This is a genomic window from Bacillus sp. FSL R10-2201, assembly GCF_038008665.1.
Classification (GTDB): Bacteria; Bacillota; Bacilli; order Bacillales; family Bacillaceae_G; genus Bacillus_A; species Bacillus_A mycoides.
On record NZ_JBBOZP010000001.1, the window covers coordinates 1,663,246 to 2,585,991 of the forward strand.

The 922,746-nt window shown below is 33.9% G+C and carries 880 protein-coding genes, 38 pseudogenes, 4 riboswitches and 13 other annotated features (2 of these 935 cut by a window edge); of the genes and pseudogenes, 662 read left to right on the forward strand and 256 right to left on the reverse strand.

The window, feature by feature from the left end:
- From flhA to NSQ69_RS08710, 8 genes are all read left to right on the forward strand, one after another.
- Nucleotides 1-1,494 carry the 3' portion of a flagellar biosynthesis protein FlhA gene (gene flhA / locus NSQ69_RS08675; protein ID WP_078203041.1) on the forward strand. 573 nt of this gene lie to the left of the window's left edge, so 1,494 of the gene's 2,067 nt are visible here — the last part of the coding sequence; its start codon lies off the left edge, out of view; it ends in the stop codon at nucleotides 1,492-1,494.
- A gap of 14 nt (nucleotides 1,495-1,508) precedes the next feature.
- On the forward strand, nucleotides 1,509-2,819 hold the full coding sequence (gene flhF / locus NSQ69_RS08680) for a flagellar biosynthesis protein FlhF (protein WP_088265837.1): 1,311 nt from the start codon (nucleotides 1,509-1,511) through the stop codon (nucleotides 2,817-2,819).
- A 43-nt stretch (nucleotides 2,820-2,862) separates the two neighbouring features.
- Nucleotides 2,863-3,636, forward strand: a complete 774-nt coding sequence (locus tag NSQ69_RS08685) for a flagellar basal-body rod protein FlgG (RefSeq protein WP_012260686.1) — start codon at nucleotides 2,863-2,865, stop codon at nucleotides 3,634-3,636.
- A 245-nt stretch (nucleotides 3,637-3,881) separates the two neighbouring features.
- Entirely contained in the window at nucleotides 3,882-5,180 is a 1,299-nt protein-coding gene (locus NSQ69_RS08690) for an NtaA/DmoA family FMN-dependent monooxygenase (RefSeq protein WP_341099160.1), read from the forward strand.
- A 177-nt stretch (nucleotides 5,181-5,357) separates the two neighbouring features.
- A complete protein-coding gene (locus NSQ69_RS08695; RefSeq protein ID WP_215561033.1) occupies nucleotides 5,358-6,194 on the forward strand; it encodes a TrmB family transcriptional regulator in 837 nt (278 codons plus the stop codon).
- Nucleotides 6,184-6,912 carry an AzlC family ABC transporter permease gene (locus NSQ69_RS08700; protein ID WP_002126646.1) on the forward strand — a complete coding sequence of 243 codons (729 nt, stop codon included), beginning with the start codon at nucleotides 6,184-6,186 and terminating at the stop codon, nucleotides 6,910-6,912. The genes NSQ69_RS08695 and NSQ69_RS08700 overlap by 11 nt, the downstream gene beginning before the upstream one ends.
- Nucleotides 6,903-7,214 (forward strand): AzlD domain-containing protein, encoded by a 312-nt coding sequence (locus tag NSQ69_RS08705; RefSeq protein WP_341099161.1) that lies wholly within the window; start codon nucleotides 6,903-6,905, stop codon nucleotides 7,212-7,214. Before NSQ69_RS08700 ends, NSQ69_RS08705 begins: the two co-directional genes overlap by 10 nt.
- Before the next feature lie 62 nt (nucleotides 7,215-7,276).
- Complete coding sequence (locus NSQ69_RS08710) at nucleotides 7,277-7,447, forward strand: DUF3951 domain-containing protein (protein ID WP_002011981.1); 171 nt, start codon at nucleotides 7,277-7,279, stop codon at nucleotides 7,445-7,447.
- Nucleotides 7,448-7,472: 25 nt separating this feature from the next.
- Here NSQ69_RS08710 and NSQ69_RS08715 read toward each other — a convergent pair whose 3' ends face one another.
- The 5 genes from NSQ69_RS08715 to NSQ69_RS08735 all read right to left on the reverse strand — a co-directional run bounded on the left by NSQ69_RS08715 (nucleotide 7,473) and on the right by NSQ69_RS08735 (nucleotide 10,428).
- The gene (locus NSQ69_RS08715; protein WP_002126648.1) at nucleotides 7,473-7,832 is read right to left on the reverse strand and encodes a hypothetical protein; all 360 of its coding nucleotides are present in this window, start codon (nucleotides 7,830-7,832) and stop codon (nucleotides 7,473-7,475) included.
- Nucleotides 7,833-7,846: 14 nt separating this feature from the next.
- Nucleotides 7,847-8,437: a dienelactone hydrolase family protein gene (locus NSQ69_RS08720; RefSeq protein ID WP_002168711.1), complete on the reverse strand. Its 591-nt coding sequence runs from the start codon at nucleotides 8,435-8,437 to the stop codon at nucleotides 7,847-7,849.
- Nucleotides 8,438-8,439: 2 nt separating this feature from the next.
- Nucleotides 8,440-8,775, reverse strand: a complete 336-nt coding sequence (locus NSQ69_RS08725; RefSeq protein ID WP_002126653.1) for an antibiotic biosynthesis monooxygenase family protein — start codon at nucleotides 8,773-8,775, stop codon at nucleotides 8,440-8,442.
- Nucleotides 8,776-8,967: 192 nt separating this feature from the next.
- A complete protein-coding gene (locus tag NSQ69_RS08730; RefSeq protein WP_001025736.1) occupies nucleotides 8,968-9,147 on the reverse strand; it encodes an H-type small acid-soluble spore protein in 180 nt (59 codons plus the stop codon).
- 66 nt (nucleotides 9,148-9,213) lie between these two features.
- The gene (locus NSQ69_RS08735) at nucleotides 9,214-10,428 is read right to left on the reverse strand and encodes a helix-turn-helix domain-containing protein (RefSeq protein WP_341099163.1); all 1,215 of its coding nucleotides are present in this window, start codon (nucleotides 10,426-10,428) and stop codon (nucleotides 9,214-9,216) included.
- A 117-nt stretch (nucleotides 10,429-10,545) separates the two neighbouring features.
- Here NSQ69_RS08735 and NSQ69_RS08740 point away from each other — a divergent pair, with 117 nt between their 5' ends.
- Nucleotides 10,546-11,814: an MFS transporter gene (locus tag NSQ69_RS08740; RefSeq protein ID WP_002031019.1), complete on the forward strand. Its 1,269-nt coding sequence runs from the start codon at nucleotides 10,546-10,548 to the stop codon at nucleotides 11,812-11,814.
- Nucleotides 11,815-11,923: 109 nt separating this feature from the next.
- Nucleotides 11,924-12,448 (forward strand): DUF4398 domain-containing protein, encoded by a 525-nt coding sequence (locus NSQ69_RS08745; protein ID WP_002126658.1) that lies wholly within the window; start codon nucleotides 11,924-11,926, stop codon nucleotides 12,446-12,448.
- A gap of 40 nt (nucleotides 12,449-12,488) precedes the next feature.
- Here the strand turns inward: NSQ69_RS08745 and NSQ69_RS08750 are convergent, their stop codons facing one another.
- Complete coding sequence (locus NSQ69_RS08750; protein WP_002126660.1) at nucleotides 12,489-13,382, reverse strand: LysR family transcriptional regulator; 894 nt, start codon at nucleotides 13,380-13,382, stop codon at nucleotides 12,489-12,491.
- Nucleotides 13,383-13,543: 161 nt separating this feature from the next.
- On the opposite strand from NSQ69_RS08750, the gene NSQ69_RS08755 reads away from it, so the two are divergent.
- Genes NSQ69_RS08755 through NSQ69_RS08775 form a run of 5 tightly spaced genes read left to right on the forward strand, consistent with a single transcriptional unit; the run spans nucleotide 13,544 to nucleotide 19,335 of the window.
- The gene (locus NSQ69_RS08755) at nucleotides 13,544-14,536 is read left to right on the forward strand and encodes an ABC transporter ATP-binding protein (protein ID WP_002141170.1); all 993 of its coding nucleotides are present in this window, start codon (nucleotides 13,544-13,546) and stop codon (nucleotides 14,534-14,536) included.
- On the forward strand, nucleotides 14,514-15,539 hold the full coding sequence (locus NSQ69_RS08760; RefSeq protein ID WP_002086426.1) for an ABC transporter substrate-binding protein: 1,026 nt from the start codon (nucleotides 14,514-14,516) through the stop codon (nucleotides 15,537-15,539). Before NSQ69_RS08755 ends, NSQ69_RS08760 begins: the two co-directional genes overlap by 23 nt.
- A 12-nt stretch (nucleotides 15,540-15,551) precedes the next feature.
- Entirely contained in the window at nucleotides 15,552-17,222 is a 1,671-nt protein-coding gene (locus NSQ69_RS08765; RefSeq protein WP_002031009.1) for an ABC transporter permease, read from the forward strand.
- Complete coding sequence (locus NSQ69_RS08770) at nucleotides 17,219-18,481, forward strand: MBL fold metallo-hydrolase (RefSeq protein ID WP_341099164.1); 1,263 nt, start codon at nucleotides 17,219-17,221, stop codon at nucleotides 18,479-18,481. Before NSQ69_RS08765 ends, NSQ69_RS08770 begins: the two co-directional genes overlap by 4 nt.
- Nucleotides 18,482-18,501: 20 nt before the next feature.
- Nucleotides 18,502-19,335 (forward strand): hypothetical protein, encoded by an 834-nt coding sequence (locus NSQ69_RS08775; RefSeq protein WP_002031005.1) that lies wholly within the window; start codon nucleotides 18,502-18,504, stop codon nucleotides 19,333-19,335.
- Nucleotides 19,336-19,388: 53 nt separating this feature from the next.
- Here NSQ69_RS08775 and NSQ69_RS08780 read toward each other — a convergent pair whose 3' ends face one another.
- Nucleotides 19,389-19,811 carry a YfmQ family protein gene (locus NSQ69_RS08780; RefSeq protein ID WP_002011948.1) on the reverse strand — a complete coding sequence of 141 codons (423 nt, stop codon included), beginning with the start codon at nucleotides 19,809-19,811 and terminating at the stop codon, nucleotides 19,389-19,391.
- A gap of 131 nt (nucleotides 19,812-19,942) precedes the next feature.
- Between NSQ69_RS08780 and NSQ69_RS08785 the strand changes: the two genes are divergently transcribed.
- The 6 genes and pseudogenes from NSQ69_RS08785 to NSQ69_RS08810 all read left to right on the forward strand — a co-directional run bounded on the left by NSQ69_RS08785 (nucleotide 19,943) and on the right by NSQ69_RS08810 (nucleotide 23,439).
- On the forward strand, nucleotides 19,943-20,059 hold the full coding sequence (locus NSQ69_RS08785; RefSeq protein ID WP_002031004.1) for a hypothetical protein: 117 nt from the start codon (nucleotides 19,943-19,945) through the stop codon (nucleotides 20,057-20,059).
- A gap of 65 nt (nucleotides 20,060-20,124) precedes the next feature.
- Entirely contained in the window at nucleotides 20,125-20,286 is a 162-nt protein-coding gene (locus NSQ69_RS08790) for a hypothetical protein (RefSeq protein ID WP_000109008.1), read from the forward strand.
- A 161-nt stretch (nucleotides 20,287-20,447) separates the two neighbouring features.
- Nucleotides 20,448-21,083, forward strand: a complete 636-nt coding sequence (locus tag NSQ69_RS08795) for a cupin domain-containing protein (protein WP_002086416.1) — start codon at nucleotides 20,448-20,450, stop codon at nucleotides 21,081-21,083.
- A 100-nt stretch (nucleotides 21,084-21,183) separates the two neighbouring features.
- A complete protein-coding gene (locus NSQ69_RS08800) occupies nucleotides 21,184-22,275 on the forward strand; it encodes a serine hydrolase (RefSeq protein ID WP_341099167.1) in 1,092 nt (363 codons plus the stop codon).
- Between the two features lie 127 nt (nucleotides 22,276-22,402).
- Nucleotides 22,403-22,978, forward strand: a pseudogene (locus tag NSQ69_RS08805) (histidine phosphatase family protein).
- Nucleotides 22,979-23,067: 89 nt separating this feature from the next.
- Nucleotides 23,068-23,439: a hypothetical protein gene (locus tag NSQ69_RS08810; RefSeq protein WP_000461762.1), complete on the forward strand. Its 372-nt coding sequence runs from the start codon at nucleotides 23,068-23,070 to the stop codon at nucleotides 23,437-23,439.
- 39 nt (nucleotides 23,440-23,478) lie between these two features.
- Here the strand turns inward: NSQ69_RS08810 and NSQ69_RS08815 are convergent, their stop codons facing one another.
- Genes NSQ69_RS08815 through NSQ69_RS08825 form a run of 3 tightly spaced genes read right to left on the reverse strand, consistent with a single transcriptional unit; the run spans nucleotide 23,479 to nucleotide 25,074 of the window.
- Nucleotides 23,479-24,399: an alpha/beta fold hydrolase gene (locus tag NSQ69_RS08815; RefSeq protein ID WP_341099169.1), complete on the reverse strand. Its 921-nt coding sequence runs from the start codon at nucleotides 24,397-24,399 to the stop codon at nucleotides 23,479-23,481.
- Nucleotides 24,351-24,680, reverse strand: coding sequence for a DUF3147 family protein (locus tag NSQ69_RS08820; RefSeq protein WP_002086410.1), 330 nt, complete (start codon nucleotides 24,678-24,680; stop codon nucleotides 24,351-24,353). Before NSQ69_RS08820 ends, NSQ69_RS08815 begins: the two co-directional genes overlap by 49 nt.
- Complete coding sequence (locus NSQ69_RS08825; RefSeq protein ID WP_002030991.1) at nucleotides 24,664-25,074, reverse strand: MarR family winged helix-turn-helix transcriptional regulator; 411 nt, start codon at nucleotides 25,072-25,074, stop codon at nucleotides 24,664-24,666. The genes NSQ69_RS08820 and NSQ69_RS08825 overlap by 17 nt, the downstream gene beginning before the upstream one ends.
- Before the next feature lie 123 nt (nucleotides 25,075-25,197).
- Between NSQ69_RS08825 and NSQ69_RS08830 the strand changes: the two genes are divergently transcribed.
- Entirely contained in the window at nucleotides 25,198-26,025 is an 828-nt protein-coding gene (locus tag NSQ69_RS08830) for a protein phosphatase 2C domain-containing protein (protein ID WP_002012083.1), read from the forward strand.
- 46 nt (nucleotides 26,026-26,071) lie between these two features.
- Here NSQ69_RS08830 and asnB (NSQ69_RS08835) read toward each other — a convergent pair whose 3' ends face one another.
- The gene (gene asnB / locus NSQ69_RS08835) at nucleotides 26,072-27,895 is read right to left on the reverse strand and encodes an asparagine synthase (glutamine-hydrolyzing) (protein ID WP_002186199.1); all 1,824 of its coding nucleotides are present in this window, start codon (nucleotides 27,893-27,895) and stop codon (nucleotides 26,072-26,074) included.
- 268 nt (nucleotides 27,896-28,163) lie between these two features.
- Between asnB (NSQ69_RS08835) and NSQ69_RS08840 the strand changes: the two genes are divergently transcribed.
- Nucleotides 28,164-28,730: a sigma-70 family RNA polymerase sigma factor gene (locus NSQ69_RS08840; RefSeq protein WP_002012086.1), complete on the forward strand. Its 567-nt coding sequence runs from the start codon at nucleotides 28,164-28,166 to the stop codon at nucleotides 28,728-28,730.
- The gene (locus NSQ69_RS08845; RefSeq protein ID WP_341099170.1) at nucleotides 28,727-29,833 is read left to right on the forward strand and encodes a DUF4179 domain-containing protein; all 1,107 of its coding nucleotides are present in this window, start codon (nucleotides 28,727-28,729) and stop codon (nucleotides 29,831-29,833) included. Before NSQ69_RS08840 ends, NSQ69_RS08845 begins: the two co-directional genes overlap by 4 nt.
- Nucleotides 29,834-29,872: 39 nt before the next feature.
- On the opposite strand, the gene NSQ69_RS08850 is transcribed toward NSQ69_RS08845, so the two are convergent.
- Nucleotides 29,873-30,946: a hypothetical protein gene (locus NSQ69_RS08850; protein WP_002189109.1), complete on the reverse strand. Its 1,074-nt coding sequence runs from the start codon at nucleotides 30,944-30,946 to the stop codon at nucleotides 29,873-29,875.
- 268 nt (nucleotides 30,947-31,214) lie between these two features.
- Between NSQ69_RS08850 and NSQ69_RS08855 the strand changes: the two genes are divergently transcribed.
- Both NSQ69_RS08855 and fbpA read left to right on the forward strand, forming a co-directional pair.
- Complete coding sequence (locus NSQ69_RS08855) at nucleotides 31,215-32,114, forward strand: cation diffusion facilitator family transporter (RefSeq protein ID WP_002012090.1); 900 nt, start codon at nucleotides 31,215-31,217, stop codon at nucleotides 32,112-32,114.
- Nucleotides 32,115-32,307: 193 nt separating this feature from the next.
- Nucleotides 32,308-32,478 carry a Fur-regulated basic protein FbpA gene (gene fbpA, locus NSQ69_RS08860; protein ID WP_002012091.1) on the forward strand — a complete coding sequence of 57 codons (171 nt, stop codon included), beginning with the start codon at nucleotides 32,308-32,310 and terminating at the stop codon, nucleotides 32,476-32,478.
- Between the two features lie 52 nt (nucleotides 32,479-32,530).
- Here fbpA and NSQ69_RS08865 read toward each other — a convergent pair whose 3' ends face one another.
- Together NSQ69_RS08865 and NSQ69_RS08870 are read right to left on the reverse strand one after the other, a co-directional pair.
- The gene (locus tag NSQ69_RS08865; RefSeq protein WP_002030983.1) at nucleotides 32,531-33,202 is read right to left on the reverse strand and encodes a GntR family transcriptional regulator; all 672 of its coding nucleotides are present in this window, start codon (nucleotides 33,200-33,202) and stop codon (nucleotides 32,531-32,533) included.
- Between the two features lie 16 nt (nucleotides 33,203-33,218).
- The gene (locus NSQ69_RS08870; protein WP_341099171.1) at nucleotides 33,219-34,184 is read right to left on the reverse strand and encodes a DMT family transporter; all 966 of its coding nucleotides are present in this window, start codon (nucleotides 34,182-34,184) and stop codon (nucleotides 33,219-33,221) included.
- A gap of 163 nt (nucleotides 34,185-34,347) precedes the next feature.
- Between NSQ69_RS08870 and NSQ69_RS08875 the strand changes: the two genes are divergently transcribed.
- Nucleotides 34,348-34,659, forward strand: a complete 312-nt coding sequence (locus tag NSQ69_RS08875; RefSeq protein WP_002064702.1) for a DUF3784 domain-containing protein — start codon at nucleotides 34,348-34,350, stop codon at nucleotides 34,657-34,659.
- Between the two features lie 75 nt (nucleotides 34,660-34,734).
- Here the strand turns inward: NSQ69_RS08875 and NSQ69_RS08880 are convergent.
- Nucleotides 34,735-34,852: pseudogene (locus NSQ69_RS08880) on the reverse strand (GTP-binding protein); the annotation flags it as partial.
- A gap of 3 nt (nucleotides 34,853-34,855) precedes the next feature.
- Between NSQ69_RS08880 and NSQ69_RS08885 the strand changes: the two are divergent.
- From NSQ69_RS08885 to fumC, 4 genes and pseudogenes are all read left to right on the forward strand, one after another.
- A pseudogene (locus NSQ69_RS08885) lies at nucleotides 34,856-34,945 on the forward strand (TIGR03943 family putative permease subunit); the annotation flags it as partial.
- Between the two features lie 111 nt (nucleotides 34,946-35,056).
- A complete protein-coding gene (locus tag NSQ69_RS08890) occupies nucleotides 35,057-35,716 on the forward strand; it encodes a class I SAM-dependent methyltransferase (RefSeq protein ID WP_002168696.1) in 660 nt (219 codons plus the stop codon).
- Between the two features lie 395 nt (nucleotides 35,717-36,111).
- Nucleotides 36,112-37,515 carry a Na+/H+ antiporter NhaC gene (nhaC, locus tag NSQ69_RS08895; RefSeq protein ID WP_002126686.1) on the forward strand — a complete coding sequence of 468 codons (1,404 nt, stop codon included), beginning with the start codon at nucleotides 36,112-36,114 and terminating at the stop codon, nucleotides 37,513-37,515.
- A 126-nt stretch (nucleotides 37,516-37,641) separates the two neighbouring features.
- Nucleotides 37,642-39,030, forward strand: a complete 1,389-nt coding sequence (gene fumC / locus NSQ69_RS08900) for a class II fumarate hydratase (RefSeq protein ID WP_002035171.1) — start codon at nucleotides 37,642-37,644, stop codon at nucleotides 39,028-39,030.
- 190 nt (nucleotides 39,031-39,220) lie between these two features.
- Here the strand turns inward: fumC and NSQ69_RS08905 are convergent.
- A pseudogene (locus tag NSQ69_RS08905) lies at nucleotides 39,221-40,557 on the reverse strand (FAD-binding protein).
- A gap of 230 nt (nucleotides 40,558-40,787) precedes the next feature.
- Entirely contained in the window at nucleotides 40,788-41,210 is a 423-nt protein-coding gene (locus NSQ69_RS08910; RefSeq protein WP_002126689.1) for a PH domain-containing protein, read from the reverse strand.
- A 132-nt stretch (nucleotides 41,211-41,342) separates the two neighbouring features.
- Here NSQ69_RS08910 and NSQ69_RS08915 point away from each other — a divergent pair, with 132 nt between their 5' ends.
- From NSQ69_RS08915 to NSQ69_RS08925, 3 genes are all read left to right on the forward strand, one after another.
- Nucleotides 41,343-41,531, forward strand: coding sequence for a hypothetical protein (locus NSQ69_RS08915; RefSeq protein WP_012260704.1), 189 nt, complete (start codon nucleotides 41,343-41,345; stop codon nucleotides 41,529-41,531).
- Between the two features lie 343 nt (nucleotides 41,532-41,874).
- Nucleotides 41,875-42,639 (forward strand): DUF2087 domain-containing protein, encoded by a 765-nt coding sequence (locus NSQ69_RS08920; RefSeq protein WP_002126691.1) that lies wholly within the window; start codon nucleotides 41,875-41,877, stop codon nucleotides 42,637-42,639.
- A 228-nt stretch (nucleotides 42,640-42,867) separates the two neighbouring features.
- Nucleotides 42,868-44,277, forward strand: a complete 1,410-nt coding sequence (locus NSQ69_RS08925; protein ID WP_002086395.1) for an MATE family efflux transporter — start codon at nucleotides 42,868-42,870, stop codon at nucleotides 44,275-44,277.
- Nucleotides 44,278-44,330: 53 nt separating this feature from the next.
- On the opposite strand, the gene NSQ69_RS08930 is transcribed toward NSQ69_RS08925, so the two are convergent.
- Nucleotides 44,331-45,029, reverse strand: coding sequence for a peptidase E (locus tag NSQ69_RS08930; RefSeq protein ID WP_341099172.1), 699 nt, complete (start codon nucleotides 45,027-45,029; stop codon nucleotides 44,331-44,333).
- Between the two features lie 541 nt (nucleotides 45,030-45,570).
- Between NSQ69_RS08930 and NSQ69_RS08935 the strand changes: the two genes are divergently transcribed.
- The 6 genes from NSQ69_RS08935 to NSQ69_RS08960 all read left to right on the forward strand — a co-directional run bounded on the left by NSQ69_RS08935 (nucleotide 45,571) and on the right by NSQ69_RS08960 (nucleotide 49,364).
- Entirely contained in the window at nucleotides 45,571-45,969 is a 399-nt protein-coding gene (locus NSQ69_RS08935; protein WP_341099174.1) for a DUF3942 family protein, read from the forward strand.
- 125 nt (nucleotides 45,970-46,094) lie between these two features.
- Nucleotides 46,095-46,511 carry a BlaI/MecI/CopY family transcriptional regulator gene (locus NSQ69_RS08940; protein WP_341099175.1) on the forward strand — a complete coding sequence of 139 codons (417 nt, stop codon included), beginning with the start codon at nucleotides 46,095-46,097 and terminating at the stop codon, nucleotides 46,509-46,511.
- Between the two features lies 1 nt (nucleotide 46,512).
- Nucleotides 46,513-47,325: a M56 family metallopeptidase gene (locus NSQ69_RS08945; RefSeq protein WP_002126694.1), complete on the forward strand. Its 813-nt coding sequence runs from the start codon at nucleotides 46,513-46,515 to the stop codon at nucleotides 47,323-47,325.
- Nucleotides 47,326-47,379: 54 nt separating this feature from the next.
- Complete coding sequence (gene ccdA, locus NSQ69_RS08950; RefSeq protein WP_002031088.1) at nucleotides 47,380-48,093, forward strand: cytochrome c-type biogenesis protein CcdA; 714 nt, start codon at nucleotides 47,380-47,382, stop codon at nucleotides 48,091-48,093.
- 18 nt (nucleotides 48,094-48,111) lie between these two features.
- Nucleotides 48,112-48,666, forward strand: coding sequence for a TlpA family protein disulfide reductase (locus NSQ69_RS08955; protein ID WP_002031090.1), 555 nt, complete (start codon nucleotides 48,112-48,114; stop codon nucleotides 48,664-48,666).
- A gap of 17 nt (nucleotides 48,667-48,683) precedes the next feature.
- Nucleotides 48,684-49,364, forward strand: a complete 681-nt coding sequence (locus NSQ69_RS08960) for a prolipoprotein diacylglyceryl transferase family protein (RefSeq protein WP_003188684.1) — start codon at nucleotides 48,684-48,686, stop codon at nucleotides 49,362-49,364.
- 56 nt (nucleotides 49,365-49,420) lie between these two features.
- Here the strand turns inward: NSQ69_RS08960 and NSQ69_RS08965 are convergent, their stop codons facing one another.
- Nucleotides 49,421-49,966, reverse strand: coding sequence for a helix-turn-helix domain-containing protein (locus NSQ69_RS08965; RefSeq protein ID WP_002012259.1), 546 nt, complete (start codon nucleotides 49,964-49,966; stop codon nucleotides 49,421-49,423).
- Nucleotides 49,967-50,115: 149 nt separating this feature from the next.
- Here NSQ69_RS08965 and NSQ69_RS08970 point away from each other — a divergent pair, with 149 nt between their 5' ends.
- Together NSQ69_RS08970 and NSQ69_RS08975 are read left to right on the forward strand one after the other, a co-directional pair.
- Complete coding sequence (locus NSQ69_RS08970) at nucleotides 50,116-51,453, forward strand: D-serine ammonia-lyase (protein ID WP_033730418.1); 1,338 nt, start codon at nucleotides 50,116-50,118, stop codon at nucleotides 51,451-51,453.
- 153 nt (nucleotides 51,454-51,606) lie between these two features.
- Nucleotides 51,607-52,854 (forward strand): DUF445 domain-containing protein, encoded by a 1,248-nt coding sequence (locus NSQ69_RS08975; RefSeq protein ID WP_341099176.1) that lies wholly within the window; start codon nucleotides 51,607-51,609, stop codon nucleotides 52,852-52,854.
- A gap of 30 nt (nucleotides 52,855-52,884) precedes the next feature.
- On the opposite strand, the gene exsE is transcribed toward NSQ69_RS08975, so the two are convergent.
- The 4 genes from exsE to NSQ69_RS08995 are packed head-to-tail and all read right to left on the reverse strand — an operon-like array spanning nucleotide 52,885 to nucleotide 55,886.
- Nucleotides 52,885-53,841 (reverse strand): exosporium protein ExsE, encoded by a 957-nt coding sequence (gene exsE, locus NSQ69_RS08980; RefSeq protein ID WP_341099177.1) that lies wholly within the window; start codon nucleotides 53,839-53,841, stop codon nucleotides 52,885-52,887.
- Nucleotides 53,838-54,908 (reverse strand): hypothetical protein, encoded by a 1,071-nt coding sequence (locus NSQ69_RS08985; RefSeq protein WP_002126704.1) that lies wholly within the window; start codon nucleotides 54,906-54,908, stop codon nucleotides 53,838-53,840. The genes exsE and NSQ69_RS08985 overlap by 4 nt, the downstream gene beginning before the upstream one ends.
- Entirely contained in the window at nucleotides 54,901-55,344 is a 444-nt protein-coding gene (locus tag NSQ69_RS08990; protein WP_341099179.1) for a hypothetical protein, read from the reverse strand. Before NSQ69_RS08990 ends, NSQ69_RS08985 begins: the two co-directional genes overlap by 8 nt.
- On the reverse strand, nucleotides 55,341-55,886 hold the full coding sequence (locus NSQ69_RS08995; protein ID WP_309439211.1) for an RNA polymerase sigma factor: 546 nt from the start codon (nucleotides 55,884-55,886) through the stop codon (nucleotides 55,341-55,343). Before NSQ69_RS08995 ends, NSQ69_RS08990 begins: the two co-directional genes overlap by 4 nt.
- Before the next feature lie 219 nt (nucleotides 55,887-56,105).
- On the opposite strand from NSQ69_RS08995, the gene NSQ69_RS09000 reads away from it, so the two are divergent.
- The 13 genes from NSQ69_RS09000 (at nucleotide 56,106) to NSQ69_RS09060 (ending at nucleotide 68,186) form a co-directional block, all read left to right on the forward strand.
- Nucleotides 56,106-56,744, forward strand: coding sequence for a response regulator transcription factor (locus NSQ69_RS09000; protein ID WP_002012250.1), 639 nt, complete (start codon nucleotides 56,106-56,108; stop codon nucleotides 56,742-56,744).
- 4 nt (nucleotides 56,745-56,748) lie between these two features.
- Entirely contained in the window at nucleotides 56,749-57,849 is a 1,101-nt protein-coding gene (locus NSQ69_RS09005; protein WP_078203058.1) for a sensor histidine kinase, read from the forward strand.
- Between the two features lie 136 nt (nucleotides 57,850-57,985).
- On the forward strand, nucleotides 57,986-58,924 hold the full coding sequence (locus NSQ69_RS09010) for an ABC transporter ATP-binding protein (RefSeq protein WP_002086377.1): 939 nt from the start codon (nucleotides 57,986-57,988) through the stop codon (nucleotides 58,922-58,924).
- Nucleotides 58,925-58,960: 36 nt separating this feature from the next.
- Nucleotides 58,961-60,070, forward strand: coding sequence for an ABC transporter permease (locus tag NSQ69_RS09015; RefSeq protein WP_002086376.1), 1,110 nt, complete (start codon nucleotides 58,961-58,963; stop codon nucleotides 60,068-60,070).
- A gap of 1 nt (nucleotide 60,071) precedes the next feature.
- Nucleotides 60,072-61,217, forward strand: coding sequence for an ABC transporter permease (locus tag NSQ69_RS09020; RefSeq protein ID WP_002086373.1), 1,146 nt, complete (start codon nucleotides 60,072-60,074; stop codon nucleotides 61,215-61,217).
- 129 nt (nucleotides 61,218-61,346) lie between these two features.
- Nucleotides 61,347-62,558 carry a cardiolipin synthase gene (gene cls, locus NSQ69_RS09025; RefSeq protein ID WP_263894744.1) on the forward strand — a complete coding sequence of 404 codons (1,212 nt, stop codon included), beginning with the start codon at nucleotides 61,347-61,349 and terminating at the stop codon, nucleotides 62,556-62,558.
- A gap of 368 nt (nucleotides 62,559-62,926) precedes the next feature.
- Entirely contained in the window at nucleotides 62,927-63,205 is a 279-nt protein-coding gene (locus NSQ69_RS09030; protein ID WP_002126714.1) for a TIGR04197 family type VII secretion effector, read from the forward strand.
- A 42-nt stretch (nucleotides 63,206-63,247) separates the two neighbouring features.
- Nucleotides 63,248-63,610: a DUF3958 family protein gene (locus tag NSQ69_RS09035; RefSeq protein ID WP_002126715.1), complete on the forward strand. Its 363-nt coding sequence runs from the start codon at nucleotides 63,248-63,250 to the stop codon at nucleotides 63,608-63,610.
- Nucleotides 63,607-65,196 carry a T7SS effector LXG polymorphic toxin gene (locus tag NSQ69_RS09040; RefSeq protein WP_341099181.1) on the forward strand — a complete coding sequence of 530 codons (1,590 nt, stop codon included), beginning with the start codon at nucleotides 63,607-63,609 and terminating at the stop codon, nucleotides 65,194-65,196. Before NSQ69_RS09035 ends, NSQ69_RS09040 begins: the two co-directional genes overlap by 4 nt.
- Nucleotides 65,193-65,846 carry an SMI1/KNR4 family protein gene (locus NSQ69_RS09045; RefSeq protein WP_088038058.1) on the forward strand — a complete coding sequence of 218 codons (654 nt, stop codon included), beginning with the start codon at nucleotides 65,193-65,195 and terminating at the stop codon, nucleotides 65,844-65,846. Before NSQ69_RS09040 ends, NSQ69_RS09045 begins: the two co-directional genes overlap by 4 nt.
- Nucleotides 65,847-66,082: 236 nt before the next feature.
- Nucleotides 66,083-66,652 (forward strand): imm11 family protein, encoded by a 570-nt coding sequence (locus NSQ69_RS09050; protein WP_002016936.1) that lies wholly within the window; start codon nucleotides 66,083-66,085, stop codon nucleotides 66,650-66,652.
- A 230-nt stretch (nucleotides 66,653-66,882) separates the two neighbouring features.
- Entirely contained in the window at nucleotides 66,883-67,455 is a 573-nt protein-coding gene (locus tag NSQ69_RS09055; protein WP_341099182.1) for an imm11 family protein, read from the forward strand.
- A gap of 161 nt (nucleotides 67,456-67,616) precedes the next feature.
- Nucleotides 67,617-68,186 carry an imm11 family protein gene (locus NSQ69_RS09060; protein WP_340803337.1) on the forward strand — a complete coding sequence of 190 codons (570 nt, stop codon included), beginning with the start codon at nucleotides 67,617-67,619 and terminating at the stop codon, nucleotides 68,184-68,186.
- Between the two features lie 227 nt (nucleotides 68,187-68,413).
- Here NSQ69_RS09060 and pyrH read toward each other — a convergent pair whose 3' ends face one another.
- On the reverse strand, nucleotides 68,414-69,157 hold the full coding sequence (gene pyrH, locus NSQ69_RS09065; RefSeq protein WP_003188660.1) for a UMP kinase: 744 nt from the start codon (nucleotides 69,155-69,157) through the stop codon (nucleotides 68,414-68,416).
- 378 nt (nucleotides 69,158-69,535) lie between these two features.
- Between pyrH and NSQ69_RS09070 the strand changes: the two genes are divergently transcribed.
- The 8 genes from NSQ69_RS09070 to NSQ69_RS09105 all read left to right on the forward strand — a co-directional run bounded on the left by NSQ69_RS09070 (nucleotide 69,536) and on the right by NSQ69_RS09105 (nucleotide 81,936).
- Nucleotides 69,536-70,807, forward strand: a complete 1,272-nt coding sequence (locus NSQ69_RS09070; protein ID WP_002130957.1) for a cation:dicarboxylate symporter family transporter — start codon at nucleotides 69,536-69,538, stop codon at nucleotides 70,805-70,807.
- A gap of 24 nt (nucleotides 70,808-70,831) precedes the next feature.
- Nucleotides 70,832-72,271: an aspartate ammonia-lyase gene (gene aspA / locus NSQ69_RS09075; protein ID WP_002012229.1), complete on the forward strand. Its 1,440-nt coding sequence runs from the start codon at nucleotides 70,832-70,834 to the stop codon at nucleotides 72,269-72,271.
- A 74-nt stretch (nucleotides 72,272-72,345) separates the two neighbouring features.
- A complete protein-coding gene (malS, locus tag NSQ69_RS09080) occupies nucleotides 72,346-74,058 on the forward strand; it encodes an oxaloacetate-decarboxylating malate dehydrogenase (RefSeq protein ID WP_002012227.1) in 1,713 nt (570 codons plus the stop codon).
- 64 nt (nucleotides 74,059-74,122) lie between these two features.
- Nucleotides 74,123-75,421, forward strand: coding sequence for a sensor histidine kinase (locus tag NSQ69_RS09085; protein ID WP_002012226.1), 1,299 nt, complete (start codon nucleotides 74,123-74,125; stop codon nucleotides 75,419-75,421).
- Between the two features lie 2 nt (nucleotides 75,422-75,423).
- The gene (locus NSQ69_RS09090; RefSeq protein ID WP_016126761.1) at nucleotides 75,424-76,356 is read left to right on the forward strand and encodes a response regulator; all 933 of its coding nucleotides are present in this window, start codon (nucleotides 75,424-75,426) and stop codon (nucleotides 76,354-76,356) included.
- A gap of 161 nt (nucleotides 76,357-76,517) precedes the next feature.
- Entirely contained in the window at nucleotides 76,518-76,988 is a 471-nt protein-coding gene (locus tag NSQ69_RS09095; protein WP_001030885.1) for a MarR family transcriptional regulator, read from the forward strand.
- Nucleotides 76,989-77,134: 146 nt separating this feature from the next.
- Nucleotides 77,135-78,370: an MFS transporter gene (locus tag NSQ69_RS09100; RefSeq protein ID WP_033730545.1), complete on the forward strand. Its 1,236-nt coding sequence runs from the start codon at nucleotides 77,135-77,137 to the stop codon at nucleotides 78,368-78,370.
- Nucleotides 78,371-78,741: 371 nt separating this feature from the next.
- The gene (locus NSQ69_RS09105; RefSeq protein ID WP_341099183.1) at nucleotides 78,742-81,936 is read left to right on the forward strand and encodes an SNF2 helicase associated domain-containing protein; all 3,195 of its coding nucleotides are present in this window, start codon (nucleotides 78,742-78,744) and stop codon (nucleotides 81,934-81,936) included.
- Between the two features lie 135 nt (nucleotides 81,937-82,071).
- On the opposite strand, the gene NSQ69_RS09110 is transcribed toward NSQ69_RS09105, so the two are convergent.
- Nucleotides 82,072-82,203 carry a DUF3934 family protein gene (locus NSQ69_RS09110; RefSeq protein ID WP_000047589.1) on the reverse strand — a complete coding sequence of 44 codons (132 nt, stop codon included), beginning with the start codon at nucleotides 82,201-82,203 and terminating at the stop codon, nucleotides 82,072-82,074.
- Between the two features lie 408 nt (nucleotides 82,204-82,611).
- Nucleotides 82,612-82,871: a binding site (T-box leader), on the forward strand.
- 70 nt (nucleotides 82,872-82,941) lie between these two features.
- On the opposite strand from NSQ69_RS09110, the gene asnA reads away from it, so the two are divergent.
- The 4 genes and pseudogenes from asnA (at nucleotide 82,942) to NSQ69_RS09125 (ending at nucleotide 86,257) form a co-directional block, all read left to right on the forward strand.
- Complete coding sequence (gene asnA / locus NSQ69_RS09115) at nucleotides 82,942-83,925, forward strand: aspartate--ammonia ligase (RefSeq protein WP_002126735.1); 984 nt, start codon at nucleotides 82,942-82,944, stop codon at nucleotides 83,923-83,925.
- 353 nt (nucleotides 83,926-84,278) lie between these two features.
- A pseudogene (locus NSQ69_RS27720) lies at nucleotides 84,279-84,433 on the forward strand (transposase); the annotation flags it as partial.
- Between the two features lie 21 nt (nucleotides 84,434-84,454).
- Entirely contained in the window at nucleotides 84,455-85,810 is a 1,356-nt protein-coding gene (locus tag NSQ69_RS09120) for a transposase (protein ID WP_341099184.1), read from the forward strand.
- Between the two features lie 273 nt (nucleotides 85,811-86,083).
- The gene (locus NSQ69_RS09125) at nucleotides 86,084-86,257 is read left to right on the forward strand and encodes a hypothetical protein (RefSeq protein ID WP_002012220.1); all 174 of its coding nucleotides are present in this window, start codon (nucleotides 86,084-86,086) and stop codon (nucleotides 86,255-86,257) included.
- 269 nt (nucleotides 86,258-86,526) lie between these two features.
- Here the strand turns inward: NSQ69_RS09125 and NSQ69_RS09130 are convergent, their stop codons facing one another.
- Both NSQ69_RS09130 and NSQ69_RS09135 read right to left on the reverse strand, forming a co-directional pair.
- Nucleotides 86,527-86,979, reverse strand: coding sequence for a VOC family protein (locus NSQ69_RS09130; RefSeq protein WP_002126736.1), 453 nt, complete (start codon nucleotides 86,977-86,979; stop codon nucleotides 86,527-86,529).
- A gap of 356 nt (nucleotides 86,980-87,335) precedes the next feature.
- On the reverse strand, nucleotides 87,336-88,565 hold the full coding sequence (locus NSQ69_RS09135; RefSeq protein ID WP_002186181.1) for an aspartate kinase: 1,230 nt from the start codon (nucleotides 88,563-88,565) through the stop codon (nucleotides 87,336-87,338).
- A gap of 201 nt (nucleotides 88,566-88,766) precedes the next feature.
- Nucleotides 88,767-88,953, reverse strand: a riboswitch (Lysine riboswitch).
- A 192-nt stretch (nucleotides 88,954-89,145) separates the two neighbouring features.
- Here NSQ69_RS09135 and NSQ69_RS09140 point away from each other — a divergent pair.
- Genes NSQ69_RS09140 through NSQ69_RS09150 form a run of 3 tightly spaced genes read left to right on the forward strand, consistent with a single transcriptional unit; the run spans nucleotide 89,146 to nucleotide 92,301 of the window.
- Nucleotides 89,146-90,054, forward strand: coding sequence for a DoxX-like family protein (locus NSQ69_RS09140; protein WP_002126739.1), 909 nt, complete (start codon nucleotides 89,146-89,148; stop codon nucleotides 90,052-90,054).
- A gap of 4 nt (nucleotides 90,055-90,058) precedes the next feature.
- Nucleotides 90,059-90,670: a DUF4166 domain-containing protein gene (locus NSQ69_RS09145; protein ID WP_002186178.1), complete on the forward strand. Its 612-nt coding sequence runs from the start codon at nucleotides 90,059-90,061 to the stop codon at nucleotides 90,668-90,670.
- A gap of 5 nt (nucleotides 90,671-90,675) precedes the next feature.
- Entirely contained in the window at nucleotides 90,676-92,301 is a 1,626-nt protein-coding gene (locus NSQ69_RS09150; RefSeq protein ID WP_263894748.1) for a YndJ family protein, read from the forward strand.
- Nucleotides 92,302-92,329: 28 nt separating this feature from the next.
- Here NSQ69_RS09150 and NSQ69_RS09155 read toward each other — a convergent pair whose 3' ends face one another.
- Nucleotides 92,330-92,815 carry an 8-oxo-dGTP diphosphatase gene (locus NSQ69_RS09155; RefSeq protein WP_002135545.1) on the reverse strand — a complete coding sequence of 162 codons (486 nt, stop codon included), beginning with the start codon at nucleotides 92,813-92,815 and terminating at the stop codon, nucleotides 92,330-92,332.
- A gap of 325 nt (nucleotides 92,816-93,140) precedes the next feature.
- Between NSQ69_RS09155 and NSQ69_RS09160 the strand changes: the two genes are divergently transcribed.
- From NSQ69_RS09160 to NSQ69_RS09175, 4 genes are all read left to right on the forward strand, one after another.
- Nucleotides 93,141-94,385, forward strand: a complete 1,245-nt coding sequence (locus NSQ69_RS09160) for an N-acetylmuramoyl-L-alanine amidase (protein WP_341099187.1) — start codon at nucleotides 93,141-93,143, stop codon at nucleotides 94,383-94,385.
- A gap of 255 nt (nucleotides 94,386-94,640) precedes the next feature.
- Entirely contained in the window at nucleotides 94,641-96,020 is a 1,380-nt protein-coding gene (locus NSQ69_RS09165; RefSeq protein ID WP_078203068.1) for an S-layer homology domain-containing protein, read from the forward strand.
- Between the two features lie 196 nt (nucleotides 96,021-96,216).
- The gene (locus NSQ69_RS09170) at nucleotides 96,217-97,479 is read left to right on the forward strand and encodes an MFS transporter (RefSeq protein ID WP_341099188.1); all 1,263 of its coding nucleotides are present in this window, start codon (nucleotides 96,217-96,219) and stop codon (nucleotides 97,477-97,479) included.
- 28 nt (nucleotides 97,480-97,507) lie between these two features.
- Nucleotides 97,508-97,786 (forward strand): hypothetical protein, encoded by a 279-nt coding sequence (locus NSQ69_RS09175; protein WP_341099190.1) that lies wholly within the window; start codon nucleotides 97,508-97,510, stop codon nucleotides 97,784-97,786.
- A gap of 19 nt (nucleotides 97,787-97,805) precedes the next feature.
- Here the strand turns inward: NSQ69_RS09175 and NSQ69_RS09180 are convergent, their stop codons facing one another.
- Complete coding sequence (locus NSQ69_RS09180; RefSeq protein WP_016126764.1) at nucleotides 97,806-98,270, reverse strand: hypothetical protein; 465 nt, start codon at nucleotides 98,268-98,270, stop codon at nucleotides 97,806-97,808.
- An 89-nt stretch (nucleotides 98,271-98,359) separates the two neighbouring features.
- Between NSQ69_RS09180 and NSQ69_RS09185 the strand changes: the two genes are divergently transcribed.
- From NSQ69_RS09185 to NSQ69_RS09200, 4 genes are all read left to right on the forward strand, one after another.
- Nucleotides 98,360-98,668, forward strand: coding sequence for a hypothetical protein (locus tag NSQ69_RS09185; protein ID WP_016126765.1), 309 nt, complete (start codon nucleotides 98,360-98,362; stop codon nucleotides 98,666-98,668).
- A gap of 327 nt (nucleotides 98,669-98,995) precedes the next feature.
- Nucleotides 98,996-99,808, forward strand: a complete 813-nt coding sequence (locus NSQ69_RS09190) for a polyphosphate kinase 2 family protein (RefSeq protein WP_002126756.1) — start codon at nucleotides 98,996-98,998, stop codon at nucleotides 99,806-99,808.
- Between the two features lie 532 nt (nucleotides 99,809-100,340).
- Entirely contained in the window at nucleotides 100,341-100,676 is a 336-nt protein-coding gene (locus tag NSQ69_RS09195) for a YrdB family protein (RefSeq protein ID WP_002064764.1), read from the forward strand.
- Nucleotides 100,677-100,830: 154 nt separating this feature from the next.
- Nucleotides 100,831-102,099, forward strand: coding sequence for an MFS transporter (locus tag NSQ69_RS09200; protein WP_002126758.1), 1,269 nt, complete (start codon nucleotides 100,831-100,833; stop codon nucleotides 102,097-102,099).
- Between the two features lie 57 nt (nucleotides 102,100-102,156).
- On the opposite strand, the gene NSQ69_RS09205 is transcribed toward NSQ69_RS09200, so the two are convergent.
- On the reverse strand, nucleotides 102,157-103,140 hold the full coding sequence (locus NSQ69_RS09205) for a ketoacyl-ACP synthase III (RefSeq protein ID WP_113708699.1): 984 nt from the start codon (nucleotides 103,138-103,140) through the stop codon (nucleotides 102,157-102,159).
- 182 nt (nucleotides 103,141-103,322) lie between these two features.
- Between NSQ69_RS09205 and NSQ69_RS09210 the strand changes: the two genes are divergently transcribed.
- The 6 genes from NSQ69_RS09210 to NSQ69_RS09235 all read left to right on the forward strand — a co-directional run bounded on the left by NSQ69_RS09210 (nucleotide 103,323) and on the right by NSQ69_RS09235 (nucleotide 109,568).
- Nucleotides 103,323-103,874 (forward strand): hypothetical protein, encoded by a 552-nt coding sequence (locus NSQ69_RS09210; protein ID WP_016126767.1) that lies wholly within the window; start codon nucleotides 103,323-103,325, stop codon nucleotides 103,872-103,874.
- 480 nt (nucleotides 103,875-104,354) lie between these two features.
- On the forward strand, nucleotides 104,355-105,614 hold the full coding sequence (gene hflX, locus NSQ69_RS09215) for a GTPase HflX (protein WP_078203073.1): 1,260 nt from the start codon (nucleotides 104,355-104,357) through the stop codon (nucleotides 105,612-105,614).
- A gap of 290 nt (nucleotides 105,615-105,904) precedes the next feature.
- Nucleotides 105,905-107,116 (forward strand): MFS transporter, encoded by a 1,212-nt coding sequence (locus NSQ69_RS09220; RefSeq protein ID WP_033730393.1) that lies wholly within the window; start codon nucleotides 105,905-105,907, stop codon nucleotides 107,114-107,116.
- Between the two features lie 10 nt (nucleotides 107,117-107,126).
- A complete protein-coding gene (gene cysK / locus NSQ69_RS09225; RefSeq protein ID WP_002126763.1) occupies nucleotides 107,127-108,044 on the forward strand; it encodes a cysteine synthase A in 918 nt (305 codons plus the stop codon).
- A gap of 93 nt (nucleotides 108,045-108,137) precedes the next feature.
- A complete protein-coding gene (locus NSQ69_RS09230; RefSeq protein WP_050000209.1) occupies nucleotides 108,138-108,650 on the forward strand; it encodes a GNAT family N-acetyltransferase in 513 nt (170 codons plus the stop codon).
- A 93-nt stretch (nucleotides 108,651-108,743) separates the two neighbouring features.
- Entirely contained in the window at nucleotides 108,744-109,568 is an 825-nt protein-coding gene (locus NSQ69_RS09235) for a DUF4037 domain-containing protein (RefSeq protein WP_003188604.1), read from the forward strand.
- Between the two features lie 41 nt (nucleotides 109,569-109,609).
- On the opposite strand, the gene NSQ69_RS09240 is transcribed toward NSQ69_RS09235, so the two are convergent.
- Nucleotides 109,610-111,244: a putative polysaccharide biosynthesis protein gene (locus NSQ69_RS09240; protein ID WP_341099193.1), complete on the reverse strand. Its 1,635-nt coding sequence runs from the start codon at nucleotides 111,242-111,244 to the stop codon at nucleotides 109,610-109,612.
- A 220-nt stretch (nucleotides 111,245-111,464) separates the two neighbouring features.
- Nucleotides 111,465-111,687, forward strand: a binding site (T-box leader).
- A gap of 298 nt (nucleotides 111,688-111,985) precedes the next feature.
- On the opposite strand from NSQ69_RS09240, the gene NSQ69_RS09245 reads away from it, so the two are divergent.
- A complete protein-coding gene (locus NSQ69_RS09245; RefSeq protein ID WP_002126767.1) occupies nucleotides 111,986-113,329 on the forward strand; it encodes a sodium-dependent transporter in 1,344 nt (447 codons plus the stop codon).
- 38 nt (nucleotides 113,330-113,367) lie between these two features.
- Here NSQ69_RS09245 and NSQ69_RS09250 read toward each other — a convergent pair whose 3' ends face one another.
- Entirely contained in the window at nucleotides 113,368-114,072 is a 705-nt protein-coding gene (locus NSQ69_RS09250; protein WP_002126769.1) for a polysaccharide deacetylase family protein, read from the reverse strand.
- A gap of 326 nt (nucleotides 114,073-114,398) precedes the next feature.
- Here NSQ69_RS09250 and NSQ69_RS09255 point away from each other — a divergent pair, with 326 nt between their 5' ends.
- The 4 genes from NSQ69_RS09255 (at nucleotide 114,399) to NSQ69_RS09270 (ending at nucleotide 117,315) form a co-directional block, all read left to right on the forward strand.
- Complete coding sequence (locus tag NSQ69_RS09255) at nucleotides 114,399-114,662, forward strand: CD3324 family protein (protein WP_002012161.1); 264 nt, start codon at nucleotides 114,399-114,401, stop codon at nucleotides 114,660-114,662.
- A gap of 155 nt (nucleotides 114,663-114,817) precedes the next feature.
- Nucleotides 114,818-115,504 (forward strand): DUF421 domain-containing protein, encoded by a 687-nt coding sequence (locus NSQ69_RS09260; RefSeq protein ID WP_002126773.1) that lies wholly within the window; start codon nucleotides 114,818-114,820, stop codon nucleotides 115,502-115,504.
- 110 nt (nucleotides 115,505-115,614) lie between these two features.
- Nucleotides 115,615-116,256, forward strand: a complete 642-nt coding sequence (locus NSQ69_RS09265; RefSeq protein ID WP_002126776.1) for a FusB/FusC family EF-G-binding protein — start codon at nucleotides 115,615-115,617, stop codon at nucleotides 116,254-116,256.
- 162 nt (nucleotides 116,257-116,418) lie between these two features.
- Nucleotides 116,419-117,315, forward strand: coding sequence for an RCC1 domain-containing protein (locus NSQ69_RS09270; protein WP_341099195.1), 897 nt, complete (start codon nucleotides 116,419-116,421; stop codon nucleotides 117,313-117,315).
- A gap of 224 nt (nucleotides 117,316-117,539) precedes the next feature.
- On the opposite strand, the gene msrA is transcribed toward NSQ69_RS09270, so the two are convergent.
- Together msrA and NSQ69_RS09280 are read right to left on the reverse strand one after the other, a co-directional pair.
- Nucleotides 117,540-118,076 (reverse strand): peptide-methionine (S)-S-oxide reductase MsrA, encoded by a 537-nt coding sequence (gene msrA / locus NSQ69_RS09275; RefSeq protein ID WP_002126778.1) that lies wholly within the window; start codon nucleotides 118,074-118,076, stop codon nucleotides 117,540-117,542.
- Between the two features lie 90 nt (nucleotides 118,077-118,166).
- Nucleotides 118,167-118,925, reverse strand: a complete 759-nt coding sequence (locus NSQ69_RS09280) for an SDR family oxidoreductase (RefSeq protein ID WP_002126779.1) — start codon at nucleotides 118,923-118,925, stop codon at nucleotides 118,167-118,169.
- A 258-nt stretch (nucleotides 118,926-119,183) separates the two neighbouring features.
- Nucleotides 119,184-119,429, forward strand: a binding site (T-box leader).
- Between the two features lie 67 nt (nucleotides 119,430-119,496).
- Nucleotides 119,497-119,735: a binding site (T-box leader), on the forward strand.
- 151 nt (nucleotides 119,736-119,886) lie between these two features.
- On the opposite strand from NSQ69_RS09280, the gene ilvE reads away from it, so the two are divergent.
- From ilvE to ilvA, 6 genes are read left to right on the forward strand one after another with little or no spacing between them, the layout of a single operon-like run.
- A complete protein-coding gene (gene ilvE / locus NSQ69_RS09285; RefSeq protein ID WP_078203077.1) occupies nucleotides 119,887-120,786 on the forward strand; it encodes a branched-chain-amino-acid transaminase in 900 nt (299 codons plus the stop codon).
- 22 nt (nucleotides 120,787-120,808) lie between these two features.
- Nucleotides 120,809-122,524, forward strand: coding sequence for an acetolactate synthase large subunit (gene ilvB, locus NSQ69_RS09290; protein WP_002126786.1), 1,716 nt, complete (start codon nucleotides 120,809-120,811; stop codon nucleotides 122,522-122,524).
- On the forward strand, nucleotides 122,521-122,751 hold the full coding sequence (locus NSQ69_RS09295; protein ID WP_002126787.1) for an ACT domain-containing protein: 231 nt from the start codon (nucleotides 122,521-122,523) through the stop codon (nucleotides 122,749-122,751). Before ilvB ends, NSQ69_RS09295 begins: the two co-directional genes overlap by 4 nt.
- 14 nt (nucleotides 122,752-122,765) lie before the next feature.
- Nucleotides 122,766-123,773, forward strand: coding sequence for a ketol-acid reductoisomerase (ilvC, locus tag NSQ69_RS09300; protein ID WP_002126790.1), 1,008 nt, complete (start codon nucleotides 122,766-122,768; stop codon nucleotides 123,771-123,773).
- 46 nt (nucleotides 123,774-123,819) lie between these two features.
- Nucleotides 123,820-125,493, forward strand: coding sequence for a dihydroxy-acid dehydratase (gene ilvD, locus NSQ69_RS09305; RefSeq protein WP_002012150.1), 1,674 nt, complete (start codon nucleotides 123,820-123,822; stop codon nucleotides 125,491-125,493).
- Nucleotides 125,494-125,525: 32 nt separating this feature from the next.
- Nucleotides 125,526-126,788: a threonine ammonia-lyase IlvA gene (ilvA, locus tag NSQ69_RS09310; RefSeq protein ID WP_341099196.1), complete on the forward strand. Its 1,263-nt coding sequence runs from the start codon at nucleotides 125,526-125,528 to the stop codon at nucleotides 126,786-126,788.
- A gap of 99 nt (nucleotides 126,789-126,887) precedes the next feature.
- On the opposite strand, the gene NSQ69_RS09315 is transcribed toward ilvA, so the two are convergent.
- Both NSQ69_RS09315 and NSQ69_RS09320 read right to left on the reverse strand, forming a co-directional pair.
- Nucleotides 126,888-127,115: a hypothetical protein gene (locus tag NSQ69_RS09315; RefSeq protein ID WP_012260734.1), complete on the reverse strand. Its 228-nt coding sequence runs from the start codon at nucleotides 127,113-127,115 to the stop codon at nucleotides 126,888-126,890.
- A gap of 52 nt (nucleotides 127,116-127,167) precedes the next feature.
- On the reverse strand, nucleotides 127,168-128,271 hold the full coding sequence (locus NSQ69_RS09320) for a CapA family protein (RefSeq protein ID WP_002126792.1): 1,104 nt from the start codon (nucleotides 128,269-128,271) through the stop codon (nucleotides 127,168-127,170).
- A gap of 213 nt (nucleotides 128,272-128,484) precedes the next feature.
- Here NSQ69_RS09320 and NSQ69_RS09325 point away from each other — a divergent pair, with 213 nt between their 5' ends.
- The 3 genes from NSQ69_RS09325 (at nucleotide 128,485) to NSQ69_RS09335 (ending at nucleotide 131,416) form a co-directional block, all read left to right on the forward strand.
- Nucleotides 128,485-129,204: a DUF554 domain-containing protein gene (locus NSQ69_RS09325; protein ID WP_000236011.1), complete on the forward strand. Its 720-nt coding sequence runs from the start codon at nucleotides 128,485-128,487 to the stop codon at nucleotides 129,202-129,204.
- A gap of 14 nt (nucleotides 129,205-129,218) precedes the next feature.
- On the forward strand, nucleotides 129,219-130,085 hold the full coding sequence (locus NSQ69_RS09330; protein WP_002126793.1) for a GNAT family N-acetyltransferase: 867 nt from the start codon (nucleotides 129,219-129,221) through the stop codon (nucleotides 130,083-130,085).
- 116 nt (nucleotides 130,086-130,201) lie between these two features.
- Nucleotides 130,202-131,416 carry a multidrug efflux MFS transporter gene (locus tag NSQ69_RS09335; protein WP_002086285.1) on the forward strand — a complete coding sequence of 405 codons (1,215 nt, stop codon included), beginning with the start codon at nucleotides 130,202-130,204 and terminating at the stop codon, nucleotides 131,414-131,416.
- A 55-nt stretch (nucleotides 131,417-131,471) separates the two neighbouring features.
- On the opposite strand, the gene NSQ69_RS09340 is transcribed toward NSQ69_RS09335, so the two are convergent.
- Nucleotides 131,472-132,233: a DODA-type extradiol aromatic ring-opening family dioxygenase gene (locus NSQ69_RS09340; protein WP_002012144.1), complete on the reverse strand. Its 762-nt coding sequence runs from the start codon at nucleotides 132,231-132,233 to the stop codon at nucleotides 131,472-131,474.
- Nucleotides 132,234-132,442: 209 nt separating this feature from the next.
- On the opposite strand from NSQ69_RS09340, the gene NSQ69_RS09345 reads away from it, so the two are divergent.
- From NSQ69_RS09345 to NSQ69_RS09395, 10 genes and pseudogenes are all read left to right on the forward strand, one after another.
- Nucleotides 132,443-133,366, forward strand: coding sequence for an alpha/beta fold hydrolase (locus NSQ69_RS09345; protein WP_002086283.1), 924 nt, complete (start codon nucleotides 132,443-132,445; stop codon nucleotides 133,364-133,366).
- Nucleotides 133,367-133,422: 56 nt separating this feature from the next.
- Complete coding sequence (locus NSQ69_RS09350) at nucleotides 133,423-134,028, forward strand: pentapeptide repeat-containing protein (protein ID WP_002031189.1); 606 nt, start codon at nucleotides 133,423-133,425, stop codon at nucleotides 134,026-134,028.
- A 122-nt stretch (nucleotides 134,029-134,150) separates the two neighbouring features.
- Nucleotides 134,151-134,510, forward strand: a complete 360-nt coding sequence (locus tag NSQ69_RS09355) for a YunG family protein (protein WP_002086281.1) — start codon at nucleotides 134,151-134,153, stop codon at nucleotides 134,508-134,510.
- Nucleotides 134,511-134,563: 53 nt separating this feature from the next.
- On the forward strand, nucleotides 134,564-135,889 hold the full coding sequence (locus tag NSQ69_RS09360) for a bifunctional S-methyl-5'-thioadenosine deaminase/S-adenosylhomocysteine deaminase (RefSeq protein ID WP_002086280.1): 1,326 nt from the start codon (nucleotides 134,564-134,566) through the stop codon (nucleotides 135,887-135,889).
- Between the two features lie 155 nt (nucleotides 135,890-136,044).
- On the forward strand, nucleotides 136,045-137,673 hold the full coding sequence (locus tag NSQ69_RS09365; RefSeq protein ID WP_078203080.1) for a peptide ABC transporter substrate-binding protein: 1,629 nt from the start codon (nucleotides 136,045-136,047) through the stop codon (nucleotides 137,671-137,673).
- Nucleotides 137,674-138,116: 443 nt separating this feature from the next.
- A complete protein-coding gene (locus NSQ69_RS09375) occupies nucleotides 138,117-138,326 on the forward strand; it encodes a hypothetical protein (protein ID WP_033730373.1) in 210 nt (69 codons plus the stop codon).
- Between the two features lie 59 nt (nucleotides 138,327-138,385).
- Complete coding sequence (locus NSQ69_RS09380) at nucleotides 138,386-138,766, forward strand: BA_1872 family lipoprotein (RefSeq protein WP_002189199.1); 381 nt, start codon at nucleotides 138,386-138,388, stop codon at nucleotides 138,764-138,766.
- A gap of 45 nt (nucleotides 138,767-138,811) precedes the next feature.
- A complete protein-coding gene (locus NSQ69_RS09385) occupies nucleotides 138,812-139,042 on the forward strand; it encodes a hypothetical protein (RefSeq protein WP_033728031.1) in 231 nt (76 codons plus the stop codon).
- Nucleotides 139,043-139,093: 51 nt separating this feature from the next.
- A complete protein-coding gene (locus tag NSQ69_RS09390; protein ID WP_078176846.1) occupies nucleotides 139,094-141,139 on the forward strand; it encodes a class I SAM-dependent methyltransferase in 2,046 nt (681 codons plus the stop codon).
- A 27-nt stretch (nucleotides 141,140-141,166) separates the two neighbouring features.
- Nucleotides 141,167-141,313: pseudogene (locus NSQ69_RS09395) on the forward strand (radical SAM/SPASM domain-containing protein); the annotation flags it as partial.
- Nucleotides 141,314-141,479: 166 nt separating this feature from the next.
- Here the strand turns inward: NSQ69_RS09395 and NSQ69_RS09400 are convergent.
- Nucleotides 141,480-142,004: a GNAT family N-acetyltransferase gene (locus NSQ69_RS09400; protein ID WP_002031168.1), complete on the reverse strand. Its 525-nt coding sequence runs from the start codon at nucleotides 142,002-142,004 to the stop codon at nucleotides 141,480-141,482.
- A 143-nt stretch (nucleotides 142,005-142,147) separates the two neighbouring features.
- Between NSQ69_RS09400 and NSQ69_RS09405 the strand changes: the two genes are divergently transcribed.
- The 3 genes from NSQ69_RS09405 to NSQ69_RS09415 all read left to right on the forward strand — a co-directional run bounded on the left by NSQ69_RS09405 (nucleotide 142,148) and on the right by NSQ69_RS09415 (nucleotide 144,846).
- Nucleotides 142,148-142,846 carry a response regulator transcription factor gene (locus NSQ69_RS09405; protein ID WP_002141282.1) on the forward strand — a complete coding sequence of 233 codons (699 nt, stop codon included), beginning with the start codon at nucleotides 142,148-142,150 and terminating at the stop codon, nucleotides 142,844-142,846.
- A complete protein-coding gene (locus NSQ69_RS09410) occupies nucleotides 142,836-143,903 on the forward strand; it encodes a sensor histidine kinase (protein ID WP_002165972.1) in 1,068 nt (355 codons plus the stop codon). The genes NSQ69_RS09405 and NSQ69_RS09410 overlap by 11 nt, the downstream gene beginning before the upstream one ends.
- 82 nt (nucleotides 143,904-143,985) lie before the next feature.
- Nucleotides 143,986-144,846, forward strand: coding sequence for a M23 family metallopeptidase (locus NSQ69_RS09415; RefSeq protein WP_078203081.1), 861 nt, complete (start codon nucleotides 143,986-143,988; stop codon nucleotides 144,844-144,846).
- A gap of 59 nt (nucleotides 144,847-144,905) precedes the next feature.
- On the opposite strand, the gene NSQ69_RS09420 is transcribed toward NSQ69_RS09415, so the two are convergent.
- Complete coding sequence (locus NSQ69_RS09420; RefSeq protein ID WP_078203082.1) at nucleotides 144,906-146,201, reverse strand: Nramp family divalent metal transporter; 1,296 nt, start codon at nucleotides 146,199-146,201, stop codon at nucleotides 144,906-144,908.
- Between the two features lie 493 nt (nucleotides 146,202-146,694).
- Between NSQ69_RS09420 and trhO the strand changes: the two genes are divergently transcribed.
- Complete coding sequence (trhO, locus tag NSQ69_RS09425) at nucleotides 146,695-147,654, forward strand: oxygen-dependent tRNA uridine(34) hydroxylase TrhO (protein ID WP_002086277.1); 960 nt, start codon at nucleotides 146,695-146,697, stop codon at nucleotides 147,652-147,654.
- A gap of 58 nt (nucleotides 147,655-147,712) precedes the next feature.
- Here trhO and NSQ69_RS09430 read toward each other — a convergent pair whose 3' ends face one another.
- On the reverse strand, nucleotides 147,713-149,188 hold the full coding sequence (locus NSQ69_RS09430) for a hypothetical protein (protein ID WP_088291353.1): 1,476 nt from the start codon (nucleotides 149,186-149,188) through the stop codon (nucleotides 147,713-147,715).
- Nucleotides 149,189-149,363: 175 nt separating this feature from the next.
- Here NSQ69_RS09430 and panE point away from each other — a divergent pair, with 175 nt between their 5' ends.
- Nucleotides 149,364-150,296 carry a 2-dehydropantoate 2-reductase gene (gene panE, locus NSQ69_RS09435; protein WP_078203084.1) on the forward strand — a complete coding sequence of 311 codons (933 nt, stop codon included), beginning with the start codon at nucleotides 149,364-149,366 and terminating at the stop codon, nucleotides 150,294-150,296.
- 62 nt (nucleotides 150,297-150,358) lie between these two features.
- Here the strand turns inward: panE and NSQ69_RS09440 are convergent, their stop codons facing one another.
- Nucleotides 150,359-150,487 (reverse strand): hypothetical protein, encoded by a 129-nt coding sequence (locus NSQ69_RS09440; protein WP_002086273.1) that lies wholly within the window; start codon nucleotides 150,485-150,487, stop codon nucleotides 150,359-150,361.
- 139 nt (nucleotides 150,488-150,626) lie between these two features.
- Nucleotides 150,627-150,773: riboswitch (cyclic di-AMP (ydaO/yuaA leader) on the forward strand.
- A gap of 142 nt (nucleotides 150,774-150,915) precedes the next feature.
- On the opposite strand from NSQ69_RS09440, the gene NSQ69_RS09445 reads away from it, so the two are divergent.
- The 5 genes from NSQ69_RS09445 (at nucleotide 150,916) to NSQ69_RS09465 (ending at nucleotide 157,802) form a co-directional block, all read left to right on the forward strand.
- The gene (locus NSQ69_RS09445) at nucleotides 150,916-152,742 is read left to right on the forward strand and encodes an APC family permease (RefSeq protein ID WP_002126816.1); all 1,827 of its coding nucleotides are present in this window, start codon (nucleotides 150,916-150,918) and stop codon (nucleotides 152,740-152,742) included.
- Between the two features lie 604 nt (nucleotides 152,743-153,346).
- Nucleotides 153,347-154,507, forward strand: a complete 1,161-nt coding sequence (nheA, locus tag NSQ69_RS09450; protein WP_002126819.1) for a non-hemolytic enterotoxin NHE subunit A — start codon at nucleotides 153,347-153,349, stop codon at nucleotides 154,505-154,507.
- Nucleotides 154,508-154,544: 37 nt separating this feature from the next.
- Nucleotides 154,545-155,753: a non-hemolytic enterotoxin NHE subunit B gene (gene nheB / locus NSQ69_RS09455; RefSeq protein WP_002126822.1), complete on the forward strand. Its 1,209-nt coding sequence runs from the start codon at nucleotides 154,545-154,547 to the stop codon at nucleotides 155,751-155,753.
- Nucleotides 155,754-155,861: 108 nt separating this feature from the next.
- The gene (gene nheC, locus NSQ69_RS09460; RefSeq protein ID WP_033708128.1) at nucleotides 155,862-156,941 is read left to right on the forward strand and encodes a non-hemolytic enterotoxin subunit C; all 1,080 of its coding nucleotides are present in this window, start codon (nucleotides 155,862-155,864) and stop codon (nucleotides 156,939-156,941) included.
- 234 nt (nucleotides 156,942-157,175) lie between these two features.
- Nucleotides 157,176-157,802, forward strand: a complete 627-nt coding sequence (locus tag NSQ69_RS09465; protein WP_000432973.1) for a LysE family translocator — start codon at nucleotides 157,176-157,178, stop codon at nucleotides 157,800-157,802.
- 243 nt (nucleotides 157,803-158,045) lie between these two features.
- Here the strand turns inward: NSQ69_RS09465 and NSQ69_RS09470 are convergent.
- Nucleotides 158,046-158,314: pseudogene (locus NSQ69_RS09470) on the reverse strand (hypothetical protein).
- Between the two features lie 342 nt (nucleotides 158,315-158,656).
- Between NSQ69_RS09470 and NSQ69_RS09475 the strand changes: the two are divergent.
- The 6 genes from NSQ69_RS09475 (at nucleotide 158,657) to NSQ69_RS09500 (ending at nucleotide 165,064) form a co-directional block, all read left to right on the forward strand.
- The gene (locus tag NSQ69_RS09475; protein ID WP_002126827.1) at nucleotides 158,657-159,607 is read left to right on the forward strand and encodes a nucleoside hydrolase; all 951 of its coding nucleotides are present in this window, start codon (nucleotides 158,657-158,659) and stop codon (nucleotides 159,605-159,607) included.
- Nucleotides 159,608-160,293: 686 nt separating this feature from the next.
- On the forward strand, nucleotides 160,294-160,737 hold the full coding sequence (locus tag NSQ69_RS09480; protein WP_000083030.1) for a carboxymuconolactone decarboxylase family protein: 444 nt from the start codon (nucleotides 160,294-160,296) through the stop codon (nucleotides 160,735-160,737).
- Nucleotides 160,738-160,978: 241 nt separating this feature from the next.
- Nucleotides 160,979-161,509 (forward strand): GNAT family N-acetyltransferase, encoded by a 531-nt coding sequence (locus tag NSQ69_RS09485; RefSeq protein WP_002126830.1) that lies wholly within the window; start codon nucleotides 160,979-160,981, stop codon nucleotides 161,507-161,509.
- Between the two features lie 551 nt (nucleotides 161,510-162,060).
- A complete protein-coding gene (locus NSQ69_RS09490; protein WP_002126833.1) occupies nucleotides 162,061-162,456 on the forward strand; it encodes a DUF3224 domain-containing protein in 396 nt (131 codons plus the stop codon).
- A gap of 115 nt (nucleotides 162,457-162,571) precedes the next feature.
- Entirely contained in the window at nucleotides 162,572-163,462 is an 891-nt protein-coding gene (locus tag NSQ69_RS09495; RefSeq protein WP_001223216.1) for a Vgb family protein, read from the forward strand.
- A gap of 654 nt (nucleotides 163,463-164,116) precedes the next feature.
- On the forward strand, nucleotides 164,117-165,064 hold the full coding sequence (locus NSQ69_RS09500) for a sugar-binding transcriptional regulator (RefSeq protein WP_000356572.1): 948 nt from the start codon (nucleotides 164,117-164,119) through the stop codon (nucleotides 165,062-165,064).
- 48 nt (nucleotides 165,065-165,112) lie between these two features.
- Here NSQ69_RS09500 and NSQ69_RS09505 read toward each other — a convergent pair whose 3' ends face one another.
- The gene (locus tag NSQ69_RS09505; protein WP_078204140.1) at nucleotides 165,113-165,475 is read right to left on the reverse strand and encodes a hypothetical protein; all 363 of its coding nucleotides are present in this window, start codon (nucleotides 165,473-165,475) and stop codon (nucleotides 165,113-165,115) included.
- Nucleotides 165,476-165,631: 156 nt separating this feature from the next.
- Here NSQ69_RS09505 and deoC point away from each other — a divergent pair, with 156 nt between their 5' ends.
- The 6 genes from deoC (at nucleotide 165,632) to NSQ69_RS09535 (ending at nucleotide 170,417) form a co-directional block, all read left to right on the forward strand.
- On the forward strand, nucleotides 165,632-166,303 hold the full coding sequence (gene deoC, locus NSQ69_RS09510) for a deoxyribose-phosphate aldolase (protein WP_002012110.1): 672 nt from the start codon (nucleotides 165,632-165,634) through the stop codon (nucleotides 166,301-166,303).
- 105 nt (nucleotides 166,304-166,408) lie between these two features.
- Nucleotides 166,409-167,590, forward strand: coding sequence for a NupC/NupG family nucleoside CNT transporter (locus NSQ69_RS09515; RefSeq protein ID WP_002035026.1), 1,182 nt, complete (start codon nucleotides 166,409-166,411; stop codon nucleotides 167,588-167,590).
- A gap of 36 nt (nucleotides 167,591-167,626) precedes the next feature.
- A complete protein-coding gene (locus tag NSQ69_RS09520) occupies nucleotides 167,627-168,928 on the forward strand; it encodes a pyrimidine-nucleoside phosphorylase (protein WP_002126836.1) in 1,302 nt (433 codons plus the stop codon).
- Between the two features lie 33 nt (nucleotides 168,929-168,961).
- Nucleotides 168,962-169,357: a cytidine deaminase gene (locus tag NSQ69_RS09525; protein WP_000358532.1), complete on the forward strand. Its 396-nt coding sequence runs from the start codon at nucleotides 168,962-168,964 to the stop codon at nucleotides 169,355-169,357.
- 166 nt (nucleotides 169,358-169,523) lie between these two features.
- Entirely contained in the window at nucleotides 169,524-169,919 is a 396-nt protein-coding gene (locus tag NSQ69_RS09530; RefSeq protein ID WP_078204142.1) for a DUF2871 domain-containing protein, read from the forward strand.
- A gap of 15 nt (nucleotides 169,920-169,934) precedes the next feature.
- Nucleotides 169,935-170,417 (forward strand): CcdC family protein, encoded by a 483-nt coding sequence (locus NSQ69_RS09535; protein WP_002012104.1) that lies wholly within the window; start codon nucleotides 169,935-169,937, stop codon nucleotides 170,415-170,417.
- A gap of 50 nt (nucleotides 170,418-170,467) precedes the next feature.
- Here NSQ69_RS09535 and NSQ69_RS09540 read toward each other — a convergent pair whose 3' ends face one another.
- Together NSQ69_RS09540 and NSQ69_RS09545 are read right to left on the reverse strand one after the other, a co-directional pair.
- Nucleotides 170,468-170,698 (reverse strand): DUF896 domain-containing protein, encoded by a 231-nt coding sequence (locus NSQ69_RS09540; RefSeq protein WP_341099198.1) that lies wholly within the window; start codon nucleotides 170,696-170,698, stop codon nucleotides 170,468-170,470.
- A 146-nt stretch (nucleotides 170,699-170,844) separates the two neighbouring features.
- Nucleotides 170,845-171,552, reverse strand: a complete 708-nt coding sequence (locus NSQ69_RS09545) for an alpha/beta fold hydrolase (RefSeq protein WP_341099199.1) — start codon at nucleotides 171,550-171,552, stop codon at nucleotides 170,845-170,847.
- Between the two features lie 142 nt (nucleotides 171,553-171,694).
- Here NSQ69_RS09545 and NSQ69_RS09550 point away from each other — a divergent pair, with 142 nt between their 5' ends.
- Entirely contained in the window at nucleotides 171,695-172,567 is an 873-nt protein-coding gene (locus NSQ69_RS09550) for a LysR family transcriptional regulator (protein WP_078204144.1), read from the forward strand.
- Nucleotides 172,568-172,621: 54 nt separating this feature from the next.
- Here NSQ69_RS09550 and NSQ69_RS27725 read toward each other — a convergent pair.
- A pseudogene (locus NSQ69_RS27725) lies at nucleotides 172,622-173,489 on the reverse strand (urease accessory protein UreH domain-containing protein).
- A gap of 19 nt (nucleotides 173,490-173,508) precedes the next feature.
- Entirely contained in the window at nucleotides 173,509-174,501 is a 993-nt protein-coding gene (locus tag NSQ69_RS09570; RefSeq protein ID WP_002126844.1) for a F510_1955 family glycosylhydrolase, read from the reverse strand.
- A gap of 223 nt (nucleotides 174,502-174,724) precedes the next feature.
- Here NSQ69_RS09570 and NSQ69_RS09575 point away from each other — a divergent pair, with 223 nt between their 5' ends.
- On the forward strand, nucleotides 174,725-176,008 hold the full coding sequence (locus NSQ69_RS09575; protein WP_063225831.1) for an aminopeptidase P family protein: 1,284 nt from the start codon (nucleotides 174,725-174,727) through the stop codon (nucleotides 176,006-176,008).
- A 118-nt stretch (nucleotides 176,009-176,126) separates the two neighbouring features.
- Nucleotides 176,127-177,761 (forward strand): multicopper oxidase family protein, encoded by a 1,635-nt coding sequence (locus NSQ69_RS09580; protein ID WP_063225830.1) that lies wholly within the window; start codon nucleotides 176,127-176,129, stop codon nucleotides 177,759-177,761.
- Between the two features lie 51 nt (nucleotides 177,762-177,812).
- Here the strand turns inward: NSQ69_RS09580 and NSQ69_RS09585 are convergent, their stop codons facing one another.
- Nucleotides 177,813-178,358 carry a hypothetical protein gene (locus NSQ69_RS09585; RefSeq protein WP_016120021.1) on the reverse strand — a complete coding sequence of 182 codons (546 nt, stop codon included), beginning with the start codon at nucleotides 178,356-178,358 and terminating at the stop codon, nucleotides 177,813-177,815.
- Nucleotides 178,359-178,796: 438 nt separating this feature from the next.
- Between NSQ69_RS09585 and topB the strand changes: the two genes are divergently transcribed.
- Nucleotides 178,797-180,941: a DNA topoisomerase III gene (topB, locus tag NSQ69_RS09590; RefSeq protein WP_002012275.1), complete on the forward strand. Its 2,145-nt coding sequence runs from the start codon at nucleotides 178,797-178,799 to the stop codon at nucleotides 180,939-180,941.
- 440 nt (nucleotides 180,942-181,381) lie between these two features.
- On the opposite strand, the gene NSQ69_RS09595 is transcribed toward topB, so the two are convergent.
- Nucleotides 181,382-182,050, reverse strand: a complete 669-nt coding sequence (locus tag NSQ69_RS09595) for a YczE/YyaS/YitT family protein (protein ID WP_033708127.1) — start codon at nucleotides 182,048-182,050, stop codon at nucleotides 181,382-181,384.
- Nucleotides 182,051-182,188: 138 nt separating this feature from the next.
- Here NSQ69_RS09595 and NSQ69_RS09600 point away from each other — a divergent pair, with 138 nt between their 5' ends.
- Complete coding sequence (locus tag NSQ69_RS09600; RefSeq protein WP_000347551.1) at nucleotides 182,189-183,064, forward strand: LysR family transcriptional regulator; 876 nt, start codon at nucleotides 182,189-182,191, stop codon at nucleotides 183,062-183,064.
- 710 nt (nucleotides 183,065-183,774) lie between these two features.
- Complete coding sequence (locus NSQ69_RS09605; protein WP_002126853.1) at nucleotides 183,775-185,022, forward strand: DUF4153 domain-containing protein; 1,248 nt, start codon at nucleotides 183,775-183,777, stop codon at nucleotides 185,020-185,022.
- A 125-nt stretch (nucleotides 185,023-185,147) separates the two neighbouring features.
- Here NSQ69_RS09605 and NSQ69_RS09610 read toward each other — a convergent pair whose 3' ends face one another.
- Entirely contained in the window at nucleotides 185,148-186,113 is a 966-nt protein-coding gene (locus tag NSQ69_RS09610; protein WP_003188533.1) for an arsenic resistance protein, read from the reverse strand.
- A 312-nt stretch (nucleotides 186,114-186,425) separates the two neighbouring features.
- On the opposite strand from NSQ69_RS09610, the gene NSQ69_RS09615 reads away from it, so the two are divergent.
- The 5 genes from NSQ69_RS09615 (at nucleotide 186,426) to NSQ69_RS09635 (ending at nucleotide 191,883) form a co-directional block, all read left to right on the forward strand.
- Nucleotides 186,426-187,118, forward strand: a complete 693-nt coding sequence (locus NSQ69_RS09615) for an FMN-dependent NADH-azoreductase (RefSeq protein WP_016126776.1) — start codon at nucleotides 186,426-186,428, stop codon at nucleotides 187,116-187,118.
- 239 nt (nucleotides 187,119-187,357) lie between these two features.
- Entirely contained in the window at nucleotides 187,358-188,716 is a 1,359-nt protein-coding gene (gene brnQ / locus NSQ69_RS09620) for a branched-chain amino acid transport system II carrier protein (protein WP_002126859.1), read from the forward strand.
- Nucleotides 188,717-188,802: 86 nt separating this feature from the next.
- Nucleotides 188,803-189,222, forward strand: coding sequence for a VOC family protein (locus NSQ69_RS09625; protein ID WP_341099200.1), 420 nt, complete (start codon nucleotides 188,803-188,805; stop codon nucleotides 189,220-189,222).
- Nucleotides 189,223-189,577: 355 nt separating this feature from the next.
- Nucleotides 189,578-191,227 carry a copper resistance CopC/CopD family protein gene (locus NSQ69_RS09630; protein WP_003188530.1) on the forward strand — a complete coding sequence of 550 codons (1,650 nt, stop codon included), beginning with the start codon at nucleotides 189,578-189,580 and terminating at the stop codon, nucleotides 191,225-191,227.
- A gap of 35 nt (nucleotides 191,228-191,262) precedes the next feature.
- Nucleotides 191,263-191,883 carry a YcnI family copper-binding membrane protein gene (locus NSQ69_RS09635; protein WP_002126863.1) on the forward strand — a complete coding sequence of 207 codons (621 nt, stop codon included), beginning with the start codon at nucleotides 191,263-191,265 and terminating at the stop codon, nucleotides 191,881-191,883.
- 118 nt (nucleotides 191,884-192,001) lie between these two features.
- Here NSQ69_RS09635 and NSQ69_RS09640 read toward each other — a convergent pair whose 3' ends face one another.
- Both NSQ69_RS09640 and NSQ69_RS09645 read right to left on the reverse strand, forming a co-directional pair.
- The gene (locus NSQ69_RS09640) at nucleotides 192,002-192,778 is read right to left on the reverse strand and encodes an alpha/beta fold hydrolase (protein WP_016126777.1); all 777 of its coding nucleotides are present in this window, start codon (nucleotides 192,776-192,778) and stop codon (nucleotides 192,002-192,004) included.
- 185 nt (nucleotides 192,779-192,963) lie between these two features.
- Nucleotides 192,964-193,869: a DMT family transporter gene (locus tag NSQ69_RS09645; protein ID WP_002086216.1), complete on the reverse strand. Its 906-nt coding sequence runs from the start codon at nucleotides 193,867-193,869 to the stop codon at nucleotides 192,964-192,966.
- Between the two features lie 97 nt (nucleotides 193,870-193,966).
- On the opposite strand from NSQ69_RS09645, the gene NSQ69_RS09650 reads away from it, so the two are divergent.
- From NSQ69_RS09650 to NSQ69_RS09665, 4 genes are all read left to right on the forward strand, one after another.
- On the forward strand, nucleotides 193,967-194,836 hold the full coding sequence (locus NSQ69_RS09650) for a LysR family transcriptional regulator (RefSeq protein ID WP_003188523.1): 870 nt from the start codon (nucleotides 193,967-193,969) through the stop codon (nucleotides 194,834-194,836).
- Between the two features lie 119 nt (nucleotides 194,837-194,955).
- Nucleotides 194,956-195,387, forward strand: coding sequence for an Rrf2 family transcriptional regulator (locus NSQ69_RS09655; RefSeq protein WP_003188522.1), 432 nt, complete (start codon nucleotides 194,956-194,958; stop codon nucleotides 195,385-195,387).
- A gap of 103 nt (nucleotides 195,388-195,490) precedes the next feature.
- Entirely contained in the window at nucleotides 195,491-196,141 is a 651-nt protein-coding gene (locus NSQ69_RS09660) for a DsbA family oxidoreductase (RefSeq protein WP_002064866.1), read from the forward strand.
- Nucleotides 196,142-196,214: 73 nt separating this feature from the next.
- Nucleotides 196,215-196,817 (forward strand): nitroreductase family protein, encoded by a 603-nt coding sequence (locus NSQ69_RS09665; protein WP_002135720.1) that lies wholly within the window; start codon nucleotides 196,215-196,217, stop codon nucleotides 196,815-196,817.
- A gap of 189 nt (nucleotides 196,818-197,006) precedes the next feature.
- On the opposite strand, the gene NSQ69_RS09670 is transcribed toward NSQ69_RS09665, so the two are convergent.
- The gene (locus tag NSQ69_RS09670; protein ID WP_002126872.1) at nucleotides 197,007-197,426 is read right to left on the reverse strand and encodes a GNAT family N-acetyltransferase; all 420 of its coding nucleotides are present in this window, start codon (nucleotides 197,424-197,426) and stop codon (nucleotides 197,007-197,009) included.
- Nucleotides 197,427-197,616: 190 nt separating this feature from the next.
- On the opposite strand from NSQ69_RS09670, the gene NSQ69_RS09675 reads away from it, so the two are divergent.
- From NSQ69_RS09675 to NSQ69_RS09685, 3 genes are all read left to right on the forward strand, one after another.
- A complete protein-coding gene (locus NSQ69_RS09675; RefSeq protein ID WP_002012306.1) occupies nucleotides 197,617-197,751 on the forward strand; it encodes a hypothetical protein in 135 nt (44 codons plus the stop codon).
- Between the two features lie 107 nt (nucleotides 197,752-197,858).
- Entirely contained in the window at nucleotides 197,859-199,469 is a 1,611-nt protein-coding gene (locus NSQ69_RS09680) for an amidase family protein (RefSeq protein ID WP_341099201.1), read from the forward strand.
- A 159-nt stretch (nucleotides 199,470-199,628) separates the two neighbouring features.
- Entirely contained in the window at nucleotides 199,629-200,648 is a 1,020-nt protein-coding gene (locus NSQ69_RS09685) for an AI-2E family transporter (protein ID WP_341099203.1), read from the forward strand.
- Nucleotides 200,649-200,694: 46 nt separating this feature from the next.
- Here the strand turns inward: NSQ69_RS09685 and NSQ69_RS09690 are convergent, their stop codons facing one another.
- Both NSQ69_RS09690 and NSQ69_RS09695 read right to left on the reverse strand, forming a co-directional pair.
- Nucleotides 200,695-200,979: a YesK family protein gene (locus NSQ69_RS09690; RefSeq protein WP_002086206.1), complete on the reverse strand. Its 285-nt coding sequence runs from the start codon at nucleotides 200,977-200,979 to the stop codon at nucleotides 200,695-200,697.
- Nucleotides 200,980-201,091: 112 nt separating this feature from the next.
- Entirely contained in the window at nucleotides 201,092-202,036 is a 945-nt protein-coding gene (locus NSQ69_RS09695) for an L-lactate dehydrogenase (RefSeq protein ID WP_002012312.1), read from the reverse strand.
- 200 nt (nucleotides 202,037-202,236) lie between these two features.
- On the opposite strand from NSQ69_RS09695, the gene NSQ69_RS09700 reads away from it, so the two are divergent.
- From NSQ69_RS09700 to NSQ69_RS09755, 12 genes are all read left to right on the forward strand, one after another.
- Complete coding sequence (locus NSQ69_RS09700) at nucleotides 202,237-203,673, forward strand: flavin monoamine oxidase family protein (protein ID WP_341099204.1); 1,437 nt, start codon at nucleotides 202,237-202,239, stop codon at nucleotides 203,671-203,673.
- Between the two features lie 117 nt (nucleotides 203,674-203,790).
- Complete coding sequence (locus NSQ69_RS09705; protein ID WP_041868035.1) at nucleotides 203,791-204,714, forward strand: CobW family GTP-binding protein; 924 nt, start codon at nucleotides 203,791-203,793, stop codon at nucleotides 204,712-204,714.
- A 130-nt stretch (nucleotides 204,715-204,844) separates the two neighbouring features.
- A complete protein-coding gene (locus NSQ69_RS09710; RefSeq protein ID WP_001290796.1) occupies nucleotides 204,845-205,450 on the forward strand; it encodes a TetR/AcrR family transcriptional regulator in 606 nt (201 codons plus the stop codon).
- Nucleotides 205,451-205,465: 15 nt separating this feature from the next.
- Entirely contained in the window at nucleotides 205,466-206,956 is a 1,491-nt protein-coding gene (locus NSQ69_RS09715) for an o-succinylbenzoate--CoA ligase (protein WP_001161506.1), read from the forward strand.
- A gap of 4 nt (nucleotides 206,957-206,960) precedes the next feature.
- Nucleotides 206,961-207,377: a MaoC family dehydratase gene (locus NSQ69_RS09720; protein ID WP_002012316.1), complete on the forward strand. Its 417-nt coding sequence runs from the start codon at nucleotides 206,961-206,963 to the stop codon at nucleotides 207,375-207,377.
- Nucleotides 207,377-208,372, forward strand: coding sequence for a 3-oxoacyl-ACP synthase (locus NSQ69_RS09725; RefSeq protein ID WP_001219349.1), 996 nt, complete (start codon nucleotides 207,377-207,379; stop codon nucleotides 208,370-208,372). Before NSQ69_RS09720 ends, NSQ69_RS09725 begins: the two co-directional genes overlap by 1 nt.
- A 62-nt stretch (nucleotides 208,373-208,434) precedes the next feature.
- On the forward strand, nucleotides 208,435-210,231 hold the full coding sequence (locus NSQ69_RS09730; RefSeq protein WP_002126883.1) for a 6-bladed beta-propeller: 1,797 nt from the start codon (nucleotides 208,435-208,437) through the stop codon (nucleotides 210,229-210,231).
- A gap of 234 nt (nucleotides 210,232-210,465) precedes the next feature.
- Nucleotides 210,466-211,683 carry a substrate-binding domain-containing protein gene (locus NSQ69_RS09735; protein ID WP_000061988.1) on the forward strand — a complete coding sequence of 406 codons (1,218 nt, stop codon included), beginning with the start codon at nucleotides 210,466-210,468 and terminating at the stop codon, nucleotides 211,681-211,683.
- A gap of 91 nt (nucleotides 211,684-211,774) precedes the next feature.
- Nucleotides 211,775-212,548: an ABC transporter ATP-binding protein gene (locus NSQ69_RS09740; RefSeq protein ID WP_000149306.1), complete on the forward strand. Its 774-nt coding sequence runs from the start codon at nucleotides 211,775-211,777 to the stop codon at nucleotides 212,546-212,548.
- Nucleotides 212,526-213,227, forward strand: a complete 702-nt coding sequence (locus tag NSQ69_RS09745) for a branched-chain amino acid ABC transporter ATP-binding protein (protein ID WP_001196706.1) — start codon at nucleotides 212,526-212,528, stop codon at nucleotides 213,225-213,227. The genes NSQ69_RS09740 and NSQ69_RS09745 overlap by 23 nt, the downstream gene beginning before the upstream one ends.
- A 21-nt stretch (nucleotides 213,228-213,248) precedes the next feature.
- Complete coding sequence (locus tag NSQ69_RS09750; protein ID WP_000382784.1) at nucleotides 213,249-214,109, forward strand: branched-chain amino acid ABC transporter permease; 861 nt, start codon at nucleotides 213,249-213,251, stop codon at nucleotides 214,107-214,109.
- Between the two features lie 49 nt (nucleotides 214,110-214,158).
- Nucleotides 214,159-215,112: a branched-chain amino acid ABC transporter permease gene (locus NSQ69_RS09755; RefSeq protein ID WP_002126891.1), complete on the forward strand. Its 954-nt coding sequence runs from the start codon at nucleotides 214,159-214,161 to the stop codon at nucleotides 215,110-215,112.
- 164 nt (nucleotides 215,113-215,276) lie between these two features.
- Here NSQ69_RS09755 and NSQ69_RS09760 read toward each other — a convergent pair whose 3' ends face one another.
- A complete protein-coding gene (locus tag NSQ69_RS09760) occupies nucleotides 215,277-216,065 on the reverse strand; it encodes a LysR family transcriptional regulator (protein ID WP_002031321.1) in 789 nt (262 codons plus the stop codon).
- A gap of 120 nt (nucleotides 216,066-216,185) precedes the next feature.
- On the opposite strand from NSQ69_RS09760, the gene NSQ69_RS09765 reads away from it, so the two are divergent.
- The 12 genes from NSQ69_RS09765 (at nucleotide 216,186) to NSQ69_RS09820 (ending at nucleotide 227,703) form a co-directional block, all read left to right on the forward strand.
- Complete coding sequence (locus NSQ69_RS09765; protein WP_002126895.1) at nucleotides 216,186-216,752, forward strand: DUF4865 family protein; 567 nt, start codon at nucleotides 216,186-216,188, stop codon at nucleotides 216,750-216,752.
- Nucleotides 216,753-216,776: 24 nt separating this feature from the next.
- Nucleotides 216,777-217,187 (forward strand): tautomerase family protein, encoded by a 411-nt coding sequence (locus NSQ69_RS09770; RefSeq protein WP_002126897.1) that lies wholly within the window; start codon nucleotides 216,777-216,779, stop codon nucleotides 217,185-217,187.
- The gene (locus NSQ69_RS09775) at nucleotides 217,184-217,507 is read left to right on the forward strand and encodes a carboxymuconolactone decarboxylase family protein (RefSeq protein WP_033708126.1); all 324 of its coding nucleotides are present in this window, start codon (nucleotides 217,184-217,186) and stop codon (nucleotides 217,505-217,507) included. The genes NSQ69_RS09770 and NSQ69_RS09775 overlap by 4 nt, the downstream gene beginning before the upstream one ends.
- A 101-nt stretch (nucleotides 217,508-217,608) precedes the next feature.
- Nucleotides 217,609-218,052, forward strand: coding sequence for a MarR family winged helix-turn-helix transcriptional regulator (locus NSQ69_RS09780; RefSeq protein ID WP_002012331.1), 444 nt, complete (start codon nucleotides 217,609-217,611; stop codon nucleotides 218,050-218,052).
- A gap of 52 nt (nucleotides 218,053-218,104) precedes the next feature.
- On the forward strand, nucleotides 218,105-219,046 hold the full coding sequence (locus NSQ69_RS09785) for a ring-cleaving dioxygenase (RefSeq protein ID WP_016126780.1): 942 nt from the start codon (nucleotides 218,105-218,107) through the stop codon (nucleotides 219,044-219,046).
- A 16-nt stretch (nucleotides 219,047-219,062) separates the two neighbouring features.
- A complete protein-coding gene (locus tag NSQ69_RS09790) occupies nucleotides 219,063-220,118 on the forward strand; it encodes an LLM class flavin-dependent oxidoreductase (protein ID WP_016098344.1) in 1,056 nt (351 codons plus the stop codon).
- A gap of 625 nt (nucleotides 220,119-220,743) precedes the next feature.
- Nucleotides 220,744-222,147, forward strand: coding sequence for a cytochrome ubiquinol oxidase subunit I (gene cydA / locus NSQ69_RS09795; protein WP_016098345.1), 1,404 nt, complete (start codon nucleotides 220,744-220,746; stop codon nucleotides 222,145-222,147).
- Nucleotides 222,134-223,150, forward strand: coding sequence for a cytochrome d ubiquinol oxidase subunit II (gene cydB / locus NSQ69_RS09800; protein ID WP_341099205.1), 1,017 nt, complete (start codon nucleotides 222,134-222,136; stop codon nucleotides 223,148-223,150). Before cydA ends, cydB begins: the two co-directional genes overlap by 14 nt.
- Entirely contained in the window at nucleotides 223,150-224,871 is a 1,722-nt protein-coding gene (cydD, locus tag NSQ69_RS09805; RefSeq protein WP_341099206.1) for a thiol reductant ABC exporter subunit CydD, read from the forward strand. The genes cydB and cydD overlap by 1 nt, the downstream gene beginning before the upstream one ends.
- The gene (gene cydC, locus NSQ69_RS09810; protein ID WP_078203177.1) at nucleotides 224,868-226,592 is read left to right on the forward strand and encodes a thiol reductant ABC exporter subunit CydC; all 1,725 of its coding nucleotides are present in this window, start codon (nucleotides 224,868-224,870) and stop codon (nucleotides 226,590-226,592) included. The genes cydD and cydC overlap by 4 nt, the downstream gene beginning before the upstream one ends.
- 195 nt (nucleotides 226,593-226,787) lie before the next feature.
- Entirely contained in the window at nucleotides 226,788-227,009 is a 222-nt protein-coding gene (locus tag NSQ69_RS09815; protein WP_002031341.1) for a hypothetical protein, read from the forward strand.
- A gap of 244 nt (nucleotides 227,010-227,253) precedes the next feature.
- On the forward strand, nucleotides 227,254-227,703 hold the full coding sequence (locus tag NSQ69_RS09820; protein ID WP_002012340.1) for a DUF6376 family protein: 450 nt from the start codon (nucleotides 227,254-227,256) through the stop codon (nucleotides 227,701-227,703).
- 35 nt (nucleotides 227,704-227,738) lie between these two features.
- Here NSQ69_RS09820 and NSQ69_RS09825 read toward each other — a convergent pair whose 3' ends face one another.
- The 3 genes from NSQ69_RS09825 to NSQ69_RS09835 all read right to left on the reverse strand — a co-directional run bounded on the left by NSQ69_RS09825 (nucleotide 227,739) and on the right by NSQ69_RS09835 (nucleotide 229,686).
- Nucleotides 227,739-228,077 carry an EamA family transporter gene (locus NSQ69_RS09825; protein WP_002168608.1) on the reverse strand — a complete coding sequence of 113 codons (339 nt, stop codon included), beginning with the start codon at nucleotides 228,075-228,077 and terminating at the stop codon, nucleotides 227,739-227,741.
- Nucleotides 228,070-228,411 carry an EamA family transporter gene (locus NSQ69_RS09830; protein ID WP_002168607.1) on the reverse strand — a complete coding sequence of 114 codons (342 nt, stop codon included), beginning with the start codon at nucleotides 228,409-228,411 and terminating at the stop codon, nucleotides 228,070-228,072. Before NSQ69_RS09830 ends, NSQ69_RS09825 begins: the two co-directional genes overlap by 8 nt.
- A gap of 273 nt (nucleotides 228,412-228,684) precedes the next feature.
- Nucleotides 228,685-229,686, reverse strand: coding sequence for a S66 family peptidase (locus NSQ69_RS09835; RefSeq protein ID WP_002126916.1), 1,002 nt, complete (start codon nucleotides 229,684-229,686; stop codon nucleotides 228,685-228,687).
- 219 nt (nucleotides 229,687-229,905) lie between these two features.
- On the opposite strand from NSQ69_RS09835, the gene NSQ69_RS09840 reads away from it, so the two are divergent.
- Entirely contained in the window at nucleotides 229,906-230,859 is a 954-nt protein-coding gene (locus NSQ69_RS09840) for a D-alanyl-D-alanine carboxypeptidase family protein (RefSeq protein WP_002086170.1), read from the forward strand.
- Nucleotides 230,860-231,106: 247 nt separating this feature from the next.
- Nucleotides 231,107-231,706: a nitroreductase family protein gene (locus tag NSQ69_RS09845; protein WP_002086169.1), complete on the forward strand. Its 600-nt coding sequence runs from the start codon at nucleotides 231,107-231,109 to the stop codon at nucleotides 231,704-231,706.
- A 43-nt stretch (nucleotides 231,707-231,749) separates the two neighbouring features.
- On the opposite strand, the gene NSQ69_RS09850 is transcribed toward NSQ69_RS09845, so the two are convergent.
- Nucleotides 231,750-231,920: a hypothetical protein gene (locus NSQ69_RS09850; protein WP_002086168.1), complete on the reverse strand. Its 171-nt coding sequence runs from the start codon at nucleotides 231,918-231,920 to the stop codon at nucleotides 231,750-231,752.
- A gap of 717 nt (nucleotides 231,921-232,637) precedes the next feature.
- On the opposite strand from NSQ69_RS09850, the gene entFM reads away from it, so the two are divergent.
- Nucleotides 232,638-233,936, forward strand: coding sequence for an enterotoxin EntFM (gene entFM / locus NSQ69_RS09855; RefSeq protein ID WP_016126785.1), 1,299 nt, complete (start codon nucleotides 232,638-232,640; stop codon nucleotides 233,934-233,936).
- A gap of 167 nt (nucleotides 233,937-234,103) precedes the next feature.
- Here the strand turns inward: entFM and NSQ69_RS09860 are convergent, their stop codons facing one another.
- Nucleotides 234,104-234,868 carry an alpha/beta fold hydrolase gene (locus NSQ69_RS09860; RefSeq protein ID WP_002086164.1) on the reverse strand — a complete coding sequence of 255 codons (765 nt, stop codon included), beginning with the start codon at nucleotides 234,866-234,868 and terminating at the stop codon, nucleotides 234,104-234,106.
- Nucleotides 234,869-235,143: 275 nt separating this feature from the next.
- Here NSQ69_RS09860 and NSQ69_RS09865 point away from each other — a divergent pair, with 275 nt between their 5' ends.
- The 8 genes from NSQ69_RS09865 (at nucleotide 235,144) to NSQ69_RS09900 (ending at nucleotide 242,859) form a co-directional block, all read left to right on the forward strand.
- Nucleotides 235,144-236,904, forward strand: a complete 1,761-nt coding sequence (locus NSQ69_RS09865) for an ABC transporter ATP-binding protein (RefSeq protein ID WP_002031356.1) — start codon at nucleotides 235,144-235,146, stop codon at nucleotides 236,902-236,904.
- 86 nt (nucleotides 236,905-236,990) lie between these two features.
- Nucleotides 236,991-237,668: an envelope stress response regulator transcription factor HitR gene (gene hitR, locus NSQ69_RS09870; protein WP_002126920.1), complete on the forward strand. Its 678-nt coding sequence runs from the start codon at nucleotides 236,991-236,993 to the stop codon at nucleotides 237,666-237,668.
- Nucleotides 237,665-238,738: an envelope stress sensor histidine kinase HitS gene (gene hitS / locus NSQ69_RS09875; RefSeq protein ID WP_016126786.1), complete on the forward strand. Its 1,074-nt coding sequence runs from the start codon at nucleotides 237,665-237,667 to the stop codon at nucleotides 238,736-238,738. The genes hitR and hitS overlap by 4 nt, the downstream gene beginning before the upstream one ends.
- Nucleotides 238,739-238,906: 168 nt before the next feature.
- Nucleotides 238,907-239,626, forward strand: coding sequence for a 3-ketoacyl-ACP reductase (locus NSQ69_RS09880; RefSeq protein ID WP_000818985.1), 720 nt, complete (start codon nucleotides 238,907-238,909; stop codon nucleotides 239,624-239,626).
- Nucleotides 239,627-239,775: 149 nt separating this feature from the next.
- The gene (locus NSQ69_RS09885; RefSeq protein ID WP_002168605.1) at nucleotides 239,776-240,447 is read left to right on the forward strand and encodes an O-methyltransferase; all 672 of its coding nucleotides are present in this window, start codon (nucleotides 239,776-239,778) and stop codon (nucleotides 240,445-240,447) included.
- A gap of 133 nt (nucleotides 240,448-240,580) precedes the next feature.
- Nucleotides 240,581-241,459 carry an aminoglycoside 6-adenylyltransferase gene (locus NSQ69_RS09890; RefSeq protein ID WP_078203180.1) on the forward strand — a complete coding sequence of 293 codons (879 nt, stop codon included), beginning with the start codon at nucleotides 240,581-240,583 and terminating at the stop codon, nucleotides 241,457-241,459.
- 160 nt (nucleotides 241,460-241,619) lie between these two features.
- A complete protein-coding gene (locus NSQ69_RS09895; RefSeq protein ID WP_002031366.1) occupies nucleotides 241,620-242,450 on the forward strand; it encodes a peptidoglycan-N-acetylglucosamine deacetylase in 831 nt (276 codons plus the stop codon).
- 70 nt (nucleotides 242,451-242,520) lie between these two features.
- The gene (locus tag NSQ69_RS09900) at nucleotides 242,521-242,859 is read left to right on the forward strand and encodes an SdpI family protein (RefSeq protein ID WP_002012358.1); all 339 of its coding nucleotides are present in this window, start codon (nucleotides 242,521-242,523) and stop codon (nucleotides 242,857-242,859) included.
- A 44-nt stretch (nucleotides 242,860-242,903) separates the two neighbouring features.
- On the opposite strand, the gene NSQ69_RS09905 is transcribed toward NSQ69_RS09900, so the two are convergent.
- Nucleotides 242,904-243,512, reverse strand: coding sequence for an NUDIX hydrolase (locus NSQ69_RS09905; RefSeq protein ID WP_002126927.1), 609 nt, complete (start codon nucleotides 243,510-243,512; stop codon nucleotides 242,904-242,906).
- Between the two features lie 81 nt (nucleotides 243,513-243,593).
- On the opposite strand from NSQ69_RS09905, the gene NSQ69_RS09910 reads away from it, so the two are divergent.
- The 22 genes and pseudogenes from NSQ69_RS09910 to NSQ69_RS10010 all read left to right on the forward strand — a co-directional run bounded on the left by NSQ69_RS09910 (nucleotide 243,594) and on the right by NSQ69_RS10010 (nucleotide 266,716).
- Complete coding sequence (locus NSQ69_RS09910; protein WP_002012360.1) at nucleotides 243,594-244,232, forward strand: pyridoxamine 5'-phosphate oxidase family protein; 639 nt, start codon at nucleotides 243,594-243,596, stop codon at nucleotides 244,230-244,232.
- Nucleotides 244,233-244,468: 236 nt separating this feature from the next.
- Nucleotides 244,469-244,700 (forward strand) — a binding site (T-box leader).
- Nucleotides 244,701-244,816: 116 nt separating this feature from the next.
- Nucleotides 244,817-245,048: a binding site (T-box leader), on the forward strand.
- A gap of 155 nt (nucleotides 245,049-245,203) precedes the next feature.
- Nucleotides 245,204-246,499, forward strand: coding sequence for a homoserine dehydrogenase (locus tag NSQ69_RS09915; protein WP_002126929.1), 1,296 nt, complete (start codon nucleotides 245,204-245,206; stop codon nucleotides 246,497-246,499).
- Nucleotides 246,492-247,550 (forward strand): threonine synthase, encoded by a 1,059-nt coding sequence (thrC, locus tag NSQ69_RS09920; RefSeq protein WP_002126930.1) that lies wholly within the window; start codon nucleotides 246,492-246,494, stop codon nucleotides 247,548-247,550. The genes NSQ69_RS09915 and thrC overlap by 8 nt, the downstream gene beginning before the upstream one ends.
- Nucleotides 247,547-248,440 (forward strand): homoserine kinase, encoded by an 894-nt coding sequence (gene thrB, locus NSQ69_RS09925; RefSeq protein ID WP_341099207.1) that lies wholly within the window; start codon nucleotides 247,547-247,549, stop codon nucleotides 248,438-248,440. Before thrC ends, thrB begins: the two co-directional genes overlap by 4 nt.
- 92 nt (nucleotides 248,441-248,532) lie before the next feature.
- Entirely contained in the window at nucleotides 248,533-248,745 is a 213-nt protein-coding gene (locus NSQ69_RS09930; protein WP_003188727.1) for a DUF6366 family protein, read from the forward strand.
- Between the two features lie 221 nt (nucleotides 248,746-248,966).
- Nucleotides 248,967-251,270, forward strand: coding sequence for a glycoside hydrolase (locus tag NSQ69_RS09935; RefSeq protein WP_016126787.1), 2,304 nt, complete (start codon nucleotides 248,967-248,969; stop codon nucleotides 251,268-251,270).
- Between the two features lie 359 nt (nucleotides 251,271-251,629).
- Nucleotides 251,630-252,631 (forward strand): LCP family protein, encoded by a 1,002-nt coding sequence (locus NSQ69_RS09940; protein WP_002126935.1) that lies wholly within the window; start codon nucleotides 251,630-251,632, stop codon nucleotides 252,629-252,631.
- A 62-nt stretch (nucleotides 252,632-252,693) separates the two neighbouring features.
- A pseudogene (locus NSQ69_RS27730) lies at nucleotides 252,694-252,960 on the forward strand (sensor histidine kinase); the annotation flags it as partial.
- 134 nt (nucleotides 252,961-253,094) lie between these two features.
- The gene (locus NSQ69_RS09945; protein WP_002126936.1) at nucleotides 253,095-253,916 is read left to right on the forward strand and encodes a peptidoglycan-N-acetylglucosamine deacetylase; all 822 of its coding nucleotides are present in this window, start codon (nucleotides 253,095-253,097) and stop codon (nucleotides 253,914-253,916) included.
- A 14-nt stretch (nucleotides 253,917-253,930) separates the two neighbouring features.
- Nucleotides 253,931-254,587 (forward strand): YkyA family protein, encoded by a 657-nt coding sequence (locus NSQ69_RS09950; protein ID WP_002086134.1) that lies wholly within the window; start codon nucleotides 253,931-253,933, stop codon nucleotides 254,585-254,587.
- Between the two features lie 207 nt (nucleotides 254,588-254,794).
- Nucleotides 254,795-254,947 (forward strand): annotated as a pseudogene (locus NSQ69_RS09955) (MerR family transcriptional regulator); the annotation flags it as partial.
- Nucleotides 254,948-254,979: 32 nt separating this feature from the next.
- Nucleotides 254,980-256,137 carry an RNA-guided endonuclease InsQ/TnpB family protein gene (locus NSQ69_RS09960; RefSeq protein WP_002126938.1) on the forward strand — a complete coding sequence of 386 codons (1,158 nt, stop codon included), beginning with the start codon at nucleotides 254,980-254,982 and terminating at the stop codon, nucleotides 256,135-256,137.
- Nucleotides 256,138-256,294: 157 nt separating this feature from the next.
- Nucleotides 256,295-256,975 carry an MgtC/SapB family protein gene (locus NSQ69_RS09965; RefSeq protein WP_002012374.1) on the forward strand — a complete coding sequence of 227 codons (681 nt, stop codon included), beginning with the start codon at nucleotides 256,295-256,297 and terminating at the stop codon, nucleotides 256,973-256,975.
- A 77-nt stretch (nucleotides 256,976-257,052) separates the two neighbouring features.
- A complete protein-coding gene (locus NSQ69_RS09970; RefSeq protein WP_002012376.1) occupies nucleotides 257,053-257,589 on the forward strand; it encodes a GNAT family N-acetyltransferase in 537 nt (178 codons plus the stop codon).
- A 250-nt stretch (nucleotides 257,590-257,839) separates the two neighbouring features.
- A complete protein-coding gene (locus NSQ69_RS09975; RefSeq protein WP_078203185.1) occupies nucleotides 257,840-259,648 on the forward strand; it encodes an IucA/IucC family protein in 1,809 nt (602 codons plus the stop codon).
- Between the two features lie 67 nt (nucleotides 259,649-259,715).
- Nucleotides 259,716-261,557 (forward strand): IucA/IucC family protein, encoded by a 1,842-nt coding sequence (locus tag NSQ69_RS09980; protein ID WP_002012378.1) that lies wholly within the window; start codon nucleotides 259,716-259,718, stop codon nucleotides 261,555-261,557.
- The gene (locus NSQ69_RS09985) at nucleotides 261,544-262,782 is read left to right on the forward strand and encodes an AMP-binding protein (RefSeq protein ID WP_002126944.1); all 1,239 of its coding nucleotides are present in this window, start codon (nucleotides 261,544-261,546) and stop codon (nucleotides 262,780-262,782) included. Before NSQ69_RS09980 ends, NSQ69_RS09985 begins: the two co-directional genes overlap by 14 nt.
- Entirely contained in the window at nucleotides 262,779-263,054 is a 276-nt protein-coding gene (gene asbD, locus NSQ69_RS09990) for a petrobactin biosynthesis protein AsbD (RefSeq protein ID WP_002064932.1), read from the forward strand. The genes NSQ69_RS09985 and asbD overlap by 4 nt, the downstream gene beginning before the upstream one ends.
- Nucleotides 263,055-263,078: 24 nt before the next feature.
- Nucleotides 263,079-264,083, forward strand: a complete 1,005-nt coding sequence (locus NSQ69_RS09995) for a DUF6005 family protein (protein ID WP_002126945.1) — start codon at nucleotides 263,079-263,081, stop codon at nucleotides 264,081-264,083.
- Between the two features lie 14 nt (nucleotides 264,084-264,097).
- A complete protein-coding gene (locus tag NSQ69_RS10000; RefSeq protein ID WP_002126948.1) occupies nucleotides 264,098-264,940 on the forward strand; it encodes a sugar phosphate isomerase/epimerase family protein in 843 nt (280 codons plus the stop codon).
- Nucleotides 264,941-265,062: 122 nt separating this feature from the next.
- Entirely contained in the window at nucleotides 265,063-265,269 is a 207-nt protein-coding gene (locus NSQ69_RS10005; protein ID WP_000113539.1) for an alpha/beta-type small acid-soluble spore protein, read from the forward strand.
- A 238-nt stretch (nucleotides 265,270-265,507) separates the two neighbouring features.
- The gene (locus NSQ69_RS10010; RefSeq protein ID WP_321145790.1) at nucleotides 265,508-266,716 is read left to right on the forward strand and encodes an MFS transporter; all 1,209 of its coding nucleotides are present in this window, start codon (nucleotides 265,508-265,510) and stop codon (nucleotides 266,714-266,716) included.
- A 69-nt stretch (nucleotides 266,717-266,785) separates the two neighbouring features.
- Here the strand turns inward: NSQ69_RS10010 and NSQ69_RS10015 are convergent, their stop codons facing one another.
- Nucleotides 266,786-267,403, reverse strand: a complete 618-nt coding sequence (locus tag NSQ69_RS10015; RefSeq protein ID WP_002126952.1) for a LysE/ArgO family amino acid transporter — start codon at nucleotides 267,401-267,403, stop codon at nucleotides 266,786-266,788.
- A 122-nt stretch (nucleotides 267,404-267,525) separates the two neighbouring features.
- Between NSQ69_RS10015 and NSQ69_RS10020 the strand changes: the two genes are divergently transcribed.
- Together NSQ69_RS10020 and NSQ69_RS10025 are read left to right on the forward strand one after the other, a co-directional pair.
- Entirely contained in the window at nucleotides 267,526-268,968 is a 1,443-nt protein-coding gene (locus tag NSQ69_RS10020; protein ID WP_002126954.1) for an aminotransferase-like domain-containing protein, read from the forward strand.
- Nucleotides 268,969-268,980: 12 nt separating this feature from the next.
- A complete protein-coding gene (locus tag NSQ69_RS10025; protein ID WP_000816387.1) occupies nucleotides 268,981-269,148 on the forward strand; it encodes a DUF3933 family protein in 168 nt (55 codons plus the stop codon).
- Between the two features lie 105 nt (nucleotides 269,149-269,253).
- On the opposite strand, the gene NSQ69_RS10030 is transcribed toward NSQ69_RS10025, so the two are convergent.
- A complete protein-coding gene (locus NSQ69_RS10030) occupies nucleotides 269,254-270,219 on the reverse strand; it encodes a patatin-like phospholipase family protein (protein ID WP_002126956.1) in 966 nt (321 codons plus the stop codon).
- A gap of 82 nt (nucleotides 270,220-270,301) precedes the next feature.
- Nucleotides 270,302-270,460 (reverse strand): YjcZ family sporulation protein, encoded by a 159-nt coding sequence (locus NSQ69_RS10035; protein ID WP_000540422.1) that lies wholly within the window; start codon nucleotides 270,458-270,460, stop codon nucleotides 270,302-270,304.
- A 224-nt stretch (nucleotides 270,461-270,684) separates the two neighbouring features.
- On the opposite strand from NSQ69_RS10035, the gene NSQ69_RS10040 reads away from it, so the two are divergent.
- From NSQ69_RS10040 to NSQ69_RS10055, 4 genes are all read left to right on the forward strand, one after another.
- Nucleotides 270,685-271,437, forward strand: coding sequence for a YwqG family protein (locus NSQ69_RS10040; protein ID WP_002126958.1), 753 nt, complete (start codon nucleotides 270,685-270,687; stop codon nucleotides 271,435-271,437).
- Nucleotides 271,438-271,584: 147 nt separating this feature from the next.
- The gene (locus NSQ69_RS10045; RefSeq protein WP_002064944.1) at nucleotides 271,585-272,745 is read left to right on the forward strand and encodes a transglutaminase domain-containing protein; all 1,161 of its coding nucleotides are present in this window, start codon (nucleotides 271,585-271,587) and stop codon (nucleotides 272,743-272,745) included.
- A gap of 109 nt (nucleotides 272,746-272,854) precedes the next feature.
- Nucleotides 272,855-273,055 carry a DUF4083 domain-containing protein gene (locus NSQ69_RS10050; protein WP_002064945.1) on the forward strand — a complete coding sequence of 67 codons (201 nt, stop codon included), beginning with the start codon at nucleotides 272,855-272,857 and terminating at the stop codon, nucleotides 273,053-273,055.
- Between the two features lie 27 nt (nucleotides 273,056-273,082).
- A complete protein-coding gene (locus NSQ69_RS10055) occupies nucleotides 273,083-273,544 on the forward strand; it encodes an NUDIX hydrolase (protein WP_002130989.1) in 462 nt (153 codons plus the stop codon).
- A 44-nt stretch (nucleotides 273,545-273,588) separates the two neighbouring features.
- On the opposite strand, the gene nadE is transcribed toward NSQ69_RS10055, so the two are convergent.
- Entirely contained in the window at nucleotides 273,589-274,407 is an 819-nt protein-coding gene (nadE, locus tag NSQ69_RS10060; protein ID WP_002012398.1) for an ammonia-dependent NAD(+) synthetase, read from the reverse strand.
- Between the two features lie 270 nt (nucleotides 274,408-274,677).
- Here nadE and NSQ69_RS10065 point away from each other — a divergent pair, with 270 nt between their 5' ends.
- From NSQ69_RS10065 to NSQ69_RS10075, 3 genes are all read left to right on the forward strand, one after another.
- The gene (locus NSQ69_RS10065) at nucleotides 274,678-276,558 is read left to right on the forward strand and encodes an FtsX-like permease family protein (protein WP_002012400.1); all 1,881 of its coding nucleotides are present in this window, start codon (nucleotides 274,678-274,680) and stop codon (nucleotides 276,556-276,558) included.
- 119 nt (nucleotides 276,559-276,677) lie between these two features.
- A complete protein-coding gene (locus tag NSQ69_RS10070) occupies nucleotides 276,678-276,965 on the forward strand; it encodes an AbrB/MazE/SpoVT family DNA-binding domain-containing protein (protein WP_002012401.1) in 288 nt (95 codons plus the stop codon).
- Between the two features lie 334 nt (nucleotides 276,966-277,299).
- The gene (locus NSQ69_RS10075) at nucleotides 277,300-278,250 is read left to right on the forward strand and encodes a serine protease (RefSeq protein WP_002012402.1); all 951 of its coding nucleotides are present in this window, start codon (nucleotides 277,300-277,302) and stop codon (nucleotides 278,248-278,250) included.
- 40 nt (nucleotides 278,251-278,290) lie between these two features.
- Here the strand turns inward: NSQ69_RS10075 and NSQ69_RS10080 are convergent, their stop codons facing one another.
- Nucleotides 278,291-278,599: an ArsR/SmtB family transcription factor gene (locus NSQ69_RS10080; RefSeq protein WP_016102179.1), complete on the reverse strand. Its 309-nt coding sequence runs from the start codon at nucleotides 278,597-278,599 to the stop codon at nucleotides 278,291-278,293.
- Nucleotides 278,600-278,706: 107 nt separating this feature from the next.
- Between NSQ69_RS10080 and NSQ69_RS10085 the strand changes: the two genes are divergently transcribed.
- Both NSQ69_RS10085 and NSQ69_RS10090 read left to right on the forward strand, forming a co-directional pair.
- Entirely contained in the window at nucleotides 278,707-279,642 is a 936-nt protein-coding gene (locus tag NSQ69_RS10085; protein WP_088045661.1) for an aldo/keto reductase, read from the forward strand.
- Nucleotides 279,643-279,661: 19 nt separating this feature from the next.
- Nucleotides 279,662-279,865, forward strand: a complete 204-nt coding sequence (locus NSQ69_RS10090) for a hypothetical protein (protein WP_341099209.1) — start codon at nucleotides 279,662-279,664, stop codon at nucleotides 279,863-279,865.
- 30 nt (nucleotides 279,866-279,895) lie between these two features.
- On the opposite strand, the gene NSQ69_RS10095 is transcribed toward NSQ69_RS10090, so the two are convergent.
- Together NSQ69_RS10095 and NSQ69_RS10100 are read right to left on the reverse strand one after the other, a co-directional pair.
- Nucleotides 279,896-280,120, reverse strand: a complete 225-nt coding sequence (locus NSQ69_RS10095; RefSeq protein WP_002012407.1) for a hypothetical protein — start codon at nucleotides 280,118-280,120, stop codon at nucleotides 279,896-279,898.
- 84 nt (nucleotides 280,121-280,204) lie between these two features.
- Nucleotides 280,205-280,552: a DUF4257 domain-containing protein gene (locus NSQ69_RS10100; protein WP_000426320.1), complete on the reverse strand. Its 348-nt coding sequence runs from the start codon at nucleotides 280,550-280,552 to the stop codon at nucleotides 280,205-280,207.
- 196 nt (nucleotides 280,553-280,748) lie between these two features.
- Here NSQ69_RS10100 and NSQ69_RS10105 point away from each other — a divergent pair.
- From NSQ69_RS10105 to NSQ69_RS10125, 5 genes and pseudogenes are all read left to right on the forward strand, one after another.
- Nucleotides 280,749-281,260 (forward strand): annotated as a pseudogene (locus tag NSQ69_RS10105) (DinB family protein).
- A 182-nt stretch (nucleotides 281,261-281,442) separates the two neighbouring features.
- Nucleotides 281,443-282,495 carry a ribosome small subunit-dependent GTPase A gene (rsgA, locus tag NSQ69_RS10110; protein WP_002126970.1) on the forward strand — a complete coding sequence of 351 codons (1,053 nt, stop codon included), beginning with the start codon at nucleotides 281,443-281,445 and terminating at the stop codon, nucleotides 282,493-282,495.
- Nucleotides 282,496-282,703: 208 nt separating this feature from the next.
- Nucleotides 282,704-284,686, forward strand: coding sequence for a methyl-accepting chemotaxis protein (locus NSQ69_RS10115; protein ID WP_002012412.1), 1,983 nt, complete (start codon nucleotides 282,704-282,706; stop codon nucleotides 284,684-284,686).
- Nucleotides 284,687-284,850: 164 nt separating this feature from the next.
- A complete protein-coding gene (locus tag NSQ69_RS10120; RefSeq protein ID WP_002012413.1) occupies nucleotides 284,851-285,156 on the forward strand; it encodes a hypothetical protein in 306 nt (101 codons plus the stop codon).
- A gap of 266 nt (nucleotides 285,157-285,422) precedes the next feature.
- The gene (locus NSQ69_RS10125; protein WP_002126974.1) at nucleotides 285,423-285,791 is read left to right on the forward strand and encodes a DUF3979 family protein; all 369 of its coding nucleotides are present in this window, start codon (nucleotides 285,423-285,425) and stop codon (nucleotides 285,789-285,791) included.
- Nucleotides 285,792-285,824: 33 nt separating this feature from the next.
- On the opposite strand, the gene NSQ69_RS10130 is transcribed toward NSQ69_RS10125, so the two are convergent.
- Nucleotides 285,825-286,865: a YkvI family membrane protein gene (locus NSQ69_RS10130; RefSeq protein WP_341099210.1), complete on the reverse strand. Its 1,041-nt coding sequence runs from the start codon at nucleotides 286,863-286,865 to the stop codon at nucleotides 285,825-285,827.
- 235 nt (nucleotides 286,866-287,100) lie between these two features.
- Between NSQ69_RS10130 and NSQ69_RS10135 the strand changes: the two genes are divergently transcribed.
- The 3 genes from NSQ69_RS10135 to NSQ69_RS10145 all read left to right on the forward strand — a co-directional run bounded on the left by NSQ69_RS10135 (nucleotide 287,101) and on the right by NSQ69_RS10145 (nucleotide 289,316).
- Complete coding sequence (locus NSQ69_RS10135; RefSeq protein ID WP_002012416.1) at nucleotides 287,101-287,544, forward strand: Dps family protein; 444 nt, start codon at nucleotides 287,101-287,103, stop codon at nucleotides 287,542-287,544.
- A gap of 108 nt (nucleotides 287,545-287,652) precedes the next feature.
- Entirely contained in the window at nucleotides 287,653-288,117 is a 465-nt protein-coding gene (locus tag NSQ69_RS10140) for a DUF3939 domain-containing protein (protein ID WP_002012417.1), read from the forward strand.
- Between the two features lie 257 nt (nucleotides 288,118-288,374).
- Nucleotides 288,375-289,316, forward strand: coding sequence for an alpha/beta hydrolase (locus tag NSQ69_RS10145; protein ID WP_341099211.1), 942 nt, complete (start codon nucleotides 288,375-288,377; stop codon nucleotides 289,314-289,316).
- Nucleotides 289,317-289,368: 52 nt separating this feature from the next.
- On the opposite strand, the gene NSQ69_RS10150 is transcribed toward NSQ69_RS10145, so the two are convergent.
- The gene (locus tag NSQ69_RS10150; protein ID WP_002012419.1) at nucleotides 289,369-290,370 is read right to left on the reverse strand and encodes an LLM class flavin-dependent oxidoreductase; all 1,002 of its coding nucleotides are present in this window, start codon (nucleotides 290,368-290,370) and stop codon (nucleotides 289,369-289,371) included.
- 104 nt (nucleotides 290,371-290,474) lie between these two features.
- The gene (locus NSQ69_RS10155) at nucleotides 290,475-290,666 is read right to left on the reverse strand and encodes a DUF3896 family protein (RefSeq protein WP_002012420.1); all 192 of its coding nucleotides are present in this window, start codon (nucleotides 290,664-290,666) and stop codon (nucleotides 290,475-290,477) included.
- A 187-nt stretch (nucleotides 290,667-290,853) separates the two neighbouring features.
- Here NSQ69_RS10155 and NSQ69_RS10160 point away from each other — a divergent pair, with 187 nt between their 5' ends.
- Both NSQ69_RS10160 and NSQ69_RS10165 read left to right on the forward strand, forming a co-directional pair.
- Nucleotides 290,854-292,326, forward strand: a complete 1,473-nt coding sequence (locus tag NSQ69_RS10160) for a flavin monoamine oxidase family protein (RefSeq protein WP_002141392.1) — start codon at nucleotides 290,854-290,856, stop codon at nucleotides 292,324-292,326.
- 75 nt (nucleotides 292,327-292,401) lie between these two features.
- The gene (locus NSQ69_RS10165; protein ID WP_002126982.1) at nucleotides 292,402-292,986 is read left to right on the forward strand and encodes a GNAT family N-acetyltransferase; all 585 of its coding nucleotides are present in this window, start codon (nucleotides 292,402-292,404) and stop codon (nucleotides 292,984-292,986) included.
- A gap of 24 nt (nucleotides 292,987-293,010) precedes the next feature.
- Here the strand turns inward: NSQ69_RS10165 and NSQ69_RS10170 are convergent, their stop codons facing one another.
- Nucleotides 293,011-293,913 carry an aldo/keto reductase gene (locus NSQ69_RS10170; RefSeq protein WP_002064972.1) on the reverse strand — a complete coding sequence of 301 codons (903 nt, stop codon included), beginning with the start codon at nucleotides 293,911-293,913 and terminating at the stop codon, nucleotides 293,011-293,013.
- Between the two features lie 165 nt (nucleotides 293,914-294,078).
- Between NSQ69_RS10170 and NSQ69_RS10175 the strand changes: the two genes are divergently transcribed.
- Nucleotides 294,079-295,029, forward strand: a complete 951-nt coding sequence (locus tag NSQ69_RS10175) for a CobW family GTP-binding protein (protein WP_003188771.1) — start codon at nucleotides 294,079-294,081, stop codon at nucleotides 295,027-295,029.
- A 136-nt stretch (nucleotides 295,030-295,165) separates the two neighbouring features.
- On the opposite strand, the gene NSQ69_RS10180 is transcribed toward NSQ69_RS10175, so the two are convergent.
- Both NSQ69_RS10180 and NSQ69_RS10185 read right to left on the reverse strand, forming a co-directional pair.
- The gene (locus tag NSQ69_RS10180) at nucleotides 295,166-295,636 is read right to left on the reverse strand and encodes a GNAT family N-acetyltransferase (RefSeq protein WP_003188773.1); all 471 of its coding nucleotides are present in this window, start codon (nucleotides 295,634-295,636) and stop codon (nucleotides 295,166-295,168) included.
- A gap of 138 nt (nucleotides 295,637-295,774) precedes the next feature.
- Nucleotides 295,775-296,725, reverse strand: a complete 951-nt coding sequence (locus tag NSQ69_RS10185; protein WP_002126988.1) for a metal ABC transporter substrate-binding protein — start codon at nucleotides 296,723-296,725, stop codon at nucleotides 295,775-295,777.
- Nucleotides 296,726-296,922: 197 nt separating this feature from the next.
- Here NSQ69_RS10185 and NSQ69_RS10190 point away from each other — a divergent pair, with 197 nt between their 5' ends.
- Nucleotides 296,923-297,147 carry a hypothetical protein gene (locus NSQ69_RS10190; RefSeq protein ID WP_002012427.1) on the forward strand — a complete coding sequence of 75 codons (225 nt, stop codon included), beginning with the start codon at nucleotides 296,923-296,925 and terminating at the stop codon, nucleotides 297,145-297,147.
- Nucleotides 297,148-297,263: 116 nt separating this feature from the next.
- Nucleotides 297,264-297,923, forward strand: a complete 660-nt coding sequence (locus NSQ69_RS10195; RefSeq protein WP_002031464.1) for an oxidoreductase — start codon at nucleotides 297,264-297,266, stop codon at nucleotides 297,921-297,923.
- A 29-nt stretch (nucleotides 297,924-297,952) separates the two neighbouring features.
- On the opposite strand, the gene namA is transcribed toward NSQ69_RS10195, so the two are convergent.
- A complete protein-coding gene (gene namA, locus NSQ69_RS10200; protein WP_002126989.1) occupies nucleotides 297,953-298,990 on the reverse strand; it encodes an NADPH dehydrogenase NamA in 1,038 nt (345 codons plus the stop codon).
- Nucleotides 298,991-299,124: 134 nt separating this feature from the next.
- On the opposite strand from namA, the gene NSQ69_RS10205 reads away from it, so the two are divergent.
- The 6 genes from NSQ69_RS10205 (at nucleotide 299,125) to NSQ69_RS10230 (ending at nucleotide 304,138) form a co-directional block, all read left to right on the forward strand.
- A complete protein-coding gene (locus tag NSQ69_RS10205; protein ID WP_002186074.1) occupies nucleotides 299,125-299,583 on the forward strand; it encodes a methylated-DNA--[protein]-cysteine S-methyltransferase in 459 nt (152 codons plus the stop codon).
- A 165-nt stretch (nucleotides 299,584-299,748) separates the two neighbouring features.
- Nucleotides 299,749-300,747, forward strand: coding sequence for a DUF2628 domain-containing protein (locus tag NSQ69_RS10210; RefSeq protein ID WP_078422358.1), 999 nt, complete (start codon nucleotides 299,749-299,751; stop codon nucleotides 300,745-300,747).
- Between the two features lie 71 nt (nucleotides 300,748-300,818).
- On the forward strand, nucleotides 300,819-302,480 hold the full coding sequence (locus tag NSQ69_RS10215) for a peptide ABC transporter substrate-binding protein (protein ID WP_002126994.1): 1,662 nt from the start codon (nucleotides 300,819-300,821) through the stop codon (nucleotides 302,478-302,480).
- A gap of 58 nt (nucleotides 302,481-302,538) precedes the next feature.
- Nucleotides 302,539-302,955, forward strand: a complete 417-nt coding sequence (gene fosB, locus NSQ69_RS10220) for a FosBx1 family fosfomycin resistance bacillithiol transferase (protein ID WP_033730260.1) — start codon at nucleotides 302,539-302,541, stop codon at nucleotides 302,953-302,955.
- A 12-nt stretch (nucleotides 302,956-302,967) separates the two neighbouring features.
- On the forward strand, nucleotides 302,968-303,513 hold the full coding sequence (locus NSQ69_RS10225; protein WP_002031473.1) for a short-chain dehydrogenase: 546 nt from the start codon (nucleotides 302,968-302,970) through the stop codon (nucleotides 303,511-303,513).
- Between the two features lie 13 nt (nucleotides 303,514-303,526).
- On the forward strand, nucleotides 303,527-304,138 hold the full coding sequence (locus NSQ69_RS10230; RefSeq protein ID WP_002012438.1) for a phosphoserine phosphatase 1: 612 nt from the start codon (nucleotides 303,527-303,529) through the stop codon (nucleotides 304,136-304,138).
- A gap of 46 nt (nucleotides 304,139-304,184) precedes the next feature.
- Here NSQ69_RS10230 and exsB read toward each other — a convergent pair whose 3' ends face one another.
- Nucleotides 304,185-304,775, reverse strand: a complete 591-nt coding sequence (gene exsB / locus NSQ69_RS10235) for an exosporium protein ExsB (protein ID WP_002126997.1) — start codon at nucleotides 304,773-304,775, stop codon at nucleotides 304,185-304,187.
- 181 nt (nucleotides 304,776-304,956) lie between these two features.
- Here exsB and cotH point away from each other — a divergent pair, with 181 nt between their 5' ends.
- The 8 genes from cotH to NSQ69_RS10275 all read left to right on the forward strand — a co-directional run bounded on the left by cotH (nucleotide 304,957) and on the right by NSQ69_RS10275 (nucleotide 312,662).
- On the forward strand, nucleotides 304,957-306,033 hold the full coding sequence (gene cotH / locus NSQ69_RS10240; RefSeq protein WP_050000246.1) for a spore coat protein CotH: 1,077 nt from the start codon (nucleotides 304,957-304,959) through the stop codon (nucleotides 306,031-306,033).
- 105 nt (nucleotides 306,034-306,138) lie between these two features.
- Entirely contained in the window at nucleotides 306,139-306,756 is a 618-nt protein-coding gene (locus NSQ69_RS10245; RefSeq protein WP_002031477.1) for an NUDIX hydrolase N-terminal domain-containing protein, read from the forward strand.
- A 104-nt stretch (nucleotides 306,757-306,860) separates the two neighbouring features.
- Entirely contained in the window at nucleotides 306,861-307,463 is a 603-nt protein-coding gene (locus tag NSQ69_RS10250) for a DedA family protein (protein WP_002031481.1), read from the forward strand.
- A 96-nt stretch (nucleotides 307,464-307,559) separates the two neighbouring features.
- Complete coding sequence (locus NSQ69_RS10255) at nucleotides 307,560-308,939, forward strand: putative polysaccharide biosynthesis protein (protein WP_002031482.1); 1,380 nt, start codon at nucleotides 307,560-307,562, stop codon at nucleotides 308,937-308,939.
- A 186-nt stretch (nucleotides 308,940-309,125) separates the two neighbouring features.
- Nucleotides 309,126-310,067, forward strand: a complete 942-nt coding sequence (locus NSQ69_RS10260) for a magnesium transporter CorA family protein (RefSeq protein WP_000932386.1) — start codon at nucleotides 309,126-309,128, stop codon at nucleotides 310,065-310,067.
- 199 nt (nucleotides 310,068-310,266) lie between these two features.
- Nucleotides 310,267-311,163 carry a permease gene (locus NSQ69_RS10265; RefSeq protein WP_000418719.1) on the forward strand — a complete coding sequence of 299 codons (897 nt, stop codon included), beginning with the start codon at nucleotides 310,267-310,269 and terminating at the stop codon, nucleotides 311,161-311,163.
- Nucleotides 311,164-311,166: 3 nt separating this feature from the next.
- Nucleotides 311,167-312,036, forward strand: coding sequence for a TIGR03943 family putative permease subunit (locus NSQ69_RS10270; RefSeq protein WP_002012447.1), 870 nt, complete (start codon nucleotides 311,167-311,169; stop codon nucleotides 312,034-312,036).
- A 119-nt stretch (nucleotides 312,037-312,155) separates the two neighbouring features.
- On the forward strand, nucleotides 312,156-312,662 hold the full coding sequence (locus tag NSQ69_RS10275; RefSeq protein WP_002012448.1) for an acyl-CoA thioesterase: 507 nt from the start codon (nucleotides 312,156-312,158) through the stop codon (nucleotides 312,660-312,662).
- Nucleotides 312,663-312,791: 129 nt separating this feature from the next.
- On the opposite strand, the gene NSQ69_RS10280 is transcribed toward NSQ69_RS10275, so the two are convergent.
- Nucleotides 312,792-312,878, reverse strand: coding sequence for a YjcZ family sporulation protein (locus NSQ69_RS10280; protein WP_000505094.1), 87 nt, complete (start codon nucleotides 312,876-312,878; stop codon nucleotides 312,792-312,794).
- A 159-nt stretch (nucleotides 312,879-313,037) separates the two neighbouring features.
- On the opposite strand from NSQ69_RS10280, the gene cls (NSQ69_RS10285) reads away from it, so the two are divergent.
- The 4 genes from cls (NSQ69_RS10285) to NSQ69_RS10300 all read left to right on the forward strand — a co-directional run bounded on the left by cls (NSQ69_RS10285) (nucleotide 313,038) and on the right by NSQ69_RS10300 (nucleotide 315,955).
- Entirely contained in the window at nucleotides 313,038-314,222 is a 1,185-nt protein-coding gene (gene cls / locus NSQ69_RS10285; RefSeq protein ID WP_002127002.1) for a cardiolipin synthase, read from the forward strand.
- A 32-nt stretch (nucleotides 314,223-314,254) separates the two neighbouring features.
- Nucleotides 314,255-314,719, forward strand: a complete 465-nt coding sequence (locus NSQ69_RS10290) for a spore coat protein (RefSeq protein ID WP_002012450.1) — start codon at nucleotides 314,255-314,257, stop codon at nucleotides 314,717-314,719.
- A 197-nt stretch (nucleotides 314,720-314,916) separates the two neighbouring features.
- A complete protein-coding gene (locus tag NSQ69_RS10295; protein ID WP_002012451.1) occupies nucleotides 314,917-315,096 on the forward strand; it encodes a hypothetical protein in 180 nt (59 codons plus the stop codon).
- Nucleotides 315,097-315,334: 238 nt separating this feature from the next.
- Nucleotides 315,335-315,955 carry an NAD(P)-dependent oxidoreductase gene (locus NSQ69_RS10300; RefSeq protein ID WP_002127003.1) on the forward strand — a complete coding sequence of 207 codons (621 nt, stop codon included), beginning with the start codon at nucleotides 315,335-315,337 and terminating at the stop codon, nucleotides 315,953-315,955.
- A gap of 23 nt (nucleotides 315,956-315,978) precedes the next feature.
- On the opposite strand, the gene NSQ69_RS10305 is transcribed toward NSQ69_RS10300, so the two are convergent.
- The 3 genes from NSQ69_RS10305 to NSQ69_RS10315 all read right to left on the reverse strand — a co-directional run bounded on the left by NSQ69_RS10305 (nucleotide 315,979) and on the right by NSQ69_RS10315 (nucleotide 318,850).
- Nucleotides 315,979-316,461 carry a DUF456 domain-containing protein gene (locus NSQ69_RS10305; protein ID WP_000217328.1) on the reverse strand — a complete coding sequence of 161 codons (483 nt, stop codon included), beginning with the start codon at nucleotides 316,459-316,461 and terminating at the stop codon, nucleotides 315,979-315,981.
- Nucleotide 316,462: 1 nt separating this feature from the next.
- Nucleotides 316,463-317,770 (reverse strand): hemolysin family protein, encoded by a 1,308-nt coding sequence (locus tag NSQ69_RS10310; protein WP_002086044.1) that lies wholly within the window; start codon nucleotides 317,768-317,770, stop codon nucleotides 316,463-316,465.
- A 210-nt stretch (nucleotides 317,771-317,980) separates the two neighbouring features.
- Nucleotides 317,981-318,850: a hypothetical protein gene (locus NSQ69_RS10315; protein WP_341099212.1), complete on the reverse strand. Its 870-nt coding sequence runs from the start codon at nucleotides 318,848-318,850 to the stop codon at nucleotides 317,981-317,983.
- Between the two features lie 387 nt (nucleotides 318,851-319,237).
- Between NSQ69_RS10315 and cbpA the strand changes: the two genes are divergently transcribed.
- The 4 genes from cbpA (at nucleotide 319,238) to NSQ69_RS10335 (ending at nucleotide 322,609) form a co-directional block, all read left to right on the forward strand.
- A complete protein-coding gene (gene cbpA / locus NSQ69_RS10320) occupies nucleotides 319,238-319,885 on the forward strand; it encodes a cyclic di-AMP binding protein CbpA (protein WP_002186059.1) in 648 nt (215 codons plus the stop codon).
- Nucleotides 319,886-320,328: 443 nt separating this feature from the next.
- On the forward strand, nucleotides 320,329-321,666 hold the full coding sequence (gene brnQ4 / locus NSQ69_RS10325; RefSeq protein ID WP_400517919.1) for a branched-chain amino acid transport system II carrier protein BrnQ4: 1,338 nt from the start codon (nucleotides 320,329-320,331) through the stop codon (nucleotides 321,664-321,666).
- Between the two features lie 66 nt (nucleotides 321,667-321,732).
- Complete coding sequence (gene csaA, locus NSQ69_RS10330; protein WP_001263027.1) at nucleotides 321,733-322,062, forward strand: chaperone CsaA; 330 nt, start codon at nucleotides 321,733-321,735, stop codon at nucleotides 322,060-322,062.
- A complete protein-coding gene (locus tag NSQ69_RS10335; RefSeq protein ID WP_002168571.1) occupies nucleotides 322,043-322,609 on the forward strand; it encodes a DUF1572 domain-containing protein in 567 nt (188 codons plus the stop codon). Before csaA ends, NSQ69_RS10335 begins: the two co-directional genes overlap by 20 nt.
- Here the strand turns inward: NSQ69_RS10335 and NSQ69_RS10340 are convergent.
- Together NSQ69_RS10340 and NSQ69_RS10345 are read right to left on the reverse strand one after the other, a co-directional pair.
- Entirely contained in the window at nucleotides 322,582-322,887 is a 306-nt protein-coding gene (locus NSQ69_RS10340; protein WP_078178819.1) for a permease, read from the reverse strand. The two genes, NSQ69_RS10335 and NSQ69_RS10340, sit on opposite strands and share 28 nt — an antisense overlap.
- 4 nt (nucleotides 322,888-322,891) lie before the next feature.
- A complete protein-coding gene (locus NSQ69_RS10345; RefSeq protein ID WP_002127010.1) occupies nucleotides 322,892-323,197 on the reverse strand; it encodes a hypothetical protein in 306 nt (101 codons plus the stop codon).
- An 89-nt stretch (nucleotides 323,198-323,286) separates the two neighbouring features.
- Between NSQ69_RS10345 and spoIIP (NSQ69_RS10350) the strand changes: the two genes are divergently transcribed.
- The 5 genes from spoIIP (NSQ69_RS10350) (at nucleotide 323,287) to NSQ69_RS10370 (ending at nucleotide 328,090) form a co-directional block, all read left to right on the forward strand.
- Entirely contained in the window at nucleotides 323,287-324,441 is a 1,155-nt protein-coding gene (gene spoIIP / locus NSQ69_RS10350) for a stage II sporulation protein SpoIIP (RefSeq protein WP_002127011.1), read from the forward strand.
- 266 nt (nucleotides 324,442-324,707) lie between these two features.
- Entirely contained in the window at nucleotides 324,708-325,205 is a 498-nt protein-coding gene (locus NSQ69_RS10355) for a GNAT family N-acetyltransferase (protein ID WP_002127012.1), read from the forward strand.
- A gap of 11 nt (nucleotides 325,206-325,216) precedes the next feature.
- On the forward strand, nucleotides 325,217-325,957 hold the full coding sequence (locus tag NSQ69_RS10360; protein ID WP_341099213.1) for a M15 family metallopeptidase: 741 nt from the start codon (nucleotides 325,217-325,219) through the stop codon (nucleotides 325,955-325,957).
- A 23-nt stretch (nucleotides 325,958-325,980) separates the two neighbouring features.
- The gene (locus NSQ69_RS10365; protein WP_002086031.1) at nucleotides 325,981-326,427 is read left to right on the forward strand and encodes an NUDIX hydrolase; all 447 of its coding nucleotides are present in this window, start codon (nucleotides 325,981-325,983) and stop codon (nucleotides 326,425-326,427) included.
- A gap of 187 nt (nucleotides 326,428-326,614) precedes the next feature.
- Nucleotides 326,615-328,090 carry an amidase family protein gene (locus NSQ69_RS10370; protein WP_002186056.1) on the forward strand — a complete coding sequence of 492 codons (1,476 nt, stop codon included), beginning with the start codon at nucleotides 326,615-326,617 and terminating at the stop codon, nucleotides 328,088-328,090.
- Between the two features lie 49 nt (nucleotides 328,091-328,139).
- Here NSQ69_RS10370 and NSQ69_RS10375 read toward each other — a convergent pair whose 3' ends face one another.
- A complete protein-coding gene (locus NSQ69_RS10375; protein WP_002168568.1) occupies nucleotides 328,140-329,357 on the reverse strand; it encodes an MFS transporter in 1,218 nt (405 codons plus the stop codon).
- A 274-nt stretch (nucleotides 329,358-329,631) separates the two neighbouring features.
- Between NSQ69_RS10375 and NSQ69_RS10380 the strand changes: the two genes are divergently transcribed.
- From NSQ69_RS10380 to NSQ69_RS10410, 7 genes are all read left to right on the forward strand, one after another.
- Nucleotides 329,632-330,060: an NfeD family protein gene (locus NSQ69_RS10380; RefSeq protein ID WP_002012470.1), complete on the forward strand. Its 429-nt coding sequence runs from the start codon at nucleotides 329,632-329,634 to the stop codon at nucleotides 330,058-330,060.
- 2 nt (nucleotides 330,061-330,062) lie between these two features.
- Nucleotides 330,063-331,034, forward strand: a complete 972-nt coding sequence (locus tag NSQ69_RS10385) for an SPFH domain-containing protein (RefSeq protein ID WP_002012471.1) — start codon at nucleotides 330,063-330,065, stop codon at nucleotides 331,032-331,034.
- Nucleotides 331,035-331,049: 15 nt separating this feature from the next.
- Nucleotides 331,050-332,261: a stage II sporulation protein P gene (gene spoIIP, locus NSQ69_RS10390; RefSeq protein WP_341099214.1), complete on the forward strand. Its 1,212-nt coding sequence runs from the start codon at nucleotides 331,050-331,052 to the stop codon at nucleotides 332,259-332,261.
- Between the two features lie 90 nt (nucleotides 332,262-332,351).
- Entirely contained in the window at nucleotides 332,352-332,942 is a 591-nt protein-coding gene (locus NSQ69_RS10395) for a histidine phosphatase family protein (protein WP_002127021.1), read from the forward strand.
- A 6-nt stretch (nucleotides 332,943-332,948) separates the two neighbouring features.
- Entirely contained in the window at nucleotides 332,949-333,725 is a 777-nt protein-coding gene (locus NSQ69_RS10400; protein WP_262449494.1) for a Cof-type HAD-IIB family hydrolase, read from the forward strand.
- A gap of 147 nt (nucleotides 333,726-333,872) precedes the next feature.
- A complete protein-coding gene (locus NSQ69_RS10405) occupies nucleotides 333,873-334,418 on the forward strand; it encodes a MarR family winged helix-turn-helix transcriptional regulator (protein ID WP_002141418.1) in 546 nt (181 codons plus the stop codon).
- A 204-nt stretch (nucleotides 334,419-334,622) separates the two neighbouring features.
- Nucleotides 334,623-335,819 (forward strand): MFS transporter, encoded by a 1,197-nt coding sequence (locus NSQ69_RS10410; protein WP_002186051.1) that lies wholly within the window; start codon nucleotides 334,623-334,625, stop codon nucleotides 335,817-335,819.
- Here the strand turns inward: NSQ69_RS10410 and NSQ69_RS10415 are convergent.
- Complete coding sequence (locus NSQ69_RS10415; protein WP_341099871.1) at nucleotides 335,788-336,255, reverse strand: DinB family protein; 468 nt, start codon at nucleotides 336,253-336,255, stop codon at nucleotides 335,788-335,790. The genes NSQ69_RS10410 and NSQ69_RS10415 overlap by 32 nt on opposite strands.
- Before the next feature lie 165 nt (nucleotides 336,256-336,420).
- Between NSQ69_RS10415 and alr the strand changes: the two genes are divergently transcribed.
- A complete protein-coding gene (gene alr, locus NSQ69_RS10420) occupies nucleotides 336,421-337,596 on the forward strand; it encodes an alanine racemase (protein ID WP_002186049.1) in 1,176 nt (391 codons plus the stop codon).
- Nucleotides 337,597-337,627: 31 nt separating this feature from the next.
- Here alr and NSQ69_RS27735 read toward each other — a convergent pair.
- The 3 genes and pseudogenes from NSQ69_RS27735 to NSQ69_RS10430 form a co-directional block, all read right to left on the reverse strand.
- Nucleotides 337,628-337,762 (reverse strand): annotated as a pseudogene (locus NSQ69_RS27735) (class I SAM-dependent methyltransferase); the annotation flags it as partial.
- Entirely contained in the window at nucleotides 337,755-338,621 is an 867-nt protein-coding gene (locus NSQ69_RS10425) for a GNAT family N-acetyltransferase (RefSeq protein ID WP_002168563.1), read from the reverse strand. The gene NSQ69_RS10425 and the pseudogene NSQ69_RS27735, both read right to left, overlap by 8 nt.
- 23 nt (nucleotides 338,622-338,644) lie before the next feature.
- Nucleotides 338,645-339,523 (reverse strand): phosphotransferase, encoded by an 879-nt coding sequence (locus NSQ69_RS10430; RefSeq protein WP_002127026.1) that lies wholly within the window; start codon nucleotides 339,521-339,523, stop codon nucleotides 338,645-338,647.
- Between the two features lie 382 nt (nucleotides 339,524-339,905).
- On the opposite strand from NSQ69_RS10430, the gene NSQ69_RS10435 reads away from it, so the two are divergent.
- Nucleotides 339,906-341,114: a macrolide family glycosyltransferase gene (locus tag NSQ69_RS10435; protein ID WP_002141425.1), complete on the forward strand. Its 1,209-nt coding sequence runs from the start codon at nucleotides 339,906-339,908 to the stop codon at nucleotides 341,112-341,114.
- Between the two features lie 169 nt (nucleotides 341,115-341,283).
- A complete protein-coding gene (locus tag NSQ69_RS10440) occupies nucleotides 341,284-342,141 on the forward strand; it encodes a YitT family protein (protein ID WP_088291370.1) in 858 nt (285 codons plus the stop codon).
- 44 nt (nucleotides 342,142-342,185) lie between these two features.
- Here the strand turns inward: NSQ69_RS10440 and pdxR (NSQ69_RS10445) are convergent, their stop codons facing one another.
- Complete coding sequence (gene pdxR / locus NSQ69_RS10445) at nucleotides 342,186-343,586, reverse strand: MocR-like pyridoxine biosynthesis transcription factor PdxR (protein ID WP_050000251.1); 1,401 nt, start codon at nucleotides 343,584-343,586, stop codon at nucleotides 342,186-342,188.
- A 131-nt stretch (nucleotides 343,587-343,717) separates the two neighbouring features.
- Here pdxR (NSQ69_RS10445) and NSQ69_RS10450 point away from each other — a divergent pair, with 131 nt between their 5' ends.
- The 20 genes and pseudogenes from NSQ69_RS10450 to NSQ69_RS27740 form a co-directional block, all read left to right on the forward strand.
- Nucleotides 343,718-344,140 (forward strand): GNAT family N-acetyltransferase, encoded by a 423-nt coding sequence (locus NSQ69_RS10450; RefSeq protein ID WP_002012485.1) that lies wholly within the window; start codon nucleotides 343,718-343,720, stop codon nucleotides 344,138-344,140.
- Between the two features lie 150 nt (nucleotides 344,141-344,290).
- Nucleotides 344,291-345,418, forward strand: coding sequence for a metallophosphoesterase (locus tag NSQ69_RS10455; RefSeq protein ID WP_050000252.1), 1,128 nt, complete (start codon nucleotides 344,291-344,293; stop codon nucleotides 345,416-345,418).
- 231 nt (nucleotides 345,419-345,649) lie between these two features.
- Nucleotides 345,650-346,216, forward strand: coding sequence for a GNAT family N-acetyltransferase (locus tag NSQ69_RS10460; RefSeq protein ID WP_341099218.1), 567 nt, complete (start codon nucleotides 345,650-345,652; stop codon nucleotides 346,214-346,216).
- 6 nt (nucleotides 346,217-346,222) lie between these two features.
- The gene (locus NSQ69_RS10465; protein ID WP_050000254.1) at nucleotides 346,223-346,783 is read left to right on the forward strand and encodes a 2'-5' RNA ligase family protein; all 561 of its coding nucleotides are present in this window, start codon (nucleotides 346,223-346,225) and stop codon (nucleotides 346,781-346,783) included.
- Nucleotides 346,780-347,265, forward strand: coding sequence for a GNAT family N-acetyltransferase (locus tag NSQ69_RS10470; RefSeq protein ID WP_016120093.1), 486 nt, complete (start codon nucleotides 346,780-346,782; stop codon nucleotides 347,263-347,265). Before NSQ69_RS10465 ends, NSQ69_RS10470 begins: the two co-directional genes overlap by 4 nt.
- A 12-nt stretch (nucleotides 347,266-347,277) precedes the next feature.
- Nucleotides 347,278-347,667, forward strand: coding sequence for a cupin (locus NSQ69_RS10475; protein WP_002012492.1), 390 nt, complete (start codon nucleotides 347,278-347,280; stop codon nucleotides 347,665-347,667).
- Nucleotides 347,648-348,076, forward strand: a complete 429-nt coding sequence (locus NSQ69_RS10480) for a GNAT family N-acetyltransferase (RefSeq protein ID WP_078203203.1) — start codon at nucleotides 347,648-347,650, stop codon at nucleotides 348,074-348,076. Before NSQ69_RS10475 ends, NSQ69_RS10480 begins: the two co-directional genes overlap by 20 nt.
- A gap of 308 nt (nucleotides 348,077-348,384) precedes the next feature.
- Nucleotides 348,385-348,681: a WXG100 family type VII secretion target gene (locus NSQ69_RS10485; protein ID WP_000918598.1), complete on the forward strand. Its 297-nt coding sequence runs from the start codon at nucleotides 348,385-348,387 to the stop codon at nucleotides 348,679-348,681.
- Nucleotides 348,682-348,806: 125 nt separating this feature from the next.
- Nucleotides 348,807-352,367, forward strand: a complete 3,561-nt coding sequence (gene esaA / locus NSQ69_RS10490) for a type VII secretion protein EsaA (protein ID WP_341099219.1) — start codon at nucleotides 348,807-348,809, stop codon at nucleotides 352,365-352,367.
- Nucleotides 352,339-352,842, forward strand: a complete 504-nt coding sequence (essA, locus tag NSQ69_RS10495; RefSeq protein WP_002127039.1) for a type VII secretion protein EssA — start codon at nucleotides 352,339-352,341, stop codon at nucleotides 352,840-352,842. Before esaA ends, essA begins: the two co-directional genes overlap by 29 nt.
- A 4-nt stretch (nucleotides 352,843-352,846) precedes the next feature.
- Nucleotides 352,847-353,098, forward strand: coding sequence for an EsaB/YukD family protein (locus NSQ69_RS10500; protein WP_016120098.1), 252 nt, complete (start codon nucleotides 352,847-352,849; stop codon nucleotides 353,096-353,098).
- Nucleotides 353,099-353,170: 72 nt separating this feature from the next.
- The gene (gene essB, locus NSQ69_RS10505; protein WP_002127042.1) at nucleotides 353,171-354,370 is read left to right on the forward strand and encodes a type VII secretion protein EssB; all 1,200 of its coding nucleotides are present in this window, start codon (nucleotides 353,171-353,173) and stop codon (nucleotides 354,368-354,370) included.
- A gap of 43 nt (nucleotides 354,371-354,413) precedes the next feature.
- Complete coding sequence (gene essC, locus NSQ69_RS10510; protein ID WP_341099220.1) at nucleotides 354,414-358,919, forward strand: type VII secretion protein EssC; 4,506 nt, start codon at nucleotides 354,414-354,416, stop codon at nucleotides 358,917-358,919.
- Nucleotides 358,916-359,755 (forward strand): DUF3952 domain-containing protein, encoded by an 840-nt coding sequence (locus tag NSQ69_RS10515; protein ID WP_215585985.1) that lies wholly within the window; start codon nucleotides 358,916-358,918, stop codon nucleotides 359,753-359,755. The genes essC and NSQ69_RS10515 overlap by 4 nt, the downstream gene beginning before the upstream one ends.
- A gap of 15 nt (nucleotides 359,756-359,770) precedes the next feature.
- On the forward strand, nucleotides 359,771-361,354 hold the full coding sequence (locus tag NSQ69_RS10520) for a lipase family protein (RefSeq protein ID WP_016102144.1): 1,584 nt from the start codon (nucleotides 359,771-359,773) through the stop codon (nucleotides 361,352-361,354).
- A gap of 39 nt (nucleotides 361,355-361,393) precedes the next feature.
- A complete protein-coding gene (locus tag NSQ69_RS10525) occupies nucleotides 361,394-361,654 on the forward strand; it encodes a hypothetical protein (protein WP_215585986.1) in 261 nt (86 codons plus the stop codon).
- A 1-nt stretch (nucleotide 361,655) separates the two neighbouring features.
- Nucleotides 361,656-362,006 carry a DUF4176 domain-containing protein gene (locus NSQ69_RS10530; RefSeq protein WP_215585987.1) on the forward strand — a complete coding sequence of 117 codons (351 nt, stop codon included), beginning with the start codon at nucleotides 361,656-361,658 and terminating at the stop codon, nucleotides 362,004-362,006.
- 75 nt (nucleotides 362,007-362,081) lie between these two features.
- Nucleotides 362,082-362,240: a DUF3952 domain-containing protein gene (locus NSQ69_RS10535; protein ID WP_215585988.1), complete on the forward strand. Its 159-nt coding sequence runs from the start codon at nucleotides 362,082-362,084 to the stop codon at nucleotides 362,238-362,240.
- Nucleotides 362,241-362,390: 150 nt separating this feature from the next.
- Nucleotides 362,391-363,179 carry a hypothetical protein gene (locus NSQ69_RS10540; RefSeq protein ID WP_215585989.1) on the forward strand — a complete coding sequence of 263 codons (789 nt, stop codon included), beginning with the start codon at nucleotides 362,391-362,393 and terminating at the stop codon, nucleotides 363,177-363,179.
- 99 nt (nucleotides 363,180-363,278) lie between these two features.
- Nucleotides 363,279-363,401 (forward strand): annotated as a pseudogene (locus NSQ69_RS27740) (DUF3952 domain-containing protein); the annotation flags it as partial.
- 300 nt (nucleotides 363,402-363,701) lie between these two features.
- Here the strand turns inward: NSQ69_RS27740 and NSQ69_RS10545 are convergent.
- Nucleotides 363,702-364,487, reverse strand: coding sequence for a GNAT family N-acetyltransferase (locus NSQ69_RS10545; RefSeq protein WP_215585990.1), 786 nt, complete (start codon nucleotides 364,485-364,487; stop codon nucleotides 363,702-363,704).
- 131 nt (nucleotides 364,488-364,618) lie between these two features.
- Here NSQ69_RS10545 and ytfJ point away from each other — a divergent pair, with 131 nt between their 5' ends.
- The 4 genes from ytfJ to NSQ69_RS10565 all read left to right on the forward strand — a co-directional run bounded on the left by ytfJ (nucleotide 364,619) and on the right by NSQ69_RS10565 (nucleotide 366,635).
- Nucleotides 364,619-365,044, forward strand: a complete 426-nt coding sequence (gene ytfJ, locus NSQ69_RS10550; protein ID WP_002127061.1) for a GerW family sporulation protein — start codon at nucleotides 364,619-364,621, stop codon at nucleotides 365,042-365,044.
- Nucleotides 365,045-365,204: 160 nt separating this feature from the next.
- The gene (locus NSQ69_RS10555; protein ID WP_002085994.1) at nucleotides 365,205-365,981 is read left to right on the forward strand and encodes a hypothetical protein; all 777 of its coding nucleotides are present in this window, start codon (nucleotides 365,205-365,207) and stop codon (nucleotides 365,979-365,981) included.
- Nucleotides 365,982-366,032: 51 nt separating this feature from the next.
- Nucleotides 366,033-366,353, forward strand: a complete 321-nt coding sequence (locus NSQ69_RS10560) for a hypothetical protein (RefSeq protein ID WP_002127064.1) — start codon at nucleotides 366,033-366,035, stop codon at nucleotides 366,351-366,353.
- 69 nt (nucleotides 366,354-366,422) lie between these two features.
- Entirely contained in the window at nucleotides 366,423-366,635 is a 213-nt protein-coding gene (locus tag NSQ69_RS10565) for a hypothetical protein (RefSeq protein WP_002012518.1), read from the forward strand.
- A gap of 30 nt (nucleotides 366,636-366,665) precedes the next feature.
- Here the strand turns inward: NSQ69_RS10565 and NSQ69_RS10570 are convergent, their stop codons facing one another.
- Entirely contained in the window at nucleotides 366,666-367,004 is a 339-nt protein-coding gene (locus NSQ69_RS10570; protein WP_001253195.1) for a hypothetical protein, read from the reverse strand.
- Between the two features lie 358 nt (nucleotides 367,005-367,362).
- Between NSQ69_RS10570 and NSQ69_RS10575 the strand changes: the two genes are divergently transcribed.
- From NSQ69_RS10575 to NSQ69_RS10595, 5 genes and pseudogenes are all read left to right on the forward strand, one after another.
- Nucleotides 367,363-368,043 carry a class I SAM-dependent methyltransferase gene (locus NSQ69_RS10575; protein ID WP_002186017.1) on the forward strand — a complete coding sequence of 227 codons (681 nt, stop codon included), beginning with the start codon at nucleotides 367,363-367,365 and terminating at the stop codon, nucleotides 368,041-368,043.
- A gap of 93 nt (nucleotides 368,044-368,136) precedes the next feature.
- Entirely contained in the window at nucleotides 368,137-369,825 is a 1,689-nt protein-coding gene (locus NSQ69_RS10580; RefSeq protein WP_002031556.1) for a formate--tetrahydrofolate ligase, read from the forward strand.
- Between the two features lie 90 nt (nucleotides 369,826-369,915).
- A complete protein-coding gene (locus NSQ69_RS10585; RefSeq protein ID WP_002065080.1) occupies nucleotides 369,916-370,443 on the forward strand; it encodes a hypothetical protein in 528 nt (175 codons plus the stop codon).
- A 19-nt stretch (nucleotides 370,444-370,462) separates the two neighbouring features.
- A complete protein-coding gene (locus NSQ69_RS10590; protein ID WP_002012513.1) occupies nucleotides 370,463-371,632 on the forward strand; it encodes a DEAD/DEAH box helicase in 1,170 nt (389 codons plus the stop codon).
- A 14-nt stretch (nucleotides 371,633-371,646) separates the two neighbouring features.
- A pseudogene (locus tag NSQ69_RS10595) lies at nucleotides 371,647-371,727 on the forward strand (VOC family protein); the annotation flags it as partial.
- Nucleotides 371,728-371,771: 44 nt separating this feature from the next.
- On the opposite strand, the gene NSQ69_RS10600 reads toward NSQ69_RS10595, so the two are convergent.
- Both NSQ69_RS10600 and NSQ69_RS10605 read right to left on the reverse strand, forming a co-directional pair.
- Entirely contained in the window at nucleotides 371,772-372,410 is a 639-nt protein-coding gene (locus tag NSQ69_RS10600; RefSeq protein ID WP_002135913.1) for a zinc dependent phospholipase C family protein, read from the reverse strand.
- A 29-nt stretch (nucleotides 372,411-372,439) separates the two neighbouring features.
- Nucleotides 372,440-373,426, reverse strand: coding sequence for a quinone oxidoreductase family protein (locus NSQ69_RS10605; RefSeq protein WP_002127072.1), 987 nt, complete (start codon nucleotides 373,424-373,426; stop codon nucleotides 372,440-372,442).
- A 206-nt stretch (nucleotides 373,427-373,632) separates the two neighbouring features.
- Here NSQ69_RS10605 and NSQ69_RS10610 point away from each other — a divergent pair, with 206 nt between their 5' ends.
- Together NSQ69_RS10610 and NSQ69_RS10615 are read left to right on the forward strand one after the other, a co-directional pair.
- Nucleotides 373,633-374,211 carry a sigma-70 family RNA polymerase sigma factor gene (locus NSQ69_RS10610; RefSeq protein WP_002165914.1) on the forward strand — a complete coding sequence of 193 codons (579 nt, stop codon included), beginning with the start codon at nucleotides 373,633-373,635 and terminating at the stop codon, nucleotides 374,209-374,211.
- Nucleotides 374,208-374,888 (forward strand): DUF3600 domain-containing protein, encoded by a 681-nt coding sequence (locus NSQ69_RS10615; RefSeq protein ID WP_002127077.1) that lies wholly within the window; start codon nucleotides 374,208-374,210, stop codon nucleotides 374,886-374,888. Before NSQ69_RS10610 ends, NSQ69_RS10615 begins: the two co-directional genes overlap by 4 nt.
- A 108-nt stretch (nucleotides 374,889-374,996) precedes the next feature.
- Here the strand turns inward: NSQ69_RS10615 and NSQ69_RS10620 are convergent, their stop codons facing one another.
- From NSQ69_RS10620 to NSQ69_RS10635, 4 genes are all read right to left on the reverse strand, one after another.
- Nucleotides 374,997-375,185 (reverse strand): hypothetical protein, encoded by a 189-nt coding sequence (locus tag NSQ69_RS10620; protein ID WP_341099224.1) that lies wholly within the window; start codon nucleotides 375,183-375,185, stop codon nucleotides 374,997-374,999.
- 311 nt (nucleotides 375,186-375,496) lie between these two features.
- The gene (locus NSQ69_RS10625; protein WP_002012503.1) at nucleotides 375,497-375,931 is read right to left on the reverse strand and encodes a hypothetical protein; all 435 of its coding nucleotides are present in this window, start codon (nucleotides 375,929-375,931) and stop codon (nucleotides 375,497-375,499) included.
- Nucleotides 375,932-376,017: 86 nt separating this feature from the next.
- Entirely contained in the window at nucleotides 376,018-376,989 is a 972-nt protein-coding gene (locus NSQ69_RS10630; RefSeq protein ID WP_063226481.1) for an MBL fold metallo-hydrolase, read from the reverse strand.
- A 96-nt stretch (nucleotides 376,990-377,085) separates the two neighbouring features.
- A complete protein-coding gene (locus NSQ69_RS10635; RefSeq protein WP_002127081.1) occupies nucleotides 377,086-377,295 on the reverse strand; it encodes a DUF3925 family protein in 210 nt (69 codons plus the stop codon).
- Between the two features lie 225 nt (nucleotides 377,296-377,520).
- On the opposite strand from NSQ69_RS10635, the gene bsaA reads away from it, so the two are divergent.
- A complete protein-coding gene (gene bsaA, locus NSQ69_RS10640) occupies nucleotides 377,521-378,003 on the forward strand; it encodes a glutathione peroxidase (protein ID WP_078178746.1) in 483 nt (160 codons plus the stop codon).
- A gap of 83 nt (nucleotides 378,004-378,086) precedes the next feature.
- On the opposite strand, the gene NSQ69_RS10645 is transcribed toward bsaA, so the two are convergent.
- From NSQ69_RS10645 to NSQ69_RS10655, 3 genes are read right to left on the reverse strand one after another with little or no spacing between them, the layout of a single operon-like run.
- Nucleotides 378,087-380,315 (reverse strand): transglutaminase TgpA family protein, encoded by a 2,229-nt coding sequence (locus tag NSQ69_RS10645; RefSeq protein ID WP_002127084.1) that lies wholly within the window; start codon nucleotides 380,313-380,315, stop codon nucleotides 378,087-378,089.
- Nucleotides 380,312-381,526 carry a DUF58 domain-containing protein gene (locus tag NSQ69_RS10650; RefSeq protein ID WP_341099872.1) on the reverse strand — a complete coding sequence of 405 codons (1,215 nt, stop codon included), beginning with the start codon at nucleotides 381,524-381,526 and terminating at the stop codon, nucleotides 380,312-380,314. Before NSQ69_RS10650 ends, NSQ69_RS10645 begins: the two co-directional genes overlap by 4 nt.
- Nucleotides 381,526-382,488 (reverse strand): AAA family ATPase, encoded by a 963-nt coding sequence (locus NSQ69_RS10655; RefSeq protein ID WP_088265730.1) that lies wholly within the window; start codon nucleotides 382,486-382,488, stop codon nucleotides 381,526-381,528. Before NSQ69_RS10655 ends, NSQ69_RS10650 begins: the two co-directional genes overlap by 1 nt.
- Before the next feature lie 710 nt (nucleotides 382,489-383,198).
- On the opposite strand from NSQ69_RS10655, the gene NSQ69_RS10660 reads away from it, so the two are divergent.
- From NSQ69_RS10660 to narI, 4 genes are read left to right on the forward strand one after another with little or no spacing between them, the layout of a single operon-like run.
- Entirely contained in the window at nucleotides 383,199-386,882 is a 3,684-nt protein-coding gene (locus tag NSQ69_RS10660) for a nitrate reductase subunit alpha (protein WP_063226484.1), read from the forward strand.
- The gene (narH, locus tag NSQ69_RS10665; RefSeq protein ID WP_002127089.1) at nucleotides 386,872-388,347 is read left to right on the forward strand and encodes a nitrate reductase subunit beta; all 1,476 of its coding nucleotides are present in this window, start codon (nucleotides 386,872-386,874) and stop codon (nucleotides 388,345-388,347) included. Before NSQ69_RS10660 ends, narH begins: the two co-directional genes overlap by 11 nt.
- Nucleotides 388,348-388,366: 19 nt before the next feature.
- Nucleotides 388,367-388,897, forward strand: coding sequence for a nitrate reductase molybdenum cofactor assembly chaperone (narJ, locus tag NSQ69_RS10670; RefSeq protein ID WP_002031591.1), 531 nt, complete (start codon nucleotides 388,367-388,369; stop codon nucleotides 388,895-388,897).
- A gap of 17 nt (nucleotides 388,898-388,914) precedes the next feature.
- Nucleotides 388,915-389,604, forward strand: a complete 690-nt coding sequence (narI, locus tag NSQ69_RS10675; RefSeq protein WP_002127091.1) for a respiratory nitrate reductase subunit gamma — start codon at nucleotides 388,915-388,917, stop codon at nucleotides 389,602-389,604.
- A 118-nt stretch (nucleotides 389,605-389,722) separates the two neighbouring features.
- Here the strand turns inward: narI and NSQ69_RS10680 are convergent, their stop codons facing one another.
- Nucleotides 389,723-390,415, reverse strand: coding sequence for a Crp/Fnr family transcriptional regulator (locus tag NSQ69_RS10680; protein WP_087962974.1), 693 nt, complete (start codon nucleotides 390,413-390,415; stop codon nucleotides 389,723-389,725).
- 324 nt (nucleotides 390,416-390,739) lie between these two features.
- On the opposite strand from NSQ69_RS10680, the gene moaA reads away from it, so the two are divergent.
- From moaA to NSQ69_RS10725, 9 genes are all read left to right on the forward strand, one after another.
- Entirely contained in the window at nucleotides 390,740-391,753 is a 1,014-nt protein-coding gene (moaA, locus tag NSQ69_RS10685) for a GTP 3',8-cyclase MoaA (RefSeq protein ID WP_078203213.1), read from the forward strand.
- A 17-nt stretch (nucleotides 391,754-391,770) separates the two neighbouring features.
- Nucleotides 391,771-392,784, forward strand: coding sequence for a molybdopterin-synthase adenylyltransferase MoeB (locus NSQ69_RS10690; protein WP_078203214.1), 1,014 nt, complete (start codon nucleotides 391,771-391,773; stop codon nucleotides 392,782-392,784).
- Between the two features lie 43 nt (nucleotides 392,785-392,827).
- Complete coding sequence (locus NSQ69_RS10695; RefSeq protein WP_341099227.1) at nucleotides 392,828-394,117, forward strand: molybdopterin molybdotransferase MoeA; 1,290 nt, start codon at nucleotides 392,828-392,830, stop codon at nucleotides 394,115-394,117.
- Between the two features lie 44 nt (nucleotides 394,118-394,161).
- Entirely contained in the window at nucleotides 394,162-394,632 is a 471-nt protein-coding gene (locus NSQ69_RS10700; protein ID WP_341099229.1) for a molybdenum cofactor biosynthesis protein MoaE, read from the forward strand.
- Entirely contained in the window at nucleotides 394,629-394,862 is a 234-nt protein-coding gene (moaD, locus tag NSQ69_RS10705) for a molybdopterin converting factor subunit 1 (RefSeq protein WP_002127098.1), read from the forward strand. Before NSQ69_RS10700 ends, moaD begins: the two co-directional genes overlap by 4 nt.
- 80 nt (nucleotides 394,863-394,942) lie before the next feature.
- Nucleotides 394,943-396,112, forward strand: coding sequence for a nitrate transporter NarK (gene narK / locus NSQ69_RS10710; protein WP_002031603.1), 1,170 nt, complete (start codon nucleotides 394,943-394,945; stop codon nucleotides 396,110-396,112).
- A 267-nt stretch (nucleotides 396,113-396,379) separates the two neighbouring features.
- Nucleotides 396,380-396,577, forward strand: coding sequence for a PspC domain-containing protein (locus tag NSQ69_RS10715; protein WP_000737853.1), 198 nt, complete (start codon nucleotides 396,380-396,382; stop codon nucleotides 396,575-396,577).
- A 476-nt stretch (nucleotides 396,578-397,053) separates the two neighbouring features.
- Nucleotides 397,054-397,797 carry an amidohydrolase family protein gene (locus tag NSQ69_RS10720; protein ID WP_002127101.1) on the forward strand — a complete coding sequence of 248 codons (744 nt, stop codon included), beginning with the start codon at nucleotides 397,054-397,056 and terminating at the stop codon, nucleotides 397,795-397,797.
- A gap of 85 nt (nucleotides 397,798-397,882) precedes the next feature.
- Entirely contained in the window at nucleotides 397,883-398,800 is a 918-nt protein-coding gene (locus NSQ69_RS10725; protein ID WP_088265723.1) for an AEC family transporter, read from the forward strand.
- 223 nt (nucleotides 398,801-399,023) lie between these two features.
- On the opposite strand, the gene NSQ69_RS10730 is transcribed toward NSQ69_RS10725, so the two are convergent.
- The 7 genes from NSQ69_RS10730 to NSQ69_RS10760 form a co-directional block, all read right to left on the reverse strand.
- Nucleotides 399,024-399,494, reverse strand: a complete 471-nt coding sequence (locus NSQ69_RS10730; RefSeq protein ID WP_002127104.1) for a precorrin-2 dehydrogenase — start codon at nucleotides 399,492-399,494, stop codon at nucleotides 399,024-399,026.
- Nucleotides 399,487-400,197, reverse strand: a complete 711-nt coding sequence (locus NSQ69_RS10735) for a sirohydrochlorin chelatase (RefSeq protein WP_002127105.1) — start codon at nucleotides 400,195-400,197, stop codon at nucleotides 399,487-399,489. The genes NSQ69_RS10730 and NSQ69_RS10735 overlap by 8 nt, the downstream gene beginning before the upstream one ends.
- Nucleotides 400,194-401,618, reverse strand: a complete 1,425-nt coding sequence (locus NSQ69_RS10740; RefSeq protein ID WP_088265722.1) for a uroporphyrin-III C-methyltransferase — start codon at nucleotides 401,616-401,618, stop codon at nucleotides 400,194-400,196. Before NSQ69_RS10740 ends, NSQ69_RS10735 begins: the two co-directional genes overlap by 4 nt.
- Before the next feature lie 214 nt (nucleotides 401,619-401,832).
- Entirely contained in the window at nucleotides 401,833-402,147 is a 315-nt protein-coding gene (gene nirD, locus NSQ69_RS10745) for a nitrite reductase small subunit NirD (RefSeq protein ID WP_002127109.1), read from the reverse strand.
- 15 nt (nucleotides 402,148-402,162) lie between these two features.
- Entirely contained in the window at nucleotides 402,163-404,568 is a 2,406-nt protein-coding gene (gene nirB, locus NSQ69_RS10750) for an NADPH-nitrite reductase large subunit (RefSeq protein ID WP_341099232.1), read from the reverse strand.
- Between the two features lie 251 nt (nucleotides 404,569-404,819).
- The gene (gene ric, locus NSQ69_RS10755; protein WP_078203217.1) at nucleotides 404,820-405,527 is read right to left on the reverse strand and encodes an iron-sulfur cluster repair di-iron protein; all 708 of its coding nucleotides are present in this window, start codon (nucleotides 405,525-405,527) and stop codon (nucleotides 404,820-404,822) included.
- A 202-nt stretch (nucleotides 405,528-405,729) separates the two neighbouring features.
- Nucleotides 405,730-406,554, reverse strand: coding sequence for an excalibur calcium-binding domain-containing protein (locus NSQ69_RS10760; RefSeq protein ID WP_078203218.1), 825 nt, complete (start codon nucleotides 406,552-406,554; stop codon nucleotides 405,730-405,732).
- A 208-nt stretch (nucleotides 406,555-406,762) separates the two neighbouring features.
- On the opposite strand from NSQ69_RS10760, the gene exsG reads away from it, so the two are divergent.
- The 3 genes from exsG to NSQ69_RS10775 all read left to right on the forward strand — a co-directional run bounded on the left by exsG (nucleotide 406,763) and on the right by NSQ69_RS10775 (nucleotide 409,248).
- Nucleotides 406,763-406,915: an exosporium protein ExsG gene (gene exsG, locus NSQ69_RS10765; RefSeq protein WP_000395676.1), complete on the forward strand. Its 153-nt coding sequence runs from the start codon at nucleotides 406,763-406,765 to the stop codon at nucleotides 406,913-406,915.
- Between the two features lie 249 nt (nucleotides 406,916-407,164).
- A complete protein-coding gene (locus tag NSQ69_RS10770; protein WP_002085943.1) occupies nucleotides 407,165-407,374 on the forward strand; it encodes a hypothetical protein in 210 nt (69 codons plus the stop codon).
- A 263-nt stretch (nucleotides 407,375-407,637) separates the two neighbouring features.
- Entirely contained in the window at nucleotides 407,638-409,248 is a 1,611-nt protein-coding gene (locus NSQ69_RS10775) for a lipase family alpha/beta hydrolase (protein WP_370671436.1), read from the forward strand.
- A gap of 195 nt (nucleotides 409,249-409,443) precedes the next feature.
- Here the strand turns inward: NSQ69_RS10775 and NSQ69_RS10780 are convergent, their stop codons facing one another.
- Entirely contained in the window at nucleotides 409,444-410,028 is a 585-nt protein-coding gene (locus NSQ69_RS10780; RefSeq protein WP_002165905.1) for a hypothetical protein, read from the reverse strand.
- 190 nt (nucleotides 410,029-410,218) lie between these two features.
- Here NSQ69_RS10780 and NSQ69_RS10785 point away from each other — a divergent pair, with 190 nt between their 5' ends.
- Nucleotides 410,219-410,368 (forward strand): hypothetical protein, encoded by a 150-nt coding sequence (locus NSQ69_RS10785; RefSeq protein WP_198957327.1) that lies wholly within the window; start codon nucleotides 410,219-410,221, stop codon nucleotides 410,366-410,368.
- Between the two features lie 191 nt (nucleotides 410,369-410,559).
- On the forward strand, nucleotides 410,560-410,835 hold the full coding sequence (locus NSQ69_RS10790; RefSeq protein ID WP_002035358.1) for a stage V sporulation protein S: 276 nt from the start codon (nucleotides 410,560-410,562) through the stop codon (nucleotides 410,833-410,835).
- A gap of 232 nt (nucleotides 410,836-411,067) precedes the next feature.
- On the opposite strand, the gene NSQ69_RS10795 is transcribed toward NSQ69_RS10790, so the two are convergent.
- Entirely contained in the window at nucleotides 411,068-411,805 is a 738-nt protein-coding gene (locus NSQ69_RS10795; RefSeq protein WP_059038030.1) for a hypothetical protein, read from the reverse strand.
- Between the two features lie 109 nt (nucleotides 411,806-411,914).
- Between NSQ69_RS10795 and NSQ69_RS10800 the strand changes: the two genes are divergently transcribed.
- From NSQ69_RS10800 to ileS, 15 genes are all read left to right on the forward strand, one after another.
- Nucleotides 411,915-412,562, forward strand: coding sequence for an HD domain-containing protein (locus NSQ69_RS10800; RefSeq protein WP_002012557.1), 648 nt, complete (start codon nucleotides 411,915-411,917; stop codon nucleotides 412,560-412,562).
- Nucleotides 412,559-414,454: an ABC-F family ATP-binding cassette domain-containing protein gene (locus tag NSQ69_RS10805; RefSeq protein ID WP_002127139.1), complete on the forward strand. Its 1,896-nt coding sequence runs from the start codon at nucleotides 412,559-412,561 to the stop codon at nucleotides 414,452-414,454. The genes NSQ69_RS10800 and NSQ69_RS10805 overlap by 4 nt, the downstream gene beginning before the upstream one ends.
- Nucleotides 414,455-414,529: 75 nt before the next feature.
- Nucleotides 414,530-415,261, forward strand: a complete 732-nt coding sequence (locus NSQ69_RS10810; protein WP_016126856.1) for a Bax inhibitor-1/YccA family protein — start codon at nucleotides 414,530-414,532, stop codon at nucleotides 415,259-415,261.
- 94 nt (nucleotides 415,262-415,355) lie between these two features.
- The gene (locus NSQ69_RS10815) at nucleotides 415,356-415,610 is read left to right on the forward strand and encodes a DUF4318 domain-containing protein (protein ID WP_002012563.1); all 255 of its coding nucleotides are present in this window, start codon (nucleotides 415,356-415,358) and stop codon (nucleotides 415,608-415,610) included.
- A gap of 161 nt (nucleotides 415,611-415,771) precedes the next feature.
- A complete protein-coding gene (locus NSQ69_RS10820; protein WP_002012564.1) occupies nucleotides 415,772-416,110 on the forward strand; it encodes a single-stranded DNA-binding protein in 339 nt (112 codons plus the stop codon).
- Between the two features lie 155 nt (nucleotides 416,111-416,265).
- Entirely contained in the window at nucleotides 416,266-417,393 is a 1,128-nt protein-coding gene (locus NSQ69_RS10825; RefSeq protein WP_002012566.1) for a conserved virulence factor C family protein, read from the forward strand.
- Nucleotides 417,394-417,396: 3 nt separating this feature from the next.
- Nucleotides 417,397-417,780, forward strand: coding sequence for a thiol-disulfide oxidoreductase DCC family protein (locus NSQ69_RS10830; RefSeq protein WP_002085930.1), 384 nt, complete (start codon nucleotides 417,397-417,399; stop codon nucleotides 417,778-417,780).
- An 82-nt stretch (nucleotides 417,781-417,862) separates the two neighbouring features.
- Complete coding sequence (locus NSQ69_RS10835; protein WP_002012568.1) at nucleotides 417,863-418,297, forward strand: BrxA/BrxB family bacilliredoxin; 435 nt, start codon at nucleotides 417,863-417,865, stop codon at nucleotides 418,295-418,297.
- A gap of 49 nt (nucleotides 418,298-418,346) precedes the next feature.
- The gene (locus tag NSQ69_RS10840; RefSeq protein WP_002168497.1) at nucleotides 418,347-419,123 is read left to right on the forward strand and encodes a class I SAM-dependent methyltransferase; all 777 of its coding nucleotides are present in this window, start codon (nucleotides 418,347-418,349) and stop codon (nucleotides 419,121-419,123) included.
- A 40-nt stretch (nucleotides 419,124-419,163) separates the two neighbouring features.
- Nucleotides 419,164-419,378: a binding site (T-box leader), on the forward strand.
- A gap of 45 nt (nucleotides 419,379-419,423) precedes the next feature.
- Complete coding sequence (gene argS / locus NSQ69_RS10845) at nucleotides 419,424-421,112, forward strand: arginine--tRNA ligase (RefSeq protein ID WP_078203232.1); 1,689 nt, start codon at nucleotides 419,424-419,426, stop codon at nucleotides 421,110-421,112.
- A 134-nt stretch (nucleotides 421,113-421,246) separates the two neighbouring features.
- The gene (locus NSQ69_RS10850; protein ID WP_341099233.1) at nucleotides 421,247-421,588 is read left to right on the forward strand and encodes a DUF2085 domain-containing protein; all 342 of its coding nucleotides are present in this window, start codon (nucleotides 421,247-421,249) and stop codon (nucleotides 421,586-421,588) included.
- A 345-nt stretch (nucleotides 421,589-421,933) separates the two neighbouring features.
- A complete protein-coding gene (locus tag NSQ69_RS10860) occupies nucleotides 421,934-422,818 on the forward strand; it encodes a class I SAM-dependent methyltransferase (RefSeq protein WP_341099234.1) in 885 nt (294 codons plus the stop codon).
- Nucleotides 422,812-423,606 carry an endonuclease/exonuclease/phosphatase family protein gene (locus NSQ69_RS10865; RefSeq protein WP_197236065.1) on the forward strand — a complete coding sequence of 265 codons (795 nt, stop codon included), beginning with the start codon at nucleotides 422,812-422,814 and terminating at the stop codon, nucleotides 423,604-423,606. Before NSQ69_RS10860 ends, NSQ69_RS10865 begins: the two co-directional genes overlap by 7 nt.
- 367 nt (nucleotides 423,607-423,973) lie before the next feature.
- On the forward strand, nucleotides 423,974-428,176 hold the full coding sequence (locus tag NSQ69_RS10870; RefSeq protein WP_197236064.1) for a bacteriocin-processing peptidase family protein: 4,203 nt from the start codon (nucleotides 423,974-423,976) through the stop codon (nucleotides 428,174-428,176).
- A gap of 98 nt (nucleotides 428,177-428,274) precedes the next feature.
- Nucleotides 428,275-428,513 (forward strand) — a binding site (T-box leader).
- Between the two features lie 54 nt (nucleotides 428,514-428,567).
- Nucleotides 428,568-431,669, forward strand: coding sequence for an isoleucine--tRNA ligase (gene ileS / locus NSQ69_RS10875; protein ID WP_078206745.1), 3,102 nt, complete (start codon nucleotides 428,568-428,570; stop codon nucleotides 431,667-431,669).
- 52 nt (nucleotides 431,670-431,721) lie between these two features.
- Here the strand turns inward: ileS and NSQ69_RS10880 are convergent, their stop codons facing one another.
- The gene (locus NSQ69_RS10880) at nucleotides 431,722-432,807 is read right to left on the reverse strand and encodes a DUF418 domain-containing protein (RefSeq protein WP_033730156.1); all 1,086 of its coding nucleotides are present in this window, start codon (nucleotides 432,805-432,807) and stop codon (nucleotides 431,722-431,724) included.
- Entirely contained in the window at nucleotides 432,797-433,393 is a 597-nt protein-coding gene (locus NSQ69_RS10885) for a TetR/AcrR family transcriptional regulator (protein WP_341099235.1), read from the reverse strand. Before NSQ69_RS10885 ends, NSQ69_RS10880 begins: the two co-directional genes overlap by 11 nt.
- Nucleotides 433,394-433,720: 327 nt before the next feature.
- Between NSQ69_RS10885 and NSQ69_RS10890 the strand changes: the two genes are divergently transcribed.
- Nucleotides 433,721-435,232, forward strand: coding sequence for a M36 family metallopeptidase (locus tag NSQ69_RS10890; protein ID WP_002127175.1), 1,512 nt, complete (start codon nucleotides 433,721-433,723; stop codon nucleotides 435,230-435,232).
- Between the two features lie 106 nt (nucleotides 435,233-435,338).
- Here NSQ69_RS10890 and NSQ69_RS10895 read toward each other — a convergent pair whose 3' ends face one another.
- Complete coding sequence (locus tag NSQ69_RS10895; protein WP_002065155.1) at nucleotides 435,339-435,818, reverse strand: hypothetical protein; 480 nt, start codon at nucleotides 435,816-435,818, stop codon at nucleotides 435,339-435,341.
- A gap of 251 nt (nucleotides 435,819-436,069) precedes the next feature.
- Nucleotides 436,070-436,281 (forward strand) — a binding site (T-box leader).
- A gap of 105 nt (nucleotides 436,282-436,386) precedes the next feature.
- On the opposite strand from NSQ69_RS10895, the gene aspS reads away from it, so the two are divergent.
- The 3 genes and pseudogenes from aspS (at nucleotide 436,387) to NSQ69_RS10910 (ending at nucleotide 440,449) form a co-directional block, all read left to right on the forward strand.
- Complete coding sequence (aspS, locus tag NSQ69_RS10900) at nucleotides 436,387-437,685, forward strand: aspartate--tRNA(Asn) ligase (protein WP_033730154.1); 1,299 nt, start codon at nucleotides 436,387-436,389, stop codon at nucleotides 437,683-437,685.
- Between the two features lie 168 nt (nucleotides 437,686-437,853).
- Nucleotides 437,854-438,102: a binding site (T-box leader), on the forward strand.
- A gap of 116 nt (nucleotides 438,103-438,218) precedes the next feature.
- On the forward strand, nucleotides 438,219-439,559 hold the full coding sequence (locus NSQ69_RS10905) for a sodium-dependent transporter (protein WP_078203235.1): 1,341 nt from the start codon (nucleotides 438,219-438,221) through the stop codon (nucleotides 439,557-439,559).
- Between the two features lie 36 nt (nucleotides 439,560-439,595).
- Nucleotides 439,596-440,449: pseudogene (locus NSQ69_RS10910) on the forward strand (alpha/beta fold hydrolase).
- A gap of 39 nt (nucleotides 440,450-440,488) precedes the next feature.
- On the opposite strand, the gene NSQ69_RS10915 reads toward NSQ69_RS10910, so the two are convergent.
- Entirely contained in the window at nucleotides 440,489-441,064 is a 576-nt protein-coding gene (locus tag NSQ69_RS10915; RefSeq protein ID WP_002127181.1) for a nucleotidyltransferase family protein, read from the reverse strand.
- Nucleotides 441,065-441,088: 24 nt separating this feature from the next.
- Complete coding sequence (locus tag NSQ69_RS10920) at nucleotides 441,089-441,886, reverse strand: lipid II flippase family protein (RefSeq protein ID WP_078203237.1); 798 nt, start codon at nucleotides 441,884-441,886, stop codon at nucleotides 441,089-441,091.
- A 191-nt stretch (nucleotides 441,887-442,077) separates the two neighbouring features.
- On the opposite strand from NSQ69_RS10920, the gene NSQ69_RS10925 reads away from it, so the two are divergent.
- The 6 genes from NSQ69_RS10925 (at nucleotide 442,078) to NSQ69_RS10950 (ending at nucleotide 447,521) form a co-directional block, all read left to right on the forward strand.
- Nucleotides 442,078-442,743: an HAD family hydrolase gene (locus tag NSQ69_RS10925; protein WP_016126864.1), complete on the forward strand. Its 666-nt coding sequence runs from the start codon at nucleotides 442,078-442,080 to the stop codon at nucleotides 442,741-442,743.
- Nucleotides 442,744-442,947: 204 nt separating this feature from the next.
- Nucleotides 442,948-444,387 (forward strand): GntP family permease, encoded by a 1,440-nt coding sequence (locus NSQ69_RS10930; protein ID WP_002127185.1) that lies wholly within the window; start codon nucleotides 442,948-442,950, stop codon nucleotides 444,385-444,387.
- Between the two features lie 87 nt (nucleotides 444,388-444,474).
- Nucleotides 444,475-445,677: an iron-containing alcohol dehydrogenase gene (locus tag NSQ69_RS10935; RefSeq protein WP_002168486.1), complete on the forward strand. Its 1,203-nt coding sequence runs from the start codon at nucleotides 444,475-444,477 to the stop codon at nucleotides 445,675-445,677.
- A gap of 147 nt (nucleotides 445,678-445,824) precedes the next feature.
- Entirely contained in the window at nucleotides 445,825-446,523 is a 699-nt protein-coding gene (locus NSQ69_RS10940) for an aspartate/glutamate racemase family protein (RefSeq protein ID WP_002127187.1), read from the forward strand.
- A gap of 87 nt (nucleotides 446,524-446,610) precedes the next feature.
- Nucleotides 446,611-447,084, forward strand: coding sequence for an SAM-dependent methyltransferase (locus NSQ69_RS10945; protein WP_002127188.1), 474 nt, complete (start codon nucleotides 446,611-446,613; stop codon nucleotides 447,082-447,084).
- Nucleotides 447,081-447,521, forward strand: a complete 441-nt coding sequence (locus NSQ69_RS10950; protein WP_033708121.1) for a GNAT family N-acetyltransferase — start codon at nucleotides 447,081-447,083, stop codon at nucleotides 447,519-447,521. The genes NSQ69_RS10945 and NSQ69_RS10950 overlap by 4 nt, the downstream gene beginning before the upstream one ends.
- Before the next feature lie 56 nt (nucleotides 447,522-447,577).
- On the opposite strand, the gene NSQ69_RS10955 is transcribed toward NSQ69_RS10950, so the two are convergent.
- Nucleotides 447,578-448,105, reverse strand: a complete 528-nt coding sequence (locus tag NSQ69_RS10955; protein ID WP_002127190.1) for an HAD-IIIA family hydrolase — start codon at nucleotides 448,103-448,105, stop codon at nucleotides 447,578-447,580.
- Between the two features lie 29 nt (nucleotides 448,106-448,134).
- Nucleotides 448,135-448,566 (reverse strand): GNAT family N-acetyltransferase, encoded by a 432-nt coding sequence (locus NSQ69_RS10960; RefSeq protein ID WP_033730150.1) that lies wholly within the window; start codon nucleotides 448,564-448,566, stop codon nucleotides 448,135-448,137.
- A gap of 153 nt (nucleotides 448,567-448,719) precedes the next feature.
- Here NSQ69_RS10960 and NSQ69_RS10965 point away from each other — a divergent pair, with 153 nt between their 5' ends.
- The 6 genes from NSQ69_RS10965 to NSQ69_RS10990 all read left to right on the forward strand — a co-directional run bounded on the left by NSQ69_RS10965 (nucleotide 448,720) and on the right by NSQ69_RS10990 (nucleotide 453,566).
- The gene (locus NSQ69_RS10965; protein WP_033730148.1) at nucleotides 448,720-449,430 is read left to right on the forward strand and encodes an ABC transporter ATP-binding protein; all 711 of its coding nucleotides are present in this window, start codon (nucleotides 448,720-448,722) and stop codon (nucleotides 449,428-449,430) included.
- The gene (locus NSQ69_RS10970) at nucleotides 449,423-450,622 is read left to right on the forward strand and encodes an ABC transporter permease (protein WP_033730146.1); all 1,200 of its coding nucleotides are present in this window, start codon (nucleotides 449,423-449,425) and stop codon (nucleotides 450,620-450,622) included. Before NSQ69_RS10965 ends, NSQ69_RS10970 begins: the two co-directional genes overlap by 8 nt.
- 282 nt (nucleotides 450,623-450,904) lie before the next feature.
- Nucleotides 450,905-451,492, forward strand: coding sequence for a YpjP family protein (locus NSQ69_RS10975; RefSeq protein WP_002127196.1), 588 nt, complete (start codon nucleotides 450,905-450,907; stop codon nucleotides 451,490-451,492).
- Nucleotides 451,493-451,598: 106 nt separating this feature from the next.
- The gene (locus tag NSQ69_RS10980; RefSeq protein ID WP_033730144.1) at nucleotides 451,599-452,234 is read left to right on the forward strand and encodes an HAD family hydrolase; all 636 of its coding nucleotides are present in this window, start codon (nucleotides 451,599-451,601) and stop codon (nucleotides 452,232-452,234) included.
- A 1-nt stretch (nucleotide 452,235) separates the two neighbouring features.
- On the forward strand, nucleotides 452,236-452,622 hold the full coding sequence (locus NSQ69_RS10985; protein WP_001094650.1) for a VOC family protein: 387 nt from the start codon (nucleotides 452,236-452,238) through the stop codon (nucleotides 452,620-452,622).
- A gap of 11 nt (nucleotides 452,623-452,633) precedes the next feature.
- Nucleotides 452,634-453,566, forward strand: a complete 933-nt coding sequence (locus tag NSQ69_RS10990; RefSeq protein ID WP_002127198.1) for an aminoglycoside phosphotransferase family protein — start codon at nucleotides 452,634-452,636, stop codon at nucleotides 453,564-453,566.
- A 51-nt stretch (nucleotides 453,567-453,617) separates the two neighbouring features.
- Here NSQ69_RS10990 and NSQ69_RS10995 read toward each other — a convergent pair whose 3' ends face one another.
- Nucleotides 453,618-455,072: a serine hydrolase gene (locus NSQ69_RS10995; RefSeq protein WP_033730139.1), complete on the reverse strand. Its 1,455-nt coding sequence runs from the start codon at nucleotides 455,070-455,072 to the stop codon at nucleotides 453,618-453,620.
- A 198-nt stretch (nucleotides 455,073-455,270) separates the two neighbouring features.
- Here NSQ69_RS10995 and NSQ69_RS11000 point away from each other — a divergent pair, with 198 nt between their 5' ends.
- From NSQ69_RS11000 to NSQ69_RS11020, 5 genes are all read left to right on the forward strand, one after another.
- Nucleotides 455,271-456,227: a thymidylate synthase gene (locus NSQ69_RS11000; protein ID WP_002127201.1), complete on the forward strand. Its 957-nt coding sequence runs from the start codon at nucleotides 455,271-455,273 to the stop codon at nucleotides 456,225-456,227.
- A gap of 19 nt (nucleotides 456,228-456,246) precedes the next feature.
- The gene (locus tag NSQ69_RS11005) at nucleotides 456,247-456,735 is read left to right on the forward strand and encodes a dihydrofolate reductase (protein WP_000637202.1); all 489 of its coding nucleotides are present in this window, start codon (nucleotides 456,247-456,249) and stop codon (nucleotides 456,733-456,735) included.
- A gap of 156 nt (nucleotides 456,736-456,891) precedes the next feature.
- Nucleotides 456,892-458,877: a penicillin-binding protein 3 gene (gene pbpC / locus NSQ69_RS11010; RefSeq protein WP_059038163.1), complete on the forward strand. Its 1,986-nt coding sequence runs from the start codon at nucleotides 456,892-456,894 to the stop codon at nucleotides 458,875-458,877.
- A gap of 238 nt (nucleotides 458,878-459,115) precedes the next feature.
- Nucleotides 459,116-459,751, forward strand: a complete 636-nt coding sequence (locus tag NSQ69_RS11015) for an FMN-dependent NADH-azoreductase (RefSeq protein WP_012260865.1) — start codon at nucleotides 459,116-459,118, stop codon at nucleotides 459,749-459,751.
- 111 nt (nucleotides 459,752-459,862) lie between these two features.
- A complete protein-coding gene (locus NSQ69_RS11020; protein ID WP_002185951.1) occupies nucleotides 459,863-460,582 on the forward strand; it encodes a lysophospholipid acyltransferase family protein in 720 nt (239 codons plus the stop codon).
- Nucleotides 460,583-460,618: 36 nt separating this feature from the next.
- Here NSQ69_RS11020 and trhA read toward each other — a convergent pair whose 3' ends face one another.
- Nucleotides 460,619-461,275, reverse strand: coding sequence for a PAQR family membrane homeostasis protein TrhA (trhA, locus tag NSQ69_RS11025; RefSeq protein WP_002085872.1), 657 nt, complete (start codon nucleotides 461,273-461,275; stop codon nucleotides 460,619-460,621).
- Nucleotides 461,276-461,484: 209 nt separating this feature from the next.
- Between trhA and NSQ69_RS11030 the strand changes: the two genes are divergently transcribed.
- The 4 genes from NSQ69_RS11030 (at nucleotide 461,485) to NSQ69_RS11045 (ending at nucleotide 464,038) form a co-directional block, all read left to right on the forward strand.
- Entirely contained in the window at nucleotides 461,485-461,664 is a 180-nt protein-coding gene (locus NSQ69_RS11030; protein ID WP_002012719.1) for a twin-arginine translocase TatA/TatE family subunit, read from the forward strand.
- Nucleotides 461,665-461,721: 57 nt separating this feature from the next.
- Nucleotides 461,722-462,462, forward strand: coding sequence for a twin-arginine translocase subunit TatC (gene tatC / locus NSQ69_RS11035; protein ID WP_033708120.1), 741 nt, complete (start codon nucleotides 461,722-461,724; stop codon nucleotides 462,460-462,462).
- Between the two features lie 328 nt (nucleotides 462,463-462,790).
- Entirely contained in the window at nucleotides 462,791-463,042 is a 252-nt protein-coding gene (locus tag NSQ69_RS11040; protein ID WP_002012715.1) for a DUF2535 family protein, read from the forward strand.
- 153 nt (nucleotides 463,043-463,195) lie between these two features.
- Nucleotides 463,196-464,038 carry a DegV family protein gene (locus NSQ69_RS11045; RefSeq protein WP_033707617.1) on the forward strand — a complete coding sequence of 281 codons (843 nt, stop codon included), beginning with the start codon at nucleotides 463,196-463,198 and terminating at the stop codon, nucleotides 464,036-464,038.
- A 188-nt stretch (nucleotides 464,039-464,226) separates the two neighbouring features.
- Here the strand turns inward: NSQ69_RS11045 and NSQ69_RS11050 are convergent, their stop codons facing one another.
- Nucleotides 464,227-465,201, reverse strand: coding sequence for an MBL fold metallo-hydrolase (locus NSQ69_RS11050; protein ID WP_341099238.1), 975 nt, complete (start codon nucleotides 465,199-465,201; stop codon nucleotides 464,227-464,229).
- Nucleotides 465,202-465,536: 335 nt separating this feature from the next.
- On the opposite strand from NSQ69_RS11050, the gene NSQ69_RS11055 reads away from it, so the two are divergent.
- Nucleotides 465,537-466,124, forward strand: a complete 588-nt coding sequence (locus NSQ69_RS11055; protein ID WP_002012710.1) for an SCO family protein — start codon at nucleotides 465,537-465,539, stop codon at nucleotides 466,122-466,124.
- Nucleotides 466,125-466,160: 36 nt separating this feature from the next.
- On the opposite strand, the gene NSQ69_RS11060 is transcribed toward NSQ69_RS11055, so the two are convergent.
- Nucleotides 466,161-466,628: an Hsp20/alpha crystallin family protein gene (locus NSQ69_RS11060; RefSeq protein WP_002012708.1), complete on the reverse strand. Its 468-nt coding sequence runs from the start codon at nucleotides 466,626-466,628 to the stop codon at nucleotides 466,161-466,163.
- Nucleotides 466,629-466,845: 217 nt separating this feature from the next.
- Here NSQ69_RS11060 and asnB (NSQ69_RS11065) point away from each other — a divergent pair, with 217 nt between their 5' ends.
- The 10 genes from asnB (NSQ69_RS11065) (at nucleotide 466,846) to NSQ69_RS11110 (ending at nucleotide 475,487) form a co-directional block, all read left to right on the forward strand.
- Nucleotides 466,846-468,747 (forward strand): asparagine synthase (glutamine-hydrolyzing), encoded by a 1,902-nt coding sequence (asnB, locus tag NSQ69_RS11065; protein ID WP_002012706.1) that lies wholly within the window; start codon nucleotides 466,846-466,848, stop codon nucleotides 468,745-468,747.
- A gap of 91 nt (nucleotides 468,748-468,838) precedes the next feature.
- On the forward strand, nucleotides 468,839-469,198 hold the full coding sequence (locus NSQ69_RS11070; protein ID WP_002012705.1) for a GNAT family N-acetyltransferase: 360 nt from the start codon (nucleotides 468,839-468,841) through the stop codon (nucleotides 469,196-469,198).
- 45 nt (nucleotides 469,199-469,243) lie between these two features.
- Complete coding sequence (locus NSQ69_RS11075; RefSeq protein WP_012260872.1) at nucleotides 469,244-469,579, forward strand: hypothetical protein; 336 nt, start codon at nucleotides 469,244-469,246, stop codon at nucleotides 469,577-469,579.
- Between the two features lie 106 nt (nucleotides 469,580-469,685).
- Nucleotides 469,686-470,672 (forward strand): N-acetylmuramoyl-L-alanine amidase, encoded by a 987-nt coding sequence (locus NSQ69_RS11080; RefSeq protein WP_002127209.1) that lies wholly within the window; start codon nucleotides 469,686-469,688, stop codon nucleotides 470,670-470,672.
- Between the two features lie 234 nt (nucleotides 470,673-470,906).
- The gene (locus tag NSQ69_RS11085; protein ID WP_002127211.1) at nucleotides 470,907-471,869 is read left to right on the forward strand and encodes an ABC transporter substrate-binding protein; all 963 of its coding nucleotides are present in this window, start codon (nucleotides 470,907-470,909) and stop codon (nucleotides 471,867-471,869) included.
- 132 nt (nucleotides 471,870-472,001) lie between these two features.
- Nucleotides 472,002-472,877: a D-amino-acid transaminase gene (gene dat, locus NSQ69_RS11090; RefSeq protein ID WP_002165885.1), complete on the forward strand. Its 876-nt coding sequence runs from the start codon at nucleotides 472,002-472,004 to the stop codon at nucleotides 472,875-472,877.
- Nucleotides 472,878-472,975: 98 nt separating this feature from the next.
- A complete protein-coding gene (locus tag NSQ69_RS11095) occupies nucleotides 472,976-473,623 on the forward strand; it encodes a nitroreductase family protein (protein WP_002012699.1) in 648 nt (215 codons plus the stop codon).
- Between the two features lie 260 nt (nucleotides 473,624-473,883).
- The gene (locus NSQ69_RS11100; protein ID WP_078178586.1) at nucleotides 473,884-474,372 is read left to right on the forward strand and encodes a hypothetical protein; all 489 of its coding nucleotides are present in this window, start codon (nucleotides 473,884-473,886) and stop codon (nucleotides 474,370-474,372) included.
- Nucleotides 474,373-474,519: 147 nt separating this feature from the next.
- Complete coding sequence (locus NSQ69_RS11105) at nucleotides 474,520-474,702, forward strand: hypothetical protein (protein ID WP_235713853.1); 183 nt, start codon at nucleotides 474,520-474,522, stop codon at nucleotides 474,700-474,702.
- A 236-nt stretch (nucleotides 474,703-474,938) separates the two neighbouring features.
- Nucleotides 474,939-475,487: a cysteine hydrolase family protein gene (locus tag NSQ69_RS11110; protein WP_002012695.1), complete on the forward strand. Its 549-nt coding sequence runs from the start codon at nucleotides 474,939-474,941 to the stop codon at nucleotides 475,485-475,487.
- Between the two features lie 36 nt (nucleotides 475,488-475,523).
- Here NSQ69_RS11110 and NSQ69_RS11115 read toward each other — a convergent pair.
- Nucleotides 475,524-475,643, reverse strand: a pseudogene (locus NSQ69_RS11115) (NUDIX hydrolase); the annotation flags it as partial.
- A gap of 287 nt (nucleotides 475,644-475,930) precedes the next feature.
- Here NSQ69_RS11115 and NSQ69_RS11120 point away from each other — a divergent pair.
- From NSQ69_RS11120 to adhP, 5 genes are all read left to right on the forward strand, one after another.
- Nucleotides 475,931-476,824 carry a mechanosensitive ion channel family protein gene (locus NSQ69_RS11120; RefSeq protein WP_002127215.1) on the forward strand — a complete coding sequence of 298 codons (894 nt, stop codon included), beginning with the start codon at nucleotides 475,931-475,933 and terminating at the stop codon, nucleotides 476,822-476,824.
- A 188-nt stretch (nucleotides 476,825-477,012) separates the two neighbouring features.
- On the forward strand, nucleotides 477,013-478,110 hold the full coding sequence (locus NSQ69_RS11125) for a GAF domain-containing sensor histidine kinase (RefSeq protein ID WP_222123980.1): 1,098 nt from the start codon (nucleotides 477,013-477,015) through the stop codon (nucleotides 478,108-478,110).
- A gap of 14 nt (nucleotides 478,111-478,124) precedes the next feature.
- Entirely contained in the window at nucleotides 478,125-478,760 is a 636-nt protein-coding gene (locus tag NSQ69_RS11130) for a response regulator (protein WP_197236062.1), read from the forward strand.
- A 286-nt stretch (nucleotides 478,761-479,046) separates the two neighbouring features.
- Nucleotides 479,047-479,901 carry a MurR/RpiR family transcriptional regulator gene (locus NSQ69_RS11135; protein WP_002012688.1) on the forward strand — a complete coding sequence of 285 codons (855 nt, stop codon included), beginning with the start codon at nucleotides 479,047-479,049 and terminating at the stop codon, nucleotides 479,899-479,901.
- Nucleotides 479,902-480,280: 379 nt separating this feature from the next.
- On the forward strand, nucleotides 480,281-481,318 hold the full coding sequence (gene adhP, locus NSQ69_RS11140) for an alcohol dehydrogenase AdhP (RefSeq protein WP_341099239.1): 1,038 nt from the start codon (nucleotides 480,281-480,283) through the stop codon (nucleotides 481,316-481,318).
- A gap of 152 nt (nucleotides 481,319-481,470) precedes the next feature.
- On the opposite strand, the gene NSQ69_RS11145 is transcribed toward adhP, so the two are convergent.
- Together NSQ69_RS11145 and NSQ69_RS11150 are read right to left on the reverse strand one after the other, a co-directional pair.
- Nucleotides 481,471-482,490: an ABC transporter permease gene (locus NSQ69_RS11145; RefSeq protein WP_341099240.1), complete on the reverse strand. Its 1,020-nt coding sequence runs from the start codon at nucleotides 482,488-482,490 to the stop codon at nucleotides 481,471-481,473.
- Nucleotides 482,487-483,389 carry an ABC transporter permease subunit gene (locus NSQ69_RS11150; RefSeq protein ID WP_002127222.1) on the reverse strand — a complete coding sequence of 301 codons (903 nt, stop codon included), beginning with the start codon at nucleotides 483,387-483,389 and terminating at the stop codon, nucleotides 482,487-482,489. The genes NSQ69_RS11145 and NSQ69_RS11150 overlap by 4 nt, the downstream gene beginning before the upstream one ends.
- A gap of 394 nt (nucleotides 483,390-483,783) precedes the next feature.
- Here NSQ69_RS11150 and gntK point away from each other — a divergent pair, with 394 nt between their 5' ends.
- The 13 genes from gntK (at nucleotide 483,784) to NSQ69_RS11215 (ending at nucleotide 499,365) form a co-directional block, all read left to right on the forward strand.
- Nucleotides 483,784-485,322 carry a gluconokinase gene (gene gntK, locus NSQ69_RS11155; protein ID WP_003189016.1) on the forward strand — a complete coding sequence of 513 codons (1,539 nt, stop codon included), beginning with the start codon at nucleotides 483,784-483,786 and terminating at the stop codon, nucleotides 485,320-485,322.
- 14 nt (nucleotides 485,323-485,336) lie between these two features.
- Nucleotides 485,337-486,686: a GntP family permease gene (locus tag NSQ69_RS11160; RefSeq protein ID WP_000260210.1), complete on the forward strand. Its 1,350-nt coding sequence runs from the start codon at nucleotides 485,337-485,339 to the stop codon at nucleotides 486,684-486,686.
- Between the two features lie 18 nt (nucleotides 486,687-486,704).
- A complete protein-coding gene (gnd, locus tag NSQ69_RS11165) occupies nucleotides 486,705-487,601 on the forward strand; it encodes a phosphogluconate dehydrogenase (NAD(+)-dependent, decarboxylating) (RefSeq protein WP_002127226.1) in 897 nt (298 codons plus the stop codon).
- A 153-nt stretch (nucleotides 487,602-487,754) separates the two neighbouring features.
- Entirely contained in the window at nucleotides 487,755-488,291 is a 537-nt protein-coding gene (locus NSQ69_RS11170; protein ID WP_002031805.1) for an NADPH-dependent FMN reductase, read from the forward strand.
- A gap of 1 nt (nucleotide 488,292) precedes the next feature.
- Complete coding sequence (locus NSQ69_RS11175) at nucleotides 488,293-489,522, forward strand: MFS transporter (RefSeq protein WP_078203242.1); 1,230 nt, start codon at nucleotides 488,293-488,295, stop codon at nucleotides 489,520-489,522.
- A 63-nt stretch (nucleotides 489,523-489,585) separates the two neighbouring features.
- Nucleotides 489,586-490,143, forward strand: a complete 558-nt coding sequence (locus tag NSQ69_RS11180; protein WP_002127228.1) for a YdcF family protein — start codon at nucleotides 489,586-489,588, stop codon at nucleotides 490,141-490,143.
- A gap of 102 nt (nucleotides 490,144-490,245) precedes the next feature.
- On the forward strand, nucleotides 490,246-491,193 hold the full coding sequence (locus NSQ69_RS11185; RefSeq protein WP_033709046.1) for an ABC transporter ATP-binding protein: 948 nt from the start codon (nucleotides 490,246-490,248) through the stop codon (nucleotides 491,191-491,193).
- Nucleotides 491,194-491,196: 3 nt separating this feature from the next.
- A complete protein-coding gene (locus tag NSQ69_RS11190) occupies nucleotides 491,197-492,708 on the forward strand; it encodes an ABC transporter permease/substrate-binding protein (protein ID WP_002127232.1) in 1,512 nt (503 codons plus the stop codon).
- A gap of 213 nt (nucleotides 492,709-492,921) precedes the next feature.
- On the forward strand, nucleotides 492,922-494,349 hold the full coding sequence (locus NSQ69_RS11195; RefSeq protein WP_078203243.1) for a basic amino acid/polyamine antiporter: 1,428 nt from the start codon (nucleotides 492,922-492,924) through the stop codon (nucleotides 494,347-494,349).
- A gap of 76 nt (nucleotides 494,350-494,425) precedes the next feature.
- Nucleotides 494,426-494,686, forward strand: a complete 261-nt coding sequence (locus NSQ69_RS11200) for a hypothetical protein (protein WP_002085825.1) — start codon at nucleotides 494,426-494,428, stop codon at nucleotides 494,684-494,686.
- 107 nt (nucleotides 494,687-494,793) lie between these two features.
- Nucleotides 494,794-496,611, forward strand: a complete 1,818-nt coding sequence (locus NSQ69_RS11205) for an AAA family ATPase (RefSeq protein WP_341099242.1) — start codon at nucleotides 494,794-494,796, stop codon at nucleotides 496,609-496,611.
- Nucleotides 496,601-498,451: a hypothetical protein gene (locus NSQ69_RS11210; RefSeq protein WP_002165879.1), complete on the forward strand. Its 1,851-nt coding sequence runs from the start codon at nucleotides 496,601-496,603 to the stop codon at nucleotides 498,449-498,451. The genes NSQ69_RS11205 and NSQ69_RS11210 overlap by 11 nt, the downstream gene beginning before the upstream one ends.
- A 317-nt stretch (nucleotides 498,452-498,768) precedes the next feature.
- Nucleotides 498,769-499,365, forward strand: a complete 597-nt coding sequence (locus NSQ69_RS11215; protein ID WP_002085820.1) for a hypothetical protein — start codon at nucleotides 498,769-498,771, stop codon at nucleotides 499,363-499,365.
- Nucleotides 499,366-499,466: 101 nt separating this feature from the next.
- Here NSQ69_RS11215 and racA read toward each other — a convergent pair whose 3' ends face one another.
- Complete coding sequence (gene racA, locus NSQ69_RS11220; protein WP_002012665.1) at nucleotides 499,467-500,009, reverse strand: chromosome-anchoring protein RacA; 543 nt, start codon at nucleotides 500,007-500,009, stop codon at nucleotides 499,467-499,469.
- A gap of 363 nt (nucleotides 500,010-500,372) precedes the next feature.
- Here racA and NSQ69_RS11225 point away from each other — a divergent pair, with 363 nt between their 5' ends.
- Entirely contained in the window at nucleotides 500,373-501,728 is a 1,356-nt protein-coding gene (locus NSQ69_RS11225; RefSeq protein WP_002127238.1) for a hemolysin family protein, read from the forward strand.
- Nucleotides 501,729-501,871: 143 nt separating this feature from the next.
- Nucleotides 501,872-503,296 carry an aldehyde dehydrogenase family protein gene (locus tag NSQ69_RS11230; protein WP_002085816.1) on the forward strand — a complete coding sequence of 475 codons (1,425 nt, stop codon included), beginning with the start codon at nucleotides 501,872-501,874 and terminating at the stop codon, nucleotides 503,294-503,296.
- A 120-nt stretch (nucleotides 503,297-503,416) separates the two neighbouring features.
- Here the strand turns inward: NSQ69_RS11230 and NSQ69_RS11235 are convergent, their stop codons facing one another.
- Complete coding sequence (locus NSQ69_RS11235; RefSeq protein WP_002141658.1) at nucleotides 503,417-503,809, reverse strand: YueI family protein; 393 nt, start codon at nucleotides 503,807-503,809, stop codon at nucleotides 503,417-503,419.
- A gap of 240 nt (nucleotides 503,810-504,049) precedes the next feature.
- Between NSQ69_RS11235 and NSQ69_RS11240 the strand changes: the two genes are divergently transcribed.
- A complete protein-coding gene (locus NSQ69_RS11240; protein ID WP_341099243.1) occupies nucleotides 504,050-505,183 on the forward strand; it encodes a BA2291 family sporulation histidine kinase in 1,134 nt (377 codons plus the stop codon).
- A gap of 33 nt (nucleotides 505,184-505,216) precedes the next feature.
- Here NSQ69_RS11240 and NSQ69_RS11245 read toward each other — a convergent pair whose 3' ends face one another.
- Entirely contained in the window at nucleotides 505,217-505,966 is a 750-nt protein-coding gene (locus NSQ69_RS11245; protein WP_002012659.1) for a DUF4397 domain-containing protein, read from the reverse strand.
- An 801-nt stretch (nucleotides 505,967-506,767) separates the two neighbouring features.
- On the opposite strand from NSQ69_RS11245, the gene NSQ69_RS11250 reads away from it, so the two are divergent.
- From NSQ69_RS11250 to NSQ69_RS11295, 10 genes are all read left to right on the forward strand, one after another.
- A complete protein-coding gene (locus NSQ69_RS11250) occupies nucleotides 506,768-508,078 on the forward strand; it encodes an aspartate aminotransferase family protein (protein WP_002185938.1) in 1,311 nt (436 codons plus the stop codon).
- Entirely contained in the window at nucleotides 508,075-508,773 is a 699-nt protein-coding gene (gene atoD / locus NSQ69_RS11255; protein ID WP_341099245.1) for an acetate CoA-transferase subunit alpha, read from the forward strand. Before NSQ69_RS11250 ends, atoD begins: the two co-directional genes overlap by 4 nt.
- Complete coding sequence (locus NSQ69_RS11260; RefSeq protein WP_002127246.1) at nucleotides 508,758-509,420, forward strand: CoA transferase subunit B; 663 nt, start codon at nucleotides 508,758-508,760, stop codon at nucleotides 509,418-509,420. The genes atoD and NSQ69_RS11260 overlap by 16 nt, the downstream gene beginning before the upstream one ends.
- Before the next feature lie 15 nt (nucleotides 509,421-509,435).
- Entirely contained in the window at nucleotides 509,436-510,704 is a 1,269-nt protein-coding gene (locus NSQ69_RS11265; RefSeq protein WP_002127247.1) for a peptidase, read from the forward strand.
- Nucleotides 510,701-511,600: a putative beta-lysine N-acetyltransferase gene (gene ablB / locus NSQ69_RS11270; protein WP_002127248.1), complete on the forward strand. Its 900-nt coding sequence runs from the start codon at nucleotides 510,701-510,703 to the stop codon at nucleotides 511,598-511,600. The genes NSQ69_RS11265 and ablB overlap by 4 nt, the downstream gene beginning before the upstream one ends.
- A 178-nt stretch (nucleotides 511,601-511,778) precedes the next feature.
- Nucleotides 511,779-513,164, forward strand: a complete 1,386-nt coding sequence (gene rocR / locus NSQ69_RS11275) for an arginine utilization transcriptional regulator RocR (RefSeq protein ID WP_088291404.1) — start codon at nucleotides 511,779-511,781, stop codon at nucleotides 513,162-513,164.
- Between the two features lie 210 nt (nucleotides 513,165-513,374).
- On the forward strand, nucleotides 513,375-514,793 hold the full coding sequence (ablA, locus tag NSQ69_RS11280) for a lysine 2,3-aminomutase (RefSeq protein WP_002012651.1): 1,419 nt from the start codon (nucleotides 513,375-513,377) through the stop codon (nucleotides 514,791-514,793).
- Nucleotides 514,790-515,062 carry a YokU family protein gene (locus NSQ69_RS11285; protein ID WP_002085797.1) on the forward strand — a complete coding sequence of 91 codons (273 nt, stop codon included), beginning with the start codon at nucleotides 514,790-514,792 and terminating at the stop codon, nucleotides 515,060-515,062. The genes ablA and NSQ69_RS11285 overlap by 4 nt, the downstream gene beginning before the upstream one ends.
- A gap of 72 nt (nucleotides 515,063-515,134) precedes the next feature.
- Complete coding sequence (locus tag NSQ69_RS11290) at nucleotides 515,135-515,350, forward strand: YozE family protein (protein ID WP_002085796.1); 216 nt, start codon at nucleotides 515,135-515,137, stop codon at nucleotides 515,348-515,350.
- Nucleotides 515,351-515,623: 273 nt separating this feature from the next.
- Nucleotides 515,624-516,286, forward strand: a complete 663-nt coding sequence (locus NSQ69_RS11295; RefSeq protein ID WP_002012647.1) for a hypothetical protein — start codon at nucleotides 515,624-515,626, stop codon at nucleotides 516,284-516,286.
- Nucleotides 516,287-516,290: 4 nt separating this feature from the next.
- Here NSQ69_RS11295 and NSQ69_RS11300 read toward each other — a convergent pair whose 3' ends face one another.
- The gene (locus tag NSQ69_RS11300) at nucleotides 516,291-516,446 is read right to left on the reverse strand and encodes a DUF3930 family protein (RefSeq protein ID WP_002018281.1); all 156 of its coding nucleotides are present in this window, start codon (nucleotides 516,444-516,446) and stop codon (nucleotides 516,291-516,293) included.
- 149 nt (nucleotides 516,447-516,595) lie between these two features.
- Between NSQ69_RS11300 and NSQ69_RS11305 the strand changes: the two genes are divergently transcribed.
- The 5 genes from NSQ69_RS11305 (at nucleotide 516,596) to NSQ69_RS11325 (ending at nucleotide 519,339) form a co-directional block, all read left to right on the forward strand.
- Nucleotides 516,596-516,775, forward strand: a complete 180-nt coding sequence (locus tag NSQ69_RS11305; protein WP_002012644.1) for a YozD family protein — start codon at nucleotides 516,596-516,598, stop codon at nucleotides 516,773-516,775.
- 110 nt (nucleotides 516,776-516,885) lie between these two features.
- Nucleotides 516,886-517,068, forward strand: coding sequence for a hypothetical protein (locus tag NSQ69_RS11310; RefSeq protein ID WP_000473368.1), 183 nt, complete (start codon nucleotides 516,886-516,888; stop codon nucleotides 517,066-517,068).
- Nucleotides 517,068-517,889, forward strand: a complete 822-nt coding sequence (locus NSQ69_RS11315) for a serine/threonine protein kinase (protein WP_002127253.1) — start codon at nucleotides 517,068-517,070, stop codon at nucleotides 517,887-517,889. Before NSQ69_RS11310 ends, NSQ69_RS11315 begins: the two co-directional genes overlap by 1 nt.
- The gene (locus NSQ69_RS11320; protein WP_002127254.1) at nucleotides 517,871-518,626 is read left to right on the forward strand and encodes a sporulation protein; all 756 of its coding nucleotides are present in this window, start codon (nucleotides 517,871-517,873) and stop codon (nucleotides 518,624-518,626) included. The genes NSQ69_RS11315 and NSQ69_RS11320 overlap by 19 nt, the downstream gene beginning before the upstream one ends.
- Before the next feature lie 77 nt (nucleotides 518,627-518,703).
- Nucleotides 518,704-519,339, forward strand: a complete 636-nt coding sequence (locus NSQ69_RS11325) for a phosphatase PAP2 family protein (protein WP_002127255.1) — start codon at nucleotides 518,704-518,706, stop codon at nucleotides 519,337-519,339.
- Here the strand turns inward: NSQ69_RS11325 and NSQ69_RS11330 are convergent.
- The 3 genes from NSQ69_RS11330 to NSQ69_RS11340 form a co-directional block, all read right to left on the reverse strand.
- Nucleotides 519,329-520,210, reverse strand: coding sequence for a cation diffusion facilitator family transporter (locus NSQ69_RS11330; protein ID WP_002085782.1), 882 nt, complete (start codon nucleotides 520,208-520,210; stop codon nucleotides 519,329-519,331). The genes NSQ69_RS11325 and NSQ69_RS11330 overlap by 11 nt on opposite strands.
- A 422-nt stretch (nucleotides 520,211-520,632) precedes the next feature.
- Complete coding sequence (locus NSQ69_RS11335) at nucleotides 520,633-520,947, reverse strand: thioredoxin family protein (RefSeq protein WP_002012639.1); 315 nt, start codon at nucleotides 520,945-520,947, stop codon at nucleotides 520,633-520,635.
- A gap of 79 nt (nucleotides 520,948-521,026) precedes the next feature.
- Entirely contained in the window at nucleotides 521,027-521,374 is a 348-nt protein-coding gene (locus tag NSQ69_RS11340; RefSeq protein ID WP_002127257.1) for a hypothetical protein, read from the reverse strand.
- A 199-nt stretch (nucleotides 521,375-521,573) separates the two neighbouring features.
- Here NSQ69_RS11340 and NSQ69_RS11345 point away from each other — a divergent pair, with 199 nt between their 5' ends.
- Nucleotides 521,574-521,729: a hypothetical protein gene (locus NSQ69_RS11345; protein WP_002127258.1), complete on the forward strand. Its 156-nt coding sequence runs from the start codon at nucleotides 521,574-521,576 to the stop codon at nucleotides 521,727-521,729.
- A gap of 6 nt (nucleotides 521,730-521,735) precedes the next feature.
- Here the strand turns inward: NSQ69_RS11345 and NSQ69_RS11350 are convergent, their stop codons facing one another.
- Nucleotides 521,736-522,344: a hypothetical protein gene (locus tag NSQ69_RS11350; protein WP_002012636.1), complete on the reverse strand. Its 609-nt coding sequence runs from the start codon at nucleotides 522,342-522,344 to the stop codon at nucleotides 521,736-521,738.
- A 210-nt stretch (nucleotides 522,345-522,554) separates the two neighbouring features.
- Between NSQ69_RS11350 and NSQ69_RS11355 the strand changes: the two are divergent.
- The 3 genes and pseudogenes from NSQ69_RS11355 to NSQ69_RS11365 all read left to right on the forward strand — a co-directional run.
- Nucleotides 522,555-522,689: pseudogene (locus NSQ69_RS11355) on the forward strand (YqaJ viral recombinase family protein); the annotation flags it as partial.
- Nucleotides 522,690-522,822: 133 nt separating this feature from the next.
- A complete protein-coding gene (locus NSQ69_RS11360) occupies nucleotides 522,823-523,074 on the forward strand; it encodes a DUF3947 family protein (RefSeq protein WP_002127261.1) in 252 nt (83 codons plus the stop codon).
- Nucleotides 523,075-523,893: 819 nt separating this feature from the next.
- Complete coding sequence (locus tag NSQ69_RS11365; protein WP_002185929.1) at nucleotides 523,894-524,469, forward strand: C1q-like domain-containing protein; 576 nt, start codon at nucleotides 523,894-523,896, stop codon at nucleotides 524,467-524,469.
- A 92-nt stretch (nucleotides 524,470-524,561) separates the two neighbouring features.
- Here NSQ69_RS11365 and NSQ69_RS11370 read toward each other — a convergent pair whose 3' ends face one another.
- Entirely contained in the window at nucleotides 524,562-524,774 is a 213-nt protein-coding gene (locus tag NSQ69_RS11370; protein ID WP_002012629.1) for a hypothetical protein, read from the reverse strand.
- A gap of 220 nt (nucleotides 524,775-524,994) precedes the next feature.
- Between NSQ69_RS11370 and NSQ69_RS11375 the strand changes: the two genes are divergently transcribed.
- On the forward strand, nucleotides 524,995-525,498 hold the full coding sequence (locus NSQ69_RS11375) for a MepB family protein (RefSeq protein ID WP_002012628.1): 504 nt from the start codon (nucleotides 524,995-524,997) through the stop codon (nucleotides 525,496-525,498).
- A gap of 352 nt (nucleotides 525,499-525,850) precedes the next feature.
- Here the strand turns inward: NSQ69_RS11375 and NSQ69_RS11380 are convergent, their stop codons facing one another.
- Nucleotides 525,851-526,045, reverse strand: a complete 195-nt coding sequence (locus NSQ69_RS11380; RefSeq protein WP_002085768.1) for a hypothetical protein — start codon at nucleotides 526,043-526,045, stop codon at nucleotides 525,851-525,853.
- A 566-nt stretch (nucleotides 526,046-526,611) separates the two neighbouring features.
- On the opposite strand from NSQ69_RS11380, the gene NSQ69_RS11385 reads away from it, so the two are divergent.
- The 4 genes from NSQ69_RS11385 to NSQ69_RS11400 all read left to right on the forward strand — a co-directional run bounded on the left by NSQ69_RS11385 (nucleotide 526,612) and on the right by NSQ69_RS11400 (nucleotide 530,438).
- Complete coding sequence (locus NSQ69_RS11385) at nucleotides 526,612-527,607, forward strand: glycoside hydrolase family 25 protein (protein WP_002136170.1); 996 nt, start codon at nucleotides 526,612-526,614, stop codon at nucleotides 527,605-527,607.
- A gap of 139 nt (nucleotides 527,608-527,746) precedes the next feature.
- Nucleotides 527,747-528,598, forward strand: coding sequence for a peptidylprolyl isomerase PrsA (locus NSQ69_RS11390; protein WP_002031835.1), 852 nt, complete (start codon nucleotides 527,747-527,749; stop codon nucleotides 528,596-528,598).
- Between the two features lie 575 nt (nucleotides 528,599-529,173).
- A complete protein-coding gene (locus NSQ69_RS11395) occupies nucleotides 529,174-529,395 on the forward strand; it encodes a hypothetical protein (protein WP_002012623.1) in 222 nt (73 codons plus the stop codon).
- A 707-nt stretch (nucleotides 529,396-530,102) separates the two neighbouring features.
- Entirely contained in the window at nucleotides 530,103-530,438 is a 336-nt protein-coding gene (locus NSQ69_RS11400) for a YolD-like family protein (protein WP_002085766.1), read from the forward strand.
- A gap of 285 nt (nucleotides 530,439-530,723) precedes the next feature.
- Here the strand turns inward: NSQ69_RS11400 and gerPF are convergent, their stop codons facing one another.
- Entirely contained in the window at nucleotides 530,724-530,939 is a 216-nt protein-coding gene (gerPF, locus tag NSQ69_RS11405; protein ID WP_001141569.1) for a spore germination protein GerPF, read from the reverse strand.
- Between the two features lie 212 nt (nucleotides 530,940-531,151).
- On the opposite strand from gerPF, the gene NSQ69_RS11410 reads away from it, so the two are divergent.
- From NSQ69_RS11410 to NSQ69_RS11425, 4 genes are all read left to right on the forward strand, one after another.
- Nucleotides 531,152-531,490 (forward strand): hypothetical protein, encoded by a 339-nt coding sequence (locus tag NSQ69_RS11410; protein WP_002127270.1) that lies wholly within the window; start codon nucleotides 531,152-531,154, stop codon nucleotides 531,488-531,490.
- A 325-nt stretch (nucleotides 531,491-531,815) separates the two neighbouring features.
- Nucleotides 531,816-532,526, forward strand: a complete 711-nt coding sequence (locus NSQ69_RS11415) for an SDR family oxidoreductase (protein WP_002085764.1) — start codon at nucleotides 531,816-531,818, stop codon at nucleotides 532,524-532,526.
- Between the two features lie 158 nt (nucleotides 532,527-532,684).
- Nucleotides 532,685-533,344 (forward strand): DUF6944 family repetitive protein, encoded by a 660-nt coding sequence (locus NSQ69_RS11420; RefSeq protein ID WP_002035373.1) that lies wholly within the window; start codon nucleotides 532,685-532,687, stop codon nucleotides 533,342-533,344.
- Between the two features lie 300 nt (nucleotides 533,345-533,644).
- A complete protein-coding gene (locus NSQ69_RS11425; protein ID WP_002085763.1) occupies nucleotides 533,645-533,857 on the forward strand; it encodes a YqaE/Pmp3 family membrane protein in 213 nt (70 codons plus the stop codon).
- 67 nt (nucleotides 533,858-533,924) lie between these two features.
- Here the strand turns inward: NSQ69_RS11425 and NSQ69_RS11430 are convergent, their stop codons facing one another.
- On the reverse strand, nucleotides 533,925-534,134 hold the full coding sequence (locus tag NSQ69_RS11430; RefSeq protein WP_002085762.1) for a KTSC domain-containing protein: 210 nt from the start codon (nucleotides 534,132-534,134) through the stop codon (nucleotides 533,925-533,927).
- Nucleotides 534,135-534,600: 466 nt separating this feature from the next.
- Here NSQ69_RS11430 and NSQ69_RS11435 point away from each other — a divergent pair, with 466 nt between their 5' ends.
- Entirely contained in the window at nucleotides 534,601-537,108 is a 2,508-nt protein-coding gene (locus NSQ69_RS11435; protein WP_002185919.1) for a transglycosylase domain-containing protein, read from the forward strand.
- 80 nt (nucleotides 537,109-537,188) lie between these two features.
- Here the strand turns inward: NSQ69_RS11435 and NSQ69_RS11440 are convergent, their stop codons facing one another.
- Nucleotides 537,189-537,470: a hypothetical protein gene (locus tag NSQ69_RS11440; protein WP_002185918.1), complete on the reverse strand. Its 282-nt coding sequence runs from the start codon at nucleotides 537,468-537,470 to the stop codon at nucleotides 537,189-537,191.
- A 234-nt stretch (nucleotides 537,471-537,704) separates the two neighbouring features.
- Here NSQ69_RS11440 and NSQ69_RS11445 point away from each other — a divergent pair, with 234 nt between their 5' ends.
- From NSQ69_RS11445 to NSQ69_RS11480, 8 genes and pseudogenes are all read left to right on the forward strand, one after another.
- Entirely contained in the window at nucleotides 537,705-538,850 is a 1,146-nt protein-coding gene (locus NSQ69_RS11445; RefSeq protein ID WP_002168450.1) for an MFS transporter, read from the forward strand.
- 15 nt (nucleotides 538,851-538,865) lie between these two features.
- A pseudogene (locus NSQ69_RS11450) lies at nucleotides 538,866-539,137 on the forward strand (HesB/YadR/YfhF family protein).
- Between the two features lie 415 nt (nucleotides 539,138-539,552).
- Entirely contained in the window at nucleotides 539,553-540,674 is a 1,122-nt protein-coding gene (mmgD, locus tag NSQ69_RS11455) for a citrate synthase (RefSeq protein WP_002168449.1), read from the forward strand.
- A gap of 98 nt (nucleotides 540,675-540,772) precedes the next feature.
- Nucleotides 540,773-542,209 (forward strand): 2-methylcitrate dehydratase, encoded by a 1,437-nt coding sequence (prpD, locus tag NSQ69_RS11460; RefSeq protein WP_002085755.1) that lies wholly within the window; start codon nucleotides 540,773-540,775, stop codon nucleotides 542,207-542,209.
- Nucleotides 542,210-542,227: 18 nt separating this feature from the next.
- Nucleotides 542,228-543,136, forward strand: coding sequence for a methylisocitrate lyase (gene prpB / locus NSQ69_RS11465; RefSeq protein ID WP_002168448.1), 909 nt, complete (start codon nucleotides 542,228-542,230; stop codon nucleotides 543,134-543,136).
- Nucleotides 543,137-543,291: 155 nt separating this feature from the next.
- Nucleotides 543,292-545,001, forward strand: a complete 1,710-nt coding sequence (locus NSQ69_RS11470; protein WP_078203245.1) for an acyl-CoA dehydrogenase family protein — start codon at nucleotides 543,292-543,294, stop codon at nucleotides 544,999-545,001.
- Nucleotides 545,002-545,017: 16 nt separating this feature from the next.
- Nucleotides 545,018-545,908 (forward strand): NAD(P)-dependent oxidoreductase, encoded by an 891-nt coding sequence (locus NSQ69_RS11475; protein WP_002031851.1) that lies wholly within the window; start codon nucleotides 545,018-545,020, stop codon nucleotides 545,906-545,908.
- A gap of 39 nt (nucleotides 545,909-545,947) precedes the next feature.
- Nucleotides 545,948-547,408 carry a CoA-acylating methylmalonate-semialdehyde dehydrogenase gene (locus NSQ69_RS11480; RefSeq protein WP_002127280.1) on the forward strand — a complete coding sequence of 487 codons (1,461 nt, stop codon included), beginning with the start codon at nucleotides 545,948-545,950 and terminating at the stop codon, nucleotides 547,406-547,408.
- Nucleotides 547,409-547,514: 106 nt separating this feature from the next.
- Here the strand turns inward: NSQ69_RS11480 and NSQ69_RS11485 are convergent, their stop codons facing one another.
- Nucleotides 547,515-548,147, reverse strand: coding sequence for a LysE family translocator (locus NSQ69_RS11485; RefSeq protein ID WP_087944757.1), 633 nt, complete (start codon nucleotides 548,145-548,147; stop codon nucleotides 547,515-547,517).
- Nucleotides 548,148-548,306: 159 nt separating this feature from the next.
- Nucleotides 548,307-549,359, reverse strand: a complete 1,053-nt coding sequence (locus tag NSQ69_RS11490; RefSeq protein WP_002065275.1) for an enoyl-CoA hydratase/isomerase family protein — start codon at nucleotides 549,357-549,359, stop codon at nucleotides 548,307-548,309.
- A 350-nt stretch (nucleotides 549,360-549,709) separates the two neighbouring features.
- Between NSQ69_RS11490 and NSQ69_RS11495 the strand changes: the two genes are divergently transcribed.
- The 4 genes from NSQ69_RS11495 to NSQ69_RS11510 all read left to right on the forward strand — a co-directional run bounded on the left by NSQ69_RS11495 (nucleotide 549,710) and on the right by NSQ69_RS11510 (nucleotide 554,650).
- Nucleotides 549,710-549,967 carry a hypothetical protein gene (locus NSQ69_RS11495; RefSeq protein WP_002012747.1) on the forward strand — a complete coding sequence of 86 codons (258 nt, stop codon included), beginning with the start codon at nucleotides 549,710-549,712 and terminating at the stop codon, nucleotides 549,965-549,967.
- 184 nt (nucleotides 549,968-550,151) lie between these two features.
- Entirely contained in the window at nucleotides 550,152-550,391 is a 240-nt protein-coding gene (locus NSQ69_RS11500; protein ID WP_002085739.1) for a DUF2584 family protein, read from the forward strand.
- A gap of 15 nt (nucleotides 550,392-550,406) precedes the next feature.
- On the forward strand, nucleotides 550,407-551,564 hold the full coding sequence (locus NSQ69_RS11505; protein WP_002012752.1) for an exonuclease SbcCD subunit D: 1,158 nt from the start codon (nucleotides 550,407-550,409) through the stop codon (nucleotides 551,562-551,564).
- Nucleotides 551,561-554,650 (forward strand): AAA family ATPase, encoded by a 3,090-nt coding sequence (locus NSQ69_RS11510; RefSeq protein WP_002185915.1) that lies wholly within the window; start codon nucleotides 551,561-551,563, stop codon nucleotides 554,648-554,650. Before NSQ69_RS11505 ends, NSQ69_RS11510 begins: the two co-directional genes overlap by 4 nt.
- A 166-nt stretch (nucleotides 554,651-554,816) precedes the next feature.
- On the opposite strand, the gene NSQ69_RS11515 is transcribed toward NSQ69_RS11510, so the two are convergent.
- Nucleotides 554,817-554,990, reverse strand: coding sequence for a hypothetical protein (locus NSQ69_RS11515; RefSeq protein WP_002157923.1), 174 nt, complete (start codon nucleotides 554,988-554,990; stop codon nucleotides 554,817-554,819).
- 336 nt (nucleotides 554,991-555,326) lie between these two features.
- Here NSQ69_RS11515 and NSQ69_RS11520 point away from each other — a divergent pair, with 336 nt between their 5' ends.
- Nucleotides 555,327-555,626: an ArsR/SmtB family transcription factor gene (locus NSQ69_RS11520; protein WP_002012759.1), complete on the forward strand. Its 300-nt coding sequence runs from the start codon at nucleotides 555,327-555,329 to the stop codon at nucleotides 555,624-555,626.
- Nucleotides 555,627-555,689: 63 nt separating this feature from the next.
- Here NSQ69_RS11520 and NSQ69_RS11525 read toward each other — a convergent pair whose 3' ends face one another.
- Nucleotides 555,690-555,875: a YkvS family protein gene (locus tag NSQ69_RS11525; RefSeq protein WP_002012762.1), complete on the reverse strand. Its 186-nt coding sequence runs from the start codon at nucleotides 555,873-555,875 to the stop codon at nucleotides 555,690-555,692.
- Nucleotides 555,876-556,526: 651 nt separating this feature from the next.
- On the opposite strand from NSQ69_RS11525, the gene NSQ69_RS11530 reads away from it, so the two are divergent.
- The 10 genes from NSQ69_RS11530 (at nucleotide 556,527) to NSQ69_RS11575 (ending at nucleotide 573,166) form a co-directional block, all read left to right on the forward strand.
- Entirely contained in the window at nucleotides 556,527-557,729 is a 1,203-nt protein-coding gene (locus tag NSQ69_RS11530) for an L-lactate MFS transporter (RefSeq protein ID WP_002127286.1), read from the forward strand.
- A 628-nt stretch (nucleotides 557,730-558,357) separates the two neighbouring features.
- The gene (dhbA, locus tag NSQ69_RS11535) at nucleotides 558,358-559,143 is read left to right on the forward strand and encodes a 2,3-dihydro-2,3-dihydroxybenzoate dehydrogenase (protein ID WP_002127287.1); all 786 of its coding nucleotides are present in this window, start codon (nucleotides 558,358-558,360) and stop codon (nucleotides 559,141-559,143) included.
- A gap of 26 nt (nucleotides 559,144-559,169) precedes the next feature.
- Nucleotides 559,170-560,369: an isochorismate synthase DhbC gene (gene dhbC, locus NSQ69_RS11540; RefSeq protein ID WP_341099246.1), complete on the forward strand. Its 1,200-nt coding sequence runs from the start codon at nucleotides 559,170-559,172 to the stop codon at nucleotides 560,367-560,369.
- A gap of 12 nt (nucleotides 560,370-560,381) precedes the next feature.
- Nucleotides 560,382-561,998 (forward strand): (2,3-dihydroxybenzoyl)adenylate synthase, encoded by a 1,617-nt coding sequence (locus tag NSQ69_RS11545; protein WP_002168442.1) that lies wholly within the window; start codon nucleotides 560,382-560,384, stop codon nucleotides 561,996-561,998.
- A 24-nt stretch (nucleotides 561,999-562,022) separates the two neighbouring features.
- Entirely contained in the window at nucleotides 562,023-562,916 is an 894-nt protein-coding gene (locus NSQ69_RS11550; RefSeq protein WP_002012770.1) for an isochorismatase family protein, read from the forward strand.
- Between the two features lie 33 nt (nucleotides 562,917-562,949).
- Nucleotides 562,950-570,110, forward strand: a complete 7,161-nt coding sequence (locus NSQ69_RS11555; RefSeq protein WP_078203246.1) for an amino acid adenylation domain-containing protein — start codon at nucleotides 562,950-562,952, stop codon at nucleotides 570,108-570,110.
- Nucleotides 570,107-570,331: an MbtH family protein gene (locus tag NSQ69_RS11560; protein ID WP_000184075.1), complete on the forward strand. Its 225-nt coding sequence runs from the start codon at nucleotides 570,107-570,109 to the stop codon at nucleotides 570,329-570,331. Before NSQ69_RS11555 ends, NSQ69_RS11560 begins: the two co-directional genes overlap by 4 nt.
- The gene (locus tag NSQ69_RS11565) at nucleotides 570,331-571,773 is read left to right on the forward strand and encodes an MDR family MFS transporter (RefSeq protein ID WP_002127292.1); all 1,443 of its coding nucleotides are present in this window, start codon (nucleotides 570,331-570,333) and stop codon (nucleotides 571,771-571,773) included. Before NSQ69_RS11560 ends, NSQ69_RS11565 begins: the two co-directional genes overlap by 1 nt.
- 64 nt (nucleotides 571,774-571,837) lie before the next feature.
- Nucleotides 571,838-572,587: a 4'-phosphopantetheinyl transferase Sfp gene (sfp, locus tag NSQ69_RS11570; RefSeq protein ID WP_078203247.1), complete on the forward strand. Its 750-nt coding sequence runs from the start codon at nucleotides 571,838-571,840 to the stop codon at nucleotides 572,585-572,587.
- Between the two features lie 36 nt (nucleotides 572,588-572,623).
- Entirely contained in the window at nucleotides 572,624-573,166 is a 543-nt protein-coding gene (locus NSQ69_RS11575; protein ID WP_050000725.1) for a hypothetical protein, read from the forward strand.
- Between the two features lie 64 nt (nucleotides 573,167-573,230).
- On the opposite strand, the gene NSQ69_RS11580 is transcribed toward NSQ69_RS11575, so the two are convergent.
- On the reverse strand, nucleotides 573,231-573,503 hold the full coding sequence (locus tag NSQ69_RS11580; protein WP_002012780.1) for an HU family DNA-binding protein: 273 nt from the start codon (nucleotides 573,501-573,503) through the stop codon (nucleotides 573,231-573,233).
- Nucleotides 573,504-573,707: 204 nt separating this feature from the next.
- Between NSQ69_RS11580 and NSQ69_RS11585 the strand changes: the two genes are divergently transcribed.
- Both NSQ69_RS11585 and NSQ69_RS11590 read left to right on the forward strand, forming a co-directional pair.
- Nucleotides 573,708-574,475, forward strand: a complete 768-nt coding sequence (locus NSQ69_RS11585; protein WP_002127294.1) for a DUF3891 family protein — start codon at nucleotides 573,708-573,710, stop codon at nucleotides 574,473-574,475.
- A 14-nt stretch (nucleotides 574,476-574,489) separates the two neighbouring features.
- Nucleotides 574,490-575,020: a DinB family protein gene (locus tag NSQ69_RS11590; protein WP_002085719.1), complete on the forward strand. Its 531-nt coding sequence runs from the start codon at nucleotides 574,490-574,492 to the stop codon at nucleotides 575,018-575,020.
- Between the two features lie 49 nt (nucleotides 575,021-575,069).
- Here the strand turns inward: NSQ69_RS11590 and NSQ69_RS11595 are convergent, their stop codons facing one another.
- Entirely contained in the window at nucleotides 575,070-576,437 is a 1,368-nt protein-coding gene (locus tag NSQ69_RS11595; RefSeq protein ID WP_002012784.1) for an alanine/glycine:cation symporter family protein, read from the reverse strand.
- A 107-nt stretch (nucleotides 576,438-576,544) separates the two neighbouring features.
- Nucleotides 576,545-576,664: riboswitch (glycine riboswitch) on the reverse strand.
- Nucleotides 576,665-577,099: 435 nt separating this feature from the next.
- On the opposite strand from NSQ69_RS11595, the gene NSQ69_RS11600 reads away from it, so the two are divergent.
- From NSQ69_RS11600 to thrS, 6 genes are all read left to right on the forward strand, one after another.
- Nucleotides 577,100-577,918 carry a hypothetical protein gene (locus tag NSQ69_RS11600; protein WP_002085716.1) on the forward strand — a complete coding sequence of 273 codons (819 nt, stop codon included), beginning with the start codon at nucleotides 577,100-577,102 and terminating at the stop codon, nucleotides 577,916-577,918.
- A gap of 149 nt (nucleotides 577,919-578,067) precedes the next feature.
- The gene (locus NSQ69_RS11605) at nucleotides 578,068-578,325 is read left to right on the forward strand and encodes a PhzF family phenazine biosynthesis protein (protein WP_341099874.1); all 258 of its coding nucleotides are present in this window, start codon (nucleotides 578,068-578,070) and stop codon (nucleotides 578,323-578,325) included.
- A gap of 24 nt (nucleotides 578,326-578,349) precedes the next feature.
- Nucleotides 578,350-578,979, forward strand: coding sequence for a YdbC family protein (locus NSQ69_RS11610; protein ID WP_002085712.1), 630 nt, complete (start codon nucleotides 578,350-578,352; stop codon nucleotides 578,977-578,979).
- Between the two features lie 99 nt (nucleotides 578,980-579,078).
- On the forward strand, nucleotides 579,079-579,444 hold the full coding sequence (locus NSQ69_RS11615) for a VOC family protein (RefSeq protein ID WP_002031902.1): 366 nt from the start codon (nucleotides 579,079-579,081) through the stop codon (nucleotides 579,442-579,444).
- A 444-nt stretch (nucleotides 579,445-579,888) separates the two neighbouring features.
- A complete protein-coding gene (locus NSQ69_RS11625; protein ID WP_002085707.1) occupies nucleotides 579,889-580,596 on the forward strand; it encodes a pseudouridine synthase in 708 nt (235 codons plus the stop codon).
- 121 nt (nucleotides 580,597-580,717) lie between these two features.
- Nucleotides 580,718-580,941 (forward strand) — a binding site (T-box leader).
- A gap of 37 nt (nucleotides 580,942-580,978) precedes the next feature.
- Nucleotides 580,979-581,201: a binding site (T-box leader), on the forward strand.
- Between the two features lie 44 nt (nucleotides 581,202-581,245).
- A complete protein-coding gene (gene thrS, locus NSQ69_RS11630; protein ID WP_341099247.1) occupies nucleotides 581,246-583,165 on the forward strand; it encodes a threonine--tRNA ligase in 1,920 nt (639 codons plus the stop codon).
- Between the two features lie 165 nt (nucleotides 583,166-583,330).
- On the opposite strand, the gene NSQ69_RS11635 is transcribed toward thrS, so the two are convergent.
- Complete coding sequence (locus NSQ69_RS11635; protein ID WP_002127301.1) at nucleotides 583,331-583,549, reverse strand: helix-turn-helix domain-containing protein; 219 nt, start codon at nucleotides 583,547-583,549, stop codon at nucleotides 583,331-583,333.
- A 10-nt stretch (nucleotides 583,550-583,559) separates the two neighbouring features.
- Nucleotides 583,560-584,042: a DUF2975 domain-containing protein gene (locus NSQ69_RS11640; RefSeq protein WP_002127302.1), complete on the reverse strand. Its 483-nt coding sequence runs from the start codon at nucleotides 584,040-584,042 to the stop codon at nucleotides 583,560-583,562.
- Between the two features lie 389 nt (nucleotides 584,043-584,431).
- Between NSQ69_RS11640 and NSQ69_RS11645 the strand changes: the two genes are divergently transcribed.
- From NSQ69_RS11645 to NSQ69_RS11665, 5 genes are all read left to right on the forward strand, one after another.
- The gene (locus tag NSQ69_RS11645) at nucleotides 584,432-585,199 is read left to right on the forward strand and encodes an ABC transporter ATP-binding protein (protein WP_002127303.1); all 768 of its coding nucleotides are present in this window, start codon (nucleotides 584,432-584,434) and stop codon (nucleotides 585,197-585,199) included.
- Nucleotides 585,200-585,212: 13 nt separating this feature from the next.
- Nucleotides 585,213-587,096 carry an ABC transporter permease gene (locus tag NSQ69_RS11650; protein ID WP_002012794.1) on the forward strand — a complete coding sequence of 628 codons (1,884 nt, stop codon included), beginning with the start codon at nucleotides 585,213-585,215 and terminating at the stop codon, nucleotides 587,094-587,096.
- A 233-nt stretch (nucleotides 587,097-587,329) separates the two neighbouring features.
- Nucleotides 587,330-588,361 (forward strand): alpha/beta fold hydrolase, encoded by a 1,032-nt coding sequence (locus NSQ69_RS11655; protein ID WP_002168430.1) that lies wholly within the window; start codon nucleotides 587,330-587,332, stop codon nucleotides 588,359-588,361.
- Between the two features lie 224 nt (nucleotides 588,362-588,585).
- On the forward strand, nucleotides 588,586-589,452 hold the full coding sequence (locus tag NSQ69_RS11660) for an ABC transporter permease subunit (RefSeq protein ID WP_016120172.1): 867 nt from the start codon (nucleotides 588,586-588,588) through the stop codon (nucleotides 589,450-589,452).
- Between the two features lies 1 nt (nucleotide 589,453).
- Nucleotides 589,454-590,455: an ABC transporter permease gene (locus tag NSQ69_RS11665; protein WP_002127307.1), complete on the forward strand. Its 1,002-nt coding sequence runs from the start codon at nucleotides 589,454-589,456 to the stop codon at nucleotides 590,453-590,455.
- A 45-nt stretch (nucleotides 590,456-590,500) separates the two neighbouring features.
- Here NSQ69_RS11665 and NSQ69_RS11670 read toward each other — a convergent pair whose 3' ends face one another.
- Nucleotides 590,501-592,201 (reverse strand): pyruvate oxidase, encoded by a 1,701-nt coding sequence (locus NSQ69_RS11670; RefSeq protein ID WP_016120175.1) that lies wholly within the window; start codon nucleotides 592,199-592,201, stop codon nucleotides 590,501-590,503.
- A gap of 82 nt (nucleotides 592,202-592,283) precedes the next feature.
- Nucleotides 592,284-593,021: a ZIP family metal transporter gene (locus NSQ69_RS11675; protein ID WP_016120176.1), complete on the reverse strand. Its 738-nt coding sequence runs from the start codon at nucleotides 593,019-593,021 to the stop codon at nucleotides 592,284-592,286.
- A 370-nt stretch (nucleotides 593,022-593,391) separates the two neighbouring features.
- Between NSQ69_RS11675 and NSQ69_RS11680 the strand changes: the two genes are divergently transcribed.
- On the forward strand, nucleotides 593,392-594,096 hold the full coding sequence (locus NSQ69_RS11680) for a class I SAM-dependent methyltransferase (RefSeq protein ID WP_050000728.1): 705 nt from the start codon (nucleotides 593,392-593,394) through the stop codon (nucleotides 594,094-594,096).
- Between the two features lie 436 nt (nucleotides 594,097-594,532).
- Complete coding sequence (locus tag NSQ69_RS11685; RefSeq protein ID WP_002200539.1) at nucleotides 594,533-595,231, forward strand: DUF7003 family protein; 699 nt, start codon at nucleotides 594,533-594,535, stop codon at nucleotides 595,229-595,231.
- 166 nt (nucleotides 595,232-595,397) lie between these two features.
- On the opposite strand, the gene NSQ69_RS11690 is transcribed toward NSQ69_RS11685, so the two are convergent.
- Both NSQ69_RS11690 and NSQ69_RS11695 read right to left on the reverse strand, forming a co-directional pair.
- Nucleotides 595,398-597,899: a heavy metal translocating P-type ATPase gene (locus tag NSQ69_RS11690; RefSeq protein ID WP_050000729.1), complete on the reverse strand. Its 2,502-nt coding sequence runs from the start codon at nucleotides 597,897-597,899 to the stop codon at nucleotides 595,398-595,400.
- Nucleotide 597,900: 1 nt separating this feature from the next.
- The gene (locus NSQ69_RS11695) at nucleotides 597,901-598,248 is read right to left on the reverse strand and encodes an ArsR/SmtB family transcription factor (protein WP_002109853.1); all 348 of its coding nucleotides are present in this window, start codon (nucleotides 598,246-598,248) and stop codon (nucleotides 597,901-597,903) included.
- Nucleotides 598,249-598,773: 525 nt separating this feature from the next.
- On the opposite strand from NSQ69_RS11695, the gene NSQ69_RS11700 reads away from it, so the two are divergent.
- The 3 genes from NSQ69_RS11700 (at nucleotide 598,774) to NSQ69_RS11710 (ending at nucleotide 603,323) form a co-directional block, all read left to right on the forward strand.
- Nucleotides 598,774-600,087, forward strand: a complete 1,314-nt coding sequence (locus NSQ69_RS11700; RefSeq protein ID WP_002189551.1) for a hemolysin family protein — start codon at nucleotides 598,774-598,776, stop codon at nucleotides 600,085-600,087.
- 353 nt (nucleotides 600,088-600,440) lie between these two features.
- The gene (locus tag NSQ69_RS11705; protein ID WP_050000731.1) at nucleotides 600,441-601,796 is read left to right on the forward strand and encodes an RNA-guided endonuclease TnpB family protein; all 1,356 of its coding nucleotides are present in this window, start codon (nucleotides 600,441-600,443) and stop codon (nucleotides 601,794-601,796) included.
- A 660-nt stretch (nucleotides 601,797-602,456) separates the two neighbouring features.
- Nucleotides 602,457-603,323 carry an MBL fold metallo-hydrolase gene (locus NSQ69_RS11710; RefSeq protein ID WP_088045573.1) on the forward strand — a complete coding sequence of 289 codons (867 nt, stop codon included), beginning with the start codon at nucleotides 602,457-602,459 and terminating at the stop codon, nucleotides 603,321-603,323.
- Nucleotides 603,324-603,420: 97 nt separating this feature from the next.
- Here NSQ69_RS11710 and NSQ69_RS11715 read toward each other — a convergent pair whose 3' ends face one another.
- The 3 genes from NSQ69_RS11715 to NSQ69_RS11725 form a co-directional block, all read right to left on the reverse strand.
- A complete protein-coding gene (locus NSQ69_RS11715; protein WP_033728062.1) occupies nucleotides 603,421-604,071 on the reverse strand; it encodes an SMI1/KNR4 family protein in 651 nt (216 codons plus the stop codon).
- 136 nt (nucleotides 604,072-604,207) lie between these two features.
- Entirely contained in the window at nucleotides 604,208-605,149 is a 942-nt protein-coding gene (locus NSQ69_RS11720) for a nucleoside hydrolase (protein WP_341099251.1), read from the reverse strand.
- Nucleotides 605,150-605,182: 33 nt separating this feature from the next.
- On the reverse strand, nucleotides 605,183-605,785 hold the full coding sequence (locus NSQ69_RS11725) for a DUF2441 domain-containing protein (RefSeq protein WP_050000734.1): 603 nt from the start codon (nucleotides 605,783-605,785) through the stop codon (nucleotides 605,183-605,185).
- Between the two features lie 229 nt (nucleotides 605,786-606,014).
- On the opposite strand from NSQ69_RS11725, the pseudogene NSQ69_RS11730 reads away from it, so the two are divergent.
- The 5 genes and pseudogenes from NSQ69_RS11730 to NSQ69_RS11750 all read left to right on the forward strand — a co-directional run bounded on the left by NSQ69_RS11730 (nucleotide 606,015) and on the right by NSQ69_RS11750 (nucleotide 608,966).
- A pseudogene (locus tag NSQ69_RS11730) lies at nucleotides 606,015-606,500 on the forward strand (DUF2798 domain-containing protein).
- Nucleotides 606,501-606,681: 181 nt separating this feature from the next.
- Entirely contained in the window at nucleotides 606,682-607,107 is a 426-nt protein-coding gene (locus tag NSQ69_RS11735) for a DMT family transporter (protein WP_002127319.1), read from the forward strand.
- A gap of 18 nt (nucleotides 607,108-607,125) precedes the next feature.
- Nucleotides 607,126-607,818, forward strand: a complete 693-nt coding sequence (locus NSQ69_RS11740) for a Crp/Fnr family transcriptional regulator (RefSeq protein WP_002127320.1) — start codon at nucleotides 607,126-607,128, stop codon at nucleotides 607,816-607,818.
- A gap of 19 nt (nucleotides 607,819-607,837) precedes the next feature.
- Complete coding sequence (locus NSQ69_RS11745) at nucleotides 607,838-608,308, forward strand: DMT family transporter (protein ID WP_002127321.1); 471 nt, start codon at nucleotides 607,838-607,840, stop codon at nucleotides 608,306-608,308.
- A gap of 154 nt (nucleotides 608,309-608,462) precedes the next feature.
- A complete protein-coding gene (locus NSQ69_RS11750) occupies nucleotides 608,463-608,966 on the forward strand; it encodes a GNAT family N-acetyltransferase (protein ID WP_050000736.1) in 504 nt (167 codons plus the stop codon).
- A 376-nt stretch (nucleotides 608,967-609,342) separates the two neighbouring features.
- Here NSQ69_RS11750 and NSQ69_RS11755 read toward each other — a convergent pair whose 3' ends face one another.
- Nucleotides 609,343-610,164: a class I SAM-dependent methyltransferase gene (locus NSQ69_RS11755; RefSeq protein ID WP_197236052.1), complete on the reverse strand. Its 822-nt coding sequence runs from the start codon at nucleotides 610,162-610,164 to the stop codon at nucleotides 609,343-609,345.
- Nucleotides 610,165-610,209: 45 nt separating this feature from the next.
- The gene (locus NSQ69_RS11760; protein WP_050000737.1) at nucleotides 610,210-610,650 is read right to left on the reverse strand and encodes a MarR family winged helix-turn-helix transcriptional regulator; all 441 of its coding nucleotides are present in this window, start codon (nucleotides 610,648-610,650) and stop codon (nucleotides 610,210-610,212) included.
- Between the two features lie 670 nt (nucleotides 610,651-611,320).
- Here NSQ69_RS11760 and NSQ69_RS11765 point away from each other — a divergent pair.
- Both NSQ69_RS11765 and NSQ69_RS11770 read left to right on the forward strand, forming a co-directional pair.
- Nucleotides 611,321-611,728 carry a GNAT family N-acetyltransferase gene (locus NSQ69_RS11765; protein WP_016126903.1) on the forward strand — a complete coding sequence of 136 codons (408 nt, stop codon included), beginning with the start codon at nucleotides 611,321-611,323 and terminating at the stop codon, nucleotides 611,726-611,728.
- Nucleotides 611,729-611,810: 82 nt separating this feature from the next.
- Nucleotides 611,811-612,464: an MBL fold metallo-hydrolase gene (locus NSQ69_RS11770; RefSeq protein ID WP_016126904.1), complete on the forward strand. Its 654-nt coding sequence runs from the start codon at nucleotides 611,811-611,813 to the stop codon at nucleotides 612,462-612,464.
- Nucleotides 612,465-612,590: 126 nt separating this feature from the next.
- On the opposite strand, the gene NSQ69_RS11775 is transcribed toward NSQ69_RS11770, so the two are convergent.
- Nucleotides 612,591-613,214: a TetR/AcrR family transcriptional regulator gene (locus NSQ69_RS11775; protein WP_002127328.1), complete on the reverse strand. Its 624-nt coding sequence runs from the start codon at nucleotides 613,212-613,214 to the stop codon at nucleotides 612,591-612,593.
- A gap of 122 nt (nucleotides 613,215-613,336) precedes the next feature.
- On the opposite strand from NSQ69_RS11775, the gene NSQ69_RS11780 reads away from it, so the two are divergent.
- Nucleotides 613,337-615,568, forward strand: a complete 2,232-nt coding sequence (locus tag NSQ69_RS11780) for an MMPL family transporter (protein ID WP_341099256.1) — start codon at nucleotides 613,337-613,339, stop codon at nucleotides 615,566-615,568.
- 48 nt (nucleotides 615,569-615,616) lie between these two features.
- Here NSQ69_RS11780 and NSQ69_RS11785 read toward each other — a convergent pair whose 3' ends face one another.
- Nucleotides 615,617-615,799, reverse strand: a complete 183-nt coding sequence (locus tag NSQ69_RS11785; protein ID WP_002012828.1) for a DUF4021 domain-containing protein — start codon at nucleotides 615,797-615,799, stop codon at nucleotides 615,617-615,619.
- Between the two features lie 201 nt (nucleotides 615,800-616,000).
- Between NSQ69_RS11785 and catA the strand changes: the two genes are divergently transcribed.
- The 5 genes and pseudogenes from catA (at nucleotide 616,001) to NSQ69_RS11810 (ending at nucleotide 620,281) form a co-directional block, all read left to right on the forward strand.
- Nucleotides 616,001-616,651 (forward strand): type A chloramphenicol O-acetyltransferase, encoded by a 651-nt coding sequence (gene catA / locus NSQ69_RS11790; RefSeq protein WP_002189569.1) that lies wholly within the window; start codon nucleotides 616,001-616,003, stop codon nucleotides 616,649-616,651.
- 224 nt (nucleotides 616,652-616,875) lie between these two features.
- The gene (locus NSQ69_RS11795; RefSeq protein ID WP_341099259.1) at nucleotides 616,876-617,400 is read left to right on the forward strand and encodes a GNAT family N-acetyltransferase; all 525 of its coding nucleotides are present in this window, start codon (nucleotides 616,876-616,878) and stop codon (nucleotides 617,398-617,400) included.
- A gap of 37 nt (nucleotides 617,401-617,437) precedes the next feature.
- Nucleotides 617,438-618,382 carry a GNAT family N-acetyltransferase gene (locus NSQ69_RS11800; protein ID WP_176112605.1) on the forward strand — a complete coding sequence of 315 codons (945 nt, stop codon included), beginning with the start codon at nucleotides 617,438-617,440 and terminating at the stop codon, nucleotides 618,380-618,382.
- Between the two features lie 186 nt (nucleotides 618,383-618,568).
- Nucleotides 618,569-619,081: a GNAT family N-acetyltransferase gene (locus tag NSQ69_RS11805; protein WP_002168410.1), complete on the forward strand. Its 513-nt coding sequence runs from the start codon at nucleotides 618,569-618,571 to the stop codon at nucleotides 619,079-619,081.
- 294 nt (nucleotides 619,082-619,375) lie between these two features.
- Nucleotides 619,376-620,281, forward strand: a pseudogene (locus NSQ69_RS11810) (DUF2935 domain-containing protein).
- A 201-nt stretch (nucleotides 620,282-620,482) separates the two neighbouring features.
- Here NSQ69_RS11810 and NSQ69_RS11815 read toward each other — a convergent pair.
- Nucleotides 620,483-621,373 carry a DMT family transporter gene (locus tag NSQ69_RS11815; protein WP_002168408.1) on the reverse strand — a complete coding sequence of 297 codons (891 nt, stop codon included), beginning with the start codon at nucleotides 621,371-621,373 and terminating at the stop codon, nucleotides 620,483-620,485.
- Nucleotides 621,374-621,487: 114 nt separating this feature from the next.
- On the opposite strand from NSQ69_RS11815, the gene NSQ69_RS11820 reads away from it, so the two are divergent.
- The 4 genes from NSQ69_RS11820 (at nucleotide 621,488) to NSQ69_RS11835 (ending at nucleotide 625,492) form a co-directional block, all read left to right on the forward strand.
- A complete protein-coding gene (locus NSQ69_RS11820; protein ID WP_002031957.1) occupies nucleotides 621,488-622,105 on the forward strand; it encodes a helix-turn-helix domain-containing protein in 618 nt (205 codons plus the stop codon).
- A 486-nt stretch (nucleotides 622,106-622,591) separates the two neighbouring features.
- Nucleotides 622,592-623,542, forward strand: coding sequence for a hypothetical protein (locus NSQ69_RS11825; RefSeq protein WP_002168407.1), 951 nt, complete (start codon nucleotides 622,592-622,594; stop codon nucleotides 623,540-623,542).
- Nucleotides 623,543-623,783: 241 nt separating this feature from the next.
- A complete protein-coding gene (locus tag NSQ69_RS11830) occupies nucleotides 623,784-623,933 on the forward strand; it encodes an aspartyl-phosphate phosphatase Spo0E family protein (RefSeq protein WP_002012842.1) in 150 nt (49 codons plus the stop codon).
- Nucleotides 623,934-624,091: 158 nt separating this feature from the next.
- The gene (locus NSQ69_RS11835; protein ID WP_002168406.1) at nucleotides 624,092-625,492 is read left to right on the forward strand and encodes a protoporphyrinogen oxidase; all 1,401 of its coding nucleotides are present in this window, start codon (nucleotides 624,092-624,094) and stop codon (nucleotides 625,490-625,492) included.
- Nucleotides 625,493-625,557: 65 nt separating this feature from the next.
- Here the strand turns inward: NSQ69_RS11835 and NSQ69_RS11840 are convergent, their stop codons facing one another.
- Nucleotides 625,558-626,106 (reverse strand): hypothetical protein, encoded by a 549-nt coding sequence (locus NSQ69_RS11840; protein ID WP_002127343.1) that lies wholly within the window; start codon nucleotides 626,104-626,106, stop codon nucleotides 625,558-625,560.
- 230 nt (nucleotides 626,107-626,336) lie between these two features.
- Here NSQ69_RS11840 and NSQ69_RS11845 point away from each other — a divergent pair, with 230 nt between their 5' ends.
- A complete protein-coding gene (locus NSQ69_RS11845) occupies nucleotides 626,337-626,888 on the forward strand; it encodes a GNAT family N-acetyltransferase (protein ID WP_002031946.1) in 552 nt (183 codons plus the stop codon).
- Between the two features lie 43 nt (nucleotides 626,889-626,931).
- Here the strand turns inward: NSQ69_RS11845 and NSQ69_RS11850 are convergent, their stop codons facing one another.
- The gene (locus NSQ69_RS11850) at nucleotides 626,932-627,117 is read right to left on the reverse strand and encodes a cold-shock protein (RefSeq protein WP_000286202.1); all 186 of its coding nucleotides are present in this window, start codon (nucleotides 627,115-627,117) and stop codon (nucleotides 626,932-626,934) included.
- Between the two features lie 86 nt (nucleotides 627,118-627,203).
- Nucleotides 627,204-627,407 carry a cold-shock protein CspD gene (gene cspD / locus NSQ69_RS11855; protein WP_002012849.1) on the reverse strand — a complete coding sequence of 68 codons (204 nt, stop codon included), beginning with the start codon at nucleotides 627,405-627,407 and terminating at the stop codon, nucleotides 627,204-627,206.
- A gap of 382 nt (nucleotides 627,408-627,789) precedes the next feature.
- Between cspD and NSQ69_RS11860 the strand changes: the two genes are divergently transcribed.
- From NSQ69_RS11860 to NSQ69_RS11870, 3 genes are all read left to right on the forward strand, one after another.
- Nucleotides 627,790-628,686, forward strand: coding sequence for a CPBP family intramembrane glutamic endopeptidase (locus tag NSQ69_RS11860; RefSeq protein WP_002127344.1), 897 nt, complete (start codon nucleotides 627,790-627,792; stop codon nucleotides 628,684-628,686).
- On the forward strand, nucleotides 628,686-629,345 hold the full coding sequence (locus NSQ69_RS11865) for an AAA family ATPase (protein ID WP_003189178.1): 660 nt from the start codon (nucleotides 628,686-628,688) through the stop codon (nucleotides 629,343-629,345). Before NSQ69_RS11860 ends, NSQ69_RS11865 begins: the two co-directional genes overlap by 1 nt.
- A 256-nt stretch (nucleotides 629,346-629,601) precedes the next feature.
- Nucleotides 629,602-630,207 carry a PRK06770 family protein gene (locus NSQ69_RS11870; protein WP_002127350.1) on the forward strand — a complete coding sequence of 202 codons (606 nt, stop codon included), beginning with the start codon at nucleotides 629,602-629,604 and terminating at the stop codon, nucleotides 630,205-630,207.
- A gap of 105 nt (nucleotides 630,208-630,312) precedes the next feature.
- On the opposite strand, the gene NSQ69_RS11875 is transcribed toward NSQ69_RS11870, so the two are convergent.
- Nucleotides 630,313-631,185: a LysR family transcriptional regulator gene (locus NSQ69_RS11875; RefSeq protein WP_002127351.1), complete on the reverse strand. Its 873-nt coding sequence runs from the start codon at nucleotides 631,183-631,185 to the stop codon at nucleotides 630,313-630,315.
- Nucleotides 631,186-631,314: 129 nt separating this feature from the next.
- Here NSQ69_RS11875 and NSQ69_RS11880 point away from each other — a divergent pair, with 129 nt between their 5' ends.
- Nucleotides 631,315-632,358 carry an aspartate-semialdehyde dehydrogenase gene (locus NSQ69_RS11880; protein WP_002127352.1) on the forward strand — a complete coding sequence of 348 codons (1,044 nt, stop codon included), beginning with the start codon at nucleotides 631,315-631,317 and terminating at the stop codon, nucleotides 632,356-632,358.
- A 246-nt stretch (nucleotides 632,359-632,604) separates the two neighbouring features.
- On the opposite strand, the gene NSQ69_RS11885 is transcribed toward NSQ69_RS11880, so the two are convergent.
- Entirely contained in the window at nucleotides 632,605-632,898 is a 294-nt protein-coding gene (locus NSQ69_RS11885; protein ID WP_002127353.1) for a hypothetical protein, read from the reverse strand.
- A gap of 943 nt (nucleotides 632,899-633,841) precedes the next feature.
- Here NSQ69_RS11885 and NSQ69_RS11890 point away from each other — a divergent pair.
- Nucleotides 633,842-634,153, forward strand: coding sequence for a heterocycloanthracin/sonorensin family bacteriocin (locus NSQ69_RS11890; RefSeq protein WP_063226656.1), 312 nt, complete (start codon nucleotides 633,842-633,844; stop codon nucleotides 634,151-634,153).
- A gap of 308 nt (nucleotides 634,154-634,461) precedes the next feature.
- On the opposite strand, the gene NSQ69_RS11895 is transcribed toward NSQ69_RS11890, so the two are convergent.
- Nucleotides 634,462-635,364 (reverse strand): LysR family transcriptional regulator, encoded by a 903-nt coding sequence (locus NSQ69_RS11895; RefSeq protein ID WP_087974007.1) that lies wholly within the window; start codon nucleotides 635,362-635,364, stop codon nucleotides 634,462-634,464.
- A 129-nt stretch (nucleotides 635,365-635,493) separates the two neighbouring features.
- Between NSQ69_RS11895 and gabT the strand changes: the two genes are divergently transcribed.
- From gabT to NSQ69_RS11925, 6 genes are all read left to right on the forward strand, one after another.
- Nucleotides 635,494-636,819 carry a 4-aminobutyrate--2-oxoglutarate transaminase gene (gene gabT, locus NSQ69_RS11900; RefSeq protein ID WP_341099262.1) on the forward strand — a complete coding sequence of 442 codons (1,326 nt, stop codon included), beginning with the start codon at nucleotides 635,494-635,496 and terminating at the stop codon, nucleotides 636,817-636,819.
- 14 nt (nucleotides 636,820-636,833) lie between these two features.
- Nucleotides 636,834-637,523, forward strand: a complete 690-nt coding sequence (locus NSQ69_RS11905; protein WP_002168398.1) for an MOSC domain-containing protein — start codon at nucleotides 636,834-636,836, stop codon at nucleotides 637,521-637,523.
- Nucleotides 637,524-637,785: 262 nt separating this feature from the next.
- Nucleotides 637,786-638,670 carry a GNAT family N-acetyltransferase gene (locus NSQ69_RS11910; RefSeq protein ID WP_341099263.1) on the forward strand — a complete coding sequence of 295 codons (885 nt, stop codon included), beginning with the start codon at nucleotides 637,786-637,788 and terminating at the stop codon, nucleotides 638,668-638,670.
- A gap of 33 nt (nucleotides 638,671-638,703) precedes the next feature.
- Nucleotides 638,704-639,300: a DUF1349 domain-containing protein gene (locus NSQ69_RS11915; RefSeq protein ID WP_002127357.1), complete on the forward strand. Its 597-nt coding sequence runs from the start codon at nucleotides 638,704-638,706 to the stop codon at nucleotides 639,298-639,300.
- A 262-nt stretch (nucleotides 639,301-639,562) separates the two neighbouring features.
- Complete coding sequence (locus NSQ69_RS11920; RefSeq protein WP_002168397.1) at nucleotides 639,563-641,317, forward strand: ABC transporter ATP-binding protein; 1,755 nt, start codon at nucleotides 639,563-639,565, stop codon at nucleotides 641,315-641,317.
- Nucleotides 641,310-643,106, forward strand: coding sequence for an ABC transporter ATP-binding protein (locus tag NSQ69_RS11925; protein ID WP_341099264.1), 1,797 nt, complete (start codon nucleotides 641,310-641,312; stop codon nucleotides 643,104-643,106). The genes NSQ69_RS11920 and NSQ69_RS11925 overlap by 8 nt, the downstream gene beginning before the upstream one ends.
- 65 nt (nucleotides 643,107-643,171) lie before the next feature.
- Here the strand turns inward: NSQ69_RS11925 and NSQ69_RS11930 are convergent, their stop codons facing one another.
- Nucleotides 643,172-643,459 (reverse strand): tyrosine-type recombinase/integrase, encoded by a 288-nt coding sequence (locus NSQ69_RS11930; RefSeq protein WP_370458391.1) that lies wholly within the window; start codon nucleotides 643,457-643,459, stop codon nucleotides 643,172-643,174.
- A gap of 262 nt (nucleotides 643,460-643,721) precedes the next feature.
- Nucleotides 643,722-644,942, reverse strand: a pseudogene (locus NSQ69_RS11935) (ATP-grasp domain-containing protein).
- Between the two features lie 123 nt (nucleotides 644,943-645,065).
- Between NSQ69_RS11935 and NSQ69_RS11940 the strand changes: the two are divergent.
- Both NSQ69_RS11940 and NSQ69_RS11945 read left to right on the forward strand, forming a co-directional pair.
- On the forward strand, nucleotides 645,066-646,163 hold the full coding sequence (locus NSQ69_RS11940) for a YheC/YheD family endospore coat-associated protein (protein ID WP_002165834.1): 1,098 nt from the start codon (nucleotides 645,066-645,068) through the stop codon (nucleotides 646,161-646,163).
- A 271-nt stretch (nucleotides 646,164-646,434) separates the two neighbouring features.
- Nucleotides 646,435-646,965: a hypothetical protein gene (locus tag NSQ69_RS11945; RefSeq protein WP_078203269.1), complete on the forward strand. Its 531-nt coding sequence runs from the start codon at nucleotides 646,435-646,437 to the stop codon at nucleotides 646,963-646,965.
- A gap of 709 nt (nucleotides 646,966-647,674) precedes the next feature.
- On the opposite strand, the gene NSQ69_RS11950 is transcribed toward NSQ69_RS11945, so the two are convergent.
- Together NSQ69_RS11950 and NSQ69_RS11955 are read right to left on the reverse strand one after the other, a co-directional pair.
- Nucleotides 647,675-648,535, reverse strand: coding sequence for a hypothetical protein (locus NSQ69_RS11950; RefSeq protein ID WP_002127362.1), 861 nt, complete (start codon nucleotides 648,533-648,535; stop codon nucleotides 647,675-647,677).
- A 282-nt stretch (nucleotides 648,536-648,817) separates the two neighbouring features.
- Entirely contained in the window at nucleotides 648,818-649,402 is a 585-nt protein-coding gene (locus NSQ69_RS11955; RefSeq protein WP_341099265.1) for a LysE family translocator, read from the reverse strand.
- A gap of 112 nt (nucleotides 649,403-649,514) precedes the next feature.
- On the opposite strand from NSQ69_RS11955, the gene NSQ69_RS11960 reads away from it, so the two are divergent.
- The gene (locus tag NSQ69_RS11960; protein WP_002109916.1) at nucleotides 649,515-650,072 is read left to right on the forward strand and encodes a helix-turn-helix domain-containing protein; all 558 of its coding nucleotides are present in this window, start codon (nucleotides 649,515-649,517) and stop codon (nucleotides 650,070-650,072) included.
- Nucleotides 650,073-650,360: 288 nt separating this feature from the next.
- Complete coding sequence (locus NSQ69_RS11965) at nucleotides 650,361-651,056, forward strand: DUF4183 domain-containing protein (protein WP_445661565.1); 696 nt, start codon at nucleotides 650,361-650,363, stop codon at nucleotides 651,054-651,056.
- Between the two features lie 51 nt (nucleotides 651,057-651,107).
- Here NSQ69_RS11965 and NSQ69_RS11970 read toward each other — a convergent pair.
- Nucleotides 651,108-651,363, reverse strand: a pseudogene (locus tag NSQ69_RS11970) (DUF4183 domain-containing protein).
- A gap of 454 nt (nucleotides 651,364-651,817) precedes the next feature.
- Between NSQ69_RS11970 and NSQ69_RS11975 the strand changes: the two are divergent.
- Nucleotides 651,818-653,149, forward strand: coding sequence for an exosporium glycoprotein BclB-related protein (locus NSQ69_RS11975; protein ID WP_341099268.1), 1,332 nt, complete (start codon nucleotides 651,818-651,820; stop codon nucleotides 653,147-653,149).
- A 620-nt stretch (nucleotides 653,150-653,769) separates the two neighbouring features.
- On the opposite strand, the gene NSQ69_RS11980 is transcribed toward NSQ69_RS11975, so the two are convergent.
- Nucleotides 653,770-654,402 carry a cupin domain-containing protein gene (locus NSQ69_RS11980; RefSeq protein ID WP_002085579.1) on the reverse strand — a complete coding sequence of 211 codons (633 nt, stop codon included), beginning with the start codon at nucleotides 654,400-654,402 and terminating at the stop codon, nucleotides 653,770-653,772.
- A 293-nt stretch (nucleotides 654,403-654,695) separates the two neighbouring features.
- Nucleotides 654,696-656,085 (reverse strand): annotated as a pseudogene (locus tag NSQ69_RS11985) (HD domain-containing protein).
- 205 nt (nucleotides 656,086-656,290) lie between these two features.
- Between NSQ69_RS11985 and NSQ69_RS11990 the strand changes: the two are divergent.
- From NSQ69_RS11990 to NSQ69_RS12000, 3 genes are all read left to right on the forward strand, one after another.
- Entirely contained in the window at nucleotides 656,291-656,596 is a 306-nt protein-coding gene (locus tag NSQ69_RS11990) for a luciferase domain-containing protein (protein ID WP_002035104.1), read from the forward strand.
- Nucleotides 656,597-656,690: 94 nt separating this feature from the next.
- Nucleotides 656,691-658,001 carry a phytoene desaturase family protein gene (locus tag NSQ69_RS11995; protein WP_341099269.1) on the forward strand — a complete coding sequence of 437 codons (1,311 nt, stop codon included), beginning with the start codon at nucleotides 656,691-656,693 and terminating at the stop codon, nucleotides 657,999-658,001.
- A complete protein-coding gene (locus tag NSQ69_RS12000) occupies nucleotides 657,979-658,848 on the forward strand; it encodes a sigma-70 family RNA polymerase sigma factor (RefSeq protein ID WP_033734526.1) in 870 nt (289 codons plus the stop codon). Before NSQ69_RS11995 ends, NSQ69_RS12000 begins: the two co-directional genes overlap by 23 nt.
- A gap of 35 nt (nucleotides 658,849-658,883) precedes the next feature.
- Here the strand turns inward: NSQ69_RS12000 and NSQ69_RS12005 are convergent, their stop codons facing one another.
- Nucleotides 658,884-659,042, reverse strand: a complete 159-nt coding sequence (locus NSQ69_RS12005) for a hypothetical protein (RefSeq protein ID WP_002085567.1) — start codon at nucleotides 659,040-659,042, stop codon at nucleotides 658,884-658,886.
- A gap of 305 nt (nucleotides 659,043-659,347) precedes the next feature.
- Here NSQ69_RS12005 and NSQ69_RS12010 point away from each other — a divergent pair, with 305 nt between their 5' ends.
- The 3 genes from NSQ69_RS12010 to NSQ69_RS12020 all read left to right on the forward strand — a co-directional run bounded on the left by NSQ69_RS12010 (nucleotide 659,348) and on the right by NSQ69_RS12020 (nucleotide 662,260).
- Complete coding sequence (locus tag NSQ69_RS12010) at nucleotides 659,348-659,941, forward strand: O-methyltransferase (RefSeq protein ID WP_328011211.1); 594 nt, start codon at nucleotides 659,348-659,350, stop codon at nucleotides 659,939-659,941.
- Between the two features lie 348 nt (nucleotides 659,942-660,289).
- The gene (locus NSQ69_RS12015) at nucleotides 660,290-661,402 is read left to right on the forward strand and encodes a toxic anion resistance protein (protein ID WP_002085564.1); all 1,113 of its coding nucleotides are present in this window, start codon (nucleotides 660,290-660,292) and stop codon (nucleotides 661,400-661,402) included.
- A 24-nt stretch (nucleotides 661,403-661,426) separates the two neighbouring features.
- Nucleotides 661,427-662,260 (forward strand): DUF3974 domain-containing protein, encoded by an 834-nt coding sequence (locus tag NSQ69_RS12020; protein WP_002035109.1) that lies wholly within the window; start codon nucleotides 661,427-661,429, stop codon nucleotides 662,258-662,260.
- Nucleotides 662,261-662,316: 56 nt separating this feature from the next.
- Here the strand turns inward: NSQ69_RS12020 and NSQ69_RS12025 are convergent, their stop codons facing one another.
- Nucleotides 662,317-663,876, reverse strand: coding sequence for a glycoside hydrolase family 10 protein (locus tag NSQ69_RS12025; RefSeq protein ID WP_199663470.1), 1,560 nt, complete (start codon nucleotides 663,874-663,876; stop codon nucleotides 662,317-662,319).
- A gap of 226 nt (nucleotides 663,877-664,102) precedes the next feature.
- Between NSQ69_RS12025 and NSQ69_RS12030 the strand changes: the two genes are divergently transcribed.
- From NSQ69_RS12030 to NSQ69_RS12060, 7 genes are all read left to right on the forward strand, one after another.
- Nucleotides 664,103-664,408, forward strand: coding sequence for a PTS sugar transporter subunit IIB (locus NSQ69_RS12030; RefSeq protein ID WP_000865888.1), 306 nt, complete (start codon nucleotides 664,103-664,105; stop codon nucleotides 664,406-664,408).
- A gap of 11 nt (nucleotides 664,409-664,419) precedes the next feature.
- Entirely contained in the window at nucleotides 664,420-665,703 is a 1,284-nt protein-coding gene (locus NSQ69_RS12035; RefSeq protein ID WP_002127402.1) for a PTS sugar transporter subunit IIC, read from the forward strand.
- 78 nt (nucleotides 665,704-665,781) lie between these two features.
- A complete protein-coding gene (locus NSQ69_RS12040) occupies nucleotides 665,782-666,048 on the forward strand; it encodes a hypothetical protein (protein ID WP_016126936.1) in 267 nt (88 codons plus the stop codon).
- A gap of 22 nt (nucleotides 666,049-666,070) precedes the next feature.
- Complete coding sequence (gene anmK, locus NSQ69_RS12045) at nucleotides 666,071-667,222, forward strand: anhydro-N-acetylmuramic acid kinase AnmK (protein WP_341099877.1); 1,152 nt, start codon at nucleotides 666,071-666,073, stop codon at nucleotides 667,220-667,222.
- 18 nt (nucleotides 667,223-667,240) lie between these two features.
- Entirely contained in the window at nucleotides 667,241-668,140 is a 900-nt protein-coding gene (locus NSQ69_RS12050; protein ID WP_002127406.1) for a BadF/BadG/BcrA/BcrD ATPase family protein, read from the forward strand.
- Nucleotides 668,141-668,275: 135 nt separating this feature from the next.
- Entirely contained in the window at nucleotides 668,276-668,824 is a 549-nt protein-coding gene (gene plsY, locus NSQ69_RS12055) for a glycerol-3-phosphate 1-O-acyltransferase PlsY (RefSeq protein ID WP_002127407.1), read from the forward strand.
- A 69-nt stretch (nucleotides 668,825-668,893) separates the two neighbouring features.
- Nucleotides 668,894-670,477 carry an aminotransferase class V-fold PLP-dependent enzyme gene (locus tag NSQ69_RS12060; protein ID WP_002127409.1) on the forward strand — a complete coding sequence of 528 codons (1,584 nt, stop codon included), beginning with the start codon at nucleotides 668,894-668,896 and terminating at the stop codon, nucleotides 670,475-670,477.
- Nucleotides 670,478-670,604: 127 nt separating this feature from the next.
- Here NSQ69_RS12060 and NSQ69_RS12065 read toward each other — a convergent pair whose 3' ends face one another.
- Entirely contained in the window at nucleotides 670,605-670,742 is a 138-nt protein-coding gene (locus tag NSQ69_RS12065) for a DUF3956 domain-containing protein (RefSeq protein WP_002127410.1), read from the reverse strand.
- A gap of 343 nt (nucleotides 670,743-671,085) precedes the next feature.
- Between NSQ69_RS12065 and NSQ69_RS12070 the strand changes: the two genes are divergently transcribed.
- On the forward strand, nucleotides 671,086-671,298 hold the full coding sequence (locus NSQ69_RS12070) for a hypothetical protein (RefSeq protein ID WP_000416118.1): 213 nt from the start codon (nucleotides 671,086-671,088) through the stop codon (nucleotides 671,296-671,298).
- A 247-nt stretch (nucleotides 671,299-671,545) separates the two neighbouring features.
- Here NSQ69_RS12070 and NSQ69_RS12075 read toward each other — a convergent pair whose 3' ends face one another.
- Nucleotides 671,546-671,875 (reverse strand): YkvA family protein, encoded by a 330-nt coding sequence (locus tag NSQ69_RS12075; protein ID WP_002127411.1) that lies wholly within the window; start codon nucleotides 671,873-671,875, stop codon nucleotides 671,546-671,548.
- 217 nt (nucleotides 671,876-672,092) lie between these two features.
- On the opposite strand from NSQ69_RS12075, the gene NSQ69_RS12080 reads away from it, so the two are divergent.
- The 4 genes and pseudogenes from NSQ69_RS12080 to NSQ69_RS12095 form a co-directional block, all read left to right on the forward strand.
- Entirely contained in the window at nucleotides 672,093-672,347 is a 255-nt protein-coding gene (locus NSQ69_RS12080) for a hypothetical protein (RefSeq protein ID WP_002127412.1), read from the forward strand.
- A pseudogene (locus NSQ69_RS12085) lies at nucleotides 672,301-673,309 on the forward strand (N-acetylmuramoyl-L-alanine amidase); the annotation flags it as partial. The gene NSQ69_RS12080 and the pseudogene NSQ69_RS12085, both read left to right, overlap by 47 nt.
- A gap of 42 nt (nucleotides 673,310-673,351) precedes the next feature.
- A complete protein-coding gene (locus tag NSQ69_RS12090; protein WP_341099878.1) occupies nucleotides 673,352-674,071 on the forward strand; it encodes an exosporium leader peptide-containing protein in 720 nt (239 codons plus the stop codon).
- 66 nt (nucleotides 674,072-674,137) lie between these two features.
- Nucleotides 674,138-674,339 (forward strand): annotated as a pseudogene (locus tag NSQ69_RS12095) (N-acetylmuramoyl-L-alanine amidase); the annotation flags it as partial.
- Nucleotides 674,340-674,579: 240 nt separating this feature from the next.
- Here NSQ69_RS12095 and NSQ69_RS12100 read toward each other — a convergent pair.
- Nucleotides 674,580-674,720 carry a hypothetical protein gene (locus NSQ69_RS12100; protein WP_158080580.1) on the reverse strand — a complete coding sequence of 47 codons (141 nt, stop codon included), beginning with the start codon at nucleotides 674,718-674,720 and terminating at the stop codon, nucleotides 674,580-674,582.
- Nucleotides 674,721-674,762: 42 nt separating this feature from the next.
- Between NSQ69_RS12100 and NSQ69_RS12105 the strand changes: the two genes are divergently transcribed.
- The 8 genes from NSQ69_RS12105 (at nucleotide 674,763) to NSQ69_RS12140 (ending at nucleotide 683,122) form a co-directional block, all read left to right on the forward strand.
- A complete protein-coding gene (locus NSQ69_RS12105; protein WP_002127415.1) occupies nucleotides 674,763-675,032 on the forward strand; it encodes a hypothetical protein in 270 nt (89 codons plus the stop codon).
- A 73-nt stretch (nucleotides 675,033-675,105) separates the two neighbouring features.
- Entirely contained in the window at nucleotides 675,106-676,458 is a 1,353-nt protein-coding gene (locus tag NSQ69_RS12110; protein ID WP_002012917.1) for a DEAD/DEAH box helicase, read from the forward strand.
- A gap of 251 nt (nucleotides 676,459-676,709) precedes the next feature.
- Entirely contained in the window at nucleotides 676,710-677,345 is a 636-nt protein-coding gene (locus tag NSQ69_RS12115; RefSeq protein WP_002127416.1) for a TetR/AcrR family transcriptional regulator, read from the forward strand.
- Between the two features lie 46 nt (nucleotides 677,346-677,391).
- The gene (locus NSQ69_RS12120) at nucleotides 677,392-678,654 is read left to right on the forward strand and encodes an MFS transporter (RefSeq protein WP_265324001.1); all 1,263 of its coding nucleotides are present in this window, start codon (nucleotides 677,392-677,394) and stop codon (nucleotides 678,652-678,654) included.
- 6 nt (nucleotides 678,655-678,660) lie between these two features.
- Entirely contained in the window at nucleotides 678,661-681,000 is a 2,340-nt protein-coding gene (locus NSQ69_RS12125; protein ID WP_002127419.1) for an ABC transporter permease, read from the forward strand.
- A gap of 12 nt (nucleotides 681,001-681,012) precedes the next feature.
- The gene (locus NSQ69_RS12130; RefSeq protein ID WP_002127420.1) at nucleotides 681,013-681,774 is read left to right on the forward strand and encodes an ABC transporter ATP-binding protein; all 762 of its coding nucleotides are present in this window, start codon (nucleotides 681,013-681,015) and stop codon (nucleotides 681,772-681,774) included.
- Nucleotides 681,775-681,879: 105 nt separating this feature from the next.
- A complete protein-coding gene (locus tag NSQ69_RS12135) occupies nucleotides 681,880-682,590 on the forward strand; it encodes a class I SAM-dependent methyltransferase (protein ID WP_002127421.1) in 711 nt (236 codons plus the stop codon).
- A 118-nt stretch (nucleotides 682,591-682,708) separates the two neighbouring features.
- Nucleotides 682,709-683,122: a VOC family protein gene (locus tag NSQ69_RS12140; protein ID WP_002012925.1), complete on the forward strand. Its 414-nt coding sequence runs from the start codon at nucleotides 682,709-682,711 to the stop codon at nucleotides 683,120-683,122.
- A 176-nt stretch (nucleotides 683,123-683,298) separates the two neighbouring features.
- Here the strand turns inward: NSQ69_RS12140 and NSQ69_RS12145 are convergent, their stop codons facing one another.
- Entirely contained in the window at nucleotides 683,299-683,931 is a 633-nt protein-coding gene (locus NSQ69_RS12145; protein WP_002017047.1) for a type 1 glutamine amidotransferase family protein, read from the reverse strand.
- Between the two features lie 273 nt (nucleotides 683,932-684,204).
- Between NSQ69_RS12145 and NSQ69_RS12150 the strand changes: the two genes are divergently transcribed.
- From NSQ69_RS12150 to NSQ69_RS12310, 33 genes and pseudogenes are all read left to right on the forward strand, one after another.
- Nucleotides 684,205-684,681, forward strand: a complete 477-nt coding sequence (locus NSQ69_RS12150) for a MarR family winged helix-turn-helix transcriptional regulator (protein WP_002017049.1) — start codon at nucleotides 684,205-684,207, stop codon at nucleotides 684,679-684,681.
- Between the two features lie 153 nt (nucleotides 684,682-684,834).
- A complete protein-coding gene (gene gpmA, locus NSQ69_RS12155) occupies nucleotides 684,835-685,572 on the forward strand; it encodes a 2,3-diphosphoglycerate-dependent phosphoglycerate mutase (RefSeq protein ID WP_002032137.1) in 738 nt (245 codons plus the stop codon).
- 338 nt (nucleotides 685,573-685,910) lie between these two features.
- A complete protein-coding gene (locus NSQ69_RS12160; protein WP_002032139.1) occupies nucleotides 685,911-686,651 on the forward strand; it encodes a type II toxin-antitoxin system SpoIISA family toxin in 741 nt (246 codons plus the stop codon).
- A gap of 112 nt (nucleotides 686,652-686,763) precedes the next feature.
- The gene (locus NSQ69_RS12165) at nucleotides 686,764-686,889 is read left to right on the forward strand and encodes a hypothetical protein (RefSeq protein ID WP_000588712.1); all 126 of its coding nucleotides are present in this window, start codon (nucleotides 686,764-686,766) and stop codon (nucleotides 686,887-686,889) included.
- 75 nt (nucleotides 686,890-686,964) lie between these two features.
- Nucleotides 686,965-687,141, forward strand: coding sequence for a stage II sporulation protein SB (spoIISB, locus tag NSQ69_RS12170; RefSeq protein ID WP_341099275.1), 177 nt, complete (start codon nucleotides 686,965-686,967; stop codon nucleotides 687,139-687,141).
- 176 nt (nucleotides 687,142-687,317) lie between these two features.
- Nucleotides 687,318-688,787 (forward strand): aminoacyl-histidine dipeptidase, encoded by a 1,470-nt coding sequence (locus tag NSQ69_RS12175; protein WP_002127427.1) that lies wholly within the window; start codon nucleotides 687,318-687,320, stop codon nucleotides 688,785-688,787.
- 359 nt (nucleotides 688,788-689,146) lie between these two features.
- Nucleotides 689,147-689,296 carry a hypothetical protein gene (locus NSQ69_RS12180; protein WP_002069316.1) on the forward strand — a complete coding sequence of 50 codons (150 nt, stop codon included), beginning with the start codon at nucleotides 689,147-689,149 and terminating at the stop codon, nucleotides 689,294-689,296.
- 758 nt (nucleotides 689,297-690,054) lie between these two features.
- Nucleotides 690,055-690,714, forward strand: a complete 660-nt coding sequence (locus tag NSQ69_RS12185; protein WP_002185858.1) for a CatB-related O-acetyltransferase — start codon at nucleotides 690,055-690,057, stop codon at nucleotides 690,712-690,714.
- A 490-nt stretch (nucleotides 690,715-691,204) separates the two neighbouring features.
- Nucleotides 691,205-691,909 carry a response regulator transcription factor gene (locus NSQ69_RS12190; protein WP_002085517.1) on the forward strand — a complete coding sequence of 235 codons (705 nt, stop codon included), beginning with the start codon at nucleotides 691,205-691,207 and terminating at the stop codon, nucleotides 691,907-691,909.
- Nucleotides 691,909-692,895 (forward strand): sensor histidine kinase, encoded by a 987-nt coding sequence (locus NSQ69_RS12195; protein WP_341099879.1) that lies wholly within the window; start codon nucleotides 691,909-691,911, stop codon nucleotides 692,893-692,895. The genes NSQ69_RS12190 and NSQ69_RS12195 overlap by 1 nt, the downstream gene beginning before the upstream one ends.
- Nucleotides 692,896-693,038: 143 nt before the next feature.
- Nucleotides 693,039-693,809: an ABC transporter ATP-binding protein gene (locus tag NSQ69_RS12200; RefSeq protein WP_002141793.1), complete on the forward strand. Its 771-nt coding sequence runs from the start codon at nucleotides 693,039-693,041 to the stop codon at nucleotides 693,807-693,809.
- A complete protein-coding gene (locus NSQ69_RS12205; RefSeq protein WP_341099278.1) occupies nucleotides 693,784-695,754 on the forward strand; it encodes an ABC transporter permease in 1,971 nt (656 codons plus the stop codon). Before NSQ69_RS12200 ends, NSQ69_RS12205 begins: the two co-directional genes overlap by 26 nt.
- 32 nt (nucleotides 695,755-695,786) lie before the next feature.
- Complete coding sequence (locus NSQ69_RS12210) at nucleotides 695,787-696,521, forward strand: lipoprotein BA_5634 family protein (protein WP_002127435.1); 735 nt, start codon at nucleotides 695,787-695,789, stop codon at nucleotides 696,519-696,521.
- 1,142 nt (nucleotides 696,522-697,663) lie between these two features.
- Nucleotides 697,664-697,816, forward strand: a complete 153-nt coding sequence (locus tag NSQ69_RS12215; RefSeq protein ID WP_002017044.1) for an ATP-binding cassette domain-containing protein — start codon at nucleotides 697,664-697,666, stop codon at nucleotides 697,814-697,816.
- Between the two features lie 687 nt (nucleotides 697,817-698,503).
- On the forward strand, nucleotides 698,504-699,265 hold the full coding sequence (locus NSQ69_RS12220) for an ABC transporter ATP-binding protein (protein ID WP_341099279.1): 762 nt from the start codon (nucleotides 698,504-698,506) through the stop codon (nucleotides 699,263-699,265).
- 16 nt (nucleotides 699,266-699,281) lie between these two features.
- Nucleotides 699,282-701,129 (forward strand): ABC transporter permease, encoded by a 1,848-nt coding sequence (locus NSQ69_RS12225; RefSeq protein ID WP_002168366.1) that lies wholly within the window; start codon nucleotides 699,282-699,284, stop codon nucleotides 701,127-701,129.
- A 537-nt stretch (nucleotides 701,130-701,666) separates the two neighbouring features.
- A complete protein-coding gene (locus tag NSQ69_RS12230; protein WP_002127439.1) occupies nucleotides 701,667-702,833 on the forward strand; it encodes a hypothetical protein in 1,167 nt (388 codons plus the stop codon).
- Nucleotides 702,834-703,180: 347 nt separating this feature from the next.
- The gene (locus NSQ69_RS12235) at nucleotides 703,181-703,867 is read left to right on the forward strand and encodes a response regulator transcription factor (RefSeq protein ID WP_002085507.1); all 687 of its coding nucleotides are present in this window, start codon (nucleotides 703,181-703,183) and stop codon (nucleotides 703,865-703,867) included.
- The gene (locus tag NSQ69_RS12240) at nucleotides 703,864-704,946 is read left to right on the forward strand and encodes a sensor histidine kinase (RefSeq protein ID WP_016101995.1); all 1,083 of its coding nucleotides are present in this window, start codon (nucleotides 703,864-703,866) and stop codon (nucleotides 704,944-704,946) included. Before NSQ69_RS12235 ends, NSQ69_RS12240 begins: the two co-directional genes overlap by 4 nt.
- A 524-nt stretch (nucleotides 704,947-705,470) precedes the next feature.
- Nucleotides 705,471-706,784: a D-alanyl-D-alanine carboxypeptidase family protein gene (locus NSQ69_RS12245; RefSeq protein ID WP_002185854.1), complete on the forward strand. Its 1,314-nt coding sequence runs from the start codon at nucleotides 705,471-705,473 to the stop codon at nucleotides 706,782-706,784.
- A 754-nt stretch (nucleotides 706,785-707,538) separates the two neighbouring features.
- A complete protein-coding gene (locus NSQ69_RS12250) occupies nucleotides 707,539-708,054 on the forward strand; it encodes a transglycosylase SLT domain-containing protein (RefSeq protein WP_002141806.1) in 516 nt (171 codons plus the stop codon).
- Nucleotides 708,055-708,196: 142 nt separating this feature from the next.
- Entirely contained in the window at nucleotides 708,197-709,354 is a 1,158-nt protein-coding gene (locus NSQ69_RS12255; protein WP_080017242.1) for an acyltransferase family protein, read from the forward strand.
- Nucleotides 709,355-709,443: 89 nt separating this feature from the next.
- Nucleotides 709,444-709,575 (forward strand): annotated as a pseudogene (locus tag NSQ69_RS12260) (Fic family protein); the annotation flags it as partial.
- Between the two features lie 162 nt (nucleotides 709,576-709,737).
- A complete protein-coding gene (locus NSQ69_RS12265) occupies nucleotides 709,738-710,769 on the forward strand; it encodes a VanZ family protein (RefSeq protein ID WP_002168361.1) in 1,032 nt (343 codons plus the stop codon).
- Between the two features lie 169 nt (nucleotides 710,770-710,938).
- Complete coding sequence (locus NSQ69_RS12270; RefSeq protein ID WP_002141809.1) at nucleotides 710,939-711,532, forward strand: SGNH/GDSL hydrolase family protein; 594 nt, start codon at nucleotides 710,939-710,941, stop codon at nucleotides 711,530-711,532.
- Nucleotides 711,533-711,983: 451 nt separating this feature from the next.
- Entirely contained in the window at nucleotides 711,984-713,957 is a 1,974-nt protein-coding gene (locus NSQ69_RS12275) for a penicillin-binding transpeptidase domain-containing protein (RefSeq protein WP_341099285.1), read from the forward strand.
- Between the two features lie 483 nt (nucleotides 713,958-714,440).
- Complete coding sequence (locus NSQ69_RS12280) at nucleotides 714,441-715,145, forward strand: response regulator transcription factor (RefSeq protein ID WP_016120219.1); 705 nt, start codon at nucleotides 714,441-714,443, stop codon at nucleotides 715,143-715,145.
- 2 nt (nucleotides 715,146-715,147) lie between these two features.
- On the forward strand, nucleotides 715,148-716,134 hold the full coding sequence (locus NSQ69_RS12285; RefSeq protein WP_002017026.1) for a sensor histidine kinase: 987 nt from the start codon (nucleotides 715,148-715,150) through the stop codon (nucleotides 716,132-716,134).
- 128 nt (nucleotides 716,135-716,262) lie between these two features.
- Nucleotides 716,263-717,033 (forward strand): ABC transporter ATP-binding protein, encoded by a 771-nt coding sequence (locus tag NSQ69_RS12290; protein WP_002017024.1) that lies wholly within the window; start codon nucleotides 716,263-716,265, stop codon nucleotides 717,031-717,033.
- Nucleotides 717,008-718,945: an ABC transporter permease gene (locus NSQ69_RS12295; protein WP_341099286.1), complete on the forward strand. Its 1,938-nt coding sequence runs from the start codon at nucleotides 717,008-717,010 to the stop codon at nucleotides 718,943-718,945. Before NSQ69_RS12290 ends, NSQ69_RS12295 begins: the two co-directional genes overlap by 26 nt.
- A gap of 35 nt (nucleotides 718,946-718,980) precedes the next feature.
- Complete coding sequence (locus NSQ69_RS12300; RefSeq protein ID WP_002127456.1) at nucleotides 718,981-719,661, forward strand: lipoprotein BA_5634 family protein; 681 nt, start codon at nucleotides 718,981-718,983, stop codon at nucleotides 719,659-719,661.
- Between the two features lie 203 nt (nucleotides 719,662-719,864).
- Complete coding sequence (locus NSQ69_RS12305; protein ID WP_002127457.1) at nucleotides 719,865-720,398, forward strand: RNA polymerase sigma factor; 534 nt, start codon at nucleotides 719,865-719,867, stop codon at nucleotides 720,396-720,398.
- Nucleotides 720,388-721,215 carry an SH3 domain-containing protein gene (locus tag NSQ69_RS12310; protein ID WP_033709119.1) on the forward strand — a complete coding sequence of 276 codons (828 nt, stop codon included), beginning with the start codon at nucleotides 720,388-720,390 and terminating at the stop codon, nucleotides 721,213-721,215. Before NSQ69_RS12305 ends, NSQ69_RS12310 begins: the two co-directional genes overlap by 11 nt.
- Nucleotides 721,216-721,226: 11 nt before the next feature.
- On the opposite strand, the gene NSQ69_RS12315 is transcribed toward NSQ69_RS12310, so the two are convergent.
- Nucleotides 721,227-722,987: a peptidoglycan D,D-transpeptidase FtsI family protein gene (locus NSQ69_RS12315; RefSeq protein WP_341099287.1), complete on the reverse strand. Its 1,761-nt coding sequence runs from the start codon at nucleotides 722,985-722,987 to the stop codon at nucleotides 721,227-721,229.
- Between the two features lie 410 nt (nucleotides 722,988-723,397).
- On the opposite strand from NSQ69_RS12315, the gene NSQ69_RS12320 reads away from it, so the two are divergent.
- The 3 genes and pseudogenes from NSQ69_RS12320 to NSQ69_RS12330 form a co-directional block, all read left to right on the forward strand.
- Nucleotides 723,398-725,533 carry a peptidoglycan D,D-transpeptidase FtsI family protein gene (locus tag NSQ69_RS12320; protein WP_002168356.1) on the forward strand — a complete coding sequence of 712 codons (2,136 nt, stop codon included), beginning with the start codon at nucleotides 723,398-723,400 and terminating at the stop codon, nucleotides 725,531-725,533.
- A 437-nt stretch (nucleotides 725,534-725,970) separates the two neighbouring features.
- On the forward strand, nucleotides 725,971-726,897 hold the full coding sequence (gene bla / locus NSQ69_RS12325) for a class A beta-lactamase Bla1 (protein WP_445661569.1): 927 nt from the start codon (nucleotides 725,971-725,973) through the stop codon (nucleotides 726,895-726,897).
- A 255-nt stretch (nucleotides 726,898-727,152) separates the two neighbouring features.
- A pseudogene (locus tag NSQ69_RS12330) lies at nucleotides 727,153-727,260 on the forward strand (metallophosphoesterase); the annotation flags it as partial.
- Here the strand turns inward: NSQ69_RS12330 and NSQ69_RS12335 are convergent.
- A pseudogene (locus tag NSQ69_RS12335) lies at nucleotides 727,222-728,108 on the reverse strand (glycosyltransferase); the annotation flags it as partial. The pseudogenes NSQ69_RS12330 and NSQ69_RS12335 sit on opposite strands and share 39 nt — an antisense overlap.
- Before the next feature lie 889 nt (nucleotides 728,109-728,997).
- On the opposite strand from NSQ69_RS12335, the gene NSQ69_RS12340 reads away from it, so the two are divergent.
- From NSQ69_RS12340 to NSQ69_RS12355, 4 genes and pseudogenes are all read left to right on the forward strand, one after another.
- The gene (locus NSQ69_RS12340; protein ID WP_341099289.1) at nucleotides 728,998-729,717 is read left to right on the forward strand and encodes a class I SAM-dependent methyltransferase; all 720 of its coding nucleotides are present in this window, start codon (nucleotides 728,998-729,000) and stop codon (nucleotides 729,715-729,717) included.
- Nucleotides 729,718-729,970: 253 nt separating this feature from the next.
- A complete protein-coding gene (locus tag NSQ69_RS12345) occupies nucleotides 729,971-730,360 on the forward strand; it encodes a glycosyltransferase family A protein (RefSeq protein ID WP_341099291.1) in 390 nt (129 codons plus the stop codon).
- A gap of 125 nt (nucleotides 730,361-730,485) precedes the next feature.
- Nucleotides 730,486-730,635 carry a hypothetical protein gene (locus NSQ69_RS12350; protein WP_341099292.1) on the forward strand — a complete coding sequence of 50 codons (150 nt, stop codon included), beginning with the start codon at nucleotides 730,486-730,488 and terminating at the stop codon, nucleotides 730,633-730,635.
- Between the two features lie 596 nt (nucleotides 730,636-731,231).
- Nucleotides 731,232-732,471, forward strand: a pseudogene (locus tag NSQ69_RS12355) (IS3 family transposase).
- 93 nt (nucleotides 732,472-732,564) lie between these two features.
- Here NSQ69_RS12355 and NSQ69_RS12360 read toward each other — a convergent pair.
- Both NSQ69_RS12360 and NSQ69_RS12365 read right to left on the reverse strand, forming a co-directional pair.
- Nucleotides 732,565-733,254: a galactosyltransferase-related protein gene (locus tag NSQ69_RS12360; protein WP_341099295.1), complete on the reverse strand. Its 690-nt coding sequence runs from the start codon at nucleotides 733,252-733,254 to the stop codon at nucleotides 732,565-732,567.
- A 1,210-nt stretch (nucleotides 733,255-734,464) separates the two neighbouring features.
- Entirely contained in the window at nucleotides 734,465-734,731 is a 267-nt protein-coding gene (locus tag NSQ69_RS12365; RefSeq protein ID WP_087944691.1) for a DUF5065 family protein, read from the reverse strand.
- 511 nt (nucleotides 734,732-735,242) lie between these two features.
- Here NSQ69_RS12365 and NSQ69_RS12370 point away from each other — a divergent pair.
- Nucleotides 735,243-736,442, forward strand: coding sequence for an NAD(P)/FAD-dependent oxidoreductase (locus NSQ69_RS12370; protein WP_016120229.1), 1,200 nt, complete (start codon nucleotides 735,243-735,245; stop codon nucleotides 736,440-736,442).
- 66 nt (nucleotides 736,443-736,508) lie between these two features.
- Nucleotides 736,509-737,945 carry an MBL fold metallo-hydrolase gene (locus tag NSQ69_RS12375; RefSeq protein WP_078204200.1) on the forward strand — a complete coding sequence of 479 codons (1,437 nt, stop codon included), beginning with the start codon at nucleotides 736,509-736,511 and terminating at the stop codon, nucleotides 737,943-737,945.
- Between the two features lie 501 nt (nucleotides 737,946-738,446).
- Here the strand turns inward: NSQ69_RS12375 and NSQ69_RS12380 are convergent.
- From NSQ69_RS12380 to NSQ69_RS12395, 4 genes are all read right to left on the reverse strand, one after another.
- Entirely contained in the window at nucleotides 738,447-739,574 is a 1,128-nt protein-coding gene (locus NSQ69_RS12380; protein WP_078204201.1) for a Ger(x)C family spore germination protein, read from the reverse strand.
- Nucleotides 739,571-740,674: a GerAB/ArcD/ProY family transporter gene (locus tag NSQ69_RS12385; RefSeq protein WP_078206833.1), complete on the reverse strand. Its 1,104-nt coding sequence runs from the start codon at nucleotides 740,672-740,674 to the stop codon at nucleotides 739,571-739,573. Before NSQ69_RS12385 ends, NSQ69_RS12380 begins: the two co-directional genes overlap by 4 nt.
- Nucleotides 740,661-742,169 (reverse strand): spore germination protein, encoded by a 1,509-nt coding sequence (locus NSQ69_RS12390; protein ID WP_002085466.1) that lies wholly within the window; start codon nucleotides 742,167-742,169, stop codon nucleotides 740,661-740,663. Before NSQ69_RS12390 ends, NSQ69_RS12385 begins: the two co-directional genes overlap by 14 nt.
- An 850-nt stretch (nucleotides 742,170-743,019) precedes the next feature.
- The gene (locus tag NSQ69_RS12395) at nucleotides 743,020-744,063 is read right to left on the reverse strand and encodes a Fic family protein (RefSeq protein ID WP_002016992.1); all 1,044 of its coding nucleotides are present in this window, start codon (nucleotides 744,061-744,063) and stop codon (nucleotides 743,020-743,022) included.
- Nucleotides 744,064-745,131: 1,068 nt separating this feature from the next.
- On the opposite strand from NSQ69_RS12395, the gene NSQ69_RS12400 reads away from it, so the two are divergent.
- Nucleotides 745,132-745,359, forward strand: a complete 228-nt coding sequence (locus NSQ69_RS12400; RefSeq protein WP_373688956.1) for a helix-turn-helix domain-containing protein — start codon at nucleotides 745,132-745,134, stop codon at nucleotides 745,357-745,359.
- A gap of 211 nt (nucleotides 745,360-745,570) precedes the next feature.
- Here the strand turns inward: NSQ69_RS12400 and NSQ69_RS12405 are convergent, their stop codons facing one another.
- Entirely contained in the window at nucleotides 745,571-746,698 is a 1,128-nt protein-coding gene (locus NSQ69_RS12405) for an alpha/beta fold hydrolase (protein ID WP_078203951.1), read from the reverse strand.
- A 147-nt stretch (nucleotides 746,699-746,845) separates the two neighbouring features.
- On the opposite strand from NSQ69_RS12405, the gene NSQ69_RS12410 reads away from it, so the two are divergent.
- Together NSQ69_RS12410 and NSQ69_RS12415 are read left to right on the forward strand one after the other, a co-directional pair.
- Nucleotides 746,846-747,421: a TetR/AcrR family transcriptional regulator gene (locus tag NSQ69_RS12410; protein WP_088291578.1), complete on the forward strand. Its 576-nt coding sequence runs from the start codon at nucleotides 746,846-746,848 to the stop codon at nucleotides 747,419-747,421.
- 289 nt (nucleotides 747,422-747,710) lie between these two features.
- Complete coding sequence (locus NSQ69_RS12415) at nucleotides 747,711-749,087, forward strand: lytic polysaccharide monooxygenase (RefSeq protein ID WP_002168344.1); 1,377 nt, start codon at nucleotides 747,711-747,713, stop codon at nucleotides 749,085-749,087.
- 153 nt (nucleotides 749,088-749,240) lie between these two features.
- On the opposite strand, the gene NSQ69_RS12420 is transcribed toward NSQ69_RS12415, so the two are convergent.
- Together NSQ69_RS12420 and NSQ69_RS12425 are read right to left on the reverse strand one after the other, a co-directional pair.
- Entirely contained in the window at nucleotides 749,241-750,656 is a 1,416-nt protein-coding gene (locus NSQ69_RS12420; RefSeq protein ID WP_002127484.1) for a phosphatidylinositol-specific phospholipase C, read from the reverse strand.
- 421 nt (nucleotides 750,657-751,077) lie between these two features.
- Nucleotides 751,078-751,647 (reverse strand): hypothetical protein, encoded by a 570-nt coding sequence (locus NSQ69_RS12425; protein WP_002127485.1) that lies wholly within the window; start codon nucleotides 751,645-751,647, stop codon nucleotides 751,078-751,080.
- A gap of 600 nt (nucleotides 751,648-752,247) precedes the next feature.
- Between NSQ69_RS12425 and NSQ69_RS12430 the strand changes: the two genes are divergently transcribed.
- The 13 genes from NSQ69_RS12430 to NSQ69_RS12490 all read left to right on the forward strand — a co-directional run bounded on the left by NSQ69_RS12430 (nucleotide 752,248) and on the right by NSQ69_RS12490 (nucleotide 765,351).
- Nucleotides 752,248-753,090, forward strand: a complete 843-nt coding sequence (locus NSQ69_RS12430; protein WP_002032218.1) for a metallophosphoesterase — start codon at nucleotides 752,248-752,250, stop codon at nucleotides 753,088-753,090.
- Between the two features lie 216 nt (nucleotides 753,091-753,306).
- Entirely contained in the window at nucleotides 753,307-753,558 is a 252-nt protein-coding gene (locus NSQ69_RS12435; RefSeq protein WP_002017002.1) for a hypothetical protein, read from the forward strand.
- 184 nt (nucleotides 753,559-753,742) lie between these two features.
- Complete coding sequence (locus NSQ69_RS12440) at nucleotides 753,743-754,468, forward strand: ABC transporter ATP-binding protein (RefSeq protein WP_341099297.1); 726 nt, start codon at nucleotides 753,743-753,745, stop codon at nucleotides 754,466-754,468.
- Nucleotides 754,465-755,484 (forward strand): ABC transporter permease, encoded by a 1,020-nt coding sequence (locus tag NSQ69_RS12445; protein ID WP_002127488.1) that lies wholly within the window; start codon nucleotides 754,465-754,467, stop codon nucleotides 755,482-755,484. The genes NSQ69_RS12440 and NSQ69_RS12445 overlap by 4 nt, the downstream gene beginning before the upstream one ends.
- 24 nt (nucleotides 755,485-755,508) lie before the next feature.
- Nucleotides 755,509-756,162: a TetR/AcrR family transcriptional regulator gene (locus NSQ69_RS12450; protein ID WP_002032224.1), complete on the forward strand. Its 654-nt coding sequence runs from the start codon at nucleotides 755,509-755,511 to the stop codon at nucleotides 756,160-756,162.
- Nucleotides 756,163-756,166: 4 nt separating this feature from the next.
- The gene (locus NSQ69_RS12455; protein ID WP_002127490.1) at nucleotides 756,167-757,135 is read left to right on the forward strand and encodes a YbgA family protein; all 969 of its coding nucleotides are present in this window, start codon (nucleotides 756,167-756,169) and stop codon (nucleotides 757,133-757,135) included.
- A gap of 216 nt (nucleotides 757,136-757,351) precedes the next feature.
- A complete protein-coding gene (locus tag NSQ69_RS12460; protein ID WP_002032227.1) occupies nucleotides 757,352-758,497 on the forward strand; it encodes an acyl-CoA dehydrogenase in 1,146 nt (381 codons plus the stop codon).
- 15 nt (nucleotides 758,498-758,512) lie between these two features.
- Nucleotides 758,513-759,850 carry an acetyl-CoA carboxylase biotin carboxylase subunit gene (locus tag NSQ69_RS12465; RefSeq protein ID WP_002127492.1) on the forward strand — a complete coding sequence of 446 codons (1,338 nt, stop codon included), beginning with the start codon at nucleotides 758,513-758,515 and terminating at the stop codon, nucleotides 759,848-759,850.
- A gap of 26 nt (nucleotides 759,851-759,876) precedes the next feature.
- Entirely contained in the window at nucleotides 759,877-760,092 is a 216-nt protein-coding gene (locus NSQ69_RS12470; RefSeq protein ID WP_001985297.1) for an acetyl-CoA carboxylase biotin carboxyl carrier protein subunit, read from the forward strand.
- Between the two features lie 21 nt (nucleotides 760,093-760,113).
- The gene (mvaB, locus tag NSQ69_RS12475; RefSeq protein WP_002017011.1) at nucleotides 760,114-761,025 is read left to right on the forward strand and encodes a hydroxymethylglutaryl-CoA lyase; all 912 of its coding nucleotides are present in this window, start codon (nucleotides 760,114-760,116) and stop codon (nucleotides 761,023-761,025) included.
- A 4-nt stretch (nucleotides 761,026-761,029) separates the two neighbouring features.
- A complete protein-coding gene (locus tag NSQ69_RS12480; RefSeq protein WP_002017012.1) occupies nucleotides 761,030-761,818 on the forward strand; it encodes an enoyl-CoA hydratase in 789 nt (262 codons plus the stop codon).
- A gap of 2 nt (nucleotides 761,819-761,820) precedes the next feature.
- Entirely contained in the window at nucleotides 761,821-763,362 is a 1,542-nt protein-coding gene (locus tag NSQ69_RS12485) for an acyl-CoA carboxylase subunit beta (RefSeq protein ID WP_341099298.1), read from the forward strand.
- 48 nt (nucleotides 763,363-763,410) lie between these two features.
- Complete coding sequence (locus tag NSQ69_RS12490) at nucleotides 763,411-765,351, forward strand: AMP-binding protein (RefSeq protein ID WP_002127493.1); 1,941 nt, start codon at nucleotides 763,411-763,413, stop codon at nucleotides 765,349-765,351.
- A gap of 443 nt (nucleotides 765,352-765,794) precedes the next feature.
- Here the strand turns inward: NSQ69_RS12490 and NSQ69_RS12495 are convergent, their stop codons facing one another.
- Entirely contained in the window at nucleotides 765,795-765,992 is a 198-nt protein-coding gene (locus NSQ69_RS12495; protein ID WP_002017016.1) for a hypothetical protein, read from the reverse strand.
- Between the two features lie 317 nt (nucleotides 765,993-766,309).
- Between NSQ69_RS12495 and NSQ69_RS12500 the strand changes: the two genes are divergently transcribed.
- The gene (locus NSQ69_RS12500; RefSeq protein ID WP_000237381.1) at nucleotides 766,310-766,555 is read left to right on the forward strand and encodes a hypothetical protein; all 246 of its coding nucleotides are present in this window, start codon (nucleotides 766,310-766,312) and stop codon (nucleotides 766,553-766,555) included.
- 15 nt (nucleotides 766,556-766,570) lie between these two features.
- The gene (locus NSQ69_RS12505) at nucleotides 766,571-766,810 is read left to right on the forward strand and encodes a hypothetical protein (RefSeq protein WP_341099881.1); all 240 of its coding nucleotides are present in this window, start codon (nucleotides 766,571-766,573) and stop codon (nucleotides 766,808-766,810) included.
- Nucleotides 766,811-766,827: 17 nt separating this feature from the next.
- Here NSQ69_RS12505 and NSQ69_RS12510 read toward each other — a convergent pair.
- Both NSQ69_RS12510 and NSQ69_RS12515 read right to left on the reverse strand, forming a co-directional pair.
- Nucleotides 766,828-766,884, reverse strand: a pseudogene (locus tag NSQ69_RS12510) (exosporium leader peptide-containing protein); the annotation flags it as partial.
- 198 nt (nucleotides 766,885-767,082) lie between these two features.
- Entirely contained in the window at nucleotides 767,083-767,451 is a 369-nt protein-coding gene (locus NSQ69_RS12515; protein ID WP_262449453.1) for an FtsB family cell division protein, read from the reverse strand.
- Between the two features lie 329 nt (nucleotides 767,452-767,780).
- On the opposite strand from NSQ69_RS12515, the gene NSQ69_RS12520 reads away from it, so the two are divergent.
- The gene (locus NSQ69_RS12520) at nucleotides 767,781-767,951 is read left to right on the forward strand and encodes a hypothetical protein (protein ID WP_003189371.1); all 171 of its coding nucleotides are present in this window, start codon (nucleotides 767,781-767,783) and stop codon (nucleotides 767,949-767,951) included.
- Between the two features lie 166 nt (nucleotides 767,952-768,117).
- Nucleotides 768,118-768,498, forward strand: a complete 381-nt coding sequence (locus tag NSQ69_RS12525) for a hypothetical protein (RefSeq protein ID WP_002127497.1) — start codon at nucleotides 768,118-768,120, stop codon at nucleotides 768,496-768,498.
- A gap of 107 nt (nucleotides 768,499-768,605) precedes the next feature.
- Here NSQ69_RS12525 and NSQ69_RS12530 read toward each other — a convergent pair whose 3' ends face one another.
- A complete protein-coding gene (locus tag NSQ69_RS12530; protein ID WP_002127498.1) occupies nucleotides 768,606-768,875 on the reverse strand; it encodes a hypothetical protein in 270 nt (89 codons plus the stop codon).
- A 494-nt stretch (nucleotides 768,876-769,369) separates the two neighbouring features.
- Between NSQ69_RS12530 and NSQ69_RS12535 the strand changes: the two genes are divergently transcribed.
- From NSQ69_RS12535 to NSQ69_RS12550, 4 genes and pseudogenes are all read left to right on the forward strand, one after another.
- Nucleotides 769,370-769,726 carry a hypothetical protein gene (locus tag NSQ69_RS12535; protein ID WP_002032241.1) on the forward strand — a complete coding sequence of 119 codons (357 nt, stop codon included), beginning with the start codon at nucleotides 769,370-769,372 and terminating at the stop codon, nucleotides 769,724-769,726.
- Between the two features lie 124 nt (nucleotides 769,727-769,850).
- The gene (locus tag NSQ69_RS12540) at nucleotides 769,851-770,363 is read left to right on the forward strand and encodes a GNAT family N-acetyltransferase (RefSeq protein WP_002165757.1); all 513 of its coding nucleotides are present in this window, start codon (nucleotides 769,851-769,853) and stop codon (nucleotides 770,361-770,363) included.
- 49 nt (nucleotides 770,364-770,412) lie between these two features.
- Nucleotides 770,413-770,973 carry a hypothetical protein gene (locus tag NSQ69_RS12545; protein WP_002127500.1) on the forward strand — a complete coding sequence of 187 codons (561 nt, stop codon included), beginning with the start codon at nucleotides 770,413-770,415 and terminating at the stop codon, nucleotides 770,971-770,973.
- 20 nt (nucleotides 770,974-770,993) lie between these two features.
- A pseudogene (locus NSQ69_RS12550) lies at nucleotides 770,994-771,227 on the forward strand (DinB family protein); the annotation flags it as partial.
- Between the two features lie 58 nt (nucleotides 771,228-771,285).
- On the opposite strand, the gene NSQ69_RS12555 reads toward NSQ69_RS12550, so the two are convergent.
- From NSQ69_RS12555 to NSQ69_RS12565, 3 genes are all read right to left on the reverse strand, one after another.
- Entirely contained in the window at nucleotides 771,286-772,302 is a 1,017-nt protein-coding gene (locus NSQ69_RS12555; RefSeq protein WP_078203945.1) for a D-alanyl-D-alanine carboxypeptidase family protein, read from the reverse strand.
- Between the two features lie 181 nt (nucleotides 772,303-772,483).
- Nucleotides 772,484-773,641, reverse strand: coding sequence for a sensor histidine kinase (locus NSQ69_RS12560; RefSeq protein ID WP_341058694.1), 1,158 nt, complete (start codon nucleotides 773,639-773,641; stop codon nucleotides 772,484-772,486).
- Nucleotides 773,631-774,326, reverse strand: a complete 696-nt coding sequence (locus tag NSQ69_RS12565) for a response regulator transcription factor (RefSeq protein WP_002016575.1) — start codon at nucleotides 774,324-774,326, stop codon at nucleotides 773,631-773,633. The genes NSQ69_RS12560 and NSQ69_RS12565 overlap by 11 nt, the downstream gene beginning before the upstream one ends.
- Nucleotides 774,327-774,523: 197 nt before the next feature.
- Between NSQ69_RS12565 and yqeK the strand changes: the two genes are divergently transcribed.
- From yqeK to NSQ69_RS12625, 12 genes and pseudogenes are all read left to right on the forward strand, one after another.
- Complete coding sequence (gene yqeK / locus NSQ69_RS12570; RefSeq protein ID WP_002168331.1) at nucleotides 774,524-775,132, forward strand: bis(5'-nucleosyl)-tetraphosphatase (symmetrical) YqeK; 609 nt, start codon at nucleotides 774,524-774,526, stop codon at nucleotides 775,130-775,132.
- A 13-nt stretch (nucleotides 775,133-775,145) separates the two neighbouring features.
- Complete coding sequence (locus NSQ69_RS12575; protein WP_078203944.1) at nucleotides 775,146-775,820, forward strand: DUF3885 domain-containing protein; 675 nt, start codon at nucleotides 775,146-775,148, stop codon at nucleotides 775,818-775,820.
- A 24-nt stretch (nucleotides 775,821-775,844) separates the two neighbouring features.
- Entirely contained in the window at nucleotides 775,845-776,555 is a 711-nt protein-coding gene (gene mtnN, locus NSQ69_RS12580; RefSeq protein ID WP_002016571.1) for a 5'-methylthioadenosine/S-adenosylhomocysteine nucleosidase, read from the forward strand.
- A gap of 48 nt (nucleotides 776,556-776,603) precedes the next feature.
- Nucleotides 776,604-777,344 (forward strand): class I SAM-dependent methyltransferase, encoded by a 741-nt coding sequence (locus tag NSQ69_RS12585; protein ID WP_003189388.1) that lies wholly within the window; start codon nucleotides 776,604-776,606, stop codon nucleotides 777,342-777,344.
- 27 nt (nucleotides 777,345-777,371) lie between these two features.
- Nucleotides 777,372-778,220 (forward strand): GNAT family N-acetyltransferase, encoded by an 849-nt coding sequence (locus tag NSQ69_RS12590; RefSeq protein WP_002127510.1) that lies wholly within the window; start codon nucleotides 777,372-777,374, stop codon nucleotides 778,218-778,220.
- A gap of 192 nt (nucleotides 778,221-778,412) precedes the next feature.
- Nucleotides 778,413-778,976, forward strand: a complete 564-nt coding sequence (locus NSQ69_RS12595; RefSeq protein ID WP_033708111.1) for a class I SAM-dependent methyltransferase — start codon at nucleotides 778,413-778,415, stop codon at nucleotides 778,974-778,976.
- 444 nt (nucleotides 778,977-779,420) lie between these two features.
- A complete protein-coding gene (locus NSQ69_RS12600) occupies nucleotides 779,421-779,900 on the forward strand; it encodes an SRPBCC family protein (RefSeq protein ID WP_262449455.1) in 480 nt (159 codons plus the stop codon).
- Between the two features lie 79 nt (nucleotides 779,901-779,979).
- Nucleotides 779,980-783,150, forward strand: a complete 3,171-nt coding sequence (locus NSQ69_RS12605; RefSeq protein ID WP_341099301.1) for an ATP-binding cassette domain-containing protein — start codon at nucleotides 779,980-779,982, stop codon at nucleotides 783,148-783,150.
- A 459-nt stretch (nucleotides 783,151-783,609) separates the two neighbouring features.
- On the forward strand, nucleotides 783,610-783,951 hold the full coding sequence (locus tag NSQ69_RS12610; protein ID WP_002032268.1) for a PadR family transcriptional regulator: 342 nt from the start codon (nucleotides 783,610-783,612) through the stop codon (nucleotides 783,949-783,951).
- Nucleotides 783,948-784,460, forward strand: a complete 513-nt coding sequence (locus NSQ69_RS12615; protein WP_002168325.1) for a hypothetical protein — start codon at nucleotides 783,948-783,950, stop codon at nucleotides 784,458-784,460. Before NSQ69_RS12610 ends, NSQ69_RS12615 begins: the two co-directional genes overlap by 4 nt.
- Nucleotides 784,460-785,920 (forward strand): serine hydrolase domain-containing protein, encoded by a 1,461-nt coding sequence (locus NSQ69_RS12620; protein WP_341099303.1) that lies wholly within the window; start codon nucleotides 784,460-784,462, stop codon nucleotides 785,918-785,920. The genes NSQ69_RS12615 and NSQ69_RS12620 overlap by 1 nt, the downstream gene beginning before the upstream one ends.
- 133 nt (nucleotides 785,921-786,053) lie before the next feature.
- A pseudogene (locus tag NSQ69_RS12625) lies at nucleotides 786,054-786,764 on the forward strand (MerR family transcriptional regulator).
- 192 nt (nucleotides 786,765-786,956) lie between these two features.
- On the opposite strand, the gene NSQ69_RS12630 reads toward NSQ69_RS12625, so the two are convergent.
- Entirely contained in the window at nucleotides 786,957-787,673 is a 717-nt protein-coding gene (locus NSQ69_RS12630; protein ID WP_002085411.1) for an SDR family oxidoreductase, read from the reverse strand.
- Between the two features lie 194 nt (nucleotides 787,674-787,867).
- Between NSQ69_RS12630 and NSQ69_RS12635 the strand changes: the two genes are divergently transcribed.
- The 8 genes from NSQ69_RS12635 to NSQ69_RS12670 all read left to right on the forward strand — a co-directional run bounded on the left by NSQ69_RS12635 (nucleotide 787,868) and on the right by NSQ69_RS12670 (nucleotide 794,991).
- A complete protein-coding gene (locus NSQ69_RS12635; protein WP_033729431.1) occupies nucleotides 787,868-788,206 on the forward strand; it encodes a winged helix-turn-helix transcriptional regulator in 339 nt (112 codons plus the stop codon).
- Between the two features lie 287 nt (nucleotides 788,207-788,493).
- Nucleotides 788,494-789,246, forward strand: coding sequence for a class I SAM-dependent methyltransferase (locus NSQ69_RS12640; protein ID WP_341099304.1), 753 nt, complete (start codon nucleotides 788,494-788,496; stop codon nucleotides 789,244-789,246).
- Nucleotides 789,247-789,382: 136 nt separating this feature from the next.
- A complete protein-coding gene (locus NSQ69_RS12645; RefSeq protein WP_341099306.1) occupies nucleotides 789,383-790,216 on the forward strand; it encodes an alpha/beta hydrolase in 834 nt (277 codons plus the stop codon).
- A 117-nt stretch (nucleotides 790,217-790,333) separates the two neighbouring features.
- Entirely contained in the window at nucleotides 790,334-791,128 is a 795-nt protein-coding gene (locus tag NSQ69_RS12650) for a VOC family protein (protein WP_003189410.1), read from the forward strand.
- 116 nt (nucleotides 791,129-791,244) lie between these two features.
- Nucleotides 791,245-791,952: an aminoglycoside phosphotransferase family protein gene (locus tag NSQ69_RS12655; RefSeq protein ID WP_003189412.1), complete on the forward strand. Its 708-nt coding sequence runs from the start codon at nucleotides 791,245-791,247 to the stop codon at nucleotides 791,950-791,952.
- 156 nt (nucleotides 791,953-792,108) lie between these two features.
- The gene (locus NSQ69_RS12660; RefSeq protein ID WP_002127527.1) at nucleotides 792,109-792,705 is read left to right on the forward strand and encodes a TetR/AcrR family transcriptional regulator; all 597 of its coding nucleotides are present in this window, start codon (nucleotides 792,109-792,111) and stop codon (nucleotides 792,703-792,705) included.
- 204 nt (nucleotides 792,706-792,909) lie between these two features.
- Nucleotides 792,910-794,289 carry a dihydrolipoyl dehydrogenase gene (gene lpdA / locus NSQ69_RS12665; RefSeq protein ID WP_088291541.1) on the forward strand — a complete coding sequence of 460 codons (1,380 nt, stop codon included), beginning with the start codon at nucleotides 792,910-792,912 and terminating at the stop codon, nucleotides 794,287-794,289.
- A gap of 246 nt (nucleotides 794,290-794,535) precedes the next feature.
- Entirely contained in the window at nucleotides 794,536-794,991 is a 456-nt protein-coding gene (locus tag NSQ69_RS12670) for a cupin domain-containing protein (protein ID WP_002127529.1), read from the forward strand.
- A gap of 114 nt (nucleotides 794,992-795,105) precedes the next feature.
- On the opposite strand, the gene NSQ69_RS12675 is transcribed toward NSQ69_RS12670, so the two are convergent.
- Nucleotides 795,106-796,083, reverse strand: a complete 978-nt coding sequence (locus NSQ69_RS12675) for a phosphotransferase enzyme family protein (RefSeq protein ID WP_003189416.1) — start codon at nucleotides 796,081-796,083, stop codon at nucleotides 795,106-795,108.
- A gap of 325 nt (nucleotides 796,084-796,408) precedes the next feature.
- On the opposite strand from NSQ69_RS12675, the gene NSQ69_RS12680 reads away from it, so the two are divergent.
- Entirely contained in the window at nucleotides 796,409-797,485 is a 1,077-nt protein-coding gene (locus NSQ69_RS12680) for a helix-turn-helix domain-containing protein (RefSeq protein WP_078203935.1), read from the forward strand.
- 68 nt (nucleotides 797,486-797,553) lie between these two features.
- Here NSQ69_RS12680 and NSQ69_RS12685 read toward each other — a convergent pair whose 3' ends face one another.
- Nucleotides 797,554-799,245: a M3 family oligoendopeptidase gene (locus tag NSQ69_RS12685; RefSeq protein ID WP_078203934.1), complete on the reverse strand. Its 1,692-nt coding sequence runs from the start codon at nucleotides 799,243-799,245 to the stop codon at nucleotides 797,554-797,556.
- Between the two features lie 17 nt (nucleotides 799,246-799,262).
- Complete coding sequence (locus NSQ69_RS12690; protein ID WP_341099307.1) at nucleotides 799,263-800,201, reverse strand: DMT family transporter; 939 nt, start codon at nucleotides 800,199-800,201, stop codon at nucleotides 799,263-799,265.
- Nucleotides 800,202-800,325: 124 nt separating this feature from the next.
- On the opposite strand from NSQ69_RS12690, the gene NSQ69_RS12695 reads away from it, so the two are divergent.
- From NSQ69_RS12695 to NSQ69_RS12705, 3 genes are all read left to right on the forward strand, one after another.
- Nucleotides 800,326-801,696, forward strand: a complete 1,371-nt coding sequence (locus NSQ69_RS12695; RefSeq protein WP_016120256.1) for an aminotransferase-like domain-containing protein — start codon at nucleotides 800,326-800,328, stop codon at nucleotides 801,694-801,696.
- A gap of 243 nt (nucleotides 801,697-801,939) precedes the next feature.
- Complete coding sequence (locus tag NSQ69_RS12700) at nucleotides 801,940-802,356, forward strand: VOC family protein (RefSeq protein ID WP_002127537.1); 417 nt, start codon at nucleotides 801,940-801,942, stop codon at nucleotides 802,354-802,356.
- A 134-nt stretch (nucleotides 802,357-802,490) separates the two neighbouring features.
- Nucleotides 802,491-803,369 (forward strand): SDR family oxidoreductase, encoded by an 879-nt coding sequence (locus NSQ69_RS12705; protein WP_002168316.1) that lies wholly within the window; start codon nucleotides 802,491-802,493, stop codon nucleotides 803,367-803,369.
- A gap of 82 nt (nucleotides 803,370-803,451) precedes the next feature.
- Here NSQ69_RS12705 and NSQ69_RS12710 read toward each other — a convergent pair whose 3' ends face one another.
- On the reverse strand, nucleotides 803,452-804,105 hold the full coding sequence (locus NSQ69_RS12710; protein ID WP_033729412.1) for a CPBP family intramembrane glutamic endopeptidase: 654 nt from the start codon (nucleotides 804,103-804,105) through the stop codon (nucleotides 803,452-803,454).
- A 398-nt stretch (nucleotides 804,106-804,503) separates the two neighbouring features.
- On the opposite strand from NSQ69_RS12710, the gene NSQ69_RS12715 reads away from it, so the two are divergent.
- Nucleotides 804,504-804,707: a hypothetical protein gene (locus NSQ69_RS12715; RefSeq protein WP_000290880.1), complete on the forward strand. Its 204-nt coding sequence runs from the start codon at nucleotides 804,504-804,506 to the stop codon at nucleotides 804,705-804,707.
- 35 nt (nucleotides 804,708-804,742) lie between these two features.
- On the opposite strand, the pseudogene NSQ69_RS12720 reads toward NSQ69_RS12715, so the two are convergent.
- Nucleotides 804,743-804,984: pseudogene (locus NSQ69_RS12720) on the reverse strand (hypothetical protein).
- 127 nt (nucleotides 804,985-805,111) lie between these two features.
- On the opposite strand from NSQ69_RS12720, the pseudogene NSQ69_RS12725 reads away from it, so the two are divergent.
- The 4 genes and pseudogenes from NSQ69_RS12725 (at nucleotide 805,112) to NSQ69_RS12740 (ending at nucleotide 807,209) form a co-directional block, all read left to right on the forward strand.
- Nucleotides 805,112-805,385 (forward strand): annotated as a pseudogene (locus tag NSQ69_RS12725) (hypothetical protein).
- Complete coding sequence (locus NSQ69_RS12730) at nucleotides 805,369-805,866, forward strand: DUF421 domain-containing protein (RefSeq protein WP_341099309.1); 498 nt, start codon at nucleotides 805,369-805,371, stop codon at nucleotides 805,864-805,866. Before NSQ69_RS12725 ends, NSQ69_RS12730 begins: the two are co-directional and overlap by 17 nt.
- A gap of 228 nt (nucleotides 805,867-806,094) precedes the next feature.
- A complete protein-coding gene (locus NSQ69_RS12735; RefSeq protein ID WP_002013313.1) occupies nucleotides 806,095-806,628 on the forward strand; it encodes a TetR/AcrR family transcriptional regulator in 534 nt (177 codons plus the stop codon).
- A 158-nt stretch (nucleotides 806,629-806,786) separates the two neighbouring features.
- Entirely contained in the window at nucleotides 806,787-807,209 is a 423-nt protein-coding gene (locus tag NSQ69_RS12740) for a DUF3995 domain-containing protein (protein ID WP_341099311.1), read from the forward strand.
- Nucleotides 807,210-807,549: 340 nt separating this feature from the next.
- Here NSQ69_RS12740 and pdxR (NSQ69_RS12745) read toward each other — a convergent pair whose 3' ends face one another.
- Complete coding sequence (gene pdxR, locus NSQ69_RS12745) at nucleotides 807,550-808,989, reverse strand: MocR-like pyridoxine biosynthesis transcription factor PdxR (protein WP_341099313.1); 1,440 nt, start codon at nucleotides 808,987-808,989, stop codon at nucleotides 807,550-807,552.
- 148 nt (nucleotides 808,990-809,137) lie between these two features.
- On the opposite strand from pdxR (NSQ69_RS12745), the gene NSQ69_RS12750 reads away from it, so the two are divergent.
- The 4 genes from NSQ69_RS12750 (at nucleotide 809,138) to NSQ69_RS12765 (ending at nucleotide 812,519) form a co-directional block, all read left to right on the forward strand.
- A complete protein-coding gene (locus NSQ69_RS12750) occupies nucleotides 809,138-810,055 on the forward strand; it encodes a DMT family transporter (protein WP_341099315.1) in 918 nt (305 codons plus the stop codon).
- A 217-nt stretch (nucleotides 810,056-810,272) separates the two neighbouring features.
- Complete coding sequence (locus NSQ69_RS12755; protein WP_016101933.1) at nucleotides 810,273-811,436, forward strand: FAD-dependent oxidoreductase; 1,164 nt, start codon at nucleotides 810,273-810,275, stop codon at nucleotides 811,434-811,436.
- Nucleotides 811,437-811,460: 24 nt separating this feature from the next.
- Entirely contained in the window at nucleotides 811,461-812,126 is a 666-nt protein-coding gene (locus NSQ69_RS12760) for a TetR/AcrR family transcriptional regulator (protein ID WP_016127036.1), read from the forward strand.
- 162 nt (nucleotides 812,127-812,288) lie between these two features.
- The gene (locus NSQ69_RS12765) at nucleotides 812,289-812,519 is read left to right on the forward strand and encodes a hypothetical protein (RefSeq protein ID WP_016101932.1); all 231 of its coding nucleotides are present in this window, start codon (nucleotides 812,289-812,291) and stop codon (nucleotides 812,517-812,519) included.
- A gap of 98 nt (nucleotides 812,520-812,617) precedes the next feature.
- Here NSQ69_RS12765 and secY read toward each other — a convergent pair whose 3' ends face one another.
- Nucleotides 812,618-813,922 carry a preprotein translocase subunit SecY gene (gene secY / locus NSQ69_RS12770; protein WP_002069884.1) on the reverse strand — a complete coding sequence of 435 codons (1,305 nt, stop codon included), beginning with the start codon at nucleotides 813,920-813,922 and terminating at the stop codon, nucleotides 812,618-812,620.
- A 536-nt stretch (nucleotides 813,923-814,458) separates the two neighbouring features.
- Between secY and NSQ69_RS12775 the strand changes: the two genes are divergently transcribed.
- The 7 genes from NSQ69_RS12775 (at nucleotide 814,459) to NSQ69_RS12805 (ending at nucleotide 833,355) form a co-directional block, all read left to right on the forward strand.
- Nucleotides 814,459-814,974, forward strand: coding sequence for a DinB family protein (locus tag NSQ69_RS12775; protein WP_341099317.1), 516 nt, complete (start codon nucleotides 814,459-814,461; stop codon nucleotides 814,972-814,974).
- Between the two features lie 556 nt (nucleotides 814,975-815,530).
- Nucleotides 815,531-817,477 (forward strand): bifunctional metallophosphatase/5'-nucleotidase, encoded by a 1,947-nt coding sequence (locus tag NSQ69_RS12780; protein WP_341099318.1) that lies wholly within the window; start codon nucleotides 815,531-815,533, stop codon nucleotides 817,475-817,477.
- Between the two features lie 686 nt (nucleotides 817,478-818,163).
- Nucleotides 818,164-819,867, forward strand: coding sequence for a M4 family metallopeptidase (locus tag NSQ69_RS12785; protein WP_002127556.1), 1,704 nt, complete (start codon nucleotides 818,164-818,166; stop codon nucleotides 819,865-819,867).
- Between the two features lie 516 nt (nucleotides 819,868-820,383).
- Entirely contained in the window at nucleotides 820,384-822,954 is a 2,571-nt protein-coding gene (gene pulA / locus NSQ69_RS12790) for a type I pullulanase (RefSeq protein WP_078422385.1), read from the forward strand.
- An 870-nt stretch (nucleotides 822,955-823,824) separates the two neighbouring features.
- Nucleotides 823,825-824,802, forward strand: a complete 978-nt coding sequence (locus NSQ69_RS12795) for a SagB/ThcOx family dehydrogenase (protein ID WP_016101928.1) — start codon at nucleotides 823,825-823,827, stop codon at nucleotides 824,800-824,802.
- Nucleotides 824,803-824,834: 32 nt separating this feature from the next.
- Complete coding sequence (locus tag NSQ69_RS12800; RefSeq protein ID WP_341099320.1) at nucleotides 824,835-831,845, forward strand: amino acid adenylation domain-containing protein; 7,011 nt, start codon at nucleotides 824,835-824,837, stop codon at nucleotides 831,843-831,845.
- A gap of 55 nt (nucleotides 831,846-831,900) precedes the next feature.
- Complete coding sequence (locus NSQ69_RS12805) at nucleotides 831,901-833,355, forward strand: pyridoxal phosphate-dependent decarboxylase family protein (RefSeq protein WP_341099322.1); 1,455 nt, start codon at nucleotides 831,901-831,903, stop codon at nucleotides 833,353-833,355.
- An 88-nt stretch (nucleotides 833,356-833,443) separates the two neighbouring features.
- On the opposite strand, the gene NSQ69_RS12810 is transcribed toward NSQ69_RS12805, so the two are convergent.
- From NSQ69_RS12810 to NSQ69_RS12820, 3 genes are all read right to left on the reverse strand, one after another.
- Nucleotides 833,444-834,400 (reverse strand): alpha/beta hydrolase, encoded by a 957-nt coding sequence (locus NSQ69_RS12810; protein WP_137077329.1) that lies wholly within the window; start codon nucleotides 834,398-834,400, stop codon nucleotides 833,444-833,446.
- 849 nt (nucleotides 834,401-835,249) lie between these two features.
- Complete coding sequence (locus tag NSQ69_RS12815) at nucleotides 835,250-836,251, reverse strand: alpha/beta hydrolase (RefSeq protein WP_016120263.1); 1,002 nt, start codon at nucleotides 836,249-836,251, stop codon at nucleotides 835,250-835,252.
- A gap of 394 nt (nucleotides 836,252-836,645) precedes the next feature.
- Entirely contained in the window at nucleotides 836,646-837,107 is a 462-nt protein-coding gene (locus NSQ69_RS12820; RefSeq protein WP_002032325.1) for a GNAT family N-acetyltransferase, read from the reverse strand.
- Between the two features lie 513 nt (nucleotides 837,108-837,620).
- On the opposite strand from NSQ69_RS12820, the gene NSQ69_RS12825 reads away from it, so the two are divergent.
- Nucleotides 837,621-839,051 carry an ABC transporter permease gene (locus NSQ69_RS12825; RefSeq protein WP_341099324.1) on the forward strand — a complete coding sequence of 477 codons (1,431 nt, stop codon included), beginning with the start codon at nucleotides 837,621-837,623 and terminating at the stop codon, nucleotides 839,049-839,051.
- Nucleotides 839,052-839,062: 11 nt separating this feature from the next.
- Nucleotides 839,063-839,740, forward strand: a complete 678-nt coding sequence (locus tag NSQ69_RS12830; RefSeq protein WP_199662818.1) for an ABC transporter ATP-binding protein — start codon at nucleotides 839,063-839,065, stop codon at nucleotides 839,738-839,740.
- Nucleotides 839,741-839,997: 257 nt separating this feature from the next.
- Here the strand turns inward: NSQ69_RS12830 and bla (NSQ69_RS12835) are convergent, their stop codons facing one another.
- Nucleotides 839,998-840,930: a class A beta-lactamase gene (bla, locus tag NSQ69_RS12835; RefSeq protein ID WP_002127574.1), complete on the reverse strand. Its 933-nt coding sequence runs from the start codon at nucleotides 840,928-840,930 to the stop codon at nucleotides 839,998-840,000.
- A gap of 469 nt (nucleotides 840,931-841,399) precedes the next feature.
- Between bla (NSQ69_RS12835) and NSQ69_RS12840 the strand changes: the two genes are divergently transcribed.
- On the forward strand, nucleotides 841,400-842,692 hold the full coding sequence (locus NSQ69_RS12840) for a hypothetical protein (protein WP_002127575.1): 1,293 nt from the start codon (nucleotides 841,400-841,402) through the stop codon (nucleotides 842,690-842,692).
- Nucleotides 842,693-842,749: 57 nt separating this feature from the next.
- Here NSQ69_RS12840 and NSQ69_RS12845 read toward each other — a convergent pair whose 3' ends face one another.
- Together NSQ69_RS12845 and NSQ69_RS12850 are read right to left on the reverse strand one after the other, a co-directional pair.
- Nucleotides 842,750-844,222, reverse strand: coding sequence for a sensor histidine kinase (locus NSQ69_RS12845; RefSeq protein ID WP_002168308.1), 1,473 nt, complete (start codon nucleotides 844,220-844,222; stop codon nucleotides 842,750-842,752).
- Nucleotides 844,215-844,880 carry a response regulator transcription factor gene (locus tag NSQ69_RS12850; RefSeq protein ID WP_341099327.1) on the reverse strand — a complete coding sequence of 222 codons (666 nt, stop codon included), beginning with the start codon at nucleotides 844,878-844,880 and terminating at the stop codon, nucleotides 844,215-844,217. The genes NSQ69_RS12845 and NSQ69_RS12850 overlap by 8 nt, the downstream gene beginning before the upstream one ends.
- 216 nt (nucleotides 844,881-845,096) lie before the next feature.
- On the opposite strand from NSQ69_RS12850, the gene NSQ69_RS27745 reads away from it, so the two are divergent.
- The 4 genes from NSQ69_RS27745 to NSQ69_RS12870 all read left to right on the forward strand — a co-directional run bounded on the left by NSQ69_RS27745 (nucleotide 845,097) and on the right by NSQ69_RS12870 (nucleotide 847,619).
- Nucleotides 845,097-845,231 (forward strand): hypothetical protein, encoded by a 135-nt coding sequence (locus NSQ69_RS27745; protein WP_372362209.1) that lies wholly within the window; start codon nucleotides 845,097-845,099, stop codon nucleotides 845,229-845,231.
- A gap of 212 nt (nucleotides 845,232-845,443) precedes the next feature.
- Nucleotides 845,444-846,121, forward strand: a complete 678-nt coding sequence (locus NSQ69_RS12860; protein WP_002127577.1) for an HAD family hydrolase — start codon at nucleotides 845,444-845,446, stop codon at nucleotides 846,119-846,121.
- Between the two features lie 171 nt (nucleotides 846,122-846,292).
- The gene (locus tag NSQ69_RS12865; protein ID WP_002127579.1) at nucleotides 846,293-846,661 is read left to right on the forward strand and encodes a DUF4180 domain-containing protein; all 369 of its coding nucleotides are present in this window, start codon (nucleotides 846,293-846,295) and stop codon (nucleotides 846,659-846,661) included.
- A gap of 190 nt (nucleotides 846,662-846,851) precedes the next feature.
- Nucleotides 846,852-847,619 carry an arylamine N-acetyltransferase family protein gene (locus tag NSQ69_RS12870; protein ID WP_003189638.1) on the forward strand — a complete coding sequence of 256 codons (768 nt, stop codon included), beginning with the start codon at nucleotides 846,852-846,854 and terminating at the stop codon, nucleotides 847,617-847,619.
- A 19-nt stretch (nucleotides 847,620-847,638) separates the two neighbouring features.
- On the opposite strand, the gene NSQ69_RS12875 is transcribed toward NSQ69_RS12870, so the two are convergent.
- Complete coding sequence (locus NSQ69_RS12875; RefSeq protein WP_002013279.1) at nucleotides 847,639-847,821, reverse strand: hypothetical protein; 183 nt, start codon at nucleotides 847,819-847,821, stop codon at nucleotides 847,639-847,641.
- Nucleotides 847,822-847,964: 143 nt separating this feature from the next.
- Between NSQ69_RS12875 and NSQ69_RS12880 the strand changes: the two genes are divergently transcribed.
- Nucleotides 847,965-848,618 carry a YdeI/OmpD-associated family protein gene (locus NSQ69_RS12880; protein WP_002085348.1) on the forward strand — a complete coding sequence of 218 codons (654 nt, stop codon included), beginning with the start codon at nucleotides 847,965-847,967 and terminating at the stop codon, nucleotides 848,616-848,618.
- Between the two features lie 126 nt (nucleotides 848,619-848,744).
- Entirely contained in the window at nucleotides 848,745-849,860 is a 1,116-nt protein-coding gene (locus tag NSQ69_RS12885; protein ID WP_002168304.1) for an NAD(P)/FAD-dependent oxidoreductase, read from the forward strand.
- A 318-nt stretch (nucleotides 849,861-850,178) separates the two neighbouring features.
- Here NSQ69_RS12885 and pssA read toward each other — a convergent pair whose 3' ends face one another.
- On the reverse strand, nucleotides 850,179-850,670 hold the full coding sequence (gene pssA, locus NSQ69_RS12890; protein ID WP_002085344.1) for a CDP-diacylglycerol--serine O-phosphatidyltransferase: 492 nt from the start codon (nucleotides 850,668-850,670) through the stop codon (nucleotides 850,179-850,181).
- 534 nt (nucleotides 850,671-851,204) lie between these two features.
- Between pssA and NSQ69_RS12895 the strand changes: the two are divergent.
- The 8 genes and pseudogenes from NSQ69_RS12895 to NSQ69_RS12930 all read left to right on the forward strand — a co-directional run.
- A pseudogene (locus tag NSQ69_RS12895) lies at nucleotides 851,205-851,309 on the forward strand (IS6 family transposase); the annotation flags it as partial.
- A gap of 162 nt (nucleotides 851,310-851,471) precedes the next feature.
- A complete protein-coding gene (locus NSQ69_RS12900; protein WP_341099330.1) occupies nucleotides 851,472-853,718 on the forward strand; it encodes an ABC transporter ATP-binding protein in 2,247 nt (748 codons plus the stop codon).
- The gene (locus NSQ69_RS12905) at nucleotides 853,715-855,589 is read left to right on the forward strand and encodes an ABC transporter ATP-binding protein (RefSeq protein WP_341099332.1); all 1,875 of its coding nucleotides are present in this window, start codon (nucleotides 853,715-853,717) and stop codon (nucleotides 855,587-855,589) included. Before NSQ69_RS12900 ends, NSQ69_RS12905 begins: the two co-directional genes overlap by 4 nt.
- A 379-nt stretch (nucleotides 855,590-855,968) precedes the next feature.
- On the forward strand, nucleotides 855,969-857,687 hold the full coding sequence (locus NSQ69_RS12910) for an alpha-keto acid decarboxylase family protein (RefSeq protein ID WP_341099334.1): 1,719 nt from the start codon (nucleotides 855,969-855,971) through the stop codon (nucleotides 857,685-857,687).
- 91 nt (nucleotides 857,688-857,778) lie between these two features.
- On the forward strand, nucleotides 857,779-859,209 hold the full coding sequence (locus tag NSQ69_RS12915) for a PQQ-dependent sugar dehydrogenase (protein ID WP_078206905.1): 1,431 nt from the start codon (nucleotides 857,779-857,781) through the stop codon (nucleotides 859,207-859,209).
- A gap of 197 nt (nucleotides 859,210-859,406) precedes the next feature.
- The gene (locus NSQ69_RS12920; protein ID WP_002013264.1) at nucleotides 859,407-859,979 is read left to right on the forward strand and encodes a hypothetical protein; all 573 of its coding nucleotides are present in this window, start codon (nucleotides 859,407-859,409) and stop codon (nucleotides 859,977-859,979) included.
- Nucleotides 859,980-860,047: 68 nt separating this feature from the next.
- Nucleotides 860,048-860,611, forward strand: coding sequence for a GNAT family N-acetyltransferase (locus NSQ69_RS12925; RefSeq protein ID WP_002013262.1), 564 nt, complete (start codon nucleotides 860,048-860,050; stop codon nucleotides 860,609-860,611).
- A gap of 77 nt (nucleotides 860,612-860,688) precedes the next feature.
- On the forward strand, nucleotides 860,689-861,069 hold the full coding sequence (locus tag NSQ69_RS12930; protein ID WP_002013261.1) for a nucleotide excision repair endonuclease: 381 nt from the start codon (nucleotides 860,689-860,691) through the stop codon (nucleotides 861,067-861,069).
- 126 nt (nucleotides 861,070-861,195) lie between these two features.
- Here the strand turns inward: NSQ69_RS12930 and NSQ69_RS12935 are convergent, their stop codons facing one another.
- Entirely contained in the window at nucleotides 861,196-861,402 is a 207-nt protein-coding gene (locus NSQ69_RS12935) for a hypothetical protein (RefSeq protein ID WP_002127593.1), read from the reverse strand.
- 156 nt (nucleotides 861,403-861,558) lie between these two features.
- On the opposite strand from NSQ69_RS12935, the gene NSQ69_RS12940 reads away from it, so the two are divergent.
- The 5 genes from NSQ69_RS12940 (at nucleotide 861,559) to NSQ69_RS12960 (ending at nucleotide 865,335) form a co-directional block, all read left to right on the forward strand.
- Entirely contained in the window at nucleotides 861,559-862,338 is a 780-nt protein-coding gene (locus NSQ69_RS12940) for an undecaprenyl-diphosphate phosphatase (RefSeq protein WP_002013258.1), read from the forward strand.
- An 80-nt stretch (nucleotides 862,339-862,418) separates the two neighbouring features.
- The gene (locus NSQ69_RS12945; RefSeq protein WP_341099335.1) at nucleotides 862,419-863,741 is read left to right on the forward strand and encodes an FAD-dependent oxidoreductase; all 1,323 of its coding nucleotides are present in this window, start codon (nucleotides 862,419-862,421) and stop codon (nucleotides 863,739-863,741) included.
- A gap of 63 nt (nucleotides 863,742-863,804) precedes the next feature.
- Nucleotides 863,805-864,326, forward strand: a complete 522-nt coding sequence (locus NSQ69_RS12950; protein WP_016120273.1) for a GNAT family N-acetyltransferase — start codon at nucleotides 863,805-863,807, stop codon at nucleotides 864,324-864,326.
- A gap of 23 nt (nucleotides 864,327-864,349) precedes the next feature.
- Complete coding sequence (locus tag NSQ69_RS12955; protein ID WP_002013255.1) at nucleotides 864,350-864,871, forward strand: YfiT family bacillithiol transferase; 522 nt, start codon at nucleotides 864,350-864,352, stop codon at nucleotides 864,869-864,871.
- The gene (locus NSQ69_RS12960) at nucleotides 864,811-865,335 is read left to right on the forward strand and encodes a GNAT family N-acetyltransferase (RefSeq protein WP_002085328.1); all 525 of its coding nucleotides are present in this window, start codon (nucleotides 864,811-864,813) and stop codon (nucleotides 865,333-865,335) included. Before NSQ69_RS12955 ends, NSQ69_RS12960 begins: the two co-directional genes overlap by 61 nt.
- A gap of 121 nt (nucleotides 865,336-865,456) precedes the next feature.
- On the opposite strand, the gene NSQ69_RS12965 is transcribed toward NSQ69_RS12960, so the two are convergent.
- Nucleotides 865,457-865,834: a PH domain-containing protein gene (locus tag NSQ69_RS12965; protein ID WP_002065713.1), complete on the reverse strand. Its 378-nt coding sequence runs from the start codon at nucleotides 865,832-865,834 to the stop codon at nucleotides 865,457-865,459.
- A gap of 179 nt (nucleotides 865,835-866,013) precedes the next feature.
- Here NSQ69_RS12965 and NSQ69_RS12970 point away from each other — a divergent pair, with 179 nt between their 5' ends.
- The 6 genes from NSQ69_RS12970 (at nucleotide 866,014) to NSQ69_RS12995 (ending at nucleotide 870,451) form a co-directional block, all read left to right on the forward strand.
- Nucleotides 866,014-866,865, forward strand: coding sequence for a patatin-like phospholipase family protein (locus tag NSQ69_RS12970; RefSeq protein ID WP_002013252.1), 852 nt, complete (start codon nucleotides 866,014-866,016; stop codon nucleotides 866,863-866,865).
- Nucleotides 866,866-866,877: 12 nt separating this feature from the next.
- Nucleotides 866,878-867,249 (forward strand): YxiJ-like family protein, encoded by a 372-nt coding sequence (locus NSQ69_RS12975; RefSeq protein WP_002127599.1) that lies wholly within the window; start codon nucleotides 866,878-866,880, stop codon nucleotides 867,247-867,249.
- 270 nt (nucleotides 867,250-867,519) lie between these two features.
- Nucleotides 867,520-867,888 carry a hypothetical protein gene (locus tag NSQ69_RS12980; protein ID WP_341099337.1) on the forward strand — a complete coding sequence of 123 codons (369 nt, stop codon included), beginning with the start codon at nucleotides 867,520-867,522 and terminating at the stop codon, nucleotides 867,886-867,888.
- Nucleotides 867,889-867,931: 43 nt separating this feature from the next.
- Nucleotides 867,932-869,128: an alpha/beta hydrolase gene (locus NSQ69_RS12985; RefSeq protein ID WP_341099339.1), complete on the forward strand. Its 1,197-nt coding sequence runs from the start codon at nucleotides 867,932-867,934 to the stop codon at nucleotides 869,126-869,128.
- A 21-nt stretch (nucleotides 869,129-869,149) separates the two neighbouring features.
- A complete protein-coding gene (locus NSQ69_RS12990; RefSeq protein ID WP_002136558.1) occupies nucleotides 869,150-869,557 on the forward strand; it encodes a DnaJ family domain-containing protein in 408 nt (135 codons plus the stop codon).
- Nucleotides 869,558-869,635: 78 nt separating this feature from the next.
- On the forward strand, nucleotides 869,636-870,451 hold the full coding sequence (locus tag NSQ69_RS12995) for a YwqG family protein (RefSeq protein ID WP_215566734.1): 816 nt from the start codon (nucleotides 869,636-869,638) through the stop codon (nucleotides 870,449-870,451).
- A gap of 711 nt (nucleotides 870,452-871,162) precedes the next feature.
- On the opposite strand, the gene NSQ69_RS13000 is transcribed toward NSQ69_RS12995, so the two are convergent.
- Complete coding sequence (locus NSQ69_RS13000) at nucleotides 871,163-871,558, reverse strand: RidA family protein (protein WP_002127604.1); 396 nt, start codon at nucleotides 871,556-871,558, stop codon at nucleotides 871,163-871,165.
- Nucleotides 871,559-871,698: 140 nt separating this feature from the next.
- Nucleotides 871,699-872,657, reverse strand: a pseudogene (locus tag NSQ69_RS13005) (hypothetical protein).
- 629 nt (nucleotides 872,658-873,286) lie between these two features.
- Here NSQ69_RS13005 and NSQ69_RS13010 point away from each other — a divergent pair.
- Nucleotides 873,287-874,249, forward strand: a complete 963-nt coding sequence (locus NSQ69_RS13010; RefSeq protein WP_002127606.1) for an MBL fold metallo-hydrolase — start codon at nucleotides 873,287-873,289, stop codon at nucleotides 874,247-874,249.
- A gap of 58 nt (nucleotides 874,250-874,307) precedes the next feature.
- Here NSQ69_RS13010 and NSQ69_RS13015 read toward each other — a convergent pair whose 3' ends face one another.
- The 14 genes from NSQ69_RS13015 to NSQ69_RS13080 all read right to left on the reverse strand — a co-directional run bounded on the left by NSQ69_RS13015 (nucleotide 874,308) and on the right by NSQ69_RS13080 (nucleotide 885,131).
- Nucleotides 874,308-874,553: a hypothetical protein gene (locus NSQ69_RS13015; protein ID WP_002127608.1), complete on the reverse strand. Its 246-nt coding sequence runs from the start codon at nucleotides 874,551-874,553 to the stop codon at nucleotides 874,308-874,310.
- A 142-nt stretch (nucleotides 874,554-874,695) separates the two neighbouring features.
- Entirely contained in the window at nucleotides 874,696-875,211 is a 516-nt protein-coding gene (locus tag NSQ69_RS13020; protein ID WP_016127061.1) for an NUDIX hydrolase, read from the reverse strand.
- Between the two features lie 22 nt (nucleotides 875,212-875,233).
- Nucleotides 875,234-876,364: a DNA polymerase III subunit beta gene (gene dnaN / locus NSQ69_RS13025; RefSeq protein WP_341099345.1), complete on the reverse strand. Its 1,131-nt coding sequence runs from the start codon at nucleotides 876,362-876,364 to the stop codon at nucleotides 875,234-875,236.
- Nucleotides 876,365-876,394: 30 nt separating this feature from the next.
- Nucleotides 876,395-876,838 carry an NUDIX hydrolase gene (locus NSQ69_RS13030; RefSeq protein WP_002085308.1) on the reverse strand — a complete coding sequence of 148 codons (444 nt, stop codon included), beginning with the start codon at nucleotides 876,836-876,838 and terminating at the stop codon, nucleotides 876,395-876,397.
- Between the two features lie 184 nt (nucleotides 876,839-877,022).
- A complete protein-coding gene (locus NSQ69_RS13035; RefSeq protein ID WP_002085307.1) occupies nucleotides 877,023-877,439 on the reverse strand; it encodes a GNAT family N-acetyltransferase in 417 nt (138 codons plus the stop codon).
- Nucleotides 877,440-877,619: 180 nt separating this feature from the next.
- A complete protein-coding gene (locus NSQ69_RS13040) occupies nucleotides 877,620-878,828 on the reverse strand; it encodes an L-lactate MFS transporter (RefSeq protein WP_215561143.1) in 1,209 nt (402 codons plus the stop codon).
- Between the two features lie 278 nt (nucleotides 878,829-879,106).
- A complete protein-coding gene (locus NSQ69_RS13045; protein ID WP_002013225.1) occupies nucleotides 879,107-879,250 on the reverse strand; it encodes a hypothetical protein in 144 nt (47 codons plus the stop codon).
- Between the two features lie 31 nt (nucleotides 879,251-879,281).
- Entirely contained in the window at nucleotides 879,282-880,310 is a 1,029-nt protein-coding gene (locus tag NSQ69_RS13050) for a serine hydrolase domain-containing protein (protein WP_002127614.1), read from the reverse strand.
- A gap of 113 nt (nucleotides 880,311-880,423) precedes the next feature.
- A complete protein-coding gene (locus tag NSQ69_RS13055; RefSeq protein WP_001001869.1) occupies nucleotides 880,424-880,699 on the reverse strand; it encodes a heterocycloanthracin/sonorensin family bacteriocin in 276 nt (91 codons plus the stop codon).
- A gap of 199 nt (nucleotides 880,700-880,898) precedes the next feature.
- Nucleotides 880,899-881,345: an NUDIX domain-containing protein gene (locus NSQ69_RS13060; protein WP_000836819.1), complete on the reverse strand. Its 447-nt coding sequence runs from the start codon at nucleotides 881,343-881,345 to the stop codon at nucleotides 880,899-880,901.
- Nucleotides 881,346-881,717: 372 nt separating this feature from the next.
- Entirely contained in the window at nucleotides 881,718-882,287 is a 570-nt protein-coding gene (locus NSQ69_RS13065; protein ID WP_000665071.1) for a DUF4256 domain-containing protein, read from the reverse strand.
- A 183-nt stretch (nucleotides 882,288-882,470) separates the two neighbouring features.
- Nucleotides 882,471-882,935 (reverse strand): GNAT family N-acetyltransferase, encoded by a 465-nt coding sequence (locus NSQ69_RS13070; protein ID WP_002168287.1) that lies wholly within the window; start codon nucleotides 882,933-882,935, stop codon nucleotides 882,471-882,473.
- Nucleotides 882,936-883,012: 77 nt separating this feature from the next.
- Entirely contained in the window at nucleotides 883,013-883,936 is a 924-nt protein-coding gene (locus NSQ69_RS13075) for a nucleoside hydrolase (protein ID WP_002127616.1), read from the reverse strand.
- A gap of 283 nt (nucleotides 883,937-884,219) precedes the next feature.
- A complete protein-coding gene (locus NSQ69_RS13080; RefSeq protein WP_078203292.1) occupies nucleotides 884,220-885,131 on the reverse strand; it encodes a DMT family transporter in 912 nt (303 codons plus the stop codon).
- Between the two features lie 152 nt (nucleotides 885,132-885,283).
- On the opposite strand from NSQ69_RS13080, the gene pdxR (NSQ69_RS13085) reads away from it, so the two are divergent.
- The 3 genes from pdxR (NSQ69_RS13085) (at nucleotide 885,284) to NSQ69_RS13095 (ending at nucleotide 887,950) form a co-directional block, all read left to right on the forward strand.
- Entirely contained in the window at nucleotides 885,284-886,717 is a 1,434-nt protein-coding gene (gene pdxR / locus NSQ69_RS13085; RefSeq protein ID WP_078203293.1) for a MocR-like pyridoxine biosynthesis transcription factor PdxR, read from the forward strand.
- A 207-nt stretch (nucleotides 886,718-886,924) separates the two neighbouring features.
- The gene (locus NSQ69_RS13090) at nucleotides 886,925-887,392 is read left to right on the forward strand and encodes a hypothetical protein (protein WP_016120287.1); all 468 of its coding nucleotides are present in this window, start codon (nucleotides 886,925-886,927) and stop codon (nucleotides 887,390-887,392) included.
- A gap of 144 nt (nucleotides 887,393-887,536) precedes the next feature.
- A complete protein-coding gene (locus tag NSQ69_RS13095) occupies nucleotides 887,537-887,950 on the forward strand; it encodes a DUF4870 domain-containing protein (RefSeq protein WP_002141962.1) in 414 nt (137 codons plus the stop codon).
- A gap of 133 nt (nucleotides 887,951-888,083) precedes the next feature.
- Here the strand turns inward: NSQ69_RS13095 and NSQ69_RS13100 are convergent, their stop codons facing one another.
- Nucleotides 888,084-888,959, reverse strand: a complete 876-nt coding sequence (locus NSQ69_RS13100) for a glycerophosphodiester phosphodiesterase (RefSeq protein WP_341099348.1) — start codon at nucleotides 888,957-888,959, stop codon at nucleotides 888,084-888,086.
- A gap of 46 nt (nucleotides 888,960-889,005) precedes the next feature.
- Entirely contained in the window at nucleotides 889,006-889,806 is an 801-nt protein-coding gene (locus NSQ69_RS13105) for a GNAT family N-acetyltransferase (protein WP_002127623.1), read from the reverse strand.
- A 505-nt stretch (nucleotides 889,807-890,311) separates the two neighbouring features.
- On the opposite strand from NSQ69_RS13105, the gene NSQ69_RS13110 reads away from it, so the two are divergent.
- Nucleotides 890,312-891,010, forward strand: a complete 699-nt coding sequence (locus NSQ69_RS13110; RefSeq protein WP_002168283.1) for a hypothetical protein — start codon at nucleotides 890,312-890,314, stop codon at nucleotides 891,008-891,010.
- 50 nt (nucleotides 891,011-891,060) lie between these two features.
- On the opposite strand, the gene NSQ69_RS13115 is transcribed toward NSQ69_RS13110, so the two are convergent.
- From NSQ69_RS13115 to NSQ69_RS13170, 12 genes and pseudogenes are all read right to left on the reverse strand, one after another.
- Complete coding sequence (locus tag NSQ69_RS13115) at nucleotides 891,061-892,365, reverse strand: MFS transporter (RefSeq protein ID WP_078214393.1); 1,305 nt, start codon at nucleotides 892,363-892,365, stop codon at nucleotides 891,061-891,063.
- A gap of 113 nt (nucleotides 892,366-892,478) precedes the next feature.
- Nucleotides 892,479-893,702, reverse strand: coding sequence for a methyltransferase domain-containing protein (locus NSQ69_RS13120; protein WP_341099350.1), 1,224 nt, complete (start codon nucleotides 893,700-893,702; stop codon nucleotides 892,479-892,481).
- Nucleotides 893,703-893,866: 164 nt separating this feature from the next.
- The gene (locus tag NSQ69_RS13125; protein WP_002127627.1) at nucleotides 893,867-894,673 is read right to left on the reverse strand and encodes a DegV family protein; all 807 of its coding nucleotides are present in this window, start codon (nucleotides 894,671-894,673) and stop codon (nucleotides 893,867-893,869) included.
- A gap of 197 nt (nucleotides 894,674-894,870) precedes the next feature.
- On the reverse strand, nucleotides 894,871-895,377 hold the full coding sequence (locus tag NSQ69_RS13130) for a DUF3189 family protein (RefSeq protein WP_002110178.1): 507 nt from the start codon (nucleotides 895,375-895,377) through the stop codon (nucleotides 894,871-894,873).
- 79 nt (nucleotides 895,378-895,456) lie between these two features.
- On the reverse strand, nucleotides 895,457-895,924 hold the full coding sequence (locus NSQ69_RS13135; RefSeq protein WP_002168280.1) for a DUF1453 family protein: 468 nt from the start codon (nucleotides 895,922-895,924) through the stop codon (nucleotides 895,457-895,459).
- Nucleotides 895,925-896,067: 143 nt separating this feature from the next.
- A pseudogene (locus NSQ69_RS13140) lies at nucleotides 896,068-896,193 on the reverse strand (GNAT family acetyltransferase); the annotation flags it as partial.
- A 64-nt stretch (nucleotides 896,194-896,257) separates the two neighbouring features.
- Nucleotides 896,258-897,283, reverse strand: coding sequence for a serine hydrolase domain-containing protein (locus tag NSQ69_RS13145; protein ID WP_016120294.1), 1,026 nt, complete (start codon nucleotides 897,281-897,283; stop codon nucleotides 896,258-896,260).
- Nucleotides 897,284-897,394: 111 nt separating this feature from the next.
- On the reverse strand, nucleotides 897,395-898,633 hold the full coding sequence (locus tag NSQ69_RS13150; RefSeq protein ID WP_341099354.1) for an MFS transporter: 1,239 nt from the start codon (nucleotides 898,631-898,633) through the stop codon (nucleotides 897,395-897,397).
- Nucleotides 898,634-898,698: 65 nt separating this feature from the next.
- Nucleotides 898,699-898,956 (reverse strand) — a binding site (T-box leader).
- A 192-nt stretch (nucleotides 898,957-899,148) separates the two neighbouring features.
- On the reverse strand, nucleotides 899,149-901,287 hold the full coding sequence (locus tag NSQ69_RS13155) for a penicillin-binding protein (protein WP_078203296.1): 2,139 nt from the start codon (nucleotides 901,285-901,287) through the stop codon (nucleotides 899,149-899,151).
- Between the two features lie 237 nt (nucleotides 901,288-901,524).
- Nucleotides 901,525-902,124, reverse strand: coding sequence for an undecaprenyl-diphosphatase (locus NSQ69_RS13160; RefSeq protein ID WP_078207079.1), 600 nt, complete (start codon nucleotides 902,122-902,124; stop codon nucleotides 901,525-901,527).
- A 273-nt stretch (nucleotides 902,125-902,397) separates the two neighbouring features.
- Entirely contained in the window at nucleotides 902,398-903,387 is a 990-nt protein-coding gene (locus tag NSQ69_RS13165; RefSeq protein WP_263894878.1) for a zinc-binding dehydrogenase, read from the reverse strand.
- 154 nt (nucleotides 903,388-903,541) lie between these two features.
- Nucleotides 903,542-904,060, reverse strand: coding sequence for a GrpB family protein (locus tag NSQ69_RS13170; protein WP_002127634.1), 519 nt, complete (start codon nucleotides 904,058-904,060; stop codon nucleotides 903,542-903,544).
- 126 nt (nucleotides 904,061-904,186) lie between these two features.
- Here NSQ69_RS13170 and NSQ69_RS13175 point away from each other — a divergent pair, with 126 nt between their 5' ends.
- Both NSQ69_RS13175 and NSQ69_RS13180 read left to right on the forward strand, forming a co-directional pair.
- Nucleotides 904,187-905,068: a serine/threonine protein kinase gene (locus tag NSQ69_RS13175; protein WP_078203299.1), complete on the forward strand. Its 882-nt coding sequence runs from the start codon at nucleotides 904,187-904,189 to the stop codon at nucleotides 905,066-905,068.
- A 46-nt stretch (nucleotides 905,069-905,114) separates the two neighbouring features.
- On the forward strand, nucleotides 905,115-906,434 hold the full coding sequence (locus NSQ69_RS13180; protein ID WP_002127637.1) for a sensor histidine kinase: 1,320 nt from the start codon (nucleotides 905,115-905,117) through the stop codon (nucleotides 906,432-906,434).
- Nucleotides 906,435-906,533: 99 nt separating this feature from the next.
- Here NSQ69_RS13180 and NSQ69_RS13185 read toward each other — a convergent pair whose 3' ends face one another.
- From NSQ69_RS13185 to NSQ69_RS13200, 4 genes are all read right to left on the reverse strand, one after another.
- The gene (locus NSQ69_RS13185; RefSeq protein WP_000007808.1) at nucleotides 906,534-906,632 is read right to left on the reverse strand and encodes a YjcZ family sporulation protein; all 99 of its coding nucleotides are present in this window, start codon (nucleotides 906,630-906,632) and stop codon (nucleotides 906,534-906,536) included.
- Nucleotides 906,633-906,767: 135 nt separating this feature from the next.
- Entirely contained in the window at nucleotides 906,768-907,568 is an 801-nt protein-coding gene (locus NSQ69_RS13190; RefSeq protein WP_002127638.1) for an energy-coupling factor transporter transmembrane component T family protein, read from the reverse strand.
- Entirely contained in the window at nucleotides 907,561-909,261 is a 1,701-nt protein-coding gene (locus tag NSQ69_RS13195) for an ABC transporter ATP-binding protein (RefSeq protein WP_002168273.1), read from the reverse strand. Before NSQ69_RS13195 ends, NSQ69_RS13190 begins: the two co-directional genes overlap by 8 nt.
- Before the next feature lie 10 nt (nucleotides 909,262-909,271).
- On the reverse strand, nucleotides 909,272-909,820 hold the full coding sequence (locus tag NSQ69_RS13200) for an ECF-type riboflavin transporter substrate-binding protein (RefSeq protein WP_002168272.1): 549 nt from the start codon (nucleotides 909,818-909,820) through the stop codon (nucleotides 909,272-909,274).
- A gap of 139 nt (nucleotides 909,821-909,959) precedes the next feature.
- Nucleotides 909,960-910,075: riboswitch (SAM riboswitch) on the reverse strand.
- Between the two features lie 150 nt (nucleotides 910,076-910,225).
- On the opposite strand from NSQ69_RS13200, the gene NSQ69_RS13205 reads away from it, so the two are divergent.
- On the forward strand, nucleotides 910,226-910,909 hold the full coding sequence (locus tag NSQ69_RS13205) for an aspartate/glutamate racemase family protein (RefSeq protein WP_078179126.1): 684 nt from the start codon (nucleotides 910,226-910,228) through the stop codon (nucleotides 910,907-910,909).
- A gap of 49 nt (nucleotides 910,910-910,958) precedes the next feature.
- Here the strand turns inward: NSQ69_RS13205 and NSQ69_RS13210 are convergent, their stop codons facing one another.
- The 8 genes and pseudogenes from NSQ69_RS13210 to NSQ69_RS13245 form a co-directional block, all read right to left on the reverse strand.
- Nucleotides 910,959-912,137 (reverse strand): macrolide family glycosyltransferase, encoded by a 1,179-nt coding sequence (locus NSQ69_RS13210; RefSeq protein WP_002168270.1) that lies wholly within the window; start codon nucleotides 912,135-912,137, stop codon nucleotides 910,959-910,961.
- A gap of 256 nt (nucleotides 912,138-912,393) precedes the next feature.
- A complete protein-coding gene (lepB, locus tag NSQ69_RS13215; RefSeq protein WP_341099357.1) occupies nucleotides 912,394-912,924 on the reverse strand; it encodes a signal peptidase I in 531 nt (176 codons plus the stop codon).
- Nucleotides 912,925-913,001: 77 nt separating this feature from the next.
- Nucleotides 913,002-915,128, reverse strand: coding sequence for a peptidoglycan D,D-transpeptidase FtsI family protein (locus NSQ69_RS13220; protein ID WP_003189518.1), 2,127 nt, complete (start codon nucleotides 915,126-915,128; stop codon nucleotides 913,002-913,004).
- A 219-nt stretch (nucleotides 915,129-915,347) separates the two neighbouring features.
- On the reverse strand, nucleotides 915,348-917,135 hold the full coding sequence (locus NSQ69_RS13225; protein WP_002127645.1) for a PAS domain-containing sensor histidine kinase: 1,788 nt from the start codon (nucleotides 917,133-917,135) through the stop codon (nucleotides 915,348-915,350).
- Nucleotides 917,136-917,488: 353 nt separating this feature from the next.
- On the reverse strand, nucleotides 917,489-918,340 hold the full coding sequence (locus tag NSQ69_RS13230) for a Cof-type HAD-IIB family hydrolase (protein WP_341099360.1): 852 nt from the start codon (nucleotides 918,338-918,340) through the stop codon (nucleotides 917,489-917,491).
- A 177-nt stretch (nucleotides 918,341-918,517) separates the two neighbouring features.
- Entirely contained in the window at nucleotides 918,518-919,096 is a 579-nt protein-coding gene (locus tag NSQ69_RS13235; protein ID WP_341099364.1) for a cysteine dioxygenase family protein, read from the reverse strand.
- 114 nt (nucleotides 919,097-919,210) lie between these two features.
- A pseudogene (locus tag NSQ69_RS13240) lies at nucleotides 919,211-920,077 on the reverse strand (cytochrome P450); the annotation flags it as partial.
- Between the two features lie 93 nt (nucleotides 920,078-920,170).
- Entirely contained in the window at nucleotides 920,171-920,473 is a 303-nt protein-coding gene (locus NSQ69_RS13245; RefSeq protein WP_000717620.1) for a hypothetical protein, read from the reverse strand.
- A 257-nt stretch (nucleotides 920,474-920,730) separates the two neighbouring features.
- Between NSQ69_RS13245 and NSQ69_RS13250 the strand changes: the two genes are divergently transcribed.
- Together NSQ69_RS13250 and NSQ69_RS13255 are read left to right on the forward strand one after the other, a co-directional pair.
- The gene (locus NSQ69_RS13250; protein WP_002168266.1) at nucleotides 920,731-921,252 is read left to right on the forward strand and encodes a DinB family protein; all 522 of its coding nucleotides are present in this window, start codon (nucleotides 920,731-920,733) and stop codon (nucleotides 921,250-921,252) included.
- Nucleotides 921,253-921,470: 218 nt separating this feature from the next.
- Entirely contained in the window at nucleotides 921,471-921,875 is a 405-nt protein-coding gene (locus tag NSQ69_RS13255) for a PadR family transcriptional regulator (protein ID WP_087973865.1), read from the forward strand.
- Nucleotides 921,876-921,977: 102 nt separating this feature from the next.
- On the opposite strand, the gene NSQ69_RS13260 is transcribed toward NSQ69_RS13255, so the two are convergent.
- Nucleotides 921,978-922,133: a DUF1540 domain-containing protein gene (locus NSQ69_RS13260; protein WP_000046089.1), complete on the reverse strand. Its 156-nt coding sequence runs from the start codon at nucleotides 922,131-922,133 to the stop codon at nucleotides 921,978-921,980.
- Nucleotides 922,134-922,206: 73 nt separating this feature from the next.
- Nucleotides 922,207-922,746, reverse strand: the 3' portion of a protein-coding gene (locus NSQ69_RS13265; RefSeq protein WP_002127653.1) for a Vat family streptogramin A O-acetyltransferase. The gene runs 90 nt beyond the window's last position; only the last 540 of its 630 coding nucleotides appear in the window; its start codon lies off the right edge, out of view; its stop codon occupies nucleotides 922,207-922,209.

Consider the following 922,746-nt stretch of genomic DNA (forward strand, 5'->3'; position numbering starts at 1 on the left):
ATTTTCGGGATTGTCATTTTATTCGTAAACATTATTTTCGGCTTAATTGTTGGTATGATGCAGCAAGGAATGAGCTTTGCAGATGCGGCTATTCACTATACACAGTTAACTGTCGGTGATGGAATTGTAAACCAAATCGGTTCGTTAATGCTTGCGATTTCAACAGGTATTATCGTAACGCGTGTATTTGACGGTTCAGCTGATACAGTAACTGAAGGAATCTTTAAAGAGTTATTAGCGCATGAAGTTGTTGTATATGCACTCGGTGGTTTATTTATCGCAATGGGTGTTTTTACACCGTTACCATTTCTACCATTTGCTCTCGTTGGTGGAACAATTATCTTCTTAGGAATTCGCAATAAAAAGCGAATAAAGAAAGAAAAAGAAGACGAGCTTCAAAAAGAATTAGAAATGATTCAAGGCGAGGATGAGCAATTACAGCAAGTGGAAGATTCATTCGGAGTCTTTACAGATAAATATCCAATTATTGTAGAGCTCGGTTTAGATTTAGCGGCGCTTGTAAAGCAGAAGATTAACGGGGAAACAGCTCGAGATAAAGTTGTTCTTATGAGGAAGTCAATTATTACCGACCTTGGAATTAACGTTCCGGGAATTAACTTTAAAGATAATACGAGCTTTAGACCACGCGGACGTTACATTATTCGTATTAAAGGTGCGAAGGCGGCTGAAGGTGTTTTAAAGTCAGGTTATTTATTAGCACTGAAAACACCGAATGTAATGGCTGATTTAGATGCAGAGCCGGCGAAAGATCCAATTTTTGGTGAAGATGGATATTGGATTTTGGAGCATATGGTACAAGATGCACAAATGAAAGGCTATCAAGTGTTAGAGCCGCTTAGCATATTAATTACGCATTTAGATGTTGTCGTTAGACGTAATCTTCATGAGTTAATTCAGCGTCAACATGTGAAAGACTTGATTAACTCGCTTGAAACTGATAATGGCGTTTTATTAGAAGAAATTAAGAAGAAAGAAATCGATTTATCACTCGTGCAAAATGTTATTAAACAACTTCTGAAAGAAGGAATTTCAATTCGTGATTTACCAACAATTATTGAAGGTATTATTGACGGGAAAGAAATTTATCAAAACCACGTTGATGGTGTAACGGCATTTGTTCGTGAATGTATTTCAAAAGTTATTTGTGAGAGTGCGAAAAATCCTGATGGAAAAATTTATGCGGCACTCTTCGCTGACTCGCTTGAGTTAGATGCGGATGTTGTTAATAATTCATACCAAGGTTATTTATTAAACTGGGATTTAGATTTAGAAACGCGAGTAGTAGAGCAAGTACAGCGCGTTTTCAAACAAGCTCGTTTAATGGGAAGAGAGCCAGTATTATTAACACGCAGAAAAGATTTCAGGTTTGCGATTGTGAGACTTCTTGAACGTTATCAAATAGAAGCGAAAGTATTATGTATTAGTGAATTAGCACCAGAAATTGTTGTAGATCAAATTGCTTATATTGAATAGTAGGGGGTGAAGTAATGGAAAGTACAGAAAAAAAAGAAGCGTTAATGCGAATAAAAGCAGCTTCGAAAAATGAATTGTATCGAAAGTTATTTGACCAATATGGTACAGATTATTACTACGTTGTCGATGAAAGTGTAAAACGAAACATCCCTTTTTTTTGGAAAAAGAATTATGAAATGTTAGTCGCTTTTCCTGAAGATAAGCAGGCTGAAAATAGCGAAGGAACAACTCAATTTCATGAGCAATTAATGGATGTTGTAGGTGAACCTTCAGAAGAAATCGTGAAGGTGAATGGAATTCAATCTGTCTTGCACAATTTAGAAAACGTAACGACTTCTATGTCATACGCAGCGATGCAAACAGGAAATAGTGAAGAATGGGCAAGAAAAAAAGAGAAACTATTACAACTGTTTGAAAAGGGTATTGTCGTTGTGAAACATACAGAAGAGACGAAAGTAGCTAAAAAACAGCCTGTTGTGAAACAAGCTATTTCTGTAAAGAAAGAAGAAGTAGTTATAAAAAAAGAAAACCAGGAATCTGTACCATTTATTATTCAAAAAGTAATTCGGATGTTAGAACAAAACGATGTGGAACAATATTTCATTCATGCATATGCTGAAAAATTAAAAGTGAAGTTTGAGAATGCAACGATGATTACAGAAGAAGAAGTCATCGGATACATATTGGAAGATATGAGATCTCATTTTAATACTGAAAACGTATTTGAGAAAGAGGTACAAACAATTGCATTAATCGGTCCAACTGGCGTTGGAAAAACGACGACACTTGCGAAAATGGCATGGCAGTTTCATGCTAAGAGAAAAACAGTTGGTTTTATTACGACGGACCACTCTCGCATTGGAACAGTGCAGCAATTACAAGATTACGTAAAAACAATTGGGTCAGAAGTAATCGCTGTGCGAGATGAAGCAGCTATGACAAGGGCACTCAGTTATTTTAAAGAAGAAGCGCGCGTCGATTATATATTAATAGATACAGCCGGTAAAAATTATCGTACGTCAGAGACAGTTGAAGAGATGATTGAGACGATGGGACAAGTAGAGCCAGACTATATTTGTTTAACGTTATCAGCTTCCATGAAAAGTAAAGACATGATTGAAATTATTACGAACTTTAAAGATATTCATATAGATGGTATCGTGTTTACGAAATTTGATGAAACAGCGAGCAGTGGTGAATTGTTGAAAATTCCAGCTGTATCATCAGCTCCAATTGTATTAATGACAGATGGACAAGACGTGAAGCAACATATACATATCGCTACAGCTGAACATTTAGCAAAACAAATGTTACAAACATCGTAAGAAAAGAGGTGAAGAATAAGGCACTTGCCTTATTCAAACGAGTATGAACGGTCTTTATATAGGTTCTATGGGTATGATGAATTACATGCAGCATATTAATGTTCATTCGAATAACGTCGCAAATGCCCAAACGACAGGATTTAAAGCAGAAAACATGACGTCTAAAGTATTTGATGTGCAAGACACATATCGCCGCGGAGACGGATCGGCGACAAATATCGGCTCGGTCGATTACGCTGTCGTACCAGCTGCGACGCATGTGAACTTAGTACAAGGAAATGTACAAATGACAAATAGTGCTACAGATTTCTTTTTAGACGACGGTGCGGCTGGCACATCATCATTTTTCGTTACATCTAAAAATGATGAAACATTTTTAACGAGAGACGGTAGCTTTACATTAAATAGTGATCGTTATTTACAAACAGCATCTGGTGCTTTCGTAATGGGTGAGAATAATGAACGTATTCGTATTCCAGAAGGAGCAAAGGTAGCTGTACAAGCAGACGGTACATTATACGATGAAGTAACACAAAATAATATTGCCCGTCTGCAAACGAAAACAGTAGACGTAGAAACGAACGCTCGCCTCGTACAACGTGAAAATAAAAGTTTTACACTAGCAGAAGGAAACGTTGCTGATTTACCGAATGGAACAGGGGCAGTACGTAATCATATGCTAGAAAATTCAAATGTGGATATGACGAAAGAAATGGCTGACCTTATGACGAATCAAAAAATGATTCAAGCATCGCAGCGCATCATGACTTCGTTTGATAAAATTTATGAAAAAGAAGCGAATGAAATATTGAGATAAAGGACTTCCAATTAGTGGTGGTCTTTTTTTTATCCCGCAAAAGCTCGATTGGTGAAGGCTAATAATCAGAGGATGGGAGCTCCTCCTCTGATTAAAGTTTCACTTTATTGTTGCTTTTATTATAGTTACACCATAAAATGATAATGATTATCAATATCATTTTATCTTTAATAAGAATAGAAGCTGTGAGGGTCGTATCATTTGTTTAACTAGGTAAATTAAAAATAAGGGGAAGGTGTGTACATATGTCTACAAAAAAACAGCTTTGCATTGGACTATGTTTGATTTCTAGAAAGAAAGAACAAGAGAGTATGTTTAATTCAGGGATAGATGAACAAGTAGAGTTGGCACTACAGGCAGAAAAGGCCAAGTTAGATTTTGTTTTTAAAGCGGATTATTTAGTGGCACATCCAGATTTAATTGCACGTAATAAGGGGAATGTAATTTTAGATCCGACACTATTGTTTACTGCTATCGCTTATGCAACAGAAAAGATTGGAGTCGTTACGACCGCTTCAACATCATTTTATCCACCATATATACTAGCGAGGCAACTACAATCTTTAAATTGGATTAGTAACGGCCGAGTAGGATGGAACATTGTCACATCAATTGATGGTGCTGAAAACTTTGGTGAGGTAGGGATGCCACCATCTGAGGAACGATACGCGAAAGCGGCAGAATGTACAGAGTTAGTAAGAAAACTTTGGAGGAGTCATCCTTATGAAGTTTTGAAAGAAGACAACGCAGATGTAATTAGAGAGATGGTACAGCCAATTGAGCATCGTGGTGAGCATTTTGAGGTGAAGGGTCCACTTAATATCCCGCAACATATTTCTGGGGAAATGCCTTTATTTCAAGCGGGTGCTTCAGAGTCAGGCCGGAATTTCGCTGCTTCTGTTGCGGATGCGATTTTTGCCGCAATGCCAGGTGTAGAATCAGGAATCGAACTTCGTCAAGATTTAAGAAGAAGAGCAGAAAAGCATGGCCGAAAGCAAGAGGATATACGTGTATTGCCTGGTTTATATTTCTTTATTGGTGATTCATATGAAGAAGCACTAGAAATGCACAGGCAAGCTCATCAACATCTTACAAAAGAGAAGAGGTACGCTTTACTCGAAATGGTTCTTGGGTTAGACGTTAGAGGGCTTCCATTAGAAAGTAAGGTTACTGAACATATGCTACCAAGTAGAAATCAAGCTGTACGTAGTAAAACGCATGCCGAATTATTACGGAATTTCATCATAAAAAATGAACCAACTGTTGAGCAAATACTAGAACGACCAGAAGTTGTTGGTTCTGCTCATTGGGTCGCTATAGGCACACCACAAGATGTTTGTAAGCAAATTATGGAAAGATTTGAAGCAGGGGCACTAGATGGATTTATTGCAATTCCAGGCGGTCCTCCAAAATCATTGGATTTATTCTTTAGTGAAGTGATTCCTTTATTCGTGAGAGCAGGTGTATTTAGAGAAGAGTATACAGGCTCAACCTTACGTGAGCATTTGGAGGGTAATATATCAAATGCTCTACAGTTGAAATAATTCATTATGCACAAAAAGCCTTTCAAAAGAAGGCTTTTTATTTCGAATAAAAATTCGGAATTGTCAGTTGACTTGTAGAGGCTTCTTTTTTATATTAGTAGGTATAGCAATAACTACTAATGGAAAGTGAAATCGTCTTTTTGAAATTAGAGCTATATAAATTGTGAGGGGTTACCGATGGATGAAATAATAAAGGAGTTACAAAAGTTAGGTTTTTCCCAGTATGAATGTAAAGCGTATATTGGTTTATTAAAACATTCTCCAGTAACAGGTTATGAAGTGAGTAAACAAACAGGCGTACCTCGTTCGATGATTTATGAAGTACTTGGCAAGTTGATGGATAAAGGAGCGGTGCATATCGTTCCTTCTGAACCAGTGAAATATGTACCAGTGCCAGCTACGGAATTAATGGATCGAATGCGAAAAGATTTTGAAAATTCCTTTGAATTTCTAGACCGAAAATTAAATTGTTTAGAACAAGAGCGACAAATTGATGTAATTTCGCATATTCGCTCAAATGATCGTGTTTTGAAAGAAATATGCAATATAATTAATAGAGCAAAAGAAGAGTTATGGATTTCTGTATGGGAAGATCAAGTGCACGAGATTGAGCCATTCATTCATCAAAAGGAAGCGGAAGGCGTACATATTTTTTCGATTTTATTTGGTGCTCCAGAAACAAAAATAGGAGCGACATTTCACCATAATTATATGACACCTCACGTCGTTGAAAAGAGAATGGGTGGTCATTTAACTGTTATCGCGCGTGATGGGGAAGAAGTATTAATTGCTAACTTTTCAAATGATAGCACTTCATGGGCCGTTACAACGTATGATCCAGCTTTAGTTCTCGTCGCTACAGAATATGTTCGGCACGACATTATGGTGGAAGAGATTACGAAGGAGTTTGGAGCTGATAAATTAGATACATTATGGCGTGAAAACATAGATTTAGTTCATGTCGTAACAGGAAAACGTACTATAGAAGAAATGGAGGGAGATAATGGTGAATAAAGCTCAAGCACATATGACACTGCAGAGCGATGATTCATTTCAGCAAGGTGTAAAGGATTGTTTACCAACTGTATTTGGATATTTGAGCATCGGTATAGCGGCTGGTGTTATTGCGAAAACAGCAGGTTTCTCGATCATAGAAATTGCTTTTATGTCCACATTAATTTACGCAGGTTCTGCTCAGTTTATATTAGCGGGTATGTATGCAGCGGGTGCCCCAGCCTCGGCAATTATTTTTACTGTGTTCTTTGTTAATTTACGTCACTTATTAATGAGTGCTGCACTCGCACCTTACTTCACCAAGATACCTCTTTTTAAAAATTTAATAATTGGTTCGCAAATTACAGATGAAACTTTCGGCGTTGCAGTGCAACAAGCAGCACAAAAAGGCCATTTAGGCGAGAAATGGATGATGGGACTTAATGTAACAGCATATTTAAATTGGATTTTAGCTACAGTTCTCGGAGGGCTTTTTGGAGAGTGGATACCAGATCCTCATACGTACGGAATGGATTATGCGTTACCAGCGATGTTTATCGGATTATTTGTACTTCAGCTAATAAGTAGTAAACCGAAACTAGCCATTCATCTAAGTGTTGCAATTGTAGCGATTATTATCGCATACGTTTCACACTTATTTATGCCAGATAGTATAGCAGTTATTATCGCAACACTTTTAGCTGCGACAATCGGGGTGGTGATTGAAAAATGGAAGTAAGATTGGACGTATTATTCCTTTTACTAGCAGCCGGAGCTGTCACACTCGTACCACGTATTTTACCTCTTCTCGTATTTAGTAAACTACAAATTCCAGACTGGGGTTTAAAATGGTTAAATTACATACCAATTGCGATATTAGCAGCACTTTTAGCACAAGTATTATTTATGCATGAGACAGTGCAGTGGGATTATATCATTGCGGCAATTCCTACATTTTTCGTAGCGATATATACTCGTAGTTTATTAGGAACAGTATTAACAGGAGTCATTGTAATTTTTTTGTTACGTTTATTTTTCTAAAAAGGATTCAGCTCATATAATAGCGAAAGGTGTAATAACATGAAATATATAGGGGTGGTGTTATGATACTTTTAACGATAGGAGCAATATTGTTAACGTTGTTTATTTTTTTTATTATCGGCTTTATTACGTTTATGATGTTTGTTGATAAGGCGACACCTCAAATTTATTACACACCTTGTGAAACTATGACAATAAAATCTAAAGGTAAAAATAGAAGGAAGAAAAGTTGATGTTGGGCTTTTCTTCCTTTTATTTTTACATTCCTGAAAGAACTAACAACAATAATCCAAATAGAAAACTAATAGAAGAAAGGAAACCGATAGATATGGAAAAAATACGATTGTTCTTCCATTCGCGTGCGAAAACGATAAATCCTAAAACGCAAAGGAAAAACCAAATAGGTAGAAATATAAATCGACTAACTTTCTCAGGTAGTAATGAATAAAAATTTGTTAAATATAATATCCAATTCGTAAAAAATAGAGCACATACGATGAATGATTGTAAGTATGGTCGGTTTAGAAAATTTCCTTTTTTAACCGTCATAAAAATGAGAGCTAATGCTGAAATGAAGGGAATTATTAGGAATATGAGTAAAAGTAATGTAAGTGACATATAAAACTCCTTTATCATATTGTTTGCGTAAGAAACGAATCTATTAGGTTGTATGCTTGCTTTGTAGAGTGCTCGTTATATTTTTCAGTGTACGGATTTAAAAATCCATGTTCACCGTGTAGTTGATTTATTTCTAATAAAGGATTATTTTGTTGCTGCAATGTTTGGATTAAAGAGGATACTGAAAAACTAGCTTCTTGTTTAGGGAAAATAAGTAATGTAGCACATGTAGGTTTAATGTGAACATAGTCACGTATACGGGAACCGTAACATCCAATGATAAAATCTATTTTTGGATTGTTACTACAGAGCCAAGCGATGGTAGCCCCAACACTAAAGCCGATAAGTCCTATATGCGTGTAATCATTTGAAAGGGTAGAAATTACCTCATTAATTTGTTCTTTCCCATAATCAAATCCAATATGATTCATAAAATATTGATATGCTTTTTCTTCATCACTATAATGAAATGAATTTTGTAATTGTAGAAGGTTAGGACAGAATACATCTAATATAGATGTAGTGAAGTGATCTATAACATGATGCATATGATCATTCACACCGTATATTTCATGAACAACAACGAGAGCTAGTTTTTTCTTCATAGTTACAATGTACCTCTCTGAAACTTATATTCTTTCTCAACAAGGCAGATGCGCAGGTGGAAATTTTCATACCATTGCTCACGGCCTCTTTTTTTCGCTTCTTTATGTAAGGCGTTCCTTTTCCAATTTTCAATTGCTTCAAGTGACTCCCAATAAGAAATTGTAATTCCGAGTCCCGAATTATCACGTGCACTTTCGACACCTAAAAATCCAGGTTGCTGTTTCGCAAGTTCCTCCATTTTTTCGGCAACGGTACTATAGTCTGTTGTATCATTCGATAGATTAGAAGTGAATATAACCGCGTAATAAGGGCTAGTTTTTTGTGGATTAGTTCCCATTATCTTTCCTCCTTAACATATATGGTACGAATGTTCAGTTCATAGTTTGTATTGTAGCACGTAATAACAAGAACAGAAGCAGGAAGCTTCTGTTCTTGTTCAGGTGCTGAAAAACAGGGGTGAGAAGGAATATACAAATTAAGTGATACAAAGTAAGAAAAATGCCACTTCAAAAAAAAGAAGTGGCATTTTTTATATTTCCTCTAAGCTATTAACTGGAACCGTTAATTCGCGTTTTGGATTTGTTACTTCATATATGCGGGCGGTTTCGTTGCTTTCATCGACGTGTTGAATCATAACAGGCATGCCTTGAAAACTGACATTGGCTTCTTCAGATGACTCGGAAAGCTCTTTTGCGCGTTGTATATTCATTTATATTCCTCCCATCATTATTATCTTTGCAAAAAAGGAGGAATAATATACCATTTCGAGACATTTTTAAAGTTTTTGTATTATTTGTAATGTTTCTTTAATAAAAGAAGAAAAGATGGAATCCGGGTAGGATTGTATCTTTTGAGCGGCTTCTGTAGCTTCCTTCAGAGCCCTTTTTTTATCGTTAAGTTTTACATAACAAAGGGCACGATATGCACCTGCTGTTGTAAGCCACGCTTGATCAAGTGGATGGTTCATATAATCCGGCATGATATCACGTTGCAATGCTTGTAAAGCTTCCTCGTAACGTTTCAATCCGTATAAAGCTTTTCCTTTTTCAAGATAATACAATCCGTCGTCTTGAAAAAGTGGCTCATCTTTTAGTTTCTCTCGAAATTGTTCTAGATGTTTTAATGCGATTGTATATTCATTAGTAATCGTGTTGTAGTAGTAAGCTTTTAAAATATCAATAATCGCAATGGATAGAGTATCTTCTGTAAAAATGGCAAATTGCTCAGATTTTTTTATGTAATATAAATATTGTTCTTTATCAGCTGTAATGACTTTTTGGTAAGATAAAATCCGATAAAATTCGTCTGTTTTAAAATATACTTGATGCTTTTTTGAAAACTCGAGTGCCTCTAATATTGTTTTTTCACATGTTTCATAATCGCCGCATGCTAGTAAAATGATGGCTTCATATAAACATAACTCGATATGTATAATGAGATCCATTTCTAAATGTTTCTCCTCATAATCATTTCTAATACTAGCTATAATTTGTAAACATTCACCATACTTTTTACGTGTGAATATCGTAAAGGATAATTTTAATTTTGTTTCCGTACTGTCCCGGTATAACGTATATTTTTCAAAAATAGAAGTAGCCTTTTCAACGTAATATTCAATGTTGTAATCTTTCATAATCGCCGCAGCTGTTACAAATTGTTTATATAAACGAGCGGTATTTAAAGTAGAAGGTAGCTCTTTTTGAACGATAGGTAGTAAAGTCTCATATACTTCATCACATTTATTTGCCTTTATTAGTTGTTCCATTTGTTGAATGATTTCTACAATTTCTACATCATCTTCTTCTAGTAAAAAACTCGTTTCGCATCCAAGTTTTTCAGCGATGTATTGTAATGTTTTCATGGAAGGTGTAGCTTTTCCATTTTCAATTTGACTTAACATACTTTTTGTCAGTTCTGAACCTGCTAATTCAGTTTGAGTAAGCTTTTTTTCTTTTCGTAACGTTTTAATTTTCTCGCCGAGAGTAGCCATCATATGCTCCTTTATAATCAAAAAGTTAAATATAATTAAACTTTTCGTTGTAAAAATTGGAAAGTTTTATATATAATAAGTTTAACACAATTTAACTTTTAAAGGGAGAGTGTCATAATGGGGGATGTAAGTATAGGTCAAAATGATTGGAAAATGAAGATTGCAACGAGAAATATTATTTTAATGATGATTGGAAAAATGACGTCCTTGTTAGGGGCGGGTATTTATACGTTTGCAATGGGATTATACGTATTAAAGACAACTGGTTCAGGAATGGGGTTTGCAACTACTCTTATTTGCGGATCAATACCAAGAATGATCTGTGGCCCAATTGCAGGTGCTGTAGCTGACCGTGTGAACCGAAGATGGCTTGTAATTGGCACTGATTTATTAAGTAGCTTAACAATGCTTATCATGTTTATTCTTGCTACTATATTTGGACCATCACTTCTGTTTATTTATGTATCAGCGGCATTATTATCAATTTGTGCAAGTTTTTATTCTGTTTCATTAACTTCGTCTATTCCTAATTTAGTAGATGAGGAGCGTATTCAAAAAGCGAGTGCTTTAAATCAGACGGCATCATCTTTATCGAATATTTTAGCGCCGATTATTGGAGGAGTTGTATTTGGTTTCTTTTCAATCAAAACATTTTTCCTGTTAAATAGTATTACATTCTTTTTAGCAGTTATTGTACAATTATTCATCGTATTTGATTTATATAAAAAAGAATTGGCCGAAAGTAAAGAGCATTTCTTGACGAGTATAAAAGAAGGTTTTTCATATGTGAAACGACAGCATGAAATATATGGTTTAATGAAAATTGCAGTAGGGGTAAACTTTTTTGCGAGTGCACTTTTCGTTTCGCTTCCATATATTATTATTAAAAATTTGCATTTATCCTCGAAGCAACTCGGTGTTGTAGAGGGAATGTTAGCAGTCGGGATGCTAATTGGTGCAATTGTTTTATCAGTACGTAAAGAAGTGAATAATCCGTTTCGCTCTGTTTATATTGGACTGTTTTTATTTGCGGGCTTGAGTTTATGCACAGTCTTTCCGTTGTTAGTTATCATTCCGAAAGTAGCAAGTTTTATTTACTATATCACTTTTATGATTTTAACCGGTATATCAATGATGGTTGTAAATATCCCGATGCAAGTACATATGCAAAAGACGACAGATCCAAACTATTTAGGACGTGTATTCGGTCTACTTGAAACAATTTCTACTGCAATCGCACCGCTTGGAATGATTGTATATGGATTATTATTAGATATGTTACCGACTAGCATTGTTATGATGACATTAGGTGGAGGATTATTGTTAGTTGTATTAGTTGGAGTAAAGCAGCATATGGCGAAAAAACAAGTGGATGTATCGGTTTAAAAGAAAATTTTAACAATATAAAAATGACCATATTAGTATTTTAGTTTTTGAAACTCCTTTTCATGTATGTTACAGTAAAGTGAGCAGGCAAAGAAAAGGAGAAAACATCATGAGAAAATTAAGTTTTGTAATGCTTTTTCTGTTAGTCGTAATGACTGGATGTAGTAATTATGACACGTATATTGAAACAGGTATGCAATCATTGAAAAATGAAAAATATAGTGATGCGATTATGTGGTTTGAAAAAGCGGAAAAAGAGAAATCAGGAAATGAAGCGAAGGCATATAAAGAAGTCGCTCAGTTACTAGATCGCGGTGCGACAGCATTAAAAGACGGTAAGTATTTAGAAACGAAAGATATTGCAAATGAAGTGTTACAAAAGAAAAAAGATGATGCACTTGAAAAAGCTGTGACATCAAATACAGAGAATATGCTTCAAAAAGCAAAAGATGTGGAAGAGAAAGTAAATGAAAGAGTAGCGAAACGAAAAAAGGTAAATGAAGAAGGAATCGATAAATTAATTAAAGCTGTTGATAGTATAGATGATGTAAAAGAAAAAGAGAAAAAAGTTTCAGAAGCATTAGATAAGGCTGAAGAGGCACAAGCAAAAATTGAGGATAAGAAAAACAAATAGAGTTATAGTTTAAAAGGCTGTCGTGTATAACGACAGCCTTTTAATTTTTTTCTGCAAAAGAAGTAATACTATGTAGTAAAAAAGAAATTATTTTAGAATTCCATCTGTCCTCATGATGAATGGTATAAATATTACGCTGAAATTCAAAATCAGGGATCGGTATATAGCATAGCTCATTTCGTTGTACTTCTTGCTCAATAGCAAGTTTTGAAATAAAGGCAACCCCATTACCATATTTTAAAATTTGTTTCATCGTTTCTAATGAATCTAGTTCAATTTCTGATTGGAATGTAATGTTATGTGCTAACGTCCATTGTGTAAGTAAATCTCTCGTTGTAGATGGGTTACGATGCAATAATATACGTTCTTTTTCGATATCTTGTAATGATACATTTGTTCTTTTAGAAAGATGATGTTCTTTGGAAAAGGCAAGAACAAGTGTATCAGGCATTACATTCATTTGTTTTAGAAGTGGTTCGTCAAATGGTGCCGCAGAAATTACCCCGAGATCAATTTCATGATTTTGTAGCATCGTTCGAATTTCAGGAGCTGTTTTTACTATGAGTGTTATTTTTATATTTGGAAATTCGCATTGAAATTGGTGAACAACTTCTGGTAAAAGATAAGTCGCGGGTACATAACTAGCACCAATTGTTATAGCGCCTTTATTAAAATCTTTAAACTCTTGTGTGACCCGCCTAGCTTCTTTCATAAGTGCATCTATTTTACAAGCATAATGATGCAATGCCTCGCCAGCTTCTGTTAAGAAATACCTTCCGGAACGTAATTCAAATAAAGGCACACCAAGTTCCTCTTCTAAGCTTTTTATGTGAAACGTAATAGTAGGTTGTTTAACGCCAAGTTTTTCTGCAACAATAGTAAGCTTTTTGTATTTCTTAATAAGCACTACAATTTCTAATTTTAAGAGATTCATGATAAGTTGGCCCCTTTTTCTTCTAACTATAGAAAAAATCTATAGAAATAAATAGTTTATTAGAGATTTTTTAATTTAATCTTTACAGTACATTAACATTCAGTATAAAACTTCCAGATAGAATGAAAGCAGGTTAAGAATGAGGGGAGAGAGGTGAAACGATGGATATTAAAATTCATGGATTAGAAAAGGCATTTGGGAAAACACAGGCGTTAAAGCCGTTACAGATTGTAATGAAAAAAGGGGAATTCACCACACTTTTAGGACCTTCAGGATGCGGGAAAACGACTTTACTTAGAATGATTGCAGGGCTTGAGGAACCGGATAAAGGTGAAATATATTTTGGAGATAAGTGCATGTATTCTTCTGCTAAAAAGATAAAAACATCTCCTCATGAGCGGAATATCGGCATGGTATTTCAAGATTTTGCTTTATGGCCGCACATGACTGTATTTGAAAATGTTGCATTTGGTTTAAGGGCTACAAAGCAAACGAATCACTTAAGAGAAAAGGTAGAAGATGCGATAAAGCGAGTTCGTTTGCAAGGTATGGAGAAAAGATATCCGCATGAACTCTCAGGTGGACAGCAGCAACGTGTCGCATTTGCTAGAGCAATTGTAACGAAACCTCATTTTATTTTGTTCGATGAACCGTTAAGTGCACTCGATGCAATTTTGCGAGAAGAAATGCGATTAGAACTTATGGACATCGTTCATTCAATTGGTTTAACGGCATTGTATGTAACACATGATCAAACAGAAGCTATGTCAATGTCAGACCAAATTATTGTCATGAAGCAGGGTGAAGTATTACAAAAAGGAACACCAGAAGACATTTATGTGAAACCGTCTCATGAATTTGTTGCAAAATTTGTTGGTAAGGCAAATTGGCTTGTAGAGGGGAAAAAAATGATTCGTCCAGAGCATGTGAGCTGGACAAAAAATGACTTGTGCGAAATGTATACAGGTGAAGTTCAGCACGTTACATATGTAGGAGAACGTTATGAAGTGAAAGTAAACATGGGGACACTCGGTGTATGGACAGCTTATCACAATAGTAAGCTAAGCGTTGGTAAACCGGTATCGTTATATGTACCAAAAAAATGTATTCATCATATAGGGGGAGAATCGTATGAAGAAATTCAGTTCGCTTAAGTCTTTATTTGTATGTACTTTACTATTTTCTGCTGTAGTAACAGGTTGTAGCTCAAAGACAGGCAGTGTAGATGCAAAAAATAAAAACGCTAATGAAAAGAAAATTGTTGTATATAGTGCAGGACCAAAAGGATTAGCAGAAAAAATTCAAAAGGACTTTGAAAAGAAAACAGGGATAAAAGTAGAAATGTTTCAAGGAACAACAGGTAAGATTTTAGCAAGAATGGAGGCTGAAAAGAAAAATCCAGTCGTTGACGTTGTCGTACTTGCTTCTTTACCAGCAATGGAAGGATTAAAAAAAGATGGGCAAACGTTAGCTTATAAAGAAGCAAAACAAGCTGATAAGCTTCGTTCTGAATGGTCGGATGATAAAGGACATTATTTTGGATATAGTGCTTCAGCATTAGGAATTGTGTATAACACAAAAAATGTGAAGACAGCACCTGAAGATTGGAGCGATATAACGAAAGGAGAATGGAAAGGGAAAGTGAATCTTCCAGATCCAGCACTTTCAGGTTCAGCTTTAGACTTTGTAACAGGATATGTGAAAAAGAATGGACAAGATGGATGGAATTTATTTGAACAGCTTAAGAAAAATGAAGTTACAGTAGCTGGGGCAAACCAAGAAGCGTTAGACCCAGTTGTAACAGGTGCGAAAGATATGGTAATTGCGGGTGTTGACTATATGACGTACAGTGCAAAAGCAAAGGGTGAACCGGTTGATATCGTATATCCAAAAAGCGGAACAGTCATTAGTCCACGTGCAGCAGGCATTATGAAGGATAGTAAAAATGTAGAAGGTGCAAAAGAGTTTATTGATTATTTATTATCAGATGATGTGCAAAAACAAGTTTCTAAAGCGTATTTGTTGCCAGGTAGAAAAGATATAAAAGCTGAAAATAGACCGAATGTAGAAGAGATTCCAGTATTAAATATTGATTGGAAAACAGTTGAGAAAGAACAAGATGAAATAGCAAAACAATTTAAGAAAGTATTTCAATAAGATGGTGATTACATGGTAAATCGATTCGTATCAGTAAGACAAGTTGGAATGACAGTAGCGTTGTTACTTGTGGCGATGTTAATCGTCATTCCGCTTTTTCTCATTTTATTTTCTAGTGTATATGAAAATAGCAGTTGGAATTTTTTAAAGCCTTTTGAAGTCATGCAGAGTGGTGGATTAGCTGGGATTTTTCTAAATTCGATGCTTCTAGGTGTACTCGTTGTAATAGGAGCTACAATATTTGCGTTTCCATTGGCGTTCATTATGAGCAAAACAGATGTAGGAAAGTATAGTAAGTTAGATATTGTTTTTATGATCCCATTTATGACCCCGCCCTATATCGGATCGATGGGATGGATTTTGTTCATGCAACCTAACGGTTATTTTGAACAATTTTTTCCGGCTTTAAAGCCGATTTCATCATCGTTTTTTAGTTTAGGCGGTATGGTTTTAATTATGAGTCTGCATTTATTCCCATTCCTTTACTTCATGTTGAAAAACACGTTACTTCAGATTGGGAGTAGTAAAGAAGAAGCGGCAGCAGTTCATGGTGGAAGTTTTTTCTATCGTTTAAGAAAAATAATACTACCGTTATTGTTATCAAGTTATGTAATGGGTGCTTTACTCATTTTCGTAAAGACGATTGCTGAATTTGGAACACCAGCTACATTCGGACGTAGAATAGGATTCCATGTGTTAACATCTGAGATTCATAAATTTATCTCTAGTTGGCCGATTGATTTTGGCAGTGCCACAGCATTATCTTCTTTATTACTTAGTGCGTGTATGCTCATTTGGTATATGCAAAATGTATTGAATCGAAAGTATACATATGCAATGGTTAGTGGAAAAGGTGTGAAATCTAAAAGGTATACTTTGTCTATATTTGCGCGCGTTATAGCATGGGTTTATGTAATTGGTTTACTAATAGTAGCAATTGGAATCCCATACTTTTCTATACTTATTGCTTCTTTGTCGAAGTTAAGAGGCGGTGGCTTACATTTTAATAACTTTACAACAAGCCATTATGAAGCATTATTTACAATTGGTTCTCCGGGATTAGAAGCTTTATGGAACAGTTTTCTTTTTTCACTCGTAACGGCGATTGTTGCTGTAATTATTGGCGTATTTTTGGCGCTTATGATTCGAAAGGGGAAAAAGTCCTCTGAAAAATGGCTTGATATGTGCGGCATGTTACCGAATATGGTACCAGGAATAGTGATGGTTGTAGGGCTTATTTTATTTTGGAATTCACCCTATATGCCTATGTCAATTTACAATACACCAGTCATGGTTATCGTAACGTATGTTGTTCTCTTTTTACCTTATACGGTGCAGTATGTAAAAGCATCGCTCGGACAAATTGATGATTCTCTTGTACAGGCAGGAAGTATTTTTTCTGGGAATTATATTTATATTTTTAGAAAAATAATATTGCCGCTTATTATTCCAGGAATTCTTGCTGGATGGGCGATGACATTTACGATTTCGATAAGAGAGTTAGTAGCATCGCTTCTCGTACTACCTCCATCAGTAGAAACGTCAGCAACGTTTATTTTTGCTCAATTTGAACAAGGAGAAGTATCTATAGGAATGGCAATGGCTGTTGTTTCTGTTGGGCTTACAACAATGTGCTTATTACTTCTGCAACATATGGAGCAAAAACGAAAAGGGGTAGCATGATGAGGATGGAAGTATGGGGAGGAGCGGGAGAATACGGTCGTTCCTGCTATTTTGTAAAAAATAAAGAGACAAAAATAGTATTTGATTGTGGTATTAATCGATCATATGAGGATAGTTATCCTAAAATAGAAAGAGAAGTTGTTCCATTTTTGGATGCAGTATTTTTATCACATATTCATGAAGACCATACGATGGGTTTACCTTTATTGCCGAAGTATGGATATAAGAAAAAAATTTGGACGACTCGTTATACGAAGGAGCAACTTCCAGCTTATTTTGAAAAATGGGGAAACTACAATCTTTCAAAAGGGTGGAATTTACCTTATAACGATCAAAATATTAAAGATCTAAATTATGTATGTATTGATGAGATTAGTAATCCAAATGAATGGATACAGATTACACCAACGTTGCGGTTTCAATGGGGGTATAGTGGGCATGTATTAGGAGCTGTTTGGTTTTTAGTGGATATGTGTAATACATACGTATTTTATTCTGGTGATTATTCAGCAGAATCTAATATACTACGAGCTAATTTACCTGAAGATTTGCGAAGCGATATAAAAATTGCAATTGTAGATGCCGCTTATCACACTGATGATGTTTCACAAAAGGAACGAGTAGACGAATTATGTGCAGAAATTGAACGAGTTGCTCAAAATAAAGGAACGGCATTACTACCACTGCCCTCACTTGGTAGGGCGCAAGATATAGTATTGTATTTATATGAACGATATCAAGAACTTCCAATTATAGTAGATAAAGAAATTTTTGCTGGATTTGAAGAGATGTTCATATATAAAGATTGGTTAAAAAATAATGAAAAACTTGAATGGGTTGTGGAGGATTTAAAAAGAAACATAATAGTTATGGATAAGGAAATTTGTATGCAAAATAGTTACGGAATAGTTGTAATGAGTGATGCGAATATGCAAACGAAACGAGCACAGTTGTATTATGAACAACTTCGGCATGAAGAACGAAATTCGATTATCTTTACTGGACATATTGCTAAAGGAAGTTTTGCAGAAAAAGTTTTGAAGGAACATGTAGGTAAAGAATGTAGGGTGAAGCGAGTTCCATATAAAGTTCATCAAAGTATAAGTGACGTTAAGGAAATGTTAAATACACTATTACCAGAACATACGGTGTTAGTACATGCTTTGAAAGAGGATACGGATCGATTACAACAAAAGCTTAGCATAGCAGGATATGAAAATGTGTATTCACTTGCAATGGAATGTGTAGAAGTCATATAAAATGTAAAGGAGATTGGTATATGAAAAAAGTATTTGTATTCGTAAGTATTTTCTTTTGTTGTTTCCTTTATAACGTTAAGGAAGGTTTTGCTGCTAGTCCAATGAAACCTAGCTTTGAAGTGAAGTTATTATTAAAGCCAGAACAAGTATTAGGTTATAACAAAGAGATGAACCAAGAGGTACTAGAATATTTCCAGGCTGGTACAAATTATGAAAGAATACAAGTGCAATTTTTAGATACAGCGAATAAAAATTTAAGTAATCAAGGTTGGTTTGCGAGAATTCGAAAGAAAGAATTTAGTAAAGATTTTGAACTAACATATAAAAAAAGATATCCTATTCCAAATGGTGTAATTCAAGATGCACTAGAAGTAGCTGAAAAAGATGGATTTGATAGTAAAACTGATAATTATGAGGCGGAAATAGATTGGGGATTTGAGAAAAAAACGTTAAGTATTTCAAATAAGAAAAGTTACAGCGCTAAAGGGTATGGAGTACTTGATTTACCAAACGAACGAGCCGCTCAAAACATGTTAATAGAAAAGTTGCCAGGGAAAATGAACAAATGGTTGTATACGAATTGGGGAGAAGAAATGCTCAAGAATTCTCGTATTTACGGTCCTGTATTAATGAAACGGTATACAGGGGAGTTTGAAAATATAAAAACGAATATTGAAGTTTGGCCACTAAGTAATACAGGGAAAATAGAAGATGATTTCGTAATAGAAGTGTCGTTTAAAACAAATGAGGAAAGTATTGCAACAAAACAAAGAGAATTATTAATGAAGAGTATAGAACAAAAAGGATGGTTGTTACCGAAAGATAGTTTGAAGACAGAGCTTATTTTTCAGTAAATAGGAAAGAAGGAATCCATGTGCCATGGATTCCTTCTTCTAATATATGAGCATTAAGCTAAATCAGCTGACACGAACATATCATTATTTTGAAGGTTTTTAGAGCGTAAACTATAAGCAACTACCTTCTTTTTATGTTGTTTTACTACATCAACATGCTCTTCATGACTATAAATATAAAATGTAAAATCTTTTTTGCCACGTTTTGCATTGATAATTAAAGGAGTGCCTTCATTGTGTGGTGGTGCATAATAGCGATCTAAAAATAATCCTTCGTTAAAATCATGAATAATTTTGGATTTCTTTTCGCCTTCTAAGTTATTTCCATTGATTGTAACAGTCACATTCTCTTCTTCAAGTTGTGGATGTGTTTCGTACTTGCTAATAATGGATTCAATAGCAGAGTTAGGAAGGCTAGAAACAATAATTTTAAATGCTCCAAATACAACTAACATTACAATAAACCAAGTCGTCATAGTATTTCATCCCCTTTATCCCACAGTAACGGTCCGTAAAATCCTGGTTGGTGCGGGCTAATAATCAGTGTGGGATAGATACCCCGTACTGACTAAAATTTCACTTTATCCTATTTAACAATATAACTCATGTGGCAATAGTACATATGGTGAAGTTTTGTATAATTTGTGAAAAATATTCCATTTTTATGAACGAAATATTAGAAAAATCAATTTTGTTACAAAAAGTTGAAATCGAAGTATTTTAAAAGAAAAAGGTTTATAATAAAAATATAACTAATAACAACATTACTAATTATAAGGAAGTGTAACTATGAGTACTGTAACAATCGTATATGGTATTATTCTTTCTACAATTATTGTTTTATTTATTGTCGGGGTATCGCGTTATATTCATAAGTGGAAAGAAGGAGTTGCGAAATTAAATCACATTGAAGAAGAACTTAGTGATTTAATGTTACATCATGGTAAGTAAAAAGTTTATTTTTTAACTAAATAATGTGAAAAAAATCACAAAACATGCTCTCATCATGAAGGCATGTTTTTTTGTTATGTTGTTAATAGGCACATTTATAAAATTTCCCCATACGATACAGTGTAAAATCAGAAATGTTCGGAGCGGGAAAGAGGGATTGAATGAGTAATTCAGGTTATGTTACAGATAATAAAAATTTAAAGAAAAGCTCAGGAACGCCAAATCTTTTCTTTGATTCGAGAAAAAATGTCTTTTTTAAAAGAGATGAGAAAAACGTTGCATATGAAGTTACCTCAACGCAGTTACCTGCGATGATAGGAGGGGCGTTTGTTGATTTGTTTATGACAAAAGGGCATATGCGGGAACCACATTGGCATCCGAATGCGTGGGAATTAGATGTTGTTGTATCAGGAGAAGCAGTTACATCCATTTTAAATCCCGAAACGAATCAATTGCAAAATTATCATGTGAAAGCGGGGCAAACTGTCTTTATTCCAATGGGATGGTGGCATTGGATTACAGCGGTAACAGAGGAAGTACAATTACATTTGTTCTTTAATAACGATCAGTTTGAAACAGCGGAGGGATCAGACATACTTAGATTAACACCGCCAGAAGTATTTCAAGCTGCATACGGTGTAAGTGCAGAAAAATTAGGAAAGGACCTTTCGCCAATTAAGGAGTCAGTTGTAATTGGTCCTCCTAACTCAAATCGACTAAATAGAGTTAAAGAAAGTGACGACTCAAATATAGTTGTTACGTTAAATGGACAAATAACATCATGTGAAATAGAGTAACTCTTTCTTTTTTTAGGAAGAGTTACTCTGTTTTGTATAATTTTGTATTTTTATTCGTTATAATTATTATATAGAAGGGAATTTATAGAGGGGGCATATTGTGAACATATTAAAGATTATAGGAATTGTTGCAGGAGTCATTGTAGTAGCTGTTATAGCTTTCTTTGTTATTATGAAGTACTATTTGTCAAAAGAAGATCCTGATTACGTATTAAACTACATAAAAGAACATAAAGGTGATGAAACATGTTCATTACTTATTAGAAAAAACGGTGAAGTAGTAACATCTGTAAATGAAAATAAAAAATTACCATTAGCAAGTACGGCAAAAATCGTAATAGCAGTTGAATTTGCTAAGCAAGTGTCAGAAGGAAAAATAAGTCGAGATGAACAAATTTCATTGCAGGATTTAGAAAAATATTATGTTAAAAACACTGATGGTGGAGCGCATCCTGACTGGTTAGAAGATTCAAAAGTGAGAGAGTTAGTGCAAAATGGACAGATTGCTTTAGAAGAAGTGGCTAAAGGGATGATTCATTATAGTTCTAATGCGAATACAACATATTTGTTAGATAAGCTTGGAATAGAAAGAGTAAATGATAGTTTAAAAGAGTTAGAACTTACTAGTCATGACAAGTTCTCTTCGTATACTGCTTCACTATATATGAGAGGGTATGTAGAAAAAGAGCTTAATGAGCCAGAAAATCAATCGTTAGAAATGATACGTAACATGTCTAATGATGAATATAATAAACACGTGTTACAAATACATGAATGGATGAAAGATGAAAGTGAATGGAAGAAACGTGATATACCATTAAAAATAGATATGGAATTCCAGCGTATTTGGTCAGATCGATTAGTGAGTGCAAATGCTAAAGATTATTTGAGTTTAATGGAAAAGATAAATAGTAGAAATTATTTTCCAAAATCAATGCAAGATGAAATTGATAATGTTTTTAAAGGAACAGTTGAAAATAGTAAGTTGGAATATGCTGGTCAAAAAGGTGGTTCTACCGCATTCGTATTGACAAAAAGTTTGTATACTACAGATAAGAAAGGGAATAAGGTAGAAGTTGTAATTATGTTTAACGATATAGAAGATCAAGTTGCATACCAAAAGCTGAGAAATAGTATAGATTATTTTATTCAAGATGCTATAACAGATGAAGAATTCAGAAGAAAGTTATAATGAAATAATTTTATTATGTAAACAACGGGCGCTTATTTGAAAGCGTCCTTTTCTTTTACTGATACAGGATCTCCTATTTACTCCATTGAATATAGATTGAAACTAAGAAAGAAAGGAAGAGGAACAAATGACTACAATATATTTCGTTCGCCACGCTCACTCTACATATACAAAGGAAGAAAGGGAACGCCCCTTATCTGACAAGGGACACATTGATACAGATAATGTAATACATTTATTAAAAGAGGAACATATTGATGTTGTGATCTCTAGTCCGTATAAAAGGACGATTCAAACCGTGCAAGGAATTGCGAATACATATAATTTATCAATACAACTGGAAGAAGATTTACGGGAAAGGTTATTAAGTAAAGAGCCAGTAACAGATTTTAACGATGCTATTCAGAAGGTATGGGCAGACTGGACTTTTGCATACGAAGGCGGAGAATCAAATGATGTAGCGCAAAGACGCGCTGTAATATGTATGCAAAATATATTAAAAAAATATAAAGGTAAGAATATTGTAATAGGTACTCATGGGAATATTATGGTATTACTAATGAATTATTTTGATTCGAAATATGGTTTTCAGTTTTGAAAAACCCTTCATATGCCAGATGTGTATAAATTAAGTTTTGATAATAATTGTTTCAGCTCTGCTGAAAGAATACAGTCTACAGATTATCAGATAAATAATTTGTAAAAGTTTATCAAAAAAAGAGGAAAGGGAGAAGGTATTGTAGAAGTATGACTTTGTAACATAAAAAATATTGGTTAAAGGAGGCTGTTTACATGTTTGAAAAAGAGAAAGAAGGGCTTATTGAAGTTCACAACGTATATGAAATCGCACCAGCAGATGGAGCAATTATAGGTATGGCAACGGAAGAAGAAATGGAGATTGCTGCTGAACTAGAGTTACAGTACTATGCCCATTCTCGTTTATTAGAAGCAAATATTCAGTTAGACGGTTCCTCCTATAAAGAGTTACTTCAGGAGTTCCAGGAGTACGAAAGAAAATCAATGAACTTTTGGAGAGCAATACATAAACGTTTAGCTGTGCCGTGGGCATGGGTACTACGTATTGATGTTGCGAACGGTCCTATATATGTAAGCAATGGGAGTTCGTATTATGAAGAAGTCGATGATGAAGAAGACTATGAATAGATAAGTAAGGAAGCAGCTTTAGTTGCTTCCTTTTTTTATTTACAATAAGTGAATGGCTTCAATGATAGCATCTGGACGATCGTTTTCTATCCCGTGACTAGCATGTTCAGCCAAAATGTATTGGCTGTTTATTGAGAGATTTAATTGTTCACGAATAAGTTCTTGCCACATATCTTCAAGTTGTGTAGCTTCTTCTTTTGGCATACCGCCCTCAATCAATTGAGCAATAGAATATTGAGGATCTCTACCGATAACGATTAATGGTATTTCTAATGTTTTATATTGTTTTTTTATTGAGCGAGCACAATTTTTCCACTCGGACAGTTCAGAAGCTGTCGCTTTATATAAGGAAGGAGATGTAGAAAATTTGATATGCTGTTTTGTTGTATTGACGAGCATAGGTTTTAGTTCAGTATAAAGCGCGTCTGCATCCATGTTGGAGTAGGTATGATATTTTTGTAGCCACATATCATCAGAATCAGTTTGATCAGAAACCGGTAAATGCAGTTCATCTAATCGGTGTAAGTTCATGGAAGTAGAATCAACTAAAAGAAGTGCTTGCAGCCTATCTTCATGTAACATTGCAAAATGTTGTGCGCATAAACCTCCATAGGAATGACCGATTAAAATGATTGGCTCATAAATATCTAGTTCATGTAGTAACATATGTAGTTCTTTTATAACTTGCATTGTTGTACGTCGATTAGTTCCTAGCTCACTTTTTCCGTAACCTGGGCGATGATATGAAATGACTGTGAATTTTTGTGAAAGCTTTTCTATAATAGGAAGCCAATCGTAAAATGAGCAGCCCATTCCTGTTTGAATGACTACAGTTTGTTTACTGCTACCTCTCATGTATACTTCTACAGTTTGTCCAAATATCTCTACTGATCTATTAATAGTAATTCCCCCTAAGCTTGAAATACTTTTTGGCAAGTAAAGACGATACACCAGGCACATATGCCGAAGAGTATAGATGTACTAAGTGAAAAGGAGTTCTTTAAACCGATATAAACAATAAATAATAGTAGTGCGGATGCAGGAAATCCATATAATACGCCTAAAGCGAATTGACTTAATTCTTGTTTACTCCCACCTTCGAAAGAAATCCAAAATAGGCTTAGTAAACTAACGAGTGGAAGGGCAGCGATAAAGCCGCCTATCGTACTATAATGTTTAGCGACTTCAGTAATAACGCCGATAATAAGTGCCGAAACGATTACTTTAACGAGGAAATGCATATTTTGCCTCCTTCGCTAATAACGAAAAGGCTTTTTCAATTAATTGTTGTTCTTCTTTTGATAACTGTGATTCTAATATTTTTATCTTTTCTTTATCTAGTAAAGTATGCTTTTCTAATACTTCAATGCCTTCTTTCGTTAAAGTAAGGTTTACAACCCTTTCATCGTGTTTGTTTCTTTCTTTTATAATAAATCCTTTTTGAATAAGGCGCTTTACGTGTTCAGATGCTGTGTTATGAGAGAGACTAAGCTCAGTAGCAACTTTTCCAATTGTTATATCTTTCTCACGAGAAACGATTTGTAAAATACGAATAGCTTGGTGAGAAAGGTTGTCTTCATATTCATATCGTAAGTGATAATAAATACTTTCCCAATGTTGATTAATGTCTTTCATAATGATAAATCCTCCTATTTTATATCGTATAGTAAGATATATTCGTTGATTAAGAAGTAAAATCCTTTTATTTTCATTAAAAATGTTGAAAAAGTTTATTTTTATTGAAATATAAGGTAATCTATGTGTAAAGGTATACATTTAGCAAGAGAGAGGATGATAGCTGTGAATACATTTAAATGGATTAGTCATGAAAAGATGTATGTAGATCAAATACATGTTGAAAAATGTGGTCCTCTTTCAGTCGGCGTATATGGAGGAAATCAAGAGAGTGATGCATATGAAAGAGGAGATGCAGTGCTAGCTTGGTGGGATCCGAAATTAGAATTTGAATTTGTTATGATTTTTGATACACATCATAAAACGAAAAATATACATTATATAATAGAAGCGATTTCAGAAAGAGAAGAAAAACTAAAAGAGTTATTTTCATACCCAATCCATTTAGCATTTCATCATACACATATGTATTTATTAGCGTTATTTACAGATGAGCTCTTTATCGAGAAATGTGACCAAGATGATGAGGAACTTGCATGTTTAATTTGTTTACGAAAAGGTGAGTTCTTATATTGGCTATCAGTTGGTGATTGCTTCGCGTATTTATTCCATTCAGAGCAAACGAAAAATGGAAAAGGTAGGCTAAATAAGCGTAAGAACTATGAGTATATAGGAAGAAAAAATGTTTTTGCAGCGAATACACCTTGTTTTACATCAGGGGTAAGGGGATTAGAAAAAGGTCAGAATCACATTGTAATGGCAACGGATGGTATTTTAGAGTGTGATAAACTAAAGTTTGATGATGATCAATCTTTAGTAGAAATATTACACGACGGATCTTGTTTACAGATTGAGCCTGTATTAACAAATGTACTTCAGTGGAAAGGTAGAGATTGTGCCACTATTATTGGATGGTCCATCGATACTGAAAATAGACAATGTGCCAATTAATAAATGAAAGAGAGTTCAAGGGTTTTTGTCCTTGAACTCTTTTTTGTTAAGCAATATGAATATGATACGTTTTTAACCATTCATTTACTTGTAGCATATACTCCATAGCACTTCTTGCTTCAAAATTGGTAATCTCTTTGTTACTTTGATCAGCAATTGCAAGTAATATGGAATGGTTAATGAGTGAGAAAACAGGATTGTTTTTATTACTGCACATATCAAGCGTTAAATTGCGGATTGTTTGTAAATAGTGTGGATCCTGTGAAGTAGGGTAAGCGCTTTTTCTTCTATTTCGCACATCATCAGGTAAAGCTGGTTTCAGCGCTCTACGTAAAATTCCCTTTTCGATATTATCAATACTTTTAATATTGAAAGGAACGTTCCATAAATATTCAACTAATCTATAATCGCAAAACGGTACACGAACTTCAAATCCTACAGCCATACTCATACGGTCTTTACGGTCGAGTAAGAACGGAAGGAATCGTGTTAAAAATAAATAAAACATTTGACGCTGTTTCGCTTCTTTTTTACTTTCACCTTCAAGAGTAGGTACTTCAAGAGCAGCCTCATGGAATCGTTTATTAATGTACTGCTCAGGATTACATTGAGTTGTTACGTCGTTTAATAATAGAGAAGATGTGTTTTTCCAGTTTGTTAACCACGGAAACTTATCTACATATAATAGTTCTTCTTGATGAAACCAAGGATATCCCCCGAATACTTCATCAGCAGATTCTCCAGATAAAGCTACGGTTGCATCTTTTTTCATTTCGCAAAATAGTAAATAAAGTGAAGTTTCCATTTCGCCAGCACTTGGTAAATCTTTTGCATGGAGGGGAACGAATAAGTGATTTGCTAACTCTTCAGCATTCACAATAATATCATGATGCGATGTCCCTACATGTTCAGAAACACGTTTTACCCAAGGAGCGTCTAAACCAGTGCGAGCAAATGTCAGTTCGAAATCTTTCGCGCTATTTAAAAAGTCGATTGAATATGTGTGAAGTGTTTTGTGTTCCTCTCTAAATTCTTTACCTGCCAGTGCAGTAATACCACTAGAATCTAATCCGCCTGATAACATACAAACGAGGGGAACATCAGCAATTAATTGTCTTTTTACTGTATCTTGTAAAATAGATAAAATATGAGAAGATGTGTCTTGGGTAGAGTCTGTATGGATCTTACTTTCTAAATTCCAATACTTCTTAACTACTTTTTTATCACGTGTGAATGTTATAGAATGTCCAGCACGAACTTCTTGAATATGTTTAAAGACGCCACATCCTGGAGTTCGAAATAAGCCTAATCCAAATATTTCATTTATTCCATCCGCATCAATTTCAGCAGGAACAGATGGATGAGCTAATAACGCTTTTATTTCAGATCCGAAAATAATACTGTCATTTCTTTCCGTATAAAAAAGTGGTTTTACACCTAAATGATCGCGTGCTAAAAATAATTGTTGCTTCTGATCATCCCATAAGGCGAAAGCGAAAATTCCGTTTAAATGTTGTACGCAGTCTTCTTTCCATTCTAAATAAGCATGTAGTAACACTTCTGTATCTGAATGAGTTTCAAATGCATGACCACATTTTTGAAGCTGCTCTCTCAGCTCACGAAAATTATAAATTTCTCCATTATAAGTAAGAGCATACGTATAATCACCGGCACGGAATGTTTTTGGCTGCGTCCCACCTTCTGGGTCAATAACAATTAAACGTCGGTGTGCAAAGGCCGCACGAGGAGAAAACCAAAATCCTTCAGCATCAGGACCGCGATGCTGAATACTATTCGCCATCTTTTCTAAAATAACATGTTCATTTGAAAGATCTTTCTTCCAATCTACCCAACCTGTAATTCCACACATACAAATTTCATCTCCTAATTTAAAATTATAAAAGTAGATTAATTAAATGAAATGTACACTAGGTTAAAGAGTGTCTGCATAAATAGTGTACTACACTAATTGAATTACAGACTTGAGAAAATTTTCTTCAAGCTTATATTTATATGAGACAATGGCTAAGGAAAAGTATTCCATTACATACAAAAAATAAAAAAGATGAGAGAAAAAAATTTCCAAAACGTTATATAGGGTGTAAAAGCTTTTACAAAAAAATAAGGGGAATCGCTACATGAAATCAAATGAGAAAAATTTTATAAAAAGATTACAGCGGCAGAAGGAAGATGCGCTAGAATTTGTTGTCGATACATACTTACCACTCATAAAGGGGATAACGCACAAAGTTCTTCTTCCGGTTCAAAATGATGGACTCATAGAGGAATGTGTAAACGATATATTTCTTTCCATTTGGAATAATGCAAATAAATTTCATGGAGAGCCGAATGATTTTAAAAAATGGATTGCAGCGATTGCAAAGTTTAAGGCGATTGATTATTACCGGAAAGCGACTAGAACAGTAGAAATTATTTCAGATGAGTTTCATATTAGTACAGAAAAATCGGCAGAAGATGAATTAATCGTTATGGAAGATAGGGAAGAGTTATTGAAGCTTATTAATCAATTAGAACCGCTAGATCAAAAAGTGTTCATTATGAAATATCTTCTCGGTATGAAGACAGAGGAAATAGGTGACAAATTAGGATTAACCAGGGCAGCGATAGATAATCGTGTGTACCGGGGAAAAAAGAAACTACAACAAAATGCTACGAATATTAGTTTTGGAGGTAGTGCAATATGAAAGACATTTATGAACTATTAAATGATATTGATATAGATGAAAAAGAACTTGAGGAAATTGAGGCTTCTGAAATTGAAAAAGAAAAAGTAAAACGCAATGTAAAACAATCGATACGTACGAAGAAAAAGATGAAAAGTTGGAAAAAAGGTGTTGCTGCAGCATCTATTTTAGTAGGGTTATCAGTTGCAACGCTTGGTATTGGGTTTCCTACATATGCTGGAGGATTGCCAATTGTAGGTGATATATTCCGATTTTTAGATAATGGTAGAACAGGGTTATATGAAAATTATAAAGAGTTTTCGACTGAATTGAATATGACGAGGGAGAGTAATGGGGTTAAGGTTACAATTAATGATGCTGTGTTCGATGGTAGAACAATTACAATCACATATTCTATTGAAAGCGAAAAAGATTTAGGAGAGAAACCGTTCCCATTTGGAAGTCCGCAAGTGATGGGCTTTAATGGTGGAGGAGGTAGTTCGGACGTGACAAAAGTTGGAGAGGGAAAATATGTAGGTATGACTACGATGAGTGGTCATGGTAGTGAAAGGTTAGATGTTGCAAATGTTTGGTGGGATATAGAGGCAATAAATATGTATGAGGAAAAGAAATCTATAAAAGGGAATTGGAATTTTGCCCTTACTGTTAAGGGAATGGATAGTAAAGAAATTAAGCTTCAAGGAATTTCTGAAAAAGAAGGAATAAAAGTAAACATAGATAAAATGGAAGTAACCCCGATGTCCTTTATCGTTTTTTACAATCAGGAAGAATCTAAGGCATTACGAAGTATATGGGATAGCGCTGATGTGGAATTAGAAATAAAAGATGATTTAGGAAATAAATATGCAGGTGAAGGAAATGGCGGAACTAGTACAGTAGCAGAGCCACATAAAAGTAGTTGGAGTGCTACATTCCAAAAGTTGAACGAAAATGCAACAAAGCTTATCGTTACACCTCGTGTACACTTGCGAGTTCATACACCTGAAAATTATGGTGGAGTGGAATATGTGAATGGAAAAGAGAAGAAAATTGAAGTGCCGAAAAAAGAAGCGAAGAGTAAAGATATTGTTCTAGATGATATCGTAATTGATTTAAAGAAATAAAAGAGAGACTGCCTAAAGCCATTAGGCAGTCTTTTTTCGTTAAGAACAAGTAACGAGCAATGCATGTGGATGCTGCGTTTTATATTCATCTTTCCACGGAATGTTTAGTTGTTCCCACGTTTCACCGCTATCATTGGATTGAAATACGCCATTGTTATTTAAAGTGTAAAACGTATGTGGTTCTGCTTGGTTTGTCGCAAACATTGAAATGACTGTACCAATTGCAGAGGGTAGACCTTGCTGCACTTGCTCGAACGGAGTATCTTTCGTTTTTCGATAAATATAAGATTCATAAGGAATACGGTGATGAGCAAGGTCGGCACTTGGTGCGGCAGAAACGAGAATTGTATCGCAATCAGCCGGATCGATAGCCATACTGTATAAATAATGATGTTCAAGTCCTTCACTGCATGAGATCCAGCTGTTTCCGCTATTATAACTTTCAAGGTATGCGCGATCAGGTCCGCCCATAAATCCGTCACCGCATGATGCATAAAGGCGATTAGGGGCTTCAGGGTGCATAAGCAGTTGATGAGCATCAATAGGAGCACCGAATTTTTTATCAATCCATGTATGCCCTCTATCATTACTTTGAATAACAGCACCAGCTTCAATTGAAACATGGATTGTATTTGGAGTGTTTGGATCAACTGTAATCCAGCGAACGTGATGGGTGAAAGGTCTAGGCGGAAAAGCCCACGTATAAGAAGATAATAATGATTTCATATTTTTAAGTTCAGTCCACGTTTCACCACCATTTTCTGAACGGAATAAAGCACTAGGTTCTGTACCTACATAAACGACGCCGTAGCCGTTAACTTGTTCATTTGAGCTTATCGTTATAGAAGTAATAGAAGAGTGTAAAATACCATCCTCTTTAGGGAAATCAAAGTAACGATATGAATCTCCAATTGGTCTCCACGAATCCCCGCCATCGTCACTTAGCCATAAACCTCGTCCAAATGTGCCGCAATAAACACGATTTGTTTGGAATGGATCAACCACAATACAGGTAGGTTGCATATTTTGTAAATGATATGTGGTTTCATAGTTACCATATTGTTCTTTTACTACAACAAGTTCACGCTCCATGCAGAGAAATAGTCGTTTCAATTTTGTAACCCCCTTAAAAATTCTTTCATTAGTAAACAATATGAAAATAAAAAAGAAGTAGTCTTGTTTTTAGTTGAGAAAAAGGACTTGTTTGAAAAGTAGCGAAGTTTGTATACAGAGGAAGCGGGATAAAGTGAAACTTTAATCAGTGGGGTATTGTTCATCTTCTACTGATTAGTAGCATTCACTATCGGGCGTTAATGGGGGATAAAGATAGGGAATGTGTTTCATACTAACATACAGATATTGCACTTAAAGGAGCATTTGTATGGGGCACTCACATGATCACGGTCATTCAAAAAATAAAAAAGCGTTATTAATTGCCTTCTTATTAACAACAAGCTTTATGATTGCTGAAGTTATTGGCGGATTTGTAACAAATAGCTTAGCACTATTGTCTGACGCAGGGCATATGTTAAGTGATGCAGTATCCTTAGCTTTAAGTTTACTTGCGTTCAAGCTTGGGGAAAAAACGGCAACGGCCGCGAAAACATATGGGTATAAGCGAGTCGAAATGTTAGCGGCATTATGTAATGGTGTCGTTCTTATTGTCATTTCAGTATATATTTTTATTGAAGCAATTCGTCGTTTTAAGGAACCAGTTGAAATCGCTAGTAATGGAATGCTCATTATTGCTGTGCTTGGTCTGCTTATTAATATTGTATCAGCTTGGATATTAATGAGAGGCGGAGATGTGAAAGGTAATTTAAATTTAAGAAGTGCGTTCTTACATGTACTAGGCGATTTATTAGGTTCAGTTGGAGCGATTATTGCTGCGTTACTTATTAAATTTTTTGGATGGACTGCTGCAGATGCGGTTGCTAGTATTCTTGTGTCTATTTTAGTCATTATAAGTGGATGGCGTGTAACACGTGATACAGTTCATATATTAATGGAAGGTGCACCGCAGCACATAGATGCTGAAGAGGTGAAAAATACATTATTAAATATTACTATTGTAAAAGAAGTTCATGATTTACATATATGGTCTGTAACATCAGATTTTCAAGTATTAACTTGCCATCTTATTATCGAAGGTAATGAAACGCAAAGCGTATTGAAAGAAGCAACGGATGTATTAAAGGGGAAATTTCATGTAGAACATGTCACCATTCAAGTTGAAATAGAAGGTGAATTTAACCATAATGAGACAACTTGCAAAGTATGAAAGAAAAAGGGTATGAAAAAATGTCATAACATTTTTCGCGTGGCATACATATATATAATGTGGCCACAAATACTTTGTAAGGTAAATATTTCATAAGATTACTTTACTTATTAAGAATCATCTTTTATAATCAAAAGTGGTAATTGATAAAGATTATCATTTTCAATGATCGTAGAAAGGAGTTTTTTAAAAGATGAGTAGTCAACTCCGTTTTGCTGTTGAAAATCGTAAGAGACATTTAATTGATGAGTTAATTGGAGCAGGGGTGTTTAAGATTCGCGACCGACAATTATACGAGCTGTCTTTAGAGGAATTGGAAAAAGAGTACGAGCATATTGAAGATTACGCAAATATTCAGGCATAGCACATAGATTATTAAAGAAGGAGCTGGTTACACTTTTGTGTAACCAGCTTTATTATTTCATAGAAATTATTTTTTGTATTTCTTTCATTGGACGGAGCCAGTTTTGAGACATCATTTGTTCCATTCGTTTTTCATCCTGTTTTTGTAGTGCTTGAATTATAGAGTGATGTTCTTTAATAGATTGACTTGCAGGCACGAAGTTTTGGAAAAATAAATATTCAAGGCGTAAAATGTGAAGTTGCATATTTTCTAGAAAAGGTTCAATATATCGGTTTTTAGCAATAGAAGTAATTGTATTGTGAAATCGTATATCTAGTTCTAAAGCTTTTTTTGAATCTTTTTCATGTATAGATTGTTGAAAAGCATCATTTATTTCGGAAAGTAGTTTAATATCAGCGTCTGTAACTTTTTGAAGTGCTTGCTTTCCTATAATTGAGTGAAGACCAGCTATCGTCTCATAAATGATAGATACGTCGTCTAACTTAATAGGCGCGATTTTCGTTTTTTGCCCAGGTACCATTTCAACTAATCCAGAAAGCTCTAAAATTTGTAAAGCTTCTCTAACAGGTGTTCTGCTTACTCCTAGTGCTTCTGCCAATTCCCCATCATTTATTTTTTCATCAGGTCGTAAAACACCTTCTATAATCCAATCTTGCAGTTGATTTAAAACGAGTGACTTTGCTGAAACTCTTCCTGGTTTTTTATAATTTTGAGGGACAGGCATAGTGAATTCAATCCTTTCATTGTATATGTTTCTTTTTCGTATTAACAAGCTTTAATTTTGGTTTTCCTTTATCCGGTTTTTGGCTTAATATGAGCACCATTACAATTACACAAAAAGCACCTAATAACTGAAAAGATTGAAACGGTACGTGCAAAATAAGCACAGAAGAAATAATAGCTGCGAGTGGTTCTGTACAGCCAAATAATGTTGTTTCTTTAGGCGTAAGGTATCTTATGCTATCTAAGTATAAATAAAATGCGATGAGTGTCCCGAAAATGACGACAAATGTAATGAGCGGGAGGGTACTTAGTTTTACATATTTCATAGTTGATAATAAAATGAATTCGTTTGTGGAAATAAAGTGTAAAATCGTTACGCCAATCCCCCCAATGATCATCCCCCATCCAACGATAACGGATGAAGACCACTTTTCTAACAATTCTTTTGAATACAAACTATAAAATGCAAGAGATAGTCCAGATAAAATGCCCCAAATGATAGCAGGTGTAGATACAGCTAAGTTATGAACAGAACCGTTTGTTAATAGGAGAAAAGTCCCTACTAATGAGAGGGTAATTGAAATATAATCAATTTTTGATGGACGAATGCTCCATTTGAAAAGTAAGTATACAGTGATAAATATAGGGGCTAAATATTGTAACAAAGTTGCAACAGCAGCGTTTCCTTCTTTAATAGAAGCGAAGTACGTGTACTGTACAGCAAGCATGCCTAAAAGACCGAACAAAATTATCTTATTTGCATCAGACTTTTGTTTCCAAATTCCAAATATTTCTTTTTTGTTCGCTCCGAATGATGACATAATGAGCAAAATAGCACCGGATATAAGCAAACGGATTGTAACTAACCATTCAGTGGAAACGTTTTCGAATTGAAAAAGTTGTTGCGCAGCTGTTCCGGATAAGCCCCATAAACAAGCACCGATTATGACCATTATAATTCCTTTTAATCGATTTGGATCCATAAAATATATAGTCCTCCTTTCAAAAAAATATATATTAGATACAATATGCAATATATCACGAAATGGAGTATTAATAAACTGAAATTTCTAATTAAAAATAAAATTGTTTAGTAAGAACGATCATCTTTTTTGTGTATAGTAAAATATCGTAGGGGAGAGTTATATGCTAGCAGGATTTTTGGTTTGTTTATTTGTTGGATTACTTATCATTTTTTTAGGCTATCAAATACATGTGAAAAAGAGATTGTTTTTGTTGGCAGGCTATCAGGAAGAAACGTTTGTTGGAGATAAAAATAAATTAGCGAAGCTTTCAGGTGTGTTTTCCTATATAGTCGGAGTTGCTACTATACTATTACCGTTTGGCTTAGAAAAAATAGGTGATGTAGTTGGTATCGTATATGCTATCTTAATTGTTTTAGGTACAATTGTGTTTCTTATTAAAGCAAATATGTTAAATAAGAGTACTACAAAGTGAAAAAGGCTCCATGCTACGGAAGCCTTTTTATTATGAAGTGAAAGTAAAAGCGGGAATAGGATCAACAAATGTATTTCAATCTTGTTTCATTTCTTTTTCTGTTAATAGAACGATTCATATCGATGCCGATAAATACAAGTTCAGTTATTTGATCTCCATATCGTTCATCCAAGTTTTTCAATGCTTCTGGTTCTAAGGAATGCTATTTCCACTTGTGAAAATAAGTAAAGTAGAGAAGATTAAGAAGCCAGCAAATCCATATGTATATGATGCTTTACCCCAATAAGAATGGGTAATTCTTCATCTTTTTATGAAATATAATCATAATCGCGGCGCCAAAAAAATAAAGATAAGAGTAATTTGGTTTGTTAAAAATATGTGTACAAGGAGATACGCGATGAACTGGGTTACTCATAAACCATCGTTTGAATTTGAAAAATTTAGTCCTATTATTCGGTCACAATCTGCGTGGAGTGGGCATTTAGATTTCGCATATGATTTAGTAAGATTTGAAGAACCAGCAACTTTAGTTGAGTTAGGTACGCATTTAGGTGCTTCCTTTTTTAGTTTTTGCCAGGGGGTAAAAGATGGTGGGTTAGCCACAAAATGTTTTGCTGTAGATACTTGGGCTGGAGATGGGCATACAGGTCCATATGGAGAAGGGGTTTTTCAAATAGTAGAAAAAGTGGTGAGGGATAACTACCTGAATATAGGGAATTTAATTCGGTCTACTTTTGATGATGCTCTGGATGAGTTTCAAGATGAAACGATAAATCTTTTGCATATTGATGGCTATCATACGTATGAAGCTGTTTCTCATGATTATAAAACATGGTTACCTAAAGTTGCTAAAAACGGTATTGTATTATTTCATGATATTGAAGTTAAAAACGGTGATTTCGGTGTGTATAAGTTTTGGGATGAGGTCAAGGTGAAATACCCTCATTTTCAGTTTGGGCATTCATATGGACTCGGAGTTTTATTTCCGAAAGGTTGTAGCGATAAGTTTTCGGAAATACTTAAAAATAAAGAAGAGATACAAAATATGTATAAATAAAAGAGGGGCATGCATCGATTAAATGATGTGTGCTCTTTTTTTATGTGGAAATATATTATTACATATGAGGTGAAAGCGGTAGTAAAAAGTTTTGTTGAGGCAAATATTAAAAAGGTTATTATGGGTTAATAATTAGTGGGGATGGATAAAACCCTCATTGATTAAAGTTTTATTTCATTAGGTGTTTTTATCTAAATAAATAAAAATACAACATTTTTTATATTTTTCATTGCGAAAAGCGCAATCTACTTTTACAATAGAAAGGGTTGTGAATATATTATACTGAAAAAATAAATCGAAATAATATGAAAATTTTGTTTTGTCTTCGCTAATTGTATACTACATACACGTAAGACTACATACATCATGTTATCGACTTGTAAGGAGAGAAAAAAATGAAAAGTGTAAGATTACCATCGATGCTAGAAATTATTATTCTTTTATGCCTATTTCTTGCTGTCGTCTTTTCCTTCCAAACGATTTTTGATCTCCCAATTCAATTAGCGCTATTTATTTCATGGTTTTTAGTTATTGCGCTTGGATTAAGATTAGGATTTCGTTATCAAGAATTGCAAGATGCAATTACGAAAGGGATTTCTAATGGATTAGAAGCAATTCTTATTTTAGTTGCAGTTGGGGCTTTAATTGGAACGTGGATTGCTGGTGGGGTTGTACCTACATTAATTTATTATGGATTAGAATTCATTCACCCTAGCATATTCTTATTGGCAACTTTAATTATTTGTTCAATCACTTCTATCGCGACAGGAACATCATGGGGAACAGTTGGAACTGCAGGTATTGCTATGATGGCGATAGGTGAAGGGCTTGGATTACCACTTCCGCTTGTTGCGGGTGCAGTCCTTTCAGGAGCTTATTTCGGAGACAAATTATCACCACTTTCTGATAGCACAGTTCTTGCAGCTTCTATGGCGAAAGTAGATGTTATCGCTCACGTTCGAGCTATGCTCGTATTAGACGTTCCAGCTTATATTATTACCAGCATTATGTTTACTGTTGCTGGATGGATGTATGGCGGGGATAATGTAGATTTAAATAGAGTTGAGTTTTTAAAAGAATCTTTATTAAAGCACTTTGATATTAAAATATGGATGCTTGTTCCAGCGGTAATTGTTATTGTGCTATTGGCGATGAAGAAACCATCTATGCCAACAATTGCTATGGGAGCTTTAATTGGTGCAATTTGGGCAACACTTTTCCAAGGAATGAACTTTGGAGAGGCAATTGGAACAGCATATAACGGATTCTCAATTCAATCTGGTGTCGAGTTTGTCGATAAGTTATTAAACCGTGGTGGAATTAATGGTATGCTTGGTTCAGTAGCTGTTATTATTTTCGGATTAGGTTTTGGTGGATTACTTGAAAAGTTAGGTGTTCTAAAGGTAATCGTATCGAAATTTGAGAAGAAATTAAATTCTGCAGGTAATGTAACATTGTCTACATTAATCGTTGCATTTTTAGCTAACATATTCGGTTGTGCGATGTACGTATCACTTATTTTAACACCAAAAATTATGGAAGATAGCTATGATAAATTAAAAATAGATCGCCGCGTATTAGCACGTAACTCAGAAGTAGGTGGAACTTTGACTTCTGGTATGGTTCCATGGTCTGATAATGGTATTTTTATGGCTGGTATTTTAGGTGTATCAACATTATCATACGTTCCATTTATGTGGCTAAGCTTCGTATCACTCATTTTAGCAGTTATTTATGGATATACAGGCAAGTTCATTTGGTATGTAGATGATGCGGATAAAGGAAAGCAAGCATCATAAAAAAATTACCTTCTGCGGTGGCGGAAGGTAATTTTTTTTATATGTATTAATGAGAATTCTTATCATTTGATAGAAAGTCTGTTAAAATAAAAGATGTAGGTATTTTATTTTCAAGGGGATGAAAAAATGGAGTACAGAATTGAAAGAGATACATTAGGAGAAATGAAAGTTCCAGCTGATAAATTATGGGCAGCACAAACGCAGCGTAGTAAGGAAAATTTTCCGATTGGAACAGAGCATATGCCGCTTGAAATTGTAAAAGCATTTGCGATTTTAAAGAAGAGTGCAGCGCTTAGTAATCAAAAATTAGGAAAGCTATCAGAAGAGAAGACGCAAGCAATTGTGGAAGCTGCTGATGAAGTTATCGCAGAAAAATGGAATGAACATTTTCCACTTGTCGTATGGCAAACGGGTAGTGGTACACAATCGAATATGAATGTAAATGAAGTAATTGCAAACCGCGGTAATCAAATTTTGAAAGAAAAGGGATCTGACGTACATATTCATCCGAATGATGACGTGAACATGTCTCAAAGTTCAAATGATACGTTCCCAACAGCACTTCATGTAGCGTGTGTAATTGCGGTAGAAAACCATGTATTGCCAGCTATTACGAAATTAAAAGAAACATTAGCAGAAAAAGTAACTGCATTTGAACATATTATTAAAATCGGTCGTACGCATTTACAAGATGCAACACCTTTAACGTTAGGACAAGAAATTAGCGGATGGCACCGTATGCTTGAAAAAACAGAGCGTATGATTGCAGATAGCAATACATATATGAAAGAATTAGCAATTGGTGGTACTGCGGTTGGAACTGGAATTAATGCGCACCCTAAATTTGGTGAGATGGTAGCAGAAGAAATTAGTCTGTTTACAGGTAAACAATTTGTTTCTGCACCAAATAAATTCCATGCGTTAACGAGCCATGATGAAGTTGTATTTGCACATGGAGCATTAAAAGCATTAGCTGCTGATTTAATGAAGATAGCTAACGATGTGCGCTGGCTTGCAAGTGGTCCACGAAGTGGTCTTGGGGAAATTATTATCCCTGCAAATGAACCAGGAAGCTCTATTATGCCAGGTAAAGTAAATCCAACGCAAAGTGAAGCATTAACAATGGTTGTAGCACAAGTTATGGGGAATGACACAACAATCGGATTTGCTGCGAGCCAAGGTAATTTTGAGCTAAACGTATTCAAACCAGTTATTGCTTACAACTTCCTGCAATCTGCTCACTTATTAGCTGATGCAACCGTTTCGTTTAATGATAAATGTGCAGTTGGTATTGAAGCAGATGAAGAAGTAATTAATGAAAATGTAAATCGTTCATTAATGCTTGTAACAGCGCTAAACCCACATATCGGGTATGAAAATGCCGCGAAAATTGCAAAGCATGCCCATAAAGAAGGGTTAACTTTAAAAGAAGCAGCATTGCAATCTGGACTACTAACAGAAGAGCAATTTGATGAGATTGTAGATCCGAAAAAAATGATTGCTCCGAAAGAATAATAGAAGAGGCCAAGATTCTTAATTTAGAATCTTGGCTTTTTTATCCCGCTATTTGCCGGGCAGTAAAACTCCTACCTCAAAATTCGGCTGAAGCAAAGAAGTTAGGTGGGAGCCCTGCTGCCCATAAACGCCCGATTGGTGAAGGCTAATAATCAGTGGGGGATGAACAAAACCTCCACTTTATCGCATATTAATTTTTAATTCCTTGCGGAAAAGTAAATACACATAAAGGGTCATATTTTTTACTGATTTTTCTTAATTTGTTCGCATGTGTCCCGTAATAAGCGTTCATATAATCTTTCAAATCGCTGTATGGGAAATTGATGAATGAGCCTTCTGTTATAGATTCTATATAGTCAAATCGGCTTTCTAACCATTGGGAATTATCCTTTTTAACAATCGGATCTTCCCATATAGTTTGGATTCCTAGAATATAATGTGCATCGCGGTAATAAAAAGCGCTCGCATCTTTACCTACATCTTGAATTTTTCCTCCAAGGGGGTAGAGACTTATAGCTGCAAAAATACTACCGGAAGCTCTATCTTCAATAAGACTAATAATTTTTTCGATTTCTTCCTCGTTATATTGTTTATGAACGAACCGGCCTATAGATTTAAATTGTTCAGACGAGGGATATGAAGATTCTACAATGGCCATTGCTTCAAGAAAACTGATATATTGTAAATTCATCTTCACCCCGTTTATATTGAGTAAATCTTGTAGAATGAACGCTGCATCTTCTGGGGTACCGTAATATAAACCTCGTCCATATATTGCAAGTCCTTCCACAGCAGAGTTGTATATGCTCGCACCGATTGTCATCTTACTATTTAAATTTACTAGCCAGCTTTGCCATGTGTGAAGAAATTCCTTTTGGATGTCTACTGAAGCGTTAGGCCAATATAGTTCAACGAAAGTAACTTTATCAACTATTGGAGGGAGCTTAAAAGTTAGCGAAACAACGATGCCAAAATTTCCGCCACCTGCCCCGCGACAAGCCCAAAATAAGTCTTTATGGCAAGTTTCATTAGCTGTAATTACTTTACCTTTATAGTCAATTAATTCTAACTCTATTAAATTGTCACAACCAAGGCCGAAATACCTACTAGAATAGCCCCAACCGCCACCTAAAGTGTATCCACTTACTCCAACAGTTGGACAAGTGGATAACCTTTTGAAGAGATAAAGTCATAGATTTGTTTATTTTGAGCACCACCTTGAATGACTAATGTATTTTTATGTTCATTAAGCTGCATACAGTTCATTTTACTTATATCAATTACGAGGACATTGTTTCCGACAGAATATCCTTCGTAATGGTGTCCACCAGAACGAATGCGAATAGCAATTTCATTTTTTCTCGCCCAAATAATCGCATTACTAACATCCCATTTCGTAAAACAATAAATGATAGCTAAAGGAAACTTTTGAATAGCCCGATTCCATTCTTGTCTAGCTTCTTCGTACTCACAATCATATCTTGTAATAATTTCACCTGTTAATCCTTCATAACTTAACTCATACATAATAAGCACCTTTCATTCATTTTGTGTAGTAGTTTGTTTTTCTAGAAATAGTGTATGTTCGTATCGTTTGTTTGTGATGAAGGCGTAGTATCTTTATGTAATAAAAAATAGACTAACTATTGGGGAGTTAGCCTGAGGGGAGAATAAATATGTAAACGGCGGTTTTACTTGGGGAGGATATTCAATTCTTATATAGTTATCCTAATAGCATTGAACTGTCTCAAACAAAATTATTCATTTGAGGTGCTATTGATTATTTTCACATTTGGCCAGTTTTCTTTTAAGAGTGAAATGAATTTCTCCTCTTCTTGTGGTACGAAAGATGTTACTGAGTCGAATAAATTATAATGAACTTCTATTTGTTGTCTTGTCCAATTTTCTGAACGAAGCTTTTTACCAGAGTATTTAATGTGGCGTATATTTTCAAATGGAATTTCAGTACGGAGTATGAAACCATGTTTAACAATAAGGGCAGATTCCGTTATTTTGTAATGAGAAAAATAGAAAGAAGAGAGATTCACGATATTTAAGAGCATCATGAGAGTGAAAAAAATAGAATTCTCATTTTGAAAGAATAGAGAAATGAAAAAAACGACTAAAAACAATGAGATTAAAATGATATGAAATGGATTTTTTTTCGCTTTAAATTTCAAGTAAATCACCTCGGTATACCAGTCATTAAAATAATTAAATCACAATATTGTAATGAAACGTAAAAATATGCAACATTACATATTCTTACGTTTCATTATTCGTGTAAACTTTTTTTGATGGGGTAAATTTGAATGGAGTTTTCAAAAGTGGAGTTGCATAAAATGATTTGCAGAAAAAGTATTAAAGTAATAGTCATAATTAGTTGTATGATGATTAGTGGTTGTTCAAATAGATTCGTTGAGGATGGAAATCGAAAACATGTATTTGTAAAAGCAAGTAAAGTTTTAGTAGAGGTTGTTTATAAAATATATAAAAGGTAAAAGGTGTTTTCGTATATGGAAACACCTTTTTTGTAGTTAAAATTGAATGCTGAAGTTTTGGAATGTGTGAATGCCGGTTCCATGTTGAATTAGGTTTGTAGCACTTAAATATTGAACAGCATATTTCACATCTTAATAATAAGTGGTTTCTAAAAACACATTCGCTGTTTGTTGGGATAAGTCCTTTTTATAACGTATAAATAGATATTTTTATAAAAGTTTGTAAAATAGGTAAACGAAATATTGAATTGTTTGCTTTTGGTATGGTAAGATGATGGAGTGGTAATAAACGGTATCGTAATTTGTTTATGGTTTTAATAAACCCTTTGGAGGAATGTTTAGTATGAGTGATATTTCAGAGAAGTTTTGGGATGCGTCGATAGAGGAATTGAAGAAAGGGTATGTATTTGACGAGGAAGCAGAGGAGTATGTTTGTTTAGCTTGTGGAGAAACGTTTATTAAAGGGGTTATTTATCAAGAAAATCAAGTTTTGTATGAAGCAGAGAAGTTTGTACAGTTGCATATTCAAAATGAGCATACATCTATGTTTGAATATTTATTAAATCTTGATAAAAAGTTTACAGGCTTAACTGATTTGCAAAAGAAAATGGTTCAGTTTTTCCATATGGGACTTAACGATAAAGAGATTGTAAAAGAAATGGATGGCGGGAGCACATCGACGATTCGCAATCATCGATTTACATTGCGCGAGAAAATGAAGCAAGCGAAAGTATTTTTAGCGTTAATGGAATTGTCAGAAGAAAAATCAAAAGTTCAAACTAAATTTGTACCGATTCATAGAACAGCTACGATGGTGGATGATAGATACAATATTACAGAGGAAGAAAATGCTGAAGTTTTAACAGTGCATTTTACAGAAGGTTTGGATGGACCGCTTTCTAAATTTCCGAAAAAGCAAAAGCGTAAATTGATTATATTACGTCATTTAGTGAAGAAATTCGATAGTAATAAAAAGTATACTGAAAAAGAAGTGAATACAGTTTTAGAAAATATATATCCGGATTTTGTAACTTTGAGAAGATATTTAATCGAATATGGTTTTTTAGATAGAACAGCTGATGGAAGCCAATATTGGGTGAAGTTATAAGAATGAAGAGAAGAAAATGAATAGATGCACATAATAAAAACAACTATACAAAGAGATAGAGGATTACAGATACGAAAAATATGTTAAAGTTCTATGATGAATTTGAAAATAGTGAGTGGAAGAGGCAATTACTTTGACGAGCAAACAGTATAGAAATGGTTGGAGTAATTACAACTATTTGAGCACGGATTTAACTGTGCAGATTTTAAATAAAAGGAGAAATGAAATTTGAAACCACCTACAGATAACAATAAAGAAGGTGTAGAGTCACAGAAGTCAGAAACAGAACATAAGCCGATATGGAAATCGATGTCCATGTTTTTAGTGCCGTTACTTTTAAGTAATGTATTACAATCAGTTGGACAGTTATTTGGAATGGTAGTAGTAGGAAGATGGCTTGGCGTAAATGATCTAGCAGCTATATCGGCATTTTTCCCGTTATTTTTCCTACTCGTTTCATTTGTAATTGGAATTGGTTCTGGTAGTTCAATTTTAATTGGTCAGGCATTTGGTGCTAAAAATGAGGAGCGCTTAAAAGCTATCGTTGGTACGACGCTTACGTTTACTTTTATTATCGGAGTCGTGTTGGCGATAATAGGTAGTATTTTTGCGATGGATATTATGCGTCTTATGGGAACGCCAGAAAATATTATTGAAATAAGTGTGCATTACGCAAGAATTTTATTTATATCTATGCCAGTGTTATTCTTATATTTTGCATATACAACATTTATGAGAGGTACAGGAGATTCAAAAACGCCATTTTACTTTTTAATCGTAAGTACAGCGCTAAATATGATTTTATTACCAATTCTTATTTTTGGCTGGTTAGGAGCTCCGAAATTAGATGTTTACGGAGCAGCCTATGCTTCAGTTATATCTACAGTTATTACGTTTATTGTCATGCTAGTGTATTTAAAGAAGAAAAATCATCCACTACAATTAGACGGGACAGTAAGAAAATATCTTCGTATGGACTGGGAGTTATTAAAATTATTGTTACGCCTCGGTATTCCAGCGAGTATTAATATGATATTAGTTTCATTATCAGAGATCGCGGTAATCGCATTTGTAAATCGGTACGGTTCAGATGCAACAGCGGCGTATGGTGTTGTGAACCAAGTTGCAAGTTATGTACAAATGCCAGCGGTTAGCCTCGGCATTACCGTATCAATTTTTGCAGCGCAATCAATTGGTGCGAACCAATTTGATCGATTACAGAAAGTTGTTAAGGCCGGAATTATTATGAATTATATCATTGGTGGTGTATTAATATCTCTTATTTACTTGTTCTCAAGAGATATTTTAGCACTATTTTTAACAAGTCAAAATACAATTGACATTGCTCATAGTCTAATCATGATTACATTATGGAGCTACTTAATTTTCGGTCATGCACAAATTATTAGTGCGACAATGCGAGCAAGTGGTACTGTACTATGGCCAACTGTAATCAGTGTTGTATCAATTTGGCTTGTTGAAGTACCTGTGGCGTATTATCTTTCTTACCATACGAGCCTTGGAATAGAAGGGATATGGATTGGGTATCCAGCTGCATTCATCGTCAGCTTAATATTACAGTATGCATATTATAAGCTTTCATGGCAGAAGAAACGAATTACACGATTAGTGAGTTAAAAGATGAAAATGTCCCTAAGTCATTATACTTAGGGACATTTTTTTATGAATGCTTATAAATAACTTTTTAAAGTTATGTCAAAATGTTGTCTAATGAGTTCTCCATTATTCATATAAAACTCCCAAGCTGTATCTGGCTCACCGATAATTTCAAATGAACCTTCTGTAATATATAAAGCGCAATTATCTTCTAATGCAATACCTTCTATATTACCTTGGTGAGTTTGTAAAAACGTATGGAAGGCATTCATTCTATTTAATTGATTGTAATGGGGACAAAATCTTTTGTTAACAATACCCCAGCCACTACTTTCTATATAACCGGAACCTTCATAATCTGAACGAATGCTAGATGTGAACCAGCACATAGCACCGGCACTATATCCTGCAATAAGTGTTCCACGTTTTAAAGCAAATAGTAACTTTTCATCTAGTTTATGTTCTTTCCATTCTTCAAGCATGTGAACGTAATTTCCACCGCCAAGGTAAATTAAATCGGCAGAATGAATCATCTCATCTATTTCATATTTAGTAGGTGTTTCGGTTGAAATGCGTAAAATTTGAACCTCACAATGTAATTGCTTTTCAAATGTTGCTAAAAATAACTTTATATATCCTTCATCATCACGACTAGCTGTAGGAATGAATAATACTTTTGGGTATTGTTTATTCGTTAATTCTATAAGTCGTTCATTAATATGCAAGTGATTTGGATCTTGTAAATCACCGCCACCAATGACAGCTAATTTCATAGTAAAGCACCACCTAATAATATTTGTTATGTAAAAATTCGATAGTGGGGAGTTACATTCCTTCTGTGATTTAATGAATAAGGGGAAATAAAGTGAACAATATATTGAAATAGCATAAGGAGTCGATAGCTGTGGATAGAAAGGAATTAGAAGCAGTTTAGCCCGCTATTTGCGGGCAGTAAACTCCCGTCTCAAAATTCGATTGGAGCAAAGCAGTTAGGCGGGAGCCCTGCTGCCCGTAAACGCCCGATTGGTGTGGGCTAATAATCAATGGGGGATGAACACCCCCCATTGATTAAAGTTTCAATTTATTGATATATAATACTGGAAAATATTGTTTCAAAATATGGGAACAATATGTTTAAATGAATATAACGACGTACTAATGAATGTTGAAAGAGTATTTATATTTAAAAAGTACAGGGAATACCAAAAGTTTTACAAAAGTGTTTTTTACTTTTTATAGGAACTTATTTTATAATATAGTTAAATTATATTAATATATTTATTAGCGTAGACTAAAAAGAGGGAGCGTGAAAGAGTGGATTTTCGATTTGAGTTCGCAGCGAAGGTGAAAGAATATTTAGATGATGAAAAAGATGAAAAAATAATAAAAGATGGACACAGAGATATAATTTATAAATATTTATATCCGTTAGAGAGTGAAATTGGAATTTTTAAAAACTCTAACTTTACTTTTTTTGCATCAGGAAGACGTTCACATATAGTATTAGAAAATATTGAATTTAAAACAGAAGTAAACGTAGAAAGTAATATAATTGAAATTACAAAAATAGTGGATAATGTGGTGATTCCATTAGATACTATCGTAGCTAAAGATCGGGAATTATTTGCACTTGGGCGTAATGAGAAATTTAGTGTGCAAATATTAGAATATTATCTCTATGATACATTTGGAGAGAAGTTAGGTTTACAATGAATCGAACGTGGTACAGATAACTAATTAGTGGAGATTAGGATTCATTTAAGTATCAGTTAATATCATTTATGTTTGACCTTCTATATATTTTATACTACAATCTGTAGTGTGAAAGGGGCCATACGATGTTTACTCAAAACTACAAGTTAAATGAGCAAGGGTTAAATCACTTTTTCGGACCGCTTGAAGCGAAAATAATGGAAATTGTTTGGGCTACTGAGGGTATTACCATTAAAGATGTGCAACAGAGATTAAGTGAAGAATCCCTGGTGAATTTTAATACTGTAATGACAGTTATGAACAGATTAGTAGAGAAAGCACATTTAGAAAAGCATATTGTGAAAAGAAGTGGTATGTATCGTACTACACAAACGAAGGAAGAATTTTTATCTAATCAAACGAAGAAAATGACACAGGAATTAATGGGTGAATTTGGAGATCTTGTTGTGAACCATATGATAGATGAGTTAGAACAAGCTGATCCATCTTTAATAAAAAAATTAGAAGAGAAATTAAGTCGGCTAAAAAAAGAGGACCGATAAAATGAAGTGGCAAATGCGTAAAATCGTTTTGTTAGCAGTGACTATTAGTGTGCTTTTTTTAAGCATGTTAGTATACTACGTTACATACCCATTTCTTTTTCAAAATAAAGCATTTTTCCTTTCTCAATTTTGTTTATTTGAATTACAAAAACATATGAGGGAACTATCAATACTTCGTATAATGATAGCCGGATTACTGTTATTTACTGTAATCATTATGAGTAAAAGAATTTGGAAGCAATTTTTTTATAGTAAAAGATTGAAAAGAAATCTCGTGTCTATTACTAGAAAAGGAAAGCAAGTGTACGTATTATCAACGTTACAGATTACGGCATTTACAATTGGATTATTTCGACCGAAAATTGTCATTTCAGAAGGAATGTTTCAGGCATTTTCTGAGGAAGAAATTGATGCGATTGTATTACATGAGGAATATCATCAAAAAAATCGAGATCCATTAAAGTTATTTTTCTTTACATTGTTAGCTGAGGGAATGATGTATATTCCTATATTAAAAGGGATGTTGCAGCGTTATCATGTATATCAAGAGCTATCAGCAGATAAATATGCGATGCAAAAAATGAAATCTTCATTTGAGCTAGGTAGTGCATTATTAAAGTTAATTAAAATAAAGACGATGGAAAATCAATGTATTACAGCGTCGTTTGCGAAAACCGCAATTAATTTACGAATTGAGCAAGTGTTGAATGAGAAAGTTGTTAAGCTGAATATACCATTACATACAAATTCAGTATATGTAACGTTAGGGCTATTTTGTATGTCGATTGTACTTATTGTCGGAGAGTGCATATAGCCTCTTTTTTTAATAATTAACACTACGCATTGTAGTGTGTTTAGGGGGAATAAAATGAATGCGGCGGATTTAACAATTTGGCTAGTAGTAGGGGCTGGTATACTTTCATTTATATCACCATGTTCTTTACCGCTATATCCATCTTATTTATCATATATTACAGGTGTGTCTATTCAAGATTTAAAAGAAAATCGTGGGATTATGCAAAAGTCAGCGATTATACATACAGTATTTTTTATGATCGGTTTCTCGGTTATATTTTATGCGTTAGGTTTATCGGTGAGTTGGATTGGGATTACTTTTTCATCTAATCAAAGATTGATTCAACAAATTGGTGGGGTTTTTATTGTTTTGATGGGGTTATTTATGACTGGATTGTTTCAGCCTAAGTGGCTTATGGCAGAGAAAAAAGTGCAGTATAGAAGTAAATCGACAGGATATATTCGCTCAGTTTTGGTCGGCATGACATATGCAGCAGGATGGACACCGTGTGTTGGTCCGATATTTTCTGCAGTGCTTATGCTCGGGGCGACCAATCCGGAAAGTGCGCTTCTTTATATTACGGCATATACTCTTGGCTTTGCAGTTCCGTTTTTCGTGATGGCATTTTTTATTGGAAAGGTAAAATGGATTGTTACTTATGCCAATGTCATGATGAAAATCGGCGGTGGAATGATGATTTTAACAGGGGTTTTATTATATACAAATCAAATGACGAAAATTACAGCGTTCTTTATTCGTCTATTCGGCGGATTTACGGGATTTTAGAAATGAGGAGGAAGAAAAGTGAAGAAACTAATTGCTATTATACTAGCTGGGGCACTAATTTGGGCCGGAGTTAACTTTTATAATACTAAGAAAGAAGAAAAAGAAAGAAAAGCGAAACAAGCGGAGTTACAAGAGAAGGAAGTATTACCACAAGTGGGATTTAAAGCGCCGAACATAACATTAAAAGGATTAGATGGGAAGCTTTATTCGTTAAATGATGCAAAGGGAAAACCATATGTTATTAATTTTTGGGCATCATGGTGTGGTCCATGTGAAATGGAGGCTCCTGATCTAGTTCGTTTGTATGATAAATATAAGGAGGATGTTGAAATCTTTGCGGTAAATGCAACAATCGGGGATCCAGTACAAGAAGCGAGCGCATTTGCAGATCGTCACGGATTTAAATTTCCTGTTCTATTAGATATGGACGGAGTAGCTGGAATAGATTATAAAGTATTTTCTTTACCAACGACATTTTTTGTTAATAAAGATGGAATTATTGTAGATCATGCACGAGGTGTATTACCTCCAGATCAATTAGAAGAGAAGTTTAAGAAAATAATTGAGAATTAAGAGGGGATTTCATAGTGATGGAGTGGATGGTGAGGTTACAACCCGTTTCTCTTATAATAGGAAGTTTATTTGGATTTACTCTAATGAAACTAAGGATGAAAAAGCAAAATATTCAATATGAAAAAATGATGGATGCAGTAACGAATGGCTTTCTTATCATTGTATTAGTATGGAAATTCGCACCGGCAATTTTAAATCCGGTATGGGCCATTGGGGCGCCAATGCCAGCATTATTAGCTGTAGGAAGTATTCAGCATATTATAGTAGGGTGCGTAATTGCGAGTATATATATTGTTTGGAAAAGTAAAAAAGAGCAATTTTCTCTTCGGATTTTACTTGATACATTACCTTTTGGATTTTGCGTGAGTATAATCTTTTATTTTATATTCCATCAAGAAGTAGGTGCACAAACGACACTGCCGTGGGGGATGAAAATATATGAATCAAAATTTTTGTATCATCCTATTTTCATGTATGAGATTATACTCGCACTCGGTATAATTGGCTCGTTATGGATTAAAAATGAAAGATTAGGAAATGGAAAGAATATAAGCTTTTTTCTAATTTGCGAGGGAATTGCTCATATCATTATTTCACTTATTAGTGAACAAAATTCGGTTTTAGTTGGTCTTTCAATACAGCAAATACTCAGTTTTTGTGTTATTAGTCTAGGGATTTTGTTCGTACCAAAAAAATAAAAGTAGCCATGCACGGAGAGCATCTATGCATGGCTATTTTTGTATCATCATATGAATTAAAAAATCGGCGGAGTAACAGAAAATAAAACAATCGCATTTTTCTCGAATTGATTTACCCATTTATGTTTTAAATAAGCTGGTATTTTTACGCTATCACCAGTTTCTAATGTGTATTCTTCTTCATTTAAGTGCAATGTGATTTTTCCGTCTAATACAAATGCTAATTCTTCACCTTTATGTTCTAGAACATTTTCTGATGAAGCAGTATTCGGTGGGATAGTCATAATTGCTGTTGCTAAATTTCCTGTGAAATCAGGTGATAACAATTCATATGATAAATTATCGATAATCATTTTTTTTCTTTTATGAGAACGTACAATTAAATCGTCTGTATTATTTTCTTCAAGTAAAAAACTAAATGTTGGAACATCAAGAGCTTTTGCAAGTACCTTTAATGTTTGAATAGAAGGGTTAGCAGAACCACGTTCAATTTGACTAAGCATTGATGGTGTGATTTCGGCCATTTTTGCTAATTCTTTACTAGTTAATCCTTTTTCTTTTCTTTGTTTTTCAATCTTTTTACCAATATCTATATTTTCCATAATAAATGCTCCTTAATAATTATTAAATTATATTTAAATAAATTAAATTGAAATTAACTAAAATGAATTATTTATGTTAAACTATATTAAAATTAATTTAATTATAATTTATTATATGGCTAGCTACAAGGATATGAGGAGGAAGAGGAATGAAGGAGATAGAGGCATTAAAAGAGCAATATCCACTAGTAAATAACTTAATCGCAACAGAAGAAGTATTTTGGATAAACCCGAATATGGAAAAGTATGAAACAGCAATAAAAAATTCGCCACTTAATGAAGAACATGTAAAAGACGCGGAAGAGAGATTAAAGCGTTTTGCACCATATATTGCGAAAGTATTTCCTGAAACGAAGGAAACAGGCGGTATTATAGAATCACCTTTAGTGAAAATACCTTCTATGAAACAATCTTTAGAGAAAAGTTATGGGCAACCTATTTTAGGGGGATTACTATTAAAATGTGATAGCGGGCTTCCGATATCAGGATCAATAAAAGCTAGAGGCGGAATATACGAAGTGCTGAAACATGCAGAGAAACTGGCACTTCAGCATGGAATGTTAACAGGGAAAGATGATTATTCAATTTTAGATAGTGATAGATTTAGAGGTTTTTTTGCGAAGTATTCAATTGCAGTAGGTTCTACTGGCAATTTAGGGCTTAGCATCGGTATTATGAGTGCGAAATTAGGTTTTAATGTGACTGTTCATATGTCGGCAGACGCAAAAGAATGGAAAAAAGATTTATTAAGAAGTAAAGGTGTAAACGTTATTGAATATGAAGCTGATTATAGTAAAGCAGTAGAAGAAGGAAGACTGCAAGCAGATGCAGATCCTAGCTGTTATTTTGTTGATGATGAAAACTCACATGATTTATTTTTAGGATACGCAGTAGCAGCATCACGTTTACAAAAACAATTAGAAGAGTTAGAAATTGTAGTAGATGAAGAGCACCCTTTATTCGTTTATCTTCCGTGCGGGGTAGGTGGCGGGCCTGGCGGAGTAGCATTTGGTTTAAAGTTATTGTACAAAGACAATGTGCACTGTTTCTTTGCGGAGCCTACGCACTCTCCATGTATGTTACTCGGTTTAATGACAGGGCTTCACGATAAAATTGCCGTTCAAGATATCGGGATTGACAATGTAACTGATGCGGATGGGCTTGCAGTAGGAAGACCATCTGGATTTGTCGGTAAAACGATGGAACCATTTTTGAGTGGAAATTATACAGTAAGTGATGAAGAGTTATATAGATTATTAAAAGAACTGGCTGATACTGAAAATATTTATTTAGAGCCTTCTGCATTAGCGGGTATGATAGGGCCGTTGAATGTATGTAAAGCTGAAAATGAGTATTTACAAAAACAACAGTTAACAGAGAAGGTGAAGAAAGGTACTCATATTGTGTGGGGAACTGGTGGGAGTATGGTTCCGGAAGACGTGATGAATGGGTATTATAAGAAAGGTTTGGAATTAACGTGTAAATAAAAATGAGGCTATTTACAGCCTCATTTTTTTCATGTACATAAAATTCTTTGTTATTTTCGCACTAGTTCTTTATAGTATAGATATAAAGGATTGCTAATATCGAATAAAAATAACAAAAAGCTTTATTTTACATAATAAGAGGATGTGTATACGATGTCATTACAGACTAAATATATAGCGGGTATTTCGCTTGGGGTTATGGGCGTAGGTTTTGCGGCTTCCATCCCTTTTCAAGGAACGGTAGCTGGGGAGATTATTCAAGGGGGATTTGAAGCTGGGTTAGTTGGTGGACTTGCGGATTGGTTTGCGGTTACAGCTTTATTCCGTCATCCGTTGGGAATTCCAATTCCACATACAGCATTATTACCTAAAAATCGGAAACGGGTAACAAAGGGTCTCGTTTCTACGTTAGAAAATGAATGGCTGACGAAAGAAAGTATTACAAGTAAAGTAAAAGAAATGCAGCTAGCACAAATGGTACTGCAAATTGCTGAGAAAGAGTTACAGTCTGACGCTGTGAAAAAAGGAATTGTAACAATTGCTGAGAAAGCGATTCTTCAAATAGATACAGAAAAATTAGCAGTTATTATTGAAAAAGAATTAAAAACGTATTTGCATACAATTAACACAAGTAACATATTACAAGTTCTCGTGGATCAATTAGTAGTGCAAGAATATGATGAAAAAACACTTGATTACATATTAGTAAAAGTGAAAGATTGGACGGCTCAAGATGAAGCATGTTATCAGTTCGGAAGCTTAGGTATGAAGGCGATGGAAAACATAAAAGTAGATGGATTCCTGCAGTTTACTTTGAAATCATTTATGAATATTGTAGATGAAGATAAAATCGGCGGCATTTTGCAGAAGTTTATCATTAGTAATATTAACAGCTTACAAGATGCAGATAATAGCACAAGACAACTTATATTAGCGAAAATTCGTCAAGAGATTATAAATGTAAAAGAAAATGAATCTTTATTACAGGAATTAGAGAAGTGGAAAGAAAAATGGATTGCAAATTGGGATGCTACAGACAAAATAAAAGAAATGCTAGAGCAAGTACAGAGTAGGGCAGTTACCTTTGTGAAGAATGAAGAATTTGCTGATAAATATGTTGTTCCATTCTTACAAACACAAATGAATAAAATAAAAGAAGACGAACTGACTGTTCAAAAAATAGAAGATTGGTTACAAAAACAAGTTGTTACTATTGTTGAAAAGAATCATTCGAAAATTGGAAAGCTTGTGCAAGAAAACCTTGATAAGTTAGATGATAAAACATTAATCGAAATGATTGAAAATAATGTCGGTAAAGATTTGCAGTGGATTCGTGTGAACGGGGCTGTTTGTGGTTTTATGATTGGATTAATTTTAGAAGGAATAAAAGCGATTATATGAGAAAAACCTTCCACAATTGTGGAAGGTTTCTTATTTTTCGATAACGCTCATATTTAAATTATAAGCTTTCTCAATATTTAATTTGTACGTTCCATTTCCTGTTTTTATCGAGTTTTTATACCAATGTTCTTGCCCATTTAATTCTGGATTTTCTTCTGAAGAATTATTTTCTTTTTTCGCTAAATCTTCTACTTGTTCCCAAGGTGTGTTTCCGTGAGTTTCTTTTTGATTTGTTACGGCTGTTAAAGAAACATCACTTTCTTTAGTTAAATGAACAGATACGTTTGAACTGTTTTGTACAAACCAATTATTTTGTAATTGACCTGGATAAAGAGATAGTTCGTTATTCGAAGCGCGGATCTCTACATTTTTATTTTGCGGAAGAACGAGTGTTTGTTTCACCTGTGGTGCGAAGTTAAAAAACGTATGCTGAACCGGTAATGGTTTTAACGTTATATACATTGTTTCTCCAACCGTTTGAACTGAAAGGAAATCCTCTTGTTTTAAATTAGGTTTTTCATTTGCCTTTGTCGTCATTTCATATGTTCCAAAAAGATGAATTTGATTTGTATTATTTCCCTCTATCGTTAGAGGGTGATGCCCCGCATCCACTACGATTTTTTTGATAGATTCAGGTATATCAAGTTGTCCGTCTGGAATATTACTCGTTTGCCTAGTTGTGTTAATAGAATGACGAACTTCTTCTAGTAATCCAGTTGATAATAAACAGTAAAAAGCAATTCCAACGCTTCCTAAAACTCCAATAAAGAAAATACTAAAAATATCATATTTAATAAATGATTGTTCCTTCTTAGAAAATAGAAGGTATAGTAAAATTTCAGCGCCAAGTATAATAAGTAAAACAGGCCACCATGCTGTTAATGTATCCAATACTTGAGTGCCTTTCATAACTGAAAATAGTAAGAAACAACCTAATGTAATAATGGAAAGCCCCATTGAGAATGTTCCAACGCGCCATGTTCTCATTCGTTTGTACCACCTTTGTTTTCTTTATTTCCAAGTAACAATTTAAAGCCGCCACCAATTAAAAGGAGAGCAACGATAGATGTTTGGAAATAGCGATAATATAGTTCGCTAAGATGAATATTAAATATAGTTACAAAATAATCATTCAAAATAGGAAGGACTGTTTGATCTAATAAATAATAACCACCGAGTGTAATTAAACCGATACCGATCCATCTTTGATGATTTATAAAATAGTCGATGATAGGTTCGTCATGTACGCGTTCTTTTCCGTATTTGGCTGTTTGCTGTAATGTGTCAAAAAAGCTATAAAACCAAATGATTGGTACTAAAAATAAAAACGCAGAGAGTCTTAATAAATCGAGTAAATAAATGGATAGTAAAAAGGCTGCCATAAGCTGAAGACCACGGCGTTGTAAGCCTAAATACATATGTCCTGCTCCAGGGAACATCGCTAAAATAGAAGCAAATGTTTTACTTTTCTTTCCTTGTTCTCGGTGCTCTTCAAAGTCTTCAAAAATAGTACGATCAACTAATTGCTCGCCACGTTCTTTTTTCTGTAGTTGCTGAACAACATCGAAGAAATTATAAATCCATAAAACAGGTAACGTAATAAGGAAGATAAGGAAACTTCCTTGAGATGTTAAGAGTGCAACGAATATAATCATACTTCCGATTCCTGTGCAAGCGACTAAAAATGTAAGTCCGCGTTGCATAAGTCCTAATTGAAAATGACCAAGCCCAGGAATGATTGATAGAAGAATGATATAAAATCGTTCGCTTTCTTTAGAGGACTCTGTAAATTCTCCGGCTGCTTGTTTTTTCGATTGATTAATAATAGTGATAACTAAATCTAATAAATTGATCGCCCATAACACGACTAGTAAAAATAGAGAAAGAAAAGCAATATCACGCGCTCCTAATGCTATTGTACAAAATGCTGCAAAGATAAATAGAAATAAAGCCCCTCCGCTATATAAAATAAATCGTCCGAATTTCTTTAAATATAAATGTCCAAGCCCAGGAATTAGCCCTAATACAAGTGCTAAAAAGGGATTTTTATTCATGCTTTGAACCTCCGTCCTTTTTTGATGTGTCTACCGATTTGTTTACAATTTGTTGTGAGATAGAAGACTCGTTATGTTTTGAAGATTTCTCGAAATTTGATGTCGCTGTGAAAATATACTGGAATAAACCACTTACCATAAAAATAATTGTAGCCGCAGTCGCAATTATGTAGTGAATAATTGTGCGCTTTAGTGAGTTTGTTTTTATATTTTTATTAGGCTGTAACGTTTCAAAATTAATTTGCGTCATAACTTCGTTCGTAAATGAATCATCATTTATCATTGGAAGGTTTTCGTGTTGTTCATCAATACTTTCCATATAAAGTGCTAAACAATGATCACATTCATAAAGATGTTCTTCCATAGATTCACGTTCATTGTTTGATATAACATCTAATGTATAATTGCGCCAATCTTCTTTTGAATAATGCATCATAGAAACTCTTCCTCCTTCCAATGTTTTTTAATCCATTTTCTTGCCCGATACAGTTTCATTTCGACTGTTTTCACTTCAATATTTTCTTGCAAAGCAATTTCTTGATAACTTTTTTCTTCTAAGTAATGTGCGAGAACGACGTCACGGTAATTGTCGGGAAGTTCTCGCAGTTTTTGAGCAATGAGTAATTTTTGCTCTTTCGTCAATAATAAAGCCTCGATATTATGAGAGGCTTTTATATTTTCCGCAGTTTCTTTACATAAGGAGAGTTCTTCGTTTTCTCTAGCTTTTTTTCTCTTATAATCAATAGCGTGATTGGTGGCAATACGTGCCATCCACGTTTTTAATCCGCGAAATTGATAATTTTGGAGAGAGGCGTGAATTTTTACGAATACTTCTTGTGTAACATCTTTAGCATCTTCTTCATGTCTTAAAATGGAAAAGATAACTTGAAAAATATAATGACGATATGTTTGTACAAGGATACGAAAAGCATGTTCGCTTCCTTGCTGTGCTTTTGCAACTAATTGTTTTTCCTCAATCGGTCTCTCCCTCCTTTTTGACGCATTCTATTATATAGACGTAAGAAATGATAAGTCACCCTACACATGTTATAAAAAAAGAATAATATATTTTTAGCAGGAGGGCTATATGAAAAAGGTGTGAAAAAATGGTAAAGAGAAGTATATAATGAGCAAAGAGGAAATGCTACATGGAGAAAGGATGTGAATGTTAGTAGGATAAGGTCCATACTAACAAACATGAAAATTAAAATATTAATAGCCGATGATAATTCTTTTATTAGAGAAGGTATGAAAATTATTTTAAATACATATGAAGAGTTTGAAGTATTAGATACCGTAAATGATGGAAAAGAAGCTGTAGCGTATTGTAAAAAGTATGAAGTTGATATTGCGCTTTTAGATGTTCGTATGCCAAACATGAACGGGGTAGAGGCGACGAAGTTAATTTGTGAAGAGACAAAAACGAAGCCTCTCATTTTAACGACGTTTGATGATGATGAATATATTTTGGATGCAGTAAAAAACGGAGCGAAAGGTTATTTATTAAAAAATAATGATCCGGAGCGGATTCGTGATGCGATAAAAGGAGTTTATAACGGTCAAACTGTTATGCAAGATGTAGTGCTTGATAAAATTAAGTCTAATTTAATGGAAAGTAAAGAGGAAGAATCTAAAATTGATAAGAGCCTTTTCACAGAAAGAGAGCTTAGTATTATCGCATTAATTGCGAAAGGTTTCTCAAATAAAGAAATTTCGAAGCAACTTTTCATATCTGAAGGAACGATTGCAAATTATATTACATCAGTTTTAGGGAAAACTGGACTAGAACATCGCACACAAATTGCGATTTATTACTTAACAGGGAAAGTAGATTAATGTTATGGAATTTTGGTTAACTGTAAGTAAACTTATTGTCTTTTTATATATAGTGTTTAGCTACATTCATTTAAATGTTACGAACTTACCGTGGATTATACTTACTTTGCTTTTATATCTTTCTGTCAATGTGTTGATCTCTATATTTAAAAAAGATACGTACAAAAACATATTAACTTGTGTGTCAATTGGCGTAGTTATGTTATTTACATGGAAGGTTCATCCGTTTTTTATTTTGTTTTTACCTTTGAACTTATATGAAATTGCAAATTATTACATAAAAAAGAAATGGTTAATCTTTTTCATTATGATTCTTCCTATTATTTTTATAGGTGAAGGTATTCAAATGACGTATGGACTGATTAGTGCATTTTGTTTTTTTTCCTTAACGATAGCTCATCGCTATATAGCACGATTATTAAAACTAGAAATGCAAAATGATAAAATGAGAAAAGACATACAAAGACTTACGAAAAGCTTAAATGAAAATAAAGATTACATAAGGCAATCTGAATACACATTTAAATTAGAGGAAAGAAATCGACTATCTCAAGAAATTCATGATAAAATCGGTCACTCAATGACAGGTGCACTAATTCAAATGGAAGCAGCAAAGAGATTAATGGAAATAGATAAAGAAAAATCTGCGGAGTTATTACAAAATGCCATTCATATTTCAAAAGATGGAATTGAAAGCATTCGGATTACATTAAAAAATATGAAGCCACCAACTGAGCAAATTGGTATTCATCGTATGAAATTATTCATAGAGGAATTTGCTGGTAAGCATGATATAAATATTCCATTCGTATATAAAGGGAACTTAGATATGATTTCACCAATTCAGTGGAAGATTATTGGTGAAAATGTTATGGAGGCACTAACAAACGCGATGAAATATGCTGATGCGACAGTCATTTCAATAGATATTCATGTACTGAACAAGATGGTGAAAGTACAAGTGAAGGATAATGGTAAAGGTGCAGCTCTTGTTAAGAAAGGCCTCGGTATTATGGGGATGGAGGAGCGAACAGCATCAGTAAACGGAAAAATTATTGTAGATGGAACAAGTGGTTTTTCAGTAACAATGTTATTGCCGATATAAGAGGATGAGACGAGGATGAATCATCTCATATGAAAAAAGTGAATAATCTCATGTGAAAAGAGTGAACTTCTGCACTGAGCAGGTTCATTCTTTTTGTTTATAATAAAAGCAGAGAAACCGAAATAGGGGTGAAATGATGAACACATTGGAAATTAAAAATTTAACGAAAAAATTTGGTGATTTCATCGCGGTAGATAATATGTCTTTATCTATTAAAGAAGGAGAAATATTTGGCTTTTTAGGTTCGAATGGTGCTGGTAAGAGTACAACGATTAATATGATTGCTGGTTTGTTAAGAAGTAATGAAGGTGAAATTAGCATATTAGGAAAAAATATAAAGAAACATAATCGATTTGCGAAAATGAATATTGGTATCGTTCCGCAAGATATTGCGATTTATGAAGAGTTAACTGCCTATGAAAATGTGAAATTCTTTGCTGGATTGTATGGATTACGAGGAGCCGAGCTAAAAGCGAGAGTAGAGGAAGCACTTCAATTTGTAGGCCTTAGTGATAAACATAAAAGTTACCCAAAAAACTTTTCTGGCGGGATGAAACGAAGACTAAATATCGCTTGTGCAATCGCACATAGACCGAAGTTAATTATTATGGATGAACCGACAGTTGGAATTGATCCGCAGTCAAGGAACTACATTCTTCAGTCTGTCCGAAAATTAAATGAAATGGGAAGTACGATTATTTATACGAGTCACTACATGGAAGAAGTAGAAGAGATTTGTACGAAAATAGCAATTGTCGATCACGGTAAAGTAATTGCAGAAGGAACGAAAGAACAGTTAAAAGCGATTATTACAGATACGAAAGATATTTGGATTGAAGTAAAGTCAGTAGAAAATTTAGATGTAGAAAATTTAAAAGAGATAAATGGTGTGAAAGCTGTTCAAATTGAAGAGAACGTAATCAAGGTAAACTCGGATGCAGGATTAAATAATTTAAATAAAATTATTCAGCATTTCATTAATCATGACATTGAAATTCGTTCGTTAGAGGAGCAGGCTCCAAACTTAGAAACAGTATTTCTTACGTTAACTGGAAGAAACTTACGAGATAAATAACGGTAAATGAAGAAAAGGTAAAGGGAGGTTCATCAATTGAACATCTTTAACATTGCAGTGATGCACATTAAAAGAGATTTCAGGGACGTAAGAACTTTAGTTTTTATGTTAGCATTTCCAATTGTACTTATGCTTGTGTTAGGAACAGCGTTAACGAATGCATTTAATAGCGATAGTCAATCGTTTAAGGATATACAAGTGCTATATAAAGATGAAGCAAGTAGCACGTTTTCTCAATCATTTGAAGCATTTACGAAAGAAGTCGATAAATCAGGTATTCATTTTAAAAAAGCTTCCGAAGGTATAGATGGGAAAGAAGAAGTGAAGCAAAATAAATATGCTGCTTATGTAGAGTTAAATAAAGATGGTGCAAAATTTTATGGAAGTGACAAAAGTAGTATTGAGGGAAGTATTGTGGAAGGCATGCTTACAACATTTGTTGATAAGTACAACGTAGTGGCCGAAGTTGCAAAAGTAGATCCGAGTAAGGTTAGCGCAGTTATTTCAAACGGAAATCATAATGATTATATTAAAGAAACATCTTTACAAGCTGCTAAAAAACCAGGTTCTATGGATTACTATGCGGTTGTAATGACGACGATGATTGCACTGTACGCTGCAATGGGGGCGAGTTTTTTAATTCGAGGAGAACGAATACGTAAAACAGGAGATCGTTTAATTGCAGCACCTATAAGTAAGGCTGAAATTTTCATTGGGAAAGTGCTCGGTAGTCTTGTAGCGAATGCACTTTGTCTATTACTTGTCGTTTTATTTAGTAAATTTGTTTTTCAAGCGAATTGGGGCGACCATATTGGAATCATATTTATTATTTTACTAACAGAAGTCTTTCTAGCAATTAGCTTCGGTTTAGGAATCGGATATATTACAAAAACAGGTGAGGCATCTAGAGCGATTATTATGGTTGTTGTGCAATTAGCGTCTATTTTTGGTGGTGCGTATTTCGTAGTGGAAGAAAATTCCGTTACGAATTTATCACCATTAACGTGGGCAAACACAGCTATTATGAAAATTATTTATGCAAATGATGTAGGAGCGGCACTGCCGGTAATATCTTTAAATCTTGGGATTTCAGCAATCTTCTTATTAATTGCGATTATTGCATTACGTAGACGGGAGGGGCTATAGTATGAAAGATATTTTATGGCTCATACAAAAAACGTTATCTGTGCTTCTGAAAAATAAAAAGGGGTTACTCATTATTATTAGCTTGCCGATAATAGGAACGCTCATTTCCTTTTCGATATATGGGAATGTAGGGCAAGGAACGTTAAATATTGGGGTTATAAATAAAGAAAATCAACCTATCGCAAATGATACAGTGAAATTTTTAGAAGGACTCAATCATGTAAATGTTAGTAAAATTAAGGAATCTGAAGTGGAAGATAAACTCACTTCAAAAAAACTTGATGGTGTTATTACATTACAGTCTGGTTTTTCTGAAAGTGTTCGAGAAGGGAAACCGAGTCATATTGAGATTTCATCGATTAAAGGCGATCAAGTAACAGGATTTATAAAATCGTATTTATATAACTATGTTGATAACATCGCTGCGATTAGTAAAGTGGCAGGGGCCGATCAAAGTACGTTTAATAGTATGTACGCTGGTTATCAAAAAAGTTCATTTAAAGTAAAGTCTGAGACACTTGAAGATACTTCAAAAAATAAAGATATGACAAATCAAACGATGGGTTATCTTATTATGTTTATGTTATTTTCAGCAGTGAACTTATCAGGATTTATTTTAAAAGAAAAAGAGAACAGAACGTATTTTAGATTATTATCAACGCCGATTGACGGAAAGAAATTTATATTATCTAATGTCGCAGTAAATATGATGATATTAACAGTACAAATTGTAATTGCAGTATTCTTTATGACGAATGTTTTTCACACAACTATAAATATGCCTTTCATAGTTATGATTGGTGTGCTTATGATATTCGCTTTAATTGCAATTGGTTTATCGTTAGTCATTGTGTCTTTTTCAAAAAGTTCAACTGCTTCAAATGCAATGCAAAATATAGTAATAGTACCAACATGTTTACTTGCTGGATGTTATTTCCCGTACGACATTATGCCGAAAGCAGTACAAAAAGTAGCTGATTTCCTTCCGCAGCGTTGGTTACTAGATACGATTTCAAAACTACAGCAAGGCATTCCATTTTCTGAGTTGTATTTAAATATTTTAATTTTATTCGCTTTCGCGATAGCATTCTTCTTAATTGCTATTTATAAGTTTGGAAGAAATAATGATGCGAGGAACTTCATTTAATGAAAAGGTGTGGCGCAATGCCACACCTTTTTGTATTCGCAAATAAAAGTAAGAAAGACATTTCGTATGAAAAAATAATTTAATGAAACACTACGAAATAGTAAGTAATATGAGCGGAAGGAAATCAAAATGATTAAAAAAATATTGCGAGTTACTTCTATTATTATTGCTATTTTCGTTTTTATTTTAATTTGGATGCATATCGATGTTACTTTAGGCAGGAAAATGGAAGCTGGGAAAAATATGCCGACAGAGTATGCACCTCATTATAGTGACTTTCAATTATATGTAGAAGGGAAGTCGTTTTATAAACAGTTGTTTACTGATATAAGGGAAGCGAAGCGATCTATTTACACTTATTTTTATATTTTATCGGATGATAAAAGTAGCCATACTTTTTTAAACTTATTAAAGGAGAAGGCGAAAGAAGGAGTAAACGTATATTTATCGGTTGATCGCATTAATGATTTATCATTTGAAAGAAAGATGAAAAATGAATTGCGGGAAAGTGGTGTACATTTTACATATAGTAGAAAACCTGAATTGCCATTCGGATTTTATTCACTTCACCATCGTAATCATCGTCGTATTACGACGATTGATGGGGAGATTGGCTATACGGGTGGCTTTAATATGGGGGATGAGTACTTAGGGAAAGATAAGCGATTTGGATATTGGCGTGACTATCATGTGCGGCTTAGAGGAGAAGGAGCAAAAGATTTAGAAGAGCAATTCGCTTTAGATTGGAAACGAGATACGAAAGAACATATAAAAAGAAGTACGAATAAAGCGAGTAAAGGGAATACATTACATACGATGGTTAGCTACAATGGACATCACGTCGCTGAAAAATATATAAAGTTAATAAAACAAGCGAAACATTCAATTGTAATTACAACACCTTATTTTATAGCGAAAAATAAAGAATTAATGAATGCTTTAATTGGAGCGCAAAAACGTGGTGTTACAGTAAAAATACTTTGGTCATATAAACCAGATATTCCTCTTATTAAAGAGGCAGCGTATCCTTATATTCGTCAAGCTGTTAATAACGGGATTACGGTATATGGTTATAAAAAAGGTATGTTTCATGGAAAGTTAATGCTGATTGATAATGAATTAACCGTTATTGGTACAACAAACTTTACTGCGCGTAGCTTCTATATAAATGATGAGATGAATTTGTATATTCATGGTGGATCTATCGTATCAGAAGTGAATGCGGCGTTAACACAAGATTTTCATGATTCGAAAGAAATGACGAAAGAGTTTTTTGAGAAGTTATCTTTGTGGGAGCGTTGTAAGGAGAAATTTGCGGGATTGGTTGATTTTTATTTGTGATGATTTAACTGGAATACTGGAAATGTAGAATATAGTAAATAGAAAGCTGTATTGTTTATTCAAAAAGTTGAGAAATAAGAAAGAACCTTCAAAAACAGAAGGTTCTTTCTTATTTTATAATTTATTATTGGTAGTTAAAAAATAGTCTGGTCTGGCGGGTGCCCCTCCGTCTTCATTTGCGCTTCGGTAAAAAATTCAATATGTAGTTAAATTAAAGTTAAACTAATGCCTCTATTTTGATTAAGAGTTCTAAGTGAGTTCTAGTTGAATGCTTAAAAAACTGTAGTTTCATAACTGAAATTTTCGATAAATCAAAATGAGTAACGTGATATAATTTTATTATAATTTTGAAACTAAAAGGGGTTTAAATGATGGGGAACTTTCAAAGTAATTTTCAAACGGCTACACAAATCGCCACTCAAATGAGAAATGCCTCGAATACAATCCAAAGTGCAACAAATCGTTCTATCACAAAGGCGAGCCGTACTACACTAACTGTTAATGCCCAGGCGCAAGAAGCGAATCAACAAATGCTAGATTTGACTAGACAATTTTGTGGAGCCTTTCAAAAAGCAGTTGATAATATTCATTTAGCAGCTAAGGATTTTGAAAGAATGGATAATGAACTACAAAATACATTTCGCTAATGTGACAACCTAGGGTAAAGGGAGAAGGATAGGAAGAATAAGATGAGTCAAGACATTGAAAAGCAAGTAGACCAATTAAATCAAGAATTACGGATAGTATTCGAGAAACAAGATCGAAATCAAGCTGCGATTCAAATCCAGAGACAAACAGAAATGGACTTTCATGAATTGAGAAGTCGAAATAATCGTTTATTTAATAGAGTTTTAGAAACATGGCATGGTGATAAAGAAGTTTCTAATTTTTTTATGAATAAGCTTCAAGAGTCGCAGCATATTGAGCGGAAATTAACATTTGAATTGGAAAATCAAAAAGAAACATTACTTAAAGAAAGACGCAATCTTATTGATTTAGAAACCGACCTTACATATCGGCAACAGCGATTAAAAAGGGAGGATAAAGCATGAGTTTAAATATGTATGTAGGGGAAGTAAAAAATCAGACCCAAAGCATGAACGCTGTATGTGTCGCTACTATCCAAGCTATGGAGCAAGCAATCCAATCAATTGATACCTTTGCAACTGATACAGTTTTACAAGGGCAAACATATAGTAGTGCAAAAATATTTTTTGTCCAAACTTTTCGTCCTTTAGCACAAGGTATCATTTATTTATGTGAAGAATTAATTCGTCAAAATGATGCGTTTCCAGGCGATTTTCAATCACAAGTTGCTTCCACAGATGTCATCGAACAAGAAATAAGAGAGCAAATTCAAGAAATTAATCGAATGGTCGCAAGTATAGAAGCGATTAGTATTGCTACAGTATTGCCTGGAATAGATGCTATGGTTATTGTTTTAGTGGAGATGAGAAAAAAACTGCAAGAAAAATTAGAACATCTATATGAATTTAACTATACGTCTAGTAATAACTACAACACAGCTCTTCAACTAGTGGCTAGCATTACTGCCGGCCTTGCTGAAGTCCAAAGCGGGAAAGGATTTAGTCCTGTAAGTGGTACGTTTAGTACACAAGGGTTAAATATGGATTGGACCGTTTCGATTCAAGAAATTGCTGATGAAAGAAAACGTCAAGTTGATAATCTCTTAAAGAAAGGATCAATGGAAGAGGGAGCTGTGTGCAAGAAACCTCCCGAAAAATCTATATCTGAAAAAATTATAGATGGTATTTTAGAAGGTACGGGTCAAGCTGTTGAAGATACAATAGATGGTGTTGTGGCACTTGGTAAATGGGAAACGTGGGAGAACATGGGATACGCTGTTACTCATTTAAATGAAACCTTACCTGCTATGTGGAACACATTGTCAGATTCATTTATTAATGATGTAATAAATGGAGACGCTGAAAGTCGTGCTAAGTGGGGAAGTTATGCTTTTACACAAATTGGACTTGGACTTATTGGTGATAAAGGATTAAGTAAAGTAAGTAAATTGGGGCAAATGGGCAATGTAACTACATTAACAAAAGGTTTATCCCATGTTACAAATAATTTGCAAATGGGAGACCGTCTGGCTATTGCAGGTATGGGTTCTATGAAAATTGAAATACCTACAATGAAAGATTATTTGGTTAAAGCAAGTAGTCCAAATAACGGAATGAATATAAAGCTAGGAAATGCAAAAAGACCAGGGGGATATCAAAAAGGAGATATCGATGAACATGGTTATTTAAGTCCGGCGGTTAATCGTGCTCCAGGAAATAAAAATATAGCTGCTGATAATCGAATACAATCACATCATCCTATACAAAATGAATGGGCTAAAAGATGGGCTATTAAGGGTGGATTTGATTATAACGAAAAGAAAGCTCAAGCAATACTTTTACCATCAAGTTCTGGTTTACCTCATGCGAAAATTTCTGCTATGCAAAGAAAGCGAAGAAGGCTTGAAGGATATGATACTGATATAAATTATGAATTTAATGTAAGCTATAGAGAAATGATTGAGGCAGGAGTTGATCAGAAAACTGCAAGAAAAGTATTGGTAGATGCTTATAAATATTTTGATAGTTTGGGAGGTTTTGTGAAAAAATGATAAATTTATCTAATGTTTCTGGTTTAATAAAAAATAAGCCAGCAAATGATATTAAAATTCAAGAAATAGAAGATGTAATGAAAGTTGAATTACCAAATGTACATAAAGATTTATTGAAATATACAAATGGTTTTTCTATAGGTGGAGGATTAATAATTTATGGTACTGATGATATTATAGAACGAAATGAGACTTGGGAAGTAACAGAATATGCAAATGGTTATGTTGCTATTGGTGATGATGGTAGTGGCAATGTTTTTTTAATGTCGCAAGGTGCAGATGTACGAGAAGTAAGGGCTGTTGATTCTGGTGATATGAATCCAAATCATGCCACTGTAGTTACATTAGATTTTATTGATTGGGTTAATACGGGGTGTTTGAATCAAAAAATACAGAAAATAAAAGAAGAAATCCCTGATACGTGTAATATAGTGTTAATAGAAATTCCTAATGGAGGATTAAAAGATTTAGTAAAGATAAAAAGTGTACTAGCACTTGATATTTCAACAGGGGAACTATTAAAAGGATCGAAAAACCTTCCTTTTACATTAGTAAAAGGAGCTCCATATGGTAAAGCAAAAAAATTAATTGAAAAATTAGGATCTATTGGTTTAGCACTAAATACAATACCAATGGATAAAAATAATTAATGTTAAATATAATTTGAAATTCATTTTTAATTGCCTGATATTAATTTAATGATTTATTAAAAACGAACTAACATTTTAAAGGTTAGTTTGTTTTTTATTTTTTTACAAGAATTAAATAAGGAATGTGAACCCAAACAGTGTTACATGGAATAGGAAGAGATTTATTAGAAGGTAATTTACGATTAAATGAACCCAAGAAATAACTATATAAATGGTAATAATAAAGGAGAATATATATGAAGATTTGGCAATTAAAAAGCTCGACTGATGATTATGAAACCTTTCAATTATTGAACTATGAAGAGGATAAAAAATATTTTAAAACTAGTTTTAACTCTATGGTGAGTTTGTCAGATTCATGGACGCCTAAGTTTATTGAGGTAACAGATGAAGGGAAATCAAGCGATTCCCCTATTTTTTGGGGAAAGTCTGGTGTACAAATAATTAGTGAAAAAGCCAAGAATGTTTTAGAACCTATAGTAGGAGATAATATTGAATTTTTACCATTAATTCATAAACAAACAAACAAAAAATACTATGCTATGCATGTTTTAAGGGTGTTGGAAGCACTTGATACTAATAAAACAATCTTTGATAAGTTAAGTTCAGGTTTAATAATAGGATGTAAAAAATTTGTATTTATTCCTTATGTTGTCCAGCACGAACCAGTTTTTAAATTGAATATAAATGGGAAGGTACATCCTAACTATCTTTTAGTATCAGATCAATTCAAAAATGCAATTTTAGAGAGTGAATTAAAAGGTTTTCAATTTACTGAAGTGTGGGATTCAGAAGAGGGTGCGTAAAGAAATCTAATTTAATTAGATTATTAATGGGAATCCATATCTAAGAGAGTAAAAAATAAAAAGCTTATGCACTTGTATAAGCTTTTTATTATGAATAAGTATAGAAAGGGATGGTAATTCATATTCAAGATATATTTTAGAATCACAAAGTAAATAGTAGTAAACGATTTTTTGTTACGTAACATTCTAGTTTACTTTAGAAGATAAAAGAATAGTTAAGGGGAATAAGCATGAAAATATGGGTATTAAAGAGCGTGTTAGATAACTTTGAATCTTTCCAGTTGTTAAATTTTGAGGGGGACCATAAAAAATATATTGATGGAAAAATAAATTCAATAACTCATTTAGCAAATTTATGGGGCAATATATTGATAGAGTGTGTAGAAGGAGGTAATTATAGTGATTTCCCTAAATTTTGGGGAGGAATTGGTGCACCAATGATTAGTGAAAAAGCCAAGAGAGTACTTGAACCTTTAATAGGTGAAAATGTTGAATTCTTACCACTTTTACGCAATTCAACTAGTGAGGTATATTATTTGGTCCACGTGTTGAATGTACTAGATGCAATTGATGGAGATAAAGCAATCTTTAAAAAAATGATTACAGGCCTTATAGTAGGTTGTGAAAAGTTCGCATTTGATTTTAATATAGTTCAAAATGAAGTGATTTTTAAGGTTTACATAAATGGAAAAATTCATCCTACGGCTGTTTTTATTTCGGACGAGTTAAAGGTTCTTATTGAACAAAGTAATTTAAAAGGTTTTGAATTTATTGAAGTGTGGGATTCGGAAGAGCTTTCGTAAAGGAATTTAATAAAAGTACATCAGATTAATGATGTTAATTAATACCCAAGAGAGTAATAAATAAAATATAAGAAGCTTATGTATTTGCATAAGCTGTTTATTATGAATAAGTAAGGTTTCAGAAACAACAATATATCACTCAGTAGTAAAGGAGAATAGCTATGAAGATTTGGGAATTAAGAAATTTCTCTGATAACTATGAGTCTTTTCAATTATTAAATTATAAAGAAGATAAAAAGTTTTTTGAAGGGAAGTTTAACTCTACAATAAAATTAGTAGATTCATGGAGAAAGCTACCTATTGAATGTTTAGAGGAAGGAAAGGCCAGTGATTTTCCGCACTTCTGGGGAGAAATTGGTGCCCTAATGGTTAGTGAAAAGGCAAAAAAATTATTAGAGTCTATAGTAGGTACTGATGTTGAATTCTTACCCCTTATACGTAACTCAAATAGTGAAATATATTATTTAGTTCATGTATTGAATGTACTAGATGCAATTGATAGTGATAAAGCAATCTTTAAAAAACTGATTACAGGCCTTATAGTAGGTTGTGAAAAGTTCGCATTTGATTTTAATATAGTTCAAAATGAAATGATATTTAAGGTTTACATAAATGGAAAAATTCATCCTACGGCTGTTTTTATTTCGGATGAATTGAAGGTTTTAATTGAACAAAGTGATTTAAAAGGTTTTGAATTTATTGAAGTGTGGGATTCGGAAGAGCTTTCGTAAAGAAATTCTAACATTATTAATGACCCTGATAAGTTTACGATAAAAATTTAAGTCCCCTTGTTATACAAATTAGGGGACTATTGATCTCGTATTAACGAGCAGTAAGATTCCCTCTTCAAAATGCGGCTAAAGCAAAGACGTTAGGTGGGAGATCAACTGCTCGTAAAAGCCCGATTGGAGAAGGCTAATAATTAGTGGGGGGTGGACAAAACTTCCGATGAAAAATACTATTTTTCATGCACAAGCATCGAAACATCATCATTAATCAACGTCCCAACATGTTCACCTAAACAAATTCTTTTCATAACGCCAGGCTCATCAAAGTTAAAGACGTGTGCCGGTAAATTATAATCTCGAGCAAGCAATAAAGCTGCTTGATCCATTACTTGTATGTTTTGCCTAACAATATCGTTATAGTTCAGTTTTCGATACATTTTCGCTGATTTATTATATTTTGGATCACTTGTAAAGACACCGTCTACACCTTGTTTTGCGACCAAAATGGCGTCGCTATTCATCTCAATGGCTCTTTGTACACTTGGGTAATCTGTTGTAACGAATGGTTGCCCGTTACCACCACCGAATATGACAACATAACCGTTATCTAAATGATGTACTGCACGTAGGCGAATATATGGTTCAGCTACTGCATTAAAAGGGATGGAAGTCATAACGCGTACTTCTCTATCTGTTTTACTTGTTAAAACGCCGCGAAGCATTAAGCTGTTAATAATCGTACCTAGCGTACCGATATTATCAGCTTCTACACGATCAATTCCCCATTCTTCAGCTAGATGACCTCTGAAAATGTTACCGCCGCCGATGACAATGGATACTTCGATATCTAGGTCAATAATGGATATTATTTCGTTTGCGATATGTTCTAATCGTTTGGAGTTAAAGCTATTTCCAGATTGATCAGCAAGTGCGCCGCCACTTAGTTTAATTAAGACGCGTTTATATGGTTTCATAACAATTCCCCCTATATAGATTGCAATAAAAAAGGAACAAAGGCTAATGCCTTTGTTCCTTCGTAAGAAAATGAAATAGAAAAGAAATAGATATGATGAACTTCTTCACGTGATTTTTCATAACATCCACTCCTTTTCATCCCCATTTATTTAGAATACGTATATCTTTTAGATTATACGAAATAATCTGATGTTTTATCAAGGTTATTTTATTTCTTTTTTATAAAAAAGTGTCAATGAATATTATAAGAAATAAATTTGAATTTTTTGTGACGAACTTGTAGGTTTTTGTATGATTTTGTAGGTTCGCTTATATGATGTGTGAGTAGCTTTTATAAATTCAAATTGAAAGCGTTCGCATGAAGGGGATGAACATAAATGAAAAAATTCGGATTGGCAACACAAATTTTTGTCGCGCTTGTTTTAGGGATTGTAGTAGGGGCAGTCTTTTATGGCAATAAAACGGCGATTTCTTATATCACACCAATTGGGGATATATTTATTCACTTAATTAAGATGATTGTAGTACCGATTGTTATTTCAGCATTAATTGTTGCGGTAGCTGGTGTAGGAGATATGAAAAAGCTTGGGAAACTGGGCGGTAAGACAATTCTTTATTTCGAAATTATTACGACGATTGCTATTTTAATGGGATTACTTGCAGCGAATATATTCCAACCAGGTACTGGCGTTGATATGAGTAATTTACAGCAAAGTGATATTTCTTCTTATAAACAAACAGCAGATGCAACAGAGAAGAAAGGCTTTGCAGAAACGATTGTTCATATTGTACCGAAAAATATATTTGAGTCTATTACACAAGGTGACTTATTACCGATTATATTCTTCTCAGTACTATTCGGTTTAGGAGTTGCAGCAATCGGTGAAAAGGGAAAGCCTGTTTTTAACTTTTTTGAAGGTGTACTCGAAGCGATGTTTTGGGTTACAAATCAAGTGATGAAATTCGCACCATTTGGTGTATTCGCATTAATTGCTGTTACGGTTGCAAAATTTGGTGTAGCAACACTACTTCCTTTAGGAAAACTAGTGCTAGCTGTATACGTAACTGTTATACTATTCGTTGTGATTGTATTAGGTATTAATGCACGAATGGTCGGAGTAAACATTTTTACATTAATAAAAATTTTAAAAGAAGAACTTATTCTTTCATTTACGACAGCAAGTTCAGAAGCTGTTTTACCTAATATAATGAGAAAAATGGAAGAGTTCGGTTGTCCAAAGGCAGTTGCCTCTTTCGTAATTCCGACAGGTTATACATTTAACTTGACTGGATCAGCTATTTATCAAGCGTTAGCGGCATTGTTTGTTGCACAAATGTACGGTGTACACATGTCACTGACGGAGCAAATAACGCTATTATTCGTTCTCATGTTAACATCCAAAGGTATGGCGGGAGTTCCGGGTGCATCATTCGTTGTTGTATTAGCGACGTTAGGATCAATGGGCTTACCGCTAGAAGGCATCGCATTAATTGCGGGAATTGACCGCATTTTAGATATGATTCGCTCAGCTGTCAATGTATTAGGAAATGCATTAGCTGCCATTGTTATGTCGAAGTGGGAAGGCGAATTCGATGATGAGAAAGCAAAACAATATGTAGAAACGGTCAAACAAACAAAAGCAGCGTAAGAGATTGTTAAGGAGTGAGTAATCATGGCAACATTAACTGAAGTTAAAAATGGAGTACGAATTGAAAAAGATTTTTTAGGTGAAAAAGAAGTACCAAATTACGCGTACTACGGTGTACAAACAATGCGTGCAGTGGAGAATTTCCCGATTACAGGATACAAAGTCCATGAAGGTTTAATTAAAGCGTTAGCAATTGTAAAAAAAGCGGCAGCACTTGCTAATGCAGATGTAGGAAGATTGGAATTGAAAAAGGGTGGTGCTATCGCAGAAGCATCACAAGAAATCCTTGAGGGGAAATGGCATGATCATTTCATCGTTGATCCAATTCAAGGTGGTGCAGGAACTTCAATGAATATGAACGCAAATGAAGTCATTGCCAATCGTGCCCTTGAATTATTAGGAATGGAAAAGGGAGACTATGATTATATTAGTCCAAACAGTCATGTAAATATGGCACAATCAACAAACGATGCATTCCCAACAGCGATTCATATTGCAACATTAAATGCATTAGAAGGCTTATTACAAACAATGGGTTATATGCATGATGTATTTGAATTAAAAGCAGAACAGTTCGATCATGTTATTAAAATGGGTCGTACACATTTACAAGATGCTGTGCCAATTCGTCTTGGACAAGAATTTAAAGCATACTCCCGCGTACTTGAACGTGACATGAAACGTATCAAGCAATCACGTCAACATTTATATGAAGTAAATATGGGAGCAACTGCAGTTGGTACAGGCTTAAATGCAGATCCAGAATATATTGAAGCAGTTGTAAAACATTTAGCTACAATTAGTGAACTACCACTTGTTGGTGCAGAAGATTTAGTAGATGCAACTCAAAATACGGATGCGTACACTGAAGTATCTGCAGCACTTAAAGTATGTATGATGAACATGTCTAAAATTGCGAACGACCTTCGTCTAATGGCATCAGGTCCACGCGTTGGATTAGCGGAAATTATGCTACCAGCTCGTCAACCAGGTTCATCTATTATGCCAGGGAAAGTAAACCCTGTTATGCCAGAAGTAATTAATCAAATTGCGTTCCAAGTAATTGGTAACGACCATACAATTTGCCTTGCTTCAGAAGCAGGACAATTAGAATTAAATGTTATGGAACCAGTACTTGTTTTCAACTTACTTCAATCTATTAGCATTATGAATAACGGTTTCCGTGCCTTTACAGATAATTGCTTAAAAGGAATTGAAGCGAATGAAGATCGCTTAAAAGAGTACGTTGAGAAGAGTGTAGGAATTATTACAGCCGTGAACCCTCATATCGGCTATGAAGCAGCAGCTCGCGTTGCGAAAGAAGCAATTGCGACAGGGCAATCCGTTCGAGAACTATGTGTGAAAAATGGTGTATTGTCACAAGAAGAATTAGAGTTAATTCTAGATCCATTCGAAATGACACACCCAGGGATTGCAGGAGCAACTCTTTTAAAGAAAAATTAAAAGAAGAGGGGGACAATCCCCTCTTTTTTGTTTACAATATAGAAATGCTATATATGAATAGAGGTAGGGATGTTATGAGTAAGTTTACAGTGGCTTCTAATGGTGCATTAGAAACAACATTAAGAGGAGCAGAAGTATTATCAACACCACTTTTAAATAAAGGGGTAGCTTTCACACAAGAGGAAAGAGAAGAGTTAGGTTTAAAAGGGTTATTACCGCCAGCGGTTTTAACGTTAGAAGAACAAGCACGCCGAGCGTATGAACAATTTAGTTCTCAGCCGGATGATTTATTAAAGAATGTATACTTAACAGCGTTACATGATCGAAATGAAGTGTTATTTTATCGTATTTTAACAGAGCATTTACGTGAAATGTTACCGATTGTATATACACCAACTGTAGGTGTAGCAATTCAAAGATATAGTCATGAATACCGTAAACCACGTGGCATTTATTTATCAATTAACGATCCATCAGGTATTGAAGATGCATTTGCAAATATCGGTGCAACAGCTGAAAACATTGATTTAGTCGTTGTAACGGATGGAGAAGGTATATTAGGAATTGGTGATTGGGGTGTTGGTGGAATTAACATCGCAATCGGGAAATTGGCTGTATATACGGCCGCAGTTGGAATCGATCCTAGCCGTGTATTACCGGTAATTTTAGATGTAGGTACAAATCGTGAGGAATTATTAAACAATCCATTTTATATTGGAAATCGTCACCCTCGTATAACAGGTGAAGCTTACGATGAATTTATTGATACGTTTGTTCAAGCGGTAAATAAACAATTCCCGAAAGCACTTCTACATTGGGAAGACTTCAGTTCTCGAAATGCACGAAAAATTTTAGATAAATATCGTCATGACGTTTGTACATTTAATGATGATATTCAAGGTACAGGGGCAGTTTCACTTGCTGCTGTATTATCGGCAGTAAAAGCTTCTGGTGTACCGTTAAGTGAACACCGTGTAGTTGTGTTTGGTGCTGGTACGGCTGGAATCGGTATCGCAGATCAAGTAAGAGATGCAATGGTTCGTGTCGGCTTATCAGACGAAGAATCACATAATCGTTTCTGGTGTATTGACCGTAATGGGTTGGTTACAGATAATATGGAAGATCTTCTTGATTTCCAAATTCCATATGCAAGAAAAGAAGCTGAAGTAAGTGATTGGAAACAAAATGATGCTATCGGACTTGCTGAAGTTGTGAAACATGTAAAACCGACAATTTTAATTGGTACATCTACTGTTGCAGGCGCATTTAAAGAGGAAATTATTAAAGAAATGGCTTCTCACGTAGAAAGACCAATCATTTTACCAATGTCGAATCCAACGCCACTTGCTGAAGCGAAACCAGCAGATTTAATCGAGTGGACAGAAGGAAAAGCATTAGTTGCAACAGGAAGTCCGTTTGAACCGGTTACATATAACGGTGTAACGTATGTGATTGGACAGTCAAATAACGCACTTATTTTCCCAGGACTAGGTCTTGGTACAATTGTTGTTCGTGCAAGCGTCATGACGGATGGAATGTTCGCAGCAGCAGCAGAAGCAGTTGCAAGTATGGTAGATACAAGTCAGCCAGGAGCGCCTATTTTGCCAGAAGTTGAAGAGTTACGTAATATCTCTGAACTGGTTGCGATTGAAGTAGCGAAAGTTGCAGTTGCAGAAGGTGTTGCTAGAGAGAACTTAAGTGATGACGATATTAAGATTGCCGTAAAAGAAGCAATATGGGAACCGGAGTATCGCCAAATAAAAGCGGTAGAAAAGGTTAGAATATAGAAATAAAGCCCGTTTATAATTATAAGCGGGCTTTCACTTTTACAATTGAAAAAAAGCATAGGAAGTGGCACCTTTGAATTGGAATCAATTATGGAAGAAAGATATGTATCTTTTAATTATATTAATGGTTGTTGTTCCGATTGCTGGAGAGCTGAATTTTCATCCTTTTAATGATATGTTTCGTGTTAGTTTCGGGACACCGCTTTTCTTCTTTTTATTACTATTTTTAAGAAGAGTGCCAGCAGCAGCTGCAGGTATTCTTGTAGGTATATCTGTAGTCTTATTTCGTGTATGTCTTGACTGGGTATTGCAAGGTTCATTCCATATGACAGAATCATTTTATTTGCGTTATCCTGTGTTCTTTTATTATTTTATTTATGGAAGTCTTTTTTCGCTTTGTAGGGTGAATAAGTTTCATCAGAAGCCAATTGTGATAGGATGTCTTGGAATTACAATTGAAATTATCGCAAGTATGTCTGAACTTGCGTTTTATCATATGTTAGTGCTGGGGACAACGATAACAGTTTCTGAAGTGAATAAACTAATTATTATTGCTATTTTCCGTAGTTTCTTTGCACTTGGTTTTTTAAATATGATGAACTTATATGAAACGAAGTTAAAAGAATCACAAGTTCGAAAAGAAAATGAAAATATGTTAATGTACCTCTCTAATTTATATGTGGAATCTGTCCATTTGAAAAAAACGTTACAAAATGCTGAGTTAATTACACAAGAAGCATATCAACTATATCGAAACTTACAAGCGAACGATGATTTAAATAGCAAAACAGCATTAAAAATAGCAGGAGAAGTGCACGAAATCAAAAAGGATAATCAAAGAATTTTTGCAGGACTATCTAAACTGTTATTAGATAAAAATGTGGCTGAGTATGTAGAAGGACATGAATTAGCGGAAATGATTGTAAGAATTAATGAGAAATATGCTGAAATGTTAGAAAAAGATATACGTTTTTCGGAACATATAGAAGGTGAGCATGCAGAATATCATGTGTACACGGTCTTATCCATTTTTAATAACTTAGTTGCAAATGCAGTTGAAGCAATTGAGGGTAGAGGTCTCATTATTATTAAGCTATATAAACGAGATAAACATATATTCTTTGAAGTAATTGACGATGGTCCTGGTATTGCACAGAAGTATAAGAAATTAGTATTTAAGCCAGGATTTACTTCAAAGTATGATCAAGCGGGAACACCTTCAACAGGTATTGGACTTTCTTACATAAACGAAATGGTAACAGAGCTAGGTGGAGAAGTGAGATTAGAAGACCGAGAAACTGGCGGAGGGTGTAAGTTTATCGTTTGTTTACCGGAGTGCAGTTTAAAGCGGGAAGGAGAATAAAGTTGTTTTATTATATCGTAGATGATGATGAAGTTTTCCGCTCCATGCTTTCACAAATTATTGAAGATGGCGATCTTGGGGAAGTAATTGGAGAGTCGGAAGATGGAGCTTTTATTGAAGCGGATCAATTAAATTTTAAAAAAGTAGATATTTTATTTATTGATTTATTAATGCCAATGCGAGATGGGATTGAAACAGTTCGCCATATTGCATCCTCTTTTACAGGGAAAATCATTATGATTTCTCAAGTTGAATCGAAACAGCTTATTGGTGAGGCGTATACACTTGGTGTTGAATATTATATTACGAAACCATTAAATAAAATTGAGGTTGTATCTGTTGTACGTAAAGTAATGGAACGTATTCGTTTAGAGCGCTCTATACATGATATTCAAAAATCATTGAATAACGTTTTTAAGTGGGAACAGCCGCAAGTTCGAAATGAGCCAATGCAGGAAGGAAAAAGAATAGCAGATTCAGGGCGCTATTTATTATCAGAACTCGGTATTGCGGGAGAGAATGGAAGTAAAGATTTACTTAGTATGTTGGAATATTTATATGGACAAGAAAAAGAGCAAACGTTTGAATTTGGATTTCCTGCGCTAAAAGATATCTTTCACCATATAACTATAAGAAAATTAGAGAATATAGCTTCAGATGCAGATATAGATAAGGAGAGAAAAGCATCTGAACAAAGGGTACGTAGAGCGATTTATCAATCGTTAAATCACTTAGCTTCCCTTGGATTAACAGACTTTTCAAATCCGAAATTTGAAAGCTATGCTCCGAAATTTTTTGATTTCACTGTAGTTAGAAAACGGATGACAGAAATGACAAAAGAAGAAGTAGCAACTTCTGGACATACGCGAATTAATACGAAAAAGTTTATTCAAGTGTTGTATTTTGAGGCGAAACGGTTGATGGAGATAGAATGAAAAGAGATAAGTGTTTCAGATTGTAGACAAAGTCTTGTTCAAGTGACATTGAGTTTCTTGGTGCTTAACATGCTTTTGACTCTCTTTTTTAATTAGAGTTGGAATAGAAACAAAAAATAAATATAATATTGTTAATGCACCAACGGGGAGGAGGACAGGACATGAATAAAGAAGAAAAGGTCATAGTGGGTTTCAGGGACTTATATAATAAGATTGTTTGGCTTAATAAGGATAAGATGGAAGACAGTCTTAAGGGTTATAATTCTTCTGAAGTACATTGTATCGAATACATTGAAAAAAATGTAGATTCTAACGTGACAAAACTTGCGGAGTCCTTTTATATGACTCGCGGTGCCATAAGTAGAATAACTAAAAAACTTATAAAAAAAGGCCTTATCGAAAGTTATCAGAAGTCGGATAATAAGAAAGAAATCTATTTTAGGCTTACTGAACAAGGGAAAGTAATTTATAAAATACATGAGGATCTGCACAAAGAGTTTGAAGAACGGGATAAAGTTGTGTTTGATCAAGTAACCGAGGAAGAATTTGATAGTATACTTAGCTTCGTGGAAAAGTATAGTAGACATTTGGATACAGAAATAAAGAAACAAGGTGTACATATTAAGTCGTAATCTATTCAAAAAATAAAAATGAAACGGCAGGCAGTCCAAGGATGGACCGCCTTTTTTATTGTTGTAATTTTGTTGACAAGGAAACAAAATGGAGTTATTGTTTTGTTGATAAGGAAACAAAAATAACTGTTGGGGAGAGAATGAAAATGTCCAAATTCAGATCACATAATGAACATAATACGGAACGAGTCATAGATAAACACGCCTTACTATTCGGTCTCATCTCTGTGTTTCTTTGCGGAATAGGATTCAGCATTATAATACCTGTCGTTCCATTTTTAGTGCAGCCATATACAAGTAATTCGGCAGAACAAGCGGTCGTCGTTACGCTATTAACTTCTGTTTATGCAGTCTGCGTATTTTTTGCGGCTCCCGCACTTGGAGCTTTGAGTGATAAATATGGTCGTCGTCCATTACTTTTAGTATGCCTTTTCGGTTCCGCAATCGGGTACTTAGTTTTTGGCATAGGAGGAGCTCTATGGATACTATTTGCTGGGCGCATAATAGAAGGTATAACAGGAGGGAGCATAAGCACTATCTTCGCATATTTTGCAGATATTATTCCTCCAGAACAAAGAACGAAATACTTCGGATGGGTAAGTGCGGTTGTAGGAGTAGGCACTGTAATTGGACCAACTATAGGTGGATATCTTGCCAAGTTTGGTTATTCTGTACCTATGTATTTTGGAGCAATAATAACTTTATTAAATGTTGTTTATGGAATCTTATATATGCCTGAGAGCCTTGACAAAAATAATAGATTGAAAGAGATTACCTTTGTAAGATTGAATCCATTTACACAGCTTGCAAATATACTTTCCATGAAAAATTTAAAATGGCTACTTGTCTCAGCATTCTTACTTTGGATACCAAATGGATCTTTACAGGCAATTTTTTCACAATTTACAATGGATACTTTTAGTTGGAAGCCTGCGTTAATCGGACTTATGTTTTCAATTATGGGATTTCAAGATATCATTTCACAAAGTTTCATAATGCCAAAACTTTTGACAAAACTTACTGATAAACAGATAGCAATTCTCGGAATGGTTTCGGAGATTATAGGTTATAGTCTTATTGCAGCATCAGCTTTGTTCTCATTTTATCCGTTTCTTATCGCTGGAATGTTTATATTTGGTTTTGGTGATTCCATCTTTGGACCTTCATTCAATGGGATGCTCTCGAAGTCTGTCGATTCTAGTGAACAAGGAAGGATTCAAGGCGGTAGTCAATCTGTTCAAGCTTTAGCAAGAATGATTGGGCCGATCATTGGAGGGCAAATTTATGTTTCACTTGGGCATGCCGCACCTGCTTGTATGGGGATCATCCTTATAGTAGCCGCAATAACAGTCTTATATAAGGGCACGCATGAAAATATGTAAATTACGTACTTTATCCTCCTTTTATAGACAGTAAGCCCCTTGTATCAAAATTTGCACATCCATCTCAATGGTGTGTGTGAAAAACTTTTATTACTCTTCTTCATAAAATCATATCTTTTAAATTATTGATGCGATAGTCGGTAAAACTTTTACATGAATAATGTAGAAGATATTTAAATACTACGCTGGAAGCTTTCAGAATCGCCTGCATAATAGGCAGTTTTAACAAGTACTGAAACTCTATTTGCTTACAGTCTGAGGTGTTTATAAATAAGTATCTTTTTTGTTAAACCAACATTTTATATTTTCTCGTGAAGCATGTAAAATGTTAAGTAAGAGAAAATGGTTTTACAGTAAGGAAGTGTCAAAAAATGAGTTTTACATTAAATAAATCGATTATTAAAGAAGTATGCGGAGAGACCTCATATAAAAGAGGTGAAGCTTATTATAAATCAAATAAAGTAATAATAAATCATTATGATGAAAATAAAGAAATTTGCGAGGCAACGGTAAAAGGGAATGAAGATTTTCATGTTACAGTAGAAAAAGCTAAAAAAGGTGATGTTGTTGCGAAATGTAGTTGTCCTTCATTAGCGTCTTTTCAAACGTACTGTCAACATGTTGCAGCCGTACTAATACAAATAAATTATAACCAGCAAACGGGCGGCATGTCCGAAAATATGAGCGGAAATGATCAATTAACGAGCGGGATGTTTCAGTTGTTTGCAGACAAACCACTGCGGCCAAAAAGTAAACAACACCGTTTTGATACACGTGAAATATTAGATGTTGCGTTTATATGTTCACCAGTAGCGACGAAAAGCGGTGGGGCCCTTCTTGGAATTCAGTTAAAACTTGCGAAAACATACTTTATAAATCATATTAGAGAATTTCTTTCTAACGTGGAGAAAAGAGAGACTTTTCATTGTTCCAATGAATTTACATACACACCAGATGTACATAGCTTCAGGCAAGAAACGGATGCGATTATTCAGCAGCTCATTAAAATTTATCATAATGAAAAAATGTATGAGGATACACTGGAAGTACATGCAAAACAAGATGATAGTATGATTTTAATACCGCCAGCTTCATGGAAGGATATGCTTTCTTTACTTTCTAAAGTTGAGTTTGTGGGACTTAATCAAGATGGAAAATCTTTTCATGGTTTACAAATTTCAAAAGGGCTACTTCCTTTACATTTTGAGTTTAATAAAGGGAGTAACGATGGGTTTACACTTTATATTGACGGCTTACAACAAGTAGAAGTAATGGATACGTATAGTTATGCTCTATTTGGAGGGAAACTGTATCAGTTGAACGCTGAGGATTGTAAGCGGCTTATCGAATTACAAAAAATGATGAATCGTTCTAGTAGTAACCAATTGTATATTCCAGCAGATAAGATGGAGCACTTTGTAGCAAAAGTTGTACCAGGGTTAATGAAGCTAGGAACTGTGCGAATAGATGAGGTAGTATCAGATTGTGTGGAAACGCCTTCGCTAAAAGCAAAATTGTATTTAGATCGAGTGAAAAATCGTTTGTTAGCAGGTCTCGAATTTCATTATGGAAACGTCGTGATTAATCCGTTAGAAGAGGATGGGCAGCCATCTGTTTTTAATCGTGATGAGAAAAAGGAAAAAGAGATTTTAGAAATTATGAGTGAAAGTGCCTTTGCGAAAACGGAAGGCGGTTATTTTATGCATAATGAAGAAGCTGAGTATAACTTTTTATATCATGCTGTTCCAACGTTAAAAGGTTTAGTTGATATTTATGCGACGTCAGCAATCAAATTACGAATTCATAAGGGAGACACAGCTCCTCTTATAAGAGTTAGAAGGAAAGAGAGAATTGATTGGTTATCATTCCGCTTTGATATAAAAGGTATTCCAGAGGCAGAAATTAAAGGGGTATTAGTCGCTCTTGAGGAGAAACGAAAATATTATCGTTTAGCAAGTGGTGCTCTACTATCACTTGAGAGTAAAGAGTTTAATGATATTAATCAGTTTATAAAAGAATCTAGTATTCGAAAAGAATTTTTAAAGGGCGAAGAAATAGATGTCCCTCTTATTCGTAGTGTGAAATGGATGAATTCACTGCAAGAAGGAAACGTATTAAGTTTAGATGAGTCTGTTCAAGAATTGGTAGAGAACATTCAAAATCCTAAAAAGCTGAAGTTTGCGGTGCCAAGTGGCTTAGATGCGATAATGAGAGAGTATCAAACATACGGATTCCAGTGGATGAAAACACTTGCCTATTATCGTTTTGGCGGCATTTTAGCTGATGATATGGGACTGGGGAAAACGTTGCAAAGTATTGCTTTTATAGACTCTGTTTTGCCGGAAATTCGAGAGAAGAAACTGCCTATATTAGTTGTTTCTCCGTCGTCCCTCGTTTACAACTGGCTTAGCGAGTTGAAAAAATTCGCTCCACATATTAGAGCAGTTATTGCCGATGGAAATCAAGCAGAGCGCCGAAAAATTTTAAAAGATATAACGAAATTTGATGTTGTCATTACGTCATATCCTTTACTGAGAAGAGATATAAGGTTATATGAGCAGCCATTTCATACGCTATTTCTTGATGAAGCACAAGCATTTAAAAATCATACGACGCAAACTGCAAGAGCGGTAAAAACAGTGCAGGCGGAGTACCGTTTTGGATTAACAGGAACACCTGTAGAAAATTCATTAGAAGAGCTATGGTCTATCTTCCTCGTTGTCTTCCCAGAATTATTACCGGGAAGAAAAGAGTTCGGTGATTTAAGACGAGAAGATATTGCGAAGCGGGTAAAACCATTCGTGTTAAGAAGGTTAAAGGGTGATGTATTACACGAACTCCCAGAAAAAATTGAGCACTTACAATCATCAGAACTTTTACCAGATCAAAAGAGGCTTTACGCAGCTTATTTAGCAAAGTTAAGAGAAGAAACGTTAAAACATTTGGATAAAGATACGTTACGTAAAAATAAAATTCGGGTTTTAGCTGGTTTAACGAGACTACGGCAAATTTGTTGTCATCCTGCTTTGTTTGTTGATGACTATAAAGGTAGTTCAGCTAAATTTGATCAGCTGCTAGAAATTTTGGAGGAATGCAGAAGTACAGGGAAGAGAATTCTTATCTTTTCCCAATTTACGAAGATGCTTTCGATAATCGGACGTGAATTAAATCGTCAAGCAGTTCCATACTTTTATTTAGACGGGAGTACACCAGCGCAAGAACGTGTAGAGCTATGCAATCGGTTTAACGAAGGAGAAGGGGATCTATTTCTTATTTCGTTAAAAGCTGGTGGCACAGGACTAAATTTAACAGGTGCAGATACAGTTATATTGTACGACTTGTGGTGGAATCCAGCTGTTGAACAACAAGCTGCGGATAGAGCGTATCGAATGGGACAAAAAAATACAGTGCAAGTGATTAAGTTAGTAGCACATGGAACAATTGAAGAAAAAATGCACGAGTTACAAGAGAGTAAGAAAAATTTAATCGCTGAAATTATCGAACCGGGAGAAGAGAAGTTATCTTCTATTACGGAGGAAGAAATCCGCGATATTCTTATGATTTAATATGGAAAAAGCTATGCTTTCATAGAGATGAAAGCATAGCTTTTTTGTTGTAATAATTATATTTTGTTTTGTACAAAGTAAAGAGATAAAGTGAAACTTTAAATAGTGGGAGTTGTTCGTCTCCCACTATTTATTTTATTTCTTTGTACCTTTACTTTTGTATGGTTTTGCAGCTTTCTTTTTCGCACTTGATTGCCAACGGTTCCATCCTTTACTTCCTGTACCTTGTCCTACACCTTTTTTCGGTTTTGCTTTCGTTTTACTCATATGATCACTCCGTTATATAAAAAATCTGATTTGATAATAGCCAATGTTTTAGAAAAATACTATCGATAAATGACTATGCTTGCTTTAAATAAAAACAAACTGCTTGAATGCTATAGTATATCATGAAATTGCGAGTAAACTGAAAGGAATTATAAAGAAAATGAAAATAATAAGAAATACTGCGGATTCTATATTTCGAACAATCACACTAGTTGTTGTATATATGTTAGTTTCAATTAGTGAAATGTTTTTTGGATTGAAGAGACAAAGGAAATAAAAATGTTATATTAAGAACAATCGGTAAAGGCATAAAATAAAGAATTGAAAATTTTTTTGAAACTTTTTGTTGACTTTATCGATTTTTTGTATAGAATAATCATTAATAAAATGTTTCAGAGATGTGACAATAAAACGACTATGAAAGGACGAGTAGTAGTAGGATGTAGTTTAAGCGAGTCAGGGGCGGTGTGAGCCTGATACGAAGCCTATTATGAAGAACCTCCTGGAGTCGCTAACCGAAATCCTTTATAGGAAAGTAGACTTAGCCGGGAACTTCGCCGTTACAAGAAGAACAGTATCGAGATTTTTTAATCTCCGTACTGTATAAGTGAGCAACCTCTGTTGCTAATTTGGGTGGTACCGCGGAACCAAAGTCTTTCGTCCCAGTTTTTTGGGAAAGAAGGGCTTTTTTTGTTGGCTTCTTTTCACAACATCCAAACATTTTAGGAGGAAACCACCATGTATCAATCATTAATGACAGTAAGAGAGACTCAAATCGCAATTAAGGAAGTTAAAACATTTTTCGAGGATCAATTAGCAAAGCGCCTTGAACTATTCCGCGTATCTGCACCATTATTCGTAACGAAGAAATCAGGATTAAACGATCACTTAAACGGTGTAGAACGTCCAATTGAATTTGATATGTTACATTCAGGAGAAGAATTAGAAATTGTACATTCACTAGCGAAGTGGAAAAGATTCGCATTACATGAATACGGATATGAAGCTGGTGAAGGTTTATATACAAACATGAACGCGATTCGTCGTGATGAAGAACTTGATGCAACGCATTCCATTTATGTTGACCAATGGGATTGGGAAAAAATCGTTCAAAAAGAATGGCGTACTATCGATTACTTACAAAAAACAGTACAAACAATTTATGGAATATTCAAAGAATTGGAAGATCACTTATTTGAAAAGTATCCGTTCCTTGGAAAGTATTTACCAGAAGAAATTGTTTTCATTACTTCTCAAGAACTGGAAGATAAATATCCAGAATTAACACCGAAAGATCGTGAACATGCAATTGCGAAAGAACACGGTGCAGTCTTTATTATTGGAATTGGTGATGCACTCCGTTCAGGTGAAAAGCACGATGGACGCGCGTCCGATTATGATGATTGGAAATTAAACGGTGACATTTTATTCTGGCACCCAGTACTACAAGCTTCGTTCGAATTATCATCAATGGGAATTCGTGTTGATAGTAAAGCACTTGATGAGCAATTAACGAAAACTGGTGAAGACTTCAAACGTGAGTATGATTTCCATAAAGGTATTTTAGAAGACGTACTACCATTAACAATTGGTGGTGGTATCGGCCAATCAAGAATGTGTATGTACTTCTTACGTAAAGCACATATCGGTGAAGTTCAATCTTCTGTATGGCCTGATGATTTACGTGAAGCTTGCAAGAAAGAAAACATTCATTTGTTTTAATAGAAGTGAGAGAGAATAGCTCAAACATAGAGCTATTCTTTCTTTTTTATTTTGTAAACGAATAGTTTACAGTGAGTTTTACTAATGGTTTCTTTTTCGTCTCCTTTTATCCTTTTCGGCAAGAAGACTCCATCTGATTTGTGTTACGGGTGAAACCCAACAATTCAGGTGGAGATGAATTGCCGTCAGTCAATAGGCTGAACTCTTTTGTTTCGTTCATAACAATTTTTTGATGGGGAACATTCGTTTCTTTTTGTCTTACGATATAATCTGTAGTAGATAAGGAGGGAATATATCGTAAGACAACGAAATTGGATAATAATCATTCGGTTACTTGAGCAAAAAGGAATTAAGATGAAGACCATGTTCACATTTAGTTCCGTTTAGTTCCAAATATTGATTTGTCAAAAGTAATTAACAGTTACAAAAGTGTTAGTTCTCGTTTCGTGAAACGAGATTTCCTAAGATAAAACATTATCTTAGGAAAGAAATAATTTTAATGAACTCTCTGAGAAAGGTGGTGAAAACAATGACTAAAAAGAGAGCAGTGAAAGTATTACGTAAACAAAAAAAAAGAGAAAACATGCAACGATTCACGCAGAAACAGAATATCGGACGAGCTTGTCTCACAGCTAAAGAATTTCGCTTACTGCAACGCATGTCACATAGTTCTAAAGCATTGCGAAATGTTGGATTGTACACGATTAAACAAAGTTATTTGAATAATAACAAGATGGCTACTGTAAAAGAAGTGGACACTGCCATGCAAACCGATATGAACTACTGGGGTATTCAATCAAACTCTGTTCAAGCGATTCGTAGAGCCTTATTTACAGAAGTGAAGAGCTTTTTTAAAGCAATGGAACAGTGGAAGAAAAAACCTGAAACCTTCACAGGTCGTCCTAAGTTTCCGAATTATTCCCGTTCCACTGACAAACGAATCATTGAAATCTATCAAGTTCCAAAAGTTGATAATAACGGGTATTGGATGATTCCGATGAATGTTGCATTCAGAAAAAAATTCGGTTCCATTAAAATACGTGTGCCTAAAAACTTAAGAAATAAAAAAATCTCCTACATTGAGATTGTACCGAAGCAAAAAGGTCGGTTCTTTGAGGTGCATTACACATATGAAATGCACGTTTCTCAAATGAAGAAACAACCCACGACTATTAGTAAAGCTTTGAGTTGCGATTTAGGTGTAGACAGATTATTAAGTTGCGTAACAAATACAGGTGATGCATTTTTAATTGATGGAAAAAAATTAAAATCCATTAACCAGTACTTCAATAAAATGATACGTAATCTACAACTGAAAAACATGGAAAATGGACTTTCTAAACGAGTTGTAACGAACAAAATGGCTGCACTTTGGCATAAACGGGAAAGACAAATAAATGGTTACATTTCACAAACTGTAGGCTTGTTGTTCGAAAAAGTGAAAGCATTCAACATAGATACTGTTGTCGTAGGGTATAACGCTGGTTGGAAACAAAAATCTGATATGGGAAAAAAGAATAATCAAAAATTTGTTCAAATCCCATTTCATAAACTGATTGCAGCAATTGAGAATAAATGTATAAAAGAAGGCATCCGATTTTTAAAACAAGAAGAAAGCTATACTTCAAAAGCTAGTTTTCTTGATAAAGATAGGGTTCCAGTTTGGGATAAGGATGATAGGACGCATTATCGCTTTAGTGGCAAACGGATCACTCGTGGTCTGTACCAAAGTAAAGCAGGGAAATGTATTCATGCTGATATTAATGGTGCATTGAATACATTGGAAAAATCGAGAGTTGTAGAATTGGATGACAATCTCAAAGTGAAAACGCCGATTCTATTAGAAGTGCAAAAACGTAAGGCTGTTGCTTCGTGCATAGCTTAGTGGGTGCGTCAACCATCCATGTGTACTCGACTTGTCGGGGCTTGTAGCACACGCCGGAGTCATCTGAGTGGTGGCTTCTTCCACAAGGAAGAATTGCTCTTTTTCGAAAGGGTGGTGCAAGTGGGGAAACGATTGTTCGTTTCTAGTACCAACCAAAAAGATACTTGGGGTGTTACTGTAAGGTGGCATGAATTCTAGAGCGTCAAACTATCTAGCGATAGACGAAAAGACCTAGAGTTCTAACTCAAGCCCCCACTGAAACGTTTCAACTCAGTGGGGGTAGTTGACATTGGATTTGGTTTGCTAATTATAATTGCATTCATTGATTATGAAAAAATACAGGTGGTTGTATTAGGAGTTGCACTATTCATGATGGTATTTTACTCGGATGTGAAGAAAGTTATTTTGAATGAATATAGAGCGTTTTTTCATGGGAAAGAGCGATAAGATATAAAATGAGAAGAGTCAGTTATATTTCCTAGGAAAGGATAAAATGAATAATTAAATTATTTTATAATGATTTTGGGATGTTGATAATATGTTAAAGAACGATTTGGATAGAGTCTTGAAATCTATGTGTAAAATGAAAATACATTTTTAAAAGCTCAAACAAGCATAACCACGTTCTAAAGTTAGGACGTGGTTAAAAATATGGTTTAATTGATAATGAAATTCTGTTTGGCAAAGCCAATAACTTTTTATAAAAAATTACTTAATTATTTGTTACCGATTTCTTCCGCCAAACCGATTAGAATTCCTTCGGTTCCACGAATGTAGCAGAGTCGATACGAGTTCTCATACTGAACTACTTCTCCAACGAGCTGAGCACCATGCTTAGTAAGTCTGGATACCATTTCGTCAATGTCCTCGACGGTGAACATGACGCGCAGATAACCGAGGGCGTTTACAGGAGCTGTCCGGTGATCTGCTATAGTAGGTGGGGTGAGAAATCGCGAAAGTTCAATTCGGCTGTGACCATCTGGCGTAACCATCATAGCAATCTCTACGCACTGAGAACCGAGTCCAGTTACGCGACCAGCCCATTCACCTTCAACAGTAGCTCGCCCTTCGAGATTCAAGCCAATCTCCTCGAAGAAAGAGATTGCGTTATCAAGAGATTCTACAACGATGCTGATATTGTCCATTCTTAGTAATTTGTTTTTTGTCATTGTCTTTATCTCCTTATATGTATAAATTTATTATCTAATTATCCTCATAATTATACTAGAATCTCTTCTAAACAAAAAACACCTTGTCACAGTGTAGGAAAATGTGACAAGGTGTTTTCGGGTATGTCATATAACAACTTATTAACAAAAAACACTTCGTAAACTTTCTACTATTGAAATATACGCGAACTTTATTTCGTGAATACTATCATTTCAAGTAGTTTCAAGAATTTGATACTGTAGTTGCTATTTGATAAAAGAACTTCGACTTCCCCGCAAAATATTCCCACCCTATTTCTATTTATATAGGAAGGAAATAGATTCGTATAATTTGTTGTAAGTTTTACTGGTGGAAATTAAATCATTTGCACTAAAGGTTCAATTTTCGCCATAAATGATTGATGAAGTGCTTCAACACCCGTTACTAAATGAAGACGGTCAATAACGACAGATACTTTAATTTCTGATGTACTTACCATTTTAATATGAATATCTTCTTCTTTTAAAGTAGTGAACATATTCGCAGCAACTCCTGGGTTAGATACCATACCAGATCCTACAATTGATACTTTTGCTAAATGATTTTCATGTTCTACAGATTCATAGTGAAGTGCTTCTTGATTTTGTTCCAATACTTCTAATGTTTCTCTTAAATCATTAGAATGGATCGAGAAGGAGAGGTGAACAGTTCCTTCATTTGTAATACTTTGAATAATAATATCTACATTAATATGTGCTGCTGCTAATGTAGAGAAAACTGTTGAAAGTGCACCTTGTTCTAATCCTTTAATTGTGACACGTGTAATATTATCCTCAAATGCAATACCTTTAACGATTGATTGTTGTTCCATGTTACATTCTCCCCTTACAATTGTTCCGTTTTCTTGTTCCATACTTGAGCGAACTTCTAAAATTACATTATGATTTTTAGCAAATTCAACAGCGCGTGGGTGTAATACGCCAGCACCGAGGTTGGCAAGCTCTAACATTTCGTCATAAGAAATTTCATCTAATTTATAAGCATCTTGTACAACTCGTGGATCAGTCGTATATACGCCGGTCACATCCGTATAAATATCACATTTTTTTGCTTTTAATGCAGCAGCTAATGCGACAGCAGTCGTATCGGAGCCACCACGACCAAGTGTGGTAATTTCATTTTCTTCACTTATTCCTTGGAAACCAGCTACTATAACAATCGTGCCTTCAGTAAGGTAAGACTGAATACGAGTGGTGTTAATGTCAGTAATCCGTGCACTACTATGTACAGATTCTGTCGTAATACCAGCTTGCCATCCTGTTAATGAAATTGCGTTATAACCTTTTGTTTGTAGTGCTATTGTTAATAATGAAATAGTTACTTGTTCTCCTGTAGATAGGAGCATATCCATTTCACGTTTACTTGGATTTTCAGTAATAGCGTTAGCAAGTGCTACAAGTTTATCCGTACTTTTTCCCATTGCTGAAACGACAGAGACAATACTATGTCCTCGTTCATATTCTTCAATAATTAAATTTGCTACATGTTGAATGCGTTCGACGCTTCCGACAGAAGTACCGCCAAATTTTTGTACAATCGTTTCCATTACGAATTCCTTCTTTCGTCCATTTTTAAGAATAGGTTAGGACATATACAAATCCCAATATTCCTGTAGTTACCAGAGAGAAAAACAAAAAACACCATCTCAAATAAGTGAGGATGGTGCTGTTACAGGAAAAGGGAAACAGAAAACGGAGCTAATAAAAAAACCGCCAAAAAAGGAATATCATAAAAATGATATCTCTTTTTTGTAGATAGCTCTTCATACGTACACGTCTGTACATATGACAGTTCTGTTTCTATTCGAAAACAGCCCCAATTGATAAATGCAGAGAAATTTATCAATTTCGGCAACACTTCCTTTCCTCTAAAATCATAGACATCTCTGTGTCTCCTTTAGAATACTTATAAGCGTTGCAACCTCTATCTCACGTTTTAGGCGAGAGTGTATGATTTATGAAGTTGTTGGTAACATTTGTTTTATAATAATTTAAATTTTTCAGGGAATCAAGTGTTTTTTGTATTTTTTTGAAATTCTATCTTTTTATTAAATTAGTTTGTGAAAAATGTAGCAAAATCGATTCATTGCATGTACATTGAAAATATAGCGCATGGGAGGTGGAAGGATGGGGAAGAAAAAGCCTATTTATGTAGCCACAGAAATGAACACAACAATGGAGAAACTATGGGCATATACACAAGAGCCTGATATACATACAGAGTGGGATGCTCGTTTTACTGAGATTTCGTATTTAGAAAAAAAAGAGGGAGAACCACAGAAGTTTTTATATAAAACAAAGATCGGATTTGGACTTGAAATAGCCGGAGAAGGGGAATCGATAGGTGAAATAAGAAAAGAAACTGGAGAACGCATTTCCTCTTTAAAATTTTGGACAGACAATCAATTATCACTTATACAAATAGGGCGTGGTTATTGGAAGTATACACCGAATGAAGAACATATTCATTTTGAAACGCAATATGATTATGATACGAGATTTGGTCGTATAGGAAATGTGATAGATTTATATGTTTTTCGTCCACTATTAGGTTGGGCGACAGCATGGAGTTTTGATGCTTTAAAATTATGGTTAGAAAAGGGACTTCATCCTAAGTTGCTAATTAGAAGAACGATGACGTATTGGCTAGTTTGCTTTTTATTTGCTTTCGTATGGTTATATCAAGGGATTGTACCGAAATTGATGTTTACTCATTCAGAAGAAGTAAAGATGCTTTCTGCACTAATCGGATCGAATGAAAGTAGTATTTTTATACTTAAAATAGTTGGATTTTTAGAAATAATATGGGGTGTTATGTGGCTATTGCCACTTCAAAAGCGAAAACTATTTATATTGCATATTATATTGTTGATAGTTTTAACATTAGCGGCAGGATCGACGAATATCGCTAGTTTTACGCAACCGTTTAATCCGATTACATTAAATTTTCTTCTAATAGGGTTATCGATTGTCGGTTATATAAATAGCACTAATTTGCCAAGCGCAAAAAATTGCAAGAGGACGAGAAAGGGATAAGTATATGGTTAATATTTATGAAAGATTATTAGGGGATTCTTATAAAAAGCTTCATCCAAAATTGCAGGAACGATATGCGATAACAAAGGAAAATAGCTTTATTGGGGAAGGGGAAATGGATGAAATTTATGGAGGATCTTTTTTCGTTAAATTAATATTAAAAATTACATCGAAGTTTCGAATGTTTTTCTCTGAGCGAGGGCAAAAAGTTCCGTTTGTGATACATAATACCGCTGAGCGAGATGAACATGGAAATGAGTTTGTACGGTGGAATCGTACTTTTTATTTTCATAATAAGAAAAGATATTTTAACGCTGTTATGCAGTTGGATGAAGAGAATAATGAAATTGTAGATTATTTTGGTGAGCCACATTTACTCGTTTCTACATTGAATTTTTATATTGATGAAAAAGGCGGGATGCATATTTCTTCAAAGAAACAATGGTTTTTTATGTTTGGAAGAAAAATACCGTTACCTAGATTTTTATACGGAGAGGCAAAAATTGTTGAAAGTTATGATGATGCACTGCAATGTTTTCGAATTCATGTACAAGTACGGAATCCGTTAATTGGTTCGTTATTTTCATATAAGGGAACATTTGTGGAAAGGGAATAAACGTTATGAAAAATATACTATTTGGGCTTGATTGCTATATTATTTTTCTAATATATGAGTGGTCAAATGTAAACCCAGTTGAAGCAATTATTTTATTATCTATTTTGTTATTTATACCGATGTCTTTTTGTATTATTGACAAGAAAAAAAGAAATGGATCGTATGTATTATTTTATAAATTTGTATCGTTTTTATATCCAATCGCAGCAATCAGTGCAATGCTAGCTTTCGTAACAAATCACTATTTCTTTGCGCTACTTTGGTTTGCATATACAGGAATCGTTGCGTTATTTGGTGTAAGTAGATTGTTAGAAAGAGGATGGAAACCGATAGAAGAGACGGCTATCGATAGTGCGTTTATTTATTTGTTTTTAGGTGGTTTTTGGTTTTTTGCTTCAGTAGCAAAGGTTTCAATTATGCACTTTAGTTCTGACATTGTTTTACTTACAGCGGCACACTTTCATTATTCGGCATTTTTATTGCCGTTATCAGCTGGTTTACTTGGAAGAAAAAGAGAACGGGGAAGTAAGTTATATGACTCTATTATGTTTATCATCGTCATTTCTCCAATGACAGTTGCAATAGGAATTACGTATTCGAGGGTATTTGAATTTTTTGCAGTGTTCATATATTTATGTGCCATTTATGGATATGGGATTTACGTATGGAGAACGAAATTCAATGCTATAAGTGCAAAGATTCTCCTTACTCTTTCATCCAGTACACTTATGGTAACAATAATGTTTTCACTCATATATTCATACGGAAATTTCAAACAAGTAATGACGATTACAATTGCACAAATGGTCTGGATTCACGGTGTTGTAAATGGAATTGGAGTAGCGTTACCAGCTTTTCTTGGTTGGATGATTGAAAAGAGTACTCCGAATTATAAATATTACGGGAAAACAATGAGCAGGTTAAGAGGAAATGCGACAGTTGGTGAAGCATTTTTACATAACAGAAATTTAATAGATAGCAAGGAATACAAAGGTTTAGTTGATAAAATGAATGATTTTCATAGTGAGGCATTTGACATGACGAAGATTCCTTTAAGTATTATTCGTTTTTATGAAAATACAAAAGAGTATGAGTTACAATCGCATATTAAATGGACTCGTTGGTTCCGCCCGGTTGCATTTTGTTATGAGAAAATGAGTAAGCGTGTAGGACAAATACATTTAGGAATGGGCGGCAAGTGGGAAACGATGCATGGCTCTATCATTGGGATAATAGATGAGAAGGATGGAAGAGAGAATGTAAGGGCTTGGCTAAGAAAAAATGAAGCAGGAGAGTCTGTTTTTGTAGCCCTCTATTCAAAGCATGCATACAAGAACGAGACATATATGAATATCGCATTGCCTTTACCATATTCGAATATGACTGGTATTTTGAAGTTGTACAATGATACGAACCAGTTAATGATTACAAGTAAGCTAAGAGAGCGTCGTAAGGGAGATGAAGGGATATACTTACATACCCGCTTCTTTACAATACGCTTACCATTAGCAGAGACTTTTATTATTAAAGAGAGAAAGGATCAAATATTAGAAGCTAATCATAGAATGTGGATATTTGGAGTTAATTTTTTAGAAATTGATTATGAGATTAAGAAAATAGAGGGAAAGTAAGAAAGGCTTGGAGAGATTCCAAGCTTTTTTACGTATGGGTAATTGTCATAGCAACTTGTTTATCCAAGTCTTGGTCCCAAACACGCTGAATTTCAAACGTACCTTTTTCAAAAAATAATGGGAATCTCTCTTTAAACCAATCTTGCATAGGAAGATTGAGTGCTGTATCAATTGGCACCCATAATAATTCGCCTTCAGGAGGATTCAAAAGGAGTTCACCTTCAAATGAATCTGTCCAATAGTTAAATACCATATATCGAACATTTTCTTTCGGATTTACGTATTCATCTAATCCCTTAAAAGTTAAATTTGAAACAAGTAATCCAGTTTCTTCTTTTACTTCTCGTTTAGCAGCTTGAACGATACTTTCTGGAAAATCTACTTTACCGCCAGGAGCGATGTAACCAGGGAAGCCTAGATGATCCGGCCGTTGTATTAGTAATACTTCGTTATTATGTTGAATCATACACATTGTATAAATGCGGTGTTCGACGCTTTTCCAATTCGTGCTCATACGAATCTCTCCTCTTATAAAGTGAAACTTTAATCAGTGGGGGGTTCTTCATCTCCCACTGATTATTAGCCCTCACCAATCGGGCTTTTACGGGCAGTTGATCACCCACCTAACTTCTTTGCTTTCGCTGAATTTTGAGGTGGGGGTCTTACTGCCCGTTAATGCGGGATGAAATGAGTCTCTTATAGTTTAACTATAGTTATTTGTTCCAAAAAATACAATAATAAGACAAAATTATACAAAATGCAATTGACTATTACTAATTTTCAGAATTATAATTAGTCTGTTATATAAAAACATTGTACTTGAGAGGGGAATATATTCTATGAAAAATAGAATAATCGCAGCAGCAGTAATCGCAGCTAGTATATTATCTTATTCATCTAGTAGTTTCGCACAAATAAAAACGTTTCCAGATGTCCAAGCAGGGCACTGGGCAGAAGATTCTATTAACTACTTAGCAGAAAAAGGCGCAGTTACAGGTAACGAGAAAGGAATGTTCGAGCCTGGAAAAGAGATCACTCGTGCAGAAGCAGCTACAATGATGGCTAAAATCTTAAACTTACCATTCGATAAAGATGCTAAACCATCTTTCGGTGACTCTCAAAACGGATGGTATACCCCATACATCGCAGCTGTAGAAAAAGCTGGTGTTGTTAAAGGGAAAGGCCCAGGCGTATTTGATCCAACTGGGAAAATTGACCGGGTTTCAATGGCCTCTCTTATTGTAGAAGCTTACAAATTAGATTCTAAAGTAAATGGTACTCCAGCAACTAAATTCAGTGATTTAGAAAAAAGCTGGGGGAAAGCAAAAGCTAACATCCTAGTTGAATTAGGGATTTCTGTTGGTACTGGTGATAAATGGGAGCCTGAAAAAATTCTAACTAAAGCAGAGGCAGCTCAATTTATTAAAAAGGCAGATTCTCTTAAAATAGGTAACCCTTTAGTAGAAAAGGTAGTTATTATTGATCCTGGTCATGGAGGATTTGATCCAGGGAATCCAGGGCAAGGTGTAGAGGAAAGTGAAATTGTATTTGATATATCTTTAAGATTACAGCAATTGTTAGAAAAAAATACACCTTTAAAAGCTTTGTTAACACGTGAAGAGAACGGAAATCCAGGAAGTAACAAGAATGAGTCTCTTGTGAATCGAGTGAAATTTGGTCAAGAGAACAATGCAGATATATTTGTAAGCATTCATGCAAACTCTTCTCAAAATCATGATGGTTATGGAACGGAAACATATTATTATAAAAAATCCAAGCGTGGAGAAGAGACACAGATTGAAAAGGATAGCGAAGTATTAGCGAAAAAAATTCAAAAGCGAGTAGTAGAGGCACTACATACAAGAGATAGAGATATAAAAGATGATCATTCGTTTTATGTAGTAAATAAAAATACAGTACCAGCAGTTTTAACAGAGCTTGCCTTTATTGATAATAATATAGATAATGGCAAATTAGCTACTGAATCAGGAAGACAAATTGCTGCAGAGGCAGTTTATGCTGGTATTTTAGATTATTATGACTGGAAAGGTTTCAATGTTTCAAAGTATCGTTTAGCTAAATAAAAAATATCGTTTGCTAAGCCCATCTTCTATATAGAGATGGGCTTTTCATATGAGTTTGTATAATTTTGTATCGAAATAACAAGATATATCGTATTATGCTGATTATAAATAAAATAATGGTAGATTAGTTTATTTGTATCACGTATACTTTTACTGTTGACTAATTAAGAGTTTGTTAGTTTAATAGGGAAAATTTTATTGAAAAGGGAGGCAAGTTAACACGGGACAAGCATATACATAACGTGTTAAAAAAATATGAAAAAAGTTATTTCTAATGTGTTAGCAGTGACAGTCGCACTTCAAGTAGTGATGGCTCCGGCAACTTCATTTGCAGCTGAAAAGGAATTTCCAGACGTTCCGAAAGATCATTGGTCGTATAAAGCAATTACTAATTTAACATCAAAAGAAATTATTGCAGGATATGATAATGGTAAGTTTGGATTCGGGGATGTTGTAAATCGTGAGCAAGTAGCCGCATTAATATATCGTGCATTAAAACTAGAAGCGAAAAGCGAATATAAAAATCCATACTCTGATATTAGCGAAGGAACGACAATGTTCCAAAATGAAATTTTAACTTTAACAGATATGGGGATTTTCGTAGGTGATGGTAAAGGAACATTTAGACCGAAAGAATCTTTAACTCGTGCTGAAATGGCTGTGATTTTACAGAAAGCTTTTAAACTAAAAGTAAAAGCTAATCATACATTTAATGATGTTTCGAAAGATCATTGGGCAAATGATGCGATTAGTGCATTAGAGTCTAACGGCATTGCTGCAGGTAATGGAGCAGGTGCATTTAATCCAACTAGTGTTTTAACACGTGAAGAATATGCACAATTTTTATTTAATGCTATGGCATCATATATCAATCTAGATGTAACGTTACCATCTAATGTAACAGCGCAAGAGATTGAAGATTTTATTGGGGAATTTCATTCTGACAGTCCCCTTATTGGAAATGGACAAGATTTTATTAAAGCACAAAATGAGTATGGTGTGAACGCTTTATATTTAGCAGCACATGCGATCTTAGAATCTGGGTACGGAAAATCAGAAATTGCATATCGTAAACATAATTTATTTGGGCTAAAGGCATTTGATTGGGATCCATTCGCAAATGCAAAATATTTAACGTCTTACGGGCAAAGTATTTCGTACAATGCTGATTATGTAAGAAAGAACTACTTAGAGAAAGGTGCTCCTCATTTCAATGGTTACACATTACCTGATATGAATGAAAAATATGCAACAGATAAAGCATGGGCTGGAAAAATTGCTAATATTATGGAACGTATTAAGCCTTTCAATAACAAAGATTATCAAAATGTAAAACGATTACCGAAAAACCCTAATACATTAAATGTAGATGCATTAGGCGAAACAATTCCATATAAAGATTATGCAAAAGACGCAAAAACTACTGTTCAGTCGGTAGGATCTTACTATCAAGTTCCATTCCCGTTTAACAACCCAATTAAGAGTGTACCAAACGTTACACAAAATGAAGTTGGAAAACTAGAAAATGGTACAAAAGTAAACGTATATCGTGAAGATCCAAATGGCTGGGTAGAATTCTCACTTGAAAATGCTCCAGAAAAATATTGGACATTGAAGAAGAACTTAAAATTATAAAGTGGAAAGGTGTTTTCATATATGAAAACACCTTTTTTATTTATATTCAACACGTAATATTTGTAGATTCATTATGATTTTCTTTTTTATATTTTTACCAATAATTTAACAGTTCATATATAATTAAAGGTAATAAAGATTGAATTTTCTGTGTTTAATCTTAGGTATTAACTTAATTTGAAAAGAGGAGAGAGATATGCAAGGAGAAATACCAACAGAGAAAAATTTAGGTTATGTCGGTAAATTATTATTGCCAGTTAAAGTGTCACCACACTTCAAGTTTTTATGGATTGGACAATTACTTTCGACTTTAGGTAGTTCGATAACGATGGTTATTCTGCCAGTCGTTGTATATTCATTAACTGGTTCAACAGTTGTAATGGGAATGACTATGGCAATGTACATGCTTCCTAATATTCTTGCGTTACCGTTTGCTGGATTAGTCGTGGATCGAATTGACCGGGTGAAATTGATGTTATTTACAGATATAATCCGCTGCATATTAATGCTCTTATTTGCAACACTTATATTTATGGACGTTTTAACAATTCCACTTCTATATGTACTCGTAGCGTTATATGGACTTATGGAAGGGATATTTCAGCCGGCGTATTCAGCTGTAAGAGCAAAAGTATTTGTACCGGAAATTCGAAATGCAGCTAATGCATTAACGCAAATGAGTAATCAAGGAATACGACTAATTGGACCGGCTCTTGGAGGATTGATCGTTTCAGTTGCATCCGCCGGAATAGGATTTGATTTGGATGCAGTAACATATTTGCTATCATTTTTATGTTTATTATTTTTAAGAGAACTAAAGTTTAATAAAGTACAGAAATTTGAAAGAAATAAAATCAATTACAAAAAAGATTTTATGGAAGGGATTCTTGTTCTAAAGAGTCATCCATGGTTGTGGATTACCATTCTAGTCTTTTCTTTCGTTAATATTTGTTATGCTGGCGTAATCGTTGTATTAATTCCATGGTTGTTTAATGTTCATCATCATTTTGAAGCTTACGTGTATGGCTTAGGTATGGCTGCTTCTGGTGCTGGAGCTGTAATTGCAGCACTAATTTTTGGTGGGAGGCAGCGGTGGCATAAGAGAGGATTACTTGCGTATGGTGGTGTTTTAATTAGTGGAATGGCGTTATTAATTATGCCTTTCGTTTCTTGGGCACCGGCCTTAATTGGATTAATGGCAATTGAAGGATTCGGTATTATGATATTTGGGCTTATTTGGGAAACAAGTTTACAAGAGCTTGTACCAGAAGAAGCTTTTGGAAGAGTGGCAAGTCTTGATATGTTAGGCTCATTTGCTTTATTACCATTAGGGTATGTGGTGGTAGGCTGGTTAGCTACTGTAATAGGTGGAAAGATAACAATTATAATGCTAGCTATTTTAGTACTCATAACAATTGGAATGGCATTGTCTGTACCAAGTATTCGGCGGTTCGATTGATTATGTAGGCAAAAAGGGGGGATGGTATATGACTATAGAAAACCTACATGATTTAGTAGTACATGAGTTGGGATGTAAATACGTTTTGGGAGAAAAGGTATTTGAAGCAAGGAATTTCACGGTGTATATTGCTGCTCCTATAGAAAATAAAATGACATATAATCGACTCATCTTAATTAAGCATTTGTCTAATGAAGAGCCTTCCATACATGTTTGGGACAAAAAAATCTGTGTAGACGCTACAAAAATACATATTGCAAAAGAAGTGACAGAAGCAATTCAAACGGGTTTTGTAAATAAAGAGTAAGCCCTAATCAAATTAGGACTTACTCTTCATTAAACACAAATGTTTGCTTCATTTTTTTACTCTCATGTACTGGATGACCGTTGTAAGAGAAATTCTTTTCTTCCCAAGTAATGACAACTTTAAAATTATGGCTATTAAAGTCTAATGGGAATACCATGTAGTCAAAGCTTGTATGACTTTTTGAAACGTTGTTATTAGATGAAGTAGGATTAAAGGTAGCTTTAGATGTAGGTGTGTTATCAAGTATTTCCACCGATACATTTGCAACATCATTACCAATATTTTTTAAGAGTAAACTATACGTATCATATACACCTTGTTTTGGCTGCACGGCTTGCTTGTTTGAGTTATGAGATTTGTCAATTTCGATATACCACTGTTTAGACTTTGACGCAACTGGTAGTGATTGAAATGTGTATGCACTAGCTTGTATTGGTAGTGCTAAGCAGATTAGTGCAAAGAGAGAAAATATTTTTCGTTTCATCTTTAGAGAGCTCCCATTCTTTAAAGGATTTATTTGTTATTATCTTCTCTTTTTAAGATAATATACCATGTAGTTTAGGGGAGGGTATATTGAAAGAATTAGTAAGTATGGGAAGCAGCATGTTTCTACAACTGTTATTTTTGTATATATTTATTTCTGTTGTTTTATTGGAACTCAATCCATGGTATGCGGTAGTGGTTTATGTGGCTATTGCTATAATCAGTCTTCTGCTAGGAATATACTCGATTGCTTTCTCTATGAAGAGTAGCTTGAATACTATTTTTCTAACACTACCAGGTGGAATTATAATAACATTATTTTCAATATTAATTATTGGATTTACAGTGTTTGCTTACTTTTTACGAGAAGGAGATATTCCGCCTGTAATTCGTTTGTAGTATAAGTGAATCGATAGAGCTCCTATCTTTTCGTTATTAATCTTCCCAAGTATGTCACACGCACATTTAAAAAAACAAGGAAACTGTGTAGAGATTTTTCGGCATAGTTTCCTTATTTTGTTTTTTTGATTAATAATAAATGCTTGCTAAAGGATACGAAAAAGCATATCAGGGGGATTAATTTATTAATATAAAGTAGCGTCCAACTTATAAAAGATAGATATAGGTGGAGGGGTACGAGTATTAGTTAAAAGAGATATTAATATGAAAAAATTACCAATAAATATGTTAAAATAACATTGTCATATAACAAGGGGGATTCGTTTGATGGAAAAAGAGCATCTTGCTAAAGTAGATTTAACGAAAAGAATTGAATCAAAATCTAAGTACAATAAGAAACTTGAAAAATATCAAATGCGCTTATTGGCACTACAGCAAATATTAAAAGAAGAGAAAATAGCCGTTATGATGGTTATGGAAGGTTGGGATGCGGCAGGTAAAGGCGGAGCAATTAAGCGAGTGACTGAACATCTTGATCCACGCGGATTCCAAGTAAATCCAATTGGAGCGCCTGCTCCTCATGAAAAACGGTATCATTATTTGCAACGTTTTTGGCGGAAACTGCCTCAGTACGGGCAAATTACTATATTCGACCGTTCATGGTATGGGCGTGTATTAGTTGAACGTGTTGAAGGCTTTGCTACAAACGAAGAGTGGACGAGAGCGTATGATGAAATTAATGATTTCGAAAAACTATTAACAGATGATCATTACATAATAGGAAAGTTTTTCTATCATATTAGTAAAGATGAGCAGTTAAAGAGATTTACAGAAAGAGAGAACAACCCTCTTAAAAGGTGGAAAATTACAGATGAAGACTGGCGAAATCGTGAAAAATGGGATGAGTATGTCGAAGCAATAGAAGACATGTTTGAAAATACAAATAAGCCGAATGCAAAATGGCATATTATCGCGAGTAATGATAAATTATACGCCCGTTTGAAAACATTGAAAGTAATTATTTCATTAATTGAGGATTATTTCTTAGAGCATAATATAGAATTACCTTCTTATTATAATGAAATAAAAGAAGGAAAGAAAAAGAAAATTGAATCTGTGCAAGATGCAGGAGTCAAATAGTAAAAAGGTTTGTATAGGAAATATGAAGGGAAGCTGTCTTGTAATTTGGTAAACCCAAATTACAAGACAGCTTTTTAGTTGGAAGTATTTTATATATTTATATAAAGCGAGTGTACCAATTATTTTAGTTTGTGCTGTAGTAAGTTTGTTGTTTTAGGAAGGGGAAGCTTTAAGAAAGAGTAGTAGGGGAATAGGCTAAATATGAATCGCATTTTAATTATGGAACGTTAGCTGTCAAAAAAATTTATAGAGTTATTTTGGGAACTCCTCGGTAATGGGCGAAACGTAAACCGTGGAGTTCTTTATTTTGTGATTATAGGCATATGTATCACTGTCATTAAGTATTTGCTTTCATTCATTATCCGTCAAGATCAAGTTTTTGAAGTTTAGAAAGGTAAACTGAATTATATTAATAAGTTGTATAATTGTTTTTTTACATGTCATGAATGGGCACGTATCAAGTTCAAATAACGGATGCATAATATTATTTTCATAGGATTTTAAATATATTTTTCAAAGGGGTGTTCTTTAAATGTTTATAAAACCTATAAATTTAGCGATTCGATTTTTTCTAGAATTATGTGCTCTTGCATCACTATGTTACTGGGGCTTTCAATTTTGGGAAAGTGTATATGTGAAATTTATTTTTGGCATTGGCTCACCACTACTTTTTGCGACAATATGGGGGATTTTCATTGCACCTAAAGCATCATTAAAGCTGCCAGAACCATATAGGTTTATGTTGGAAATTATATTGTTTGGAGTTACCTCAGTTGCTCTATATGTTGTTGATCAAATAACCTTAGCTATTATTCTTGGGATGGTATTTATAATAAATCGCACTTTAATCATTATTTGGAAACAATAATTTTTTTGCTAAGTTTCTTCACGAAAGGAACTTAGCCTTATTTAAGGTGTAGGAGTAACGAAATATGGATAAATTTAAGCGCTTTAAATTTTGGGATTTTGTTGTTTTATAGTACATTAACAAGAGATATTAGTTTCATAGGGAGGGTGAGGAAATGATAGATACAGCAGATGCTTTAATAAGTAAGCGTATGTATACAGAAGAAGAGCAACAAAAATTATATAAACGAACGTTAATAATCGTAAGTATTTCACAAATGTTTGGCGGAGCGGGATTAGCTGCTGGAATTACAGTAGGTGCACTTCTTGCACAGCAAATGCTTGGGACGGATGCGTATGCAGGATTACCGGCTGCTATGTTTACAATGGGATCTGCGGTAGCGGCTTTCTTTGTTGGGAAGTTATCGCAAAAATATGGTCGCCGAATAGGACTTGCAACAGGGTTTATAATAGGGGGACTAGGGGCTATTGGAGTTGTATTGGCTGCGTTAACAAATAGTATTATTCTTTTACTAGTTTCTTTACTCATATACGGTGCAGGTACAGCGACGAATCTACAAGCTCGTTATGCTGGTACCGATTTAGCAGATAAGAAGCAGCGAGCAACTGCTATTAGTATTACGATGGTTATGACGACTTTTGGTGCGGTGGCTGGTCCGAATTTAGTAGGTGTAATGGGGGATTTTGCTGATTCAATTGGAATTCCTAACCTTGCTGGTCCGTTCATATTATCAGCAGCGGCATTTATACTTGCGGGTCTTGTTCTTTTTGTTATGCTTCGTCCAGATCCGTTAATTATTGCTAACATAATAGAAAGATATAAACAGGAACATACATATAAAGGGCAACCAGTAACAGAAGAAATAATAGAGAATAAGCGTGGTGTTACCGTTGGAGCAATCGTTATGATACTTACTCAAATAGTGATGGTTGCGATTATGACGATGACGCCAGTTCATATGGGACACCACGGTCATGGTTTAAGTGCAGTAGGTCTCGTGATTGGTTTTCATGTAGGTGCAATGTACCTTCCATCGCTTGTTACAGGAATGTTAATTGATAAAATTGGCCGTACTACGATGAGTATAGCTGGTGGGATGATTTTACTTGCAGCGGGTGTCATAGCTGCGATAGCACCGAGTGATTCTTTATTATTATTAATTGTTGCTCTTTCTTTACTTGGATTAGGATGGAATCTCGGATTGATTTGTGGTACAGCACAAATCGTTGACTCCACAACTCCTTCTACACGTGCTAAAACACAAGGGAAAATAGATGTTTTTATTGCGTTAGCCGGAGCTTCAGGTGGAGCGATGTCAGGAATGGTAGTAGCTAATTCCAGTTATGCGGCATTATCATTAGCGGGAGGGGCTGTAGCCCTACTGCTTATTCCAGTTGTGATATGGTCTCGGATAGGTAAATAAATTTCATGAAATTAAAAAGAGGTTCTAGTTATTCCCTAGAACTTCTTTTTAATGTATTTAACTTAAATCCCATGCCACAATAAGCCCTAAATGCGTAAGCCCACCACCAAATCCGTATAGCAAAAGTGTGTCTCCGTTATTTAATCTTCCTTTTTTTCTAGCTAAATCTAAAGCGAGTGGAATAGAGACGGAAGATGTATTCCCCATATCTTCCACACTCGTTAATGTTTTTTGAATAGATATTTTTGATTTTTCGCAAATAGATTCAATCATTCTTAAGTTAGCACTATGTGGTATGAACCAGTCTATATCATCTATTTGCAAATTTGCAGTATGTAATAGTTCTTTTATGCTGTATGGTACTGTTCGTACAGCCCATTTATATACTTCTCTTCCATTTTGAACAATTTTTTCACTTGTTTGTAGTGGTGTGCCATTCATAGTAGTAGATAAGTTTGTTCTGTATAGATGAATGCCACCGTCACCGTTTGTTCCCATGTGAGCAGCGATAAAGCTTGGTTTGTTTTCATCTCTTTCTAATAAAATAGCTCCAGCGCCATCACCGAACAAAATACAGGACGTTCTATCGGTGTAATCAGTAACTTTAGATAATGTCTCTGTCGCTATGACGAGTACTTTTTGATGTGATCCAGAAGTGATTAAGCTATTACCGACATGCAGTCCGTATGTGAAACCAGCGCAAGTCGCATTTAAATCAAAAGCTAGTGTATGAGGTATGTTGAAGTATTGTTGTATTTGGCAAGCAACACTAGGGAAAACATAGTCAGCAGTAGTTGTAGCGACGATGATACAGTCAATATCCTCTAAGTTTTTCTTATATGTTGTACACAAATTTTCGATTGCTTTAATGGCTAAGTGTGAGGAGTATTCGTCTTCGTTAGCAATTCTTCTTTCTTTCATGCCTGTTCTTTGTACAATCCATTCATCATTCGTATGGACCATCTTTTCTAAATCGTTATTAGACAATACTTGATCTGGAACATAAGTACCAATTGCGGTAATACGAGATTTAGAATTCATAGGAACATCTCCTAACTTATTTTTATAACCTGATACTAATATCAGGTTATAAAAATGTCAATAAAGATTTTCTGTTTAATAAAATTAATATATTTTAATAAATAGAAAGGGATTTGAGGAGTGATGTCCAAATAATATACGGAAAGCTTCTAAAATTGATACTTTGAAGGGGTCTGAGATTCTTGAAAAGAATCATTTATTTGTTGTCTCTTGTTTTAATTTGTAGCTTTACTTTTTTTATTTTGCCAGAGAAATCTTATGCTTGTGACTGTATTAATGTATCACCAGAAGATGCATTTCAAAAAAATGATGTGGTGTTTGAAGGTAAGGTGTTAGAAGTTCAAGAGAAAGGTGAAGGCGGAATTAAAACATTATTTGAAGTGAAGAAAATTTGGAAAGGGACAAGTTCTTCGCGAATTATTATATATACAAGTGTAAGTAGCTGTGCATTTCGTTTTGCAGAGGGAGGAGAGTACTTAGTCTTTTCTTCTTATAGAGGAGAGGAAAAGTTAGAGACATCTATCTGCAGTGGAACGAAGAGATTAGATGAGGCAGAGATTGAGAAAAATGCTTTAAGTCATATTGCAAAAGAGTCGGTTCCGACGAAGAAAGTGGATTTAAAAGATGAAATGGTAAGCGGTTTAAGTTGGTGGCAAGTAACTATCATTTCTATAGGTGTGTTATTGTTAATTGCTGTTGTTATTTTTATTGTGAGAAGAACTCGCAAAAAATGACGATTAAAGTAAAAATATAAAGATTTTCTTTCTGTTTCTATAGGTGGTTTAATCTTGTGAAAGCGAATTACTTATGCTACACTTTATGTAACTTAAAATGAACGGAGGGGCTTCCTTTGATCTTAATCAGATTACGTCTCAATACTTTGTGCCAATAATTGAATAGCGCTCAAAGGCTCTGTCTGTGTACAGAGTGAACGGGATTGGTCTGCCTATTTTAAAGGAACCCTTTATTAAGCTTATATGTGAAAAAGAGGGAGGGACGAATACGCCCTCTTTTTGTTTTGCCTTTATAAATAGAATGGGATAGTATAGGTGAACACTTGTTGGATACGTATACTATCTTGGGACTTTTTGACCATGTATAGGACGAAAGCACTGCTTTCTTCTATTTCTTTGGTGAACCCTTATCCGTTTACGAAAACACAGGCAGTGACCTGTGTTTTTTATTTTGCGTAATCGAAATGGAGGAATAAATATATGGAAGAATTATTACAAAGAGCAATATTAGTTGGAGTGAATTTAGGTAAGGAAGCTGATTTTGCATATTCGATGGAAGAGTTAGCAAATCTTACGGAAGCTTGTGATGTGGAAGTAATCGGTCAAGTGACGCAAAATTTACAACGAGTAAATCCGTCGCATTATATTGGAAAAGGGAAGATTGAAGAAGTAGCAGCGTATGTGAAAGAAGCAGATGCAAATATGGTCATCTTTAATGACGAATTATCTCCTTCACAAATTCGAAATTTAGAAGAGGATTTAGATTGTAAAGTAATTGATCGTACCATTTTAATTTTAGATATCTTTGCGCAACGTGCGAAAACGAAAGAAGCGCAGTTGCAAGTAGAAGTGGCCCATCTTCAGTACATGATGCCTCGTTTAATCGGTCTTCGTGAATCTTTAGGAAGACAAAGCGGGGGAGTTGGCACGAAAAATAAAGGTGTCGGTGAGAAGAAGTTGGAATTAGATCGTCGTAAAATTGAAGAACAAATTGCGGCTCTAAATAAAGAATTAGAAGCACTTGTTGCACAGCGCCAAACGCAGCGTAAACAACGTAAGAAAAATGAAATTCCAGTTGTGTCGTTAGTAGGATATACGAATGCAGGTAAATCAACGATAATGAATACAATGCTTAAAATTTTTAATGGTACTGTAGAGAAACAAGTATTTGAAAAAGATATGTTATTTGCGACGTTAGAGACATCTGTACGAAATATTGATTTGCCGGATAATAAATCATTTTTATTAACGGATACTGTTGGATTTGTAAGTAAGTTACCGCATCATCTTGTGAAAGCATTCCGTTCAACGCTAGAGGAAGTGGCGGAAGCAGATTTACTTATTCACGTTGTAGATTACTCAAATCCCAATTATGAGCAATTAATTGATATTACAAATGAAACGTTAAAGAAAATTGGCGTGGAAAATATCCCGACGATATATGCATATAACAAATCAGATTTGGTAGATGTTGAAATTCCGAAAGTGCAAGAAGATCGCGTTTATCTATCTGCGAAGAAACATGTTGGAATTAAAGAGCTTGTAGAAGTAGTTCGTTCACACATTTATAAAGAGTATACGAAGTGTGAAATGTTAATTCCGTATGATCAAGGGCAGGTAGTTTCGTATTTCAACAATCATGCACACGTTTTATCTACGAGTTATGAAAACGAAGGTACGAAAATGGCACTAGAATGTAAGACGAGTGATTATGAGAAATATAAGCGTTTTTCTATTTAATAAAAAAAGGCGATCCTAATATGTTTTAGGATCGTCTTTTTCTTCATAGTTGCAAGCCTTCCTTTCGTCCTGCCTTAGTATAAAAGAAAATACAAAGAGTTCATATAAATAAATCCGACAAAGCAGATAGAAAAAACATATTTTTTTAGAAGTTGAATTTCTGGAAAAAGAAATGAAACCAGTATAGAATAGAAATGTTTCAAAACTCAGAATTTTTTCTGATTAAAGTCTAAATTTATTACACTAACTGTAATAAATATATATTTTGTACAGGAAGGAGAAATACACATATGCAGGCAGTTTCACAAAAAAATACAGTAGAAACACCGACAATATATCGAATATTATTTGCGATTAGTTTCGGACATTTTTTGAATGATTCGATGCAAGCGGTTGTGCCCGCGTTGTTTCCTATTTTGGAAAAAACGATGAATTTATCCTATATGCAAGTAGGGTGGATTGCGTTTGCGTTAAATATGACGTCATCGATTATGCAGCCGGTTTTTGGGATGTATTCAGATAAGAAGCCGTCACCATTTTTATTACCGCTCGGTATGTTTTCGAGTATGCTTGGGATGATTGGACTCGCATTTGCACCGAACTTTATAATTGTTATTATTTCTGTTTTATTTATTGGATTAGGTTCCGCGGTCTTTCATCCAGAGGGCGCTCGTGTTGCTTATATGGCAGCCGGTGCAAAACGAGGTTTAGCGCAAGCGATTTATCAAGTTGGAGGAAATACAGGGAATTCTCTAGCACCTATTTTTACAGCATTAATTTTCGTTCCGCTCGGTCAAATTGGTTCTTTAGGCTTTACAGCCTTTGCAGCAGTAGGAATTGTATTGTTAATTTCTGTGTCTAATTGGTATAAAAATGAATTAGCAACTGGTGCTGTAAGAAGGAAAAAGAGGGCTGCGCTTGAGGCGGAAAATGCAATTGTAAGTACGCACATTAAATTCGTTATTATACTTCTTGTTTTTCTTACTTTTGTACGTTCTTGGTACGGTGCTGGTATCGGGAATTTCTATCAATTTTACTTAATTGAGCATTACGGTTTATCTATAAAAAATGCGCAATATTTTGTATTCGCATTTATGATTGCTGGTGTATTAGGTACGTTCTTTGGTGGTCCGTTAGCAGATAAATTCGGTAAGAAAAAGATTATTGTCTTTTCGATGCTCGGTTCAGCGCCGCTTGCACTATTGTTACCTCACGTTTCTCTTATGTGGGTTGTACCGTTATTTTTATGCATTGGATTTATTAGCTCTAGTAGTTTTAGTGTAATCGTTGTATATGCACAAGAACTTGTTCCAGGGAAAGTTGGAATGGTGTCAGGATTAATTGTCGGTCTTGCGTTTGGTCTTGGAGCATTAGGTGCTGTAGTCCTTGGGAAATTAGCTGATATGTATAGTCTTCAATTTATTATGCTATTATGTAGTGGTTTACCATTAATTGGACTTACTTCATTGTTACTGCCAAATGATAAGAAAACGATAGAATAGGGGATGCGCTATGAAATTATGTGAAAACGTTACAGAATTAATAGGAGATACACCTGTCGTCCGATTATCTAAATTTATTCCAGAGGACGCAGCGGATGTGTATGTAAAACTGGAAATGTTTAATCCGTCACGCAGTGTGAAAGATCGCGCTGCCTATAACTTAATTCATATTGCTGAGGAACATGGTCTCATTAAGCCAGGTGATACAATTATTGAACCGACAAGTGGAAATACAGGAATTGGCTTAGCGATGAATGCAGCTGCTAAAGGGTATAAAGCTATTTTAATTATGCCAGATAATATGTCCAAAGAGCGTATTAATTTATTGAAAGCATACGGCGCAGAAGTAGTTTTAACACCAGCAGAACAAAGAATGCCAGGAGCAATTGCGAAGGCGGTAGCGTTACAAAAAGAAATTCCAAATAGTTTTATTCCGCAGCAATTTGAAAACCCAGCAAATCCGAATATTCATCGTTATACGACTGCACTTGAAATTTATGAACAAATGGATGGAGAACTTGATGCATTTGTAGCAACCGCAGGAACAGGTGGAACAATTACAGGGACCGGTGAAACGTTAAAAGAGAAACTACCAAACTTATATATTGCCGTAGTAGAACCGAAAGGATCACCAGTGTTATCTGGTGGTGTTCCAGGCCCTCATAAACTAGTCGGAACAAGCCCAGGGTTTATTCCAAAAAACTTAAATACAGAAGTGTATAACGAAATTATTCAAATTGCGGATGAAGAAGCATTAACTACAATGAGAAACTTAGCAAGACAAGAAGGCTTATTAGTAGGACCATCTTCAGGAGCTTCTGTGTACGCAGCAATTATGATTGCAAAACGCTTAGGTGCTGGTAAAAAGGTTTTATGTATTGCACCTGATACAGGGGAGCGCTATTTAAGTATGGGGCTATTTGAATAAAAGTGATAGAAGCCCTTAATAGTAAGGATGAAAATCCCCTATTAAGGTGTTTCTTTTAGAAAAATAGATAATGGGTGAGTGGGGAGAATGACAATGAAGCTATTGAAACCAACATACGAATATAGCGAACAAATTATGGAGTATAGGCAGGCATTTTTACATTCAGGAGAAGAACCGCACGGTAGTTGTTCTTTACAAAATTTCGATTCTATTGGTGAATGGTTTGAAAAAGTATGTACACAAGAAGAAGGAAAAAATTTACCATCTAATCGAGTGCCATCTAGTCAGTTTGTTAGTGTTGAGAATGGAAAAATAATAGGTTTTGTGAATATTCGACACCGGTTAAATCCAGAGTTATTGTGGGAAAGCGGTCATATCGGTTATAGTGTTCATCCGAATAAACGTCGCCAAGGTTATGCAACTGAGCAACTGCAACTTTCATTGGCTGAGGCGCAAAAATTCGGGTTGAAGAAAGTGCTAATAACTTGTGATAAAGCTAATGTTGGTTCGGCTAAAACGATTCAAAAGGTTGGCGGTGTGCTAGAAAATGAAGTAGTTTCTTCTAATTCTGGCGAAATTGTTCAGCGTTATTGGGTAGAAATATGATTTAGTGGAAATTTGAAAAGGTAATATAATGTTTAATATCGAAATAGATAAATGAAAAGTAAGGGGAGTACTGCAGTTTTAGGGGGAAATGCAATGGGATTAAAAGAGAAAGCGATAGAGGTGTCGGAGATTTATAGGCAAAACCAGAAAGTCGAAGCTATTATTTTAGCAGGATCTGTAGCGAGAAAGTTAGAAGATGAACATTCAGATATTGAATTACATATTTTATGGTCAGAACCACCAGAGGATGAAGAGCGTCTAGGTCCAATTAATAATATTGGTGGAACGATTTTGTCATATCATCCTTACGAGGACGAAGAATGGTCGGAAACGTATTTGACGAAAGAAGGAATTAAACTAGAGATTAGTAACTTTTTAACATTGACAGTAGAAAAAATTATTTCAGAAGTTATAGAGCAGTATGATATAAATTATGAGAAACAATGTATTGTATCATCGGTTCATGATGGTGTGAGTTTGTATGGAGAAGTAAAAGTACATGCTCTAAAAGAAAGAGTTGAAGCATTTCCAGAAGAACTGGCGAAAAGGATGATTTCAGAAAACCTTTGGTTAAGCAATCGTTGGCATAATCGAGAGGCGCTTTTAAAACGAAAAGACTGGCTTATGCTTTATGATGTTATTTGTGAAGTACAAAGGGATTTATTCGGTGTTTTATTCGGTTTGAATAGAATGTACGTGCACCATCCTGCATTTAAATGGATGGCTTATAATGTAGAGCGTATGAATATTAAACCTGAAAATCTATATGAGCGTATGGCGGATACGCTGATAGGGGAACCAGAGTATAGTGTACAGGAGTTAGAAGTGTTGATCGAAGAGGTATTACATTTAGTAGAACAATATGCTCCAGAATTAAATATTGCTGAACAACAAAAGCGCATTCAATATGCGAAGTAAAAAAACAAGAGATGTAACAACGCGTTACATCTCTTGTTTTTTTATTTTACTAACTTTCCTAATACAGGTAATCGTCGAATCCTATCACCGAGAATATGCGAAGCAAGTCCACTCGTTAATACGAATAAAAGATAAACAAGTCCTCCTGCTGATGCGCATATAAATACAATAATCAGTGATTCTACATAAGATTGGCCAGGAATAATCCAGCTTATAAATGCTCTTAATACGATCACAACAGCAGACATTGCTGCGGAGTAAATCGTAATAAGAAATACTGTTTTTGCTGTTTCGCCAATTTTAAATTTCGCAAACTTAACGATGCAGTACAACATAATAATATTTGAAACGAGATATCCGAGAATTGTTCCAAGTACAGCACCATGTCCACCGAATAAATGTAAGAGCGGTGTGTTCACCACAATTTTAACGAGAATACCGGCTGAGAATGCAATCATTGTTTTTCTTTGATAATCAATTCCTTGTAATATAGCAGCTGAAACTGTGAAAATTGCACTTAATACAGCAGAAGGTGCAAATGAAATTAAATATTGTGATCCACCAAGTGCAATTTCAGGATTTACATAAACCATGCGGAATGCATCGTAAGCGATACTAGCAAGACCGAATGCGGCTGGGATAGTGAAGAATAATAATACTTGAAATATCTTTGAAATTTGTCCTTGTAATTCATCTAGCTTCCCGCTTGTAAATGATTTCGTTATAGCCGGAATAATTGTTAATGAGAATCCAGTTGCAAGTGAAGCCGGAATCATAATTAACTTTTGGGCATAGTTCGTTATATAAGCGAAAACTGCATTCGCGGTTTCTAAAGGTTCTCCCATTGCTCTAAGGACATCAGCTACGGTATATTGATCTACTAACGTATAGAGCGGGATTGCAATGCCTACAAATACAATTGGAATTGCATAACGTAGTAATTCCATATAAATACTTCTTAACGGAATGTTTGATGATCTCGTTTTCAGCTCACCTTCAGGAGGTTTTAATCCATTATATTTTTTCCAGTACATCATTAAAATAGAGACGCTTGCAAGTGCCCCGATAACAGCACCAAATGTAGCAACTGCAACAGAAGAAGCTACTGAACCTCCTAATAGTTTTGAGACGATAAAACTACCAACTAAAATGAAAACGACACGTGCGATTTGTTCTACGACTTGAGAAACAGCACTTGGTTTCATATGTTGAAAACCTTGGAAATAACCACGTGTAACACTCATAGCTGGTACGATAATAAGCGCGAAGCTTAATGCTCGCATTGTAAGTGTTACGTCTGCGATAAATTGTGGATCTGGTGTTTTCGAGCGAATAATAAATTGTGATATGTACGGTGCTCCAATAAATAAAGTTAAAAATCCTAAAAAGCCCATAAGCATCATTAATTTTACGCTCGAGTTATACAATTTTTTACTTGTACTATAATCACCAAGTGCATTATGTTTTGCAACAAATTTTGAGACGGCAATAGGAATACCAGCTGTTGAAAAGCTTAATAAAATACCGTACCAAGAGTATGCGTATCCATATAAAGCGACCCCTTGCGTTCCAACTAATAATTGAAAGGGGAAAAAGTATATAAAACCTAAAATTCGTGAAATCATTGTTGCACCACTTAATAAAGCGGTACCTTTTAAAACTTTTGAAGTAGACAAAATTCTTTCCTCCTACTCGTGCTGTCTTGCATTTATCGTATACTACTATAAACCTGCTAGAGAAGTTAATACAGTATAAACCATAAATGTTCTAATACTATTCATACAAAAGTCATATTTTGAATCTTTAAATAGAATGTAATGCATAAAAATTCGAAATATAAGTTGACACTATTTTTAATGTATGATAAAAATGATAGTAATCAATTCGGAAAATAATATTTGGGCAATGAAAGGGTATAGTAGTGAATATCTCCCTATTTCAGAGAGCTGATGGTTGGTGTGAATCAGTATATAGATTATTCATGAAGTTCGTCCTGGAGCATCTTTCATAAATCTCACATTATGAGGAAATGAAAGACGGTAGTTTATACCGTTATCAAATAAAGTGGTGAAGATTGTTTCACAACTAGGGTGGTACCGCGATATTTATCGTCCCTACGTATTTACGTAGGGACGTTTTTTATTTAGGTCCTAATTTTGGTGTGGCTTCATAACTAGGGTGGTACCGCGATATTTTATCGTCCCTACGTATTTGCGTAGGGACGTTTTTTATTTAGGTCCTAACTTTGGTGTATCTTCACAACTAGGGTGGTACCGCGATATTTTTGTCGTCCCTACGTATTTACGTAGGGACGTTTTTTATTAGGGAGGAAGTGAACGTATTAGAAAAGAGTATGGATAGAACAATATAAATACCGGATTGTAAAACAGAAAAAGATAAAGAGAGGAGATTAACAAATGAATTCACAGCAATGGACATCGAAATTAGGTTTCGTATTAGCTGCAGCAGGTTCAGCAATTGGTCTAGGGGCGATTTGGAAGTTCCCGTATATGGCCGGAATTGGAGGGGGCGGCGCGTTCTTCCTTATTTTCATCGGTTTCACATTATTAATTGGTTTACCGCTATTATTAGCTGAATTCGTTATCGGAAGAAGTACACAAAAAGAGGCTGTTGATGCGTATAGCGAAATCGCACCAAAAACACTATGGCCTTGGTTGGGTAAATTAGGGATTGTAACTTGTTTCATACTACTTTCTTTCTACAGTGTTGTAGGGGGATGGATTTTACTATATTTATGGAATGCAATTACAGGTAGACTATGGGAAGGAAATGGGGCATACGAAGCTACGTTTGGTGAAATCATTTCCAATCCATATTTAGCAGTTGGATCACAGCTATTATTCATCCTTATTACTATTTTTATCGTAAGTAAAGGTGTACAAAATGGTGTTGAAAAAGTAAATAAATATTTCATGCCAGCATTATTCGTATTATTCTTTGTACTAATTGTTCGTGCACTTACTTTAGACGGTGCTGGAGAAGGAGTTCGATTCTTCTTACAACCTGATTTCTCAAACGTAACGTCAGAAATCATTTTATATGCAATGGGGCAATCGTTCTTCTCACTATCTGTTGGTGTAGCCGTTATGGTAACGTATAGCTCGTACTTACCGAAAGAAGAAAGTTTACCGCGTTCAGCATTTTCTATCGTAGCTTTAACGCTTGTGATTACATTACTTGCAGGACTAGCAATTTTCCCAGTTGTATTCGCATTTGGAATGGAACCATCTCAAGGACCGGGACTATTATTTATCGTATTACCAGCTATTTTCAGTAAAATGGCGTTCGGAAAATTATTCTTCATTGTTTTCTTATTACTATTCTTCTTTGCTACTATTACATCAGCAATTTCGATGTTAGAAATTAGTGTTGCGTCTTTAACAACTAAAGGTAAAAGTAAAGGGAAACGTGAAAAAATGGCATTAATTGTTGGCTTGTTAATCTTTGTTGTAGGGGTTCCATCAGCCTTATCGTTTGGTTTGTTAAGTGATGTGAAACCATTTGGGAAAACAATTTTTGATTTAGCAGACTATGCGGTTAGTAACATACTAATGCCACTTGGTGTTTTATTAGTTTCCATCTTTGTCCCTTTAAAAATGAAGAAAGATGTATTAATGAAAGAGCTTGGTGTAAGTAAAAATAAAGGCTATAAACTATTCGTATTATGGTTATTCTTACTTCGCTATATTGCACCAATTGCGATTATTATCGTATTCCTAAATGTGCTTGGAATTATATAAAAGAAAGGTAGCGTATCGAGATATGATACGCTACCTTTTTATTTTGCTTTTTTTTGCAATTCGTTTACTGTCACGAATTGATAGCCCTTTTTAGATAAAGAGTCTAAAATACCTTCAATAGTTTGCAGATTTTCATTAGATTCATCGTACATAGGGTGCAATAAAATGATAGAACCTGGTTTTACATTTTTACTAACATATTCAATTTTATCAGCTGTAGATGTATAAAAAGTATCAGGTTCAAGGTCCCATGTGATTGTTTCGATATTATTTTTATTTAAATAATAGGGCAGACCAATTAGCTTTTTACCGTTAGGTGGTCTAAAATCAATTTCGCCTGTAAATCCTGTTTGGCGGATTAATGAATTCGTTTTTTCTATTTCTTCTTTAATAAAAGAAGGTGTTTTAAAAACCATTCTGTTATGAGAATATGTATGATTTCCAAGTTGGTGTCCAGAGTGTACGATAGCTTCTCCTAACGATAGGTTTTTCTCTAATTCATTTCCGATTAAAAAGAAAGTAGCTTTTGCATTGTATCGATCTAGTAGCGGTAATATTTGTTTAACATTGTTAGTAGGACCATCATCAAAAGTTAAAGCAATCACTTTTTCATTTGTTTCTACTCGGTTTGTTAAACCTCCAAACAATTGAAAACTTCTTGCGTTCATCAATTTGTATGTTCCGAATAATGCTACAGTAATAATGAATAATGTAACGATTGTAATGATTATATTCTTTTTCATAACGCAACCTCACTATACTTTTGGATTGGACTAAAAAGTATTATATCAAACTAAGTAACTTCGTGCTTTAAAAAGGATGTGGATGCAAGGGGAAGAAATTTATCATATAATAAAATGCAAAAGGTATATTAGGAGGTATTGATATGGCGATTACAATTCAATTGCCAGACACTGCAGCGTCTCATGCAAAGCCAAGTATGGAAATGGCGATACTTTGCGTGGGGTAGACAAGTAATATACAATCGCCTAAATGAGCTCGTATCATTTTTTATATTTGGCTTTGCACCTTATTGAAATGAACCATAAAAAATAAGGGGCGAGCAGAAATGAAATATGTTAAAGCTGCGACGGTTTTACCAGAAAGTTTAATTGCTGAAATTCAAAAGTATATACAAGGTGAAACAATTTACATTCCAAAACAAGAAACAAAACATTATAAGTGGGGTACACAATCTGGAGGAAGAAAACAACTAGATGAAAGAAACAAAGCTATTAAAGAAGCGTTTAAAAGTGGAATTTCCATTCATCAACTTGCGGAGGAGCATTTTCTTTCCGGAGAAACGATTAAAAAGATTGTGTATTCTAAATGAAAATAAAAGAGTCTAATTCAATTATTAAATTGAACTAGACTCTTTTTGTTTTGTATCTATTGGATATGAATGGGCAAGATAATAGAAAAAATGTGCCGGCTTTTTACTAAATAGAATATAGAGCATTTGAGTGAAAAGCAGAAAGGTGAGCATATATGAATCATCTAGGACAAATAACGATAGAACTATTTTTTGGTTTTTTTGTGCTATTGATTGCTACTAAAATATTAGGGAAGACACAAATATCTCAGTTAACGCCATTTGATTTTATTTCTGCCATAGTTCTCGGAGAATTAGTAGGAAATACTATATATGATCCGGAAATAAAAGTATGGTCTATTTTATATGCAGTACTTGTATGGGTAGTGTTAATTTATACAATAGAAGTGATAACGCAAAAATTTAGAGGGACGAGAAGTTTTTTTGAAGGCTCTCCGTCAATCATTATCCGTAATGGATATATTGACCGGGAACAACTAAGTTCAAATCATTTGGACATTAATCAACTACAACAAATGCTAAGACAACAAAAAGATATATTTTCAATCCGAGAAGTTGAATATATGATTTTGGAACCTAATGGAAACATAAGTGTTCTGAAGAAAAGCAAATATGAATCTCCTACTATAAATGATTTAAGTTTAAAACATAAACCTGTATACTTACCGATTTCATTAATTAGTGATGGAAAAGTAGTGAAAGATAATTTGAGGGAAGCAGGTTTTGATGAAGGATGGCTTTATAAACAAATAAAGCAAAAAGGGATTACTAAATTTGAAGATGTATTATATGCAGAATGGAAAACAGATGATGGTTTCTTTTGTCAGGAAATGCCTCGGTAGAACATAGTCAGAGTATGTAATGTTCATTTCTAAGTTATCTTTTACATATCAAAAAGCTGAATCATTGTATACAATAAGACTAGATCAACAATTTGTATGGAGTGATAAAGATGGAAGCTTTTATTAGAAGTGATCAATACAATTTTATAAAGTCACAAGCTTATATTTTAGCAAATGGGCATGCAACGGCAAATGATAGAGGTGTAATTCAAGCGTTAAAATCACTTGCGATTGAAAAGATAATACATGTATTTGAGAATTTAACGGATGAACAGAAAGAGTTAATTGATACGGTATTAACAGTTCAAAATAGAGAAGATGCAGAATCGTTTTTAATGAAAATAAATCCGTATGTCATTCCGTTTCAGGAAGTTACAGCACAAACATTAAAAAAATTATTTCCTAAAGCGAAAAAATTAAAACTTCCTGATATGGAAGAACTGGACATGAAAGAATTATCTTATTTAAGCTGGATTGATAAAGGGTCAAGCAGGAAATTTATTATAGCGAAAAATGATAAAAATAAGTTTGTTGGTCTGCAAGGAACATTTCAAAGTTTAAATAAAAAAAGCATTTGTTCATTATGTCATGGGCATGAAGAAGTAGGAATGTTTTTAGTTGAAATTAAAGGTGATGTACCAGGAACTTTCGTTAGAAAGGGAAACTATATTTGCAAAGATGGTGTAGCTTGTAATCATAATATGAAATCGCTTGATAAGTTACAGGATTTTATTGAGAGACTAAAGAAATAAAATAGAAGACCTCTAGTATTTAAACTGGAGGTTTTTATTTTTGAAGAAGAAGTAATAGGTTCCTTTGGAGATGTAGATTTATAAAAAAGTTAGTTCATTTATAATGAAATTTGATGAAAATATCTATTTGGATACAGTTGCTTATATGCAAGGAGGTAAAACATGAATTACATTTCACCGAAAGAAGAGGTGTTAAAAGTGAAACGGTGGCCTAAAGATACGATAGCGGCGGGTCGTGGTCATACCGTTGCTCTTAAATCAGATGGCACGGTGGTAGCAATGGGACGAAATAAAGAAGATGAATGCCATGTAAGCGGCTGGTGTAATATTGAAGCAGTCGCAGCGGGCAATGTTCATATGGCGACGAACACGGGTAATGCTCATACAATCGCTCTTAAATGTGATAATACTGCGGTTGCAGTGGGGTGGAATAAGCATGATCAATGTGATGTAAACGACTGGCATAATATTGTATCGGTTGCGGCGGGCTGGCGTCGTACCTTTGGCCTGAAACCGGATGGCACGGTGATAGCGGTGGGACGAAATAAAGAAGGAGAATGCAATATAAGTAGCTGGCGTGATATTGTGGCGATAGCGGTGGGTGACTGGCATACAGTCGGTCTTAAATTGGACGGAACGGTGACGACTGTGGGTAATAATCGGTATGACCAATGCAATGTAAGTAGCTGGCATGATATTGTGGCGATAGCGGCGGGATATCTTCATACAGTTGGTATTACATCTGACGGTATGGTGACGGCTGTGGGTAATAATAAACAGGGTCAATGTGATGTAAGAGAGTGGCGCAATATTGTGGCAATAGCGGCAGGGAGTAATCATACAATCGGACTTAAATTAGACGGTACCGTGGTGGCAGTGGGCTGGAATGAGTATGGTCAATGTAATGTAAGTGATTGGCGCGATATTGTAGCGATAGCGGCTGGTTGTGCGCATACGGTCGGACTTAAATCAGACGGCACGGTGGTCGCGGTAGGTAATAATGAATTTGGCCAATGTGATGTAGGTAACTGGAACGGTATTCGACTGCCGGTTAATTAGTTTTAACGACTGGATGATTCAACCATTTTATTAGTTTTAATATTTGTTGATGAGGAATAAAAATATTAAAATCTCAATAAATCGTTAGTACTATTATTCTATTCTAGGAGTAATTATGGCGTAAGATATGTAGGAAATGATCAAACGTGAATTTGCTGAATAAGAATCCTTTTTCAAAGATAAAAACGCATCGCACTTTAAAAAGAAAGCACGATGCGTTTTTATTATTTTTTTTGCCAATTTTCTTTTATAAAGTCTTCACGGCCAGATTCTTTTTGCTCGTTAGCATATTTCTCTGGATTCTTTTTATAGAAATGTTGGTGGTACTCTTCTGCTTCATAAAAAGGTGCAGCAGGAAGAATTTCAGTCACAATAGGATCTTTAAACATACCGCTTTCTGCTAGAGTTTGCTTCGATTTTTCTGCAAGCTCTTTTTGTGTTTCATTATGATAAAAAATTGCTGTGCGGTAAGAGGGACCACGGTCAAAGAATTGTCCGCCATCATCAGTTGGATCGATTTGCGGCCAATATAAATCTAGTAATTTTTGATAAGGAAAAATAGAAGGATCGAATGTAATTTGTACAACTTCTAAATGTCCAGATGTTCCAGTCTTTACTTGTTCGTATGTTGGGTTTTCTACATGACCACCTGCATAGCCGGAAAGTACTTTTTGAATACCGGGAAGCTCATCAAATGGTTTTACCATGCACCAAAAACAACCGCCTGCGAAGGTTGCGAGTTCGTATGTTTTTTCAGACATTGCTGTAATCCTCCTAAATGTATATGTTTTATATAGTATTATATAAATTGTTTTATTGCGCAATAAAAAAGATTTGAAAATATATGTTTTTTATAAACAAGATCCTCCGCTAACATCAATTAATTGTCCAGTAACCCAGCGGCTGTCTGGAGAAGCAAGAAAAGCAGCAGTATCGGCAATATCTTCTACTTCACCTAAGCGATTGAAGGCGGAAATAGTAGTAGCGTACTGTTTCATCATTGGGTCGCTCAATAGTTCTGCGTTCATATCTGTTTTAATAAAGCCTGGAAGTATTGCATTTACTGTTATTCCTCGTGCTCCGAGTTGTTTTGCAAGCGTGAAAGTCATCGTGTTAATTGCACCTTTCGTCATACTATATGCAACGAAATCAGGCAAAGAAATGCGGGTGGCAGCTGATGAAATATTAATAATTCGGCTATTATCACGTAAACGTGGTAGTGCTTGTTGAATGATAAAGAATGGTGCTTTTGCATTTACTGAAACCATTCTATCAAAAAATTGTTCAGTCGTTTCTTCAATAAAAGCACCAGGACCGATTCCAGCGTTGTTTATTAAAATATCAAATTGTGTTCCACCAGTTCTTTTTTGTAATTCGTTATCTAAAGAAATATACAGGTTGTCTACACCGTGTAAAGATTCAAGATTTGCACCGATAGAAAAAGCTAATCCGCCATTTGATTGAATTTCATGAACAGTTTCTTCAGCATCTTCTTTTCGATTTCCATAATGAACAGCAACTAATGCACCGTCGTTTGCTAACCGTTTTGCGATAGCACGCCCAATTCCTCGGCTTGCTCCTGTAACTAATGCTATTTTTCCTTTTAGCATAGTTTTCTCATCTCCTCATAAATTTTATATGTTTTTAAGTTGTTTTTCTTTATGTAGTAATGCGAACATACTTAAGTAATATATGAGTATGTGTAAGAAGTTCATTCCGATTTTGTTTTGAGAAAAAATAAATAGATTTCTAGTGAATAGAATGAATTTTAATTTTTTTCTAAAAACATGTTGACAATGAAAAGAACCGCGTCCTATAATACGTGTAACAAATAAAAGTGAATTAAGAATTTTCTAACTTTATATGTTGTATATGCAAAGAAGAGGAAAGTAGATGATTATGGTCGTTTCAGAGAGCTACTCCTAGGCTGAGAGAGTAGTAGCAATCGAATCATTGAAGATCACCTCGGAGCATCGCTTGCGAAAGGGAAACTGAGTAGAGGGCGGCGGCATCGTCTCCGGTAAAAGGACGGAGGTCTGATTGGACCTATGAAGCTTATATTTCGTGAGAAGTATAAGGAAGCTGAGTGGTAACGCGAAACTCTCGCCTCAGCAATCAAAGCTACTAATTTGTAGTAGTTGATTGCTGAGGCGAGAGTTTTTATTTTAAAAAATAGAATAAAAGAATGCGAGGAAGAGGAGAGTAAATGATAAAGATTGTTTCAGAGAGCCGCCCAAAGGCTGTGAGGGTGGTAACAATTGAATCATTGAAAATCACCTCGGAGCACTGCTTTTGAAGTTAGTAAAAAGTAGCGGAGTTGTTTCCGATAGAAAAACAAAAGTCTAATTGGACTTGCAGAGCTTATATTTCGTGAGAAGTGTAAGGAAGCTGAGTGGTACCACGAGTCTCTCGTCTCAGCAATGGATTGCTACAAGTGTGTAAGTAATCGATTGTTGAGACGAGTATATTTTTAAGGTTAGTATACTGAATATTCTGTTAAAAATACTCATCTCAGCAATCGATATAGAAATAGATTGCAAAAACAGAGATAAAACAGAGGAGCGATGTGAGATGGGAAACCAGTCCATCTATATGAATGGGGAATTTGTAGAGAAAGAAAAGGCAGTTATTTCAGTATATGATCACGGTTTTTTATACGGAGACGGTGTATTTGAAGGGATTCGTAGTTACGGAGGAAATGTATTTTGTTTAAAAGAACATGTGAAACGATTATATGAATCGGCGAAATCTATTTTACTTACAATTCCAATGACGGTAGATGAAATGGAAGAAGCAGTTGTACAAACATTGCAAAAAAATGAATACACGGATGCCTACATTCGATTAATTGTTTCAAGAGGAAAAGGTGACTTAGGGCTCGATCCGAGAAGCTGTGTGAAACCGAGCGTAATTATCATTGCAGAACAATTAAAGTTATTCCCTCAGGAATTTTATGATAATGGACTAAGCGTTGTGTCTGTTGCATCAAGACGTAATACGCCAGACGCATTAGACCCACGCATTAAGTCAATGAACTATTTAAATAACGTGCTTGTAAAAATTGAAGCGGCACAAGCGGGAGTGCTAGAGGCTCTTATGTTAAATCAACAAGGATATGTTTGTGAAGGGTCTGGAGATAATGTTTTCATTGTGAAAGATGGAAAAGTGTTAACACCTCCTTCGTACTTAGGGGCGCTAGAAGGTATTACGAGAAATAGTGTGATTGAGTTATGTGAGCGTCTAAGTATTCCATGTGAGGAAAGGCCATTTACTCGCCATGACGTATATGTAGCAGATGAAGTGTTTTTAACAGGAACTGCAGCGGAACTAATTCCTGTAGTGAAAGTAGATTCAAGAGAAATTGGAGATGGAAAACCAGGAGATGTAACAAAAAGATTAACCGAAGAATTTAAAAAATTAACGAGAGAAAGAGGAGTACGTGTTCCAGGATTGGCGGCAAGTTTAGCGTAAATAGGGAGAGGAGTTAATTAAAATGGAGGAACAGTATACAGCATGTGATGAACTGCAGAGTGAAGAAGCTACAGGTGCTGGACACGTTATTCAATGTTTGAAGAAATTAGGTGTAACGACCGTTTTCGGTTATCCAGGCGGAGCGATTTTACCAATATACGATGCGTTATACGAAAGTGGTTTAAAGCACGTGTTAACTCGTCATGAACAAGCTGCAATTCATGCAGCGGAAGGATATGCGAGAGCTTCTGGAAAGGTTGGGGTAGTCTTTGCTACCTCTGGCCCAGGGGCGACGAATTTAGTTACGGGTTTAGCAGATGCTTATATGGATTCGATTCCTTTAGTTGTCATTACAGGGCAAGTTGCAACGCCTTTAATTGGTAAAGACGGATTTCAAGAAGCGGATGTTGTCGGAATTACAGTACCTGTTACGAAGCATAATTACCAAGTTCGTGATGTAAATCATTTATCACGAACTGTGCAAGAAGCTTTTTACATCGCCGAAAGCGGGCGACCGGGACCGGTATTAATCGATATTCCAAAAGATGTTCAAAATGCAAATGTAATATGTTTCTTTAATGAAGAAGTGGAGATTCCAGGATATAAACCAGAACCTTTGTCAGACAGTTTGAAACTGAGGGAGGTAGCAAAATCAATTTCAAAAGCAAAACGCCCACTCCTTTATATCGGGGGAGGCGTCATTCATTCAGGCGGATCTGAAGAACTCATCAAGTTTGCGAGGGAGAATCGTATTCCAGTCGTTTCAACTTTAATGGGACTGGGTGCATATCCGCCGGGAGATCCGTTGTTTTTAGGAATGCTCGGTATGCATGGAACGTACACTGCAAATATGGCAGTAACAGAATGTGACTTATTACTGGCGTTAGGTGTTCGTTTCGATGATCGTGTAACAGGAAAATTAGAACTTTTTTCTCCGCATTCGAAAAAAGTACATATTGATATTGATCCTTCTGAGTTCCATAAAAATGTAACTGTAGAGCATCCGATTGTTGGTGATGTGAAAAAGGCGCTACATATGCTATTACATATGTCTATTTATTCACAAACAGATGAATGGCTTCAGAAAGTGAAGAAATGGCAAGAAGAATATCCACTTTCATATAAGCAAAAAGAATTTGAGTTAAAACCACAGCATGTTATCAACTTAGTAAGTGAATTAACGAATGGTGAAGCGATTGTCACGACAGAGGTAGGACAGCATCAAATGTGGGCTGCTCACTTTTATAAAGCGAGAAAACCACGGACTTTCCTAACATCAGGGGGATTAGGGACGATGGGATTTGGTTTTCCAGCAGCAATTGGTGCTCAGCTTGCAAAAGAAGAAGAACTTGTCATCTGTATTGCTGGTGATGCTTCTTTCCAAATGAACATTCAAGAGCTGCAAACAATTGCTGAAAATAATATTCCTGTCAAAGTATTCATCATAAACAACAAATTTTTAGGAATGGTAAGGCAATGGCAAGAAATGTTTTATGAAAACCGTTTGTCGGAATCGAGAATTGGGTCACCAGATTTTGTGAAAGTAGCAGAAGCTTATGGTGTAAAAGGGCTAAGAGCAACAAATTCGTTTGAGGCGAAAAAGGTAATGCTAGAAGCATTTTCTCATGAAGGTCCTGTCGTAGTTGACTTTTGTGTAGAAGAAGGTGAGAACGTTTTTCCGATGGTTCCGCCAAACAAAGGGAATAACGAAATGATTATGAAGAGGTGGGAAGAATGAGTCATACTTTTTCATTAGTTATTCATAACGATCCGAGCGTCTTATTACGTATAAGCGGAATTTTTGCTCGGCGTGGTTATTATATTTCTTCTTTAAGCTTAAACGAAAGAGATACAAGTGGTGTTTCTGAAGTGAAACTAACAGCAGTTTGTACTGAAAATGAAGCAACGTTACTTGTTAGTCAGTTGAAAAAATTAATCAATGTACTGCAAGTAAATAAATTATAAGGAGTGTATGGAATATGAAAACTTATTATGAGAAAGATGCAAATTTAGAGCTATTAAAAGGGAAAACAGTTGCGGTAGTCGGATATGGATCTCAAGGTCATGCACAAGCACAAAATTTACGAGATTCTGGTGTGGAAGTTGTAGTTGGTGTTCGCCCTGGTAAGTCATATGAAGTAGCAAAAGCTGATGGATTTGAAGTAATGTCTGTTTCAGAAGCGGTTCGAACCGCACAAGTTGTACAAATGTTATTGCCGGATGAACAACAAGCGTATGTATATAAAACAGAAGTAGAAGAGAATCTTCGTGAAGGACAAATGTTACTTTTCTCACATGGTTTTAATATTCACTTCGGACAAATTAATCCGCCAAGTTACGTAGATGTAGCGATGGTCGCGCCGAAAAGTCCAGGTCATCTCGTTCGCCGTGTATTCCAAGAAGGAAATGGTGTCCCAGCATTAGTCGCAGTGCATCAAGATGCAACGGGAACAGCATTAAGTGTAGCACTAGCGTATGCAAAAGGTGTAGGTTGTACACGTGCAGGTGTAATTGAAACGACATTCCAAGAAGAAACAGAGACAGACTTATTCGGTGAGCAAGCAGTACTTTGCGGAGGAGTAACAGCACTTGTGAAAGCTGGTTTTGAAACGTTAACGGAAGGTGGATATCGTCCTGAAATTGCATACTTTGAATGTTTGCATGAATTAAAGTTAATTGTTGATTTAATGTACGAAGGCGGATTAACGAGTATGCGTCATTCTATTTCAGATACGGCAGAGTTTGGAGATTATGTAACAGGATCGAGAATTGTTACAGATGAAACGAAGAAGGAAATGAAACGTGTTCTTACAGAAATTCAGCAAGGTGAATTTGCGAAGAAATGGATTTTAGAAAATCAAGCAGGGCGTCCAACGTATAGTGCGATGAAAAAAGCAGAACAAAATCATCAGCTAGAAAAAGTAGGAGCAGAGCTTCGTGAAATGATGAGCTGGATTCATGCACCGAAAGAATTAGTAAAGAAATAGATTAATAGAGTATAAGTGAAAAATATGTAAGAGGGGATTTGACAAGATGAGAAGTGACATGATTAAAAAAGGTTTTGATAAAGCTCCGCATCGTAGTTTATTAAAAGCAACTGGTTTAAAAGATGAAGATTTTGATAAACCATTCATAGCAATTTGTAATTCTTTTATTGAAATTATTCCAGGTCATAAGCACTTAAATGAGTTTGGGAAACTTGTTAAAGAAGCAGTACGTGCAGCAGGCATGGTTCCATTTGAATTTAATACAATTGGAGTAGATGACGGTATTGCGATGGGTCATATCGGTATGCGTTATTCGCTTCCGAGTCGTGAAATCATTGCAGATTCAGTAGAAACGGTTGTAAATGCACACTGGTTTGACGGAATGATTTGTATTCCAAACTGTGACAAAATTACACCAGGTATGATGATGGCTGCACTTCGAATAAACATTCCAACTGTTTTCGTTTCAGGTGGTCCGATGGCAGCGGGGAAAACATCTAAAGGGGAAGTTGTCGATTTAAGTTCTGTTTTTGAAGGGGTAGGAGCCTATCAATCTGGGAAAATTTCAGAAGAAGAATTAAAGGATATTGAAGATCATGGCTGTCCATCTTGTGGTTCTTGTTCCGGTATGTTTACAGCGAACTCTATGAACTGTTTATGTGAAGTGTTAGGTTTAGCTCTTCCTGGAAACGGGAGTATTTTAGCGATTGATCCAAGACGTGAGGAGTTAATTAAACAAGCAGCAGAAAAATTAAAAATTTTAATTGAAAGAGATATTAAACCACGCGACATTGTAACAGAAGAAGCAATTGATGATGCGTTTGCACTTGATATGGCGATGGGTGGATCAACGAATACAGTATTACACACGTTAGCACTCGCACAAGAGGCGGGGTTAGATTACGATATGAACCGCATTGATGCAGTTTCAAGACGTGTACCGCATTTATGTAAAGTAAGTCCAGCTTCTAATTGGCATATGGAAGATATCGATCGCGCAGGCGGGATTAGTGCAATTTTGAAAGAGATGAGCCGAAAAGAAGGGGTACTTCACCTTGATCGTATAACTGCTACTGGGCAAACATTAAGAGAAAATATTGCTCATGCAGAGATTCAAGATAAGGAAGTTATTCATTCTCTAGAAAATCCTCATAGTGAAGAAGGAGGATTACGTATATTAAAAGGAAACCTTGCGAAAGACGGAGCGGTTATTAAAAGCGGAGCAACAGAAGTAAAACGATTTGAAGGACCTTGCGTTATTTTTAATTCACAAGATGAGGCGCTTGCCGGCATAATGCTTGGGAAAGTTAAGAAAGGAGATGTAGTTGTTATTCGCTATGAAGGACCAAGAGGCGGACCTGGTATGCCGGAAATGTTAGCACCAACATCAGCAATTGCTGGTATGGGATTAGGAGCAGATGTTGCACTTTTAACTGATGGTCGCTTCTCTGGTGCTTCACGTGGTATTTCGGTAGGGCATATTTCACCAGAAGCAGCAGCTGGCGGAACGATTGCACTTCTTGAACAAGGAGATATTGTATGTATTGATGTTGAGGAACGCTTGTTAGAAGTGAGAGTTAGTGATGAGGAATTAGAGAAGCGTAAAAAAGGGTGGAAACGACCAGAACCAAAAGTGAAAACTGGGTGGCTTGGACGTTATGCACAAATGGTAACATCGGCGAATACAGGTGCAGTTCTGAAAATCCCGAATTTTGATTGAGCCAATATAAAAAGAGATAAGGATGATATAAAATGGTGCAAAATGTAAAGGAGAGAGTGAAAATTGAAGATATCTTAATGGCTCATAATTACATGAAAGATATCGTTATTAAAACACCGTTACAACGAGATTCAGTTTTATCTGAGAAATATGAATGTGACGTATATGTTAAGCGAGAAGATTTACAAGTTATTCGTTCTTTCAAAATTCGTGGTGCGTATAATTTAATTCAAAGTTTACCGAAAGAAAAGTTACAAAATGGTGTTGTTTGTGCAAGTGCTGGTAATCATGCACAAGGAGTTGCTTATACGTGTAATTTATTGAAGATTCCGTCAAAAATTTTCATGCCGACAACGACACCTAAGCAAAAAGTATCACAAGTTGAATTTTTCGGTGGTGATTTCGCAGACATTGTATTAGTTGGTGATACATTTGATAGTTCTTTCCAAGAGGCGCAGCGCTATTGTGTAGAAAATAGGATGACATTTGTACATCCGTTTGATGATCCGTATGTCGTTGCTGGTCAAGGAACAGTCGCTGTTGAAATTATGCATGATATGGAGAAACCAGTTGATTATATATTTACAGCAATTGGCGGTGGTGGATTAGCATCTGGTATTGGTACATATGTAAAGGGGGTTAGTCCTACTACAAAGGTAATCGGTGTAGAACCGATGGGAGCTGCATCTATGAAAGAAGCTTTTCTTCAAAATGAAAATGTTGCATTAGAAAAGATTGATAGTTTTGTTGATGGAGCAGCTGTTAAGAAGGTAGGAAAGTTAACTTTTGAAACATGTAAAGATGTAATTGATGATATTGTTTTAGTACCGGAGGGAAAGGTTTGTACAACGATTTTAGAACTGTATAAGAAAAATGCGATTGTAGCAGAGCCAGCTGGTGCGCTTTCTATTGCGGCACTTGATCTATACAGAGATGAAATAAAGGGAAAAACAGTTGTATGCACGTTAAGTGGTGGAAATAATGATATTGATAGAATGCAAGAAATGAAAGAACGATCCCTTATTCATGAAGGATTAAAGCACTATTTCATCATTGAATTTCCGCAACGTTCAGGAGCACTACGAGAGTTTCTTGATAAAGGATTAGGACCGGAAGATGATATTACTCGCTTTGAGTATATTAAGAAACATAATAAAGAAAATGGTCCAGCTTTAGTGGGGGTAGAATTAAAGCATAAGGAAGACTATGAAGCTTTAATTACTCGTTTTCAAGAAAATAACATTCAATTCGTGGAGCTTAATAAAAATCCTGTGCTGTTTGATTTACTTATTTAATAAAAGAAAAGAGTTAACATACAATTCTACTTGAAATAAAAAAGGTAGATACAAGCGGAGGGAAATCCTGCTTGTTCTATCTTTTTTATTCTTTGAAAGTTAAACGAAATACGCTCCATATTCAAGAAGGATAAAGCTAGTTAACCAAAAAAGTATTGCAATACGAATGATTACATACATTGTAAATTCAAAGGGAGTAAGTTTTCTCTCTCGCTTTATTTTTCTTAGAAGTCTAACAGAAAAAAATGAACATAAAAGCAGGATCGCTATAGATATTTTATACACGTTTTCTAACAGACTTATATTTTCTAATAAGTTTTTCAGCATATTCATCACCTATCCCGTAATGTATGTTACAGAGAAATGAATCTCGTGCTGTTTAGTTGCGTTTGTTTATTATTTTCCCAGTGTCATCAATTTCTACATCAGTTGAAACCGTTTGTAAATATTGCAGTGCTTTTTTCTTTTCTTCTTCATTTACAGGAGAAACTTGGTTGTTGCGAATGATGTAAGGATTGAATGACATTTGGACATCCTTACCTTTAAAGGTTAAAGTTAATACGCCTGTTTCGGCACTCTTTCCATTTACATAATTAGGGAATAAAAAGTTTCCTAACGAGTATGCGATAGGAACTTTATTGTAATACTCAAATCCTTGTAACCAATGCGGGTGACTTCCAACGATTGCATCAGCACCCGCCTCTACCATTTTCGGAACATATTGTTTCTGGTATTCTATTGGGCGATTAGATTTTTCGACGCCCCAATGCATATAGACGATTACATAATCAGCATCTTTCTTTTGCTCTTGAATCGTTTTTGTTACAAGATCTAGGTCATATCCGTTTGCAACGCCGGGTTTATTGTCACCAGCTACCCAATTAAAGTTGGGCATAAAGCGTACAAAGGAAAGAAATTTAAACTTTTTTCCTTTTACAGTTAGTTCACGAGCAGTATAAGCATCTTCAGCATTTTTTCCGGCTCCAGTGTAAGGTAGTTTTAATTTTTCGACGTGAGAAATGGTGTCTAGTAGTCCATCTTGCCCATAATCAAGCGTATGGTTATTGCCAATGTTCACGATGTCATATCCGGTGTTTTTAATGGCTTGTAGTGTGGATGGATCACTTTTAATCCAAAATTGTTGCCCAGGTACTTTTTTTTCTCTCGTTGTAAATGCTGACTCTAAATTAACAAAAGAAATATCAGCTTTCGTTATTTCTTCTTTTACGTGTTGGAATGGATAATCAGCCCCATTTTTTTCGATTACGGGACGTAATTGCCAATCGAACATTGTATCACCAGAGAAGGTGAGTGTGATTTCAGGGTCTTCGGTTTTCTTTTCGCTTTTTGAAGCTGTTTTACTAGATTTGTTTTGCATATCAGGTTTGTCTTTCGCTTTTGAAATAAAAGAGTAGTTGATTAATAAAACAATTGGTGTAATGAAAAAGGCTATTAACAGAAATCGTTTTAGTAAAGTTTTCATAAATACCTTCCCTTTTGAGTTTATCCCGCAATTAGATTAACAATGAATCTACTAAAGGCAATCGGTCTTTGTATAGTTACAAAAAAATAGCGGGTTATGTAGTGAAAAACGTTTGTTAATATTCACAATATTACGTTAACATATAGGTAACCTGTAAATCAATGTATAAACCAAAATATAGAAATAAAGAATTCGAAGGGTGAAGAATGAGAAATGGTTATATTAGGAGCAGTTGTAAATGGGATTTGTATTATATTTGGTACTTTACTTGGTAAATTATTTAGTGCGATTCCAGAAAGTATGAAGGGAACAATTATGCATGCAATTGGTTTAGCGGTTACTGTACTTGGACTTCAAATGGCGTTAAAAAGTGAAAATTTTCTTGTTGTCATACTAAGTTTAGTTATTGGTACGGTAATCGGAGAATGGCTACAATTAGAAGAAAGGTTAAAACTGTTAGGGGATTGGCTAGAAAATAAAGTTGGATCGAAAGGGAAAGGGAGCATATCAGAAGGCTTTGTAACAGCCACGCTTATTTTTGCAATCGGAGCGATGGGGATACTTGGTGCATTGGACAGTGGGATTCGCGGAAATCATGATATTTTATTTACAAAGGCGATTATCGATGGATTCATTTCTATTATATTAACGACAACTCTAGGAATTGGCGTAGTATTTTCAGCGATTCCAGTGATTTTATATGAGGGAGGTATTGCAGTTTTTGCAACACAAATTAATAGTTTTGTTCCAAAAGAATTAATGAATCAATTTATAGTGGAAATGACGGCTACTGGCGGTATTATGATATTCGCAATCGGATTAAACTTACTTGGATTTATTAAAATTAAAGTGGCAAATTTACTTCCAGGCATATTAATGGTTGGAGTAATTGTTTCTATTATATACGGTTATGGTTTGATAATAAGTCATTAGGGGAAGGGATATAGATGATGGAATTCCAATTTACAAAACGTGCATATAAAATATTGGAGATTGCAGCAGAAGAGGCTGAGTGTAGTAAAGGTATTATCCATCCAGTTCATCTATTTATAGGAGCTTGTAAGGAAGGTACTGGAGTTTGCGCGGAGTTACATATGTATTTATTTCACACGGTGGGTATGGATTTTTTAGCAAAGATATCGTTACTCCAACAATATTATGCAAATGAAATAGAATACATAAATGTTGGGGAGTTTAAAGTTTCAAATAAGACGATAGAAGTTTTAAAAGTAGCGAAGAAACGGATGGAACGTTTTCAGCAAATAGTAATAAATGAAGGGCATGTTTTATATGCAATTTTTCAAGGGGATACAGTTATTGATAAGGTTATAAGTGAAAAGATGAAAAAAGATCTATTGCAAATTACATCTGAACCAAGAGACTTGACGGTTGCATTAACAATATTTGATCCTATTTGTAATAGTTTAAGCTGTAATATTAGAAAAGCGATCTCTTCTGATTTTGAAAAGTTGGCACGTTTTGTTAAGGATGAATTTGGTGAGCGTTGGTTAAAATCTTTAGATTATGGATTTCGGACATATAAAGAAGAGTTACCTATTTTTATTGCTGAACAAGGAGGAGAAATCATTGGTTTCGCTTGTTACGATGTTGTGAGAGGAAAGAAAGGGTTGTTTGGCCCGATGGGTACAGCGAAACATAATCGTGTGAACGGTGTTGGGAAGACGTTATTGAATCATTGTTTATATAACATGAAGAAAAGCGGATATGAGTATGCAATTATAGGACAAGCAGGTCCGATTGAGTTTTACGAGCGATGCTGTAATGCACGTTTAATACCCATAGGAGATAATTAACTCTATCCCTTTGCAAAGAATGCAAAGGGATAGAGTTTTATTATGTATAAAGCAAATTACTAAACTTTTTCTAGAAAACGGTGTAGAATGGGTATCGAATGAAAGAAGGTGTGAAAATGGCCAGCTGGAAACGAAATTTAATGATTTGTTGGCTAGGTTGTTTTACCACTGCAGCCGGTATGAGTTTAGTAATTCCTTTTTTATCTTTTTATATTGAGGAATTAGGGGTGACCGGCACTTCTAGTATTGCACAGTGGTCGGGACTTGCATTTGGTGTGACATTTTTAATGGGTGCGATCGTATCACCAATATGGGGCAAGCTTGGTGATATACATGGTCGGAAATTGATGCTTATACGTGCGAGCCTTGGTATGGCGATAATTATGACGCTTATGGGGTTTGTGACAGATGTGTATCAATTAGTCGCACTTCGGTTTTTAATGGGATCGGTATCAGGTTTCCTTTCTACAGCGATGACACTTATTGCTGCAGAAACTCCGCAAGAACATTCAGGTTGGGCAATTTCTACAATCTCAACTGGAGGCGTGAGCGGTTCATTACTTGGGCCGATACTCGGAGGTTATTTGTCAGAGTTAATCGGAATGCGCCATGTTTTTCTAGTTACAGGAGCTTTCTTATTCCTGTCCTTTCTTATCGTCTTTTTCTTCTTACATGAGGAGAAACATTCTGCTAAAGAAAAAAAGGCACAGCCGAAAAAAGTATGGACGATGGTCCCTGCAAAACATTTAATAATAAGTTTATTTGTAGCAACGTTTATTATTCAGCTTGCAAATATGTCGATTCAACCTATTATTACGTTGTACGTAAAGCATTTGGCAGGACCAGGAACAGATCATATTGAAATGCTTGCAGGTGCAGTCATGTCTGCGACAGGATTAGCAGTTATTTTAGCAGCTCCTAAGCTAGGAAGATTATCAGATCATATTGGACCTCAAAAAACGTTAGTTGTAGCGTTGTTTGCTGCAGGAATTATTTTTATTCCGCAAGCATTTGTAACCTCAGCTTGGCAACTATTAATTCTTCGCTTTTTATTAGGTATTGCACAAGCAGGACTATTACCTTCCGTACAAACTCTACTAAAACAACATACGCCAACCCATGTAACGGGACGAATATTTGGATATAATCAATCGTTTCAGTTTTTAGGAAATATGATTGGGCCAGTACTTGGTGGACAAATTGCAGCTCATGCAGGCTTCCAATATGTTTTCTTCTCTACATCATCACTATTATTTATTGCGTGCATTTGGGTTTATTTTCATAGTAAGAACGAAGAGGTATCAGAGAAACGACATTTGGAAGTTAGTTAACTATGTGAATGAAAAACAGAAAAAGGATGAAGCAATATTGCTTCATCCTTTTTCATTAAAATTGAAGGCAAAGATAACTTAATGTACCAAGCTCGTAGCTACGGTGAATGACCGTACCGTCGTTCTCACCACTACCCATCGCGATAAATAGAGGAACAAAATGTTCCGCTCTTGGTACAGCTAATTGTGCATGAGGAGCATTTCTTTCCCAGTTAAACAATGCATCTTTATCGCTAGTATGCATATGATTTATAATCCAATCATCAAATTCAATCGCCCATTGTTCCGGAGTTGTTTCATTCCATTTTAATGCTCGTAAATTATGAACAGTAACTCCGCTGCCGATTACTAAAATATCTTCTTGTCCAAGTCCTTTTAGTGCTTCTCCAATTTCAAATTGTTCTTTTGCAGGAAGGAATGGATTTACTGATATTTGTACGACAGGAATATTGGCTTCTGGGTACATACGATGCAGGAGTGTCCATGAGCCATGATCTAAACCTCTCGTCATATTATGATGGACTGGAATGCCTTTGTTTTTAAATTTTGTTTCTAGCATAGACGCAATGCTAGAAGAGCCTTTCGCATGATATTTGATTTCGTATAACTCAGGAGGAAAACCTCCAAAGTCATAAATTGTTTCATATACTTCATCTGAAGAGGAGATCGTTAATACTTCACTTTCCCAGTGAGCGGTAAAAATAACAATAGCTTTCGGTTTATATGTTTCTCCAAGTGTCTTTAAAAAGCGTGTATAGTCTGTATCTTGAATAGCAAGCATAGGTGATCCATGTGCTAAAAATAGTGAGGGCATCATGATTAAAACCTCCTAAAAATATATTAATTACTTAATGTAAGTAACTATATAATTTTATTTTAAATTCGTCAAGATAATAGTTTAATATGTAATCGGAAAAATAGATCATTTGTCATAATGAAAGCAATTGAATATAATACATAATAAGAATAATGAATGTTTATTCATTATAAAAAAAGATATACATAATAGATTTGGAGGCTGTCGGAATGAGCATACAGGAAAATTTCGTTACGGCATTGGATAAATCGGAAATTTACTTGCGTAAATGGTTACCAGAAGGAAATCCGCGGGGAATTGTTCAAATTGCACATGGTATGACAGAACATGCAGGTGTTTATACAGAATTTATTGATGCTTTATTAGAAGCAGGATATGGTGTTTATGCTCATGATCATAAAGGGCATGGAAAAACAGTGAAAAGGGAAGAAGACTATGGTCATTTTGAACCAAATGTAGGTTGGAATCAGGCTGTGTCTGATGTTATCTTTGTTTCGGAAATGATAAAAGAAGAGCAGACATGCCCGTTATTTTTACTTGGACATAGTATGGGTTCTTTTTTATCAAGACGTGCTGTACAACTTAAAGGTGAATTATATGATGGATTCCTTATTTCAGGAACTGGTGGAAATCCAGGGCTTTTAGGAAGTATCGGTCATAAAGTAGCGACAATTGAGATGAAACTTCGCGGAAAGAAAACGAAAAGTCCGATGCTGAACTTCTTATCTTTCGGAAACTTCAACTCACACTTTAAGCCAAATCGTACGAAATTTGATTGGTTATCTTCAGATATTCATCAAGTTGATAAGTATATTGCGGATCCGTTATGTGGATTCATTTGCACGACTAGTTTTTACCGAGAATTGTTTCATGGAGTTCTAGAAGTAAATAAAATAGAAGAATACAAGAAGACACCAAAAAATCTTCCAATACATATATTCTCTGGTGATCGTGATCCTGTTGGGGATATGGGGAAAGGTGTAAAAGAAGTATACGAAAACTATAAAAAATGTGGTGTGAAAGATGTAACACTTCGTTTATATGAAAATGGTAGACATGAAATGTTCCATGAAGTGAATAGAGAAGATGTATTTCAAGATTTGATTTCATGGTTAGATGAGCATATTGTATAAGAAGAAACCTCACTTCATGCTGAAGTGAGGTTTTTTGAAAAATTGGAGGATTGATTATGAGTGAATTTGTAAATAAAGAATATGTAGAAATAGATTTTCAAGATGTCTGGATAAAAGACGAGGAATTGAAAAATTGTACCTTCATAAAATGCCGTTTTAGAGGGATAGATGCATCAGAAGTTTTTACTAAAAATTGTAATTTCATAGAATGTGATTTTACTGGTACTCTTTTTAATGCTTCTATCCATCAAGGAACTACGTTTGCTAATTGTAGGTTTTTTGGTGCGAATTTATTTGTATCTAAGTTTGAAGAATGTAAAATGACTGGTTCGGATTTCGAAGAGGCGAATTTAGACGGAATAACAATTATATCAGGCGATTGGTCATATACGAATTTAAGGTTTGCGAACTTAAGTAAACAAATGTTAAAGGGTATTCGTTTAATTGAAGCTGACCTATATGAATGTAATTTAGAAAAAGCAGATTTGCGTGAAGCGGATTTAACGGGCGCACAATTAGGTAAGGTGAAACTTAGTGGGGCGGATTTAAGAGGAGCTGTAGTTGATAGAGTTGATTTTAAAGCTTTTGATTTAAAAAACGTGAAATTAGATATAGCGCAGGCGGTTGCAGTTGCGAGATGTTATGGAGCAAAGGTGAATTAAATCATTTGTAACACCGTTCAATATATTGAACGGTGTTACAAATAGTAATGATTTTTAAAAATTGCCTTTTACTGCTTTTATAATATGATGTGTGAAATTGCTAATGTCAGGAGATGCTGAATATGGATAGCATAAAGATTAAACAACTATATGAAGCATTAAGAAAATCTTGGTCAATAGAAACGAGTTCTAAGTGGACGAGCGAAAGCCCAGCAAAGGGACAATGTGGTGTAACGGCCCTTATTGTCCAAGAATTGTGCGGGGGAGAGATAATAAAGACGAAGATAGGTGAAGTATGGCATTTCTACAATAAAGTAGATGGGAAAAGGTATGATTTTACTAGGACCCAATTTCATGAAACATTAAACTATATGGACATGAAGTCGAGCCGTGAAGAAGCATTTGCAGATACAAATGAAAAACAATATAGCATTTTGAAGGAAAAGACAACGAAAGAATTAAAATTATCTTTTGACTCTTAATCTTCAATAAGTTACTATAATGGTGGTAACTAATTAAAGGGAACTTCATAGAGTTGAAAGGGGAAATACTTTTGAAAACAACTTATGTAAACGCTACAATTGCAACGATGAATGAACAAAATGAAGTGATAGAAAATGGATATATCATTGTAGAAAATGATCAAATTATAGATATAAATAGCGGAGAATTCGCTAACGATTTTGAAGTAGATGAAGTAATTGACATGAAAGGAAAGTGGGTTTTACCAGGGCTTGTCAATACACATACACATGTTGTTATGAGCCTTTTGAGAGGTATCGGAGATGATATGTTATTGCAGCCATGGCTTGAGACGAGAATTTGGCCACTTGAAAGTCAGTTTACGCCAGAGCTTGCGGTCGCTAGCACGGAATTAGGATTACTTGAAATGGTGAAAAGTGGTACAACATCATTCTCTGATATGTTTAATCCTATTGGAGTAGACCAAGATGCAATTATGGAAACGGTATCAAGGAGTGGAATGCGTGCTGCTGTTTCAAGAACTTTATTTAGCTTCGGAACGAAAGACGATGAAAAGAAAGCAATTGAAGAAGCTGAGAAATATGTGAAGCGTTACTATAACGAAAGTGGTATGTTAACTACGATGGTTGCACCACATAGTCCATATACATGTTCCACAGAACTGTTAGAAGAGTGTGCTCGTATTGCAGTAGAAAATCAAACGATGGTTCATATTCATCTTTCTGAAACAGAGCGTGAAGTACGTGATATTGAAGCACAGTATGGGAAGCGTCCAGTAGAATATGCAGCAAGTTGCGGATTGTTTAAACGCCCAACAGTTATTGCACACGGTGTAGTATTAAATGAAAATGAGCGTGCATTTTTAGCAGAACATGATGTTCGAGTAGCTCATAACCCAAATAGTAATTTAAAACTAGGTTCTGGTATAGCGAATGTAAAAGCGATGCTAGAAGCAGGAATAAAAGTAGGAATTGCAACAGATAGTGTGGCGTCTAACAACAATTTAGATATGTTTGAAGAAATGCGCATTGCAACATTATTACAAAAAGGTATTCATCAAGATGCAACAGCGTTACCAGTTGAAACAGCTCTTACACTTGCGACTAAAGGAGCTGCTGAAGTAATCGGGATGAAACAAACGGGCTCACTTGAGGTTGGAAAGTGTGCTGATTTTATTACGATTGACCCATCTAATAAGCCGCATTTACAACCGGCAGATGAAGTGTTATCACATCTTGTGTATGCAGCTAGTGGAAAAGATATAAGCGATGTAATTATTAATGGTAAACGTGTCGTTTGGAATGGTGAATGTAAAACATTAGATGAAGAGCGTATTATATTTGAAGCAAGTCGTTATAAACGAGGTTTACAAAGATAGGTAATTATATATCAGTTGAGAAAGCTATCCTTTTTTAAAAGGATAGCTTTTTTCTTGAACGAATAAATATTCAAAAGAATGTCGCATCTTTCTGTTAGTATTTCTGCTATAATATATAACGCTTTATAATATTTTATACTTAAGGAGAACAACTCATGAAGCGAAAAAAGAGCCATTTAATAGTAATGGCACTTGTTACAACTTTATTATTAGCAGCTTGTAATAATAAAGCGAATAAAAGTGACACAGAGGCAAAAAAACAAGTATTAAATGTAACGGTATCAGAAGAAATTCCTTCTCTTGATACTACAAAAACGATGGATGGTACATCAGCGCACGTTATGCAAAACATATTTGAAGGGTTATATGTATTAGATGATCAAGATCAGCCTATTCCAGCAGTAGCAAAATCGTTTGAAAGAAGTGAAGATGGTAAAAAATATACATTTGATTTGCGTAAAGATGCAAAATGGTCAAATGGAGACAGTGTAACAGCCAATGATTTTATGTTTGCGTGGAGACGGGCGGTAAGTCATGAAACAGCGTCTCAATATGCGTATATGCTCTTTTACGTGAAAAATGCGAAAGAGATAAATAAGGGAACAATGCCTCTTGATGAACTTGGGGTTAAAGTTATAAATGATTATAAGTTAGAAGTGGAACTAGAACAGCCAATTCCGTATTTTTTACAGTTGTTAGCGTTACCTATATACTTACCACAGCACGAATCATTTTTAAAAGAACAAGGAAAGAATTATGCATTGGAACCTAGTAATCTCATATATAACGGTCCATTTGTATTAGAGAAGTGGAAGCATGAACAAGAGTTTCAATTAAAGAAGAATGCTACATATTGGGATCAAAAGAAAGTGAAATTAGACGAGATAAACTTTCAAATTGTAAAGGATACAATGACAGTTGTTAACTTATACCAAGCTGGTGATTTGGATCGAGTGCCTATTAATTCTCAATTTGTAGACAAGTATAAAGGGAATAAAGAATTACATATGTCGAGCGATCCTGGGATTGCTATGCTCCGTTTTAATGAAAAAAATAATGCGTTAGCAAATAAGAAAGTACGTCAATCTATTTCATTAGCGTTAAATAAGAAGGATTTTGTTACTCACTTTATTAATAACGGGGCAAAACCTGCAAGTGGACTTGTACCAGTTGGTCATGTAAACGAAGAGACTGGTCAAGATTTTAGAAAAGAAAACGGAGATCTTTCTCCATATGATTTGCAAAATGCAAAAAAGATTTGGGAAGAAGCGAAGAAAGAACTGGGAGTAGACGAAGTAAAACTCGAATTTTTAACATATGAACAAGATAATGCAAAACGTATGGCAGAATATATAAAAGGTGACTTAGAAAAGCATTTGCAAGGATTAACGATACAAATTAAACAACAACCATTTAAGCAAAAATTACAGTTAGAACAAACAGGAGATTACGATATATCTATGGCAAATTGGGGACCTGACTATAAAGACCCAATTAGTTATTTAGAACTATTTACGACGGATAATCCGAATAACAAAATGAATTATTCTAACCTTCACTACGATGAATTAATAAAGAAAGCGAAAAGCGATCTAGTACTAGATCAGAATAAAAGATGGGAAGCATTACAAGAGGCCGAGCGAATTCTGCTAGAGGATGCTGCAGTTGCACCGCTTTATCAAATGGGATCAGCTTACGTACAAAAGGATTATGTAAAAGGAATTGAGAAGCATCAATTTGGTGGTGTTTATACGTATAAGAATGCTTATATCGCTAATGAATAAATACAAAAAACCTTACTTTTTAAAAAGTAAGGTTTTTTTAAAGAGTACATGGAATAAGGGAATACAGTACAAATCAGCATACAAACAATCTCTTGTTGTAACTATGTTTGTTTTTAATTATATAAAAAATATTAGATTATATATTTTGTCATTGATATACTTAAAAGGTAATTGAGGTATTAAGATGAATCGATAGAGATGTTTGTGTAGAATTATTTGAGTATTATAAAAATAAGGGAGCTTAAGTGTTTGATTTGAACGGGGCTTTTTCTATATGAATTAATTGGTATGTATAATACTTGGGGATATTAATTTGGGAATCTCGGGGGATCCTTTGAAGTTAGAAAAAGCAGAGTCAAATTCCATGTACCATTAGGTCCTGGTGTAGGTTTATGGGGATTTGGTTTAGAAGTTAATGTTAAGGAATAAAGGGGATAATTAGTATGAATAAGAAAGTAAAAAGATTTAAATATTTTATGGTTGTATTAGCCTGTATTGCAATTTTTGGTACAATTTTACCTAATGCATTAGATTCAAATGAAACATTAGCAGGTAAAATTTCAATTGCAGTTTTTGGCATAGTTGGTACTTGTTTATTATTTTCTATTACTTATTTTATTATAAAAACAGCTATTTTAAGAGGTGGGAAATAAGATGGTACAAAATTTAGAGTTAGAATTTTAATTCATATACATAAAAAAGGAGAATTTCTATGAAATTACTACGTTTATTTATGATTTTCACTCTTGTTGTATTGTTAAGCGCATGCAATACAGCAACACAAGTCACAAAGGTTCAAAAAAATGGCGAAACGACTTTGAAAATTGGTTCGTTGCAAGGGTATTACGATGTGCAAACGATTAAAGCTGAAAAAGGAAATGTGGAAATTCCTTATGAAGCAGCCGTTGAAGAAGGTACGATTTTATTGCAAGTTACAAAAGGTGATAAGGTTATTTATGAAGAAGAAGTCACTTCTCAACAAGAAGGTCTGCTTTCTTTTGAAGCGCCAAAATCCGGATCATATGATTTAATTGTACGAGTGAAGGGTGAAAAAGAGAAAGCAAAAGAAATTCAAATACATACTAATCTATGAAAAAATGGCAAGTGGAGTGCACCCGCTTGCCGTTTCTATTTTCGGTTGATTCTATCACAACATATGTTTATCAATTTAAGAAATGCTTCGCTGAGTCCTGCTGTTTATTCCGCCGAAATTCCTGATGAAGTTAAAATAAGAGATGAACAAAAGAATGTGTTACAAACTTGGCATGTTAGAAACGAAATTGATAACTCTCTTTTACATGATAAAAAGACTGGTTTTGATGCATTTGTATTTGAAAGAGATATAGATGGTAAAGGGGGCATAAGGTGATAATCTTTTTAGAGAAGATGTCCCAGACCATACTACTGATATTGATTATATATGGGGGTAAATAAGTTGAAAAATATTGAGGTTCTAAATAAATACATTGAAGGGTTTTCTAATACTCTCCCTACGTGGTTAAAGTATCTAATCGAGGCAGAGGAGATACATCAAAACTATGAGAATGTACAAGTACTTGGTGAATTAAAAACAGATGCGGTGTTGTACTATGTACACCGTACGCTGCAAGTGTTAGATGGATTGTCTTTAGATGAAGAAGCGTATCGCATTATTGAAAAAGTACTAACGTATAGTGAGCTTGCAAAGGTAGGCTCTTTAAAACAGCGAGAGAAATGGAAGAAGAACGGAATCAATCTATTGGTACATAACGAGGGTTCTGCTGATATCTTTAGTGATATTCAGTTTATCGAACATATAGAGACAAACTTAAACTCTACTGAGTATTTGTTTGTTCGAGATTTAATTAGAACACATGGATTAATAGGGCAGTATATCCGCGGAGAGGCTCGTTTGAACTCTCATATTGATTTAATTGACACATATAAAGAAGAATACGGAGACGTTAGGTTAAAGGAGATTCTATACTATCTTAATCAATGTATTATTGAAGGTGTATCAAAATCTTTGTGGAGCGAAGTAAAGAACGATGTGAAGATTACAATTGATGGGCTATTTGATGGTTATGTGGAGCCATTTACTTCTCGTGTACATAGACTCACACCAAAACATAAGGAGTCAGTATTTGAAAAAGATATAATTATGGGGAGCGAGAAGAGAGACGTTCAAACATTTTTATCTGATAAGGATTTGTGGTATGTAGAACCGTCTATGCATGCCCTTAGCTTCGAGGATATTTGGACAGTTTTTGTTATGTTAAAGAACGAGATAGGCACTAGAAAGGTTCAGCATATCCATTTCGAGAAATTGATGCAGCAGTTGCACTATGATTTCAAAGGCGAGAAGAAGGACAACGTGTATCGTAAGCGGGTTATTGAGAAGTATCTACGGGAGTACCGTGAGAACGAGAAGCCGAATACAACACATGTTTCTTTTGAGGTTAAAGTCGATGAAGATATGAAGACTGCGTATGTGTCGTTTCAGTTTTCTGCTGTAGGTGAAGCGTTAATCATCTTCTGTGTAGAGGCAGAAAAGATAGATATGATGCATGCTCGGGCAAATGTACTGCTCTTTGATTTCTTCGGGTTACGAAAGGATGCATATGATAGATTCCATAACGAAGAAGTGTATTTGGAGCATATGAATAGTTCGGCTGATGATAAACGAATTATTCTTGATTATATAAAGGGAGATACGATTGTAGATGTCGGATCCGGTGGTGGTGTTATGCTAGACATGATTGAAGAAGAGACCGAGGATAAACGAATCTACGGTATCGATATTTCCGAAAATGTGATTGATACGCTGAAAAAGAAGAAACAGGACGAAAGTCGTTCTTGGGACGTCATTAAAGGGGATGCTATCAACTTAGGTAGCTCGTTTGATAAAGAATCGGTTGATACGATTGTGTATTCTTCTATCCTTCATGAGCTGTTCTCTTATATTGAGTATGAAGGTAAGAAATTCAATCATGAAGTAATTAAAAAGGGGTTACAGAGTGCTTACGAGGTGATAAAGCCAGGAGGTCGTATTATCATTCGTGATGGCATCATGACTGAAGATAAAATGTTAATGCGTGTGATTCATTTTAAAGATGCAGGTGGAATGAAGTTCTTAGAGCAGTATGTCCGTGAATTTAAGGGGCGTATAATCCAATATGAGGTACTTGCAGACAATACAGTCAAAATGCCTGTTAACGATGCGATGGAGTTCTTATATACGTATACATGGGGTGAGGATTCCTTCGTTCACGAGGTGCAAGAGCAGTTTGGAATCTTTACGCCAAACGACTATAAGGATTTCGTAAAGGGTATCTTTGGAGATAAAGTAAACATCGTTCAAGCTATGAACTATTTACAGGATGGATATACACAACATCTTAGCGAGAAAATCGATTTTAAAGATGAGTCTGGGAATGCGGTTGTGCTACCGGATAGTACGTTCTTTATGGTTTTAGAAAAGAGGTAATGATATTGAAAACTTATAAAAAGTTTAGTTTGTGGGTTTCGATATGTTTGTGGAGGATCTCGTTCTAAAGCATATGCAATGACGGGAGATTACATGGAAAGCGAACCTTTCTGTGTATACATTCCAAAAGCATTGCGAAAACAGAAAAAGAACGTAAAAAAGGGACATGAGTAAGAATATGCTCATGCCCTTTGTTTAGATTATATAATTTATTGTACTTCGCATCAGTCGTATGATGATCTAAGAAATGAAAAACGCTCGGTTTCCCATCTTTCGTTAAAAATCCACTATCTTGATTCATTATGCTGAAACGAGTTTTTACGTATAATTTCTATTAAACTCATTTTAATAAAGAATAATAATTCGTATCATATGGGATATCATCTTGATACATATAATTTTTTAGAACGCCTTCTTTTTCAAATCCTAATTTTAATAGCACTTTATTGGAAGCTTCATTTTCAAGAAATACAATTGCTCCGATCCGTTTTAAATGAAGTGTGTGGAAACCGTATGATATAACTTCAGAAACCGCTTCAGTCGCATATCCATTTCCCCAGTGTTCAGGCAAAAAGGCATAACTTATATTTGCTCGTTTATGTTCGGAAGACCAATCATGAAAACCAATTGTTCCAATGAGCCCTTTCTTGTCTTTTAATTCGATTCCCCATTTAATGCCGCTTCTTGCGTTGTACCCCAACTTAAAATTAGTAAGGATTTGTTTTACTTGATCCAAATTTTGCAATGGTTTTTGGCCATAATGGCGCAGGACATCAGTATTAGAAAAGCATTGTAGTATACTCGGTGCATCTTCTTCGGTAAGTTCTCGTAAAATGAGTCGGTTGGTTTTTAATATAGGAAACATATTTTCACTCCATTTCTTATGAAACTAGAATGTATTTGTTATTATATAATTTAATCTGAAAATAAAGATTATTCAAGAGGGAAGTATGGTTTTGATTTGTGATAAAATTGATTGTGGAATATATTTCAAAAAGAGGTTTGTATATGGAGAAAAACTCAATTTTAATTGTAGATGATGATCGAGATATTATTCGATTCGTTAATGAAAATTTAAAACAAGAAGGTTTTAGTGTTTTTAGTGCTGACAACGGAGAAGAGGCGTTAGAGGTATTGAATAATAATGATGTTCAACTTGCTATCCTTGATGTTATGATGCCTCAAATGGATGGGATTGAATTGTGTAGAAGGATAAGAGAGAAATATAGTTTACCAATTATGTTTTTAAGCGCGAAATCATCGGACGTAGATAAAGTCGTTGGATTTAGTACTGGGGCAGATGATTATATTGTGAAACCGTTCAGTACAATTGAATTTATAGCAAGAGTGAAAGCTCAATTAAGAAGGTATACATACTTCAATCAAAATGCTGTTCAAGTAATAGAAAAGAAAATAAACATTAGAGGTTTAGAAATAGATGAAGTGTCGAGAACAGTGATGTTATATGGAGAAACAATCAATCTTACGAAAACTGAATATGATATTTTGTACTTAATGGCCGCTGCAATGAATCGTGTGTTTACTATTGAAGAAATATATGAAAGCGTTTGGAAAGAAAGGGCCTATGAAAGTAATAATACAGTAATGGTTCATATTGCAAGATTAAGAAATAAAATTGAAGAGAATCCAAAAGAGCCGAAGTTTATTCAAAATGTTTGGGGAGTCGGATATAAAATTGAAGATTAAATCATTACAAGGCATGAGAGCTAAGTTTTTTATCGCATTCATATGTAGCATTTTGTTAGCAACTGTAAGTATAATAGCGTTTCAAATTGTAATTGGAAATATATATAGTCATGTTACTGCGTTAGAGGAAAAATATTCATTTTTATATTTAATAGTTTTTTTAATTTTTACTACAATATACTTTGCATTCATGACAAAAACAATGATGAAAAGATTATCTGAAATTAACAAGAGTCTGAAGGAAATAAGTAATGGTAATTTTGAAATACATATACTTATTTCAAAAAATGACGAGATTGGTGAATTAGCAGCGAATGTTAATAGAATGGCCAAAAGTTTAAAAGAGTCTATCGAGAATGAAAAAAAATCGCAAGAAATGAAAAATGAAATGATTAGTAATATTTCTCATGACTTACGAACACCTGTAACATCCCTAATAGGTTACGCGGACCTGTTAGGAAATCAGCTTCATTCAAATAGAGAAGAATGTGAACAGTATGTAAGTATATTAAAGCGAAAAAGTTATGAATTAAAAAATCAAGTAGATGGTTTATTAGAATATTGTCAAATAAATTATAGAGAGATCGAATTACATAAAAGTGTAATAAATATGAAAGCGTTCATTGAACAAATCATGATTGATTTTTTACCACAACTAGATGATGCTGATATGAGCTTTTGTATTAAAGGTGATAAGGTGTTACATGTGGAAATGGATGTAGCGGTTATGGTGAGGCTATTCGAAAATGTAATTAGTAATAGTATTATGTACGGGAAAGACGGAAAGGAGCTTTTAATTCAAGTTTCTAAAAGAGATATGAATGTTGAAATAGAAATTAAAAATTTTGGACAATGCATTCCGAATGAGAACCTTCCTTACGTTTTTGAAAAGTTTTATCGTGGTGAAAAATCACGTAGCTCTCATACGGGTGGAAAAGGAATGGGGCTTGCAATTGCGAGAAGTATAGCGGAACTTCATAAAGGAGATATCACTGTACGTAGTAACGATAAAGAAACGGTTTTCACTATCGTTTTACCGCAGTATAAAGAAATGTAAGAAAGTCGTAAGTATTTCTTTCATATGTCGTAATTTTTACTTCGTATCATGGGGAACAAAGATAGGAGAGTAGGGATACAGCATGTGGAAGAGATTTTTATTAGCGAGTATAGTTGCTTTTTTAATTATAAGTTGGAGTTTAGTTTATTTAGGTAATGGCGTTACATCAGTCTTTGTTTGGTGGATTATACAGGCTTTTAGTGTGATTTCAGTTTTTCTCTTAATAGGCTCAGTAGTAATGTTTGTTTGGAAAGGCATTTTTAGAAAGCGGATAGATGGAACGCTACTATTAATAGTTCTGTTTTCTACCATTGGAGCTTGGCCCGTGGGATGGTTCGCTAACATTGGGAGAATTGCATACCCAGTAGATGTACAGTCTATGAGTCCTAAAGTAGTCGTTCGTTTTCCTTTGAATGAACGAGCATTGATAGGTTGGGGCGGCGATAAATTAGAAACGAACTATCACGTTATAAAACCAAATGAACGATGGGCATACGATATTCTCATTCCACCAGCTGAAGTGAAAAGTAGTAAGTTAGAGGATTATGGAATATATGGAGCGAAAGTAATGGCACCCGCTTCTGGGACAGTTGTATCAATTAAAAATGATGAAATAGATTTAGTTCCGGGATCGGATGATTTTCAATCGATGGCGGGAAATCATATTTATTTACGACTGGATGAAACAGGTACATTTTTGTTTCTTGCCCATTTAAAGAAAGGATCAATTAAAGTGAGGGAAGGCGAACGTGTAAATGAAGGGGAGGTTCTTGCCCAAGTCGGTAACTCAGGAAGTTCAAGTGAACCACATTTACATATCCATCATCAAAGGCAGGATCCATCCAAGGTGAGTATGTTTTTCACGGAAGGCTTGCCACTTTATTTTCGAACTGAAAAAGGTGCGATAATGCCAGAAAGAGAGACATGCATAAGTGGTAAGTAGAAGGAAATCATTTCATACAAAAAGGGTATTCCAAATCAAATTTGGAATACCCTTCTTCATTACCCTACAAATGTTTGATACAGTAAGAAAATATTTAAAACGATAATAAGTGCAGCGATTAACCACGCGATAAATGTTGTAATGCGATGGTTGACGAGTGCGCCCATAATATTCTTATTACTTGTAAACATAATAAGTGGTACTAATGCAAAGGCAATACCGAAAGATAAGACAACTTGACTCATAACGAGAGCGTAAGTTGGATTTACACCTAAAGCGATAATAACGAGAGGCGGAATCATTGTTATAAATCGGCGTAAGTATAACGGAATATGCATTCGAATGAATCCTTGCATAATAATATCACCAGACATCGTACCAACAGAAGAACTAGATAAACCTGCTGATAAAAGTCCAATCCCAAATAATGCAGCCGATACAGGACCGACTAAATTACTGAACTGGTTAAAAGCAACATCAAGGTCTTCAACGTGCAAGCCGTTTTTAAAGAATAGTGCAGCTGCTACAATTAACATACTTGCATTAATTGCTCCAGCGATAACCATTGCAATAATAATATCGATGAATTCGAAGCGGAAAATCTTTTTCTTTTGTTCATCATTTGTTCCGACTACACGGCGCTGCGTTAAGGCCGAATGTAAATATATCGCGTGCGGCATTACTGTCGCACCTAAAATTCCAGCTGCTAAAAGGATGCTATCTACACCTTGGAATTTTGGAGTGAAAAGTCCTGAGAGTAGAGGGCTTAATTCCGGTTTTGCGTAAAAGACTTGGATACCAAAAGCGATAACAACGATAAAAATCATACCTGTTATGATAGCTTCTAATGGACGAAAGCCTCTGCGTTGAAATTCAAGAATAATAAATGATCCAACTGCTGTAATTAAAGCAGCTGGTAACATCGGAATTCCAAATAGTAAGTATAAGCCAAGTGCTGCCCCGATAAATTCAGCTAAATCTGTAGCCATAATAACGAGTTCCCCTTGTATCCATAAACCGATGGAAACTGGTTTGGGGAAGTTTTCGCGAGCTACTTCAGGAAGATTTCTCCCAGTAGCGATTCCTAATTTAGCTGATAAAGTTTGAATTAATACAGCCATTAAATTAGAAGCGAGTATTACCCAAAGCAATAAATACCCATATTGTGATCCAGCTGCGATATTTGTAGCGAAGTTCCCAGGATCAATATAAGCAACTGATGCGATAAAAGCAGGTCCTAAGAATGGTAACAGTCTTTTAAAGCCTTTTGTTTGTCCACTTAACGCTAAATGGGCTGATTGAACTGTTGTGCTTTGAGAAGGGACTTGTTCATCTTTTGTTATATCTTTATTCATAGTAGTATTCCCCTTTGAAATCTTAACTTGATTAAAGTTTCACTTTATTTTTACTCATTATTTCAATACATTTAGATATATGATGTGGCAATTTCATTTGAACATAAAAGTTTCCTTAATGCAAATTATATGACTGTGTGCAATGAATGGTGTGACGATGCAAAAATATTTTGGGAGTTTATGGTTGTTGAATAAGGGAGAAGATAATAAATTATAGGGTTGTTTTTGAAATTTATGTGAACATACAGCCTATATTACAGCATATTAATTGATGGAAATGAAATTGTATGATATATAATATATTGGGATTACAACCTAACCGTAGTGTTTTGTTCTGTAATCTTGTTTTTATTTTTGTTAACTTATAGAAAAAATTGTAAATAGAAGAAAATAGGCTACGTATAATTTTGTATATATTTTCTTATTATATATGTTTTGATATGAACGTTAACTTATACATGATTTTAAAATTTAGATAGGTGGTAGAAATACATTGGCAACTACAAAACCATATAGAGTATTACTATATTACATGTACACAACAATTGAAAATCCAGAAGAATTTGCTGAACAGCATTTAGAATTTTGTAAATCACTTGAGTTAAAAGGAAGAATTCTTGTAGCGACAGAAGGAATTAACGGAACTTGTTCTGGAACTGTTGAACAAACAGAAAAATACGTGGAAGCGATGAATAATGATCCACGTTTTGCTGGAATCGTATTTAAAATTGATGAGGCAGATGAACATGCATTCAAGAAAATGCACGTACGTCCTCGTTCAGAGTTAGTTACACTTCGTCTAGAAGACGACATTAACCCGAAAGAAATTACTGGGAAGTATTTAGAACCAAAAGATTTTTATGAGGCAATGAAACAAGAAGATACAGTTATCATTGATGCACGAAATGATTATGAATTTGATTTAGGACACTTCAAAGGTGCGATTAAACCAGATATTGAATCATTCCGTGAATTACCAGATTGGATTAGAGAAAATAAAGAAACACTTGAGGGTAAAAAGATTTTAACGTACTGTACAGGTGGAATTCGTTGTGAGAAATTCTCAGGTTGGTTAGTTCGTGAAGGTTATGAAGATGTAAGCCAGCTTCATGGCGGAATTGTAACGTACGGAAAAGATCCAGAAGTACAAGGTGAACTTTGGGATGGTCAATGTTACGTATTTGATGAGCGTATCGCTGTACCAGTAAACCAAAAAGAACATGTTATCGTTGGTAAAGATCACTTTACAGGTGAACCTTGTGAGCGCTATGTAAACTGTGCAAACCCTGAATGTAACAAGAAAATTTTATGTTCTGAAGAAAGTGAAGCAAAACATTTACGTGCATGTTCTCATGAATGTCGTGTACACCCACGTAATCGTTATATCGTGCAACACGAATTAACAGAAGAGCAAGTAGCTGCTACATTAGAAAAAATCGAAGCAGGTAAGTAAGCAAAATTAGCTTAATAAAAAAACAGATGGTAGCATCGTGCTGCCATCTGTTTTTTATTTACTTTGTATCTTTTTTCTCTTTAACAGCAGATAATACAGTTTGTTTTACCCATGCTTTTCTTCTTTTATGCTGTATAGCCCATTGGTATAAACCTTGTGCACCTAAAATGAGGGAAATGACTATACCGCTAATCGCTATTAATAGAGCAAAAAATTCAAAAGGCGATGATATTTTGTTTGAATCGGTGTTTCTTAAAAGATCAATCATAGTAAACCCTAACATTTGGCCTACAACAGAGTAGAGCGTTAAAATTAATAATAAGAGGCTATCTTTTTTTGAAGCAACATTTTCTTGATATTTAAATAAACTATCGAGATTTTGTTTCGCGTTCGTGTACAGTACTTCAATGTTAAAAAGTTTTCTTAGACGAAAGAAAATATCTTCACTTTGTGATTGGGATACTAATTCTAAAGAAAAATAATTAGCTGTAAACGAATTTATTGAATAAATTAATTTCTCAATCTCATTTGTATCTTGCTCAATATTTAATTCAGCATAGGCGTTTGCCATCTTTAATAAAACAACTTTATGAAATAAATTTAATAATAAAGCGTAATAAAACTCCCCGTACATTTGACTAGCAAGTTTAGTGACTGCTTGTTCACCTTCATTTGTAATACATGTGAAAATATGTTCTTCCATAATAAAGTAACGGTTAGGAGCCCATCTTTGATAAGAATGTTTTGTTAAATAATCGTGAATATAAGGAACATTATTTGCACTAATATATGGCTTACCATCATCTGATAATCCGGAAAGACTGGAAGCTCGATATACATCGATTATATGAAGGTCTGACTCTTTGTTTATGGATAATAGAGTTTGTACATACATTCGCTGGTCTTCAAAGAAAGGGAATGTTTGAAAGTAAGAACTCCGCAATCTCTTGTTCTCAAAGAAGTCTGTTAAACCATGAAATAAATCACCGAATATAAGTTTTTCTACTTGTGAATATTTTTTTCCATCACATTCAATACAAATAGTCTCAGTCGTATCACTTTTAGTTTCAAGTACACGGAAGCGAGCCGCGAATTCAATCGCTTCTGATAATGTCATGTTAGGAGCGGTTTTTATTTCTGTCCGAATTGTTAAGAACCCAAGCTCATAAGGACAAAGTGTTACATCAATAGAATGTATCTTGAATGGAACGGAAATAAGGTTAGTTGTTAAATGTCCATTTAAATTAAGGTCTTTAGAATAGCGCTGTAATCCTTTTTGATGTTCTGAATGAGGAAAGAGAATTTTATTTGTAAAGGAAAGATAGTATGCTTCCATATTTTGATGTGAAACTTGAAATTTCCCGTAATATGTATTTTCATCTTCAAGATGATCGAGTCGAAAAGGTCGAAAATCATTTTTTTGTAAGAAAGGGAACATATTTTGTTCATATCCAGTTTTAAACGAAAACGGGAATATAAATTGAAATATAGCTGTTATTACATCTTTTTCCTCGATTGTTTGTATTGCCTCCATTTACATTGTTTCCTTTCCGTATAAGCTATAGAAACAACATGCCCAATTTTTCTTGAAAATAACCTCTCTTGTTCATTAGATTAAGAATGAAAATTCAGCTTATTTAACAAGGGACATGTATAATGTTATGTATACTAAAATTAGTATAATTGTGTTAGAAAAAGGGGGATGTTGTATGCGTATTTTAGTATTAGGAGCTGGGGGCGTTGGCGGATTTTTCGGTGGCCGATTAGTAGAAAAGGGAGAAGATGTTACATTTCTCGTTCGCAGCAAAAGAAAACAGCAATTAGAAGAAAAAGGCCTTGTTATTCGTAGTGTTAATGGAGATTTTTCATTTCAACCGAAATTGGTAACGAAAGAAGATAGAACGACTCCATTTGATGTGATTTTATTTTCAACAAAAGCGTATCATTTACACGAGGCGACCATAGATTTAAAGCCGTTTGTAGGTAAAAATACTGTAATAATCCCATTGTTAAATGGTATCGCTCATTTATCACTATTACAAAAGGAATTCGGTGAAGAGAAAGTAATTGGCGGTCTATGCTTTATCGAGACGACATTAAACGATCAGGGAGAAATTGTACAAACGAGTGCTGCCAACAGACTTGTATTTGGGGAAATTAAGCCTCAAGATTCAGAGAGAATAAAGCTTATTTCTAAAACATTTGCAGATACAAAAGCTAGTTTTGTTTTAAGTGAAAATATTGTGCAAGATATGTGGCATAAATATTTATTTATCACCGCAATGTCAGGTGTGACAACATTAATGCGTGCGCCGATAGGACCGATTCGTGAGAGTGATGGAGGCCGAGAATTTATTAGGAACTTATTTGAAGAATCAGTGCAAATCATGAAATCTATGGGGGCTCCAGTTAAGGAGAATATCGCCCAGGAACATATGAAAACGATTGATAAAATTTCGTATGATATGAAGTCATCGATGCAACGGGATATGGAAAAAGGTTCGCTCATTGAAGGGAAGCATTTACAAGGATACTTATTGAAATTAGCAGAGGAAATGTCTATAGATGTGCCTTTATTAAGTGTTGTGTATCAAAATTTAAAGGTATATGAAAAAATGATTTTTACTAAAGAAATGGTATGAAAAAGAGTAAAGGATAGCAAAATATAAATGTTGCTATCCTTTTTTTGTTTCTTTTTGACAATTTATTCGTTTCTTTTCGGTTTATCTGTCGTATTTCGTTCTCTTTCACGTTTACCATATAGCTGATTAATTTCATTTGCTACTGCATCTAAATAGGAATCGGAAAAAAGTGGCTTCTTTTCTTTAGACATACGGGTCTCCTTTGTGGATTTTTAGTATTCATTATGTATATTTTTCGGTGGATTATGCGCAATCGTTTTAATTTTTTTCTTTTTTAAAATTTTTGTTTACTTTTTGAAAATAAAGGAGTATTATAATCCACAGTTTCAATTTTCTAAATCGCTGAAGCCGCATGGTGCGGGGGACCCGTTCTTATGGATTAGTACATAATCCAATGGGGTGAATCCTTGAAAAAGGTAGGGCTACTCATAGGCCCGAATCCGACAGCTAACCTCGTAAGCGTTATATTGAGAAGGAAGGTGGAGCTTGTGCGACAAAAAAAATAATGTCTACAAGTCTATTTCGTTATGGCTTGTAGACATTTTTGTTTTCTGAAGAAATAGTTTATCGCTGTAACTAGCAAAATCGTTCGTACAAAATTATTGGAGAGTGGACAGCATTGGTTTCATCTATTAAAAGATTTTTAATTGGAAGACCGTTAAAATCAACTGAGTTAGGAGAGCAAAAACTTAATAAAACGAAGGCGCTAGCCATTTTATCTTCTGACGCATTGTCATCGGTCGCATACGGACCAGAGCAAATATTAATTGCACTAGCAGGTCTTGGAGCAATAGCTTATTGGTATTCCATTCCGATAGCTGTTGGGGTATTAGTATTATTGACAGCTCTTATTTTATCTTATCGACAAATTATTTTTGCTTACCCTCATGGCGGCGGAGCATATGTTGTATCAAAAGAAAATTTAGGGATGAATCCGGGATTAATAGCTGGAGGATCTTTATTAGTCGATTACATTTTAACTGTTGCAGTAAGTGTGTCCGCAGGTACAGATGCGCTCACATCAGCTTTTCCTAGTTTACATGCACATAATGTAATCATTGCGATTATATTTGTCATATTGATTACCATCTTAAATTTAAGAGGCGTAACGGAATCAGCTTCCGTTTTAGCATATCCGGTTTATTTATTCGTTGTAGCATTATTTATATTAATTGGTGTAGGAATATATAATATTTTGACTGGTCACGTTTCACCCACGCTGCATTCGCCAATTGGAACACCAGTTGCGGGAATTAGTTTGTTCTTACTGTTACGAGCATTTGCTTCAGGAAGCTCTGCTTTAACGGGTGTTGAGGCGATATCTAACGCAATTCCAAACTTTAAAGATCCTGCACCTAACAATGCAGCGAAAACATTGCTTGCAATGGGTGCATTACTTGCAGTTTTATTTTCTGGAATTGTCTTTTTAGCTTATTATTACGGAATTAATCCAAGTAAGGAAGTAACAGTCGTTTCACAAATTGCTGAACAAACTTTTGGACGTAATTTCATGTACTATTTCATACAAGGTACAACAGCTTTAATATTAATTCTTGCGGCTAACACAGGTTATTCTGCATTTCCACTATTAGCGGTTAATCTTGCAAAAGATAAGTTCATACCGAGAATGTTTACGATTAGAGGAGACCGCCTAGGTTATTCAAACGGTATTATTATACTTGGGATTTCTTCGATTATTTTAATTGTAGCTTTTCAGGGGAAAACAGAACACTTGATTCCGCTATATGCAGTAGGGGTATTTATTCCGTTTACACTTTCTCAAACTGGAATGGTACTAAAATGGCTTCGTGAAAAGCCTGAAGGATGGGCTTTAAGATTAACGGTTAATTTAATTGGTGCAGTCATTAGTTTTATCGTTATGAGCATGTTCTTTTTAACTAAGTTCGCACAAGTTTGGTCAATCCTTATTTTCTTACCTTTTATTATCTTCTTGTTCCATCGAATTAAGAAGCATTATGATGCAGTGGGCGATCAATTAAGTTTAAAAACTTGTGAACCACTTGTTCCGATTGAAGGGAATGTAATTGTCGTTCCTGTAGCTGGTATGACTCATGTAGTAGAAAATTCATTGAACTATGCTAAGGCTCTTTCTGCAGATCAAGTTATCGCTGTATATGTTGCTTTTGACAGAGAAGAGGAAAAGAAATTTGAAGAGAAATGGGAGAAGTGGCAACCTGAAGTAAGGCTTGTTACATTACATTCTCATTATAGAAGCATTATTCAGCCGCTTACAAAATTTATTGACACAGTGCAATATAAAGCGAGTGAATCAAATTACCGAGTTACGGTCGTTATACCACAGTTTATTCCGAAAAAAGGTTGGCATAACATTCTTCATAATCAGTCTAGTTTACTCATTCGTGCGTATTTACTCTATAAAAGAAATGTTGTTATTACGACAGTTCCATATCATTTGAAAAAGTAATAAGATTTTTTAAGGATAGCTTCACGAAAGTGAAGCTATCCTTTTTGTGTATATGCTATGCATAATTGCATATAGGTCTTAAAATTATATTACTATAATACAATCTCTTATGAGTAAACAGTGTTTTTTGTTGTGATATATGGATATTTTAATGGAGGAAGTTAAGTGGATTTTATTTTGGAATAAGGACATGAGGTCTTGAAAATAAAGGGAATTAAAATACTTCTTTACGATAGATGAATAGCTGTGTTTAAATGACCTTACAGTACAAAACTTTAATAAAAACAAAACTTAATTTCATATTCACGTGCGTTATTTATCTTAAAATGAATAATATTTTCATGTAATATATTCACTGTGTGAATATGGAAATTGCGATGAAACAGAAATTTTATACAATGTTATTCATACTAAGCACATGTGAAAAGTTATGAAATGTTTTATAACAATAAGTAAGTACTGTAGAAATAAAGTTTGAGAGAGGTGTTTCGTACATGACTCACGGTGAGAACGTTCTCTATTTTTAACCATCTCAAATAATGTGCAAGAAAATAGAATAATAAAATGCGATAGTAATAGTTGCTAATACATAGGAGGGGTTAAAGTGAAAAAAACTTTAATTACAGGGTTATTGGTTACAGCAGTATCTACGAGTTGCTTCATTCCTGTAAGCGCTTACGCTGAAGAGGGGCAACCAAAGGTGAAAGTATTAAACGTGCAAAATGTAATTGCTCCAAATACATTATCAAATTCAATTAGAATGTTAGGGTCACAGTCACCACTTATCCAAGCATACGGATTAGTTATTTTGCAACAGCCAGACATTAAGGTAAATGCGATGAGTAGTTTGACGAATCATCAAAAATTTGCAAAGGCGAATGTACGAGAGTGGATTGATGAATATAATCCGAAGCTAATCGACTTAAATCAAGAGATGATGAGATACAGCACTAGATTTAATAGCTATTATAGTAAGCTCTATGAACTAGCAGGAAAAGTAAATGAAGATGAACAGGCAAAAGCAGATTTTACAAACGCATATGGAAAATTACAATTGCAGGTCCAAAGCATTCAAGAGAGTATGGAGCAAGATTTATTAGAGTTAAATCGATTTAAAACGGTATTAGACAAAGATAGTAATAACTTATCAATTAAAGCTGATGAAGCAATAAAAACACTGCAAGGATCAAGTGGAGATATTGTGAAATTAAGAGAAGACATAAAAAGAATTCAAGGGGAAATTCAAGCTGAACTAACTACTATTTTGAATAGACCACAAGAAATTATTAAAGGTTCTATTAATATCGGTAAACAAGTATTTACAATCACAAATCAAACTGCACAAACGAAAACAATCGATTTTGTTTCTATCGGTACGTTAAGTAATGAAATTGTAAATGCAGCAGATAGTCAAACGAGGGAAGCAGCTCTTCGTATTCAGCAAAAACAAAAAGAGCTACTACCACTTATTCAAAAGTTATCACAAACTGAATCAGAGGCGACTCAAATCACATTCGTTGAAGATCAAGTAAGTAGCTTTACGGAACTGATTGATCGCCAAATCGCAACTTTAGAAACGTTATTAACGGATTGGAAAGTTTTAAACAATAATATGATCCAAATTCAAGCAAATATTGAAGAAGGCACGTATACAGACAGTAGTTTACTTCAAAAACATTTCAATCAACTTAAAAAAGTAAGTGATGAAATGAATAAGCAAACAAATCAATTTGAAGATTACGTTACAAACGTTGAAGTACATTAAACAGAAAAATAATTAGCGATATAGGGAGAGAAGAAAAATGACAAAAAAACCGTATAAAGTAATGGCTCTATCAGCACTTATGGCAGTATTTGCAGCAGGGAATATTATGCCAGCCCATACGTATGCTGCTGAAAGTACAGTGAAACAAGCTCCAGTTCATGCTGTAGCAAAAGCATATAATGATTATGACGAATATTCATTAGGACCAGAAGGCCTTAAAGATGCGATGGAAAGAACAGGTTCTAACGCTTTAGTAATGGATCTGTACGCTTTAACAATTATTAAACAAGGTAATGTTAACTTTGGGAACGTAACGTCAGTTGATACATCTTTAAAAGGTAAAGTGATTCAGCATCAAGATACAGCTAGAGGGAATGCACAACAATGGCTAGATGTATTGAAGCCACAGCTTATTTCAACAAATCAAAATATCATTAATTACAATACGAAATTCCAAAACTATTATGATACTTTAGTTGCTGCGGTTGATGCAAAGGATAAAGCAACTCTTACGAAAGGTCTAACTAGATTATCAAGTAGTATTACTGAAAATAAAGCGCAAGTAGATAAGTTAGTAGAAGACTTAAAGAAATTCCGAAATAAAATGACGTCGGATACTCAAAATTTCAAGGGAGATGCAAATCAAATTACATCTATCTTGGCTAGTCAAGATGCTGGAATTCCGCTTCTGCAAAATCAAATTACAACGTATAATGAAGCAATTAGTAAATATAATGCAATTATTATCGGTTCATCTGTTGCGACAGCTTTAGGCCCAATTGCAATTATCGGTGGTGCGGTTGTAATTGCTACGGGAGCAGGAACTCCGCTAGGAATCGCATTAATTGCAGGTGGAACAGCAGCAGTAGGTGGTGGTACTGCAGGAATCGTCTTAGCGAAGAAAGAGCTTGATAATGCACAGGCAGAAATTCAAAAGATAACAGGACAAGTTACAACTGCGCAATTAGAAGTGGCAGGACTAACGAACATTAAAACACAAACTGAATATTTAACAAACACAATTGATACAGCAATTACAGCGTTGCAAAACATTTCAAATCAATGGTACACAATGGGATCAAAATACAATTCTTTACTTCAAAATGTAGATTCAATTAGTCCAAATGACCTTGTTTTCATTAAAGAAGATTTAAACATTGCGAAAGATAGCTGGAAGAACATTAAAGACTATGCAGAAAAAATCTATGCTGAAGATATTAAAGTAGTAGATACGAAAAAAGCATAATCGAATACGAATCGTTAGAGCGTTAAGTATTGATGAATGAGTTGAAGCTCCTGTTCAGTTGTGAGCAGGAGCTTTTTTATATCCTTATAAAGAGAATGGGTGAAAAGTATGCAGAAAAGATTTTATAAAAAATGTCTTTTAACGATCATGATTGCTGGGGTGGCAACGAGTAATGCACTTCCTTTACATCCTTTTGCAGCGGAACAAAACGTAAAAACATTACAAGAAAATGCAAAAAATTATTCTCTCGGTCCAGCAGGATTCCAAGATGTAATGGCGCAAACGACATCGAGCATATTCGCAATGGATTCATATGCAAAATTAATTCAAAATCAGCAAGAGACTGATTTGAGTAAAATAAGTTCAATTAATAGTGAGTTTAAAGGAAATATGATTCAGCATCAAAGAGATGCAAAAATTAATGCGGCGTATTGGTTAAATAATATGAAGCCTCAAATTATGAAAACGGATCAAAATATTATTAATTACAATAATACTTTTCAAGCGTATTATAATGACATGTTAGCAGCGATTGATCAAAAGGATAGCGGTAAATTAAAAGCGGATTTAGAAAAGTTGTATGCGGATATTTTAAAGAATCAAAATGAGGTAGATGTACTATTAGGGAATTTGAAAGCTTTTCGCGATAGAATGGCGAAAGACACAAATAGTTTTAAAGAGGATACGAATCAATTAACCTCGATTTTGGCGAGTACGAATGCTGGTATTCCAGCTCTAGAGCAACAAATAAATACATATAACGATTCGATCAAAAAGAGTAACGATATGGTGATTGCTGGTGGTGTACTTTGCGTAGCGTTAATAACTTGTCTTGCGGGGGGACCGATGATTGCGATTGCGAAAAAAGATATTGCAAATGCAGAACGAGAAATAGCCAGTTTAAAGAATAGAATTTCTGGATCGCAAGCAGAAGTGGCAATTTTGACAGATGCAAAAAATAAAACAACTAATATGACAGAAACAATTGATGCAGCAATTACAGCACTGCAAAACATATCAAATCAGTGGTATACGGTAGGTGCGAAATATAATAATTTACTACAAAACGTAAAAGGAATCAGCCCTGAAGAATTTACCTTTATAAAAGAAGATTTAAATACAGCGAAAGATAGCTGGAAGGATGTAAAAGATTATACAGAAAAATTACATGAGGGTGTGACGAAATAAACAGTGGACTAGTTCCGCTGTTTATTTTTTTATCCCGTTTTTTGTGAGAGCCGAGCTTGTAATTTTACCCATAAGTTTGCCGTGTGTTTTATCAATGTAACTTTAGGATAATGTTTGGTCAAATTGATACTAATAACCTCGATAAACTCCTGATCACGCTTTTTATATTTAATATTTTAAGTAAAAAAGCTATACTATAGGCAAAACTAAAAATTGGAAAGGAAATACTAGAACATGGAAAATTATTTGTTATTTATCCTCACAGCAATCCTAATCATAATAATGCCTGGTCCCGGTTTTGCCTTAGTTACAAAAAACACTATCTCGCATGGTAAAAATGGTGGGATAAAGACCGTCTTAGGAACGGTATCTGGAATGATGATTCATACAATAATGGCTACACTAGGACTTTCTGCCATCCTAATGAAATTCTCTATGTTATTTACATTTATAAAATATGCTGGGGCTTTTTACTTAATTTACTTAGCTGTAAAGTCAATTAAAAGTGCCTTGTCTAAAAAAGAAGATATGTCAGGTTCAGTGGAAATGAACTCTAAGGATATTGGAACGATTAAAAGTTTTAGACAAGGATTTACCACGGCAATCTTAAACCCAAAAACTGCTGTGTTTTTCCTAAGTTTTCTACCCCAATTTATTGTGAGCAATCAAAGTCATCTCTTCCAATTTCTTTTGTTAGGACTCACATTTACGACTTTGACAGCAATATGGTATTTACTTTATATCTCACTAATACGTCAATTAAGAACTTTTTTAAGAAAAGAAAAAGTGAACCGTACAATAGAGGGTATTACTGGCACAGTATTATTAGTATTTGGAGTTAGGTTATTTTTCCAAAAATAAATATGTATATGAAAAGAGAAATAATCAATGGTGGTTATTTCTCTTATTCACTTATTCTAAAACTACCATTATAGATTTCTAGAGGTGAGATGATTTTTTGTTGGGTATTTATGTTACTATCACTGTAAAAATTGTGAAGAAATGTACTTAAACTAACGGGGCAGGATAGTTGAATAAGAATAAAAATATTTTTATAAGTTAAATTTATTGAATATCATAAAATATTTATAATTAAACTTTTTTCTAAATCAACACTCGATGGCGAGGTGGTGTTACTTCAAATATAATTATTTTATTTGAAGATTTCATTTTAATTTTTTCAAATCTTTTCATAGGTTGATATACAAAGACGTGTAGTGATAAGCCTATAACTGCAGTAATGTTTAAAATAATACTTATAATCATTAAAGACCATTCTATAACTGGAGAAAAGTATCCGTCCGTACTTAATGTAGAAGAACTTACATCTAGTATTAAAATAACTATTAGTATAAAGGTAAGTTTTTAACCAATTTGAATCCCCCCCTTTTAAGAGTGATATCTTTATATTATTATATTTAAAAAATAAATTATATAATTAATTATAAGATAGTTATCTATGAGAATTTAACTTGTTTTTTCGTTTTGGGGTGTTAAAAAATTCTTAAGTTGATGGGCATGGGATAGCACACCATGCCTATGAACTTAAGAACAGAAACTTACGCTTGAACATAATATCAAATTTAGATGAGCAAAGCTATTTCAAGTGAATAGAATCCACTCTTTAAGAATACATAAAATATATACATACAAGCTTAGTCTGATCACTACATCATTAGTGAAAGTAGGATTCTATAGATTTTGGAGGAAGAGATATGAAAAAAAAGGTTCTCCTGTTTACAGATTTGGGGATTGATGATGCGTTTGCTATACTGTACACTTTTTTTCGTAAAGACATTCAACTTGTAGGAATTGTAGCCGATTATGGAAATGTATCCAGAGAAAATGCAATAAGAAATATTAACTATTTGAAGTACATTGCGGGAAGAGAAGAGATACCCGTATTCCTTGGTGCTTCTGTACCGTTGACAGGTATATTGATTCAGTATTTCCCTGAGGTACATGGAAAAGTCGGATTAGGACCTATCATTCCCCCTGAAATTTCATATCCAGTTTATCCTTTAAATGATATTTATCAAATTATAGAATCAAATTTAGAAGATCTTACAATTATCAATTTAGGAAGACTTTCTTCGCTAGCTACGACTTTTGTGTTGAATTTAGAAACAATGCGAAACGTAAGAGAATGTATTTGCATGGGGGGAGCTTTTTTCTATCCAGGTAACGTAACTGCTGTGGCTGAAGCTAACTTTTACTCAGACCCTTATGCAGCAAACTTAATTCTGCAGCATGCAAAGAACTTGACAATTATTCCTTTAAATGTGACTCAACATGCGATTGTTACACCCGAAATGGTCCAGCAAATCGATGCATTTCATCGGAATACACAGGATCTTGCAGGACTCATCATCAAACCTATGTTAGACTATTATTATAAATTCTACTCTAAGTCTAATCCTGGTATAAGTGGAAGCCCTATGCATGATTTTGTAACAGTGTGGTATTTGCTGAATCAAGAGGCTGTTGGCCTTTCAAGAGTACCCATTAAAGTAATTCCTGATCAAGGAGAAGGATTTGGTCAAAGTATTGCAGACTTTCGTTTTGCTACTAATCCAGGCTATAAAACGCATAATGTAGCTTTTCAGCTTGATTATAAAAGATTCAAGAAGGATATTATGGAAACGTTTTTAAAGAAGAGAGTGTAACAGACTTTATTAACTTCAGATAATAGGGATTATGTGAATGAAATGCCACTTCACTTAACGTACAGGAATTCGACTTTTTTAGGTTAAAATTCGCTTAGCATATAAAACTTCCAAAATGTTGGCTGTATCCCATCACTATCAAGCTAACAAAACAAAATCCCCCTAAAATGAAAAAATCCGCTGACTTCTCAAAGTAATTAACTGTAGTGAAAGAAAATTTTTATTTTGGGGGTACATTAAAACTTTAGCTTGACGGGCAGGGGGTCTCGTCACATAGCTTATCAAGCTAAGAAATTAGTTGTTCTCCAAAACGAAAAAATTAACAAAATCCCCATAAATAACTATAGGAAGATAAAAACACTGTAGCTTTCGAATAAAGTTTGATCAAAATTATGTAGTTGTTTGGTGATAATAAAATTGTTTCATTTATAATAAAATCATTTAAAAATTAATAGAGTTATTCAATTTATTCTGACGGTAATAATAAAGTAATTAAAAAGTGAAAATATTTGTTTGGAAAATACGGTTACTCATTTGCGATATTTACGTACCATGAAACAACTAATTACACTGTCTATAACTGAAATTCTCTTTGATTTCGAATGCTTTACAAACAAAAAAATAGCACGAATGTTCGTATGAAGGTATAATTATAAGTATCTTAAAATCAAAGGAGGTCTTGCCTTATGAGTCAAAGAATTTCCTACTATGATGTTGCACCTGATGGCATGAAAATTATGATGGATATGGAGAAGTACACTAAGAAATCTACAATTAATCGAATTACTAGAGAACTTATAAAGATTAGAGTCTCTCAAATTAACGGTTGTGCTTTCTGCATGGATATGCATACATCAGATGCCCGTAAGATAGGTGAAACCGAACAACGAATTTATTGCTTGAATGCTTGGAATGAATGTGATTTTTATACACCTGAAGAGAAAGTTGCTCTTGAACTATCTGAGCATATTACTCTAATTCCCACTAAAAGAGTTCCTGAAGACCTATATAAGCGAGTACGTGAACACTATGACGAGAAACAATATGTTGACCTTGTTCTGGTAATTAATCAAATCAACAGTTGGAATAGAATTTCTATTGCAATGGGAAATACAGCAACTAAAAAATAATTGCTCTCAACGAACGGTAAATAAGAATAAAATTAAAGATGTTTAAAAATCACAATACAATTGTTTCATTTTTCTTTATTACGCAGTTATCATAAACTGTGACATAACCAAATTTTTGAAATTTATTGGTTCATCCTTTATAGCTTTTATAATAATATTATCTTGAAACACGAAGGGACTGAACTATGCGCAGATATCAATATCTTGACCCCAAAATAAAAACATAATGGAGGTAAAAATATTGATTACAGAACTACAAACCGAAAGATTAGTTTTAAGAAAAATGAAAGTATCAGACTCAGCTAGCATGTTTACAATTTGGGCGGATCCAGAAGTTACAAAATTTATGAATATCAATAGTTTTACTGATGAAAGCCAAGCGGTAGATATGATTGAAATGCTTGATAAGTTATCTCGGGAAAACAGAGCTATTCGTTATTCAATAATTGAATTAGAATCAAATGAAATTATCGGTTCTTGTGGTTATAATTCATTTGATTTCAAAAACGCCAAAGCAGAAATTGGTTACGATATTAGTAAAGCTTTTTGGGGTAAGGGGTATGCGCCAGAAGCCATTCTCTCTTTAATGGATTATGCGTTTAGTACTTTAGAATTCAATAGAATAGAAGCAAAAGTTGAATCTGAAAACATCAATTCAATAAAAGTCTTACAAAAGTTAAACTTTACATTCGAAGGGACAATGAGAAAGTGTGAAAAATCTAATGAAAAGTTTATTGATCTAAGTATTTATTCAAAATTAATAACAGATTAACGTATATTACTTAGCCTACATTCCTTAAAATGTAGGCTATTAAATACCCTCGAAGCATCCTTAATTGCTATTAATTGAAAGTGAGGGCTACGGCTCTCTTTTTTAATTCACAATTTCTAGTACAATTGAAATAATTAAGAAACGTATAGAGTAATCCGTCCGATCTTAACCACTGAAGAAAAATTAACAGAGGAAGAGATCATGAACTTTGCTGTTGAAATGAGGGAAAAGAAATAGAAGGACACAACTATATAATAAGAAAAATCTAGAAGATACGTAATATTTAAAAATGAACCGTCTCATAAAGAACATGTAGTAATTTCTACGTGTTCTTTTTTAATAAAAATGAAAGTAAACTGTTAAATAAAAATTTACTTTCAATGTCATACAAGAAGAACAAAAAATAAGTCGTCTTTTGCTCTTAACAGGGTCTTACCAGCAGCATCCGTTACTTTAGAAACACTCCTATGAGATATAATTATTGATGGTACTTTTTAGGTGATATACTGGAGGTAGATTACTCATCTAATGATGAAGGGAGGTTTATGCGTATGGAAGTAACATTTACAGTAAGTAAATGGGATGAAAAGCCAGTCAATGAAACTAGAAAAGATTTCCCTATTAATATTGCCCATGTCGAATATGATATTGACGGTGAATTAAAAGGAAAAGCTTTTGTTGAATATTTATTATATTATTTAGAATCAACTATAGATGATGGTCACTTGGCTACTGCTAAAATTTCTGGATTTTTACATTTCGAAGGAATTTATAAGGGAAAACGAGGGACATTTATAGCTATAGAGCAAGGGATATTTGATAAAGGAAATCTAGATTCCCCTGCAACAATCATCAAAGCTACTGGTGAATTAGAAAGCCTGAAAGGGTCCTATAATTATAAGTTTACAGGTCAAACCAGTAAAATGATTCTAGACTTTGAATTCTAACAAAATATCTTATAATTTAGCAAAAAGGGCATCCACTGTAATACCAGGAATGTCCTTTTTAAAACTAAATTATACCGAAAAACAAGACTCAAAATTTTCAATGGGAGGAAATGATATGAGGATCACGATACAAGAATATGTGGTCAATGAAATAGATTCAGGACCATATGGAATAACCGTAGGAAAAGACGGAGCATTGTGGTTTACGGAACAGAAAGGGAATCGAATTGGTAGAATAAATGCTACTGGTGAAATAAATTCTTTTCCCATTCCGACAGCAAATGCAGGAGCTATGTCAATTATCTCGGACCAGACCGGTGACTTATGGTTTACGGAATATAACTCAAGCAAGATCGGTAAAATGTCGATGAACGGTCTTTTTGAAGAATATGTACTCCCTACAACGAACGCTGCACCTTTTGGTATAACGGAAGGCCCAGATGGAGCAATATGGTTTACAGAAATGAATAATGGTAGGATCGGAAGAATAACAAAGTCAGGGGAAATCACCGAGTTTGAATTGCCTAACTCCAAATCATTTCCCTCTTTTATTACTCTGGGATCAGACGGTGCATTATGGTTTACACAGAATCAGAACAATAGGATTGGGAGAATAACCACTAAAGGTGAGGTCAAAGAATATCCAATCCCAACACCCAACTCCGGGCCAGTTGGAATTGCGAGCGGCCCAGATGGAGCAATATGGTTTGTGCAAATCATAGGCAATAAAATTGGTAGAATTACGTTCGAAGGTGAGATCAAAGAATTTGTTATACCGACGCCGAACGCTCGTCCTCATGCCATAATACCTGGGAAGAACAGAGATCTTTGGTTCACAGAATGGGGAGGTAACCAAATCAGCCGTATTACAGTTGAAGGAGTTATTACGGAATATACGATACCTACAAATAATGCAGAGCCACATGGTATCACGTTTTGTCCGGATGGCGATCTTTGGTTCGCTGAAGAGTGTAATCAAATTGGACGTCTAACAATCATTACGTAATAGGGATATCGTCCATCGCTATCAAGCTCAGAAAAGTAAATATCCCATCACCATCAAGTTAAGAATTTGGTTGCTCCCCAAAACGAAAAAATGTGCTTTTTTGTTACAAGTAGCACAAAATTTCGTTCTGGGGGTACTATAAAATTTTAGCTTGATGGCGATGGGGTCTCGCCATCAAAACGTGAATTTCGCACGCTAAGGAATTTCTATATTAAAAAACTTGGCTTTACCGTACGTTAAGGAAGTTCCATAAACGATATTTAATGTTTGTTATTGTTACTACAGAAAGAACAAAAAGAATGAATTAAATATGAATCGATTTATCCCGCTATTTGCGGGCAGTAAGACTCCCACCTCAAAATTCGGCGAATACGAGGGAGTTAGGTGGGAGTCGGACTGCCCGTAAAAGCCCGATTGGTGAGGGCTAATAATCAGTGGGGGATGAACAAAACCCCCACTGATTAAAGTTTCACTTTATCTGATTCAAGATCATTTGTATCGAGTGTATGAAGCTAAAAAATAAAAGTTTCATTGTAAATCCTAAGTGGAGTAGAAGTTTAGGTTGATAAATAAGGGAGTCGAATTTTTTTGCATAAAGCTGTATAATGCTTGTAACGAAAAGGAAATACAGGAAAGGATATGTAATGAGTTACTATGGATAAGGATAAACAACAATTAAGCGTTGAAGTTGCAAGATTATATTATCAATCAGATTATAGTCAGCAAGAAATTGCTAATAAATTAAATATTTCAAGACCGACGATTTCTAGATTATTGAAGTATGCGAAAGAAAAAGGATTTGTTCAAATTAGTATAGCTGATCCATTTGCTGACTTAGATAACGTTGGGAATTTACTTAAAGAAAAGTATAACCTGTTAGAAGCGCATGTCGTATTTTCTCCAGTACCAGAATATGCAACGATTACGGAGTATATTAGTAAATATGCAGCTGAGTATATGGAAAAGACAGTGAAAACTGGTGATATCGTTGGTGTAAGCTGGGGAATGACGATGTATGAAATCGCTAGAAAAATCGTACCGCAACATGTGAAAGGTGTAGAGGTTGTCCAGTTAAAAGGTGGCATTAGTCACTCAAGTGTAAATACATATGCGAATGAAACGATCGCGTTATTTGCAGATGCTTTTCAAACGACGCCAAGAAATCTACCTCTTCCAGTTATATTTGATAATGCGGTGACAAAAGAATTAGTGGAGCAAGATAGACATATTCATCACATTATTGAAATGGGGAAACAAGCAAATATTGCAATTTTCACTGTTGGAACAGTGCGTGATGAAGCGTTATTATTCCGATTAGGATATTTAGATAAGGATGAAACGAACATTTTGAAAGAACAAGCTGTCGGTGACATTTGTTCACGTTTCTTTGATGGAGACGGAAATATTAGTAGCGAAGAAATTAATAAGCGTACAATTGGAATTGAGTTAGAGGAACTTAAATTAAAGAAACGTTCTATTTTAGTTGCAGGTGGTAATAGAAAAATAAAAGCAATTGACGGTGCGTTACGTGGCGGGTATGCAAATGTACTAATTATAGATCAGCATACAGCGAAAGAATTGTTACATTATCAAAAAGGTTAGAAATAAAAGGCTTTCTCAAAATATTAATTTTGAGAAAGCCTTTTATTTTTAGTATGAATAAATCAATGTGTAGTACCTTGTAAAGTATTTGTAAGGAACGCTCTTTGATTGATCTCCTTTTTCAAAAATTAGTGAGTTAGCCATAATATCTCTATCTACAAAACTCCAGCCATCTTGCTCCATCATATCGATAAAAGGTTCCATTTTTCCGCGCTTTACTAAGTAGGGGTATTGATTATCTATCGGTTCTACTTCCACCATTTCTTTATCTTGAATAACCATCTTAGACATAGCTAAAGCAAATGGAACTGGGTTTCCTTCTTGGAAAATAACATCCCTTTTATAAAAAATAAATATGGATAGTAAGGTGCATACTAGCAATGTGAATATAAAGAATTTTGACTTAAACAAGTGGTTCACATCCTTTATTTACAAGCTTATACTACTTTCAATGTATTACTAGAAATTCCCTTCTAAAAAAGAATGAACAAAAGTTCAAAAGTGTATTTACATTTGTTCAACTAAGAGTTAGAATGAAGTTGTTAAAAGATATGAGGAGTGAAGATAATGAACATTGCAAAGTTAATTGACCATACAATTTTAAAACCAAATTCTACAAAAGAAGATGTTATGAAAGTAATCGAAGAGGCAAAGCAATACAAATTTGCTTCAGTTTGTATTAATCCTACATGGGTAAAGCTAGCTGCTGAAGAATTAGCTGGACATGATGTAGACGTTTGTACTGTAATCGGTTTCCCATTAGGAGCAAGCACTACTGAAACAAAAGCATTCGAAACAAAAGATGCTATCGCAAAAGGTGCAACTGAAGTTGATATGGTAATCAACGTAGGTGCTTTAAAAGATGGCGACAATGAGTTCGTTGAAAAAGACATTTATGAAGTAGTACAAGCAGCAAAAGGAAAAGCTCTTGTAAAAGTAATCATTGAAACTTGCCTTCTAACAGATGAAGAAAAAGTTCGTGCTTGTGAATTATCAGTAAAAGCTGGCGCTGATTTCGTAAAAACTTCAACTGGATTCTCAACTGGCGGAGCAACTGCAGAAGATATCGCATTAATGCGTAAAACAGTTGGACCAAACGTTGGCGTGAAAGCATCTGGCGGCGTTCGTACACGTGAAGATGCAGACAAAATGGTAGAGGCTGGAGCTTCTCGCGTTGGAGCAAGTGCTAGTGTTGCAATCGTATTAAATGATGCAAAAGGTGCTACAGATAATTACTAATTAATAAAGTGTGAAAAGCAATAGATACACGTTTAAAGTAAAGTGTATCTATTGCTTTAACAATTGAAAAGAATGTAAGCGGATACGAATGGGAGGAGACGGCTTATGAAATACTTAATCGGTGTTTTAGGCCTCGTATTGATTTTAGGTATCGCTTGGCTTGCTAGTAATGATAGAAAGAAAGTCAAATATCGCCCAATCATAACGATGGTTATATTACAATTCATTTTGGGGTTTTTATTATTAAATACAAGCGTAGGGAATATATTAATTAGCGGAATAGCAGATGGTTTTGGAGAATTATTAAAATATGCCGCTGATGGCGTGAATTTCGTATTTGGTGGATTAGTAAATCAAAAAGAGTTTTCATTCTTTTTAAGTGTATTAATGCCAATCGTATTTATATCAGCTTTAATAGGTATTTTGCAACACATTAAAGTATTACCTATTATTGTGAAATCTATCGGTCTAGTATTAAGTAAAGTAAATGGGATGGGGAAACTCGAATCATATAACGCGGTAGCTTCTGCGATTTTAGGACAATCTGAAGTGTTTATTTCAGTTAAGAAACAACTAGGATTATTGCCAGAGAAAAGAATGTATACATTATGTGCATCTGCAATGTCTACAGTATCTATGTCTATCGTTGGATCATATATGGTGTTATTAAAACCGCAATATGTTGTAACCGCTTTAGTGCTTAACTTATTCGGTGGCTTCATTATTGCTTCTATCATTAACCCGTATGAAGTTACTGAAGAAGAAGATATGTTAGAAGTACAAGAAGAAGAGAAAAAGACATTCTTTGAAGTATTAGGGGAATACATTATAGATGGATTTAAAGTTGCGATTACAGTAGCAGCTATGTTAATTGGTTTCGTTGCCCTTATCGCATTCATTAATGCAGTATTTAAAGGTGTAATCGGTATCTCATTCCAAGAAATTCTTGGTTATGTATTTGCACCATTTGCATTTATTATGGGTGTTCCATGGCATGAAGCAGTTAACGCAGGGAATATTATGGCGACAAAACTTGTATCAAATGAATTTGTTGCGATGACAGATTTAGCACAAGGAAACTTTAATTTCTCAGATAGAACGACAGCGATTATATCTGTATTCTTAGTTTCATTTGCAAACTTCTCTTCAATTGGAATTATTGCTGGGGCAGTTAAGAGCTTAAATGAAAAACAAGGGAATGTAGTCGCAAGATTTGGTTTGAAATTACTTTTCGGTGCAACGTTAGTAAGTTTCTTATCAGCAACAATCGTTGGCTTATTATTTTAACAGATTCATATAATATAAAAAGGAATGGTGATTACAATGAGAATGGTAGATATTATTGCGAAAAAACGTGATGGAAAAGAATTAATGACTGAAGAAATCAAATTCTTTATTAATGGATATACAGATGGAAGTATTCCTGATTATCAAGCGAGTGCACTTGCAATGGCAATTTTCTTTAAAGATATGACGGATCGTGAACGTGCAGATTTAACGATGGCAATGGTTGAGTCTGGAGAAACAATCGACTTATCAGCAATTGAAGGCATTAAAGTAGATAAGCATTCAACTGGCGGTGTTGGTGATACAACAACATTAGTATTAGGACCATTAGTTGCTGCTTTAGATGTACCAGTAGCAAAAATGTCTGGTCGTGGTTTAGGACATACGGGCGGGACAATTGATAAATTAGAAGCGGTAGAAGGATTCCACGTTGAAATTACGAAAGAACAGTTCATTGATATTGTAAACCGTGACAAAGTGGCTGTTATCGGACAAACAGGAAACTTAACACCTGCTGATAAAAAGATTTATGCATTACGTGATGTAACAGGAACAGTAAATTCAATTCCTCTAATTGCAAGTTCAATTATGAGTAAAAAAATTGCAGCCGGTGCTGATGCAATCGTACTTGATGTAAAAACAGGTGCGGGTGCATTTATGAAAACCGAAGAAGATGCAAAAGAATTAGCTCATGCAATGGTACGTATCGGAAATAATGTTGGACGTCAAACGATGGCAGTAATTTCAGATATGTCACAACCTCTTGGTTTTGCTATTGGTAACGCTCTAGAAGTGAAGGAAGCAATTGATACTTTAAAAGGCGAAGGTCCAGAAGATTTAACAGAATTAGTACTTGTATTAGGAAGCCAAATGGTCGTACTTGCGAAAAAAGCAAATACATTAGAAGAAGCTCGTGAAATGCTAATTGAAGTGATGAAAAATGGAAAAGCAACTGAGAAGTTTAAAGAGTTCTTAAGCAACCAAGGCGGAGACAGTTCAATTGTAGATAATCCAGAAAAAATGCCACAGGCGAAGTATGTAATTGATGTACCTGCAAAAACTTCAGGTGTGATTTCAAACATTGTTGCAGATGAAATCGGTATCGCAGCTATGTTATTAGGTGCAGGTCGTGCGACAAAAGAAGATGAAATCGATTTAGCGGTAGGATTAATGTTACGTAAAAAAGTTGGCGATGCAGTAAAAGAAGGCGAGCCGTTCGTAACGATTTATGCAAATCGCGAAAATGTAGAAGATGTAAAAGCAAAAATCTATGAGAACATTTCTATCGCTGAAACAGCAGTGGCTCCTAAATTAGTTCATACAGTTATTACTGACTAATCATAATTACATTTACTTTGAGGAGGAAATAATATGGATAAGAAAAAATATATCGAAGAAGCAAATAAGATGTTATCGAAAGCGTATATTCCGTATTCTAAATTTCCTGTTGGTGCAGCGCTAGTTACAAAAGAAGGTAAAATCTATACTGGTTGTAATATAGAAAACGCTTCTTACGGTTTATGTAACTGTGCAGAAAGAACAGCAATATTTAAAGCAGTATCAGAAGGTGAGCGCGACTTTAGTTACTTAGTCATTACAGGAGAAACTGACGGACCTATTTCACCATGTGGTGCTTGTAGACAAGTTATTGCTGAATTTTGTGATCCGAAAATGCCAGTTTTACTAACAAATGTAAAAGGCGATGAAAAAGAAGTGACTGTAGAGCAGTTACTGCCTGGTGCCTTTTCAATTGAAGATTTAAAATAAGTTAAAAGGCCATTCCACAATTAATAGTTGTGGAATGGCCTTTTTTATTTTCAATAATAGAATGTAATAATCTGTTCATATTCCGTTCATAAACTTTGCGTAAAATGATTGCAGTGAATATGGAAAGTGACGATATAAATTGTCGTTCTACAGCAGGAGGAATATGATGAAGAAATTATATAATGCAGCATTCATTTACTTAATTATTGGTTTATTATCAGGTGTATTTGCAAGAGAGTATACGAAAGTGCAAGGCATTAAAGGATCCACTATGTTGCAATTAGTGCATACACACGTATTAGTGCTCGGCTTTGTATTCTTTTTGGTCGCTTTAGCTCTATTTAAAGTATTTAATGTCCGTGAAACAAAAAGTTTTCGTGCGTGGTTTGTTGTTTATAATGTAGGATTAATTTTTACTATTGCTACAATGGTATTTAGAGGTATTCTACAAGTAAATGGAACTGACTTTAATGGTTTAAGCCATATGGCTGGATTAGGTCATGTCATTATAAGTGTTGGGCTCGTTTGGTTTATGATTTTGCTCAAAAAATCTTTTAAATAGATAGGAGTGGAGAGTATGAGTTTAGCACTTTTATCAAGTATAGTAGCGGTTTGTATGGCCGTTGGAGTTATGTTTCTTCGCTTTAAGTCAGCGAAAAAACCGGTAACGAAAAAGAAAATTATATTACCGCCAATTTTTATGAGCACTGGTGCAATGATGTACTTCTTACCAGAGTTTCGATTAACGTCTTTAGAAATAGTAGAGGCAATTAGCGTAGGACTTATTTTCTCTATATTTCTTATTAAAACATCTAAGTTCGAAATAAGAGGCGAAGACATATATATGAAACCATCAAAAGCGTTCATATTTATTTTAGTTGGTTTATTAGCTGTCCGGGTAGCATTAAAATCATATTTAAGTCAGTCGATTGATTTAACCCAATTAAGTGGAATGTTTTTCTTACTCGCTTTTGCGATGATTGTATCGTGGAGAATTGCGATGTATCGCTCGTTTACTAAATTAGAAAAGACAATAAAAAGAGCTGGAATTTCTATATAGGAATTTCAGCTCTTTTTATGTTTTATAAGATTGTTTTTTTTGCTTTGATTTCATTTGCTTAATTTTAAACGTATTTGAGCATCTTGTAATGCAACTGGTGTAACGTTAAGACCATTTTGATCAACGATTTTTGTGTTTAATAAAATGGAATCTAAGCTCCCGCGAAATGTTTTTGTATAGTTTTGACGCAACATTTGTTGTTCTTGTTTTTCATTAACTGTTAATCCAGATGTTCTTTCTTTTTTTGATAATTCGTTAATACGGAATAAAATGTTTTGCATTTTGTTCACCTCTTACTTTAAATTAAATTAGTTACTTACTAATTTATAGTTATTTTAACTTTTTCATATGAATATGTCAAGAAGGGTAAAAGAAAAGTAGACACCCGTATTACAGTAAGTGGGTGTCTACAAGGAAAATATAAAGTTTAGCTTAATTCATGTAAGTGACTAACAAGTTCTGTTGTTTTAGAAAAGAATGGTGAATGATCAGCTTCCAAAGTAATTATTTTTGTGCAAGTAGTTTCTGTATGCATTCGGCGCTGAAAATCAATCGGAATCGCTCTATCTAGAGTTGTTTCGATATAAATACGATTTACAGTTCCAAAGTTCTCTTCTGATATTTTCAGCTCTTTTTGGAACGGTCCTAGTGGTTGAGGACGCATTTGATTAAAAGATGCTCCTTTAATAGAACCGTCTTCTGTAGCATTTGAAAATGTTTGTTCAATCAACTCTGGTATAAGTTCTGCGGTCATGTCATTCTCATTTATAGAGAATTGTGGGCCAGCTTCTCCGTCTAACTTACTACCAAGACTTTCTCCATTTTGTGGCAAGAATGCACAAAGATATACTAATTTATCGATTTTATTTGGTATAAGCTCAGCGGTTTGAGTGATCACAATTCCACCCATACTATGTCCAACAAGAATAACTTTTTCATTTTGTTGATTTATAATAGTTGTTACTGCATTAACATAGGAATCTAATGTTATATTTTGTGATGGAGTTGTATCTTTCCCACTTCCAGGTAAGTCTAGTGTAATAACTGTATGTCCGAAAGCCTCTAGTTGAGGTTTTACTAAATCCCATGCCCATTCACCTTGCCATGCTCCATGTACTAAAACGTAAGTACTCATTTAATCAACACTCCTCTAATGTTTATATGTTTATTTTTTCGTAATATTGATGATGTATAATTAGTGTATATGAAGTGGATTGATAAATATAATGAAGCTTATTTATAGATGATATAAATAACTTTTATATAAGGAGAACAGAATGAACGTTTTTGATTTTAAAGTTTTTAAATACGTGGCTCGTTTGAACAGCATTAGTTTAGCAGCTAAGGAGTTACATATGACACAGCCGGCTATAACTCATATCGTAAACAAATTAGAGAAACGATATGCTATAACATTATTTGATCGCTCTAGACAAGGAACTGTTTTAACTGAAAATGGAAAAAAATTTTTAGTTTGTGTAGATCGACTTCTAATGGAGTATGAAAACCTTGAAGAAACAGCTTTACAATTAAAAAATAATAACTTGTATAAGATTGTATTAGCTACATATCCTTCAGTTACTGTATATTGTTTGGCGGAGTGTATCGAACTAGGTAATTTTGATCAAAGTCAGTATGTGCTTGCAGTTCGAGAAGGAAGCTATCAAGAAGTGTTAGATTGGCTGTCTTCTGGAAGTGCAGATTTTTCTATTTCTATAAAAGAAAATTTAATACCAGGATTTCATTATGATGTAATTGGTGAAGATCCGTATGTTATGGTTTCTTCTAAGTCAGTTCCATCAGGTCTTACAATGAAAGAGTTGAAAAATTATCCTTTTATAATGCCGCTCTCTGGTTGTAAAGAAGTACTTGAACCATATTTGATGAAAAATGAAATAGTAGTTAATAAAGTGATGGAATCAGAGACAATTAGTTCGGCGTTAGCACTGGCTTTACAAGTTAAAGGAATAACAATCGTTCCATTATCAGGACTTCATAAACAAATTATTCATGACTTCATCGTGCAACCGATAGAAATTAAAATTCCACGACAACTTATTATGCAATGGTCACCTAAAAAAGAAAATGACGCACTGTTTCTGGCGTTTGTTACGAATTTACTAAGCCAACTACAACAAAAGAAAAAATGAATAAAATGATACAAAAGGTAAGCTCATTTCACTGAAGCTTACCTTTTGTGTGTATTACCAATATAGGACAGTATCATAAAGCCCGATTAATATAAGGAGAACACCGGCTATACGCTGAATGTTTTTTCCTATTTTTCGGCTCTTTTTCAGTAAAGTCCCATTTAATCCAAGGTAGGAGATGATGAACATAAGTACAACGATAGGTAGAGCAGTTCCTATCGAAAAGAATGTCGGAAACAAGTATCCATAATTAGATGAGAAAGATAAAGGGATTAACGTTCCGAAAAATAGAACGAACATAGTCGGACAGAAGGCTAAGGAAAAGAGAATCCAAGTAAAAATGAGCCAACCTCATTTTGTTTTCGTATAAATTTGATCGAGAAGAAACTTCTTCCTTTTATAATACCTGCCAACATTAGCCCCATTAAAATTAATAAAGGTCCAATTATTTTTCGTAACCATGGGAAATACAAAGTTAATATTTGCTGAATCTCTTTTCCTAAGAACCATACTAATAGTCCAAGTGTCGTAAAAGCTATTATTTTTCCTAAAATAAATAACAATATATGTTTCCATACATGTCCCTTTTGTAAAGATTGATTGCCATAAAGTGAAACTTTAATCAGTGGGGGGGTTGTTCATCCCCCACTGATTATTAGTTGAACCAATCGGGCATTTACGGGCAGTTGATATCCCACCTAACTTCTTTGTACTATCCGAATTTTGAGGTGGGAGTTTTACTGCCCGTTAATGCGGGATAAAGTGTAATAGCGCTAATGTTTCCTGTTAATTGGCAAGGAGAAAGGGTACCTACAATGCCTAATAAAAACGCAAATAAAAGAGGAATTGATTTCGTAGCATTCGCGATATCCATTAAAGGAGACATGAGTTGATAACTCCACTCGCTAACTGTTGAAAACACGTTATATTCACCTTTCTAACTAGTTATATTGTAATGTTCCATTTTTAGTAATCTGCTTCCACGTTTTACCGTCATCCATAGAAAGAAAGACATTTGCTTTCATTGTAGCAAAAACTATTTCAGCTGAATTTTGAGGATTTTGTGATATGTACATAATTGTATCTTTAGAATCTAAAGATGGAATCTGTAAGTTTGTTTCTTCATTTGTAGCAATTGATTTCTTCGTAATTAGTTGCTCAGTTTGCTTATTAATAGAGGCATAGATAATGTCTTCATTACTTAATGTAACTGCGGTCGATTCAACTGGTTTAGAAAATAGTTCAAATGTATTTCCATAATCTGTAGACAAATATACACCGTCTTTAGCACTTACCGCGACTACACTAGATTGATCTGGATGTGCTGAAAAGGAATGGATTGTACTTGAAAGACCGTTTAATTTACTATTTTTCCAATCTTGTCCGTTGTTCGTACTGAAATAAAAACCTTGTTGTAATTTAGAATTTGGACGCTCATTGTATAAATAAATTGCTTCCGTATTATATCCGACAGCAAGGTTATGAAAATCAGATTCTCCATAAAACGCTAGCTTTTCGAGGGTATTACCGCCATCAGAACTTTTCATTAACCCTAAAGGATTTTTTAAATTTGCACCTGGTTCAGGATGACCGCTGGCAACGAATCCATTCTTTGTTGCCTGAAATCCCATGTAATCATGTAGCTCAGTCGTAGTTTCAAACCATTTACCATTTTGATAAACTTTTATACCACTGTGAGTTGCGATAGAAACCCCAGGCATATTTCCCGCGTAGCCAATTCCATGAATGTGCTCGATTTTTCCAGATGTAATTTCTTTATAGAAGTTTTGCGGAATCGTAGTTGCTGTTTCTTTATTTTTTGGCTGAGATTGCACCGTTTCTTTTTTAGCTGGTGCTGTTTCAGCATTGCTAGAACATCCTGTAATTATTAATAAAGAAGTAATTGCTAACCCTGTTGCTACATAATGTTTCACTTTTGTAGACTCCTTTCCATATATATGAGATTTTAAGTATATGGAATAAATGTCAAGAAATTGTGGAGTGGTATGCAGAATTTAGAGTGGAAGGGGCCCTAGTAATGAAGATTTTCTTTTCTCTATGAGCACTATTAATTGACGAAAAATTATAACAATAATAGAATGAATTATATTGGATAATTAGTTTCAAAATTATACATAGAACGCTAGGGGGATTATTATGAAATCAACATTTTTTGCTCAAAATAGAGAACGATTAGTAAACACATTACCGGATGAATCTATTACTATTTTATTTGCTGGGCAAGCACCTCATATGTCAGCCGATGCACATTATAAATTTGTGCCGAATCGAAATTTTTACTATTTAACGGGAATCGATGAGCCAAATGTTATTTTCATGTTGAAAAAGTTTGGAAATAGTGTGGAAGAAACTCTTTTCATTGAAAAATCAGATCCAGTAATGGAAAAATGGGACGGTAAAACAGTTTCTAAAGAAGATGCAGAACAAATTTCAGGCATAAAAAAAGTTGTATATATAGAAAGCTTTGAGAAGACAATGGCAAATACACTTTTCACAGAAAATGTGAAGCATCTGTATTTAGATTTAGAGCGTCGTGAGTGGAAGGGTACTGAGACGAAAACGTTAGCGTTTGCTAAATATGTAAGAGAACAGTATCCACACGTTTTAATTGGTAATGTATATCCGCATATTTGTGAATTACGAGTGTTTAAAACGGAAGAAGAAATTGAAATCATTAAAGAAGCGATTGCTGTAACTAAAGAGGGTATTTATAACGTGCTGAAGCATGCAAAAGCAGATGTGATGGAATATGAATTAGAAGCTCATTTTGATTTTACGCTTAAATCATCTGGAATTAAACATCATGCATTCAATACAATTTTGGCGAGTGGTAAAAATGCTACAGTCCTTCATTATGAAGATAATGATGCACAAATTCAAAATGGTGATTTAGTGCTGCTCGATTTAGGTGCTCAAAAAGATTACTACAACGCTGATATTAGTTACACATTCCCAGCTAGTGGAACATTCTCTAGTCGCCAAAAACAAATATATAATATAGTGTTAAAAGCATTGAAAGAAACAACTGAGCTTATTAAGCCAGGATTAAAGTTTACTGCATTAAATGAGCACACAAAAAAGATACTGGCAGAAGAGTGTAAAGCTATTGGTTTAATTCAAGAAGATGAGGAACTATCTAAATATTATTATCACGGCGTGAGTCATTTCCTAGGTTTAGATACTCATGATGTAGGAACATACAAAGATAGAGTATTAGAAGAAGGTATGGTCATTACGATTGAACCAGGTCTATATATTGAAGAAGAATCAATTGGGATTCGTATTGAAGATGATATTCTTATCACAAAAGACGGGTATGAAAACTTGTCAAAAGATATCATTAGAACAGTTGAAGAGATTGAAGAGTTTATGAGAGAAAATAATGTAAATGTAAAAGAAGATGAAGTTGTTACGAAATAATAATTAGAAGAGGCGCTCAATTTTGGGCGTCTTTTTATTTGGACCATTTTAAACCTCCATATTTTCTTGAAAATTGTCTTCTATAATAATCTTGAAAAAGAAAAAGGAGGGATTTTCAATGAAGAGATTTGTATTAACAGCAGTTACAGTCTCCGTAATATCTTTAATTGCTGCATGTTCTGCGACCACAAATACAACAAATGATCATAAAAATATGGACGATAAAAAAACAACACAGACTGAAACGGCTACAAAACCATTGAAAGTTGTAAAAGGGCCAGAAGTTACTTTAGTAGCGAAAGAAGAAAAGCAAAAGCTAAGTAACGGTGTTATTGTTCCAGTCTGGACATTTAATGGCTCATCCCCAGGTCCAGAAATCAGAGTGAAAAAAGGTGAAAAGGTTAAAGTGACATTAAAAAATGAATTATCTGCACCAGTATCTATTCATTGGCATGGGTATCCTGTCCCAAATAACATGGATGGAATTCCAGGTGTGACGCAAGATGCGGTTGAACCTGGAAAGAGTTTCACCTATGAATTTGAAGCGAACGTACCAGGAACATATTGGTATCATTCGCATCAAGATTCTGTGAATCAACTAGATAGAGGTTTATATGGTGCTCTCATTGTAGAAGATACTAATGAAAAATATGATAAAGATTACACATTAATGTTGGATGAATGGGTTACAGATAAAGAAGAAATTAATAAGCAGTTAAAAGAAATGACAAAAGGGCCAACAGGTAATAAATCTAAGGGTAATGAAAATACGAAAAAGAATGATGATATGAAAGGCATGGATCATTCCGGTATGGACAGTGATAAAAAAGACTCTAGTAATATGGCAGGAATGGACCATGGAAATATGAAGATGGAAGGTCATGATATGAGTATGTATGACTTATTCACAATCAATGGTAAAAGCGGAGATTTAGTAGAGCTGTTAAAAGTGAATGAAGGGGATAAAGTTCGTCTTCGACTCGTTAATGCTGGTTATCTATCACATGATATACATGTTCACGGTCATGATATAAAAGTAATTGCGACAGATGGTCAACCAATTAACGATCCAAAAGTTATAAAAGACAAAGTAATTTCAATCGCACCGGGTGAACGTTATGATATTGAATTTACAGCTAACAATCCTGGGAAATGGTACGTTGAAGACCATTCAGAAAGTAAAGGTGCAAAAGGAATGAAAGCTATTATTGAATATGATGGCAGCAAAGAGATGAAAGACAAAGCAGATGAAAAAGAAAAATTACCGAAATTAGATATGACGAAATATGGTGCTAAAAAATTAGGTAGTTTCACGTTAAATCAACAGTATATTGCCACATATAATATGGACTTGAATACGCAAATGAATGGAAATGAAATGGTATATACAATTAACGGAAAGGTATTCCCAGATATTGACCCAATTTCAGTGGGAAAGGGTGACTTAGTAAAAGTAAAATTAGTAAATCGCTCTAAAGCGGACGATCATCCGATGCATTTACACGGTCATTTCTTCCAGGTGTTAAGTAAAGATGGAAAACCGGTAGAAGGTTCTCCAATTGTGAAAGACACTTTGAACTTAAAACCAGGAGAAGAATATGAAGTAGCCTTTGTAGCAGACAATCCGGGTGAATGGATGTTCCACTGTCATGATTTACACCATGCTTCAGCGGGGATGGTAACAGAAGTGAAATATACAGATTATAAATCTGATTATGTTCCAAACCCTAACATTCCTAATAAGCCAGAATAATATGAAGCAGTTATCCTATGGATAGCTGCTTATTCATTTTCGTTGCAAGTGTTAATGCATATGTTGATCGTGCCCGGATGAAGATGGGGGAGTATGATCGGGGAATGTCACGAACACGGCAACGATAATTACCACACTAATTGAAAGTAATAATAAAAAACGCCGTTGGATAAAAGTAGAAAAGGTTTCTGATAAAAGTTGAATTATACATGACATAGTTATTGTTATAGTAAGTAAAAGACTAATGAACAGTATACTGTGAGCTTGTTGAGCGTTTAACATTTCTGTAATCATTGCTCCCATCATACTTGCCATTAATCCAGAAAACATTCCTTCTAAAGCGGTAAATAGGTGAAACCGTAGACCGACTAAAAAACCGATACAACTACTAATCAAAATCGCAAGCAAAGTAGAATATAGTAATTCACCTTTAAAAAGAATACCTAAATAAAAACCGATACTTAAACCGATACACATACTAAAAGACATAATAAATACCATATACTCCATTAGGGTACCCTTGCGTTTAGATATATATGATGTAATAAGAATCGAGATACAACAAAGTGTTAAGGCAGTTAACGTATAAGCGAACATCATGATACCTCCCTGTCCTATCATTCACTTCATCATATGTTCAAATGGAGAGTACTTATGCTAATATATATCTGTAAATTATCTGCACAATTTAAAAAAGGTAAGTTCAATATAATTTTCAAATAATGATGGTTATCTTAGTGGACGATGCTTCATAAAGAATTGTTGTATTTTTATTTTGAGAGAATATATGTAAGCAAGTAGTAGTGAATGGAAAAGATGTTCGATTTTTGAGCGTCTTTTTTGTCTATAAGCATGAGAAAGAAAGTGTTATATAATGAGTTTCTATTGTGAAGCCATAAAGAATAAGCGTATAATATTATAGGTCTCCCATTTGTGAGGCAAACCGCGAATGATAAATAAGATGGTTGTTTTATCATCGCTTCTAAACAGATAGACAATGAAAGTAACACTGGAATACAGATAGGGAGTTAGAAGATGAAATTAATTATTGCCGAGAAACCAGATCAAGGTTTGGCTCTTGTTTCACAGTTTAAATATCGCCGGAAAGATGGGTATTTAGAAGTAGAAGCAAATGAGTTATTTCCAAATGGAGCGTACTGTACATGGGCAATTGGTCATTTGACGCAGTTATGTAATCCAGAACATTATCACGCTGAGTGGAAAAAATGGTCACTTAATACATTGCCGATGATTCCAGAGCGTTTTCAATTTGAGGTAACAAAGTCAAAGTATAAGCAATTTAACGTTGTGAAACAGCTGTTACATAATCCACAGGTAACAGAAATTATTCACGCGGGCGATGCTGGGCGTGAAGGGGAACTGATTGTAAGAAATATTATTAATCTTTGCAACGTGCAAAAGCCAATGAAGCGTCTTTGGATTTCATCTTTAACGAAGCAAGCTATTTATCAAGGATTTAAAAACTTACTAGATGAAGCAGATACGATTAATACGTATTACGAAGCATATACAAGATCTTGCGCTGACTGGGTCGTTGGTATGAATGCATCGCGTGTCTTTAGTATTTTGCTAAAGAAAAAAGGAATGAATGATGTGTTTTCCGCTGGTCGTGTACAAACACCAACATTAGCACTCATTGTAAAGCGTGAAAAAGAAATAGAGAACTTTAAGTCAGAGCCGTTTTGGGAAGTGTTCGCAACCTTTAATATAGAAGGAAAGAAATATGAGGGGAAATGGGAGAAAGATAATGAGTCCCGCTTAAATGACCCTGATTTGGCAAATAAAATTGCAGCGTTTTGTCAAAACAAACCGGCTGTAGTAAAAGAAATGAAAACGGAGCGTAAAGAGTTTCAGCCGCCGTTTTTATTTAATTTATCAGCACTGCAAGCGACAGCGAATAAAGCCTTTAAATTTTCACCAAAAAAGACACTTGATATAACGCAAGCACTATATCAAAAAGGGATTGTCTCTTACCCTCGTTCGGATTCTAACTATGTTACACAAGGAGAGGCAGCGACGTTCCCTGATATTTTACAGAAGTTAAGTCAGTTTGATGAATATAAAGGTTTATTGCCAGCACCAATTGAATCGATTATGAATAATAAGCGTTATGTGAATGAAAAGAAAGTTACAGATCACTACGCAATTATACCGACAGAGCAAGTTACAAATCCAAGCAAACTATCAGGTGATGAAAAGAAAATTTACGATATGATCGTAAGAAGGCTGATTGCGGCGCATTATGAAGTAGCAATCTTTGACTACACAACGATTACAACTCTTGTAGACGAACGTGCTGCGTTCATTTCGAAAGGAAAACAACAAATTCAAGAAGGATGGCGTAAAGTCATTTTCCAAGACGATAAAGATGACGAAACGATTCTTCCAATTGTAGCTGAAGGTGAACAAGGGAAAGTTGTAAAGGTGAAAGTGAAAGAGGGGAAAACACAGCCACCGAAACGTTATACAGAAGGACAACTTATTACGTTAATGAAAACGGCCGGTAAGTATTTAGAGAATGAAGAGCTTGAGAAAGTATTGAAGAAAACAGAAGGTTTAGGTACGGAAGCGACTCGTGCCGGTATCATTACGATGCTGAAAGACCGTAAATATATAGATGTACAGAAAAACCAAGTGTACGCAACCGATAAAGGGAAAGTATTAATTACAGCAATCGGTGATAAAATACTAGCTTCACCAGAAATGACAGCAAAATGGGAGCAACGCCTTGCGGAAATTGGAGAAGGTACAGCTTCACCAGCGACATTTATGGAGCAAACGAAAAAGCTATCAGCTAAAATTATTGAAGATGCGGTAGAAATGTCGGAGAAATGGGATTTCACCGGATTACATGTTGAATCGATTGAACGAAAAGGATCGAAATTTACAACAGGTAAAAAGGTCGGGAACTGTAAAAAATGCGATGGCGATGTTATTGATAAGTCGACGTTTTACGGTTGTTCTAACTACAATACAACACAATGTGACTTTACCATCTCGAAGAAGATTTTAAGCAAAGCTATTTCGCAAAAAAACATGACGAAACTATTAAAAGGAGAGAAGACCGATTTAATTAAAGGCTTTAAAAAAGGCGAGAAAACGTTTGATGCGAAGTTAGAGTGGAAAGATAATAAGATTAATTTTGTGTTTGAGAATTAAGTGATTTTAACAAATGAAAAAGCCCTTTCCCGAGTAAAATGTGCTGTATTAGGTTTGAAAATATAGATAGAAAAGAAAAAGCATGACAATTTTATGTCATGCTTTTTTATTTTATAATTACAGAGTTTTGTATACTAGCACTAAAATTTATTTGAAATAATTGTTTGAAAAGATGGTATGAAATAGTGTTAAGTAGCAATAAAGTCTTTTAAAATATAAAAAAGTTGTTTAAAGATCCTTCTTTAACTAAACGGCAGGTTAGTTTTAATACAATGTTTGTTTTATCATTTAACCAAAGTGATAGAAGGTCAAAGAAAAGGCAGTAATAAAGAAATGCCATTCCTAATGTGGACTGGCACTTGGTAAGGTGTAAAATTCATTATTTGATTTCGGCTGAGGAATTTGATTCATCTATTTTTCCTGTACTTTATTATGATTCCTTAGACAGCCTTTTCTGTTTTAAATACCCATTGTTGGAGAGGTGGTTGATAATACGGTATCATCCACCCTAAAATTTTGCCGATAAAATAGGCGGCAATTAGTGTGCCGATTCCGATTGAACCTAATGATTGAATGAAAACTATACAGATTGCACCAGCCACACAAATGTTTATTAAATCGCTCAAAATTTTTGCTTTACCGAATTTTAAATTAAATTTTTCACTAATTGCATAAGTTAACGCATCATACGGCATTAATGGCAGTTTCGCTGTTGTATAGCCCATTAAACCGACCGCTATAACAAATAAACTAACAATCAAATATACACTTCGAGCAAGGAGAGTTTCAGGTGCAGGGAAAAGTTGTACAAGGAAGAGCGTTGCATCCATGAAAAAACCAAATAAAAACGAAATAATGAATTGACTCACAAATTCATTTAACTCCATTCGTTTACTTAATATCACTTGAATAATAATGTATAAAACATTTGCAAGCGCCATTGTCACACCAACCGATAAACCAATCGTTAGCGTACTTGCATATGCTAATGATGACACAGGCGATACACCAAATCCTGCTTGAATCGACATGCTAATGCCAATCGACATAAAAAATAACCCGAGCACGTATAAGATGATGCGCTTCAAGGTTCTACTCCAATGATTCATAGTATCTCTCACTTTCTAGTTAATATTATCAATATAAAGACTATAGCTATAGAATTAAATATAACGCTAAATTCGACATATGAAAAATATATATATGATACACTAATTATATCAAAAAACATATGACGGAGAGATACAATGGATTTCAGGCAATTATATTACTTTAAAGAAATTGTGAAACAAGGAAGCATTTCTAAGGCAGCAGAAGTGCTCCATATCGCGCAGCCCCCACTTAGCCAATTATTAAAAAAGCTTGAAACTGATCTTGGCACAACTTTAATTCATCGATATCGTCAAAAATGGGAGCTTACAGCAACAGGTGAAATACTATACCAATATGCCAATCAAATGTTAATGCAAATTCAAGATGTAAAGCAGCAAATTCAAGAAATTGAACAAGGTATAGGCGGAACAGTAAGTATCGGTGTATCGTCTACATGTTCGAATATGCTCATTGACTATGTTAGTACGTTTAGAACGCAGTACCCTAATGTCAAAATAAAAATAGTAACTGGAAATTCAGAAGAATTATTAAAAAGACTAGAACAAAGAGAAATTGATGTTGCCTTACTTTTACGATTGGGCAATAGTGAACAATATGAGATGAAAATATTAAAAAAACAACCAACCGCTGTGATTATTCCATCAAGTTGGGCAACATCGTTTTCATCACAGCATGTGACGATTGAACAGATTGCCCAGTTTCCATTCATTATGCTAGGAGCAATGGAAGGACTCTCCTTCAATGAAGACCTTTTCAAAGTATTTGATGAACATCAAGTCAAGCCAAATATCATTATCGAGTGTAAAGATATAAGGATGGTTGTAGCACTTGTTAGTAGAGGACTAGGATTATCCGTTATTCCAAGAATGGATTACACATCATCATTTTTAGAACATACAACGCTTTTTGAATTGAAACAATTTGATTTTCAGTTAGAGCCTGTAATAGTAAAATTAAAAGATCAAAGAATTTCCAAAGTAGCATCTCAATTTTGGGAAATGGTTGATTAGGAGATATGAACAAAGCAAAAATAGCCTTCAATCAAGTAATAAAGACATCTTACGAAAAATTGAGCCGGGATAAAAAGTTCTTTACTTGAGGAAGTTTCAAAACTGACTGTAGCTATATAAATAAAAGGTAAAAAGTTCTTTACTAATTTGAAAAACGCAGTAATTACATTACTTATTAGTAAAGAACTTTTTATACAAGGACATAAGTGGTTTCAACAAATGAAAAAGCTCTTTCCCGAGTAAAATGTGCTGTATTAGGTTTGAAAATATAGATAGAAAAGAAAAAGCATGACAATTTTATGTCATGCTTTTTTATTTTATAATTACAGAGTTTTGTATACTAGCACTAAAATTTATTTGAAATAATTGTTTGAAAAGGTGTTATTAAATTGGACGTTTATATCATTTTGAGCATTTCTTTTATATAAAGGGGAAATAAGGAATTAGAAAATAAAAACAAGCAATGAAGAGAACAGCTGAAAGTAGCTTACACCGATGTTTATAAAAAGTTATAGAGCATTTCTTTGAATGAGGAATGCTTTTTGTTTTTGCTTGGAATAAAAATATACAACAAAAATACTATCTAAAATAATAAAAATTTATTGCAAAACGATAAAATTTATATTAAAATCAAAATCAGAATAAATAAGTGTGGTGCTTTTTATGGAAAAGGTAACAACGTTATTTTTAAAATTAGAGGAGGTATAAATATGGAGGTTAACAATGTGATAATTGAAAATATGGATAACCCTCATGAGTTGGAGAGAATGTATAGAAAAGACCCGAAAGCTTTTAAAAAGTCATTCTCACAAGCATGGGATGAAAACCCTGATTCTCAGGTTCTTGGTGCTTGGTATGAAAGATTGCATTTCAAGGAGACGGCAAATACAGAAAAACCTTCATTGTTTCAAAAAGGTTTCTTATTCATGGGCATTTTAGCTATTCTGGCAGGGCTAAGCACCAGGGTAATCTTCCATTTTGTCGAGCAGGAAGCAATTGCTCCAATTAACTTGGCTTTTGGTGTAATTCCCTTTATTGCTGCTTATTTTATTTACAATAATACTCCGAAAAAAAGTATTATTTATTTCCTTGCAGCATTGTTCCTAATTGCCGGGGTGTATCTTAATATGTTGCCATTAAATTATAAAGACAGCAGTATCCTTGCGTATTTACATCTTCCTATATTCTTATGGGTCTTAGTAGGGCTTGCGTTTACAGGAAATGAATATTCAAAAGGAAGTACGAGATTAGCTTATATTAAATTTAATTTGGAATATTGTATTCTCTACGCCAGCATGGCAGTGAGCGGAATGGTACTAGCAGCATTAACCATGCAGTTATTTAGGTTTGTTGACTTGAATATAGAAGACTTCTATTTTAGTAATGTTATTTTATTTGGTGCTGCCGCTCTCGCTATTGTGGCTGCATACTTGGCATCAATGAATCTTAAACTTGCTAAGAATATTACACCATACATATCTAAAATTTTTAGTCCTCTCGTCTTGATCACATTGTTGATTTATCTTATAACGGTTATATGGGTCGGGAAAAATCCGTTCTTGGACCGCAATTTCCTAATGGCCTTCAACGGAATACTCCTTGGTGTATTGGCTGTTACCATATTTTCCATTGTTGAGAGTGAATCAGACGAGAAAAAGAACATTTCAGATTATATCAATTTTGCCTTAATTGTTCTTGCGCTTATTATTGACACTGTAGCTTTGTCAGCCATCGTATTCAGACTTTCTTCTTACGGGATTACACCTAATAGACTTGCTGTCTTAGGAGTAAACATACTGATCTGGGCAAATCTAATTTGGATTATGTTTTCCTATATGCGTTTTCTACAAAACAAATCAGGACCGACAGCTATCCAAGATGCCGTTACGAAGTATTTGCCAATTTACGGACTTTGGGCAGCTTTCGTTATATTTACTTTCCCTATAATTTTTAATTAGAAAGACTTTGTTAACGTAACGACAAGCTAATTTTCTATAACGTATAAAATCCTTAGAGCCGATAAGTATCGTTACTTCTATACTTTCTCGACAATAAAAAAACGTCCCAAAGTAGGACGTTTTTTTTATGTGTATTGCTGTTTTTTCTTAATAAGTAATAACACTTGTGACACACACGCTAGTACTGGTAGTTCTATTAACGGTCCAATCACTAATGCAAGCGCGATAAGAGGCTCGTCTGGAAAAGCAGTCACAGCAATTGCGAGTGCAACAGGCGAGTTTCTCGCTAATGTTGTTAAGCTTAGGCTTACAGTGTCTTCATAGGATAAATGCATCATACGTCCTACAAACTGTCCTAGTATAAAGTTAATTATGAAGAACAGTAATACTGGTATAAGTAACAATAAAACAACATTCATATTTTGTAATAAGTACTTACCTTGTGAGGCAAACATCGCTACTATTGCTAAACTTAAAAATACAATTTGAGCAGAGCTGAAAAACGGAATGAGTTTATTCTCAAGTGTTTCAACTTTTTTCATTTTATGCATAATGAATTTTGTAGCGTGCGCAAGTAAAAATGGTAAGACGATTACGATAACAATACTTTCTACTAAAACAGAAACCGCTACAGTTTTCATGACACCAGCAAATAAAAATAAATAAATTGGAAGCAGTAGTACTTGTAAAATTAAATTTACTGGTAGAATTGATGTAGATAATGCGACGTTACCTTTTGCAATCTCTGTGAAAATTAAATACCAGTCTGTACACGGAGTAACCATTAACATAATAAAGCCGACCCAAAGTGCTGGGTGATCTGAAAGAAATAACGCGCCTAATCCCCAAGCAAGAAAAGGTGTCCATATAAAGTTAATACCTAGGCTTGTTCCAGCGAATTTTAAGTTACGGAAGCCATTTTTTATATCATTTAATGGGATGCTGAGGAATAATCCGTAAAGCATTAAAAATAAGAAGGGGACAATAAATTTTTCTGAATGCATATGTATCATATTAAATTGTCCTAATATAACCCCGAATATAACAGCTGCAAGAATGATAAAGGTTTGAATCTTTTCTAAAGTACTCATTAATAAATCCTCTCTATAGATGAATTTCTCTCTCTAGTTGTATTATACAAGGGATTTCACTTATGTGTTTTCGAATTTATCATTTCGAATGAGGAAATATATTTCTTTGTTATTTTTAATCCGAGACATTTTTCTTTTTGAGAAGTTACTTGACTAAAGTAAGCGGGTGTATTACAATCACTTACATAAGGTAATTAAATAACAAAAAGTTTTAATTTACTTAGGTTAAGGTATCAATTGGAACTTTTTATTAGAATAAGAATTTTTATGATGATGAATAATGAATATGATAAGAAAGTTTAGGTGAAGAAAATGGGGTTATTTAGCTCATTGTTTGGTAAAAAAGAAGAAAATACAAAAGTAGAGGGGAATAAAACAATGTCAAAAGTATTATTTGTAAAAGCAAACGATCGTCCAGCGGAGCAAGCAATTAGTTCAAAAATGTATGAAACATTTGTAAGTGCTTATAAGGAAGCAAATCCGAATACAGAAATTACGGAGTTAGATTTATTTGCATTAGATCTTCCGTATTACGGAAATATCGCTATTTCAGGTGGATATAAACGTAGTCAAGGAATGGAGATAACAGCTGAAGAAGAGAAGGCAGTTGCTACAGTAGATAAATATTTAAATCAATTTTTAGAGGCTGAAAAGGTTGTATTTGCGTTCCCATTATGGAACTTTACAGTACCAGCACCATTAATTACGTATATTTCATATCTTTCTCAAGCTGGAAAAACGTTTAAATATACAGCGAACGGTCCAGAAGGTTTAGCTGGTGATAAGAAAGTAGTTGTTTTAGGCGCTCGTGGTTCAGATTACTCTTCTGAACAAATGGCTCCTATGGAAATGGCTGTTAATTACGTTACAAACGTACTTGGGTTCTGGGGAATTACCAATCCAGAGACAGTTGTAATTGAGGGACACAATCAATATCCAGATCGCTCACAGCAAATTGTTGAAGAAGGTTTAGAGAACGTTAAGAAAGTAGCGGCGAAATTTTAAATAATGATAGTAAATGTAAAAACCAACATGGATGACCATGTTGGTTTTTTAGTCTATTCCCTATGTTAAAAAATGTATATTTATAAAATAAAAGAAAAGTTTGAAAATAGTATTGCAAAATATTATATATCAAACTATAATGAGTTCAAGAATAGTTGATACTTAAATTAAATATTCAGAAAATTCAATTAGTTAAAATTGGAAAATGAGATAAGGAAATTTGAATGGGGGGTTATATTATGGCGAATAAAGTACCGTTTTCGTTCATAGTAGTTATTGGATTAATGTTATTTGCACTATTTTTTGGAGCAGGAAATTTAATTTTCCCAGCTATGCTAGGTCAATCGGCAGGAGAGAATGTATGGATTGCTAACGCTGGATTTTTAGTAACAGGAGTAGGTTTACCATTACTAGGTGTATTAGCCTTTGGTTTTTCAGGTAAAGATGATTTACAGTCATTAGCAAGTCGTGCTCACCCAGTGTTTGGGATTGTGTTTACAACAGTTTTATACTTAGCAATCGGTCCGTTATTTGCAATACCAAGAACAGGAAATGTTTCTTATGAAATTGGTCTTAAGCCTTTTATGCCAGAGGGATTAGGTTCTACACCGTTAATTCTTTTTACAATTATATTCTTTAGCATCACTTGTTTTTTTTCGCTAAATCCTGCGAAAATTGTCGATATTGTTGGAAAAATCTTAACGCCAATTAAATTGACATTCATCGGTATTTTAGTAATCGTTGCTTTTATTCATCCGATTGGAGAAATGCAAGCACCAGTTGAAGGGTATACATCACATGCATTTTTCAAAGGATTCCAAGAAGGATACTTAACGATGGACACGCTTGCATCGTTCGTATTTGGGATCATCATTATTAATGCAATTAAAGAAAAAGGTGCGAAAACGAAAACACAAATTATGGTTGTTTGTGCAAAAGCAACACTGATCGCAGCATCTATTTTAGCAATTATTTATACAGCTCTTTCTTATATGGGAGCTTCAAGCGTTGCGAAGCTTGGACATTTAGAAAACGGCGGAGAAGTATTAGCAAAAGTTTCTAACTACTATTTCGGATCATATGGCGGAGTATTATTAGGGTTAATGATTACAGTTGCTTGTTTAACAACAAGTGTGGGACTTGTATCAGCATGCTCTTCATTCTTCCATAAGTTATTTCCAAATGTTCCTTACAAAGCAATTGCAATTACGTTATGTGTGTTTAGTGCTATTGTTGCAAATGTTGGATTAACACAACTAATCGCAGTTTCTGTTCCAGTATTAACAGCGATTTATCCACTAGCAATCGTGTTGATTTTCTTAACATTCTTCCATTCATTATTCAAAGGAAGAGCTGAAGTTTATCAAGTGAGTTTAATCGTAACGTTTATCATCAGCTTATTTGATGGATTAAGTGCAGCTGGAGTTAACATTGAAGTAGTAAGCCGTGTGTTCACTAAATTCCTTCCGATGCAGGAAGTAGGATTAGGCTGGATCTTCCCAGCGATTATCGGTGGATTTATCGGATATGGCATTAGCATTTTAAAAGCGAAAAATCAAGTTCGCCCAGCAGCTAGTGCGAATAAGAAAATAAGTTAAATGAAAAAAGTTATAGAATTTGATTCTATAACTTTTTTTGTTACTATTGATAAGAATAGAAAAAATAAAGTAATAGGGGAAATAAAATGAAAAAAACAATTGACCATATCGGGATCGCAGTTCGTGATATAGATAGTACGATACAGTTTTATGAAAAGGTTTTATCAGGAACTTTAATAGATCGATACGTAAGTGAAGCACCTGGTGTTGAAAGCGAAGTAGCTATTCTTGAAGTTGCTGGTGATAGAATCGAATTACTTGCGCCAACGAATAATACAACTTCTCCAATAGCACGATTTATAAAGCAAAAAGGGAAAGGTGTCCATCATGTTGCGTATCGTGTAGACGATTTAGATGTAGCTTTAGAAGAATTAAAGGAACAAGGGATTCGAACGTTAGAACATACGCTTCGAATTAATAAACACGGTAGAAGATTAATATATCTTAACCCAGCGGATACAGAGGGAACAATCATTGAGTATTGTGATTATCCGGAAGCGAAATAAAGGAAGTTTATCCTTGAGAAAAGGTGTTACGTAATAACGTAACGCCTTTTTAATTTATGTATTTCTCTTTATTTGGGAGGTTATTTCACACTTTTTTCACAAATGATTCACGATAACTTTTCTTCTTTAGAAACTTACATAAATATATTTTATGCTATAATGATAATCTACTTTAAAAATATAAGTAATATATATATAAGTAGCTACTATTTTGTTAGAAGTGTAGAGGTGAGGAATAAATAGAGAGTGATACTAAATAAATCCTTATACTTAATCAGGTTAATATTTTATCAAGAAATAAAACTTGGGAAGTAAAAAGTAATGAAAGTGTAGTGACGAAAAAGAAAGAAGTGAAATGATTGTGAAAGTAATACGAAGGTTAGGGGCATGGCTATTAATAGCGTGCGTGTTTATCATATTGATACCAAAAAGCGCATCTGCTCATGCGTATGTTGTGAAATCAAATCCTGCTGAAAATGAAACGTTAAAGAAAGCACCATCTGTTGTGAAAATTGAATTCGATGAGGACATACAAGTTTCAAGTTTTAATACATTGTTCGTAAGAGACACCTCAGGTAAAAGAGTAGATTTAAAAGATGCACATATTGATAAGAAAAACAAAAAAATATTAGAGGCTGGGTTAAAAGAGAATCTCAAAAATGGTCTCTACTCTATTCAGTGGAAAGCTATTTCAGCTGATGGACATCCGATTCAAGGAGTTATTCCATTCCGTATTGGATTAGCAGAAGCGGGAACAGATGATATAAAAGTAGAAGAGATGGGCTATGTTCCCCAAATCGATATGATTATGGAACGCGGAATTTTATATACAAGTTTTTCTCTATTTATTGGTGTTCTATTATTTAATCTTATCCTTTATAAAGGAAGTGCAAGTCAAGTTCAGTCGAGGAGTAAGAAAATAATATGGATATCATTATTTGGGATATTCATTAGTTTACTTTTCAATTTACCGTTGCAAGCGAAAATAAATGCTGATGTTTCATGGCTAGAAGCATTCGATCCTTTATTATTAAAAGAAACATTACAGCTATCTGTTTTTGGTTATGTATGGATCACTCAAATGGCTCTTATTAGTACGCTTATGATTGTTACATATTTTGCAGTGAAGAGTGAGAGGGTTTCGTCGTTTAAAGTATGGAGCATTCCAATTGTATTATTTATTGGGTTACTTGTTATGAAAGCCTTCAATAGTCATGCATATGGATTAAAGTTTAAAGAAATTGCTGTCGTTATGGACTTTCTGCATTTATTCGCAGCTTCGTTATGGATGGGGGGGCTATCATCGATTGTTCTTCTGTTACGTAAAGAGGCTGACAAGTGGACTATGTATTGGGATGCGATTAAGCGTTTTTCGCCATGGGCAACAGGTGCTGTCATAGTGATTTTATTAACGGGTCTTTTTAACAGTACATTTTTTATTCCCACGATCCATTCCCTATTTGATACGAAGTATGGATTGGCCTTATTAGCAAAGATACTTTTATTCGTGTGTATGGGGATATTGGGAATTATTCATTATGTGAAAGGGAGAATGCGAGCGCAGCAAAGGTTAGGAGCTACGGTGAAAGTAGAGTTTATCATTGGAATTATCGTTTTCGTAATCGTAGCTTTTATGACAAATGTACAAACGCCGCCGATGCCTCCTACGGGACCTTTTACAGAGAGTAAACAATTAGATAATGGATATGAACTTACTTTACATGTAAGTCCTAATAAGGTAGGACAGAATACATTTCATATTACTTTGAAGGATGAGAATGGACAGCCTGTTACTGATATGGAACAAATTGTATTGACGACTCAATCTTTAGATATGAATATGGGCAAAGGTTCATTTAAAGTTTCGGCAGTGTCACCGGGAGAATATGAAGCGGAAGGTATGTATATTAACATGACAGGAAACTGGGATATACAAGTTCACGGATTAACAAAATCTCTTGATAGTTTCGATACGGATTATAAATTTATTGTAGGTGGCAGATAAAAAAGACGTTATAAATGAAAAGGAGTTTATAGAAAATGAAACGTATAAAAAAATTAGGAACAACAATGATCGCAACAATAATTGCAATGGGTATTTTTTCGTTACCTGTTAGTGCTCACGTAACTGTGAAACCAGCAACTTCTGACGTTAGCTCTTGGGAGACTTATACAATAAAGGTACCTGTTGAAAAGAATATGGCAACAACAAAAGTCACACTGAAAATACCGTCTGGAGTCGAGTTTCAACAGTACGAGCCAGTGCCAGGGTGGAAAGTGGAAGAACAAAAAGATGCAGCTGGAAAAGTTAAAACTGTAATATGGGAAGCAACAGGAGAAGGGATTTTACCTGGTCAGTTCCAACGATTTACTTTCGTTGCTAAAAATCCAGATAAAGAGCAACAAATAGCTTGGAATGCATATCAACAATATAAAGATGGAGAAATTGTTGAATGGACAGGCGATGAGAAAGCTGAAAAGCCCCACTCACTTACTACGATTGCAAAAGGTACATCATTAACAGGAGAACATGGTGAAGTATCTAGTGTGGAAAAAAATGAAGGTACAAGTAATATGCAAACAATAGCAATTGTCTTATCAGTTTTAGCGATTGTATCTTCCGTAGGTACGTGTGTTTTTGTAGTACGTCGTAAAAAGTAGGGAACATTGAAAGGTCTCATTGAAAGTAATGAGACCTTTGTTAATAAAATTTTGAGATTAAGCAGCTTCGAGGGGGATTAGAGCTACAAATACAACATGGTTTATTAAGATAAGGAACTCAATTGACTGTCATTACTTCTTCTGGTAGGTTATCATGCTTAAGCCAGTTTTCAATTAAAGTATTAAATAGTTTGGGATTTGCTAAAGGGATTCCATGACCGATTTTAGGAATGATAATACCTGTGCAATTAGGATTGCTTTCAAGGATTGCAGTCATCGAGTCTTTCATGATTCTTTTTTCGTTTTCTCCAACAGTCACTAATATATTGCTACTAGCATTCTCGAAACCTTTTGGTATTGTAAACGACATATTTTCTTCTAATATCCTCACAAATGTATTTTTACTTATTTGACAACTTTCATGATAATAGTTATCAAATTGTGTTTCATCTATGCACATTGATTTTGCTTGTATTTTGGAAAACGTCTTACTCTTTATAAGTGGATAGGTTAAGCCAAGGGATCTTATTAATGTTTTAGCGAAAGGAATTAGTTTAACTAATGCGCTATTTATCATAGCGTATTGAATTAAGTTTGGTTTCATGCTGAGCATTGCAATTAATACTTGAGCACCTAACGAAAAACCGATTACTATAACAGTTTTACCTTGTCCTTTTTCTTCAACTAATTCGATGATTTTTTCAGCACTAAAGTGTATTGAAAAATGATCCTTACTACTATTTTTCCCTTGCTCGGGTAAATCAGGAACAAGGCAGTGAAAGTTAGTAAAATGTTTAATTTGTTTGTCCCACATCCATCCACTGACTCCGCCCCCATGAATAAAAACCATAAGTGGAGAGCTTGAATCTCCAAATTCTTTATACTGTAAAACCATATAATTCCCCCTTATGATTAGAATTGTTAGTCCATACATATGTATTAGAGATAATATTTTCTACTTAATTATCATCATACAATAAAAAAGAAAAATTTTCCTTTTGCTAAGATGTTAAGTGACTGTACTCATAAAATGGTAAAAAAGAAAGAGCCTACAAGTGGTAGACTCTTTCTCATATCTATTTATTTCACTTCAACTTGCTGCCTTACAGCAAGTGCTTTCGGCTTTATATTTACAAAACAAATGCTTACGATAATAAATAAAAGTCCGATGAATAAGCTAATTGTAATGGCCTCATGTAAGAAAATTGAACTTACAATAATAGCGATCAGTGGGATAAGGAACGTATAAGCCCCAACTTTACTTGCCTCACCAGCTCCTACAAGTGTAAAGTAAGCGAGCCATCCCATTGCAATAACAAAGAACGAGATGAATAGTAGTACACTTACAAATGGTATACTCCAAGCGATGTTAGACCAGCTCTCAAATTCTGAACCAAATCCGATTAAGCAAAGTCCGCCAATAATAAGCTGAAGTGTTACCATCCAAATGGCATTAACGCGGTGTCCAGTTTTCTTAATAAATACTGTGCCGAGTGCCCAGCCGATAGCGCACCCTAAAGCAAGTAGTACACCGATAATAGAAATATGTCCAGTTAAACTACTAGAGCTAATAACCCCAACACCAATAAATCCAAGAATAAGTCCGAAAATTTTCAAGCCGTACATAGATTCTTCAAGCCAAATCCATGAGAAAATGCCGAGTAAGACAGGTTGGAGAAATACGATTGCGGAGAAGAGTCCGGCGGGCATATACTGAAGTCCGACAGTTTGTAGTCCGTAAAACAAAATAATATTGAGTAAAGATGAAATAAAGTATAAATGCCAAGTTTCCTTTAAATTTAATTGTTTGTATTTCGGTAATGCGAAAGTAAGTAAGATAAATCCTCCTATTAATGTTCTAATCCCTGCAAAGAGTACGGGTGGTGTGTAATGCAGAGCGAATTTTGATAACGGCCAATTAATTCCCCACATAATAACGAGAAATGTAAGGATTATGGCAGTCTTAGTTCGAGAAAGCTGTGTCACTGTAATCCCTCCTTGTTGTATTCCATTTCACTATGATATGATATCGACTATGATAAATAAAATGAATCTTTTTTATAAGGAGTATAAGTGATTAGTTATGACCATTACACAACTTCAAGTTTTAATTAAAACGGTTGAATTAGGGAGTTTTACGAAGGCTGCTGGGATGTTAAATATGACACAGCCAGCTGTAAGTCATGCGATTTCAAGCATTGAGTCAGAGTTAGGAGTTACCATTCTTATACGCGATAAACGAAAAGGGCTAATCGTTACGGATGTTGGAAATAGAATTCTTGTACATATTAGAGAAATCTTAAACGGCGTTGAGAAGATTGAACAAGAAGTAGCGATGGAGAAAGGGCACGAAATTGGGACGATTCGAATTGGGAGTTTTCCGAGTGCTTCTGCACATTTCTTACCCAAAATGATAAATCTTTTTAAGGAGAAGTATCCGAACTTAGAAGTCGTTCTTTGTGAAGGCACGATTAAAGAAGTTGAAGATTGGTTAGTATCGAGGGTTGTTGATATAGGAATTGTTATTTTGCCTAATAAAGATATGGAGATCGTGCCCTTAACGAAGGGGAAAATGGTTGTTGTCTTAAGAGAGGATCATCCTCTTTGTAAGAACGATTCTATTACAATAGGTGATTTAGAGAATGAACCGATCATATTATGTAAGGGTGGGTACGAACCACCCATTATCGATATGTTTAAACAAGCGAACGTACCACTTCGGGCTGAATATATAATTTCCACAGTTACAACAGCTTTAAATATGATTCAAGAAGGATTAGGAATCGCAATTTTGGCTGAGTTATCTTTAACGAGTTTACCAAAGAATATACAAACGAGAGAATTGGAACCACAAGTATGGAGAGAAATTGCTTTAGCTGTTCCTTCATTAAAGGATTCTTCACTCGCTGTACAGCTATTTATTGAAGAATTCCAAGACTTGTTTGCAGAATAAGGAGAGGTGTCTCATATATTGTAATGGGGCACTTTTTTATTTGCTTTAAAAAATTTGTAAAAAGGATTGACTTATTTTTCTGTTGTAACTATAATGATTACATCGAGGTGGTGATCACGATGAAAATTAGTAGCCGCTTTTCTATAGCTGTTCATATTTTATCTATTTTGAAAAACAATCCATCTTCAGTTTGCACTTCAGACTATATGGCCGAGAGTGTAAATACAAATCCGGTAGTCATTCGTAAAATAATGTCTTACTTGAAACAATCTGGATTTGTTTACGTAAATCGCGGACCAGGTGGCGCGGGATTATTAAAGGATTCACATGAAATCACATTGTTAGATGTGTACCATGCAGTGAATGTAGTAGAAGAAGACAAACTATTTCACATTCATGAAAAACCGAATCCAGACTGTCCAATTGGGGCGAATATTCAAGCTGTTTTAGAGGTTATTTTAGTTCAGGCGCAATCTGCGATGGAAGAAGTGTTGAGAAATATTACGATGGGGCAGTTATTTGAATCTTTACAACAAAAAATGAAAGCATAATATGATAATTGCAAGTCTCTAAAAGAGAATGCATATTTTTTTCTTAAAATTGTAACTGTTTTGGTTACATCTAAAAATAAAAAGAAGGTAAGGTGTAAAAGATATGACTGTAAAAATGAAAGTATACTCAGATTTTATATGCCCGTTTTGCTTTTTAGCAAAAGGCCCATTAGATGAAGTAGCGAAAGAGAAAGATGTAGAAATCGAATGGATGCCATTTGAATTGCGTCCAAGTCCATATTCTAAAATAGATCCTTGGAACGAGCCAGATAAGTTAGGTTCATGGGATTCTTTCATTCTTCCTACTGCAAAAAAATTAGGGGTTGAAATGCGTCTGCCACGCGTTTCTCCGCATCCATATACACATTTAGCTTTTGAAGGGTGCCAATTCGCGAAAGAGCGTGGACTTGGAAATGAGTATCATCACCGAGTATTTACTGCGTTTTTCCAAGAAGAGCAAAACATTGAAGATATTGATGTATTAACGAAATTAGCGGTAGAAGTAGGGCTTCCTGAAGCTGAATTTAAAGATGCTTTAGTAAATCGTAAATATAAAGAAAAACATCAAGAAGCAATTCAGCATGCATATGATGAAGCAAATATTATGGCTGTTCCAACTGTCATGATTGGAGATGAAGTCATTCAAGGACTTGCTAGTAAAGAAACGCTAGAAAGAGTAATTGATAAAGAAATCGAAAAGGATAAAACAAATTCATTTGAAGGTATGCAATGTAAGACGGATGGATATTGCTAATTCGTCTTGCATGAAAGACTCAAGTTGATTTGTTTAAATAAAAATAATAAAACATATATTTGGAGGAATTAAAATGTCAGCAACTACAACAAATTTAAAAGAAGCAATCGTGAACCGTCGTTCAATTCGTAAAGTAACAAAAAACGCTACAATTACAAAAGAAAGAATTGAAGAAGTTTTAAAAACAGCTTTACACGCACCAACTTCTTTCAATATGCAAAGTGGCCGTATGGTTGTATTAATGGATGGAGAGCATGAAAAGTTTTGGGATATCGTAAAAGAAACGCTTAGATCACGCGTGCCAGCAGAAAATTTTGAAGCAACAGTAGAAAGACTAAAAGGCTTCCATGCAGGTGTAGGAACAGTTCTATTCTTTGAAGATCAAGCAACAGTAGAAAAAATGCAAGAAAATGCACCATTGTATAAAGATCAGTTCCCATTCTGGTCTCATCAAGGAAATGCAATGCTACAACATACTGTATGGATGCTATTATCGGCTGAAGGAATTGGAGCGTCATTACAACATTACAATCCAATCGTAGATGCTGAAGTGAAAGCAACTTGGAACATTCCAGCAGAGTGGAGCTTAGTAGGACAAATGCCATTTGGTGAGCCAAATGAACAACCAGGGGAAAGAACATTCTTACCTACTGAAGATGTAGTGAAATTTTATTAAAAAATACAATTCAAAATCAAAATTAAAAAAGTTAGATAAATGAAAGGACAGTAGATAGTATATATACTATCTACTGTCCTTTCTTATTTAATATTCACACCCAATCGTGGAAGATCTTATTTAAGATAAGCATTACTGTGAGAACAATTTCTTTAATATTGATGACGTATAATTAAAAATCTATTATGTTTATTTTTTTGAAATTACAGTAAACATCCCCGTCATGTTTGGTGAGTAATCTTTAAAATCATATTTTTCATAGAACGATTCTTTACCTTGTGATGCAAACAAACCGACAAATGCCTTATCAGGGGCATTCTGATTTAAGTATTCAACCAAAATATGCATGATTTCTTTCCCGATTCCATTTTTCTGATAATCTGGATGGACTACTATATCTTGAATATAGAAATAGATAGCCCCATCACCAACAATTCTCCCCATACCCACAATTTGTTCATTATCCTTGACTGTGATGCAGTGAACAGAATTCTTCAGTGATGTTTCCACCACTTCAAAATTCATATAATTAGTCCATCCCACAGACTCGCACAAATATTTGTACTCTTCCAATGTTGGAATGTTATTTTTAAACTCATATTTTTTCAAAATGTATCCTCCAAGTCCTCAAATTCAACAAGTATAATAAATTCGACATTTTTCTATCTATTCCTCTTACGCAACAGAACTCCTTTTAGTTATTGAATTTAGTGTAGTTTCCTTATTTGTATTTGTGTTAATTTATAAGAGTTTAGGGAAGAAATATAAGAAATAATCCGGTGAGAAAGGAAGTAGAAAAATGAATGATGAGAAAAAATATACAGTGGTAGGTACTGATGTTGATGAAGTGAAACGTTTAAATAAAAATTCAGGATTAACATATAATCAGGTGAAGGAATTGTTAGCGAAGCAAATGCAAAAAAAAAGTAATTAGATTGAAATCTTTCATTTTTTCATTTAGCATTTTGATTGGAGAGAGTTAAGTAAAAGGTAACTCTCTTTTTTATATAAATGAGCAACTTTTAGAGTGGAGGAAGCAACATGAAAAAATGGGTAAAGATAACGTTGTCTATCGCCGGAGGTATTGTTCTATTGGCATGTGCCGGAGGATATTACGTGTATAAAAATTATTTTCAAAAGGAACCTGAGCGTATTGTATATGATAAAGACAGAGTGTTAAAACCGATACATAATCAGCTTAAGGGGATCGACATAGATAATATAAAGATAAAAGAAAAAGAAGTTGTAAATGCGACTGTGGATGAGCTTCAAAAAATGGTTGATGATGGGAAATTATCATATGAAGAATTAGCGAGTATTTATCTTTTTAGAATACAAGAACACGACCAAAGTGGAATATCATTAAATGCTGTTACAGAGATTAATCCTAATGCGATGGAAGCAGCACGAAAGTTAGATAAAGAGAGAGCGTTAAAGAAGAAATCGAACTTATATGGCATTCCTGTCATTGTAAAAGATAATATACAAACGGAAAAAGTGATGCCGACAAGCGCAGGAACTTATGTATTAAAAGATTGGATTGCAGATGAAGATGCGACGATCGTGAAGAAGTTGAAAGAAGAAGGTGCTTTTGTTTTAGGAAAAGCGAATATGTCTGAATGGGCAAATTATTTATATTTTACAATGCCAAGTGGATATAGTGGGAAGAAAGGACAAAATTTAAATCCATACGGTCCGATTACGTTTGATACATCGGGATCAAGTTCTGGATCTGCTACAGTAGTTGCAGCAGATTTTGCACCGCTTGCGATTGGCACAGAAACGACTGGATCAATTGTAGCACCAGCATCCCAGCAATCAGTAGTTGGATTACGTCCATCTTTAGGTATGATTAGTAGAACTGGAATTATTCCGTTAGCTGAAACGCTTGATACTGCAGGGCCTATGGCAAGAACGGTAAAAGACGCGGCAACGTTATTTAATACAATGGTAAGTTATGATGAAAAAGATGCTATGACAGAAAAAATGAAAGATAGAGATAGAATAAATTATACGAATGATTTATCGATAGATGGATTAAAAGGGAAAAAGATAGGGATTCTTTTTTCTGTAGATCAACAAGATGAAAATAGAAAAGCAGTAGCAGAAAAGATTAGAAAAGACATTCAAGATGCAGGTGCGATATTGAGTGATGATATTCAGTTAAACAGCGAGGGTGTAGATAATCTGCAAACATTAGAATATGAGTTCAAGCATAATGTTAACGACTATCTTTCGAAGCAAAAAAATGTGCCTGTAAAATCGTTAGAAGAGATTATAGCGTTTAATAAAAAAGATAGTAAAAGACGAATGAAATATGGACAAACATTAATTGAGGGCTCTGAAAAATCTGCTATAACGAAAGGTGAGTTTGAAAAAGTAGTTCAAACGAGTCAAGAAAATGCAAGAAAAGAGATAGATAGGTATTTAGTAGAAAAAGGTTTGGATGCTCTTGTGATGATTAATAATGATGAAGTTCTTCTATCAGCTGTGGCTGGTTATCCAGAATTAGCAGTGCCGGCAGGGTATGATTCTGATGGTCAGCCGGTAGGCGTAGTGTTTGTTGGGAAACAGTTTGGTGAAAAAGAACTTTTTAATATTGGATATGCGTATGAACAGCAATCTAAAAATAGAAGATCTCCTAAAATATAGAGTTGATAAAGTAGTTTTTAGAAAAGTATTAGATAAAAAAATCCGACAATAAAAAAGAAAAAAAGGATTCTTTCCAATTAGTAAGAAAGATTGTCTATAGAAGTTCATAAAATGTAATATATCCGATTTCCATCCATTGAAGGGAGAGGTTAATTCTTAATGAATGAAGTGAAAAATTTCTTTCGAAGCAGAGGGTTTCAACGGTTTCTCGTTTTAATAATATTAGCGCTTGTATTGTATGGATTAAAAAGTATGATTAATTTAATATTAATTACGTTTATTCTCACGTTTTTGATGGATCGATTTCAAAAGTTTATTTCAAAAAAATTGAAAGTAAATAGGAAAGTGGTTATTGCTTGTTTATATATTGTATTAGTGACGTTTATTGTAACTACATTATATAAATATTTACCTGTGCTAACGATACAAATTTCACAATTAATTTATCAATTTAAATTGTTTTTTCAACATCCACCTGATAATGAGATGATTAGATACGTACTTTCAGCAATTAATGAAATGGAAGTATCAAAATATATTGAACAAGGTGTGGATGTCATTTATCAATCAATAGCAAACATAGGAAAGGTAAGTTTGCAAATACTATTGTCTCTTATTCTAAGCTTATTTTTCTTATTGGAAAAAGAGCGAATTATTTCATTCACGTCTAAATTTAAAGATAGTAAATTAAAGATTTTTTATGAGGAGATTGCATATTTCGGTGAAAGATTTGCAAGATCGTTCGGAAAAGTGATTGAAGCACAGTTTTTAATTGCAGTTGTAAATTGTGTGCTCACTGTAATTGCACTTGTCATTTTAGGATTTCCACAGCTTCTTGTATTGGCTGTCATGGTCTTTCTACTCGGCTTGATTCCAGTTGCTGGTGTTATTATTTCCTTGTTTCCACTTTGTATCATTGCCTATAACGTCGGCGGGGTTGTGTATGTTGTTTACATACTAGTGTTCATTACAGTAATCCACGCTCTTGAAAGTTATTTATTAAATCCAAAATTTATGTCTGCAAAAACGAATTTACCTGTTTTTTATACATTTATGATTCTTATCTTTTCAGAGCATTTCCTCGGAATATGGGGGCTTATTATTGGGATTCCAATCTTTATCTTTTTATTAGATGTACTTGATGTAAATAATGATGAACCGATTAAAGATAATAAGTGATAGAAAATGACCGATGTTTTCTCTTGATGAAAACATCGGTCATTTATTATTTTTTCTTTGGAGGAGGTAGTTTAATAAAGGTATTTGCAATTAAAGCTATAATAACAGCAGCAAAAATAAAGACTGCGATTACACTAACTCCCATACCTGCCCATCCTCCTACAAGGAAGATACTTATCGGTATTGCTAACAAGCTTAAAATAATTAGAATCAATCCGAGATTCTTATCATATTTTTTAGTTGGGAATAGCGTTCTGATGATTAAGAAGAGGAAAAGTATTAAGGATGCTACAGCTAGTAAGAGGATTGCAATCGTCAAAGAATCATTCATGAAATCACCCCTTTTTATAGATAATATTACCGTTTAAATTGAGGGGGAACTATAAAAATATAAAAAAGCAATCCAATATAAATCGGATTGCTTTTTTGATTGAAAAATATGATTAAAGAACAGGAGCCATTGTTTCTTTCAACACTTGAACAGAGTGATCGAATTTTAATTCTTCCTCTTCACTTAGTTCAACTTCTAAAATTTCACGAACACCGCCGCGGTTTAAAACAGCAGGTACGCCGATATAAACATCTTGTTGGCCGTATTGACCTTCAAGATATGCTGATACAGTTAATACGCTGTTTTCATTGCTTAAGATTGCTTTCGTAACACGTAAAAGTGACATGCCGATGCCGTAGTATGTAGCACCTTTTCGTTCAATAATGTGATAAGCTGCATCACGAACGTTTACGAAAATATCATCTAAATCTTTTTGGTTATATGTGTTGTCTTTTTCAAGAAGCGTTTGTAGTTTTTGAATACCAATTGATACGTGACTCCACACCGGAAGTTCTGTATCACCATGCTCTCCGATAATATAAGCGTGAATGTTATGAGGTCCAATATCGAAGTACTCACCTAACATATAGCGGAAACGAGCTGAGTCAAGAGTTGTACCAGAACCGATTACGCGTTCTTTCGGTAATCCAGATTCTTTCCAAGTTACGTAAGTTAAAATATCTACAGGGTTTGTTGCGATTAAGAAGATACCGTCAAATCCACTATCCATAATGCTACGAACAATTTGCTTGAAAATTTTAGCGTTTTTCTCAACTAAATCTAAGCGTGTTTCACCTGGCTTTTGTGGCAATCCAGCTGTAATTACAACAAGGTCTGCGTCTTTACAATCTTCATAACTACCTTTCCAAACCTTTGTTGGAGCTGGTGCGAAAGGAACGGCATGGCTTAAGTCCATTGCTTCTCCTTCAGCTTTTGCTTCATTTACATCAACTAAAACAAATTCTTCAGCTACAGCTTGGTTAATCATGCAGTAAGCATAGCTACATCCAACTGCTCCTGTTCCTACTAATACAACACGGTTAATACCTTTTTTCATTTCAAAATTCCTCGCTATTTCATTAATTTTATTATGTAAGATAATACGTCTTACTTCTATAGTTTCATATCTATTTTATTACATTTTATAAAAGATATTCAAGTAATTGAAAATGTATCCGCTCAATTACTTGAATGAAACATAGGAATTCTGTTAAACGAATATAATTCAGTAAAATCCTTCGTAAAAGGGGAATTGGCATGGGGAATCCATTATCGATGGAAAAAATGCTTCAAATTATTCACGAGGGGCTTGCCAAAACAAATAACCCCAAACGGATTACAATTGCCGGTGCAGGGATGTCTGGATTAGTTGCAGCATCTTTATTAAAAGAGGCTGGGCACGAGGTAACGATTATAGAAGCAAATAACAGAATAGGTGGCAGGGTGTATACGATTCGGGAACCATTTAGTGCAGGATTATATTTTAACGCAGGTCCTATGCGTATTCCAGATACTCATGATTTAACTTTAGCCTACATTCGTAAATTTAAACTACCGTTAAACCTTTTTATTAATAAAACTTCTTCAGATATAATTTATACGAATAACAAAAGAACGAGATTGGATGTGTTTGAAAAGGATCCAAGTGTACTTGGATATCCAGTTTTAGATAAAGAAAGAGGGAAAACAGCAGAAGGGTTAATGTTAGGGGTATTGGAACCGATACTTAATTATATTAAGAAAGATCCGGATAAAAACTGGATTATTGTTGAAAAAAAGTATAAAACATATTCGCTCGGTTCATTTTTAACCGAGTATTATTCAGATGGGACAATAGATATGATCGGAGTACTTCTTGATATGGAAGCATACATGGGAATGTCCTTAATTGAAGTATTACGCGAAATGATCTTTTTCACTTCAACGACGAAATATTATGAGATAACGGGCGGGATGGATGCATTACCAAATTCATTTTTACCAGAGCTAAAGGATAATATTTTTATGCCGTATAAAGTAGAAAAAATTATACAGGAAGATAATAAAGTAATGATGCAAGTAACACATGAACAAACGTTAAATTCATTTATAGTAACTGGTGACATCGCTATTGTCACAATTCCATTTTCAGCTTTGCGATTTGTAGAAGTTCAGCCATATCATTTATTCTCTTATTATAAAAGGCGGGCAATTCGTGAATTAAATTATATTGCTTCAACTAAAATTGCGATAGAGTTTAAAAGTAGATTTTGGGAAAGAGCAGGACAATATGGTGGTAAGTCAATTACAGATTTACCTATCCGCTTTACATATTATCCGAGCTACGGCATTCATACACCAGGGGCGGCTATCGTTTTAGTGAGTTATACGTGGGCAGATGAGGCGTTAACGTGGGATAGTCTCTCGAATAGAGAACGTATTCGTTATGCGTTGAAAAATTTAGCGCAAATATATGGAAATGTGGTTTATAGTGAGTATGTTGCGGGAGAATCTTTTAGCTGGAGTCAAAATCCGTATTCTTGCGGAGCATTTACAGCTTTTGAACCAGGGCAAGAGCTTGAATTGTTTCCATATATTACGCCGTCAGCGGGTAGAGTGCACTTTGCAGGAGAACATACGACATTAACACATGGATGGATGCAAGGAGCAATCGAGTCTGGAATTAGAGTTGCTCATGAAGTGAATGGAAAATGAAACGATAATCTAGTAGTTTTGTTTACAAATAGGTATTCTTTTAATAAAATGATAAATATAAATCGTAATAATTACGCTTTGAAGAAATTTGAAGTAGAGAAATGGATGGTCGGTCGAATGAGTAAAGTAGAAATTCATATATTAGGTGGTTTTTTAGGTAGCGGAAAATCAACATTGCTGCAAAATTTATTATTAGCAGAAAAGAAGAAAAATCGAAAAGTTGCAGTTTTGATGAATGAAATCGGTGAATACTCGGTAGATACAGATATTATTGGAAAAGAGAATGTGTTAAGGGAACTGCTGAAAGGATGTATTTGTTGTACGTTAAAAGAAGAGCTTGAAATTCAATTACATTCTTTATATCAACAAGAAAGACCAGATGTAATTTATATAGAAACAACAGGTGTCGCACATCCAATTGAAGTGTTAGATGCATGTGTATCACCAATTTTAGCTCCTTTCCTTGAAGTGAAATCTATAGTAGTCGTATTAGATGCAGTAAGATGGTTAAACCGAAGTATATTAAGTGCAAATGTACAACAGCTATTACATGAGCAAATGAAATATGGAAGTCATATTCTTATTAATAAATCAGATTTATTAACAGATTCGGATAAGAACAAAGTACTTGAAGACGTAAAGGCAATAAATAATCATGCGAAATTGTTTGAAACAAAGTATTGTAATATATCTTTAAAAGATATAGAAGAAGCTGAATTTGTGAGAGATGGAGAACATGAGACACTACATGTCAAACAGCATTTACATATACAAACGATGACGTATCAATTTACGAAATCGATTGATCAAGATAAATTATATGAATGGCTTTCGAATTTACCAGATAGTATTTATCGCGTAAAAGGATTTGTGAAATTCCATGGAGATAAATACCCTCACTTATTCCAATATTCATTTGGCGTACCAACCTTACTGGAACAAGACTTCGGTTTCCCGACAAATTTGGTAGTAATAGGGGAAGGATTAGATAAGAAGCAATTGGTTGAGGGGTTAGAGAAAGTAGAACTTAATTCTAATTAAGATTAAAGGACTAACTTCAAAATAAGTTAGTCCTTTTTTGTATGTAGAAAAACGCTTGCGGATTTTGTCTAATGAAAATAATTGAAAAATTCAGAAACATATTTATAATCAAATCTAAGAGGTGATTCAGGTGTCAGAAAAAATAATAATGGATGTAAAAAACCTAACAACAAAAGGGTTAGAAACGAGAGAGAAATTATTGTGTGCTGCAGAAGAGGTATTTGGTAATAAAGGATATTACGAAGCTTCTATCGTGAATATTACACAAGAAGCAACGGTAGCGCACGGAACTTTCTATAATTACTTTCCATCTAAAAAAGATATATTTGATGAATTGATTCGCAGATTGAACCGTGAGTTACGCTTAATTATTAAAGAAGAAATGAAGGGGATATCAAGTTATGAAGAGGCACAAAGAAGAGGTTTTCAGGCCTTTTTTCGATGGGTGAAAGATCGTCCTAATCTATATAACATTGTACAACAGGCGGTAGTTGTTGATGATAATTTATATAGATGGTATTATGCAAAGCTCGCAAATGGATTTTTAAAAAGTTTATCGGCTGGCATGGAAGCGGGAGAATTTAAACAACTTGATAAAGAAACAATTGCGTATTGTCTTATGTCAATTGGTCAATTTTTAGGAATGCGATGGGGCTATTGGGAAGAGAAAGATGTTCCGGAAGATGTATTTGAAGCAGCGATGTCATTAATATTTGAAGGATTGAGAAAGAGATAAGGGAGTGGGGAAAATATGCAAGGCATTGCTTATTGGATTGAAAAACGGGCCTATTTACATCCAGATCGCATTGCCATTATTACAGAAGAGGAGGAAATGACATATAAACAGTTACATGAGTATGTAAGTAAAGTAGCAGCATATTTAATTTACGACTTAAATGTGCAAAAAGGAGAGAGGATAGCTATTTTATCACAAAATAGCTTGGAATATATTGTACTTTTATTTGCTATAGCAAAGGTAGAATGTATTGCTGTTCCACTGAATATACGGTTAACAGAAAATGAACTTATATTTCAGTTAAAAGATAGTGGAGCTACAGTTTTATTTGTAGAGGAAACATTTCAAAATATGGCACTGTCAATGCAGAATGTAACATATGTACAAAGAGTTATTTCGATTAAAAGTTTAAAAGAAATAGAAGATAGAAAAATTGACAACTTTGAAGAGATAAATGAAAGCGCATCCTTTATTATATGTTATACCTCGGGGACAACAGGACAACCGAAAGGAGCTGTACTTACACAAGAGAATATGTTTTGGAATGCGCTTAATAATACATTTGCGATTGACCTAACTGTTCATGACCGCTCCATTGTGTTATTGCCTTTATTTCATATTGGTGGGATTGGTTTATTCGCATTTCCAACTTTATTTGCAGGTGGAATAATCATTGTTCCGAGAAAATTTGAGCCAACCATAGCTCTTTCTATGATAGAAAAATATAAAGTGACTGTTGTAATGGGAGTACCTACAATTCACCAAGCATTAATTAATTGCGCAAAGTTTGAAACTACAAATTTACAATCAGTTCGCTGGTTTTATAACGGTGGTGCACCATGTCCAGAAGAGTTGATGAGAGAATTTATAGATAGAGGATTTTTATTTGGTCAAGGCTTTGGTATGACTGAAACATCACCAACCGTATTTATGCTTTCAGAAGAAGATGCAAGACGTAAAGTAGGCTCAATTGGAAAACCTGTTCTGTTTTGTGATTATGTACTTATTGATGAAAACAAAAATAAAGTTGAGATTGGTGAAGTTGGAGAGTTACTAATAAGAGGACCAAATGTAATGAAAGGGTATTGGAATCGGCCAGATGCAACAGAAGAAACGATTCAAGATGGTTGGTTATATACGGGAGATTTAGCTAAAGTTGATGAAGATGGTTTTGTATACATTGTCGGTAGAAAAAAAGAAATGATAATTTCCGGTGGTGAAAATATTTATCCCCTTGAAGTAGAGCAAGTTATTAATAAACTATCAGAAGTATGTGAGGTAGCAGTAATTGGTACACAACATGTAAAGTGGGGAGAGATTCCAATCGCCTTTATTGTGAAAAAGAGTTGCAGTGTATTAACTGAAAAGGAAGTCATTGATCATTGTCGTTTATTTCTAGCCAAATATAAAGTTCCAAAAGAAATTGTGTTTCTAGAGGAATTGCCTAAAAATGCAACTGGTAAAATTCAAAAAGCACAGTTAGCAAATCAACTGAAAAGTAGGTGAAGGGATGATTATGTATAGTTCCGGTCAACAGGCATCATGTAGTAAAACAATAACAGAAACGGATTTTGTATTATTTGCGGGTTTGAGCGGGGATTTTAATCCAATTCATATTGATCATGAGTATGCAAAACAAACTAGATTTAATCAAAGAATCGCACATGGTTTATTAACTTCTAGTTTATTATCACAATTGTTAGGCGTTCATTTACCAGGAAAGGGTTCCGTTTATATGGAACAAACTATTAAATTTACAGCGCCAGTTTTTATAGGAGATACGATTACAGCTACGGCAACAGTACAAGAATTTATGATAGAAAAGAGAGTTTTGAAATTGTTAACTGAGTGTCATAACCAAAAAGGAGATTTAGTGTTAACAGGTGTAGCGACTATGATGGTGCCAAAAGAAGGAGGAATTGTCTAATGAGAATTGGGATTGAAGCAACTGGTGTTTTCTTCCCAAAAGACGTAGAGACGGCCGCAGATTTATCTAAAAAAACAGGTATTCCTGAGAATATTATTATAGAAAAGTTTGGGTTATATGAAAAACATGTCGCAGACGAAACGATGCATGCATCAGATTTAGCTATTGCTGCTGCAAAGCCAATATTATTACAAGTAGATCCTCAATCTATTGATGTAGTCATTTATTTTGGCAGTCCACATAAAGATTACCACGTATGGTCTAGTGCCCCAAAAATTCAGCATGAACTTGGATTGAAAAATGCTTATGCTTTTGAAATTATGAATGTTAGTTCTTGCTTTCCAATCGCTCTCAAAGTCGCAAAGGATATGCTCTACTCTGATAAATCAATTGAAAATATATTATTAGTAGGTGGATGTAAAGAATCTCAAATTGTAGATTATGATAATCCACGCTCACGTTTTATGTTTAATTTTGCTGATGGCGGAAGTGCAGCTTTAGTAAAAAAGGGAGCTAGCAACGGTGAAATATTAGGCAGTGCGATTATAACGGATGGTTCATTTCATGACGATGTTCGTATTCCAGCTGGTGGATCGAAGCAGGTTGCGAGCTATGATACAGTTGAGAATCGACAACATTATATTGATGTAATAGATCCTATTAGTATGAAAGAACGTTTAGATCCAATTTCAACCCCTAATTTTGATAAGGTTATTCGGGAGGCGTTAAGAAAAAGTGGATTTACTCCTAAAGATATTAAAGTATTGTTACCACTGCATACAAAACGCTCTATGCTAATAGAATTGTTACAGGGGCTGGGCTTAGTAGAAGAGCAAGTTGTATATTTAGATCATTATGGGCATATGTCAGCACTTGACCCATGTATAGGTCTTCATTTTGCAAATGAGCAAGGGAAATTACAGCCTGGAGATATTGCAGTAGTGGTTAGTGCAGGTACTGGGTATACTTGGGCAGCTACTGTGATTAGATGGTAGTAAGCATGGATTTTATCAAAAAAATTATATGTTGTTTTTTCATAGTTATTGTGAGTCTAGGGATGTTTGCTTCTGTAGGAAGTGCCTCTGCTGTAAAATATGTGAAATCATGGGGGAGTGAGCTAGATACTTCTAAGTTATTAAGGACACCAGTGGCGATGGCAAGGGATGCAAAAGGATTTTTGTATGTTGTTGATATGGGGAATAATAGGATTTTGAAAATAGATAAGAATGGAGAAGTTGTTGATGCTATAGGAACTTTAGGTGAAGGTCCGGGACAGTTTAATATGCCATTTGGTATTGCTGTTGATAAAGAAGGTAATATTTTAGTTGCGGATACAGCGAATTATCGTATTCAAAAATTTAATGAGGAGTTTCAATTTATTAAAAGTTGGGGCACAAAAGGTAAAGGAAGTGAGCAGTTCTCGTTTCCTAGGGAAATTGCAGTAGATAGCGATAACAATTACTATATTACGGATGAATACAATCATCGTATTCAAAAATATAGCCCGGATGGGCAGTATATTCAAACAATAGGGAGTTATGGAAAGGCGAATGGAGAAATGGCTTTACCACAAGGAATTGCGATAAATAAACAAGACGAGGTCTATATTGCAGACACATATAACAATCGTATTCAAGTGTTTGATAAAAAAGGGGAGTTTCAGCGAGTAATCGGAACAGGAATTGCAGGTTTAGGCCCATATCAATTCTACCATCCAAGAGGAATAAATTTTGACTCAACATCTGGATCGCTATATGTAGCAGATACATATAACAATCGGATAATGAAATTTACAAATAAAGATCAATTTTTATATACAGTAGGTAACTTTTTTCAGTTTGTTTATCCTAATCAAGTTTTTCCGGATGGTAAAGGGAATATCTATATAACGGATACGGGAAATAATCGTGTACTTTTATATAATGAGGTAGGCCTAACAGCGGTAATGAAGAAAACCATAGGTAATGAAAGGAATGGAAATACACAATATGCAGGACCTTATGATGTCGAAAGAGACACGAATGGAAATGTTTTTGTATCTGATTCTTTTAATCATCGAATTTTGAAATATGATATATCTGGGAAGATTGTTGCTAAGTGGGGAAGTTTATTTGGTACTGGTGGGCCACTTGGGTTCGGAAGTCTTCCAGGACAGTTTTTTGTTCCAAGACAGATTGCAACGGATCGTTACAATAATGTGTATGTATCTGATTCTGTAAATCATCGTATCCAAAAATTCACCAATTCAGGGATAGCGCTTGCTTCATATGGTTCATTTGGAGTATTACCAGGTTTTTTTCAATTTCCATCTGGAATAGCTATTGATAGCAAAGGAAACATATTTATAGCTGATTCAGAAAATCATCGTATTCAAAAATTTAATCCATTCTTTGTATATATGAAAGAATGGGGGAGAAAAGGAAGTGGAGAGGGAGAGTTTTTTCAACCTATGCAATTAGCAATTGATTCAAAAGATAATGTTTATGTTGTGGATCGGATTAATAATAGGGTTCAAAAATTTGATAATGAGGGTAATTTTCTTACAAAATGGGGTACAAATCATGGAGCTGGAAACTTAGATCCACTAGAAAATTGGAGAGAGGGTTCAGGAGATCTTTTTTTGCCAATAGGAATTGAAATCGATATAAATAATACGGTATATGTCACAGATACTTCTAATAATCGTGTGAATATTTACAATGAAAATGGGAATTTTTTAGAGTCTTTTGGAAGTTTTAATGGTATGTCAGGGCAGTTTTTCTCACCACAAGGAATAGATGTGGATAGTCAAGGGAATATCATTATTACAGATGGTTTACTCCAAAGAATTCAATTTTTTAAGAAAGCTAATTAATATTGGAGACTCAAAATGCTTGTTAGAAAGGATAGAAGTTTAATAGTTTGGGAATGCGGTATAGGTAGGAATAAAATATTTATATGAAATTGTAAAGGTGTTTAATGGAAATCGGAGAAGATACATGTATACTAACAATCTCGTTTATATTATTCAAAGGAAAAGTCATAATTACGGATGGGTAACTTTGGCGTGTTTGACTCTATCAGAAAGTAAAGTATGGGGAGGATCACAATGTCGATGAAAAAACGTAAATGGCTAAAAATGGTGGCTGCTGGTTGTGTTTTAGGTTCGTTATTAATAACGGCAGCTTGTTCAGGAAAGAAAACAAGTACAGAGGATGAAAAGACGATTAAGGTAGGGGTTCTTGCTTCATTAACAGGTCCATTAGAATCATATGGAAAACAAACAGTGAACGGATTTGAATTAGGGTTAGACTATGCAACTGGTGGAACTGGGAAAGTGGAAGGGAAGAAGATTAAGTTTGTTGTAGAAGATACGGAAACGAAAGCTGATGTAGCGGTTAAAAAAGCTACGAAGTTATTAGAAGAAGAGAAAGTCGATTTTTTAGTCGGATCGTCTAGTTCAAGTGATACATTAGCGGTTTTACCACTTGCAGAGGAATATGAAAAAATAATGGTTGTAGAACCAGCAGTAGCTGATAGTATTACCGGGAAGAACTGGAATAAATATATTTTTAGAACAGGTAGAAATTCATCTCAAGATGCAGTCGCTGGTGCTGCGGCAATTGCTAAAAAAGATGTGAAAATAGCAACGTTAGCACAAGATAATGCTTACGGCCGTGAGGGAATTGCGGCATTTAAAGCTGGAGCGAAGAAATTAGGTGCGAATATTGTAAACGAGCAATATGCTGATACAAATTCGACTGACTTCACTGCAAATATTCAAAATATTATTAGCTCAAAACCAGATTATTTATTTATCGTTTGGGCAGGTGCGAATTCACCTTGGAAACAGTTAAAAGATATGAATGTGGAAGCGCAGGGTATTAAAATTTCTACCGGTGCACCAGATATACCGGCATTAAAAACGATGGATGCGTTAGTAGGAATGCAAGGTTTTTCTGTTTATTATCACACACTTCCGAAAAATAAGGTGAATGATTGGTTAGTTGAAGAACATAAAAAACGATTTAATGGTGCGGTGCCAGATTTATTTACAGCAGGAGGAATGTCAGCGGCAATTTCAATTGTAGAAGCTTTAAAGAAAACAAAAGGTGATACAGATGTAGATACATTGATTAAGAAAATGGAAGGAATGGAATTTGATACACCGAAAGGAAAGATGAAATTTAGAGAGAAGGATCATCAAGCGATGCAGACACTTTATTCTATCACATTGAAAAAGCAAGATGGTGTTGATTATCCGGTGCCAGTATTAGAGCGAGAATTAACGATGAAAGAGACAGAACCCCAAGTTCAAAATAAATAGACTGAATTTTCTGTTGTTTTCGTATAAAGAGGGAGTACACCCTCTTTATACGTATTTCTTTCATACTTAAAGCTTTAAAGGGAGGGATTTCGTGACACATTTGCTAGAAACGAAAAATCTTTGCGTATCTTTTGGCGAGCATCATGTTATTAAGGATGTGAATTTAACAGTACAAAAAGGAAAGCTCATTTCAATTATTGGACCAAATGGTGCAGGAAAGACAACGCTATTCAATTTACTAAGTGGACAAATTTCTCCAACAAAGGGTGAAGTATATTTTAAAGGACAAGAGATTACAAATTTATCAATTTCGGATCGTACTCGATTAGGAATTGGTCGTTCTTTTCAACTTACAAATATATTCCCAGAGTTAACGGTACTTGAAAATGTTCGTTTAAGTGTTCAATCATTTGTGCAAGATTACTATAGTTTTTTTCCGAGTTCGGCAAAATTTAAGCAACAAGTTGGAGAGGCGAGACGTTTCTTAAAAACAGTATTACTTCACGAGAAAGAACATGTATTAGCGAAAGATCTAGCGCATGGGGAAAAACGAAAGTTAGAGCTTGCGATGTTATTAGCTTTAAAAACGGATGTGTTACTACTTGATGAGCCGACGGCAGGTATATCAGTTGAGGAGGTACCGGCTATTTTACAAGTGATTGAAAATATTAAGAAACATCCAGAGAGTACAATTGTACTTATTGAACACAAAATGGATATGGTACTAGGTTTGTCAGACCATCTTATCGTTTTATTCCATGGAGAGTTATTGGCTGAAGGTTTGCCCGAAGAAATGATGAAAGATGAGCGTGTACAAAGTGCTTATTTAGGGGGATTATATAGTGGCACTATTACAAGTGAATAATATAGAGACGTATTTAGATCAGTTTCATATTTTACAAGGGGTATCTCTTACTGTTGAGAAAGGAACGATTACTGTACTGTTTGGAAGAAATGGGGCAGGGAAGACTACGACATTACGTTCGGTTATGGGATTTCACCATATCGCACATGGTGAAATTTATTATGATAGTACACAAGTAAATGGATTATCTACACATTTAATTTCAAGGAAAGGAATAGGGTATGTACCAGAAAATCAAGGTATTTTTCACGACCTGACAGTAGAAGAAACATTCGCTCTTGCTAGGGGGAAGGGAGAAGAAGCGGAAGAAAAAATAGACTGGATGCTTGAATTATTTCCAGATTTAAAGCAATTTTGGCACAAAAAAAGCGGACTCTTAAGCGGAGGGCAAAAGCAAATGCTAGCAATTTCAAGAGCATTTATTAATAGTGATGGTTTATTACTTATTGATGAGCCGAGTAAAGGCTTGTCGCCCATTATGATAGAAAAATTAATGATAGCCATTTTGAAAATGAAAGAGAAAACAACAGTTTTACTCGTTGAACAAAACTTTATGATGGCTAGTCAAATTGGTGATTACTTTTATATTATGGATAACGGAAGAATTGTTCATAACGGTTTTATGCATGAATTAAAAGAGGATAAGGAAATGTGTCACAAATATTTAGGAATCTCTTAACATGAATCCGGGGTGAGAAGGATGGATGTGTTAATCAATTTATTTGTAAATGGGATTTCAACAGGGATGCTCATTTTTTTATTAGCGTCAGGTCTTTCACTTATTTTTGGTTTAATGAGCGTTCTAAACTTCGCACATGGTGGGTTATTTGCATGGGGAGCTTTTACAGGTGTATGGATATTTAATACAACTGGAAGCTATTTACTCGCTTTAATTGGAGCAATTGCTATGGGGATGTTTCTTGGATTCATTTTAGAAAGATTCCTTATTAGACCGGTATATGGAAATCATGTTCGCCAGCTTCTTGTGACGCTTGGAGGAATGCTTGTACTTAGTGAATGTATTAAAGTATTTTGGGGGCCAAATCCAATTGGTGCTAAATTACCGTTATGGTTACAAGGTAGTTATACATTTGAAGGCGTTATATTAATTAAATATCGTCTATTCGTTATTTTAATTGGGATCATCATTTACATTGCCTTATTATTATTGCTCAAAAAAACAAAGATAGGTCTTATGATTCGCGCAGGTGTAATGGATAAAGAGATGGTTCAAGCGCTCGGTATTAATGTAAAAGCGATATTTTCTTTCGTCTTTTTATTAGGAGCAGGGATGGCGGCTTTGGGAGGCTTCTTATTAGCACCGTATTCAGGTGTTATTTTCGCCGAGATGGGTATGCAGTATGCGATTTTAGCTTTTATAGTAGTGATAATTGGAGGATTAGGAAGCGTACAAGGTTCAGCAATCGCTTCTTTAATTGTTGGATTAGCTGGTGCTTTTACAGCATATTTTATACCGGATTTATCACTTGCAATTAATATGTTAATGTTACTATTTTTCTTAATAGTGAAGCCAACGGGACTTGTTGGTGAAAAGGGGTGAAATGGTGAACAGCACATCGAATCGAATTAAAGTATACTTCGGAGTATTTATGCTCATTTGTTTAAGTGTATTTCCATTCGTAAATGATTCACGGAGCTTGTTAATTTTGTTCACTCAAATCTTCATCTTTGCTATTTTCGCTATGAGTTTTGATGTTCTCCTTGGATATACAGGTATTGTTTCATTCGGTCATTGTATGTTCTTTGGTATAGGGGCGTATGGGGTAGCACTTTTATTTGATCGACAAGGGGTGTCTATCACAAACTTTTTTATAGGAATAGCAGCCGCAATTATTGTATCAGCCATCGTTAGTTATATAATCGGTTTGCTTTCTTTACGGCTGAAAAGTCATTTTTATGCAATGTTAACGCTCGCTATTTCCCAGCTGTTTTTTGTACTTGCTGAAAAATGGCGTTCACTGACTCATGGAGGAGATGGATTTACATTTCGTGTACCAGATATATTCCGTGATCGTTTTACATTTTATTATATAACATTTATATGTCTAATCAGTATTTTCATTTTGTTACGTCTTTTCACAAAATCTTCAATTGGGAAAGTGTTAAAGGCGATTTCACAAAATGAACAACGAGTTGAAGCACTTGGCTATAAAGTTCTTCATTATAAAATTATTGCTAGTGTTGTTGCAGGAGTAGTTGCAGCGATTAGCGGTGGTTTATTTGTCATCACATTACGCTTTGTTAATACAACTGTATTTTCAATTGAAATGACGTTAAATGCATTATTGATGACAATGATTGGGGGAGTTGGAACGTTAATCGGAGCTATTGCTGGAGCGGGGATTATTGAATCACTGAAATATTATTTATCAGAACTAGCTACAGAGTATCCGATTTTTGAAAGGTGGACGATTATTCTAGGTTTATTATACATTATCGTGTTATTAGTTTTTCCAAAAGGATTAGTTGGAACGGTTAAGAAGTTGAAGAATTTTAAAAGAAGTAAGAAGGAGAAGAGTACAGGGGTGGAACAGAACGTGTAAAATAAGTCTTCAAGATGAAAAGGGATGTCCTAGTAGTTAAACATATTAACTAGGTAACATCCCTTTTTATTTTATTAAGCCGTACGATAGTATATGAAGTTATATTAGCGATTCGAAAAGGGATATTTATTTACCCGTAAAATACGACAAGTGTAGCCTTTTTATTAATTAAATAGTTCACCTGGAATCACTTTATCTAAGTCTCGAGTTGTAAAGAAGTTAATAGGTAGTTTTTCAACCGCGACATTTTCAACTGGAACTAATTTATCATTTCTAATCGGTAAAAAAGCTATCCCATTTCCCTCAACAATAAACTCTTCAATAAGCGAATAAGAATCTAACTGTTGAAGTTGATGCTGAGATAGATTGTTTTCTTTTAGAAATTGTATTGTCATATTTCTAAAAGGGCACTTTTTATCGTTACTAACAAAGAAAAGTTCTTTTGAAAAGTCAATGTTACACTGTTCTTTCGCTTTTAATAAGCCTACAGAAATTGAAGTGGTGAATACTTTTTTAAACGCTGCGTCGGGATAATCCTCATAAGTTATGACCATATCAACTTTTTGTTGCTGTAGTAGTTTTTGTAAATGGCTACTACTTTCTATATATATTTGATAATTCCTGAAATTTTCTTTAATACGCATACTTAAATAATTAGTCAAAATAGATTGTGACGTCGCTATTACATAAGAAGAAGCACTTGTTTTAATTTCATCTTTGGCTTCTTCTAAAAGAGCTAATATTTTATTCGTGTAGTCTAATAAAATGTCACCAGAAGGTAACAGGGAGACACCTTTGTTATCTCTATGTAGTAAAGGTGTTTCTAATTCTTGTTCTAATTTTTTGATTCGCTCAGTTACATTTGGTTGTACATAGCCTAGTTCTTTAGCGGCTTTACTAATAGATCCTTCGTTAGCTACAGTTTTAAATATGATAAGATCATTTATTTCCATTCATTTCAGCCCCTTATACGGTATCATTATAAATGATATCAAACATAATTTATACCTATTTTACGTCAGCCGATCATCGGTTTATCATTATATATATAAGATCGAAAGTGAGTGATAAACATGATTGGTATGCAATATAAGGTCATTTTACCAAAGGATTATGACATGGAGATTATTAAAAAAAGGGTAAAGGATAATGGGTTTAAAACTGATGGTTTTCAAGAACTAAATTTTAAGGCTTATTTAATTACTGAGACAGGTAAGGGTGGGAATTTCTATAACTGTTATGCACCTTTATATATGTGGAATGGTCATGAAGGGATGAACAAATTTATATTCGAAGGGTATTACGATAATATTTTGCAATCGTTTGGGTGGCAACAAATAAATATAGGTGTTCCATTAGTTGTTAATTTAAGTAATGATTTTAGAAAAAGTAGATATGCTGTTGAATATGCAGGGAGTATTTCTCAAAGTAAATCGCTGATTGGGACGCAATTAAATAAAGTAAATGAAAATGTGCAAAACATAGAAAAATGTTTAGGAAATGTAATAGTTTATAATCCGGATAAGTGGGGATATAGTCAATTCAGTTTTTATAAGGAAAAGCCTGAAATAGATGTAATGGGCGATGTTACTATTTATGAGATTTTACATATTTCACGAGGATATGTTGTTGAATGCTAAATTAAGAAAAAGGAATGAAAATCTATGCCTTTTGTGAACGTTTATTATCATGAAGATATATTAAATAAAGAAGAGTTGAAAAAGATAGGTGAATGTATCCATCTTGCATTAATTGAACATTTTAACATCCCTGAAAATGATTATTTTCAAATATTTTTACCTTATCAACAAAATCAATTTTTGTATAATCCATATTATTTGTTGGAAAGAGGAGAAATGAGAACTGAGAATATGATTCATGTTTCTATTACATGTGGACCTGGAAGAACAGTGCAACAGAAAAAAGGTTTGTATCAATCTATATCCTTTGAAATTTCAGCATGTTCTAATGTGAAAGTTACTGACATTTTTATTACATTACATGAGACAGCTGCTGAAAACTGGTCATTTGGTCAAGGGATGGCACAATTGGTAAAAATGAAGGGAGCAAAATGATGAATGAACCAATTGAATTTTATATTCCAAAGAAAATGAGAGAAATAGCACCTGTATTTTCTCATTATAGTGAAGAGATATTATTTGAGGAAGTGTGGCGGGATGCCACTTTAACATTAAGAGAAAGAAGCTTATGTACATTGTCGGCACTAATCAGTCTTGGTAATACAGAACAATTATCATTTCATCTGAAGCTAGCTAAACAAAATGGGATAATGGAGAATGAATTAATTGCATTAATAACACATATGGCTTTTTATGTTGGTTGGCCAAAAGCTGTGGCAGCTTTAAATATAGCAATGAATGAAATGGAAAGTTAAGAATAATGATTTTGGGAGGTATTTTTAACATATTTCTACTTGCATTACTATCACTTGAGTGGTAAAGTGATAGTAAGATCAAGGCTAGGAAGTGATGAAACATGCGTGAAAATACGATAGGATCGTTAATATGGTTACGTTTAATACGATTTACGAACCAAAGTAATCAAATGTCAAATGAGTTTTTAAAACGTTTTGATTTAACAACAGCACAATTTGATGTGCTTTTGCAAATACGGACTTATCAGCCATTAACACAAATGGAGTTAGCAGAAAAGGTTACCGTTACACAAGGTGGTATTTCTCGAATGTTAACACGTCTTGAAAAAGAAGGATATATTATACGAAAACAAGATTGGAAAACGAAAACAATTAGTCTTACAGAGCAAGGGGAAGCGGCTTTAGAAAGAGCATTGCCAGAGCAACTTGCATTTCAATCATCATTTTTTGATGATGTATTAAATGAAGAAGAGCAGAAAATACTATACGAGTTGATGTCAAAAGTTCATAAGCATAGTGAAAAAAAAGAATTACCGAATGAGTAATTTTTTTTACTTAATCAATTGACTAATCAAGTGATAAAGAGGAGGAAGTTTTATGTATATAATTCCAGGACATCACCACATTTCTATGGTGACTAAAAATGCGAAAACAAATAATAATTTTTATCGAGATGTTTTAGGGTTACGCCGGGTGAAAAAGACAGTCAATCAAGATAATCCATTTATGTATCATTTGTTTTATGGTGATTTAACAGGGAGTGCCGGAACTGAATTATCATTTTTTGAAATGCCGAATGTAGGTAGAACAATCCGTGGTACAAATGCAATAACACAAATAGGCTTGCTCGTACCTTCAATAGAAAGTCTTACATTTTGGAAGAGACGTTTTGAGTCACTCCAGGTGGCGCATGGGGAAATTACAACTTACGCCGGAAGAGACGCACTGCACTTTGAAGATCCAGATGGTCTACGGTTAGTGCTGTTAAATAATAAAGATGAAGAGGTGCCTGAATATTGGACTGCATGGGATGAATCTTCTGTAGAGCAGAATCATCGTATTTTAGGCATGGGAACAGTTGAAATGACAGTGCGCAGTTTAAATAAATTATCAAAAACATTAACAGGTTTGTTTAGTTATAAAGAAGTATCTCGTTCAGACGATGAGGGGATTTATCAATCTATCGATGGTCAATCTTTTGGAGAAATTTTGGTGAAACAGCAAGATGGAGAGAGTGAAAGACCAGGAAAAGGAAGTATTCATCATTTAGCTATTCGTGTGAAAAATGATGAAGAACTGAGTTATTGGAATGAAGCGGTGAAAGATAAAGGGTTCCAATCAACAGGGATTATCGATCGCTTTTATTTTAAAAGTTTATATTTCCGTGAGTCAAATGGCATTTTATTTGAGATTGCAACGGATGGACCAGGATTTACAGTAGATTCAACAGTTGAAGAATTAGGAAAAGAGCTGGATTTACCACCATTTTTAGAAGAGAGAAGAAAAGAGATTGAAGAGAAATTAATACCGCTTTATTAAAAGGGAGAGAGCAACTATGGAAAAATACCGTATTGATACAAGTAAGGGAATTGAATTTGGATTATATTCAATTGGAGATCATATTTTAAATCCGCATAATGGTTCGAAAATAAGTGCAGAAAAAAGAATTCATGAACTAATTGAAACAGCTAAGTTAGCAGATGAAGCTGGAATTGATGTGTTTGCTGTCGGTGAAAGTCATCAAGCGCATTTTACAACGCAAGCTCATACAGTTATTTTAGGAGCTATTGCACAAGCTACGAAAAACATTAAAATCGCGAGTTCTGCAACAGTATTAAGCACGTCAGATCCGGTTCGTGTATATGAGGATTTTGCCACAATTGACTTAATTTCTAATGGTCGTGCTGAAATCGTTGCTGGTCGCGGCTCTCGTATTGGGGGATATAGTTTACTTGGTTACGATGTAAATTATTATGAAGAACTATTTGAAGAGAAGATGGAACTTTTATTAAAAATAAATAAAGAAGAAAGTGTAACATGGAAAGGGCAGTTTAGAACGCCACTTGAACATGCGGCAATTATACCGAGAGCTAAAAATAACAATATGCCAATTTGGCGTGCTGTTGGAGGGCCACCTGCTAGTGCAATTAAGGCAGGACGCGCAGGTGTACCAATGATGCTTACGACACTTGGTGGCCCAGCTGTTAATTTTAAAGTTTCGGTTGATGCATATCGTGAAGCAGCTGAGCAAAGTGGTTTTGATCCAGCAACATTACCAATTGCGACAACAAGTTTATTTTATACAGCAGAAAATTCACAAGATGCACTTAGTGAATATTATCCTCATATTAATGCTGGTATGCTTGCGCTACGCGGTGGTGGGTATCCAAAACAACAATTTACTAACGCAGTAGATCACCGTGATGCGTTAATGATTGGTAGCCCGCAACAAATTATTGAAAAAATGCTTTATCAATATGAATTATTTGGACAGCAACGTTTTATGGCACAGATTGATTTTGGCGGTGTACCATTTGATAAGATTGAGAAAAACATTGAATTAATTGCTACCGAAATTATGCCGGCTGTTAGAAAATATACAACGAAATAATGATTAAAGTACCGGGAATATAATTTATTCTCGGTACTTTTTTATTTAGTCTGTTTGAAAAATGACAAAAAAACGAATTTTATGTCTAGAGAAAGGGGAGTTTTTTTCTATTTGTGAATAACAATATTGTTGATTTGAATTTTGGAAATACATTTTTCTCTTGACAAAAAACTAGCATATTTCTAGGTTTGATTCGAGGACATTTTTCAAGGGTAAAGTCAAGCGTGTGAAGAGAAAAACATAATAACAATTGATATAAGAGTGTGTTGTATGTTTGAAAAGTACGTTTTTAAAATGTGAGAAATCAAATTCAAAAAAATTACAAAAGACATATTTCAGACAAAATCCTGTCAATAATACGTCAAAAATCACCTGAATTTATTATGTAAGTATATTATACAATTCGATTAACGAATAAAACACTACTGAAATAGTGAAAAGGTAAATCGTATGAAGAAAGTTCTTTTGTAATTATCTAAAAAACTGACAATCTATATTTTCAGAAAGTACATAAACGAATTTATCTTTTTGTATTTCCACATGATTGAATTGTTCGTTATGAAGTGAATTCATACAATTCAATCGATATTACGATATAAAAAAATATGAAGGAAGTGACTTTAGCATGGAAACGCTCGAATTGGCACGAATACAATTTGCATCAACAACGATTTTTCATTACTTTTTCGTTCCGCTGTCTATAGGTTTAGCTTTTATCATTGCGTTAATGCAAACGTTGTATGTGGTAAAGGGACAAGAAATTTATAAGAAGATGACAAAGTTTTGGACACAAATATTCCTTGTTAACTTCGCAGTAGGTGTAGTAACAGGTATTTTACAAGAATTTCAGTTTGGTATGAACTGGTCAACGTATTCACGTTTTGTTGGTGATGTTTTCGGACCATCACTTGCAATTGAAGGTTTATTAGCATTTTTCATTGAGTCTACATTCCTAGGTTTATGGGTATTCGGTGAGGATAAACTTCCGAAGCGAGTTCACCTTTTATGTATTTGGCTCCTCTCAATAGGAACAATGTTATCAGCATTTTGGATTTTAACTGCAAGTGCATTTATGCAGTCCCCGGTAGGATATGAAATGGCTGCAGATGGACGTGCGCAGATGAATGATTTCTTGGCGATTATTCAAAATCCACAACTATGGGTGCAATTCCCGCATACAATTACAGCGGCACTTGCAACAGGCGCATTCTTTATTGCTGGTGTTAGTGCATGGAAAATCGCAAAACAACAAGAGACTGAGGTGTTTAAGAAGTCTTTCCGAGTTTCTATCGTTGTTGGAACAATTTCAACAGCATTGGTATTATTTTTCGGTCATGCACAAGCGCAAAATTTAATTAAGACACATCCGATGAAAATGGCAGCAGCTGAAGCATTATGGAATACGAGTGAGGATCCAGCGCCATTTACAGTATTTGCAAAAATTGATACAGAGAAGAAAGAAAATTCGTTTGAAATTCAAATCCCTTATATGCTAAGTCTATTGTCATACGATAAATTTAGCGGTCAAGTTGAAGGGATGAACCAAATTCAAAAACAATATGAAGAAAAATATGGACCTGGAGATTATATTCCGCCAGTACATACTATGTTCTGGAGTTTTAGAGCGATGGTAATGAGTGGAACATTCATGCTTCTTTTAGGAATGTACGGCTGGTTCTTATCAAGAAAAGATCGCTTAACTGAAAACCCTTGGTATTTAAAAATAATGGTATATGCAATTGCACTACCGTTTATCGGTAATACAGTAGGATGGATCATGACTGAAATGGGACGTCAGCCTTGGGTTGTCTTCGGTGTTATGAAAACAGAAGATGCTGTATCTCCAAACGTTTCATTTGGAGAAGTATTATTCTCTCTTGTTTCATTCACATCACTATATTTAATTGTTGGAGGAATTACTGTTTACTTATTCGTTCGTATCATTAAAGGACATGCGAATAAGAAAACGAAAAAGGATTATCAAAGCCATGATCCATTTGATAAGGAGGAAGAGTATGTTATCTCTTAATGAGTTGTGGTTTCTAATTATCTCAACCTTATTCGTTGGCTTCTTTGTACTTGAAGGTTTCGATTTTGGTGTAGGAATTGTTTCAAGGTTTTTAGGGAAAAACGATTTGGAAAAACGTATATATTTAAATACAATTGGGCCGTTTTGGCACGCAAATGAAGTATGGCTTGTTTGTGCGGGTGGCGCTATGTTTGCGGCATTCCCGCACTGGTATGCAACTTTATTTAGTGGGTTTTATATTCCATTTGTGTTTATGCTTCTTGCATTAATTATAAGAGGTTTTTCCTTTAAATTCCGTGCGAAAATAGAAAATCATAAATGGAAGAGTTTCTGGGATTGGGGCATGTTTATTGGAAGTTTGCTACCTCCTATACTTTGGGGAGTTGCAATCGCAAACTTTATGACAGGTGTACCAATTGATGGAAGTAAAAATATGGTAGGCGGATTTATGAAATTACTTCACCCATTTGCGTTACTTGGGGGAGTTATGTTTCTTCTTCTATGTATTGTTCATGGTTTGCAATTCCTTACTATACGTACAACAGGAAAATTACGAGAACGCGCACGTATTGCCGCGACAAAGATTGCACCTTTTGCATTAATAACACTTCTTGTTTTTGCAGCTGTAGGGTTATGGAAAACAGATATTTTCACCGCACATGGTTCAGAGTGGCTAATGGTTCCAATTGGAGCTTTTGTAGCGCTATTTGTTTCTACTTTATTAAATAAAAGAAGAAGAGATGGTTGGGCTTTCTTTATGACGAGTTTAACAATCATTTTGTTAAGTGCAAGTGTGTTCATCGGTATGTTCCCGCGTGTCATGATTAGCTCATTAGGAGCGGTAAATGATTTGACAATTTATAATGCAGCATCAGGACCTTATGCATTAAAACTGATGAGCTATTTCTCTCTTGCTATTTTACCGTTTGTTATCGGTAGTCAAATATGGAGTTTCTATGTATTTAGACAACCTGTTAAGTCAGACAAAGATTTGGAGTACTAATGAAAAGAAAAAGAGGACTTCCGTCGTATTCTGGTAGCCGAGTTTTATATGTAACTTTAAGTCTTATTAGCATTTTAGAGGCGTGTAGTATCATTGCGCAGACAGTGTTTTTAGCACGAGCAATCACATTTTTATTTCAAGGAGAAACAGTGCAAGCTGTGCTAAATGAAACTGTTTATTTTGGAATCATGTTTGCAGCACGCCAAATGTTGGTGCGAGCATCGCAAATATTGGTTGAGCGTTTCGCTGAAAAAACAGGATTGGCATTACGTAAACAGTTAATAGAAGCATATTTTACATTAGGGCCGAGATTTGTCCAAACGAATGGGACTGGCCATCTGGTTACTTTATCGATAGAAGGTATTGAAAAATTTAAAACTTATATTGAATTAACAATTCCTAAAATGATTAGAAGTACTATCGTACCAGGACTAATTGTTCTATATGTTTTTACACTGGACATTAAGTCTGGAATCATTTTAGTTGTAACGATTCCAATTGTGATTATATTTATGATCCTTCTAGGATTAGCAGCGCAGAAAATGGCGGATAGCCAATATGAAACATATCGTGTACTTTCTAATCATTTCGTAGATACGTTAAAAGGGTTAGAAACATTAAAGTATTTAGGGAAAAGTAAACAGCACGAAGGAAAGATTGAAAAAGTAAGTAAACGATATAGAAAAGCAACGATGCGTACTTTGCGAGTTGCTTTTCTTTCTTCTTTTGCATTAGATTTCTTTACGAGTTTATCAATTGCATTTGTAGCAGTTGGATTAGGGATACGGTTAATAGATGGGACAATTATACTGTTACCAGCTCTTACGATTTTAATTTTAGCGCCGGAATATTTTCTGCCGATTAAGCAAGTTGGAGCGAATTATCATGCTACATTAGATGGACAACTTGCAATGGAGCAAATAGAAGAAATTTTACAGAAACAAAAAGAAATAGAAAAGAAAGATTCAAATGTAGATATAGTATGGAATTCTTCTAGTAGTTTGAAATTACAAGATGTAAAAGTAAATAATGATGAATCTGAAAAGGCTATATTAGAGGGAATTGATTTTACTTGGCAAGGTAACGGTGCTATAGGCATTATTGGTGAAAGTGGGGCAGGGAAATCAACGTTAATCGATGTGTTAGCAGGATTTCTACCTCCTTCGGGTGGGAAAATGTTAGTAAATGGTGTGGAAATTGGTGAATCTACTCGAGAAGATTGGCAAAAAAATATTGCTTATATTCCGCAGCAACCTTATATTTTTCCACTTTCGTTAAAAGATAATATTTGTTTCTATGAAACGAATACAACTGATGAAGAAGTTGAGAGAGTTATTAATGAAGTTGGTCTTCGTTCGCTCGTTGCATTATTACCACATGGGATGTACGAAAGAATTGGAGAAGGTGGACGTATGCTTAGTGGCGGACAAGAACAACGTGTCGCTATGGCACGTGCACTTTTAAGTAAAAAGCCAATCATTTTATTAGATGAACCTACAGCACATCTTGATATTGAAACTGAATTTGAAATAAAGCAATCGATGTTACGTCTGTTTGAAGGTAAGCTAGTATTTCTTGCAACGCATCGTCTCCATTGGATGAAGCAAATGGATCATATTCTTATTTTAAATAAAGGGGAAATTAAAGAAAGTGGAACATATGAAGAGCTTTTAAAGAATGAGACATTACATTTTCATAGGGAAGAGAGGGGAGAGCGATGAGTAACTGGATTAAACCTCATATACAGCAAAATAAAGGTAGAATGACGTTGACTATTTTCCTCGGGCTTCTTGGAGTTAGTTCAGGTGCGATGTTACTTTTCATTTCAGGTTATTTAATTTCTAAATCTGCTCTCAGACCAGAAAATGTAATGGTTGTATATGTTCCTATAGTTGCAACGCGTGCGTTTAGTATAGGGCAAGCTGTTTTTCATTATTTAGAGCGTTTAGTAGGGCATGACGTCGTTCTACGAATTTTAGAAAAAATGAGGACAAAACTATATAGAATTGTAGAACCACAGGCGTTATTTTTGCGCTCAAGATTTCAAACTGGTGATGTACTAGGTGTATTGTCTGATGATATAGAACATTTACAGAATCTATATTTACGTACAATATTCCCTAGTATATTAGCGTTAGTTGTATATAGCATTTTCGTACTTGTTATCGGTGCATTTGACTTAGTATTTGCACTTATCGCAGCTTGTATGTTAGCTGTTATTGTTTTTCTTCTTCCATTCGTATCACTACTTTTGATGAAACGACATCATGTTGCTTTGAAGCGAGGAAGAAATCGTTTGTATCAACAATTGACAGATGCTGTATTTGGGTTATCTGATTGGCAGGCGAGTGGTAGAAAAGATGAATTTATTAATGCATATGTAGAGCAAAATGTCCAGCTGTTAAAGACAGAAAAGAGAGTGAAACGCTGGTACCATATTCGAGACAGTATCATTCATTTAATAGTCGGCATTGTAGTTATTTCAATGATTATGTGGACTGGAAATCAAGCAGCAAGTGAACAGATTGCACCTACAGTTATTGCAGCGTTCGTATTAATGACATTATCTGTGACAAATGCGCTTATCCCTATATCAGATGCTATTGATCGAATTCCATCTTATGTAGAATCTGCTCATAGGCTTAAAAGCGTAGAAAGTGATAGCATTTTGCAAGATGGAAATGAGTTACCTGGAGATAAAGATTACGTTGCACAAAAACATATAGATATTGAACTACGTAATGTGTCGTATAATTATCCGGATAGTAATGAACCTGTATTAAAAGATGTATCATTGCAAATAAAGGCAGGAAAGAAAATTGCTATTTTAGGTAGAAGTGGAACAGGAAAATCTACTTTACTAAAACTGTTAACTGGGGCGCTACGTCCGGTGAGTGGGCAAGTTATATTGAATGGTGAACAAGCTCGTACGGGTTTTTTGTCAAAATATATTTCTGTATTAAACCAAAAACCACATTTATTCGATACGACAATTGGAAATAATGTGCGGATCGGTAAACCAGAGGGTAATGATGAAGAGATATGGAGAGCTTTAGAGAAAGCACAGCTAGCACCGCACATTGCTTCTCTTCCTGATGGATTACAAACAAAAATGCATGAAATGGGAAAGAGGTTTTCTGGCGGAGAAAGGCAAAGGGTAGCATTTGCAAGAACTCTTATGCAAGAAGCATCGATTATTGTGCTTGATGAACCAACTATCGGTTTAGACCCTAAAACGGAATTAGCCTTAATAGAAACAATGTTTTCTGCAACAGAAGAAAAGACTGTTATTTGGATTACACATCATCTTGTAGGAATTGAACATGTAGATGAAATTATTTTCCTTGATAGTGGCCAAATCGCTATGCAAGGTAGTCACGAACAGCTACTGAAAGAAAATGAGAAATATCGTAGGTTATATGAGCTTGATAAAGGTATATAAGAATGAGATGCAAAAAAACACAAATTCTTGGTAGTTCAAGGTTTGAGTTTTTTTGTATTTGTGGTGAAATCATATAAGCCGTATAAGCTATTTGATCATGAAATGGTTATATATTGTTAGAAAGGGTGTTTAAAACCTATCCTTTCAAGGCAATACTTGAGCCATAGTGAAAGGATTGTTGGAAGGCGTGATTATATGTTTGAAGAGGATGGCATTGTTTTAATACTGGAGCCTGCTGATGAGCGGAATATGAGGAAATTTATTTTTACAGTACCGAAGTCAGTTTATGAAAAAAAAGAAATTTTATTACATTACGGAACACCTTTAGGTCAAGGATATACGGACATTATAGAAGATATTATTAGTGTACATATAGACATAGATATTATAACAGTAATAGGGCATGTGAGAGGATAAAGAGAAACTTTAATTAGTGAGAGTTATAAGTATCTGGAAAACAGACGTACTTAAAATAAGTATGTCTGTTTTTATATTTAAATGAAGATAGTTTCGAGGTACATGTTGAACAGGATAATAATGATTTTTCTAGAATTTATAAGAGGAAGATTAAAAAAATAAGATATGATGTGATAAAGTGTATAAGAAGAAAATAAAGTGTTTAAAAATGAATAAAAGTATGGCAATTATTTAGGAGGTAAAAATGAAGTTTACAAAAACAATGTTACTTTCAATTGTAGTTTCAATTGGTTTGATGGGATGTTCGCTAGTAGAGGAAGGGAAGAACTCCATAGATTACGCTCAAAAAGCGACAGACTATGTAAATGAAATAAGTGCATTTGCAAATGAAGCGCCAGCATTAGCAGAAAAGGCCGTTAATGATGGGGAAGCCCGGAAAGAACTAGAAACGAAACTTACTGAAATTAAACAAGATATACCAGCTTTTAATGAATTAACACCACCAGATGTAGCGAAGGATCTTCACCAGCAAATCGTCGGGTATAATGAAAAGTTAAATACATTAATTGATACATCTATGACAAAGATAGAGGAAGGGAAAATGAATGTAGAGCAGTTTAAAAACTCTGAGCTTATGCAGACGATAGAACAAGTTCGTGATTTGAAAGATAAGGTTCAAAATTTAGGGCAATAACAAAAAGATCCGTTTATCATAAACGGATCTTTTTGTTATTGTATACAATAGATGATTACACCAATGACAATAATAATGTTACCAATGATTTTTCGTTTCGTGATTTTCTCCCCTAGGAAGTACCAACTGAAAATTAAAATGATGATATAACTTAATGATTCTAATGCAGATGCTTGCTTTAATGCCAAGCCCTTTAAGGCGATCACATTTAATCCGGCATTAATTACAAATAAAAAGTAGCCGATGATAACATAAGGATTCACATATTCTTTTATTCTAGAATCGTATTGTTGTAAAGTAGCCTTTTTTAATAATATTTGTGAGTAATTGGCTAAAATTATCCCAAAAATAAATAATAACATATAACTATTCATCTTTTGTCACCACCACAATTCCGACGATAATAATAGCTGCGCCAAGTATGTGATTCCACTGTATCGTATCTCCAAATAGGAATACTGACCAAAGCATGGACCATAGTATGATAATCCCACGGTGTGAATATGCTCTAGAAATTTCAAAATTCTTAATGACTTGTTGCCATAGAATTGCATATCCGAATAAAAGTACAACAAGTCCGAAGTAAGCAATAAAAAATGAGATTGATGCAACAGGGAATTGAGCTGCCCATTTCATGTAAACCATAATGATAGAATATATCAAGAAGGCTACATGTAGAAATACATAGTTTTTAATAGTTGGTTTCATATATTCACTCTCTTTTACATATAAATACATACATTTGAAATGAATGTATGTAATCAATAGTTTCTTATTACATAATGTACATTGAAATTGTTTTTTCAGTACATATCATAGATTGTTGCTTATCATTTCACATTCCAAAATATATAGTAACATGTCTTCTATTGTAAAACAACAGAAGACATTAGGCACTATTTGTTATGAGTGATATCCACTTCCTTCTATTAAAAATGTAATTGTATTTTTAAGCATTACAAGATAGTGGAATAAGTGTCGTTAGTCTCTCCATCGCTCTATAATTTGTATCGTTTTATTGGTTGCATCCATCTCTACTTGAATACCTATTGGCAAAGTAATCATTGGATGAGTATGACAACAATCAAAATCGGCTAGAAAAGGAAGTTTTTGATTTTGTAATACTTCTAATAATATTTCGTAAGGTTTTCTATTTGTACCACAATCATCAAATTGCTCATGTTTTCCAAGGATGATACCTGAAACTTTATCAAAAACGCCGTTAATTTTAAGTAATGAAAAACTTCTTTCGATAGTAGCTGCATCTTTTGAGCTATCTTCAATAAAGAGAATGTCACCATCTTGAATAAGTGGCATATAGGGGCTACCCCAAATACCTTGTATAGTATTTAAATTCCCACCAATAATACGTCCAGTAGCTTTCCCACCAATTACTGAAATCCAATTGTTCGGTCGAAGATCTTTTTCTTTCGTTTTTTCTTCCCAATTAATAAATTCATCTGACCAAAATAACGGCTGGTTTATGTTGTAAGGAAGGTGTTGATCAGTTAATAAAGTATCCGCAAAATATTTGTACGTGCAATCTACGAAAGGCTCAAATTCACCAAAAGAAGGAACAAGTGCTGGACCATAAAATGTAGGAATTCCTGTTTTTGCATAAATTCCTAGTAATAATGCTGTTGTGTCTGAATAGCCAATCATTATTTTAGGATTCTTTTGAAAAGTCTCATAATCAATATAAGGTAATAATGAATTTGAATTCAGTCCCCCAATTGTCGACATGATACAAGAGACGTTAGGGTTTCTAATCAAGTCATTTAATTCCTCAGCACGCTCTTTAATGCTCCCGGAACGATAATAATCATATTGACCTGTTAGTGAACCTTCTAATATATGAAATCCTTTCTGTTCTAAGTATAATTTTGCGCGCTCAAATCTCTTTGAAGAAGTATAGGTTACTGGTGAAGAGGGAGAGTAGATGCCAATGGTATCGCCATATTTTAATGCTTTTGGAAGTATCATTTGTATAAATCCTTTCTATTATATAGTGTTTTTGTGTTTAAATGTAATTGAATATTCTTATATTTCGTTGTTTTTAGTGTAACACATATGAAAAAGAGAACGAGGTTGAAATTATAATTGTTATAGATGAATAAATATGCTTTTTACCTTGACGATATAAAGTAATTGTTGTTATGGTTAAACATGAGTGTATAAAAGGTTTGTTAAAGGAGTTTTAGAATGAAGCGGTTAAAATGGGGAAGATTAACAATCCTATTAGTAGTAATTCTGGGTATATGTTGGTTCTTTTTCCAAGGAGTTCAAAAGAGTGAAACAAATGTAGATACTCAGCCTTTACAAGTGGCAGAGCTACCTAAAACAGGGCTATCTGAAAAAGTAGTTCCACCAAAATATATACCACCAGAAATTGATGCAAAAGCAGCTATTATTATCGATGCGAGTAATGGAGAAGTTATTTATCAAAATAATGAAAATGAAGCTGTTGCCCCTGCTAGTATGTCAAAAATGATGACAGCATATCTCGTTTTAGAGAGTATACATAATGGGAAAGTCCACTGGGAAGATCCAGTGAAAATAAGTGCAAAGTCAGCACAAACAGAGGGTGCAAAAATCCCGATGCAAGCAAATGATACATTAACTGTTAAGGACTTATATCATGCGTTAATGATTGAATCGGCTAATAATTCGGCTGTCGCTTTAGCGGAACATGTAGCTAAGACAGAAAAAAACTTTGTTCAACTTATGAATGAAAAAGCAAAGCAGTTAGAAATGTCAGATAAAGCTAAATTCGCGAATGCTTCCGGATTACAGGAGCCCGACGGAAGTGAAACGAAAATGACAGCAGCTGACGTAGCAAAATTAGCGTATCATCTTATAAAAGACTATCCAGAGATATTAGAAGTGACTCACTTACGTCAAAGTCAGTTAGCATTTAATAATGTTAATGTTACAAGCACAAATGAGATGTTAAACAAAAATAATAAAGCTTTATATATAGAAGGAATAGACGGATTAAAAACAGGATTTACAGATAGCGCAGGGTATTGTTTTACAGGTACTGCAAAACAAGGTGATAATCGCATTATTACAGTTGTTATGGGGACAAAAAGTAAAACAAAACGTTTTACAGAAACAAATAAATTAATGTCCTATGCATTTCAATTGCTTAATTAGGTGAAGAAAGAAGTAATTTAGATTGTTATAAAAATAAGACAGACAGTTTATTGAACCTTGATTTTGGTGACAATAAACTGTTTTTTATTTTTTGACGTATAGGAAGTGAAAACTCAAGTGATATCATTTGAGTTTGTTTTTGTTTGTTGATATTATTAAGTTAAGAACTTATTAATAATAAGTTCGAGAGGCATTATATGCTTCGTACATATGATACTGCCTCAAATGAAAATTGGAGGGAATTGTAATGGCAAAAGATTTTTACTCAGCAATTGAAGACAGAAGATCTATTTACGCGATTAGTAAAGAGCAAGTAGTTTCTGATGAAAGAATTCAAGAAGTGATTTATCATGCTGTGAAACATACACCTTCGGCTTTTAATTCTCAAAGTGCAAGAGTTGTTGTATTACTAGGTGAACAACACGACAAATTATGGAATGTTACGAAAGAAACGTTACGAAAAATTGTACCTGAAAATAATTTTGCACCTACGGAAGAGAAAATGAATGCATTTAAAAGTGGCTATGGGACAGTTTTGTATTTTGAAGATAGTAAAGTAGTAGAAAGTTTGCAAGAGAACTTTGCACTATACAAAGATAATTTTCCTACATGGTCTCAGCAATCTTCTGGAATGTTGCAATTTTCGATTTGGACAGCATTAGAGATTGAAGGTTTTGGTGCTACATTGCAGCATTATAATCCGTTGATTGATGAAGAAGTAAGGAAAGAATGGGATGTACCTGAAAACTGGAAGTTAACTGCGCAAATGCCATTTGGTAAACCGGTAGTTTCGGCAGGAGATAAAGAATATCAGCCATTAGAAACTCGTGTGAAAATTTACAAATAAAATAAAAAATAAAAGGTGAACAGAGATATAATCTGTTCACCTTTTATAAGTAGTAAGGATTTTTTTTGTAGGAATTTTTCATCTGATTTTTTAATTTGTTTTTACGTGTTTCAATAGTTGATACTTTTTGTAATGTTATAATTGAAACGAATTGAAAAAAAGCATAGTACAGTTCTATATTTTTATTTATAGGATCATCTATTATGTTTTTCATAAATATATCTCCTTTTTTTATCTCACTATTTGCGGGCAGTAAGGCTTCCATATCAAAATTCAATGATACGTATAGAATACCGACCTGTAAAAGTTCGATTGGTTTCAGTGTGGGGTGAATAAAATTTGTATGGATTAAAATCCTACTTTATATATGATAATATAAATATCCTGAAAATTCCATGGATAGTGAAAAATAGATAGTGGAATGTGCATTTTCGTCAAATTAGAACAGAATTTTTGGAGTTAAATCTTACAAATCGTCAAACCTTTTAAAAACGATGGATAATATCAAAAATAGTTTTCTAAAAATATTATACTATTGATAAAAAAAGCATTTTTTGTCATGATAAGAGTATGCTTCATGGAAGGGACTTTACTAGAAAATACATTCTTTGCATTGTATTAGATTAATAGAGTTTTTTAAAGTGGATAGCAAAAGAAAAATATATATTAAGATAATGAATGGAATGTCGAATTTTCAATGAAATACATAAGAAATTTGAAAAAAGCATTGCAAAAACACACTGTTTAATGATAAAGTTCACATGAAGTTCACACTAAATTCACTTCAATCGTTTAAAATAAACGATGTGTGAAAAATAAAACTCTTGCTAAAAAATGGAACTGGATGAATATTTTACTTTGATAATATTGTAAAGTACTAAGTTTATAGTTTTCTCAAGAGGATAGTAGGGAAAGGAAGTAAAGACAACTTATGAAAAAAGTAATCGCAGGTTTAGCAGCAGCATCTGTAGTAGGTGTAGCAGTTCCTGGAATGGATTCTGCTCATGCACAAGTTTCAAATGATGCGCTAAAAGAAATTAATGGACAAACTCAAACTCAAACTCAAACGACTGTAACTGAAACAAAAACGGTAGAAACAACTTCTGAATTAAAATACACAGTAACAGCTGATGTATTAAATGTACGTTCAGGTGCTGGTACAGGACATAACGTTATTTCTAAAGTGAAATCAGGTCAAGTACTTCAAGTAATTGGACAAGAAAACGGTTGGTTCAAAGTTAGTGTAAATGGTCAAACAGGTTATGTAAGTGGGGACTTCGTAACAACTGGTGGCAATAAAGGAACTACTACTACTGTTCAGCAAGGAACAGGTACTTACACAGTAAACGTTTCTTCATTAAACGTACGTACAGGCCCAAGTGCATCTCATACTGTTTTAGGTTCTGTAAATAAAGGAAAAACAGTTCAAGTTGTAGGTGAAGTTCAAGATTGGTTTAAAATTAACTTCAATGGTGGAACTGGATACGTAAGCAAAGACTACGTAACAAAAGGTGGTTCAGCTGTATCTAACGAAACTCAGCAACCAACTACAAACAACAACAACAATACTACTACAGTTCAAACTGGTGGATCATATGTTGTTAACACAGGTGCTTTAAAAGTACGTACAGGTCCAGCTACATATAACCCTGTAATTGGTGGGGTAACAAACGGTACAGTATTAAACGTTACTGGCGCTGAAAATGGTTGGTATAAAATTAACCATAATGGCCGCACTGGTTACGTAAGTGCAGACTTTGTTAAGTTTGTAAAAGGCGGAGTGAACAATGTAGTTACTGGTGGTAACCAAGGTACGAACCAAGGTACGAACCAAGTACAAAAACCAACAGCACCAACAGGTGGAGATACATCTTCAATCGCTGGATTCGCTAGATCTTTAAATGGTTCACCATACAGAACTGCTGGTACAACACCTGCTGGTTTTGACTGCAGTGGATTCATTCACTACGTATTAAATCAAACTGGTCATAAAGGCGCTCGTCAAACAGTTGCTGGATACTGGAGCTCTAAAACAAAAACTAGCAATCCACAACCAGGTGATTTAGTATACTTCCAAAATACTTATAAATCAGGTCCTTCTCACATGGGCGTTTACTTAGGTAATGGACAGTTCATCAGTGCAGAAACTGACGCAACTGGTGTACGCATTAGCTCTGTAAGCAACTCTTACTGGAGTAAGCACCTATTAGGTTACACAAAAGCATACTAAGAAAAAGTATTTTATATACTTTTCGTATAGAGAAAAGGCTTTCCAGGGAAACTTGGGAAGCCTTTTTCATAGTTGGATAAACTAACAGTATAGTAGTATTTATCCTGCTATTTGCGGGATAATAATCAGCGGGGGATGGACAAATCCCCGCTGATTAAAGTTTCACTTTATGTCAATTTTCCATGCAAAAACTTAGCATATAAATCATGAAAATAGTTTGGACGGAATAAGTTTGCTGCATGACCTGCTAATGGAATTTCTTTATATAAAACGTTCGGAAGAATGGACTTCAAATCAAAGAGACAAGATTTATAGAGATGATCATGTTCTCCCATCACCCATAATATAGGATGGGGAAGTGCTTTTAATTTAGATTTTAAGTCGAATTCTAAGCGGTGTCGTAATGACTCAGCAATAATGGACGAGTGTAATTGTAATCCGAAACGGTAATAAATATTTCGTGAAATAACAGCGAACGGATTTGCCCTTAGTATTCCACTTGGAAAAATAGTACTAGCATACTGAGAAAGCCAAGATGAATATTCATCACCACGTTTTTCCCAAAATTTCTGAAAAACATTATATAAACGGGAAGGGTTATTATAATGTCCACCAATATGACAAATACTCAATACTTTTTCTGGATGCATTTGTGCAAATGTCGTAGAGATATAACAGCCATAGCTTAGAGCACAAATATGAGCCTTTTTAATTCCCTCTTTTTCATACAAGTTCAATAATTGATCTACGAGGCGCTGTATTGAAAAGTCGATAGCTTCTCCTTTATCGTCGCCGTGACCTAATAAATCATAAGTTATAATGTTGTAGGAGGCAGAAAATCGTTTATGCTCTTTTTTGAAGGCGCGGCGATTTCCAACTAATCCATGAATAAAAATGATTGTTTCCTTTTCGGAATGTTTATTTGTTTGCAAAAAGGATACTCCTTTCAATGCTGGAGATTTATATAGTGTTTTAAATTAGCTAATTGATAAAATTAGTTATATATTTTCTATGCGTAGTCTATAATTTACATAGAATAATAATAAGTACCAGGTAATAATATCAGATATTTATACTTGTTGTAAAGATGAGTTTATATGTATATTTTGTAAAATTAGAAAAAAGTGTGTTTACATTCAGTTTACATTTATAGCGTATTCTAGTTTTAGAAAGAATAGTTTTGTTTATAACGAGGAGATGAACGACAATGGAAGTTAGGAATACAGAAAAGAAAAAAGGGAATTGGAGGCAGTTTTTACGTCTCATTCAAGATACAAATCCACCGAAAGGCATTCTTATTTTTGCATTAATAATGAGCTTACTTTCTACTGGAGCGAGTTTGTTTATTCCAATGCTGACAAAAGGTTTAGTTGATAATTTTTCACTTTCTTCAATTAGTACGGGACAAATTGTTGGATTAATTGCATTCTTTATTATTCAAACAATTGCTGCAGGATTGTCAATTTATTTACTGAATTATATTGGACAAAAAATTGTAGCTGGACTTAGAGAACGATTGTGGAAAAAGGTACTTATTTTACCAGTGTCTTATTATGATCAAAACAGAACGGGAGATACAATTAGTCGTATGACAAATGATACAGGTGTTGTTAAAACATTAATTTCTGAGCATTTGTCAAACTTATTAACAGGAGGTATCTCAATTATTGGGTCATTAATTGTATTATTTGTTTTAGACTGGAAAATGACAATTTTACTTTTAACGGTTATTCCATTATCGGTACTAATTTTAGTTCCACTTGGACGGAAAATGTATAAGATTTCAAAAGCACTTCAAGATGAAACGGCTTCTTTTACTAGTGTATTAACACAAGTACTATCAGAAATTCGTTTAGTAAAATCTTCAAATACGGAAAAAAAAGAATATGAAACAGGTAATACAGGTATCCAAAAACTATTGCAATTTGGTTTGAAAGAAGGAAAAGTGCAAGCATTAATTTCACCTGTTATGTCGTTTGTTTTAATGGCATTGCTTGTTATTATCGTAGGGTATGGTGGAATGCGAGTTTCTAGTGGTGCATTAACAACAGGTGAACTTGTAGCATTTATTTTGTATTTGGTTCAAATTATTATGCCAATGAGTCAGTTATCAATGTTCTTTACTCAGTTCCAAAAAGCAATTGGTGCAACCGAAAGAATTAATACGATTTTAGAATATGAAGTAGAAGATCATGAAACAGGTATGAATGTTACAAATGCGAAGCAGCCGATCGTTATTGAAAATGTACATTTTGAGTATAACGAAGAAGAGAAAATCTTGAAAAATATCGACTTCACGATTGAATCTGGAAAAGTAACGGCGATTGTAGGACCAAGTGGTAGTGGAAAAACAACTTTATTCTCGCTGTTAGAACGTTTTTATGAGCCAACTAGTGGTTTCATAAAATTAGGGAAAGAACCAATTACAGCATATTCATTACAATCATGGCGACGTCAAATTGGTTACGTTTCACAAGATAGTCCGTTAATTGATGGAACGATTCGCGATAATATTTGCTATGGTGTTGAGGGTGAAGTGACGGATGAAGAAATTGAAAAAGTAGCAGCGATGGCGTATGTTGATGCGTTTATTCATGATTTACCAAGTGGATACGCAACAGAAGTTGGAGAGCGTGGTGTGAAGCTTTCTGGAGGGCAAAGACAACGAATTGCGATTGCTCGAGCGTTACTACGAAACCCACAAATCCTTATGTTAGATGAAGCGACGTCAAGTCTTGATAGTAAATCGGAATCGGTTGTTCAGAAGGCGTTAAATAACTTAATGAAAGGTAGAACAACTTTAGTTATTGCGCATAGACTTTCTACTGTTGTAGATGCAGATAAAATTATCTTTATTGAAAAAGGGAATCTTACAGGAAGTGGCTCACATGATGAGTTATTACGGACACATGACATGTACCGTGAATTTGCAATGCAACAATTGAAAATTAAAGAAGGAGCATTATAGAATGAAAACAATCAGTGAAGGGGCACTTCACTGATTGTTGATTTTAGAGTGCTAAAAAGTATGTTAAGCAGAAAGGATATGATTCCTTGATACCCAAAATTTTAATTGTAGATGATGATCCGCACATTAGAGAACTTGTTTCTGTATTTTTGGAACGAGAAGGTTTTCAAACATATGAGGCCGTTGATGGATTAGATGCTCTTCGAAAAATAGAAGAAGTGAGAGTCGAAATGGCGATTATTGATATTATGATGCCAAATATGGATGGGTTTGATTTATGTTATGAATTAAGAAAATACTATGATATCCCAATTCTTATGCTGACTGCTAAAGGTGAAACATCTCAAAAAGTAAAAGGATTTCACCTCGGAACAGATGATTATCTTGTAAAACCATTTGATCCTTTAGAATTAGTTGTGAGAGTGAAGGCATTATTGAAACGTTACCAAATTACAGTATCGCAATCTATTCAAGTTGGGAATGTACTGTTAAATCGTAAAACATTTGAAGTTAACGTTGGAGAACAAACGGTGACGCTGCCGCTAAAAGAATTTGAGTTGCTCTTTACATTAGGATCTAAAGCGGGGAGAACTTGTTCAAGAGAGCAATTAATAGAAGACGTATGGGGATATGATTTTGAAGGGAATGAACGCACGCTAGACGTTCATATTAATCGGTTGCGTGAAAAGTTTCAAGAAGAGTTATCGAAGTTTAGTATAAGGACGATAAGGGGCTTAGGGTATCGCTTAGAGGTAAGTAAATGAGAAAAAGAGAAAGAATGAGTAAGATGAAGATGTTAAAAGTAATGGGGGCGATAGTAGCGCTCTTTACTTTTCTTACTATAATTTGGTCAATAGCCTTTTTTGTATCGTCTAGTGTAATGAAAGCTTTTGAAATAAACGTATCGCCTTTTATTACTTTTCTAATTAGTGATATGGTCGGCTTTGTTTTTATCGTTCTTATTTGGACATTAATCGGAATTTTAATGAGACCGAAGCGAGAGGCGATGATTTGGACGATCATTGAACCGATACAAAAAATTGCAAAAGGGGACTTCTCTGTAAAAATACGGAATGAAGAAAAGTATGATGGCGAAATTGGTGTGCTTGTAAAAAGTATTAACGATATGACGGATGAACTTAATGCAATGGAGAAAATGAGACAAGAATTTGTATCGAATGTTTCTCATGAAATACAGTCGCCATTAACATCTATTAAGGGATTTGCTCGAGCGCTACAAGATGATAATCTACCAGTTGAAAAAAGAAAACATTATCTTACTATTATTGAAACTGAAACAACGCGATTATCTAAATTGAGTCAAAATTTATTGAAGCTAACAATTTTAGAGTCAGAGGAGTATTCACCAGAAAGAGCTACTTATCGATTAGATCAACAGTTGAAACAAATTGTGTTAAATAGTGAGCCTCTTTGGGATGAAAAAGGACTTGAGCTAGATCTTGATATGGATAAAGTGTGTGTTACTGCAGACAAAGAAAGTATGAGCCAAGTATGGATAAATTTAATTCATAACAGTATTAAATTCACACCAAATGGTGGCACGATTACAATTCATTTAAAAGAACATAAGGAATTCCTGGAAGTAAGTATTCATGATACGGGAATTGGTATATCCGAAGAACAGAAACAACATATTTTTGAACGTTTTTATAAAGCGGATTCTTCACGAAACCGTGCTTATGGAGGAAGTGGATTAGGTCTAGCAATTGTAAAAAAAGTACTCGACCTTCATCAAGGAAAAATAAAAGTTGAGAGTGTAGAAGGAAATGGTACAGAATTTATTGTGCGTATTCCAAATCATGAAGAAAAATAGTGTTAGAAGGAGGCCTTCTAACACTATTTTTCTTTAAAAATGCATTTACCATTACTATAGTTACCTATAAGTAACCTACGCACATAAAAGTGCATCATTGCCTTTTTGCATAAACATAGATACACTTTTAATATAATAAACAACTGAGATGATTAAGGAGTGTTATACTTGGCAGAATTATTACAAGGAAAAAATGCTTTAATTACAGGAGCAGGTAGAGGGATTGGTCGTGCTGTAGCGATTGCGTTAGCGAAAGAAGGCGTAAATGTAGGTCTTTTAGCTCGTTCAGAAGAAAACTTAAAAGCTGTAGCGAAAGAAGTGGAAGCAGAAGGTGTAAAAGCTGTTATTGCGACTGCTGACGTATCTTCATATGAAGAAGTAACGACTGCAATTGAAACATTAAAAAATGGTTTAGGATCTATCGATATTTTAATTAATAACGCTGGTATTTCTAAATTCGGTAAGTTTTTAGAATTAGACGTTGCTGATTGGGAAAAAATCATTCAAGTAAACTTAATGGGTGTATACTATGCAACTCGTGCAGCTTTACCAAGTATGATTGAACAACAATCTGGTGATATTATTAATATTTCATCTACAGCAGGACAAAAAGGTGCACCTGTAACAAGTGCATATAGTGCTTCTAAATTTGGTGTTCTTGGTTTAACAGAATCGTTAGCGATGGAAGTTCGTAAACATAATATCCGTGTAACAGCTTTAACACCAAGTACAGTAGCAACTGACATGGCTGTAGACTTAGGATTAACTGATGGAAATCCTGATAAAGTAATGCAAGCGGAAGATATTGCAGAGTTTATCGTAGCGCAGCTGAAATTAAATAAACGTACATTTATTAAATCAGCAGGACTTTGGTCTACTAATCCGTAAGGGATAAATATAAAATACAAAGAAGGGACATCTATTCTGTAATAGAGTGGGTGTCCCTTCTTTATTTTTTGTGTATGAAACGGAATTTTCGGTATAATTAAATTTGAATGGTAGATAAGTATTAAAAACTTGAAGGGGATGGTATTTCCATGAGTACGATTGAGAAATGGACGGCTGTTGATCAATATATGAGTGATGTATTAATACCGAAAGACTCTACATTAGAAGAAGTTCTTCAAGCAAACGCTGCAGCTAATTTACCGGCACATGATGTATCGCCAACTCAAGGGAAGTTTTTACAACTATTAGTACAAATTCAAGGAGCGCGTAAAATTTTAGAGATTGGCACTCTAGGCGGATATAGTACAATATGGCTTGCAAGAGCATTGCCATCTGGAGGGCGAATTGTTACATTAGAAGCAAGTGAAAAGCATGCTGAAATTGCACGGAGCAATATTGAGCGTGCCAATTTGAATGATAAAATTGAAATACGATTAGGATTAGCGTTAGATTCTTTAAAACAAATAGAAAATGAGAAGTATGAACCATTTGATTTTATTTTCATAGATGCGGATAAACAAAATAACCCTGCTTATTTTGAATGGGCACTGAAACTATCACGCCCTGGTACTGTAATTATTGGGGATAACGTAGTACGTGAAGGTGAAGTTATTGATAATACTAGTAGCGATCCTCGTGTACAAGGGATACGCCATTTCTATGAGCTAATAGCTGCTGAGCCGCGTGTAAGTGCTACTGCGCTTCAAACTGTAGGAAGTAAAGGGTACGATGGGTTTGTAATGGCAGTCGTAACAGAGTAATCTAAGGAGGAAAAAGGGATGAAAAAGAAGTTTCAAAAATTATAACGTGTATCTTGTACAACGAATTTAGCTCGTGGACCTCCAATTTACATAGCTTTATATTATATATTAAAAACTTGGAGGCTATAAGAAGATGAGAACTGAAAAAGAAATGTTAGACTTAATTATAAATACAGCAAAAGAGGATGAAAGAATTCGAGCTGTCATCATGAATGGGTCACGTGTGAATCCAAATGTGAAAAAAGATTGTTTTCAAGACTATGATATTATTTATGTTGTAAAAGATATACAATCTTTTACGTGTAATCATAGTTGGATTAATAGATTTGGAGAAATAATGATTGTGCAAATGCCGGAAGAAATGTCTTTACTTCCAGCTGATAAAGACGGGAAATTTCCGTATTTAATGCAGTTCATGGATGGGAATCGAATTGATTTAATGCTAGTTCCAGTTGATTTAATAAATAAATTTATTGGACAGGATAGTTTAAGTAAATTACTACTGGATAAAGACAAATGTATTGGAGAATTTCCGCCAGCAAGTGATAAAGATTACGTTATAAAAAATCCTACAGAAAAAGAGTTTTTGGATTGCTGTAATGAATTTTGGTGGTGCAGTACAAATGTAGGAAAAGGATTGTGGCGCGAGGAACTTTCTTATGCGAAAGGAATGCTTGAAGGCTCAATGCGTGATATGTTAATCGTAATGCTAGAATGGCATATTGGTATGAAAACAAATTTTACAGTGAATACCGGAAAGTTTGGTAAGCATTTCGAGCAATATGTTGAAAAAGATACGTGGGAGCAATTTAGAAAGACATTTTCAAATGCAGAATATGAAAATATATGGGAGTCATTCTTTGTAATGGGTGATTTATTTAGGGAAGTTGCGAACGAAATTGCTAACACATATGGATATCAATACCCGCAAGATGATGATGACAAAGTGACAAGCTATTTAAAACATGTGAAAGTTTTGCCGAAAGATAGTACATCGATTTATCCCGCATAAACGGGCAGTAAAACCCCCACTGATTAAAGTTTCACTTTATTAATTGTATAAAGCAGTAAGACTGTCCTAATTACGGACAGTCTTATTTTTGTTCATGAATAAGAATTTCTCTAACAAAGTACAGATGAATCACATATGAAATTTTAGGGAGGTTTTTATCATGTATTATTTTTACGCACCAGAAATGTTCGTTCCATTTCATTGGGGACTAGAACGAAATGTTTCGTATGCTTATATGCCATATCATTCATTTTATTATGGAAACTATATAGACGCAGTGCCGTATGTATTAAATGTTCCGCAAAATGATCAAGTCAAAGTGAAGGAAGAGAATCGGGGGTCATGGACACCTTTTTCATGGGTTGAAAAATATGCGTATGCATTTTCAGGACCATACAATAAAGCGGAAGTAGCTCTTACATTTGATGATGGACCAGATTTAGTATTTACGCCAAAAATTTTAGATAAGTTAAAACAATATAATGTAAAAGCTACTTTTTTCTTACTTGGTGAAAATGCAGAAAAGTTTCCGAATGTAGTAAAGCGTATCGCGAATGAAGGGCATGTAATTGGTAACCATACGTATAATCATCCGAATTTAGCGAAAGTAAATGAGGCTGAATACCGTAATCAAATTATAAAAACGGAAGAAATATTAAATCATTTAGCTGGTTATGCACCGAAGTTTATACGTCCACCATACGGTGAAATACTTGAAAATCAATTGAAGTGGGCGACAGAGCAAAATTTTATGATTGTACAGTGGAGTGTTGATACAGTTGATTGGAAAGGGGTAAGTGCTGATACAATTACAAATAATGTGTTAGGGAATTCATTTCCAGGAAGTGTCATACTTCAACATTCGACTCCAGGTGGACATTTGCAAGGATCTGTCGATGCACTAGACAAAATCATTCCGCAGTTAAAAACGAAAGGGGCACGTTTTGTAACACTTCCAAGTATGTTCCAGACATCTAAAGAGAGAAAATAAAAATGTTAATAATTGGGATTTTAAGAGTTGTATAGTATAATGAAGGTGTAAGTTAGGGGGGATATAATTGATGGATGCACTAGTAAACATAGGAATGAGCATATTGATTGGCATTATATTTATACTTGCGGCACTTATTCTTCAAAAAAATCCACCGACGGATATTAACGCAGCATATGGTTACCGTACGAAACGGTCTATGAAAAATAAGGAATTATGGGATGCAGGTAACAAGTATAGTGCAGAAGTGATGAAACAAAATGGATTCATTATGATGTTAATTGGAAGTGTTATTAGTATACTGTTTAGATATCCACATACAATGATAGCGATTATGATTGTTATGCTGTTGTTAATTATACGATTATTTATACGAGTAGAGAAAAAATTAAAGATACTTGAGCAATAAAAAAATAAGACTCCCGAATAAAGTAAGCTGGGAGTCCTATTTTTTTATAAACTATTTTTGTTTAGCAATTCTTGTCCTTGCACTATAACAAATTCATAGTATTCAAGAGCATAAGGATAAATATCTTCAAATGTTATCGTTATCGGATTACTGTTTAAAACAGAATTAGTCGTTAAAGATGAAATCTCTCTTCTTAATAGTTGTAGAAAAGAAGTTGCATGTACTTTCATCACATCGTCTACTTCTTCACCTGGTGCAAATGGAAGTGGCTTTATTACATTGTGAAAATACATATGACAAAATTCACGATCAGTAAGATTTGAAATTTCATAATCTATTTTATAGATTCCTTTGTATGTTAGATCAGTAGTTTGAAAGAAAAGTCCTAATTCTTCTTCAATTTCACGAAGACCGCCAATTTGTACATCTTCATCATGCATAATGTGTCCAGCTGATGTAATATCCCATATATTCGGAGCTTCTTTTTTATTTTTAGAGCGTAATTGGAAATATAAGAACATATCCTCAGCATCTTTTTCTACAAACCAGCAATGAAATGTTTCGTGCCAATCACCGTCACGATGCACGTCATCACGTAATTTCTTTCCAAGTGTATTTCTTTCAGGATCAAATATTGTTAACCACTCTGTCATTTTAATTCCCCTTTCTGCAAATTTTATTATACAATATTTGTATTGAATTTTGGGAAAATAAAGAAAAAGGAGTGATTATTAGTGAAGATAGAGAATAAGGAAATAAAATCAATAATTTCAACTGAGGAAGAATTACGACAAATATTGGGGCAACCAAGTGAACGGGCTTTGAAAAAAGTTATTTCATCACTTGATCACCATTGTGTAGATTTCCTGTCTAAATCGCCTTTTCTAGTATTATCTACTGCAAATAAATTCGGAGAGTGTGATGCTTCGCCGAGGGGAGACGCACCTGGATTTGTATATGTATTAAATGAAAATAAAATTATCATCCCAGAAAGACCGGGTAATCGTCGTATAGACTCTATTTTAAATATAATTTCAAATTCGCACGTAGGGTTAATCTTTTTTATTCCGGGTCTTGGGGAAACACTCCGAATAAACGGTAAAGCATATATTACGAACGATGAAGAAATTTTGAAAGAAATGCAGGCGAATGGACGCAATCCATTACTTGGAATTGTTGTTGAAATAGAAGAATGCTATATTCATTGTGCAAAAGCTTTTATTCGTTCAAAAATGTGGGATCCAGAGTCATGGTTAAATAAAACAGAGCTACCTTCAGCACCGAAAATGTTAATGGAGCATGCGAAAGTGAATGCTTCAGAAGAGGAAGTTGCACGTTCTTTAGAAGAAAGTTATAGGGAAAGATTGTATTAAAAATTATTTTTTAAATATAGTGTTGAAGTATGAAACTCTAAACGTTTTAGAGTGAGACTTTAACTATGAATATTGCTAATTTGTATGTGATGAATATATGTGCAAGAGAATAAATCTGTATTAGATGATTTGTTATTTTAAAATATAATTATTCATATTCTTAAAAATTGTGAAGAAAAATAGGCTTGCTTTTTGAAAAGTTGATAACTATAATAAGTTAACAAATAGACATGAACGAAAAAGTAACGATAAGGACATGAGATGATTTTTACGGTTTACAGAGAGGGAAGACAAGGCTGTGAGCTTCCTAACACGAAAAATGATCTTACCACCTTTGAACTTCAATAGTGAACGAGTAATCTAGTAATTATTGACGGTATCAGCCGTTATCTGAACTTGAGCAATCTAGAAGAAAGTAAGTCTAGGTTGGAACAAGGGTGGAACCACGAAAACACATTCGTCCCTTTCCTAGGGATGAGTGTGTTTTTTTTATAGTTTTTAAGATTGAAAATTTAAAATAATTAAAAAATAGTATTGATTTTGTTTTTTATGCGAGTATAATGAGTTAACAAATAAACATGAGCGAAAAAGTAACGATAAGGACATGAGAACATTTTTACGGTTTACAGAGAGGGAGGCCAAGGCTGTGAGCTTCCTAACACGAGAAATGATCTTACCACCTTTGAACTTCAATAGTGAACGAGCAATCTAGTAATTATTGACGGTATCAGCCGTTATCTGAACTTGAGCAATCTAGAAGAAAGTAAGTCTAGGTTGGAACAAGGGTGGAACCACGAAAACACATTCGTCCCTTTCCTAGGGATGAGTGTGTTTTTTTATTACTTTGAAAGGAGGTGCGGTAACATGAAACGATTAGTACGTACGGAAATAACCACCACCTGCATGATTAAAAAGCAGAGTAAGGTGATTCACAGGTGTAACAATTAAACTATTTAGGAGGAGATTAGAAGATGAATAACGTTATTAATGTTGGGGTATTAGGATTAGGTACTGTCGGAAGTGGTGTTGTCCATATTTTGAAAGAACATTATAAAAAAATCACTCTTGATACAGGATATGAAGTAAAGGTAAAGACAGTCGTTGTACGTGATTTGGAAAAGGAACGTGATGTTTGCATTGATGGAATCGTAGTAACAAGTAATGTCGATGAAGTTCTAAATGATTCAAATATTGATATTGTAGTAGAGGTAATGGGCGGAATTGAAGAAGCGAAAGAGCATATTGTGAAGGCTTTGCAAAGTAAGAAACATGTCGTAACAGCAAATAAAGATTTAATGGCTGTATATGGTGCGGAGCTTCTGCAACTGGCAAATAAAAATGAATGTGACCTATGTTACGAAGCGAGTGTAGCCGGTGGGATTCCAATATTAAGAGGATTATCAGACGGGCTAGCTTCAGATCAAATTGAAAAAATAATGGGAATCGTAAATGGAACAACAAATTATATGTTAACAAAGATGAGTCAAAATGGATGGTCGTATGAAGAGGCTTTACAAGAAGCGCAAAAATTAGGGTTTGCAGAATCAGATCCGACAGCGGATGTAGATGGACTAGACGCTGCGAGAAAGGTAGCAATTCTTGCAAACTTAGGTTTTTCGATGAATGTTTCTTTAGATGATGTTCAAGTTAGAGGTATTCGAAAGGTTGAAAAAGAAGATTTAGAGATGGCCGAAAAATTAGGATTTACAATGAAATTAATTGGTAAAGCTGAAAAACAAGGATCATCCATTCACTTAAGTGTAGAACCGACTTTATTACCACGTCATCATCCGCTATCGAATGTGAATAATGAATTTAATGCGGTGTATGTTCACGGTCAAGCAGTAGGAGAAGTGATGTTTTACGGACCTGGAGCTGGGAAGTTACCAACTGGTTCTGCTGTAGTAAGTGACATTATTTCAATCGTTAAAAATATGAATCAAGTTCCGAAAAATAAAAGTGTATTAAAAGAACCGGAGCCGTATGAATTACAAGGAGATGAAGAAGTAGTTTCAAAATACTTTTTGCGCATTTCATTACGAGATGAGCCTGGAATGTTTAAAAAAATAACAGAATGTTTCGTCGATTATTCTGTGAGTTTAAAAGAGGTAATTCAATTACCTTTGAATCGTGAGCTTGCAGAAGTCGTTGTTGTGACGCATCAAACTTCAAAATATCAATTCGAGCAAGTTTTAGGAGCGATAGAAGATGTCGCAAGTGAAATAAACAGTTACTACATTATTGAGGAGGAAAAACAATATGTATAAAGGACTATTAAAACAGTACGCTTCTTATTTACCGGTGAATGAAAACACACCTGATGTCAGCTTAATGGAAGGGAATACACCCCTGATTCCATTATTAAATATATCAAAACAATTAGGGATTCAGTTATACGGAAAATATGAAGGAGCGAATCCAACGGGTTCTTTTAAAGACCGTGGTATGGTAATGGCAGTTGCAAAGGCGAAAGAAGAAGGTTCAGAGGCTATCATTTGTGCATCTACAGGTAATACATCAGCATCAGCTGCCGCATACGCGGCACGCCTCGGAATGAAATGTATTATCGTAATACCAGAAGGAAAGATTGCGCATGGGAAATTAGCGCAAGCAGTTGCTTATGGAGCGGAGATCATTTCAATAGAAGGGAATTTCGATGATGCACTTAAGGCTGTAAGAAATATTGCTGCAGAAGAGCCGATTACATTAGTAAACTCAGTAAATCCTTACCGAATTGAAGGACAAAAAACAGCAGCATTTGAAATTTGCGACCAGTTGGAAAATGCACCAGATGTTCTAGCTATTCCGGTTGGGAACGCAGGGAACATAACAGCATACTGGAAAGGATTCTGTGAATATGAAAAAGAAAAGGGTTATAAAAAACCAAGAATTCACGGCTTTGAAGCCGAAGGAGCAGCTGCAATTGTAAAAGGGCATGTAATTGAAGAACCTGAAACGATTGCAACAGCGATTCGTATTGGTAACCCAGCGAGTTGGTCGTATGCAGTAGAGGCTGCCGAGCAGTCTCATGGTGAAATAGATATGGTGTCAGATGAAGAAATATTACATGCGTATAGATTGTTAGCAAAAACTGAAGGAGTTTTTGCAGAGCCAGGATCAAATGCTTCATTAGCGGGCGTCATTAAACATGTGCAATCTGGAAAAATCAAAAAGGGAGAAACGGTTGTTGCAGTTTTAACTGGAAACGGTTTGAAAGATCCTGATATCGCAATTTCTTCTAATAAATTTGATATTGCAAGTGTGTCAAATGATATAGATCAAATTAAAGATCATATTAAAGGGGTGATTATGTCGTGATACCATTGAGAGTACGTGTCCCTGCTAGTACAGCGAATGTCGGACCTGGATTTGATTCAGTAGGAATAGCATTGTCATTATATTTAGATGTGGTGGTAAAGGCGGAAGCAGATAAATGGCAAGTAATCCATTTCTTTGAAGATTCAATTCCAACAGACGATAAAAATTTAATTGTTAGCACGGCATGTAAAGTGTTTCCTTCTTTATCACCCTATATAATAGAAGTTACTAGTAATATTCCGCTGACAAGAGGTCTAGGAAGTAGTGCATCAGCAATTGTAGCAGGAATAGAGCTTGCGAATCAGCTTGGAAACTTGAACTTAACAATTGATCAGAAAGTTCAAATTGCTACAAATTTGGAAGGACATCCAGATAATGTTGCTGCTTCTATTTTAGGTGGAACTGTAATCGGAGCGCTGGATGGAAAGAATGTTTCGGTTGTAAGGATTGAAAGTAAGGAATTAGGCGTAATTTCTCTTATTCCAAATGAAGAGCTAAATACGGAGGAAAGTCGATCTGTATTACCAGAGATGTTTCCGTTTCATGAAGCGGTTAAGGCTAGTGCGATAAGTAACGTATTAGTAGCTGCATTATGTCAAAAGAAGTGGGAAGTTGTAGGTGAAATGATGGAACGAGATCATTTCCACGAGCCATATCGTTTAGAACTTGTACCGTTATTACCATCAATTCGTAAATGTGCAAAAGAATTCGGAGCATATGGCACAGCGCTTAGTGGTGCGGGACCATCCATTTTTATTTTAACTCCGTACGAGAAGCGTAAAGAAATAGCTGACCAATTAGCGAGAGTATTTGCAGCTATGAAAGTATGTGAGCTTGAAATTGATCATAAAGGGATTACTGTAAATAAGGAAGAACATATTGGATTATAAAGAAAGCTAGCATAGCTAGCTTTCTTTACGTTATGGAGAATCTATTTTAAAGGGGATTTTTCGGAATGAACATTAAATTTAGAGGTGATTATATGAGTTCAAAAGAGTCACCAGAAGAAAAAAGAGAACGCATGAGACAAAGTGAATTGAAAAATAATCCTACCGGTTCTTTGAATGATGGACTCAACAGGGTGGAATCAGGTAGCCCTGTTGATATGACAGGTGGTATGAATTGGAAAGGTACAGGGATATTAATTTTAGTGCTAGTTTTAGGATATATTATATATAGTTACTTTTTCAGTTAAGGGAAGCTTGATGGAATTTAGATTTGCTTGATCTAATTATTAGTGAGAATAAAAAAACAAGGATTAAAGTTCCACTGTATTACATATTTTCTTTAAACAGATTATAGTAATACGTAAATTTTTTTTGCTCATAATAGAGCTAGCATAATGCTAGCTCTATTATTTTTTTGCCATATTCCTGTAACAAACCACCTGTATATTCATTGGTGGAGGTGCAGAAGATGAAAAAAATGATAGCGATATGTCTTCTTACAACATTGTCACTTTCGACTTTAGTCGGGTGTGATGTAAAAGGTAATGATGCTTTACAAGAGTCTAAAATAAAGAAAGCGACGTATAAAGATTTTACTTACGATGTAAATCCTGAGACTTTTACGTTAACTGTAGAACATGATGGTGTAAAAGAACAGGCATCACAACCGTTACCAAAAATGAAGGTATCGAATTTGAAAAAAAACAAGGATCATACATCATGGGAATATCCGGATCAAAAAGTAAAAGTAAATTTAGAAAAGAAAAAAGACCACTTAAATATTGAAGTGGAATCGACTGGTGCAGAAAGTTTTACATGGCCAAAAGTGCAAGCTGAAAATTATACACTTCCGTTATGGGAAGGTAAGCAAATTCCGAGTAATGATGAGAATTGGAAGAAGTTTTTAAAGGATGATGCATATTCATTTGCTGAATCATTTTCTATGAAGTTTTTTGCATTAAATGGTTCTAAATATTCGATCGTATATATTGCGAACAATATGTTTAATAATGAATTGAAATTTCATTCAGATCCGAAAATAGGGTTTGATTTTACACATGAATTCCCGAGTATAAATAAAAATAAAACATATGGATTTCAATTATATGTGACAAATAATGATGCAGTAAGTATCGCTAAACTGTATAAGGATAATATTGCTCGAAAAGGTGAATTTAAAACATTACAAGAAAAGGCAAGAAAAAATAAAGAAATCGAAAAACTTTACGGGGCAGCTCATTTTTACTTTTGGAATCAAAATGGTTTATCAGAAAGTAACGTGAATTGGCCGAAGCTAAGAGAGCAAATAAATAGCCCGGTGTTTAGTCATATAAAAGGGCTTATTCAAAAGAATAGTTCGGAGCCTGGAGAACTGAGTGTGTTTGAGCAAGTAAGTAAACAAGATTTCATTGATAAGTACCAAAAAAATGTTATTTTACGCTATACAAACGAAGTATTATCTATGAAGGAATTGTATAAAGAGGATATTTTCCCGAAAGTTAATCAGGAAGCTAGTGTGTTATTAAAGAAAGGTGTAGATCACTTATCGAAGACAGAGCTGTATAGCTTAAATAAACATTTATTAAAGTCAGTACTCGGTGATGCAGTTGAAGAAGTAAGTAAATGGGGTAAGGCAGATGGAACGGATATAATAAAGGAAATGAAAAAAGTAGGGATAGACAAAGCGTGGATTGGTCTACCGAACTGGGAACAAGGATTTATGCAGCCTAATTTCGTTACAGAAGCTAAGGAAATGGGATATTTAGTTGGTCCGTATGATTCTTACCATTCTATTCACGAAAAAGGTGATAAAAATTGGAACACAGCTTCCTTTAATGACCCATCGTTATATGAAGAAGCCACTGTAACGAAGAAAAATGGTGAGAAAGTGCAAGGGTTTTTAGGGAGAGGCCGAAAATTAAATCCGACATTATCACTTCCTAGTGTAAAAGAACGAATGAACGATATATTACAAAATGGCCCTAAATATAATTCATGGTTTATTGATTGTGACGCGACGGGCGAAATTTATGATGATTATTCAACAAAACATTTAACGACACAAGAACAAGATTTACAAGCAAGGTTGCAACGAATGGATTATATTGCGCAAGAAAAGGGTATGGTAGTTGGCTCAGAAGGCGGAAATGACTTTGCAAGTAGCACGATTGCATTTGCTCACGGCATTGAAACGCCTGTTATTAAATGGGACGATGAAGATATGAGGAAAAATAAAACAAGTCCGTATTATGTGGGCGGATATTGGTCACCGAATCAAAATGTTCCAGAAAAATATGCAAAACAAGTACCGTTAAAAGAAGAATATAAACAAGTATATTTAAATCCAGTATATTCGGTACCGTTATATAAATTAGTATACAATGATTCTGTAATTACAACGCACCACTGGGAATGGGGAAGTTTGAAAGTAAAAGATGAGGTAGGAAACCGAATGTTATATGAGTTATTGTATAATGTGCCTCCGTTGTACCATTTAGATGAAGTAGAGTGGAATAAGCATAAACAAGAAATTACGCAGCATCTGAAAGTTTGGAATGAAGTTCATGAAAAGGCAGTAAAAGAAGAAATGACGAACTTTGCATATTTGTCAGAAGATAAATTAGTCCAATCTGCTTCATATGGAAAAGATATTAAAATTATTGTGAATTTCTCTAATGATGATGTGGAAATAGAAAAAACGAAAATAAAAGCAAAATCAGCTTTAATTTATAATAATGGGAAGCAAATGATATACACACCAAATGAGAAATAATAAAGTGAAATTTTAATCAGTGGGGGATTTATCCCTCACTGATTATTAGTCATCACCAATCAAAATTTCACGGCCCAAACTTGACTCTTTTATTCCTGATAAATTATGAGGTGAAAGTCTTACTACCTGCAAATAACAGAATGATAAATCTGTAAATTTGAACGTTTTGAAGTGTTAAATTTTTGAAGTTGATAAATAGTGACTTGCCAAAAATAAGCACGAGAGTATAATGTGAAATGGAATACATATTGGATTCATGATGTAACCTTACAAAAATGTAAGGTGATTGAAAGGAAATTCAATATGAAGATTACTAGACATACATTATACTAGGAAAAGAGAAAGAGAGGAGAATGAACATGAGCTCTGAATTAGAACAAGATACGAGAAGCAGTAAAAAACGTTCTAAAAGAAAATCAATAAAATGGTTCATTTTAATTCCATTTTTCCTACTTGTTTTTGGAGGAGTAGGATATGGATCGTTTATATATAACAAAGCAAAAGCTGTTGTAAGTGATGCATATGCACAAATTGATAAGTCATCAAAAAGGGACAAAGAAGTGGAACCTTTAAAGGATAATATTTCGATTTTAATCATGGGTGTCGATGGAAGCGAAATGAGAAAAAGCCAATATGGTGAAGCGGTTCGAACAGATGCACTTTTATTAGCGACAATTAATAAAGATGATAAATCCGTTAAATTAGTAAGCATTCCTCGTGATTCACGTGTTTATATTCCATCTAGAAAGAAATTAGATAAAATTACACACGCACACGTATTTGGTGGTGTTGAAAGTACAAGAGATACAGTGGAAAGATTTTTAAATGTACCAGTTGATTATTATGTGAAGTTTAACTTTGAGTCATTTGTACAAATTGTAGATTCAATTGGTGGTATTGATATTGATGTACCTGTTACTTTCACAGAACAAGATAGTAAAGACCAAGCAGGTATGATCCATTTAGAAAAAGGTTACCAACATTTAAATGGTGAACAAGCCCTTGCACTTGCTAGAACGCGTAAAATTGACAGTGACGCAATGCGTGGTCAAAGGCAACAACTTGTAATTGAAGCAATTGCGAAAAAAGCAATGTCTGTTCAATCAATTAGTAAAATGGGCTCTTTACTTGATGCAGTTGATAAAAATATGAAAACAAACTTAACGTTTGATGATATGCTTGCTATTACGAAAAATATGGCAGGATCAGATTTGCAAATGGAAAAGATGCAAATAGAAGGAACGGATAAGCGTATTGGTGGTATTTATTATTACATTCCAAACGAAAAAAATGTGAAAGATATTTCGACTAAGTTAAATGAGCATTTAGGTGTTACACCAAAACCAACTCGAAATGAATAAGTATAAAAAAAGGTTGGCCTCAGCCAATCTTTTTTTATGGAAATGGATTGCTTCATTTATTTTTAGTAGAAGGGCTACTAGTTTTTTCACGTTTACAGTCAAATCATTTTAATTTATATAAACAAAAGGTGCAATTGTACGATATACTAGAGGAAAGAATTTGGTAATTAACTCCTAAAATAGAGAAAATAAATTCATCTCATTGCAAGTTGAAAGCGAATTGAATTGATAGAAGATGAAGATCAAACAGGTTAAAACAAATCTTCTTGAAAGTTGTACATAGTGCAATCAAGAATTGGTATGAAAAGAATAAAGAGTTTGTTGAGGCAGGAACAACAATTTTGATAAAACTCCCATTATAATTCATATTTTAGATTGTTTATATAGTGTAATAAAATAAATAGATGTATAATTATATTGGGTGATTTATATATAAGATTAATAGGGAGAGGAATTCGATAGAATGGAAAAGGCTTTTAAAATTAAACGAGTTGCAGTTGTTTCAGTAGCGATTGCAATAGTAGCTATTGGGTATTTCATGTTTCAATCTATTACTTCACCAGCAAAAGCTGTTGCTAAGCAAGAAAATATAGTGCAGCTTGCAAGTGAACAATCGAAAGTTGAAATGAATAAAACGGCGCCAAGTCGTTTTAACGGAATGGAAAGAAAAGTTGCTTATCTTACATTTGATGATGGGCCAGGAAAATATACGGCTGAATTATTAAATATGTTAAAACAGCATGATGCGAAGGCGACATTCTTTTTAATCGGAGCGAATGTAAAAGCGTTTCCTGATTTAGTAAAACGTCAAAATGCAGAGGGTCATTATGTTGGAATGCATAGTATGACACACAATTTTGCGAAGTTATATAAAAATGGCGAATATGTTAATGAAATGAAAGAAGATCAAAGCTTAATCGCAAATATTATTGGAAAATCACCTCAATTAACACGTCCACCATACGGGTCGAAGCCTGGTTTAAATGAAGGCCTTCGAAACAAAGTAGTAGAGGGTGGTCTTAAAGTATGGGACTGGACAATTGATTCTTTAGACTGGAAATACAATAAAGTACCAGTCGATGCAGCGGCAGCACAAATCGCTCAAAATGTATTAGCTGGTGCAACAAATCCTCAAGAAGTCATTTTAATGCATGATATTCATCCGCAATCAGTCGCAGCTGTGCCAGCAATATTAAAGGGTCTAAAAGAAAAGGGTTATGAGTTTGAAGCATATCATGAAGAGAATCACTTCCCCGTGAACCTCTGGCATGATAACCGTATGTAATGGAGGAATTGAAGTTGAAATATGGAAAAGTAGCAGTAGTTGGAGCATTATCAGTAGGATTATTATCAGGTTGTTTCGGTGAAAAGCCAGAAGAAAATTTATTTACGGCTTTTGAAGCAGCATCTACACAGGAAAAATCTTTAGCAGATGACACAAAAAAATTAGAGAAGTTAGAAAAGCAAGGACAAGAACTTTATTCTCAAATTTTACAAGAAGGTAAAGAGCATAATGAAGCAGTTTCAAAGAAAATAGAGCAAGCTACTGCAAATGTAGACGAGCGTGAAAAAGTATTGAAAAACGAGAAGGAACAGTTAGAAAAAGCGCAGAAAGAAACGACATCCGTTCAAAATAATATTGAAAAACTCGAAGATAAGAAATTACAAAAACAAGCAAAAACAGTAGAAGAATCGTATAAAAATCGTTATGATGCCTTCCAAAAGATGAATGAGAATTACACGAAGGCGTTAGCGACTGAAAAAGAACTGTATGAAAAATTAAAAGTAAAAGAAACGAAGTTAAAAGAAATTGGTGAAAAAGTTAAAACTGTTAATGAGTTAAATGTGGAAGCGCAAAAGGCGAAAGAACAATTTAATAAACATACAAAAGAGTATAATGATAATAAGTTAGCATTTTATAAAGATGCACAAATTAAAATTAAAGAACAAAAATAAAGAAAGATCTTAATTATAATAAAAAGCCGGGGAAACATTGTCAAAAATGTTTTTTCGGTTTTTTACTTTAAATGAATAGAAAAGACTGGAATTGATATCATAAAAGAGTTATAGTGAAATATTCGAAGGGAAATATTAGGAAGTAAGGAGATCAATACAGTTGTATAAAACATACGCAAATGCAGATAAATATGTTACATTCTACCTATGAAACAATATAAATCAAAAGAATTCGCTGAAATAATCAATGTGTCTGTAAGAACTTTACAGAGAAGGATAACGAGGGTGTATTGACTGCTTACCGAAACCCTAAAGGAAGAAGATTTTATACAGATAAACAGTATAAAGACTATATGGGGATTCAAGAAGAAAATACCGGAGGATAAAGATTTATGAAAAGAGCATATCTAATAGAAATCCATCCGACAAAAGAACAAATACCTCGAATAAATCAGACTATTGGTGTGTGCAGATATGTTTACAACCTGTATATCTCTAAAAATAAAGAGTTGTATGAAGCCGAAGGAAAGTTTTTAAGTGGGTATGACTTTTCAAAATGGTTGAACAATGTCTATACAAAAGAATGTGACCAGTGGATAAAAGAAGTATCAAGTAAAGCTGTAAAACAAGCGATTATGAACGGGGATAAAGCTTTTAAGCGATTTTTTAAGGGTTTATCTAAATTTCCACGATATAAGAAAAAGAAGAAGCAAGATGTGAAGTGCTATTTTCCTAAAAACAACAAAACAGATTGGACAGTAGAAAGGCATAGAGTAAAAATCCCCACAATTGGTTGGGTAAGGTTAAAAGAATATGGGTATATTCCCAAAAATGCGATTGTAAAAAGTGGAACGATAGGTAAAAGAGCAGGACGATATTTTGTATCCGTGCTTTGCGAATTGGAAGAAACAGAAACGAAGCCAACTTTCAACCAAACAGGTTTAGGTATTGATTTAGGGGTGAAGGATTTCGCTATACGTAGCGACGGTATCGTTCATGAAAACATCAACAAAACAATAAGAGTAAAAAAGATAGAAAAACGGTTAAGACGTGAGCAACGTTTTTTATCGCGTAAATTTGAAAATATAAAAAAGAGAGGTGAAAAATCTGTTACTAACAAAAGAGCGAATATAGATAAAAATATTCTTAGAGTGCAAAAACTACATGCCAGGTTAACAAATATTCGATTAGCGTATGTAAAGTCTATTGTAAATGATGTGGTGAAAACCAAGCCAACATTTATTACAGTAGAAGATTTGAATGTGAAAGGTATGATGAAGAACAAACATCTATCTAAAGCAGTTGCGAAGCAATGCTTTTATACATTTCAAACATGGTTATTGGCGAAATGTGAGGAATATGGAATTGAACTACGTCAAGTAGACAGGTTCTATCCCTCGTCGAAGTTATGCTCATGTTGTGGTCAAAAGAAAGTAGACTTAAAACTATCCGAACGAGTATATGAATGTGACTGTGGAAATGTAATAGGTAGAGATTTGAACGCGTCAATCAACCTTTTACAAGCAAAAAAATATACAATACTAACGTAAATAGATTGTATATATGTACGGTGGGCTACATCGGAATTTATGCCTGTGGAGTGTTACAGCAAACTGTAGTAGCGAGTTAGTGGCGAGACAGGACACGCAGAAGCAGGAATACTCTAAGAATGTACATTTGTCTATATTCTTAGTAGCAGAAGGAATTATGTCATATGAATTTTTATTCAAATTAGGTTTAGCACTCTTTTTAGGATTATTCATCGGAATAGATAGGCAGCTAAAGAATAAACCGCTTGGTGTGAAAACAAGTATGGTTATTTCCGTAGCGAGTTGTTTAATTACAATGGTTTCAATTGAATCAGTGAATGTTTATTCTGTACCGGGTCATACAAACATGGATCCAATGCGTCTCGCCGCTCAAATTGTTAGTGGGATTGGTTTTCTTGGAGCAGGGGTAATTTTACGAAGAAATAATGACGTTATTTCAGGATTAACGACAGCTTCTATGGTATGGGCCGCTTCAGCACTAGGTATTGCGATTGGTGCAGGGTTTTATATACAAGCGACGGTTGCTATGATTTTAATTATATTAGCGATTAACGTACTTCCGCAAATTGTGAAAATTGCAGGCCCTTATTCATTAAGACAAAAGGACTTATCCATAAAAATTACCGTAAACAAACATCGAGAGTTAGACGGGATTTTTAAGCAAATTAAAAATTTAAATATGCAAGTAAAACGAGTGAAAATTAAAGATATTGATAATGGGGCATCTCAGCAATTGGAAATGGTCATTTTAGCTCCAGAAGATTTATATACAACTGAATTATATAGTTCTTTAAAAGAAATCGATCATGTTGTTTCAGTAGAAGTTGAAAGTAGATAAAAAGAGTGATGAAAATTCACTCTTTTTTTAATGCATACAAAACATTTTGCTATAATTATTTTCTAAGGGGGATGAGTATGGTGGAGATACATATTAGAAGGGCAATAAAAGATGATATTTCGGCAATTGCAAAAGTGCATGTGGATAGTTGGAAAACAACGTATAAGGGGATATTCTCTAATGAAATTTTAGACAATATAACGTATGACCAACGAGAAAAGCTATGGGAAAGTATATTTCAAAAAGAAGACGGGCATCAATTTAGGTTTGTAGCAGAAACGTTAAATGGTAAAATAATTGGATTTATCGATGGGGGAGTTGAAAGAACAGGTACATATAATTGTGATGGGGAATTATATGCAATATACATTTTACAAGAGTATCAAGGAATGAAGATAGGACAAAGATTATTTCAAGCTTTACTATTTGATTGTAAAAAAGATAATATGGAATCTCTTTTAGTTTGGGTAGTTTCTAATAATCCTTCTAAAAAGTTTTATGAAAAATATAATCCGGAAAAAATTGACACGAAACTTTTAGAAAGACTAAATGTAGAAGAAATAGCATATGCTTGGCGAGATATGGATTGTTTATACAAATCACTATTAATTTAGAATGCGATAATATTATTATGTAAACTTAATCTACAAGAATGAAAAAATACATCAATAATTATATTGGTGTATTTTTTTGTTGACGGATTAAATGTTTTGAAAAGGTAAAAAGTTTAGTTAGATAAAAAAATTCTGAAATATATCTTGAAATGATTATCATTATCAATTAAAATCATAGTTGATAATAAAATTCAACTGTCAGAAGTTTCACGAAAAAATGATAGTGTTCGTCTAAAAGAGGAGGAGCAGTATGCAGCATGCGAAACAAATCGCGGAACATGCAACAATACAAAGCTTTTTAAATTGTTATTTAAGAGAAACAGGAAGTGGAGAATGGATTACGGAGGATAAAAGGATAGAAAATATTTTCTGCCATTCATTTCAAAGAGACGCTATCCCCACTTATTTATGCTGTCGGTTATCGGCACAAAACGTTACTTTGTATGGGGAAGTTATATATAAATCGTCAACGGACCGTCATCTATTTGGAGAACAATTTTATTACCAAATTGGCGAAAATAAAAATGTTATTAAAGCAGATTATATTACGGTTATTATGTTTTTAATAAAGGAAATGTCTATTAACTATGGAGAAGGTACGAATCCTGATGAACTTATGCTTCGAGTTATCTGTAGTTGTCAAAATATTGAGAAGTTTATACAAGGAAGGGAGCAGGATACAGCTGAATTATATGGTTTCCATACGACTTTTATAGAGGCGGAGCAATCTTTATTATTTGGACATTTAACTCATCCTACACCAAAGAGTAGACAAGGTATATTGGATTGGAAAAGTTCAATGTATTCTCCTGAATTAAAAGGGGAGTGCCAACTTCACTATTTTAGGGCACATAAAAGTATAGTAAGTGAAAAGTCATTGTTACAAGATTCTACAACGGCGATGATAAAAAAGGAATTAAAGAACGATGAAAAGGTAGGTCAAGAATTTATTGAAGAGTACTGTCAAGAAGATGAATATTCATTAATTCCAATCCATCCGCTACAAGCAGAATGGCTATTACATCAATCTTATGTGCAAAATTGGATGAATCAAGGTGTACTTGAATATATCGGTCCAGTAGGTAAGTGTTATATGGCGACATCATCACTTAGAACGCTATATCATCCTCATTCGAAGTATATGTTCAAGTTTTCATTCCCTGTAAAGGTCACGAATTCAATGCGTATTAATAAATTGAAGGAACTTGAGAGTGGACTTGAAGGTAAGGAAATATTGAATACTAAAATTGGAGAGGTGCTAGAAAAGTTTCCAGGATTTGATTTTATATGTGATCCGGCCTTTATTACTTTAAAATACGGGGCACAAGAGTCTGGATTTGAAGTGATTATTCGAGAAAACACATTTTATAGTGAAAATGAAAATGATGCAACGCTTATCGCTGGATTAGTACAAGATGCAATTCCGGGTGAAAGAACTCGTTTAGCAAATATTATCCATCGCTTAGCGGATTTAGAAGGTAGAAGCTGTGAAGAAGTAAGTTTAGAGTGGTTTAGACGATATGTGAATATCTCTTTAAAGCCGATGGTATGGATGTATTTACGTTATGGCGTTGCATTAGAAGCGCATCAACAAAATAGTGTTGTTCAATTGAAAGATGGTTATCCAGTTAAGTTTTACTTCCGTGATAATCAAGGTTTTTATTTCTGCAATTCAATGAAGTCAGTGCTAGATAATGAACTAGCGGGTATTGGCGAACGTACTGGGAATTTATATGACGATTACATTGTAGATGAAAGATTTCGTTACTATTTAATTTTTAATCATATGTTTGGACTAATTAACGGTTTTGGTACAGCAGGATTAATAAAGGAGGAAATTCTTCTTTCGGAATTAAGGTCTGTACTTGAAGCGTTCCTTCCATATAACCGCGAACCTTCTACATTTTTAAGTGAATTGTTGGAAGAAAATAAATTGGCATGTAAAGCAAATTTGCTAACGAGATTTTTCGATGTTGATGAACTGACAAATCCTTTAGAGCAAGCAATTTATGTACAAGTAGATAATCCACTCGTTAGAGAAGTGGCTGTTCGTTCATAAGTAGTGCTAAAATTTCACGTAATACAAATAATGGAATTTGATATTCCGTATTATAGCGGAGGGATTTATGAAAGAAGAAGTTTATCACATGAAAATATTGAAGGCACTCCAATCAAAAGAGTACATTTCAGTAAGAAGAAGAGTATTCCGGCAATTAGTAGAATCGTTAATTTATGAAGAAATCATTACGCCGATTCGTATACAAAAGGGAGAGCAAATACTTTTTATTATACAAGGTCTTGATGAAAAGGATCAAAATGTAATGTACCAATGCTATGGGCAAGAACGTATGACATTTGGGCGTATTTGTTTACATGACTCATTAATAATGAGAGTTCAAGATGAGGAAGAAGAAATACAATCAGTTTCACAATTTTTACAGGAGATTTTTCGGATTGTTCAAGTGGATCGAACGAAATTGGATTCTTTTATTCAAGAATTAGAACAAACAATCTTCAAAGATACGATTGCACAATATGAGAGAAGTTGTGAAGAAGACTATCTTGCGAAATCTTATGATGAGCTTGAAAGTCATTTAATAGATGGACACCCGTATCATCCTAGTTATAAAGCACGCATCGGGTTTCAATATCGTGATAATTTTCAATATGGATTTGAATTTATGCAATCAATGAAAATTATATGGATTGCAGTTCATGAGAAATATACGACTGTAGGATATGAAAGTGAAGAGAGTTATAACTGTACCTTTAAAGAAGAAATTGGTGAAAAGAAAATCGAAGAGTATATGGATCGTATTCGAACAATGGACTGTGATTCGAAGAAGTACATGTTTATACCTGTTCATCCTTGGCAGTGGGAGAACTTTATTATTCCGAATTATACTGACCATATACAGGATAAATATATTATTTATTTAGGGAAATCAGAAGATGATTATTGCGCGCAGCAGTCGATGCGGACATTAAGAAATGTTACGAATCGAGAGAAACCATATGTAAAGTTATCAATGAATTTACTCAATACTTCAACTATCCGTACATTAAAACCACATTCGGTTGTGAGTGCACCTGCTATATCGAATTGGTTAAAAGATATAGTAAATCATGACCCTTATTTAAGGGATGAATCGCGTTTAATTTTGTTAAATGAATTTTCGAGTGTTACGTACGATGCGAATAAAAAAGCTACGTATGGCTCATTAGGATGTATTTGGCGCGAAAGCGTTCACAAATATTTAGATAAGAAAGAAGAGGCAATCCCATTTAACGGTTTATATGCCAAGGGAAAAAATGGGACACCAACTATTGATTTGTGGTTAAAGAGATATGGAGTAGAAAGCTGGTTACAATTGCTTATTCAAAAAGCAATTATCCCAGTTGTACACCTCGTTGTAGAGCATGGAGTCGCATTAGAATCACATGGGCAAAACATGATTTTAGTTCATGAAGAGGGAATACCAGTCCGTATTGCACTAAAAGATTTTCATGAAGGACTGGAGTTTTATCGTCCATTTTTGAAAGAACTTGAAAAATGTCCTGACTTTACTAAAATGCATAAAACATATGCGAATGGTCAAATGAATGATTTCTTTGAAATGGACCGTATTGAATGTTTACAAGAAATGGTTTTAGATGCGCTTTTCCTATTCAATCTAGGTGAACTAGCTTTCGTGCTGGCAGATGAGTATCAGTTGAAAGAGGAACAATTTTGGATCATTCTTGTTGAAGAAATAGAAGATCATTTTGAAAGATTTTCGCATTTGAAAGAACGTTTTGAAGCATTACAATTATATGCACCTACATTTCATGCAGAGCAATTAACGAAGCGTCGTTTATATATGGATGTGGAATCGCTTGTTCATGAAGTTCCAAATCCATTGTATAGAGCAAAGCAACTTACAATACAAAAATCAGTTGTTACAGGGGGAAATCATGCTAATCGTTAATAAACAAGAATTTAGCAAATATGATTTTGAATTGAGATTACAAGGTTACGAGAGAGTGGAACAATTTCAAGAAGCAGAAGGAAATAGATTTGCACTTTGTCTGAAAGATCCATTCGATATTATTACGCTTGTGTTTTTCCTAAAAGAAAAAAGAGCATCTGTACTACTTATTCATGAAGATACGCCAAAGGATACAGCAATTGAAATGGCAAAGCGCGCAAAGTGTACTGCACTTTTATACGGAGAAAGTAACGACTTTACAAAATTAGAAGTTCCAAATCTATTACAAGAAGAATCGTCTTTATTGCAGTATAGTTCAGGTACAACAGGAGAGCCAAAACTGATTCGTAGAGCATGGACGGAAATTGAAACAGAAATTGCTGCTTACAATGAAGCTTTAAAATGTGAAGAAGACGAAGTGCCAATTGTAATGGCTCCAGTTTCACATTCATACGGATTAATTTGTGGCACGTTATCAGCAATTACGAGAGGTAGTAAGCCTATAATCATTACAAATAAAAACCCTAAATTCGCGTTAAATATAGTTCGTAATACCGAAAAACATATCATATACGCAGTACCACTTATGTTACATATTATGGGGAGTTTTCCACAAGGGACTTTTCAGTTTCATAAAATTATGACATCAGGATCACCTTTGCCAGAAACGCTATTTTATAAGTTAAAGGGCATGACGAAATACATGATGCAGCAGTACGGCTGTTCTGAAGCTGGTTGCATTAGTATATGTCATGCTATGGAAACACATTTGGATTTAGGAAAACCACTTCCTCATGTAAGTATTAACATAGGTTCAAATGAAGATGAACCTGAAGAAATCGTAGTGAAAATTGCTGAAAAGGAGATTTATACAAAAGATTTAGGTTATAGATCTGAGCAAGGCATTCATTTCATGGGGCGAATAGATGATGTTATTAATGTGTCCGGTCTAAAGGTATTTCCTATAGAAGTGGAAGAAACGATGCTTCGATTAGAAGGTATTCAGGAGGCGATTGTATACCGGGGCAAGCATCCTGTGATGGGAGAAATAGTAAAAGCGAAAGTAGTCTCTCGTATTGAACCAGTACAAATACGAGAATGGTGCATACAGCATTTACCGTCTTATAAAGTGCCACATGAAATTGAAAATGTAGCAGAGATTCCGAAAAATAAAACAGGGAAAGTAAGTCGGAAGTTATTAGAGATGGGAGAGATAACAACATGAGTCGTGAAATGTTAAAAGAAGCAGTTTTAAGTATTATGAGAGAAAAAATGGAACTGAAAAATGTAACGCATTTAGAAGAAACGATGCGTTTAAATCAAGATTTATATATAGATTCGGTAATGATGTTACAGCTTATAGTATACATAGAAATGGATTTAAAGCTATGCGTTCCAGAGGATGAGATAGACCCAAAGGCGTTTCTTACTGTAGGATCTTTGCTTGACTTTATGGAAGAGTTACAGCCGTTACACGAAATAAATGTGAATAACTAACCTTTTAGGAAAGTGGATGAGAGTATGACTTCAATTAAAGTTCACTGTTTAGTGAGTTGTTTTTGTGAAATTATAAAAAGGCGTAGCGATATAGATTTCCGTCCATTTTATTTCGGATTATGGGATGGAGATTTTGATATAACAGAAGGCGGGATTATTTCTTATCATTCCGAAAACATTAATCATGATAACTACTTACTTTGGTATGAAAAATTGTATGGCATTAAAGTGAACGAATGGTACGATCATTCAAAAGATAAAAGTAGCAATGTAGAAACATTTTTAGAATTAGTAGAAAATAAGCCAGAAAATCGTTACGTAATTGTAATGGTTGATATGTCTTTATTGCCTGAGAGAGAAAATAAGTTTCATCAAAAACCGTTTCCGCATTACTTAATGATATCGAAGACAGAGAAAGAAGATGAATGGTTCATGCTTGATCCTGATTTTCGCTGGGAAGGGAATATGGAAAGAGAAAAAGTGCTCCATTCTGTTAAAGACAACCCATTTGGTGGAGGCTATTTCATTGATATAGAAGGAATTCAGGAGCCAACACAAGAGATGGTAGAAAGTTATTTCATGGAAACATTCAAAAAAGATGATAATGAACTAACAATGGAATTAAAAAAATTAATAATAAAAATGGTAAATGAAGAGGATGGGTATTCACTTTCCGGGCTCGTAACGGCAGTAAAGCAAATACCCGTATTGGCAATACGTAAATATAGCTATGAACATGCCTTTGCATACTTCCGTGAAACTTTACAATATTCGGAGCAAGAATTTGATTATTGGTGTGATCGAGTGGAAGACATTGTACAAGGATTTACAAATGTACAGTACCGTGCTATTAAAATGGCAATGACAAATAATAAAGATATGTTATTACCAATTGTTGAGAAACTTGATGAAATGAATACAATTGAACTGCAAATTAAGGATGAACTAGAGAAACAGTTTCTGTTATGGAAAGAAATGATAACAAATCAGTCTTTCTTAACTAATACAAGTTCATTGAATTTAAGATAAGGGAGTTCAAACCAATGAAATATTCGCTATGTACAATTTCATTTCGCCATCAACTAATTTCATTTACTGATATTGTTCAATTTGCATACGAAAACGGTTTTGAAGGAATTGAGTTGTGGGGGACCCATGCACAAAATTTATATATGCAAGAGCGTGAAACGACAGAACGAGAAATAGATTATTTAAAGGATAAAAATTTAGAAGTTACGATGATAAGTGATTACTTGGACATATCATTATTAGCGGATTTTCAAAAAACGATGGAAAAATGTGAACAGCTGGTAACACTAGCTAATTGGTTTAATACAAATAAAATTCGTACGTTTGCCGGGCAAAAAGGTAGTGAGGATTTCTCGGAACAAGAGAGAAAAGAGTATGTGGAGCGAATTCGCATGATTTGTGATCTATTTGCTCCGCATAATATGTATATACTATTAGAAACACATCCAAATACGTTAACGGATACTTTGCCGTCTACTTTGAAATTGTTAGAAGAAGTAAATCATCCATATTTAAAAATAAACCTTGATTTTCTTCATATATGGGAGTCTGGTGCAGACCCTGTAGATAGTTTTCATCGATTAAAGCCGTGGATACAACATTACCATTTTAAGAATATATCATCAGCGGAGTATTTACACGTGTTTGAACCAAATAATGTATATGCCGCTGCTGGAAGTCGTATAGGAATGGTTCCATTATTTGAAGGTATTGTAAACTATGATGAAATCATCCGGGAAGTGAGAGATACTGATCATTTTGCTTCGCTTGAATGGTTTGGGCATAATGCGAAAGATATATTGAAAGAAGAAATGAAAGCATTAACGAATAGAAAATTAGAAGTAGTAAGTTCATAAGGTGAAATGATGAAAGAGTCTCGTTTAGGAGACTCTTTTTTTATTTTATCAATAACCAAAAATTACCATGTATTTAATTTCGGATTTGATACAGTTTAATATATATAAGGAGGTGATCGGTAATGGCTAGAAATCGTAACGCTAATCAATTAGCATCACATGGAGCACAAGCAGCTCTAGATCAAATGAAATATGAAATTGCACAAGAGTTTGGTGTACAGCTTGGAGCTGATACTTCTTCACGTGCAAACGGTTCTGTAGGCGGTGAAATTACAAAACGCCTTGTAGCAATGGCAGAACAACAGCTTGGTGGCGGATATACTCGCTAAATGTAGAAGGTTATAGGAGAAAGGAAGGATTCTTCCTTTCTTTTTTATTTTCAATTAATTGGTATGGATATATTGTGAACAGGATTCAAAGAATAGGAGTAATGCTATATTTTATCCAATTTCTTTTGTTGTAAATGGAAAGTAGTAAAGATGAAATAGCCCTGGTGGAATGTAAACATAATTTCCAGCAGGGCTATTATATGGTAAGAAATATATGATGAAAGGTTCCGAAATCAACATGTTAAAAAAAGAAAACTGTTGTTTAATTGCACTTGCATCAGTTCCACTTGTTATGACGCTAGGTAATTCAATGCTTATTCCAATCCTGCCAACCATTGAAAAGAAATTACATATTTCATCTTTCCAAGTATCCATGATAATTACAATTTATTCTATCATTGCAATTATACTTATACCGATTGCTGGTTATTTATCAGATAGATGGGGACGAAAGATGGTAATGGTTCCAAGTTTATTAATTGCAGCTATTGGAGGAGCGATAACGGGATGGGTATCATGGAAAGTTGATAACCCTTATGTTTGGATTCTTATCGGAAGAGCAATTCAAGGGATAGGTGCTGCTGGTGCTATGCCAGTTGTCATACCATGTGTCGGTGATTTATACAAAGATGAAAAACAGGTTAGTGCAGGTTTAGGAATCATTGAGACGTCAAATACATTTGGAAAAGTATTGAGTCCCATATTAGGATCAGCTCTTGCAGCTATTGTATGGTTCTTACCATTTTGGGCGATTCCAGTTTTATGTGTAATATCGATTGTTTTACTACTGGTACTAGTAAAGGCGAAGAAACAAGAAGAAGAAGTCCCACCACTTAAAGAATTTATTCAATCTATTATCTCTACGTTTCGAGAAAAGGGAAGATGGTTAATTGCCATTTTTATACTAGGTGCAATTATTATGCTTATTTTATTCGGAATACTTTTTTATCTGTCAACTATACTGGAGTCGAAGTACGATATTCATGGTATATGGAAAGGGTGTGTACTCGCTATTCCTTTACTTGTACTATCACTTAGCTCATATATGGCTGGTAAAAAAATTGGAGATAAACAAGATATTATGAAAAAGTGTATCTATATTGGATTTTTACTGGCTGCTGCATCTGTCTTCTTACCTTTATTTCTAAAAGGAATCTATTTGCTACTTCTTTGTCTCGTTATTATGGGGGGAGGAATTGGTATGGCGTTACCATGTCTAGATGCTCTTATTACACAAGGGATTGAAAAAGAGCAGAGGGGGACAGTTACGTCATTTTATAGTTCAATGCGATTTATCGGTGTAGCAGCTGGACCACCCCTGTATTCTTTTTTTATGAAAGGGGCAGACCATGAAGTGTTTTATTTAACAAGCATCTTCGCTGCTATTGGTGCTGTCATAGCAATTATTTGGATTAAACCAGCAAAAGATGAAATGATGTTAAAATAGAAACCGGAACCAACTTCATAATGAGAAAGAGAATTGCATGCCAATTACATAACATGCAATTCTCTTTAATTAGTTAGGAAAAACAACTTGTTTTAACATATAAAGTGCGACTCCCCATATGAGTAGCCCTGAAATTTTATTTAATACTATAATCGTTTTTCCTGTTGAGTCAAATCCTTTTAGAAATTTTCCAGCAAAAGCTAAACTAATAAACCAGATCCAAGAAACTATAATTGTTGCAAAAGTGAAAGCCCATTTCTCACTTCCTATGTACTGTATAGAGTTTGTTCCGATTACACCAATTGTGTCTAAAATTGCGTGTGGATTTAGTAATGAAACTGATGCGGCGAAAATAATTTGATTTTTTAAAGGCATGCTTTTTTCTTGTTTTACATCATTTGAAGAATCGCTTCTCCAAATAACCCAGCCCATATACATAAGAAAGAAAAATCCAATCATATACAAGGTGGTTGTTAACCAAGAGAAAGTTAAGAGGACAAGGGAGACACCTTGTACAGCAATTAATATTAATAATGTATCACATATAGATGCAGTCAAGACTACAGGAGCAGCTCGCCAAATATTTGGTTGACTAGCGCCTTGGTTAAAGACGAAAACATTTTGGACACCTAATGGAATGATAAGACCAAATGCAAGGATGATACCGTGAATAATTGCTTCACTCATCAGATTACCTCCTACTTAATTTGATTAATTATGATAGTCTATATTGTATAGAAGAAATGAAAATTTGTATCCATCCATATGGTTGGATAGGTTACCAACCATAAAATATGTGAGGTGATATAATGGAAAGGCTCGTTTGGAAACCTAATATGTCTTCATCTATTCCTTTGTATAAACAAATAGAATCTTATATAAAAGAGAGAATTGTTAATGGGGAATGGACAATTGGAACTAAATTACCTTCACAAAGAGCTTTGGCGCATGCGTTTGAAGTGAACCGAAGTACAATTGTAATGGCTTTCGATGAGTTAATAGCAAAAGGGTATATTGAGGGGAATGGACGGAAGGGAACAATTGTTATAAAAAATAGTGAGAATACTTCAACATATGCCCCGCCTCCAAACTGGCAGTCTTACGTAGAAACAGGACTTCATTATCCGAATCTTCCTGCTGTACAAGAGATTAATCAAGCTGAATTTACTCCCAATGTAATTCGATTAGGAACAGGTGAACTTTCACCGAGTCTCTTGCCTGAGAAAAAGATGAAGGGTATTATTAATAAAATTTTACAATCAAATGTTCCACTTGGGTATGAGGAACCGAAAGGGAATCTCCATTTAAGAGAAAAAATTGCGGAATATTTAAAAGGGCATGGGGTATATGTATCTCCTGACTCTATTTTAATTGTTTCAGGGGCAATTCAAGCATTGCAGCTTATTTCTATGGGGCTTCTTCCGAAAGGAGCGTCAATTTTATTAGAAAAACCATCATATTTATATTCGCTTAATGTATTTCAATCAGCAGGAATGCGCTTGATTGGAATACCAATGAATGAGAATGGTATAAATACTTCATACATTACAAGATATAAGAAACAATTTAACGCATCTATTTTATATACAATCCCATCTTTTCATAATCCGACCAATTTTAGTATGAACGCTAAGAAGAGGGAAGAAGTGATGGAGATATGTAATGAAATTGGATTACCTATTATTGAGGACGCGGTATATCAAGATTTATGGTTCGATGCACCAGTTTCAAAACCTTTAAAGGCATATGATAAAAATGGGATCGTGCTACATATTGGAAGTATGTCCAAAGTCATTAGTCCTGGTTTAAGAATTGGGTGGGTTGTTGGATCAGAATCCGTTATTCAAAGATTAGCAGATATAAAAATGCAAACTGATTATGGTTCAAGTTCTATATCCCAGCAGATTGCAGCGGAGTGGTTCGAAAATGGATTGTATGATGAACATTTACAGTTTGTAAGAAGTGAATTGAAAAAACGTAGAGATTTTATGATAAGTATGTTAGAAAAGTATTGTAGTGGCATTGCAACTTGGCATGAGCCAGTAGGAAGCTTTTACATTTGGCTACATATAAATCTACCAATCTCGAATCGTAGTTTATTTGACAAAGCTTTACAAGAAAAGATTTTATTAAACCCAGGCACTTTGTATGATAGAAGTGCTAACCAATTTTTACGTCTTTCTTATTCCTATGCAACTGTAGAAGAAATTGAAGTTGGAATAAAAAAGATCGCGCAATTAATTAAAGGGTAAAAGGAGAAAAACATGAAACAATATGTGATTTGCCAAATGATTGATGGAGATAAGTATTTAGCTGCTTATGCGGAAACAAAACAGGATGCAATTGAAAAAGCAGAACTGTTAGGATTAAGAACCGGAAACCGTTACATAGTAATTACCGCGGAAGAAGCTGAAGGGTTAACTTATCCTTAAGTAATGTGTGTGGTACGTAGGAGATAAATAAGCCTAGTAATATATGAAATTACTAGGCTTATTTACTATTAAAGCGTCAAGTCTTCTCGTATGAAAATAAAAGTATTATGAGTCAAGTTGACGGAAAAATCGATTGGTTTTGCGATCTTGATTTCCATTTCTATATTCATCAACATATTGTCTGAAGTTCCAAGATTGTAAAAATTTATTTGCGGAGTTATAACCAGAATTGTACAGCCATTCTTTTTCTTCTTTCGTTAACTCAAAATTTGTACTTGTAATCGTCCCTGTTGGAATTGTAATAGTTCTAGCCTTTGATTCTTTATCTAAATGCCGTAAATCATGAGCTTGCATCATCGTTTTAAATAATCCTTTGAACATGGAAATAGGTTCGTCATAGTGGGCGGGATCAGCTTGAATCTCATCTTTTACAAAATGAAATCCAAAGGTAGGCCAGCGAGGAGAAGTCGGTGAATCGAAAATCCAAATTGGGTAATTACTTAAAATACCGCCGTCAACCATATAACAAGGCTGCTTCCATTTTGGTGTTCTCCATTTTACTGGCTCAAAGAAGAAAGGGATTGTACTACTCATTCTTACTGCTTTAGCGATAGAGAAGCGATAATTTAAAAATCCGTAGTTTGGTAAGTCATCGGGAAAAATAACCATTTTACCATTGCTTATATCTGAAGCAATAATTTTGAGTTTATTCAAATCGGGTAAGTCTGTAAACAAATGAATTCCTTTTTTTCTAAGCAGGTCTTCTAGCCATTCTTCGAGAAATACATTTGAATAAATACCTAGAGTAGACCAAGCGCTTAATCCTTTACCAATAAAGGGGATTCTATCAAGAAAAGTTTTTTTAGTGAATTTTTCATAATCAATGTCTGTTACAATCGTTTTTAATTCGGAACAAGAATATCCTGCTGCTAGAAGAGCCGCAATAATAGCGCCGGCTGATGTTCCAGCTACGCGCTCCCATTCATATCCTTTTTCGGCTAACGCGCAAATTGCCCCCACATGCGCAATTCCGCGTACACCGCCTCCTTCAAAAACACCATCAATTTTCATTGAACATACTTCCTTTCTAAAAAATGAAAATGGAAAAAAAGCACGTATTGTACGTGCTTTTTTACAATAGTTTTTAAGTTTACTAGCAGCCTACAAAGCCGCCCCAACAGCTAGCGCCGATGATGATTAGAAGGATAAATAAAACGATTAATAAAGCGAAACCTCCATAACCACATCCACCACAACTACCGCCGTAACCGTAACCACCGCCGTAGCCGCCGCAACTATATCCGTAACCCATGTGGAATTCCTCCTTAAATTAAAAATAAAAATGAACGAGGGGAAAATGTACTGGAAGAAATAAAGAACTATCGTGTTTGTAGGAACAATGTATACTATGCTTTTTTAAACTTGTTCGCGTACGAGGGATAAGCCCGTTTTTTGGAGGGCTTGTTGATTTTACAATGAATGGAGTATAATCTTTGTGCTATGATACAAATAAGTATGTAAATGTAAGGAGAATTTATGGAAAAGAAAATTGAAATATTAATTGATAAATATGAACTAACACATTTGAAACAGGAACTTATTAATACTGTATTTCCTTGTGTAAAAGTTGTGCCAAAACAACAGGAAATAATTACGATAGGCAGTTCGAAAATGGGCGGAGTTCCTGATTTGCCAAATACATTTGAATATCCAACATACAAAGAGAATCCGTTACGTTTTATCGCACAATTTAATTTAAGTGATTTACAAAACGTTGGTATGGATCACAATCTTCCTAAGACAGGGATGTTATATTTCTTTAGTATTGAAAATTACTTTGAAGAAGATGTGGATCCAACCGAAGCTGGACGTGTACTTTATTATAATATCCCTGTAGAGCAATTACGTAGAGCAGATGAAATACAAGCGAAATATAACCAGTGTGCAATTAATTTTGAACTGACATATAAATTGCCAGAGCTTTTCATTGAAGATGAGGCGGATTCAGATCGTTTCTTGCAATTACTTGAAGAGCTAATCCCAGACAACTATGATAATCATCAAATGTTTGGAGAACCATTCTCTGTACAAGATGAGGTATTGTACGAGACTGGACAATATATGGGGATAGATCCACAGCATATGACGCTCTTATTCCAAATTGATTCAGATACTAAAAATTGTAATATGATGTGGGGAGATTTAGGGATGCTTTATTTCTGTATTGGAAATGAAGACTTGAAAAATCGCCATTTTGAAAATACATGCTGTGTGTTGCAAACTTGCTAAAAAAAGGGTTGTTCTTTTTCTAAAAGAACAACCCTTTTAAAAATGTTAAATATGCATAATCTCATATGACCTATTTTAAAAAATATTGTATACTCTGAAACTATACGATACTTTTTTGTATAGTTATAGAATGTAAGGAGTGACAAGATGGGAAAGACAAGTAAGTATGTGACAGCTGCCGCACTTTGTTCAACTATAGTAATGGGAGGCTTACAGGCGTCAGCTGTATCTTATGCGGCTACGAATCCGACTACAGTGACAACACAATCAGATGCAAAGTTGTTAAATGATTTCAGAAAAGAATTAAAAAAACAGATTGATAATAGAGAAGAAAATATTACAATCACATATAAAACAAAAGATAGAAATGCTAGAAATATTATGGACCAATTGTATGGCGAGTTTAATAAAATTGTAGATGCTGATGAGTATGTAAAATATAATGTAGCGTCTACTAAATATTCTATAAAAGGGATGCCAGGGAATTATACATTTACATTACAAGTGAAGTATCGTGAATCAAAAGAGCAAACACAGTATGTAAAGTCTCAGGCGAAAGCAATTGTAAATTCTATCATTAAACAAGGCATGGATGAACATGAAAAAGTGAAAGCTATTCATGATTATGTTGTGAAAGAAGTATCATATGATACTTCTTATCAAGCATATACAGCGTATGAAGCGTTAGCGAATCGTTCTGCCGTTTGCCAAGGATATACATTGTTAACATATCAATTACTAAAAGAAGCAGGTATTCAAAATCATATTGTAACAGGTACAGGGAATGGACAAGCTCACGCATGGAATTTAGTGAACATTGATAACAAGTGGTACCACCTTGATACTACATTCGATGATCCAGTTCCTGATAAAGCTGGGCGCGTAACATATTCATATTTTAATATGTCTGATGAACAATTAAGCAAAGACCATGAATGGGATCGTAGTGAATATCCAGCGGCAACTACAAGCTACTTCAACGAATTAACAAGCAAAATAAAAGCCGGTAGTTCAAAAACTGCTGTATATGAACAAATGTTAAAAGAAACAAATTTAAAGTATTTATCTGCACAATACGGAGCGGAAAATTACAATGAGTTTAAGAAAAAATTACAGCAACAATTTGCTTCCAAGCCAGAAAAAGTAGAAGTACGATATAAGCAGTCAATGGATGGAACGATGCAAGATATAAAGAAAGTACTAGATGAAATAGCTTGGCCAAAAGGTGCAAAGCGTGTATCTTATCAAGTTGCGCCATATAGTGCAATGGCAGGTTATTCATTAGCGACAATTACATTTACGTATTAATGAAAAAGAGCATCTTTAAAAGGTGCTCTTTTTGTGTTTGATTTATAATATCGTTGACTATTTAGAATTGCGTGATAAAATAATTGAAAATAGAGGATGTGATAGCTGAATGAATTTGTTCGAAAATAATATATTTGCATTGATATATTTTTGTCTAGTAATCGGGCTTATCGTTTTGTTTTTTGTATCATTTACTCTGTTCATTAAAAGATTATTGCAAAAAAACACTATGAAAAAACAACATGTGATTAATATGAATCAGAAGTTAGATCGGATTATTGAATTGCTTGAAAAAGATAAGAAAGAATAATGGAAGATGGATAAAAAGGAGAAGCAGATGGCGAATTATATAAAGGAATTACGTGAAAAAATAGGGCATGATTATGTTATTTTGAATTTTGCAGGAGGTTGTGTATTTAATGAATTTGGTGAAGTGCTTCTGCAAAAAAGAGGAGACTTTAATGCTTGGGGATTTCCAGGCGGTGCAATGGAGATCGGGGAATCTGCGGCAGAAACTGCGATTCGAGAAATAAAAGAAGAAACAGGATATGATGTGGAAATTGATGAGCTCATTGGTGTGTATACGAAATATTTTCAAGCATATCCGAATGGAGATCAGGCACAGGCAATTGTAATATTCTTTAAGTTTTCAATCGTTGGAGGGAATACAAAAATAGACGGTGATGAAACGTTAGATTTGCAGTTTTTCCCTTTAGACAAAATGCCGCCATTGTTTAATAAACAACATGAAGATTGCTTGCAGGATTTATTAGAGAAAAGAGTAGGGGTATATCGTTAACGTATAAAAAAGAAGCTAAATGAGATTAGCTTCTTTTTTATGTTCTATTTCCACCAATCATCAAACATTGACGCTGGTACTTGTCTTTTATGTTCACTCACTTTGTAACGCTTCTCGATCTTTTCAGCAACGTCAGCTGGAACGGATTTACCTTCTAAATAGTCATCTAATTGATCGTAAGTAATGCCTAGCTCTGTTTCATCAGCTTGACCTGGTTTTTCATCTAATAAATCAGCTGTTGGCATTTTTAAGTAAAGTCGCTCGTCTGCACCTAATTCTTGTAATAAATCACGTCCTTGGCGTTTCGTTAATCCCGTTAATGGTAATAAATCTGCACCGCCATCTCCGAATTTTGTGAAGAAACCTGTTACAGCTTCAGCAGCATGATCAGTTCCGATAACGAGTAGCCCTTGTTGTCCGCCGATTGCGTATTGTGTAACCATGCGAATGCGTGCTTTTACGTTTCCTTTATTGAAATCTGTTAATGATTCACCTAATAAGTTTTCGTATTGATTTGAGAAGGAATCAACAGTTGAAGCGATATCAAAAGCAACAGACTGATCAGCTTGAATAAATTGTAATGCTAATTGTGCATCATCTTCATCTTTTTGTACTTTGTATGGAAGACGTACGGAGATAAACGTTGCGTTACCACCTTCATTACGAACTTCTTCGACTGCAAGCTGTGCTAAACGTCCTGCCAGTGTAGAGTCTTGTCCGCCGCTAATTCCAAGTACAAATCCTTTTGCACCTGTAGTTTTTAAATAAGCTTTTAAGAAATCAATTCGTTTACGAATTTCTACTTTCGGATCAATTACAGGCTGAACATGTAATGCTTTCATAATTTGTTCTTGTAATGTCATTATGTTTTCCTCCTATTCATATTAAAGCGGTAAATAAGTTTATATGTATATTGGTACATACTTCTATCCTTTATTATTTCGCAAAACTAACGAATATACAATAGGATGCGTGTATGAATATGAATGTAGTCATTATAATGAAACTGTTTTATATAAGCAATTGTTTAAAACCTTTCAATAATGTAAGGTTTTTGTCATTTGAATCGATGGAAGGTATTTCCGAACTTTACTAATATAAAAGTATAGTTAGTAGAAGGGCGGAGAAGTAGTATGAACATTAGAGAACTCGCATTTCGAAATGTAACGCGAAATAGACGAACATACTCAGCTTATTTTTTGAGTAGTGCATTTGCAATTATGGCCTTTTTTGTGTATTCATTTTTTGCGTTTCATCCGGCATTAAGTGCTGGAGAATTAGGACAGTACGTATTCGTAAGTATGTCTTTTGCGCAGTCTATTATTTACTTATTTACATTCTTCTTTATTTTATATTCAATGGGAATGTTTTTAAAAACGAGAAAGCGTGAACTAGGAATTTTAATGATGTTAGGTATGACGAAATATCAATTAAAGCGTCTTATCTTCTTTGAAAATATAATGATTGGAATAGGGGCAATAATTTTTGGGATTCTTTCAGGTATGTTGTTTTCAGGAATATTAATATTTGTAGCTCCGATGATATTAAAACTAGATATCTCTTTATCCTATTACATACCGATGAAAGCGATTGTTGTAACGAGTATTATGTTTTTCGTATTATTTATGATCATTTCATTGTTTAGTGCAGGAATGGTTCGTAAAAATAAAATTATGAAATTGTTTAGAGGATCAGCAGAGGCGAAGCCAGAACCGAAGGCATCTATAATTTCTTCTATATTAGCAGTAGTATTGCTTAGTGCTGGTTATGCAGGAGCTCTTATGTCACATGGTGCAATGGTATTTATAATGATGATTCCTGTTACAACGGTAGTCATTATTGGTACGTATTTGCTGTACAAGCAGTTGAGCGTCTTTATTATTAGACTATGTAAAAAAAGTAAACGTTTCTATTGGACACAGACAAATATTATTACTTTGTCAGATTTAGCATACCGTATGAGAGATAACGCAAGAATGTTCTTTATTGTAACGATTATTTCAACAGTAGCATTTTCAGCAATAGGTACATTGGTTGGGTTTGCTTCGATGACGAAAGAAATTATGGACAGACCAATTGCGTTTCACTATCAGTCTAAGCAAGGTAATAGCAATGAGCCACAGCATCTGAAAATCATTGACGAAGGATTAAAGAAACATAATATAGCAGCTTCAAAAATAAATATTTCATCGAAGAAAACGGAGGAGCAGTCGTTAAGAAGCGCCATTTTTATAAAAGAATCAGATTATAAAGAATATGCAAAGTTAACAGGAGAACCATTTAATACTGTATCAAATAAAGAGGCTTTATTTTTGTCAGTCGAAATACCCGGACCACCGATGAAAGAAAGAAAAGAAATTACTTTACCAAATATGAATGAACCTTTAAATGTGAAAAAAGTTAATACTTCTTCATTAAGTAAAATACTAAGAGGTAATGTGTATGTAATCTCTAAAAATCAATATGATTCATTACAAGATGGATTTAAAGAAGAAAAAGATTATATGTATAAAACACAATCCGCTAAAGATGAAATTGAGGTTGGTAAAGAGCTTACGAATCAGATTAAGCCTTATCAAGAACATTCAACGTTTAGTGCAGAAGAGTACGATCAAAATCAAAGTCTACAAATCGCAGGACCCATTTTATTTGTAGGTTTCTTTATTGGTATTGTATTTTTCGTTTGTGCAGGAAGCTTCCTTTACTTCCGTTTATTTTCAGATTTGGAGGACGATACTCGTTTATTTGAAATGATTCGAAAAGTTGGATTGACGAGAGGGGAATTATCGAAAGTAGTCACAATCCGCTTAGCGCTTTTATTCTTCGTTCCAGTTGGAGTTGCAACATTACACGGGGCAGTAGCATTAACTGCGTTAGGACAAATGTTTGAGTACTCACTGTTTAAAGAAAATACAATTGTATTAAGTATTTTCGTAGGTATTCAAGTTGTATACTTCTTAATTATACGATCGCGTTATTTAAAACAATTGAAAGAAAGATTGAATATTCGTTAAATGTGTTTTTTTAACTTTTGTACTATATTTTCTAAAAAGAGTAAGGCATTACCAAATATATAGTGATAAAATGAAAATAGCGAGGTGAAAAAAATAATAGAGAGTAAGGGGGGAGTAACATGAAAGCAACAGGAATTATTCGAAAAGTAGATGAATTGGGACGTATAGTTATTCCTAAAGAATTACGGGATGTATTAGGAATACAAATCAAATCACCACTTGAAATTTTTGTAGAAGAAGACAAAGTCATTTTACAAAAATATCAACCATACAATGCTTGTCAAATAACAGGTGATGTTTCAGATCAAAATATTTCATTAGCAAATGGAAACATTACTGTTAGTATAGAAGGCGCAAAACATGTAATAAAAGAAATTGAGCAGTTTTTGAACAAGAGTAAGATTTAGTCTTAATTTATCCCGCTATTTGTGGGCAGTAAAACTCCCACCTCAAAACTCGGCTGAAGCAAAGAAGTTAGGTGGGAGATCAATTGCCCGTAAACGCCCGATTGGTGAGGGCTAATAATCAGTGGGGGATGAACACCACCCACTGATTATAGTTTCACTTTATATTATTCTATTGAAAAACTGAAAAAGAAAAGGACCATTAATGGTCCTTTTCTTTTGTTTATTGAGAAACATTTGAGAGGAAGGGAAATGGAACGAATAAAACGAATGTTAAATCTAAACGCATTCAATAGTGGTCTGAAATGAAAATAATATATTTTCAGGAGGGATTACGATGAATAGTAGTACAGCGAATAAACAAAAAGGCATTAAATTAATTCCGTTTACTGTAAATAAAGTGGTTGAACAAGTAAATGAAATTCCACCAGGTGTACAATTGATTCATGCTCCGCAAGTATGGGAAAAGAGCGCGAAAGGAAAAGATATTGTCGTTGCTGTTTTAGATACAGGTTGTGATGTAAATCATGTTGATTTAAAAGATCGTATTATTGGTGGGAGAAATTTCACAAAAGATTATGAAGGAAATCCCAATATTTATCTTGATAATAATGGGCATGGTACTCATGTAGCGGGGACAATTGCAGCGACTGAAAATGGAGTGGGTGTACTAGGAGTCGCACCACTTTCTAAAATGTTAGTTTTAAAAGTATTAGCTGGAGATGGTTCTGGAAGTTATGAGCAAATTATTGAGGCCATTCATTATGCTGTAAATTGGAGAGGACCGAATAAAGAGAAAGTGAGAATTATTTCAATGTCACTTGGTGGTCCGCAAGATGTACCAGAGTTACATGAAGCTATTCAAAATGCGGTAAAACAAGACGTACTTGTCGTGTGCGCTGCAGGAAATGATGGAGATTGTAACGATGATACTGAAGAATTAGATTTTCCAGGTGCTTATTCTGAAGTAATTGAAGTAGGTGCTGTTAATTTAGAGCGGAAAATTTCATGCTTTAGTAATTCAAATCAAGAAATTGATTTAGTAGCGCCGGGTGATGAAATACTGTCTACGTATCCAGAGGGGAAATATGCGGTATTAAGTGGCACTTCAATGGCGACGCCGCATGTCGCTGGGGCGCTAGCACTTCTCATAAAGCAGTGTGAGAGAGAGTATGGTAGAAAATTATCAGAGCCGGAAATATATGCGCAACTTATAAAAAGGACTGTACCTTTAGGGTATGAACGTACATCTGAAGGGAATGGATTAATAGATTTATTAAAAGAATAGTAATTACTAAAAAACATCTCATATTTATATGAGATGTTTTTTAGTATGGTTCTGTCGCATGTATTACAACATCTAATAAACCAGGGAATCGAGCATTTAAATCATCTTCACGAATTGAAATGAAACGTTGCGTTCCCTCAAGTCGTGTAAACATAACACCAGATTCACGTAAAACTTTGAAATGATGAGATAAAGTTGATTTTGCAATTGGAATGTTTAACGCGCCACAAGATTGTTCATTTTTCTCTAGTAGCATAGTTACAATTTGTAAACGAATTTGATCGCTAAGTGCATATAAGACAGAAGAGAATTGAATTTCTTCTCGATTTGGATGATAGAGAGTACGCATTTTTTCACCTGCTTGTATAAGTTAATATATTTGCACTATAACATATAAAGTGGTATATTTCTATTGTTCGAATATAATCGAACAATAGAAATATAGGGGGATAAAAAATGAAGTATACAAAATTGCAAAAGGCAGGACTAAATATTTCGAAGTTGGGATTAGGAACAAACGCTGTTGGGGGACATAATTTATATGCTGATGTGAATGAGGAAGAAGGAAAAAGATTAATAGAAGAAGCAATTCAGCAAGGGATTACATTTTTTGATACAGCAGATTCATACGGTTTCGGTAGATCAGAGGAATTGGTAGGAGAAGTATTAAAAGGAAAACGCCACGAGTTTGTACTTGCTACAAAAGGTGGAATTCAGCCGTTATTAAATGGAGAGGCTCATATTAATAATGAACGAAGCTATTTAAGAAATGCTGTGGAAAATAGCTTAAGAAGATTACAAACTGATTATATTGATTTATATTATTTACATTTTACAAATCCTGAAACAAGTTACATAGATTCAATTGGAGAACTTACTCGCCTAAAAGAAGAGGGGAAAATTCGTTCAATTGGAATATCTAACGTAAATGTAGAGCAATTAAAAGAAGCGAATCAGCACGGACATATAGATGTTGTACAATCACCGTATAATATGTTGGATCGTGCTGCTGGGGAAGAACTTTTGCCATATTGTATAGAATCAGGTATTTCATTTATACCGTACGGGCCTCTTGCTTTTGGGATACTAGGCGGGAAATATACAGAAGATTTTAAATTAAACGAAGGCGATTGGCGTCAAAGTGTAAATCTATTTGAAGAAAATACATATAAAAATAACTTTAAAAAAGTTGAGATGTTAAAAGATTTAGCTAAAGAAATGAATCTTGAAGTATCACATTTAGCTTTAGCGTGGCTATTAAATAAAAAAGGAATTGATACTGTTATTCCTGGTGGGAAACGAGCGAAGCAAATAAGCGAAAGTGTAAGAGCAGTGGATGTTTCATTGAATGAAAAAGTTATGAAAGAGATTGAATCTATTTTAGAAGATTAGTTGAAAAGAGAAGAAATACATGAAGGAGCTTTTGAGTGCAGGGGGTAAAAAAAGTAGACAAATAATAGAAATGTATTGTAATAAAATTATGGGGAATCCAAAAATAAAAATCCCTAAAGAGATAGGGATTTTTATATCGGCATATAGTTCATTGGAAAAGGATATGTTTAGTTTAATATATAGGACTACTTATATTTGTGAAATAGATGTGAAAGTAATGTGAAAAATGCCGTAATAAAAAGCACTGTTTTAGCTAAAACAGTGCTTTTCGTTTAGATTGAACTGTTGCCGCATTTTCATCATGTATTCCTGCTTCTTCAATAATTCGTTTTTTTACTTTATTTAATAGATGGTCTACTGCCTCACCAAAATAGTTAGCTTCGCTTTTTGTGCGGGCTTCTCGTAAACATTTATAGTTTTCTAGCAGTTCCTCTTTTTCGGTGTTTGTTAAGAAATCTTCTATTTTCTTTTTTGTCATACGAAACACCCTTTCTTCTGACAAACGACGCAATAGAAAATATTTATTTTTTATTATAACAATAATTTTTAGAGAAAGTATAGACTAACGTCGTAATAGTTTGTCAATTTCTTGGATTTTCTCATCAGCTTTCCCAATTTGCGTATTTTTAGCCTGTTCACCACCAAGAGCTTGGTGAAGTAAAAACGTTTGACCGGAAATAGCGGTCACAATGGAGACTTTTATAATTTCTTTTATTAAGGTGACATCGAATAAAACGAGTCCAAGAAGTGCGGCGAGGCTACCTGTAAAAATATCAGTTAAAAATCCAAAATGAAAAAAAGTTTTTAAACGGCGTGGAAGCAATAACTTGCCTTGGTTATTGATTAGATGGGAAACGAAGCCAGTAATGCCACCAACGAGAACTGCGGTTAGCCATTGATACATTTCCATCGAATCCACTCCTTTTAGTGAATAAGATTCGATAATTTTATATTGATTCCTTTTAATATTTCATATAAGCATATTGAGAAAGTTTGTTTAGGTTTATTCCGTATTCAATTTAAATATAACAGAAAAATCTGATATATTTCAGTCTATTATATGAAGCGGTTATTCCTTAATATGAATGTAGAAAGGGGTGCGTGATATGAATATAGATTATCGAATAAGAAGTGTAGATGGTTATACAAAAAATATAGGGGAATTAGTAAGCATGCTGTAACATTACAGGAAATAAACGAGCTATCAGTTGAGCAATTAGATTTAATTATGCCGAGTGGAGGGAATTCCATCGGAGCGTTACTAAAGCATATAGCAGCTATTGAAAAAGCACATCAGCTTATTTCATTTCAAAAGCGTGACTTTACAAAAGAAGAATTAGAAATTTGGGAAGATGCACCGTATTTAGGGGAAGCAGGGAAATCTATTCGTGGCTATGACATACCGTATTATGTACAACTTTTGCAAAGTGTTCGAGAAGAGTCGCTAAAGTATTTGAGTAAAGTAGATGATACATGGCTAATGTCAGAAAGAAAGTGGCCTAAAGGTGTAGCGTATAACCAGCACTATCTTTGGTTTCATGTGATAGAAGATGAAATTAGTCATCGTGGACAAATTAGAATGTTAAAGAGAAAGTTATTCGAAAATTTCGTCAAATAAAGTAGCTTTTTAAATCGACATTCCATATAATGAGAGTAATTAAAATAAGATCGGAGTGATGTATTATGGCGAATATGACTGTAATGAATAATAAATTAAATACAAAGGTGGATGGAAAGGGCGATATTATATAAGATCGTTCGCAATCCTTCCACTTAGTACAAACTAGGGAGGATATTGATTTGAATCAAAATATTTTAGAATCATTCGGCTGGGATTCATTTTTTGAAGAGCAAGCTGTAGAGAAGAATTATGAAGTAGGGCGTATTTTACTTGAGCATAAGCATATATATCGCATTATTTGTAATGACGGTGAATATATGGCAGAGCTGTCTGGGAAGTTTCGGCATGAAGCGGTAACGAAAGGAGATTACCCAGCAGTTGGTGATTGGGTGTATATAAAGAAAATAGAAAATGAGAAAAAGGCAATCATTCATCGTATTTTTTCGAGAAGAAGTTCTTTTTCAAGACAAGAAGCTGGTAATAGAACTGAAGAACAAATAATTGCAGCAAATGTTGATTATTTATTTTTAGTGAATGCACTTAACCATGATTTTAACGTAAGAAGGTTGGAGCGTTATTTACTATTAGCGTATGAAAGTGGTGCAATGCCTGTTATTGTTTTAACAAAAAGTAGTTTATGTGAAGATGTGGAACAAAAAATTGTAGAAACGGAAGCTGTTGCAATTGGTGTTCCGGTCTTCGTCGTCGATAGTTTAGAGCATAGAGGTATTGACTCATTACAACAATTTGTTGCTTCAGGAAAAACAATTGCTTTAGTCGGCTCATCAGGGGTTGGAAAATCTACTTTGTTAAATGCACTCGTAGGAATTGAGATAGCGAAAACGGGAGATATACGTGAGGAAGATAGTAAAGGGCGGCATACGACAACTCATCGTGAGCTGTTCCAACTACCGAGTGGGAGCTTAGTCATTGATACTCCTGGCATGAGGGAGTTACAACTTTGGGAAGGAAGCGATGCAATCCAAACAACATTTTCTGATATTGAAGAATTTGCAAAAACATGCCGCTTTCGAGATTGTAAACATGAGAATGAACCAGGATGCGCAGTGCATAAAGCAATTGATAACGGGCTAATGACGATAAATCGTTTGCAAAGCTATAAAAAGTTGCAAAGAGAATTGGCGTATTTTATGAGAAAACAAGATGCTATTCTCGCAAGAGCTGAGCGTGATAAGTGGAAGAAGATTTCTAAACAACATAAAAAAATGTAAAAAACCAAAGGACTATTCCTTTGGTTTTTTGTATTTGTAAATTTTATAATAATATTATTCATATATATAGACAAAGGGAGAATATTTGTTTAAACTTTACAAGGTGTTTATCAAAAACGAATTGTAAAAATAGAGGATAGGGAATGGGATATATTCATAATTGGTTATTTATCTTTAAAACTTAATATTAAAATGTAGGAGGTTTATAATGAGTAAACTGTTAAGGTGGTTTCGAGATATAAAAGTAGCAAAAAAGCTATTAATTTCATTTTTGATAATTTTAATTGCGGCTGTCTCTATTATTGGAGGAATGTCTTATCAAACGGCTAAAAAGAATTTTGAATCACAAATTACGAGTAGTGCTCACGATAATATAAAAATATTAGATAATCTAATCAATCAAATGATTGAGGCGAAATTTAACGAAGTAAATAACTTTGCACGAGTGATTCATAGTGATATGTATCAAGGAGATAATCAAGATGAATTAAGAAAGGTATTATCTCAATATATTAATTTAAATAAAGATATTGAACAAGTATATGTTGCCGGCAATGATAAGAAGTTTGTGCAAGAACCAAATATACAAATGGCAGCAGATTATGATCCAACAACTCGTTCTTGGTATAAAGATGCAGTGAGTAAACAAGGTGGAATCGTGGTCACTGAACCGTATAAGGCGAAAGGAAATGGACATATTGTCGTAACGATTGCGAAACAAACAGAAGATAAAAATGGTGTTGTTGCGGTAGATTTAAGTTTAGAGAATTTATTGAAAACAACAAAGTTAATCAATATTGGTAAAAAAGGATATACTTTCATTTTAGATGGAAAACAAAAAATAATTGCGCATCCTCAAGAAAAACCAGGAGATAAAGCAGCTGATTCTTGGGCAAAGAGAATTTACGAAGATAATCAAGGCACTTTTTCATACACGTATGATGGTAGTGAAAAGAAAATGGTATTTGCTACAAACTTAAAAACAGGTTGGAAAATCGGTGGAACGATGTACTCAAATGAAGTAATTGAAGCTGCTCAGCCTGTATTTTATAATATGTTAATTGTTATGCTTATTTCATTAGTTGTAGGAGGGGCACTTATTTATTTCGTAACTCTTTCTATTACAAAACCTTTAAAGAGATTAGTTGCCACTTCTAAAGAAATAAGTGAAGGAGATTTAACGCAAACAATTGAAATTCATTCAAACGATGAAATCGGTCAACTTGCAAAAGGTTTTAATGAAATGACAGATTCACTAAGAACGTTAATTGGAAGAATTAATACTTCAGCAGGGCATGTTGCAGCTGCATCTGAAGAGTTAACAGCAAGTGTGAGACAAGCGAGTGAAGCGACTGAACAAATTACATCAGCAATGGATGAAATATCAAGTGGTGCAACGACGCAAACAGCAAGCGTAGAAAATGGTGCTATGTTACTGTTTGATGTAACAGAAGGGATTCAGCATGTAGCAAATAGCTCATCATCTATTAATACTGCTTCTGCTCACACTCGCGAAAAAGCAGAAGATGGTGGAAAGCTAGTTGGAAAAACAGTAAATCAAATGCAATCTATTGCGGAATCTGTTTCACAGTCAGATGCTGTTATTCAGTTGTTGAATAACAAATCAAAGCAAATTGGTGATATTTTAGAAGTTATTCAAAATATTGCAGATCAGACAAATCTTCTAGCTTTAAATGCAGCAATTGAGGCTGCAAGAGCTGGTGAGCATGGAAGAGGCTTTGCAATTGTTGCTGATGAAGTACGAAAATTAGCAGAACAATCTAGTGTATCATCAAGTGAAATTAGTAAATTAATTTGTGAAATACAAGATGATATGAGTAAGACAGTAAAATCTATGAATAATGTAAATGAAGAAGTGCAATCTGGACTTGTTATCGCAAATGAAACAAAACAAAATTTCACTGAAATTTTACAATCTACAAATGAAATTGCTGACCAAATTAAAACGATGGTTGAAACAGCTAATGGGATGTCAAAAGGTGCAAATGAAGTATCTATTTCGGTTGGTCAAATTGCTATGACGGCACAAAATAATGCGACGAGTACACAAAGTGTTGCAGCGTCAGCTGAGGAGCAGTTAGCTTCTATGGAAGAAATTGGTTCTGCGGCTGGTACACTATCTCAAATGGCTGAAGAGTTACAAGTATTAATTGAAAGATTTAAAGTATAAAAAGGGGAGGCTGTCTCAAAATAGCATTAGTGCTATTAGAGACAGTCTTTTAGCTGATAAACGGATTAGAGGTTCAATGTATTTAATGTTTGTCGAAAAATAGAGGAATTTGTTAAGCGGGTGTATAATTAATATAATATAGACTACGTTTAAAGGAGATCAGTATGGGAGTGTATTGGGGAACGAAAAGACATTCTTGGCTTAGCTATGTCTCGTTTTGGTTAAGCATTTTATTCTTTGTTGCTTTTTTAATTGAAGTGTTTGTATTTAAAACACTTTCAAATAGCTCATTACAAATCGTTAAATACTTTTATTTTATATTTGTTCCATTAAATATCATTCTTAGTTTAAGGTTATTATTTAAGAAGAATGAAAAGAAAATATTACCGATTTTTAGTTTAATTGTATCACTATTATTTGCAAGTTTAATTATAGTGTTAGCATTAGCAGCTACAGGAAAAGTCTTATGAGGAGAGTGATATAAATTACTCTTCTTTTTTGTGGTTTTTTAAGAGTTATAAGTAGTGTGTAGGAAATAAGGAAAGTGATAAGTTATCAGTAAGAGGACGTATTAGTGAATAGAGAGTGAACTGAAAATACTATATGTTTTGTATGTGTTTATAAAGCAAATGAATGCAGTAAGATTCGTGATATATGGTACAATAAACATGGATAGTGATAGAGATAAAGGGTATATAAAATACTCATCGTTTTTTAGTAAGAGAGGGGTTATCTTATGCTATACGAGGATTTGATGACATTATTCCAAGCTGCTCCGATAAAATTAGATAGAGGCGGCTGGAAATATATAATCCAGGAACAAAATGATAATTATGAAATTGTTGATGAAATGTTAAAAAAGCAAATGAATGTTGAATTGTATTTTAATGAGTATGATGAGGTGAAAATCACTTTATATAAAGATGGAAGCCCTATTACTACTATGCAAAGAATTGCTATTTCAAAAGTTGAGTTGGATGAAGAGGAAGACGGCATTCAATTCGTATTGGAACGCATGCCAAGTCGAATGATTCGTTTGCAATTAAAGCCATATCTTGCAGTAGAAATGGGGCCGTACTGGGAAGTATGTGAAGACTGTGAATGAAGATGAAAAACATCCGTATACACGGATGTTTTTTTATGTTTTTTGAAGTTGTTTAAAGGCAATAATCGGTAGTAAAATGATGCTCACCCAACCGATAATAGGGTATAGAATATGAAGTAATTCACTATATCCAATGAAACTAAAGCAATAACTAATTAGTAATATGAAGTAAATAATGTTATTACTTTTCCATTCGGTAATGGATTGCATTTGTTTTGTCATCCCGAACACATTACCAACTAAAGTTGTGAACACTTCACCGAAAATAATAAGAACAAAGAAAAAGTGAAAAGTTGCATTAAATCTTCTTATGACTTCAGCCATTGGGATATTGTATTGATAAAATTGGTCGACTGATAAGATAGCTAAATGGCTGCATAATAAAATTAAAGAAAGTCCTGCACCACCTAAAATTCCACCCCACAAAATGGCTTTTCGATCTTTTACTTCACTGGCTAACGGGACGAGAACGCTTTGGGCGAGCGAAAGATTTAAAGCGACATATGTAATAGGGCTAGTAATCCACTTCATATTCCAGCTCTCTGCAGGAATAGTATTACTAATAGGTGTTGTACTATGGAAAAAGGTTGTAATAGCGAGTCCGATAATAAAGATCATCATAATAGGTACGACAAGCGTATTTACTTCAAAAACACCTTGTAATCCCCGGCTCCCAATAATGAGACAGGCGATGACCGTGATGAAAATACCAAGTTGTCTCGGGAGGCGGAGTTGTTCTTCAAATACTGCACCGGCTCCTGATAACATAACGCTCGTTACACCAAATAATACGAGTAATAGTAATGTGTTTACGACATTTCCAAATACATCCCCAAATAAATATTTGTTGAATTCTTGAGCTGAGAATGCCCCTATTTGTGATGAAAGTAACATCATCTTTGTGCCGAGCCAAATAAAAAAAAATCCACTTATACATATGCCAATGGTTCCGTAAAATCCGTTAACTGTAAAAAATTCAACAATTTCGCGCCCAGTAGCAAATCCAGCTCCAACGACAGTTCCGATATAAGTAGCAGCGACTTTCTTTGCTACTTGCCATTGTTGATTGTCCATGTTATCCCTCTTTCTTCTATGATGAGCTTGACTTACTATTATGCATATGTGTGAGCTTGGACAATTAGACATGTGAAGTAGTTGAAAGAATACATGAATTATATGATATTAGGGAAATATTAAGGTTGTTAAAACTTTGTTACATATAAGCTGTTCATTCAAAAGAATAGGGAATGTATGGTAAAATGAAGTTAGGTCATTAAAAGATAGTAACATGATAAGAGGAGTGGATTGTATGAGTACGAAAACGAATGTTGTTGAAGTATTAAACAAGCAGGTAGCAAACTGGAATGTATTATATGTCAAACTGCATAATTATCATTGGTATGTGACAGGACCGCACTTCTTTACATTACATGAGAAATTTGAAGAGTTTTATAATGAAGCAGGAACATACATTGATGAGTTAGCAGAGCGTATTTTAGCGTTAGAAGGAAAACCGTTAGCGACAATGAAAGAGTATTTAGCAACTTCAACTGTAATCGAAGGGACAAGCAAAGAGTCTGCAGAAGAAATGGTGCAAATTTTAGTAAACGATTTTTCTGCACTTATTCAAGAATTAAAAGAAGGTATGGAAGTAGCTGATGAAGCTGATGATGAAACATCGGCTGATATGCTATTAGCAATTCATACGACATTAGAACAACACGTATGGATGTTAAGTGCATTCTTAAAATAAACATAAATGGATTAAAGAAAAACTCTGTTGAAAAATTCTTTCAATAGAGTTTTTTATAATTTTTCAGTTTTCTTTTATGCTATAATATAGTAAAAAGGAGGCGATACAATGTTTCGCTTTTTCAGAACTGGAAAAGAAGATAGGGAAATTACGAAAGATGAATTAGAACAAGCGATGGCGAAGTTTCTAGAAACGAATGCTAATATCGTTTATACAGTTTTAGTAAATGATGATTACACAGTAAATTATGATTTGTTAAAGCCCTATTTACCTGCATTTCCAACAAATTTTTTTCTGATAACGAAGGAAACGCTTGAAGTATTTGAACATACAGAAGAAAATTTAAACCTAGTTAAAGAAATTGATATCGTACAAAAGGCCGTAGATCAATATGTAACAGAAAAAGAAATGTTCCCAATTGTTGAAGATAGCGAAGATCGCCTCATATGCAGAGTGAAGCTAGGACCATATTTAAATCGTATATTAAAAAGAAACTTATATATTTCAGAAAAGCATTATTTAGTTTCAAGTAAACCAGATAAGAAAAAAAAGAATAGTGGGCAGATGTTATGAGAACAACAACAATAATATTATTGTTGTCTTTTTTTTATTAAAATATTGATTTTTCAGTTTATTTAACTTTATACTACAACTAGTGGATAGGAAGGAGTGGTGTATTATGCGTATACATACATTAACTATTAAATATCATTCTGAGAATCAGGTATTATTAAGTTGAATTGTAGAATTTAACTACTTATACCGTGACCCTAGAATGATAGGAAGATTGGAGAAGCAATTATTATAAAAGGTTACGGGGGAATTCCTATATGGAAAATAATATGACTTATATTAAGTTATTAAATGAAACGTTACATTGTTATGCAAATAAAGGAAGTTTTGAAGCGTATTCTTATATAATGAATAATGCTAAAGATGTAATGGGTAATGAAGTACAAATATATAATTTTAAATATGCATTAGCAAGTGCAGCAGGACTTGAAGAAGAAGCGTTGCATTTAATGAAGAAAGCAATTATAGAAAATGGATTTTGGTACGGAAGTGAGTATTTAATTTCCGATGATGATTTAAAACCACTACATAAATTTGAAGAGTTTCATAGAATGGTTCAATTATGTAAAGAAAGAGAAGAATTAGCAAAAAAATCGGAACAAGCAGACGTGAAATATAAATACAGCAAACAAACTGAAAATCTACTAATAACACTACATGGGGATCAAGAAAATATACAAATAATAGAACCATATTGGAACTCTGTAATGGAACAAGGTTTTATGCTAGCATTGCCTCAATCTTCCCAAATTCAATTTTCAGATGGATATGTGTGGGATAATATCGAAAGAGGAAGAGATGAGTTAAAAGGACATTACAATAAGATTAAAGTGAATAAAACATTTGGGAATATTATTATTGGTGGCTTTTCTGCTGGGGCAAGAGTAGCGTTACATTCCATGTTACAAGGTGAAATAGAAGTGAACGGTTTTATTTTTGTGGCACCGTGGCTTCCGGAAATGGAAGAATGGGAAGAGATGATTGGAATATTGCATGATAAAAGCATAAAAGGATATATAATATGTGGGGATCAAGATGAAGATTGTTTTGAAGGTACACAGCAATTTGTAACGTTATTAAAGGATAAAAATATAGAACATAAGTATAAAGTTGTGCCTAACTTAAATCATGATTATCCTCATAATTTTGATGAGTTATTAAAAGAAGCTATTGAATATATAGGAAGCAAAAACAATTGATTGGTAGTAAGAAAAGGAGATGCATCATATGTGATGCATCTCCTTTTCGTTATTATAAATTAAAAGCATCTGCCAATAGGCGATAAGAGTTTAATTTATGTTCAAATTGATGAGTAATCGTGACAATCATAAATTCGTCAGTATTATACGCTTTGCTTAAGTTTAATATTTTTTCTTTCACAGAAGACGGATCACCGACAATCATACGTTGACGATTTTCTTTTATGCGGAATAGATCATAAGCACTATACGAATAATTTTGAGCAGTTTCAATAGAAGGAGTACCAGTAGTCCGTTTTCCTTGTTCTAATAGTAAAATCGATAAATCAAGGCTTGATGCAATCTTCTCCGCTTCTTCATTTGTTTCTCCGCAAATAACAAAAATAGATACGATTGATTTTGGTTTATCACCTAAATAGGAAGGTTGGAATTGTTCTTGGTAAGCCTTCATTACTTCAGGGCCACCGTATCCGTTAATGAACTGTGCAAATGCAAAAGAAGCGCCTTGCTTTGCCGCAATCATTGCACTTTCTCCGCTAGAACCGAGCATCCACATTTCAGGAGATGTTGGGATAACTGGAGTAGCCTTTAAGTTTGCATAATGATGGTTTTCTGGTACTTGATCATGTAAGTACATAGCAACATCTGCAATTTGTTCTGGATATTGATCAAGTGAGACCATTTTACCTTCTTGAAGTGCGCGAGTTGCTATCGGCATACCACCAGGCGCTCTCCCGACACCAAGGTCGATGCGGCCCTTATAAAGTGCTTCTAAAACGCGGAAATTCTCGGCAACTTTATATGGACTATAATGTGGCAGCATAACACCACCAGAACCAACTCTAATACGGTCAGTTTTCGCGGCAATATGTGAAATGAGTATTTCTGGACTTGAACCAGCTAAGCTAACTGAATTATGGTGCTCGGATACCCAAAAACGTGTGAATCCGAGTTTCTCAACTTCTTGTGCAAGCGTAACTGTATGCGAAATAGCTTGGGCTGCTGTGCTACCATCTGAAATAGGTGATTGGTCTAATACACTTAATTTGATCATAGAATATACCTCTCAATCTTAATGTACATCCTATTATATATTTACTTACGAAAAATGCGTAATGAAATGCTCAAAAGGAAAAGTGAATAATTTTTTATCCGCTTTTAATGAGAAAACCCTCGTTCATAATGATTCATTTCGACTAAGTTTAATATATATTCGTAGTTATCAATTTCTAAATGTATTTGCTTGCGTTCTTCTTCAGTTAGTTTAACGCTAGTGAGTTTTTTACATAACTGTTGTTTCTTTAATTCTAAATGTTTTTTTGTAGCCTGATAATCGTAAGTACGTTTCATGTGTATCCACCCTTTCCATACAGTTACTATCTGTATGTTTATCATATGAAGCATGTGGAAGGGGGAGAGCTGCACCTTATGTATTTTTAGTGAATTTTCAAATTGTGGTGGTGTTATGTTTAAGTGAATTTATGAATAAAATGCACTAAACCACTAATTTGTATTTCATGAAGTAAGGGGTGGGATTGTGCAGAAAGATATAATGTTTAACAATGAGATGGATGAAACGTTAAAAGTTATAAATAAGGGATTGAAGAAGACGACACGTCCGAAACAAATCATTGTAGTAGGGGCTGGTATGGCTGGATTAGTTTCGGCATCTTTATTAAAAGCAGCAGGGCATGAAGTGAAGGTTTTTGAAGCGAACAACCGTGTAGGTGGCCGCATAGAGACAGTTAGGATGGAAGATACCGGATTATATTTAGATGTTGGAGCGATGAGAATTCCGTATTCGCATACATTAACGATGGCATATATAAGAAAGTTTGGGCTACAGGTGAGCCCTTTTATTAATAGGAATGAGACAGATATTATATACGTAAATGGTCGGAAAACGACATTAAAACAATACGAAAAAGATCCAAGTATTTTAAGATATCCTGTGGAAATGAATGAAGTTGGGAAAACGTCTGAGGAACTATTAATGTTAGCGGTACAGCCCATTATAAATTTTATAAAAAAGAACCCAGAGAAAAATTGGGATATTGTAGTAAAGGATTTTGGGAAATATTCTACAGGTCAATTTTTAAAATATCATCCTTATCAATATAATACGTATTTTTCGCCAGTAACGATTGAGATGATAGGTGTTCTATTAGATTTAGAAGGTTTTTTAGAAAGGTCATTCGTTGAGACGTTACGTTTTTTATATATTATGCAAGAGGAGAGCGGATTTTGCGAAATAATAGGTGGGAATGATAGATTACCAAAGTCTTTTTTACCACAATTAGAAGGAAATATTATATATAATCAAAAATTAATGAAGCTTCATCAACAAGCCAATAGTGTAACAGCCTATTACCGGAACGAGGAAACTTTTGAATATAGTAGTATTACAGGGGATTTAGTTATTGTTACAATTCCTTTTTCAACAATGCGATTTGTAGAAGTAGATCCATTTGATTCGATATCTCATGCGAAGTGGAAAACAATTCGCGAATTGCATTATATGCCAGCTACAAAAATAGGAATTCAATTTAAAAGTCGTTTTTGGGAGGAACAAGGGCAATTAGGTGGGAGAATTATAACAGATCTTCCTATACGTTATGCGTATTATCCAAGCCATGGAATCGGAGAGAAAGGGCCTGCTATGATGTTAGGAAGCTATACATGGTCTTATGATGCGTTGTTATGGGATGGGTTATCAAAGGGGGATCGTATCTATTACACACTACAAAATTTAGCAACAATATTAGGTGGTCAAGTATATGATGAGTTCATGTCTGGAATATCAAAGAGTTGGACATTAGATCCATATGCGCTTGGAGGGTTTGCACTATTTCAAGCTGGCCAAGAATCAGAATTACAGCCAGTCATTGTAAAACCTGAGGGGAGAATATATTTTGCTGGTGATCATACAACGCTGTATCACGGATGGATTCAAGGTGCGATTGAATCTGGAGTTCGTGTAGCGATGGAAGTGAATGATCAAAAAGTTTAAAATTCAGAAATTTCTTTACTGTATAACTTGAGATGGATATTATTATATATAAAAGAATTATAGGGAGTGTTTACAGTGAATCCGTTATTATTCGATTTTCCTTCTGAATTTTATACTGACAGGCTTTTTATTCGAATGCCAAAACCAGGTGATGGTAAAGTTGTATATGACGCAATTCAAGCTTCAATACAAGAATTAAAACCTTGGATGGTCTTTGCACAAAAAGAGCAAACAGAGGAAGAAATAGAAGAGAGTATTAGAAAATCGCATATTCAATTTTTGCAGCGTGAGGATTTGAGATTACTAGTTTTTTCGAACGAAACAGGTGAATTTATTGCATCTGCCGGATTACATCGTATTAATTGGGATATACCTCAATTTGAAATCGGGTATTGGATTGATTCAAGGTTTAGTGGAAAGGGCTATATGGTAGAGGCTGCAAAAGGTATAACAGATTATGCTTTCACTGAATTGAAAGCAAACCGCGTAGAAATTCGTTGTGATTCTCTAAATAAGAAGAGTAGAGCGATACCAGAGAAATTAGGCTTTAAATTAGAGGGTACTTTAGAAAGCGCGAGTGTTGCGGTGGATGGAAATGGATTAAGGGATATGTGTGTATTTGCAATGACGAGAAATACATATGAAAAAGAAGAGCTGTAAAGAAACAGCTCTTCTTTTTGTTTATTATGGTACAGGATGTCCATTAGAGCTTTCGAAAATTGTAAACCATTGTTGGCGGTCTAAGTTAACTTTTGTAGCAAGAGCGGCTGTTTTCACACGATCTAATTTACCAGAGCCAACGATTGGCATCATGTTAGCTGGATGAGCGAGTAACCATGCATACATAACAGTATCGATGCTAGTAACACCTAGTTCAGTAGCAACTTTTTGTAAAGTTTCACGTACACGTATGGCACGTTCTGATTGACCAGTAAAGATTTCACCACCAGCAAGAGGTGACCAAATCATTGGATTAATTCGTTTTTCTTGGCATAAATCAATCGTACCTTTTTCAAAATGCTCAAGCTGCATCGCAGATACTTCAATTTGATTTGTAATGAGCGGGAAATCTAAATACGAACTTAACATATTAAATTGTGAAGGTAAAAAGTTAGATACACCGAAGTGACGAACCTTTCCTTCTTGCTTTAAGCGTGAGAACGCTTCTGCCACTTCATTTGGGTCCGTGAATGGATCAGGACGATGAATGAGCAATACATCAATATAATCTGTATGTAAGTTTTGTAATGAATCCTCCGCGCTTTTTATTATATGTTCAGCACTCGTATTGTAGTGAGCAACATATCGCTCTGGAAATTTAGGGGATGGGGGAGCGATTCCACATTTAGTGATGATTTGCATATTTTCGCGTAAGGAAGGCTTTAGTTGTAACGCTTCTCCAAACAATCCTTCACATGTATATCCGCCATAAATATCAGCGTGATCGAAAGTAGTAATCCCCAAATCCATACAGTCTTCAATAAAAGAAAGTAACTCTTGCTTTGTCATATTCCATTCTGCTAAACGCCAGAACCCTTGAATAATACGAGAAAATTCTAGTGTTTCGGCCATTTGAACTCGTTCCATTATAAGTACCCCCTTGATGAATGATAATATTTTTGAAAAGGCTTTCTTGCTACATATTATTATATAGTTACCCGGTTGTACATACAATAAATATGTTTTGCTACAAAAACGTTTTTCTCTATATGCTATAATGTAGAAACATATAGCTATAAGGAGATGTAAGGAATGATTCCAGTAACAATACTAACTGGTTTTCTTGGATCAGGGAAAACGACATTATTAAATCGAATTTTATCAGAGGATCACGGCAAGAAATTAGCAGTGATTGTAAATGAAATAGGGCAAATTGGTATCGATAATCAATTAATTATGAACGTTGAAGAAGAAATTATGGAAATGACAAACGGTTGTTTATGCTGTACTGTGCGTGAAGATTTACTTGTTGCTTTAAAACAATTACTGGATGTGAAAGCAGAAGGGAAAATGGACTTTGATGGATTAGTAATTGAAACAACAGGTCTTGCAAATCCAGGTCCGATTATTCAAACTTTCTTTTTAGATCCAGTTATTCAATCTGCATACCAAATTAACGGTGTTGTAACAGTTGTAGATAGCTATCATATACATAAACATTTTGAAAAGGGACTAGAAGCAAAAGAACAAATTGCCTTTGCTGATGTTGTGTTAGTAAATAAATTAGATTTAATTGAAGAAAATGAGAAAGAAAGTCTCGTACATGAACTGCAAGGCATTAATCCAACTGCAAAATTAATCGAGACGACTAACTGTGAGGTAGATATACCATCGTTACTACAAATTCAAACGTTTAAAACGAAAGATACGTTACAAATTTACCCTCATAAAGAACATAACCATTTAGAAGGTGTAAAATCGTTTGTACTACGTGAAGAGCGTCCGTTAGATTTACAAAAACTGAATGAGTGGATGTCAGCTGTCGTGCAAGAGCTAGGGGAGTATTTATATCGTTACAAAGGGATATTATCTATTGACGGAGTAGATAAAAGAATTGTTTTCCAAGGTGTACATACATTGTTTGCTGCTTCGTACGATAGAGAGTGGCAAGAGGGCGAAGAGCGGGTAAGCGAAGTAGTGTTCATCGGAAAAGATATTAATAAAGAATGGTTCCAAGAACATTTTGAAGAATGTGTGAAATAAGTCTGCGTAAATCGCAGGCTTATTTTTTATGAGCATATTAATGAGATAATACTAGATTACAAAAATGAAGTAATAAGGGAACGAAACTAAAAATAGAAAACATAACATTGATAAATGCATAATAAAAAGCCTGTTTTCACAGACTTGTATTGTCATCTATAAGTAATTCCATTACAACACCTACAACTGGACCTTCGTCATCAATATCCCCATTTAAACGGAAGCCAAATGACTCATATAGTCCCATTGCGTGTTTGTTGTCAGGATGTAAACTTAAATAAATTATTTTACATTCGAATTTTTGTTGCAAGAATTGAATTAGTAAGCGAAGGAAACGTTTTGCGTATCCTTTTCCTTGAAATTGTTGGTCAATCATAAAACGATCTAACCATACACTTTCATGTTTTTGGGAATACCAACCGTACATTGCGTATCCAACGAGTGTTTCTTTGTCATATAAGCCTACTGACGTTCCGTTTTCTTCATATAATGATTCCGCTAAAGAAAACGCATTGCTTTCAATAAACTGCTGCTGGTCTTTTGCTACGTCTAAAGCAGCAACTGAACGCCAATTATTTGCTGTTACTTCACAAATGTGAAGATTCATAGTTCCAACTCACCTTCTAAATTTGTATAGCTTACAAGCTAATATGGATAATTCTACTTGTTATTTCGATCAAGTCAAGGATAAATACATAAAAAGGCAGCTGAATGACATATTCAGCTGCCTAGAAAATATAGTTGATTAGTTTGTTGCTTCTTTTAAAGTATTTACGTTTTCTTCCATTAATGTGAAGTAATCTTTATTGTTCTTTGCATCATCCTCAGAAATAGTAGCAAGGTGATTTAAGCGTAAAATTTTTGTACCTGTTTCTTTTTGAATAACTGATGCTACTTTTGGAGTAGAGAATGTTTCAAATAAAATATATTGTAGACCGTGCTCTTTTACTGTTTTTGTAATGTCAGCAAGCTGTTTTTGAGATGGTTCATCAGATGCTGAAATTCCAGCGATTGGAATTTGTTTCAAACCGTATCGTTGTTCCCAGTAGCCGTAAGCTGCGTGTGAAACTAATATTTCTTTCGTTTTTGCATTTGCAACAACTGCTTTAAATTGATCATCTAAATCAGTGAATTTTGTTTGTAGTGCTGCAAAGTTTTTTTCGAACTCTTTTTTATGTTCAGGCTGTAATTCTACAAGTGCATTTTTAATTTTTTCTGCTTGTTTCATCGCAAGAGTAGGATCTATCCAAACGTGTGGGTCTTTATCGTGATGATGTTCATCTTCTTTATGACCGTCTCCATGATCGTGCTGCTCTTCTTCAGATGAAGCACGAAGTTCGATATCTTTAGATGCATTTACAATTTTTACGTTTTCTTTTTTTAATGATTTTTCCATTTTTTCGGCAAATGGTTCTAATTCTGCGCCGTTATAAACAAATAAATCGGCTTTCGCCACTTGTACAGTCTGCTTTTGACTTGGTTCAAATGTATGAGAATCCGCACCAGGTGGGTAAATTGTTTCTACATTTACATAATCACCACCGATTTTTTTTGCAAAGTCAGCGAGTGGGAAAATGGTTGTATAAACAGAAAGTTTCCCATCTTTTTTCGCTGCACCTTCTTTGTTGTTAGAACATCCAGCAAAGATGAGTGTGAAAATAAGTATAAATGAAAATAGAGCTAATTTTTTAGGCATATAATTCTCCTCTTTTCTTTTTTACAATTATATTTTCTCCAAATATAAGAAGAAAATATCGTTTTAATACAAAACGGAATAATTACGTTTTAGTTTGCGAACCTAGTATAATACATCTTTATGAAAGTTGCAATAAATAATAATCATTACGATTTGATTTTGTAATAAATCTGTCAAAAAGAAAGGTATTAATTTTTATGATTGGTGCATATGTGACAATGTTACTTTCATATATTGGGAGGGAGCAGAAAAAAGGGGATGAGCGCTTGGGTTACTTCATGGAAGCTATCTTATTAATACTTGCGGTTGTTTTGCCATTATCTTTTGTTTTAATTTTTTTAAGAAGACTAATAAGTAATTTAGGGGATGCTACAACAATTACAAAATTGCCAGCGGAAGAAAAAGAAGAGAAAAAAGAGTAAGTAAAGCACTATGCATACGCATAGTGCTTTACTTATGGTAAAATGGGAGAACGGAAACTCCTGTTAGCGACGATTAGCTATAGGAGAGAATAGTAAATAAAGAGGTATACACATATATGAATAAGCGAACAGCGTTAGTACTTGGCGCAAGTGGGTTAGTTGGACAAGAAATAACGCGACTATTACTTGACTCAGATTACTACGATTCGGTTACTATTTTTGTAAGGGAACCATTACAATTACAGCATGAGAAATTGCAACAGAAACAGGTGGATTTTTCAGTATTAGAGGAATACAAAGAATTTTTTGCAGTAGATGATGTTTTTAGTTGCTTAGGAACAACGATAAAAAAAGCGAAGTCGAAGTCGAATTTTAAAAAAGTAGATTATGAATATACATTACGAGCTGCCTGCTTAGCTGAAAAACAAGGCGTGCAAAATTTTCTTGTTATTTCATCAATGGGAGCAAAACCTAAATCATTTTTCTTTTACTCGCAAGTGAAGGGGAAAATGGAAGAGGAGCTGAAAAAGCTAGTTATTGGTGGCATACATATTTTCAGGCCGTCATTATTAGTTGGAAATCGACAAGAATATCGTTTTGGGGAAAGAATGGCTGAGAAATTATCTCGTATTCTTCCGTTTATATTTAAAGGGGCTTTTAAAAAGTATAAACCAATTTCAGCTAAAGATGTGGCGAAAGGAATGTATATAACAGCGCTACGTGAAGAATCTGGTATTCATATTTATAGTTCAAACGATATTATAGAAATAAAATAAGTAAAACCGAGAAGAATAATTTCTCGGTTTTATTTATTAGTTTTAATTTTCCCGGGTGCTCGTCGGTACTGATATGGTTCTTTTAATTCAAAGCCAAGTTCATTGGCAGCTATTCTTGGGAAGTATGGATTACGAAGTAACTCGCGTCCGATAAAAATTAAATCTGCTTCGTTATTATTTAAAATTTGCTCTGCTTGTGATCCGGTTGTAATTAATCCTACCGCACCAGTCGCGATGTCAACATGCTCCTTAATATGTTTAGCATATTGTACTTGGTAACCAGGATACACATCAATATGTGCGGGTACAACAGCACCAGAACTACAATCGATTAAATCTACCCCTTGTTCTTTCATCCATCCTGTATACTGCACATAATCTTGAACCGTTAACCCGTCAGGATGATAATCATTTGCTGAAATACGAACAAATAACGGTCCGTTCCAAACTTCATTTACAGCATCGATGATTTCGCGTAAGAAACGATAGCGATTTTCAGGTGAGCCCCCGTATTCATCAGTCCGCTTATTGGAAAGCGGAGAAAGAAATTCATTAATAAGATAACCGTGAGCACCATGTAATTCAATAACGTCAACCCCCGCTCGTTTAGAGCGTAAAGCTGCTTTTTGAAAAGCAGAAACAGTTTCTTTAATCTGCTGTTTATTCATTTCTACTGGTATTTTCATTCTATCGTTAAACGGAATTGCTGAGGGAGCGAAAGCATCTGTTTCTAATTCAGCCTTTCTTCCGGCGTGAGCGAGTTGAATGGCTGCTTTTGCACCGTTATTATGTATAAATGTTGTCGTTTTATGTAAGCCTTCAATTAGATTATCATCCCAAATGCCTAAGTCTTTGTTAGAAATTCGTCCTTCAGGTAACACAGCTGTTGCTTCAATCATAACTAAACCTACTTGGCCAGCAGCCCTGGTTCCATAATGGACGAGATGAAAATTAGTTACTTGGCCATCCTCATTTTCTGATGAATACATGCACATAGGTGACATAATGATACGGTTTTTTAGCGTAACGTCCTTAATTGTATAAGGTGAAAAGAGTTGAAACTCCATCAAATATCCCCCCTTGATTGAATTTTCTTACATTGTATCATCCTCTTTTTTGTTTCCCTAATAAAACGCTTATACGAAAAATTTCGTCTATTCGTGTTACAATAAATAATATGTAATGAATTGGAGGATGACATATGTACCAGGCTTATTATGATAGTGAATTAGGTTTGTTAGAAATTACAGCGAACGAAGAAGGAATTACGTCTGTTATATTTGTTGAAGAAAGAAAAGAAGAACATAAAAATGAATTTGTTGAACAATGTATAAATGAATTAGATGAATACTTTGAAGGAAAAAGAAAAGAGTTTACAGTTCCATTGTCTGCTGAAGGAACACCATTCCAAAAGAATGTATGGGATGCACTTTACACTGTTCCGTATGGCGTAAGTGCTTCATATTTAGATATTGCGGAGAAGGTTGGGAATACGAAAGCTGTACGAGCGATAGGAGGGGCAAATAGCCGAAATCCAATTTCAATTATCGTTCCATGCCATCGTGTAATAGGAAAGAGTGGAAAACTTGTTGGGTATGCGGGTGGTTTATGGAGGAAAGAGTGGTTATTGAAACATGAAGGTATTTTAAATAAATCGTAAGAAACAACCTTTGGAACGAGGGAGTTAGCTCGGATTTCCTAAGACAAATGCGTTAGCTATCAAAAGTAACGATGAACCGAGAAGCCCCCACTTCGGGGTAAGCTCGTAAGAGATACTAAGTGGTGGGTAGTTCACAATGAAGTATGGATGGAAAGAGGGATTGTTTTGAAATGTATAAATTGTGGGCGACCTTGTATTAATGATCAGTTGAATTGTGCAAATTGTCAACGGAACTTGCATAATAAACAAGGTGAAGAAAGCTCGCTAATAGACAAAGAATTAGAAGTATATGTAGGGAGACAATATCCATATTACAAAAGAAAATGGGAGCTTGAGAATAAGCGAATTGCTAGGTGGAGCTGGAATGGTTTGGCTGCTATTTTCAATGTAGGTTGGCTTGGATATCGTAAGTATTATTTACCTGCTGCTTTATTTATACTGTTATTAGTAGCATGTGATGCATTTTCTTATTATATGGGGTTCAACGTAGCATTGCCAATCATTAATATGGTGCCTCTCACGTTTTTATTACTCGTTTTCATTCTATTTGGGATGGGGATTTTTGCAAATGGATTATTTTATCAATTTGCAGAAAGGCGTATATATCGAATAAAAGCACGGGGAATTAAAGATGAATCGGTTGAAAATTATCTCATCCGTGATAGTGGTGGAACGAGTAAAATGGGAGCAACAATCGTTACTATTTTAGCAGTTGCTAGTATTTTGTTTAGTCATTTCTTTTTCCCAACTGATCGGGATATTATTCAAAAAGTTCGTACAAGCTCGCTTTATGAATATCCAGTCTTTTCAATTGGTGAATCGTTCGAAAATTATTTTCAAAATTCAGGATGGATATACTATCGGGGAACGGAAGGATTAGAATTAGTAGAATTTCAGGGGGAGAGTCCTGAGATGCCAAGGAAAAAGGTGACAATTCAATTTATTGTTGATTATAAATTGGGAGAAGTGGAACCATATTCACTTACGATTAACGGTGAATCTAAAAATGAAGAAGAGTTTTTGAAGATAATGGAGGAAATATTTAAAGTTCAAAATCCATTTGATATAGAGGATGGCTTACAAGTAAATGCTATTCAACAAAGCGGAGGGAAAGCAATTTCTGACCGCTTTTTTTCTTTTTATGAAAATAAATATTTAAAATAATCAGAATTTTTTGTATAATAAAATATATTATACAAGTTTTAACTTATACATATAGATTGGGGGAAGGAAGAATGAAGAGAAAGGTAACAACGATTGCTGCAGTTGCATTATCGGCTAGTGTACTGGTTGCGGGATGTGGGAATGGGGAGAAGGCTTCGACAACGAAGAAAGAATCAAGTAAGGGAATGGCAGATAAACAAGTTTTAAATTTGCTAGAAACAGCTGAAATTCCTTCAATGGATACATCTAAATCAACAGATTCTGTATCTTTCCGTGTATTTGTAAATGCAATGGAAGGATTATATCGTCTAGATAAAGATAATAAACCAACTCCAGGTATGGCCAAAGACGTGAAGATTAGTGAAGATAAAAAGACATATACATTTGAATTACGTGATGCAAAATGGTCAAATGGTGATCCAGTTCGAGCACAAGATTTTGTATATGCATGGCAACGTACATTAGATAAAGCAATAGCAGCAGAATATGCATTTATTTTATTTGATGTGAAAAATGCACAGAAAGTAAATAAAGGAGAAGTACCGTCGGATCAATTAGGTGTTAAAGCGAAGGATGATAAAACGTTGGTAGTAGAATTAGAGCAACCAGCACCTTATTTCCTTGAGCTTACTTCGTTCCCTACATTCTTCCCATTAAATGAAAAGTATGTAAAAGGACAAGGGGATAAATACGGATTAGAAGCAGATAAATTATTGTACAATGGACCATTTACAATGAGTGAATGGAAACATGAACAAAGTTACCAGTTAAAGAAAAACCCAAATTATTGGGATAAAGATGCTGTAAAATTACAAGAAATTAATGTGGGTATAGTAAAAGAGACAAGTACTGGGGTAAATTTATATGATAGTGATCAAGCAGACCGTGTCATTTTAAGTTCTGAGTTTGTAGACAAATATAAAAAGAATAAACCAGATGAATTTAAAACGAAGCTAGACCCACGTATGTATTTCCTACGTTTTAATCAAAAAAATGCAACGTTTAAAAATCAAAAGGTTCGTGAGGCGATTGATTTAGCGTACGATAAAAAAGGAATTGCGGATGTAATTTTGAATGATGGATCATTGCCAGCGTATTTCTTAGTACCTGAAAAGTTTACGACAGGACCAGATGGAAAAGACTTCCGTACTGTAAATAAAAATTTCCGTGACAGTAAAGATAATGCTGCGAAAGCAAAAAAACTGTGGGAAGAAGCGAAGAAAGAACTTGGTCAAGATACAATTACAGTAGAATTACTAAATGATGATAACGGTAGTCGTAAAAAAGTGGGCGACTTTATTAAAGAAGAATTAGAGAAAAACTTACCTGGTATTAAAGTGAATTTGAAGCAACAACCATATAAGCAGAAGCTAGATTTAGAAAAGAAATTTGAATATGAATTCTCATTATCTGCATGGAGTCCAGATTATCCAGACCCAATGACATATATTGATATGTTCGTTACTGGAAGCTCATTTAATGAAATGGATTATTCAAATCCGAAGTACGATGATTTAGTAGCAAAATCAAAAGGAGAACTACTAAAAGATGACGCAGCACGCTGGAAAGCACTTGCAGAAGCTGAAAAAATCTTAATTGGTCAAGATGCTGCAATCTCTCCTACGTACCAACAAAGTACAGCTTACTTAGAGAAGACGTATGTAAATGGTATTGCTAACCATACGTTCGGTGGCGACTTTAGTTATAAATGGGCATATATTACAAAGAAATAGTATAATAAAAGATGAGTGAATTTTCGCTCATCTTTTATTTGTATAGGAGGAATTAGAGTTGTTAAAGGGAATCAATCATCTTTGTTTTTCAGTGTCCAATTTAGAAAACTCTATTACATTTTACGAGAAAGTATTGGAAGGAGAATTATTAGTCAAGGGGAGAAAACTTGCATATTTTAATATATGTGGAGTATGGATAGCGCTTAATGAAGAAACACATATTCCGAGAAAGGAGATTCATCAATCTTATACGCACCTCGCATTTTCTGTTGAACAAAAAGATTTTGAACGCCTGTTACATCGGTTAGAAGAAAATAATGTTCATATTTTACAAGGAAGAGAACGTAATGTGAGAGATTGTAGGTCTATATATTTTGTTGATCCTGACGGTCACAAGTTCGAGTTTCATTCAGGGACACTGCAAGACCGTCTAAATTATTATAGGGAAGAAAAACCTCATATGACATTTTACTAAGGGGGGAAGAAGTTGCATGCGCTTGTAATTGGTGGAACAGGAATGTTAAAGAAAGTTTCTATGTGGCTTTGTGATCAAGGATTTCGTGTGTCTGTTATTGGACGAGATGAAGTGAAATTAGAAAATGTTAAGCAAGCTAGTTCGGCACCAGAAAATATTACATGTCTTCCTTTAGATTACCAAAATGACGATGGTCTAAAGCGATCTATTACAAATACAATTGAACAGAATGGTCCAATTACATTAGTAGTTGCATGGGTACATTCGAGTGCTAAGCATGCATTACGACTCATTTGTAATGAAGTTGAATTGTCATCGGAAAAGTATAGTTTATTTCATATATTAGGTAGTAGTGCATCGCGTACGAAGTCACAAAAAATAGGTGGGACATTATGTAGTTATTATAGAATTATATTAGGGTTTATTTTAGAAGATACATATGCAAGATGGCTTACTCATGAAGAGATTGCTGACGGAGTTATAAAAGGAATTGAAAGTAAATGCACAGAATGGATTGTAGGGAGAGTAGAGCCGTGGGAATCGCGGCCAAAATGGTAAGGGGGCATGTGAAATGAAGACAACGGTATATGTAACAAGGCACGGTGAAACAGAATGGAATGTAGCAGGGCGGATGCAAGGACGGAAAAATTCAGCATTAACAGAGAATGGTATGATACAAGCGAAACAATTAGGGGAGCGTATGAAGGATTTACCACTCCATGCCATATATAGTAGTCCAAGCGAAAGAACGCTTCATACTGCTGAATTGATTAAAGGGGAACGCGATCTTCCAATTATAGAAGATGAACGTTTCTATGAAATAAACATGGGGATATGGGAAGGGCAAACAATTGCTGACTTGGAAATGCAATATCCAGAAGAAGTACATTTATTTTGGAATGAACCACATCTTTTTCAGTCAACATCAGGGGAAAACTTTGCGGCCGTTCATAAAAGAGTAATTGAAGGGATACACTTTCTTTTAGAAAAGCATAAAGGAGAAAATATTTTAATAGTTACTCATGCTGCAGCAGCGAAATTACTCGTAGGGCATTTTGCAGGTTTTGAAATTGAACATGTATGGGAAGAGCCATTTATGCATAGCGCGAGTCTTAGTGTGATTGAATTTGATGAAAACCGTGGTAAAGTAAAACAATTTGCAGATATAAGTCATTTTCAGTAAACGTAAAAAAGGCCGCAATGCGGCCTTTTTTGGTGGACATAAAAAACTAGCAATTACGTTTTTTATACCAGAAGTGATCGAATTTCTTATTCTTGCAAGAAGAAGACTTGTGTCTGCTATCTTTGCAATCGTCCCATTTGTGCCCATCATCATGACAGTCCTTACCATGATCCCACGAATCATCACAAGAACCATGATGGCTATGAGGGAAAAATACACATTTTTTACAGAAACATCGTTTTGTCCAGAAACATTTCTTTTCAAAGCGAACGCATTTTGTAACGAAAGTACATTTTTTCACGCGAGTACGTTTTGTAACTATAACGCATTCTTTTCTGCGAGTAACCTTTGTAACGAAAGTCCATTTTTGAACGCGTACACGAGTACATTTTGTAACAAAAGTCCATTTTTTTACATGAGTACATTTTGTAACGAAAGTACAATGTTTCACGCGAGTACATCTTGTTCTTGGACATTTACGCCCTGTTGTACATTTACGCCCTGTTGTACATTTACACCCTGTTGTACATTTATGATGATCATCATCGCAATCAAAAGTACTTGGATCTTGGTGTAAGAAATCCTCCATCCCAGCACTTTTGATTTCTTCAACAGCTTTTCTAATGTCACGTTTCATAGAAATCCTCCTTATCGTGTATTAAATTGAACAAGTATTCTTTTTCCTTAACATGATATGAGATTAGGTTTCTTTCTGAACAAGACAAGAGTGTAATTTTATATAAATAGATGATAGCGGATGTATGGACAAGACAAGGCGCATACATTGAATGAAGAGAATAGAGAAGGGATGAGAATATATGCTACCTTCATATGAATTTTTTATTCATCCAATGTACTTAGTGGAAATGAAAAAAGACATTTGGTCAGATAGTCCAGTGCCAGCAAAGTTAACATATGGAAAAAAGAAGTATGATATTGATATCGTTTATCGGGGTGCTCATATTCGTGAGTTTGAGAAAAAGTCATATCATGTTCAGTTTTATAAACCGAAAAAATTTCTAGGTGTGAAGGAATTTCATTTAAACTCTGAATTTATGGATCCATCCCTTATTCGTAACAAATTATCATTAGACTTTTTTAATGATATTGGGGTACTTTCACCGAAGTCACAGCATGTGTTTATAAAAATAAATGGTCAAACCCAAGGTGTATATTTACAGTTAGAATCGGTTGATGAAAACTTTTTAAAAAGTAGAGGGTTGCCGAGTGGTTCTATTTATTATGCGATAGATGATGACGCAAATTTTTCTCTAATGAGCGAGAGAGATAAAGATGTTAAAACTGAGCTTTTTGCAGGGTATGAATTTAAATGTTCGAATGAAAATAGTGAAGAGCAACTTAGTGAATTCGTTTTTCAAGCAAATACACTATCGAGGGATGAGTATGAAAAAGGGATCGGAAAATACCTTAATGTTGATAAATATTTACGTTGGTTAGCGGGAGTTATTTTGACTCAAAACTTTGATGGTTTTGTTCATAACTATGCACTGTATCATAATGATGAAACAAATTTATTTGAAGTGATACCGTGGGATTACGATGCGACTTGGGGGCGGGATGTACAAGGGAGACCGCTTAATCATGAGTACATTCGGATTCAAGGGTATAATACGTTAAGTGCAAGATTGTTAGATATACCTGTTTTTAGAAAACAATATCGAAGTATTTTGGAAGAAATATTAGAAGAACAATTTACCGTTTCGTTTATGATGCCGAAAGTAGAAGGTTTGTGTGAATCGATTCGTCCATATTTACTACAAGATCCATATATGAAAGGAAAATTAGAAACATTTGATCAAGAAGCTGATATGATTGATGAATATATAAATAAAAGAAGGAAGTATATACAAGACCACTTACATGAATTGGATTAATTTTGAAAGAGATTGGAACATTATCAATCTCTTTTTTTGTATAATAAAGATGTATCGATTGAATTGACGTAATATTTACTTAATAAAGAATGGAGATGTGGAAACATGACGGTCAAGTGGATTGATTGGGTAAAACAAATACAATCTATAGCTCAAGCGGGTTTAACGTATTCTAAGGATGTATATGATATAGAGCGTTTCCAACAATTACGGGACATTTCAGTTTCAATGATGTCACATTATACAAAGACAGATTGGGAAGTAGTAGAGAATTTATTTGCAAGTGAGACAGGCTATCAAACACCTAAAGTTGATATACGGGCAGTTATTTTTCAAAATGAAAAACTATTATTTGTGAAAGAAAAAAGTGATAGGAAATGGGCATTGCCAGGTGGATGGGCTGATGTTGGTTATACGCCAACAGAAGTAGCAGCAAAAGAAGTTTTAGAGGAGACGGGCTATGAAGTAGATGATTTTAAGCTACTCGCTATATTTGATAAAGAAAAACATCAACCATCGCCTTCAGCAACACATGTATATAAAATTTTTATTGGCTGTAAGATTATTGGTGGCGAAAAGAAAACTAGTATTGAAACAGAAGATGTGGAGTTTTTTGATGAGAATGAATTGCCTAATTTATCGATTGCTAGAAATACAGAAGAGCAAATTAAAGAAATGTTTGCCTACATGAAAGAACCTCAAAAAGAAATATTAATAGATTAATAATGCTTATGCCGATGATATTGTTGAAATGAAGATATTGGCAGAATGCAACCTTTATGTAATAATGGGATGGTATGTGAAGAAAAAAGGAGATAGAAAAGAAAATGTTAGCAAACATAATAGATCAGTTATTGCAATTCTTTGCAAGTCTAGGTTACTTTGGAGTAGCACTAGCTTTAATGATTGAAATTATCCCGAGTGAAATTGTACTTTCGTATGCTGGCTTTTTAGTCGCAGATGGTAAAATTAGCTTTGTCGGTGCAGTTATTGCTGGAACAATCGGTGGTACTTTAGCGCAAATCTTTTTATATTGGCTTGGATACTATGGAGGACGTCCAGTTGTAGAGAAATATGGAAAATATCTACTTATTAATAAACACCATTTAGACATAGCAGAAAATTGGTTTAAGCGTTACGGAGCTGGAGTAATATTTTCGGCACGTTTTATCCCAATTGTACGTCATGCAATCTCTATTCCGGCAGGACTAGCTAAGATGCCATTAAAACTTTTCACACTGTATACAGTTGTAGCGATTATTCCATGGTCAATACTATTTATATACTTAGGTGAAAAGCTTGGTGGAAATTGGCGACATATTAAAGAGTATGCATCTGATTACACACATTACATAATTATAGGGGCTGTTCTCTTTGTTGCTCTATACTTCGGTTTAAAGTATTTAAAAAAGAAAAAAGCAGCGCGTTAAAGTCAATGATTTTTCATTGGCTTTTTTTATTGTTTCAGTTCTAAAAAAAAGGAGTTGTCCATAATGTGTAATAATAAAGCGTAGCGGGGGAATGTGATGAAAGGATCACCGTTTTTACGTGGAACGATATTTTTAACGATGGCAACGATGATATCTAAAATGTTAGGGTTTATATATGTTATACCATTTACAGCAATGGTGGGTACGAGTGGGTACGTATTATATACGTATGCATACCGTCCTTATACAATTATGCTTAGTATTGCAACGATGGGATTGCCACTTGCCGTTTCAAAAATGGTTTCAAAATATGATCAACTCAATGATTATCACACTGTTAAGAGAGTGCTAAAGAGTGGTATCGTTTTTATGGTCATTATGGGCGTTATTTCTTGTTTGGCATTATATATGTTAGCACCACATTTAGCTAAACTTGTGATTGATGGAAATGATCAGTCGGGTAATAGTGTGGTAGCTGTCACACACAATATTCAAATTGTAAGTTTTGCGTTAATACTCGTTCCTGTAATGAGCTTGTTACGTGGTTTCTTTCAAGGTTTTCAATCTATGGGACCTTCTGCACTCAGTGTAGTTGTAGAGCAATTTTTTCGGGTCTTAACTATTTTGATAGGAAGCTTTGTCGTTTTATATGTTATAAAAGCTTCTGTTTCGTTGGCAGTTGGTATTTCAACGTTTGGAGCATTTATGGGAGCACTAGGTGGATTAAGTGTTTTAAGTGCGTATTATATAAGAAGGAGAAAACATTTAAAGAAAAAAGAGATTGCCAGTATACCACAAACGACGAAAACTTTTTTTTCGTTGTATAGAGAACTGTTTACATATTCTATTCCTTTCGTTGTAGTTGGATTAGCGATTCCGTTATATCAGACGATTGATACATTTACAATTAATAAGCTACTTATACAAGTAGGATATATGCAAGGAGAAGCAGAAAAGATTAATGCGATTATTGGCCTTGTTCAGATGGTTGTACTTATCCCGGTTTCTGTTGCAACAGCTTTTAGTATGTCCCTTGTACCTGAGATGACGAAAGCTTATACAGCGGGAAATGAGAAGCTACTGTATAAACACTTTACAAGGACAAATTTATTAGTGGTAGGAATTACCGTACCGGCGGCGATTGGAATGATGATCTTAGCAAAACCAGTGTATACTCTTTTATTTGGTGCTGGAAATGATCCGGAGATGGGCAGTATTATTTTGCAGTACTATGCTCCTGCTTGTATACTATTCTCACTATTTACAGTAACCGCTGCCATGTTACAAGGAATTAATCAACAACAGAAAACAGTGCTAGGATTAGTAATCGGAATAACTGTGAAGATCGTTTTAAATATTGTATTGCTACCGTATTTTGATTATGTAAGTTTTATCATTTCAACATACGCTGGCTATACGATTTCAGTCGGCTTTAACTTGTGGATGCTTTCTAAATATGTTATAAAGGCAACATAAGCTTTTTTAAAGGCAGAGAACACTCTGTCTTTTTCTATGTTTACAAGATTTTTCTTAAAAAAACGTTTTCAAAATAATTTTTCTATTGAAATTTAATCGTTTGTTTCATATGCTGAAAATAGCGGTTCAAAAACTGTTGTTTAAGTGAGGTAGATTCCCACATGTAAAAAGAATCGGGGTGATAGTATGTTAAATATTTATTTAACAGACCGAAACGGAAAACTACAAGAGATTGAGGAAATGCAAAAGGGCTGCTGGATTAATGTACTTCATCCAACAGAAGAAGAAATTCAGTATCTAGTACAAACTTTAAATGTAGACTTAGATTTCATTAAAGACCCTTTGGATGATGAAGAACGCTCTCGTATTGAAAAGGAAGACAATAATACTTTAATTATCGTGGATATTCCGACAGTCAGACATGATGAAGAAGGAAATTCAATTTATGACACGATTCCAATAGGTATGATTGTAATGCCAGATTGTTTTGTTACTATTTGCTTAGAAGAAAATCCAATTTTTGAACGCTTTATTAATCAACGTATTAAAGAATTTTATACGTTTAAAAAGACGCGCTTCGCACTTCAGCTCTTATATACAATTTCTACTTATTATTTAAGATACTTAAAGCAAATTAATCGAAAAACAATCGATTTAGAGCACCAATTAAATAAGTCGATGAAAAATAAAGAAATTTTCACATTGCTCGGCCTTGAAAAAAGTTTAGTTTATTTTACAACATCATTAAAGGCAAATAAAATTGTAATTCAAAAATTAATGCGAAACAGTACATTTTTGAAAATGTATGAAGATGATCAAGATTTACTAGAAGATGTATTAATTGAAAATAAGCAGGCTATTGAAATGGCGGAAATATATAGTCACATTTTAAGTGGAATGATGAATACATTTAGTTCGGTTATTTCTAACAATTTAAATAGTGTTATGAAACTGTTGACTTCTATTACAATCATTTTATCATTACCAACGATGGTTTCTAGTTTCTTTGGAATGAATGTAAAGGTTCCGTTTGAAGGGGAAGCACATGGTTTTGTAATTGTACTTATAATATGTGTAACATTATCTTTCACTTTAGCATTTGTTTTTTGGAAGAAACGTTACTTTTAATGATAGGAAAGCTGCGCTAGCATAGTTATAAAACTGTGCTAGCGCAGCTTTTTTTGCTAGGAAATCTCAATTTTGGAACAGAATATAACTTGTGAAATGTAATGTGTATGAAGGTTATGAATTCCATATAACTCTTGTTCAAATAATGAAATGGGGTTAAAATTACATATTGTTAATGAAAAGTTGGAGGAAATACATCATGGAATTGTTTCAATTACCGAAAGCATTCCTGCAAATGAATACAATCTTTATCTCAATATTAATCGAAGCACTTCCTTTTGTGCTAATTGGTGTATTTATTTCAGGATTCATTCAAATGTTTGTGACAGAAGATATGGTGGCAAAATGGATGCCTAAAAACCGATTTCTGTCTGTTTTATTAGCTACTTTTTTAGGTATGATGTTTCCTGGATGTGAATGTGGAATTGTTCCGATTGTAAGACGATTAATCGGAAAAGGGGTTCCACCCTATGCAGGAATTGCATTTATGTTAACTGGACCGATTATTAATCCAGTTGTATTATTTGCAACATATGTTGCTTTTGGAAGTAGTATGCACATGGTATGGTATCGTTCTATTGTAGCGATTATCGTAGCAATTATCGTTGGAATTATATTATCATTTATGTTTAAAGAACATCAATTAAGAGATGATCACTTCCCAGAAGTGAACCATAAGCGTCCGTTACGTACAAAAATGTGGGATGTATGTACACATGCTGTTGAGGAATTTTTCTCAATGGGGAAATATTTAGTGTTAGGAGCGTTAATTGCTGCTGCAGTTCAAACGTTTGTACAAACTTCAACATTGCTTGCTATTGGACAAGGTCCGTTTTCTTCATCAGCTGTAATGATGGGACTTGCTTTCATTTTATCACTTTGTTCAGAGGCGGATGCATTTATTGCTTCTTCGTTCCAAAGTACATTTTCAACAGCGTCACTTGTCGCGTTTCTCGTATATGGACCGATGGTGGATATTAAAAATATGTTTATGATGCTTGCGACATTTAAAACAAAATTTGTAATTGTTGTGACGGTTACAGTTACCCTTGTTGTTTATGCAAGCTCACTACTCATTTATGCGATGGGGTGGTAGGTTATGTTTCGAGCATATATATTATTAGGCTTTACAATTTTAATTGGACAGCTTCATATTTCCGGTAACATTACGAAGTATATAAATATGAAGTACGCCTATTTATCAAAAACTGCTGCTATTATTTTAGGTTTCTTAACGATTGTACAAATTATTATCGTTTTCCAAAAAGAGCACCAAAAGGAAAAAGAGAAACATGATTGTAGTTGTGATCATAGTCATTGTGGGCATGATCATTCGAAAGATGAGAATACATGGTGGAAAAAAGTGTTTTCTTACACGTTATTCTGTTTTCCAATCATTACAGGATTGTTTTTCCCAATTGCAACATTAGATTCCGATATTGTTAAGGCGAAGGGATTCCATTTTCCAGTAGCGCAAGCAGAAAGTAAAGATCCATTTATGACAAGACAATTTCTAAGACCTGACACGAGTATTTATTACGGGAAAGAAGGATATCGTGGTGTAATGGAAAAAGGGAAGAAAGAGTTTGTTACGAAAGATAATATCACTTTAAAAGATGAAGATTTCTTAAAGGGTATGGAGACAATTTATAATTATCCTGGTGAATTTACTGGTAAAACCCTGTCTTATAAAGGATTTGTTTTCCGAGATGATTCTTCTAAAAAGGAACAATATTTCTTATTCCGTTTCGGCATTATACATTGTGTTGCGGACTCGGGTGTATATGGTATGTTAGTTAAAAAACCAGAAGGGGTAGAGTGGAAAAATGATGATTGGATTCAGATAGAGGGAGAAATTTCAACTGAATTTTATCAGCCGTTTCATGCGAATATTCCAGTGTTAGAGGTAACGAAATGGAATAAAGTTGAACAGCCGAAAGAACAATATGTGTTTAGAGGAGCCGATTGATAAAATCGGTTCTTTTTTGTGGACTAAAAGTTCTAAAAATTGTTAATATTAAACGTGTAGTTCATGAGGTGTAGTGTATATTGGGATATTAGGGATAAATAATTAAAGGGGTGATAACAATGACTGAAGTAAAGGGTAAAACAGCTAATGAATCAAGGGTGTTTAAAACGAGTCGAGTATTTCCAACGGATTTAAATGATCATAACACGCTATTTGGTGGAAAGATATTGGCGGAGATGGATATGGTTGCTTCAATTTCAGCAACGAGACACTCGAGAATGGAATGTGTCACAGCGTCTATGGATTGGGTAGATTTCTTACATCCAGTACGTTCTTCAGATTGTGTTAGTTATGAATCTTTCGTAATTTGGACGGGAAGAACTTCTATGGAGATATTTGTGAAAGTAGTAGCAGAAGATTTAATTTCAGGTAAAAAACGTGTAGCAGCAACTTCATTCGTTACTTTTGTTGCGCTTAGTAAGGAGAATAATCCAGTTCCTGTACCGCGTGTTATCCCTGAGACAGAAGAGGAGAAAGAATTGCATCGAATTGCTGTGTTACGTGCAGAACAGCGCCATATTCGTAAGGCAGAGAGTAAGAAGGTAGCTACACTGCTAACTTTTTGATATAAAATACTTTCCTAGTGGTACTATTTTGTAATAGGTTAGGAGATTTTTGAAATGAAAAGCGGACACCTAAAAATAGGTGTCCGCTTTTATATTTTTTTCATCCCCATATCGTACTACAATAACTGCTTAGCAGAAGCAAGCAGCACCGACGATAATTAAGAGGATAAATAATACGACTAGTAGCGCAAATCCATTACCATGTGCGAAGCCCATTGTTATTTCCTCCTTTTATTTTAAGATACAACATACAATATGCAGATGAGCTCCTGTTTGATATGGACGTATATCATGCAATGACATATTTTTTGTATGATAATGTTTTAAAAAAGGAAAGATATAGGAATAACAGTAGTTAGAGAAAGGAACGTATCCATGAAGCGCTTTTTAATTGTAATAATTTGTTTTATAGGTGTATTCATATGGATGAACGTTGATGTGGAAATGGGGAAGAAAATGGCTAGTGGATATGAATTAGAAAAAATCCGATCAGGGGATTTTCAAGTATATACGAACGGTGATGAGTTATATAAAAGTTTATTTGAGGATATAAATCGTGCAGAAAAGAATGTGTATATTCATTTTTATATTGTAGGAAAAGATGAAATAAGCCAAAAGTTCTTACAGTTATTAGAGAAAAAAGCATCTAGCGGAGTAGATGTGAAATTGTCAGTAGACCGCATTGGCGGATATAAGCTTAAGAAAAAGATAATTGATCAATTAAAAGAAAAAGGCGTGAAGTTTACATTTAGTAAAAAACCTAAATTAAAAAACTTATTTTATTCTTTGCATCAACGTAATCATAGACGCATTGTTACTATAGATGGGAAAGTTTCGTACATTGGTGGCTTCAATATCGGAAAGGAATATCTTGGACAGGATCCTAAATTTGGTCCGTGGCGTGATTATCATGTACGCATCGAAGGGAATGGAGCTACTGATATGGAACGGAAGTTTGCGGAAGACTGGCAAGAAGATACGGGAGAAAAGTTTCCTATACACCAAGAGTTACCTGTACAAGGAAATGTAAAATATCAATACGTATTTTCGAATGGAAAAGGTTTATGGAAGGAGTATGGAGCGTTTTTAAAGAAGGCAAAACATTCTTTAATTATCGCTACACCATATTTTGTACCGAGTAAAGAAATGGTGAAGGGGCTGAAAGATGCATTAAATCGTGGTGTCCATGTAAAAATCCTCGTCCCATTTAAAAGTGATGCAGTATTGCTAAAACAGGCTGCCTATCCTTATTTGAAAGACATGTTAGATGCTGGAGCGGAGATTTATCAATATCGAAATGGATTTTTTCATGGGAAAGTAACAATCATCGATGAGGAAATGGTTGATATTGGTACAGCAAATTTTGATAATAGAAGTTTTTACTTAAATAACGAATCTAACTGTTTCATATATGATAAGACAGTCGTTGCTGACGTATGGAGTCGATTAAAAGAAGACTTTCATAAATCAAAACGATTTTCTGAAGAAGATTTTGAGAAAATTAGTAGATGGGATTGGTTTCTAGCAAGAATATCAAATGTTATCGCATCATATTTATAGTATAGAGATGAAATAGGAAGGGAGGCGTTTTAATGGATTGTATGAAAGAATTGATGACATATAGTTACACACTTATATATAAAGTTGGAGAATACACGAGCAAGGTTCGAGATGAAGAATTAAAAGATATTTTGCAGCATCATTTACCGTATATGTTACAAGCATATAATGAACAAGTGAATTTTCAAGAAGGAGAAAATATACAACATATAACTTGTAAACAAATGTGGCCGGAATTTACTGAAATGGATAGGGAAACAGATAATGAGTATACAGGGGATATTGGGATTGCTATTTGTTATATTTCACATTTGAAGCGATTAGCATTAAAGTTTGCTCAAGTTGCAGTGGAAGTTGCGAACCCAGAGTTTCGTTCTTTCTTGGAAAATTGTTTTGTGAAAATGAATCGTTATGCTTATAGTGTTTGGCAATATGTTGTGAAGAAGGAATATAAAATTAAACATTTATATGAAAATGAAAGTGAGAAGTTTGCGTGAAAAACTAAGACGGAATGAAAGGCGTCTTAGTTTTTTTATGTCTAATGAAAGGCTCAATTAGAAGAATTGAGACAAACCAGTTGTGTTATCAGAGTATTTACAAAAGTTTACAATATCTTTACTGTTTTTAAATCTTTCCTTTAAAAATAAAGAGTAATATGGGGTTGTACATATTCTATCAAAGGGAGGAAACGCAAATGAACAAATGGGTTAAGTCATTAGCTGCTATGGCACTTGCAAGTTCTTTATTAATGGTAGGTTGTAGTAAAGATGAGGATAAAAAGAAAGAGGATGACACAACTTCGCAGCAAGATGAAAAGAAAGATAAAGAAACAAGTGGAACAGAAAAATCTTCTGATTCGAAAGAAAAGAAATAAAGTGAAACTTTAATCAGTGGGGATTTTGTCCATCCCCACTGATTATTAGCCCACACCAATCGGGCATTAACGGGCAGTTATCTCCCGCCTAATTTCCTCGCATTCGCCGAATTTACTGCCCGTTAATGCGGGATAAATGGATAATAGAGCTTCCTCACATATATGAGGGAGCTTTTTTGTTGCGTATTTGTAAGTTTTGCGGAAAAATAGAGAGAAAGAATGGAAGAGGGGATAATATATGAAAGTATGTATATTAGGAGCGACAGGTAGAGTAGGATCACACATTATGAAATTGGCATTACATGATTCATATGAAGTGACGGTATTAGTTCGTGATTTGAGTAGAGTGGAAACAGAGCATGAAAGGTTACATATTATAGAGGGAAATGTGTTAAACGGAAATGATATAAAGGAAGCGATTAAAGGATGTGATATTGTAATTAGTGCTCTTGGAACTGATCGGAATGGGACGTTAGAGAAGAGTTTACCGATTATTATAAAGCAAATGGAAGAAGAGGGCATAAAGAAAATTGTTACAATAGGAACTGCTGGTATTTTACAAGCACGAACAAACCCAAGTATATATCGTTTCCAATCAAAAGAATCGAAAAGAAAAATGACAACAGCTGCGGAAGATCATTTAGCTGCTTATGAAGCGCTGAATAATAGTAAACTATGTTGGACTATTGTTTGTCCGACGCATTTAATAGATGGTGATGTAACCGGTGTATATCGAACTGAACAAGATATGTTGCCAACAGATGGATCGAAAATCACAGTTGGTGATACAGCTCAGTTTACATGGAGTTTACGTAATAAAAGCTTATACGAGAAAAGCCGAGTAGGTATTTCATATTAAAAACCATCCCAAAATAGGGATGGCTAAAAAATGATATAGCATACAAAGATGATAATCATAATGATTTGGAGAATTGCTTTCGCTACTGTACTACTTAAAAAACCGACAACAGTTGCAATTCCGACTAAAAGGGCGTCTTTTGGCGCCTTTTTATGCATTAGTTCCGTAATAAATACAGATAAGAACGGTATGATAATAAGCCCGAATGGTGGGAAGAAGAACGATCCGACAATGATAGAAACCATACCAACACGTTCGCCCGATTTTGTACTTCCGTATTTTTTTAGGAAGTATCCATTTGCAATAAAGTCAGCAACGAAAATGAAGAGTGTAAAAATGACTTGAATAATCCAAAAAGATGTCGTTAACTCTCCGCCGTTTATTCCAAAATGATAAATGAAATAGCCAGCCCATACGGCAAGGATGCCAGGGATAATGGGGTATATAAAGGCAAGAAATGAAACAATGAAACAAGCAATGATACAAATTGTTAGTAAAACAGTCACTTTATAACTCCTTTGTAGTATCTAATTTATGTACAGCAATCTTTTTAATTTGATGCCCATCAAGTTCTAATGCTTTAAATTGAAAACCATCATATTCAACTGAATAGCCAGCCTCAATATTTAAATCAATTGATTGAGAGAGAAGCCAACCACCAATTGTATCTAAATCACTTTCATCGATATGTAGGCCAAACATATCATTTACTTCAGAAATGAGTACTTTCCCATCTAAAACAGTAAGCCTAGGAGTACGCTTTTCAATCATTGGTGATTCGTCTGCGTCAAATTCATCTTGAATTTCTCCGATAATTTCTTCAAGAATATCCTCCATCGTTAAAAGGCCAGCAGTTCCGCCGTATTCATCCATAACAATCGCCATTTGTACGCGGTTCTTTTGGAGGTGTATTAACGTTTTACGAATGGGAACTGTTTCAAATACAGTTAAAACAGGATGTATGTAGGCATCAAGTGGTTTGTAAATGCCTTTTGTTTGATTATGAAAAATCTCTTTCGTATTTATCATTCCAATAATATCATCTTTATCCTTTTCAATAATAGGATAACGTGTATACTTTTCAGTTGCAACGATTTTCATATTTTCTTCTAACGTATTTTCAGTAGATAAACAAACCATTTCAGTTCTAGGTACCATAATTTCTTTAGCAACACGATCATCAAATTCAAAAATATTATTTACATATTTATATTCGGTTTGATTAATTTCGCCGCTTTTATAGCTTTCACCTAAAATGAGTCGTAGTTCTTCTTCGGAATGGGCAAGTTCATTTTCTTTCGCAGGCTCTAAACCGAGTAATTTTGTGAAAAATATAGCTGCACTATTGAGAAGCCAAATGAACGGATACATAATTTTATCAAATAAAATAAGCGGTTTTGCAAATTTTAATGTGATTGCTTCAGCTTTTTGGATTGCGAAAGACTTAGGAACTAACTCGCCTAATACAACATGGAAAAAAGTAATCACACTAAAAGCAATAATAAAGGATAACGTGTTAGCCATTGTTCCAGTAATATTGATTTTTTCAAATAGTGGTCGCAGTAAATGTTCCACAGTTGGTTCACCAAGCCAACCAAGTCCTAAAGAGGTGATAGTAATGCCAAGCTGACAAGCGGATAAATAAACGTCTAAGTTAGATAAAACGCTTCTTGCAGCTAATGCTTGTTTATTACCTTCATTAGCAAGCTGGTCAATTCGACTTTTTCGTACTTTTACGACAGCGAATTCTGAAGCAACGAAAAAACCAGAAATAAGGATAAGTATAAAGATGAGAAAAATATTTAATATGTCCAAGTGTGTTCTTTATTCCTAATTTGGAATAAAGATGTCACCTCCTGTAATTATGTTATACTTTTATAATAAATCCAAATGAAAAGATTAGTCAAAGAAAATGGGTAAATAATGGTAGGTTTCTATAGTAGTTTTTTAATTTGCTGTTATTTTGTCCTCTATATAATAGGAATAACCGTCTACTTTTAATTTAAAGTAGACGGTTATTCTACGTTATGGTTTTGAAATACTTCTTGTTAAAGTGTATGTTTGCTGTTTATTGTAGTTTGTTGTCCATAGTGTTTGGAGAAAAGATAATACGCTGTATGGGATGTAAAGAAGTAATAAACCAATTGCGACAACTATAGGTGCATTTCCACCAAATTGAACGATAAATTGTAAGAGTCCGTTTACGTGAAAAACACATTCCATAAAAACAAATGAAAGAATAATGGAACTTAGAATAGATTTATGATTGGAAGTAAGCGCCATAAATAACGTATCAACAAGGAAGGCTGAATTTTTTATTTCGTATTCATTTGTATTATTTAAGAAAGGAAGCCATTTTTTTATTGCTTGCAGAACGATTATCATGGAAGTACTACATACGATGATAAAAGAGGAGAAGAAAGGAACCTTCATGAATTCCGCGATGTAGAGTAGTAGTAATAGTACTGAACATTGTAATATCACAGTACCAAAAGAATATGGTATCCAGCGCAATAAGGAAGTGCACTTTCTTACTGATCTCGGTGCTTTTAAAAATAGATGACCGATCCCTAAACTAATAAAGAAACCGATTACAAGAGTGAATGTGAAACGAACGATTGATAAAAAATATATTTCCCATATGTAGGGGAACAGTGGTGACGAATGGTTAGAGGTATGTACAAGCTGATTTGCTGAGAAAAGGATAGGCTCATGCATCCAATCAATTGTTGGAATTGAAATGGAAGAAGGCTGTGCTAAATTATGAAAAATGCTTACAAATCCAGTTAAGTAGGAGTAATTATGTGTAATAAATAATGCTGGAAGGGGACTTATGACAAAAATAATCAAAACACCGGCTATAAATTTACATACATGTGAGCGCAATAAGGACATACAATCACCTACTCTTTGAATATTCAGAAAATTCTTATTCTTATTTTAGCTTTTTTCGGATAAAGTTACAACATATTTTTCTCGAAGTAAGTTAGAGAGATTATCCCGCTTTAACGGGCAGTAAGACTCTACCTCAAAATGCGGCGAATGCGTAGAAGTTAGGTGGGTATATCGACTGCAGTAAAAGCCCGATTGGTGAAGGCTAATAATAAGTGGGGGGAAATCCCCACTTATTAAAGTTTCAATTTAAATAAGTGTATGATTAATGAATAAATTATGACGGAAAAATGAATAATTTTCAGAAAAATAAAATAATATATTTATTTTTTTCTGAAAATATAATATAGTTATGGCACAGAAAGTATTTTAGCATAAGGAGGCTTTTTTATGAGGATTAAAGGGAATTATGTGCCAAAGAGGGAAGTTTTGTTTTGCTCAAGTTCAATTACGATAGGGGAAACGCTGGAACATTTAAATAAAACGGGGTATCGTTGTGTACCAGTTTTAGATGAAAAAAAAGAGAAGTTTTTAGGGAATGTATACAAAGTAGATATTTTAGAATATAAAGGTTCACTTGAAGATAATGTATTACAATTATTGAACGATAAAAATGGGTACGTGAGAGAAGACTCTTCCTTCTTTAAAGTATTTTTTACAATTAAAAAACTACCGTATTTATCAGTAGTTGATGAAAAAGGGGTCTTCCTTGGTATTTTAACTCATAAAAAAGTTTTTGAACTATTAGAAGATGCATGGGGAGTCCATTCTAGTAAATATTCTGTCATGATTGGAACACAAGATTATAATGGGGCCATTCAAAAATTATCGACAGTGCTAAAGAAATACACTGGTATTCAAAGCTTAATGACTTTTGATAATGATGCTTTATTAGTACGTAGAATAATGTTTACATTGGGAGAAGAGTTTGAAGATAGTGAATTAGAAACATTGCTAAAGGATTTAGAAGATCATGGATTTAGAGTTGTGTATGTTGAAGAGATGAATAATCCACGTGAAGTTGAAACGATAGACTAACAAGTAAAAGCCATCTTATTTTTTGATGGCTTTTACTTTCTTTTGTATAAAAATATTCAAATATAATAAAATATAAAAATCGTAAATTTCTAAAAAAATTTGTGTAATAGAATAAATAAAGGAGGTATGTGTGGATAATTTTGATTTTCAAAAAATTCTATTTAAAAATATGTTTTTATTTTTCAGCCAAATATGTTACTATATGTGTGATAAAAGCAAAGAGGTCTGACAACTAAACTCCACGTTATAACACTCTAATGACTTGAATATTCAAAAAAATCAAAAATCAATAATTAGAGTAAGAATAAGGGGAATGGAGAAATTATGGAGAAAGACATTGCTTTGTAAGGGGCATATTTTATCATCTTGAGCAGAGAGGAGGATGCATAGCATATTGTGAAAAGAGATATAAACAATGAAAAAGTGCTATGCAAATGAAAAGCATGAAGGGACGTTTAAGGCCAGGTGATACGGTAGCGATTGGTTTAATGTTATTTGCACTATTTTTAGGGGCAGGAAATTTAATTTTCCCGCCAGTTTTAGGTCAACAAGCAGGAGAAAATGTTTGGATTGCTACAATTGGATTCCTTGTAACGGGAGTCGGATTACCCCTATTAGCTGTAACAGCTGTCGCGTTTGTAGAGGGGGACTTGAAAGCGCTATCTTCTAGAGTTCACCCTATATTTGCGTTTATTTTCCCATTGATTAGTTATTTAGCGATTGGACCATTTTTCGCGATTCCGCGTACTGGAGCTGTTTCATTTGAAATGGGTATGAAGCCATTTCTATCAGAGACAATGGTTTCTGAGTGGTACATGCTATTTCTTTTCACTATAGTTTTCTTCGGAATAACGTGGTATTTATCATTAAATCCATCTAAATTAGTGGATTGGTTCGGGAAATTTCTTACACCATTGTTAGTATTGATTGTTGCTGTTATTGTCGGAAAAGCAATTATTGATCCAATTGGAGAACCGGCTGCACCTTTAGCTGCTTATAAAGAGAATGCTTTCTTTGGTGGATTTATTCAAGGATATTTAACGATGGATGCGATTAGTGCACTTGTGTTTGGGATTGTTGTTGTACAAGTTATTCGCTCAAAAGGGATAAAAGAGAGCGGACAAATCGCAAAAATAACAGTTGTATCAGGGATTATTGCTGTATTAGGCTTAACGTTAATATATTTATCACTTGCATATCTCGGATCTACAAGTACATCACTTGGTGTGTCGGAGAACGGTGGTCTTATTTTAACGAATGTTGTAAATGAGTTATATGGAACAAGTGGCAAAATTTTATTAGGACTTGTAATTATACTCGCTTGTTTAACAACTTCTGTTGGATTAACATCTGCGTGTGCTGGCTTCTTTACAAACTTATTCCCAAAACTTTCGCATAAAACGATTGTAACTATGGTATGTGTATTTAGTTTAATTGTATCTAACCTAGGGTTAACACAATTAATCACAGTAACATTACCAGTGTTAATGATCATTTATCCAGTTGCAATTGTATTAATCGTTCTTTCATATTTCCATAAATGGATAGGGAAGCGTAATACAATATATATCGGAGCTATTTTAGGTGCGTTGTTAATTAGTTTCTTTAACGGTTTAGAAAGTGCGAACATTAAAATTGATGCGATTTCTAATGTGCTACAAATGTTACCATTATATAAAGAAGGAATAGGATGGCTAATCCCATCATGTATTGGCGGGATTCTCGGTTTCTTCTTCTATAAATCAAATGAATCAAGTGAATTACAAAAGAAAGGTGCTTAGGCGCCTTTCTTTTTTTAAAGGGGATTTTTGTATTTTGTCTAAGTAATAATTGGGAGGAATGATAAAATGGCTAATTTTGAAGATTTTTTAACTTTTGATGTAAGAATTGGAACAGTAACACAGGCAGAGGAATTTAAAGAAGCGAGAGTGCCAGCGATTAAACTAGAAATTGATTTTGGGGAGCTTGGGGTCAAGCAGTCAAGTGCTCAAATTACGAAGAGATATAATCCAGAAGACTTAATCGGTCAGCAAATTGTTGCTGTTGTAAATTTTCCGCCAAAGCGTGTAGCTGGATTTAAATCGGAAGTGCTTGTATTAGGTGGAGTTCCTGAAGCTGGTGATGTTGTGTTGCTTCAGCCTAATATGGAACTGCCAAATGGAACAAAAATTAGTTAGTGTGAAGGTAGGGGCTAATATGGATATAGGACGAGAATATTTACAATGTGCCATTTCTAATTTCAAAACAACAAAGCAACAAGGAGAACGGGTACTTTCTCAATTATCATACGAACAAATACAATGGTCTTCTCATGAAGAAACAAATAGCATAGCGATTATAATGAAACATTTGCATGGTAATATGCGTTCAAGATGGACAGAATTTTTAACGTCTGATGGCGAAAAAATAGATCGTAACCGAGATGGTGAATTTGAAGGTGGCTACAATTCAAAACAAGAAGCGCTTGCTGCGTGGCAAGAAGGGTGGGAGTATGTTTTTAAAACGATGGATACTTTAACAGCAGAGCAGATTTTGCAGAAAGTATACATTCGTGGAGAAGAACACACTGTCATGCAAGCGATCGAAAGGCAAATTTCTCATTATGCTTTACATATTGGACAAATCATTTACATTGGTAAAATGTTAAAAGAAAATGAATGGGAGTGTTTAAGCATTCCCAGAGGTCAATCTACTAGTTATTTACAGAAAAAACGTTCAACGTAATAATATGAAAGAAACCGATATAAAATAGGAAGCAAAAAAATAAGCCAATTGATAGAGGGCTCCGTGAACATTAGAATGCTGCCAGCAATAAGCCCATATGTAATAAGAAAGAAACCAAAGAGTGTATTTATAGGAATAAAACGTGAGACAAATAATTGCTGATTTTTGAAACAAGTGTTATGAAACAAATAAAAGCGGAAATGCCATGTAGAGGTAATAAGATCTTTCCTTCTCGTTATTCTTTTTTTACATTTATGACAGATGAATGGTGGCTGCATTTCGTTACACTCCATTTTTGGAATTCATTAGTTTCGTAATAATTTGAGACAAAATTAAGTACAAAGTGTATATCCCTATATACGCTCCTGCAAGTAGAAAAAGTGGATTTAGTAAAATTCCATGAATGCTTGTCATGAAAACTAAATTTTGTATTAAAACATCATATATATTAATAGAAATAATTGTCCCGAGTACATACAATGCTAAGTATGCGGAAATATGTAGCACAATACGAATTTTAGGATGTAAAGCAAACAAATAAAAAATAAATGATAAGACGATTGGTAATGTTCCTATTAGTAGCTTCAATTCATTTCACCTCATTAACAATATAGCCGGAATTTAAGCGGTCTATTCTCTAGAGCTTGTACATAACTTGAAATAGAGAGGGTGATAGTATGAATCGAGGCTTTTTTTACGTGAAATTAACAAGTGTACGCAAGTTAATTATATTTATTATTACTACGGTATTAGCGACTTTCTTTCTTATTAGTGTAATGGTAACTTCCATGAAAGAGACAAAGTCAACGTATTTATATAATTGGTTAAATGAGTTATCAATGAATGGTTACATGTACGTTATTGGGAAAGAGAATCATTATTTTACACAGGAGTACCGGAATTTGAATCAAGACTTTTCTATTTCTTCATTCCTCTTTTCGATGGCTACGAATATTCGTTTTGATGATGTACGTAGTTTTGTCGGGAAAGAACTTCCGGGATTTGGGAAATATGATACAGAAATCGTTATAGCAGGTGAAGGAACAAATTATTCCAACTTACCGATAGAATCGAGTGTTCCTCTTGAAGAAGTAGTGAAGGAACGGACTGGAGAAGCTGGACAAGTTCCTAAGCCTGATCCGAATAAAGAGAAGAAACAACCAGCTCAAACGACTGGAAAAAGACAAGTTGCATTGATTTATCATTCACATAGCTGGGAATCTTATTTGCCGTTACTTAACTTAACGAATGATCCAAATCCAAATAAAGCAACGAGTTCTGTAACGAATATTTCAATAGTTGGCGATCGATTGCGAGAACAGTTAGAAAGTGAAGGGATCGGTGCTACTAACGATAAAACTGATGTTGGTCAAAAATTAATAAGTAAAGGATTAAATAGTAATAGTTCTTATAAACTGTCACGAGAAATTGTACAAGAAGCGATGGCTGGTAATAAAGAACTCCAATATTTTTTCGATTTGCACCGTGATAGTGCACGGAAAAATGTCACGACAAAAACAATTGGAGATAAATCATATGCAAAGCTTGCTTTTGTAATTGGGAAAGGTAACAAAAACTATGAAAAAAACTTACAATTAGCAACTGCGTTACATGAGACGATTAGTAAGAAATATCCGGGAATGAGCCGTGGTGTAATTCAAAAAGGATTCCAAACAGGAAATGGAGTCTACAATCAAGACCTATCAGGACAAGCGATATTAATTGAAGTTGGCGGGGTAGATAATACAGAGGAAGAATTAAATCGATCAATTGATGCACTTGCTAAGGCATTTGGTGAATATTTTTGGCAAGCAGAAAAAGTGAATGGATAAAGTGAAATTTGAATTAGTGGTAGGCATTGCCGATGGTTATCAGCCTACATCAATTGGGGGAAAACGTAAGTGTACAGCTTACGTTTTTTGTTTGTCATGAAATGAGGATGAAAAGATGTCACATTATAGACATAATTTGTAATTGCTATAGTAATATCGAAATTTGTCTATTTATAATAGGAGAATTAGAAAGGGATTTTCGCAAAAATATAGAAAATCTTTTCACAAGGAAAATTTTTAACTAACAGAATGGGTAGGGGATTAAGGTGATACGTGAGATTAGAGTAGAAGATGCAGCATCATTTTTACAATTAAGTAAGCAATTAGATGAAGAAACGAAATTTATGTTATACGAACCAGGAGAACGAAAAACTACAGTAGAGCAACAAGAAAAGATGGTCCACCGTTTTATAGAAAATGAATATGCGACAATATTTGTAGCAGTTGAAGAAGAGAGAATAGTAGGGTTTATTTTAGTTGATGGAAATAATATTCAAAGAAAGAGACATGTGGCAGGCATTGTAATTGGCATTTTGCAAGAGTATAGTGGCCGAGGTATTGGAACGAGTTTGTTTAAAGAAGTAGAGAAGTGGGCAAGATTACATGATGTATGGCGTTTAGAATTAACGGTAATGGCCCACAATACAAGAGCTCAGGCACTATATAGCAAAATTGGATTTGAACAAGAAGGTGTCAAAAAATCTGCTCTTATCATCGATGGAAAAGGTATCGATGAGTATGAAATGGCCAAATTATTAAAATAAGAGGTCGTTATATGAAAAAAAGATGGGCACTACTTGGTATCGTAGCAATGATACTGTTCATTGGAGTAGCAGGAATAAATTATAAGATGTACAAGGAGCAAGAGGCGAAGGAAGTAAATGTAAACAATATATTTCCGAAAGCTAAAGAAACGATTGCTAATATGGATGGGGATATCGCAGTCATTAGTAATCCAAGTTCGATGCTTGTACTTGTGAATAAAAATAGGCGTTTACCAGATGGGTATAGACCGCCAGATTTAGTTGTTCCGAAAGTACGTTACTCTAGTGAAGGTGATCAAGAGAAGAAAAAGATGAGGAAAGAGGCAGCGGTGGCACTTGAGGAAATGTTTCAGCAAGCCAATAATGAGCGGATTTTCCTTTTTGCAGTCTCTGGATTTAGATCTTTTGATCGACAAAAAGCATTAAATACAATGTATAAAAGACAAGATGGAGAAGCAAAGACAGCGATGTCTAGTGCAGTCCCTGGTACGAGTGAACATCAAACAGGACTAGCTATGGATATTACATCTCAATCTGCTAAATTTCAGCTAGAAACTGTTTTTGGGGAGACGAAAGAAGGAAAGTGGCTTTCTGAAAATGCCCATAAGTTTGGTTTTGTTATTCGATATACGAAAGAGAAAGAAGGGATTACCGGTTATCGTTATGAACCGTGGCATGTACGTTATGTTGGGAATCCGCAAGCTACATATTTATATGAAAACCAACTGACGATTGAAGAAGTAACGCAGTAATGAATTGAGGGGAGAGGGCTAAGATGACGATGTTATATAAGAAAAAGGTACATGCATATATTACGAGAGAAAAAGAAGGGGCTATGCAACTACTCGTTTTTAAACATCGTGATATACGAGAGGCTGGTATCCAAGTGCCAGGCGGGACGGTAGATGAAGGCGAAACGTTAGAGGCAGCAATTTTACGTGAAGTACAAGAAGAGTCAGGACTACGCCATTTTTGTATCGAGCGCTTCCTTTCTGATTACATTATTTATATGAAAGAAAAAAAGGAATATCAAAAACGTCATTTTTTCCACATTTCATTATTAACAGATGTGAAAGATACGTGGGAACATATAGTAAGTGCTGGTGAGGAAGACAAAGGTTTAGTATTTTGTTATGAATGGGTTGATATTAACAAATGCCCTGAATTAGCAGGTAAACAAGGCGAGTTTTTACATTTGTTAGAAGAGGTATATGTAAAATAATAAAAAGAGTCTGAGGCGATATTGTATTCGTTTCAGACTCTTTTTATTTCTCTGGAAATTAAAGGTTTTTAAACTGGTGAGTTGAATTTCTTTAAAGGGATTGTAGCTGTTTATGCGAGGGGCGGAGAAAATGAAAAAGTAATAGATACATGTCATATATATAAGGGCTTATAAAAGGAGAATGAAAATGGAAATTCAGTTTAATACATTATTGCAAAAAGAATTAACAATTCATGATATTCAAAAGGAAATGGAAGCTGGGAAGTTAACTTCAAAAGAACTAGTCATGTATTATCTTCATAGAATCGCAAAGTATGACCAAGATGGACCGAAAATCAATTCTATTTTAGAAATCAATCCAGATGCTATCTTTATTGCAGAAGCGTTAGATTATGAAAGAAAGACAAAAGGTGTAAGAGGTCCATTACATGGTATACCTGTTTTACTTAAGGATAATATTGAAACGAATGACTCGATGCATACAAGTGCTGGTACGATTGCCCTGGAACAAAATATAAGTAGTGAAGATGCATTTCTCGTTACGAAACTGAGAGAAGCAGGAGCAGTAATAATAGGAAAGACCAATATGACAGAATTAGCAAATGCAATGTCATTTGAAATGTGGGCTGGATATAGTGCAAGAGGTGGACAAACAATAAACCCTTACGGTACAGGTGAGGATGATATGATTGTTGGCGGCTCAAGTACAGGGTCTGCTATAGCAGTTGCTGCTAACTTTACTGTATTATCCGTTGGAACAGAGACAGATGCTTCTATTTTAAGTCCAGCTGTTCAAAACTCGGTTGTAGGTATTAAGCCGACTGTTGGGTTAATTAGTCGTAGTGGAATTATTCCTTTCACTTATTCACAAGATACAGCTGGGCCATTTGCTAGAACGGTAACGGATGCTGCAATTCTATTAGGGAACTTAACGGGAGTGGATGAGATGGATGTAGCCACTCATAAAAGTGAAGGAATGGCATATCAAGATTATACACCTTATCTCGATGTAAATGGATTAAAGGGAGCAAAGATTGGCGTATTTAACAATGCTCCAAAAGACTATTACGAAAATGGTGAGTACGATGAAAAATTGTTTGAGGAAACGATCCAAGTATTACGTAGTGAGGGAGCGACAGTAGTAGAAGATATTGATATTCCGTCTTTTCATAGGGAATGGAGTTGGGGAGTTCCACTTTATGAGCTGAAGCACAGCTTGGATAACTATCTTTCTAAATTACCTTCTACTATTCCAGTACATTCTATTTCGGAGTTAATGGAGTTTAATAAAAACATAGCAGAAAGAGCTTTGAAATATGGACAAACTAAGTTAGAAAGAAGAAAAGATTTTCCTAATACGTTAAGAAATCCAGAATATTTAAACGCAAGATTAGAAGATATATTTTTTTCGCAAAAACAAGGTATTGATTTTGCGTTGGAAAAATATAACCTGGATGCGATACTGTTCCCTTCTTATATAGGATCTACTATATGTGCGAAAGCAGGTTATCCGTCTATAGCAATGCCTGCGGGATATATGGATAATGGGAGGCCTTTTGGAATTACTCTTGCAAGTGCTGCTTTTAGTGAAGGGGCATTAATTAAACTAGCATATGCTTTTGAACAAGCGACAAAACATAGGAAGATTCCCAACTTGTCATGAATAGAATAAACAAAGAGGACAGGAATTCCTGTCCTTTTTGTTTTAATGATTAAAGTGAAATATCTTTCTGCTCCGTCTTCTGATATTTTAATAAGTTAAAGGATAAACAAGCAGAACATAAAATAAGAAAAGCGGCGATAATATAAATAGTACGAACGCCGAACATATCAGTAATAATTCCAACGCTAAGCATAGAAAGACCAGAAGCTGTCGAGAGAAGTGCACCATGAGCTGTATACATCTTCGATAATAAAGAAGGAGTGACGCTTGATTGTAAAACCGTCGTTTGAGAAATATCTCTAATTTGATAACATGGCCCCATTAGAACACAAAGAAATAGAGCAATAAATCCGCTACTTGTCATACCATATAAAAATGTAAGAATACTAAACATAAGAGAGCCTATCGCCATGGAGCGTATTAAATTTTTTTGAATATATGTACTCATTTTCCACGCTAATATCCCACCAATTAATGTGCCGACGTAATAACTTGTGTTAATATATCCCCACCAATCTTCGCCTTTATGAAGAACAGTCGTTACATATGCCATCGTAATAGCACCGATCCATATCGTCCCTGCGAAAGTTTCAATTAAGTCCATAATTGTAACGATGCGCAGAGACGGGTGTTGAAATAACAGTTTCCATCCTTCTAATAATGCAGTAGTTTTCGAAGAAGTGGGTTCTGCTACTCGTTCAGCTTGTATAGATTGTAATGAAAGGTGTAATGTAATACATCCGAAAATCATCAATATGTTATTAATCATGAGTGTCGAAGTAACGCCAATGAGAAGAACAATTATGCTTGTAAATGAGTATGCAGCGGCTTGTATAATTTGTGTTGAAAAGGAAAAGACACTATTTACTTTTACTAATTTTTCTTGTGGTGTTAAGCGCGGGATAACGGCGTATAGTAGAGGAGCGCTCCAGCCACTACATAATGAAATGAAAATAACAAAAGTTAAAAGAGCAGAAATGTTTGTTGATAGTATAGGAAATAATATCATTAACAATATTAAAAGAGCTGTTTTAATCCATTGTAGAGTATATAGCAATGAATAAGATGGAAACCGATTCATTATAAGTGGTGCAGAGGTGTTCGCGATAAGATTTGTGATAACCTGTAATAATGGAAAAAGAGCAGTAATTGTAGCTGATCTAGTTGTGATATAGATGTGAGTTGTAATAATCATTATGTATACAATGTCAGCGAGAGTAATGCATATTTTGGAGCCCAAATAGTAAGTTAGTGAACGTTTAGGCAATAAGAATACCACCTTTCAAATCAATACTTCTTTTAATTTTAATTATTATAATCTGTAAGTTATATTTTTGAAAGAATTAAATTTTTTGTCATTTTTTGAAAGGGATTTTCGTGTATAATGAAGAATATATTAATATAGCATTTTATTAATGCTTGTTGTAACAGCGAATACATATAATAGCTTGTAGCAAACGCCCCCTCTATGAGAAAGGGCGGATAAACCATTCTTTTCTTCATATACATATAGAAAATGAGAAAGAAAGTGAGGGTTGCATATGGCTGGATGGGTGATTTGGTTTATAATAGCGGGTATTTTATTTATTGCAGAAATGTTGTCGATTACGTTTTACATGCTTTGGCTTGGAATTGGAGCTGTTGTCGGAGGTCTTATTGCTTTGTTTGCTCCTGATGCACTATTTTTACAAGTTGTTGTTGGGGCGATTGTAAGTTTAACATTGACTTTCTTTACGAAAAGAATTTCTAAAAACTTTCGAGAAGCAAAAGGTTTTACTGATACAGTAGATAAACTTGTTGGTAAAAAGGGAATTGTTATGCAAACGATTACAAGCGAAGTGAACGGTATTGTGAAAGTGGATGGAGATACTTGGACAGCTATTTCGGATACTCCTATTGATGCTGGAGAAAAAGTCGTTGTTATACAGAGGCATAGTACTATTTTACAAGTGAAAAAGGAGAGTGAATAAATATGGCAGTAGCATTAACGTTAACGATTATTTTCGCATTGATTGTCGTTGTATTTATTGCATTGACAATTAAAATTATTTCTCAGCAAAAAGTTGGGGTCGTTGAAAGGTTTGGTAAATTTCAACGGATTATGCACCCAGGATTAAATATTCTAATCCCAATTGTAGACCGCGTTCGTGTATATCACGATTTACGTATTCAACAAACGAATGTACCACCACAAAAGGTAATAACGAAAGATAATGTACAAGTAGAAATTGATACAATTATTTTCTATCAAATTGTTGAACCAGAGCTTGCGACATATGGTATTTCAAACTATGAATATGGTGTTCGTAATATTACATCTGCAACAATGCGTCAAATTATTGGTAAAATGGAGCTTGATGAAACATTATCAGGTCGTGAAAAAATTTCAACAGAAATTCGTTTAGCACTTGATGAAGCGACAGAAAAATGGGGCGTTCGTATTGAGCGTGTCGAAATAGTCGATATTAATCCACCAAAAGATGTGCAAGTATCAATGGAAAAACAAATGAAAGCAGAACGTAATAAACGTGCGATCATTTTAGAAGCTGAAGCAGCGAAACAAGATAAAGTCCTTCGTGCTGAAGGGGAAAAACAAAGTAAAATTTTAATGGCTGAAGGGGATAAAGAAGCACGTATTCGTGAAGCGGAAGGTATACGAGAAGCGAAAGAATTAGAAGCGCAAGGGGAAGCAAGAGCGATTGAGGAAATTGCAAAAGCAGAACAAAATCGAATTGAGTTACTTCGTGCAGCAGATTTAGATGAGCGCGTACTTGCTTATAAATCATTTGAATCATTGATTGAGGTTGCAAAAGGACCAGCGAATAAAGTCTTTATTCCGTCTAATGCAATTGAAACACTTGGTACTCTTGGGGCAATTGGGGAAATCTTTAAAGAGAAACAAACGAAGAAATTACCTTCGTCAGATACAGAAAAAGAACAATAAGAGTGAGGAAGAGAAATGGGCTGCCATTTCTCTTTTTTTTTTGCGTATATTACGAAAGGCTTGTACATATCCATGTATAAAGAAGGTGATACAGTGAAGAAGTATGCAACCCGTATACATGGGAAGAAACTAATCTCGTTACTCTTTCTATATGCACTAGTCACAATTATTATTGCGTCGATTTTGACGTCGCTTTTACATACAATGAAATCGAATTACGCGAATCAATGGTTTGGAAAAGTATCGATGCAAGGTTTTGTTCAAATGCTAGAAAGTGAGAATCGCTATTACGGATTTGATTATTTTAAGCAGAATAAAAGGGAGTCATTTGGAAATTTAATGTTCTCGATTGCGACGGATTTGAAAATTAAAGATTTAAGAACGTTTGTCGGTAAAGAAGTGCCTGGTATGTCAAAGTATTACTCTAACATTATCGTAGCTGGGGAAGGGACAAACTTTACGAATATCCCAAATGAATCTAGTGTACCGATTGAAGAAGTAACGAAAGAGCGAGAAGTAGCAAAAGATAAAGTTACAGAAGCTGAAAAGAATAATCCGGTTCAGAAAAAGAGCGGAGCGAAAAAAGGTGAAAGTGCAGTATATATTTATCATACACATAGCTGGGAATCTTTCTTTCCGTTATTACCAGGGGCTACCGATCCATCAAGTCCAGATGTAAATGTGTCCTTACTAGGGAAACGTATGAAAGAACAACTTGAAGGACAAGGAATTCCGGTAGTTCATGATAAAACGAATATGGGGGATTTATTAGCGAGTAAAAAATGGAAATGGCCGCAATCATATAAAGCGTCTCATGAATATGTAAAAGAAACATTAGCACAAAATAATAAAATTGCGTTTCCGATTGATATACACCGTGATGATCAGCGGAAGAAGGTAACAACAAAAGTAATTAACGGGAAATCGTATGCAAGATTATATTTTATAATTGGGATGGAAAATGAAGGGCGTGCTGAAAATGAAAAAATTGCAAGAGCAATCAATAGTTATTTAGATGAAAACTATTACGGATTAAGCAGAGGAATCTTTCCAAAGTATAAAAAAGATGGAAATGGCGTTTATAATCAAGATTTATCTAAAAATGCGATGTTAATTGAAGTTGGTGGTGTTGATAATACATTAGATGAATTATATAACACAATTGATGTGTTGACGGAAGCGTTTAGTAAATATTATTGGAACAATGCGGAGAAAGTGAATGGGTGAGGAACGGGAAACCGTTCCTTTTTGTTATGGAAAGGTAAGAGTGTGATATAATGGAATCTTGTGAATATTAAATGAGGAAGTAGGGGGAATATGCAAATAATATTAATACGCCACGGTGAATCAGAAGCTGATATTTTAAATGTACATGAAGGGCGAGCTGACTTTGAATTAACAGAAAAGGGAAGACAGCAAGTGCAAAGACTTGTACAGAAAGTGAAAGCAGATTTCCCGCCAGATTTCATTTGGGCAAGCACATTAAAACGTGCCCGCGAAACTGGTGAAACATTAGCAGGAGGAATTGGGTGCCCAATTCAACTAGAAGAAGAATTAATGGAGTTTAATAATGGGGTACAAGCAGGGTTATCATTTGAAGAAGCGAAAAAATATCCAGAGCCAAAATTTCTTCATGATCGTTTTGAAAACGGGGAATCATTTATTGAATTTAGAATGAGAATAGAAGGAATTTTTTCTAAAATCGTGACAGAGAATACATATGACCGAATTGCAATTGTTGCACACGGTGGTGTAATAAATAGTATTTTACGAGCGTTTTTCCAAATGCCAATTAGCATGGACTATTATTTTAAAATGGGAGATACGGGAATTAGTTTGATTGAACTTACGGATAAACAGAAAACTATTCATTTTATAAATGATACAAATCATTTAGAGGGAATGTAAGAGGATATGTACAAAGCTGTATTTTTCGATGTGGATGGTACTCTTTTAAGTGAGATTGATAGAAGTATGCATGAAAGCACAAAAGAAGCGATACAAAGGTTAATAGATAAAGAAATTCACGTAGTTGTTACAACCGGGAGACCATATAGTTTATGCTCACAATTTAAAGAGCTGGGCATAAATACGTTTATTTCTGCAAATGGTGCACATATAAAATGTGCTGATGAAGTTATACATAAATCGGTACTTTCAAGTGGAATTGTTCATGATATTTCAAATTTCGCTGAATTACATGGTCACAGTGTTTCTTATTTTACAGAGGAATTTGTAATGAATGGTATTGCCTCAAAAGACGAACGTGTAATACGAGCATTAAATGAAACGTTAAATTTAGAGCGGTATCCTGACAAAGTTAGAAACTTATCAGAAGAGATTTATTGTGTATGTCTGTATGCTGATGAAACAGAAGCTCAAAAATTCTTTGAAAGATATCCAGCACTTACGTTTGAACGTTTTCATGGTTACGTTATGAATGTGTTGGAAGATAGTAAAGTATCGAAGCTAACTGCAATTCAAAAGGTATTGGAACATCTGAAAATTTGTAAATCAGAAGCAATTGCTTTTGGTGACGGTGGAAATGATGTTGAGATGTTACAGTATGTAGGACTAGGAATTGCGATGGGGAATGGTGGAGAAGAGTTAAAAACAAGAGCAGATTTCGTTACAAAGAAATCAAGTGAAGGTGGCATTTCTTTTGCTTTAAAAGAGTTTGGGATTATTTAGAAATATTAGTTAGTCAGTGTGAAAAATCCTGTTTTAAAAACAGGATTTTTTTGTCTAACAATATTCTTGCAATAGAAGGAAGAAAATGAGTATAATAAAAAGTAGTTAGGTAAGCTAATTAAATAAAAGAAAGGAGAGTGAAAATGAATGGATTCAAAAAAAGATGCTCTTCCTTTAGGGATTGAGCCTTATGCAGAGTTAATAAAAAAGACAGCATCAGCGGATACGGATCCAATCGCAGCAAAACTTGGTTTGTTAATGTTATGGACGTCTGATAATGTTCTAGATGCAGTTGACGTAGATTTAGCTCCGCTTGGTATTTCAGAAAGTAAATTAGATTTTTTACTGTTGTTTATTTTGCGTGAAATGGAATCGAATGGGGGAGAAGTGAACATGAGCCCTTCGGATATTGCGAGCCGATTAGGGATTACACGTGCTTCTGTCACTGGCTTATTAGATTGGATGGAGAAACGAGAGTTAATCGTAAGATTCAATCATTCTGAAGATCGAAGAAGATTAAAGGTGAAAATTACTCCGAAAGGAAAAGAACTAGTTGCGCATTCTTTACCGACTTTTTGGTTATCTTGCGCGTCGTTAGTTGATGACTTTAGTCAAGAAGAGCGTCAAACTTTAGAGAAGCTATTAAATAAAATGCAAGTAACTATGCAGAAGAAATTAGGAGAAGGCAGATAAAGAAGTTGATTGTGTGAGTCAACTTTTTTATTTAGACATATAATTAGGCTACCTTATTATATGTCTAGCTAATTTGATAAAGGGTGGTGATATGTCTTTTAACGTAAACAAATTAAGTAAGTGTTAAAGGAATGTCGTTTTGAGTAGTTTACTTTAGATGTTTTAAACCGATGGGGAAAATCATTGTAAGGGGGAGATTTTATGATGGAAATATCAAAAGAAGTAAATAGTGAAAGGAATTACACAATAATGACAGCGGTGTTATGTTGGGCGGGCATGGTAGTTATGTCCAGCCTATATGTGACGATTCCTTTAACCGCTCTATTTTCAGACCTTTTTAAGGTTTCATTAGCACAATCTGCGGCTACAGGCAGTATATTTTCTGTTGGCTTTGCTATAGGTTGTTTGTTATTTGGGGCAATCTCTGATAAATATGGGAGAAAAAAAGTGATCTTTATTGGACTGCTTGCACTGTCGATTGTTTCTTTTTTCTTGGGGATTGTGGATAGTTTATTTTGGCTTGTTATTCTTCGAGGGTTACAGGGGATAGCAGCAGCTACATTTTCTCCAGTAGCGTTAGCTTACGTTGTAGAAATGTTTCCATTAGAAAAAAAGGTTACAACAATAGGGTTTGTTAGTACCGGTTTTTTAGTAGCTGGAATTGCAGGGCAAGTAATAAGTACAGCTGTTAGTCAGCATTTTGGATGGCATATGGTGTTCTTTCTTCTTAGTATTGTCTATATCATTACTGCTGTATTGGTTCATTATTCTCTTCCGAAAGGGGAAACGTCTCAATCCAATACTGATATTTTGGGACCAATTAAACAGATGGGTAAAGCTTTTACACATAAAAGCTTAGTATTGAGCTATATGATTGCATTTGTTTTATTAATGGCTTTTGTTAACATGTATACTGTTTTAGGGAATTATTTGAGCAGTCCTACTTACAATTTAACTCCAGAACAAATTCTTTATTTTCGCTTAGCGGGGCTATTTGGTATGTTGCTGTCACCACTTGCGGGTCGTTTAACAAAGAGGTTCGGAGTAAGGCAAGTTCTTCAGGGCGGATTGTTGGTCGCTATTTTTAGTTTAAGTTCAATGGGCTTTATTTCGAACCTGCCGCTACTTGTAATGATGAGCATCTGTTTTGTAATAGGTATTGCTATATCCGTTCCATCGTTAGTTTCTCTTGTTGGCCAATTAGGAGGGGAAGCAAGGGGAATAGCAGTTTCTATTTATACATTTATTTTATTTTTAGGAACTAGTATAGGACCTATTATTTCTATTTATCTTATGAAAATAGGAGACTATGCTCAGACGTTTGTTTTATTGGGATTGATACTCTTTATTGGTTTTGTTTTCGCTCTTTTTATTCGAATAAAGGAATGCAAGGATCTTTAATATGCTCACATAATAAAATATGAATTTGCCCGCGATGATGATAAAAATGTGCAACGATTTCAAGCAACCATTCGAATCGAGAGTAAGAAATACCCCAATAAGCAGTCATAATTTCCGCTAATTCTTCATTGGAATAGGATAAAAAAGTTTTAGAAAGTAAATCGTACCCTTGTATCATCGTTTGCTCTATTTGAGTAATTGTTTCTGGTGTTTGTTCTATATAAAAGGTATGTAAGTCTTTTTCCGTAATACCATTTAATATGAGTAAATCAGCATGGAAAATAAGGGAAAGATGTGTGCACATTTCAAATAATGACCGCTTTGATTCAATCGGCTTTATTTTCAAATCACTTTCAGTATATTGGTTCAGTATTTGAATGGAAGTATCGATAGCAATTTTAACTTGATTCAATGCAGATGGAACAAACGTTGTAATTATTCTCACCTCCGTATATAATAGTTTCTTAAGGGTATTATATCATACTCAAAATTCCGAAAATTCTAGTAGTTTGACTAGCATAGTGAAAAGTATTATATTGTAAAAGGTCATATGAAACGTGAAATAGAATGGAATGTAATTATTGAGTTAGGAGTTAGACCAATGAGCTTGAAATATGGAAGAGATACAATTGTTGAAGTTGACTTAAATGCGGTAAAACATAATGTAAAAGAATTTAAAAAACGTGTGAATGATGAAAATATTGCAATGATGGCTGCTGTAAAAGCGAATGGGTATGGTCATGGGGCAGTTGAAGTTGCGAAATCGGCTATTGAAGCAGGAATAAACCAACTTGCAGTTGCATTTGTAGATGAAGCAATTGAATTAAGAGAAGCTGGAATCACTGTACCTATTTTAATTTTAGGATATACACCAGTAGCAGCTGTAGAAGATGTAATTCAATATGACGTTATGATGACTGTTTATAGAGTAGAAGATTTACAAGGTATAGATGAAGTTGCAAACCATCTTCAAAAGAAAGTGCGAATTCATGTGAAAATTGATACAGGAATGAGCCGTATTGGTTTACAGGAAGAAGAAGTTAAACCGTTTTTTGAAGAGTTAAAACGTATGCGATATGTAGAAGTAGTAGGGATGTTTACACATTACTCTACCGCTGATGAAATAGATAAAACTTATACAAATATGCAAACAAGTTTGTTTGAGAAAGCTGTAAATACAGCGGAAGAATTAGGAATTCATTTTCCATATATTCATAGTTCAAACAGTGCAGGATCAATGGAACTTAGTAACACATTTCAAAATATGGTTCGTGTCGGTATTGGAATTTACGGTATGTATCCTTCAAGAGAAGTGGATCATACAGTTGCTTCCTTACAGCCAGCGTTGTCTTTAAAATCAAAAGTAGCTCATGTTAAACATGCGAAGAAAAATCGTGGTGTTAGCTATGGGAATACTTATGTAACAACGGGCGAAGAATGGATTGCAACTGTACCGATTGGTTATGCTGATGGTTATAATCGTCAGCTATCTAATAAAGGGAATGCACTAATAAACGGAGTACGAGTACCTGTAATTGGCCGTGTTTGTATGGATCAGCTTATGCTAGATGTTACAAATGCAATGCCAGTACAAGTAGGAGACGAAGTTGTATTCTACGGCAAACAAGGTGAAGAAGAGATTGCGGTGGAAGAAATAGCAGATATGTTAGGTACAATTAATTATGAAGTTACATGCATGTTGGATAGAAGAATTCCACGTGTTTATAAAAAAAATGATGAAACGACTGCGGTTGTAAATATACTAAGAAAAAAATAAGAAAAAACTGAATCGATATGATTCAGTTTTTTTATTTTTGACAAATGAAAAATGTTCTATTTATACCGTGTAGTTGTATATTGTTACATCCTACAGATTTTAAAGAGGTAATAATTTCGTCTCTAAAATAACATGATTCCTCGGTAGAAAAGTCACTCCTATTCCAACAATCTATAATAATCATACTTTGTCATAATTTCAAAACCACATTGTGTATATAGTTTTAAAGCATTGTTATTTTTCGTTTCGACGTCTAGTTCAATTGTTGAAACACCTTCTGTAATAAGTGTATGTACCATATAACTAAGAATATCTTTACCATATCCTTTACCTTGATAAGAAGGATGAACTGCAAATCCTGATAGTGTAGTAGATTGCTCTTGCTCAGTAACTGTAATCGTTCCTATCACTTTTTCATCGATAAGAGCACTGTAAACTTGATGGGAAGATGAATTCATCATCTTTTGTAACCATGTGGATGTATTTGCTGCCGAATCTCCAAAAGCTTCACTAGCGATTTCTATAAGATCAGGAAGTAATTCAGAAGATGCAACGGTAAGATTAATATTATTTTTCATTGTTTTTTGTGCTTCGTTTGTTTTGAACTCCATACCGTATTCACTGTATAAATAAGGAAAGTTCATTTGTTTTGCAAATGATTTCCCTGAAATAGAGTCACCATTAATTATAAGAAGGGCTTCATCTGCCTCTCTTTTTTGTATTTCTTTCATTGCGGTTTGTAAAAGAGTAGTGCCTATATGTTGTTTCCTATAGTTCGGATGAACAAACCCTATTAACTCCAGTTTTGTTGGTCTCTCAAAGTCATACATACTTAATGCGCCGATTAATTGAGTATCATCATAAAATAGAAAATCATTTACCACTTCTATATTACGGGCAGTTAAAAAGTTTATATGTAAATCTGACGAGTAATCAATTTGATCGTGTTGTCCGCAAATATGAGATAAATCTTTCATTTGCTGAATTTCGTTTGCTGTTAAAGATTTCTTTTGTTCAATATTCATTTCATAATCCCTCTCATTCGTATTTAAAAATAGGATGGATGACGCAACCACTTGTCTAACTCCACACTGCCCTGAACAGATAATAACCGGTACAAATATCGATAGGGATGTCTACATTCTTCAAGACGAGGAATGGGCATAATGGTTTCGTAACCTTGTTTAAAAGCATGAGCCTCTTTTTCTGTAAGTACATATTCTAATCCAATAAAATCAAACTCTCGTGGAGCAATTGCATAAGCTTCTGTATCTACTAAACCAGTAATAGATTGATCATCTGATAAAAACTGGGTAGGATCCATATCAATTAAAACGAGTGTAGATTCCTTCGGTGACGGCAAGGAAGATAGCTGTGACTCAAAAGTATGAAATGCGTTTTGGATGCTCGCGTTATCGGAATAGAACCTATTTACAAGATCTTTACTGACTTTTAATATGTGAGATTTAAATTCTTCTAGTGGAATGTGGAAAGTATTTGATGGGTTTCCTATAAACTCTGCTTGAAACGAATGAATTTCTGCTAGTCCTTTTCCAAGGCTGAATAAAATAGAATCAGGTTGTCCGAAAAATGATTGCAGCGTATTTCCGGTTAGTTTTTCGACGATTACATACTCTCGCTCATTTAAAACATGTTTTTGCAAAATAGTCGGGATGGGCAAGGTAGTATGCTTTTTCAATAATGCGTGTATTGTTTCTAAATGATGTACATGCCTTGGATCAATTCCAAAAAGGTTTTTACATCCCCACCAAAAATCATTGTTGGGCTCTTCAGTCATTTTTGAGGAACGAACAATAACTTCTTCAGTTTCTGTTTTAACAAGAAACACGTCGCTTGCATGGTCTTCATAGCCCGGATGTAGTGCTTGAACAGATATAATAGGTGAAATGAATAGTTGTTGTAGCATGAAAGGACTCCTTATTCTGTAAATTCTATAAATTCATTATATAACAGAATATGTACCAAGTGGATAATGATGGGGACAACATAGAACTTAAATAAATTTATGGTGAGAAATCAGTGTGAAAATTATATTTTTCTAGTTTTGTATGAATTATCAAAATAATTTTTCTGATGATAAATCTGAAAAATGCCTGAATGTAAATCCCGTATTTTTCAATAAATGAAAGGTTAAGTCTACTTTTATAAGAGTTATAATGTAGGTTATGAAAAATATTTCTCAATAATAAAATGAAGAGAAAAATATGAAGAAGTAGAATAGATTACTTAATAGTTTTAAATTAATTAATATGATTAACTATTGATTATATTAGATAGGAGAGAATATTATGGCAAATGTACTCGTAATAAATTTCCCTGGAGAAGGTCATATAAATCCGACTTTAGCTATTGTAAGTGAGTTAATTCGGCGAGGGGAAACAGTTGTTTCGTATTGTATTGAAGATTATAGAAAGAAGATTGAAGCAACAGGTGCAGAATTCCGAGTGTTTGAGAATTTCCTCTCTCAAATTAATATTATGGAACGAGTAAATGAAGGTGGGAGTCCTTTGACGATGCTATCTCATATGATTGAAGCATCAGAGCGTATTGTTACTCAAATTGTAGAAGAAACAAAAGGGGAAAAGTACGATTACTTGATATACGATAATCATTTTCCAGTAGGACGTATTATAGCGAATGTTTTAAAATTACCTAGCGTTTCTTCTTGTACAACGTTTGCTTTTAATCAGTACATTACTTTTAATGATGAACAAGAATCGAGACAAGTAGATGAAACTAATCCATTATATCAATCTTGTTTAGCGGGAATGGAAAAATGGAATAGGCAGTATGGAATGAAATGTATTAATATGTATGATATTATGAATCATCCTGGTGATATTACTATTGTATATACTTCAAAGGAATATCAGCCGCGTTCAGATGTATTCGATGAATCGTATAAGTTTGTCGGTCCATCAATTGCTACTCGAAAAGAAGTAGATAGCTTTCCTATGGAAGATTTAAAAGATAAACAATTGATTTTCATTTCTATGGGAACAGTTTTTAATGAACAACCTGAGTTATATGAAAAATGTTTTGAAGCGTTTAAAGATGTAGAAGCGACAGTCGTATTAGTTGTTGGTAAGAAGATAAATATAAGTCAATTTGAAAACATTCCGAATAACTTTAAGTTGTATAATTATGTGCCGCAATTAGAAGTATTACAGTACGCTGATGTATTCGTGACACACGGTGGTATGAATAGTTCGAGTGAAGCACTATATTACGGTGTCCCGTTAGTTGTAATTCCGGTAACAGGAGATCAGCCTTTAGTTGCGAAACGAGTGAGTGAAGTAGGAGCTGGAATAAGGCTTAATCGTAAAGAATTAACTTCTGAATTGTTACGTGAGACTGTAAAGAAAGTAATGTATGATGTAACGTTTAAGGAAAATAGTCGTAAAGTTGGAGAGTCACTTCGAAATGCTGGTGGGTATAATAGAGCAGTTGATGAAATATTTAAAATGAAAGTGAATTCATACTTAAAACTTAAATAAATGTTTGGAGCACACTTACTGAAATACGTAAGTGTGTTTTTATAAATAAATCACATAAAAAATCACTATAAAGGTGAAACTTTTGTGTATATAAACTGATATCTTTGAATTAGTAGTAAAATTACGTTAAAATAATACTAAGAAAATATATATGTTTTGGGGGTAATGAATGAAAAGAGTATTTGAATACGTATTATTAACAATTGGATCGATTATTGTAGCGGGTTCATTAGAGCTTATTTTAGCACCTAATGGATTAGTAGATGGCGGGGTAACGGCCATTGCTATTATGGCAAATAAAGTTGCTGGATTACCGCTTTATGGAGTATTTTTAGGACTTAATATCCCAATTTTACTATTTACTGCAAAAGTAATGGGTAAGAAGTTCTTTATCCGTACGTCTTATGCAAATGTTGTTACAACACTTGGATTGATTTATTTAAAGCCATTTCCAGCAATTACAACTTCGGAATTATTAATTGTACTTTATGGAGGAGTTCTATTTGGTGTTGGTGTTGGGATTGTTGTAAAAATGGGTGGAGCAATTGATGGGTCAGAAATGTTAGCTGTTTGGATGAACAAGCATTTTAAAGTACCAATTAGTACATTTTTACTTGCTGTAAATGCGGTTATTTTTGTATTTGTTGCTATTTTATTTTCAATTGAGCAAGCGATGTTCTCATTAGCAATTTTCTATATTGTTACGAAAATGATTGATTTCATATTAGATGGTATTAATCAAGGAAAGAGCGTTATGATTATTTCTGGGAAAAATAAAAAAATAGGCGATTTGCTTATGAAAGAATTGCAATTATCCGTTACGTATCTACATGGAGAAGGTGGTTTTTTAGGAGAGCACAAGAAAATCATTTATTGTATTACAAACCGTTTCATTTATCCAAAAATGAAAGATCTCGTTCTCTCTGTAGATCCAACCGCTATAATTGAAGCTTCCTATTCAACAGAAACAACTGGTGTTAAGCGTCCAGGAAGGACTGCTCGATCAGGAGACGTATCAGAAAAATAGTGTGTAAAATAACTCCACATAAGTATAACTTATGTGGAGTTATTTTACTTAGGGAACCAGGCTTCCTTTAGTAATTTGACTACAATTTCGATACTATCTTCGGGAATGCTGCCGAAACCGAGTAGTACATAGGACGCCTCTCTTAAATTATGTACAGAATCATATGTAGAGAGTGGGTATAATTTGATTTGTTGGTTTGCAGCAGTATGAATAAGTTCTTGTTCGTTCATACCATTATGAACATGAAGTACGATATGCAGTCCAGACTGTTCGCCAAGTATTTGAACACGAGATCCCATGTCATTTTTGATAGATTTAACTAGTAGTGTGTGCTTTCTTTTATATAACGTACGACTACGGTTCAAATGGCGCTCCCAATCACCATTGTGAATAAAGGTTGCAAAAGCGAGTTGCTGTATTGTAGAAACAGTTTGTTTAAACTTACCTTCAAGCTCTGTATAGATTTTTAATAGATGAGTTGGTAAAACGATATACCCCATTCGCAAAGAAGGTAAGAAGGATTTCGAGAAAGTTCCCATATAAATAACGCGTTCATTTGAATCTAGTCCTTGTAAAGAGGGAATAGGTTTTCCTACATAACGAAATTCTCCGTCATAGTCATCTTCAATAATATATCCTCCGCAATCATTGGCCCATCTTAATAATTCGAGCCTTCTAGATAATGGCATAATCATTCCAAGAGGAAATTGGTGTGATGGAGTGACGTATGCTACATTGGAACGTGATTCACGTAAAGCTGAAATACGAATCCCTTTATCGTCTAATGAAATAGGGTGAACAGGAAGACCAGAACTTTGAATCATGGCAGTTATACGGTGAAATCCAGGGTTTTCGATTCCATATTCTTTTTTTGAACCAAGCAGTTGAAGTAGTAGCCAAAGAAGAGGCTGCGTACCGGCTCCGATAATAATTTGATCAGGTGAAGAATGTACCCCGCGGGCATGGTATAAATATTTTGAAATATGCTCTCGTAAAACGAACTCACCTTGAGAATCTTCTCTAGCAAATAATTCATTTTCATACTGGAATAAAGTTTCTTGTAATGCTCTTTTCCAGTTTGTAATTGGAAAAGCTTTTTGATCAATCAGCCCTTGGCTACAATCATAGTCATATTGTTCTTTTTTTATATTGTTAGCGCTGTTTGACACAACTTGTTGTTTATTTTGAATGACATCAATATCAACTTCTGCAACAAAAATCCCACGTTTCGGTTTACTTTCTACATAACCTTCAGCTAGTAATTGTTGATAAGCAGATTCAACAGTAATACGGCTAACATTAAGTTGTACCGCTAAGTTTCTGTGAGAAGGAAGGCGTGTACCGGCAGGCAGTGATCCCTGAGAGATTTCTCGTTTCATATATTCGTAAATTTGTAAATAAATTGGTGTTTTACTTTCTAATTGCAATGGGATAGTAAGATCCATTTTATGAATTCTCCTTTAAAAACTGGCCATATAAAAAATAATCGAACTGTCACTTAAGTGAGGGGCAGTTACTTTTTATAATAATGATATAACATTTAGAAAATTTTATAAATAGTAAGGAGAGAATCATAATGAATATTAGAGAAGTAGTAACAGAAGCTGATTTACATGATGTATTCCCCGTATTACAGCAATTACGAACGAAACTTTCAAGAGAAGAAGCAAGTTCTTTATTTCAAAAAATGAAAAAAGAAAATTATAAACTACTTTCGTTACAGAATGAAGATGATGAAGTTGTTTGTCTTGCTGGTGTAGCAATTTGTACGAACTTTTATAATGAGAAACATGTTTTCGTATATGACCTTGTAACTGCGGAAGCTCACAGATCGAAAGGATATGGTAAAGTTCTTCTGTCATATGTAGAAAAATGGGGGAGAGAAAAAGGGTGCAATTCTATCGTTCTTACATCAGCGTTTCCAAGAGTTGATGCCCATCGTTTTTATGAAAGAGAAGGCTATGATAAGGTAAGTTATTCTTTTTATAAAGAGTTATAATATTAAGTAGGTTCTATGTGAGGTAACATATAGAACCTACTTTTATTTAGAAGTTTAAGATGAAGAGGGTTAATTGCTTATTTTGTCGAATAGTTTCTTTATAATTGAGACGATAATATTGAATGTAAAGAAGGTTAGGGGAGTTCATACTTGGAAAAAATTCAGAAACTATTAATCCCAAAAGGTGTAAGAGTTATCGTAATATCTGATATTCATGGCGAATTAAATCTTTTAAAGGAATTATTACATAAAGTTAATTTTAAAGATGAAGATTATTTAATTATTAATGGTGATCTTTGTGAGAAAGGAAGAAATAGCATTGGCGTCGTAAACTATGTGATGGATCTAGTAGTTAGCAAGCAAAATGTTTATGTAATTGAAGGGAATTGTGAAGCTGTAGTTGAAGCGCTTGTAAATGAAAATCCTGCGCTAATAAATTATTTATGTACGAGAAAGAATACAATTTTTAATGAATGGTTAGCGAAATTGAACGTTACCGTTAATGAAGAAAGTGATATTTGTGAAGTGAAAAACATATTGATGGGCCGTTTTTCAAAAGAAATAAAGTGGCTAACAGAATTGCCAACTGCTATTGAAACTGATGATTATATTTTTGTACATGCTGGCCTTGAAGATAGAGAGAATTGGAGACAAACAGACAGGAAAAATGCAATTGCAATGCCAGAGTTTTTCAATAAATCACATAGAGAAAATAAGTATGTAGTTGTCGGTCATTGGCCTGTTGTGAACTATTCCGAGGAGGCGCCGTCTAACAATCCAGTTATTGATAAGGAGAAAAAAATTATTGCGATTGATGGTGGTAATGCGATTAAAGAAGCAGGGCAATTAAATGCATTTATTATTCAGAGGACAACTTCAGGTGATACGTTTTCTTATACATATGTAGATCATTTTCCGCAGTATGAAGTATTGGCTGATTTTAATGCGAATTCAGTAATGCAGGGCGGGGTTACATATCCACATTATTACATAGAACCTGTGGAGAGAATGAAAGGTTTTACCGTATGTAAACAACTAGGAACAAATGAATTACTTCATGTGAAAAACGAGTATATAAAGCAACTTGAATCAGGTGAGTATACAGTGAAAACGGATATTTCTTGTGCGCAAATCAGTATTAGAAAAGGGGATAAAGTTTCTTTAATTGATGGTAGCTGCATGGGATATGATTTAATTAAAAAAGATGGAGTAGAGGGCTGGATAGAGAAAGGGATTCTACTTGAGGTAGAAAAGAAGGGAAATACAATATTTAGCTAAAATGGGAGGGATATAACCTCCTGTTTTTTATTAACTATGCTACGAGCTCGTACTTCATCTGATTTTTTCCGAAGTTCAGTTTCTAAATTAAACTCGAAAAAATTGGCTAATTTATATAAATAATTCGTATCATATAACAAAATTATATAAAATAGAGTGGAGTTTTGTTTTGATTTTTCTGAAAAAATATTATAATTGTATATGAAATAAAGAGGAATGTAGGAGGAAATTATGCAAAACGTTATATTAAAGGGGAACAAAGTTACAATTCGTACAATTGAGGAATCAGATATAAAAACATTATGGAGTATTGTATATAAAGAAGAAAATCCAGAGTGGAAAAAATGGAATGCCCCGTACTTCCCGTTCTCAATGCAAGGATACTCATCCTATAAAGAAAAGATGCAAACTTGTTTAAAAGAAGAACCGTTATCAAATCTTATTGTGGAAAATAATGGTCAAATTATTGGGGCAGTAAGTTTTTATTGGGAACATAAACCGACGCGTTGGTTAGAGATGGGAATCGTTATTTATGACCCAGCATACTGGAATGGTGGCTACGGTACAGAAGCATTAACACTATATAGAGATTTACTATTTGAAAATATGGAGATTGGTAGAGTAGGGCTCACAACTTGGTCTGGCAATGAACGAATGATGAAAGTAGCGGAAAAAATAGGAATGCGATTAGAAGGTAGAATGCGAAATTGTCGATATTATAACGGGACATACTATGATTCTATTCCAATGGGAATGATTCGTGAAGAATGGGAAGAGCTTTGTGTAACGAAGGGGTGAGGAAGCGTGTACGCTATTATTGCTACATTTGATAGAGTGTTTACTTATAAAATTAGAGAATTGCAAAGTGAATTAACGAATATAATCGGAATAAACCAACTAGCTGGAGTAGAACCCCATATTACATTGGCTGATTATAATGAGTTAGATGTTAATTTATATACGGAGAAATTAAAGGAGTTTGTAGCTTTTCAAGAGAACATTGCTGTTGTAACTTTTCCTTCTGTTGGAACTTTTCCTACTAACGGAACGATCTTTCTAGCACCGACCATTACCAATGAATTATTAAGATTTCATCATTCTTATCATGATTATTTCAAAACTTTTCATGATAATTCGAATTCATATTACGTACCAGGAAAATGGGTTCCGCATTGCACGTTTGCTAATGGGTTAAATTCAAATCAGTTTTTAAGTGTAATGGAATATATATATGAAAAATTTGATGTTACACTAGCTTCGATTGAGAAGTTGAAATTAATTAAGGTAAATTATGAAAATGGTTCTGCCATTTCTTCTAGTATATTAGCAGAATATAATTTAAAGAGAATGGAGACATCGAGATGACATATGTAATTAGAGAAATGAAGCAAGAAGATATTCATGCTGTACAAAACGTAGCAAAAATAGCTTGGCATGATACTTACGAAGGAATTATTCCGAGAGAGATTCAAGACAACTTTTTAAATGAAGCGTATTCCGATGAAAAAATGAAATATCGCCTTGAAAATACACATTTATTTGTTGCGGAAGAAGAGGGAGAAGTAATTGGCTTTGCAAATTTTTCACCAATTAGACTGCAAAACGAAGCAGAATTAGGTGCAATTTATTTGTTGCCAGATCAGCAAGGGAAAGGGATAGGGACAGCTTTGTTACAAAAAGGGATCACGACGTTAAAAGGGATTCGAAAAATGTACATTCATGTAGAAGCGGAAAATGAAAAAGGAAAACGATTTTATGAAGCAAAAGGTTTTGCGGCTTTAGAGCAATTTGAAGAAGATTTCGAAGGGCATATGCTGCAAACAGTGAGAATGGTTTTATACATATAAGGAGGATCAGAAATGAAAATTTTTGATTTCAGTGAAAAAGTGGGAGAGCATATATCAGCATTTCAATCTAACTTTATAATGTCAAAAATATTAAAACATCAAGGGAATATACATATCGGTTCTATGCATCTACAACCGAATGGAGTTATTGGATATCATGAAGCAGTTGTATCTCAACTGCTTCTAGTTGTACAAGGAGAAGGATTTGTTTGCGGTTCAGATAAAGAAAAAGTGAAAATAGGAGCTGGACAAGCTGCGTTTTGGGCGAAGGGAGAGTTACATGAAACGAGTACGGAAAAAGGATTGATGGCAATTGTAATTGAGTCAGACGGTCTTGAAAATGGTATTTCAATGATGATTAGAGGGCAGGAGGGAGAAAGGAATGATTACAAAAGCAGATGAGGAAGAAACGAAACAAATATTACATTATGCAGCTCAATCACTTTTCGAAGGAACGAGAGGGAATTGTCAACTAAGTACGGAAAAAGCGATTGAAATTACAAAACCTTTAGTAGAAAAAGGGGCATATTATATAGTTACAAAGGAAGAAAATAAAGTAGTGGGATGGATACTAATAGGAGAAAATGTGGACTATTTCTCTCGTGAAAAACTCGGTTTTATTTATGAATTGTATGTTTTTGCAGAGTATCGCGGGAGAGGATTATCACGAAAACTAATGAAAGCTGGGATCAAGGAACTACAAGAAAAGTATTCAGAAATTCGCTTGAATGTATTTACAGGGAACTTTGCAAAAGAAATGTACGAAGATTTTGGCTTCGTTGAAAGACAAGTAATCATGACGTTGAAGTGAGAAAACGATTTTAAGTGGGCGAAGAAACAAGAAAAAGAAAATGAGTATGTAATTTGTAAAGTTTATATTCTGAATTTTGGGTAAAAAAAGTTTTCTTTTTATTATTAAATAGAGGTAGAAACGCTTAGCAGTCCTTTTAAAAAAACAATAAATTTTTATTATATAATATAATGTTATTATGTTAAAAGAGAAATTTTGGAAAAATATCATTTTTTTGTTTAGAAATTTTTAAATTATTGATATAATCAATTTGTAGAATTGATTTTGGGTTAATTTTACTATTTTAAAATTTTAAGGGGGATTTAATAATGGCAGGACAAATTCGTATGTCACCAGAGGAGCTTAAATCAAAAGCGACTCGATATGGACAAGGTGCAAATCAAATTGAGGATATTTTACGTCAGTTACAAAACTTACAAAATGAATTAAGAGGAGAATGGGAAGGTCGTGCTTTCGAAGGTTTTGATCAACAGTTCAATCAATTAAAACCAAAAGTACAAAACTTCGCAGAGCTATTACAAGAAATTAATATGCAGCTTAATAAAACTGCAGAGGCTGTTGCTAGACACGACGAAGATCTTTCTCGTAATTTCGGTCTACAATAAAAACGGGCAAAAGAAATATATAATTTAGCCATGCAACTTTTGTTGTATGGCTAAATTGCTTTAAAACTAGAGTAAGATAAGGAGTCCTTAACTTAATAGACTCGCAGCCGCAGGAGTGATAAGTAGTGAAAAAGTTTAAGTGGAGCATCTTGTTGTTTATTATTTTAGCTCTTGTGCTATCAACAGGAGTCTCCTATTTAGCATTAAATCAAAATGTTAAGAAAGCTAATGAGAATAGCACGCCAAAAATGACAGTTGCATTAGTAAATGAAGATCAAGGAACTGTATTTGAAGGGAATAAAATAGCGTTTGGAGATCAATTTGTTAAAAATGTAAATAAAAATACGAAACAAGAATGGTACGTAGTTAGTCGCGGAGTAGCAGAAAATGGTTTGAAAAATAATAATTACAATATGATGATTGTAATACCTAATGATTTTTCTAGGAAAGCTGTTGCGATTGATTCAGAACTACCAGAGAAATTAACGTTAAACTACAAAGTAAATGCAACTGGGAATAAAGATTTGAAAGCTGAGGCTGAAAATACGGCGTCTACAATTTTAGAGGATTTCAATAAGCAAATCATCGACGTTTATTTTGCAAGTATTATCGGTAAGTTGCAAGGTGCACAAGATAATATAGGCAAAATAATTGAAAAAGGAAACGTTCAAACAACTATGTACAAAAAAGATGTACATAGTCCTTTGGCAAATTATACAAATCAATTTAAAACGGTACAAGACTATACAGGAATTTCTGTTAATAGTTTTAAAGGATTTCAGGATGTCTTAAAAGGGTTTGGTCAAACATTAGATGAAGGAAATAAATCTAATAATACTTATTTGGAAGGCTTTAATAACTTTCAAAAAATGCAATCTGATAATAATTTGTTAGCTAATAATTTTTCGAGTCAATTTAATCAATCTATGAGTGAGATGGGTGCAGGTGATGCTTTAAAGCAGTTAAGCTCACTGGAATCGGCAAATAAAATTATTGCAAATCAATTTATGCTTTCAGAGAAAGAACCAAATATTTTAGCTGATGCTTCAGCAATGCAAAAATATTTAACAGATGTAAAAAAACAAGTATCAGAATATGATACAGAACTTGCAGGGAAGTTAGAGAGTGACATTCAAGCAACGATAAATAAACGATTACAGAAGTCTCTTTCAAATGATGGACAACAAGAAGTATTTATAAATACGTTAATGAAACAACCAGATGTTCGAATCAAGCAACAAATCGAGAATTTAATTACAAAATTACCTAGTTTAAATATGGAAGAAATAGTTCAAAGTGATTTGCCAGATGAAACGAAATTACAACTGAAAAATGTAATTCAATTTACAAATAAATATAATAAAGAAAATAACTTTAATTATGATCCTGTAAATAAAATCTCTTTAGGAAATTCAATTAAAGAAGTAAAGAATAGTCTTTCTAAGGATGGAATTACATTTAGTGATACAGCGAAAGTAATCAAGATGGAATCACCTCAAACTATGAACATAAGTATTCCAAGTGGCTTTGAACTATACGGAAGTACAGGATCTTTGTATATTGATGATGTGGATTATACAAGTGAATTTCTTCAAAACGGAGCAGTTACAATACCTGCCCGTAATGAAGGGGATTTAAAAATTAACCTTCATGTGAAGTTAATAGATCCAAGCATCAATATAGATGTTTTCTCTCCAGTAACATGGGAATGGAGATTAAATGGAAATTACGAAAAAGAAACTAGTTCTGGAAAAGAAGAGCCTAAAAAAGAAGAACCTAAAAAAGAGGATGAAGGAACACAATCCAAAAATAGCAAGGTGGAAAATGTAGTTAATAAAACGCAGTATGGAATAATGCCGCTAGTACATACTGCTAAAAAACCTATCATTCAAAAAACGGAACAGGATAACAATGGTAACGGAGGGACCCCTGAAGGCGGAACGGGAACAGATCCAGGAGGGACCCCTGAAGGCGGAACGGGAACAGATCCAGGAGGAAATCCAGGAGGCGGAACGGGAACAGATCCAGGAGGAAACCCAGGAGGCGGAACGGGAACAGATCCAGGAGGAAACCCAGGAGGCGGAACGGGAACGGATCCGGGAGGAAACCCAGGAGGCGGAACGGGAACAGATCCAGGAGGAAATCCAGGAGGCGGAACGGGAACAGATCCGGGAGGAAACCAAGGTGATAACTCAAAAGTTATTGAACGAACGACTAATCAAGTTGTACATCAAAAAACAGAAAAATTAACAACTAATACATCTAATGTACTAATTAAAGAAGCAGTAGATACTGTTCAAAGTTATCAAGGTTTACTTAGTCTGTACCAAATGTATTATGGGATTGACTTAAGAACGAAAGATGTAGGTCCTAAGCTAGAAGAGGGAAGTTTAGATGCAATTGCAACTGAACAATCTTTGTACTACGTATTAAATAAACAAAGCTTAACTGATTTAATTTCAAACCTTGTTTCATCTAGTATTACGGCAGAAGTTAAGCAAGATATGACAGGTTTAAAACAAAAAATAGACTCTTATCAACAATTCATTACTAGTGCGGATCAAAATTCAATGCTACTAGCGGAGAAATTAAATGTAACGACGCAGCAAGCAACTAGTATGAATGAAAATTTAGGAGAGTATTTAAAAGGTTTAGCGAAATGGCGTGAGAGTAGCTTAAAGCTAGTTGAAGAACAGCAAGTGCTAACAACAAATAATACTGGTGAGCAAACAGCTGTTTTATCGTTAGATTCTGGTATTAAATCATTAATGATGCAAAGTCAGTCATTGGTCGAGAGTTCGAAGCATAGTTTAACAACATCAGACGATGTATATAAAACATTTGATCAAATTAATGGACAAGCAAAAGAAATTCAAGAAAGCGGAACGACAATTGTTTCAAAAGCTGATTCATTATTAAATGACTTTACAAAGAAAATGGACGATGATAAATCATTCTCCAAAAACTTTACTAAAATTTTGGCTAATAGCCGAATTGGCGATCGCCAAAATGAAATGTTATATCAATTTTTATCTAGCCCAGTACAGAAACAAAATGATGGAGTCATTGTAGCTGGTAATGCTTTTACACCATATTTAATCGTATTAACTTGTTTTATTGTTGCGTTATTTACAGCATACGCAATTGCGAATCAGGAAAAGAAACGAACGCAATCAGATCATTTTGAAGAGAAATTCTCATTAATTGATATGAATGTACCAACTACAGTAGTGGCATTCGGTATATCAATTGTGGAAGGAATTAGTATAGGTATCATTTCTGGACGTCTTTTACAGTTCGGTCAAGATCAAAGTTTACTATGGATTGCGTTTATCACAATCATTATGATGGCGTTTGTATTGGTCTCAACATACTTATTACGACAAATAAAAATGGTAGGGATGTTTATACTATTAGTATTTTTAAGTATGTACCTATTTTTAACTGAAGCAGTTGGAAGTAAAGTAGATCAAATGTCGTCTGTTGGAAAGGTACGTCAGTTCTCACCACTTCAGTATATAGAAAGTTTTCTAAATGATTTTATTAGCGGTAAAGATACTGGAAAAGTTATTTTCATCGTGTTGTTTGTAATTGCCATTATCGGATTAGTTAGTAATCTATTTGTATGGCATAAGAAATGGGAGGAAAAAGAAGTAAATGATCAAACAATGGAGCATAGTGGCTAAGTTATCATTTCTCTCTATCCTTTTACTGTTTGTCGCGCTACCGATAAGGAGCGCGGCTGACAGTTATCTTGGTGATGATGGGAAGATTAAGTTTAAAGTAGACCGTGTTGAAGAAAACGACCAAGAAAAAAATAAAAAGGAACACAAGGAAACGGAATTAGATAAAGCATCGATTGAGTTATTTAATAAAGAAATAGAAGAAGAAATTCAGAAAAAGAAAAAGAAAGAACAAAAAGATATGGAAGTTTTACGAGATTCTCTTTTTATAAAACAAAAAGAAATAAATAGTGTTAAAGATACGAAAAATAGTTTGTTTAGCAGTGAATACGTTGTCAGAAAAAGTGCAGATGAAGTAGCGAATAATGAAACAATGAATGAAAAGCCAATTAGTACAACAATAATATTATTATTTGGCGGTGGCATTGTACTTATTTGCATCGGTATTTATACAGTTCTTCGCAAAAGTTGGAGGTAAAGTAATGGCAATACAAACACATATTAATGTAACGGTAGATTTTAGTAAATGGAATGAAAATACATATGATTTACGTATTCCGAATCATCAATCTATTAAATATTTGTTGAAAAATTTATTAGATACGCTAAAGATTGATAATCATGAAGGTTCACATTTTGTAATTAAAGTAAAGAATAAGTCAATTGTTTTAACAGATAATGATCGTTTAATCGATCACCAAATAACAGATGGAGATATTTTACAAGTTTTATAAAGAATATGTTTACTTTTAGTTATTTGAAAATAAGTTATTACGGGTTATAAAGAAAAGGAGAAGAGGATAAAAATGACGGAAAAAACAATTCAAATTGATGCAATGAACTATCAATTTCAAATAGAAAAGGAAAATTGGAAATTGGAGATGACAAAATCTCAAACACGTATAAAAGACTTCCGTCAATTTGATGTAATTACGGGCGCATCATCTGAATTTGTACCATTAACGATAGAGGAAACGGATGATATGTTTACCTTTATATTTCAAGTGGATAAAAAATTATATAAGTGGGATGATCTTAGCCGTTTTGGAAGAAATGAGAAATTAAGACTGCTTCGAAATGTTGCGCAGTTTCGTAAATATTTAAATAAACGAATCACGTTCTTTTTACATCCGGACAATATAGTTTTTAATGCTAATTTAATGCCAAGTATTATACATAGAGGAATTCGAGATATTGTTCCACCAACCCCGTTGTTAGAAGAGCAATTTTTAACACAATATAAGTGTCTAATTATCGCTTTATTCTCCCAAAAGCACAATTTTGATGATTTGTATGCTGGGTTACTAAAAGATGCAAAAGAAACAACATTTGAACAGACGGTTGCTCAAATGGAAAGCTTAGATGCATTACTGCAATTTCTTGATGACAGCTTTGAGAAGGAACAAACAAAAACAGAAAAAAATATGCAGTTAGTACCTAAAAAAAGCTATAAATCGTTTAAATACTTAGCTTTTTCCTTCATAGCGGCGACTGTGATTTTAGCTGCTCCTTTAATATATTTCACTTTTATAAAATTTCCTTATCAAAATAAATTATTAGAAGCAAATGCGAGTTTCATAGCAACTGATTATGACAAAGTAATTACTCAATTAAATGAAGAGGAATTTGAATCATTACCGGTTGCGTCTAAATATGAGTTAGCATTTGCATACATTACAGCTGAAAAACTAGGTGAAAATCAAAAGAAAGCAATTATGAAAAATATTAGTTTGAAAAGTGATGAAAAGTATTTACTTTATTGGATGTATAACGGAAAAGGTGATTTTGATAAATCATTAGATTTAGCTAAGACACTTGATGATCCGCAGCTTATTATGTACGGCCTTGTTAAACAAATTGAATCGCTGAAAAATAATCCGGACTTGTCAGGAGAAGAGCGTGATCAAAAGTTAAAAACATATGAGCAACAATTAGATGAGTATAAAAAGAAATATGGTAATTCATCAAGCGATAAAGACTTGTCGGCCACAGAGAAAAAAGAGTAAGCAAGGACTTGATGAGACAGTTGAAAAGGAGCAGTGAACACGGATGGAGCAACTATTAGTATTGACTTATGGAGACAAAATATATAAGTGCACATTACATCCAAATGAGCAATCAATAGTGTCGATTGGAAAAGAGTGGACAAATGATATTACGAATCCAAGTTTAGAACAAGAAGTAGAATTAAAGTGGAATAATGAAGTGAACGCTTGGATGGTACAAAATCAATTAATAGAGTTCAATAAGGAATTTGAGATTGGAAAAACTGAAGATGTGAGTTTAAAAATCTTTATATCTATTATTGGCACAAATAAAGTGTTTGATATAGGAACGAAACATTCTCTTACATTGAGTCAAAACAGTTTTGATGATATTTCTATTACCGGGACAAATGTAGATTTAATGCTATCTCGTGAAACGTTGTACGATTCCTTTAAAGTGAACGTATATGACGGGGATGTATTTCATAATTATACGAAGCTAAAAGATAGCGTTATGTTAGAAGCTGGAGACCAATTATATTTTGATGGTGTTTTAGTAGAAATAGGTAGTGAAGATATTCAAGTATTGTCTTCAGAAGAGAACGTTAAATCTACGCTACCTATTTTAGTAGAATCAGAAACGAATTATCAAAGTGGTTATCCAGACTATCATCGTTCACCACGTATTATTTACCGTGAACCAGAAGAGAAAATGACAATTGCAAAACCTTCAAGTATGCCGTCAAAACCGACTGAGCATTTGGCGAGAATTATTGCACCATCTCTTGTCATGATTGTCGTAACGGTATTACTCGCTATCTTTATGAAATATGGAATGTTTATTATTGCATCGATAGCGATGACATTAGTAACGATTATTGTTTCTGTCACATCTTATATAAAAAATTTAAAGCAATATAAAATTGACATTGTTGAACGTGATAAAAGTTATAGAGCGTATATAAAACAAAAAACGAAAGACTTACATGCAGAAAGTGAAAAGCAGCGTCATGCATTACAATATCATAATCCAAATGTTGAAGTGATACGTAATATGGCTGTGCAAGTAAATCCACGTATATATGAAAAAACAATGTTACATCATGATTTCTTAACATTTAGCGTTGGAACAGGACAAGCTAATACAAGTTTTGAAATCCAATTTAATGAAGAAGAATTTAGTCAAACGAAAGATGAATTAATTGATATAGCGCGTGAACTAAGACAGCGTTATCTATCATTGGAAGATGTACCTGTTGTAACAGATTTGATAAATGGACCGGTTGGCTATATTGGACAACGCTCTTTAGTGTTAGAACAATTACAATTATTAGTTGTGCAAACCGCGTTATTCCATAGTTATTATGACTTGCAGTTTATTACTATTTTTCCTGAAGAAGAAAAAGAAAAATGGGATTGGATGCGCTGGCTACCTCATGGAAGTGTTCGAGATATAAATGTACGTGGATTTGTATACCATGATCGTAGTCGTGATCAAGTGTTAAATAGTTTGTATCAAATATTGAAAGAACGAAAATTAAAACTAGATGAAAAAAGTTCAACTAATGAAAAAATGTACTTTGCACCGCACTATGTCGTTCTCATTACAGATGAAAAACTAATACTAGACCATGTTGTTATGGAATTCTTTAATGATGATCCGAGTCAATTAGGTGTATCACTTGTATTTGTACAAGATGTTATGCAAAGTTTACCGGAGCACGTGAAAACGGTAATTGATATAAGAGATGCAAAACAAGGGAACATCATCTTAGAGCAAGGAGAGCTTGTTAACCGTCAATTTAAATTGAATCATGTACCGAAAGGGTTCAATTTAGAAGATGTCTCACGTGCATTGGCACCGTTAAACCATTTGCAAAACTTAAAAAATAGTATTCCAGAAAGCGTAACATTCCTAGAAATGTACGGTGTTGAAAAAATAAAAGAACTGAATATCACAAGTCGTTGGGAGAAAAATGCAGCACATAAATCTTTAGCTGTACCACTTGGATTACGTGGTAAAGAAGATATCGTAAACTTAAACTTACATGAAAAAGCTCACGGGCCACACGGCTTAATAGCAGGTACAACCGGTTCAGGTAAGTCGGAAATTATACAATCGTATATTTTATCTCTAGCAGTCAATTTCCATCCTTACGAAGTTGCCTTTTTACTAATTGACTATAAAGGCGGCGGTATGGCGAATTTATTTAAAAACTTACCGCATTTATTAGGAACAATTACAAACTTAGATGGAGCACAAAGTATGAGAGCGCTAGCATCAATTAAAGCCGAATTACAAAAAAGACAACGATTATTTGGAGAAAATGATGTCAACCATATTAATCAGTATCAAAAACTGTATAAAGAAGGCTTAGTAAGTGAACCAATGCCACATCTATTTTTAATTAGTGATGAATTCGCGGAATTGAAGTCAGAACAACCAGAATTTATGAAAGAGCTAGTTTCAACAGCGCGTATCGGGCGTTCACTCGGAATTCATTTGATTTTAGCTACGCAAAAACCGAGCGGTGTTGTAGATGATCAAATTTGGAGTAACTCGAAATTCAAACTAGCACTGAAAGTTCAAAATACGTCGGATAGTAATGAAATTTTAAAAACACCAGATGCTGCTGAAATTACATTACCAGGGCGTGCTTACTTACAAGTTGGGAATAATGAAATTTATGAACTATTCCAATCAGCTTGGAGCGGGGCAGACTATGTAGAAAATAAAGAGGATAAAGAGCATTTAGACGCAACAATATATGCAATAAATGATCTAGGACAATATGAAATATTAAGTGAAGACTTAAGTGGACTTGGTAGTAGTAAAGAAGTAATAAGCGTACCATCTGAACTTGATGCTGTTATTGACTACATTCATGATTACGCAGAAGTAAATGAAATTGAAGCGCTAGCTAGACCGTGGTTACCACCACTTCCAGAAAGCGTATATTTACAAGACTTACACGCTATTCAGTTCAAAGAAGCATGGACGAAAGAAAAAAAACCATTAAAAGCAACAGTTGGTCTACTAGATCAGCCTGAATTACAATCACAAACACCATTAACATTAGATATTAGTAAAGACGGACACGTAGCGGTCTTCTCAAGTCCAGGCTACGGAAAATCAACATTCTTACAATCAGTCATTATGGATGTAGCTCGTCAGCATAGTCCAGAGCATTTGCATGTGTATTTAGTGGACCTTGGAACAAATGGTCTTCTACCTTTAAAAGGATTACCTCATGTAGCGGATACGATTACAATTGACGAATCTGAAAAATGTTTAAAGTTTGTTGAAAGATTAACTCAAGAAATGAAAAATCGTAAACGATTATTAAGTGAATATGACGTTGCAAATATTGAAATGTATGAAAAGGCAAGCGGGAAAGAAATACCACATATTATTATTGCAATCGACAATTATGATGCAGTAAAAGAAGCGAAGTTCTATGAAAGCTTTGAAATGATAATTATGCAAATTGTCCGAGATGGTGCAAGTTTAGGAATTCATACCTTAATTAGTGCAGGACGACAAAACGCACTTAGAATTCAATTGTACAATAATATTAAAATCCAAACTTGCCTATATATGATTGATCAAAGTGAAGTAGCTAGTATTGTAGGGAGATCTGATATAAAAGTGGAAGAAACAGCAGGAAGAGCGTTAATAAAACTAGAATCTCCTACATTATTCCAGGCTGCATTACCTACGAAAGCAGAAGATGAACTACAACAAATTCAATTATTACAACAAGAAGCAAATGATATGGACCGAGAATGGGATGGAGAACGTCCGAAGGCAATTCCAATGATGCCAGAAATTATTGATATTGCTACTTATCGTAAAAATAAAGACGTTACAAAAGCTCTACAAGCAGCAAGAATTCCAATGGGGCTTGATTTTGCAAACGTAGAAGTTGTAGCTCATGATATTGCGGTGAATGATCATTTAATGATTTATAGTGTAGATGATAGTATGAGAAAACAAATTGTAACTAGTATCCTATCTCAATTGAATAAAGATTATTTTGAAAGTGTGACGTTGGTGGATACAGCAGAGTATAGTTTCGTTCAATATAAAGGCAATGTGACACATTACATTGTAGACGAAAATGAAATAAATATGCATGCGAAGTATTGGATGGAAGTAATTCGCGAACGAGCTCTTGAATTAGCACAAGCAAGACAAGAAGATAGAGAAATTCCTACATTCACAAAACAACTCATTATCATGACAAATGTTGAAGAGTTTAGCAAATTTGTTTATTTAGAAATGGAGGATGCAGCAACTTTAATTGATCTATCTCGTACAGTAGGTATTTACTTTGTATTAGCAGGTCACCACGACTACATGGACCGAAATCGTGAAGCTCTACCTATGAAAATGAGAAGTAAACTAACAGCAGCAATTATCGCAATGCCATTAAATGATCAAAGTATCTTCAACATAAAATATATAAGCAACGAAGCGCCATTAGGTAAAGATGAAGTGTATTACTACCAAAAAGGGAACATAATGAAACTAAAAATGCCTAGAGTAACTAACGAGGTGACAGTATGAAATTAAAGAAGAAAGCTAAGGTGATGATAGTCGTGTCAATAGTGGCAAGTTTATTAAGTGGGTGTGGTTTTGGAGAGAAGCAAATAGATTATAAGCCATTTGTTAAAGCTTTGGATGAAGGTGATATGGGGAAGGTTATGTCTGCGAGTGATGATGGGTATGCGTATGTGAAGGAACGGGTTATTGATTTTACGACAGAAAAAAATGGTGATGACAGAATTCATAATACACTATATCAAACTACTGAAGGTATATATAATTTGAAAGAAAATTTATTGTATGGAGAAACCACTCAAAAAATAACAAGTGATATTAAGAACATAAAAGATAGACATAAGGATAATAAATATAAAGAAGAAGAAAAATATAGCACTAGGTTCATGTATAAAGATAGAAAGGGTTACAGTTCTGATTCGAACTTGGATGTTTCACATGTAAAACTAATTTTTAATAGATTGCAAGGTGTTGGGAGTTTACAACTGAAAATAGATGGAAATAAAAAGAAATTTAATGAACCAAATACAGTTGGTTTTACGTTAACGGAATCACAATTTCAAGAAATAATTAACGATAAATTGAATTTGCAATATGATAGTTTTGAAACAGCATCAATTGTATTTAATTTTAACGATTCTAAAGATACGAAACAGCATCCAATGCAAATAATACAATTAATAATTTCAATTGTATATGAAAAGAAAAATAGTGAGGGAAAATTATTAACACATACTCAGCAAATATCTGTGAATTTTAGTAGTAAAAAGGATAATGATCAGGAAGCTAAGCAAGATTATGTGAATTATGAAAAGTCTTTTCAAAATAATAAATCATTCTAAGGGAGCTGATTTTTTTTGAAGAAAGGTGTGGAGAAAAAAGAGGATTTAAGAATAACCTCTGATATGGGAAAGTTAGAGCTCGCTGGGCAAGATATATATAATTTTAGAGATGGCAAAGAACCGTATAATAATATTGGGGAGGATGCCCAAGAGAAAAACGAAGATCTCTTAGAAAAAAAATTTAATGCAAGACTAATAGATTCTGCAGAAGATAAAGACACCGGATTTGCTGCTTACGCATTTAAAGATAATAAAACAGGAGAAGTTATTATTTCATATGTTGGGACGGAACCTGGAAAAGACAACAATAGTGATATAGTAGTAGATGCAGAGATAGGTGGTCACAATTTAACCAATGCAAATAAATTAGTGTTTAACGATTGGGAACATGAGTTAGAAGTAAAACAATATGATCAAGGAGAGGCATTTTACGAAAAAGTGAAACAATATGCTGATGGTAAAACCATTAGTATAACAGGACATTCTTTGGGCGGAGGTATTGCAAATACAGTAGCATTAAGGCATCAAGAAGACGATATTGATGTTTTAGCGCTAAATCCAGCACCAGTTTTAAATCGAGATGTAGATAAGTTTGGTAATGGCTTTGATATGAAAAATGTTCGGAATATCATTAATCAGAATGATCCACTACATATTGGGATAAAGGCAGCAGACTTCACACTTCCGGGAAGAATGTATAAAATTCCGAACCAAGCAGGACACTCATATGCTTTTACAGAGAAGGATTATGATGAAAGTGGGCACCTAATATGGATTGATAAACTAGCAAGTGATAACGACACGGGGTGGGATATTATCCCAGGTTTTATGGAGTTTTCTCAATCTACTGGGGCTATATACACAGGAACTATACATGATGTATTTCATAGGAAAGTTTCTATAGAAGAAGAAAAGGTAGCTGGAACTGCAATTAATTTAATACTAAGTGCAACGCCAATTTCTACTATTATAGGTGGAATATTAGGTTACTCGGACATTGTACAAGGTAGTAAGGAGCTTGAAAAGCTAAGAGATAAAGTTCAAGAAGGGTTTTCAAGGTTAAATACAAAGTATGAAGGGCTAAAATCTCAAATTACAGGAGAAGCAATCCAATTTAGTATAATGGCTACAATTGAAATTAAGGGTGCAGTAGATACCGCTATAGAGTGGATTGAAACAACTTTAGCGAAATGTAAGGAAAAAGTTTTAGAAGTATTAGAGTCTGTATTTAATACTGCTATAAACTTTTTAGCTGGAAGTGTTGTAGTATATTTAGCTACAAGTGAAATTTTAGAAATTGCAAAAGAAGTAGCAGCTTCTTACGTGCAAGATTTACTAGATTTATTTAAGGGAGATTTTGTGGTTGATACAAATGTAGCTGCAATTGTATCTGAACATATATTAAGTCATCGTCACTCATTGTTAAATCTCTTTATGAATGATAACAGCAGGGGGATAAACCGTTCTTTATTAGGTGAAATTGCTAAAGATGTGAAGGAGTTATCAAAAGATTTAAAGCAATTAAACGACGATGTTTCAGAAGCGGTATTTTCTATGTTTGCAAAAGACGAAGAATTAGGAGCAGTTTCATATTATTAAAACTCCAAGTTTATAAATTTAAAAGAGAGGGGTATAAAGGTGGATTTACATACGATAATGTCAAGGGTTCATAGTACATTTCCAGCTAGTGGTGGACGAGAACAAATTATAAACGTTGTAGTGCAATTGGAAAAAGCAGCTGCATCTTTAACAGGGGAAATTAGAAGGTTAGAGAGTAGTATTGATAGTACATTACAAGGAAAAACACGTGAGGCATTTATTGATCGTATTCGTCAATTAGAGAAAAAAAGACAAAAAATAGAAGAGAAAATTAACGTACTAAAAGGGACAGTGAATTAATATGAAAGACTATATGGATAAAGTATTACCTTTAGGCAGTGTTGTGAGATTGGGTCTTAAAGAAGAGGAAGATGTGGAGTATGTAATCACTACGAGAGGTTTATTACTTGATGAAAACACATTCTATGATTATGGCGGGGTGTTGCATCCAGTGGGTTTAACCGAAGAGACGTATAAATTATTTAACCACGCGGATATTGCAGAGGTTAAATTTGAAGGGTATCGAAATAAAATTGAAGGTCAATTCGCAGCTAAGTTTAAAATGTGGCGGAATGAGTTTGTTGAAAAAGTAATTGAAAAAAATAAAAAGCAACAACAAGAACAAGAGTTAGAAATAAAGGGGAAAAAATAAATTAAAAAGGAAATAAGCTTTCCTCTTCCAAAATGGAAAGAGGAAAGCTTATTTTGATTGAATAAGGGTGTCAGTATGAAGTTAAAGAAGAAAGTTAAGATGATGATAGTTATGCCAATAACAATAAATTTATTAAGTGTATGTGGTTTTTGGGGGACGAAGATAGAACATGAGAGATTAGTAAAGACATTTGATGAGAAAGAAGACTATTTGAACTATCAAAAGGCATTCTGATTATGTACGGTAATTAATGTAGTGATGATATACATAAAAGATTATCTAAATTTAGTTACACAAAGATGAATGTACTTAAAAAAATTAGGAATGTAATGGGATTTTAGTGAATGGAAATTACTTAAACTGTATAGAAGGTGAAAAATCAGGATGTGGAAAATAAAAGAAGAAGATTTAGAACAATTTAGAATAACATGCAAAAGGCGTTTAAGTCCTGAGGGTGCAACAGGGTTTATGCTAGGAACAATAATTTTTGATTCATTAGTGATGTTTTTTATTATTTTAGCATTAACTAAAACAGGGTGGGCTTTCTATTCAAAACCTTTTGAGAAAGTAATTGTTAGTATGGAGCTTGTATTGTACAGCCTTCAACTAATTTTTTTAATACTATATTTATTTCCAAAAGCTCGTTTTAAATTTCAAAAACTACAAGCGCTTGTCGTATTATTATACGCATTTCAACTTGGCACTATAGGATGGACGGTTTTTATTCTTCCAGGGATGAGCGATTATTCAATTAATTCTAATACACTTATTTTTGTAAGTTTATTATTGTTAGGAGCAGTTGTTTTTCATATTGTCACAACAATTGATACATTTAAACAGGCAAGTAAAGGTGCGTTTAGTATGGATGAAAGAGCTACTTCATTTTTCAGTGAAACAAAATTGAATGTGCTCAAAGGAACTGTAATTTATGTGTTAAGTCTACTTATTTTAATTTATGTAAATAGTTCTTACTCATTAGATACAATGTTTGGCTATTTAATATTTACAGTGATTATGTATGCAGTAGCTATTGGTGCAGCTGAATTCCAATTATTAGCCTATTGCAGATTTAAATTTCCGTCATTTTATATTTCGTGGGAAGAACATGAAAGAGAACGCCAGAAAAGAGTAAAGCTTTATGAAGAAAAGGAAAAAAGAGAGGCAAGGAAATGAATTGAGGGAAGAATGGTTTGAATTCTAAAAGCTACATACTATAGACTAATTTTGAAGTTAGAATGAAAACATTATTCATAAGTTAACCAATAGAGAGGAGAGGGGAAATTAGTAGAAAATATGTTCCAAATCAAAACGTATTTTAATGGAAAAGAGAATAATAACCAAGATGTGAGACAGGAATATATTGATTTTAAAGCACAGTATAAAAAGAAGCAGTAATACAAGAAAGGAACTAGCACGTAAAAATAATAACGAAATAAGTGTGGTGAATGTTTCATAAATATTTCTATTTGTAGTGGAAAAAATTTGAGAATAAACATGCAGCCCCAATTGCTGGAGTAAATGCAACAATTGGGGCCATTAATCTGTCTAAATTTAGCTTGAATACATTAACATATTTTAGTTAGAGTCATCGCTTCACAAGTAGTTTCTCCATCTTCATAATAACGGTGTGAAATTTTTTTGTAATTTGCTTTTATTGCTAAGTGACAACTATTTCTGTATATAGAGTACCCCTTATTATCGATACATCGTCCACATTCCAATATCTTTAAACCCTAGTCGTTTATAAATACGTCCAGCTGCTGGATTGTTATAAAACAAACAAAGTGTTCGGCCTTCTTTCGTAAAGTCCTGAATCATTTTTTGTAATATGAACGAAGCGTATCCATTTCCGCGATAATTCGGGTGTGTACATACACCAACTACCATAGTGGATAATGAATTTTCAGCGGAAGTTGAGGCGGATGCGATGATTGCACCGTCTTTTTCAATATAATATGTACGTCCTGTATTTGTTTCGATAGCTTGCCTTAACATTTTTTCAGATTCATGAGCAGTCGGGAACTCAGCGATGTCACTTCGTAATTTCATAATTCGTTCTATATCATCGAGTGAGGCAAGTTTAATTGTTTCATGAATTGGTGTGCTAGGTAAGTTGCTGTCATTTAGACATTCGCAAAAATACATTTCATTTTTGGCGCCTAGTTGTACACTTGGAGCAGTTTCAAATCTTTCTACAATAGTTGACTTGCCAGAGAGTTTAAGCGGCTTATATGCGGAAAGAAGTGCCTCATAGTCAGTAACCATAAACTCTTCTTTACTATACGGTATAAATGTATCGTGAAAGCGAAGTAAAATGGATTTTAATGTTCCATTCTCTTTATATACGCCCCATAATTCTTGAAAGTCTGTTTCATAACCGAAAGCTTCTAAATCCCCAATAATAAACAAGTTAAGGGCTGCTTCTTCTTTTAGGTAACCGAATACTTGTTCATGATCTTTCTTTGTTAATTTTCTCATCATAAAAAATCGACCTCTTTTTTATTTTTCTAAATATTACAACTTAAGTTTTTTGAAATCAATATAAAATTTTATGTTTAGTTCACCAACTTTCGGAAAAACTAGGAAAGATATGACAAAGGAGGTTATGAACGGTGGATCATCCAATTCAAGGATTAATGAAAGCAGCAATGGAAAATTTAAAAGAAATGGTCGATGTAAATACGATTGTTGGAGAGCCTGTTCAAACGGCTGACGGTGGTGTAGTGTTAACGGTTTCTAAAGTAGCGTTCGGTTTTGGAGCAGGAGGTTCTGATTTCCAAACGAATGATGGACAAAGAGCGAACGGTAACCCTGCATTTGGTGGCGGTAGCGCGGGTGGTGTTTCTATTACACCAGTAGCATTTCTAGTCGTGAATAAAGACGGGGTAAATATTCTTCATTTACAAAATGCGACACATTTAGCAGAAAAAATAATTGAATTAGCTCCACAAACAATTGATAAAATTCAATCGATGTTCCAAACAGATGAAAAGAAAGAGGGAAATCATCACCCTCAAAACCCAGATGAAATCCTTTAAAAACGCCTGCTCATAAGCAGGCGTTTTTTCTTGTAATCAGTATGTAATAAAACACATGAAATTGTAAATAGTTTTTGAAGTTTTTTCTATGTTTCTAAAATTTTTCATGTTAAAATATGCTATAGAATTGAAACATATAAAACGAAGGTGGCTAGGTGCTTTGTCTGGAGGATCTGACCAAGTAAACAATATGATATATATTAATGGTAATCGTCGGGGTCATTGTTTTATTACATCTGGAATTACGTTTAAAGAGTTTGCAAGTAACATCCCTTCACCGCTTCATCAAGTATTGCTTTTAAAGCATAATTTTGAGTGGACAGATTTTCATTATCATACTTTATTTGAATATGTTGAGGAAGAAAACATACATAAACTCATTCAAGCAGAGATTGATGAATTTGATGAATTTTGTTGGGTAGATTTCGATGATGCAAGCGATTTAGATGAGTTAGAGCCAAAAGAAATTGCAGAATTATTATATTTGGCTCACAAAAAAGAACCACTTGGAAGAACGTTCTTCCCATTGTTGAAGAATAGATTCGTTTATTTTTCACATGATGACGGTTGGTACAACAAAGTGTATTACCGTAGAATCGGTGATTTTGTAGGAATGCTGAGTAAAGTGATTCCATATAAACTCGGTTCGTTTGGAAAGAAACGTTTTACTTTCTTCCAAAAATCAAAAATTTTCCCAGCAATTTCAAAGGAAGTTATCCTTGGGCTTATGCCGTTAATGGAAGATGGATTATACATTGATTTAGCGGGGAAAATTGAGTCGAGAAGAGGTCTTGAAATTCCGGTATATGTAGTAGGATCATTCGAAAGTACGGATGAGGTACTAGATAATATCGATGAATTGAAAGCGGAAGCAACAGAAACGGGTTGGCTCATTTTTGATAAGAAAGAACAAGAGTGGCAATGGGTTGTAGACTAAGAAAACTTGGCGCATGAAGTCAAGTTTTCTTGTCTTTTGAAAGGAGAACAAATGAAGAAATATTATACAATTGTGGGTATTGTAAGTATTATTCTCGTGGCAATATTACTTATAACTTGTCCGAAAGAATCAGATTTTAATTCGTATGTAGAGGATAAGTATGCATTGAAATGTGACGAGAGTAGCTTTGAATGCACGCAAAATGTAGATGAAAAAAAAGAGAAATTACAGTTTGAAAGTATTGATGCACGAAATGGTGTTTTCTTTATGACTGTAAAGCAAACGTATAAAACAGAAGCTGGTGTTACGAAAGAATATAGCGGAGTAGGTATATTCGGTACATTTCTTTTTGTTTCAGAGAAGACTTTCTAGTAATAGAAGGTCTTTTTTTTATGCTTATGTTCATATAGATGAAGTAAGACAAGCATAGGAGGGGTATTGATGAAGAAGGGATGTATCGTTTGTGGTGGTGAGGAGTTTTTTTCTTCAACATTATATGCACGTACGAAACAAGATTGGGCATATGCGCCAAACATGTACCGATTTGAAAAGGTGTTTATTGAGCATAGAGATGAAGAAAATTATCCAGTTTTTCAAGAAATTACAGCGAAGCATTGTTGTGGATGCGGTCATATCATGTTGTATCATGAATGAACACACCAAGTATAACTTGGTGTGTTTTTTTTAAAACGCTGACAAAGCAAGCGGATAGAGTAAAGTAAATAAAACAGAAAAACTACCAAAACCAATTGCGGTATATCCAAGTGTTCTCGCTCCAAAATTGACAGCTAATAAGCCAACTAAAATAGCAAGGGAGCCGAGTGTAACAGGATAAAAAGCAATGGAGAATAACGAAAGAAATAATGCGACATAGCCAATCATTGCACCGGTATTTGTACCTTCTATTTCATTTGCAATTTCTTTGCGCTCATGTCTAATCGGAATACCAGCCGGAGATATTTCAGCTGCATACTCTTCGTTTTTTTCACCACTTTTAAAATGATGATTTCTCTTTCTTCGCATGTACATCCCTCTCTTTCAATTGGGTGTATCTATAGTATCTTTCATAAGGAGCAGAACATGAGTATGAGTTAAACCCAAGTAAAGCAAAAATTGGAGAAAATAGATTCCGTTGTTATCCTGTTTATCCCGCTATTTGCCGTGCAGTAAGACCCCCACCTCAAAATTCGGCTGGAGCAAAGAAGTTAGATGGGAGTCGGGCTGCCAGTAAAAGCCCGATTGGTTCAAATAATAATCAGTGGGGGCGAACAAACACCCCCACTGATTAAAGTTTCACTTTATCTCCTTATGAAGATAAACAGGGATTTTGGAACATGATGTAGAATGAAATGAATGATAATACGTGAAGGTAGGGGAATGTATGGCGAAGTTTAATTGGCATGAATCGGCAGAGAAAAAATGGGATAACGATGCAGAGTTTTGGAATCAAAATAGTCAAGAAATGTGGGATAGCGGGAGCAGGAGTACAATCATTCCATTTTTTGAGCAGTACGTGGAAAAGGAAGTACAAGTGTTAGATGTTGGCTGTGGTGATGGGTATGGTACATATAAATTAAGTCTTACTGGCTACAAAGCGGTTGGGGTGGACTTATCGGAAGTTATGATTCAAAAGGGTAAGGAGCGCGGAGAAGACCCAAACTTATCTTTTATAAAAGGTGATCTTTCTTCATTACCATTTGAAAATGAGAAATTTGAAGCAATTATGGCAATTAATTCTTTAGAATGGACCGAGGAGCCGTTGCGAGCATTAAATGAAATAAAGCGTGTTTTAAAGAAAGATGGATACGCATGTATTGCAATTTTAGGACCGACAGCAAAACCGAGAGAGAACAGTTATCCGCGCCTATATGGCAAAGACGTTGTTTGCAATACGATGATGCCTTGGGAATTTGAACAGTTAGCAAAAGAACAAGGATTTGAAGTTGTAGATGGTACCGGCGTATATAAGCGCGGAGTAAATGAGAAGATGTTAGGTCAGCTACCTACAGAGTTACAACAAGCGTTAACATTTTTATGGGTATTTATGTTAAAAAACGTATAACAAAATTGAAGGGTTTTAGGAGGTAAATAAGTGCAGAAAATACAAAAAACTGATACAATATCATCAGAATCAATTAAAGGGGGACTAGGGTATATGACAACTACTACAACAGTTAAATCTGATATTGAAATCGCACAAGAAGCAAGTATGAAGAAGATTCAAGAAATTGCAGCTAATTTAAATATTTTAGAAGAAGAACTAGAGCCATACGGACATTATAAAGGCAAGTTATCTCTTGATATTTTTAAGCGTTTACAAGATGAGAAAGACGGTAAAGTTGTTTTAGTAACAGCGATTAACCCAACTCCAGCAGGAGAAGGTAAATCAACAGTAACAGTTGGTTTAGGCCAAGCTTTTAATAAAATTGGTAAGAAAACAGTAATTGCACTTCGCGAACCATCTCTTGGACCAACAATGGGATTAAAAGGTGGAGCAGCAGGTGGCGGTTATTCTCAAGTAGTACCAATGGAAGACATTAACCTTCACTTTACTGGAGATATTCATGCGATTACAACTGCCAATAACGCATTAGCGGCGTTTATTGATAATCATATCCAACAAGGAAACACACTTGGAATTGATACGCGTAAAATCGTTTGGAAACGCTGTGTTGACTTAAATGATCGTGCCCTTCGTAACGTAGTAATTGGCCTTGGTGGACCGGTTCAAGGTGTACCACGTGAAGACGGTTTTGATATTACAGTAGCATCTGAAATTATGGCCGTATTCTGCCTTGCAACAGATATTCAAGATTTAAAATCACGTCTATCTCGCATTGTTGTTGCTTATAATTTTTCAAATCAACCTGTAACAGTTAAAGATTTAGGAGTAGAAGGAGCGTTAACACTTCTATTAAAAGATGCATTAAAACCGAACTTAGTACAAACATTAGAAAATACACCAGCTATCATTCATGGCGGACCATTTGCGAATATCGCTCACGGTTGTAACAGTGTTATCGCTACGACAATGGCAGCAAAATTAGGTGATTATGTTATTACAGAAGCTGGATTCGGTGCAGATTTAGGTGCCGAGAAGTTTTTAGATATTAAAGCACGTGCAGCTGGTATTAAACCAGAAGCGGTAGTTATTGTTGCGACTATTCGTGCGCTTAAAATGCACGGTGGTGTGGCGAGAGATCAATTAAAAGAAGAAAATGTAGATGCGTTAGCAAAAGGTATGGAGAACTTACAGAAGCATGTTGAAACAATTCAAAGCTTCGGTGTTCCTTTCGTAATTGCCATTAACAAATTCATTACTGATACAGATGCAGAAGTTGCATACTTACAAGAATGGTGCAATGAGCGTGGCTATGCAGTATCCTTAACAGAAGTTTGGGAGAAAGGTGGCCAAGGCGGAGTTGACCTTGCTGAGAAAGTGTTAAAAGAAATTGAAAAAGGTGAAAACAACTACGCACCACTTTATGAATTAGAATTACCATTAGAAGAAAAAATTCGTACAATTGCTCAAAAAGTTTACGGCGCAAAAGATATTGAATTTGCTCCGAAAGCACGTAAGCAATTAGCTCAATATGAGGGAGAAGGTTGGAGTAACCTACCGATTTGTATGGCGAAAACACAATACTCTCTTTCAGATGATGCAACAAAATTAGGTCGCCCATCTGACTTTATCGTTACAATTCGTGAATTAAAACCATCTATCGGTGCAGGGTTTATCGTTGCGTTAACAGGAACAATGTTAACAATGCCAGGCCTTCCTAAACAACCAGCAGCACTACAAATGGATGTAAATGAAGATGGAAAAGCAGTAGGTTTATTCTAAAAGGTTGTAATTCATCTCGTTTATCTGTAAACTATATATACATCAAGTGGCGCCTTTCCATCGAAAGGCGCCTGTTTTTTGGAGGAAATTATGTTTGATCCAACTGCTTTTGAAAATTTAAAGGTAATTGTGGAAGGAGCTGTCTATGATTTCGATTTACACGGTGATATTCTCGTAACGGATCGAAAAGATGTGATGGACCTTGCTTCATTAAGTCGTATGTATAGTATTTCATTTCAACTAACAGAAACATTTAAAACGATGGTAGAGGCGACATTTTCACTATCTGTTGATGCAAAGAATTTATCAGGTGAAATATTAGAAGTACCTCAGTTTATACCAGGTTGTGAAATGAAGCTGGAATTCTCGTTCGAAATGGAGCAACCAGAGATAGGATGCGAAGAAATTGAAACTTTATTGCATTCTATATGGGGAAAAGAGCGAATGATTACGCAAAAAATTTCATACGAATATAATAAGCAAGCGATTTCATATCATAATAAGGTAGAGGTTCTATTTCAAAAATCGATTACAGAAGACCATGTTGATGATTTAATAGCTGTTATTTCACACATGATAGAAACGGTGCGAACAATACAACATTTTCTTCAAAAATAGAGATAAAGGAGAAAAACAAATGATAAAAGATATGCAACCATTTTTACAACAAGCTTGGGAAAAGGCTGGTTTTAAAGAATTTACTGAAATTCAAAAACAAGCGATTCCAACTATTTTAGAAGGACAAGACGTTATTGCTGAATCTCCAACTGGAACAGGAAAAACATTAGCGTACTTATTACCACTTTTACATAAAATTAATCCTGAAGTTAAACAACCTCAAGTTGTAATTTTAGCGCCAACTCGTGAACTTGTTATGCAAATTCATGAAGAGGTTCAAAAGTTTACAGCAGGAACGGACATTTCAGGTGCGTCTTTAATTGGTGGTGCGGATATTAAGCGCCAAGTTGAAAAATTAAAGAAACATCCGAGAGTTATTGTCGGTTCACCAGGACGTATTTTAGAGTTGATTCGCATGAAAAAATTAAAGATGCATGAAGTGAAAACGATTGTATTTGATGAGTTTGATCAAATTGTAAAACAAAAGATGATGGGTGCTGTACTTGATGTAATTAAATCAACGATGCGCGATCGTCAATTAGTATTCTGCTCGGCGACAATAACAAAAGCTGCAGAAGATGCGGCACGTGATTTGACAGTTGAACCACAATTAGTACGTGTAACACGTTCAGAGGCACAGAGCCTAGTTGAACATACGTATATCGTTTGTGAGCGTCGTGAAAAAAATGATTATATTAGAAGAGTTATGCATATGGGAAATGTAAAAGCAGTTGCCTTCTTAAATGATCCATTCCGTTTAGATGAAATTACTCAAAAACTGAAGTTCCGTAAAATGAAAGCAGCAGCACTTCATGCAGAGGCAAGCAAACAAGAGCGTGAAGTAACGATGCGCGCGTTCCGTAGCGGGAAATTAGAAATATTACTTGCTACTGATATTGCAGCACGTGGATTAGATATCGATGATTTAACACACGTAATCCACTTAGAGTTACCAGACACAGTAGACCAATATATTCACCGCTCAGGACGTACTGGACGTATGGGCAAAGAAGGAACAGTTGTTTCTCTTGTAACAGAACAAGAAGAGCGTAAATTACTTCAATTTGCGAAAAAATTAGGTATCGTGTTTACGAAACAAGAAATGTTCAAAGGAACATTTGTAGAATCGAAACCACCAGCACCAAAGAAAAAGAAACCAGCTTTTACTGGTAAGAAAAAGCCTAGATAAATAATGAGAAAGACGTAACTATGCCTACTGGTAAATTGTTTAACTTTGCTGATAGTGAAGGGAATTACTTTGCAGTAATGGGAAAAAATAAATAATTATATAGTTATGTGAAAATCCCCCTCGTAAATAATGAGGGGGATTAAATATTTGAAGTCAATTTTTTATTAACGAGTTGTTCTATAAAAAATGTTCCTTTTTCAATTGCAGTCTCAATATAACCAACGATTTGATCAAATGAAAACACTTGTAAGTTTTCGTGCAAGTGTTGCTCAGGATATAGCATATCTTCAAAAATATATTGCCGAAAAGCTAAAACATTCTTTCTAGAAATCTCCTCTATATTCACAATGTTAGCCTCTTGATTAAGTAGGGCGAAGAGCTGCTGTTCTTTATCGTAATGATGCAACAATTGTGCGTTCAATAATTTAAAATCGTTATAGTACATAGGTGCGATAGTTTCGTCGTTTTCTATTCTGTTTTTAAGCCAAGGTAGAAAAAAGCCGCTTAGCCAATTATCATCGGCAATGAGGTGGGTATAATAACCTAAAATATAAGGGGAATCCAGATGATCTTCGTATTTATGAATAAATGAATCATAATCTATTCTTCTCGTATAGTTCTTCGTTGTACCAGCGTAAAAATGTGAAGTTCCTTTTTCTTTTTTTGAATGAACAGCATCAGGAGCTACACCACCAAGTAAGAAAGAAGTTTTATCTTGAATAGATAGTTTCTCTGCAATACCGCTCGCGATAATGATATGCATAATTCGTGATCCCATGAATAACACCTCTATTTCATGTATTCATTTTAGGGAGCTGTCTGAACGTGGAGTATTACTTTCCCTGTACTTTGTCTACTTTCGACCCATTCATGTGCTTTCCCTGCATCTTGAAGAGGAAAAGATTTCGTAGCTTTAATTTGTAAACTTCCATCGCGTAAATAACGGAAAACTTGATTCGCAGTTTCTTGAAGCAATTCAGGACGTTTTTTCCGTGTAGTGCCAAAGCTGAAACCGAGTATAGAACGGCAACTTGCGTGTAAATCTTTCGTTTGAAAACTACCAACTTCTCCGCTAGCATTGCCGAAATGGACGAGACGACCGTAATAAGCAAGGCATTCTAAACTTCTTTCGGACACAGTACCAGAAATAGAATCTAAAATAATATTAACGCCTTCTCCGTTTGTAAGTTGATTTATCCTCTCTACAAAATCTTCATCTTGATGACAAATAACATAATCAGCGCCAGCATCTAAAGCAATTTTTCTTTTTGCTTCATTTCCAACAGTACCGATAACTTTTTTAGCCCCTAATAGTTTTGCAAGTTGAATCGCTGTAGTACCAATTCCACCAGCAGCTGCATGGATTAGAACTGTTTCATCTTTTTGTAGTCTTGCAACATTTGCAAGTAAATTGTAGCTTGTAAAAGATACGATAGGGCAGGCAGCTGCAGCTTGAAAATCGACTTCATCAGGTAAAACGAAAGTAAGATTTTCGTTTGCGACAACGTATTCTGCGTAAGATCCGTTTTGAGGGAAAGCGATGACACGTTGTCCAGAATGAATATTTTTCACTTGAGAACCTACGTGTTCTACAATACCAGCTACATCTATACCTGGAATAAAAGGTAATGCTTTGTTTCCTTTTTTGCCATAGCGTGATTTAATATCGGCGAAATTAACACTAGTAGCAACAACACGAATTAAAACTTGATTGTCTGAAATAGCCGGCATCTCCACATCTGTATATTTCATCACTTCAGGACCACCGAACGAAGTTACAACGATAGCTTTCATATACATCCTCCTAAATTTGAATATATATATTATTTTAAATCTTTATTAGAAATTGGAAAATTATATAATTGTTATGCAGGGTTATAAGTGAAGCTTATGAAGTCATTGCATCATTATATTAATTTATTTGAAAAAACTTTGAAAGAAATCGAACGAAATATCGTTTTCTTGCCAATATATAGTGTAGGACAAAGGAGGGATGGTACATGAAGGGTGAAACAGTGTATTCAGATTTAATCCAATTAACTTTATCAGGCAATAAAGAAGCATATAGCGAATTGTATGATAAAACGATTCAAGAAATATATAAGACAGCACATTTTTTAATAGAAGACAAAGCAGATGTAGATGATGTCGTTCAAGAAATATACATACAGCTATATGAATCGCTTCGTAAATATGATAGCGAGAAGCCATTTAGACCTTGGCTAATTGGACTTGCGATTAAACAAATTCATTCTTATAGAAGAAAGAGGTGGATGCGACTACGAATTGTAAAAAAAGCAGAAGAGCAAAGAAAACCAGTACAAATTGATTTTTCTAGCGATGTTGTAAGTAAAATATCAAATCAAAAATTAATCGAACTCATTCATAAGTTACCGTATAAATTGAAACAAGTTATTATCTTAAGATACTTACACGATTACTCTCAAGAAGAAGTAGCACAAATATTACATATTCCAATCGGTACAGTGAAGTCTAGAATTCATGCGGCATTAAAGAAACTACGTCAAAAAGAGCAAGTAGAAGAAATCTTTTTAGGAGAGGTAGGGAATGTGAAATGAGCTTAGATTGTAGAGTTAGAGAATCTATACAAGAAGAAGCGAAGGGGATTATTGCCCCGCCGGAGTTAAAAGAAAAAGTAATTGTTCAAATAAAAATGAAGAGCGGGGGAAGTAAAAGGAAGAAGCGCCTTATCGCAGGAGTGCTTGCAGCCGCATTTTTAATCCCAACGACTGGTTTTGCTTACCAATCTATTATGGCGGATGGTATATACGGATCTTTTGAGAACTTAAAAAAACATGCCGGAGCTATAACATTAGAAGGATACATGCGTTTTAATGCAAAGTTATCACAAGCGAAAGACGAAATGGGTGCGAAGGAATATGAAGAGTTTACAAAAGAACTAAAGAAATTAACGAATGCAAAGCTTGAGTACGGGGATTCGAACGGTAATATTGATTATGATCAATTATCACCAGCTAAAAAAGAGGAAATGAAAAAGGTAGAAATGGAACTTCAGCCGTATTTTGATAAATTAAATGGCCATAAATCTAGTAAAGAAGTATTAACTTCAGAAGAGTATGAACAATATATGGAAGCGTTAATGTCATATCAAACTGTATTAGTAAAAGCGAAATCGAGTGGTGGGATAACAGTAGAAGAAGTACCTGAAGCGTATAAAGAAAGATTTATTAAAGCAGAACAGTTTATGGAGTATGTAGATGAAAAGGTGAGATAAGTAAAAAAGCTCATAGCTTAAGCTGTGAGCTTTTCTTATTGAAACGTAAATATATTAACCACCTATTCCTTTTGCTAGCAATAAGAAATATACAAATATTAGTATGACTCAATTTAATGTCGTACCAACTATTTTAAATAGCCAATTCTTTGATGCGATCGCAAAAATAATACCGAGTAATGAAAGAATACTTAGAAGCACAATAATTAATGTTAAATTTGCATTAGGTCCTCTTAAAATAAAGAAAGAACATATACTTGTGATAAACGTTAGAAACGAGAAAGTCCCTAATTTCATAATAAGTCTCCCTTGTTTGAAATGTATTTTGATTTAGTGCGCGACTTTCTTTAGTTTAACATAAATTTCCTATTACCAATTAAATATATGAACAATAAAAAACGAGTATAAAATCTATGCGATTTCATACTCGTTTTGTTATTACTTAAATTTCCTTACCACATGTATAGCAACTCTTACAAGGAGTATTGCACTTATAAATAAACCACCATAACCAACGACACTTAAAAATTGAACATTAGGTTCTTTTGCATACAAGTTAGGGGCAGAATTATCTTGATTTGCTTAATAAAGTGAAAGTGAGAAATCACTTAGTTATATTCCTTACTATTCTCCTTGTCTTTTTGTATCAAACAATCTAAAAGTGAGTAACCAGCTATTAAACTAATAATGGTAACGAAAGTTGTATTCACAAGAATAATATTAGTTAAATAAGGTAGGTATTTGCCAACTGGTGAAAAGAGTAGGGCTGGAGAAAAGGAAATGAATAGTGTTGGCAACGTAATAGCGATAAATTTATCCGGCTGAAAGCTCCAGTTTTGTTTGCTCGTTTCGCGATTAATGGATTGTAGGAATCGTAATAAAATGCCGAACAAAAGAGGGAAGAGTGTAAAGTAGAATAACCTTGGATAAAAGTTAAAGTTCACTTGCGCGTCTGTTTCTAAATAAAATTGAATTTTTACTCCTACAAATAATAATAAGATGATAAATAATGTAAAGCAGAGGTAAAGTATCAATTTTTGCATTCCATTCCACCATCCTTTATTAAAAAATATATTCAAAAAAAGAAGAGATATACAATAACTACTGTTATATATCTCTTCTTTTACTGTTAGTTGATAGTGGATTTGGATTTCTCTTGCTTCGTGAAATAATCAATAATGCCCATTGCACTAATTCCTATATCTAGATGTAAAATGTTATAAACGGAATGATTTGATGGAACGTTTAACTTTGTAAGATGAGAAGAGATTTTATCCATTAATAAAGTTTGTAAAGCTTTAGTCGCTTCATCGAAATCATTATACTTTTCAAAGACTTCTTTACCAGTACCAACGAAAATAGGTAACCAATGTTCAAGTTGGTTATATACTTCTGTAACATTGGATGATGCGCCGTAATGACCGAAATAAATAGTATCTACATTCATACTTTGAATATGATTTTTAGAAGCAATCATCGCATCTGGCTGGAATTGTGAAGGAGACGTTGATGGTAGATATAGTTCTACATCAAGGTCTGCGAGTTCTCTATAATAAATTCCTATTGTATCGCCAGTAAAAATGCCGTTTGTTAATGAATCATGAATGCTAATATGGTGCTTCGCATGTCCTGGTGTATTATAAAATGAAAGTGTACGGTCTTCTGCAATTTTTAATGTATCACCATTTTGTACAATATGAACACGTTCTTCTTCAATTGGAAGAATTGGATCAAAAAGTTTATCAAAATCTTCTTTGTACACAGCTTTTGCGCCAAGAATTAGTTTTGTTGGATCAATCATATGACGAGCCCCGCGCGGATGCACAAATAGAGTAGCATTTGGGCACTTTTCCATCATTAACCCTGCTGCGCCTGCGTGATCTAAATGAACATGTGTAACGATAATGTTTTTTACATCATTTAAATTAATATGTAATTGCTGTAATCCGTCTAAAATATAGGGAAGAGAAGGGGCCGCACAAGTTTCAATTAAAGTAATATCGTCACCTAATAAAACGTATGTACCTGTGCGTTCATCATGTTGTAAGTCATAATCATCAATAAGATATAGATGAGAAGATAGTTGTTCTACTTTTTTCATACTTACCACTCCTTATATACGGTATGTATCTATTATACGCTAAAAATACAAAAAGACAGAAAACGAAAGCTCGTCTTCTGCCCTTTTGTAATGTAGTTATTTCGTTTGTTCTTTATTGATAGACATAACGAACAGTCCAACAATGCCACCAACGATCGGAAGCATAATTTCTCCTGCTAAATTAAAGTAGGAGCTTAAAAATAAACCATTTACATCGATTACCCAGCCAATAACATACAATAACATCATATATAGTACGAAATAAAACTCGCGATTTGAAATCGTTTCATGTTGTGCAGTTTTCATAATGAACACCATCCTTTTCTATTATAATGGAAATATAAACTGTCACATTTTGTTCACAAATTAATTGTAAAACTTTCCATCATAAAAGTCTAGTATATTGTGTCGAATTTTCGAACGAAAATAAAGCGCTATCATTCCGATATGTGAGTACGTAATAAGAGCTGTATATTCACGAATGTAGTATAGTATAAACATAGAATGATAGTGAAGAGAGGGGTAGGAACAATGACAGTTTATGATTTTTCAGCTAAAACAATAACAGGAGAAGAAAAATCGTTAAAAGATTACGAAGGAAAAGCACTTCTTATTGTAAATGTAGCTAGTAAATGTGGATTTACACCACAATATAAAGGGTTACAGGAAGTATATGATAAATATAAAGACCAAGGACTAGAAATACTCGGTTTCCCTTGTAATCAATTTGGAGGACAAGAACCGGGAACGGAAGCTGATATTACTAGTTTTTGTGAATTAAACTACGGTGTAAACTTCCCGATGTTTGCAAAGGTTGATGTAAAAGGTGACAAGGCTCATCCACTTTATACATACATGACAGAACAAGCACCAGGTTTACTCGGTATGAAAGCAGTGAAATGGAACTTTACTAAGTTTCTAATTGGAAAAGACGGGAAAATAGTAGGCCGTTTTGCACCACAGACGAAGCCGATGGATTTAGAGGTTGAGATTGAGAAGGTGCTTGGGGAATAATTAGGAGTTTCACTTTATTAAAAAACGCCTCAAAGAACAATGTAGTTCTTTGAGGTGTTTTCTTTAAACTCACATTATCAAGATTAAATCACTCTATCGTAGTCGTTTGATTTAGGCAGAGAAGCTGCTTTTTTCATAAGCACTTCCCATAAGTGTACGGATGTCTTCCATGCGGCTGCGGCCTGTTCCTTTTGATACATAGCGTTCTCATAACTGAAAGTAAGTTGTTGCATATCGGCCGAATTGTAAAGTGTATCGATGTGGAGAGCGTATTCTCGGAATGTTTGACTTTCACCCCGTGGTATGCCGATTCTCGCAAATTGTTTTAAAAGTGCACCGTAAGCTTTTTGATAAACAGCATCATCTTTTCGGTATTTATAGAAAAGAATAATAAAAAATGTAATCCATTTCATTCTAGTGGTGAAGAGAATGTATCCGATGATACTAATCGGTATCGTAGAGAGGAATACGTACCACCAAGAAAAATCATTTTTGGAATTTGTAATCTTTTTAGTAGAGGCTTCTTCTGTATTTTCTATTAAACTTTTGAGCTTTGCTTCATTGTTCCGTTGGTGTATTGGCTCGTTATTAGAATTATTTACTTCGTTATTTTGTGAAGTAGAAGCAGGAGTATTATTTGTAAAATTATAGGGATTGGTAAATCCTTTTGTTGGTTCGAATGGAATCCATCCGTATCCTGGGAAATATACTTCGACCCAAGAGTGTGCGTTATTGTTCGCGATTGTATAAACATTCTCACCTTCTGCAGAGGCAAGTGTATTCTCCAGAGTTCCTTCTGTAAATCCTTTTACCCAGCGAGCAGGAATCCCAGCAGAACGAAGTAACACGATCATAGATGTCGAAAAATTATTGCAGTAACCGCTTTTTGTATCGAAAAGGAATTGATCTACATAGTCTTGGTTTTTGGCAGGGTATAAGACATTCATTGTTTCGTATACAAAAGAATTGTCTGTAAAGTAATTTTCAATAGCTAATACTTTATCATATCGGTTGTCTTTATCATTTGTAAGATTGACAGCCAAGTCTTTTACTCGCTGCGGTAATGATTCGGGAAGTTGTGTGTACTTTGTCATGAAATAAGGACTTGTTTCATGACCTTCATTCGTTTTTACAGATTTCAAATTTTCTATGGAAAACTCCGGAACCTCATATGTTACTTTATACGAATTTAAAGTAGTAGAAGAGTCTCCGTGCATCGTATAGATTTTTTCTGAAAATGGGTCAACGCTGTATGATACATCAGAAGAAGCCTCAACTGATACTAATCCTGCTGGATAGGTAAGGTGAGGATAACTTTTTTGCATGGTGATTGTTGCCTCAGTTATCTCCGTTTTTGTATTTGGTTCGTACCAGCTCACGACGTCGTTTTTATTTTTAAAAGAAACTTTTTTTCGATTTTCAGAAACATCCCAACCTTTTCCTGTATAAAAATCTTTTGTTTCTACTCTCCAATATTGTTTGTTTTGCGTTTGTGCTGTAAAAATAATTGTATTATCCGGCTTAAAAGGACCGCCTAATTGCGAGTCATCTAGACCATATCCAATTTTAGAAACTGCTTGTTCTTTACTTGCTTCAGATGTGTTGAATTTCAAAAAATCCATTGGGTTTGGCCATTGAGGGCCAAATTTTGGAGCAAAGTATGCGATGGTTGCTGACAATACAATAAATATTGTAAGAGGTCTAAGTAATTTTGAGATTGCTCTAGCATAATTTTGTAAGTGTTCCATCTTTTTTATTCGTTCTATTTGAAGAAGACTAAGTATAAAAAAGCCGATGACAACAGTACGAATAATAGCGTAGTTTGCATTGTATAAATGTAAGTTATGAAAAGTTGTGATATAAATAATAGTCAATGCAAGAAATAACAACCCACGTTTTTTATGAATAACCCAAAAAGAGCTGAAAGAACTCAAAAACCAAAATGATAGAAAAAATAATAATGTTGGAAAAACTGGAGAAATATCTAGCAAATCCCCCTGGAAAAACAGAGAGGAATTTCGAGAAATATCAGCAAAAAATTTTGTTAGCCAAGATGGATTTATAAAAGCATTTTTATAATACAGGAAATGAATGATGAATAAGATCGTGACGATCTTTATTGGAATCTGCCACCTTGTTTGAAAAAAAGAGAGAGTGAAGCAAATTCCTATAAATATTACAAAAATATCTAATCTACCTACGTTTGTAATACCTATAAGGGGTCTTAGCCATTCTAGTAAAAGTAAAAATGCGCATGCATGCATGAAGAATCTGCTCATATCCCATTTGTATTTTGTTTGTAATGTTATCATTTGCTCACCTCAAAAAACACGTTTGTATACCGGTTCCCATAAACCACATTTACAAATATTTTTCGTTTTTGTAGAGTTTCTAGAATACTTAGTTCTCGATGTGAGAGTTGATTTGCTTTTTCTTTCACGACAAACACCATTAATTTTCTGTTTTTTATAGCGGTATAGTCAGCCGCCTTTTGAATATCGGGAGAAAGATCGCTTGTCACGAGTATAATCGTTACGGGCTCATAAATTTTTCTTAATTCCATTTCTACACTTCGAGAGAGCGGGAATACACTGTCTGCTTGTACTTTCGCTAAATGACAAAAGATTTGTTGTAACTGACTATCTCCATTGTCTAAAGGGAAAAAAGTTCGTTCTTTTCCGACAGACACGAATGACGCTGGTGAATTTTGCTTCAAGACAGCCCTCACAATAGAGGCAGTAAACGTTACGACTGATTCGAATAGAGGGGACTCAGTTCTGTCCATAAATATCATAATATTATGGCTGCGCTGTTGTTCAAACTCTTTCGTCATAATGTTGTTTGTTCGTGCAGTTGCTTTCCAATCAATCCATGAAAAGCGGTCACCAGGTTTATAGTCTCTGACACCGACAGAGATTGTAGAGTCTTTTGCTAAATTTATATTTGCTGAAAGCGCTCCTTGTTCGAAATGATTTTCCAATTGTCGATACGTTATATCTACGTACTGGGGATAGATTAAAAATGTATCTGGAACTGAAAAAGTTACTTCTTTCTCCATCATTCCGAATAGATCACCAGTTTTGACACGTACGCTTGAAAAAGTGTGCTCTCCTCTAGGGATTGTGTCAATAACATATTGAAACGAAATATTCCGTTTGAATCCTGGAAAGAGTATTACCTTATTCACCTTCGTTTGTATACAACTTGTAAATTGTGAAGGTAGTTCATCTTCTATAACTAAATAAAGTAAGGGAAAAGGAAATTTTCTTTTTATTGTAATAGTGCTTAAAAATTGTTCTCCTGCTGCATATTCATTTTGGTTTGTTATTCGTTTTACTTCAGCGTCTCGTAAAGCGTAGAAGGGAAGTAGTAGTGAATAAAGACCAATAGGAATCGTACTGTAAAACAAAAACCAACTTACAAATCCTCCTTGAAGCATAGCGTACACAAATGTTAAGACTAGGCATAAAGGGATTAGCAATAACTTCGTAACGTGATATAGTGCTCGTAGTAGTCGTTTCATCAAAGTTTTTTCGTCCTTTGAGTCGGCACAGTAGTTCGTGCAACGATTTTGGCGATAACTTGTTCTCCTGTTATTCCTTCAAATCTTGCTTCCATTTTTAGAATGAGTCTGTGAGCTAAAACGTAAGGAGCTAAAAATTTAACATCGTCTGGAATAACATAATTTCTGCCATGGATGAATGCATAAGCTTGTGAAGCTTTCATTAAAGCGATTGAGCCGCGTGGACTTGCACCTAGCTGTATAGAACTATAAGAACGCGTCTGAGTAACAAGCTTTACAATGTAATGCTTGATTGCTTTGTCCATGCTTACTTCCCGTACGCTTTGTTGTAAATAAAGTAATTCTTTTATTGTAGTAATAGCTTGTAAATGAGAGAGTGGATTTGTTTTTTCCATCCGGTTTAAAATTTCAAATTCTTCTTCTGGTGTAGGATATCCCATTTTTAGCTTCAACAAGAAACGATCGAGCTGAGCTTCTGGTAAAGGATATGTTCCCTCATATTCGACCGGATTTTGTGTAGCCATTACAAAGAAAGGTTTTGGTAACGATCTTGTAATGCCATCTATTGTGATAGTGCCTTCTTCCATACTTTCAAGTAAGGCAGATTGTGTCTTTGGAGATGTACGATTAATTTCATCAGCAAGTACAAAATTCCCCATAATCGGTCCAGGCTTGAACTCAAATTGGAGTTCTTTTGGATTATAAATAGAAACACCTGTTACATCTGACGGCAGTAAATCAGGTGTGAATTGAATACGCTTGTAATCGGCATCAATGGATTTAGAAAGAGCACGTACTAGCATTGTTTTCCCAACGCCAGGAACATCTTCTAATAGTACATGACCTTCAGCTAAGAGAGCTGTCAAAGCTAAGATCGTTTCTTTTCGTTTTCCGACCATTAATTTTTCAATATTGGTGATTATTTTTTCTACTATGGGATGTAATGAATCAAGCTGGGGCATCGTAATCCTCCTAATTTTATTATCGTTTCTAATTCATTTTTATGTTAAAGAAAAGGAGTTCCTTCATTTTAATGCAGTATAATATTAATCTAAGAGGTAAGTAGGAATGGTTTATATAAGTTCATATTGAGAACTTATATAAATAGGAAAAACTTAAATGTTAAAAAATCATGGTGATATACTTTATAATTTCTATGTCCCCAAAGGAAATCCTACTCGTAATTTTATGAATATTCAGATTATATATGTAGATAACATCTAGTATAATTGTTTCCGTAATTAAGGGCAATACAGTAAATAATGATTTGTAGTTTTATCCCTCTATTTGCGGGCTGATTAAAGTTTCACTTTATATAAAATATGTCTTGATAATAGTATCGTTGCAGAAAAGTAAATTCCTTATAGCATTATTGAAGTAGTATCAAAACTCTTTTTAATATATTTATATAAAAACGTAGGAATTTCTCCTGCGTTTTTTCTTATGCAAAAAAAGGTGAATCCTCCAAATACTATTCTCCTAATAAGCCCACCGCTGACCGAAATCTTCACAACAAAACAAAGTAATCTTTACTTATAAATGTTGCCCCTTAAACCGATTTCCAAATGAATTTATGACAATCTCTTGAACTGTGCGAAATGTCACATCTGTATTTTACAACCTCTTTTATAGTAAGGGTATGTAAGAGAGACGTACTAAAGGAGTGAACAGTATGAAGAAGAAACCTTCAGCATTAATGAGACGTTTAAAATATTTTTCACCAATAGATCGTTATAACGATAATCATACACAAGAAACATATGAAGATCGTGAATGGGAAAATGTGTACAGAAAGCGTTGGCAGCATGATAAAGTAATCCGTTCTACACACGGTGTGAACTGTACTGGTTCTTGTAGCTGGAACATTTATGTGAAAGATGGAATTGTAACATGGGAGGGTCAAGAGCTTAACTATCCAACAACAGGTCCTGATATGCCTGATTTTGAACCACGAGGATGTCCGCGTGGAGCGAGTTTTTCTTGGTATATTTACAGTCCGCTTCGTGTGAAATATCCGTATGTACGTGGTGTTCTATGGAGTATGTGGCAAGAGGAACTACAAAATAACGAGTCACCACTAGACGCTTGGAAAAGCATTGTGGAAAACCCTGAAAAAGCACGTACGTATAAGCAGGCGCGTGGTAAAGGGGGATTCATTCGTGCGAATTGGGATGAAGTATTACAACTCGTTTCTGCTTCATTACTATACACAGTAATTAAATACGGTCCAGACCGAAATGTTGGTTTTTCACCAATTCCAGCAATGTCGATGTTAAGTCATGCAGCTGGTAGCCGCTTTATGCAACTTATGGGTGGACCAATGCTTAGCTTTTATGATTGGTACGCAGATTTACCACCAGCTTCTCCGCAAATTTGGGGTGATCAAACTGATGTACCAGAAAGTAGTGACTGGTATAACTCTGGATACATTATGACATGGGGTTCAAATGTACCGATGACGAGAACACCAGATGCTCACTTTTTAGCAGAGGTTCGATATAAAGGAACGAAAGTCGTTTCTGTAAGTCCTGACTTTGCCGAGTCTACAAAGTTTGCAGATGATTGGATTAGTGTGAAACAAGGTACAGATGGTGCACTTGCGATGGCAATGGGGCATGTGATTTTACAAGAATTTTACGTAGATAATCAAGTGGAATACTTCACAAAGTATGCGAAGCAATATACTGATTTTCCTTTCTTTGTCACATTGAAAGAAAAAGGAGATCAATTCGTTGCTGATCGTTTCTTAAATGCTTCTGATATTGGACGTGAAACGAAGTTAGGGGAATGGAAACCTGTAATTTGGAACGAGAATACGAATGATTTTGCAACACCTCACGGCACAATGGGATCACGTTGGGATAACGAAAAGAAATGGAACTTACGTTTAGAAGATGAACAGACAGGTGCAACGATTGATCCACGTCTTTCTTTACTTGGAATGGAAGATAGTGTTGAAACAGTGCAAATTCCGTACTTCTCTGATGATGGAAATACAATATTAGAACGTACAATTCCAGTGAAAAAAGTTATGACAGAAGAAGGCGAAGTGTGCGTTACAACTGTATATGACTTAACGTTAGCAAATTACGGTGTGAACCGAGGGCTCGGCGGGCAAGAACCAAAAGATTTCAATGATGATGTACCGTTTACACCTGCATGGCAAGAGAAAATGACCGGAGTAAAGCGAGAGCTTATTATTCAAATTGCTCGTGAGTTCGCGCAAAATGCAGTTGATACGAATGGCCGCTCGATGATTATTATGGGAGCTGGTATTAACCATTGGTTTAACTCTGATACGATTTATCGCGCAGTTTTAAATCTTGTTCTTCTTGTTGGGGCACAAGGTGTAAACGGCGGCGGTTGGGCACATTATGTTGGTCAAGAAAAATTACGACCAGCAGAAGGATGGCAAACAATCGCGATGGCGAAAGATTGGCAAGGGCCACCGAAATTACAAAACGGTACATCTTTCTTCTATTTCGTAACAGATCAATGGCGTTATGAAGATACACCTGTTGGACATTTAGCATCACCAGTTGAGGGCAACTCTCGTTATCAACATCACGGTGATTACAACGTATTAGCAGCACGACTTGGCTGGTTACCTTCTTATCCAACATTCGAGAAGAATGGAATTGAATTATATAAAGAAGCTGTTGCTGCTGGTGCAACAACACAAGAAGAAATCGGAAAATACGTTGCACAAAAACTAAAAGAAAAAGAACTGAAATTTGCGATTGAAGACCCAGATAATAAAAACAACTTCCCGCGTAACTTATTCGTATGGCGTGCAAACTTAATTTCAAGTTCCGGTAAAGGACACGAATATTTCTTAAAACATTTATTAGGTACAACAAACGGATTAATGAATGACGATAGTGACTCATTAAGACCAGAAGAAATTAAGTGGCATGAAGATGCACCTGAAGGGAAGTTAGATTTACTCATTAATTTAGATTTCCGTATGGCTGGAACGGCGCTTTATTCTGATATCGTCTTACCTGCTTCAACTTGGTATGAAAAGCATGATTTAAGCAGTACGGATATGCATCCATTTGTGCATCCATTTAATCCAGCAATCGGTTCACCGTGGGAAGCACGCTCTGACTGGGATATTTTCACCTCTCTTTCTAAAGCTGTGTCAGATTTAGCGAAGAAAATCGATCTTGAACCAATGAAAGAAGTCGTTGCAACACCACTTCTTCACGATACACCGCAAGAATTAGCGCAACCACTTGGCAAGATTAAAGACTGGAGCAAAGGTGAGTGTGAACCGATCCCAGGTAAAACAATGCCGCAAATTCATGTTGTCGAAAGGGATTATAAAACGATTTATGACAAGATGACAGCGCTTGGACCAAATACCGGAAAACAACCGATTGGTACGAAAGGGATTTCTTGGTCGGCAGAAAAAGAATATGAGCAATTAAAGAGTCGATTAGGAGTTGTTCGAACGGATTCTATTGCGAAGGGGTGCCCAGACATAAAAGAAGCAATTAATGCTGCTGAGGCGGTATTAACACTTTCTTCTACAACAAACGGTCATATGGCGGTAAAAGCATGGGAAGCGCTTGAAAAACAAACCGATTTAAAACTACGTGACTTAGCAGAAGAACGTGAAGAAGAATGCTTCACATTTGAACAAATTACAGCGCAGCCTAAAACAGTAATTACTTCTCCGGCCTTTACGGGTTCTGAAAAAGGTGGACGCCGTTACTCACCATTTACAACAAATGTTGAACGTCTCATCCCTTGGAGAACGATAACTGGTCGACAATCTTTCTACTTAGATCACGACATGATGAAAGAATTTGGCGAAACGATGGCAACATTTAAACCAATACTGCAACATAAACCATTCCGTAAATCACGCCCTGAAGTAGAAGGGAAAGAAATTACACTAAACTATTTAACACCGCATAATAAGTGGTCGATTCATAGTATGTACTTCGATTCATTACCAATGTTAACGCTGTTTAGAGGTGGTCCAACTGTTTGGATGAATAAAGATGATGCGAATGAAGCTGGTGTTGCTGATAATGATTGGATTGAATGCTTTAACCGTAACGGCGTAGTCGTAGCACGTGCTGTTGTAACGCACCGTATACCGAGGGGGATGGCATTTATGCATCATGCGCAAGATCGTCACATTAACGTGCCTGGTACGAAATTAACAAGCACCCGCGGGGGAACACATAATAGTCCAACCCGTATTCACGTTAAACCAACACATATGATTGGTGGATATGGCCAATTAAGCTATGGATTTAACTATTATGGTCCGACTGGGAACCAGCGTGACTTAAACGTTGTAATCCGTAAACTGAAGGAGGTAGATTGGCTTGAAGATTAAAGCGCAAGTCGGAATGGTAATGAACTTAGATAAATGCATCGGCTGCCATACTTGTAGCGTAACATGCAAAAACACCTGGACGAATCGTCCAGGTGCTGAATATATGTACTTCAATAACGTAGAAACGAAACCTGGAATTGGTTATCCGAAACAATGGGAAAATCAGGAGAAATACAAAGGCGGCTGGGAATTGAAAAATGGTGAAATTCAGCTGAAATCCGGTTCGAAAATAAAGCGTCTTATGAATATTTTTCACAATCCAGATCAACCAACAATTGATGATTACTTTGAACCTTGGAATTATGATTATGAAACATTAACAAATAGCCCGCAGCGTAAGCATCAACCAGTTGCTCGTCCGAAATCAGCAATTACGGGTGAATTTATCGACAAAATTGAATGGGGTCCAAACTGGGAAGATGATTTAGCAGGCGGACATATAACAGGGTTACAAGATCCGAACGTCAAGAAAATGGAAGAAGGAATTAAAACGGATTTTGAAAATGTCTTTATGATGTATTTACCACGTATTTGCGAACATTGTATGAATCCATCTTGCGTTTCTTCTTGTCCATCGGGTGCGATGTATAAACGTGAAGAAGATGGGATTGTTCTTGTGGATCAAAATGCATGTCGTGCATGGAGATTTTGTGTATCGTCTTGTCCGTATAAAAAAGTATATTTTAACTGGCAAACAAATAAAGCTGAAAAATGTACAATGTGTTTCCCTCGTATTGAAGCTGGTATGCCAACAATTTGTTCTGAAACATGTGTAGGACGTATTCGATATATTGGGGTAATGCTATATGACGCTGACAAAGTAAAAGAAGCGGCTTCTGTTGAGAATGAAAAAGATTTATATGAATCTCAGCTTACTGTTTTCCTAGATCCAAATGATCCAGAAGTAGCAGCTGAAGCGAAAAAACAAGGCATTCCTGAAGAGTGGATTAAAGCAGCACAACAGTCACCAATCTATAAAATGATTATCGATTGGAAAATCGCTCTACCTCTTCATCCAGAGTATCGTACAATGCCAATGGTTTGGTATATCCCGCCGCTTAGCCCAATTATGAACATGGTGGAGGGGAAAGGTAGTAACTGGCAAGCAGAAGAGATTTTCCCTGCTATTGATAATATGCGTATTCCAATTCAATATTTAGCGAATTTACTCACTGCAGGAGATGAATCACATATTCGTCTTACATTGAAAAAATTGGCTGTCATGCGAACACATATGAGAGCATTGCAAATTAATAAAGAACCAAATGAAGCTGTATTAAAAGAACTCGGTTTAACGAAAGAAGATGTAGAAGATATGTATCGTCTTCTTGCTATTGCGAAATATAAAGATCGCTTTGTTATCCCGACGTCTCACCGCGAACAAGTTGCAGATTTATATAGCGAGCAAGGAAGTTGTGGTTTATCTTTCGCAGGTGGGCCAGGCTCTTGTACGACAATTTCTTAAAAAAAGGGGGCAGAAAACTATGAAACAAAGTTTACAAACAGCTTTTTCTTGTTCTTCTTTTCTTCTCTCCTATCCTGAACTAGGTTGGAGGGAAGCGTTACTAGAATTACAGGAAGAGATTCAAGAAATTGAACAGGAAGAAATCAGAGCATCACTTACAACATTTATAAAAGAAGCGCTAAATAAAACAGACAATCAACTTATTGATTCTTACGTCTATACATTCGACTTTGGAAAGAAGACAAATATGTATCTTACCTACATGAAAACAGGTGAACAAAGAGAGCGTGGAATTGAATTATTAGAGTTAAAACAGCATTATCAAAAATCTGGTTTTAACGTAACAGATAAAGAACTACCTGATTATTTACCGCTTCTACTTGAGTTTCTTGCAAACGCGAATGAAAAAGATAGCGAGCCAATTATGAGTAAATACACGGAAAATATACAAGCGTTGCACGGGCAATTAAAAGAAGCAAACTGTATGTATGAACCAATTCTCGCCGCTGTTCTACTCGCTATCAATACATGGGGTGTACAGGCAAATTAGAAAGGAGAGTTGTCAAAATGATGGATCAATTTCTATGGGTATTGTTTCCCTATATCATTTTTGCAATCTTTATCGGTGGACATATTTTCAGATACAACTATGATCAATTTGGATGGACGTCAAAATCTAGTGAACTATTAGAAAAGAAAATGCTCCGAATCGGAAGTCTATTATTCCACTTTGGGATCATGTTCGTCATTGGTGGTCATGTTATGGGGATTTTAATTCCAGAGTCTGTATACCGTTCAATAGGTATTTCTGAGCATATGTATCATGTAGTAGCAATTAGTTTCGGGCTTCCGGCAGGTGTTGCTTCTATCATCGGTTTAATTATATTAACGTACCGCCGTGTAACAGTAAAACGCATCATTGCAACGAGTACAAGGGGAGATTATATTGCGCTTATTTTATTACTAATCGTAATGCTAGCGGGACTTTCTTCAACCTTTTTAAATATCGACTCAAAAGGGTTTGATTATCGTACAACAATCGGTCCGTGGTTCCGAAGTCTCTTTATTTTCCAACCGAAAGTTGAATATATGATGGAAGTACCAGTATGGTTTAAAATTCATATAATTGCAGGTATGGGTCTATTCGCAGTATGGCCATTTACTAGACTTGTCCATGTATTTAGTGCCCCAATTAAATACTTAAGCCGTAGTTATGTAATTTACAGAAGACGTATTCCTAATGAATTGAAAAAATAATGCCACAGTAAACGAATAGAAGTTAGCAACTAACATGAAACGAGGTCTAATGGAAGGCCTCGTCTTTTTTAGGAAATAACTGTATGAAAGAAAAAAAGAGTAGCATCTAAATAAGATGCTACTCTATGCTACAAACAGAGGCAGAGCAATCTTCACAAGCAATTTCACATTTTAAAAATTGTAAATCATGGATTGTAATCTTTCCTTTATGAATAGAAATCGTACCTTTTTTTTTCAAATCATTTAACATTCGATTTACGCTTTCACGCGAAGTTGCACAGAAGTTTGCAAGTTCTTGATTCGTTAATGGTAAATCGATGAGAATCCCATTTTCTTTTAACACACCATAACTATTTGTCATTCGAATGAGAGTAGAATATAGGGCACCTTTTTTGCCGTGTAATACTAGATCTCGGAACTTCGTTTGCATTCTTCTTAAATGTTCACTAATCCATTTCATAAATTCAAATACAAGAGCGGGTTTTTGGAGTAATGCTTTTTCTAAGGCTTCACGCTTTATAACGCCTACTTCAACATCTTCAAGGCATTTTGAATTTAATAAATACTTCGCATTGTCCGTGAATAATGTTAATTCTCCAATAATGTCGTATGCCGAACAAATACGGAGTGTTAATTCTTGCCCGTCAGCACTTAGTTTACTAATTTGTACTTTTCCAGAGTGGATGATATAGAGTTCTGTTGCTTCCATACCTTCTTGAAAAATAAAACTCCCCTTTTTAATCTGCATTTTATATTCAACAGATGCAAGTAATTCCTTTAAATCTTGAGATAATGTCATACTGTTTGCCACAGCAATCACCTTTCTTCTTATAAGCAATACATTTCCTATTTTGAGTGTAAATATGCTGAAAATGCAAGAGCTATTTTAAAAATAAAGTGAAATTTCAATGACCGTAAGGGGAGGTGATTTTAAGTTTTTAGTTTGAAAGGTTCAATACGCAAAGTGGATGGGACTAAAGATGTGAACAAAATTCGAACGGATTTGTGAAGAATTTTTGAATGGGGAAAGTAATGTGAGAAAAGTCACATTGAATGTGTAGCTTCTTTTTTATAATAAAGGCAAATAAAAAATATGAAACCTACTAAGGATTGCAGTAGAAAAGAAGGGATATAGATGCACGAGAAGATGAGGGATTCGTTAGAGCGGCCACTTCAAGATTTACGTATTTCAGTTATTGATCGTTGTAATTTTAGGTGCACATACTGTATGCCAGCTGAAGTGTTCGGACCTGATTATGCTTTTTTACAGGAAGAGTTTTTATTAACGTTCGATGAAATTGAAAGATTAGCGAGATTATTTATAAGTATGGGAGTCAATAAAATTAGGCTTACTGGCGGCGAACCGTTATTGCGTAAAGACTTACCGAAGTTAATCGCAAGGCTTGCTAAGTTAGAAGGTTTAAAAGACATTGGGCTCACAACAAACGGTATTCATTTAGCAAAACAAGCTAAGGCGTTAAAAGACGCAGGATTAAAACGTGTAAATATTAGTTTAGATGCGATAGAGGATCACGTCTTCCAAAATATTAATGGAAGAAATGTAAGTACAAAACCTGTATTAAAAGGAATTGAAGCAGCAAAAGCAGCTGGATTAGAAGTAAAAGTAAATATGGTCGTAAAAAAAGGGATGAATGATAGTCAAATTCTTCTTATGGCTCGTTATTTTAAAGAACAAGAAATTCAGCTTCGTTTTATCGAATTTATGGATGTGGGCAGTACGAACGGATGGAACTTTGAACAAGTCATTACGAAGGAACAATTAATAGAGAAAATTAATCGTGTATATCCGATTGAGCCTGTTAAACCTCGTTACTTTGGAGAAGTTGCGAAATTGTATCGATATGTAGGGAGCGATGCAGAAGTTGGATTTATTACTTCTGTTTCTGAATCTTTTTGTTCCTCTTGTACGAGAGCTCGTATTTCGGCAGACGGTAAGTTTTTTACGTGCTTATTTGGAACGAAAGGAACGGATTTGCGAACGCTTCTTCGAGAAAATATTTCTGATGCTTCATTATTAAAAATTCTCCAACATACATGGGAGTGCAGAACAGATCGGTATTCGGATGAAAGAACGGCTGAAAGTACAAATAAACGTCCAAAAGTTGAAATGTCTTATATTGGTGGATAGCGAAAGGAGGATTCCCTATGCAAGAGCGATATTCAAGGCAAGTATTGTTTTCTGGAATTGGTGAAATGGGACAAAGAAAAATAAGAAAAAAACATGTGCTCCTAATCGGTGCGGGTGCACTAGGAGCTGCAAATGCGGAAGCGCTCGTTAGGATGGGGATTGGGAAATTGACAATTGCTGACCGTGACTACGTCGAATGGAGTAATTTACAGCGGCAACAGTTATATACAGAAGAAGATGCACAGCAGTGTAAACCAAAAGCAATTGCAGCGGCAGAACATTTAAGAAAGATTAATTCTGAAGTGGAAATTGTACCAGTTGTAACGGATGTTACAATGCAAGAAATGGAAGAGTTAGTAAAAGAAGTGGATCTCATTTTAGATGCGACTGATAATTTCGATACGCGCCTACTTATAAATGACATGTCACAAAAAGAAAATATACCTTGGATATATGGTGGATGTATTGGGAGTTACGGTGTAACGTATACAACTCTTCCGGGGGAAACACCATGTTTTCGCTGCCTAATGGATCATCCTATGGGCGGTGCAACATGCGATACAGCAGGAATTATTCAGCCAGCTGTACAAATGGTAGTTGCTCACCAAGTAACAGAAGCGATGAAAATATTGGTGGACGATTATAAGGCGCTAAGGGGAACGATGTTATCATTTGATATTTGGAACAATCAATGTATCTCATTAAAAGTAAACAGGCAGAAAAAAAGTACATGTCCATCTTGTGGGAATGTACGCACGTACCCAAGTTTAACATTTGGATCACAGATGAAAACTGAAGTGCTATGCGGGCGGAATACAGTTCAAATCCGTCCAGGAATAAAGAGAATTCTTAATTTAGAAGAAATTCAAAAGCGCTTACAAAAAAGCGTGAGTGTCAAAAAAACTCCATATTTACTATCGTTTCTAGTAGATGAATATCGTTTTGTTTTATTTACAGACGGCAGAGCGTTTATTCATGGGACTAATGATATGAAAATGGTAAAACGATTATACGCAAAATATATAGGATGAACTGAAAGCGAGTTTATCCTTATCAAAACGAGGTGAAAAAAGAATGCTAGAAAAACGTAAACCAATTCCAGTAGCAGAAGCAGTTGCACGCATAATGGAGTATGCTCATCAAGGTGAAATAGAAAAGGTTTCTCTTATAGACAGCTACGGTAGAATGCTTGGAGAAGATGTTATTGTAGATCATGATGTCCCGCATTTCGATCGCTCTCCGTACGACGGGTTTGCGATTCGCGCGGAAGATACAAAAGAAGCAAATAGCAGTAACCCGATTCAGTTTGAAGTGATTGGTGAGATCGGGGCAGGTTCGGTTTTTAGAGAAGAGGTGAAAGCATTTCAAGCTGTACGTATTATGACAGGAGCTGCAATTCCAGCAGGATGTAATGCGGTTGTTATGTTAGAGCTAACGGAAGGATTTGAAGAAAAAGAAAAGACTTATATGAAATTAAAACGCTCTTTCGCTGCTGGTGATAACATTTCTTTTAAAGGAGAAGATGTAAAACAAAATGCCATACTTGTGAAAAAAGGGACTTCTATTAACCCTGGAGTAGCAGCGCTTCTTGCTACGTTTGGTTATAGTTCCGTACATGTTGTAAAACAGCCGGTTATTGGAATTTTAGCGACAGGAAGTGAACTTTTAGAAGTACATGAACAGCTTAAATTGGGGAAGATTCGAAATAGTAATTCCTATATGATTGCTGCTCAAATTGAGCGAGCAGGTGGAATTGTACGCTATTATGGACAATTTGCTGACGATTTAGAGACGTGTTATGAGACCGTAAAAAGAGCAATAAAAGAAGTCGATATTTTAATTACAACTGGTGGCGTTTCAGTAGGAGACTATGACTATTTACCTGCTATTTATGAGAGATTACGAGCTAATGTACTTTTCAACAAAATAGCGATGCGACCAGGAAGTGTGACAACTGTAGCTGAGCTAGAAGGAAAACTATTATTCGGTCTATCTGGTAATCCTTCAGCTTGTTATGTCGGATGTGAATTATATGTTCGGCCAGTCATTGGAACATATTTGCATAGAAAAGATCCGCACGTATATCGAGCAGAAGCAATTTTACAGAAAGACTTTCCAAAAGCAAACCCATTTACTCGTTTTGTACGAGGGAAAGTGGAAAGTGTAGATGGAAAATTGCAAGTTACACCAGTTGGTTTAGATAAATCTAGTGCAATTTCTTCACTTGCAGAGGCGAATGCATTTATCGTCCTGCCGGGAGGAACGAAAGGATTTGAAGCAGGAATAATTGTTTCGGTATTATTATTGGAATCGAACATAGGAAGTGAGTGGCCGTGGAAAGAACCACTTCGATCATATAAGTAATAGAAAAATAGATTGCTAACTTATACGAAGGTAAGAGGTGCAAAATGACACATACGTATTATGAAGTAATTGATACACCTATTTCAATTGAAGAAGTTACAAACAAAGTAATTCGGTGTGAGTGTGGTGCGGTTACTACTTTCATTGGTACCGTCAGAGAATTTACGAAAGGACGTCGTACGCTATATTTAGAGTATGTAGCATATAAAACAATGGCGGAAAAACAGCTTGAGAAAATTGGTAATGAAGTAGAAGAGAAGTGGCCTGGGACATATGTAGCAATTACACATCGCATTGGTACATTGGAAATTTCTGATTTTGCTGTTGTTGTCGCCGTTTCAACACCACACCGGAAAGCAGCCTATGAGGCGAACGAATATATTATGGAGCGTATAAAACAAATTGTTCCGATTTGGAAGAAAGAGTTTTGGGAAGATGGTGAGTCATGGATAGGTAATCAGTTAGAGAAAATAGCATATGCAAATGGTGAGCCTGAAAGGGAGATGAGAACATGATTGAAGTACTATTATTTGCACATTTGCAAGAAGAAGCAAGTAAGCCGGCCTTGTACATAGATTGTGAAAATATTACGGTTGCTGAACTAAAGGAAGTTCTCATTAAGAAATACAGCGTAGCGATTTCAAACGAGATAATGGTCGCCGTAAATGAAGAGTATGCAAATGAGGATGACATTATTCAAACTGGCGATGTAGTAGCAATGATTCCGCCAGTAAGTGGTGGTTGATTCTTTTCAGCCTAATCATGTTAGGACGTGATTAGGCTGGAGAGAATGAATATAACTATGCATACATAGGAGGGAACAGGATGAAAAGTCCTAATTTTCAATTAAGTTTACAAACTTCTAATCTAGTTATCGGTTTTATGGTATGGGTTATCTTATCATCATTAATGCCATATATTAAAGCGGATATTCCATTAACTGCGGGACAAATTTCTATGGTCACAGCAGTACCGGTTATTTTAGGTTCTATTCTTCGCATTCCAATTGGTTATTGGACAAATCGTTACGGAGCAAGAAAATTGTTCTTTATTAGTTTTATACTTTTATTATTCCCTGTCTTTTACATTAGTGTTGCCAATTCTATGATGGATTTAATTATTGGTGGATTATTTGTAGGGATTGGTGGTGCTGTATTCTCTGTAGGAGTAACTTCTCTACCGAAATACTTCCCGAAAGAGAGTCACGGTTTTGTAAATGGTATTTACGGTGTGGGTAACGCTGGAACAGCAATTACTTCATTTTTAGCACCTGTAATTGCGACATCAGTTGGCTGGAGAACAACAGTACAGTGTTATTTAGTTTTACTTGCAGCATTTGCACTTATGAACTTTTTATTAGGCGATCGTAAGGAAAAAAAGGTGAATACACCATTAATGGAACAAATAAAAGGTGTATATAAAAATGAAAAACTTTGGTTTCTATGTATCTTTTACTTTTTAACATTTGGATCATTTGTTGCATTTACAGTATATTTACCAAACTTTTTAGTATCTCACTTCGGATTAGAGAAAGTAGATGCAGGCATGCGGACAGCTGGATTCATCGTATTAGCAACAATGATGCGCCCGATTGGTGGTTGGCTCGGTGATAAATTTAATCCATTTAAAATATTAATCTTCGTATTTATCGGCTTAACACTATCTGGTATTGTTTTATCATTCATGCCTAGTATGAACGTGTATACATTTGGTTGCTTACTAGTTGCATTCTGTGCAGGTATTGGAAATGGAACAATCTTTAAGCTTGTTCCAATGTACTTCTCTGAGCAAGCAGGGATTGTAAATGGGGTTGTGTCAGCTTTAGGTGGATTAGGAGGGTTCTTCCCACCATTAATTTTAACGTTACTATTCCAACTAACAGGTCATTATGCAATTGGATTTATGGCGTTATCAGAAGTCGCTCTTGCTTGTTTAATCATTACAGTATGGATGTATAGCCAAGAGAAGCTGTTAGTGATGTTAAAGAATCATTAATAAAGAAAAAGAACCCTCCTAAAGTAATCTAGGAGGGTTCTTTTAGTAATAGGCTTCGATATGTTTTTTATTGCTAACTTAACAAACACTTGTATTCTAAAATAATGTGGTTTAAAAATGAAAAACAGAAGTTTTATGGAATTTTATGTTAAAATATAGATATCAGATGTTATTCAATTAAAGGGTTAGTTAAAGAAAGTTTAAATCTCTTCCGAAGGTAGAACTAATTTTTAGCATACAAATATTTAATTGGATCGGGGTGTTTAGATGAAAAAATTATATAAGTCCACTCAAGATAAACAAGTATCAGGTGTATTAGGTGGCTTAAGCGATAAGTATGGAATTGATGTAAGTATCCTTCGAATAGTAACTGCATTATCAGCCTTTTTTACTAGTGGATTTACGGTGTTACTTTATATAATAGCTGCAATTGTTTTGCCTACAGATAAAGATATTAAGAGATAAATGTATGAACTTAAATCTAATTCCACAATCGAGAACTCTGTTTTTTGTCTATTGAAAGTTTCCAAAGTAAAAGCAACAGTACGATTGTTATAAGACTGAAATGAACAAACGAAAAATCCTCATAAAACATTCGGAATATATCGAGAACGAAAATAATAACTTTTGAATTAAACGATGACTATTGATCGCTAACGAATCGATAAATAGTCGCCATTTTCTAAGAAACTATATATGAATATATAGAAATATCCAGAAATTTTAAAAATATATGAAGGTATTTATAACAAGAAAAAATTTCATATTTTTTAGGGCCAGATTTTTTGGTAAGGCTAATGGATATTGTGAAAAAGTCCACTTAAAATAAAGAATAAAGTTTAGGTCGATAAGATAAAATTATGAATTTGTATAAATAATCCATAATTTTCTTTATGAGTCATATTTGATATGTTAAAGAAAAGAGAGGGGAGGGAAATGAAATGAGAATTTTTGATGCACATTTTCATATTGTTGATTTTAATTTTCCGATTATTGAGAACCAAGGGTATTTTCCACCCAACTTTGTTGTAGAAGATTATCAGAATGAAACTCCTAATTTGAATGTAATTGGTGGAGCGATCGTATCTGGTTCTTTCCAAGGGTTTGATCAAGAATATTTATTAAAGGCACTAAAACAGTTGGGTTCAACATTTTGTGGCGTAACACAATTACCTTTTACAGTGACGGATGAAGAAATACTAAATTTAAATGAAAATGGGGTAAAAGCATTACGCTTTAATATTAAAAGAGGTGGTTCAGAAGATTTATCGAAGCTGGATTACTTTGCTAGAAGAGTTCATGATTTAGTAGGATGGCATAGTGAGCTTTATATGGATGCAATAGAGTTGCCCGAAATTGCATCCACTATAGAAAAGTTACCAGCTATATCAATTGACCATTTAGGGTTATCAGAAGAAGGTTTACCACATTTATTAAAACTAGTTGATAAAGGGGTACATGTGAAAGCTACTGGTTTTGGTCGTGTCGAATTAGATGTTGAGAATGCCTTAAAGTCGATTTATGAAGTTAACCCAGATGCACTTATGTTTGGAACAGATTTACCATCTACAAGAGCAAAAAGACCTTTTGAGTATGGAGATATCAAATTGATTCAACAGCTATTTGATGAACAAGCTACCGATAAAATCCTGTATACGAATGCTTTCAAATGGTATTTTGGGTAGCGTCAGGGGCTACATTTGAATTAACTGTATCCATATTTAGTAAAGAGTTTAATCCAACTATAATGTATTTAGAATGGGGTATTAAATGTTTGTTTTTATTATATTAGACGTGATATTAACAATATTAATATTGATTCTAATTGGTGCAATCTTACAAAGAAAGTTCCAATTTAACTTAAAGCAGCTATCTACACTTATTACTTATTGCTTGATGCCAGCGGCTGTATTTGTGAATATATATGATATTAGTATAGAAACAGGTTTGTTGCTCCAGATAATATACTATTTAATACTTTACAGTCTGAGTGTGATGATAGTAAGTCATTTCATTTCAAAAACATTAAAGTTAGAAAAAGGAGAAAGTGCAGCTCTAAAAAATAGCATTTCGTTAATGAATTCCGGTAATTATGGATTACCAGTAAGTCAATTGATTTTCAGTCACAATCCAGTGGGGGTTTCCATTCAGATTTTCATTGTGATTTTCCAGAATCTTTTAACTTATTCATACGGGATATATAACTTACTATCAGCAACAAAAACAATCGGAAGTATTATTCAATCATTTCTAAGACTGCCTGTATTTCATGCACTCATATTAGGGGTTCTCTTTCAATCTTTTACAATTCAAATACCTAATTCTATCTTTCTACCTCTTAATCAGCTTGCGAATAGTTTTGTTGCAATAGCACTCATATTGCTAGGAGCGCAATTATCCAACATTAAGCTTAATTTTTTCCATCGAGTCATAACATGGGCTTTAATTGGAAGATTATTGATGGGACCATTATTAGCACTTGCCATGATATACCTACTAAACATTGATGGTATTGTTGCACAATCATTATTTATTGCAAGTTCTTTTCCTACTTCAAGAAATACAGCAACTATTGCTATGGAGTATCAAATAGAGCCTGAACTACATGCACAAATCGTTTTATTTTCAACACTTTTCAGCATTATTACAGTAACTGTCGTTATTTATTTGTCATATATTTTGTTTTGAATATACGTGCAAAAACGGATAGACTTGAGGCGGTAAATGATGGACGGGAATCCCATCGATATGAGAAGAAAACAGTCTTTGATATATTGGGTGTCGTTTACAATTGTACCATGTCTGATAATCAAGCGGCTTAATTCAAAAAAGGAACCAAAACAAAAAGAACAAACGCTTCTAAAAAACGTTTGTCCAAAGGTAATTACTATTTTAGCTAGGAAATAGATTATTATTTGTGAGTACGAGAAAGCTTTTTTATAAGTTTAGGAAATATAGATGTTAGTTCCTGCTTCAAACGCTTTGTAAACGATGGATCCTTACCGGAAGTTGAAATCGTTACAATATATTCATTATTTCGGATGACACCAGGTGTGTGAAAGGATGATGCTGTGCCATCACTTACAACGTTAACCCATTGGAAATCATGTGCGGCTTGTTTGACCATCATATTGACATCATGTTGATTTGTAGCTGCATAAATAAGGTGAGCATCTTTAATATCATCATTACTAAAAGTTTTTTGCTTCCAAGTAATATAAGGAAGTTCCTTCATTTCCTCGCAAATCTCTGGGCTGATAACGGTGACAAAAGCGCCTGTATCTTTTAATCCAGACGCTTTCCGATATGCGATTTTACCACCACCAACTATAACAACTACTTTTTTATCTAAATTAAACATAAGAGGGCACATGTTATACATACACACATTCCTCCATTCGTTCTAATAATGTTAACTTCATATATGTATCAAACTGAAGACAGTTGCAAGTCGTGATGTGATCATATTTTTTTGTATGCAACTTAATTTTTTGAAGCAACAAACCGGTAAAGAGAAGGTAGGGCATGACATATACATGGGACGCAGTCGATGTTATCGTCTTGAGCTCAGCAGTAAAAGAGGGCGCTCCTTTCGTTAAAAAGGAGCACGATACTGGCATACCGAGTTTTCGTTCGACCGCTGCTCCGATTTGTTGTAACTCATGTATTGGCTGTGGATCACTACTGCCTCGTCCTACGAGTAAAACGCTACTATCTTGCTTTGGCATAGTTTCACGTATTCTTTTCACTACAAGTTCAACCATATGTGGATGCGTACTAAAAGGTGGTACAACTGAAAATGTTATTTGAGGATATTTCTTTTGTAGTTGCTCTATTTCAAAAGGAATATCACGTTTATAGTGAGCTGCTGCAAATAATAAAACAGGTACAATCATTATTTCAGTTGCACCCTCTAGTATTGCTTCTGTAACTGCATCCGAAATGGTAGGTGTCGTTAGTTCTAGAAAAGCTATTTTTTGACTCCTTTCGTTACGTTCTTTCATAACAGATTGAATAAAGTGAATGAATTGTTCATTACCTTCTCGCAGGCGACTACCGTGTCCAACATATACAATTCCTTTCATCGTACCACCAAATCTTTCTTCATAATCATGTCTTGTAATTGCTCATCTACATTATGAAAACCAACTTTATTCGCATAGTGTAACGTTGGAATGTCGGTATACGAGAAGGGAAGAGTAAGAATATCGATAAAGCCAAGTCGTTTTATTTCTGCTAGAAACGTATCAATAGAAGCACGTCCTTCAAATACAATGCTATCCCATGAGAATTCAGAAAGCATACGAGAATGGACTTCATCGAAACGATGATCAATTGTATACTCATGAGTCATCATATAGGAGCCAGCACCAATTTTCTCTTGAATAAAAGCAATTCGATTAATATTTCTGCTTAAATAAATAGTTGTACCGGAAGAGAACTCTGCTTGTTTACTTAGTAGCCCATATTGCATAAGTTTTTCTTGAGTGGCAACGTTCATATACTGCAGTTTCGCCTGTAAGGAACGAATATCTTTCTGGTGTTTACTACATGATCGCATCAAGATTTCTACACTTTCAGCTGAACAAAATACAAGGCGATCAACGTTAAAAATTTCATTGATTTGTTCAGATGTTAATGTGTATTCTTCCCTTTTGAAAGTTGGAATTTGATATGTTTCTGCACCGCATTCTTGTAACTTTTGCTTTATGAAACTGGTTTTATTTGTTGCGGATGCAAATAAAACTTTTTTACCATGCAATGGTTTACGTTCTTTCCAAGCGATTTGATCCCGTAAGGAAACGACATCACCAACAATTGTCATAGAAGGGTTAGAAATATTTTCGTTTTTGACGATAGGAACAATGGTTGAAAGTGTTCCTGTGACAACGCGTTGCTTTCCAGTTGTACCCCACTCAATGACTGCTACTGGCGTATCGTCTTTTTTTCCTGCTTGTAGTAAGTTTTCGCAAATTGTAGGTAAGTTTTTTATACCCATGTAGTAGGCAATTGTGTCGCTATTGTGGGATGAATTATATTTTCCATGATCGGTTAAAGGACCTTTTGCATGCCCAGTTAGTAAAGTAACGCTATTACTGTAGTTGCGGTGGGTGAGGGGGATACCTGCATAGCTACTAGCGGCGATGCTAGATGTAATACCTGGTACAATTTCATATGGAATGTCCGCTGCTGCTAAAGTTTCTGCTTCTTCACCAACACGGCCAAAAATAGATGGATCTCCGCCCTTTAAGCGGACAACGATTTTTCCTTCTTGTGCAAATTGAAGGAGATGAGCGTTAATCATTTCTTGTCTCATAGTATGATTCTTTGGCATTTTTCCGCAATAAATAAATTCACATGTTTCTTTTGAATAATTAAGAAAGAAAGGGTTTAATAAACGGTCATATAAAACGATATCTGCACGCTTTAAGCAATCTATCGCTTTCTTTGTAATAAGCCCTTCATCACCTGGTCCTGCACCAACTAAATATACATATCCGTTCATAATCGCACCTCATCATTTTTTATTTAAAAGGAAGCCAGAGGAGGCTTCCTTTCGTAAATTACATGTTTATCCCGCTATTTGCCGGGCAGTAAGACTCCTACCTCAAAATTCAGCGAAAGCAAAGTAGTTAGGTGGGGATCAACTGTCCGTAAAAGCCCGATTGGTGAGGGCTAATAATCAGCGGGGGATGAACCAATCCCTGCTGATTAAAGTTTCACTTTATATAAATGTCACCGTCAATAACTTCTACTTCGTACGTTTGAATACAACCGTCATCCGGTTTTTGGACTTCACCTGTTAGTAATGAAATTTTCCAATCATGTAGTGGGCAAAAGACGAATTCCCCAGATACAATTCCTTCCGCTAACGGTCCGTTTTTATGAGGACAACGATTTTCTACAGCTCGAATATCGCCATTTGAAAGGCGGAATAGGGCGATAGACATACCTTTCATTTGTACCTCTTTACCAATTTGAATAGGAAGGTCTTCCGCACGCATAACTTTTATTTTTTCTTTCGTTTGTATCATATAGATCACAGCTCCTTATTTCACAGTTTCTACTTCATACATCGCTTTTAAAGACTTCGTTTCTAGTGCTTGTCCCCAAGCTTCCGTATATGTGCTACGAGCTGTTTGGAAACGTTCATTTAGCGTAGTAATCATACTTGCATCTTGTAGTATTTCTTTTATGTGATCGAAGCCTAAACGTTCTGTCCAGTAGGCAGTACGCTCTCCGTAAATACCAGTTTCACGATAATACTGCATGTAAGCTGTAGCGATGCGAAGGACATCGTCTTCAGTAGGGACGATCATTACAAAATCAGCTTCACGTACTTCCGTACCACCATTTCCGCCGATATACAGTTGGAATCCATTTTCAACACACACAACGCCGAAATCTTTCGTCAGTACTTCCGCACAGTTACGTGGACAACCCGTTACACCCATTTTCATTTTATGAGGTGTATCTACCATTTCTAATGACTGTTCAAGGAGCATACCAAGTCCTAAAGAATCTTTCGTACCGAAACGACAGAAGCGAGAACCAACACATGATTTTACATTACGAAGCGATTTTGAGTACGCATATCCAGAAGTCATATTTAAGTCAGCCCATACGTTAGGTAAATCTTGTTTCTTAACACCATATAAGCCGATTCGGCTCGCACCTGTAATTTTCACAAGAGGAACGTCATATTTTTTTGCGACTTCAGCAATTTTCATTAAATCATCTGCGGTTGTAACGCCTCCGTACATACGTGGAATAACAGAGAATGTACCATCATGCTGGATGTTACCATTCATTCTTTCATTAACGTAACGGGATGATTTATCATCTACATATTCTTCCGGAATCGCCATACGTAAATAGTAATTTAAAGCAGGACGACATTTCGAACAGCCGTCTTCATGTGCAAAACCGAGTACATTTCGTACTTCTTTTGGCGATTTTAAACCTTTCTCGTGAATGGCGGCTACGACTTCGTCACGTGATAAAGTTGTACATCCGCACATACCAGCAGACTGCGCAGAAGCATCAAAAGCATCTCCGAGTGTATGAGCTAGAACTTGTTCCACAAGCGGACGACATTTACCACAAGACCCTGCGGCTTTCGTGCATCCTTTAACTTCTTCAAAAGTAGTTAACTCTTGTTCTAAAATGGCATGAACGATTGTACCTTTCGTAACGCCATTACATCCACAAATTGTGTCATCCGCACTCATTGTAGCAACGTCAAGTTCACTTTCTTCACCAGCTTTGTGAAGAAGGGAAGCGGCTGTATATTCTTGTATATCTTCTTCTTTCTTTAACATGCTAAAGAGGCGTGTACCATCAGTTGCATCACCATATAAAACGATACCGACGACTTTATTGTCACGAATTAATACTTTTTTATAGGAACGTTTACATTCATCAAAGATTGAAATTGCTTTCGTTTGATCATCTTCATAAATTTGACCAGCAGAGAATAAATCACAACCTGCAACTTTTAACTGTGTACCGACGATGCTGCCCGTATATCCATTAGTTTGTAAATTCGTTATATGTTTTGCTAATATTGCGCCTTGTTCATAAAGAGGGGCAACAAGTCCATATGCGATACCGTCATGTTCTGCACATTCCCCAACTGCATAAATGGATTCATCATTTGTTAGCATATAGTCATTGACTACAATGCCGCGATTTACAAGTAAACTAGCATCTTTTGCTATTTGAGTATTTGGGCGTATTCCGACAGCCATTACGATTAAATTACAATCTACAACTTCACCATCTTCAAATTGAATGCCCTCAACATGGTCTGTACCAAGAATCTTTACAGTTTTCTTTTCCATTAGAAACTTCATGCCTTGCGTTTCTAAATCTTCACGCAATAGGGAAGCTGCTTTCGTATCTAGTTGTTGTTCCATTAAGCTAGGCATTAAATGAACAACATGTACGTCCATTCCTAAGTCAATAAGACCTCTTGCGGCTTCTAAACCGAGTAATCCACCACCAATGACAACGGCCTTTTTCTTTTCTTTAGCGGTATCCATCATAAATTGTGTATCTTCAATTGTTCGAAATCCTGTTACACCAGGAAGGGTGGAACCTTCAACTGGTAAAATAAAAGCACTAGAACCTGTTGCGATAATGAGTTTGTCGTATGTAAGAGTACGATTTTTTTCTGTGACAATGACCTTTTCTTCGCGGTTAATACTTTGAACTCTCTCGTTTGTATATAAAGTTATTTCGTTTTCTTCGTACCAACTATATTCATTCATAATGATATCTTGCATATTTGTTTTGCCTTGTAGAACATGAGAGAGCATAATGCGATTGTAGTTTGGATGTGGTTCATCTCCAAAAATAGTAATCTCATATGAATCACTATCATGTTTTAATATTTCTTCCATACAGCGTATTCCAGCCATACCATTTCCAATCATAACTAAACGTTTTTTCATATTCATTTCCCCTTTTATGTGAAATGCTGAACAAAATATTATATTCTCATTATAGAAAATCAAAAAAGGGGAAGATGTGATATTTATCACATTTTTATAATGATTCACAAATTGTTAAAATTCGGATTTATGTGAAGGGAGAAGCGAAAGAGAATTTGGTGATATGGGTAGAGGGGGAGGGGAAGTATAAATATTTTTCACACAATGAAAAAGCAGGACATGAGCATTTATACTCATGTCCTGCACTTTATTTATGCTTTTGTAATTGCACGCGGAAATAAAATATTATTTTCTAAATGAATATGCTCAAATAAATCAGATTCAATGGCTTCAAGGCGCTGGTAAACAAGGCGATAAGTGCCGCAAGCTCCTTCTGGTGGAGTAAAGTCATTTGTCACCTTACGAAGTTCTTTAATAATATTGCCAGCGTGGTTATGTTCATCCTCCAATTCGTCTACTACTTTACGTAACTTTGCATAGTTTTCATCAGTTGGATTTTGTTCGAATTCTAAAATTAACGGGAAATCTTCCGTTTCTTCTTTAATTAAATGTTGTTCTAATTCCATTTTAAGTTCATGAAATAGTTTATGAATTTGAGCTAAATGAGGCTGATTTGCTCCATGAACGCGTAATACTTTCGTCACATAGGGACTTAGCTGTGGCAACTCTTCATTTAAATAGCGATGATGCTTATTAATCACATAATCAATCAATTCACGATATGAAGCATTTTTCCAATCAATTTCAGATTCATTTAATAGTTTCGTATTATTATAAAGTGTATTTAACTCTGTAATTACCTCTGTTGCCGATAAATTTCTTTCATTAATTGCGTCAATAAGTGGTCTACTACCACCACAACAAAAGTCTATTCTATATGATTTAAAAAAGTCACTAGCTTTCGGGAATTGTGTAACAATCTCACCGATAATTGAAGTTTCAGTAAATGTATGTTTCATATGAATGCCTCCATAAAGTTTAAATGTAATATCTAAATTAAGAATAGCGTTAAATTAAAATCAATGTGGTGATTTAAATCACTTATTATGTGTCATTTTTGAGAATAATAAAATGAGTTTTATAAAAGGGAGAGGGAGGGTAATTTGTCGCAATAGTTTCTGATAATAAAAAAAGAAGCTTACTAGAAGCTTCTTTTTACTACTATTTTTCACATGCAACTCCATCGCCATCACGATCAAGTTTAGAGCTATAACCTGGTTGATCTCTATATAATGGAGCTTTTCCAGCATTTTTAACTTCAGTACAATTTTTGTAAGTTACATTACTATTGTTACTTGCAGCTGGTTGTGTTTGAGCTTGCTGTACTTTTTGCTGATCCTCTTGTTGTTTGCGAGCTTGTTCATCAGCCTGGCGTTTTTGCTCTTCTTGTTGTTTACGAGCCTGTTCATCAGCTAGACGTTTTTGCTCTTCTTGTTGTTTACGAGCTTGTTCATCAGCTAGACGCTTTTCATCTTCTTGCTTAAGAGCTTGCTCTTCGGCTTGGCGTTTTTCATCTTCTTGTTGTTTACGAGTTTTTTCGTCCGCTTCTTTCTTTTCTACTTCCTTTTTCTTTTTGTCATCTTTTTTCTCTTCACTATTAGAAGCGACTTGTTTATTCGTTACTGTCGTTTTTTCAGAAGAAGGACTTGAAATACCTGATAGCGCAACAAAAATGACAAATAAAACAGCTGTAATTATAAATTGCTTTTTTGCTACACCGGTTTTCTTAATTACAGATAAGATTGCTAGAACAAGGAAAAATATAAATAGAATGAAACTTAAAGTAGAAAAAAATTCTACGACTGGGTGTTCAGATTTTGTTGAGCCAGTCATTATTAATATAATTGAAATCATAAAAAGAATAACAGTAGGACGACCATATTGTTTTGCTTTTCCATTTTTCTTAAAGAATGAAATGATACATAAGATTAAAAGAATAAAAGCTATAAAAAATAAAGCTACACCAATATTACTCAAAACTGCCATTTTCATACCTCCATTTGTAAGATTTTCTCTATTGATTATATAGGGACTTATTGGATATTACACGTTTTATATTAATTTAGAAAATTAATATTTTTAATAGATGTATAAACGTTTATTTAGTATATAAGGAAAAATAGATATATTTACTATTACATTTTAAAAGAGATTTCATAAATTATAGTATATCGATTGAAAGGAGGAGATTTGAATGGAATTTCAATTATTAGTGAATTGCGTGTTACAAGAAGGGAATGCTTACTTTTTAGTAACAAAAGTAGACGATGTTATTACGTTGAAAGTGCCAATTACAGCAGGAGTAGCAGGTTTATTCTTAGCTTTAGGTGTACCAAGATGTTCTTAATTTAGCTTTTGATAGTAAAAGGATGAGGGACAAGCCTTCCCCTTTTACTATTACATAATTTTTTTATGTAAACTAAATAAGACTTTTTAAGTTTTTTAATATTATTTTTGCCATAGCACGTTTAAAACGGACATGCATATACTATAATGTTTCATTGGCCTTTGATGATGAACGATAGTTTTAAAAAGTGTATCGAAAGTAGAATTGATATTCTTTTCAATAATGAAAATAGAAGAGGTGCTAGTATATATGAAAAGACGAACGTATGATATTCCAGTCGTATTACGAAGAGAATGGTTTTTAATAGAATTAGCGCATTTAACAAAAAAATATGGGATTGAAATAGCAACTAGTAAAATAGAAGATGCACCATTTCTAAGAGATCAAGTTACAGAATTCAAAATAGGAGCGGGTTTGCAATACGATAAATATGATGATGAGTACATCATCGAGTTTTAAACAAAGAAGCTGCGTATAAAAGGTTATTAAAGAGACCTTTTATACGCAGTTTTTTTTGTAAAGAGAAAGCTTTATTGAGAAATATTCAAAACGCTTATTGTAAAAAGGAATGAAGAAATGTTGAGAGAATAACGTTTGATAAGAAAGGAATGCGGCTATTAATTTCTTATTATATTGTAACGTAAAAGTAATTGATTAAATGGAATTTAAAACAATTGGTGTTCAACGGAATGGCAGCGTTTTCTTTCAGGAGAAAAAGGGGGATGTTAATGGGAATTATGAAAAGGAGTATCGCATTATTTATTGTACTTTGTTTTATGAGTCCGCTGGTTTTTAGTGCAAATGTACACGCGGAGGTTGTAACAGAGCTTAAGACTGGCTTTCCAGATCAAGAAGTATTTACTCCTGGAGAATGGTTTTTAGGTCAGAAACCTGCTAATTATGATGAGAATAAAACACCAATTCTCTTTGTACAAGGAAGAAATGGTAATGCGGATAGTTGGTATGGAAAGACAGTATATCATGAGATGAATGATATGTACGATTATGCTTTGAAAGCAGGCTATCAAACTGTATTTATTCAATTATATGATGCCGCGGGCAAAGGATCAGCTAGCCAATGGGACAATGGAAAATTGTTAGCACAAAAGCTTGAAGAGATTTATAATCATTTTGGCAAAAAAGTAAATATTGTAGCTCACAGTAAAGGTGGTATTGATACACAAGCTGCGTTAGTTGGATATGGAGCGAATCGATTTGTTGGAAATGTTATTACTCTTGCCACTCCGCATTACGGATCCAATTTAGCGGATTTATCATATAGTTGGTGGGCAGGATGGCTTGCCTCTATATTAGGTCAAAAAGATGATGGGACATATTCATTGCAAATAGGTGAAATGGCAAAGTTTCGTTCTACAATAGATAATAATCCTGCAGCTAAATTAAACCGTTACTATACGGCTACTGGGACAAGCTGGGGACCTGTTTTTTCAGCACTATCTATGGGCGGGTTGTATTTGTCATCATACGGTTCTAATGATGGATTGGTGAACGAATGGAGTGCTAAGTTACCATATGGAACACATTTATTTACAGATTCACGATTTGATCATGATAATATACGAAAAGGTTCAGCCGTTTTCGCACGAATTGAACCATATTTACGGACAGTAAATGTGCCAGTACCAGCTTTATTAGCCCCGAGTAATAGTTCAGAGGATAAGGTAGAACAATTAAACACAACTTCTAATCAAGCTATTTTAGGAGGAGAGTTGTCACAAAATGAGTGGGTAGGACAAACTGTCGCAGTTGATAAAAAAGCAGAAGGGGTAGTTTCTATTTTAACAGCTTCTTCAGATGTAGAAATACAACTAATATCTCCAAAAGGAAAAGTTTATACAAATAAAGATAGTGCTGTATCTACTGGTGAAGGTGAATCTCTCTTTAAAGGAGCCACTATAAGAACATTTAAATTTGATAAAATGGAAGCAGGAGAATGGCAAGTTAAAATGATGGCGAAGCAGCCGAAAGATGCATATTTAATCGTGACCGATTACAAAAAAGATGCTCCGTTCGTCCTTCAAATGCCGGCAAAGGTTAAAGTAAATAAAGCAGAGTATAAACTCAAAAAATCACCTGTAGCTCCAGAAATGAAAGGCGATCTTTCAGTAACAGTACGAGTAATTAATAAAGATGGAAAATTAGTTTCTGAATCAAATGAATCGAAAAACATTAATACAACTACATTTACAGGTGCTTTGAAAAATATAGAACAGCCAGGTGTATATAACGTTACAATTGATATGAAAGGAATGAATAAGGAAGGACAACCTTATAATCGTACGATAGTTAAATCGGTTTATGTGGAGAAGTAGGAAAGAATGAATCGGTTTTAATAAAAAAAGTGCCGAATTCTTGTGGCAGAAGGATTTCGGCACTTTTTCATGTTTATTAGATGAATAGAAAAGTGAAATGGGAGTTTATGTTCTATAAGAGGACGATAGGAATCAAAAAAACGTTATGCAATAAAAAAAGATACTAAATTAGTATCTGAATGTGAGGGAATAGTATTAACTTAGTTTTGTAACTGTTAATTCAACTGAATTTATACCATTATCACAAGTTACAATACTTTGATGATTGAAACCACTATTATTTCTAAGTTGAAGAGTTGAATTAGCAGGCACCGTAACAATAGTTTCGCCAACTAGTTGAAGGCATTCGTTATTTGATGAAGTATTCATTTGAAAAGCGAAATCACCTTGACTATTAGCAAGTGGATTATTATTTAAAAATATAGTTATGACTGGAATATGGGGAAATACAGGATTTAACGTAGTGTTAATACTTGAAATGAAAGAAATTCTATAATCACCAGCTTTACTAAATTGTATAGTAGTCGGATTTAATAAGGAAACTCCTCCTGCGAAAGGGCCAACGTGATTAAACGGAAAAGAACCGCCAAAAGGAACAGTTATAAACTCAGTTTGCCAAAAAGTGCCGTAAGCAGGCTTAGATGATTTATGTGAATGGTCGCATGAACATTTTTTATACGAACTGGAAGATTGATGACACGAACATTTTTTATATGAACTAGAAGAAGAGTGGCATGAAGATCTTTTATATGAACTTGAAGAATGATAGTATGAACCCAATATATTACCTCCTATTATTAATAAATGTATAACACATAGTAGTTTATGCAATCGAAAAGCAATTGGCGTGTATACTTGTCCATATATAAGGTAATAGATTTGGGATAAAAAGCTGGCATAATATAAAGTGCTCTAATGAGGAGATATAGTTTTCAAAAAAATGGAGTTAGAATATTCTATGTAATGAATTTTGGAGAAGAAAAGAGATGAATATTTAGCAGATAACTCTATCCAAGGTTTTAAAATGTTGAAGTATTTAAACTTTAAGATAGTATATCGCCAAAGTAAAGAAGAGAAGTATTTAAAGGACAGCATTTTAGTGAAACAGAGAAATGGATAAAGCGATGATTAAGTTTTTAACTTAGTCGTCGCTTTTTATTTATGTAGTTGTGCAGGAAGAAGGCAAAAAATATCGAATGAATGTAATTATACAGAATTGTTTGTATTTATTTCGAATAGTAGTTAAAGATACGTTAGTTATATTTCAAACAGTAAGAAAAGAGAGATTAAATAATAGAGGGAGCAACTTACATGGAAAATATATTAAAGGTATCCTCAAAATCAAGTCCGAATTCAGTGGCAGGTGCAATAGCGGGCGTACTAAGAGCAAGTGGCAAAGTAGAAATCCAAGTGATTGGAGCTGGTTCTTTAAATCAAGCGATTAAAGCAATTGCGATTGCAAGAGGTTTTGTAGCTCCAAGTGGCATTGACTTGGTTCTTGTTCCAGCGTTTCAAGAGGTTACTATCGATAATCAAGAAAGAACAGCAATCAAATTAATTGTAGGTCCTAGAAGGAGAAGGTCTTAATAGCGAGCATTAATATAAGGGGATTTGAAAAGGTCAATAGACTCCAAAAAGTTAGACACGTCATTTCATTTGACAGTTCCTTGGGCGTGGATACAGTATTGTACCGGATTTATGACTTTTAATTCCTCTTTATATTTAGCGGGTTTTTCTAGAAACTTAAAAATGCCAAATCCTTTGTGACATAAGGGATTTGGCATTTTTGAGGTTTTCATGTTTTTTAAAATCAACAATTCTAAAACTGCTCATTCTTCTCCCAAGATTCAACAATATAATGAGCAATCGTTGGGTTGAATCCTTTACCAACTAAGAACATAATTGCAGCAACCTCAGTTAAAGCGTGTTGATGTGATGTATGTTTTGCTTCATTTAAACCGTAATCTACCCAAGGTTTTACGAAATCTAGTACAGGTTTCTTTAAAGGTAAAAACTGTGTACCGACAACTTGTTGAATTTGTTGTTGTGTTGGTTCTGTAATAGGTCCTGGTGGTAAAATTTGTGGCTGTGTAATATCGAATGTTGGACCAGGCGGTAAAATTTGTGGTTGCGTCGGATCGATAGTTGGTGGTGCAGGTGGTGAGACACGTTGTTCGGAGTTTGGTTGATACATTGGCTGTTGTGGCTGATTTGCATATGGATTTTGCTGATATTGTTGTTCTTGGGTGCGCTGCGGTACATATGGATTTTGTTGTTCTTGAGTGTACTGAGTTGTGTATGGATTTTGCTGATATTGTTGTTCTTGAGTTGGTGATGCTGCATATGGGTTTTGAGGATATTCATAATTTGGACGTGTGTCATATGGATTTTGTTGATATTCAGCTCCTTGAGTTTGCGGTGTTGCGTATGGATTTTGTTCGTATTGTGGCTCTTGATGTTGTGTCTCTTGCTCCTCATATTGTTCGGCATATCTTTGTTCCTGATGTTGAGGGGAAAATGGTTGTTGTGGGTAAGGCGGTTGGTTATTATAGAACATTTTTATTCCTCCTTCATAATGATGCCTACCACCTAGTGTATGGGCGGACAAGAAAATATGTGATGAAAAAATGCGGGCGTGTTACAATAAGTAACTGGGTGAAGATAAAATGATAAAACAAGAAAAAATACAAAAAACAATAACTTTCGTAAAGCATATTTTAGAAAAAGATGCGAGTGGGCATGATTGGTATCATATTGAACGCGTACATAAATTGGCGATTTCTTTATCCGAGCAAGAAGGGGGAAATCGTTTTATAATTGAAATGGCAGCATTACTTCACGATGTAGCAGATGAGAAGTTAAATGAGAGTGAAGAAGCAGGAATGAAAAAAGTTTCTGATTGGTTAGAAGAGTTACGTGTTGAAGAAGATGAAAGTAAGCATGTTCTTCATATCATCGCCAATATGTCTTATAAGGGCGGTCATGGTGGCACAGTTGAGTCACTTGAAGGTAGAATTGTTCAAGATGCGGATCGTTTAGATGCTCTTGGTGCAATTGGAATAGCTCGAACGTTTGCATACGGAGGAGCGAAAGGGAGATTAATGTATGATCCAACTATCCCTCCTCGAGAAGTGATGACGAAAGATGAATATAGAAAAAATAATGATCCATCTTTAAATCATTTTTATGAAAAGCTTTTAAAACTAAAAGATTTAATGAACACGAACGCAGCAAAACAAGAGGCTGAAGTTCGTCATCGTTATATGGAACAGTTTATTGAACAATTTATGAAAGAGTGGAATGCACAAATATGAAAATGTTAACTGTGGAGAACTTATCGAAATCATACGGAGAAAAACCGTTATTTGATGGATTATCATGTAGTATTACAGAAGGACAACGTGTCGGAATTATCGGTGTAAACGGTACTGGTAAATCAACGTTATTAAAAATTATTGCAGGATTAGAAACTCCTGATACAGGTGATATGACGCATTCACGCGGATATACAATTAGTTATTTATCACAGCAACCAGAGTTTGATGAAAAACTAACAGTATTAGAGCAAGTGTTCCATGGTGATACACCTTTAATTCGTCTTCTTCGTGATTATGAACAATCGTTATTAAATATCGAAAAAGATCCAAGTAATGAAAAAGTACAGGAACAATTATTTGCAGTGCAGCAACGTATGGATGCGATGAGTGCATGGGAAGCAAATGCGAATGCAAAATCGTTATTAACGAAATTAGGAATTACTGATTTTACAGCAACTGTTGGAAACCTATCTGGTGGACAAAAAAAGCGTATTGCAATGGCGCAATGTTTTATTGAAACACCTGATTTATTAATTTTGGATGAGCCTACGAACCACCTTGACCATGAGACAGTTGAATGGTTAGAAGAATATTTAGCAAGATATACAGGTGCGGTATTACTTGTAACCCATGATCGTTATTTCTTAGATCGTGTGACAAACCGTATTTTTGAATTAGATAACGGTAAACTGTATAGCTACGAAGGAAACTACAGTACATTTTTAGAAGCGAAAGCACTTCGTGAAGAGCAGGAATCGGCACAAGAATCAAAACGCCAAAATTTATATCGTCGTGAACTTGCTTGGATTCGCCGTGGTGCAAAAGCCCGTTCTACGAAACAAAAGGCGCGTATTCAGCGTTTTGATGAGCTAAAGGGACAAGAAGGACCAGCAGCGAAGCAATCAGTTGATATTGCACTAAGTGGAAGTCGTTTAGGAAAGAAAGTACTTGAATTAAAAGATGTAACGAAAAAATTTGGTGATAAAACAGTATTACATAACTTTAATCATATTGTGAAGCCTGGTGATCGTATCGGAATCATCGGAGCAAATGGAAGCGGAAAATCATCACTATTAAATATGCTTGCAGGAAAATTCTCTCCTGATAGTGGTGAAATTGAAGTAGGACAAACTGTAAAAGTTGCCTATTATACGCAAGAAAATGAAGAGATGAATTTAAACCAGCGTATGATTGAATACATTAAAGAAATTGCGGAAGTTATTCATACGACAGATGGAAAAGTAATTGGCGCATCTCAAATGTTAGAACGTTTCTTATTCCTACCGCATTCACATGGAACAACGCTTGGTAAACTATCTGGTGGCGAAAGAAGACGGTTATATTTATTGCGTATTTTAATGGGAGAACCAAACGTACTATTACTTGATGAGCCTACGAATGATTTAGACACACAAACATTAACAGTGCTAGAAGATTATTTAGAAGATTTCCCAGGTGTCGTTTTAACTGTATCGCATGACCGTTACTTCTTAGATAAAGTAGTAGATGAATTGTTCATCTTTACTGGCGAAGGCGAAGTGCGTGAATTCCTAGGTAGTTATACAGAGTATTTAGAAATGGAAAAAACGAGAGAACTCATTGAGAAAGCAGAAGTTCAAAAGGAGAAAAAAGTAGTAGAAGAGGCTCCGAAACAACAACGTAAACGTAAACTTTCTTACAATGAGCAGCGTGAATGGGAAACAATTGAAGATACAATTGCACAACTAGAAGAGAAACTTGAATCAATTGGAGAAGAACTTACGAATGTTGGATCTGACTTCACAAAGGCCCAAGAATTATCTGAAGCAGGGCAGAAGATAGAAGAAGAGCTAGAAAAAACGATGGAACGATGGAGTGAACTATCCGACATCGTTGAAGGATTAAAATAAAAACAAGCTGCATATATTGAAAAGTAAAGAGAAAAACTTTACACTATTGGTAGAACCTATTTTAGGAGGGAAAAAATGAGAACATCTAATCCAATGTTGAAAAAAGAGGCATTCCGTAAAGAGGGAGCAAATACTTCTGCGATGACTATTGGCGGAACAGTAGGCAAAACGTTTATCATGCTTATCTTGCTGCTTGCAACGTCTGTCTATTCATACATACAGATGTCAAATGGTACGATGAAAATGCCAGTATTAATTGGTGCTTTAGTTATTGCGGCAATCGTTGCATTTGCATCTATCTTCTTCCCGCGCATATCACCAATTGGTGCACCGATTTATGCGGCAGTAGAAGGGGTAGTGTTAGGAAGTATTTCAGCAGTTTATGCAATGAAATTTCAGGATTCTATCGTTTTAAACGCTGTATTACTAACAATCTCAATTCTATTTGCGATGTTAGTTTTATATGCAACACGCGTAGTGAAGGTAACTGATAAATTCCGCACAGGTGTTATGGCAGCAACAATGGGAATTATGGTTATGTATTTAATCGTATTCTTATTAAACATGTTCGGTGTTTCTGTTCCATATATTCACCAAGGTGGAACAATTGGTATGATCATTAGTGCAGTTATTATTGTAGTTGCTGCATTAAATTTATTACTAGATTTCGATTTAATCGAAAATGGTGCACGTAGCCAAGCTCCAAAATATATGGAGTGGTACAGTGCAATGGGTCTAATGATGACGCTAGTATGGTTATATTTAGAAATTCTTCGTTTCGTTTCTTACTTTACGAAAAATGACTAATAAAAAATCCTGCATGAAATGTGCAGGTTTTTTTATTTTTAAAGATAAATTGAAAATATGGATGTTGGCGACTTAAATTGAAGGGGGATGGAATATGATGAAAGAGAAAAAAGGGATTATGAAAAAACTATTTTCTAAAAGTTTTTTCATAGAACTAGATGACGCTTTAACATATCCATCAGCAGAAGTTATTCGTTCAGCTATTGAAAGCTATGCGGCTAAATGTAATGAACAATTAAAAATTGAGAGTAAAGTTAAACCGATTACTTTCTACTTAGAAAATGTAATGTACCGCGCTGAAATAAAGATGGCCCGGGGAGGATATTACATATCTTGCAGTGAAGTATAATATTTTTGGAAACCTTACATGTTTATACTATGTAGGGTTTCTTTTTTTGATTTGTAAGATATAAAGTAATAATTTTTGCTTACAAACATATCATTTTGCGCTTTTTACCCTTCCAACATTTTTCTTTACAATGAAGAAAAATATGTGAGGTGGTATAACTTATGATGAATCGAGTTGTATTAATCGGTAGATTGACAAAGGAGCCAGAATTATACTACACAAAACAAGGTGTCGCTTATGCACGAATATGTGTTGCGGTGAATAGAGGTTTTCGAAATAGTTTAGGTGAGCAACAAGTAGATTTTATTAATTGTGTTGTATGGAGAAGGTCGGCTGAAAATGTAACAGAATATTGTACGAAAGGCTCACTTGTTGGGATTACAGGGCGTATTCATACGAGTAATTACGATGATGAACAAGGAAAGAGAGTATATAGAACTGAAGTTCTGATTGAGAATATTACATTTTTAGAGAGAAGGCGGGAGAGTGCATCGCAATAATATTAGAATTTTAATGATAGTTTCGGATTAATTAGGTGGAAAGAGAAAGTATGATGATGGGAAGAAATCAATAAAATTAAGCATCCGAGTAGGAGTATAAAGGGGTAACATGTTACAATACAGCTAAGAACACGCAATAAAGGAGAGTTTTTTACGTGAAGATTAAAGCAATTGAACCGACGCCAAGTCCAAATACAATGAAAGTTATTTTGAATGAAGTATTACCATCAGGAGCGCGTAATAATTATACAAATGAAAATAAAGAACAAGCACCAGTGCAAGTGCAAGAAATTTTGAAGATTGAAGGCATTAAAGGTGTGTATCATGTTGCAGACTTTTTAGCAGTGGAGCGAAATGCGAAGTATGACTGGAAAGTTTTATTACAACAAGTTCGTGCTGTTTTCGGTGAAGAAATAGTGGAAGAAAGCGAAGAACAACAACTTTCTCATTTTGGAGAAGTGAAAGTGTTTGTTCAAATGTTCTTTACAATTCCGATGCAAGTGAAGTTAACAGATGGAACCTCAGAAGAGCGTGTTGGTTTACCTGATCGTTTTAAAGAATCAATTATGAAAGTGCAAATGTCTGCACCTAACGTTGTGAAAGAGCGTAAGTGGGTAGAGCAAAGTACACGTTACGGTAATTTTGAAGAAATCGGGAAAGAAGTAGTAGAAGAAATTATTGCTGCTTATTCAGAAGAACGTGTAAATGAAACGGTTAAAGAATTATTAGATCAAGCAGGTGCTGTTGAAGTAACGATTCAAAAGCGTGAGCCATATAAAGTAACAGAAGAGATGATGAAAGATTCTGACTGGAAAAACCGTTTTGCAGCTTTAGAACAAATGGATCCAACGGAAGAAGATATGATGGTATTGAAAATGGCATTAGATGATGAGAAAGTATCTATCCGCCGTTTAGCAACAGCTTATTTAGGTATGGTAAAAGGTGAAGGAGTATTGCCGTTATTATATAAAGCGTTATTAGATCGTTCAGTAAGCGTTCGTCGTACAGCAGGAGATTGCTTATCAGACGTAGGTGATCCAGCAGCGATGTTCGTTATGATTAAATCTTTGAAAGATTCAAGTAAATTAGTACGCTGGCGTGCAGCAATGTTCTTATTTGAACTTGGTGATGAAAGTGCAATTCCGGCACTAAAAGCAGCAGAAGATGATCCGGAGTTTGAAGTGGCGATGCAAGCACGTTTAGCTTTAGAACGTATTGAAGGCGGCGAAGAAGCAAAAGGATCAGTATGGAAGCAAATGACGGAGTCTCGTAAAGGGGAATAGTTTATGATTGTTTTCTATGATAGTTGGTGCCCGATGTGTACGGCGGTTGCAGAACGTACGAAAAGATTAGATAAAAAGGGTAAGATGAAATTTGTTTCATTTCGAGATGAAGATGTAGTTGAGAAGTATGAACTTTCTCAAGAATTACAAAGTAAGATGGAACAAAGATTGTATATTTTAAAAAATAATAAGTGGTATGACGGAATTCATAGCATTAACGTATTAGCAAAGGCCGTTCCATCTTATTGGTTTGCAGTACCTTTTATAAAACTATCTATCGTACTTGGATTTGGAAGTAAAGTATACGATTATATTGCCAACAATAGAAAACTTGTCCCAGTTGGACACTGTCGTGAAGGGGTTTGTGAAATCCCTACAAAAAAATGAAATCATCGTTATCTTTCTTTTGCACCTATTAATAGAGCGTGATATGATAAATTTGGAATGAAAGTTGAAGGAGAGATACAAGATGTCAAATGCATATGAAGAATACATGCGTCAAATGGTAATTCCAATGCGCCAAGAGTTAGTGCGTTCTGGATTTGAAGAGTTAACTACAGAAGAAGCTGTAACAGAATTTATGGAGAATGCATCAGGTACAACTTTAGTAGTTGTAAACTCTGTTTGTGGTTGTGCAGCTGGTTTAGCACGCCCATCAGCAGGTCAAGCGGTTGTACGTGCTGAAAAACAACCTGATCATCTTGTAACTGTATTTGCAGGTCAAGATAAAGATGCTACTGTAAAAATGCGTGAATACTTCGGAGAAATTCCTCCATCTTCACCATCTATGGCATTACTAAAAGGAAAAGAAGTTGTTCACTTCATTCACCGTCATGAAATTGAAGGCGCAACAATGGACGAAATTATTACAAACTTAGAACAAGCTTTCGAAAAGAATTGCTAAAGTAGGGGGAGAGTGAATCTCCCTCTTTTCTTTATATAGAGGTGAAAAAATGATAGTAACAACAGCAGGAAGAACAAATAAAGAAATGAAAGATTATGCAAACAAGGTAGCAGCAGAATTAAATCTTTCTTTCGTTAAACGTAATGACATACCAGTACATAAACTGCATGAGCAGTATGAACAAGATGTACTTGTCGTAGGGAAAAATCGATTAGCCATTTATCCAAAAGGTACGGAAGAGTCGTTTTTCTTTCATCCAAACTCAGCGATGTTTCGTGTGAAAAGGTTAATGCGCGGAGAGCACGATCCGTTTGTACAAGCTGCTAAATTAGAGAGCGGAATGACAGTATTAGATTGTACGCTCGGTATGGCATCAGATAGTATTGTAGCTAGTTATATCGTTGGTGAGAACGGAAAAGTAACAGGGCTTGAAGGAAATGAATATATGGCTTACATCATGGGAAAAGGCTTGCAAACATGGTCTTCATTTGTTTCTGAAATTGATGAAGCAATGCAACAAATCGATGTGAAGCAAACGGAGCATTACGCATTTTTAACACAATGTGAAGATAATAGTTATGATGTCGTTTACCTTGATCCGATGTTTGAAGAAACTGTCATAGAATCAGATGGAATTAAAGGATTAAAACACTTCGCTTTGTATCATGATATTACTGACGAAACAATTGCGGAAGCGAAGCGTGTGGCGAGAAAGCGTGTCGTTCTGAAAGATCATTTCCGTAGTTCTAGATTTGAAAAACATAATTTTCACGTATACAAAAGAAAAAGTGCTAAGTTTCACTTTGGTGTAATTGACCCTTGCTAATTGTTTGAAAAGATGTATAATAAGCAATAATTAATTAAATATACTGTCGGTGATGAAGAGAGTAGTCTTTTTTTGAAGGAAAGCGAGCTAGGGATGGTGTGAGCCTAGTGCGGAAGAAAAAGATGAAGCGCACTTCGGAGATGCTTCTTGAACGAATAGTAGAGTAAGCCGAGGCCCCCTGTCCTCGTTATAAACGGGAAAGTGGTTCGTAATGAACAACAAGGGTGGTACCACGGGTTAAAACTCGTCTCTTTTTTAGAGACGAGTTTTTTGTGTTTTAAAAATTAAGGAGGTTGTAGTATGGATTATAAAACGCAGTTTGCGGAAAGTTTATCTAATATTTTCACGAATGAATTAACGCAAAACCAAATTTTAGATTTAATCGAAACGCCGAAACAAGATGAATTCGGAGATGCGGCATTTCCATGTTTTTCACTTGCGAAACAATATAAAAAATCACCAGCTATTATCGCAAAGGAAGTTGCGGAGAAATTAAGTGATCCATTTTTTACGAAAGTAGAGGCCGTTGGTCCTTACGTAAATGTATTTTTTAATCGTGAAATTGTAAGTGATGCAGTATTAAAAACGGTTTTAGCGGAGAAAGAAGAGTACGGTCAAAATCACTTTGGCTGTGAAAAAACGGTAGTTATTGATTATTCCTCTCCTAATATCGCGAAACCTTTTTCAATGGGGCATTTACGTTCTACAATGATTGGAAATTCACTGAAACATATTGCTGAAAAATGTGGTTATGAAGTTGTAGGAATTAATTATATTGGGGATTGGGGAACACAGTTTGGAAAGTTAATTACCGCCTATAAAAAATGGGGAAATGAAGCAGTAGTTAAAGAGGATCCAATACGTGAGTTATTTAAGTTATATGTTCAGTTTCATGAAGAAGCAAAAGAGAACAAAGAACTAGAAGAAGAAGGACGCTCATGGTTTAAAAAACTAGAAGAAGGAAATGAAGAAGCAGTCGAACTTTGGAATTGGTTCCGTCATGAGTCTTTAAAAGAATTTTCTCGTATTTATGAACTTCTCGGTGTGGAATTTACAAACTTTCAAGGAGAAGCTTTCTATAACGATAAAATGGAAGACTGTATTGGGATTTTAGAAGAGCACGATTTACTTGAAGAATCAGAAGGCGCATTAGTCGTTAATTTAGAAAAAGAAGGTATGCCGCCTTGCCTAATTAGAAAATCAGATGGTGCAACTATTTACGCAACGCGTGATTTAACAGCGGCATTGTATCGTCAAAACACATACGAATTTGATAAAGCGTTATATGTTGTAGGCCCAGAACAAAGCTTACATTTCAATCAATTTTTCACTGTATTAAAAAAGCTTGGTTATGACTGGGTCGATGGTATGGAACATGTACCGTTCGGGTTCATATTAAAAGATGGCAAGAAAATGTCGACACGTAAGGGCAGAATTATTTTATTAGAAGAAGTGTTAGAAGAAGCTGTTGCACTTGCGGAACAAAATATTGAAGAGAAAAATCCTAATTTAAAACAAAAAGAAGACGTGGCAAAACAAGTCGGTGTTGGAGCGGTTATCTTCCACGATTTAAAAAATGAGCGTATGCATAATATCGAATTCTCATTAGAAAATATGTTGAAATTTGAAGGAGAAACAGGACCATATGTGCAGTACACACATGCGCGTGCCTGCTCTATTTTAAGAAAAGAAAGTGTAGAATTTGAAACGTGTACTTTTGAATTAAAAGACGAGTACAGCTGGAGTGTAGTAAAATTACTCAATAAATTCCCGCAAGTAATTGAAGCGGCCTTCAACAAAAATGAGCCATCTACTATTTCAAAATACGTATTAGATGTAGCACAAGCGTTCAATAAATATTATGGAAATGTTCGTATATTAGAAGAGAACGAAGAGAAAGAGAGTAGACTCGCATTAGCTTACGCTGTGACGGTTGTATTAAAAGAGGGATTACGTTTACTTGGGGTAGGGGCACCTGAGGAGATGTAAATATGAAAAGAATTATTAAGAACTTAGTAATAAACTGACAAACCGGGTCTAGTATGAACCTGGTTTGTTTTTTTATTGGATATATAATTTTTTTGCAAAATCAATTAAAATCTATTTAGAGAGGGTGATTCATATTGATTCGAACTTTTATTTTACAAATTCCTTGTCATAGAAGATCGGAAAGAAGTTTCCTTAAACTACAAAAATACATACTTTTATGTGCGCGTTGTACAGGCATGCTTATCGGTATTTTAATGTTTCCAATTTATTTTTATATGACACCTTCGTTTCTACTTGCAATAATACTATCATTTTCCGCTCAAATTCCGTTACTTATTGATGGATTCACCCAAAAATGGAAATGGAGAAGCAGCACAAATTTACTAAGAGTAACGACCGGTTTATTAAGCGGTAATGGTATGGGGCTATTTATTGCCTCTAGCATTATATGGATAACATCTAAAAGCATATATTAATGGAAGGAGAACTTTACATGTTTTGAATTTACTCAGTTCTAATTCTTATTTCAGGAGGAAGCGGGATTAGTTTTCTCATTCATGAAAGAAATATAGAAGCAGTAATTGCTTTTGTTATTTGTACAATATTTATTGTGTTACTCTATTTTCACCTAAAAAGAAATGACGAACATAGAAACTGTGATTGCAGTACATTAGCTTGTACTGATTATACTGATTGTAATTGTTAAATTATGTGAGTGGGAAAGTTAGTGTATCGTTTAAGGTATACTAGCTTTTTTTATTAGAAGTGTAGGAATGTGACTATTAAATGGAGAACTTTAGTTTTGTATATAAAAGGAGGTGTTGGACCTGGAAGAGTATGATTGGAATAGTAAGCTAGCATATTTAAGAAATACGAGAGATTTATATTATAACGATGATTATTTAAGTTTTTTAGTCAATTCAGTTTGGAAGATTACTGATCCTATACATATTGTTGATTATGGTTGTGGATATGGTTATTTAGGTTTAATTTTGTTGCCTTTACTTCCAATTGGATCAAAGTATACAGGGATTGATAGGGGAGAAACATTAATAGCTGAAGCGAGAGAGTTGTTTCGTGCACTCCCATATGAAACAGAATTTATTGAGGGGGATGCGACAGAAATTGAATTGAAAAATAAATATGATATAGCTGTCAGTCATGCTTTCTTATTACATATGAGTTCCCCAAAAACGATGCTAGAGAAGATGATACATTCAATTAAACAAGGTGGTAAAATAATCTGTTTTGAACCACATTGGATGTCAAATATGTCTTCATACGTATTAGATGGAGAGAATCAATCGGAAATTATCCAGCTAGGTGTTTTGCAGAGATTATTTGAAAGAGATACACAGAGAAACGGTAAAGATGGAAATATCGGTATGAAAATACCTATGTATTTAAGTGAATTGGGTGTTAAAAATATTGAATGTAGAGTAAGTGATAAAGTGAATTTTTTAGATTCTAATTTAAATCAAAATGATAAGCAAGGATTATATAATTCTCTAAAAGAAGAGGGGATTACAGGCAATCCGGGTAATAAACAGCAATTTATAGAACGTTTAATGAGTCGGGGATTAACATTTGCTGAAGCGCTCGCTCAATATGAAGCAGAACTACGATTTTTTGAAGTGTTTCATATACATGCATCTTTAGTTTATGCTCCGAATATGAAAATTACATTTGGTGAAATAAAATGTTAAATTGTAGTGATGTAATTCGAATTGCTACTTTCAATATATGGAATCACGAGAGTTTTTGGTTTGAGAGATTAGAAGCCATTTGTGAGGAGGTTCGCAATATTTCCCCGCATATTTTTGCTCTACAGGAAGTGGGAAGTTGTGCTAAGTATGAATTGAAGAAAAATGTTGCGCAGTATATAGCGGATCAATCTGGATATCCGGTCTGTGTATTTAAAGAGTATCCAGATTCTCCAGAGGAAGGCCTAGCTTTTTTAAGTAAAGTTCCTATTTTAGCTGAAGAAGCTATTTGGGAAACAGATATAGAGGAATCGAATTATTGTGCCATTCGAATTATGTTAAAATATAAAGAGTATAAGCTCGGGATAACGAATGTTCATTTAAATTGGAAATCTAGTAAGGTAAGAAAAGAGCAATTGGATACGGTGAATAATTGGATTAAAAACAGAGGTAGTGGCTACGAATTATTATGTGGTGATTTTAATGATGAACCACATTCAGGGGTGCATCAATACTTAATAAGTAATCAATGGATAGACGTGGCTCAGCTTAAAGAAAATCAAGATAACATTCTTGCTCAGCCAACTTTAGATTATGGAAAGAATACAAATTTAATAGGGGATGAAAAGCAAGAAGAACGATATGATTGGATTTTGATACAAGAGAAGGATTCGTTTGAATCTCTAAATATAGAAAATGTATCTGTATTTGGAGATTTAGCATTAACTTCATCACACGTATTTCCAAGTGATCATTACGGTGTTTTTATAGATTTAAAATTTGATAAGTGAAATAAAAGATAGGATGATTGTCATTTTTTTAGGTAAATCGATATATCTTATCAAATCGTTGATCTATTGTAAGTTACAATAGATATTCAGGAAATCGTTAATATAATTTCATCCACTGAATGAAGCCTCAAAAAAGAAGATAAAACCCATCTTCGAATAGTATATGTTATTTCATCAAATTAAACAAAATAACGAGAAAAAGTATCGTTTTTAAGATATTTAGTTATAAACTTGAATAATATTAAATAATATCGTTCATTATATGAGGTTTTAGTTGAATGCATACTATATGATGTGTAAAATCTAAGCAAGTAGGTTAGAATACTGCTTGCAAATGGCAGTATAAATAATAATTTGAGGTGAATGCATGCTAGATTTTAAGCAATTAGAGATTTGTTTGAAAGAAAAGAGATTCCTAGATGGATTACATGAGATAAATAATGAAATTGCGCATATAAAAGAAACGAATAAGTTATCATACGTGAAGAACTGGCTTTCTAACGTCTCGTCACCTAAGGAGTTTGATACATTAATTCGTCTTGCTGATGAAGGTTTGATGCATCAATATAGCTCCTTTTTAATTCGTTATACTTATAAAAAATTCCCAAATATGAGAACGCTCTCTTTATATTGTGATGAATTAATTGATGAGCGTAAAATCCTTGATGCTGAACAATTGTTAAAAGATTCTTTGGAAAAGGTAAATGAAGAGGAAACTGATGCGGATGTTTTAACGAAAACATACTTTACGTTAGTTAGATGTTTGCTAGATATGAAGCGAAATGAAGAGGCCTATGCCTATATGCAAAAGGCGGAAAAGCATAGTACGCGTGCAGTTTTTGATAAATGGGGTTACTTATATATACAGACTGGTGAGTGGGAGAAGGCAGAGGAACAACTTTTATCCGGTCAGCAGCATAAAGATTGTGAAGAGTTAGCTACGTACTTATTGGCGCAATTATATGCATATAAAGGTGAACAGCAGCGAGCGTTACAACTCATTAATGATGCGATTGCAAAGTTCCCTCAAGTACCATATTTCTATTTTGAAAAAGTAAAATATTTATTAGATTTAGAGCGCTATGAAGAAATGTTAGCGGTAATAGATAAAATCAATCATATGCTTCCGCATCATGCATATACAACTTATTTTATACATTTACGTGCAGAAGCATTTTATAAAATGAATAATATTCACGATTTGCAAGCACTATTGAAAAGTGAAAAGAGTTTAAAAAATTCTCTATATCATCATATAGAAAAAAATCCTGATGGAAAAAAGGTTCGTTTACCGATAGTTCCGGTTGTACAAAAGGATAACTATTGCGTTCCGACAAGTTTGGAAATGATGTTAGGGGTATGGGGAGAAAAACGTACGCAAGATGAAATTGCACAACATATTTTTGATGTAACAGGTTCTAAGTTTTCAGATACAGTTACATATATAGAAGAGCAAGGTTACGAATATCGTTATTTTCAAGGGAATGAGGAAAATTATAAGAGATTACTCAATCAAGGTATTCCCGTTTTATTAAGTATAGATATTGAGCACGCTTCCCATGTACAAGTGCTTTCTGGTTATGACGATGTACTGCAAGCTTTTTATATTCAAGATCCGAATTTCTTGGAACCGATTCTTGTGGAATATGATAAGTTGCAAGAAAAATATCGTTATACAGATTGTTTAGCTATTACGTTTATACCAAAAGATAGAATGGAACAACTTTCATTTTTAAATGAGAAAGAACACACTTATTATAAAACAATCTTTTCTCTTACAGATCATTTAGGTGAGCAAGATAAAGAGGGAATTGAAAAGTTAGTACTATTTTTAAAAGAAACAAGTGAAAACCCAAACACTTGGTTATATACGATTAAACATTTAGATGCTGAAGTAGATAAAGATTTTATTCAGTTTTGTATAGAAAAATTAATGAAAAAGTTTCCGAGCTCTGACTTTGTGAAATTGCATAGTGCACAGTGTTTTATTCGTCTGCAGGATATGGAAAAAGCAGGACAGATGCTTCAAAGTGTGGAGAAGAAAAGCAATCAAGCGTTGTATCATTTTATAAATGGACGTTATTCTTTTGAGCAAGATAATTATGCAGAATCGATTGCTAGTTTTCGTTCATCATTACAATTGGATGCAGATCAACCAGTTGCGTGGAGTTTCTTAGCATTATCATACATGTATATGGATCAATCCGAAAAGGGGCTAGAGTATTCTCTAACAGCTATAGAACGTAGTCCAGAAAGGTTTACACTTGTAAATCACGGTTTAATTTTAATAGATTTAGAACGATATGAAGAAGCATATGGATTCTTTAATGATTTATTAAAAGAATATAAATATGAAGCGCACATATGGTATGAACGTGCAAGATGTGCTCAGTATTTAGGGAAAGTGTATTTGGCGGTAAAAGGACTTAAAGTGGCGATTCAATTAGATAAAACAGCAGCCTATTTATATACGAAGCTTTCGGAAATCTATGAATCGGATTTGGATGATGAGAAAAATACGAAGGAAATTCTATTACAAGGAATTCAAAATTGTGAAGATCAGGCGTCTTTATATGTTCGTTTAGGAGATTTTCATTTTCAAAATGATGAACTTGAAGAAGCGGAAACTATATATAAGCGTTCTTTAGAAGAAAATAATGAAGATGTATATTCTCATTTCGGTTTAATTCAAGTTTATATGGCAAAGGAACAATATAAGGATGCAAAAAACTATATTGTCAGTATTAATAAGCAATTTGAAGACAATCAAGATTTCCTTATGAATGCTGGTATGGTGTTATGGGATGCTGAAATGGCATTAGGTGAGGATGAAAAAGAGTTAAAACTTGCACTTTCTAAATTAGAGAACGGTATACGAAGCGTATACGCTAATATAGCGAGCGTGTTGGATGAGTATGTAAATCGAATAAAAGACACAGCTTTTGTGCAACGAGGCATAGCATTTTTAAGAACGTTAGAAAAAGAAAAAGAGGATGTAATTGAATACGGTTGTTACGCAGGTGTTTTATATGAATCTATTGGACAGTATGATCAGGCGATAAAACGGTATAATGATGCACTTAAGAAAAAACAAGATTCATTGCCGTATTTCCGTATCGGTGAAACATTCATGGCGTTAGGGCAATTTCAAGAAGCAAAGCATGCGTATGAAACATGTTTAGAAAGAGATAAGAACTTCTTAGGTGTACATTTGCAGCTTGCTGAAATATACGAAAAAGAAGAGAATCGTTCCAAAGAACAAAAGCATATGGTCCAGGCGATGAAAGAAGAACCAATGCATATAAATATGGAATATTTAGCGCAGCTTTCAGTAGAAATGAATCTTCAGGAAGAATTGCTAGTTGAACTAGAAAAATTGGAGGAAGAAGTTCCTGAAACATGGCGTTTAGATGCGATTGCATACGTGTTTGGCGCGATGAATGACATAGATAAAGAAAAAGAATATATCGAATGCGCAATGAAAATAGATGAAGCGCATGTGGAAGTACTATATCATTATGCGAAATTGCTAGTTAAAAAGCAGAGTGCAGAAGCAATCGAAGTTGCGCTGAAAGTAATGCATAAAGATTTGGAAAGTGAACGTATTTTTGGTGTGTACGTAAAAGCAATGGAACAACATAAAAAATTATCCCAGATACGAGACGTACTTCATACGCTAAAGGTGAAAAAAGCAGAAAGAAGTATAGCGTTTATGTATGCAGCTACTGCGGTTGCCGAAAGATTAGTAGAAAGACAGCAAAATGAGCAACCGAAAAAATCTATATTTACAAGAGCATTTTATCGCATGAAAAATCGTGCGAAGGAAATTTCAATGATTACAGTTGTTATCGATTTATTTGAAATCTCCTTAAAGTTAAATCCGAAAAATAGTATGGCAGCGCAGCGTTTCGCAATATTTTATGAGAATGCGGCGATGAATGAAGAAGCTATAGAGGTTTTACAAACATCGTTAGAAAATAAGTGGGATTATGATGTAGCGAAGCAACTTGTAAATCTTTTCATTGAGTGTGAAGAAGAAGATATGTTACGAGATGCTTTTGAATTAACGAAACAAATGGTTCGCGAGCTACCGGATGATTATGATACACTTCTTCTACAAGCGAATGTATTATGTAAGCTAGGCGAAGAAAGAAAAGCCGAAAAAATTCACTTGCAATTAATTGAGAAAACGCCATTTGTAAGTAGAGGATTCCTTGCTTTAGCAGAAATATATCAAAGTCAAGAGAGAATTGAGGACTCGATTCAGTTATTAGAAGACGCTTCTGTACATCATCCAAATGAAACAGCAATTCTTCTTGCTTTAGCATCTTCGTATCATAGAGCTGGGCAAACGACAAAGGCAGAAAAAATAACAAGTGAAATATTAGCAATTGATGCTACTGACTTGCTAGCAAGATACGATCATGCTTGTTATTTAACATCATTAAACAGAAATGAAGAGGCAAAAGATGAACTTGAAATTGTGCTTCGTGAAGATGAAACAGGATTTTTCGCTGAACTTGCAGAGGAAGATGAAGTTTTAGCAGGATTGCGAGAATTTGAAAAGTGATTGTATAAGAATAGAGAAAAAGGGTATAAATAAAAATATATTTCGAATTAGTTGACAATTAATTGTTTAATGGCATAAAATAACTTTTAATAAAGTATACAAATCTGAAGACGAGAAAGAGTAAAATAGTGAGCTGTTCTCCAGAGAGCCGGTGTATTGCTGAGAGCCGGTGTGCAGACGTTATTTGAAAATCATCTCCGAGGAGCCGTGGCTGAATAAAGTAAGCTCGGACGGATGTCTACCGTTACAAAGAACGCGTATATTAGTACGTTGCTAAGTGCTATTAGTGAAAAGCTAATAGAATTAGGGTGGTAACGCGGGTAAACCCGTCCCTACTTCATAGGGGCGGGTTTTTTGTGTGCTTTTAAAACATTCAAAGGAGTGATTGTACATGAAGAAAGTAGATGTAAAAGAGTCAGCTGTAGGGAGAGAAACACGTATTCGTAAGCAGTGGAACGAACAGGGCATTTTTGAACAATCAATTCAGAATAGAGAAGGCGCACAATCGTTTGTGTTTTATGAAGGACCACCAACGGCGAACGGTTTACCACACGTCGGCCATGCACTTGGTCGGGCAATTAAAGATTTAGTAGCAAGATATAAAACGATGGCTGGATATAAAGTGTTAAGAAAAGCTGGCTGGGATACACATGGATTACCTGTAGAATTAGGCGTTGAAAAACAACTTGGTATTTCAGGTAAGCATGAGATTGAAGAGTACGGCATTGAGCCATTTATTCAAAAGTGTAAAGAGAGTGTATTCACATATGAGAAGCAGTGGCGTGAATTTACGGAGAGCATTGGATATTGGGTAGATATGGATGATCCATACGTTACTCTAGAGAATCCATATATCGAAAGTGTATGGAATATTTTAGGGACGATTCATGAAAAAGGCTTGTTATATAAAGGGCATAGAGTTTCACCGTACTGTCCAAGCTGTCAAACATCGCTTAGTTCACATGAAGTTGCACAAGGATATAAAACAGTGAAAGATTTAAGCGCAACGGTTAAGTTTAAAGTAAAAGATAGTGAAAATGAATATTTCCTTGGATGGACGACAACGCCGTGGACACTTCCAGCGAATGTTGCACTTGCCGTACATCCAAATATGGAATACGTTAAAGCGAAACAAGAAGGGTATGTATACATTGTTGCGAAAGAGCGTGTACAAGAAGTACTAAAAGAAAACTATGAAGTATTATCCGTTCATAAAGGCGAAGAATTAGTAAACACATCTTATACAGCACCGTTTCCGATGAAGGAAGTTACAAATGGGTACCACGTAATTGCAGCAGATTTTGTAACTGCAGATAGTGGTACAGGACTCGTTCATATCGCTCCAGCATATGGGGAGGACGATTATAAAGTCGTTCAAAGTGAAGGATTGTCGTTCTTACATGTTGTAGATGAGAAAGGTGAGTATACGGATGCAGTACCATTTCTTAAAGGTAAGTTTGTAAAAGAATGTGACGTTGATATCGTTCGTTATTTAGCTAAAGAAGGTTTGCTATATCATAAAGAAAAATATGAACATAGCTATCCGCATTGCTGGCGCTGTGATTCACCATTACTTTATTATGCAGGAGAAAGCTGGTTAATCCGAACAACTGAGATTAAAGAAACATTTTTACGAAATAATGATTCTGTTAAGTGGTATCCAGACCATATGAAGCATGGACGGTTTGGTAAGTTTTTAGAAAACATGGTGGACTGGAATATTAGCCGGAATAGATATTGGGGAACACCGTTAAACGTATGGGAATGTGAAAGCTGCGATCATCAATTCTCACCGAAAAGCATCGCCGAATTAAGAAAGCATAGTACGAAAGAAACACCTGAAGATTTAGAATTGCATAAGCCGTATGTAGATGAAGTGCAAGTTTGCTGCGAAAAATGCGGAAGTACAATGAATCGTACACCAGAAGTAATCGATGTTTGGTTTGATAGTGGTTCCATGCCGTTTGCACAATATCATTATCCATTTGAAAATAAAGAGTTATTTGAAGAACAGTTTCCAGCAGATGTAATTGCAGAGGGAATTGATCAAACACGCGGCTGGTTTTATAGTTTATTAGCAGTATCAGCACTATATACAGGAAAAGTACCTTATAAACGAGTGTTATCACTAGGGCATGTTCTAGACGAGGAAGGACAGAAAATGTCTAAAAGTAAAGGAAATGCACTAGATCCAGTTGATTTAGTAAATCAGTTTGGTGCAGATGCTTTAAGATGGGCTCTACTTGTTGACAGTGCTCCGTGGAATGCAAAGCGTTTTTCTGAAAGAACAGTACTGGAAGCAAAATCTAAATTTGTAGATACGTTAGTCAATGTATATAGCTTCTACGTTTTATATGCAAATTTAGATGAGTATAATCCGGAAGAAAAGTATGAAGTTAAACGTACGAAATTAGATGAATGGGTATTATCAAGATTGCATAGCACAACGAAAAAAGTGAGAACAGCACTTGATGATTATCAATTTACGAATGCAGCTCGTGAAATCGCGGCGCTTGTAGATGAAGTGAGTAACTGGTACGTAAGACGATCACGTAATCGTTTCTGGGAATCTGGTATGAATCCTGAAAAAGCAGCTGCGTATGAAACGCTTCATGAAGTGCTTGTAACAATTAGTAAATTAATCGCACCATTTACACCGTTTGTAGCTGAGGATATTCATCTGAATTTAGAAGGAAGCAGCGTTCATTTAGCAGATTATCCGGTTGTAAACGAATCACTTATCCAGCCTGAGTTAGAAGCAGAAATGGATGCTGTTTTACAAGTTGTTGAACTTGGAAGAAGTAATCGTAATCAACATTCATTAAAAGTAAAACAGCCGTTAGCAGAACTTGTATTACTAGCGCATAATGAAAATGATATGGATTGGGAATCTTATCGTGATATCATCATGGATGAGCTAAATGTAAAAGCGTTCCATGTTGAACGCGATGAAACGAAATACACGTCCTATCAATTAAAGCTGAATTTTAAAACGGCTGGGCCGAAGTTTGGTAAAAGTGTGAATGCAGTAAATGGCTGGCTAAAACAATTATCAAAAGAAGAAGTACAACACTTTGTATCTACAGAAAGAGCAGTTTACGAAGTAGCACCAGGAGAAGAAGTAGTTGTAACAGCTGAAGATGTATTAGTAGAGAAAGTTGCGAAATCAGGATTTTCAAATACGACTAACGGTCAATATACGGTAATGTTAGATACGAATGTAACGGAAGAATTGTTACAAGAAGGAGTAGCACGTGAATTTATTCGTGCAGTTCAAGAATATCGTAAGCAGTTGAATTTACCAGTTAATTTACGAGTGGATGTAATTCTTGATACAGAAGAAGAACTACAGCAAACGTTAACGAATCATAAAGATTTATTGGAAGAAAACTTACTCGTCAAGCAATTTACATTTGGTCACTTAACGAATGAGGACGATGAACTTTCTTTAGGTGAGACAAAGATCCGAATTAAATTAAACGCGGCTAATTAAAGAAAAAAGGAAGTTGGAATCATTCCAACTTCCTTTTTTGTATGAAGATAAATTAATCAGTTATTTTCCGCATAACCCATTCGATAGGTCCTCTAGAAAAATTCCTTCGCCATAATACGCTAAATAAAATACTGAAAATGAAAAATGCAGTAGCAAATAATAAAACGAAAAGTAGTGTTTGATGTTCCATACGATTTAATACAATCAATGCGCCAATACCGATAAATACATGACTTACATAATGCGTTAATGTTAATTGTCCTGTTTGTATAATGGAAGTAACAAACCAATTATTTTCATATTTTTCAGCAATGTAGAGGCAAATTATTAATATAGCAATAGCAGATCCTGTAGCGGATGCGACGTATAATATATTGGGTAAAATGGGTCCTGTGTTAAACAAAAATGTAGAGGCTGCTTCACCAATGTATGGGATAAAAAGGTGTGTTAACCCTTTTGATAATAGCTCTATAATTACGGTTACTGTTAAACCCAGTAAGAACAACCAATGTCTAATTTTCCTATTATGAAGATCTAACCTGCCAATTATCATACCGATTAAGAAGAAAGAAAACCATGGGAAAATAGGGTGATAGCCATTAAAAAATAAGTTGCGAAGAAAACCTGTTAAGGTCCAAAAGTCTATATAGTTTATAAATGGGATTGTGCCTCCCCATCCTTCGAAGGCGTTGAAAGTAAGTTGGAGATATTGTGCAGCAAGTAAAATAATGATAGAAAGCCATATTAGTATAGTTCTTCGTACAGTAATTAGTAATGCAGCGATGAAAAGGTAAACGCCGTAGTAGTGTAAAATATCACCCGTCCATTCCATTACATACAATAATAATCCTAAAATAAATAAGAATAGTGATCGTTTCCAAATCAATATTCGGCTGGTATTGATTTTTATTTTCTCTTGGCTAGCAACAGATGATTTAGTCATTAAAGTTATGCCAATCCCAGCAAGTATAACAAACAAGGCAGAAGCTCTACCTTCAAAAAGCGTCATAAAGGTTTTTAACAGAGGAGGCCCATTTCCTTCCGCCCCTGTTATCACCATGAAATTAACTAGTAACATTCCAAACATTGCCCACGCTCTAGCAAAATCTAAGCCGAAAATTCGTTTTTTAGTTTTCATACGAATCACTTCTTTCGAATATACTGTGGACAGCTTCAATCCATATTTGTTTATAATTCATATTTACATCAAACATCATGAAGTTTCCGATATTATCAAGTACTAATGCTAACATATGAGCTTTTGAAACTAGATTTTTATTTTGAATGAGTTGAAGTTCATTTGCTTTTGTTAGGAGTGATTCAAATCCGTTTAAATATTCTGTTTGCACAGTTAGTAATCGATCTTTGTACATATCGTTTCTTGAAGATAGTAATACATATTCTTGTAATACACGATTAAAATAAGGATCTTTCTGTTGTTCGTTTATCATTTTAAAGCCAATTTCAACACATTTCTCAATGAAATTCTCTTTCGTAAACTCTTCTGTATGAAAGAATGAGGAGAACTGCATCGCTGCACATAATTCATTAAAAATACTTTCAATTAATGCATCTTTAGATTTAAAGTAATAATAAATAGATGGCTTGGCAATACCAACTTCTTCAGCAATCATTGTATAGGTCGTTTTGGCAATGCCGTGACCGGCAAATAGTCGATAACTTGCTTCGACTATGGAAGAGAGTGTTTCTTCACTTTTACGCATAATAAATCCTCCCAATAAAAAAGGTTAATTAAAGTGTATCATTCATTAAGGTCTTTTTCAACCTACCGTTAGGTAAAAAATAACCTATTTTTCAATACATTATTTTGGTGAAATATAGTTAATCGAAGTGGGAAATAAATATATTTCTAAAGTATTGTTCTCATTTTATACATAATTATTGAGAAAATTTCACTCACCATAAATGTGAAGGTAATAGAATTGCTCGTATAGAATTACTCGTAGATTCAATTTATCTCGTTACTTGTGGACAGTAATAGCTTTATAGGAATGGGGTAAAGGATTCAATTTATTAGGGGGAGTGGTTTTATGTTAAACAAAAAAATGGTGGCAATGGCAATGACTGTGCCATTAGTAATGGGGACGATTTCTACGGTTTCGGCATTGGAAAAACAACAGCAAGTAAAGCTAGAAGCTTATTCACCACAGAAAAAAGCAATTGAATATTTAAAAGGACATGCTACGGAATATGGATTGAAGGCAGACCTTTCAGACTTGCAATATATTTCTACAACAGAAACATCAGTAGCTTCATATGTTAGGTTCCAACAAGTGGTCAATGGTGCGCCTGTATTTTCAAAACAAATTACAGTTACTCTTAACGGAGAGGGAAAAGGCTTACTTGCGGTTTCTGATTATCAGCCTGTTACAGGTGTGAAGGAAGTTACGAAAAAAATTAGTGAAAAAGATGCAGAACAAAAATCGATGGCGTATGTTGGAGGAGAAAGTGAGCAAAACTTATGGGCTCCTACAGAAAAAGAATTCGGATATATTGTTGAAGAGGGAGTCGCTATTCCTGTATATAAAGTGGTAGTCCATTCTAATAATCCATTCGGTGCATGGGAAACATTCATTGATGCGGAAAATGGAAAGTTAATTAAAAAAGTTGATATAAACCGAAAAGCAGAAGGAACAGGAAAAGTATTTTTACCTAACCCTGTCGTATCTAGTGGAAGTTTAGCAGGGTTAAAAGATAATAATGATGCAGATTCAACAGCATTAACGAATCAATTGAAAACTGTTACGTTAAAAGGTTTAGATGGTACAGGATTTTTAATTGGTGAGTATGTTACGATTTCTTCAAAAGCGAAGACGAAATCTACAAACTTACAATTTAACTATACACGTGCAAATGATAGTTTTGAAGATGTTATGTCATATTATCATATTGATACATTACAGCGTTACATTCAAGGATTAGGCTTTCAAAATATTAATAAACGTTCGATTAAAGTGAATGTAAATGGTACAACTGACGATAATTCATTCTATTCTCCATCAACGAAAGCTTTAACCTTCGGTACTGGCGGAGTAGATGATGCAGAAGATGCTGGCATTATTGCGCATGAATATGGTCATTCTATTCAAGATAATCAAGTGCCAGGCTTCGGAAGTTCACCAGAAGGTGGAGCGATGGGAGAAGGATTTGGAGATTTCTTAGGTGCTACTTATGAAGATGCAGTTTCGACAACAGGATACGGGAAAGCATGCATTGGAGAATGGGATGCGGCTGCTTATTCTAGTTCAGATCCGACGTGCTTACGCCGATTAGATACGAATAAAGTATACCCGAAAGATATAACGAATGAAGTGCATAATGATGGGGAAATTTGGGCTCAAGGTCAATACGAAATGGCGCAATCTTTTGGACGTGATGTAGCAACAAAAATTATTTTACAATCACATTGGTCATTAACGCCAAATGCGAAATTCCGTGATGGAGCGAAAGCAATTAAGCAAGCGGATGCTCTTTTATACGGCGGACAACACGCGACTGAAATTGATCGCATTTGGGCAGCGAGAGGGATTAGTACGAATTAATATAAAAAGTCGTGGCGTTTAAAAGCCACGACTTTTTTATTTGCTTAAGAAAACTGGTACTAGAAAATTTATTGGTAGCGGTAATAATGTATATATACCGATAAGTTCACTTTACTGCTTCTTTAAAAACAAAATGCTCTTTAAATTTTCTAGATTCAACTTTTTGACCGTTTCTCATGGAGCGGAAAGGATGTTCTTGCCACGTAATGATCACGTCAACCTTATCCGCTTTTGTAGAAACTGGAAAATTAGCGTGTTCAAATCCAGTTTTACCGCCCGCTAGACGACTTTCTTTTAGGGAAAAGAGTTCATATTTTGTTTTCGTATTTGGTTCATTCCGAAAAACTTCAACTTGTACATTATACACTTCACTTTTTCCAAGATTTTTTACAGAGAAATGATATGTTTGAAATACACCTTTTTTTGGTTGTAACAATTTTTCACTCGTTCTTTTTACTTCATCAATATTTACTTGCCATTGATCAGAATTTTGAGAGATTGGTAAAGATTTTGGTGAATAGGCATATGCTTCATTAACTACAACTAAGCATAATAATAGGAGAAAGAAACTAATTGTTTTTTTCATATGTACACCTCCGATAAAACTTTAATAATAATATGCGTGGGAAATGCGTAAAATATGTAATAAAATAGGAAAACTTCAATTGAAAGAATTTGAGAAGGATAAAACATTTCTAAGCTGTCAAATGATAATTGTATAGAGTTCAATGTTCATATTACATACCTTTAGAAGGGGTCTGTTTAGTGAGAAATCGCAATATTTTTCTAAAAAGGCTTGCGTTTTATAAAATAAAAAGATAGAATACTCTGTAAATACAAAAAGTGATGATTAGGAAAAGTACATGATGCAAGGGTCTACAGAGAGCAATCGATTGCTGGGAAGATTGCGATACCGCATGATGGAAAGACACCTGTGAGTGTTGCTTTGAACGTGATAATTAGTAAAAGCAAACGGTACCTACCGTTATCAGGGCTAAGATGGTCATTATGACAATTTGGGTGGTACCGCGGAAAAATCCGTCCCTATTTATAGGGGCGGATTTTTGTATTCTTTGAAAGGAGGTGAGTGACCGTGGATGACGACGATGACAACAATAATGTAAATAAAAATAAAACTATTGGAGGGAAATGTAATGGATCAAATAATGAAGCGTTCACTCACACGAGAATGTACGGAACATGGCGGGAAGGTTGTATTACTACAAGGATGGGTAAAAAAGATTCGTCATCTAGGGAATGTTAGTTTTTTATTATTAAGAGACCGAACGGGAGTTATTCAATGTGTATTAGAAAACGAGTTAGCCGGATACAAAGTTGATGTTGAAAGTGTGGTCCAAATAATTGGAGAAATAGTAGAGACACCGAAAACAGAATTAGGTGTTGAAATACTTGCGCGTGAAGTGAAAGTATTAAATGGTGCAGAGCCACTTCCATTTGAGATAAATAAAAAGAAGCTACAAGTTGGCTTAGATCAACTGTTGAATGAGCGGGTATTATCATTAAGGCATGAGCGAATCGCGGCGGTTTTTAAAGTGAAATCTACACTCGTTCAAAGTTTTAGTGAATTCCTAATAGAGAACGATTTCACACGTATATTTACTCCGAAAATTGTCTCGCAAGGGGCAGAAGGAGGAGCGAATGTTTTTAAGCTTCCATATTTCCAAAAAGAAGCGTATTTAGCTCAATCACCACAGTTTTATAAACAAATGATGGTAGCGGGAGGACTCGAACGTGTTTTTGAAATTGCTCCTGTGTACCGGGCTGAACATCATAACTCGTCACGACATTTAAATGAATATATATCGTTAGACGTAGAACTTGGATTTATTCATGATTTTCATGAAGTAATGCAATTAGAAACGGATGTTTTACGATATATGTTTCAACAAGTAGCAAAAAACTGTGAAAAAGAATTACAACTACTACAAATAGAAGTACCTGTCATTACAGAAATTCCTAAAATCACATTGGCAGAAGCGCAAGAAATTTTGAAAATGAAGTATCGGAAAGAATCTCCTGAAGGGGATTTAGATACAGAAGGTGAAAAGTTACTAGGGAAATATGTGAAAGAAACATATAATAGTGAATTTGTATTCATTACACATTATCCGAAAGAAGCGAGACCGATGTATACGATACCGAATAAAGAAAATCCAACTATTACTGATTCATTCGATTTATTATATAAAGGATTAGAAATTACATCAGGTGCACAGCGAATTCATAACTATGATATGTTACTTGCTTCTTTTAAAGAAAAAGGATTACATCCAGAGAAATTTCAATCTTATTTAAATACATTCCGATACGGTTGTCCACCACATGGTGGTTTTGGGATAGGATTAGAAAGGGTTGTATATAAACTTTTAGAGTTAACAAATGTCCGAGAGGCGAGTGCTTTTCCGAGAGATTGTACACGTCTTATACCATAAAAAAGCATCCTCGCGATTATCGCGAAGATGCTTTTTTACTGTTCTTTCATTTTTACATTGAAAGTTTATAAAAATCCTTTTCGACAAAAAAATAATATATCCCTTGACAGTTATAAATATAACCGATATACTTCATATTAATTTCAAAAGAAAATATATTCTAAATATTAAAATGTGTTGAATAGGAGTAGTAAGGTCATGTATTTGTGCAGAGAGCTATGGGTTGGTGCGACATAGTCAAATGACATCCTGAACTCGCCTAGGAGCAGTAAGGTGGAACGGAATCACATTCTTAGTAAATCTTAACGGTTAACCTTCGATATTAGGTTTGTAATCAAACGATTACTACTAAGGTGGATTCATAATGGAATCAATAAGGGTGGTACCGCGTTAAGTAAATGGCTTAGCGTCTCTTTATATAGAGACGTTGGGCCATTTTTTTATTTTATAGAAAAAGAAATGGAGGTTTTATTCAGATTGATCAATAATATTTATTTATTAATATAAAATGATTTTAACAGGAGGAAAATAGGATGAAACAGACGGAGCAATGGACTTCGAAATTAGGTTTTATAATGGCAGCAGCAGGATCAGCAATTGGACTTGGCGCAATATGGAAATTTCCTTATATCGCTGGGAAGAGCGGGGGAGGAGCATTCTTTTTAATTTTTATATTATTTACTGTATTAATTGGACTACCGCTACTTATAGCTGAATTTATGATTGGACGCAGTACACAGAAACAAGCAGTTGGAGCATTTAAAAGTATCGCACCAAATACAGGATGGCACTGGATTGGACGTCTTGGCGTTGGAACTTGTTTTATATTACTTTCATTTTATAGTGTTGTAGGTGGATGGGTACTAATTTATTTATTCAGAGGAGTAACTGGACAACTTATTACTCCGGGACAAAATTACGGTTCGTTATTTACTGAAACAATTGGAAATCCGCTTTGGGCTATTACTGGACATTTCGCTTTTATGTTCATTACGATATGGGTTGTATCAAAAGGTGTACAAAATGGAATTGAAAAAGCAAGTAAATATATGCTACCAGCATTGTTCGTTTTATTTGTCGCTCTTATTATTCGTTCATTAACACTGGATAATGCGATGCAAGGCGTGAAGTTTTTCTTACAACCAGATTTCTCGAAGATTACTTCAGAAAGTATTTTATTCGCAATGGGCCAATCATTCTTTGCGATTAGTATAGGGATTTCGATTATGGTTACGTATAGCTCGTATTTAAATAAAAAAGAAAGTTTACCAAAATCAGCAATAACAATTGTTGGATTGAATTTATTCGTCTCTTTATTTGCAGGTCTTGCCATTTTTCCAGCAGTATTTTCGTTAGGCATGGAGCCGACAGAAGGGCCAGGCTTACTATTTATCGTATTACCATCTGTATTTAGTCAAATTCCATTAGGAGGATTGTTCTTAACGGTATTTCTTGCGCTATTTACATTTGCGACATTAACATCGGCATTTTCTCTACTAGAGACGGTAGTTTCAGCATTAGCAAATGGTGAACAAGAAAGAAGAGCTAAACTATCATGGATCATCGGGTTCTGCATTTTCCTAACAGGTATACCATCTGCCTTATCATTTGGAGTATGGAGTGATATTACGATTTTTGGGAAGAATATTTTTGATGCAGTAGACTTCTTATCTAGTAATATATTAATGCCACTTGGAGCGCTATTTATTAGTATTTTCGTGTCATTCAAAATGGAAAAGAAAGTACTAGAAGCAGAATTTTTTGTCGGTGGAAATTACGGAAAGAAAGTATTTACTTGCTGGGCATTTTTACTTCGGTTTGTAGCACCACTTGCAATAATTATTGTCTTTTTAAATGTAATAGGAATTATTTAACAATAAATGTTAAGATATTCAGTAAAAAAGAAGGTGATGATTATAAAGGCGAATTTGATGGAAACAGGGAAATACATGAACATTAGAGGGAAAAAGCTATACGTTGAAACACATGGAAGTCCTAAAAATAAACCAGTATTATTTTTACACGGTGGTCCAGGTGAAAGCTGTTATGATTTTTCATTTCATCAAGCGGAACGATTAAAAGATTCCTTATATGTAATTATGATAGATCAAAGAGGAGTTTGTCGATCAGAAGGAATTACTGAGGAAGAATCTTTTGGATTAAATGATTTAGTTGAAGACTGTGAGGAAATAAGAAAACTACTACAAATTGAGAAATGGTCTGTAATCGGGCACTCTTTCGGTGGATATGTAGCATTGTTATATGCAAGGGCGTATCCAAATTCAATAGAGAAAATAATATTTGAAGGTCCGACTTTCGATTTTGCATTAACAAGTAGGGCTCTATTACAAAGGACAGGAACGTTATTAACAAAGTATGGAAAAGAAGAAGTAGCATAAGATTAAGCGATGAATTAGAAGAAAAAAGAATGGAGATTTATGAAAATAAGGAGTTTAAAACTGACTATAGTTTATATAGTGATGAAGAGTGGGAAGAATTTTCAAAGCGTTCCGAAATCCATTTTGATAGATTAAAAGCAGAAAGAGCATTTCATACGTCATTATTATCAAAAATAAAAGATGTAGAAAATCCAATGTTATTAATTGTAGGAAAATATGATGTAGTAACGTGTGAAAAACAAATTGAAACATTTAATAAAGATGCTCGAAATGGGAAGCATATCATATTCGAAGAGAGTGGCTATACACCACATTATGAGGAAGCTGATCGATTTGCTGAAACAGTCATTCATTTTTTGAACTAAAAAAGAAAGAGCGCTTCGTATAATGCGAAGCGCTCTATTTTAAATTTCTGGATAAGTGATTGTAATATTAGGCCATTTACTTTGCCATTTCTTTTGATTAACTCTTTTGTTGTACATATGTATTCGTTCTTTCGTTTCAAGAAAATGAAGTGTAGGTTTCACTTGTAATGAAAGTACATCTTCAATTCCACATGGAGCTGTTAATATGACATTGTTTTGCTCGTCAAGCGTAACTCCTAAAGCGGTTGCTGTTTCAGGAAATTTAGAAATAGCATCAACAGAAGAAGAGTATGGTGGCATTCCATTCACTACATGCATGCGAGTTTGATTTTTTACTGACCAAGGGATAGAGGCATCCATATTCGCCAGCTTCTGTTTTAATGATTGTTCGTACGCCTCATCTTTATGTAATGGATCATAATAAATGACATCGACATCTGGCGTAGCCGTTCTTACTTCGTAGTTATGTAAAGTATCCCAAATTTTAGAACGGACAAACCCAGCGCAAATCCACCAATCAGGTAGCTCTAGTGATTTTGCCAATTGTAATACATTCATCATCCATTCGTCGTTTTCTATTAAGTGAATTAAATCTTGCTCTGTTTTTATATTCATTGATAAATACACCTTCCTAGTAGATTAATGCATCAGCTCAATAATCCATAAAATCCAGTGAGCACCTGGTACAAATAAAAGTTGTGCTAATAAGGTGCCGAGAAGTCTAGAAATCATTAGCCAACCATACATTTTACTCATAGATTCAGCGCCATTTTCTGATTGTAAAGCACGTTCTGTCAAAAGTGCTATACGTGGATCGAGTAACACTGTTAATAAAATTGTAGCAAAACCATTCACAAGGCCAGAAGCTGTACTTGCATTTGTTGCGTAATCTGGATTTAGAAAAGAAGCATAAAGGGCAGAAAGAACACCTGCTGTATAAATTGCAGTAGCAAACATGTTAATAAGCATAATACGCTTTGGGATACCACCGATACGCAATCTATGAATCATTTCAAATCTTGGAAAGCGCACATATTTTTTTGTGTACTTTAATTTTTGAATGTTATTTGTTTTCATCATTCGAATGAAAGAACCATCTGTTTCAAAGTTTTGAATGACATATCCAAATAGTTTTGTCAAAGTTGGATAAAGAATAATCGCAAGTAATGTACCGATGGAAGCTGATAATAGTACAAGTCGTATAGTATACTCTAAATTAATAGAAACATCTTGTTTTGCGTCATCGACAATCCCGCCAATTAAAAAGGCTTGTAGTAAATTTGACGTTCTTGAAATAAGTAATACCATTCCTACGACAGATAAGGCAACGACAATCTTTTTTAAACGAACACCAGCTAATCGAATACTATAAGAACTAGTTTCGACTGCGTGGATGACAATTGTGAAAGCCATTATAAAAATTAATGTAATTGACATTTGTTTCACCAGTTTCTATTGAATTAATTGTAACTTTTTTACTTTATCATATCTATCCGTATTTTGTAACTGAAACTATGTAACATAGAAAAAGTAATTTTTCGAAAAATAAATAATGATAGTATAGTAGAGGTAGAGTAGTAAAAAACCTTCAGTATTACATGTAAAGTAGGATGAGTGGGGGATTAAATATGTATACAACATTTTTATTTGATTTAGATGGAACAGTAACGGATCCTAAAAAGGGGATTGTAAATTCAGTTTTGTACGCGTTAGAAAAGGTTGGAATTGAAGAATTACATGTAAGTGAGTTAGATTCATTTATTGGTCCTCCTATTCAGCAATCATTCGTAGAGAGATATAATATGAATGAAGGAGAAGTTGAACGAGCTGTTTTTTATTTCAGGGAGTATTTAAAGCAACGTGGGTTGTTGGAGAATAGTGTATACGAGGGTATTCCAAATCTCCTAAAACAATTAAAAGATACCGGAAATCGTTTATTTATAGCTACTTCAAAGCCTACTATTTTTGCTAGACAAGTAATAGAGCATTTTCAACTAACGAATTATTTTGAAGATATCATTGGAAGTAATTTAAATGGAACGAGAATAAAAAAAGAAGAAATAATTGCTCATATTTTACAACAAAATGAAGGACTTAATAAAGAGGAAGTTGTCATGATTGGAGATAGAAAGCACGATATAATAGGTGCAAATCATAATGGAATTGCTTCAATTGGTGTTTTATATGGCTATGGTAGTGAAAATGAGTTGATTGAAGTTAGTGTGACTCATATAGCGAAGGATATAGAAGAACTACACCATTTTTGTATAGAAAATGGTTTAATAAAAAAATAAAAATAGAGACTAACAATCCCTTTATAACGTATGACGATGAAATCGTTTTTGTTTAAAGGGATTTTTCATATGTAATCGAATATGTATAATTAGACATTTTAGTATGAAAAATTTGTATGAATTAGAGGAGGGATGTCAGAAATGAAAGATTAGTAGAAGTTTATCAATAAAAGATTGAATTTTCAGTTTAAAGGAGGGGTATAATTGGAGCTAGTTATTATATTATTAGCACTTAGCTTACTTATGTTTGTAGCGTATAGAGGGTTTTCTGTTATTTTATTTGCACCGATTTTTGCATTATTTGCGGTATTTTTGACAGAACCTAGTTTTGTATTACCTTTCTTTTCTAATATTTTTATGGAGAAAATGGTAGGGTTTATTAAACTATATTTCCCGGTGTTTTTACTTGGAGCAATTTTTGGGAAAGTAGTAGAAATGTCAGGAATTGCTGATTCTATTGCAAAGACGATTGTAGAGTTGGTTGGAGAAAAACGTACGATTTTAGCGATTGTTTTAATGGGTGCTATTTTAACGTATAGTGGTGTTAGTGTATATGTAGTGGTATTTGCTATATTTCCGTTTGCAGCTAAGCTTTTTCGACAAGCTAATATTCCAAAGCGCTTAATACCTGGAACGATTGTCCTTGGAGCAGTAACGTTTACAATGGATGCGCTTCCTGGATCACCACAAATTCAAAATGTAATACCTACAACATTTTTTAAAACGGACATTTATGCTGCACCGATACTTGGTATTGTAGGGGCAATTTTTGTTCTCACGTTAGGTTTATTATATTTAGAGAGTAGGCGTAAGAAGGCAAAAGCAGCAGGTGAAGGGTATTTTGGTTTTAACAATGGGAATACTGAAATGGCAGCATCTTTGGAATTAGAGCAGAAAGAAATACCGCTGTTAAATAGTTTAGAAATTACGAGGGCACAACAACTTATTGCTTTTATACCACTTATTTTAGTAGGTGTAATGAATAAAGTGTTTACTATTATGATACCGAAGTGGTATCCGAACGGTTTTGACTTTTCAGCAATTGGTATGAAAGCATTTGGAAAAGTAGAATTGAGTGCGGTAGTTGGAATATGGTCTGTAGAATTGGCACTTATAATAGGAATTTTAACAACTCTTTTATTATATTGGAAACGGGTAGTAACAGGATTTCAAGCTGGATTGAATACAAGTATTGGTGGTGCGCTACTTGCAACAATGAATACAGGAGCAGAATTTGGTTTTGGTGGTGTCATTGCAGCACTTCCAGGCTTTGCAATTATGAGAGACGGCATTTCTGCAACGTTCACAAATCCTTTAGTGAATGGAGCGGTAACGACGAATATTTTAGCCGGTATTACAGGTTCTGCATCAGGAGGAATGGGGATTGTTTTAAGTGCGATGGGGGATAAATTTATTGCAGCAGCCAATCAATTTGATATTCCATTAGAAGTTATGCACCGTATCGTATCAATGGCATCAGGAGGAATGGATACATTACCACATAACGGGGCTATTATTACTATTCTTACAGTAACAGGTTTAACACATAAACAGTCATATAAAGATATATTTGCTATTACAGTTTTGAAAACGCTTGCTGTGTTTTTAGTTATCGCATTCTATACTATTACAGGAATTTATTAATAATAGATACTATATGAATTGTAAAGATTTATTTCGTTGATATTTTATAAACTAAAACATTAATAAGGGGAAGAAGGGGTGGAGTACTTGCAAGAAGTTGCTGAGTTTCGTATGCCGAAGTCGGTACTATATGGAAGAAATTCGATTGAAAAGCTGGGGGAACAATCAAAGAAGTTTGGGAAAAGAGCTTTTATAGTTACTGATACAATTATGGAGAAATTAGGGTATGTTGAAAGGTGCATAAAACAGCTAAATAAGAAAGGTATTACTGTTATTACATATAACAAAGTGAATGCTGAGCCTACAAATTTACACGTATTAGAAGCGTTAACGATTTGTAAAGAAGGAAAGTGTGATTTTATTATCGGTATTGGTGGTGGAAGTTGTATTGATGCTGCGAAAGCAGTAGCGGTGTTACATACTAATGGTGGAGCAATTGAATATTACGTCCAAAAAGATGTTGAAATAGAAAATGATCCACTACCACTCATTGCAATTCCAACAACTTCAGGTACTGGGTCAGAAGTAACAAGTGTAGCAGTAATTACGAATAAAAAAACAGATGTAAAAATGATGATGAAGCATCCGAGTTTTACCCCGCAAGTAGCGATTATTGACCCGATATTAACAAGTTCGGTACCACCTCATATTACGGCAGCGACAGGTATAGATGCATTATGCCATGCAATTGAAGCATATATTTCTAAATTTTCACAACCACTTACAGATGTACTTGCTCTTTCGGCTATTGAAAGTATTATGAAATATTTACGTATTGCATATGAAGATGGAGATAATATGGAAGCAAGGGAAGCAATGATGATCGCTTCATTACAAGCTGGAATTGCATTCTCAAATGCATCAGTTACGTTAGTTCATGGTATGTCAAGGCCAGTAGGTGCACTATTTCATGTACCGCATGGTATATCGAACGCCATACTATTACCTACAGTTTTAGAGTTCACAAAAACAAGTGCAGTGAAAAGGTTAGCCGAGATTGGACGCAATTTAAACAAAGATCTCTACTCATATTCTGAGGAAGAAGTAGCGAATTACACGCTTGCTGAAATAAAGAAACTTTGTTTCGATCTTCGTATTCCAAATTTAAAAGAATATGGAATTGATGAAATTGAGTTTGAAAATGCTATTTCAAAAATGGCCTCGGATGCAATTGAAAGTGGTAGCCCAGGAAATAATCCACGAGTTCCTTCTTATAATGAAATTAAACAGTTGTATCGACAATGTTTTAATTATCAATATGAAGATTCTATAAAAACATTAGGGAATTAATTTCAGAATATTCCCATAAAATTTCCTTGGAAATATAGTTAAAACAAGACTTTATATTATAAAATTAAAGTCTTGTTTTATTGTGTATAATATACATAATAAAACATTGTTATTAGTTTGGAAAAAAGTTTAGGTAGGTGTGTTAATATGAAAACGATAGGGCTTATAGGTGGTATGAGTTGGGAATCGACTTCAGAATATTATCGAATTTTAAATGAAGAGATAAAAAGTAGATTAGGAGGATTACACTCAGCAAAATGTTTGATTAATAGTGTGGATTTTGAAGAGATTGAACGATTCCAGTCTAACGGGGATTGGGATGGAGCAGGGGAAGTATTAGGGAATGCGGCGTATTCATTGCAGAAGGGAGGAGCAGATTTTATAATCATTTGCACAAATACAATGCATAAAGTAGTGGAGAAAATAAAAGAGAATATTAACATCCCCGTATTACATATTGCTGATACTACTGCAAAAGAAATTAAAAGAAAAGGTATTCAAACGATTGGTCTACTTGGAACAAAATATACAATGGAGCAAGATTTCTATAAGTCACGTATAGAAGAGAATAATATAAAAGTAATAGTGCCAGTAGAAAAAAATAGAGAAAAAATAAATGAAATAATTTATACAGAATTATGTTTAGGAAAAATAACATCACAATCTAGAGAGTATTATAAAAGAGTCATAGAAGAGCTAGTGCAAAAAGGAGCACAGGGCATAATTTTAGGTTGTACAGAAATAGGATTATTAATAAAGCAGGAAGACGTATTAGTTCCGATATTTGATACAACTTTTATACATGCAATGGAAGCAGTAAATGTGGCTCTAGAAAATAGATTATAATTATATTATGTAAACTTAGTTCATGTATCTGGAAAACATTCAGAAAATATTTTATAATGTAAGTGGTTACATTTAAGGGGGATGCGTATGTTTTCAGTTCAACCAATCGCATTTGTACATAATGAAAGAAAGGAAATAAAAGATGACGAATGGGGAGAAGTAAGATCCTGTATTACTTTAACTGAATTGTATACAGAGGAAAGTATACAAGGGATTGAAGATTTTTCTCATATTGAAGTTGTTTTTTATTTTCATAAAGTAACGGATGAACAAATTCAATATGTTGCTAGACATCCTAGAAATAATAAGGATTATCCTAAAGTAGGCATTTTTGCACAGCGCGGGAAAAATCGCCCGAATCGCTTAGGTGTAACAATTGTAAAAGTGATAAAAAGAGACGGTAAATCAATTATTGTTGAGGGATTAGACGCTATTGATGGCACCCCTATATTGGATATAAAGCCAATAATGAAAGAGTTTATGCCGAAAGAAGAAATACAACAGCCTAAATGGGTAACGGATATAATGAGACAGTATTGGAAGGGGAATGGAGTAAAATGAGAATATATGAGGCAACAATTGCAGATTTAGATGGACTAGCATCAGTTTTTAATAACTATCGTATGTTTTACCGACAAGATTCCGATTTAGAAGGTGCAAAAGTATTTTTACGAAATCGTATCGAGAGAAAAGAATCCGTTATTTTCGTAGCAGTTGAAGACGGTGAATATATTGGATTCACGCAACTATATCCATCATTTTCTTCCATTTCAATGAAAGAATTATGGATTTTAAATGATCTGTTTGTACAGGCAGCGAAGCGCGGATCTGGAACAGGTAAAAAATTATTAGAAGCTGCTAAAAAATTCGCATTAGAAAATGGCGCAAAAGGTGTAAAATTACAAACAGAGATTGATAATTTATCAGCACAGCGATTATACGCTGAAAATGGTTATTTAAGAGATAATCGTTATTTCCATTATGAATTAACATTTTAAAAAATGTAAGATTAAAAGAGACGTTTTCAAAATGAAAACGTCTCTTTTAAATTGTTTTATAGTTGATTTAAAACCCAGTTTGTTGCATCTTCAAAGTTTTCTGCAATGTAGTTTGGCTCAATATGTGCCCAGTTGTCTCGGTACGTATGTAAAGCATCGTATCCAGCGCCTGTTCGAACTAATATCGTTGTCGCATTCACTTTTGCTCCTGCCACAATATCAGTCCAGCGATCACCAACTACAGCACATTCTGTTAAATCAAGCCCATGTTTTTCCGCTGCTTTAAGAAGCATGCCTGTACTTGGTTTACGGCATTCACAACCATCCCCGTGTTTATGAGGACAAACGTAAATATCATCAAAACCGAAACCTTCTAATTCTTGTACAAAATCAGCTACAGTCGCTATTCCATCCGCGATACCTGGTTGATTTGTGAAAGAGAAAATTTTTATATTTTGAGCTTTTAGTTTTTGCAGAGCTGCTTTTGTAAAGGGGAATAATGTAAAAGATCCAGGATAATGTATTGTAGTGTCGCCGCCAATTGTACCGTCACGATCAATGAAAATTGCTTTAATGTTTGTCATAGTTATAGTCCCTTCAATTAAAAAGTAGTTTAAAAATGTTTTACAAATCGATATCCATTTACTTCATAACCTAATTTTTTGTAAAAAGGATGTGCTTCCACTCTTTTTGTTCCGCTAACTAGCCATGTTCCGATGCAATTATGCTTCTTTGCTAACTGTTCTGCATAATTCATTAACACTTGTCCAATGCCTTTCCGCCGTATTGTGGAATCGACGCTAATAATTGAAATTTCTCCATAACGAGTTACATCTTCTAAATTTTCGCGTATACGAAACCCAAGTAATCCAAATATAGTTTCTTCTTCCTCATAAACATATAAAAAATCAAAAGGACTCATGTGTATGAATTGCAATCGGTTGTTCATATCTTCATAGGAAATAGAGGAACCTTTTAATTCTTTTGTTAAAGAACAAAGTGTATCTATATCATCTATCATCGCTTCACGAATTTGAAAAGGCATAGTATTCACTCCAATAAAATGTAATCAAACATTTAATATTCTGTTAAAAAATGTTTTTTCCTGCTATGAAAATAAATATTTTATAATGATATATAGATAGCTATATGTTATTCTTTTCCTTGATTGTATTGGAAATGGAAAGAAGGGGAATGTATGTTGAAGGTGAATATCCACTCAGCTGGATATGAAATAGGTGAAAAAACAATTCATGATATTGCTTTTTCAATTGAAAAAGGTGAATTAGTTGCTCTTATTGGCGCAAATGGCGCCGGGAAAAGTACGACGATTAAAACGATGCTAGGCTTACTTGTAAATATGAATGGTGAAATATCATTTGGTGAAAAGAAAAACCCGTATGCATATGTGCCGGAACATCCAACATATTATGATTATTTGACGCTCTGGGAACATATTGAATTATTAATGGCTGCTCGTGAGAATGAAGTAGGAAGCTGGGAAAGGGAAGCTGAAGAATTATTACATATGTTTCGAATGGATAAGCATAAGCATGAGTATTTATCAAAGTTTTCAAAAGGTATGAAACAAAAATCGATGCTTATATTGGCGTTTTTAACTAAGCCAGATTTTTATATAATTGACGAACCTTTTATCGGATTAGATCCAGTAGCTACGAAAGAGTTTTTAAGTTATTTATATAAAGAAAAAGAGCGCGGAGCAGGAATTTTACTTTGTACGCACGTATTGGATACTGCTGAAAGAATTTGCGAAAGATTTTTGCTCATTTCACAAGGTACATTAGTTGCAGATGGACATTTAGAGTCTATTCAAACGTTAGCAGAAATGCCAGGGAGTTCATTATTAGACTGTTTTGATGTAATCGTAAGGCGTGAACAGCATGATTAAAAAACAATTTTATAAAAGATTACGCCATGAACTCCAGCGGAAATGGAAGTCCATACGTTCGGTAACAGATTGGACAGTTGCGTTATATATAATTATTCCAGCACTTATATTTATGGGAATCTATTATCGATCACTATGGACGGAAACATTATCGATGGAAGAGACTGTGTATTTCGGATTAGGTTTACTCGCATTTTATCTTGTAACATATTCGAGAGGTGTACGCTCGTTTTTTGAACAAGCAGATAGCTTATTTTTAATTTCGTATCCAACTCATATGCGAAAATTAATTCAGTATGGCATGATATATACATTTATTCGAATAGCGATAACGAATGTAATGGTAGTAGTTGTTATGTTACCAGTGTTAATGAAAAGTATCGGAGCGACAAAGATACAAATCGTATTATTTTGGACATTCTTTACTGTATTTCGATTTATGTTGTCGTTGTTGACGAGATTTATACATATACGTGTCGGGAAACGATGGGTTTTATGGATTATAAAAAATGTAATATTTTCTATGAACTTATCCTTTTTTGGAATGAGTCTATTTTTCACTTATAAAAATCCATTTTATTTAATACTATTTATCGGTTTAGCAGTTTTCCTAGCTATAGTATTAGTAAAAGTAAAGATGAATTATAAAAATTTCTTTTTTAAAGAAGTTGAGAAAGAAAAAGAAGAAAGTATGCGTTGGACGAGCGGTATTATGCAAGTCGGTGGCCATGCTGCTAAGCCGAGCAGTTCGAATAAAAAACCGTGGATGTTTCCACATTCTAAAAGACTTTTAGGGAAAAAAGCTGATTCGCGTATCGTTGAATCTTTTTTGAAAGAATTTTTCCGTACAAGTAGTGCACGAATATTTTATATTCAAATTGTATGTATAAGCACGGTAAGTATTATGATGAGTCCGAGGTGGATTGCAGCTATTATCCTCGTATTTACGTTAGTTGCAATTTCTCGTTATGCACGCGATTATTGGAATGAATTTACGAAAAAAATGTTTCTACATTTATATTGTGATGAAGGCAAATTACTATTGTTAAGATGGAAGGCAGATCGCTATTTATTACTTCCAGTAATACTTTTGTATGGAATAGTTATACTTTCTCATTTTTATTTATTACCAGCTGTAATTGCCGGGATTATTTTTATAGTATGGATTGGTTGGATTGTATTTTTACCATAGAAAAAGAGCCGGAAATGGCTCTTTTTCTAGTCTGTAACACACTGATAAATAAAATATACTAAAAGGAGTATGCTTGCGGCGGAGTACACGACATCTAAAGTCATCTGATCGCCTCCTCATTGCTGTTGTATTTATAGTGTATGAAATCTTACAATTTCATATTCAAGTGAAAAATATGTGAACGTTAACAAAATTGTAAAGTGCAAAAATTACAATCATTTTGTATAATAGAAGAAACAACCGTTATATAAAATATAATGAGTGAAAGGGGAGGGAACATAAATGCCAAATTGGTTTAGAAAAACCTTAGTCGCATTAATTACCGTATTTACATTTGGTTTAGTGACGCCTCCTTCCATATTGCTTGATAATGCCAAAGCTGCGGACAAGCCTACGAGCACAGCTGGGCAACAAAATTTGGAAAGTACGTCCTATACATATGAAGAAGCGAATGACAGGTTAACCACCGATACTTTTATTACTTATGCAATGCAAGAAGCAGAGAAGCAGTCGATGCAAAAGTTTGGAACTAAAATTGGTCCAGTAATTGAAGATGAGTTTAAAGATGTAATATTACCGAAAATTGAAGAGGCAATTGCTGAGCTTGCCAATGATGTACCGGAGGAGTCGTTACAATCATTATCGATTTCTCAGAAACCAGCTGGTGGAAATAATGAAAAGATTTTTCACGTTTACGATACGAAATCTGGAAATGACTTACTACGATTTCATGTAAGAAGAGATCATCCACCGCAAGATGGTTATTATTTCAATTTCCACTATCATCGTTTTGATGATGGATACTCTGGACATCATGAATTAGGAAATATTTATTGGAATACGAATGTACCGCCAAAATGGCTTTCTTAAAAAGAACAAGAGAAAATCTTGTTCTTTTTTATGTTGATAAAAGGGTAAGACAACTATGTTGTTGAATAACATATGTTTAGGAAAAAGAAGCAAAGGGAGTATGGGAATGCAAAAATACATTGTTTTTGACTTTGACGGCACATTAGTAGATTCACAAAATATATTTGTACCAATTTATAACCAACTAGCTGAAAAACATGGGTATAAAACAGTAAGGGAAGAAGGAATTGAGCATTTACGTAAATTAACGATGCCAGAGAGATGTAAACAACTCGATGTACCACTGTATAAACTACCGATATTGGCGTTAGAGTTTTATAAATTATATCAACCAGCTATAAAAGATCTCGTTTTGTTCCATGGGATGAAGGATGTATTAGATGAATTACATAAAAAGGGCTACGGGATTGCGGTTATATCATCGAACTCAGAAGAACATATTCGAGCGTTTTTACACAATAATGGTATAGAAAATATTCAAGAAGTATATTGCTCTAAAAATTTGTTCGGTAAAGATAAAATGATAAAAAGGTTTTTAAAATCGAAAAAGCTAACAGAACAAGATATGTTATACGTTGGTGATGAACAGCGAGACGTAGTAGCGTGTAAAAAGGCTGGTGTGAATGTAATTTGGGTATCTTGGGGATATGATGTCATTGAAACAGTAGAAAAAGATGCACCAGATTATATGGTTCATACGCCTATGGAAATTGTACAAGTCGTACAGGGGGCACATTCTTAATATGAATACACTTCGAGCAGGTATTCATCATATTGAATTTTGGGTCGCGAATTTAGAGGAGTCTATTTCTTTTTATGATAAATTGTTTTTGATAATTGGATGGAGAAAGTTAAATGAAGTAGCATATAGTACGGGAGAAAGTGAAATATATTTTAAAGAGGTGGACGGGGAAATTGTAAGGACTTTAGGGCCTAGACATATTTGTTACCAAGCTATTCGTAGAGAAGTAGTTGATGAAGTAGCAGATTTTCTTGCTAGTACAAAAGTGAAGGTAATACGTGGTCCGATAGAAATGAGTCATTATTCGGACGGATACTATACTATTGATTTTTACGATCCGAATGGATTTATTATAGAAGTAGCGTATACACCAAATGTAGAAATGTAAGGGGAATAAACATGAAGACAATTACAGCACGGCAAAGCAATATACAAATAGTAAAAGATGCAGCAAATATTGAAGAAATCTCTAAAGGTTTCTCTCCTGATAAAAAATATATAATTACGACTATTGAAGATGAAAAGTATTTGTTACGGACAGGCGATATAAAAGAGTTTGAAAGAAAGAAAATAGAGTTTCAAATTTTAAATGAAATGCAAAAACGTAGTGTGCAAGCACAAAAGCCAATTGAAATGGGTTTGTTGGAAGAAGAAGGTTTATGCTACGGTGTTTTTTCGTATATAGAAGGAGAAGATGCGAAGAAGCTATTGCCTACGTATTCACCAAAAGAACAATATAATATTGGTATAGAGGCAGGAAAAGATTTAGCAAAAATGCATACATATGAAGCTCCTAAGGATATATTTCCATGGTATGAAAGAGCAATGAAAAAACACCGGAAATATTTAGTGGCATATAAAACATGTGGAATAAAAATAAAAAATGATGATAAAATCATAAAGTTTATAGATGATAATGAAATGTATTTACAAAACCGCCCAAATCGATTTCAACACGATGATTTTCATTTAGAAAATATAATTGTGCGGGATGGGAAATATGTAGGTGTTGTTGATTTTAATGGATACGACTGGGGCGATCCACTTCATGATTTCGTGAAAATTGCACTATTTGCAAGGGACATTAGTATTCCGTATTCAATTGGACAAATAGAAGGATACTTTAATGGTAGAATACCAGAGGAGTTTTGGAAATTATATGCGGTGTACGTTGGCATGACAGTTTTCTCATCAGTTGTCTGGTCCTTACGAGCAGCACCGCATATGTTAGATGATACGTTAGAACGTCTTACTATAGTTTTAAAGGATCATAAAAACTTTGAATTATCGAAGCCGATTTGGTTTGATAGTGAAATGATAAATGAAGAATAGGAAAAGTAGGTGTGTTATCTCACACCTACTTTTTTATTATTAAAATAATTATTAAATTTTCTTAAATGTAAGCGGCTGAGTACTTAACGTAGCTGGTACATGTAACTGAAGGGATGGGAATTCACCACTCACACTCATTTCATAAGCGAATAATAAACTCATTTTCATTTGGAATAACTCAACTTCTGCGGAGAAGATGTCGTAATGATGATGCCCTAATTGAATATCCATCTCCATAAATTGTACATTTAACGAATCATCTCGCTTGTATATTTGTAATGTTCCGTATGCAGGATGTTCAAAAGTACCAGTATAATCCTCTAACTTGTGAGAAGGTGTAGTTCCTTTAATTTGTTCAGGAAGTGATTCAGTTGCTTCTTTCATCATTTCCTTCATTTTTTCAGTATCTTCTACAGCACGTTTATGCCAATCAATGGATTCTAATTCAAGTAGTTCATCATAAATTTGATTAGCGAGATAAGTAGGAAGTAATGTGCCTCCAGCATTTGTTAAAATGACAAGGCCTATGTTTTCATTTGGTATGAATGAAACGAGCGCTGAAAATCCATCAATATTACCGCCATGATGAACCACCTTATTACCACGATAAGCGCTAATAAACCAACCAAGTCCGTAACTATTTAATGGAGATTCGGGAAGTGATAAAATCGGTTGATCTGGAATTGAATTGTGTGGTGTATACATTTGTTGTAATAATTCAGAGGAGATTAATTCATGATCTCCAAACTTTCCTTCGTTTAAGTGAAGAAGTACCCAATTTGCCATATCTTCAATTGTAGAATTAATACATCCAGCAGCGCCGACTGTATCGATGTTACGGAATGGAACTTCTTTTATTTCATCTTCATTTTCAATGTAAGGTAAAGCATAATCATCTGTAGTTTGTGAATCTGTAACAGAGAAATTTGTATGTCTCATATTTAAAGGTTCTAAAATATGTTCTGTAGCGTATTGCTCCCATGTTTGATTTGTAATGTTTTCAACAATGTAGCTAATTGTTGCATACATTAAGTTGTTATAAAGAAATGCTGTGCGGAACGGTGCATCAAGTTGTAAATGTTTTATTTTTTCAACGAGATCTTTTCGAGATAAGGAAGAGCTGTACCAAAGAGCCTCATGACGACTTACCCCAGTACGATGGGAAGCCAAATCTCGTCCTGTAACTTGTGAGCTAGCAAGTAGTTCAGATAAAGAGAAGTTAGGTATATAAGACTGGACAGGAGTATCCCAATTAAACTTTTTTTGCTGTGCCAACAAGCTTAATGAAAGTGTGCCAAAAGCTTTCGTTGAGGAACCGATTGCGAACCGAGTACTCGGTGTAACAGGTTCTTTTGTTACTATATTTCGATATCCGAAACCTTCTGAAAGAATAACTTCACCGTCTTTTATAACAGCTACAGCAGCACCAGGAACGTTTAAATCCTTCATCATTTTTTCAACCGTTGTTTGTAACGAAGTCATAACAGGAGTTTCAATTTTAGACATACTTCTAACCTCCAAATATAAATTTTGTCCTACCGCACTATACTTTCGGTAATAGAAAATGAAAACCTTTTTAAATATGGAAAGTTAATAATTTTGTAAGAATTACTGAAATAATTTTTATTTATCAAGATTATTAAATTTATTGTTTTTCATGTTATGATAAATTTCATATAAGATTGAAAGAAGGTTTTCCTACATATGAAACATGCTGAATATGAATACTTAAATTTATGCCGCCATGTAATGGAGCACGGTACGAAGAAAGAAGATCGTACAGGGACAGGAACTGTATCTGTATTTGGATATCAAATGCGTTTTGATCTGAGTAAAGGGTTTCCTTTATTAACGACAAAGAGAGTCCCGTTTCGCCTTGTAGCAAGTGAACTGCTTTGGTTTATGAAAGGTGATACAAATATTCGTTATTTATTGCAACATAATAATAATATTTGGAATGAATGGGCATTTAAGAGCTGGGTAGAAGGTGACGAATATACTGGCCCTGACATGACTGATTTTGGTCTTCGTTCACAACAAGATGAGGAATTTAAAGTGCAGTACGATGAGCAAATGGAATTGTTTAAAAAGAACGTTCTAGAAGATGATGATTTTTCGAATAAATATGGTTATTTAGGAGACGTATACGGAAAGCAATGGCGTGCTTGGAAAACGACAGCTGGTGAGACACTTGATCAATTAAAAGATGTAATTGAAATGATTAAAAAAACGCCAGACTCACGTCGCCTAATTGTTTCTGCTTGGAATCCTGAAGATGTACCAAGTATGGCATTACCGCCTTGTCATACCCTATTCCAATTTTATGTAGCGGATGGCAAACTTTCTTGTCAGCTATATCAAAGAAGTGGAGATATATTCCTTGGCATTCCATTTAACATTGCAAGCTATTCACTTCTAACACATTTAATAGCACATGAATGTGGTCTTGAAGTAGGAGAGTTTGTTCATACAATTGGTGATGCACATATTTATACGAATCATTTTGAACAAGTCGAAAAGCAGTTGGCACGTGAACCACACCCGTTCCCTAAACTTACATTAAATCCAGATGTGAAATCTGTGTTTGATTTTGAGATGGAAGATTTAACGATTGAAGGATATGATCCACACCCAGCGATTAAAGCACCGGTTGCAGTGTAATTGTAGAGGAGATGACAAGATGATTGTTTCATTTATGGTCGCAATGGACGAGAATAGAGTAATTGGTAAAGATAATAACTTACCTTGGCGTTTACCGAGTGAATTACAGTATGTAAAGAAAACGACGATGGGTCACCCACTTATTATGGGGAGAAAGAACTATGAAGCAATTGGTAGACCATTGCCTGGAAGACGTAATATTATTGTAACTCGTAATGAAGGGTATCATGTAGAAGGCTGCGAAGTAGCTCATACTGTAGAAGAAGTGTTTGAACTATGTAAAAATGAAGAAGAGATTTTTATTTTTGGCGGAGCGCAAATTTATGATCTCTTTTTACCTTATGTAGACAAGTTATATATAACAAAAATCCACCACGCATTTGAAGGGGACACATTCTTCCCAGAAATGGATATGACAAATTGGAAAGAGATTTTTGTAGAAAAAGGTTTAACGGATGAAAAAAATCCGTATACGTATTATTACCATGTATACGAGAAACAACAATAATAATAAAAATTGATGTGAGTATTCGCATCAATTTTTTTATTTGTATTTATAAATGTAAGTTTATAGAGGATATTCAATAGTGCTATAATGAAAGGTAGCATGTGAAAAATGCTAAAATTTTCAAAAGTATTAATATAGAAAGAGGAGGAGAATCAGTTGAGAAAAATATGGGGGATTCTTTTTCTTTGCTTAACATTCATGTTAGTTGGATGTGGTAAAGAAGAAAAACCACAAGAAGCGTTTGATACATATGTAAAAGCATGGAATAAACAAAAATTTGCAGATATGTACGATCAATTATCAGAAAATGCAAAAAAAGATATTTCAAAGAAAGAGTTTACTGAGAAATATGAAAAAATTTATTCTGGTATTGAAGTAAAAGACTTAAAGGTAGAAACAGGGGAAGTAAAAGAAGATAAAAAAGATGAAGGCCCTGTTCCTTTTAAAGTAAGCATGGATACAGTTGGTGGTAAAATCACTTTTGGTCATGAAGCAAAAATGGTGAAAGAAAAAGATGGAGATAAAGAATCTTGGAAAATAGATTGGACACCTGATTTCATTTTCCCTGGCATGACAAAAGATAGTAAAGTGCGTATGCAAACAACACAACCAAAACGTGGTGAAATATACGATCGTAATGGAAAAGGTCTTGCGACGAATGGGAAAGCTTCTGAGATTGGAATTATTCCAGAAAAATTAGATGAAACTGCTCCGCAAACGAAAGAAGCAGTAGCGAAGTTGTTAAATATGTCTGTAGAAGAGATTGATCAAAAACTAGCTGCGAAATGGGTAAAACCAGGGTATCTCGTACCAATTGGAATTTTGCCTGAGGGAGCAACGCAAAATACGTACATCGATTTACCAGGTGTTGTAGCAAAACCTGTAAATGTTCGTACATATCCGTTAGGGGAAGCAGCAGCGCATCTTACTGGTTATATCGGAAAAGTAAATGCTGAAGATTTAAAAACGCTTCAAAAGAAAGGCTATCAAGCCGATGAACCAGTTGGTAAGGCTGGATTAGAGCAAGTATTGGAAGAACAGCTACGCGGGAAAAAAGGTGGCCGTGTCTTCATGGAAGATGCACAGGGAAAAGAAATTAAAAATTTAGCGAAAACAGATGCTGTTGATGGAGAAAATGTAACTTTAACTATCGATAGTGTTGTTCAAGAAAAAACGTATAATGAAATGAAGGGAGAAGCTGGTTCAAGTGCGGCAATTAATCCGAAAAGTGGAGAAACAATTGCTCTTGTAAGTAGTCCAGCTTATAATCCTAATTTAATTGCACGAGGAACATCAAAAGCACAACGTGAGGCTTGGAATAATGATCCGAAAAAACCGATGACGAATCGATTTACACAATTATCGGTACCAGGTTCTGTATTTAAGCCAATTACAGGTGCAATTGGTCTTGAAACGAAAACAATCGATCCAAAAGAAGAATTGAAAATTGAAGGACTGAAATGGACGAAAGATTCTTCTTGGGGCAATTATTACGTAACACGTGTAAAAGATGCGAATCCGATTGATTTTGATAAGGCAATGAAATACTCGGATAATATTTATTTCGCACAAGAAGCTTTGAAAATTGGAAAAGATAAATTTATGGCTGAGGCGAAAAAATTCGGATTTGATGAGAAATTACCAATTGAATACGGATTCCCAGCTTCTAAAATCGCAAATGATGGCATAAAAAATGATATTCAAATGGCAGATACAGGATATGGACAAGGACAAGTCTTAATGACTCCTCTTCATTTAGCTTTAACGTATGCACCGATTGTAAATGATGGAAAGATTCCGTCACCGTATCTTATTAAAACAGATAAACAACCAAAAGTTTGGAAAGAGAACGTGATTTCTAAAGAAAATCAAGATATATTGAAAACGGCTTTAACGAAAGTAATTAACGATCCAGATGGTACTGGAAAAATTGCTAAAATTGATGGTATGACTCTTGCTGGCAAAACAGGTACAGCGGAATTAAAAGTATCCAAAGAGGCCGAAGGAAAAGAACTAGGCTGGTTCGCTGCATTTGATTTAAATTCACCAGATATGGTCATTACAATGATGATTGAAGATGTAAAAGGTAGAGGCGGAAGTAACATTCCAGCTGAAAAAGTGAAACATGTTTTTCAAAAGTAGTAATTGAAGAAGACTATCTCCATGAAATATGGAGATAGTTTTTTATTTGATTAAAACCTTAATATTTATATACAAAAACTAACTGAAATAATATAACTTATTAACTTACGAAAAAAAAGTAGCTATTTTTATTGACATCCATTAAAACTTTTTGTATTATACTTACATAAGGTAAGTTGTTTACTATAAAATAATAAATCTCGAATTAAATATAAAATAGAAAAAGGGAGATAATACAATGACAAAAGTACTATTTATTACAGCAAATCCAAATTCAGCAGAAGGTTCTTTCGGTATGGCAGTAGGGGAAGCTTTCATCGAAGCATATAAAAACGAACATCCACAAGACGAAGTTGTAACAATTGATTTATTCAATACAACTGTACCAGCAATCGATGCAGACGTATTCGCTGCTTGGGGTAAATTTGCAGCAGGCGAAGGATTCGAAGCTTTAAGTGAAAATCAGCAACAAAAAGTTGCAGCAATGAACAATAACTTAGAAACATTTATGCATGCAGATCGTTATGTATTCGTGACTCCAATGTGGAACTTCAGCTACCCAGCAGTAGTGAAAGCATACTTAGATAACTTATCAATCGCAGGTAAAACATTTAAATATACTGAAAATGGTCCAGTTGGCTTACTAGAAGGAAAAAAAGCACTTCATATTCAAGCTACAGGCGGCGTTTACTCTGAAGGAGCATACGCATCTATGGACTTCGGTCGCAATCATTTAAATGCAGTATTAGGATTCATGGGTGTATCAGACACTGAATATATTGCAGTTGAAGGAATGAATGCAAATCCTGAAAAAGCACAAGACATTAAAGAAGCAGCAATTGCAAGTGCACGCGAATTAGCAAAACGTTTCTAATATAGAAAACTTCAAAATGTCCAAACACTTGTTGTTTGGACATTTTTTCTTCTTTTTCCTTCGTTTGTCTAGTATAATGAAGGTCGGAATGATAATAGGTGGGGGTTCTGTATGATTCAAACGTTTTTTAAAATCTTTTATTTAATTTTAATCGTAATTGCGATTACACCAAGGTTGTGGCGTATAAAAAGAAAAGCAAATGCGATGTCACCGCAAGAAAAAGATAGTGTTGTGTATAAAACAACAAACTGGTTTGGTAAGAAAATGGTGCGTGTAACTGGATCGACTGTAGAAGTAAAGGGACTTGAAAATGTTCCAAAAGACAAGCCGGTGCTAGTTGTAAGTAATCATCAAAGTAATATGGATATTCCTGTTTTACTAGGTTACTTAAATAAGCCAATTGGATTCGTTTCAAAAGCGGAAATTAAAAAGTTTCCGGTTGTACCAACATGGATGGAACTAATGAATTGTGTGTTTATGGACCGCAGCGATCGCCGTCAATCTCTTAAGGCAATTAAAGATGGAATTGAACTATTAAAGAATGGACATTCTATCGTAATTTTCCCTGAAGGAACGAGAAGTAAGGGTGGCGAAATTGGAGAGTTTAAAGCGGGTAGTTTTCACCTAGCAGTAAAATCTGGTGTAGCAATCTTACCTGTAACGTTAGATGGTACATATAAAATGTTTGAAGCGAATGGAAATCGTATGAAACCAGCTCATGCAACAGTAACGATTTCTAAGCCAATTACACCTGAAGAATATGCAAGTATGGATGCTAAAGAGTTAACCCAGCATACAAAAGATATTATTGCATCTCAATTACATAAGTAATAAAAAAGTTTCAGCTTAAACAAGCTGAAACTTTTTTTATGCTGCGGGTAAGACATAAAACAGTACGCAGAAAAACATCATTGTACTACCGCCTAGTACGAAGAGATGCCAAATGGCATGATTGAACGGAAGCTTTTCCCAAAGGAAGAATATAGCTCCGACAGAATACAAAATGCCTCCTATTAATAGTAGTGAGAAGCCGTGACCGGTTAAATTTTCATAAAGGGGTTTAATGGCAACGATGATGAGCCAGCCCATAATGATATAACATAATGTTGATGTTTTAATAAAGCGACGAACAAAGAAGATTTTGAAAATAATGCCACCAATCGCAAGGGTCCAAATAATTGCGAGTAAAGTCCAACCGAGCGGACCACGCAGTGTAATGAGTAGAAATGGTGTATACGTGCCGGCAATTAATAAATATATGGCGGAGTGATCTAAAATGGTAAATAACTTTTCTACTTTTGGATGATGGATACTATGTAACAGTGTAGAAAATAAGTATAGCAAGAACATGCTTACACCATAAACGGTAAAGCCAACAACAGCAGATGCTGTGCCATGTTTGGAAGCATGAATAATTAATATGATTAAGGCAGGGATGCTTAAAATGGCACCGATACCATGGGTAATTGCATTCGCAATTTCTTCTTTTACAAATTGGGTCATTCTTTTAATTTTTTGCGTCATAATGTTAATTCCTTTCACTGTATTGAGATAAGTTATATTTTCCTTAACCATATCATATACAAAAGGAATAGAAAATGATATTCAATTGATTATATTTTCGAATTTTTTTGATAAAAGACAACGGATACATTGACGTTTACGAAATTTTTTGACAAAATGAACTTATGGAATAGTAGGACAAGGAATCTACTTATGAAGGGGATGGGGAAATGTTTTCAAATATTGGCTTTCCAGGGTTAATTTTAATTTTAGTAGCAGTGTTAATTTTATTTGGCCCAAAAAAGTTACCGGAAATTGGGAAAGCTTTAGGGGAAACGTTAAAAGAATTTAAAAAATCAACAAAAGAATTGACTGATGAGGCATTTCAAGAGAAAGAAAAAAATAAATAAATAAAAGAATATGCTGAAGTTTTTCTCGGAATGGATAAATAAAGTGTGGTGAACGAGATGGAAGATCGGGAAATGAGCGTAGTAGAACATATTGTTGAGCTTCGCAAACGAGTAATATATACAGTATTATCCTTTGTATTATTTTTAATTATTGGATTTACTTTTACGAAGGATATTTATTTTTGGCTTGTAAAAGATTTACCAATGAAATTAACTGTTCTCGGTCCAAGTGATGTGTTGTGGATTTTTTTCTCGATTGCTACAGTATTTGCTATCGTTTGTACAATTCCTTTTGCTGCGATACAAATTTGGTTATTTGTAAAACCAGGTTTACATCCCAATGAACAAAAAATGACATTAATGTATATACCGGTATTGTCTATATTATTTATAGCAGGCCTATCTTTCGGTTATTTTATCGTCATGCCATTTTTATTTCATTTCCTAACTACAATTGGTAATGAGATGTTTAATACGATGTTTACAACGGAAAAATATTTTCATTTCGTATTAAATTTAACAGTTCCGTTTGCTGTTATATTTGAATTACCTGTAGTTGTTATGTTTTTAACGAGTATAGGTCTTCTAACGGCAGAATTTCTTCAGAAAATAAGAAGATATGCTTATGTCGTGTTGATTATAATTGCATCATGTATATCGCCGCCAGATTTTTTATCACATAGTTTAGTAGCGGTACCGCTTATTTGTATTTATGAAATCAGTATCGCTTTATCAAAGATAGTTAGTAAACGAAAACAGAAAAGAGAAGAAATACAGTCGAAAAGTGCCTCGTTATAAAGGCACTTTTTAATTTATTTGTTATACTCTAGCTATAATTGTATACAATATATAGAAGGAAAAAATTATAGAATCTCCAAAATTTAGACAAACTTTTCATTTTTATAAGTTTATACTGAAGTTATCAAGCTATATATGGATAATAAGACTCCCGTCTCAAAGGATATATAGGACAGGGTTCGAATTAGGTGGATATAAATGAAGTATTAACTTCTAAATGGGGCAGCTTAAGGATATTTTAGTATTCATAGGAAACCTACACTAAAAAACGTGTTAAAGAATAAAGTGGAGGAAGTTCAAAAATCCAACGAAAAAGAGGATTGATATTGTGATTACGAAAAGTTTTTATTTCACTCATGCAACAGGGAATTGTATTAAAATATTTGAAATCCCTGTCCTACAAACACAGCATCCATTAGCGTTTCTAATTCAGTCTCGTCTTCAATTGTTTATTGCGAAAATTCAAAAACATAAAAACCCAAGATTCTCGTACTCTTTCCGTGAATATTTACAAAGTTGTTTGAAGTGGAATGATTATTCAAATGTATATAAGACAAATACTCTTGAAAAGAATGCATAATACACAGCAGGGACAGAGTTAGATAGGCTCTGTCTTTTTTATTTTAGGTATAAAAATATAATTAATTTGGTGAAATTCATTCGAAATTGTTGAAAGCATCGGGAATGCTAGTATAATAACAGGGAGAGCGTATTGGAAAGGGAAGAATATAATATGCAAAAAATTAAAATTGTAACAGATTCAACGGCAGATTTATCAAAAGATATAATTGAGAAGTATGATATTCATGTTTTACCATTATCTATTTCTGTAAATGGACAAACATACTTAGATCGTGTAGATTTGCAACCGGATGAATTTATTGAAGAAATGATTAAATCAGAAGAATTACCAAAAACATCACAACCGGCTATGGGTACATTTGTAGAAATGTATGACAAGCTAGGCGAAGATGGAAGTGAAGTACTTTCCATTCATATGACAGGTGGAATGAGCGGTACTGTCGCAACAGCGAATAGCGCTGCATCAATGACAGATACAAAAGTAACAGTTGTTGATTCTCAATTTATTACACATGCTTTAGCATATCAAGTAATTGAAGCGGCAAAAATGGCAAAAGAAGAATGCTCACTAGAAGATATTTTAAAACGTATTGATGAAGTAAGAAAGAATACTCGTTTATATGTTGTCGTAGATACATTAGAAAACTTAGTAAAAGGTGGACGCATCGGTAAAGGTAAGGCACTTATTGGTTCTTTACTTAATATTAAACCAATTGCAAGTTTAGAAGGCGGCGTATATAATCCGGTAACGAAAGTACGTAGCCAAGGGCAGATTGTAAAAACGTTGGCTAAACTATTCGAGGAAGATACTGCTGGAAAAGTGGTGAAAGCTGTTGCGATTCCACATGCTAAAGCAATTCCTTTAGCAGAAAGTGTAAAAGCTGCTGTTGAAAAAGTGAATGGATTCACTCAATCAGAGATTTTCTATACAACACCAGTTATCAGTACTCATACAGGACCAGGAGCAATTGGTTTTATGTATTTAGCAGAGTAATAAAAAAGCTACTTGAAATGAATTTTCAAGTAGCTTTTTTATTATTTCAGGACAGAAAATAAGAAATGAGAAGGGCAATACAGGCGCTACCGCTAATTATATAGCGAGTCTGTAAATAATCTTTCATGGAAAACACCCTTTTCAATTTTTTAAAGTATATGATAAATTACTCGTAAAAATTAGTACTATTATACATGAGAAGTTTCTGTGATTTTTACTGGTTCTTTAACGGGGACAATAGGGCTATAAGTGAAAGTTTGACCTAAAAAGAGAACATGTAGCTGTTCCCACGGTAGCATTCGTAAATTCCAGTTATTTCGTAGTCGTGTTACTGCTTCCCTTGGTGTTTCATCTGCTAAAGCAAAAGTACCGTAGTGCATGGGAATGAAATGTGTAGCTTTTATATCTAGATAGGCTTGCACAGCTTCTTCTGGTGAAACGTGAGACACTTTCATAAACCATTCTGGTTCATAGGCACCAATTGGCATAAGTGCAATATCGATTGAAAAACGTTTGCCGATCTCTTTAAATCCTTGGAAATAACCACTATCACCACAAAAATAAATGGTTTCTGAAGAAGTCATATTATCAATGATCCACCCTCCCCAGTGAGAGGTGTTCATATCAAATAATGTTCTTCTCGTCCAGTGCTGGGCAGGTACGAAGTGAAAAGAGACTTCATCAATTGTTGTACTTTCCCACCAGTTGTATTCTTCTACATTGGTGAATTTTTTACGAGTAAATAATTTTTTTAGCCCAATAGGAACAAGGTATAAGGCATCATCATTTAGTTGACGAAGAGATGAAAAGTCTAAATGATCGTAATGACCGTGTGAAATAAGAACGATATCGATTTTAGGTAGTTCTTTTATAGTGAGCCCTGGCTCAGTAAGTCGTGGAACTAACTTTAATTTATTTGCCCATACTGGATCTGTTAAAATATTTAAGCCGTTCGTTTGAATGAGAAAAGTTGAATGACCAATCCATGTGACAGTCGTTTTTTCAAAGTTATTTAGTAGAAATTTACTTTGTTTAACAGGTGATTGTTCTACTAGAAAAGAAAAGTCTTTTTTGTTTTGCTTTCTCTCTTTACGCCAACGTAAGAAGGAGCGAATTGATTTTTTTGTACTTGCATTATCCATATTTTCATAGTGCTTTGCCATGAACATCACCTCATTTAAAATCGTTGTAGTTGTATTGTACCGAAATGTTGTTAAGGAATACAGTGTTTAACATGGATTAATGTTTAAGCAATTGTAAAAAAATAGGGGGATTTATTTACAAATTTAACAATGAACTTCGTTTCGCAAATAATGGTTAGAGAAATAATAGTAGTAAAATATATTTTGTCTAGTAATTCGCTTGAAATAAAGAAGTAACATACGTAAATTCGTACGATTTCGTGAACAAATGATGTAAACAATTTTCTCATAGTGTTTACTTTTGTTATGATATACATAACTTACATAAATTAAGGATAGAGAAGAGAGGTTTAATAATGAAGCGTTATCAAAAGTTAATTGGTCTTATGGTTGTATTTTGTCTCTTTGTACTTGCAGGTTGTAGCAGTTCAGGGTCAAAATTACGTAAACCGTTAAACTGGGATTTAGAAACTTTCCAATTTACAAATCAAGAAGGAAAGCCGTTTGGTACAAAAGATTTAAAAGGGAAAGTCTGGGTAGCTGATTTCATGTTTACAAGCTGTCAAACGGTTTGTCCGCCAATGACTGCTAATATGGCGAAATTACAGAAAATGGCTAAGGAAGAGAAATTAGACGTTCAGTTTGTTTCGTTTAGTGTAGACCCTGAACTTGATAAACCAGAAAATTTGAAAGCATTCATTCAAAAGTTTACAGAGGATACAAGTAATTGGAACTTGTTAACAGGTTATTCACTGGAGGATATTACAAAGTTTTCAAAAGATAACTTCCAATCGCTTGTAGATAAACCAGAGAATGGGCAAGTAATACACGGTACTTCATTTTTCTTAGTCGATCAAAATGGAAAAGTAATGAAAAAATATAGCGGCATTAGCAATACGCCATACGAAGATATTATACGTGATATGAAGCGATTAGCTGATTAAAAAGAAGGGTGCTAAGCACCCTTCTTTTATTAGTATTCAGTCTATGGATAATATGTCATGCTGTTGTGGTAATTTCGGTGCGCGAATTTCTAATACACCGTTTTGATAAGAAGCTTTCGTTGCTTTTTTATTAATTAAATATGGTAACTTAATAATTCTTGACGCTTCTGAAATGGAACGTTCCCGGCGATAATAGTTATGAGATGTCTGTTCTTCTTCCGTCTCTTCAAGTATATCTTCTTTTACAGAGACTTTTAAGTATTCGCTTTGTATTTCAATTTGAATTTGTTCTTTTTGTATACCTGGTAGTTCGGCTGTAACGACGAGTTCGTCACCAACTTCGTATAAATCTACTGGGAATGTTAATAAACGGTTTCCTTTTTGGAAAAAATGATTTAAATCAGCAATTACGCCACGAAGAGGTGTTTGTTCGAAAAAATCATCAATTTGTTTTAAATAATTACGAACCGGTGGGCGAGAAGAATCTTTTTTTTCTTCACTCATGGTATTACCTCCTAGAAATCAATTTGCAATATCATATGACAAAAGCGGAGAAAGGTGAGTGCCTAGTTTTCATGTTTTCATAAAAAAATGTTAAAAATGTGAAATGGAGTGAGTTTTTTATAGTTTTTGGTCGCCATATTCAGTTGATTATGCTAGTATAAATAGGGTTGATATAGTAGTATTGAGACAGAATGAAAACTGAAAGAGGGTAAGAAGTATGTGTGGTTTTGTAGGATGTTTATGTGAAAACCCTAGAGAGTTTTCAGAAACAGAAAAACATCAATTTGAAAATATGAACACGATGATTTTCCACCGCGGTCCAGATGACGAAGGATATTTTCGTGATGAACATGTACAATTTGGCTTCCGCCGTTTAAGTATCATTGACTTAGAGGCAGGACATCAGCCGTTAACTTATGAAAATGATCGATATGTAATTATTTTTAATGGTGAAATTTACAATTATGTAGAACTACGTGAAATGTTACTTGAAAAAGGTGCAACTTTTGCTACACAATCTGATACAGAAGTTATCATTGCATTGTATGCACATATGAAAGAAAAATGTGTAGACTACCTTCGTGGTATGTTCGCATTTATGATTTGGGATCGTGAAGAAAAGACACTTTTCGGTGCACGTGACCACTTCGGTATTAAGCCTTTATACATCGCACAACAAGGTGATACTACATTCTTCGCATCTGAGAAGAAAAGTATTATGCATGTAATGGAAGACAAAGGGGTAAACCCAAAGTCACTACAACACTACTTTACGTACCAATATGGTCCAGAGCCAGAAACATTAACAATTGATGTTAACAAAATTGAGCCTGGTCATTACTTCGTAAAAGAAATCGGTAAAGAGATGGAAATCCATCGCTACTGGAATCCTTATTTCAACGCTTCAAGCGCAACGAAAGAGGAGCATATCCAAGCAATTCGTGATGTATTATACGATTCTGTAAAAGTACATATGCGTAGTGATGTACCAGTAGGTTCTTTCTTATCTGGTGGTATCGATTCATCTATTATTGCTTCTATCGCAAGAGAAATGAATCCAAATCTATTAACATTCTCTATTGGTTTCGAACAACGTGGTTTCAGTGAAGTTGATGTTGCGAAAGAAACTGCTGAGAAATTAGGAGTTAAAAACCATAACGTATTCATTACAGCGCAAGAATTTATGGATGAGTTCCCAAAAATCATTTGGCATATGGATGATCCTTTAGCGGATCCAGCAGCTGTACCATTGTATTTCGTTGCGAAAGAAGCGCGTAAACACGTAACGGTTGTTCTTTCTGGTGAAGGTGCAGACGAGTTGTTTGGTGGATATAACATTTATCGTGAGCCAAACTCGTTAAAAATGTTCTCTTACATTCCTAGCCCAGGAAAGAGTGTTCTAAAGGCATTAAGTGGTGCTCTTAAAGAAGGGTTTAAAGGAAAAAGCTTCTTAGAGCGTGGATGTACGCCAATCGAAGAGCGTTACTATGGAAATGCGAAAATCTTCCGTGAAGAAGAGAAAGCTGAATTAATGAAGTATTACGATGAAAGTGTTAACTATATGGATATCACGAAACCATTGTATAACGAAATTAAAGATTATGATGATGTAAGTAAAATGCAGTACATTGATATGTTCACATGGTTACGCGGCGATATTTTATTAAAAGCTGATAAAATGACGATGGCAAATTCATTAGAACTTCGTGTACCGTTCTTAGATAAAGAAGTATTTGACGTTGCATCTAAAATTCCGACAGAATTTAAAATTGCAAACGGAACAACGAAAGCTATATTACGTGAAGCTGCTCGTGGAATTGTTCCGGATCACGTGTTAGATCGTAAAAAGCTTGGATTCCCAGTACCAATTCGTCACTGGTTAAAAGATGAAATGCACGATTGGGCTGTAAATATTATTAAAGAAAGCAAAACTGAGCATTTAATCGAAAAACAGTATGTATTAAACTTACTGGAAGCACATTGTGCAGATAAAGGCGATTATAGCCGTAAAATTTGGACTGTACTTGCGTTTATGGTATGGCATCAAATTTATGTTGAGCATAAATACGATACGAATAAGTTCCACGAAGAAACAAAGCGTGCGTATAGCTTAGTTTAATAAAAAACCTTAAGGTCGCATTCGATCTTAAGGTTTTTTTCATAAATTGCATTTATTATTGATACAATAATAGTAAAAGGATGGACAACATATGATTACGTTTGAGAAAGTAAATACAGAAAATGAAAGTGCTGTAAAAGAAATGTTTCACTCACACAGCTTAGATGAGAAAAAGGTTCAGTATTGTGTAAAGGTTGATGATACATATATTGGTGTAATAGATTATAGCGTTCAAGAAGAGAGTGCTATTTTGTCACAGTTAATTATTCATTTTGATTATCAAGGTTATGGATACGGGACAAATACGTATTTTACATTTGAAGAAATGATGAAACAGAGAAATGTGAAAGAAATAAAAGTATTGCAAGAAATGTTTACGGAACAAGCTAAATCTTTCATAGAGGGATCTGGTTTTATTGAGGAAAATGGAATATATGTAAAGAAAATATAGTGAATATTGATTAGGTGATGATATGAATATAAGGTAGGTGGACGTATGACGATAACTTCTGGTCTTGTATTAGTTGGAGGTTGTTTTATAGTAGCAGAACTATGCCAGACTTTTATTCGGAAAAGAATGTATAAGAAGAGAAGACCATATGAATTACAATATATTCCCGTATTTTTAATTTTGTTTTGTATGCTATTTGTATTGCAAAACATAACGTATTTCCCACCTCTTTTGAACATCTTTTTGAAGTTTGGGTTGCTATATAGCGGCGGTGGGATATTTCTTTTATTTCTTTTATTTTGCATACGTTACATCCATTATCAATCGTATATATTCATTTTAAATTGGCTAAAGCAAAGCGATAGAAACCGCCTTACATAAGGGGGTTTTTTTATTTGTACTTGTAACGGAACTTGTACAATTAACATAAAATAGGACGAGTAGAAATGAAAGCTTATTACAATAAAGAAAGGAACGAAAAAGATATATGAAACTTGTTATAGACGCAGGGCATGGTGGATATGATTCTGGTGCTGTTGGTAATGGGTTAGTGGAAAAAGAGTTAACACTTCAAATTGCTAGACGTGTGCGAGATATTTTATCTGCAAATTATCCAATCAATATTAAAATGACACGTGATAGTGATGTGTTTATCTCTTTATCAGAACGTGCTAATATTGCTAATTCATTTGGTGCAGATTATTTTATCTCATTTCACATTAATAGTGGCGGTGGAACTGGATTTGAAAGTTATATTTACAACGCGCTATCTAATAGTAGTTCCGCATATGAAAAGCAACAAAAAATGCATGCAGCAGTCAATCCTGTATTAACAAAATACGGTCTTCGTGACCGAGGAGCCAAAAAAGCAAATTATGCGGTACTAAGAGAGACTGCAATGGATGCAATTTTAACAGAGACTGCCTTTATTGATACAACGTTTGATGCTAATTTATTGAAAAATCCACAATTTATCGAAGATCTAAGCCAAGCGTATGCAAACGGAATAGCAGCTATTTTTGGAGTAGCTCCAAATCCGAATCCTCCAAATCCACAACCAACACCACAAACGAAGGGGATTGCCTATATACTTGGGAAAAATGTGAATTTAAGAAGTGGCCCATCAACGTCTTCTTCAGTTATTCGTCAACTAAACGCCCCAGAATCGTATGTCGTATATCAGGAAAGTAACGGATGGTTAGACTTAGGAAATGGACAATGGGTGTATAATGACCCTTCGTACATTAATTTTGTAAAGACGAGCAATAGTGATGGAAGTCCAATTGGTGTCGCTTATATACAAGGAACGAATGTGAACTTAAGAAGTGGTCCATCAACATCTTCTTCAGTTATTCGTAAATTAAATAATCCAGAATCTTATTTAGTATATATTAATCAAAACGGTTGGTTGAACCTTGGTGGAAATCAATGGGTGTATAATGATCCATCATATATTAAATATAATCAATATTAGGAAATGAGTTTATAATGTAATACGAATGCGTATTTATGTATAACGTAGATACGCATTTTAAGAACGTTTATTATTTTCATACTTATACACTTTATTTTAAAAATAAACATTTGAATAGCGGATAGAATCTAAAATGTATATATTGAAAAAGTTTTCTGATATACATTGACAATGTATGTAATATACATTAATCTTTAATTGTTAATGATAATCGATTTCATCTAGGGAGGACATATGGTACATAGTAAAAAAATATTTATGTTCTGCATTATGATACTTATGGTAATAATCGCAGGGTGTAGCAAAGAAGAGAAAAAAGAAAATGATACATCGGCTAAAGCAAAAGATTCGTATACTGTAAAGCATGCAATGGGTGAAACAACAGTAAATGGTACACCTAAAAAAGTAGTTGTTTTAACAAATGAGGGTGCGGAGGCGCTTTTAGCTGTCGGAGTAACACCAGTTGGAACTACAAAACCACGTGCTGGTGATGAATGGTATCCTCATTTAGCGAAAGATTTAAAAGATACGAAAGTTGTAGGTACTGAGCGTGATATTAATTTAGAGGCAGTTATGAAGCTTAAGCCAGATTTAATTATTGGGAATAAAATGCGTCATGAAAAAATATATGAGCAATTGAACGAAATAGCGCCAACTGTGTACGCTGAAACATTGCGCGGGGATTGGAAAGAAAACTTTACACTCTATACAAAAGCTGTAAATAAAGAAAAAGAAGGGCAAAAGGCTCTTGAAGATTATAAAAAACGTATTGAAGGAATGAAAGAGAAGTTAGGAGATAAATTGAATTCTAAAGTTTCTATTATTCGCTTCGTACCAGGTGACGTTCGTATTTATCAGAAAAACTCATTCTCAGGTGCAGTTTTAAATGATATTGGATTTAAGCGACCACCACTACAAGATAAAGATGAGTTTGCGATAAAAGGAATTACAAAAGAGCAAATTCCGAATATGGATGGGGACTACATATTCTACTTCACATCTGATAAAGATGCGGATAAGAATAACGAAGGAACCACGTTAGCAAAAGAATGGACAGAAGACCCACTCTTTAAGCAGCTGCAGGCTTCTAAAGACAATAAAGTATTCCAAGTGGATGAAGTAATTTGGAATACAGCAGGCGGTATTAAAGCTGCAAACTTAATGCTAGATGATATTGAAAAATATTTTTTGAAATAAATGAATGGTTGAGTGCATCACTTTAAATAGGTGATGTACTTTTTTTGTTTAGTTAAATACAGAAAATTCCTTCTTTTAAGTGTGGATAAGTTGTACAATAAAACCAATCATGGAATAAAGGAGTGGAAAGGAATGAAAGCTACTCATAAAGATTGGATTTTGTTTAACGGAAGAATTGTAAATACGAAAGAAGAACAGCCGATGGTTGCGTTGGAAGAGCGAGGACTCCAATTTGGTGATGGCATATATGAAGTATTTAGGCTATACGATGGGAAGCCTCATTTATTAGACTTACATTTGGAACGCTTTTTTAAATCTATGAGGGAAATAAATATTGTTCCGCCGTTTACAAAGGAAGAGTTAGTTGAAGAACTTCATCAAATGATTGAAAGAAATCAATTTCAAGAGGATGGGAATGTGTATCTTCAAATATCACGTGGAGCTCAAGCTCGAAATCATGTGTATGAAAAAGATTTACAGCCAACATATTTTGCGAATATTGTTTTGTTTCCAAGACCTACCGCTACTATGGAACAAGGAATAAAGGTTACTGTAGAAGAGGATATACGCTGGAAGTTCTGTCATATAAAATCTTTAAACCTTCTACCTAATATCATGATTAAAAATAAAATAAACGAGCAAGGGTATCAAGAAGCGATATTAGTACGAGATGGAGTTGTAACAGAAGGGTGTCATTCGAATTTCTTTATGGTGAAAAATAATAAATTAATTACACATCCGGCCGATAATTTCATTCTACATGGCATTACTCGTCACTACGTTATTACATTAGCGAAAGCTTTACATATTGAAGTAGAAGAGCGTGAATTCTCATTGCAAGAAGTATACGAGGCTGACGAATGTTTCTTTACAGCGACACCACTTGAAATATTCCCTGTTGTTCAAATTGGTGATGAGAAGTTTGGAAGCGGAGAAAGAGGACCAATTACGAAAAAACTACAAGCTGCATATGAAGAAAGTATTAGTTTGTTTAAAGTGACAAATTAATAATGAGGGAAAAAGCTGGTATTCCCCCAGCTTTTTTTCATGATATAATTCAACCATAGGACAAGTTTTGAAAACGCTGTAAAAAGGGGATTTAATATATGAATTATGAAGATTTTAAAGAAGTAATTCACGGTAGACGAAGTGTTAGAAAGTTTACAGAACAAGAAGTATCCACTAGTGATATAAAAGAAATTATTGATTGTGCTCGTTATGCACCGAGTGATACGAACTCACAAACGTGGGAGTTCTTGGTCATTATGAACAGAGAGAAAATTAAAGAAATTGAACAAATGACATGGGATGCATTACATAAACTTGCGGCAAAAGCAGCAGAAAATGGAGAAGAGAAAGCAGGGAAATTGCTTACACGTTCTTTCGGTCCATATGCGACAGCTTTCTCTGAGGCGCCAGTATTAATCGTATGTTTGGCAACACCATATGAATCAAAGTTTCGTGAAAAGATATTTGATCCAATTGCCTTCGTTCCTGATTCAGTATGGGAAGAGGAAGGAATTAAGAGTAGCTGTTTAGCAGCACAAAACTTAATGTTGGCTGCCCATGCGAGAGGACTAGGTACCTGTCCAATGACAGGACCTGTATTATTAGCTCAAGATGAACTGCGACAATATTTACAAATTGAGCCTCAAAAACAAATTAATATGGTAATTTCACTCGGGTTTCCGAAAGATAAGCCGAAGAAACTTTCGCGAAAAGAAGTTGATGAGATTACAACATTTATTTTCTAAATGTTATGTAGAAAAGACATTGAAATGACAATGTCTTTTTATTTTGAATGGATATTTTTTTAGTAAATTGGGCTAAAATGATGAATAGAGTGGAATTACTATTTATTTCTTTAAAAAAATTAATGTTCTTAAAATGAAAGTATGGTACAGTAATCGTGAGCAAGCTAATATTTGTTCATGAAAGTGTTAAAAACTAGTTTTAAAATCAAGAAGTTATTTTTGTATAATAAATTATAATGAAATAACAGGGGGAATGAATTTTGAAGAAATTCATAATCGCTGGATTGTCTGTATTGTTATTAGTAGGCTGTGGTACTCCAAAGGAAAAAGAGGATGCACAGTCAAACCAGGAAGAACAAGTTGTAAATGCAAGTGATGAGAATATGGTCGTATTTCCTGAAGGAGCAGTGCCAATCGGAGAAGGGAAAGTAAAAGTAACTACTCCAGATGGTACTTCTGAAAATGGCAATATACCAACTGTATTCATAAAAAAGGATACTTTAATTCAGCAAGTCGAATTAGAACTTTCCAATTTTCAAAACGATAAAGAAACATTTGTATTTGTAGATCAAATATTTGCAGATAAACATCAAGTAACTAGTACAACACAGACAACAGTACAATTAAAAGAAAAGACGCTTGAGACAGGTAGTCATACGATTACCGCAGCTCAGTTTGAAAACAATGACCCAAAAGGAAAAGTCATTAGCTTGAATCAAGCGATGTTTGAAACGAAGCCTGCGTCTTAATATGGAAAAAAGTACATTACTCAAAAGTAGTGTACTTTTTAGTTTGGATTGAATTATGTCATTGAGAATAATTTGTTTCACTTTCTAGTACGAATGAATAGAAAGAACTTATTCTTTACTATCATGTAAGAGGAAGGGATTGAAAGTTTGAAACGAGTTATTCGTATTTTCTTATTTATTATAATGTTTTCGGTCATTTGGTTTACTTTACAAGAGGCGGTTGAAGTTACGCTCAATTATCACATTCATGACTTGTTAATTGGAGCTGTATGTTTTGTCATTGTGTATCGGTTTTATCCCGCCTTAACGGACAATAAGAACCCCACCTAAAAATTCGGCACATGCGAGGAAGTTAGGTGGGAGATCAACTTGCCCGTAAAAGCCCGATTAGTGAAGGATAATACCCCCCTATGATTAAAGTTACGCTTTATGATAAACTCGGATTAAGGTAAGTATTGAGTTGGAAATGTAGGGATTTCATTTGAAATGTCGAATAGTACATACGATGTCGTAATAACAAATTTTCTATTGTTTACTGTGAAACAGAAGAAGGAGAGATTGTAGTTATGAAAAGAGCTCTTATAAATATTGATTATACATATGATTTTGTAGCTGAAAAAGGTGCTTTAACATGCGGGAAACCAGGTCAAGAAATTGAGAAGGAACTTGTAAGTGTAACGAAACAATTTATTGAAAAAGGTGATTACGTAGTATTTGCGATCGATAAACATGAAGACAATGATGTATATCATCCAGAAGCGAAATTGTTTCCACCTCATAATATAGCAGGTACAAATGGAAGAGACTTATTTGGTGAATTACAAGATGTATGCGAGAAATATAAAAATGCAGAGAATGTATACTATATGGACAAAACACGTTACAGTGCTTTTGCAGGAACGGATCTAGAAATGAAGCTAAGAGAAAGAGGAATAGAGGAAGTGCATCTTGTAGGTGTATGTACAGATATTTGCGTCCTTCATACAGCAGTAGATGCTTATAACAAAGGGTTTCAAATTGTGGTTTATGAAAAAGCAGTAGCATCTTTTAATGCGCAAGGGCATGAATATGCACTTGGACATTTTAAATCTTGTTTAAATGCAGAAGTGAAGTGAAAAAAAAGAGGCCTTCAAAAGGTCTCTTTTTCACATTTAAATAGAGACGACTTGCTGTTGAATTAACTTTTTAATGAACGGGCTAATCTTTTCTGGTAGCCCATTTAAAACAAAAAATTGTACATGTAATGATTTAGCTTCGTCTGCTTTTAACGAGGTGAGTATTGCGGACTTAAAAGAAAGTCGTTTATAAAAAATTCTATTGTAATATCCCTTTAGAGGATTAAAAAGGGTTATAGTAAATAGAAAAGAACATCTGAAGTTGAAAGATTGATTAAAGGGTTATATTGTTGAAGATGAACAATGAATACAAATACATAGTTAAGAAAGTACGATTTAAGATCAGGATAAAAGATGTTTCGAAAACAAGTGTTGAGATGATAAATGCGTATTTAAAATATAGTAGCTTTGTATGAAATTTTTATTAGTAAGGAAGTGGATGGATGAGTTTATTAACGTATACTGAAGAGTTTTTTAATTATGTAAGGGAATTTTTACTTTTAAGGTTTTTACTATTTGCTTTAGTTCTTATCATTATTTCTTTTGTTATAAATCGCATTATTGATTGGTTTTTTAGAAAATCAAGCTTTTTTGATGAAGAGGTAGAGCAGACAATTCAAAGTGTAATTCGATCTATTTTTAGGTATATCATTATCATCAGTCTTATCATATATTTAATTAGTCAATTTGTAGATATAAAAAGTATTATTGCAGGTGCAGGGATAGCGGGAGTTGTCATCGGTTTTGCTGCACAACAGATGCTAAAAGATGTAATATTAGGCTTTGCAAGATTAGCGGACAAAGAGTTCCGTGTTGGCGATTTTGTTACTTTTAACGGAACAAATTCAGGAACCATTGAGGAAATTAGTATTCGTTTTATGCAAATTCGTGAATGGTCAGGAAAACTCCTTACCATACCACACGGAGAGATTAGAACGATACAAAATTTTAATAAAGGATGGATGCGAGTTATTGAACGCATCACGGTAAGTTATCAGGAAGATCCTACAAGAGTTAAGGAATTGTTAGAAGAAGTGTGTGTTATTTGTAATGAAAAATTGGATCAAGGTCTTTATAGAGTAGATGATGAAGCTGTTGAACCATTTAAATATGTTGGAGTTACAGACTTAAATCCTAATCTTAAATATGTTGGATATGAATTTTGTATTACAGGTTTGATTAAACCGGAAGATTATTTTGAAACTTCTAGACAAGTAAGATTTGAATTAATGTCTATTTTTCATAAAAATCAAGTGCAAATGCCAGCAGCGAATATGTTCGTTAACACTGAAAGTTTACAGAATATCCATGTGGGACAATCTTTATCAGACAGTTAATGAAAACTAGCTAATTTCTGTTTTGGTTTAGAATTTAGATTTGTAAATCAGTAGATTTGAATGAACTGTATGGGATATCTCCGAAAAAAGAGCTGAAGGAATTCGGTTCTTTTTTGTTTGTAGTATTTTGAAATTTCTTAATGTTATAATGGTAGTTGGTGATGAGAATGAACATAGATGAAAAAGAGATGCATCGTTTAGAGGCATTAAAAGAAATTGCTGAGTTACTAAATGAAGCAACAAACTTACAGGAAATGTTAGGAAAAGTATTACATACATTATTACAAGTTATGAATTTACAAACAGGGTGGATATTCTTTATTGATGAAAGTGGAAAGCATCGTATACTTGTAGACCAAAACTTACCCCCAGCTCTTACGTGGCAGGAAAAGAAGCCGATGTGTGAAGGCGATTGTTGGTGTGTAGAACGTTTTGTGAATGGAAGATTGGAAAAAGCAACAAATATTATTGAATGTAAACGAATAGAGGATGCGATTGAATGTAATTGGGGCGAGACAGAAGATGTTACACATCATGCGACAATCCCGCTAAGATCTGGATCAGAGAAATTTGGTCTATTAAATGTAGCCTCGCCTCATAAAACACATTTTTCAGAGGAGGAGTTAGCGTTATTAGAAGCGATTGCATTTCAAATTGGAACGACAATACAACGTATTCAATTAGTTGAGAAAGAACGAAAATATGTAGTTGTAGCTGAAAGAAATCGATTGGCTCGTGATTTACATGATTCTGTTAAACAATTGTTATTTTCAATTATGCTAACAGCGAAAGGGACTCTAAATATGACGAAGGATAGAGACTTGCAAGAGATGTTAAGTTATATTGGAGAATTATCACAGGAAGCATTACAAGAGATGACACTTTTGATTTGGCAATTAAGGCCTGAAGGATTAGAGAAAGGTTTAGCAGAAGCGATTCAAAATTACGGAAAACTGTTAGGGATTCAAGTGGAAGTTCGAATTGATGGAATGGTTTTAATTGAAGATGAAATAGAAGAAGTTTTATGGCGTATAAGCCAAGAGGCATTACATAATTGTAAAAAACATGCCTCATGTGAAAAAGTATGTGTTCATTTAAGGATAGAAAATAATAAGTTGCATTTTTACATAGAAGATAACGGAATAGGATTTATACAGGATCAAGTAAGAGAGTCAGCACTTGGCTTGAAAAGCATGAAAGAACGAATTGAATTAATGAGGGGAATTTTTCGAATAAAAGCAGAACCGGAAAAGGGGACAAAGATAGAAATTCAATTACCGGTTTGAGAGGGAGAACGTCAGTGAAAATTAAATTATTACTTGTAGAAGATCATCATATCGTTCGAAGGGGACTCGTATTCTTTTTGAAGACGAGAGAAGAATTTGAAATTATTGGGGAAGCAGCAAATGGTGAAGAAGCATTAACATTCGTCCAAGCAGAAAGGCCAGATGTAGTATTAATGGATTTATCAATGCCGAAAATGGATGGTATTGAAGCGACAAAACGTATAAAACAATACGATGAGACAATAAAAATTCTTATGCTCAGTAGTTTTTCAGAACAAGATTACGTTTTACCAGCATTAGAAGCTGGGGCAGATGGTTATCAATTAAAAGAAGTGCAGCCAGATCAACTCGTTGCGTCAATCGTTGCGGTATATCAAGGAAATGCAAATTTTCACCCGAAAGTAACACCAGCACTATTAGGACGATCAGCAGTCAAGAAAGAAAAAGAGAATCCTTTTTCTATGTTAACAAAAAGGGAGCAAGAAGTACTTGGTGAAATTGCGAAGGGAAGAAGCAATAAGGAGATTGCAGCAGAACTTCATATTACAGAACAAACTGTGAAAACACACGTTTCTAACGTATTGGCTAAATTGGAAGTAGATGATCGTACACAAGCTGCCTTATACGCAGTAAAGCATGGGGAAAACTAGAAATAAGTATGAATAATTGTGTCATATATTACGGTAGAATACATAGGAGCAAATAAAATGTATAGAGATGCCGAATAAAGGTTTTTCTTCTTTCAATAATTAGGTACAATAAAGTGAAACTTTAATCAGTGGGGGGGCCATCCCCACTGATTATTAGTTGAACCAATCGGGTTTTTACGGGCAGTTGATCTCCCACCTAACTCCCTTGCATTCATCGAATTTTGAGGTGGGAGTCTTACTGCCCGTTAATACGGGATAAAGCTACTATGGAAGGGGAAGATACGCTATGCCTGGTACAAAAAGTGGGATTGGAAAGATTCAGGCTTCGTTAAATGGTTTATCACCGAAATTACGAAGTATTGCCGAACATATTTTGAAACATCCACAAGATGTTGTACATAAATCGATTACGGAATTAGCGGAAGTTACGAATAGTTCCGAAGCAACGATATTCCGCTTATGCAAACACTTAGGTTTTCAAGGGTTCCAAGACTTGAAAATTACATTAGCTCGTGAGATTGTACATACCCCGATGCAAAATATTCATGAGGAAGTATCGGTAGAAGATAATATTGTCACTGTTGCTAAAAAAGTTTTTCATTCGCATATTACAGGACTGCAAGATACATTACATTTGTTAAACGATAACGCGTTGGAACAGGCAGTAAGTGCGCTGAATGAAGCGAAACGAATTGAGTTTTATGGAAATGGTGGTTCAGGTATTATTGCGATGGATGCTTATCATAAGTTTATGAGAACGGGTATTTCTTGTATTGCTCATACGGATTCGCATTTTCAAATTATGGGAGCTGGCTTGTTGACAAAAGAAGCGGTGGTCATTGCAATTTCTCATTCAGGCAGTAATAAAGGTTTACTTGAAGCGTTAGAAGTAGCGAAAGCAAGAGGGGCCAAAATTATTGCGATTACGAGCTATCAAAAATCGGCATTAAGCCAACTTGCTCATATAACATTATATACTTCGACGCGTGAGACGGAATTTCGTACAGAAGCAAGTTCGTCACGATTAGCGCAGCTTAGTTTATTAGATACTTTGTATGTGGGATTGTCATTGCAGCGACAAGAGGAAACACTACAAAATTTACAAAGTATACGTGAAACTATTTCGATGAAGCGAATATAAAAAGCTCTTCAAATGAAGAGCTTTTTATATTGGCGGTAGTCTGTTGATATACCCTCTAGATCTACTTGTTCTAAGTGTCTATAGAAATATGCCAATTACCTATAATAATAATCTCTCATCTTATAGACCATTCATTTTTTAAACCTCGATATTTTGCATATGAAATTTAACAAGTAGCTTGATACATCAAAATACGTATTGGGTAATAATTCAAATATTGTTCAATATTTTACAATAAGCTTATGAAATTCCATGTTATGATGAACCTGTAATGATGATTGAACACTTAAATTTGGTACAATAATTAACCAAAATAGTGAGGACAGTAGTTGTGAGATAAACTCATTAAAACTCTAAAACACTAAAGGGGAGATCACATATGAAAGCAGTAGTAGTTAATAAAAACAGCAAAGCAAATATTGAAGTTATTGAAAAAGAATTACGTCCGTTACACTCGGGTGAAGCGCTAGTAGATGTAGAGTATTGTGGAGTTTGCCACACTGATTTACACGTTGCGAATCATGATTTTGGAAACACCGATGGCCGCATCCTTGGTCATGAGGGTGTAGGTATTGTTACTAAAATTGCTGATGATGTTACTTCACTAAAGATAGGTGACCGGGTAAGTATTGCATGGATGTTCCAATCTTGTGGACGTTGTGAATATTGCGTAACGGGGAGAGAAACATTCTGCCGTGAAGTGAAAAATGCTGGTTATTCAGTAGATGGTGGTATGGCTGAACAATGTATTGTTACAGCTGATTATGCGGTGAAGGTACCAGAAGGATTAGATCCTGCTCAAGCATCATCAATCACATGTGCGGGCGTAACTACATATAAAGCTATAAAAGTATCAGACATTAAACCTGGTCAACCTATCGTAATCTATGGTTGTGGTGGATTAGGTAACCTAGCTATCCAATATGCTAAAAACGTATTTGGTGCAAAGCTAATTGCAGTAGATATCAATGACGACAAATTAGCCTTAGCAAAAGAAGTTGGTGCTGATATGACTATCAATCCAATTTCTCAAGGTCCTGCTGATAAAGTTGTTCAAGAGGAGTTTGGTGGTGCTTATGCTGCTGTAGTAACAGCAGTTTCTAAAGTAGCATTCAACTCAGCAGTTGATGCAGTACGTGCTTGCGGTAAAGTAGTTGCGGTAGGTTTACCAGTAGAAACTATGGATTTAAACATTCCACGACTTGTATTAGACGGGATTGAAGTAGTTGGTTCTCTAGTTGGTACTCGTAAGGATCTGGAGGAGGCATTTATGTTCGGCGCAGAAGGAAAAGTAGTGCCAGTTGTACAAACGTGTTCTCTAGATAAAGTACAAAATGTATTCGAAGAAATGGAACAAGGTAGAATTCAAGGACGTATGGTAATCGATTTTAAACAGCATAATTGTGATTGTAAATAATTCATTTTAAATATAAAAAGCATGAGTCTAGCAAAGGATATGTAAAAAAGTTAGACGGCATAAAAAAGATGATCCCTCGTATTCAATAGGGATCATCTTTTTTATATTCTACTAATATCAATGCCAATTAATACTTGATTGATGAGACATGATTAAAAGTTCACTTTATTTGCAAACGAAAAAGAATCTTTATTTTTAACAAATTTTTTATGATCTGGAACGGTTTGAATTGCTACAACTTGCGAATCTCTTGCTTTCAGTGCATCTTGAATCCCGATTGTCATAAGCTTAATAAAAAGAATCGTAATAAAGAATGAAACGAGAGTATAAAAAATAATCCACCATGAAAGATGCATTTCATAACGATTTAATCCAATAAGACCTGCCCAATCATTAGATAGAGAAACAGGTTTGGGTACTCCGTCATAGAGTTCCCGCATTTGTATCCCGCCAATTACAATGTTAAGCAACGCTAAATGGATAACGAGTATGAGTGCTTGGACGATATGTTCCATGAATAACACAAATAAGCGATCAAGTAATAAGACTCGTAAATGTTTTTTGATAATATGAAAACGGCTAGCACCCAGTAATTGTGAACTTAAAATGTAATCTCGTTTCATAAATTCATCAACCTCAGAGGAGATATATAAAGAAAGTGTAGGTAGAGCGACTAAAATAAGTACGAGAACTTGATAAAACGTAAATGAAATATTTGGATCTAATCTATCAGCATTTGATGTAATTACAATATTAACGGGCGTGATGAGTATGAATGCGATAAATAGAGTTGGGATATAATAAAAAACTTCTGAGCATGCCTGGAAAAATCTCTTGAATCTTGGAGCGTATAAACTTAAGAGGATTCCTATACATGTTCCGCATAAAATTCGAAAGAAGCTAATTGCCACGGCTAATAAAATGGTGAATTTTGCTCCTTCTACAATTTGTAAGAAAACAGACTCTCCAAAACGATCAGATCCAAAAGGTGGCATTAACGATGGCGAAAAGGGGGCCTTTCCAAGTAACTCGTTATTGTCATTGTAAAGTAACTGAGGAGGTTTTGGGATGTTATCTTTAAAGAACCAACTATAAATAAAACTAGCTGAAACAAGTATGAATAGATAAGTAAACCCGATTAAAAATCGTTTTGATTTCCAAATAGATTTCATAATGCTGCTCCTTTCAATTGCTTTTGCCATCTATTCATCATGAATGAGATTATTTGAAAAATGGCATAAAACGGTAAAATAATCATAACAAGTATGATAAATGCAGCTGGAGGTGATATAAACGCCTTCTTAAATAAAAATTGAATAATGCCTTCCATATTAAAAACAAATTCTAAAATGAATAAGTTAGAAAGTAAGAAAACAAAAATCGTTTTTAAATGGTGAAAGAAGTGGATAGATATATTTTTGAATAAATGAATGCATAGTATATAACTTGATGAAAGTCCTTTTCCATATGCAACCTCTACGTAATGTTTTTCATGTTCTTCTTTTATGTATAACACCATCATCCGAAACATTTGTAATGTAGGTAAGACTGCTAAAGATAAAATAGGGAGTAAATAAGCTCGATTTTCATTAAAAGAAATAATGGTGACAGGAGATTCCCCGAATTTCTGAAGTACCCATATGAAAAATATTTGCAAACAAATCATCATCATCATATCAGGGACAGCTTCTAATATGAACACAATTCGGTTTATCCATTTTTTTATATAATCTTTTGCTAAAAAATAAAAAAATGCCATACTAGATGATAGAAAGAGTGCAAGCAAAAAGGCTATAAATAATACAGTAAATGAATATAGGTAGGGTTCTAAAACAGTTGGAAATAATGGTGTCTTTTTGAAATGACCAAATTTCGGGTCTGATCCTATAACTACTAATGATTCAGGGGAGAAAACCTGTTTTAACATAGTAACGATCTGATTAAAAAAATGAATTGGTTGAAAAGTGAATCCCTGTTGAGTGATAAATAAATAAGGTAAATTTAGTAATAGTAAGAGTGATAAAAGAATTGATGAAAGTTTTATTGTGAATTGAGATATTTTATATAACATTAAATCCCTCCGACATCTTTTTACAACATTATACAATAAAATTCATATTTTGTTTTGATTTTTCAGAAAAATATAAATACTATTAGATTTTATAGTATGGGACATATATTTACAAGGTAAAAAAGTGATAGTAGGGAGCCAAGCCCTATGTCCATCAAGCTAAGAAAACGAGAACTTATATATTATTATCTTTAGGTGGAGGGGAAAGAATGTTTGATAAATTAAAAAGGTTATTTAAAAAAGATAAAGAGAATGATTAAGAAGATGAGAGGTAGATTTTGGTTTGAAAAAAATTTTCTTTTCATAACTTGATTTATGAAAAAATATTTTATATACTAATTCATGTAAACGGTTTACTAGATCGTATTTTGCTAGAAACGAAGGGAAGGTTCGCATGGAAACAAGGGGGAGAGTAATCGGGGTTGACATCGGTACCACAAGTACGAAAACGGTTGTATTCACTGAAAAAGGAAAAGTCGTTGCTTCACATGCAATTGATTATCCAATTATTCAACCGAAGGTCGGATGGGCTGAGCAAGATCCTGATGTAATATGTGCTGCTGTATATAAAACTGTAAGCGTTGCCATCGAAAAGTGTAATGTGTCACCGGAAGATATTTCTTCAATCGGTATTAGTACAGCAATGCACGCCTTAATTGCAGTAGATGAAAACGGTGCGCCGTTAACGCGCTCTATTATTTGGGCAGATAATAGAAGCACAAAGCAATCAGAAAAACTATTACAACAAATGAATGGTCATGACATTTATAGAAGAACTGGTACACCGATTCATCCGATGTCACCACTTTCTAAATTACTGTGGATGAAAGAAGAAGAAACGGAGTTATTCAGAACTGCGTATAAATTTATTTCCATTAAAGAGTATGTCATTTATCAATTATTCTCACGCTATGTAGTTGATCATTCAATTGCATCAGCTACTGGGTTATTTAATTTAGAAACATTAAACTGGGATGAAGATGTTTTAACTATGTTAAATATGTCACCAGAACAATTATCAACACCTGTACCAACTACATATATTTTATCGGGAATGAAACCGGAATTAGCACAAAAGATGGGCATTCATGAAGATACTCCAGTTGTTATTGGTGCGAGTGATGGTGTTCTTGCAAATGTAGGTGTCGGTGCAATATCGCCTGGTTCAGCTGCAATTACGATTGGAACAAGTGGTGCAGTTCGAACAATTTCATCAAATGTCAATACAGATGAAAAGGGAAGAACGTTTTGTTACGCATTAACAGATGAGCACTGGGTTATCGGTGGGCCAACGAATAACGGCGGAATATTACTGAGATGGTTACGTGATGAATTTGGTAGCCCAGAGCAAGAAGTTGCAAAGAAGCTTGGGATTGATCCTTATGATTTATTAATTAAGTATGCAGAAAGTGTACCAGCTGGAGCAGATGGATTACTATTTTTACCGTTTCTATCTGGAGAACGTGCACCCTACTGGAATGCAAATGCTCGAGGTACATTCTTCGGGATAAACCTTCAGCATAAACGTGAACATTTCATACGAGCAGTTATGGAAGGTGTTTGTATGAGTGTGTATTCAGTAGCACTTGCCATTCGAGATTGTACAGGGCCACTTACTGAAATACGTGTTTCAGGAGGCTTTGCGAAATCTGCATTTTGGAGACAAATGTTATCTGACATGATGGGGAAAGAATTGCTTGTTCCAGAAAGTCATGAAGCATCTGCGCTTGGGGCAGCAGCACTTGCTTTGTATGCAATTGGGAAAATTGATTCTCTTGAAGAGGTGAAGGATTGGATTGATATTGTCCATCACCATGTACCGAATAAAGAAAATACGGCTTTATATTTAGAGATGTTTTATATGTATGAACGACTTTACAATCGTTTGAAAGAAGAATTTGATTGTATAGCTGCTTTCCAACGTAAACAATAGGGGGATTGGGAGAAATGGTAGTTGGGATCGTACTAGCGGCTGTTGTTATATTACTTTTACTAATTACGGTAGTAAAATGGCATCCATTTGTCGCGTTAATTTTAACAGCAATCGGAGTTGGGCTCGCAATGGGGATGCCCTTAATTGGAACTTCACCACAACATCCGGGGATTATCGATTCTATTAAATTAGGTCTTGGTAATACGTTAGGGTTTTTAGCGATTGTTTTAGCTTTAGGAACAATGCTTGGAAAAATGATGGCTGAGTCTGGCGGTGCTGAACGAATTGCAAACACATTAATTGGACGTTTTGGGAAAAAGCGTGTTCACTGGGCAATGATGTTCGTTGCATTTTTAGTAGGGATTCCGGTGTTTTTCCAAGTTGGATTTGTACTATTAATTCCGTTAGTATTTACAATTGCGTTAGAAACAGGGGTATCACTTATTACAATCGGAATTCCGCTAGTAGCAGGTCTTTCGGTTGTACACGGACTTGTTCCACCGCATCCAGCAGCAATGGCAGCGGTAGGTATATTTAAAGCAGATGTAGGGAAGACAATTTTATATGCATTAATTGTCGGACTTCCAACTGCAATAATTTCAGGTCCGCTTTATGGGAAATGGATCGGTGCTCGTATACATAAAGAAGTACCATTAGAAATAGCGGAGCAATTTATTGAAAGAGATAAGAAGAAGGAACTTCCTAGTTTCGGAAATACATTGTTTACTATTTTACTTCCAGTATTTCTTATGCTTGGTGCATCCATTGCCGAAGTAGCGTTAAGCAAAACGAGTCAACTTGCACAAGTATTGCACTTTATTGGAGATCCAATAGTCGCATTATTAATTGCAACGATATATTCTTTCTTTAGTCTTGGCTATGCAAAAGGATTTTCTAAAGACAAAGTCTTACAATTTACAAACGATTGCTTAGGGCCGATTGCAAACATACTGTTAGTTATCGGTGCAGGGGGCGCATTTAATAAAGTGTTATTAGATTCTGGGATTGGAACTACAATTGCGGAGATGGCGAAAGAATCGCATATTTCACCGATATTATTAGGTTGGGGAATTGCTGCACTTATCCGAGTTGCAACGGGATCGGCTACTGTTTCTATGATGACAGCAGCTGGAATTGTAGCACCGATTGCAGCAAGTACACCAGGAGTAAATGTAGAGTTACTGGCACTTGCAACAGGAGCAGGGTCATTAATTTTATCGCATGTAAATGATTCAGGATTTTGGATGATTAAAGAGTATTTCGGAATGACTGTGAAAGAAACATTATTAACATGGACTGCAATGGAGACAATATTATCTGTTGTAGCACTTGGGCTAATTTCGTTATTAAATATATTTGTATAGAATGGGAGATTGATTAATATGAAACTAGGTTTAATTGGATTAGGAAAAATGGGATTCCCATTAGCTGAACACTTACATGAAGACAAGCATGAAGTAGTTGTATACGATGTAAATAATGAGCTTGTTGAAAAGGCAGGGGAATTAGGGATTACTGCCCGTCATACGTTAAAAGAAATGATTGCTGAACTAGAAGCACCTCGTACAATTTGGGTAATGGTACCTGCAGGAGAAGTTGTCGAGTCAGTACTAAAAGATGTATATCCATTATTAGAGGAAGGCGATATCGTTATTGAAGGCGGAAATTCATTCTATAAAGATACGTTACGCCGTGCTGAAGAAGCGAAAAGCTTTGGTTTACATTATGTAGATATCGGTACATCAGGCGGTGTGGAAGGAGCTAGATACGGTGCTTGCTTAATGGTTGGTGGAGAAAAAGAAATTTATGATCAACTAGAACCTTTATTTAAAGATTTAGCAGTAGAAAATGGTTATTCATATGCAGGCCGCGTCGGTAGTGGGCATTTCTTAAAAATGGTTCATAACGGTATTGAATACGGAATGATGCAAGCAATCGCTGAAGGATTTGAAGTACTAGATAAAAGTGATTTTGATTTCAATTATGAAGATGTTGCAAAAGTATGGGCGAACGGATCAGTTATCCGTGGTTGGTTAATGGACTTAACTGAAAAAGCATTTGCAGATGATCCAAAACTTGATGGCATTAAAGGTGTAATGAACTCTTCAGGAGAAGGGAAATGGACTGTTGAAACTGCGCTTGAATTACAAGCAGCGGCACCAGTTATCGCTATGTCATTATTTATGCGCTACCGTTCACAAGAAGATGATACATTCCACGGAAAAGTGGTTTCTGCACTTCGTAATCAATTCGGTGGACATGAGGTTGTGAAAAAATAGGAAATATTAGTTTTGTGAAACTCATACGAAAGTATGAGTTTTTTTTATTTCTCATACTATTTAATGAAAGTTTTTCCCTCTTTTTACTGTGTTTTGTATAGAAATTTCTGATAATATATAAATATAACTTGAAAACAAAGGGGAGAAATAATTATGAAACTAGTCGTTATTAACGGTACACCAAGAAAGTTCGGTAGAACTCGCGTTGTGGCAAAATATATTGCAGAGCAATTTGAAGGGGAGTTATACGATTTAGCAGTAGCGGAATTGCCTTTATATAATGGAGAAGAATCACAACGTGAATTAGAGGCAGTAAAAAAATTAAAAGCTTTAGTGAAAGCTGCGGATGGAGTAGTACTATGTACACCGGAATATCATAATGCGATGAGTGGAGCGCTGAAAAATTCGTTAGATTACTTAAGTAGCAGTGAATTCATCCATAAGCCTGTCGCATTACTAGCAGTTGCTGGAGGAGGTAAAGGGGGAATAAACGCATTAAATAGTATGCGCACTGTCGCTAGAGGCGTTTACGCAAACGCAATTCCAAAACAAGTCGTGCTTGATGGATTACATGTGCAAGATAGTGAACTTGGAGAAGATGCAAAACCATTAATTCATGATTTAGTTAAAGAATTAAAAGCATATATGAGCGTATATAAAGAGGTGAAAAAACAATTAGGAGTTGAGTGATATGTCCTCTCTTTATCATGATTCTCGCTTGTATTACATTCTAGGCGCCAATAGTTTATCTGCTATTGGCTCTGGGATTGTTATGATAACGATTCCGTGGCTATTGATTAAGGAAAGTGGGGGAGAGACAACGTTTGGGTATATTTCTATCGTTGCAACTCTCATCATGTTTTTACTAACACCATTCATTGGGCAAAGCATTGATCGTTTTTCAAGAAAATCTTTATTGTTATGTAACGAAGGTATCGGGATAGCCATTATAGGAATGATGGCCATTTGGGGATTTGCTGGGCAATCATACAATTCTATTCATTACATTATTATTTATATAGCAGGTTCTTTCTATTATCTATTATTCTATCCCACAATATTTGCATTTAACCAAGAAATATTTCAATCAGAGCATTATAAAAGTTTAAGTGGCACGATGGAAATACAAGGACAATTAACGCAAGTTATTTCAGGCGCAGCTGCTAGCTTTTTAATTGAGATTATTTCTTTGAAATGGATCTTGTTAGTGGATATGTTAACTTTTGCAGGAGCATTTTTCCTGTTCTTATGTATACCGTATGTAAAGAAAAAAGAAGTAAAAGGGAAAGTAACCTTTAAGAAGCAATTGTTCGAAGGAATTTACTTTATGAAAAAGCGCCCTAAGTTATTTTGGTTTTTACTAGTGACTTATATGCCGTTTATCGGTGTCATGATGGCAAATTATTTAATCCCAGTATATATTTCAGATATACTCAAAGCTAGTGCCTCTGTATACGCAATTGAAGGTATGATGTACGGTGTCGGAGCGGTTCTTGCAGGAATAAGTATTCCAATCATGATGAAATATGTCAAAACAGAAGTTTCAATCGTTATGACGATGTTCATTTATGTAATTTCAATTACCGTAATGATTATTGAGCCTTCCATTATGTTATTATATGGACTAGCGATTTTTCATGCGATTGGAAATGCTGGAACGAGAGTGGCGAGAAATGTATTGATGATGGAAGAAATTCCAAATGAAGTAATGGGACGTGTGGACAGCTTATTTCGATTAATTGGTACAGGAATTCGAATTGTATTATTAATGTTGTTTACGGCAGGCGTATCTAAAGCAGGGGTGATGATCCCGTTTTATGTACTGAGCTGTATATTGATCCTATCATTAGGGATTGCTTTTTATTATGTAATTTCAAAACGTAAAACGGAAGCGGATGTGTCTAATAAATCAATTGTTTAAAAAATACTTCTGCCTCCTTTTCTTTTTCTATATAATAAAAAGAAAGGGAGTGTTAACTTATTTATGAACAAATGGATATTGCTTATAATCTTATTACTACCGCCGCTATACATCATTTATATGACGTTTCGAATGAATAAAGTTGCTCGTGAAACATTGAGTAATCACTCTCCATACGTTCTTATATTAGGTGCAAAGTTATTTGGAGATAGACCGTCTTTATCTCTTCAAAATCGTTTGGATATAGCGTTGGAATATTTACATGCTCACCCTGAGGTGAAAGTAATTGTTTCAGGTGGTCAAGGGGAAGATGAAGATATACCGGAAGCTCACAGTATGAGAAACTATTTAATGGTACATGGTATAGATGAGAATCGTATTTTAATTGAAGACCGCTCTACAAATACGTATGAAAATTTAAAGTTTAGTATGGATTTATATGATGTAAAGCATGCGGTAGTTGTAAGTAATACGTATCATTTATATCGAACGAAAATAATTGCAAAGCGTTTAGGGATAAAGATGGAAGCTTTGGCTGCTGAAACACCGAGACGCTCTAAGAAAAAAGCGTATGTGCGTGAATATGCTGCAATTATGAAAACAATATTGTTCGACCGTTAGAGCTCAAATGAGAGCTCTTTTTTTGTATAATAAAGCGTATCATTTGAAATGAATGCTATATTCCATCAAAATAAAGGAAACAACATGAAAGGAGTTGTGTCTGTGATTCAATTTAATCATGTGTCAAAAGCGTATGAAGATGGCACAAAAGCAGTGGATTCATTACATTTAGAAATTAAAAAAGGAGAATTTTTTGTTCTCATTGGTCCGAGTGGTTGCGGGAAAACAACGACAATGAAGATGATTAACCGTTTAATTGAAACGACGGAAGGATCAATTTTAATCGATGGAAAAGATATTCAACAATATAACATAAACGAACTACGTTGGAATATAGGGTACGTGTTGCAGCAGATTGCGCTGTTTCCACATATGACAATTGCTGAAAATATTGCAGTTGTCCCTGAAATGAGAAAATGGACCAAAAAGGAAATAAAAGCACGTGTCGATGACTTGCTACAGATGGTTGGGCTCGATCCAGATGTATATCGTGATCGCATGCCAGATGAATTGTCGGGAGGACAGAAACAACGTGTTGGTGTCGTACGGGCATTAGCCGCAAACCCGAAAATTGTACTTATGGACGAACCATTTAGTGCGTTAGATCCGTTAAGTAGGGAGCAGCTTCAGAAGGATATCGTACAACTGCAAAAAAAGATTCAAAAAACAATCGTGTTTGTAACGCACGATATGCAAGAGGCTTTATCACTTGGTGATCGTATTTGTGTAATGAAAGAAGGAAAAGTTGTTCAATTAGATACACCAGAAGGAATTATACATAACCCGAAAAATGAGTTTGTAGAGGAGTTCATTGGAAATCGTGGACGACCTTGGTATGAGGGGAAGAGTATAGAAGAGGTATTGCCGCTAGACGAGGGTATACGAGTTGAAGGGAATGCTTTATCTTTACATTCGTCATTACAAGAAGCACTAGTCCGCTTACAAACTGAAGAGTCAGTGCCGGTTGAAGAGCATGGTCAATATGTTGGAGCGTTAACAAGTCGTCATATTGTCAATTACATTGTTGAACAAATGAAGGAAAGAGGCTAAACAGTGACTGATTTTATTCAAACGTTCCAAGAACGAAAAGTAGAATTGCTAAGTGCATTAAGTGAGCATTTACAAATATCGCTTATTTCACTATTTTTTGCAGTAATTATTGCAGTGCCGCTCGGCATTATATTAACGAGAAAAGAACGAATGGCTGAATTTATTATAGGGACTTCTGCTGTTATGCAGACAGTGCCCTCACTTGCTTTACTTGGACTATTAATTCCGTTAGTAGGAATTGGAAAACTGCCAGCTATAATCGCATTAGTTGTGTATGCACTATTACCTATTTTACGAAATACATATACAGGAATACGGGAATTAGATGAATCACTTATAGAAGCGGCGAGAGCTATGGGGATGAATAGCTGGAAAAGATTATGGAAGGTAGAGCTTCCGCTCGCATTGCCAATTATTATGGCTGGTATTCGTACAGCAATGGTATTAATTGTTGGAACGGCTACATTAGCTGCTTTAATAGGCGCTGGTGGGCTCGGTAAGCTCATATTATTAGGCATAGATCGAAATGACCATGCGCTTATCATTTTAGGGGCCGTACCAGCTGCGTTACTCGCTTTATTCTTTGATATAGTACTTCGCATACTTGAGAGCCCGAAACGCTCTTCTAAGCGCGTTATATTGACGATATGTATAGTTGTAGTAATGATAGCTGCTCCATTTCTTTGGAATACCGAAAAGAAAGACATAGTTATTGCTGGTAAACTTGGATCTGAACCAGAAATATTAATTCAAATGTACAAGCAACTTATTGAACAGGATACAGATTTACAAGTGGAATTAAAGCCAGGCCTTGGAAAAACAGCATTTGTATTCGAAGCGTTAAAATCAGGTGAAGTAGATATATACCCAGAATTTTCAGGTACAGCTTTATCTACTTTCGTGAAAGAAGAACCGAAAAGTACAAATCGTGATGAAGTATATGAACAAGCTCGTATTGGAATGGAAAAGAAATATAATATGGTTATGTTAAAGCCAATGGAGTATAACAATACATACGCACTAGCCATGCCGAAAAAAATAGCAGATCAAAATAACATAAATACAATTTCTGATTTAGGAAAAATTGCACAGGAAGCTAAAGTAGGATTTACATTAGAATTTGCTGATCGTGAAGATGGTTATAAAGGAATGCAAAAATTATATAACTATAAGTTTTCAAATGTTAAAACAATGGAACCGAAACTGCGCTATAGTGCAATACAATCGGGAGATGTTAACGTAATCGATGCATATTCAACAGATAGTGAATTGGAGCAATATGGGCTTAAAGTGCTAAAAGATGATAAAGGACTATTCCCGCCTTATCAAGGAGCACCATTATTAAGAAAAGAGACGTTACAGAAATATCCTGAACTCGAAAAAGTATTAAATGAATTATCTGGAAAGATTACAGATGAAGAAATGAGAAAAATGAATTATGAAGTAAATGTGAATGGGAAAAGTAGCGAAGAAGTCGCAAAACAATTTTTACAAAAAGAGAAGTTACTTCGTTAATTTTACAATAAATATACAATTTTATATGTATGAAATGACCGTTCATTACAAAATGAACGGTTTTTTTGTGCATACTTATACATTTTTTCAAAAAAGTATTCCATTTTTCTTCATTTTCTTTTAGAATAAGTAATGTTTTCCTGAAAAAATATAAGAGAAACGTCTATTAGAGAAAAAGGTGACTTTAATAGTTGAACGAACATAACACCTAGAATGACAGATGGGGTGGTACAAATAGAAAAGAAGTTAGGATTTTTTCCGTTAATCGCATTAGTAGTTGGAACGATGGTTGGTGGCGGTGTTTTTAGTTTACCGCATGATTTAGCAGTAGGAGCAAATAGTGGTGCAACGATAATTGGTTGGTGTATTACAGCAATGGGAATGATTCCACTTGCGCTCGTATATCAAACGTTAGCAAGACAAAAACCGGAGCTTGAGGGCGGTATTTATAGTTATGCACGTGCTGGTTTCGGTGAATATATTGGATTTAATAGTGCTTGGGGATACTGGCTGGCAGGAATATTAGGGAATGTCGCAACAATTATGTTGCTGTTTAGCACATTAGGTTATTTCTTCCCAATTTTTAAAGGAGGAAATAATGTTGCGTCTATCGTTGGTGCATCACTTTTATTATGGACACTTCATTTTCTTATCTTATTTGGAATCCGTGAAGCCTCCATTATGAATGTTATCGCAACGATTGGGAAATTAGTTCCGATTTTATTATTTATTGTCGTAATGGTAACAGCGTTTCGTTGGGATACATTTACACATGACTTTTGGGGAGAAGGAACAATCTCAGTTTCCTCTGTACTTGGTCAAGTGAAAAATACAATGCTTGTAACTCTTTGGGTGTTCATTGGGGTCGAGGGAGCAGTTGTATTATCTGGAAGAGCTAAAAATAGCAGAGATGTTGGAAAAGCGACAGTACTTGGATTAATTTTGGTTATGTCTATTTATATTTTAATCTCGGTGCTATCAATGGGAGCTATGACGAGAAATGAACTTTCAGTGTTAGAAACTCCTTCAATGGGACATGTATTAGAACATGTTGTGGGACCATGGGGGGCAGTTGCGATTAACATCGGTTTAGTTGCTTCACTAGTAGGTACATTAATTGGCTGGTTTTTACTTGTTTCTGAAATCTCTCACGTAGCAGGGAAAGATGGAGTATTCCCGAAAGTCTTCACGAAAACAAATAAGAAGCAAACGCCGCATATGGCATTGTGGATTTCAAATATCGTTGCCCAAACTATATTTATAATCGTTCTGTTTTCACAATCGACATATCAAATTATGTATTTTATTGCGTCAACATCTATATTACTGCCGTACTTATTATCAGCGCTATTTCAATTGAAATTAGTCATCACGAAAGAGCTGAAAGTTGCGAGAGTAAAAAATGGATTGTTAGCATTAATTGCTTCCCTATACTCTGTATGGTTAATTTATGCAGCTGGTTTAAAGAATTTATTGCTTGTTTCAATCGTATATGGTATTGGGATTCTCGTGTATATGTTTGCAAGAAAAGAAAAAGGGAATCGTTGTTTTGCAGGTAAAGAGCGATATGTGATGTGGGCAATTGTTATTGCAGCTATTACATCACTTTATATGTTACTGACAGGAACTATAAAAATGTAAAAGTCCTTTTAATTTAAAGGGCTTTTTTCCTTGTCTAGAGAATATTTAATACATAAGATATTCAGGAGGGATGAAAATGGAAGAAAAAGAACAGTTGTCTAGAATTATGGATTTAGCTAGTGATTTAAGGAAAGTATTAGTACAAGAATCTTTTTTTAATCATCATCCTGAACTTCGAGGCGTGATTGAAAATTTAGCGAGTTCTGTAGAGAATTTGGCGAGTTTGCAGCAAAATAAAGATGAAAATGCCGAAGATCGATTACGGTACGTACTTGCTAAAATGAAAATCGCTCATAATGCCATTTTACAAGAAAAAAAAGCATTTCCTTCTCATTAATATACGTTTTAATTTTGAACCTGACGGATGACGTCAGGTTTTTTATTTCTAGTTTTAGATTGTAGTTCATACAATAAGAATAGTATGAAAAAAAGAAGGTGACTACGTTGAAATTACATAAAGCTCTTCATCCAAGTTTTATAAAGCGAATGTATTATATGAGGTTTATTGGGAAGTTTGCAAAAGCTGAGGGAGAGAAGAATGGAGAAAATTTCTTTGTACAATGTCTTTCTTCAATACCTTTAACTTTACAAGAGTTATTTCCGACTGGAAAATATTTGTTTGAAGGATTATGCAGTAATAAAAAGAATGAAAAAATCTTTACTGATTTAAAGAAGCATAAATTAGAAAAGCAACTGGTTATGTTTCGTCTTTATTATGATCGTGGAAATTTATTTCTGGAATTAATATGCACAGAAGAGCCTCGGGAAATAGCATCTTCATATAAAGTGATTCCTTCACCAAAGGTCTCAAATTATAAAAAGAGAGCGTCTTTGGAACGGAAGTTAAGCAACGGTTATTTATCATTTCTTATGCCTAAATTACCAAAAGACTTTGAGCCTCCAGAATTATTGTGGCATGAAGGAAGGCTATATGGAAATTTATCGTTAAAATCATCAATAAGTTCAATTTCATATTTTGAGCAAAGAAAAGAATGCAAATATATTGAAATAAACGATTGGATGAAACATGTAGAAATAGCAGTAGATGATCATTTATATTTTGTAAGTGAAAATGTGTATGACCAACTAAATAAACGAATTGCTGAAGAAGGTAAGTTAGTTGAAGTAGAAGATATTAAAATGCAAAAGGATGACTGGGAATGGGATGAGCGTGAATCCTCTTTTTTGCAGTATGTACAAAGTATGGTTCGTAATAAAGGGTTATATTTGGATGATACAGATATATATAATTTTCACATTAGTATTAAAACCAATATGTTAACAATTGTTGGTGGTATACCAGGTGTTGGGAAATCACGCTTTGTGCAAGCTTATGCAGAATCACTTGGTTTACGTTATGGGGAAGAATTAATTTGGATTCCGATTTCACCATCGTATCAAGAACCACATGATATTCTCGGTTACCTTCATCCGAATGGTAATTTTATTGAAAGTGAAACGAAGTTAGTTCGGACATTGTTAAAGGCTAAAGAAAATCCAAATCAATTGTATATAATTGTGTTCGATGAAATGAACATGTCACATATTGAGCATTGGTTTACTCCGTTTCTATCCGTTCTTCAACTTGAAAAGAAAAATCGTATTTTGAGTTTGTATGAGAAAGTACAAGAAATAGAAAATCAAATTCCACCTTCAGTGGAAATTGGTGAGAATATTATTTTCGTAGGCACTGTAAATTTTGATGAAACGACGAAAGAGCTTTCCGATCGATTATTAGATCGAACAAATTTGATTACATTACAAAAAATTCCGTTTTGCGAGATGAGTATAGAACATGAGAAAGTTGTTCAGCAACCTCCGCTGAAAGTAACAACGGGAGAATTTCGACTCAATTGGTTTAGGAATAAAGAGATGATCGAAGTGTATACTGAAGAGGAATTAGAGTTATTGGATAAGTTACATGATGTATTATCATCACACGATATATCAAAAGGAATTTCTTTCCGATGTGCAAGCGCAATCGCTACGTATTTGCAAAATATACCGTTCCAAAATAATCAGTCTTATATGATTAGCAGGGAAGAAGGTTTTGATTTGCAAATAAAGCAGCGTGTATTAACGAAATTAAGGGGGACAGAAATGACAGTGGGCCCTCTACTTTCTGAAGAAGTAAAAAGGGGAGCGACATTGATACCACTTTTACAGTCTCCGCTTGCAAATCGTGTATCTACATTTGAACATTCTTTAGCTTATATAAGACAAAAGCGTAGAGAACTGGAGCTGTATGGCTATGCAAAATGAGGAGCGTTATGAAACAGCAATCGTCGATACGAAAGAAACGCTCCCGTTTGTATTGAAGCTAATTATTGGTACTGAGGGGAAAGGCGATTTTATCCTTTTAAACCGGCTTTGTACGTCTACTACAGCATTAGTTCAATGTATTTATAAAGTACAGGAATTAAAACCACTGAAATTACATTTCCATTATCAAAATCCAATGGACATTACATTCATATGGAATAAAGTATATGAGGGACAAAAGAATATAAAAGAGTCACAATATGAATTAAATGAAAAAAAACAAAGAGTATTAGTGTATGAACATGGAAAAACTGAATTTTTTTATCCGTGGCGCTGTGGCTTATACCATTTTGAAGTGCGTATAGAAGATAAAACTTATTATGGTGCGTTTCAAGTGGTTCCTAAAAACTTTTTTGATGACCAATTTGAAATGATTCAAGATTATGTGAAGTCAATTTTAAACGAGTTAATTTTAGATAGAGGTTATTACAAGAAAACTTTCTCAGCACTTAGCGATATTGAAGATTCTTCTTATTTGGTATTGTTAAGAAAGTTGCCACAAAAAATGAAAAGAATAAAACAAATTTTTAAAAAAGTAGAATCGAATGCGGAATTTGTACACGAATATGAATGGGAAACGAAAGCGCGGAAGACAACGAGAAAAACTGCCATTATGACAGAAAGAAAGCTTTATGCGAAATATTACAACCGTAAATTTAAGGAGCAAAAAAATAGTATTGAAAATGCATTTCTTAAATTTAAAACGATGCAATTCTATTATTATTTACTTGAAGCAGAAATTTTTGTACGTAAAACTATTGAAATACTAGAAGGAGAAAAGAAGAAAAAGTCAGATGAATTTCAAGCTGTTAAAACAATTATGAAAACGATTGAACGAAATGGATCCGTGACGGATAGGGAAAAACAAAAATATAGAAATCTACATTTACTGAAAGAAGCAGATTTACGGAAAAGTTCTGTGAAAATACAAGAATATAAAATATTAGCTCATATCGTATATGAAAGTGTGCAATACTTTCGAAATTTATTGTATTCTCCATTTTGGAGGGAAGTTTCTGAAACAGCTACCATTAATTCGAACACTTTATCTATACCGCATCAACAATTAATCCACCATTTAGAATTGTTACCGCAACATACGGAGCAACCCCCATCTTTATTATTCGTATATAAACCAACGTTTTTAGTGTATGAGTATTACGCTTTTTTTATCGTTATTTCTATATTAGAACAAATCGGATTTGAAGATAAGAATCCTATTCGTGAACAAATACAAGAACATTTTTATTTAGACGGATTACAAGATGGAACGACAGTGATTTTACATCGAGATGATATAAAAGTGCACGTCGCGTTTAATGATTTAATTGAAACACACCCTCTTATTGCACTAAGCAAAGGAAGTAATTTTTATAACGGAGAGGACACAAAGAAGCCGGATATTCGTTTAGATTGTTATGTAAAGGAAGAAGAGAAGTATGTATATAAATCTTCTATTATTATCGAAGTGAAATACAGCCCTATGTACAATATTTTTCAGCCTGTCGGTAATACGAAAGCAACGGAGCAAATGTATAAATACTGGTCTATTAAGTATGTAGAAGAACAGAATGGTAAACGAATTTTTAAGCGAAGAGCGATTTATGAAGTGATTTGTGTATATCCAGGTAGCCATATGCATAGTAAAAAAATTGAATCTGGATGTGGAGTGTTTTTACAACTATATCCATATAAAACGAAACAAGGAGAAGAGAAGTTGGCTGGGAAGCATGGGATGATTCAAATTTTTGAGAAATGGTTAAAAAGTAATAAAATGTAAAAGAAATCCTTTTTAATGAAGGATTTCTTTAGGTTAAGAAGAATTATATGCAGTACGGAAAGACACATTATACGGTTCGAACTTGATAGTGATCATCATTTTTTTATTAGAGTAATTGAATCTTGTTATGTTTGTAACAGTATGGGGAATTAAGGGGTTTTGCATGTGTATTAATGACTAATAAGTAGGAATTTAATTCATTTTGCAGAATATAATAAGACATAAATATTTTTAGTTGCATACGAAGATTTGTTCTTATATGATAGTAAGTGAAAGCGTTATCAAAAACAGAGCGGCGATGGGAAAGGCGGTTAAATATGTTCCAGCGTGTTCAAACAAAGGAAGAGCATTTTTGGTTCGAGCAACTGTGGGGAGATTTTTGTGAAGAAAGAAACTTAATGTTTGTAGAACGTAATTTAAATCCATCACGATTTTTATTAATAGAAGATGAACATCATATTGGTACAGTAGAATGTATTAAGTTTACAGTACCTGAACAATCAAATTCTGAGTTTTTCTATCCGTTTTCTAAAAATGATTTAGTGAAAGATTTGAAAAATGTGTATGAAATAGGAAAGTTAAGTATTGCGAAAACGTCTCGGGGGAGAGGACATTTCAAAAGGCTGGCAGCTATTTTATTTATGCATGCGTTAGAGACGAAAGCGGAATGGTATATTGCAGCAGTTACAAAAAGAATGTATATGTATTTACTTACACTCGGTTTTCCAATCGAACCGATAGATAGTCCATTCCAGTTTCATGATACTTTACAAGGTGTACCAGTGCGAATTCATGCTCGAAAAGGGGCTACACATCTGTATTCTTTGAAAGAATTCCGTGATATTATTCAAGGGAATGCTCATGCGCAGGCACTTATTGCAGAATACAGTAAAAATATTATGTTAACAAAATGAAAATATATGAATATGTATAGTATGAAGAAGAGTTACTTATTACGGGCATCTGTTTTCATACAAAAAGTAGACCCTTATTCTCAGAATAAGGGTCTAAAATATTATAGTCCAAATATACTAAAAATCATTTTACGACGCTTCGGTTTCTTTTCTCTTTCATATGTTGGTTTTGCATCAGGAGTAATGTATATTGGTTCTTCTTTTTTTAGGGCAGCTTCTAGTTTTTGAATTCGTTCTAACATTTCCTCTATTTCGCGGCGATGTTGTAAAAGTTGGTATGTAACGACATCATTTGCTTTATCTTGCATTTGTTCTTCCATTCGATCTAGTCTTCTCGTAATTGTGGTAAATTGAGCTGTTAATTGCTCAAAATCATTCGATGATGTGTTTTGAACAATTGTGTTTACTTGAGTTTTTAATTTTTCTACATCATTTGAAGATGGTTTTTGAGTAGTTTGAGAGTTTTGAGGCTGGTCCATTTGAGAGCGATGGTATTCTAACATTAGATCTAAATCACCTTGTGTGAAAATAAAATGACCATATTTATTTTTTTTAATCGTAAGATTTAATTGTTGTGCAATCCGGACAACAGCCTTTGGGCTAACACCTAATTTCTTTGCGATAAATGGTGTTTTATATTCCAAAATAATCCCTCCTATATATATCCTGTTGAATGATTTCTAGTTATGTAGCAAGTTCCCTTCAGGTGTGACAAAAGAAGTGTGGAATCGGCAAAGAAAGTGTTTTTTCACGAAGTTCAGCTGTTTAGCACATACTATTTATATAAATCATTTTTAGTTATCGGAAAATTGGGCTTATTATAGTTTGACGATAATAAGCTAATTAGATTATCATAATTATAAATATCTTTTTTATGTATGCATATAATATATAAAAAGGTGGTTACTAATGTAGAATTTTATTAGAGTATAAGAATGCTTACTTCACTTGAATAAATTTAAGTAGGAGGTGGCTTCCTTGCTTACACTGTAAGTAAGGAAAAGTATTTGGACATATATAGTATAAGTATAGTGATTGTTTTAATTGCCTTAACGGCATTTTTCGTTGCAGCAGAATTTGCAATTGTTAAAGTGAGGAGTTCACGAATTGACTATTTAATTGCAAAAGGAAATAATCGTGCAATATCTGTCAAAACAATCATTACAAACTTAGACGAATATTTATCAGCTTGTCAATTAGGAATAACTGTTACAGCTCTTGGGATTGGGTGGTCTGGTAAACCTGCGCTAAAGCACATGTTTGATGTGTTGTTTGCAAATTGGAACGTCCCTACTCAACTCGCAGACATTTTAGCTATAATTTTAGTATTTTTGTTTATCACATTTTTCCATGTGGTAGTAGGAGAGTTAGCTCCAAAAACATTTGCGATTCAAAAAGCAGAACAAGTGAGTTTCTTTGTTGCTAAGCCACTCATTTTGTTTTATCGTATTGCATTCCCATTCATTTGGATTTTAAATGGATCAGCTCGGTTAATTACAAAGTTTCTTGGGTTGAAACCACCAAAAGGGCATGATGAAGTGCATTCAGAAGAAGAATTGCGGTTGTTAGTTTCAGAAAGTTATAAAAATGGTGAGATTAATCAATCTGAATATAAGTATGTGAATAAAATATTTGAATTTGATGATCGTATTGCGAAAGAAATAATGGTACCACGAACAGAGATGAATATTTTAAATAAAGAAATGCCTGCTGAAGAGGCTTTACAAAAAATGTCTCATGAAAAATATACGAGGTATCCGGTTGTTGATGGTGATAAGGACCATGTAATAGGCTTTGTGAATTTTAAAGATATATTTACAGATTTTGTGAAGCACCGAGTTGTTAGTGAAAAGACAGTGGAGCAATATATTAGGCCAATTATTTTAGTTATTGAATCTATCCCGATTCATGATCTATTTTTAAAAATGCAAAGAGAAAGAACACATATCGCTATATTAATTGATGAATATGGTGGTACATCAGGTCTTGTAACCGTTGAAGATATTTTAGAAGAAATTGTAGGGGATATTCAAGATGAGTTCGATACTGATGAACAACCGGAAATCCAACAAGTTAGTGAGACGAAAACGATTTTAGAGGGAAAAGTACTTGTTAGTGAAGTGAACGCATTATTAGGTTTGACTATTGACGACGATGATGTCGATACGATTGGCGGTTGGATCCTAACAAAAAATATTGAGATTTCCGAGGGTGATACCATTGAGATTGAAAATTATAAATTTTGCGTAAAAAAATTAGATGGACACTATATTAAGAGATTAGAAGTAACGAAACCTTCAGAATCGATTGTTATTGTAGGAGATGAAAAAAAGATTTCGCTCCAAGAACAAATTAGTTCGTAAACTCTGCTTTGTAGCAGAGTTTTTTTGAGCAAAATATTTTTTGATGTATTAGGGCTATGATACAATTACACAAGTCAGACCTTTCACTAGGTGAAATAAATGAAGTGTATTATTGTATACATATATTCGGAAGGAGAACCACTATGAAAAAACATTTATATATAAATGGGGTATGGAAATCAGTAGAGACGTATAAACCATTGTATGCACCATATTCTGAAGAAACATTAGCGGAGATTGCGCAAGGTACAGAAGATGACGTTAAGGAAGCAATAGTTTCGGCCAAAAATGCAATGAAAGAAATGAAAAAATTATCCGCATACGACCGTGCAACTATTTTAGAAAAGGTTGCACAAAAAATGGATGAGAGAAGAGAAGAGTTTGCAGAGATTATCGCAAAAGAAGCTGCAAAACCAATTCGTGCTGCACGGGGAGAAGTAGATCGCACTGTTCAAACATATAAGTTTGCAGCTGAAGAAGCGAAGCGAATATATGGTGAGACGTTACCATTAGATGCTGCACCAGGAGCAGGTGGCCGTATAGCGTATACAATTCGACAACCAATCGGGGTTATTGGTGCTATTACACCGTTTAATTTTCCACTTAATTTAGTAGCACATAAGGTAGGCCCAGCAATTGCGGCTGGAAATACTATTGTGCTAAAGCCTGCCGACCAAACGCCACTTTCTTCGTATGCATTGGTAGAATTATTTGAAGAAGCTGGTTTACCAAAGGGAGCTTTCAATATAATTTCTGGACCTGGATCTGTTGTAGGTGAGGCATTAGTAAAAGATGAGAACGTTGCTAGTATTACTTTTACAGGAAGTCCGAAAGTAGGTATTGGAATTAAGGAAAAAGCCGGGTTGAAACGAGTGACGTTAGAATTAGGATCGAACGCTGCAGTAATTATTGATGAAGATGTTGAATTGACAGACGAAATAATTGAACGTGTAAAATGGGGCGCGTTTGTGAATAATGGACAAGTTTGTATTTCAGTACAACGTGTTTTTGTGCATGAACGCAAAATGGAAGAGTTTATTACAAAATTAACGAAAGCAATGGAAAACGTTGTAGTAGGAGACCCGCTTCATGAAGAAACAGATGTATCAGCACTTATTTCAAAAAAAGATGTAGAACGTATAAATTCATGGGTGGAAGAGGCAGTTAAGGAAGGAGCTAATGTTGTATACGGTGGTAACAAACGTGATGCAAGGATTTTTGAACCAACTGTATTAACAAATGTTCCAGATTATGTATCTGTTCAGTGCCAAGAAGTATTTGGTCCACTTATGACTGTAAATACATTTAAAGAATTTGATGAGGCTTTAGAACAAGTAAATAATTCACGTTATGGATTACAAGCAGGTGTATTTACAAACAATCTATGTAAGGCAATGCGTGCAATTGATGAATTAGAAGTCGGTGGTGTCATGATTAATGATATTCCAACGTTCAGAGTAGATCATATGCCTTATGGCGGTGTGAAAGAGAGTGGCACAGGCCGTGAAGGGATTAAATATGCAATAGAAGAAATGACAGAAATGAAATTAGTGTGTATTAAAAAATAAAGTAGATCGAGCTTAAACACCGCAATAAAAAACGAGCAGGAAATGTTTACGATTCCATACTCGTTTTTTATTGTTTGTTTTACGTTTCTCGGAACGATTTCATTTAATCAAGTGTACCTTTTACTTCATTTCTTGTTTGAAAATATCATCTTCGACATAAATATGTTCTTTATCTACAGCAGTGCTATGAGAGAGTACTAAACCGATTGGTGTTTCAGTACCTTTATTTTGAACAATTGTAAAATGAATATTTTTTTCAGTTGCTAATTTAATGTATTTTGATAAATGTGGGTAAGCAATGCTTCCATTTAGGAATAGTTGTAATGATTGAGAAGAACGTATGTTACCCGTTACTTCTGTATACACATTACTTTGCATTACTTGACCGATTGTTAAAGCGATTTCTACGCGCTCACGTAATGTAGTTAAGTACATATTACGTTCTTCTGGTTTGTTTTGCTTTTGGCCATATATGCCTTCTTGGAGATAGTCTTCCACATTTTTATTTACCATATTTTTCACACCTTTCACTTCTTATTGTACGCAAGAATTAAAAAGGATGCAAAAAAAAGTAGTTTTGAACAGGAAAATAATTAAAAAAATGAGAAGAGAAAAGGGATATATGAATAAAACTTATTTAAATAAGAAGGGAAAAATAAATTTTATCAACAGAAATTAACAAAATGTGACAACAATCTATTAACGAAATGTATTTTTTGTGTTAATATTCAAAATATAAAGGGTATTCGTCGTATGGAAATGGAGGGAATGGAGGTTTTTCCAATCGATAAGGATATTAAAGAAGTATTTTGTTCGCACTTGAAAAACAACAGGCACCAATTCGTAGAGAACTGGAAAAACAAAATGATAATTTCCGAAAAAGATCCATTTAAACAAGAGGTAGTTCAAAATGGAGCGAATTTATTAGAGTTAATTATCGAACTTATTATGGAAGATAAAGACATTAATTATCTTCAGCCATTATGTGAGAAAATTGCCATTGAGCGTGCAGGGGCAGATGCGAATATTGGAGATTTTGTTTACAATGCAAATGTGGGAAGAAATGAACTTTTTGAAGCAATGTGCGAATTGGATGTAAGCGCTCGTGAACTGAAACCGATTATGGCCAAAATACATACTTGTTTTGACAAATTAATTTATTATACCGTTTTAAAATACTCAGAAATTATATCGAGAAATTTAGAAGAAAAACAGCAATATATAAATGAAACACATAAAGAAAGGCTTACGATTCTAGGGCAAATGTCGGCTAGTTTTGTGCATGAATTTCGTAATCCGCTAACTTCGATTATGGGATTTGTAAAGTTATTGAAGACAGATCACCCTAATCTATCGTATTTAGATATTATTTCACATGAATTAGATCAATTAAATTTTAGGATTTCGCAATTTTTACTTGTATCGAAAAAAGAAATGTGGAATGAATCTGAACGTTTTTTGGTAAATGACTTATTTCAAGATATTATACAATTCTTATATCCAAGTTTAGTTAATGCAAATGTTTTGATTGAAAAGAATTTGCCGTATCCTATTCCACTCGTTGGTTACCGGAGTGAAGTGAAGCAAGTAGTTTTAAATATTTTAATGAATTCGATTGATGCTCTTGAATCGGTGAAAGAAGAGCGAAAAATTATCATTGATGTATTTGAAGAGGATCAGGCTGTTTGCATTGTTATAAAAAATAATGGACCTATGATTCCAGCAGACAATGTAGAGACTATTTTTGAGCCATTTGTAACTACTAAAAAGCTAGGAACTGGTATTGGACTATTTGTATGTAAACAAATTGTAGAAAAACATAAAGGATCCATATTGTGTCGTTCGGATAACGATTGGACAGAATTTCAAATTACGTTTCAAAAGTAAACAGTCTACACCATGCGAATGGTGTAGACTGTTTTAATTTGTAAGTATAACGGTCTCTAATTTTGGATCCTCAGTTGAATAACCAACTATTGAAATTGTGTAAATTGTATTTGGTTCAACGTTGAATTTTGGAATGGTTAATAGTACTTTTTTTGTATCAGCAAGTGAAACTTCAATATCTGCTGTACCAGGGCTAACTTGTAAAAAATCTGTTATTTGCTTAAAGAGTACATTTTCAAATAAATGATCCCCATCTTTTAAATTTACATTTACAACTGGAGTGTCTGGTGAAAAATGTGCAAACCGTATTTTTGCTTGACCAGATGGTAAATGAGTATTATCAAGAATGGGTTGTAATTGGAGATGATTATCGCTATTGACCGCTGCAAGGGTATAAGTGTGATTCCCCATTATTGGTACTAATGCTGAAAATATTGGAGTTTCGTTTCCGACAGGGACAATATCAATACGGTATTTACCTTGCACTAATGATAAATACGGACTGAATTGTTTAAAAGAAATATTTTTAATAACCTTTTGTCCGTTTATTATAATATCAACTGCTGGTGTATGGGGAGCTGTGTGGAAGATTCTCATATGTGACGGTAAAGTCGCTTCTTGTGAATCTCTCTTTTCATATGCTTGTACAAGTTTTGTAATTGCATCATAGTATTTCATATAGAGTTCTACATATCTTTTAGGATTGCTATATTGATAGTAACGAGCGAGCTGTTCGTAACGTGCAGCTTCTTGGCCGTATTTTTCAATTTCGGATTGAGTCATGAACATTCCTCCTTTATCATCATTACAAATATATGCGAAGCTAGAAAGAGGTTATGCAAAAAACTTGCCTTTCTAGAAGGAAAAGTTAAAATGGGGATTTTTTTATTTATAGGCAAACACACATACAAATCGATAATTGTCCTACATAAATTATAAAGGAAAGGTAGTTTGACTTTGATGGAAGGAGTGGAACCATTGGGATGGGGATATCCCCATAGTTATTGGGAATGAAGTTATGGAGGATTTGGTGCTATAGGCTGTGGGACGAATTATGGATTTGTATTATGAGTATTTCTATTAATTTTAGTGATGCGTTGGATAAGGTAATACCGATAAAAGAGCGTCGTGCCGAACTGATTAATGTGGTTAATCAGTTCTTTTTTTATTGTTCTAAACAGGTGGTACTATTTGTTAAGAAATAGTTATGATAAATGAGGCGAAGTAAAATGTCGAATTTTGTTTGAAAATATGCAATATAAAGTAGGATAATAGGAAGGAGAATAACGGGAGTTCCGTCGAAGTTTACACAATGTCAGCAATTGAGGGAAGTTGATATTATATTAAAAAAATATTCAATTTGCTGTTATCTTAAATCAGGAAGGGGTATTTAAGCGTATAGGTAAGATTGGTCTTCATTTTAAGTTCTGAATTTTCTGTTTTTAAAATAATATTTAGCAGTCATTTGTATATTTTATAATAGTTTTTTGATAAATTCACTGCTTTTGCAGAGGATTCTTTTTTATGAAAGAAACGTCAATTTTCTTCATATACATATACAAATTGGAGAAATGGGGGAGCGCTATGCGCGATTACTTAATTAAACCACTTGTTGGTCAGCCGTATCCGATGATTTCACATGGAAAAGGTGTGTATTTGTATGATCAAAACGGAAATAAATATTTTGATGGTTCGTCTGGAGCGATTACGGCAGGTATTGGACATGGCGTAGCAGAGATAGCAGAAGTTATTAAAAAACAGGCAGAGGAGATCGCTTTCGTTTATAGATCACAGTTTACGAGTGAACCAGCTGAAAAATTAGCGAAGAAGTTAAGTGATTTATCTGTAGGAGATTTGAACTGGAGCTTTTTTGTGAATAGTGGTACGGAAGCAAATGAAACAGCTATGAAAATCGCAATTCAGCATTTTCAGGAGCGTGGCATTCAAGGGAAACATAAAATTTTGTCACGGTGGATGAGCTATCACGGGATTACAATGGGAGCTTTATCTATGTCTGGGCATCCACTGCGCAGACAACGTTTCGTTTCTATTTTGGAAGATTATCCGACTATTCCAGCTCCATACTGTTTTAGATGTCCTGTACAAAAGGTATATCCAACATGTCAACTTTCTTGTGCGACTGAACTAGAAAGAGCGATTGATCGAATTGGTGCAGAACATATTGCAGCTTTTATTGCTGAACCGATTATCGGAGCTGCTGGAGGCGCGGTTGTCCCGCCGAAAGAATACTATAAAGTAATTAAAGATATTTGTAGTCATTACGATATATTATTTATTGCGGATGAAGTAATGACTGGACTTGGTCGTACTGGTGCATGGTTTGCTATGGAGCACTGGGGTGTAGAACCGGATATTATGACCCTTGGTAAGGGGCTAGGAGCGGGTTATACACCAATGGCAGCGACAATAGTAAGTGACCGTGTTATGGAGCCGATTTTACGTGGATCACGTTCTGTAATGAGCGGGCATACGCTTAGTGCAAATCCATTGTCTGCAGCAACGGCTTTAGCAGTTATTGAATATATGGAGAAACATAATTTACCTGAAAAAACAGCAGAAAAGGGAGAGTATTTATTAAAAGGTTTGCAGAAAGTTCAGCAACAATCGACAATCATTGCCGATGTGCGTGGAAAAGGATTGCTAATCGGAATAGAATTGCAACCGTTTACAAAAGCGTCGGAGCTTATTTCAGTTGCTGCTAAAAATGGACTGCTCTTATACCAAGCTGTTTCAGGGCAAGCAGGAAAAGAGGATAGTGCACTGCTTGTTGCACCACCAATGACAACTACATATTCCGAGTTAGATGAATTACTTTCAATTTTTGTAAAGAGCGTGGAAGAGATGATGCAAAAAGGAGGGCATAGTATCGCATGACAACTATTACAAATACATTCGGTAAATTAAAAGAAATAGAGGAAGTAATTTCTTTGTTCCATGATGATATGACATTAATGTTTGGGGGATTTGGAGGAATCGGATCACCTCCATCTTTAATTCAAGCTGTTTTAGATAAAGGCATTACAAATTTAAATTTAATAGGAAATGATACTGGATTTCCTGATGTAGGAATCGGTCGTCTTGTTACGAATGAAAGGGTTAAATCTTTAGTTACTTCTCATATTGGGTCAAATCCAAATGCGGGAAGACAATTAAATGAAGGAAGATTGCAAATTGAATTCTCTCCGCAAGGAACACTCGCAGAGCGTATTCGCGCTGGTGGTGTAGGGCTTGGTGGTATTTTAGTTGATGTTGGTGTTGATACGATTGTAGAAGAAGGAAAGCGTACAGTTGAAATGAATGGAAAGAAATATTTAGTTGAAACAGCTTTAACGGCTGAAGTCGCAATTGTATATGCGAAAAAAGCGGATCCGTTTGGCAATCTTGTATTTGATAAAAGCGCTCGTAATATGAATCCACACGTAGCTATGGCTGGTGACATAACGATTGTAGAAGCAGAAGAAATTGTTCCACTTGGAAGTTTAGATCCAGAAGAAATTGTCGTCCCAGGTGTATTTGTAAATTATATCGTGCCATCGGAAGGAGTGAATTGGAAATGGGTATGGGCGTAGAAGTAAGAGATAAGATTGCAAGACGTGCAGCGAAAGAAATTCAGAATGGTATGCTTGTAAATTTAGGTATTGGAATTCCATCGCTTGTACCGAATCATTTGCCAGAAGATATGAATGTTATGTTTCATGCGGAAAACGGTATTGTTGGTATGGGACCAACGCCAAGTAAAGGGAATGAAGATGAGAATTTATGTAACGCAGCTGGTTTACCAACATCTCTTATTACAGGAGCAAGTTATTTTGATAGCTGCATGGCGTTTGGCATGATTCGAAAAGGATTACTTGATGTTACGATACTTGGTTCGTTACAAGTAAGTGAAAATGGTGATTTAGCGAACTGGATTGTACCAGGAAAACGCGTTCCAGGTATTGGAGGAGCGATGGATTTAGCGCAAAAAGCGAAGCGGGTCGTTGTTGTGATGAATCATGTTGATAAATACGGAAATGCAAAGATTGTTTCGGAATGTACATTGCCATTAACTTCGAAAAAATGTGTAGATTTAATTATTACAGACATGGCTGTCATGGAAGTGACCCAAAGAGGACTTGTCTTACAAGAATTAATGAGTCCATATACTGTAGAAGATGTAAAACGACATACGACAGCTGATTTTCATATAAGCTCAAATTTACTAGTAATTGAATGAGGGGAGTTGTAATATATGGAGCAATTAAAAAAACAAGTTTGTGATTATATTGAGGGTCATGAAGAAGAGAGTGTAAAATTTTTAACACGATTAATTCAAGAAAAGAGCGTATCTGGTGATGAAAGTGGTGCACAGGCAATTGTTATTGAAAAGTTGCGTGAGTTAGGTCTAGATCTTGATATTTGGGAGCCTGCTTTTAAGGAAATGAAAGATCACCCTTATTTCGTATCACCTCGTATAAGTTTTACAGATAGCCCGAACATTGTAGCGACTTTAAAAGGAAGTGGCGAAGGGAAATCTATGATTTTAAACGGGCATATTGATGTCGTGCCAGAAGGGGATGTAAATCAGTGGGACCATCATCCATATAGTGGAGAGAAAATAGGAAACCGCATATATGGACGTGGAACAACAGATATGAAAGGCGGCAATGTCTCACTTATGCTTGCGATGGAAGCGATTATTGAATCTGGTATTGAACTAAAAGGTGATATACATTTTCAAAGTGTAATAGAAGAAGAGAGCGGTGGGGCAGGAACATTAGCCGCTATTTTACGAGGATATAAGGCAGATGGCGTTATTATTCCTGAGCCGACGAATATGAAGTTTTTTCCGAAACAACAAGGATCAATGTGGTTTCGTCTACATATAAAAGGAAAAGCAGCACACGGTGGTACACGTTATGAAGGAGTAAGTGCAATTGAAAAAAGTATGTTTGTTGTAGAGCATTTGAGAAAATTAGAAGAGAAGAGAAATGGTAGAATTACAGATCCGTTATTTAAGGGGATTCCGATTCCAATTCCAATTAACGTTGGGAAAATTGAAGGGGGAAGCTGGCCAAGTTCTGTTCCCGATTCATTAATTTTAGAAGGAAGATGTGGTATTGCGCCGAATGAGACTATAGAGGCAGCAAAAGAAGAGTTTGAGGGCTGGATTGGTGAATTAAAAGATGTGGATAGTTGGTTTGTAAAAAATCCTGTAGAAGTAGAATGGTTTGGGGCTAGATGGGTTCCTGGTGAACTAGAAGAAAATCATCCACTTATTACAACGCTTCAACATAACTTTGTTGAAATCGAAGGGAACGAGCCGATTATAGAAGCTTCGCCATGGGGAACAGATGGAGGTTTGTTCACACAAATAGCTAACGTACCCACGATAGTATTTGGTCCAGGAGAGACGAAAGTAGCACACTATCCAAACGAATATATAGAAGTTGATAAAATGATTGCTGCCGCAAAAATAATTGCATGTACATTACTAGATTGGTGTGAGGTGAAAAAATGAAATACTATGAATCTTTTAGTGAACAGACAAAGCATTATACAGTAGAAGGGGTTTTAGATTATTTTAATAAACGTATTAGAATTGATCACTATACAGGAAATGTTGAAAGCATCATACAAACAATCGATGAATTAGCAAAGAAACATTCTTTCACTAAATGTATTATTAAAGGAAAGGGGGAGCATGTTTCAACATGGCTCTCTTTCGGTTTCTTACTGGAAGCAACAATACCTCATTATTTTCAAGGGCACGATGCGCACTTCTTCGTGAAATATCATAATGATGAAAGACGAAATAGTATTCATTGGACTGAGGAAGATACTATTTTAAGTGGTGTAAAAGAAAAAGAAGTGAAAGAAAAAATAGTCCCAGAGGAATTTGTGTTAAGAAAAGCGACAGAAGAGGATGCGGAAGAATTAGCAATTGTCTTTGGAAAAGTATTTGAAGTTTATCCGACACCTTTAAATGATGGGAATTATGTAAAGCAGACGATGAAGGAAGACGATACAATTTACTATGTTTATGAATTCGAGGGGAAAATTATTAGTACAGCATCTGCTGAAATGAACGTGAAAGAAGGTAATGCAGAATTAACGAATTGTGCTACATTACCTGAATATCGAAAACATGGTTTCATGAAAAGTCTGTTAATTAAATTGGAGGAAGAGCTCCAAGAAAAATCTATTTTTTGTTCTTATACAATTGCTCGCTCGCTATCTTTCGGTATGAATGCAGCCTTTCATCAATTAGGCTATACATATACGGGAAGGCTTGCGAATAATTGCTACATTTTTGATAAGTTGGAAGATATGAATATATGGGTGAAAGATTTATCCAGCTATTCGAAAGCAGTAAGACTCCCGCCTCAAAATTCGGCTGTAAAGCAAAGAAGTTAGGTGGGAGTCGGGTTAATAATAAAGCCCCACTGATTAAAGTTTCACTTAACCATAAATAAGCAATAAAAATATATACACATTTCATCAAAATAATAGAACGGAATCGTCATGCTTATAATCGCACAGAGGGTGCCGAAAATTCGGCGTTGAATTTGCTGGATTTTCGGCAAAAGGGGGGATGACATTGCTAGCAGTTTCGACACAGGAAGTCATTGAAGCGATTTTGGGCAGTATAGATGAGGCCATACATGCAGTAGATGAAAATGGGATTACAATATTTTATAATACAGTTGCTGCAAAACATGATGGATCTAAAATTGAAAATGTGCTAGGAAAGCATTTATTAGAAGCATTCCCGTCATTATCCAGAGAAACAAGTACGTTGATGAAAGTATTAGATACAAAAAAACCAATCGTACACCAAGTTCAACATTACCAAAATTTAAATGGGGAAGACGTTTGTACGGTCAATACAACGTTACCTATTTTAATAGATGGAAATATTGCTGGTGCTGTAGAAATTGCGAAAGATTATTCTACTATTCAAAAGCTTACTGATACGATTGTAGATCTACAATCGAAAATAAAACGATCGACTAGCAAAAAAATGGTGAAAAAGCATGTTGCATTCGAGACAATTGTAACTGATGATTCCCGCTTTAAACAGACGAAAGAGTTAGCACAAAAAGTAGCGCCAACCGATGCGAATGTTTTAATATATGGTGAAACTGGAACGGGGAAAGAGCTATTTGTGCAAGCGATTCATGAAGCTTCTAAACGAAAAAATAAGCCGTTTATTGCACAAAACTGTGCAGCTTTGCCAGAGTCGCTATTAGAAAGTTTGCTGTTTGGCACGACAAAAGGTAGTTATACAGGGGCAATCGAACGAGCAGGATTATTTGAACTTGTAGATGGAGGGACATTATTTTTAGATGAACTGAATTCAATGCCGCTTGATTTACAAGCAAAAATGCTACGTGTATTAGAAGATGGAGTTATTCGTCGCATTGGTGATAATAAGACGAGAAAAGTAGATGTTCGCGTTATTACTGCAATGAATCAGCCTCCAGAAGTATGTTTAAGAGAAAATAAAATTCGCACTGATTTATACTATCGATTAAATGTATTTTCATTATATATCCCGCCGCTTCGCGAAAGAACTGAGGATGTACTGTTATTAGCGTCTTACTTTTTGAAAGAATATAATAAAAGTTATAAAAAAGGTGTACTTCAAATTGATAGGGAAGCGAAAGAAAGATTACAAGCTTATCAATGGCCTGGAAATGTTCGTGAGTTAAAGCATACGATTGAACATGCTGTCATTATTACAGAAGGGAATTCGTTAACAGCAAATTGCTTGCCACGAACATTTCGGAAAGAGAAACTTCCGAAGAAGAAAAGTATATTACCGCTTAGGGAAGCTCTTCATCAAACGGAAAAGGAATTAATAGATCAAGCGTTAATCGAAACGGAAGGGAATATTTTGCAAGCAGCAAAAATGTTAGGTATTCCTCGTCAAACGCTTCAATATAAACTGAGCAAGTACGACAAAACCGCCGAATAATCGGCGGTTTTTGTGTGTTTGCACCAATAAAAGAGCGTTTACATATATAACAAGTAATGAATATGATAGTAAATATCGTTTTAGTACAGCACTTAAAAATATTTATTCTCTTATATAATAGGGTATTTCTCGCATTTACTTATCAAGAATATGAAGTTGGCATAATTATTGCTTATATAAAGGATGAGCGTATAAAAAGGGGGAATAGCAATGTTACATGATGTATACAAACCAAATCGTCACTGGAAGGATATTGAATTATGGAAAGATGTTACAGAAGAACAATGGAATGATTGGGTTTGGCAATTAACGAATACGATCAAAACTTTAGATGATTTAAAGAAAGTAATTAACTTAACACCTGACGAAGAAGAAGGCGTTAAAATTTCAACGAAAACGATCCCGTTAAACATTACACCGTACTATGCTTGGCTAATGAATCCTGATGACCCACGCTGTCCGATTCGGATGCAATCAGTACCGATTTCGGAAGAGTTATATAAAACAAAATATGATTTAGAAGATCCTCTTCATGAAGATGAAGATTCACCAGTTCCAGGATTAACTCATCGTTATCCAGACCGTGTACTATTTTTAGTAACGAATCAATGTTCTATGTATTGTCGTTACTGTACACGTCGTCGTTTTAGTGGACAAATTGGAATGGGCGTACCGAAAAAGCAATTAGATGATGCGATTGCTTATATTAGTGAAACACCACAAGTACGTGACGTTTTAATTTCTGGCGGTGATGGACTTCTAATTAATGATAAAATTTTAGAATATGTATTAAAGAATTTACGAGCAATCCCGCATGTTGAGATTATTCGTATCGGAACGAGAGCACCAGTTGTATTCCCACAGCGTATTACAGAAAACCTGTGTAACATAATTAAAAAATACCATCCAGTATGGTTAAATACTCATTTTAACACTTCTATTGAGATTACAGAAGAATCGAAACTAGCATGTGAAATGCTTGCAAATGCAGGTGTTCCAATTGGAAACCAAGCTGTAATTTTAGCTGGAATTAATGACAGCGTTCCAATTATGAAAAAACTTATGCATGATTTAGTGAAAATTCGTGTTCGTCCATATTACATTTATCAATGTGATTTATCAGAAGGTATCGGTCATTTCCGTGCACCAGTTTCGAAAGGTCTTGAAATTATTGAAGGCTTACGTGGACATACGTCTGGTTATGCAGTACCAACTTTCGTTGTCGATGCACCGGGTGGAGGCGGAAAAATTGCGCTTCAGCCAAACTATTTAATTTCACAAAGTGCGGATAAAGTTGTTCTTCGTAACTTTGAAGGGGTTATTACAACGTATCCAGAACCAGAAAACTATATCCCAGGAAGAGCAGAAGGCTACTTTAAAGAAATTTATCCGACTTATGAAGAGAAACGTTCTGATATCGGCGTTGCAGGATTGATGAGTGATAAGAAATTTAATCTTGTTCCAGATGATTTACAACGTATGAATCGCCGCAAAGATTATGAAGTCAATGAAACGCATGCTTCTTTAAAAGATAAACGTGATAAGCGTGATCAATTAAAAGATAAAAAATATCAAGCACAAATAGCAAAGTTAGATGATGACAAAAAAAATGAGGGTGACGTAGTATGAATTGTATGTGGTGTGACAGTACAGAAGCGAAAGAAAGCTTGAATACTGTATATTGGGAATTACCAGATGGTACGAAAGCCATTGAAATCCAAGAGACACCATGTATTACTTGTTCCTCATGTGGAATGGACTATCAAGCAGACCATACTGTAAAAGAAATTGAAGATCAGTTGTTTTTAATTTATACGAAAGATTTGCCAAAACAACTAACATACGAAGAGTTGATGGGAAGACCACGTTTATTAAAAAGGAATTATTTCGACTTTTAACCAGCTTTTATGCTGGTTTTTTTCTTTTTTGCCTTGTATAATGTACCCAAGTTAGAAAGGTAGGGAATATTTTTGAAAAAGACATTTTACCATTATATGATGAAGCACCGTGCAGCTTTATTTAAAAATGAAATATCAGATTTAGCAGAGGCGATGTATGATGATTTAAGTTTTCCGAAGCAATCTGAAGACTATGATGTAATTAGTTCATACTTAGAGTTAAGTGGAATGCTAGAAAGTATGTCTATATTTGATGATGCATGGGATTTATATATACAAGAGAGATAACGATATGAAGTTTTAGGAAAATGAAAGCATAATGAATACATTACTTTGAAAGAAGTGAAGTATTCATTATGCTTTTTTATTTACAATACGTCTTGCTGTTAGAACATAAATAAAAAGTGAAAGCTAGTTTAAATACTAGCTTTTTTAAGTTATATACAAATTCTACTTTTTTATTGAAAAAATTTATGAATATAAGCTTCTGTGATAAGCGTTTTTATGTAGGTTGCATATACTGTTATCAAAATCACGACGTTTAAAAAAGGAGAGATATTGATGGCAAGGAAAAAACAACCTAAATATAACGTAGGGGACATAGTCGTGATTACGCTATATGGAACCGTTGGGAAAGTTACAAATATGAAAGTTTTAGATGGAGTTTACGTATACGAAGTAAATAATCACGATGGATTTTATGTAGAACAAACTTTGCAGCATGTTACAGAGCAAGAAATGAAAAAGGGCGACACAGAGTGGATTGAATTAAATTATAACTTTACGTTTGGTGATCTCGTGCAAGTAACTGGATATGATAAAGATGTTTTTCGTATTGTTGGTTTTCGTACAGAAGTATGGAGATATAAAAATGATGCATGGGAAGATACTATATATGAATTGTCACGAATTACTGATGGTGAATGGTTAGAAGCTGATGAATCAGATTTAACATTACTTGCCAATGCACAAACGGCAAATGCAATTTTGAAGAAAATGAAACAAGATAAAGCTGGTATGAATAAATTAGATTTAGGAAAATTGAAGTCAATTAACAATTCGAAAAAAGTAAGTGTAAAGACGAATCGCCAAGAAATTATTGATGGGTTATTAGATATTTATAATGATTATCATTTATTATTCGATACATTTAAAGATGAAGAATATAAAATTGTTATGGATGTTGTTCAAAATTATTTAGTTAAATTGACAGAGAAAAAATAGTTAACTAGAAAGAGAGAATAAATTGAACAACAACATATGCAGTATAAGGTATGCCTACAATTATTAAAAAAATAAAAAGCCATTTAATAAGAGAGTCTGCCCATTGATCTTCATGCATGAACTCTTCTTTTGTTTGCTCTACTTCGTATTGGTATTCCATTATTATTTCCCCCTTTGGATAGCTTGTACTAACATCGTATGCCCTTTACCTACATGATATGACTTATAAAAAAAGAAAAACTATTTTTCTAATCTCATATACATAATTTTGAGATTTTTTCATAAAACAGAAATAAAGGAGTGATGCTCATGAAGGAAATTGAAGTCGTAATTGACACGGAAGAGATTGCGGAGTTTTTTTATGAGCGACTAATTGAAAGAGGGTACGTTCCAAAAAGAGAAGAAATTGAGGACCTGGCAGATATTACATTTGAGTATTTATTAGAGAAATGCATGATTGATGAAGTTTTTGATGAAGAGGAAGATTGAAAGTAACGGCGGGCTTAACTCGTCGTTTTTTACTCTTTACAAACTTGTCACAAATATAGACAAGAATTGTTGGTATAATTAAAAGAAAATTTTATACAAGAGGTGAAGGGATGTTCAAAAAAATTATTGATTCTTTATTAGGAAAGAAAAAACATCGTTCGTATTCAAGTAGTGATTATCGTCATAGAGGGCGCTCGTATTCAAGTAGCGACTATAAACGACGTTCATCTGGTTATGGGCATCAGCATTATAAAAGAAAACGTAAAAGCCGTAGCTTCTTTTCAAGTAGCTGATGAAATGGCGTCGTATACTAGCTTTATTTGATAGACCACTGCGAAAAAATACAATCGTTGCAGAGCGTTATAAGATTGAATCAGTAATTGGAATGGGCAGTTATGGGGTTACATATGTCGTTAATGATTTACAAATAAATAAATATAAAGTCTTAAAACAATTAAGGAAAAGTAAACAAAGATATGAGTCTGGTAGAAAATCATTTGAGCAAGAGAAAGTGATTTTACAAACATTAAATCATGCGTCAATTCCTAATCTACATGATCATTTCATATGGGAGAAAAAGAACTTTTTTGTGATGGAGTATATGCCGGGGGAAAATTTCGAAGATCATATTTTCTTAGATGGGCAAGTATATGATGAACGTGAAGTTTTTGAAATTTTATATGAAGTACTAGGAATTGTTTCGTATTTTCATAGTAAAGGTATCATTCACCGAGATTTACGTATTCCAAACATATTAATGAAAGAAAATCAGATTAGTATTATTGATTTTGGATTGGCTAAATTGAAAGGTGAGGGTGATGAGCGTGCTATAACTTATGAAGGTGAACAAGCTTTGATGCGAGAAGTTCACTTTCGTAGCGACTTTTATGCGCTCGGTCATTTCGTATTATTTTTATTGTATGCTAGTTATCAATCGACTGAAAAAAAGGAAAAACCTTGGTATGAAGAGTTAGTGCTGGAAGAATATAATCGCGACATGCTGATGCGAATGTTACAAATGAAAGCGCCATACTATGAAAATGTACAAGATTTGAAAAAAGATGTAGCTTACGCTTTAGAAAGGATGGAGACCCCATGTTTCAAAAGTTTTTAGCAAGTGTTGGTATTGGTAGTGCAAAAGTAGATACCGTTCTTGAAAGAGATGAGTATACAGTTGGAGAAGAGATAGTAGGGAAGGTTCATATAACTGGAGGTTCAGTTAGCCAAGAAATTGAAAGCATTTACTTAACGTTGTCGACGTCATATGTAAGAGAAGTGGATGATAAAAAAGTAACTGCATCGTATGATTTAGAGCGAGTTCGTTTAACAGATCCATTTTCTGTAGAGCCAAATGAAAAAGTGGAAATTCCATTTTCGTTTTTAATGCCAATTGAAGCACCACTAACACTTGGAATGAAAACGGTTTGGGTTCATACAGGTCTTGATATTAAACGTAGTATTGATCCAAGTGACCGTGATTATATTCAAGTATTGCCGAATGCGCTATTGAACAGTGTATTAAATAGTGTAAATCAATTAGGTTTTAAAGCGCGTCATATAGAATGCGAAGAATTACCGTATCGATTACGTAAGCAAGTTCCATTCGCGCAAGAATTTGAGTTTATTCCAGTTTCCGGAGAGTATTATGGGAAATTAGATGAATTAGAATTATTAATTTTGCCAAGTGCCCACGATCGATTAGAAATTATTATGGAAGTAGATAGAAAATCACGTGGATTGGCTGGTTTATTCGCAGAAGCGCTTGATCTTGATGAGAAGGTTATTCGCTTTACAGTAACAAGCGAAGATATTCCAACGATGCAGCAAAAAATTAACAATAATATTTTTTAATAAACTATGCATAAAAAAGAAATGGAGAGGAAAACTAAAACAACCGCTCCATTTTTTTGCATAGTGAGGTTATGTATGTGAAACGATACCGACATTTATACTTGTTAAGTTGTACACTACTCATTTGTTTTGTCGCACTATCACTTTCGTATCATACCGCTTGTATTGAAAAATTTGATAATGTAGTCGCACACTTTATTCAAAGTTTCCGAAACGAGTATTTGACAACCTATTTTACTTGGGTGTCCTTTATCGGTTCAAAAAGAATATATTTCCCGTTACTCATTATACTTGTAATGTATTTTCTTCTTAGAAAAAAAATATTAAGTGCATTACTTCTAACAATTAATTATTACGGATCACGTTATTTGAACAGTATGCTCAAACTATGGTATGAACGAGCACGACCTGATGTGACGCAGCTTGTTACAGCAACTGGATATAGCTTTCCGAGCGGTCATACGATGAATGCTACTGCTTTTTTAGGATTTATTGCATACGTCACAATTACAGAAGATCGTATTTCATTGCATAAAAAGTTGCTGATTATTTTTATAGCAAGCTTCGTTGTATTATCTATTTCAGTTAGCCGAATTTATCTTGGCGTACACTATCCATCTGACATATTAGCCGGATGGGCAGCGGGCGGTAGCTGGCTCGTTTTATGTATTATATTTCATAAGGCGTTCATTAAAAAAGAACCTATGTCATAATAGGTTCTTTTTGCATGGGCTCCACATGAATATGAGCATGGTAAATTCCGAATTTTTTTCGAAGCATATCTTCAATATTGTCAGTAATACAATGGCTTTCGCTAACATCCATTCGAGCATCTACTTCAATTGTAATATCCACATACGTTTGGTTCCCATACATACGAGCACGAATATCTACAATATGTTCTACACCTGAAATATGCCCTATAGCATCAGCGTATTCATCCATTTTTTCAGGATCAATTCCATCCGTTAGCATATGAGAAGCTTCTACGAAAATTTCCCACGCGGTCTTACAAATAATAAGACCGACAAGTAAAGCAGCAATAGGGTCCAAAATAGGCATTTGGAACTGTGCTCCGACTATACCTACTACTGTACCAATACTTACAAGAGCATCTGATAAATTATCTTTTGCAGCAGCCTCTAATGATTTACTTTTTGTTCGCATTGCAATCTTTTTCGTATACTTGTATACACCGTACATAACGACAGCAGAAAATAAAGCCACCCATGCAGCAAGTACATTAGGTGCTGCTTGTTTCGGATTGAAAAACGATTGAATTGCACTAATAACAACTTCTAATCCGACCGTTGCCATAATAAAGGAAGCAACAAGTGATGCGATTTGTTCTGCACGCGAATGCCCATATGGATGATCTGGGTCACGAGGCTTACGAGAAATTTTCAGGCCAATTAATATTGCTAAAGAAGCACCAATATCCGTTAAGTTATTCAAACCGTCAGCACGTAATGCGCTAGAGAGGGTAATATAACTGATGATGATTTTCATAGAGGATAAAAATATGTAGGCTATAATGCTGACAATAGCACCTTTATCAGCTTCTTTATGAGAAAGAGAATCCATTTTAATCACTCGCCTTTCTACAAGGAATTTCTTTCTATACATAGAGTATCAAACGAAACTCGTGTGGGTCTATACAAACATTGTTGACGTTTTATAGCTTTTTAAGAAGGGGATAACAAAGTTTCGTTAAGGAAAAATATGTTGAAAAGTACAAAGTGGAAATTTATTAAACAATTAATGATGATTATGGCAAATGGAAAGAGGGCGAGAATAATGATTCTCAAAATTTTTTTCATATATATTTTTCGCAAAATGACTCTTTGTAATTCCTCATGTGAGTAATATATAAGAAATGATAACAAAATTCTTCAATAAGAAGAGGAGAAAGCATTATAATATTCACTTTCCAGAAAGAGACAAAGGCAAAGAACAATTTGAAAACGAAAAAAACCTCTGATGATTTTTCAGAGGTTTTTCGTTTCTTAGTATGCTTCTAAAAACTCAGTAACTTGCTCTTCCGTTTTTGCATTTGCACTATGTAAGTGACCTAACTTTTCGCCATTTTGATATACAAGTAGGCTTGGAATACCCATTACTTGATACTCTTCAGCAATACTTGGGAACTCATCTTTATTAATAGAATACCATTCAAATTTATTGAACTCTTCCATTACATCTCCGATAAAGTTGTCCATACGCACGCAATCTGGGCACCATGTAGTAAAGAACTTAACAACTACTGGCTCCTCGCTTGCGATGATGTCTTTGAATTCTTGTTCAGCTTTGATTTCTTTCATGTTTTTGACTCCTCTCAATGTCACACGGATAAGCTAGTATTTTTATGCAAAATCCGTGTTTGCAAACATTTTGCAAACATTAGTGTTTTTGAAATAGGTTGTTTGCAAAATCCTCGACTGCTTTTTCTTGTAGGCCTGGTACAACATGTGAGTAGGTGTCCAAGGTGATACCTACTTTTTTATACCCCAATCGTTCACTCACAATCTTCGGATGTATACCTTGCTTTAACATAATCCTCAGAACATGGAACCGAATATCAGGAACCTCACTTTTCTTTATAAGCTTTTTCCAGAGCTGTGTCAAACTTCTGAAACGGCAGACCAAATCGTAGTCATTATAGCTTTCATCATATCGCTCTTTTTCCTCAGAGATTTTTTGCAGATGGTCATTTAGTGCCATTAAAGTAATGTCAGGTAAAATCAGCAATCTTTTTCCATTGTAGACCTAAGATTTCACCTTTACGCATTCCACATGTAATAGCAAGAAGATAAGCGATATAATAACGGTTTTCTTTTGCATGTTCTAAAAAACGAAGATCTTCTTCATCGGTTAAAAAACCAGGGGGTTAACGCTGATTTAGTGGAGAGAGCTCATTATATCACTCTTTCGGAGGAGGTGAGTTAGGATGCGGAAATGGTTAAAGAAACTATTTTCGAAAAAACGCCCACCCTGCATTGTTTGTGAGGAACAAGAAGGTGAGCTTCAATTAAACGAAACTGATAGGATCTGTGAAAATTGTGCCCAAATTATGCATGGAAAAGGTATTGAAAGAGATGAATAGTACTCTTTACATCTTATTCCATATATAACAAAGCTGGTTAGCTTCTGATTCAAGCGCTATTAAATGATCATTATTAATAGAGTTATTCGTATACATTCTGTTCTTTTGGATGTTAAGAACCGTATAATTCACATCGTTATGTTCATTTGAAAATGTCGATTCGTTTAATAATGTCAGCGTTGAGTTGATGTTGTATTTATCAATTCGCTCTTTTTTTCCTTTGAAAAACAGTTTGATAAGATGCGGCTCATCATTAATGAGCAAACCGAGTTCAGGTGATGAGCGGACGATTAAATCATCTGATATCCAATGTGATTTACCTGGATCGAACCAAGAGACGTCTTTGTTTTTAATAAATTTTTTGTACTGTTTTATGACATCAATATAGTTTTGCTTTTTCTTCTGATCAACCGTTTGCACTAATGTTTCGAAACATTCAAAAGGTAGTTCGTTTTGATGAAATTTAATAACAGTATCTCGTAATTGTTTCCAGTAATCAAAAGCTGGTTGGTATTCCGGTTGAGATTTTAGATTTTTTACAAAGTTTGTTTTAGCTGCACTACTTTTCAGTGTGAAGTCTAAAAATTGTGTAAGTCCTACTTTAATTTCTGCCATATTACACCCCCTTTTCAAACATTACTAATTCGATAATGGAAAGGAAAATCCTGCATTTTTTAAGGAGGTGAGCTAGATGCTAGAAAACCCGATATCCATGCACAATAGCTATGGTAAAGCTGATCCACAGGAGTAAGAAGGTATCATGAAAACGTCTATCGATGCCGAAAAGTTACAAGATGCCATAAGTCGATTCCAAGCGTACGGGATTTAAAGGTACAACGCAGAAATGCAATCCTGCAGCATCCTGAATACCCGTGGATGCTTGCAAATGTAGACCGATTGATTGTCGGTGAAAAGATTAGCCTTGAATGCGAAAAATCGCCGGAATATTTCGGGAAAGAGTGAGGGTCAAAAGAAGGAAGGTGAACAAAAACGCTATTTGAATAAAAGCTAGTGGACTAGTTTTTAACACTCACTGAAATTAAGAATCATAACATACTTTGTAATAACTTATATGGAAGTGAGTTGAATAATAATGTTTTATTCATATTTTGATACCCGAGATAGAATGCGTCCGTATGGTACGGCGGGTATTACGTATAGCGGAGCACAAACTACAATTCAAGCTGTTCAACAAGCGTTACAAGCACAGCAGCAAATGCAACAAATACAGCAAGGCATACAACCGTACTATCCATCTATGGAGTATTATTACCCAATGCATCATATTACACCATACGGAATTTCTGTTTCAACAATTCCATATGGAACTGTATACAATTTATAAAAATATGCGGGGGAATAAATTTAAGTATTTATATAAGAGCGCAAGTACAGAGCGCCCTTATAAGAAATGATTCGTATCTAGGGAACAATTATAAAATTTTAGATATTGGAATGAGAATGTTACAACCTCATGAGTTATATGCAACGCAAGGATTCTTAAGTGGGGGATATTATTTTTCCAAAATGAAAGGTGACGATAAGAATGATGAGAGAGGAATTTGGCAAAAATTATTGCCAACCGTCTATAAATTTTGGGTGTTTTACTATAAAAAAATATGAAAAAAGGCCCTGTTGTCTCCAACAGGGCCTTTCCTAAAATGGCAAAGAGTAACTCTTACCTTACTCCTTGTCCATAGAATACACAAAAATTATACGTTTGTACAGGTCAATAATTTACAATAATAATATTTGAATATAATGCTTACAGGTAATTCTGAAGGATGAAAAAGTATTTGCTATAGAGTAAGTGTTGATTTTAAAGTGTTTTTAAGAGAATGTTTACAACTCAACGATAATAAAGGAATATTGAAATAATAAAATATGAAATATTGCATATCTCACTTAACAATATAATCTATTCAATAATAATAAAATCGTACAGAGGAGTTTTTTCTGAAAATCCGAGTTGATGAAACTAGATAATTTGTATTACTGATTTAACCAGAATATTACATGAGTGCTTTGTTTTTAAAAGTTATACTTTCTCTTTGCTCTGCCTTATGGTGGAGCATTTTTATTTTTGTAATCGCAATAACCTGTCCAAACTTTCCAAGTCTAGCATACATATTATGCAGTAGTAGATTAGAAAGGAGCACTATATATGTCTTGTTATTACTATTGTAAGAATTGTGAGAGTTACCAAAAGAAAAATCATGATTGCTGTAAAAAAAGAAGTGATTATTATAATAAGTGCGGTAAAAGATGTGATGACTGTTCTTGCGATCATAAGGAGAATAACCTTGTAAGAGCATCTGCTTTTAGAGCTGTAAATACAGTTAATCAAAACCTTCCAGCTAATACTTTTGTTAAAGTATTATTTCAAAATGAACAATTTGATTTAGCGAACGAATATAACCCAGCAACATCAGATTTTACTCCGAAGACTAGAGGAGTTTATTCCGTAATTGGGACGATTGGTTTCTTTCCGAACGATACAAATTTAAATTATAGAGCGCGTGTAGAAGTTCGAGTGAATGGAAATGCGGCAATTGCTATAGATAACGACTTTTTTGGTCCAATAAATTTCGGTAATGTCGTAAGTGTTTCAACAATACTTCAATTACATGCAGGTGATATTGTCGAGATTTTTGCACAAAGTAGTATAGATGGGGTTCTTAGTAGTACAGAAGACGGTTCTCATTTTGAGGCTGCAAGATTCCCATCTCCAATAAAATAAAAGACATGTTTGTGATTTATGGACTATTTTTTTGAAAAAGGCTCTACCTTATGGTAGGGCCTTTTAGTTAAAGGTGTTAAATTGGTAATATATTAAAATAAGTTCATAAACACTTGATAAGCAACACCTAGAGTTAATACGATAGCTAACAGTTTTGCTACCCATCTCGGTGCATTTAAATTTAGTAAAAGGGAATGACATATACTAAATGTAATGCCGAGTGTTAAAAGAATTGCGATAAGATATAAAATTAATAGGAATAAAGGTTGCTCTATGGAGCCGAAGTCAATTTTGGATGGATTCATGTAATATGTACCTCGTTTTTTATTAATATATTAATGAAATAATGAAGAATACAAGGAATTGGAAGAGTAATGTAATAAATACTATAAAAGTAAATTTGAAGTTATGGATGGAGTAGATAAAATAATCTTTGAACGACTATTCAAAGCCAACATTTGTTTAAGTTTAATATACAAGAACGAATGTTCTTGGTATACTGGAAAATAAAAAAGGTGCGTTTACATGACAAATTTTAGTAATATAATTGAAAAACTAGATGAAATGATTTACAAACCTAATAATCTATTAATTACTAAACGAAAAGAAGAAAAGCAAAATTCAGAATATGCAGGAGGGGTATTCCAGCTAAATAATAGAAGCATCCGATTTAGGGTATCAAAAATTACGCCTAATAAGATTGGACAATTTGTTTCTTTTTGGGAGAAGAATGCCTCTATGAGCAATCAGGCATTTTCTTATGATTCAGCTCCTAACCTTTTAGTTATCACTTGTATAGCGGATAATAAACTAGGACAATTTATTTTTCCAAAAGAGATTCTTCTAAAAGAAAAAATATTAAAAACTCAAAATCAAAAAGGGAAAATGGCTATGAGGGTTTACCCTATTTGGGATAAACCTATTAGTAATCAAGCTAAGAAGAGTCAATTGTGGCAACTTCATTATTTTGTCGATTTAAGTGATACTGAAAATGTAGCTACAGATAAATTATTAAACTTATATTCATAGCACATAATAAGAAAGAATTGAAATATTCAATGTTCGTTCAGATGATATTTGGAAATATTAACAGGGTAAGCCGTTAAGTAAAGAATAAAAAAGGAGCATACAAATAAAGTATGCTCAAAAAAAGATAGGTTTTATGAGTGGAGAATCTCCATACGATAATATATGCGCATTTCATTAATATGTGTAAAATATCAATAAAATATCAACAGAATATCAATTAATGAGTTATTTTAGTTTTTTAATGAAGTCATGTTTTGTGAAATGAAAAAGAGCCGTTTCTTTTGAAAGATGCGGCTCTTTTTATTATTTTGTTATCGTACTGTTCGAAATGATAAATCATAAAATTATACGATTAACAATTTGATAATGATCGGACTTCAGTTATATATTTCTTGAAGTCTGGATATTGAGATACAGTTTGGCAGGTAGGGGTGAGTAGTTGATTAATTAAAGATACATTTGTAATTACTTCGTTACAAGGACCATAGAATGTAACTTTTAGCTTTGAATTCGGGGGAACTTTGAATACGATAGGGATTTTTTTCATTAAATAAACTCCTTACATAACAGAGGTTATATGTTTATTTCCTTTTAATTAGGAAGACATATTAATATAATATGTAATTTTTATTGTAGTTGATTATTACATATACTGTATGAGTTGATGTAATTTCTATTACGTATCAAAATAGTGTTGTGAAAAAATATATATCATGTTTATAAAAAGCTTAAAAACAGACTAATATGAGGGAATAAGCGTTAATTAACTTGTCTCTATATAATAAATTGTAAAAAGGCAGCTTTTTTTAGCTGCCTTTTTACAGGGAGATTGAAAAATCTTGGAGGTCATTCATGAGTATAAGCAAAAATTGCTTATATGTAGTATGTACATTATTTATAGTTTTATCTCAATATTTAGTATGAAATAAACGCAAGTTTATCGTTTACAAATGAAAAAAAGAAGGACTTATTTATTATGGATAAAAAGAAATTATTTAGTTTTAAAAAATGATGAAAATATATTTATTTGTCTTATAGAAGTTTGCTATTAGGCGTATGGGTCTAGCAATAAAACAAGCTTTGAATAAGATAATAAAAAGGAGTTGATTAGTAATGGGTTATATTGTAGATATTTCGAAATGGAATGGAAATATTAATTGGGATATTGCAGCGTCTCAGCTAGATTTAGTTATTGCTAGAGTTCAAGATGGTTCGAATACGGTCGATTTTATGTATCAAGGTTATGTGAAAGAAATGAAGAAACGTAGTATCCCATTTGGGAATTATGCATTTTGCCGTTTTATATCTATTTCAGATGCAAAAAAAGAAGCGCAAGATTTTTGGAATCGTGGCGATAAAAACGCTAAATTTTGGGTGGCAGATGTAGAAGTTCAAACAATGGTAGATATGCAAGGCGGGACTCAAGCATTTATTGATGAATTACGCCGATTAGGTGCAAAAAAAATTGGTTTATATGTAGGACATCACACGTATGTATCATTTGGAGCTCGCAATATTGATGCTGATTTTATTTGGATTCCTCGTTATGGAGGGAATAAACCAGCATATCCTTGTGATATTTGGCAATATACTGATTCAGGAAATGTTCCTGGTATTGGAAAATGTGATTTGAATCAATTAATTGGGAATAAAAATCTTTCTTGGTTTATAGGTTCAAATCAAACAAATCAATCTAGTATTGGAGACAGTAAGCAACCAAATGGAATTGGTATTGCAGTTTCAAAATATGATGATGGATACGGAATTAATTTATATGAAAATCCTGCGAATCCGCAATTTATAGGAAGACTTACGAAAAAAATCCCATATTTAATCTATAAAGGTTATTGGGGAGGTGGCGAAAAAGATATGATTTGTTTAGGTGGTGAACAACAGTGGGCTAAGTTAGAACATTTTAATGTACAATGGTTTTATGCATATTCAAAGTACACACCTGGATATGAAATTAGAACGTACGATGGGCCAAACGGGAATGATACAGGTGCGGTCGATGGGAAGGTCCCTTATCGTATTTGGAATCGTCAAGATGGATATATAGATATAGGTGGGAACAAATGGATCAAAGAAGAACATGTGCAGATTAAATAAAAAAGTCGGCTTTATGCCGGCTTTTTTATTTAATAAAGCTTGTCTCTGGCATGAAGAGAAATACTTGCAGAAAACACATTGATTTCACAATAGCGCTGTATAGTTCCTAATATACATTTATCAAAGTGAGGTATTTGAATTGAAAAAGAAAAAGCTATTTATGGGAACTATTATTGCATGTGTGGCGCTAACATTGTCTGCGTGTGGTTCCTCAGAAAATGTTGCAACATCAAAAGTAGGAAACGTGACAGAGAAAGAGTTAAGTAAAGAATTAAGGCAAACATATGGAAAAAGTACTTTATCTCAAATGATGTTAAATAAGGCATTGCTAGATAAATATAAAGTTTCAGATGAAGAAGCTAAAAAACAAGTAGAAGCAGCGAAGGAACAAATGGGTGACAAGTTTAAAGTTGCTTTAGAGCAAGTAGGATTAAAGAATGAAGATGAATTAAAAGAGAGAATGAAGCCAGAAATTGCACTTGAGAAAGCGATTAGAGCGACTGTCACAGATAAAGATGTGAAAGATAACCATAAACCTGAAATGAAGGTAAGTCACATTTTAGTGAAAGATGAAAAAACTGCGAAAGAAGTAAAAGAGAAAATAAATAATGGTGAAGATTTTACTGCTTTAGCGAAACAGTATTCGGAAGATACTGGTTCAAAGGAACAGGGCGGAGAAATAGCTGGTTTTGCTCCTGGTCAAACTGTGAAAGAGTTTGAGGAAGCTGCGTATAAATTAGATGCAGGACAAGTAAGTGAGCCAATAAAAACATCTTATGGTTATCATATAATAAAAGTGACGGATAAAAAAGAATTGAAACCATTTGATGAAGTAAAAGATACGATTCGAAAAGATTTAGAACAACAAAGACTGCAAGATGCGACAGGTAAATGGAAACAACAAGTAATCAATGATCTATTGAAAGAAGCAGATATTAAAGTAACAGATAAAGAATTTAAAGATACATTTAAATTCTTAGATGAGAAATAAGGTTTAGAAGAAAAACAGAGATTTAGCATAATGCTATATTTCTGTTTTTTTGTTTTCAATAGAAAAGGGAACTCATATAGAGTTCCCTTTTCGCGTTAGTGTGTGAGTTATAAATAGATAGTAAGACAATACAATATTACATTTAAATATTAAGAATTACAATAGGAAAATTTGGATGTAGATAAAAGGAATAAGCAATTAAATTCGTAAAATATTGAAATGATAATGTTTTAGTTAATTAATTTTGTTAAATATAAACTAAATATATTTTCGTGGAGAGTGAATTGAGGACATAATTTAAAGAATGGTACATATCATATTTATTGGAGTATAAATTAACTTTATAGGAAGTGACATGTTGAACATTTAGTACAAAAGGATGTTCTTAATGATGATAAGAATTATTTATCCCGCTATTTGTGGGAGTCTTACTGCTCGTAAAAGCCCGATTGGTGAAGGCTAATAATCAGTGGGTGATGGACAAAACCCCCACTGATTATTAGCCTTCACTTTATTAAAATAGGATGAATATTTTTATATTTACTAGATTATTAAATTAATTTGGGGGAGAATATATGAAAGTTATTTTTAAGAGAGAAGGCGGAGGGAAAATTTTTGAATCATCTAATGAAAATATAAGCGTTCTATTAGCTGTATTAAAAGAAACAAAAGGGATAAAGATTGGGATGGTTGAGTATGAAGTATTAGAATATAAACTGGAATATTATCGGAATCCGAAAAAAACAGAAACAGAAAGAGAATTACATATTATAATGCAACCCAAGCATATTCAATAAAGAAAGTGAAAAATTGATGAGTGTGAATCTTACTGCCTACAAATAGCAGGATAAATGGTAGTAATTGTCGATATGTATGAAACTTATGAGGAATGAATTGTTTTACATCATAAGTTTCTAAAGCTTTGTGAGTTCGTTCATAATAAAAGTGTATGCTTTTGTTGAAGGATGGTTAATGAGATATAGCTGAAATTTGTATTCCAGAAAGAACGTTAGTTAGGATAGAAAAGTAAAATTAGAAATATAATTAGTTCAATAAAAGCGACTTCACATTAGGTGGAGTCGCTTTTATTGTTGCTACACGTATTCTATGATGCGATAGGAAGTGCAAAGAAATTTGATTAATAAAAGGGAGTAATAAATGAGTATGAATAAACTTCATATATTAAAGTTGCATTTTGTTTGAAAAATTTACATGTTGCACTTCCGTAAGAACGTTCGTTCGTGTATAATTAGAACGAATGTTCTTTCGAAGTGGAGATTTCTACAAATTCATAAATAGTTTTGAATTGGAAAGCTACGCTACATATAAATAAGAGATGGATAAAGAATGAAGCGATAAGGCTTCTAACCGCAAGGACTGCGGAGATAGCCTAATAAAGTAGAGTTCGATAGAACTCTTTATTTAGGAATCCCCCACTTCTAAACGAAGTGAAAGTGGGGTAGTTCAAGAATGGATAGATATAGAAAATTGAGGAGTAAAGAAAATGAATTATGTAAAGATACAGGAAAAAGGAAGAGAGTGGGTTCCGTTTACAGTAATGTCGGAACAATTATTAAGTATGAAAAAAATTATTGGAGAGAAATTAAAAGTCCAAAGACCGCTAATAACAAATGAAGCGAAAGACAGCATTTCAGACAAATTATTAACTTCATTATTGTCTGAAGAAGAGATGTTAGTGACATATTTTGAAGAAGGATACATACTTACGAGTTATATGACAGTGGTTCATATAAATCCAATTCAACAAATTGTAAAATGTACAGATGCATTTTATAAAACATATATATTTTCTGCAATGGACATAATTGATGTAACCTAAAAGAAGCTGAATTTTGAAGTTTAGCTTCTTTAATTTATCTAGCTATTTACGGACAGGCAGATTCACACCTCAAAATTCGGCTGTGAGTCAGGCTACCTGTTAAAACCTAATTTTTTGAAGAGGTGAAGAACTAAATGAAAAAGCAGCTAGCTGCAAGCTAGCTGCTTAGCCCCAGGGAAAGGGAGAAAAAGATTGGCACTCAAAAAATCAATGATAGCTGTGTATCAGCCTGAGTATAGTATAGACAAATTTTAAAATGTTATACAAAAATGATTACAGATCTGGTTAGGCCGTACCAACTTGGTTTTGATCTGCTAGATCAGAATCAAATGTATTAGTCGCGCTAACCCCACTAAAAGTGTTCACTACGAAACCAACGTTAGATGCGCCAGAGCCGTTATAAGCTTTCGTATTCTCTTTTGGAGAAACATTGTAGAAATCACCTAAGTTGAAAGATCCGTTACTATTTTGTACAACTAAATTCCCAACAACTGAGGGCATAATTTTCACCTACTTTATAAGTAATTGTTTGCATTACTATATGAAGGTATAGTCTAATTGGTTCATTTGACAAATATTCCGGAATAGAAAAATGTTTGAAGCTTTGTTTAATCAATCGAGCAAAAAGTATGTTAAAATTAATGAAGAGCTGAATTTTAAAAAGAATAAATTTGAATAATTAATATATATGGAATTAAAGGAGGCAAAATGTAATGGATAATGTTATAAAAACAGTGGATTTAACAGATGCAGAATCAAGTAAACTTGTTGCTTATATTTATAGTAATGATGTCACATTGATCGAAAAAGCATTTTGTCCTAATGAAATAAAATTAAAGTTTAATGAAATAGCAATTTTATCGGCAATTAAAACCGCATATATTACGAAAGTATCTATAAGGAAAGAACTTGAAGCAATTTTTCACGATACAGGCGTTTTATTAGTAAAGCAAAATGTTGAAAGGAATAGTATTCAATCTATAACAATGCATTTTGAGCAATTTAAAAAGTTGCAAAATGAGATTGAGAATTTAAATAAAAGTATGTTATAAGACTAGGTGGAAATTTATTGATAGAGGTGGGCTCTGTTAAGTTGAAAAAGTGGATTGAAAAGTATTTGGATAAATCGAACCGTAAACATAAATATACTTTCATTAAGGTGTAACCTATATTTATCGATGTGAGAAATGTAGGGAATAGAAGATACAATTTAAAAATAATAACGATACAAACAAAAAGAGTAACTATGATGGTTACTCTTTTTGTTTGTAATATGTAATATCAAAAATACTTCTAAAGTATGAAATGAATTGATACTTAAGTGAGAAGTTGAATAAGAATAAAAAGAGTAATATTAATGGAAAGGAGGAGATGAAGTTGGAGCGAAACGACATTGGGAAACTTGTAATTATTACTGGAGTAACGCAAGGGTTAGGACGTGCAATGGTTGATAGGTTTCATGAATTGGGGTGGAACATAGCAGGGTGTGGACGCTCAAAAAATAAAATTGAAGAGCTTAATAAATATTACGGTGCTTCACATGATTTTCAAATAATTGATGTTTCAAATCATCACCAAGTTAGTAAATGGGCAAGTCGTATTCTTAATAAGTATAGGGCTCCCGATATGTTAATAAATAATGCATCGATTGTTAATCAAAATGCACCTCTATGGAAAGTTACCGCACAAGAATTTGAAAGTGTAATGAGTGTAAATGTGAACGGGGTAGTAAATGTCATTAGGGCGTTCGTCCCGGCGATGATAGCTAGGAAAGAAGGAATTATTATTAACATGAGCTCTAGTTGGGGAAGAGAAGGCGAGGCTGAACTTGCGCCATATTGTGCCTCGAAGTTTGCTGTTGAAGGTATCACGCAGTCAATGGCAATGGAACTACCAAATGGTATGGCAGTAGTTGCTTTAGATCCAGGTGGCAGTATTAGCACTCCAATGCTTCACTTATGTGCACCTCAATATGTAAAAGAATCTCCTACACCTGAAATGTGGTCACATAAAGCAATTCATTATATATTAAATATATCAATAGATAAAAACGGTGAGTCATTGACATGTCCGGCATACATTCATTGAGAAACTCCTTGTCAAAAAGAGCGCCAGAAAGGTGCTCTTTTGTATTATTAGTACATTATGTGATGCACAAAATTACATATGAAAAATAGAATAATGAATTAAAGGTGATATTTGTTTATTTCGAATGTACTAGAAAATTTTAATATAGGTGATGGAAAATGAACCTACGCGATTTAGAATTGACAGGGGCATGGTTTCAAGTTGGAGGAAATCTTATAGCAGCAATTGGAACAACTAGAGGGTTTGCAGGAGAAGAAAAGATTGAGTCGGATCTCGTTATTGTAGGGAGTTCATTACAAGCTCTCGGATATATATTACAAATTATAGCAACTAATGATGCGAAAGATGAAGATAAATGTGAGAAGCAAGAGGTAACTATAGATAATAAAAATAAAGCGCTAGCGAAAACGGGGATTGAGTTATTAGCTTTAGGTAATATTTCAAATGTAATAGGAACGTATTTTAATCTCAATGAACAAATGAAAGAAAATGATTTCCTTATAATTACTGGAAATAGTTTGCAATCAATTGGCGCTTTTTTAGGAGTAGAAGTAGCATTGAATGAGATAAATGGAATACAGTGGATTATCGTATTAGGGAATTCAATGCAAAGTTTAGGTGCGGGATTACAAGCATATGAAGGTATTAAAAATATACCAAAAGAAGAAAAGGGAAAAGAAGACAGTAATATAGATAAAGAAGATCAACGTATAATAGGGCTAATAGGTATTTGGATACAGGCAATAGGTACTGTAATTTCAGCAATTGGATTAACCGAAATAGTAGAGGAACAACGATTGGAATCTAAGAAAAGGTGATGAAATACTCATTTCAATGAAGTTTGGAGTATTTCAATTTTAGAAGTAGGACAAGATGGATGTGTTAATTGTTTTTGTAGGCTTTTTCATATAGGCGTAGAATATACATATAAATGAACAGGTGAAAATAACTTGTTAACGTTAGTGAGAGGCTTCTCATTTAGTTATACTATTATATGTGATTTTTGTAATGATGAGTTCTTATATACGCTTTTAGAAATAACATGATTTCATAGGTTTGATAGTGTAGGAGATGGATGGGGAAGAATCGAAAAATAAACATTAAGGAGTTTTTCAGACATGATGTACTTATTAGCAATTTTACTTCCGCCGGTAGCTGTTTTATTTTGCGGAAAGCCGTTTCAAGCGATTATTAATTTCATTTTAACCTTAATTTTTTGGGTTCCAGGCGCGATACACGCAGTTCTTGTCGTACATGATAAAAAAGCCGACAGGCGACTTAAAAAACAAGTTCAAGCGTATGATGAAATTAATAAAAGAAATAGAAGGTAAATTGCGATTGACATACAAAAAAGAAAGGGGATTTGATTCGCCTTTCTTTTTTGTATGCCAATCAAGTTTAAATTTTAGTATAGCGGTAAGAATTTTTAATATAAGTATTATGATAATAACTTTTAGAGTGTGCGTTTAATAAACCGGTGTAAATGCTTTCTGGCACATTAAAGAAATCATACATACCATTCTTTAGTTGAATACGTAAAATCATAGAAAAAGGATTATAGCCAACAGCAACTAATTTTTTTGAAATAACGGGAGATAGCTTCATCATTACGCAACTCCTTATTTTTCATTTTAGATGGTTTCTTGTAGAGAAGGGGATTGTCGTGTTGAAATCCTAATAATTAAAGGAGTATTATACTTATATGCAATATATTAAATGTTTGTTATACGTAATTATAAGGAAGTTCACACGAAGTACATATCGTTGTGCTATTTTTATTTCACCTTTGATTTATAAATAAGAAAATATTGACCATTTGAAAAAAAGGTATATTATTTATACGAGGTATTAAAAATTCACTTCTTACATTCTATGCTTTAAGGGGCAGTATTATTAGAAAAAATAGAAGTGAAAATAGTTTGTATAAGAAGTATTCTAAAATGTATAATCTGTGAATTGGGAAAATATTGAATGATCCAGGTCAATATACTTTCTTGATTAAATGTATTTGGGAAAGTGACCTCAATATTTTCAAGTAAATCAACGGGAGAATTGAAAGGCAGGAGAAAGTAACATGTCAGAAAATTATCGTTCTCGAGAGGAGCGACGACAAGTTCAAAAGAAAAAACAGCCAGCTTCTAAAAAAACAAAACCAAAAGGTAAAACATCGTTTTTTCGTAAATTTTTAATCAGTTGTTTACTACTTGGTATTGTAGGATTAGTGGCAGGGGTTGCTACCTTTTTCGTAATGATTAAGGATGCACCAAAACTTGAGAAAGCAAAACTTGTTAATCCGTTATCCTCAAAAATTTATGATAAAGACGGGAATTTGGTATATGAATATGGGAAAGAAAAGCGGACGAATGTTACGTATGATCAAATCCCTAAATTGGTAGAAAATGCATTTTTAGCAACAGAAGATTCGCGTTTTTATGAGCATAGCGGAGTAGATTTTAAAGGTACTGCTCGTGCAGTTTTAGTTAGTCTTAAGGGAGATTATGGCTCTCAAGGTGGTAGTACGATAACGCAGCAAGTTATTAAAAACTACTTCTTATCGATGGAAAAAACGTCAAAACGTAAAGTTCAGGAAATATATTTAGCCTATAAGCTAGAACAACAGTATTCAAAACATGAAATTTTAGAGATGTATTTAAATAAAATTAATTTAGGTAATCGTTCATATGGAATCGCAACAGCAGCACAAAACTACTACGGTAAAGAATTGAAAGATTTAACATTACCAGAAGTTGCGATGCTTGCCGGTTTACCAAAAGCACCGAATAACTATGACCCAACGAAAAAAGAAAATGTTCAAAGGGCAACAGAAAGAAGAAATACTGTACTAGGGTTAATGAATCGACATGGTTATATTACAAAGGCAGAAATGGAAGAAGCATCGAAAGTACCAGTGGATAAAAATATTAAGAGTGCAGCTGAACTACAAGCGATGCCACATACTGCATTTATGGATGCAGTTGTGAAAGAAGTAGAAAAAGAAATACCAGATGTTAATATTGGATCTGACGGTTTAGAAATTTATACAACTTTGGATCCAAAAGCGCAAGATTTTGCTGATCAGCTTTTAAATGCAAATATTATTAATTATCCAAACGATAAGTTCCAAGGGGCTTTCACATTTATGGATACAAAAACTGGTGAAGTTCGTGCTATAGGTAGTGGTCGTGGTGAAAATAAAGCAGTATTTAAAGGGCATAATATGGCGATTGAATTAGATCGTGCAGCTGGTTCAACTATGAAGCCAATCTTTGATTATGCACCGGCTATTGAATATTTAAAATGGGCTACGTATCATCAAATCGATGACTCTCCATTTAAGTATTCAACTGGCCAAGAAGTGAGAAATGCAGATAGAAGTCATTTAGGGCCAATCTCAATGCGTGAAGCACTAACAAAGTCACGTAATATCCCAGCTATTAAAACAGCTAAAGAGGTAGGTATTAGTAAATCGAAAGAGTTCTCTGAGAAATTAGGTATTACATTTAATGTAGCACCGACAGAATCAACAGCGATCGGTACAAATGAAGCGTCACCAACTGAAATTGCAGGTGCTTATGCGGCATTTGGGAATGACGGTAAGTATACGAAGCCGCATTTTGTTAAGAAAGTAGTTTATCCAGACGGCAAGTCACAAAGTTTTGGACAAAAACCAAAACCAGTTATGGCGGATTCTACAGCATATATGATTACTGATATGCTTCGTTCTGTAGTTACATCAGGTACTGGTACATCGGCAAATGTGGCCTCTTTAGATGTAGCTGGTAAAACAGGTACAACTAACTATTCTTCAAAACAACTAGCACAATATGGAATTCCAGAAAGTGCAACTCGTGATAGTTGGTTTGCAGGATATACACCGCAATATACGATGGCAGTATGGACTGGATATACGAAAGATGGTAAAGACGAGTATATTAGTAGTAAAAATACGAAAATTGCACAGTTGATCTTTAAAGAAATGATGAGCAAGATGGCTACAGATAAATCACGCTTTAAAATGCCAAGTAGTGTTATTCAAGAAGGTAGTGAGTTACGTATAAAAGGTGAAAAACGTGATTCATCTCCAAATACGAGCGTACCGGATACAACGGAACAACCAAAACAAGACCAACAGCAAAAAACTGAAGAAGAGAAAAAGCAAGAAGAATTAAAGAAACAGGAAGAACTTAAGAAACAAGAAGAGCAAAAGAAACAAGATGAACTTAAGAAACAAGAAGAGCTAAAGAAGCAAGAAGAGCAAAAGAAACAGGATGAATTAAATAAGAAAAATGAACAAAATAATGGAAATGGCCAAGGAAATACAACACCACCGAACAATGGTGGAGGCCAAGGAAATACAACACCACCGAACGATGGTGGAGGCCAAGGAAATACAACACCACCGAACAATGGTGGAGGCCAAGGGAATACAACGCCACCGAACAACGGTGGGGATCAAGGAAATACTACCCCACCGACTAACGGCGGAGGAGGCCAAGGGAATACAACTCCAACGCCACCAGCAACAACGCCACCAACTACTGGCGGGAACACAGGAGAAGTCCCTGCCAATAATGGACAATAAGTAATGTATATAAAAGCACCAAAGGTACCGATAAAACGGTTCCTTTGGTGCTTTTTATATTATAAAGGTTAATATTATTTTTAAATGTTAAAAGTACCATAGAAATTTTGAAAGTAAATTGATGGGAAATGATAAAAAATTTGAGTTGGTGGTATTGGATAACTAGGGCTATAAAAAGTAGTACTACTACTAGGGTGTGTACCATGATGCCAAAATGAAGGGGTGACTTGGTCAGGCGATTGATAATGTTGCCAAGCGGCAGGAAGTTCGATACCAACATCAGAACTAGCTGTATGAACGGCAGGAACATGTATTGAGGGAGCTGATGGGACAACGGCGGTTATTCTTGGTGATACCCACATGAAACGATCACTCCTAAGTTTAATAATAAAATAGTATATTCTTTTAGAACATATAAAGGTACATATATAGGGTTTTTGCTTAAAACATAGGTATAAAGTCGTAAGACCAACTTAAATTGAGGATAGACCATTTATTATGAAAAGATACGTCTATTAGCGGAGGGCAAGGGAACATGAAAAATATACAATTGATATGTTGATTGCAATATTTTACGTGTTTATGGAGGAATTTTAATGGAACGATTATGGACGAAATCATTTATTCAAATGACTATCGCGATGTTATTTTTATTTACAGGGTTTTATTTACTTGTTCCAACGCTCCCGCTCTTTATTAAAGAGATTGGTGGAAATGAATCACAAGTTGGACTGATGATGGGAATGTTTACAATAGCTGCGGTTGTAATACGACCGATTATTGGAGGAATGTTAGATCAATATGGTAGAAGATCTTTTATTATTTTCGGACTCATCTTTTTTGGGATAACGATGTATTCGTATAATTTAGCATCGACTATTGCCCTTTTAGCTGTTTTACGCGTTATTCACGGAGTGACGTGGGCTGTTTCTACAACAGCAGTTGGAACAGCGATAACTGATATTATTCCAGATTCACGTCGTGGTGAAGGGATGGGCTGGTATGGCATGGCGATGACAATCGCGATGGCAATTGGCCCGATGATTGGATTATGGGTTGTACAAAATTATTCATTTCATGGTCTATTCTTGTTAGCAACTCTTTTATCCTTTATGGCAGTCGTATTATCGTTAATAACGAAAATGCCATTCACGCCACAAAAAGAAAAAGGGAAAATTCAGCTGTTTGAAAAATCCGTTTTATCAATAACGGTTGTTGTTTTCTTTTTATCATTTGCATATGGAGGAATAACAACATTTTTACCGTTATTCGCGTCATCAATTGATGTGAATCCTGGGACATTCTTTCTTGTATATGCAATTGCTTTAACAATTGTACGACCTATTTCAGGAAAACTATTAGATAAGTATGGAGAAGTTTTTATCATACTTCCGGCACTATGTATTACTATTTTAGCGATAGTTGTACTAACGATTTCAAATGGTTTGATAGGTGTAATGATTGCAGCGGCATTATATGGTGTTGGATTCGGTTCAGCACAGCCCGCTTTACAAGCAGCGATGCTGACAATTGTTGATCCTAGTAAAAGAGGAGTTGCTAACGCTTCATTCTTTACTGCATTTGATTTAGGTATTGGATTAGGTGCGATTTTACTTGGAGTTGTTTCACAAATGTTTGGTTACCGTATTTTATTCGCAGGTAGTGCAATTTCAGGATTAATAGCTTTAATTATATTTGTCATTTTTGTAAAACAAAGATTAGGCAAAAAGGATTTTGCGTAAACAGGAAGAGCGAAGATGAAAATTTCAATTGAACATGATGCTCGACGATGCTTTAAGGAAGAATTGCGTATAAAGCATGATGAATCTATTTGATGTATTGTAAGGTACGGAGGAAATAGCTCAATTCAGCCCGGATATTCTTTAGGGATTATTTCTGAGAAATCAGATGGGGAAATAGTGTCAGTTGAGAAAGACGGTAGTTTATTTTTATAGATTTTGATGATCTTTCGTACTTTCAAAACTATGAATTAGTTGTAAGCTATCGTAAAGAAACGGAAGAAATTTAATTTAATTATGTAAAATAATAATTTTATTAAAAATAAATAAATTTTATATAAGAATTATATTTATGGGCATATGAAATAAATATTATAAAAAACCGAGCTGTGCATGAGTGCAGCTCGGTTTTTTATGTTTGTTGAAGAAAAAGGGATTAAAGGTATATTTAGTGGGATTATATGGATAATTGTTATATTTCGTTTTAAAAAATTGTAAAAGGATGTCTGTCCTTTCTTTATAAAAGATGAAAGTTATTTTTGAAAAATTGTATTATTACATCGGTAAAAGTATAGGAAACTTATCATTATAAAATAAATTGAAATCTTCTAAAAACTCTGATACATTGAAATAGAAATGTAGTTTCATATTATTGTAAAGGCTTACAGTTATGTGCACGAAGATCTATTAGGATTGGAGGAAATAATGATGAAAGCTGAAGAAAAATTTTCCCCGGGATTAGATGGTGTAGTAGCAGCGGAAACGAAAATTTCGTTTCTTGACACAGTAAAAGGTGAAATTGTAATTCAAGGGTATGATTTAATCGAACTCTCAAAAACAAAAGAGTATTTAGACATTGTGCACCTTTTATTAGAAGAACGTTTACCGAATGAGGATGAGAAAGTAACAATTGAAAAGAAATTAAAAGAAGAATATACAGTGCCAGAAGGTGTATTCAATGTTCTAAAGGCATTGCCTAAGGAAACGCATCCTATGGATGGGCTACGTACAGGTGTGTCTGCATTAGCTGGTTACGATAGTGATATCGAAAACCGCTCGTTAGAAGTGAATAAAAGTCGAGGATACAAGCTTTTAAGTAAAGTGCCAAATATTGTAGCGAATAGCTACCATATTTTAAATAATGAGGAACCAATTGAGCCTCTTCAAGAATTGTCATATAGTGCGAATTTCTTCTATATGTTAACTGGAAAGAAACCAACTGAACTTGAAGAGAAAATTTTTGATCGTTCCCTTGTTTTATATAGTGAACATGAAATGCCAAACTCTACATTTACAGCACGCGTTATTGCATCAACGCAATCCGACTTATACGGTGCTTTAACAGGAGCAGTTGCATCCTTAAAAGGAAGTCTTCATGGCGGTGCGAATGAAGCGGTTATGTACATGCTTTTAGAAGCTGGTAATGTTGAGAAATTTGAAGAGTTATTACAGAAGAAACTATATAACAAAGAAAAAATTATGGGCTTTGGACACCGTGTTTATATGAAAAAGATGGATCCAAGAGCACTTATGATGAAGGAAGCATTAAAGCAGTTATGTGATGTGAAAGGCGATTATACACTATATGAAATGTGTGAAGCTGGAGAAAAAATTATGGAGAAGGAAAAAGGGATTTATCCGAATCTTGATTATTATGCTGCTCCAGTATATTGGATGCTTGGTATTCCAATTCAACTTTACACACCAATCTTCTTTAGTTCTAGAACAGTAGGGCTATGTGCACACGTAATTGAGCAACATGCGAACAATCGTTTGTTCCGTCCACGTGTAAATTATATTGGCGAGCGACATGCATTTAGTAAATAAAAACAACTGGGGAGTTGTTAGCGCCGCCCGCCAGATGGGTGTTTGACCGACACCCATCATTAATAATAACGAATTTTCGACAGAAAGGGAAGAATAGCATGATTAAAACAAATGAAATTAAACAAAAAGATGCATTATTAGAAGAAATTACGGACTATGTATTAAATAAAGAGGTTACAAGTGCAGAGGCATTCAGTACGGCTCGCTACGTATTACTTGATACACTTGGATGTGGAATTTTAGCACTACAATACCCAGAGTGTACGAAATTATTAGGACCAGTTGTACCAGGAACAATCGTGCCAAATGGTACACGTGTACCAGGAACATCTTATGTGCTAGATCCAGTAAAAGGCGCATTTAATATCGGATGTATGATCCGTTGGTTAGACTATAACGATACTTGGCTTGCAGCAGAGTGGGGACATCCATCTGATAACTTAGGCGGAATTTTAGCAGTTGCAGATTATATTAGCCGCGTTCGTATTTCAGAAGGAAAAGAACCATTAAAAGTACGTGAAGTACTAGAAATGATGATTAAAGCACATGAAATTCAAGGTGTACTTGCTTTAGAAAACAGCTTAAACCGTGTTGGTCTTGATCACGTATTATACGTAAAAGTAGCAACAACTGCAGTAGTTGCAAAAATGCTTGGCGGAACGCGTGAGGAAATCTTTAATGCATTATCACATGCGTGGATTGATAATTCTAGTCTTCGTACATATCGTCATGCTCCAAATACAGGTTCACGTAAATCATGGGCAGCAGGTGATGCGACGAGCCGCGGTGTTCATCTCGCAATGACTGCATTAAAAGGTGAAATGGGTTACCCAACGGCATTATCTGCACCAGGATGGGGATTCCAAGATGTGTTATTTAACAAGCAAGAATTAAAATTAGCAAGACCGCTAGAATCTTATGTAATGGAAAATGTATTATTCAAAGTGTCATTCCCAGCAGAATTCCATGCACAAACAGCTGCAGAATGTGCAGTGAAATTACATCCGGAACTTAAAGAAAGATTAGATGAAATTGATCGTATTACAATTACAACTCATGAGTCAGCAATTCGTATTATCGATAAAGAAGGTCCATTAAATAACCCAGCTGATCGCGATCACTGCCTACAATACATTACGGCAATAGGTTTATTAAAAGGAGATATCGTTGCGGATGATTATGAGGATGTAGTAGCGAATGATCCACGTGTAGATGAATTACGTAATAAGATGGTTGTTGTTGAAAATAAACAGTACAGTTTAGATTACCTTGACCCGAACAAGCGCTCAATCGCCAATGCTGTTCAAGTTCATTTTAAAGATGGTACTGTAACAGAAAATGTGGAATGTGAATATCCACTTGGCCACCGTTTCCGTAGAGACGAAGCAATTCCAAAAGTTGTTCGAAAATTCACTGCAAATATGGCAGGTCATTATTCTAGTAAGCAACAAGAAAAAATCCATGAAGCTTGTCTAAATGAAGAAAAACTAGAAAATATGAATGTAAACGAATTTGTAGATCTATTCTTAATTTAATAATAGGGGGAATTTAGAATGGCTTGGGTTGTGAATAAACAGTCGACACAAGAGGAGCTTACGAATCGCTTCCGAGCTTTAGTAGAAGCAAATGAAATTTTGCAAATTCCAGGTGCTCATGATGCAATGGCGGCTCTTGTTGCGAAAAATACAGGTTTTTCAGCTCTATATTTATCGGGAGCTGCTTACACTGCAAGTAAAGGACTACCAGATTTAGGAATCGTGACGTCTACTGAAGTAGCAGAGAGAGCAAGGGATCTAGTTAGAGCTACAGATTTACCAGTTCTTGTTGATATTGATACAGGATTTGGTGGAGTACTAAACGTAGCGAGAACAGCTGTAGAAATGGTGGAAGCGAAAGTTGCGGCTGTTCAGATTGAAGATCAACAATTACCAAAGAAATGTGGACATTTAAATGGTAAGAAACTTGTTACTACAGAAGAATTAGTTCAAAAAATTAAAGCGATTAAAGAAGTTGCGCCAAGTTTATATATTGTAGCACGCACAGATGCTCGCGGCGTGGAAGGATTAGATGCAGCGATTGAAAGAGCGAATGCATATGTAAAAGCAGGAGCAGATGCAATATTCCCAGAAGCGCTTCAATCGGAAGAAGAATTTCGTTTATTTACTAGCAAAGTGAATGCACCTTTACTAGCAAATATGACTGAGTTCGGAAAAACACCATATTATAGTGCAGAGGAATTTGCGAATATGGGCTTCCAAATGGTAATTTATCCTGTAACTTCACTTCGTGTTGCTGCAAAAGCATATGAGAATGTGTTTACGCTAATTAAGGAAACAGGTTCTCAAAAAGATGCACTTTCTAATATGCAAACGAGAAGTGAATTATATGAAACAATTTCATATCATGACTTTGAAGAGTTAGATACTGGAATTGCAAAAACAGTATTATCTGAAGATCAATAGGTAGAAGGATTTAGGCGATGAAAATACATCTTTGGCAAAACGAACTGCTTGATGTGAAAAATCATCGCCTTCTGTTTTCAATAATAAGATATTCCACTCATCGTAGACGAGCATATGCAAAGATCAACGAAGGCCGAAATGATAGGGGGATTCAGATGGAGAAAACGAAGTTACCATGGGATGAATTTTTTTCACTCAATAAAGATGTGAATAATACTTTCTTTACACCAGAAGATTTTTCAGGGGATGAAGATTTAATTGCAAAAACGACAGAACAATTCGTTAAACAAGAAATTGTCCCGCAAATTGAGAATATTGAACAACATAACTATAAAGTTTCTCGCCAATTATTTGAGAAAGCTGGGGAACTTGGATTATTAGGCATTGAGGTACCAGAAGATTATGGCGGATTCGAGTTAGGAAAGGCTGTCTCAGGTCTTGTAGCAGAGAAAATGGGTTACGCTGGTGCATTTAGCGTTTCTTTTAATATACACGCCGGTGTAGGTACATTGCCTTACATATATTATGGAACGAAAGAACAGAAAGAAAAATATTTACCGAAAATCGCATCGGGAGAATGGATTGGGGCTTATGCTTTAACTGAGCCAAATGCTGGTTCTGATGCATTAAGTGCAAAAACGAGTGCAGTATTGAATGAAGATGGTACTGCTTGGAAGTTGAATGGTGAGAAGCAGTGGATTACAAATGCTCATATGGCAGATGTATACGTTGTTTTTGCGAAGACAAATAAAGGAATGACAGCGTTTATTGTCGAAAGAACATGTGAAGGTGTATCAATAGGATTAGAAGAAAAGAAGATGGGGATTAAAGGATCTTCAACAGCGACGCTTATTTTAGAAGATGTTGTCATCCCCGCTGAAAATATTTTAGGGGAAGTTGGGAAAGGGCATCACGTAGCTCTTAATATTCTTAACTTCGCTAGACTAAAACTTGCTTTTGGAAATATTGGAACAGCAAAACAAGCAATCGGTTTGTCAGTTCAATATGGAAAAGAGCGAAAACAGTTCCAAACGGAATTAGTAGATTTTACGATGATTCAAGAGAAAATTGCCAATATGATTATTTCTACATATGGAGCAGAAAGTGCAGCTTACCGTACAGCGGGTGTAATTGATGAAGCAATTCATGAGAGTGATGAAGATCTTATGAAAAAAATGTCCCAATTTGCAATTGAATGTGCACTGAATAAAGTAAACGCTTCTGAAACACTTGCTCATATCGTAGATGAAGCTGTACAAATTCATGGTGGTTACGGTTATATGCAAGAATACGAAGTAGAACGATTATATCGTGATGCTAGAATTAGTCGTATTTTTGAAGGAACGAATGAAATTAATAGATTAACAGTTGCAAAAATGTTAATGAAGCAAATCGAGCAAATAGAAGATGCTGAAGTAGAAATTGATGTAGCAAATGTAGAAAGAAACCATCGTTACATTTTATTAGCGAAAAAATTGTTGAAACAATCTTTGAAAACGCTCTCTAAAACTCCAGGAATAAAAATTGAGCAAGAGCAAGAATATTCACGCGTATTATCAAATATGTTGACGGACGTGTACGTCATGGAATCAGCATTTTTACGTACGAGGAAAGCAGTTAGTAAAAATGGTGAGGAAAAAGAGCGTACGAAGCAAATGATAACAGGTGTTATTTGTGAAGAAGGATATCGTAAAGTAGAAGAAGCTGCGATTTCCATTCTTTCAGCAGCTGTCACAGAAGAACAAAATAGACAAGAAATATTAGCTGAAATCCGTCAATTATTAGTGCCTTTATACTCAAACTTATTTACGAAAAAGAGAGATATTGCGAAAGTTATTATAAATCGCGGGAAATATATTGTGTAAATAGGAGGAAAGCGATATGAAAAAGATTGGTTTTATCGGTTTAGGTAACATGGGTCTTCCAATGTCTAAAAATTTAGTTAAATCTAGCTACACAGTATATGGAGTGGACTTGAATAAAGAGGCGGAAGCTTCCTTTGAAAAAGAAGGAGGAATTATCGGCCTATCAATCTCAAAACTAGCAGAGACATGCGATGTGATTTTTACAAGTTTGCCTTCACCTCGTGCTGTGGAAGCGGTATATTTTGGGGAAGAAGGATTATTTGAAAATAGCCACTCGAATGTAGCTTTAATTGATACAAGTACAGTATCTCCACAATTAAACAAACAATTAGAGGAATCGGCGAAGGAAAAGAAAGTAGACTTTTTAGCAGCACCTGTTAGCGGTGGGGTAATTGGTGCAGAAAACCGTACATTAACGTTTATGGTTGGTGGATCGAAAGAAGTATATGAGAAAACTGAATCTGTCATGGAAGTGCTTGGAGCGAATGTTTTCCATGTTAGTGAGCAGATTGATAGTGGTACAACTGTTAAATTAATTAATAATCTATTAATTGGTTTTTATACAGCTGGTGTGAGTGAAGCTTTAACATTAGCGAAAAAGAACAATATGGATTTAGATAAAATGTTTGATATTTTAAATGTAAGTTACGGTCAAAGTAGAATTTATGAGCGTAATTATAAAAGTTTCATTGCATCAGAAAATTATGAGCCAGGCTTTACTGTGAATTTATTAAAGAAAGATTTAGGATTTGCAGTAGATTTAGCGAAAGAAAGCGAACTTCACTTACCAGTAAGCGAAATGCTATTAAACGTATATGAAGAAGCGAGTGAGGCAGGATATGGTGAAAACGATATGGCTGCTTTATATAAGAAAGTTAGCGAACAATTAATTTCTAATCAAAAATAGTGCACTTATAAAAACCATGATAAAAAAGGAGAGAATATAATGATTACAACTGAAATTAAACGAGTGAAAAATCATATTAATGGCGAATGGGTAGAATCTACTGGTACGGAAGTAGAAGCGGTTCCGAATCCGGCAACTGGAAAAATCATCGCTTACGTTCCACTTTCTCCAAAAGAAGATGTTGAAAAAGCTGTTGAAGCGGCAAAAGCGGCATACAAAACATGGTCTAAAGTGCCAGTTCCAAATCGTTCAAGACAACTATACAAATATCTACAACTGTTACAAGAAAATAAAGATGAGCTTGCAAAAATCATTACGCTAGAAAACGGTAAAACGCTAACGGATGCAACTGGTGAAGTACAGCGTGGTATTGAAGCGGTAGAACTTGCAACATCAGCACCAAATTTAATGATGGGACAAGCTCTTCCGAATATTGCTAGTGGAATTGATGGATCGATTTGGCGCTACCCAATCGGAGTTGTTGCTGGTATTACACCGTTTAACTTCCCGATGATGATTCCATTATGGATGTTCCCACTTGCAATTGCTTGCGGTAATACATTCGTATTAAAAACATCTGAAAGAACGCCACTTTTAGCTGAGCGACTTGTAGAGTTATTCTATGAAGCTGGTTTTCCAAAAGGGGTATTAAATTTAGTACAAGGCGGAAAAGATGTTGTAAATAGTATTTTAGAAAATAAAGATATTCAAGCAGTTTCGTTTGTTGGCTCTGAGCCAGTGGCACGCTACGTATATGAAACTGGTACAAAAAATGGTAAACGTGTACAAGCGTTAGCAGGTGCGAAAAACCATGCAGTTGTTATGCCAGATTGCAACCTTGAGAAAACAGTACAAGGTGTAATTGGGTCTGCGTTTGCAAGTAGTGGAGAGCGCTGCATGGCATGTTCAGTAGTAGCAGTAGTTGATGAAATTGCTGATGAATTCATTGATGTATTAGTAGCGGAAACGAAGAAGTTAAAAGTAGGTGACGGTTTCAACGAAGATAATTATGTTGGACCATTAATCCGTGAATCTCATAAAGAGCGTGTTTTAGGCTATATTAATAGTGGTGTAGCAGATGGAGCAACTTTACTAGTAGATGGCCGTAAAATCAATGAAGAAGTTGGAGAAGGTTACTTTGTTGGTGCAACAATCTTTGATGGTGTAAATCAAGAAATGAAAATTTGGCAAGATGAAATTTTCGCTCCGGTATTAAGTATTGTAAGAGTAAAAGATTTAGAAGAAGGTATTAAGCTGACAAATCAATCGAAATTTGCGAATGGTGCTGTTATTTATACGTCAAATGGAAAACATGCACAAACATTCCGAGACAATATTGATGCTGGTATGATTGGTGTAAACGTTAATGTTCCAGCACCAATGGCATTCTTCGCATTTGCAGGAAACAAAGCTTCATTCTTTGGAGATCTTGGTACAAATGGTACGGATGGCGTTCAATTTTATACACGTAAAAAAGTTGTAACTGAGCGCTGGTTTTAATAAAGTGAAATGATAATGAGTGGGGTGCATTCCCACTCATTATAAAAATAATACAAACGAAAATACACTACTCATAATGGAGTAGTGTATTTTCGTTTGTATTGTGTTAACTATTTCTTTCAAAGGCTAATTTAATACCAAACCCAATTAAGACGATTCCTGTAATCCCTTGAATATAACGCTGTGTCTTCGGTTTTTTCATAAAAGCACTAATTTTATCAATTAAAAATATATAAAAAGCAAACCAAATGACGGTTAAAATGAGATAAGTAAGTCCCATAACGAGAAGTTGTATAAATGTATTATGATTTGGATTTAAAAACTGTGGTAAAAAAGTTAAAAAGAAGACTGCAACCTTAGGGTTTAGTAAATTTGTAAGAAACCCTTGGCGAAAGCAAGAAGTATGTTTATTGTCATTATTTATTGGAACGTCATTTGTATTTAAGTCTTCTGTGTTTCTTACTGCTAAAAGGGCTTTAATACCAATATAGACTAAATATACAGCACCAACATATTTAAAAATAGAAAATAAAAGAGCAGACTTTACAATAAGTGCTGAAAGACCAATTACAGCAGCTAAAGTGTGAATTAAAAGCGCAACACAAGTACCAAAAACAGTTTTTACGCCGCCGATTTTGCCGGCAATCAATGTGTTTTTCGTAGCCATTGCTGTATCAGGACCGGGTAGAATAATAAGACATATAGACATAATAATAAACAGAAAAAAATTTTCCATAATGTTATCCGCCTTCCTTTGTTGTTTTTAGAAAATTCGATTAACGTTAGTTTAACATATATTTTAGTTAAATAAAATTAAATTATATTTAAAATTATTTAACTAAAAAGAAGAGGCCATATAGAGTAGCTGAGAGTGTGCTACAATATATGGCCTCTTTGTTTAAGCGTTAAGTAAGTTAAAGAATCGATTTACATCTTCTTCTGAAACATCACTTAATTGTTTATATTTATAATTTGGATTTTGGTCTTTATCAACTACAACGGAGCGTACTCCTTCAAAGAAATCTTCATGTCGCATGAAGTTTTTAGCGAGTATAAGATCTGTCGCGAAACATTCTTCAACTGACTTTTCTTGGCCATCAATAAACTGTTTTAATGTTACCTTTAATGAAACAGGGGATTTGGATAATAGCTTTTCTTTCGTTGTTTGGGCAAATGGACTTTGATCTTTCTCTAACGATTGAATGATTCCCTCAATTGTATCGAATGCAAAATGCGAATTAATTTCTTCTACTGAAGAAGAAAGATTACCATCTAAGTTTGGAGCAGTTGCAAATGTACGAATAACTTCTTTTAAATGAGTATGTACATCTTCTTTTTTCCAATTTACATTTTCAAGTGCGGTAAGGAAATTTGGTAATGAATCTGATGTCATAAAGTAATCAGCAGCGTTAATATATAATACATCAGGAGCTTTTAAAATAGATGCTGTTAAAGCAACATATCGACCAGTATATCCAGGCGCTTTATTTAAGAAATAAGCAGCACCGACATCAGGGAAGAAACCGATGTTCATTTCAGGCATTGCCCACTTCGTACGCTCTGTTACAATTCGATACGTCGCTCCATTTGTCAGACCGACACCACCGCCCATTACAATTCCATCTAAACAAGCGATAATTGGTTTTTTGTATTGATAAATAAATGTATCAATTTCATATTCTTCTTCAAAAAACTGCTCTGCATGTTGTAATGCAACTTCGTTAGAACGTGCTTCGTATAGCGTTTTAATATCACCACCTGCACAAAAACCTTTCGTCCCAGCTCCTTTTAAAACGATGAGTTCAATACGCTCATCTTGCTCCCATTCTTTAAGTTTTTGCCCAATTGGTTGTAACATGTCATAGGATAAAGAATTAAGTGCTTTTGGACGGTTTAAAGTAATAGATGCAACGCCGTTTTCGCTAACAGAAAATAAAACGTGTTCAGTCATTATAAATCCTCCCTTACTTATCTTTCTATTCTTATTTCTTGATACATGCTGAAATGTCCTCTATAATTTTTGTCCAAATTAGGTGCTTAGTGTTAGTATTTATCGCATATTTTGACGAGTTATATTTGCAGGATTTCAGAGAATGAAGAGGAATATTACAACATTACTGTAAGTGCTATTATTTGAAAATGTCGTGTTGAAGGCGCTATTATATGTATAACTTATATTGAGTTAGTATACGTGGCGTAAATTAAAGAGTTGATGTAGAAAAAGTTAAAAGGCTGAATTATCTAACTTTTAAAGAGCGCGGGGTTTGTATATAATTAGAAATAGAGAAAGGAGAGATCGGAATGCCAGGACCTTTACTATTGTCGGTTATTATTTTGTCATCTCTTATGGTAGGAATTACACAGTATTTTCATCATACAGATACGACAGAAGAAGTGAAGGCTAAGGTACGTCTCGTGTTTCCGATTTTTATAATATCTATTTCCATATGCTTTTTATTAAATAAAGATGGGTATGTTGTGGCCGTATTTGCGTTTTTTGTAGCGATTGTCTTAATAACTGTATTGTACTACGTTATGAAAGAGTACTTACAAAAATAAGGATGCCTGAAAGGGCATTTTTATTTTTGTAGATTAATAATTTCACATACCGTATTTCATATAAAAAAACATAAAATATTTATAATTAAAAAAGTATGTACATCGCGGTGTATTTACTTGTCAATCTTGCATGACCACTATACTATTAAAATGTAGAGATTAGAAAAAAGGGGTTGTATCTAGCATGAAATTTGAGATGCATACAAAAATTATTTCAAATGAAAAAGAAGTAAGATTACATATAGAAGATAATTTATTTCAATTAATTTTAGATGGTTATCATCTATTTACTATTCAAGAAATATTGCCTTTATATAAATCAAACGAAGAAAGAATCGGTAGTGCAATTGTCCAAAAGTTAGAATGGGAGAACGGAAAAACTACACTAAACTATCAGCTTGTTTCACTACAATCAGTAAACTAAAAGGAGAAGGGTAATATGAAGTTTTTTCATACAGCGGATTGGCATTTAGGTAAGCTTGTTCATGGTGTATATATGACTGAAGATCAAAAAATTGTGTTAGATCAGTTTGTACAAGCTGTTGAAGAGGAAAAACCGGATGCTGTAATTATTGCAGGAGATTTATATGACCGAGCAATTCCACCTACAGAAGCAGTAGACTTATTAAATGATGTATTACAAAAGATAGTTATTGATTTACAAACACCAATAATTGCAGTTGCAGGAAACCACGATAGTCCGGACCGCATACATTTTGGTAGTAATTTAATGAAAAAACAAGGATTACATATTGTTGGACAATTCCAGTTTCCATACAATCCTGTTGTTTTAAATGATGAATACGGAGAGGTTCATTTCCATCTCGTTCCGTATGCAGATCCAAGTATTGTTAGACATATATTGAAAAATGAAGATGTTCGTTCTCATGATGATGCGATGCGTATTTTTATGAACGAACTCTCTGAAACGATGGATAAAGAAGCGAGACACATATTTGTAGGACATGCATTTGTAACTTCTTCAGGAGAGGCAGAGGAAAATACGAGTGATGCGGAACGACCACTTTCAATTGGTGGTGCTGAATATGTAAATAGCCATTATTTTGATAAGTTTCATTACACGGCGCTTGGCCATTTACATCAAGCGCATTTTGTACGTAATGAGACAATTCGTTATTCAGGTTCACCACTTGCATATTCTATTTCTGAAGAAAAGCATAAAAAAGGATATTATATTGTGGAACTGGATGAAAAAGGTGAAACAACAATTGAAAAACGTTTACTTACACCACGTCGTAAAATGCGTACAGTAGAAGCGAAAATAGACGATTTATTGCTTCATCCAGTGAGTGAAGATTATGTATTTGTGAAATTATTAGATGAAAATCCTGTCTTGCAGCCAATGGAAAAAATACGTTCTGTATACCCAAATGCAATGCATGTTGAAAGATCTATTCAAAGACGAGAGTTCACAGATGAAAATGAAGTAACTGTTTCAAGACATAAAACGGATGATTTATCTCTTTTAAAAGCATTTTATAAAGAAATGAAAGGGCTAGATTTATCAGAAGAGAAAGAACGTCTATTTTTAGATGTTTTGCAAACAGTGCAAGAACGGGAAGGTGAGCGAGGATGAGACCGATTCAGCTTATAATGACCGCGTTTGGTCCATATAAACAGAAAGAAGTAATCGATTTTAAAGATCTTGGTGAGCATCGTATTTTCGCTATTTCTGGAAATACAGGAGCTGGAAAGACAACGATTTTTGATGCGATTTGTTATGTATTATATGGAGAGGCTAGTGGAGAAGAGCGCAGTGATACAAACATGCTTCGTAGCCAATTTGCTGATGATGATGTTTATACAAGTGTGGAATTAACTTTTCAATTAAAAGGAAAAAGTTATGAAATTAAACGACAACTGGGCCATAAAAAACAAGGAAATAAAACAATTACAGGACATGCAGTCGAATTATATGAAGTAATTGATGAGGAAAAAGTTCCATGTGTCGATCGTTTTCATGTAACGGATGTAAATAAAAAAGTTGAAGATTTAATTGGATTAAGTAAACATCAATTTAGCCAAATTGTCATGTTACCGCAAGGAGAGTTCCGAAAATTATTAACATCTGAAACGGAAAATAAAGAAGAAATACTACGCCGCATTTTTAAAACAGATCGTTATAAATTAATGCGTGAGATATTAGATCAAAAGCGCAAACAATGGAAAGACGTCTTACAAGAAAAACAAAAAGAACGTGAGCTATATTTCCGTAATGTATTTAAATTACCAATACGTGATGGGGCATTATTAGAGACATTAGTGGAACAAGAGCATGTAAATACACATCAAGTAGTAGAGGCATTAGAACAAGAAACAGTTTGGTACAATGCAGAGGTTGAGCAATTACACTTAGAACAAAATGACAAAACGAAACAATTAAAAGAAGCAGAGGCACGTTTTCATGCAGCAAAAGCTGTAAATGAGAAATTCAAAGATTTAGAACAAAAGAATGAGAAGTACAGTATTTTACAAGAAAACCGTGCCGTAATCGAAATGAAAGAAAAATCTTTTAAACATGCGGAACAGGCGAAGCGATTATTACCATTTGAGCAATGGTATGAGGAAGCGATGCAATATGAACAGCAGTCTGAAAGTTTGTTAAAACAGATAATCGCAAAAAAAGAGCATATAATGAACAGTTTTGCACTTGCTCAGGAGAAATATGAAGCATTAAAGAATAAGGCATCCGAGCGAGAAAATGCTAAAAAACAAGTTCAAAGACTAGAAGAGTTACAGCCAATTATTGCATCATTAGCTGAGAAAAAGTTAAATTTGCAAAATGCTGAAATTCAAATAGGAAAATTAAAAGAAGGTATGCAAAAGTTAGATGAACAACTAGAAGCGCATAAAAATGAAAAACAAAGAATGTCTGGCGAATTACAGCAATTAGAAGCAGCGCTTGAACAATATGTAGCTAAAGTAGAAGCACTAACGAATATGCGAGAAGATGCAAAAGTATTAAAGCAGGCATATGATGTATGGCAAGAAAAACAAAAATACGAGCTAGAAAAAGAAAGTGCGTTTCATAAGATGCAACAGGCAGTTAGTACATATGAAAATATTGAACGCCGCTGGTTAAGTGAACAAGCTGGTATATTAGCTCTTCATTTACATGATGGTGAATCTTGTCCAGTATGTGGTAGTATGGACCACCCGAAAAAAGCTACAGAGCAAAGTAATGCAATTGATGAAAAAGAGTTAAATGAGCTAAGAGAAAAGAAAAATATTGCGGAAAAATTACATGTTCAATTAGAAGAAAAGTGGAATTTCTATCGAGTTCAATATGAACAAGTGATAGAAGAAGTGCTAAAGCGAGGCTATCGCTCAGAAGAATTAGTAGAAACATATAGTGCGCTCGTTCAAAAAGGAAAGCAATTAGCAGCAGAAGTTAATGCGTTAAAAGCAAGTGAAGAAACGCGTAAGCAAATTGCTGTGAATATAAAAAGCGTAGAAGAAAAAGTAGAAGAACTCCAGAAACAAAAGCGTGAAGTAGAAACTGTGCAGCACCGTACTGAAATGGAGTGTATGCAGCTTCGTACGTCATATGAACATGATAAGCAAAATATTCCGGAAAGCTTGCAAACGGTACAAGCTTGGAAAGTACAGTTTGACCAAGCTCTGCAAGAACTTAGGTTAATGGAAGATGAATGGGAGAAAGTACAAGAGGCGTATCAACATTGGCAAAATGAAAATATACGTATTCAAGCAGAACATGATAATGCTTCTAATCAATTTAATAGTGCAAAAGAGAAGAAAGAAGAGACGTTTACACGCTTTATGAAAGAGCTAGAACAAAGCGGATTTACAGATCAATTAACATATAAAGAATCCAAATTAAATGATGCTGAGATGGATAAGTTACAACAAGAAATCCAAAGTTATTACTCATCTCTAGAAGTACTTACAAAACAAATTGACGAATTAAAAGCAGACTTAAAAGATAAAGAGTATATGGACATTTCTTCATTAGATGAGCAAGTGAGAGAATTGGAAATTAGCCTTGATATTATTAAAGAAAAACGACAACGTGCTCAAAACGCCGTATCATATATTACGGATTTACATGAAAATATTAAACGAATTGATGAACAAATTCATGAGGAAGAAAAAGCATTCCAAGAACTTGTTGATTTATATGAAGTAATGAAAGGGGATAATGATAGTCGTATATCCTTTGAACGTTACATCTTAATTGAGTATTTAGAACAAATTGTTCAAATTGCGAACGAACGACTACGTAAATTATCAAATGGACAATTTTATTTAAAACGAAGCGAACGAGTTGAAAAGAGGAATCGACAAAGTGGATTAGGATTAGATGTATATGATGCATATACAGGTCAAACCCGAGATGTAAAAACATTATCTGGCGGTGAGAAATTTAACGCATCACTTTGCTTAGCACTTGGAATGGCAGATGTAATTCAAGCGTATGAGGGTGGTATTTCCATCGAAACGATGTTTATCGATGAAGGATTCGGCTCATTAGATGAAGAGTCATTAACGAAAGCAGTTGACGCCCTAATCGACTTGCAAAAATCAGGTCGCTTTATCGGTGTAATTTCACACGTTCAAGAACTGAAAAACGCAATGCCAGCCGTATTAGAGGTAACGAAGCAGAAGGATGGGTGTAGTCAGACGCGGTTTGTGGTGAAATAAGCTTGCCAAATTGAAAGTATCTATCATTACTTTGAAAATTGTACCAAATCGGCACAACGTTTTTTCAATAAAGTTCAAATGAATTTAACAATGTTTTTAAATAATACAAATGCCGTCTCTATAGTAGAGGCGGCATCTTTATTATTTAAAGGAATGAATGATGCAATTATGAATCATTTGAAGAAGGTGGCGTATTTGCCAAACGGTTATAACTTTTAAAAGCTGAAATTGCAGATATAACACCACCTGTTAAAAATAAAGCTGAACCACCAACTAAAATAATACGACTGACATATGTTTCACGAGCTTCTTCAACTTGTTCTTGTGACGGTGTTGGCATATAAAGTCCCCCTCAATATTAATGTGTTTTGCAATAGTATATACAAATGCCTAAAATATGTTAAAATCACTGGATAGTATTATGAGGAAGTATATAGTTAGATGTGAATTGTTTGAAAAATCTTCATTATAAATTTATGCTAACTTCACATAGAGCACAAATTGAAATTGTATTATGTATATGTACCAAATAGATGAAATTGTATAGTATTGCTGTTTTTAAATAATCAAAATCCTATTATTTCTATATAAGGGTCTTAATTGTATATTTAGAGATAATATTTTATTTAGAAGCAGATTTTAATAAAAAGGAATTCAAATAAAAGGGGAATGTCTTATGACAACATATACGAGCGAGATAAAAAAAAGTTTAGTAACTGAAGAAGATGTGGATATTTTAAAAATAATGGCGCATCCAATACGATTACAAATTGTAAATGAATTAAGTGCACGCAAAACTTGTAATGTAACACAATTAACAGAAATATTGAATATTCCTCAATCGACTGTTTCGCAGCATTTATCAAAAATGAAAGGTAAAGTGCTAAGAGCTGAGAGAAGAGGGTTAGAAATTTATTATTATATTAATAATTTAAAAGCAAGCAAGATTGTTAGTGTTTTAGGATATGTAAATTAATGAATTGTTATTATACAAAATAGCCTCCGCTGTTAAGCAGGGGCTATTTTGTATTGTATTGTTTTATTTATTTGCATTTAAAATTTTATAGTTTTTATGATTTACAATTGTTCGGTCAAATTCAAAAGTACCACCGCTTACATCTGTGACTTCAACTAAGACCGATTCAGTGTATAGTTTTAGTACAGATGCTGTGATCTTTAAGTTATTTCGTTGAAATAGTATAGTATCGCCTACGTTTGCTTTCATAGTACCTCCTTATAAAAGTCAGAAATGTTTGTTTATTATATATATTAAACCACGTATAGATATATTAGTGAATGTTTAGTTTTATTTATCAATAAAATATTTGTTGTTTAGTAAAAATTAAAGTGCAACATTATGTAAATGAATTATATATTCTCTATTTTTATGTATAAAATTGTAAAAAAACGTTGTAATTCTGTATGTTTCGTTAAAAAACAAGATATATGGAAGTTAAAATGCATAAAAGATGGAATTTTTGATTACAAGACTATTAAATGATTTGTATCAAGAAATACAGACGCAACATGTTATAAACGTTGAAGAGTTAAATAAGAATAGGATAAGCAAAATATTGAAGTCCAGCCATGGATAATTCGATAATTTTTTTGGTAAAAGAGGATGTGAAAGCTCCGTAAGTCGTATTGATGTAAAACATTATAAAAACTACTACGTATTTAACAAGTAGTTTTTTGTATTTCACCCTTCGTTTTCTGTAACTGATTCCATATTTTTGACGCTCCATCTTGTAAGTGCTTACATAAGCGAAAACATCCTATACAATGAAGTTGTTAAGTCGAATGAGGTGGCGAAAATAAAAATAAAAAAAGCATATTTAGCGAATAGCATTGAAATAGAAAGAGGAGGAGAGATGGTATGAAAAAATCATCGGTTAATCCATGGCTTGTTGTCCTTGGAACAGTCATAGTACAAATGGGGCTTGGTACGATATATACATGGAGTTTATTCAATCAGCCCTTAGTGAGTAAATACGGTTGGAGTCTTAACGCTGTTGCTATAACTTTCTCAATTACTAGCCTGTCTTTAGCGTTTTCAACTTTGTTTGCGAGTAAATTGCAAGAAAAATGGGGACTTCGTAAACTTATTATGATAGCTGGACTAGCATTAGGAAGTGGATTAATACTTAGTTCACAAGCTTCCTCATTAATATTGCTTTATGTACTAGCAGGGGTTGTTGTAGGTTATGCAGATGGTACAGCATATATCACTTCATTATCCAATTTAATAAAGTGGTTTCCAAAGCGTAAAGGTTTAATTGCTGGTATTTCTGTCTCTGCATATGGTTCGGGTAGTTTAATTTTTAAATATATTAACGCACAGTTAATTGAATCAGTTGGTGTATCACAAGCGTTTATATACTGGGGTTTAATTGTTACAGCTATGATTGTCCTTGGCGCTTGTTTAATCCATCAAGCTGCAGATCAAGGAGCAGTTCATGAAACAAAAACTCAGGAATATACAACGAAAGAAATGTTAGGCACAAAACAAGTATACTTATTATTTATTATGTTATTTACATCATGTATGAGTGGCTTATACTTAATTGGTATGGTAAAAGACATTGGTGTTCAACTTGTAGGGCTTAGCGCAGCGACAGCAGCTAATGCGGTGGCTATGGTTGCAATCTTCAATACATTAGGTCGTATTATTTTAGGACCGTTATCAGATAAAATCGGCCGTTTAAAAATCGTTACTGGTACATTTGTTGTTATGGCAGCTTCAGTCTTGGTTTTAAGTTTCGTAGATTTAAATTATGGTATCTACTTCGTATGTGTAGCAAGTGTAGCGTTTTGCTTTGGTGGAAATATCACTATTTTCCCAGCTATCGTTGGTGATTTCTACGGTATGAAAAACCATAGTAAGAACTACGGAATTGTGTATCAAGGATTTGGATTTGGAGCGCTCGCTGGTTCCTTTATCGGTGCAGTTCTAGGTGGATTCAAACCAACTTTCATGGTGATCGGCGTATTATGTGTCGTATCATTTATTATCGCACTTTTAATCCAAGTGCCTAAGCAGAAAAAAGAAAAAGAAGAAGAGTATCGCAGTGTAGCGTAAGTATATAAATCTTCTTTAACACTATGTTTACTAAAAAGCACCCTATTTAATAGGGTGCTTTTTTATGAATTACAACATGTGGAATTTTCTAGAGGCAAAAAATGAGTAAAGTATCCGTTTGGATTATATTGGAATATCATAAATTGATATATTATATTCGAAATACTTATTAAATCTTAAATTATAAACACGACATGCATCGGTAATTGCAAGATATACTTTCTCGATATTTTCAGAAAAATGTTGAGAAAGTATATACTTGAGTTTTTGGTAAGGCTTTGTAAATGAAGGTATCTACAGTTTATCTTCTTCAATTTTAAAAAGAGGAGTACGAATTAAATTTTTTAATGTAAGTACTTATTAATGCTTTTAGATGTAATTGTATTGAGAAGTACTAAAATATTTTATCTGAAAAATAAAAATAGGTTGACAAGTTTATTGAGAAAGATTATCATTTCGGTGTAAGAATATTAAATGAAAAACATTATCAATGAATAATATTTTGATGAAAAGTACACTTGACCAATTAGTTTAGTAAGTGTATTATTTTTTACATTGATAGTGATAATCGTTATCATTATCGCTATTTGTTTAATTAGATTAATTTTCAAATGAAAGGATAGAGGAAATGAACTTAGGGGAATTTGATGGAAAAACGGTTTTAGTAACAGGTGCAGCTCAAGGTATAGGCAGTGTTGTTGCCAAAATGTTTTTAGAAAGAGGAGCTACAGTTATTGCGGTTGATCAAAATGAAGAGGGGTTAAACGTACTCTTAAATGAAAATGAATTAAATGAAACACGTATGAAAACATTTCATTTAGATGTGAGTGATAGTACTGCTGTTGAAGATATGGTAAACGGTATTGAAAATGATATAGCAACAATAGATATATTAATAAATGTTGCAGGGGTATTACGTATGGGACCGATTCACTCTTTAAGTGATGAAGATTGGAATAAAACCTTCTCTGTAAATTCTACAGGAGTTTTCTATATGTCTCGAGCAGTAAGTAAACATATGATGCAAAGAAGGTCAGGGGCAATTGTTACAGTTGGTTCAAATGCGGCAAATACTCCGAGAATGGAAATGGCTGCGTACGCTGCATCAAAAGCTGCAACGACAATGTTTATGAAGTGTTTAGGATTAGAGCTTGCAGCATACAATATTCGCTGCAACTTAGTTTCTCCTGGTTCTACTGAAACTGAAATGCAAAGATTACTATGGGCTGATGAGAATGGAGCTGAAAATATAATTGCTGGTTCTCAAAATACATATAGACTCGGTATTCCGTTACAAAAAATTGCACAACCTTCAGAAATTGCTGAAGCAGTATTGTTTTTAGCTTCTGATAAAGCGAGTCATATTACAATGCACAATTTATGTGTCGATGGCGGAGCTACATTAGGAGTTTAATAAAAAATTCAGGAGGTTTTAATACTATGAATGAACTTATAGCCGTAAAGGAACTGTCAGAAAAATTATTAGAAGATTATAAAACTGAATCTTCGTTCTTTTTCGCTTCACCAACTCGAACGATATTGACAGAAGGAGAGTTTACTACAGTAAAACATCATGAAATTGAAAGTTTTCCAGAACTTGTACAAGCGGTATTAAGTAATGCAAAACAAGCCGGAAATCCGAATCCTATCGTTGTTGGTGCTTTGCCTTTTGATCGTAGAAAAGAAGTTCAACTTATCGTACCAGTACATAGTAGAATTACTGAGCGTTTACAGTTAGAGACAACAAATGAGATAAAACGAAATGAGAAACTGACATTTGAAATGACACCGGTTCCAGCTCCTGAAGTTTATATGGATGGTGTGAAGCAAGGAATAGCAAAAATTCAGGACGGAGATTTAAGAAAAATCGTTCTATCCAGATCATTGGATGTTAAGTCTTCCGAGAAAATTGATCAACAAAAACTACTCCGTGAATTAGCGGAACATAATAAGCACGGCTACACATTTGCTGTTAATTTGCCGAAAGATGAAAACGAGTACAGTAAGACGTTAATTGGAGCAAGTCCTGAATTACTTGTTTCACGTCATGGTATGCAAGTAATTTCTAATCCGTTGGCTGGCTCAAGACCACGAAGTGAGGATCCAGTAGAAGATAAAAGAAGGGCAGAAGAATTACTTTCTTCTCCAAAAGATTTACATGAACATGCGGTAGTAGTTGAAGCGGTTGCCGCTGCGCTTCGCCCTTACTGTCATATATTACATGTTCCAGAAAAACCCTCAGTTATTCATAGTGAAGCAATGTGGCATTTGTCTACGGAAGTGAAAGGTGAACTAAAGGACCCAAATACGTCTTCTTTAGAATTAGCAATTGCTCTTCATCCTACGCCAGCAGTTTGTGGAACTCCAATGGAAGAAGCGAGAGAGGCTATTCAAAAAATTGAGCCATTTGACCGTGAATTCTTTACAGGAATGTTAGGGTGGAGCGATTTAAATGGAGATGGCGAATGGATTGTTACAATTCGTTGTGCTGAAGTGCATGAGAATACACTTCGCTTATATGCAGGTGCTGGAGTTGTTGCTGAATCAAAGCCAGAAGATGAGTTAGCAGAAACATCAGCTAAGTTCCAAACAATGTTGAAGGCTTTAGGGTTAAGAGATAATGCGCTGAATGAAAAATAGGGGGAAGAAAGAATGTTAATAGGTTATACGGAATGGCCAAAAGAATTTGCCAATCGCTATCGAGAAGAAGGGTGTTGGCTTGGAGAAACATTTGGTTCGATGTTAAAAGAACGTGCTGAAAAATATGGGGATCAAATTGCGGTTGTAAGTAGTAATACGCATATAACGTATAGTGAACTTGATAAAAAGGTAGATCGCTTAGCTTCAGGTTTACTGAATTTAGGAATAAAGAAAGAAGACCGAGTTGTAATCCAGTTACCTAATATTATAGAGTTTTTCGAAATATGCTTTGCGCTATTTCGCATTGGAGCACTCCCTGTTTTTGCACTACCTTCTCATCGCAGTAGTGAAATTAGTTATTTTTGCGAGTTTGGTGAAGCGAGTGCTTACGTTATTTCAGATAAGGCTCTCGGCTTTGATTATCGAAAACTAGCAAGAGAAGTGAAAGAGAAAGTTCCCGCTTTACAACATGTAATCGTAGTGGGGGAAGAAGAAGAATTCGTGAACATAACTGATCTTTATATGGATCCGATTCCGTTACCAGAAGTTCAGCCAAGTGATGTTGCGTTTCTCCAATTATCAGGAGGGACGACAGGACTTTCTAAATTAATTCCTAGAACACATGATGACTATATTTATAGTTTACGTGTTAGCGCTGACATTTGTAATTTAAATGCAGAAAGTGTCTATATGGCAGTTCTTCCAGTAGCACACAATTACCCGATGAGTTCTCCAGGGACATTTGGAACTTTCTATGCCGGTGGAAAAGTAGTATTGGCAACTGGAGGTAGTCCAGATGAGGCATTTGCTCTTATAGAAAAAGAAAAAGTTACGATTACAGCGCTCGTTCCACCATTAGCAATGATTTGGCTTGATGCGGTATCTTCCCGTAATAACGATTTATCAAGCCTGCAAGTTATTCAAGTAGGCGGTGCGAAATTTAGTGCCGAAGTTGCGAAGCGTATACGCCCTACATTCGGATGTACGTTACAGCAAGTGTTCGGTATGGCGGAAGGGTTAGTAAATTACACAAGACTAGATGATCCAGAAGAAATCATTATTCATACACAAGGTAGACCGATGTCTACATTTGATGAAGTTCGAGTTGTTGATGAACATGATAATGATGTTAAGCCTGGTGAAGTAGGTAGTTTATTAACAAGAGGGCCATATACAATTCGTGGCTATTATAAAGCGGAAGAGCATAATGTAAGATCATTTACAGAAGATGGTTTTTATCGCACAGGTGATCTTGTAAAAGTAAATGAACAAGGTTACATCATTGTAGAAGGAAGAGATAAAGATCAAATTAACCGTGGTGGTGAGAAGGTTGCTGCGGAAGAAGTTGAAAATCATCTATTAGCACATGATGCAGTACATGATGTAGCAATTGTATCTATGCCTGACGATTATTTAGGAGAACGCACTTGCGCTTTTGTTATCGCTCGTGGACAAGTCCTAACTGCAAACGAATTAAAAATGTTCTTAAGAGAACGTGGTATAGCAGCTTATAAGATTCCAGATCGAATTGAATTTATTGAATCATTCCCACAAACAGGTGTTGGAAAAGTAAGCAAAAAAGAATTACGTAAAGTCATTGCTGAAAAACTTATTACAGTAAAACAATAATAAAAATCGGAAGGAAGTGATTAGATGGCTATCCCATCTATTTCAGTATATAAAATGCCAATTGAATCAGAACTACCAAAAAATAAAGTGAATTGGACGCCAGATCCGAAACGTGCGGTTCTTCTAATCCATGACATGCAAGAATATTTTCTTGATGCATATAGCGATAAAGAATCGCCAAAAGTAGAACTAATTTCAAATATTAAGGTGATAAGAGAAAGATGCAAGGAACTTGGTATACCAGTTGTTTATACAGCACAACCTGGTGGACAAACGTTAGAACAACGAGGGTTATTACAAGACTTTTGGGGTGACGGTATTCCTGCTGGACCAGATAAAAAGAAAATTGTCGATGAGCTTACTCCAGATGAGGATGATATATTCCTAACCAAATGGAGATATAGTGCATTTAAAAAGACGAATCTATTAGAAATTTTAAATGAGCAGGGAAGAGATCAACTTATTATTTGCGGTATTTATGCGCATATTGGCTGCCTTTTAACAGCTTGTGAAGCATTTATGGATGGTATAGAGCCATTTTTTGTAGCAGATGCAGTTGCTGATTTTTCACTAGAGCATCATAAACAAGCATTGCAGTATGCATCAAATAGATGTGCAGTAACGACATCAACAAACTTACTATTAAAAGATTTACAAAGTGTAAAAAGCGATGAGAGTGAAGGAATCACTTTACAGAAAGTACATGAACTAGTTGCACAACTACTCCGTGAGCCAGTAGAGAGTATTGAAGTTGATGAAGACTTATTAAATAGAGGACTTGATTCGGTCAGAATTATGAGTTTAGTAGAGAAATGGCGTCGCGAAGGGAAAGAAATCACTTTTGCAGATTTAGCAGAACGTCCAACTGTTGATGATTGGTACCGTTTACTATCTTCACAAGCAGCACAAGTGCTGTAACAAATAGACTACATAATAAAGGGGTAGTAAAGAATGCCTAATAGTCAAAAGATTCGTCATTCGTTATCATCTGCGCAGTCTGGTATGTGGTTTGCGCAACAATTAGATCCGCTTAATCCGATTTATAATACTGGGGAATATATAGAAATAAACGGAAATATTAATCATGAAATTTTCGAGTTAGCTGTACGTAAAGTGGTAAAAGAAGCAGAAGCACTTCATGTTCGTTTCGAAGAGGATGAAATTGGCCCATGGCAAGTTATTGAGGAATCGTCAACGTTTCATATGCATTTTATTGACGTTCGTAAAGAAGAAAATCCTGAAGAAGCTGCTAAAGTATGGATGAAAAATGATTTATCTGTACCGATAGATTTAAAAGAAGATAAATTATTTACTGAAGCACTTATTCAAGTTGAAAATAATCGTTTCTTTTGGTATCAGCGCATCCATCACATTGTGATGGATGGCTATGGATTTTCACTTCTTAGCCAAAAGGTAGCGAATGAGTATACATCACTTATAGAAGAAACAAATAAGAATGAAAAGCCATTTGGTTTTCTTGCAAAAATTGTACAAGAAGATAATGAGTATCGTGAATCTAAACAATTTCAGGAAGATCGTACTTTTTGGCTAGAAAAGTTTGCAGATGAACCGGAAGTTATAAGTTTAGCAGAACGAGCGCCGAGAACATCAAATGGATTTTTACGAGAAACTGCTTATCTATCAAATGCTAGTACAAAAACTTTACTAGAAGATATTAATATTTCGTTAACGAGTTGGCCCGAATTTGTTGTAGCCGTAACGAGTATTTACATGCATAAATTAACAGGTGCAAATGATATTGTTTTAGGTTTACCGATGATGGGGCGTCTTGGTTCTGTATCTATTCATACACCAAGCATGGTAATGAATTTAGTTCCACTTCGTCTAAAGTTAACTCCAAATATAACTTTTGCAGAATTAATACAGCAAGTTTCTAAAGAAATTCGAGACGTACGTCGTCATCATAAATATCGTCATGAGGAATTAAGAAGAGACTTAAAGTTACTAGGTGAAAATCAAAGGTTGTTTGGGCCGTTAGTGAATGTTATGCCTTTTGATTATGGGCTTAACTTTGCTGGGAATCGTGGTATTACACATAATTTATCAGCAGGACCTGTTGATGATTTATCGATAAATGTATATAAACGTTTCGATGAAAATGAGTTAATGATTCATTTTGATGCGAATCCGGAAGTATATAACGGCGCGGAACTAGCATTGCATAAAGAAAGATTTATGAGTCTATTAGAATTAGTGATAAATAATTATCATAAAGACGAGCCGATTGGAAAAATAAACATTACTCTTCCTGAAGAAAATCATAAAGTTTTATTGGAATGGAATGAAACGAAGAAAGCTGAAGAGCTAATTAATCTACCTATATTATTTGAAAAACAAGTACAAAAAAATCCAAATAAAATAGCAGTTACTTGTAACGGGATAAAACTTACGTATAAAGAGCTAAATGAACGAGCGAATGAACTAGCACACTATTTATTAGAAGAAGGAATAGAAGTAAATCAGTTTGTAGCCTTAGTATTTCCAAGATCAATAGAAATGGTAGTTAGTATGCTAGCAGTTCTAAAGGCTGGTGCAGCGTATTTACCGATAGATCCAGAATACCCAGCCGAGCGAATTCATTATATAGTAAATGATGCAAATCCAGTTTGTATCATAACACATTCATCTGTTTCATCTACTTTAGTTATAGAAAATGATATTAAAGAAATCATATTAGATAGCGAAGAAACGAAAATAGCGTTAAAAACATATTCTCATATGAATCTACCATTTAAAAATGATGAATCACTTTTAAACCAAGCTTATACAATTTACACTTCAGGATCAACCGGAAATCCAAAAGGTGTAATTGTTACTATGAAAGGTTTAAGTAACTTCTTATTAGCTATGAAAGATATGTTTTCATTAAATGAAAACGATCATTTATTAGCAGTTACAACGTTTGCGTTTGATATTTCTGCTCTAGAAATTTATTTACCTCTTATTAGTGGTGCAAGTTTAACAATTGCACAAAAAGAGGTAATCCAAGAGCCTTCTGCATTAACGACATTGTTACAAGAAGAAAGAGCGACAATTATGCAAGCTACACCGACGCTCTGGCAGGCGTTAATAACTGAATATCCAGAGAGGTTACAAAGGCTAAACGTACTCGTTGGCGGTGAAGCTCTTCCGGCACATTTAGCAAATAAATTAAAAGAATTAGGTTGCTCTATAACTAACTTATATGGACCAACTGAAACGACTATTTGGTCTACTTTCATGAATATTGATGACAGTGAAAATGGTATACCTCCTATTGGAAGACCAATTTGGAATACAGAAGTGTACGTTTTGGATGCAGGGTTACAGCCTGTTCCACCTGGAGTTATCGGTGAATTATATATTGCAGGAGAAGGACTTGCGAACGGATATTTAGGAAAACCAGCGTTAACGGCTGAACGGTTTGTTGCAAACCCTTATGGAAAAGCTGGAGCACGTATGTACCGCACAGGTGATCTTGTGAAATGGCGTAAGGATGGTGTGTTAGAGTACATTAGTCGCGCAGATCATCAAATTAAAATTCGCGGTTTCCGAATTGAATTAGCTGAAATTGAAACGGTATTACAACGACATGAAAATATACAACAAGCAGTGGTAATGGTACGAGAAGATCGTCCAAATGATAAACGAATCATTGCGTATATCGTTGCCGAAGAGAAGGAAATGATTCATCTTTCAGAAATTCGCTCTTATGTTTCAGAAAGTTTAGCGAATTATATGGTACCATCAGCATTTGTTGTGCTAGAAGAATTACCATTAACACCAAATGGTAAGGTTGATAGAAAGAAATTACCTGCTCCTGATTTTAATGGAATGAACAATGAGAGAGTTGCTAGAAATCCGAAAGAAGAAATACTATGTGATTTATTTGCAGAAGTACTTGGTGTTTCGCGAATTAGTATAGATGATAATTTCTTTGAAATGGGCGGCCATTCGCTTCTTGCATCTCGTTTAATGGCAAGAATTCGTGAAACGTTAAGTGTAGAATTAGGAATCGGAAAGCTATTTGAATCACCAACTGTTGCTGAATTAGCGAACCAGTTGGATCGTGCAAAAAGCGCAAGACCAGCTATTAAGAAAGTAAGTAGGCCAAATGAAGTTCCACTTTCATTTGCACAGCGCAGGTTATGGTTCTTAAATTGTTTAGAAGGTCCAAGTCCTACTTATAATATTCCGTTAGTCATTCGTATGTCTGGAAAATTGAATGAGGAAGCACTGCAAGGTGCCTTTTATGATGTAGTTGAGAAACATGAAACACTTAGAACGATTTTCCCGAATTCACTTGGCAGTTCATATCAAAGAATTCTAGAAATGGATAAATTGAATTTAAAAATGATTATAACAAATACATGTAAGGATGAATTAGAAAGTACACTGTCTGAAGCTGTAAGATATAGCTTTAATCTTGATATCGAACCAGCAATTCGTTTGCAACTTTTTAAAGTGAGTGAAAACGAACATGTTTTACTAATTCTTTTGCATCATATTGTAGGAGATGGATGGTCATTACAAGCGTTAACGAGAGACTTTACAGCGGCTTATAAAGCACGATGTCAAGGTGATAGTGTTCAACTAGAAACCCTTCCAGTTCAATACGCAGATTATTCACTATGGCAACAACAGCTATTAGGTGATGAAACAAAACCAGACAGTATTATTTCAACACAATTAGATTTTTGGAAAGAAGAGTTAAAAGGTTTACCAGATCAAATGGAGTTACCTACAGATTATCAGCGCCCAATTGAAACTAGTTATCGCGGGGAAACAATTCATTTTCATTTAGATGAAGGTATGCATAGTAGGTTAGTGGAGCTCGCTCGTAAAAATGGAGTTAGTTTGTTTATGGTGTTGCAAGCAGGACTAAGTGCCTTATTTACAAGATTAGGTGCTGGAACTGATATACCATTAGGTAGTCCGATTGCTGGAAGAAACGACGATGTACTCACGGATATAGTTGGTTTATTTGTAAATACATTAGTGTTACGCACAAATACATCAGGAGATCCAAGTTTTAAAGAATTATTAAATAGAGTGAAACAGGTAAACCTTGCAGCTTATGAAAATCAAGATGTTCCATTTGAACGACTTGTTGAAGTGTTAAACCCAGTACGAACTCGAAATAGTCATCCGCTGTTTCAAGTTATGTTAGCTTTCCAAAATACGCCAGAAGCAACGTTTAATGTACCGGATTTAGAAGCAAGCCTTGAAATTCAAAGTGTTGGTTCTGCAAAATTTGATTTAACATTTGAAATTAGCGAGAGTAACAGAGTTGATGGTACTCCAAACGGCTTATACGGATTGTTAGAGTTTAGTACCGATTTATATAAACGTGAAACGGTTCAAAAACTAATAGAACGATTCATTCTATTATTAGATGATGCAGAGAAACATCCGGATCAATCAATTGGTAGATTAGAAATATTAACTTTAGCAGAGCGAAATACAGTTTTAGAAAAGTGGAATGGTGGTTTTCAAATTGTACCTGAAATGACATTGCCACAATTATTTGAAAAGCAGGCTCATGTAAATCAAAATTCTATTGCTGTCGTCTTTGAAGATGAAAAGCTAACTTATGAAGAGTTAAATAGAAAAGCGAATAAAATAGCTCGTTTGTTAATAGCGAAAGGAATCGGTCCTGATCAACTTGTTGCTTTAGCGATGCCGAGATCTTTAAATATGGTTGTAAGCTTACTTGCTGTTCTTAAAGCGGGTGCGGGATACCTTCCGTTAGATCCGGATTATCCGTCAGATCGTATCTCATTTATGCTACACGATGCGAAACCATCATGTGTTTTAACAAATTCAGATGTGGAAATTGAATGTGATGAAGCACTAAAGATTTTAGTTGATGATGTGAACGTAATAGAAGAAATTGAGAAATATAGTGAAGACAATATAGATGAAATGGAGCGCATGAAGCCGTTATCTCCTTCACATATTGCTTACGTTATTTATACGTCAGGCTCAACAGGTAGACCGAAAGGGGTTATGATACCTCATCAAAATGTAGTAAGACTTTTAGGAGCAACTGATCATTGGTTCCAATTTGACGCAGACGATGTGTGGACGATGTTCCATTCATACGCTTTTGATTTCTCGGTTTGGGAAATTTGGGGACCTTTATTATATGGAGGGCGTTTAGTTGTAGTACCACATACTGTAAGTCGCTCGCCGAAAGAATTTTTACAACTGCTTGTTAAGGAAAAGGTGACTGTTTTAAACCAAACTCCATCAGCGTTCTATCAATTGATGCAAGCAGATCGTGAAAATGAAGAGATTGGTCAAAAATTATCTTTACGATATGTTGTTTTTGGAGGAGAAGCACTTGAACTAAGTCGATTAGAAGATTGGTATAGTCGTCATCCTCATAACTCACCGAAGCTTATTAATATGTACGGTATAACGGAGACGACGGTACATGTTAGTTATATTGAATTAGATGAGAGCATCGTCTCTTTACGAGCAAATAGTTTAATCGGGTGCAGTATACCGGATCTTAAAATATACGTATTAGATAACTATTTACAACCGATGCCACCTGGAGTAGTTGGAGAAATGTATGTTGCAGGTGCAGGACTGGCTCGTGGATATTTAGGAAGAGCAGGATTAACTGCTGAACGTTTTATCGCAGATCCATTTGGGAAGCCAGGTACAAGAATGTATCGTACAGGAGACCTAGCGCGCTGGCGTCAAGATGGGACGTTAGATTATATAGGACGTGCAGATCATCAAATTAAAATTCGTGGATTCCGAATTGAATTAGGGGAAATAGAAGCGGTAATAATGAAACATCCTAAAGTTGAACAAGTAGCAGTTATTGTACGGGAAGATCAACCAGGGGATAAACGATTAGTTTCTTATATAGTCGCATCAAATAATGAAACGATTGATACGAATGAAATGCGTCAGCATGCAGGAGGTAGTTTACCAGATTACATGGTTCCGTACGCTTTTGTAGTAGTAAATGAGTTACCTTTAACTCCAAACGGTAAATTAGATAGAAAGGCATTGCCAGCTCCAGAATTTATTGCATCATCTTCTAGCCGCGGACCAAGAACACCGCAAGAAGAAATGTTATGCGACTTGTTTACAGAAGTTTTAAGTGTGTCTCAAATTGGAATTGATGACGGATTCTTTGATCTTGGTGGTCATTCACTTCTTGCAGTGCAGCTGATGAGCCGTATTAAAGAGGCACTTGGGGTTGAACTGAATATCGGAACTTTATTTGCAGCACCTACTGTTGCAGGTCTTGCTGAAAGACTTGAAATGGGGAATGGTCAAAGTGCACTTGATGTGTTGCTTCCATTACGAGCAAGCGGAGATCAATTACCACTATTTTGTGTACATCCAGCAGGTGGATTAAGTTGGTGCTATGCAGGACTTATGAAATCTTTAGGAACAGATTATCCAATCTATGGTGTACAAGCACGTGGTATCGCTGAAAATGAAGAACTTCCAAAAAGCTTAGAGGAGATGGCGGCGGATTATTTAAAACACGTTCGTGAAATACAGCCTCACGGACCATATCGTTTACTCGGATGGTCGCTTGGAGGAAATGTTGTTCATGCTATGGCGGCGCAACTTCAAAATGAAGGGGAAGAAGTAGAATTACTCGTTATGCTGGATTCGTATCCTGGTCACTTCTTACCGAATACGGAAGCACCTACTGAAGAAGAAGCGTTAATCGCATTACTTGCTTTAGGTGGATATGATCCAGATAACATGGATGGTAAACCACTTACTATGGAAAGTGCGGTTGCAATACTTCGCAAAGATGGAAGTGCATTAGCAAGTCTTGAGGAAGAGACTATTTTAAACTTGAAAGAAACATATGTAAATTCAGTAGGGTTGTTAGGGAAATACGTGCCAAAAGTTTATAACGGGGATATTTTATTCTTTAGATCTACTGTTATACCAGACTGGTTTGATCCTATTTCTCCAAATACGTGGCTAAATTATTTAGACGGGGAAATCGTGCAGCATGACATTGATTGTAGACATAAAGATTTATGTCAGCCAGGTCCACTTACAGAAATTGGACAAGTGCTAGCGAAATATTTGCAGAATAAGAAAGGGGTAAGTAAAGTATGACGAATCCATTTGAAAATGATAATTACACATATAAAGTATTAATGAATGAGGAGGGCCAGTATTCTCTCTGGCCTGCCTTTCTCGATGTACCAATTGGATGGAATGTCGTACATGAAGAAGCTAGCAGACAAGTTTGCTTAGAATACGTTGAAGTTAACTGGAACGATTTAGAGCCGAAAAAAAATCAAATTAGTGAAAAAATATTAGTAGGAAAACAATAATGAAAGTAAAAATAAATCCAAAAGTAGTTGTAAGCATCGTTTATATAACAGCGATGTTTATGGCTGCGATGGATGCAACGATTGTGAATGTAGCACTGCAAACGATAAGCAAAGAACTGCAAGTGCCCCCATCTGCAATGGGGACTGTAAATGTTGGGTATTTAGTTAGCTTAGCTATTTTCCTTCCGATTTCTGGTTGGTTAGGAGATCGCTTTGGTACGAAAAAAGTATTTTTAACTGCCCTTTTCGTTTTTACAATTGCATCTGCACTATGTGGAATTGCTAATGATATTACTTCATTAAACATTTTTCGTATCATTCAAGGTGCTGGTGGCGGACTTTTAACACCAGTCGGGATGGCGATGTTATTCCGAACATTTTCACCAGAGGAAAGACCAAAAATTTCTCGATTTATTGTACTTCCAATTGCTGTAGCACCAGCGATCGGACCAATTATTGGTGGTTTCTTTGTAGATCAAATGTCTTGGCGCTGGGCATTTTATATTAATCTGCCGTTTGGTATCATTGCGTTGCTATTTGGACTTCTATTTTTAGCAGAGCATATTGAAAAATCGGCTGGTCGTTTTGATTCTCTCGGTTTTGTTCTTTCAGCACCAGGTTTTGCGATGCTCATCTATGCACTCAGTCAAGGCCCGTCAAAAGGTTGGGTTTCTCCAGAAATAATTAGTATTGGGATAGCTGGGATTGTATTACTTACATTGTTTATTATTGTAGAACTTAAAGTAAAGCAACCGATGTTAGATTTACACTTATTAAAAGAACCGGTCTTTAGAAAAATGAGTCTTATTTCGTTGTTTTCATCAGCTGGTTTACTAGGAATGTTATTTATTTTTCCGCTTATGTATCAAAATGTAATAGGAGTTTCCGCGCTGGAATCGGGTCTTACTACATTCCCAGAGGCGATTGGATTAATGATTTCTTCGCAGATTGTACCATGGTCATATAAGAAATTAGGAGCTCGAAAGGTAATCTCTATTGGATTAGTAAGTACGGCGGTTATCTTTATTTTATTAAGTTTTGTAAATCATGATACGAATCCATGGCAAATTCGGGCACTATTGTTTGGCATTGGTATTTTCTTAGGTCAATCTGTCGGTGCGGTTCAATTTTCTGCTTTTAACAATATTGCACCACCTTCTATGGGGAGAGCAACTACTATATTCAATGTGCAAAACCGATTAGGATCTGCAATAGGAGTTGCTGTTTTAGCTAGTATACTATCTGGTTTCGGAAGTAATAACGTACAGAATAATGCACAGTCAGATTTTTTACCATATCAAGCAGCATTAATTGGATCAGCAATATTTTTACTCATAGCATTACTATTTTCTTTACGTATTTCTGATAAAGAGGTAATGTCAAAGAAGAATAAAAAGCCGTTATCTGTATTACAAAAAGAGAAAGAAGTTGTAAATGAATGAGTTGCAGCATGCTAATACTCTTTTAAAATAAAGTAATATTGGCCTTTAAAAGGAGAGAGTTTACATGATAGAGAGTAAAGTTGTAGATTCTGTACCAACTCTTAATGAGAATAGTTGTCAAATATGGTGGGCAAGAATTTCAGATTTACAATCAGGGCATTACAATTTACTAAATGATGTAGAGCGAGAGAAAGCAAATTCATATCATCATTCGGCAGACCGTGCGCGTTTTATAATAGGTTGTGTAATTAGTAGATTAGTACTTGGAAAGGTACTTTCTATGTCGCCAGTTCAAGTGCCAATTGATCGAATGTGCCCAGTATGTAAATTACAACACGGCAGACCACAGTTACCAGAAGGGATGCCGCAAATATCAGTCTCACATTCGGGTGAGTGGGTTGTTGTTGCATTTACTAAATCTGCACCTGTGGGTGTTGATGTTGAGCAAATGAATCCAAATGTAGATGTTATGAAAATGGCAGAGGGCGTATTAACAGACATTGAAATAGCACAAGTTATGAAGTTACCTGATGAGCAGCGACTAGAAGGATTTTTAACATATTGGACTCGAAAAGAAGCAGTGCTGAAAGCGACAGGTGAAGGACTATTGATCCCACCAGTAGAAATTACAGTATCAGCTCCAAATGACCCTCCAAAATTGTTGATTTTTAAAGATAGACAAGAGTTAGCAGAAAATACAATGATGGAAGATGTAAGACCTAGTTTAGATTATATGGCTTCCATTGCAATATTTAGTAAAGAAGTAACTGAAATTACGCAGTTAGACGCGGGATTGCTATTAAATCATCGTTAATTTTTAATAAAATTTCTTATAGAAGAGGTGTTCCTCATGTTAGTAGCGGAAAATAGAAAAACTGAATTAACTTATAATGTACAGGCAATTAAAGATATGTTGTTTTCTAGAAATACGTCATCTATTCTAGCTTTAGAAAAACTTGTAAAAGATACAGTTCAGTTTGATGTACTTGAACAGGAAGCGCTCGATAGACAATACATTCCGAAAGAAGCAAAGAATTTCTTTGATAAAAACGGAACATTTCTTTATCGCGTATCTAATGTTAGTTATAAAGGTAAGGTGTTATCTGAAAATCTAATTTTTGCAGACACTTCGTTTTTACCGGATACAATAAAGAGTGAATTAGAGAGTGGAAATATTCCTGTTGAAAACCTTATAGAAAAGATGGAAGTAAGAAGAAACGTATTATATGAAGGATATCAGCCATCTGGAAATATTATCGAATTGTTTGATGGATGTTCTGTTGCGACGAATGTTTATCCAACTAGAAAATATCAAATTGTAAGTAACTGCAAATGTGTATTTTATATTTGTGAAGTGTATCATGCAGAGAATATAAAGGAACTGCTTAAATAAGAAATAAACAATAAACAATAAATAATAAACAAGAAACCAGCCTATAAAATGGCTGGTTTCTTGTTTATTTAACAGCTTCTTTTAATTCTTTTCCTGCTTTAAATGCTGGAACTTTACCAGCAGCAATCTGAATTTCTTCTCCAGTTTGCGGATTACGCCCTGTACGAGCAGATCTTTCACGCACTTCAAAAGTTCCAAAGCCGATTAGTTGCACTTTATCGCCAGATTGTAATGCATTAGCAATTGTGTCAAATACGGATTGTACAGCTGCAGAAGCATCCTTTTGAGAAATATCAGCTGATTGTGCTACATTTTTAACTAATTCTGTTTTGTTCATGTTTTCACCTCATAAAAAATTTTTTAGAATGAATGTTTTAGTATAATGGTTAGTAAAGATAAAGCTAACTTTGTGATTAGAAAGAATGCTGTATGTTTATGTTAATTTCGTTGAAAGAAACTGAATCCCTGCTAATATTTAGGGATTAATTAAGAATTGATGCATACAACAAGCTGTAATATGAGGATGAGGGGGAATATACGGATGATTTTTCGTGAAAAGAATGAGAAAGAAAGTATATTAATTCGTCAACATGATCATGGTTTTTTAGCTGGTGAAATTGCAAGACATATAATAGAAGATTTTTTTGAAGATAAAATATACTTAAAAGAGACAATTGATGCTATATATGAGCATGATAGAGGATGGATAGAGCTTGATAAAGTACCAATTTTGAATGATACTAAAAATATTCCATATACATTTATGGATTGTCCAAGTTCATTACGCTTTGTTTTTTATACGATTGGTTTGAATGCAGTTGAAGAGTCAAATCCATACGGGGCGCTACTTTGTAGTAAGCACTTTTTATCATTTTCATTAAATGAGGAAGATGAAGAGATGATGTCTTTTTATAAAAATGAATTGGAACGACAAAAAAGAATTTTGAAAACGTTAACAAAAGAACAATATGCGATGTTTGATAAACATTATAGATTATTAAAGTTTTGTGATGAACTTTCTTTATATGTATGTATGAATAAACCTGGTGTAAAAAAGAAAGATGAAATTGATTTATTTAAAGATGGTTTTGAAGGAACAGAAATGTTTAATAGTAAGGGGGAGAAGCCTATTCAAGCTGAATGGGTGGATGAAGAAACAATTCAAATTACATCGTTTCCATTTAAAACGGAATTTTATACATATGTAAAATATAAAACTATAAATAAACATGAAGTTAAAGAAAAAGGGATTGTAAAAGCTGATAGAGAAGCGGAAATGAAGAAGCAAAACATTCGTTTCATACAATAAGGAGGAGATTTAGATTGAAAGATTACATGTTAAAACAGTTTGATTACCATGCTTGGGCTAATACACGATTATTCAACCGACTAAAAGAGTTACCAAACTATGAGACAATTTTTAATGAACAGATACAGAGTGTATTCCCATCAATTAAGGATACTTTTGTACATATTTATATTACAGATCAAGTGTGGTTACACATATTGCATGGTAAAAGTATGAGTGAAGTAATACAAGACCGAGAAAAATTACGAAAACAAATCGAAACTAAATCGTTACATGAATTAGAAAAAATGTTTGAAAACATGGCAAATCAATATAAAGAATTTTTAAGTAGAATACAAGACGTAAATACTGTATTTGTTATTGAGAACCCATATGCAGGTGCATTAGACACTTCCATTTTAGAGTTAGTGCAACACGTCGTAAATCATGGTACATATCATAGAGGGAATATAACAGCAATGATCCGTCAACTTGGTTATTCATCTACAATGATGGATTTTGTACTTTATTTACATATGGTTCAGGAGGGAAAGGAATTGAAATAGAGAAAAAAGGAATGGCTTATTATAAATGAGCCATTCCTTTTTTTAGTGATTAACTTGCCTGTTTTTTATGACTTTCTTTCAATTTCTCTGCTTGTAAAAAGCGATTCGTTTCAGCGACAACAATACCACTTAATCCGATTAGACCAATTAAGTTTGGAATCGCCATAAGTCCATTTGCAATATCGGCAAATGTCCATACGACACCTAGCTTTAAATTAGCACCTATTGCAATCATAACGATAAAGATTGCTTTATAATATCGTACAGCACCTTGTCCGAATAAATAAGCTACACACTTCTCTCCGTAATACGACCAACCTAAAATAGTAGAGTAGGCGAATAATATAATGGCGATACCGAGAATCATACTACCAGCAGTACCGAATACGGATTGGAATGCTAATGTTGTAGCTTCAACACCAGTTTTACCTGATTTCCATGCGCCTGTAGTAATTAATACTAGCCCCGTAATTGTACATACAATAAATGTATCTAGAAAAGTACCAGTCATAGAAACTAAAGCTTGTTTTGCAGGTGAATCTGTTTTGGCAGCAGCCGCAGCAATAGGAGCACTTCCTAAACCAGCCTCGTTAGCAAATACACCACGTGCCATTCCTATTTGAATTGCAGATGCAACTGTTGCTCCGATAAAACCACCAGCGGCTGCAGTACCTTGAAATGCACCAGAAAAAATAAGTGAAAATGCTTCTGGAATTTGATCAAAGTGATAGAAAATAATAATAAGGCCAGCGATTATATAAAAGAATGCTTTAATAGGAACGATATATCCAGTAACTCTACCAATCTTTTTTACACCGCCCAAAATAACGATAGCGATTAAGAATGACATGAGTATACCAGTTAATGCAGGAGGGAAAGAAAAATTGATTCGCATTGCCTCTGCAACTGAATTAGATTGAACCATATTACCGATACCGAAAGAAGCAGCTGTGCCGAATATAGCGAATAAAACAGCCAGCCATTTTTTCCCTAAACCACGTTCTAAATAATACATTGGTCCACCGGAGTATTCACCATTTTCATTACTAACACGGTATTTCACCGCAAGGATTGCTTCGGCATACTTTGTTGCCATTCCAAATAAAGCAGTAATCCACATCCAAAAGATTGCGCCGGGTCCACCGATTGTCACAGCAGTTGCGACACCTGCTATATTTCCCATACCAATCGTTGCAGCCATAGCTGTCATCAGTGCTTGGAAGTGACTAATATCTCCAGAAGATGATGTATCCTCTGATTTTTTAAAAGCTAGCTTGTGAGCGTATATTAGTTTACTAAACTGTAAACCTTTTAAGCGCACTGTGAGAATGATACCAGTTCCAACGAGTAGCAACAAAGTTGGTAACCCCCACACATACTGATTAATTTGTTCTAATACTTTACTTACTGTCTCCATCTGTATTCTCCTTTTTTAGAAAAAATAAAAACCACTTCAAGGAAATGAAATGGTCTCTGGAGAAACAAGGGATAGAAAAATAAACCGATACAAATCGGCATTTTCTTTCGCTTGTCTCTGTCCTTTTACCTGAGAGATTATCCGCTAGATTAGCGGATTTGCTCCTTCGGTGCTCGTTTTCCTCCGCGCTATATTAAGCGAGAGGGAGTCTCTCCAGAGATTCGTCCCCATGCAGTTCTACTTGTAAACAAGACCTGAGAGTTTCAAAGTTGGTTCAGCAACTTTTTGCCCCGTCGGTAGATCAATAGACCTTCTCCTGAATGGTTCATCCGAATTATAAAATTAAAAACTTAAACGCATTGATTCTGTATAGAATCAATAAAAACATTATAGATATACAATTAATGAAATGCAATCATTTTTTATTTTGAAATAGTAAATAAACTTATTTTTTTGGTATTCCTAATTTATCTTCTATTTTATGATCTCAGGAGAGATTACTTATTATATATTCGAAAAATGAATGGTGATAAAAGAGATAGGACGTAACAATGTAGGATTATTTATGTCTTACTTTCAAATTTTCAATTCTGAATTATTTGAATTATAATTGTTGTATGTGTGGAATAAACCAATATTTTATAGGGAAATGAGTTGATAAATTGCCAAGAATAAAAAAAATAGGGCGTTTTTGTCCTGTGGATGATGAAGGATTTATTATAAACGATGCACATTTTAATAAAATTCAGCCTGTGTTTTTGGAGGTAATACAAGAAATAAAGGATACTTGTTGTCAATTTTTGCGGGATGATTTGCACAGTGTTTATATAAGGGGTTCTATTCCAAGAGGGATTGGGATAGAAGGGGTTGCAGATGTAGATATGATTATATTAGTTCGAAAGAATCCTCAAGTAATTGACTTAAGCTGGAGAAAGGAGCTAGAAGTCCAAATTACACAGCAGTTTAATTGTATATCAGGAGTGGAGTTAAGTTTTTATAGTGAAAAAGAAGTAATAAACTCAGAGGATTTTTCTTTTATAGGATTTATGATTCAGACACATAGTGTATGTATATTAGGTGAAGACGTAAAATTATATTTACCTAAATATAAAGTAAGTCAGGAGATAGTGTATGAACATCTCATTCATTTGCGGAAACAAATTGAACAAACACACGAAGAGTTAATTCATAATAAGGACGTAGATGATATAGAGGATTGTTGTCGTTGGATCATGAAGATTGTAGTCAGGGCAGGTCTAGCATTAACAATTGATAGAGAAGGGCTGTATTCCAGGGACTTATATCCAGCATATGAGTTATTTAGTAAGCATTTTCCCGAACAAGAAAAAAATATGAGGAAAGCACTACAATATGTAATTGAACCGATAAAAGATATAGAAGAAATCTTATCATTTTTAGATACGTTTGGTGATTGGTTGATAGAAAAAGCAGAGGATTCTTTGAAAAATATACAAATTTAATAAACTATAATTTCATTATGTAAACAGGTTGTATTGAAGAATAGAAGAGATATTGGGATTTTTACATTGTGGATGTATTCTCGCAAGGCAAGTATTCAGGTAATCAACTTGCGTTATTTATGGGAAATTAGGGATTTTATAGTTAGGGAATCAATGATCTTAATGTCCGTGATTTTGCAGATTATTATGGAATCACAGAGGATATGGCAACAGGAAGCTCAAATGGATGTTTAGCGGCGTATCTTATAAAATATCGTTATCTTGGAACGGAAAAGATAAATATGCATGTTGAACAAGGGTATGAGATAAATCGCCATTCTCTAATACACATACAAGCAGAGGTGATTGAGAGTAAAATTAATGTTTGCATTGGTGGAAAAATAGAAAGTATTGCAAGTGGGAAATGAACCGTATCATAAGGGGGATTAGAAATGCTATTAAAAACAATATTTTGCAAGGTGGAAGAAGAGAAAAGGGAATTGTTTTCTGATGCGCAAGAAAAATGGCGTGATTTACAGTATTTAGACGGATTCTATGGACAATTTGGTGGGTGGAATGAAGGGGAAGCGTGTGTATATACTTTATGGGAAGATAGAAATGCATATCAATCATTCATGAATGATGCTCATGATACAATTTTTTTAAATAGTAATCAAGAAGGCACATATATTTCCTGTAATATTGAAATGTTTCAAACGTTGTATGATATAACAGAAACTCCTTTGAAAGACGTAACTGCACAAGGATCATTTGTAAGAGTTGCAATTTGCGATGTGAAAGAAGGAAAAGAAAAGTATTTTTTACATACGCAAGAAACAATTTGGAATAAAGGAATGGAAAATGCAAAAGGAATGTTAGGTGGAGTTGTTGGGAAGTCTTTAAAGACTGAAAATCGTTACATAGTATTAACGTATTGGCAAGATGAAATAGCACATGAACTCTATATGAAAGAAATTTTCCCAGAGTTATATCAGTTAGCAAATGTAAATGAGTATGTTGAAAATATAAATGGGAAGAGAGTTATTCGGGAGGAAGAATGGTCTGTTGCCGCTTCTAAATAAAGTTAGAACTTATTAAAGTAGCTAGTTTCGAAAAATTCGATACAGAACATTAGTTCTTGTATAATTACTTTGTACAAGAATAAGAGGGGAGATATTTAAATGAGTAGAGTTTTAAGATTTGAATTGCAAGTCCCAAACCCTGAAGAAGCTATTCAATTTTATACAAATAGTTTTGGATGGAAGTTTGAAAAAATGCCTGGGCCACATGACTATTGGTTCATAATTACAGGTGAGAGTGATAGACCTGGTATCGATGGTGGATTAATGAAATCACCTGATGGTGCTACTAGGACAACTAATTCGATTGAAGTACCTTCAGTTGATGAGTACATAAATAAAGTTATTGAAAATGGTGGACAAGTAGTTGTACCTAAAACTGCTATTCCTAATATGGGTTACTTTGCTTATTGTATAGATAATCAAGGGCTTCTTTTTGGAGTATGTGAAGAAAATAGTGAAGCGTAAAAAATTAGGGGAGTTCGAGATTATTTTGTTTGTTGAACGATGTTTTCTATCAAAGATTATAATTATTGAACACTTTTGTATAAAAACTAGTATTCGTTTAGTTGAAGAAGGATCCATTTTGATTATTTTCAAAAGGGTTCTTTTTTATTTTTCACATATTGTGAGTTATTTAGGCATGATTAATCAAACTTATATCGGTATATTATCTATGAAAAAAGTAAATAAATGATGTTATATTCAAGGGTTAATCTATTGACTGCTAAACAGTTTGAGGTGAAAAGGAAAAGAGGACCAATTATTTTCGTGTAAACATGTAATTAAGTGAAGACGTCATATACCCTTTCATGTTAATATATTTAAGTTATAATAGGAGGCTTACCCTTTTGTATTGTACGGTAGAAGCAGTGTGAGCTTGAAATTTTTTATGAAAAGGATGTGCCTAACTTGCGTATCAATAAATTTATTAGTGAAGCTGGAAAAGCGTCTCGACGTGGAGCAGATAAGTTAATTAACGAGAGAAAAGTAATTATTAACGGTAAGGTTGCAAAAATTGGTGACCAAGTAAATCCAGGTGATGACGTACGAGTAAATGGAGAGCAACTTCGTATTGCTCGAGACCATGTGTATATCGCTTTAAATAAACCAGTAGGTATTACATGTACAAGTGAAAAAGCCGTAAAAGGTAATATTATCGATTTAGTGAATCATCCTTTACGAATTAATCACATCGGACGTCTCGATAAAGACTCAGATGGTTTAATTTTGTTAACGAATGATGGCGATATCGTTAATGAGATTTTACGTGCTGAAAACAAACATGAGAAAGAATATATCGTTTCAGTAGATAAGCCGATTACACCGGAGTTTTTAGAGAAAATGGCAGCAGGTGTTAAAATTTTAGATACAAAAACACTTCCTTGTGAAGTAACACAGTTATCAAAATATGAGTTCCAAATTATTTTAACACAGGGGCTAAATCGTCAAATTCGCCGTATGTGTGAAGCTTTGGGTTATCAAGTATACACGTTAAAACGTACGAGAATTATGAATATTGAGTTGAATAATTTACCAGTCGGACAGTGGAGAGATTTATCGAAAAAAGAGAAAAAACGCCTATTTTCAGACTTAAATTACGAACCACAAGATTGGTAAAAAAGAGAAGGGGAGACCAAAAAATGTTTTTGGTTTCTTTTTTTTGAATAAAAAATATATTTTTAACACTTGTAAAAATAAAATGAATAGGATATATTAAATAACAATAAATGTAATTGTTACAAAAGCGAAGAAAAGGACACGAGTTATTTTAAACGGTTATACAGAGAAGGAAGGAAAGCTGAGAACTTCCTAACGCAGTAAAATAACTTACCACCTTAGAGCTGCACTGGGGAAATCAAGTATCTAGTGCCGTGTAAGCGACGTTATCGCAAAAGAAGCCATTATGTTTTTTGTGATGGGAATCTGGGTGGAACCACGAATATAAGCATATTCGTCCCTATTTACTAGGGATGAATATGCTTTTTTATATTTTATTTCATAATAAGCGAAGAAAAGGACACGAGTTATTTTAAACGGTTATACAGAGAAGGAAGAAAAGCTGAGAACTTCCTAACGCAGTAAAATAACTTACCACCTTAGAGCTGCACTGGGGAAATCAAGTATCTAGTGCCGTGTAAACGACGTTACCGTAAAAGAAGCCATTGTATATTTGCGATGGGAATCTGGGTGGAACCACGGGTAAAAGCACACTCGTCCCTATTTTAGGGATGAGTGTGCTTTTTATTATGAAATGGAGAGATGAAAAATGAAAGAACAGATGATCGAAATTAAATTTCCAGATGGTAGCGTTAAAGAATTTGTGAAAGGCATTACTTTAGAAGAAATTGCTGGGGCAATTAGTAGTAGCTTGAAAAAGAAAGCAGTCGCAGGAAAAGTTAATGATAAGTCTTTTGATTTACGACGAAACATTGAAGAAAGTGCGAAAGTTGAAATCATTGCTATGGATTCAGATGAAGGGGTAAAAATTGCAAGACACTCTGCGGCACATATATTAGCGCAAGCTGTAAAAAGAATTTATGGTGATGTAAACCTTGGTGTAGGGCCAGTCATTGAAAATGGATTTTATTATGACATGGATCTTCCAAGTAGTGTAAACGTAGAAGATTTACCGAAAATAGAAAAAGAAATGAAAAATATTATAAATGAAAATGTAAAGATAGAGCGAGTTGAGGTTTCTCGAGAAGAAGCAAAAGAATTGTTTCAAGAAATGAATGATAGTTTGAAATTAGAGCTTTTAGAAGCAATTCCTAATGGAGAAAGTGTAACACTGTATAAACAAGGTGAATTTGTAGATTTATGTAGAGGACCACATTTGCCATCTACTGGTTATTTGAAAGCATTTCAATTAACTCATGTTTCTGGTGCATATTGGCGAGGTGATAGTAACAATCAAGTGCTTCAGCGTATATATGGTGTTGCTTTCTCTTCTCAACAAAAATTAGAAGAGTATTTACATTTTGTTGAGGAGGCCGCAAAGAGAAATCATCGGAAATTAGGTAGTGAACTTGAATTGTTTATGTTTTCGGAAGAGGCTCCGGGAATGCCCTTTTACTTGCCAAAAGGACAGATTATTCGCAATGAATTAGAAGCATTTTTAAGAGAAATTCAAAATGAGTACAATTATCAAGAAGTGCGTACTCCATTTATGATGAATCAAGAATTATGGGAGAAGTCAGGACACTGGGGACATTACAAAGACAACATGTATTTCTCAGAAGTAGATCATAAAAGTTTTGCGTTAAAACCGATGAATTGCCCAGGCCATATGCTTATGTTTAAAAATAAATTACATTCTTATCGTGAATTACCGATTCGTATGTGTGAGTTCGGTCAAGTGCATCGACATGAATTTAGTGGCGCTTTAAACGGATTATTAAGAGTTCGTACTTTCTGCCAAGATGATGCTCATTTATTTGTAACACCAGAACAAATTGAAGATGAAATCAAATCAGTGTTGGCGCAAATTGACTATGTGTATAAAACTTTTGGTTTCGAGTATGAAGTAGAGCTTTCTACTCGTCCAGAAGATTCAATGGGTGATGATAAATTATGGGAGCAAGCAGAATTGGCATTAGAAAATGTATTACAGTCGTTAAATTATAAATATAGATTAAATGAAGGTGACGGTGCATTCTACGGTCCGAAAATTGATTTCCATATTAAAGATGCTTTAAATAGAAGTCATCAGTGCGGAACAGTCCAACTTGATTTCCAAATGCCAGAAAAATTTGATTTAAATTATATAGATGAAAATAATGAAAAAAGAAGACCAGTTGTCATTCACCGAGCAGTTTTAGGATCTTTAGACCGTTTTTTAGCAATATTAATTGAGCACTTTGGAGGCGCGTTCCCAGCATGGGTGGCACCAGTTCAAGTGAAAGTAATTCCAGTTTCAAATGCAGTGCATGAACAATATGTAAATAGGATTGCAGATAAATTAGCACAAGCCGGAATTCGTGTCGAACGAGATATACGAGATGAAAAGTTAGGATATAAAATTAGAGAAGCGCAAATGCAAAAAGTTCCGTATGTTCTTGTTATTGGGGATAAGGAAATGGAAAGCGAAGCTGTAAATGTACGGAAATATGGTGAAGAGAAGTCAGAAGTTGTTGAACTAGATGCGTTTGTGGAAAGTATGAAAGAGGAAATTAAAAATAGGAAATAGAGATTGATAATAAAACACACCATTAATATGTAATACTGAAGTTAAAGTAATTAAAGATATATTAAATAACAATAATAAACGCAGAGAAGGGATAGCTTAATTGCTATCCCTTCATCTTAATTTCACAATCTAATCCCATTGGTTGAAGAAAGTTGTTATTTGTTTTTATTGAGTGTATTCGTCGCTTTTGTACTCCAAAATATCACCTGGTTGACAATCTAAAGTCTTACATATCGCTTCCAATGTTGAAAAACGAACCGCTTTTGCTTTCCCATTTTTCAGAATGGAAAGATTCGCCATCGTAATCCCAACCCTCTCCGAAAGCTCCGTTACGCTCATTTTTCGTTTTGCTAACATCACATCAATATTAATAATAATTGTCATATTCTCCACCTCAGACCGTTAAATCATTTTCTGATTTTATATTAATAGCTTCTTGTAAAAGCCTTTGGAGAACAGCAGCAAAAACGGCAATCACCATAGAGGCGAAAATGATGGTCAATCCGATTGGTATGAAACTTGGAGGATCAATTTTTTTCGCCATGAGATAGTAGAGTGGCATACCTAGCAAGTACAAGGTACTGATCGTGATGGCACAGTATTTTATATTCTTTAAAGCCTTTACCGATAATTCCGAGAACGCTTGGTTCTTATCAATATAGCTTAAAAGTTTAAAAGCTTGATACAGAGCAAAGTAAAAAGGTATCGCTGCCGCGTACATATCGATTAAAACGAGAGATTTCATATAAGCAATATCTGGATACAATTCTCCAGCGAAATTCCCAATCTTAGGCACCAAAAATATGCACAATGCAAGAACTGGGAATCCTATAAAAATAATAGCTAGCTTTAAAAAGAGTGTCGTAACTTGTTTCATAAAAAGCACCTCACTTATGTAATAACAACATGATTTTATCATGTTATTTATCGTTTTGAAATAAAAATATATTGTTTTTTATTGTGTTATTATTTTTATTGAAATATCTTTTAAATTTTGATAACAATAAAAAGCATTTCTCATTCCAAAGAAATGCTCTTATGAAGTGGTTTGTTTTTTTTAACCTTACAAAAATGTAAGGTAAATGTAAGGGAAATCGAATGAAAGGATTTTAGAAAAGTGAGAATATTAAGCAGAGAAATCGTTTGTATTTCTTATGTATCTCAATCTGCATTTGGAAAATTTAAAAATTCTTAAGAATTTTTATGAGAAAAATATAAGAAATATATGGGGAATTTATACTATACAAAAGGGATGGAGTGAAAGAGATGTCAACAAATGTAGTTACTGTAGAAAGTGTAGAAAAAACGTATGGGAAAAGAAATGAGAATCAGTCAAAAGCATTAAGGGGTGTTTCATTAAGTATTAAAGAAGGAGAGTTTGTAGGGATTATGGGTCCTTCTGGATCTGGTAAAACGACATTATTAAATGTGATTAGTACACTTGATCAAGCGACAGGTGGTAGTGTAACAATAGCTGGCACAAATATTACTTCTATGAAGGGGAATGCATTATCAGATTTTCGTTCTCAAAAACTAGGATTTATTTTTCAAGACTTTAATCTACTAGAAAATTTATCAATTTATGAAAATATCGCTTTACCACTTTCCCTGCAAGGCGTACCGTCAAGTGAGATTACTGGAAAAGTAAATGGGGTTGCGACGAAATTAGGGATTACTGAAATTTTAACAAAATATCCGACTGCTGTTTCTGGTGGACAAAAACAAAGAACAGCGGCAGCACGAGCTTTAGTACATAATCCGGCAATCGTATTAGCAGATGAACCGACAGGAGCACTTGATAGTAAAAATGCAAAAAGTTTATTAGAAGCGATGCAAGATTTACATGAAAATCACAATGTAAGTATTTTGATGGTAACACACGATGCATTTAGTGCGAGCTATTGTGAACGTATTTTATTTATACAGGATGGACTTCTTTATAAAGAGTTAAAACGTCAAGGAACACGAGAAAATTTCTATCAAGATATTTTAGGTGTGCTTGCCCAAATGGGCTCAGCAACTGAGTCGAAGTAAGGGGGGCGAGACTATGTTATTTAAATTATCACGTCATAGTATGAAAAAAATGTTAAAGGATTATATGGTTTTACTTATTGGTCTAGTCATTAGTATTAGTATTTTTTACATGTTCCAAACGATGGCGATGAATAGTGAATTTACAAAAGATAATAGTCTTATTAGTAGTATTAGGCTCGTCTTCTGGGTTGGTGCAATATTGCTTTCTTTCATTACAGTTTTTTATATCATATATGCCAATTCTTTTTTACTTACATTAAGAAGAAAAGAACTCGGTATGTACATGATGCTTGGAGCGAAAAAGAAAAAAGTAGCGCAATTATTATTTATTGAGACTTTTGGTATGGGGATTGTCAGTATTATTATCGGTATTTTAGTAGGAATAGTACTTGCTAGTGTAGCAGGAAATTTTTTAATGAATGGAATGGAAATTTCAGCAAAAGGTAATTACGCATCTGTGTACACACCAGCTATATTAGTTACATCTATTTTCTTCTTAATATTATTTTTCATTACTGGTTTAATGAATAGTTTCCGATTATTACGTAAAACAGAATTAGAGTTAATACGTGAAGATGAAACGCAAGATGAGGTGAAGAAAAGTAAGACTCGCACTGTTATTATGACAGTACTAGGTGTATTGCTAGTAAGTACAGGATACTATTTTATGGTGAATATAAAAATGTTTGCTGAACTAGGATTTATAATAGCGACAATTGTTACGACAGTAGGAACGTATTTCATTTTTAGCTCGTTGCTCCCACTTTTTGTAATGAAAATTAAGGGGAATAAAAAACGAAATGAAACGGGATTAAATAGTTTTACTTATGCACAGTTACGTTTTCGAGTAACTAGTTTATCGAGGGTACTAGGCACTGTAGCGATGTTAATTGCATTAGGTGCAGGTGCAATGACAGCAGGTATGGCGTTTCAAAAGAATGTAGGCATTATGACAGACTTCTCACGTGTATATGATGTCGTAATTCATGATCCAAATGAACAAGATAAAGCGGCATTAAAAGAAATGGAAATTGTTGAAGAAAGCAAGTATAAGTATAAAGTAGATGGAGAAGCGGTTTATTATTTACGTAACGACTTAACTGAAAAACCACCACTTATTTCAGATCATTTTGATACAAAGACTTTAAAAGAACCTGCTCGTAAACGTGTGGCTACACCTTTAACTGAACCTGTCTATTCTGCTTTGGAAGCTCCTGAAGTAGCGAATAAGCTTCCTCGTATGCCAAAAGATTGGGAAGATGCGGTTGTAAGAGAGATACAAATTACACATAATCAATTTAACGGAAAACCTGTAAGAATTGCAGATGAAGAGCGTTATAAAGGAATTCAAGGAACAGAACATACTGTAACATTAGCAAAAGTAGATGATATGAAAAAATATAAACCATTGTTGCTCGATATAGATAAGAGACAAAAAGAATTAATTGAAAAAACAACAGGCGCAAAAGTAGAACTATATACGAAAATGACAATTTATCAGTTCATGAACAGTTTCATGAGCGGAACAATGTTTATGGGGTTTTTCCTTGGAATTGCGTTTTTAGCAATGATGGCGAGTTCTCTTATGTTCAAAATATTAACAGGCGCTTCTCGTGATGTACGCCGTTATGAAATGCTACGAAAAATCGGTGTGAGACGTAGTATGTTAACAAAAAGTATATATAAAGAAATCTCATATTTATTTATATTCCCAGCAATTATTGGAATCTCCCACGTTTTAGTAGGGCTTAACTTATTCAGTTTCATATTAGTTGACCCATTTGTAAAAGTGTGGATGCCAATAGGAATCTTCATAGTAATTTATTTCATTTATTATTGGATTACTGTCCAACTTTATAAAGGTATGGTAATGCCGAAAGAAGAAGTGGTGAAATAGTTTAACGAAAAAGCCCTTGTTATGAAAACAAGGGCTTTTTTCTGTGCTTGTGATACATAAATACGTGTATGCGAGATGTTTTCAAGTCTTTCTGCAATGAATATATAGAAAATTAAGGAAATGTTAAGGGTTTATGTAGTGGAAAGTTAAGAAGTGTATGGGAGACTAATAATGTACAAACAAATTTAGATGGAATTGATATTTTTATAAATTTACAGGAAAGGAAACGTTGTATGAGGAAGATAAAAAAATTAATAAAACTTATCGGAGTCATTACTATACTATTACTAATCATAGCGTTGGTATTTCCTACATGGACCTCACAAATAAAGGTCAAAAACAGTATAAGTACATTAGAACAAGTAGAGATAAATGGAACTGGTCATGAAATTATGATACGAGGCAAAGATAAGAGTAATCCAGTTATTATCTTTGTTCATGGTGGACCAGGTTCTTCGGAAATACCATATGCTCAAAAATACCAAGACTTATTGGAAGAGAAATTCACGGTTGTCAATTACGATCAAAGAGCAAGTGGAAAATCGTATCATTTCTTTGAAGACTATTCTAACCTTTCATCAGATCTACTCGTGGAGGATTTATTAGCTATGACGGATTACGTTTCAAAACGTCTAGGCAAAGAAAAAGTAATTTTAATAGGCCATTCTTATGGTACATATATTGGAATACAGGCTGCCAACAAAGCTCCTGAAAAATATGAAGCATATATTGGCATTGGACAGATGAGCGATACAGTAGAAAGTGAAATGGATAGCTTAAACTATGTTATTGAACAGGCACAAAATGCGGGGAATACAGATGAGGTTTCCTATTTAAAAGGGTTAACCGAAAAAATTAAAAATGGTGATACATACACTCCGCGAAATTATGTTGCGAAATATGGTGGAACATCAAGACTCATTGAAAATCCAGATGGTGATAACATGAGGATGCTATTTAGTAATGAATATAACTTGTTAGACGTAATTCGTTATAACGTTGGATTATCACATTCTCAAACTGTCTTATTAGAAAAAGATTTAAAGAATCCATTATCTACTAAAGTAACTAAGCTGAATCTACCGCTTTATTTTCTTATGGGTAAATATGACTATAATACTTCATTTCATGCAGCAAAACAGTATTTTGATAGAATTGAGGCGAATCAAAAAGAATTTATAGCTTTTGAAAACTCAGCACATTACCCTCAATTTGAAGAGAAGGAAAAGTTTTATGAGTGGTTGTGTGATACATTCGTAAAATGAAATTAAATAAAAAAGCACTTATTTTAAAAATAAGTGCTTTTTTATAGTATATAATCGAGCGAGAAGGAAAATGTTGGATAATAGTCGAAAGATATAATACAACTTCAGAGAAATGACGAGAATCGATATGTTTTGTCGAGAGAGGAGTTATTTTATTAAAAGGTATAGGTACTATACATAGTTTTAATTTCTGAATATTCATTTAAACAGAAGGGGTAATAGTTATGTTCATTCGAATTGGTAAGTGGTGTGGGGTTACATGTTTACAATTATTTGCGGCGCTTATTTGTATTCTATTTTTAGGGGCACTACCGCGTTTATTTAAGGGATTACAAATTGATTTAATCGGTTTTTGGAACACAGTTGTGTTTCTTGGAGAGAAGTTACTTCAACCAGGTGAAATTACGTATGGATTTCGGAATTCAAGAAAGTTATTTCCACAAATATGGATTCATTATGTAGAAACAATGTTTGTATTTATTTCGGCATTTATACTATCTTTACTCATTGCGTATCTTATCGTTGTGTGGGTATTACAGCGCTTTCAATCAAAGCAACGTATGTGGAATGGGATTTTCGTCGCACTTGAAAGTATTCCGGACATTTTATTAATTTTATTATCTCAACTTCTAGTAGTAATAATCTTTCAAAAGACAGGTTTTATGCCAGTGAAATTTGCAGGACTTGGAGAGGAAAGGGCTCGCCTGTTACCAATAATATGCCTTACTTTACCTACAACATTATTATTTATTAAGTTACTACTATTACGTTTCAGAGAAGAATTAGAGAAAGATTATAGTATATTTGCTAAGAGTAAAGGGCTAAGTTTAAGACATATTTTGATGCACCATATTTCAAGAAATGTCCTGTTAACAACAGTCTATTACGCAAAAACGAATATTTTATTTATGTTATCAAACTTATATATTATTGAATGGCTGTTTAATACGTACGGTATGTTCGTTTTCGTAAAAGAAAATTCGAAATTAGAAATATTTACAGTGAGTTTAGTTTTATTATACGTACCGCTTTTTATACTATTTCGTTTATTACATACGCTTTTACAAAATGTTATAAAGGAGCGTGTGTAACATGTGGCAAGTTGTAAAAAGAGATGTGAGATTTTGGCTAGGTGTTACTTTTTTGAGTGTACTAATGATTGTTAGTATTGGAAATACGCTGTTTTTCGATGGGAATATTCGTGAACTAACGATGATGTATAACGAAAAAGGAGAATTAGAGGCTGCTCCGTTTTCACCGTCGAGTAAATTTTGGTTCGGAACTGATGAGAAAGGCCGTGACCTGTTCCAGTTAATAATAGAAGGAGCGAAATGGACAGTTGGTGCAAGTATCGTTATCGCAGTTTTACGTGTAGTAATTGGAGGAGCTATTGGTTTATTACTTGGTATGTACAGTAAACGCTCATTTCCAGTTATCTCATCTTTTTTTGATCCGTTTAGTATTGTACCAATGATTATGATTTCCTATTTTATGTTAAATTCAGTTTTAACGTTCGAAAGTGGAGAGGAGGCTGCTCCGTTTCATTTACGGGTTGCGTTTCAAATTATAGTTCTTGCGTGCCTTGCTGTACCGACTGTTATGTTGTATGTGGCGCAAGAAGTAAAACGTATTAAGAATGAAGAATTTATGTTGGCGGCCACTGTGCTCGGCGGAAGTAAGTGGCAGAGGTTGAAACGCCATGTATGGCCGCATATGTTACCATCATTTCTTTTATTAGTAGCCCAGCAATTTGTAAGTACTTTATTAATCCTCTTGCACCTTGGTTTGTTAGAATTATTTTTTGGCGGAACAATAATTTTTGGTACAGAAGCAGATAGTGTAACAAAAGAATGGACTGGCCTAATTGGTCAAAACTTCCGTCATTTAACCACACATACATGGATTGTACTTATACCAATTGCTTTTTATAGCATGACAATTTTAGCGGGAAATCTAGTTAGTAATAGTATGCAAGATGCGATTAAGCTAGGGAATGTTAGAAGAGCGAATCGGAAGAAGGAAGAAGTGAAAGTAGAGAAACAAATACAGCCTACCGTGAATGATTTTTCATTTCATAGAGAGGTACAAAAATAAAGAAAGATAGCTGAAGACAAATTGTTTTCAGCTATCTTTTTTTCTTTAAAGTGGTGGTAAATCAATCTTACCTTCTTCAAATAATTCTTTTATCATATGTTTCGTATAACCGGCTGCTTGACCAAATGTGATTTTTGCTGGCATTGGTGCTTCATTTACATCTACAACTACATCAATAATGCATGGTTTACTTTGTTTTACTGCATTTTCAAAGGCGGGAAGTAAGTCATCTAACTGTTCTACACGGTATCCAATACCACCGCACGCCTCAGCATATTTTGCGAAATCAGGATTCGTTAAGTCTGTACCAAATTCAATATTTCCCATAACTTCTTGTTCAAATTTAATCATAGCAATTTTATTATTGTTTAATACAACGACAACGATTGGCAGTTTATATTTAACAGCTGTTACGAAGTCATTCATTGTCATTCCGAATCCGCCGTCACCACAAACTGCAAACACTTGTTTATCCGGGAAAGCAATTTTTCCAGCAAGTGCACCAGGTAAACCGCAGCCAAGTGTTGCAAGCCAACTAGAAATGATAAATTTCTGGTTTGTCATGCGGAAGTGCCTTGCAGTCCATACTGTTACATTTCCGACATCGACTGAAAGAATTGCGTCATCTTCTGCTACTTTCTGCAGTGCATGCATAACTCGCTGTGGTTTAATTGGAGTCGAAGAATCTTCTTCTTGATTGTGTAATTTTTCTTCCCACTTTTTCATCATTTCTTGATGATGCTCTAAGAAGGAATGGTCCTCGTGTTTTTCTACATTTTCAATTAACCATTTTAATGTTTTATCAGCATCACCAGCTAAGCCGATATCTGTCGTATAACGTTTCCCGATTTGTGCGGGGTCTGTATCAATATGAAGTGTTTTTGCTTTTTCGGGTAAGAAACCAGTGAACGGATAAGAAGTGCCCACCATAATTAAAGTATCTGCATGTTTCATTGCTTCATAAGAAGGTTTCGTTCCGATTAATCCTAATCCACCGATACAAAGAGGGTGTTCATCAGGAACAATCCCTTTAGCTGGTAATGTAAGTACGATTGGAGCACCGATATGTTCTGCAAATGCAAGCAAAGACTCTCTTGCATGTTTAGCTCCTTTCCCGGCTAAAATAACAGGTTTTTTAGCTTCATTAAGTGCGAGTTTTGCTATAGCTAAATCTTCTTCTTGCGGAAATATTTCAGGTAATGTAAAGGAAGAGTTTGTAATACGTGCACCATTTTTCACTTCGAATTTCGGAACATCATCTGGAATTGTAAGAACTGATACACCTTTTTTTGTATATGCCATTCGAATAGCTTGATTCACTACAGCAGGTAACTGTTCAGCTGACATTATTCGTTGGTTATAAACGGCAACATCATCAAACATTCTTTCTAAGTTTACTTCTTGGAAAAAATCCGTTCCGAGTAAATCGGTTTCTACTTGTCCTGAAATTGCTAGTACGGGAGCTTGATCGAGTTTGGCATCGTATAAACCGTTTAATAAATGAATAGCCCCAGGTCCTGCAATAGCCATACAAACACCAAGTTTTCCTGTTAATTTTGCATAGGCTGCCGCTGCTAACGCGCCAGCTTCTTCATGGCGAACTTGAATAAATTTAATTTTATCTTGTTTTTTTCTTAAAGCTTCAATTATAGAATTGATGGAATCTCCTGGCATACCATATATGTGTTCTACACCCCAGTCAATTAAAAGATCCACTAATGCTTCACCGGCTGTTTTACCAAACATAATCGTTCCTCCTTATAATAGGTAGATACTATTATGTTTTGGAGAAAAAGGAAAAATATACAAGTAATATAACTTATTTGTTTTAGTGATGTCCAGTGAAAAGAGTGAAGACTGTTATTAGTAAAAATCCACTAATAGACCACGATAGAAACGGAAGGAAAGGTAGCTGTTTTTTTGCTTTCCAAAGCATTTCGTGAATTGTGACATAGCCAAGAGAACCAATTGCGCTTCCCATAATAAGTCCTTGTAAATGGAGAGCTTTCCCGTCCATCATAATGCCAAAAACAGTACCGGTCCCTAGGATAAGAGAAAGTAATAAAGTTGTTAATAAAAATGAAATGTATTTATGTTTTGTAAAGAGAAATGGAATAATTAAAGCTAACCCTTCTGGAATATGGTGAATGACAATCGCAAGTAAGAAAGGAATGGCAGAGTCATTATGATTTATAAACGCTGTTCCTAACGCAAATCCACTCGGCATATTATGAATGAATATAGCGAAAGAAAGAAAAAGGAAGGTTTGCCATGCTTGTTGATCTTTCTTATGTATAATCGGATGATGGCAATAGTTATCTAATAAGCTCATAACTAAAATACCGATAGCTATACCGAGCATAGGCCCAATTATTTCATAGCTTGAAAATGTTTCAGGAATAATTTCAAGTGATAATAATCCAAGTAAAATCCCACCACATAATGCGTATAAACGATGCATCTTTTCTTCAATTAGTTGGCGTGTTACTACTCCAACAGCACCTCCTAATAGTAATCCACCGAACGAAAAAAACGTAACGATTATTGGAATCCATAGACGTTCCATATTATCACACTCCGATTCTATACCCTTAATTTCAGCTTACTGATGGGGGAGGGAGATTAGTCCAAATAATTATGTTTGATTATAGAGAAAAATCTATCAACTCGTTATAATCTATATATCGAATTTAACAGAAGATGCGAAATGGGGAATAAGATTGCAAACAAAATGGAGTTTATCCCGCTTTAACGGGCAATAAGACTCCCATCTCAAAAGTCAGGGAATACGAGGCAGTTAGACGGGAGGTCAACTGCCCGTAAAAGCCCGATTGGTTCAACTAATAATCAGTGGGGGATGGACACTCCCCACTGATTAAAGTTTCACTTTATCCGAATGTGAGAATCCAGAACGGTATGATGTAGAAAATAAAAGTTTGTCAGATTTTCCGTTCTTACTATCATGGGTGCAAAAACTAAATATACAAAATGAATGGATTCTAGATATAGCCTGTGGAACAGGGAGAGTTACAATTCCATTCATAGAAAACGGATATCAAATGATTGGTATAGATATACATGAAGGAATGCTTGCTGAAGCGAAGAGTAAATCTGCGAGTTTAAAGAATATAAAGTGGTTACAACAAGACTGCTTGCAATTGAGCGTCGAAGAAACAATTCCGTTAGCATATATGGTTGGCCATGGATTCCAGCATTTTCTTACGAATATACATCAAAATCAGTTGTTAACATCTATTCATAATGCATTAGCTGAGAATGGTATATTTATATTAGATACACGTTTTCCTTCAAAAGAAGAATTAATGCAACCATCTACAGAAGAATATTGGACAACTATTACAGATGAAAAGGGAAGAAGATGTGATTTATATACTGAGCTGAATTATGATTCAATTCAGCAAATACAGCACTACATAACAACAAGAAGGTTTTATGAGGATAATACGCTAGTAGAGGAATTGAAGACAACGATTGATCTTCGCTATACGTATCCGCAGGAGTTAGAAAGATTGCTAGTAGAGAATGGATTTGAATTGTTACATATATACAATGATTGGGATGGGAATGAGTTGCAGGAGGATTGTTATTCTATGGTGGTAGTTTGCCGGAAGAAAAGATAGGGATGCTGAGTATTAGTTGATAAGTGACATAAAGAAGTGCTCCTAAGAATATAACAATCGGACGCGTTTATATAGAAACGCGTCTTTTCTTATATAGTAAGTTATTAGAAAAAATGATCAAACTGTATTTCACATTAACAATAGACTATGTGTCTTTGTTTTTATTGTAAGGAAGAATAAGAGGAGCTGCAGTGGGGTGTTACGGTGGGGACTGTGAAAATACAATTATAGAGAAAATGAAGGATAGCGTCATAATCAAATGTTGTTTACTGTGCTATTAGAGTTTTATATAATATACAAATAAACAAAACTGGATATTTGCCATTTTAGAGGGACATAAAAAAATGTCCTGGTATTTAGATAATGTTTATGAGTTAAATAAAGAAAAACGAATGTAATAAAAATTTACTATACTAACTTTATGGAGAGTAATGTTATGAAAGCAGAAAAAATACTTGAAACACTAGATAGGTACGCGGGGGAGTTTGATTTTCCAGTACTTGATAACTATAATTTTGACTTAGCACAATCCAGAATATCTGTTTTTCGAGAGGAAGACAAGTGGTTCATTGTATTTGAGGTTGTGGGCGTTGATGCAAACCTTGAGATATCGAATAACTTCTATGTGTATAGTAATAGCATGAGACAGCAAGGGTTTTTTTCATGTTTTGATGAAATCTTAACGCTGGTAAATGAAGAGTATTGGTACGATGATGAAGATCGTTTCCTTGTAGATCCTTTTCATATGGAGCTACTGTTGAAAGGAGAACATATTACCTTAACACCAACGGTAGAAGAGTATAAGCGTTTAGGAATTGAAACGGATTCATTTCATCCTACCAAACTTATTCGTTATTTAACTTCTGTATATAAGGAGAAATTCTGGATAAAGCCCTCGGACATGTTAGATGAAATCAATGCAGAATTTAAACCAAATCTATTTTATCAAACAGAAGAATGGGAACATCCTGATGTTAGTGATGATCAAAAACCGAGTGAGAGCATATTCTTTCAAAGTTTAGCTAAAGCGATTGAATTAAATAATGTGAATTTGATAACTGTAGGGAAAGTAAATAATGATTGGACCAATTGGACATGGAGTGATTTTGAAAAACAAGAAGAGGATGATCTTTAAATCAGAAGATGAGGAAAAGATAGAATGTGTTGGTATAGGTTCATAGTAAATCAGCTGTTCTCGCAGTAACGCTTATTTTTGTAAACGTCCACTAAATGATAACATTTCTACATCCTAATTCAATTTGTATATAAGATAAGGAGCTACTCAGTAGCTCCTTATCTTATTATTTGTTCCGTAATAAACGCATACTGTTAAGGATTACAATAAGTGCAGCGCCTGTATCACTTAGGACAGCCATCCAAAGAGTAAGCCAACCTGGGAAGATAAAGGCAAGGGCGATAAATTTAATAATCAATGAGAACCAAATATTTTGTTTTATGATGTGCAATGCTTTCCGACTTAGTTTCATTGTATAAGGAAGTTTTTCAAGATTATCTGCCATTAATACAATATCTGCCGTTTCCATTGCGGTATCAGTTCCTGCACCGCCCATTGCAATCCCTAGGTTTGCAGTAGCGAGGGCAGGGGCATCATTTATGCCGTCCCCAATCATAGCCACTGTTTTTCCTTCAGATTGAAGTTGTTTGACAGAATGAACCTTATCTTCTGGAAGTAAGTTAGCAAAATAGCGATCTACTTTTGCTTTCTGTGCAATGTGTTCTGCGGTTCCTTCATTGTCTCCTGTTAACATAACAGTTTCCCGAATACCTGATTGTTTTAATTCTTGAATTGTTCCATAAGTAGTAGAACGAATGGAATCTGCTACTGAAATCATTCCTAAAATGACTTTGTTCGTTCCAACAAGTATCACGGTTTGACCAATTCTTTGCATCTCCTGAATCGGTTCGTTCCACATTTGAAGTGAAACTCCAAAACCTTCATATAATGCTTTATTTCCAGCGTAGTATGTTTCGCCATCTATCGTTACTTGCGCACCTTTTCCTACAATGGTGCGGAAGTCTGTTCCGCTTTGGATAGAAGTTTGATGCTCTTTCGCATATGCTGTAATTGCTTTGGCAATGGGATGATTAGAGTATTCTTCAATTGTTGCTGCGATGGATAATAACGCATCTTCAGTACAATCTACGCTGCGTACATGCATTACTTTTGGTTTTCCTTCAGTCAATGTTCCTGTTTTATCAAACGCAATAGCATTTAATGAACCTGCGATTTCTAGAGCAGTACCACCTTTAATGAGTACACCGTTTCTTGCTGCATTTCCAATTGCAGATACAATAGCAACAGGAGTTGAGATAACTAAAGCACAAGGACACGCAACAACAAGAAGTTCTAATCCTTTATAAAACCATTCCATCCATTCGCCCATACCAAGAAGGGGAGGGATAATTATGACACCAATTGCTAATACAAAAACGATAGGTGTATAGATTTTTGCGAAACGATCTACAAATGCTTCTGTCGGTGCTTTATTTTCCTGTGCTTCCTCTACAAGATGAATAATTCGAGATAATGTAGTATCCTCAACAAGTTTAGTTACTGTAATCTCAATCGAACCTTCTTCATTGATTGTTCCTGCATATACGGAATCGCCAATTTGTTTATCGATTGGGATAGATTCACCAGTTATTGGCGCTTGGTTTACAGTAGAAGTACCTCCTATAACTGTGCCGTCTAATGGGATTTTTTCACCTGGCTTTACAACAATCGTTGTATTCACTGCAATATCATCAACAGATTTTTTTATAAGTTCAGTTCCAATTTTTACCCAAGCTTCTGATGGGGCTAAATCAATTAATCCACGAATAGATTCTCTTGTGCGTTCAATAGATTTATTTTGTAGCGTTGCCCCTAATGCAAATAGCCAAACAACTGTTGCGCCTTCTAGCCATTGACCAATTAATGCGGCACCAATAGCGGCTGATATCATGAGAACGTTCATATCGAGTGATTTACTTCTAATTGCATAAAAGGCACTTTTAGCAGGTTTATAACCACTAATACCAATGCTCACCGCATAGAGAAGTGTAATAAGAAGAGGGGATATGTTTGTAAAGTTTCCTCCAAATCCTAAAGCTAAAAATAATCCTGAGAGAATCAAAGTTGTATTTTTTGATTTTGAAACAGGTGTTGATCCTCTACGAGCTCCAGCTAAAGTGGCTTCAAAGCCTGCGTTAGATACTTCTTTTATAATGTCATCCACATTTCGGTCATGACGAATATGCATTTTTCCAGTAGCGAAGTTTACTCGAACTTCCTCTACGCCAGAAACGTTGTGTAGATGCTTTTCGATTGTTAAAGCGCATGCACCGCAATCCATACCTTCTACAAGATAAGTTTGTACGCCATCTCCTGATATTTTCTGAGTATTAAGAAGAGGTGATGGATCTTCACATGAGCTATCACTACAGCAAGAAGATTTTGATGTCATTGATTCTTTTTGTAGGGCTAATTCAGCTGAACAACAAGTTTCAGTTTTAATAGAATTGTTGTTACTACTACAGCAAGAGGTTTCCTTAGTAATAGGGATAATTGGAATCTCTGTTTTAGAAGAGCAACATGACGATGTTTCTTTTGTAGTTTTTTCTTTTTCAGTTTTGGTTTCACCATTACAACAAGAAGTGTTTTTAACAATTGGCACAATAGGAATCTCTTTTTTGGAAGAGCAACAAGATGCAGTTTCCGTTGCTAATTCTTCTTTTGTGGATGCTATGGAAGAATTTTCACAGCAATTTGTTTGTTTTTCGCTCTCCTTTTTATCTGTCATATCAGTTCTCTCCTTTTTGAGATAAACAACCATCGTTTTTATCACATGATGCTACTTCATTTTGCACCTCATGAAAGACAACATCGAACATTGTAAGTAACTGTTCAATTTGTGTACTGCGTAAAGAATAGTAGACATACTTTCCTTCTTGTCTACCTAGGATGATGCCGCATCCTTTTAAACAGTTTAGGTGTTGTGAGATATTTGACTGATTTCCTTTAGTGATTTCTACAATTTCGGATACCGTTTTTTCACCATCTAACATACATTGAAGAATCTGAAGTCTAGTTTTATCAGCAAAGCCTCGAATAAATTTGGCTTTTATATCTAAGTCATTTGAGTTACACAATCGTATCCTCTCCATTCGTATTAGTAATAACTAATATGTTTATTCTTTATTCATATTAGCATTGGCTAATATGTGTGTCAAAATGTTTTCGAAAAGTCTGATAAAAATTACTGAGCTTTGTTTTTTGCTGTGAGAAGGAATGTAAATAATGAATAAAAAATAATATAGTTAGTGGAAGCGAAGGGTATGTTATAGTGTTTGGTGCACGCATTAAGAAATTTTAGGAAACAGGGGAGAGAAGTTCTTTGTTTAATTTTCAGGGTATTTCAAATGTAAACATTGACTGGGATTTATTTCTCATGCTAACATATAGATAATTTAATCAAGGCGGTGGAAATATATTGGACTCAGATGTTGACTCGGATAGGTGGCTAAATGACCTCGATTTTCTCAGAGTACCCCTCATCATTTTGAGAATGTAGATTGTATACAATCTCATGTTAATGTGTATGAAATTGTAGGTATGGAAAGAGAAAATATATCAGGAGGTGAATCCTTTAGTTTCAAGGAAGCTAAGGGAATTAGTTGGACATATTTAATTTAATCATGGTAGCGGTTTTAATCGCATGTACTGCATTTTTCGTGGCAATTGAGTTTGCTATTGTAAAAGTAAGAGGATCAAAGATTGATCAATTTGTATTAGAAGGAAAGAAGGGTGCGCTGGCAGCTAAGAAAGTGACATCAAACTTGGATGAATATTTGTCAGCTTGTCAATTAGGGATTACAGTTACAGCAATGGGCCTCGGGGCACTAGGTGAACCAACGATTGAGAGACTTTTACATCCTTTATTTGATAAGTGGAACATTAATCCTTCTATTGCAGGTGTATTATCTTTAGGAATTGCTTTTACTATAATGACGTACTTACATGTTGTAGTTGGTGAGTTAGCACCAAAAACATTTGCGATTCAAAAGGCTGAGAAGGTTACTTTATTACTTTCGGCTCCGCTTATCTGGTTCTACAAAATCATGTATCCGTTTATTCGCTTGTTAAATGGCTCTGCAAGGATGATAACAGGAATGTTCGGCTTAAAACCTGCATCAGAGCATGATGTAGCACATACAGAAGAAGAATTACGATTGATTCTTTCTGAAAGTTATGAACGTGGAGAAATTAATCAAGCTGAATACAAATATGTAAATAATATTTTTGAATTTGATAATCGTATTGCGAAAGAAATCATGGTCCCTCGTACAGAAATTATAGGGCTACATGTAGATAATTCTTTAGCAGACCATATGAAAATAATCCGTGATGAAAAGTACACACGTTACCCAGTATTTGGGGAAGATAAAGATGAAATCATTGGTATGGTGAATGTGAAAGATTTCTTTATCCGTTATATGAATAAGGAAGCAAAAGAATTCAGTTCTATTCAATCGTATACGCGTCCAGTAATTGAAGTAATTGAGACCATACCAATACATAATCTTTTACTACAAATGCAAAAGAAACGTATTCCGTTGGCTGTGTTATATGATGAATACGGCGGTACGGCTGGTATTGTAACCATTGAGGATATTCTGGAAGAGATTGTAGGAGAAATCCGTGATGAATACGATGAAGATGAGCGTCCTCCCATCCAACAAATGAAGGAAGGTCATGTTGTCGTAGAAGGTAAAGTATTAATTAGTGAATTAAATGATTTACTAGGATTACATATGAATGATAGTGATGTTGACACGATTGGTGGTTGGATTCTGATGCAGAATTATGATATCCAGGAAGGGCAAACAGTGAATAGCGAAGGATATGCATTTAAAATTCTTTCTAAAGACCCTCACCAAATCAAACGTGTTGAAATACAAAAAGAAATGTTGGAAGCAGCAACTGTATAGTTGCTGCTTTTATCCTTTTTGGCAAGAAGACTCCATCTGATTTGTGTTACGGGTGAAACCCAACAATTCAGGTGTAGATGAATTGCCGTCAGAAGGTAGGCTGAACTCTTTTGTTTCGTTCATAACAATTTTTTGAGGGCGAATATTTGTTTCTTTTTGTCTTACGATATAATCTGCCCTTAGATAAGGAGGGAATATATCGTAAGACAACGAAATTGGATAATAATAATCATTCGGTTACTTGCGCTAAAAGGAATTACGATGAAGACCATGTTCACATTTTGTTCCAAGTATTGATTTGTTAAAAGTAACTAATGATTTTAATAAACCCTCTGAGAAAGGTGGTGAAAACAATGGCTAGAAAGAAAGCAGTGAAAGTATTACGTAAACAAAAGAAAAGAGAAAACATACAACGATTCACGCAGAAACAGAATATCGGACGAGCTTGCCTTACTGCGAAAGAATTTCGCTTACTGCAACGCATGTCACATAGTTCAAAAGCGTTGCGAAATGTTGGATTATACACAATTAAACAAAGTTACTTGAATAATAACAAGATGGCTACTGTAAAAGAAGTGGACACTGCCATGCAAGCCGATATGAATTACTGGGGCATTCAATCAAACTCTGTTCAAGCGATTCGTAGATCCTTATTTACAGAAGTAAAAAGCTTTTTTAAAGGATTGGAACAGTGGAAGAAAAAACCTGAAACCTTCGCAGGTCGTCCTAAGTTTCCGAATTATTCTGGTTCAACTGACAAACGAATTATTGAAATCTATCAAGTTCCAAAAGTGGATGATAACGGGTATTGGATGATTCCAATGAATGTTGCATTCAGGAAAAAATTCGGTTCCATTAAAATACGTATGCCTAAAAATGTAAGAAATAAAAAAATCTCCTACATTGAGATTGTACCGAAGCAAAAAGGTCGGTTCTTTGAGGTGCATTACACATATGAAATGCACGTTTCTCAAATGAAGAAACCATCCACGACTACTAGTAACGCTTTGAGTTGCGATTTAGGTGTAGATAGATTATTAAGTTGCGTAACAAATACAGGTGATGCATTTTTAATTGATGGAAAAAAACTAAAATCTATTAACCAGTACTTCAACAAAATGATACGTAATCTCCAACTGAAAAATGTGGAAAATGGACTTTCTAAACGAGTTGTAACGAACAAAATGGCTGCACTTTGGCATAAACGGGAACGACAAATAAATGGTTACATTTCACAAACTGTCGGCTTGTTGTTCAAAAAAGTGAAAGCATGTAACATAGATATGGTTGTCGTAGGGTATAACACTGGTTGGAAACAAAAATCTGATATGGGGAAAAAGAATAATCAAAAATTTGTTCAAATCCCATTTCATAAACTGATTGCAGCGATTGAGAATAAATGTATAAAAGAAGGTATACGATTTTTAAAACAAGAAGAAAGCTATACTTCAAAAGCTAGTTTTCTTGATAAAGATAAGATTCCAGTTTGGTCTAAGGAGGATAGGACTCATTATCGCTTTAGTGGCAAACGAATCACTCGTGGTCTGTATCAAAGTAAATCAGGAACATGTATCCATGCTGATATTAATGGTGCATTGAATACATTGGAAAAATCAAAAATTGTACAATTGGATGACAATCTCAAAGTGAAAACGCCGATTCTATTAAAAGTGCAAAAACGTAGGGCTTTTGCTTCGCGCATAGCTTAGTGGGTGTGTCAACCATCCATGTGTACTCGACTTGTCGGGGCCTGTAGCACACGCCGGATTCATCTGAGTGGTGGCTTCTTCTATAAGGAAGAACTGCTCTTTTTCGAAAGGGTGGTGCAAGTGGGGAAACGATTATTCGTTTCTAGTACCAACCAAAAACATACTTGGGGTGTTACTGTGAGGTGGCATGAATGCTAGAGCGTCAACTGTCTAGTGATAGATGAAAAGACCTAGCGTTCTAACTCAAGCCCCCACTGAAACGCTTCATCTCAGTGGGGATAGTTGACTCAGCTGATAACATGGTAGCCCTCCTTATTAAATTCATTGATCAACTTTTTACCTGTTAACACATTACCGAAATAGGGAATGATTGGTTCCTTTGCATTCCAGGTTCAACACTCCTTCGATATTGTAAAATGTATCTCATTTATACAAATTGTAATATAATTTAAATGTAAATTCGTAGCGTAAAATAGATTAAAAGTAACAAATGTTGAGAAAGGATTCCCTTGTCAAAATTAGTATTTGTATTTCACTAGATAATAAAAAATGTAGAATGATTTTATTTCTGACATTGTTATTTAATAGTAATCAAAATACAAAATAAAGAATTTTCTCGGCTGGAAATTGTTACATACTCATAAAATGGAGGCAATAGTTATGCAGCAAATTAAAAAAATAGGAAACGCATTTTGGTACATGACACCTGTTTCCGAGACTGATAGACCTATCTTAGGAATGGTAGTTGGAAAAGAAAAGACTTTGATGATAGATGCAGGTAATTCAGAAGCACATACACAATTGTTTTTAGAAATGCTAAAAGAGCAAAATATCTCAAATCCTGATTTTGTAGCATTAACGCATTGGCACTGGGATCATATTTTTGGATTGCCTGTATTACAAAATGCATTGTCTATCGCACATTTTGAAACAAAAAAAGAGATGAACACACTTGTTTCTTATGAGTGGTCGGATGAGGCATTGGACACACGAGTGAAAGAAGGTACAGAAATTGAATTTTGTGCGGACTGTATAAAAAAAGAGTTCAGTGAAAAACCAAGAAATATTCAAATTCTTCCGCCGTCCTTAACCTTTCAGAAACAACTTGAATTAGACCTTGGTGATGTGACATGTGTGTTAGAGCATGTGGGCGGGAACCATTCACATGACTCTGTTGTCATTTATATTAAAGAAGAAAAGATTTTATTTTTAGGAGATTGTATTTATGCAGATATTTTTTCTTCTAAGTGGAACTATACGACGAAACGAACGTTTAAACTGATACAAGAGTTAGAGAAATTTGATGCCGAGACCTATATTCTTTCACATGGGGAAGCTATGGATCGAAATGAATTTTTGCGAGAGATTCGTTTATTAAAAACAGTAGGAACTTATACGGAAACTCATAAAGGCGATGAAGAGAAGATAAAGGCAGCATATAAACAAGAACTAGATAGAGAATTAAATGAAGATGAGCTAGAAACAATAACGTACTTTGTAAATGGTTATGAAATGGTTAATCTGTAAAACCTAACTCAAACCAGATTGAAGCTTATTCTGATTTGAATATAATTAAACTGTACAAAAAGAGTATTGAAAGTTAATTCAATACTCTTTTTAATAATTAAATATTTAGTCCCAACCAATTTCTAAATTTTTTTGCTGGCTCATCATCTGGGTTTACACCACTTTCAAGACTGGTTGTGAACGGTAACCACTGCCAATCCTCGCATCCTACAAAAGCTATTCTTGACCAATTATCAATGAATTCAATGAAATTATTCGCAATCTTATATCCATGTCCTTCTCCATCCTCGTGACTTAGGTAAATTATCGGAGCATCTATATTATCTTGCATATCAAATGCTAAATAATCCCCATTGCCCACTTCACAAAATGCTAATTTATTATGCCACACTATATCATATTCATCTTCAGGATTTGGAAAAACCGTGTCAATCCAGTCTTTTCGTTCTTTTTCAAACTCAGAAAGACTTTCTAAACTCCAGTGGGGTGTTCCGCAAAAAATTTCACGAAATTCATTTGGTAGCTCCATATCGTCAGGTAAAAACCAGCGTAAGCTAAAATTTCCTGAGAACTCTAAAAGTACTTTTTTGAAACTATTTGGTAATTTAACACCAAGTTTTTTTTCCACTTGGATTATCTTTTCAAGAGAAGATGGTTCATCTATACAAACTTCTTGAACTTCACCGCCTATTTCTTTAATTCTAGAAGTTATTATTTCTATTCTTTCTTTTAGTAACTCGTAATCCATCATATCACCCCATGTTATATTAATTAAAGTATATCATTCTTAATATACTTTTCGTTTGGGTTTCTAACTTTTAGGAGTGATTTCTCAGAATATATGTATTGTAATCTTAAAAGTTATTTTTCGTAAAATTGAGGTTTCAAGTAGCAGCTTTTTTAGCTAATTCAGTAATATATTCAAAGAATACATCACGTTTTACATCATAAACGACATTTACAGGTCGCCCATCATCAGTTGCCACTGTACGTCCTTGACTAGGTCCGTATGTATGAACAATACTTTTAATCGCTTGTACCTTTGCAAGATCAGCTTTCCCAGCAAAGGCAGCGGTTAATACATCCCACAAATAGTAGGTAGAGTTCGTTGAGAAGTGAACGAGAGGGGGAACCATTGCATAGCATTGACCAAGGAAATCAACACCAATATACTTACGCTCTTTTGCCCACTGTTCACGTATGTCTATAGTTAGCGGAACCTGGTTTGTACTTTCTAGAGTTACTAAATCAATGATTATATTAGCATTCCAAACACGAGCTACTGCTTCGGGATCCCAAAATGAATTCCACTCGGCTGTTCCGTCATGTTCTGGCTCATGTACATTGCCTGCAGTACGAAATGTACCGCCCATCCAAACGAGACGTTCAATTTTATCTTCGATTATTGGAGATTCATATAGTGCACGATCAAGGTCAGTCAGGGGCCCTGTAAATAATAAAGTTGTTTTTCCATCAGTTTGTAGAAGAGTCTCTATTATATGATGATGTGCAGGTTTTTTTGATGCAGGTGTAACAACTTTCCCAAACTCATTTAAAATTGGTAAAGCATCTACATAAAATGCATGCATCCGCCATTCTTTTGGAAATGGGTTTTTTCCACGAGAGTTGGACGCTGCTACCTCAATATTATTTTTGCCGAAGCGATCTATAATTTTACGACTGGCAGACATTGCTGGTTCTAAATAACAATCTGCAGGAATAACTGAAACACCTGTAAGTTCTACATTTTCCATCTGGAGTAGTAAAAATAGTGATATTAAATCATCTACACCACCATCATGATTGAAGTACACTTTTTTCATCATTTTAATCTCCATTCTTTAATATTTAACCAGGAATTAAATTTTAATTGATGAAAAATCATCAATAATTTCCACCACTTCAATTCTCCCATTAATCAGTAACTCAGGAAGTTCATTTCTAACGTTTCCTTTCCAATACTCTCTAGCTTGTTCCATTTTTTGAGCGAAAGGAATACCATCTTCTTTCGGTAAAAGATTTCCGTCACCTTCAAAAGAACTACCGATCACTCGTAGTTTAACAATCTGTAAAACATCTCGATTATAAGAATCAAATAAAGCTTTCCATTTCAAAGCATCTTCATAGCTTTTGGCAGCATATAAGCAAGACAACCTTGACGGGTATTCAGGAAATTCTTGCAGCCTAACCATTTCCACAATCGTTTCTCTAACTGCTCTAATTGTTTGATCTATATAATTCAGAACTACTTTAGCATTTTCATTATTTATATGTAATTCTTCATTGATATAATGCCTTTTTAAAATTTGAATGGAGTCTTCATCATTAGAATTTAATTGTTCTCTTTCAAAAAAGAAGTGATAGAGGGTATTAGTTTGATTTTTGTCAAAGTGAATGATTTGTCCAATACTCATTATTTTCCTTGTAACGATGTGATATGCGTAAAATTCTGCGTTATTCATGGTTATCCTCCTAGTAGTAATTATCATATAATTCAATATTAAATGTAATAATTCAACATCAAAATATATAAAACCTTTGTAAGTAAAAAGTTATAAAGTGGGAGGATTGGAGTGAAGAGTGAAAGAAATGCACGTAAACGCTTTAAAAATGTTCACAAAATGTTCACTTACGAAGGAGTTTCCAATATCGATATAATGACAAAGACTCAAAGAGAAGGGATGATGAAAATTGCCAACAACAAGAAAGGAAAACCTCCAATTTGGTATGATGATGTGCCTCGGGATGGTTATCGTTATGACGTTTTACAATTTATTAATGAATGGAGCAGGAGGGCCAATTCATATTAAGGAGATCGCATTAGAACTAATAATTGGATTTATTATTGCGCTATTAATTGAAATATGTATCGTAGGACCGTGTGCGAAATAGATTGTATTTGCATTACCATTTGATAAATCAAAAAAAGTAAACATGATTATTGCGATGGCAACAACAATGGTAATCGGAATGGTATTCTTTATGTCATTTTACGGAATGGCTATGATGTATTTACATAATGGGTTACATGGTGACTCATTCGCTTCAATTTATTTCTCGATTTTCATTAAAAATTTCATTATGGCGTACCCACTTCAATTAATAATAATGGGACCTCTTGTACGTTTCTTATTTGGAAAGTTTGTTTTGAAGAATAAAGCTGTTAATGTAGCATAGTTTTAATTACTAAAATATTATATACGGATGAAGTGTTTTAAACACATCTCACATATTTTGAGATGTGTTTTTTCGTGTACATTACTAATTATTTTCATATTGATGTGACATTTGTCCTTTTGTCGTTGTAGTATTGTAGCTTTTAATTAAATCATAGATAGAAGATTAGGAGATGATTTTTTTGAAAGGTATTTTACTTTCAGTTTTTGGAGGAGTATTCATTACACTTCAAGGTACGTTTAATGCGAAACTTAGTTCAGATATCGGTATATGGTCGACGAGTATTATGACGCATTTAATTGGGTTTCTTATTGCAACAACTATATTTTTGTTAAAGAAAGAAGAGAAAGTAACGGATTTAAAGGGTGTAAAAAAAGTATATTTAGCAGCTGGCGCACTTGGTGGGTTGATTATTTGTGCGGAAACAATGGCGATATATTCAATGGGAGTTACATTAACAGCTGGAACACTTATGGTTGCTCAATTATTAACAGCTACTGTTATTGAAATGAAAGGATTATTTCATATAAAAAAGATACAAATGGAGAGATACCATATTGTGGGGACAATAGTAATGATTTTAGGTATTTTTGTGTTTAATATGTAAGGAAAGAAGGGACTGTAAGTGGATAATAAATCAGACTTAATTATTCAATATTTGAAAGCTTATAATATACTTGAAATTTTTTCAGGAATAAGTACTGACAATTTTCAAGTAAATCATTTTGAAAAAGGCAAGCTTATTTGCGATAAAGATGATGAAATTCATCGTTTATATTTTGTTATTAAAGGAAAAGTAAAAGTTTACACGATTACACCAGAAGGAAAGAAACTAATCCTTCGCTTTATCAATCCATTAGCAATTGTTGGTGATATTGAATTAATACAAAATAGCAAAGCACATAATGTTGTTGAAGCTTGTTCAGATGTTGTAGCAATCTCCATTTCTAATACAGTTATTAGAAATAAGTTATTACATGATCCTATATTTATGAAGTTCTTGCTTGAAAACATTGCGAACACGTTAAAAATATCGACTCGTTTTACAGCTCTAAATTTACTTTATCCGGTAGAAGTACGTGTAGCTAGTTATTTACTTTCGATTTCAACGGATAGTAATGGGAATATGTATAAAGAGGATTTAGATTCAACTTCTGTATCAAGTATTACAGATTTTATAGGTGTAAGTTATAGGCATGTAATTCGAGTTTTACAAAAATTTTATAGTGAAAAATTAATTGAAAAGAATAATGGAGTTATTGTAATTAAAGATTTTTCTAGAATGAAGGAAGTTGCTAAAGATAATATATATGAGTAATGAAAGGGAGAGAAGGGTTATGATTGGATTTAGTTTAGCTATATTAGCTGGAATATTAATTAGCTTACAATCTGTTTTTAATACGAAAGTGAATGAAATTGTAGGACAGTGGTTAACAACTGCATGTGTTCTTGGAATAGGTCTCATAAGTTCTGTTTTATTTCATATCATTACAGAGAAAAGTATAAGCGTTAACTTTTATACTGCAAATTATTTATTTTATATAAGTGGATTGTTTGGTATCGGATTAATTATTTGTATAATGGGTGCAATAAAGAGTTTAGGTCCAGCTTATACGGTGCTCATTAGCCTTATTACTCAATTAGTTGTTGCATTATGTGTTGATACATTTGGATTGTTTGGAATGGAGAGAGTACCTATACAAATAAATAAATTAATTGGTATAGGTCTATTAATTGTAGGGGTAGGAATTTTTAAAAATTTTTTTTCGAATAAGAAAGCTATTACTATAAATGAGGATAGGGCCTAAAGAATTTAAAGGAAAAAGGTGTTAATAATTAGAACATATACATTTAGGTGGTAGTAAATGAGCGATAAGGAGAGAAAATAAGTGATTCAGTACATGTTGGAAGATGGTGTACATTATATTATGAGTGCAGTGACATAACTAGGAGGTTTCCACTATGACAGCTTTATTTAAAGCTATGGAGTTCCAGCTGAAAACTGAACGACTTGATCTGAGTATGTGGGAGGAATCCGATTCAGTCTGGATGAGAAAATTAATTGGCGAACGTGGTGTGGATATGCCAAACCTTGACGCCGTTCGTAGCATGCTTATAGAGATGCGTAAGAGAGCAGGCGAAAATGGCATTTCCCTTCTCACTATTCGCCGACGAGACGAAGGTGATTTCATCGGATACTGTGGCTTGATTATCGGTCGTTCCACACTGGAAGAGCCGGAGATCGCATACGAGTTGTTCCGCAGTGCTCATGGCAAAGGCTATGCGACTGAGGCAGCATCTGTTGTGCTGGACGCTGCGATTGCTACGGGGCGCCACAGACTTTGGTCGACTGTAGGCGCTTGGAATGTTGCGTCCTTCCGGGTGCTAGAAAAGATAGGATTTAAGAGGCATCACAGTACGTGGGACGAGCGCGGTGAGATTGTTTGGAACGTACGCGACCTTTAGAAATCCCGGACCTAACTCGAAACTATTGAAAAGGAGAAGAGGTCATTAGTTTGGGCAAGAATCCAGATAAAGATAAAATAACTGATTTATAATTCAAATAGTGACAAACTATAACTGAAGCATGTCCTCGAAAGCGGAGTGTTGCCTTCGCACCGAGGCTATGCCCTCCCCAAAAAACCAATCGAACGTTTCAAGTTATATATCTTTATTATACTGATTAAACTAAATATTTATTGTTTACTTATTTCATTCATTATGTAAATAAAAAAGGATAGTTAGCCCTCATAATGGACTAACTATCCTATAGATTATTATATGAATTTAATAAAATCGAGGTCTTCTTTTATATATGATTAATATATAAGCTATAGATTTATCATTTTTCAAACCGTATATGAACGAACTTCAACATCTTTATTAAATTTACAATCCGCATCATAATTCGTGTACTTCCATCCCAATCTTTATTTGTAGGTATATGTTTAAAGAAAGGGGAGCAGCTTAATATTTTTATGTTAGAAGACCACTTTTCTATTGTCTTTGGATTATTTACGTAAAAATACATCATAGCGCCGTTATTACCAGATTTTTTTACAGTAGCATTCGAAAGTGTCAGTGCGAACTTTGATTCGGCATCAAAATATAACTCTCCTCCAGGAAAACGTTTTGCCATAGCGACAAATATCTCCTTCAGTTCTTCTTCTTTAAAGTAATAAAACACACCTGCTGATATAAAAAGAATACTGTCTTTTGGATCATATTTTATATCGTTGAACCAAGAAGTGTCAAAAAATGATTTGGCAATGCTTATATTTCGTGGTGTATCTTCAATTAATGTTTTGCGGAAAGCGATCGCATCAGGCAAATCAAGGTTATACCACTGTAGGGTACCGTTATCAATTCTTGAAAAAGTAGTGTCTAGTCCAGAACCGATATTTACTATAGTAGCATTCGGATGTTTTCTAATAAATTGTTTAATAGTATCGTCTATTTTTCTTGCACGGGTAATGTAAGTGATACATCCATATTCGCCAAATGTATCTGCTATTTTAGAGAAATCAAAGTCGCATTCTTTAATAATCTGAATAGCTTCCGTATCATCTAAAATATCCTTGTTTTTCTCACTACCATATGCTCGTCCCCATAGTGGAATAAGCATAGTACTTTGAACTGATTGTAAATCTATTTCTTTAACCATGAAACGTCCTCCATTTAATAATAAAAAAATATCATATATATATGATTAGTCGTTATTTAGCATTTTTGATAGCATTTTATTTGTTTTATACAGTCCGTAAGTTAAATCACGTTGATCTTCTTCACTGAGTTTTTCAAGATTACTAGTGAAATTATTATAAATTTGTTTCCATCTTTCATAATGTACTTTTTCAGCTTTATCTGTTAAGGAAATTAAAACAGCTCGTTTATCTACTGTATCTTGTTTTTTTACAATGTATCCGTTTTGCTCTAAATTACGAACGGTTACACTTAATTGTTGTTTAGGTATGTTTAAATAACTAGCAATCATTTTTAAATTTACAGCGACTTTTTGCTGGGCAATATACTCAATTATGTGTTGCTCTAAATGTGTAAATTCAGTGGATTTCTCTGATAATAATTTGAAAGTACCTGACATATTTAATAATAAATTCATGTATTCGTTTATTAATTCTTTATTAGTCATTATTTTTCGTGTCCTTTATCAATTTAGTAATTATTTTATTACTATTTTTACTTAAAATCAAATAATAACATTGATATTAGTAATTGTTTATTTACTAATATCAATGTTATTTAAATCGTGAGAGATGCAGTAGAGGAAAAGTTAAAGTTTTTTATGAGCGGTGAGTAGAAAGATTATAAAATATTACTTTATACATAAAAAACTAATGAAGCCAATGTCTTTTTCAGTCATTATACTATTAATAATTTTATGGTAAAATCTTTTACATAATGAAATAAAGGGGTAGTATTCTATGGGTTATTTCTCAAATAGTTTATTAGTTTTGTTTGTTCTTATCGTATGTAGCTGTATGATTTTTGGTTGATAATATAATGATGGATTGATATAAAAGAAGGTATCTCACAAAGATGAGATACCTTCTTTTTCGTATAATTGTAATTTAGATTCAGTATTTGGTGATGGTTGAAATGTATATATTTTATACTCACCATTAGTTGATATATTAAACAAATATTAAATAGAGAAATATATATGGTACCAATCTTATTAAGCTTATGTTTTTAAAGAGAAGGAGTTTCATTTTTTTTTATTGAAGTATTGTTCTAGTCAGTTTAACGACGGTCAAAAATTTTATGGAATAAAAACAAAAAGGATGATAAGGAGTATTTACATGAAAACTATTTTAAATTACACGATTGAATCCCCTAAAGATTTCAATGAATTATTAACTATGTATGAATCTTTAGGATGGAATTCTCTTGAATTATCGGTTAATGAGTTAGAGCAAATGTGTAAACAAAGTTGGTATGTGATATATGCTTTTAAAGAGCAACAATTAATTGGGATGGGACGAGTAATATCAGATGGTGTAATAACGGGTATTATTTGCGGTGTATGTGTAATGCCAGAGTATCAGTCCATGGGTGTTGGAAAGGAAATAGTGGAACGATTAATCCGGCACTGTGAACAAAAACGAGTTATTCCACAACTTATGTGTGTTGAAGATTTAAAATCTTACTATGAATCAATTGGATTTGAGGGATTTTCGATTGGTATGACGAAACATATTAAACGATAGCGGGGCTTTGTAATTTAGAATTACTTGTTTATCAGGCCAATTTTTAGATTTCAAAAATTTCGTTATAAAGGAGAATAATGTTATGGAGATTGCTAAAGGGGTAGAGATGTTACATCTTGAATTTCAAGAGTATATTATTCACCCAATTCTTTTATGGGATGATGAAATGGCAGTTTTAATAGATACTGGATTTCCTGGACAAATTGAAGATATACGAATAGAGATGGGGAAGGTTGGAGTATCGTTTGATGAACTAAAAGCCGTGATTTTGACGCATCAAGATATAGATCATATAGGTAGTCTTCCTGAACTATTACAAAACTGTGGAAGTAATATAAAAGTCTATGCTCACGATCTAGATAAGCCGTATATCGAGGGGGAGTTACCTTTGTTGAAGGATGCACAAGTACAGAATCCTCCGAAAGGAAAAGTGGATGATACTTTGGTTGACGGCCAAGAACTTCCATATTGCGGTGGTATTCTTATTATTCATACCCCAGGGCACACTCCTGGTCATATTAGTTTATATTTGAGACAAAGTAAAACTCTTATCGCTGGGGATTCAATGTATAGCGTAAACGGAATTTTAGGTGGAATTCATGCCCCAACTACTTTGGATATAAAAGAAGCGCAAAATTCTTTGAAGAAGTATTTAAATCTAGAAATTGATTCTGTAGTTTGTTACCATGGTGGATTAAGTAAGGGGAATATAAATGCACAAATTCAAGAGCTATAGATAAGAATTTTTTGTTAATCAGTGCTAAAGTATAATTTAATTGCTAGTATATAAATAAAACCCTTAAATTAATAAAGAGCATGTTTGAAGGAATTTCAAATGTGCTCTTTATTAAATATAATCAATTTAATTTTGATGACTTAATCCATTCCAATAAAACGAAACGATTTCTTTTGCTAATTCATCTATATTTGCAAGAGTAGGATTGTGATTCTCATCTTTAAAATTCCCGATTGATAATAAAGCGACGAAAGCATGGGCAGCAAATTTAGGATTTCCTTTAGGAATTTCTCCAAGGAGAATTGCGTTATCTAGCGCTTTTTCCAACACTTCATACATGTTATCCTCGGCATTTTTTAATTCCTTTAATTGCTCTTCAGATAAAGAAAGTTTTGCATCTTTCATAAAATTATTCATATCAATATCCATCGTTGCGTGTAAGTATACTGTAGCAAAGTTCAATAATCTTTCTTCCAAAGTTTTATTCGTAGAGAGTATTTGATCCATATTTTCTCTTATGCGCACCATCATTTGAATCATAGTAGCGGTAAATAGATCAGCTTTTGTTGAGTAGTAATAGTAGACAGTTGCTTTTGTAACTCCACATTCTTTCGCGACCTCATCCATTGAAACAACTTGATAACTTTGAGTGAGAAATAACCTAGTTGCAACTTCTAAAATGATTTCTTTTGTAGACTTTGTATTTTTATTTTGACGAGGCCTTCCGAGAGGACGTTGTTTTTGATCCAAATACATTCGCTCCTGACATTTATTATTGAGATAATTATAACATAATTTTTTAATCATTCTTGATTAATTAACCGACCAGTATATATAATTAATATTGGAGGAAAAAAGGAAGGTGGGGTTTTATGAAAAAGCACCCGTTACATATGTTAGGGAGGCTTGTAGCAGGGAAGAATACGCAATGGATAACTTTATCGGTATGGATTTTTATTACATTAGTACTTTCATTTACGTTACCACAAGTAAACAGTACGAAAGAACCGAATCCGAAAAATTTACCTGAAACAGCTATGTCACAGCAAGCTGAAGCACTTATGAAAAAAGAATTTCCTAATAATGCAGGAAACCCGTTGTTAGTTGTATGGCATCGGGATGGTGGATTAGAGTCAAAAGACTACAAATTAATACAGGACGTTTATAAAGAGTTAAAAACGGACCCTTTAAAAGAACAATCATTGTTACCACCATTTGATACAATTCCAGAGCAAGTATTATCAAAAAGTGGATCAAAAGATGGTACATCATTTGTCACACCAATATTTTTTAATAAATCTGCTGGAACGGATATATTAAAAGGTAATTTAGAAGAGTTACGAAAAATAGTGAATAGTAAAGTGGATGAAGATCCGTTCAAACAAAAAATTACCGACTCTGGTTTACATGTTCGATTATCTGGACCTGTAGGTATTCAAACGGATGCGGTAAGTTTATTTAGTCAAGCTGATGTGAAATTATTAGTTGCTACTGTACTACTAGTATTGGTTTTATTAATTTTACTGTACCGTTCACCAATTTTAGCAATTTTACCTTTACTCGTTGTTGGTTTTGCATACGGAATTATCAGTCCGACACTGGGCTTTTTAGCAGACAATGGATGGATTAAAGTAGATGCACAGGCTATATCGATTATGACTGTCTTACTGTTTGGAGCAGGAACGGACTATTGTTTATTTCTTATTTCAAGATATAAAGAGTACTTGCTAGAAGAAGAAAGTAAGTATAAAGCATTGCAACTTGCGATAAAAGCATCAGGTGGAGCAATTATAATGAGTGCACTTACTGTAGTATTAGGGTTAGGAACGTTATTACTTGCTCATTATGGAGCTTTTCATCGATTCGCAGTTCCATTTAGTGTGGCTGTTTTCATTATGGGAATCGCTGCTTTAACGATTCTTCCAGCATTATTATTAATTTTCGGTAGAGTTGCATTTTTCCCGTTCATACCGAGAACAGCTGAAATGAATGAAGAGTTTGCAAGAAAGAAAAAGAAAGTAGTAAAAGTAAAAAATACTAAAGGGTTCTTTAGTAAAAAACTTGGGGATATTGTTGTACGTAAACCGTGGACAATTATTATGCTAACCGTATTTTTATTAGGAGGCTTGGCTTCATTTGTACCGCGTATTCAATACACGTACGACTTATTAGAATCATTCCCGAAAGATATGCCATCACGCGAAGGATTTACATTAATTACGGATCATTTTTCAGCTGGAGAATTAGCGCCAGTAAAGATTGTAGTTGATTCAAAGGGAAAAGATTTACCTATTAAACAAGAAATAGAGAAATTATCTTTTGTTAATAAAGTGAAAGAGCCAATGAAGGGAAAAGAAAATAATCAATTGCAAATGTATGAAGTTTCTTTAGTGGAAAACCCATACTCAATTGAAGCATTAGATCAAATCCCTAAATTGAAAAATAGTGTAGAAAAGGTATTAAAAGATGAAGGAATTAGTCAAGCTGAGAATCATTTATGGATTGGCGGAGAAACAGCTTCCTTATATGATACAAAGCAAATTACTGAACGGGATGAAGCGGTTATTATTCCGGTTATGATTAGTATCATCGCTTTACTTTTACTCGTGTATTTACGTTCAATCGTTGCGATGATTTACTTAATTGTAACTGTCGTTTTATCTTTCTTCTCTGCATTAGGAGCAGGCTGGATTTTACTGCATTTCGGTATGGGAGCTCCCGCGATACAAGGTGCGATACCGTTATATGCATTCGTATTTTTAGTTGCCTTAGGGGAAGATTATAATATCTTTATGGTTTCAGAAATATGGAAGAATAAAAAGAAACAAAATCATTTAGAATCAGTTAAAAATGGTGTTATACAAACAGGTAGTGTAATTACATCCGCAGGTTTAATTTTAGCAGGAACATTTGCAGTATTAGGTACATTGCCAATTCAAGTTTTAGTTCAATTCGGTATTGTGACAGCAATCGGTGTATTGCTAGATACATTTATTGTAAGACCATTACTTGTACCTGCGATTACAGTTGTTTTAGGCCGCTTTGCTTTTTGGCCAGGGAAACTTTCTAAAAAGAGAGAAGAAGTAAAAAAATTGGATATATAATAGAGAAGAGCCAAGGATATTTTCCTTGGCTCTTTTCTATGTAGTTCATTAATTTTTTGAAGTCAAATCATCAGTTACAACGTGATCAGCATCTTCAATGGTTGTTTCGGGCATTCCATATAAGCCGTTCATTGCTTGTTCTTCGATATTAAGATTTGCAGTATTATTATTTTGAATAGATGTAGTGTTTTCGATAACATTTTCTTTTTTATTTACATTTTTGTCATTCATGTTTGAATCCTCCAAACGTCATTTGATTTATTAATAGTATGTGGATGGATTTCCAGAAATATGTGAACGAATTTCTGCAGATGTTATATAGTTAAATAAAAAGCTTAGTATTAAATTTAAACTGTAAGGAGTGAACAAGTGTGGTGAAAACAAGAAAGTTAGCCTTCTAAAATAAAAATAAAATTTTAGGAGGCTATTAAAATGAAGTTTCATGTAATTGACAGAGAAAATTGGAATAGAGAGCAGTATTTTGAACATTATTTAAAATTAAAGTGTTCGTTTAGTATGACAGCGAATGTTGATATTACGATGATGCTAGAGGAAATACATCAAAAGGAAATTAAATTTTATCCGACTTCTATTTATGTAATTTCTAGAGTGATAAATAAACATACAGAATTTCGAACATGTTTTAATGATGAAGGAGTTTTAGGGTATTGGGAGGAAATGATACCTAGTTATACAATCTTTCATAAAGATGATAAATCTTTTTCAAGTATATGGACGGATTATTCTAGCGATTTCCACATTTTCTATAAAAACTATGAAGAGGATATGAGATGTTATGCTAATGTTCATGGTTTCTTCACGAAAGAAAATATTCCGCCAAATATTTTTCCGATTTCTGGTATACCTTGGACTAGTTTTACAGGATTTAATTTAAATATTAATAATGATGGTGATTCTTTATTACCAATTATTACTTGTGGGAAATATTTCAATGATGGAAGCAGGGTTATGCTACCTGTTTCATTGCAAGTACATCATGCGGTTTGTGATGGATATCATGCGAGTCGATTTATAGAGGATTTACAGGAGCTAGCTAATACTTGTAACGAGTGGCTTAAGTAATATCTAATTATTAATTATATAAAATTGAAAATGAATAAGCGTTAAAATAAAAAGAAGAGAACATATGTATATTACATGTTCTCTTCTTTTTATTCATTCATATTAAGTAACAGTGGAAAATATAGGTTGATTTGTAGTTTAATAGTAAAGAGAGTGATTAGTTTTAAATTTCTTTATTTTATAATTATTTAAGGGTTCAAATGTTTTAATAGGGGGAAGGTAAAGTGAAATTCATACGTATTGAAAAAGATGAAATCCTAATTAATAATATGGCAAAATTGTATTGTAAAGCATTTGAGAAAACAAATTTTACTGAAATGATTGAGAGAATGAAAAGACATATAGAATATGCAGATTTTAAAGGTATAGTAGTAATAAATGATGAAAATGAGGTAGTTGGTTTTACTTATGGTTATCGCTCATTAGAAGGGCAGTACTATAATCAATTAATGAGAGAAGCGTTAAATCTAGAACAAGCAGACGAATGGTTACAAGATTGTTTTGAATTTGTAGAGTTAGCAGTTCACCCACAATATCGAAATGAAGGTCTTGGAATGAAATTACATAATGAACTATTAGAAGGGATTTCAAATAGAACGAGTATTTTAACAACACAAATAAACAATGAAAAAGCGCGTTCTTTATATAAAAGATTGGATTGGGTGGATGTATTAGAGCCATTTCACCCAAGTAAAAGTGATGCCCCATATGCAATAATGGGAAAAATATTAAAGACAAAAGTAAATTAATAACTATATCGTTCACAAAAGTTATCGGTTTATAACAATGAAGGGGAAAACAAAAATGACAATAATATCTATAGAAAAAGCTACAATTTTAGATGCTGAAAAGTTAACAGAAATAATGAAAAGAACATTTGATGAAGAAGCAAAGCGATGGTTATACGGCCAAGGTGATGTAATTGATTATAACATTCAACCGCCAGGATATTCTTCAGTTGAAATGATGAAATATTCAATTGAAGAATTGGATACTTACAAAGTGATAATGGATGAAAAAGTAATCGGGGGAATTATAGTTACGATCTCTGGTAAATCGTACGGAAGAATCGATCGTATTTTTGTAGAGCCTTTTCTTCAAGGAAAAGGAATTGGATCGCGGGTTATTAAGTTAATAGAAGAAAAATTTCCGAACATAAGGATTTGGGATCTTGAAACATCTAGTAGACAAATTAATAATCATCATTTTTATAAAAAAATGGACTATGAAATAATTTTTAAATCTGAAGATGAGTATTGCTATGTAAAAAGAAAAAATGTAGATGCAGTTGGAGAGAACCTAATTAAAAATAAAGATATGAAAAATGGTCAATACGAAAACTGTAATTTGGTTAATACAGAATATTATCAAGTAAATTTAAAAAATAGTGCATTTGTTGGTAGTAATATAATGCATATGAATATGAGTAATTGTAATATAAGTCAATCAACCTTTAGAAATATTAATTTTAGAAATTCCTCATATGCAGATTTAAATATTTCTGGCAGTAAATTTAATTTTGTGACTTTAGGTGGAGTTCAATTTAGAGATACAAGCCTTGGAGAGGATAAAGATCCTATTTCATTTGATAGATGTGATTTGGAAAGTACTACAATACGTAGTAGTAATCTGAAAAATATTGAAATAGAAAATTGTGATATTACCGGTATGAAAATAAATGGTATTTCAGTAGAAGAACTGCTTGAGTTGTATAATAGGGTGAAAAATTAAATAAAAAATCACTTAGCATATTCTAAGTGATTTTTTCATTTTGAACGAGAGGGAATATAAGAGATGATGTTCAAAAAGCGAATATTATATCGAAATAATTATATAAAAATAACACAAAGGAATAAGGGTTGGCAGGATTTTAATATGGGATATTAGAATATGAATATTTGAATGGAGGGGAGAAAGATGGAGATTAACGTTAGAGCAGTAGAAATACAAGATGCTAGAGCAATTCATCGTATATGCATACAAGATGATGTTTTACCTTATATGGTTTTCTTACCTAGTATGCGTGTAGATGCAATGGAGAATAGAATTCGAAATTTAGCACAGAATCAATTTGAATTTGTAGCAGAATATGATGGAGAAGTTGTTGGATTTGTCGGTTTAACCCAAAGTCCAGGGCGAAGATCTCACTCGGGTGATTTATTCATCGGAGTAGATAGTGAGTATCACAATAAAGGAATTGGAAAAGCACTTCTTACAAAAATGCTTGATTTAGCTGATAATTGGCTAATGTTAGAACGAGTGGAACTTGGTGTATTAGAAACGAATCCTAGAGCCAAAGTATTATATGAAAAATTTGGATTTATCGAAGAGGGTGTAAAGGTTGGGAATTTGAAGGCTCATGGGAATTTTGTTAACGAAATCATGATGAGTCGTTTTAGACCAAATGGTTTGATTGTACATAATAAATAGGGGTGTAAATTGAACAGAAATATCGATTTGTTTTGAAAAAAGTATGGCAAAAGGACGCCATGCTTTTTTCAGTTTATTAAAAATAAAGAACAATTTTTATTTAAAGGATGAAGCATTAGGAATCATCTCAATCCGGAAAGCATATGACTTAATAGAATCTATTTCTATGTGCAAGGGGAATGCATATGTGGAAATTTCAAAAACCTTGAAAAAACGATTGCATAAGTATATTTAAAATTTATTTATTTTCATACATAGTATAATTGAGCATTCAAGGAACAAGGAGTGATTGTAATGTCGACAGACCAACCTATTCCTGGACATTTTATTATGGACCCACAGCGAGCTATGCTGTTGCCACCGGAATTGAAAGCAGCTCCATCTGAATCATTAACAGAACAATTATTTATTGAACGATCTATAACTGAAAATAGATTTTGGTTACGTATTATGAAAGAGCATGCTTTGTTTCTTGGTGAGGGGTTTAATCGTAACGATAAAAATTTAATTCAGTAAGTAGAACAGTTTTATAATCAGTTTGATAGGCAGCTACAAAAAGCATTTACTATTCCACAAACTGTTCAAGCGGTAAGGCAATTAAATGAAGAGAGTATTCAGTTAGTGTATGCTTTTCGTAATTATAAAAGAAACTTACTAATTTTAATCATCAATTGTAAAGTGAAAGGGTTTAATTTTCCACTTTTAGTGGATCATGTTGCACGAGAAGCGGAATATTTTATGCGGACACTTCAAAAGTTTAATGAAGGCAAGATGGATCCTATTCAAGATGCGATTATTAGCGAGAATGTTTTCTGGTTACGAATTATGATGGAACACTCACGTTTTATTGGATCATTACTGGATCAATCGGAAAGAAATCTTTTTCATACAGCGTTGAAATTCGGTGATGATTTCGAAATTTTGCTTAACCAAGCTAGAGATGTTGAATCGATGTTATATCAAAAAGAACCGACATACCCGATTATAGGAAAAATGAATAAAGATAGTGAAAATGCCACTGTTGAGTTAAGGGATTTCAAAAAAGCAGGATTAGAGTTAATTCAAACATGTCAAATCCGAAATGTCATAAATCCATTGCTTGCTGATCATGTTACAAGAGAGGCAGAGCATTTCCTCTTCATGATTCATGTATTGGAGCAAAGGCTAAAGCAAAAGCAGGTGGAACAATCTCCGCAATAATAAATAAACAAGGAAAGCATGGCAAACTAATGTCATGCTTTTCTTGTTTATCCCGCTATTTGTCGGCAGTAAAACTCCCATCTCAAAATTTGGCTGGATCAAAGAAGTTATGAGGGAGAAAAACTGTCCGTAAACGCCCTATTGGTGAAGGCTAATAATCAGCGGGGGATGAACAAAACCCCCACTGATTAAAGTTTCACTTTATAAATTGTGATTTGATTGTTTCGGTTGTAATAAAAATAATGCTAATCCAATGAAAATAAGTAGAATTCCTAGTCCTTGCTGTAAAGAAATTGTTTCATCTAAAATGAAATAGGCTAAAATACAAGTTCCAATTGTCTCTCCTAAAATACTCATCGAGATAACAGTAGCGCTCATCCATTTTAATAACCAATTAAAAATTGTTTGTCCTAAAATCGTTGCAATGAATGCAAGACCTATAAAGGACCACCATGTTTGTGCAGTGTAATTGAAGAAAGATGACTGCTGTGTGTAAGCAAATATACCGAGAAAGAGTGAACTACTGCCATAACTAATTACCGAGTACGGTATTAGGGATAGGTCTTTACGAACATATTGACTAATGAAAAAGTAAGCTGTTATGACGCCAGCAGCAATAAAAGCTAAAATATCGCCGTATAAAGCCTCGCCACTAATTTGAAAATCTTGCCACCCAATCACGATACTTCCTGAAATTGCAATAAGGCAGCCTATAATCGCACCTTTCGTAAACCGTTCCTTAAATAAAAAATAACCACCGACCATTGAAAATAAAGGTTGCAACGTTACGATAACTGTAGAACTTGCTATGGAAGTATACTGTAATGATTCAAACCATAGTACATAATGAGCTGCTAGAAATAATCCAGATAAGAGTCCAAATCCCCATTGCTTTTTTGATAATGAGCGAAGTTCGCTTCGATTGTTTGTATTAAATATTAGAAACGGTAAAAGAATTACCGTAGCAAACAATAATCGATAAAAAGCAGTGATTGCTGCAGGGGCATCGGCTATTTTTACGAAGATAGCTGAAGTAGATAAGGCGAACACGCCGAAAAATAAGATGAAATATGAAAGAATAGGTGATTTCAAAGTTTGTCCCTCCGATTGGTTGTTTATTATAATGAACTGTATATAATATAATGTACAAAAGTTAGTATATAAGCCTAAGATGAAATAAGGAAGGATTAATTGCCACTGTTTAGTATGTCAGCACAAAAGGGACAAAAGATGTATTATGATGGACGAAAGGAAGTTGTAACAATGATTCATTATCGGCTAGGTCAAACTGTTTTAAGTTATCGTAAGAAAAATAATATGACAATTCGTGAATTTGCTGATTATGCAGGAATCAGTACTTCACTTATTAGTCAAATTGAAAGAGGACATGCCAATCCTTCTTTAAATGTATTGGAATTAATAGCGAAAGCATTAAATGTACCGCTGTTTACTCTTTTTATTAATGATATCGATACAGACTCACTTATTTCTAAGAAGAAAGATCGGAAAAAAGTATATCGAGAAAATAATGATCATATTGTTTATGATGTGTTAACACCAGATTTTATGAAAGCTCGCATTGAAATGTTAATGATGGATTTAAACGGATATGCAAATACAACAGAAAGTCACTATTCCCACGAAGATAAGGAAGAAATTGCAGTTGTAATGAAAGGGGAAGTGTATGTGGAATTGGAAGGGAATGAATATTTTTTAGAAGAAGGAGATGTTGTGCGTATTCCACCGAACGTGAAACATAGATTTTTGAATAAGAGTGATGAAATGAATCACATCTTATTTGTATTAACACCTTCGTTAAGCTAAGGGAGTAGCTTAAGGATACATACTAAGTGGTAACATAATAGAAAGTATCAATTACATAAAGATTCGCGTGTATAATAAAACAACTATCTATAAATACATACACATTTGATTTTCACTTTGTATGTTTAAGAAGATGAGAGATTTGACAAAAAAATAAGATAGTTCCATGACTATCAAACCAAATAATTCAGATAGACAAGGAGTGAAAATTTTTAAGGTTTTGGCAGGAGTAAAACGAGAGATTGTTCGTTATTTATTTCATAATCAAAACAAACACAATTGTGGAAGATTGAGACTGCATTAGGGATGAATAAGTATCATCTCAAAATATTATTAGAAGCAAATTTAATTCTTGTTGAGCGACAGGGGCAATTTTAATTTATAACTGTAAAGGAGGAAACTTTTCAAGAGTTTTCACCTGGCTTTTTGCCGACTTTGTAGATGCTAAAAAACCATTTTTATTAGGGTTTAGAGGGGATAAGAGAGATGGAAAATATAAGTGTATTAAAAGATGGGCTTTCAATTATATCTCAATGTAAAAAAGAAACAAATGATATTTGGCATGCACATTTCGGAGCAGCTGCCATTGCTAGTTATTTTTTTACGAAAAACAATAACATTGATGAAAAAACTGCCTGTAACATTTATTCTCAAGCGAAAATGATGCTCCATAAGCAAAGGTTAGGCGAAACAATTGATAATAAACAAGGTGTCGATTATCAAAGTGCTGAAGAAACGATAATTAAATCTTTGGAACAAACGATTGATGAACTCCATTGGGTTGGTCATAATGTAATTTACGCTTCTTTAAGTTTACTAGCCATTAAGGAGTTAAGTCATTGGGGGAGTGAGCAAGATATTAATAATATAGCAAACCTTATATTATCGTTTCAAAAAACAATTCCCGGTAGATCTTGGATTGGTTTTACAACTAAAGAAGTAAAGCAACTAATTATAAATAATGAGGAGATTCAAAGCGAAATTAAAAACCCAAAGCAATTATCTGAATTTATTTTAAATGAATTATCTGAATTTAATGTTATATATAAGGCAGAATCACATCAAGATTTAATTGGTCATATGCTTACCTTCTCACATGCGATTAATATATTATATGACTTAGGGCATATAGAATTATTTCAACGAGGAATAAAACCACTATTAAAGCTAGTTTATGTACTTAGAAAAAGTCGCAATTTAATGCCGAATGCCCAAATAATATTGAATTCTCCTGTAGATCGTTTACCTCTTACAAAAGCAAAACAAGTTGATACACTTCCGCTAGATAATGCATTCTGGCTTAAAGACTACAGCGAATTTAATTGGGATTTTGGGCACATATTTAAATTTTCATATAGTTATTTTGATCACTTAACAAGGGTTCCAGAATATAAAGATAAAACATTTGAGAAATTCTGTTGTATTATTAATGAGTAAAAGTGTCTAACTTTAAATTAATAGTAAATGGTACACATTCATAAACTAACATATTTATAAAAAATGGTAGAAAATTATAATGACCTGTAATAATAGGCTTAGTTTAAGTCTCTTTTTTTGTTAGTAGTATATTGTTTTTTCAAATATGTAAGATTTTACATTAGCATGAGACTTTTACTTATTATGTAAGTAGGCTATACTAAAATACATATATTTTGAAATTGGAGCGAATAAAGACGACATGGAATTAGTGAAGTTAGAAAAAATAATTGAATTGAAAAAAGAAGAATTATTGAATCTAGTCTCAAATTATGGACTTCAACATGAAAAAGTAATAGCACTCAGCCAAGAAATTGACAAATTAATAAACTGGTTTATGTTTTTAAAATAGAAAGAACTATGACGTGAGTTGAATATGTTATAGTTCTTTTTTATTCATATATATTGTCTAATTTCTTACAGAATGCGCAAGCTGCTAGTCGACTATGATAATTTTTGGTTATAATAATAAAGGAATTATTAATTGTATCGGTTAGGGGCGCAGCAAATATGAAAACAGTCGTTGTCATCGGTGGAGGTATTACTGGACTTTCTACTATGTTTTATTTAGAAAAATTAAAGAAGGATTATAATATAGATTTAAATTTAATCCTTATTGAGAAAGAAGAGTATTTAGGTGGTAAAATCCACAGTGTGGAAGAAAATGATTTTATTATGGAATCTGGAGCAGATTCTATTGTAGCTCGTAATGAACATGTTTTGCCGCTTGTAAAAGATTTAAATTTAGAAAATGAAATGGTATATAACGAAACAGGTATTTCTTACATATACTCTGATAACATATTACATCCAATTCCTGCTGACACTATATTTGGGATTCCTATGAGTGTTGAATCATTATTTAGCAGTACGCTAGTCTCAAAAAAAGGGAAAATCGTTGCTTTAAAAGATTTTATTACGAAAAATAAGGAGTTTACAAAGGATACATCACTTGCTGTATTTTTAGAAAGCTTTTTAGGGAAAGAATTAGTGGAAAGACAAATTGCACCTGTGCTTTCAGGTGTATATTCTGGTAAATTGAAGGAGCTTACAATGGCATCTACGTTACCATATTTACTTGAGTATAAAAATAAATATGGAAGTATTATTAAAGGTTTTGAAGAGAATAAAAAACAATTTCAGTCAGCAGGAAATAAAAAGTTTGTATCATTTAAAAGTGGACTATCTACGATTATTAATCGCTTAGAAGAAGTGCTGACGGAGACTGTCATTAATAAAGGTGCTGTAACAACAGTGATAAGTAAAAAAGGGGATCGGTATGAGGTTTCTTTTGCAAATCATGAGACAATACAAGCTGATTATGTCGTTTTAGCAGCTCCACATGATATCGCACAAACGTTATTACAGTCTAATGAGTTAAATGAGCATTTTAATAAATTTAAAAATTCATCGCTTATAAGTATTTACTTAGGTTTTGACATACTAGATGAACAACTACCGGCTGACGGCACAGGTTTTATCGTAACGGAAAACAGTGATTTACATTGTGATGCTTGCACATGGACAAGCAGGAAGTGGAAACATACATCTGGTAAACAAAAGCTATTAGTAAGAATGTTTTATAAGAGCACTAATCCAGTATATGAAACGATCAAAAGTTATAGTGAAGAAGAATTAGTACGAGTTGCTTTATATGATATTGAAAAGAGCCTCGGAATTAAAGGTGAACCGGAAGTAATTGAAGTTACAAATTGGAAAGATTTAATGCCGAAATATCATTTAGAACATAATCAAGCTGTTCAATCATTACAAGAAAAATTGGCCGTGCTTTATCCTAATGTATACTTAGCTGGTGCTTCATATTACGGTGTAGGAATTGGTGCTTGTATTGGAAACGGAAAGAATACTGCCAATGAAATAATTACGACATTGAATGAACAGTCAAAATAATAATATTGAATATATATGTAAATAAAATGTCCCTCCAACATAATGGAGGGACATTTTATTTGTAATTATTTAACATTAATTACAATCTTTTTATGATTGGCTTTATTCTCTTTAATAGTTAATGTTATTTTTCCAGATTCTTCAAAGGAATACGGTGAGAGCCGATAAAGTTCTTTAATACTATGTTTTTCTTTTAATTTATTTGTAGGAATTAATGTTATATTAGGCTTCCATGTTTCCTGTTTGCCTGAAGGGTAGTCTACTATTATTTCTGGATTATTTAATTGTATTGTTTCCCAAGAGACAAAATACAGTTCAACTTCTGCATCTTTTTTTAGTAATTCTTCTGAGAAATAACCAAACTCACCAACATTACCAAAAACAGTGAAATTTTGATTTTGCAATTTAATATCTAAATATCTAGGTTGATATGTTGCTGCGTGATACATTCCGTATGAAAGAGAGAGTGTGGCAGCGATTAATATACCAACTGAAAATGTCTTAAAGCTATTTCCTTTAAAACTTGTCATCATAAATGAGTTTGGTGTGAATTTTTTTGCGAATAAAAAAATGAGTAAAATGAGCAAGAGGGATAAGCCAATGAAAATATACATAAAGTTTAAGCACCTCCGTAAGAAATATTTACTGTTTTTCTATATTTTAACATGAGAGGGTGTAAATTAGGGGTGGTTTTTAGAGGGGAATTAATAAATACAACGAAGTTATATATTATTAATAGGATAAACATCGCTAGAAATATTTGATTTGTGGGACATTAAGGACTTTCCTAATTATAAATACTTTTTCTGCTATAATAAATGAGTAGAGAGAAAGGAGTGATCCTATGGTATTTCCTATGTTAGAAACAGAACGCTTGCGCTTAGTTGAAATAGAACAATCTTATTGTCAAAAAATATATGAAATATTCTCATTAGATGAGGTAACGTGTTATTATGGTATGAATTCTTTTACTGAGTTTGGACAAGCTTCACGTATGATTGAATCTTTTTCAAAAAATTACTTTGAGAAAAAGGCAATGCGTTGGGGGATTGTATTAAAAGACACAAATAATTTAGTAGGAACAATTGGATTAAATAATTTACAACTTTGGAGTAAACGCTCAGAGATTGGATATGATTTGCATCCTCGTTATTGGGGGAATGGTTATGCTTCTGAAGCTGCTCGAGAAATTATTACTTATGGATTTCGAGATTTAGGCTTATTTAGAATTGGAGCTATTACATATCCTGAAAATATAACTTCGTGTAATATGTTATCTAAATTAGGTTTTCAACAAGAAGGGCTGTTACGTGGATACATTCATCAAGGAAATAAACAACACGATGCATTAATGTATTCTATTGTACGAACTGATGTAGAGGATATTCATTATTAATAAAAAAGCCCCTCTTATTTAAAATAAGAGGGGCTTGTAAAAATCAACCTATTTTAGGTAATAAACGTTCTCCGCTTTTCATACTACTTTTACATAAAGGGCATTTAGGCTCTTCTTCAAATGAAAAGTTCTTTCTCATCCATCCTAAACAATCCTCTGATTCACATTCCCAAACAGGGGTTTGTTCTGGTGGTACTTCTGCTACATCGTTCTTTCGATTGCGATACATGTAACCACTCCTTTTATGTAAAAATTTTTAGTTATATATTAAAAAGGTTGTTAACCGAGCTGGTAACAACCTTTTTATTGATTGAATTATAGCTTTACAACGTTTTTAGCTTGAGGTCCACGGTTACCGTCTTCAACTTCGAAGCTAACTTCTTGACCTTCGTCAAGAGATTTGAAGCCGTCGCCAGTGATAGCTGAGAAGTGAACGAATACGTCGCTACCGTCTGCAACTTCGATGAAACCGAAACCTTTTTCGCTGTTAAACCATTTTACTTTACCTGTTAATGTCATGGTAATGCCTCCTAAAATTTAAAAAGATTACAATATGATCGGCCTTATTCGATTGAAAATAAAAGTTCACATATTATCAAAAATCCATAAGGAGTACAAAATATTCCTGATTGATACTTGATAATATGCAAAGAAAGTATAGTGCTAAATTGACCTTAATTACTATCTTACAACAAATGGTGGGAAATAGCAAGTGCTGGTAATACCAGTGAATGAATTGGGTGATACTGGTAAAAGGCACGAAGACATCTCTTTTATTTATATATTATTCCTAATCTGAATTTATTCCAAACAGAAATCATTTATTTTAAAAAATATGTTTAAGGGAAACGATATATATTTTAAGAATACAGATGATTACAATAATAAGGAGGATAGAATATTGCTAAATAAACAATTTAAAATAATTGAAGCAGCAAAAGAAGGAAGAAGAAAAGTTCATCCTATTTTCGCTGTTATACTTGCAATTGTATTTTTAACTTTAGGTGAATTTTTCATGTTGTTTATGCTTTTTTTACCGAAAGCAGATACATCATTTGTAAAGGCAATTTATAGTAATATTGAGATGATATTAACGTTTGGTGGGGCTATATTTTTTATTTTTTTATGGATTAGGTTTGTAGAAAAAAGGTCATTTTCATCCATTGGTTTTTGGAAAGTGCAATGGATGAGACAGTATTTGAGAGGTGCGTTAATAGGATTTGTCTTCATTTCAATACCAGTAATTGTACTTGTATTAACAGGTATTGTAAAACTACAAATGCAACAAATTACGGCAACCGCCATATTTGGTATTGTAGGATCTTTAATTGCTTTTTTAATACAAGGTGCAACGGAAGAAATTATTGTACGAGGCTGGTTGTTTCCAGTTATTTCTGTTAGAAGTCGTATATGGGTTGGGATTATAGTGACGTCCTTTTTATTTGGTTTTCTTCATTTACTTAATCCAGGTATTACAATTCTTTCAATATCGAATATAATATTAGTTGGTGTATTTGCAGCTTTTTACGTATTAAAGGACAGTAGTCTTTGGGGGATTTGTGCATGGCATTCCATTTGGAATTGGGCACAATATAATGTCTATGGTTTTGCAGTTAGTGGCATGACGATATATTCAACACCACTATTTAAACCTGTAACAAATGGGTCAGAAGTGCTTCATGGAGGCTCATTTGGTATTGAAGGTAGTATCATTACAACAATAATGCTTTCTATCGCTTCAATCGTTTTATGGAAACAGTTATGGGGGCGAAAAGTGAAACAACGAGATATTAGCTAATGAAAGAGGGAGAAAATATGGGGATTGTAGCGTTTGAGGGAGCGAGCGCTGTTGGTAAAAGTACAACATGTCGTGAATTAGAAAAAAATTACGGTGCATTTATTATACCTGAAGTTAATCTATTATTTGAAAGACCAAAAAATGAACATAGAACATGGTATTTTGAAAAACAAGTAGAGCGCTGGAAAATAGCAATACAGAAGTCTCAGCAATATGAATTAGTAATACTCGATGGGGATATATATCAGCCACTTAGTTATAATTGGTGTTTTCGTTTTGATATATTTAATCAGCCGTTATCTTTAATAGAAAACTTTTATAAAGAAAAGATGATAAATAGAGAAATTGGTTTTCCAGATCAATATTTTTATTTATATACAAGTGATGAAGAGCTTAGAAAACGGAAAGAGTTTGATGGGACGAAAAAAAGAAGAAACTTTGAAAAACATTTACATATATCTAAAGCATTTCAGCGTTATTATGAAAATCTCAATACCGTCACAGACGGGTACTGTAAATTGATTGAAGCAAAAAGTATAAAGTCGAATGAATTAGAAATTGTGAAAAGTTTAAACAGCTTAAAAGTATGTGAAGAAAGACGTTTTGATGTTTCGAGGTTAGATGCTATTACGGAGTGGTTAAAAGAAAATCGTGCATAAAGTAAAAACAACGAGTGTTTTAGAAGGCGCTCGTTGTTTTTTTGTTTCCATATAAATATAAAGGAAAATTTTGTAGAATATCTTTATTTTTTAACAGAATAATCTTTCAATTTCACGAAAAAAGAAATACAATATAAGGAAATATATATAAATAATATGATAGGGGATGGGATGAACTATTTTGAATGAAGGAACTGTTTTATATAAGAAATAATGAGGTAGTAAGAACAGAGATATTTGGGAGGAAACAAGCAAGATGAAAACATTATTTAAAATCATAGGAATTATAGCTGGTATGGCGGTAATCGGGGTAGGTGTAACGTATGGTATGCTGTATTATCTGAATAATAGTAAACCAGCTGCGAAAAAGGCATCACCAGCCGCTCCGGCAGTAGAAGTGCTAGCTGATAGTAATGTAAAAGCCGAAGATGCAAAGATATTAGAAAATGGAAATTATTCATTGCCGAATAGTGGTTTTAATAAAAACTTCAAATGGACAGATGAGAACATACAGACAGCATTACATGAAATGGCACATCAAAAAGCGAAAGCTGATCAAAAATGGGGCTATATTTTTATTACACAAGAACGTATTGAAAGTTTACTTGAAATTATAAATAGTAATGATGTTGCACAAAAAAGTACATATGTGGATATTTTAGAACGATGGAAACAAGGAAAATATGAAAAGGTTGATGTGGACCACAACAAGATTTGGAAATTACAAAGTGGGAATTTAGGAGAAGGGAAAGGAGTAATGTCAGAAAAGGAGCAAAAAGAATTAATTAATCAAGTTTTTATACAAAAAGGTACATATTCAGGTAGTAAATTAATTGCAGGTGAGGTACAAGCTAATAAATAATATACATATTGATTTTGAAACACCTGTATTGTTATGAACACAAATGTTTTAACAAAAATGAGTAATTGCTTTTTAGAGCAGTTACTCATTTTTGTAATTACTCGCTTACTTTTCTATTCTCTCTAATAATGTAAGAAACGATTGCAAAACTGGGGATATCCATCTAGATTTATGATAGATTACGTGGCTTTGAATGACGGCTGGAGTTTCGATGGGCTGAAAACAGAGTTGTTCTTTTTGATTACTTTCTTGTACAACGATGTAAGGGAGAATAGAAATTCCTAACTCACACATAACGGATTGTTTAATGACTTCAACATTGGAAGTCTCAAATGTTTTATTAGGATTTCTTCCGCTTTGACGTAAAAAACGATCTACCATTGGTCTATAGCCACAGCTTTGTTCTGTAAATATAAATTGAGTATCTTGTAATAAAAGGAGTGGATCAGTGTTTGAAGGGAAATGAGCAGGGAAAATCCATCCAAATGTTTCATTACATAAATTGCACGTAATAAAATCATTATGCTCTATACTTTCTCCAATTATGAAGATTACATCGGTTTCTCCTTCATGTAATTTTTTCAATGCTTGCTCATTGGTATTTGTCTCAAGTACGATATTTACTTTCGGATTTTCCTGTTTGTAAGTACGTAATAATTGTGGTAACCGATACACTGCCAATGATTCATTAGATGTAATAGCCAATGTTCCTTCTAAATGGTCACTGTTTTGAGGGATTTCTTGCGCTTTATCATAAATAGTAAGTAATTCTAATGCATACGGATGAAATTGATGACCTGCTTTTGTAAGAAGTATTTTTTTTCCTAATCGATCGAATAGGGGAATGTTTAAATCGTTCTCTAATGCTTTAATATGGGCTGTCACAGTAGATTGCGCATAACCTAATGCATGAGCAGCTTTAGAAAAGCTACCATATTTAACAATGGCACAAAATGTTTTAACATGTCTCATTTCCATAAATGATACCTCTTTTATTATCATGATTTGTGAATGATTATATCATGTATTTCAATTTTTCAAATCATTAAATTTCTTTTAAAATTAAGTTGTGGAGAAATTCATTCAATTGAAATTGGAGGAGAAAAAATGAGTGAAAAGAGCTATCATGTAGCTGTAGTTGGAGCTACAGGCGCAGTAGGGCAAAAAATCATTGCATTGTTAGAGAGAGTAACGAAATTTAATATAGAAGAAATTACATTACTCTCGTCAAAACGATCTGCTGGTAAGATAGTACAATTTAAAGGACGAGAGATTAAAATACAAGAGGCAAAATCAACTAGTTTTGAAGGTGTAGACATTGCCTTTTTTAGCGCTGGGGGAGAAGTTTCTAGACAATATGTAAATCATGCAGTTTCTAGTGGTGCAATCGTAATTGACAACACAAGTGAATACCGAATGGCACACGATGTACCACTCGTCGTTCCAGAAGTAAATGCACATACTTTAAGGGAACATAAAAGGATCATTGCAGTTCCGAATTGCTCAGCACTACAGATGGTAACAGCTCTTCAGCCAATTCGAAAATCATTTGGTTTAGAACGAATTATTGTTTCAACGTATCAAGCCGTATCAGGCTCAGGAATTCATGCGATTCATGAATTAAAAGAACAAGCTAAGTCAATGCTTACAGGTGAAGAAGTGAAGAGCACTATATTACCAGTGAAAAAAGATAAAAAACATTATCCAATTGCATTTAATGTATTGCCGCAAGTGGATATATTTACAGACAATGATTTCACATTCGAAGAAGTAAAGATGATTCAAGAGACGAAGAAAATTTTAGAAGATCCAAATCTGAAAATGGCAGCTACTTGCGTCAGAGTTCCAGTTGTATCGGGGCATTCTGAATCAGTTTATATTGAACTTGAAAAAGAAGCGACCGTTGCAGAAATTAAAGAAGTACTACTGAATGCACCAGGTGTTATTTTACAAGATAATCCTAGTGAACAAATTTATCCAACGCCATTATATGCAGAGGGTAAAAGAGATACATTTGTAGGTAGAATACGTAAAGATCCTGATACATCAAAAGGATTCCATCTTTGGATCGTTTCTGATAATTTATTAAAAGGTGCTGCTTGGAACTCAGTTCAAATCGCAGAGACATTGGTGGGAAATGGGATTATTTAGTATGGATTTATATAAATATTGAAAATAGAAGGATATTTGGGAAACCGTTAATTATAATGGTTTCCTGTTTTTTACTTAATGAGTATTTTCCTCTTACTTCAATTAAAATTTAATTTAAGTTAGTTTTTATAGTGTTTTTATAAATATCAACTTTATCTGCAGAGAATTTTAAAAATCTAGGCTCTCCGTTAATTGTGAGATTAATATTAAGTGATAAAGGCATTTCAACCTTTTTCACTACATCTTCTATAGCAATATACTCATCTTCTTTTTCGTTATAAAAACAATGGAACTAATTAATACCTCATTATTTTCAATATCAATACTACACATCATAGGGAATTTCTCATCATTATGTATTATTAATTCGCCAAGTACTATTGAACCGTTTAATTCTTCTGTAAAATTTATTGTTTCCACTGGTTTTACCCACGTTTCATCGCACTCTTCATTTTCCGCTTCATCTATTGCCCATTCCCATATTGGGTTTTGTTTCAGGTCCTCAATATTTAATTCATCAATTGGTTTGCTATTACACATTAATATATACTCCTTTTGCCATGAAAATGGATGAGTAAAAAATTTATTCATTAATTGTAAAATGTGGCTATTTGCAATCCTATAAATACAAGTTTGCTCGTTTCAATAAATAGTTGATCGCAAATAAGAAGTTTCGATGTAGAGTATTATCCATTTGATATTATTAAATCTAGTTTTGTAATGTTGAACTTATTTTTACAACCTATTAAAAGTCTATTCTTACGGTAATCTTAACAAGGTTTTAACTAGACAGTAAATAATGCCTTTTGAAAAGGAAAACCGTGGTTGTGATGGGGGAAATAGCAAAAAACATCGCTGATTTGCCATTCATAAAAATAGACTTTTCTTAGCAGAAATCACTAATTATAAATATTTATAAAATTAGCTCTGATATAGCAGATATTGAAGCGAAGAAAAATAAAGATGGGAGTGCATATTGGAAATACGAAGATGACCAAACAAAATTATGGAATATACGACTATAGAACTAGAAAATGATGACATAAATCTAAATATTATTGTTTAAATTCATATTTTATAATGTCCATTTAGCCCGCATTAACTGCCCGTAAACCCCCTCTGATTAAAGTTTCACTTTATAAAAATGAGCCTATAGTAAAAATAACCTAAAAATAGGCATATGAACAAGGTGCATCATCTAGTGATAGGTCATATTTTGTTGGTGTACGTATTGAACTTAGTTTATCCCGCTATTTGTGGGCAGTAAAACTCCCACCTCAAAATTCAACTGGAGCAAAGAAGTTAGGTGGGAGCCCTGCTGCCCGTAAACGCCCGATTGGTGCGGGCTAATAATCAGTGGGGGATGAACAAAACCCCTACTGATTAAAGTTTCACTTTATAGCGCTATTTCTACTTAGATTTAACGAACAGAAATATAGGAAAGTATCGATGGGGTTTTAGTTTATAAACGGAGGTCATGAAGATGAATAATTTTCAACAAGAACTACAAGCGTTAAGCCTTAATGATTATCAGCCTGGAAATATTGTGTATTGGGACCAGCAAAACCAATATCCATATTACTATATTACAGATGATGCTCGTCGCTGTGGCGGCTGTGGCGGTGGTCGTTGTGGTGGTTGTGGTCGTTGTGGCGGTGGTCGTTGTGGTGGATTCCGTTGTTTTGGTTGCTTCGGTTGCTTTAGTTGTTTTGGTTGTGGTGGTTGCTCTAATTGCTCTAATTGCTCTAATTGTTTTGATGGTTTTAATGGTACTACTGTAACATTTGAATATTGATAAGAGACAAAAAGGAATCCATTTTGAAAAAAGATTGATCGAAACGGATTCCTACTTTGTGAAGCATTATATAATTTTTATAAAAATGTGCTAACAAGTTTGCAAACGGACTTGCTAACACCTATACGAAATAGACATAAAATATCGCTGATGTGTAGCTTAATAATACGATAATAATTTAGCACTTATAATGAATAATAGGTTATTAGAAAAGAAACCATAAAATGTAATGTTTTATATCATTATAAAAAGAGATTATTCTAATAGGTCGTTGTGTAACGGCTGCATAGGATAATCTCTTTTTATGCTTATTTTTGTAAAGAATGTACTGTTATTTTGAGTTGCTCAATAAATTTCCGGGTAGCAGCGCACATATATTTATCTCTTCTATAAATAAGTCCTATATCTATTGTTGGAGTGGGGTTTTCAATTTTAATAGCTTGTATGTGCTCATTTTGCAAAAAGTCTATATACGGTTTTGGTAACACGGTAATCCCCATACCTTGTGCGACCATTTGAATTAAAGATTCCATTGTACTAATTTCTAAAATTGGCTTTGGTTTAAAGTTAAAGTTTTGGCAATGAGATGTAATTAGTTCTGTTAAATAGAAATTTTTAGGTAGAAGAATTAAAGGATAGTCCTGTAATTCTTCAATAGATACATACTTACGTTCAGTTAAAGAATGGCTGGTTGGCACAACTAATGTAAGTTCACTTTTATATAGTGGGATAGAAACAATCTCTTTATCTTGCACCGGGAGAAATGTAATACCAATATCTAATTCATTTTGTAATAATTTTTCACGAATTTCTCCTGTACGAAGCCCCAACACAGAGAGTTCGATATTTGGATATTGCTTATTGAAATCTAATATAGCTGGTGGTAGTAAATAATTTACTACGGTTAACAAAGATCCTATTGTTAAGGAACCATGATGTAATCCATTTAAATCTTGAATGGCAGAACGAGCTTGTTCGACTTCGTGAAAGATTGTTTTACTGTGCGATAATAAAACTCTTCCTGCTTCAGTTAAAGATATTTTTTTACCAATTCGATCGAAAACTGGCATGCCTACTTCATGTTCTAATGCACGTATTTGTTGGCTTAGTGAAGGTTGTGAAATATTTAATTTCTCGGCTGCTTTTGTGAAATGTAATTCTTTCGAAACAGCTAAAAAGTATTCTAATTGTCGTAATTCGATTGAAATCACCTCAAGTTTAATCATAGGATATACCTATCATTATTATATAAATAATTGAATTGAACAATGGTTTTGTGGGATATATAATCACTTTATCAGAAATGGATTGATTAAAAAATTAGATGAGGTGAAGAAGAATTGTTGAAATCTAGTGTATTACCGGGCAGTTATTCACAAGTACTTCAAAAAAGGTATGAGGAGGCCGTACCGACAGGAATATATCATTTAACGCCTTTATATGTAAAAGAAGCAAGGGGAGCGATAATAACAGATGTAGATGGAAATCAGTTTATTGATTTTGCTGGTGGAATTGGTATGCAAAATGTTGGACATTGTCATCCGAAAGTTGTAAGAGCGGTACAAAAACAAGCAGAATCATTTATACATCCTTGTTTTCATGTAACTCCATATGAAAATTATATTACTTTAGCGGAGAAAATTAATGAGAAAGTGCCAGGTACAAGTAAGAAAAAAACGATGTTTGCCAATAGTGGTGCGGAAGCGATTGAAAATGCTGTAAAGATCGCACGTAAAGTAACAGGGAGGAGTAAAGTAATTTCGTTTGAACGAGGATTTCATGGGAGAACATTAATGACAATGTCTCTATCGACCAAAGAAACTCCATATAAAGCAGGATTTGGTCCGTTCGTTTCAGACATGCATATATTGCCGTATCCGTACTATTACAGAGCTGAAGAAGGAGTTTCTCCTGAAGAAGTGGATTCTCAAGTCATCTATCAGTTTGAAAAGTTTTTAGAAGAAGTATCACCTGAAAAAGTAGCAGCGATCGTAATGGAACCAGTACAAGGAGAGGGTGGGTTTATTGTTCATTCCATTTCATTTGTAAAACGATTACGAGAAATTTGTAATCAATACGGTATTTTAATGATAATGGATGAAGTGCAAACTGGATTTGGCCGAACAGGGAAATGGTTTGCAACGGAACATTTTCATATAGAACCTGACATAATGACTTTGTCAAAATCAATTGCTGGCGGTTTACCATTAAGTGCTATTGTCGGTCGTGCGGAGTTGATGGACATTCCTGGGAGAGGACAAATTGGTGGAACTTTTGCCGGGAGTCCGTTATCATGTGCAGCCGGTCTTGCTGTATTTGAAATAATGGAAGAAGAAAATCTAGTTGAAAGGGCTCAGCAAATTGGAAATAGAATAATGTCACATCTACATCAAATGCAATTAAAGTACGAAATGATTGGTGATGTTCGTGGAATCGGTGCGATGGTTGCAATGGAACTTGTAACGAATCGCATAACGAAAGAACCTGCAAAAGAACTAACAGTAAAGCTAATTGAAGATTTTTGGAAGAATGGGCTTATAAGTATTGGAGCGGGGATATTTGATAATGTACTACGCTTTTTACCACCTCTAGTTATCTCAAACGAAGAAATAGATAGAGGATTTGAAATAATAAATGAGTCTTTTGAAAAGTTGTGCCGCAAGTAAGAGGAGGGATTTGAATGACTAAAGTATATGAAATCCTATCTTTAAATCTAGGATTGCCAAAAGAGGTTATGTATGGTGGGAAGTTAATTCAAACAGGGATAAATAAAAAGCAAGTAAAGGAACCTGTTTTTTTATCATTTTTAAAGTTTAATGGAGATGGACAGGCGGATTTAGTTCATCATGGAGGGGTAGATAAAGCGGTTTGTGTTTATACTGGTGACCACTATCCTTACTGGGAAAAAGAGTTGAATCAGGAACTTGTATATGGGGCTTTCGGTGAAAATATAACAGTAAGCGGAATGCGTGAAGAAGATGTTTGTATTGGTGACACGTTTCAACTCGGAGAAGCGATTGTACAAGTAACGCAGCCAAGACAACCTTGTTTTAAATTAGCCAAGAAATATAATATTCCAAAGTTGCCATTATATTTTCAAGATACAGGATACACAGGTTTTTATTTTCGAGTATTAAAAGAAGGGTGGATATTACCGGTAGATACTTTAAAATTGTTGAAGCTTGATCCAAAAGGTGTGTCAATTTTGTTTGCGAATCGCATAATGCATAAAGAAAAACAAAACTCTGAAGGATTAAAAAGGATTTTAGAAGTAAATGCACTGTCTACTAGTTGGAGAAAGACGTTTGAAAAGCGAGTGAAGGGAGAAGAAATTAGTACGAAGGAGCGACTTGAGGGAACCAAAGAATAGGTGAATTATATTTGCATAAAATGGTGTATTTCTATTATCGGAAAGATAAGTAGGAAGCACCATTTGTTATATAATAAACATGATATTATTCAAAAATCTTAATACTAGTTTATTCGACTTGTTTTTTAATAATCAAAACATAAAATAAATTAAACCATTTTTAAAAGTTTTATGATACTATATTGATTTGAAAGGCCTATTTTTTGAGAGTAGGTCATATAAGTATATCTAAATTAATGGAATCGACGTATGGAGGGACAACATGGGCAATGTTGAAAAAATGGCAAACTTTCTATTAGAAGAACCGAGAAGAGAACAGTTATTTCCTTTATTTGAAGAAGTGTTTGGGATTACGAGCCAAACATTGCAGGATTTTTCAGAGAAAGGGTATTGGGATTATACATATAAAGCATTATCATTTTTACAAGATGATAATGCGATTGCAAATGTTGCGGCATTTTCACTTCCGCTTTTAATTAATGGTGAAAAAATAAATGCAACGGGTATTCAATCAGTAATGACACATCCGAATTATCGTAGACGAGGATTAATGAAGCAATTGTTTAGTAAGATGATAGAGGAAATTGATGAGCAATGCGAGTGTGCGGTCTTGTTTACTGAAAATCCGGAACTATATAAACCATTTGGTTTTCAAATTGTGCAAGAATATTTGATGACAGTATCATACGAAAATAAAGGCTACAAAGATTCTCAACTTGAAAAGTTAGATTTTTATAATGAAGAGGATAGACAATTAATACATGAGATTATTGAAAATGGCCAAAGGCTTTCTAATAAATTTTCAACGTTAAATTACCGCTCTTCGTTTTATTTAAATATGTATGATTCAACATGGAATGAAAACCTTTATTATTCAGAGAAATTAGATGCGCTGATTGTTTTTACAGTAGAAAATCAAAAACTAAAATTATTTGGAGTATTTGCGCCGGTAATTCCGATTTTAGATGAATTATGTGAGGAAATCTCTGGGGAATTTACGGAGATTGAATTTTATTTCTATCCAGATCAATTAGGAATTGATGATGTACAATATACAGAATTACAGACTAGTAAGTATTTAATGGTTCGAAGTAATAAAGAATTAGATTTTAAAGGTTATAAATTCCCGGTATTAACTGAGTTTTAAATATTAATTTAAATGCTTTTTTATGGAGGAATTATGAAAACATCATATATACCAAATCATATTGAGCAACTTACTGTAATGAACGCACCTAAATTTTACAAACTTGAAGACAATGATACATTCATTGTCCATTCGAAAGAAGAAACAGATTTTTGGCTGAAAACCCATTATGGTTTTGAAGTAATGAATGGCCATGTATTTTATGATGAGATAATGACAGATTTTCAGGCTGAGGTTCAATTGCGCATGAATCCAAATGCGACATACGATCAAGCGGGTTTATTTGTTATGATTTCTGAGAAGTGTTGGTTAAAAACATCTTTAGAATATATTCCTGAGGGCCCATCACATTTAGGTGCTGTCGTAACGAATAATGGCTATTCTGATTGGTCAACGCAAGACTATCCAAATGAGTTTGCTAAGCAACAATTACGTTTTCGAATTATTCGAAAACTTGGCGATTATACAATATATGTGAAAACGAGTCAGCGATGGGAACAAATAAGAATCGCTCATTTGATGGAGGACATAGGTAATGAGCCTGTTAAAATTGGTTTTTATACGTGTAGTCCTTCTGAAAATAATGGATTCGAGACCGAGGTTTTCGATTTTAAAATTGAACAAATATAGATGGGAAAACCGCATTCTTACTAAATGAGAATGCGGTTTTTATTAAGTTAAAGAGTATTCACATCAACTGGCAGTGAAAATGCCTGGTAGATTAAAGTTCCATTTTATTGACTAAAAATGATTTAAAACTTATCATTTAATAATGTTAAATATTAATTTGCCTAATATAATAGGACTAATGGAGAAATTACAGACTATATTGCTCAAATAAGGAGGACTATAAATTATTCGATGGTAATTTCATGAAAAAAGGAGATTGTGTATGAAATCATTTCGCAAGTTGTTACAGTATTTAAAACCATACATGTTCTTCGCTATTATTGGACCGCTATTTATGGTACTTGAGGTTGCGATGGACTTAATTCAACCGACAATAATGCAACATATTATTGATGTTGGAATTGCAAACCGGGATTTGAATTATGTAATAAAAATGGGGCTTCTTATGATAGGAGCAGCAGCAATCGGTTTAATTGGAGGACTTGGTTGTATGATGTATTCTACAAAAGCTGCTGTTAATTTCGCTACAGACATACGAAAAGATGTGTTTGCGAAAATAGAAACATTTTCTAGCAAAAATCGTGATTCATTTGGAACAGGTAAATTATTAACAATCGTGACAAATGATATTACATCTATTCAATCGGCAATGACGATGACGTTACGTGTACTTGTCCGTGGACCGTTATTATTTATTGGAAGTATCATTATAGTCTTTGTAACAGCGAGAGACCTATTTCCAATTTTACTTGTTGTGGTACCCGTATTATTAGTTGCAATTGTATTGATTGCAGGTCAATCGAGCGGTTCATTTAAGCGAGTACAAGAAGCATTAGATAAAGTAAACACAAAGCTACAAGAAAATTTATCCGGTGTACGTGTTATAAAAGCATATGTAAGACAAAAATATGAAATCGCACAGTTTGAGAAAGTTAATACAAGTTTAACTGAAATAAATATTCGTGCAATACAAATTATTTCATTGATGATGCCAATTATTATGCTAGTTGTAAATAGCGGAATTGTAGCAACTTTATGGATTGGTGGCGAGAAAGTTTTTAACGGTACACTCCAAGTAGGGGCCATTTTAGCTTTTATTAACTATTTAAATATCATTTTAATGTCACTTATGTCTATTAGTATGGTATTTATTCAAATTGCCCGTGCTTTTCCATCAGCTGATCGTGTACAACAAGTCTTACATACTGAAGTTGATATTACAACTGAAGGCGACGTATATGAACCAAAGCAAGTGGGTGGTAATGTAGAGTTTAAAAATGTTAGCTATAGTTATACGAAAAATAATGAATATGTTTTAAAAGATATTTCCTTTACTGTACGTAAAGGTGAAAAAATAGGGATTATTGGATCGACCGGAAGTGGTAAATCTACATTGGCGAAACTATTGCCACGACTTTACGATGTTGATCAAGGTGAAATATGTATAGATGATGTTAATGTGAAAGCATACGATTTGCAAAAACTTCGTGCTTCCATTGGCTTCGTTCCACAAAAGGCACTTCTTTTTTCAGGCAGTATAGAAGAGAATTTACGTTATGGCAAAGAAGATGCAACTTATGATGAATTGGAATTAGCATCTTCATCTGCTTGTGCGACTGAGTTTATCAATAAGCTGGAAGACTCTTATGAATATAACTTAACACAAGGTGCAACCAATCTATCTGGTGGTCAAAAACAACGTATATCTATTGCAAGAGCCCTAGTGAGAAAGCCATCTATTCTTGTATTAGACGATTCTACATCGGCAGTTGATGCGAAGTCAGAAGCTGTAATACAGGAAGCATTAAGGACAAGATATAGTGGCACAACGACATTTTTAATTGCATCAAAAATATCTTCTATTATAGATGCTGATAAAATCCTCGTTTTGAATAACGGTGAATTAGTTGGAAATGGTACGCATGAGGATTTATTGGCAACTTGTGAAGTGTATCAGGAAATTTATCTTTCCCAAGGTGGTAGCCTGCAGCAAGAAGGAGGGGAAGAGCGTGCGTAATTTTCAAGGACAATTTGGAAATAAAGGTGTACGTAACAATCCGAAAACGGGAAAAACTAAGAATACTAAAGGAACTATAATGCGAGTATGGAACTATATGGGGTATCAAAAAGCATCTCTTATGTTCGTTATTATTCTTGTATTTATCACGACATTACTAGGTTTACTGGGGCCATATTATATGGGGGTCATCATTGATGAATACATTGTACCGAAGGATTTAAGCGGGACAGCCAGAATGTGCATGCTACTCATTGCAATATATGGGATAACCGTATTATTAACATGGTTACAAACATTTGTAATGATTAATGTTGCATTAAAGACTATACAAAAAATACGACAAGATATTTTTGAAAAAATCCAAACACTTTCTCTACGATTCTTTGATGTACGTTCTCAAGGTGATTTAATGAGCCGTGTGACAAATGATATTGATAACTTAAATCAAGCTTTGACACAAAGTGTTGTGCAAATCATTTCATCAGCGTTAACGTTTATAGGTGTAACAATTGCGATGTTTTCATTAGATTGGATTTTAGCGATTGTAACTTTAATTACAGTACCTATTATGTTTTTCGTTACGAAAAAACTAGTTGCTTATAGTGGGAAAAACTTTGCGAAGCGTCAAAAGGATTTAGGAGAATTAAATGGATTTATTGAGGAAGCTATTACAGGCGCAGACGTAACTACGTTATACGGAAAAGAAAAAGAAACCGTACATAACTTTAATGAAATTAACGAACAGCTAAGAATTTCAGCAACGAAGGCTGAAACGTTTTCAGCATTTATTTTTCCAAGTATGAACTTTATTAATAACTTAGGAATGGGGCTTGTAATTGGAACTGGATCGGTAATGGTATTAAACGGAATGACAACAGTAGGTGTCATTGCAGCTTTTATTAATTATTCTCGACAATTTTCAAGACCACTTAGTCAATTTGCAACTTTAATGAATACGATTCAAGCGGCAGTTGCTGGAGGAGAACGTGTCTTTGAAATTATGGATGAAGTACCAGAAATTCAAAATAAAAAAGATGCAGTACTTGTACAAAATTTACAAGGACATGTTAGGCTTGAGAAAGTTTCATTTGGATACGCACAGGACAACATGATTTTAAAAGATGTGAGTCTCGAGGCGAATCCTGGGGAGACAATCGCTTTAGTCGGTCCAACTGGATCAGGAAAAACAACAATTATTAATTTGTTAACTCGCTTTTATGACATTCAAAAAGGGCAAATTAGCATTGATGAAAAAGATATCAAGGATTATGATATTAATTCTTTGCGGAGTAAAATAGGGGTTGTTTTACAGGATACGTATTTATTTGCAGGAACGATTATGGAAAATATTCGATATGGACGTTTAGATGCAAGTGATGAAGAAGTAGTTGCAGCAGCAAAAGCAGCATCAGCACATTCTTTTATAAAACATCTACCGAATCAATATGAAACGGAAATTGCTTCAGAAGGTTCGAATTTAAGTCAAGGACAAAAACAACTCCTTGCGATTGCACGAGCGATTTTAGCAGATGCAGATATATTAATTCTCGACGAAGCAACATCTAATATTGATACGAGAACAGAATTACAAATTCAATCTGGATTAAATAATTTAATGAGAGGGCGAACAAGTTTTGTAATCGCTCATCGGCTGAAAACGATTGAAAAAGCAGATCAAATACTTGTAATAAAAGATGGAAGTATTTTAGAGAGAGGAAATCATGAAACTCTCATGGAAGATGGTGGGTTTTACTTTGATTTGTATACGAGTCAGTTTAAAATTTAACAAAAACATTGATGTGGTGAGGTTTCTCTAGAAAAGAGAAACCTCATTTTTTATATTTGCAAACATTACCATCCGAATAGTCTTTCACTAAATGTTTTAACAGCGTCCTTTTGCAGACTAGGTGAAAAATGTGAATAGCGATTTAAGGTTATGAAAGCGTCCTTATGATCCAATCGTTCGCTTACAATCTTTGGATGTACTCCTTGTTTTAAAAGAAGCGTTGCATGAGTATGGCGTAAATCATGAAATCTAATGTTTTTTAATTCGGATTTTTTCAAATAGGCTTTAAATGTATCACGAAAACCACTTTTGTCTTCTTTTTCCTGTCTCTGAATCAGCTCCGATATCGACAATAATACACCACTTTGTTCCTCTTTTTCGAATATGTCCTTTCACTTAAAACATTCCTTCATTGATTTTTGAATCATGTTGTAAAAGTATATTTGTAATTTTGCTGCTATGAAAATTACATGTTTGGACATATCGGCGATGGATATATTTTATCATATATAAATTAAAACATTTTGGAGTCGTCTATTTAGTAAAGAAATTAAAATTATAAGAAATATGATTTTTAGTATATTTTCATCAGTTGGTGTATATATGTCGTATTTATTATTTTTGGATTTCAAATGAAATTTCTTTAGCTGCTTCTAAAGCTATTTTTTTAGCTTCTGTTTTAAAATAGGCTGCAGCTAAAACGTATCCACATCGATGTCCCATTGATGTAGGTGGTTTTAAGATAGTTCCTTTTTTAGGTTTTATATAAACTTTCTCTACACCAGGATATTTAGAACTACGGTTTTTCCCTGTAACTCGAATTAGTTTTCCTTTAAATTTAACTGTTAGGTAATGAGCGTACACATATTTATAATGTTTTTTATTTAGTGAAGGTTTATTTCCTAACATTAACTGAATAGTCTCTTGCACTAAGTTGATTCCATGTCCAATTTCAATTATGTCATTCATTGCTCCACCTGATATTCTGGGATTTATCTCAATTAATTTCCAAACATCTTTTATTCTCCGGAGTTCTAGATGACACGCTCCATTTTTCATATTAAAGGCCTGAATAACAGAATTAACTGCATTGAAAAGACTATTATATAGTCTTTTGTCTACCTGTCCTAGTAAAGAATAACCAGTAACAATAAAACGTTCAAAAAGTGTAATTTCTTGTTCAATTACTGCTATAATATGGACTTTTCCATCTTGAACTAAAATTTCAACTAAGTACTGAGGTCCATCTATATATTCTTCAAGTAGAATTTCTTCATTAGGTAGTTTTTTTTAAAGACTTTGTATAGATAAGATTAATTGATCTTTATTTTTTACTAATAATACATCTTTGGATCCTGTTGATTTAGGGGATTTTACAATAAGAGGGAAATTTATCTCTTTAGTTTTTTCAAGAAAAGATGATAATGATTCTGTTGGTTTGTAAATTAAATAGTTGAGTGAGATTGGTAATTCTTTAAGTACATTACGAGTTAATATTTTGTTTTCCATATGATGGATAGCTTTAGTAGATACAATATTTGAGCAAAATCTTTCTGATAAACGTGCAGCCACATAAACAAAAGGGTCAATAAAACTAAAGATCCCTTTTATGTTTTTTCCTGATGTATTTAATTTTTCAATTGTTGTAATTATATTATCATAATCATTTATATCAGTGAAAATCATCTGATGTACATCAGGGAATATAGTGCGTTCATTAATAAATTTTGTTTTTTTAGTTAATAAAACAGTAAAGAAATTAAGTTTTTCAGCTGCTTTGATTGCTTCCCTACTTGATCCAGATTTATTTGTTTCAATGAAAACGATAGTATCCATTTTATGTCACCTTAACCTTTATCATTTTATAAAATCTCAGGTTTATTATTTCTATAGGTAGAATATTAAAATGAGGTTAAGCTTGTTCTGGATTTTTCGAAAAATGGTTGAATGAGGAAGAACATGAATATATATATAATGAATTTGATATTTGTTTTGAAAAAAATCTTTAGAAAGAAGGGAAGAAGAACTAACATGACTATAATTGGTATGCTTCATCATCGGAAAGATCCGAATGACGTAAAGAAAGCATATACTTATGCTGCTGTAGCTAAAGCTGAAGGTGTGGAATTTTTTTATTTTACTTTAGGAAAAGTAAATATAGAAACGAAGAAGATTTTAGGTAAAACTTATGAAAATGGTAAGTGGATTGAACAAGAATTTTCTTTTCCAGATGTTATTTACAATGCAAGTGTTCATGTTAGTGATAAAAATCAGCAAATCTATGATTATCTACATGAAAAAGTTCCTTTTACAAGTCATTCAATTGGAAATAAATTAAGTGTATATAACAGAATAAATAGAGCGAAAAAATTTAAGCAATATCTTATTCCTTTTTATGAATTAAATGATGTTAATAAGTTTTTTGACATGATTAATCGTTATGAAAAACTTATTATTAAACCAATTTCTGGACATCAAGGTAGTGGTATTATTTTCATTGAAAAAAATGGGATGAATTACAGTATGAATGAGTCAGAACAAATTTCATCTATTAATAAAAAACAATTACGGAGCTTTATATCTGATAAGATTCAAGAGCAAGGTTACATAATTCAACAGTTTATTTCATGTCAAATGAAATCTGGTCATGTTTATGATTTTCGATTGCATGTTCAAAGAAATGGGGAAGGCAGGTGGGTTGTTACTTCTATATTCCCGAGAATAGGTCCATTAGGAAGTATTGTATCAAATATGGCTAAGGGTGGTTATAGTACGTATTTAGATGTTTTTTTAAAAGCGGAGTTTGATAACGATTGGTATAATATTAAAAGGTATTTAGAACGATTTGCAGTAACTTTTTCTAACCATTTTAATTCTTTATATAAGGATATACTATTTGATGAGTTAGGAATTGATGTAGGGATTGATAAGGATCAAAAATTGTGGTTATTTGAGGTGAATTGGAGACCAGGGGTACCTAATATATTTAATCTTGAATTAGATGTAGCTAGAAATTTAGTTCACTATGCTAGATATTTGGCTGATAAATATAAATAAGAAAAGGAAAATATAATGAAACCTAGAAACCTTTATATACCAATGTTTCTACTAATCTCTCTTTCTATATCTCCTATAAGGTTTTTCTCCATGCATTCCGAAATTCGGCGGATGCTGGACTGTCGCCAAGCCAACGTACCTAATATGAGGTAAATACCGGAACCTGGTAATACATCCTTCATTGTGGGCGGGGTCACATATTTATAAAAAAATACGCTTGTCCAATCCATTATCATTCTCCAGTCATTTAATACTACAAAGGGGGGAGAATATGGAAAACAATGAAAAAATCACGTTTCGATTTGTAAAAAAAGATGGAGAAGAAATTAATTTGGGAAATCTTGCTGATAAACGAAAAATTGTCATTGTCATTAATAATCAGATTACATTTGCACCGAATACAACACAAATTGCCAGTGGAGCCGGACAAAATAGTGCAGCAGGAAGTAATGCAGCAATCGATTCATCGAATACCCGACAGCAAGAAACGGTGGGCGCTGGAGGCGAAGCCATAAATAAAGGAATTAGTGGGGACCAGATTGAGCCGCATAAAATGAAAGAAGAAACTTCGGATGAAGAGGCAGAATTTGTACTTATCATCAATAATCAAATTAATAAAACCCGTAAGGAACAGGCTAGTGCTACTCAAGTGGCAAGTGGTGGTGGAGAAGACAGTGCAGCGGGAACCAACGCTGCCATCGAAAGTTCTAATACTAAACAGCAACATGCAGTAGGAGGCGGAACGGATAGTTCGGCAGAAAATGCAGGTGAAGAAGGCGACCAAATAGAAAAATGCGATTAAAGAAAAGAGGCTGTAATTATTTCGCAGCCTCTTTTTCTTATTATGGATTAATTGGTCTATTACTTACCCAACCAAATTAGGAATATATTAAATATCTTGATGGATCATATACTGTCCATAATCCTATCCGTTGAGAAGTATTTGGATTTTTATATACTGCGATTGATCCATAAGGTTTTCTATGACTAGCTAAAGTATTGTCAATATATACTGCAAGGTCATAAGGCTGAAGTTGTATTTAATAAAAAGTTGTAGCTTCTGATTTTGATGATGCGAAAAATCAAATTCGTCAACTCGAATTGTCTTTTGCCACAGAAGCATGTGCTTCTTTTTTTGAAGAGCTATTAGTATTTGTACAGTTTCTAGTAATAAGTTTTGGATTATACATTCAAAAATAGAAAAAATATATCCAACCTTATTTAGCAATGAAGCTTAGTAAGAAGCGTGTGGATATAAAAATCGTTATTGGATAAAAAATCAAAAGAGCACGCCTATAAACGTACTCTTAGAAAGATAAGAAACTTATGAGTGGAGGCAATCTCCATATAATAACATATGCTTGTCTACTTTAAATGTGTAAAATTTATAAACAAAAATGCTATTTTATTAAGAAACGAGAAACGGTAGATAAGTAAGTACGTATATTATCGGATGTTAGTTGTTTTAATGAAAAAGAAACCTTTATAAAAAGGTTTCTTTTTCATTAAAATTAACAATCATAATCATTGTCGTATTCATGGTTACATTCATCGCAAGGGTTGTTCTGGTCATCACAGCAAATACAAAATGTTTTATTGATAAATATATCAATAAAATCAAATGTATCGGAATTATTTGTGAGAGTAAGGCTTTGTAAATCTTCTACTTGAAAGATCCTTGTTTCATTAGGAACTAAAGTTGCATTAATTGGTATGTTAGAACTTCTTGTTTGAACTGTTACTTCAATGGGACCGGAATCGTTAGGAACAGATAGTTGAAGTAAAGTTTTGTTGTGATTAATAGTAAAATCTTCAAATACTGTTCTTGAGGTATTAGGGGGTACGATAATATCGAGAGGTACATTTCCAGCTAAGGTAGTTCCCGAACCAGCAATCGTGTGAGTTTCGACAAAACAGTTACTATCTTCGTTAATAGAATATGAATGCTCTTTATAATAATCATTTTGTTCATTGCAGCAGATGCAAAACGTTTTTTGGATATAAACACCAATGTCGCTACTTGTATTATTATTATTTGTGAGAGTGAGGCTTTCAAAATTTTCTACTTGAAGAATTCTTGTTTCACCTGAAGCTATTGTAGCGGTAATCGGTCTACGAGAATTTCTTGTACGAATAGTTACAACAATTGGTGCAGAAGTACCAGGAACATGAAACTGCAGTAATGTTTTATTGTGATTATTAGTAGCATCTTCAAAAACTATTCTTGAAGTGTTAGCTGGTACAATAATATCTAACGGTATATTTGAGCCAGCAATCGTATGCGTTTTAGTGAAACAGTTCTCTTTTTTATTGTGAGAATATGAATAGTTTTTATAGTACTTTTTACCATGTTTATAAAAAAAATCAGCCATTCTTTAATCTCCTATCTTTTATTTGTCTATATATTGTATTTAATGAAAGTAAGAAATGTTTGTACAAGGTAGAAAAAAGTTCTATTTAGGAGAATAAGAGAAAAAACTTAAGATATACGTACTGTAGCGTTTGATTCAGTTAAACAAAATATAAGAATTGGATAGCTAATCTTATTGCTAGAAGACTCCCACCCAAAAATCCGGCTGAAGCGGAAGAAGTTAGGTGGGAGATGAACTTTCCGTAAAAGCCAATTTGGTGAAATCTAAAATTAAGAATTAGAACTAATTAATAACAATTGAAATAGCGCTAAACACTAATAAGACTGCCATAATAATGTTAAATATTCGGTTGTGTTTTAATAAAAGTTTTTGAAACATCGATCCGAATAGACACCAACTAAACGTACTCATTAAACCGACTATGCCTAAAAACAATGAAAAGAAAAGGTAACTAGAATATGAATGGTAGTAAGGGAGAATAAAAGTTGATACTACAGTCAGTCCGAATAAAATTCCCTTCGGGTTAACAAATTGAAGCATAATTCCTACTAAAAATAAGTTTTTATTACTTTTTTCATTTGTATCTGTATTGCCTTTACTAATGAGTATTTTAAAAGCTAAATACAGCATATAAGCTACACCTAAAATTTTTAAAGGGAATTCAATTAATGGCAGAATATTTATAAGTACAATATTAAAGAAACTACATAATGAAGTGATAATAAAAAAACCGAAAGCCACACCTAGGCAAAATGTAATGCTTCTTTTTAATCCATATTGCTTGGCGTATGTCATAGCTAAAAAATTGTTAGGGCCTGGTGTGAAGCTACTAACAAAGACAAATAATAAAAAAGAAAATATAGGCATTTCAATCCCCCCTCTTATTCGTGTGTTATAATGACCGAAAAGAACAATATAACGTTCGCTTTTTATTATACATAATGGTCGTTATATTGTATATGGTATAGGAGTGTTTTTTATGGAGGAAATTCAAATTATCCTTGCAAAAAATTTAAAAGCTATTCGTAAGAAAGAAAAACTGAGTTTGGAAAAGGTTTCACAATTAACAGGTGTGAGTAAAACAATGATTGGACAAATTGAAAGAGGGGAATCTAGTCCTACGATTACAACAATTTGGAAAATCGCTAATGGACTAAAGGTTTCCTTTACTTCTTTAATAAATAATCCACAACCAGATACGACTATAGTTTTACGGAATGATATCCAAATATTGTCTGAGGATAATGGGAGGTATAGAGTATTTCCTTCATTTTCGTTCCAAGAAAATAGACAGTTTGAAATTTATATGATTGAAATTGAAGAAAAGGGAAGTTTGAGTGCGGAAGCTCATAAAGAAGGAACGGAAGAATTTATAACAGTGTTTGATGGAGAATTAACAATTGAAGTAAATGGGTGTAAATATAATTTAAAAAGTGGTGATTCCATTAGATTTAAGGCGGATAGACCACATGTTTATTACAATTTAGGAGAAACATTAACAAGAGTGAGTATGACAATTTATTATCCTGTTTCTTAATATATTATGAAAAAGCTATCTATAATTAGATAGCTTTTTTCGTATAAAAAAGACACACAGTTGAGTGTCAAAGCAGTATTGCATATAGGATTGGAAAATGATTACCTTACGTATTGTGATGGAATAGTTAGGGGGAATTTCCTGCAAATTTAGATTAATGTTGATCCTGTAAGTTATGGAGTTGTTATATTAATTTGATAAGAAATATAATAACGTTTATTAACAGGAATTGTAAATGTAAATGTGTTTTTTAACATTTAAAAGAAATATACATTTAATAATTATTAAATGAAAGGGGGTGGTAAATTGAAGAAATATAATGAAACATCAATTTTTGAAAATATTGGACCTACATTTCCACCACTTCCAGTTATTCGAATTCCAACGGGAGAAACGGGAGCAACAGGAGCAACAGGAGCAACAGGTGTAACCGGAACAACGGGAGCAACAGGTGTAACCGGAATAACAGGAACAACGGGAGAAACGGGAGCAACAGGTGTAACCGGAATAACAGGAACAACGGGAGCAACAGGTGTAACCGGAACAACGGGAGAAACGGGAGCAACCGGAACAACGGGAGAAACGGGAGCAACCGGAGCAACAGGTGTAACCGGAGCAACTGGAGCAATCGGAATAACAGGAACAACGGGAGCAATAGGTGTAACCGGAGCAACTGGAGCAATCGGAATAACCGGAACAACGGGAGCAACTGGTCCTATTGGTAATATACAAACATCAAATATACTATATTTTACTTTTTCAGATGGAGAAAAGCTTATTTATACAAATGCTGATGGGATACCTGAATATGGTACAACACAAATACTCTCTCCAGATGACGTTTCATATATTAATTTGTTTATAAATGGAATTCTTCAGCCACAGCCTTTTTACAAAGTTACTGCTGGTCAGTTGATTTTAGTAGATTCTGAACCGCCTTTACTAGGTTCATCAATTATTTTACAATTTATTACTATTCATTAAAAAAGACAGATTCTCATATTTGAGTAATCTGTCTGACTGAAAAAATAGATATTAAGTGATGATAAATTCAACTGTAATCGGAATTCCAGGATCTAATGCATCTCCACCTGGAAGGGTAATTGCGCCAGTAGGTCCTGTAGTGACAGTTGAGTTTATACTAGGTTGAATGACTATTGTAGTATGTGTAAGTGGGAAATGCTGTTGCAGTAGTACCAGAGTCGTTTAAGCATGCTGTAGCAGCGATTGAAAAACCTGCGCCAGTACCAGTACCAGCACCTAAAGTGGACGTGAATCTTCTGGATGCCATAAAAGGTTGAATGATGGGCGTGTAATATTTCACCTCTATTTTGAATTTATGGGGCTAGTTAAGATGAAGCTTGTCCCATGTTTTATTTTATGATTTTTTTTATAAGAGACGCGGCTACATACCTATATAACCAATATGATTTTTTGTATTTATTATGCCACATTTGAATTGATTATTTTTGAGAATGAGATTATGTATTAAAAATAGAAATGTGGAATTTTAAAATGTGTTAATGAGTTTAGGTATATAATCTAAGCATTAAGTTTTTAGAGACATATAATTAATATGAGAGTCGTGAAGATAATTAAAACAGCGTTCTTTATTGTTTAATTATTAGTAGCGCTTTCTTTTCTAAGAGGAAATTATTACTCAAAGCTAATAAAATATAACTATATATTCAATAACTCTTAGAATAGAAAGGTACTCGGAAAATAAATAAGTAAGGAGGAAAAATATGAAACATAATGATTGTTCTGATAATAATCACTGTGATTCAATTATTATTACAGGTGGTTGTTGTGAGCCGAAGGTAGTTTGTCCTAGCAATTCACAATTAAATGAATTGATTAGTTTACTAAATGCTTTAATAATAGCTATACCAACGTTTTTTGCTACCCCAAATGCTGCAAATAAATTGATACTAATCAACTTGTTTAACCAACTCTTAGATTTACTAAATTTATTACTACCTACTACAGAAGAAGATTATTTAAAACAGTTAATTCAAAGTATTTTAAATGAATTACAATCTCCTAATACAGACTTGGGGCAATTGTCTGTACTATTACAACAATTTTACAGCGCTCTTGCAGATTTCTTCTTCTCTATAAAGACTTGTTTTGCACCATCAACTTTACGACTTTTATTTAATCTATTAACACAACTAATTAGTCTTACTCCAATTCCGCCAGGCCCAACAGGAGCAACTGGGGCAACGGGAGCAACGGGAGCAACGGGAGCAACGGGAGCAACAGGAGCGACAGGAGGTGGAGCAACAGGAGCAACAGGAGCAACAGGAGCAACTGGGGCAACGGGAGCAACAGGAGCGACAGGAGGTGGAGCAACAGGAGCAACAGGAGCAACAGGAGCAACAGGAGCAACTGGGGCAACGGGAGCAACAGGAGCGACAGGAGCGACAGGAGCAACAGGAGGTGGAGCAACAGGAGCAACAGGAGCAACAGGAGCAACTGGGGCAACTGGGGCAACTGGGGCAACGGGAGCAACAGGAGCGACAGGAGCAACAGGAGGTGGAGCAACAGGAACGACAGGAGCAACAGGAGCAACTGGCTCATCAGCAATTATTCCGTATGCTTCAGGTACAACACCAGCTGCATTAATTAACGCGTTAATAGCTAATACAGGAACTCTCCTTGGATTTGGATTTAGTCAGCCTGGCATAGCTTTAACGGGTGGAACAAGTATCACATTAGCGGTAGGGTTAGGTAATTATGCATTTGTAGCACCACGCGCTGGGAATATTACGTCATTAGCAGGTTACTTTTTTGCAACAGCTGCAGCAACAATTCCTACAGGAGGATCTGTTCAAGTGCAGATACAAATATTAACTGCACCTGCAGCAACTAATACTTTTACAGTACAGGGGGTACCTCTATTATTAACACCAGCATTTGGCGTAATAGGAATCGGTGCTCAATCATCAGGGATCATACCTGAAGCTATTCCAGTAGCCGCTGGGGATAAAATATTATTATATGCTTCTTTAACACCAACTAGTTCAATATCTGCAGTAGCTGGATTTGTAAGTGCAGGTATAAGTATAGACTAATTCTTTAAACTGGTTAATTAAAAGTTAAACAGGGAATTGTATATAGCCTTTTCCTAATAATATTAGGGAGGGCTATATTTTTTGTGAAAAATAAGTAATAAATCAATTGAAAAGTTACTCTTTGTTAAGTTGGTATATAAGAAAAATCAAAATTTATGATTTACACTTTATTGTTTATGGAATAAGTTATATGGTTTGAAAAATTACATATAAACAAAAAAGATGAATTCTATTAAAAACAGAATTCATCCATTAAATAAACTATATACTAGTGGGTTAAATTGTTAATCATGAGCGGTGAAATGTCATTGCTCAAATTAGTAATAAACTATTTATTTTTATTACAGTTACATCCTTTTTTCTTTACATAGCCTTGCTCGGCTAAATCTCTTTGTGACTGGGAATCGGAAGATTGAGAGTTCGAAGATTGAGAGGATGCTGAAGAGCTACTATTTTTATTATTAGAGTAGTTTTTTCGATAGTTATAATTACTCATAGTACTATCACCTCCAATTAAATATATAAATATTATATGTATGTACTCTATTAATTGTTACGATAAAAAATCTCCTCGATATTTTCCGAGGAGATAAATGGTGGTTCTATTAAAATGATACTAATTAATACCCCCAGTATAGAGGGAAGTAATAAGAATCTTGGTAATATAGATTTTGTTGTTGAGTAGGGGGCTGAGTTGACTGATTTATCATGTCGCGGTTTTGATTACAGTTTCCGGGAGGACCAATTACCGTAGTGGATTGAATTGGGGATACGGCTTGTTTCCATTGTTGTTCATTGAGGCAATAAGTATGGGCCATCATATTAGCGGGAGTTAATCTTAAAATATCAGAACCAAAAATAACTTCTGGGGTTGGGGCGTCGAATATAGCTAATAAATGAGTATTATCTGCTGAAGCAATTTCATAATGCCACCACGCTTGTGGAATGTTGGCAACTTGCCCTGGTTTTATCGGTAAGTTTAATATTTGATTCGTAAATGGATTAAGTAAAGAAACAACAGCAGATCCTGAAATACAGTAAACGAGTTCAGCTGCATTTTGATGAATATGTGGTTCTACAACATTCCCTGTACTTAAATAAATATCTAATAAAGAAGTATTTTCTAAAGTATTTAATTGTTTCATGCCAAGTACATTTATATAATTTTGGGCATCTTTCTTAAAAAAATTACTTTTACTTAAATCATGAGTGAAATTAGTTGAGGGGGAAGTGTAGTCGATATTAGAAGTCAATTGTATTACCCGCCTTTCTATAGGTAAGTATGGATACAACTTTAGGATATGTGCCTAGTGTTAGTTATGTGCATTTGTCTGTATCATAATAAATTAACCTGTTTTATAAAGAATATAGGTTGTGCTTCTTATTTCTCATAATGTAAATACGGATAAAAATTAGAGCGAACTAATGAAAGTCGGAATTATTGATGTTAGGTTAGGAGTAAAAATATTGAAATTTATTTCGTATATTTTAATGGTTACGTTATATGAAAAGACCAATGCCTTATAGAAAGGAATTGGCCTTTTATTTAAGATAGTTTTTGATGAATCATTAATTGTGCTTTAGCAGTATTGGCGTAATTTAGCCATTCTATTGCCAAGTTTTGTTTTGAATCAAAATGGATTTCAATTACGTCTAAATGAGATATCTTTGTTTTAAGTGGAACAGGCATCCCATTTACTTTTACTTTTTTCATGCTATGTGCAATTTTTGGAAATGCAGAGAAAGAAAAATCAATGATTGTAGCACCATCAGGTAAATAAACTGGTTGTAAATCTGTAGTATAAGCTGTAATAGTATTTTCAAATAGTTCATACGATACTAAACTACGGAAAGTGATTGGATCTGTAGTTAATAAATTGTTATTCACAATTGTATCATCCATTATTTTATAAGATATTGCTTGAATATTTGCAGTTCTATCATTCAATAAAGAAAAAATACCGTTATCTTTCAACGTTTTTGCTATTTGTGTTTGAATGATAATTGTTTGTTCAGCATCATTCATATTGACTTTAGTTTTTAAGTTGTTATTAAAATGGCTATTTTCAAGTGCTATATTATCCTCGAAATAGTTTATAGTTGGTTTATATAATTGATGTATTATTCCAAGAATTTTATAGCAATCTAGTACACTTGTAGTTGTAATACAAATTTGTGAAATACCTGATACATTTTGTATTTCTTGTAATTGTGAGTATGCAGTATATACTGGGGGAAACTCATAGTTTATTTCAAATGAAAGGTTTGTATTAGAAAAAGAATGTATCCCTTTTCTTAAATGAGTTATATTTTTTTGAAGGTGTGGCACATATTCGGTTAAAAATTTATGTACTTCAGTATATCTTTCTTTATGTAGATATTGAAAAGCAAGATTTTCTAATTCATGCTGGATTGTATATAACCCTAATCGCTTTGCAAGTGGCGCAAATAGTGTTAATGTTTCATTCGCATAAGCTACTTGTTTTGCGGGTTTTTTAACACTCAATGTTTTTATATTGTGAAGGCGATCTATAACTTTAATAATGCCAACACGTATATCTTGTTGAGAGGATACTAGTAATTTTTTAAAATTAATTGCTTCGTATAATACTTTGTTTTGATCTTGTAGTTTTTTTCCTTTTGTTAATCCATTTACAATATATTGAATAGTCGCACCAAAATGTGATTCAATTTCTTCTAGAGAGTATTCGGTATCTTCTACAACATCGTGTAATAAAGCAGCAATCAATGTTGTAATGTCAGCTTTATAATTTAGCAGTATTTCTGTAATCGCGAAAGGGTGAATAATATATGGTTCTCCAGTTTGACGGTATTGTCCATCATGTGCTTGCTCTGCAAAAATGTATAGCTTTTTTCAAAAGCTTTAATTCATCAAATCGTAGATAATTTGCCTTTTGTAATAATACCTTGCTCATATATATCCATCCCTTAAATTTATTTTTAATAATAATTCTATATAATAGAATAAATACCCTTTGAAATTGTTTTAAGTGTGTAAAAAAATAAAGATATTGAGATTAAACTATATTCGTATATCCATTCATACTTTGGATTGATGGAAAAAAGTAATGAACGTGTTAATTTAATATTACATCAATCATTAAAAAGGGGTGAAGGTTCATGTCATTTAGTGAAATGATTAGAAATGAAGTACTTGGCTGGGCAGGTGTTTCTGAAAAACCGCATCGATTTGGTGGTATTGAAATAAATTATGGTAAGAAAGAACTTGGTCATTTGCATGGCGATAAGTTAGTTGATTTACCATTTCCAAAGGTAAAGCGGGATGAATTAGTGAGCCAAGGATTGGTGAAACCACATCACGTATTACCTGAATCAGGATGGATAAGTTATTATATAAAGAGTGAAGAGGATATTCCATTTGCAATTGAGTTATTTCGTATGCAATATGACAGAATAAAAAAATAATGAAATAAAATAGATAAGTAAAAATATATTTTCATGTCACATCCTTCCTTAATCGTTCGTCTCGTATGTAGAACGGATAAGGAGGGATTTTATTATGAAACATTTTGAGGTAGCAATTGTTGGTGGTGGGCTTGCTGGATTAACAGCATCTATATATTTAGCGAAAGCTGGAAGGAAAGTTATTGTATTAGAAAAGTCCAGTCACTTCGGTGGTCGAGGGATGACTATAAATAAAAACGGCATTTGTATGAATCTTGGTGCACATGCTTTATATAGAGGTGGAGAAGCGTTTATAACTTTTAATGAGCTAGGAGTAAATCTTCCAGGTGGAATCCCATCTACAAAAGCACATGGAATATGGAAAGGGGATATTTATACCATTCCAACAGATTTTCGCTCTATTTTATCAACACCGTTACTTTCATGGTCTGCAAAAGTACAGTTCGCTCGTCTTATGATTCATTTAGGAAACTTAGATTTAGAAAAAGTTCCGAAAATAAGCCTAACTACATGGGCAGAAAATGAAATTAAAGATCCAATGGTTCGAAATATATTTTATGCATTATGCCGAACAACAACATATACGTATGCTCCTACAATACAATTAGCATCTTCCGTACTAACGCAAATACAGCTTTCTATGAAAGAAGGAGTACTTTATGTAGATGGTGGTTGGGAGACGATAATAACAAATTTAAGAGGAATAGCGAATACTAGTGGTGTACAATTTCTGGCTAAAAAGCATGTTTTAAAAATAGAGCATTGTGAAGGAAAACAAAGAATACATTGTTTTGACGATGAAGTATTTGAAGCAGGGGCAGTTATTGTAACAACTCCACCGAAAGAGGCATGTAAAATTATAAAAGGTACAGAAGGAACAAGTTTGCAAAAATGGAGTGAACAATCTATACAAGTGACCGTGGCAGCGTTAGATATTGGTTTAAAACAATTACCGAATCCTTTGCATCATTTTGCATTGGGATTGGATCAACCTATATTTTTCACGAATCAATCAAGAGCAGCTAAATTAAGTGAAGATGGATCAAATGTAGTGAGTCTAATTAAATACCATAACCCTGTACTAGAACTGAATCATATTCAAGAAGAGAAAGAACAGTTAGAAAATATGATGGAATTGTTACATCCGAATTGGAAAAGAGAAGTTGTTGCACAGCAATATTTACCGGAAATTACGGTAGTACATGATTTTCCTCATATTGACCGTGTTGAAAAACCAGGCCCTAGTATACCTGAAATGCCAGGTGTTTACGTTGCAGGAGATTGGGCTGGGCATGATGAAATATTAGCTGATGCTGCGGTAGCAAGCGGGAAACGTGCAGCGTTACACATTTTAAAGCAATTTGAAAGTGAGGCAGTTCATCATGGAAACGGAGCAGTTATATGAAGCGTATCAACCATTATTATTTTCGTTAGCATATAGAATCCTTGGGAGTGTTATGGATGCTGAAGATATCGTCCATGACGTATTTATATCGTTTAATAATATGGAGGACGTTCAATCTATAGAAAATATGAGAGCCTATTTATGTAAAATGGTAACAAATCGCTCAATTGACAAATTACGTTCGGCAGCACATAAACGTAACGTATATGTCGGAATGTGGTTGCCAGAGCCATTTGTGGAAGAGATTGATGATCCATCAGAGTCATTTGTAATGAAAGAATCAATTTCTACGGCATATTTATTACTTTTACAACAACTGACTGAGGTAGAGAGGGTTGTTTTCATATTAAGAGAGGTTTTTAGTTATGACTACGAAGAAATCGCTTCGATTGTAGAAAAGAGTAGTGTGAACTGCCGAAAAATCTTTCAACGTGCACGAAAAAGTATTTTGGATAAGCCGAAGCAGTCAACATTAAGTACGAAGAAGATGGCTGCTTACGTGGAGAAATTTGTATCATCATTGCAGTGTGGGGATGCGCAAGGCATGTTAGAAGTATTAAAAACAGATGCGATATTGAAAGCTGATGGTGGTGGTAAAGTTACAACTGCAATTCATCCAATTTATTCTGCAGATAGAATTATAAGTTTATTCTTTGGAATTGGGAAGAAGTCCCCGGTAGAATACGTTGTTGATTTTAAGATGGTAAATGGTGCCCCAGGCGTTATTGTTAATGTAAATAATAAAGTGACTTATGTGCTTTCATTTACATTTGAGAATGAGAAAATCTCAAACATTTATATGATGGTTAATCCTGAAAAACTTATGCACTTAAATGTAACAGTATAAAAAAAGACGCATTTCTTTAGAAGTGCGTCTTTTTTTTATTTTTCTAACATTTCAAGAGGTACATCTTTTTCGCCGGCTACCTCGAATTTAATTTCCCCGTCTTCTTCATAAATGCGTTTAATAATCGGTATAGTTATCATTAGTTTTTTATGCTGTTTACGTCTTCTAGCAGCATCTAAGTTAATCACGTTCATGTGTAAGCATCCTTTCTTACAGAAATATATAAACAAAAGAAAATGCGTCCGAAAAGGGCGCTTAGTTGAATTAGAAATACCGATTCATTTAAATGGGGTTTAGATTATCTTATAATTGAAAACTGATTGTAAAATAATGTGAATTAAATAATTGCACGTAGAAATTAACTTTACCAAAAAACGAAACAATATGCTATAAAAAATTTTAATTCTTTGTCGTATAACAGGAAAAAGGTGTGCATTTCGCATATAATGAAAAGTAGACAGGCATCATGTACTTTTTCATCATATTGCTTGGAAAGGCGATGGAGAAAATGAATACTCTAGATTCATTATTATTGCAACTTGAACAATATGGAGAAGAGCATGATCGACATAAAGAAAAAAGAGAAGAAAAATTAAGAAATATTTCTCGTGAAATGGGGCAGTTTTTATCAGTATTAGTAAAGGGGTGCAATGCAAAAAAAATTTTAGAAATTGGAACTTCAAATGGCTATTCTACATTGTGGCTAGCAAATGCGGTAGAAGAAACAAATGGAAATGTTATAACTGTAGAACTTTCTTCAGAACGGGTTGGAGAGGCACTTGGAAATTTTGAAAGGGCAAATCTTACACAGAGAATCGATATTCATAATCAAGAGGCTGGGGCATTTTTAGATTCGCAAGTAGATCGTTCATTTGATTTTATTTTCCTAGATTCAGAGCGCACGCAATACATGTGGTGGTGGGAACATATAAAACGTATTTTAGAGCCAAAAGGTTTTCTTGTAATTGATAATGCAACTTCTCATGCGGGGGAATTAGCTGGATTTATAAAGATGGTTGAAGAAGACGTTACGTTTGAAACCGTGTTATTAGCTTTTCAAAAGGGAGCATTTGTTGCGCGGAAGAATAATTAGAAGTGGACCTAATATAATTATCACATTGAAAGATAGTATATGTCAAAAGATAGAGCATTGTATGAATTTAAGAAGGTAACTAAATGGAATTTCAAATTAATAGTCAGTGGTGATAAGTAAGGTAAGCTGTGAAGAATCCGTCTTCAGTATGTTGTTCTCTAGGTCTTAAGTCTGAGGAAAATAATGACGAGAACAGGTATACTTATACTATGAAACAGGGAATGACTGCATAAGCAGGTATTTCTTGAAAAATCGATTTCAAGCAAGCAAAAATGTATATGAAATACGATATATTAGATGAAATATAGTGCACATAAATTCGCACATATAAATAAAGGAGCGATTTTGTTGACTGAACTCGAGAAAAAAGAACCTGTATCGATTGTGAAAGATAATAATGTAGAAGTAGTAGTGGATACAGTAATAAAAGATGCAGAACTTGAAGAACTGAATAAAGAAGCAGATCTTTATGTACAAAAGTTAAATAGCGAGCAAAATACAGATTTATCAAAAGTATTGTCGCAGCTTGGAGACTTAGGGGATAAAGAGCAGCAAGCGGCAGGACAAACGCTATCAGCTTTAAAACGTCCTGTGACAGCGATGATGAATGGAAAGAATGAAGAAATTCCAAATACATTGTTAGAATTACGAAAAGTGGTATCAGAACTTGATCCAAACTCATTAAAAGCAACTGGTATGAAGAAACTTATGTTTAAAGTGTTTAAGAAAAATCCGCTTGAAAATTACGTGCATAAATATCAATCTATAGATAAGCAAATCGAGGAGATTATAAGATCACTTCTCATTGGCCGTGATAACTTGCAAGAGGATACGGTTGGTCTTGAAATGTTAAAAGAGCAATCACACGATAAAATTCACGCTCTTGATAAACAAGTATACTTAGGAAGAAAACTTGCTGGTATGCTTGAAGCTGAGAAACAAAATCCAGAACGTCAAAGGGATATTCCGTTAATAAATGATGCATTAGAAAAGATACTTGTGCGTACTCGTAATATGCAACAAGCAAAAAGTGTATTATTACAATCTATCGCATCTGTAGACATCATTAAGAAAAATAATGAAAAGCTATCAGAGGCAATTCGTAATGCAATTACGATGACGCAAAACGTTATAACGGTTTCAGCTGCAATTCAGCTCGCATTAACAAATCAACGTAAAACAATTGATGCAGTTAATGCGACAAATGAAGCGATTGAATCAATGGTATTAAGCAATTCTCAAGCATTAAAACAAAATACAGAAGAAACAACAAAACTCCTTGAAAATCCTGCAATTAGCATGGATAAATTACGTGAATCATTCCAAAATGTATTTGCCGCTATTGAAGCATCTGAGAAATCGTCAGAACGTATTATTGAGTCTAGTAAGAAATTTGTAATTGAACTAGATACATTTAATGATGAGATGAAGCAGAAACTCATTCAGCGTCCAAGGAAATAACAGACTTTTAGAGGAGGTGAAAAAATGAGTTTCATTCAAGGAGTATTATTACTATTAGGATCATTACTTTTAATCGCATTTACTGTCGTTGTTTTAGTTGTATACTTCGGACGTAAACTTTATTTTTCATGGACGAAACCATATAAGAGAGCACAAGATTCCATTGAGAAATTATCAAACAAATCGACACCGTTTTTACAAGAGTTTACGCAACATCCACTCTTTTATCGCTGGATTCGTACGGAAGGAAAGAAAGAACAACATACATTGAATACTCTTTTCTGTACATCAGGTCAACGTACGAGAGAACAAGTATTTTCAATGTTACCGAAAGAAAAACAGAAAAAAGTGCATGTAATGGCAAAAACAACGAAAAAGCTTACAAATGAAGATATCGATGTGGCCGCGATGAAAGTGAAAGATTTCTTAAGACAAGAAACGCAGCAAACTGTAAAACCGACAGACTTATCGTTTTATAAATTGTATTTCTATGATCGATATCCAGATGCATTAAATACAATTCAAGCATATAAACGCTCGATTAATCCTTCACTACAAAGAACGGTTGATGACATTACAATTTCAGTATTAAATGCATTGCCGTACTATCAAGAACAACGCATGTTTGAACAACAACATAAACTTGAAACGTTCTTAATGAAAGATTTAACAGCGATGTTATCATTAGTGGTACAATTACCACCATCACAACGTCCTGAAAAAGAAGAAGAACTAAAAATATACTTGCAAAATTTCCAAAAAGAAATGGAAGTAGTCGAGCGAGATATTCGTGACTCGATTGATCACGATTTGAATGTGAAGATGAGAGCAGCGACTGAGAAGTTTAAGAATAAATAAAAAAGGCGCCTTAAAAGCTAAGTATTTCTCAGCTTTAAGGCGTTTTTTTTGAGATTTTATTTTGCCTTAACGGTAGTAAAACTAGAAGGAATGCTTTCATTATGCAATCGATCAACTGCAGTTACCACATACGTATACGTTTCTCCAGAAATAGCCGTTTTATCTACGTAAATTTCTCCAAGTTTTGTTTTTCTTACAGTAGTAAGTAAATGTTTTGGGTTTTGTATATCCACTTCATTTTTTCCATTCACACGGTAAATGGCGTAATAAGAAGAGTCATTATCTCTATTGTCAATTATTCCCACGGCAATACCTTCATCTCTTGGAATGGCACCTTTTAAAGTAGGTTGTTTTGGTGGATCATGATCAAGCCAAGGCATAGGTGGAATTAATGCAGGGTGTTTATATATGTCTTTTGAGAGTCTATCTTTAATTCCAAGTGGATTGTTATTAATATCTTTTAAGCTAAAATGCATACTTCCTTTTATTTCAGGATATTGACGATTTAATGCGATTTGTTTTGGATATTCTTCAGGATCAGACCAAGCAGGGACAGAGTTGTTATTAATTTTATAGGCCGCTTGACCGATGTATAGGTGAATCGGTTTGTTATTTGATTCTTTTACCCACCAATCTACTAATATATCATATGCAGCAGGTGTGAAACCTATATTCCAATATATTTGAGGTGTAATGTAGTCAATGTACCCTTTTTGTATCCACTCACGTGTGTCAGCATAAAGGTCATCGTAGTTTCTTTGACCTGCGGTTGTATTAGAGCCAGTTGGATCGTCAGCTATATTTCGCCATACGCCAAATGGACTAATGCCAAATTTTACGTATGATTTTTCTTGTTTTATAGCAGTATTTAAACCTTTTACGAGTTCATTTACATTATTGCGACGCCAATCTTCGATAGTTGAAAAATTCTCATTATTATATGATTCAAATGTTTTTTGATCAGGAAATTCTTCGCCAACTACTTTATAAGGATAAAAATAATCGTCCATATGAATTGCATCAACATCATAATTTTTTACGATTTCTAAAGCGCCTTCCGTTATAAAGTTTTTCACATCTGGAATACCAGGGTTGTAATATAGCTTCCCGCCGTAAGGTACAACCCAATCGGGATGTTGTCTTGCAGGGTGATTATTTGATAATCGATTTATATCAGTGTGATTCATCGTTATTCGGTATGGATTAATCCATGCGTGGAATTCTATATTTCTTTTATGTGCTTCTTCAATCATAAATGCGAGCGGGTCGTATCCAGGGTCTTTTCCTTGTGTACCCGTAATGTATTCAGACCAAGGACCGTAATTTGAAGGATAGAAAGCATCAGCAGTCGGTTTAATTTGTACAACGACTGCATTCATACCAGTGTTTTTTACATCGTCTAATAGTCTTATAAATTCTTGTTTCTGCTTTTCAATAGGTAAGCCAGTTTTTGAAGGCCAATCAATATTGAGAACAGATGCTAGCCATACAGCGCGTAATTCATGTTTTTTGTAAGTAGTATTTACTTCAGCATAAGTAGAGTGAGGGGAAATGAAAGAGAAAGGAGTAAACAATATGACGATACAGCACATCATTACTAAACGTTTCATAATCATTTATACGCCTCCCTATTATACGATTATTTAAAATAATATATGATGTTAGGTTGGCCCTGCAATTGAGAAAAATAAATATTGAAACATTAATTTAATAGGAAAAATATTTTTAGTGAAATTTACTTTCAGTATAACTAAATCGTTTCATTTCTTCATATGCTTGTTAGTAAAGTGAAACTTTCTTTCATTTGAAAGAAACAATTTATAAGTATAGGAGGATTCAATAATGAAAGTTTTATTCGTTTGTTCTGGAGGAATGTCCAGCGCAATTGTTGTAAACGCTTTAAAAAAAGAAGCAGAGAAAAAAGGTATGAACATGGAAGTGCATGCTATTGGAACAAGTGAGGTGGAGGAAGAAGTAAAGAATGGTTGGGATGTTGTAATGGTTGCACCTCAAGTTAGACACCGATTTGACGCTGTAAAAAAACTTACAGAACAAGAATCTATTCCGTGTGGTATTATTCCGCCGCAAGCATACACGCCGCTTGGTGGACCGACTTTATTAAAAACTGTAAATGAATTAATTAGTTAGGGGGAAGCGTTATGAATAAGTTTGTCACGTTTCTTGATAAAAACTTATCTGGACCGATGGCAAGGCTTTCTGAACAGAGGCATTTACAAGCAATCCGTGATGGAGTTATTTCGGCGTTACCATTTATTATCGTAGGGAGTTTCTTTTTAATAGTAGCATTTCCACCATTACCGAAAGATAGTTTCATATCAGTTTGGGCATTGAAAAATCAAACAAGTATATTAATACCATATCGTTTAACGATGTTTATTATGTCTTTATATATAGCATTTGGTATAGGATACAATTTAGCGAAAAGTTATAAGTTAGATGCTTTATCAGGGGCACAGTTAGCAGTATGCTCACTACTTTTAACATTGACGCCCGAATTAATCGATAAAAAAGGATTTATGCTTCCGATGACAAATCTCGGGGGGCATGGATTATTCGTAACGATGATCGTATCTATTTTATCAGTAGAGATTTTAAGATTTTGTAAGACGAAAAATGTAATGATTAAAATGCCAGAACAAGTACCGCCGTCTGTTTCACGTTCGTTTGAAGCACTTATACCTGCTGCATTCGTTATTATTTTAATGAGTTTAGTAACTGTCGTTTTTAGTATTGATTTACATCATGTAGTTGATAAATTAGCGGCACCGTTAGTAAAAGCTGGTGATAGTTACTTCGGTGTAATCATTCCAGTGTTTTTAATTACATTTTTTTGGTCATTCGGAATCCATGGTGTGTCGGTTGTTGGAACTGTTGCTCGGCCATTATGGGAAGTATACTTAGGGAAAAATGGTGAAGCAGTTGCTAGTGGAGCAGATCAGTTACCATTCATATCACCAGAGCCGTTATACCAATGGTTTATATGGATTGGCGGTTCTGGTGCGACGTTAGGGCTTGTATTAGCTATGATTGTATTTGGTCGATCAAAATATTCGAAAGCATTATCAAGAACTTGTATTGTTCCTGGTATTTTTAATATTAATGAACCTGTTATTTTCGGATTACCGATTGTACTAAATCCAATTTTAATTATCCCGTTTATCATTACACCACTCGTAACAGCAACTGTTGCATATTCAGCAACTGCGATGGGATTTGTAACGCCAACACATATTATGCCGCCGTGGACATTACCAGCTCCAATTGGTGCATATTTAGCAACAGGTGGGGATTGGAGAGCGATTGTACTCGTATTTATAAACATAACAATATCATTCCTTATTTATTTACCATTCTTTAAAATGTACGACAAAAACATGCTTGAAATTGAGAAAAATGGTGATGGGGAATCTGTTAATCCGTAAGTTTAATATTTTATTTTTGAGTGATAGGCATTTTGTCTATCACTTCTTTCACATGAAGTCCAGAGAGGGTGAAATGGAATGAATATAAAATTTAGTTATAAAGGTGTATTCTTATTATTATTTGGAGTGATATGTGCGAATTTCCTTTTCGTACCTTTATTAAGAATGCTACATCTATCACAAATGCATAGTATATGGCTCGTTACAAGCATTGCGGCAAGTATTTTGCTTACAGTAGTTGTTTCTTTTATTGATGGATCGTTTGCATCAAAAGCTCAGTTATTTTATAGATTTATATTATTTTCGATCGGTTGTACGTTTGTAACTTACATGATTGTTTTTTAGTAAAGGGGAGGTCATGCATGCTATGTATATTGCAGGGATTATGTCCGGTACTTCATTAGATGGAATAGATGTAGCACTCGTTCATATAGAAGGAAGCGGTGTAGGTTCTAAAGTTGAACTCATCCATTTTACTACTGTGCCATTTAGTAATGATATGAAAAATGAGATCCAGCAGGCATTATCAATAGAAAATTCAAATGTACAACTCATATGCAGTTTAAATTTCAAACTCGGTTTATGCTTCGCCAATGCTGTAAAGGAAGTTTGTAAAGAGGCCAATTTTCCTTTGGGACAATTAGATGTAATTGGTTCTCACGGACAAACGATTTATCATCAGCCAAAGCAAGAAGGCAAGAGTATTTCTTCGACATTGCAAATTGGAGAACCAGCAGTTATAGCATATGAAACGAACACTACGGTTATCTCTAATTTTCGAACGATGGATATGGCAGCAGGGGGACAAGGTGCACCACTTGTGCCATATTCAGAGGTCATTTTGTATCGTCATCAAACTAAAAATAGATTACTACAAAATATTGGCGGAATCGGTAATGTTACAGTAATACCAAGTCATCTAAGTGATAAGAGCGTTATTGCTTTTGATACTGGCCCAGGAAATATGGTAATCGATGATGTATGTCAAAGATTATTTCAGTTGCCATATGATCAAAATGGTAGGATTGCAAAACAAGGAGTAGTTGTAGATGAAATTTTGACATATTGTATGAACCATCCATTTTTGAAAATGAATCCACCGAAATCAACTGGTAGAGAACAGTTTGGAGAAGAGTTTGTAAGTGAATTATTGAAGCGGTTTGAAAAGCATGGTAAAGAAAATCTTTTGAAGACTGTCACGATATTTACAGCAAGTTCAATTGTTCATCATTATAAGGAGTTTATTCTGCCGTATTATGAAATCGATGAAGTAATTTTAGGTGGTGGGGGCAGTTATAATCGTACACTTGTTGAAATGATACGAAATGGATTGAAGGAAGAAAAGTGCGCGATATTCATTCAAGAAGATATAGGCTATTCTTCAGAGGCGAAAGAAGCAATCGCCTTTGCGATATTAGCAAACGAAACGCATCATCGTAATCCGAGTAATGTGCCAAGCGCAACAGGTGCAAAGCAATCTGTAGTTTTAGGGAATATAACATTCCCTCCAATAAGATGATGAAAATGAGGCGAACATATGAAGTATATGATTGGAGTAGATGGTGGGGGCACGAAGACAGAAGCAATTGCATTTGATCAAGACGGAAACGAAGTTGTAAGAGGTACGAGTGGGTTTGGAAATATATTAATAGATTATGAAAAAGCAGTTTTGCATATTATGGAGGCGATCGATCAATGCAAGAAAGCTTTAATAGATGGGCACTGCGTTTGTATTTGTTTAGGGTTAGCGGGTATAAGTGGAGCGAATACAAATGAATTAACATTACGATTAATAAAGAAATATGAAACGAAAATTGAAGTTTTTAATGACGCAATGATTGCACATGCAGCTGCTTTAAAAGGTAAGAATGGAATATTAACTATAGGTGGTACAGGTGCAATTTGTATAGGAAAGAAAGACGAAGTGTACGAGTATAGCGGTGGATGGGGACATATTTTAGGGGATGAGGGAAGCGGTTATTGGATTGCGTTACAAGGTTTAAAGAGAATGGCAAATCAATTTGATCAAGGAGTTAGACTTTGTCCATTAAGCTTAAGGATTCAAGACGAGTTTCGACTTTTAACATCATCTCATATAAAAAGACTAGTATATAGTTCTTCAAAAGATAAAGTTGCAGCAATTGCACCATTAATTATAGAGGAAGCGAGGAATGGGAATGATGATGCACATAAAATTATTCTGCAAGCGGCTAAGGAATTAACGATAATTACGGTGAATATTTACAACAAGATGCAGTTTGATTTATCACCTTTAATTGCAGTTAGTGGTAGTATATTGTGTTCAGTACCTGAAATATATGCTGAATTTAAGAAATGCTGTGAGAAAAGTATGGGAGAAGTTATATTCGTATCACCATCAGAAATGGCAGTGAAAGGAACATATCATTTAATGAAGGGTGTATATTTTATAAAATAGAAGTATGAGAATTTTTGTATGATTTGTAAAAATATGATGTTAAAATATACAAAGGGATGTAAAGCAAGAAAAAGTACAATATACATAGTCATTGAATATTGTATAAGTACTCCCATGTAGAAAGTGAATGATTACATGATTAATAGTATGCAATTTTTGTATTTGGTGGCTTCTTATTTATTTGGAAACATATTGACCGCTTATATAGTAACGAAATGGAAACATAATGTTGATATTCGTGAAGAAGGAAGTGGTAATCCTGGCGCAAGAAATATGGGGCGCGTATATGGAAAAGGGTCTTTCGTCGCTACATTTTTAGGTGATGCGATCAAAGGGGCAATCGTAGTTTCTATTGCAAAATACCTTTTCGAAGATTCTACATTTGTAATGTTAGCTTTACTGGCTGTTATACTTGGACATATTTACCCAATTTTATTTAAAGGCAAGGGCGGAAAAGGCATTTCAACATTTATTGGAGGTTTAATTGCATTTGATTATTTGATAGCGCTTACTCTTATTGCTGTTTTCATTATATTTTATTTAATCTTTAAAGGATTTACTAAGCCCGGACTAATTACAATCGCTTGTTTACCAGTTTGCATGATTTTGTATTCTTACTCTATTGTTACGACTATTTTAAGTGCACTTATCATTGTACTTATTTTATATGTAAATCGAGAATGAAATGAACTTTTAATAAGTGGAGTTAATCTCCACTTATAATTTTTATTAAATACATAAAGGAGATACAACATGGGGTTAATTTATAAAGTTGCTGATCAAGCTTGGGAATTTGAAAGTATACAAAAATTGAATTATAAAACATTTGTAGAAGAAATTCCGCAACATGAAGAAACGAAAGATCGTGTTCGTATAGATCGTTTCCATGAAGAAAATACATATTTAATTTGTTTAGATGACGATAAGTTAGTAGGTATGGTTGCATTGCGAGGAAAACGACCATTCTCGTTAGATTATAAAATTCCAAATCTAGATTTTTATTTGCAAGAACATGGAGAAAATGTATATGAAATTCGTTTACTTTCAGTAGAACGTGAATATCGAAATGGAAGAGCATTGTTAGGTTTAATTCGCTTTTTACATCGTTATTTGCTTCTAAATGGATATGAATTGGCACTCATTTCTGCTACAACACGTGAACTACCTTTATATGAGCAAATGGGATTCAAATCTTTCCATACGTTAGTTGGTACTGAAGAAGCAGCCTTCCAGCCAATGTATGTTACCCCAGCTATGTTTGAAGAGTCGAGTGTTGGGGGTATTATGACGAAAGAATATACGTTTTTACCTGGTCCAGTGGATATTGAAGAAAATGTTCGAAAGGCATTTTCTACTAAGCCTATTTCGCATCGTTCTAAGTCATTTCAAGTGACAATGGAAAATGTAAAAAAACGTTTACTGCAAATAACAAAAGCAAAACGTGTGCAAATAATGTTAGGAACAGGGACGTTAGCGAATGATGCCATTGCTTTACAGTTGAATTCTTTAAAAGGGAAAGGACTAGTTTTAACAAATGGGGAATTTGGAAATAGGTTAGTGGGACATGCAACACGTGCGCAATTACATTATGATACGCATAAAAAAGAAATGGCAGAGCCGTTTCTTTATACAGAATTAGAAAAAATAATGGCAACTGGAAATTATGAATGGCTTTGGTTTGTTCACCATGAAACATCAACTGGAATGTTAAATAATTTAGAAGAACTAAACATTCTTTGTAAAAAATATCAAATGAAACTATGTGTAGATTGTATAAGCTCAATTGGAGCAATACCAATAAATTTGAAGGATGTATATTTTGCAAGTGGTGTTAGCGGAAAAGCGATTAAATCATATACAGGATTATCTTTCGTTTTTCATAACCACATTGTAAAAGTAAACGAGGCAGTACCTGCTTATATGGACATTGGTATGTACGAAGAAAATGAAAGTATCCCATACTCCCATTCATGGAATTTAATTTATGCATTGCAAGAAGCATTGAAGCGACTTGAAGATGAAGAGGCATTTGAAAAAATAAAAGAGGCGTATGCTTATATTGAACAAGCTATTAATACTATGGGTTTAAAGCTTGTTTCACCTAAAGATCATGCCGCTCAAATTGTTCTTACCATTCAATTAAACGAAGGGCAGTGTTCTAAGGCAGTAGGTGATGCATTAGCATTACAAGGATATATTGTTCATTATGAATCAGCATATTTACAAAAGAATAACTGGATTCAAATAGCATGTCTGAATCACTATAAAGAACGTGATATGAAGAGGATGTTAAATTGTTTGCAGATGTGTGTGTTAAAGAAAGTTCTTTTAACGTAAATGCTTGTATATTTATTATATAATTTCTACAAGGCTATGAGTCACACTTGCTAAGTGTATAGAAGTGCATTTTTTGACAAGAGTTTAAAAGAGAGTGAAAGCTCTCTTTTAAACTTACTTAAATGAATTACCCACAGATTGGAATACCGAGAACTCTCAAAGCTAGTGCTACTTGAAGAGTAATTTCCAATCTAGCAATTTCGATGCCAGCAACTGTGAGTACTAAAAAAGGTTGGCCGTTTACGAACACAATACAACTTTCCATATATACGCCTCCTTTCTAGTGATCTACTACAGTATATGAGTGAAACTGCAATACGTTATAGTTGGATTTATGAATTTTATAAAAATAATAGATTTACCCTATGTTTACGAAACAAATGGAGTTTCATAGTGTTAATAATTTAATTGTTAGACAAGGAAGCATCTATAATAAGATGCTTTTTATTATATTTACGTTTCAGCGTGACAATAAATAAAGTTAATCAATGACGAATTGAGAGGGAAATATATTGATAAATATTTGTATGAGGTAAACTAAGAAGGTTTTAGAAAAACGAAAAGGAATTTTTATACTTGTAACATAAAAATTCTAGGGGGATGTTAATATGGAAAAAACTATGATGGTAGAAACAACAAACATGATGATGTCTATGGAAAAAATGATGTGTGAAATGAAGTGTATGAAAATGATGATGAATAACATGATGCAAATGGATGTAGAAATGGATAAGGCAATGATGGTGAAAATGAATGAATGTGATGAAATGATGAAGACTACTATGTCTATGATGAAAGCGATGAAAGAGAAATGTTGTTGAAGTAGCAAAGTATAGCGTAAAATGATGATGATCTTGTAAATTTAAATTAGTAAAGAGCCTGTTTTAGTTGGTAAATTAAAATAGGCTCTTTTAACTATTGTTCAAAAATAAATTGAGTTGACAAAAAAGAACTAAAAGATTATTTTAGTTCTTTTTTCTGTATTAACACTGTTCAAATCATTTGTTTAAAAGCTATAGATGATGGTTAGGCAGTGAGAAAAGACAAGTAAGAGCCTATCTTTCTTCGTTAAATGTGTGCTGAAGTAAATAATGACTCCATTTTTACTTTGCTCTTCTCTCGAATTTCAGCATCCGCATGTCGCATAACATATTTATGCGCTACAGCGATTGCTAAAACATCATCTAATAAGCCAATCCCAATAATAGCAGCTATATCTGGAATGAAATCGATTGTTAATACGTAATAGGATAAAGCGGCTAATATAATGAGTTTCGCTTTAGTAGGTAACTCTTTCTTTTTCATTGTGTAAAATAAAATAATACTTTCATATACGCTGGATTTACCGAGGTTTACTGAGCTTTTTTTGAATTTTTTCCAAAGTGTCTGTTTCTCCATATAAACACTCCTTTTCCAAAAAATAGATTTTTTAAAAGGATGGACAAAGAAGCGAAAGAATAATCAATTTTATTGTTTTTTCTTATTGTATATTTCGATATTTATAAGCGAATACCTGTTCAAAATAAAACAATGCTTGTTAAGCGGATACGAATATGGAGATGGATGAAGAGAAAATCTGTTTTGGAAAGCAAATAAGTTTCCGATAGAGGTTTCAATGAATTATTTGCGTTCTGCAACGAAGGCAGAAAAAACTTTTGATTTCTTAATATCAGCTATCTTGACAATAATTATTAGATTGTTTATAGCGTATATGAATCCGAATACAACAATAATATTGAAAGGAATTAAGGATATAAATAATCAATCACTTACATTCATTCCAATTTTAGCTGGTTTTAATATAGCTAATTACCTCGTTCCTTATGATTCTAGTACTTGCTGGTTCATTTGCTACAAGTATTTTTGCTGATAGAACGTTTTTTATCCCTAATTTACCAAAACAACCATATCGTTTTGGCGTAGGTGTTTATGAGGGCGTAGTAGCTCATAGTACAGCGACTTCTGAAATATTCAAAAGTATGAATCTCGTACATGAAGAAACGCATTTGTTCAATATGCTGTTGATTGAGATGAAACAATCCAAATCGCTAATATAAAATACATTGCATATGGCGGTGGACCTGCTGCTAATAAACGATTTGTACATGTAGAGTTATGTGAAACAGCAGACCATACAAAGCTCGAGCGTTCATATGAAAAATACGTAAAACTTTTAGCGGAAATCTTAAAAGATAACAAGTTATCTGTAGGAAAAGGATTGTGGATTCACTACGATGTGATTAAATACCTTGGCGGTACAGATCATGAAGATCAACTTGATTATTTAAAATCTCATGGGGGATCAGGAGCTCAATCCCGTGCTGATGTACAACGCGCATACAATAATTCTAGTGTGGATGTTTCTGTACCTGAAAGCCACCTAAACCAACAGAAGTACCAACAGCTGTAACCGATGGTATAGCTTATATTAAAGGCTACAACGTTAATTTACGTAAAGGACCAGACACAAGCTATTCTAAGATTCGTCAACTAAATAAATCAGAAGCTTATGTTGAATGGGGCGAAAAGCCTGGTTGGTTAAACCTTGGTGGAGAGCAATGGATTAAGAACAATCCATCCTATGTGAAGTTTAGTAAGAAAAGTACAGTAGATTCTTCTATTGTAGGAAAGCGTGTTGTTTCTAAAGTTAATATTCTACGTTTCTATGATGCTCGATCTTGGCAGGATAAAGACGTGGATGGTTTTGTAGATGTAGGTGAGGCGTTTACAATTTTTAGGAAGTTAAATATGGAAGGTTCAGTACAATTTAAGGTGCACAATAGTATAGGGAAAACATATTATATTACGATCAATGAAGTTTATGTATTTGTAACTGTATTACTACAGTATAGTACACTCATAGGAGGTAGTTATGTGTTTGATAAAAATGAAATACAAAAGATAAATGGGATACTTCAAGCTAATGCATTAAATCCAAATTTAATTGGCCCTACACTTCCCCAAATCCCACCATTTACTTTACCCACAGGTCCAACAGGAGGGACAGGCCCAACGGGAGTAACGGGTCCAACAGGAGTAACGGGTCCAACGGGAGTAACGGGTCCAACAGGAGTAACGGGTCCAACAGGAGGAACTGAAGGTTGTCTTTGTGATTGCTGTGTTTTACCTATGCAAAGCGTTTTACAACAACTTATTGGAGAAACTGTTATTCTTGGCACTATTGCAGACACACCCAACACGCCCCCGCTTTTCTTTCTATTTACTATCACTTCTGTGAATGATTTTTTAGTTACAGTTACAGATGGCACCACAACCTTTGTGGTCAATATATCTGATGTAACAGGGGTAGGTTTTTTACCACCAGGACCACCTATTACATTACTTCCACCTACTGATGTAGGATGCGAGTGTGAATGTCGTGAACGACCAATTAGACAATTACTGGATGCGTTTATCGGATCTACAGTAAGTCTTTTAGCAAGTAATGGTTCTATTGCAGCAGATTTTAGCGTGGAACAAACAGGACTTGGGATAGTACTAGGGACATTACCTATAAATCCAACTACAACCGTTAGGTTTGCAATTTCAACTTGTAAAATTACAGCTGTGAATATAACCCCTATTACGATGTAGTCTATTTCTTTCAGAAGTATCTGTTGCTACTCGATAAGAAAAGCACAGTTTATTTGTCCACCTTGAAAACGTATTGTTTTCAAAGTGGACAATCTACGTTTCTAGGATGCTCCATCTTGGAAATATAAAGATGGAGCTGGTTCTGTAGATGCAGGGATTTATGATTGATGCAAAAGTGAGTGTCAATGGTTCGCCACAGTACAAAGCACACAGCAGTAAAGGGAAAACATACTATGTTATTGCAAATGAAGCCTATTTATTCATCTAACGCACTATACCTTCATGAGTAATTAACCATGCCACCTTACTCTTTCTATATCTTTCATTTGTAAATTTCTTACTACTATATTATTGGCGTACAATATATGGCTAAATGTATCTAAATGTTTTTCTAAACGGACAAAATTCCCAAATTGATATGGTAAGGCTATAAAAACTATAATGAAAAATAATAAATATCTCTAATGCACTATTAGGATTTTTCCATTCTATATTGCAAACCTTCTTTCTAAAAGATAAGCTCATATGCTAAATCAAAATGAAGGTTATATAATGCTTTCGTATTACATATTAAATTGTAGAACTTAGTTCCTTGATGTACATATTGGTGTAATTTATTTTGAATTGGTGAAACAATGATTTTTAACATTCCTTTAATATCTTCATTAAAGAAGTTATAGGAGGGAATAACTTGGACTCATTATTTGATGTAATAGCAAATGTTATTTTATTTTATCCTCGAAATGACATGAAATTAAAACACCATATTGCCAAATTAAGCGAATTTGAGTGGTTTCGAAAGTTACACGAAGATACAAAGTATACAAGTTTAATTTGGAGTAATAGGAAAATCAAGAAGTATATTTTGAATTCTACAAATATGGAAGCAATAATAAATTCCGAGAAAAAACAAAAAGAATTTGTTCATCTAGTACAGGATGAATATAAAAAAAGAAGATAAGAATTTTTTTATTTTTCATATTTGGCGAAACAAATGGTACAATGAAAGCTAATGTGAAAAATAAGGAAAAGAAGTGGTCTATTTGAAAAACTTTTTAGAATTAGGAATTAGTGAAACTTTTAATCATACATTACGTGAAAATGGAATTACAGAAGCAACACCGATTCAGGAGAAGGCAATTCCTGTTATTATGTCAGGTAAAGATATTATTGGGCAGGCGAAAACAGGAACGGGTAAAACGTTAGCATTCGTGTTACCGATTTTAGAAAAAATCGATCCAGAGTCTAGTGATGTTCAGGCTTTAATTGTTGCACCAACAAGGGAACTAGCACTGCAAATTACAACTGAAATTAAAAAAATGCTTGTTCAAAGAGAAGATATTAATGTACTAGCGATATATGGCGGACAAGATGTAGCACAACAATTAAGAAAATTAAAAGGTAATACACATATAGTTGTTGCGACACCAGGACGATTATTAGATCATATACGTCGTGAAACAATTGATTTAAGTAATCTTTCAACAATTGTACTAGATGAAGCGGATCAAATGCTTTATTTCGGATTCTTATATGATATTGAAGATATTTTAGATGAGACACCTGATAGTAAACAAACGATGTTATTCTCAGCAACGATGCCAAAAGATATTAAAAAATTGGCGAAACGTTATATGGAAGAGCCGCAAATGATTCAAGTACAAAGTGAAGAAGTAACGGTAGATACAATTGAGCAGCGTGTCATTGAGACGACAGATCGTGCAAAGCCAGATGCACTTCGTTTTGTTATGGATCGTGATCAGCCATTTTTGGCAGTTATTTTCTGTCGTACAAAGGTTAGAGTAAGTAAGCTGTATGATAATTTAAAAGGACTAGGTTATAATTGTGCTGAACTTCATGGTGATATACCTCAAGCGAAACGTGAAAGAGTCATGAAGAGTTTCCGCGAAGCTAAAATTCAGTACTTAATTGCGACTGATGTAGCAGCTCGTGGACTTGATGTAGATGGTGTAACGCACGTATTTAACTTTGATATCCCTGAAGATGTAGAAAGTTATATTCACCGCATTGGCCGAACAGGACGTGCAGGTGGATCAGGTCTTGCAATTACGTTCGTTGCAGCGAAAGATGAAAAACATTTAGAAGAAATTGAAAAAACGCTTGGTGCACCAATACAAAGACAAATAATCGAACAACCGATGATAAAAAATGTAGATGAAAATGGAAAACCGGTACAAAAGCCGGCTCCAAAGAAATCAGGTCAATATCGTCAAAGAGATAGCCGTGAAGGTTCAAGAAGTGGTTCAAAAGGTGGTCCAAGAAACGATTCAAGAAATAGTTCGAGAAATGATAACAATCGATCATTTAATAAGCCAAGTAATAAGAAAAGTAGTACAAAACAAGGTCAGCAAAGACGTGGCCGTTAAATAGTTATTATTCAAAAAGAGTCGCAAAGTGTTGCGGCTCTTTTTGTTTTTATACAACGAAGTCGATATAAGTACAAGGGTGATTGCATAAAAACAACCTTTGAAATTTCATTTACCGTATTAAATAATTTAAAATTCATAAAGGAAATATAAAGTAGGTTGTTGTATATGTACGATAACAGGAAACTTTTCACATACTAAACATATACTTTAAATAAACCGACAGTCGGTCCGTAGGAAGGAGTACATGAATGAGGATCGTAAAAGAATATGGGGAGCGTAGAAATGAAATTTTAGAAACTGCTGAACGTTTGTTTGTTACAAAAGGGTATACGAAAACTACAGTAAATGACATTTTAAGAGAGATTGGTATAGCAAAGGGGACGTTTTATCATTATTTTAAGTCGAAAGAAGAAGTAATGGATGAAATTATTATGAGGATTATTAAAGCGGATGTTGCTAAAGCGAAAGCAATTGTCTCTAACCCTAATATCCCAGTTTTGGATAAGTTATTTCGAGTTTTAATGGAACAATCACCAAAATCAGGAGATGTAAAAGATAAAATGATTGAACAATTTCATCAGCCAAATAATGCGGAAATGCATCAAAAAAGTATAGTACAATCAATTATTCATTTATCTCCTGTTTTAGCAGAGATTTTAGAACAAGGAATCGCTGAAGGCATATTTTCTACTCCATACCCACAAGAAACGATTGAATTATTACTCTCTTCAGCACAAGTCATATTTGATGAGGGTTTATTCCAGTGGAAGCCGGAAGAAATGATGAGGAGAGCTAAAGCTTATATCAAAATGATGGAAGTATCTGTTGGAGCGAAAGAGGGAGCCTTTGATTACATGGTGGAGGTTTTAATCAAACAGAAATAGTAATTTTCTGTTTGGATATTATCGACCGACAGTCGGTCTGAATCGAATGAAAGGTGTGATAAGGATGTCAGCTAGTATAAGGTCTTCGATGAAAGATTTTCACTTAATGGTGAGTGGACAAATTATTACTATTTTAGGTTCAACACTTTTACGTTTTGCCCTGTCATTATATGTGCTAGATATAACAGGGCGTGCTGATATATTCGCAGGATTATATGCGGTAACGAGTATTCCGTTTTTGCTAGCCCCTCTTGGCGGAGCGATAGCAGATCGTTTCAATCGCCGTAATTTAATGGTTATTTTTGATTTTATCAACGCTGCGATTGTATTAAGCTTTATAATTTTGTTATTTACTGGACCTGTATCTATTATATTAATTGGAACAATTATGTTTTTACTAGCAGTCGTTAGTGCAATGTATTCACCTGTTGTAATGGCGAGTATTCCGCAATTAGTTCCAGAGAATAAGTTAGAGCAAGCGAACGGTATCGTAAATGGTGTGCAAGCATTATCGAATATAGTTGCTCCTGTATTAGGAGGAATACTGTACGGCATAATTGGTTTGAAAATGCTCGTAACAATAAGTTGTCTTGCTTTCTTTTTATCTGCGATTTTAGAAATGTTTATTAAAATACCTTTTATAAAAAGAGCGCGAGAAAGCCATATAATACCGACAATTGTAAAGGATATGAAAGAAGGATTTATATATGTTTTAAAACAACCATTTATTTTGAAATCTATGCTTTTAGCTGCATTACTAAATTTAATACTTACACCGCTATTTGTTGTTGGCGCTCCAATTATTATACGAGTAACAATGGAAAGTAGCGACACGTTATACGGAATTGGAATGGGATTGATCGATTTTGCTACTATTTTAGGTGCATTATCGATAGGTTTTTTTGGGAAAAAGCTACAGATGAAAACATTGTATTACTGGATGCTTTTAATAGCTTTATTAGTACTACCAATGGCACTATCAGTTACGCCAGTTATTCTTAATTTAGGATACTATCCACCATTTATCCTCTTTATACTTTCTTCTATTCTAATTGCAATGATCGTGACAATTGTATCCATCTATGTGATTACTGTAGTCCAAAAGAAAACACCAAATGAAAACCTAGGAAAAGTAATGGCAATTATAACAGCGGTATCTCAATGTATGGCACCAATTGGGCAAGTCATTTATGGTTTTATGTTTGAAGGATTCAGTATGAAAATTTATTTACCTATATTATTTATTAGTTTCATAATGATAATAATAGCGATAGTGACGAAGAAAATATTATGGAATGAAGGGAACTAGCTCCATATGATTAGGAGAATGTTAAAAAGAGATTTCTCTCAAAATAAAATGATAATTACCATTCTATTTATGTTTATCATGTTATCAAGTCTTTTAATCGCAAGTGCTTCAAGTAACGTTATAAATCTATTGAACTCAACGGATCAATTGTTTAAAGTATCAAACGCACCGCACTTCGTACAAATGCATGCCGGAGAAATAAACCAAAAGTCAATTGATTCATTTGTAGCGCAAACTCCTTTTGTAAAAAAACAACAAACAGCAGAGATGGTTCAAATAGGCGGATCTAACATTTTTATAAAGAAGAAAAATCAAGCGGAACATAATAGTGTAATGGACATTAGCTTTGTTAAGCAAAATACTATTTTTGACTTTTTATTAGATTTAAATAATGAATTGATCGATGTTAGGAAAGGAGAAATAGGTGTACCAATTTATTATATGCAAAAATATCATTTGCGTATTGGAGATAAAATTTGGGTTGTTAAAAATAATAATGAGCTAGAATTTACTATTTCGGCATTTGTTCGTGATGTTCAAATGAACCCATCACTTGTTAGTTCAAAACGATTTGTAATAAGCGATGAAGACTTCGAAAGAATAAAGGGGAATTTTGGAGAAAGTGAATATCTTATTGAATTCCAGCTAACAGATTTAAATAAAATAAATGAATTTGAAACTTTATACCAGTCATCAAACTTACCTCAAAAAGGTCCCTCTATTACGTATTCACTCTTTAAAACACTCAATTCATTAACAGATGGAATAATAGCTGCAGTACTTATCATAATAAGTGCATTATTAATGCTAATCGCGATTTTATGTATTAGATTTACGATTATTACTTCAATGGAAGAAGATTATCGGGAAATTGGTGTTATGAAAGCTATCGGCATTCAAAGTAAAGATATTCAAAAACTATATGTAACAAAATATGTTGTTATTTCCGCTATCGGATGTATATGTGGATATATCCTTTCGTTATTTGTTACAAAAATATTTACCTCTAACATCACACTTTATATGGGGACAGCTAATAAAAGTATTTTATATTATTTTGTGCCATTGATAGTCACAACATTGTTATTTCTAGCCGTTATCCTTTTTTGCCGCATCATTTTGCGGAATTTTAGGAGAATTACAGCAATAGACGCTTTACGATCAAGAGATAAACTAGGAAAAAGAAAGATTAGAAGATTTTTTTCTCTCTATCAAACTAAAATTACAAATGTAAATATATTTATTGGTATACAAGATGTAGTGAAACGATTTAAGTTATATCGAGTATTAAGTATCGTTTTAATTATTGCAGTGTTCATGATTGTTGTACCAGTTAACTTTTTGTACACGATTCAGTCACCGCAATTTGTTAATTATATGGGAACAGGAAAGAGTGATATGCGAATAGATTTACAGCAATCTGAAAATATAGAAAAACGGTTTAATGACGTTATATCGTATATCGGAAACGATGAAGAGGTAGAAAAATATGCAGCATTTGTAACGAGTACATTTAAAATGGTGAAAGCTGATGGTACAAATGGAAATTTAAATGTAGAAGTGGGAGATTTCGCCCAATTTCCAATAGAATATGTTAAAGGTATGGCACCAAAAAATGAAAATGAGATCGCTCTCTCTTATATGAACGCAAATGAATTAAAAAAGAATATAGGGGATGAAATCGTTTTATTTGTAGAAGGAAAAGAGAAAATGCTAACTATTAGTGGTATATATCAAGATGTAACGAATGGAGGAAAAACAGCTAAAGCGAGTTTTTCTTACAATAAAGAAGATATATTATGGTACGTAGTAAATGTAGATATGAAACCCAAAGTGAATCTACAAGAAAAAGTGAAGGAGTATAAACAAAATTTAAATTCTGCAAAAATAACAGATACGGATAATTATTTATCTCAAACTTTAGGAGAGACAATCAAACAATTAAGACTGGTGACACAAGTGGCAATTTTGATTGCTATATTGATATCGGTTTTAATAACTGCGATGTTTTTTAAAATGTTATTGGTAAAAGATTCTTCGCAAATATTAATTATGAAAAGTATCGGCTTTTCCTACAAAGATATTCGTATACAATATGTTACTCGTTCTATTGCTATAGTATTAGTAGGTATTTTAACAGGGACATTTATAGCTGCTACGTTTGGAGAAACACTAATAAGCTGGTTAGGTTCATTTATGGGAGCAGCTCACATAAAGTTTGTTGTTAATCCAATCATTTCTTATGTAATATGTCCAGCTATTTTATTTATATCTGTGACCGTAGCAACACTTTTTAGTAGTTTTACAGTGAAACAAAAAAATGATTTAAAGCTAAATGGGGAGTAGGAGGTGTGTAATTTGAAAAAAATTTTAGAAGTAAAACAATTAAATAAAAAATACGCAATGGATGGAAATAAAACTTGCCATATGTTAAAAAATATAAATTTAGAGATTTATGAGGGAGAGTTTATATCGGTCATGGGACCTTCTGGTTCAGGGAAATCGACGTTACTATATAATATTAGCGGAATGGATCAAATGTCATCAGGAAGTGTGAAAGTTGATAGTAAAGAAATAACATGTATGAAAGAAGAAGTGTTAGCAAAATTACGACTCAGCGAAATGGGATTTATTTTTCAACAGAGCAATCTTCTTAGAAATTTGAATCTTTTTGATAATATAGTTTTGCCTGCGTATTTAGCAAAAGTTGAGAGCAGGAAAATAATAAATAAACGTGCACTTGAATTGATGAAGAAAACGGGAATTAGTCAAATTGCAACTAATAATATAACTGAAGCATCAGGAGGAGAATTGCAAAGGGTATCTATTTGTAGAGCACTCATAAATAAACCTAATATTATTTTTGCTGACGAACCAACGGGTGCTTTGAATTTAAAAGCGACAGAAGAAGTAATGGATATTTTAGCAAATATAAACCGTATGGGAACTACAATTTTGCTAGTTACTCATGACGTAAAGGTAGCAGCTAAAACAGAAAGAGTTCTTTTTATGGTGGACGGAGAAATTGTTAGCGAAATACAGATGGGTAAGTATAGAAACGATGATTTGAAGGTGCGAGAAGAGCAGTTGTTAAAATGGTTAACTGTACTTGGATTTTAAAGAGATAATATTTTTGACTCCTATTGAATATAGGAGTTTTTCTTTGTTTGAAAGTTTAAAAAGAGATATAATAATTTTCTGACTATTGATTATGGAGGGGTATAAATGAAAAGTGAAACGTTACACACTCAAGAAGATATATTAAAAATGCTTGATTCATTATTAAGACCCGCAGTACCATTTTGGAATGAATTTTACACGAATAGAGAAAAGGATGTTCCTTTTTTTGCAAATGTTCCAGATGAGAATTTAGTTTCATATATACAAACAGAATGGATTTCAAAAGAGAAAGTGTTAGAGCTTGGATGTGGTCCAGGAAGAAATGCAATTTATTTAGCGAAACAAGGGTTTGATGTAACAGCCGTAGATTTGTCTATAGAAGGAATTAATTGGGCCAAAGAGAGGGCGTTAGAAAACGGAATAGAAATACAATTTGTTTGTGAATCGATTTTTAATTTGGATTTTCAAGATGAATATGATTTTGTATATGATTCCGGTTGCTTGCATCACATTCCACCACATAGAAGAATGAATTATGTTGATTTAGTTAAAAACTCATTAAAATCGGGTGGTTATTTCGGATTAACATGTTTTGCAGCAGGTGATTTGAATGAGCGAAATGGATCGGAAATAACGGACTGGGATGTGTATAGAGGATGGAGTTTACAAGGTGGTCTTGCATATTCAGAAGAAAAGTTAAGAGAGATATTTAAAGAATTTGAAGTAATTGAAATTAGAAAAATGAAGCAAATTGAACAACCAAATAATATGTTTGGAGAATCATTTCTTTGGACAGCATTATTTAAGAAGAAATAAAACATAGATAATTGACAAACTCATCGTTTTTATAGACAATACACTTATGAGAATGTACGTTCGGTTTTATTATCCGATGTATGTTTTGCATAAATACATAACAAGGGGATGTCTCTAAATGGGTAACACAAATCAAAAAATCACTACGTTTTTAATGTTCGAGGGCAAAGCTGAGGAAGCGATGAATTTTTACACATCGCTATTTAATCAATCAGAAATTGTAAGTATCTCTCGTTATGATGAGAATGGACCAGGTAAAGAGGGAACTGTAATTCATGCAACTTTTACGCTAAATGGACAAGAGTTCATGTGTATTGATAGTTATGTAAAGCATGATTTTACATTCACCCCAGCTATGTCTCTTTATGTAACTTGTGATACGGAAGAGGAAATCGAAACCGTTTTTAATAAACTAGCACAAGATGGAAAAGTTCTTATGCCTTTAGGTTCATATCCGTTTAGTAAAAAGTTTGGCTGGTTAAATGATAAGTATGGTGTGTCTTGGCAGTTAACTCTTGCTGGAGATGAATAATTAAAATAATATGGTGATATTAATGTTATAAAAAATAAAAGGGATGATACAAGATAAATATGTATCATCCCTTTTATTTTTTGTTTTACAACCGTCATCGGTTGTATTTATAACGACTTTAGGGGTGCTTTTTAAGTTTTTTATATAATATAAAACTGCTAATTTAATTTTTCAGCTTATCTAGTAATTGAATTCATTAACTGGAAGAAGTATTCAGGCTTATAAGTTTTATTTAGGTTATACCATGAATGTAACGTATCTGGTGCAAATACATCAATTTTTTTCAATACTTCCATTGCAAATTCCAGAGGAGCTACTCCTGATGCAGTAATCAAATTTTCATCACATACTGCAGGTTCCATCTTATAAAGTTGTTCTCCTTTATAATTAGGACAAACCATTTTAATATATTCTAAATCATTGCTTGTATGTTTTCTAGAATCTAGGTATCCAAAATTCGCTAACCCCTCAGTTGCACCACAAATGGCAGCAACAATAGTGCCGAGTTTTAACGCTTCACCAATTTTTTTTAAGATAGGGTGATGAATGCTTTCCCCCCAAGTAGTCCCTCCAGGTAAAACTAAAAGATCGTTACTCTCAAGAGTACATTCATCCAGGGAAATATCTGGCTTTATGCTCAGTCCTCCCATCGTAGTAATAATTTCATTATTAGCTCCTACTGTAACTACCTTTAAAGGGGCTAACTCTTTTTTGAAATATCTTCCTGAGTTTAGTTCTGCAATTAAATGTCCATATTCCCAGTCTGACATCGTATTAAATACATAAAGATAAACTTTTTTTGTTTGCATACAATAACACTCCAATCACAATTGAGTTTTTCAAAAAAATATTAATAAATAAATTTTACAATATTTATCATTTGAATTTAACCTATTTCCTTAAGAATTCTTTAAAAAATAATTTGGATACTTTATTTGAAGGTATGGTTTACGAATTAAACAACCTTCAAAAATATAATAGTTGAAATTTGTTGGTTTTAGAATGAAGAAATTAGGCTCAATATACCAATTTAATTATTCATAATTGAGTTGTGGTATAATTTACATACAGGGGGAAAGTAGATGACACAACATAAAGAAGAGCAAATGAATGAGGCATTAGCATTATTTTACTTTGCATATAAAACTTTTACAGAAAAACCAGATGAAATAATAAAAGAGTATAGTATACAGCGTGTACATCATAGAATTCTGTTTTTTATCGCTCGTTTTCCAGGGCTTAGTGTAAATGAGCTGCTATCACTTTTAGAAATAAGTAAACAAGCTCTTCACGGACCGTTGCGCCAACTGTTAGATAAAGGACTTATTGAGAGTAATGAAGCTGCACATGATCGTCGTGTGAAACAGCTGTCTTTAACAGAAGAAGGAACAGACTTAGAGAAAAAACTGAGCGATGTTCAAAGAGAACAAATGGGAGCTATTTTCTCACAGTTTGGCGAATCATGTGAAGAAAATTGGCATCAAGTTATGAATGAAATGGCAAATAGCCGTTCAGGATTTGATGCATGGACGTCTAAGCGTGAAATACCAGTAGAATAAAAGATAGAAACAGTATCTTGTTTTGTAGTTTGAAAAATCATAAATTTTTATCTGTATATTTGGCAACTATGGATAAAAAATTCACATTGCCAAAAACTTTATATGTGTACGTATTGAAATTTTAAAATTCATATTTCCGAGAGGGGAATTATAATGATAAAACTTGTACTCATTCGTCACGGACAAAGTTTGTGGAATCTTGAAAATCGATTTACAGGATGGACAGATGTGGATTTATCAAAGAATGGATTAAGTGAAGCGAGAGAAGCAGGAACAATATTAAAAAAGAATGGATATACATTTGATGTTGCGTATACCTCGGTACTAAAACGAGCAATTCGTACATTATGGATTGTACTGCATGAAATGGATCTCACTTGGGTCCCTATACATAACTCATGGAAGTTGAATGAACGCCATTATGGTGCACTACAAGGATTGAATAAAGACGAAACTGCAAAAAAATATGGAGATGAACAAGTTCATATTTGGAGAAGAAGTATAGATGTGAGACCGCCTGCACTTACTGAAGATGATCCTCGATATGAGGCGAACAATCCAAGATATAAAACGTTAAAAAAAGATGAATTCCCATTGACTGAATGTTTAGAGGATACGGAGAAAAGAGTAGTTGATTATTGGCATTCAGAAATTGCACCGTCATTAAAAAGTGGTGAGAAAGTAATTATTTCATCGCACGGTAATACAATTCGTTCGCTAGTGAAATACTTAGACAATCTTTCAAGTGATGGTGTGGTTTCATTAAATATTCCAACTAGCATTCCGCTTGTTTATGAGTTAGATGAAAAATTACGTCCGATTCGTCATTATTACTTAAGTATGGATGGAGAAGTACCTGAAGGGGAAATTCCGAAACATATTTCTTTTTAACATGAAAATTTGAAACACATGCTTGTCTACATATACAATGTAGATTCATGATAAAGTGAAACTTTAATCAGTGGAGGGTGTTCATCCCGCACTGATTATTAGCCTTCACCAATCGGGCTTTTATGGGCAGTTGATCCCTCACCTAACGTCTTTGCTTTCGCTGAATTTTGAGGTGGGGGGTCTTACTGCCCGTTAATGCGGGATAAAAGACGTGGCCTGCTTCTAATGTATATGCGATGGTGCTAACTTTAGAAGGTTGTCCACGTCTTTTGTCATAAAGAGAGCTGTTTGTGCATGTAATGGTATCGTGAGTAGTTTTGGAATGGAGGGTGATGTGATTGACGATCTCTAACATTCGAATTGGCTTATTTATTTTAGCAATCGTCTTTATTGTTCTTGTTTTCTTTTATTGGAGAAATGAAGAGTTGTACGAGGAGAAGAAACAACGAATTCGAAAAACGTGGTACGGTTTGTTCATAACATCAGTCACAGTTTATTTCACGATAAAAGGAATAGATTTAACCCTCTGGAAAAATCTTTTAATGTTTACTGCGATGGTAATTTTCGTTGATATTGCATTCATTTTGACACCAAATATTTCAGAAATATGGGGCGCAAAATTCAGCGATATTGGAAAGACGGTCCAATCAATTAAAAGGTCATTAATTGCTTCAAAAGCAAGAGGAGAAATATATACGACAATTATTCAAAATGTGAATCCAACAGCCTTTGGGACAATGGAATGGCATACGGAAGAGGAATATACAAAAAGCTTAAACACATTTTTAGATTCATATGGGGAAAAGATTGGTGCGAAAATTGTTGTATTTGAAGCGGTGAAGGAATTAAATACAAACTTTCGTGGTATCCGCTCTCAATTTAGTATTATTGTTCCATTAGAACACATCGAGCAATTGAATGAGCAGAAAGCGGTGCAAGTAGAAAATGTCGGAATTATACCAGCAAAAATAGTTAGTGATGTTTTCATTGTTATTGATGGGAAGAAAAATAACCTTCAAGATCGAGATTTTGAAAATGTATATAATTTAACAATTCATCATAGTTATTTTAGTAAATAAGGACAGAATCTTTTTCTGTCCTTTTCACCTATACATAAAGGGAGAACAAATTCAGACAAGCTTGTATAAAATTGGACAATCATTCCTACACTAGCACGTAGAGGTGATTGTAGTGATAAAAGATTATGACAATGATTTTTTTAAAGAAGATAATGAAGATACAACAGATTTCTCTTTAATAAAAGGAGATACTTTGCAGCAAGTAGAAGAGTTAGAAGAAGAATTAAAAAGAAAATGATACGTGTACACTCTGTCTGCATTTGCTATATAATATAAATAAAAGGTGGTATCTTTTTGAAAAGGGGGAGAAGAGATGGCTGAAATAAATGTACAAAATTCTTCGTTTTTTAAAGAAAAAAAAGAAGAAGCAAATACAGATTTCTCTCTTGTGAAGGGTGCATTAACGGAAAATATAAATCGTTTAGAAAATCTTATGAATAGTAATAGTTCGAAATATATACAGGTGAAAAAAATAAAAGAAAATGCATAGAGCATTTTCTTTTATTTTTTTCGTTATTTGTGGATTAATAAGTAGTAGAGTATGAAAAGCCTTATTAATTAAAATAACAAATTTTTAAAATGTTAAAAGAAAGGTAAAATAATGAATCATGGTATAATGATAAAAGACTTACATATTATTTCGTCATTTTGAGAGGAGCTTGAAAAATGTATTCTACTTTAGAACAATTAACAAAGCACCCTGTATTTTATCATTTTGCAGAAATTTCAAAGATTCCTAGAGGATCAGGTAATGAAAAAGAAATTAGTGATTACTTAGTGAGTTTCGCAAAGGAACGTAATTTAGAAGTTATTCAAGACGAAGCGTTAAATGTCATTATAAAAAAAGAAGCTACTTCTGGTTATGAGAATGTTCCAGCTATTATCATTCAGGGGCACTCTGATATGGTGTGTGAAAAAAACCAAGCGACAGTTCATGATTTTGAGAAAGATCCAATTGAATTAAGAATTATTGGAGATATGTTATATGCAAACGAAACTACTTTAGGTGCTGATAATGGTATTGCCGTTGCATATGCATTAGCATTATTAGATTCAACAGACATCCCGCATCCAGCTTTAGAAGTTGTTATTACAACTGAAGAAGAAACGACAATGGGCGGTGCATTCGCTGTTGATTCAAATCATTTTGACGGAAAAATATTTATTAATATTGATTCTGAAGAAGATCATAAATTACTAGTGAGTAGCGCAGGTGGTGCGAAAGCAGTTGAAACGATTTCAGTGATTTGGGATGAAGCGTCAGTAGATATGGACACATACCGACTATATGTTGGGGGACTTAAAGGTGGACATTCTGGTTTGGAAATTGATAAACAACGCGGTAATGCGAATAAAGTATTAGGACGAGTTTTACGTGATTTATCACTTCACATTCAGTTTAATATGAGTGAAGTTCATGGCGGCTTAAAAACAAATGCAATTCCGCGTGAAAGTGTAGCTACAATTTTATTACGTGCAGAAGATGTACAGCAAGTAGAAGAAAAACTAAAATCATGGACACGTATGTTACAAGAAGAGCTACGTGCTGTTGATCCGGATGTTCATGTTTCACTTACAAAAGTAGAAGAAAAGGCGGGAAAAGTCTTTTCTAAAGAAACACAAAAACAGCTTATTTCTTCATTATTCTTAATTCCAAATGGTATACAAAGTATGAGCATGGATATTAAAGGTCTTGTAGAAAGCTCAACTAATTTAGGAGTTATTCAAACACTGCAAGATGAGATTAAATTACGAAGCGAAGTGAGAAGTTCTGTAAGTAGCTTAAAACAACATATTGTAGATGAAATTAAGTATATTGCGGAATTAGTAGGGGCAACATTTGAAAAAGAGTCTGAATATCCAGAGTGGCCATATAATCCTAATTCGCCTATCCGTAATTTATTCGAAAAAGTGCATCAAGAAAAATACAGCAAAGATGCTGAAATCTTCGCAGTACATGCAGGAATTGAGTGCAGTGTATTTGTTCAAAAAATGCCTGAGTTAGATGCTATTTCATTCGGTCCAGATATCTTTAATGTTCACACTCCAGATGAACATATTAGTATTTCTTCTGTTGTGAATAACTGGGGATTTTTCGTTGATGTAATGCAGGGAACGAAAGAATTAGCTAAGTAATAAAAGACGGAATAAAAAGCAGCCTAAATTTATAGGTTGCTTTTTTGTATAGAATTTTATGTGAAGCAAAATAATGGCCAAGAAATTTACCTATTGTTGATTTAAAATAAAGTTTGATAAAAAGATCTATTTTGCAGAGTATCTCTTTCTTCAACAATCGGGCCATTTAATTGAATAAGACTACACAAAAAGTCGCTTTCCCTTACCTAAGGAAAGCGACTTTTTAGGTTGGTTTTCCCCTTATTATCAAGCTTTTTACTTTAAGTTCCTTTGACTAATAAGGTTTACTTCAGTAAAATAAGGTATATTATATTTGTTGAATAGATTCTCTTTAAAGACAAGAAAAGTAGGTGAACAAAGTGGGGAAATATCAATTGGATTACAAAGGTCAGGCAGCGGTGGCAAAGTTTCATGAAAAACAGACGCCTGCCAAATTTGATAAAAAGCAGCAACTTGAAAAATTGCGTGCGGAGTATTTGAAAAAGAAGCAAAAACAAACAGATAAATAATACGTTATGTTTTTCTGAATTTTCTTTATGTAATGCAAAAAAACACAAGAAAATAGGTAAGTTATTCATCGTTCAAATATATATAGGCTATTTTTTCAAACCTCTTACTTAATGAACTAAAAAGTCGATTCCTTGAGATGGGAATCGGCTTTTTTAATAAGTGACATTTCCTTAGCGTTGTAAGTCCGCATTTTCCTGACGCTACCCCAAGAAGTAATTGAGGATAATGTATCTACCACAGTCGGGCGCTTTAATTGGTAAGGTTCACAAAAATCATCAAACTTTTTTATAAAAGGATGATTCAATTGAATATAGAAAAAGCGTATTTTGATCAATCTTTTTTTCAAAACACGCTTTTTCTATTCGCTCTTTTATCAAGGTTTATTAAGTTAAGTTAATTTAATCAAACTTTATTCAAAAGCTACATCTATGTAAAAGTGCTGCTGTAATATTATATCCTCTTGATAAGGAGAAAGTATTACTACACGAGTGTCATGTGAATTTCATGTACCGTAATTTAAATAAAAAAATAAAGAGTTTCAAAAAAATATAAAATGGTTTTCTTGTCCGCATTCTCGGATTTATTATAACTTGGTTAATTTGACTTGTGTAATTTATTACGTTATGATTTTTCATTATAACTGAAAGGCTTGAAGATAATGATTCGTCGTTTGAAAAAGTTTAAAAATGTCGCTGTCGTATTAAGCTTCTAAGAAAATTGCAAAAATCTACAATACTTAGAAGCGAGGAATATAGTTATGAAGCATCCATTATTTAATCATTGGTCTGAAACAAAGTATTTAAAAGATATAGTAACAAATCCACTCATTGAAGTAGGAGAGTACTCCTATTATTCAGGGTATTATGGAAATCAAAATTTTGAAGATGGTTGTGTAAGGTATTTATGGGGCGATGCTAAGTCCCAAACACTTTTCAATCCAATTGAACAGATGGGTTGGCATCTTGATAAGCTCATTATTGGAAATTATGTTTGTATTGCAAGTGGAGTTGTCATTCTAATGGGTGGGAATCATAATCATCACGCTGAATGGATTACAGTGTATCCATTCGCTGAGCAAATCGGACAATCTTATGAACCGAAGGGTGATACAGTCATTAAAAGTGATGCCTGGATTGGTATGAATGCTACAATAATGCCTGGCGTTACAATCGGTGAAGGTGCAATCGTTGCGGCAGGATCTGTCGTATGTAAAGATGTTCCGCCATATACAATAGTGGGCGGTAATCCTGCTAAGGAAATAAAAAAACGGTTCACTGATACAGAAATTAATATGCTAATGGAAATGCGTTGGTTTGATTGGGATAGAGAATTGATTGAGAAGGCAATTCCTCTTTTATCTAGTCCAGCCATTGAACCATTATTTACTTTTTATAAAAATGAAGTGAAAAATAAATAAATCAGCTAGAAAAACTACATTCTATATGGGATGTAGTTTTTTTACTACAAAAAAACTAATAGTTTAGATGAAGAAGAATTCATATTTGGTATGAGTCTAGCAAATAGTTGGATTTAATAATTGAAATTCTTAATATCCAATAAACTAACGCTAGTAGTAAAGTCTGTATAAAATAGTTGGCAATTTTAATATCTGATTAATATAGCACTTACAATATATTTTTTGTGAAATTGAAATGAAGTAGCAAGTTATGTTAAATTAAACATTATTCCAAAGTCACGAAGATAAAAGTCATTAAAATATTGTGTTATGGTTTCTTATATCAACGCACTAAGTATTAAAATTTTTTGAAAAAAACAACAAATATATGCTTTGTTTTATATTAATTGCATTTAAGGATGCATGTAATATATCAACTCTATTAAATAAATTAAATATAAAAAGCCAAACGAACTTTAAAAATCACACTGCCATTAGAGGAGAGAAAGATATGAATACAATCATGATTGTAGAAGATGATATAAAAATCGCTGAATTACTGGGAACGCATATTGAAAAATATGGATACCAAAGTGTTATGATAGAGGATTTTGAAAATGTTTTAGATACATTTCAAAAGATTAAACCAGATTTAGTGCTATTAGATGTAAATTTACCCAATTTTGACGGTTATTATTGGTGTCGCCAAATACGAGCTATTTCTACTTGTCCAATTGTATTTCTATCTGCAAGGAGTGGAGAGATGGATCAAGTTATGGCTTTAGAAAATGGTGGTGATGACTATATTACGAAACCTTTTTATTATGAAGTTGTAATGTCTAAAATCCGTAGTCAACTCAGAAGAGCATACGGTGAATATGCTCCTAAAGTAAAAGAACGAATAGTTGAGCAATCAGGACTATTCCTGTTCCCAGAAAGAATGGAACTTCAACTAGAAGATAAGACAATTATACTTACTAAAAAAGAAACAACTTTATTGGAAATATTGATAACAAAGTCTCCACTTCTTGTAAAACGTGAAGTGATTTTGGAACAACTATGGGATAGTTCATATATAGACGAGAATACATTGAGTGTAAATATAGGGAGAATTAGAAGGAAGTTGCAAGATTTAGGTATTGAAAACGCACTGGAGACAGTTCGTGGTGCTGGATATCGTTTGCATGCTACTTGGGAGAAGGAAGGAAAGGAATAATGAAATTATTTTTACAAGAACATATTCCACTCATTTGTTATACATTTGCCCAATTGCTTATCATTCTTTTTATATATTGGTTTGATGGTTATCCACATATTTTGACAGCATTATATTCTGTATTTTTGGGTGTTTTTTTATTAATGGGTTATCTAATATATCGTTATTATAGTCATCGTTCATTCTACAAGCGTCTATCAACACCAATGGAAACGTTAAATGAGTCAATAAAAGATAGTGATTTGACTCCATTATCAATGGCCTTAGATAAATTACTACAAACTCAATATCAATATTATCAAAACCAATTAAAAAAATGGGAACGAAAACAACAAGAACAAATGACCTTTATGAATCAGTGGGTTCATCAAATGAAAACACCTCTTTCTGTTATTGAGTTAATTACACAAGATGCAGATGACTTTCGATTTGACAGTATTAATGAAGAAACGGAAAGAATAAAAAAAGGATTAGAAATGGTCTTATATGTTGCTCGTTTAGAAACATTTGAACAAGATTTTCATGTAGACAGATTGCAATTATTGGGAATGATTGATTCTGTTATTCATGAAAATAAACGTCTGTTTATACGTAGTTATGTGTATCCACAGGTAAAAGTAGATCCGAGTCTTATTGTAGAAACAGATAAGAAGTGGTTTCGATTTATACTCAATCAAGTGCTGTCAAATGCAATTAAATATTCATCAAGTAAGAAAGAGAAAGTAATAGTATCGGCGTATTCCAAAGGACGAGCAATTATTTTGGAAGTAAGAGATTATGGAGTGGGTATCCCTACTGCGGATTTACCACGTGTTTTCCATCCATTTTATACTGGAGAAAACGGTAGAAAATTTAAAGAGTCTACTGGCATGGGATTATATCTTGTTAAAGAAGTATGTGGAAAATTAAATCATAAGATTGAGCTAGAATCTGAGGTAGATAAGGGAACAATAGTTAGAATAATATTCCCGTATGCATCTCGTTAACCGATGAAAGGTAAACTTTTCATCGGTTTTTTCTTTTGAATCTTACAAACTTGTTAGATAAATGTTAGGGAAATCGATATGAGACATACTATATATAGGTTACACTTCATGTATCGAAAAGAGAAATGGAAGGTGAAATACTTGTGGAGATACTACATGTTTCAGATTTAGGGAAAGTTTATCCTGGGAAAATTTCATATACAGCATTATCCCATATTGATTTAAAAATAAACAAAGGTGAATTTGTAGGAATTATGGGGCCATCTGGGAGTGGTAAAACAACGCTATTAAATATGGTGTCTACTATAGATGCTCCAACATCAGGAGAAGTAGTAATTCATGGAGAAAATCCATATCTGTTATCTCCAGATCAGTTGTCTTTATTTCGGAGACGTGAATTAGGGTTTGTTTTTCAATCATTTAATCTCCTTAATACATTGACAGTGAAAGAAAATATTGTTCTTCCACTTACGCTTGATGGTGTAAATCCTAGAGAAATGGAAAGGAAAGTGGAAGCTATTGCTGAAAAACTTGGGATAACTGAAATATTAGATAAACGTACGTATGAAATTTCTGGGGGACAAGCACAAAGAACCGCAATCGCGCGTGCTACTATTCATAATCCAAAATTATTACTTGCAGATGAACCTACAGGAAATCTGGATTCAAAATCAGCGCGTGATGTGATGGAACTATTGACAAGGCTTAATAAAGAAAATAGCACAACGATGATGTTAGTGACACATGATGCAATGGCTGCAAGTTATTGTGATCGAATTGTGTTTATCAAAGATGGACAGTTATACAATGAGATTTATTGTGGAGATAATCGCAAAGTATTCTATCAAAAAATTCTAGAGGTTTTAGCATTGTTAGGAGGAAATGCAAATGACTTTTCGACAGTTCGCGTTTAATAACGTCATTCGAAGTAAACGAACATATTTGGCTCATTTTTTAAGTAGTACGTTTGCTATTATGATTTTCTTTACTTATGCATTACTTGCATTTCATCCTAATTTACAAGGCGATCTTGCTACCAGTGTAACAATCAATACAGTTGCAAAGTCAGGACTACAGATATCGCAGGGGTTAATATTTTTCTTCTCATTCTTCTTTATCCTATATTCTGTAAGTGCATTTTTAAAAACAAGAAAAAAAGATTTTGGAATTCTAATGCTACATGGGATGTCACGTTCACAGTTGAATAAATTAGTATTTATTGAAAATATAATAATTGGTATCGCTTCTATTTTAACAGGAATTACAATTGGAATGGCGTTCTCTAAGTTTATCTTAATTATGAGCAACAATCTGTTAATAATTGATAAAGGACTCCCATTTTACATGCCCTTTAAAGCAATTGGAATAACATTTGGAGCTTTCTTCTTACTATTTTTATTTATTTCACTTTTCACTACTCGACTAGTAAATGTAGAGCAATTAGTAGAATTAATAAAAGCAGAGGAAAAGCCAAAGCCTGAACCAAAAGCATCCTTTTGGCTATCTTTATTCGCACTTATTTGTATGGGATTAGGATATACGGCTGTTTTCCATAGTATTAACGCAATTCAGTACAAGGGTTCGAATTATGTATTATTCATGATGGGGGCAGGGGTGAGCTTTGTTGTACTTGGAACGTACTTCTTATTTACCCAGCTCAGTGTGTATGTGTTACGTGCATTAAAGAAAAGGGAAAATATTTTCTTTAAGAAAACAAACATACTAACCATCTCAGATTTAGTGTATCAATTAAAAGATAATGCAAAAATGTTTTTTATGGTCACTATTATTTCTACCGTTGCCTTCACTGCAGTGGGGACTTGTATGGGATTAGGCAACTCATCCATGGCTGAATCGGAAAGTCCTTTTGCATTTTCTTATCAGTCTTATAATAATAACCATTTAGAAAAAGAACATTTTAAAAAAATAGAAAGCGAACTCCATGATGGTGAGTTTAATTTCAAACAGGTGACTTATTCAATAAAACAAATTCGAGATACTCTCTATAACAGTAATTTATTATCAACCGTTATAAAATTAAGTGATTATAATAAGTTAGCTAAGGCATTTGGTTTTGAAAAAGAAAGCTTAAAAGATGAAAATGATAGTGTTGTCATACCTTCAAGAAAAGTTGCTAATACAAAATCTAATCAAAATAACTTTCAATTGTTGTATAGAGATATAAAAAAAGATATGCATGTAAATAAAATACTTACTCCGAAAGAATTACAAGATACAAGAGTAACGATAATTATTGTACCAGACGCTGTATATAATCAAATGATACCGGATCCAGAGAATTACTATTTTGAAAACACTATTAATGGTTTTATTGTGAAAGATTGGGAGAAAACAAAAAAAGTTGCGGAAAATATTGTAGCTGCTTTTCAGAAGGATAATAAAGGTATAAATGAGCATATAGTAGACAGCGAAAAATATACATTTTCGGCTTTAATTCTTACATGGATAGAGATGAGGCAAGGGTTTGGGCTTGCATCTATCATGAGTGTATTAATAGGCATTGTTTTCTTTACGTTTGCCGCAAGCTTTTTATATTTCCGGTTATACACAGACTTAGAACGAAATCAGCAGCAATATAAAATGATAGCAAAGGTCGGTTTAAGCAAACCGGAATTAAAGAAAGTTGTGTCACGTCAACTTACATTGTTATTCTTTTTACCAATTTCAATAGCGATTACACATAGTACGGTTGCTTTTATGGCCTTACAAAAGTTAGCCAATTTTTCAGTCTTGGGTAGTTCAGTTATGGTATTAATTTGTTTCTTAGTTTTGCAAATTATATACTTTTACTTTGTTCGTTCTCAATACTTGAAAAAAATGTATAAAACGATTTTTTAATTCAAAAATAATTAAAAGAAGGAGAATATAGGTTGAAAAAAAGACTAAGATTATTAATAGTAGCAGGTATTTCTATTACCATGTTAGGAGCATGTTCATTATTTGGTGCAAAAGATTCTCCAGCAAATGGACTTGCAATAGAGGTTGGCGAGATAGACGAACAAACTAGAAATTCTATAATAGATTTATACAAAGATATAACTATATCAAAAGACTTATATGCAATAAAAAAAGGGACCATAGAAAATAAAAAACACAACATAAAGCTCCCAGCGGATTTTGGGGATTCTAATAATAGTGAAGTGCTATTTATAAGTAAAACAACTGCTGAAAAAATGAATAAAAAAGGGCTTATACGTGAGAGAGATAATAATAGTGGACTCACATCTTCAATTCCCCTGGATTCTTTACACAAAATAAAAAAAGATGAAATTATTTTATTTGCAAATAAAGAATATAAAGACTTGAAAGAACTAACATTTGATGAGAAAAAAATGAATGTTCAATATAAAGGGGATGTATGGCTATCTCCATATCGTGGTGGATCCAACGTGATCCTATTAATTGTAGATGATACATTATTTAAAGAAATAAATGGGAAAGAAAAAACAAGACAATTTCTATCTTTTAATAAATCTTTTGGGAATCTTAATTTAGTCAATCAAGGGAAAGCACCCGAATTAAGAAAGGAAATAGATAAAGTGAATACGGCTTTAGGCACTGAGGACAAGAGAGCCGTCAATTTTGTAAATATTACAGAAAAGTAAAAAATTACGTCTATATGGATAGAACCAGCACCTTCTATATTTATTGATATTTTGTAATATTGAAAAATATAGAAGGTGCTTATTTACCTTGGAGCTGAAATGAAATTCGTTTTACTTAATTTTAAATTTTGCAATAGAATTATTCTAGCAAATAACTTTTTATGATTTACTACTTTATACGGAATTACATCGTTAAGATGTATCTCACAAATAATTTTTCCAACAGATCATGGATGTGGTGTTTAATATTTCTGTTGGTATAACAAATAATATTATTTAATATTGTTCATCGGAATATAAAACGAAATTTTAAAGAGTATCTAAATATATCAAAATAGAACGAATTCAAAATTTTATACTCAATCAAAAAAATTTATAATACACGATATTCGAAACGCTCAATGGATACGGATTTAATTTGGGGACAAGCGAGATACGTGTAAAAATATGTTATAGACTTACTTTTATTATGAATTAGATTTTATACTTTTAGAGAGCGCCATATATGCTCACTTAATGAAAATATCCTTTGTAAACTACGTATTTCCCTCTATTCCCGCAATATGTTTTTTTATTACACCTTCTATATTGCAATTTAAAAAGCAGAATGTATGTCTCGATCTACATATCAGGTGATTGGCATGGAATAACTGCTTTAGAGTTGATTCCAATAGGAATCAATATCTAATTTTGTTTTTTATTATTTGTACTAGAATCAATTATGAAATAATCTCCCCATTATGGTTTGGTTTTTATAGATTATCTTAAGAAAAATTAAGAAATATAATCAGTAGTTCTTAATATGTTTTATTTATAATTCAAATGATTACACAAAATTGTTTCTTCATTCTAAAACCGTAAATTTCTAAGTGTACAAGGGTGTTTTTAGCTTATGGGACTAAAATAATTTGAATAATATTTTATATTCTAACATGGAGGAGACCCAGGAAACTGATTTTAATGTAAAAGTTCATTTTATTACATAAGGTAAATGCAAAATTAATTAAATAGCAGTTTATTTTAAAGAAATGTAAAACGGATAATGAAAAAACAAACGTAGGAGGATATATATGATAAAACCAGTTGTAGATGTAAAAAACATTCAAAAAGTGTACGGTAAATAAGGTGAGAATCAATCACATGTGTTAAAAGTTGTATCATTCTCAATTCAAGAGGGCGAGTTTGTAAGAATTATGGGGCCATCTGGTTCTGGTAAAACAACAATATTAAATGTAATTTCGACACTTGATAAAGCAGCGTTATTAAAATTGGAGGAACGGATATTACGAAAATGAAGCAAGGTGAGCTTTCAGATTTCCGTACGTAAAAGTTAGGATTCATTTTCTAAGACTTTAATTTATTAGAGAATTTATCTATTTACGAAAACATTGTACTTCCACTTTCCCTTAAAGGTGTTCCATCACGAAATATTGGGCCGAAAGTAGAAAAGGTAGCTGATATGTTAGGAATTTTAGCAATACTTCAAAAGTATCCATTTGAAGTATCTGGTGGACAAAACAGCGTTCAGCAGTATGTGCACTTGTGCATGAGCCGGCCATTATAAAGTTTATAAAGGATGCAGCAATGATTCTTTTTTTGTGAGATGGCGAAAAGGGATTTTTTATGTGCAATTTACTATAAGGAGTTAGATTTCTGTATAGTTTTTATTTGCAATTCATTGTGTTTTCTTAACAAAACACCTAGTGCTTTCTTATCTTAAAGGGGAACATATTTATTACTTAGATTGTCTATTACATGTATTACTAAAAATAGATATTCAAATTAAATACAATGAATCCCGTTTGATACCTATTTTTATGTATTACAAAAGTATGAAAGGACTTATTATTTTGAAAAATAAAAGGATGTGTATTGGTGGTGGACAAGTTTAATACTTTTACAGATGAAGCATTGCAAGTAGAAACGAAAAAGACATAACTCAAACAGTAGCTTATCAATCATACAAACGTAGGAGGATATATATGACGAAACCAGTTGTAGACGTGAAAAACGTTCAAAAAGTGTACGGTAAAAAAGGTGAGAATCAATCACACGCATTAAAAGGTGTTTCATTCTCGATTCAAGAGGGGGAGTTTGTCGGTATTATGGGGCCATCTGGTTCTGGCAAAACAACAATATTAAATGTAATTTCGACACTTGATAAAGCGACAGGTGGTGTTATTGAAATTGCAGGAACGGATATTACGAAAATGAAACAAGGTGAGCTTTCAGATTTCCGTTCACAAAAATTAGGGTTCATTTTCCAAGATTTTAACTTATTAGAGAACTTATCTATTTATGAAAACATTGCACTTCCACTCTCCCTTAAAGGTGTTCCATCACGAAATATTGGGCCGAAAGTAGAAAAGGTAGCTGATATGTTAGGAATTTCAGCAATACTTCAAAAGTATCCATCTGAAGTATCTGGTGGACAGAAACAGCGTTCGGCAGCAGCACGTGCACTTGTGCATGAGCCGGCAATTATCTTAGGGGACGAACCAACAGGAGCTCTTGATTCTAAAAATGCAACGAGTTTACTTGATGCCATGACAAGCTTAAATAAAGAGAAAGGTGTATCTATTATGATGGTTACACATGATCCGTACAGTGCAAGTTACTGTCAGCGTATTTTATTCATTCAAGATGGTGAGCTATATAAAGAAATTCATCGCGGTGGTATACGTGAAGAGTTCTATAAAGAAATTTTAGACGTACTTGCAGATTTAGGCACACAAAAAGCGTAAGAAAAGGGGTTTGGGCATGTTATTTAAACTTTCCATGTCAGGGTTAAAAAGTAAGTTACAAGATTATATTGTCTTACTTGTTGGTCTTATTGTATCTATTTCAATTTTCTATATGTTTCAAACGCTAGCACTAAATAAAGGGTTCCTTGAATCTAATGCACATGTGGGTCCTATTGTATATATATTCCACATTGGTTCCTTTTTATTAGCAATTGTAACATTTTTTTATATTTTATATGCAAACTCTTTCTTATTATCTCTTCGCCAAAAAGAGTTTGGCATGTACATGATGTTAGGAGCAAAAAAGCATAAAGTTACCTTACTTATGTTTATCGAAACAATCGTATTAGGTGCCGCATCTCTTGTAATCGGAATTGTAGTTGGTGTAGGACTTGCAGAGGGTATCGGTCGGTTATTAATGAAACAATTGGAGTTAACTGGAGAAGGTTACAAAGCTTTGTACATTCCATCTATGGTTGTTACTTGCATCTTCTTCTTTGCATTATTTGTACTATCAGCAAGTATGAATAGTATTAAATTATCACGTATTTCTGTATTACAACTTGTACATGCAGATGCACAAACAGAGCATGTCGCGGTAAAAGGAAAAATGGCAGCTGTAGTTGCATTCCTTGGTCTGATTTTGCTAGGTATTGGTTATGCATCACTGATCTATATACCACATGAAAAAGATCTAGGAACCGTTCCTAAATTAATGGCTCTTGGATTAATCACAGCAACAGTTAGTACTTACATGTTATTTGGATCACTTCTCCCAGTTATGATTAGAAAGTTAAAGAGTAATAAAAAACGTAGTGAAAAAGGGCTTAATGCTTTTACTTTTGCTCAATTAAACTTCCGCATTAATGGCCTAACAAATGTGCTTGCAACGGTAGCAATTCTAGTGGCTCTTGGCGCTGGTGGAATTGCGTGTGGTCTGGCATTTAAAAACGACGTTCTAAAGCAGACTGATAAAGGAACAATTTACGATTCGGTAGTTCATAATCCAACAGCGGAAGAAAAGGACATTTTGAGTGGTATCTTATTCCAAGAGAATCTTGAATATCGCTACAAAGTAGATGATAAGTATGTTTATTATATAAAAGAAGATTTAGAGAAAAATCGTCCTTTAGTAAAAGATAGAAAAAATGGGAAGACGCTGAAAGTTTCAGAGAAAATTCCCATGGATGCATTTGCATTGTCAAGACAATGGGGTAAAGATGATGGGAAACCAAAACAATGGAGCGACGCTTTCCAAACAATCCAGCCAATATATATGTATCCTGATCATAAAGTGAAAATTGTCGATCAAAACATATACGATAGTATGAAAGGTACAGAAAATACGGTGTTTATTGGGAAGACAGATGATTTTGGATCATACATAAAAGAATGGAAAAAACTTGATGAATTACAGGTAGCGAAATATAAAAATGTGAAAGCGGAAGAACTGGATAGTAAGTATCAAACATATAATATGAATCATGGTTTTGCCAGCGGACTAATGTTTATGGGTTTCTTCGTTGGAATTGCGTTCTTAGCAATGATGGCGAGTTGCTTAATGTTTAAAATTCTATCTGGTGCATCCAAAGATAATACACGTTATCAAATGCTTCGTAAAATCGGTGTTCGCCGGGAGTTATTAATACAATCGATTTATAAGGAGTTATTCTTCGTATTTTTAGTCCCAGCAATTGTGGGTATTGCTCACATATTAGTTGGTATGAACATGTTTGGCCCTCTTTTAATTGATCCGTACTTTCGTATTTGGTTACCAATTGTTATTTTTGTAGTGATTTACTCGATTTACTACTTGATTACAGTTCAATTGTATAAAGGAATTGTACTTCCGAAAGAAAATTAATGTAATAATGTTATGTATACTAAGTATCAACATAATTGGCCCCCGTATGATGAAGTGAAAAAATACTATGTAAGCAAAATAGAAAGTGAATTTGAGATACAAATATGCAGCAATGAGCGGCAGAAAGTGTTAGAAGAAAAGTAAATACAAGTAGGGGTCGCATTTCATGTATAACTTACAAGAAGTTATGTATGAGCAATTAAAAGAGAAAAATACTATTCTTTCTATATCTTAATAATGAAGGGAAATGAAGAGGCAAGATAGCATCGTTCCTACATTGAGTACTACTTTAACCTCATTTGTAGGAACTCTTGCACTATCCCCTTACAATAAAATTGAATAATCATCCAATATTAATTGTTAACTATAATCAAAATTTTGATAGGATGGAATAATTATCAAAATAATATCTTGTATTCATTGTATTTATTATAGCTATTATTTAAAATTGGGTCTGCACCAAAAGAGTGTTAATAAACATAAAACTTGTAAACCTTATTCATCATAAGGATTATCGTTTTAGAAAAGGAGTGTATGTTGAAAAAATTTTTAAAGGTAATTTTAATCTTATTAGTAATATTTATAGGAATTATGTTGGGAAGCATAATTTTAAATAAAACATATCATACAGAGTTTAAGTCTTTAGATAACACGGATCAAAACATGTTAAAAGAATTATCTACTATTTATAAGAGCTTCGAAGAATCGAGTGATAAACTTTGGAATGAAGATTATCGCTTCGAAAAAATGCCATTGGTTCTGATACGTAGTAATAAAGACGGGGGATTCTTTAGACAAGAAGCTTATGCAGTTAATGTACCGGGATTAGAAAATAGTATTTTTGCAAAGGAAATAAAAGTCTCAAATTCTCTGCATCTACCTAAAATCTATCGCTTAACTCGTTTTGATTTTAGAACTATTTCTACCTGGATTCCTTGGAACTTTGGGATAATAAATATTAACGATATGGATGTGTTTTATTTGAAATATTATCCTAAAATGTTTAGTAATCCAGATTTATATTTTGATTTTTCGTCTTTCTTATTACATGAAGCTTTTCATGCTTATAAACAAAAAGATTGGACATATGATGCAAATGATGGAGAGTCTATTCACGAATATCCGATTAATAAAGAAAATTACGCGCTAATGGGATTAGAATTTAAGCTATTAGATAAAGCAATGATTGATACGAACTCAGAAAGTATTAATCAGGCATTATATGATTGGACAATTGTACGTAACTATCGCTATAAAAAATGGCCTCAATTAATTGGAGAAACAAAAACTGAAGCAATAGAAGGTTCAGCACGATACTTAGAGTATCGTTATAGTAAGTTAACTGGTGGAAATCTTATGGTACTTGCAAAGAAACAGAAGCCATATCATGTTACTTTTATGGAGGCGTTCAACTTCGTTGCTAATGGACAGGCAGAATCTCCAAGGTTTTTAGAGCGGAATATGAGATATGAGACTGGTTCAGCCCTTGAATTAAGCATGGACAAAGCAAATATTCCATGGAAAGAAGCTATTGAAGATAGTGCAACCAAACAAGGAAAGACACCATATGAAGTATTAAATACGTACTTTAATATAAATAATACGCCCACAATTGAAAATAAAATCAAAGAAATTAAAGAGAACAATGACTATGAAACACTTTTAGAACAAGGAGAAAAACTGGTGAAAATAAGTAACGAGTAAAGAAAATAAGATTTGAAAAAGAATTTCCTTTAAAGAGCGTATTGAAGAGGATTCTTTTTTCATTTTATAAGTTATATACACTACCGGTGTAATCAAAAAAATTTAATTAAAAGAAGGAATCTCAAAACAATTGTTTTTTATTAAAAGCTAAATTTAATGAAGAAGAAAACTTATTAATTGTAAATGGATCTAAAGAAAATTTTGAACAATATTTAATACATTATCTTTTATACCGATTATGTTATTTTGGCGCTTTCAATTGCAAGTATATACTAAAGAGAGGATAGAAATGTACCACCTGCTTTTGCCTTTAGTTGTTCAATACGAGAAAAATGTGGAGGAATATGATGGAGTCAAAAATTCTTATTGTTGATGATGATAAAGAGATTAGAAATCTTATCTCTGTTTATTTGGAAAATGAAGGTCTGAAAACTCAAAAGGCAGAAGATGCTATTGAAGCTTTAAAATTGTTAGAAGAAAAGAAGTTCGATCTTATTATTTTGGATATTATGATGCCTAATATGGATGGTATTGAAGCATGTATGAAAATTAGGGAAGAACGAAATATGCCTATTATCATGCTATCTGCAAAATCAGAGGATATAGACAAAATTCAGGGGCTAGCGTCTGGTGCCGATGATTATTTATCAAAACCGTTTAACCCGTTGGAGTTAATCGCTAGAGTAAAATCCCAATTAAGAAGGTTTAAAAAATACAATACGCATACAGATAATAATAAAAGCATCTTAGAAATTGGTGATTTAACCGTGAATACAGATACACGTCAAGTATGGGTAAGAGGAACGGAAGTAAGGCTAACTCCAAAAGAGTTCGATATACTCAAACTACTTGCTCGTAACAAAGGAATTGTTCTCAGTGTTGCAAAAATATATGAAGCAGTTTGGAAAGATGCTTTTTATAAATCGGATAATACTGTCATGGTGCATATTACAAAAATAAGAGACAAAATTGAAGAGGATTCTAAACATCCAATTTATATTAAAACTGTTTGGGGAATTGGGTACAAAATATGAAGAAGGTTAGTTTTAGAAATAAGATAATTATAAAACTTCTTGGTGCTGTTGCAGTTAGTTTTTTTGTTTCGTTTGGTTTAACAATCCTCACTTTTCTATATGTCATAATACCATTAAATCTAAATCACTATCTTGATGATCTTAGTACATTTGAAAATAATATGCTTACATTTCTTATATTCGCGTTAGCAATCTTTACTTTTATAATCATTTTTTTGATATTGGTTCGAAAGAAAATAATATATTTAAAGCTCATTTCTGATAGTGTTAATGATATTGCCAATGGAAAGCTGGGTTTGACAATTGGGATTGAGGGAAAGGATGAATTGACTCATCTTGCTCAAAATATTAATTATATGTCCAAGGAATTGGAGAATACATTTGAACAGGAAAGACAATTGGAACGTACAAAAAATGAACTCATAACCAACGTATCTCATGACTTACGCACACCGTTGACATCTATTATCGGCTATGTAGATTTATTAAAAAGAGGGCAATACGACAGTAAAGCACAATTACAGGAGTATCTCGAAACCACTTATTTAAAATCACAGAGATTGAAATATCTAATTGATGAACTATTTGAGTACACCCGTTTATCAGACATCGATGCTAAGTTAAACATTAACGAAGTTGATTTATCAGGCTTGTTGGAGCAAATAGTTGGAGAATATATTCCTATATTTGAAAAGGCAGGTTTAAGTGTTCAAAAATCAATAACGGAAGAAACAATACCTATTTTCATGGATGTAGAAAAAATGGTACGTGTTTATGAAAATCTGTTTATGAATGCGATAAAGTACAGCATGAAACCATCCGAATTATCAATATGTCTTGAACTAATAGGTAACAAAGCAATTTTGAAAGTATCAAATAAAGTCGAGAAGCCGCCTGTTAGCGATCCTAATAAATTATTTGAAAGGTTTTTCAGGGGTGATAAGGCAAGAAAAGATGATCAAGGAAATGGGCTGGGACTCGCTATCTCAAAAAGAATTGTTGAACTTCATAATGGTAATATACATGCAGAATATAAAGTAGGCTGGATGTCCTTTATTGTTGAACATCCAATTAAATAGAATGGCTTATGGAATGAAAGGTTCCATAAGCTTTTTTTTAAAACTTAAGAAACTTCTTAAGTTAATAATTCAAGTAGGCCATTCATAGTAGACATGATACTGATAAGTTAATTTGATTTATTATTATAAAGTGATTAATCGAATAAAGGGGAAGTTCATTGATATGAATAATGTAAGAGACGATAGTAAATTTAGCAACCAGTGTGTTTTGGTATTCAACCGGGGCACACTGGTTTTATTTTTTTATAAATGTGGAACAAATGTATTACTTAGATTGTCTATTAAGTGTAATCCTAAAAGATATGAAAGTACAGATCATTTCGAAAAATACAAAGGTATTAAAAAGAGGGATATGTGTGGGAACACTAAGTGTCAGTGTGCCTAAAAGGGTGGGATGAGATGGTCTATATGAAAGTGGTTCTAATGTCTTATATGTATATAGAATTTGATAACGCTGTCTATTTTTTGGAGGATTATGTTAAAATAACGTTTTTTTGAGTACAAAGATATTGGAGGTAACAGAAGTGAAAAGTATGTTTTGCAAGAGATTTATTACAATAGTAACAGTGCTTACACTATTTTGTAGCATGGCCGTTACATTTGGAAGAGCATCAGCGGAAACAGTTCCTGCTATAGACGTAGAAGCAGGATCAGCAATTTTAGTAGAAGCAAATTCCGGGAAAATTTTATATCAAAAAAATGCAGATGAATCATTAGCAATTGCTAGTATGACAAAAATGATGAGTGAATACTTAGTTCATGAAGCGGTGGATAAAGGAAAACTTAAATGGGATCAAAAAGTTAAAATTTCTGAATATGCATATAAGATTTCGCAAGATCGCTCATTATCAAACGTTCCATTAGAAAATGGTGGCTCTTATACGGTCAAAGAGTTATATGAGGCAATGGTAATCTACTCTGCAAACGGTGCAACAATTGCTTTAGCTGAAGAGATTGCTGGAAAAGAAGTCAATTTCGTGAAAATGATGAACGATAAATCAAAAGAGTTTGGAATGAAAAATTATAAATTTGTAAACTCTACAGGTTTAACAAACCATGATTTAAAAGGACATCACCCAGAAGGGACAACTCCAGACGAGAAAAATAAAATGTCCGCAAGAGATTGTGCGATTTTAGCACAACGTCTTATTCAAGATTTCCCGAAAATATTAGATACAGCAAAAATCCCTAAAAAAACATTCCAAAAGGGTGGCAAGTATCCGATTGATATGACGAACTTTAACTGGATGTTAAAAGGCTTAATTAAGCAATACGAAGGTGTAGATGGGTTAAAAACAGGAACTACTCCAGAAGCCGGAGATTGTTTTACTGGTACAGTAGAAAAAAACGGTATGCGTCTAATCTCTGTAGTTATAAAAGCAAACTCTCATACAGCACGTTTTGATGAAACAAAGAAATTATATGATTATGGATTTGCAAATTTTGAAGTGAAGAAGGTCTATGGAAAAGATTCAGTAGTAAAAGGTCATGAAACAGTGCGAGTAGCAAATGCAAAGGACAAAGATATAGTTGTTCAAACGAAGCAAGCTGTTTCACTTCCAATGCCAAAGGGCAACAAAGACGTTTATAAAAAAGAATTTAAAGTATCGAATAAAGAACAAGAAGCGCCTATTAAAAAAGGTGTAACAATTAGTCAAATGATTATATCGCCTAAAGATATTACAGATCCTGGGTTCTTATCAGGTAAATCATTACAAGTAGACCTTGTAACAAAATCTGAAGTAGAACAAGCAAATTGGTTTACACGTTTTATGCGCGAAATAGGATCTTTCTTTAGCGGTATGTGGAATAGTGCGGTTGATATAGTAAAAGGCTAACTTTGTAGGATAAAACTAAATATTAGCCTGAAATAAAAGGTTTCAAAGTATTATAGATTCTTATGTGGATGGCTTGGAATGGAAGATTGCATTAATTCTCAAATCTGGTTCTTCGGAACTTTCGGTATTGCAATCAAGCTAAGATAAATTTGTATCCATATAATCAAAAAACGCTATTCTTTTTGTAGAAATATACAGAAAGGATGGCGTTTATTATGAATTGTTCGATTCAAAGGGTTCTGGTGCAAGGCTAGTTTAATAAAGTTACATGATGAAAACACATTCATTATTCCATCAAGTGACAATAAAAATAAATACCTGGTACTTATTCCTGTTATTAAATTTTATAAAAATTTAATAAAATCTTTTCTTCTTATTAAATATTTTGTTTTAAATTAATTATATAAAGAAATGGAGGCCGAAAAATGAATTTTTTAAAGAAATTTAAGTATCTTTTTATAGTGTTTATCCCTATGTATATAGTTATTCTTTAATTTCAATCGAATAAAAAAGCAAGGTATTCGAGAAAAAAGTACGGTACCATACAGAGAAAACGCTCTCCCATACAAAAGTAAATTGTACCGAAAGTGATAAAAGCGAATGTTATATGGAGGGAACCCCCTAATAATTTCACCTGAAAATCGGTAATTAATGAAACAAACAATAACAAGATGATACATGATTACGAGTTAATATCCCCAAAAGATAGGATTACTAGTGACAATCTTTGATACTGACAATTGAGGTGACGTCGATGAGAGGGACATTAATAAAAAGTGGAGTATTTATTTTAGTTTTAACAGGAGGGCTATATCTTACAAAATACGCATATGACCATCATACTAACCGAGTTAAAGTAAGAGACACGATTCAACAAATATCAATAGAGCATGGTATACCGCCATGGATTCCTTTATCTATTGCATTCCATGAAAGTAAGTTTGATCGAAACGCAATTGGAGATCAGGGCACATCATTTGGACTGTTTCAGCTTCATCGAGGTGGACTAGCACCTAAAGATTTAACGAACGAAGATTTGAAAAATGCAGAAACCAATACTCGAATTGCAATATCTAATATGATAAATGCATATAACCGTGGTTTACAGCAAAATTTAAAAGGACCAGAGCTATTAAAATATGTTGCTAATACCTCAGGGTGGCCTGGGAATAAGGGTGTTCAATGGACAAATAAGCAGACAGACTATAACGAGGGTTTAGAAAACAGTTTTAAAATGTTTTCTAAACGACAATACGATTTTATAGAATGAAATTTCTTTTTTCTTTCTATTATTATATAACTTATGCCTAAATACGAAAGTTTCCTAAAACAGATACATAGATTGACTTTGTACTGCTTATATTAGGAATTTAAAGAAACAATATGTATAATTCTCCCACTACAATAGTATAGTGGCCTTTATTAACAGCAAAATCTACAATTTACAAGGAGAACATTTTATGAGTAAGAGAATAAAAGAATTAGATTCCATGCGAGGGTTAGCAGCACTTACAGTGGTATTTGGACATTTTTGTTTAATGCTACCATCGTTGCCTAATTCTATTAAATTTTCCCCGCTTAGGTTTTTATGGGCTGGCGGGGAAGCTGTAATCGTTTTTTATGTACTAAGTGGTTTTGTGTTATCTATGGCACTTTATCATTCAAAAACAAATTATTGGGGATATTTAATTAAGCGATTTGTACGAATCTATATTCCTTATTATTTTTGGATAATCATTACCTTTGCTTTATTTATTTTGTTCTCGCCGTATGAAGTGGCTGGACTACGGGATTGGTTCTATGATAGGTGGCAAGGGTCTATAACAAAAATAGATATTATAAACCATTTTGTGCTTCTTAATAACTTTTTTACGGAAAATTATAATCCAGTTATCTGGTCATTGGCTCAAGAAATGCGTATATCTATTGTGTTTCCGTTGTTATTCCTTCTTTTTTATAAACTGAGTTGGAAGAAAACGATACTATTTGCTTTGAGCTTTTCTTTAATTAGTGTTTTCCTTAATATGTTGCATATAGGGAAAGCAGAGGGATTTTATAATGGTTATGCCGATACACTGCATTTCACATCGATGTTTATGGTTGGAATGTTACTTTTTAAGCATCAGGAAAAGCTTATCTACTTATATAGGAATATGAAAAAATTTAATAAAGGATTTCTTATTGCATTAGGGATTATTCTATATTTATATTCCATTTTAATTTATGGTTTTTCCCGTAATGATACTACTTTCTTATTAAAAGATTGGGGTGTCGTAATCGGTGTTAGTATATTTATAATAATGGCCATGAGTAACCTAAAAGTGAAAGCATTTTTAAATAAGAGTGTATTTGTATACTTAGGAGAAATTTCATACAGTATCTATTTGTGTCATTTTCCAATCATGATGGTACTATTTAAACTTTTGTATACAAAGATACCTATCTTTTTCCTTCTTGCTTTGTGTATTTCAATGACAATACTTTTTTCTATAGTTTCTTATCATTTAATTGAAAAAAAATGTATCAACTGGGCAAAACAAAGAACAACAAATTTTCGAAAAAAAGTGTAATGCTTGAAGGAATTTTATTTCTTTAGTAAATATACGAATATGACCGATTCCTAAGTATATTAGGAATCGGTCAAGTACGGATTCTATATAAATATACTAAAATTGAACAAATTTTTAATTTTATACTTAACTCCAAAAATCCTCTTACTAAAGAGAATCTTCGTAACGTTTTTCCAGACATAGCCGAAAGTACAATTAGTAAAACGCTAGTTTCCTTGTAGCTGCTTGGTCAAATAAAGCTGGTTTCAGGAGGGAGAAATGCTCAATGTATACAGGTTTAATTCTGTATTAATAATTATTAGGGGTAACAACACATCGCTATCTATATCTAAAATGTTATATAAAACTATTGAATATTTTATTCGTAAAAACAGAGGTGTAAAATGAATTTTATTTCCGAACTACTTGTTACCTTTGCAATTCCTACAATACAACTCACATTCTTGTTACTACTCATTTTTGTTTTTAGCTACTTTGTAGTATACAAAAAGGTATGTAAAGGAGGGGGGGAATTTACCGTACAACAAGTTATATTGTTTATATTGATAATAGGATATTATTCCCTTGTATTATCAGCTACTTCATTTGGTCGTCCAGATGATATAACTTTTGCAAGAACAATTGACTTTGATGTACTTAGTGTTTATAAAAAAGCATGGAATACCTTTTCATTTTCTTCTTTTTTCCATATCATTGTGAATATAGGTATGCTTTTTCCGTTAGGAATTTTATTACCTTTATTTAGTAATGTTTTTCAAAAAACAAAATGGATGTTAATCAGCTCAATTATAGCAAGTTTATTGATTGAAATCCTTGAATTTATAATGCAACGTGGAAGTATGGAACTAGCCGATTTACTTCATAATACTTTAGGAATGATGCTAGGATATTCTATGTTAAATATAGTTCTTATATTGTTGAAGAAAAAAGAACCAGATACACAAATGACCACATATTTATTTCTTCCGATTACAGTAAGTTTTGTTGCACTTGGAATAATGATTTCGTATCAAATGAAGGAATTTGGGAATATGCCTTTAGATCCCATTACAAAAACAGACATGACTGATGTCACTATAAAAACATCAATAGAGTTAAAAGACGAAGGTAATAAAATGCCTGTTTACAAAGAGGAAATTACAAAAATGCCTAATGACAATGAGCCAGTTACAAAAAAATCACATATTCGAGATGTCGAAATTCTGTCTCCCAAAGAAGTATTTCAAAAACTAAAACAAGGAGACTTTGATCCAATAATATCTTTCAAAGCAGGTGATACATTAGTCATTACAGATTATAATATAGATTACTACGCTGATACAAAAGGCTTTTCTCAACCTATATATGTTTTTCAAGTACGCTTAAATGATAATGGGAAAGATAGTTGGTCTCAACCTATTTCTGCGAGAAGATAACGTAGATTTTCATGTTTTTGTTCATGTGAAATAGTTTAATCGAGTTTTCTTGCTCATTTAAAAAACCTCCTATGGAATTTAATTGAAATTGAAAAACATTTAAGAAGAACAATTACGCTGTGGGCTATTGTATAGTGTAGATATGAATAACAAAAAAGGGGGACTATATATGTGGAAGCGATTTGTAGCGATTGGTGATAGTTTTACAGAGGGGATAGGGGATGAAGTTGAGGGAATAGCATTAAAAAGCTGGGTAGATCATTTTGTGCAACTGTGTGTAGATGATTTAAAATATGCTAATTTTGCAAAACGTGGGTTAGTAACTAAAGAAATTCGCTCACAGCAATTGGAACAGGCATTAACTTTTAATCCAGATTTGGTTAGTCTAATTGCAGGTGCAAACGATGTTTTAAAAGGACGTTGGAATCATCATGCATATAAGAACGATATGGAATTTATGATAGATACATTAAGTAAAACAGATGCTGATATTATTATAGCAAACCTTCCAGATTTTACTGTTAGGCTTCCATTTCCTTCTGAAAAAAAACAAGTATTAAAAGAACAATTATTAGAGGCAAATGAAGTTATACTTTCACTGAGTAGAGAGTATAAGCTTCATCATGTTGACTTTTGGAATCATCATTTAGTTAATGACAATACGCTTTGGTCTACGGATTTAATTCATCCAAACTCAAAAGGATATGTAAAAGTTGCTGAATTGATTTTTAGTAGTTTGCCTGTACATGACTCTTTTAAATAAGCTGTAGAATGACCTAAACTCCTGTCGCATGCTGTACAGGGGTTTTTGGTGCGAAAAAGAAGGATATAGAGTGCCTATAAATTATACTTTAAGTAATTCTTTTTATTGTTTATATTTTTGTTATTTTCTGTTGCAGAATCCTTAGTATAAGGATTCTTTTTTTGTATCAATAATCTATAAAGAAAAAAGATGAAATTGGCGAAAATGAACTAAAAGGTATTTTAAATGAATTGTTAAAACAACACTAATAATGATAACGTTCGCTAAATATATTCGTCGTTTGTAAGAATCTTAAAATCTTCCCTTTTTGAATGCAGCTTAACCATAAATTTAAATTTTTTGTAAATGTGGAACTATTTCATTACTTACACTGTCTATTAAGCGTTAAAACATTTTTTATTTAACATATTTAGAAAGGAATAATCATTTTTAATTAAGGGAGAAGATTGAATTGAAAAAAATATGGATGCTGCTTTTCTTTTGTTTTGGAGTTATGTTGGTAGGATGCAATAAAGATGAGCCGCCAAAACAAGCATTTGAAGAATATATCAATTTATGGAATGATAAAAAATTTACAAATATGTATGATTATTTATCAGAACATGCAAAAAAAACGATTTCTAAAAAGGAGTTCACAGAGAAATATCAAAAAATTTATGAGGGTATTGGAGTTAAGAATTTAAAAATTAAAACGAAAGGAGAGAATACTAAAGATAAAGAACTTTTTCTTTTTGAAGTTAATATGGGTACGGATGGAGGAACAGTTTCATTCATCCATGAAGCAAAACTCGTGAAAGATAAAGATAAGGAATCTTGGAAAATAGATTGGACACCAGACTTCATTTTCCCAGGTATGAAAAAAGATTACAAAGTACGTATGCAAACAGAGCAAGGAAAACGCGGAGAAATATATGATCGAAATGGAAAAGGGCTTGCAACGAATGGTAAAGCGACTGAAGTTGGAATTATTCCAGAGAAACTAGGTGAAACGGCAGCGCAAACGAAAGAAATAGTAGCACAATTACTTGATATGTCTATAGAAGAGATCAATCAAAAGCTCGCAGCGAAATGGATAAAACCAGATTCCCTTGTACCAATTGGTATTTTAAAAGAGGGAACCAGACAGAATGATTATATTGAATTAGAAGGAGTTTCATCTCGCCCAGTAAATATTCGTACGTATCCATTAGGAGAAGCAGCGGCACACTTAACGGGATATATAGGAAAGGTAAATGCAGAGGAGTTAAAATCGCTTCAAAAAAAAGGTTATCAAGCAGATGATTTAGTGGGTAAGACAGGTTTAGAGAAAGTATTAGAGAATAAATTGCGTGGTGAAAAGGGTGGACGCGTATTTATGGAAGATGAGAACGGGAAAGAGATTAAAAACGTAGCAAAACAAGAAGCAAAAAAAGGGGAAAATGTTACGTTAACTATTGATGCTGCAATTCAAGAAAAAATCTTTAATGAGATGAAAAATGAAGCAGGATCTAGTGCAGCGGTCAATCCTAAAACGGGTGAAACAATCGCACTTGTAAGTAGCCCTGCTTATAATCCAAATACAATAGTTAGAGGAGCATCAAAAGCTCAACGGGAAGCATGGAATAATGACTCGAAACTGCCAATGATGAATCGCTTCACACAAGCATTTGTACCAGGTTCCGTATTTAAAACGATAACAGGTGCAATTGGTTTGGAAACAAACACAATAAATCCTAAGGAAGAATTTAAAATTCAAGGATTAAAGTGGACAAAAGATTCATCTTGGGGAAATTATTATGTAACACGTGTGAAGGATGCTAGTCCAGTTGATTTTGATAAGGCAATGAAGTACTCTGATAATATTTATTTTGCTCAACAAGCTTTGAAAATAGGAAAAGATCAGTATGTAAATGAATTTAAGAAATACGGATTTCATGAAAAATTACCAATTGAATACGAATTCCCTATTTCAATCATTGCAAAAGATGGGATAAAAAATGATATTCAACTAGCAGACACGGGGTACGGACAAGGACAAGTATTAATGACACCTCTTCATTTAGCATTGACTTATGCACCGATTGTCAATGAGGGTAACATTCCGTCACCGCATCTTATAAAAAAAACAAAAGCAGCGGGAAATTGGAAAGAAAATGTGATTTCTACCAAGAATCAAGAGATATTAAAAAGTGCGTTAATAAAGGTTATTAATGATCCTGATGGTGCTGGGAGAACTGCTAAAGTTGATGGTGTAACTCTCGCTGGTAAGACAGGTACAGCAGAACTGAAAGAATCGAAAGAAGCAGAGGGTAAAGAACTTGGTTGGTTTGCAGCTTTCGATGCAAGCGCGCCAAACATGATTGTTACCATGATGATTGAAGATGTAAAAGGAAGAGGTGGGAGCAACGTTCCAGGTGAAAAAATAAAACATGTTTTTCAGAAATAATACTTAATTAGAAGGTGAAATTTACTCCTTTAGTAAATATACAAACCTTACCGATTCAAGATTATATTAGGAATCGGTTAATTTATGTCTAAACGCAGATTTTATGATTTTAATAATCGTATTTAATTACGTGTTTTTTACACAATTAAATACGATTATTTTTTATTTGAAAATTATAAAACAACAAATTTTAAAATGTTAAATTAGATAATTGAAATTTAAAAAATAAGAGCTATTATACTTAACTTTATTTTCAGAAATATTACAAAGCTGTTAGTTTGAAGTAAGGTTATTCAATATAAGTAAGAGGGGAATTTCTTTATACTAAAAGATAAAAGTATATTTTATATTCTTACAGATAATAAACATATACTTTAACTAGTCCCACTTAACAACCTTGCGGCATGTTTGAAGAGGGAGATTCCTACGGACACTGAGAAGGGAGTCTTTTGTCGGAAAAGATAAATAAAAGGAGCTTAATATATGTATAAAATTATGATTGTAGAAGATGACCAAAAAATTTCTAAACTACTTCAATCCCATATTAATAAGTACGGGTATGAAGGGAATATTACAGAGGATTTTGAAAATATTTTGGCTAACTTTGAAAAAATTCAACCTGATTTAGTTTTATTAGATGTAAATTTACCGAGTTTTGATGGTTTCTACTGGTGCCGACAAATTAGAACGGTCTCTACTTGTCCCATTATATTTATATCAGCACGTAGTGGAGAGATGGAGCAAGTTATGGCACTTGAACATGGTGCAGACGATTATATCACTAAACCGTTTCATTATGAAGTTGTAATGGCAAAAATCCGAAGTCATCTTCGAAGAATTTACGGAGAATACGCACCGAAAGCGGAAGAAAGAGTTGTTCAGCAATCCGGTTTAATACTTTATCCAGAAAAAATGGAATTAAAGCTAAATGATAGCATGTGTATACTGTCAAAAAAAGAAACTGCTTTACTAGAAACTCTCTTACGACAATCTCCTAGTATTGTTAGTCGAGAGAAAATCTTAGAAAAACTTTGGGATGACTATACGTATGTAGATGATAATACGTTAAGTGTAAATGTTACACGTGTCCGAAAAAAATTAGAGGAAATCGGAATAAAAAATGCATTAGAAACAGTTCGTGGTGCTGGATATCGTTTGAAAATAACTTGGAAGAATGATGAGGTATAATAATGAATTTATTTTTACGTGAACATATCCCTTTCATCTGTTTCTCAATCATTCAGCTATTTGTCGTTCTAACTGTTTATTGGCTGGATGGATATAACCACTTATCTACTGCGTTATATAGTGTGTTTTTAGGAGGATGCTTTTTAATTGCGTTTTTACTTTATCGCTACTTTAGCCATCGTAGATTTTATAACAAATTATCCAACCCTTCTGAAACATTAGAGGACTCCTTAGAAGAACTCGATTCCACTCCATTATCAGTAGCACTTCAGCGTGTGTTAAAGACACAATACAGTCAATATCATCAACAGTTAAAGACTTGGGAATATAAACAAAAAGAGCACCTTACATTTATTAATCAATGGGTGCATCAGATGAAAACGCCTCTATCAGTTATTGAACTGATCACACAAGAAGAGAATGGGGAGGTTTTTGAAAGTATTGTGGAAGAAGTAGATCAAATGCAGTACGGATTAGAAATGGTCTTATATATGGCGCGATTACAAACGTTTGAGCAAGATTTTTATGTGGAAAGAGTTTCGTTACAGGAAATCGTTCAAGAAGTAATCCGTGAAAATAAACGTCTGTTTATCCGTAGCTATGTTTATCCAGAAGTAAAAGTAAAACAAACTATTATGGTAGAAACCGATAGAAAGTGGCTTCGGTTTGTTATTCATCAAGTGATATCCAATGCCATTAAGTATTCAGCAGGAAGTAGAAAAAACGTTACTATTACTACATTAGAAGAAGAGCGCTCAGTAATCCTTGAAATACACGATCATGGTGTGGGAATTCCAAAAGAAGACCTCCCGAGAGTATTCCGCCCATTTTATACGGGAATAAACGGTCGGAAATTTAAGGAATCTACTGGGATGGGATTATATCTTGTGAAAAATATTATAAAAAGATTGGAACATGATATTGAAATAAAGTCGGAAGTAGGAAAAGGAACAACAATCTGTATTATTTTCCCTTATGCAAATCGTTAGAATGGTGTTTAGTTTGATTTTTCAGAAATATTGCAGACCTGTTAGATATATGAAAGGTTAATCGATATGAGAAGAAGGGACGCTTAGATAAACTTAGGTTATTAAAAGATAAAAAGGAGCAAAACGATATGGAAATATTAAAGGTCTGTGAACTGAGTAAAATCTATACAGGAAAGGTATCTTATGAAGCGCTCGCCGACATTAATTTGAGTGTGAAAAAAGGGGAGTTTGTAGGAATAATGGGACCATCAGGAAGTGGAAAAACTACTTTGTTGAACATGGTTTCTACTATTGATTCTCCCACATCAGGAGAAATATTGATTAATGGAGAAAATCCATATCAATTATCTCAAAATGAACTGGCATTATTTCGAAGACGTGAATTAGGTTTTGTGTTTCAAGCATTCAATCTTCTTACAACATTAACTGTAAAAGAAAATATTGTTCTTCCTCTGACGTTAGATGGTACTAAAGTTGAGGATATGAATCAGCGTGTAGAAGGTATTGCAGAAAAATTAGGCATTCAAGATATATTAAATAAACGAACATATGAAATATCGGGCGGACAAGCACAAAGAACAGCAATTGCACGTGCTCTAATTCATAAACCTAAATTATTACTTGCAGATGAGCCGACAGGAAACTTAGATTCAAAAGCGGCTAATGATGTAATGGAGTTATTAAAACGATTAAATAAAGAACAAGATGCAACAATGATGCTTGTTACGCACGATCCAGTGGCTGCAAGTTTTTGTGATCGCGTTGTATTTATTAAAGATGGAAAATTATATAACGAAATTTATAACGGAGAAAACCAACAAATGTTTTATCAAAAAATTATAGATGTACTTGCATTACTAGGAGGCCGTAAGCATGACTTTTCAAAGATTCGCTTTTAATAATATCATTCGAAGTAAGCGGACTTATGCTGCACACTTTCTAAGTAGCTCATTTTCAGTTATGGTTTTTTTCACATATTCACTCTTACTTTTTCATCCTGATTTACAAGGAGAACTAGCCTCCACAAGTAAAACAATGGGCCTTTTAGGAACAATGGGGATGCAAATCTCTCAATATCTCATTTTTGTATTTTCATTCTTCTTTCTTTTATATTCGGTGAGTTCTTTTTTAAAAACAAGAAAAAAAGAATTTGGAATTTTAATCATGCATGGTATGACACCGGCGCAGTTAAATAAATTAATTTTTTTAGAAAATATGTTAATTGGAGTCGCTTCAATTACATTTGGTATCTTAATTGGTTTGATATTTTCAAAGCTCAATTTATTGGCAAGTGAAAATATATTAGCGATTGATAAGGGGCTTCCTTTTTACGTTCCTATAAAAGCTGTCTTTACGACAACTGGCGCATTTTTGATTCTGTTTCTAGTCATTTCGTTGTTTACTTCTAAAATGGTAAAAGCAAACAAGTTAATTGATTTGATGAAATCAGAGGAAAAGCCAAAACCAGAGCCAAAGGCATCAAAAGCATTAGCATTCCTTTCCGTATTATTAATTGGGTTAGGGTATGGATGTGTGTTCTATTTCGTACTAGAAAGAAACTTCATTATGCCTTACTTACTTGGAGGAGTAGTTTTTGTAGTGGTAGGGACATATTTTCTATTTTCACAGTTGAGCGTGTATGTAATACGTGTCTTAAAGAAAAAAGACACTGTATTTTTTAATAAAACGAACCTACTTACCATATCTGAATTGGCTTATCGTATGAAGGATAATGCAACTATGTTCTTTATGCTAGCGATTGTTTCCGCGGTGGCTTTCACAGGAATTGGTACATGTTTAGCAATGGGAAATAAGGGATTAACGGAGATGATCAATCCATTTGCATTTACCTATACCTCGTTAGGCGAGAATCCCCAAGAAGGAGAGCACATTACAGAAATAAAAAAACAACTCACTCGTTCAAATTTTTCTTATCAGGTAGCGGTTACGAATCCAAAATTCACGGAAAATAATTTAGTGCTAATCAAAGTATCAGAGTATAACAAGTTTGCAAAAATCTTCGGATATGAAATGGAAAAGTTAGACAATGATCAACAAACAATCATAGTACCATCAATAGTTTCGCAAAAAGAAAAGTATGCAAGAGGAAAGGATATACCTGAGAAAATAGATGTAGTACAGGAAAACTTGGAGATGTCTCTTCAGGTCAAGAAGGCGGTCCCATATATAGTTCTCCCAAATACAATTGGAGCTATTATTGTTGTTTCGGATTCTTTGTACGATAAAATCCCAAATAGAAAGACAGAAGATGATTCTTACGTAATGAAAAGTCAATATGGATTTGTAGTGGAAAATTGGGAGAAATCAAGAGTGGTTACAAAAAAATTAGAAGCAACAATGGGTAATAATAATTTGGTGCAAGCACATCATTATTTTAAAGCATTGTATTCTGAATGGATTTTTTCGAAACAAGAGAACGGTATTTTACTTATTGTCAGTGTATTAGTAGGGATCGTATTCTTTACGTTCGCAGCCAGTCTTTTATATTTCCGACTATATGCAGATTTAGAACGGGAACAACAACAATATGAAATGATTGCGAAGGTCGGTCTAAGTAGAAGAGAGCTAAAGAAAATCGTAACGCGTCAGCTTACGTTAATGTTCTTCTTGCCTTTAATTATAGCGATTATTCATAGTGGTGTCGCTTTTATAGCCTTGCAACAGCTAATTGACTTCTCTGTTTTAAAGATGTCCATTTTAATTATACTAGCCTTTATATCCATTCAAAGTGTGTACTTTTTCACTGTCCGTTGGCGTTATTTACAACGGTTATATAAAAAAATCATGTAACGTATTGATAAAACAAGCAAAGAGGAGAAAAAGAAATGAAAAAAGTAATGAAAGTGTGTATGGCAGGAGTTGTATCAATTTCTATGTTAGGGGCTTGTTCTTTTGGAAAGAAAGAAGAACCAAGGAATGCCGCTTTATTGATTGGGGAAGAACAATCATTAAAAGAAATAGTAAGTCAACATAAAAGTGAAATTAAGACCAACACTTTATATAAAGTGAAAAAAGCAGAAACTGGCGGTAAACAACTATTAATTATGGAACGAAAAACTGCAGAGAAGATGGTTGAGATAGGTGTGTTGAGAGAATCAGATAATGATAATGAAGTATGGAGTTCAGATCCAATAAAGTCATTACCTTCAGCTCCAAAAGGTAAAGCTGTATTATTGGCTAGTAAGAAAAATAAAAAAATTAAGGAATTAACAATTAATGAAAAGAAAATAGAAGTCCAGTATGCTAGCGATACTTGGTTTGGTCACTATCGTAATTCAGATTATGAGGAGCTGATTGTAATTGTTGACAATACTACTTTCAATCAAATCCCTGTAAATGAAACATCAATGGAAATCCTTCATTTCAATAAATCGTATGGTGAAGATAGACCATATAACACAGATGATGTTACGGCTGTACAAGCAGAAACTGAATGGAAAAAACTCACTAAAACTATGGGGAGTCAAGTGGATGTATTAGATGCGGTTTCTATTATAAAAAAATAATGAAAATATATTTAATACAGAAAAACCAGGATGATTTTAAGAATTTATCCTGGTCTTTTTTATTACATTTTTTTAGAAATATCATCTGTCGAAAAAAAAGATAAACAATGGAACAAATGAAACTTGTATCATGTCTATATATTGAAACCATATTAAAAGTGAGGGCAGCTTTATGTTTATTCAAATAAGTTTGAGGTGTGGAAATGGAACAGAAGTTTATTGAAAAATGTAATCATGATGAGCTTGACTATGTTATAAAAGACTATTGGCAAGATGTATGGAATTATTCATTTATTATTACGAAAGATCCACACTTATCAGATGACATCACACAAGATGTATTTATTAAGGTTTTTAAACATTGGAATTCGTTTCGAAAGGAGTCATCTATTAAAACGTGGATATTAAAAATTACAAGAAATACGGCAATAAACTATTTGAAATCCTCTTATTTTAAAAGGATATCTTTAGTGGGATTTTTTAGTGACGATAAGCAATCTCCATCGGCAGAACAAGAATTTTTTAATCAAGAGGAAATGAATGATGTGTGGGATGTTGTATTAAAACTACCTAAAAAACACCGCGAAATACTAATATTGGACGCGAAATATGAATTATCTTATGAAGAAATGGCTGAAACATTAGGTGTATCCATTGGAACAGTCAAATCTAGGTTAAGCAGAGCAAGAAGTAAAGTTTCAAAATTAATAGGGGAGGGTAGAAGTGATGAACAGTAAAAAAAATCCTGACTGGTATAGCAAATTAAAAAATGGACCAATGGAGCGTCGTAAAGATGAAGAAGCATTTATTTATAAAATAAAGCAATCGATATACCAAAATAGTGAAGTAGACTCTGTACCATACAAGAGACCATTTCGTAAAAAAGCATTGCCTATTGTAGTAGTTTTGGTTTGTACAATGTTATTTTTTATTGTTCAACAACCTTGGCTTGATGATAATAAATCACCGGTACAAAGTAGTACTCAAATTAAGCCTAAAACAAAAGATGAGTCTGCTCAAGATCCATCATTAAAACAATTTATGAATGAGTTATATCGAAGTACAAATTCAAAAAATGAAAATGACCTGTATAGAGCGTTAAATGATGAAGTTCTATTTAAAGGGAAAAGTTATCAGAAGGATGAATTGAAGTTTGATGAGGATATTTTTCATGAGTTGCAAGTCGCTCTTACAATGGGGGGAGAATTTGCAAATGATACAAAGAAAGCATACAAAGTACCAAGTGGATTGACAGAAAGTAACCAACCAAAGCAATCGCATTTTATATATGCAACTGTTACTGGAAATAAAACGAAAATTTTAGCTGAACCAAAACGAGAATCACAAGTTTTATATGAAGTATCTAATGAAATGGTAAAAGCTTTGATTCCAGAAAAAGCGCTGAATGATGGATATATAAAAATATCGACAATTAACGGTTATACTGGATATGTACAAAAAGAGTATGTTTTAACTGATATTAAATATTCTTTCATATTTGAAAAGAATGATGAAGGCATATGGGAAATAACGAATATAGATTCTATATGGTAAAAGAGGAAGGTTCACTTTAATGAACCTTCCTCTTTATCTTTATCCTTTTTTTGAAGTGAATTCCAGCACTCTAAAATTTCTGATGTAACGAGAGCAGCAATATTTTTTTCCGAATTACTACCAGGAATAACGACAGAAATAGCAATTTTTGGATCTTCGGTAGGAGCATATGCAATGAAAAGAGAATGATTTATCATTCTTTCTTGCTCGTTCGGAGAGCCAGTTATCCCTGTTTTACCCGCGACATGAAAGGACAAGTTTTTAATCTCCTCTATATTTTGACTCATCCCACCTTGCACGACACTCCAAAATTTCATAGGATAACGATTTGAACTTTCTAAGAGTGGTTTAAACTTTTTTGTTTCCTTATCGTCTTGACCAATAATAGCACTTACGATTTGAGGTTTATATTTATCACCTTTACTTGCCAAAGTTGCTGCATATTGAGCGAGTTGAAGAGGGGTATGCACTTCATTTCCTCCCCAAGAAGCATTTAATAAAGCGGAGATTCCATTTTCAAACTTATTAGATGGGTGAAATTCATATTCCCCGTCTTCTTCAAAGGGTAAATCAATACCAGTTTTAGAACGAAGGCCAAATTGCTTTAAATAATCTGTCCATATATTTGCTACTTTTTCTATATTCCCATTATTTCGGTTGAATAAGGGGAGAGCTACTTTTGCTGTCATAAATGTATTTGATGAATTAATGATAGCTTGACTCGGTGTAATTTCACCTGTTGGTGTTCCAGGAGCATTGGTGATGTTATTTTGATTATCATACTGAAAACTACCATTATCCAAATATGTATCCTCAGGTTGAAAAAGCTTTTCGTTTAATCCGATTAAAATAGTAAGTGGCTTTATAGTAGAGGCCATATTTACATAAGATTCACCATACTTTAATTTTTGAATTGCTTTATTTTGCGAAAGGGATTTAATGTTTTCTTTTTTAGATGATACATGTGTATTTAATATATTTGGATCAAAAACTGCCGAATTGGCCATAGTTAATATTGCGCCAGTTTTTACATCGGTTACTACTGCATAACCAGCATTAGCATCAGGTACTTTCTTAATTTGAGATCTTAGTGCTTCCTCTGTTTTTTGCTGCAATTTAGAGTCTAAAGCTAGCCGGACATCTTTTCCTTTTTGTACTTTTTGAATGTTCCATAAGAACTTTTTATTATTCATTTTAAAAATCAGAGTTTTTCCGGGTTTTCCTTTTAAATCATTTTCATATTGAAGCTCAACCCCACTTTTACCAACAGGTCCATACTTAGAATTAAGGTCATTTTCTACATACCCAATTACTTGTGAAGCAATTTCGTTCTTTGGATAATATCGAATGAATTCGTCTTTGATCACTACATTTTTAGGTTTATTCTTGTTTATGAATGAAATTTCATTTTCACTTATATCAGAGTATAAGGATATTTCATTCATAGTCTGCTTATTACAGGATTGTTGTAATTGAGATTTTATGTCCTCTGTAGAAATGTCATGTTGAAACTCGTTTGAAAATTGATTGAAAAAAGCTAATGTGTTTGATGTATCTTTATTCGATAGTTTTTCATCATTAGAAGTGCAATATAGAGACTTAACTTTCTTATTTGTAGCTAGTATTACACCATTTTGATCAAGAATTTTTCCTCTTTCAGCTGAAGAAGTTGCGATAGTAATTGAAATGAAGTTGATTTTTAATAAAATTAGTAAAATCACACTTCCAATAGAAAGAACCGCAAAAAATCTCCATCTTTTCGTATGTAACATATAACCCTCCCTTATGTAGCCTATTCCATCTTATAGTTAATTATTTTTTTTGTAAATGTGGAACAACTTTATTACTTAGGTTGTCTATTAAGTATTACAGCATGAAGAAAGGAACAATCAGTATGAAAAAAAGTACATGTTAATAGTAAGTCTATGTGTAAGTTTAATATGAGTCATTATACAGTTTAGCATTTCTAATGCAGGCGACAAAAAAATAGAGAAAAAAACAGGAAGGGAGATTTATCAATTACGCGGCTAAACCAAAAGGAATGGATGCTTACAAGGATTTAACAAAAAAGATAAGACACTATTATAACTGAATAGTGGTTTCTAATATATAGGGAACGCTTTTAGTATATTTATTTACTAAGTATTAGTGAGGATTTCCTGAAGAATTATATGGAGGATTTATGAAAGAACAAAAAGTAAAGAAACAGAAGACATATATATCTATTCGATTGAATATAATGTTCCTTTGCATATTTGTACTATTCTCAGCTATTATTATGCAGCTAGGAAAAGTACAAATCGTTGAGGGAGAGGCTTATAAGAACCAAGTGGAAAACAGTCAAAATGAAACAACTAGTATACCAGTCCCACGTGGACAGATTCTAGATCGAGAAGGGAAAACAGTCGTTAATAATAAATCTCTTCGCACAATTACGTATACAAGGGTGAAGGGGATTACGAGTGAAGATATTTTAAAAACAGCAAAAGACTTGGCGAAGGTACTTGAAATGCCTGAGCAAGATATAAATAAATTAACCGATATCGATAAAAAAGATTTTTGGATGCAATTGAATATGAAACGTGCGGAATCAAAGATTACTAAAAACGACATAGGAAAGTTTAAAGAAAAGGGAATAGAGGGAAAAGAACTAGACAAAAAAATTCAAGACTTAAGACGAAGTCGCGTTACAGAAGTAGAATTGGCAGAATTAACAGCACAAGATTTAAAGGTGTTAGCTATTAAAAGTAAAATGAGTTCAGGTTATCAACTGACACCACAAATTATAAAAAAAGATGTGACAGATCAAGAATATGCGCGGATAAGTGAAAACCTTGCGGAGTTTCCAGGAGTAGATACAACAGTTGATTGGGAACGTAATTATGTAAATGGTAATTTATTTCGTTCCGTGTTAGGTAATATTACAAGTAGTGAAGAAGGATTACCGAAAGAAAACTTAGATTCTTATTTGGTACGTGGATATAACCGTAATGATCGTGTAGGAAAAAGTTATATTGAACAACGATATGAAGATGTATTACACGGCACAAAAGAAGAAGTGAAAAACATTACTGATAAATCAGGAAACATTATAAACACAGAAATAATCTCTAAAGGAAAAAGTGGTAGTAGCTTAACATTAACGATTGATATGGAATTACAAAAGAAAGTGGAAGAAAGTATAGAGAAAAATTTGAGAGCTTTTAAGAGTTCAGAGCCACTGTTGGACCGAGCGTTTGTCGTCATGACAAATCCGAATAACGGACAGATTTTATCTATGGCAGGCAAAAAGATTGTAGAAAAAGAAGGGAAAATAGAGATTGAGGATTTGGCATTAGGTAACATGACAACTTCGTATGAGCTAGGATCAGCTGTAAAAGGCGCAACGTTATTAACTGGATATGAGACAGGGGCAATACAGCCAGGAGATCAATTTTATGATGCACCGATGAAATTTAAAGGTACACAAGCCAAGAAATCATGGAATGTATCCGGATTTGGTAATGTTAATGATTTACGAGCTTTACAAGTATCTTCGAATGTATACATGTTCCAGACAGCTTTAAAAATTGCGGGAGTTAATTACGTACCAAATGGTTCATTGGATATTAAACAAGAAGCATTTGATAAAATGCGTTATTATTTTAAACAATTTGGTCTAGGTGTCCCAACAGGTATTGATTTACCGAATGAAATAATTGGGCAAACGAGAAAAGTAGATAGTCAACCTGGGTTTTTACTAGATTTTTCTATCGGTCAGTATGATACGTATACGCCATTGCAATTGGCACAATATATTTCAACTATTGCAAATGGTGGATATAGAATGCAACCCCAAATTGTACAAGAAATACGAGAGCAATCAATAAAAGAAGAAGAGGTCGGTAAAGTTATACGCTCTATAGAGCCTGTCGTATTAAATCGAGTTGATATGAAGAAAGAACATATTGATCGGATAAAAGAAGGTTTTAGATGGGTATTCCAAGAAGGTGATGGAACTGGCGTGAAGTATTTCAAAAATGCGCCATATAAACCAGCAGGAAAGACAGGGACAGCTCAAACTGTATATGGTGGAGATGATCCAATTGGTAGAAATGCAAAAGGAGAACGTATGGAATGTTACAACTTAACATTAGTTGGATATGCTCCATATGATAATCCAGAAGTAGCATTTTCTGTAGTAGTCCCATGGCTTCATGATGATAAAAATGGAATTAATTCTATAATTGGAAAGGAAATTTTAGATGTATACTTTGATTTAAAAAAGCAACGTATACATGGTGAAGCTGCTAGTACAGATAGTTCGAATCAAAATTAGTAAAATTTGTGCACTTTTCTCAGGGGAAGAGACCCTGTTTATATAAAAGCCTTTATAAGTTAAAGAAAAAGGAAAATTTGAAATAAGAGATAGCGGCTATCATAGTTGCTATCTCTTACTTTTGTTAATATCTTGGCTACTAGTTAAAAAGGTTTTAAATTTATCCCGCTATTTGCCGGGTAGTAAAACTCCCACCTCAAAATTCAGCTGGAGCAAAGAAGTTAGGCGGGAGTCGGGCTGCCCGTAAAAGCCCGATTGGTGAGGGCTAATAATCAGTGGGGAATGAACAAAACCCCCACTGATTAAAGTTTCACTTTATGGAACAAACTTGTTTCTTAGATGGTCTATTATGTGTACGTATAAAAACAGGTGTTCAAATAGGATACAGTGTATTGAATTTACTACTTGTTTTCAGTATTGAAAATTTGAAAGGAATGATGATTTTGAAAAACAAGAGGATGTTAAAAATAGGTTTATGTGTTGGTATATTAGGTTTAAGTCTTACAAGCCTAGAAGCTTTTACAGGAGGGGCATTGCAAGTTGAAGCGAAAGAAAAGACCGGACCAGTTAAACATAAAAATCATGCGACGTATAAAGAATTCTCTCAACTTGAGAAAAAATTTGATGCTCGATTAGGTGTGTATGCTATTGATACTGGTACAAATCGAACAATTGCTTATCGACCTAACGAAAGATTTGCCTTTGCATCAACCTACAAGGCATTAGCGGCAGGAGTATTGCTACAGCAAAACTCAACTGAGAAATTAAATGAAGTTATCACTTATACGAAAGACGACTTGGTGGAATATTCACCCATTACAGAGAAACATGTAGATACAGGCATGAAACTTGGGGAAATTGCAGAGGCGGCTGTTCGTTCCAGTGATAATACCGCCGGGAACATTTTATTTAATAAAATAGGCGGACCTAAAGGATATGAAAAAGCACTTAGACAGATGGGTGATCGGGTTACTATGGCTGATCGCTTTGAGCCAGAGTTAAACGAAGCTACTCCAGGAGACATTCGTGACACTAGTACGGCGAAAGCCATTGCTACCAATCTTAAGGCTTTTACGGTAGGAAATGCACTTCCAGCTGATAAACGTAAAATTCTTACAGAGTGGATGAAAGGAAATGCTACAGGAGACAAACTTATTCGTGCAGGCGTACCAACTGACTGGGTAGTTGGAGATAAATCAGGAGCTGGAAGTTATGGGACACGAAATGATATTGCTATCGTTTGGCCACCGAATAGAGCACCCATTATCATCGCAATTTTATCTAGTAAAGATGAGAAAGAGGCTACCTATGATAATCAACTAATTGCAGAGGCAGCTGAAGTTATAGTCAATGCTCTTAGGTAATAATATCTTAGTATTCTCATTTCTTTACCAGATGTTATTGAAAGTATAAAATTAGAAAACGATTCTTTTTCGCGGGAAAAGAATCGTTTTTGTATTCTTATTATTAAAAGGAAAAAAGCAAAAATATGAACATATATTAAGTATCCGGAATTTAAATTTCATGTACTGTACTATTTTATTAACTTAAACAATTTTAAAAAATATAATAGAATTTAGTTAACATAAATAAGTGTTTGATGAAAATATGAAAAAAATATTAATAGAATCATATTGCTTATTGGTACATTAGTAGGTATTAGTATCTTTTTACATTTACAGAACAATTTGATAAGTATAACTGAAGTTAATATATGCAAGCGCAAAAAATTGCACTTCCTGTTGGATGAAGGTATCTATTGTAGCTTGATCCACTTTTGATTCGTTTTTTTCTGACTCTATAATGAATTGTTCACGTTGGAAAAAAGCCGTATTGGCCAAACGTTCATAACAGCGACCTATTTGTAAGAGGGCATAAAATACTTCTTCCACCCATCCGCCTGCTTCTACTCTTTTTTTATACCATTTGATTGCTTCATCGAGTTCATTGAGAATGGATAATGTTTGTGCTAACTAAAACATATATCTGACTTTTAAATCAGGCGGGGTTGCTGCATCAGGAAGTCCCTCTAATAGTAATCGTTTATCTCGCTCAAATTTATCAATCTTACTCTCACCGTCGCCTTCATCATTGATAATTAGACAATATAGTTTTCCTACTGTATCTTGATCAGCCACTAAATTATCACGATCTAAATCCCAATATTCATGTGTAACTCCAACGGATCGCCATGGCAAAGATGTCTTAAGAAGACGAGAAAGCCAATACTTAATGTGACTATCATATTGCATAGTCAAATAATGGTCCTTATCTAATGTACATTTATCAAAATGTGGCTTCACTTCTAAGATCATGTCAGCATCAAGCAACAGCAAATAATCAGCCTTTGGATATGTTTTTTGAGCCAAAGATACAGCTAAACTTCGATTATATCCAAAATTTTTAAAAGGTTGATGATGCACAGTACCAGGTATGTTATTTTCTCTGTCCAGTTTTTAATAATGTCAGGTGTATCGTCAGTCGAACCCATATCACAAATCGAAACAAAATCAACGATAGATTTAGTCGGATTTAAACATCTTTCGATAATTTTTGATTCATTTTTTACAATCATACAAAGGCAGATTTTCTTTTCAGATTCTATGCGTTTTGTTGTTTTTAATTTGTTTTTTCATTATTGCTCCCTCCTCTACTTTTGTTCAAAAGGCTGTATTTGTTCAGCAACATATGATTTTATATATTTTGAACAAATACGAACAAAGAGTTATAAGATTTCTAAAGTATGATAAATAACTTTCAATCTTACAAGTTCCTGTTAATTTAATCATTTGCCTCGCAATCTAAGAGTACTATTAGATATGTGTAATTCCATAATGCTAAAACATTTAAGTATGTTGTTTTACGTGCAGAGATCGTATTAGAAATACTCTAGACGTATCATATGATGTAGGCTTTTGTTGTGTGAACAATGAGGAAGTACGATTTGATAACTCCTTTGCGAGATTATGAGGCTCTATATAGATCCAATTAGATTAGCAAAAGCTTCAGTTTATTCATGTGATACACATTTCTTTCTAAACAATGATGTGAGGAGATTACTGGAATTCAATCTTAAAAAATTCACTTGGATTGATGCGTCCTCAGGTAGACAGAGCATATTATCTTCTTTATTTCAATACATTGTATAGTCTAGACTTTGAATGAATTTAATTAAATAAATTATACATTTAGCTGCCAGTATTTATAAAATGTTAAGCATAAAAACATATTTTTTGTCTAACTATTAGAAAGTTATTCTTTAAAAATTAACGTCAAAAAACTCATTTTTGCGGGAAATAAGAAAAAAGAAGTGATTATTTATGAATTATAATCTTACTGTAGCAAAATATGTATTGTTCACATAAAGTGTAACAACATTGGTTTTTTAAGAATAATAATTCCCTTAATTGGAAAGATAAAAATTTTTTACATTAATCAATAAAAAGAGGAAGGATGTAGAAAAAATGGATTCTGCTTTTATTAAGGTAATTCAAGAAAATAATTATTCTATAAAAAAGGGGTATAAATCCCGATCGAACCCTCAGTATTTTGATGATTTTACTAATATGACTTGGCAACCACAAGTGTATGCTTTGGCCAATTATTTAGGAAAGTATTTAGATTGTTCGTATGTTATAGATATTGGTTGTGGAACTGCTGGGAAACTAGTGAAATGCTTTCCTGAATTTCAAATTATAGGAGTAGATATGGGAAGTAATTTGGAGTTTTGCCAAAAAAATTACAACTATGGAACATGGATAAATCATGATCTTGAATCCTCTCAAATGTTAAATATTTCAAAAGACATTCTCGATAAGTCTGTTATAGTGTGTTCGGACGTGATTGAACACATCAAAAATCCATGTTACTTACTATGGAATATAAAGAATATGATGAATTATGCGCCTGCTTGCATATTATCTACGCCTGAAAGAGACATTGTAAGAGGAAAAAATGATTTTGGGCCGCCTGAAAACATTTCCCATGTTAGAGAATGGAACATGAATGAACTTGTTGATCTATTTAATTTTTTCTCCTTGAACATAAAGTTTACCGGCTTAACTATAAATAATGATGTCCATAAAAGAAGAGAGACAATCTTGGCTATGTTAGTTAATGACTCTCATCATAAGGCAAAACAATTAGGCGAGTTAAAAACACAAACTATAAAAGATATTATTTAAAGCTTAATCTAACATATAAGATTAGCTGGGAGATGTATGGATTTTTATTTATATGGGGTCCCATGCGTAATTACATGTAGTTATAATCTTGATGCCCCTTGTGGTGATTTCAATTGGATCGGGAAAAATCGAAAAGCAAGGAAAACCTTAGGAGTGGAGTAAATATAAGGGTTGAGCGCTGCCGGATAATACTTCGAGCTTATATTGCTTCCATAGGAGGAATTTGTGAATGGTGTCAATTATAACTTGTACGATGAGAGCAGAATTTATGGACAATATTTTTGCGAATTATGAAAGACAAATAGGGGAAGACAAAGAATTAATCATAATTCTAAATAGAGGCACTATGTATTTCGAAAGGTGGGAGGAAAAGGAAAGCGGCTACAGAAATGTGAATATATATCAGCTAGGTGAAGAATATACTTTGGGTGATTATTTGAATTTTGCGATTGATCAGTCTAAGTATGACTACATCGCGAAATTTGATGATGATTACTATGGAGCAGCCTACAGCATTCGCTCCATAGAAGGGTTTAAAAAACCTGACGTTTCTATTGTGGGTAAGAATTCTTTCTATATGTATATTAAAAACGAAAGAGCATTCATTTTAGCAAATGATAAGGAACACACATACACCGATTAGATGGCTGGTGCAACTCTTGTAGTAAAAAAGGAAGTATTCAATCAAGGAAAACTTAGGAGTAGGAATATAGCATATCGCTGAAGATGCTTTTTTCATAGCAGACTGTAAGCTGTATGGATTTTAAAATGCATTCAACTGATCGCTTTGATTTCACTGCAATAAGGAGAAATCCTAATGAACACACATGGCAAGTAAGTGATGAAGCACTTCTGAATTGGGGGAAACTAGTTGCTTATACAGATGATTTTGAATCAATAGTATCAACAAATGCTTAGAAATTTATTTAATATATAATTATTAATTCTGTATAAATTAATATTAAAATTCATACAAAAATTTTTAATAGAGGAATATTTTAGGGTAAACTACTTTTTAGTGCAGCATTGAAAAGATGCTGGATTCCCATAATAAAATAAAAGAGAGGTATACAAAATGGAGCTTCCTGTATACTTCTCTCTTTTATCCCGCATTAACGAGCTGCAAAACTCCCACCTCAAAATTTGAGGAATGCGAAGAAGTTTAGATGGGAGATAAACAGCCCGTAAAAGCCCGATTGGTGAGGGCTAATAATCAGTGGGGGATGAAGGAAACCCCACTGATTAAGGTTTCACTTTATATCAATCTTTGAGTATGAGTCAGATAAGCCTTACAGTATAAATCTTATATTTATGTGGGAAATACAGGATTGCCAAATGTATGTTTTGGAAAACTAATAGGAAAATTAGATGCATTTAGGAGTTGATAAGACGAAAAGTAGATTTTCTAGAGAAATAGATAATAAAGTAAAATGTACCCTATAGAATAGACACTTGAAAAAAGTCTATTCTATAGGGTATTTCTTGTAAAATAAGAGGGGAATTGGGACCTGAGAATGTTCAAAATGACAAAAAAGCTATTTACAGAAAGAGAAATTCAAATTTTATCGAGTAACCCATACGTAAAATCTGTAAGTCAGAAAGGTATCACTTATACAGAGGAATTTAAGTATATTTTTATTGAGGAAAATGAAAAAGGAAAGCTATCTTGAAATATTTTTGAAGAATGTTGCCTTGATATAGATATGATTGGAATGAAACGAGTTATGTCATCAGGAAGTAGATGGCGTGCTGCTTATAGAAAAAATGGTGTATTTGGTTTACGGGATACACGCATCGAAAACGCTGGAAGAACTCTTGAGAGAGAGCTTACGTTAGAAGAAAAGTATGCCCGTTCAGAAGCCGAACGAAACTTACTAAAGGCGGAAAATGAATTGTTAGAAAAAATCAAACTTATGGAAGGGAGGATGAGAAGGAAATAACGTTACCACCTAGTCAGAAATTCATCTTGATTCGTTCTGTCATCATAAAATACAACTTAAGGAATATGGTCAGTCATTTGTGTAAAGTAGCTGGTGTATCCCGTTCGGGATACTATAATTACTTTTCAATTTCATCTCAAGAACAACGGAAACAAAAGAGCAATCGAGATGAAATCGTGAAAGAAACCATATTAAAAGCACTTCGATTTAGAAATAGGAAGAAAGGGGCTCGTCAAATAAAGATGACATTGGCGGGTCAGTTTCAAGTTGTCTACAATTTAAAGCGAATCCTTATAAAAGAATGCTGAAAGCTACAAAAGAACATCGAGTAGTACCGAATCGATTAAATCGGGAATTTAAACAAAACACCCAAGGAAAAACACTTTTTACAGATATCACCTATTTAGTTTACGGTAAGAATAAAAGGGCCTATTTGTTTACAATTTTAGATGGCTCAGCCAATGAAATTTTAGCTTACCATGTTTCAGAACAGATGACATTAGACCTCGTAACGACAACCCTTCATAAACTAAAAAGGAATCAGAGGATTCGATTGACTGAAGATGCATATATTCAGTCAGATTAAGGAACCCATTACACAAGTCCTACCTATCAAAAGCTAGTCAAAAAGCTAAGTCTCGGGCAATTCATGTCAAGAAGAGGAAACTGTTGGGATAACGCCCCACAAGAATCATTTTTTGGTCATCTGAAAGATGAAGCACATATAAAACCTTGCGAGTCTTTTATTAAATTAAAACAAGAGATTAAGAAATATATGACATACTATAATCACTATAGATATCAATGGAATTAAAAAAAGATGACTCCTATTGAATACAGAAATCATCTTCTTGATGTTGCCTAGCTTTTTTTAAAATGTCCTTTACAAAGGGTACAGATTAAAGTCTCATTGTTTTTTTTCTAAAATAAGTTGTCTCATGATTTCTGGATTATTGCTTGCATGTGCATAGCGTGTATACAAAGAATAATTCATTTCATAATGGGGATTGCCAATTGCCTTAACGGGTGGATGCCATAAGTGATATATACTTCTGTCCAACCTTTTAAAATGGCCACAGATGGTATTAACAGAAAATGTAAATGCATCATCTTCCCCACCCCATCCGAGAAATCTTTGATCAAAGCCATTTACAGATTCAAAATGCTTTCTTGGAATAATGACTAAGCCTCCTGTTATATTACCTATATAAGCATTGAAAGGATTTAATTCTAGTTCCAGTTTAATGGGCCAAATTACTTCTGTATTTAGTAATTTCTTTGTACTGTCTTCTGTTATATATTGAATATCAGAATACGGAACTATCCAAGCGTGATTATCAAGTAGGTTTATTGCTTCATTAATAAGTACTGGGTCGTATACAATATCCGCATCCGCGATTATAAAGATATCTCCTGTAGCTTTTCGTGCAGCATTATTGACTGCTTGTGATCGAGAAAAGAGATTTGTATTACAACAACCTACACAAATCTCTGCTTCTGGCAGTAATCGGTTATAGAAATCCTTTACCCAATTGAATATGACATCCCTTGGACCTTTATCAGATCTATAGGGGATTAAGATTGATATATTTTTCATTATTACTCTCCTTTACTCATTCTAAAAAACAATAATGCGTAAGAAAAATGCCTGAAAAGAGAATTTTTGTAACAAGAACTTCACTTAATTAAAATTACTTGTTCTGGAATTTAAAGTTATAAAAGTAAGTAGTTAAACTGTTACTTCCGTATCCAATGGTTTTTACTTAGATTTTTTAAAACAGTATGTTAAATTCATTATTATTTTATGCAGGAAACATGTATTTGGATAACATGAATATTAACGTTCATGAACTCATTGTGCATGAAATAATATTCAGTTTTAGTTTCGATTTAAGTTTAACCGTGAACAACGATTTATCAACGCCGTTCATACTTATGTCATATCATAATTTAGTTCGTTAGCTAATGTAAGATAATAGCAATGATATAGTTAATTTAAAAATCATTAAAATGCGATTTAGACATATTGTGTAATCATTGAAGTAAACCTTTCGTTGTTCCTTTCATATATTACAGGTGAAAGGAGGAAGGGATTTGAAAAAAAGAAAATATTACAATCTTACAAAGACATATTTTCTTTTCAGATTCTATGCGCTTTGTTGTTTTAAATTTGTTTTTTATTATTATTTCCTCCTTCATTTCTATTCAAAAGCTTTTATTTGTTCAACAATATATGATTGTATATGCTTTGCACAAATATTAGTAGATAGTTATAATCTTTCTAAAGTATCGTCCATAGTTTTCTAGCTTACAAATTTTCTTTAATCGGTGTCTTTTCATAAAAAAGCCTCCACATGTAGTATGTAAGGAGATTATCTCATGGGTTATTTACAAATAGTAGGTGGGGAATATTTGACGCTTACGAAATTCACATACGTGGATTAGTATTAAGATTCAAAATGTAAAATATCTAAAGACCTAAGTAAAAGCACACATTTTAAATAAAAAAAGTGAGAAGAATGAATAACATTCTTCTCACTTTTAGCAATTAGGGTCGGCATATACATAAATATGCGCTTGGGTGGAATTTTGGATGAAAAATCCACATGCATAGTATACCAAAATATTTAAGGCCCTTCGTATGCAATATTGCATACGAAGAGTAGGTGGATATAATAGTTAACTTACTTCTATTAAAAGTAAAATGTGTTTATATTAAAAAAGTTAAAATCAAATTGAAGCTGGTTAAGATCTTAATTCTTCATAGCTACCTAATTAATCAATTCTAGCTACTGAGTAGGAAAGAGTTAATTAATTTGAAAATGATTTGAGTAGGTAAATTCTCCGTTATACTTAATTACTGCAATATATGTCCCTTTAGTATATACATTTGTAATTGGTGTTCTCCAAATTTCTAACCCTTTAGGCGTAGTAATAAATTCTGGTTCAATTGTAATAAAGCGTTGTAAAGTACCGTCAGGGTGAACCTTGAAAATCTTCATTTTGGCACCAAAATGCGCTCTACCAAAACGTTGAGTTAAGTAGAAAGTATCTCCTGTTATGAGGTGTTCAATATTCCAGTCGGGTTGGTATGTACTATTTTCAGCTCCCTATAAATCAAAGGCTACGGGAAATATGGTAATAGCAATTCTCACATTATTGAGGGACTGGAAAAACAACAAAGACGTTCTCAAATGCATGTATAGATATTTATAACAAAGATTCAAAAAAGAATAGGTAATATAGCTATTGGAATAAGATTGTTTTTGTCTATCTCCTGAAAAGGAGGATGGACAAACCATACCAAAGAAACTTGCATTTCATTATCTATAGAAGTGTAATGTCATTAAAGTGAGATAGGATACAGGCTAATATTGAGAAATGTAAAGTTTGTAGAGTTTGAAACAAATTAAAGAAGTAACATAAGGGATTTACGCATATAGTAATGTCGACGGATAAAGTTAACGGAATATTCGTTTTAATAAGATAAAATAATAGTATTTTTATCTTATAATATTGTTACTACGATGAAATAAGGCTAATAATTAGTTAACTTAAAAATTAAATTCAGATAGGAAGAGGATAATGAAGACCAGAGATAATTATAAAATTATTGTGATTGGCGCTGGGACTGCAGGACTATCTTCTACTGCACATTTGTTGCGAAATGTATCCCTATTGAAAGAAAGTATAGCTATTATCGATTCATCTAAAAAACATTACTTCCAACCACTATGGAGTTTAGTTGGGGGAGGAATTGTTTCAAAGGAATGTACGATGCGTGATCAAGAATCACTTATTCCAAAAGGAGCAACGTGGATTCCTAAAAGTGTTGTTAAGTTGTTTCCAGATCAAAATAAGATACTTTTAGATGATGGAATGCTACTTGAATATGAGATTCTTATTGTAGCAGCCGGTATACAAATAAATTGGGGTGGTATTAAAGGCTTAAAGGAGTCTATTGGGACTAATGGGGTTTGTAGCAATTATTCTTATAAATATGTTGATTCTACTTGGAGAGAAATTGAAAAATTCAAAGGAGGAAATGCGATTTTTACCCACCCCAATACTCCTATTAAATGTGGTGGCGCCCCACAAAAAATTATGTATTTAGCAGAAGAGTATTTTTGTAATGGCGGTTTGAAAAACAGAAGTGAAGTAATGTTTTATTCTGCGAACGCTAACATATTTCAGGTACCGCGTTATGCTGAAACATTAGAACAAGTACTAGAAAGAAAGCAAATTATAACGAACTATAATAAAAACTTAGTAGAAATTATCGCTGAAAAGAGAGAAGCAATTTTTGAAGATACGCAAACACTGAAACGAGAAACAGTACCATATAGTATGATACATGTTGTTCCACCAATGGGGCCACCTAACTTTATTAAAGAAAGTGAGATAAGTGATCATCAGGGGTGGGTAGATATAAGTCCTTATACTTTGCAGCATGTAAAATATAAGAATATTTTTGGACTTGGAGATTGTACCAATTTACCTACATCTAAAACTGGAGCGGCAATTCGAAAACAAATACCTGTCTTAAAACAAAATATTTTGGACGTACTTAATGGAAGAGACTTGCAGGCTAATTATGATGGGTATACATCCTGTCCGATTGTTACAGGATATAAAAGTCTTATACTCGCTGAATTTAACTATGAACATGAGCCTCAAGAAACGTTTCCGTTTAATCAAGCGAAAGAACGGTATAGTATGTTTTTACTTAAAAGGTATATGTTGCCCTATATGTATTGGAATTTAATGTTGAAAGGGATTCTATAAGGAAAGATAGAGAGTTGTTGTAACAACCGAGAAGTAATTTGAAATAAGCATTTGGAGGGAATAGCTATGCTTTTAAAATATTTTTATGATGAAAAATTAGCTCATGCTTCCTATTTAGTTGGTTGTCAGAAGGAAGGCGTAGCAATTGTAATTGATCCAGGTCGGTATATAGAACAATATATAGAATTTGCTAAGAAAGAAGGGATGGAAGTAATTGCTGCGGCTGAGACTCATATTCATGCAGATTTTCTTTCTGGGTCTAGAGAACTTTCCCATCTTTATAATGTAAATTTATATGTATCTGATGAAGGAGATAGTGATTGGAAATATCAATATCTTAACGATGGCCGATACAATTTGGTTAGAGAGGGAACAGAGTTTAAGGTTGGTCATATAAAATTCAATGTCATTCATACCCCAGGGCATACGCCTGAAAGTATTTCCTTTTTAGTAACCGATACAAGTCAAAATAATTATATGAATGATAAGCCGATAGGAATATTCACAGGTGATTTTATATTTGTAGGAGATATAGGTAGACCCGATTTATTAGAAATTGCTGTTGGTATTAAAGATACCGCAAAAATAGGAGCGAAACAATTATTTGATTCTATACAAAAAATAAAAATACTCCCCGATTATTTGCAAATATGGCCATCACATGGTGCAGGAAGTGCATGTGGAAAAGCATTAGGAGCAATTCCAACTTCCACATTAGGTTATGAAAAGATGTTTAATTGGGCGTTTCAATGTAATGATGAAGATAATTTTATATCGAATTTATTGACGGGACAGCCAGAGCCTCCAAAGTATTTTCCATTAATGAAGCATTTAAATAAGTATGGTCCACCAACTCGTAAGAAGAGAGAGATTACTGCTATTTATATAGTAGAAGAACTTCAAGAAGTGATGAGGGGTGTTCAGCAAATAGTTGATATAAGGGATGTAGAGTGTTTTGCTGCTGGCCACATCGAGAAGTCAATTAACATACCTTATAACAATTCTTTCACAACTTGGTGTGGGGGGATATTAGATTATAAAAAAGAAACTTTAATAATTTTAGATGCGGAAAATGTTAAAGTGGAGGAAGTTATTAGAGACTTTGAGTCCATTGGCTTAGATAATATTATTGCTTTTGCACCTTCAAAGGTAATTCAAAGATTCCATAGTTTAGAGATTTATAAGGAAAAAACATCAAATGAATTATATCCGTTAATAAAAGATGGAAGTGTAAAGGTTATCGATGTGCGTAGTAAAAAAGAGTGGGATGAAGGACATCTTCATGATGCAATACATATCACTTTAGGTAATCTACTTGAACGGCTAGATGATGTACCGAAAAATTGTCCAATAGTTTTACAATGTCGAACGGGGTTACGTTCCGCTATAGCAGCTAGCATTTTACAAAAAGCTGATATAAAGAAAGTAGTTAATTTAAAGGGAGGATTTCTTACGTGGAAAAAAGAAGGGCTCCCCTATACAACATGTAATCAAGAAATTTGAAATATATCAAAAGAGTCAAATGAAAGAAAATAGAATCATTTGAAATAATCTAAGGGGATAAATAATAAAATTCAATTGTTATCAGTATGGGATATATAAACTAAAAATGATTTATTAAAGCCGCATTAAACGATAAAATTAAGCACAAATATGCTGATGTGTATCTATTCTATCAAAGTACATAAAACTAAAACTAAGATATTCGAACGAACTCAAAAAGCCGAAACCCCTTAACTTAGGAATTTTGGCTTTGATAATGGTATCTGGCATGTTTACTGCAATAGAGTTATAAGTTCTGAAATTCCTTAAATTAGAAACTTGTACTTGATTACCGTAGTTAAATTGTTGCCCTTTTAAAAGAACTGGTTAGAGAAAAAAGAAAAATCTATTGGTTAGCATTTAACCGAAAGATTTTTCTTTGAATTAGTGTCTTTTATATCATAATTATTGAGGAAGGGAAATTCGACTGAGAAATGCTGTCAAATAAAAGAATAGGCTAATCTAATTTCTAATGGTCCCAGTATCTTTTATTTTGACGTGTGTTTTTACAGTTATTTTAGCCTCTGCTAACGCTTGCAACCAATCTCCTTTTAGTTTTTTCCACTCGTTATATTGAAAAGCTCTAGCATATAACGATAATCCGATAGGATCAATTTTATTCTTTTGTAATTCATACAACATATTTTGTAATTTCTTATTAATTTCTTTTTGAACCTCATTTTCTAAATTATGTATGTTTTTTTTATTATCATAATGCTCCTTAATTAAATGTGCGTTAGTTTTTTCTATTACAGCTACATTAGCGTTTATATCGAAATTAAATACAAACTTTCCTTTTTGAAAATTAACATCTATTTTCCTAGTCGCATTCTGTATTAATATAGAAGTGTTTGGTTTTTGGCTGGATTTTTTAGGTGGAAGCACAAGGTGTAGTATCATCCGGCCTTTATTTTTGGGCTTATTTAAAAGATTGAAGAACTTAACATTTTTTTTAGGGATACGGCTTAAATATTTACCTTGTCGATCTAAAAGTGCAATTCCTACCGTGTCGATTTCATTCTTTGTTTTTTTTATAACTGGAACAGCTTGTGTCATTCCTTCTTCATTTTTTTCTCTCATTAATTGTTGAATCGTGGAAGAAACGGATTGATTATTTTGAATGGAGGATTCGATTACACTACTTATGTAAGATGGTAGTGATGGTTTATCGGGCTTATTAATTGTGAAAATTTCTTCTACAGGTCCATCAACAAGTACTACTTTAGCATTAATGGTAGCGTAAGGATCACGGTAAGAAGAATCAAGCTCCTGCATCCAATTTGCTTCTTGGGCCAATTTTTCCCCAATTAAAATGATTTCAGCTTTTGAGGCTGTCATATAGCCCGTTAACTTCGTATCTATTTTACTGAATCCATTATATACAGTGGATGCCCGCGCCCATTGCTCTATAGTACTTCTTTGCTGTTTATGATGAAAGAGTGGTATGCTTGTGCCCACTTTTATGTCTCCATTAGAAGTTCTATCTAAGGCGATTAACAGGATTAATGAAACCTGTTCAAGAGGGATTCTTTGACTACAACCGATTAAACATACACAACAAGTTACAATCCATATCCATTTTCGAATCAAAGTTGTTTCCTCCTAGTTAACCAAGTGAAAAGAATGCTGTATGCGAAAAAAAAGATTGGTAATAGAATAAAAAAAATGATATTTAAGATATCCATAAGAGAATATATAAACAAATATTGATCCACATCGGGATTTAGAAAAACGAATAAGCCGACTATTAAAAGCATAAAACCAACCAGCACCCAATTGCGAACGGTTTTTTGAAATAAAATGGTCACAGATTCGAAACTGAAAAATAAATACGGATATATTGTAGTGGAAAATACAATCAAATAGTAAGCGATATATAAAATTTCTAATCGTTCTATGAAAGAAAAACGAACTCCTTTTAACAGATGAAATACTGGCCAAATTACGTCTTTTATCCCCTCCGGACTAAAGTATATATAAGAAAGAATAGTCACATATAGATAGAAAAACATGGTTCCAGTATTCGCTATTAGTATTCCTTTTATGGCTTTTTGTTTTTTTTGTAAGAACGGATAAATAAAATATGCAATTTCTAAGCCCGCATAAGGAGTAATGGTTTCTTTTGTTGCCTTTACAATAGGGTATAAGCCATCTTTAAAAATAGGTAGTAGGTGTAAAGGATTGTAGTTACTCTTTAGTGAAAAAAGAAGAAATAGTGGCATCCAAGTAGTGAAGAAGAAAACAAGCATAGAATAACTAGTAAGAGCCCTTAACCCACTCAGGGCTAAAATAATAAAAGGCAATAGTAATAATATGGCGATTTGATAAGCAGGAGTGGAAGGGAATATCCACACTTTTATAATGTCAGTTGCCTTTAATAAAGTATTAAAACCAGCAAAAAATAGATAAAAGGCATATAAAAGAAGAAAAATTGTTCCTAGCCATTTACCAAAGTATGTTTTTAAAATCTGTGAGAAATTTTTGCTAGGACTTTTTTGTAACATTAATACAATAAATACGCCAATTATAGAAGTAACCATCCATCCCAGAATGATAGAAATCCAGCCATCTGTGCCAGCGGTAGTAGCAAGTGGGCTTGGCATAATTAACATACCTGATGCAAGTTGCAGTGAATGGATGAAAACAATAAATTCAAATAAAGTTATGTTTTGAAATTTAAGATTCCCCATGCGAACCACCTTCTTTTTTCTTTTTTTGTTCCGGCTGTCCTGTACTCGAGCGGGTGGTGATCATGGAAATAGGAAATCTTACAAAAGAATCTTTTAACTCTTGGAGACGAAATGGTGCAATTGGCAATCCATATGGTGAACCATAGGAAGTTAATGAAACAAAATGAGCAAATAAGAGCATTAATCCACTAACAATACCTACAATCCCATAAAAATAGGCTAATAACATCATTGGAAAACGAATAAGCCGAATACAACTTGATAAATCATAATTAGAAACAATAAATGATGCAATGGCGGTAATAGATACGATAATAACCATAACGTTACTCACAAGACCAGCTTGAACAGCCGCCTGCCCAATTACAATCCCTCCAACAATTCCAATTGTTTGTCCAATTGGTTGTGGTAAGCGAATACCAGCTTCACGTAGCATTTCTAGTGTGATTTCCATTATAAAAGCTTCCAATAAAGGAGAGAAAGGGACTTTAACTCTTGACGTTGCAATAGAAGTGTATAGATCTAAAGGAATGATTTCAAAGTGAAAAGAGACTATAGCAATATAAATTGCGGGTAAAAAAATAGCTATAATAAATCCTGCAAATCGTAATAAGCGAAAAAATGATGCAATGAGCCAATGTATATTATAATCATCTGGAGTCTGAAAAAATCCAATTAAATTCATTGGGACAATCATCGCACCAGGAGATCTATCAATTAACACTGCTACTTTTCCATCAAGTATATGATTAGAAATGGCATCTGGGCGTTCACTTAAATAAGCCTGTGGAAAAGGAGTCCAATTTTGATCCTTTGTAAAATTAGATAGTTCTCCAATGCTCAATACCGCATCCGTTTTAATTTTACAGATTCTAGTTTCTATTTCTTGGACCACATCTTCGTTTGCTACATCCCCTAAGTAAATTAGATAGACTAAAGAAGTGGCACGTTCTCCAATTGTCATTTTTTTAATTTTCAATTCAGTAGAAGGAATATATCGACGAATTAAGCCTATGTTTTTTGTGGCATTCTCAATAAACCCATCATGTGAGCCTTTAATAGTAACTTCTGAAATAGGTTCTTGAATCGCTCTTTCTGCCCAGCCTTTTGTATTTATTAGAAGGGACCTCTTTTCTCCTTCCATAAACAGTACACATTGTCCCTCAAGTAATCCTTCTTTAATTTCATTCCACGTATATACTATTTTGGTATGAGTAGCAATAATATTAGAATTAAATATTTGACTGTCTTCATTCACTTCTTGTAATAATGGTGTAACAACATTTCCTTTTAATGCAACACCATCTGTAAGGCCTTCAAAATAATATAGTAAAATATTCGTGTTTGTTTTTAATTGCAAAGGATGTTCAATCAAATCTGCACTAATATCAAAGATGTTATCTAATGTATTTTTAAGTTCTTTTAAGTTACTTGTTTGGATTTTTTCAATGGTTTTATCTGTCTTTGTTTCTAGGGTCTTTTCATTTAAGGACAAAATTGACACCTCTTTAATATATAACGATTAGTTGTAGTTATTATTTTTATATGTTTGAATTTTATTCACTAATTTAAACGGATTGAGATCAAGAATAACTAAAATTGAAGTACTATATTATAAATTCAATAATTGAGAGTAAAAAAGTAGATGTAATTTGTGTAGAAATCTAAGTATCAAGATAGAAGTGAAATTTGAATGATTATAATAAAAAAGAACCCTTGATAGGTTCTTTTTAATAGTTGGTAAATATGTTGTCAACAATAGATGGCGATAAAGGTAGTAATTTAGATGTCTTTATGTTACTCAGCTGAATTTTGTAGGAAGAATTATTTTTTCATACCTCAATGCTCAATAAAAAAGGACATTTCATTTATTTGGGTGTTTTAGTGTATTTGAATTTTGCACGCTAACAAATTTTGTTTAGGGACAAAATGTGAAGTTTTATTCTGAAATAACAGAAAGTTAATGCGGCAAAATTCCTATTGGTAATTTGGATAGGTATCAAATATTTCTTTGGCCTTATTTTCTTGATATGACCGTACGTTTATATGTTTCTAAGGGAAAGAAATATTTTCATTTTTATTACCATCTATTGTTTGATTAAGATGGTAACACGAAAATAAAACGTTTACAACCAGAAAATAAAGAAAAAATATTAAAATGCGACTTTTTTCGACAAATATTCCTATAAACCGTTTTATGTTTTGTAGGAATTAGAAATAACTAAATTAGTAATAATAGCTTAATATATTAAAGTGAAATTCAATGAATAAGAGTCCAAAGGCATGAATTTAAATGATAAAGTTATAATTTTCTTTTTTGAACTGTAAGTGTTTTACAAGTATAGTTAAACTTTAATCCAACTAGCATTTCTTCCTTTTGTCACTAGCTTAATATGGCCAAACAATTGCAAGGAATTTAAAGCCTTACTGATTGTACTCTCTGCTATGTCTGGATATGTGTTACGAATACACTCCTTAGTAAAGGGTTGTTTTTGTTTAAGGATAAAATCCTGAATTCTCTCCACTTTAGTATGCTTACATATAGAATCTAGAACTGTATTATGAAGATCTTTGTACGCCTCTAATATAATAGTTAAAAACGTTTTTAACCAAAAGCTACTATTATGTTCCTCGCAGTACCAATTTACCGAAGATTTATAAATTGAATTGTAATATTCAGATTCATTTTTCTTAATGTATTTATCCAGACATACATATTTTACAAATGTATTTCCACTCTTAATTAATAGCAATTGCATTAACATAAGTGCCAATCTGCCGTTACCCTGATTAAAAGGGACTATGCAATAAAAATTAAATATAAAACGAGCTATTAATAAAAGTGAATGATGGCCCTTACTAGAATTTAATGAGTTATATTGATCACATAATTGTTCCATTACTTGTGGAATAAGCTCATGTGGAAGAATGCGGTAACTATTTAAGTGCATTCCGTTTTCAGGAATACCTGGAATAGTAAACGGTTTTTCGCGCCATTTGGCACTGTCAGAGGTAATGTAATGTATTAATTGAAAATGTAATTCCTGTATAGTCTCTGGATTGATTAATAAATCACAGGAATTCTTATGTACAAAAGTAAGTGTTTGATAAAAACAAAAGATAGCATCTTCCGAAATATTTTGAGGTACTATATCATCTAAAATAAGTTCTTTTAATCTTTTATTTGGGACTTTTATATCTTCATAGGTAGTAGTAAAGTTTTTTATGTAATGAAGTGGTATGGTTTTTTCTAAGCTAGTAAATATATCAGGATTTTGTTCCTGATAAGCAGCTAATTTTCCTTTTAATTCACTAATTTCACTGATTATATTTAATAGTCTCCTTTTTAATTCAATATTTTTATACTTGTCATCGAAAAAATTTCTCATTTTTATTCCCCCTGTAACCCCTTAACATGCTGTTACATAAATCTTTCCATTCTAAAGATAGTTTACAACATTATTTTGAAATAACAATATATTTATTTTGATTTTGAACTTATTTTAGAATCAAAATTGTTATTTAAATTTGATTAAAGAGTTAGAACTTATGATTAATCATGTTTGAATAAAGAATGAATATACACAGATAGAAAATATAGTTTGACTTAAATTCCTTTTTATGAATTTACGAGATGAAAATATAATTTTAGAATTATTCTTAGTGTAGTTTGCTGTATTATTGCTGGGAATTTACTAGAAAGTAACTAATTTTCACAAATAAAATAAAGAAATCTTAAAGAGGAATCAATAGGATCTAATTTGAATAGGCATAATCCTAACACTAAATGTGCAAATGTACAATAATTAAATGAAAAAAATATGAAAATATCGACTTTTTTCGACAAAATAAATTAAATAGAAAAACAATCTAATGTAAGAAAATTGTTGCTTTAGATGGTCTCTGCATTTCATAAATTAATATTGAAGGAATTATCAAATGATTTTTACGAGTAATAAAAGAGTAGATATATAAATTAAATTGTGACAATTATAAAGTTAGTATTCTCCATTTTCATTATTTAATTTAACAAATTTAATAATATTAAGGTGACTTTTCTATATTTAATATAAGTATTTGATGGGGTATGCTCATAAAAAGTGTCATTTTCTATATATCCATGTAGCATTTAGCGCTTGTATTGCGAAATATTTTGACATAAGTTAATTTAAATATTAGGTACAGAAACATTTTAAGGAAAAGAGTCAGTATAAAAGTACCCTGAAAAACGTTTCACCCTAAAAACGTTTTTCCTCAAGAGATTTTCAGGAGCACTAAAGTTTTTTAATTTGTTTCTGTGCCTTATTAGATAAAAATAATATAATAAGTTGTTTAGAAAAGGTGAAAAAATTTTCGAACTCATATCACTAACTCCGTATGGTCTAGTTAAAGTAGGAATTTAAAGAAAAGGGCTAGCTCTAGTTATAATTAGTGCAGTTAATAGGGGGGCTACTCAAATTTTTTTGTTAGATTTAGTAATAATAATTATAAACGAGTTAATTCAGTATAAAAAATGTAATGTTACACAATTGACGAAGCTTTTAAAAATTCCACAATCCACTGTTTCCCAACATTTATCGAAAATGAGGGGGAAGGTGCTAAAGGCTGAAAAAAAGGGTTTAGAGATGTACTATTATATTACTAATCTAAAGGCGAGTCAGATTGTTGGTATTTTAGGTTTGTAAATAAACAAAACTTCACATATTTCATTATAAGTAAAACGCAGAATAATCCCCCACAAATACGTGGGGGATTTCTTTTATGAAAATAATATCAGTCTTTTTGAGGAGTGACACGATGGTCACCATGAACACTATAAGAAGGGCAAGAATGTCACCATGTTCTAATGTGCTAATAAAAGAAAAATTTTGAAAGTGCTAAAACGCTTCATATTTCTCAATATAATTTATGTCGCAAAAAGCTTTTAATTTCATCAAAAGCTAAGTGACGATGACCAGCCTGACAATGTTGTTCACCACCAGTTTTCTTAGTGAAAACTACAGAAGTGATGGAGGCTGCATTACATAGCTCCGATTCGATTTGCGGTAATCGGCTAATTGGAACGTACTGATCGTCTTCACCAGCCAGGAGCAATACTTCTTGATTTATGAACTGACCGATTCCTGCCATCGTATGTTTTTCAAAGTTTTTAAGTAAGTTAAATGGCGTTTTTTCACCTGTATTTTCCATACCTTTTTTAACTTTCCAGTTCAGGTCGATGCTGGTGGCCATCATTTGTTTAAACATGGTATTAATTTTGTCAGCTTCATTAGTAGCCAGAAGCGTGGTCAATTTATTCCAGATATTATCCGGCATGCGCATCTTGAGTGCATCAAGGCCACTATAAAAAATATTAAAGGCGATGACTTTGTCGATTCGTTTTTCAAAAGCGGCGGCACGCATTGCCAAGTAGCCGCCCCAAGAAGCTCCGAGAATACTAACACGGTCAAGTTTGAAATAGTCAATGACTGTGGAAACGGGCTTCTCCCAGTTGTGGATGAATTTTAAGCCGTTTTTCAGTGCTGTTCCTTGTCCAGGTCCATCAAAAACTATAATATTATAATTGATTCCTATGAGGTAGTTCATCATCTTCATCATTTCCTCCATGTAGGAATCGTAGCCTCCAAAGAAAAGTAGTGTATTACATGCGCCTGGTGTCATGAATTTGATTGCAGGAAGATAGGAATCTTCATAAGGAATTTGATAGGTTTCATACTCAAAGTCATGAAAACCCTTATAAAAGGTTTCACGGTATTTTTGGTACACTTTTTCTTTTTTTGGATCGGATGATTCCATATAAAACTCGGCAGCCTGATAATAAACCGAAGCTAGATCGAAGTCTTTCTGATGCTCCCGCATTGCTGCATATTCTATCCAAGTGTTATACCAGCTGTCCGTGTCTGTAAGTCTTGGGATGATGGCTTGCAAATCCTGATTTGCCCGCTCATCGTCTTGATAGAAATCGTTGAAAAAACGGTTAATTTGCAAATTGAACTGTTCGTTGTTTACATACTGTTTAAACATAAAATTCCTCCTTATATTTGACTACAAGGTAAGGATAAGAGAAGTATATTAAAGAAACAACAAGCAGGAAAGGGTAAGAAGTACGAAATCGAACCATAAGGATATAAATGGTTTGATAAGCAACTTTGGGAAGGAGATTGATTATTAATGGGAGAGGATGTTCGCGTTTATAAAACGAAGAAAAATATTTCTAATACACTTATTACCCTCTTGAACGAAAAAGAGTTTGGGCGAATTACAACTAAAGATATTTGCATACATGCTATGGTGAGTAAGTCCACATTTTACAGCCATTTTGCAGATAAATATGATCTTTTGGAAAAATTAGTGCAAAATTATGTCTGCTGGTTCAAGGAAGAAATTGAATTTCGTTTCGCATTAATAGAGAATGGAAATGTGGCTCAAGCTATTAATATGATAACCGATAAGATCTCAGCGCGAAAAAAAGAGGTTGCAACTTTACTCCATGTACGTGTTCCCTCAGCGGATTTACGTTTAGAATTAGAATCCATTTTATATAATGCCTGCTATTCCTATTTGAAAGAGCGGCAGGTTGAAGTAAGTGTGCCGATTGACTTTGTAGCTCAGTTGTATACAGCAAACGCAATGTTGTCAATCAATTGGTCGCTGAGCAACGATAAAAATCCAGATGTGGTTGAACTAATCGATAATATGCAGGGATATGTTTTTGATCTGATTTTGTCAGGTGGCGAGAGAATGTAATAAATCATGAAACCTGCTTAATAATGTAGTTATCGTGTGGGGGTGTGGTTGTAAAAAATTAAGTAATCGATATTTGGATTTTTTGTGAATCTTTATTGGTTTTTTATAAACTCTTTACTACATAATGTTACAAAATAGAATTAATTTGCTTAATTTATCCCCATATCAGGTTAATAAATAAACTAAATGTGTTTATGTTATTGAACTATTAATATATTAGTAGGTGATTTGTTCGTTTATCCCTATATTGCTATTATATTAGCATAAACAATATATTGGGGGGACAAGTATGAATTTGAAATTAACATCTAAGTTAGAAAGATTAAGAAAAAGTAAAAAAGGAATTGGTGCTTGTGTTTTAGCTGCAGGGGTGACGGCAATTACAATGATTCCTCAAAGTGCATATGCACATGGGTTTGTTGAAAAGCCGAGTAGTCGTGCTGCTTTATGTAGTCAGAATTATGGAGCATTAAATTTAAATTGTGGAAATGTAATGTACGAACCTCAAAGTCTAGAAGCACCTAAAGGATTCCCAGATGGTGGACCGATTGATGGGAAAATCGCTTCGGCAGGAGGACTGTTTGGAGGGATTCTTGACCAACAAACATCAAATCGCTGGTTCAAAAACACAATAAAGGGGGGAGCAAATACATTTACATGGAAATACACAGCGGCACATTCTACAAGTAAATGGCATTATTACATTACCAAAAAGGGATGGGATCCTAATAAACCATTAACACGTGCTGAATTAGAACCAATTGGAACTGTGAAACATGACGGTTCGGCAGCATCAAATAATTTAACACATACAATTAATGTACCAACTGATCGCAATGGTTATCATGTTATTTTAGCTGTATGGGATGTAGCAGATACGTCAAATGCGTTTTATAATGTAATTGATGTAAATCTAGTAAATAATGAAGCTCCCGATACAGTAGCTCCAAGTCAACCAACTGGATTAAATGCGTCTAAAGTTTCTGCCAATAGTGTTGAACTAACATGGAAGGCCTCTACTGATAATATAGGTGTAAAAGAATATCAAGTGTTACGCAATGGAGAAGTAATTGATACGGTACCAGGTACAACTTTTATTGATAAAAAACTAAAAGCAAATACGGAATATACCTATACAATAAAGGCATTAGACTCTGCTGGAAATATATCAAAAGAAAGTGAAAAACTAAAGGTTAAGACAACAAATGCAATCCCAGATATAGAGGCTCCGACTCAACCTAAAGGATTACATAGTATGGGTACAACAGCGACAACTGTTGATTTGATGTGGAGTCCGTCTGAAGATAATGTAGGTGTTGACCATTATGTTGTATATAGAGAAAACGCAGGGGTTATGAATAAAATTGGGACAACGGATAATACATCCTTTGTGGATAAAAATTTAAAGGCAAATACATCGTACAAATATGTAGTGACAGCGGTTGATTTAGCTAGAAATGAGTCTAGTAGAAGTGATGTTTTAACTGTAGCAACAAAACTAGATGGCTCTACTTATGAAAAATGGGATGCAAGAAAAGCATACAATAAAGGTGATAAAGTAGTACATGAGGGAAAAGTGTATGAAGCGGTTCAAAGTTATCAAGGGAACGGCGATCCAAATTGGATTTTTGCACTATCGATTTGGAAGCCAGTTTTAAATAAATGATAAGTGGAAAAGGGTAGTTATCACTTATTCTATGTGCAATACCGGAACAGGGGTGCAATTTTTACTCTTCATCCCAATATATACGAAATGAAATTATTAAAGAACCCCAATGGTATTCCATCAAAAAGGAATTCCATTGGGGTTCTTTATTTTTTAATTTGTAATAGCGTATATTTTCACTGTAAATTTGTTAGTGGCACCAAGTGGGCTTGCAATATAATATTTAGTATTCGTATAAGCTTCAGTCCTAGATCCATGTGAAATATTTTTCCAACGAATAGAATCTGTACCTAGGGAAACATCAATCATTACATTGAAAGAAATAGTAGAAGGATGATCTTTTTCTGAAGGCTCAATAATCCATTTTAATTCCTTAGTACCTACAGGTAAACTATCAATTTTAAAGTTTTGACTGGATCGATTTTTTTGACCGGATAAAGGACTAGATTCGGAAGAAATTTGCGAAATTAATATTTCTTTTTCATTCGAATGTATACCATTTAATTTAATGATACTATCAATTAAACCTGGTCCAGGAAAATCAGCTGCAATGATACCAGTATGTTTCATTCCACCTTGTTGTAAGAACTCAGTTCCAAGTGTATTCATTCCACCATAAAATACTTGACCATTTATATCACGAGGGAAATCTTCCCACGCATTAGTTGTAGCTTTTTGAATCATCTTGGGGTTACTATCAGTATTTCTGCTCTCTTTACCACTTGCAACAAACCAAGGATAAACATTATTTAATAATGCAGCAGCACCACCTGTGCCACTAAAATGGTTAAGATAGATTTTATCATTATTAAAATTATTATTTGCATTTTGAAGGTGGGTTTTCACCGCATTCCATTTTTCATACATTCCGTCGGGTCCGTTTTCAATTTCAAATGTATCTTGTATATTTAAGCTATCGTAATTAATACCATATTGCTGAGAGGCTGTAAAGTTTTGTAAGATTACAATTTTCCCTCGGATGTCTCCTAGAGTAGGATTATTTCTTTTTGAAGTTGGTACAGAACTCGGATCCCAAAAATAGGAAGAATTAAGGTCTTTGTATTTATTAAGTATTTCCTCGAATGATAGTGAGCCACTTTCAGGAGTAGTTTCTTCTTTTAAGCGCATTAAAATTGTTTCTGTAGGATGATCTTTTAAAAATTGAATTGCCTCTTTTAATACATCTTCAAACATTGCTTTTTGATTTACAATCCCATGGTACATTGCAAAAGAATCTTTTACACGTTTAACACGCATATCTACATATCGAATTCCGGAATTTAATTGTTGTGGTAGACTCATAGTTTGATTTCTTGTCAAATTTTCATCAAGAAAACTTGCTCCATGTAAAGCCATTGTACCGTGAGTCCCTGGAATAGATATTTCACTCAATTTTGTTGAATCTGCTACTTTCGACATCCATGCTGGGTTTTGATAGCCTATATTGGATTCATAGGAATAACCTGGATGACTATCAGCAAAAATAGTAGATGGTGTACTTAAACTTGCTAGTGTGAAACAAGTAAGGATACTAATTTTAAAAAAATTCCTCATTTTTATTTTGTTCATTTTATCTCTCCTGACTTTTAAACAATAGATATAATAAAACAAGATGATTTTTTACTACATCTATTGTTTTCATTCTTAAAGTAATGAATTTTTGTGTTTGAAAAAATCAAAATAGGGTAGGAAGTTATTTGAGATTTTAATAGTTTGTTGTAATAAATTGTATCTAATAGTCAAACGGATTCTTAAAGAATTGAAGCATAGATGGGTAAAAAACAAACTTTCCGCTGTACTGTATACAAACAAAACAGAAGTCTTAAAAAAGACTTCTATTTTGTGACATATAATGAATGATAAGGTGGTTAACAAATCAAGATAATGTGACTGAGTGGTAAAAATCTATTTATAGCTGTTTCAGAATTTCTTATAACAAGGCTACTTAGGAAAAGTGGATCTCTACAATGCTAATAAAAATTTAAAAATTCTATTCATTAAAACTTAAACTAACTACAGTTGCGATAGATTGGGCTGCATGTTCCCAGCTTCCATCTATAACTTTCCCAATTTGTTGACCAAGTGCATTTAAATCATTTGGATTTACTGGGATCCCATTATACGCAGCAAGAATTGATAAAAGTGGAGCAGTAAATGGTGTCCAACCACCTCTATCAATATTAAATACAGGCTTATCTATTACCTTTCCATCTTGCACTGTAAACTCATAATAAAATTGATCATCTGGACGAAAACTTAAATGATGAGAAATTTGTCCCTTAACATATGTTTTACCGCCACCTAAATTTACTACTTCAATTGGTTTTACATTAAATTCATGCTCAAATACTTTAATTTTTTTAACTTCTGGACCATTTAAGGCAGCTTTAACTGCTGTTTCCAAATTATTTTGTGCAAATGGTTGAATACTCATCTGTGTCTCTTCTTGTTGGATAGGAGCCTCTTTTTCAGCAGCAAACACCGATGTACTTGGTAGTGCACCTGTAGCCAATGTAGCTGCAAGTGCTGTCGTCATCATGATTTTTCTTTTCATCTTCATAGTTTTCTTCCTCCCTTAAAGTTATGATATATAATTTTTTAAAGACTGACATGGGGCAATATTTTATTTCATAATGCACGCAAAAAAATAGTTTAAGAATTATGTGAAATTATGTCAGAAAATTAAAGTTAATTATATATGCACTTACAATGATAGCTATCTACACATGTTTTTTCAATTTTCTAATAAATAATACAGTAATACCTTTTCATAGGGCAATTTAGTGTTTCAATTCTCTCTTTGTACGTTTTAAACAAATTAAAATCGTAGTGGTAATAATATATTTGTAATCAAATGTCGTATATACTTCGAGAAAAGTACACAATATTTTTATAAAAAACTATAGGAATTATCAGGATATAGTTATCAAACGAAGTAAGATAAATGTTAATATTATGAAGAGATTCCAGTGATCTGCTATAAAGTTACTGAGAAATGAGCATGACATCATACACGCATGCGATTGAAAAATTTTATAAGTGGCGTATAAAACTATAACAAATACTACAAATCAATTAAAAAATTTCAGTTATTCTGAATGCGAAGGGCACGTAATATTTATTGTGAACTGTAGTACTGATTAAGATTTTAGGAGGAAGTATGAACAAGAAGATTAAAAGAATCATATTAATTATTGGTATATTAGTAGGCATTAGTATCTTTTTATATTTACAAAACAATTTAATAAGTATAACTGAGGTTAAAATAACCTCTAGTAAAATTCCCTCTTCTTTTAAAGGATATAAAATACTACAAATTTCAGATTTACATAATAAAAAATTTGGTGATAATCAAGACGTTTTAATTCAAAAAGTAAAAAGCATAAATCCAGATATTATTGCTATTACGGGTGATTTAATAGACAGTAAATCGTACGATGCAGAAATGAGTATGCAAGTAATACGAGAACTTGTGAAGGAATATCCGGTATATTTTGTGACAGGAAATCATGAAAAATGGTCAGGGAAATATAACAGTTTAGAAAAAAAATTAAAGAAACAGCATGTCACTGTTTTAAGAAATGAACATGTAATAATACAAAAGGGAGGACACGAAATAAACTTGTTAGGAATTGATGATCCGGAATTTAATACTGGAGATATTGATGAAGGAAGTATTGTAAAAGATGCAATTGTAAAAGCAAAAATTGAAACGCTGCCAGATAGGTATAATGTATTATTATCCCATAGGCCTGAATTTTTAGAAGCATATGCTGATGAGCAAGTAGATTTAGTGTTATCGGGTCATGCACATGGGGGGCAAGTTCGGTTACCTTTTATCGGGGGATTAGTTGCTCCTAATCAAGGAATACTGCCCAAATATACAGCGGGTTTATATGAACAACAAAATACGTCTATGATAGTTAGTAGAGGATTAGGCAATAGTATCATTCCGCAAAGAGTTTTTAATAGACCTGAGATTGTAGTCGTGCAGTTAAATTAATCTGTACGGCTTTTTTGTTCAGGAGAATAATTTAAAGGTAGTTTTTCTTGAGTACAAGTTTCCATTACAATTTTGTTAAAATTTTTCAACGTTACATAAAGTAACAAAATTTGACCTATTGAGTTTGTTATAGTGTAAATAATCAAAAAACTTAAAAATTAGTCGAGTTAAAATAGTTATTATTAAGCAATATTAAAAATATAAAGGGGTGTACAAATGCATAAAGAATTTGAAATTGAAGAATATACGGCGATTGAGGAGCAAATTCATTATTATAGTACGTCTTTATTAGTAAGTCATCCTGAGCAAATTGTAAAGTATTTAGAAAAACGGTTGGAAAAGTATGCAGAAACGTTACAATATGCACATTTATATCCGGAAACGGTTATATTACCAATACAGCAAATAGTTATCGAATATTCATTAGATGTTGCTAGAATTAGAAGGTATTTAAATTTAAAAACATAACAAAAATCAAATAATTTACAATGAAACAGAGTCGACTTTAAGAAAAGATATTCTAATGTCGACTCTGTTTCATTGATTTAGTAAATAACAGAAAAAATATATGTTTGAAAAGTTTGACATATAATAATTCGAGAGTAAAATAAAAGTGAGTACTCACTCATTTTAAAGAAAAGGGGGATTTTTAGTGCAGCAACCTTCAATTATTTTACGAGATGTATCAAAAAAATTTGGGAAAAAAGAAGTTTTGCATAACCTTTCGCTGCAAGTAGAAAAAGCAGAAATTTTTGGCTTGGTTGGACCTTCCGGATCAGGGAAAACAACACTCATTAAAATGATTGCAGGTATTAATGAGTCAACTACAGGGGATGTAATTGTTTTTAATACAAACATGCCTAATCTAAATGAAATGAAAAGAATTGGTTATATGGCTCAGGCTGATGCATTATACGAAGAACTATCGGCATATGAAAATGCAGATTTTATTGCAACGATGTATGGGTTAAAAGGTAAGCGTAAGAAAGAGAGAATCGTAGAAGTTTTTGAATTTTTGCAATTATCAGAGCATACGAAAAAGCAAGTACAGCATTTTTCAGGTGGAATGAAAAAACGTTTATCATTGGCGATAGCACTCCTTCATGAACCAGAAATATTAATTTTAGATGAGCCAACAGTTGGGATAGATCCTCTACTTCGAAAATCGATTTGGGAGAAGTTTTATGACCTTAAAAAGAAAGGAACAACTATTATTGTAACAACGCACATTATGGATGAAGCTGAGTTTTGCGAACGTCTAGGGCTAATTAGAGAAGGGAATTTAGTTGCGATTGGCACACCGGAGGAATTGAAAAAACAAACATCTTCTGGACGAATTGAAGATGTCTTTATGTTAGAAGGAGTGATTGAATCATGAGAGTTAATGGTGTAGTCATCCGTATCATTCGTCAATTTTTTCGAGATAAGCGTTCTTTAGCAATGATGTTTGGGGCACCAATGTTATTACTTTGGTTATTATCGCTAATATTTACACAAAAAGACTATATACCGCATATTGCTGTAGTCGATGTACCTGCTCCTATAGTAAAAGCAATGAAAAATCAAGAAGCATCAATTTATGAATATAGTAAAGACAAAGCAATTTCGGAATTAGAAAAGCAAAAGGTAGATGCAGTAATTCATTTAGAAAATGGAAAAATGAATCTTCTATTAGAAGGCAGTGATTCATCAAAAAACCGTGCAGTACTTCAAGTATTGCAAAAGAGTACAGAGAAGAATAATGTATCAATGATGAAGCCTGAAGTGGATTATTTACATGGCTCTAAAGACATTACGATGTTCGATGGGCTTGGTCCCGTATTAATTGGTTTCTTTACATTTTTCTTTGTATTTATATTGTCCGGAGTATCTTTTGTAAGAGAACGTTTAAGTGGTACATTAGAGAGGTTATTGTCCACACCAGTGAGAAGATGGGAAATAGTTTTAGGATATATTATTGGTTTTGGAATCTTTGCACTTATACAATCTATTATAATTGTAAGTTTTTCAGTTTATATTTTAGATTTATATGTAGCTGGCTCAATATGGCTAACGCTACTTATAACATGTATGCTTTCTTTAACTGCACTAACATTAGGCACATTTTTATCGGCATACGCAAATAATGAATTTCAAATGATTCAATTTATACCGCTTGTTATCGTGCCACAAGTCTTCTTTTCTGGGTTGTTTCCAATGGAATCCATGAATACATGGTTACAAATGTTAGGTAAATTATTTCCACTCACATATGGTGCTGACGCTATGAGACAAGTAATGATTCGGAATCAAGGGTTTACAGAGATTGCATTAGATCTTACTGTATTACTACTTTTTTCACTATTATTTGCAGTAGGAAATGTATTTGCATTAAAGAAACATCGCAAAATATAATGATGATAAAAAGGAGCACAATAAATGAAGAAGGATTGGCTGGAAGAATTAGTTGCCGCAACGAATGCTGATAAACGTAATGAACGTCAAATGCGTATATTAGAGGCAGCTGTTGATATGTTTGGAGAAAAAGGGTACGCCTCAACTTCAACGAGTGAAATTGCAAAGCGAGCTGGTGTAGCGGAAGGAACAATCTTCCGCTACTATAAAACGAAAAAAGATTTATTGTTTGCAGTCGTGATGCCGACCTTAACAAAGTTTGCTGCACCATTTTTCGTACAAGCCTTTGCAAAAGAAATATTTAAAACAGAGTATGAATCGTATGAAGTGCTTTTAAGAGTAATAATTCAAAATAGATTTGAATTTGCTAAAAAGCACTTTCCAATGATAAAAATATTAATTCAAGAAGTACCATTTCAGCCGGAACTAAAAAGTGAAATACAACAATTAATAGAAACAGAACTGCTTGTACATTTTAAAAAGCTGATTGCAAAGTTTCAAGAAGAAGGGGAAATTATTGAACTTCCACCATCTTCCGTATTACGTCTTACTTTATCAGCTGTATTAGGGTTGCTCTTAACGAGGTTTTTATTATTGCCGGAAGAGAAATGGGACGATGAAGTGGAAATTGAAAATACGATTCAATTTATATTGTATGGACTAACGCCACGGAGGTAATGTGATGCGACAATTTGCTAAACCGATAATTGTTGTAAGTAAATGTTTAGAATTTGATGCCTGTCGTTATAATGGAGAGATGGTTCCAGATTTAACAATTCGAAACTTGCAGCCATTTGTTACATTTATACCTGTATGTCCTGAAGTAGAAATTGGTTTAGGGACTCCTCGTGAAACGATACGTATTGTAGAAAAAAATGGTGCGAATAGGCTTGTACAACCGTCAATACGAGAAGATGTAACTGAAAAAATGAATGAATTTTCAAATGCATTTTTACAAACATTACCTGAAGTTGACGGTTTTATTTTGAAGAATCGTTCGCCAAGTTGCGGAACTCGTGATGTGAAAATCTATTCTGGTTTTGAAAAAGGGCCAGTAAAAGGAAAAGGAACTGGATTATTTGGTGGAGCAGTAATAAAAAAATTTTCGCATCTTCCAATTGAAGAAGAAGGTAGATTGTCGAATTTTATTATTAGAGAGCATTTCTTTACAAGATTGTTTACAATCGCGCATTACAAAATGATTAAACATACTAAAAACATAAAAGAACTCGTAGCGTTTCAATCAGATTATAAGTATTTATTTATGGCATATAATCAGGTGAAACAAAAAGAATTAGGGCGTATTATTGCAAATCAAAAAAATGAAACAATTGAAGTCGTATTTGATAACTATGAGAAGACTTTATATGAATTATTTATTCGCGCGCCTCGCTATACATCGAATGTAAATGTATGTGAGCACATTTTCGGATATTTTAAAACAAAGCTAAAAAAACAAGAAAAAGATCATTTTTTAGAGCTGTTACAGAAGTATTCTGAAAAGAAAATCCCACTTAGTAGTTTACTTGTCATTTTAAAAACATGGGCCATTCGATTTGATGAAAAGTATTTATTAAGACAAACATATTTCGAACCATACCCTGAAGGGTTAGTAGAAATTTCTGATTCGGGAAAAGGTAGAGATTATTAAACAATAAATTACATAATTCGACACAAAACCTCCTATGTTGTTGTAGAACAATGTAGGAATTTTTTTGTGCATTGGTACAGAATCTGTTTTAAAATTAAGTTATGACAGAATTATAGCAATTGTCTAACTAATATTCGTGTCTTTTAAGAAGTAATGTTTGTAGTAGAAACTCGCACGCTGTCGAAACTCAATATTCGATAAGGGGTGTGTAGCGGAATGGAATTTACTCTAACTCGCGAAAAACAAATGATTAAAGAAATGGTACGTGATTTTGCTGAAAAGGAAATCGCACCGAAAGCTGTATATTATGACAAAACTGCGGAATTTCCATATGAAACATTTCAAAAAATGGGCGAACTAGGATTATTAGGTATCCCATTCCCGGAAGAGTATGGAGGTTCAGGTGGCGATACGTTATCGTACGCGTTAGCTGTTGAAGAGATTGGTCGTGCTTGTGGTGGAACAGGTTTAAGCTATGCTGCAACAATTTCATTAGGTGCTTCTCCAATTTATTATTTCGGTACAGAAGAACAAAAACAGAAATTTTTAGTTCCAATGGCGTCAGGTAAAACGTTAGGTGCTTTCGGATTAACGGAGCCAAATGCTGGATCTGATGCAGGGGGCACACAAACGAAAGCAATTTTAGATGGCGATGAATATGTTATTAGTGGTGAAAAGTGCTGGATTACAAACGCAGAGTATGCAAATACAATTATTGTAACCGCTATCAACGGTTTTGAAGACAATGGTAAAAAACGTATTTCTGCATTTATCGTACCGACTACTAGTGAAGGATTAACGATTTCAAGCCCTTACGATAAGATGGGTGTTCGTGCTTCTAATACTTGTGAAATCGTACTTGATGGTGTACGTGTACCGAAAGAAAATATTCTTGGTGATGTAAATAAAGGATTTAAACAATTCTTATATACACTTGATGGAGGACGTATTTCAATTGCAGCATTAGCAGTAGGTATTGCACAATCTGCATTTGAACGTGCATTGCAATATGCGAAAGAACGTCAACAATTTGGAAAACCGATTTCTAATTTCCAAGCGATTCAATTTAAATTGGCTGATATGGCGACTGAAGTAGAATTAGCGCGTAATTTAGTACATAAAGCAGCTTGGTTAAAAGATAACGATAAACCTTTCGGTAAAGAAGCGGCTATGGCAAAGTTGTTTGCATCTGAAGCTGCAAGTCGTATAGCAAATCATGCAGTACAAATTCATGGTGGATATGGCTATATGCGTGAATATGAAGTTGAACGATATATTCGTGATGCAAAACTTTTAGAAATTGGTGAAGGAACTTCTGAAATTCAACGTCTCGTAATTGCAAGACATTTAGGATGTAGATAAAAAGGAGGAGTCACTATGTTTCAAAAAATATTAATTGCTAATCGCGGGGAAATCGCAGTTCGCATTATGAAAACTTGTCAAAAACTTGGCATTCGTACCGTTGCTATTTATTCTGAGGCTGATGAAAATGCCCTTCATGTAAAATTGGCAAATGAAGCTTACTTAGTAGGCGGTCCACGTGTCCAAGAAAGCTATTTAAACCTTGAAAAAATTATGGAAATAGCTAAGAAGACAAATGCTGAAGCAATCCATCCGGGGTACGGATTATTATCAGAGAATCCATCTTTTCCGATTCGCTGTAAAGAAGAAGGCATCGTATTTATCGGTCCTTCAGAAGAAATCATTACTAAGATGGGAAGTAAAATTGAGTCACGTATAGCGATGCAAGCAGCAGATGTACCAGTAGTTCCAGGCATTACTACAAATATAGAAACTGCTGAAGAAGCAATTGAAATTGCAAAACAAATTGGTTATCCATTAATGCTTAAGGCATCCGCGGGCGGCGGAGGCATTGGAATGCAGTTGATGGAAACTGAGCAAACGCTCACCAAAGCATTTGAAAGTAATAAAACAAGAGCGCAAAATTTCTTTGGTAACGGAGAAATGTACTTAGAACGCTATATAGCAGATGCACATCATATTGAAATTCAGCTTTTAGCAGATACACATGGTAATACAGTGTATTTATGGGAACGCGAATGTTCAGTGCAGCGCCGAAATCAAAAAGTAATTGAAGAAGCACCTTCACCATTTTTAGATGAGGGTACACGAAAGGCTATGGGAGAAGTTGCTGTACAAGCTGCTAAAGCACTTGGTTATACAAATGCAGGTACAGTTGAGTTTCTTGTAGATGATCAAAAGAACTTTTATTTCTTAGAAATGAATACGAGATTACAAGTAGAACATCCAGTTACAGAAGAAATTACTGGGTTAGACTTAGTTGAACAACAATTACTTATCGCATATGGTGAGAAGCTATCATTTACACAGGATGATGTAAAACGTAGTGGTCATGCCATTGAGGCTCGTATTTATGCAGAAGATCCGAAAACATTCTTCCCATCACCTGGGAAAATTACAGATTTAACGTTACCGACAAATATACGTATTGATCACTTTTTGGAGAATCAAGTAACGATTACACCTTTCTATGATCCAATGATTGCGAAAGTAATCGCACATGGTGAAACTCGTGAAGAAGCGATTTCAAAATTAAAAATTGCTCTAGAAGAGTTAAAAGTAGAAGGTATTAAAACAAACACACCAATGTTACTGCAAGTACTCGGAGACGATGTGTTCAAAAGTGGTATTTATACAACGGGTTTTGTAACGAAACAACTTGTTAAAAAGTAAGATTTATGAATATTAAGGGGGAAAAAATGATGACGAAAGTATATGCATCGATGGCAGGAAATGTTTGGAAGATTGTTGTAGGAGTAGGAGATACAGTAGAGGAAGAGCAGGATGTCGTCATTTTGGAATCTATGAAAATGGAAATTCCAATCGTTTCAGAAGAAGCCGGAACTGTTATGAAAATTAACGTACAAGAAGGCGATTTTGTAAATGAAGGAGATGTATTACTAGAAATTGAATAGGGAGATATAGGGGGAAGCGAATTGAAACTACCTAATTTTGCTGTCATTAAAGAAGTCGGGCCACGTGATGGCTTACAGAATGAAAAAAAGATTGTTGGCACAAAAGATAAAGTAAAATGGATTCAACTACTTACAGAAGCGGGATTGTCGTACGTTGAAGTTTCCTCATTCGTTCACCCTAAATGGGTTCCTGCATTAGCAGATGCAAGTGATGTGTTTTCTGAGCTAAAAAGGGATCCAAATGTTACATATGCAGCGCTTGTTCCAAATCAAAATGGTTTGGAACGAGCTTTTTTGCAAAATGTAGATGAGGTGAATGTTTTTTTATCAGCAAGTGAATCTCACAATAAAAGTAATATTAATAAATCTATTAAAGAAGCATTAGCTGTAATTGAAGATATAACAAAACAGGCAACGTTCGAAGGTAAAAAGGTAAGAGGCTATGTTTCTACTGTATTTGGATGTCCTTATGAAGGGGATATAAGTGCCACAGCAGTTGACGAAATATGTAATCAACTATTTTCATACGGCATTTATGAAGTTTCTCTCGGTGACACGATTGGTGTAGCGAATCCATTACAAGTAGAACAAGTATTAGAACATCTATTAAAGAAGTATGATGCTTCGCAGTTTGCAATGCATTTTCATAATACGTATGGAATGGCTCTGGCGAATGTAGTTAAGTCTTTAGAATATGGTATTACAACGTTTGATAGTTCTTGTGGTGGACTCGGAGGATGTCCTTATGCACCAGGAGCATCGGGTAATGTTGCTACTGATGACTTAGTGCATATGCTCCATAAGCTGGGAGTCCAAACTAATATTGATGAAGAAAAGTTATTGAGAGCTAGTCAGTTTATTCAAAGTAAGTTAAATATCCAATTACCGAGTCATGTGTATAGAGCGCTTCAACATAAAACGATAAGTAGGTGAGAAGATGCTGCAATTACAAAACATTTCAGTTGACTATGTTACACCGCACGTTGTAAAGATTTCGTTAAATCGTGAAAGACAAGCAAACTCATTATCTTTGGCATTATTAGAAGAATTACAAACTATATTAACTCAAATAAACGAAGAATCAAATACGCGCGTTGTTATTTTAACAGGGGATGGCGAAAAAGCATTTTGCGCTGGTGCTGATCTAAAAGAGCGTGCCAACATGAGTGAAGAACAAGTTCGCCATGCTGTGGGTATGATTCGTTCTACTATGGAGATGGTGGAACAATTACCACAACCAGTTATTGCTGCTATTAATGGAATCGCACTTGGCGGAGGTACTGAATTAAGCTTAGCTTGTGATTTTAGAATTGCTTCTGACACTGCAAGTCTAGGTCTTACTGAAACTTCTCTTGCAATTATACCTGGAGCAGGTGGTACTCAGCGTTTACCGAGATTAATTGGAGTCGGTAGAGCGAAAGAATTAATTTATACAGGAAGACGTATTTCGGCGCAAGAAGCGAAAGAATATGGTTTAGTAGAATTCGTAGTACCAGCTGATTTACTAGAAGAGAAAGCAATTGAAATTGCAGATCGAATTGCTAAAAATGGTCCAATTGCTGTTCGATTAGCAAAAGAAGCAATTTCAAATGGAATTCAAGTAGATTTACATACCGGCTTACAAATGGAAAAACAGGCGTATGAGGGCGTAATCCATACGAAAGATAGATTAGAAGGATTACAGGCATTCAAGGAAAAACGCAAACCAATGTATAAGGGGGAGTAAATATGTTAGATCAAAAACAACAATCTAATTCATTTGAAGAACGAGTTGAAACAATTAAGCAAGGCGGGGCACCGAAATATCATGAACAAAACAAAGCAAAAGGGAAACTTTTTGTTCGAGATCGTTTAGCTCTTTTATTCGATAATGGTGAATATGTGGAAGATGCATTATTTGCAAATTGTGAACAAACTGGATTACCAGCTGATGGTGTTGTAACTGCGACTGGTAAAATAAATGGTCGTACTGCGTGCGTAATGGCAAATGATTCGACTGTAAAAGCTGGATCATGGGGAGCACGTACAGTTGAAAAAATTCTACGAATTCAAGAAACAGCAGAAAAATTACGTGTACCGTTATTTTATTTAGTTGATTCTGCTGGAGCGCGTATTACAGATCAAGTTGAAATGTTCCCTGGACGCCGCGGTGCGGGAAGAATTTTTTATAACCAAGTGAAATTATCTGGAAAAGTGCCACAAATTTGTTTATTATTTGGACCTTCAGCAGCTGGTGGTGCGTATATTCCAGCATTTTGTGACGTTGTTATGATGGTTGAAGGAAATGCTTCTATGTATTTAGGGTCTCCGCGTATGGCTGAAATGGTTATCGGTGAGAAGGTAACTTTAGAAGAAATGGGCGGAGCACGTATGCATTGCTCAGTATCAGGATGCGGAGATGTTTTATGTAAAACAGAAGAAGATGCAATTACGCAAGCAAGACAATATATTTCTTATTTTCCAAGTAACTATTTAGAAAAGACTCCTTTGATTACACCTCAAGAACCGAAACAGTTCGATAAAACGTTAGAAGAAATCATTCCAGAAAATCAAAATGCTCCTTTCAATATGAAAGATCTCATTAACAGAATTATTGATGAAGGTTCTTTCTTTGAAGTGAAAAAATTATTTGCTCAAGAACTAATTACAGGTTTAGCACGCATTGATGGTAAGCCAATTGGCATTATTGCAAATCAGCCGCGTATGAAGGGCGGCGTATTATTCCACGATTCAGCTGATAAAGCAGCGAAGTTTATAAATTTATGCGATGCATACCATATTCCATTATTATTCCTTGCAGATGTACCTGGATTTATGATTGGTACAAAAGTAGAACGTGCCGGAATTATTCGTCACGGTGCAAAAATGATCTCTGCAATGAGTGAAGCAACTGTACCGAAAATTTCTATCGTCGTTCGAAAAGCATATGGAGCTGGCTTATATGCAATGGCAGGTCCAGCGTTTGAACCAGATTGCTGCTTAGCATTACCAACAGCTTCTATTGCAGTAATGGGTCCAGAAGCAGCGGTCAATGCTGTATATGCAAATAAGATAGCAGCTTTACCAGAAGAAGAGCGTGCAAGCTTTATTGCTGAAAAACGAGAAGAGTATAAGAAAGATATTGATATTTACCGTTTAGCATCTGAGATGGTGATTGATGGTATTGTTCATCCAAACAATTTACGTGAAGAGCTAAAAGGACGATTCGAAATGTATATGAGTAAATATCAAGTATTCACGGATCGTAAACATCCTGTATATCCAGTTTAAAAGCCCTATTTAGGGCTTTCTTGCTCAAAAAATCAAGGAGGGGAAAACATGAAACAAGCAGTTTGGTTTCCAACAGAAGAATATAAAGAAAAAACGCGTTTATTTGGTTGGATGAAATCATTAGGCTATGAAGATTACGAAGCTTTTTATAATAAGTCAATTGAAGAAACAGCTTGGTTTTGGGGAGAAGCTGAGAGAGCAGTTGGCTATCAGTGGATGAAACCATATACAGAAGTGTTAGATTTAGAAAATGGTACACCGTTTGCACAGTGGTATACTGAGGGAACTTGTAACGTTGTAGAATCTGCTTTATCTCGCTGGCTTGCAGACGATAAAACGAAAACACAAGCAGCACTTATGTATGAAGGGGAAAACGGAACTTCGAAATCATTTACATATGAAGAGCTTGACAGCTGGGTAAGCCGTGTTGCCAACGGTTTGAAACATGCTGGTATTGAAAAAGGTGATCGTGTAACAATTTACATGCCAATGATTCCTGAAACAGTTGTTGCTATGTTAGCGGTAATGAAAATTGGAGCGATTATTTCACCAATATTCTCAGGTTTTGCTGCTGATGCAGTAATGACACGTGTACAAGCAGCTGGTTCAAAAATGGTTATTACCGCAGATGGCTTTTCACGCCGTGGGAAAATTGTTTCATTAAAAGATGAAGTAGATAAAGCTTGTGAACATTGTCCAACTGTTGAAAAGGTGGTAATTGTTCGTCATGCAGGAAATGATTTTACACCGCATAATTATGATTTTTCATGGAGTACGTTAGAAAAAGAAAAACCATTTATACATGCTGAAGAAATGAACAGTGATGATCCATTAATGCTTATATATACATCTGGAACGACTGGTAAGCCAAAGGGGACAGTACACACACATGCTGGTTTCCCGCTAAAATCTGCATTTGATGCAGGATTTGGAATGAATATAAAACAAGGCGACCGAGTATTATGGGTAACTGATATGGGCTGGATGATGGGACCATTTTTACTATTCGGCTCTTTAATTAATGGCGCAACAATGGTTATGTATGAAGGTGTCCCAGACTTTCCAGAAGCAGACCGCTTATGGGAGACAGTCGATAAATATGAAATTACTCATCTCGGTATTTCACCAACGTTAATCCGTGCATTAATGGCAAAAGGTGATGAATATGTAAATAAACACTCGTTAAAGAGTTTAGAAGTATTCGCATCAACAGGAGAACCTTGGAATCCAGACCCATGGATGTGGTTATTTAATACAGTTGGTAAAGGTAAGGTACCAATTTGTAACTATTCAGGTGGAACTGAAATTTCAGGTGGGATTTTCGGGAATGTCCTAATTAAGCCGATCGCACCGATTAGTTTTAACGCATCTTTACCAGGAATGGCAGCGGTTGTACTTGATGATCAAGGTAAACCAATTCGAGATGAAGTCGGAGAACTATGTTTAGAAAAACCTTGGGTAGGTATGACGAAAAGTTTCTGGGAAGATGATGAACGTTATGTAAACACATATTGGTCACGCTTTGAAAATAAATGGGTCCATGGGGACTGGGTTATTTATGACGGTGAGCAATACATCATCACAGGACGTTCAGACGATACGCTAAATATTGCAGGGAAACGTATTGGTCCTGCTGAATATGAATCTATTCTTGTGAAACATAATGATGTAATAGAAGCAGCGGCAGTTGGTGTACCGGATGATGTAAAAGGAGAAGTTTGTCATTGTTTTGTTGTATTACGAGATGGTGTAACATTCTCAGGAGAATTAAAGAAAGAATTAATGAGTTTAGTAAACTCTCATATTGGTAAAGCTTTATGTCCAAAAGACATCCACGTTGTAGAAGATTTACCAAAAACACGAAATTCTAAAGTAATGCGACGTGTCATAAAAGCTGCTTACTTAGGAAAAGAATTAGGAGATTTATCGTCACTTGTAAATCCTGAAGTGGTACCCTTTATTCAAGGACTACAGTCTAGCAAACTATAAAATTACGAATGAGCTCTATGTAAATAGAGCTCATTTTTAATGTTTACAAAAAGAAAAGAGAGGAAAAGTAAATTTGAAGTTAAAAAATCTACTATTAGTGTTAAGTATGTCTGTTTGTTTTTAGTTTTTATCAAAATAGGATACTGTGGCTGTCTATTCAATGGAGTGAATGAATTTTGTTAAGAATGAAAATTTAGTGAAGAAAAAAGTAATGAATAAAAGGAGAAATCCCTGGGGGACAGGGATTCAATAAGGGAGATATTATTGTCGTTCAATGTCGAAATTTGGCGTATCCGACAAATTAATATTATCACGAATTTTCAGGAGATTGTGATAGTGGATGTGTCAAAAATGTGTACGGGTTTCATATAAAAGTGTTATTTAAATAGGAAAAGGGAAAAGAATTAAGTTCACTCGTTCTTAAGATTTTTTCCCTTTTAAATTTACTGTTTGTTCGTTGTTCTATATACATCTGAAATTGGTAAATCTTCGCCATGTAAAGCTTGAGTACTGTCCTTTTTGTTTGAATTATGTGCCTCCTGAGAGGTTTCTTGCAGTTGTTCTTGGGCCTTACTAGGGGTATTCAGCGCATCTAATGACACAGGATCAAGTTGTTGACTTAATAAATCTTTTTTATCCATGTTATGTAGCTCCTTTTTGAACTTAGATATAAAAACAAAGTATTTTTAAATAGTTACGTGGGTATTATGTATCTTTGAATGGAATTATATACACAAACTATATTGAGAATTTAACTAATTATAAAAATTACTTGTGCTGACAAGCTTAAGAAATATAAAGATCATTAGTTCTTAATAAAAGCGTTATTTTAGTAGGCTGTTACGAAATTTCATTTGAAAGGAACATCCCAATGATAAAAAAGAGCACTGTAAATCAGTGCTCATCTTATTAGATATTGCTTAGTCCTTAAAAATAAAACCATTACGGACAATTCACAATGGTAATAGTGACGCTAGCCATTGTTCCAGGAGAATCAAGAAGTGAAGCAGTAACGGTTACTGTTCCAGGCCCATTAGCGGCTAGAAATACAGCGGTAAAGTTACCTGAAGCATTGGTAATGACCGCAAGAGGAACCATGAAAGCAAGAGAAGGGTTACTGAATGAAAAACTGACCACTACTCCTGGAGTAGGACTACCGTTTACTAATACTTGCCCCGAAAAAAATAAAGTATTATTTCCTTGAGTGGATACACATGCTGTGGTTTCGTTAGAAGTCAAGGTAATAGAGGCAGGCCCAGCAGGAAGATTAAATCCAGTTGGTCCAGTTGGTCCGGTAGAGCCAGTTGATCCAGTTGGTCCAGTTGGTCCAGTTGGTCCAGTTGGTCCGGTAGAACCAGTTGATCCGGTTGATCCGGTTGGTCCAGTTGGTCCGGTAGAACCAGTTGATCCGGTTGAGCCAGTAGCTCCTGTAGAACCGGTGGGACCAGTAGGGAATTGAAAGGGTTGAACAGGTGGAAGTGTAGGTCCAATAGAACCCGGATTAAGTGCAGCAAAATATAAAAACTCGTCCATTATTTATCACCTCTAAAAATCGTATTACTAATAGTAAATGTAATGATAGAGCAATGTGAAATGGACAAGCGGTTGTATTTTAATAAATTAAACAAAATAGTTATTTGATAGAAAAAGAAATTAGTATGTTTATTTTAGAAATTAAATATAAAAAGGCGATTATCGTCAAATCGCCTTTTGGGGTAATGCAGTGTAATTTTATTCAGTTATTTGAAATATAGTTTCATTCGGTTTGGAAAATCCATACAGTTTCCTTGCGAATTTTAAAATTTCTTCTTCACTACCTGTTAAAGCCTTAACATCATTTTTAAGGGTATGACCATCCTTCTTTAAAGAAGATAATTTTTGTTGCTCCGTATTAACCGTGATTTGTTTTTCTTTAATCATTTCTTGCTGGTTATTAAGAGAATATTGAAGGACAAAAATTATAGGTAATATAAAAGCTAAAGTAGTTATAATACGGCGTCTTGTTTTTTTATTATTACTTTGTTTGGTGTTAGCGTTCACTTGCTGTGAGGGTATCTTAGGATTTGATTGTTGTGATGATATTTTTGGGATGTTTCCCATTAAAATGCCTCCATTACTGATTGTAGAATTTAAATTGTTTAAAAGTATTATAAATGTTCAATGGGAATTCTAGAAGATAGTTTAATATAGGTGAGTTTTGTAAAGTTTAAACAAAATCCTTATTTAAATAAAAGGAACCCCGATTGTCTGCGGGGCTCCTAAGGGTAATCGTCAAGTAATGACGTACTCGACTAGTTAACGATATCATGAATTTTTTGGTAAATATACTGGTAAATGCGTCCAAATTAATGAGAGCATTATTTGAAACAAAAACGCTATTTTAATAGGGAGGGGAATAATGATGATTCCATGGGACAAGCGAGTATACATTGTATCAAGGTGATCATTTTATTACAGAGGGGATAATTTTAGAGGTTAGTGAAAAGGCGAATAAATCATTATATTGGCGTTGGTGCATGTTAGCTCCAAGATATGAAAAAGTGTGCGGTAATAGTACAAAGCGACTTCGGTTGATTCGGATAGATGATGATGAAGAATGATATAAAAATTTCATTTTGTAGAGAAATGAGGTGATTAAGGATGGGCATAGAATATGCCATGTTTGTATTAAAAAAGAGCAGAATTTAGCCTATATATAAAGATGTTGGAATTGTTCTAAAGGGGGGAATATCTGGAATATAAATAATTGAGGGGAGTGAACTAATAATGGAAACTAGTACTTTTTTAGGATTGTTTTGGGGATGGATAACGGTTATCGTATCGGGAATACTTTTCGTACGTCCATCGGTACTACGTGAATTGAAAAAATTAGTGGTTGAAGACAGAGGATTTGGTATTATGTATGGTTTTCTATCAATTTTCCTAGGGTTAGGTAGTGTAATCCTACATAATGTATGGGTATTCAACTGGCAGGGGTTCCTAACGGTTATTGCATGGCTTGCATTATTAAAGGGAATCTACATAATTGCATATCCTGAACCCTCCAAGAAAACAGACTTTGAATTAAGGGTACTATCTACACGTATAGCGCTCGCTATCATTGGCGCCTTGGCTTTATGGATGCTTATAGTAATCTATATAAAATAATCATTTTCTAATAAGAACTATATTAAAATAAATCTCTACGTGTTCATTGACAAAAAGCTGACTATACTTAGTCAGCTTTTTGTATATTACATTCTAGTATTTATCGGTCACAAAAGACATGTTCTCTCTTTTAAGTCGATATTGAAAATGTTACCAACTTTTTCTTTTACAATGACAACAAATAAAGAAACATTTACAACGACACTTATTTCGTTTAGAACTCCAATCATTATCACAATGATTCTTTTCTTTAGATTTCCACCAATCATCATTACAATGCTTTTCCTTAGAACTCCAATCATCATCACAATGATTCTTTTCTTTAGATTTCCACCAGTCATCACAACAATGCTTTTTCTTAGAACTCCAGCAATCATTTTTCCAGGACATTCTTTTATACCTCCCTTCAATAGGATTCATACTATTCTATGTTTTAGTAAAAGAATGGCTTGTTTATTAACCTATTATTTTACCTTTATATGATAGAGTGCTTTCTACTAGATATAGAATTCATACAAACTATGCTAATTTTCAAGAGATAGTTGAGAGAACTACTGGTTATGATATTAATCAACAAACACTTGTTGAAGGAAACGTTAAGATTTTAAATAATATCTTATTTTGGAGTACGCTTTTCTGAATGTATATTTCACAATGGTAAAGGAAAAATACACCATATCACTGCGAACAAAGCCTATGTATATGTGAAGTAATAGGAAAAGGTGGTCCCTATTCAAGGAGCCGGCTTATTAAAAGTATAAATAAGAAGGTTTAGTACAAGTGTTTGTTTTTTTGTTTCTATGCTTTTGTCTCGTACACTTTTAAGCTATTGGACATACTTTACTAGTAGAAAGGATTAGGGGGTGAGGTTTTGGGTTCTCGATTTAATAATTGTAGAAAGAAATGTACTTGTAAGCATGATGATTGTTGGGACATTTTTGAAGAGTGTAAAAAGGAAAAGAATGAGAAATGTGACAGTTCTTGTGTACAAGGAATTAGAGATGAGCTTAAAAAATTAATTAATAAAACAGTGCGAATTAACACTGAAGGACGTACTTATATAGGTACTGTTTCTTCGGTAACTTGCGATGTTGTTAAGCTAGCTGCTATTCCTGGTTCAGTTGCAGCAATTATATCTCTTTGTAAAATTGAAGCAATTTTACCACCTGCTACAACTGTTACTGATGAGTTTGATTTTAACGGTGTTGACGTAGCAAATAAAGATTAATTATGCTTTATTGATGCTAAGCCATTCTTACGAATGGCTTTTTATTTTGTTTAAAAGGGAATATATTTTTCATATAGAAATAAATTTGAAGGTGTATAAAAGGTTGTGTGAAAGGAGAATGAGAGTGATCAAGCTGAAACAATTTACAAGAACTGATTTCAAACAATTAATAAATTGGATTAATTCCGAAGAATTTTTAATACAATGGTCGGGAAATGCATTCACATATCCTTTAAATGAACAGCAATTAGAGAAATATACAGAATGTGCAAACACACTGGCATTCAAAATAATGGATGAAGAGACTAAAGCAGTTATTGGTCATATTTCTCTTGGACAAATAGATAATATAAATAAGTCTGCTAGAATTGGAAAAGTGCTAGTTGGTAATACGAAAATGAGAGGGCGTTCTATAGGGAAACATATGATGAAAGCCGTACTTTGTATTGCTTTTGATGAATTAAAACTACATAGAGTAACTCTTGGTGTTTATGACTTTAATAAGTCAGCTATTTCTTGTTACGAAAAAATAGGTTTTGTAAAAGAAGGTTTATTAAGAGAGTCAAAAAGAGTAGGAGAAACGTATTGGAATTTATGGGAAATGAGTATGTTAGAATATGAATGGAACAATAAATAATAGTATTTTATAATTATATTATGTTAACAAAAGTGGTTTGGTGGGAATCGTGAATAAAAAAACAAAAATAATTTCAATTGCAGCTGTTTCAGGGGGCGGTAAAACTACCATTACAGAAAGTTTAGCTCATGAGTTGAAAAAATCAAAGGCTCTATATTTTGATAGATATAAATTTGATAACTGTCCGGTTGATATTTGCAAATGGATTGATGATGGAGCTAATTACGATGAATGGGTACTTACACCGCTAATGAATGATATTCAGCGTTCTATACAAGATAGTAGTTTAGATTATATTATTGTAGATTATCCTTTTGCATACTTAAATAGAGAAGTGGGACAATTCATTGATGTAACTATATTTATCGATACACCTTTAGATATTGCGATGGCTAGAAGAATTTTGAGAGATTTTAAAGAAGATACAATGAGTGAAATACATAATAATTTGAAACATTACATGACACATGCGAGAAAAGCTTATTTAGAGGCAATTCATACTGTTAAGCCGAATTCGGATATTGTATTGGATGGATCTTTATCTATAAGTGAAATAATTGATCAAATAATAGAGGAACTTAATCGAAGAGAAGTGATTGTGAATGGTTAAATGTATAAAACGATATGTACAAGTCATTATCTGATTTATATAGACGAGAATTAGATAACTTTTTGCAGTTATGGTCTGGCGACTTCGAATCAAAAATATTGAAAGCTTCATGGACAGATAAAACATATAAATACGGTGAAGTTTTAATGCATGTAATTGTACATGAAATTCATCATATTGGTCAGATATCTATATGGGCAAGAGAATTAAATCTTCAGCCCGTTTCAGCGAATTTAGTTGGAAGAGGATTGTAGATTTAGAAACCGACTTGCAGTGTAAACGCAAGTCGGTTTTTATATATAAGAAGATTTCTTAATTAAAATCCTCGGCTTTTTTTTGACGTATATATAAAAACATTAAGATTGTAATGATGAAAAAGATCATAATCATTTGTATGATTAAATTTTTAAACTGAAACAATATTGTCCAAGATGTAACAGCATCTTTAAAAGCTTGGAGTGCAGAGTACGAGGAAGGATCAAAACCGTACTGAAGTAACTTTTTTGTTTCAATAAAAGTACTGTTTTCATCACCGGCGTCTAATATTACTGAAATAAGTCTAGTATCTCCTCGTGTGGCTGTACTGACAAAACTATAATTACCATTAGTTGAAAAACTAGTTTGTAAGCCGTCAACACCTTGGAGTTTAATGTTTTTATTAAGGGAATATATCATTTTATTTGTATTGAAAACTTTTGAATCTTTGAAGGTAAATTGGTAAGAGGTTAGTTTCGTAACATTCAATACATCTGGAAAGTCTTTTACTAATTGTGTTGCTAGTTTAGCGACGTCTATCGATGTTGTAGTTGATTGTTTATTCGTATCGTTATTAATTCCAGTAGCATTTAGAAACGAGGATGGTTGTGATAACTTTAGTTGTTTTGCTTTGTCATTCATTAAAAGTGTAAAGTTATCTTCGTTTCCAGCAATGTGTTCTGCAAGGGCAAGTGCGGAACGATTATTCCCTGTCAAAAACAATGCATGAAGTAAATCACGAACCGTCGTTTTATCTTTCGAAGTTACTTGTATAGGACTCGTTTCTGCTCGGAAAACTTCGTTACTTATTTTTACTAATTCATCTAACTGTATTTTTCCTTCATTCAGTTGTTCCAGTACGATATACTCTGTCATTAATTTAGATAAAGTAGCTGATTGTATAGGAGTTTCTTCATTTTTTTTATAAACAATCTCACCAGAATTAGTATCTATTAAAATAGCTGATTTAGCTTGAATAATTGGACCATTTACATAAAGATAAAAATATAAAACGATAAGTGCAGTAATAAGAAAAGATAATAATAAAACTGTTATTTTTTTTAAGAATTGCATTAGCGATCCTCCTACTATTACATCAATAATATTATTGTAAAAAGGAATGCTTAATTAGGAAGAAAGAAAAGGTAAAGAATTTCTAAAGAATTATAAAGGATTATTAAATTTTGGATATTGATGGAATATAAAAGGTTCAATTTTTTATATGATAAAAAATTGAACCTATAAATATGTGGTATTAAGCTTTATAAGGGAGTAATTTTACAGTGAAAGTTGTTTTTTTATCATCGCTATATACTTCAATTGTTCCTTTATGCAATTCAACAATACTTTTTGCAATTGCTAATCCGAGCCCAGATCCACCAGTGTTTGTTGAACGTGATTTTTCAACACGATAAAAACGTTCAAAAATATGAGGTAAATCAGTACTAGGGATAGGTTGTCCGTAATTTGTTATATCAATTGTAATCATGTTATTGCTTTCGTAAGCGGTAATATCAATATGATCTCCATCATTTCCATAAGTAATAGCGTTTATGATTAGATTTTCAAACACACGTACTAATTTATCCCCATCAGCTAGTACCATTAGCTTTTGAGATGGGAAAGAAGGGCGACATTCAATATTAGCTTCTTGAAGCTGTATCCGAAATTGGACAGTTAATTGTCCAATCAATTCTACAATATCAATGGGAGCAGAATATAAACTTAACTCTTTATTTTGAACGCGTGTATATTCAAACAAGTCATTCATTAATGCATTAAGACGAGTTACTTTATCGTAAATGACTTGAATATAGTATCGTAATTCTACTTCATCTCTATAATTATCATGATGGATTAAATTTACGTATCCAACTATAGATGTAAGAGGGGTTCGTAAGTCATGTGATACATTTGTAATAAGTTCGCTTTTTGCTTGTTCTGCCTGTCTTTCTTCATCAATCGAAACTTTTAATTGCTCAATAATTTGATTGACCCCAGTTGCCAGTTCTTCTAAATAATTATGGTGTACGATGGAAACTTTATGATTAAAGTTTCCACTTGCAATATACCGAATCTCTTCAATCATTTTTTTTATACAAGTTTCATAGTAAACCTTTCTTTCATGACGATAAAAAATGTATAAATAGGATGAGAAAATAGAAAATAAAAACAAATAAGATACAATCATCATCCATAAAGACTCTTTTAATCCAATATATTTTTCATGGCCAAAAATTCTAATGAATTCTTTTCCTAGTTCGCTTAGAGTAAGTGAACTCTCAATTACACTCGTTACGAGGCGAAATATAATTAATTCGGTAATTGGTGTAAGAGTGATAGCTAATAAAAGCCAAAAAATAAGCTTCCACTTTGGTATATCTTTTAATATATCAAATGCTTCATTTCTCAATTTTATATCCTACTCCCCAAACCGTATGAATTAGTTTTTCACCATTCATTACGGTTTCAAGTTTATCGCGTAAATTACTAATATGGACCATTACCGTTTTATTAGAACCATAACCGTCTTCATTCCAAACTCGTTCGAATATCTCTTCAGAGCTAAATACTCTTCCAGTATTACTCGCTAGTAAATATAAAATATCAAATTCGATAGAGGTGAGTTTAATATATTCTCCATTTACTTTAACAGTATGATTATGTTTATGTATTTCAACAGAACGAATACGAATAATACCATCTTCATTCTTTTGGGAAGTAGCATTTTGGAAAGAGGATCTTCGTAATAAAGCCTTCACTCTAGCCACTAATTCTAGTGGATTAAACGGTTTAATCATATAATCATCTGCGCCGGTCATAAGTCCTAAAATTTTATCCATATCTTCAGCCTTTGCACTAAGCATAAGGATAGGTACAGTATTATTTTCACGCACTTCTTGACAAACTTCCAATCCGTTTCGTTTTGGCATCATAATATCTAAAAGCATAAGGTCAACTTCATATGTACATATCATTTGTAATGCTTCATCACCATCATAAGCTTTATAAATGTTATAGCCTTCATTTCGTAAATAAACAGCCAGTAATTCTACAATATCTTTATCATCATCAATAATTAATATGTTTTTATTCATTTTATAGTTAGTTCCTTTCCTTACAATTAATCAACATTACTATAATATCAAACATTTATGTATTTTGTAGTAATGTTTCTACATAAAATTTCATGTATCGTATTAAAAAGGAATTAAAACATTCATAACGAATATAAAATAAGAAGGATATTTAAACTCCACATTATACTGAAAGATAGTTATAAGGGGGACTTGCTATGTTATATAATGATATATATTCATTTACTCCAACTGGAAAAATAGAAAATGATATTAAAGCTTTTCTATTAAAATACAATAAAGAATTTACATATAAACATTCAATTCGTGTGGCAAATGAGGCGAGAAAAATTGCGGGAATATTTTATGAAGATGAAGAAAAAGCAGCGATTGCAGGGTGTTTACATGATATTAGTGCAATCTTTCCGAATGAGGAGCGGATTGCAGTTGCTGAAGAATTTGGCATAGAAATATTACAAGAAGAACGAGAGTTTCCAATGATTATTCATCAAAAATTATCGAGTGTAATTGCAAAAGAGATATTCAAAATAGAGGATGAAGAAGTTTTAAATGCAATCAGTTGCCACACTACGTTGCATAAACATGCAACGAAGATGGATTTAGTATTATTTATTGCTGATAAATTAGAATGGGATCAAATAGGGACACCGTCATATTTAATTGAGGTAAAAAAAGGATTGGAAAAATCTTTGGAACATGCTGCTTTTGTATATATTTCATATTTGTGGGAAAGAAAATATACATTAAAAGTCATACACCCGTGGTTAGAAGAAGCATATTGGTATTTAAAAGAAATTGTAGAGTAGAAAGGGTATAAAAATGCAATTTAAAGAATATATGAATCAAACATTCCCAGGAGTTACGTTAGTACCGTCCATATACTTTCAGTGGGAAAATCATCTTCATTTTGATTTTGGGAAAGATAAATATCAATTCAAAGAAGATGGTAACACGTATAATATGGAATATTTTACACAACTATATAGGTATAATAAAAGTCTATTTAAAGATATATTTTCAAAAGAAGATACCGTCTTTTTAGTCACAAATGTTTATCGATTTAAACAGGAAAATATAAAAAATGCGCAGAAAATAAATGTATACAATAGGTTTATTAAAAAGAGGGATTTAAAGTTTCATATAAGACAAGAAACATTCCCTTTTCTATTTGAGGATGAAGAAGCTGACTTATATTGTACATATCAATTTTCTTTAAAATGTCTTGCTGAAGATATTAAATATGAACCGCTTATTCAAGCAGCTAATCATGAAGATTTCCCTGACCTACGTCCACGTCTAGGGCGAAAAAAAGAAATTTCACATCCAGATGTATTTTTTATAAATGTAACAAAGGATATTATCATGTTTATTTATGATGATAGAGGATGTGGAGTAATTGCGAAGAATAAAGAAAAGATACGGGATTTATATGAGAAGTATAAAGAGTGGATACCAGAATATGAACGAGAGAGTATAGATGACTTATTTACATGAAAATAGGAGGAAGTGAAGTGTGTAATGAAAAGGATCGCAATTGTATCTGCATGGGAACCAGAGCTTACGTATTTGCATCAACATTATCCAAGTGAGCGTGTAGAAAAAATAGCAGCTTGGGAATTTCATTTTCATTCTATTAATGAATTAGAAGTTATTTCAGTTGTAACTGGTGTCGGTAAAGTAAGTTGTGCTAGTTGTGTACAACTATTAATAAGTGAATTCCAGCCAGACCAGTTATTTATGACAGGGATTTGCGGAAGTTTATCAGATAAGGTGAAAAATGGACACATCGTTGTAGCTCTTAATACTTTGCAGCATGATGTTACAGCGGCTGGTTCAGGAGAAGATAGTTTTAATCTATATGATGGTAGAACAGCACCTATTGAAACAACTAAATCACTCGTAAAACGAATGAAGAAATTGCGTTCGTATGACCCGGTCCATTTTGGTACATTTCTATCTGGAGATCAACGTATTCGAAGTTCAGAAATGAGGTATTTACTTCATACTGTATACGGTGCTTTAGCCGTTGATCAAGAAGTGGCAGCATTTGCTTATGTATGTCGTGTAAATAACAAACCATTTCTATGTTTAAAAGCTGCCTCAGATCAAGCGAATGACAAAACGAAAGAAGAACAAAAGGTTTTTAAAATGTTAGCATGTGAACGAGCGTGTGAGCATTTAATTACTTTTTTACGTGTTTATGAGATTACTGTAGTTAACAATAGATAACAAGAGGGGGAATATCCCGCTCATTTCAAATTAAGAGGTGAATTATAATTGCATACGTATTATGGAGAACTTTGTACAAAGATATATGAAAGTGATAAATCAATTGCAGCCGGAAAAGAATTGGATTTTTATCTTTCTTTTGCAAAAGATAAAAATATACATGTGTTAGAACCAATGTGCGGAAATGGTAGAATGTTAATTCCCTTTATGCAAAATGGTGTGAATATAGAAGGGTTTGATATTTCGAAAGATATGCTTAAAGTTTGTAAAGATAAAGCAGAAAAATTAAACTTAAAACCGGTTGTGTCACAAGGAAGAATAGAAGAATATCATAGTGATAAAAAATACGATCTTATTATGATTCCTATCGGTTCATTTTCACTTTTACCAAATAATTTAGTAGACAATAGTCTTCAAAATATGAAAAACAACTTAAAGGAAAATGGCAAATTACTTCTGACAATTGTACAAGGTGGAAGTGAGACAGAACAAATTTTAGATTGGATAGAGACAAATAGAAAAGAAATTAACAATGAATTAATTGTTGAGTATAGAAAAGTTTCATATGATAAGGCGCAAAAACTTCTAAATATTATACTGAAATATGAAATCATTCATGATGAGAAAATAAAAGAAACTGAGATTATGGATTTTCCTATAAGACTATATGATTTAAAAGAATTTGAAAATATACTTATTACTAATGGGTTTAGTCAAATTGTTGTTCATGAAATAAAAGATGGATATGGTGAAGGTAATTCATTTCATGTATTTGAATGCAGTTTATAACAAGTCAAAGCGGGGGATTATACTTATATGATTCAATACAAAAGATGTAGTGAAGTAAGTATAGATTTAGTGTATAAAGCTTTTAAGGATGGATTTTCAGATTACATCATTAAACTGGAAGTTTCAAAAGAAGATTTTATAAAAAGATTTTTTGGGCCAGAAGGGAATTCGCTAGAACACTCCTTTCTTGCTTTAGACGGTGACGAATGTGTTGGTGTAATACTTGGTGGTATTAAGGTATATGAAAGTATAAAAACAATGCGCTGCGGAACATTAGCTGTTCATCCAGAATTTCGAGGCATTGGTGTAAGTCAAAAGTTATTTGGGTTACATAAAGAAGAAGCGACACAAAATAAATGTAAGCAGCTTTTTCTTGAAGTTATTGTAGGAAACGATCGGGCGATTCATTTTTATAACAAATTAGGTTATGAAAAAGTATATGATCTTTCTTATTATAATTTAAATGATTTAACTAAAATAATGAATAAAGGTAATAAAAATATTGAAGTAAAACAATTAGAATTTCCAACATTTAAAGTTGAGATTCAGAAATGGTTAAACTTCCATATAAATTGGCAAAATGATATTAATTATATCGAAAAAACAAATCATACATTTTACGGTGCATATTTCGATAATGATCTAAAAGGTACTGTATGTATAAATGAACAAGGTAAAATTAGTTTTATTTTCATAGACAAAGACTATAGAAATATTGGTGTTGGGACGAAATTATTACAGGTAGCAAGTGAAGAATTAAAGTTATCAAGTTTATCAATTGGGTTTCCAAACAACAATTTACTGGAAGGGTTTTTAAAGAAATCTGGATTTGAAAAGAATTCTTTAGCACAATATGAAATGTATTTATTGCTATAAAAAGCGGAAGGAATTATTCTTTTCGCTTTTTATTTTGCACTATAAACGTTTTTGCTGTATGTGGGAGGATAAGTAAAAACAACAGAAGTTTTGTTACCTATCTTATTGAGCTAACTGGCACTTTAGTTGAAAAAGGAAAATGTATAGTAAACATAGAATATATTAATACATTAAAAGATTTATGAGGTGAAAGTGATGGCAATTAAGCAAGACGAAATTAAAGTAGTAGTCGGAGCTGGAGTATTTAATAATAATCCAGGTTGGGTTCAAACGCAAGAAGATGAACTTAATTTACTAGACAATACCACTTGGGAAGAAAGATTTGAATACAATTCCATTTCAGCTATTTTAGCAGAGCATGTATGGGAACATCTTACTTTTGAAGAAGGTGTAAAAGCAGCTGAAATTTGTTATAAATTTTTAAAGCCATCAGGTCATATTCGGTGCGGAGTCCCAGATGCATTTTTCCGAGATGAAACCTACCAAAATATAGTTCAAATAGGCGGACCTGGCCCGAAAGACCACCCAGCTGCAAGTCATAAAATCGTTCATAATTATAAAACATTAACGAAAATGTTTGAAACCGCTGGATTAGAGGTAGTTTTACTTGAACATTGTGATGAAAATGGTCAATTTTATTACAATGAATGGGATGCAAACGATGGTGTTATTTTCCGTTCGAAAAGGTATGATTCTAGAAATCGAGGCGATAAACTTGGTTTTCCATCGCTAATTGTTGACGCGATTAAAAGGTAAGTCATTCACCTAGAATAGGTGTTAGTTCTATCAGTTCATGAGTCGCAAATGCGGCTTTTTTTATTTGTTTTGTAAACCTACGTTTAGCAAGGAATTAGACATACATAATAAGTGATTTTGAACATACATAACTTGATTTGAATACTATATTAGCTCTTATTAACACCATTTATCTTAAAGGAAATTGCTTTTAAATATTTAATGGAAATATCATATAAAGTAAATAAATCAACGTTTTCTCATGTTGAATTTTTTTGCGGAAATGTTGAGGTACGCCTATTGTAATAAACACATGGAGAGAATATATGATAAATCAATCAATGTTCAAGATACCATTCACACATTAAATTAATATTTCATTGCCATAGAGATTTCTTTTATACATAAATTCGTGTAAAATAAAACAGGAACATACATTCTATACAAGAGTAGGAGGAAATAAATATGTTAGCTCAAATAGAGAAACAAGCTGATGGCTATATTATAAAATTTGAACGCCAATTTCCCAATACAATAGAGGAAGTTTGGTCTGTTTTAACTGAAAACAGCAAGCTTAAAAAATGGATGTCTAATTTACAGATTGAAAACCTTAAAACAGGTGGAATTATAAAGTTCGACATGATGGATGGTTCATTTTTAAATATTGATATTTTAGAGTGCCAACTAAATTCAGTACTTGAATTCACATGGGATAAAGATCGTGTCCGATTTGAAATACATAAAGAGGAAAATGGTTCTCTTTTACTACTTAAAGAATATATTCATGAATTAACTGATCATACACCAAAAGATATAGCTGGTTGGCATATTTGTCTTGACCTTTTTTCTTCAGTTTTAGAAGAGGAAGAGAAGGAATTTTCTAAAAACGAATGGCAACAATGGTTCGAAAAATACAAGGATAAGATTCAAGAAGTGAGAGGGTAATTGTATAATAGGTAATATTCATTATGTAATTATTATATTGTAAAAATGATTTTGTGGAAAAATAAGAATAGAGGTTAATATGAAAGTAAATCAATTAATTGCTAATAACATAAATAAACTTGATACTGTTATTCCGTTTAATAAATCACTTGGTATTGCTGGTTTATCTGGATCTGGAAAAACAACTCTTTGTCAAACAATTGGTGAAGAATCAAAGAAGCGTCTAGTTTCCTTATTGCCAAAGGCTGAATATCAATATTTATTTCCTAATATTATGGAAACTAATTTTAGTGCAATTAAAATGGAAGAAATGCCTTTAGTACTTTTTTTAGGGAAATCATCAATTTCTTCCAATCCGCGTTCGACGATTGGTACTCATACAGGTGTTTTTAAAGAGATTCGTGAAAAATTAGCGGAAGAATTTAATCTTTCTCCTGAAGTCTTTTCATTTAATAATCAATTAGGTTGGTGTGCTGGCTGTAAAGGGCGTGGTACTACTAAAAATATTGAGTGTAAAAAATGTAAGGGGAAACGTTATAGTGAAGAAGTTGAACAACGTACTATTGAGTTATTTGCTGAATCACATACAATTTCGGATATTAACGATTTAAGTGTTGAATCTATTCTTTCACTAGCAGAAGAATTAAATATTAGTGAAGCAAAACAACATATACTGCAAAATATTATCAATATGAACATTGGTTATTTAACATTAAATCGAATTATGGGTACGTTGTCAGGTGGAGAATTAACACGACTTTACTTAGCTGAATTCATGGCAGTAAGTGAAAATGCTGTAATTATTATTGATGAGATTTCCGTGGGGCTTGATCACGAAACATTATTACAAATATTAGAAGAGATCGAAAAATTAGGGTACAAAAATCAAATTTGGCTCATTGATCATTCAGATACAGTACTGGATACAACGGATGAGCAAATGTTCTTCGGACCTGGTAGTGGAAAATATGGTGGAAAAATCGTAAAAGAATCACCAAGGCCAAAGCCAATACTATCGGAACGAAATTACAAAATGCCAACAGAATATTATACATTCCATGAATTATATTGCCGAAATATCCAAATGACTGAGTTTCAGATTCCTAAAAATAGACTTGTAACTGTTACAGGAGAGTCTGGATGCGGGAAATCTACACTTGTCAATGAGTGTTTAGCTAAAGATTTCTTGAAACGATATCCAAAAGATAAACTAGTTATGGTAGGGCAAGATCGAAACCAATCGATTACAAGTCGATCAACTGTAGCAACTTTCTTAGATATTAAAAAGAAACTGACAAAGTATAGTGAAGAAATTGATGATATTTTTGAGCGCTCAATTGAGGATATTATTGATGAAATTCCAAACGAAGATATTGCGTATAAACGCTTGAGCCTACTAATCAAATTAGGACTGGGCTATTTAACATTAGAACGAAAAACACAAACATTATCAACGGGTGAATTTCAATGTGTTCATTTAGTTTCTGAGTTATTTGCAAAAACAAGAAATCCACATACATTGTTTATTTTTGATGAGCCTTCAAAAGGTTTATCGCAAAATATTTTAAATCAATTTATAGATAGTGTTAGAGGGATATTACAAGATGAATCAGTCTCTATCATAATGATTGAGCATAACAGTTACATGCTAGAAAGTTCTGATTATATTGTCGATTTTGGGAAAAGACAGCTTAAATCTATAGAGCATCTTGATGTAGTAAGTCATGATGATTATTATCGTCAAAAAAGCAGTGTGAATAATGCTGAGCAAATACATATTTCTTCAACACTGAATCAACAAAATGGAATTAATTACTTAGAAGAAAATCATATTGATTATTTTAAAAATGCAGAAAACATCTATAAGGGTGGCATATTAAAAAGCTTATCATCAATGGCTCGTTTAATTTACGGTGAATACGAATCTGATACAATTGCACCTGTAGTTGCTATTGATCTCGAAAGACATTTGTATAGTCAATATAGTTTCTTATATGAAATTGGTGGATTGATCAATCATATTGTAGCTGCTCATCCGACTAATAAAGATACGAGAAGCTTCGATTTCTATTCTCAGGATAATCATTGCCCATCATGTTCGGGACGTCTTCAAATTGAAGTTTTTGATAAAGAAATTACAATTCAAGATAAAAATGTTCCATTTTGGGATGGTCTATTCGATCCGGAAATCATGAAAGTATTAAAATTTTATCAATATGAAAAAATAGAATTTCTATTTGAAGAAATTAAAAATGAGCTTGGTCATGATTTGTCAAAGAGCTATAATGATATGTCTGAGGAAGAAAAACATACATTTTGGTACGGCTATTTTGATAAGTCCTTTTATGATAAGAAAGGAAAGACACGTAGAACATGGGTAGGATTTAATACAATTATTGGCGGATATATTGTTATTTCAAAAGCAGCTATTAAAGAAGATATTAAGACTTCTAAAGAAATGATGACATGTCCAATTTGTGAGGCAACTGTATTAAATCACCAAAAATCGCTTAAATTTGGAGATACAGATATTCGTGAAATTATCAATCAGCCGCTTAATGAAATAATAAAAATTGTAGGAGATTTACCTGTACTCATCAAATTGAAATCTATCGTAGGTGACAATATGATTATGACAGAAGATGTCTCGTTACTGCCTAGGAAAACACAAGTTGCACTGAAAATGTTTGAATTAGAACAAGCAAGCTTTTCAAACTATGAAATGGTGTTACAAAATGTTTTACCATTCTGGAGCCAAATTAAAGGTAATATCGAATCAATCAGCAATAATAATAAGGTGACTATTTGTGATTTCCAAAATATCAATGAAACAAGAGAAACTATCATAGATAAGTATTTCACAAATGGAAAATATAAAAAATTAACATATGTGTATGAAGCATTTGGTTATAAAAAATTAGTTACCCAAATTAATAAAATTAAAAAAAGCAACCCATGTCCATTCTGTAACGGAAAAAAAGTTATAACCGAGGATAATCTACATGATGGCGTGTTTAAATTAACAATTCCATGTATAACTTGTAATGCAAGTGGTATTAATGATGAAGGGCTTAAAGAAATTGTTGATGGCATAGATGTACAAACATGGTTAACTGGAAAAGTTAGTGATGTTGTGGATGAAAGCTTACGAACTGAGGATGTTCCAGACATTCTAATATTTAATCGAATTCGTGAGTTGAATAAGCGAGAAATGATGGCAGTTTATGAATGTCTTGAGAAAAATAATTAAATTAAGAAGAATAAAAAATAGTGGTCAGTTAGGGATTAAAAACTCATTTGCAATAATCTGCAAATGAGTTTTTATGTTGAAGAAGAGTTTCTTTAAACGTGTTAAGGTGGATAGATAATAGAGCAAGAAAAATCTATTTGTAATACCAATATAAATTATTCTTAAATTTTAAACTGAAAGGTATTACAGGTTGGCATTTATGTTTAAGTTTTGTTAGTCTTTCTAAGATGTAAATACATTTATCATTTATCTGTGAGAGTTAGTTTTAAATCGTTAATTATGATCATTTATTATATAATTATTGACGTATAAAAATGTTTTTTTTGGATAATAATTTAGGTTATTTGGATAATAACAAAAAATATGCTACTTTTTTAGTAATTGTATAATTATTAGAATTTTTAAATTTAACAGAAATATATACTTGAATGAAGTATATATTTCTGTTAAATTTATCCTATGGACAAAACAAGTTTAATTAAAGGTCATTTAGAAATGTGTGTGTTATCTATTTTGTCGAAAAAGAAAAGTTATGGTTATGAAATTATGAAAGAACTTGAAGTACACAATTTAAAATTGAAAGGAGTAGGAAGTATTTACCCTATTTTAACTAAGTTAAAAAATCAAGAGTGGGTAAATACTTATCAAGAAGTAACAGACAGTGGTAAAGTTAGAATCTATTATGAAATTAATGAAAACGGGAAAATACGTCTTGAGAAGAAAATTAATGAGTGGTTAGAATTACAATCTGATATTCAAACATTATTAAAAAGTGGTTTGAAAGGAGACCTTCTGAAATGAGGAATGAATTAAACGGTAAAGAAAATCAATTTTTAACTGACGTACTTAAGGAATTAAAGCAATACGATATCAGCTTAGAAGAAAGGGAAAATATTAAGCAACAAATATTAGAGCATATTCAAGAATGTCGTGAAAATGGGGAGGATAGTATAAATGATCTAGGTACGCCTCAATTATTTGTTCAAGATTTTTTAGAAATAAATGAAATTGACCTACAAGTTAAAATGAGGCAACTTCAAAATGAAAAGGGAAATTCGAGCACATTTATCTTAGGTGGCATATTCATCGCAGTTATTACTTACCTCATCTCACAAACTACACTTTCACTATTTTTAACTGAATCATTTAACGGAACTAATAGCAAAAATACATTTAATTATAATCTTTTATATCGTATAGCAGAGAATCAATGGTGGAACTATGTATTAATAATGTTTAGTTTTACGCTCTCTATATTAGTATTTATTAGCCTAGTAAGTTATAAAAAAAGAAAGCTATCTAAAGTATAATGAAGATAACTATCTATAAACTATTTCAAATTTGTATTCTTTGTAATGTATTAATATTATGTATCGTACATCCAAAAGTTTATGCTCAGCAAAATATTAAAGTTACATTAGATAAGTATATTGAAAAATTTATAAAGGAACAGAACATTCCTGGAGCTTCCGTTGCAATTGTACATCATAAAGATGTATTCTTTACAAAAACATGGGGGATTACTGGGGAGTCTGAAAAAAAGGTAACTAGTAAAACCCCATTTGCGATTGGCTCAATAAGTAAATCTTTAACAGCTTTAGCTATAGTCAAGTTAATAGAAGATAAAAAAATAAAATTAGAGGATTCAGTTCAACAACATCTTCCTTGGTTTAAAGTAAAAGATAATCAATCGGCCTCAAATATAACAATCCAACAGCTACTAACACATTCAAGTGGAATGAGTACCTATGAAGGTTTAGCATTATCAGATAAGCAATCAAAGACTACTACGGCTATAAAAGAAAATGTAATGAAACTGTCGAATGTAACATTAACTGCTCCCCCAGGACAAAAATATCAATATAGTAATGCAAATTATCTCGTTCTTGGTGCGCTTATTGAGGAAGTTTCAAAAGAGACATACTCTACTTATATGGAGAAGCAAATTTTTCAGCCATTAAGAATGAATGGTGCAGCAGCAAATAGTGAAGAGTCTTATAAAAAGGGTTATTTAACAGGTTATCAATCATGGTTTGGAATACCAAGAAAAAGTACGGTGTCGTATGATAATGGTGGGACACCATATGGATATATTACAGCAAATCTAGAAGATATGATTCAATTCATTAAGTTTTTGAATCACCAAGAGCATACACAATTTTTAAATAAAGATAGTATGGATCTTTATTTATCTCCATTATATAAAATAGATTCAGCGAAATATTATGGTTTTGGACTGAGGACAACAAATATAAATGGAAACGAAAAGATGGTTTGGCATTCAGGCTCAACTCCTGATTCACATGCAGAAATATTTATTTTAAATGAAACTGGCTGGGGTGTTGTGATTTTAACGAATAAAAATCATGTTTTAGAAGAAGCATCACTACCAGAATTTAAAAAAGGGATTATTAATATTTTGAATGGTGAAGAACCGGTTGATATACCAAGAAATATACCAATAGTTCAAATTGTTATGTCAATATTAATATTCGCACTTTTTATTACAGCAATTATGTTAATAATAAAGTATAAACGTAAGAAAATTTGTAAAAAAATGACCTGGCTTTTTCTAGGGAGTTTATTTCTAATATTATCTATTACTTTAATTCCACTTCTTATTTATAGTACAAATTCACCGTGGCAGACGATTAAAATGTTTTCTGCAGATGTAGCGTTGCTCATTAGTATTATAGTTACTTTATTGAATGTAAATGGATTAATATCAATATATATTGCGTTAAAAAGTGAATTGGTAAATAAGTCGTAAGAGCTTTTAATTATATAAATATAATACATTAAATAATCGTTTAAACTGTTATAAATAGTTGGCTCTCACACAATAATGTCATTGTTTAAGCTTAAGTTGAGCTTCGAATAATTGTAATAAATAGGAGGAACTAATGTTCAAAATAGGAGATTTTTCAAAACTTTCTTCCATTAGCATACGTATGTTGAGACATTACGATAAAGTGGAATTATTACAACCAGTAAAAGTCGATGAGCAAAGTGGTTATCGATATTATTCAGCAGCTCAATTAAAGAAAGTAAATCAAATTCAAGGGTTAAAAGATATGGACGATCTCAAAAAATAATTACGTCTCCTCGAAGACTCAATGAAAACGATGAGAGAGGATGTTATTGAAATGAACTATCATGTTTCATTAAAAGAAATTCCAGAAAGAAATGTAGCAAGTGTTAGAAAGGTTATTCCATCGTATAATTGCGAAGGGGATTTATGGAGTATATTGATGGAAGAAATTAATGTTAAAAATATTAGTATAGCTAATCCGAGTTATAGTATTGCTACATTCCATGATCAAGAATATAAGGAAAATGATGTGGATGTAGAAATACAGATAAATATTTTAGGGGAGCATGAAAATACAAAAGATGTTAATTTCAAAAAGATAGATCCATCTTATGTAGCTTCAATAACAGTTAACGGAAGTTATGAACAAATGACAGCTGTAAATGAGGCGGCAGCAAAATGGATTGAAACGGAAGGTTATGAGTTAGCCGGACCGATGTTTAATATTTATCACGTTAGTCCAGCGATGGAATCAGATCCTAATAAGTGGGTTACAGAGGTTTGTTATCCAATTAACAAATAAGTAAAAAAAGCCCTTTAGCTATTTTTTTTACTTATTTGTGCTCAAAAATGTATAGCTAAAGGGCTTGTCGGTTTGATTCATCAACTAAATTTTAAATTACGAAAATAAGTGGAGGCAGTTTAAAAATTTTATACCTACTGGAAATTGTGTTTAAATAAAAACCTTCAAGATAATTTACAGTTGAATCTTAAATTAATGATATGTGTATCCTCCATCAGGAAATAATACATTACCTGTAGTAAAACCATTTTGCATTAAATACAGGACAGTATGTGCAATTTCATCATTATACCCAGGTCTCTGTACAAGAGAAAGAGATTTATAATCTTCATAAGCAGCTAGTCTTTTCTCATTTTGTTCATTCTCTCTTCGTATCGTTCCAGGAGAAACAACATTAACTCTAATAGGAGCTAATTCAACAGCTAAAGCTTTCCCTAAGCTTTCAATAGCACCATTACAAGCGCCATAAGCAGGTGCACCTTTAAGTGGTCTTTGACTAAATGCACCGGACATTAACACGATAGATCCAGATTTTGAAAGAAAAGGAATTGCATATTTTACGGCGTAATATTGTGGCCAAAACTTTCCGATAAAGCTGCTTTCAGCAATTTCCTCTGTAGCGGTTATTGGTCCAAGTGTGTAAGAGGCTCCCGGTGTGAATAAATGATCAAAATTCCCAACTGTCTTGAAAAAATCTTGTAATTGCTCTTTATTTTGATTATCCAATACATAAGTTTGAAGATGGTTGTTATTTATTAATTCTCGAGAAATTTTTAATTTTTCTTCCGAGCGTCCTGCAATAATAACATGTGCGCCTTGTTCGATTGCTTGTTTTGCTGTTACTAATCCAATACCAGAGCTTCCACCAATGATAACGATACGAGTATCCTTTAATGTAGTAATAGACATATTTTAGCCCCTCCTTTAATAAAAACTTTAAAATAAAACTGCTATGCTTTTATTATTCGCTAAAAGATTGCAAGTGAAAAGTACGCACTTTATATGTACATAGTCGCAAATTTCGTACTAATCGCTTGTTATATGGATACATAATATAAAAAATTACTCATTATAATTTATGATTTGAGGGAGTGGTGAGGAAAGTGAATTTAGAGGAACCGAAATTAAAAGGGGTAATAGCGACATTACAAATAATCGGTGGGAAATGGAAGCCACTTATTTTATTTATATTATTAACAGATGGAACGAAACGGTTTGGTGAATTAAAGCGATTAATACCAGACATTTCTCAAGGAACATTAGCGAAGCAGCTTCGTGAATTAGAACAAGATCAACTAATACAACGTGAAATTTATCAAGAAATACCACCTAAAGTGGAATATAGCTTAACTGAGCATGGAAAAACAGTTAGTACTGTTTTAGATAGTATGTGTGGTTGGGGAAGAGGACATTTAGAATATATTGATAAAAATAAACTATAATATTATTATGTAAACTAAATGGGATTTTTCGAAACATATCGTTTTAATAATTTGTATTTTATAATATATAATTAAGTAGTGTTATAGGTTATTATATATGCAGTCTTCCAGATGAGGTGATATAGATGAAATGCTGTATCGTTCGAAGTAACTAGTTGTTCGGGGCTGAAAAAATGCGTAGCAGATATAAAAGAAGACGTAGGCCCTTTCACGATAATATCAACTATGAGTCTATTTCGAGAATCATCTAAACAGTTAATGCATTTTTACAAAGGGGAAATAATAAAATGAATGAATTAGAGTATAAAAGTTTTTATGATAAAGTGGGACGATTAAATGGGTGGGACTTTAGTAAGCTAAAGTGTGAAACTGTAGGTGACACTTGGGACTTTTATGGCGAAGTGCAAGAAAGATGTAAACCATCAGATATTCTACTTGATGTTGGCACAGGTGGAGGAGAGAATATATTAAAAATAGCATCTTCAGCTGCATTACTGATTGGAATAGATAATTCTAATGGAATGATCAAAACAGCACATTCCAATTTGAATAAAGCAGGTATACAAAATGTTCAATTTCTTCAAATGGATTCGGAATTTTTAACGTTTCCGCATGCTCATTTTGATATTACTTCAAGTTGTCATGCGCCGTTTGTAGTATCTGAATTGGCAAAAGTAATGAAAAAAGGTGCTTTTTTCTTAACACAACAAGTTAGCGAACATGATAAATTAAATCTTAAAGAAGCATTTGGTAGAGGGCAATGTTTAGGTGAAAGAGATGGTACGTTAAAAGATAATTATATGGGTGAACTTATTAGTGCAGGATTTGAACTCGTACAAGTACGTGAATATGATGTTACTGATTATTACAGTACTCCTGAGGATCTTATTTTCTTATTAAAACATACGCCTATTATTCCTAGATTTGGAGAAAAAGAAGAGGACTTTAATATTTTACAAAAGTTCATTGACGCTAATAGTTCCGAAAAAGGTATTCGTACGAATTCAAAAAGGTTTATGATTATTGCTGTTAAATCATAGTGTATTTTAACGTAAAAGCTGATTTTCTTTAAAAGAAAATCAGCTTTTTTTGTGGAAAAGAATGCAGGGAAAACTTAAAAATCATAGAAATAGGTAAAGTGGTAATCTAAAAATTGAAATATAGGGGATAATTATTTTGAAACGTTACTATATTAACAACGAAAAAATAAACGCACATATTACTGAGTGGAGAAATAATGAAAAGCCCGTTATCTTTTGTTTACATGGGTTAGGTAGTACGAGTTTAAGTTTTATAGAAATTGCAGAGGAATTAAAGGAAGAGTATAGATTTATCTCCATTGATGCACCTGGGCATGGTAAAACACCGCCCTTTGAAAGAACGGAAGATTATGAGATGCTGAATTTAGCAAACTGGTTAAATGAAATAATAAATGAACTGAGAATTGAACATTTCTATTTTTTATCACATTCGTGGGGAAGTTTTGTAGCACTATTTTATTTATTAAATAATCCAGAAAAAGTACTAGGAAGTATTCTTATTGATGGTGGATATCAAACAAAAAGGCTTCAAGAAGAAACGCTTGAAGAGGAAATCGCGTATTACGAAAAGGATTTTGAAGAATATATTTCTAATAATTGGGGTGGATTTTTCAAAAGTGAAAAAGAAGCATATACTAGGTGGTCTCCATTATTAGAAGTTGCTGTAAAAGACCTAGGGATTGAAATGGATAATAAAGTATGTTGGCATGCGAGAGGTACAACAGCTGGTAATATAATAAGAGGTATGCATAAAGATGAAACGATAGATATTTACGAGAAGTTACCATCTAATATTATATTGCTTCGAGCTACAGTTCCACAAATATGGGATGAATATAGAGATAAAACAGTGAGGATTTTCAAGTTAAAAACTGGCGCGAAAGTAAAATTAATCTCTGATACTACACATTTGTTACACTGGGATAAACCAGAAGTTGTTATAGAGGAAATAAAAAGTAATTGGAGCTAACATATTCATACTAAAGTTGTAGTTTTCACATGAAAAATCCACCCTTCGGTTTGATTTTATCTATTTATAAGTGTAATACAATAAGAATAGATAATAAGAAACAAGGGGGAATGTAAAGTGATTACACATATATCAGATATAAAACTACAAACGGTTTCTATAGAAGGGGTAAAACAAGTCTATAAAGACATATTATCTTTTCCAATAAAAAAAGAAATCGCATCATATATTCAATTTGAAGTAACACCGTATACAACAATTAGTTTTCAAGAAGTATATGAACCAATTGCACCTGCGCATTTCGCTTTTGAGATCCCATATTCAAAGTTTCATGAAACGGCAAAATGGCTTAAAGAGTCTGGATTACTCATTGTGAAATGGAAAGATGGTCATACAATTGGTGAGGAGAACGGTCTATTCAATTTATACTTTAAAGATGGTGATGGAAATCTTCTCGAAATTATTGCACATAGTTATGTTAAAGAAGATGTATTAGTCCCGCATTCACCGTTAAACATTTTATACGTAAGGGAAATTGGTCTTCCGGTTAAAAGTGTACCTGTATTTACGGAATGGTTGAAATCAAATCTAGACATGAAAACGAAGGAAGATGGGGATATTTTTAACTTTGTAATAGGTGGCACTGCATATATCGTTGCAACCTGGTGGCAGCGACCGTGGATTCCAATCGCGATGAAAGCTTTACCACCGAAAGTACATGTTTCATTCGGAACACCGGATCATGCGTTTTTACAACAAATCCAAAATAACTTTAAGAAAAATGGTGTTCCATTTGAAAGTAAACATACTGAAGTATTGTTTATTCAACAAGGGTATTCATTTTCAGTTTTGCATACACCGGAGTTTCATTCCGATATTCCTAGAAAATTAAACTTACCACTTTCTATATAATTATAGGGAGGGGTAAGTTTTTTTCATTTTCATGAAGAAGGGTTTCAGTATAATTACACTGAATTTATAGAGGACTATAAGGCGTTATTCTAATTTACTGTAAGGAGAGAAATGAATTGAATCTAGGAAATCCGATAGCCAAAGGAAATACGGCTGAAATTTATCTTTGTGATAATAAAGTTGTGAAATTGTTTAAAGAATACCTCCCTAATACAGAATCTCTATACGAAGCACGAAAACAAAAGTATGCATATTCATGTGGTTTACACGTTCCTAAAGTATTTGAAGTTACAGAGATACAAGGTAGACAAGCTATTATTATGGAATATGTAGAAGGGGAAAGTGTTGGTGAGCTTTTGCTTAATAATTTGAGTAAAGCGGAGCATTACATAAGTATATGTGTTAGTGTACAACAAAAGATTCATGCGATCTATGTGAGATCGGATGAAATAGAGCTGATGGAAAAGAGGCTTTATCGTCAAATTAACTCCGTACATGATCTGGATGAAAAACAAAAGGGAAATATATTAAAAAAGTTAGATTCAATCACATTTGAACCTAGATTATGTCATGGTGATTTTCATCCGTTTAATTTAATTATGAGTAATGGTGATGTGAATATTATAGATTGGGTTGATGCTAGTTCAGGTGATATTCGTGCAGATGTGTTTCGGACATACTTATTGTATTCACAGAATTCAGAGGAATTAGCTGAAATGTATTTACATATATATTGCAAAAAAACAGGTTTATTAAGAGATGAAATTTTCCAGTGGGCTCCTATTATTAGCGCAGCTAGATTGGCAGAGAGTACACCTCTGTAAATAAAAGATGTTTTCAAGTATTTATTTTGATCCCTATTAAAATAGTGAATCATTTATTTTTTTACTCATTGATTCTCTCCGTTATTTTTCTTGCTAATTCTTTTCGGTTTGTCATATACTAAAAAGAGACCAAATGTTTTCTTTTAGGAGGACACTATGCGTAAAGGTGAATTAACAAAAAGAATGATTCTTGATCGTTCCTCTGCTCTGTTTAATATAAAGGGGTATAGTGGTTCTTCAATTTCTGATATTATGCGAGAGACTGGGCTAGAGAAGGGTGGTATTTATCGTCACTTTAAAAATAAAGATGACTTGGCTGTTCAAGCCTTTCAGCACGCAACTTCACAAATGGGAGTGCGTTATATTGAAGAAATAAAAAAAGCATCCACTACATTTGATAAGTTAAAAAGTTTTATCTCAGTTTTTACATCTCTCGTTCATAATGATCCTCTTCCAGGAGGCTGTCCAATCATGAATGTAACGTTAGAAGCAGATGATTCCCACCCACTTATGGCAGAACAAGCACAGATAGCGATGAATCAATTACTTGGAATGATTGAAAAGATTATTACGAATGGAATTGAGCAAGGGGAGTTAAGATCAGATACTCAAGCAAAGCAGATTGCTATCATCTGGATTTCTTCTCTTGAAGGAGCACTTGCCTTGTCACGCTTATACCAAGATACAGTCTATATTGATACAGTATCGTCACGACTTTTAGATGAATTGGAAAAACAAATTACGGCCAAGTAAGCCGTAATTTTTATCGCAAAAAAGAGACCGTTCGGTTTCTTTTTTTGAGGGGGTGATCACTTAATAGAAATTCCATGATGGAACTATGAAAAAACGGTTGAGAGAAGAATGGTACTAATACAAAATAGTAAATTGAAAAATGTGTAGAGTATGAACAATTTCGGCCTACCTGTTTCTAATTTTTGGAGGAGTGTGAAAAAGGATATGAGAGAAATAGAAACAATCGTAATTGGCTCTGGACCTGGAGGATATGTTGCTGCAATAAGAGCTTCACAATTAGGGAAACAAGTGGCAATTATAGAAAGAGAGAATCTTGGTGGCGTATGTGCTAACGTCGGCTGCATTCCATCTAAGGCACTTATTTCTGTAGGTCATCGTTTTGAGGAAACAAAGCATTCAGAAAATATGGGTATTTTTTCTTCTGGTGTAAATGTTGATTTTGCAAAAGTACAAGAATTTAAAAATAACGTTGTAAAGAAATTAGTAGGTGGTGTAGAAGGGTTATTAAAAAGCAATAAAGTAGAAGTGATAAAAGGTGAAGCTTATTTCATGGATGCTAACACTATACGAGTAACCAATAAAGATGCAGCTCAAACATATACATTTAAAAATGCAATTATAGCTACTGGATCACGCCCAGTTGAAATTCCAACATTTAAATTTACAAAACGTGTGATTAACTCTACAGGTGTACTTAGTTTAACTGAAGTTCCAAGTAAATTGGTTGTAATCGGTGGTGGTTACATTGGTACTGAATTGGGCTCTGCTTACGCTTCCCTCGGTTCTATAGTAACAATTATTGAAGGAGGTAAAGATATTTTAACTGGCTTCGATAAACAAATGACTCAAATTGTGAAAGAAGACCTTATAAACAAAGGTGTTACAGTAATAGTAGATGCATCCGCTAAAGGTGTTGAAGAAGTTGAAAATGGTGTAATTGTTACCTACGAAATTGGTGGTGAAGAAAAGAAAGTTGACGCTGATTACGTATTAGTAACGGTTGGCCGTCGTCCTAATACTGAAAATATGGGTTTTGAAAAAATCGGTATTGAGTTTTCTGACCGCGGTTTATTAAAAGTTGATCAACAATGCCGTACTAACCTTCCGAACATTTTTGCTATCGGTGATATTATTGCTGGTCCACAGCTTGCACATAAAGCATTTTACGAAGGAAAAGTAGCTGCTGAAGCTATTTCTGGTGAACTATCATGTGTTGATTACTTGGCAATTCCAGCAGTTTGTTTCACAAATCCTGAATTAGCTACAGTTGGTTATACTGAAGAGCGAGCAAAGGCAGAAGGCATGGAAGTAAAAGTGATTCAATCCCCATTTTCAGCAAACGGTCGTGCACTTGTATCAAATGAAGGAAAAGGGTTCTTGAGGCTATTGGTGCGTAAAGAAGATGGTGTATTAGTAGGTGCTCAAATCGTGGGTAATGGTGCATCAGAAATAATTGCCGAAATGGGTTTAGCAATTGAATCAGGCATGACAGTTGAAGATATTGCATTAACACCACATGCTCAACTAACTTTAAGTGAGATTGTGATGGAAGCTGCTGAGGCCTTAATTTACAATTTTAAATAAATATTAATTAATAAAAATTGGATTGCTTCGTTTTTTAGAAATTCTAAATAAAATAAATGTAGAGATAAATAAATATGTAAAAAACAATCTTTACTAATAAACTTCTTAATAACATATTATGGCTAATTGAGCCGTTTTTTTACTGTGAAAAAGAGACTATTCGGTTTCTTTTTGTGAGAGGATTTATTCATTTATTAGAGAATTAAAAGTCGAATTATGGAAAACAAATATGAGAGGAGAATACAAATGAGTCAATTTGTTAATTCAACAATGGAAGGTAAAAATTTTAGTGCTGTTCAAGTAGGAAAGTGGGAGGATCTGCTTCAATATAAAAATGGAAATCCATTTAAAGCTCCTGGAAAGGTATTTCTTAAAGATGACTTACAATGTACAGGGATGGAAGTTTCACTAAATGTTTTCCCTCCAGGCATTTCAATGCCCTTTTATCATAAGCATAGAGAAAATGAAGAGCTGTATATCTTCGTCAAAGGACAAGGGGAATTCAAGATTGATGATGAAATTCTTGAAATCAAAGAGGGTACTGTCATAAGGGTGGCACAAGAGGGGGAAAGAATTTGGCGTAACAATTCAAGTGAACCTCTCTATTTTATTTGTATTCAAGCTAGGGCAAATACTTTGGAAGAAAGTAATATCGAGGATGGTATTAAGTTAGATAAATCCGTTGAATGGATTGAAAAATAGGTGCCACTGTACGATTAAATATCGTTTCGCTCCTTGTATTTTGTCTTTTGAAGAAAACTTATCTATAGAAAAGTACACCCAATTGTTAAACTGAATGTAACAATTGGGTGTACTTCATAGGAAACCAACTGTGTTTAAAGAATGGCTTTTTTCAATCTTTATTCTATAAAGGTTCATTATCCGTACTTGTTCCTCAGTTAACTCTTCTTTATTCCAATACATATGCATTAAACTATATTCGAATATCTCCTTTAATTTAATAAACAATGGAAGCTGCTCTATCATTTCTGTAGGTAGATCATTTTCCTCCTGGTATCCGTCGATTATTGCTTTTGTAATAGAATTCTCATAGTCGACTATGTTGCCATTCCCAACGAAAGAATATTCTATCGCGCTATAGACTGGAACAGCTAAATCGAATATGTAAAAATGTTTTTCACAGTCTTGAAAATCAATCATTGTTAAATTTAAATCATTGTCCACTAATATGTTTTCTAACCATAAATCTCCATGAATTAAGCCGTAATTTGAAGTGGACTTTGGCAGCTCCTTTATAGAAGTTAAAACGTCAGATGCAATTTCTCTTATAGTAGTCTCTTCTTTTGGGATATAGTTAAGAAAATTATACTCTTCATTTTGATACCAGTCGTTTATATGTTTTACTGGTTCAATACTTTCAAAATTTTTAGATGCACGATGTAATTTACCAATTTGTTGACCAAGCTTTTTAAATACATTAGAATTCCATTCGTTTCTTGGTAAATGTATACCAGGAGCAGCTTTATATAATACAGCAAAAACTTCTTTGTCTAATGTTATTTTCTCTACTAAATTCCCCTTTAAAGAAGGTATTATGGGAGGGACTCCTAAGCCCTTTTGATATAAAAATTTCGTATATGTAACTTCTTCTAATTGCTCTTCATATGTTTTATAGTTTGTAATTCTAACGAAGTAAGTACCTTGTGCTGTGAGACATTGATACATTTCATTTGTTATTGGTTTCATTTCAATAAAATCCAATGGATATAGTTTATTAATTAGTTTAAGTATCTCTTTTTCTATATTATTCATTTTAACTTCCTTTCCAAACATAAATTTTCCAATCACAAAACTACTAGTTCATTAACTTACAAATTTCGTGTTTTATTTGGTAGAATCCTTTAAAAAAGATTTATCCCGTAAAAGTCCGATTAGTATGGGATAATAATCAGTGGGGAGGAACAAGCTCCCCACTGATTAAAGTTTCACTTTATTGAAAAGTAAATGTATGACAAAATAAGATAGCTGAAAAAATATGAAATGAGTAATTACATATGATATTTAAAGGTTCTAGAGGGTGGTTAATGTTATAAACCACAAGAAATATCAAAAGAAAGAAGTGGATACTTCTTATAATATTTAGTGAGGAGGGAGATAAATGAATGAACATATACAGCTAATGATTGAATGGATTGAGGGCAATTTAAAAAAGGAGTTTTCATTAGATAAATTATCTGATTATATGGGGTATTCTCCTTACTTCTGTTCGTTTAAATTTCATCAAGTAACAGGGATAAGTATTAGACGATATATTCTTCTTAGAAGATTGTATTTATCAACGGAAGATTTGACGAATGATAGAAAGATAATTGATATCGCATTTGATTACGATTACTCTTCGCAAGAGGCTTATAGTAGAGCATTTAAAACTGTTTTTGGTATAACCCCAGGGAAATTCCAACTTAACAAAATACCGGTTCAATCATTTATTAAACTCTCAATCAATGATGGCAAGGAGTGGGATAGAATGAATTTTTCTAGAAAAGTTGAAGTTAATCAGTTACGAAATGCGAAGAGTGAGCTGTTTGATAAAGATGTACTAAACATATTAAATGGTCAATTTATGTATGAAGAATTTAAAAGTGAAAGACTAATGGGGGAATCTGATTACGCTCCATTTAATGAAGCTATGTGTGTAAATGCGACTACTGCACAGATTTTTGATGATGAGTTTATTAAAACAAGGGCAGAAGGACATCAAGGTACTGTAGAAAATTATATAAAAAAGGTTATTCATCCTTTAGAGAATCTTTTTAAGAAAGAGTATAAATGTATCGTTTTATGGTTTGGTGAGGATATGTTTTGCCAAATGAATCTACTTACCGTACTTTCTTATCTTGAACAGTCTGATTATAAGGGAAAAGTATACTTAAATAGCTTCAGAGAGGATGAATTTAAAGTAAGTCAAATTGAACTTGAATTAGGGAACTATTTTTCTGTTTACAATGAAGTTCTAGTAAATCATAAAAAGCCATCTCATGAGATACTACCTGTAATGTATCAGGCGATAGATTTATATTTAGAGATGCTAACAGAAAGTAATGTAGTAGTAAAGTATATCTCCAAAAATAAAGGTTTACCAACACAAGAGTTACTAAAAAGGTTGTTTAATCTTTTTCCAACAATAGGATATGGGGACCTACAATATATAGAGCTTATTAATAAAGCGAGATAAAGATTCAATTTGTATTGAATAAAAAAACAATAAAAAATGCACCTATAAGGACAGATGCATTTTTTTATTTATATTTGTTTAAGTAATTCCAATTCCTCTTCTACAAATGCCATTAATTCTTTTATTGTCTCACTAGAAAAATCAAAACGAATTCCAGCTGCTTCATATACCTCTGGTAAGGATTCAGAGCTACCTAGAGATAATGCTTTTTTGTAATTTTGTAGTGCTTGTTTAGGATTCTCCTTGTATTGTTTATACATTTGCAATGCACCAAGTTGCGCGATTGCATATTCAATATAATAGAAGGGTATTTCGAATATGTGTAGTACAGGTAACCAGCCAGTTGCTATCCAGTTTTCATAACCTTCAATATTTACCACATTCGATTGGTAAGTGTTATGTAATTCTAAATATTTTTCATTTCTTTCTTTAGCAGTATGATTTGGATTTTCATACATCCAATGTTGGAATTGATCAACGATAAGCATTTGTGGTAAATACTTAACAATATCTTTAAAGAAATCTAATTTTGCTTTTATAAATTCTTCTGTATTCTCATAAAATGTATCCCAATACTCCATCGAAAACAATTCCATTGTCATGCTGGCTAGCTCAGCTGATTCTGAAGGGATTTCTAAATATTTTTGTAGCTTTAGCTGCTTCATACATTCATTATGAATACTATGGCCCATTTCATGGAGGAAAGTAGTAACATCATAATGTGTATGATTGAGATTCATAAAAATAAAAGATAATTGAGAAGCAGGTAAGTGTTCGCAAAATCCTCCAGGTGCTTTTCCTTTACGACTTTCTAAATCTAAGCAATCATTTTTATGCATACGGCTCAATAATGCAGAAAATTCTGGGTCTAGTTTTTGTAAAATATGAGAACTTTTTTCGATTAAATCACTCTCGTCTTCAATGGGTTTTAATACTTTTTGATTTGGTGCGGCTGCTTTTAGATCCCACGGACGAAGTGTATCTACTTGAAGTTCAGCTTTTTTCTCATTAAATATATTATCAATAAGTGGCACAACGTATTTACGAACGGATTCTGCAAGTTCATAGCAATCATCAGCCGTATAATCAAAACGTTCATGTTTTTTAAACATATAATCACGATAATTATCTAATTGAATGTTTTTTGCCTTTTGGTGACGGATTGCAATTAATTCATTTAAAATATGTTGTAAATTATTTTCAACAGATAAGAATTTTTCAGAAATGAGCGTTTTTGCTTTTTTTCGTATATCACGATTCGGATTTTGTAAGTAAGACTGTAGTTCAGTAATTGTTTTTTCTTCGCCATCCCATAGTGCAGTCAAACTGCCTGTAATTTCGAAGTACTCGGTTACTAATTTGTCTTCTTGTACTTCTAAATCAATGTTCTTTTCACAAAATAATGTTTGCGCATTTTTTATTTTTTTATCTAGTAAGCTATAAGTTTTTGGATCAAGTTGCATTCGAAATGGTGACTCTAAATATTTATTATCTAAGGAATTTTGATAACGTTTCAAAAGAGGTCTTACATATTGTTGATCATATTCAAACGTATCTTTTATTTCTTTGTTATCTGTATTACATTGAAAGTCAATATAGTGTGATCTCAATTGTTCTTCGATTTCCCATATTAATTTCGACTGTGTTTTCAGCCAATTTTCTAAATCTTCTCCTGAAGAAATGGGTTTACTTAATAAAGTAGATAATTCGTTCTCTAGCTCATGTATATTACGGATATCGATCGTATTAGAGTTCTGCATTATTTACCCCTCACTTTTTATTTACTCAAGGAGGTATTCTTCTTTTTCGCTATGATTCCTTTTTTTCCTAGAAAATTTGTGCCTATTACTCCAAGAACAATCATAAGTGTACCGACAATATGATAGTAGGCAATTTGCTCGTGTAAGAATACAACGCCTGCGATAATGGTAATAAGTGTAGATAAGTTGCTAAAAACACTTATTTTGGCTGCTTCAATATAAGATAGCGAATAGTTTAATAATAATGCTGTCAGTAAGGAAGATAGTAATCCTAAATATAAAATGGAGATAAGGAATGTTCCATTCGTAAATGGCTTAAAGTATACAGTTATTGTACCTTTGTTCATATGGTCAATGATTGCGATGAAATTAAAACTAATAAAACCGATTGCTGTCATTGTGTATGTTAAATCCATCAGCTTGAATTTCTTTGTCATTTTTCGAGCTAATACATTGTAGCAAGCAGATGATAATGCCGATAATAAAATGAGAATAACACCGATAAAGCTCGTTTCATGAGCCCCTATACCATTCATAACAAATATATAAATGACACCTATGACAGAAATACATACTGATGTTTTTTGCCATGTATTCGTATATTCTTTTAAAAAATAGGAAGCTAGTATCATCGTAAATATAGGGATCGCTGCTTGTATAATTCCAGCTTCAGATGAACTTGTATATACTAAGCCAAATGCTTGGAAAGCAAAGAACAATGCTGGATAAAATATTGCGAGTGGTAAAAGTGTAAGTATGTTTTTAAATGATATATTTAACTTTACAAAACCGAAAATAACCGGAATGGTTGCTGCTATGAAGGCAACTGTAAAACGGTGAGCCAGAGTATCAAGAGGATTCGTAATGGTTAGTGCTAGTTTCACAAACATAAATGAAAACCCAATAATAAATGAATAGAGTAATGCTGATATATATGCTTTTGTTGTATTTGTCATAATTCCACCTCATAGTAGTTGATTTCTTACTGGCCAGTATAAGTACATAGTAATCCTTCTGATCTAGTGCTACAATGTGAACAAATACAAACTGTACCGGTACAAAAAAATAGGAGGTGTAATGATGTATAAATATTTACATGTTTTGAACGACTTAGAAAGTATGATTCAAAATGGTGAGATAAAAGAAGGAAAGAAATTACCGTCTATACGGTCGCTTGTTACACAATATGAATGTAATAAGGCGACTGTAATACGAGCGCTGCATGAATTGGAAAAGCGTCATATTATTTATTCTGTACCTCAAAGTGGATACTACGTTGTTAAGAAATCTGGAAGTTACGTAGAAAGTAACGAGATTATTGATTTCGCTTCTTCGGCCCCAGATCCAGATGTTTTTCCATACTTAGATTTTCAGCATTGCATTAATAAAGCGATTGATACCTATAAGAATGATTTGTTTATATACGGAACACCGAAAGGGTTACCATCTTTAATTTCGGTTGTGCAAAAACAGTTAGCAAACTATCAAGTTTTCACGAAGGAAGATAATATATTTATAACGTCAGGTGTGCAGCAAGCACTTGCTATATTAACTTCAATACCATTTCCGAATGAACATAATATGATTCTAATTGAACAGCCAAGTTACCATTTATATATTGAATATGTAGAAACAAATAACATTCCTGTAATCGGAATTAAGCGTACGCATGAGGGGATAGATTTAAATGAACTAGAGCGGATATTCAGCACAGAAAAAATTAAATTCTTTTATACAACTCCAAGATTTCATCATCCACTTGGAACTTCGTATTCTAAAAAAGAGAGAGAAAAGATTATTAAACTTGCGAAGAAATATAATGTATTTATAGTAGAAGACGACTATTTAGCAGATTTAGAAACTGATTCAAAAGTAGATCCGTTTTACAGCCAAGATAATTGTAATCATATTATATATTTAAAAAGTTATTCGAAGATCATCTTTCCTGGTTTGCGAGTCGGTGTTGCAGTCATCCCGCAATCCATTGCAGATGCCTTTTATAAGTATAAAAAGATTTTAGATATCGATAGTCCTATGATTTCGCAAGCTGCTTTAGAAATTTACATAAAGAGCGGAATGTTTGATCGGCATAAACATAAAATAAAAGCATCTTACTACAATAGGTCAAAAAAACTAGCGGCAGTAGTAGAAGGTGTTCAAAATGAAAATCCACATTTGTTTACTTCTAGAACAGTAGATCCAATTGGAATACACACTTGTTTACAGTTGAAAAAAAATATAGTCACGGACACATTTATTAAAAATTTAAGCAAGAGTCAAATAAGCATAGATTCTATTGATAAAAATTATTTAAGTAACTTTCATAAAGAGAGATTGTTAAAGTTAAATGTATCTAATGTAAAAGAAGAAAAGATTGAAGAAGGGATTGGCAAAGTAATTGGGGAAATAAAACGAACGAACCGTGTGGATTTTCAGTTTAAAAAAGAATAAAAATTATGAGGGGGCGTGTTTTGAATAGAATAGCCTTGTTTGTATGTATTGCTCTTATTGATTCACAATATTATTGTTTAATTACAAAAAAATCGTTACGTTCATGATCTGCCATTAAAAGGGCATTTTCTTGAATATGGATAAGAGAATGGGTTATTTATATGTGAATTAAAGGTAATTCAGAAGGTGTTATTTCGTTTTAGTATGTGGAAATATTACTCAACCTTATGGAGGAGATCGATTATGAGCAATACACAGACATTACGAGGGCTAACCACAGTTAGTTTTTGGACAGATAATCTAGCAGCCGCAAAGAAATGGTACGCTGACCTATTAGGAAGTGAACCATACTTTGAACGTCCAGGATATGCCGAATTTCGCATTGGCGATTACCAACACGAGCTAGGTTTAATCGATAGCCGTTATGCGCCAGCTGATTCAGTGACTGGCCCATCTGGCTCTATAGTGTACTGGCATGTTGATGATGTAACAGCAACTTTCAATAAGCTACTGTCTATGGGAGCAAAAGAGTATGAGGCACCTACAGAGCGCGGCGTGGGATTCATCACCGCTTCCGTAGTTGATCCCTTCGGAAACATATTAGGCGTTATGTACAATCAGCACTATTTAGATGTGCTGATTTCGAACAAAAAAGCATGAACTTCGCTGCTGCACAACGAGGCATAGGGTGCAATGCTAATCAAATTTAATTAATATTATTTTAACCCCTTCTTAAAATCAGAACGGGGTACCGAAAATAATTATACTTGATTATAAAGAGTAAGGAGAATCACATGAAACCATTACAAGGTAAAATAGCAGTTGTGGCCGGAGCAACACGAGGCGCCGGAAGAGGTATTGCGATGATGCTTGGTGAAGCCGGTGCAACTGTATATGTAACAGGAAGAAGTACAAAAGGGAATTTATCCTGTATGGGAAGAACTGAAACGATTGAAGAAACGGCAGAGCTTGTTACAAAGCAAGGCGGAAAAGGAATCGCAGTTCGTGTTGATCATACGGTAGAAGAAGATATTAAAGCATTATTTACAAAGATTCAAGACGAACAAAATGGACAGCTTGATATTTTAGTAAACGATGTTTGGGGCGGCGATCCTTTAACAGAATGGGAGAAACCTTTCTGGGAACACAACCTACATAACGGACTACTTATGCAACAAAGAGCTGTTCATTCTCATATAATGACAAGCCATTACGGTGTACCATTAATGGTGAAAAATAAAATGGGACTTGTTATTGAAATTACAGATGGAGTCGATTATCAATATCGAGGTAATTTGTACTATAGTTTAGCAAAAGTCTCAACAATTCATTTAGCAGAAGCTATGGCGAAAGATTTAGAACAACACAATATTACAGCTGTCGCAGTTAGTCCAGGATTCCTTCGTTCAGAAGCGATGTTAGATATATTTGGTGTAACAGAGGAGAATTGGCGAGAAGGAGCTAAACAAGACCCTCATTTTATCGCATCAGAAACTCCTTTCTTTGTTGGAAGAGCAGTAGCAGCTTTAGCAAGTGATCCAAATGTTCATGAAAAAACGGGACGAGCGTTAAGTTCATGGGAATTAGGAAGAGAGTATGGATTTACAGATATGGATGGAAGACGCCCAGATTGGGGGAAATATTTTGAGGAGAATGTTTTGAATCAAAATTAATGTTTTTAGAGCACTCAATAGCTGAGTGCTCTTGTTCTTTATACAATACGCAAATAATAAAGTCCTTTTAAAAATAAAATGGTTATTTAAAAAGCATTGGTACAAATGAAATACAGTCAAAAATAAAGTGACAAATCCAACTTACCCAAATACTTTTTGAATTTTTCCATATATAATTTAGTGCTAATCTAATTGGGATTATAGTTATTAATAACTGCATTGGCACAAAACCATAAGCTGGAATATGCCACAAAGCGAACAACAAACTACATATTAATGATGCCGTGCCAAATTTTAATCCTAATTTTTGTAATGCGATAATTATATTAGTGCAAATCAACTCTTCACCCATTAACATAAAGGGTACACGGAATAAAATCATAGAAATGCTTATTACTTCAGCAACGGAATTTTTAGTTGCAGGTTCAAAAATGTAACTGAATATTAAGTTGGAAGCCATACCTACGATAATTGTTAAAGGCAAACCCCAAAGTAATGTCTTGAAATTAAAATGTTTAAATTGCTCTAATGATATTTTTCCTAAAAAATAGTATCCTATAATTCCACATAATACAAGATTCCATAAAGCTTCAAAAATCATCCTCAATACTTCAGGTATATTATCTCCTAACACTGCGAAAAGTTGATATACAATCCCGGAAATAATTAATAATCCCAAAGCCAAAAGGGATTTCGAATCAATTTTCTTCTCTGTTTCTATAATCTTTGTTTCCACAACTACCCCTTCTTTCTTATTATTTCATTGATTACGAATATATAATAGCACATTGTTCTCCAAAATAATGGTAATTGAGACGATCATAATAATTTTATTTTTCCAAATCAGTAAGTCCAAGATTAGGAGATTCCTTGCAAGAATCATTTAGACCAAAACCTATTATTAATGTCGTGATTGAAATAAAGCAATTATTAAACAAAAATAATAATCGCCCATCAAATTTATGAGTAGGCGATTAATGTATTTCTAAGAACAAAATTAAACAACTTTATTATCTATACACATATATCGCATAAAACATTTTTTAACTTCATTAAATATATAGGGAATCATTACCAAAAAAATGATATCCTTAAAGTATAGTCTATATTTTGTATAGGAGGGTGATGGAGTCTATGGCGGTACGTATAGTCGATGATTTACAACAATTCTCTTTATTACTTATGTTTTTGAGTACATTAATATTTTACAGATACTTAAAGAAGATTAAACGAGAGAGAAAACTGACTTCTTTCGAATGGACAATGTATTTTGTCACTCAATTCGCGACTTCTATTTGGGCAATTACTTATTTTATTAAATTCTTGTCTGAATCGTAAGTTACATTAAACCATTTTAGTTTACTGGGTTATTGTTATCTATTAGGGATATAAATATAGTCCGTATCTAAGTCAATGACGACATCGGTCTTAATGTCTTCTTGTAATGACTTTGGAATGTTTTCAAAATGATAACGTACACAAAATAAATTTATAAGCTCCTCATTAGATAACTCTTCATTTTTTACGTTAAAATACATTTTTTTAACTTACTGATAGAACAGTTATGACCAATAACATACTCATTAATTCCATATCCATCAAATTCAATTATCATGTTATCACTATTGGTTGCTAGCCAACATTATAGCTTTAATTTTGGATGAATCTTTCATATTGATTATTATACATAGCTTATATATGTCTCGTCTCAATTATGATATTCAAAATAAGAAGAAACACATATGGAAATTTTTGGGGCAGGTGCAACAGCACGTTCTTTAATACCAATGCTAATAAAAGAAGGTCATACTGTGTATGCAATGATTCGTAACGAATCACAAGTAGAAGCAAATGAAGAAAGTTGATGCTTTACCATTACTAGCTGGGAGAGAGGTGCTTCAAAGAATAAGGCACGTAAAGAGAATGGATACTTTAAAATATCATAAAAATCCTTTAATGGGAATACTAGTAAAATCCACTATTAAAGGATTGGGCTGTAATGAATATACTTTTTGAAAGCATTATTTTAATCCTCACTGGAATTATTGTTTTAAAATTGACAGGTAGTAAATCTGTTAGCCAAATGACGAGAGCTGAAATTATTATTGTGGTTTCTATAGGACGTATTATTGTAGAACCTATATTAAGTAGGAAAGTAGGCCCATCTATTTTTGCTGCGTTTATTTTTGCGAGTGTTTTACTTATCATTCATTTTTTTGAATTGAAATCACGAAAAGTAGAAAAATTTCTAAATGGAAATAGCATTATTGTTATAGAAAACGGAGAAATCTTAAAAAAGAATTTATTACGCGCGAAAATGTCAGAACAACAATTATTTATGCATCTGAGAGAAAAAGGTATACATGAAATCAAGAATTTACAACAAGCAACTGTAGAAACGAACGGACGTATTGGGTATCAACTAACTACCACGGCACAGCCAGTTACTTTGGAAATGCTAGAAAAGCTTCTAGAGCAATGCAATCTGAAAAAATAGTTTTAGACTGTACATAAAGGCACTTTTCACAAACGTGTAAAAGTCCCTTCAGTAATCCTGAAGGGACTTTCGTGTTATCTAATTTACCGAGGGTGATGACGATCAATATTACGATTAACAACAACATTAAAGTTCATAAAAATAAACAGAATGAATAATTGACAAAAAATGAGAATAGTAGTAATCTAACGTAAAACATACGCTACCGTATTTTATTGGAGAGATAATATGCAATTAACGAGGGAAGACTGGATAAAAGTAGGATTACAACAATTAGCTAATGAAGGTATACATAAAGTTCGCATTGAAGCACTTGCTCGATTGCTAAAAATAAGCAAAGGAAGCTTCTATCACTATTTTCGTGACCATCAAGAGCTTTTAGATTCTATGCTCGACTTTTGGGAAGTACATGCAACAAAGCTGATTGTTCAAAGTATGGAGCAACAGGATGCCTCTTTAGAACAGCTATTACAGATTAGTTTTAATCGAGATAAAAAAATTGAGAATGGTATTTATGCTTGGGCTAAATACGATCCTGTTGTGGCAACACGTTTAGTAGATATAGAAGAACAAAGAATTTCTTGTGTTGCAAAATTGTATCAAAAAATGGGCGTAGACGAAACTGAATCAATTGATCGAGCGAGACTTGCCTATTTAACGTATGTAGGATGGATGACAAGGTTTGAAGCAAATCTTAATTTTGATATTGATAAAATGGTTGAGCTTTTAACTTCTTTCAGCGGGTGTCCAAACATCCACTGAAAAAAGTAAAGCTTCCGGACGTAATTATGCTGAGGCATAATTGATTATTCGATAATAAATGTCCCTAATATGGTTATAAAACCTGAAGGGACAATACTTTCACTATAACATACGGTAGTGTATGTTATCTTTGAAGTTACGAAATTGGGGGCGAATAAATGAAATTACTATTAATAGTAGTAGCTGTGGGGCTTCTGTGGTTTATCAGTTTTTTGCATATTTATTGGGCTTTTGGAGGTCGATGGGGTTCTGCTGCTGTTATCCCAGTAAAAGAGGGAGAACATAAGCCTGCTTTTACTCCGAGAATATGGGGAACATTATTCGTAGCCATTCTTATTCTATTAGCAAGTGTCATTATTGTTGTTCAAGTAAGTTATTTGCAGGGGTTCGAAGCAAATAGTTTATCTAAAATCGGAAGTATTGTCTGTGCTTTAGTTTTCATTGTTAGGGCAATTGGTGATTTTAAGTTTGTTGGATTTTTCAAAAAAATTAAACATTCTCAGTTTGCTAGATATGACACTTGGTTCTATAGTCCATTATGTTTATTCTTTGGTTTTGTCTATATCATGTTGTTGTTTTAATAAGTATAATGAATTCCCTATAAAATAAATTTTATGCAGGAAGAAAACACCTCTTATTGAACAAGTAGTAATAAAAAGAAGTTTGAACATAGCGATAGAGCAATACAGGTTCTGTTGACAGCGAAGTCCGCTATGATTAGTCATTTGTGTTTAAAAAGAGGATAGATAGGGCGAATTTATTCAAGCTCTTCTATCCTTTTAATTTTTATACATATAATGTATGACATTAGATAAGAATTCACTATTAATAATAGGTTCAGCTTATATCTTGACTTTTAATAAAATTTTTAAGTGTTGGTTTTTTATTGTGTGAATAAGAGGTTAGTTGTTGTTTTGGAGTTTAAATCATTGATTTAAACTTGGCAATTGTATCATGTAATCTTTCTAATCCAATCAACATATCTTTTTCATTTAACATTGAATAACTAATTCGTAAATGATTATATTGAGTTTCATGGTTTATCAGACAAGCTGTGCCGGGTAAAAAAGAAACATCAACTTCATTCGCTTTTTGTAATAATGTAAAAGGATCGATTGACTGAGGGAGTGTAACCCATAAGTTAAATCCTCCATTAGGTATTTCGAATTCTAATTCTTTTAATGGAGATAATATATCAATTGTTAAATCGCGTCTAATTTGTAAAGCAGTCCGTAATTTTTCTAAATGATTTTTCATTCGTTCCGCTCGTAAAAAAGGAAGTAGTGCTTTTTGTGTCAATAAGGGACTACCAATATCCATCGAAGCCTTCACGGCGTATAACCATTCAAAGATAGGACCTTCAGCTGCAAGTGCCGCGATGCGAAGACCTGGTGCTAACGTTTTACTAAACCCTTTTAAATATATAACATGACCATTTGTATCAAAGCTTTTTATTGGAGGGGGAATTTTAAAATCCTCAAAATATATCTCTCCGAAAGAATCATCCTCTAAAATGAAAAATTGATAAAGCTCTGCTAGTTCTACAAGTTCCATTCTTCTTTCTTTACTCATTACTGTGCCCGTTGGATTCTGAAAAGTAGGATTCACATATAACAAAACAGGATTCTTTCTTTGACAAATATCATCGATTAGATCTGAGCGAATGCCGTTGTTATCAAGACTAACAGGGATAATTTGAACTCCTTTATTAACAAATACATCAAGCGCCGCTCCATAACACGGACTTTCTACTAACACTATGTCTCCAGGCTTTAATAATGTTTGGGCGATTAAATCAATTCCTTGCTGGGCACCACTTGTAATTAATAATTGAGATGGATCTGTAACTACTTGTTGGTGTTCTTTTAAGTAGTTTGTTATTTCCACTCTAAGTTCTTTGTCACCTTGAACAGGTCCGTATGTTGCCAGTATCATTTGATCCTTATTAAGTAATTTGTGCATTTCATCTGAAAGAAACGGATTTGGTAATAAACGTGGATAAAGGACAGCCTGTGAAAAATCAAAATATTTACGATGTTGGTTCATTACATATTGAGAACGCATAACATTAATGGATTTCTTTTGTTGCCATTGATATGGAATTGGTTTGAAATCTTTGTTCACACGTTTATGTATATAGGCACCTTTTCCTTGTTCAATTCGTATATAACTTTTCGTTTCTAACTGTTTATAAGCTTTACGAACAGTTAATAAACTAATTTGCAAATCATCGGCCATAGAACGTAAAGAAGGGAGGTAATCGCCATGCGAAAGCATCCCGCTTTGAATTCTCTCAACAATTTGCATATATATTTGTTGGTAATATGGTATGTTGGATTCTTTACGTAGTACTATCTTCATAGAATCACCTGTTTTTCTTTTTAATTTAATTAAAGCGAAAAATAGTCTGACAATCAACTATATTTTTATTCAACTGTTATATGCTCGGATACACTGTTATACACCATATCCTCTATACTCATTTCAAGAGTAAAAAGGAGGAAGGAAAATGGTCATTTTAAATTATATTTTAGTATGTATCATCTTTGGAACAACATTTTTAACGATAAAAATCGGAATTGAGGCAGGTGCACCGCCGTTATTTTCAGCTGGAATTCGCTTCTTTTTGGCCGGTCTTATTCTCATTATTCTTTTTAAATTAAAGAGAAAGGATATTATGTCTTACTTATTATCAAAACGTATTATATATACTGGTTTTTGTTTAACATTTATGACATTCGCGACCCTTTACTGGGCAGAACAATATATTTCTTCTGGATTAGCTGCAATTCTATCTGCTACGGGTCCAATGATGATCTTGCTATTGCAATCAAAGAGAAATAAAACAAAATTGCAAAAAGAACAACTTGTTGCTTTAGTTATAGCACTTATAGGTGTTTTTTGCATTTCTTTACCTGGAATGCATCAAGAACTTACATTCATATGGAGTATCGCTTGCCTTGTTATATTAGTAGGGGAGTTGTTTTATGGAATAGGTTCTATTCGTTCAAAAGAAATACTTTCAGATTTACCTAACGTATCACCATTTCTCATTAACGGCATTCAAATGTTCTATGGAGGAGTTTTGTTGTTAATTGTATCTATCGTAATGGAACAGCCTAATCTAACAATCTTAACATCTTGGAATGTACAATGGCCAATTTTATATCTCATATTTGTAGGGTCTATCGGTGGGCACGGTTTATATTACTGGCTTTTATCAAAAACAAATCCTGTATTTCCATCAACGTGGTTATATGTATCCCCGTTAATCGCTGTTATTGTAGGTTATTTTGTATTAGGAGAACCATTAAATCCTGCAATGGGAATTGGAGCTTGTTTAATCTTGATTGGTGTATTTTTAGCAAATCGTTCTACGCTGGGCGTTTATTTTAAGCAAGGGAAGTTATTGAAGAAAGAAATGTAAATAATACAAATGGAATCATTGGACTATTAAGTTAATAAAAGTTTATTACTTTATCAACTTAAAAAGCATGTTACTACTGACTTGTAACATGCTTTTTATTTTTACACATTAAGTTTAACATAATTTGCTTAGTAATTAACGAACGATGTACTTTACGAACAGTGTACGTTATGTTATAAATAAAACAAGTAATTCAATAAAATATAAGGTGTGATAAATGATGGAAAGAAAAAATAAAGGAGAAAAACGTATTGCAATTATAGGTGCTGGACCAGGAGGTTTAACATTAGCTCGTATATTACAGAAACATGGTTTAAAATGTGTCGTATATGAAAGAGAAACATCACCATGGATTCGGCAACAAGGAGGTTCATTAGATATTCATCATGATTCCGGACAAGAGGCGCTTAAAGAAGCAGGATTGTTAGAACAATTTAATGAACTTGCTAGATATGAGGGAGAAGATTTTCGTTTATGTGATAAGAACGGGAAAATATATTTAGATGAAGTAGCGGATCCTAATTGCGGAGATCGTCCAGAAATTGATCGAGGCACTTTACGTGAGTTACTTTTAAATTCTGTTGATCCGCAATGTATACATTGGGGCTATAACTTAACAAAAGCCATTCCTGTAGAAAATGGTATACATGAACTTCATTTTGAAAATGGACATGTAGACACTGTTGATTTAGTGGTAGCAGCAGATGGTGCCTTCTCTCGAATTCGTCCACTTGTCACAAATTCTATACCGCAATATACTGGTATTAGCATGGTAGAATTGAATTTGAAAAATGTAACGAAAAATCATCCTCAGATGGCGAAATTTAATCGACGTGGCAAAGTATTTGCACTTGCGGAGCATAAAGGAATTCTTGCGCAATTAAATGGAGATGACAGTATTCGCGTGTATTTAAGTTTTAGAACAGATAAAAAATGGCTTGATAATTGTGGAATTCCATTTAAAAATTTAGAAGAAGCAAAACATCAACTTCTACAATATTTCGAAGACTGGGATGAAACACTTAAAAATTATATTAGATGTGCAGATGGTGCGATTTTTCCTAGACGAATTTATATGTTACCTGTTGGACTAACTTGGAAAAGTAAGCCTGGTGTTACTTTAATTGGTGATGCTGCACATTTAATGTCTCCATTTGCTGGAGAAGGTGTGAATCTAGCGATGCGTGATGCGGCAGAACTTGCATTATCTATTGTAAAACATGATAATTTGAACGAGGCAATTGAAAATTACGAAGAAAAAATGTACGATTATTCTTCTCAATCCGCTGAAGTGTCAAATGATAATCTTGAGATTTGTTTCTCGGAGGATGCTACTATGAAAATGTATAATCTTATGAATCAACTTCATGAGCAACAATAAAAATATATTTACTAAAGGAGAACTATGGAAGAGCAAACGAATACAATTACTAGTCGTCGTTCACGACCAGCAAAAGAACCGTTAAGTAAGGAAATCATTGTTAAGACTGCTTATGACCTATTAGAGTCTGAAGGTATTTCTGGCCTTAGTATGCGTAAAATTGCAAAAGTATTAGATACAGGTCCGTCTTCTTTATATGTATACGTAAAAAATGCTGATGAATTAAGAGCGTATGTATTAGATTATGGTCTAGGGAAAATTGAAATAACAGATGAGAAAAATGAACCATGGAAAAAAGAACTATTTACACTTGTACATTCATATTTTCGAATTTTATTCGACTCTTCTGGAATGGCAGAATTAGCTTTAATGACAATTCCAATTGGGCCAAATTCTTTAGCCCTTACTGAACAGATTTTGTGTCAATTACATGAAGGTGGAGTTAATGCAAGAGCATCAGCATGGGGAGTAGATATTTTACTGTTATATGCTGCTTCGGTCGCATATGAACAAACAGCTCGCAAAGAAAAAGGTACCACTCTTGACCCAATTCGTGCTTCGTATGAGGCTTTAGATACAGCAAGGTATCCAATGATTGTAAGTCTAAAAGAAAATATGTTATCTGGTGGAGAAGAACGATTCCGCTGGGGATTAGAAGTTGTTTTGCAAGGTATTTTACATACGCAATAATATAATTAGTTTAAAACAGAGAGCTAGTTGAGCGGCACTCTGTTTTTTTTGAAAGAAAAATATGATACCTGTGTCTACAAACTACATTGTTAATGAATTTCAATATCTCTTTTTATACGATAGTAATAGACAACTTACACAATATAACCAGAAGTTAAAGAATTGGTTGGAATCCCTATATATCAAAGGATAGATTTATTTTTAGGTGAAATTGATTATTTAGAAGCTAAAGTTTTTGGAATAAAAGGTGACAAAAGAATTGTTAGAAAGCAAGTAATAACATTAAAAGATTTTGTACCAGACTATTTAATTATAGATAAATTCATGCTGAGACTTTTTATAACCACCGAGGGATATATTGAAGGTGAGAGAAAGGAGCTACTTTTATGGTAATTAAAATAAAGATAAAAATATGAAGCGAGAAAATGAGGGTTTTATTTTTATAGAATAAAAAACACACTAGGTCTTTATATCCTAGTGTGTTTTTGTAATTAATTCACTTTTTTTATAAAACCTTTATAATGACGCTTCACAAGTTGACTTTCTAACGTCTTCATCGTTTCTAATGCAACACCTACGATGATTAGTAAACTTGTACCACCGATTTGAGCAGATGGTGGTAATGTAGCGATTTTTGTAAATACAAGTGGTAATATTGAAATTGCTCCTAAGAAAATCGCACCGATAAATGTTAAACGGTATAAAATTTTTGTTACATACTGTTCTGTAGATTTACCTGGGCGAATACCCGGGACATATCCGTTTTGCTTTTTCAAATTCTCAGCCATTTGTTCAGGATTTACTTGAATAAACGCGTAGAAATATGTGAAGGCAACGATAAGACCCACATATAGTGTCATTCCAAATGGATGTGCAAAATCAAGATTCGCAATTATCCATTTAGATACGCTTGAATCAGGGAAGAGCTGCGCAATTGTACGCGGCGTCATTAAAAAGGCTGAAGCAAAGATAACAGGAATTACACCTGCACTATTTACTTTAAGAGGTAAATGAGTATTTTTTGCTCCTTGATATTGATTGTTTCCTGAAACAGCTTTTGCATATTGAATCGGTATTTTTCGAACAGCTTGTTGAATGTAAATAACACCAACAACTATCGCTAAAATTACGAGTCCAATTAAAACCATTTTTATTATGTGCATAAATAACTGATCGCCTGCGTTTTGGAATTGTTGCAAATAAATTTGATTAGCGACATTCGGAATCGCCGCAACAAGTCCTGCGAAGATAATCATTGAGATTCCATTACCAACGCCATTAGCGGTAATTTGTTCACCTAACCAAAGTAAAAATGCAGTACCAGCAGTTAAAACTGTCGCAATAAATAAGTATGTAGTCCAGCTTTGATCTGTAATTAATTGTCCACCTGCTATATTATTAAAACCATAAGACATCCCAATGGATTGTATGAATGCGAGAATGATTGTAAAGTAGCGAGTAAATTGAGCTGATTTCTTACGGCCCATTTCTCCTTGCTTTGCCCATTCTGTAAATTTAGGTACAACGTCCATTTGTAGTAATTGTACAATGATAGAAGCTGTAATATATGGTGTGATACCTACAGCAAAGATTGAGAAGTGTTGCAGTGCTCCTCCGCCAAATACGTTCAGCATGCCTAAAACGTTGGCTTGATCTTGTACTTTTAATACCTCTGCGTTAGTATGAGGAACTGGAATAAACGTGCCAATTCGAAAAACAATTAGCATCGCTAGTGTAAAAAGAATTTTGTTTCTTATCTCAGCTACTCTCATGAAATTTGAAATCGTACGAAACATTATGTCGCCTCCTATATTTTTATCAGTTCAAAACTGATTATTATATCCCGATGAAGTAACCACAAACCTCCTTCCGCATTAAATTCATTTGACAAATGGAATTTTATACATTTTGTAGTTTTCACGGATATAAAAATATAAGGTGTTATACAAGCGATTTATTAACTTTTCGTAATCATTCAATACCCATAATATAACTAATAAATTAACAAATGTACATACATAAGCATTAAAAATGAATGAATAGGTTGATTTTTTACATATATTTAATGCTAGATTGATAATTAGGAACGTTTTATGTAGTTATATTGAAAGGATTCCGTTGAAAGTATTATGATGTAGCTGTAGCGCATAATAACCTCAAGGAAATCTTCAAGGATGTTGAGAGAACTCATACATTTCAGCATGAATTAGAGAACCTACTAAAGAAAGAAAAGATTGGATTGGAATAATAGTGAAGGAAAATCTTTTTTCCATAGAGAATATTTCTAGCGTAGGAATTTAAGTATGTAGGTTCTAGCGAAAGGAGAATTCACATGAATACATTTGTAAATGACAAGTTTTATGAAACTAGAAATCAATTATTTGAGGAAATTACTTTGTTAAGTGATGCTCAATTTAATAGGAAACCAGATAAGGATAAATGGAGTATAGCACAAGTTTGTCATCACTTAGTTTTATTAGATGAGAGAGTTATAACAGTTATTTCATCGGGATTAAAAAAGATGGATAGTATCTTAAATAAGCGTAAAGAAATTCACACTATTTTATTAGATAGATCGATAAAATTTATAGCCCCAGAAATGATTGAACCAAGTATAGAACCATTTGAAGTGCAGCAAATGGTTGATTTGTTAAACGACTCTAGAAAAGAATTGATGCGTTTCCTGAGTACAATAGAAGATGAATCTATATTAGCGAAAAAATCAGTGACGCATCCAGCTCTTGGAGAATTACTTCTTGATCAGTGGATAGAACTGATCTATTTGCATGAACAGCGTCATATAGAACAAATTAAAGAGATAAAATTGCTTTGTGGAGTTGAAAAGTAAAAATCATTATCTATTTATTGAGCGATTTGGGATAGCATCAAGGGTTTGAGTGATAAAATACAGGTCCTGATTAAAATTATGATGAATTTAGTTGAAAGCAACCAATAAGCAGAAAAAAATACGAAACTAGCAGATTTTACTCCTGAAGAGGAAACGAACATTTGAAAAAAATCTGAATCCGATTTGCTGTATAAGTGTAACCCCGTCTTAAATGAAGAGCGGGGTTATTATTTTTGGAAGTGATCTCAGTATTTTCATATAGAAGGAAAAAATTAGAAATAAAATCCGAAAATGAGTTGCATGTCCAAAATCTTGAAAGTACATATACATCTACCGTTGGTTTAGCGCCCTTCACACGTTGGAGGAAGAAGTATTTTATTAGAAAATGATAAAATACTATTCTGTTAGGGGATATATGCATTTTATTCTCTATATTTTCACAGCAAAACCAACTACAAAATTATCTTTTGTAGTTGAATTTCTCTGAATAATAAGTTACATTTTTAAAGTTCAAGCAACTTTATGACAGTACAAAAAGGGGAGAAATATTGTTATTATGCAAAAAATGAAATGGAAGAACTATGTATGCAATTTTATTATTCTTATGCTTCTTGTAACAGCAGTAACAGTCAAACCAGCTATTTCTAAGGCTGAGGAATCTAATGTTAATATTACATTGTTAGGTACTGCAGATATTCATGGTAGATTTATGCCTTGGGATTATGCGCTTGATGGAGCAAATATGAGTGGAAGTTTGACGCAGCTTTATACGATTATAAAGAAGGTACGTCAAGAAAATCCAAATACCATATTAGTAGATGCCGGGGATACAATTCAAGGAAACTCAGTAGAATTATTCAACGATAAGCCACAATCGCCAATGATGGTAGCAATGAATACAATGGGATATGACGCCTGGGCATTTGGAAATCATGAATTCAACTTTGGATTAGATACATTGAAAAAAGTTAGTGAGCAATACAAGGGAAAGACGTTAGCAGGAAATATTTATAAGGAAAATGGAGAGCGTTTTCTTCCTGCATATACGATTGTTGAAAAAGGTGGAATTAAAGTCGGGATTATTGGTATGAATACACCAATGATTAGTGATTTTGAAAAAGGGACAGATCATTTGGATGGTTTAGTATTGAAAAATCCAGTAGAAGAGACAAAAAAGGCTATTAAAGAATTAGAAGATAAAGTAGATGTAATGGTAGGGGTTATGCATATGGGACTAGAAAATGAGAATGGAATCCCAGGTACTGGTGTTCAAGATATTGCGAATGCTTGTCCGGAACTAAGCGCTATTTTTGCGGCTCATATGCATAAACTTGTAAAAAAAGAAGTTGTAAATGGCGTAATTATTACAGAACCAGATAAATACGGAACGCATATTTCACGTATTGACCTTACTTTTACAAAGCAAGATGGGAAGCTTGTTTTAAAAGATAAAACAGCTACCGCTATACCTGTAAAAAATGCTGATGGAACTACAGTATTATCTGATTCTACACTTGAAGAAACACTAACACCTTTTCATGAGTATGCGAGAGGAGATGCAAATGTTGTAGTCGCCCAATTAAAGGGTAGAAACCTTGTTCCTGAAAATGAAATAAAGGGTATTCCAAGTGTGCAGATTCAAGAGACACCTTTATCAGATTTCTTTCATGAAGTCATGCTCCATTACAGTAAGGCGGATGTAGTAGCCCATCAAATTGATAATGATTATGCCCGTTTGGATATAGGTCCTATAAAGAAGAAAGATATTGCTTATAATTATCAATATGCTTTGGGAGAAATTACAGTATATAAGATAACTGGAAAAGATTTAAAAGACTATATGGAATGGGCAGCAGGATATTTTAACTCATCTCGTGCCGGAGATGTAACAGTTAGCTTTGATAAAAATCGTCGTGCGTCTAAATACAGTACGAACGATTTCTTTGGAGGCGTAAAATACGAAATTGACTTAACAAAACCATATGGTAGTAGAATTACAAATTTACGCTCTATTCGTACAAATAAACCAATCAAAATGAGCGATGTTATGACGCTAGGAATGAATGCGTATAGAATGGAGGCTCTTCAGGCAAAAGGGGGAGCTTTAGAGGGACGTAAATTTGAACAAACTTGGTCATCTAAACAAGAGAATGCATTCGGAGAAACAGGTGGAACCATTCGTAACCTTGCTATTACATATTTAAAAGAGGTAAAGAACGGTGTATACACGCCAAAAGTTATGCATAATTGGAAAATTACTGGTGTAGATACACATTCTTCAGAGCATAAGGCTGTAGTTGATCTTGTAAATAAAGGGATTTTAGAAATCCCAAAAACAGAAGATGGAAAATATACAAATATAGCATCTATAAATACTAAAGATTCAATTACAAAAGCAGAGATTGTAGCACTCTCACAAAAAGCTAATATTAATCCAAATCAGTTTAATCATGTAAAAAGAAAAGGTGAATTTTACAAAAAACTTAGTAGGATAATTAAATAAATATAAAAAAGATGGCTCTCGTGCAAAAAACTATTAAACTTGGACATACCATTATCCTAAAAAAGTTTGTGATCGGTATGGAAATATAGAGAATCATCGGTAAAAAATCCCCTGAATCGCTTTAAAAATTTAGGGGATTTTTCATTTGAATAATTATTGTTTCATTTCTCACTATGTATATTTATAATATGCTTTAAAAGAACATACCTTAAGTTAATAACATGCAATAGATATGTCCTTTTCTATATTTAAATGGGGAGACAAAAATATCTTTGAAAGATATTTTTGACAAGATAAAAAAGCCTGAAACTCATATAAGACTTCAGCAGTCTCAAAACGTTACAATCCATGCAGCTATAGACATAAATAACAAAATTATATTGAAAAATCTAACTTGTATATGCGTTGCCTCACTAAAGTATTTATCTACTATTCTTAAAATAGTAAAGAGTGGTTTTTTATGTTGTTAATAAGATATAAGTGTACTTTGATTAGAATGAATATAGATAATTAACGACTAACCAATTGGATGAGCACCTAAAAGGGCTCATTTTTTATTTTATCGACCACATATATGTAATTTTGCATAATATTACATAAATTTTGTATTTTCTCTTTTTTTCGACATAAATAGACAGTATACTTTGTACAAGCTTTCTATTTCAAAAATTATACGAGGTGAAAAAATGAAAAACACAAAGACATTAACTAAAGTAGCATTAACAACAGGATTAGCTTTAACAGCTGTGGCACCATACGGAATAGGTCATGCAGAGGAAACAGATCAACTTCAAGTTCAAATTCAGGAGGACTCATTCCGTTCAGGTGAACTTACACAACCGTCACAAAAAACACCAGAGAATGTAGTAAAAGATGCTCTTAAGGAGAAAGCTGAACAAGCTCTTTCTCCAAATCAAGTCAATGGAGAAACAGGAGTAGATTATAAAGTTCTTCAAAAACGTGGTTCGTATGATGGAACAACACTTGTGCGTATGCAGCAAACATACGAAGGAAAAGAAGTATATGGCCATCAATTAACTGCGCACGTAGATAATAACGGTGTTATTAAAAGTGTTTCAGGCGATAGCGCGCAAAATTTAAAACAAGAAGAATTGAAAAAGCCTATTAATCTATCAAAAGATGAAGCGAAACAATATATTTATACGAAATACGGGAACGATATCAAGTTTATTTCTGAGCCAGAAGTTAAGGAAGTTATTTTTGTTGATGAAAATAATGGACAAGCTAGCAATGCATATCAAGTTACATTTGAAGCGGCAACACCAAACTATGTTTCTGGAACTTATTTAGTAAATGCACAAAATGGTGATATGTTAAAAAATATGGTACAAGAATCTAACTTAAAAGCAAGTGAAAAACTAGTTGGAGCTTTAAAGGAAAGTAAAAAAAGTAGTCTTACATCATTAACTGGAACAGGAAAAGATGATTTAGGTATATCTCGTTCATTTGGTATTTCTAAACAAAGTAATGGTAAATATGCACTTGCTGATTATACAAGAGGGCAAGGAATTGAAACATATGATGTGAATTACAGAGATATTACTAAAGAAGAAAGCTATTATCCTGGTACACTAGCAACCAGCACTTCAACAACATTTAACGATCCAAAAGCAGTAAGTGCTCATTATTTAGCAACAAAGGTATTTGATTTTTATAAAGATAAATATAAGCGTAATAGTTTTGATAATAAGGGACAAAAGGTAGTTTCAGTTGTACATGCTTGGGATTCTGAAGATACGAACGATCCGAAAAATTGGCAAAATGCATTAAGTGCTAATAATGGAAGTATGCTTGTATATGGCGATCCTATTGTCAAGGCATATGACGTAGCTGGACATGAATTTACACATGCTGTTACTTCTAGCGAATCTAATCTTGAATATTACGGTGAATCTGGTGCGATTAATGAAGCGCTATCTGATATTATGGGAACATCTATTGAGAAATACGTAAATAATGGAAGCTTTAACTGGACAATGGGAGAACAAACTGGATCTGTTTTCCGTGATATGGAAAACCCAGCTTCTGTTCCATCTTCACTTGGAGTACCTTATCCAGATGATTACAGTGAATTTAACGATTTTAATGGATGGGATCAAGGCGGCGTTCATTTTAATTCAAGTATTATTAATAAAGTTGCGTATCTCATTGCAAAAGGCGGAACTCATAACGGAGTAACTGTTAAAGGAATTGGTGAAGATAAAATGTTTGATATTTTCTATTATGCAAATACAGATGAATTAAACATGACATCTAATTTCAAAGAATTGAAATCAGCATGTATTCGAGTGGCAACTAATAAATATGGGGCGAATACAGCTGAAGTTCAAGCAGTGCAAAAAGCATTTGATGCAGCAAAAATTAAGTAAGTTAGAAATATAGTTTTCATTCATATATTAATACATTATGAAAATCAGCTAATGTCATTTTAAGGATATTAGCTGATTTTTTACGTAGCAATGTATTAGTGAAAATAAAATTACTAAGCAATAATCAGGCATCTATCTTCAATAAGTTACGACAAATATATAAGATTTCAAGGATGAAAAAACAGAAAATTAATAATATATTGACCTTTTAATAGTAAGTGCTATAAAATGAAAGCGATAACAAACGATTGCTTTAAAATGATTTCCCTGATCTTTTAGTATTTACAAATATAATAAGGAATAAACAAATCTATTTTTTTGAGTTTTAATGCAAACGTTTTCGTAAGGGTTGTTTCCATCTTATATTTGATTTTCGTATAAAAGATCATTGAAATACATACGTAAAAATAGCCAATATGGAGGTGAAGTAAAAGAGATTCCTAGATTAATTTAAACCGTGTTTCGTAGTATGAGCATAATAAATTGTTCGTAATATTTAAAGAAAGGGTGTATGGGGTGCAAATTACAAAAAAATTAATTAACAAATCGTTTTTATTACTTACCATAATCGTTATGTTATCATCTGTTTTCTCTTTTCAGAGTGTGAAGGCAGTTTCAAATTCGAAAACAACTGAAGTTATCATTCATTACAAAGAGAAATCTGGAAATACAAAAGACTGGAATCTTTGGGTATGGGGAGAAAATGCAAACGGTAAATCTTATGAATTTACTGGTGAAGATGAATTTGGAAAATACGCTAAGATAAAAATAGATGGTGACTATAATCGTGTAGGGTTTATAGTTCGTACCAATGAATGGGAAAAAGATGGAGGTGATCACTGGGTTGAAAATATAAGGGATGGTCGTGCTGAAGTATGGATCCTTTCGGGTGATGAAAAAGTATATGATTCTAAGCCTTCTTCGGATCTCTCAATTCAAAAAGCTACTATTGATAGTTTTAATGAAATTACTGTAACGACTAATGTTCCGTTTAATAGTAAGGAACAGAAAATTGAAATTGAAGGCGTTAAAATTAAGGGAATTAGTCCTTATGATAAAAATAGTGGAGATATTACTAATAAGGTTAAAATAATTACGGAACAGAAAATTGATTTAAAACAAACATACAAAGTTAAAATAGCAAACTTAGCTGATGCGAATACTGAAATCGGTAAAGTCATTCGTAGCGAGGAATTTGATAATTTATTTTATTATGGTGGTAATGATTTAGGGAATATATATACTCCGCAACATACAAAGTTCCGTTTATGGGCTCCTACTGCGAGTGAAGCGAAGTTAGTTACATATAAAAAATGGAGCGATAAAATAGGTACTGAAATAAACATGAAACAAGGTGAAAAGGGAACTTGGAAAGCAGAGCTTAAAGGGAACCAAAAAGGTCTCTTTTATACGTATAAGGTGAAAATTGGGGATAAGTGGACTGAAGCGGTTGATCCGTATGTGCGTGCTGCTTCTGTAAATGGAGATAAAGGTGCAGTTGTTGATTTAGAAGAAACAAATCCGAAAAAATGGAAAGCAAACAAAAAACCGAAATTTAAAAATCCGGAAGATGCTATTATTTATGAATTGCATGTACGCGATCTTTCCATCCAACCTGAAAGTGGTATTAAGCAAAAAGGAAAATATTTAGGTGTAACAGAAAAAGGAACAAAAGGGCCTGAAGGTGTAAAAACAGGACTTGATCATATGAAAGATCTTGGTGTTACTCACGTTCAGTTTTTACCGATATTTGATTATGCTTCAGTAAATGAAGAGAATTTAAATGAACCACAATATAACTGGGGATATGACCCGAAAAATTTCAACGTCCCAGAGGGCTCCTATTCTACAAATCCTTTTGAGCCAACTGTTCGAATAACTGAATTAAAGCAAATGATTCAAACATTGCATGATAATAATCTTCGTGTTGTGATGGACGTAGTATATAACCATATGTATAATGCCGCTGAATCAAATTTTCATAAGTTAGTTCCAGGTTACTATTATCGTTACAATGAAGACGGAACATTAGCAAATGGAACTGGAGTAGGGAATGATACCGCTTCAGAACGAAAGATGATGAGAAAATTTATGGTAGATTCCGTCACATACTGGGCAAAAGAATACAATTTAGATGGGTTCCGTTTTGATTTAATGGGTATTCATGATTATGAAACGATGAATGAGATACGTAAAGCTGTTAATCAAATTGATCCTTCTATTATTCTGCATGGAGAAGGCTGGGATTTAAATACACCTCTTGCAGCTGAATTGAAAGCAAATCAAAAAAATGCGGAGAAAATGAAAGGGATTGCTCATTTTAACGATAATATTCGTGATGGATTGAAAGGTAGTGTATTTGAGGAGAAAGAAAATGGTTTTGTAAATGGAAAGCAAAACATGGAAGACCGTATTAAAAAAGGCATTACAGCCGGTATTGACTATGATACAAATTCGTCTACTTATCAAGATCCGGAGCAGGTGCTAACTTATGTGGAAGCACATGACAATCATACTTTATGGGATAAACTTGAGTTGACTAATTCAGGTGACAGTGAAGAAATGCGAAAACAAATGCATAAATTATCTTCTTCTATTTTATTAACATCACAAGGTATTCCATTCTTACATGCAGGACAAGAGTTTATGCGCACAAAATATGGTGATCATAATAGTTACAAATCTCCTGATTCTATTAACCAGATGGATTGGTTACGCCGTGCAGCATTTAATAATGAAGTAGAGTATATGAAGGGCTTAATAGATTTACGAAAAAAATACCCAGCTTTTCGTATGACTTCTGCAGAGCAAATTAAAAAGTATGTAGCTTTTATCGATGTTCCCAAAAATGTTGTAGCTTATACAATAGATGGAAAGGGAAGTGGGAATAAAAGCGAATACTTTATGGTGGCTCACAATGCAAATAGGGAAGCCGTTGACATAACACTTCCATCGAAAGGTCCATGGAAAGTGCTAGTAAACGAGAATCAGGCGGGAAGTAAAACACTTTACGTTGTCCATGACAATAAAATTAAAGTTCCTGCATTAAGTTCACTAGTTTTAAAAACAGAGAAACCGATTAAATAAAAGCAAATAATGTGAAAGTATATACTGAATTGAGCAAATTGAATAGGGATTACAAATGAAAAAAGCGAAGTGAAGGTTGTTTTCACTTCGCTTTTAAAGTTAATGTAGTATAATTTCACATACTGTAATTATATTACAATTTAATAACGGAAATAGACAAGAGATTATTGCTATTGTAACAGTAGGGGAGGAGGTATCTTTGTATTTATTTATAAAATTATCTGAAATACATTCTTAATTTATATAATTTTTAATATACATTCGAACATCTAACGAGCTAGATGTTCGAGTTATATTAATTCCTACAAATCGTTCGAAAAATAACAAAGGCGTAAAAGTATATGGAATTAAAATAGAGAAAAGACACCATTTTAGGTGTCTTTTCTCTATTTTAAATACGATATGTTAGTAACTCACTTGTATGTAATAGTATGTGCATTTTTACACTAACTTCTAAAGAAAAATTTCAAATTCTTTTCTTAATCTATTTGTAATAAATCTCATTAGAAAATTTTATCGCTATAACAAATAAAACTTTCTCAATATTATTTTGTTTAATAACTATTTCCATCTGCTTTCCAATCCATTACAATAATTTCACATTGAAAATACATGGAAATTCTCAATGTTCCAAATGGTTTATACCTTATAGGATTACTATGGGAAAGGATGTAAAATGTCTAATAAAAAATCATTTTTTATGACGAAATAAAAAATTTCAATGAAGAAAAAGTTATTTCATTATTCTCAAGTTACGTTGAAGTACATGTATTTATAATCACTATGAAACAAAGGGCAGAATCTAAGGACTATTTTTGTAGATTAGAAAATTGTATTTTAAAAATAAGTAAAACGTTTATGGAGGGTTATATGAGCGAGCAAATTTATTACTGGTCTCCTATTAAGCATTGGGAGAAGTTGCATAATGAAATTTTGATAGGAGAAACAAGATTTACAGGCGTTTTGTCTGAGTGGTTTCCTGAGTTTTATTTTTTTACTCAAAAAGGTGTGAAAATTAGTGAACTAGTAGAGCACTTTTCGTTAGGAAATGTAGAAGAGACACAAAAAACAGTAGAGCTTATGATAAAAAATCGTGTGTTAGTAAGTAACATATTACACCCAAGAGAAGTATTTTCCACACAAGAAAAGATTTTTCCGAATCCATATAGCAACCAGATTCGCTTTTCTAAAGAAGATTTAGATAAGTATATGAGTGAACAATTGAATCGAACACACCATGCTGTGCGGTCAACCGAAATTCAACTTGAAACAACAAATGAGTTACCCACTATAATCAAGGAACGTAGGTCTTGTCGCCAATTTGATATGAAAAAACATATTAGTTTTTTAGAATTTTCCCAATTCATATCAACTCTAAAACAGGTTAGGAAAGAACATATATACTATCATTACGCAAGTGCAGGCGGACTCTACCCTATTGATATCTTTATTTATATAAAACCAAAACGTATAGAAGGTATGAAAGCTGGGTTTTATTATTATAACCCAGCAAAAAACTGTCTTGTGATTGTAAATAATATTGATCAAGTAATCAAAAGTGATCATGAGTTAATTAACCAAGATTTATTTACTCAGTCTGCCTTTTCAGTTTATTTGGTTTATAATGCGAACGCTTCCATCCCGAAATACGGTTCAGATGGATATTTATTTGCTTGTATTGAGTCTGGTATTATCACTGCTACCTTAAATATGGTGGCTGAGACATTGAATTTAGGCGTTTGTTCAGTTGGTCATATGAAATTTGAAGAGATTCAGCAATTTTTATGTTTGGATAACCATCAAGTATTTCTCCATGGGCTTGAAGTTGGCTTGAAAATTAACGAATAGATGAAATGAATATTAGGGGGATAAAGATAAAAATGCACATTAAAGATCGAAGTTCGATTCATGAAAATAAAGGGGTAGAGGCGTTTTGGAAAGAGCAGTTATCTTCCGAGGTTCTCGATTTTTCTGTATTTAATAGCGGTTACCAACTAAATAAAGAAAATCCTTGCGAGCACGTTCAAGTCATAATGAATGTAGAGTTTAGTAAAAGTATACAAAAAGTAATTAAGTCTCAAGATTTATTATTATTTAGCTGGTTACAGGCCGCGTTAAGGATTTGTTTGGCACACTATACAGATCAAGAAAGGATTACTATTGGTATTCCTGTAATTGAAAAGAATATTGAACAAAGCGAGAATCTTAATAAGTTGATTCCTTTAGGAAGTGAAATCTATCCGCATCACAGCTTTAAACAAGTAGTAAATCAGATTGAACAAACGACTTTATTCGGGTATGACAATCAGAGTTATCCACTCTCTGAATTATTAGCGAAACACCATTTAACTCCTTTTCAAATTGTTATTGGGATGGAAGGATTACATAATAAAAATTTGATAGAAGAATATGCAGAGAATAATTTAGCCATCTGGATACAAAGAAAATGGAATGAAATACATAATGAATTTGAAATTCAAATTTCTTTCAAGTCTCATTCATTCTCTTCTTTGCAACAGTTTGCAAATTCATATCTTTATGTTTTAAAGCAAGTGTCAACAAATTCGAATTTGGCTGTGAAAGATATTTGTATCATTTCAGAAGAAGAGAAAGAGTTGCTAGAAGAATTGAATCAAGGTCAGGCGGACATAGAATTGTCTCAATCATTTCAAAATTTGTTTGAGGAACAAGTGTTAAAAACCCCAGATCAAATTGCTGTTGTTTGTAATGATCAATCTTTGACATATAGAGAATTGAATAAGAAAGCAAATCAATTGGCCTCTATTCTTCAAAGTAAAGGTGTTTCCAAAGAAAGTATTATTGGGGTTATGGTAGATCGGTCATTGGAAATGATCATTGGCATGGTGGGGATTTTAAAAGCAGGAGCAGCGTATTTACCAATCGATCCTAACTATCCAAATGAACGAATTGAATATATGTTACAAGATAGTCAAGCGAAATGTTTACTGAGCAAGCGAACAGAAGTAGAATTGCCGCAATTTGCGGGTGAAGTGCTGTATCTTGATGAGGAATATCTCTTCCAAGGTGAGGAAAGTAATTTAGTTCGAGAAAGTTATCCTAATGATTTAGCTTATGTTATTTACACATCGGGATCGACAGGGAATCCAAAAGGGGTAATGGTAGAACAGAAATCTCTTGTCCATTTTTTAAGTGTAATGAGAGAAAAAGTAAAAGATAATCAGTCATTCTTGTTTCTTGCTAGTGTATCTTTTGATATCTCCTTGTTAGAAATATGTCTGCCTTTAACACAAGGTTCGAAAGTAGTTATTGCTACAGAGGATCAGTTCGCAACAAAAGAATTAGCTTATTTGGTCAAAGAACATAAGGTGGATTTATGGGAATCAACGCCATCGCGAATGGAAGTGATTTTGAGTGATCCAGAAGGGGCAAATTTTCTAAAAGATTTAAAATCTATTTTGTTAGCAGGAGAAGCATTTTCCATTGATTTGGTTGAAAAAATTCGATGCATCAGTGAAGCGACAATTTTAAATATTTATGGTCCTACAGAAACAACCATTTGTGCAACAGTAAAGGATTTGAGCTCTGCCAAAGAAGTTACGATTGGAAGTCCCAACCCGAATTATCATTCCTATATATTGAATAAGTATGGTCAATTAAAACCATTTGGAATTCCGGGTGAACTCTGCATTGGTGGCGTGGCGGTAGCACGAGGGTATCTTGGGAAATCTAAACTGACAGATGAAAAGTTTGTACCGAGTCCCTTTACGGCAGGAGAAATGATGTATCATACGGGTGATCTCGTTCGTTGGTTGCCTAATGGAGAACTTGAATATCTAGGTCGAATGGATCATCAAGTAAAAATTCGGGGATATCGGATTGAATTAAGAGAGATCGAAAGCCAGTTAAGGGAATATCCAGAAATAAACCAAGCTATCGTTGTTGATCAAGTATATGGAAATAGGAAATTATTAGCTGCGTACTATGTATCGGATAATAAGGTCTCTTTTGATGAAATCAGAAAATATTTAAGTTATAAATTACCTGAGTTTATGATTCCTGAAAAGATGATTCAGGTGGAAGAGATTCCGTTGAATCCAAATGGGAAAGTAGATAGGAAAAGGTTATTAGATATAACACAAACAGATTATGTATCAATTCCATACGTTGCCCCGCGCAATGAAATTGAACAAAAATTGGTGCATGCATGGGAAAAAGTTATGGAGATTGAGGGAATCGGTATTCATGATAATTTTTTTGCTTTAAAAGGAGAATCGATTAAAGCACTTCAGGTAATTAATCTATTAAGAAAAGACTGCTTAAAAATAAGTACAACAGATTTTTTTAAGCATCCCACGATTGCTCAACTTAGTACTTGTGTAAAGTTAGAGCATAAAACGGAAAACTTTGAAAATAGACCAACCCATGTTAAAGATTTGTCTAAGCCATTTCCCTTAACAGAGGTTCAGACAGCGTACATGTTAGGACGGAATTCACAGTTTGAATTAAGTGGTATTTCACCTCAAACTTATTTTGAATATGAAACAGAATTGAATATCAATCGTCTTTCAAAAAGTTTTCAAAAGGTAATTCAACGTCATCCGATGTTACGAGCTGTAATTTTACCAGAGGGAGAACAGCAAATATTACAAAGCGTTCCTGATTACGAGATTGAAATAGTAAGTCTCATAGATTTAGATGATAGGAATCAAAATGCTCGCTTACAAGAAGAACGTTCTCGAATGACTAATCATGTATTTCCTTTAGGGCAATGGCCTTTGTTTGAATTAAAAGCCTTTCTTTTAAAAGAAGACACGTATTTATTATGTTTTCGATACGATGCTTTATTAATGGACGGAGCAAGCATGAACATCGTTGGACAGGATTTGTTTCATTATTATTATAAACCAGAGCAAAGGTTAGAACCTCTATCTTTTGATTTTCAAGATTACATGTTTATCTATGATGAACTGGAACAAAGTACAGAATATAAAACAGCAAAAGATTATTGGACAAGTAAGCTTCCTGACTTTCCGTTTGCGCCTTCTTTGCTGTTAAAAAAGGATCCGGCAGAGATTGCTACTCCTAAGTTCCAATCACTTAATAAGATCCTGGACAATGAAATATGGACAAAGCTACGAAAGTTAGCACAAGAGAAAGAAGTAACTCCTTCGGCTCTGCTTTGTACAATATATAGTGATGTATTGGCATATTGGAGTAATCAACGTCGATTGGCAATTAATTTGACTGTATTTAACCGTTATCCTGTTCATGAAGAAGTAGAGCAAATTGTGGGAGATTTCACTTCACTCATCTTGTTGGATGTTGATGTGAATCCAGATCAATCTTTCTTTACTAGAGTAAAAGAAACGCAATCTACTTTATTAGATGGTCTCGAACATCGCCATTACGATGGAGTTAATTTCATTCGAGATTTTACTCGATATCATCAAATGACGCCAAAAGCAGTTATGCCAATTGTTTTCACCTCGATGCTAGCAGGTGCGGGGGCTTTTGCTTGGGAACAACTTGGTTCACTTCGCCATATTCATGCTCGGACTCCACAAGTGCATTTGGATAATGTGGTAATTGAAAAAAATGGAGAGTTATTAATTAGCTGGAACTATGTTGAAGAATTGTTTGATGTTGATGTGATAGAAGCGATGTTTCACCAATTTGTTGACTTATTGGAACAATTAGTGAAACAAAGTGACGTAACATCTTTGCAGATGAAAGAGTTAGACCATGCTTTAATTGAGCAATACAATGAGACAACAGAAAAAATACCGTCGACTACTTTAAATCAATTATTTACAGACCAAGTAAAACGTACACCGGATGAAGTAGCAGTAGTTTTTGAACAAGACTACTTAACATACTCGGAGCTTCATAAGCGCTCCAATCAAGTTGCGCACTTTTTAAAAGAACAAGGAATTGGTCTAGGTGACAAGGTTGGTCTTTTAGCACAAAGACGAGTTGACACAATTGTTAATATGATAGGTATTTTAAAAGCAGGTGCCGCTTATGTTCCGATTGATCCCGACCATCCTTCAGATCGCCAAACATATATTTTAGAAAATAGCTCATGCAAACTTTTATTAGAACCTAGTCTTTATGCAGAAAACCGCTTGTCATTATACAAAACAGAAGATATACCTGCTATTGCTGGTCCGGAAGATCTTGCCTATATTATCTACACTTCAGGAAGTACAGGAAAACCGAAAGGAGTAATTATTACTCACCAAGCGGTTGCAAATACCATTCAAGATATTAATCAAAAATATCAGGTAAATGAAGATGATCGTATTATTGGTATTTCTTCTATGTGTTTTGACTTATCTGTATACGATATTTTCGGAACGTTAAGCACAGGTGCAATGTTGGTAATGATTCGTGACCCAAGAGACATGCAAGAATTAATCCGCACTGTCGAACGTAGAGGAATTACAATTTGGAATACAGTACCTGCAATTATGGATTTGGCATTAGATCAAGTAGGTTCTCATTTTGAACATTCTTCCTTGCGTTTAGTTTTACATAGTGGAGATTGGATTCCACTTTCTTTACCAGAAAAAATAAAACGACATTTTCCGATTGCGGAAGTAGTTTCACTCGGAGGAGCAACAGAAGCATCGATTTGGTCAATTTATTATCCGGTCAAACAGGTGGAATCGCATTGGAAAAGTATTCCATACGGGATTCCTTTGGCAAACCAAACGTATTATGTGTTGAACTATGAAAAGAAAATGTGCCCTGTTGGTGTAATTGGAGATTTATATATCGGGGGAGTGGGCCTTGCTAAAGGATATTTAAATGATGAACAGAAAACAAATGAAGCATTTGTATCACATCCTGATTTTGGTCTTATTTACAAGACAGGAGACTGTGGAAAAATGCATCCTGAGGGATATATTGAATTTTTAGGCCGCCAAGATTATCAAGTCAAAATTCAAGGATATCGAGTAGAGTTAGAAGAAATCGCCCATTGTCTTCTCACTTACAAACAAGTCGAACATGCAGTAGTGATTGATCAGACAGATGAGTATGGTATAAAATTTTTAGTCGCATATGTGGTAACTGAGAAAAATATTAGCACAACAGAACTTCGAAAGCATTTGCGAGATCACTTGCCAGGTTACATGATTCCTTCTTATTTTGTTTATTTGGAACAATTGCCCTTGACTCCAAACGGGAAATTAGATAGAAAAGCGCTCCCTACTCCGGAGAAACAAACAAATGAAGTATTTATTGCTCCAAAAACGGAAATGGAAAAAATATTAACTAGTGTTTGGCAAGAAGTACTCAAAGTAAATCGGATTGGAGTAAATGATCATTTCTTTGCCTTAGGTGGAGATTCGATAAAAGCGATTCAAGTTTCCGTCAGACTGTATAGACAAGGATTTGAGCTGGAGCCAAAAAATTTATTTTCATTTCCTATATTAGGAGACATGGTTCAATTTGTTAAAAAGCTTGATCATCTTCCAAATTCGCAAACAAGTGATGTAAACAAAATGAACGATAATAAAGTTACAGTACTAAATGTTAAAGATAAACAACTTAATCAACATACACTTATCAAAATACAAGAAAAAATGCCAGAAATAAAAATAGAACGTATTTACCCATTGGCACCTTTCCAGGAAGTTATTTATGAACATGCTGCGACTGAACCTGATACAAATGCATATTTCGAACAAACAATTTGGGCACTTGAGGGGGAGCTGGATATTAATCTCTTTATTCAGTGTTTCCAACAATTAGTTGATCGTCATGATTCTTTAAGAACGATAATTGTGCAAGATGAACAAGCACAACCTTGGCAAGCTGTTCTACATGATGTTCAAATGATTTCAGAGATAAAAAACTTGATTGAGATGACGAAACAAGAACAGCAAGAATTCCTAGACCAGTGGATGAATGAAAATTTAAGTCAAGGATTCAAAAATGATGAACTCATGACCCGTCTTTGTATATTCCAACTAGAAAATAACGAGCATAAGGTGGTTTGGAGTTCCCATCATCTATTATGTGATGGTTGGAGCGTCAGCATTTTGATAGACGAATTATTCCAGCTCTATGAAACAATAAATGCGGGAACTACGGCAGAGTTACCTATAGTGAAACCCTTTGAGACATTCATAGATTGGACTGTAGCACGAGATCATGAGAAAGCACGTCATTTTTGGCGGGATTATTTATCAGGATACAATCGGAAAATTAGTATTCCTAAAAAGAAAGTACCAACTCAAAGTGAAGGGTTAAATTTCACATTTATGGATTTAACATTAGATAAGGATTTGACTAATCAGTTACAGATATTTGTAACTAAAAACAATATAACTATGAATTCGGCATTACTAGCTGTATGGGGAATATTGCTTGGCAAATACAACGGAATGAGAGAAGTAGTATTACCTAATCTAGTATCAGTCAGACCTCCCGAAGTAGAAGGGATTGAAAATATGTTCGGTCTGTTCACAAATATTTTGCCTATCCGACTAGCATGGACAGAAACGCAATCTTTTGTGGACTTCCTGCAAAAAGTACAACTAGAAACATTGAAATGTAATGAGTATGCATACTATTCATTTGTTGATATACAAAAACAAAGTGAATTAAAAACTGAGTTGACTGACCATCTTTGGGTTTTTGAAAACTATCCGACTAACTCAGCTATCTTTTCTTCAAATGAAAACAGAAATTTTGCCATCACAGATTACGAAGTTGTTGATGAGCCTCATGTAAAGTATGGAATTATGTGCTTCCCTGAAGAGAAACTTACAATAAAGTTTGGATATGATCAAACCGTATATGAAGCGGAGAAAATACAGGAAATATTGAATCACATCCATCAGTTAATCAACATGATTCTTCAAAATCCAATACAGGCAATCGGTGATTACAAATTATAAAAAATGAAAAGGCGAGCAAGAACTCGCCTTTTTAAATAGAATAGGAGTAAACCAAATGACAAAAAACTTGCAGTTATCAGCCGAAGAGATGCGTCAGTTAGGATATCAAGCGGTGGACTTGATTGTTGATCATATGAATCATTTAAAAAGTAAACCAGTTTCGGAAACGATTGATAGTAATATTTTTAGAGACAAGCTAATTGAAACGATTCCAGAAAACGGATCCAATCCAAAAGAGTTACTTCATTTTCTTAATAACAATGTGTTTAATCAAATTACTCATGTGGATCATCCTCATTTTATGGCTTTTGTGCCAGGTCCTAATAATTATGTTGGTGTAATAGCAGATTTTTTAGCAAGTGGGTTTAATGTATTTCCTACAGCTTGGATAGTAGGTGCAGGTGCTGAACAAATTGAATTAACGACAATCAACTGGTTAAAATCAATGCTAGGATTCCCTGATTCAGCTGAAGGGCTATTTGTCAGTGGCGGTTCCATGGCTAATTTGACTGCACTTACTGTAGCGAGACAGGTCAAGCTGAATAATGAAATAGAAAATGCGGTTGTGTATTTTTCTAACCAAACTCATTTTTCTGTAGATCGAGCACTTAAAGTATTAGGTTTTAAACATCATCAAATTTGCCGAATTGAAACAGATGAAGATTTAAGAATTTCAGTTAGTACTTTAAGAAAGCAAATAAAAGAAGATCGATTAAAAGGGAAAAAACCATTTTGTGTTATTGCTAATGCAGGGACAACGAATTGCGGAGCGGTGGACTCCCTCGATGAATTGGCTGATCTATGTGGTGATGAAGATGTATGGCTACACGCGGATGGTGCTTATGGGGCTGCAGCAATTCTCAGTGAAAAAGGAAGGGAGGTGTTAAGAGGAATTCATCGTGCTGATTCTTTGACGTTAGACCCGCATAAATGGCTTTTTCAGCCTTATGATGTTGGTTGTGTACTCATTCGCAATAGCCAATATTTAAGTAAAACGTTCCGTATGATCCCAGAGTATATTAAGGATACGGAAACTAATATAGAAGAAAAAGTGAATTTTGGGGAGCGTGGAATTGAACTTTCTCGTAGATTTAGGGCATTAAAGGTATGGCTTTCTTTTAAAGCATTTGGAGTCACAGCTTTTCGTGAGGCAATAGATCATGGCATTATGTTGGCTGAACAAGTTGAAGAGTTTTTAAGGAAAGAAAAAGATTGGGAAGTAGTAACACCTGCCCAATTAGGAATTGTTACTTTTCGTTATATTCCTTGTAAGCGAACGTCTACAGAAACAATTCATGAAATAAACAAAAAACTGGTGGAAGAAATTAATCAAAGAGGATTTGCTATGCTAAGTACGACTAAATTAAAAGAAAAAGTAGTAATTCGACTTTGCTCTATCAACCCGAGGACAACATTAGAAGAAATACTTCAAATCATGATGAGCATTAAGGCGTTGGCAGAGGAAATAAACACATCGCCTAAACATCTTATATCTGTTTCTCAGCCTTGATATATTAGGTGAATTTTACATATTAATAGCCGATTCTAAATGAGAATCGGCTATTATACTATTTACGAGTGTTTTTCTTGTAAAGGGATTAAGCCTCAACCTTAGAGACTCTTTTGAAACCAGTCTTTACTGCTTGTACCATTTCGTTTACAGCGTAAATAGATACATCGGCATTTGGATTTAACCCTTCAAACCAGTGATAGGCATTTGGATATAAATGAAACTCGACATCAACACCAGCTTGCGCTAGTTTGCTTACATAGGTTAATGTTTCACTGCGGAATGGATCTAATTGACCAACAAATGTGTAAGTATATGGTAAATTACTATAATCCTCTGCTCGAGAAGGCGCTGCATAGACAGGGATTTGATCTGTTCCATACATTTCTCCTAAATACATTTTCCAACCAGCTTCATTTGCCTTTTGATTCCAAACAAATCCTTCTTTAATTTCATTCGCTGAAGGTGTATTATTTCGGTCATCAATCATTGGATAGAGTGGCATCTGTAAACAAATTGAAGGATATTTTCGATCTCGGGCTAATAATGATAATGCTGCTGTTAGTCCACCTCCAGCGCTTACTCCTGCAACCCCAATTCGATTCGAATCAATGTTTAATGACTTCGCATTATCAGCAATCCATTTTAAAGCTGAATAACAATCCTCAATTGGTGCTGGGTAAGGGTGTTCAGGTGCTAAGCGGTAGTCTACAGACACGACCACACAGCCAGCTTCTTTTGCAAACCTCATACAAGTATCATCGTTATCATCTATAGACCCTAAGATATAACCACCACCATGTATCCATAATAAGACAGGTAAAGGTTCATTATTTGATTTTGGACGATAAATTCTTAATGGTAACGGATTATCATCAGGTCCAACAATGACTTCATCTGTTAACGAAAGGGATTCATCAACAACGGTAGGTGGTCTCATTTGAGCTATTCCTTCTCTGATTGATTGCAAGTTTTCCGGGTGTAAATCGAGATTTGGAAACATCTCTAACCCTTGTAATAACTCTGGATTTACTCTTGTTTTCATTTTAGCACCTCTATTTGTAATTGTTTTCGAATAAATGAAGTGTATTCTAAGTAGTTTAATTGTGAAAAAATATCACAATTAAATTGTAAATTGGATATGCGATAACAGTCAACAGAATATTCGGAAATTAAAGCCTTTCTCAAGAAGGAGTTTCACGCAACCAATAATACAAGTAGTGGATTTAGGAGCAAAGTGTTTTCATGTCGTTGTATTTATGTACACTTAGTCTTCTAATTAAACCAAGTGATAATCCTTTTTATTTTAATGACATATTGCAAGTGATACCTATTCGAATTCATACTCGGAAAGAATTAATCCATTTTCATTCCTTAATATATAATTCAGGGAAATACTCATGGGCAGGCATTAATATAGGAAAACAGTACAAATTAAAATAACTGTTTAAAAAAATTCCTTTTATTTGGCTAGAAAAGGAGTAGATTCTTTTTTCTTATCTAGACTCATGAAGAAGTATGAAAATCAGAATTTATAATTCAAAAGCCAGCTTAAAGTAATTGCAATAATTACTTTGGATAGTAATCTTAAAAAAATATAAAAAAGAGAAGAACTCACCAAAGTTCTTCTCTTTTTTATATGTAATTAGGGTTTCCATAACTGTAGATATGGATGGTGTAAATTAATGGATGAATAATTTACTCTTAAAATTATAACAGAACAATTAAAGATTTTTATATGTAATATTGCATATAAAGGGTAAACAACAATAATTTCTTTTTATAAAAATAAGCCCCTGGTGAAAATGATGAGTAACCCTTTTCCATATGAAATGAACTTGGTATAAAATGAAAGATTACAAGTATAAGATTCTATACTTAGTAATCCCTCACTTTAAGGTATGTCTTTGGGGAAGTGTGAGGAGTTCAATCGATTCTGAATAAAATTGATAGTATCAGTTGCAATTTTTTTACGTTTAAGAACAATCCCGGCATGTCCGCATGTATAAATATATCGCGTAGGTCTTTCCCAGGATTCCCACAAATAGTCCGTATCCTCAGAGTGCACATATAGATCGTGCTTACCTGAAATTAATAAAATATTTTCTTTTTTTACTTTTGGTAACGCTTGACTCGGTTCAGTGATTTTCCAATAAGCTATTAAATCATCATACGTAACACCATGATGTTCCAAATCTTCTCTAATAAATTTACCTGGATTTGTCTTCCAAATTGAATATGAGAGTCGATTCGCGTAGAAAATGGATGCTAACACATCAATTTCTGGTTCAACAAGAGATGTTAAGTTAGTAATAACTCCACCTAAACTGATTCCTATTAAAATCAAGGGACCATTTTTATTTTCTTTTATCCATTTGATCAAAGTTCGTAAATCAGCTACCGCTTGTCTAGTTGCTTCTACAGTTCGTTCAACATTGGCACTTACCATGTACTCTCCACTGTATAGGGATTGGTTCGGTTTTCTGTCAAAATGATATGGTAAAGTGAAATAATACATATTCCACTTCAAGTTGGTCATATGGTCGTGGAATATTTTTTTTACACGTTCGTTAGAATCCATTCTCCAACCGTGAACAAAGATGACATGAGGTGCATTTTCATTTTTATGTAAAAATAATTCTCCAGTGACAGAATCGTTGCGTGAATCACCAGATTGAACCGAGCTTTTATATTTGAATTGTCCAACCATGTATTCCTTTTCTTGTTTTAAATGCTTAATGTTAAAATGAATATGAGATGGTTTTACTTTATAAAAAAATTCTATGTCCTTTATATATAGTGAGGTGTTAGAAAGAGAAGTATACTGAAACTTTACACTTCTTTTTTTGTGCAAATCATACAAGGCGTATCGATCAATGAGTTTTGAAAAAATCAAATTAACCTCCTCCAAAATACATATCGTCTAAAAGATGGACAAAATTTATGCTGTGAATTAATTGTAAAATATTCTCTTTTCCTAATAGTAGATGCTTGAATTATAAAACAGGTGGAGAATTTGTATATTATATTATAAAGCTATCAATAAAATAAAACTATAAATATCTTTTACAAAAACCTAAAAAGCAAGTTAATATTCTCATTCATAAAAGAGAACATTAACTTGCTTATTTTCGTATCAAAAGGTACACCTTTTGAAGTGACGTAATTTATATGAAAGACAATGTGTCAATTTGTATATTTAATACAGTGATAGTTACCATAATTTTCGAAGCCTATAGTTAATTAACCTTACAATATACGTCTTTTTGGTATATAAATAGCTATATTCATTAGAGAAAGAGTTTTAATCCTTCATGAGAATCTTTAAAACCTAATTTCTTATAAAAGTGTAAAGCTTCTTGTCGTTCTTTATCTGTTGTTAACTGTACTAAATGACATCCCCGTAATTTAGCACGTTGAATAGCCCATTTAATAAGTTTACTTCCTATACCTTTACCACGTTTTGATGAGGCTGTCCGTACACCCTCAATTGTAGCTCTCCAACCCCCTTGACGTACAATGTAAGGCGTAAATGTAATTTGTTGAATACCGACAATCTCCGTCCCATCACACGCTACAATCAACTCGTTATTTGGATCACAATCAATAGCATGAAATGCTCTTATATAACTATCAGGGAGTGGTGTTTCATAGCGCTCTCTTTTATTTCCTAAAACATCATCAGCAAGCATTTTTACAATTTCATCTAAATCATCTGCCGTTGCAATCCTAAATGTTATAGTTTCTGTCACTATCAAAAAACCTCCTTAATGTATGCACTTGTTACTTTTATTTTACTTGTTTAAATACAATAGGTTAAATTATAAAATATTATGAGTCTCTATAACTTTTTCTTATAGATAGCATAAAAGCCTAACTTATAAAATTATAATTTAGGCTTTTTAACACAATATTATTATTAGAAAATCCGACCAACTTCAAAAAACCTCCATATTCTTTAATGAATTTTCATATTTAACAAGCACACATAGAACCATTCAAATAGGGTGGTTTTTATTTGTTGTATAGAAATTACGTAATAAGCATGGATTTGTATGCTCTCATTCAATGCTATCTAAAGCCATAACTTCCTTGCCAATATTCAAAAACGATTACGTTTTTGAATATGTGTTCCGATCTTTCTTGACCAGGTCAATGAATAACTACACATAAACTCCTTATATCTCTAGATAAACTACCGATTAGCTCCATATAGACTCTAGATAACCTATATAGAATACAAGTTATCAAGGAGGTAAGAAAAAATGAACTTTATGAAACGAGCAATTCTCAGTATGAAAAAAAGAGTAGGAACATCATTAATTTTGATGGCGGTTTTCCTAATTGTTACAAATTTGGTGTTGGCAGGATTCACAATCCAAAATGCATCAAAAAAAGCTGCTGATGAAGCAAGAAAAAAACTCGGTGCAGATGTTACTTTAAGTCTTGATTTTGACAAATTAGGTCAACAAGCTAGGGAAACTGGAGAGATGCCTAATCCACCGAACCTTAATACAAAAGAAGCAGATCAATTAGCGAAGTCAAAGTATGTAAAAGACTATAATTACATAACTAGCACTCTCGGAATTTCTGACGGACTTAAACTAGTAGGAGCTTCAGAAGGAGAAGAAGAAGGAAAAGGTAAGGCGGGAATGGCGGCTGTACGAGGCGGTTCAGGCTCCGGTACAGAAATAGATATGAATTCTTCTTTTATGATTGAGGGAGTTCGCAAAACTGCATTACAAGAAAGCTTTAAGAATGGAAAAAGTAAAATCATTGATGGGAAACCAATTACAGAACAGATGAAAGATCAGAATGTAGCTTTAATGGAAAAACGATTAGCGGAATTAAACAACTTGAAAGTAGGAGACAAAGTTAAAGTGCAATCAGGGGATAAGAAGGAAACCCTGGAGGTTGAAATTATCGGTATTTACGAAACGAATGAGCAAGCAATGGGGCAACAAGCTCCTCCTATAATGGATCCAGCTAATAAACTATATATGCCGCATTCAACTATGAAAAAATTAGAAATAGATCAAGGTATAAGTAGCATTCAAGTCGTGTATTTCTTGAAAGATCCACAAAACATTGAAGCATTTAAAGAAGAAGCAAAAAAATCTGATATTGATTTTAATTATTATAAATTAGATGCACATGATTCGTTGTACAAACAAATGATTGGGCCTATCGAAAATATCTCATCAACTTCTCAAATGATTATTTATATTGTATCAATTGCAGGTGCGATTATTTTAGGGTTAATCATTATGTTATCGATTAAAGCACGTCGTAAGGAAATGGGGATTCTATTGTCCATTGGAGAGAAAAAGTGGAAACTGATGGCGCAGTTCGTAGTAGAAGTAGTATGTATCGCTATTTTAGCATTTGGATTATCCATAACAACAGGAGCAAAAATTTCTCAATTCATAGGGAATAATTTACTTTCGAGTGAAATTGCTACAGCAGGAGAAGAAACAAACACCTCACAAAATGGAACTGTAATGGTAGCTGGACCTGGTGGAACTGTACAAAATCAAAAAGAGGATCCAATTGATAAAATTAATGTAAGTGTAACAGGCGAAGATGTAGGGAAAATGGGGGGGATTGGACTAGCTATTGCTATATTAGCAACGCTTCTTCCAGCATTATCTATTCTACGCCTGAATCCAAAACAAATTCTTTTAAAAGATGAATAAGGAGGCTCGATATGGAGACGATTTTACAATTTAAAAACTTAGATTATTATTATGAAAGTAACGGAAAAAAAGTAGCGATACTAGAAAATGTTAACTTTTCTTTTCAAAAAGGACATTTTTACACGATTCTAGGACCATCCGGATCTGGTAAAACCACTATGCTTAGCTTAGGTTGTGGGCTAGATATACCTAAAAATGGTTATGTACTATTTAATGGAAAGGATATTCGAAAAATTGGTTTGGATCGGTACCGTAATCAAAATGTATCGGTAATTTTCCAATCTTATAATTTGATTACCTATATGAGTGCTCTTCAAAATGTCTTAACAGCAATGGAAATTACAGGTGTTAAAGTGCAAAATAAAACGGCAAGGGCATTAGAATTATTAGAGAAAGTAGGACTTACAGAAGTAGAAGCGAAACGAAATGTTCTGCAACTAAGTGGCGGGCAACAGCAGCGTGTAGCAATCGCTCGAGCGTTATCTTGTAATGTTGATTTACTGATTGCGGATGAGCCGACAGGAAACCTCGACGAAGAAACGGCAATGGATATAATAGAACTATTTCAAGAACTTGCACATAAAGAAAATAAATGTATTATTGTTGTGACGCACTCACAGGAAGTTGCTAAAAAATCAGATCGTGCAGTCTATTTAAGTAAGAAGAAGTTGGTAGTAAACGAAATTTAATATAAACACCCTAGTTTTTTAATTCACATAATTTTCGAAATCAATTTCTTCAAATATTTATATTTGATATACAATATAACCAAGCCATAATCAAAATGGTCTCCCTGTATTGAATGTTAAGATAGTTTGTTATTCCCTTTTTAACAATTTTTGAAAAAGAACTTGTAGTATATTCTACAGGTTCTTTTTTGTACTCTTTCAATATCAACGGTCTTCAAATGAAATATGAATTTTAACTAAGTCATTCTTTGGAGTAATTATTTATTCGTTACTTTTAAAGCGTCTAACACTATTTTAGTTGCATTTGCAATAAGTTTATCATCGTATTTCGCATCTTCTTTCGCATGATTAGAAAGTATCGCAAGAATAATTGGCTTTTTATTTGGTGGCCAAATGATTGCAATATCATTCCTTGTTCCATAAGACCCAGAGCCGGTCTTATCGGCTACTTCCCATTCTCCTGGAACTCCAGCACGAATTAAGTTGTCCCCCGTAGTATTTCTTTTCATCAAATCTATTAAAAAGTTCCGTTTCTCAACTGAAAGTATATCGCCTAGCGCGTATGCTTGAAGACTAGTAGCTAATGCCTTTGGGGTACTAGTATCACGAGTGTCTCCTGGCTGCACTTCGTTTAATTCTGGTTCAAAACGTTCAGGATTTGTAACAGTATCTCCTATTTCTCTCAGTGATTTTTTGAATTCACTTGGCCCACCTAATTGTTTAAGAATAAGATTTTGTGCAGTATTATCGCTATATCGAATGGAAGCATCCGCAAGCTCTTTCAGAGTCATACCTGTATCTACATATTTTTCAGTAATTGGATTGTAATTCACAAGATCTTTGCTAGTATACTTAATTCTTTGATCTAAATCTTCTATTGATTTCTTTTGTAACAGTGCTCCCACAGCAAGGGCTTTGTGGGTAGATGCGTATGCAAACCGTTCATCTGAACGATAAGTAACGGTTTGATTCGTACCTGTGTCTAATGCATAAATACCAAGTTTAGCATCATATTCTTTTTCCAGCTTTACAAAAGAATGATTACTTGTATTTTCTTGTTTGGTTTGTTTCGGTGGTGCGGATTGAATATTACTATTGGAACAGCCTATAAGCGTTGCACATGAAAGTAATACTACAGGGAGCATCTTTTTATAATGTGCGATGTGAAAAAACTTCTTTGAAACTATCATACATTTTCAACCTCTTTCAAGAATATATGGATTTTGTATAGGTATTTTACATACCTATACAATTAACAAATGCACAGGATAGCACTCATCTTGTGTTTCTTGCATTACAAAATGAGAGAACTACCAAAAGCACCTTTTTTATACGTAATAGACAATCTAAGTAACACATTTGTTCCATTTATGATTAAGGTTTTGAATATATCCATTAATTTTATTTATAAAAATCACAAAATCCACCTTTTTTGCACGCCACTTAATTTGATGTGGATTTAGATTGAGTTTACCTCGTAATGGGAATTTCAATTGGATTGCGCATATATAACAACCTCGTTCCGGACAGAATAAGTAATAACAACTACTGATTTCATTTTAAGTGAGGTGTTATACGATACATACGACAAAGCAAAAAAGACTTGTGGTGCAAAGTATAACTACATTTAGTCTACTAATAACGACTATCTTTACACCCATGCTTATTTACATTGTTTATGGATTACAGATTTCGAAAGGCTTTGAGGGATACTGGCCATCAATCCTGTTTTATACAACTTATATGACGGGTGTGTTTATCTGGATACCTATTGTGAATAAGGCTGGGATTCACCGCTCCTTATATTGGACTGTTTCTATTCTGATAGTATCATTACTTAGTGTTACTTTCTTTGGATGGAGTTCAAGATGGCTAGAAATAAGTGCGTTATTTTCTGGTTTTGCAGTTAGTACAATTTCTACCATGACGAGTACTTTATTGTTTCTACATGTGGAAGGCGGGGGAAAGGTTTATAATAAAAATCAACAAGCGATTATTATTGGTATCGTTTTTCTTTTACTAATAATCGTATTGTTAGCGATTAGTTTTTTATCGCCGCCGCTGATAACATGCATATATGGGATTTGTTTAATCAGTATCCTTTTTGCTATAAAAAAAATGCCGAGAACAGAGTTAGCCAAAGGGCTTTTACCTATCTCCATCGTATCGGTTGTAGGAAAGTTTCTTTTTGTCTCAATGCTTATTCTTTTGATTCGAACAAGTCGTAACATAAATAATGAACAATATATTTTTTATTTTTTTCTACTTTCTATAGCGCTTATTTGTTTCATGTTTTTGAGTTTGTTGAAAGGAAAGTTCTTTCATAAACTTTCATCTTCTTTACCAATTCGCTTAAAGGCAGAATCATTTTTACTTGGATTAGGAAATGGATATTTATTTTTGATGGGTATTTTTTATAGTTTTACTTTCTATAACATGTTAACCTGTATTTTCATTGTAGTTGGACCATACCTATTAGGGATTTTGATGTCCATATTTTTAGATATCAAAGCTGCTAAGAAAGTTAATCCAATCCATTTGTTTTTAGTAAGTACTTTAATCATGATATTCGGGTTTTATTCTCCAATATTTATAGTCCTTAGCGTTACATTTGGAAGCTATGCCATTAATAGTATTTCTTCTCAAAATAATATGAAAGTATATATGGTGAATGCTACACATAGAGAGCTTTCTTTACTCATTTACACAACATGGAGAAATATGGGGAATATATTTTTACAATTTTTTATATTGATTGTGATTGTGGGAGTAGGGGTGTTTTACGATGTCGAATGGTCGCAACTTTTCCAAACAATTGTTGGGAAGGGTCAAATGCAGATTGAAGGGTTATCCGTACAACGATTGATGTTTATGTTAGCAATTTGCTGTTGGCTTGGCATGGTGGGCTTAGGTATGTGGATTGGTAAAAAAGCTAATCCCAATATTGCTTAAAAAGTAACTCGAAAAATATCAATACTAAAATTACAAAAAACAAACAAACTCGTCCTACTAAGAGGGGAGTTTGTTTGTTTTTTGTTTAGATAATGGAATGTTCATGCTAAATTGTACACTACGTTCCATATTCTTTATAGAATACTTTATATCTAACGTTTCAAGAATTTGTTTAACAATATATAGCCCCAAACCACTTCCTCCAGTATTTCGATTCCTTGATTTTTCAATTCGATAAAATGGTTTGAAAATTTGTTGTATATCCTCTTCTTTAATATTGACACCTGTATTCATAATTTGCATTTTGATTTGACCTTGTTTAGAATCCTCACTTAACTTTATATAGACTTTTTCATTATGTGGTGAATACATAACCGCATTATGGATAATATTTTTACATGCTTTTTCAAAAAGAACACGATCTGTATAAACAGAAAGATCAGAATCAATTTCTTTTATTATTTGGATGCTTTTTTGAGAAGCAAAAAATTCGAGATCTTTTGTGATTGTATCTATTAACTTCGAAAGATTAACTTCTTCTACTTTTAGTTTAAAGGTGTGTTGTTCTAATTTCGACATGCTTAAAATTTCACGAACTAATTGTTCCATACTTTCAATAATTTGATGATTTTTCTTTAAATATTGATCACGATTTTGATAAGGGCCAATATTGTATATCATCCCTTCTAAGTATCCTTTCATTACAGTAAGAGGGGTCTTTAATTCATGTGCTACAATCGCAAAAAACTCTCTGCGTTTTGTTTCTATTTCTCGTTCTTTTTCAATATCATTTTTTAATTGTTGATTTGCTTTTTTTAAATCAAACATAGCTTGTTGTAAGTTAATAGACATGTCATTCAAACTATTAGATAATTCTCCTAACTCATCTGTAGAGCGAACCTCAATTTTTTCGGAGAAATCTAAATTTGCCATCTTTTGTGCACCCTCATTAATATAAATAAGTGGTTTTGTAATAAACCTGGAATAGAAATAAGCACTCCCTACACCAATTATGAGTACAATGATACTAATATAGGGGAGAAAGCGTACTAAAACCTGTGAAGCTTCATCAATTGGTTGAAATGTAGCAAAGACTATAAGCGTTAAACTACCATCTTGGAATTGAATTGGTTTCGTAACGTTATATGAATTGCTAAGGGTACCTGCATTCTCGAACCGTGTGGCTCTAGTAACTACTGTTGTTTGCGAACCATTTTGAGTAAAAGAAAATGAAGGAGAGTATTTAATTATTCCCTCATTATTTTGAAGATAAAGCATCGCATTATTTTTTTTTGCATATTCATCAAAAAGTGGTATCGCATCTTGAAACGTAAGATCTTTAGATTTATCAATGATTTCTTTTATCCCTGTTTGAAGTTGATCTGTTTTGTATTGCTCATAAAACGTAGGGAGAAAGAAGTATAAAGTTAAATAAATCAATACTGCAAAGGATAACAAAATGAGAGAGGTAGTCATAAAGAGTTTATAAGTAATTTGCTTCATCTTCATGATTTTCACAATACTATTCATCAATTTTATAACCAATACCCTTTATTGTTTTAATATAAGGGATAGCTAACTTTTTACGTAGGTTTTTAATATGTGTATCAATTATTCGTGTTTCTCCAAAATAATCGTACCCCCAAACTTTTTCTACGATATTTTCTCTTGTGAGTACTTTTCTCTCATTTTGAAATAGTAGTTGTAGAATTTCAAACTCTTTTGTCGTTAATAAAATTTCAACGTCATTTACATATACTCTATATGCATCAACATCGATACGCACTTCTTTAAATACCAAATGATTATTTACATTTTTATCATAACTTCTTCTAAGTACAGCTTCGACTCGTCTAATCAAAACATGAAACGAAAAGGGTTTTGTTATATAATCATCGATTCCAAGATCGAACCCTTTCATTTGATCTTCCTCTTCTTCCAATGCAGTTAGCATAATAATTGGTATGTTTGACTGACTTCGAATCATCTTGGATACTTCAAATCCATTAAGATTGGGCATCATTACATCTAGAAGAATTAAATCAAAGGATTGCTTATTAAATTGTGTCATACCCTCTAATCCATCTGATGCAACTACAACTGTATACTGTTGTGTCATTAAAAATTGTTTAATTAATTCCTGAATTTCTTGATCGTCTTCTACCACGAGAATATGATAGTTTTTCATAATATCACCTCTGGTAGTCATTATAGCCTTACTATCTGGAGTTTATGTGGAGATAAATTAGGAGATTCCACAAGACGATTATTGTGTTAGCTCCACGTTCAATAAAATGAACATTAATATTTAAGTAAAACTAATGTATAATAATGTAAATCGGGTGTAATTTCTTGAATTGTATGAAAATATACTTTTACTTCTTTACCAAGAGGAGAAAAGGAAATGAATTTCAATATAAAAGAAGCTACTGTAATTCTAGAGCGTGTGCCACAAACTTTGGAGTTTTTTTATCTAGTTTATCCGGCGAATGGCTACATTGTAATGAAGAGGAAGGAACTTGAAATACATTCGAAGTAGTTGAGCATTTAATTGATTTGGAGAGAAACAACTGGATTCTAAGGCTAGAATTAATTCTCCGGGAAGGTGAAAATAAATCCTTTACTCTGTTTGATCGTTATTCTCACATAAATAACAACTCTCTTGGTAAACCAAAAGTTTAAAGGTACGAACTAGGGATTATTTATATATTGCGAGAAAGGTTGTGAAATTATTTGAGGGGTTATAAAGCGATGCTATTTGATTTAGATGATACGTTACTTGATAGGGATAAGGCAGTAGATAAACTGTTTTCCATTATTTTAGAGGAGTTTTATGGGGATGTTGAACAACATGCAGTAAAAAACGAAATGTTACAGAAATTCAAGGGATATGATAAAAAAAGCTATGGTCATAGTGATAAAGTAAAGGTTTTGGAATCGTTTTTTGATGAATTCCCACCGAAATATAGATTACCACGCAATTGCATTCAAGAATTTTGGAATAATAATTTCCCGAAATGTTTTTCTATAAACCAAAAAACTATTAATATCATAAATACTATAAAGTCACATATTAAAGTTGGAATTATAACAAATGGCTCAACTCAGAGGCAAAAAGAAAAAATAATTAACACGAATTTGAATCGTTATTTTGATACAATCATTATTTCTGAAGAAGCGGGATTTAGTAAACCTGACAAACTCATATTTGAATTAGCATTAAATAAGCTAAATGTACAATCAGAAGATGTACTATTTGTTGGAGATGACTTAGAAAAGGATATTGCTGGTTGTCAAAATGCAAATATAAAGGGCATATGGTTCAATCCTAATATGATTAAGAATAATACCGACACTAAACCATATGCCGAGATTACTTCTTTTGATAATTTATTAAGTTATTGTGGAGAGATAAATTTTCAAAAATAGTAAAAAGATAGATTACCCTTAATTTCATTGACCGTATGAGAAGTTTTAAAACAATATTTATTTACGAGGATATAAAGGATATTGGGCCAGGGGCAAATCATTTATGTGTGTTAATGAAGATCTACACAGCGTGTTTAATATATACTTTATAAATTATAGAGGAGTGAGACTATGGAAATAAAGAAAGTAGTAATTGGCGGAATAAATATTGCCGTCGTCAGAAACGATACAGTATTAATATCCGATGTTCAATCTGCATTAGATCTCATGGCAACAGTTCAATATGAAGCGGATTCAAAGCGGATTGCTATCAATAAATCATTAATAAGTGAAAGTTTCTTTGACTTAAAAACACGTCTTGCGGGTGATATTCTTCAAAAGTTTATTAATTACAGCGTGAAAATTGCTATCATCGGGGATTTTTCTATGTACACTAGTAAAAGCCTAAAAGATTTCATTTATGAATGTAATAAAGGTAAGGATATTTTTTTCTTAGCAACTGAGCAACAAGCAATTGAAAAATTAAGCTCATTGAAATAAAGATATAAAATGTAATTCGAAAGAGGCATCCGTGAAGGTGCCTCTTATTTGTATTTTTATATAAATATGTTTTTCAAATTTAAATTTTGTACCGGTACAGTAACTGCAAATGTACATTGTTACTATATCCCTTCAAATTTACAATCAGCATATATTATTTTAATTTATAACTTATTAAGGGGTGCTGAATATGACAAAGTTACAAGATCAACTTTTCACAAGATTAAACCTTGAAAAACGTACTGAAATAAAATTTGAAGAATTAAGTACAATACTCTTTGCATTTGCCCACACAATCCCGTTTGAGAATTTAAATGTAATAGCAAGTAATGCGAATACAATTTCTATGAAAAACTTACAAGAGAAAATTTTAACTAGTTCTCGAGGTGGGCTTTGTTATGAATTAAATACTCTTTTTTACTATTTTTTAAAAGATAGTGGTTATGATGTACAACTCGCACTAGGTACCGTATATAAAAATGATATAAACGCTTGGGCACTTGAAGATGGGCATATAACAATTATTTTAAATTACGAAAACGTAAGGTACTTAATTGATGTAGGTATTGCTTCATTAGTACCTCTTGTGCCAGTACCGTTTACTGGCGAACTTGTTTCTTCTAAAAACGGTTCGTATCGAGTAAGACAAAAAGATACGAGTAAAGGAAACTATGTTCTAGAAAGAATAGATGTTGATGGAGAATGGAAAGTTTGTCATGCTTTTTATAAACATATTATTGATGAGACAGTAGTAAACGATGTTCAAAGAAGAGTGATAGAAGATGAGAAATCTATTTTCAATAAAGGACCCATTGCAGTAAAATTGACGAACTTTGGCCATGTCTCATTAACGAATACTATTTTAACTGAAATTATTTATGGAGAAAAAACGAAGCGTGAAATTACAGAAAATCAATATAAAGAGCTTTTATATACTTTATTTGCTATTGAGTTGTGAATATAAAAATAGCCGGTTCTTATTCAGAATCGGCTATTTTTATTATTTTTGGTTTAAATGGTTTTCGTCTAATATGTTTCGGAAACTGCGGTATAGTTAACGTTTTTAACGTTTCCTCAGCTTCTTCATATGTATGAAAGACTGGCTCTTTTCCATTATCTCCTTGCAAAACTAGCCCTTCATCTCGGATTACATACGGCATAAAACCACTACTTATAGTAAAAAATTATGGTCTATTGAAACAGAATGATACGATTTCAAGTTTAATTTTCTTAATAGATATAATACACTAGAACAGTATAAAGAAGTATATAAAATGAATATTGGATGCAAAGGAAGATTATAATGTCAGTTATTGATAAATTGAAACTAAATAAGTATACAAATATGGTCGTAATTAACGAACCAAGTGATTATGACATTTTCACAGGTAAAGAAACCTCATTTTCAAAAGAACATGATGCTATTTTTATTTTTGTTGAAACACTTGATGAAATGGTGAAACAAACGAATTTTATTATTAGTAATGAAGAATTACTAATTGAAAAAGGTTACGTGTTTTTCGCATATCCGAAAAAAGGTAATGCTCGTTACAGTACGTTTATTCACCGTGATGAGATGTTTCCGGCATTAAACGTTGGAGATGATGGATATGTGGGGGAAAGCGAAATTAAATTTGCGCGAATGGTAAGTATGGATGATGTCTTTACAGTTGTAGGTTTAAAACGTGAAAAGAAAAAAGCGAAGAAAACACCTGCAGCGAGTCAATGTGTTGCTGATTATGCAGACCGTATTCAAGATGTTGAAGCATTATTGGCTAATCATCCAGCTGAACTTAAGTTTTATCAAAGTTTAACTCCTGGTTATCAAAAAGATTGGGCACGTAATTTATTTTCTGTGAAACAAGAAAAAACACGCGATAAACGTCTTGAGAAAATGATTGAAATCCTTTCACAAGGCTATAAAACAATTGAATTATTCCGTAAGAAGAAAAAATAATGATTAGGAACGTCACAATGATGCAACAATTAATTACGTTGAGCACATTGAAAAAAGGATTCCTTTCAGTATACTAAAGTATGTTCTTATATTTAAATAATTAGCAAAAGAGAAAAGGTGTTTGAAATGAAATCGTATATTGTAGTTGGATCTGGAATTTTAGGGGCATCTACTGCCTATCATCTTGCTAAGGCTGGTGCGAAGGTTACTATTGTAGATCGTCAAGATTTAGGTCAAGCAACTGATGCAGCAGCAGGTATTGTCTGTCCGTGGCTGTCGCAACGTCGTAATAAAGCATGGTATAAAATCGTTAAAGGCGGTGCACGTTACTATTCTTCGTTAATTCAGCAATTAGAAGAAGACGGTGAAACGGATACAGGTTACAACCGTGTAGGTGCAATTAGTTTACATACTGATGAGAAAAAACTAGATCAAATGGAAGAGCGAGCGTATAAACGCCGTGAAGATGCACCAGAGATTGGTGAAATCACTCGCTTATCAGCTGAAGAAACGAAAAAATTATTCCCAGCATTATCGGAAGAATATAGTTCTGTTCATATTAGTGGCGCTGCACGAGTAAATGGAAGATTATTACGCAACGCATTAATAAGCGCTGCGAAAAAACATGGTGCAACTTTCATAAAAGGTGATGCAGTATTAGTCCGTGAAGGGAATCATATTACGGGAGTTAAAGTAAATGACGAAACAATTGTAGCGGAAAAGGTAATGGTAACTGCAGGCGCATGGGCGAACGAAATCTTGAATCCATTAGGAATTAATTTCTTAGTTACGTTCCAAAAAGGACAAATTGTTCATTTGCAAATTGAAAATACAGCAACAGAAAATATGCCAGTTGTTATGCCGCCGAACGATCAATATATTTTAACATTTGACAATGGCCATGTCGTAATTGGTGCAACGCATGAGAATGATACTGGTTTCGATCACCGTGTAACAGCTGGTGGTTTACATGAAGTATTCCATAAAGCGTTAACAGTAGCGCCTGGTTTAGAAGATGGTACAATGCTTGAAACTAGAGTTGGCTTCAGGCCATTTACGCCAGGATTCTTACCTGTTATTGGCCCACTCCCTAATTTTGAAGGCATACTCATTGCAAACGGATTAGGTGCTTCAGGATTAACAGCAGGTCCATACTTAGGATCAGAACTTGCGAAACTTGCGTTAGGGCAACCGATTGAATTAGATTTAAATGATTATGATGTTGCTGGGGCAATGGAATAGTAATAAACAAAAAAGATTAGGAGTGATTTCCTAGTCTTTTTGTTATGTTATTTGGGCGTAACTAAGTATTTTGGGAGGTAGGAGTTCTTTTAAACAAGGGGTACCACCACATCGTTATCAAGCTAAGAAAATAGATAACCCACAAAACGAAAAATTTTTCCCCTTTATAGCAACGAAGTGCATTTTTATCGTTTGAGGTATTAGAGAAGAAAGATTGATTCGTTCAATATAGAGGCGAAATAACATCAAAATCCTCAACTTGATGGATATTAGCGAACCGTTTCACAAATGAAATTAAAGCGATAGGCGGGATCCTAATTAAAGTTTTTTAAACCTAATTGGACTTACCATTAAGAGAGCGAGGATTAATGTAATCCATGCATTGCTATATGAAAACAATCCCATACCGGCCAATGGTAATCCAGCAGCTGGAATAGGTAATCCCTTAAAATATCCAATGGTTGGTTTTACACTAAATTTAGCTAATCTTAAAGCACCCATCGTTGGGAAAAGGATAAATGCCAAAGAAGTTAAAATAGATGGTGTTGCTATCGAATGAAATAAAAGTGCAGGAGCAACTCCGAAACTAACAATATCAGCTAAGGAATCCAATTGTACACCAAACTCACTGTTCACTTTTAATTTTCTCGCAATTCTTCCATCAAGGAGATCTAAAACAGCTGAAAAGAAAATAAAAATGGAGGCTACTTCCAAATAGTCACTCATATTCATGGTAATTGAAAAAACACCGCACAATAAATTTCCAATCGTAAATAAATTGGGTACAGCTTTTACTATTTGATTGAACAAGGTTGTCCCCCCTAAGTTGATCAAACTTCACGTTTATGTAGCATTTTCTATATATTCTTCCGTTATTCTTGAAAATATATGACCACTGTATGCTAATAAATTTCGGCAAGAGAAAAGCCGATTTCCTGTACGTTATGTTGGTTTATAAACATGTTTGATCAAAGGTAAGTCTATTACTGCTGATTTACCTAATATAAAAAGCCTGTTTTTGAAAAAAAGAGTTATCAAAATAGGCTCTAAACATATTTTATAGAATCACTTTTTATAAAATATGGTTGATTATTTTCGGTACGCGTTGTTGAATATTAGCACTCGATAGTTGAAGTGCCGAGTAGTCAAGCATTTTCCTCCGATTGGTGGATAAGACCAACCGCTCCAGTTTTAAATGTATTGTTTATTATAAGTTTAAGATTGATTTTGTCCGTAATTTCTTTAATAAAGGTAGTCCACTGCCTAGGACTACTGGAAACATATTAATCCGATATTCATCAATCAATTCAGGTAGTTTACGAAATTCTGGTTTTCCGCCAGAAAAGATTAGTTAGATATATTAATTATATAGTGGAACAAGATCATCGTTTTATTAAGAAACATGTGCGTTCTATTTTTGGATTTAAGTCCTATAAAACAACATCTACACACTAAAAGATGCATCATATCTTCATATAGTCATAAAATTAATTTGTAGTCGAAAATACGTAAAGAGCTGCTAGAATGAATTACTGAGAATACGAAGAATAAAGGAGAGAAGCGGAGTAAAAACTAAAAAAATTAGACAAAGAAAATGGAGAGATGAACTAAATGTTAAAGATCATCAAACATTTAAAACCATTTATTGCTTCCATCATTGCAGTTGTATGTCTTTTAACTGTACAGGCAGTATGCGATCTATCACTGCCAGACTACATGTCTAACATTGTCAATGTAGGGATTCAACAAAAAGGTGTAGAAAATGCAGTACCTGAGGTTATTCGTAAAAGTGAAATGGATAAACTTACGCTCTTTATGAATGAAAATGAGAAGAAAAAAGTTGCTGACAACTATGTACATTTAGATAAGAACAGCCTCTCTCAAAGTGAACTAAAAAATGACTTAAAAGATTATCCGCAGCTTGATAAAGAGCCACTTTATAAGTTACATACAGAAGATAAAAAAATAATTAACGAACTTAACGATATCTTTGGGAAACCAATGTTAATTACACAAGGAATTGAAAAAGGTGGCTCATCTGCTTTCTCTCCTGCTGCGACAGGTGACAACAACACACCAGCGAAACTTCCGCCAAATACAGATCCTTTTGCAATCATTGCGAAACTTCCTCAAGATCAAATCAATGCAATGAAAGAAAAGGCAGATGAAAAGTTTAAGAATATGCCAGGCAGCATGGTAACGCAATCAGCCGTTTCATTCATTGAGAATGAGTATAAAAAGATCGGTATCAATATAGATAAGCTTCAATCCAATTTCATCCTTACTTCCGGCGGGAAAATGTTACTTTTATCCTTAGTAAGTATGGCAGCTACCGTTATCGTGAGTTTACTTGCTGCAAAAGTAGCTGCAGGACTCGGCAGAGACCTTAGAAAGAAAGTATTCCGGAAAGTTACAAACTTCTCGAATGCGGAGTTTGATAAGTTTTCCACTGCATCTCTAATCACAAGAAGTACAAATGATATCCAACAAGTTCAAACACTTATGGTTATGATGCTTCGCATTGTATTCTATGCACCAATTTTAGGTATCGGCGGCATTATTAAAGTACTTACTACAGACCTTTCAATGGGATGGATTATCGCAGTTGCGGTAATTGCGATTTTAAGCCTAGTCATTGGTTTATTTAGCATCGCGATTCCTAAGTTTAAGCGTATCCAAAAGTTAGTAGATAAAATTAACTTAATCACTCGTGAATCTTTAACCGGTATGCTAGTTATTCGTGCTTTTAATACTCAAAAACATGAAGAAAAGAAATTTGAAAAAGGAAATCAAGATTTAACAAAAACAAATTTATTTGTAAGCCGTTTAATGTCATTTATGATGCCAATGATGATGTTTATCATGAATGCTGTTACTGTACTTATTATTTGGGTTGGATCACACCAAGTGGATATGGGACATATGCAAGTTGGTGATTTGATGGCATTTATGCAATATACAATGCAAATCATCATGGCCTTCTTAATGATTTCAATGGTATCTATTATGGTTCCACGTGCTTCAGTTTCCGCACAACGTATCGCAGAAGTTTTAGATACTGACATTACCATTAGTGATGTAAAAGAGCCGAAAACATTTGCTTCAGACAAGAAAGGTTACGTTGAATTTAAAAATGTTGGCTTTAGATACCCAGGTGCAGAAGAAGATGTGCTTTCCAATATCACCTTTACTGCAAAACCTGGTGAAACGACAGCTTTCATCGGAAGTACAGGTAGTGGTAAATCAACATTAATCAACTTAATTCCACGCTTTTACGATGTCACAAGTGGCCAAATATTAATAGATGGCACGGATATTAGAGAAGTATCTCAGAAGGAATTAAGAGAGAAAATTGGTTATGTACCGCAAAAAGGAGTTCTCTTCTCAGGTACAATCGAGAGTAATTTGAAATATGGTAAAAAAGAAGCAACTGAAGAAGAACTCGAAAAAGCGGCGGAAATCGCGCAAGCTATGGAGTTTATTAACGCGAAACCTGAAAGCTTCCGCACAGAAATATCACAAGGTGGTACGAACGTTTCCGGTGGTCAAAAACAAAGACTTTCTATTGCGCGTGCTCTTACGAAAAAATCGGAAATCTTCATATTCGATGATAGTTTCTCAGCTCTTGACTTTAAGACAGACGCAGCATTGCGCAGAGCTTTAAACAATGAGATTACAGGAAGTACTATGTTACTTATTGCCCAAAGAATCAGTACAATCATGAATGCCGATAAGATTATTGTACTTGACGAAGGAAAAATAATTGGAACTGGTACTCATGAAGAGCTTATGGAAAACTGTGAAGTTTATAAGCAAATTGCTTTATCACAACTTTCAAGAGAGGAGTTGTCATCATGAGTGATAGAAAAATAGAAAATAGAAAACAAAGTGGCCCTGGTCCTGGCGGTGGCGGTCCTATGGGCGGCGGCATGAGAAAGATTGAGAAAGCAAAAAACTTCAAAGGAACGATGAATAAACTCCTTCAATACTTGAATCCCTATAAATTATCAATCTTAATCGTTATCCTTTTCGCAATCGGCAGTGCAGCCTTTACAATCGTTGGTCCAAAAATTTTAGGAAACGCGACAACAAAACTTTTCGAAGGACTCGTAAGCAAAGTATCAGGAGCACCCGGTGCGGCCATTGACTTTACCTATATCGGAAACATTGTCATTTTACTCCTTGGATTATATATACTGAGCACTGTGTTTGGTATTATCCAGGGGTACATTATTTCTGGAGTAGCTCAAAAAGTATCTTATAACTTCAGAAAAGAAATCGATGAAAAAATTAACCGTATGCCGCTGAAATACTTTGATAAAACAACGCACGGCGAAGTATTATCGAGAATTACAAATGACGTAGATACGGTGAGCCAAACTTTAAACCAAAGTATGTCGCAAATCATCACATCCGTTATTACAATCATCGGTGTACTTATCATGATGTTATCAATCAGCTGGCAAATGACATTAGTGGCGCTTTTAATATTGCCAGTATCGATGATTCTCATCATGGCAGTCGTAAAACGATCACAAAAATACTTCAAATCCCAGCAAGAATATTTAGGACACGTAAACGGTCAGGTCGAAGAAATTTATAGTGGTCACAATATCGTAAAAGCCTTCAACAAAGAAGAAGAAGAAGTGAAAAAATTCGAAAAGGTAAATGATACCCTTTACCATTCCGCATGGAAATCTCAATTTTTATCTGGAATGATGATGCCGATTATGACATTTATCGGTAATATCGGTTACGTCGCTGTATCTATTTTAGGTGGATGGCTTGCGGTAAAGAGAACCATCGCAGTTGGAGACATTTTAGCCTTTGTGCAATATGTTAGAAGCTTTACGCAACCAATCGCTCAAGTAGCACAAATCGCGAACGTACTTCAATCTACTGCAGCTGCTGCAGAAAGAGTCTTCGAATTTTTAGAAGAAGAAGAGGAAGTGCCAGAAGCAGAAAATCCAGTGAAGCTGCAAAAAGTTCAAGGACAAGTTACCTTCCAAGATGTTCAATTTGGATACAATCCAGATAAGATCATCATCAATAATTTCTCATCTAACATTAAACCTGGACAAAAGGTAGCAATCGTCGGACCAACCGGAGCTGGTAAAACAACGATTGTAAAACTGTTAATGCGTTTCTATGACATAAACAGCGGTGCAATATGTATCGACGGTCACGATATAAAAGACTTCACGCGAGAAGACCTGCGCAACATGTTTGGTATGGTACTTCAAGACACTTGGCTATTTAACGGCTCCATCATGGAAAATATACGTTACGGTAGACTCGATGCTACAGACGAAGAAGTAATTGAAGCAGCGAAAGCAGCTCACGTTCACAACTTCGTAAAAACATTACCAAATAAATATCAAATGGAACTAAACGAAGAAGCAAGCAACGTATCCCAAGGACAAAAGCAACTACTAACAATTGCACGTGCCCTTATAGCGGATCCGAAAATATTAATACTCGATGAAGCAACAAGCTCCATTGACACTCGTACAGAAGTACTGATTCAAAAAGCGATGGAAAACCTTATGGAAGGTAGAACAAGCTTCATTATCGCTCATAGATTATCAACAATACGTGATGCAGATTTAATCCTTGTCATGAAAGACGGAGATATTGTAGAACAAGGTAATCATGAAGAGTTATTGAAAGCTGATGGTTTCTATGCTTCGCTTTATAATAGTCAGTTTGAAGGTGCGGATGCTTCTTGAGTTAGGTGAAAGTCCATTTAAATAACTAAACCCACGAAGAAAATGCATTTTCTTCGTGGGTTTTTATTATTTTTAAGGTTCTGTTACAAAGTTTTTAAAAGTAAGCTAGACTTTTGCAAAACAGAGTGAGGAGCATGATAAATGGGATGTTTTAAAGGGAAACAATTTAAAAAGAACATTAGAAGATTAATTAATACATTCTTGTAATGTTTTAGTGTTTCTCCTCCTTCTCTTGTTTTATGAATATCTCCAAAGATAAGGAGCATTTCTTCCCGATTAATTGTTGCACAACGGATAACCGGTTTAATTAAAGGGAATTATCAAAAAGGGTACTATAAAATAGAACAAGCCAAAGAAATAGATAAGGAGTGAGCAAGCGATGGACAACATGATTAATACGGGCAGCTTTGGTTTACAAAGGGGACCTGATCAAAAAACGGTTGGCCAGTATTTGTTCGATTGTCTGAAACTGGAGGGCATAACCGAAATTTTTGGTGTCGCAGGGGACTATAATTTTACACTTCTTGATACTTTGGAGTGTTATAACGGCATCCGTTTTATAGAAGGACGAAATGAACTAAACTCGGGCTACGCTGCAGATGGCTATGCAAGAATCAAAGGAATATCGGCTCTTATTACGACATTTGGGGTCGGGGAGCTCAGTGCATGCAATGCGATAGCGGGAGCCAACAGCGAGCATGTGCCAATTATACACATTGTGGGTGCGCCTCCTGAGAAGGATCAAAAAGAGCATAAGCTTATGCATCACACCTTAATGGATGGGAATTTTGACGTTTTTCGCAAGGTGTATGAGCAGATTACGGCATATACCGCGGTGCTTACGCCGGAAAATGCCAAGATTGAAATTCAGACTGCGATTCGCATTGCTAAGGAAAAGAAAAAGCCGGTATACCTGGTTGTGGCTAATGATTTAGTGACCAAGCCGATTAAAGTCTGGGCAGAACCGGTACCACCACGTCCAACATCCAACCCGAATACCCTTCAGGCTGCAGTGAATCATGTCCGTCCGCTTTTGGAACGTGCCCAACGACCGGTTATCCTGGTGGATGTGAAAACGATGCGATTCGGCCTTCAGACAGCGACTCAGCAGCTAGCCGATGCAATGAATGTGCCTGTTGTAACGATGATGTACGGGAAGGGCGGATTCGACGAGAACCATCCAAATTATATCGGAATGTATTTAGGCTCTTTCGGGAGGACTGAAGTCCAAAGTACAGTGGAGAATGCAGATTGTATCATTGCGATTGGTATGGTATGGGCGGATACAAACACCGCAAGTTTTACCGCAAAGCTGAACCCACTGATAACTGTCAATATTCAACCAGATATAGTTAAAATCGCTGAGGCGGAATATCCGAATGTTCTTGCAGCCGACATGCTACTTGCTGTGCAGAAGTTGAGTTATACAGGCAGAGGTTTGACAAAAAAATTGTCATTCCCTTATGAGCAATTCACAACTATTGCCGACGGACCTCTAATGGCGGACGGCTATTATCCACGTTTTCAGCGCATGCTGAAAGAGGAGGATATTGTAATCGCCGAGACCGGAACGCTTTATTACGGAATGGGAGAGATAAGACTGCCGGGCAATGTAACATATATTGGACAAGGTGGATGGCAGTCCATCGGTTACGCAATCCCTTCGGCGTTTGGTGCTATTATGGCCGCGCCGGAACGCCGAGTATTGGTGTTTACAGGTGACGGTGCCCTGCAGCTAACGGTACAGGAAATCAGTTCTATGCTCTATTACGGCTGCAAGCCTATAATCTTTGTTTTGAACAACGATGGTTATACAATCGAGAGATATTTAAATGTCAAAACAGAGGATCAAAAGTACAACGAAATCCCTCAATGGTCTTACACCAAGCTGGCCGAAGCTTTTGGAGGTAACGCGTTTACCGTTACAGTCCGGACCTATGGAGAGCTTGATCAGGCTATAATCCATGCTGAAAAGGAAAGCGCCAAAAGACTCTGTATTATTGAAATGATCGCAGGGAATCGAATGGACGCACCTGAATATATGCGACGGATGCGTAGTTATATGGAGAAGCAGGAAAAGCAGCGCAGTCAGAACTAGTATCCAATTCCCTAGTCCCTAATTGGATACTAATTGAACAGTTCTAATCATATTCTTTTAATAAAACGCAATTAAAGGGGTGTAAAGTAAGTTGACAAAAGTTAAGGTTAGTTTACGACCCATTGCAAGTAAGTTCAATTTACCTACTGTTTTGAAAACAACTATACTACCAGGTGACTCAATTGAAAGGTTATTTATTGCAACCCAGGTAGGAGAAATCTTTTACATAGGAGACGGAGTTATAAGGACTTTTTTAGATATTCGCCCGCGAATTATCAAATTAGGCACGTTTGAAGAAGGTGTCTCTAGTAGCGGTTATGATGAACGAGGATTGCTAGGACTAGCGTTTCATCCACAATTTTATCAAAACGGTTTATTTTACCTTCATTATTCAGTAGCTGGCACTCAAGGTCCGGGTGCCCTTTCTGAACCTTTTAAACCTAATCCGTGTGATCCGAAAACTTTAAACTTAAAGTGGGTAAATAGAGATACTCAATATGATCATATTGATACGGTTGAGGAATGGATTTTACAATCACATAGTCAACCTCAAAAACGACGGACATTACTTAACATAAAAAGGCCCTTTTTTAATCATAACGGAGTCAATAGTTTAAACTTTTCACCTGAGAGTGGAAAACTTGTTTTTACAAATGGAGATGGTGGATCGGGTTATGATCCATTTAATTTAAGCCAGGATGATTTAGAAATAGCGGGCAAAATAATTGAAATTGATGTAAGTAAAAATACATTCATAAATAACCCTCCAGTAGTTACACGCTTTAATGAGTTTCCTTTATCTATACAAGAAACACTTACAGTAATTGCGAAAGGAGTTCGGAATATAACAGGTATTTCATTTCAAAGGTTTTATAATCAATATATCAAATATGCTGGAAATGTCGGGCAGGATATTGTAGAGTCTATTTTTTCGTTTGTTCATTATAAACCCATACCGGTTACCGAACTTGTTCAAACGCATTTAATGAGATCCACTCCCAATCAAGATGGATTTATTAATTTTGGTTGGCGAGGATGGGAAGGAGAATTTCCTACTTCTTTTATAAGGCACTGTTCTGAGAATCCTACTTTGGATGAGAGAACAATGGCTTATTATAATGAAACAATAGAAACATCAGTGAGGCGCATACAGCCCCTAATTAGTTATTTTCATAAAGATTCCAGAGCAGATAAGTTTGGAGGAACCTCACTTACAGGAGTACAACCATATATGGGAACTACAATTCCTAATTTAACTGGTAGTATCGTGTTTACTGATCTTGCTAAGAAAGAAGAATTTCAATCTCCAGTAAAGGGAGTGTTAGCTTTTACTAGAGCAGCTCTAGACGGGAAACGTAATGATTTTCATGTTATTGAAACCACTTATGATTTTGGGACTCAAGCAGCTTATTATGTTAGTTTAGGAACAAACTTAGATCAAACTAGATTATATTTAGGAGTTTATGGTTCTATGAAAGTAACTGAATTTAACAAAGGTACTATTTTTGAAATTGTTCCATGATACGGTATAAACTCTTAGTCTAAAAATATATGGAATTCATACTTTTTCAAACGCACGACTTAGCGCCTCTTAAAAAACCTTCTATGGATAAACATCTATTGTATAGTGATTCCTAACAAGCAGAAAGTAAAACATAACCAATAAGTATTTGAATAAAAATAGAAAGTGGTGAATTAAGTCTCTTTAGGGGGAATTTGATGAATCGCTTTAGAAGCTATTGGTATCAATGGATGATAGAGCAGGATGCGAATTTTGTTCATAAAAGAAAGGTGACGCCTGCAAGTAGGTTAGTCATTACAGCATTACTCGGTTCATTTGCTGCTATTTTTCAATCTGCGGGGAACTTAATCCCTGGAATTGGGTTATTTATTAGTCCTTTCGCGACGCTACCGATTTTTCTAGCTATTTGTTATTCTATTCGTGAGGGAGTACTTTCTTATATTCTTACTATTTTCCTATTATTCATTATTGAGCCAAGTGAACTAATTGTCTTTCCCTTTACTACAGGCTTATTAGGTATAGCGTTAGGAGTATCCTTTTTACAATTCAAGAGGAGGATTTGGGTAATTTCCTTTTCAGCGATATGTCTACTTATAGGAATTATGATCATTCTCGATATCTTCCGTTTTCCTGTACTTGGTCCTACTATTCATACGACTATGGATATAAAAGTTATTACATTAATATTTATACTGAGTTTTTTATACTGCTGGATCTATGCAGAGTTGTGTAGAATAATAATGAATAGAGTATATAAAGTATGGTCTTAGCAATTGCATAAAATCTTTTTGAACAAATACACTTTCTCATATATTTTTAAAAATTGGAGATGTAAGCCATGTATAACATTGAAATTAGAAGGCCGAATTCGAATGATTTAGATGAATTACATTTGTTTTTTCGTCTTGTTATTACTAATACATTTAAAAACGAAGGGTTATCACATCTATTAGATGACATAGAAAATGAAATTAACTCGAAAAAGAAATATTTAAAAAATGATTTTGATAGTAATGGAGAAAATCGTTACTTTTTATTAGCGATAGATACAAGTAACGATAAAATCATTGGAACGATTGAAATCGGTCCAGCAAGTGCATTGATTAATAGTTGTACAGACGGTGTACTTAAGGATTTGTATGAAATAGGAACTGTATTTATACTTCCGGAGTATCAAAGAAAAGGTATAGGGAGTTTACTACTAAATACAATGTATCTTACATTACTTAGCAGAGGAATAATCGAATGCTGTTTAGATAGTGGATACAAAAAAGCACAAAGTATATGGACAAAAAAGTTTGGAAAACCTAGTTATGTGCTGAAGGATTATTGGGGCGAATCAAACGATCATATGATTTGGAAAAAAAGTTTACATGATATACCTATAATATTTGAATTATAAAATGAAATATCTCTCTTAACATAGCTTTTCTTACATACTTATGCTATTATTTATCTTTATAATAAAAGAGGACGTGAATGAACTTGATTAAAATTAATATTCCTGAAGCTGATGTTTCAATTACTGAACGTAACCAAGTTATTAAAGGAGACGAGCCATTAATTACTCCAATTAACGGTTTTATCGATTTCCACTTGTTCCCTAGAGATAAAGGCGGCATTTTTATGTTTTACAATATTAATGACGAACTTCTTTTCGTAGGTAAAGCTCGTAAAATTAGACAACGTATTAAAAAGCATTTTGAAGATAATGTTTCACCAATCAAAAATAATCGTGATGAAGTATACCGTATCGATGCATGTATCGTAGAAGATCCAACTGAAAGAGAAATTTACGAAACATACATCATTAATAAGTACAAAGCGAAATATAACGTTGATAAAGTGTTTTATAAATAAACAACATTAGCGAAATGAAACAATCCTAGTACATACACTAGGATTGTTTTTATTTATATAGCTTTGTAATTTTTGTCCGTAATGATTTTCCTCGCATTTGTTCCTCCTTATAAGGGAATAGATTATTTAATCGGCAGAATTTTTTCGTATTTTAAAGTAATGAGCGGCAATTAAACAAAGTACCCCTATAAATAACATAATAATTCCAAAAGTTTTATGCTTTCCTTCGAAGAAAGGTATGTCTGTAATTACATTTGTCATACATAAGCCTAAGAACACAAGAATTGGTCCAATCCAAAGTAATATGTTGCCTAATTTTGTGTGTTTCTCCATGTAAACCCTCCTTTTTTTACATATATATCCATCTTTATCGCAATCCATAACTTCTAAATAAAGGTTAAAGTAAATCCCCAAGAGAAATATATTTTCTTTCATAACAAAAATTAAAGCATCATATATTGGTACAAGCAAATGAGAAAGGAGATCATCATGAATTGGCTAGAAGCTTTTATTTTAGGAATTATTCAAGGGCTGACAGAGTTTTTACCTATAAGCAGTACAGGTCACCTATATTTAGGGCGACATATTTTTCAGTTAGATGAGGCAGGTTTGTTTTTAGATACGATGCTGCATATAGGGACGTTACTTGCGGTGTTTATTTATTATAGAAAAGAATTTATTTATTTAATAAAAAATCCATTTTCAAAGCTTATGCTATTACTTATTGTCGGGACGATACCTGCGGTTGTAATCGGCTTATTATTTAAAGACTTTTTTGAAGATATTTCAAAAACAGGTATAACAATAGGTTGGGAGTTTTTAGTGACGGGTTTATTTCTTTATATGGCCGATAAACAAAAGAACGGTCGTAAAAAAATGAATGATATTACATATAAAGATGCATTCATAATTGGTTCATTTCAAGCAGTAGCTATATTTCCAGCAATTTCCCGTTCTGGAATGACAATTGTCGCTGCATTATGGAGAAAGTTAGACCGCGAAACAGCGGCGTACTTTTCCTTTTTATTATCAACACCAGCTATTGTCGGAGCTATCATCTTGCAATTTGCAGATGTTTTTCAAGGGAAAGCTGAATCTATTTCTAGTACATCACTAATTGTCGGAACATTATCAGCAGCGTTCTTTGGTTACATAGCAGTTTCATGGATGATTCAATATTTAAAACGTCATTCTTTAAAAGTATTCGCGTATTACGTATGGGGATTAGGTATTTTAATTTTAATGTTGCAATTCACACAGGTGTTTTAAATATAATTATCAAGGAATTATTAGTTAAGATCCTGTTCCATTCATACACGACAGGATCTCTTTTCATTAAGGGGGAAAAAATGTTTACTAAGGCTATTGTTATTGGTGGAAGTATCGCAGGAAAACTCGCCGCAAAGGCTTTATCAAATACGTTTGAAGAAGTAATCATTGTAGAAGCTGGTGAAGAATGGGATGGAAATGGTCCGCGAAAAAGAGTTCCGCAAAGTAATCATCCGCATGTGTTATTAAAAGGCGGCGAAGAAGCACTTGAGGAGTTGTTTCCTAACATTACTAATGAATTAATTGAAGCAGGTAGCATCGTAAATAACTTTACTCGCGATTTAAAATGGCATCAGTTCGGCCTATGGAAGCAGCCTTTCAAAGGCGAAATAAATATGATTCAACAAAGTCGTCTTCTGTTAGAATCGCATATTCAAAAACGAATTGAACAAGTTTCAAATGTTACTTCGAAGTATGAAATGTTGGTTGAAGGATTACTAGTAGATAACAAACTTAATAAAGTCTATGGAATAACAGCTAAATGTTTGAAAACAGGAATGAAAGAAGAATTTCATGCAGATCTTGTTGTTGATGCAAGTGGATTTGGTTCGAAAAGTATAGATTGGTTACAAGAATACAATTTCGAAGTACAAGAAGAGAAAGTAAGAATTGATTTGTTTTACGCAACTAGAATGTTTAGGCTCAAAGAAAAAGAGAAATTAGACTGCTGTAATATGCTTATGTCTCCAAGTTTTCCTGAGAATCCTTATGGTGTTCTAATTCAAACGATTGAAGATGATCGTTATTTTGTTACTTTTAGTGGATATGCGAATGAAAAAGCACCGCAAACAGATGATGAATTTTATGATTTTACTGAAAACCTATCAATCACTAATGTTATAGAGTTTCTAAACAAATCTGAGGCGATTACCGATATAAAAACGTACAAAATTCCATATCAAGTACGCAGGCGATTTGATCTAGTTAATAATTTGCCTGAAGGATTGTTAGTAGTTGGAGATGCGCATTGTCGTTTTGATCCAGTTTTCGGACAAGGTGTTTCAGTTGCAGCTATGGAAGCTCACCAATTGCAACTAATTCTTCAAGGGAGAAAAAGGCTTGATAAAACATTAACTCGAGAGTTTTATAGGAAGACTGCTATGATTATCAAAACACCTTGGGAAATGACCACAACGGAGATAGCACGTCATCCTAAGTTACAGAAAGAATTAACTACGAAACAAAAATTTCAGCAATGGTATACGAAACAAATATATCAACTTTCTGCAAGTGATTCTGATATTTATATTCGGTTAGTCAGAGTTATGAACTTAATTCGTAGTCCATTTCATCTTTTTCATCCTAGAGTATTACTTACTGTATTACTCAGACGAAAGAAATAGCAGGAAAATTATCGTTTAAAAAAGAATGTATAACAGTTAGTAAATCAAGAAGGGGTAAACGGGATGGAAATATACATAGAACAATTAAAGAATCAAGACGCTGAAGATTTATTTAATTTTGAACTCACGAACAAATCATTTTTTGAAACAATGGTACCAAGTCGTGGCTCTAATTATTACGTGTATGAATACTTTCAAAAGCAACTTGCCGAACTATTAAAAGAACAAACTGAGGGGATTTCTTATTTTCATCTCATACGTAATACAGAAAAAGAAATTGTAGGACGTATCAATTTAGTTGATGTAGATAAGGAAAAACGAATTGGGTCGTTAGGCTACCGAGTTGGAGAGAAGTTTACTAAAAAAGGAGTTGCAGCATCATCTGTAAAATTGATTTTGGCTCAAGCAAGAGTCTATGAAATTAATGAAATACATGCTATGACAACAACAAATAACATAGCTTCACAAATTGTATTAGAAAAGAACGGATTTTCTCGTGAAAAGGAAGCGGAGACAACTACTGTAGATTTAAACGGGGAAAACGTAAATTTCGTACATTATATTTGGAGGACCACTAAGGGTTAAAAATAATAGGGAGGGACATGTACATGAAGGATTTACGTTATCCAATAGGTCAATTTACTTACGTAGGAACTATTACAGAAGAAATAATTGATAAATGGATTCAAGAAATAGAGGATTTACCTAATGAACTAGCAAGAGCGATAAAAGATTTAGATCAGAAGCAGTTAGATACACCGTATCGCGTCGGTGGATGGACTGTTCGCCAAGTTGTTCATCATGTTGTTGATAGTCATATGAATAGCTACATACGCTTTAAATTAGCACTGACAGAAAAGAATCCAACTATTAAACCGTACAAAGAAGAAAAATGGGCAGAGCTACCTGACTCGAAATTACCAGTAGATGTTTCACTTGTAATGCTAGATTCATTACATAAAAGATGGATTAACTTATTATATTCTTTAGAACCGGCAGATTTAGAAAAGACATTTAATCATCCTGAATCAGGAGAAACAAAACTTGCTGCTGCAATTGGACTATATGCATGGCACGGTCGTCATCATACAGCTCATATTACTTCTTTAAGAGAGCGTTTAAATTGGTAACATTAGAGAAGGCGACAGAAATTGATGCAGCAGTTTTATTTCAAATGCAAATAGACTCATTTAGTCCTTTATTAAATAAATATAAAGACTATGAAACAAATCCAGCAAATGAATCTATTGAAAAAACTATTTTAAGAATAAATAATCCGAGCAACAACTTTTATAAGATGATAATAGATTCGAACCTTGTTGGAGCGATATGTATATCCCAAAAAGAAAGACCTTATAAATTTTGGATCAGTCCAATGTTTATTCATCCAATCTATCAAGGGAAAGGAATCGCTAAGAAGGTACTTATTTTAATTGAAGAGATGTTTCCAGAAGCACGGAGTTTTGAACTTGCTACGATTTTAGAAGAAGAAAGAAATTGTTTTCTATACGAAAAAATGGGGTATAAAAGAACAGAAGTAATAAAGAAATTAAATGATAAAACTACACTTATTTATTACAAAAAAGAAAGGTAAAGCATTTGAAATACGCTTTACCTTTTTATGTTATTTTAGATTAAATATACAAAAACAACGCATATTCTTCCAAAATACTCGGGTTAGTAATTTCTATAATGAATAAATATGCGGAAAGGCGTTATTTCGTCGTATATGTTACTAACGCTTTTTGAATGCTTAAAATACTATCGTCACCTTTAAATTCTTTCGTAATTGGATCATCCATACTAGATACCCAAATTTTAAGCTCTGCATCTAAATCAAAATGCCCAGCTGTTTCAATGCTAAATTGTGTAATGCTTTTATAAGGAATAGAATGATACTCTGTTTTTTTACCTGATATTCCTTGTTTATCTACTAAAATAAGACGACGATTTGTAAATACGATTAAATCACGAATTAATTTATAAGCATGCTCAACTTTCTCATCGTCTAGCATAATCTTTTCTAAATCACGTTCAACGCTTTCTGTACTCGCACTTGATGCATTTCCTAAAATACCACTAAATAAACCCATATGAAATTCCTCCTTTATAATATGTGGAATGAGTTTCTTATATTGTACCATGCGAATGGCTAATAGATTATGACATTGCTTCAATAGTTTTTTGTTATTATTGCAACCAATTTATATAACCTCATCCTAAAATCTTGTGCTAACATATAATTAAGAAAACAGAAGTAGAGGGATATAGCATGAAAAATATCGGTTTAGTATTAGAAGGCGGCGGAATGAAAGGATTATATACTGCAGGAGTACTCGAATATTTTATGGAAAGGGACTTATTCTTTCCGTATGTAGTCGGTGTATCCGCCGGAGCGTGTATGGGAGCAACATATTTGTCACGTCAAAAAGGAAGAAATAAAAAAGTGAATACAGAGCTAGTAGCAGATCACAGGTATATATCTTATCGAAACTTAATTCAAAAACGTGAATTATTTGGAATGGATTTTTTATTTGATGAAGTACCAAACAAAATTGTACCGTTTGATTTTCAAACATTCCTAAATTCAAATGAACAGTTTGTAATCGGAACGACTGATTGTGAATCAGGACAGGCAGTTTATTATAATAAAACAGAACATGGAAATGATATTTTAAAAATTATTCGTGCATCAAGCTCTGTGCCGTTTATAGCACCTGCTGTAGAATATGATAATCGAAAATTGTTAGATGGAGGGATTATAGATCCTATTCCAGTTTTTAAAGCGCAAAATGATGGTTATTTAAAAAACGTTGTTATAATGACAAAGCCAGAAGGATACGAGAAGCAGCGTAATAAATTTTCTGGACTAGCTAAAATTTTATATAGAAGATATCCAAAAATCGCAGAGCATTTAGTAGAACATTATCGTTTTTATAATGAAACTGTATCTTATATGAATCACAACGAACAAAAAGATAATTTTTATGTAATTCAGCCAAGCGCACAGCTTCCTATAAGCGGAATAGAAAGAAATAAAGAGAAACTTGTTAACCTATATAATCTCGGCTATACAGATGCTCAATATCATTATGAAAAATTATTAAATTGGATAGAGAAATAAAGGGGTGGAAAGTTGCTATTAGGTAAAAAGGTTATTTTTAATGAATTGCAGAAAATGCATAGTCCGCTGCTTAAACCGTTTCCGAATTGTGACCTTCGAAAAATACGAAAAGATTTTAATAATATGTTTACAGAAGATGATTGCATAAGCGCTGATTTAAATTATTATTGGATGCATACAGCAGGTACTTTAAGTTACATACTTAATAACAACGAAAAGGAGATTGTGTTTGATCAAATAAAGTGGCTAAAGAAATCGTTTTTTGAATGGTTTCCGCAATATCGTTTTATAGAAACAGAAATTGTGAAGTATCCCATTTTGTATAGAGATTTCATGAATTATGAGAAGGCCCGGAAACTATTACTGTATTATCTTACTGAATAAAAATAAAAACGTACAAGTTATGCTGCTTGTGCGTTTTTTTGTTCATAAAAAATACAATTTTAATACCTTGTTTATATAGGGATTCTAATACGAAGAAAGAAGTACATATAGAATGATGTAAAGGAGGGAGAGGCGTTTAGATACCGTTTTCCTTTAATCCATTATCCAATTCGAATATAGTTAGTTATTTATGATAAAATATTTCGAGTGAAATCAAGTACTTATTATATCCAGTATTAAATAAGTTAAGCCAGGAGGAACAATAGTAACATGGAAAACGTGTCAAATATAGATAAATTGGAATCAATAAAATCTTTACAATCGACAATTCGTAAACTTGAAAATGCTTTTTCACAGATGACTCAAAAGGGAGCAAATACTACCTTAGTGAAAAAAAGGCTTAAAGCCGTTTGTATAGGGCTAGCAGTGTTAGAGAACGTGTGGAATCAAGAAAGTCATCGGTATAGCCAAGAAGAGTTAGCAGAAGCTCGTAATATCCTTGCTGGTTTGCTTCCATCAATTGAGAGAGCCTATGATAAGTCTAAGGCTGGTAGTCCTCAAAGAACACTTTTAGAAAGAAGAATAAAAGCGTTGGAACTTTCTATTCAGGCAATTGATAAACCTTCTAAAATTTTATAAAAGCAATCTAGTGAAAAGAAAGAAATACAAAGGAGGCAGATGGGTGACTTCAATAATTAGTCCTAAGTTAGAGGAGCTTAATAATCAATTAAAAAAAGGAAACGAGAAAGCAATTTATACTTTTTTGCATGAAATAAAGTCAAATAATACGCCACTAATAGAACAATGTCCTGTAGAAAATCAGTATAAGTTTATAACGTATATATGGTTAGGGGATCAAAAAACTGAAAACGTTTATGTATTCGGTAGTTTTCCTGGTTGGGATCTGTCTGTAAATCAACTACAACGGTTGTTACAGACAGATATTTGGTATGTAACGTTTAGGACGGATGAGAGTTTTATTTCAACGTACTATTTTTCAGTAAACGATTTTTTCGAAAATGATTGGATAAAGCGCAGTGAAAAGTACCAACTAGATCGATTTAATAAAAATACATTTGGAGAAGATGCCAATAAAGCGTCTGTGTTAAACATAGGAATGGAAGTACAGTATAGCAGTCGTTTTCCTTCAGATCATTATCCATCTGGAAAAATTGAAACATATTCTTTTCATAGTACGATTTTAAATGACACACGTAAAATTTATATTTATACGCCTCATGACTATTCTCACACTTCACATCTTCAAGAACTTCTCATTGTGTTTGATGGGAATTCATTCATTAATAACCTTTCAATCGCAAGAACACTCAATTATTTAATATACGAAAAAGAAATCCCATCTTGTATTGCTGTTGCAATAGAACCCGTTGATCGACTAGAAGAGCTAACTTATAACGATAAAATGAATACATTTTTAACGGAGGAACTACTTCCATGGATTCAAGCTAGGTATCACGTATATCAAGAAAAGAATCATACAACAATTGCTGGTTTCAGTCTTGGTGGCTTAGCAGCTTTTTATGCAGCGCTTCAAAATCCACATGTTTTCGGAAACGTGTTGTCAATGTCTGGATCCGTGCATTGGAAAAAGGATGGTTATGAAAATCAAATTCCTTGGATTGAAAATCAAATTTCATCTATAGATTCTAATACGAGTCAACCTCATTTTTACATAGCAGCAGGAGAACTTGAAAACAAACCTCTTTTAACGGATAATAGACGCCTGTATAAAGCTTTAAAAGAAAAAGGATACCAAATTACTTATGAAGAGTTTCAAGGCGGTCATGACGGTGTTTGGTGGCGAGAAAAGTTATTTGATGGGTTGAAAGCATTAAAACATACAAAAATCACACTATAAAATAAAAAGGAGAGAGAATCTATGAATCAAGATGAGCTAGATAAAAAACTTAAAAAACAAGAAATTTTAGTTAAAGATGAAAAAGTTTGGTCGTTCACGTATGAGGATCATATTAGCTCTATCGTTAAACAGGCAGAAAAGACAGGAGCGTTTAATGATTTACCTGGGAAAGGGAAACCTCTTAATCTTGATAAAGATCTTTCGTATAATCCTGACAAGCAACTTTATAGAACTTTGAAAAATAATCATGTTTTGCCTAGGTGGATTGAACTTTCAAAGGAAATAGATCATCTAAAAGAAAATTTAAAAGAACTAACGGATAATGTAGAAGCAGCTATGTTAATTACAACTATTAATAAAAAGGTCTCAGAACATAATTTACTTTGTCCGCCAAGTGCGCAAAAAATGAGGGTTAAAACGGATATTTAACGATTTTCAATGAAGTTATCTGTTGCTATTTAATTAAGTAGGGCATTTTCAATTCATTATTAAGGGGAGGCAAATGTAATGAAGAATACGTATCAACTTCAAATTCCGAAAGAACTAGAGCAGTATCGTAGTATTTTAGAAGAAAGTGTGAAACCTTATATTAAAGTGTCTGGAACATTAGCAGAGACAACGCTTTTTGAGAGTAAATTTGGTGGTTATCCGTATTTACCTATAGATCAAGAGCATCCTAAAGATTCAAATGGACAACCTATGATGTTACTTGCGCAGCTAAACTTTGAAGAAATGCCGCATGTTGAATATATGCCTCAAAAGGGTATGCTACAGTTTTTCGTAAGTGCTGAAGATGAGCTTTACGGAGCAGATTTTGATCATCCAACAATCCAAAAAGACTTTCGAATTATTTATCATTCTACAATTATAGAAGATTTAAATAAGGTTATTATTGATTTTAGTTATTTAAACACTTCAGAATTAGAGGACTTTATCATACCTGAAGCAGCGAAATTAAAGTTTGAATTGGGTTATCAGCCCGTAACATCAAGGGATTATCGATTTGAAAAGATGTTTAGTGAGGAAATTGATTGGGAAGAAATTGTTGATGAAGAAAATAATACAGAATTAGGCGAACTGTATGATGATTTATGTAAAGATCAAGGGCATAAATTTGGTGGTTATCCATTTTTCACACAGACAGATCCAAGGGAATGGGAAGAAAAATACCAGCAACATGATATATTATTGCTGCAAATCGATACAGATGATTCATTAAATATTATGTGGGGAGATTCTGGTGTTGCTAATTTCTTTATAAAGAAAGACGATTTATTAAATCTAGATTTTTCCAATGTTATTTACAATTGGGATTGTTACTAAAAATAGATAAATGGATTACTAGCTAGCAAAAGAAATCTTCCTGAAGGTGAGGAGGATTTTTTTACGTTAAAAATAAACGTTATGTTAACTAGAATGAAGAATACAATGAAAGTCAAGCGTAAATAAAAGAAATAACAACAAAAATATAAAATAATAAAACATATGTAATTAGCAATAAATCTATAAAGCAAAACATAAAATGAAATTTATCATTTGTATAGAAAAATTTATTTCGCATAAAAAAAATTCCGTGCTAATCAAAATTATTTTTGATTCGTTAAACGATAATTAATCGATTAAGATTTGCTGTGATTAATTTATAGCAAAATAAACGATAAAAACTGTAGAAATTCATTTAGATAAGATTTTATATGAATCTCATTAAAAACCCCCGTTTCGTCTCATTAAGTATAGTTTACTTGGTTTTTGATACAGATAAACACTTACTCTATATAACTTCGTATAATATATATTATGTTAACTAGTAAAAAGTAATAAACCTATTATATATTAGTTATGGTTGTTAGCCTCCCCTTTTTAATTTGGTTCATAATGTGTTGTAGATTGTGTGGTTATTTGTTTTTTAAGTTATTTATGTTGTGTTATTGATAAGAATGTTTCCGTGTATAATTTATATTTTAGTTAATAAAAAACGCAATTCGTTTAAAGTGAACGAATTGCGTTGATATGATTAAGAATAAGTTTTTAAAATTAGTTTGCTACAGCAATTGCTTCGATTTCAATTAATAAGTTATCGTTAATTAACTTTCTAACTTCTACAGCTGAACTTGCTGGTGGATTCTTAGTATCAATGTATTGATCTCGAACACCTCTAACAATGGCCATTTGAGAAATATCTGTTAAGAAAAATGTTAATTTTACTACATCATTAAAATTTAATTCTGAAGCTTCTAATGCTACTTTAATATTTTCAAATACTTGGCGCGTTTGCGTACCTAAATCTCCATGCCCAACTATATGACCATCAACATTAATCGCTACTTGTCCTGATATGTAAATTGTCCGTGTAGCGTTACTAACCTCAACAATATGTGAGTATCCAAAAGTTGCTGGCATAGTTTCCGGGTTGATAAATTTCTTTTGCAAGGTGCATCTCCCCTATTTATATCGTATTTTCTTCATGTTTGATTTTAGATGAATATCTATTTTACAAATGATTTTTCACATATCCTTCTGCTACATATGTGGAGTTATAATACGCTGCTTATATTTATAAAATTAGGTATTTAATAGATTATATATGTTTGATTTTCTTGAGTGCTGATACTAATTATGCCTTGTTTTATTAATTCTTCAGTTATTTTTGTATAGAAAAAGTGATACCACCAAATAAAAAATTCTTCGTAAGTTATTTCTTTTGCGTATCTGCTGCTTGCAAAGTATTCTTTTAAAGGTTTCTCATTTTCTTTACATAATAAGATCAAATCTTTACTGATTGTGTTCGCGATTTCGTTAAGTATAGATAAATCTACGGCTGTAAACACTGGGATAACAGGTTGTGAATTTTTATATAAGCCTAATTTTTCGTATAATACATTTGAATTTAAGTCTACTTGTCTATCTACTGCTACAAAATTTTTAACTAATTGTTTTTTGTATAATTAATATCAGTAATAGCATCGTGAAAATATTCTTCAAACGTTTCTTTATTCGCAGTTATTAAATTCAAAGTTGTATATCGAGTGTTTCCATAAAGACCAATTTGATATTCCCCTAAATCCAAATACGTATTACCATACATTCCAAAGGACTCTTTGTCTGTTTGTTCTTGTTCTATAATCGCATAATAATATCTTTTATTGTTTCTCAAAGGCCGTTCTGTTTCTAAATAGTTTTCCTCAATGTTAATTATTTGTCCAAAATCTAATAACACACCACTATATAGTAAAAGACTATACGATTCTTTAGGTAAATGATTAAATGTCTCGATTCTTTTAGACATAGCATCAATTTGATTAGAATGCTTTTCAATTATGTTAAGTGCAGTTTTAATTAGAGGCTCACATAGGTTATACAGTTTTTCTCCTTCATTAGCTGTTATAACCATACATGTTGGATAGTAACTCCCTTCTGTCTCATTCAATAAACCTCCTAGTTCTAATGCGTGCATTTGTTTTTCGAATTCCTCGTTAGTCCAATTTAGCTTCGTTTTTATAGTATTTGATTCTATGCCCAGATGGAGCATTACAAGTAAATATTGAAGGTTTGTTCCGCTTATTTTTAAAGTTGGATAATTGTCAACTTATGAAATCATTTTTGTCTCATAAGTTGTTTTAAGTATTTTCTCCGGAGTATAATTAGCAAGCATTTTAAAATACCTTCTTTTTTAGTAATTTAATTGTAAAACCTATGTATTTACTATGTTCTATAAATAAAAATTAGTATCCTTTAATGATTTCAAATAAAAAACCTTAGTATAGCTATGTTGATACCTATACTAAGGTTATCTAGAATTCTATATTTAGTTATTGCTATTTAATAGTTTGCATTTAGACTTCTTTTTTCTTTCTTCTAGCATTTATAGATTCTCCTTCCTGTGGATAATTAGTTACCTATCTGCTTCTATAACATATAAAGAAACATGCGGTCTTTGTTGTTTATAAGAAAGAATGTACTTAAACAAAACAATTCACAAATACATAATATTAGTTTTAGCTGCTGCTAAATGAATTCTATTTTTTATATATAAATAATAAATTTGAAGAATTTATGAAATGTACTGCATTTAAGCTGAAAGGTAAAATGATTTCGTTTAAACTACAATTAGCTACAATAACAACATACGTATATTGTTAAACGTAAAAAGGAGAACTAATGAAAAAGAAATATATGAATCAAATTCCGACTGATGTAAGTTTTAATCCGAAAGATATTATCGGTTTAATGACTGATTACTTTAAAATGAAAACAAAGCTACGTCCTGTAAAGAATTTACCTATTGTTTTATCGAATAAAAATAATGAATCTTTAGAGAGTGTGACATGGTTTGGGCACTCTGCTTCTCTTTTGAAAATAGAAGGTAAAAAATTGTTATTAGACCCTATGTTTGGAGATGCCTCTTCCCCATTTCCTGTGTTTAATAGTAAGCGGTATAGTGGTGCTTTTTCTTTAGAACATGATGAACTTCAAGAAATTGATGCGATTATCATTTCTCATAATCACTATGATCATTTAAATTACAAAAGTATTATGCGGTTAAAAGATTATGCGAAGCATTTTTATGTCCCGATTGGAGTTGCGCGTTATCTTATTAAATGGGGTGTTTCACCTAATAAAATTAGTGAACATAATTGGTGGGATGAAATTACGTTTGATAATATTAAGTTAGTTTGCGCTCCTGCAAGGCATTTCTCTGGACGAAGTATGACAGATAAAGATCGTTCTTTATGGTGTTCATGGCTTATTCTTGGTCAAGAAACTAAAGTCTTCTTTAGCGGTGATAGCGGTTATGCGCCTCACTTTAAGGAAATTGGTGAGAAATATGGTCCATTCGATCTTACTTTAATGGAATGCGGGCAGTACGATACGAGATGGTCTGCTATTCATATGTTGCCAGAAGAAACAGTACAAGCTCATATTGACGTTAAAGGAGAATTGCTTGTTCCTATTCATTGGGGTGCTTTTACGTTAGCATTACATGAATGGAGTGATCCAATTGAACGTGTTACGAAAGAAGCAAATCGTTTAGGGGTTAATATTGCAACGCCACAAATCGGTGAAGCTATTACGTTACAATCTAAAGATTATCCTACGGCTGCTTGGTGGCGAGAAGTGTAAGTATAATAAAAAGCGAACCAATTTAATATTGATGGTTCGCTTTTTATTCATTTATGACTCATCTATTAAAATTCTTTGTTTTATCTACTGGAATTGCATTTTTCATCTTTTCTGTTGTCCAATATCCTGTAGGGTCTTCCATATCGTTTGAATCTTGAATAGCCGATGGGATATTGGGAGCTTTTTTCACTTGAGTAAGAGTATCTTTTTCGCTAGAGGCTGCCAATGCTAAGTAAATAATTAAAGGTATTATAATAGTAATACTAGTTATATATATCCAAAATAATTGATTTCCTTTTTTCATGAGCTCCTCCTTCTATTACATACTAATCTCCCCTAATTACTACTTTACTATATTTGCTTTCCTGCTATTTAAAATACTCTCCCTCACGTTAAATTTTATCTTTAGTTTCACTTCGACTACATTAGCTATTTTCTGTTACTGCTTACACTAATTTATGTATTGAATCTAATGGGCTGGTCTGCTTAGCTAATTCTTTATTCTTATACTCTACTAATTTATGATTTGATAAAACGCAAGAGTGCTCTAATATTAATTCATTATAAAGTACTTCAGTTAAAAATTTAGGTATCATCTCTCCTACGCCGTAATTATAGTCACTTAGAATCCAAGATACCTCTTTCCAATCTAGAATTCCTTCTGAGACTTTTTTTGGAGTGTGATATGTAAATTCATTAAGTAGCTTTACTAAATAGACATACATGCCACCAGAATATGAGGGATCCTCCCATTTAATAATGCCTTTAAATTGAATTTGATTTTGTTCAACATCTATATTTGTTTCTTCTTTTATTTCACGAATTGCATTTTCTAACGGTGTTTCTCCTTTTTCTATCTTCCCTCCTACACCATTCCATAATCCTTTTACAGGATCATATTCTCTATTTAGCATAAGTATTTCTTCATTTCTTTTTATAAAACATAAAGTGTGCTTGTACATAATTTAATTCCTTCCTTTGTTCTCAATAAGTTCTAACAGGCGATATTAAATATACTGCTGCAGATTGTTCACCTGCTTCAATTAATATCGGTCTCATGGAACCGCCAAAACTTAAAGTAACTCTATCTTCTTTTATTGCTTTTAAAGTATCGACCATATATCGTCCGTCGAAAGATATATTTAATTGCTTTTCACCGTGAATCGCATCTATTTGTTGTGTCTCGGATATTTTACCAATTTGAGAAGCGTTGGAAGAAATTTGTATTGTGCATTCGTCGATGATTTCTAAGTTAACGTTGTTGTTTGCCCATTCACTAGCCAATAAACTTGACCGATCTACACCTTGTAAAATCTTTTTTCTATCTATATTAATAATCGTTTGGGATTCATTTGGAATTAGGCCGAATATATTAGGATATTTCCCTTCAATAAGCCTTGAATACAACGTAATTGTACCGAATTTAAAAATAATGTGACTCTCTGAAAGATATATGTATACTAAATTTGAATTACTGCTCATTAATTTTAGTAGTTCACTAATAGTGGAACTTGGTACAATGCAATTTAATTTCGCATGTGAAGAAATGGGTATTTCACGTAAAGCCAGTCTGTGCGAATCAGTAGCAGCACAAATTAATTTGTTATGATCAATAACGAAATGTACGCCAGTAAGAACTGGTCTAGATTCATTTTTAGCAGTTGCAAAGACAGTTTGTTTGAATACCTCAATCAGCTGTTCCGTTTCTACTTGTATTTCTGTATGTGAGTCTAAAAATGGTACATTAGGAAATTCATTTGCCGAGAGTCCATTTAAGTTTAAAGTAATTTCATCTGATTGAATTGTAATCAACTGCTCATTCATACTTTTTATTAAAATCTCACTTGGCATTTTCTTAATAATTTCAATGAAATACTTTGCTGGTACAACAATACTTCCTGCTTTTAAAATAGTTGTAATTTGTTCGTCTTCAATTGAAATAGGTATAAATTTTTCAATGAAAATATTCGAATTACTTGCGATTAAAGTAATTCCAGATTGATCTGCTGTTATCTTTATTCCGGATAATATAGGAATTAAAGTTTTTGTTGAGATAGCTTTACTTACTTCTGAAAGAGCTTGTGTAAATTGTTTGTGATTAACGATAAACTCCATTTTTCCCCCGCCTTAAATGAAATACTATCTTTATGAAGATTGATGAATAATAGTTCCATTAAAAATATAAGGAACTGTTTCTTTCTTTTGTAAAAGGCTTTTTAAGTGTTCTGGTATACGTAAATAAGGTTCTGCTGAATCTAATTCCATCCAGGTAATCTCCTCAATCTCTTTTGGCCGTGATATACAGATTTCCCCTCCGGTTATTTCTCCTAAAAAATTAAAGAAGATTGCATGATGTCCTCTCTCCTCAAAAAAGGCTTCACTAATGGAACAAACCCCTTTTACGGATATGTCTAGCCCTGTTTCTTCTTTCACTTCACGAATTGCTGCCTCTTCTAACGTTTCCCCGAATTTAACTGCTCCACCTGGTAAAGTGTAATAAGAACCATTTTCCCCTTTGTTTTTAACCATTAATAGCTTTTCATGAGTTTCATCATATAGAAGTGCGTATGTAACATTTACTTTTTTCATATGTAACCCCCTTGAATGGTGAAAATTTTCTGTCTTTATTTTATTCTATCATTAAATTGTTTTGATTCATAAAAAGTAATTTGAGTAAATAACTAATACGAAACGATATCGTGTTCATAGACACACAAAAGAAAAGAGCATATTTTGAAAAAGATTAATCATAATACACTCTTTAATGATTCATTTATAACCTTTTTTCTAAATAGTAATGATTATGCCCTTTAGGATAATCTTCACTTACCCCTATCACTTTATATCCATGCTTCTTATAAAAATTAGGGGCTTGGAAACTAAAAGTATCTAATTTGATTAGCCTACATTCTTTTTTTATTGCAAATTCTTCAATAAGATTCATTAAATTGCTTCCATAACCTTCATGCCTGTATTCTTCAGAAACCCATAGGAAGTCAACATATACATGGTGCCAAAATGTGATTGCCGTTATCCCTCCTACTATTTCTTCTTTTTCATTCTTCACTATAAAACTAATCTTTTCTGAAGGTGTTTTTTCTTCATTTGAAAGTTGTTTTTGGTTATATTCAATTACTTTTTCTCTTATGTAATCACTATCTTCTTGTACCCATTGCTTTACTATTTGCATTTTAACTATCACGCCCCTTTACATTATTTATTCAATTTAATAATCGGAATTTCCTATCTTCTTTAATGTTAGATTATGAAATAAGTACAGGGAAAAAATTAGATTTTTTGAATGTCATTCATTGTTTATACATTTTTTTGTAAAGCAAAAGAGCCCTAGTATAAGGACTCTTTCTTAGCATTAAGCTATTTTTCGATTTAACGATTTGATTTCCTTCTTCTTTTCTGCATTTGGAGGGCGGATTACTATAGAGATAACGAAAGATATAACACATAGAACACCGATTGTAATGAAGGTTGGCTGAAATCCGCCAAGTAGTGCTCCAATGAATGATCCTGCAAGTGCACCAAATCCGAAACCTTGGTAAACAATCCCGTAGTTTGTACTATGATTTTTTAATCCGAAGAAGTCTCCCACAATTGCTGGGAAGATAGTGATGTTACCACCAAAGCAAAAGGCAACACTTGCTACACAAGCAAAATAAATTCCGTAATTTAGTGGAATAAAACTTAAAGTGAAGACGGATAATCCAATAATAATAAATGTAGCCGAGACGATTTTTAATCGGCCTACTTTATCTGATAACGTTCCAAGAATAATTCTACCTATTGTATTAAAGATTGCAATCATTGCGACGGCATTAGCGGCCGTCGCTGCACTAAGACCAACGAGCTGCACCCCGATGTCTTTTACCATACCGATTAAATACAGTCCGCCCATACATGATGTGAATAACATGAAAAATAAGAGATATACTTGTTTCGTTTTCATCATTTCACGCGGCGTATAATCATTGTGTAATGTTTCAGTTGCAGTGTTACTTACAATTGCTTCACGTAAGAAGAATGATCCTATCAACACTAATAGTAAGACGATAATACCCCAATATAAAAATGCTTGTGATACTCCAAGACTGTTGATAAGATTTCCGTTTACATATCTAAAGATTAAGCTTCCCATTCCATATGCCGAAACAGATATACCAGAAATAAGTCCTTTACGGTTTGGAAACCATTTAATTAAATTAGATAGTGATGTAATATATGCTGTTCCATCAGCGTATCCAACGACAACACCGGCTAATAAATAAAGTAATGGTAATGAGGAAACTTGTGAACTAAGTATTAAACCGAGTCCTAAAACAATTCCTGCAGTAGCGATAAGTTTACGAAGTCCAAATTTTTGTTGTAGCTTTCCTGCAAATAGAGTTGAGAATGATAAAGAAAAACTCGTAATTGAGAACGTGATCGCGACTGAATTGAGGTTCCATCCAAACTTACTTACAAGGGGTTGATTAAATAAACTCCATGTGTAAATTGTTCCTAGGCCAATTTGAACAATGATTGTACCTAGAACAATTAGCAATGGATTTATAGATGTTTGTTTCATGCTAACTGTCCCCTTCTTTTATCATGACATGAATTTTCACAGTTAGTATATCCATGATAAATTGCAAGATACTGTACGGAAAATGGAAATTGAGTTAGCTTACACAAAAAGACACTTCATCAAGAAGTGCCTTTTTGTAGGTTATATACAGCATTTAAAGAAAGCTTTGTTAAGATAAGACATTTTCGAATGCTTATGTATATATGTTATCAAATAATTTGCTGAAAGTGATGAGACTTAAGACGTATTTTTCTTTCATAAATAAGTCGGAGAGAAAATTAATATTCAATTTCCTCAAAGTCTTTCGGCTGCGGTACAGTTTGCATATTAGCTGCATCTTTCGGATCGCTATAAATCGCGTTTTGTTCTGTGTTTACATCCTTTATATTTTGCTTTTTATTTTTATTCACTTCATTTTTCATTAAAGTTCACTCCTTTTTATTATAGGAGTAGTTATACCCTAACCATAGTATTTTTACTGCTACTAAATGTATCAGCGACTAAATTGCTAAATTCACGTAAATAATATAAATAATTATCCCCACCATAGTTGTATCTTTTATTGTACATTTTAGCAACGACGACATTATATTCTGGAATGACTAATATCGTTGGTCCTGTAATTCCTAATATTTGATAGGAACCTTTAGGAACTCGCTCACCAAGTTCGCTAAATAAAGCAGGTTCATTTTGAACGAACCAAAACAACCCGTTTTGAGGTAGTTCTTTATTTGTATACTCTGGACTTTGTAAGCTCGTAGCAAGTGCTATAACTTCTTTTGGCACAATTTGTTTACCATTTAAAAACCCTTTATTTAAATGAAGGTTACCCCAAAATGCAAATTCTCTCGCAGAGACAAAGAGATTTTTCTCGGAGCCGTCATCTACTGCACCAACACTACTTATTGCATCTTCATCTGGGTTTACAACAACCTTAACTAAATTATCATCTTGTTTTATTCTCCATCCAGTTTTTTTGAAATCAGCAGGTGTGAATACACGCTCCTTTAATAGTTCAGGAAAACTCTTATTATACAGTTGATAAATAAGCTGCGTCACCATTCTTACATTAATATCTCTGTACGCCCAAGCTTGTCCCGGCTCAAATTCACGAAAAGCTGTCCCATCATCGGTTTCATTTAAACCGTGTGAATGAGTTACTAAATGTCTTATCGTTGTCTTTCCAAGTAATGAAGGATCATATTCTTTAAAATAATTTACAGCCTCGTCATCAAGAGATTTTATTTTCCCCTCATAAACTGCATAAGCTACCATTAATCCTAAATAGCTTTTTCTTGCGGAAGCGACATTGAATTGTGAAGATATAGTTACTTTTTTACTAGTAGGAGTATTTGAATGCGTTCCACTATAATGCTCTAGTACAATCTTATTATCTTTAATAATACAAAGTGCTGCCGCAGAACTTTGATTGGTCTCTTTAATGCTTTCTACCCATGAAATTAATTTTTCATATTTGTACAAATAAATATCCCCCTAAAACATATAAAAATAACAGCATGAAAGAAAAGTTTCAATACATTATAACTTTGCATCTGCACTTTTCTTTCATGTGAAATATTATAGATCTATAATACTTAAATAAACCACCAGTTCCAGCAATTAGAACAGCTGAAACAACCAACACAGCCTACACAACCTACGCAACCGCCACAACGTCCGCCGCCACAACCACCACAGCGACCACCACAACCGCCACAACGTCCGCCGCCACCGCATCCGCCACAACGACGTGCGTCGTCTTGAATGTAGTAATATGGATATTGATTTTGTTGCTGATCCCAATACACAACATTACCAGGTTGATAAGCATTAAGGTTTAACGCTTGTAGTTCTTGTTGAAACTCATTCATTATGAAACCCTCCATTTACAAATGTAAATTCCGTCCAAATTTTCGAGTTTATTTACTTTTAAAAATAAAGTAGAAATAAGGCTATAGACTAAATGCGTACATCAACAAAATATGACTTTACACTAGGTGATGTACCTTGTTTATGAGCCTATTTTCTTTATATTCTTTTAGTGGACGGAATTAATATAAATAGAGACAATTAAAAATTACTAATCCAGCAAGTTAATAGTTCATCACTTAATTTTTTTTCTAGTAATTCTTTTACTGAAGGTGTCGGCATTATTGTATAGGAATTTATATTTTCTTTATTAAAATCAATCCAGTGAAATGCTAAATGGGACTCTTTAGATATTGGAGTGAAATCGGATTTTAACTCATTTGAATCTATTTCAAAAATGTGGTTAATTTCATGGTGGAGGGTTTCTTTGGCTTGCCATTGATTTTCTATGACGCCTAAAAATTGTTTTATACTGTAAGTTACTCCAAGTTCTTCTCGTAACTCTCTTATTAGTGCATTCTCTGCTGATTCCCCAATTTCAACATGACCACCGGGTAAAAAATAGTGATGGCCTATGTATTCAGCAACTAGTAATTTTTCATCTTTTATCATGATAGCTCGTACAATATGATGGAATTTACTTTTCATTTTGTATTCCTCCTACTCATTCACTTTATACTTGCTCGAAAATTTTCATTTAAAAGCGGGATAATATAAATCATAGGTGTTTCATATGGGTGAATTTCATTGATAATTGCAAGAGTACCTTTTACAAGTTCTCGTTTATACGTTAATTAAAACTAATAATTTTGATAAATGATTCTAAAAAAGAGTATGTTTATGAAGAAAATTATCAAAACATACTCTTAATATTTTTAGTTGATTCATTCTTTTACAATAAGGTTTGATTAGCCCTATTCTTTGCAGCCTCAAAATCGAAGCCGTAGCTAAAGTATGCAATCACTACTATTCCCTAAGCAAATCTATTCTCTACTTCAAATTTACCTGCCTGTACAAATTTTAGACTCTTAACGAACCACGAAAACCTCTTGCGGCATAGTAGGATTCTGCTCCATTGTGATACACAAAGACATGTCCAAAGCGATAATCGCAAAAAAGGGCACCGCCAAGTTCTCTAATATCAGAAGGTGTTTGCACCCAACTCGACGTCTTCATATCGAAATTTTCAAGATTATGTAATGTACGATATTCTTCTTCCGTTAATAGTTCAATACCCATGGCAGTTGCCATATCAATAGCGTTATTTTCTGGTTTATGTTTCTTTCTTGATTCTAGCGCTTCAAGATCGTAACAAACACTTCTACGACCTTTAGGACTTTCTGCTGAACAATCATAAAAAATATATTCGCCTTTTTCTTTACCAAAATCAACAACATCAGGTTCGCCACCAGTTCGTTCCATTTCGTTGAGCGACCACAACTTTTCAGTATTAGCATCCAGCCTTTCTTGAACATTAGCCCATTCTAAACCTTTATGACGGTTCATATTATTCTCAAAACGATCTTTCAATGTTTGTAGTAATTCTTCACGTTGCTCTAGTGACAACTCTTTTTTATTGCTTTCTTTCATATTAGTTCCTCCATTGATGTTTTTATTAATGATAGTTTAAGTATATATAAATACTGTTTTATAATAAAATGTTTAAATAATTGCGTGAATTGAGTTTGCGATAATTTATATGAATTAGTACAACCAATTCTCCGCAATATGACCCTTTAACGGAACAACTTATTGTTTCAAAACAGTACATCTTTATTTCAACAACAATAAGCGATATACTTCCTCACCGTCATATACATTTCCTAATGGTTTAAAATCATAACATTCATATAGTTTCTTTGCAGAAATATTATCTTTATGGACAGTTAATCTAATTTCCTCACACTCTTTAAAGTTATTTTTTATTAAGTTAATGATTTCCTGTAATGCTGCTTTTCCATATCCTTTTCCTTGCTCTTTTTCATCAATGATAAATCCGTTAATCCAATACATATCTGTTGACTCTCGTACAAAAGCATGCATAATAAAACCAACTATAAGGTCACCATCATATATAGCGAATGGAATATATTCGACATTTTCACCATCTGGTTTTATGTATACTTTAGCAAGTGATACTGCCACTGCGGGAACAAGATGGATTTGATTTTCTTTAACTCGTAACTTTAATGCGTCTTCCCAATTTTCTCTCGTAACAATTTTTAATTGAACGTTCACTATTTTAAGCTCCTTTAAAAAGAGAATTTATCTTTTATATTCAACGGAGTGAAATGATTCCCTTTTTCGACATCAACTTATAACATGATTTTCATAAAATCCTGAATAAATTTTTCCTCATCTAATTGTAACGCTATACGCGCCCCTTCAGATTTAGAGTGTGGGCGAAAATCAGCAAAAGTTTGTCCCTTCGTTTCGCCACATATATCCACAGTCACTTTTCGGGATGTATAATTTAAAAATGTAGGATTCACTAAACCGCTTATAGCAAGTACATCGTGTAATAATGGCCCTTCAATAGATGGATTGAGTTTTTGGTATGCTGATAAATAATAATCGTACATGGGTTTCATAATCGACTTAAATGGATTTTGTGTATTAACTAAAATGTAAGTAAATACACTTGGGGTTAAAACCGTTTTATTTGTTACATTTAAAGGGAATAACGTTATATTTTTCGCTTGCTGAAATACAATTTGACTTGCTATAGGATCTCCGTACACGTTTGCCTCTGCTAATGGAGTAACATTCCCTGCTTCTAAAAAGACACCACCCATAAAATAAATTCCTTTTATATTTAACATCAATTCGTTCCATAAATTAAAAGCAATCGCTAACGAGGTAGATCTTCCTACATCGACAATTGTTAAATCTTCTCCATACTTTACAAGAATCGCAGCAATACTACCAAAATTGTATATAGGAATAGATAACACACTTTCCGGTACATGGATGGGTCCTAATCCTTCTGGTCCATGGATTTCAGGGTAATACGTTGTAATTTCATTTGTAAGTGGGCCTGTTGCACCGCTAATTACAGGAATATCTTGTCTGTTTGCTAACTGTAAAATATATGCGGCATTATGAGCGGCATGTATATGTTCAACATTTCCATATCCAGTTACGATACCAACAATTTCAATTTCAGGATGCAGTAAGCCATACATAATTGCAAACGAATCATCAATACCTGGGTCTCCAAAAAATAAAACCTTCTCCAAGAAATGCACTCCTTTCATAGGTAAGATAATTATGTATATGTGGAAAAAAATTAAATCTATACAGTTCTAAGCAAATATTAATGGTGAGTAATGTATTGATAAAAAAGAACTAGCATTATGCTAGTTCTTTTGCAGATAAATAATCTACCAGTTTAATTAAATCTCGTACAAATATTGGACTAACTGATTTTAATATAGATTTTTTTCACTATATTTATAGAATTGAAAACCTGTTATTAATCCGAAATTTTGCATTCAAATTGCAAATACTCGTAGGGATGTCTTACCATACCTTTTCACTCTCAATTTGCTTATAATCATCTTTATTAAATGTTAAATGAGCAATCACAACTCCAAGTATAGTAATTCCCCCTCCAATTATCGAAACAAAGGTTGGCACCTCACCTAACCATATCCAAGCGATAATACATGCAGTTACTGGTGTTAAATATAGAGAACTTGTTGCCTCAGAAGCACTGGCATGGGATGTAATATATGCTAATGCAATATACGGCAGTACTGTCGGGAACACACCTAAATATATAACACTCAAAGTAATTTCTATAGGAGCTGTTACGATTTCTTGATAAATCCCTGGCAAAAAAATAAGCATAAATACAGTGCCAGACCAAATTGTATATATTGTAAATGGCAAGAAACCGTACTTTTTTAAGTATGGCCTTTGAAAAACGAAAAATAGACTTTCTGAAATTGCCGCCAATAATATTAGTAATCCCCCACTATTCAATTGAATGGAATCTCCTTGACTTAACGATAAAAAAGCAATTCCTACAAAACTAATTACACCACCGATCCAACCATTTAATTTCATTCTTTCATTCAAAAAAATAGAAGCAAGAATTGCCGTTAATATAGGTGTTACTGATACAATTAAACTAGCAGGTCCAGCATTCACACTCTTTTCACCGTAGTTCAGTGCAATATGATAAATTGTAAATCCAAGAGCACCAAATATAAAAATTACTGGAATATCTTTCAAATCAGGTAAACGTAACTTGTATATAAGTGAAAACAGAAAAAGAATCAAAGAAGCGATTAATAATCGTAGCAAAGTAAGGTGTTCAGGGGTGTAAGCTTCAAGCCCCATCCGAATTCCTGGAAAAGCTGTTCCCCATATAAGAATCGTAAAAGCGTGAGCACATACAATACGAAAATCCCATTTTTTATTATGCATATATTCTCTCCCTCTCCAATAAACCAGCCATTTTCTAATTACCAATTATTTCTTTTCATCATATTTAATAGTTGATACAATGTCTTCAACCAGTTAATCCTCGAAAAAACCAACCACTTTGCATTTTTAAAATGAATGAGGGAGTTTTTAATATGTCTACTGATAAAAAACTGCCTAAATATCGGCAGATAATAGACTATATGAAAGAAAAAATTGAATACGGAGAATGGCCAATTGGAAGTAAGGTTCCTAGCCAGCGGCAGTTAGCGAAATTATTTCATGTAAATCGTAGTACTGTAATAATTGCACTAGAAGAACTTATGGCAGATGGCTTAATTCAAGGGAAAATCGGGTCAGGAACAATTGTAACGAATAATACATGGTCATTATTAGCCACCAATCCCCCGCCCGATTGGAGTGAATATGTAAAGGCTGGTATTCATAAACCAAGCAAGTTAATGGTACGAGAAATAAATGAAGCAGAAGCAAATAAAAAATTGATTCATCTTAGTAAAGGAGAACTTGCACCTCATCTTTTCCCGTTAGAAACTATGCAATTCATTATGCGTAACGTATGTGAGGAACTAGATTATTTCGGATATGAAGAACAAAAAGGATATCTCCCTTTACGTGAAGCAATAAGTAATTATGTAAAATCATTTGGAATAAATACATCACCAAGCTCTATATTAATAGTCTCTGGTGCATTACAGGCATTACAATTAATATCAATCGGTCTTTTACATAGAGAGTCAACTGTTTTACTTGAACGACCTTCTTACTTATATTCTCTTCACGTATTTCAATCGGCTAATATTCACCTTTCTGGAATACAGATGGATCAACATGGAATTATCCCTAATGATTTGTTAAGAAGAATTAATTATAGTCAAAAGAAAAATATTTTATATTCGATTCCTTGTTTTCAAAATCCGACGGGTGTATTAATGTCCAAGAATCGACGAAAAGAAATACTAAGAATATGCGAAAAAGAACAATTGCCTATCATTGAAGATGATATTTACCGTGAGTTATGGATGGATGAACTACCGCCCCCTCCTTTAAAGTCGATGGATAAATATGGACATGTTTTATATATCGGTAGTCTATCTAAAACACTTAGCCCAGGACTTAGGATTGGTTGGATTATCGGACCAGAGCCTGTTATTGAGAGATTATCAGACATAAAAATGCAAACTGACTATGGGTCAAGTTCTTTATCTCAAAGAGTTGCTGCAGAATGGTTGAGTAGAGGTTTTTATGAGGAGCACGTAGCCAATGTAAGGATTCATCTAAAAGAACGAAGACAAATAATGATACAAGCATTAAATATGTACTGTGCTGACATTACTACATGGGATATTCCTAGAGGTGGATTTTTTATATGGCTAAGGGTAGTGCCTAACATTTCGATGAAAAAACTATTTTCAGAAGCATTATCGAAGGGCATTCTTTTAAATCCAGGACGTATTTATGAAGAAGAATCAGATCAATATATACGTTTATCGTATGGATATGCTTCCCCTGAAGAAATCAATCGAGGAATTTATATATTAAGTGAATTGATCCGTGGGTTGATGGAATAACAAAAATCCTCTTTAATGTAAAGAGGATTTTTGTTATATCTTATTTACCACAATCGCATTTCGTTTCCTAATAAAATGAGTTCTTCATAAGAATCACCGTCAATCTTTAGCGGATACCCTTATTTCAATATATTAAGTCGAACTAACAATATTATTCAACTTTTCTCCTATACTGCAATACTATAAGAATAAAAAGGAGAAATTAATATGAGCATTTTCAATATCCTTTTGACCATTCACATATTATTTGGAACCATATGTTTAATTACGGGAATTGTAGCGATGCTTGCTCAAAAAAAGAAAGGGAAACATACAGAATGGGGAGAAATATATCATGCATCTTACGTTGTAATAACTCTTACTGCAATTATATTGTCCATTATAAACTGGGATAAAATCGCATATTTATTTTATGTAGCAATTTTCTCTTATTCATTTGCGATTTATGGCTATCTTGCAGGAAAAAAGCGTTGGAAAAATTGGGTTCATCACCATATTAGAGGTATGTTAGGCTCCTATATCGGTGCCGTAACCGCACTTTTAGTAAACGTCGGAATTCATATTCCAATTATTAATTTACTGCCGCCTATATGGTTTTGGTTTTTACCTACCTTAATTGGCATTCCTCTCGTAGCCAGTGTATCAAAAAAATATAAAAAACAGAGGGAAAATTAGTTGCATTTTGATTACTTTCTGAGTAATCTTATGAAAAATTATGCTCAATACAGAGAATAGTGTGATTATTTAGATTTCATGTTTCCTATGATATAATGGGTTATATTGTTTTTTACCATCTAAATTAAATATAGGAGGATTTTAATGATACTATCACAAGATAAAAACATTAAACTAGTGATACATGCAATTACTTTATTATCTTTCTTGGCCTTTTTCCTCTTTGGTAATACACTTTTCTTTATACCGCTCATACTTTATTTCGTTTTCAAATCACAAAGTATAAAAGAGATGAATCTAGAATCAGCCCTTTTCCAATTTGGAGTATGGCTCGCTGTATTTCTTTGGAACTTCGTAGTAATCCGTACGATCATGCTTTCCTTATTACACATTGACTTGAGTACAAATTCCTTATTTGTTATTTTTGGAACAATTCCACTATATATAATACTTTTAGCCGCCGTAATTTTAGGACCACTTAAAGGGATTTTATATGAATTACAAAATAAAGAATTTCATTATCCTATTGTTTCACGATGGGTGCATAGAACTAAATAAAAAGAATCCAATATTTTTATTGGATTCTTTTTGTTTTCTCTTTTGCATAGTTATTTAAACTTCGGCTCAATGTATTCAATTATGTTGCCATCAGGAAAACAGCCGTACATCATTTCCTATCGGGTAATTCTATTTATTTATGATTTTTCAAATCCAATATTGAATGTAAACGATCCGGATAATTAGTAAACATGCCGTCTACACCCCATACTAGTAACTTTTTCATATCTTTTTCATTATCTACTGTAAATGGATGAACTTCTAATCCATAATTCTTTATTTTTTTTACGTAGGTTGCATCAATATATTTGTAATTCATACCAAGACCTATGCAGTATGTTTTATACTTTTCTATTTCTGATTCTGTTAATTGAACTGCTTTTTTATGTGATAATAATTGTACTAGCGGTATATTGGCATTTAAATTATGAATCTTTCGCAGACTTTCTTCAATAAATGATTGAATAATAACTTTATCATTTATTTGGTAATGATTAATAATTTCTAATAGTTTTTCTTCCATTCCAGGATATTTATCTGGCGATTTTGTTTCGATATAATAGTTAGCATTATGTCCAAACGTTTCAATAATTTCTTCTATTGTTGGAACTGTAGCATCTTCAAATTCTTTCTTTGCTAAATTAGAATGCTTTTTATTGAAAAAAGATCCTGCATTTAGTTTCTTTATTTCTTCTAATGTATGCTCTTTTACTAAGCCCGCACCGTTTGTTGTACGGTTTAATGTTTCATCATGCATAGCTATTAAATGTCCATCTTTTGTCATTTGGAGATCTATTTCTATATAGTCACCTTTTAATTGTTGTCCTAATGTATAAGCAACTATTGTATGTTCTGGTGCATATGCAGAAGCACCTCTATGCGCAATGTTTTTTATATGATTTGATTGATTAGTAGCTTTTATATAATTATGTTCATTTACTTGTTGAAAAACAAAGATGCTTATTACTATGAAGAAACAAATGATTGTAATTATAGTTGTTTTTTTCATAACGGTATGTTAACTCCTATATTTAAAACAATTTGACTTGGATGATTTACTCAAATAAATGCCGATTTTCAAAAACAGTCATTTGTCCTACAACTTGAAAGCCGGATTTTTTATAAATATTTATTCCATCAGGTGAAGCTTGTAATACGCAATACGTATTTTTTAGTTGTTCAGCTTCTTGCAGCAAGAAATTAAACATAGTAGAGCCGAATCCTTGTCCTCTCATTTCTTCTTTAGTCGCTATATCATAAATACCGACACTATCTTTCGTACATACTAAAGAGCCAACAGATACTACCTCACCTTTATAAAGACCTAAGTATAGTTTCATGTTATCGCTATTCCATAAACTTAAAGAAGAAATTTGATTATAGTATGCTTGTACATTTTTACCTTCCTCTGATGTACCAAATAGATTAGCTAACGTTTCTCCAAACTTTTTGATTTGTCCTGAAGAAGATGCTTTTTGTATCGTAAAACCTACTGGCATGTTTATTCTTGGATGAATTGTTTTTAATTCTGCTACCATCGCGATATTCTTTTCAGCTTCTTTTAAACCAAGTTTGATTAATTCGCTTTTTATAGTCTGTTCTTGCTTATCATCCCAAAACCAAACACTCATTGGAAATTTCTTTTGATTATAGTATTCTACCTCCTTATATAATTTCTCGATTCCTTCCGTTACATTACTATTTAGTAGTGTGATAATATTAAATGTATCTGCAGGTAATCCGCAGTCGACAGTAATGTAATCCTTCGTTTCTTTTACATCCATTCCATTTACCTGCCGCGCAATATATGAGGTTTTATATGTAAAATTGTCTATTAGTAACTGTTTATAATTCATTCATTTTGCTCCTTTCATAAAAATTCGTATTCGAATCCTTCAGTATTAAATATATCATATAAGAAATGTACCTATTTCTATAAAAATATCTCTATAAATCACTCTTTGCGCCCTAAAAGAATTAAAAATGATATAACGTTGTCGGAATGAAAAAAGTGGTATATAATAAATATTAACATTACTAGTAATTATTTTAGGTATTCCTAGAATAAAGGAGCGATACATATGAAAATTACTATTTATTTCGGAAGTCATGAAGATCAAGATGTTCGTACTATGGACTGTCATTTAGATGTAGAAGATACAGAAGAGATTGTATCTGTATCTTAATATAAATAATGGGATGAAACCTCTTCCCTGCAACGTTTAAGGCACCTTTTATAGGTGTCTTTTTTATTGTTTTTTCGTCAAAAACCCTTTACTTTAGTGCGTTTTAATAGTAAAATATAAATATACGAACAAACGTTCTTTTAATTTATTTGTACATGAAGGGATGATTTCAACAATGACTCAAGCAAAGCGCAGAGGAAGAAAAAAGCAAACACCTATTATTTCAAATACAGGCTTTATCGGCTCTGTCTTTATTGATACATTGGAGTTACAAAAGAAATCCTATTATTTCGCTCGTAAAAAACTTCAAATTGTTCATCACGTACTAGATGGTCTATCTGGGGCAACGAGTGCATTATTTAAAGAACATAATATATCCGCACACATGTCATGTGTGTATTTACATAAACAAAAGAAAATCGGCTTTGTTCTTTCAACAAAACCGTTTGAACAAAGTGATGGCGTTGCTTACTTTATAAATTATTTAATCGAAAAGAATTTTTACGGTAACGAAGAAGTAGAATATCAAGAAGTATTTAATACAGGTTTTATTGGTGTAGTATTCGCGGATTTATCTAGTATAGATCGCTTTAATTTTGAGTTTGAAATGGGTATGTTAACGAAGTTAATGAAAGATATGATCATTCCTGTTAAAGAGCTCTTTTTACGCCACAATGTACCGGCTTACATCTCCACTTCTCATTTAGAGGAGCAAAATAAATTAGGTTTCGTTCTATCTGTAAAGCCATATGATGAACGTGCAGAAGCAGATTTATACTTTGAAACATATTTAAAAGAGCGCGGGTTATTTATTGGTGAAGAAGAAGATGATATTGATAAGATTGTCATTAGAAAGACAGCTGAATTACGATAGAAAAGCACAGGATGATGTTCCTGTGCTTTTTAAACATTTAACAATATCACTTAGCTACGCAAAACACTATAATCTTTTGAATGAATTTCTAAATTCAACTTATTTGAGTAAGCTTTATTTAAAATAAGAAATACTATCCCTCCTGCAATTGGAAGCATGTAGGCTGGAATATAATTTAATAATAGACCCGATAATGCTAGTGCTATTGGCTGCATCATTTTACCTATACTTAATCCAATACTGAGCACTCTTCCCCTATATTCATCGGGAATCTCTTTTTGCATGAAATAAGTTAAAGGAATATCAATTAGTGCTATCATTAGCCCTAAAAAGAACATAATAATGCAATACGTAGTAACGTATACAAAATTATCTACTTCAATACTTTTGAATGAAATTGGAATCCCTGAAATTATCATAAAAATTGCCAACATAAAACTTGATTTTTTTAAAAGATAGGAATAAGAAAAACGATCAGTTATCTTTTTTACTAATATTGCACCAACTATCATTCCTACTGGAAAAGTCCCATGAATCATGCCAAATTGCTTCGAACTAAGATTGAGAACTGTGTTTATTATGTATGGTAATGGGACGATTACAGCAAAACCTAGGAAGAAATTAAGTACAGTTAAAATACGAAACGTATTTTTTAAGCTTTCCCTTTCAATTAAGTAAGAAAACGCCTCTTTTATATCTTTAATAAAATTAATTTCTCTTTTTGAACATCCATCTTTTATGTTGTACTCGAACAATTTAAAGTGAATAAACAATATGGATATGCCCGAAAGAATAAATGAAATACCATTTATAATTATAAAAGTTTTTATATCTAATACAGCAAAAATGATGCCACCTAACATAGGACCGAGAATCAAAGATACAGAATCGATAATTTTACTTATAGAGTTAATACTCATTAGCTTCTCTTTAGAGACGATATTTGGTTTTGCGGCTTCTAATCCTATTCCGAAGAATGTTGTAAATACCGACATAAGAAAGGTAGTAGCATAAATGATGAATAAGTTTAATCCATAATTGCTGCTTACTATATAAACAGCAATTAATAAGCATCCATTTAGTAGATCCATACAAATAACCAGCTTCTTTTTATCAACCTTATCTGCGATTACGCCGGCAAATGGATTCATAACAATCATTGGAATCGTTCCTAAAATGAGTGTTATTGCGAAATTTAATGCTGATCCGGTTATTTGTAAAACATATAATCCTAATGCAAAACTATAAATAGAGCTACCAAATATTGATACTGTTTTCCCAATTACATAGAGACAAATATTTCTTAGTTCTTGATTGCTTTTTTCATTTTGTAAATGTATTCGTAAACGCTCCATAACTTTTCCCTCCCACTTAACTTTGTATTACGTATAGTGTAAGTTCTCGGGTCAACCCAATATCAATATGCTAGTATTAAAAACTTTTAAAAGAAAAATTAAAAAAGATGGGGTTAACCCCATCTTTTTCCGAAAAATGAATATGTATAAATTTCTTCTCCTTGAACAAAGAAATCCTCGTATTTTCCTCCTCGTTCTATATATTCTGAAGTTCTTTCATCTATGGAATTAAACTGTAGCTTTTGGATTTCTCTCTTCACTTTTGAAGACGTAAAATTATCTCGAAATCTAGTTGTAATTTGGCTATTTATGCTGAAATTTTTAAATAAAATAAATGAACTTAATAAATAACAATCAGGTTTTAAAAGGGAATTTAATTCATGTAATAAAAAATTTTCATGCTCAAAACTGTAATTACTTGTACCAGACTGATCAATTACAATATCAACAGAATGATTCTGAATAGGTATACTTAAAAAATCAGCGCAAATAAAAAGAATGTTTCTTTTGGAATTTCTTCTTTCAATTACATCTTTTAAAAATAGAAGTTTATTCAAATCTCGATCAACAGCAATATATAAGCAATCCTCTGGCAGCTCTTCATAAATATTTCGTAAAAAGAATCCAAGACCTGATCCTATATCAAGTATTACCTTGTCATTTAAATCTAGTTGTTTTAGTTTCTTTTTCGCCCATTCTCCTACTCTATGTATATTCTCCAAATAAGAAGAATCAGTTTCATGGATATAATTTGAAATAGGATCTTCAAAAGAAGCCCTGTCAGACGTTTCAAACGATTTACCTGCTGTTAAAATCCCTGAATTAATAACATACTCTTCGCCGCAATTACAAGTTAATTTCCCCTCCGTAATTTGATTGCTATTAATAATTCCATCTTGAAGAATTAAATTCCCGCTACACTTAAAACATGTAAGAAAATTAAGTACCCTTAAATCTATCCCTAAAATTGAATTAGAAATCTGAGTTGTTATAGATAAATCAATTAACGCTGCCTTTAATTTATCTCTTCTTTCCTTTAAATTTTTTATTTCATGTTCCACCTTTTCATATTTCAATTTAAATAAAGATTGGTAAAAAGTATCTTTTTCATAATTTATAGATTTTGCTAAACTTTTATAAAGAAAAAATTCTTTAATTTCATTCAAACTAAATCCTAGCCATTTGTACTCTAATATAAGCTCTACATCTTTTTGACAATACTCATCAAAAAAATAATGGCCACCCTTCTTTTCGGGGATAATTAGCCCGAGATCCATATAATGTCTAATCGCATCTATACTTAAATTATTTTTTTCTCCAAATTTACCGATTTTCATAATATCACTACCATTTTAGTATTTGTTTATAAATACTTCTTTTCTAATAGTAGGAAATCCTTTTATCTATACATAATTATCTAGTATGGGGTAGATTCAATGGATACTTCATATTTGTTGTAGAAAAAAATAAAAAACCCGCGAATTATTCACGGGTTTTCCTCTTAATAACTAATTGCTATTGTACCTTCACCTGCATGTACAGCAAATGAAATTGGCAATGGATAAAGCTTGAAATCCATTTCAGGGAATGCTTGTTTAATATCTGAAATCCATTCTTCAGCTCCATCTTTATCGTTAGCATAGAACATATGAAGTACTTTTGGTAATTCTTTTTCAAGCTCATTTTTAATGTATTCTCTACATTTTTGGATTTTACGCACTTTCTTTTCAAGTAAAAGTTCTCCGCCTTTTACTTCTAAGATTAAGTTGACACTTAATAAACTTCCAAGTAAAAATTGAACTCCCTTTACTCGACCACTTGCATATAAACCTTTTAAGCTTTTTGGAAATACATAAAAAGGCCTTCTTTTTTCATCTACTAATGTTTTATGTATATCTTGTAAAGTCATACCATCATTGTATAACGTTTTAGCTTTTCTCAGAAGTTCATCCATTGGATAACTTGTCGTTTCACTATCTAATACAGTTAAAGGGAAACCTGCCATATCAGCAGCTAACTTCATATTTTGATAGGTCCCACTTACTTTTCCGCTAATAGCAACTGCAAAGCCTTCTTCATATTCTTCTTTGCATTTAGTAAATAATTCTACCATTTCCCCTATGTTAGGTTGCGAAGTAGTAACGGTTCTTCCATCATTTAACGCTTCATAAAGACGTTTATGAACTCCTTCTTCACAATCCTTATAAGACACTCCATCAATAATAACTTCAATTGGGATAACAAAGTTATCACCATCTGTTGTAAAACTCGCAGTTGTACTATCAGTAAACCAAGCAACACGCTTCATGTTGTTCCTCCCTTATTCTGTTCCTCTTTTCTGACTTTTCTATATATTTATCTTACGAAAAGAGAATATCCCCTGTAATAGTAACAGGACTTTATTATTTTGGCTATAGTAGATGTATAATAAATGTGAATGTTTTTTGTCTATTTATCAAAAAAAAAGAAAACCACAAAATTTTCCGGCCTTCTTTTAACATTACATTACTTAAATGTTTCGTTATCTAAAATAACAACATAATCATTCGTCATTCGCCCCGCTTCTTTCGTATAACTGACAAGCCGCTGGATGTTATCACAGCAAATTTTTGCTCCCCATACGAGTAACGGTACACCAATAAAATCAATATGAAATCTTCTAGAAAACAAACCGCCTAAAGTCATTGGCAATGGAACTGTTGGTGATGTATTAGAAAAAATAATCTTATCATTGTTTTGATAATGTTTTTGCAGAATCTCTCCTAAATGCTTCATGGCAGGTACAACGACCTTTGATGCCCCGCATCCAATTGTATATACTGGATTCCCATATTCATCTTGTCCATGAAAAATAATTTTCCCCATATCTTCTGTTTTCAGTTTATTAAAGTACTCTACATTTAAAATTTCTTCTTTCGTTAACTTCCGATCCGTTGGTAATTTATTCAAATGATAAGCTGCAGCTAGCGAGGTTGTATGCGTTCCACCGAAATCTGTGTAAATGAATATCATATTATCATCCCTTGTTGTAAAAGTTCAATATTATTTAGTATTACCGTTCACAACGTTGTTAAACAAGGGACGAATGTATTTACGCTTTTTGTGTTAATTCATTATATTTTTTCCAAATATAATAGCGTCTACTAATTACGGTACCTAATGTGATACATAAAAAGGCATTTGTTACAACCATTAATGTGTGGTGAGTACTGCCAGGAAACATACTTTGCTTAATCAAAACCTTTGCACCTAAAATAACAAGGAGAATAATTGTACTTAACCAATTTCCTTTTCGTAATACATGACCTGTTTCACTATCTAATCGAAATGTTAAAGCTTTTCCCCTAATAACTCCTAGACCCAATCCCATTCCGAGCATTGCAACGAATAGTAGTACGTGCAATATATTTAATTGTCCCATATGAATAATGGACTGGATTGTTACAAAGCACAGCAAAGCCGGAATGAGCCAAATACGATTAATATTCACTTTGTATTCCTTACCTTGAATTAATACAATTATAAGAATAACAAGTAGAATAACAAATAGAATATCCATTTAGAGTCCTCCTATATACTTGTTTACCTTTGAAAATTATATTCGTCTCTGTTTGAAATACGATAGCTACTTTAATTTGTATAATATGGAATGTGATTTCCCATCAGCCTTAAGCATTATTTATAAAAGTAAAAAGACGTACTTTTTACTCGTACGTCTCCTACTACTTGTTCTTCATGTATAGCAACTAGTTCAATTGCGGGATTTTCATATTTTTCTTTCCCCCTAAGTACATTGTCATAATAAGCTGTATCTAAAAAAGATAACACACGGCAACGTACCTAGCCTATTTCGTCTTCTTTTTTATATGCTCTAATTTTTATATCCATGTAATTAAAAAGCTCCTTCTATTTCCACCATTAGTTTTTCAGGTCCTGCCCCTTTATTTGATGGAATAACTAATGTAATTCCTAATTCCGGGTATACGGCCGAGCGAAAACTCACGCCTGGATCATATCCCATTACATGATATTTAAAAATATTTTCTTGTCTTTTCTCAATCCATATTCCATAGCCGTAAGACTGGCTATTATTCACCAAAATATGAGGAGTTAAAAGTAACTTCGTATATTCGCGGCTTAATATTTCGTTGTTAAATAGAGCTTCCCAAAATTTCACCATATCTGGTGCAGTAATGTAAGCACCGCCATCAGAACCTCCTTTTATGGGTATAGAGTATGCATTTGTTCTCCATTTTTGACTATTTACATCCTTAATATATCCGAGAGCAGTATGTTTTGGTAAATTATCTAAAGAGAAATAGCCTGAATCATTCATACCAACTGGAACAAATATGTTTCTTTCTATATATTCCGTAAATTCAAGTCCTGTCTGCTGTTCTATAATTAATCCAAGTATAATAAAACCTGCATTATTATAGTAAAACTTACTTCCTGGTGTAAACATCATATTACTGTTTTGGAATAATGGTAAAAAGTCTTTTAAACTTTTTAATAGATACATAGGAGTTTGTTTCCAAAGGTCTTCAAAGTTATCCATGATACTTTCATCAAAATAATCTGGAATACCCGAACTATGCGTTAAAAGTTGATGTACTGTAATATCTTCATTAAAGTTTGGGAATTTAATATGTAGACAATCTTTTAACTTTGTATGAAAAGTAATTACACCTCTTTCAACAAGTTGACAGATACTGATAGCAGTAAATAATTTGCATCCTGAGGCAATTCCAAATCTTGTTTGTAGTGTATTGTTTATACATTCACTTCGGTTAGCATATCCAAATGAATTTTCATAAATAATATCATCATCTTTTTTTATTAAGACTACCCCAGAAAAATCTATATTCCGATGTATTTCTTTTACAATTTTCTCTATTTGATCTTTTGTTTTTATCATAATAACCACCCTTATTTATTGGTATTGTTCTTTCCTCTTATTATTTTTCCATATATAGGGGAAAGAAACCTCCTATTCAACCCCCTAATTTTCAAATAAAAACCAAGGGAACTATTTCGAATTTATTGATTCAGCGGAATATACCTTAGACCGCGATGGTAATAAAGTAAACACGCACAATATGATAGTAATAAGTAGCATTACCAATACTCCTACAATGACTACAAGTTGTATAGAAGTGAATTGAGTTGCAACGCCGAACAGAATCGTTATAAAAATTGTAAAAACAGCTATAACGAGCCCGTATATACTCCCGATTCGTCCCATCATATGAACCGGAACGTTATTTTGATAAAATGTGTAAAATCCCGTATTTGCATATGCCATAGAGAAAGATAAAACAAAGAATCCGATAGCAGCTATTAAAAACTCACTTGAAAAAGCATAAATCAAATATCCGATTGCAATGAATAATGATCCTATCCCAATTAGAAATGAAGGTGCTAATTTTTTTGATAAAAATGTATTTGTTATGGCTCCTAAAATAAAACCCGCTCCAGCGATACTAACTAGGAAGCCATACTCACTATCTGTTAACAATAAAACTTCTTTCGCAAATGATAGTTCAAGTGAATCTATAGCGGTAGCTAAAACCATCATTCCTTGGAATAGGAAATAAACACATCCTATATACACAGATTTTTTGCTGAAATTTAAAACTCTGTTCCAATCTTTTTTTAGTACAGTTAGAGATAACTTATCACTTGATGTATTAGAATCGTATTTTTTATCAAGATCAGGTAAAAGTAATGTAATTAACCCTGATAACAGAAATGCTATAGCATTCATATATATAGCAAACTCTGGTGTACCAGTTATTAATAATATCCCCGCTACTGCTGGACCAATTAAAAATGCACCAGATCCTATTAAACTACGTAGTGAGTTGAAACGTTGTCTTTGCTCTACTGGAATTAATTTCGTCATATATGTCATAGCAGTTGGTTCATAAATCGCACTGGCCATGCTTATAAAAAATACTAAGAGATAGACAATCCAAAGGGATGGAACCAAGGGTAAAATAGCGATAAATACTGCTCGATATATATCGAGGTGAATCATTAACTTTCGTTTATTTAAACGATCTATCATACTTCCTGACCAAGCGTTTGTAAATAAAGTGGCTAATGGTTTTATCACATATAAAGTAGCGACAGCTAAGGCTGAGCCACCCATATTATAGACAAGTACATTCAGTGCGATTAAATAAATCCATGCACCTAAATTCGCAATACCAACTCCGGACAATAGTAATAAAGGATATTTCCAATCTTCAAGTAATTTTTTCACTTTAGGCACCCGCTTTCTAAATTGTTTTAAAACAATAAAAAAATCTCGTCCCCAAGACTTTTAGTCTTAGGGACGAGATTTATCATCGCGGTGCCACCCTAGTTTGTTAATATGTCACCATATTAACCTTATCAGGTACTGCACTATTTTCATGCTTATACCTTATCTCTATAACGGGAGCTCCCGTCACACCATCCACTTTTAAAAGGTTCCGATGTGCTGCTCAGAGGCTTGGTTCAATAAAGAATTTTTGCTCCTTTTCAGCTAAATAGAGCTCTCTGTGAAAAATTCATTTTATTTACTCTTCTCTTCACTGCATTTGGTTTTTTCCATATTATCACATAGGTTTTATATTGTAAATGATTAAAAAGAATAATCAGTTTTTTTAAAAGTGAGCAGCCTTTATAATTTTGTAACTTGATTTTTTATTTATTAAAAAATACGGTGCGTGAAATTGCTTGTAACTCTAAAAAAAAAAGAGCCTATTATACTATAGACTCTTACAAAATTCGATATTAATTTGTACTCGCTTCTGCTAATGGTTCTAGAGGCGGTTCCAAATCTAGTTTTAAAGTATCACCTTCTTGTATATATTCTCCCTTTTCAATGCTTTGACTCGTTACATACCCTGTACCTGTTGTTTTTAAATCTAATTTCAACAACTTAGAGAAATACATAACATCACGCATTGACCAACCTTTTAGGTTAGGCATTTTCACATTACTTCCTACTAGAAATATGCGATCTCCTTCACTCATTACTTCGCCAGTCTCTGGATATTGTTTTATTATCTTTCCTTCTCCTAATAATACCGGCTGAAGTTTCTCTTTTTCTGCAATATTTTTTACAGTATCCATTGTTTGATTTACATAATTTTGTACTTTTATTTCAGATTGCTTTGTTGCATCTGCCATTTTCTTTTCTGTATATGGTTTCACTTTTAAATATTCTAGACTATTTTTCATAACTGGTTTAAAAATTTCAGCAAGAGGCTGAGCACCGTATTCATTCCCCTTTAATTTAGGTTGCTTAATGGCTAAATATACGACTAATTGCGGATCATCAATTGGAGCCATTCCTAAGAATGAAAAAATATAATTATCTTTCCCTTCCATATATCGTCCATTTTCAGGATTCGGAATTTGCGCTGTCCCTGTTTTACCACCAATCGGATAACCATGAATTTTATACATCGTTCCCGTTCCTTTAGATGATGTTATAACACGCTCCATTAAGTTCCTTACCTTATCTGCGGTTTCTTTTTTAATCGGATTCCCTATTTCTTTAGGTTGATTTTCCATAATAACTTGTTTATTTGTTGGATTTACAACCTTATCAACAATATAAGGTTGCATCATTTTTCCGTCATTTGCTATAGCTGTGGCCGCTTGTACTATTTGAATAGGAGTTACAGTTGAGCCTTGGCCGAAAGATGTAGTAACTTGTTGAATTTGAGTATTTAACAATAATGTATTTTTACTTTCTCCAGGTAAATCTATCCCTGTTTTTTGATTGAAACCAAATAAATTCATATATTGCTTGAATTTATTTGGTTTCAGTAACTGATCTTCTAAAATAGAAAAAGCAACGTTCGATGACCGTTCAAACCCTTCATCAAATGTAATTGAACCCCATCCATAGCCGCCATTATGATCTTTAATCTCTGCTGAACCAACTGCATATTTTCCTGATTGGAAATATTCTTTCCCGTTATATACACCTTCATTAATTGCAGCAGCTAATGTAAAAACTTTCATTGTAGACCCTGGTTCGAATGCATTCGCAATTGGATCGTTTAAAAAATATTCAATGTCTCCTTTGTTAGGATTATAACTAGGCTTACTAGACATTGCTAAAATCTTACCTGTTTTTGGATCCGCAATAATACCTACTAACATAGAAGGATCATAGTGTTGCGCCGCTTTATTCATCGCGTCTTCTAAAAAACTATTAATTTGTTTATCAAGCGTAAGATATACGTTATTTCCATTTTTAGCAGGTTCTACTTTTCCTATATCATTTGTAAGTGGGATTCCTTTTCTTGAACCTACATATGAAACATTACCATTTGTAGAGCGCAAATATTTATCCAAACTTTCTTCAAGCCCAAACTTCCCCACCGCATTACCTTTATCGTCTGGTCTTGCAAAACCAAGTATATACGAGGCGAAATCTTCATTTGGGTATACTCTGGCTTTTTCTGTTGTGAAAGATACACCTGGTATTTTCAAATTATTAATCTCTTCCTTCGCTTCTCTAGATAAGTTACGTCCAATTTTACCAATTTCAACTTGCGTACGTCCTTCGTGAAAATTTTTCATGATCTCCTCTTTATCAACTTCAAGCGCATCTGCTAAACGTTGTGCGGTATCTTCTTTATCTTTTAATTTATCTTTTCCTTTTAGGTTTACAACGATGCGATATGTCGTTGAGTCTTGGACTAATACTTTACCGTTTTGATCATAAATTGTCCCGCGATTTGCCTCTAAAACTCCATTTTTGTTTTGTTGTTCCTTCGCAAGATCCTTTACATTAACATTATGCACGACTCCTACCGCTTGAATATAAAACATACGTAAAAGCATAGTAAGAAACAAAACAATAAAAGCAATCATCATATATCGAGCGCCTTTATTCGTTTGAAGTTTATGCATACTAATCTCCTTTCCTTTACAATGCATTAATGCGAAGATGCGCTACTAAATATGTTCTTTAATATAGTAGATACTATATTTTTCGAAGTTTTTTTACTAATTCCTCTATAACAATAAGAAAACCAGTTCTGTTGCTATTTGTTTTTTATTAATTCTATGTTTTTTAACATAAAATACGGTAAGTGAAATTTAAGAATTTTCAAATAAAAAGAACCTACTTTTTGTAGGTTCTTTTTATTAAGCTATATGGTTATATTTCGCTAAAAAAGGAACTCGTTTTGCTACTAGTGCATACATTTTGAAAATAAATTTTGCTAACGGTTCAAATATACGTGCGCTTTGCATCACTAATCCACTTGTAATAAATGTTAAGAACGCAGCACCCAGTATATCTAGAGGATAATGAACGCCTACGTACATGCGTGATACACCGACTAATATTGCCCATATTAACGCGATATATTTAAGTTTTTCTCCTCTTAGAATAAATACGAAAGCAATCGAAAATACGAGTACAGAATGATCACTTACAAATGATGAATCTGCTGCATGCGGTACTAATTGATTTACATGATGTGTTATAAAAGGACGCGGATGGTAATATACCGCATGTATAAGAACATTTACTAATAATGCAATACTAACTGAAAGTGTCGTATATAACACTGTATATTGTTTTCTAATTGCATTCTCTTTCTTTCCATTATTGAACCATAGGATAAGCATAAATAGTATAGCTACATATGCAGCACTATTTGTAATAGCGATCATTAGCGTATCTAATAGCTTGGATGATTCAGCAAAGTTATTAATCCATTGAAATACTGTGTAATTCATATTACTCTCTCCTTATTATTACTCATTGTACTTTAAATAAAGATACAAGTGTTCTTGATTTACACAGTATACAACATCAATATGAAAATGGGCTTAAACTTTTCTCATCTAATTCTCATTTTGCTACTATTCATTTGACAATGGCGTAACTATTTACACGAGCTAAATATGTATAAAGGTTGTAAACCATTTTAAATAGTATGGTGAACACTCTATGCATGGATATAATACATAACATATTCATTTAAATATATTAGTTACGAAATCATATTCTTATTCCATACGAAGGGCAATATTACCGAATTGTTCTCCTTGCTGCATTCGATTTAAAGCTTGGATTGCTTCTTCTAATGGATATACTTTATCAATAATTGGTTTAATATTATATTTCTCTATAAAATGAACCATCTCATTAAATTCTTCACGGCTTCCCATTGATGTTCCCATAATATCAATTTGATTATAAAATAATGCTCGTAACGGTAATTCGATTTTATCTCCTGAACTTGCACCAAAGTTAACGATTCTTCCATTTGGTTTTAATATATCAAAATATTTTAAGAAAGTCGCCGGACCTATACTATCTATAATTAAATCCACTTTTTCTCCATGTAGGCACTCGTCCCAATTACCAGAACTATTAAAAGAAAAGTCTGCTCCATATTTTTCAGCAGCCTTTCTTTTGTCCTCTATCCTTGAAGTAACACTCACCTTTGCTCCAATTGCTTTAGCAAATAACATAGCATAAGTAGCTACACCACCGCCGATTCCCGGAATTAGGACATGTTCTTCAGGTTTTAATCTACCTTTTGTAAAAAGCGCTCTATATGCAGTTAATGCCGATAAAGATAAAACGCCAGATTCTTCCCACGTAAGATATGATGGCTTTTCCACTACATTTTCTGCTGGTACAATAACATATTCAGCAAATGTTCCATCTGCTGGTCCACCTAGTACTTCAGGTAACTCTGGTATTTCATGAGTATTATTCCATCCAATACTAGGGTTAATAATAACCTCGGTATGTAGTGAAATATTTGAAACTCCTTCTCCTAGTTCTATAACAATACCTGCACCATCTGACCCTAAAACTAATGGTAGTTCCATTTCTTTTCTATTATTCATTATAAATAAATCACGATGATTTAAACCTGCTGCTTTTAATTTCACTTTAACCTCTCCAATGTTAGGAGTTATCTCAGGTGATAATTTATATTCTAAACCTTCTAATCCTTTTTTATGTTGATGTACAATAGCTTTCATTAATAATCCCCCTTAATAATTTTAATGTACTAAAAATATCGAAATAAATAAAATAATCTGATTGTAACAACTGGAAAATAATAAAAATCATTATGATGAAAAAACAAAATCCTCCCCACACTTTTTTTGTAGGAAGGACTTTAATTGATACTACTTATACTTTGTTAATACTCTTTTTGGCCAATGTTAATATATTTTGAATAAACGGTGCTTTTGCATTTGTATATGAAACACGATCAAAAGGATAGGTAGCAGCAAGCATCTCTTTTAATTTTCTATATTCTTCACGTGCCCACTCATGATTTATTAGAAAGTCTCGAAATAAAAGGTTGTTCCTCCATTCTTCGCTATTATAAATATAAACATGTAAATGGTGGGTACCAGCTCTCCATTTACCTTTTCTAAAAAAACGCCAATTAGGTGTTTTTTTAGGAACATATTCATAGCCAATTTCTTCTAGGGCTTCCCTCCAATTTTCGGTAATTTGTAAATTTGTTACGCCGATCATCATATCAATAAGAGGTTTAGCCCCTAACCCTTCTACGGCTGTGCTTCCGATATGTTCAATAGCAATAATTTCTTCATGGAGTAACGGCACAATTTTATTTTTTTCATTTAAAAACTCTGTATGCCAATATTGTTGGTACGGTTTAATTATGATTTTTCCATCCATTTGCTTTCCTCCTTATAACTGTATATTATTATATTTATAAAATTTAAGTTTATAAATATAGGGATTTCACAAAATATGTCGAATACTGTAATGGACAACTTAATTATATTAAATTTGAGGTGAATTATGAAAGATATTCCAGTTAAAATTCAGTTAGATACTATAACATTCCAACTAAAAAAACATCATAATTTTGATTGGCTTACAAAACTAGGTACAGTATTTGCGGTTTTTGACCAACAAGATTCCGGTAATATAAGTTTTGGTGTTGAAAAGAATGGGAAAAAGAACTTTATAAAATATGCAGGGGCACAAACACTCGCATATAATGCTTCTACAAATGAAGCAATACAAAGATTAAAAAGCTCAGTTACTATATACAATGAATTAAAACACGTTTCTCTTATCAGTTTAATTGATCACTACCCTGTACAACATGGATATGTTTTAATTTTCGATTGGTTTGACGGTGAATGTCTTCACCCGCACTGGAGTTTCCCACCCCCAGCAAAATACAATGATCCTAACTCACCATTTTATAAATATAAGAAATTATCCGTTAAAGACAGACTGATTTCATTAAATTCTATTTTTAATTTCCATACTTACGTTGAACACAAATACTATGTAGCTATTGATTTTTATGACGGTAGTATTTTGTACAATTTTAAAACTAATGAAACAAAAATTTGTGATATTGATTTATACAGTAAAAAGCCGTATGTAAATAAGATGGGACGAATGTGGGGGTCATCTCGTTTTATGTCACCTGAAGAGTTTCAACTTAACTCTATAATAGACGGACAAACAAACGTATTTAATATGGGGGCTATAGCTTTTGCACTACTAGGTGGCGGGCAAGATCGTTCCTTTATGAAATGGGAAGCTAGTGAAGGCTTATATGAAGTAGCATACCGTGCTGTAAATGAAAATCGTAGTGAGCGCTATGCGTCAATGGAAGAGTTTAATAATGCATGGTTAAAAGCCTATAACACTGAAAATCTATAAAAACTACATACATTGTAAAAGTACATGTAAAACTTGTACTTTTATAATGTATAATACATATGGGATTGAAATTCAGGATAACGGGGCATGTATTATGAACTTTGTTTACATTAATCAAAATGTTTTAAATAATCTTCTTTATATTTTAAGCAGTATATTTGTTTTTTATTTTATTTATGATAGTGGGTACTTCGGGAAGAAATATAAGAAACTACTTATCATTCTTTGTACGAGTATCCCACTAATTTTATGTATGCGGTATCCCATCTATATGGATGAAAATTATATTCACGATTTAAGACAAATCCCCTTTTTAATTGGTACACTTTATGGTGGATTTCCAGTCGGTATTGCATTACTCATGATTTTATTAATAATACGTTTTATGTTTTATGGTTTTAGCCTGTTAACAATCATTGTTTATGGAACGATGTTAATAATTACAGCATTCGCATCATCAAAATTTAATACATACAATAGGAAAATAAAAGTAACTTCATCTATGTTTTTAACTTTTTTCCTTGCAATATTTACAACAGTAATTGTTTTAACTCTATCAGATTTTGAAGTGAATAATTTGTACATTATTTATTTCATTCTATTACCAACTATTTTAATATTATTTATGGTCTATTTTAATGAGGTTTTAAAAGATGCAATATTTATGCGATCAAAATTAATAAAAGTCGAAAAAATGGAGATTGTCAGCCAACTCGCTGCAAGTATTTCACATGAAGTAAGGAATCCATTGACTGTTGTAAAAGGATTTACACAACTTTTAAAAACACCCAATATAACTCAACAATCCAAAGATGAGTATATTGAACATATTCTTGAAGAGTTAAATCGTGCACAAGCAATTATTGATGATTACTTAACTTTTGCCAAACCGGCTTCAGAAAAACTAGATCATATTTCAGTGGAGCACGAGTTAAATCGAGTTATTAATATGATGTTACCTTTTTGTAACATGAATAATATTAATATTACAAAAGAGTTCTCAGAGGGAACAATTATTGGTAATACACAGCACTTCCATCAATGTTTTTTAAATTTAATAAAAAACAGTATAGAAGCAATGCCATGTGGCGGTGATCTTATTATTTCTGCATCTGTTAGTAATAATAAAGTTATAATACGGATTCAAGATAGTGGAATTGGAATGTCGCAAGAGCAAATTAATCGATTTGGCGAACCATATTTTAGTACAAAAACGAAAGGTACGGGTTTAGGAACGATGGTTGCTGTTAAAATTATTGAAACGATGCGAGGCAGTTTAAAAATCCGAAGTATCGTTAATAAAGGAACTACTTTAACTATTACATTCCCAAAATATAATAATGAGAGCACGTTGCATAATAAATAAAAAAGGAGCATAATGGCTCCTTTTTTATTTCGATACAAAAAGTATCTGCTATGTTTTTTTAGTTTACATTTAGAAGAGACTAATTAGAAATTAGTACCCTTAGCTCCAACAGCTACATCCAACAATAATTAATAAAATAAATAACACAACTAATAAAGCGAAACCTCCACCAAAACCACAAGAACCACCGAAACTCATATTTTCTCCTCCTTTTGGTTTGAAAACTAATAGGTAGTTGATCATTTTAACTGGTTCGTATTATACAGTATGTGTATCTCCTTTTTTTGAGCATGTCTTCATAAAAATTAGTAAAAGCACTCTATTGAGAGTGCTTTAAAATGGGTACCAGAAACTTTGGAATACATTCAGCTTTAAGTAAACTGCAATAATCAAAATGATAATACCAACAAAAAGTGTGATGTAATCCTCCTTTTGTGCGTCTTTTGCATAGTACCACGTTCGTTTATCCTTTTTTCCAAAACCTCTTAAATCCATTGCATTTGAAACAGTATCAATCCTTTCTAATGAATGAATAATAAGTGGCCAAAAAATTAAAACACGGTTTTTCATACGAATCCACAAGCTCGCTTCTCCTTTTTCAAAAGGTACGCCTCTTGCTTCCTGTGCGTGTCTAATGATTATATATTCAGATTGAATGCTTGGTATATAACGTAGTGCAATATTTATTGCATATGTAATTTTATAAGGAACAGCAAATTTATTTAAGCTGCTCACAAATTCACTTGGATGAGTTGTATAAATAAAAAGAAGTGTAAATGGTAATAACGTAAAATATTTCAATGAAAGTGTAGCTGCATAAAATAAAGTTTCATATGTAATTGTTGCATAACCTATATAAAAAAAAGAGGTATACGATCCCGTTAATTCCGATCCATGGGTGGGCGTAATGAAAAGAATCATAACGGAATTTAATAAACTAAATGTAAATATAACGCTGAAAATAACTATAATTTTACGCAATTGAATTTTTGCAATTAAGAGGCCGATACATCCAACAATAAATAAAATTAGCAATATACGAAAATCAAAAAATAAAAAAGTAAGTGTCATACAAAATATAAATAAAGATAATTTAATTGCACCATCCATACGATAAAAATACGTATTATGCATATTCCTCCCTCCTATTAGCTTCAATATAAAGTTTCACAAATGTTTCTGGAGTTGGAATTCCGCTTAATTTAGCTAGTTTTATTAATGAAATCTCCCGTAGATTAGCTCTTTGTAACGTTCCTTGATCCCCTAAAACAGCAGATACAGTATTGTCCGCAATAATTTTCCCTTCATGCAGAACTACCGCTCGATCTGCATATTCTAAAGCAAGATTCATATCGTGTGTGATAATAATAAAGGATATGCCCCTTTCAGCCAGTTTTCTAATAAACGACATAAACTGTTTGTAATGGTAATAATCTTGTCCAGCTGTCGGCTCATCTAATACAATAAGTTTTGGGTTTGTTATAAGTACAGATGCAATAGTAAGCCTCTTTTTTTGTCCATAGCTTAATGCCTGAATTGGCCAGTTACGAAATGGATATAATCCACAAATTCTTAAAGCTTTTTCGACTCTTGTCTCAATCTCATCTTTAGAAACCTTTTTTAATTGTAATGAATATGAAACCTCTTCTAAAACAGTAGGCTGTGTAATCATTTGATTTGGGTTTTGCATAACGTAAGAAATAACTTCCCCGCGTTTACGAATAGACCAACAATTTATATTTTCTCCATCGAATGTTATTCTCCCATTCTTTGTTTTATTTATTCCTATAAGAGTATGAGCTAATGTCGATTTCCCTGCTCCATTATGACCCAATAAGGCTATTATTTCTCCCTCTCCTATTGAAAGGTTGATATCTTCTAAGGCTGTATGTTTGTTATTGTACGTAAATGATAAATTTTCTATCTTGCATAAAACTTTTTTAATATATTTGTTTTTTGATGAAACTTGCTTATGCATCCAGTTCTTTAATAGGCTATGAACGCCTGCATTACGAAGATTTTCAATTGGAAATACCTTAACATTATTACTATCAAAATTTAATTTCTTTAGCGCCTCTATATAAATAGGTTCTCTTAGTCCGATATTTGGTAATATATCAGAATTTAAAATACTATCCGGTGAACCAACGGCAATAACTTCTCCCTCATCTATTAAAATAATTTTATCTAAATCAAGGTTTAAAATTTCTTCTATTCGATGTTCAATAATTACAATTGTTTTATTATATTTCTCATGTATATTTTTAATGAGTTCTATTGTATTCAAACTACATGCAGGATCCAAATTAGCTAACGGTTCATCAAATAATAATATATCTGCATTCGTCGTTAGCAGACCTGCAAGAGAGACTGTCTGTTTTTGACCTCCTGATAATTCATGCGGACTTTGTGTATGAAAGTCCTGCATGCTTACCTTTTTTAAAGAATCCGTAACAATCTTTCTCATTTCTATTTGATTTACACAATCGTTTTCTAATGCAAATGCTACATCCTCTTCGACAGTAAGGCCTATAAATTGTGCATCTTGATCTTGTAATATTGTCCCTACGTGTTTACTCTGTTCAAAAACACTACCTTTTCTCGGATCCTTTCCAGCTATTAAAATGTTACCGGTACTTATCCCTTCGTAAGAAAATGGGATTAGCCCATTTATACAATGAGCTAATGTTGACTTACCTGAACCACTTCGTCCAGCGATAAGTACCTTTTCCCCAGGATATATTTGAAATGTAATATCTTTCAAAGTAGGCTGCGTAGCATGCCTATATTGAAAGGTAAATTGTTCAAAAGAAATAATTGGTTGCATGTATTCATCCCTACTTTTCAATTTTTAAATGTGTATGTTTCTTATTTGATTTCGCTAAGCCGATCGTGATTGGTAAGCCAAGAACTAAAAATACGATAACGTCTGCAATTGTTGCGCCTAGTACTTGTATAACTATTTTGTCAAACGGTTCTCCCATCACAATAATATCGAATGCTCCAGCAAATATAATAGCTATGACAATACCAATTAACCCTGCAATTGCAAAATAAGAAATATCACGGTTATTATACGTTCCATGTTTTACACTAAAACCAAATCTTTTTTGTATGAGTCCCATTGCAAAACCAATAATACCTGAACTAATAACCCATCCCCACCAAATACCCCAACCAGCGATCGTATCTGTAACGGTATGACCGATGAGTCCTATTAAAAGCCCTGCTACCGGGCCAAATAACGCTCCAAAAACTGTTAAAATAGCCAATGCGGGTTTAATAAATGTATTCGGTGCGATAGAAAATCCCCAAAGCCCTAATACCCCGTATAAAGCTGCTCCAATTCCAATAGCTACTACTAGCTTTGTCGTTAATTTATTCATTACAATTCCCCTCTCGTATTATTCAACTTTTAATACTCTATATTTATTTTGAAAATGAATTATGCATCGACACTTCCTTTCTATACAACAAAAAATGACCTCTTTAATAAGAGGTCATTTTCTTTCACGTACAAGAATCCCCTTATCTTTCAAAAGACACATAGTGTCCTCTGCGGAATTAGCACCTTCCTATGTAATTACATAGGGGTTGCTGAGGTTTCATAGGGCCGTTCCCTCTACCTCTCTGGATAAGTATGTATTTGTAATCTGTATTATGGCACTAACAATAAATAATTTCAATACTTTTCTTACTATTTTTATTTTTCGATAAATAGTTCAACTAAATCATTGTATTCTTATCGGAATTGTGAAATAATAAATTCAAAATTGTTACGGGAGGAATGCATGATGAAAGTAATTGGCTTAATTGGCGGACTAAGTTGGGAATCAACATCGTTATATTATAAACATATTAATACACTAACTCTCTCTCAATATGATCAAAATGCGAAGCTTGTTTTATATAGTATGGACTTTGGTGAAGTAACTACATTATTACAAAATCATCAATATGAAGAAGTGAAAAATGAATTAGTCGCAGTAGCAAAAAAAGTAGAATACTCTGGAGCTGAATGTTTACTAATGTGTTCTAATACTGTACATCTATTTGCTGAGGAAGTAGAACAAGCAATATCAATCCCACTTCTTCATATCGGTGATGTAAGTGCTAAAGAAATGGTAGAACAGAATATAAAACGGATCGGATTATTAGGAACGAAACAAACAATGGAAGAAGATTTTTATACATCACGACTAGCAAAATATAACATTGAGACAATTATCCCAAATGACGAAGAAAGAACTTTTATCCATCACGTCATATTAAATGAATTAAGTAGAGGAATTATTTCAGAAACATCAAAAGAAAAACTAATACAAATTACCAATTCATTAATTAATAATGGGGCTGAAGGAATTCTACTTGGCTGTACGGAAATTCCTTTGCTCATTTCCCAAAATGATCTATCTGTTCCTGTTTTTGATACTGCTTATTTACATGCGAATACTGCTGTACAATTTGCTGGATAATAATATAAAAGCATACAGGTAGAGCCTCTATGCTTTTATATTATCCGAACTATTTATTTAAAAGAGCATCAATAACTGCAATGGCTCTTTTGGAACCACCACACTCTAAAAAACTTTCATTCAGTTTTCGAATGCCATGTTTATACTTTTCATTTGAAAGAACGTCTGTTACCGCCTTTTTTAAAGTTTGCACATTAACATGCTCTTTCAATAATCTATGTGCTGCCTCCAGCTCAGTTAATCTTTGCGCTATCATAGGTTGATCTTTATCATGCGGTATTATCACAAATGGGACATTATAATGGATTGCATCGTGCACACTATTCATTCCACCATGTGTAATAAAAACATCTGCTTCACTTAATATTTCTGATTGAGGTACGTAAGGGGTTATAATAAAGTTGTCTGGCGCTTGCTTAATTTTTGAAATATCATTTCTATCACCAATCGCCATTACTACAATCCCTTCGAAATTTGAAAAAGCATCAATACAAGTATTAAAAAATGGTTCGAGCCCTTCGAGAAGTGTTCCCATTGAAATATAAATAACTTTCTTTTTTGAAAGCAATTCAAGTGGAAACTTTACATTTGTTTTGCGCTTTATAATACTCGGTCCAATAAAAACATTGTTTTCTCCGAACGAATCGCTATTAGGTTGAAAATAACGACTTGTATACACGAGACTAATATCTCCCTTATTATGCATAAATTGAAGATTATTTTTGGGCTTTACTCCAAATTCATGTTCCATTTGATACAGTAACTTTTCAGAGAGTTCATCGGGTTGGAATTGTATTTCTGCATTTGGATGAAAAGGCAAGGTTTCCAATAATACTGGTGGAATTAAAAATATAGGAGAGGAAACTATGCCTGGAACTTGTAAATATTCCTTTACTAACTCTCCAGCACCAAATATATCATAAACTACGAAATCAAAATTAATGCTTTTACATAATCGTTTCGTAATTTCTAATATGTATAAAGAAGTTTGAACATGTACATGAAAGAAAGATTTTAATCCATATGAAGTTTCATTATCAATAGAAATCTCCTTTAATAAATCCGGATGAGTATGTACAATGGCTCCCAAAACTTCAAGCCTTTCCTTAAAGCTTTCCGTTGTAATATAGTGTACGTTATCACCTCTTTCAGTAAAGGCCTTTACTAAACTTAATGTAGGATTTACATGTCCCTCTGCAGGGAAATTAACTATTAAAATATTCATCACTTATTTCTCACTCCTTACAATTCAATCTTCTTATTAATCGTACTGTTATTATTACAAGCAACCTTCCCTTAATAGTCCCAATATACTTACTACTTTAGGTTGATAAATAATTATCAGACATTGAAAAAGGCATCTACATAAAATGTAGATGCCTAACTGTGATAAGGAGTGTTCTGTGAGGTTAGGATAAGCTTTTCTGCTTGTCCTATGCTATCAATATATGATTTATTTTATAAAACGTGCAAATCTAATAGAATTATTTTATCCATTTTATTTGATCAAATGGATAATATACCATTTTCACTTTACCTATTATATTTGACTCATCAATTAGTCCAAGCGTATTCCTACTATCTTTACTATGATTTCGATTATCACCTAACACAAATAATTTATGCGTGGGAACTTTCATTTCTCTACAGTTTGAAAAACGATTTGATACTTGTGACATATCTAACTGTATATACGACTCATCACGCTTTTTACCGTTAATATATACCTCATCGTCTCTTAATTGTATGTTATTCCCTGGTAATCCAATAATTCGTATCACGTAGTATGTAGGCGAGTCTTCTTTTTTTATTATTACAACATCACCATGATGAAAAGAAGAAAAATAGATGCTAGCCCTATTAACTAGTATGCGATTATTCTCATTCAAAGTAGGTTGCATCGAAATTCCTTCTACCATACAAAATAAAAATAACTTATTAATAAAAATAATTCCTATTATAATTAAAATATAGCTACATATTTTTCTCCAATCTTTTAGAATCAATTGCTTCATAGATACCTCATTTCTAATCTATTCGTATGTAAAAAACGTCTCTAGTTCATATAATTGCTAGAGACGTTTCGTATATTTTAATTCTCTTTAGAGTCATCTATTTTTGGTGCTTCGCCAGTTAATCGCTTATTTTTCAAATCAAAATAAGCATCTAAAACATCTTTTCCAATATCAGAGTTAATACCTGATTTATCATTTATAACCCATGGCACAACAACAGAAAATGCTACTTCTGGATCGTCATATGGCGCATATCCTGCTAATGTTAAATTATAGCATTCTCTACGATCGCCTTTCTCATTTCTCCCAATATCACTTTCTCCACCGTATACAGTCTGTGCAGTTCCTGTTTTTCCAGCTGGTTTATAGGGTGCTTTTTGGAACGCCTTTACTCCCGTTCCATCCCCTTCTTGGAATACTTTCCTAAAGCCTTCTTTTACTTGATTGATATATTCTTCTTTCATATCAATTCTATTTAAAACAACGGGTTCTATTGATTGTACTACTTTACCGACCTCATCTTTTTGAACGGTTTGTTCTCTAATTTCTTGAAGAATTTGTGGTTTCATACGATACCCGCCATTTGCAATAGTTGAAATATATTGTGCAAGCTGAAGTGGTGTATACGTATCATACTGGCCAATGGAAAAGTCTAATAAGAAACCTGGCTGATTATCTTTTCTCCCAATTTGCCCCGCTGTTTCATTCGGTAAATCAATGCCTGTTGGAACACCTAAACCAAATTGTCTGAAATAATATCTCATCTTATCAAAGTATTCTTGTTTAATATCTAGTGAACTGTTCTTTACATAATCCACACCAGCAATTTTTAATGCTGTGTTAAACATATAAACGTTAGAGGAAACTTGTAAAGCTCTTAGGTCATCTATATCTCCAAAATCTTTCCATGACTTTTTCTCCTTAGTTCCTTTAAACTTCATAGGTGCATCATAAAAATGTGTTCCCGGTGTTATAGCTTTTGTTTCAAATCCGGTTAATACTGTAGCACCTTTAACAGTTGATCCAAGCTCATATGAACTTGTCAGCGTACCTAAAGCGTAATCTTCTACTTCCATTTTTCCGTCTTTTTCTACAAGTCTTTTCCCAGCCATCGATAATACTTGGCCGTTTTTCGGATTCATCATTACAACAAAAGCACGGTCCAACATCGATTCTGAACCTTTATAGGCCTTTAATATTTTTTCTATGCTCTCTTCTACTTTTTTCTGTAATTCCATATCAATTGTTAACGTTAAATTCTTGCCGCTTTTCCCTTCAGAAACTGTTTCTGTTCTAATTGTATCACCTTGTTTATCAGCAATACTTCTTACTTCTTTTTTCGTACCATGAAGTACATCTTCGTATTGCTGTTCGATGTAACTTTTCCCAACACGATCATTCCGGCTATACTCACGCACTAAATAATAATCTAATCGTTCACGTGGTAATCCTTCATCAGCATTCGAAACATTTCCAAGAACTGAACGGAATAAGCCATCATTTACATAGAGCCTTTCCCAATCAACTGATGCGTCTACACCTGGGAGATTTGCTAAATTTTCACTAATCACAGTATATTCCTTTTCACTAACATCTTTTTTAATAATTTGAGGTGCCATTTGATAACCTGAAGTCATTTTACTTTTAATAGCTAACACTTCTATGTCTTTTGCTGTTAATTCTTGAAGATTTTTTTCTGTAACTCGCTTTCTTTTTAACTCTTCTATTTTTCTGTCTAACTCTTTTCCGTTAATATCCTTTTCTCTAAACTTATCTATTTCCTTTTTAGATACTAAATCTTGAGTAAGTTTTGGATTTAACTGCATCCAAAAATCTTTCTTATCCGTCTCGGTTAACTTATCTATATCTTCTTGCGGCATTTCAATTATTTCTGCAAGTTGTCTTGCAGTTTTTAGCATTTCTTCCGATTTTACACCTTTCACCTTTGTATATGTAATCGTACGTAAAGACTTATTGTCCACTACTGGATTCCCTTCACGGTCATAAATTTTGCCGCGTGGTACTGTAAGACTAACAGTTGCATTCTCTCTTTTTTCTACTTCATTCTTATATGTTTCTCCATCGAAAATTTGTACTTTACCTAACTGGATTATAATTCCAGAAAATAATAAAAATACGCAAAAGAATAAAATATTTAACCGTATAGGTAGTGCTCTACCACTCTTTTTCTCTTTCTTTTTCACCTTGTCATAATCTCCTCCTTACAACATTTTAAATATTTTTTAGCTCTCTATATTAAAAGTAATGTACAATTTCCACACATTACTTTGTACGTATATTAATATAACGTTTAAAACTTAATAGAAATTAAAACAAATATAAAGAAAAAGTAAAGTTTACTAAATTAAATATAAAAATACCCAATAACAAAAGCTTAGCTTTGTTATTGGGTATTAGGTATTTTAGGAATTAATATTAGAACGTATTGAAATACATCTATCATCACAATTTGATAGAGATTGTTTACTCTGAATTTTCGGCAAGTACATCGTTACAGTTGTCCCGACACCAACCTCACTCATTATACTTATTGTTCCTTGATGACTTTCAATAATTTTATAACTTAACATCAATCCAATACCGGTACCTTTTTCTTTCGTACTATAAAAAGGTTCACCTAATCTTTTAATTCTTTCTTCAGGTATTCCTATTCCTTCATCTATTACACTAATAACGACACCATTTTTATGTATTTCTTTTATATGGATTGAAATTCCCCCCCCATTTAGCATTGCTTCAATTGAATTTTGCAAAATATTAATAAATACTTGTTTCAATTGATTTTCTGAGCATTCAATGATTATCTCTTTGGAATCTGTAAATAGTTCAACTTGAATATTTGTCATGATTGCTTTTGTATTAATTAATGATACGACATTTTTAAAAATTTGATAAATATTTTTCTTTTCTGTATTTATTTCATCAGTTTTAGCAATCGACAAAAACTCTTGGAGGATTGCTTCTATTCTTTCTATTTCGGAAAGCATAAGGTCAAAATATTTTTCTTGATCTTCTTTATTAATTTGGAATAACTGTATAAATCCTTTAATTACCGTTAATGGGTTTCTCACTTCATGAGCTACACCGGCTGCTAATTGACCAATTGCCGCAAGTGTATCTGATTTATTTAGCAATTCTTCTGCCTTTTTCCGCTCTGTAATATCGCGGACAATGATCATAATTTTATCTTGTAATAATGGTAAACATCTAGCTTCAAAGAAATCGATACTTCCATTAATTGTTAGAGGATATTCTACAATTACATTCTTTCCTTCTTCTTTCAATTGGCGAATTGCTTCTTGAAATTGCTGTGCTACTGGAGACGGTAATATTTCGTAAAACTTTTTTCCCATAAAAGCTTCTGCGGGTACGTAAAATTTTGTAGGAGATCCTGCTTTATAATCTATAATTGTCCCATCGTCTTCTGTTAAAAAACATAAATCTGGTAAAGCTTTAAAAATTAATTCTAATTCAGAGGTTTGTTGTTTTAATTGCCCTTCTATCGTTTTTAAATGTGTAATATCTACCCCAACAGCCCAGTAACTAAATCCTGTTACAGGAAACTGCTCAGATATATTGGACCACATTATCGTTTTAATTTCACCATTTTTACATGTTAAACTCATTTCCCAATCTCTAAAATTTTTTCCACGAGTCAAAAATTTATTTTGTATTTGATGGCGATAATTATGGTCAGGATACAGTAATTGAAGAGCGTTTGGATTCCCAATTATTTCTTCAGCAGTATAACCTGTTACAATCTCGCATTCTCGATTCCACAAAACAAAATCTCCATTATAGTCAAGCGCATCAACCATAACAGGCATGTTTTGTAAGATCGTATGTAGTTCTTCCTCTTTTCGAGAAAGTAACGATGTATTTTTACTTTGAACTGCTTTTTTCACCCCAGCTATAATGAGGTTAGAAAGCATTTCAAAATATTTTTGGCAATTGAAAATTTCGCTTCGTTTGGACCATACAACAAAAGATCCTAAATATTGATTGTATAAGAAAAGGGGGATTTCGATTTTGGGAAGTTTACATACTTTCATTTCATTAATTCCAAATGAAAATATACATTCGTTTTCAGCATCAAGAAGTTGATGTGATATGTTGGTTAATTTATAAAATTGTTCTGCCATGGTTTCTATTGTACTCACATCAATAAGTTCCATTAGCCGCGCATTCATTCCTTTTTCACCTCGATATGTAAAATTTATACAAATTAAAAATTCATACTTCTTCATTATACGAAGAAAGTGCCCCTAGGTATATAGCTGTCGAATAATTATTCAAACAAATTCTATTTTTCAATTAAAAACAGAAAATAATATGGGATTGTTACGCGCTGCTAGTAGCAGTATAAAAATACAATAACCGTAAAATTCACAAAAGTTTCACAACTTTCATGAAAAATATAAACATTTATTCCAATATATTCTATACAATGAGTTGTAATAAGGCTTCTATGAATCTCATAGAATACCTTACCCCTAATAAAAAGAAAAAAAGAATCTATTTGGATTCTTTTTTTCTTTTTTTATTACATTACATATTTATATAAAGCATGTGCGACACCATGTTCTTCATTTGTTAACGTTTCGTATTGACACATCACTTTTATTTCTTCAACTGCATTTCCCATTGCAATTGATATATTTGCTTTCTCCATCATAGAAACATCGTTTAAGCCATCGCCTATTGCTACAGTGTTTTCAACTGGAATATTAAGATGTTCTGCTAAAGTATATAATCCATTTCCTTTTTGAGCATCTCGATGATTAATCTCTAAATTATGCCAATAGGAAGATGTAATAGCTAAATCCGTATTATGCAGAAATGTTTCTTTTAATTTTTTTAATTTCTCTATGTCATAAGAAAACGGTAAAAGTTTATGCACATGTATATCCATTTCTACAATTGGTTTACAACTTTCTGTACTATGAAATGCTGTATGCTCAAGGTATAATGCAGCAATCGTTTCTAACTCTTTCAAGTTGAAATTTTCTTTTGAATTCTTTACATACTCGATTTCATTTCGTACACTCTCTACGCCATAATCCGGTACATACACACCTTTATTAGTATAAAGCTGATAATACAAGCCATTCTCTTCAAGATATTCTACAATCTCAAGTGCCTGCATATTTTGAATTGGATATCTCTTCATCATTTTCTTATCTTTATAAATAAGGGCACCATTTTCCGCAATAATTGGACACTCTAAATTAACTTCGAACAATAATCGTTCAATATCAACGATAGAACGCCCTGTACAAATAGCTACAACATGGCCTGCTTCCTGACATTTTCGAATTGCTTCTGCATTTTCTTTACTTATCATTTTATTACCGGAAAGAAGGGTTCCATCTAAGTCAATTGCTATTAATTTCATTATTTCTTCACCACTTTCTATAAATACACGAGATTTATTTAACGAAAAGGTATCGTTTTCATATTGAGCTCGTTAAGTACTTCTTATTTATAATTTATGAAAAGCGTTTCAGGTCAAGAAATAATTAAAAATAAAATCAAAAGCTTTTCTCTTTAAAGAAAAGCTTTTGATTTTAAACTATGAACTATAACTAATATATTTTGTCTCACACATATACACATTCTTTTCTTCAGTTGGGAAATATACTTCAAACTTTTCTAAACGTTTTCCGTAAATATGAATCGTGACAACGCTTTCGCATTCAGCTATTTTAAGAATATGACAATCAGCTGGTGGAATGACTTTATCTGTTTCTCCTTCTCCCAAATAAAGATTTCCTGTATGGGTTAAATAAACAAGTGAATTTTCAAGCTGCTTAGTTTGTATAAAGTTCTGCACCATTATCCTTCCTGAAAAAACGCCTTCTACTCCCCATGTACCATCATGATCATGTAAAGGTGTAGATTGTCCATCTTTCCATACAAGAGCTAATACTTCAAATCGCTTTAAAGGATCTTCATATAACAAGTGTCGTGCATATTGAGCCGAATTCGCCTTCTGTTTTTCTAGCGGAAGCCATGTTTTTTTTTCTAAAAGTTCTTCTAGTAATTTTTCAATCGCACAAACAATTTGATCTTCTAATAAATTACTATCAATTAAATCCGTTACAGCTTTAATAAATGTTTGAAACGTTTCACTTCCATTACACGTTAACATAAGCATCCTCCTCCACTCTTCTTTCACACACTTCCATACTAAATAGACCACTAAAAATTTACAATTGAGAAATAAAAAAACAAGGTACAGTAATTTTGTACCTTGCTGAACGTTTTACCTAGTTTTCAAAAGAATAGGTAAGTATTTTAATGTTTGTTCATTTTCTAATATACATTTTTCTAAATTGAACGATGGAGATAACTCTATTTTTTCAAAGGCATTTATAAAGGTAGTTAATGCAATCTCAGCTTCTAAACGTGCAAGTGGCGCCCCTAAGCAAAAATGAGGACCTTTACCAAAGGTTAAATGCTTTTCATTTCCTATTCTGTGTAAATTAAATTTAGAAGCTTGTAAGAACTTTTTCTCATCTGAATTTGCTGCACTAACCCACGTAACAATCATTTGATCCTTTTTCATAAAAGGTCCAAATATATTTGTGTCCGCTGTAATCCTCCTAGCTAATGTTATGGGAAAGCGATAGCGTAAAACTTCCTCAATCGCTTTTGAAATTAACGTAGGTTCTTTTCTTAACTCTTTATATATTCCAGGTGAATCTACTAAAAAGCAATAAAAGCTGTTAATAATTAAATTTGTAGTTGTTTCATTACCTGCCGCTAATAAACCTAAAGAAAAAGTAACTATTTCTTCATCGGTTAATCTTTCACCTTCATATTCAGCTCGTATTAAATCTGAAATAATATCGTCGGTTAAATGATATCTTTTCTCTTGAACAATTGGAAGCAGGTACGTTTTAAATTCATTTAACGCAATTCCTTTTTCTACATCCAAATCGTTAAATTTTTCTTTACTATATGGCATAAATAAAATATCAGACCATTCTTTAATCTTTTTACGATCCGTTGTTGGCACTCCTAATAAATCGGATATGACGGTAACAGGTAAAGGTGCAGCAAACTCTTCAACGATATTAACCTCACTATATTTTCCGATATTTTGTACAAGTTCATTTGCGATAGACTGATATGTAAATATAATAAAAAACGAATGATTAATAGAAATATTCTACGCCACTCGTTTTTTATCGGACTTCTTTTTACTGTACTTTTATTTTCTTTATGAGTTATTAGAAAAATAATTGTCTATATAAGTCTTTATTTTTTCAAAATCCTTTTCCATAAATAAGATTGCTGGTACTTCAATTATTGGAAGATTATTTTCATTATCAAAAGGTGGACACGGTTTGGGAACTACCAAATAGTCAACTGAGTTTTTATCCCTAATATAATTAATTGAAACATCATAATACTTAGAAAAATATCCCTTCAAATCATCCTGATTCCTTAAAAATGGTAGAGAAAATATTGAACCATAATTTATACCAGCGTCGACAATTAATACAAAGCATATTTTTTTCATGATACACCCTCCTCGTATAATAAGTTTTAAGTTAATAACTGTTCCTTGAAAATTAAATAGTTTTTATCTTCAAGAGCTACATCAAAAAAATGATGTATGGGTAAAATTTAGTCTTGGATAAGGTAACACTGATAAAAACAGGTTTCCTTTTTCTTTATATTCAATTAAATTATATCATTATTTTACATGAATTTTCAGACTTTGTTTTTTTTATTTTATTGGTAAACTTATGCTTAGCATGAATTGGAGGGATATATATGATAGATTATAGAATAATTTCAAAAGAAAACTATTCAAATAAGATTGGAGAGCTTGTAACAATGCTTGAACATACAAGAGATGTTACATTGAGCGAAATCTCCAATTTAAACCAAAGTGATTTAGATTTCTTACCAAACGGTAGTTCAAACACTATTGGTTCTCTCTTATCACATATTGCAGCGATGGAGTTTGTTCATCAAGTTATCTCGTTTGAAAAAAGAGATTTAACTGAAAGTGAATATCTAAAGTGGCGAATTTCTTTAGAACTTGGAGACAAAGCAAGGGAAGGAATAAAAAAGCAATCTTTAGATTATTATTTGAATGAATTATCACAAGTTAGAGAAAATACACTAACATATCTGAAATCAAAACAAGATAGCTGGTTATTCGAGGAAAACAAGTGGGATAATGGTGTGCCTTATAATAATTACTACTTGTGGTTTCACGTTATGGAAGACGAAATTAATCATCGTGGACAAATAAGAACAATTAAGCGATTGATGGGAATGAATAAATAAATCTTATTCAACCAAAGGGTGCTTTACTTGAGAAAGTCACTAGAAGAGTCAAATGATAACTATGAACTGCCCCCAATTGCTAGGTTTTGTTTAACAATTGGGGGCAGTTCATTTATAGCGCATAGGTAATCAGCTTTTTGTTAATCATGAGGTAGATATTTTTAACTAAAAAACCAATAATGGAAATATATTACAGCTTATGACCCGTTTTTACACGTATCTCGGCTGAACCCCATAATACACTGTATCCCGCTCTTCGGCGCTTCGAAAATATGGGGGCTATAATTAAACAAATACATAAACAAGTCGGAAAGCCGAATCGAAATATGTACGACATAACTGAAACAGGAGAAGAAATTTTTTCTGAAATGTTAAGAGAGTTTCCCGAAAAGATTGCGACAAATAACGCTGAGTTCCTTGTGCGTATCGCGCTATTTGAAAAACTTGATTACGAAGCTAGAAAAGAAATTTTAACAATACGCCAAGACGTACTACATAAACAACTTACTGCTATTCAATCTTTACATGTTAGCTCATCTTTTATTACAGAAGTCATTGAATTTAGTAAATCACGTATTGAACATGAATTGCTCTGGATTGCATCACTTATGAAGAAAATATGAAAAAATAAAAAGAAAAGTTAAAAACAATGAATGAAAATGAGATTTATTATCAATACTATAATTAATAAAAGGGCAACCACGATTTGGCTACCCTTCAAAAATTTATACTTCTGGATCAAAAGTTTTGCAATCTGTTTCTTCAGTTGTAGATGCATGTTTACCTTTATGACTTACTACATAAATTGCATCTGCACTACATTTATTGCCGTTAGCCCAAAATTTACAGTTGTTTACTTCACATAAAACGTCTTGTGCCATAGTATCACACCTCCTTGTTCTATTATCATTAACAAAATTCGGAGGTATGATACTCTTTGTCATGCATTTTTTATTACCTTTTTAACTTTCTTAATGGTTCAATATCTCCTTGTACAATAGCATCTATATTTTCGGTTATTTTTTCAATGTCAAAATGCCACCATTGAATTTGCAATAATTCTTCTATTATTGTATTTGTGAATCGTTCCTTTATTTTATTTGCAGGGTTTCCGCCAACAATTGTATATGGTACGACATCTCTAGTCACGACAGATTTAGCTGCAATGATTGCACCATCCCCTATTTTTATTCCGGGCATAATAGTTGTATCCATACCAATCCAAACGTCATTTCCTATAACTGTATCACCTTTGTAAGGTAAATCAGACAAACTAGGTGTATACTTCTCCCACCCATTTCCAAATATATTAAATGGATATGCCGAAAATCCATCCATCCGGTGATTCGCTCCGTTCATAATAAAGGTAACTCCATTTGCAATACAACAAAACTTTCCAATGGTAAGCCTATCCCCAATAAATTCATAATGATATAATACTCGATCTTCAAATGTTTCTCCATCTTTCGCATCATAATAAGAATAGTCACCAAC

Bases quoted from the DNA above. Each gene is read 5' to 3' on its own strand.
- flhF (WP_088265837.1), top strand. From the start codon at position 1,509: ATGGAAAGTACAGAAAAAAAAGAAGCGTTAATGCGAATAAAAGCAGCT.
- NSQ69_RS08685 (WP_012260686.1), top strand. From the start codon at position 2,863: ATGAACGGTCTTTATATAGGTTCTATGGGTATGATGAATTACATGCAG.
- NSQ69_RS08690 (WP_341099160.1), top strand. From the start codon at position 3,882: ATGTCTACAAAAAAACAGCTTTGCATTGGACTATGTTTGATTTCTAGA.
- NSQ69_RS08695 (WP_215561033.1), top strand. From the start codon at position 5,358: ATGGATGAAATAATAAAGGAGTTACAAAAGTTAGGTTTTTCCCAGTAT.
- NSQ69_RS08700 (WP_002126646.1), top strand. From the start codon at position 6,184: ATGGTGAATAAAGCTCAAGCACATATGACACTGCAGAGCGATGATTCA.
- NSQ69_RS08705 (WP_341099161.1), top strand. From the start codon at position 6,903: ATGGAAGTAAGATTGGACGTATTATTCCTTTTACTAGCAGCCGGAGCT.
- NSQ69_RS08710 (WP_002011981.1), top strand. From the start codon at position 7,277: ATGATACTTTTAACGATAGGAGCAATATTGTTAACGTTGTTTATTTTT.
- NSQ69_RS08715 (WP_002126648.1), bottom strand. From the start codon at position 7,832: ATGTCACTTACATTACTTTTACTCATATTCCTAATAATTCCCTTCATT.
- NSQ69_RS08720 (WP_002168711.1), bottom strand. From the start codon at position 8,437: ATGAAGAAAAAACTAGCTCTCGTTGTTGTTCATGAAATATACGGTGTG.
- NSQ69_RS08725 (WP_002126653.1), bottom strand. From the start codon at position 8,775: ATGGGAACTAATCCACAAAAAACTAGCCCTTATTACGCGGTTATATTC.
- NSQ69_RS08730 (WP_001025736.1), bottom strand. From the start codon at position 9,147: ATGAATATACAACGCGCAAAAGAGCTTTCCGAGTCATCTGAAGAAGCC.
- NSQ69_RS08735 (WP_341099163.1), bottom strand. From the start codon at position 10,428: ATGGCTACTCTCGGCGAGAAAATTAAAACGTTACGAAAAGAAAAAAAG.
- NSQ69_RS08740 (WP_002031019.1), top strand. From the start codon at position 10,546: ATGGGGGATGTAAGTATAGGTCAAAATGATTGGAAAATGAAGATTGCA.
- NSQ69_RS08745 (WP_002126658.1), top strand. From the start codon at position 11,924: ATGAGAAAATTAAGTTTTGTAATGCTTTTTCTGTTAGTCGTAATGACT.
- NSQ69_RS08750 (WP_002126660.1), bottom strand. From the start codon at position 13,382: ATGAATCTCTTAAAATTAGAAATTGTAGTGCTTATTAAGAAATACAAA.
- NSQ69_RS08755 (WP_002141170.1), top strand. From the start codon at position 13,544: ATGGATATTAAAATTCATGGATTAGAAAAGGCATTTGGGAAAACACAG.
- NSQ69_RS08760 (WP_002086426.1), top strand. From the start codon at position 14,514: ATGAAGAAATTCAGTTCGCTTAAGTCTTTATTTGTATGTACTTTACTA.
- NSQ69_RS08765 (WP_002031009.1), top strand. From the start codon at position 15,552: ATGGTAAATCGATTCGTATCAGTAAGACAAGTTGGAATGACAGTAGCG.
- NSQ69_RS08770 (WP_341099164.1), top strand. From the start codon at position 17,219: ATGATGAGGATGGAAGTATGGGGAGGAGCGGGAGAATACGGTCGTTCC.
- NSQ69_RS08775 (WP_002031005.1), top strand. From the start codon at position 18,502: ATGAAAAAAGTATTTGTATTCGTAAGTATTTTCTTTTGTTGTTTCCTT.
- NSQ69_RS08780 (WP_002011948.1), bottom strand. From the start codon at position 19,811: ATGACGACTTGGTTTATTGTAATGTTAGTTGTATTTGGAGCATTTAAA.
- NSQ69_RS08790 (WP_000109008.1), top strand. From the start codon at position 20,125: ATGAGTACTGTAACAATCGTATATGGTATTATTCTTTCTACAATTATT.
- NSQ69_RS08795 (WP_002086416.1), top strand. From the start codon at position 20,448: ATGAGTAATTCAGGTTATGTTACAGATAATAAAAATTTAAAGAAAAGC.
- NSQ69_RS08810 (WP_000461762.1), top strand. From the start codon at position 23,068: ATGTTTGAAAAAGAGAAAGAAGGGCTTATTGAAGTTCACAACGTATAT.
- NSQ69_RS08815 (WP_341099169.1), bottom strand. From the start codon at position 24,399: ATGTGCCTGGTGTATCGTCTTTACTTGCCAAAAAGTATTTCAAGCTTA.
- NSQ69_RS08820 (WP_002086410.1), bottom strand. From the start codon at position 24,680: ATGCATTTCCTCGTTAAAGTAATCGTTTCGGCACTTATTATCGGCGTT.
- NSQ69_RS08825 (WP_002030991.1), bottom strand. From the start codon at position 25,074: ATGAAAGACATTAATCAACATTGGGAAAGTATTTATTATCACTTACGA.
- NSQ69_RS08830 (WP_002012083.1), top strand. From the start codon at position 25,198: ATGTGTAAAGGTATACATTTAGCAAGAGAGAGGATGATAGCTGTGAAT.
- asnB (WP_002186199.1), bottom strand. From the start codon at position 27,895: ATGTGTGGAATTACAGGTTGGGTAGATTGGAAGAAAGATCTTTCAAAT.
- NSQ69_RS08840 (WP_002012086.1), top strand. From the start codon at position 28,164: ATGAAATCAAATGAGAAAAATTTTATAAAAAGATTACAGCGGCAGAAG.
- NSQ69_RS08845 (WP_341099170.1), top strand. From the start codon at position 28,727: ATGAAAGACATTTATGAACTATTAAATGATATTGATATAGATGAAAAA.
- NSQ69_RS08855 (WP_002012090.1), top strand. From the start codon at position 31,215: ATGGGGCACTCACATGATCACGGTCATTCAAAAAATAAAAAAGCGTTA.
- fbpA (WP_002012091.1), top strand. From the start codon at position 32,308: ATGAGTAGTCAACTCCGTTTTGCTGTTGAAAATCGTAAGAGACATTTA.
- NSQ69_RS08865 (WP_002030983.1), bottom strand. From the start codon at position 33,202: ATGCCTGTCCCTCAAAATTATAAAAAACCAGGAAGAGTTTCAGCAAAG.
- NSQ69_RS08870 (WP_341099171.1), bottom strand. From the start codon at position 34,184: ATGGATCCAAATCGATTAAAAGGAATTATAATGGTCATAATCGGTGCT.
- NSQ69_RS08875 (WP_002064702.1), top strand. From the start codon at position 34,348: ATGCTAGCAGGATTTTTGGTTTGTTTATTTGTTGGATTACTTATCATT.
- NSQ69_RS08890 (WP_002168696.1), top strand. From the start codon at position 35,057: ATGAACTGGGTTACTCATAAACCATCGTTTGAATTTGAAAAATTTAGT.
- nhaC (WP_002126686.1), top strand. From the start codon at position 36,112: ATGAAAAGTGTAAGATTACCATCGATGCTAGAAATTATTATTCTTTTA.
- fumC (WP_002035171.1), top strand. From the start codon at position 37,642: ATGGAGTACAGAATTGAAAGAGATACATTAGGAGAAATGAAAGTTCCA.
- NSQ69_RS08915 (WP_012260704.1), top strand. From the start codon at position 41,343: ATGGAGTTTTCAAAAGTGGAGTTGCATAAAATGATTTGCAGAAAAAGT.
- NSQ69_RS08920 (WP_002126691.1), top strand. From the start codon at position 41,875: ATGAGTGATATTTCAGAGAAGTTTTGGGATGCGTCGATAGAGGAATTG.
- NSQ69_RS08930 (WP_341099172.1), bottom strand. From the start codon at position 45,029: ATGAAATTAGCTGTCATTGGTGGCGGTGATTTACAAGATCCAAATCAC.
- NSQ69_RS08940 (WP_341099175.1), top strand. From the start codon at position 46,095: ATGTTTACTCAAAACTACAAGTTAAATGAGCAAGGGTTAAATCACTTT.
- NSQ69_RS08945 (WP_002126694.1), top strand. From the start codon at position 46,513: ATGAAGTGGCAAATGCGTAAAATCGTTTTGTTAGCAGTGACTATTAGT.
- ccdA (WP_002031088.1), top strand. From the start codon at position 47,380: ATGAATGCGGCGGATTTAACAATTTGGCTAGTAGTAGGGGCTGGTATA.
- NSQ69_RS08960 (WP_003188684.1), top strand. From the start codon at position 48,684: ATGGAGTGGATGGTGAGGTTACAACCCGTTTCTCTTATAATAGGAAGT.
- NSQ69_RS08965 (WP_002012259.1), bottom strand. From the start codon at position 49,966: ATGGAAAATATAGATATTGGTAAAAAGATTGAAAAACAAAGAAAAGAA.
- NSQ69_RS08970 (WP_033730418.1), top strand. From the start codon at position 50,116: ATGAAGGAGATAGAGGCATTAAAAGAGCAATATCCACTAGTAAATAAC.
- NSQ69_RS08975 (WP_341099176.1), top strand. From the start codon at position 51,607: ATGTCATTACAGACTAAATATATAGCGGGTATTTCGCTTGGGGTTATG.
- exsE (WP_341099177.1), bottom strand. From the start codon at position 53,841: ATGAGAACATGGCGCGTTGGAACATTCTCAATGGGGCTTTCCATTATT.
- NSQ69_RS08985 (WP_002126704.1), bottom strand. From the start codon at position 54,908: ATGAATAAAAATCCCTTTTTAGCACTTGTATTAGGGCTAATTCCTGGG.
- NSQ69_RS08990 (WP_341099179.1), bottom strand. From the start codon at position 55,344: ATGATGCATTATTCAAAAGAAGATTGGCGCAATTATACATTAGATGTT.
- NSQ69_RS09000 (WP_002012250.1), top strand. From the start codon at position 56,106: ATGAAAATTAAAATATTAATAGCCGATGATAATTCTTTTATTAGAGAA.
- NSQ69_RS09005 (WP_078203058.1), top strand. From the start codon at position 56,749: ATGGAATTTTGGTTAACTGTAAGTAAACTTATTGTCTTTTTATATATA.
- NSQ69_RS09010 (WP_002086377.1), top strand. From the start codon at position 57,986: ATGAACACATTGGAAATTAAAAATTTAACGAAAAAATTTGGTGATTTC.
- NSQ69_RS09020 (WP_002086373.1), top strand. From the start codon at position 60,072: ATGAAAGATATTTTATGGCTCATACAAAAAACGTTATCTGTGCTTCTG.
- cls (WP_263894744.1), top strand. From the start codon at position 61,347: ATGATTAAAAAAATATTGCGAGTTACTTCTATTATTATTGCTATTTTC.
- NSQ69_RS09030 (WP_002126714.1), top strand. From the start codon at position 62,927: ATGATGGGGAACTTTCAAAGTAATTTTCAAACGGCTACACAAATCGCC.
- NSQ69_RS09035 (WP_002126715.1), top strand. From the start codon at position 63,248: ATGAGTCAAGACATTGAAAAGCAAGTAGACCAATTAAATCAAGAATTA.
- NSQ69_RS09040 (WP_341099181.1), top strand. From the start codon at position 63,607: ATGAGTTTAAATATGTATGTAGGGGAAGTAAAAAATCAGACCCAAAGC.
- NSQ69_RS09045 (WP_088038058.1), top strand. From the start codon at position 65,193: ATGATAAATTTATCTAATGTTTCTGGTTTAATAAAAAATAAGCCAGCA.
- NSQ69_RS09050 (WP_002016936.1), top strand. From the start codon at position 66,083: ATGAAGATTTGGCAATTAAAAAGCTCGACTGATGATTATGAAACCTTT.
- NSQ69_RS09055 (WP_341099182.1), top strand. From the start codon at position 66,883: ATGAAAATATGGGTATTAAAGAGCGTGTTAGATAACTTTGAATCTTTC.
- NSQ69_RS09060 (WP_340803337.1), top strand. From the start codon at position 67,617: ATGAAGATTTGGGAATTAAGAAATTTCTCTGATAACTATGAGTCTTTT.
- pyrH (WP_003188660.1), bottom strand. From the start codon at position 69,157: ATGAAACCATATAAACGCGTCTTAATTAAACTAAGTGGCGGCGCACTT.
- NSQ69_RS09070 (WP_002130957.1), top strand. From the start codon at position 69,536: ATGAAAAAATTCGGATTGGCAACACAAATTTTTGTCGCGCTTGTTTTA.
- aspA (WP_002012229.1), top strand. From the start codon at position 70,832: ATGGCAACATTAACTGAAGTTAAAAATGGAGTACGAATTGAAAAAGAT.
- malS (WP_002012227.1), top strand. From the start codon at position 72,346: ATGAGTAAGTTTACAGTGGCTTCTAATGGTGCATTAGAAACAACATTA.
- NSQ69_RS09095 (WP_001030885.1), top strand. From the start codon at position 76,518: ATGAATAAAGAAGAAAAGGTCATAGTGGGTTTCAGGGACTTATATAAT.
- NSQ69_RS09100 (WP_033730545.1), top strand. From the start codon at position 77,135: ATGTCCAAATTCAGATCACATAATGAACATAATACGGAACGAGTCATA.
- NSQ69_RS09105 (WP_341099183.1), top strand. From the start codon at position 78,742: ATGAGTTTTACATTAAATAAATCGATTATTAAAGAAGTATGCGGAGAG.
- NSQ69_RS09110 (WP_000047589.1), bottom strand. From the start codon at position 82,203: ATGAGTAAAACGAAAGCAAAACCGAAAAAAGGTGTAGGACAAGGTACA.
- asnA (WP_002126735.1), top strand. From the start codon at position 82,942: ATGTATCAATCATTAATGACAGTAAGAGAGACTCAAATCGCAATTAAG.
- NSQ69_RS09120 (WP_341099184.1), top strand. From the start codon at position 84,455: ATGACTAAAAAGAGAGCAGTGAAAGTATTACGTAAACAAAAAAAAAGA.
- NSQ69_RS09130 (WP_002126736.1), bottom strand. From the start codon at position 86,979: ATGACAAAAAACAAATTACTAAGAATGGACAATATCAGCATCGTTGTA.
- NSQ69_RS09135 (WP_002186181.1), bottom strand. From the start codon at position 88,565: ATGGAAACGATTGTACAAAAATTTGGCGGTACTTCTGTCGGAAGCGTC.
- NSQ69_RS09140 (WP_002126739.1), top strand. From the start codon at position 89,146: ATGGGGAAGAAAAAGCCTATTTATGTAGCCACAGAAATGAACACAACA.
- NSQ69_RS09145 (WP_002186178.1), top strand. From the start codon at position 90,059: ATGGTTAATATTTATGAAAGATTATTAGGGGATTCTTATAAAAAGCTT.
- NSQ69_RS09150 (WP_263894748.1), top strand. From the start codon at position 90,676: ATGAAAAATATACTATTTGGGCTTGATTGCTATATTATTTTTCTAATA.
- NSQ69_RS09155 (WP_002135545.1), bottom strand. From the start codon at position 92,815: ATGAGCACGAATTGGAAAAGCGTCGAACACCGCATTTATACAATGTGT.
- NSQ69_RS09160 (WP_341099187.1), top strand. From the start codon at position 93,141: ATGAAAAATAGAATAATCGCAGCAGCAGTAATCGCAGCTAGTATATTA.
- NSQ69_RS09165 (WP_078203068.1), top strand. From the start codon at position 94,641: ATGAAAAAAGTTATTTCTAATGTGTTAGCAGTGACAGTCGCACTTCAA.
- NSQ69_RS09170 (WP_341099188.1), top strand. From the start codon at position 96,217: ATGCAAGGAGAAATACCAACAGAGAAAAATTTAGGTTATGTCGGTAAA.
- NSQ69_RS09175 (WP_341099190.1), top strand. From the start codon at position 97,508: ATGACTATAGAAAACCTACATGATTTAGTAGTACATGAGTTGGGATGT.
- NSQ69_RS09180 (WP_016126764.1), bottom strand. From the start codon at position 98,270: ATGAAACGAAAAATATTTTCTCTCTTTGCACTAATCTGCTTAGCACTA.
- NSQ69_RS09190 (WP_002126756.1), top strand. From the start codon at position 98,996: ATGGAAAAAGAGCATCTTGCTAAAGTAGATTTAACGAAAAGAATTGAA.
- NSQ69_RS09195 (WP_002064764.1), top strand. From the start codon at position 100,341: ATGTTTATAAAACCTATAAATTTAGCGATTCGATTTTTTCTAGAATTA.
- NSQ69_RS09200 (WP_002126758.1), top strand. From the start codon at position 100,831: ATGATAGATACAGCAGATGCTTTAATAAGTAAGCGTATGTATACAGAA.
- NSQ69_RS09205 (WP_113708699.1), bottom strand. From the start codon at position 103,140: ATGAATTCTAAATCTCGTATTACCGCAATTGGTACTTATGTTCCAGAT.
- hflX (WP_078203073.1), top strand. From the start codon at position 104,355: ATGGAAGAATTATTACAAAGAGCAATATTAGTTGGAGTGAATTTAGGT.
- NSQ69_RS09220 (WP_033730393.1), top strand. From the start codon at position 105,905: ATGCAGGCAGTTTCACAAAAAAATACAGTAGAAACACCGACAATATAT.
- cysK (WP_002126763.1), top strand. From the start codon at position 107,127: ATGAAATTATGTGAAAACGTTACAGAATTAATAGGAGATACACCTGTC.
- NSQ69_RS09230 (WP_050000209.1), top strand. From the start codon at position 108,138: ATGAAGCTATTGAAACCAACATACGAATATAGCGAACAAATTATGGAG.
- NSQ69_RS09235 (WP_003188604.1), top strand. From the start codon at position 108,744: ATGGGATTAAAAGAGAAAGCGATAGAGGTGTCGGAGATTTATAGGCAA.
- NSQ69_RS09245 (WP_002126767.1), top strand. From the start codon at position 111,986: ATGAATTCACAGCAATGGACATCGAAATTAGGTTTCGTATTAGCTGCA.
- NSQ69_RS09250 (WP_002126769.1), bottom strand. From the start codon at position 114,072: ATGAAAAAGAATATAATCATTACAATCGTTACATTATTCATTATTACT.
- NSQ69_RS09255 (WP_002012161.1), top strand. From the start codon at position 114,399: ATGAAATATGTTAAAGCTGCGACGGTTTTACCAGAAAGTTTAATTGCT.
- NSQ69_RS09260 (WP_002126773.1), top strand. From the start codon at position 114,818: ATGAATCATCTAGGACAAATAACGATAGAACTATTTTTTGGTTTTTTT.
- NSQ69_RS09265 (WP_002126776.1), top strand. From the start codon at position 115,615: ATGGAAGCTTTTATTAGAAGTGATCAATACAATTTTATAAAGTCACAA.
- NSQ69_RS09270 (WP_341099195.1), top strand. From the start codon at position 116,419: ATGAATTACATTTCACCGAAAGAAGAGGTGTTAAAAGTGAAACGGTGG.
- msrA (WP_002126778.1), bottom strand. From the start codon at position 118,076: ATGTCTGAAAAAACATACGAACTCGCAACCTTCGCAGGCGGTTGTTTT.
- NSQ69_RS09280 (WP_002126779.1), bottom strand. From the start codon at position 118,925: ATGCTAAAAGGAAAAATAGCATTAGTTACAGGAGCAAGCCGAGGAATT.
- ilvE (WP_078203077.1), top strand. From the start codon at position 119,887: ATGGGAAACCAGTCCATCTATATGAATGGGGAATTTGTAGAGAAAGAA.
- ilvB (WP_002126786.1), top strand. From the start codon at position 120,809: ATGGAGGAACAGTATACAGCATGTGATGAACTGCAGAGTGAAGAAGCT.
- NSQ69_RS09295 (WP_002126787.1), top strand. From the start codon at position 122,521: ATGAGTCATACTTTTTCATTAGTTATTCATAACGATCCGAGCGTCTTA.
- ilvC (WP_002126790.1), top strand. From the start codon at position 122,766: ATGAAAACTTATTATGAGAAAGATGCAAATTTAGAGCTATTAAAAGGG.
- ilvD (WP_002012150.1), top strand. From the start codon at position 123,820: ATGAGAAGTGACATGATTAAAAAAGGTTTTGATAAAGCTCCGCATCGT.
- ilvA (WP_341099196.1), top strand. From the start codon at position 125,526: ATGGTGCAAAATGTAAAGGAGAGAGTGAAAATTGAAGATATCTTAATG.
- NSQ69_RS09315 (WP_012260734.1), bottom strand. From the start codon at position 127,115: ATGCTGAAAAACTTATTAGAAAATATAAGTCTGTTAGAAAACGTGTAT.
- NSQ69_RS09320 (WP_002126792.1), bottom strand. From the start codon at position 128,271: ATGAAAACTTTACTAAAACGATTTCTGTTAATAGCCTTTTTCATTACA.
- NSQ69_RS09325 (WP_000236011.1), top strand. From the start codon at position 128,485: ATGGTTATATTAGGAGCAGTTGTAAATGGGATTTGTATTATATTTGGT.
- NSQ69_RS09330 (WP_002126793.1), top strand. From the start codon at position 129,219: ATGATGGAATTCCAATTTACAAAACGTGCATATAAAATATTGGAGATT.
- NSQ69_RS09335 (WP_002086285.1), top strand. From the start codon at position 130,202: ATGGCCAGCTGGAAACGAAATTTAATGATTTGTTGGCTAGGTTGTTTT.
- NSQ69_RS09340 (WP_002012144.1), bottom strand. From the start codon at position 132,233: ATGATGCCCTCACTATTTTTAGCACATGGATCACCTATGCTTGCTATT.
- NSQ69_RS09345 (WP_002086283.1), top strand. From the start codon at position 132,443: ATGAGCATACAGGAAAATTTCGTTACGGCATTGGATAAATCGGAAATT.
- NSQ69_RS09350 (WP_002031189.1), top strand. From the start codon at position 133,423: ATGAGTGAATTTGTAAATAAAGAATATGTAGAAATAGATTTTCAAGAT.
- NSQ69_RS09355 (WP_002086281.1), top strand. From the start codon at position 134,151: ATGGATAGCATAAAGATTAAACAACTATATGAAGCATTAAGAAAATCT.
- NSQ69_RS09365 (WP_078203080.1), top strand. From the start codon at position 136,045: ATGAAGCGAAAAAAGAGCCATTTAATAGTAATGGCACTTGTTACAACT.
- NSQ69_RS09375 (WP_033730373.1), top strand. From the start codon at position 138,117: ATGAATAAGAAAGTAAAAAGATTTAAATATTTTATGGTTGTATTAGCC.
- NSQ69_RS09380 (WP_002189199.1), top strand. From the start codon at position 138,386: ATGAAATTACTACGTTTATTTATGATTTTCACTCTTGTTGTATTGTTA.
- NSQ69_RS09390 (WP_078176846.1), top strand. From the start codon at position 139,094: ATGGGGGTAAATAAGTTGAAAAATATTGAGGTTCTAAATAAATACATT.
- NSQ69_RS09400 (WP_002031168.1), bottom strand. From the start codon at position 142,004: ATGTTTCCTATATTAAAAACCAACCGACTCATTTTACGAGAACTTACC.
- NSQ69_RS09405 (WP_002141282.1), top strand. From the start codon at position 142,148: ATGGAGAAAAACTCAATTTTAATTGTAGATGATGATCGAGATATTATT.
- NSQ69_RS09415 (WP_078203081.1), top strand. From the start codon at position 143,986: ATGTGGAAGAGATTTTTATTAGCGAGTATAGTTGCTTTTTTAATTATA.
- NSQ69_RS09420 (WP_078203082.1), bottom strand. From the start codon at position 146,201: ATGAATAAAGATATAACAAAAGATGAACAAGTCCCTTCTCAAAGCACA.
- NSQ69_RS09430 (WP_088291353.1), bottom strand. From the start codon at position 149,188: ATGGAGGCAATACAAACAATCGAGGAAAAAGATGTAATAACAGCTATA.
- panE (WP_078203084.1), top strand. From the start codon at position 149,364: ATGCGTATTTTAGTATTAGGAGCTGGGGGCGTTGGCGGATTTTTCGGT.
- NSQ69_RS09440 (WP_002086273.1), bottom strand. From the start codon at position 150,487: ATGTCTAAAGAAAAGAAGCCACTTTTTTCCGATTCCTATTTAGATGCA.
- nheB (WP_002126822.1), top strand. From the start codon at position 154,545: ATGACAAAAAAACCGTATAAAGTAATGGCTCTATCAGCACTTATGGCA.
- nheC (WP_033708128.1), top strand. From the start codon at position 155,862: ATGCAGAAAAGATTTTATAAAAAATGTCTTTTAACGATCATGATTGCT.
- NSQ69_RS09465 (WP_000432973.1), top strand. From the start codon at position 157,176: ATGGAAAATTATTTGTTATTTATCCTCACAGCAATCCTAATCATAATA.
- NSQ69_RS09475 (WP_002126827.1), top strand. From the start codon at position 158,657: ATGAAAAAAAAGGTTCTCCTGTTTACAGATTTGGGGATTGATGATGCG.
- NSQ69_RS09480 (WP_000083030.1), top strand. From the start codon at position 160,294: ATGAGTCAAAGAATTTCCTACTATGATGTTGCACCTGATGGCATGAAA.
- NSQ69_RS09490 (WP_002126833.1), top strand. From the start codon at position 162,061: ATGGAAGTAACATTTACAGTAAGTAAATGGGATGAAAAGCCAGTCAAT.
- NSQ69_RS09495 (WP_001223216.1), top strand. From the start codon at position 162,572: ATGAGGATCACGATACAAGAATATGTGGTCAATGAAATAGATTCAGGA.
- NSQ69_RS09500 (WP_000356572.1), top strand. From the start codon at position 164,117: ATGGATAAGGATAAACAACAATTAAGCGTTGAAGTTGCAAGATTATAT.
- deoC (WP_002012110.1), top strand. From the start codon at position 165,632: ATGAACATTGCAAAGTTAATTGACCATACAATTTTAAAACCAAATTCT.
- NSQ69_RS09515 (WP_002035026.1), top strand. From the start codon at position 166,409: ATGAAATACTTAATCGGTGTTTTAGGCCTCGTATTGATTTTAGGTATC.
- NSQ69_RS09520 (WP_002126836.1), top strand. From the start codon at position 167,627: ATGAGAATGGTAGATATTATTGCGAAAAAACGTGATGGAAAAGAATTA.
- NSQ69_RS09525 (WP_000358532.1), top strand. From the start codon at position 168,962: ATGGATAAGAAAAAATATATCGAAGAAGCAAATAAGATGTTATCGAAA.
- NSQ69_RS09530 (WP_078204142.1), top strand. From the start codon at position 169,524: ATGAAGAAATTATATAATGCAGCATTCATTTACTTAATTATTGGTTTA.
- NSQ69_RS09535 (WP_002012104.1), top strand. From the start codon at position 169,935: ATGAGTTTAGCACTTTTATCAAGTATAGTAGCGGTTTGTATGGCCGTT.
- NSQ69_RS09540 (WP_341099198.1), bottom strand. From the start codon at position 170,698: ATGCAAAACATTTTATTCCGTATTAACGAATTATCAAAAAAAGAAAGA.
- NSQ69_RS09545 (WP_341099199.1), bottom strand. From the start codon at position 171,552: ATGAGTACTTACGTTTTAGTACATGGAGCATGGCAAGGTGAATGGGCA.
- NSQ69_RS09550 (WP_078204144.1), top strand. From the start codon at position 171,695: ATGAACGTTTTTGATTTTAAAGTTTTTAAATACGTGGCTCGTTTGAAC.
- NSQ69_RS09575 (WP_063225831.1), top strand. From the start codon at position 174,725: ATGAAATCAACATTTTTTGCTCAAAATAGAGAACGATTAGTAAACACA.
- NSQ69_RS09580 (WP_063225830.1), top strand. From the start codon at position 176,127: ATGAAGAGATTTGTATTAACAGCAGTTACAGTCTCCGTAATATCTTTA.
- NSQ69_RS09585 (WP_016120021.1), bottom strand. From the start codon at position 178,358: ATGTTCGCTTATACGTTAACTGCCTTAACACTTTGTTGTATCTCGATT.
- topB (WP_002012275.1), top strand. From the start codon at position 178,797: ATGAAATTAATTATTGCCGAGAAACCAGATCAAGGTTTGGCTCTTGTT.
- NSQ69_RS09595 (WP_033708127.1), bottom strand. From the start codon at position 182,050: ATGAATCATTGGAGTAGAACCTTGAAGCGCATCATCTTATACGTGCTC.
- NSQ69_RS09600 (WP_000347551.1), top strand. From the start codon at position 182,189: ATGGATTTCAGGCAATTATATTACTTTAAAGAAATTGTGAAACAAGGA.
- NSQ69_RS09605 (WP_002126853.1), top strand. From the start codon at position 183,775: ATGGAGGTTAACAATGTGATAATTGAAAATATGGATAACCCTCATGAG.
- NSQ69_RS09610 (WP_003188533.1), bottom strand. From the start codon at position 186,113: ATGAGTACTTTAGAAAAGATTCAAACCTTTATCATTCTTGCAGCTGTT.
- NSQ69_RS09615 (WP_016126776.1), top strand. From the start codon at position 186,426: ATGGGGTTATTTAGCTCATTGTTTGGTAAAAAAGAAGAAAATACAAAA.
- brnQ (WP_002126859.1), top strand. From the start codon at position 187,358: ATGGCGAATAAAGTACCGTTTTCGTTCATAGTAGTTATTGGATTAATG.
- NSQ69_RS09625 (WP_341099200.1), top strand. From the start codon at position 188,803: ATGAAAAAAACAATTGACCATATCGGGATCGCAGTTCGTGATATAGAT.
- NSQ69_RS09630 (WP_003188530.1), top strand. From the start codon at position 189,578: ATGATTGTGAAAGTAATACGAAGGTTAGGGGCATGGCTATTAATAGCG.
- NSQ69_RS09635 (WP_002126863.1), top strand. From the start codon at position 191,263: ATGAAACGTATAAAAAAATTAGGAACAACAATGATCGCAACAATAATT.
- NSQ69_RS09640 (WP_016126777.1), bottom strand. From the start codon at position 192,778: ATGGTTTTACAGTATAAAGAATTTGGAGATTCAAGCTCTCCACTTATG.
- NSQ69_RS09650 (WP_003188523.1), top strand. From the start codon at position 193,967: ATGACCATTACACAACTTCAAGTTTTAATTAAAACGGTTGAATTAGGG.
- NSQ69_RS09655 (WP_003188522.1), top strand. From the start codon at position 194,956: ATGAAAATTAGTAGCCGCTTTTCTATAGCTGTTCATATTTTATCTATT.
- NSQ69_RS09660 (WP_002064866.1), top strand. From the start codon at position 195,491: ATGACTGTAAAAATGAAAGTATACTCAGATTTTATATGCCCGTTTTGC.
- NSQ69_RS09665 (WP_002135720.1), top strand. From the start codon at position 196,215: ATGTCAGCAACTACAACAAATTTAAAAGAAGCAATCGTGAACCGTCGT.
- NSQ69_RS09675 (WP_002012306.1), top strand. From the start codon at position 197,617: ATGAATGATGAGAAAAAATATACAGTGGTAGGTACTGATGTTGATGAA.
- NSQ69_RS09680 (WP_341099201.1), top strand. From the start codon at position 197,859: ATGAAAAAATGGGTAAAGATAACGTTGTCTATCGCCGGAGGTATTGTT.
- NSQ69_RS09685 (WP_341099203.1), top strand. From the start codon at position 199,629: ATGAATGAAGTGAAAAATTTCTTTCGAAGCAGAGGGTTTCAACGGTTT.
- NSQ69_RS09690 (WP_002086206.1), bottom strand. From the start codon at position 200,979: ATGAATGATTCTTTGACGATTGCAATCCTCTTACTAGCTGTAGCATCC.
- NSQ69_RS09695 (WP_002012312.1), bottom strand. From the start codon at position 202,036: ATGAAAAAAGGTATTAACCGTGTTGTATTAGTAGGAACAGGAGCAGTT.
- NSQ69_RS09700 (WP_341099204.1), top strand. From the start codon at position 202,237: ATGGGGAATCCATTATCGATGGAAAAAATGCTTCAAATTATTCACGAG.
- NSQ69_RS09705 (WP_041868035.1), top strand. From the start codon at position 203,791: ATGAGTAAAGTAGAAATTCATATATTAGGTGGTTTTTTAGGTAGCGGA.
- NSQ69_RS09715 (WP_001161506.1), top strand. From the start codon at position 205,466: ATGCAAGGCATTGCTTATTGGATTGAAAAACGGGCCTATTTACATCCA.
- NSQ69_RS09720 (WP_002012316.1), top strand. From the start codon at position 206,961: ATGATTATGTATAGTTCCGGTCAACAGGCATCATGTAGTAAAACAATA.
- NSQ69_RS09725 (WP_001219349.1), top strand. From the start codon at position 207,377: ATGAGAATTGGGATTGAAGCAACTGGTGTTTTCTTCCCAAAAGACGTA.
- NSQ69_RS09730 (WP_002126883.1), top strand. From the start codon at position 208,435: ATGTTTGCTTCTGTAGGAAGTGCCTCTGCTGTAAAATATGTGAAATCA.
- NSQ69_RS09735 (WP_000061988.1), top strand. From the start codon at position 210,466: ATGTCGATGAAAAAACGTAAATGGCTAAAAATGGTGGCTGCTGGTTGT.
- NSQ69_RS09750 (WP_000382784.1), top strand. From the start codon at position 213,249: ATGGATGTGTTAATCAATTTATTTGTAAATGGGATTTCAACAGGGATG.
- NSQ69_RS09755 (WP_002126891.1), top strand. From the start codon at position 214,159: ATGCTCATTTGTTTAAGTGTATTTCCATTCGTAAATGATTCACGGAGC.
- NSQ69_RS09760 (WP_002031321.1), bottom strand. From the start codon at position 216,065: ATGGAAATAAATGATCTTATCATATTTAAAACTGTAGCTAACGAAGGA.
- NSQ69_RS09765 (WP_002126895.1), top strand. From the start codon at position 216,186: ATGATTGGTATGCAATATAAGGTCATTTTACCAAAGGATTATGACATG.
- NSQ69_RS09770 (WP_002126897.1), top strand. From the start codon at position 216,777: ATGCCTTTTGTGAACGTTTATTATCATGAAGATATATTAAATAAAGAA.
- NSQ69_RS09775 (WP_033708126.1), top strand. From the start codon at position 217,184: ATGATGAATGAACCAATTGAATTTTATATTCCAAAGAAAATGAGAGAA.
- NSQ69_RS09780 (WP_002012331.1), top strand. From the start codon at position 217,609: ATGCGTGAAAATACGATAGGATCGTTAATATGGTTACGTTTAATACGA.
- NSQ69_RS09785 (WP_016126780.1), top strand. From the start codon at position 218,105: ATGTATATAATTCCAGGACATCACCACATTTCTATGGTGACTAAAAAT.
- NSQ69_RS09790 (WP_016098344.1), top strand. From the start codon at position 219,063: ATGGAAAAATACCGTATTGATACAAGTAAGGGAATTGAATTTGGATTA.
- cydA (WP_016098345.1), top strand. From the start codon at position 220,744: ATGGAAACGCTCGAATTGGCACGAATACAATTTGCATCAACAACGATT.
- cydB (WP_341099205.1), top strand. From the start codon at position 222,134: ATGTTATCTCTTAATGAGTTGTGGTTTCTAATTATCTCAACCTTATTC.
- cydD (WP_341099206.1), top strand. From the start codon at position 223,150: ATGAAAAGAAAAAGAGGACTTCCGTCGTATTCTGGTAGCCGAGTTTTA.
- cydC (WP_078203177.1), top strand. From the start codon at position 224,868: ATGAGTAACTGGATTAAACCTCATATACAGCAAAATAAAGGTAGAATG.
- NSQ69_RS09815 (WP_002031341.1), top strand. From the start codon at position 226,788: ATGTTTGAAGAGGATGGCATTGTTTTAATACTGGAGCCTGCTGATGAG.
- NSQ69_RS09820 (WP_002012340.1), top strand. From the start codon at position 227,254: ATGAAGTTTACAAAAACAATGTTACTTTCAATTGTAGTTTCAATTGGT.
- NSQ69_RS09825 (WP_002168608.1), bottom strand. From the start codon at position 228,077: ATGAATAGTTATATGTTATTATTTATTTTTGGGATAATTTTAGCCAAT.
- NSQ69_RS09830 (WP_002168607.1), bottom strand. From the start codon at position 228,411: ATGAAACCAACTATTAAAAACTATGTATTTCTACATGTAGCCTTCTTG.
- NSQ69_RS09835 (WP_002126916.1), bottom strand. From the start codon at position 229,686: ATGATACTTCCAAAAGCATTAAAATATGGCGATACCATTGGCATCTAC.
- NSQ69_RS09840 (WP_002086170.1), top strand. From the start codon at position 229,906: ATGAAGCGGTTAAAATGGGGAAGATTAACAATCCTATTAGTAGTAATT.
- NSQ69_RS09845 (WP_002086169.1), top strand. From the start codon at position 231,107: ATGGCAAAAGATTTTTACTCAGCAATTGAAGACAGAAGATCTATTTAC.
- NSQ69_RS09850 (WP_002086168.1), bottom strand. From the start codon at position 231,920: ATGAAAAACATAATAGATGATCCTATAAATAAAAATATAGAACTGTAC.
- entFM (WP_016126785.1), top strand. From the start codon at position 232,638: ATGAAAAAAGTAATCGCAGGTTTAGCAGCAGCATCTGTAGTAGGTGTA.
- NSQ69_RS09865 (WP_002031356.1), top strand. From the start codon at position 235,144: ATGGAAGTTAGGAATACAGAAAAGAAAAAAGGGAATTGGAGGCAGTTT.
- hitS (WP_016126786.1), top strand. From the start codon at position 237,665: ATGAGAAAAAGAGAAAGAATGAGTAAGATGAAGATGTTAAAAGTAATG.
- NSQ69_RS09885 (WP_002168605.1), top strand. From the start codon at position 239,776: ATGAGTACGATTGAGAAATGGACGGCTGTTGATCAATATATGAGTGAT.
- NSQ69_RS09890 (WP_078203180.1), top strand. From the start codon at position 240,581: ATGAGAACTGAAAAAGAAATGTTAGACTTAATTATAAATACAGCAAAA.
- NSQ69_RS09895 (WP_002031366.1), top strand. From the start codon at position 241,620: ATGTATTATTTTTACGCACCAGAAATGTTCGTTCCATTTCATTGGGGA.
- NSQ69_RS09900 (WP_002012358.1), top strand. From the start codon at position 242,521: ATGGATGCACTAGTAAACATAGGAATGAGCATATTGATTGGCATTATA.
- NSQ69_RS09905 (WP_002126927.1), bottom strand. From the start codon at position 243,512: ATGACAGAGTGGTTAACAATATTTGATCCTGAAAGAAATACACTTGGA.
- NSQ69_RS09915 (WP_002126929.1), top strand. From the start codon at position 245,204: ATGAATAACGTTATTAATGTTGGGGTATTAGGATTAGGTACTGTCGGA.
- thrC (WP_002126930.1), top strand. From the start codon at position 246,492: ATGTATAAAGGACTATTAAAACAGTACGCTTCTTATTTACCGGTGAAT.
- NSQ69_RS09930 (WP_003188727.1), top strand. From the start codon at position 248,533: ATGAGTTCAAAAGAGTCACCAGAAGAAAAAAGAGAACGCATGAGACAA.
- NSQ69_RS09935 (WP_016126787.1), top strand. From the start codon at position 248,967: ATGAAAAAAATGATAGCGATATGTCTTCTTACAACATTGTCACTTTCG.
- NSQ69_RS09940 (WP_002126935.1), top strand. From the start codon at position 251,630: ATGAGCTCTGAATTAGAACAAGATACGAGAAGCAGTAAAAAACGTTCT.
- NSQ69_RS09945 (WP_002126936.1), top strand. From the start codon at position 253,095: ATGGAAAAGGCTTTTAAAATTAAACGAGTTGCAGTTGTTTCAGTAGCG.
- NSQ69_RS09960 (WP_002126938.1), top strand. From the start codon at position 254,980: ATGAAAAGAGCATATCTAATAGAAATCCATCCGACAAAAGAACAAATA.
- NSQ69_RS09965 (WP_002012374.1), top strand. From the start codon at position 256,295: ATGTCATATGAATTTTTATTCAAATTAGGTTTAGCACTCTTTTTAGGA.
- NSQ69_RS09970 (WP_002012376.1), top strand. From the start codon at position 257,053: ATGGTGGAGATACATATTAGAAGGGCAATAAAAGATGATATTTCGGCA.
- NSQ69_RS09975 (WP_078203185.1), top strand. From the start codon at position 257,840: ATGCAGCATGCGAAACAAATCGCGGAACATGCAACAATACAAAGCTTT.
- NSQ69_RS09980 (WP_002012378.1), top strand. From the start codon at position 259,716: ATGAAAGAAGAAGTTTATCACATGAAAATATTGAAGGCACTCCAATCA.
- NSQ69_RS09985 (WP_002126944.1), top strand. From the start codon at position 261,544: ATGCTAATCGTTAATAAACAAGAATTTAGCAAATATGATTTTGAATTG.
- asbD (WP_002064932.1), top strand. From the start codon at position 262,779: ATGAGTCGTGAAATGTTAAAAGAAGCAGTTTTAAGTATTATGAGAGAA.
- NSQ69_RS09995 (WP_002126945.1), top strand. From the start codon at position 263,079: ATGACTTCAATTAAAGTTCACTGTTTAGTGAGTTGTTTTTGTGAAATT.
- NSQ69_RS10000 (WP_002126948.1), top strand. From the start codon at position 264,098: ATGAAATATTCGCTATGTACAATTTCATTTCGCCATCAACTAATTTCA.
- NSQ69_RS10005 (WP_000113539.1), top strand. From the start codon at position 265,063: ATGGCTAGAAATCGTAACGCTAATCAATTAGCATCACATGGAGCACAA.
- NSQ69_RS10010 (WP_321145790.1), top strand. From the start codon at position 265,508: ATGTTAAAAAAAGAAAACTGTTGTTTAATTGCACTTGCATCAGTTCCA.
- NSQ69_RS10015 (WP_002126952.1), bottom strand. From the start codon at position 267,403: ATGAGTGAAGCAATTATTCACGGTATCATCCTTGCATTTGGTCTTATC.
- NSQ69_RS10020 (WP_002126954.1), top strand. From the start codon at position 267,526: ATGGAAAGGCTCGTTTGGAAACCTAATATGTCTTCATCTATTCCTTTG.
- NSQ69_RS10025 (WP_000816387.1), top strand. From the start codon at position 268,981: ATGAAACAATATGTGATTTGCCAAATGATTGATGGAGATAAGTATTTA.
- NSQ69_RS10030 (WP_002126956.1), bottom strand. From the start codon at position 270,219: ATGAAAATTGATGGTGTTTTTGAAGGAGGCGGTGTACGCGGAATTGCG.
- NSQ69_RS10035 (WP_000540422.1), bottom strand. From the start codon at position 270,460: ATGGGTTACGGATATAGTTGCGGCGGCTACGGCGGTGGTTACGGTTAC.
- NSQ69_RS10040 (WP_002126958.1), top strand. From the start codon at position 270,685: ATGGAAAAGAAAATTGAAATATTAATTGATAAATATGAACTAACACAT.
- NSQ69_RS10045 (WP_002064944.1), top strand. From the start codon at position 271,585: ATGGGAAAGACAAGTAAGTATGTGACAGCTGCCGCACTTTGTTCAACT.
- NSQ69_RS10050 (WP_002064945.1), top strand. From the start codon at position 272,855: ATGAATTTGTTCGAAAATAATATATTTGCATTGATATATTTTTGTCTA.
- NSQ69_RS10055 (WP_002130989.1), top strand. From the start codon at position 273,083: ATGGCGAATTATATAAAGGAATTACGTGAAAAAATAGGGCATGATTAT.
- nadE (WP_002012398.1), bottom strand. From the start codon at position 274,407: ATGACATTACAAGAACAAATTATGAAAGCATTACATGTTCAGCCTGTA.
- NSQ69_RS10065 (WP_002012400.1), top strand. From the start codon at position 274,678: ATGAACATTAGAGAACTCGCATTTCGAAATGTAACGCGAAATAGACGA.
- NSQ69_RS10070 (WP_002012401.1), top strand. From the start codon at position 276,678: ATGAAAGCAACAGGAATTATTCGAAAAGTAGATGAATTGGGACGTATA.
- NSQ69_RS10075 (WP_002012402.1), top strand. From the start codon at position 277,300: ATGAATAGTAGTACAGCGAATAAACAAAAAGGCATTAAATTAATTCCG.
- NSQ69_RS10080 (WP_016102179.1), bottom strand. From the start codon at position 278,599: ATGCGTACTCTCTATCATCCAAATCGAGAAGAAATTCAATTCTCTTCT.
- NSQ69_RS10085 (WP_088045661.1), top strand. From the start codon at position 278,707: ATGAAGTATACAAAATTGCAAAAGGCAGGACTAAATATTTCGAAGTTG.
- NSQ69_RS10090 (WP_341099209.1), top strand. From the start codon at position 279,662: ATGAAGGAGCTTTTGAGTGCAGGGGGTAAAAAAAGTAGACAAATAATA.
- NSQ69_RS10095 (WP_002012407.1), bottom strand. From the start codon at position 280,120: ATGACAAAAAAGAAAATAGAAGATTTCTTAACAAACACCGAAAAAGAG.
- NSQ69_RS10100 (WP_000426320.1), bottom strand. From the start codon at position 280,552: ATGGAAATGTATCAATGGCTAACCGCAGTTCTCGTTGGTGGCATTACT.
- NSQ69_RS10115 (WP_002012412.1), top strand. From the start codon at position 282,704: ATGAGTAAACTGTTAAGGTGGTTTCGAGATATAAAAGTAGCAAAAAAG.
- NSQ69_RS10120 (WP_002012413.1), top strand. From the start codon at position 284,851: ATGGGAGTGTATTGGGGAACGAAAAGACATTCTTGGCTTAGCTATGTC.
- NSQ69_RS10125 (WP_002126974.1), top strand. From the start codon at position 285,423: ATGCTATACGAGGATTTGATGACATTATTCCAAGCTGCTCCGATAAAA.
- NSQ69_RS10130 (WP_341099210.1), bottom strand. From the start codon at position 286,865: ATGGACAATCAACAATGGCAAGTAGCAAAGAAAGTCGCTGCTACTTAT.
- NSQ69_RS10135 (WP_002012416.1), top strand. From the start codon at position 287,101: ATGAGTACGAAAACGAATGTTGTTGAAGTATTAAACAAGCAGGTAGCA.
- NSQ69_RS10140 (WP_002012417.1), top strand. From the start codon at position 287,653: ATGTTTCGCTTTTTCAGAACTGGAAAAGAAGATAGGGAAATTACGAAA.
- NSQ69_RS10145 (WP_341099211.1), top strand. From the start codon at position 288,375: ATGGAAAATAATATGACTTATATTAAGTTATTAAATGAAACGTTACAT.
- NSQ69_RS10150 (WP_002012419.1), bottom strand. From the start codon at position 290,370: ATGATCAAATTAAGTGTATTAGACCAATCACCTATTTCAGATGGTAGC.
- NSQ69_RS10155 (WP_002012420.1), bottom strand. From the start codon at position 290,666: ATGAAACGTACTTACGATTATCAGGCTACAAAAAAACATTTAGAATTA.
- NSQ69_RS10170 (WP_002064972.1), bottom strand. From the start codon at position 293,913: ATGGAACGAGTTCAAATGGCCGAAACACTAGAATTTTCTCGTATTATT.
- NSQ69_RS10175 (WP_003188771.1), top strand. From the start codon at position 294,079: ATGATTCCAGTAACAATACTAACTGGTTTTCTTGGATCAGGGAAAACG.
- NSQ69_RS10180 (WP_003188773.1), bottom strand. From the start codon at position 295,636: ATGAATCTTCACATTTGTGAAGTAACAGCAAATAATTGGCGTTCAGTT.
- NSQ69_RS10185 (WP_002126988.1), bottom strand. From the start codon at position 296,725: ATGCCTAAAAAATTAGCTCTATTTTCATTTATACTTATTTTCACACTC.
- NSQ69_RS10190 (WP_002012427.1), top strand. From the start codon at position 296,923: ATGATTGGTGCATATGTGACAATGTTACTTTCATATATTGGGAGGGAG.
- NSQ69_RS10195 (WP_002031464.1), top strand. From the start codon at position 297,264: ATGAATAAGCGAACAGCGTTAGTACTTGGCGCAAGTGGGTTAGTTGGA.
- namA (WP_002126989.1), bottom strand. From the start codon at position 298,990: ATGGAGTTTCAACTCTTTTCACCTTATACAATTAAGGACGTTACGCTA.
- NSQ69_RS10205 (WP_002186074.1), top strand. From the start codon at position 299,125: ATGTACCAGGCTTATTATGATAGTGAATTAGGTTTGTTAGAAATTACA.
- NSQ69_RS10215 (WP_002126994.1), top strand. From the start codon at position 300,819: ATGAAGAGAAAGGTAACAACGATTGCTGCAGTTGCATTATCGGCTAGT.
- NSQ69_RS10230 (WP_002012438.1), top strand. From the start codon at position 303,527: ATGAAGACAACGGTATATGTAACAAGGCACGGTGAAACAGAATGGAAT.
- exsB (WP_002126997.1), bottom strand. From the start codon at position 304,775: ATGAAACGTGACATTAGAAAAGCTGTTGAAGAAATCAAAAGTGCTGGG.
- cotH (WP_050000246.1), top strand. From the start codon at position 304,957: ATGCTACCTTCATATGAATTTTTTATTCATCCAATGTACTTAGTGGAA.
- NSQ69_RS10245 (WP_002031477.1), top strand. From the start codon at position 306,139: ATGACGGTCAAGTGGATTGATTGGGTAAAACAAATACAATCTATAGCT.
- NSQ69_RS10250 (WP_002031481.1), top strand. From the start codon at position 306,861: ATGTTAGCAAACATAATAGATCAGTTATTGCAATTCTTTGCAAGTCTA.
- NSQ69_RS10255 (WP_002031482.1), top strand. From the start codon at position 307,560: ATGAAAGGATCACCGTTTTTACGTGGAACGATATTTTTAACGATGGCA.
- NSQ69_RS10260 (WP_000932386.1), top strand. From the start codon at position 309,126: ATGTTAAATATTTATTTAACAGACCGAAACGGAAAACTACAAGAGATT.
- NSQ69_RS10265 (WP_000418719.1), top strand. From the start codon at position 310,267: ATGGAATTGTTTCAATTACCGAAAGCATTCCTGCAAATGAATACAATC.
- NSQ69_RS10270 (WP_002012447.1), top strand. From the start codon at position 311,167: ATGTTTCGAGCATATATATTATTAGGCTTTACAATTTTAATTGGACAG.
- NSQ69_RS10275 (WP_002012448.1), top strand. From the start codon at position 312,156: ATGACTGAAGTAAAGGGTAAAACAGCTAATGAATCAAGGGTGTTTAAA.
- NSQ69_RS10280 (WP_000505094.1), bottom strand. From the start codon at position 312,878: ATGGGCTTCGCACATGGTAATGGATTTGCGCTACTAGTCGTATTATTT.
- cls (WP_002127002.1), top strand. From the start codon at position 313,038: ATGAAGCGCTTTTTAATTGTAATAATTTGTTTTATAGGTGTATTCATA.
- NSQ69_RS10290 (WP_002012450.1), top strand. From the start codon at position 314,255: ATGGATTGTATGAAAGAATTGATGACATATAGTTACACACTTATATAT.
- NSQ69_RS10295 (WP_002012451.1), top strand. From the start codon at position 314,917: ATGAACAAATGGGTTAAGTCATTAGCTGCTATGGCACTTGCAAGTTCT.
- NSQ69_RS10300 (WP_002127003.1), top strand. From the start codon at position 315,335: ATGAAAGTATGTATATTAGGAGCGACAGGTAGAGTAGGATCACACATT.
- NSQ69_RS10315 (WP_341099212.1), bottom strand. From the start codon at position 318,850: ATGTCCTTATTGCGCTCACATGTATGTAAATTTATAGCCGGTGTTTTG.
- cbpA (WP_002186059.1), top strand. From the start codon at position 319,238: ATGAGGATTAAAGGGAATTATGTGCCAAAGAGGGAAGTTTTGTTTTGC.
- brnQ4 (WP_400517919.1), top strand. From the start codon at position 320,329: ATGAAGGGACGTTTAAGGCCAGGTGATACGGTAGCGATTGGTTTAATG.
- csaA (WP_001263027.1), top strand. From the start codon at position 321,733: ATGGCTAATTTTGAAGATTTTTTAACTTTTGATGTAAGAATTGGAACA.
- NSQ69_RS10335 (WP_002168571.1), top strand. From the start codon at position 322,043: ATGGAACAAAAATTAGTTAGTGTGAAGGTAGGGGCTAATATGGATATA.
- NSQ69_RS10340 (WP_078178819.1), bottom strand. From the start codon at position 322,887: ATGCAGCCACCATTCATCTGTCATAAATGTAAAAAAAGAATAACGAGA.
- spoIIP (WP_002127011.1), top strand. From the start codon at position 323,287: ATGAATCGAGGCTTTTTTTACGTGAAATTAACAAGTGTACGCAAGTTA.
- NSQ69_RS10360 (WP_341099213.1), top strand. From the start codon at position 325,217: ATGAAAAAAAGATGGGCACTACTTGGTATCGTAGCAATGATACTGTTC.
- NSQ69_RS10365 (WP_002086031.1), top strand. From the start codon at position 325,981: ATGACGATGTTATATAAGAAAAAGGTACATGCATATATTACGAGAGAA.
- NSQ69_RS10370 (WP_002186056.1), top strand. From the start codon at position 326,615: ATGGAAATTCAGTTTAATACATTATTGCAAAAAGAATTAACAATTCAT.
- NSQ69_RS10380 (WP_002012470.1), top strand. From the start codon at position 329,632: ATGGCTGGATGGGTGATTTGGTTTATAATAGCGGGTATTTTATTTATT.
- NSQ69_RS10385 (WP_002012471.1), top strand. From the start codon at position 330,063: ATGGCAGTAGCATTAACGTTAACGATTATTTTCGCATTGATTGTCGTT.
- spoIIP (WP_341099214.1), top strand. From the start codon at position 331,050: ATGGGCTGCCATTTCTCTTTTTTTTTTGCGTATATTACGAAAGGCTTG.
- NSQ69_RS10395 (WP_002127021.1), top strand. From the start codon at position 332,352: ATGCAAATAATATTAATACGCCACGGTGAATCAGAAGCTGATATTTTA.
- NSQ69_RS10400 (WP_262449494.1), top strand. From the start codon at position 332,949: ATGTACAAAGCTGTATTTTTCGATGTGGATGGTACTCTTTTAAGTGAG.
- NSQ69_RS10405 (WP_002141418.1), top strand. From the start codon at position 333,873: ATGGATTCAAAAAAAGATGCTCTTCCTTTAGGGATTGAGCCTTATGCA.
- NSQ69_RS10410 (WP_002186051.1), top strand. From the start codon at position 334,623: ATGGAAATATCAAAAGAAGTAAATAGTGAAAGGAATTACACAATAATG.
- alr (WP_002186049.1), top strand. From the start codon at position 336,421: ATGAGCTTGAAATATGGAAGAGATACAATTGTTGAAGTTGACTTAAAT.
- NSQ69_RS10425 (WP_002168563.1), bottom strand. From the start codon at position 338,621: ATGAATATTGAACAAAAGAAATCTTTAACAGCAAACGAAATTCAGCAA.
- NSQ69_RS10430 (WP_002127026.1), bottom strand. From the start codon at position 339,523: ATGCTACAACAACTATTCATTTCACCTATTATATCTGTTCAAGCACTA.
- NSQ69_RS10435 (WP_002141425.1), top strand. From the start codon at position 339,906: ATGGCAAATGTACTCGTAATAAATTTCCCTGGAGAAGGTCATATAAAT.
- NSQ69_RS10440 (WP_088291370.1), top strand. From the start codon at position 341,284: ATGAAAAGAGTATTTGAATACGTATTATTAACAATTGGATCGATTATT.
- pdxR (WP_050000251.1), bottom strand. From the start codon at position 343,586: ATGGATCTTACTATCCCATTGCAATTAGAAAGTAAAACACCAATTTAT.
- NSQ69_RS10450 (WP_002012485.1), top strand. From the start codon at position 343,718: ATGAATATTAGAGAAGTAGTAACAGAAGCTGATTTACATGATGTATTC.
- NSQ69_RS10460 (WP_341099218.1), top strand. From the start codon at position 345,650: ATGCAAAACGTTATATTAAAGGGGAACAAAGTTACAATTCGTACAATT.
- NSQ69_RS10470 (WP_016120093.1), top strand. From the start codon at position 346,780: ATGACATATGTAATTAGAGAAATGAAGCAAGAAGATATTCATGCTGTA.
- NSQ69_RS10475 (WP_002012492.1), top strand. From the start codon at position 347,278: ATGAAAATTTTTGATTTCAGTGAAAAAGTGGGAGAGCATATATCAGCA.
- NSQ69_RS10480 (WP_078203203.1), top strand. From the start codon at position 347,648: ATGATTACAAAAGCAGATGAGGAAGAAACGAAACAAATATTACATTAT.
- NSQ69_RS10485 (WP_000918598.1), top strand. From the start codon at position 348,385: ATGGCAGGACAAATTCGTATGTCACCAGAGGAGCTTAAATCAAAAGCG.
- essA (WP_002127039.1), top strand. From the start codon at position 352,339: ATGATCAAACAATGGAGCATAGTGGCTAAGTTATCATTTCTCTCTATC.
- NSQ69_RS10500 (WP_016120098.1), top strand. From the start codon at position 352,847: ATGGCAATACAAACACATATTAATGTAACGGTAGATTTTAGTAAATGG.
- essB (WP_002127042.1), top strand. From the start codon at position 353,171: ATGACGGAAAAAACAATTCAAATTGATGCAATGAACTATCAATTTCAA.
- essC (WP_341099220.1), top strand. From the start codon at position 354,414: ATGGAGCAACTATTAGTATTGACTTATGGAGACAAAATATATAAGTGC.
- NSQ69_RS10515 (WP_215585985.1), top strand. From the start codon at position 358,916: ATGAAATTAAAGAAGAAAGCTAAGGTGATGATAGTCGTGTCAATAGTG.
- NSQ69_RS10530 (WP_215585987.1), top strand. From the start codon at position 361,656: ATGAAAGACTATATGGATAAAGTATTACCTTTAGGCAGTGTTGTGAGA.
- NSQ69_RS10535 (WP_215585988.1), top strand. From the start codon at position 362,082: ATGAAGTTAAAGAAGAAAGTTAAGATGATGATAGTTATGCCAATAACA.
- NSQ69_RS10540 (WP_215585989.1), top strand. From the start codon at position 362,391: ATGTGGAAAATAAAAGAAGAAGATTTAGAACAATTTAGAATAACATGC.
- NSQ69_RS10545 (WP_215585990.1), bottom strand. From the start codon at position 364,487: ATGATGAGAAAATTAACAAAGAAAGATCATGAACAAGTATTCGGTTAC.
- NSQ69_RS10560 (WP_002127064.1), top strand. From the start codon at position 366,033: ATGAAGAAATATTATACAATTGTGGGTATTGTAAGTATTATTCTCGTG.
- NSQ69_RS10565 (WP_002012518.1), top strand. From the start codon at position 366,423: ATGAAGAAGGGATGTATCGTTTGTGGTGGTGAGGAGTTTTTTTCTTCA.
- NSQ69_RS10570 (WP_001253195.1), bottom strand. From the start codon at position 367,004: ATGCGAAGAAAGAGAAATCATCATTTTAAAAGTGGTGAAAAAAACGAA.
- NSQ69_RS10575 (WP_002186017.1), top strand. From the start codon at position 367,363: ATGGCGAAGTTTAATTGGCATGAATCGGCAGAGAAAAAATGGGATAAC.
- NSQ69_RS10580 (WP_002031556.1), top strand. From the start codon at position 368,137: ATGACAACTACTACAACAGTTAAATCTGATATTGAAATCGCACAAGAA.
- NSQ69_RS10585 (WP_002065080.1), top strand. From the start codon at position 369,916: ATGTTTGATCCAACTGCTTTTGAAAATTTAAAGGTAATTGTGGAAGGA.
- NSQ69_RS10590 (WP_002012513.1), top strand. From the start codon at position 370,463: ATGATAAAAGATATGCAACCATTTTTACAACAAGCTTGGGAAAAGGCT.
- NSQ69_RS10600 (WP_002135913.1), bottom strand. From the start codon at position 372,410: ATGGGATCACGAATTATGCATATCATTATCGCGAGCGGTATTGCAGAG.
- NSQ69_RS10605 (WP_002127072.1), bottom strand. From the start codon at position 373,426: ATGAAAGCTATCGTTGTAACTTCGTTCGGTGGTCCTGAAGTGATGAAA.
- NSQ69_RS10610 (WP_002165914.1), top strand. From the start codon at position 373,633: ATGAAGGGTGAAACAGTGTATTCAGATTTAATCCAATTAACTTTATCA.
- NSQ69_RS10615 (WP_002127077.1), top strand. From the start codon at position 374,208: ATGAGCTTAGATTGTAGAGTTAGAGAATCTATACAAGAAGAAGCGAAG.
- NSQ69_RS10620 (WP_341099224.1), bottom strand. From the start codon at position 375,185: ATGAAATTAGGGACTTTCTCGTTTCTAACGTTTATCACAAGTATATGT.
- NSQ69_RS10625 (WP_002012503.1), bottom strand. From the start codon at position 375,931: ATGCAAAAATTGATACTTTACCTCTGCTTTACATTATTTATCATCTTA.
- NSQ69_RS10630 (WP_063226481.1), bottom strand. From the start codon at position 376,989: ATGAAAAAAGTAGAACAACTATCTTCTCATCTATATCTTATTGATGAT.
- NSQ69_RS10635 (WP_002127081.1), bottom strand. From the start codon at position 377,295: ATGAAAACTGCACAACATGAAACGATTTCAAATCGCGAGTTTTATTTC.
- bsaA (WP_078178746.1), top strand. From the start codon at position 377,521: ATGACAGTTTATGATTTTTCAGCTAAAACAATAACAGGAGAAGAAAAA.
- NSQ69_RS10645 (WP_002127084.1), bottom strand. From the start codon at position 380,315: ATGATAACATTACAAACAAAATACAAATGGGATATGAGCAGATTCTTC.
- NSQ69_RS10650 (WP_341099872.1), bottom strand. From the start codon at position 381,526: ATGAAACGACTACTACGAGCACTATATCACGTTACGAAGTTATTGCTA.
- NSQ69_RS10655 (WP_088265730.1), bottom strand. From the start codon at position 382,488: ATGCCCCAGCTTGATTCATTACATCCCATAGTAGAAAAAATAATCACC.
- NSQ69_RS10660 (WP_063226484.1), top strand. From the start codon at position 383,199: ATGAAGAAGAAACCTTCAGCATTAATGAGACGTTTAAAATATTTTTCA.
- narJ (WP_002031591.1), top strand. From the start codon at position 388,367: ATGAAACAAAGTTTACAAACAGCTTTTTCTTGTTCTTCTTTTCTTCTC.
- narI (WP_002127091.1), top strand. From the start codon at position 388,915: ATGATGGATCAATTTCTATGGGTATTGTTTCCCTATATCATTTTTGCA.
- moaA (WP_078203213.1), top strand. From the start codon at position 390,740: ATGCACGAGAAGATGAGGGATTCGTTAGAGCGGCCACTTCAAGATTTA.
- NSQ69_RS10690 (WP_078203214.1), top strand. From the start codon at position 391,771: ATGCAAGAGCGATATTCAAGGCAAGTATTGTTTTCTGGAATTGGTGAA.
- NSQ69_RS10695 (WP_341099227.1), top strand. From the start codon at position 392,828: ATGCTAGAAAAACGTAAACCAATTCCAGTAGCAGAAGCAGTTGCACGC.
- NSQ69_RS10700 (WP_341099229.1), top strand. From the start codon at position 394,162: ATGACACATACGTATTATGAAGTAATTGATACACCTATTTCAATTGAA.
- moaD (WP_002127098.1), top strand. From the start codon at position 394,629: ATGATTGAAGTACTATTATTTGCACATTTGCAAGAAGAAGCAAGTAAG.
- narK (WP_002031603.1), top strand. From the start codon at position 394,943: ATGAAAAGTCCTAATTTTCAATTAAGTTTACAAACTTCTAATCTAGTT.
- NSQ69_RS10715 (WP_000737853.1), top strand. From the start codon at position 396,380: ATGAAAAAATTATATAAGTCCACTCAAGATAAACAAGTATCAGGTGTA.
- NSQ69_RS10720 (WP_002127101.1), top strand. From the start codon at position 397,054: ATGAGAATTTTTGATGCACATTTTCATATTGTTGATTTTAATTTTCCG.
- NSQ69_RS10725 (WP_088265723.1), top strand. From the start codon at position 397,883: ATGTTTGTTTTTATTATATTAGACGTGATATTAACAATATTAATATTG.
- NSQ69_RS10730 (WP_002127104.1), bottom strand. From the start codon at position 399,494: ATGTATAACATGTGCCCTCTTATGTTTAATTTAGATAAAAAAGTAGTT.
- NSQ69_RS10735 (WP_002127105.1), bottom strand. From the start codon at position 400,197: ATGAAAGGAATTGTATATGTTGGACACGGTAGTCGCCTGCGAGAAGGT.
- NSQ69_RS10740 (WP_088265722.1), bottom strand. From the start codon at position 401,618: ATGAACGGATATGTATATTTAGTTGGTGCAGGACCAGGTGATGAAGGG.
- nirD (WP_002127109.1), bottom strand. From the start codon at position 402,147: ATGATACAAACGAAAGAAAAAATAAAAGTTATGCGTGCGGAAGACCTT.
- nirB (WP_341099232.1), bottom strand. From the start codon at position 404,568: ATGAAAAAACGTTTAGTTATGATTGGAAATGGTATGGCTGGAATACGC.
- ric (WP_078203217.1), bottom strand. From the start codon at position 405,527: ATGAAACATACATTTACTGAAACTTCAATTATCGGTGAGATTGTTACA.
- NSQ69_RS10760 (WP_078203218.1), bottom strand. From the start codon at position 406,554: ATGGCAGTTTTGAGTAATATTGGTGTAGCTTTATTTTTTATAGCTTTT.
- exsG (WP_000395676.1), top strand. From the start codon at position 406,763: ATGGAATTTCAATTATTAGTGAATTGCGTGTTACAAGAAGGGAATGCT.
- NSQ69_RS10770 (WP_002085943.1), top strand. From the start codon at position 407,165: ATGAAAAGACGAACGTATGATATTCCAGTCGTATTACGAAGAGAATGG.
- NSQ69_RS10775 (WP_370671436.1), top strand. From the start codon at position 407,638: ATGTTAATGGGAATTATGAAAAGGAGTATCGCATTATTTATTGTACTT.
- NSQ69_RS10790 (WP_002035358.1), top strand. From the start codon at position 410,560: ATGGAAAATATATTAAAGGTATCCTCAAAATCAAGTCCGAATTCAGTG.
- NSQ69_RS10795 (WP_059038030.1), bottom strand. From the start codon at position 411,805: ATGTTCTATAATAACCAACCGCCTTACCCACAACAACCATTTTCCCCT.
- NSQ69_RS10800 (WP_002012557.1), top strand. From the start codon at position 411,915: ATGATAAAACAAGAAAAAATACAAAAAACAATAACTTTCGTAAAGCAT.
- NSQ69_RS10805 (WP_002127139.1), top strand. From the start codon at position 412,559: ATGAAAATGTTAACTGTGGAGAACTTATCGAAATCATACGGAGAAAAA.
- NSQ69_RS10810 (WP_016126856.1), top strand. From the start codon at position 414,530: ATGAGAACATCTAATCCAATGTTGAAAAAAGAGGCATTCCGTAAAGAG.
- NSQ69_RS10815 (WP_002012563.1), top strand. From the start codon at position 415,356: ATGATGAAAGAGAAAAAAGGGATTATGAAAAAACTATTTTCTAAAAGT.
- NSQ69_RS10820 (WP_002012564.1), top strand. From the start codon at position 415,772: ATGATGAATCGAGTTGTATTAATCGGTAGATTGACAAAGGAGCCAGAA.
- NSQ69_RS10830 (WP_002085930.1), top strand. From the start codon at position 417,397: ATGATTGTTTTCTATGATAGTTGGTGCCCGATGTGTACGGCGGTTGCA.
- NSQ69_RS10835 (WP_002012568.1), top strand. From the start codon at position 417,863: ATGTCAAATGCATATGAAGAATACATGCGTCAAATGGTAATTCCAATG.
- NSQ69_RS10840 (WP_002168497.1), top strand. From the start codon at position 418,347: ATGATAGTAACAACAGCAGGAAGAACAAATAAAGAAATGAAAGATTAT.
- argS (WP_078203232.1), top strand. From the start codon at position 419,424: ATGGATTATAAAACGCAGTTTGCGGAAAGTTTATCTAATATTTTCACG.
- NSQ69_RS10865 (WP_197236065.1), top strand. From the start codon at position 422,812: ATGTTAAATTGTAGTGATGTAATTCGAATTGCTACTTTCAATATATGG.
- NSQ69_RS10870 (WP_197236064.1), top strand. From the start codon at position 423,974: ATGCTAGATTTTAAGCAATTAGAGATTTGTTTGAAAGAAAAGAGATTC.
- ileS (WP_078206745.1), top strand. From the start codon at position 428,568: ATGAAGAAAGTAGATGTAAAAGAGTCAGCTGTAGGGAGAGAAACACGT.
- NSQ69_RS10880 (WP_033730156.1), bottom strand. From the start codon at position 432,807: ATGAAAACTAAAAAACGAATTTTCGGCTTAGATTTTGCTAGAGCGTGG.
- NSQ69_RS10885 (WP_341099235.1), bottom strand. From the start codon at position 433,393: ATGCGTAAAAGTGAAGAAACACTCTCTTCCATAGTCGAAGCAAGTTAT.
- NSQ69_RS10890 (WP_002127175.1), top strand. From the start codon at position 433,721: ATGTTAAACAAAAAAATGGTGGCAATGGCAATGACTGTGCCATTAGTA.
- NSQ69_RS10895 (WP_002065155.1), bottom strand. From the start codon at position 435,818: ATGAAAAAAACAATTAGTTTCTTTCTCCTATTATTATGCTTAGTTGTA.
- aspS (WP_033730154.1), top strand. From the start codon at position 436,387: ATGGATCAAATAATGAAGCGTTCACTCACACGAGAATGTACGGAACAT.
- NSQ69_RS10905 (WP_078203235.1), top strand. From the start codon at position 438,219: ATGAAACAGACGGAGCAATGGACTTCGAAATTAGGTTTTATAATGGCA.
- NSQ69_RS10915 (WP_002127181.1), bottom strand. From the start codon at position 441,064: ATGAATATAAAAACAGAGCAAGATTTAATTCACTTAATAGAAAACGAC.
- NSQ69_RS10920 (WP_078203237.1), bottom strand. From the start codon at position 441,886: ATGTCAATTACATTAATTTTTATAATGGCTTTCACAATTGTCATCCAC.
- NSQ69_RS10925 (WP_016126864.1), top strand. From the start codon at position 442,078: ATGTATACAACATTTTTATTTGATTTAGATGGAACAGTAACGGATCCT.
- NSQ69_RS10940 (WP_002127187.1), top strand. From the start codon at position 445,825: ATGAAAACGATAGGGCTTATAGGTGGTATGAGTTGGGAATCGACTTCA.
- NSQ69_RS10945 (WP_002127188.1), top strand. From the start codon at position 446,611: ATGTTTTCAGTTCAACCAATCGCATTTGTACATAATGAAAGAAAGGAA.
- NSQ69_RS10950 (WP_033708121.1), top strand. From the start codon at position 447,081: ATGAGAATATATGAGGCAACAATTGCAGATTTAGATGGACTAGCATCA.
- NSQ69_RS10955 (WP_002127190.1), bottom strand. From the start codon at position 448,105: ATGACAAACATTAAAGCAATTTTCATTGATCGTGACGGTACAATTGGC.
- NSQ69_RS10960 (WP_033730150.1), bottom strand. From the start codon at position 448,566: ATGCCTTTTCAAATTCGTGAAGCGATGATAGATGATATAGATACACTT.
- NSQ69_RS10965 (WP_033730148.1), top strand. From the start codon at position 448,720: ATGTTGAAGGTGAATATCCACTCAGCTGGATATGAAATAGGTGAAAAA.
- NSQ69_RS10970 (WP_033730146.1), top strand. From the start codon at position 449,423: ATGATTAAAAAACAATTTTATAAAAGATTACGCCATGAACTCCAGCGG.
- NSQ69_RS10975 (WP_002127196.1), top strand. From the start codon at position 450,905: ATGCCAAATTGGTTTAGAAAAACCTTAGTCGCATTAATTACCGTATTT.
- NSQ69_RS10980 (WP_033730144.1), top strand. From the start codon at position 451,599: ATGCAAAAATACATTGTTTTTGACTTTGACGGCACATTAGTAGATTCA.
- NSQ69_RS10985 (WP_001094650.1), top strand. From the start codon at position 452,236: ATGAATACACTTCGAGCAGGTATTCATCATATTGAATTTTGGGTCGCG.
- NSQ69_RS10990 (WP_002127198.1), top strand. From the start codon at position 452,634: ATGAAGACAATTACAGCACGGCAAAGCAATATACAAATAGTAAAAGAT.
- NSQ69_RS10995 (WP_033730139.1), bottom strand. From the start codon at position 455,072: ATGTCTAAAATTGAAACTCCTGTTATGACTTCGTTACAAACAACGGTT.
- NSQ69_RS11000 (WP_002127201.1), top strand. From the start codon at position 455,271: ATGAAACATGCTGAATATGAATACTTAAATTTATGCCGCCATGTAATG.
- NSQ69_RS11005 (WP_000637202.1), top strand. From the start codon at position 456,247: ATGATTGTTTCATTTATGGTCGCAATGGACGAGAATAGAGTAATTGGT.
- NSQ69_RS11015 (WP_012260865.1), top strand. From the start codon at position 459,116: ATGACAAAAGTACTATTTATTACAGCAAATCCAAATTCAGCAGAAGGT.
- NSQ69_RS11020 (WP_002185951.1), top strand. From the start codon at position 459,863: ATGATTCAAACGTTTTTTAAAATCTTTTATTTAATTTTAATCGTAATT.
- trhA (WP_002085872.1), bottom strand. From the start codon at position 461,275: ATGACGCAAAAAATTAAAAGAATGACCCAATTTGTAAAAGAAGAAATT.
- NSQ69_RS11030 (WP_002012719.1), top strand. From the start codon at position 461,485: ATGTTTTCAAATATTGGCTTTCCAGGGTTAATTTTAATTTTAGTAGCA.
- tatC (WP_033708120.1), top strand. From the start codon at position 461,722: ATGGAAGATCGGGAAATGAGCGTAGTAGAACATATTGTTGAGCTTCGC.
- NSQ69_RS11045 (WP_033707617.1), top strand. From the start codon at position 463,196: ATGCAAAAAATTAAAATTGTAACAGATTCAACGGCAGATTTATCAAAA.
- NSQ69_RS11050 (WP_341099238.1), bottom strand. From the start codon at position 465,201: ATGGCAAAGCACTATGAAAATATGGATAATGCAAGTACAAAAAAATCA.
- NSQ69_RS11055 (WP_002012710.1), top strand. From the start codon at position 465,537: ATGAAGCGTTATCAAAAGTTAATTGGTCTTATGGTTGTATTTTGTCTC.
- NSQ69_RS11060 (WP_002012708.1), bottom strand. From the start codon at position 466,628: ATGAGTGAAGAAAAAAAAGATTCTTCTCGCCCACCGGTTCGTAATTAT.
- asnB (WP_002012706.1), top strand. From the start codon at position 466,846: ATGTGTGGTTTTGTAGGATGTTTATGTGAAAACCCTAGAGAGTTTTCA.
- NSQ69_RS11070 (WP_002012705.1), top strand. From the start codon at position 468,839: ATGATTACGTTTGAGAAAGTAAATACAGAAAATGAAAGTGCTGTAAAA.
- NSQ69_RS11075 (WP_012260872.1), top strand. From the start codon at position 469,244: ATGACGATAACTTCTGGTCTTGTATTAGTTGGAGGTTGTTTTATAGTA.
- NSQ69_RS11080 (WP_002127209.1), top strand. From the start codon at position 469,686: ATGAAACTTGTTATAGACGCAGGGCATGGTGGATATGATTCTGGTGCT.
- NSQ69_RS11085 (WP_002127211.1), top strand. From the start codon at position 470,907: ATGGTACATAGTAAAAAAATATTTATGTTCTGCATTATGATACTTATG.
- dat (WP_002165885.1), top strand. From the start codon at position 472,002: ATGAAAGCTACTCATAAAGATTGGATTTTGTTTAACGGAAGAATTGTA.
- NSQ69_RS11095 (WP_002012699.1), top strand. From the start codon at position 472,976: ATGAATTATGAAGATTTTAAAGAAGTAATTCACGGTAGACGAAGTGTT.
- NSQ69_RS11110 (WP_002012695.1), top strand. From the start codon at position 474,939: ATGAAAAGAGCTCTTATAAATATTGATTATACATATGATTTTGTAGCT.
- NSQ69_RS11120 (WP_002127215.1), top strand. From the start codon at position 475,931: ATGAGTTTATTAACGTATACTGAAGAGTTTTTTAATTATGTAAGGGAA.
- NSQ69_RS11125 (WP_222123980.1), top strand. From the start codon at position 477,013: ATGCATCGTTTAGAGGCATTAAAAGAAATTGCTGAGTTACTAAATGAA.
- NSQ69_RS11135 (WP_002012688.1), top strand. From the start codon at position 479,047: ATGCCTGGTACAAAAAGTGGGATTGGAAAGATTCAGGCTTCGTTAAAT.
- adhP (WP_341099239.1), top strand. From the start codon at position 480,281: ATGAAAGCAGTAGTAGTTAATAAAAACAGCAAAGCAAATATTGAAGTT.
- NSQ69_RS11145 (WP_341099240.1), bottom strand. From the start codon at position 482,490: ATGAAATCTATTTGGAAATCAAAACGATTTTTAATCGGGTTTACTTAT.
- NSQ69_RS11150 (WP_002127222.1), bottom strand. From the start codon at position 483,389: ATGTTATATAAAATATCTCAATTCACAATAAAACTTTCATCAATTCTT.
- gntK (WP_003189016.1), top strand. From the start codon at position 483,784: ATGGAAACAAGGGGGAGAGTAATCGGGGTTGACATCGGTACCACAAGT.
- NSQ69_RS11160 (WP_000260210.1), top strand. From the start codon at position 485,337: ATGGTAGTTGGGATCGTACTAGCGGCTGTTGTTATATTACTTTTACTA.
- gnd (WP_002127226.1), top strand. From the start codon at position 486,705: ATGAAACTAGGTTTAATTGGATTAGGAAAAATGGGATTCCCATTAGCT.
- NSQ69_RS11170 (WP_002031805.1), top strand. From the start codon at position 487,755: ATGAAACTAGTCGTTATTAACGGTACACCAAGAAAGTTCGGTAGAACT.
- NSQ69_RS11175 (WP_078203242.1), top strand. From the start codon at position 488,293: ATGTCCTCTCTTTATCATGATTCTCGCTTGTATTACATTCTAGGCGCC.
- NSQ69_RS11180 (WP_002127228.1), top strand. From the start codon at position 489,586: ATGAACAAATGGATATTGCTTATAATCTTATTACTACCGCCGCTATAC.
- NSQ69_RS11195 (WP_078203243.1), top strand. From the start codon at position 492,922: ATGACAGATGGGGTGGTACAAATAGAAAAGAAGTTAGGATTTTTTCCG.
- NSQ69_RS11200 (WP_002085825.1), top strand. From the start codon at position 494,426: ATGGAAGAAAAAGAACAGTTGTCTAGAATTATGGATTTAGCTAGTGAT.
- NSQ69_RS11210 (WP_002165879.1), top strand. From the start codon at position 496,601: ATGCAAAATGAGGAGCGTTATGAAACAGCAATCGTCGATACGAAAGAA.
- NSQ69_RS11215 (WP_002085820.1), top strand. From the start codon at position 498,769: ATGTTCCAGCGTGTTCAAACAAAGGAAGAGCATTTTTGGTTCGAGCAA.
- NSQ69_RS11230 (WP_002085816.1), top strand. From the start codon at position 501,872: ATGAAAAAACATTTATATATAAATGGGGTATGGAAATCAGTAGAGACG.
- NSQ69_RS11235 (WP_002141658.1), bottom strand. From the start codon at position 503,809: ATGGTAAATAAAAATGTGGAAGACTATCTCCAAGAAGGCATATATGGC.
- NSQ69_RS11240 (WP_341099243.1), top strand. From the start codon at position 504,050: ATGGAAATGGAGGGAATGGAGGTTTTTCCAATCGATAAGGATATTAAA.
- NSQ69_RS11245 (WP_002012659.1), bottom strand. From the start codon at position 505,966: ATGACTCAATCCGAAATTGAAAAATACGGCCAAGAAGCTGCACGTTAC.
- NSQ69_RS11250 (WP_002185938.1), top strand. From the start codon at position 506,768: ATGCGCGATTACTTAATTAAACCACTTGTTGGTCAGCCGTATCCGATG.
- atoD (WP_341099245.1), top strand. From the start codon at position 508,075: ATGACAACTATTACAAATACATTCGGTAAATTAAAAGAAATAGAGGAA.
- NSQ69_RS11260 (WP_002127246.1), top strand. From the start codon at position 508,758: ATGGGTATGGGCGTAGAAGTAAGAGATAAGATTGCAAGACGTGCAGCG.
- NSQ69_RS11265 (WP_002127247.1), top strand. From the start codon at position 509,436: ATGGAGCAATTAAAAAAACAAGTTTGTGATTATATTGAGGGTCATGAA.
- ablB (WP_002127248.1), top strand. From the start codon at position 510,701: ATGAAATACTATGAATCTTTTAGTGAACAGACAAAGCATTATACAGTA.
- rocR (WP_088291404.1), top strand. From the start codon at position 511,779: ATGACATTGCTAGCAGTTTCGACACAGGAAGTCATTGAAGCGATTTTG.
- ablA (WP_002012651.1), top strand. From the start codon at position 513,375: ATGTTACATGATGTATACAAACCAAATCGTCACTGGAAGGATATTGAA.
- NSQ69_RS11285 (WP_002085797.1), top strand. From the start codon at position 514,790: ATGAATTGTATGTGGTGTGACAGTACAGAAGCGAAAGAAAGCTTGAAT.
- NSQ69_RS11295 (WP_002012647.1), top strand. From the start codon at position 515,624: ATGGCAAGGAAAAAACAACCTAAATATAACGTAGGGGACATAGTCGTG.
- NSQ69_RS11300 (WP_002018281.1), bottom strand. From the start codon at position 516,446: ATGGAATACCAATACGAAGTAGAGCAAACAAAAGAAGAGTTCATGCAT.
- NSQ69_RS11305 (WP_002012644.1), top strand. From the start codon at position 516,596: ATGAAGGAAATTGAAGTCGTAATTGACACGGAAGAGATTGCGGAGTTT.
- NSQ69_RS11310 (WP_000473368.1), top strand. From the start codon at position 516,886: ATGTTCAAAAAAATTATTGATTCTTTATTAGGAAAGAAAAAACATCGT.
- NSQ69_RS11315 (WP_002127253.1), top strand. From the start codon at position 517,068: ATGAAATGGCGTCGTATACTAGCTTTATTTGATAGACCACTGCGAAAA.
- NSQ69_RS11320 (WP_002127254.1), top strand. From the start codon at position 517,871: ATGTTTCAAAAGTTTTTAGCAAGTGTTGGTATTGGTAGTGCAAAAGTA.
- NSQ69_RS11330 (WP_002085782.1), bottom strand. From the start codon at position 520,210: ATGGATTCTCTTTCTCATAAAGAAGCTGATAAAGGTGCTATTGTCAGC.
- NSQ69_RS11335 (WP_002012639.1), bottom strand. From the start codon at position 520,947: ATGAAAGAAATCAAAGCTGAACAAGAATTCAAAGACATCATCGCAAGC.
- NSQ69_RS11345 (WP_002127258.1), top strand. From the start codon at position 521,574: ATGCGGAAATGGTTAAAGAAACTATTTTCGAAAAAACGCCCACCCTGC.
- NSQ69_RS11350 (WP_002012636.1), bottom strand. From the start codon at position 522,344: ATGGCAGAAATTAAAGTAGGACTTACACAATTTTTAGACTTCACACTG.
- NSQ69_RS11360 (WP_002127261.1), top strand. From the start codon at position 522,823: ATGTTTTATTCATATTTTGATACCCGAGATAGAATGCGTCCGTATGGT.
- NSQ69_RS11365 (WP_002185929.1), top strand. From the start codon at position 523,894: ATGTCTTGTTATTACTATTGTAAGAATTGTGAGAGTTACCAAAAGAAA.
- NSQ69_RS11370 (WP_002012629.1), bottom strand. From the start codon at position 524,774: ATGAATCCATCCAAAATTGACTTCGGCTCCATAGAGCAACCTTTATTC.
- NSQ69_RS11375 (WP_002012628.1), top strand. From the start codon at position 524,995: ATGACAAATTTTAGTAATATAATTGAAAAACTAGATGAAATGATTTAC.
- NSQ69_RS11380 (WP_002085768.1), bottom strand. From the start codon at position 526,045: ATGAAAAAAATCCCTATCGTATTCAAAGTTCCCCCGAATTCAAAGCTA.
- NSQ69_RS11385 (WP_002136170.1), top strand. From the start codon at position 526,612: ATGGGTTATATTGTAGATATTTCGAAATGGAATGGAAATATTAATTGG.
- NSQ69_RS11395 (WP_002012623.1), top strand. From the start codon at position 529,174: ATGAAAGTTATTTTTAAGAGAGAAGGCGGAGGGAAAATTTTTGAATCA.
- NSQ69_RS11400 (WP_002085766.1), top strand. From the start codon at position 530,103: ATGAATTATGTAAAGATACAGGAAAAAGGAAGAGAGTGGGTTCCGTTT.
- gerPF (WP_001141569.1), bottom strand. From the start codon at position 530,939: ATGCCCTCAGTTGTTGGGAATTTAGTTGTACAAAATAGTAACGGATCT.
- NSQ69_RS11410 (WP_002127270.1), top strand. From the start codon at position 531,152: ATGGATAATGTTATAAAAACAGTGGATTTAACAGATGCAGAATCAAGT.
- NSQ69_RS11420 (WP_002035373.1), top strand. From the start codon at position 532,685: ATGAACCTACGCGATTTAGAATTGACAGGGGCATGGTTTCAAGTTGGA.
- NSQ69_RS11425 (WP_002085763.1), top strand. From the start codon at position 533,645: ATGATGTACTTATTAGCAATTTTACTTCCGCCGGTAGCTGTTTTATTT.
- NSQ69_RS11430 (WP_002085762.1), bottom strand. From the start codon at position 534,134: ATGATGAAGCTATCTCCCGTTATTTCAAAAAAATTAGTTGCTGTTGGC.
- NSQ69_RS11435 (WP_002185919.1), top strand. From the start codon at position 534,601: ATGTCAGAAAATTATCGTTCTCGAGAGGAGCGACGACAAGTTCAAAAG.
- NSQ69_RS11440 (WP_002185918.1), bottom strand. From the start codon at position 537,470: ATGTGGGTATCACCAAGAATAACCGCCGTTGTCCCATCAGCTCCCTCA.
- NSQ69_RS11445 (WP_002168450.1), top strand. From the start codon at position 537,705: ATGGAACGATTATGGACGAAATCATTTATTCAAATGACTATCGCGATG.
- mmgD (WP_002168449.1), top strand. From the start codon at position 539,553: ATGATGAAAGCTGAAGAAAAATTTTCCCCGGGATTAGATGGTGTAGTA.
- prpD (WP_002085755.1), top strand. From the start codon at position 540,773: ATGATTAAAACAAATGAAATTAAACAAAAAGATGCATTATTAGAAGAA.
- prpB (WP_002168448.1), top strand. From the start codon at position 542,228: ATGGCTTGGGTTGTGAATAAACAGTCGACACAAGAGGAGCTTACGAAT.
- NSQ69_RS11470 (WP_078203245.1), top strand. From the start codon at position 543,292: ATGGAGAAAACGAAGTTACCATGGGATGAATTTTTTTCACTCAATAAA.
- NSQ69_RS11475 (WP_002031851.1), top strand. From the start codon at position 545,018: ATGAAAAAGATTGGTTTTATCGGTTTAGGTAACATGGGTCTTCCAATG.
- NSQ69_RS11480 (WP_002127280.1), top strand. From the start codon at position 545,948: ATGATTACAACTGAAATTAAACGAGTGAAAAATCATATTAATGGCGAA.
- NSQ69_RS11490 (WP_002065275.1), bottom strand. From the start codon at position 549,359: ATGACTGAACACGTTTTATTTTCTGTTAGCGAAAACGGCGTTGCATCT.
- NSQ69_RS11495 (WP_002012747.1), top strand. From the start codon at position 549,710: ATGCCAGGACCTTTACTATTGTCGGTTATTATTTTGTCATCTCTTATG.
- NSQ69_RS11500 (WP_002085739.1), top strand. From the start codon at position 550,152: ATGAAATTTGAGATGCATACAAAAATTATTTCAAATGAAAAAGAAGTA.
- NSQ69_RS11505 (WP_002012752.1), top strand. From the start codon at position 550,407: ATGAAGTTTTTTCATACAGCGGATTGGCATTTAGGTAAGCTTGTTCAT.
- NSQ69_RS11510 (WP_002185915.1), top strand. From the start codon at position 551,561: ATGAGACCGATTCAGCTTATAATGACCGCGTTTGGTCCATATAAACAG.
- NSQ69_RS11515 (WP_002157923.1), bottom strand. From the start codon at position 554,990: ATGCCAACACCGTCACAAGAACAAGTTGAAGAAGCTCGTGAAACATAT.
- NSQ69_RS11520 (WP_002012759.1), top strand. From the start codon at position 555,327: ATGACAACATATACGAGCGAGATAAAAAAAAGTTTAGTAACTGAAGAA.
- NSQ69_RS11525 (WP_002012762.1), bottom strand. From the start codon at position 555,875: ATGAAAGCAAACGTAGGCGATACTATACTATTTCAACGAAATAACTTA.
- NSQ69_RS11530 (WP_002127286.1), top strand. From the start codon at position 556,527: ATGAAAAAATCATCGGTTAATCCATGGCTTGTTGTCCTTGGAACAGTC.
- dhbA (WP_002127287.1), top strand. From the start codon at position 558,358: ATGAACTTAGGGGAATTTGATGGAAAAACGGTTTTAGTAACAGGTGCA.
- dhbC (WP_341099246.1), top strand. From the start codon at position 559,170: ATGAATGAACTTATAGCCGTAAAGGAACTGTCAGAAAAATTATTAGAA.
- NSQ69_RS11545 (WP_002168442.1), top strand. From the start codon at position 560,382: ATGTTAATAGGTTATACGGAATGGCCAAAAGAATTTGCCAATCGCTAT.
- NSQ69_RS11550 (WP_002012770.1), top strand. From the start codon at position 562,023: ATGGCTATCCCATCTATTTCAGTATATAAAATGCCAATTGAATCAGAA.
- NSQ69_RS11555 (WP_078203246.1), top strand. From the start codon at position 562,950: ATGCCTAATAGTCAAAAGATTCGTCATTCGTTATCATCTGCGCAGTCT.
- NSQ69_RS11560 (WP_000184075.1), top strand. From the start codon at position 570,107: ATGACGAATCCATTTGAAAATGATAATTACACATATAAAGTATTAATG.
- NSQ69_RS11565 (WP_002127292.1), top strand. From the start codon at position 570,331: ATGAAAGTAAAAATAAATCCAAAAGTAGTTGTAAGCATCGTTTATATA.
- sfp (WP_078203247.1), top strand. From the start codon at position 571,838: ATGATAGAGAGTAAAGTTGTAGATTCTGTACCAACTCTTAATGAGAAT.
- NSQ69_RS11575 (WP_050000725.1), top strand. From the start codon at position 572,624: ATGTTAGTAGCGGAAAATAGAAAAACTGAATTAACTTATAATGTACAG.
- NSQ69_RS11580 (WP_002012780.1), bottom strand. From the start codon at position 573,503: ATGAACAAAACAGAATTAGTTAAAAATGTAGCACAATCAGCTGATATT.
- NSQ69_RS11585 (WP_002127294.1), top strand. From the start codon at position 573,708: ATGATTTTTCGTGAAAAGAATGAGAAAGAAAGTATATTAATTCGTCAA.
- NSQ69_RS11595 (WP_002012784.1), bottom strand. From the start codon at position 576,437: ATGGAGACAGTAAGTAAAGTATTAGAACAAATTAATCAGTATGTGTGG.
- NSQ69_RS11610 (WP_002085712.1), top strand. From the start codon at position 578,350: ATGCTATTAAAAACAATATTTTGCAAGGTGGAAGAAGAGAAAAGGGAA.
- NSQ69_RS11615 (WP_002031902.1), top strand. From the start codon at position 579,079: ATGAGTAGAGTTTTAAGATTTGAATTGCAAGTCCCAAACCCTGAAGAA.
- thrS (WP_341099247.1), top strand. From the start codon at position 581,246: ATGAAAGAACAGATGATCGAAATTAAATTTCCAGATGGTAGCGTTAAA.
- NSQ69_RS11635 (WP_002127301.1), bottom strand. From the start codon at position 583,549: ATGACAATTATTATTAATATTGATGTGATGTTAGCAAAACGAAAAATG.
- NSQ69_RS11640 (WP_002127302.1), bottom strand. From the start codon at position 584,042: ATGAAACAAGTTACGACACTCTTTTTAAAGCTAGCTATTATTTTTATA.
- NSQ69_RS11645 (WP_002127303.1), top strand. From the start codon at position 584,432: ATGTCAACAAATGTAGTTACTGTAGAAAGTGTAGAAAAAACGTATGGG.
- NSQ69_RS11650 (WP_002012794.1), top strand. From the start codon at position 585,213: ATGTTATTTAAATTATCACGTCATAGTATGAAAAAAATGTTAAAGGAT.
- NSQ69_RS11655 (WP_002168430.1), top strand. From the start codon at position 587,330: ATGAGGAAGATAAAAAAATTAATAAAACTTATCGGAGTCATTACTATA.
- NSQ69_RS11660 (WP_016120172.1), top strand. From the start codon at position 588,586: ATGTTCATTCGAATTGGTAAGTGGTGTGGGGTTACATGTTTACAATTA.
- NSQ69_RS11665 (WP_002127307.1), top strand. From the start codon at position 589,454: ATGTGGCAAGTTGTAAAAAGAGATGTGAGATTTTGGCTAGGTGTTACT.
- NSQ69_RS11670 (WP_016120175.1), bottom strand. From the start codon at position 592,201: ATGTTTGGTAAAACAGCCGGTGAAGCATTAGTGGATCTTTTAATTGAC.
- NSQ69_RS11675 (WP_016120176.1), bottom strand. From the start codon at position 593,021: ATGGAACGTCTATGGATTCCAATAATCGTTACGTTTTTTTCGTTCGGT.
- NSQ69_RS11685 (WP_002200539.1), top strand. From the start codon at position 594,533: ATGAAAGCAGAAAAAATACTTGAAACACTAGATAGGTACGCGGGGGAG.
- NSQ69_RS11690 (WP_050000729.1), bottom strand. From the start codon at position 597,899: ATGACAGATAAAAAGGAGAGCGAAAAACAAACAAATTGCTGTGAAAAT.
- NSQ69_RS11705 (WP_050000731.1), top strand. From the start codon at position 600,441: ATGGCTAGAAAGAAAGCAGTGAAAGTATTACGTAAACAAAAGAAAAGA.
- NSQ69_RS11710 (WP_088045573.1), top strand. From the start codon at position 602,457: ATGCAGCAAATTAAAAAAATAGGAAACGCATTTTGGTACATGACACCT.
- NSQ69_RS11715 (WP_033728062.1), bottom strand. From the start codon at position 604,071: ATGGATTACGAGTTACTAAAAGAAAGAATAGAAATAATAACTTCTAGA.
- NSQ69_RS11720 (WP_341099251.1), bottom strand. From the start codon at position 605,149: ATGATGAAAAAAGTGTACTTCAATCATGATGGTGGTGTAGATGATTTA.
- NSQ69_RS11725 (WP_050000734.1), bottom strand. From the start codon at position 605,785: ATGAATAACGCAGAATTTTACGCATATCACATCGTTACAAGGAAAATA.
- NSQ69_RS11745 (WP_002127321.1), top strand. From the start codon at position 607,838: ATGATTGGATTTAGTTTAGCTATATTAGCTGGAATATTAATTAGCTTA.
- NSQ69_RS11750 (WP_050000736.1), top strand. From the start codon at position 608,463: ATGACAGCTTTATTTAAAGCTATGGAGTTCCAGCTGAAAACTGAACGA.
- NSQ69_RS11755 (WP_197236052.1), bottom strand. From the start codon at position 610,164: ATGGTTAAAGAAATAGATTTACAATCAGTTCAAAGTACTATGCTTATT.
- NSQ69_RS11760 (WP_050000737.1), bottom strand. From the start codon at position 610,650: ATGACTAATAAAGAATTAATAAACGAATACATGAATTTATTATTAAAT.
- NSQ69_RS11765 (WP_016126903.1), top strand. From the start codon at position 611,321: ATGAAAACTATTTTAAATTACACGATTGAATCCCCTAAAGATTTCAAT.
- NSQ69_RS11770 (WP_016126904.1), top strand. From the start codon at position 611,811: ATGGAGATTGCTAAAGGGGTAGAGATGTTACATCTTGAATTTCAAGAG.
- NSQ69_RS11780 (WP_341099256.1), top strand. From the start codon at position 613,337: ATGAAAAAGCACCCGTTACATATGTTAGGGAGGCTTGTAGCAGGGAAG.
- NSQ69_RS11785 (WP_002012828.1), bottom strand. From the start codon at position 615,799: ATGAATGACAAAAATGTAAATAAAAAAGAAAATGTTATCGAAAACACT.
- catA (WP_002189569.1), top strand. From the start codon at position 616,001: ATGAAGTTTCATGTAATTGACAGAGAAAATTGGAATAGAGAGCAGTAT.
- NSQ69_RS11800 (WP_176112605.1), top strand. From the start codon at position 617,438: ATGAAGGGGAAAACAAAAATGACAATAATATCTATAGAAAAAGCTACA.
- NSQ69_RS11805 (WP_002168410.1), top strand. From the start codon at position 618,569: ATGGAGATTAACGTTAGAGCAGTAGAAATACAAGATGCTAGAGCAATT.
- NSQ69_RS11820 (WP_002031957.1), top strand. From the start codon at position 621,488: ATGTCAGCACAAAAGGGACAAAAGATGTATTATGATGGACGAAAGGAA.
- NSQ69_RS11825 (WP_002168407.1), top strand. From the start codon at position 622,592: ATGGAAAATATAAGTGTATTAAAAGATGGGCTTTCAATTATATCTCAA.
- NSQ69_RS11830 (WP_002012842.1), top strand. From the start codon at position 623,784: ATGGAATTAGTGAAGTTAGAAAAAATAATTGAATTGAAAAAAGAAGAA.
- NSQ69_RS11835 (WP_002168406.1), top strand. From the start codon at position 624,092: ATGAAAACAGTCGTTGTCATCGGTGGAGGTATTACTGGACTTTCTACT.
- NSQ69_RS11840 (WP_002127343.1), bottom strand. From the start codon at position 626,106: ATGTATATTTTCATTGGCTTATCCCTCTTGCTCATTTTACTCATTTTT.
- NSQ69_RS11845 (WP_002031946.1), top strand. From the start codon at position 626,337: ATGGTATTTCCTATGTTAGAAACAGAACGCTTGCGCTTAGTTGAAATA.
- NSQ69_RS11850 (WP_000286202.1), bottom strand. From the start codon at position 627,117: ATGTATCGCAATCGAAAGAACGATGTAGCAGAAGTACCACCAGAACAA.
- cspD (WP_002012849.1), bottom strand. From the start codon at position 627,407: ATGACATTAACAGGTAAAGTAAAATGGTTTAACAGCGAAAAAGGTTTC.
- NSQ69_RS11865 (WP_003189178.1), top strand. From the start codon at position 628,686: ATGAAAGAGGGAGAAAATATGGGGATTGTAGCGTTTGAGGGAGCGAGC.
- NSQ69_RS11870 (WP_002127350.1), top strand. From the start codon at position 629,602: ATGAAAACATTATTTAAAATCATAGGAATTATAGCTGGTATGGCGGTA.
- NSQ69_RS11875 (WP_002127351.1), bottom strand. From the start codon at position 631,185: ATGGAAATGAGACATGTTAAAACATTTTGTGCCATTGTTAAATATGGT.
- NSQ69_RS11880 (WP_002127352.1), top strand. From the start codon at position 631,315: ATGAGTGAAAAGAGCTATCATGTAGCTGTAGTTGGAGCTACAGGCGCA.
- NSQ69_RS11885 (WP_002127353.1), bottom strand. From the start codon at position 632,898: ATGTGTAATAGCAAACCAATTGATGAATTAAATATTGAGGACCTGAAA.
- NSQ69_RS11890 (WP_063226656.1), top strand. From the start codon at position 633,842: ATGAATAATTTTCAACAAGAACTACAAGCGTTAAGCCTTAATGATTAT.
- NSQ69_RS11905 (WP_002168398.1), top strand. From the start codon at position 636,834: ATGACTAAAGTATATGAAATCCTATCTTTAAATCTAGGATTGCCAAAA.
- NSQ69_RS11910 (WP_341099263.1), top strand. From the start codon at position 637,786: ATGGGCAATGTTGAAAAAATGGCAAACTTTCTATTAGAAGAACCGAGA.
- NSQ69_RS11915 (WP_002127357.1), top strand. From the start codon at position 638,704: ATGAAAACATCATATATACCAAATCATATTGAGCAACTTACTGTAATG.
- NSQ69_RS11920 (WP_002168397.1), top strand. From the start codon at position 639,563: ATGAAATCATTTCGCAAGTTGTTACAGTATTTAAAACCATACATGTTC.
- NSQ69_RS11940 (WP_002165834.1), top strand. From the start codon at position 645,066: ATGAATATATATATAATGAATTTGATATTTGTTTTGAAAAAAATCTTT.
- NSQ69_RS11945 (WP_078203269.1), top strand. From the start codon at position 646,435: ATGGAAAACAATGAAAAAATCACGTTTCGATTTGTAAAAAAAGATGGA.
- NSQ69_RS11950 (WP_002127362.1), bottom strand. From the start codon at position 648,535: ATGGCTGATTTTTTTTATAAACATGGTAAAAAGTACTATAAAAACTAT.
- NSQ69_RS11955 (WP_341099265.1), bottom strand. From the start codon at position 649,402: ATGCCTATATTTTCTTTTTTATTATTTGTCTTTGTTAGTAGCTTCACA.
- NSQ69_RS11960 (WP_002109916.1), top strand. From the start codon at position 649,515: ATGGAGGAAATTCAAATTATCCTTGCAAAAAATTTAAAAGCTATTCGT.
- NSQ69_RS11965 (WP_445661565.1), top strand. From the start codon at position 650,361: ATGAAAGGGGGTGGTAAATTGAAGAAATATAATGAAACATCAATTTTT.
- NSQ69_RS11975 (WP_341099268.1), top strand. From the start codon at position 651,818: ATGAAACATAATGATTGTTCTGATAATAATCACTGTGATTCAATTATT.
- NSQ69_RS11990 (WP_002035104.1), top strand. From the start codon at position 656,291: ATGTCATTTAGTGAAATGATTAGAAATGAAGTACTTGGCTGGGCAGGT.
- NSQ69_RS11995 (WP_341099269.1), top strand. From the start codon at position 656,691: ATGAAACATTTTGAGGTAGCAATTGTTGGTGGTGGGCTTGCTGGATTA.
- NSQ69_RS12000 (WP_033734526.1), top strand. From the start codon at position 657,979: ATGGAAACGGAGCAGTTATATGAAGCGTATCAACCATTATTATTTTCG.
- NSQ69_RS12005 (WP_002085567.1), bottom strand. From the start codon at position 659,042: ATGAACGTGATTAACTTAGATGCTGCTAGAAGACGTAAACAGCATAAA.
- NSQ69_RS12010 (WP_328011211.1), top strand. From the start codon at position 659,348: ATGGAGAAAATGAATACTCTAGATTCATTATTATTGCAACTTGAACAA.
- NSQ69_RS12020 (WP_002035109.1), top strand. From the start codon at position 661,427: ATGAGTTTCATTCAAGGAGTATTATTACTATTAGGATCATTACTTTTA.
- NSQ69_RS12025 (WP_199663470.1), bottom strand. From the start codon at position 663,876: ATGATTATGAAACGTTTAGTAATGATGTGCTGTATCGTCATATTGTTT.
- NSQ69_RS12030 (WP_000865888.1), top strand. From the start codon at position 664,103: ATGAAAGTTTTATTCGTTTGTTCTGGAGGAATGTCCAGCGCAATTGTT.
- NSQ69_RS12035 (WP_002127402.1), top strand. From the start codon at position 664,420: ATGAATAAGTTTGTCACGTTTCTTGATAAAAACTTATCTGGACCGATG.
- NSQ69_RS12040 (WP_016126936.1), top strand. From the start codon at position 665,782: ATGAATATAAAATTTAGTTATAAAGGTGTATTCTTATTATTATTTGGA.
- anmK (WP_341099877.1), top strand. From the start codon at position 666,071: ATGTATATTGCAGGGATTATGTCCGGTACTTCATTAGATGGAATAGAT.
- NSQ69_RS12050 (WP_002127406.1), top strand. From the start codon at position 667,241: ATGAAGTATATGATTGGAGTAGATGGTGGGGGCACGAAGACAGAAGCA.
- plsY (WP_002127407.1), top strand. From the start codon at position 668,276: ATGATTAATAGTATGCAATTTTTGTATTTGGTGGCTTCTTATTTATTT.
- NSQ69_RS12060 (WP_002127409.1), top strand. From the start codon at position 668,894: ATGGGGTTAATTTATAAAGTTGCTGATCAAGCTTGGGAATTTGAAAGT.
- NSQ69_RS12065 (WP_002127410.1), bottom strand. From the start codon at position 670,742: ATGGAAAGTTGTATTGTGTTCGTAAACGGCCAACCTTTTTTAGTACTC.
- NSQ69_RS12070 (WP_000416118.1), top strand. From the start codon at position 671,086: ATGGAAAAAACTATGATGGTAGAAACAACAAACATGATGATGTCTATG.
- NSQ69_RS12075 (WP_002127411.1), bottom strand. From the start codon at position 671,875: ATGGAGAAACAGACACTTTGGAAAAAATTCAAAAAAAGCTCAGTAAAC.
- NSQ69_RS12080 (WP_002127412.1), top strand. From the start codon at position 672,093: ATGAATTATTTGCGTTCTGCAACGAAGGCAGAAAAAACTTTTGATTTC.
- NSQ69_RS12100 (WP_158080580.1), bottom strand. From the start codon at position 674,720: ATGTTAAAAATCATTGTTTCACCAATTCAAAATAAATTACACCAATAT.
- NSQ69_RS12115 (WP_002127416.1), top strand. From the start codon at position 676,710: ATGAGGATCGTAAAAGAATATGGGGAGCGTAGAAATGAAATTTTAGAA.
- NSQ69_RS12120 (WP_265324001.1), top strand. From the start codon at position 677,392: ATGAAAGGTGTGATAAGGATGTCAGCTAGTATAAGGTCTTCGATGAAA.
- NSQ69_RS12125 (WP_002127419.1), top strand. From the start codon at position 678,661: ATGATTAGGAGAATGTTAAAAAGAGATTTCTCTCAAAATAAAATGATA.
- NSQ69_RS12135 (WP_002127421.1), top strand. From the start codon at position 681,880: ATGAAAAGTGAAACGTTACACACTCAAGAAGATATATTAAAAATGCTT.
- NSQ69_RS12140 (WP_002012925.1), top strand. From the start codon at position 682,709: ATGGGTAACACAAATCAAAAAATCACTACGTTTTTAATGTTCGAGGGC.
- NSQ69_RS12145 (WP_002017047.1), bottom strand. From the start codon at position 683,931: ATGCAAACAAAAAAAGTTTATCTTTATGTATTTAATACGATGTCAGAC.
- NSQ69_RS12150 (WP_002017049.1), top strand. From the start codon at position 684,205: ATGACACAACATAAAGAAGAGCAAATGAATGAGGCATTAGCATTATTT.
- gpmA (WP_002032137.1), top strand. From the start codon at position 684,835: ATGATAAAACTTGTACTCATTCGTCACGGACAAAGTTTGTGGAATCTT.
- spoIISB (WP_341099275.1), top strand. From the start codon at position 686,965: ATGGCTGAAATAAATGTACAAAATTCTTCGTTTTTTAAAGAAAAAAAA.
- NSQ69_RS12175 (WP_002127427.1), top strand. From the start codon at position 687,318: ATGTATTCTACTTTAGAACAATTAACAAAGCACCCTGTATTTTATCAT.
- NSQ69_RS12185 (WP_002185858.1), top strand. From the start codon at position 690,055: ATGAAGCATCCATTATTTAATCATTGGTCTGAAACAAAGTATTTAAAA.
- NSQ69_RS12190 (WP_002085517.1), top strand. From the start codon at position 691,205: ATGAATACAATCATGATTGTAGAAGATGATATAAAAATCGCTGAATTA.
- NSQ69_RS12195 (WP_341099879.1), top strand. From the start codon at position 691,909: ATGAAATTATTTTTACAAGAACATATTCCACTCATTTGTTATACATTT.
- NSQ69_RS12205 (WP_341099278.1), top strand. From the start codon at position 693,784: ATGACTTTTCGACAGTTCGCGTTTAATAACGTCATTCGAAGTAAACGA.
- NSQ69_RS12220 (WP_341099279.1), top strand. From the start codon at position 698,504: ATGACGAAACCAGTTGTAGACGTGAAAAACGTTCAAAAAGTGTACGGT.
- NSQ69_RS12225 (WP_002168366.1), top strand. From the start codon at position 699,282: ATGTTATTTAAACTTTCCATGTCAGGGTTAAAAAGTAAGTTACAAGAT.
- NSQ69_RS12235 (WP_002085507.1), top strand. From the start codon at position 703,181: ATGGAGTCAAAAATTCTTATTGTTGATGATGATAAAGAGATTAGAAAT.
- NSQ69_RS12240 (WP_016101995.1), top strand. From the start codon at position 703,864: ATGAAGAAGGTTAGTTTTAGAAATAAGATAATTATAAAACTTCTTGGT.
- NSQ69_RS12250 (WP_002141806.1), top strand. From the start codon at position 707,539: ATGAGAGGGACATTAATAAAAAGTGGAGTATTTATTTTAGTTTTAACA.
- NSQ69_RS12265 (WP_002168361.1), top strand. From the start codon at position 709,738: ATGAATTTTATTTCCGAACTACTTGTTACCTTTGCAATTCCTACAATA.
- NSQ69_RS12270 (WP_002141809.1), top strand. From the start codon at position 710,939: ATGTGGAAGCGATTTGTAGCGATTGGTGATAGTTTTACAGAGGGGATA.
- NSQ69_RS12280 (WP_016120219.1), top strand. From the start codon at position 714,441: ATGTATAAAATTATGATTGTAGAAGATGACCAAAAAATTTCTAAACTA.
- NSQ69_RS12285 (WP_002017026.1), top strand. From the start codon at position 715,148: ATGAATTTATTTTTACGTGAACATATCCCTTTCATCTGTTTCTCAATC.
- NSQ69_RS12290 (WP_002017024.1), top strand. From the start codon at position 716,263: ATGGAAATATTAAAGGTCTGTGAACTGAGTAAAATCTATACAGGAAAG.
- NSQ69_RS12295 (WP_341099286.1), top strand. From the start codon at position 717,008: ATGACTTTTCAAAGATTCGCTTTTAATAATATCATTCGAAGTAAGCGG.
- NSQ69_RS12300 (WP_002127456.1), top strand. From the start codon at position 718,981: ATGAAAAAAGTAATGAAAGTGTGTATGGCAGGAGTTGTATCAATTTCT.
- NSQ69_RS12305 (WP_002127457.1), top strand. From the start codon at position 719,865: ATGGAACAGAAGTTTATTGAAAAATGTAATCATGATGAGCTTGACTAT.
- NSQ69_RS12310 (WP_033709119.1), top strand. From the start codon at position 720,388: ATGAACAGTAAAAAAAATCCTGACTGGTATAGCAAATTAAAAAATGGA.
- NSQ69_RS12315 (WP_341099287.1), bottom strand. From the start codon at position 722,987: ATGTTACATACGAAAAGATGGAGATTTTTTGCGGTTCTTTCTATTGGA.
- NSQ69_RS12320 (WP_002168356.1), top strand. From the start codon at position 723,398: ATGAAAGAACAAAAAGTAAAGAAACAGAAGACATATATATCTATTCGA.
- bla (WP_445661569.1), top strand. From the start codon at position 725,971: ATGATTTTGAAAAACAAGAGGATGTTAAAAATAGGTTTATGTGTTGGT.
- NSQ69_RS12340 (WP_341099289.1), top strand. From the start codon at position 728,998: ATGGATTCTGCTTTTATTAAGGTAATTCAAGAAAATAATTATTCTATA.
- NSQ69_RS12345 (WP_341099291.1), top strand. From the start codon at position 729,971: ATGAGAGCAGAATTTATGGACAATATTTTTGCGAATTATGAAAGACAA.
- NSQ69_RS12350 (WP_341099292.1), top strand. From the start codon at position 730,486: ATGCATTCAACTGATCGCTTTGATTTCACTGCAATAAGGAGAAATCCT.
- NSQ69_RS12360 (WP_341099295.1), bottom strand. From the start codon at position 733,254: ATGAAAAATATATCAATCTTAATCCCCTATAGATCTGATAAAGGTCCA.
- NSQ69_RS12370 (WP_016120229.1), top strand. From the start codon at position 735,243: ATGAAGACCAGAGATAATTATAAAATTATTGTGATTGGCGCTGGGACT.
- NSQ69_RS12375 (WP_078204200.1), top strand. From the start codon at position 736,509: ATGCTTTTAAAATATTTTTATGATGAAAAATTAGCTCATGCTTCCTAT.
- NSQ69_RS12385 (WP_078206833.1), bottom strand. From the start codon at position 740,674: ATGGGGAATCTTAAATTTCAAAACATAACTTTATTTGAATTTATTGTT.
- NSQ69_RS12395 (WP_002016992.1), bottom strand. From the start codon at position 744,063: ATGAGAAATTTTTTCGATGACAAGTATAAAAATATTGAATTAAAAAGG.
- NSQ69_RS12405 (WP_078203951.1), bottom strand. From the start codon at position 746,698: ATGTTTAAACAGTATGTAAACAACGAACAGTTCAATTTGCAAATTAAC.
- NSQ69_RS12410 (WP_088291578.1), top strand. From the start codon at position 746,846: ATGGGAGAGGATGTTCGCGTTTATAAAACGAAGAAAAATATTTCTAAT.
- NSQ69_RS12415 (WP_002168344.1), top strand. From the start codon at position 747,711: ATGAATTTGAAATTAACATCTAAGTTAGAAAGATTAAGAAAAAGTAAA.
- NSQ69_RS12420 (WP_002127484.1), bottom strand. From the start codon at position 750,656: ATGAACAAAATAAAAATGAGGAATTTTTTTAAAATTAGTATCCTTACT.
- NSQ69_RS12425 (WP_002127485.1), bottom strand. From the start codon at position 751,647: ATGAAGATGAAAAGAAAAATCATGATGACGACAGCACTTGCAGCTACA.
- NSQ69_RS12430 (WP_002032218.1), top strand. From the start codon at position 752,248: ATGAACAAGAAGATTAAAAGAATCATATTAATTATTGGTATATTAGTA.
- NSQ69_RS12435 (WP_002017002.1), top strand. From the start codon at position 753,307: ATGCATAAAGAATTTGAAATTGAAGAATATACGGCGATTGAGGAGCAA.
- NSQ69_RS12445 (WP_002127488.1), top strand. From the start codon at position 754,465: ATGAGAGTTAATGGTGTAGTCATCCGTATCATTCGTCAATTTTTTCGA.
- NSQ69_RS12450 (WP_002032224.1), top strand. From the start codon at position 755,509: ATGAAGAAGGATTGGCTGGAAGAATTAGTTGCCGCAACGAATGCTGAT.
- NSQ69_RS12455 (WP_002127490.1), top strand. From the start codon at position 756,167: ATGCGACAATTTGCTAAACCGATAATTGTTGTAAGTAAATGTTTAGAA.
- NSQ69_RS12460 (WP_002032227.1), top strand. From the start codon at position 757,352: ATGGAATTTACTCTAACTCGCGAAAAACAAATGATTAAAGAAATGGTA.
- NSQ69_RS12465 (WP_002127492.1), top strand. From the start codon at position 758,513: ATGTTTCAAAAAATATTAATTGCTAATCGCGGGGAAATCGCAGTTCGC.
- NSQ69_RS12470 (WP_001985297.1), top strand. From the start codon at position 759,877: ATGATGACGAAAGTATATGCATCGATGGCAGGAAATGTTTGGAAGATT.
- NSQ69_RS12480 (WP_002017012.1), top strand. From the start codon at position 761,030: ATGCTGCAATTACAAAACATTTCAGTTGACTATGTTACACCGCACGTT.
- NSQ69_RS12485 (WP_341099298.1), top strand. From the start codon at position 761,821: ATGTTAGATCAAAAACAACAATCTAATTCATTTGAAGAACGAGTTGAA.
- NSQ69_RS12490 (WP_002127493.1), top strand. From the start codon at position 763,411: ATGAAACAAGCAGTTTGGTTTCCAACAGAAGAATATAAAGAAAAAACG.
- NSQ69_RS12495 (WP_002017016.1), bottom strand. From the start codon at position 765,992: ATGGATAAAAAAGATTTATTAAGTCAACAACTTGATCCTGTGTCATTA.
- NSQ69_RS12500 (WP_000237381.1), top strand. From the start codon at position 766,310: ATGGTAATAGTGACGCTAGCCATTGTTCCAGGAGAATCAAGAAGTGAA.
- NSQ69_RS12515 (WP_262449453.1), bottom strand. From the start codon at position 767,451: ATGGGAAACATCCCAAAAATATCATCACAACAATCAAATCCTAAGATA.
- NSQ69_RS12525 (WP_002127497.1), top strand. From the start codon at position 768,118: ATGGAAACTAGTACTTTTTTAGGATTGTTTTGGGGATGGATAACGGTT.
- NSQ69_RS12530 (WP_002127498.1), bottom strand. From the start codon at position 768,875: ATGATTGCTGGAGTTCTAAGAAAAAGCATTGTTGTGATGACTGGTGGA.
- NSQ69_RS12555 (WP_078203945.1), bottom strand. From the start codon at position 772,302: ATGCAATTCTTAAAAAAAATAACAGTTTTATTATTATCTTTTCTTATT.
- NSQ69_RS12565 (WP_002016575.1), bottom strand. From the start codon at position 774,326: ATGAATAAAAACATATTAATTATTGATGATGATAAAGATATTGTAGAA.
- yqeK (WP_002168331.1), top strand. From the start codon at position 774,524: ATGTTATATAATGATATATATTCATTTACTCCAACTGGAAAAATAGAA.
- NSQ69_RS12575 (WP_078203944.1), top strand. From the start codon at position 775,146: ATGCAATTTAAAGAATATATGAATCAAACATTCCCAGGAGTTACGTTA.
- mtnN (WP_002016571.1), top strand. From the start codon at position 775,845: ATGAAAAGGATCGCAATTGTATCTGCATGGGAACCAGAGCTTACGTAT.
- NSQ69_RS12590 (WP_002127510.1), top strand. From the start codon at position 777,372: ATGATTCAATACAAAAGATGTAGTGAAGTAAGTATAGATTTAGTGTAT.
- NSQ69_RS12600 (WP_262449455.1), top strand. From the start codon at position 779,421: ATGTTAGCTCAAATAGAGAAACAAGCTGATGGCTATATTATAAAATTT.
- NSQ69_RS12605 (WP_341099301.1), top strand. From the start codon at position 779,980: ATGAAAGTAAATCAATTAATTGCTAATAACATAAATAAACTTGATACT.
- NSQ69_RS12610 (WP_002032268.1), top strand. From the start codon at position 783,610: ATGGACAAAACAAGTTTAATTAAAGGTCATTTAGAAATGTGTGTGTTA.
- NSQ69_RS12615 (WP_002168325.1), top strand. From the start codon at position 783,948: ATGAGGAATGAATTAAACGGTAAAGAAAATCAATTTTTAACTGACGTA.
- NSQ69_RS12620 (WP_341099303.1), top strand. From the start codon at position 784,460: ATGAAGATAACTATCTATAAACTATTTCAAATTTGTATTCTTTGTAAT.
- NSQ69_RS12630 (WP_002085411.1), bottom strand. From the start codon at position 787,673: ATGTCTATTACTACATTAAAGGATACTCGTATCGTTATCATTGGTGGA.
- NSQ69_RS12640 (WP_341099304.1), top strand. From the start codon at position 788,494: ATGAATGAATTAGAGTATAAAAGTTTTTATGATAAAGTGGGACGATTA.
- NSQ69_RS12660 (WP_002127527.1), top strand. From the start codon at position 792,109: ATGCGTAAAGGTGAATTAACAAAAAGAATGATTCTTGATCGTTCCTCT.
- lpdA (WP_088291541.1), top strand. From the start codon at position 792,910: ATGAGAGAAATAGAAACAATCGTAATTGGCTCTGGACCTGGAGGATAT.
- NSQ69_RS12670 (WP_002127529.1), top strand. From the start codon at position 794,536: ATGAGTCAATTTGTTAATTCAACAATGGAAGGTAAAAATTTTAGTGCT.
- NSQ69_RS12675 (WP_003189416.1), bottom strand. From the start codon at position 796,083: ATGTTTGGAAAGGAAGTTAAAATGAATAATATAGAAAAAGAGATACTT.
- NSQ69_RS12680 (WP_078203935.1), top strand. From the start codon at position 796,409: ATGAATGAACATATACAGCTAATGATTGAATGGATTGAGGGCAATTTA.
- NSQ69_RS12685 (WP_078203934.1), bottom strand. From the start codon at position 799,245: ATGCAGAACTCTAATACGATCGATATCCGTAATATACATGAGCTAGAG.
- NSQ69_RS12690 (WP_341099307.1), bottom strand. From the start codon at position 800,201: ATGACAAATACAACAAAAGCATATATATCAGCATTACTCTATTCATTT.
- NSQ69_RS12695 (WP_016120256.1), top strand. From the start codon at position 800,326: ATGTATAAATATTTACATGTTTTGAACGACTTAGAAAGTATGATTCAA.
- NSQ69_RS12700 (WP_002127537.1), top strand. From the start codon at position 801,940: ATGAGCAATACACAGACATTACGAGGGCTAACCACAGTTAGTTTTTGG.
- NSQ69_RS12705 (WP_002168316.1), top strand. From the start codon at position 802,491: ATGAAACCATTACAAGGTAAAATAGCAGTTGTGGCCGGAGCAACACGA.
- NSQ69_RS12715 (WP_000290880.1), top strand. From the start codon at position 804,504: ATGGCGGTACGTATAGTCGATGATTTACAACAATTCTCTTTATTACTT.
- NSQ69_RS12730 (WP_341099309.1), top strand. From the start codon at position 805,369: ATGAATATACTTTTTGAAAGCATTATTTTAATCCTCACTGGAATTATT.
- NSQ69_RS12735 (WP_002013313.1), top strand. From the start codon at position 806,095: ATGCAATTAACGAGGGAAGACTGGATAAAAGTAGGATTACAACAATTA.
- NSQ69_RS12740 (WP_341099311.1), top strand. From the start codon at position 806,787: ATGAAATTACTATTAATAGTAGTAGCTGTGGGGCTTCTGTGGTTTATC.
- pdxR (WP_341099313.1), bottom strand. From the start codon at position 808,989: ATGAAGATAGTACTACGTAAAGAATCCAACATACCATATTACCAACAA.
- NSQ69_RS12750 (WP_341099315.1), top strand. From the start codon at position 809,138: ATGGTCATTTTAAATTATATTTTAGTATGTATCATCTTTGGAACAACA.
- NSQ69_RS12755 (WP_016101933.1), top strand. From the start codon at position 810,273: ATGATGGAAAGAAAAAATAAAGGAGAAAAACGTATTGCAATTATAGGT.
- NSQ69_RS12760 (WP_016127036.1), top strand. From the start codon at position 811,461: ATGGAAGAGCAAACGAATACAATTACTAGTCGTCGTTCACGACCAGCA.
- secY (WP_002069884.1), bottom strand. From the start codon at position 813,922: ATGTTTCGTACGATTTCAAATTTCATGAGAGTAGCTGAGATAAGAAAC.
- NSQ69_RS12775 (WP_341099317.1), top strand. From the start codon at position 814,459: ATGAATACATTTGTAAATGACAAGTTTTATGAAACTAGAAATCAATTA.
- NSQ69_RS12780 (WP_341099318.1), top strand. From the start codon at position 815,531: ATGCAAAAAATGAAATGGAAGAACTATGTATGCAATTTTATTATTCTT.
- NSQ69_RS12785 (WP_002127556.1), top strand. From the start codon at position 818,164: ATGAAAAACACAAAGACATTAACTAAAGTAGCATTAACAACAGGATTA.
- NSQ69_RS12795 (WP_016101928.1), top strand. From the start codon at position 823,825: ATGAGCGAGCAAATTTATTACTGGTCTCCTATTAAGCATTGGGAGAAG.
- NSQ69_RS12800 (WP_341099320.1), top strand. From the start codon at position 824,835: ATGCACATTAAAGATCGAAGTTCGATTCATGAAAATAAAGGGGTAGAG.
- NSQ69_RS12805 (WP_341099322.1), top strand. From the start codon at position 831,901: ATGACAAAAAACTTGCAGTTATCAGCCGAAGAGATGCGTCAGTTAGGA.
- NSQ69_RS12810 (WP_137077329.1), bottom strand. From the start codon at position 834,400: ATGAAAACAAGAGTAAATCCAGAGTTATTACAAGGGTTAGAGATGTTT.
- NSQ69_RS12825 (WP_341099324.1), top strand. From the start codon at position 837,621: ATGAACTTTATGAAACGAGCAATTCTCAGTATGAAAAAAAGAGTAGGA.
- NSQ69_RS12830 (WP_199662818.1), top strand. From the start codon at position 839,063: ATGGAGACGATTTTACAATTTAAAAACTTAGATTATTATTATGAAAGT.
- bla (WP_002127574.1), bottom strand. From the start codon at position 840,930: ATGATAGTTTCAAAGAAGTTTTTTCACATCGCACATTATAAAAAGATG.
- NSQ69_RS12840 (WP_002127575.1), top strand. From the start codon at position 841,400: ATGCTTATTTACATTGTTTATGGATTACAGATTTCGAAAGGCTTTGAG.
- NSQ69_RS12845 (WP_002168308.1), bottom strand. From the start codon at position 844,222: ATGAATAGTATTGTGAAAATCATGAAGATGAAGCAAATTACTTATAAA.
- NSQ69_RS12850 (WP_341099327.1), bottom strand. From the start codon at position 844,880: ATGAAAAACTATCATATTCTCGTGGTAGAAGACGATCAAGAAATTCAG.
- NSQ69_RS27745 (WP_372362209.1), top strand. From the start codon at position 845,097: ATGAATTTCAATATAAAAGAAGCTACTGTAATTCTAGAGCGTGTGCCA.
- NSQ69_RS12860 (WP_002127577.1), top strand. From the start codon at position 845,444: ATGCTATTTGATTTAGATGATACGTTACTTGATAGGGATAAGGCAGTA.
- NSQ69_RS12865 (WP_002127579.1), top strand. From the start codon at position 846,293: ATGGAAATAAAGAAAGTAGTAATTGGCGGAATAAATATTGCCGTCGTC.
- NSQ69_RS12870 (WP_003189638.1), top strand. From the start codon at position 846,852: ATGACAAAGTTACAAGATCAACTTTTCACAAGATTAAACCTTGAAAAA.
- NSQ69_RS12875 (WP_002013279.1), bottom strand. From the start codon at position 847,821: ATGCCGTATGTAATCCGAGATGAAGGGCTAGTTTTGCAAGGAGATAAT.
- NSQ69_RS12880 (WP_002085348.1), top strand. From the start codon at position 847,965: ATGTCAGTTATTGATAAATTGAAACTAAATAAGTATACAAATATGGTC.
- NSQ69_RS12885 (WP_002168304.1), top strand. From the start codon at position 848,745: ATGAAATCGTATATTGTAGTTGGATCTGGAATTTTAGGGGCATCTACT.
- NSQ69_RS12900 (WP_341099330.1), top strand. From the start codon at position 851,472: ATGTTAAAGATCATCAAACATTTAAAACCATTTATTGCTTCCATCATT.
- NSQ69_RS12905 (WP_341099332.1), top strand. From the start codon at position 853,715: ATGAGTGATAGAAAAATAGAAAATAGAAAACAAAGTGGCCCTGGTCCT.
- NSQ69_RS12910 (WP_341099334.1), top strand. From the start codon at position 855,969: ATGGACAACATGATTAATACGGGCAGCTTTGGTTTACAAAGGGGACCT.
- NSQ69_RS12920 (WP_002013264.1), top strand. From the start codon at position 859,407: ATGAATCGCTTTAGAAGCTATTGGTATCAATGGATGATAGAGCAGGAT.
- NSQ69_RS12925 (WP_002013262.1), top strand. From the start codon at position 860,048: ATGTATAACATTGAAATTAGAAGGCCGAATTCGAATGATTTAGATGAA.
- NSQ69_RS12930 (WP_002013261.1), top strand. From the start codon at position 860,689: ATGAACTTGATTAAAATTAATATTCCTGAAGCTGATGTTTCAATTACT.
- NSQ69_RS12935 (WP_002127593.1), bottom strand. From the start codon at position 861,402: ATGGAGAAACACACAAAATTAGGCAACATATTACTTTGGATTGGACCA.
- NSQ69_RS12940 (WP_002013258.1), top strand. From the start codon at position 861,559: ATGAATTGGCTAGAAGCTTTTATTTTAGGAATTATTCAAGGGCTGACA.
- NSQ69_RS12945 (WP_341099335.1), top strand. From the start codon at position 862,419: ATGTTTACTAAGGCTATTGTTATTGGTGGAAGTATCGCAGGAAAACTC.
- NSQ69_RS12950 (WP_016120273.1), top strand. From the start codon at position 863,805: ATGGAAATATACATAGAACAATTAAAGAATCAAGACGCTGAAGATTTA.
- NSQ69_RS12955 (WP_002013255.1), top strand. From the start codon at position 864,350: ATGAAGGATTTACGTTATCCAATAGGTCAATTTACTTACGTAGGAACT.
- NSQ69_RS12960 (WP_002085328.1), top strand. From the start codon at position 864,811: ATGGCACGGTCGTCATCATACAGCTCATATTACTTCTTTAAGAGAGCG.
- NSQ69_RS12965 (WP_002065713.1), bottom strand. From the start codon at position 865,834: ATGGGTTTATTTAGTGGTATTTTAGGAAATGCATCAAGTGCGAGTACA.
- NSQ69_RS12970 (WP_002013252.1), top strand. From the start codon at position 866,014: ATGAAAAATATCGGTTTAGTATTAGAAGGCGGCGGAATGAAAGGATTA.
- NSQ69_RS12980 (WP_341099337.1), top strand. From the start codon at position 867,520: ATGGAAAACGTGTCAAATATAGATAAATTGGAATCAATAAAATCTTTA.
- NSQ69_RS12990 (WP_002136558.1), top strand. From the start codon at position 869,150: ATGAATCAAGATGAGCTAGATAAAAAACTTAAAAAACAAGAAATTTTA.
- NSQ69_RS12995 (WP_215566734.1), top strand. From the start codon at position 869,636: ATGAAGAATACGTATCAACTTCAAATTCCGAAAGAACTAGAGCAGTAT.
- NSQ69_RS13010 (WP_002127606.1), top strand. From the start codon at position 873,287: ATGAAAAAGAAATATATGAATCAAATTCCGACTGATGTAAGTTTTAAT.
- NSQ69_RS13015 (WP_002127608.1), bottom strand. From the start codon at position 874,553: ATGAAAAAAGGAAATCAATTATTTTGGATATATATAACTAGTATTACT.
- NSQ69_RS13020 (WP_016127061.1), bottom strand. From the start codon at position 875,211: ATGTACAAGCACACTTTATGTTTTATAAAAAGAAATGAAGAAATACTT.
- dnaN (WP_341099345.1), bottom strand. From the start codon at position 876,364: ATGGAGTTTATCGTTAATCACAAACAATTTACACAAGCTCTTTCAGAA.
- NSQ69_RS13030 (WP_002085308.1), bottom strand. From the start codon at position 876,838: ATGAAAAAAGTAAATGTTACATACGCACTTCTATATGATGAAACTCAT.
- NSQ69_RS13035 (WP_002085307.1), bottom strand. From the start codon at position 877,439: ATGCAAATAGTAAAGCAATGGGTACAAGAAGATAGTGATTACATAAGA.
- NSQ69_RS13040 (WP_215561143.1), bottom strand. From the start codon at position 878,828: ATGAAACAAACATCTATAAATCCATTGCTAATTGTTCTAGGTACAATC.
- NSQ69_RS13045 (WP_002013225.1), bottom strand. From the start codon at position 879,250: ATGAAAAATGAAGTGAATAAAAATAAAAAGCAAAATATAAAGGATGTA.
- NSQ69_RS13055 (WP_001001869.1), bottom strand. From the start codon at position 880,699: ATGAATGAGTTTCAACAAGAACTACAAGCGTTAAACCTTAATGCTTAT.
- NSQ69_RS13060 (WP_000836819.1), bottom strand. From the start codon at position 881,345: ATGAAAAGTAAATTCCATCATATTGTACGAGCTATCATGATAAAAGAT.
- NSQ69_RS13065 (WP_000665071.1), bottom strand. From the start codon at position 882,287: ATGAAAGAAAGCAATAAAAAAGAGTTGTCACTAGAGCAACGTGAAGAA.
- NSQ69_RS13080 (WP_078203292.1), bottom strand. From the start codon at position 885,131: ATGCATAATAAAAAATGGGATTTTCGTATTGTATGTGCTCACGCTTTT.
- pdxR (WP_078203293.1), top strand. From the start codon at position 885,284: ATGTCTACTGATAAAAAACTGCCTAAATATCGGCAGATAATAGACTAT.
- NSQ69_RS13090 (WP_016120287.1), top strand. From the start codon at position 886,925: ATGAGCATTTTCAATATCCTTTTGACCATTCACATATTATTTGGAACC.
- NSQ69_RS13095 (WP_002141962.1), top strand. From the start codon at position 887,537: ATGATACTATCACAAGATAAAAACATTAAACTAGTGATACATGCAATT.
- NSQ69_RS13100 (WP_341099348.1), bottom strand. From the start codon at position 888,959: ATGAAAAAAACAACTATAATTACAATCATTTGTTTCTTCATAGTAATA.
- NSQ69_RS13105 (WP_002127623.1), bottom strand. From the start codon at position 889,806: ATGAATTATAAACAGTTACTAATAGACAATTTTACATATAAAACCTCA.
- NSQ69_RS13110 (WP_002168283.1), top strand. From the start codon at position 890,312: ATGACTCAAGCAAAGCGCAGAGGAAGAAAAAAGCAAACACCTATTATT.
- NSQ69_RS13115 (WP_078214393.1), bottom strand. From the start codon at position 892,365: ATGGAGCGTTTACGAATACATTTACAAAATGAAAAAAGCAATCAAGAA.
- NSQ69_RS13120 (WP_341099350.1), bottom strand. From the start codon at position 893,702: ATGAAAATCGGTAAATTTGGAGAAAAAAATAATTTAAGTATAGATGCG.
- NSQ69_RS13125 (WP_002127627.1), bottom strand. From the start codon at position 894,673: ATGAAGCGTGTTGCTTGGTTTACTGATAGTACAACTGCGAGTTTTACA.
- NSQ69_RS13130 (WP_002110178.1), bottom strand. From the start codon at position 895,377: ATGATATTCATTTACACAGATTTCGGTGGAACGCATACAACCTCGCTA.
- NSQ69_RS13135 (WP_002168280.1), bottom strand. From the start codon at position 895,924: ATGGATATTCTATTTGTTATTCTACTTGTTATTCTTATAATTGTATTA.
- NSQ69_RS13145 (WP_016120294.1), bottom strand. From the start codon at position 897,283: ATGATAAAAACAAAAGATCAAATAGAGAAAATTGTAAAAGAAATACAT.
- NSQ69_RS13155 (WP_078203296.1), bottom strand. From the start codon at position 901,287: ATGCATAAACTTCAAACGAATAAAGGCGCTCGATATATGATGATTGCT.
- NSQ69_RS13160 (WP_078207079.1), bottom strand. From the start codon at position 902,124: ATGAATTACACAGTATTTCAATGGATTAATAACTTTGCTGAATCATCC.
- NSQ69_RS13165 (WP_263894878.1), bottom strand. From the start codon at position 903,387: ATGAAAGCTATTGTACATCAACATAAAAAAGGATTAGAAGGTTTAGAA.
- NSQ69_RS13170 (WP_002127634.1), bottom strand. From the start codon at position 904,060: ATGGATGGAAAAATCATAATTAAACCGTACCAACAATATTGGCATACA.
- NSQ69_RS13175 (WP_078203299.1), top strand. From the start codon at position 904,187: ATGAAAGATATTCCAGTTAAAATTCAGTTAGATACTATAACATTCCAA.
- NSQ69_RS13180 (WP_002127637.1), top strand. From the start codon at position 905,115: ATGTATAATACATATGGGATTGAAATTCAGGATAACGGGGCATGTATT.
- NSQ69_RS13185 (WP_000007808.1), bottom strand. From the start codon at position 906,632: ATGAGTTTCGGTGGTTCTTGTGGTTTTGGTGGAGGTTTCGCTTTATTA.
- NSQ69_RS13190 (WP_002127638.1), bottom strand. From the start codon at position 907,568: ATGCATAATACGTATTTTTATCGTATGGATGGTGCAATTAAATTATCT.
- NSQ69_RS13195 (WP_002168273.1), bottom strand. From the start codon at position 909,261: ATGCAACCAATTATTTCTTTTGAACAATTTACCTTTCAATATAGGCAT.
- NSQ69_RS13200 (WP_002168272.1), bottom strand. From the start codon at position 909,820: ATGAATAAATTAACGACAAAGCTAGTAGTAGCTATTGGAATTGGAGCA.
- NSQ69_RS13205 (WP_078179126.1), top strand. From the start codon at position 910,226: ATGATGAAAGTAATTGGCTTAATTGGCGGACTAAGTTGGGAATCAACA.
- lepB (WP_341099357.1), bottom strand. From the start codon at position 912,924: ATGAAGCAATTGATTCTAAAAGATTGGAGAAAAATATGTAGCTATATT.
- NSQ69_RS13225 (WP_002127645.1), bottom strand. From the start codon at position 917,135: ATGAATGCGCGGCTAATGGAACTTATTGATGTGAGTACAATAGAAACC.
- NSQ69_RS13230 (WP_341099360.1), bottom strand. From the start codon at position 918,340: ATGAAATTAATAGCAATTGACTTAGATGGAACCCTTCTTTCCGGTAAT.
- NSQ69_RS13235 (WP_341099364.1), bottom strand. From the start codon at position 919,096: ATGTTAACGTGTAATGGAAGTGAAACGTTTCAAACATTTATTAAAGCT.
- NSQ69_RS13245 (WP_000717620.1), bottom strand. From the start codon at position 920,473: ATGAAAAAAATATGCTTTGTATTAATTGTCGACGCTGGTATAAATTAT.
- NSQ69_RS13250 (WP_002168266.1), top strand. From the start codon at position 920,731: ATGATAGATTATAGAATAATTTCAAAAGAAAACTATTCAAATAAGATT.
- NSQ69_RS13260 (WP_000046089.1), bottom strand. From the start codon at position 922,133: ATGGCACAAGACGTTTTATGTGAAGTAAACAACTGTAAATTTTGGGCT.